Below are 922,746 nucleotides of genomic sequence, written 5' to 3' on the forward strand. Positions count from 1 at the left end.
TATTTGGGAAAGGGTAATTGTTAATAACATCACGCATTGTAACGTGTTTTGTAAAACCAGTTGCTGAATCAAATAAGGCTGTACATGCCATATCGGCGTCACTCTTAGCTAATAAGACGTAATTTAAAAAATTGATAAATGGATGTGGTGCTATACGAGCTTCAAATGCATCATCCACAATCATTTCATTAGGTAGTTCAGCAATCTGAGTATCGAGCCAGTCTTCTAATTGACTTCTTAAATAGCGATCATCTTCATTAACAACAAAGTCATCATCATCGCTAACCGGTAATAAACTACATGACGCAATGCGTTCATGAGTGTCATCGTTGAAATTCAGAACGACTTTGCCTACAGATCGACCTCGTGTACCAGGTTGGATGACTGCCGTTTGGTTGAATAACGTTGCGATATCTCTATGTTGATGACCTGTAATGAATATATCAATATCATCACAGAAGTGTTCTAAAATTGCATAACCTTCATTCTCACCTGTTTGTGCTTCGGTAGGGTCTCCAGTTTCTAAATCTTTTTCAAAGCCACCATGATAGCTCACAACAACGAAGTCTGATTGGCGGCGTACTTCGGGTAGCCAACGTTGTAATGCTGTTACGGCACTTTCAAAGGTGAGTGACTGGATGTGTTCAGGTTGCTCCCAATGAGGGATATACTGCGTCGTTAATCCAATCACGCCAATTGTTTTACCATTAACATCGAAATAGTGAATGCCCTGATGCGTGAGTAATTCACCATTCTCAAAGATATTGGCACATAACACCGGATAGTTTAGACGATTCAATGCATCTTTCAAATAAGGTAACCCGTAGTTGAATTCATGATTACCTAGTGTACCAAAGTGAAAGGACATATGATTATAGAAATTGACTAGAGGCTGACTATTCTTGATATGAGAGACGAGATAATTACAAAATGGTGAGCCTTGTAAAAAATCGCCATTATCAATTTTAATATGATGTGCGTAATGTTGTTGGTCTTTTTCAATTAAATGATTAGCCAACAATAAGCCCATAGGTAGGTATTGGTCTCTTTTGGAGAAATCTGTTGGAAATATGTAACCATGTATATCGCTCACTACGTAAAACGCAAGTTGTTCCATAAAATATCACTCCTCTTGTTGATCATCTTATGCGGGTTAATCTGTTTGGGTATTGTGTTGATGTTGACTTCCATAACTGCCAGCTTTAAAGGTTGAAGGATCATACCATTTATAACCTGATGGTGGTTGAGACCAAGGTTCCTTTTCAGGTTCAGTTGACTGTTGAGGCTGTTCAAACTGATGTAACGTTGTTTTACGATCCAGTTTGATTATACTATCTTTTAAAGATGTTGAAGTATCTTCTTTACTCATCCATTGAGTAATGTTAGTTAATAATTTTCCATTATCTTCTTCATGAAAACCATTGTATGTTTTTTTATTTTCACCGGTATCTTCACGTTTGTATTTTGGTGAACGATCTTCTACTAAGGAGGAATCTCCGATAAATACTGCTTTTCCTTTACCTAGTTTAGAAATGGCAACATATGGACCTTCTTCAACACCGCCATTATTGTACACCCCTTGATCGACAGCATGGGACCATTTATGTTTAGACGATAAATGCGAAGGTGTGTACACGATACCTTTAGCTTTATTAGGGTCAGTAATAGCTAGTGTACAACCTGCATGCATCGATACAGAATCGATCCCTTTGGTAATGCCCATACTTTCGTCTGATGACACTATATTTTTAGTATTCATATCTCCAAGGGCATTATAGCGAAAACGTACACCAAATTGATTAGAAAGCCAATCAGAACTTTTAACATCTTGCATTGCTTTAGAATGCTTCTCGTCATTTGTCATACCTTTAGACATATCATCGAAAGCGCCACGTCGATAACCATTCATCGCTTCCGAAGAATCAATTCTATTTAAATTTCTATCTGCATTATAGTGGTCTGATATGAAAACAACTTTACCACCTTGTTTTACATAATTAGCAATAGCTTCTTGTTCGCTTGTCTTAAATGGTACATTTGCTTCAGGGATGACTAATATCGCTGCTTGATTTAATGTTTGTTCATCGATATTGGCTTGGCCATCAATGTCTTTAACTTGATAACCCTGTGATTTAAATGAATCAGCATAATCAGAAAAAGCACCGTCACTTGTCCAGTCGGCAGCGCCCGCTGTTTGTGCATGTGATCGATCAAATAATACTGTTGGTTCATCTTTAGACGTAGGATTGGTTTGAGCTAATGTCATAGGTATAGCAGTGAAGAGGCTGCTTGCTAATATGGATGAAACTACAATACTTTTATATATTTTTCTCATAAATGATACTCCTTTAATAATTTTTTCTAATTATGAATTATAGAATATCGACGTTTACATTGTGTGGTATTTAATAAAATTTACAAAACCTTTAAGCGTATTTAAAAATGTGTTATTAAAATTCATTTTAATATAATACAAATTTACTTTAATATGTGATAATCTATAAGTGTAATTTTATTATATACATATTACACCAAATACGTATAAGAAGGGACAGTTATTAGATGAAAAAATTGAAGTATTTATTGATTCTTGTTTTATCAGTCATTATGTTTACGGCAGCATGTGGAAATTCAAGCTCTTTAGATAATCAAAAGAGCTCTGACAAAGGTTCAGATTCTAAATCTGGAGATTATAAACCAAAAGAATTAACGGTACAATTCGTACCTTCACAAAATGCAGATAAATTAGAAGCGAAAGCGAAACCACTTGAAAAACTTCTGTCTAAAGAATTGGATATGCCAGTTAAAGTATCCGTTTCTACCAACTACAATACAATTGTAGAAGCCATGAAATCTAAAAAAGTAGATGTCGGCTTCTTACCTCCTACAGCTTACACATTAGCACATGATCAAAAAGCAGCAGATTTATTATTACAAGCACAACGTTACGGTGTGAACAAAGATGGTTCACCTAACAATAAACTTGTGGATGACTACAAATCAGAAATTTTAGTAAAAAAAGACTCAGATATTAAAAGTTTAAAAGATTTAAAATGTAAGAAAATTGCTTTACAAGATGTAACTTCAACGGCAGGTTACACATTCCCATTAGCTACATTAAAAGAAGAAGCGGGTATTAATGCAACTAAGGATATGAAAATCGTGAACGTTAAAGGCCATGACCAAGCTATCATTTCATTATTAAATGGTGATGTAGATGCAGCAGCCGTATTTAATGATGCACGTAATATTGTTAAGAAAGACCAACCAGATGTATTCAAAGATACTAGAATTTTAAAACTTACGGATGCCATTCCGAATGATACGATTTCTGTAAGACCAGATATGGATAAAAAATTCCAAGATAAGTTGAAAAAAGCATTTAAAGATATTTCAAAAACTAAAGAGGGACACAAAATCATTAAAGAAGTATACTCACATGAAGGTTATACTGATACAGATGATTCTAAATTTGATGTTGTTAGAGACAATGAAAAAGCAGTTAAAGATATGAAGTAATGCATACAGAGACTACATTAATAAATGAAGCGCGTCATATTGATGTAAATATAGTTCAAATGACTTAAACAAAGTACATGACTTTGAAATGCTAAGTGTTGAATTGGATAAATTATTGGGAGAGGATGATATTCAATTCACCTTAGTATTTCTTTGTAAAAGAAAGGTGTCAAACATGAGTCAAATAGAATTTAAAGATGTCAGTAAGGTTTATCCTAACGGGCATGTCGGATTAAAAAATATTAATTTAGAAATAGAAAAGGGAGAATTTGCGGTTATTGTTGGCTTATCTGGGGCAGGTAAATCTACGTTACTTAGATCAGTCAATCGTCTCCATGATATTACCTCTGGGGAAATTTTCATTCAAGGTCAATCGATAACGAAAGCACGAGGTAAAGAATTACTTGAAATGCGCCGCAACATTGGTATGATTTTCCAACATTTTAATCTAGTCAAACGTTCTAGTGTATTGAGAAATGTATTAAGTGGGAGAGTAGGCTATCATCCGACTTGGAAAATGGTACTTGGGTTATTTCCTAAAGAAGATAAGATTAAAGCGATGCATGCACTTGAGCGCGTAAATATTTTAGATAAATATGATCAACGTTCGGATGAACTTTCAGGTGGACAACAACAACGTATTTCAATAGCGCGTGCCTTATGCCAAGAATCTGAAATCATATTGGCAGATGAACCTGTAGCATCATTAGACCCCTTAACAACGAAACAAGTTATGGATGATTTAAAGAAGATCAATCAAGAATTAGGCATTACGATTTTAATTAACTTACACTTTGTCGATTTAGCAAGAGAATATGGTACTCGTATTATTGGATTACGCGATGGTGAAGTGGTCTATGATGGGCCTGCTTCTGAAGCGACAGATGACGTCTTTAGTGACATTTATGGACGAACAATTAGTGAAGATGAAAAGCTGGGAGTGAATTAGTATGACCGCACCAGTACAACAGAATTATGATACATATTTAAAGCGTAAAATGTCGCTCAAGACAAGTTTTACATTTGTATTACTCATTGTGTTAATTGTTTGGAGTTTTATTTATACAGGTTTTAATGTTGGGGACTTAATGGTTGGCTTACCTCAAATAGGTGATTTGTTTGCCCAAATGATTCCACCTGATATGAGCTACTTAAGTCAAATTACACAACCCATGTTAGACACAATTAGAATGGCGATTGTTAGTACTGTATTAGGAAGCATCGTGTCTATTCCAGTTGCATTATTATGCGCCAGTAATATAGTACAGAAGAAATGGATTAATATACCTGCACGATTTATTTTGAATATTGTCCGTACGATTCCAGATTTACTACTTGCGGCGATATTTGTTGCTGTGTTTGGTATTGGTCAAATTCCTGGTATTTTAGCGTTATTTATTCTAACGATTTGTATCATTGGTAAGCTATTGTACGAATCTTTAGAAACGATTGACCCAGGTCCTATGGAAGCGATGACGGCGGTAGGTGCAAATAAGGTGAAATGGATTGTTTATGGTGTAGTGCCACAAGCGATATCATCATTTGCCTCATATGTACTTTATGCATTCGAAGTGAATATACGTGCTTCAGCTGTGCTAGGTTTAGTAGGTGCGGGTGGTATTGGATTATTTTACGATCAAACGTTAGGTCTATTTCAATATCCGAAAACAGCTACGATTATTTTATTCACGCTGGTTATCGTAGTCATCATTGATTACGTTAGTACGAAAGTGAGGGAACAACTCGCATGACGACTAAAGAAACGCAATATCCATTACACACTAAAAATCATCGCAAAAAGTTGATTAAACAGTGGCTCATTGCAATTGTAGTAGTGAGTATAATTATTTGGGCTTTTTCAGGTGTGCCTAGTTTAGAACTCAAAAGTAAATCTATTGAAATATTAAAAGCGATTTTTAACGGTTTGTTTCACCCAGATTTAAATTATATTTATATTCCTGAAGGCGAAGATTTATTAAGAGGGTTATTAGAAACATTTGCTATTGCAGTGATTGGTACTTTTATAGCGGCCATTATTTGTATTCCGCTTGCATTTTTAGGTGCTCAAAATATGGTGAAGTTACGACCTGTTTCAGGAATAAGCAAATTTATACTTAGTGTTATTCGAGTATTTCCAGAAATTGTCATGGCATTAATCTTTATTAAAGCAGTAGGCCCTGGCTCATTTTCAGGTGTTTTGGCACTCGGTATTCATTCTGTTGGTATGTTAGGTAAATTATTAGCAGAAGATATTGAGAGTTTGGATTTTAGTGCCGTAGAATCTTTAAAAGCAAGCGGTGCTAATAAAATGAAGACGTTAGTGTTTGCAGTTATTCCCCAAATTTTACCATCATTTTTATCATTAATCCTTTATCGATTTGAGTTGAATTTACGTTCTGCTTCGATTCTTGGCTTAATAGGTGCAGGCGGTATTGGGACGCCACTGATCTTTGCAATTCAAACACGTTCTTGGGATCGTGTAGGTATTATATTAATTGGACTAGTAGTCATGGTAGCTATCGTTGATTTGATTTCTGGTGCAATACGTAAACGTATCGTTTAAATAAGCAGATAGGCTAGAGTTTCTCATTATGGGAAACTCTTTTTTTATGAAGCATTTTTTTTATAGAAAATCTCATTTAAGGATGAAAATATAGTTAGCAATCGAATATGTATTCATAAGTCATCGTGGTATAATAATATTTAATAAATATTTTATATAATATGTTTTGATGTTGTAAGGATATACTAAATGTTTAAACACTATTATATATGATTAAATGACGGAGATGACAAATCATGATCGATATTCATAACCATATATTGGTTAATATGGATGATGGCCCAAAAACTAAGCAAGCAATGATTCAATTGCTTATTCAAGCTAAAGAGGAAGGTATCACAGGCGTTATAGCTACACCGCACCATCTAAACCCTAAATTTAACAATAGCTTTCAAAACGTTTCTTTAAAATTAGCAGAAATGAGAAAGATACCAGAAATTAAAGACTTAGGTATCGAATTATTTCCAGGTCAAGAGGTAAGGCTCACAGAAGCAATGATTAAAGAAATTGAGTATGGCAGTATACAAGGATTAAATAAATCACGATATTTATTGATTAAGCTACCGTTTGGTGATGTGCCTGATATTGCTAATCGACTGTGTCATGAATTGCAATCTTTAGGATATATACCAATCATAGCGCATCCAGAACGTAATAAAGCAATTGCCAAAAACCCTTATCTCTTATATGAGTTGATTTGTAACGGGGCATTGAGTCAATTGACAGCGAGTTCATTGTTAGGTGATTTCGGTAGAAGTGTTCAAAAATTATCATTACGTTTTATGGATTGCCATTTAGCACACTTTATAGCATCGGATGCACATTCTGTAGAGCATAGACCATTCGCCTTAAATCAATTGTTTGATGAACGAAAGTTAATACCTTATAGAAATAAAATAGAAGAAATGATTGAAAATGCCAAAGCCATCGTGAACAATGAAGTGGTTTATTCGGATAGACCATGTGAACCAGAGATGGTGAGACGATTTCTAAGATGGTTTTAAGAATAAATTTAAAGGAATAATGAAAAATAATGTAGACAATACTCATAAATATAATGTATAAGGTTAAACGAAGAGTGGTAAGGATAAATAACCTGGGAAATCAATTAACCTTTAAAATGAAGAGGTGATAAAGATGGAAGATAATCAAAAAATAGTTAACGATAGAACAAGTAATGTATTGGGTTCATTAAGTTATTTAAGTATATTCTTTGCACCTGTACTTTTTCCAATTATTGTTTGGATCGTTGCAGATGCACCTGCATCAACGTACTCTAAAAAAGCGTTATTAAACCATGTTATGTCTTGGGTTTGTATGGTTTTAGCAATTATTTGTTTTGTAATGGCACCAGCAGTTTACAACCAAAGTACTGTTTTAATGGTTATTTTGTTTATTTTGGGTATCGCATTTATCGTAGGATCAGGGGTATTATTTATTATTAATATCGTCAGAGGTATTCAATTATTAATTGATTAATTATTTATAAGGGAAGCGTCGTTCAATGACTTTGAACGACGCTTTAAATGTAGTATTAGATTTTTTCGTATCTTATGGGTCTTGATGTGCCGTACGAATCTTTAACTGACGTTTGTATGAAAATATGGTTTGTATCTTCATAGTCTAAAATATACATGAGTTGAGGGTCTACTTCAGATGTCAGTTTAATACGTTGATGTTCGGTATCAATTTGAAGAATTTGATATTGATTGTGATTCGTATCAACGCCAGTTTGAATGCTAATAGATTTTTGAGCTGATGGGTTAATCCAATTACCCAAAAATAAGTGAATCGTGTCTTGCTGTGACTTTGTGAGTGTAAGTGCGTCGTCATTAATATGAATAAAGTGGAGTTGATACATAGCGTCGCCTGCCTTCAATCAATATCTATATTATGTTTATTAATAACCTATCATTGTATCGTCCCATGTATAGTCTCTGTTGAATGATAAATGAAGTAAATTAGAATCGGCATCTTGAATAGATAAATCAGTATCCCATGGATTCCAGAAAATCAGTTTTTCTTCGTTATTAATTTTAGCATTACCGACAACTGCCATCGCGTGACCGAGATGAGGGTCATTAGGATTATTTTCAACACTATGAGCTAATATCATAGCTCCCTTATTATCTTTAGTTAATTGGTCAACTTGATTATAAGAAGGCATACCACTTTGATGTTGAATGTCTCTACCTTGTGAGTTACCGTACTTAATCATTTGTTGTGGGTTAGTTGAGAATTGTGGTAATTCTTCTTCGCTAACATTTGGATATAGCGTTCTCATAATATCGTGTGCATTATACTTATCGGTATTCTTAGTGGCATTCAGTAAGGCAGCCATACTAAATCCAGCACACCATGAATTATCAAATTGTTGTTCTCTTATTTTGAAGTTTTTTAATGTATTTTCATATTGAACTTGATTGTCTTGGTCGGCTTCAGCTGCTTGATTTTCATTTATTTTTGTTGGCTCAGATGTTGCTTTAAGTTGTTGTTTAAGATGAGATGACATATGTTGATTGTTTTCTTTGTCTTTGATGTTTGTAGGAAGCGGTGTGGCTTTAATTAATTTAACTTGTCCATTTTCTTCAAAGTAGAAACCTTTTTCATCAGTTAAAATAGTTATATTTGTGTGCTTGTCTTTGATAGCATCTAGATCTTTAGCGATGAAATTTGAGATTTTCACACTATAGTTTGCATTTTCTTTAGATTGTTTTAAATCATCTTCACTTTTAGGGCTGACTGTTAATGTATAAATGATTTTGCCATCTTTTAATACTGGATAATAATAACTATTATCTTCTTCACCATTAAATTTATAGATCTTAAATGCTTCGCCTAATTGATAGTCACCAGGTTGGCTGTTTTTTGTTTGTCTAGAGCTTGGGCATAGCCTTTATATTGTTGTTGTGCTAGATTCTGTACTTTTTGAGGAACTTTATCATTTTTAACGTTAATTTCTAGTTGATTGGACTTCTGTGCGGCATAAGATTTGTTAAGGTCAGTAAAAGCAATGGTTGATAATAAAAGTATGGCGAATAAGAGAATACTCATTAATTTAAATGATATATGTTTATATGAATGATGCATTTAACAACCTCCGATAATGTTTGATGATTGATTTATAAGTATACGTTGTCTGTTTATTCTGAATTTTTATATTAATATGTGTGGCAAGTTACGCTGCGTCTGGATTATCATAGTTATTATCGTCATCGTTATTATTATTGTTATTATCGTCTGTGCCATTATTGTTATCATTGTCGTCATTATTGTCGCTATTTGAGAAATTAATGTCTTCAATATTTTGTTTTAAGAAGTTTTGTACATCTTTGTTGATAAAGACAGCGCCATTATAGCTATTGGCTGCGCCACCCCAATGAATACCAATGACTTCGTTACGGCTATTGAATACAGGGGAACCTGAATTGCCACCAGTTGTACTTAAGTCATAGTGCATATCTTCACCTTGTATTTGAGTGATTTTACCTCTACTTTCCCACATTGTAGCAAGCGGTTTATCTCCTGGGTAACCAGTAACGGTGATAGGTTGATTTTGATTTGTATCCGCATTGTCACTTAAAGTGGCTGGTGTAACAACTTCACCAATATTTTGATTTTTGTCATTAGGTGAGAATTTAACGATGGCTAGGTCAGCATTGCCTGGATATTTAGTGATTTGTTCTCCAGTAAAGCCACCATTTGGATAATTATTTTGATTAACTGCAGAAGGGAAGGCTTTTAAAGCGCGTGGATTTCCGTGAGTCGCATCTACAACATGCTTGTTAGTTAAAAGTTTGTCTTTACCAACAACAACGCCTGATGCAATAAATGTACCTTCGTTTGATTGAACTTGAACGAAAGTAACAGGAGCATAGTGACCTAACGTTGTATCATTAATTTGATGTCGATCATTGTTAGGCAGTATGACATTTGCGCGTTCTTTCTTTTCAACAGGTTTGACGTTATTACCTTTATCAATCTTCGGTGTCTTTTGTTGTTGAGATTGTGTGGTTTGTTGGTGATTATCGGTTGATGATGTCGTTTCTGCATGTGCTGGATTAATTAATGTCGCTGATGTCAAAGTTGCAATTAACAAAGAACTTGCTGTTAAAAACTTAACTTTCATTTTAAAACCTCCTAAAAATAATATTTCCAACACAAATATAACACCAAAAATTTTTAAGTCAATACAAATATATAAAATAATTAAAAAAGTTTTGTAGAAAATAGTGTTTTATGAAATGTTTTCTATAAGATTGAATTAAATATCATTTTATATTATTTAATTGTGCAAAAATGGATATTAACCATATAAAAAGCACTGGCTAAAACTATAAAATAAATAGTAATTAGCTAGTGCTTCTATGCATTATATATTGTAATGAAATTAAAAGTGTTTAAATGGTGAACCTATTTTTTAGCAGATGATTTTCTTAATAAAATAAAAGCTACACCTAAAACGAGTGTGATGACAAAACCGATGTATGGTGAACGTGTTCTTTCTTGGCCGGTTGCAGGTAATGATTTTGATTGGTGATGAGTTGTTATAGCTGATTGCGATGATGTAGAATCATGTGATTGTTGCATTGAACGACTTATCATTGCTTGGTTGTTAGCATGAATAGGTTGTCCAACTGCATCATGGTTAAAGCCAGCATCCACATTATCATTCGCAACAATCGCATCGCCATTTTGATCATGATTGAAATTGTTATCGATGTTAATGTCTGAGGCAATAGGGTTGCCGTCTTGGTCATGATTGAAGTTGCTATCTACGCTATTAGCTGTCATTAAAGGATTACCGTCTTCATCGTGGTTGAATCCAGCATCTACATTATCCTCAGCAACGATAGCATCGCCATTCTGATTATGATTAAAATTGTTATCGATGTTGTTATCAGAAGCAATAGGGTTGCCGTCTTGGTCGTGATTGAAGTCACTATCAACGCTATTAGCTGTCATTAAAGGATTACCGTCTTCATCGTGGTTGAATCCAGCATCTACATTATCCTCAGCAACGATAGCATCGCCATTCTGATTATGATTAAAATTGTTATCGATATTATTGTCCGAGGCAATAGGATTGCCGTCTTGGTCGTGATTAAAACTGCTATCGATGTTATTTTCCGCAGTAATAGGGTTACCATTTTCGTCGTGATTATAAGTTGAATCTGTTTGATTAGCTTGAGTGATGGCATTACCATTCGACTGATGGTTAAAACCTTGGTCTACTTGATTATTTTCTATAGTTGCAGCTGAAGCCTCGTGATGTGATGTAAGAAATAAAGCAGAAGTAGTGATAGTTGCGCCGATTAAGTATTTGATAGAATGATGAGTCAAAAAAATCTCCCCTTGAATATATTTATTTATACAGTAAAGAAATCTTATCTAAGTTATTGTAGTTAACTCATAAAGTTAAATGTTTAGTTATCAAAACTTCGTTATGTACAATATAAATATAGCATCAAATCATTTGAAAGCCCTATGAATCAGGTGTCAATGAAATAACAGTTTTGTCACTCTAATCATCAATCATGTAATAACACTTAATATTATCTAACAAAGTAAGTACTTTTGATAAGGCTTTATATTATGTAGAATACATATAAAGAGGTGAGAACGATGGAAATAGTATATGTAGCTGGCGGTTGTTTGTGGGGCGTTCAAGCTTTTTTTAAAACTATACCAGGTATCGTATCAACTGAAGCTGGAAGAGCTAATGGAACAACATCAAATTTGAGTGGTGAATACGATGGTTATGCCGAATGTGTAAAGTTAACATTTGATCCGGATAGTTTAACTATTCGTAATATTATGGCATATCTTTTTGAAGTGATTGATCCTTATAGTTTAAATCAACAAGGTCAAGATATAGGTAAGAAATATAGAACAGGATTATATAGTGAAAATACGCAACATTTGAAGGAAGCACAAACTTTTATTAATGAGCGTGAAGATAGTGATTATATTGTAGTGGAAGTCTTACCTCTGTCTAACTATGTAAAAAGTGCGCACGAACATCAAGATAGATTGGAAAATTATCCTGAAGATCATCATTTGTGTCATATACCCATGCATATGTTAAATAAATATAAATAAAAGAGGTCACTTAATGTGACCTCCGTGTTAATTATTTGCGTTTACCGTCAAAAGTATCGAATAAGCTTAATGTTGCTAAGCCTAATAAGTCTAATGCATGTTGAGCACCTTTTTTACCATGTCCAGCTTCGAAGTGTTTGTAAGCTGCTACACTTAGTACTGAAATTGTAGCTAATGAGCCTAAACGTGAAGCAGTTTTACTTAAGAAGCTTACTGCGAATAAGCCTGCAGCAGCTGCTTCAATCGTACCAGCTAATTTAACTGATTTTTCAGGCATACCGAAGACATTTGTGAATGTATCTGACATACCTTGGTCACCTTGTAATTTTGGTTTTGATGCATCGTAAAGTTCTTTAGCAAGTTTTAAATTTGTAGCATAACGTAAAATCATAAAAATATTTCCTCCTATTTATCTTCAAAATATTTATCTACTATAGGTTTAACCTTTTCCCCAAAAAGACGGATGGAATGCATTGTTTTTTCATGAGGCATTGATCCGACTGGAGTATGAATCATAAAACGATTAAGACCTAGAGTTTCTACAGTTTCAATAATTTTTTGTGCGACTGTTTCAGGGCTACCTAAGTATATCGCACCTTCGCTTCCAATTTCTCGTTCAAAAGATTGTTCATTGAAAGGTGGCCAACCACGTTCTCTACCAAGTACATCTTGATGTGCTTTTAATGAAGGGAAGAACTCGCGTTTAGCTTGCTCGTCAGTGTCAGCAATATATCCCCAAGAATGTACAGATATTGGTAATTGAGATGGATCATGTCCATATGATTCAGCAACAGATTTGTAAATTTCTATATTACGTGCGAATCGTTTAGGATTACCACCAATAATAGCATAAGTGATGGGTAAACCAAATGCACCTGCTCGTAATGATGATTCAGGTGTACCACCTGTAGCGATAGAAATCGGTAATTCGCCATGTTCTATTCTAGGATAAACGCCTGTGTTTTCAACGCTAGGACGTAATTTGCCTTCCCAATTGATAATTTCATGCTTATTAATTTCTAATAGCATTTGAAGTTTTTCATTAAATAAATCTTCATAATCATTTAAGTTGTAACCAAATAATGGGAAAGATTCAATAAATGATCCTCTACCTATCATTACTTCAGCTCGACCATTAGATACAGCATCTAATGTTGAGAAGCGCTCGTATACTCTGACTGGGTCATCAGAGGATAAAACAGTAACAGCTGATGACAGTTTGATATGAAAAGTACGTGCAGCAGCAGCTAACACAGTCACTGGATCTGACACAGCATAATCTTTACGATGATGCTCGCCTAAGCCATAGATGTCTAAGCCTAGTTGATCTGCCAATTCTATTTCTTCTACTATATTTCTAATGCGTTGTGCATTTGAAATAGGAAGTTCTGAACCTTCCGGCATATGAATCGCACTATTATCGGCAAATGAAGTTAATCCTAATTCAATTTTCATAGTTGCCACCTCCAATATAATTTTTATACTGGATATATTATATATCGTTGTTAGTTGAAAGTCAATACGATTTGTTCGCCTCATTATTGAGGCTATTTTCGGGGTAAAAAAGCATATTTGTTATAACAATTTAATTTGCCGTAAAATTAAAACTTTTTGAAAATTAAATAGGTTCTTTAGTTTTATTGGATAAAGTGTAATAATAGTTATCGTTATCATAAATAGAAAGGGAGTATCGGTATCATTGGAGGAACAACGTCATTATAATCTAATCACTACAATTCTATTTTTCTCTGGAATTATCGTTATGGGTAGCTTATATACTGCACTTCCACTTACAGCAGCATTTGCGCATTCCTTTCATATACCTCAATCGGTAGCAACATTAAATGGAGTTATTTTTTCAATTATGTATTCGATAAGTTGTTTGTTTTATGGAACGATTTCTGACAAATATGGAAGAATAAAAACCATATTAATAGGTTTAAGCGGTTTGACCATCATTTGCTTTATTATCGGGTTTGTACAATCATTTTCACTATTACTCATTATGCGTGCAATACAAGGTATATTCGCTGCAACATTTTCTCCAGTAGCAATCACGTATACGACGGAAACATATCCAGCTAAAAAAAGAGTTACTGCAATTAGTTTTATTAGTACTAGTTTCATGTTATCGGGGGTATTAGGGCAGAACTTAAGTGAACTCATTGTTCATCATCTTAACTGGCATTGGGTATATTTCACTTTAACTGTATTATATTTGTGCTTAATATTTGTTATTTACCGCTATGTACCGGAAAGCCCACGTCGAAATTCAGATGTACAACTAGTAAAATTCTTTAATAACTTTAAAGATTTCCGTGATAATTTAAAGGTTTTATACTGTTTATTTATCTCATTTACGTTATTAATTATGTTTATCAGTATGTATGCCATTTTAAATTTATATATCTTATCAGATAAAGTGAATGGAGATATGTCTACAGCATCATTAGTGAAATTATTTGGTGTGATAGGAATGCTAGTATCGTTGTTAGGAGGCCGTTTAAGTGGCAGAATAGGTATTAAGCGTGTGATCTCACTTGCCTTACTAACAAGTACGTTATCACTGATACTGATGGGAATCACGACAAATATTATTTGTATCACATTATTTAGTGTTACATTTGTTGCTGGTATTGCATTTGCGATTCCATCAGTCATTTCGAAGGTGGGTATGACTGTTAAACATAATCAAGGATTCTTCTTATCAGTTAATACTGTTATATTATTTATGGGTACAGCCATTGCACCTATACTAATGATTTATATCGCTAAATTACCACAATATTTCTTAATGTTTGCTTCAATCGCATGTATTGGACTTATTTCATTTATTGTATCGCTATTTATGCCTAAAGATGAAAGTGCACATTAAATAAAAAACATAATGAATGACTTGGTTAATAGATATGATATATATTTAAACGATTTATTTATAGTGTATGACTATAAATGAATCGTTTTTTAGTATTAGAATTATATACATAGCTATTATATGATTGAAGAAATACAAATATTTAATAGGGGTGAGAAACGATGAATTATTCACCAAAGCAAGGCACTAAATCTCATGGATTGCCACATGATCCGTTTAAAAGTAGTACAGTACCAAGACCTATCGGTTGGATATCTACAGTTTCGAAAGATGGTAAAGATAATATAGCACCTTATAGCCAATACCAAAATTTAACTTGGGATCCACCTATGGTTATGTTTGCGGCGAATCAGTCTGTATTAGGTGATCACGAACGTAAAGATACTGTGAAAAATGCCGAAGAGACGGGTTGGTTTGTATGGAATATGGCTACGTATGATTTAAGAGAGGCGGTTAATTTATCATCTAAAGCATTAGCACCCGATGAAGATGAATTTGACTATGCTGGGGTCACTAAAGAATCATGTATTGAAGCACCTGGCTACAGAGTAAAGGAGTCCCCAGTACATTTCGAATGTGAATATGTTCAAACGATTCGCATACCAACTGGTGATCCTGTATCCACAGTAGATATTGTAATTGGACGTGTTGCTCAAGTGCATATCGATGATAAAGTCATCACTGAAGATGGAAAATTAGATATTCCATCAATTCGTCCAATCGCACGTTTAGGATATTATGATTATACAGTTGTTGATCAAGTATTTGAAATGAAAGCACCTCATGCTTCTAAAGAAGAATTAGCAGGATTAGAAGGTAGAAACTTCGATAATAAAAATGATGATTAAGGTTAATAGCACTTTCGTAATTAAACATTGAATATAAAATAATAGCCAGTCGATGCGGTGTTAAAAACACATTGACTGGCTATTATAATTTAGACATATTGATAATTATATTAAATCTTTATTCACTTTTTGTAGTTCTGTATAGTCACCATCAATGTGTACGTTTGGAGGTTGTACATCAACTTTTGGAAATAGTAATAAAGCGACTAAACCTATTAAACCATATATAATAAAGGTCATTGTATAACCTAAATCTTCTATAAACGGTCCTGCTACAATTGAGCCCAAAACTTGCCCAACGGCTAACATTAAAAATGGAATTCCGATACCTAATGACGCATTTTTCATAAATATCTTCACACCCCAAACGAGTAGTACACCTGTAATGAAAATATAACTCACACCAAAGATTAAGGATGAAAGGAAGGGCACTATCCACACGATAGGCGTTAAAGCTAAGAGAATAGAAGCAGCTGACATTAAGATAACCCCAAAAAAGTAGGCAGATTGAATATCTATTGATCAATGATATGACCAGAAATACCACCAAATTTAGTTGGTAGAAACATGATCGACAGGGCTAGAAAAATCAAGTGTATCGTGTAATGCTGATAAAATTTCTGCTTCAGAGTAATTGTAATTATTCTCTACCCATCTTCTTATAATTTCTATAAGCCCACTACTATAAAAATCAGCAATTAATTGTGGATGATCGCTGTTCATAATTTTATGTGCTAATAAATCGTTATTACACTCAGCACCTTCTAATATTTTCTCACTACAGAATTGAGTCAAGCTGCGAAAGACATCGTCTTGTCTTGATGCGACAAGTAAATGTTTAAATACAGGTTTATGTGTATTGATGAATGAGATAAATGATTCTAATGCATCTGTTGAACCGTGCTGATGTAAAGAATCTAAATCGAGTGCTTCTTTCATATATTCTGTTAATGAATAAAGTAAGTCATATTTATCTTGGAAATATCGATAAAATGTACTGCGATTAATTTCAGCAGCGTTACATATTTTCTGTACAGTGATGTCATCAAAGTGATAGTCATTTAATAATTCAAAAACTGTTTGATTAATATGTTTTATCATACGTTTTTGTGTAGATGTCGTCATAAGCAGGACTCCCCGAATAGTCATTTTATTAAGATAAGATTGATAGATAATTTATCATAGACGTTGTTATTTTACCAAATATAAATGCTTTTTACATGGAATACCCATTATTGAATTACGGAGACAACACAAAAAAGCAGGACTTGAGAATAGATAGCTCAAGTCCTGCTTACATGATTGTTACTCGGAGTTATTAGATTTTACTAGAAGAATTAATGATCAATACCTTCTAACCATTCATCTACTTTATTATCGTTGTCATCAACATAGTCTTTGGCAACTTGTTCTGGATTTTTCTGGTCTTTGAAGATTTTCTTAGCTAATTGATCTTCGTCTTTTTTGCTCCAGTCATCTGACATACGTGTTGCAATTGTGTATGCAGCTGGATGATTAGCTTTGAATTCTTTATTAAATACTAAGTTAATATGTTGATCTTCTTTACCATAAATTTTGTCAGGATCTTTTAACATTTTAACGCCTAATTCTTTAGAGAACCAACTAGAATCCATTGCTGTAAATAGAATTGGTTGTTGTTGTTTATAAGCTTTTTGAACTGCTTTAAATTGATCTTGGTCAGAAGATTCTTTTAGGCTATAACCGTCTAGATTATCTTCATCAAGTTCACTTTTAGTTTGTTTCATGACACCATTTCTAGCGTCTGTACCTTGAATTTCTTTATCAAATTTCTTACTATCTTTTAAGTCTGCAATTGAGTCGATATTTTGTTCATATTTCGGTACGGCTAAGCCTACTTTAACATCATCGACAAGGTTCTTTTTGTCGTAAACGGATAATTTGCTTTTATATTGATTGTAGTAACTTTTATCTGTAGATGGGAAAATACCAGACGTATGGAATGAATCTGCATTTTCAGCTACAGATGCATATAATGGACCACTTGCTTGTACAGGTGTAGTTGTAACGTCATAACCCGCTTTTTTAAGAACTTCAGCTATGACTAATGTACGTGGCGCTGAGTTATCACTAGCAATATATGGTAATTCGATTTCTTTATTGCCTAGGGAAGTATTGCCATCTTTTGATGAACTTCCGCCCCCGTTACCACACGCGCTTAGCACGATAGCTAAGGCAATAGTGGCAAACAGGCCTAACAGTTTGAAACCTCTTGTTTTAAACATTCAGCATATCCTCCTTTTTAAGATTAATATCTATCATCGTCATGACTGAAATCGGTACGATGTTTGTTGTCAGTATGATTTGAATATTGATCGTATACATCTTTACTATTTTCTCTTGCATATAACATTAATGCATTAAATAGCATGTCTTGATCATTCGTTTGATTTGATAACTGTTTGAATAAATCAGTTGTACGTGCTTCGTTACTTTGTGGACGAGATTGAGAGCGACGTGCGTATGAATGACTACGCTCAGAATGGTCGTCTAATCGGTCGTCACGTCTTGGATAATTATCGTGACCATTACCTTGTTTATTATATAAAGATTCATAATCTACATCGTCGTTAGGTTCATTGGATGCAAATCGTGATACGTGTGATTCGCTTGTATAAGTTGAACGGTGTGTATCATCTTGATAACGTCGTTCATCTTCATCACGATGATATTGACGATCTAAACGTGATGGGTGTTCACTTTCAAAGTTTCTGTCATCTCTTTCACGACGATCAGTAGCGTAAGCACCATGACGATCTTCATTGTTAGATGCATGAGATTCAGCTTGATGTGAATCTTGTTCTAATGCTTTACCTTCGATATCTAATTCTGGGAGGATGCTGCCTAACCATTTAGGTAAATACCATGATCCTTTACCAAATAATTTCGTTAATGCTGGAATTAATGTCATACGTACGACAAAGGCATCAAATAATACCCCAAATGCTAGTGAGATACCCATTGATTTGATTTGCATATCGTCTTGGAATACAAAGGCGATAAATACACTGAACATAATCAATGCAGCTGCCACTATAACAGGGCCACTTTCTTTAATACCTACTCTAATAGAGTGGTCATTGTCACCAGTTTTACTATATTCTTCATGCACACGTGTCATTAAGAATAGTTCGTAGTCAATGGCTAAACCGAATAGTAAACCAATTGTAATAACTGGTAAGAATGCTAATAGTGGACCAGTGTTTTCTACACCGAATAGGCCACCAAGGAAGCCATCTTGCATGACCAATGTTGTGAATCCGAGTGTTGCCATTAATGATAATACGAAACCAAGAACGGCTTTTAATGGAACAAGGATTGAACGGAATACGAATACTAATAATACAAATGCTAATAATACGATAACACCAGCAAATACTGGGATAGCATTATTTAATTTTTCAGCCATATCGATGTTGATCACGCTTTGGCCTGTTACTTCTGTATTAAAGTCGTATTTTTCTTTGGCTTGTTTATTATAATCACGTAAATCATAAACTAAATCGCTTGTTGATTGCGCATTAGGTCCATCTTCAGGAATGATAGAGATTAATGCATAATGGTTATTATCATTTAATTGAGGTTTTTCGACAGTATCCACATTATCCATATCTTTAAGATCTTTTCGCATGCTATTTAGATCAGATTCAATGTCTTTTTTACTGCCACCGTCTTTAGTATTTACAAGCATCGCAATTTGACCGTTATATCCGGCACCAAAGTTATCGGTAACTAAGTTATACGCTTTGTGTGCGGATGAATCGTTAGGTTTTAAGCTATCGTCTGGCATACCTAAACGCATTCCAGAAATTGGTATGATAGCTGCGATTAAAATAATTAAACTAATAATAATAGCTAGTACTGGTTTACCAACTACAAATTTAGCCCATGGATGATTTTTAGGGTCTTTACTTTTTTCTGGTTTGTCTTTGATTTTAATACGTTTATGGAAAACACTAATTAATGCAGGTAATAATGTTAAAGCGGCAAGTACCGCGAATAAAACACTAATTGCAGATGCGAATCCCATAACAGCTAAGAAATCAATACCTACTAATGAAAGACCACAAACGGCAATCATAACTGTTAAGCCGGCGAATATAACTGCGCTTCCTGCTGTACCAACAGCTAAGGCAATGGATTCAACAGGTGGGGTACCTTTTTTCCTGATTTCTTTGTATCTAAATAAGATGAATAGAGAATAGTCGATACCAACAGCTAATCCAATCATTACGGCTAGTGTTAATGTAAAGTTTGGAATATCGAATACGTTTGTTAATAATGCAATGATACCAATGCTTGAGCCTAGTCCTATGATCGCGCTGACAATTGGCATACCTGCTGCGATTAATGAACCAAATGTAATTAATAAGATGATAAATGCAGTGACAATACCAACTAATTCTGAATTACCACCTGGTTCAGAACCACCGCTACCACCTTGAGCTTGTTCGATTTGAACATTGTGGTCATCTTTCACATCTTTCATTTCGCGATCGATAATTTTCTTAGAAGAATCTTTTAATGATGTTTGGTTGACTACATAATTGACTGTAGCAATTGCAGTATCATTATCATCATTGACTTGATTTGTTTCATATGGATTACTTACGTTTTGTACGTAATCATCATCTTGTTTAATATTATCAAGTGCTTTTTCGATATCTTTCTTAGTGCTTTTATCTGTAATACCATCCTTTTTATCAGAATGTATTACAATTTTCATCGATGCTTTTTCACTATCTTGATGGAACTCTTTTGACATCTTGTCATTTGTATCTAATGATTTAAGACCATTCATTGTAATATTGCTATCAAATTTAGGTGCGCTAATCAATAATGGTGTAATGATAACGCCTAGAATCAAAAGCCACGCAATGATACTGACCCATTTGTGCTCAGCAATGAATTTGCCTAATTTGTATAAAAGTTTTGCCAAGACATTTCCTCCTATTTGTTTTTTTATTCGTTAACTTGTGACAGAGCTATGAAGTTGAGCTCAATTTAATTGAGAGAAATCTGTGGTGTTTTAAAGTTACAATTATTAATTTAACAAGATTCAACAGCTTGAAACACCATTAATTTTATTGAGTCGTTGAAAAATGAAACAGATTGTAAGAATTGTTGGACATTTTATTGAAAAGATAACTAAGAAGCGTGATTAATGTGTCGTTATAGCCACTGTTAACTTGTGACAAAATGACCAATGAGAATTAAAATACCTATCAATACTAAACATAAGCCAGGTAAATAAAATTTCTCTTTTAACTCATGGCGTTTTTCGTCAGTATATATCATAATTTTAGAAATAAGGATTAAAATTATGCCTAAAATAATAAGTATGATAGATAAAGCCATGTGGATGCCTCCTAACAGTATGAAACAAAAAATTTGATAGGGCGAAAGTCAGATGAAATTAAAAAGTGCTTATTATAAGTTGTATTCCCTGTATTCAGTTAAATAATAAGCTAAATACACAGTTTTAATAAAAAAGATCGAAATTGGGATGACTATGGCATGATTCCCCCATGATGCGTCAAAGAGTTAAAACTTTATATAAAAAAAGTGGGGCAAGTTAGATACTCACCACCACTTAATAGGTATTTAGGCGTTGTTCATTAATCAAACGAAAGAGTTCAATAAATAATTAAATACAATTATTGTGCGTTGGCTTTTAAGTTAACATCAATATTGCCACGTGTTGCTTTAGAATATGGACAGAATTGATGTGCTTGTTCTACATATTGTTCAGCTTCTTCTTGAGATACATTTTCTAACGTAACCTCAATGTCTGCAGCTAATTTGAATCCATTATCTGTAGCGTCTTTCACTAATTCAATCGTGATTTCAACTTCTGGGTTTGCGTCATTAACTTTATGACGAGATAAAATTAATGATAGTGCACTGTTAAAGCATGCACTATAACCTGCCGCAAATAATTGTTCAGGGTTAGTATCATTACCACCTTGACCGCCCATTTCTTTTGGTGTTGCTAAATTTTGGACAAACGTATTATCTGGACTAAATACACGACCATCACGGCCACCATTACTAATCATTGTAGTTGAATAAATTGATTCTGCCATTTCAAAAACTCCGTTTCTAATTAAATTAAGTTAAATTATATATTCGAATTAACTAATTTAACTTGATTGAATTATAAGGGGATATACATATAGTTACAAATTATTTGTTTATTAATATTGACTGATAAGATAAATAGATGCTATTAAAAATGCTAAGTGTAATTTTATAGCACTTTGTTATATAATGGAGATGAATTTTAAAACGGCAATTGATTAAAGGAGATTGAAAACATGAAAGATATACAATTCGACAAAGTCAGCATGTGTTTGAAATTATCTTGTTCAGCACTTTTAATCAGTGGGTCAATGATAGGTTATGGTTTTGCTAGTGACATGACAGCACAAGCAAAAGAAACCTCATCTTCATTTCATACATCTGAATCAAAAGATGAGTCATTGAAAGATAAAATCGATGACGCTAAAGATGACATTGATCGACTTACACATTTAAAAGAAGATTCAAGACAGGATTACCACAAACAATTAGATGATGTATCTGATAATGCAACATTGGATAAGATAATAGAAGATGCTAAAAAAGAAGATCGTAAATTAAAGTTATTAGATAAAGAAACACATCAAACAACGAATTCAGATAAAAACGCGTCTACTGAAAAGAATAATGAAAATGTAAAAGACACTAAAGACAATGATGATGTTACTAAAGACCTAGACAAAATTTTGGCGGATTTGGATGTATCTTCAGAAAAGGTTGATAACCCTCAACAAAAAAGCGATGAAACGAATCAGGTACAAAGTCAAAGTAATGTACGTGATACGCAGCAAACGTCAAATCGTAACCAAACGTCAGTGCTCGATGATTTAGATAAAATAAAACAAGATACAACATTAGATGAAGATGCAAACACGACAAAAACACAACAGGGTTCCAAGCGCGCATCTAACCAACGTCAAGATGCACAACAAGATTCTAAAGATCAATCGCAAGAAACTACTAAAAAACTGCCTCAAACTAACATTAAAGAACAACAAACATTAGATGATTTAAAACACATTGCAAACGAAGCGGATGTGAAACAATCTGATCATAAACAAGATGAACATGTAGGAAAGATTACAAAGGAATTAGAGGGTAGTGACAAAATAGATCAAGCGATTTCTAGTCAATTAGCTTCTAATAAAATGAATGATGATCAATACATTAATAATAAAAGGGATACACTTAAGGCACTAGAAAAGGATGTCAATCAACGAAGTGATTTTAACAAGCAACGTAAACAGGCTTTAAAACAAGATATTCGTCAAACAGAACAACGCATGAATCAACAACATGATTTAATACTTAATCAGTTGCAACAATCCAAAGATAAACATAAAGCGACACAATCCATTTTGGATAAAGTAATGAGTCAAAATGAAGCGAAACAAGCAATGAAACACGTAAAGACGAAAGGAAAGACAGATCAACAAATTGCCAATCAAATTGATAAGCAGTTGGATGGACTTGCACATACGTCATCAGATAATATTTTAAAATCAATGTTAGATCAATCTAAAGATAAGCAACAATTAATTAAGCAACTACTTGCTACACGATTAGGAGATAAAGAAGCACAACGTATTGCGAAACAATTAGCAAATGGCCAATTATCCAATCAACAAATTGTGGAGCAACTCAAACGACACATTGATAAACAAGGACATGTGAGCGCGGATGACATTTTAAATGATGTATTAAATAATGCAAAAGATAAACGACAAGCAATTGAAACTATATTAGCAACGAGAATTGAACAAGGAAAAGCAAAAGTGCTAGCAGATATCATTAATCGCATACAAAGTGATAAAGCAAGTGCTTTAGATTTAATCAAGTCTGCCATTAACGGTAAAGCTAATGATTTATTGCAATTGCAACAAAAGATGGACAGTGCTAAGAAAGATTTAGATTATATAGTTTCTCCAATCAAGAATAGACCAAGCATTTTTGATAGAATCAATCAACATTCAAATAACGGTTCTCATTTATTAGATCAACTTAATTCAGGTGGTAGTCTGTTGGATGGTATCCCTGATATTCCCACACCTACACCTGAAAAAGGCTTAACACTGGGTTCTAATGATGGATTCTTAGATGGATTATTTAATGACGATGGTAATCTATCATTGCCTGATGCAGGTCAAACAGTTAAGCAGCATTGGATGCCTATTGCATTAGTTATAGCCATTATCGGTGGTAGTATAATCTGGTTTATTCAACGTAAAAAGTCAAAATAAATTAAAATAAGCGAGACAAAGTTAACTTTGTCTCGCTCTTTTTAATGGTGTAATCCGAGTGATTTATTTACCCGTTATATAATCCAATTGTGCTGCATCATCTGCATCAATGGTTCTATATGAGATAACACCTAATCCTTTAACATTTGATTCTGAAATGATGATTGAACCATCAGCGTTAACCTTTTCTACGAATGCAACATGGCCATATTGTGTATCTGCACCTAATTGACCAGCTTCAAAAACGACTGCGGCATGTTTTTTAGGTGTTGAAGATACTTGATAACCTTCTCGTGTTGCACGATTATTCCAATGATGTGCGTCGCCTAAATTACTATGAATATATTGACCAAATTGTTTCATACGTTGATCTACATACCATGTACATTGTCCTTGTGGATAGCTTGAACTTCCTTCGCTTTCTTCGAATGGTTTGAAACTTGATTGTGATTGATCATCGCTATGAATCGTATGATTATATTTATCCAAACTTGGCATGTCTTTCTTATCAAAATCAGTTAAATGATAATGCTTTATAATACTATTTAATTTCTTAGCATAATTAGGATCAGTCGCATAAGTACGTGATAAATGAGAAGTTGCTGACTGGTAATTAGATGCTTCACTCTTCCATGTTGGTCGGTAAATGTTAGGATTACCATCTATACCTTTTTTAATTAAACGTGCGTAATCTTCGAGTGACGTTTTTGTATCAGGATACTTACGGAATCCAGCTGTAATATTAAACATGTTATTTGAGCTATCAGCTTCTAAAGTATTAAATGAAACTGACTGACCTTGATAAGTTCCTTTAATGCCAAATAGATTAAAATTAGGTTTCTGTGCTAAAGCACTATTACCAGAATCAGATTCTAATATAGCTTGTGCCATCATTACTGAGGCATAAAGGTCTTCTTTTTGACCTATTTGATGTGCATCTTTGGCAATCGTTTTAATAAAATCTCTCGTACTTTTACTATCAACGATATTGATATCACCATTTGTTAAAGTACTGTTTTCTATTTTAGGTAATTGTTGAAACAATCCAGTGGCACGTGTATTCGATTGTTTAAAATCACCTTCAAATGATTGTGCGGGCTTTGTTTTATGTTTTAATTCATCCGGTGTTGGAAGTTGAGGATTGACGTCTTGCTGTTTTGTATTGTTTGGTGTTGTATCTTGTTGTTTTTCATCTTGAGTGTGTTTATCTTTAGATGTTTGATACTGCTTTTGCGTTTTCGTTGCATCTTCACTATACTCATCTAAAATTGAATCAATTGCTGAGTCGGAAATGCTTTGATGTGATGTTGACTTGTCATTCTCATTAGAACCATCCGATTGATTTGAAGCATGATCTTGTTGATTGTTGTCGCTTTGTTGATGATCTTGAACTTCATCACTTTGTGAATGATTGTCTTGGTTTGATAGGTCACTATTTTCCTTATCGTGACGATTAATAGATTGGTTATCTTTAATAGACTCGTCTTGTTGTGGATCCTTTTCAGAGCTATCGCTATTATCTGTAACTTGACCATTATCAGTCATCGTATCATTATTATTCGATTGTTCATTTTCAGACGTTGTATTTGTATCATCTTCTTCATGAGAAGGTTGTTCATAGTCTGAAATATCAGAGTCAAAATGAAATAGATTTTGAATTAAAGTTGTTAAACTAAAACTATTGTCATATTGGTCTGGAGACCATAATCGATTAAAGTCAGATTGATGCGTGGATAATCCATCATAAAATTGATTAATTAAATTTGTTGATTGATGTGATTTTTTATAATTATCATCTGTAACAGATGTTTGTGTTCCGTGATGCTTTTGTTGTTGCGCTTTGTCTTGTCCATCCTTTTTAGTGTCTTCACGGGATGGTTTCTTAGTTTTTTCATGCTTTTGTTGTGGTGTGTCCATTTCATCATCGTCTTGTGTGTCTTTAGTAGGTTTATCATCATTGTTTGTTGAATCATTGTCACTTTGAGTATCACGCTGTTGTGATGATGAAGACGGCGTTGTTGAGTGGTCATCTGCAGCATTAGCTATGGGTGCTGTTGAGAAAGATGGCACAATTAATGTAGTTGTAAGTAAATATATCAAGAATTTATCTTTAGACATCTGTGATTAGCTCCCTTAAATATTTGAAAAATGATTGAGATACATATTGGACATTTGTTATAATTTAACTTATGACATTTATAGTTGATACGTATCAACAAATTGAAACAATCTAGTAAATCTAATTATACTAACCTTTATCAGAAAAATAAATTGTTTTTGGAAAAATGTAATCTAACATTTGGTAAAATAAGTATAAATATGATGGCGATATCAATAATAGATAGGAAAGTTAATCAATCGTTTTTAGGAGTGTGACAATGAAAAACGCACTAAAGCTGTTTAAAACAGATTTAAAGAAAATTGCTAAAACACCAGCAGTTTGGATCATATTAGTGGGATTAGCCATATTACCCTCATTTTATGCGTGGTTTAACTTATGGGCAATGTGGGATCCATATGGAAATACAGGCCATATTAAAGTAGCGATTGTCAATGAAGATAAAGGTGACAAAGTTAGAGGGAAAGAGATTAATGTAGGTAATAAAATGGTACAAACCCTCAAGAAAAATGATAGCTTTGATTGGCAATTTGTTAGCCGTGAAAAAGCAGATCATGAAATTAAAATGGGGAAATATTATGCAGGCATATACATACCGAGCAAGTTTACACATCAAATTACGGGAACATTAAGGAAACACCCTGAAAAAGCGGATGTCGATTTCAAAGTCAATCAGAAAATCAATGCGGTTGCGGCGAAATTAACAGATACAGGTTCTTCATTAGTGGTAGAAAAAGCTAATGAACAATTTAATCAAACCGTGACGAAAGCACTACTATCAGAGGCGAATAAAGTAGGTCTAAAAATTGAAGATGAAGTGCCAACAATTAATAAAATAAAAAATGCAGTCTATGCAGCAAATCAGTCACTACCAGAAATTAATAAGTTTAAAAATAAAATCATCTATTTAAATGAACACCAAGATGACCTTGATCGCTATGCGAATCAATTTAGAAATTTAGGTAATTATAAAGGTGATATTTTAGATGCACAAGAAAGATTAAATCAAGTTAATTCATCAATACCAGCATTAAATGAAAAGGCCAAATTAATAATAGCGCTGAATAATTATATGCCTGATATTGAAAGAGTACTAAATGTAGCAGCGAATGATGTACCAGCACAATTTCCTAAAATCAATAGAGGTGTCTCTATAGCGGGACAAGGTATTGATGCTGCGAACGACCAACTCACAGATGCTAAAGGATTTTTAACACAAGTTCAAAATCGAGTTGGTGATTATCAAGATGCAGCAGGACGTGCCCAAAATGTAAATAATGATGTTAACCAAGGTTTACGTCAGCAAGGTGCGCGTCAACAAAGTGCTCATAATAAACAACACGACGAGGGACATAGTTATCAATCTGGAATCAAGACGCAATCATTAAGTACTTCCGGTGATAATGAAAGTAACCAGTCAAATGAGCTAGTAAGTTCAAATGATGTTAAATCAATGAATACAGCATTGACTGAATCATTATTATCACTTTCTAATTTAAGTGATGTTCAGGCCAAAGCATCTCAAAAAGATATGGATGCATTGAAACATATCTCATACGGTATTTTGGCATCAGACAAACCGACTGAGTTTAAAGAACCGTTAGAAAATGTATCATCTCGTTTAGAAAATGCTACGAAATATAATCAACAATTTATTGATATATTATCAGAGCTTGAGAAAAACGAAGATGTTGATTTATCAAAAGAAATTAAGCAAATAAAAAAAGCCAATAATCAACTCAATGATCAGTTGAAAACAACCAATCAATTAATCGATGCCTTATCAAATGGTAGTTCTGGTAAATCAGAAGCGATAAATGTGTTGAATAAAATTGGTGATACGAATAAGACATTAAGTCAATTCCGTACTTATGTTAAGAAAGAATTAAATCAAAGTTTATTAAACATTTCGAATGATATTACGTCACAATTGGCATCAGGTCAACAAGCATTATCAACCGTTCAATCTAAATTAAATTCAATCAATCAGGTGATTGATTCAGGACAAAGTATATTAGATAGTGGTAAAAAACGTATTGATCGTATTCAAACAGCATTACCAGGTATAGAACAAACGTATATTAGCGCAATGAAAACAGCGCAAGATTACTTCCCTACAGTGAAGAAAGATGTAGCTAAAGCGGCAGACTTTGTGCGTAATGACTTACCTGGATTAGAACAACGTCTAGCGAATGCTACTCAAGCAGTCAATGACAATTTACCATCATTATTTAGTAAATATGATAATGCGGTGAATTTATTAGATGAGAACCAACCAAGAGCTAAAGAAGCACTGTCAAATTTAGCGGATTTCTCAGAAAATAAATTACCAGGTGTTGAGAAAGATTTGAAGAAAGCCAATAAAATATTTAAACAATTAGATAAAGACGATGCGGTAGATAATTTAATCGATGTATTGAAAAATGATTTGAAAAAGCAAGCTGATGTCATTGCACATCCAATAAATAAAAAGACAACGGACGTGTTCCCAGTTAAAGATTATGGTTCAGGAATGACACCGTTTTATACAGCCTTATCCATATGGGTAGGTGGGTTGTTAATGGTTAGTTTATTATCCGTAGATAACAAACATGAGTCTTTAAAATCAATACTTAGTCCTAGAGAAATCTTCATGGGTAAAGCAGGCTTCTTCTTCCTACTAGGTATAGTGCAAGCATTAATTGTATCAATTGGAGACTTAGTTATATTAAAAGCAGCCGTCGAGTCGCCAGTATTATTTGTGACGATAGCAGTGTTCTGTTCACTGGTATTTAACTCAATTATTTATACTTGTGTATCGTTATTAGGAAACCCAGGTAAAGCGATTGCGATTATTTTCTTAGTATTACAAATCGCAGGTGGTGGCGGTACCTTCCCAATTCAAACGACGCCTAAGTTCTTCCAAACGATATCGCCATATTTACCATTTACGTATGCGATTGATGCTTTACGTGAAACGGTAGGGGGTATTGTTCCAGAAATATTAATTACAAAAGTGATTATCTTAGCATTATTTGGATTAGGATTTATCATAGTTGGTGTTATTTTAAAACCAATCACAGATCCATTGATGAGAAAAGTTTCATCTAAAGTTGATGAAAGTAATGTAACAGAATAAAGTGAATGAGTTTCTAGCACTTAGGCATTATATGTATGCCTTAAGTGCTAGAATTTTTTTATGTAATATACATTAAGACACGAGTTATACACAAAAAAATATATTCTTGAGTGATATTATAATAAGTGAATACATTTAAGGAGCGTGTGTAGTATATTACTGGACAAACAATTATCGTTGATGGTGGTATGAGATTCCACTAGATTAGTTAAAGGTATTTAGAAGAAATTTTGATTCAAATCAGACTCATGAATCATTGAGTGTTTAATAAAAAAAGACAGGATAAGGCATTCAGCTCAAGTAAGAGCCAATGAGAATGACTTAATCCTGTCTTTTATATTATTCTGATTTGCTTTGTTTGTTTGAAGTGCTATTGTTTTGAGCTGAGCGATTTGCATTATTATTGTTATTTGATCCTTGGCCACCTTGACCGCCTTGACCTTGTGCTGATTCAGTACTTGCCTTTGGTTTATTTACTGGTTCAGATTGTTGTGTACGTGCCGGCTGATTATTACTTTTTTGTGCCGGTTGATTTGACGGTTTAGATTGAGCTGATTGGCTAGGTAACGTCTGATGATTAGCTTGGGATGATTTTTGAGTTGGTTGTTGATTAGCTGAATGATTGGAACTGTTTACATTATTTTGTTGTGAATTCGTAGGCTCAGCTTGAACAGATTCTTGATTTGTTGTAGTTTTTTCCGCTTTATCTTTTGATGCTTTCTTTTTATCTTTTTCCTCAGTTTTATGTTCGGCTTTATGAAGAGATGATTTATTTTGGTGTGTCAAAGCTGCAAAAACAGAAAATCCTAAAGCTAATACAAGTGCAAAAATAACAATGCTTGCTAGTAATTTCTTCAAAAGTGTATCCTCCATTAACTTCGATAATCATTAACTATATTATAATCAAATTTTTGAATAAGAACACAACATTTAACGATATTTTAAAATAATAGGAAAGTAAGTGACATATATGAGTGTATTAACTAATGAACAAAAGGTCGAAATTTTATCAGAAATTGTGGCTATCCCTTCAGTCAATGATAATGAATTAGCTGTAGCACAATATTTAGCCCAATGGCTTAATCAATATGATATTGACACACACATTGATTATATTTCAGGTCAACGTGCAAATCTCATCGCAACCATAGGGTCTGGTAAACCAGTAGTTGCTGTATCAGGACATATGGATGTTGTAAATGAAGGGAATCATGATGATTGGACATCGCCACCATTTGAATTGACTGAACGAAATGGTCATTTATACGGACGAGGCGCTGCGGATATGAAGTCGGGATTGGCTGCCTTAGTCATCGCAATGATTGAAATTAAAGCAAGTGGACAATTAAAAAATGGTACCATTAAATTATTAGCAACTGCTGGAGAGGAAATGGAACAAGCAGGATCAGAACAATTATATCGTAAAGGTTACATGGATGATGTCGATGCTCTAGTCATCGCAGAACCATCTTATCCAAGTATTGTATATGCTCATAAAGGATCAATGGATATTAAAATCACATCTAAGGGTCGTTCAAGTCATAGTTCTACACCTTTTATGGGAGAAAATGCAATTACACCACTCATTGAATTGATTCAAAATATTAATCAAGCATATGAAGACATTACCCAAAGTATAAAAGGGACGGCGCTAGATTATGGTAATATGGTCAATCAGATGGCTGATCAATTGCCTAGTTTTGTAAGTAAAGACGAAGTTCAAACTAGAATTCAAGGACTTGTAATGACCAATAGCATGATTAATGGTGGTTCTCAAGTCAATTCTGTCCCTGATCATGCAACTGCAACATTCAATGTTCGTACGATTCCAGAATATGATAATACAAAAGTTAAAGCACTATTCGAGAAATATATCAACGAAGCGAATCAAAGAGGGGCACATCTAACTCATGACATCTATTTAGATCTTGACCCAGTTGTAACAACGGGCGACAATCACTTATTTAAATTAGGGCATCAACTGGCTCAAACATATTTTGATTCTTCTGCTTTGATAGATACACCAACAGTTGCCGTTACGGATGCATCTAATTTATTAAAAGGTAAAAGCGAAGCATTTCCATTCTTAATGATAGGGCCAGGTCAAGGACCACATCAAATAGATGAATGTGTTAATAAAGTTCATTATTTAAAATTTATCGATTACTATATTGAATTACTACTGACTTATCTAAATGAAAATTGATAAGACATGTAAGATAAAATATTAAATTCAATCATAAATTAGATATGACAAAACTGTAAGGGCTATTACTTTTAATTGTATGTCTTTAGTTGATGACGTATAATTTAGAAGACCCATAAGCAAAGAAGCTGTGGGTAAAGAAAGAGAGGATACGTTATGAATAAAAAGACAAAATCAATCATTGCGTCTACATTAGCTTTCGGTACATTATTAAGTGCATCAGCGAGTGTAGCGCCAGTAATAAATCATACGGCACATGCATCAACAACACAGCAACACCAATCAGCTTACTATACTTATAAAGGTAACGCAGGTTATGATGCGAAGTTTACTTTAGATAAAAATTTCAAAAATGCGATCAAAGCTGGCAACGTTACATTTAATGGTATTAAAATTGCACCAACTCAATCAACTCAAACAGTAATCAAATCAGACCAATTATTCCGTCAATATGATAAAAAATCTAAAAAAGCTTCATTAGTCGATATTCCATTGAAAAAGCAATTGAAGTTAACAGATTTACAAAAATCTTATGGTAAAGATTTGAAAAAAGTAGATAATGGTAAAAATAATACAACTGGTATTTATTACTACCAACCTAAGAAAAATGGCGAAGCAGTATGGTTCGATGCATCAAAAGGTAAAATCGACCGCATTGTCATTGGCTATGAAAAAACCAAAGTAGCGATTCAAAAAGATAAAACGATGGATAAAATTAAATAAGATAGAATGATATGAACAGACGTCCTTATATAGGATGTCTGTTTTTTGATAGATTTAATTATGAATTTAGTCTAATTGGACATTTAAAACAACATTCGATCAAAGTGAATATTGGTGATGAAATAACGGATAACGTTATGATAGGTCTTTGTGGAAATTCAGGTAATTCGTCAGAGCCTCATATTCATTTTCAAGTTAGTAATCAACCTAGTTTATTAGAAGGGTAATCACTCAAAGTTAATTTTGAAAATAATAGGACACCTATCAAAGGTGAAACGATTCGCAGATAAAACAGTTTGGTAAATTTAATATATTATATTACAAAACACAACGTATATGTATTGGATTTTATGTAATTTTCATTTACTTTTTACAAAAATATAAATAGTATGAGTAGAGGTTAAAATTTAAACATATACGGAGGATTAATATGAAACGATTGTCTAAAACTATCATTTCTAGTATTTCAGTAATAGCTATAAGTAGTTCATTTTATAGTGGACAAGTAAATGCAAAGAATGATCATTCAACAAATCAAAATAAATTAGAAATTAAGGATAAGAATAAAGCATTTCAGGCATTAAAATTATTACCCAATGATAAAAATGCTAAAAAGCAATTTAAGCACTATAAAACAGTCGACGTCAATACAGATCAATTAGGCTACACGCACTATACATTACAACCAAAGTTTAAAAATGCATATGTTCCTGATAGAGAAGTTAAAATACATACTAATCCTCAAGGTAAGGTTGTACTTATCAATGGTGACACAGGTGGTAGTGAAATAAAACCTAGCAATACTGTTCAAATCCATAAAAAGGAAGCTATCGATAAAGCATTTGAAGCTATTTCAATGTCATCTGACAAAGCTAAAAACTTTAAAAATGATGTTATTAAAAAGAATGACATTCAAATTAGTGGTCAAAATAACAAATATGTTTATCAGGTTGAAATTGTAACGACCTCTCCAAGAATATCTCATTGGACTATTCAAGTTGATGCTGAGACTGGTGAAATCGTTAATAAACTAAATAATATCCAACATGCACATACTGAAGGTAATGGTAAAAGCGTATTAAACAAAACGAAAAAAATTAATATTAATAGTAATGATGATAGCTATGAATTGAAAGATGTGACACATAAGGGAAATATTTCAGCTTATGATTATAATGATGAGGATAGCAGTTCAAAACTAATGACTGATAAAGATAAAGATTTCATAGACAAGTCACAACATGCTGGTGTTGATGCGAACGATTATGCTAAAGATGTGTATGATTACTATAAAAATAAATTCGGTCGAGAATCATATGATGATAAAGGGAGCCCTATCGATTCATTAACTCATGTGAATCAATTTGAAAATGAAGATAATCGTAACAATGCTGCTTGGATTGGCGATAAAATGATTTATGGAGACGGAGACAATGATAATTATTTACCATTCTCTGGTGCTAAAGATGTGGTAGCTCACGAAATTACACATGGTATAACTCAAGAAACAGCCAATTTAGTTTATGAAAATCAATCCGGTGCATTGAACGAAAGTTTCTCAGATGTCTTTGCATACTTTATTGATAGTGATAATTTCTTAATTGGTGAGGATATATACACACCTAATGTTAAAGGTGATGCATTAAGAAGTATGTCTAATCCTGAAAAGTATGATCAACCTGCGCATATGAAACATTACTCTAAAACACAAGAAGATAATGGTGGCGTGCATACTAATTCAGGTATCCCTAATAAAGCTGCATATTTAACGATAAAACGTATTGGTAAAGATAAAGCCGAACAAATTTATTATAGAACGTTAACACAATATTTATCTTCTAATTCAAATTTTGAAGATGCTAAAGAATCATTACATCAAGCCGCACTTGATTTATATGATAAATCTACAGCAGATAAAGTTAATCAATCATGGGAAGATGTTGGCGTTTAAACTATCAAGCCTTTCACTGAGATAAGCGCAGTGGGAGGCTTGTTTTATGGGGTGACACTTAGGGTTGTCTAACGTTAGACAACGAGCAGTCTAATTTTTGGGAGATAGTTAATAGTCAAATGATTAAAATGAACTACCGTATTTGTTTTGCAAAATAATAATTTACATAAATTTAAAATTAATAGCATTGTTTTTATTCGTGAAAATAGTAATGTTGTATGTATATTGTATATGAGGAGATACAACATTGAAAAAGTATTATTTAATATCGATTTTGTCTTTTATTTTATTTTTGTTAGTTAGCACGTTGGTATATCGGATGGATTTAAAGCAAGAGGCACAAGTTGTAGCAGTAGGCGATAATTTAATACATCCTAATGTATATAAGGATGCACTTGAATCAGATGGTGTTACATATCATTTTAACCCTATGTATCAACATATAAAAAAAGATATTCAAGCGGCAGATATTGCTTTTATCAATCAAGAATCTCCAATTGGTGGAGATCATAGCCCTTATCATGGATTTAAACGATTTAACACACCTAGGGATATTTCAGATAGTTTGGTAGAAACAGGGTTTAATTTTATTAATGGAGCTAATAACCATGCATTTGATCAAGGTGACGAAGGACTGAAATATCATATTCAACAATGGGATAAATATAAAAGTAAAGTGTTGTTTACAGGTGTTTATGATACGCAAAAGGATCATGATCAGGTGGCTGTCAAAAAGATAAACGGTATCAATATAGCACTGCTTAGTTATACATTTGGTACTAATGGAATTAAGCCTAAACATCAATACGAAATCAACTATTTTGATGACAAACAAATTAAGAAGGATATACAACAAGCCAAAGAAGTAGCGGATGTCATATTTGTATCGGCACACTGGGGGAATGAAGGCGCTCATCAACCTAATCCAATACAACGAAAATATGCAAAGTTATTTGCTGATGAAGGGGTGGATGTTGTACTAGGTACACATCCACATGTTATACAACCCGTTGAATGGATCAAAGGTAAGGATCATCATCGTACCTTAGTCGCTTATTCCCTAGGAAATTTCTTGAATGGACAGGAAACTGGAAATGAAAGTAATGACTTACTCGGTAGAATAGAATTTAAAATAATAAAAACGCCTAAAGCAGTAAAAATTGAAAACGTTAAATGGCGAAGTATGGTTAATTATTATGAATTAAGTAATATATACAACAAAAACAGTAAAGTGAACTTTAAAATATATCCATTAAAGGATATTGATGAACGTTTAATCAGTAAACATGGTCGAAATTATGACCCGAATTCTGAAATGAGCAAATTGCGATTACAACAAATAACTAAAGAGGTTATTAATGAAAGATTTTTAGATGAAGACAGTTTATAAAAAATACGTTAGCTTCTGAAATCAATTGTGTTACTAGAAATATTTAACACACTGTTACCTAACAACATCGTTAAATGTTTCATGAGAAACATTGTAAATGATATTCATTATATTAATGATGTATACAACAATAAATCATTTTTACTCCTTTAATGCCCGTAAAATCAATAGAATGGGTAATAGGATCATATTAATACAATGCATAAATAAACAATTTATTGAATTTATATTTACTATGTTGTAAGATGTTATCAAGGAGTTGATGACATGAGCAAGTTTAACTTTGAAGGTAAATGTTTATTAAAATCGACCGATTATTCTAAAGATGAATTGAATTACATCATAGATAGGGCACAACAATTAAAAGCAGAAAAGAAAAATAATCAATCACATCAATTATTAACAAATAAAAATATAGCCATTATATTTGAAAAACCATCTACACGTACACGAGCAGCCTTTAGTGTTGCGGCCCACGACTTAGGTGTTCAAGTAGATTACTTTGGACAGGGAGAGATTCATTTAGGTAAAAAAGAGAGTATATATGACACGGCAAAAGTTCTAGGAAGTATGTATGATGGTATCGAATTTAGAGGACATGATCATAATGATGTTGAAACACTAGCCCAACATGCAAATGTACCTGTCTGGAATGGTTTAACTAATGAATGGCACCCTACTCAAATGTTAGCGGACTTTATGACATTAAAAGAAGAGTGGGGGACGTTAAAAGGTAAGACATTAACATATATTGGAGACGCTCGAAATAATGTAGCGAATGACTTGTTAGTTACAGGGGCGTTATTAGGTGTCAATATGAATATTGTGGCACCAGAATCTCGTTTGCCGGAATCGTCTGTGGTAACAATGGCTAACGATTATGCACAACAAACAGGCGCAACGATTCAAATCAGTAGTGATATTGAAAAGAGCGTTTATCAAACGGATGCTATTTATACGGATGTTTGGTTTTCAATGGGAGAACCAACAGATGTTATAGAAGAAAGAGTTAAGGTATTACAACCTTATCAAATCAATATGTCATTAATTCAAAAGATTCAAAATCCTGATGTGAAAGTACTGCATTGTTTACCAGCTTTCCATAATACACAAACTCAAGTAGGTAAAGAGGTCTACGAAAAATATGGATTATCGGAAATGGAGATCACAGATGAGGTCTTTAATAGTCCTTATTCTATAGTTTTTAAACAAGCAGAAAATCGTTTGCATTCTATTAAAGCTGTAATGGCATTAACTTTAGGTGGCATAAAATAAGAGATTACAAATGAGGTGTTATGCATGATTATAGAAGTCTCTAAAGCATTAAAGTCATTTCTTTATGATAACTATGAAATAGAAATAGGCGAAATAGCGAGCAAGCAAATTATTGACCATATTTACCCTATGATAGAAAATGAAATACACGAAGATATGAAAATGGAAATTCAAAACGAAACTATTAATGATGTTATAGCAAAGTTAGAATCTGAAAAGATAATTAATCAAAAATGAATAAAGAGGTTGAGACAAAAGTGTTTAGGATTTGAGCAGAACCTAACGATGAGCAAAATGGTTTTCCCAATTTTGTCGAATCGTGAGCGTTCCTAGAGCACCAAAACTTTGCGTCTCAACCTCTTTTATATTCTATTATTTATTTTGTGAAGCAAATGCTTTAGCAATATCACTTAATTTAGCTGGCGCGTCTTCAACTGCCATTTTCACTTCAACAAAGTGCATGCAGTCACCATTTGCATTGATTTTTTCAAATGTTTCTTTTAATTCATGTGATGTATTAACATCATGGACGACTACATTGTCTCCGCCAAATACTGCAGGGAGTGCTTTGTAATCCCACATGTGAATATCATTATATGGTTCTTTCATACCATGAATTAAACGTTCCACTGTATAACCATCATTGTTAACTACAAATATAATTGGTTTCAATTGTTGTCTGATCATTGTTGATAACGATTGAACCGTCAGTTGTAAAGAACCATCTCCGATAAGTAAGACATTACGTCTATGTGGTGCAGCGATTTCTGTACCTAATGTTGCAGGTAATGTGTAACCGATAGACCCCCATAAAGGCTGTCCAATAAAGGTATTGTCTTTATATAAAGCTAAATCATAGGATCCAAAGAATGAAGAACCTTGTTCAGCAATTAAAATATCATCCAGTTGTAGGAAGTCTTGCATCATTTTGAAATAAGTTGCTTGAGTTAATGGTTCATGATCGATTTGATAGTTTTCTCCTTGTGGTCGTTGATATTTTGGAAACTCAGATTTGTTTTTATAAGAAATTGTCATTAAGCCATTTAAAAGATGAGGTAGTGCAACTTGTTCAGTGATTGTTTCATTCATTTTAAAATAGTTATGATTAATCATCACAACATCATCGATATCAAATTCAAATGAGAAACCGGCTGTCGCTGAGTCAGTCAATTTCGCACCTATATTTAATATGGCATCACTTTGATTAACATAGTTTTTAACATTTTCTTCGGCGATACTGCCATCGAAGATACCAAGATAATGTTCGTTTTCTTCATTAAAAGCGCCTTTACCAAGAGAAAGTTGTGCGACAGGAATATGAGTTTGATTTACAAATTGTTCTAATTCAGAATGCAAACCAAAGCTATTAATTTCATGCCCTGTAATAATCACAGGTTGTTTAGCAGAATGTAATTTATCTTCAATCATTTGAATATAGCGAGATACATCTTGATCATCACGTGTTTCAGGTTGGAAAGGCTTAGCCACGTCGATTTCAGTCATTGCAACATCGATTGGCAAATGTAAATGAACTGGACGACGTTCGTTGATCGCTGCTTGAATAAGTCTAGGAATTTCAGTTGTTGCATTTTCTGGCGTAATATATCCTTGCGCAGTTGTTATTGGTTCAAACATTTTTCTATAATCATCAAATGTACCTTCACCTAAAGAGTGATGAACATATTTTCCAGCTGACTCAACAGCACGAGTGGGTGCACCAGTAATTGCAATGACAGGTACGCGTTCAGCATAGGATCCAGCAATGCCGTTAACAGCACTCAATTCTCCGACCCCAAACGTAGTAACTAATGCACCTAATCCATTAATTCGAGCATAACCATCGGCGGCATAGCTCGCATTTAATTCGTTAGTATTACCAATCCACTCTACTTGGTCATGAGAAATAATATCGTCTAAAAAGGCTAAATTGAAATCACCAGGGACACCGAATATTTTATCTACCTCTGCAGCATTAACTGCATCCATTAAATATTGTCCTACACGTTGTTTCATTATGCATACCACCTTTGTTTATGTATTTGCATTTTACAATTAAAAGATAACTTTTTGTGGAAATAAAGTCAATCAACTTGACCTTTTGGAAAAGTTTAGCATGACTAAAATAGGAAACTTTATTATAATGAACCTTAAATATTAGAAAAGGAAAGAAAGTACATGTCGACAAATAAAAATGATTATGAACATATGTTATTTTACTTTGCTTATAAAACCTTTGTTACGACAGCGGATGACATTATCGAACAATACGGTATGAGTCGCCAACATCACCGTTTCTTATTTTTTATCAATAAATTACCGGGAATTACGATAAAAGAGTTACTTCAAACATTGGAAATATCAAAGCAAGGTTCTCATGCCACACTGAGAACATTAAAAGAAAAAGAGCTTATTATAGAGCAAATATCCGAACAAGATCGTCGTGTTAAACAGCTATTTGCTACAGAAAAAGGTAATGCGTTAATTAATGAGCTCAATTACGCACAAGATCATCTATTACAAACGATTCAACAAAAAGTAGGAAACAATTGGTACGATATCATGGAAGCGTTAGCCAACCAAAGAGATGGCTTCAAACATATTGAACATTTAAAAAGGCAAGATTAACTTATACTTTTACTAATTTTCCCTGTTGCATATGATGCAATAGGGGATTTTTATGAAATGTAATGAGAAAGTCTAAATGTTAAGTAATAATGTTGGGAATATTAACATCATACATACTCTTTTTTAAATTTTTGTTAATAATGTAATAAATAGTTGTTATATTAAATAAAATTATTGCTATTTACAATGGATAAGTTAACATAGGATAAAAGCATTTTATTTTAAGGAGTTTATGAATGAAAAGATATGTAACTAAAAAAAGCTAAACCAATTGTTAAAATTACGTTAGGTTTAATCACTGCGTCAATTAGTTTAGGAACAATAAGTGTCGTGACTCAACAAGCCACTGCCCATGCTTCTACTTTACAAACGACTTACAACCATACGAGTGCTCAAAATCAAACACGAACATCATCAACAACACCTCATATATCCCAGTCTAAGAAAGCTGTGAAACGTGTCACAACAACAGTTAAGGCGCCAACTACAGTGAAAACGACGACTAAAGTAGCAGCTATTAAGCAACCAACTCAAACAGTCAAAGCGGTATCTGTTTCAGCTCCTAAAACAAATCAAACATCTACGATTAAAACAAGCACGAGTCATACACAAAAACCAACATCAGCAAAAGCACCTACGTCTATACATCCTAAAAGTGGAACAACAAGTACGAAATCCTCAACAAACCATGCGACAACAAAATCACCTATAACAAAGCCAACAGTATCAAAGACATCAACAACGAAACCAACAAATACGACACAACATACAACTACAACACCATCAAAATCAACAACGTCAACGAAAACATCTACAACGACGCGTCCACCGAGCCAGAAATCGAAGACGGTATCCAAGACATCAACAAGTACTGCCAAAGCACCTACGACATCTACATCACGATCAAGTACTAAACCGTCAACGACGACTGTTTCATCAACGAAACCAGTAACATCGACAACATCAACTACAACACCAAAAAGCGCAAATTCGAAAGAAACTACAATACCTGCGATAGGTACAAATACGGATGTTAAACCTATCAAACCGATTGAAAGTGCACACAAAGATTATTACACTTCAATGACCCAACTTGAACGAGAAACTAAAGAAGGCATAGATTGGAAGAAAGAAACCCGTGACCAAGGTAGTCAAGTTCTGATAGTAGCACCTCATGGAGGTAATATAGAACAAGGTACGTCTGAGTTAACAAAGTTACTTGCACAACAAGGTGGTTATGATTATTTTTCTTTTGAAGCTATAAGACCATCTAATAATACACAATTGCATGTGACGTCGACACATTATGATGATCCAACTTTACATCAAATGGTTGAAGGACGATCGGCTACCATTTCCATACATGGAGCTAAAGGAGACGACCCAATTGTATTCTTAGGCGGCGCTAAGTCTGACCTAAGAGATGAGATTCAATCACAATTGGAAAGTAGAGGTTTTACTGTACAAGTTCCACCTGAATATTTAGGCGGATTAAATGAGAATAATTTCATTAATAAAAATGAAAATAGTACTGGCGTGCAATTAGAGTTAACGACCTCATTACGAAAAGCGTTATTTAATAATCAAGATATGAGTACATCATCACGAAAAAATGAAGATAATTGGTCGCCGTTAATGTATCAATTTGCAGATGCTTTGCATATGGCAATATCTAAAACTACGGATACATCAACACATTAAAATCAACGTGTTGAGTGTATTGAAAAAAGAATGTTGGCGATATATATTAAATTTAATTTATGTTTTTTCAATCCATTGATAATAAGGTTTTTAAAATTGTTGAAAAAAAGTGTATAATTATGTCATAAGAATTTCAAAGCGATAGTTGAAATGAATAATCGAAAAAGGAGTTTTTATGATGAAAAAATTCGCTATATTATTAACTTTAGTCGGTGCAGGCTACTATGCATTTAAAAAGTATCAAAACCATGTAAACCAAGCACCTAATATTGAATATTAATATGTATCATGAATAAATAGATGCATACATTAAAATAAACCGAGATGAGTCACGCTCATCTCGGTTTATTTAATATCAAAGCTTATTTTACGTCATTAGCAAAGAAATCAAAGATGTTTTTCGCACTATCTGTATTTTCTTTATTTCCTTTGAATTGATTAGATCCAGGACCATAGGCATACGTATTTACATCTTCACCAGTATGACCGTAAGTAGTCCAACCTGTATGAGATGCATCATTAATAGGTTTTTGAATTGCATCTTGAAGACGTGTCGTTTGTTCTACAACTTTTGGATCTTTTTCATCTTTGCCTGATTTTGTTAATTTCTTCAGCTTTTTAGCTTCTTTTTTAACTTTATCAAGTTGTTCTTTAGGGAAGTCAATGCCATAGCCATCATTGATTACTTTTTCAGGATCTTTACCAGCAGCAATTTCTTTTGTCATATACATACCAGAATGTTTCATTTGATGAATTGATTGAGGATTCCATTTGTAATCTTTACCTTTACCGATGGTCATACCACCTGTAGAATGATCTGCTGTTGCTACAACAAGTGTATCTTTATGTTGTTTAGCATAGTTAATCGCGTTTGAGAAAGCTTTATCAAACCCTTGCATTTCAGACATTACACCCGTAACATCATTTGGATGTGCAGCTTTGTCGATAGACGCACCTTCTACCATTAAGAAGAATCCTTTATCGTTCTTTTCAAGTTTACTTAAAGCGCTGTTTTCCATATCTACTAATAATGGGTTACTTTCTGGTGCATCAATTTGAAGTGGCATATCTTTCTCAGAGAATAAACCTAACACCTGATTGCTCTTTGATTGATTCAGTTCATTTTTATTAGAAACCACATCGTAACCATCTTTTTTGAATTTTTGATCTAAATTCCCATTTTCTTTGCCAAAATATTTAGAACCGCCACCTAAAATGACATCTACTTTATGTTTGCCGTTAATTTTATCGTTATAAAATTGTTTCGCAATTTCATCTTTTTTATCACGAGAATCAACATGAGATGCATAAGCTGCAGGGGTTGCATCAGTGATTTCTGCTGTAGATACAAGGCCCGTAGATTTACCTTTTTCTTTTGCACTTTCTAATACAGTTTTCACATTATTTTTATTAGCATCGACACCAATGGCACCATTGTATGTTTTATGACCTGAACTAAACGCTGTAGCACCTGCCGCAGAATCTGTCACGTTTTCTTTAGGGTCATTAGGATAAGTACGGTTAGTACCCTTTAAATATTTATCAAATGTAGTGGGTTTCATCGATTTAGCTGAGGGATCGTTTTGATAATAACGATACGCAGTGTTAAATGAAGGACCCATTCCATCGCCAACTAAGAAAATGACATTTTTAGGGTTTTTAGTATTACCGAAAGCAATAGCATCATCATTACTTTGTTTTTTGTCGTCCTCTGTATTTGTCCCAGAAGCTAAAGATACATTCGTACTACTTAATAATGTTGCAGCAATGATACTACCTGACAATAAGTATTTAGTATATTGATTAAATGATTTCATTTAAAAAGCCCCCTAATATATGTATGAACGTATTACAATTTAAGTATAAGCAAGGCATTTTGATTAAATATGTGGTTCTTGTAAATAGATTGTAAACATGGGTAAAAGGGGATTTTATGAACGGATGATTCATAACAAATGTACTTTTAATAATAAACATGTAAAATAGATATTAAATAGAGTATAGCAAGAGAGAAATTGGAAGCCATTTTGACACCATGGAAACTCATGCTTAAAATAAACGAGGTGAAAAAATGATATTTGTTATGTTATCTCCGTTATTCATCATAGGTTTTATTGCATTAAGTATTTATGAAGAAAAAAGAAGAAAGAAGAATGAAGCTGCTAAAAAAGCATCAAATGATACTCAAACTGATTCAAATCAATCACAACATCAAGATAAATCTATGTAACGCAACGAAAGGTGTATCTCAATGAAGATTTTGATAGTAGAAGATGACTTAGTCATTGCAGAAAGTTTAGCAAATGAACTTAAGAATTGGAACTATGACGTTAAGTTGGCAAAACAGTTTTCTCATATTTTAGATGATTTCAAAAGCTATCTACCTGACTTAGTACTACTAGATATTAATTTACCTACTTTAAATGGATTCCATTGGTGCCAAGAAATTAGAAAAATATCAAACGTACCTATTATATTTATCAGTTCACGGACGGATAATATGGATCAAATTATGGCGATTCAAATGGGTGGCGATGATTTTATTGAGAAACCATTCAATTTATCATTAACAGTTGCAAAAGTACAAGCTTTATTACGACGAACTTATGATTTAGCTGTATCCAATAACGAATTAAATGTTAAAGGATGTCAACTGATTGCTGATGAGGCAAAGTTAATGTTCCAAGGTGAGGTGACACAACTGTCTTTAACGGAACTTCAAATCATTAAACTGTTGTTTCAAAATGAAGGGAAATTTGTGAATCGAACAGCTCTGATTGAAAAATGTTGGGAATCAGAAAATTATATTGATGATAATACTTTGGCAGTGAACATGACTCGATTACGAAAAAAATTAAATCAAATTGGCTTAACAGATTTTATTGAAACGAAGAAAAATGTGGGTTATAGGGTGTAAATAAGATGTTACTAACGTTTATTAAATCAATTAAAAATGAAATAGCGATTGTTACTTTCATATCCTTACTATTTGTACTCATTTTCTTCGTTTTTTCACTCCCTAAAAGTGCGTTAATACTAGGTGTAGCAATCATTTTATTTATTATGTGTATTTATTGGTGGATCAGTTATTTAGGTTTTCAAAAAGAAGAAAGACTTAAAGAAAAAGTAGTGTCACTCGAAGAAGAACTATTTGAAATGAAAAACAAGCAAATTGAATATCGTAAAGATGTTGAAAGTTATTTCTTAACCTGGGTACATCAAATCAAAACGCCTATCACTGCATCGCAACTATTACTAGAGCGTAATGAACCTAATGTTGTCAATCAAGTGAGACAAGAAATTGTACAAATTGATAATTATACCCGCTTAGCACTCAGTTATTTAAAACTACTTAATGAAGCGTCTGATATGACAATCACCGAGGTGACTATAGATGATTTAATTAAACCCTTAATCATGAAATATCGTATTCACTTTATAGAACAACACACTAAAATTCATTACCAATCTATTGATAATAGCGTCTTAACAGATGCACAATGGACTTCAATATTGATAGAACAGATACTAAATAACGCATTAAAGTATGCACGTGGAAAAGATATATGGATTGACTTTGATTCAACTTCTCAACAATTATGTATTAAAGATAACGGTATTGGTATTAGCCAAGCAGACTTGCCGAAAATCTTTGACAAAGGATATTCTGGTTACAATGGTAGCCTCAATGACTCCTCAAGTGGCATTGGATTGTTTATCGTTAAACATATTGCGCAACATCTGAATTTAAATGTTGAAGTGACATCAGAATTGAATAAAGGCACACAATTTACAATTAGCTTTCCAATGCAAAGCTAACTTTCAAAATTGTAAGATGGCCAACAAGATTTGTAAGAAATTATAAATGTTGTTGGTCCTTTTTTAATATAAAATAGAGTTGGTATTAGAAAGGAGCGTCCATATGTTACTAGAAGTCAAACATGTCAAAAAGGTATTTGGAAAGGGTTTAAATAGAACTGAAGCCTTAAGCGATATGAATTTATTAGTTGATACTGGTGAGTTTGTAGCCATTATGGGTGAATCAGGATCTGGTAAATCTACATTATTACAACTGATTGCTACATTTGATCAATTAACGGAAGGTACCATTCAATTGAACGGTCAATCCCTAGCGTCATTGAAACAAAGAGATATTGCTCAATTTCGACGAGAACAACTAGGATTTGTCTTTCAAGAATTTAATATTTTAGAATCAATGACAAATAAAGATAATATTTTAATGCCGTTGGTCTTAAGTAATCAATCTGTTCATACGATGCAAGAACGTATAGAGAAAGTGAGTCGACAACTTCATATTAGTGACATCTTAAATCAATTTCCAAATCAAATTTCTGGTGGACAAAAACAACGCGTTGCTATAGCACGTGCGCTTATTACACACCCTAAACTTTTATTAGCGGACGAACCAACGGGGGCGCTTGATTCAAAAAGTTCGAAACAGTTAATGCAATTATTTCAACACCTCAATCAACAACAACAAACGATTTTAATGGTTACGCATTCTAATATTGATGCGTCATATGCCAACCGTGTTGTTTTTATTAAAGATGGCCGTTTATATCACGAGATATATCGTGGCGAAGAAAGCCAGATAGCATTTCAAAAGCGAATTGCTGATAGTTTAGCAATCATAAATGGAAGGGAGTAAATCACGTGCCCCTAACAATGATTTGGACAATAGTGAAACGTCATTTTGTAACTCAACGGCATATCATTATACCTTTTATTTTGTCTTCCAGTACGATATTTGCGATTGAATACATATTATTATCGCTAACTACAAACACATATATTCAACAACATCAACAATTACTAGGTGTTTTTGCAATAATTGGAAATGTATTTATGTCATTATTAGCTATCATATTTATCATTTATGCGAATCAATTTGTTATAAAACAACAACAAAAGACATATTCACTTTATATTATTTTAGGTATGGAAAAAACGTCATCTTAGCATCATGATATTCATAGAATCCTTCGTAAAATATTGTATTATCTCATTATTGAGTATCGTTGGAGGATATTTATTCGGCGCACTATTATTTATGTTCATTCGTAAGGTAACGACAGGACGGGAAGGGTACCTAAGTGCCTATCCATTTGATTTTAAAGCTATGTGGATAACATTGCTATTATTGTCAATTGTCATGATATTTTTATTAATTATTAATATATTTAAAGTCACTATGCAAAATCCAATGCAATTAATGAATAAGAAGGCATATCGTGATTATCGATTTCAAAATGTATTCAATTATAGTTTATTAATGATCGGTGTTTTATGTGTTGGCAATGGTTATCGTATAGCCTTGCAAAATAATACGCCAATAGAGTCGATTTTGGCATTATTTGCTGCTATCTTTTTTGTGTTTATAGGTACCTATTTATTATTTATTTCATTAAGTGTTTTACTCATTGAAAGGTTACAAAAGTTGCCTAAGTTTTACTATCGACCTAAACGATTCTTTTTGATATCAGGATTAAGGGCACGTATGAAATCGAACGCAGTAGGGTTAGCAAGTATCGCGATTTTATGCACGTTTTTGATTGTTACTTTAGGGATGACCGTCACAACATACAGAAGTATGGGTGAGAATGTTCGTAATATGTGGAAAAATCAATACCTTACCAGTGTTGAAGGTGATTTTCATCATGATGAAAAGGTAGCTCAAAAGGTTAAAGCAGTAACCAAAGATATTAAACAAAATGTACATTCAGATACACCGAAAATCTATACTCAATCCATGTTTAATGTGCTTTTAGATAAGCATTCGGATTATCGGCGTTTACTCAAACCAAGTAACACACCAAACAAGTTCAATATTGATCCTTGGAGTACTAAAAATGTATTTATTACGATTATGACATTGAATGATTATAACCAATTTAATCGCCCGCTACATTTAAAATCAAATGAAATCGGTGTGAACACGAGCATGCAAATGCTGGATTTGAATGACAAATTAGTACTAAGAGGAAGATCCTTTAATATTAAACCAGTTGAAGAAACCAATGTGAATTCTATAAGATTTAGTGAAAACATTAATTTAATCGTTAAAAATGACAAAGAACGCGATCAAATCATCCAATATTATACTAAAACATCATCCAAAGCTGACGATCAAGTGACTCACACGATGGTTGAATTTAATGCGTATGATTTAAAAGGGAAAGACACACCGGATATTCATAAAATTGAACAAAAATATCATATTAATATCACTAGCTATGAATCATTTCGTAAAATGTTTTATAACTTCAATGGTGGCTTAATATTTGTTGGAAGTTTAGTTTCTTTCATTTTATTGATTGGTATATTCTTAATGATTTACTATAAGCAAGTATCAGAAGCACAAGAAGATGTTGATCATTATGTCACAATGGCACATCTAGGATTAGATAATGATGATATCAAACAAATATTAGATCAACAGTTAATTTGGTTATTCAGCGTTCCGTTCATTGTAGGTATACTCCATACAGTGGTTGCCTCAAAAATAATATATAATGTACTCGGATTATTTGGAGAAGTTAGTAGAGGTATATTTATAATTAGTTTTTTAAGTGTGGTAGTTATAGTAAGTGTACTTTACCTATTTATGTATAAAATGACTTCCTATTTATACTTAAATTATGTAAATCAATTAAAAAAATAAAACTTATAAACTACTGGTATAATAGGAAAAATAAAACTATTAGCGATTTAATTTTATAATTTAAGCATACATGGTATTTCAATTGGGTAATGATAAAGAAACAAAGAAAGAGGTGTAATTTAATGAAAAGGACAATTGAACGGATCCTTGCTTGGTTAGGGATCATTACTCAATTATTTATATTATTAGGTTTAGGCATTGGTACCATGTTTGGTGGTACAAGCGAAGTGCAAAAAGAAATTAAACGACAGGCTAGAGAACAGGCGGCTTCAAATCCAGCCGTGGACTCATCGTCACATATGTCTGAGTTATTACCATCAATACTTAAAGTTGGACTTATTTATGGTTTAGTTATTTTAGTGATTGCACTTATTGCGACATTACTAATTAAGAAAAAAGCGAAATTAGCAGGTGTTTTACTCATCATTGCTGCTGTACTTTCATTAGTAATAAACTGGATTGCTGCTTTATTCTGGATTATTGCAGGTATTATGTTATTAGTTAGAAAAAATAAAGATAATCATGATATCAAGGATAAAGACAGTGCCCACAACAAACATTCAAAGGATAAGCATCATGATAAAGCAGACCATTTAAATGATGACAATCGTAAACATCATCACGATGTAGAAGATAGACATGATCGTGATGTAGAAGGAAGAGACGCACGTAACGGATTCGATGCAGATCGCAGAGATGACAATCGTCGTGATACAGACCATCATGATGTAGACCGTCGTGATGCTAATCATCAAGACACAGATCGTCGATTCGAAGATACAGAAAGAAGACATGATCGTGATGTAGAAAGAAGAGACGCACGTAACGGATTCGATGCAGATCGCAGAGATGACAACCGTCACGGAGCAGACCATCATGATGTAGACCGTCGTGATGCTAATCATCAAGACACAGATCGTCGATTCGAAGATACAGAAAGAAGACATGATGATCGTAACGTAGAAGGAAGAGACGCACGTAACGGATTCGATGCAGATCGCAGAGATGACAACCGTCACGGAGCAGACCATCATGATGTAGACCGTCGTGATGCTAATCATCAAGACACAGATCGTCGATTCGAAGATACAGAAAGAAGACATGATGATCGTAACGTAGAAGGAAGAGACGCACGTAACGGATTCGATGCAGACCGCAGAGATGACAATCGTCGTGATACAGACCACCATGATGTAGACCGTCGTGATGCCAATTATCAAGACACAGATCGTCGATTCGAAGATACAGAAAGAAGACACGATGATCGTAACGTAGAAGGAAGAGACGCACGCAACGGATTCGATGCAGATCGCAGAGATGACAATCGTCGTGATACAGACCATTCTCAAGACCATTTTGAAAATGAAACACATAATAAAGATAACTTCGTTGATAAAGTAACACGTCGCTTCAAGAATGATGATAAGAAATAACTATAAGTAGTAGATTTTATGCTTTACCTTGAAGGGAACATTTCATTGTTCCTTTCAAGGTTTTTTATTTGAGGAACAATTTCTATATGCGCAACTAATTATTTTAAAAAAGTAATTGTGAATACATGTTATTTGTCAAATGTAATCAATATCGTTATTATGAATTGATATTGACTTTTTTCATTGAAAAGGTTTGAAATTTCTCTATAAGTCTATAATATAATTTGCGTGCAAATTATTTTAAAAATTTCAAAGATAGATAACATGATTTTAATCATTGTAAAAAAGAGATGATTATATTGTTTTTTTGAATCATATATTTTAAAGAAAGGAGGATTCATCGATGTATACAGTAGGGTTGGTACCATCGCCTGGTGTTGCGCATGAGCATGTGACGAAGATTATTCCCAAAATCAAACAATTGCTGACAGAAAGGATTAATGATGATAGTCAGTGGAACTTTGATGTTCAAGAGGATTTAATTATCGGTTCAGCAGAAGATGTACACGAGAGCGTTGATAAAGCAGAACAAATTAAAAATGAAAAACATTGGGATTTCGCAATATGTGTTACGGACCTTCCTAGTATTTCTGGAAAAAAGGTAGTCGTTAGTGATTTCAATAACGAAAAGCAAGTCGCAATGTTATCATTACCTTCATTGGGTGCGATTGATTTAAAAAGAAAGTTGATTAGTAGTATTACTACGATGATTGAGCAACTTTATTATAATGAACCATTATCAAAGACGAGCACCCATCCATTCATTCATTTAAAATCGGTAGAACCCGAAGAAGACGAATCTCCCAAGAGGCGATATATTAATACATTAATGATTATAAGTTGGATTCAGTTAATTTGTGGTTTGACGCGTGCTAATAAACCATGGAAAAATATTTTTAATTTCAAAAAAATTATTTCAGTTGCCTTTGCTACAGGGACATATGTGTCTATTTTTTCTATGCCGTGGGAGCTTAGTGTGATTTACTCACCTATCAGATTTATTGTATTAATGATTATTTCTATTGTAGGTATGGCATGTTGGCTGCTATATGCGCATAAATTGATTGAAAGAAAAACAGCCAAATCGCAAAGAACGTATAGATGGATATACAATGCCACAACGATGTTGACACTGATTGTGATTACGCTAATCAATTATTTCATATTGTATTTATTATTAATTATAAGTATCACATTATTTGTACCAGTGAGTTTATTTAATAGTTGGACTAGTGCACAAGCAGAATTTACTTTTATGAATTATGTTAAATTAATTTGGTTTGTATCATCACTAGGCTTATTAGCTGGAGCAATGGGATCTACAGTAGAAGATGAAGAGAAAATAAGAAAGATTACGTATTCATACCGTCAATACCATCGTTATAAGGAAGCACAAGAAGAAAAAGAAGAGCAAGAACAACAACATGATCCATCACAACAAGAGGTTGAAAGACAGTCTACTAGTGATGATAGTGATGACGATGTATATGAAGAAAAGAAACAAGACCATAGAGAGGAGGGTCATTAATGTCTGAAAGAAAGGTCATTGGTTTAGTTGTAGCACCTGGTGTTACTGAAAAACTAGCAGAGAATTTAATGGAAGATATACCTGACATTTTATCAGAACAACACAATAATCAAATTGAATGGGAAATTGATTTAGTTGTTGACCCTCTAACCGGCTATGCGGAAAGAGTAGAAGAAATATTTAAAAAGGTACAAGCGTATCATGATGAACGAGAATGGGATTACGTATTAGCTATTACAGACTTACCGATATTTCACCACAGACGCGTCATGGCACTGGACATTAATATGAGAAACGGTGCAGCTATCTTCTCATATCCTGCGTTTGGTTGGAGACCAGTTAAAAAAAGATTTAAAAACGCGATTGTTACAATCATTAATGAAGTCCATCATGCAGAGCAAGACCACCGTAATTATGATGATAATGATTATATCGAACAAAGTGTTAAACAACAGTTTCCACTTTCTAAAATAGACAAGACACAAGTGTATTTAGATGACACAGATTCAAAACATATACGATACTTATCTAGTTCTAGATCAAGAGGCATGTTTAGATTAGTCAGTGGGATGACATTTGCCAATAATCCGTTAAATATGATGGCGAGTTTAAGTAACATTGTTGCCATTGCTTTTACTACTGGTGCGTTTGGTTTAATATTTACAACAATGTGGCAAATGGCTAATAATTTCTCAATGTGGCGATTATTTGGGATTTCTATTATTGCGATACTAGGTATGTTGCTATGGGTTATGATGTCACATGACCTATGGGAATCCACAAAGCAGAGTAGTAATAAAAGAATTACACTTTTATATAATTTAACTACAGTGATGACACTCTTGATTGCAGTTATCATTTATTATATTATCCTGTACTTAATGTTTTTATTTGCAGAATTAGTTCTTTTACCAGCCGATTTCTTAGGCCAACAAATTAGTCTTAAAGGACCAGCTGGCCCTGACTTATATCTAAGTATTCCATGGTTTGCAGCTTCAATATCAACTGTAGCAGGTGCCATTGGTGCAGGTTTACTTGACGAAGAACTAATCAAAGAAAGTACGTATGGATATCGACAACGAATTCGATATGAAGATACACATAAAAAGCAATAATATATAACCTGGGACGTTTGGTATGTCTCAGGTTATTTTTTATAGAATAGATTTATTTAGAAAACCTTACCTTACTATTTCACAACCTTCACCTAATTATTTCCTTAAATATTAAAATATTAAATTTTAAAAATTGTATTGAAAAGATAGTCTTTTTAGAAAAAGTAATTTAAAATATTGGTTAACAATATTTTTTAGAATCTAAAAATGTGCAAACATTCATTATGAAGGGAATGGTGGGAAATGAAATATTGTCCTAACTGTGGCAATGAAGTAAAACCTGGACAAGCATTTTGTAACAAATGTGGTAACACATTAAAAAAAGAAAACAAACAAGCGGAAACGTCATCACAAGGGAAACAAGCGACTCAATCCAAGCAAACATATCCAGATCGTAACAAATATACTCCTCAACAAAAGAACAAAAATAAGAAGCCAATTTGGATTATAATACTCTCAATTATCTTTATTTTATTAATTGGTGCATTACTTTATGGTGCTTACTACTATTACAATAATGTAATTAAAGACAATGATAGTGATAACCAAACTACTGAAACACAAAATAAATCTAAAGATGGTAGTCAGTCCAAAGAGTCATCCTCTAGTGAGTCTAATTCATCAGAGAAAGCACCAACAATCGATGTATTTAGTAATAACTTTGATCAAGGCTATATGAAATCTGCATCGACTGAAGGCTATAAAGGTATTTATAAGGATATGACTAGAAAAGAAGTAGAAGCTAAATTTGGTAAATCATCAGGCAAAGTTGACGGTGGTCAAACATATTATGAAAAATATGGTGATTTAGCGGTGCTGTATTCTGGAGATAAAGTAGATCGTGTAGGTGTTGCACCTTCTAATGTTACTGAAGATGAATTTTTAGAACATTACTATGAACCTGATGATCGAAAAAGTGATGAGTTAATTTATGATAGTAACAAAGATAATGACTTCTCAGTTATAGCTCACAGTAAAAAAGGTAAGATTACGTTAATTGAAAATATAGATCAATTATAAAGAGAGGAAACGATCAGTTAATACTGGTCGTTTTTTTATTTAAAACATTAATTTTCTGATAACTATTAAAAAATGGGTTGACTTTAATTTTAAAAATAGTTAAAGTATTAACATATTATTCTGACAATTCAGATATGTTTTAATGAGGATGAAATAAAAATCGATCGGGGGATGATAGAGATGTCAGTCAAAGCGATGACATACGATAATTTTACAGGCGATCCTTTTATAAACTCCCTCAACACTGATAACGACACTAGGGGCGCATATCAAATATTAAAATGGGCGTATGATCAATATGAAGATGAATTAGTTTATTCATGTAGTTTTGGTGCAGAAAGTATGGTATTGATTGATTTAATCCATCAAATCAAACCGAATGCAAAAATTGTCTTTTTGGATACTGACCTACATTTTCAAGAAACATATAACTTAATTGATGAAGTAAAAGCAACATATCCTGAATTACGCATCGAAATGAAGAAACCTGATTTAACATTGGAAGAACAAGCTAACCGATATAACCCTGCGTTATGGAAAAATAATCCTAACCAATGTTGTTATATCAGAAAGATTAAACCACTTGAAGAGGTCTTATCTGGGGCTAAGGCTTGGGTATCAGGGCTGAGACGTGCACAATCTCCGACGAGAGCACATACTAATTTTATTAATAAAGATGAACGGTTTCATTCAATCAAAGTTTGTCCGCTTATATACTGGTCTGAAGACGATGTTTGGCAATATATTAAACAACATCAATTACCTTATAATGAATTGCATGACCATCATTATCCAAGTATTGGTTGTATTCCATGTACGTCACCAGTATTAGACTCTGAAGATTCTCGAGCAGGACGTTGGTCAAATTTTGATAAAACTGAATGCGGATTACATGTTCCTGACAAACCTTAAATAAGGTTAAAAATTTTATATACAAAACCTAGTATTCCGATAAGAATTTTGCAAAATGTAATAGCATTATATTTCGTTTACTCATTTAACAGTTTGCTACATAATTAAATTAATCGAATCTGGGAGCTAGGTCATGAATGGAACGTAAAGGAAAATAAATAACGCAGAGTTAACTATGACTGGATTGAACAAGTATGATGTTGAGGTCAAAATATAGGATAGATTGCAACATACGATACCCAGACTTTCAAATTTAGGATTGAAGACAAGAGGTGGAAAATAGTGAATATTAACATCACAAATAGTCCTTTCAATGAGGAACAAGCAAAACAACTTAATGAATTACTACCAACTTTAACACCTGAACAAAAGCTTTGGTTAAGTGGTTATTTAACAGCGAGTCAACAAGCTGAGACCAATGAATCAGTGACGTCGAATCAAATAGCACAACAAGACCAACAAACTGAAACAATGCTTGCTGATAAAGAACCTGAAGTTACACCAGAAACTCGTGCCATTACAATTTTATATGGGTCAGAGACAGGAAATGCCCAAAGTTTGGCAGAAATCTTTGAAGAACGTCTTGTAGATATGGGTAACAATGTGACCTTGAAATCTATGGAAGACATTAAACCTAAAGATATTAAAAAAGTTGAAGATTTATTTATAATCACATCGACACATGGCGAAGGTGATCCACCTGATAATGCTATTGAATTACATGAATACTTACATGGGCGTAAAGCACCGAAACTAGAAGGTGTGAGATTTTCTGTACTTGCTTTAGGTGATCAATCATACGAATATTTCTGTCAAGCTGGTAAAGATTTCGACTTTAAATTAGCCGAATTAGGCGCTGAGCGATTATATGATCGTGTAGATTGTGATATTGATTACGAAGAAGACGCTGAAAAATGGATGGCCAACGTCATTAATGCTATAGGCTCCAAACCCAAAGATACTGATAGTGAGCAGGTTGTAAGCGAATCGATTAAATCAGCAAAGGAGCGTAAATATTCAAAATCCAATCCATATGAAGCAGAAGTATTAGAAAACATCAACTTAAATGGTAGAGGATCTAATAAAGAAACAAGACATGTTGAATTATTATTAGATAATTTTGGAGAGGAATACGAACCAGGTGATTGTATTGTGGTATTACCACAAAATGATCCGTCTATTGTTGAATTATTAATCAGCACATTAGGATGGGATTACGAAGAGCAGGTACTTATCAATGAAGATGGTGATACATTAAACCTTGAAGAGGCATTAACATCGCATTTTGAAATTACTAAACTAACGAAACCATTATTAGAGAATGCAGCAGTACTATTTGATAACGATGAATTAAAAAAAAACGTTCAAGATAAAGCATGGGTTCAAAATTATATCGAAGGACGAGACCTTATCGATTTATTAAATGATTTTGATACGACTGAACTTCAACCCGATAACCTATATCAACTATTGAGAAAGTTACCACCTAGAGAATACTCTATTTCAAGTAGTTATAAAGCGACACCTGATGAAGTACATATTACAGTTGGTGCGGTAAGATACCATTCTCATGGTCGAGATCGAACAGGTGTCTGCTCAGTTCAATTTGCAGAACGTGTGCAACCCGGCGATACGGTACCGATTTATTTAAAACGTAATCCAAACTTTAAATTTCCACAAGAAAGTGAAGTGCCAGTCATCATGATTGGACCTGGTACAGGCGTCGCACCTTTCAGAAGTTATATGCAGGAAAGAGAAGAGTTAGGATTTAAAGGTAATACTTGGTTGTTCTTTGGTGAACAACATTTTACAACGGATTTTCTATATCAAACAGATTGGCAAGAATGGTTAGATAAAGGTTATTTATCAAAGCTGGATGTTGCATTTTCTAGAGATACTGAGCATAAAGTGTATGTGCAACACCGTATATTAGAAAATAGTAAGCAGTTTAATGAATGGATACAAAATGGTGCCGCGATTTTCGTATGTGGGGACGAAAAGCAAATGGCTAAAGATGTACACCAAACAATTAAGGAAGTATTGATGAAAGAACAAAACTTATCCGACGAAGATGCTGAAGCGTATCTTAAGCAAATGAAGAGAGAGAAAAGATATCAAAGAGACGTCTATTAACAAGAAAGGGTGTCAAACATGGTTAAATCAAATCAAAAACTGTCAGAAGAATTAGATGATCATCTAGATCAAATGGAATATTTGAAGGCAGATAGCCAGTATTTGAGAGGAACCATCGAACAAGGGTTAGCTAATCCTATTACTGGTGCGATTTCTCAAGATGATGCGAAGTTATTAAAGTTTCATGGTAGTTATATGCAAGATGATAGAGAGCTAAGAGATGAACGACGTAAGCAGAAATTAGAACCTGCTTATAGTTTTATGATTCGTGTTCGTGTTCCAGGTGGCAAAGCTACGCCAGAACAATGGATTGCCATGGATGATATTTCCAATCAATATGCTAACCACACCATCAAATTGACAACGCGTCAAGCATTCCAATTTCATGGTATTTTAAAACGAAATTTAAAACAATCTATGAAAGATATTAATCAATCTGTACTCGATTCGATTGCGGCCTGTGGTGACGTTAACCGAAATACAATGTGTAATCCCAATCCATATCAATCTAAAGTACATGCTGAAGTAAATGATTATGCTACAGCTATTAGCAATCATTTACTTCCTAGTACAGGTGCATATCATGAAATATGGTTAGACGGTGAGAAAGTATTAGATTCAAGTGAAGAATCAGAACCCATTTATGGAAGTACCTATTTACCTCGAAAGTTTAAAATTGGTATTGCAGTACCCCCGTCTAATGATATTGATGTTTACTCCCAAGACATTGGTTTGATTGCCATTATTGAGCAAGGTGAATTAATAGGCTTTAACATTACTATCGGTGGTGGTATGGGTATGACGCATGGTAATAAAGAGACATACCCTCAGTTAGGTCGATTAATTGGTTTCATTCCTAAAGACCAAGCGGTTGATGTGTGTGAAAAACTATTAACGATTCAACGAGATTATGGTAATAGAGAAAATCGAAAAAATGCACGTTTTAAATATACTGTTGATCGTTTAGGTGAAGCCTGGGTGACTGAAGAGCTAAATCGACGCTTAGGTTGGGAGATTGAGCCTGAAAAAGATTATGAGTTTGACCATAATGGCGATCGTCTTGGATGGATAGAGGGTGAGAATAATTGGAACTATACGCTATTTATTCAAAACGGACGTGTAAAAGATACTGAAGATTATCAACTTAAAACAGCACTTCGTGAAATTGCAGAGACACATACTGGAGATTTCAGATTGTCACCTAATCAAAATTTGGTCATTGCTAACATTTCTCCAGAAAAGAAAAACGACATACAACAAATTATAGATAAATATCAACTTACAGATGGTACTTATTATACTGGATTAAGACGTAATTCAATGGCTTGTGTAGCATTTCCTACATGTGGTCTTGCTATGGCAGAATCAGAACGTTATTTACCTTCACTCATTTCTAAAATTGAAAATTTACTTGATGAAGCGGGTGTTCAAGAAGAAGACATTACGATTCGAATGACAGGCTGTCCAAACGGTTGTGCTCGACCAGCTTTAGCAGAAATTGCATTTATCGGTAAAGCACCAGGAAAATACAATATGTATTTAGGTGGTGGATTTAAAGGGGAAAGACTCAATAAATTATATAAAGAAAATATTGATGAAAACGAAATTTTACAAACGTTAAGACCATTACTCATTCAGTATGGAAAAGAAAAATTACCGAATGAACATTTTGGTGATTTTGTGATACGCACTGGTGTGGTATCAAAAGTTAACGATGGAAGAGATTTCCATAGTTAAAAGATAAAAAGGCGTTAGGGGTTGAGTTTCTATGGGCAAAGTTTATTTAGTAGGTGCAGGACCAGGAGATCCTGAATTATTAACGATCAAAGGGCTTAGAGCAATTAAAGAAGCAGATGTTATTTTGTATGACAGACTAATTAATAAAGACATATTAGATTATGCTAAGCCAAACACCAAGTTTTTCTATTGTGGAAAGGACCCATATAGACATTCGTTACCTCAAGAAGAAACGAATCGTATGATGATTCAGTTAGCCAAAAGAGGACATACAGTTACACGGTTAAAAGGCGGCGATCCATTTGTATTTGGTCGTGGCGGAGAAGAAGCGGAGCAATTGGCGACACAACATATTCCATTTGAAATTGTTCCGGGAATTACATCAGGGATAGCGGCACCAGCATATGCAGGTATCCCAGTAACACATCGAGATTATAGTTCATCTGTAGCGTTTATTACTGCTGTAAATAAACCTGGTATGGATAAGGAAGCGTATTGGCAACATTTAGCGCAAGGCCCTGAAACCTTATGTATTTATATGGGCGTCAAACGATTACCGGAGATTTGTGAGTTACTAGTTAAATTTGGAAAGGATCCACAAACGCCAGTCGCACTTGTACATATGGGTACATCCACATCACAACATACAGTGACTGGCACATTGCAAGATATCACAAATAAGGCGAGTAACATTACTAATCCAGCGATGATTGTAGTTGGAGATGTAGTGAATATGAGAGACAAAATCAGTTGGTTTAAAGAGCAAATTTTTAAAGAAGATGTCAATTTGGCTAAGTAAGATACACTTAATTTTTAGAATATTAAAATAATTATTTAAATAGGAAAGGTGACGAGCGCATGCAAATGCCAATCATGATTAATTTATCACAAATGAATGTTGTGGTTATTGGAGGTGGTCGAATAGCGACACGACGTGTGGAATTGCTACTTGAGTATGCCAAACAGATTCACATAGTAAGCCCTCAAATAACGGAACATTTAAATGAGCTTATCCAACAACAACAGGTAACATGGCATCAAAAGGAATTTGAAGCCTCAGATGTTGAAAATGCAGACTTAGTCATCGCTGCTACTAATGACGACCTAGTGAATGACGAGGTTAAACAACATCTAGGGTCTCGCACATTATTTAATCATGTAGGTAATGCAAAAGAGGGTAATATCACATTTCCTAATCAACTTAGAAGAGGCAAGCTCACTTTAAGTGTATCAACAGATGGCGCAAGTCCTAAACTAGCTAAGCAAATCATTCAGGATTTGGCACAAACGTATGATGCTTCATATGAAGATTATATTGACTTTTTATATGAGTCTAGACAACTCATTAAAGAAAAAGCACTCACATCAACAGAAAGGCAAAGGTTACTCCAAGATATTTTGACTGAGGAATATAAACATCCGAATGCACAACAGTCTTTTATAAATTGGTTGAAAACACTGGATTCATCCAGATAGGGGGCAAGATCATATATGCGGAAATTACTTGTTTTTGCGTTAGCAGGCTTTTTAGCACAATTAGTAGATGGATCACTTGGAATGGGGTTTGGGGCGTCATCATCCTCCATTTTATTAACCTTTGGCGTGGCACCTGCGATTGTCTCAGCTACAGTTCATTTTTCAGAAATAGCGACAACCGCAGCATCAGGGACCTCACATTGGAAGTTTGAAAATGTCCATTATCCAACGATGTTGAAATTAGCTATTCCAGGTGCAATTAGTGCATTTCTAGGTGCAGCAGTATTAACAAGAATTAATGCTAATGCAATTAAACCACTGATTGCTTTATTTCTATTGTCGATGGGCGTTTATATATTATATCAATTTATATTTAAGCATACGAACGAGGAACATCATTATTCAGGTCAATTTGGCCGAATTAGAATGGTGTTACAAGGTGCTATCGCAGGCTTTTTAGATGCTATAGGTGGAGGCGGATGGGGACCTGTCAATACACCGTTACTTTTATCTAGTAAAAAGATGGAACCACGTTATGTGATTGGTACAGTCTCAGCAAGCGAGTTTTTCGTCACACTGTCAGCATCTTTAAGTTTTATCGTCTTCTTAGGTATGACGCATATCAATTGGTTGGCAGTGATAGCGCTGAGTGTAGGTGGACTGATTGCAGCACCTATTTCCGCATATCTAGTTAAAATCTTACCGATTAATATTTTAGCAATATGTGTTGGAGGATTAATTATTTTCACTAATAGTAATGCATTACTTAGTTACTTTGTTGAGGACGAGGTGTTATCTAACATTGTGAGAGTCATCATTATCGTAGTTGTGTTAAGTCTACTTGTTAACCAGGTCATTAGAAATAGAATACTGAGTTTTTCTTACAATAAAAGCCGAGTAAACAAATATAATTAATTGGAAAAGGAGATTTAAATATGTCAGAGCATAAAACGTATACAAATGATACTATTCGCCCACATGGTGGAACATTGGTCAATCGTATTGTAGAAGGTACAGAAAGAGAACAACTGATTGAAAATGCGAAGTCTTTACATTCAATTATATTAAATCAATGGAGCTTATCGGATCTAGAATTAATAGGCATTGGTGGGTTCAGTCCATTAACTGGTTTTATGAATCAAGCTGATTATGAAAGTGTCGTAGAACATGTTCATCTAAAAAATGGTCATGTTTGGAGTGTGCCAATTACATTGCCAGTAAGTCAAACAGAGGCTAACAATTTAGAGATTGGCGAACAGGTAGCACTATATGGAGAAGATGGTACATTGTATGGTGTGTTAGATTTAGAAGAAAAATATACTTATGATAAAGAAAAGGAAGCACAACATGTTTATGGTACAACAGATAATGCACATCCAGGGGTGAAAAAGGTTTACGAAAAAGGTGAGTATTACTTAGCCGGGCCAATACAATTGATTAATCGTCCACAACATGATGCGTTTGTAGATTACCATCTTGACCCATTAGAAACGAGACAGCTATTTAATGAATTGAATTGGAAGACTGTTGTAGGATTTCAAACTAGAAACCCAGTTCATCGTGCCCATGAATATATTCAGAAATCAGCATTAGAAATTGTAGATGGATTACTATTAAATCCATTAGTAGGTGAAACTAAATCTGATGACATTCCAGCAGAGGTAAGAATGGAAAGTTATCAAGCCATACTTAAAAACTATTTCCCAGAAAATCGAGCACGTTTAGTCATTTATCCAGCTGCGATGAGATATGCAGGTCCAAGAGAAGCCATTTTACATGCGCTAGTAAGACAAAACTATGGTTGCACACACTTTATTGTTGGTAGAGACCATGCAGGTGTTGGTGACTATTATGGCACTTATGAAGCACAGGAATTTATTTCTCAATTTGAAAATGAATTAGATATACAAATTTTAAAATTTGAGCATGCCTTTTACTGTGAAGCATGTGGCAATATGGCTACAGCTAAAACTTGTCCACACGATGCTTCGAATCATTTACATTTAAGTGGTACGAAAGTGAGAGAGAAATTACGCAACGGAGAATCATTACCAGAAAAATTTTCAAGACCAGAAGTGGCAAATGTGCTAATCAAAGGATTAAAAGAGAAATGACAAAGGGTGATGTTAAATGAGTGAAACAAAACATATTACATGGCACGAATCTGAAGTCACAAAAGCACAACGACAAACGCGTAATGGTCATCAAAGTGTATTAATTTGGTTTACTGGTTTATCAGGATCAGGTAAATCTACGGTATCGGTTGCTTTAGAAAAGGCATTATTTGAAGATGGCAAACAAATGTATCGTTTAGATGGAGATAATGTCAGACACGGTTTAAATAAAAATTTGGGATTTTCTCCTGAAGATAGACAAGAGAATATTCGACGCATCGGTGAAGTAGGTAAGCTAATGGTAGATTCAGGTGCAATTACAGTTACAGCTTTTATATCACCGTACAAACAAGATAGGGATAATGTTAGACAATTATTTGAGGAACAAGAATTTATCGAAGTTTATACACAATGCAGTATTGAGACTTGTGAGCAACGTGATCCTAAAGGCTTATATAAGAAGGTACGTACAGGTGAAATACCTGAATTTACAGGTATTAGTGCACCATATGAACCACCTGAAAATCCAGAGATTATCATTGATACTGAAGATAATAGTGTCGAGGCTTCAGTTAACCAAATATTAAACTATTTGAAAGAACATCATTATATTTAAAGATACTTTATAAAGCGTGTATTGAAACTGATTCAATTTTCATACACGATTTATTTATTATGGAATAAGATAGTTATCAATATGAATCGAAAATTAAATTAATGTTTGAACATCTACTGATTGTGAAATAATAAATAAGAAATAAGTAATTATACACATAATATGAAGGTGATAACATGAGTGTTTTTTCTAAAGAGGATAAAATTCAAATACTGTCGGATTTGATTGAGATCAATACTGAAAACGATAATGAACTTGAAGTATGTAAATATCTTAAATCATTATTGAGCAAATATGATATAGACTCTAAGATTCAGGAAGTTGACGATAATCGAGCGAATTTAATTGCCGAAATTGGTGAAGGGTCACCGAAACTAGGTATCTCAGGGCATATGGATGTTGTTGATGCTGGGGATCATAATGAATGGAAGCATGATCCATTTAAATTAACAGAAGAAGATGGTAAATTGTACGGTCGAGGTACGACTGATATGAAGGGCGGTTTAGCAGCATTAGTTATTGCTATGATTGAAATTAAAGCGTCAGGTCATCTACAACAAGGTTCAATTAGATTAATGGCTACTACAGCAGAAGAAAGAGAAATGTCAGGGGCAGAGAAACTTAAAGAACAAGGCTATGTTGATGATTTAGATGGTTTAATTATTGCCGAACCGTCAGATGGCTTCGTATTTTACGCCTCAAAAGGGTCCATGGGATTAAAAGTAACATCTAAAGGCGTGCCCGCACATAGCTCATTACCATCACTGGGACATAATGCGATTAATACCCTCATTGAATTTATTCAAAAAATTAAAGAAAAGTATGATGATATCAAGAAAAACGAAGGAACACATGCACTTGATGTTCACCCATTTATAGATGAATTTTTTGGAGACCAAGTTGACGATAAGACGGAAGAAAAAGTTGAAGACGTAGCAGCAGGACTGGTTATTGTTAATTCGATTATACGAGGTGGAGAACAATTTAATACAGTTCCTGAAGAAGCCTATGCTGAATTTAATGTGAGAACTGTACCTGAATATGATAATCGAGCCATTGAACAATTATTTAAAGATACGATAGAAGAGGTTGATAGTGACAGACTTTCTTTAGAAGTGACTGTCGATCATCAAACCGTATATTCTCAAAAAGATAACACGTTAGTACAAAGCTTTTTAGATTATAATAATGAATTTAAAGTATCTGGTTTAGTTGGGGCGACTGATGCAGCAGAATTATTAGTAGATAAAGATGAAGACTTTGATTTAGCTATTATTGGCCCAGGTCATATGACTATGGCACACAAAACAGATGAATATGTTTATAAATCAAGATATTTAGACTATACAGATATGTATCAACAAGTAATGTTGAATTATTTAAACAAAACCAAATAAAGGAAAGTGAGATGAACTAAGATTATTGCGTGAATGAAATGCAATAATCTTAGTTTTTTTATGCTGGAAATTGTCAGATAAATTACATACGTAGTAATAATTAATATGAACAAAATGATTAAGTTGCGTAGCTACCCTTTTGAAACCCATTACAATGATAACCCAACAATTTTACAAAAAATGTTGGATTATTATGATTCATTTACAAAATCTTAACATTGCCCACAAAAGCTTGCTTGTTTGTTAGAGTGTGTCTTGTCGTTATTTAACGAAGAAAAAACTTATATGTTTATAGAAAATTGAAGGTAGCCACGAGATAGTAATCAAAAAAGCTTTATCATTCTTAGGAGGATATTTAAAATGAAAAAAATCGCTACAGCTACAATTGCAACAGCAGGTTTCGCAACATTTGGTTTAATGCAACATGATGCAGATGCAGCAGAAAACAATAACGGATATAATCCTAATGACCCTTATTCATATGAATACACATATACGATTGATCAACAAGGTAACTACCACTATGATTGGAAAGGTAATTGGAGTCCTAGCCAACAACAAGGCAATAACAATAGTTATTCATATGGTAACCAAGCTACTCAAAACTACAATTCAAATAACGCTACAAACAATAATCAAAATACACAATCTTACACAACTGACAATACCAATAATCAAGGTGGCGGATTAGGTGCTGATTATTCAACATCAGATAAAAACATCAAAGTGACTACACAAAATGCGCCATCTTCAAATAACTCAACTGCATTTTCTGGACAATCAGGTTCTGGTTCAAATGCGTATACTGCTGGTCAATGTACTTATTATGTATATGACAAAGTTGGCGGTAAAATTGGTTCTAATTGGGGTAACGCAAGTAACTGGGCAAACGCAGCAGCACAAGATGGTTATAATGTAAGTAATTCACCTAAACAAGGTGCAATTATGCAAACATCACAAGGTGCATTTGGTCACGTTGCCTATGTTGAAAATGTAAATAGTGATGGTTCAATCAAAGTTTCAGAAATGAACTATAATGGTGGACCAGGTAACGTTTCAACTCGTACAATTTCAGCTAGCCAAGCTGGTTCATACAACTACATTTCATAATGATTTATATTCAAATAAGAACTCGAAATAATATTAAATATTATTTTGAGTTCTTTTTTTGTTTTGGATTAAATTTTGAATGTGTGTGACATATTTGTCAGGGTTGTGATTAAATTCTTGCCTCCATGGGGTTTTATTATTATTTGACATACTTCAATTTTCAAAACAATGATTTCAAAAATTGAATGATTATTTTTATAGTTGTTCATGAATTAGTAATAAACTTATGACAGTTTAGTTAAGTCATCGATTATACATTGTAATACTATATATTGTGCTTTAAATTTTAAATAAACACTATATATAGAAAAGAGTGGTAAGATGAATCAACTAGAACAATCATTAACGGGTTTGATTGAGAAGGATCCAACTATCGTAAATGAGAATGCTAATAAAGATAGCAATACCTTTTCGACTATGCGCGATTTAACGGCAGGTATTGTTTCAAAATCATATGCTTTAAATTATTTATTGCCTAAACATATTGCTGAGGCGCATCAAAATGGTGACATTCACTTTCATGATTTAGATTATCACCCATTTCAACCATTAACAAATTGTTGCTTAGTTGATGCAAAAAGCATGCTGAAAAATGGCTTTGAAATAGGTAATGCCAATGTTACATCTCCAAAATCGATTCAGACAGCATCAGCACAACTTGTACAAATTATTGCGAACGTCTCTAGTAGTCAATACGGTGGATGTACAGTGGATCGTGTAGATGAATTATTGAGTGAGTATGCACAATATAATGAGCGACATCATCGTGAAGTAGCACAGGCCTATGTTAAAGCTGAGCACCTAGAAACATATGTAGAGCAACAAGTTACTAAAGATATTAATGACGCCATTGAAAGTTTGGAGTATGAGATTAATACACTGTATACCTCTAATGGTCAAACACCATTCGTCACATTAGGATTTGGCTTAGGAACAGATACATTAAGTCGTAAAATACAGCAGGCGATATTGAAAACGAGAATTAAAGGATTAGGTAAAGATCGTGTCACAGCCATTTTCCCTAAATTAGTATTTTCAATTAAAGATGGTATTAATTTGAAAAAAGATGATCCTAATTATGACATTAAACAACTTGCGTTAGAATGTTCAACAAAACGTATGTATCCTGATATATTAAATTACGACAAAATCGTTGAACTATTAGGCGATTTTAAAGCGCCGATGGGATGTCGATCTTTTTTACCAAGTTGGCGTAATGAACAAGGTGAAAATGAAAATAATGGCCGTTGCAATTTAGGTGTTGTTACTCTCAATTTACCAAGAATCGCGCTTGAATCACAAGGTGACATGACAACGTTTTGGAAAATTTTTTATCACAAAATGACGTTGATGCACGATGCTTTAGTATATAGAATAGAGCGATTAAAAGAAGCGACAGTTAATAATGCACCTATCTTATATAAAAGCGGTGCGTTTAAATATAAACTCGATGATCATGAAGATGTAATGGCGCTATTTAAGAATAAAAGAGCTACGATTTCCATGGGATACATCGGATTATATGAAACTGCTACAGTCTTTTATGGTCCTAATTGGGAACATAATGATGAAGCCAAAGCATTTACAATTGAAATATTAAAAGAAATGCAACGTCTGCAAAAGCAATGGACAAAACAATATGACATTTGGTTCAGTATATACAGTACACCTAGTGAGTCATTGACTGATCGCTTTTGCCGTTTAGATCAAGAACGATTTGGAGATATTCCAGATATTACAAGTAAAGGTTATTATCAAAATTCATTTCATTATGATGTAAGAAAAGATATTACGCCATTTGAAAAATTAGATTTTGAAAAAGATTATCCCTATTATGCGAGTGGTGGCTTTATCCATTATTGTGAGTATCCTAAATTAAATCATAATATTAAAGCACTAGAAGCGGTATGGGATTATGCTTATGATAAGGTAGGATATTTAGGTACTAATATTCCAATAGATCACTGTTATGAATGTGGATTTGATGGAGATTTTAAATCAACACCACAAGGCTATCAATGTCCAGAATGTGGTAATGATAACCCTGAAACGGTCGATGTTGTTAAACGGACATGCGGTTATTTAGGTAATCCAGTACAAAGACCTGTGATTGAAGGACGTCATAAAGAAATGTGTGCTCGTGTGAAACATATGAAGGAATCTTAATCATGACATCTATATTAGGAATAGAACATGGACAGGGATATATAGCCAAAATTGAAACACATAGCTTTGTAGACGGTGAGGGTGTACGGTGTAGTGTGTATGTTTCGGGATGTCCATTCCAATGTCTAGATTGCTATAACAAAGCGGCACAACATTTTAAATATGGTGAACCATTTACAGAAAAAATATTACAAGAGATTCTCTCATATTGTGAACCGGGTTATATTAGTGGCTTAAGTATTTTAGGAGGCGAACCCTTTTGTAATTTAGATGTGACATTGAGACTCGTGCAAGCATTTCGACAAAGATTTGGACAGACCAAAACAATATGGATTTGGACTGGGTTTCAATATGAATATCTTTCACAAGATAAGTGGCTACGTTTTGAATTATTAGAATATGTAGATGTGTTAGTTGATGGCATGTTTATCACTCAGTTATATCGTCCTAATCTACCTTACAAAGGTTCTTTAAATCAAAGAGTGATTGATGTCAATACATCATTGCAACGACACCAATTGTGTGAATACATTTACAGTGGTCCATCGACGAGTCACAGTTTTTAATCATGTTATAAATCGATATAAAAGGGAAATGTAATTATAAGAGTAAAGATTCAATATAGAGAAGGTGAGACAGTATGTGGTTATTAATAGGTAAATGGATGATTGCCATTGGTCTTATCGTAGGTTCCATTATTGAAGAAACGATTTATAAAAAACGTCGACAAGCACGTAAAACACAACAATAATAAGACAATGAATCATATGGGCAATAACTACAATGTGTAGTGTTGCTCATATATTTTTTTGATGTAAATCTAATTTATAATTGTTAACAATTTTTGACGATGTTGAAATACTAGATATATCAGTCTTAAAGACTCGTTTTGATTGATGAAATAATACTTTTGATTTTGTAATCAAATATGAAAATATATACTTATCACATGTTTAAGTGATAAAATATCAATGTTACTAAAAATTAACATCATAAGAGAGTTAGGAGTTCCTAAATTGCTACTGTTTATAATAGAAATTATGATTATGGTTTTAGCGGTGTTACTAGGTTTAAGAACAGCCGGAGCACTTGGTTGTGGCATATTTGCCATTGTAGCGCAACTGATTATGATTTTTGGCTTTCAATTACCACCTGGTTCGGCACCTGTCACAGCTGTGTTAATTATTCTTTCAATAGGTATTGCAGGTGGCACGTTGCAAGCTACTGGCGGTATAGACTACCTTGTATATATTGCATCTAAAATCATCGAGAGATTCCCAAAATCAATTATTTTTATTGCACCAATGATTGTGTTTGTCTTTGTCTTTGGTATTGGTACTGCCAATATTGCTTTATCATTAGAACCTATTATTGCTAAGACAGCTCAAAAAGCAAACATACAACCTAAAAAAGCACTTACTGCATCAGTACTCACTGCGAATTTAGCACTTTTATGTAGTCCGGCTGCATCAGCAACAGCTTATATTATTTCTGTATTAGCTGGTTACGATATTTCTATGGGTAAATATTTAAGTATCGTATTACCAACTGCGATTTTGAGTATGCTTTTATTAAGCGTATTCTGCACATTTGTTGGCAAAAATGATTCAATATCATCACAAAAGTTAGTTGAACTGCCAGAAGAGACTTTACCTAGTGAATTTTCTAAAAATGTGAAATTCGGTGTATTAGCATTCTTGATATGTGTGTTAGGTATATTAACATTTGGGATATTCCCTCATTTAATGCCATCTTTTAATGTAAATGGTAAAACGGTCAATGTTGAAATGACAGATATTGTACAATTCTTTATGTATTTAAGTGCTGCCATTAATCTATTATTATCAAAAATTAATACGTCAGATATTCTAACGTCACATATTTCTCAATCAGCATTTGGTGCATTGTTTGCAGTATTAGGTCCTGGTTGGTTAGGCGCTACTATATTTAATGCACCTAATAATTTGAAAATATTAAAAAATGATATTGGCCAAGCCATTAGCAGTGTACCTTGGCTAGTCATCATTCTCGTATCAGTAGTAGCGATGATCGTGATTTCTCAAACAGCGACTGCATCCATTATGGTGCCAATTGTTATGAGTCTAGGCATTCCGCCCTTATATTTTGTCGCCATGGTTCAGACGCTTAACGTTAACTTTGTGATTCCAGCACAACCTACTTTATTATTTGCAGTTGAATTGGACGAAACGGGCAGAACAAGGCCTACGAGTTTTATTATTCCGGGATTCTTTGTCATAATCACCTCAGTTGTAATTGGTTTTACATTAAAATTATTTTTAGGATACTAACAAGTAATGAAATCAACTATCTTTCACGAATTAAGTGGGAGATAGTTTTTTTGTTGTAATAAAGCCCATTTATTAAAAGAAACTGAAATAAATAAAAATTCTATTTGTATGCATAAAAATTCATAGTTTTAATGAAGTTAAGTTTGTTCAATTCGTTAAATCTAAATTTAACACTGTTGTCACAACAATTGATTGTGAAAGAATAATCGTCAGAAATTATATAATTATTCAATATTGGGATTGTATTTCTTTGTATGTAATTTGCATTATTATTAAATGTTCGTTATTGTCAATTTTGTGAATCAATTATATTTGAACGTGGAACTTAAGAACATCAAGATTCATAAATCATTTAGTATTAGGGGGATCACGATTGAGAAAAGAAAAAGTTATGGACTGGACGACCTTTATAGGTGTAGTCATAGTGTTACTTTTAGCTGTTATACCTATGATGGTTTTCCCGAAAGCAAGTGAGACAATTATTACAGATATCAATAGTGCAATTTCTAACTCGATTGGTTCTGTTTATTTATTCTTAGGATTAGCTATTTTTTGTTTCGTTTTATACATAGCATTTGGTAAATACGGTAATGTTACTCTAGGTAGAGCGAGTGACAAGCCGGAATTTAACACATTTACTTGGGCAGCCATGTTATTCTGTGCAGGTATTGGTTCAGATATTCTATATTGGGGTGTAATTGAGTGGGCATTCTATTATCAAGTGCCACCTAATGGCGCTAAAAGTATGTCCGATGAAGCACTACAGTATGCGACGCAATACGGAATGTTCCACTGGGGTCCGATTGCATGGGCGATTTATGTATTGCCAGCATTACCAATTGGTTATTTAGTGTTCGTTAAAAAACAACCTATATATAAAATTAGCCAAGCGTGTAGACCTATATTAAAAGGACAAACAGATAAGTTTGTAGGTAAACTTGTTGATATCTTATTTATCTTCGGATTATTAGGCGGTGCAGCGACCTCACTTGCCTTAGGTGTACCTTTAATATCAGCAGGTATTGAAAGACTTACTGGTCTGAATGGCGAGAATATGATAATGCGTTCAATTATTTTATTAACTATCACAGTTATATTTGCCATTAGTTCATATACAGGATTGAAAAAAGGGATTCAAAAGCTGAGTGACGTCAATGTATGGTTATCATTTATCTTATTAGCCTTTGTCTTCATTATTGGACCAACTGTATTTATTATGGAAACTACAGTGACTGGATTAGGGAACATGATGCGAGATTTCTTCCATATGGCCACTTGGGTTGAGCCATTTGGTGGTATCGGTCATCGTAAAGAGACACATTTCCCTCAAGATTGGACGATATTCTATTGGTCATGGTGGCTAGTGTATGCACCATTTATTGGTTTATTTATTGCTCGAATTTCAAAAGGTAGAACTCTAAAAGAAGTCGTTCTTGGTACAATGATATATGGTACGTTAGGTTGTGCATTATTCTTTGGTATATTTGGTAACTATGCCGTTTATTTACAAATTTCTGGTCAATTTAATGTGGTTGATTTCTTAAATCATCACAGTACAGAAGCGACTATCATTGAGGTAATGCATCATTTACCATTCCCAACTATAACGATTGTCTTATTCTTAATTTCAGCATTCTTATTCTTAGCGACAACATTTGATTCTGGTTCTTATATTTTAGCAGCTGCTTCTCAAAAGAAAGTGATTGGGGAGCCATTAAGAGCGAACAGATTATTCTGGGCATTTGCGTTATGTTTATTGCCATTCTCACTAATGTTAGTGGGTGGGGAACGTGCACTAGATGTACTTAAGACTGCATCGATACTTGCGAGTGTACCATTAATCGTCATATTTATATTTATGATGGTCTCATTCTTGATTACTTTAGGACGAGATCGAATCAAATTAGAAACACGTGCTGAGAAATTAAAAGAGGTTGAAAGACGTTCACTACGAATTGTTCAAGTGAAAGAAGAAGAACAAGACGATAATTTATAACATATTAAAAAGGCTAAAGGATTGATATCCTTTAGCCTTTTACTTATCTTCGTGTTCTGGAATAGGGAAGTATTTAAAGATTTCTCCTGTTTCTAAAGCTTCGCTAAGTTGTGCTAACCATTCGTAATACACCTTTGAATGATCGAGTTGTGCTTTCACTTTATCAATATCTTGTCTTTCTTCATCAGTTAAATCACTGTTGTTTAAGAGAGGATTTAAAATAGCTTCAGCATCTTTAACTGCTTCCATGTTTGTATCGATTTCTCGTTCCCATTTTTTTGTGAAGAAATTGCGGAAGAAAGTAAAGAAGTCTTTTTTAGCAATGAAATGTTGCTTTCTGCTACCTCTTGTAAATTGTTGTTTAACGATGTCATATTCTTGTAGTTTCTTTACACCTGCACTCATGCTAGGTTTACTCATTTGCAGTTGTTGTCTCATTTCATCTAGTGTCATACTTCCTTCAAACACCATGATACCGTATAAGTTACCAACACTACGATTAATGCCATACAAGTCCATTGTTTCACCAATGGAATTAATTACCAAGTCTTTGGCTTATTCGACTTGAGATGTGTAGTTTTCCGAACGTGTCATGACTGTACCTCCAAAAAGAATTATTTCATTTTACCACGTCTCAACATAAAGTTAACATGATTTCATCTTTTATATGCTAATCAATTATATAATTTTATTTAAAAAAATGAAAAGCAAGGTTTTAGAAAAATTATTTTGTTTTATCTCGTTGTAAGTGCGCTGTTTGAATCAGCTCAAAAGGAACACCCTAGCTAAAGCTAGTGCGTAAGAATCACTAACTTAATAAAATTAAGAGTGATTCTTTATTCTTCAGACCTTTTGACATGTTTTCGTTTTATATGCTAACATATTTCTGTAAAATTCGTTAAATAAAAATTTAACAAACTTAACGGAGGTATTTTGATGGAACTTGTAAAGCGCTTGTCAAATCGTCAATTCATTGATGGTGAATGGGTAGATAGCTCAAATAAAAATACAAGAGAGATAATAAATCCTTATAATCAAGAAGTTATTTTCACGGTAGCTGAAGGAACAAAAGAAGATGTAGAACGCGCTATTTTAGCGGCAAGACGATCATTTGAAGATGGTGAGTTGTCCTCAGAAACAAGTGAAGTCAGAGGTCAAAAAGTAAGAGCCATTGCAGATAAAATCAAAGAACATCGTGAAGAATTAGCAAAATTAGAAACATTAGATACAGGTAAAACGTTAGAAGAATCTTATGCAGATATGGATGATATTCATAATGTATTTATGTATTTTGCGGGATTAGCTGATAAAGACGGTGGCGAAATAATTAATACGCCAATTCCTAATTCAGAAAGTAAAGTCGTTAAAGAACCAGTAGGCGTGGTGACACAAATTACACCTTGGAACTATCCTTTATTACAAGCATCATGGAAAATCGCGCCAGCATTAGCAACTGGATGTTCACTTGTTATGAAACCAAGTGAAATTACGCCATTAACAACGATTCGAGTATTCGAATTGATGGAAGAAGTAGGTTTCCCTAAAGGTACAATTAACTTAGTTTTAGGTGCTGGTTCAGAAATTGGTGATGTGATGTCAGGTCACGAAGAAGTGGATCTTGTATCATTTACAGGTGGTATTAAGACTGGTAAACATATCATGAAACAAGCAGCAGACCATGTAACGAACATAGCATTAGAACTTGGTGGTAAGAATCCAAATATCATTTTTGATGATGCAGATTTTGAATTAGCAGTTGACCAAGCATTGAATGGTGGTTATTTCCACGCAGGACAAGTATGCTCAGCAGGTTCAAGAATATTAGTGCATAACGACATTAAAGAGGACTTTGAAAAGGCACTCATCGATCGTGTTAGCAAAATTAAACTTGGTAATGGTTTTGATGATGAAACAGAAATGGGTCCAGTGATTTCAAAAGAACATAGAGATAAAATTGAGAAATATATGGAAGTTGCCAAAGAAGATGGCGCTACAATCGCTATTGGTGGTAAACGTCCTGAAAGAGAAGATTTACAAGCAGGCTTATTCTTTGAACCAACTGTAATTACGGATTGCGATACATCTATGCGTATTGTACAAGAAGAGGTATTTGGACCAGTTGTTACAGTAGAAGGATTTTCTGATGAAGCAGAAGCCATTCGCTTAGCTAATGATTCTATTTATGGATTAGCTGGTGCTGTATTTAGTAAAGATATCGGTAAAGCACAACGTGTTGCTAACAAATTAAAGCTAGGCACTGTATGGATTAATGATTTCCATCCATATTTCGCACAAGCACCATGGGGTGGATATAAACAATCAGGTATCGGCAGAGAACTTGGTAAAGAAGGTTTAGAAGAGTATTTAACATCTAAACACATTCTAACAAACACTAATCCAGAACCAGTTAACTTTTTCAGTAAATAAAACATAATAATGAAACAGAGGTTAGAGTGACGTATGTTATATGGGTTGCTCGACCTCTTACATATATCAGTACCATTCAAGATAACAATGAAAGAGATGTATACAAACAAAAATTGATTTCGGAGGTTATACGTGATGAGTAGAAAACACGATTCATACGATTACATCATTATTGGTGGCGGTAGTGCAGGATCAGTATTAGGTGCAAGATTGAGTGAAGATAAAGATAAAAATGTATTAGTATTAGAAGCGGGACGTAGTGACTATTTCTGGGATCTATTTATTCAAATGCCAGCTGCGTTAATGTTCCCTTCTGGTAATCCATTATATGATTGGATTTATCAAACTGAAGAAGAACCACATATGGGACGTAAAGTAGACCATGCAAGAGGTAAAGTATTAGGTGGTTCAAGTTCAATTAACGGTATGATTTATCAAAGGGGTAACCCAATGGACTATGAAGGTTGGGCAGAACCTGAAGGTATGGAAACTTGGGACTTTGCACATTGCTTACCATACTTTAAAAAATTAGAAACAACATATGGTTCAGCGCCATATGATAAATATAGAGGACATGATGGCCCAATCAAATTGAAACGTGGTCCAGCAACAAATCCATTGTTCAAATCATTCTTTGATGCAGGTGTTGAAGCAGGATATCATAAAACACCTGACGTGAATGGTTTCCGTCAAGAAGGATTCGGTCCATTTGATAGTCAAGTACATCATGGACGCCGTATGTCAGCATCAAGAGCTTATTTACGTCCAGCTATGAAACGTAAAAATTTAGATGTGGAAACAAGAGCATTTGTAACTAAAATTAATTTCGATGGTAGAAGAGCAACGGGTGTCACTTACAAGAAAAATGGTAAAGAAAGAACAATTAATGCCAAAGAAGTTATTTTATCTGGCGGTGCTTTCAATACGCCACAATTATTACAATTATCAGGTATTGGTGATTCAGAATTCTTGAAATCTAAAGGTATTGAACCTCGTGTTCATTTACCTGGTGTTGGGGAAAACTTTGAAGACCACTTAGAAGTTTATATTCAACATGAATGTAAAGAGCCTGTATCATTACAGCCTAGTTTAGATATTAAACGTATGCCATTTATCGGCTTACAATGGATTTTCGCACGTAAAGGTGCTGCAGCTTCTAACCACTTTGAGGGTGGTGGTTTCGTACGTTCAAATAATGAAGTGGATTATCCTAATTTAATGTTCCACTTCTTACCAATTGCAGTACGTTACGATGGTCAAAAAGCACCTGTCGCACATGGTTACCAAGTGCACGTAGGACCAATGTACTCTAATTCACGCGGTAGCTTGAAAATTAAATCTAAAGATCCATTTGAAAAACCAAGTATCATCTTTAACTATTTATCAACAAAAGAAGATGAACGTGAATGGGTAGAAGCTATTCGAGTTGCAAGAAACATCTTATCTCAAAAAGCGATGGATCCATTTAATGCTGGAGAAATTTCTCCAGGACCATCTGTTCAAACAGATGAAGAAATTTTAGATTGGGTACGTAAAGACGGTGAAACAGCGTTACATCCTTCATGCAGTGCGAAAATGGGACCTGCATCAGATCCAATGGCAGTTGTAGACCCACTAACAATGAAAGTACATGGTATGGAAAATTTACGCGTTGTTGATGCCTCAGCAATGCCTAGAACAACAAACGGAAATATTCATGCACCAGTTTTAATGTTAGCTGAAAAAGCTGCTGACATTATTCGCGGTAGAAAACCATTAGAACCTCAGTATGTAGATTATTATAAACATGGTGTTCATGATGAAATGGCTGGCGCTAAAGAAAACGACCCATTTTATAAACATTAATTTTTTCAATCAATCACTTCGGTATGACATGATTCATATCGAAGTGATTTTTTATATTGTCATAATCATATCTTTAACAATGTAAAGTGTGACACAACAATAAAGTGGCATATCGTATTATAATATAGATAAAAGGAGAGGATTTTATGAGTAATACTTTAGTTGAACGTCTACGTGAAAAAGAAGATAGAATGATTGAGATTAGAAGATATCTTCATCAACATCCTGAATTATCATTTAAAGAAGTAGAAACGCCTAAATATATCGCAGACTTTTACAAAGACAAAGATTGTAAAGTAGAAACGAATATAGGACAAAATGGTGTGAAAGTAACGATTGATAGTGGTAAGCCTGGTAAAACACTTGCGATTCGTGCTGATTTTGATGCGTTACCAATTAAAGAAGAAACTGGGTTACCATTCGCCTCTAAGAACGAAGGCGTTATGCATGCGTGTGGTCACGACGCACATACTGCATATATGTTAATTTTGGCTGAAACGCTTATCGAAATGAAAGACCAATTTAAAGGTAAAGTTGTTGTTATTCACCAACCAGCTGAAGAAATGCCTCCAGGTGGTGCACAAGGTATGATTAAAGATGGTGTCTTAGACGGCGTTGATCATGTATTAGGCGCACACGTGATGAGTACAATGGAAGCTGGAAAAGTCTTTTATAAAGAAGGATTTGTTCAAACAGGACGTGCGTATTTCGAACTTACTGTACACGGTAAAGGTGGTCATGGTTCATCACCTCACATGGCAAATGATGCGATTGTTGCGGGTGCTAACTTTGTGACAACAGCACAAACTGTGGTGTCTAGACGCTTAAGTCCGTTTGAAACAGGTGTTGTTACAATTGGTTCATTTGATGGTAAGGGGCAATTTAATGTTATTAAAGATAGTATTGAAATTGAAGGTGACGTGCGTGCGTTAACAGATGATACTAGAGATACAATTGAAAAAGAATTAACGCGTCTCGTTAAAGGATTAGAAAGTACATTCGGTGTGACATGCGATTTTGAATTTAATAAGGACTATCCTGCCTTATATAATGATCCGGAATTTACATCTTACGTTGCAGACACAATTAATAATGCAGAAGACAATGATATTAAAGGTGTTGAAGAATGTGAACCACAACCCCCTTCTGAAGACTTTGCATTTTATGCAGTAGAATTGCCAAGTACATTTATTTATTCAGGGGCAGCACCTGAAGATGGTGAAATTTATCCACATCATCATCCTAAATTTAATATTAGTGAATCTTCTATGTTAGTTGCAGCTGAAGCAGTAGGAACTGTCGTGCTCGATTACTTGAATTAAAGGAGTTTAATACAACTATGAATCAACAACAAGAATTTAAAGGTAATAATAGATTATTAATTGGTATCGTATTATCGGTATTAACATTTTGGTTATTTGCGACATCATTAGTTAACGTGATCCCGACATTGACACAAACCTTTCATAGCCGATTGGAGACAATCAGTATAGCCGTCAGCCTAACAGCACTCTTTTGTGGAATGTTTGTTGTAGGTGCTGGCGGTCTTGCTGATACATATGGACGCGTTAAATTAACGAATATCGGTTTATGGCTTCATATCGTAGGGTCATTACTTGTTATTGCAACATCTTTTGTTCCGTTGCTATTAATAGGAAGAGCGATTCAAGGTTTGTCAGCAGCAGCTATTATGCCGGCGACTTTGGCAATAGTTAAAACATATTATCACGGTAAAGATAGACAACGTGCATTGAGTTTTTGGTCCATAGGGTCTTGGGGCGGTTCAGGATTAGCCTCCATATTTGGTGGTGTAGTGACCACATTTTTAGGATGGAAATATATTTTTATATTTTCCATTATCGTAGCACTCACAGCGTTGTTTCTTATTAAAGGCACGCCTGAAACAACTGCACATCAAGGGAATGAGAAGAAACGCTTTGATGTTATAGGTGTAGGATTACTTGTATTAATTATGCTATGTATTAATATCATCATTACGCAAGGTTCGAAGATGGGATGGTTGTCTATATTTATCATATGCTTGATATGTTTTTGCATTATGATGGCCATTGTATTTTATTATTTTGAAAGAAAATACACGCATCCATTAATAGACTTTAATCTTTTTAATAATAGATTATATTCGGTTGCGACGTTAGCTAACTTTTTATTAAATACAGTGGCAGGTACACTCATTGTTGCAAATACGTTTGTACAACAAGGATTAGGCTTTTCTGCTTTTAAGGCAGGTATGTTATCAATCACATATTTAGTTGCTGTGCTTTCAATGATAAGAGTTGGCGAAATGCTATTAAGAAAAGTAGGGCCAAGACAACCCATGTTGCTTGGTACGTTTACAACCATGTTAGGCGTGTTACTCATGTCGATGACTATGCTCTCAGTTACAAGTTACATTGTAGCCTGTATATTAGGATATCTGTTATTTGGATTGGGATTAGGTTTGTTTGCAACGCCATCTACAGATACGGCTATTTCCAATTGTGCAGAATCTGAAGTCGGTGTGGCAGCAGGTATATATAAAATGGCATCATCATTAGGTGGCGCATTTGGTATTACTTTAGCTGGTACCATTTATAGTGTAACAGCAAGTACATCTTCTATTGCTACTGGTGCTATGATAAGCTTCTGGTTTAATGCTTTAATGGCATTAAGCTCATTTTTAGTTGTTTGTTTAGCTTTGCCAAAATTAACACATCGTTCAAAATAATATCACTTATGTTTATAGGCTTACATATGAGTTGGTATAATTTTGAAAACTAAAAAAATTTAATACTATTTGATTGATAGTGATGTTTTATGACGCATTTCGTGATAGTATAGTAGCAATAAGTAAGATGAGGTGATAACGTGACGTTTTATGAATTTATACAAGGATTTACAGGGGACCAAACACCTCTAGGTGAACTTGCAGCATGGGTAGATAAAGATATACAGTTTCCCAAAGAAGAAAAGCTAGCTGACAATATATTATTATATTTTAATCAAGTATCTAATTTAGATGATGAAAAATTAGAAATAGTTAAAAGATCACTCTCATTATACGAACAAGCTGTATAAATAAATGTAAAAATGAACTAGGATGAAGGTATAACATGTTATTAAATGATTACTATAAAACATATAAAATGAACGAATCAGAAGATACATTTATGATTGAAAAAAATAATGATGCTCAGTATTATGACATCTTAGAATCGATCAATGAGCTATCAAATGATACATTTTGTGTGCTCAATCATTTATTTGTCAATGAAGATAAAGAAACTCAATTTGAAGATAAATTTTTAGGACGTCAAAAGCATTTGCAAGATGTACCGGGATTTAAAGCGTTACGTTTTCTTAGACCTCAAGCGAAACATAAACATTATATTATAGTGACTTTATGGCAATCGAGACAAGCTTTTTACGATTGGCAAAAGTCATCAGCATACGCGCAAACACATCGTAAGCGTGGAACAAAACGTGGGGTAGATAACCTAATCGTAAATCGTGAATTATCATATAATATTAGAATAGAACTTGAAGATATGACCAATCAATTTCTAAATTACGAAGATATTTTTTAACATATATAAAGAAACGATACAGAAATTAATTCTGTATCGTTTTTTTGATAACTATGAAAGTCATAATAGTTTGGTCATCCGTCAATAAAGAGTAAAATATACCAATATGATAATACATTTGATAAAATTAAAATGAATGACATGGAAAGGGAGTAAAAATATGCAAAAAACAGATTTACTTGCACCTGAAAAGTATAATATTACATCAGCAATAGAACAATATGCTACAGATGCAACTAAAAAAGCAATTATTTACAGAGATTCAGAACATGATCATATTGAAGTGACTTATCAAGAGTTGATAAAAAATGCGAATAAAGTAGGTAATGTTTTCAAAAAGCATGGCTTGAAATATGGTGATAAAGTATTAATCATGATGCCTAGAGCTATAGCTACATATGAATTATATATCGCAGCATTAAAATTAGGTATTGCCATCATTCCAAGTTCTGAAATGTTACGTACCAAAGACTTACAATATCGAGTAAGCCATGGTGAAATTGATGCAGTTATTTCATTTGGGAAATTTATTAAGGAATTTGAAGGTTTAAAAGAATATCAAAACCTTACTAAATTTATTGTTGGTGATACACATCCAGATTGGATTTCAATTGAAGAAGAAAAAGCCAATGCAAGTGATGAATTAGAAGCGGCTGATACTTCTCGAGAAGATGTTGCTATTTTATCATACACGTCTGGTACTACTGGTAATCCCAAAGCTGTTACCCATACACATGGCTGGGGTTATGCTCATTTACAAATGGCGCCTAAACATTGGCTATGTATTAAAGAAGATGATCTTGTTTGGGCTACTGCAGCACCAGGTTGGCAAAAATGGGTATGGAGTCCATTCTTATCAAGTTTAGGTTCAGGGGCAACAGCGTTTGTATATAACGGTCGTTTTAAACCAGAAACATATTTAGAATTATTACAAGAATATCAAATCAATGTTTTATGTTGCACCCCAACTGAATATCGTATGATGGCCAAATTACAAAATCTAGATGATTATCATTTAGAACATCTGCATAGTGCGGTGTCAGCGGGTGAACCATTAAACAGAGAAGTCGTTGAACAATTTAAGAAGTATTTTAATATCACGGTGAGAGATGGGTATGGTCAAACAGAAAGCACATTATTAATTGGCTTCTTAAAAGACACAGCATCTCGTCCAGGTGCAATGGGTAAATCCATTCCAGGTAGTTACACAACCATTATTGATGATGATGGAAATGAAGTAGAACCAAACGTCAAAGGTAATATTGCTGTGCCGTTAGACTTACCAGCACTATTTAAAGGTTATTTCAAAGAACCAGAACGCACTGCAGCTGCAAGATTAGGCGACTACTATGTGACAGGTGATTTAGCTCATCAAGATGAAGATGGTTATTTCTGGTTTGAAGGTCGTAAAGATGACATCATTATTAGTTCAGGTTATACGATTGGACCTTTTGAAGTTGAAGATGCACTAACTAATCACCCTGCTGTTAAAGAATGTGCGGTTGTTGCAAGTCCACATGAATTAAGAGGTAATATTGTTAAAGCATTTATCATTCTTCAAAATGGATACACAGGTGATGACGAGCTAATTAAAGAGCTTCAAACATTCACAAAAAATGAAGTAGCACCTTACAAATATCCACGTGCTATAGAATTTGTAGAAGATTTGCCAAAAACAAATTCAGGTAAAATTAGACGTGTGGAATTAAGAGACGCAGAAGTAGAAAAATATAATCAAGAACATGAATAAAATATAAAGTATAAAGAACCTGAGCATTGAATCTATGCTCAGGTTCTTTTTTAATTAGTATGACACATTGTTTGTGATTATATGGCTAAAACAACTATAGGTTTTTAGCACAAATATTTAGATAATTTGTGTCAAAAATAAAAACTATACGTAATCGTTTTCATATCATACTTGTATTTTTCTTTTTATTATGACATACTCAAAATTAATTAGTATGACATAATAAAAAGAGGTGCTTACTTATGACAAAATTGATTTATGCATTTGATGAAGGACAAAAATCGATGAAAGACTTACTAGGCGGAAAAGGTGCCAATTTATCAGAAATGAAACGATTGGGTTTACCTGTTCCGGACGGTTTTACAATTACTACAGAAGCTTGTATAGATTATTTAAAACAAGGTGAACGTTTATCTGACGATGTAAAGGCACAATTACATAAGCATTTAACAGCCTTTTCAAATAGAACAGGTAAATCTTTTTCATCACAGGATCACTTATTACTTGTATCAGTACGTAGTGGTGCGAAAATATCCATGCCAGGTATGATGGATACCATATTAAATTTAGGATTAAATGATGAGAATGTAGAAAAACTTGCCACTAAAACAGATGATGCTCGATTTGCGTATGATTGCTATCGTCGTCTATTACAAATGTTTGGCGATGTTGTTTATGGCGTAGCAATGACTCATTTTGATACATATTTTGAACAATATAAAAAAGAACATCAATATGACTCTGATGCTGATATTACTGCTGAAGGGTTAAAAGAAATTTGTGAACAATATAAAGATATTTATTTAGAACATGGTCACCGACCCTTTCCTCAAGATCCGCTTCAACAATTAGAAGAATCAATTGAAGCTGTATTTAAGTCTTGGGATAATGATCGTGCTCGTGTCTATAGAGATTTAAATGAGATTCCACATGATATTGGTACAGCTGTGAACATTCAGGAAATGGTGTTTGGTAATAGTGGTGAACGAAGTGGTACAGGCGTGGCATTTACTAGAAACCCTGTGACAGGAGAGAATCAATTATTTGGAGAATATCTATTAAATGCTCAAGGTGAAGATGTCGTAGCAGGTATTCGTACACCAAAGGATATCGATACATTGAAGGAACAAATGCCAGACGTGCATCAACAATTTGTCAATGTGACGAAACAATTAGAAACGCATTATAAAGATTTACAAGACATTGAATTTACAATTGAAAATGGAAAACTGTATTTATTACAAACGCGTAATGGTAAGCGTACAGCACGAGCAGCTATTAAAGTAGCCGTTGATTTAGTTAACGAAGGACTCATCACTAAAGAAGAAGCTGTCACACAAGTTGATGTAAAATCAATTGAGACATTACTACATCCTAATTTTAAAGAAGAAGCATTAAAACAAGCGACGGTTATTTCGAAAATGGGGCTACCTGCAAGTCCAGGTGCAGCGACTGGAAAAGTTGTATTTTCAGCTGAAGAAGCTAAAGTTCAAGCAGAGAATGGTGACAGTGTTATTTTAATGAGACCTGAAACATCTCCGGAAGATATCGAAGGTATGGTGGCTAGTGAAGCTATCGTCACTACACATGGAGGAATGACATCACATGCTGCAGTTGTCGCTAGAGGGATGGGGAAATGTTGTGTGACAGGTTGTTCTGATGTCGAAATTGATACAGTAAACAAAACAGTACATTACCCTAATGGTGATATGTTACATGAAGGGGATATCATTTCAGTTGATGGTAGCGCTGGAGATTTATATCTGGGAGAAATTGAAACAGTTAGCGCTGAACATAGTGATGAGTTCGAACAATTTATGGAATGGTCAGAAGAGATTGCACGATTACAAGTACGCATGAACGCAGAAACACCACAAGATATACAAGCAGGTTATCAGTTTAATGCTAAAGGCATTGGCTTAGTGCGTACAGAGCATATATTTTTCGGTGCGGAGCGCCTTGTGGAAATGCGTCGATTTATATTAGCTTCTAATTATGATGAACGTGTAGAAGCATTAAATAAAATCAAGACATATCAAATCGAAGACTTTGAAGCCATATTTAAATTGTCATCTGGGCGACCAACAATTGTCCGCCTATTAGATCCACCGTTACATGAGTTCTTACCATCAACAGAAGAAGATATTGCTATGGTTGCAGACCAATTAAATGTTTCTACAGCACATCTAAAACGAAGAATCAATGATTTGAATGAAGTTAACCCAATGTTAGGACATAGAGGATGTCGCTTAGCTATTACTTACCCTGAACTTTATGAAATGCAAGTTGAGGCAATCATGACTAGCGTGTTTAACCTTAAAAAAGAAGGTATGACATCTCAACCAGAAATTATGATTCCGCTTGTGTCTACAGTTGAAGAATTCACAACATTAAAATCACAATTAGTATCAACTATTCAGGATTTAGAGAATGCTATGGAAGATAAAGTACATTATTTGATTGGCACTATGATAGAAACGCCAAGAGCATGTTTGATTGCAGACCAATTGGCACAACATTGTGACTTCTTTAGCTTTGGAACGAACGATTTGACGCAATTAACATATGGGTTCTCAAGAGATGATGCAGGCAAATTTATAAATGTGTATACTGAAAGTAATATATTACAGCTTGACCCTTTCCAAACGTTAGATCATGATGGCGTAGGTCAACTGATAGACATAGCGGTCACAAATGCTAAACGCGTTAATCCGTCTATTAAAATAGGTGTTTGTGGAGAATTAGGTGGAGATGCTAAATCAATACGTAGATTTAACCAATTGGACATTGATTATGTTTCATGTTCACCATTCCGTGTACCTGGAGCAATCCTAGCTACAGCTCAGAGTCAAGCTGAAGAAAGTGAGAGATAATGTGAAAGAACAACAAGCACAACAATTAACGATTTACATCGTTTCTGACTCTATAGGGGAAACAGCACAACGGATGATACATGCGACATTAACTCAATTTCCAGACTTAACCCAAATAGAAATTAAGAAGTTCCCATATATTAAAGATGAAAATGAATTTCTTAATGTATTAGAATTAGCACATGAAAAAAATGCGATAGTGGTTACAACACTGGTTAGTGAATCCTTCAATGCACTTGGTCATCAATATGCAAAGGAACATCAAATATCATATATAGATTATATGTCGGAATTAATTACGATGATCGAGCAACATACGCAATCTACACCGTTGATGGAAAGTGGCGCATTACGAAAAATGAACACAGAATATTTCAAACGTATAGAAGCCATAGAATATTCGGTGAAATACGATGATGGTAAACACTTCACTGATATTGGAGAAGCAGACGCCCTAATCGTTGGCGTATCTCGAACGTCTAAAACACCATTGAGTATGTACTTAGCCAATAAAGGCTATAAAATAGCGAATATACCATTAGTGCCAGAAGTGACGATTCCCGAAAGTGTTTTCCAACATAAAGGGTTAAAGGTATTCGGTTTAACAGCAAGTCCTAATTATATCGCTAATATTAGAAAAAATCGTGCCGAAGCGTTAGGTATTTCAAAAACGTCAACATACAATAGTTTAGATAGAATTAAGAAAGAATTATCCTATGCTGAAGAAATATTCAATAAATTAAATGCCACCGTTATTAATACAGAATATAAATCTATAGAAGAATCAGCATTTTATATCGAGAAATTTTTACAACAAAATGATTAAAGTATAATCAAATTAAATATTATTCCGCAGTGAATTAATGTGACATATATATAATTTCATGTATTTGTGGAAAAAATATAATCACCTTCTAAATCAATTTCTATTATTATAAAGAATAATAATTTACTTTTATCAATGGTTGATTTAACATAAGAATAGAAGACTAGTTTACGAGATGAAATGTTAGAAAAATTGTATTAAATCCTGATTTAGTCAATAAAATGCAATTTTAGTGGACTGGTGTAAGTATTTATTTTGGAGAGGTGAACAACATGGCAAAGTCTGACAAAAAAGACGTAATTTTAATTGGTGCCGGTGTACTTAGTACAACTTTCGGATCAATGTTAAAAGAAATTGCGCCAGACTGGAATATTCATTTGTATGAACGCTTAGACCGTCCTGGTATTGAAAGTTCTAACGAACGTAACAATGCAGGTACAGGTCATGCTGCGCTTTGTGAATTGAACTATACTGTTCAACAACCTGATGGTTCAATTGATATCGAAAAAGCGAAAGAAATCAACGAACAGTTTGAGATTTCTAAACAATTTTGGGGTCATTTAGTTAAATCAGGAAATATTGAAGATCCACGCGCATTTATTAATCCATTACCTCATATTAGTTTTGTAAGAGGTAAAAATAACGTTAAATTCTTAAAAGATCGTTATGAAAAAATAAAAGCTTTCCCAATGTTCGATAATATCGAATACACTGAAGATATCGAAGTAATGAGAAAGTGGATTCCGTTAATGATGAAAGGTCGCCAAAATGATGGTGGCTACATGGCAGCAAGTAAAATTGATGAAGGTACAGATGTAAACTACGGTGAATTAACACGTAAGATGGCACAACACCTTCAAGAAACTGATAATGTAGACGTAAAATATAATCATGAAGTGGTTGATTTTACACGTTTATCAAATGGTAAATGGTCAGTAAAAATTAAAAACCGTAACACAGGTGACGTGTTTGAACAAGAAACGGATTATGTATTTATTGGTGCTGGTGGTGGCGCAATTCCACTATTACAAAAAACAGGTATCCCTGAAAGTAAACATTTAGGTGGATTCCCAATCAGTGGACAATTCATTGCATGTACCAACCCAGAAGTAATCAAACAACACGATGCCAAAGTATATGGTAAAGAACCACCAGGCACACCACCAATGACTGTACCTCATTTAGATACACGTTATATTGATGGTGAAAGAACATTATTATTCGGACCATTTGCGAACGTAGGTCCTAAATTCCTTAAAAATGGTTCAAACTTAGATTTATTCAAATCTGTAAAACCATACAATATTACAACTCTACTTGCATCTGCAGTTAAAAACTTACCATTAATCAAATATTCATTTGACCAAGTGATTATGACTAAAGAAGGTTGTATGAATCATTTACGTACATTCTATCCAGAAGCACGTGATGAAGATTGGCAAGTTTATACAGCGGGTAAACGTGTACAAGTCATTAAAGATACAGAAGAACATGGTAAAGGTTACATTCAGTTTGGTACTGAAGTAGTAAACTCACAAGACCACTCAGTGATTGCATTATTAGGTGAATCACCAGGGGCTTCAACTTCAGTATCTGTAGCATTAGAAGTTCTTGAGAAAAACTTCGCTGAATATGCTGATGAATGGAAACCATTAATTAAGAAAATGATTCCATCATATGGAGAATCATTAATTGAAGATGAACAATTAATGAGAAAAATCCGCAAACAAACTTCTAAAGACCTTAAATTAGGTTTCTATGGAGAAAAATAATTAAAAATTAACTCAACCAAAGCGTCAAAAACTTTGGTTGAGTTTTTTTGTTTTATTATAAAGTTTGAACTTCTAATTGATATAATGAATATAATAGATAAAGAAATGAGGGAATGTTGTATGTCTAAATTACCTAATGATTTTTTATGGGGTGGCGCATTAGCGGCTAACCAATTTGAAGGTGGCTATGATCAAGGCGGAAAAGGGCTTAGTGTGATTGATGTGATGACAGCAGGTGAACACGGAAAAGCACGTGAAATCACACAAGAAGTAGAAGCAAACAAGTATTATCCTAACCACGAAGGCATTGACTTTTATCATCGTTATAAAGAAGATGTGAAATTATTTAGTGAAATGGGATTAAAATGTTTACGTACGTCTATTGCTTGGACACGTATTTTCCCTAATGGAGATGAAGAAGAACCTAACGAAGAAGGACTAAAATTTTATGATGACTTATTTGATGAATTATTAAAATATGATATTCAACCAGTCATTACGCTATCGCATTTTGAAATGCCATTACACCTTGCTAGAGAATATGGTGGATTTAAAAATAGAAAAGTAGCAGATTTCTTCGCTCACTTTGCAGAAACAGTATTTCAACGTTATAAAGATAAAGTGAAATATTGGATGACATTCAATGAAATTAATAACCAGATGGATTTGAATAATCCTCTCTTTTTATGGACAAACTCTGGTGTGTTATTATCCGAAGAAGATAATAAAGAAGAGGTATTATATCAAGTCGCACATAATGAACTCATCGCAAGTGCCAAAGCTGTCAAAATTGGTAAAGACATTAATCCTGAATTTGAAATAGGCGCAATGATTTCACATGTACCTATTTATCCATATAGTTGTAATCCTAAAGATATGTTGGAAGCGGAAATTGCAGGTAGAATGCGTTTCTTCTTCCCAGATGTGCAAGTTAGAGGGTATTACCCAGGTTATGCTACGAAAATGTTTGAAAGAGAAAATATTAACATAGGTTGGCTTGAAGGAGACGACCAAATTTTACAAGAAGGTACAGTCGATTACATTGGATTTAGCTATTATATGTCTACAGTAGTTAAACATGATAGTAATAGTAGTGTAGAAGATAACGTTGTGAACGGTGGCTTACCTAATTCAGTTGAAAATCCTTATATTCAAACTAGTGATTGGGGTTGGGCAATTGATCCGGTAGGTTTAAGATTCACATTGAATGTATTATATAATCGTTATCAAATTCCATTGTTTATAGTCGAAAATGGCTTTGGTGCAGTTGATGAAATGGATGAAAAAGGAAATATACATGATGACTACCGTATTCAATATTTAAAAGAACATATTGAAGCCGCAATTGATGCAGTCGACCAGGATGGTGTTGACTTAATGGGTTATACACCTTGGGGTATTATAGATATTGTATCTTTCACTACTGGAGAAATGAAAAAACGATATGGTTTAATCCATGTTGATAGAGATAATAAAGGACAAGGTACACTCGAACGCACGAAAAAAGATTCTTTTGAATGGTATAGAAATGTGATTGAATCTAATGGAGAACGGTTATAAGAATATAAATAACGCATTATTAAAAAGGAGTATACTATGTCTTATTATTTAGTGAAATTTGTTCATACAGATATGAAAGGCTGGCAACAGCACATACGTGATCATGTTATTTATTTATATCAGCTCGTTGAATCTGGTGACTTATTAGTATCAGGTCCAGTCGAAAATGAAGATAAAAGCAAATTAGAGGCGTATTTAGTACTCAAAGCAAATAATGAAGACCAATTAATGTCATTACTCAAAGCTGATCCGTTTTGGAAAGAAGGATTAGTGGCAGATTATACGATAGAACAATGGACACCTATGTTTGGTAAGCCAGAAAATATCGAGATAACTAGTCCTATAGAAGAAGATTAATTAATACAAATGGTGCTATGAAAGGAAAAATCATAGTACCATTTTTTATTTAAAATAATTAACGATATATCGTTGACTAATTTCGATATATCGTTTAGTATATCGATATATCGAAAAAAAGAAAGGTGATTAACATGTTTAATAGAAATAATAATCGTTTAAATAGAGGTATGAGACATTTTGAAGGATTTGACATGAATAGAGGCCAAGGTAGAGGGCCAGGTCAGTTTGGAGACTTTAGACAAATGAATGGTAGAGATAGATTCTTCAAAAAAGGAAACTTACAATTTGTAATTTTAGAAATGTTAAAAGAGGAACCAAGACATGGTTATCAAATTATTAAAGATTTAGAAGAAAAATTTAAAGGTTTTTATTCTCCAAGTCCAGGTTCAGTGTATCCTATTTTACAAATGTTAGAAGACAGAGATTTTGTTACAATCACTAAAGATGGCAATAAAAAAGTGTATTCAATTACAGAAGAAGGTCAACAATTTGTTGAAGAAAACAAAGAAAATAGTGATTTTTCAGAACGCATGTCACAATTTGAAAATGTAGACTTTGAAGAAATGAAACAATCACGCGAAAAATTACATGATTTATTCCATTTATTTATGAAAGCTTCAAAAGAATCTATGCAAGACAATGATAAAAAAGAACAGTTAGATAAGATTATAAAAGAAACAAAAGAGAAATTAGAACAATTATCTAAATAGAGATATAGTTGTCGTGTAGGAGGTCTTTTCAATGAAAAAACAAAGAATTGGAATTATAGGTGCAGGTCCAGGAGGATTAATGTTAGGTTTGCTACTTCAACAACAAGGACATGACGTTTCAATATATGAAAAAGCGAGTCCAGATTCAAATCAAAAAAGAGGGGGCTCTCTTGATATACATGAAGAAAGTGGCCAATTAGCATTGAAAGAAGCAGATATATTCGAACGATTCCAAGCATTAGCCCGTGTAGAAGGGGAAGATACACGTGTGCTAGGTAAAGATGGCACTGTTTATTTTGAAGAAATAGGTCAAGGAACAGGCGATCGTCCTGAAATTGATCGAGGTAAACTATGTGATATTATTATTGAAAAGCTTAAAGAAGATACGATTCAATATGGCTATACGTATCAATCTTTAACAGAATTAGATAATGGTAAAGTAACTTTACAATTTTTAGAAGATGAAGTGCAACAGTTCGACGTGGTTGTCGGTGCTGACGGCGCGTTCTCGAAAGTAAGAAATGATGTTGCACATGTAGATGTAACTTATAATGATATTTCAATGATTGAATTGAATATTGACGATGTTGTCAATAAACATCCAGACTTAGCTCAAATCAATAGTAATGGTAGCTTAGTCGCATTAGGAGATTATAAAGGTATATTAGGCCAGTTTACTGGTAATGGCCGTATTAAAGTATATGTTGCATTCCGCATGCCAAGTGAAAAGCTTGATGATTACAAAGCATTATCAGTAGGTGAGTTGAAAGAACAATTACTTGAAGATTTCTCTGATTGGGATGAAGATCTTAAAAAATATATCAAATATGCTAGCGATGACGTGATGTGTAGAAGAATTTATAAATTGCCTATTGGTTTCAAATGGGACAATCATCCACATATTACTTTAATTGGTGATGCAGCGCATGTCATGAGCCCATTTGCAGGTGAAGGTGTTAATATGGCGCTATATGATGCTTATTTACTAGCTAAATCTATAGAACGCAATGAAGATTTACAAACGGCATTGAAACAGTATGAAGAAGCAATGTATGAAAGTTCGGCACCAAGAGCACAAGAGTCACAAGATAACTTAGAATTAATGTTTAGTGAAAATAGTGCACAAAAATTTGGTGATTTTTTCAACCAAGCTTTTGATGAAGCATAAAAAATAAAAATGACATAAAGAAAGGTCGTGCAGGAAAACTGCACGACCTTTTTTAAATGTGGAAATTAGTTTTTATTAACTGATGCATCGTAGATTGAATCTACAGCGTCACCTAATGCTTTATCGAATTCTTCTTGAGATTGACTAGCTCTTAAGTCACTAGCTAATGCACGTGAGAAGCTTGCGATAAGTTCATCGTTATCTTTTAATAATTTGTTAGCTTCATCTCTGCTGTAACCACCAGAAAGTACTACAACACGTACAACATTTGGATGTTGAGCTAATTCTTTATATAAGTTAGGTTGAGTTGGGATAGTTAATTTAAGCATTACTAATTGATCACTGTCTAAGCTATCTAAACCTTTTTTAAGTTCATCTTTTAAGACATTTTCAATTTCAGCTTTATCTTTAGCATTGATATTTACTTCAGGTTCAATAATTGGTACTAAACCTTTAGCAATAATTTTTTTAGCGAATTCAAATTGTTGTTCAACAACATCTTTGATACCTTGTTCGTTTAATTCTAAAATGTTTGAACGCATTTTAGTACCAAAAATATGACGTTCATTAGCACGATCTAATGTTTCGTCTAAATCGTCAATTGGTTTCATTAATTGAACACCGTTTTGTTCCTCAGCTAAACCTTTATCAACTTTTAAGAAAGGAACAACGCCTTTATCAGCTAAATAGTCTCCAGTATATTTACCTTCAACTTCACGATCCATTGTTTGTTCGAAAAGAATTGCACCTAGGATTTTATCAGCTGAGAATGATGGTGAAGTCACCACGCGAGTACGCATGTCATGAACAAGTTTGAACATTTCATCGTCATTGCTATATTCATCTTCGTTAACACCATATTCTTTAAGTGCTTTAGGGGTACTACCGCCACTTTGGTCTAATGCAGCGATAAATCCTTTACCATTCTTCATTTTTTCTAATTGTTCTTTATTCATACTTTCCACTCCTTAACTTAACTTTCATCTACAGTATGATAAAAAATATTGTTATTCTCAAGCGATTCAACTTATAATTACCTTGAAAATTACACTATAATAGTATAAAGTCAAAAAACCGCCTTATAATGTGATGATTTGAAGGAGGATAACAATGTATAACAAAGTTCTAGTTATAGGTAGTCCAGGGAGCGGGAGAGGGACAGAAATAATATTTCCCTGAAATTTATTTCGTTGTCCCACCCCGGCAAGGTTGACTAGAATTAAAAAGTTTGTTAGCAACGAATTTTTAATTCAGTCAACTACTGCCAAGACATGTGTTTATAATGATAACTTTATTACTTTATCAATATCAACTGTCTAAATATATGAGCTTGCCTCTTTATCATTTGGATCAAATCAATTGGAAAGATGATAATCAGACGATAGAACAAGATGAATTGATTAACGAAATCAAAGATATCTTGATACAACAATATTGGATTATTGATGGTAATTATATAGACACATTAGAACTGAGAGTAAGTCATGCTGAAGTTGTTATTTGGTTACAAGAAAAAAGAGTGACGTGTATATGGAGAGTACTAAAACGGTATTTCCTACATGTCATTTGTAAGCAAACGATTGGAAAGAATCCTAAAACAATGAGTCTATCATTTTTAAAATTTATCTGGGATTTTCCAAAGATTAATGACGAACAAATAAAGAAGGTACAACGTAAGTACCCTGAGAAATCATGGGTCATCAAATAAATAGATTAAATGATAGAAAGTTTAATTTAAAATAACATTTGGTCACTACCGAATGTGTCATCTAATGCTTGTTGAGCAAGTACGTTTAAGTAATTCCAAGGTCTGTCGTAGTCAGGTTGGAAGAAGAAGTCTTGTACTGCAAGTTGTTCTAAAGTATAACCAGCTGAAATCGCAATGGACATTGTGTTGATTGATTCAGTGATATTCTCTTTAGACATTAGCTGTGCACCTAAAATTTTATGACTATCTTCATCATAAATTATTTTCATGTGTACAGGGATTTCATCTTGCATGAATTTTGGACGAATAAGTTCTTTGACATATTTTTGTCCTAAGTTTCCATCATAATTATCTTTTTCAGTACCATGAATACCTGTTTGACCAAATTTATAATCAAACAATTGTAATTCAGAGGTACCAGAAACACGTGGCATTGTCATATCATGGCCTAACATATTTTTAGCTGCTGTGACACCTTGTCGACGTGAATTGGTTGCTAAAGCAATATAGCGATCTTCTTCAACTGGTGCAAATGGGACAAGTGTTGCATCGCCACCAGCATAGACATCTTTAGCAGATGTTTGTTGATGATGATTAATAGTAATGACACCTTTTTTACCTAAATCTATTTTACCTTCTAACCAATCTGTTGCTGGTTGGACACCTACGGCAAATAGTACTGTATCTGCTTCATACTCATTTTTGTCTGTGATAACTTTAGTTACATTACCTTGTTCATCACCATTTAAGGATTGAACGGTTTCGCCACCAATAAATTCTAATCCATGTTCTTTAGCATTATCCTCAAGAATATCAGTAAATTCTTGATCTAAATACGTACTTAAAATACGATCCGCTACATCAATCACTTTCGTTTGAATACCGGCTTTAGCGAAGGCTTCTGCGGCTTCAACACCGATATAACCACCACCCACGACAACTGCTTTTTTGGCGTTTGACATACGTGATTTTACTTGATCAGCCCAATCTCTGCCACGCATGAATAAAACATGGTTATATTGATCAATACCTTCAACTGGAGGAGTGACTGGTTTGCCTCCTGGACTTAAGAAGAGTTTGTCGTAATTTACTTGTTCAGTATTACCATTTTGATTAACTGTTATGACTTTTTGTTCAGTATCTATATCAGTAACGGTGCTATTAACATGAATATTAACGCCTTGATCTTTATATGATTGTTCATTCGCATAGTGTAGTGAATCGAGAGATGGTGATACATCTTCTAAGTAACTTTGTATACCACAAGATAGGAAAGAAGGTTTGTCACCACTTTCATATACATGTATATCGGCACCTTTGTCTTCTTTAAGTAATGTTTGGATGACCTCATATCCAGCATGAGATGTACCAACAATGATGTATTTCATTTTATTACCTCCTATTAGAATTTTATACATATGAAAATAATTTATTTTCGTTCACAAATTATATTTACCACTATATTTATTTTTTATTCAGAGAAAGGACTGTTTTGAGCAATGTTCAAAAATTTGTCATGATTAACAGTTTTGAAAACATAAAAAGAGGTCGTGACAAAAGCGTTTAGGATTTGAGCAGAACCGAACAATGATAAAGAACTACTTCCTTATTCATAGGTTAGTAGTTCTTACAAACTCAATAGTTGAGTTTGTTCATTTGAATTGTTTTCCAAATTTTGTCGAATCGTGAGCGTTTGCCCAACTTGCATTATTTGCAGAAATTGGAATACCAATTTCTCTATGTTGGGTCCCTTCTGACGATAATCCTGCTTTTGGGACGCCGTTAATCGGTTTCCCAAAGTACAAAGCTTTATATCTCAACCTCTTTTTTAAATATATGAATTATGAAATTTTTCTTAATGGTCTTTGGCTAATGAAAGCTGTGCCTGCTACTAGGGATAGCACTGCTAATGCATCGGTAGGTATTGTGTCATCCTTACCTGACTCTGGTAATTCGTTAGATTTCACTTTGCCAACATAATACGCATTTAACTCTTTTGTACTATCTACAGAGGCATTTTCTTGTTGGCTTTCGTGATTTTCTTCATAGTTTTTGGCGCTGATACCTTGGCCTGTATAGTTATCTGATGAATTCAAAGAACTAAAATCTCCGAAATTACCACTTTTATATTGAACTTCTCCATTTTTATATACTTTATACGCACCAACACCGGCACCAGATTTATTATTAATATTAATGATAAAATAGGAACCTTTATCTTTGACGTCGTTGAAATTTTGTAAGTCGGGATTACCGCCGCTATTTTTCATAGCTTGTTGTGCAACATTGATGGCATTGTCTGCAGTGACTTCTTCAGCTTTTGCCTCACTTGCGAAAGATACTGAAAATAAAACAGTGCTAGCTAAAACAGTTGTTGCTATTATAGAGCGTTTCTTCACAATGAAAACCCCATTTCCAATTAGAGAATGATTTAATTTCGTTTACATTAATAGTGTACCACCATTTTTTTCTGAATAAGCCTTTTTAAAAGAATCAATACTCAAACTTAAAGCTAATTTAAAGAAATTAATAAATGATTTAGAAATGGGTATCAAAAGTTATAAACAAACCAAATAGTTTAGAAGGTCCACAATTTATTTATTTACAATTAATGTGTAATTAGATATATGTTTTTGAAATAAGGTAGTTTATAATAAATTTATAATGTAATGTATATACAAAAAATAAATAAAGGGGATTCTTTAATGAAAAAATTAGCTGGGACAATACTAACAGCATCTATAGTATTAGCAGGTTGTGGGTTTGGGAATAATGACAAAGGAAGTTCTAAAGTGTCTGATGATTCAACAAGTAAGAGTCATCAAAGCAGTGATAATAAAGGTGATCAATCATCACAATCGAATCAAAGTTCAAGTCAATCATCTTCAAAAAGTTCAAAAACACAACAAGAAAATACCAATACGCAAGATTATTATGCTAAAGTTTGGCTTACTGTATTTAAAGACTACCGTGGAAGCGGTGAAGTAGAGAACCATATATCAAATATGTCTCATACTGATGTTAGTGGTGAAGCAATTAACCCATACAATAAAGAGGCATCAGAAAAATATCCAGATGGCGTTCAAATTATAAATGGTACACCAACTGCTGCTGGTAACGTTATATATAAAAATAATGGGGATGGCACAATAACGACTTATGGTACGCCATCTCATTTCCAAGACCGTCGTTGGATGGAAGATGATTATACAAAATCTGAAACAAAACGTATTTTAGATAATGCTAATACGATTAAGTTATATGATGCGAGTCAAGATGAAATTGATAAAGTTAAAGGTTACTTTAATGAATCAGATACCGTAGCTGCGACTGATGATGATGTATCAAGCGATTCATCTGACGATTCAGATGATGACACGTCTTCAGATTCTAATGATACAACAGTGACTCGTGATAATGTTATTGATAAAGTTGAAGACTATGAAGGTCATCAATTGGATACATCAACATATACGTATAAAGAACCTGAGAAAAATAGTGATGGAGAATGGGGATTCTCATTCACAGATAAAGACGGTAACTTAGCAGGTTCTTATATTATTGATGAAGATGGCAATGTAACGAAATACGATGAAAATGGTGACGAAGAATAATCATCGTTCAATTAGCTATAGGCTAGGACATAAATATATACTTCAAGTTACATTGATATTTAGGCCGTAGTTGACTGTAAAGTCATTTTTTCTTATAGAAATTAGAATGACTTACACATGAGTATTGACTCATGTATTCAAATTAACCTTTAGAGGTATACATGAACAAAAGTTCATGCATAAAACCGTCTAAGTAATAAATTACAAAGACGGTCTAATGTATCAAGCTTTTCCTCTTTCTAGTCAACCTTGCCGTGGGGACGGGCCCCAAACATAGAGAATTTCGAAAAGAAAATCTACAGACAATGCAAGTTGGGGATGGACAACGATAAAGAAATACTTTTTCTTTAGAAATTAGTATTTCTATTTTAAAGTACATATTAGCTGCGGCTAATGCGTAAGAACCACTACATCATAAATGATTAGTGGTTCTTTATTATTTCTGTCCCACTCCATTGTTTTATAAATGTAGTTTTGAAATAAAAGTGATACAGATATACATAAATACCATAAATACAATATGTGCCAAGAGCCACCAAATCCATTCCGTCGCATTAAATACAAAGAATGATCTTTGAGCGATGGCAATGAGGAAAGGATACATACCGATAAATATCACTAGTAAAGGTAGATAGGCTAAGTGATAGAGTAGTTTTGATATATTGTAAAGTACCATGAAGATGAGATAAATCATCACACCTATAGACAGATGTATGATGACTTCCATCCATGTTGGTATAAGATTAGGATTAACTAGAAAATCTATATTTAATAATAGTTGTGTTAGATGCTTATGCTGTAAGAGTACATCTATCGTCATAGTACTGAGTAATAATATAAAAGATGAAGCAACAGCGCTTAAAAAGTGGTAAGTCAGCCTAAGAATAATATCACTCCCAGTTCGCGTTTGATTTAAATTTTATTCCCTAATACGGATAAAATATTCATTCAAAGGAGATATCATGTTTATTTAGTTAGAATTTTCGGAAAATATTTACAAATCTGAAAATTATTAGTATATTGAGTACTATCATCAAATCGAAATCATTTTATAACTGAAGCATTTGAATCATCTTTTTAATCGTCAGTAATGAAGTGAAGTTTAATTAAGGAAGGATGATTTGATCATGAGTAAAGCACAAGACTTAATAAAAGAAGATGAGCAATATTTTGCTAAATCTGGCAGAATCAAATATTATCCTTTAGCCATTGATCATGGTTACGGTGCAACGCTAGTAGATGTTGATGGAAAAGAGTACATCGACTTATTAGCCAGTGCAAGTTCACAAAACGTGGGCCATGCGCCTAAAAAAGTCACCGAAGCGATTAAAAAGCAAGTTGATAAGTTTGTCCACTATACGCCAGCGTATATGTACCATGAGCCGCTAATTCGTTTGTCTAAAAAGTTATGCGATATATCACCCGGGGATTATGAAAAAAGAGTGACATATGGTTTGAGTGGTTCAGATGCCAATGATGGTATTATCAAGTTTGCTCGTGCATATACAGGACGACCTTATATCATCAGTTTTACAAATGCGTATCATGGTTCAACATTTGGTTCACTTTCTATGTCGGCAATTAGTTTGAATATGAGAAAGAAATATGGTCCGCTTTTGAATGGCTTTTATCACATACCTTTTCCTGACAATTATAGAGGTTTATTTGAACAACCTACTCCGAATACTGTAGATGAATATTTAGCGCCACTTAAAGAAATGTTTAATAAATATGTTCCAGCTGACGAAGTAGCATGTATTGTATTAGAAACGATACAAGGGGATGGTGGTCTATTAGAACCTGTGCCAGGCTACTTTGAAGCTTTACAAAGTATTTGTAGAGAACATGGCATTCTAATTGCGGTTGATGATATTCAACAAGGATTAGGACGTACTGGGAAATGGAGTTCAGTAGAGCACTTCAACTTTACACCAGATTTAATTACGTTTGGTAAGTCACTTGCCGGAGGATTGCCTATGTCAGCCATTGTTGGTCGTAAAGAAATCATGGAGACGTTAGAAGCACCGGCACATCTATTTACTACTGGTGCGAATCCAGTTAGTTGTGAAGCGGCCTTAGCTACACTTGAGATGATTGAGGAAGAACAGTTACTTGAAGCAAGTCTAGAAAAAGGTGACTATGTACGTCAAACAATGGATAGATGGATTACTGATTATAAATGTATTGGAGATGTCCGTGGTAAAGGATTATCAATTGGTATCGATATAGTATCTGATCCAATTCAAAAGACGCGTGACCCTGAAGCGGCATTAAAAATTTGTAATTATTGTTTTGATAAAGGTGTAGTTATCATAGCAGTAGCAGGGAATGTGTTAAGATTTCAACCGCCACTAGTTATCTCATACGACCAGTTAGATTATGCATTATCGACACTTGAGAAAGCGATACAAGCGTTAAATCGAGGAGATTTAGACCAATATGAAATAGAAGGTCAAGGTTGGTAAAAGGAGTTTAGGCTATAAATAAAAGAGCGATTCCACACATGATAATCATTGTGGAATCGCTCTTTTAATGTTTTGATTAAGATTTTTTAGGAGATTTGTAGGCATCATCACGATCTTTTTTAGAATGTCTCATGCCATAAAGTAAATAGATAAATATACCTATAATAAACCAAATCAGTGTATATAATTTTGCTTCAAAACTTAATCCCCAGAATACTAATAGAACTAGTATGAAAGTGATTGCGGGTAATACTGGGTATAAAGGCAATTTGAAAGATGGTATTGGTAAGTCTTTACCTTCACGCTTTCTAAGTTGATACATTGCTAATGAAACAAACATAAATGCAACTAATGTTCCTGCTGAAATTAATTGAGCTAAGAAAGCAAATGGGAACATTGATCCGATTAAGACACCAATTACTGTTAAAATAACTAATGCTCTATTTGGTAAATGTTTGTTATTTAATTTACCTAGCCAAGAAGGTAATAAACCGTCACGACCAAATGAGTATAATAGTCTTGATCCAGCAAGCATCATACCAATTAAAGCAGTAAACATACCAATGACTGAGATAGCTTGCACAACTGCGGCAACAATACCGTGACCACTTTCACGTAATGCCCAACCTACTGGTTCAGCGTTGTCCGCATATTGACTGTAATGGAACATACCTACTAATACTAAAGCAACTGCAACAAATAGTATAATAGCGACTAATAATGATCCTAAAATTCCTCTTGGCATTGTTTTTTGAGGGTTAATCGCTTCAGCAGAGTTGGCAGCGATAGAGTCAAATCCAATATATGCTAAGAAAATCATAGATACACCAGCATAAATACCTTGCCAGCCACCAAAATCACCTGCATCAGTAACCTTGTGTTCTGGAATAAATGGTACATAGTTGCTAAAGTTGATAGCAGTTAGTCCTACAATGACGAATAAGATAATTGCTAACACCTTTAAAATAACTAAAATATTTTCCATACGTGCAGCTTCACTCATACCACGTGATAATAGTAAAGCAGTTAAGATAATAACTATGGCTGCAACAATATCAATCACGCCACCATCACTACCAAATGGATTGGATAATGCTTTTGGTAATTCAATACCTAAGGGTTTGACTAAACCTCGTAAGTTAGCAGAAAAACCAGAAGCCACAAAGGCGACAGCAATGAAGTATTCGGCTAGGAGCGCCCAACCGGCAACCCAACCAAAAAATTCACCAAATAGTACGTTAATCCAAGAATAAGCAGAACCTGCAAATGGCATAGTAGAAGCCATTTCAGCATATGTAAAGGCAACTAATCCTGCTACAATGGCTGCAAGTAAGAATGATAATGCAACCGCTGGTCCAGCATGCTCAGCTGCTACAACACCAGGTAAAGTAAATATAGACGTAGAAACAATAGTACCTACACCTAATGCAAGAAAATCACGAACACGTAATGTTCTTTTTAAATGACCATCTTTGCTTTGATAGATGGATGGATCTTCTTTTTGTGTTAATCGTTTAAAAAAACTAGACATAATAAACCTCCGTATATCAATGAGTTATATTTAACTGTCATTTTAATAATTTATATCATAGCATAAAAAACACATATTTTGTCTAAAAATTCTGAAAAATCAAAACTTTCTTGTTCACTTCTGTTATACGTGACATCAATTCGCATTATGTTATATGTCTACAAAATGGCAGTAGCTATCTAAATTGTATATTAATGTATTACAATTAGAGCTATCCTTGCCGAGGTGACACAATGAAATAAAGTGATTAGTTATTTCTGTTTCACGCTCAAATTTAAAAGGATAAACTTGATTATAACAGAAAATAACGGGATAAGAAGTATTTTTTTATAAATGTGAACGATATTTTAGCTTTTTACAACATATTCTATAGAATAAAGGTATATGAAACTTATCAATGAACGATATGTGTCATATTACTATTATAAAAACGTTGAGGCGATAACGATGGCTTTAGAAAAATTTATGAGAAGAAATATATATCAGAGTAAAGAAATGGCTATACTCTTAACCTTTGTTGGTGGATATATTGATGCTTACACCTTTTTAAGTCGTGGAGGTACACTAGCAGCAGGTCAAACAGGAAACATTATTTTTCTTGCTTCAGAGTTGTCACATAGAGATTTAAGAGGCGGTATGTTGAAGGTTGCTTCGGTTGTCTCCTTTATGATTGGCGTAATGTTTGTATCTTTAATTCATCATCAATTGGCAACACGGTATTGGAGATTAGTCTCATTAATACCTATTACATTAAGTTGCCTCGTTGTAGGATTTTTGCCAATGAGTATACCTAATTTGTATATTTTACCACCATTAGCATTCGGTATGGCAATGCTAACAACTTCATTTAGTAAAATAGAAGGTGAAGGTTATAATAATACCTTTTCAACTGGGAACCTTAAAAATGGTGTGATAGCATTGAGTGAATATATATTAAATGGTGATACCGCCCAATTGAGAAAGGCTAAACTTTACATTAGAATAGTATTAAGTTTTATTATTGGAGCTATTATTTCAGCAGAAGTTCAAAAATATATAGGCACCTATGCCATATTAGTTGCAGCAATGATTCTAGTATTAATATTTATCTTTTATAGTATATTAATTTATAGAAGAGAGCATACAGTGGAATAACTTTCAAAAATCAAATTAAGAGGTTAGTGCTATGGAAATAAAACAGATAAAATATTTTGTTGAAACTGTTCGACGCGGTGGTATGACGCAAGCATCTGAACATTTATATATTGCACAGTCAACAATTAGTAAAGCAATCAAAAGTATAGAAAATGAATATGATATTACATTATTTGATCGTTCACAAAAGCAAATTAAACTGACAGACATCGGTCAGACATTTTACGACAATAGCTTAGAGTTTTTAGCATTGTTTGAGAAACTATCATTAGAAATGAATGATGTGATGAATGTTCAAAAAGGTCATATTAGAATAGCGCTATCACCAATGATGAATGTTCAATTATTTACAGATAGTTTAAATCAATTTCACCAACTATATCCGAAAGTTACCTATGAAGTAATGGAAGGTGGAGGTAAAATAGTAGAAAACCTCACAGAAACAGATGAAGTGGATATAGGTATTACGACTTTACCTGTTGATGCAACTTTATTTCATTCGGTACCATTATATAATGAAGAGTTATTACTCGTTGTGAGTAAAGATCATGCATTGGCACAACAAGAAAAAGTGGATTTAGCCGAACTTAAAGAAGAAGAGTTTGTGCTATTTCATGATGATTATTACTTAAAAGATCAAATTATCGAGAACTGTAAACGATTAGGCTTTTATCCGAAAACTGTAGCTAATATCTCCCAAATTAGTTTTATAGCGAATATGATTAGTCAAGGTATTGGTATTAGTGTCGTACCAGAAAGTTTAGTACATTTAATGGGAGATAATGTGAAAGCATTGAAACTCGAAAATGCAGAGTTATCATGGCATCTAGGTTTAATCTGGAGGAGAGATGCATATCTTAATTTTGTGACACGCGAATGGATACAATTTATAAGGGACTTAAGAGAGAAGTAGTAATTCTTTAATACAAATAAATAAGTGAATTGAAAATACTTTGGTGTCAGTCATTGTACATCAAAGTATTTTTTCATTACTTTTTTCTATATATAATGTATTCCTTTTAGGAATGTTATTAATCGAAAATATGTATTTTATTAATACTTCAAGAGGGACTATAATGAATGATGTAAGGCACATAAAACCAACAAATTGGTGACGTTAACATCATTCATCCCCTTGTATGTTTACACATAAAATTTAATAAAGTATATTTAAAATGAAGCAGGATTTAATTGTAATTTACTATAAATGAATGAGATAAAAAGGTAAATTTTAATCTTTATCTCTACTAAGTGAAGGAGTTTTTCAATATGAAAAAATTTGGCAAAAAAGTTGTTTTAGTTGGAGACGGCTCAGTAGGTTCTAGTTATGCATTTGCAATGGTAACACAAGGTATTGCAGATGAATTTGTAATTATTGATATTGCTAAAGACAAAGTGAATGCGGACGTTCAAGATTTAAACCACGGTGCACTTCATAGTGATTCACCAGTTATTGTTAAAGCTGGAGAATATAGTGATTGTAAAGATGCTGATTTAGTAGTTATTACTGCAGGAGCACCACAAAAACCAGGTGAAACACGTTTACAATTAGTAGAGAAAAACACAAAAATTATGCACAGCATTGTGACAAGTATAATGGATAGTGGCTTTGATGGTTACTTCTTAATTGCGGCAAATCCTGTGGATATCCTAACACGCTATGTCAAAGAATTAACTGGCTTACCAGCTGAACGTGTTATCGGTTCAGGTACAGTATTAGACTCTGCAAGACTTAGATATTTAATCAGTAATGAGTTAAATGTAGCGCCTGCAAGCGTTCATGCTGCTATTATAGGTGAACACGGTGACTCTGAATTAGCGGTATGGTCTAAAGCGAATATTGCTGGTATTTCAGTATTCGATACGCTTAAAGAACAAACTGGTAGTGAAGCTAAAGCACAAGAAATTTATGAAAAAACTAGAGACGCTGCATATGAGATTATTCAAGCTAAAGGTTCAACATACTACGGTATTGCTTTAGCCTTATTAAGAATTTCAAAAGCCTTATTAAACAACGAAAACACTATTTTAACAGTTTCTTCACAATTAAATGGAGAGTATGGATTTAAAGATGTATACATTGGTGTACCAACATTAATTAACGAAAATGGTGCAAGTAAAATTTATGAAACACCATTAAGCGATCACGAAAAAGAATTGTTTAAACAATCTGTTGAGGCATTAGAAGCTTCATATGATTCAGTGAAACATCTTTTAGAACAATAGAACATGAATGATCCATCTTTAATGTATGAATGAGCAACGGGGAATTGATTTCACACTGATGTTATCGTAAAGATAAAATAAAATGTGAGCATTGGAAGGAAATGAATATAATGGCAGACAAAAAATATACTGCAGCTGATATGGTCATAGACACATTAAAAAATAATGGAGTAGAATACGTATTTGGTATTCCAGGTGCAAAAATTGACTATTTATTTAACGCACTTGAAGACGATGGACCTGAACTTATTGTTACGCGTCACGAGCAAAACGCAGCAATGATGGCCCAAGGTATAGGACGACTAACTGGTAAACCAGGTGTCGCACTTGTAACGAGTGGTCCAGGTGTCAGTAACTTAACGACCGGACTATTAACAGCAACATCTGAAGGAGATCCCGTATTAGCTTTAGGAGGACAAGTTAAGCGAAATGATTTATTACGTTTAACACATCAAAGTATAGATAATGCGGCATTATTAAAATATTCAACAAAGTATAGTGAAGAAGTACAAGATCCTGAATCTTTATCAGAAGTCATGACTAATGCTATGAGAACAGCAACATCAGGTAAAAATGGTGCGAGTTTTATTAGTATTCCACAAGATGTTATTTCAGCACCAGTAGAATCAAAAGCTATAGCACTATGTCAAAAGCCCAATTTAGGTGTTCCTAGTGAGCAAGATATAAATGACGTGATTGATGCAATTAAAAATGCAGCATTTCCTGTTTTGCTCGCTGGTATGAGAAGTTCAAGTGCGAATGAAACAAATGCTATCCGTAAATTAGTTGAAAAGACAAATTTACCAGTAGTTGAAACATTCCAAGGTGCTGGTGTCATTAGTCGCGATTTAGAAAATCACTTCTTTGGTCGTGTAGGATTATTCCGTAACCAAGTAGGAGATGAATTGCTTCGTAAAAGTGATTTAGTTGTCACAATTGGTTATGATCCGATTGAGTACGAAGCAAGTAATTGGAATAAGGAATTAGACACAAAAGTGATCAATATTGATGAAGTTCCAGCAGAAATTACAAATTATATGCAACCTACTAAAGAATTAATTGGTAATATTGCAGGAACTATAGAAATGATATCTGACAAAGTAGATGAACCATTTATTAACCAACAACATTTAGATGAATTAGAGCAGTTAAGAGCACATATTGTTGAAGAAACGGGTATTAAAGCAACTCATAAAGATAGTGTATTACATCCAATCGAAATTATCGAATCTATGCAAAAAATGTTAACGGATGATACTACGGTTACCGTTGATGTCGGAAGTCATTATATTTGGATGGCACGTAAATTCAGAAGTTATAATCCGAGACATTTGTTATTTAGTAATGGTATGCAAACGTTAGGTGTTGCATTACCTTGGGCGATTTCAGCAGCACTAGTACGTCCAAATACACAAGTTGTCTCAGTAGCTGGTGATGGTGGATTTCTATTTTCAGCACAAGATTTAGAAACAGCTGTTCGAAAAAATCTAAATATCATACAATTAATTTGGAATGATGGTAAGTATAATATGGTTGAGTTCCAAGAAGAAATGAAATACGAACGTTCATCAGGTGTAGATTTTGGTTCAGTTGATTATGTGAAATACGCAGAAGCTTTTGGTGCAAAAGGTATGCGTGTCACAAATCAAGAAGAATTAGAAGCGGCTATCAAAGAAGGCTATGAAACGGAAGGCCCTGTATTGATAGATATTCCAGTTAACTATAAAGATAACATGAAGCTTTCAACAAACATGTTACCTGATGCATTTAACTAATAAAGATGAACACAAATTAGGAGTGAAATCGTTTATGACTAATGTCTTATATCAACACGGAACATTAGGGACATTGATGGCAGGTCTATTAAAAGGTACTGCATCAATTAATGAACTATTAGAACATGGTGACCTAGGTATTGCGACATTAACTGGTTCTAATGGAGAAGTGATATTTGTAGATGGTAAAGCCTATCATGCGAATGAACATAAAGAATTTGTTGAACTAAAAGGTGATGAGTTAACACCTTATGCAACAGTGACAAAATTCACAGCAGATACAACATATCAAACTAAGGATAAAACTTCTGAAGCTGTTTTTGATGAAATAAAAGAAAAAATGCTCAGTGAAAATTTATTTTCAGCAGTGAAAATTTCTGGATTGTTTAAAATGATGCATGTACGTATGATGCCTGGTCAAGAACCACCATACACTCGTTTGATTGATTCAGCACGCAGACAACCTGAACAAACCGAGACATATATCAAAGGATCAGTAGTTGGATTCTTTACACCGGAACTCTTTCATGGTGTAGGTTCAGCAGGATTCCATGTACACTTTGCTAATGATGATCGCAACTTTGGTGGACATGTATTAGATTTTGAAGTTGAAGATGTTAAAGTTGAGATTCAGAACTTTGAAACATTCGAACAACATTTTCCAGCTCATGATGAAACATTTACAAATGCTAATATCGATTACAAAGATATTGCTGAAGAAATAAGAGAAGCCGAATAACTATAAATGAAGCCTGAGGTAAGTCATGTCTTGCCTCAGGCTTTGTTACGTTATTAGAAATATCATTAAAATTGAGATTGATAAGCCGATAAAAATGCATATACCGTATCAAGGTAAGGTGTCGTTATATGATATTCTTGAGCCTTCTTATAAATGTATCCTTGTATAGACTCCATTTCTAAAGGTCTTCCAGATGTGATATCATAGTACATACTTGTTCCCATCTGATCAGGATACCCCTCATATATTGTCATAATAGAGTCGAGTGTGTTTACATCAAAATTGAGTCCCTCAGCACGAGCTACGGAAATCCCCTCTGAAATGATGCCACGACAAATATTCCGAATATGTGATGATCGTAATAATTTAGCAGTATCTCGGCCCAATGCAGTAATTGAATTGATCCCCAAATTAACTAATAGTTTATACCATATCTTTTCTTCTATATTCTCTTCGAGTATGATTTCAATATTCGTTTGGTTGGTTAACTTTTGTAATTTTCGAGTCCTTGGTGTATCTTTCAAGTGAAGGCGATAGTCTCTAAAATGAGTGACGTCATTGTTATTTTTTTGACCACTGATATACACAACGGCCTGATATGAATTTGGAAAAGGTATGCGCTCTAATTGTCCATAGCCATTTTGAGCGAGAATGATGATCGTCTCTTCATGGATAATAGGTGATAATTGAGTAATGACTGTTTCTAATTGATATGTTTTAACTGCAATAAATACAATATCAAGTGGTTGCGTTATATCTTGATAAGGCGTTACAGAAATTGTTTTAGATTGATGCCCATTTTCTGGGAAATAATTTAGAGTAACTTTTTGTTTTCCAATGAGTAAAGTGTCAGGATATGCTTGCTGTAATTCAATAGCAATCGTTGTTCCAACGGCACCTGGGCCAATAACACCAATTGTCATAATATTATTCTTTCCTTTCTGGGATAGATTCATTATACTATTGCTTAATAATATAGGAAATTGAGGATGAATTGAATTGAAAACTATAGCTCAGTTAGTAGAAATGAAAGAACAAAGCAATAAAATTTCAATGGTTACTGCTTATGATTTTCCTAGTGCAAAGCAAGCACAACAAGCAGATATAGATATGATTTTAGTAGGAGATTCCTTAGGAATGACTGTGTTAGGTTATGAAAGTACAGTTCAAGTTACAATAAACGATATGATTCATCATGGTAAAGCGGTTCGACGTGGTGCATCTGATACATTTGTAGTCGTAGATATGCCTATTGGTGCGGTGGGGATTAGTGATGAATTAGATTTGAAAAATGCATTAATGTTGTATCAACAAACAGAAGCAAACGCGATTAAAGCAGAAGGTGCACATTTAACTGCATTTATTCGAAAAGCTACTCAAATAGGTATTCCTGTTGTGGCACATTTAGGATTAACACCGCAAAGTGTTGGTGTTATGGGATACAAATTGCAAGGTAGTACCAAAGAAGCGGCATTACAATTAATTGAGGACGCGCATCATGTAGAAGAAGCTGGTGCAATTGCACTTGTGCTCGAAGCAATTCCTAGTGATCTGGCACAAGAAATTAGCCAACAATTATCAATTCCAGTTATAGGCATTGGTGCAGGTAAAGATACTGACGGACAAGTATTGGTTTATCATGACATGTTAAATTATGGTGTCGATCGACATGCCAAATTTGTTAAGCAATATAGTGATTTTTCAATAGGTATTAATGGTTTAAAACAATATAATGAAGAAGTAAAATCAGGCGCATTTCCATCCGAAGCACACACGTATAAGAAAAAATTATGAGCGAGGTAAATAAAAATGACTAAAGTGATTACAACGGTAAGTGAAATGCAAAGTATTGCTAAAGAATACAAGAGACATGGTCAAACGATTGGTTTTGTACCAACGATGGGTGCATTACATGAAGGGCATTTAAAAATGATGGAATTATCATCAGAATTTAACGATATCACTGTAGTTAGTATATTTGTTAATCCTTTACAATTCGGTCCAAATGAAGACTTCGATGCATATCCACGTCAAATTAATAAAGATGTTGAAATGATGGAAGAAATTGATGTAGATTATGTATTTTATCCAAGTGTAGAAGAAATGTACCCTGATGAACTAGGTGTAACATTGAAGGTGGGTAAATTAGCTCATGTATTAGAAGGTGCACAACGACCAGGACATTTTGAAGGTGTCGTAACAGTAGTAAATAAATTATTTAATATTATTAGTCCAGACTATGCTTACTTTGGTAAAAAGGATGCACAACAATTGGCTATCGTTGAAAAAATGGTTAAAGACTTCAATCACCCAATTGAAATCATTGGCGTTGACATCGTTCGTGAAAAAGATGGATTAGCTAAAAGCTCACGAAATGTATATTTAACAGAAGAAGAACGTCAGGAAGCCGTTCATTTAAGTAAAAGTTTGAAATTAGCACGTGATTTATATAATAATGGTGAACGCAATAGTTCTGTTATTATAGATGAAATTACACAGTACTTATTAGATTATACAAGTGGTCAAGTTGATGAAGTTGCCATTTATAGTTACCCAGAATTAGAAGAGCAATCTAAAATTCAAGGCCAAATCTTTATTTCATTAGCTGTTAAATTTTCTAAAGCACGTTTGATAGATAATATAATAATTGGAGCTGAATAAGTTGATTAGAACAATGATGAATTCTAAAATTCATAGAGCAAGAGTGACAGAATCCAACTTGAATTATGTTGGAAGTATCACGATTGATTCTGACATTTTAGATGCCGTTGATATACTGCCAAATGAGAAAGTAGCCATCGTCAACAATAATAATGGTGCACGTTTTGAAACATATGTCATCGCTGGTGAAAGAGGTAGTGGCAAAATTTGTTTAAATGGTGCCGCTGCAAGATTAGTTGAAGTAGAAGATATAGTTATAATTATGACTTATGCACAATTAAATGAAGAAGAATTGAAGTATCATGCACCTAAAGTAGCAGTATTGAATGAACATAATGAAATCATTGAGATGATACATGAAAAAGAGAATACGATTGTGTTATAAGTCGTAACATTCGATATAAAATGAAGTCCTAATTCATCACGAGAAGTGGTTGATTAGGACTTTTAATTTTTATTAAATAAAATAAAAATAATATAGAATAGGGCGGTTAAATGGGATATAATTTATCTAAGTAAATATAGCGGAGGAATTGAATAGACATGAAATGTCCAAATTGTGGTCAGAATTATCAACAAGAAGATCAATGTTGTGGTCATTGCGGATACAAATTAACGCGTCAAAATGATCATACAACAACTAGTACAACAGCATCTACAATAAAAGAGACACAACAACATTCTACTAAAACTAACGATGACAATGTGAAAAGTAGAAGAGATAACGAAAACTTTAAACAAGATACAACATCACACCAAACAAAGAGAAAGTTATCTACGCTAGGTGAAAACGATGCGCATTTTGAAGAAGTAATGAAAGATAAAACGGCGTCTTTTGAACATAAAATGAAAGATTTAACAGACGAAAGTAAACAGTTTTTTAACCATGTGTTTAAATCATCAGACCAAAGCGATGTGATATATAGTTATCGATTATTAGTAACGTTAATATGTGCTGGATTACTTTTAAGTACATTATTAATCATCATTCTAGCATCTGATATATTTTTATTATTTCCAGAAAGTTCACCATTTAAAGCTATTTTTTATATGTTAATGATCATCCTAGGTAGTTTAGCTTTATCAGTTACTATTTTATATTGTATCGTGAAATATACTTTAACAACGACGATAGAATTTCATAAGGTTTTTTCAGATTATGTTGTTATTAACACTTTCTCAGTTTTAACATTATTAATTGGATTAGTATTAGCCATTTTATCTATCTTTAAATTAGCATTGATTATCATGCTATTAGCATTTGTACTATTATATATCATCTCACCAACGTACATGTTAGTGAAATATAGTGGTATCTATCCTACAAAATTTGCGAGTATTTATGGTATTATCATTTACCAATTTGTCTTGATGGTCATCGTTTATTTATTAGGGCATATGATTATACAACAATTAATTAATGATTACTTGATGAAACTGTTTGGTAGTGGTTTTAGTGGTTTATTGTAACAGATGTGGTATGCCTAAACATTACTATCTCACTCAATATTGTCCATCTTATTATTCAAAAGGCATTAATAAAAAACATGACAAAAATCATTTGCATCAAATACATGCAGCACATACGTCGCATAGATACCGATTTCGTAAACCACGTAAACCATTGTTTTTGATTGTGGTTTTACTGATGATTATGGTCATTATATTAGTAAGTTGGATATACTATTTTAGATATGAAAATTCAGCAGACAAAAGAATTCAAGCATTTTCAGAGGCAATGAGATATAAGGATAAAGAGCAATTAACATCATTAGTGACCTCAAATCATCAACCATTGACAGATGAGGAAGCGGTGGCATATTTTGCTTTAATCCAAACAATGGGTGGATCCGATAGATATATGAAACAAATCAAATCAGCCATCCATCAGTTAGATCAGAATGAAGCTACATCAAAAGATATCAACATTGATGGTGTGACGATTTTAACGATCAATAAGAAAACGCAATTATATGGTTATATCAAAGAATTTCAATTTGAAATACCCCAATTTCGTTTTATATTAGATGCTAAAGATAATGGTGAATTAACATATCAATTAAATGATAAAAAGCATGAAATACGTTTAGTAAAAGGTCATATTGTGAGTCTTGAAGCAGTACCATTAGGAGAATACAAATTAAAAGCGACTAAAAAAGTGGGTAACCGTACTTACGACGGTCATGTCGTATTAAGTTTAAAGCAGTACGGCACGATGGCTAAAGAAGACTTTAGTGAAAAGCGATTTAAAGTGACGACTAAAAATAGTTATATGTTTAAGAAAGTAGAGTTAGTATTAAACGATAAACATGTAGGAAGAGTCAAAGATTATATCACCTATGGCCCTTATAGCGGAGAAGAAGATTTACTTGTATATGGAGTAGGGTATATAGGAAATCAATCATTCAAATCAAATGAAGTAAATGTACCATCCATTAATAGCGATGAAAGTCCTGTAAATGTCGTACTTAAATTTAATGAGTCGGAAATCTTTAGTCAGACTCGAACTAAAGATAATCATGGTATGACAAAAAATAAATGATATTTATCTTAAGGAGAAGGCGTACAGTACTTCTCTTTTTTGTTGGTTTAATATTGATGATAGTTATTTTATTAGATATTAAAATAAAAAAATTTAGTAAATATTAGTTTAAAGATAATTGACCTATCTAAAAATATAACTAACTTTAATAAAGAATTTTATAAATATTTCAAAAATCGATAGAAAACAACATAAATATAATGTTATACTTTGCAAAGATTAAAAATAGAAATTGGGGGTAACATTATGAAATGTCCAAATTGTGGTCATCAAGTCGAACAAGATGACGTTTTTTGTGGGGAATGTGGTACTAAATTAGAACGTCAATCAAAAGAAGTCACAGCTGCTGAAAAGGATATTCAAAAAGCAGATTCTAATTCACAGTCTCATCATTCAACACACGCATCTAGTCACCACGCAATCAACTCAAATAGCAATGCCTCATACGAGCAATCACAATCTATGAACCAAGGTGCGCCATCTAATTCAATGAATCAACAAAATGCATCTACCGAAAATAGTTCAAATTCAAACTTCAATCACAGTCAGCATCAACAAGCACAAAACAATACTAATCAACAGCAATTCCAAAACCAACAGTATCAGCAACAAAATCAACAATTCCAAAATCAACAATTCCAACAACAACCACATGGTTATCAAAAACAACCTAATCAATTTAGTGAACAAGCTAAAGAGGTTACAGCTGAAAGTAAAGGCTTTTTCAAAAGTGCTTTTGTAGATCCAGACAGAGAAATTAAAAGTATACATACATTTAGTTTCAAATTATTAGGATCACTATTAGCAATTGGATTAATTTTAATAGCAATTATTTTATTCTTAGCTATTCCTGAAGAAGTATCTTTATTTACTTCAGAAGCTAAAATTGTTTTTTCTATCATTTTTAGCTTAATTATTTTATTAGCTGCAATTGTAGGTGCAACGTTTGGTATTACTAGATTAGTTGTAGTCCAAGCAATACCATTTAAAAAAGTGCTTTCAGATTTTGTATTTATAAATAGTGTAACAGTGGCAACATTATTATTATCAATCATTTTATTAATCATGGAAGCATATACGTTTGGTACGGTTATTCTTATCTTATCATTCGTTATACTTGTCACTTCAGGTGTTTATTTAATTGCCAAATATAGTGGCATTAATCATACAAGATTTTCAAGCTTTTACGGTATGATTATTTATTTAATTGTTATTTTCATTTTAATGAGAATATTTGGTGAGGTAACATTCTCAAGTATCTTAGAAACATTCAATGAAACGAAAGATTCATTATTTAATAGCTTATTTGGTGGGGGTAGTACGTATTAATGAAATATTGTAGTAATTGTGGTAATCCTTTACGCCCAGATGTAAAGATATGTACGAATTGTGGTGCACCAGTTAATGGATCATCAAATGCAACACAATCAACTCAAAGTCAAGGAAACGCACAACGACAACAAAGTTATAATAATGCGAATATACATCAACAGTATCAACCATAACCCAAAAAAAGTAAGAAAAAGGTTATTTTTATTATTTTAATTATTGCGGTTGTATTGGCGATGTTAATTGCCATTTTTGCAATCCTGAAACATCAATTTTCACCTGAAAGTCAAGCAGATAATATCGCACATGCAGTGAAAAAAGATGATGCTAAAGGTTTAGCAAAACAAGTAACATCAGATAATCATAAATTGAGTGAAGAAGAAGCAAGAGCATATTTAAATTACATTAAAGCTGAAGACGACTTAACTAACGTTGCGAATCAAATTAAAAATAATACTAAAGAAATCAAGCAAGGTAAGTATAATAGTTTATCAGTCAATGCGAATGATAATAATGTGTTGAATATAGAGAAGAATGGTAAAAAATATTTATTCTTCGATAAGTACAACTTTAATATTCCGCAACATACGGTATCTATTTATCCTAATGATAGTGGTGATATCACTTATACATTTAATGGTGAGAAACATCATATTTCTGTTGAAAAAGAAGAAGAAAAAACGTTAGGTGCATTCCCAGTTGGTGATTATAATCTAAAAGCATCTAAGAAAATGGGTGGCAAAACGTTTAATGGTGCGCTTGATATTACTATGAGTGAAGATGAAGCTACTGCCAAGGAATCATTTAAACAAAAACGTTTCACTGTAACAACTGAAGGCGGTTCGATGTTAGATGATATTAAAATCTATGTGAACGATAAAAATTCAGGAGATGAATCAAAAACATATGGTCCTTATGATCCTGATGAAGAGGTAATTGTTTATGCCCAAGGTACATTAGATGGTCAATCATTTAAATCAAGTTCAGTGAATGTTTCAAGTGCAAGTAATGAAGATGATGGCGTATCGGAAGTCACATTGAAATTTGATGAAGACGCGATTGATGACGCATATGATAAGAAAATGGATGAAGACGATGATAGTGACAGTAGCGATTCAGGTGAAGTTACAAGAAGTAATGTTATCGATAAAGTAGAATCATATGAAGGTCATAAATTAGATACAGATACGTATACGTATAAAGAACCAGAAAAAACGGATGACGGTAAATGGGGATTCTCATTTGAAGATAAAGATGGAGACTTAGCTGGGTCATATACAGTAGACACAGATGATGGTTACGTAACAGAATATGATGAAGACGGCGAAAAAGTAGGTTCAGGCTACTAAGATAACCATACTTTATAGATCATTTTAAATTGATATACTCAAATTAAAAATAAGAAGGACCACTCATCAGAGTGGTCCTTTCTTAAATATATACCATTATTTTGTAACAGGAATGATCAGTTGAGAATCATATTGGCCACCTGTATGAATGTGATGAAGTCCTTTGTTAACGCGTTCTTCATGTTCATAGCGTGTTTTCATACCAGGTGTACTATTACCTTTAACAATTTCACTACCTTTGACAACAACGACTAGTGTTTCACCTTGTTTGAAACGTGTGCCAGATGGTAATAATTCGATTTCAACAGGAACAATGTCTCCTTTATTAAGTTTGAGCTCTTGTTCATGTTTATGCCAAGGTTGAGCGATAGTTGATTTGTCTTGGTCTAACTCACGATGAGATGCACGTAACCACCCTGTAGCTACTTGGCCTTGTTCAATATGGTTGAAGTCTGGGAAGTGCACTTCGTTACCACGACGATCTAGTTTTTTAATACCTGCGAATAAGTCCATATCGTCTGCATCATCTGTACTTACCCAAAGTTTTAAGTTCATATTTCCTACTAATTCTGTGTCATGATCGAATGTATAGCTAAAGCGTACATCATCTTGTTCATTTTCAGAATCGTATTGAGTTGAACTTTCTTCATTGACAGCATTTTGATTTAAAGTTAAGTCTTTAGCATTTAGATATAAAGGTGTGTAGTTCGTATTTGGTAGTGGGAATGCTGTTGCTGTTTTGAATTCACCTTTATAGAATTGATCTCTTACTTCATAAGTGACAGTTGGTGTTTCTTTCCAATCATTATCTTCTTCTTTAAGGTAATAATCGAAGAATGCTTTTTGGCGTTCAAGGTTTTCTCGAGCATAATAACTTTCCCATTCTTTACGACCATGGATATATAACCATTTGTCTTCTGAACTTGCTTGTTTAAAGCCTTCAAATGAACCACGATTGTGTAAACCTTGTGTTGACCAACTTGCACAAGCTAATAATGGTGTTTTAATTTGATGTAATGGTGCTTGACGTTGTTTCCAATAATCATCGAATAATGGATGGTCTTTTTGAGCTTGAATTAAATCTTCAATATTTGGATTATCAGTCCATCTCGCAAAAATACCTTGAATCCAGAAACGGAAGAAACCTGTATCAGGAATACCACCATGGAAGGCTACTTCACGATACATATCATTGAGTCCTTCCCAAGGAATCATTGCTTTTAAATGAGGGGGATTTAATGAAGCAACCCACCATTGTGTAACAGCTAGGTAAGAGACACCATTGGTACCTACATTACCATTACTCCATTCTTGTTGTGCAGCCCATTCGATGACTTCGTAGTAGTCTTCAGCTTCACGTTTTGACCAAGGTGATAGCACACCATTTGATTTAGAGCTACCTCTTAAAGCAAGTTTAACTACTACATAATCTTGAGGTACCCAGAAACCTGGATCTGGTGATTCTTCAGGTGTAAAACTAGAAGTTGGAATAGGACCTAAAGTAGGCCATTGCGCCCCCATATTAGTAATTTTAGGTTTATTATCTTTACCATAAGTGTCGGCTGACATGACAACGGGGAATTGTCCTTCTTTATTCGGACGGAAAATATTGACGTATAATTTTTCGCCATCTTTCATTTCTACAGCCACATCTTTTTCCATAATCATTTCTTGATTACCGAATTGTACACTATCTACAACGATATGATTAAGACCTTCTTTAACATCGTTAACATCTGTAACAGTTAATTGAGGATTACCTAATAAATTTCTTGTCATATGAATCACCCTTTTTGGTTAATTTTCTTTACACCTTTATCGTAAAGGGTTAAGTAGATAATTCCAATCATCAATGTAGATGATTTGTATGTTAACCAACAAACCCCTTATAATTGTTGGAAAGTAAGCTATTAAGGAAGTGACATAATGCCACAAGACCGACGTGTTAGAAAATCACAATCAGCAATTAGACATGCATTTATCGATTTGCTTCATAAATATGAATTAGAACAAATCACGGTTCAACAAATATCAGATTTGGCAGATGTGAATCGAAGTACTTTTTATACTCATTACATAGATAAATATGATTTATTAGAAAAATTGGAAGATGAACAGGTAGAAATTATTAGAACGTTTATTGAAGAGGGAGATGTATATAAGAATCAAACATTCTCTACTGAAAGTATCCGTACGATTATGGAATTTTTAATAGGTAATATAGAAAAGAATATGGAATTTTATCAATTAATGTTTACGATGGGGAAAGATTCAAATTTACATGAAAAGTTATATGAATTAATCACAGGTCATCTAAATCATTTTAAAAATGAAAATAATAAAATAGGAGATATCCCATTTTCTTATTTTATGAGTTATGTATCAGGTGCTGGATTATCATTTATACGACATTGGGTAGAGGATCCCAATCGCATTGCTAAAGATGATTTAATACAGTATTTTTACGATATTGTTAATAATGGGCCGGCTACGATAATTAGAAGAACAGAATAAAAATAAAAGGTTGGGACACAAACTTTATGTGTCTCAACCTTATTGTATTAATTATGATTGTGGAATAGCGTTGTAATCTTGACCGTGTAACATCCATCTTACACCGTATTTATCTGTAAATACGCCCATTTTACCGCCCCAGAATTGCTCTGATAATGGTAATTCAACGTCGATAGAAGCATGGTCTTTAATTTTATCATAGAAAGATTCTACTCTTTCTACATCAGCTTGATCATTAATATCAAAATCAATTAATAATGAAATGCCGTTATTGATAGGTTGGATTCGGCTAAATGAATCCGCACCTAAGATTTTCACACCAACAATTTCAAATTCAGAGTGCATTGTCGCTTCTTTGGCTTGCTCTTTAGTCATACCAAAATGTTCAGCTTGGTCTTCGCCAACTTCTAACCGTTTAATATTTGTTGCACCAAAAACTTCTTCGTAATATTTAAGCGCTTCTTTCGTATTTGGAAAAGCTAAATATGGTGATAATTGAGTCATATGATACCTCTTGTTATTTTTTATTTTATTGCTAATCACATCATACAATGTTTTAGGTGAAAAGAATAGAATTATGTATGATTGGTTTATAAATAATGGAAGTTAGTCACAGTTTTTAATTATCTTATTTATATCGATATAGTAGTGAACTAGAAATGACTTTTTATGTATCATTTATTGTATAATATTCATAAATTATATTATGACATAAAAAGAAGGTGTTTCTTTTGATTGAAGCGGGCGAAATTTTAAAGAAAATGAAGAACCAAAAGGTCAATTATGACAAAGTTTTAAGAAAAATGATTCAACAATGGGAAGAAAACGGGGAACGACCTAAAATATTATTACATAGTTGTTGTGCACCTTGTAGTACCTATACCTTAGAATTTTTGACACAATATGCGGATATCGCGATATATTTTGCTAATCCCAATATTCATCCTAAGAGTGAATATTTAAGACGTGCTAAAGTTCAAGAAATGTTTGTAAATGACTTTAATGAAAAGACGGGGGCAAATGTAAAATATATTGAAGCAGTTTATCAACCACATGAATTTATGAAAATGGCTAAATCAAAAGGACTTACTGAAGAAAAAGAAGGTGGTCTACGATGTACAACTTGTTTTGAAATGAGACTTGAGATGGTTGCTGAAGCAGCGATTAAGTATGGTTATGATTACTTTGGTAGTGCAATCACATTGTCACCTAAGAAGAATGCGCAATTAATTAATCAACTTGGTATGGATGTTCAACAAATTTATAATATTAATTATTTACCCAGTGATTTTAAGAAAAATAAGGGCTATGAACGATCTATTGAAATGTGTAAAGATTATCATATTTTTAGACAGTGTTACTGTGGGTGTGTGTTTGCTGCAATGAAACAAGGTATTGATTTTAAAGCAATTAATAAAGAAGCCAATGAATTTTTACAACGATTTTAAAAAAGACCCAGAGCAAAGGTGGTATATCCTTGACTCTGGGTCTTAATATTAATTAAATCATTCTATGAATGAAACGGACGATAGCCATAATAGCTATGACGAGCATTGCTGCAAAAGAAAAGAGTTTAAATCGTTTATTTTCTTTTTTAATTTCTTTGTCTTCATTTTGCATCATTTCTTGTAATTCACGTTCTATTTCTAAATCAAGATCTGTTTTTCGATAACCATTAAGGCCTTTTCTTTCATCTTCGTCATTTGAAGAATGTGATTTTTTATTCTCGGTTGTGTCTTGTTGTGTGGACTGATTCATTTCTTTATCTTTGATATCTTCTCGCATTGTATAATGCCTCCTATAATCATGACACATACTTTTAATGATTCATTTGATGTAAAGTCATTGATTCATCGTTAACTGCTTTTTAATTATTTTACATCTAATCCGATAATATCGCTAATATGATGATAACCATTTTGGTTTAAATATTGTACAATGTCTTTATTTATTTTCTTAGTTAATCCTGGACCTTCAATAACTAATGAAGAATATATTTGTAATAAAGAGGCACCATTGCGTAACATTTGGATAGCATCTTCAGCATTAAAGATACCGCCTGTACCAATAATTAAGAGTTCTCCTTTAGTTTCTTGATATGCTAATTTAACAAGTTTTAAATTACGTTCAAATAAAGGACGTCCGCTTAAACCACCCTCTTCAACACGGTTAGCTGATTTTAAACCATCACGTTTACGTGTCGTATTTGCAAGAATGACACCATCGAAATGTGTTTGAATGGTTGGTAATAGAGATTTCAAACCTTCTTCGTCCATATCAGACGTTAATTTTAAGAAAATAGGTACATTGATTTCATTGTTTGCTTTAAACGTTTCTAACGCATTGCATAACATTGAAAATTCATCTTTATCGTGAAAATTTTGTAAGTTTTCAGTATTAGGTGAGCTAATATTGACAGTAAAGAAATTAACATCATTTTTGAATGTATCAATAACTTTAATATAGTCTTGATAACGTTCGTCGTAAGAGGTCATTTTGTTGACCCCAACGTTTAGACCAATAGGTGTATGGTAAGCATAACGGCGTAGATGACTAAGTGCTTTGTTCATACCCATATTATTAAAGCCCATACGATTAATTAAGGCATCATCCTCTAATAAACGATACATACGAGGTTGTGGATTACCTGGTTGTGGCTTTGGTGTGATACCACCAAGTTCTAATGCACCGAAACCAAGATTTTCTAAAGCTTTAGGTACTTCGCAAGATTTGTCATAACCAGCTGCAAGACCGATTGGATTTTCAAATGTAATACCGTGGATATCTTGAGATAACATAGGATTTTGATAATCGAATAATTTTTTCATAATCGGTAATACATAGGATTGTTTTTGTGCAATTTTTAAGGCGTCGATAGTTAATCCGTGTGCTTTTTCAGGTTCAATTTTAAATAAAAGGGGTTTAATTAATTTATACATGTTAACGCTCCTAGTTCATTATATTTGAGGCTTACTATCCTCAACTTAATATATGTGAAACTTTTCCTTTTAATAGACTAGCATTTTCATTTACAATTTCCTAGTTAAATTATAAAAATTAAAAAAATAGACGAACTTTTATAATGTGGTCATACACATTGAGGGTGGCTTTAACGATTAAGCGATTGGAAATGAGGTAATATAATTAGTATTCAGTAGTATAGGGAAGGTGACATCATGGCTATAGATTGGAAAGAGCATTTACCATTAGATTATATTAAAGAGATTACACCAGTCAGTGGTGGAGATGTGAATGAAGCATTTAAAGTAATAACACAACAAGATGATACGTTCTTCTTATTAGTACAACGTAACCGAGATGAATCATTTTATGCTGCAGAAATTGCAGGTCTGAATGAATTCGAAAATGCAGGTATTACTGCACCCAAAGTCATAGCAAGTGGAGAGATAAATGGGGATGCGTATTTAATTTTAAGTTATCTTGAGGAAGGGTCATCCGGCAGTCAAAAAGATTTGGGACAATTAGTTGCTAAAATGCATAGTCAACAACAAGAAGATGGCCAATTTGGATTCCGGTTACCACATGAAGGGGGCGATATTTCATTTGATAATTCATGGACGGACAACTGGAAAGACATTTTTATTTATCGCCGTATGGATCACATTCGAGATGAATTATTACGTAAACAACTATGGAATGAGGAAGATAATAAAGTATATGAACAGGTGAGAGCGGTTATGCTGGATGCATTAAACCAACACCAAAGTAAGCCATCGTTATTACATGGTGACTTATGGGGTGGTAATTATATGTTTTTATCAGATGGTCGTCCAGCTTTATTTGATCCAGCACCATTGTACGGTGATCGTGAATTTGATTTAGGTATTACAACCGTATTTGGTGGTTTTACTCAAGAGTTTTATGATGAATATGAAAAGCATTATCCGTTAGCTAAGGGTGCGTATGAACGATTAGAATTCTATAGATTATATTTATTGATGATACATTTATTAAAATTCGGTGGAATGTATGCAAGCAGTGTTAATCGCTCAATGGAAACAATATTAGAGTAAAGAAAAGCACGCGTTGAATTATTTTTCAACGCGTGCTTTTTTAATCAGCTTATTTATGCCACATGTTTAATAATACTTCGGCAAAGCCTTCAGGTTTTTGTACATAACCTAAGTGACCGCCAGGAATATCAACGATTGGTAAACCAATTTGTTCATTGATATAGAAGTTAACATCTTGTGGGAATGATTCTCTAGAGTCAGTACCATTTAGTAATGTGATTTGATCTTCATGTTTTTTAAAGTCATCTAAAGTAATATCTGAGTGTGTATATTGGCGAATTTCGTATTCAGACCAGAACATAACACGTTGATATTGTTCTTTTTGAGCTTCTTCTGTTTCTGCAGGTTGAGACATCATTTTAGCATCGATAGGTGCAATATTAAGTGTTTCAGCAAATGTTTTCATACCTTTTTCTAATCCTTCTGTAAGGATTTGGTTTACAATTTCATCATTTTTATCTTTCCAGTATTTACTATCTGGTAAGAATGTATTGATTGGTGGTTCGTGGAAAGCAATTTGTTTAACTACTTCTGGATGTTCTTTAAGTACATGCATAGCAACGATTGAACCAGAACTTGAGCCTAAAACATAGACGGGTTCATCGCTAAGTGATTGTGCTAATTCTGCAATATCTTTTGCGTCGCGTTTTACACGATAATTGTCGTCTGGATTTGCTGCTGATTCTGGTAGTGGTTCTGTTAACTCACTTTCACCATAGTCACGACGATCTACTGCAACTACAGTGAAGTGATCTTTTAATTGTTGTGCTAATGGCATAAAGATGTCGCCAGTTCCATTGGCACCTGGGATGAATATTAATACCGGACCTTGTCCAATTTGATGGTAGCGTAATTTAGCACCTTTTAATTCTATTGTATTCATATGAAATACCTCCATTGAGTTAAAGCATGATTTATCAATCATATTATTCTAAGCCAAGTAATTTAGCGCCATTTCTATAACTTACTTTCTCTTTTTCTTCATCAGTTAAACCAAGTTCATCTAAAAATACGCCTAAACGTTCTGGTTCGATATAAGGGTAGTCTGCCGCATATAAAATTCGGTCAATCCCCATTTCCTTTTTAACTAAATCAAATTGTGGTTTAGTCAACATACCACTTGGCGTCATATAGAAATTATTTTTAAAGTAATAACTAACAGGGTGTTTTAAATGATCAGCAAATAAAGTTTCATCCATACGTTCTAAGAAGAATGGAATGAATTCACCCCAGTGTCCGATGATCATATTTAGATTAGGGTAACGATCAAAGATACCTGATAGAACTAGATGGATCGCATGAATACCAACATCGATGTGCCAACCATAACCGAAACAAGCGAATGTAGCAGCAGTGATTTCTGGATAATTTCCTTTATAGTAAGCTTGGTATACATCGCTATTTACGGGTGCGGGATGTAAATAAATAGGTACATTTAATTCTTCAGCAGTTGCAAAAATACCGTCAAATTGATCTTGATCTAAGAAACCATCTTTTGTACGACCCATAATGAGTGCACCTTTAAAGCCTAACTCATTGATACAACGTTTGAATTCTTCCATAGCTGCTTCAGGTTCATTAATCGGTAATGTCGCAAATCCTACAAAACGGTCTGGATATTGTTTGATATACTCAGCTAATTGATCATTAGCTTTTTTACATAAATCGATGGCTTTTTGACCTTCAAGATTAGAAGGTGCACCATTACCATATGATAATACTTGCATTTGTACATTTTGTTCATCCATGAATTTAATACGTTTATCATGATGAGAAATCTCATCAGCGTCAGTAAAACCTGATTTTTTCTCTAGTCCTTCTAACATGACTTTCATGGGTACACCATTTGGGTCAGCAGAAGCTTGACTCATTGTTTCTTTTTGAATGTCGTCTATCACATAATGTTCTTCAAAAGTAATACTTTTCATTTTAAATCCTCCATAATCGTGCGTTTCTATTTATATAGTGGGAATACTACTGATTAATGATTTGAAATTACCAAGGCATTTTGCCGTCGCCATTAATAAATGTACCAGTTGGTCCGTTTGCATCAATTGTGGCTAATTCTACAATAGGTTTAATGCCTTCAGTTGCTGGTTTAGCATTATTGCTAAAGTCACCAACTAAGTCTGTATTTGTAGAACCTGGATCTGCAGCATTAATTTGCATTTGAGGTAAACCTTTAGCGTATTGAACTGTTAGCATAGTGACAGCTGATTTAGATGAACAATAAGCTAATGAATTAACATGGAATTCTTCTGCCTCAGGATTGGTTACCATACCAAATGAACCTAAACCACTTGTTACATTAACAACGACAGGTTGTTCTGATTGTTCTAGTAAAGGAATGAATGTGTTCATCATTCTAACAATACCGTATACGTTGGTTTGATAGACTTTATCTATATCATCAACAGTAATATCTGCAGGTTTGGCAAATTGTCCTGAGATACCAGCATTGTTAACAAGTACATCTAAGCGACCCTCTTGATCTTTAATAAAGTCGAAAGCATGTTGTACAGAGGTCTCATCAGTAACATCTAATTGAACACTTTGTGCACCAATTTCTTTTGCTGCAACTTGACCACGTGATTCATTTCTAGAACCAATGTAGACTTTATGACCTTCATTGATCAATGCTTTAGCTGTTTCGAAACCTAAGCCTTTATTACCACCTGTAATTAATGTAATTTTAGTCATGATATTACTCCTCTTTATCAAAATATAGTTTGATTATATAATCTCTGATTTTTTCATTTGATAGTCCGCGTTCGTCTTTTTGTAATTCGAAAGATTTAGTAGATAATGATTTCAATAACATATCTACTTTGAAAGTTGTCCATGTTGTACTTTTATTATTGCCAAGAATTTCACTATAAAACTTAAATAACTGTAAATAAATATCACTATGGTAAAAGTCATTTTTATCTGTTGTATCTTCAATACAATGAAGTAAATCATTGTTGATTGTTTTGAAATTTAAAAAGATATCAAGCGACTTTGCCATGACTGCTTTAGAATCGTGATGTTTTTCTTTCACTTCGTACATTTGGTTGATAATGTCAGTAAAGTCATGTTCGATAATCGTCGTACACAATGCGCTCTTATCCTTAAAATGACGATACAAAGTTCCCATTCCAATATTTAACTCTTTTGCGATGCGATTCATACTCACTTGTTGAACACCAAGTTGGTTAAAGAGTTCAATCGCTTTATTCTCTATGCGCTGCCGGTTCTCGAGGGCGTCTCGTCGCAAATACATCACCTTCTTAATATAAGTTTGTTGACAAACGGATAAATATCCGTTTATTATAAAGCCTATCATATAAAAAGACAAATAAAGTGATATAGATGTTTAAATAAGAAGGATGAGTGATATAAGTGTCATTAAATAAAGAGCAAAGACAAATCACAGCTAAAGAATTACAAGAGCATTTTGACGAAACAACGTTAAGTTTAAAAAATATAGCAGACGAATTGAATATTTCAATCAATGATGTGTCACATGTATTACAAATGAAAGCGCCAAATAAATTATTTGGAAATCATTTGCAACAATTTATACATTTAGTTTGGGACGTTCGAGACCTAATGAATGAAAATATCTGGCATACGGGTAAATCACCAAAAGAATATACATATTTAAAAGGCGAAAAGGAAGATTATTGGTTTTTACAACAGTAATGAAGGAGAGAATATTAATGAGAAGTATTTTAGTAATTGGTTCTACAGGTAAACAAGGTAATGCCGTAGTTAAGCAACTGTTATCAGACGGATGGCATGTACGTGCGCTAACACGTAATAAGAATAATGAAAAGTTAACGTCAATTGACAGTGACAAACTTGAAATTGTAGAAGGTGACTTAAGCGATCAACAAAGTTTAGAACAAGCAATGCAAGGACAATATGGAGTATACAGTGTTCAACCTATAGTTAAAGATGATATTGCTGAAGAATTAAGACAAGGTAAAATGATTATTCAACTTGCCGAAAAACAAAACATTGAATTCGTGGTTTATAGTACAGCTGGTGGTGTGAATAGAGATAGAAAGGGACCACACTTTGAAGCCTTAGCAGATATTGAAAATACACTAAAAGCGTCATCATTGAATTTTGCAATTATCAAACCTTCATTCTTTATGGATAACTTCCTTAGAATAGCTAAAAAAGAAAATCAACAAATTGTAATACCAGAATTTATTAGTCCAGATGTTAAATTTGCGATGATTTCTTCAATTGATATTGCTAGAATTGCTGCAAATTTATTTAAAGACCCTGCTCAATATAATCATCAAGCGATTGAGATTGCTTCAGATGAGTTAACACTTAATGAAGTTGTTAAAACATTTGCAACTGTCACAGGTATGCCAACTGAAATTAAAGGTGAATTTGTTAGTGGTACAGCAGAAAGAAGTTGGCTAGAAGAAAAAGGTTATGTTGTCGATTTTGATTTAATGAATCAAATTAATCCAGATAAACTATCATTAGCCCAATGGATAGAAGAAGTAGAATTTTAGTAATTGATTATGTTAATAAGGAGAAATGGTTATGATTCAGTCGATGTGGTTCAATTTACATGTTAAAGATTTAAAAAGAAGTGAGCAGTTTTACCAATCTTTAGGATTTGAAATTAAACATAACCCTGACATGCTTGATAAAATGGTAGGCATTAAAATTGGATCGACCATTGTCATCTTAATTGAAAATAAACATTTTGAAGCGGTCACTCAGGATAAAGTTCATGCTAATGTTAATGAAACGATTATTTCTCTAGGTGTAAAGACGAATGCAGAAGTTGATCAACTTGTTAAGCAAGTTGAAGCGTCAGGCGGTCGTATTTTAGAACAACCGACAGTTAAACAAGGCTATTATGGTGCTATGTTTACTGATCCAGATGGACATAAATTTAATTTTTTAGTTTGTTAAATACAATAAGGCACTCAGTTCCCAAGTTTGGATGCTGAGTGCCTTTTAATTTGGATTTAAGATCAACTTAAATATTTCCATATTCTTTTCTCAAATCATAAACTTTTTCTGGTGTAACATCTTGGCCAAGTGGATCAACAACTTTCATAGTAGAAAATGTATGAAGTACTTGTCCTCGTATCATTTTTAAATAGTCTTGTCTGAGTGCTTGTTGTTCTTGTTTTTCTTTTACACTCAATGTTTGTACTTTTTCTTTATTCGCTAATTCGTTAATTCTGTCTAAAATTTGCATCATCGCAACCTCCAATTTATATTTCCAACAAATATTTGCTAAGCAACACTTGTTGTATAAACATAATATACTCTCATATACATGATATAGCAATAGACATGCTCAATTCATATGTTGTCTATGCAACATATTGATCAGTTTGTTGTATAAATTAAAAAATATGACCCCATGCATCATTATTTTATTAATGTACATAGGGTCATCATTTGTTTTAGATAAAAAGTATTATGTAAAATGGTGGAATCTTTATAGGTGCGCGATGTGATGAATTAAGAATGGAAGATTTTTGTCTATAAAGTTTTCAGCTGTATCATGACTTGTAGAAAGCCAATGATTACACAGACCACTCATACCTGCCGCAAGAAAACTAGCACTACTTACCAAGATGTCTCTATCAATATCTGAATAACTATTTTCTAGCATGATAGAAAAGATATCTTCTAATTCGTTATTAATTCTCTTGTGCGCTTGTTCACAAAATACATCTTGGTTCATTTCACAAGATGCTTGTACTTGTTCCATATATTGAGTCATTGTGATGAATATATTTTTTAAGACGATTTCATTGATAATATTTGAAATGTTGAGTGTGTCATTTAAATCTTTAAGAATAGTGACATCTAAAGAATAATCGAGTATGTCGTATTTATCTGTGAAATGTGCATAGAACGTAGCTCTATTAACAGTTGCTTCATCAGTAATATTCTTGACTGTTAATTGGCTTAACTTCTTTTCTTTTGATACTTTTTGAAATGCGTCAACAAGTAATTGTTTTGTTCGTGTGACACGGGGATCGATTTTGTCAGTCAATATGTTTGCACCTACCTAACAAGTGTTGTTTATCTTAATTCAAATTATCTTGCTAAATGTCTTATATGTCAAAAATAGTGTCTATGAACTAATTTAATAGTGATTGTAAATTTAAATTATGGGTAAATATAGTTTTATAGAAAGTGAATTTACTTTCAAACAAAGTTTGTAATTTTTTTAGGGGAGAAACTGTTAAAGAAACAGAACGGGGAGACGGATATGGCAGATAAACTGCAACGTGAATTAAGCAATCGACACATACAATTGATTGCTATTGGTGGTGCGATTGGTACAGGATTGTTTTTAGGCGCAGGTGAATCAATTCACCTGGCAGGACCATCGATATTGTTGACTTATATTATAGTAGGTTTTGTATTATTTATGTTTATGAGAGCAATGGGGGAAATGTTGTTATCTAACCTTGGCTTCAAATCATTTGCTGATATTGCACATAAACATATAGGACCATTAGCAGGCTTTGTAGTTGGTTGGACTTATTGGTTAACATGGATTATTTCAGGAATGGCAGAAATTACAGCAGTTGCTAAATACATAGAATATTGGTATCCAGCAATGCCTAATTGGTTAACAGCTTTATTTACATTGTTAGTACTAATGACGCTCAATTTATTTAGTGCAAAGTTATTTGGAGAATTAGAATTTTGGTTTGCGATTATAAAGGTATTAACAATATTAGCTTTAATTATTGTGGGTATTATTATGATTGTCTTTGCAATGAAGACACCTTATGGTACTGCTAGCGTATCTCAAATATGGAGCCATGGTGGTATATTCCCGCATGGTGCCTCAGGATTTTTCATGTCCTTCCAAATGGCCATTTTTTCATTTATAGGAATTGAACTAATTGGTATTACAGCAGGAGAAACTAAAAATCCTCATAAAACGATACCTCAAGCGATTAATAATGTTCCATATCGAATTTTGATATTTTACATTGGATCACTTGCAGTCATCATGGCAGCAGTGCCTTGGAATCAATTAAATCCTTCAGATAGTCCTTATGTGAAATTGTTTGGTTTAATCGGTATTCCATTTGCAGCAGGTTTAATCAACTTTGTAGTGTTAACTGCTGCGGCATCCGCTTGTAATAGCGGTGTGTTTGCCAATAGTAGAACGATGTTTGGTTTATCTCAACGTAAACAAGCACCGCCTATTCTTGGTAAAACAAATCGCAATGGCGTACCATATTATGCGATATTAGTGACATGTGCACTATTAAGTATTTCTGTGATACTAAATGCTATCTTTAAAGATGCAACGCAAGTGTTTGTATATATTACGACAGTATCAACAGTTTTAAATATAGTGATTTGGTCTATCATTATGATTGCTTATTTAGGATATTTAAAACATAATCCCGAACTTCATAAAGCAAGTCAATATAAAATGCCAGGTGGTAAATGGATGGCATATGCTATTGTACTATTCTTTATATTTATCTTTGTGGTATTACTGATTAATCCAAGTACGAGACTTGCAGTAATCATTGCACCATTCTGGATGGGAATTTTAGGATTAATGTATTTAAGATATAAAAAAGAATCTAGAAAAGCAGAGATTCCAGATGAATAGATCCATTTGCATCGCCAACAAGCAAGCTTTGTTGGCGGTGCTTTTTAAATAGCAGTCGTGTTAAAAGAAAATTTGTAAAATTAATGACTTTACAAATATATTTATCTGAAAATTCTAATAATGTGATATACTATTCTCCATAGTCTTAATTGGCCCAACTTTACACAACATATGATTGCATCAACGAATTACCAACACACCTTAGATTTCATCATGTGTATAGTTAGTTCAATTAAGGCTATTTATTTATGTTTGATTTATCGTATTTAGATATTGGAGGCGCTAGAAATGACAACATTGAGTAAAATTGGACCGAAAGAATTTATTTTTAGAGTGCTATCTGGTGTAGCAGTTGGTATTGTCGCAGGATTAGTACCCAATGCGATATTAGGGGAGATATTTAAATATTTAATGCAGTTTCATCCCATTTTTAAAACATTACTAGGTGTTGTTCAAGCAATTCAATTTACGGTGCCGGCACTTGTTGGTGCTTTGATAGCATTGAAATTTAATCTGACACCTTTAGCGATGGCAGTAGTTGCAAGTGCTTCGTATGTTGGTAGTGGTGCTGCACAATTTAAAAATGGCACATGGGTTATAGCTGGAATTGGGGATTTAATTAATACAATGATTACTGCATCTATTGCGGTGTTATTGATTTTATTAATAGAGCATCGTGTAGGGAGTATGGCGTTAATCGTATATCCAACAATTGTAGGTGGTATTTCAGCAACTATAGGTGTGTTGATACTTCCATATGTACATATGATTACTACTGGTATTGGTAATATGATTAATAGTTTTACAGAGTTACAACCTGTTTTAATGAGTATGCTGATTTCGATGGTATTTAGTTTTATTATTATATCGCCACTTTCTACTGTTGCCATAGCGATTGCAATTGGCATTTCAGGTATTGCAGCAGGTTCGGCTTCAATCGGTATAGCAGCCACAGAAGCGGTATTGTTAATTGGTACGAGCCAAGTTAATAGAGCAGGTGTGCCGATTTCTATCTTCTTTGGTGGAGTCAAAATGATGATGCCTAATATGGTACGCTATCCTATTATCATGTTACCTATATTGATTACAGCTGCAGTTTCAGGAATCGCATCCGGCATTGTCGGTATCGCAGGTACAAAAGAATCTGCAGGATTTGGTTTTATAGGAATGGTTGGACCGATTAATGCATTTAAATTTATGGGTATTGACTCAGCTTGGTTGAGTTTATTATTGATTATCATTGCATTCTTCATTGTGCCTTTTTTCGTTGCATGGATTTTAGATGTTCTTCTAAGAAAGGTATTCAAAATATATACGAACGACATTTTTAAATTTTTAGCGTAAAGCTAGATAGAATATAGACGTCTTACTTTGATAAGTGAGGCGTCTATATTTTATTATGCTATACTTTATTAAAATCGCTATCTATAAAGGATGGGTAAAATGAATAAAAAGATAGAACAATTAAAATTAAAAGCAGCAAGTTTAACACGACAAACACATGACTTAGGTATCCCAGTCATGATTGTGTTTGAAGGTGTACCTGCCTCAGGAAAGACGCGTTTATCCAATGAACTATTACTTACTTTTGATGCTAAATACACACAGTTTATATCAACAAAAACACCAGATGCTGAAGACTTAAGATATCAATTTTTACAAAAATATTGGAATACACTGCCTCAAAAAGGAAATATCAATATCTATTTTAGAAGCTGGTATTCTCACTTTTTAGATTATAAACAAAATAATATTAAGCAAGATTATTACAAAAACGATAATAAACTCGTGAATCAAATCAAACATTTTGAAGAGATGCTTCAGAATGATAGTTATGAGTTGATTAAATTTTATATTGAAGTTAGTGAAGAAAAACGACAAGAGCACATTCAACAAACCAAAGATAATCCATTAATGAGTTGGAAAGTACAAGAGTATGAACAAATCATACCTAAAGATATCTATTTGAAAGAAATGAGAAAGTTCACGCATTCTGATAAGCAATGGGAAGTTATTGACTATAAACAACGAGAAGTTGCATTTGAAAAGATGTATAAACATATTATAGAAAGATTAGAACAAGCGATTCAAAAAGCAAATCAATCAAAAGATAATAAAGACGGTGCGTTTACTAAAGATTTTTCAACGACTAAATTTGATGTCACATTGGATGAAGTATCTAAAAAAGAATATAAAGAATTGATAGAACCATTACAAAAACGTATGAGAGAAATTCAATTTGCATTATATGAAAGAAAAATTCCGCTTATCTTAACATTTGAAGGCATGGATGCAGCAGGTAAAGGTGGTAATATCAAACGTATTCGTGAGAAATTAGATCCGACGGGATATGAAGTGAATGGTATAAGTGCGCCTACAGACGTTGAACTGGCGCATCACTATCTTTGGCGCTTTGCGAAAGAAATGCCAAAGAGCGGACATATTGAAATATTTGATCGTAGTTGGTACGGCATGGTATTAGTAGAAAGAGTAGAAGGATTTGCCAATAAAGATGAGTGGCAACGTGCTTATGAGGAAATTAATCATTTTGAAAAAATGTGGACAGATGAAGGGGCAATATTATTAAAATTCTTCTTATGTTTAGATAAAGACGAGCAACTTAAACGATTTAAAGATAGAGAACAAGATGTAAATAAGCAATGGAAAATCACAGATGAAGATTGGCGCAATCGTGAAAAATGGGATTTATACTTAGAAGCAAGTCACGATATGATAGAGAAAACAGATACAATACATGCGCCTTGGCTTATAGTTCCAGCTGATCATAAAAAGACGGCAAGGATTGAAGTTTTAAAATATATTATTAGACAGTGTGAAAACGTATTATGGGGTATTAAAGATTATTAACTTCATGATCACATTTTAAATAGCGAAAATAATAGGTGGATATATCAAATTAATGTCAAAAATTTGAATATATCCATCTTTTTTTGGGAAGTTAGATCTTTTTAAAATTTTTAGAACTATTACAATTATGTAACTGCATTGCAATCTGTAATATTACGAATAATGTAAAAGTTGAGAAAAACTTAAAAAATCTCATGTAATATAAGGCTTTATGATGAAAAATTAAACTAAATTACGTAAAAAATTATATTACAAGGACTTCAGTAATATTTCAAAGTTACAAAACTTGATTTTGTTTGTAATGTTTTGTAAGGAACGTGTAATATACAAAGCGATTTTTTATGGTATAGTGAATACCGTCGAAAGCTAAACAAAAACATTTTCAATATTGCACAACGAAATTAAATACATTAAAACATATAAAAAAACAAAAACTTTTTGGAGGATTTTTCAATTATGAAGAAGACATTTATCGCATCAACTTTAGCATTAACATTAGGCGCAGCAGGTTACGCAGTATCAGGACACGAAGCACACGCTTCAGAAACTACTAACGTAGATCAAGCACACTTAGTAGACTTAGCTCATAATCACCCAGAACAATTAAACGCTGCACCAGTTCAAGAAGGCGCTTATGACATTCACTTTGTAAGTGGTGGATTCGAATATAACTTCACTTCAGATGGTACAAACTGGTCATGGAACTACCAAGAAGCTGGTACTACTTCAGCTCAAACGTCAAATACTGCTGTTCAATCAGCTGACTACACAACTTCTTACAATCAAGAAGCTGGTACTCAATCAGTAAGCTCTAACCAACAATCAAGCAACACTAATGTAGAAGCTGTTTCAGCTCCAACTACATCAAACAATGGTTCAAGCCACAACTACAGCACTAAAACAACATCAGCTAGTAGTAGCTCATTAACTTTAGGTAACGGCAACACTGCAGGTTCAACTGGCTCATATGCTGCGCAAGAAATGGCTAAACGTACTGGTGTATCAGCTTCAACTTGGGAATACATTATTGCACGTGAATCAAATGGTCAAGCAAATGCACGTAACGCTTCAGGCGCATCAGGTTTATTCCAAACAATGCCAGGATGGGGTTCAACTGCAAGTGTAAGTGACCAAATCAATGCAGCTGAAAAAGCATATAAAGCACAAGGTATGTCAGCTTGGGAAATGTAATCTAAAATTAGATTATATTAAAAGACTATAATTAACTTATCACATTACGATAGCATAATATCGTAATGTGATTTTTTGTGTATAAATTAATTTTGTAAACAAACGATAATGGAAAGGTAAAAATAAAGAGTATTAGTAACTCATAATTTAACGAATTAATTTATTACTTATTAATACTATATAATGGAAGAAACTAGTTTGCTTCATAAATACATTATAAACTTAAACTTAGAAGTATACATAAGTTTGAAAAAATCAAGTCTAATATGTAAGCGCTTTTATTCAGACAAATTACACTGAGGTTACATAGAATTTTATAAAAGACTTATTTATTATTTAATTCAAGACTGTCATAGGTGTATTTATGCTTATTAAATTTAAGATATTCATTATATTGAGATTACAATATATAAAGAAAAATGTAATACTTTGTAAATGCAGTGTTATTTGTAGTGGAGAATTTTGTGTTATAGTTGCAATTGTCAATCGATAGAAGCTTAAAGCAAACATCTTAAGAAGCAATTTAAAATAAATTTTTGAAATTAATAACAAAGTTGAAAATATAAAAATTACTCGGAGGTATTATATTTATGAAAAAAGCAATAGTAGCATCATCATTAGCAGTAGCATTAGGAGTAACAGGTTATTCAGCAGGTCATGGTCATGAAGCTCATGCATCTGAACAAAATGTTAACCAAGCACATTTAGCAGACCTAGCTCAAAATCATCCGGAACAATTAAATGAAAGTCCAGTTCAAGAAGGATCTTATGACATTCATTTCACATACAATGGATTCAACTATAACTTTACTTCAGATGGTACAAACTGGAGTTGGGATTATAAAGCTGTTGGAGAAACATCTAATCAAGGTAATACAGAATCAACTCAATCTACTGATTATAGTCAATCATACAATCAACAAGGTTCACAACAACAAGCTGTTGCATCAAACACACAATCTGATAGCACTAACGTAGAAACAGTATCTGCACCATCAAATTCAGCTCAATCTACTTCTAATAGTTCACAAGCTTCAGATTCTAGTCAATCAACTTCTAGTCAAAGTGCAAGCTCAACAAAATTAGGCAATGGTAATACTCCAGGTGCAACTGGTTCAAGCGCAGCACAAGAAATGGAAAAACGTACTGGTGTATCAGCTTCAACTTGGGAACACATCATTGCGCGTGAATCTAATGGTCAATCAAACGCACAAAATCCATCAGGCGCATCAGGTTTATTCCAAACAATGCCAGGATGGGGTTCAACTGCAAGTGTGAGTGATCAAATCGATGCAGCTGAAAAAGCATACAATGCACAAGGCATGTCAGCTTGGGGAATGTAATTATTACATGAATTAAAATTTATTATAGTTAGTAAGAATATTTTAACAGTCATTCAAAAAGTAATTATTAACTAACTAAAAAGACGACATATGATATATGTCGTCTTTTTTTATTTATAAATAAGATCGAAAAAATATATTGAATTTCTTTCGAAGTTTTGTTATTTATATTTATTCTAGAATTAATGATTATATAAATGTAAAAGAGAATAAGTCATTATAAGCAAATTAAAAAAATTGGAGAACTAGAAACCAAATAGAGATCTTGACCTCCTAATTTAATAGTAATAGCGATAAACTTCGTAATTAATGCTTTATATTGAGTATATATGAAGATAAGATCAGCAGAGGAGAGTCTAATAAAGAAAGAAATCGTTTGTACTCAAAAAAGGATATAGTAGGCGCATTTTTGTGAAATAAGTAGAGAATTGTGAATTAATATGTGCTTTGTGTAAAAATTGATGAATATTTGTCTGATGAAGTTAAAAACTCATATAAAAGGCTGATTTTGTATTTTACAAAATCAGCCTTCTTGTTACATTCCTATGATTGGTAACTTAAATGGTTAATTATATCGACATTTAAACCTATTATAAATTACTTATTAAGTGAATATTTTCTTTGCTTGGTTGTAGTAGTTAATTCTATCATTTAAACCATTAGTACCACCATTGACTACACGAGTAACGTCTTGAACGCTTCCTCCATTATCAACTATTTTATTTATATTTTTATTATTCCAGAACCAAGCAGCACTTGACCATGGATATTTATTGGCTACATACTCTACACCTTTGTTTACAATATCTGGATCTTTCATAGCTTTAGAAAATGCTGTATAGTTACTTCTACCAGTTAATTGAATATATCCTCCACCTTTGAATTTTTTACCATCGCCAGGTTTTGTATTTCCTAAATCAGTTCTGCCTTCATAAGCACTACCGTCAGCAATTTCGGTCGGATATAATCCTTTCATTGACTCTTGGGCAACTTGAGCCATAAAGTGTTGTATTCTTTTAGGAGTGTTGATATTGAATTTATTCAAAGCATTATTTAAGTCTTTGATTACTGAGTCTTTTAGCCCGTTTGTATTCCATCCAAATTTTTTCATTTGATCTTTAGTAACTAAAGTTTTTGAATTATTATCAGAAGGTTTAGTTGGATTAGTTGGTTTAGATGGTTTGCTAGGTTTGGTAGCAGAATTGTCAGGAACTTTGATTGTCTGACCAGCTTGAATGTAATCTGGATTTTTAATGTTATTTATTTTTTGTAAATGGGCTGAAGTTGTTTTGAATTTTTGAGCTATTCCACCTAAATATTCTCCATTTTTAATCACATAGTTCTTAGTTTTTTCAGACTTAGCTTTGCTTTCTAGATTAACCATTCTATTTCGAGTAGTATTTTCTCTTGGTGTAGCAAAAGCTTTATATTTATCATTTTTATTCATTAAATCTTTTAGAAGTATACTTTGAATTTCTTTACTATCCATTCTATCCCAGTTGTCATTAATGTATTTAGCGACGTCGTCATCTACTTCATTTTTTTTGAAGTACTTGTTTACAGCGTCTTTGTTTTCTTTGAGGTCAGTATCTTTTGTAAGAATAGAATCATTAGATAAAGCTTTAGCATTGCTCGAATTAACTTTAGATTGAGTAGGTTTAACGTTGTCCTTGCTGTCATCAGATTGAGTAGGTTTAACGTTGTCCTTGCTGTCATCAGATTGAGTAGGTTTAACGTTGTCCTTGCTGTCATCAGATTGAGTAGGTTTAACGTTGTCCTTGCTGTCATCAGATTGAGTAGGTTTAACGTTGTCTTTGTTGTCATCAGGTTGAGTAGGTTTAACGTTGTCTTTGTTGTCATCAGGTTGAGCAGGTTTAACGTTGTCTTTGTTGTCATCAGGTTGAGCAGGTTTAACGTTGTCTTTGTTGTCATCAGGTTGAGCAGGTTTAACGTTGTCTTTGTTGTCATCAGGTTGAACAGGTTTAACGTTGTCTTTGTTGTCATCAGGTTGAACAGGTTTAACGTTGTCCTTGTTGTCAACAGATTGAGCAGTATTCATGTTATCTTTACTGTCATTAGACTCAACAGTTTCAACATTGTCTTTATTAGATTGTTGGAAATTAGTATTTTCTGAATTCACCTGGTTACTTTGGCTAGAATCTGACTTAGTAGCTTCTATATTATTATTTGAAAGATCAGAATTTTCAGTATGTACTGTTTTTTCTTGATTTATATTTTCATTAGAAGTATTTTCTGAAGCATGAGCTTCGTGGTTAATACCTGAAAATAGTAAACTACCTACAACTATTGAAGCCGCACCAATACTAAACTTTCTAATTGAAAACCTGTTAGGAATGTTTAAAAAATTCTTCATTCTAAAAACTCCTTTTAAAATTATTTTGTTGCATAAGCATTGTTTCATAAAGTTTTGAAAAAAACAATTAATTTTTTGATATTTTTTTGTAAATAGATAAAACATAATGAATAAGTAAGTTTTTAAAAGTTATTTAAAAAGCTTTGAAATAGGTATTTATAAAGTTTTAAAACCATTTTAAGGTTTTAAAAAAATAATTCTCGTTAGAACATGAATATGAATTTATTTTTAATTTTTTTATTGACGCTTTTAAATGCTAAGCGTATATTAACTTTAATTTGAATTTGTAAAATTTATGAAAAATTATATTAATGTCATTTTTCTTATGATATGATGAGTTTTATGAAGATAAATAAAAAAACGGAGTGTTATACATATGGAAGGAAATGAATATAAGCGTTTAGACAAGTTTCACAAACCACATTATTTACCAGGACTAGACGGTTTGAGAGCACTTGCTGTATTAGGAATTATAATTTATCATTTGAATTCTAAGTGGTTAAGTGGTGGCTTTTTAGGCGTTGATACATTTTTTGTAATTTCTGGTTATTTAATCACGAGTTTATTACTTGTCGAATTTTATCGTGATAAATCAATCGATTTAATTAATTTCTGGCTTAGAAGAATTAAAAGGTTAATACCTGCAGTGCTTTTTTTAGTTGCTGTTGTATTAATATTTACATTACTTTTTAAGCCAGAATTAATTATAAGCATAAAACATGATGCAATAGCAGCTATATTTTATGTTTCGAATTGGTGGTATATTTATCAGGATGTAGATTATTTCAATCAATTTGCTGTAGCACCTTTAAAACATTTGTGGTCATTAGCTATTGAAGAACAATTTTATATCTTTTTCCCGGTTATTATCTTATTCTTATTAAAGAAATTTAAACCTAAAACAATTACAATAATACTTATTGTTACTTCTTTATTATCATTGTTAGCGATGTTTGTTATACATAGTGTTACTGGAGATAATTCTAGAGTGTACTTCGGTACAGATACTAGACTTCAAACATTGCTATTAGGATGTATTCTTGCTTTTGTTTGGCCGCCTTTTGTTCTTAAAAAAGAAATTTCCAGAGCGGAAAAGGTAAGTGTAAATTCAGTAGGTATCATTGGACTACTGATTCTTATATATTTAATGATTACAGTTGGTGATCAGGATAAATGGATTTATAATGGTGGTTTTTATGCTATTTCATTTATAACATTATTCGTTATTGCGAGTGTCGTTCATCCTGCGAGTTTTCTGAAACATGCAATGAGCTTCAAACCATTTATCTATATTGGTAAAAGATCATATAGTTTATATTTATGGCATTTTCCAATTATAGTATTTATGAATAGCTATTATGTACAGGGACAAATTCCTTGGTATGTTTATATTATTGAAGTAGTTGCTATGTTTATGATGGCAGAGATTTCATATAAATTTATTGAAACACCAATAAGAAAAAATGGCTTCAAGGCCTTTACTATAATGCCTTTAAAATTTGTAAAATTTGGTAGAACATTATTAGTAGTTTTATTGTTATTGCCATCGTTATTTATTTTATTTGGTTCATATGATAGTTTAGGAAAAGAACATGAGAAGAAAGATAAAGCGAAACAAACATCATTTAAGTCAAAAGCACCTAAACATAAACCTGCGAAAAACCAGCAAAAAAATAGTGGTAAGGCCTTTAATCCGAAAGAAGCTTCTCCTTTATTGCTTGGTGACTCAGTAATGGTAGATATAGGTGAAGTATTCAATAAGAAAGTACCTAACGCAAATGTCGACGGAAAAGTTGGTCGTCAACTTATAGAAGGTAAAGAAATTATAGATGAAAAATATCAAGATTATACTAAAAAGGATCAAAGTGTTGTTGTAGAGTTAGGTACCAACGGGGAATTTACGAAAGATCAATTAAATCAATTAATTGATAGTTTAGGAGATGCAGATATTTATCTAATTAACGTTCGTGTCCCTAGAGATTATGAAAGTAATAATAATAAATTACTTGCTCAAGCTGAAAAGAAACATAAAAATGTTCATCTCGTTGATTGGTATAAAGCATCAGAAGGTCACCAAGAATACTTTGCATATGATGGTATACATTTAGAATATAGTGGTGTTAAAGCATTATCTAATTTAGTTATTGATAAAATGAAAGAGGTCAATAATAATAAATAGTAAACAAACCCCTTTGAAATGTTATTTATACATTCTAAAGGGGTTTTATAATATGGCTATAAATGAATTAAATCTAATGCAAAAAGCATGTTTGTTTCAAATGTTAGTGTAGTATTAGAAGAAAATTACAAATTAATAACATTGGACAAAAGAGATATGTAATTTGTTAGAATTTGTAATGTTCGCTACAAAATAAAAAGAGTTGAATATATATTGGAGGGTATTTATCAGATGAAAAAAATCGCTACAGCTACAATCGCTACTGCAGGAATCGCTACTTTCGCTTTTGCAAACCATGATGCTCAAGCAGCAGAGAATAATAATGGTGGATATAACCCAAATGATCCAACTTCATATAGCTATTCATACACAATCGATCAACAAGGTAACTACCACTACACTTGGCAAGGTAACTGGAGCCCAGACAAAGTAAATCATAATAACAGCTACGATTATGGTTACAATACTCAAGCTTACAACAATTACAATAACTACAATTATAATAATTATGATTATGGGTATAACACTCAATCTTATAACACACCACAACGTACAGGTGGTTTAGGTGCAAGTTATTCAGCAACAAGTCATAACGTACATGTAACTACAACATCTGCACCATCTTCAAATGGTATTTCATTATCAAGAGCAACTTCAAATGGAGGTAACTTATACACTGCTGGACAATGTACATATTATGTATATGACCGTGTAGGTGGAAAAGTTGGTTCAACTTGGGGTAACGCTAATAACTGGGCAAATGCTGCAGCAGCTGCAGGTTACACTGTAAATAATCGTCCAGCAGCAGGTGCTATTTTACAAACAACTCAAGGTGGATTTGGTCATGTCGCTTACGTTGAGAGTGTTAATAGTGACGGTTCAATTCGCGTTTCAGAAATGAACTATGGACATGGTCCTGGTGTTATAACAACACGTACTATTTCAGCTAGCCAAGCTGGTTCATATAACTATATTCACTAATTATTATATTTTAGAAGAGTAATAACATTATAAAAATGTTATTACTCTTTTATTATATATAAGGTTGACAAATCTTGATGAAAATGAAAAATTATAAGTAATATAATTAAAAAAGAAAGAGTGTTTTTTATGTATAATTCTAAAAATAAAAAAAGTAAAAAGAAAATTGTTTTTTTGATTTCATCAATAATCATACTAGTCTTTATCTTGATTATATTATACTTAGGAATAAAGTTATTTGTAACTGGTAATAAAATATATAAACCATTAGACAAAAGTGAAGATGAAATTGCTGATAATAGAAAGAACATAAAACATAAAAAACCACTTACTATTGCATTATTTGGCGTTGATTCCAATGAGGAAAGAAAAAGGAGTGACATTGGTCAAAGAAGCGATAGTATCATAATATTATCAATCAATCCTAATAAAAATAAGACTGTAATGTTAAGTATACCACGTGATACACAAGCAGAAATAGTGGGAAAGGGTAGTGAAGAAAAAATTGCTCATGCATATGCCTATGGTGGACCAAATATGTCAGTAAAATCATTAGAAAAGTTTTTAGATATATCTATTGATCATTATGCTACTATCGATATGGATGGGTTAAAGAATATAATTGATGATTTAGGTGGTATTAATGTTGAGAGTAATGCGACATTTCAGTTTGATGGTAAAAAATTTAATAAAGGTCAAAAAACTCATGTGAATGGTGATGAGGCAATGAAGTTTATTAGAAGTAGAAAGCAAGAAGGTGCTGGTGGAGACTTTGGAAGACAAGAAAGGCAACAATTAGTTTTAAAAGCTATTTCTAATAAAATGTCTAAAGTATCTTCAATACCACATATTAATTCTATTATGAGTAGTATACAAAAAAATGTGCGGACTGATTTAAAGATTTCAGAGATGAATAGCATAAGAAAAGGTTATAAAAATGCTAATAAAAATGTCAATAAGCTTCAATTAGACGGTAGAGGCGCTATTCAACAAGATGGATTATATTACTTTATTCCAAAAAAAGAGTCGAAACAAGATGCGGTTAATAAAATGAAAAATAACTTAAAATGATAAATATATAAGAAAAGCGTAGTAAATTTTTGTAGTTTGCTACGCTTTTGTATTTTTTGAAATAAAATAATTTGAAACATGAATATGTTTGCGTATGATTTGTTTGATTACCATCAAATACGGGAATTTAAGAAAAACTATATATAGCATATCATTCAGTTTTTTAATCAATTGAATTGGTTGATGAAACATTCAATTTAATTGATATAGATATAGGCTAAGTAAGGTAGAAAGTTCTATATATTCATTACATAAATATCATTCTATACGTCTAGAATTGATATTAACGTATAAAAGGTTATGTGTAACAGGAGGTCCATGAATGACAACGGTCAATGAGAGTTATAAATATTGTCATCAAATAATGAAAAAGCATTCTAAAAGTTTTTCTTATGCGTTTGACTTATTACCAGAAAGTGAGAGGCGTGCTGTCTGGTCAGTATATGCGGTTTGTAGAATTATAGATGATAGTATTGATGAAGAACAAAATCCTCAAAAATTACAAGCTATTAAAGAAGATATTCAACTGATTCAGTCACAACAAGTTGATTCACCGAATCAATTCAAGAGTAATCAACGTATTATGTTAGCTTTTTACGATACATCTCAAAATTACAAAATGGAGTATCAATCTTTCTATAATTTAATAGAATCTGTATTTGAAGATGAACATTTTGAAATGTTCGTTAATGATGAGGAATTAATGAGATATTGCTATGGTGTAGCTGGGACAGTTGGAGAGGTACTATCACCTATTCTGACTGAACAACCGAGTGATGAAACATATGAAGTAGCACGTGAATTAGGAGAGGCATTGCAATTAACTAATATCTTACGAGATGTAGGGGAAGATTTTGAAAAGGGTCGTATTTATTTTAGTCAAGAGATGTTAAATCAATATGATGTAAATATTGAAGACGTTTATCAACATCAGCCAACTGATAATTATATTAAATTATGGGAACATTATGCTCAAATTGCAGAAAAGGATTATCAATTTGCATTAGATCATTTACATGTTTTTAAGCCGGAAGCTAGATCAATTATCGAATTAGCGGCACGTATATACAAAGGTATTATAGATGAAGTTCGTGAATATGGTTATCCATTACATCGAAGAGTATATATATCAAGGTTGGATAAGTTACACATCTACAGACAAGTTAAAGATAAATATAATAAATAGGTGGAATGTCAATTGAATATTGCTGTAATAGGTGCGGGTGTAACGGGCTTAGCTTCTGCAGCTAGGCTTGCTGCACACGGTCATCAAGTAACATTATATGAAAAGAACGACCAAATTGGTGGACGTATGAACCAATTTAAGAAAGACGGTTTTACCTTTGATATGGGACCTACAATAGTCATGGTACCTGAAGTTTATAAAGCTGTGTTTGAAGCGTGTGGTGAACGTTTTGAAGATTACATAGATATGGAACAATTACCTTATATTTATGATGTCTATTTTGATAAAGAAGATAAAGTGAGAGTACCTACCGATTTAGCTGAGTTACATGACACTTTAGAACAAATTGAACCTGGTACTACGCATGGATTTATGAAATTTTTAGCAGATGTATATGGAAGGTATGAAATTGCTAGAAAATATTTTTTAGAACGAACATATAGGAAACCGTCTGATTTTTATAATTTAACATCACTGATTCAAGGATATAAATTAAAAACATTAAATCATGCGGATAACTTGATTGGGCAATATGTCAAAAATGAAAAAGTTCAAAAATTGTTAGCATTTCAAATGCTATATATTGGTATAGATCCTAAACAAGGTCCTTCACTATATTCGATTATTCCTATGATTGAAATGATGTTTGGTGTTCATTTTATTAAAGGTGGTATGTATGGCATGGTGAAAGGTTTAGAACAACTAAACCTTAAGCTAGGTGTGGATATACAATGTAATGCTAATATAGAAGAAATTATTATTGATCCTAAGTATAAGCAAGCAGACGGCGTAAGAGTGAATGGCCTAGTTAAACGATTTGATAAGGTACTTTGTACGGCAGACTTTCCATATGCTGCGCAACAATTAATGCCACAACATGCACCCGTTAAAAAATATCCTCCTCAAAAAATAGACCAATTAGATTATTCATGTTCAGCTTTTATGATGTATATAGGCATTGATAAAGATGTTACAGAAGATGTATTGTTGCATAATGTCATATTTTCAAATCATTTCAGACAAAATATAGATGAAATATTTAATGGGGATATTTCCGAAGATCCATCTCTGTATTTATATGTACCTAAAGTAGGAGATGCCACGTTAGCGCCTGAGGGACAGACAGGATTATATGTTTTAATGCCAACACCAGAGCTTAAAACAGGCCCTCTAGAATGGGAAAATCCACAGTTTATAAAAAGTGTTAAAGAACATATTTATCGTAAATTAGCTACTATACCTGCACTTGAACATGTTCAAGATCATGTTATTTCCGAAACGATTTTTACACCTAAAGATTTTGAACAACAGTATAATGCTAAATTTGGAACAGCGTTTGGTTTAATGCCCACGCTAGCACAAAGTAATTATTATAGACCTCCGAACGTATCTAGAGATTATAAAGATTTATACTTTGCTGGTGCGAGTACACATCCAGGTGCCGGTGTACCTATTGTTTTAACAAGTGCTAAAATCACCGTTGATGAAATCATCAAAGATATTAACAATCATATATAATTTATTAGCATAGAGAGTGGGATAGAAATCGTATGACATTCATATCATTTCGACTTCCCGCTCTCTATTTATATTAGAAAAGAAATTTACTAGTAATAAAAAATCTGAATATTGCTAATATTGACAATGTTAATCTGCTTGATAAAATGATAATATCTAAACATAGCGTAGAAAATAGGAGATGAAGGAGGCATGAGACGTGAAAATGTCTGAGAGATTGGCGGCAATTCCTGAAAGTTATTTTGGCAAAATCATGGGACGAAAAATCGAATATGGGCCTCTGACATTAATTAATATGGCTGTTGGTATTCCGGATGGTGAAACACCACAGGGTATCATTAATCATTTTGCTAAAAGATTGAACGTACCTGAGAACCAAAAATATGGTGCCTTTCATGGTAAAGCATCATTTAAGCAAGCCATCATTGATTTTTACCAAAGACATTATGATGTTGAATTAGATGCGGAAGAGGAAGTTTGTATTCTATATGGTACGAAAAATGGACTTGTTGCACTGCCAACTTGTCTCGTTAATCCTGGGGAAAACGTATTATTACCAGATCCAGGGTATACAGATTATTTAGCGGGTGTCATGCTTGCAGATGCGCAACCTGTCCCATTAAATTTAGAACCACCGCATTATCTGCCAGATTGGGATAAAATAGATAAAAATATATTAAATAATACAAAGCTCATCTATTTAACATATCCAAATAATCCAACAGGCTCTACTGCTACTAAAGCAGTGTTTGATGAAGCAATTCAAAGATTTAAAAATACCAATACTAAAATTATTCATGATTTTGCTTATAGTGCATTCGGTTTTGATGCTAAAAATCCAAGTATTTTATCTTGTGAAAATGGCAAAGATGTAGCAGTTGAAATTTTCTCCTTATCAAAGGGATATAATATGTCAGGATTTAGAGTAGGCTTTGCAGTAGGAAACCGTGACATGATTCAGGCCTTGAAAAAGTACCAAACACATACGAATGCAGGTATGTTTGGTGCCTTACAAGACGCAGCAACCTATGCGTTAAATCATTATGACGAATTTTTAGAACAACAAAATGACATATTCAAACGAAGAAGAGATATGTTTGAACATAAATTAAGCGAAGCAGGATTGCCATTTGTACACTCAAAAGGTGGTATTTATTGTTGGTTAAAGACGCCACCTGGATATGAGAGTGAATCATTTGAACAGTTCTTATTAAAAGAATATTCCATTTTAGTGGCACCTGGTATCCCGTTCGGTGAAAATGGTAGAAACTATGTAAGGCTATCTTTAGCACTATCAGAAGAACAACTTGAAACAGCAGCAGAACGATTAGCAACTTTAGCAAATTTATATGAAAAATAGTGCATAGGGGATGACGTTATTATGACAAAAATTAAAATAATGAGTGTGCGTGACGAGGATATTGTATATATTGAATCATGGGCGAAGGAAAATAACGTGGAATATGAGTTAACTCAGTCACCGTTAACAGAAGATAATGTCGATGATGTTCAAGGATTTGATGGCTTATCGTTATCACAACAACTACCCATTTCAGAAGCGGTGTTTGCTAAATTAAAATCATTCGGTATCAAACAAATAGCACAAAGAAGTGCGGGATTTGATACCTACGACTTAGAGTTAGCATCAAAATATGACATTATCGTCTCTAATGTACCTTCGTATTCACCAAGTTCAATTGCAGAATTCGCAGTGACACAAGCTATTAATGTTGTCAGACATTTTAATGCTATTCAAACTAAAATGAAATCACACGATTTTAGATGGGAGCCGTCAATATTATCACAATCAATCAGTGATTTGAAAGTAGCAGTTATAGGTACCGGAAGAATTGGAAGTATTGTAGCTAAAATTTTTGCTAATGGTTATGGTTCTGAGGTAGTAGCATATGATCCTTTTCCTAATGAGCATATTAAAGATATAGTCTCATACCAAACCACTTTTCAAGAAGCCATTGAAGGGGCAGATATTGTTACTTTACATGTACCGGCTACTAAATATAATCATCACTTATTTGACCGATATACATTTAATCATTTTAAAAAAGGTTCAGTGTTTGTCAATTGTGCACGAGGATCTTTAGTTGATACACATGCGTTACTATCATGTTTAGATAGTGGGCAAATTAAAGGTGCTGCTCTAGACACGTATGAATTTGAACGTGGTTTATTCCCTAGTGATCAACGAGATAAAAATATGGATGATACATTACTTCAACAATTAATTGATAGAGAAGATATCATCATAACACCACATATTGCGTTTTATACAGAAGCAGCAGTGAAAAACTTAATCGTTGATGCGTTAGATGCAACGATGGAAGTTATTCAAACAGGCACCACTCATTTGCGGGTAAATTAAAAAACGGGAGCGATACCAATTAAGGTCGCTCCCGTTTTAATCTTTATTTAACATCGTAGCCTTGATCTTCAATAGCATCTTTCATGTCAGAAAGTTGAACTTTTTCTTCATTATAATCAACACGTACTTGTCCTTTTTCTAAATCAACTTCTGCAGCTGAAACACCATTCATTTTAGCTAAAGCAGATTCAACAGCATTTTTACAATGATCACAACTCATACCTTCTACATTAATAATTTCTTGTCCCATTTTAATTCACCTCATTTTATTTAATGACTTATCTTCATTTTATAACTAAGTTGTATGACTTAAAAGTAATTGACATAACTTAATTGGGTTGTCTTATTTAATGATTCGTTTCAATCTTAATGCATTGGTTACAACGCTAACAGAACTTAATGCCATCGCAGCTCCTGCAATCCATGGTGCAAGTAAACCTAAAGCAGCAATAGGGATACCTGCGATGTTATATCCAAATGCCCAAATGAGATTTTGACGGATGTTGCGCATTGTTAGTTGGCTAATATTTAATGTTTGAGGTAGTAATGATAAATCACCACCTAATATTGTAATATCGGCTGCTTCAATCGCAACTTCGGTACCTGTACCCATGGCAATACCGATATCTGCAGTAACCAGAGCAGGTGCATCGTTAACACCATCACCAACCATAGCTACTTGTCGACCTTCATTTTGTAGACGTGTGATGTTGTCAGACTTTTCGTCTGGAAGAACATTGGCAATGACATGATCAATACCGACTTGTTGTGCTATTGCTCGGGCGGTATTGTTATTGTCACCAGTCAACATCACGACATCTATATTCAGTTTGTGTAGTTTTTGTATTGATTCTATAGCATTGTCTTTAATAGTGTCTGCTACCGCAATCATACCTTGATATATACCATCAATGGCAATCAGCATGACAGTTTTACCATTGCGTTCCCAGTGGGTCATTTTTTCGTCTATATGGGAATTCAAATTGATGTGATGTTTTGTCATTAATTGACGATTACCAACTAAAATTGTTGAATGGTCAATCGTTGCGGAAATACCGTGGCCTGGCATAGCGTTAAATTCATCAGTATCCACTAATTCAAGATTTTTTCCTTCAGCATAGTCTACAATGGCTTTAGCCAATGGATGTTCAGAAGCATACTCTGCACTAGCAAGTAATTGTAGCGTATGTGTGTCACCATCAAAATCAGTAACTACAGGCTTACCATAAGTAATGGTACCCGTTTTATCTAGCACGATGGTATCAATGTGTTGCGCTTGTTCAACGTACTGACCACCCTTAAATAAAATGCCTTTTTCAGCAGCGCGTCCTGTTCCCACCATGATAGATGTAGGTGTAGCTAAGCCTAATGAACATGGACAAGCGATAACAAGGACTGAAATAGCTGCCATAAGTGCAGGTTCAAATTGTCCGGTATGGACCACAGTGATCCATATGATAAACGTCAGTAGTGCTATACCGACAACGGTTGGCACAAAATAACCAGATATTTGGTCAGCTAAGCGTTGTATAGGCGCTTTAGAACCTTGGGCTTGTTCGACGACCTTAATGATATTAGCTAGTGCTGTATCATTACCCACTTGTGTTGCTTCCATAATAATTGATCCATTTTGATTAATGGTTGCCCCAATAACTTTGTCATTGATATTTTTATCTACTGGGAGAGATTCGCCAGTTAACATAGATTCGTCTATAGACGTCATCCCTTTTATAATAACACCATCAACTGGGATTTTTTCACCAGGTTTAATAACAATATGGTCACCAACTTGAACATCTTTAATGGGAACCATCTTTTCAATACCATCTTTAACAATGCGCGCTTCCTTAGCTTGTAAACTTAATAATTCACCTAGGGCATTGGTCGTTTGTGTCTTAGCTTTTGCTTCCAAATATTTACCAAATAAAATAAGTGTAATTAATACAGCACTCGTTTCAAAATAAAGGTGTGGCATATGCGTTGAATGATTGAGCCATTTAAACATTTCATAGATACTATAAAAATAAGCTGCGCTTGTACCTAAAGCGACTAATACATCCATGTTTGCAGAGCCATTTTTTAGATTTTTATAAGCACCTTTATAAAATTGCCAACCGATGATAAATTGTACTGGTGTAGCCAATGTGAATTGGAACCAGGGATTCATCAATATGGAGGGCAAAGGTAAATGGAATAAATGAACCAACATCGTCATCAGTAGCGGTACTGATAATACGATAGAAAAGATTAATTTATAGAACTGTTTCTTCAATTGTTTATCTTTATTTGAATATTGTTGTTGTCCTTCTTTGACTTCAGCGTCATAACCTAAATTCTGTATTTTAGAAATAAAATCATCACTATTAACGACACCTCGATAATATTTCACAGTTGCTTGTTCTGTAGTCAAGTTAACCGTCGTTTGATCGACACCATCCATTTTATTAAGGACTTTCTCAATACGATTTGAACATGCTGCACATGTCATACCAGAAATAGTTAATTCAACACTGTCTTTAACTACATCGTATCCCAAATGTTGGATTTCATTAACATAGTCATTAGTACGATATTGTCCTTTTAAATCTTCAATAGTGGCTTGCTCAGTTGTAACGTTAACCTGAGCTTTAACATTATCCAATTTGTTTAATTTCTTTTCAATTCTATTGGAACACGCAGCGCATGTCATGCCTGTGATATCTAGAGTTGTTCTTTTGTTTTTATCCATGCGAAAGCCTCCGTTTCTATTCATATTTAATATACCCCCTATAGGTATTTAAGTCAATTGTATGAATTACAATTTTGTCAGTAAATAGGTAATATAAAACGCAAAAAAGTACAATTCTAGCATGTGTATGACATGAGAATTGTACTTTAATCATCTATATTAACAGCGGATTCGCTGGTATTGTCATTCAAGCGAGTCGGTGATTAAGTAATGATTTAGAAGAAATCTGATGGGGAGAATTGTTTTAAATCAATATCTTTAACTTGGTTTATATCATAGTTGGAAATATTCTCTAAAAGTTGTCCGCTTTTCACTTGTTGATAGTATTCGTCAACTTCGGTAATGACATCATGTGTTTGTACTGTTTTGATGACACCTAAGAGGACAAGGACTGCAATAACAGTTTTTAATATCCGTTTCATTATGATCGGCTCCTTTTTGTATTGATACTATATATTATAGGAAATAAAGCGCGCGAATACATGGGGCTATGGTATTGATATCATCTCGTACTTCGGTAGGATGTTTAAAAAGATGCCTAGTGAAAGTGTTTAAATAGTTTTGAAAGAATATTTATAGGGAACTTGAATATTGATTAGGAAAGGAGAAAAGTTATGAATTTATTAGAATTTCATCAACAAATTAAAGGTTATACGCAAAGTAATCAACCAGGTATTGAAGCGGATATGACACCTAAGCCAATAGCTGAGTTAAACACATATCAAGCAGCAGGAAAATTAAAAGATAAAGTAGCGCTAATAACTGGCGGTGATTCAGGCATTGGACGTGCGGTTGCGATACTATTTGCTAAAGAAGGCGCTAATGTAGCCATTGGATACTATAATGAACATCAAGACGCTAAAGATACAGTTCGTCGTTTAGAAGAATTAGGTGTTAAAGCTAAAGCATATGCACATGATTTAAAAGACGAGACACAATCGCAGCAACTTGTGAAAGATGTCGTTGATGACTTTGGTGGTCTTAATATTCTAGTTAATAATGGTGGCGTGCAATTTCCTAGAGATTATTTTGAAGAGATTACACCGGAACAAGTTAAAGAGACATTCCAGACGAATATCTTTGGAATGATATTCTTATCTCAAGCAGCAGTACCTTATTTAAATGACGGTGATTCAATTATTAACACCACAAGTGTGACAGCGTATAGAGGGTCAGGACACTTGATTGATTATTCTGCGACTAAAGGTGCTATTGTGTCATTTACACGTTCATTAGCGACGACTTTAATGGAGAAAAATATCCGTGTGAATGCAGTAGCACCAGGGCCAATCTACACACCATTGATTCCTGCAACATTTGATGAAGAGAAAGTTGAAAATCAAGGTGGCGGTACACCAATGGGGCGTCGTGGTCAACCGGCTGAACTAGCACCATCATATGTATTTTTAGCAACACCTGCAGATAGCTCATATATCACTGGACAAGTGATTCATGTTAATGGTGGAGACTTTATGACCACATAAAAGATAGATAAACAGATTAAATGATAGGATGACGTAATCAATGACAGAAAAAGAAAAAATGTTAGCACATCAATGGTATGATGCGAATTTCGATTCGGAATTAATCAATGATAGAAAAAAAGCTAAAGATTTATGCTTTGACTATAACCATACAAAGCCAAGTCATGAAGACAAAAGAAATGAAATATTAAAGGCATTGTTCCAAACCACTCCCGAAAATATAGACATTGCAATTCCATTCGATACTGATTACGGGTGGAATGTGTCCTTTGGTAAAAATGTATTTCTTAATACGAATTGTTATTTAATGGATGGTGGTGGTATTACATTTGGAGATAATGTGTTTGTGGGTCCCAATTGTGGCTTTTATACAGCGACACATCCATTGAAATATAATGATAGAAATAAAGGGTTAGAATTAGCTGAACCAATTGATGTCGGAAGTAATACGTGGTTTGGTGGTAATGTGGCAGTATTACCTGGTGTTACAATCGGCGAAGGTAGTGTAATCGGAGCAGGAAGTGTTGTAACGAAAGATATCCCTCCCAATAGTTTAGCAGTAGGAAATCCATGTAAAGTCATACGTCAAATTGATAATTAATCATATAGTCGTCCATAAGAGGTATGTATTGTTCAATACGTTTGCTTCTTGTGGACTTATTTTTTATTGAATTTTAGTCGCTAACTTAACTGCCAGAATCAAAAAGTTTTATGGATTGATTCATTTGCATATTAAATTTTTGAAATATTAAGATTTTTAAATGAAAGCGATTGCAAAAGTGTAACAGTACATAGTAGAATGTAAGAAAGGTTAAGATAAAATTGCACTGAAAGGCAGTAACATCAAGAGGCATTTATCTAGACCTCAATATCATAAAACAAAGGGTTTGAAGAACTCACTTTAATATTTCATAGGGGGTACGCAATAATGGTAGTAGATTTTAAGAATGAACCAGGTATTGATTTTACGGTTCAAGAGAATGTAGATAAATTTAAAGAGACGCTCAAAAAGGTTGAAGGAGAACTTGGTCAAGATATTCCATTAGTGATTGATGGTAAAAAAATCAGCAAAAAAGATCAATTTGAATCTATCAATCCAGCCAAAACATCTCAAACCATTGCTAAAGTCTCAAAAGCAACAAAAGAAGATGTAGAGAAAGCATTTCAATCTGCTAACGAAGCATACCAAACATGGAAAAAATGGTCTCATAAAGATCGTGCTGAATTAATGTTACGTGTTGCTGCAATTATTCGTCGTCGTAAAGAAGAAATTTCTGCAGTAATGGTTTACGAAGCGGGGAAACCATGGGATGAAGCAGTAGGCGATGCAGCTGAAGGTATTGATTTTATCGAATACTATGCCCGTTCAATGATGGATTTAGCTGATGGTAAACCGGTATTAGATAGAGAAGGAGAGCATAACAAATACTTCTATAAATCGATTGGTACAGGTGTTACGATTCCACCTTGGAACTTCCCATTCGCAATTATGGCTGGTACAACATTAGCACCAGTAGTAGCAGGGAACACAGTATTATTAAAGCCAGCAGAAGATACACCATTAACTGCATACAAATTAATGGAAATCTTAGAAGAAGCAGGCTTACCTAAAGGGGTAGTTAACTTTGTACCGGGCGATCCAAAAGAAATTGGTGACTACTTAGTTGATCATAAAGATACGCATTTTGTTACATTTACTGGATCAAGAGCGACAGGTACACGTATCTATGAAAGAAGTGCAGTAGTTCAAGAAGGACAAACATTCTTAAAACGTGTCATTGCTGAAATGGGTGGTAAAGATGCGATTGTTGTCGATGAAAATATCGATACAGATTTAGCAGCAGAAGCCATTGTTACCTCAGCATTTGGCTTCTCAGGACAGAAATGTTCAGCTTGTTCTAGAGCCATTGTTCATAAAGATGTTTATGATGAAGTTTTAGAAAAAGCAATTAAATTAACGAAAGCATTATCACTAGGTGATACGACTGGCAACACGTTCATGGGTCCAGTGATTAACCAAAAACAATTTGATAAAATTAAAAATTACATTGAAATTGGTAAAGAAGAAGGTAAATTAGAACAAGGTGGCGGCACGGATGATTCTACTGGCTACTTCATTGAACCTACTATTTTCTCTGGGTTAAAATCTTCAGATCGTATCATGCAAGAAGAAATCTTCGGACCAGTAGTTGGATTTGTTAAAGTTAAAGACTTTGATGAAGCTATTGATGTTGCTAATGATACTGAATATGGTCTAACAGGTGCAGTGATTACAAATAATCGTGAACATTGGATTAAAGCCGTTAATGAATACGATGTTGGTAACTTATATTTAAATCGAGGTTGTACAGCTGCAGTTGTTGGTTATCACCCATTTGGTGGATTCAAAATGTCAGGTACGGATGCCAAAACAGGTAGTCCAGATTACTTATTAAACTTCTTAGAACAAAAAGTCGTTTCTGAAATGTTCTAAATCACATAGTAATTAAAAGCTATAAAAACGTTGTTTAAGTCGCATTATGACTTAAACAACGTTTTTTGTGTTTCATAAGAATAGAGTGAAAAATTAAGTTGTCATAAATTGTTGATAATATTGGGGTAAATGATATTGAATATCAATGGATAAAAGTATACGCTTACTTTAATTAATAATGATTATCAATATTATTTGCGGAGTGTGAGGGAAATGACAAATATAAAATCAGCATTAAAAAATATAGAATTAAACAAATTGATATCGATAATAAAGACATGATTTATAGATTGAATGCATTTGGTATTCGAGTAGGATCTGATATTAAAGTGAAACAACGTTGCATGTTTAATGGGCCATGTGTAATTGAGATTAGCGGCCAACAAGTGAGCATTAGGCACTGCGATGCTTGTCAAATAGCTTTGGAGGAATAATTTATGAGTCAAAGCTATTGTATTTTAGGTAATCCCAATGTCGGTAAGACCTCCCTCTTTAATAATTTAACAGGATCTTATGAATATGTAGGTAACTGGAGCGGTGTCACTGTTGAAAAGAAAGTTGGGAAATTAAAGCAAGAATTAGGAACTCTCGTTGATCTACCTGGGACATATGATTTATCTCCAATTTCTAAAGATGAAACAGTTGTGACAAAGTATTTATTACAACATGATTATACAGGAATGATTAACATTATAGATGCGAGCCAACTTAAGAGAAACTTGCAGCTAACCATTCAATTATTAGAACTGAATGTGCCAATGATGATTGGTTTAAATATGATCGATGTATCTGCTAAGCGAGGTATTATGATTGATCATGACAAACTAATGCGTCGCCTAAGAGTGCCGGTATTACCCGTGATTGCACGTAATGGTAAGGGCACAGCGCATATGCTTGAAGAGTTACAATATTTAGATCAAGCTCATGTGCCACACTTCAAATTGAACTATGGAACAGAAGTAGAAAAAGCTATCAAAGCGATTTGTACGTGTTTAAAACACAGTACTCATTATACGTCGCAGCAAATGCGTTTTATCGCGATTCAATATTTGTTAGACAATGCACAAATTTGTCAAACGTTAAATCAGACATTGATTCAACAATTAGAACCTATTAAGTCAGAACTTTCACAACAACTCACATTATCCATCCGTGATGATATAGAACAAAAACGTAATCATTATATAGAACAAATATTAACAGACGTCGTGACATATCCAGATGAAGAAAAGCAATTCTTTTCATCAAAATTAGATAAAATATTAATCAACAAATATATCGGAATGCCTATTTTTCTGGGGATTATGTGGTTGATATTTCAAATTACTTTTACTTGGATTGGAACGCCATTATCTGATCAATTAGATGGTTTTATTGGAGGCACCTTAACTGATTGGGTTAAATCAGGCATGCATCAAATTGGTGTTGTACCATTTTTACAAGATTTAATTACAGATGGAATCATTGCAGGTGTGGGGTCAGTACTTGTCTTTGTACCACAAATTATCGTATTATTCTTCTTTATTTCACTGCTTGAAGATTCAGGGTATATGGCTAGAATCGCTGTGTTAATGGATAAGTTAATGGAACATTTTGGATTAAGTGGTAAAGCGTTTATACCGATGATCATTGGGTTTGGATGTAATGTGCCTAGTATTATGGCTGCACGTAGCATTGAGAATGAGAAAGAAAGACTATCGACAATATTAATTGCACCATTTATGTCGTGTTCAGCAAGATTACCCGTCTATGCTTTGTTTGTAGGTGTCTTCTTTAAAGAACACCAATCTTTAGTGGTGCTCAGTCTATATGTCTTGGGCATTGTCATTGCACTCATTGCAAGTACTATTTTAACTAAGACTGTGCTTAAAAATAAGCATTCGTTATTTATCATAGAGTTACCTACGTATCGAATTCCATCAATCAAAACATTATGGAGAAGTACATGGGAAAAAGCAAAAGGCTTTGTTAAAAAAGCAGGTACCTTTATATTTGGCGGATCGGTCGTAATTTGGCTTCTAAGTTATGCAGGACCGGGTGGGTTTAATGTGAGTATCGACCAAAGTTTCTTGCACATCGTTGGCTCAATTGTAGCAACTGTACTGCATCCATTAGGATTTGGTACTTGGCAAGCAGGTGCAACACTCGTTCCAGGATTTTTAGCTAAAGAAGTCATTGTTAGTTCAATGGCAATCATTTATTCATCAAGTGAAGGTGGTCTTGTACATGTTTTACAACAACAATTCACACCTTTATCAGCATATGCATTTATGATTTTTATATTATTATATATTCCATGCCTATCAACAGTAGCAACGATTCGTAAAGAAACATATTCAATCAAATGGACTTTATTTTCAATGATTTACCCATTAGCAACAGCTTATATTTTAGCACTAGCATTTTATCAAATTGCTAGATTAATCGTTTAAGGAAGTGGCATGATGTCAATAATTATTAATATTTTGATATTTTTAGCAATATTTGGCTATACAGCTTATGTATTAATCAAATATTTTAAACAATCCAAGTCTGGGCAATGTGGTTCTTGTAGTTCTAAATGTCATTGCGATGATCAAATTAAAAGTACCCACAGTAAAATTTTTAAATGAAAAAAGTTCGATATCTGATTTTTAATATATTAAGAAATGATTGATGAAATATTAATTTACTAGAAAAATGATTAAAACTTTTAAATAGTGATATATAGTCAATAAGCAGAAAAATAAAAAACTATTGGGGGATTTTAATCATGAAAGGTAGTAAGAAATTAAATCAGTTATTAGAAGACAATGAGAAGAAGTTAAAGAAATTATTTAAATATGATAAGAAAGAGGCATTGTCATTCACGAAAGAAGATAGAGAAAAAGTCGAGAATCAGTTTGGTGTATATGTGATATTTGATAATAAAAAACCTGTCTTTGTCGGCCAAACGGGTGGTTATTCAACTGGGTATAAGCCGATTCAAAAGGATTTAAATAGCAAATTAGCTCAATATAATTCTAAATCTGATAGTGGTACAACTAAATTTAGACGAGAGCTTGCTAAAAGTAAGAAAAAAGATACATCAGATTTAAAAGGTGTAACTGCAGAAGAATACGGGTTAACATTTCAATATATCAAGGTCAAAGATGAACCGGCATTTATTAATATTTTAGAAATTTTAGCATTAGAATATGCGAAACAAGAAAATATGAAGTTATACAATTTTCAATAATTAGTAGAATTCAGAATATCAAGCGATTGAATGAATAAAGACTAAAGGTGACAGAGCCTTTAGTCTTTATTGTTAGTATTTTGATTCAAGTCTTTTAAATATTGTTTATGATAAAAGTTGGCGAGTTTCAAATCATGGACGAAAGAGATGACAGGTCTTATCGTCATTTGTATACTACCGATAACAAAGAGAACTGTTCCAATTGTTACGGTTTTATCGCTAAAAAATAAGAAACTACCAACTAAAAAGACAAGTCCTAATACGATATCATTAACTTGATAAATTGCTTTATAAAAGTTAGTGATTTGATTCGCATGTGCTTCTGTGGCTTTGCTATTAAGTTGGTTATTTGTATTGAAATGTAAATCGACATCATTAGGATGCTTTTTCACAATCATCACCCCCAATTGATTATATAATGGTAGTCATTTTCAAACAACTTGAAATAGAAATAGACGAATTTGGAGTGATCATAATGGAATATAATTGCTTTTATCAATCACCAGTTGGCCAATTAGAATTAGTCAGTGATGGTCAATATTTAACTCAATTATTATTTAGTAATCAACAACAACCAACTGAAAGAGAAAACAAAGCATCGTTACCAATATTTAAACAAACAAGATCCTGGCTAGATACGTATTTTAAAGGAGAACGTCCACAAGAAACTATTCCTATTCAACCATCAGGAACAACATTTCAACAATATGTGTGGGAAGAGTTGAACCAAATAGAATACGGTAAATTAACGACTTATGGTGATATAGCTCAATGTATTGCTCAGAAAATGAATAAAGATAAGATGTCAGCACAAGCAGTAGGTGGTGCGGTAGGTAGTAATCCGATATCAATTATTATCCCATGTCATCGGGTAGTTGGAAAAAATGGTAGCTTGACAGGGTATGGTGGGACATTGCCTAATAAAATCAAATTATTAGAAATAGAAAATATAGACATGACGCATTTATTTACACCGAAACACACAACAAAGCCATAATAAAAAGCCTAGATGTGGACATCAATGATGATGGTCCGATACATCTAGGCTTGTTTATATTCATATGAGAAATGCAATTTCTGATAAAGTTTATTTTGGAACGTGGTATTCACGAATATTGTCATTAATTGCTTTTAAATAGAAGATGGATTGATCATTTTCAACTTTATCTTGTTGTTCATCAAATTCTAATTCGTCAAAACGTTTAAAGAATGTTTCGTAGTCTTCAACTGACACTTCTTGACGTTGTTTTAACGCAGATTGATGACTTTCGATATCTAAGTGATTTTGATAACCATCAACAACATTAGCACTAAAGAATTCGCCGACAGAACCTGAACCGTAACTAAATAGTCCGATTGTTTGTCCACTTGATAGTTCGTGATTTTCTAATAATGAAATAAGACTTAAATATAATGAACCAGTGTAAATATTACCTACATAACGATTGTAATAAACCGCATCTTCATAACCTGCTCTTAGACGTTCTTGCGTTGTTTCATCAGCGTCATCAATAATTGATTCTAATGCTTTTTTACCCATTTTTGTAAATGGCACATGGAAACATAATGATTCGAAATCAGCTAATGATTTATTTTCACGTTTAGCATATTCGTTCCAACTATGTTGGAATGAGCGTATATAGGCATCTTTAGATAATGCACCATCAACTAATGGATAAGCATGGCCTGTTGGTCTCCAGAAATCATATACATCTTCTGTGTAAGCGACAGCATCATCATTAAGTTGTAAGATGCTAGGATTGTGTGAAATCATCATTGCTACGGCACCAGCACCTTGTGTAGGCTCTCCACCAGATTGTAAGCCGTAACGTGCAGTATCACTTGCAATAACTAATACCTTTTCTTCTGGACGATTAGCAAGGTAATCTTTAGCTAATTGAATGGCAGGTGTTGCAGCATAACATGCTTCTTTCATCTCAAAGCAACGTGCAAAAGGTTGAATTCCTAGTAAACGATGCACTTGAACGGCTGCGGCTTTAGCAGAATCAATTGCAGATTCAGTTGCAACAATAACCATACCGATTTTCTTTTTATCTTCGTCTGTTATAATATCTTTAGCAGCATTTGCTCCCATTGATACGATGTCTTGATTGACTGGACTTACAGCCATTTCAGTTTGGCCAATACCAATTAAAAATTTATTTGGGTCAACTTGGCGTGCTTCTGCAAGCTTTGCCATGTCTACATAAAATTTGGGTACATAAAAGTTAATTTTATCTATACCTATGTTCATAAGGCGTACATCCTTTCAGTTTTAAAAGTAGCATTAGTATCATACCAAAATCATTTAGTGATATACAATGAATATAACAGATTTTACTCTTAATGTATAACAGTTATGTAAGCGTTTTAATAATTGCTTTAAATAGCTTTTTGAATCAAGTTGAATTTAAAAAACATAGCGAGCAATGTTGTTATAATTTAAAAATTTTAGAATGTTTTATAAGATTGAGGAGACATATAGGTAGTATCATCTACAAGACGATTACGCTTTTATGGAAATATTTTAAATTTTAGATTAAAGCATACACGTTTGATTGCGAATAACGATGATAACTAAAAATGTTAAATAAAGGAGAAACATAAATGAAAAAATTAGACAAAGGGTTCCGTCATCTTTCACGAGAAGATAAATTAGAGCAATTAGAATCATATGGTTGGTTATCTAGTGATAATCATGACATTCTTTTAAATCATCCACTGATAGATGAAGATGTTCTGAATAGTTTAATAGAAAATGTAATTGGACAAGGGACTTTACCAGTGGGTTTATTACCTGAAATTATAGTTGATGAACAACCTTATGTGGTACCAATGATGGTAGAAGAACCATCCGTAGTAGCTGCTGCAAGTTATGGGGCTAAATTAGTAAACAATACCGGTGGATTTAAAACAGTTTCTAGTCAACGATTAATGATCGGACAAATTGTATTTGATGGCGTGACTGATACGGAAAGTCTATCACAAGCGATTCAAGATAAAGAAGATCAAATCCATCAAATAGCTGATGAAGCATATCCATCTATTAAAGCAAGAGGTGGCGGTTATCAAAAGATTGAAATAGATTCATTCCCAGAGCAGCAATTGTTATCGCTTAAAGTTTATGTCGATACTAAAGATGCGATGGGTGCTAATATGTTAAATACCATTTTAGAAGCCATTACAGCACACCTGAAAAATGAATTCCCAGATGAAGATGTATTAATGAGTATATTATCAAATCATGCAACTGCTTCAGTAGTTAAGATACAAGGAGAAATAGACATCAAAGATCTTAATAAAGGTGGACGTGATGGTGAAGCGGTCGCACGTAGAATGGAACGTGCTTCAGTATTAGCACAAGTAGATATCCACAGAGCAGCAACACATAATAAAGGTGTAATGAATGGTATACATGCAGTCGTTTTAGCAACAGGTAATGATACACGAGGTGCAGAAGCCAGTGCACATGCATATGCAAGTCGAGATGGTCAATATAGAGGCATTGCGACTTGGACATATGATCAAGAACGTCAACGTCTTATAGGTACAATTGAAGTACCAATGACACTTGCAATAGTGGGAGGCGGTACGAAAGTATTACCAATTGCTAAAGCATCACTTGATTTATTGAATGTTAAATCTGCACAAGAATTAGGGCATGTTGTGGCAGCAGTTGGTTTAGCACAAAACTTCTCAGCATGTAGAGCTCTTGTATCAGAAGGGATACAACAAGGTCATATGAGTTTGCAGTATAAATCATTAGCTATTATCGTAGGTGCAAAAGGTGATGAAATTGCACAAGTAGCAGATGCGCTTAAACAAGAAGACAAAGCCAATTCAGCAAAGGCAAAAGCTATTTTAGAACAAATAAGACAAGATAAATAAGTATAAAAAAGGACATTGTTTGCAATCACAATTGCAGTAACAATGTCCTTTTTAATGTCTTTAATAAATGTAGTTATAATTACGAGCAGATGCTTTACTTATAATTCGCGTCCCATATCCATATGGACGATTATAATTGTATTCTGATATTTTGATATTGCCGTTATTATATATTCTTTCTACTACGGCAACATGTCCGTAATAACCTGCTGTTGATTGCATAACAGCATATCGTCTAGGTGTATGACCAGTAGCATATCCAGAACGTCTTGCGTTGTAATACCAATTTTTCGCATTTCCCCATCGATTAGAAACAGGTTTACCTAATTGAGCACGTCGTTGATAGGCCCACCATGTACATTGACCTTTATTGTAATAATTTTTATATGAAGCTGCTTCTGACACGTGTGTCCGTTCAGCTGTTTGATAAGCAATAGTCCCAGTTAACAAGATTCCAGTAGCGATTATGACACGAGATAGTAATTGTTTTAGTTTCATTTTTTTCTCCCAAAAATCGTTTTTTTATTTAGTAACCGTATTCATAATAGATGTAAAAAAGATAGAATACAACATTAGAAACGAATTATACAAGTAACTGTAACGCTACTGAAATAAAAATAGGTTATTTGTAATAATATTTATATTTGCATGCAATTTGCATTATTTTACATTAGGTTAAAAAATAAAAAACTGCCAATAAAGTACGAAACTTTATTAGCAGCGTTCGACGTCATTTAAGACGTTTTCGAGATGATAGACTCCATGTATTCATTATGTTAGATGAATGCTAAATAACAATTAACATAGATCATACATTAGTGAATTGGTTGAAGACTGACAATGCTCTTTTAACAATCGTCATTGATAAGTCTTCGGGACACGGATTAGTTCGAAAATATGACAATATTTCACTTTGGCTCTTCACTTGTCTAGGAAAATTGTTATCTTGATTAATCCAATCAACCAATTCGCCTAATGGTGTGTCATCACCAAGAAAATTTTGCATAAATTCGTAAAAGCTCAATACCTCACCTCGAATAATCAATTTGAGCCAGACTAAATTATAACACAGTTAGCAAAGTGACAATGCATAATGTGTAAATAAAAATATACAAAACTACAATCAATCGTATACTGATGTTTCATACATATAAAACAAAGTGATAATGTATAATAAAAGAAATACATTTTTGAATGGGTGAGTTGCGTGGATATTAAACATATGAAATATTTTGTTGAAGTTGTGAGGCAAGGCGGTATGACTAATGCATCGAAGTCTTTATTCATAGCTCAACCTACTATTAGTAAAGCAATCAAAGATATTGAAGGTGAGATGGCAGTACCATTGTTTGATAGGGAGAAGAGGCAACTTATATTAACAGATGCAGGCCAAATCTTCTTTAATAAATGTAAAGAAATCATTGCACTTTATGAAAACTTGCCATCTGAAATCAATAGTTTATATGGATTAGAAACAGGTCATATGGATATAGGGCTTTCAGCAGTGATGAATATGCAATCCTTAATTAATATGATTGGTGATTTCCACCAACATTTCCCCAATGTAACCTTCAACTTTGTGGAGAATGGCGGAAAATATATCGAACAGCAACTATTAAATGATGAATTGGATTTTGGTATTACAACATTACCTGTTGATCAACAACGATTTGAAGCCATTTCCTTAAATAAAGAATCGTTATGTGTAGTTATCCACCATGAGCATCCTTTAGCACGTTTCCAATCTGTAAAAATGAAAGAGTTAATTCAAGAGGACTTCATTTTATTTAATGATGATTTCTATTTAAATGATAAAATTATAGAAATTGCTAAAAACGCTGGTTTTATACCTAATATGGTGTCTCAAATTTCACAGTGGAACGTCATCGAAAACTTAATCAGTAATCAACTTGGTATCGCTATATTACCTTATTCTATTACACAACTCATGAATGAAAATGTACGTGTTCTAAAAATCGAAGATGCAAATGTAGACTGGGAGTTAGGTATTGTTTGGAAGCAAGGGAAACGTTTAAGCTATGCAGCGAATAAATGGATTGATTATTTAAGAGAACGCTTAGGGTAAGAGCGTAATAAAGTTCCAATGATATCAATTTTATGAAAGTTGGAATACAAAGATAGAGTAGAGTTCTCCCGTTAACGCGGGGGACTTTTTACATTACGTTTAAGATAGCGCTTCCATAGATTTAAGGAATGTTTAATATTCGAAAAATGTATTTTAATAATAGAAAGATGGAGACTATAATTACAAATATCACTAAAAAATTGTTGTAACAATTTGGACAAATTTTTTAGAAGGGATAGATCGCATGCATAAGGTGAGAGATTTACTACAACTTTTTGTACAAATCATTCTTATATTACTTATTTCATACATCGGTACCGAAGTGCAGCGCTTATTACACATTCCTTTAGCAGGTAGTATTGTGGGTCTACTCATGTTTTATCTATTGTTACAGTTTAAAATTATCCCTGTATCATGGGTAGACGAAGGTGCAAACTTCCTATTAAAAACAATGGTATTTTTCTTTATCCCGTCTGTTGTTGGCGTTATGAATGTAGCATCAGATATTACACTAAACTACATACTGTTCTTTTTAATTATCATTTTAGGGACATGTTTAGTGGCTTTATCTTCTGGTTATATTGCTGAAACGCTAGTGAAAAGAGATGATGGTGGAAAAGGAACGGATAAGTTATGACAAATATATTGCAAGCTACTATCATGATTCTGCTTACGATTGTGGTATATATCATAGCTAGAAGACTACAAGATCGATACAACAATCCTTTTTTGAACCCTGCATTAATTTCATCGATACTCATTATAGCTATTCTGCTTATGTTTGGCGTTAGTTATAAAGGTTACATGAAAGGTGGGGAATGGATAAATCATATTTTAAACGCAACCGTCGTTTGTTTGGCTTATCCACTCTATCAAAATAGACAGAAGATAAAGAAATATCTATTTGTGATTTTCACGAGCGTGTTAACTGGTGTAGTACTTAATTTTATGTTAGTATACGTAACGTTGAAAATCTTTGGCTATTCAAAAGAAACCATTGTAACGATGCTACCAAGGTCTATTACGGCAGCCGTAGGGATAGAAGTATCCAATGAACTTGGTGGTACAGACACCATTACAGTGCTCTTTATAATAGCTACAGGGTTAATAGGCAGCATTCTAGGTTCAATGCTATTGCGTATGGGAGGCTTTCAGTCATCTATCGCGAGAGGCTTAACCTATGGTAACGCTTCTCATGCTTTCGGTACGGCAAAAGCACTAGAATTAGATATAGAATCAGGCGCATTTAGTTCGATTGGTATGATATTAACTGCAGTAATCAGTTCGATTTTAATACCAATTCTTATTTTATTGTTCTATTAAAGGGAAGAAACTCATATAAATAGAAAGGGAGGCTATTTGAAAAAATGGCAAAAATCAAAGCAAATGAAGCATTAGTTAAAGCATTACAAGCATGGGACATTGATCACTTATACGGAATCCCAGGAGATTCAATCGACGCAGTAGTAGACTCTCTACGTACAGTTAGAGATCAATTCAAATTCTACCACGTACGTCACGAAGAAGTAGCAAGTTTAGCTGCTGGTAGTTATACAAAAATCACAGGTAAAATTGGGGTTGCATTAAGTATTGGTGGTCCTGGTTTAGTTCACTTATTAAACGGTATGTACGACGCTAAAATGGATAGCGTTCCTCAATTGATTATTTCTGGTCAAACAAACGATAGTCTTTTAGGTACAGGTGCTTTCCAAGAAACTAACTTATCTAAGTTATGTGAAGATGTAGCGGTTTACAATCACCAAATTCAAAAAGGCGACAATGTATTTGAGGTTGTTAACGAAGCAATCCGTACTGCTTATGAGAAAAAAGGTGTAGCTGTTGTTATCTGCCCTAACGATCTTTTAACTCAACCAATTAAAGACACAACTGATAAACCAGTTAACACAACTAAACCAAAAGCAATTGCACCTAAATTCAAAAACATCAAAAAAGCTGCTAAATTAATCAATAAAAGTAAAAAACCAGTTGTACTTTTCGGTGTTGGTGCACAACATGCGAAAGATGAATTACGTGAATTCGTAGAAATGGCTAAAATCCCAGTTATTCACACATTACCAGCAAAAGCAATTATTGCTGATGATCACCCATATAACTTAGGTAACTTAGGCCAAATCGGTACTAAAGCATCTTATCAAACAATTCAAGATGCAGACCTATTAATCATGATTGGTACTAACTTCCCATTCGTTAAATATTTACCTAAGAAAAATATTAAAGCGATTCAAATTGATACTAAAGAAGAAAATATCAGTCACCGTTTCGACATCAATGTTGGTATCTTAGGCGACAGTAAAATTGCGTTACAACAATTAACTGAAAACATTAAACATGTTGCTAAACGTCCATTCTTAGATAAAGCATTAGACCGTAAAGCGGTTTGGGATAAATGGATGGAACAAGACTTAAATAACAATAATTCACCATTACGTCCAGAACGTTTAATGAAAGCAATCAATGACAACTTAAAAGAAGATGCAATTGTATCTGCAGATGTTGGTACATCAACTGTATGGTCAACACGTTACTTAAACTTAGGTGTTAATAATAAATTCATCATCTCAAGTTGGTTAGGTACAATGGGTTGTGCACTTCCTGGTGCTATGGCATCTAAAATTGCATACCCAAATCGTCAAGCTGTAGCTATCGCTGGTGACGGTGCATTCCAAATGGTTATGCAAGACTTTGCAACTGCAGTTCAATACGATTTACCATTAACAATTTTCGTATTAAACAATAAACAATTAGCATTCATTAAATATGAACAACAAGCTGCAGGTGAATTAGAATATGCCATTGATTTCTCTGATATGGATCATGCTAAATTCGCTGAAGCTGCAGGCGGTAAAGGTTATACAGTTAGAGACGTTAGTCGTTTAGATGATATTGTTGAAGAAGCAATGTCACAAGACGTACCAACTATCGTTGACGTACACGTAGACCCTAACGCTGCACCACTACCAGGTAAAATTGTTAACGCAGAAGCACTTGGTTATGGTAAATGGGCATACAGATCTATCACTGAAGATAAACACTTAGACTTAGATCAAATCCCACCAATCTCAGTAGCAACTAAACGTTTCTTATAATATAGAAGCAAAGTGCTTAAACTCAGCCAAAATAGTTTGGCTGAGTTTTTTTGAAATTACTATTGTAAACGCTTAAACAAATGTGTATACTATATTTAAATTTAATATAACATTTGCGTGTTACTGGTTAAGCAGGCATGAGCAAACAGATGATCATTTAATATGGTCTTGTTTGTTCATGCCATTTTTTATGTGCATGCGAGTGATTTCAATATGAGAGGAATGTTTTTACATGTTTAAAAAGCTCTTTGGGCAATTGCAACGTATAGGTAAAGCATTAATGCTACCTGTCGCAATTTTACCGGCAGCTGGGATTTTACTTGCATTTGGGAATGCAATGCATAATGAACAGTTAGTCAAAATTGCACCATGGTTAACAAACCATGTATTTGTCATGATTTCTTCAATCATGGAAGCAGCAGGGCAAGTTATCTTTGATAATTTACCATTATTATTTGCAGTCGGAACAGCACTTGGATTAGCAGGAGGAGATGGCGTAGCAGCATTAGCAGCGTTAGTTGGATATTTAATTATGAACGCGACAATGGGTAAATATTTAAATATTACAATTGATGATATCTTCTCTTATGCAAAAGGCGCAAAAGAATTAAGCCAAGCAGCAAAACAACCTGAATATGCACTTGTATTAGGTATTCCAACCCTACAAACGGGTGTGTTTGGCGGTATTATCATGGGGGCTGTAGCCGCATGGTGTTACAACAAGTATTATAATATTACTTTGCCAGCATTTTTAGGATTCTTCGCAGGTAAACGTTTCGTACCAATTGCGACATCAGTAGCTGCAATTATTGTAGGTATTGTATTAAGTTGGATATGGCCACCTATTCAAACGGGATTAAATGACTTATCTAACTTCTTACTAACGAAGAACTTAGTTTTAACAACATTTATTTTCGGGGTTATAGAACGTTCATTAATTCCATTTGGATTGCATCATATTTTCTATGCACCATTCTGGTTCGAATTTGGACATTATACAAATCATGCTGGAGAACTCGTACGTGGTGACCAACGTATTTGGATGGCGCAATTAAAAGATGGCGTACCATTTACTGCAGGAACATTTACAACTGGTAAATATCCATTCATGATGTTTGGTTTACCAGCTGCAGCATTTGCAATTTATAAAAATGCACGTCCAGAACGTAAAAAAATCGTTGGTGGTTTAATGCTATCAGCAGGTTTAACAGCATTCTTAACAGGGATTACAGAACCACTTGAGTTCTCATTCTTATTTGTAGCACCATTATTATATGCGATTCACGTCGTATTAGCAGGATCTTCATTCTTAATCATGCATTTATTAGATGTAAAAATTGGTATGACATTCTCAGGTGGATTTATCGACTATGTATTATTCGGTTTATTAAACTGGGATAAAACACATGCATTACTAGTGATTCCAGTTGGTATCGTATACGCAGTTGTGTATTACTTCTTATTCGACTTTGCAATCCGTAAATTCAACTTAAAAACACCAGGTAGAGAAGATAAAGAGCAAGAGGTCAGAGATTCAAGTGTCGCTAAATTACCATTTGATGTTTTAGATGCAATGGGTGGTAAAGATAATATCAAACACTTAGACGCATGTATTACACGTTTAAGAGTTGAAGTAAATGATAAAGCTAAAGTAGATGTTCCAGGATTAAAAGCATTAGGTGCTTCTGGTGTACTTGAAGTTGGTAATAACATGCAAGCGATTTTTGGTCCGAAATCAGACCAAATTAAACATGATATGGCGAAAATCATGAATGGTGAAATTACTAAACCAAGTGAAACGACTGTAACTGAGGAAGACTCTGAAGAACCAGTTCATGTAGAAGATATTAAAGAAAGTGAAATTTACGCACCAGGTGTTGGTCAAATTGTTCCATTATCTGACGTACCTGATAAAGTATTTTCAGAAAAAATGATGGGCGACGGTGTTGGATTTATTCCTGAAAAAGGTGAAATTGTAGCACCATTCGATGGTACTGTTAAAACAATCTTCCCAACAAAACATGCCATTGGTTTAGAATCAGATACAGGTATTGAATTATTGATTCATATCGGTATTGATACAGTTAAACTAGATGGAGAAGGTTTCGAAAGTTTAGTTAAAGCAGATGATAAAGTAACACAAGGACAACCGTTAATGAAAGTGAACTTAGCATATCTTAAAGAACATGCACCAAGTGTTGTAACACCGTTAGTAATTACTAATTTAGGTGATCAAACATTAACAGTTGAAAAGACAAGCAGTGTTGAACCAAGCCAACGCATTATGAAAGTTAAATAGCTATATATAAGTGCACATTTTAAATTTTTAAAATGTGCACTTTTTTAATAGGGTTGACATGTATATTAATAACTAGCAGTATAAAATTGTATAGTACATAATATGTTTAATACTGTTGGAGGTTCAAAGTATGATTGATTCCAAAATGAATAAGAAAGATAATGTAAGACATAATGGGAATAAAATGATGAATATATTCATTATCATTGTTTTGACAATCGTGATACAAATTCCTGCAGCCATGTCTATTATTGCACTGCCTTTTTCATTAAAACTCAATGATTGGTATACTATCGCTTTAAGTATGCTTATTCTTGGTTTAGCGTTATTTATTGTCTGGGCAATAAGGTCGTATTACTTATTTCGTACATATGAAAACCAATATCTTAAAATGACTATGAAAGATGTCTTGAAAAATATTACCTTCTTTATTCTAGCTATTATTTGTAGCATAACTAGTAATGCTTTAATGTTCATTTTTATTGGTGATTCAGGAACCAAAAATGAAAAAATGATTGATGAGAGTCTCGATTCATTAATGGATAAAAGTCATTTACCTCATCTTTCTATTGTATTAGTAACAATATTATGTCTGTGTTTCATAGGCCCTTACCTTGAAGAACTCGTTTTTCGAGGGATTTTTAAAGAAACCTTATTTATGAAAAGCCGATTTTGGTTACCTTTAATCATTTCGTCTGTAGTGTTTAGCTCACAACATTTATCAACAAATATATTCTCATTTGGATTATATTTCTTAATGGGATGTGTGCTTTATGTCGCTTATGATAGAAGACGAAATATTAAAGATAGCATGATGGTACATATGTTAAACAATTCTATTACGACAATTCCTTTGTTTTTAGTATACTTATATATTTACTTTAAATAATAGCGATTTATCTTTTCTAATAAATTAGAAATTACTTTAACTTAATAGGTATAATTTAAAAGGGTTCTATTATAGATTAAATGTGTCATCAATAATAGGATTTTTTATTTTTAAGATTTAAGATAAAAAGAAAAAAATTAAGTTTATGTAATATTATTTTCAATTAATAATTTAATTGTTTTATGATTAGTTGCATCTCATAATGAAATTATCAGTTATTGAACAATTCTTGTACCCTTAAATTTAGGTTTATAATTTAATATCAGAAAACATTGTAGAAAAATTATAAAAACACTTACCTATAAATGCACAATTAATTATAGAAAGAAATATTTTGAAAAGATGAAAATATTGATTATATGGCGTAAAATAGAATTGAGTATAGATATAAAGGAGTTATCAGTAATGCATACGACTGAAGGGAAATTAGTAGTAGATACTGAAATAGAAGTCAATGGTTACGATATTGATGCGATGGGTATTGTGAGCAATATCGTCTTTATTAAATGGTTTGAAGACTTGCGTACTATTTTTATCAATCAATATATGAATTATTCTGAAATGATAACACGAGGTATTTCGCCTATATTAATGAAAACAGAAGTGGATTATAAAGTACCTGTGACGATACATGATCGTCCAAGAGCGCGTTGTTGGATGATAAAAGCAAGTAAAATGAAATGGATTTTCAAATTTGAAATCGCGACTAAGGATAACGTTCACTGTATTGGCTATCAAACGGGTGGCTTTTATGACTTAGAAAAGCAAAAGATAACAAAATTGCCACAAGTTTTCCAAGATATTTTAAATTAGAGTGGAAGTTGATTGACGAAATAGAACTGCATACCTTATGATATATACCAATTTCAAGACAAGAGGGTGTATGGTATGGTTGAGTCAATTCGTGATGTATCCCAATTTAAAACAATAATTAATACACAACCCTTAGTAGTGGTACATGTAATGAGGGAACAATGTGGTGTTTGTCATGCTGTTTTACCACAATTGAAAGATATATTAGATACGTCGTATCCAAAAGTGACATTGGCGACTATTAATCAAAATGAAGTACCCGAAATTGCAGGAGAGTTAACTATTTTTACAGTACCTGTTGATTTAATATTTATGAATGGTAAAGAAATGCATAGACAAGGTAGATTTATTGATATGCAGTTATTCGAAAAACAATTAGCTATCATGTATGACCAAATAGATGATTAAATAAGAAATGATGAAGGCACCTCAAATTGATGATTCAATTTGGGGCGTTTTTTATGGAAAAATCAATATCAATTTAACCCGAGTTGTTGGGGCATAGATATGATAAATGTTATGATAAAAAACGTGTGAAAATTTTAGATTATAGTATGATATGGCGTTAATCATTAATATTTAACTTGTTAAAAGAGGACGTTTCATACAAGTGGGACAGGCGTGATTTAAATAGATTGATGACACCATGTAAACTTTTCATCACCTATCAACATGTAAAGGCATTAGTTTTAAATATTTTTTATGTAATAAGGAGGCTCAAATGGAAAAACATTCTCGTAGTTATCATATTAAAAATACTATTTTTTGTTTGTTAGGTACATTGTTAATTGCACTTGGAGTTAACTGTTTTGTTATTCCTGGAAACTTAGGTGAAGGTGGCGCTATCGGTATGTCTTTAGTACTGAAGTATACACTTGGTTTATCACCGGCACTAACGTCTTTCGTTATCAATGCCTTTTTAATAGTTATCGGTTGGAAGTATTTAAGTAAAACAACAGCCATTTATACAGTCATTACAATTACTGCAAGTTCTATTTTCTTGGATTTAACAAAGTCTTTAAGTTTGGGGATCGATGAAAACTTTATTAATGCGGTATTTGCAGGAGTATTTATTGGCGTAGGTTCAGGTCTAGTCATTGCTTCTAGAAGTACGCTAGGTGGTACATCGGTTATTGCCCGTATTATTAGCAAATATTCCGAAGTAAAAACGTCTCAAGCGTTGTTTATTCTAGATGCACTTGTCGTATTATCATTCTTAATCGTATTACCCGTGACTAATGTGTTGTATACGATTGTGATGTTGTTTATTGTTGAAAAAGCAATGGCATTTGTCGTTGAAGGTTTCAATCCTAAAAAAGCGGTAACCGTTATTTCTGATCACAATAAAGAGATCAGTTCGGAAATATACCAAGCGACTGGCAGAGGTTCGACATTATTAGATGGTAAAGGTGCGTATCAACTTGATAATACCGATATATTATATGCTGTAGTATCTCAGACACAAATTGCTACAGTTAAAAAGATTGTCAATCGTTATGATGACCAAGCCTTTTTAGTTATCCATGACGTAAGAGACGTCTTAGGTAATGGCTTTATGAATATCAAATAATACAATGTGATGAGCGTTTATAAGACCAATCACGAGAAAGTGTTATATGATAGAAGTAAAGAATATAGGAGGTGCAAGTCATTGTTTAAAAAAGCACTTGCTGTAATTAGCTCAACTGTATTAGGAAGTATATTTTTTGCTAAAGTAAAAGAAAAAAGAAGTTACCGTAGTTTTGTACAGGAGAAAATGATGCGATTGAACGGCATGAAAAAGTCATTTGATAATGTTGAAGGTGCGAAAAAAGCACTTGAACGAACTAAAGATGAGACAGCAGGTAAATATGGCGGTACATCGTATGAATTTAAACATCATGTGAAGATAAAAGATTATTATGGCTCACTAGTTTATATTGTTAATGATCAAAGTGACCGTAAACAAAAAACGGTATTATATATACACGGTGGTGCTTGGTTTCAAGATCCATTACCGTATCACTTCGAATTTATCGATTTACTTGCAGAATCGTTAAATGCAAAAGTTGTAATGCCAATCTATCCGAAAGTACCACATAGAGATTATGTGACAACAGATATATTGTTACATCATTTATACCAACATTTACTTAATAAAGTTGATGATGCTAAACAAATTGTGATAATGGGTGATTCTGCTGGTGGTCAAATTGCTTTATCATTTGCACAATCGTTAAAAGAAAAGCAATTAACACAACCAGGACATATTGTACTTTTATCACCTGTATTAGATGCTACATTTAGTAATCCAGAAGCCAAGAAGTATGAGCAAGAAGACCCTATGTTAGGTATAGAAGGTAGTAAATATTTAGCTACATTATGGGCAGGCGATACGCCTTTAGAGGATTATAGAATCTCACCTATGAATGGGGATATAGAAGGTCTAGGTCACATTACGATTGTGATTGGTACCAAAGAAACATTGTATCCAGATGCACTCAAACTCTCTCATATGCTCAACGAAAAAGGCATTGCACATGACTTTATACAAGGCTATAATCTGTTTCATGTTTATCCTATTTTTCCGTTACCAGAACGCGAGCGTTTCTTAAAGCAACTTCAAGACATCATAAAAAAATAACCCTATGCTAAATTAAATTATTTTCGCTAGGGTTTGTTTGGAATATAACAGCGAATTCATTTATCAATATGTTTGATAATTTGAATTCGCTGTTTTGTTATCTATATGTTCATTTTGATGCTTACTCTTGTCATTTGTATCTACATTTTTATAATTTGTTGTTGTATATGAATGAGATTTTGATGAAGCTTCTTCATTTTTTAGAGAAGTATTGACGGCTTCATCGCTATTACGAGTTTTATTGTTGATCTTCGTATGATCTGTATCTAATACAGAATTAGTCATGTCTTTCCCTTGTAAACTCCCAATTAGAATGAATGATAAGTATAAAGTTGTCACAATTAAGATAATCGCCAAATAAATACCGATAGCGAATTTAACTGACTTTTCCATTCTTCTCCTCCTAAGGTCTGAGTAACTACACTCTTAATGTAACATTTAATTTTTAAGATAGTGTAAATTCCTAGTAAAAAATATATGACTTAATTAGACGTTGGCACAAATACGTCTAACTATGGATATTACTAATAATGTAAGTTTATCTGTTAAATCAGGAATCGCATCTTTACATTCCTTTACAAATTTTTAATCTTTGGTTAAAAGAATTAAAACTGAATCAACAACCAAATGATAGGCTACTACTAGTAAGTAGTAGATTAAGCATTTTTGACTAAGAATTTTAAGCTAATATTTAAAACATATTGACTTTTAATTAATGGTTTTTATAGACTTTATAGTGATGGAAACGTTTGAATAATTTGTATTTATCTAAATTTTATTTAAATGTAATTCTACATGTATTGTTCCATTCACAATTCAATATACATAGAAAAGAGAGGGATTACAGCGTGATTCTCATAATAGTATGTGTCGTGTTGATTCTATGGCTAGGCATTAAGGAGAAAAATCGCCATGCGAATCGACTTAAGAAAATCCCTATACGAATCAACATTAATGGTATTCGAGGTAAATCAACCATAACTCGAATGGCATATAGTGTGCTTAGAGAAGACCACTATAGAGTCATAGGGAAGACAACAGGAACTGACGCAAGAATGATGTACTGGTTTACCCAAAAAGAGTACCCAGTGATTAGAAAACCTCAAGGCGCCAACATTGGTGAGCAACGTGATATCATCCGTAAAGTTGTTAAACAAAAAGCGAATGCACTTGTTAACGAATGTATGGCTGTTAATCCAGATTATCAAATTACTTTCCAAAAGGACTTAGTTAAAGCGAATATTGGCGTTATTGTCAATGTTATGGAAGACCACATGGATGTGCTAGGTCCAACATTGCAGGATGTTGCCCAATCATTTACAGCAACGATTCCATATAAAGGTAAATTAGTTGTAATGAAAGATGAATTTACAGAATTTTTCGCTAAAGAAGCTAAAAAGCGTAAAACTGAATTAATCGTGGTGGACAAAGAGCAAATACCAGAGTCTTACTTAAGAAAGTTTGATTATTTAGTCTTTCCAGATAATGTAGCCATTGTGTTAGGCATTGCTCAAGCAGTAGGCATTGATAGTGAGACAGCCTTAGAAGGTATGTTAAATGCGCCAGCAGATCCAGGAGCAGTGAGGATTAAATACTTCCATGCTAATAATACTAAAAATGTATTTGTTAATGCATTTGCTGCCAACGAACCACAATCCACTAAGGCCATTTTAAATAAAGTGGAATCATACAATTATCCATATACGAAAAAAGTGGTCATTTTAAATTGTCGTTCTGACAGAATCGATAGAACACAACTATTTGTTGATAATTTCTTAGAAGATATTGATTACGATACGTTGATTTGTACCGGAAAAAGTACTCAGATGGTGTCAGATTTAATGCATCGTTTACCAGACAAGAGATATTTGAACTTTGAAGGACAAGATTTTACAGAAATTGAAAAAGCTATTATGAAAGAATCTGACAATGCACTTGTCTTTTGTGTAGGTAATATCCACGGCCCAGGTGGAAGAATAGCGGAATTCATAGAAGGGATAGAATAAAATGATAGGTTCAGAATTATATTTCTCCTTATTTGTAGGTGTCGTTCTCAGTCTTATTTTTGCTGAGAAATTTGGTATTAACCCTGCAGGACTGGTTGTACCAGGTTATTTAGCTTTAATTTTTGATCAACCCATCATGCTTTTATCAGTACTTATAATTAGTTGTTTAACATTCTTCATTGTAAATAACGGTATTAGTAAATGGGTTATTTTATATGGTAGAAGAAAGTTCGCAGCCATGATTCTAACAGGTATGGTATTGAAGTTTATATTTGATTTGATTTATCCATTGACCCCATTTGAAATGGTCGAAGTTTCCGGTATTGGGGTAGTAATTCCTGGTATCATCGCTAACACAATTCAAAAACAAGGTGTTGTAATAACATTATCATCTACAATGTTATTAACATGTATTACATATGTCATCTTGTTCTTATACAGTTTTATTAATTAATCAAGAACAAGGAGCGCGTAATAACAATGAAAAAGAAAAAACGATTAACGCCAAGCGAATGGTTGCTCAAACAATCTAAACGGCATAAGCGTAGAAATACATTGTATACAGCCATCGTCCTACTTATCGCTTTAGTATTAATAGTCTTCGCTATTCGCGCGGTCAAAGTAGTACCAGTTAAGAGTGATGCGAAAGATCCAAGTAGTATCCGAATGACATATTTAGGCAATATTACATTAAATAAACATATTCGACAAAATAATCTCAATAGTGTCTTTGCTGGTTTACAAGATCCGTTAAAAAATAGTGATTTCTCAACAGCATCGCTTTTAGTTAATGACTTTTCAAATGATCCTAAGAAAGAAATTGAAAAGAATTTAGAAAATATCATGTTCTTAAAGAAGCAGAATATTAAAAGTGTCAATTTAATTAACCAAAATACCGACAACATTACTGCTAGAGACTTAATGGAGAAAGTAGAATCACAAGCGGGATACAACTTTTTAACTGGTAATGGTTCAAATCCTATAAACAGTAAAACAATTCAACAAAATATTAAAGGTAAGAAAATTGCGAATGTATCCTTTACAGATGTTGAATCTAATTATGCAGAGCCACTTAAAAATACGACGTCTATTAGTTTAGATCCAGATATTTTTTATCCGTTAATCAAAAAGTTAAAAGAGAACAATGATTATGTCGTTGTTAATGTAGACTGGGGTATCCCTAATGAAAGAAATGTTACTGACCGTCAAAGAGAATATGCACATGCGTTATCAAAAGCAGGTGCTGATGTTATTATCGGTCACAATTCAGTCATTCAAAAAGTTGAAAAATATAACAATACACCCATTTTTTATAGCCTAGGAAATACAACATCAGACGATTTCCTATCCAAAAACCAAAAAGGTATGGTTGTTCAAGATGATTGGAAAGGTAAAAAACATAAGTTCCATCTTACACCAATACAATCTAAAGACGGTAAAATCTCACAAGATGATATGAATAAGATGGACCATAAACGTTTCCATAATAATATTAAAGATCAGTCAATCAATCTTAAAAAAGCTGACGATGGAGGTTATACATTTGAATATTAAAAAGCATTGGCTACCCATTACTGTCATTATTATAGTCGTCATCATTTTCCTACTCGTCATATTTGCAAGAGCGAATGAAGGTTTAGATAGTTATGAACAACAAGAACTGAAAAATGGAGAACAGCAATATCTTTCAAAAGGGGCCAGTTAGGAATGAACATATACAATAAAGCAACCTTGACTGTCATTTTAATTATTACCATTATTATTTCGTTCGTCTTTTATTATTTCACCTCAGATGAAAAGGTAGATAAAGATAAGCTATATGAAAATAAAATAGCTAATCATAAAAAAACAGGAACTAAAAATTATGGGGTTGCATCCAATAATGCAATTGCTACTAAAATAGGTGAAAAGGTAATAGAAGATGGTGGTAATGCAACAGACGCAGCATTTGCAGTGTCATACGCATTAGCAGTAACAGAGCCACACTCATCTGGATTAGGTGGCGGTGGCGCAACACTAACTTACGATGGTAAAGATGGCCAAGTACCAAACTTATACGAATATAAAACCTATTCTTCTTATAACTTTAAACAAGGTGATAAAATCGGTACCCCTGGTTTTGTAAGAGGGATGCATGATATGCATGAAAAAGAAGGTAAGATGGATGAGAAGAAACTCTTTGATTACGTTATTCCACTTGCCGAAGATGGATTTGAAGTCGATTCAGAGTTAGAGCGTAGCTTGAAAATATATGGTTCTAAAATTGATCGTAATTCTCCATTCTTTAAAGGTAAACAAACATTGCGTGAAGGCGATGTAGTGAAACAAGAAAAACTTGCTAATACATTGAAAAAAATACGTGATAAAGGTCCTGATTATTTCTATAAAGATATAGGTAAAAGCGTATCTAAACAATTAGATAATAAACTAACTGAAAAAGACTTTACGACATTTAAGACTGAAAAGAAAGAACCTGTAAGTACAGATTATTTAGGTAACAAAGTTTATTCGGCATCAAATCCACTAGGTGGAACATTAACATTACAAGGTCTGAAAATTGACGAAAAAGAAAATCAAGATACTGCTGATCGAAATAGCTATATTAAAGGTATCTTGGAATCACGTGATGTTATGTATAGTAACCGCGATATTGTAAATGGTACAGAACCAAGTAGTGAAGAACATTTATCTGATGAATACTTACTTGGCGAACTCAATAAAGTCAATGTAGGTACTGCAGCTGAAGGTGGTAGTGATTTCAACCCTATCCAAACAGATAACACAAGTACAACACACTTTGTTGTGATTGATAAACAAGGTAAAGTTGCAAGTACAACAAATACGTTATCAAGTTACTTTGGTTCAGGTGACTTTATGAAAGAAGGCTTCTATATGAATAACTCATTAGGCGACTTCTCTAAATCACCATCGAGTCCAAACTATGGTGACAAACATAAAGCACCACGCTCATTTATTTCACCATCTATCATCGTTGGTACCGACTTCTATATGGGTATCGGTACACCAGGTGGTAATAAGATTCCAACGATGTTAAATGAAGTCATAGTCGATTATTTAAGAGGTGACGGTACGTTACAAGAAGCAGTAGATAAACCACGTTTCTATAATGATGGTGGTACGATTTACTATGAAAACGCAATAGACGATAAAGATTTAGAGATCTTCAAGAGTTTGGGATATGCTGTGAAAGAAAAGCGTAACGATCCAAATTTTGGTAGTGTGCAAGGCGCTGTGTATGATAAGAAAAACAAAAAAGTAGACGTCGGATCTGACGTTGGTAACAGATAAGGCAATATCATTAAAAGACGTGAGGCAAAGGCCTCACGTCTTTTTAATGTTAACTATTTTCTCCATTACGAACACGGTCAATAATATTTTGAATTTGTCGTTGTATTTCATCATCATTTTCTACAAAATAAGCGACCGGACCTTCTTTGATAGAAACCCATGGTACGAGTACATCAAAGTCTAAGGATTTGATCAATTCAAGGCTTTGAATCGAGCTTTCTATATCACTGGAACCTAATATAACAGTACGCCATGTGTCACCTTCAAAACATAGGAAGTCGCCAGTAAATAAATAACGATGCTCACCGTTATCCCATAGAAACATCGTCGTGCCAGGGGTGTGTCCTGGTGTAGGAATCACTTCTAAATCGTCATATAACATTTGGCGTTCATTAAAATAATCGTGAATTGTTATTGAACTTGTGAGGGCCTTAGCATCATCTTGGTGTATGACATATGGTATATCAAGTTGATTAGGACCACCTAAAGATTCATGATCATGATTCATTAAAACTTTAGCAGCACCTCCCAATTTTTTTATGTCTGGTTGTACGTCTTTTAAATGACCAGAGTGATAGATGATGATATTTTCACCATTACGTTCTAAAATAAATGATTTGAATTCAAAACGAGGATCAAACGGTAATTGAGTTGTTGGTGTCGCATAAAGGCCTTGGGCAATTTGATGTAATTGAGAATAAGATTGTGATTGATTATCTTTATATTGATTGGTCATCATGTTTCATTCCTTTAAGTATTTAATATTTACAACACTACCCTGTAAATATAGAAATAATCATAAAAAGGATAAAATAGACAGTATGAAAGGTGTATATTAAGATAGTGATGAGTAATGAAATAAGGTAGTAATAAGACCGACATATGTTGATGAATATCATAATGGACAAATGATTATAGATAAAGGAAGTGTGCCATTTGAAAGAAGTCGTATTAGGTATCGATTTAGGAACAAGTTCAATCAAAGTAATAGCTGTTAATCAACAAGGGGACGTTATTGAATCTAAGAATGCATCATTATCATTAATCCAAGAGCAAAGTGGATATAGTGAGCAAGATCCTGAAGATTGGTTCCAAGCCACTAAAAAAGCAATTATAGCATTAATGTCATCGTCTAAAATGAAAGATTATGACGTCAAAGGTATGTCAATTTCAGGACAAATGCATGGTTTAGTCATTGTTGATAAAGATGGACATGTCTTGCGTAATGCAATTCTGTGGAATGACACTAGAAACTCTGAACAATGTCGACAAATCATCGATAAATTCGGTCATAGAGTTAATGAAAATCCAGTTTTAGAAGGGTTTACTTTACCTAAAATGCTTTGGGTACAACAACATGAGCCTAACATATGGAAAAATGTAGATTACTTTATGTTACCGAAAGATTATTTGCGTTATCGTCTTACAGGTAACATACACATGGAATATAGTGATGCAGCAAGTACATTATTATTGAGTCCAAAGACAAATCAATGGACTAAAGATTTGGGAGATACATTTGAAATGGGGGATATTTATCCGTCACTTGTCGCTTCACATGCTTTTACAGGAAACATTTTGCCTTCGATTGCTGAGGAGCTTGGGTTAAATGAAGATGTAGCCACATTTGCAGGTGGTGGTGATAATGCTTGTGGAGCAATAGGAGCCGGTGTGATACATGATAAAGAGACTTTATGTAGTATTGGAACATCAGGTGTGATATTAAATGTCGAACATCAAAGTGTGACAGAATATGATGATAACCTCCATTTCTTTAATCATGCGATACCAGAAACATACTATGCGATGGGTGTAACTTTAGCAGCTGGATATAGTTTAAATTGGTTAAAAAACACCTTTTTCGAAGAAGAAAGCTTTGACCAGCTAATACAGTGGGCAGGACAATCCACGATAGGCGCGAATGGTTTACTATTTGCACCGTACTTAGCCGGTGAGCGTACACCTCACGGAGATGCATTGATTCGAGGTAGTTTTATAGGGATAAGTGGGCAACATACGAAAGCTGATTTCGTTAGAGCAGTGATTGAAGGTATTACGTATTCATTATATGATTCTATACAACTGATTCGACAAGCAGGCAATGAGATCAATACCGTCATTTCTATTGGTGGCGGTGCGAAAAGTGATTTTTGGTTGCAATTACAAGCAGATGTTTTTAATACATCAGTTAAGAAACTAAAACATGAAGAAGGTCCTAGTATGGGCGCAGCTATCATTGCTGCATACGGTCTAGGTTGGTATCAATCATTTGAAGATTGCGTTAATGATTTTATTAAAGTAGAAAATATATTTAAACCTAATATGGATAAGCATAAACAATACGAATATTATCATAATATTTATAAAGACATTTACACACATACTAAAGATATTACGGCTAAACTTATTAAATAAATGTGAAGTAGATTGGAACAAATAGAAGGCTTCCAATCTACTATTTTTTTATACTAAAGGAGCATGTTGTCTAATTATTAGAAAAATCTGAAATTTTATTTTGACAAAATTAATTTAAAATCGTTTAATATACATATAAAAATACTTCGTTTTATTTTAAAACTACATTATTCCTCGAAAATCGTATCAATCAACTTAAATAGACTCCTTTTTATCACTTACAAACTCAGTATTATAACTGCTTTTACACCACTCAATTTTTAACTCAGTAACAATTTTCTATCCACATTAAAAAATTATTCTTTCTGCTCAAGCTATTTAATAAACATTCACATCTTTAAATTTAAATCTAAAATTTTTAAATACCATTCCAACAACCACTATCCTTAAACTTCTACAAAAGGATCCTTAATTTGCCAGAGAGGAGCATCCGAATATGACATATGATATAAATAGGGGAAGAGGACCTCCATATGATGACAATCTTGAAATAGTTAAGGGATTACAGTAATTGAATAAACTCAAAAACATTAAAGTATATAGATGTAGAAACTCACTAAAATAATTAACATTCATATTTATGGGTTTCTTACACAAATTTATAGTAAGAAACCCTAAAAAATTGTGAGCGATTTGTTACAAAATGAGTGTATAAGCGTTAGAATAGATAGGTCGTCAAAATGTTTGAGAGAATATAGTTAAAAAGAGTAAGTTTACATTTTAGGAATTTTTCATGTAGAATACAACGAAAAAGGGAAATTACTTATAAAATGTATATTTGCATTTTAAATATGAATAATACAATTAATTCGTGAAACATTTCACAATTTAGTCTTATTTAAATCTTTTTAATTATTGAAATCGCTTTCTTAAGGGTGTACGATAACTATGGCCTAAAAATAAAAAAGTGAGGTTTTGGGGAAATGAATATTATCTTAGGAGTGGGTACACTTGTACTAGTACTTATCATCATGACGCTATTCTTAAAATTTGCACCTTACGGTAAACAAGGATTACAAGCTTTATCGGGGGCTGCTTGTGCAACGTTTTTACCTCAAGCGTTTTTAAGTTATGCAATTGGTGGCGTATTCCACATCAAATTTTTACAAGAAATCGGTGATTTAGCAGGTAGTTTAAGTGGTATAGCAGTAGGGATACTTACTTGTTTAAACTTAGGCGTATCTCCAGTGTTTGCAGTTATCGTTGGTTTAGTACTACATGATTTTAAACTATTACCAGCATTTATTGCAGCGTATATTGTAGCTTTTGGAATTAAATTAATAGAGAAAAAAGTTCCAGAAGGACTAGATTTAATTGTTGTTATTTTATTGGCTCCAGCAATTACATTTGGTTTAGCAAGCGTGATTACACCAGGAGTTATGGCGACACTTAAACAAATTGGTAGTGCGGTTACTTCAGTTGGCGACAATAACCCTTATGCACTAGCAATCATCTTAGGACTAGTTATACCAGTAACAGGTATGACACCATTAAGTTCAATGGTATTAACAAGCTTATTAGGTTTAACAGGAGTACCAATGGCAATCGGTGCAATGACATGTATGGGAAGTTCATTCGTCAATTATGTCTTATTTAGTCGATTACACATTGGTGGTAAATCTAAAGCATTTGCAGTAGGTATCGAACCATTAACACAAATTGATTTAATTGCTCAATATCCAGTACAACTATATGGAACGAATGCATTAATTGGAATGGTAAATGCTTGTATCGTAACATTTATGGGCGTAGTGATCGGCGTAAAAGGTATGGCCACACCAATTGCCGGCGCGATTGTCTTATTCGGATTTAATGAACCAATGAAAGCAATTATTACAATTGTCATTGTTGCTATTGTAAGTATCATATTGGCATTCATCATGAGTACAATTATCAAGAAATTTAACTTAATGAACTTAAGTTTAAATGTACCGAGCAGAAAGAACCAAGTTAAGGAGAGTGTTTAATGATGGCTAAAAGCTATGATTATCAAAGTGCATTCGATATTATTGGTCCAGTAATGATGGGACCGTCAAGTTCTCATACAGCTGGAGCAGTAAAAATCGGTAACTCAGCAAGAGCTGTTTTAGGTGATGTGCCTAAAAGTTTAGAAATTCGTTATTATGAATCATTTGCTAAAACACATCAAGGACACGGAACAGACGTCGCTGTAGTTGGTGGTGCAATGGGCTACAGTACATTTGATAACAGAATTAAATCAGCATTAGACATCGCTAAAGACGAAGGCATCGCTGTTGAAATTATTGAAGATGAAGGTGAAAGTATTGGACAACATCCAAACTGTGCCTACATTAAAGCTGATGATGCAAATGGACGTCATATCGAAGTCATTGGTATTTCAATTGGTGGCGGAACAATCAAACTAAAAGGTATCCATGTGAATGGACTGGAAGTAGAAATGAACCATGGTTTACCTATTTTAGAAGTCGATGGTCCAGCCGATAAAGCACAAATCAACCATTTGATTAATGACTTAAACGATATGGAAATTGAATATAAAGATGAATTAACACAATTTAATGATGATAAAAGTTTAGTGGTTCTACCATTAAATAAATCAATCAAAGAATCAGCATTAGACAAAATTAGAGAAAAATACAGTGATTTTAACGTTTCCTATATTAATTAAGGGGGATTCAAGATGTTTGATTCAATTAGAGAAACAATAGATTATGCAGTAGAAAAAGATATGGCATTTGCAGATATCATGATCCAAGAAGAAATGGAACTTAAAGGTCTTACACGTGATGAAGTACGTGCCAACATGAAACAAAACTTAGATGTTATGAGAGATGCTGTTGTTAAAGGTACTACGGGCGAAGGTGTAGAAAGTGTAACTGGCTATACAGGACATGACGCAGCAAAACTTCGTGACTATAATGAAAATAATCATGCGCTATCGGGACATGAAATGATTGAAGCGGTTAAAGGTGCAGTTGCTACAAATGAAGTTAACGCAGCAATGGGTATTATTTGTGCCACTCCAACAGCTGGTTCCTCAGGTACGATCCCAGGCGTATTATTCAAATTAGAAAAAACACATGACATTACAGAAGATCAAATGATTGATTTCTTATTCACAGCAGCATTATTCGGAAGAGTCGTAGCCAATAATGCAAGTGTGGCTGGTGCAACAGGTGGTTGCCAAGCTGAGGTTGGTTCAGCATCAGCAATGGCAGCAGCTGCAGCAGTATCCATCTTCGGTGGATCTCCGGAAGCTTCAGGTCACGCTATGGCTTTAGCAATTAGTAACTTACTAGGTCTAGTATGTGACCCAGTTGCAGGTTTAGTTGAAATTCCATGTGTTATGCGTAATGCAATTGGATCAGGCAATGCATTAATTTCAGCAGACCTTGCATTAGCGGGTGTAGAAAGTAGAATTCCTGTTGATGAAGTTATCAGTGCTATGGATAAAATCGGTAGAAACTTACCAGCATCATTACGTGAAACTGGTTTAGGTGGTCTAGCAGGTACACCAACTGGTGAAGAAATTAAACGTAAAATCTTTGGTGAAGCCGAAGATATGGTGAAAAATAAATAATATTGTGTATGATTAAAAGCACTTAAGAGTATAAGCTCTTGAGTGCTTTTTTTCATATAATAGAGTTAATGAGCAGGAAAGTAATAAATTTATTTTTCTAAAAATTAAAAAAATTCATTGCAAAAGTTCAGCCCTATCACTAAAATAATTTAAAAGGGGCTGATGCAATGCTAAGATTAACATTAATTTTTATAGCATTCATCATTAACACAACGATAACGTATTTGTGGACGACAGAGGGAACTTGGGTGAATTTATTATTCAAATCATTATCGCTAAGTATGATCATTGTGTTCATGTTTTACTATATTCGTTTTGTTATTGAAAACAGAGGTAATCAATGAGATTAAGTCATGGAAGTCAATTCCTACTTAATCTCTTTTTATATTGTATAAATCGAGTTGATAAAAAGTAAGATCGAGCCATTGGTCAAATTTGTACCCAGCATATTTGATTGTGCCAGAGTGACTGAAGCCAAATTTTTCATGCAATTTAATACTGCCTGTATTAGATGCATCTATACCTGCTATCAATGTACGAAAGTTATTATCTTTAGCTTCTTCAATCAGTTTAATTAATAATTGTGACGCAATACCAAGATGCCTATATTTAGGATGGACATAAATTGAATGTTCGATGGTATATAAATAAGCTGGCCAATCTCTAAACTGACCATATGTCGCAAATCCCTGAACGATATCATCTTTTTCAAATACAAAAATAGGGTCACCATTTTGTTGTTTATGATTAAACCATGCTTGCCTTTCTTCAATATTAGTTGGCTGATACGTATATACTGCAGTCGTATTGATAATAGCATCATTATAGATGTCTAGAATAGAAGTTAAATATGATTGTTGTGCTTGTCTTATCATGTGCTTCACCTCACTCATTATTAGATACTAATTTATAACTAAAAACAAGACATACATAATGATAACCTAATCATTATCTTTAATGGATTTTACATCATTCAATGAATTCAATACTTTATTCAAAGATTATGTAATATGAATATTTAATGATATACTGATATCAAAATATAGAAATAGCTAAATCTGAAATGATATTCATTGTATTTAACTAAAGGAGTAACATATATGAAGAAATGGACCAATCGATTACTGACTATAGTTGGTGTTGTATTAATATTAGTAGCAATTTACTTATTTGCTAAACCACATATAGATAATTATCTACATGAGAAGGATAATAACGATAAAATCGAAAATTATGACAAAAAAGAAAGTAAAGATAGTAGTCAATCTAAGGATAAAGCACCTGAAATCCCTAAAGATAAATCAAAGATGGCAGGCTATATTAAAGTGCCAGATGCAGAAATTGAAGAACCTGTTTACCCTGGACCTGCAACACCAGAACAATTAAATCGTGGTGTAAGTTTTGCTGAAGGTAACGAATCATTAACAGATCAAAACATTTCTATTGCAGGACATACATTTACCGATCGCCCACATTATCAGTTTACGAATTTAAAAGCTGCTAAAAAAGGAAGTAAAGTCTACTTCAAAGTAGGCAATGAAACTCGAAAATATAAAATGACTAGTATCCGTAATGTCGATCCATCTGATGTTAAAGTTTTAAACGAACATAAAGGTGAGAAAAATCAATTAACATTAATTACTTGTGATGATTATAATAAAGATACTGGCGTTTGGGAGAAACGTAAAATATTTGTAGCTAAACAAATTAATTAAGCTAATTAGTATAAACTGGGACATCAACAAATGGTGTCTCAGTTTTTTGTTATTTTTTGTCTGTGAAAGAAATTTCAAAGTTTGAATATAGTTTCAGGTTGTACCGTGATTCTTCATCACTAATGAATAGTTGTCTATAATGAACGTAAAGATTGGATGAGGGGGATTACACGTGATTAAGGCAATTGCAGTCGATATGGATGGGACATTTTTAGATTCAAATAAGCAATATGATTATGAACGATTCGAACACGTATTTAAAGCGTTGAAAGAACAAGGTATTGAATTTATAGCTGCGAGTGGTAACCAATATGCTAAATTGAAGTCGATATTTGGGGAAAGAGATATGTTCTTTATCTCAGAAAATGGTGCTGTCATTTATAAAGGAGATACATTATATCAATATCGCAGTTTTAATCATCAAGATTATCAAGATGTGATTGATTATTTACATAAAGATAGACAGATTGATCAAATGGTAATCTGTGGATTAGAAAGTGCTTATATTTTAGAAGATACACCGGAAGCATTTAAAGATGATACACGATTCTACTATCATCAATTAAATGAAATTACGCAGTTAGAAGATTTACCTGAAGATGAATTTGTAAAAATCGCGTTAAATATTAATAGGCAAACACATCCGCATTTAGATGATGAACTAAAAGCACGTTTTCCAAATACAATTAAGTTAGTATCGAGTGGACATGATAGTATCGATATCATTATGCCCAATATGACAAAGGGGCAAGCATTGGCCAGACTATTGGATGTATGGGAAATGCAACCCTCAGAACTGATGGTATTTGGCGATGCGAATAATGACAAGGATATGTTAGAATTGGCTAAATATAGTTATGTGATGAAAAATAGTCAGGATAAAACGTTGTTTGATATAGCTTATGATGTCGCGCCAAGTAATGATGACCAAGGGGTATTAACTACAATTGAAAATGTAGTACTTAATCTTAAATAATCAAAGACGCGTTGTGTTGATCATCGGTTTGGATCACTACAACGCGTCTTTGATATGTGATTTTAGTTTAATCGTGTTTCACAAGTGCCTGTATTAATAACAGATAGTGATGCATTTAAACCGCCTTCAACAAGGTTTTGTACAGCTTCATCAGAGAAGAATGCAATGTGAGGCGTAACTAAAATATTTTCATTGTCGATGAGTTCTAATAATGTGTCATCTTCAATTTTTTTATTTGTCCAATCAAATGTGAAATAAGGTGCTTCAAATTCATAAGTATCAATAGCTGCACCGTATAATGGGCCGTGATTAACAGCATCGATCAAATCAGGTGTGTTGATCACAGCACCACGAGCGGCATTTACAAGTACTGCCCCTTCTTTGACTTTAGAAAACATTGCTTTGTCGAACAAGTGATAACTTTCTTTATTAGCTGGTACATGTAATGAAATAATATCAGCACCATTAATAGCTTCTTCAACAGATGATTGATATTCAATGAAGTCTAATGATTCATTTGGATAAGCATCATAACCCACGACTTTAGCTCCAAAACCAGCATAAATTTTAGCCGTTGCCGCACCGATTCGACCAGTACCAATAATGGCTACAGTCATATTTTTAACTGGACGTGACATAATAGGCGCTGCCCAAGTAAAATTATGATTTTGTACGCGCTTTTCAATTGCAGGGAATTTACGTACTAATTGTAATGCGATAGATACAGAGTATTCTGCAATCGTTTCAGGTGAATAGCTAGGCACGTTTGAAATAATGATATCGTGCTTTTTAGCCAATTCTAAATCGTACATATCAAAGCCAGCAGTACGTTGTGCAATTTGCTTAATACCATATGCTTCTAGTTTTGGATAAACTTCTTCTTCAAGTTTACCGAATTGCATTGTAGTAACACCATCATAATCTTTAAGTTGATCAACTGTTTCTTTACTTAATAACTCAGGTGATGTAGTGACTTCAATATTATTTTTTTTACCCCAGTTTAATGCCATATCCTTTTCGTATTCTCTCGTACCGAAAAACATAATTCTTGTCATAATTGTTTACCTCATTTCTAAAATATAAGAAATCTAAAAATATCTAATTATTTATTAGTAAGACTGGAACTTACATCCACATTATATTGTGGAACTTTTCACAAATCAAGAGAAATATTAACTTTTCTTTTAAATAAGATGAATTAAGGATTAAGATGTTACATTTTCTTAATTTATAAATAATTAAGACACATCGATTCAGTTCAAATATTTTTTTGGAAAGGTCAAGTAAGCTATAATTTATAGTATAAAGAAATAAATAGGAGGCAATATAAGTGAACGATATGAATCAAACAATCATCGATGCATTTCATTTTAGACACGCAACAAAACAATTTGATGCATCTAAAACGATTTCAAATGAAGATTTTGAAACAATATTAGAAGCAGGTAGATTATCTCCAAGTTCATTAGGTTTAGAACCTTGGAAATTTGTAGTTGTTCAAAGTAAAACGCTTCGAGATAAGTTAAAACCACATAGTTGGGGTGCTCAAAAACAATTAGATTCCGCTAGCCATTTCGTGCTTATTTTTGCACGTAAAAATGTGACATCTCAATCACCATACGTACAAAATTTAGTGAAAAATGTTAAAGGATATGAAGAGAGTACAATCCCTGCAGTGTATCAAAAGTATGATGACTTCCAAACAGAATTCCATATCAATGATAACGAACGTACATTATATGACTGGACTTGTAAACAAACATATATTGCCTTGGGTAATATGATGACAAGTGCAGCTTTATTAGGTATAGATTCATGTCCAATTGAAGGGTTTGATGTAGATACAGTGACTCAAATCTTATCAGATGAAGGTATTTTAGACGCTGAAAACTTCGGCATTTCAGTTATGGCAGCCTTTGGTTATCGAGCAGGAGAACCACCTCACGGTAAAGTTCGTCAAACACAAGATGATGTAGTTGAATGGATTAATTAAAAAATAGATAATGGCTTATTAAACTATGATTTTTATAGTATAAGAAGTCTTTTTTGATTCAAATTTTGAAACAATGAGCATCTTGTTTTATTTTCATAATTGAAGCCGTTACAATGTTAATAAGAAAAAGTAAACGTTTACATTTCCGAAAGTATTTCAAATCAAATTAAAAAAGGAAGGGATACTATGGCAAATATTAACGTAAGAGATTATATCGATGAGCGTTACGGATTATTTATTAACAATGAATTCCAACAAAGTGAAACAGGAGAAACAATAAAAGTTACTAACCCAGCAAATGGTGAAGACTTAGCAGAAGTCGCAAAAGCAAGTAAAAAAGATGTGGATAAAGCAGTTGAAGCGGCTACAAACGCATTTGATAGTTGGAGTAAAATTTCAAAAGAAGAACGTGCAGACTATTTACTAGAAATTAGTCGTAAAATTCATGAGAATGCAGAACGATTCGCGACAATTGAATCATTACAAAATGGTAAACCGTATAGAGAAACATCAACGATTGATGTACCAATGGCAGCAAATCAATTTAAATACTTTGCAAGTGTGTTAACAACTGACGAAGGTTCAGTGAATGAAATAGATCATAATACGATGAGTTTAGTTGTGCATGAACCTGTAGGTGTTGTAGGTGCCGTTGTGGCATGGAACTTCCCAATTTTATTAGCTTCATGGAAGTTAGGTCCAGCACTTGCAGCAGGTAATACTGTTGTGATTCAACCATCATCTTCAACGCCATTAACATTAATTGAATTAGCTAAAATCTTCCAAGACGTATTACCTAAAGGTGTCGTCAATGTATTAACTGGTAAAGGTTCTGAATCAGGTGACGCGATTTTCAATCATGAAGGTGTTGATAAATTGTCATTCACTGGTTCTACAGATGTAGGTTACGGCGTAGCAAAAGCAGGTGCAGAACGTATTGTGCCTACAACATTAGAACTTGGTGGTAAGAGTGCCAATATTATCTTTGACGATGCAAATATTGATCAAGTGATTGAAGGTGTGCAATTAGGTATTTTATTCAACCAAGGTGAGGTATGTAGTGCCGGTTCTAGATTGCTCGTTCAATCATCAGTATATGACAAATTGTTACCTAAATTAAAAGAAGCATTTGAAAACATTAAAGTTGGCGATCCATTTGCAGATGATATTAAAATGGGAAGTCAAACTGGTGGAGAACAAATGGAAAAAATTCAAAGCTATGTGAAATTAGCTGAAGATGATCCAAATGCAACGATTCTTACAGGTGGTCACAGACTTACTGATAATGGTCGAGATAAAGGCTTCTTCTTCGAGCCGACGATTATTGAATTAAATGATAATAGCCACCAGTTAGCTCAAGAAGAAATTTTTGGTCCAGTCGTGGTTGTTGAGAAATTTGAAGACGAACAAGAAGCTATTCAAATTGCCAATGATTCTGAATATGGACTTGCAGGCGGTATCTTCACAACGAATTTAAACCGTGCATTAAATGTAGCTAAAGCGATTCGTACAGGACGTATTTGGATTAATACGTACAATCAAATTCCAGCAGGTGCACCATTCGGTGGATATAAAAAATCTGGTATTGGTCGCGAAGTATACAAAGATGCTATTAAAAACTATCAACAAGTTAAAAATATTTATATTGATACTTCAAACGAAACAAAAGGTCTTTATTAATAGGACATAGTATCAATTATTCGACAACCCTTTCATCTATTTTGATGAAAGGGTTATTCATATTTTAAAAATGATAATAATAACGAATGTTAAATTTTTGATAATGGCACATATTTAATTAATGATAATGTATAATACAATTAATATATTTATATATTAATATGGATTATGGAGTAAAGTGAAAAATGAAAAAAATGATTATATTAGTATTAATGTCTATATCGTTAATACTAATACTGGTTGGTTGTAGTCAATCTAAACAACAAACTCAAAAGAAAGATTATAAACCCGAAGTGTTAAACGTAGAATTTGTTCCATCTCAACATAGCGAGACACTCAATGCAAAAGTGAAACCATTACAAAAATTACTCTCTAAAGAATTAGGCATTCCAGTAAAAGTACATATTTCAACGAACTACAATACCATGGTTGAAGCACTAAAATCGAAAAAAGTTGATGTCGCCTTTATATCACCCGTGTCTTATACCATTGCACATGATCAAGGTGCTGCCGATGTACTTTTAAAATCTAAGGGCTATTTGGTAGACAAAAAAGGTAATAAAACGAATAAGCTTGTTGATTACTATCGCTCACAAATTGTAGTTAAGAAAGATAGTGATATGAAGGATTTAAAAGATTTAAAACATAAAAAGGTAGGTCTACAGGATGTTGAATCGACATCAGGCTATATATACCCGTTGGCAAGCTTAAAAGATAAAGGCGTCTCGCTTAATGACATTCACACGAAACAAATCAAAGGTTACGATCAAGCTTTAATTGCGTTATTAAATAACGATGTGGATGCAGTTGCTACATATCAAGATGCACGTGCAGACTTGAAAAAAGATTATCCTCAAATATATCAAGATACTAAAGTCATTTACCATAGTGACAAAATTCCGAATGATACTATTTCAGCTAGAAGTGACATGAGCCCATCTTGGAAGGATAAAATAAGTAAAGCGTTTATGCATATTAGTGAAACGAATAAAGGTAAAAAAGTAATTAGTGAGATTTATGGACATGAAGGCTATGAAAAAGCACATGATAAAGACTTTGATAAAGTGAGAGAATATAGACAGAAAATAGAAAATAAATAAATTTGAACAAAAGGACATTACATGACCACTGAATTGATTAAACTGTAAGCGTATTAAACAAATGGAGGTCATGGATGATGAAAAAAGGATTAATTGCAACAACACTAGCAGGAACAGTTTTAGCGACAGGTGTGTTAACTGGACAAGCACATGCTGCAGAACAAAAACAACCGATTTATGTATTTACGGAAAAGCAATTTAATGAACATAGAACAGGTGAAACTGAAGGATTTGGTGGGGGACCAGGTTCAGGTGTAGGTGTAGTAATAGGTAATGAAACGTATCAGCAGTATTTACAACGTGTTAAAGCATCGCAATATAATGCGGAACATTCTGGATTGCCAATTAAATATGTTTATCCTAAAGACGCTGAACAAAACAACATACAACAATCTGACCAAAATAATACAAACATGAATCATCAGTCAACAACAACACAAACTGTTGCTAATGCTCATCAACAACAAGAGCAATCAAGCCAAGCAACTGCATTACCAGAAACTGGACAACAAACTTCAAATAGCGGTGTTATGTTAAGTAGTATTTTGGGCATCATCGGTAGTGCCGTGTTATTGATTAGCCGCAAATTTAAGCAACAAGCATAAGTATTATTACTTCAATCATTGAAATAAATGGAATGATATAGAGGAATGGTCGCCATACTTTGTTCTTAAAGAATCAAGTAGCACGACTTTCCTCTCATTTTTATATCATTTTTTAGAAAAATAGATTAAACAGACAATATATGTCCATAGCATTTCTTATAATTTTACTAGGAGTTGATTGTTTTGGATAAAGCGACCCGAGTACTCAATTTATTTACTCGATTAATAAATGAAAATGTTGTGCTTACCTCAGATTTAACAGACTTAACAGATGTGAGTTCAAAATCCATTCAAAGAGATATAAATACGATCAATTTATTTTTTTATGAAAGTGATTTTTGGAGATTTCAACAAACAAAAGTGATTTATAATCGACGTCTTAATGGATATCAGTTAATTAATGACGCATATAATCAAAAAAGCTTACGACTCATAAGTTTATTGATTAAGATTAAAAGTTTAACACCAACACTACACAAGGAAATTTTTAACTTATTCGAGAGGGAAATTAATAGCCAAAATGTAGAAAATCAGAAAGTGTTGAAGTCAGTGTTAAATCATTTTAATGTAAGAGAAGAATCATTGCCAGGATATCAATTAATGACTTTACAAAGGGCGATTACACAACAACGCAATGTTAGATTTCAAATCGAGGGTCAAAACGACAAAATTGTAATCAAACCATTATCTCTAATGTACATGCATTATGACTATTGGTTAACTTACGAATATAAAAACGAAGTATCAACAATTTCTGTACGTTCGATAAGCGATATCAATGTATTAGAATCACATTTTAATCATGTTCATACGAAGACACCTATCACATTTGAAATTAATAAACAAATTTGGGAACAATTTAAGCAACAATTTTCAATTCAAAGTATGATTGAAGAACGTGAAGATACGTTAATCGTAGAAGTGAATTGTACCGATTTAGATGCATTTTACATATCCTATCAATTAGCTCCCTTAGCAAGAATGTTAGGACCACAACAATTAATCGATCAATTTGTTAATCGTTTAGAAGTAATTAAAAAGCAATATACTAATTAATGGGAGATTACATTTATGAATTTAGAAGAAAAGAATTATATCGAGAATCAAGTGACCAATCGGTCTAAGCAAACGAGTGTAGCGTATATTTTATGGTTTTTCTTAGGTGGATTAGGGGGACATCGTTTTTATCTAGGTAAGACCGGCTCAGCAGTAGGGTTATTAATTTTAACATTAGTAACAGCAGTGTTTACATTCGGTATTCCTACAATTATCTGGCTCATTATTGATGCTTGTCTTATTCCGGGGATGATTGAGGAAAATAAGGAAAAGGTTAGACGACATGCGACAGAAGAAGTATCAATGATGAATCACAATTCAAATCACAACTATAATCCATATCAAGACTAACATGCTCAACAAGGTCAATTTAATCAAGCTCAACCGCAAAACGGACAACAGCACTTTAATCAAGGGGCAAATGAAGAAGTAACAGAACAACAATTTAATCAAAATCAATAAAGCATAACAAAAAAGGTAGGACAAAGTGTCCTACCTTTTTATTATGCTTGAGGTACTTTAGTTTGATCTGAGTGCAAGTGTACAGTCAAGCCCTCTGGTGAAGTTAAAGTCTCTTCAGTTTGATTTGGTTTATAAATATCAAAGCCAGTTAAGCCATAACTATTGTCATTATCTTCGCGTTTTTTACTTGATTGCCAAGTGTTAGTTGCTAAATGATGATGATATTGATTGGTAGACATAAATAAGGCTTGAGGTAATTTAGATATATGTTGGAACCCAATTTGGTTAATATAAAAATCTTTAGCTTCTTCAATATGATGTGTTTTTAAATGAAGATGTCCAATTTTAGCATTATCAGGCATGCCGTCCCAACCATCTTCGGTTCTTTCTAATAATAATTTAGGACCATCAACTTCTAATGTATCCATTTTGACGAAGCCATCATTCCAAGTCCAACCTTCACTTGGGCGGTCGCTATATACTTCAATACCATTACCTTCTGGGTCGTTGAAATAAAAGGCTTGGCTCACAAGGTGATCGCCTGCTCCGATACGCATTCCTTTATTTGCTACGAAGTATAGAAAGTTTGCTAAATCTGTATCTGTTGGTAATAGATAAGCAATATGGAATAAACCAGCTTCTGAAGCGGCAGGTTGTCTGCCATCTTTGAGCACATTCATCGTTAGTGTATGACCGCTGTTGCCAATACCTAGAACCGCTTTATCTTCTGTTTGAGATATAACTTTAAATCCAAGAATATTTGTATAATAAGTCATCATTGTATCTAAGTCTTTAACGTTTAAATTGATATTTGTGATTTGTGTTGCAGTAGTGTCATGAAATGCCATTTTTGAATCCCCGCTTTTCTTTTTAATATATTTATTATAACAAGTATAAAAAGTATATTCAAGTAAAACTTTCAAAAAAGATGTGGGATAATGCAAATAGCGTCATTATCCCACATCGATTTGAGTGTTTTTCAATATTAGCCTAAATATACATCTTGTACTTGTTCATCTTTTTCAAGAACAGCTTTAGCAAATGGGCAAGATGCAATGATTTTTAAATTATTTTCACGTGCGTAGTCTACAACTTTATATACTAATTTTTTACCTAAGCCTTGGCCACCAAGTTCGTCGGCAACACCAGTATGATCAATATCAATTTCGTTATTATCTACAGATTTAAAGGTAATAACGGCTTGTGCATTATTTTCATCGTCACCTACATAAAATTTTTGATTGCCTTGTTTAATTTCTTCAGCCATGAAGCATCGCTCCTTTTTGAATATATAGTATATATTTATCACTAAATGGAAAGGATAAACATATTAACATACGTTATACAACATAAAGCACGATTATTGGTCGTTTACATCATTTAATAATATTGCTAATCTGAGTTTAATTAAAAGTCTAAGGTGGAGATGTTATGACACAGTTAAAATATATGCAAGTGGATGTTTTTGCGAATGATGATTATAAAGGGAACCCTGTAGCGGTTGTATTTGGAGCGGATTATTTAACGGATCGACAAATGCAAGATATTGCAAGATGGACGAATCTATCTGAAACGACATTTGTGTGCCAGCCAGACAATGAATTGGCAGATTATCGTTTACGTATTTTTACGCCTAATAATGAACTGCCGTTTGCAGGACATCCCACAGTAGGGGCATCGTTTGCGGTATTGCAAAATGGTATGATCCCGAAACATGAGCATTATTTAATGCAAGAGAGTGGCGTTGGTTTAGTGAAAATAGATATAGATCAAGGTAAAACATTCTTTAGTCTTCCTGAACCAAAAGTTTCTCAAATAGATGTGGAACAATTAGACGGTATTGTTAAAAGTTTAGACATTACAAACCAAGACATCAAAAGAGCTGAAAAGGTGAATATAGGTGCTGAATGGTTAACATTACAATTGAAAGATGCACAAATTGTAAAGGATTTACAGCCTAAATTTGAATTAATGCGTCAGTTTATTTATCCAGGTACGACAGGTGTTACCGTATTTGGTTCGTATGACTCTGAAGACGACGCTCAATTTGAAGTTCGTTCTTTTGCGCCTAATGAAGGGGTGAATGAAGATCCAGTTTGTGGCAGTGGTAATGGTTGTGTCGCAGTGATGGTTGAACGATATGATTTAGTAAAAGATAATGAATATACCAATACTCAAGGTTGTTGTATCGGCAGAAATGGGAAAATTAATATAAAACAAGAGCAGCCTTTAAAAATCGGGGGACACTCGAATATAATCATAGAAGGTTATATCACTGTAAAAGAAAATAAATAATAAAAATGGTGAATTGAAACAGACATGAGGCAATTTGTTTTAATTCACCATTATTTTTATATTTTAAAGTAGCTTTCATGTTCGATTAAATAGTTTTCAATAAATTTGAAAAAGGCTTCGTTTGCGGGATTGAGGGTCATATCCTTTAAAGTTGAAAGATAAATAGGTTGATTGAAAATAAACTCTTCATCTTCGATATAAGGTAAGTTGAGGTCTCTACATGATGAAATAGGAAGAAAGGAAAAGTTGTTTCGTTTTGATAATACTGAAGATATAAAGTGATCGTCTACATAGTTTTCATTATCGACGGATATATGTTTATAGGACAAGACTTCTTTAAACATACGATTAAATTCCGTATTTTGAGAAGAAAATAAAAATGATTTATACAAATCAGGATCACGTAAATCAATGTGTTGGCCATCTAAATATTTAGGATATGTAAGTACAATATCTTCAGTAATAATTTGTTTACAATGAATATGAGGATGAGTCAGCGCCATCGTATTTAATGTAAAGTGAATGTGTTGAAACAATAATTTCTGAATCATTTCACTGTTACTAATAATATCAATATTAAAGTTATTATCTGGATACTGATCAATAAATTGGTCAAATATTGTCATCATAAATCGACTACTAGATGTAGCAAAACGAACAGTATGTAGACGCATTGATTCATTTTCATGAATGATATCAGTGACTTGGCTTAATTCATTGAAAATAGTATGCGCAGACTCAAGTAGAAGTTGACCACTATCTGTTAATTGAATGCTACGTCCTTTTTTAATAAATAACTGTGTATTTAATTCATTTTCTAATTTTTTAATGGTCATACTAAGTGCAGGTTGGCTAATGTATAACTTTTGTGCTGCTACGGTATAGTTTAAATACTCGGCAACGTAAGTAAAATATTTTAAATGTAATAACTCCATGTAGGACCTCCTTTAAGATGAATTGAAAATGTTAAGATACGTTTTAAATAAGAGGTCGGGACAAAATCGTTTAGGATTTGAGCAGAACCGAACGATGATAAAGAACTACTTCCTTATTCATAGGTTAGTAGTTCTTACAAACTCAATAGTTGAGTTTTTTCATTTGAATTGTTTTCCAAATTTTGACGAATCATGAGTGTTTGCCCAACTTGCATTATTTGCAGAAATTGGAATGCCAATTTCTCTATGTTGGGTCCCTTCTGCCGATCATCCTGTTTTTGGGACGCCGTTAATCGGTTTCCCAAAACACAAAAACTTTATGTCTCAACCTCAGTTATTTGATTCATAGATCATTTGTTTGATTTGTTTGTTGTGATAATTAATATAATTACATTATACCTTTATTAAAAATCTTATTACAGATATTAGAACTGTGCAAATTGCAAAGAATTAAGATATGTAATTGAATATGATGTTATATAAAAAGAGCACATATTGATGTGCTCATGAACTATTATTGATATCTAATATAAGACACGGTCGTGTTGTAATATTCCTCAAAACCATGAATACCATCGGCACCACCAAGACCAGATTCTCTCCAACCGGCATGATAGCCATTCACGACTTCTTCTGCTTCACAATTGGCATATACTTCACCAAATTTGAGTCGTTCCGTAGCTGTCATGACTTCTGATAAATCATTAGAAAAGATATATGAAGATAGTCCTGCATTAGTGTCATTAGCATCATCAATGACTTGCTCAAAGTTTTGATAAGTTGTGATAGCTAAAACAGGTCCGAATATTTCTTCTTTAAAGACAGCGTCTGTTTGTTTAACATGATCAAGTACTGTTGGTGCATAGAAGTAACCAGGACGATCTAGTTTATGACCACCTAATACAAGTTTAGCGCCATTTTGCACTGCTTCTTGTACTTTTTCATCAATACTGTTTAATTGGGTTTCATTGATGATCGCACCGAAGTCAGTTTTATCATCTAATGGATCGCCGACTGTAAGAGATTTCATTTTTTCTGTGACTTTATCTACAAATGTATCGTGGATATCTTCATGCACAAAAATTCGTTCAGGGCATGTACATACTTGTCCTGCATTTTTAATACGTGCAGTGACAATATATTCTACAGCTTTATCTATATTAGCGTTTGGCGTAACAATCACTGGTGCATTGCCACCAAGCTCTAAATTGACTTTTTTAACTGTGCTTGCTGCATTTTCGAATACAGCTTTACCAGCACGCATACTACCAGTTAGTGAGATAAGTTGAATATCCTTATGTCGTGCTAATTGAGTCCCTACTGTCTCTCCTGTGCCTGGTACAATTTGAACTAGTCCTGCAGGAATGGTAGATGCCTTGAATAGTTGAGCTAAACGTAATGTGAGTAACGTTGTTTCTTCGCTTGGTTTAATGATAACAGAACAACCTGTTACGATAGCAGGTATGACTTTACGTAGTAATACTAAGATAGGTGCATTCCAAGGCACAATGCCAGCTGTGACACCAATAGGTTTTTTAGTGAGTTGGATTGTTTCGTTTTCTACACTATTTTGTAATACTTCGCCTTTATTACTCATACTTAAACTGGTCATATAATCAATAAATTGAATGGATTTATCGATTTCGCCTTGAGCTTCAGCTAATGTTTTACCCTGTTCTTTAACGTATAATTGAGCTAGCTCATCTTTATTTTGTTCAAATAGAGGAATAAGCAATTTAACATGTTCGGCACGGGTAGGTTGTGGGATTTTTTCCCATTCTAATTGTGCTTGTTTCGATTTTTCGATAGCTTGATTGACTTCATCCTTTGTCGCGAATGTGATGGTATCTATCTTTTCTCCAGTAGCTGGATTAATCACATCCATCGTCTCATTCGAGTTACTTTCAATAAATTCGTTATTAATAAATAATTGATTCGTCATCTCAAACACCTCCACAATTTATATTCCCTAAACTATCGATGATTAAATATAAAAAAAGGTCGGCATGGAAATATGCCAACCTGTCATTGCAATAATTAATGTTTTTTTAAGCCTTTATAAAATATAGGAATCAATAGAATAAAACCAAATAATCCCATGATAGGAAAGACTTTACCAATAAGTGAAATGAAACCGACAAAGGTACATATGAAAGTCACGATTGCCATCGAAATAATTAATATAAAGTATTTCTTTGTAAAAGGTGTACTAAATCGAGCAGCAAAAGCATACATAAGGCCGACAACGGTATTGTATATCACTAAAATCATGATGACTGACATGATAAGGCCAATCGAAGGTGAAATATTTTTAGCTAATAATAAAGAAGGGAGTGCGACATCCTTAATTTGGTCAAATTCTGTAACTAAACCTAAATTAATCATTAATAGTAAAAATGTAATGATTAAACCGCCTATTAAACCACCGTATGTTGCAGATTGACGATATTTTAATCTACCACCCATCACGGAGAAGAAACTAAATGCAGCAGCTATTTGTAAGCTAGCATAATTGATGCCATCAAACCACCAACCTGGTGTCATAGATGGATGATGATGTGCATAATGATTGGCTGCTTCAAAGTTAAGGTGTCCTGATGCAAAGTAATAAATTGCAATCATTGTTACGATCGCAACTAGAAATGGTGTGACACCACCTAAGACTGCAATAAGGCGATCAAATTTTAACAATAATGTTAATAGTATTAATATGACTAGTAGCAGTGAACTTAGCCAATAAGGTAGTCCAAAGCTTTCGTGTATTGTGGATGCACCACCTGCTGTCATAATGATCGCTAAAGAAAATAAAAAGACGGTTAATATTAAGTCAAATACTTTAGCAATTGTTGGATGTAGGTAGTAATGGACGGATTCAGAATGATTACCTGATTGTAATCGATAGCCTGTTTTTAAGACTAAAATACCGCCAACTGTGATAATAGCACCTGTGATAGCAATACCGCCGAGACTATATATGCCATGACTCGTAAAGAATTGAAAGATTTCTTGACCAGTCGCAAATCCTGCACCTACGACGACGCCTACAAATGCAAACGCCACGATGATGGATTCTTTAAAAATTTTCATTGTCGTTCTTATCCCTTCATGTCGAAATTGATTTTATTATAATTTTAAATTTTTTTATCATGAAAATGCGTATCTTTTTATTTTAGACGAATTAGCATAAAAAATAAACACCTCAGTACATCTTATATGGACGATTGTATGAACATGGTGTACTAATCATGTGACAAAGATAATAAAATAAAAGCGAAGCGGTAGCGAAGACAGATGAGAAACTATAGAATTTTAAGTAAGAGTAATGCATTCACATAAATACTTTGATAGTATTATCCAATATTGAATTTTTTAAGTGAAGTAAGCGTAATAATTGAAGAAGGTGTAGTTATGATATTTGATTTACCTTTAATGTTAATGATTGTTGTATTTTTAGCGTTAGGTATTTTTAGTCAATGGTTAGCAAATAAAATTAAGTGGCCATCGATTGTTGTGATGGCCATCGTAGGGTTATTAGTAGGTCCAGTGCTAGGCTTTGCAAATCCGAAAGAAGCAATGGGGGCAGATGTCTTTAGTCCTATAGTATCGCTCGCTGTAGCAATTATTTTATTTGAAGGAAGTAGTAACTTAGACTTTAGAGAACTTAGAGGTATTTCTAAAGCGGTTATTAGAATGATTACAGTAGGAGCAGCAATTGCATGGATTTTAGGTGCAGTGGCCTTACATTACATTTTAGACTTTCCATTATCAGTGTCACTAGTGATGGGTGGTTTGTTTTTAATTACAGGTCCAACTGTGATTCAACCACTATTAAAACAAGCTAAAGTGAAGAAAAATGTGGATTCGATACTACGTTGGGAAAGTATTATTTTAGATCCGATAGGGCCAATGTTAGCATTGACAGCCTTTTATGTGTTCCAAATTATCGATGATGGTATTAGCTTTTTAGTGATTGTGCAATTTTTCTTGAAAATCGTATGCGTTATTATTATTGGATTTGGAGCGTCTTTCCTATTCAATTGGCTAATAAAACACGATTTAATTCCACAAAGTTTAATGCCACCGATTCAACTCGTATTTATTTTATTAATTTTTAGTATTTGTGATGAAATCTTAGCTGAATCTGGATTACTTTCTGTCACTATTTTTGGATTGATGATGGCACGTAATAAACGTCATGACTTAATGTTTAAAGAATCAGATCATTTCATTGAGAATGCATCATCTATACTTGTATCGACCGTATTTATATTAATCGCATCATCATTAACGAAAGATGTTTTATTAAATGTACTTTCATGGCAACTCGTGGTGTTTAGTATTGTGATGATTTTACTTGTAAGACCGATATCCGTTATTGTCTCTACATTTAGAACTGAAATATCAAAACGGGAGCGAGCAAGTGTAGCCTTAATGGCACCAAGAGGGATTGTAGTATTAACAGTAGCGCAATTCTTCTCAAGTTTATTTATGGATGATGGCGTTAAAATGGCGCAATATATCACACCAGTAACATTTGGATTAGTATTTATTACCGTTGTGATTTATGGATTTAGCTTTACACCATTAAGTAAATTATTAGGTGTTGCTAGTAATGAACCACCCGGTGTGATTATTGTTGGTGAAAGTGAATTTTCATTCCACATATGTAGCATGCTTAAAGAACACGGTATCCCAGTGATGATGTTTAACTTATTTGAGAATACGTCTGAAAAAGCACATCAAGAGGGATTTGAAGTCTTTAAAGGCAACTTATTATCCAGTAATGATCGAATATATTCAGATTTATTAAGATATAACAAATGTATCTTAATGACGAAGTCCTTTATTTTTAATAGTTTAGCATTTAATGAACTTGTACCAGAGTTTGGTTTGAATAACGTTGATATGATGCCAGTATCATTCAATGATGAACAAGCCCGCAATAATATGAATGGCCCAATTCGTAATCATATATTATTCGATGAGAACCATACACCAAGATGGTTTGACCAATATATAACACAACATAATATTATTGAAGTGCCAGCAGAAAGATACGATGACATTATTCATAAAGATATGTTAATTTATTATATTAGTGAAAGTAAAAAAGTGACATTTAAACGCAGTCAACGCACATTACCAAAAGAAGACCACGGAGTTTATGGTATTTTGAAAAATGTGTATAATGACTAAAAATGTATTTTATAAGTAATATGAAACAATGAGTTGAAACATTTTGTATCATGACAATAATCCCCTCACTAAAACGCGTAGTGAGGGGATTATTTATGTGTAGTCATTTATTGTTTATTTTAAATAACGGTCATGCATTAATATTTTGAGAATATCGATTTGTGATTGTAATTCTTGGCCAACATTCGTATCTTTGATTTTTTTACGTGTGAGTTCTTCATCTACAACACGTTTGACTGATAATTCATCAGTACCATCTGACAGTACTTTTTCTTTTGTATTGAATTCTTGGTGCGCTACCAATTGCATACCAAAGGAATTATATAATAATGTATAGCCTGCTATGCCAGTGGTTGATTGATATGCTTTTGAAAAACCACCGTCAATAACTAACATTTTACCATCCGCCTTGATTGGGTCTTCACCATCAATTTCTTTTACTGGCGTATGTCCATTAATGATACGACCTTCGTCTGGATTTAAGCCAAAGTCACTTAACATTTTACGAATCATATCTACATCTTCACGAAGGTAGTAGTAAGGATTTTTCACTTCTTTGTGAGATGCCTTATCTTCAATGAAGTAACGCTCAAATGTAGTCATAGCGCGTTTACCAAATAATGAAGAATATTTGCCCGTCCATAAATACCATACTAAATCCGTAGATAAATCATCAGTGACGTCTTTGTCATCGAAAGCTTTTCTTACATGATATTCAAAGACATCTAATAGCTCACGTCCACTATGCATTTCCCCGTCAATTTCAAATGATTCCATTTCACCATTTTCATCTACAGGGATACAACCATGTATAAGTAAATTGCCATTGTATGGTAAATATAATTTACCTTCTCGCATTAAGAATGACATGTGACGACGTAATTTCTCAGATTGTTGGAATGATAATAGTAATTTGTCGATGACTTCTTGTTCTTCTTCCAGTAAGACTTCAGGATGTTGGCGATCAATCGTTTGGAAACATGTATCTTTCAATGGATATGTCTTACCGTAAACAGTGATTTCATTGTTGTCGAAATCGATTTTTTCTAGCACTAAACGTTCTTCCATTTCAAATGATGGGCGACGCTTAATGATTGGCATTTCAAGTTTGAATTGAATCATCGCAATGGCTTGATGAATCTTAGTAATTTGATGTTCTTCTCGTTGTGTTAAACTTGCTTCTTTATCTGGACGCTTTTTAGGTTTGAAAGCAGGGTTATCGCCACTGTAATATTTCTCAGCTAAAGTAAGTAACGGTCTTAAGTTGATACCATATGCATCTTCAATAATATCTAGATTGTCATAACGCGCACAGATTCTAAGTAAATTAGCAAGGCATACTTTAGAACCTGCATAGGCACCAATCCAAAGCACATCATGATTTCCCCATTGAATATCTACAGAATGGTAATTAATCAATGTATCCATGATTTTATCGGGTTTAGGACCACGATCATAAATATCACCAACAACATGTAAATGATCGACAACGAGGCGTTGTACTGTGTAAGAGAGACCAATGATTAAATCATCTGATTGTTCTAACTCGATGACTTGATTGACTAATGTTTCATAATACGTCTTTTTATTTTGATATTCATTATTTTTATATAGTAGCTCCTCAATAATATAGACGAATTGTTCTGGTAAAGCTTTGCGAAGTTTAGAACGTGTATATTTTGAAGAACAATATTTGATTAACTCAATTAAACGTTCAATGGTCGTAATATACCAAACGTTAAGTTGCCCTTTGGCATTGAATTGATTTTTAACGAGTTTGAGTTTGTCTTCTGGATAATAGACAAGGGCGGCTAAATCATTAATTTCTTTTTCGCTTAGCGACTCGGCAAATATATCATTGATTTTAGCTCTTACATTACCAGAGCCATTTCTTAAAACATGTTGGAATGATTCATATTCACCGTGTAAATCACTTACAAAGTGTTCAGTACCTTTTGGAAGCTCTAGGATTGACTCTAAATTAATAATTTCAGTTGCTAACTTTTCAGCACTATCAAATCGTTGAGATAGTAAGTCTAAGTATTTCTTCTTAAGTTCATTTTCTGTAATATGTGTCATGTCTTGTCACTCCTATTTATAAATTCCGCTCAAAGCCAGTTATTACAATTATTAATGCGCTTACATTTGATTATCAATAAAAATATAACAATTTTCAATAGCAAAGCTTTAATTGAAAAGATATTTTTTAATTTAGAAATAACGTCATAATATCAAACATTAGAAATAGCAATAGTACCCATTTCTAAAAAATGTGATTAAAGCTATAGGGAATAAGCATTGTTCATTAAAAAGTCAGAAGAACACAAAAAAGCCAACATTGTGCGCGCACCATGTTGGCTTGGGATAGCTTTAATTCATTATTTTACGCGTTTACGTTTGACAAAGTATCTGATGACAAAGTAAATAACGGCGATGATGATAATGACATACATTATTCTAGAATACGTATGGATACCATTCATAAGGGCGCCAAAGCTATCACTTAATAGGCGACCTAGTAAAATTAATGCGAAGTTCCAAATCGTTGTACCAAGAAGTGAAAGTGATGTGAACTTCACAATATTCATACGGTTGATACCTGCAGGAATAGTAATTAATACACGTAATACTGGTATAAAGCGGCAAAGTAATACTGCCCAGGCACCGTATCGTTTAAACCAGTCATTCGCACGTTTTAAATCACTACTTTTTAATTTCATCCATTTACCATGACGATCGACAAAGCGATATAGCTTTTCTTCTGAAATAAGACGACAAATATAATATAGAATTAATAATCCGATAAATGACGCAATCGTCGCAATGATTAATAGCGTCCAAATGGATAGATGAGATTTAACTGATAGTAAACCAGCAAAGGTTAAAATAATTTCCGAAGGGACTACAGGTAATACATTCTCTAACAAGATGAGAATAAAGATAGCTGTGTATCCCCACTGACTAATAAAATTCGTTATAATTTGTTCCATTTATGTGAATAGACTCCTTTATGCATTGAAGCATATGACTTAAGTAATATAGTTTGGTAAAACCATTATAATAAAAATAATACGTAAATGCTTGTAAAAGGGGAGTCAATTTGTCATTTTATTGATTTTAAAAGTTGATGATAAAGTGCATGAACATCTGTCTCTTCTGTAATACCATGTACATTCATACGTCCATCTTTGAATAGTGTGAATGTTAATTCTCCGTGTTGAAATAATTTAGCAAATGGTGTGGATTTAATCATATGTCCTGGGAAATCTGAGGCATAATCGAAACTATGTTCAGGCAATCTAAATCTTACTGAATCGCCACACAACGGTTCGATAGTATGATTCTGTTTAGTATTTAATACCTCATATTGTTGGAAATGACATACAGGACATTGATCATCCTTTAATTGACTTATATTTAATGATTGATGTTGTATATTAAAAGCATCCAATGTAATTAATTGTTGGGAAAATCCGTATCCACTAATATAACGTATAGCTTCAGCTACTTCGTAACTCGCTACAATCGAAATGATAGGAGGCAAAACACCATTGATAGCACAACTTTCACCAGTTTGAGGTACTTGTTGTAATAAACATTTAAGGCAAGGACCAGTAAAATCAATGCCATAAATGGTGCCTTTGCTACCGACAGCTGCACCATAAATCCAAGGAATATTTAATTTATGGCACACTTCATTAATTAAATAACGTATTTTAAAATGATCCATACCGTCTAAAATAATGTCTGGTTGAAAGTCTTTAATGATATCTTCGATATTTGTAGATAACAATTCTTGATGATAAGCCTTTAAATGTACATGTTGATTAATGTTAAAGACTTTCTGTTTAAGTGCCTCAACTTTAGATGTCATATGTTGTGCATCTTGCTCATCATACAAAGTTTGGCGGTGTAAATTGGATAATTCCACAATATCCATATCAACGACTGCTAGTTGATGCGCGCCCATGCGTGCTAATTGGTCTATTATATGACTGCCTAATGCACCAGCACCAAGTACCATGATTTTGGTTTGTTCTAATTGAGCCTGTCCTGTTTCTCCAAAAGGTTGAAAGCGTGTTTGTCTTTCATAACGTGACATTATAAGAAGCCTAAGCCTTCTGTAGGACTTGATGCTTGTGCTGTATATTTTACGGGAATACGACCAGCTTCATATGACAATCTACCGGCTTGAATACCTAATTTCATAGCTTCGGCCATTTTGACAGGATCTTTAGCTGCAGAGATAGCAGTATTTAATAATATTGCATCAGCACCCAATTCCATTGCTTGACAGGCATCCTTAGGAGAACCAATACCGGCATCTACAATGACAGGGACGTCAGCATTTTGAATAATGTAACTTAAATTAAGTGGATTATTAATACCCCTACCTGTACCAATGGGTGATGCTAATGGCATCACCGCATGGACACCTAATGCTTCTAACTTTTTAGCTAATACAAGATCATTAGAGATATAAGGACAGACGATATACCCTTTTTCTAATAGCACTTTACAAGCTTCATACGTTTCAAACGGGTCAGGTAATAAGGTTTCATCATCACCAATGACTTCAACTTTAATCATGTCGCATACACCAGCGTGATTTGCAATTTCTGCGATACGGATGGCTTCATCAGCAGTTTTAGCACCTGCAGTGTTAGGAAATGTAATGAAATCTTTTAAGTTCACATTAGCTAGTGGGTTTGGAAGATTTTTATCATATAAATTCATACGTCTTACTGCAAATGTTAATACATTTGTTTCAGCTGCTTTAATTGCTTCGGATTGCGTTTGTTCATTCTCGAATTTACCAGTACCTAATAATAAACGAGATTTCAATTCTAATTGACCTATTTTTAACATTTTATCCGCCTCCTACAAATTCTAATAATTCTAAACGATCATCTTCTCTGACTATTTGATTGTCAAAATCGTCTTGCTTAATTAAAGATTGATTATGTTCAACTACTACACGCTGAGGGTCTAATTCTAAGGATTCTAATATGCGTGTAATCGAATCTTCATGTTCAAAAGTAAATAAATCTCCGTTAATGATACACTTCATTTTGCTCACTCCTTGATAAACTAAATGCTGAATAGCTTGTTGGTTTAATTCCTGATAATAACCAATTGGCAATATCTTGACCGATAATAGGGGATAACAGTATACCGTTTCGATAATGACCAGTGATGATAAATAAGCCGTCATCAATTTGATCCATGATAGGTAATTCATATTCTGTGTAAGGTCTTACGCCTGACCATTGTTTAAGAATATGACTATGCGATAGCTCAGGTATACATTGTTGAGCATGTTTGAGTAACCATGAAATACCTGCGTCACTATTACCAACACTATAATTATTGAATTCACTTGTCGCTCCAATTAAGTAGCGATGTTTTTCCTTTGGAACTATATAGCAGCCATTTGTCATGAACACAGTATGATTTAATTTAAGTGAAGGTTGTTCAACTAATAATACCTCACCTTTAACACCAATCACTTGTCTTGGTATAGCGTAATCTTTTAATAGCTGAGTAGACCAAGCACCACCTGCCACAATTACTTTTTTAGCGTGAATATCACCATTATTTGTTGTAACTGTGTAAAAACCATTATTGTGATGAATGTGTTTTACTTCTGTTTGATAATAACGATGAACATCGCGCTGAATTATTGATTGTAATAAAGCTTTAGTATAGTGATTGGCATTGATTTGACCATCCTTTGGAATATATATGGCTAAGTCAGTTGGTTCGACATGACCATTTGAAAGGTTAAATAGTTCATCATCTGAGAGTAACTCAACGCTTGGATCTTTTGATTTAAGAAAGGCATATTGTTGAGTTAACCACTTTACGTCTTTGGTTGATGATGCCATTTTAATTAATCCAGATTGTTGAAATTCAATATCAATACCAGTTTCATGATAGAGGGCATCACTTAATTCTGGGAATAATGACCTAGACGCTACTGCTAATTGAAATAATTCACTATCAGTTGTGAACTCATTTTGAGCGCCTAACATGCCACCGGCTTTATAAGAGGCATGCATACCTGGTATATCTCGGTCTACAATAGCAATATCTAAATGTGATTGACTAAGTTGTCGAGCTATCGACATACCTATAACACCGGAACCAATAATAAGAACATCATGCATGAGAATGCCACTTCCTTTTTAAAGAGTTAATGTCACTAACAGTAGAGGTCATAAAAAATGAAATTGCACATAGACCATCAAATCCTGTAGGTAATTGTGAAATGGTAGATGGGGAAATACCGCCTATAGCATAAATAGGCATATCAATCTTGAGTACGTCATGAATCTCTTGATTTGTTCGTGGTGGTTCACCTGGGTGCGACGACGTAGAGAATATATGACCGAAAAAGACATAATCTAATTGATATGCATGACATTGCTTAACCATTTCAATATTATGCGTTGACATACCGACGATTAACTCAGGATATTGTTGTTTTATTAAAAATGCGCGTTTGTCATTTTCTTTAAAATGAATACACTGCAAATTTAAAGCTTTGAGTAAGTTAAGATTACTGTGAATCATTATTTTATCTTTGGGAAATCCTACTGCAATGAGTCGTGTAATAAATCGTTGTAACGCCAAAGTAGACATAGGCGTTCTAAAGAGTAAGCCATCAATGGCCGGCTCTATAGTCATAAAATGCTTTAAATCCTGTAATGACAGTTCTTTATAATAAGTTATCGCAATAAATATATACATCACCTCAACAAAAAAAACGCTATTTCCACATAGTAGGGAAATAGCGTTAAATTGCTAATGAGTACTTTAAATTCATAGCTATGCCACTTCCCTACGCCAGTACAAACTGGATCAGGTTCTAGGAATTATAAAGTCACATCTTTACTCTCAGCCTTAAACAAAGGCACTTCCAGTGGGTTTATTATTAAATTGTATTGATGGAATAGCGCTTTCAATTTACATACAGTTTACTATTTTTTAGTGTCGGTATCAAACATGGCAACCATCTATAATTAGCTTTTAATGAAAAATAAGTACATGTAAATAATCAATTTAGATGAAGATGTAAATGAAATTGAATCGCTTATTTAAATAGTGAAAATTAAATGTAAGTATTGTTAATTTTTATTGAATAAATTGTGAATATTTTTTTAATTTTATATTGTAACCGTTTCCATTTCGTGCTATTATAATAAAAATTGTAGCGCTACAAGAATTTAATAGATGTGTGATTAGAAGTTAAACAGTCATCATTAGGAATTTCTGAAACTTAACGACAACACATAGAAACAACATATCATTATGGGAAGTAGGAAAAGAAATGAATAAAAAAAGAAGTAACGTTCGTTGGTTTTTTGCGATTGCATTCTTTCTCATTGGCGTTATAGCCTATATGGATAGATCTAATATCTCATATATTGCAGTACCAATGATGGAAGATTTACATTTAACAAAAACACAATTTGGTTTATTAGCGTCATTTTTCTCATTAGGTTATGCGTTAATGCAAGTACCTTCAGGGATGTTAGCAGAGAAATTTGGACCTCGTAAGATGATTACGATTGCTTTAGTATGGTGGAGTGCTTTCACAATTCTCACAGGTATGATTAAGCATCATGGTTTATTATATTTTGTTAGATTTTTATTTGGTGTGGGAGAAGCACCTATGTATCCGTCTAATGCAGTGTTCAATTCTTATTGGTTTGCTAAAAATGAAAAAGGAAGAGCATCAAGTGCGTTATTAGCAGGTTCATATTTTGGTCCTGTATTAGCACCGATTGTCACGATTGCAATTGTTAATGCATTTAATTGGCAAGCTGTCTTTTATATTTTTGGTGCAGTCGGCATTGTGATGGCAGTACTTTGGGCGATTATTGCTAAAGACTTACCTGAACAACACAAAATGGTCAATGAAGCCGAAAAACGATTTATTACTGAACATAGAGACATTGTAGATACTGATAAATCATTACCACCTTGGAAACGTTTCTTAACACACTTTAGTTTTTATGCCATTGCGATTCAGTACTTTGTAGTACAATTCGTTATTACATTATTCTTAATTTGGTTACCAACATATTTAACAGAACAATACCATGTTGATTTCAAAGATATGTCAATCAGCTCATTGCCATGGTTATTAATGTTCTTCTTAATTTTATCTGGTGGCGCGATTTCAGATAAGATTTTAAATACTGGTAAATCTCGTTTCGTCGCGCGTGGCGTAATTGCGATTCTTGGATTTGTAGTCTTTTCAATATCAATCTTTTTTGCAGTACATACTGAAAACTTATATGTTACTATATTCTGGTTATCTCTTGGTTTAGGTGGCGTCGGTATGTCTATGGGTATGAGTTGGGCAGCAGCGACAGACTTAGGTCGTAACTTCTCTGGTACAGTATCAGGTTGGATGAACTTATGGGGGAACATTGGTGCTTTAACAAGTCCATTTTTAGCAGGTGCATTTGTTGAACAACTTGGTTGGAGTATGACGTTCCAATTATTAATTATTCCAGCAATATTAGCGATTATCATGTGGTTCTTCGTTAAACCAGATCAACCATTAGTCATAGATGAACATCAATCAGTTAAATAGTTTGTTGGTTTTAAATCCAAGCAATAAATGAGTATAAATAAGGTTTCAATACCTTGTGTCAAACTCATTTATTGCTTTTTATATTTTAATAAGTGCATAATTATTGTATAGGAAGGTGTGATTCGAATGATGATAATTAATGCAAAAATAAAAATATCAGAAGAAAAACGTGATGAATATTTAAAACTTATGGAACATTTAGTTTCCGAATCAAGAAAAGAGGAAGGCGTATTATTCTATAGCCATTATGAAGATGTGCAAGATAGAAATACATTTATCGTAGTGGAGAACTATGTAGATGAAGCGGCTATTAAATCACATAATGAGTCTGAACATTTACAAATGTTCAAAAATGAAATTGGTAACTTTGTCGTAGAAGCACCAGTGATTGAAGTGGCTCAACAAGTCAAATAAATATTTATATCGGTATAAAGGGAATTAGTCATCAAACAAAAAGAAAAGTGTTATAATAGTTTTTGTGTTTTGATGAATTGCAAGCAATACATCCGATAAATTAACGCCATAGAGAGCGGAATAAAGCTGATTTCAAAATTGAAATGAGAACCTTTCCGTTCTCTTATTTATGTTCAAATAATAAAAATAGAAAGGAGAGCATGTTTTGAAGAGTTTCTTAAAGACAGTATTTTATTTTAATCGATCTAAGATTGATACGTTTAAAGGGATCAGACAAGGTTTACTAATGATTATACCTGCGTTATTAGGTTATTATTTTGGATTTTTCTCATTTGGTTTACTTATTGCTACTGGTACTTTAGCGCATATTTATGTTTTTAAAGGATCGCCACAATCTATGATTAGAACGGTGGTACTTTGTTCGTTAGCTTTCGCAGTTTGTATGATATTAGGGACATTGACAGCTGCCCAACCACTCATTTTTGGTATTTTACTACTAGTTGTAACGGTGGTGCCATTTTATATATTCACAGCATTAAAAATTGCTGGCCCATCATCAACATTCTTCATCGTGACATTTTGTTTACCAATGAACTTACCCATTGCACCTGATCAAGCATTAGTGAGAGGTCTTGGTATTCTTATTGGTGGTGCATTTGCAACATTAGTCGTAATCCTAACCGTATATATGAAAAAAGAAAGAACTGAAGACAGTGCCATTAATTCGGACTTTAAAGTAATTCAAGATTTAATGAAAAATTACAATGAGCCAGAAGAATTTAAGAAAGTGGCTACATCTGCAGTATCTGCCTTTAAAGCATCTGACAAATTACTCATCACATCATCTTCTAGTAATGGTAAGTTAAGTACAAGATTTCAAAAGTTACTATTACTACATACGTCAGCACAAGGTATTTACTCAGAATTACTCGAATTAAATGAAAAGGGCACACGCCCATTACCAAATGAACTGATTGAAATGTTAGATTTTATCATTGATAAGATACGTCATCCATCTAGTAACCATCAAACATGGAAAAAAGAAGTAGATGTAAGTCCAGAATTTGAAAACTTAATCAGTCATATATTAAAAATTGACGAAATTGCTCACGCAGATTCTGAACATTTAGAACATGAGGCAAACATCCGTAAACCTCTATATAGCAAGCGTATTATACAAAATTTAACGTTAGATTCACTCGTGTTTAGAAACACATTACGATATACAGTAATCATTGCAGTGGCTATCTTTGTAGCTTTATTCTTTGGATTTGATAAAGCATATTGGATTCCGCTTTCTGCACATACTTTATTATTAGGAACATCAACGATTCACACATTAGAACGAGGTATGGCCAGAAGTTTAGGTACGTTACTGGGTGTAGTAGTACTGTCAGGTATTTTAGCCTTCACGGTACCAGCACCATTAGCAGTGATATTAATGGGCTTCGGTGCGATGATGACAGAAGCATTTGTCGGTGTTAACTATACATTTGCAGTTATATTTATTACGATACAAGTTATCTTATTGAATGGTTTGGCATCACAAAACTTATCCATATCCATTGCCTTCCCGCGTATTGTTGACGTGGCTATGGGGGTTGCCATTGCATTACTTGGTTTATTTATACTAGGACAACGTACGGCATCCGCATTATTACCGAACACCATAGCAGATGTTGTGAGACAAGAAGCGAAATTTTTCCATTATTTATTCTCCAGCAATGAATATAAAAATGAGGAACAAGAAAAACATTTAAATCTAATCTTATCAGTAAGATTAAACAATATGACACAAATGTATAACGCAGCAAACGGTGAATTGTTTAGTAATAAATCAGTCATTCAATATTACTACCCAAGTATATTCGCCTTAGAAGAAATTAGTTTTATGTTAAGTAGAGCCTTAAATGATAAAAATCGAACAAGAATTGACGATCAACAAATGGGCGAATACTTAGCTATCTTTGAAAATATTGCTAAGCATTTTGAATTACACTCTCATTTAGAAGTGAAAGATTTAACCGATTTACCACAATATAATTATATTAAGTCAGGCTTAATGAAGATTCAAAATAATAGTCAAAAAGAACGTAAAGATGCAAGTGAAACACTAGCATTTGCTTAAGTTTGCGAATGATTAGTCAGTCTGAGGGTTGTCTAACGTCAGAGTCCGGTCATGGTGATTGAATAGTTGAAAAGAGTGGTAAAGATAACTATCACACGCATTAACTAGGAGATGAAATGCAATGCCTTGGACTATGGAAGATTATCCTCAAAGCCTAAAGAATTTAGACAAATTAGAACGAAAAAAAGCAATTGATATTGCTAATGCTATGCTAAAAGATGGCTATAAGGAGTCAGATGTGATTCCAATAGCTACGCAACAAGCTGAAAAATGGTATAAACAAGCATCTGAAGACGAACTAGAAGAACTTAAAAATAAACATATCACACAGCATCAACAAGACAAGTCAGCCCAACCGGAATTAAATGAAAAGCCAGTTCATGTATATTTCGAAGATGGTGAGTGGAAAGTAAAAACAGAAGATGCAAAACAAGCATCTGAAACATTTAAGTATAAAAAAGATGCAATAAAACGTGCGCAACACATTGCAGATAACAAAGATACTAAAGTAGTGGAACATCAAAAAGATGAATAAATGACTAATCAGGCTATCTCTATATCAGGGATAGCCTGATTTATTGTTTACGACTAAAGTAGGGAATGCAATTGTTTCTTATTCTCATTGAACTTCGATATAATGAAGGGGATAAAAGAGATGGAGGAAATCATATGTATGTAGAGAGAAAACCATCATTATACCTTGAAGACTTGAGATACGAATTTAAAAATAGTTTAAGTGCTATTCAAAATGGTGATGAGGCATTTGATATTTTAGTAGGATTTGTTGAACTCGATCACATTTATTCATCCGCACTTAAAGAAATAAGTACTAAGTTAAGCATTTTAGATGATAATTTCAATCATAGATATAAACATAATCCCATACACCATATGGAACGACGTGTTAAAGAGATGGGGAGTTTAGTTAAGAAACTTAAACGGAAAGGTTTAGACATTAGTGCACAAAGTGCTAGAGATCACATTATGGATATCGCTGGTATTAGAGTGATATGTAATTATATGGATGATATTTATGTTATTGAAGAGATGTTATTAAAACAGGAAGACGTCAAATTAATTAAGCGCAAAGATTATATTGAACATCCTAAAGAAAATGGTTATCGCAGCTTACATATTGTGGTATCGATTCCAGTATTCTTAGCAGATTCTGTAGAAATTATTCCAGTAGAAATTCAAATTAGAACCATTGGTATGGACATGTGGGCGAGTCTAGAACATAAAATACGTTATAAAAATAATGCCAATACTGAAAAATATAAAGGACTATTAGAACAATGTGCAACAGAGATTACCGATGTAGAAAGTAAGATGCAACAGATTCATACCGAAATATCTAAGGATGATTAACGTCACCCTTAAAGAAAGGTGAATAAAGTAGTAGGTCGCCAATTTACTAAAACATGACGACTTACTACTTATTTTTATGTAAAAAGGATTTTAATTAAAGTAATATGATAAAATATTTAATATATATAATATGATTTTTAGAATTAGAGGGTTAAGATGAATAAGCAAAATTTTAAAACACAACTATACCAATTAAATAATTATGAAAATGAGCAAAGTGAAGTGATATATGCAGGTAATCCTAATTCCAAAGAGGTTATTGTCTTTATTCATGGTGCATTACTTACATATAAAATTATGACTATGTTTGAACCATACATGAGAGAATACAAACTGATATTTATCAACTGCCCTAGTAGAGGTAAGAGTTCTGAAATTGAAAGAGATAACCACACATTAGATGATTATTCAGAGCGCGTTTATGATGTATTAAGTCAAATAGTGACGGAACAACATTTGTCAGAAATAAAAGTAGTTGGTTACTCTATGGGTGGTATGATTGCTACACGTTTATTGAAATTTAATACACTGCCCATTTCTCATTTGATTTACCTAAACAGTGCTGCAAAAATCACACCAGATGGTAGTATGTTAGCACGCTTATTTACGTCAGATAGTAAGCGAGATATTTTAAAGGATGAAATTAATGCAGTGAAAAATTTACCACAATACATACTCGATAAAACCATTTTTGCGCAAAAAGAAAATGCGATTGAACTATTTCAATTCGTCGCACCAATCAAGACAATTATCACAGATATCTTGTATACGATTAATGCTGATTACCTACCAGATATTGAAGACATAGAAACATTTCCGAAAATACTATTCATGTCTGGTAAAGAGGATCAAATTATTCCATATACAGATTCATTAGCTACGTTAGAACAATTCAAAGCTTATGGTGGCACAACAAAAGAAATCGTATATGAAGGAATTGGCCATCTTGATTTTCCAAGTGTATTAGAAACAAAGTCAGACCAAGAATTAGGTGTTGTAGATCATATCAAACAATGGATTCAAGAATAATTACGTATGCTATTTGCAAAATGTATTCCCAATTGTCATGAAATCCATTATTGTATTGAAACACCAGCTCAATCTTCATAATTTAGTCCGCCTGTTAAAGCTTCGATTACTTAAATAATCGAGGCTTTTTTATGGTTTGAATAAAAGTAAGCGTTTGCAAAAATGTACGTCATGTATTAATATACTTGTATACAAGTATAGAACGACAAATGAAAGTGCGGTGTGAGCTATGACATATGGCTATCCAGAACAATGGAAGCGACATTTAACTACAGGTGAGGCGATAGCTGCAGAAATAAGATTAGGGATTATTAAAGGTGATATTCAAGCAGAAACGCTATTGACTGAAAATCAAATAGCTAAACAATTTAATGTTAGTCGGTCGCCTGTTAGAGATGCATTCAAGTTATTACAAACAGATCAACTCATTCATTTAGAACGAATGGGGGCGCAAGTCTTACCTTTTGGTGAACAAGAAAAAAGAGAACTATATGACTTACGTTTAATGTTAGAGTCGTTTGCCTTTTCTAGATTAAGATCTCAAGATACACAACCGATAGCTAAAGAAATGAAAAAGCAACTCGAAATGATGAAAGTAGCAGTACAATTTGAAGACGCTGAATCATTTACGAAACATGACTTTGAATTTCATGAAGCCATGATTTTAGCTTCAAACCACCAATACCTTAGAACATTTTGGAATCATTTGAAACCAGTAATGGAGTCACTCATTCTCCTATCGATGAGACGTAGAATGTCGGAAGATCCTAATGATTTTGAACGTATACATCGAAATCACAATGTCTTTGTAGATGCAGTTGAAAATAAAAATGCCGAGACGTTGAGACAAGCCTTTCATTTAAACTTTGATGATGTAGGTAAAGATATAGAAGGATTTTGGTTACGCTAATATTTTAGAAAGGAAGAGATAAGATATGAAATATATGATTGGTGTCGATATTGGTACCACAAGCACCAAATCAGTACTTTATGATGAAAATGGACAATTCATTATGAAACATAACATCGGTTATGAATTACATACACCAAATGTTGATGTGTCGGAAGAGAATCCAGATGAATTATTTGATGCAGTATTGATGACTGTCAAATATGTCATCAGAGAAGCAAATATTGCTAAGGAAGATATTAAATTAATCTCATTTAGTGCCCAAATGCATAGTTTAGTTGCGATGGATGAACAACATCAACGCTTAACAGAGAATATAACTTGGGCAGATAATCGAGCAAGTAAATATGCCGACCAAATTAATCAACAACATGATGGTTTTGAAATTTATAGAAGAACAGGTACACCCATTCATCCAATGTCACCATTATCGAAGATATTTTGGATGAAGCATGAACAACCAGATATATTCAATCGTACTGCCATGTTTGCAGATATTAAAACATATATTTTATATCAACTATATGAGACATATGTGATCGATCAATCCATGGCTTCAGCTACTGGTATGTTCAATCTCGAACAACTCGATTGGGATGACGACGTATTAAATTTATTAGGTATCACACGTCAGCAGCTACCAGAATTAGTGCCCACAACACATATTTTAAAAGGAATGAAAAAGCGCTACGCCACATTAATGGGTGTCGATGAGAATACGCCAGTAGTAATTGGCGCGAGTGATGGTGTGTTATCTAATCTGGGCGTGAATAGTTATCGTAAAGGTGAAGTCGCCGTTACTATTGGGACATCTGGTGCTATTAGAACCGTCATAGATAAACCAAGAACGGATGATAAAGGTCGTATCTTCTGTTATGCCCTTACAGATGAACACTACGTAATTGGTGGACCAGTTAATAATGGTGGCGTTATCTTAAGATGGCTTCGTGATGAGATATTAGCAAGTGAAGTCGAAACAGCCAAACGCTTAGGTGTTGATCCTTATGACGTATTAACTCAAATCGCCAGTCGCGTTAAACCAGGCGCAGATGGCTTAATCTTCCATCCTTATCTTGTTGGAGAACGCGCGCCATTATGGAATGCAGATGCACGTGGGTCATTCTTCGGCTTAACACTATCTCATAAGAAAGAACATATGATACGTGCTGCCTTAGAAGGCGTTTTATATAATCTTTACACAGTTTATCTAGCTTTGATAGAAGTGATGAATGAAACACCAAGTACAATCAAAGCAACAGGTGGATTTGCTAAAAGTGAAATTTGGCGCCAAATGATGGCAGATATCTTTGACACACATTTAAGTGTGCCAGAAAGCTATGAAAGTTCATGCCTAGGTGCATGTGTGTTAGGTATGAAAGCACTCGGTGAAATTGATGACTTCTCAGTAATTGAACAAATGGTAGGTACGACAAATGAACATCAACCTGATTCAGAAACCGTCGATATTTATCAACAACTTGTAAGTATCTTTATCAATATTAGTCGTTCTTTAATCGACACTTATAGTGAGATTGCCGCATTTCAACGACAGCATATGGATTGATTTATAACAGTGCGAGACACAGATAGCATTGCATAGTTAAGTTACAACGTCACTTTGCCACTTTCGAATTCGAGCAACTTTGTAAATAAGAACAGACACATTATAGGAAGAAGGGGAATGCCATGTTTACAGAAATTTGGCCATTAATTAGCGTTGTTTTAGGAATTGTAATTTTATTATGTTTAATTATCTTTTTAAAACTGAATACCTTTATCTCTCTAATCATTACATCTATAGTTACTGCTTTATTATTAGGTATGCCACTGGATAAAATTATGGAAACGATAGAAAAGGGTATGGGTGGTACGCTAGGACATATTGCACTTATCTTTGGACTAGGAGCGATATTAGGGAAGCCACTTTCTGATGGAGGTGGCGCAACACGCATTGCCGATACATTAATCGCCAAATTTGGCCAAAAACATGTACAGTGGGCGATGCTCGTTGCTGCATTTATCGTCGGTATCGCTTTATTCTTTGAAGTGGGATTAGTGTTATTAATTCCATTAGTATTCACAGTAGCCAAACGTGCGAATGTGTCTACACTTAAACTTGGATTACCAATGGTTACAGCATTATCAGTGACACATGGTTTCTTACCGCCACATCCTGGACCAGTAGTTATAGCTAAAGAATTAAAAGCGAATATTGGTCATGTACTCCTTTACGGTATTATTATTTCAATTCCTGTTACTTTAATCGCAGGTCCATTATTTAATAAAATCGCACAAAAAATCATTCCATCTGCATATGGTAGAGAGGGAGATATTTCAGCATTAGGTGCTCAAAAGGAATTTACTGAGGAAGAAATGCCAGGATTTGGGATTAGTATTTTAACAGCGATATTACCAGTCATCTTAATGCTCGTTTCAACATTAGTACAACTTATCACAGGACATGATTCACCTAAAAATGCATTTGAATCAATTATTTATTTAATTGGTAATGCTGGTACAGCTATGTTGATCGCAGTTATCTTTGCCATATTTACAATGGGCATATTAAGACATAGAAAAATGGACCATGTCATGGCATCAGTTACTCAAGCTATTTATCCCATAGGCATGATGTTATTAATCATTGGTGGTGGCGGTACATTCAAGCAAGTACTTATTGATGGTGGCGTAGGTGATACGATCGCCAAAATGTTCGAAGGTACACACATGTCACCAATTCTACTTGCATGGATTGTTGCTGCAGTACTCAGAATTGCACTAGGCTCTGCAACTGTAGCCGCCATATCTACGACAGGTATTGTGATGCCGTTACTGCAAGCTTCAGATGCCAATGTCGCACTTGTTGTGTTAGCAATAGGTGCAGGAAGTGTGATTTTATCTCATGTAAACGATGCAGGATTCTGGATGTTCAAAGAATATTTCGGATTAACAGTTAAAGAAACATTTTTAACATGGTCATTACTAGAAACAATCATTTCAGTATCAGGCATCATCTTTATCTTATTTATTAGTTTATTTGTATAACATTGAGGATGTAACTACCGGCTGGGAATAGTCGGTAGTTTTCTTTACACATTGTTGTGTAAATACCACTCGTAATGACTATTACATATATTGTTATGTTGTTTATCAAGCATATTCGAGCGAAAAAATAAACCCGTCTTACTGTGAATAAGACGAGTTTAAAAGCTGTTTGTGTAAAACATATGAATTGAGTTAACGCTCAAAATATGTTGCTTAGTTTTTCCACCTAGTGACTAGACGAATGGTTGCTAGGTGTATTTTTATGCTTCAATTATACTATTGCCATCGATTTGATTGCAATAAACAGAGAATGAAATAAAGGATATGATAAGTTTTGGTCAATTAAAATCAAACGTTAAAATAGTGTGATATTCATAATATAGGTATAACTAGGCACAATGTTTATTTAATGATAAGATAAGGTAAATATGATTAAGCTTCATACTTTAATTTAAAGGAGTAGTAGAGACTTTGAAACAAATAAAAAAAGCAATTATTCTAGCAGCTGGTTTGGGGACAAGATTTTTACCAGCAACGAAAGCAATGCCAAAAGAAATGTTACCGATCTTAGATAAACCAACAATTCAATATATTGTTGAAGAAGCATCAAGAGCGGGTATCGAAGATATCATTATCGTTACAGGTAAACATAAACGTGCGATTGAAGATCATTTCGATAACCAAAAAGAATTAGAAATGGTATTACAAGAAAAAGGGAAAAATGACCTATTAGAAAAGGTTCAATACTCAACAGATTTAGCTAACATCTTCTATGTTCGTCAAAAAGAACAAAAAGGTTTAGGTCATGCCATTCATACAGCACGTCAATTCATTGGAAATGAACCATTCGCTGTATTATTAGGTGATGACATTGTGGAATCAGAAACGCCAGCAATTAAACAATTGATGGATGTTTACGATGAAACAGGTAAATCCGTAATTGGTGTTCAAGAAGTAGCTGAAGAAGATACACACCGTTACGGTATTATCGATCCATTAGAAAAATCAGGTTTACGTTATGAAGTTAAGAAATTCGTAGAAAAGCCAAAACAAGGTACAGCACCATCTAATTTAGCGATTATGGGACGTTATGTACTAACACCTGAAATCTTTGATTATCTTGAAACACAAGAAGAAGGTGCAGGTAACGAAATTCAATTAACAGATGCGATTGAACGTATGAATGCCGAAAGCCAAGTATACGCATACGATTTCGAAGGTGATCGTTACGATGTTGGCGAAAAACTAGGCTTCGTTAAAACAACGATTGAATATGCATTAAAAGACGAAGATATGAAAGATGACTTAAAAGCATTTATTAAGCAATTAGACTTATAAAATCAAAAAGCACCAACCATAGCAATCTTATGGTTGGTGCTTTTGCGTTATTTTAAAACTTTAACGAAACTCTGATTAGCAGTGACGTAAAGTCCATCCGATGTTTTTAATCTAGGTGTTAACTTACTCGTAAATTCAATATCTATAATATCTAATTTTGTACCTAATTCTAATGATTTAATAGGATCTTTCTTAAATCCAACATCCTCATATAACTTACACTTTTTAACAATTTCAATCGCTTTAGGTGCATGAGTAATATAGCCTTGGATACTATCAAGGTTAATAGGTGCAACGAAGTCTTCATTAGCGGTAATATAATGACCATCTTTCGCTACCAATCTAGGCGTTCCTTTATCACTCTTGTCCATACTAGTTATTTCTATACATTGTCCTTTATTGATGACAGCTATGTCTTTAGTGAAATTGGCATCTTCATACTTTTTAATCTTTTTTAATACGACAATATGTTGAGGCGTTTCTGTAAGATATTGTTTCATGTTTGTCTAGTCATCTCCGTTTTTAATAAGAATAAAAATCTCATGAAAATATAAGTTGCGTTGGTAAGTTATTCTATTTGAGTAAAGCGCTTTCAAAATAACTTAATATTATTATACGTGAAGAAAGGTATAAAGTCATTATCAATTGAGGATATGTACAATAATGAGTTAACTCATTATTGTAATAATACTAAAAACAACTTCCCTAATTGGAAGGGAAGTTGTGGTATGTTTAATTAAATATTTCTTCATTAATTTGTTGTGCTACATCGTCGAAATGATTAATCGTTAATGACACATATAATTTAATTTTAGGTTCAGTACCAGATGGTCTTAGGGCAATAAAACCTTCTTTAAAATATATTTTAAGCACGTTTGCTTTAGGGAGCGTGATTGGTGTTGTTTCATTTGTTTGGAAATCAACTTTTTCTCCAGTTTCATAATCTTCAATAGCAAGAACGTCTAATCCATTAATTGTACGAGGTGGGTTGTTTCTATAGGATTTCATAATATCATCAATAATAGCTTTACCTTTAGCACCTTCGAACGTATGTGAGAACAATTGGTCATTATGACGTCCAACTTGTTGATAAATATCTTCTAAATCATCTTTTAACATTCGGCCTTCATTTTTAAGTTCAGATGCATACTTGATGATAAGTGGAACAATTTGAATGGCATCTTTATCTCTAACGAAAGGTCCTGCTAAGAAACCATAACTTTCTTCATAGCCTAATAAATAATTTTGGTCTTCAGGCATATTTCTGATTGCTTCAGCAATATATTTAAATCCTGTGAGCACTTCTTTATATGCAACACCATGATGACGTGCCACAGATTTAGCTAATTCACTACTAACAATGGATTGAATCATTAATCTATTGTTTAAATGTGATGTTGCTTTGATTTGATAATTTAATAAAAGGGCGCCAATTTGGTTACCATTATAATAATAGATATTGCCTTCTTGATCGCGTTCAGCAATGCCTAATCGGTCTGCATCAGGATCCGTACTGATTAATAAATCTGCATTGATTTGATTTGCAAGCGCGATAGATTGGTCAAATGCTTTGTGATCTTCTGGGTTAGCACTAGCGACAGAACTGAAATTAGGATCTGGTTTACATTGTGCTTCGACTAAATTAAATTGATCAAAGTTTAATTGAGATAATATTTCAGGGACTACAGGTACACTTGTGCCATGTAAACTTGTGAATACCACTTGTAAATCTGATTGCGGTATATCACCAACTAATGATTGAATTTCCTTAAAATAAGATGCTCTTACTTCATCTGGCACAGATAAAATCAATGATTGTTGTTCATTTGATAATTGAGGTAATTCAATAGTTAGTGGATCACCTAAAGCATTGATGTAATCACTTAACACATTAGAAGGCTCTGTAGATAGTTGTGCACCGTCTTCACCATAAACTTTAATACCATTATAGTCTTTAGGATTGTGACTTGCGGTAATCATGACACCAGCATGTGCTTCTAAAAATCTAACTGCATATGATAAGTCAGGTGTTGTACGATACGTATCTGATAAATAAACTTTGATATCGTGACTCGCTAAAATCGTCGCAATGATTTGAGCAAACTCAGGTGATAAATGTCTTGTATCATAGTGAATCACTGCTACAGGTGAGTCATGTTTTGATTGTAAAAATTGCGCTAAACCAAGCGCAACTTTTGAAACTGTGAATCGATTTAAACGGCCTTCACCAAGACCTAATTTACCTCTGATACCTGCTGTACCAAAAGCAAGCGTTGTTTCAAATCCTTCTTGTTGTTCCTCTGAAGATTGTTGATTATAAAAGTCTTTAACTAAACTGTCGTCAATGACATTAATCCAATTATCTTTCATAAATATAAATTCCCCTTTAAAAAATAATGATGCGACATATAAAATTGAATGCTTAATTTAAAATTAACTATACCATGTAACGGGTATAAAGGTAGTAATGTACGCATGTAAGTTATTCTTATTATATAGTACATTTATTGCAAGTTACATTAAAAAGATATAAAACCTTACTAGAAAATTTTAGACGATTAAATAAATAAAATTAATAGTTATTAGTAATAAAATGGTAAATAAATAATTTTGATTTACTAAATTGATATACATTTTTTAGATTGTTTCATATAATTAGCATAACTAATAAAAGTGGGGATTATTTATGATATATACAATTACGAGCACACTACCACCAGTACACGGTGGGAGAACCAAGGCATTATTAAAGCGTATTAAGTTTTTAGATGAAGAGATGAATATAGTTAATAAAATATACACTACCAACTATAACGCAAATTATAATGAAGTTTATGAAAAATTTTTACAAGATGACGTTGTAACGAAAAATACTGAATTTGAAAATTTATATGATTGGTTGTCTGGATTTAAATTATTGTCTATCCCAATGACTAAATTTAAGAAAAAGCCAGTTTATAAGGAAATGAATAAAGAAATCGAAGGTTTAGAAAAGAAGGAATTTAATAACGGTAATGTAATTCGTTATTATGATGGGGAAACATATGTCCTTTATAGAAAATACTATGAAGGCACAAATATGCTACAATTTGAAGATGTGATGACACCAGCATCAAAAAAAGGAATTGAACGTAGAGAATATAACACTTACGGTCAACTTCATAGAAAAGTATACTTCTCATCAAAAACATTCTTCAAAATTTTAGAAGAATATTACGATACTGAAGGACATATTTACTGTAAGAAATTTTTTGATTCAAGTGTAGATAAACGCATCGATTTTATACAAATATTTAAAGACGATAAATTCTTATGTGCATTTAAAACTGAAAAAGAATTGTTTGAATATTATTTTGAACATCGTTTTAATGATGGGGATATCGTTTTTAACGATGCTAGAGTATTAGACAAACCTATGTTAAATCAGAGTCACCAAACTAAAAATGTCCTTGTTTTCCATAATAGTCATTTAGATGGTGACAAAGTCAAAGGTTCATACAAAACAGCATTAGAGAATTCTAATAAAGTAGCGCAATATTTATTGCTTACTCAGAAACAAAAGAATGACATTCAAAGCTTATTTAATATTGATGATAGTAAAATTTCTGTTATTCCTCACTTTATTGAGCCTTATCCAGAAAATGGCAACGTTGAAAAATTAGACCGATTTGTATTTATTGGTAGATTAGGCACTCAAAAGCAAGTGGATCATTTAATTAAAGCATATCAACAATTTTTAACATTTGGTCATGAAACAAATTTAACTGTATTTGGCCCTGACGAAGCAAATCAAAAACAACTGATGTTAGATTTAATAGATGAATATGGCTTAGAAGACAAAGTTAAGATTTACGACTATACTAATAATCCATTAGATGAATTTAGAAAATCTAGAGCTTCATTATTAACTAGTAAATATGAAGGTTTCGGATTAACTGTAATGGAAAGTATTGAAGTAGGTTGTCCGGTCATTTCATATGATGTACGATATGGCCCAAGTGAAATCATTGAACATGGTGTTAATGGCTATTTAGTTGAACCAGATAATATCCAACAATTTGCAGAATACATGGATAAAATAGTAAAAACACCATTACAAAACGTTGCAACAAAAGCAGAACTCAAACAAGAAAATGCTGCAGGCAACTTTAAAAAGTTGTTTGATAAAGTAAAATAGCAAAATAAACTGGACAGATAAGAGATTCTGTCCAGTTTTTTATGATTAAATTTAGGATTGATCTTAAATTTTCATTAGATAAATTACTATATTCAATTTATTTGATAGAATGAATATATATAAACAAATTTAAAAGGTGATAGTTATGAAAAAAGTAATTAATGTAGTTGGCGCAGTAATATATTCAGATAACAAAATTTTATGTGCACAAAGAAGTGAAAATATGAGTCTCCCGCTATTATGGGAATTTCCTGGTGGGAAAATTGAAAAAGGAGAATCAGAAGAAGCAGCATTAATTAGAGAAATTAAAGAAGAAATGAAATGTGATATCTCAGTTAAAGAAAAACTGACAACTACAGAACATGAATATGATTTTGGTATTGTTAATTTAACAACTTTTAAATGTCATTTAAATCAACAATTACCTACTTTAACAGAACATAAAGAGATAAAGTGGTTACCAATTAATCAACTTGATTCAATAGAATGGGCTCCAGCAGATGTTCCAGCAGTTAAATTATTAATAGAAGGAGAATAGCTATGAATAGGCTAATCGAAGATTTTACACAATCGCTATATAAAGGATTTATTGATAAAGATGTATCACATCAGGGTAATTTTACGCCTAAGCTATTAATTAATAATAAAAAAGAAAATGTTTTATCAACTGTTGTACAAGAATTGCAAAAGTGTTCCTCTTTTAGTATATCAGTAGCTTTTATTACTGAAAGTGGATTAGCTAGTTTAAAATCTTATTTATATGATTTAAACCAAAAAGGAGTAAAAGGAAGAATACTTACTTCAAATTATTTAGGATTTAATAGTCCTAAAATGTATTATGAGCTACTTAAATTAGAAAATGTTGAGGTAAGATTGACAGATGTAGAAGGATTTCACGCTAAAGGTTATATCTTTGATCATGACAATTATTCTTCGATGATCATTGGTAGTTCAAATTTAACTTCCAATGCATTGAAAATTAACTATGAGCACAATATTCTGTTATCAACGCATAGAAATGGTGAATTAGTTCATAATGTGAAATCACAATTTAATGATCTGTGGGATAAAAGTATACCACTAACATCGAGTTGGGTTGAAGAATATCAAGAAACTTTTGAATATAAGTCAATAAAGAAAGTATTTGAAATACAAAAAGAACAATTGAAATCTACAGAAAAATTTAATAATGCTATAGATATTCAGCCTAATAAAATGCAAAAAGAAGCATTAAAATGTTTAGAGGCTCTTAGAAACGAAGGGAAAGAAAAAAGCTTAATTATTTCGGCTACAGGAACTGGTAAAACAATATTATGTGCCTTAGATGTTAGGTCATTTAATCCAAAGAGATTCTTGTTTATAGTACATAATGAAGGTATTTTAAACAGAGCTAAAGAAGAATTTAGAAAAGTAATGCCTCATATTGATGAAAAAGAATTTGGACTTTTAACTGGAAAATATAAAGATATCAATGCGAGGTATTTATTTGCTACTATTCAAACATTATCTAATAATGAGAATTTTAAAGAATTTGCAAAGGATCATTTTGATTATATTGTTTTTGATGAGGCACATAGATCAGCTGCAGCTAGTTATCAGAAAGTATTTAATTACTTCACACCTAAGTTTATGTTAGGTATGACAGCAACTCCAGAAAGAACAGATGATCTAAATATATTTGAATTATTTGATTATAATGTGGCTTTTGAAATTAGATTACAAGAGGCCTTAGAAAGTGAAATTTTATGTCCCTTCCATTATTTTGGTGTTACGGATTATTCACTTAACGGAGAAATAAATGAGGATGTTACTGATTTAAAGAACTTAACATCTGATGAAAGATTAAAGAACATTTTAGAAAAAACAGATTACTATGGTTATTCTGGAGAAGAATTAAAGGGTCTGATTTTTGTTAGTCGGAGAGATGAAGCATATGAGTTAGCAGAAAAACTAACCAATTGTGGAATCCCTTCTGTTGGATTGACTGGTAAAGATAATATCAATGTGCGAAGTACGACAATTGACCGCTTGAAAAATGGGGAAATCAATTATATTATAACGGTCGACCTATTTAATGAAGGTATTGATATACCGGAAGTGAATCAAGTTGTAATGTTACGACCTACAGAATCAAGCATCATTTTTATTCAACAACTAGGTAGAGGGTTAAGAAAGAGTGATAATAAGGACTATGTGACAGTAATTGATTTTATAGGAAACTATAAAACTAATTACTTAATACCAGTTGCTTTATCAGGTGATCAATCTCAAAATAAGGACAATTATAAAAGATTCTTAACAACTAATAGTGAACTGAATGGCGTTTCTACTATTAACTTTGAAGAAATAGCTAAAAAACGAATTTATGATTCATTAGATGCTGTTAAACTTAATCAACCAAAATTATTAAGGGAAGCATATGAAACGGTTAAGAAAAGAATAGGAAAACAACCTATGTTAATGGATTTCATAAGACAAAATTCAGTGGACCCTAGTGTTATTTTTTCTAAATACAAAAATTATCATGAATTTTTAACTAAAAATAAATATATTGAAGATACGTTAAGTGTTAATGAATTTAAGAACTTAACATTTTTATCTAGACAGTTAACACCAGGATTAAAAAAGGTGGATATTGATGTATTAGAAACTTTAGTCGAAGGCGAAACTTCAATTGATAATTTAATTGAAAGTATGAGATATCAAAATGATGATATAACTGAAAAAGATGTGATGACATCATTAAAAGTCTTAGATTTTACATTATTTAAAGCAACAATTGGAGATATTTATGGAAGCCCACTTATAACTATTAATGATAAAAACGTGGAGCTAACAAGTGATTTTTCTAGCGCCTTAAAGAAACCATTATTTGAGAAATACTTTTTAGATTTGATCGATCTATCTAAATACAATAATATGCGATATCAAGATAGTGGAAATAAAATGATTATTTACAACAAATATTCTAGAGAAGATTTCGTAAAATTATTAAATTGGGATAGTGATGAGTCAGCAACAATTAATGGATATAAAATGAAACATCAAACTTTACCTATATTTATAACTTATGACAAACACGAAGATATAAGTGATAATACAAAATATGAAGATGAATTTTTGAGTCAGGATGAATTGAAATGGTATACGCGTTCTCCAAGAAAGATTACCTCTCCTGAAGTACAAAATATACTGAAACATGCGGAAGATAATGTAACGATGTATATTTTTGTTAAGAAAAAAGATGATGATGGCAAGTATTTCTATTATTTAGGTACAGCAAATTATATTAAAGGTACAGAAGAAGAAGATATAATGCCAAATGGTAATTCCGTGGTAACCATGAAAATTTCTATGCATCAAGCAGTTAGAGACGATATTTATAGATATATAACTGAAAATTAATAGTTTTATCATTTCGAGTAAGATGAACGAATTGTTCATCTTACTTTTTTATTTTCCTAAATAATATTTATTTTATTATTCTCATTTGCTCAAATATCTTTTTAGTTGTAATATGTAATTAAAGGAATAAGAAAACGCTTACACAAACTATAATATTTTCTTCGCTTTTTATTTTCTTGTTTCTTTTCATTATTAAATGGCTTTTATGAATATGATATGGGAAGGGGGATATGATATGGCAAGTAACTATGATCTTGTAGTGATTGGTGCTGGACCTGGTGGCTATGTGGCTGCAATTAGAGCGGCACAACTTGGTAAATCAGTCGCAATCATTGAAAAGCAACATGTTGGGGGAACGTGTTTGAATGTGGGTTGTATTCCTTCTAAAACGTTACTTGAGTTTGGGTCTCAAGTACATCTAATCCATGCTGCTAATGATTTAGGTATCACAACGGATCATTTGAATATTGATTATCCACGTTTATTTGAACATAAGAACAACATCGTTCATACATTAACCAATGGCGTAACACAATTGCTTATGAAGAATAACGTTGAACTGATTCAAGGAGAAGCTGTGGTTAAAGATGGACTAACAATTGAAGTGAATCAACAATCACTAAAGGCGAAAGACATCATATTAGCAACAGGTAGTCAACCATTTGTTCCACCTATTAAAGGTATCGAAGATGTAAATTATCTAACAACAGATACCTTCTTTAATCTACAGTCATTACCGAAACGTTTAGCCGTTATTGGTGGTGGTGTGATTGCTACTGAATTAGCATCATCTATGGCTGATTTAGGTGTAGACGTGACGATCATTGAAGTAGCTGATGATATCTTATTGACTGAAATTGAAGAAGTACGTGAATATTTGAAAGCACATCTGGAAGAACAAGGTGTTCATATCATTATACAAGCACAAATTAAACAAGTAACATCTTCTGCTATTCAACTTGAAACCGGTGACACAGTTGAATTCGATCAATTATTAATTGCGACAGGTAGAAAGCCAAATACACAAGTCGTAAACGCGCTCAATATCGAAATGGATGGTTCGTTCATTCAAGTGAATGCATTTAATCAGACAAGTACCGACCATATCTATGCTATTGGAGATTTAGTCAAAGGTTATCAATTAGCGCATACTGCAAGTGCTCAAGGCGTTGTAGTAGCCGAAAAGTTGGCTGGATTAAATCCAAAACCTGTTAATCCTAATGAAATTACAAGATGTATTTATACAAGAATTGAAGCGGCATCCGTTGGGCTTTCAGAACAACAGGCGAAAGACGCAGGTTATGATGTAGCAGTTACTGAATCAAGTTTTCAAGGTAATGCGAAAGCAATGATTAAAGGCGAGCCTCAAGGATTTATTAAAATAGTGTCAGACAAGCAATACAATGAAATCTTGGGCGCATTTATAGTGGGACCACATGCGACAGATCTCATCGGTGAAGTATTAGGCGTCAAAGTTTCAGAAGGCACCATACATGAACTATCTCAAATTATTCAACCTCATCCATCTCTATTAGAAACAATAGGTGAAGGTGCAGATGCATTATTTAAAAAAGCTATACACATGTAATTCGCATTAAAATGTCTGAATTTTGCGACAAAACGGAATGTGATGTGTATCGCTAAAGAGGAGGAAATGACTATGGAAAAGAAACAAGCACGTTGGATTTATAAAACAATGAATGAAATTCGATACTTTGAAGAAAAAGTGCATAAAATTTTTAGTGATGGTCAAATTCCTGGATTCGTTCACTTGTATGTGGGTGAAGAAGCAGTTGCTACAGGTGTCATGTCATTGTTAGAAGATGATGATTATATTACAAGTACACATCGTGGACATGGTCATGCAATTGCTAAAGGCTGTGATTTAAACGGCATGATGGCTGAAATTATGGGTAAGAAAGATGGACTTGGCCATGGTAAAGGTGGTTCTATGCATGTAGCCGAAATCGATAAAGGTATGTTAGGTGCCAATGGAATTGTAAGTGGTGGTTTCGGCCTTGCGACAGGTGCAGGTATATCCATTAGAAACCAGAAAAAAGAAAATGTTGCCGTATGTTTCTTTGGTGATGGTGCAGCCAATGAAGGGAATTTCCATGAGGGATTAAACTTTGCATCTATTTTAAATTTACCAGTGATATTTGTTTGTGAAAATAACCAATTCGCTGAAGGTACAACACATGATTACGCTAGTGCATCTGAAACAATTGCGGAACGTGCTAAAGCGTATAACATGCCTGGTGTCAGAGTGGACGGCATGGATGTGATTGAAGTTAGAAATGCTGCTAAAGAAGCGGTCGAACGAGCTAAAAAAGGAGAAGGACCAACACTGATTGAATGTGATACGTATCGAAAATATGGTCACTTTGAAGGTGATGAACAAAAGGTTAAATCACCTAATGATCGTAATGCAGATAAAAATGCTACAGAAGAATTTAGAAAAGTAGCAATCAACGAAGGTTGGTTAACAGACGAAGAAGCAACAGAAATTGAACAAGCTGCAGAACAAGCAGTTGAAGCTTCAGTTGCATACGCAGAACAAAGTGAGTTACCAGATGTCGAATCACTATATAAAGATGTATTTGCATAAGCAAAGGGGGATATCATTATGAGTGAAAATCGTAAGTTAACATTTATGGGTGCAATTAACGAAGCAATCGATCAATCAATGGAAAAGGATGACAATGTCATTTTAATTGGTACAGATGTCTCTGGTGGTGCCAATGTGGAACATATCAAAGATGATGATACATTTGGCGGTGTATTTGGTGTAACCAAAGGTTTAGCTAAAAAGTATAGTCGTGATCGTGTTATTGATACACCTATTGCGGAACATATTACTTTAAGTACAGCAGTGGGCGCGGCAGCTACTGGTTTACGACCAATCGCAGAGTTAATGTTCAATGACTTTATTGGATTTGGTCTGGATCCTATTTTGAACCAAGGGGCAAAAATGCGCTATATGTTTGGTGGGAAAGCCAAAATTCCATTAGTTGTTAGAACTGTACACGGTGCAGGTGCAGGCGCAGCAGCACAACATTCACAATCACTATATAACATGTTTGCTGCAATCCCAGGTGTTAAGGTCGTTGTGCCATCTAATCCATATGACGCTAAAGGATTATTAAATGCTGCGATTGAAGATGACAATTTAGTTGTATTCTCTGAAGATAAAACATTATTAGGTCAAAAAGGCGAGGTACCGGAAGAACATTATACCGTAGAAATTGGTAAAGCTAATGTTGTTCGAGAAGGTAGTGATTTATCAATTGTAGCTATAGGTAAAATGGTAGCTGTCGCTTTAGAAACGGCAGACCAATTAGCTGAAAGCAATATATCTGTTGAAGTGATTGATTTACGTTCAGTGTCGCCTTGGGATAAAGATACCGTATTAGATTCAGTTAAGAAAACAGGACGACTCATTGTTATTGATGAATCTAACCCACAATGTAATGTAGCTGGTGATGTGGCATCAGTGATTGGTGATATTGGGTTTGATTATTTAGATGGACCAATTAAAAAGGTTACTGCACCAGACACACCAGTACCATTTGCAGCTAACTTAGAGGAAGCTTATATTCCAAATACAGATAAAGTTTTAGATGTCGCATCAGAATTAATCGATGATTTGAAACAAGCTAAATCATAAGTATGGGGGGTGTGAAGCATGAGTGAAAATATCATAATGCCGAAATTAGGAATGACAATGAAAGAAGGAACTGTTGAAGAATGGTTTAAATCAGAAGGTGACACAGTCAATGAAGGAGACATTATTGTCACAATTAGTTCTGAAAAGTTAACACAAGACGTAGAAGCGCCAGCATCAGGTACATTATTAAAAATCAATGTACAAGCAGGTGAAGAAGCAAAAGTTAAAGCAGTGCTTGGTGTTATTGGAGAAGAAGGCGAATCAACGCAGCAACAATCTAAAGAAAATAATTCTAAAGATGAAACTAATGATGAAGCAAAAGAAAGTGATGCAGATAACGGAAATACAAATCAAGAAGATAAGGTTCAGCAACCTAGTCAAGTAGACGCATCTCAAGAACAACGTCTATTTATTTCTCCATTAGCACGTAAAATGGCTGACAAAGAAGACCTAGATATTACACGTATTAATGGTACAGGTGGTAATCAACGTATAACTAAATTAGATATCCAACGTGTACTTGAAAATGGTTATGATCAAGCAGATCATAAGTCTAGAGAACCGCAACAAGATACATCTGAAACTGCAAACTTAGCAGCAGGAAATGTCGGTGAAGGCTTAAGTCCAATGCGTAAAAATATTGCTCAAAATATGAGATAAAGTCTTCAAAACACTGCTCAGTTGACGTTACATCGTAAAGTAGATGCTGATCATTTATTAGAATTTAAAGATAAATTAAAAGGTGAGCTACAAAACGCAGGGCAAGATGTTAAGTTAACTGTCACAACATTACTTGCTAAAGCAGTAGTCTTAGCTCTTAAAGATTATGGTGCTATAAATGCACGTTATGAAAATGGCACATTAACGGAATATGATGACGTGCATTTAGGTGTAGCAACATCACTTGAAGATGGCTTAATGGTACCAGTTATAACACAAGCAGATACTAAAAGTGTTGGTGCACTTGCCAATGAAATTAAACAGTCTTCTGAAGCGGTGCGTGAAGGTAGAACAAATGATGTACAATTACAAGGGGCTACGTTTACGATTACGAATATGGGGGCAAGTCAAATTGAATACTTCACACCAATATTAAATGTGGGTGAAACAGGTATTTTAGGTATAGGCGCATTAGCACAAGAAGTTGTTATGGATAACGGCAATGTTAAACAAGTGTCTCGAATTCCATTAAGTTTAACATTCGACCATCAAATATTAGACGGTGCAGGCGCAGCAGAATTCCTAAAAGTATTAGCTAAATATATCGAAAATCCATATCTGTTGATTTTATAGATTAAATCAAAGGAATCAATATAAAATATAGCGCACATCTAGCTTAAAGTTGCTTTATTTTAAGTAGATGTGCGCTTTAATATCTTAATTAAAATATTAATTCATATTATCATGTAGTTCTATATATGAAAGTTAACATTATTTTTACAATCTTTAAAAAGTGATATTTTTGTGAAAACAATCACAAACACCTTTTATTTTCTGAAAAATAGTGTAGTATATGAATTGTAAGGAATAAGACATGTTGGAGTGATAAAAGTGAGAAAAGTAATTGAAGAGCTTGTTTTCTCTGATGTAAGTAGCTATGAAATCTATGTCAATACTGGTGTGAACCAAGGTATTATCGGTGACATTAAAGATGGCTATTTAACCATCGATTCAATCCCCTATATCGATGCTGAAAGATTATACTACTATGGCTTAGAACGAAAAACATTAGTGACAAACTAATTCATTTTGACTCCTAATCGTAAATCAACAACTTGCCTTCATTGGTGAGCAATTGAAGGCATCATTATTATACCCCCCGTATAATTCTGGCAATGTTTATAAAGACCGTATCTCAAATGAGGTACGGTCTTTTTTGAATTATCTTGAATGTTGTTGTTCTTCAACAACTTTAAAGTTCTTTTTAATGCCGTTATAGGCATAGATAAGGTTGAACATTTTGTTTTTTGCTTTATCAACACTAGCGTATGGCATTCTGACATCACTCATTTGATTGATGTCACGTTGGAATTGCTTTTCTGCAGCTTTTTGATCAGCGATAGACATCTCTAACCATTCCTCTTTAGTAAATAAGTCTTCGAAACGAAATTCAAATGCCGTGCGGTGATTGTGTTCTCTTAATTTTAATATACGATCATGAAAAGTCATTATTTGCCCCCTATAATTCCAAAACATGTATGGTAGTTACACATTAACTTTATAACTTATAAATGAATTTTACAATCATGATTTTCAAATGTTTGAAACTTACTATTAAATAGATTGAATTCACAAACGTTTAACTTAGTAGTGTCATTGGTAATTATAAAATAATGATAAATAAAAAGGAGTTTTGAAGATGAATCAATTAAAAGATAAAGTCGCAGTCGTAACAGGTGCAGGAAGCGGTATTGGTGAAGCAATCGCAACTACTCTAGGAGAACAAGGTGTTAAAGTTGTTTTAGCTGGAAGAAATACAGATAAACTCAATGCAGTTGCTACAAAATTTGATAGCGATCAAGTTAAAGTGGTAGCTACAGATGTAACGAATCAACGTGAGGTAGAATCATTAATTGATACTGCTAAAACAAGTTTTGGTGGATTAGACATCGTTGTAAATAGTGCAGGTCAAATGAAATCCTCTAAAATCACAGATTATAAAGTAGAAGATTGGGATTCAATGATTGATGTGAACGTTAAAGGAACATTGTATACAGTGCAAGCTGCATTACCAACGTTATTAGAACAATCAAGTGGTCATATTATTAATATCGCATCTATTTCAGGATTTGAAGTAACGAAAGGTAGTGCGATCTACAGTGCCACGAAAGCAGCAATGCATACGATTACTCAAGGATTAGAAAAAGAATTAGCCAAAACAGGTGTCAAAGTCACTAGCATTTCACCAGGTATGGTTGAAACACCATTAACAGAGCATTACGACTTTAATGGTCGTAAAAAGTTAGAAGCACAAAATATTGCTGATGCTGCCATTTATGCATTAACACAACCTAGTCATGTGAATGTTAACGAAGTAACTGTACGACCTGTATAATATTTAATTCAAATCCTAACCATGATAGACTTAAATTGTAAACGTTTTAATAAAATCATTTTACATGAAGGACGGGATGTAAATTGAATCAACGTCAATTTGAGTTATTAGAATGGTTAGTCAGTTATCAAACGGAAAGTCCACCAGGTCGGAACACCGATCCATTACAAGATGATATCGTACAGTTGTTGAAACAACTTGACTTTACCATACAACGTGAAACAATGTACGAGCATGATAGTGTGGTTATTGGCACACTTAAAGGCACAGATGCCCAAGCACCTAAATTAATTTTAAACGGTCATATCGATGTTGCCTCTGTAGAAGATGATCAATACTGGACGTATCCACCATTCCAACTTACAGAGCACCAAGATTGGTTATATGGTAGAGGTGTCAGTGATATGAAAGGTGGGATGTCATCTTTATTTTATGTTTTAGAACGATTGCATCAAGAAGGACATCGACCTAAAGGTGACATCATTGTTCAGTCAGTGGTTGGTGAAGAAGTAGGAGAAGCAGGTACTAAACGTGCGTGTGAAGTAGGACCTAAAGGTGATTTAGCGCTTGTATTAGATACAAGTGAAAATCAAGCGCTAGGACAGGGCGGTGTCATTACAGGTTGGATTACAGTTAAAAGTAAGAACACAATACATGATGGTGCCCGTCATCAAACGATTCACGCAGGTGGTGGATTATTTGGTGCGAGTGCCATTGAAAAAATGACTAAAATCATCCAAGCATTGAATGAACTCGAACGACATTGGGCTGTAATGAAGCATTATCCAGATATGCCAGCAGGGGCCAATACTATTAATCCTGCAGTAATTGAAGGTGGCAGACACCCAGCATTTATTGCTGATGAATGTCGATTATGGATTACAGTACATTATTTACCAAATGAGTCATACGAAGATGTAGTAACTGAGATCGAAGATTATTTAAATCGTGTGGCACAAGCTGATGTGTGGCTAAAGGACAATCCACTTGAATTTGAGTGGGGCGGTACATCTATGATTGAAGATAAGGGAGAAATATTCCCAAGTTTTACAGTGCCCGTAGACCACCCTGGTTTTCATCAATTACAACAAGCACATCAATCGGTACATCAAACTTCATTAAAATATGGTATGAGTACGACAGTGACTGATGGTGGTTGGATTGCACATTTTGATATTCCAACTATCTTATATGGACCGGGCAGCCTAGAAGAGGCGCATAGCGTTAATGAAAAAATACAAAAAGAAGAACTTAAAAAATATAGCGATGTACTATATCAATTTTTAAAACATTGGTATCAATATCCTGAAAAATAAGTAAAAGGGCTGGAACGTTGTCGTTCCAGCCCTTGATTGATTAAATTAACGTTTGAGCGTATCGCGTAAGCGACTAACCCAACTGCCACCTCGTTTAGAACGCACGGCACGTCCGGATGGTTGCGCGCTTTGTCGTTTTAATTCTTGACCATATTTAAGTGCAACTTGCATCAAGTAGGCTTGAGAATTTAAAGGTGACGAATTGTTTTCGATATAATGATAATTACCATATTGATCTTGATAACGACCTTTTTGGTTATCAGATAGTTGTAAGTTCATAAAGTTTAATAAACGTGCGGCAATGTTTTTATCTTCTACAGGGAATAAGATTTCTACACGTTTGATCATATTACGTGTCATTACATCGGCTGATGATAGGTAGATACGTTCGTCTCCATTATTATGGAAGTAATAAATTCGAGAATGTTCAAGTAATCTACCAACAATACTTACAACTTCAATATTTTCACTGATACCAGGGATGCCTGGTTTTAAACAACAAATGCCACGAATGATTAATTGAATTTTCACGCCAGCTTGTGAGGCTTCAAATAATTTTTCAATAATTGCTTTATCTGTTAATGAGTTCATCTTCATCATGATTTTCCCATTACCATGTTCTAAGTGACTACTAATCTCTTTATCAATGCGATCAATAAAGACATCTCGTATATCAAACGGTGCCACAATCAACTTGTTATATTGTGGTTTAACTGAATAGCCACTTAAATAATTAAAGAAGTTAATCGCATCTTCAGCAATTTCGTTATTTGTCGTAATAATACTCATATCTGTATACAATTTAGCAGTTTTGTCGTTATAGTTCCCTGTACCAAGATGTACAAATGATGTTAATTCACCAGCTATTTTCTTCACGAATAGTGCGATTTTACTATGTGTTTTCAGATGTGTCATACCGTAAATGACGTGACAACCCGCGTCTTCTAACATACGTGCCCAATGAACGTTATTTTCTTCGTCGAAACGTGCTTTTAATTCGACAAGGACCGTTACTTGTTTACCTTTTTCGGCAGCTTCTTTCAAGCTCTTGATAATAGGGGAATCTTTACTTACACGATATAACGTTTGTTTGATTGCAATGGTATTTGGATCTTCGGCAGCTTCTCTAATAAAATCGACAATAGGTTCGAATGATTCATATGGATGGTGGAAGAAAATGTCACGTTCCAAAGCTAATTGATAAATGTTGTTATAGCCAAGTGAACGAGGCACTTGTGGTGTGTATTTATCGTAAGTTAAATAACTTAACTTATGAGATAAGTGATCAACTAAACCAAATAAGAAAGTTAAATCTAAAGGACCGTCTACAAAATAGACGTCGTCATCTTTAACTTCAAGTTGATCCATAATCCAACCAATATCTTCACGTACAGCAGTACGACCATCCACTTCTAAACGTACGGCTGAGCCACTTTTACGTTCTTTTAAGAAGCGTTCGATTTCAATTAATAAGTCTTCTGCACCGTCTTCGTGAATGGTTAAATCTGCATTTCTTGTGATTCGGAAAGCAAATGTATTTAATACTTCGTAACCAACGAACAGTTGATTAATAAAGAATGTAACAACATCTTCTACCATTAACACATATTGCTTATACCCCTCGTTTAAAGTTAAAAATCTAGGTATTAATGATGGAATCTGAACAATTGCTGAATTAATTGCATCTTCTGTATCGATATCTACAAAGATATTTAAACTTTTATTATTCAATTTTGGAAATGGATGATAGGCATCTATACCTAATGGCGTTAATGTAGGTAGAATTTTCGTTTTAAATTCATGATCTAGTCTATTTAATAGTGATTCTGATAAGTCCTCAGGTTGAGCCATTTCAATTTCATAGTTACGTAACTCTTCAATTAATTCATTGTAGCGATTGTATTGAATGTTAACGTACTCTGTATTTTTCTTTTTTATAGCTTCTAATTGCTCTTGAGGTGTCATTTGTGCTTTGTTTTCAGGTTTATCATAGCCCATTTTGACCTGATCTTTAAGTCCTGCAACACGCACCATGAAAAATTCGTCTAAATTCGAACTAAAAATTGATACGAAATTTAATTTCTCGAGTAGTGGATTACTAAAATCATAGACTTCTTCTAAAACTCTATAGTTAAAGTCTAACCAACTTAACTCCCGGTTGTTATAGTATTGCGGTAAATTAATATCCTTTTCTCCCAATTGAGTTTGCATACGCTTAAAACACCTCATCGTTTTTTATATACTCATGTAGTTTAAAAGTACCATACAATTATTAAGATTTTGTAAAGACGATCGTGACTTTACCTTTTAATATCTTTTCAATATGTTTTTTCTGACGATTTGCTTGATATTCTTCGGCGATGGGTTCCCCTTTGTAGAACACGTGAAGCTCATATTTATCGTCTTTCTTCGCTTTGAGTTCAACTTCTTCAACAAAGCTTGTATGAGAAATATTGAGTGCATTCACAAATTTGATAATACCACCTAAGGCTTGAATCGTTTCGGTCTCTTTACTACCGAACCAATGTGTTTCTTTGCAGTAGAACTTAAGTAGTGATTTATTTTTAAAACTTGCAAGTAATGCTAACTTAACACGATCTTTATGTGAAAAGCCGTTGATCATTGAGTTAGCAATTAGATAGTAGGTATGTGGTGAACTTGAATCAGAATCGATAAAACTACCTAAATAATAAAGATAGGCACCTTCAACGAAGAGCTCTTTATCTTTGTCGCTTAATTTCAGATCTGAACGTTTTAATAGTTGCGATAATAGTGATTCTGCTAGTTTAAGACGACGATTAGCACTGCTTGCTTCAATGTGATATTCGTTTGCTAAATGGCGTAAAGCATCTTGTCTTACATTATCTTTTGAAAATTCTTCTGGATAACGTTGACGAATGAGATTCATTACATAACCTTCACGAATACCTTTTCTTGAGAAAGTAAACTGAGTCGCATCCACTTTCTTATATAGTGTTTTAAAGACTGAAACGGCAGGTAAGATAATGTCTACACGGTCGCGACTTAATCCGTCTAGGTTAGTTAAGTCGTCTCTTGAGCTTTTACGAATTAAGTCATAGACTTCTTCGATATCTCTATCTGACATCGTGTAGTTATGAACACCACCAATAGGATAAGAATGCTCTGACTGGTGAATTCGAGCTACATTTCGTGCTGAGCCACCTACACCAACAAGTGCGACATCTTGATCATTAAGCCAGTCAAGTTGACCGAATTGCTCTGATAAGAATTTCTCCATACTTTTAATCGCTGATTTATCATTATGATCTTTGTCACCAAAGAATTGACGTTTGAGCGATACAACACCAAATGGAAAACTGTGTGCAGCCTTTAATTTTTTATCCTTAAATAAAGTGACCTCTGTAGATCCGCCACCAATATCAACTGAGACACCATCTTCAATATCAGTTGTATGTGAAATGGCATAATAGCCGTAAAATGCTTCATCCTCTTCAGGAACGATTTTAATCTCTACACCTGTGTCTTTTTTTACTTTTTTGATAATATCTTGTTGATTATTTGATTGACGAATTGCTGCAGTTGCAATTGGATGTAATTCGTCTACTTTAAATGTCGTTGCTACTTTATTAAAGCTACTTAACGCGTCTGTAAGTACTTGAATCCCTTCGTCATTCATATCGTTATCTTTAGTTAAATACTGACTTAGACGTGCGGGCGTCTTAATATTAAGGATTTCGTTTAGACCTGTGTCTTTATCAAATCCAAAAATAACAAGACGAATGGTATTTGAACCAATATCTATTAAACCAATACGTTCTTCCATCACTGCCTCCTATGTTTTATGGGAACAATTGTCATACCCCTATTTAATTTCATTTTACATGAGTTATATAAAATGAAAAGAATTTTAAGGTATTTTTCTAAGAAAATTTCATCTTTTTGTAAATCAAAAAAGATTGTCTAAGTTCAACATGTTTTCTTTCTTAATTGTACTTGAAAATAAGCCACTTCCATGTCTGTTGGAAGTGGCTTAAAGATGATGCAATCTATTTATTTTACATGTAGTGGTCCACCGGGTCCGACTGGAATACCTAGTAAGAACCAAATGAGTGTGAATAGTGTCCATACAATCGTTAAGGCGATTGAATATGGCATTAGACTTGAAAGTAGGGTGCCGAGTTTCATGTTTTTATCATACTTTTGAGCATAAGATAACAACAACGGTAGGTAAGGCATCATTGGTGTGATTGGATTAGTAATGGAATCGCCTACTCGATATATAGCCTGAGTAAAGGCAGGGTGAAAGCCGACTAAAATAAGCATTGGCACAAAGATTGGTGCTAAAATACCCCATTTAGCAGAGGCACTACCCACTAGCATATTGACGAGTGCACTTAGGAAGATGACACCAATAATCAGTACAATACCATTTTGATGTTGTAGTAATTTGGCACCTTTAACTGCTGTAATTACACCAAGGTTACTCCATTCTAGGAAGGCGAGGAGTTGTGCTGCAAAGAATACAATGACAATGAACGAGCCCATAGATGACATTGAATCAGTAATCATTTGTCCTAAATCTTTAGTGTTTTTAATTTCATGACTTAAGACACCGTATATCACACCCGGTACTAAGAAGATGACTAAGATAATGAGACCGACACCATTAATTAAAGGTGCATCATCAAGTAGACTGCCTGTTTTAGCATTTCTTAAAAAGCTATGCTCTGGAATGGCACAAATGATGAGTAACACAAGTAAGACGATGAAACTCATATTAGCCCAAAATAATGCCTTTTTCTCAACAGGTGTGATATGAGAAGACGTCTCTTCCATATCATCGTGTGCATCTGAATCGTCATACTTACCAAGTCTAGGAATAATTAACTTTGTTGTCACTAAGTGAATGGTAGGTAATAACACAACTACACTGGCTGCAATGAAATACCAGTTCACAGCTACATTGGTTTTAATCTTTTCAGATACAATTCTTGTAGCTGGTTCTGTAAATGAATAGACTAACGCATCTTGCATACCTACGACTAAATTGGCAGCAAATCCACCAACAGCAGATGCATACGCCATTGCTAGACCTGCGATAGGGTGATAACCAATCTTGATAAATAGCATTGCTGCTAAAGGTGGTAAGATAATCGTTGCTGCATCACCAGCTGTACTACCAACGATACCAATCAAAATGATGGTAGGGACGATTAACTTCTTTGGTGCTCGATTGACCACTGAAATCATGAGTTTATCGAAATAACCTGATTTTTCAGCGGCACCAATACCAATCATGACGCCTAGTACAAGCCCAAGGGCAGGGAATTCAGAAAAGTTCTTAATAGCATCATTCATAATCATGGCAAAGCCATCATGGCTTAGAATACTTTTGATATGAATAGTTTCGCCGTTACCTGGATGTTTGACGGAAACATTGAATAGAGAAACAAACCAAGTAATAATGGCAAGTCCGACACACATTAAGAAGAAGAGTACCGTTGGATCAGGTAATTTATTACCTACCCATTCGACCCCATTTAAAAATTTACTAACGATTGATGGTTTTTGCTTTGAGTTTGTTGCCATTCATGAACCACTCCTTAGTTAAATTATCTAAAAGTATAGCAAATATTACATATAATGATAAGAATTTTCTGAAATTTAAAAAGAAGTATATATGATTCGTTAGTAAATGTAAATTCAATATGTGTGATCAAGATCTGAAGTATTTATTTTGAATTAAAGCGTTATCATTGTCATTACGGCGTTTAGTCCTATTATGAAAGTGGAACAACAATACTAAGATTTCATTTTAGGAAAATATTGAGGAGAGTGACGTTATATGAAACGTTTAGAGAATAAAGTAGCAGTTGTGACAGGTGCAAGTACAGGTATTGGTCAAGCTTCTGCCAATGTATTAGCCCAAGAAGGTGCACACGTCTTGGCTTTAGACATTTCTGATCAATTAAATCAAACAGTTGAAGATATTAAACAACAAGGTGGACAAGCGACAGCATTTCAAGTAGATATTTCTGATGAGCAACAAGTTCAAACCTTTGCAAACCAAATTAAATCGGAATTTGGGCATGTAGATATATTATTTAACAATGCGGGTGTTGATAATGGTGCAGGACGTATTCATGAATACCCAGTTGAAGTATTTGATAAAATTATGGGTGTAGATATGAGAGGTACATTCTTAGTAACGAAATTCCTTTTACCGTTAATGATGGATAATGGTGGTTCAATCATTAATACGGCTTCATTCTCTGGGCAAGCAGCAGATCTTTATCGTTCTGGTTATAATGCTGCTAAAGGTGCAGTGATTAACTTTACGAAATCCATTGCTATTGAATATGGTCGTGACAATATCCGTGCTAATGCGATTGCACCGGGCACAATAGAAACACCATTAGTAGATAATTTAGCTGGTACGGCTCAAGATGAAGCGGGGCAAACATTCCGTGAAAATCAAAAATGGGTGACACCATTAGGACGCTTAGGTACACCAGATGAAGTAGGTAAATTAGTAACATTCTTAGCGTCTGACGATAGTTCATTTATTACAGGTGAAACGATTCGTATTGATGGTGGCATGATGGCATATACATGGCCAGGTGAAATGTTAAGTGATGATAGTTGGAAGAAATCAATCAAATAATCATATATAAGCAAAAAGCCAAGATGTCCCAGGAAATAAGTGACATCTTGGCTTTAAATTTATTTGAGTTGCTTTGCACATGCTTCACATAACTTATATTGTTGGTCGGCCCAACCGCCTAAGTGAGTATATCCATGAAGATCATTACCTTTAACTTTAATATAGATAGGATCATCTTCTTTAAGTTCACATTGACAATGAGAACATTTTAAAGGGCCAAATAGTCTCATAAAGTCACCTCCCAAAGGATTAGCTTACCATTTGATATTGTTATACGTATGATCATTTAATGAGCGCACAATTTCAGCAACAAGACGTACTGAACGATCATAATCATCTTTATGAATGACCGATACATTAGAGTGCATATAACGAAGGGCGACACCCAATGTAATTGTAGGAATACCTTCATTCGCAACATGAATACTACCTGCATCAGTACCGCCACCAGGTGTAGTATCCCACTGAACATCAATATGATGTTGTTTTGCGACTTCTTTGACATGTTGACGTAATCCTTCGTGTGCGATACTTGAAGCATCCATCATAATGACAACAGGGCCCCCACCTAAATAACTGTCACTTGTTTGACCCGACAAACCTGGCGTATCAAATGCCACTGCCACGTCAACCGCAATGGCTAAGTCAGGTTGAATGGTTTGTGCAGCCACTTTCGCACCACGTAATCCAACTTCTTCTTGTACTGTGGCACCTGAATATAAGTTAATATCTATCGTTTCATCTTTTAGTTCATTGAGAACGTCGATAGCTAATGCACAGCCATAACGATTATCAAATGCTTTAGCAGTCATATATTTATCATTCGCTAGTGTTTCGAATTCACTGTATGGTGTGACCATATTGCCAACTGACACGCCGGCTTGCTCAGCTTCTTCCTTACTATTCACACCAATATCGATATACATATTTTTAATGTCTACGGTTTTCTTACGTTCTTCAGGAGATAGTACATGTGGTGGTTTAGAACCGATAATACCTCTTAATGCTTTACCATCATCTGTTGTTACAGTCACTTTTTGTGAAAGCATGACTTGGTTCCACCAACCACCAATTGGATTAAATGATAAATAACCATCTTTATCAATTTTAGTTACTAAGAAACCCACTTCATCCATATGTCCTGATATTAAAATAGATTTAGAACCATTTGTGGCGGTCTTTTTACCGAATATACCACCCAAATTATCTTCTACGATTGCATCACTTATTGGTGATAAATAATGTTTCATTATAGACTTCACTTGCATTTCTCGACCTGCAATACCATTGGCAGCAGTCAGTTCTTTAAGTAATTGTATAGACTCAGTCATACCATCATCCTCCCAATCATTAGTTACATATAGTTTAACATAGGACATTTAATGATATGTATTGATGGAAATGTTTAAGGAATAAGGGTATATTAATATCAATAATAAATCAGGTAATGGTACCATTGCCCCAACAAACAAGTGAGAGAAGGCGATCATATGAAAAAACTAGTTTCACTTCTAGTAGTTATCGCATTAAGTGCGATTACACTAGCTGCTTGTAGTAAAGAGCAAACGAAAACGTTCGAGGGTGACGTTAATGGTAAACAGATTATCACGTCGCTTACATATAAAGGTGACGAAGTATTGAAACAATCTACAATAGGTACTTTGAAATATGATGATTTAGGTATTGATAAAGCACAAGCCAAAGATATGTTAAAGAAAGATGAGAAGGCATTTAAAGGTGACAAAGGTGTATCATTCAAAATTGATTACAAAGATGATAAAGCTGTGGAACATATAGATATCGATTACGAAAAAGCTAATATCGATCAATTGAAGAAAAAATTAGGCTTTGTATCAGTCAAAGGTAAAAATAATAAAGTAAGTTTAGATAAAACAGTTAGCCAAAAGAAACGTAATGGTTTGAAAGAAAAAAGTAATATGACCGACCATGACGATTAATAATAAAAGCCAGTACATGCAATTGCTATCGCATGTACTGGCTTTTTATTTTATGTGTTTTATTGTTGTTGATTAAAGTTTTCGATAGCTACTTTAATTTCATCTCTAACACGTTGGAATTCTGACCAATCTTTACCGGCTGGGTCGTCGAAGCCCCAATGTTCTTTCTTTACTGATGGTGGTATAGTAGGACAGTGTTGATCAGCATGGATACACAATGTAACGACTAAGTCAGCACGATTTAGAATATCTTGTTGTATTAAATCTGATGTATGTTGTGAAATATCGATATTAACTTCTTTCATAGCTTCGATAGCCTTTGGATTTACACCATGTGTTTCAATACCGCCTGAATATACCTCCCAACTTGAATCTAAAATATTTTCAGCAAAGCCATGAGCCATTTGACTACGACATGAATTGCCAGTACAAATGAAATAAATGATTTTCTTTGTCATGTTTAGAACTCCTTATTAAAAAATAATTAACGTTAAATATAAGCCTAGTAATGTGAAGAATAGGACTGGAATAGTAATCACAATACCTGTTTTAAAATATGTTCCCCAAGAAATTTTGACACCTTTTTGTGCTAATACATGTAACCATAATAATGTCGCTAGTGAACCAATCGGTGTGATCTTAGGACCTAAATCTGAACCAATCACATTACTATAGATCATACCTTCTTTAAGTGAATGAGATACGCCTGACTGACCAATCGCAATCGCATCAATTAAGACAGTTGGCATATTGTTCATCATTGAAGAGAGAATAGCTGAGATAAAGCCCATACTCATAATACTTGCGAATAAACCATGAACGGAAATATGTGATAGTGTATCAGCTAATATAGTTGTGATACCGGCATTTTTCAAGCCCAAAACGACTAGATACATACCAATTGAAAAGATAACAATATTCCATGGTGCCCCTTTAATGACTTGTTTCGTATGAACGGCTTTGGATTGTCGTGCGAGTAAAATAAAAATGATGGCAATGGCACCCGCAATCAATGAAACAGGTATTTGTAGCCATTCACTTACGAAATAGCCAATCATCAATACTACAAGGACAATCCATGAGATGCGGAATAGACGTATATCTTTTAAGGCAGATGACGGATGATTGATATGAGTGGTATCGACACGTTTCGGAATTGATTTTCTGAAATAAATCCATAAAACAACGATACTAGCGATTAATGAGAATAGGTTAGGTATTATCATACGACTCATATATTCACCAAAACCTATGCCGAAGTAATCGGCTGAGACAATATTAACCAAATTACTAATAATCATTGGTAGCGACGTCGTATCTGCGATAAACCCGCTTGCAATAATAAATGGAAAGACCATTTTCTCATTGAATCCTAAATGACGGACCATAGCTAAAACAATAGGGGTCAAGATTAATGCAGCACCGTCGTTGGCAAAGAAAGCAGCGACAATCGCACCAAGAATCATGATTAAAACAAACATGATGAGACCGTTACCTTTAGATGCTCGCACCATGTGTAATGCTGCCCACTCGAAAAAGCCGATTTGGTCTAGAATTAACGATATCAATATAATTGCGACAAAGGTGAGTGTGGCATTCCAAACAATTTGAGTCACTTCAACTACATCTGAAAGGCTAACAACACCTGTAATGATTGCGATGATGGCACCAATGACAGCAGTAATACCAATATCTAATCCTTTCGGTTGCCAAATTACAAAGACGAGTGTGATAAGGAATATGACGATAGCAAGGGTTGTCAACATGAATGATCACCTCGTTTCACTGACTGACATACACACTGATCATGTGTTGTATTAATAAGGTTTAAATTATCAATGATTTGTGTGTAAAATTCATGATTTAATTGATAAAAGTGTTTATTGCCTACCTTTCTAGTTGTGACAAATTGATATGTAACTAAAACTTTCATGTGGTGACTTAATGTAGGTTGGGAAATTTCAAAATGTTGTAGTAAATCATACGCACATAGTTCACCACATGATAAAATATCTAAAATTTCCAATCGATTTTCATCGGATAATACTTTTAATATAGATGCTAATTGTTGATATGACATAATGACCTCCAAAACATATATAGATTACCATCTATATAGATGAGTGTCTATGATAAAAGCACAGAAAAAGGCGACCACTTGTAAAGTAATCGCCTTGTATGTACACCTTATTATGATAGTAATTTTAATTTGTAATCGTGGATGGTTTGTGTGCCACCATCTAATTTTCGGTAAATGATATGGTCTGCAGTGATTTCTGTAGGACTTGATACGCCCACAGCTGCAGCAATATTAAATAAACCTTCATGTAAACTTGTGACATAGTTGGTTACTCGGTATTGCTTTTCATCAACAATTAATCCTTTTTCTTTCTTTGGGTCTGTTGTAGCAACACCAACAGGACATGTATTCATATGACATTGTTGACTCATGATACAACCTACACTAATCATCATGCCACGCGCGATATTAACTAAATCGGCACCTAAACCAAGAGCAATAGCAATTTTGTCTGGTGTGATAAGTTTACCTGATGCAAAAATTTTGACACGATCTCGTACACCATATTTCTCTAACATGCCTGACACGATAGGTAGGGCAGTTAGTAAAGGTAATCCAACACCATCTTGAAGCTCTTGGAATGTTGCACCAGTACCACCTTCGCCACCATCCACAGTGATGAAACTTGGATATTTATTTAGTTTCACCATGGTTTTGACTAGTGTCTCGATGTCTTCAACACGACTGACAACAATTTTAAATCCAACTGGCTTTTGGCCTAGTAGTTGTATTTCGTCTACCCAATTGAGCAAGTCTGTAGCATTATGAATAAATTCGAAGCGGTTCGGTGAGTTAATCGTTTTAAATGGTTCTACATTACGGATTTTAGCGATTTCTTCATTCACCTTATTTCCTTCCATATGTCCACCACGTGTTTTGGCACCTTGCGCTAATTTTAACTCGAAAGCACGTACATTCTTACGTTCAGCCACTGTTTTAAATTGTTCTTTACTGAAATTACCCGCTTTGTCTCTGACACCGAATAGCCCTGGCCCAATTTGGAAAATGATATCGCCATCACCTTTAAGATGATATTCTGATAGACCACCTTCACCTGTATTCATCCATGTACCGGCTTTAGATAAACCTTTAGATAAAGCTGAGATAGCGTTTTTACCTAAAGCACCGTAACTCATACCTGATTGGCCAACTAAACGTTTAATCTTATAAGGATGTTCTAGATGTTCACCAAGAACTACCGCATTGTCATCAGTTAAAAAGAATGGATCCACTTGCTTACTTTTACGATGTTCATCACGACTAAATAAGCGTTCATTCTCGATTTGGTAAATAAAAGTTGAAAGTAGTGTCGTATTATCAACTTTTAATTCACTCGCTTGTAGTGGAAACATAGTATTTTGTATGTAAAAACCATCTTCATAATCTGACATTGTCCCAAAACTTGTCATTCTTGAATTGTATTTTCCTGCTAGTACAATATTTTTATAATCTGTACGAGAGAATGGTTTACCTTCATTATCACCAGAGAATAAATATTGTCTAAGTTCTGGTCCCATTTTTTCAGAAAGATATCTAATACGAGCTAATAGTGGATAGTTTCTTAATACACTATGTTGTGTTTGTCTTTTATCTTTGATTAGCCAGATGATACCTAGCAATAATGCCCCCAATAAAAAAATCATAATAATGATGTTGACGATAAACTGCATTGTAGTCAGTACACTCATTAAAATGCCCCCCTTAATCATTACTCCAACACTATGATACACTTTTCTTTATGTTTTACAATGAAACCGGTTAAATTTATATTGTAGAATTTTAATTGTATAAATTTATGAAATATTTATATTAGGAAAGTTAACTTAAATAATGTATTAATATGAATCATAAAATGATAAAGTAATTATGATAGAATACGATTGAGGAGGTGACACATGAGTCAACAGCAAAGACAACGTGACATATGGAACCAACCACAAATCATGAAAAAAGATTTTTTAATCATACCGATATACATATTATTTCAAATGGTGGTACCTATCATAATTGTGTTTGGAACACTAGGATTAACAGCCATGATCACTCAAAAACCACCAGCCCAGTTTTTATATAACTTATCTTTAAGTATTGGATTTGTATTAGCCCAATTTTTAGTATTATTTATCTTTTTCGCGATGCATAAATTTGATATTGCTCAAGTCATGAAAAGGCAGTTACACTATGCTCGAAACAAGACCTTACATATATTGTTAACCATTATCGGCGTCGTTATAGTAATGTGCCTATTGAGATGGCTTTTTAACATGTTTGGTATAGGGCCAACACAATATGAAAGAAGAGTTGAGGGATTATTTCATTATCCATCAGCACTATGTTTTACCATGATATCAATGGTTATCTTACGTCCGATGGTTGAGGTTATTATTTATAAACACATCATCATACATGAATTAAGTAAGAAATGGCCTACCGCTGTAACAATCATACTTTCTATTATGATTGAGACTATGGTTCATGTGTACGATATGATGAGTGTGTGGGAAATGTTGCCATTTTTAATAATGGCATTCGGTTCAACAGTGATTTATATTAAATCAGGTATGAATTTAGCTGCGGCATATCTTTATCAAGCAGGTATACAATGCGTGTTATTTATCATCATGCTATTTAAAATGTTAATCATGTAAAACTAATTTTAGAGTGAAAAGGAGTCATTTATGGAAAACCAATCTACACAACAACCCATAGATTCGCATCAACAACAAAATGAATTTGCATCTAAGAAGATAGTTAAAAGAGATTTTTGGCTGATAGTGGCTTACCTTATTGTGGGACAATTCGTATTTCCAATGATTGGTATGATGATTGGTGCCATCGTTGCGATATCACTGGAAATCAAATCTGATAGTAGGGTTAATGAAATTGGTATTAATTTTGCTACTGTATTTGGTTTTGTTGGTATGTGCTTAGTCCTATTATTATTTTATTTAATGCATCAAAAGACACTCATTCCACTAGCTATCCAAAGAGTGAAAGACCTTAAAAAATATATTGTAACTTTAATTATTATTATCGTTATCATGTACTTATTGAATATGTTGTATGGTATAATGGTTGAATTTTTACCAGAGAAATATCAATTTAGCGATACAGAAAATAATAAAATGTTAGAAAAAATGTTTACTTCTGCATGGATGTGGCCGGTACTGTTTCTAGATATTGTCATTGTGACACCTATAGTAGAGGAACTGTTGTTCAGGCATTTATTGATTCACGAGTTAGGTAAGAAACTAACATATGGCCTGATGTATGTGGTTTCAATTCTGTTGTTTGCAGGGGTACATGTGACAGAAGCGCAATCTCCATTTGAATTAGGACCTTATGTAATTATGGCAAGTGGTTTTGTGGCTGCTTATCACCTTACGAAACGTAATTTAGCAGCTTCGATTGCCCTTCATATGATTCACAACGCGATTTCTTTTATAGCGATTTTATTTACTCTATAAATTGTTAAAAATAAATAGTGAGAGGATGTGTATAAAAGCACATTCTCTTTTTTTGTAATTTAAATTATCATAAAAATTAATTATATTGTTATTTAACGTAGTAAAATGGGAATGAGTAGTGTAATGGGATTTAAAGGAGCGTGTAACATGTTATTAGAAATTGAACATTTAACTTATGAAGCGGATCACCGAACAATTTTAAAGGATATTAATTTCAAGGTGGATAAAGGTGACACTATAGCGATTATTGGACCTTCCGGAAGTGGAAAGAGCACACTTTTAAAGCAACTTAATCATTTGATTGAACCTACATCGGGCACATTGTATTTAAACGGTAAACCTTATCATGACTACGCACCTGAAAGTATTCGTATGAAAGTAAGTTACTTAATGCAACAAAGTGAGATGATAGGTACAACGATTGAAGATAATATGAAGTTTCCTTCAGAAGCGAGAGACCAAGTATTTGATAAAGATAAAGCCCTTAACCTTTTAAAAAAAGTAGGGCTAGGTGACTATGATTTATCTGCAGAAACTGAACATATGTCAGGAGGAGAAAAACAACGCATCACGATTGCACGACAATTAATGTTTGACCCCGAAGTCTTATTACTAGATGAATCGACAAGTGCTTTAGATACACATAATAAAGAACGCGTAGAAGATATTATTTTTAAAATGGCAAAAGAAGGCATTGCCATTTTATGGATTACACATAGTGATGACCAAAGTATGAGACATTTTCAAAAGAGAATGACGATTATTGATGGTGAAATTGATAAGATTGAGGAGTTGAATCAACATGAGTAATACAGCATTATGTTTAACAGCGTTGTTATTGTTTATCCCTATCCTCATCTCTTATAAGGAAGGCTTACATATTATTAAAGATTTAGTGGTAGCAACGATAAGAGCGACCATTCAATTGCTCATTCTTGGCTTCTTACTGCATTATATTTTTAAAATAAATGATAAATGGTTACTCATCTTATGCGTGTTAGTGATTATCATCAATGCATCTTGGAATACCATTCAACGTGCATCCCCAGTAATGCATCATGTGTTTTGGATTTCATTTGTTGCAATATTTGTAGGTACGGCATTACCATTAGCAGGTACGATTGCAACAGGGGCCATTGATTTTACAGCTAATGAAGTGATACCAATAGGTGGGATGTTAGCCAATAATGGTTTAATTGCGATTAATTTAGCCTATCAAAATTTAGATCGTGCATTTGTACAAGATGTTTCCGAAATAGAATCTAAATTAACGTTAGCTGCAACACCCAAACTTGCTTCTAAATCATCAATTAGAGAAAGTATTAGATTAGCTATCGTGCCAACAATTGATTCCGTTAAAACATATGGGCTTGTCTCTATACCAGGTATGATGACAGGATTGATTATTGGTGGAGTACCGCCATTACAAGCCATTAAATTCCAACTGCTAGTGGTCTTTATTCATACAACAGCTACGATTATGTCAGCACTCATTGCCACATACATGAGTTACGGCCAATTCTTCAATGCGAGACACCAATTAATCGCAAGAAATACAGACATTAAGTCAAGTTAATGAAATTTACAATATAAATAGCCAATCAATGATTAGAGGACTTTTCATTGATTGGCTATTTTTATATTGTTGAAATAAATTTGATTTTAAAATGTACACCATTTTGAGAAGGAATAATATGAATTGTTCCATTATGATATTCAACAGCTTCTTTAACTATAGTTAATCCTAAACCATGATTTTCTGTTTGAGTTTCTTTTGTACTATAACCTGATTTGAATATATCATCATTAATATTTGAAATGCCTTTACCATCATCTTTATAGTCGATTAAAAGGGTATTTTCAATTTTATCGAATAATATATCTATTTTTGGATTACGATTATTATGTTCGATACTATTTTCAATAAGATTAATCAAAGTTCTTTCAAAGTATAATTTATTACCATAAAATGATTCGTCATAATCAAATAGGAAGGTTAAATCAATGTTTTCATAACCAAGCGTTTGTACAAATTTTTCTACAGTACTTTGAATTGGAAAACTCTCTTTATCATTTTTCATTTGATTTGTTTCATTATCAAAGTCTTTGTTTAATGATTGTATTAATTCTTCCATATACTTAGCTTTTTCAGATATAAGCGCTACATATTTCTGATTTGATTGATTGACCTCAATAATTTTAGAATAACCATAAATAGATGTCAGTGGAGATTTTAAATCATGAGATATTTGAGAAATCCATTTTGATTTATAATAATGAATCTGATTTTGATAGATTTTATCTTGCAACAATTGTTGATTTAACGTAGTTAGAGATGTGTGTAATTCTGGGAAAGTCTTACTATATTTTTTGATATTACCTTTAGTTGTTGGTTGGTGCAATTTTTCGTGAGACAAATTACTAATCCAGTCAATATAATAACTTAATGGTTTTGTTAAACGCTTTGATACTAAATAAGATGTAATCAGTGCTAAAAAGACATCTATAATTATAGTGATTAATAGTATTAAGGGAACTTCTTTTAAATTATCTGTTGGATCATCATTGATTTGATCTTTATTTAAAATAGGACGCTTATTATGGTTTAGTCGAAAACTTAATTTATTATTATGATAATTGTAATCATACTTATTATAATCATGGGTGGTCACACTTTGTAGTAGTTTGCGTGATTGGATTTGATTCTTATTTGCTATATTTATACTACTGTGATTTTTATAAATAAAAACGAAATAGGTTCTTTCATCTTTATATGTTGGGACAGCATTAGCATAGTTAATATTGTCTAAGATAATAGGTTTAATATTTTTATGTTTTAGCTTATTTGGATATAAAATATGACCATATTTATCCGTGTAATATATATTGGCATGGTCTTTTTTAGCTAAGTCTTTGATATGTTGTGATGGTTTATCTATGGGTTCGTTAAAAATAAAAAAATCTGGTTCAATACTATTTAGATTATTATAAATGTCTTTAATCGTTACATTTATTATTGCTGTAACTGTTATCATTGCAATGATGATTGTCAAAGATAAGTATACAGCTAAATATTTGAAGAATTTTAGTAAAAATCGTCTATTCATGATTCTCACCCTTAAATATGTAACCTTTGCCACGCATTGTTTTGATAAACTTTGGTTGATTAGGATTTTCTTCAATTTTACGTCGTAATGTTCTAATGTGAACCATTAATGTATTATCATCTACGAATGTTTCATAGCCCCATACTTTTGAATAAATTTGTTCTTTAGATAGAATTTGATTTTTGTTACTAATAAAAAAATATAGTAAATCTAGTTCTCTAGCCGTAAGTGAAACTGGTTTATGATTAACAAAAACGTCTCCGCTTTTAAAATTGACCTTTAGATTTCCAAGTTGATAAAAATCATTTGAGTCGTCTTTTAAATGAAGAGATACTCTATAGTATAGTTCCATGGGATCGAAAGGTTTTTTGATATAATCTACAACGCCTTTTTCGAATCCTCTGTATAACTCCAAATTTTCTTCTTTAGCAGTCACCACAATAACGGATGTTTGTGATAGGTCCACAAATTTCATTAATTCGTAACCATCTTCCGATTTTAAGTTTAAATCTAATAGTATGACATGGTAATGATTTTGGTTAATAAGACGCTGTCCTTCATTTATATCATCTGCAGTGTCTATAGATGATAGTCCTTTAGTTGTTAAAGATAATTTTATTAATTCTTGTATATCTTTATCATCTTCAATAATCAAAATTTGGCTACTCATTTTTTACACCTCTTGCATTCATTTTAATCCTTTTTAAATAGTTAAACTATTATCTTTTTAAGATTTAAGGAAAATTTAAACTATAAATAAATGCTGATTTATGATGACTAAATAAAATAAAGTTAGATATAAGTTAAGGAGATGGTTTGATGAAATTAGTATTTAAAATGTCATGCTTTTTTATCATTGCTACATTATTTTTATTTACTTTGCGTAGTATAGCAATATACTATCAAATAGCTTTCTTAAGTATGATTTTAGAATATCCTAGCACAATCTTAGGTGGTTCGACGTGTGCTACATTATTATATTTTGTAGAAGAAAGAAAGAAAAAGAAGGATACCAAAATAAATTATAGTAGAGGGTGTCAGAAATGAAAGTTATAGGATATATACTATCCTTTATATTGTTAATATTATTTATATACAACATATTTAGATTTATTATGGTATTAATAGAAAATACATTAAATGTTGATTTTGGGATGGAGACACTCTTACATAATTCGTATTTTGTAAATGGGGGTGTCTTTGGAGCAATTATTATTATCATTGCACTTGAGCTTATTAATCACCTGATTAATGAAGAAAAGTTTTAAACTTTTGATTTCCTGACAAACAAAATAATGAAAAAATATTATATAATGAAACAGTTACTTATCTTAGTTAAATGGGTTTGTAGCTGTTTTTTTATGCTATAAACATTGAAAAATTTATGAAAGGGGGATATGAAAAATGTCGATGATGCGTATCGTTACTTTCATTTTTAGTGTGTTTATCGTTGGTATGGTCGAGATGATGGTAGCAGGTATTATGAATTTAATGAGCCAAGATTTACATGTATCTGAAGCCGTCATTGGCCAACTTGTTACGTTATATGCTTTAACATTTGCCATTTGTGGACCGATTCTGGTTAAAGTGACGCAACGTTTTAAAGCTAAATCGGTATTACTTTGGACATTAGTAACTTTTATTATAGGGAATTTAATTATAGCAATAGCGCCTAATTTCACTATTTTAGTGATAGGACGTATTTTGTCATCTGCAGCAGCATCACTCATTATTGTTAAGGTACTTGCGTTGACTGCCATGTTAACTTCACCTAAGAATCGAGGTAAGATGATTGGTGTTGTCTATTCAGGATTTAGTGGTGCCAACGTGTTTGGTGTACCTATTGGAACATTAATAGGCGATTGGGTAGGTTGGCGTTTTACTTTTATATTTATTGTCGCTGTCAGTGTCATTGTAGGTATACTAATGATAATGTATTTACCTAAAGAACATGAATTGAGTCATGCAAATCATGCAGATGCTGACCATTCTAATCAGGTTACATCTAAAGTGTTACGTCCAGCTGAAGTAGCTAAATTTATTATAATTACATTTTTAATTTTAGTAGCGAACTCAGTCACATTTGTATATATTAATCCACTGATACTATCAAACGGACATGAAATGTCATTTGTATCACTAGCGCTATTAATTAATGGTGTTGCAGGTGTGATAGGTACATCATTGGGAGGTATCTTTGCAGATAAATGGACAAGTAAGCGTTGGTTAATTATCTCTATTACGATATTTATTGTTATGATGCTTGTTTTAAATTTCATATTATCCGGTACTATCATACTATTAATTGGATTATTTGTTTGGAATATTATGCAATGGAGTACGAATCCAGCAGTACAGAGTGGTCTCATTGAACATGTTGAAGGAGATACAAGCCAGGTGATGAGTTGGAATATGTCTAGCTTAAACGCAGGTATCGGAATGGGTGGCATAATCGGTGGTTTAGTTGTATCACACCTATCAGTACATGCAGTGACTTACACAAGTGCATTGATTGGCTTTCTAGGATTAGTCGTTACCCTTACATTAAAGAATATTCACTTTGCTAAAAAAGAAGCATAATGAAAGGGAGTGGGACAGAAATAACATTTTCTTAAAATTGATTTCGTTGTCCCACTCCCTATTTTATTCATAAATATGTGGTGTTGTATGACCCACTTGATATGGCAGCCATGGCATCCTACTAAATCTTGCAAAGTATGCAAGGTCGTGAATCATTTCCATACTTAATTCACGTTCGTGAGTCGTGACATCTAAACCATTAGCTTTTAAAATGTACAAATGACCGAACCAAAAGATCATATCTAAAATGTGATAAGCAGAGTGATAATTGGTACTGTTTGGTTGGTGCCATTGAAAGGAAGCTAGCCATCTGTTGGGATTATGACTGATGCTTTTCAAAAAATTATGTGCGGGTTGTTGAAATATATAGTCAGTGATACATTTAGATTGTTGTTGCGCACTAATGGCATCACTGACTTCTATTTCTACACCATTAAAAGCCATAGCTTTAACAAAGCGCTCAGGTGATAATTTTCGAGATTCATTTTTTATATAAATGTCACCTTCATGTTGCGTATAAGAAACAAAGATTGGCTTTGAGAAATTGGGATTATCCATAGTCATTGATGATGTTTGAATAGGTGCATAAATTAATTCTAAACCTTTGGACTTACCACGAGAGGATTGGTCTAAATTCATGATATCCTTGATATTTTCTGTAGTTAACGATGTTATGGTTGAGTTAGGATATTGTTCCGCTATGATTTCACTAAATCTTTGCGCTTTTTCATGACCTATTTTCTGATTGTCTAAGCGCAATGTACCACTTAGTAACATCACCTTATGGAAATAGGGTTCTGTCTCTGGTAATTGCATCAAAGCCATGATACTCATACTCCCTGCAGATTGACCCATTAGTGTAATGTTATTAGGATCGCCACCGAAATCTTTAATATGTTGGTGTACCCATTTGATAGCATTGATTTGATCGGAGAGCCCATTATTACAATCATAATTTGATTTAAAAAAGGACCAATCTAAAAATCCCCAAGCGCCTAATCGATAGTTAAATGTGACAACAATCACATCTTCCTGTTTAACTACAGATTGAGGTTGATATAGTTCAGCGCTACCATGACCATTGACAAATCCGCCACCATAAAAATAGATGATGACAGGTCGGTGTTTATTCGGAGAGTGATGACGTCGCCATATATTTAAATATAGACAGTCTTCATCTTGTGTAAATTGATTGAAATGAAAGGAAACATCACTTGAGAAAAAATCTTCAAGTTGGTTATACGGTTGTGGGGGGATATGATTGATAAAGGTTGCGTCAATTGATTTAGGCAATGAAGTAATCAATTCAGAATGTTTAAATCGACCATGCATGAGATGGGCATAGCGAATACCAAGGAATGTGTCAATATCATTTTCATTACTATAAATACCTTTAACGATACGGTTATTTAAAGTTACGTTAACCACCATAGTCATTCGTCCTTTCAAAGTCATCTTTAATAACACTATATAATAAATGATTAAAGTCAGCTATATGTATAAAAAAAAGAGGTCGGGACAAAAGCGTTTAGGATTTGAGCAGAACCGAACGATGAGCAAAATTGTTTTCCAAATTTTGTCGAATCGTGAGCGTTTCTGCCGATAATCCTGCTTTTGGGACGCCGTTAATCGGTTTCCCAGAAGCACAAAAACTTTATGTCTCAACCTCTTTTAATTTGATTTATGAGTTTAGTGTTCTTTGTTTTGGCGTTTTTCTTCTTTATCTTGTTGTTCTTGTCGTTTTTCAGCAATTTTTTCGCGCTTCTCACGACGTTTACGTTTCTTAAGTTTATCACCCATATTGCTATTCATTTTCTTAGCACGTCTGAAGTAGACACTTTCGAATGAACTAATTGCACCTAATTGATAGAAAATAAGGGCAACAATGATGATAACTAAGAAATCCCATGGATAATGTATCCAGTTTAAACCTTTGAATTCTTTACTACCAATAAATGATAGGAATGAAAGTACGACGAGATAAACAATAATCCATAAGCTTCCGCCGATTTGTTTTTTAGTGTTTTTCCAATTCATTTTATATTCATAGAAGAAGTAAATTGGTAAACCTAAAATGATGATTAATATAACTTCTGCTGTTGTTGGCCACATTGCCCAATAAATAGCTAGTGACGCAAGAACGAATGATAATGGGGCCATGAATTTTAAAATTTTAGCTCTAAATGGACGTGTCATCTTAGGACCCATTTTACGTAATGCAATAACTGTAGTTGGACCAGTTAGATAAGCAACTAATGTTGCAGTTGAAATAACTGCTGCTAACGTACCCCAGTCACGGAATAGTGTAACCATTACCATACTGATGATTGCGTTAAACACAATTGCAACACGAGGAATTTTATATTTTTCATTCATTTTACCTAAGAATTTAGGAATGTGCCCATTTTTTTTCATGGCGCGTAATACACGACCAGTTACAGCAACAAATGATACACCAGTACCAAATGGTGACACTACGGCTTCAATATAAAGTAAAATAGCTAACCAATTTAAACCTAATAAAATGGCCATGTCAGCAAATGGTGAGTTGAAGTTAATACCGCTCCAACCATGTTCATGAATCATTGACTGTGGCATAGAAGTGATGAATGTACTTTGTAACACGATATAAAGTACAGCACTAATTGTAAGTGAAATAGCAATACCACGCGCAATGTTCTTTTCAGGGCTTTTAATTTCTGATCCCATATTAATGATTGTTTGGAATGCATTAAATGAGAAAATAATACCTGACATTGTTGTTGCTGCGAAGATTGGTGCACTACCGTACGGCATGAATGTGCCAGTTGAGTGACCATAATTTCCTGTATCAAATCCTGAAACCATTAACATAATAATTGTTAATAATGGAACACCAAGTTTGAAGAAAGAAATTAAACTAGTAAATGAAGTTAATAATTTAACTGACCAGTAATTTAATAAAGAGAAGATAATAATAATAGCATAAACGGCGATTAAACCTGTTGTACTGATTGAACCATCTTTCATTAAACTACCCATCGGTTTAGCCCAATCCCAAGGCCAAGAACTCATATATTGAACAGCTGAAACTGCTTCAATAGGTATAATTGTTACGAGTGATACCCAGTTTGCCCAAGCGGCTATGAATCCGAGTAATGAACCATGTGTATATTGAGCATAGTTACTCATACCACCAGATTGTGGGAACATAGTTCCAATTTCAATGTAGTTATAGGCGATGGTTCCTATAACGACGAATCCAATAATCCAAGAAATGATAGCTGCTGGTCCTGCAATTGACGATGCTTCCCAAGCACCAAATAACCAGCCTGAACCAATTAATGACCCTAATCCGAGTAACACTAACTGGGGCAGATTAATCTTACTGTTATTCGATTCTGTTTCATTTTTATTTGCCATATTGACTCCTCATTCTTTTATATTCTGAAAATACTACGCCATTATTATACGCTAGTTAAAATATTAGTCAAATGTGTATATTGTAATTTTTATTTAAATGTATAAAATTAGTTTTTTAAATATTTTAGTTTATAATAGTGGATAAATGGCAGAATCAGTAGAAAGTAGGGCAATGACATGGTAGAGAAAAATAACAATTTGGAAGTAGAAAAATTTTTGAAAAAAGATAGCCAATGGAAAGAAGAATATAATTATTTAAGAGAACTTATAGTGGATTTTGACGAGTTGGACGAAGATTATAAATGGATGCACCCTTGTTACACGATTAATAATAAAAATGTGGTTCTTATTCATGGTTTTAAAACGTATGTAGCACTTTTATTCTTTAAAGGTGCACTTATTGAAGATTCTAAAAATACTTTAATTAGACAAACTAAAAATGTACAAGCTGCAAGACAGCTACGATTTACAACTTTAGAGGAAATTCAATCACGTAAAGCAGAAATTGTTGATTATGTGACACAAGCTATTGACATTGAAAAGTCTGGTAAACAAGTTGAATTAAAGAAAACAGAAGATTTTGAGGTGCCAGAGGAATTACAACAACAATTCGATGCGATGCCAGAATTAAAAGAAGCGTTCGATCAATTAACACCTGGAAGACAACGTCAATACTTGCATCATATTGGTGATGCCAAACGTGCAGATACCAGACAAAAAAGAGTGGACAAATATATTAATCACATCTTAGAAGGAAAAGGTATGTATGATAAATAGCAAGAGGGAGTGGGACAGAAATAATAAAGAACCACTAATCATTTATGATGTAGTGGTTCTTACGCATTAGCCACAGCTAATGTGTACTTTAAACTAGGAATGCATGAGTGAAACTCATGCATAAGAAATACTAATTTCTAAAGAAAATGAATGACTTTACAGTCGACTACTGCCTAAATATGAATGTAACTTGAAATATATATTTCTGTCCCTCTTCTTATTTTTATGAGTGTTTAAGCATTTAATAAAGAGAATTAATGGAATCTCATTCCACCATCAACAATAATCGTTTGGCCAGTAATATAATCTGAATCTTTGCCAGCTAAGAAACTAACAACATTTGATACATCTTCAGGTTGTGAAAGTTTGCCTAAAGCGATTTGATCAGTAAATTGTTTCCAACCCCAAGATTCAGGTTGTCCAGCTTCTTCAGCAGTTTTCTTAGCAATACCTTCCATCATTGGTGTTTGAACAATACCAGGCGCAAATGCATTTACTGTAATAGATTCATGTGCTAGATCACGTGCAGCAACTTGAGTTAAACCTCGCACAGCAAATTTACTACTACTATAAAGTGATAAGCCTGCATTACCTTCTACGCCTGCTTGAGATGTAGCATTAATAATTTTTCCACCATGACCTAATTGTTTGAATTGTGCATGTGCAGCTTGAATGCCCCATAAAACTCCTTTGACATTGACGCCATATACTTTGTCGAAGTCTTCTGGTGTAATAGAATCAATGGGTGTCATTGGTCCTAAACCAGCATTGCTCACTAAAACGTGAAAATCGCCAAAATGTTCAACTGTTTGATTTAAAGCATTAAATACATCATCACGATTGGCTACGTCAGCTTTAATTGCTAAAACTTTTGAGTCATCTTGTGTTAAAGATTGTGCCGCTTGAATTGCGCCTTCTCCGTTGAAATCCACAATGGCTACTTTGAATCCATCATCAAATAAACGTTTAACGATTTGATACCCAATGCCTTGTGCACCACCTGTTACAACTGCTACTTTGCTTTCTTGACTCATATAAAACCCTTCTTCGTATATATTTTGATTACAAGGTCAACATAGCACAAAAAAGAAATAAAAAATTATAAATGTGTAACATAAAAGTATAATTCAATGTATTGTCAATATTTCTTAAAATAATTTTCATAATTCATAAGGTTATAAAATACTAAGCATATTTATCCTTTTATATAATTAATCAAATGTAAAAAGAACTATATAAAAATGTTAAGGGTGAATAGTTTAATTTTGTAAAAATGCAATAGGTTTACTAAAATTATATAGGGTATATATTTATATCGTTGTCGAATATGCGAGCAATTAAAAATCATGATGTGGTGGGAGCACAACATTAATGAAGCGTGATTCGCATTATTTGAGTTTATAATTTTTAAAAGCAAAGGCCTTCGTGCTCTTGTTCAACTAATATTTTTATTTTGTTAACAACTGCTCTGTGGGCCTTTTTTAATTGTCATTGCATTAATTCGTCATTTTTACAATATGGAAGGGGAAAACAATCATGTTAAGCATTAAAAATTTAACCAAGATTTACTCTGGGAATAAAAAGGCAGTAGATAATTTAACGCTTGATATTGAATCAGGTGAATTTATCGCCTTTATTGGGACGAGTGGTAGTGGTAAAACCACTGCTTTAAGAATGATTAACCGAATGATTGAAGCCACAGATGGCCAGATTCAAATGAATGGCAAAGATGTACGTAATATGAACCCAGTTGAATTAAGAAGAAGTATTGGTTACGTCATTCAACAAATCGGTTTGATGCCTCATATGACTATTAGAGAAAATATTGTACTTGTACCGAAATTACTAAAATGGTCGAAAGAAAAGAAAGATCAAAAGGCGGAAGAACTCATTAAACTTGTAGACCTACCAGTAGAATATTTAGACCGTTATCCGGCAGAACTATCTGGTGGTCAACAGCAACGTATTGGTGTAGTAAGAGCCCTTGCTGCTGAACAAGATATTATCTTAATGGATGAACCATTTGGTGCACTTGATCCAATTACACGAGATACACTTCAAGATTTAGTGAAAGAACTTCAACAAAAATTAGGTAAAACATTTATTTTTGTGACACATGATATGGACGAAGCCATTAAATTGGCGGATAAAATCTGTATTATGTCGAAAGGTAAAGTCGTACAATTCGATACACCGGACAATATTTTAAGAAATCCTGCTAATGATTTTGTAAAAGACTTTATTGGTCAGAATCGATTGATTCAAGATAGACCAAATATGAAAACAGTTGAAGGCGCAATGATTAAACCTATCACAGTAAACGCAGATGATTCACTTAACGATGCGGTCAATATCATGAGAGAGAAACGTGTAGATACAATATTTGTTGTAAATAATCATCACAAATTACTTGGATTTTTAGACATAGAGGATATCAATCAAGGACTCCGTGCAAGAAAAGAACTGATTGATACGATGCAACGTGATATTTATAAAGTACATATCGATTCGAAATTACAAGACTCAGTGCGTACGATTTTAAAACGTAATGTTAGAAATATTCCAGTTGTTGATGATGACAATATCCTTATAGGTTTAATTACACGTGCTAACTTAGTTGATATCGTTTATGACTCTATTTGGGGTGAATCAAGTGACACACAGTTAGCGCAACCTTCTGACAAATCTGTTGAAAGTGATATAGCGAATTCAGAACATCAAGCTCATCAACAAGATGATGCTAGTGTTACAGAAGAGGCGAATAAGCATGAAACGGGAGATGAGCGATAATGAAAGCATTCTTGAATGAATATGGAAGTCAGCTCGTATCTAAGACGATTGAACATTTCTATATTTCTATCATTGCTTTACTGATTGCAATCGTCGTAGCCGTTCCGTTAGGTATCTTATTGTCTAGAACAACGAAAACGGCCAATGTGGTTCTAACCATTGCGGGTGTTTTACAAACTATTCCAACATTAGCAGTATTAGCCATTATGATACCTATCTTTGGCGTAGGAAAGACACCAGCGATCGTAGCGTTATTTATCTATGTGTTATTACCAATATTAAATAATACGGTACTCGGCGTGAAAAACATTGATAAAAACGTAATACAAGCTGGACAAAGTATGGGAATGACACAATTTCAATTAATGAAAGATGTTCAAATGCCATTAGCGTTACCTATGATTATTAGTGGTATACGTCTGTCAAGTGTATACGTTATTAGTTGGGCTACATTAGCGAGTTATGTCGGCGCAGGTGGTCTTGGTGATTTAGTATTTAACGGATTGAATTTATATCAACCACCAATGATTATTAGTGCAGCAATATTAGTTACGTTACTAGCACTAATTGTCGACTTTTTACTATCATTAGTTGAAAAATGGGCAGTACCTAAAGGTTTAAAAGTATCTAGATAAGAAAAGGGAGGATTTATCAATATGAAGAAACATATCAAATATACAGTGATTCTTATTGCGTTGTCCCTCTTAGTATTATCTGGGTGTAGTTTGCCAGGTTTAGGGGACGGCAATTCAAAGAATGATGTAAAAATTACAACAACTGAGACGAGTGAAACTAAAATCATTGCTAATATGGAAAAATTAATGATTGAACATGAAACTAAAGGCAAAATTAAACCTACAATTATAGGTAACTTAGGTTCTAGTATTATTCAACATAACGCATTACAGCGCGGTGACGTTAATATGTCTGCGGTTAGATACACAGGTACCGAATTAACAAGTGTATTGAATGCCAAACCGACGAAAGATCCTAAAAAAGCCATGGCAGAATCACAAAGACTATTTAAGAAAAAATATGATCAAAAGTATTATAATTCATTAGGTTTTGCGAATACGTATGCGTTTATGGTGACAAAAGAAACAGCTAAGAAATATCACTTAGAAAAAGTATCAGACTTAGAAAAATATAAAGATGAATTACGATTAGGTATGGATACACAATGGATGAATAGAGCAGGCGATGGCTATCCAGCATTTGTTAAAGATTATGGATTCAAATTTGCCAGTGCACGACCAATGCAAATTGGACTAGTATATGATGCACTGAAAAATAAAAAATTAGATGTTGCTGTAGGATATTCTACTGATGGTCGTATTGCAGCCTATGATTTAAAAATCTTAAAAGACGATCGTAAATTCTTCCCACCTTATGATGGTAGTCCACTAGCGACTGAAAAAGTGATTAAAGATAATCCGAAAATAGATACAGCCTTGAAAAAGTTAGAAGGTAAAGTGTCAACTAAAGAAATGCAGAAATTAAATTACGAAGCAGATGGTAAAGGTAAAGAACCAGCTATCATTGCTGAAGAATACTTGAAAAAACATAACTATTTCGAAAACGATAAAAATAGTAAGAAAGGTGGTCAATAATCATGAAAGGTAATTTATTCCAATCTATTATTGAATATTACTCATTAAACTTTGGCTACCTAATGGAATTATTTTTTAAACATTTACTTATGTCAGTATATGGTGTGCTCTTTGCATGTATCATTGGGATACCGATTGGCATTGTCATTGCACGATATAAAAAATTAGCATGGCCAATCATCACGATTGCTAATATCATTCAAACTGTTCCAGCTATTGCCATGTTAGCCATTTTAATGTTAGCGATGGGACTTGGCCCAACGACAGTAGTTGTTACTGTATTCTTATATTCATTATTACCAATTATTAAGAATACGTACACGGGCATTACAGATGTAGATGAGAATATTAAAGATGCTGGTAAAGGCATGGGTATGACGAGAAACCAAGTTTTACGTATGATTGAATTACCACTATCTCTTTCAGTCATCATTGGTGGTATACGTATTGCGCTCGTTGTAGCAATTGGAATTGTGGCAATTGGTTCATTTATCGGTGCGCCAACGCTTGGTGATATTATCATCCGAGGTACCAATTCAACAGACGGTACGACTTTCATCCTTGCAGGGGCAATCCCTATTGCATTAATAGCCATTTTAATTGATTTAGGTTTAAGATTTTTAGAAAAACGATTAGATCCTACACGTAAAAATAAAAAGAAATTTGAACATCAACCACAACAAATCAAATAAAATATAAAAAAGAGGTCTGAACTATGATATTTGTTCAGGCCTCTTATCTTATATTAAATGATTTAACCTAATAAAATAGGTGCTAATATTGGGACAATTGCGACGACGATGACACCGACGATAACAACGGCAATACTACCCATTGATTCCTCAGTTTCACCTAAATCTTTTGCGGCTGCAACACCTAGTGTATGACCACTAGAACCTAACGCTAAACCACGTGCAATTGGATTGGTAATTTTAAACCATTGTACGATTTTAGTACCAAGTGCAGAGATAACTACAGCATTAAGTATAACAGCTAATGATGTTAACTCTTTGACACCACCGATACCTTCAGAAACTGGTAAGGCAATCGCTGTTGTAGCAGCTTGAGGTAACATAGATGCAACAATTTGATTACCAAATTGGAATAATGAAGCAACTAAGTAAATTAATATTAAGGCTACAACTGTACCTAATGCGATACCACCGAATATTTGTAACCAATATTTTTTTAATACATCACGTTTTTTATATAAAGGTATTGCAAAACTGATTGTCGCTGGCTCTAAGAAGAAGTATATGATGTCGCCACCGATTTTATAACTTTGATAGCTAATACCTGTTAATTTTAAGAAAACAATACCTACAACCATACTTACAAATAAAGGTGCAAGTAAGAAAAAGCCATTTGTTTTTTTATAGAAATATGTAGCTATAACAAATGGGATTAATGATAGTAAAATACCGAAATAGGGTGTATTAATACCTAAATAGTCCGCCATGATTAACCTCCTATACGACTAGTTTCTTCATTTTTCTCTTTACTTGGGAATAGTGATTTAGTCACAAGTAATTGAGATGCATAACCAGTACAAACTAATAAGAAAATAGTTGAAATAATAATAAGTAAGATAATCAGTATTGGACTTTTACTTAAAATCGGTAATGAATTGATAACTGAAATCCCAGCTGGTACGAATAAGAAACTGATGTTATTCGTTAAAGCAGTTCCTACGGATTCAACTTGTTCCAATTTAACAATGCCAGTACATAAAGCTATAAATAATAAAACTAAACCGATTACTGAAGCGGGCATTGGGATAGGCATGACTGCTTCAATGATCTTGGAAATAAATAAAATAACTGCAAGTGTTAAAGCCTGTTGGAAGAAATGATACACTCTTCCAGATGTATGTTGAACTCGTTCACTTTGAGAAGGTGAGTTAGCCATAACATACATTCCTCCTGTTCTATTTGTGTAAAATGATTTGGTAAGAACGTTTGGATTTGTCAAAAATACGACTCACTTACTCATTTAAAACAAAAAAAGCGACTGACTTGTTATTAGGTTTTAAAAAAATAAATAAAGCTCAAATTGCAAATTTCAAACGAATCTTTTGTGAAGTAATTCACAAGTGATTATACAATATATTTCATATTAATTTGCATATTGAATTCGTCATTTCAGTGACAATTTTCAAAATAATTAATAGGGATCATCGTTATCAATTTAACAAATCCTCGTATTATCAAATCGAAAACGCTTACCTATTTTTAACGATAATACTATCATTTGTATAGTTCAAGACGTTATGGAAAAATAAAAGTAATTGGTGTAAAATATAGATTTATATATACAAATATTCTAAATATTAAAAGAAATTAAAGGGTAAAGGTAAAGAAGTATTAAATCGATTTAAAAGTACAGATTAAAATTTAGACAAATAGAAGGAAAGCAATTGTTAGTAAATCAAAGGTTGTAGTTTTCAGTCGATTTAAAACCAAGTAAGTAAAAGTTGGAAAGTGTTTTTTGTAGGAGGAATTGATATTTTATGAACAAAGCTTCAAGAGAATTTGAAGGAGATAATAGGCTCCTTCTAGGTATCATTTTAGGTGTGATCACCTTTTGGTTATTTGCACAAACACTTGTGAATTTAGTTGTACCTTTGCAATCTACATATCAAAGTGATATCGGGACGATTAACATCGCAGTCAGTCTTACCGCTTTAATGTCAGGATTATTTATTGTAGGTGCCGGTGACTTTGCAGATAAATTTGGTCGTGTGAAAGTCACATACATAGGACTCGTATTAAATATTATTGGTTCTTTGTTAATCATTATCACACCATTAACACCGTTTTTAATTGCTGGAAGAATATTTCAAGGCTTGTCTGCTGCATGTATTATGCCTGCAACATTAGCCATTATTAACCAATATTACATTGGTACAGCGAGACAAAGGGCGTTAAGTTATTGGTCAATTGGATCATGGGGTGGTAGTGGTATTTGTACACTCTTTGGTGGCTTAATGTCAACGCACTTTGGTTGGAGAACCATCTTCATCGTTTCTATTGTATTAACATTATTATCAATGTATTTAATTAAACATACACCTGAAACAAAAGCTGAACCAGTTATCACTGAAAATGGTGAGAAAAAGAAATTCGATATTGGCGGATTAATGATTTTAATCATATGTATGTTAAGTATCAACGTGATTATTACGCAAACATCTAAACTAGGATTATTCTCACCCATTATTTTAAGTTTAATTGTGGTATTCATTGTTTCACTTATCGGCTTTATTATGTATGAAAATAAGATTAAATATCCTTTAGTAGATTTTAGTTTGTTTTCAAATAAAGGATATAGTGGTGCAACAGTTTCTAACTTTATGTTGAACGGTGTTGCAGGTGGGACACTCATTGTTGTTAATACCTACTACCAACAACAGTTAGATTTTAATGAATCACAAACAGGTATGATTTCATTAACTTATTTGATAGCAGTATTAATTATGATTCGTGTAGGTGAAAAGATACTACAAGCACTTGGTCCGAAACGTCCGTTATTAATGGGTAGCGGTATTACTGCACTTGGTTTAGTATTATTGTCTTTAACGTTTTTACCAGAACCTTGGTACATTACATCTAGTGTTATTGGTTATTTATTATTTGGTACTGGTTTAGGTATCTATGCTACACCATCTACAGATACAGCTGTAGCACAAGCGCCTGACGAAAAAGTGGGTGTTGCTTCAGGTGTTTATAAAATGGCATCATCTTTAGGTAATGCATTTGGTGTTGCTATTTCTGGAACGATATATGGCGTATTTGCATCACAAATGAATATGGAGTTGGGTGGTTTTATGGGTGTAATCTTAAACGCGGTCATTGCCATCATTGCATTCTTCGCCATTTTATTATTAGTTCCAAAGAAAGCAAGAAATTTATAATTACTAGTGAAAGGTCGAAACGAAAAAGTTTCGGCCTTTTTTATAGCATTAATTTTAATGTTAGAAAATTATGAAAATTAAGTTATGTTCATTGACGATGTTAGTCTTAAATAGTATTTTAAAGGTAACTTTACCGAGGAATGAGGGATTGGAATGAAGATAGCTATTGCAGGTTCAGGTGCATTAGGAAGTGGATTTGGTGCTAAATTATTCCAAAATGGATATGATGTAACGCTAATAGACAGTTGGGAATCACATGTTAAGGCAATTCAAACGAATGGATTGCACATAGATATTAATGGTGAACATTGTCATTTAGAAATACCAATGTATGATTCTAGAGAAATACCTGAAGATGTATTATATGATGTTGTATTTTTATTTCCTAAATCAATGCAACTTAAAGAGGTGTTAGATTATATACAACCACATATAACTCAATCAACTATCGTAGTATGTACGATGAATGGTCTAAAACATGAGCGTTTGATTGAGCAATATGTCGAATTACCACAAATTGTGAGAGGTGTGACAACATGGACTGCAGGAATTGAAAGTCCTGGTTGTACGCATCTAATGGGTAGTGGACCGGTTGAGGTAGGTTCATTGGTCACAGATGGTACTGCTAATGTAAAAACAGTCGTAGACATTTTGAATCGAGCAGAGCTAAATGGTGTATTGAGTAATGATTTACATCAATCTATATGGAAGAAAATTTGTGTGAATGGGACAGCCAATGCATTATGTACGATTTTAGAGTGTAATTTAGCAACATTAAATCAAAGCGATGATGCTAAAAATCTTATTTATAAAATAACCCAGGAAATTGTGCATGTAGCAACGATTGATGATGTGCATCTGAATTTAGATGAAGTGTTTGAGTACCTCATCGACTTAAATGATAAAGTAGGTCCACATTATCCTTCGATGTACCAAGATTTAATTAATAATCATCGTAAAACTGAAATTGACTATATCAATGGTGCGGTTGCTCGCTTAGGCGCGGAACATCATATTGACGCACCAGTCAATCATTTCGTAGCTAATATGATTCATGCTAAAGAACAACAATTAGATGCACAATAAATATAAGAAACCTTTTATTAAGCTTATAAGCAAAACCCACGAATTGCTTATAAGCTTTTTTAAACTGAAAAATGACGTGCGACATTCTAATATTTGAGGTGAGTATATGATTGTTAATGAACTAGAAAAAGCAGTCGTCAAACAATATATGAATTTGCTATTATTAGCAGATCCTGAAAAACAGGCAATAGAACAATATATTAATCAATGTCATGTCTATTTACTAAGTGATGAACATCAATCCCAATCCCTAGCTATAGCAGCAGTAGAAACATTATCTGATACGGAGGTAGAGTTGAAGAACATAGCTGTTCATCCTTTATATCGCAGAAAAGGACTGGGTACTTACCTAATGACATGGCTTTTTGCTAAGTATCAAAACATGACGATGTATGTTGGTACTAGTGACACTGAAAGCACGCTCAAATTTTATTATCGATTAGGATTTAAAGACTATGATATTAGACAAAACTTCTTTATTAGCCAATATGAACAGCCTATTTATGACAATGGAAAATTGCTCAAAGACATGAAAATACTTAAAAAGGATTTATAAAGTGTGTCTTAAGTAAATATGAAAGGGTAATGATAAAAGGAAAGATAAGTTTAAGGAGATGTTTGTATGTCTGTATCATACAAGAAAGTGATTATGACTGGTTTGGTTGGTGGCTTCTTAGGTGGCGCCGTTAAAATGGGGTGGGAAGCATTATTGCCACCTAGAACGCCAGAACGTGATGAAGAACCACCACCAATGACGATGCTTAATCAATTAGGTTTACCTGAAAATGTTAAACATGCGCGTTATCATTATAATGGTAATGAGATTCCACTCACAATTATGGGTGTTCATTATGGATTTTCTATAGCAAATGCATTCGGTTATGCACTACTTGCAGAAAAATTTCCGCAAGTAAAAGTATTAAGAGGAAGTGCTTTTGGTGTCTTAGTAAATATTGCCTTTCATGAATACTTACTTCCTCATTTAGCATTAACACCTAAAGTAGAAGATTTACCTAAAGAAGAAAGATTTTCAGAATTACTTGGGCATATTATTTGGATGAATACGATAGATTTTGTACACTCGTCTAGCAAGTAAATAATTCCCCATATATAAATAGAGAAAAGGTGAGATAATGAGTAAAATATTTGTAACTGGTGCAACTGGTTTAATCGGCATCAAATTAACAAAAAGATTATTAGAAGAAGGTCACGATGTAGCTGGCTTTACAACATCTGAAAATGGTAAAAATAAATTAGAATCAGCTAATGTAAAAGCATATATCGGAGATATTTTAAAATACGATACGATTGAAGCAGCTATTGCAGATTTCCAACCAGAAATCATTATTAATCAAATTACAGATTTAAAAAATGTAGATATGGCAGCAAATACTAAAGTACGTGTCGAATGTTCTAAAAACTTAATCGATGCAGCTCAAAAATACAATGTTAAAAAAGTCATCGCACAAAGTATTGGCTTTATGTACGAAGCAGGGGAAGGCCTTGCTACAGAAGAAACACCATTAGATTTAGATTCAAGTGGTGACCGTAAAGTAACGGTTGATGGTGTTATTGGACTTGAAGAAGAAACATCTCGTATGGATGAATATGTTGTATTAAGATTTGGTTGGTTATACGGACCTGGTACTTGGTACGGCAAAGATGGTATGATTTACAATCAATTTGTAGACGGTAAGGTTACATTATCAGATGGCGTTACATCATTTATACATCTAGATGATGCAGTCGAAACGTCAATTCAAGCTTTAAACTTTGATAATGGTATTTATAATGTAGCAGATGACGAGCCTGTTAAAGGTTCAGATTTTGCAGAATGGTATAAACAACAATTAAATGTTGATCCAGAAATAAATATTGAACCTGCACAACCATTTGAACGTGGTATTACTAACGATAAGTTCAAAGCACAAGGTGGTCAATTAATTTATTCAACTTGGAAAGATGGTATGAACCCAATTAAATAGCGTATATGAAAAAGCACGACTTAGCCTAATGGTTTAAGTCGTGCTTTTTACTATGAATGAGTTTTAACGTTGTTCTTTATGTTGCTCTAGTGATTGTCTTAGTTGTTGGGCTTCTGATCGGCCAATCTTGGCATAGTGACGATGCGCAAAATGCATTTGGATGATTAGAAATGCGGCGCTAACCGACCAATAAAGGCCTAAAGCTGAAGCGGAATGTAAAGATGCATAAGTGATGAAGATAGGTGACAAAATCATCATGACATAATACGTTTTACGTTCATCTTTAGGATAATGAATTGAATTCACTAAAGGTTGAATAAAATACATGAGTGCTGCTATTAGCGTCATCATAATATTCGGTTCGGTTAAATTAAACCATAAAAAATGTGGATATTTTGTAATACCATCACTACTTGGATATTTTAAACTCATATATAAACTCATAAGGATAGGTATTTGTATGATGACAGGTAAACAACCGATGATATTTTTAAATGGATTGATACCATATTGCTTATATTTATTCATCAATAGTTGATTTGCTGCGTTTCGTTCCTCTTGAGAATCTGCTTCTTTAATCTTCTCTCTAATTTTATCAATTTGTGGTTGAACGACTTTCGTTTTTTCGCGCATAATATGCATATTTTTTACTTGAATAAGCATAAATGGTAATAAAATAAAACGTACAATTAAGACAATAGCTATTATAGCTAATCCGTAGTTATCATTAAACAATCGGCCAAATAAATGTAATAACCGATCCATAGGTTGCACAAATGTATTATAAAATAATCCTGTACGATTATCAGATTTTGAATAATCACATCCTGATAAACATAAAACAGTGATTAGTAATAGAGAAATTCGTTTGGCCATTATTGACTTCCTTTTCATATGAAATATCTTTGTTTTAAGGTATGAAATCAATCATCACATACAATTTTAATCTAATATAACAAACTTAGTACATAGTTATGACACTTATTCTTAACTGTTTATTTTTTTAACGTAACCGTTAGTTAGAATGACGTGTGCGTTTCTGACTTAAAATGATGATTACAAGTAATATGGTAATTAAGATGATACAACTATAAAAGCTAAATAAAGCCCATTTAGCATGTGATGGTAACCAGGTCATTACAAATGACCAACTATTATTGCCTAAGACGAAGTATGGTAATAAATACATAGCGACACTAATTAAAACAAATGCTACCATGACTAAAATAAAGGCATATAGTGAAGCTTTGCTTCTTTGTACCTTATATTTACCGTGTTTGATGGCAAATAAGCGACGTAAGATAAAGTAGAGACTGATAACAACGCCTATCATAGAAATGATAGAGATAATCACGTTTATATTGTGAGCTTGATCAATTTTGGTCTCGATTGTCGTATAGTGTTTGTGGTTCATGACTTGAGCATTTAAATGGTCTGCGAGTTGCGTCACTTTATTAGAATTCATATTTGCTAATACGACGATACCATAAGATTTCTTCGGATTGAGCAATATAACAGAGGAATAGTTATCAAGTGTTCCTGTATGATATATATAATCTGTGTGAGCATTAGTAAACCATCCAGCAGCATAACCATTAGCATCATCCTCACCCTGTGATTCATTAATTGTTTTTTGAGATGCTTTAACAATATCTTTTGTTTTAGATGATGGTGCTAATTGCATTTTAACCCAGTGCTCTAAATCTCTCGTATTAGACATTAAAAAGGCTGAAGGTGTATCTCCAATATTAAATGAAGGTGCACTTTTTTTAATTGCGCCACCTGATTGTTCATAACCAACGGCTTCGTGCTTATTTTTAGAGTTGGTCTTTTTAAATGTTGTGTGTTCCATATCTAGTGGCTCTAAAATATGATCTTTGATATACGTGTTATAAGATTCTTTAGATACGTTTTGGATAATGAGACCTAATATATCGTAATTCATATTGGAATATTCAAATGTGTCTCCAGGTTTATGATTCAGTTCCTTGCCTTTGATACTTTGGACTAAATTTTTGATAGAGTCGCCGTATACTTCAGTTTGATCCTCGCTTGTAATATCTGCGGGTATACCACTTTTCTGACCAAGTAATTGTTTAATCGTGATATCTTGTTTTTTACCATCATATTTCATGTAAAAGCCTGGAAGGTATTTAGATATATGATCATTAAGGTTTAGTTTGCCATTTTTAGCTAATTCTAAAATGGCATATCCTGTAAATGCTTTAGTATTTGATGCAATTTCATATCGTGTTGTAGGCTTTGCTTTAATTTTCTTCTCGACATTTGCATAACCATAACCTTTATTTAAAAAGACTTTGTTATCTTTTATGATTAATATCGAAGCGCCAGGTATATCGCCAGATTTCATATCTGATTTCACGATTGTGTCGATATAATTCTGTGAAGATTGAGTGAGTAATGTTTCATTTTTATTATATGCCCAAAAATGTTTCGTAATGATCACAGCAATGAGTATGGCAATTACCATTATGGTAGTGATAATAAATGGTTTCTTTTTCATGATTCTAATCCTCTAATATTTAATAATGTGTCGTTGTTAATTGTGTGTAATTTATTATAGCAGTTTTCGAAATATTTTAGCGAATTAAAGGATTTATTTTATGAATAATAAATGATTAGAAAGAGAAATGAATAAAAAGTGTTATAATACTCTAAAAGAGTGATTAGTTAGTAAAAAGATATGGTGTTAATCTATACAATTTTGAATGTTGGGAGTATAGTTTATCCATCAACATACAAAGAGGTAGTAGTGTTATGTTTAATCAAATTAAAAGACTTTTAATTGGGCGTCCCAAAAAGAATAGGGACTTGAAAAACGAAAAAATTACTAAATTTAAAGCGTTAGCAATTTTATCTTCAGATGCATTATCCTCAGTAGCTTATGGTCCAGAACAGATATTAATTACATTATCTGTTGTAGGTGCAGTTGCGTCTTGGTATACATTACCTATTGCTGCAGGCGTTCTGATTTTATTAGCTGCACTTATATTATCATATCGCCAAGTGATATATGCTTACCCTAAAGGGGGCGGGGCATATATGGTATCGAAAACGAACTTAGGAGAGAAGTGGGGACTTCTTGCTGGTGGTTCGTTATTGGTCGATTATATTTTAACCGTTGCAGTTAGTATATCCTCCGGTGCAGATGCGTTTGTAGCTGCATTTCCAAATTTATATGATTACAAAGTACTCATAGCATGCTTATTAGTATTAGTCATTTTGATATTAAATTTAAGAGGTCTAACTGAATCGGCAACTGTGTTATCTTATCCAGTGTACTTATTCATCATTGGATTGGTTGCATTAATTGTAGTGGGAACATGGCGTGTTGCAACAGGTGACATTCAACCCCATATGCAATCTTCAGTAGGAACAGCAGTACACGGCGTGACACTCTTTTTACTATTAAAAGCATTTTCTTCAGGGGCTTCTTCTTTAACAGGGGTAGAGGCTATTTCAAATGCGGTGACAAACTTTAAAGACCCAGCACCTAAAAATGCAGTAAAAACGTTAGTCACAATGGGTAGTATTTTAGCATTCCTATTAGTAGGTATCGTAGGATTAGCATATGTATATGGCATTATGCCACAGACTGAGACAACGGTTCTATCACAGTTAGCAACACAAATCTTTGGTGACAATGTGGCATTCTATTTTGTACAAGCTACAACAGTATTGATATTAGTATTAGCAGCAAATACTGGTTTTACAGCATTTCCAATGTTAGCGGCATCTATGTCTAAAGATAAATACATGCCTAGAATGTTTACGGTTAGAGGTGACAGATTAGGTTATTCTAACTCAATTCTTGTGTTAGGTATTTTTGCGATTATATTAATTATCTTGTTTAAAGGTAAAACTGAAAATTTAATACCATTATATGCAGTAGGTGTTTTCATTCCATTTACTTTAGCGCAATTTGGTATGGTATTAAAATGGTATAGAGAACGACCAAAAGGTTGGCAGGCTAAATTAGCAGTAAATACATTAGGTGGTACGATTACATTTGTGGTATTTATGATATTCTTGATTACTAAATTCAGTCATGTTTGGCCAATTTTATTATTCTTACCATTCTTTGTATCTGTATTTGTAAGAATTAAAATTCATTATCGTAATGTTGCAGAGCAATTACGTTCTGATTTAGACGTGCATGACGTACCAGTAGTAGATCGTAGTTTAGCTATTGTACCGATTATGAGTATTACGACTGTCGTTGATAAATCAATTTATTATGCACAGATGTTAGCGAATAATGACGTGATTGCAGTGCACGTATCATTTGGTGATGAAGACGAAAAAGCATTCCAAGAAAAATGGAAGCAACACTTTCCTGATGTAAGACTCATTATTTTACATTCAGAATATAGAAGTATTATCAGACCGATATCACGATTTATTGATAAAATTCATCGCAAAGCCGAAGATCAAAATTATTTAATCACGGTGGTTGTTCCAGAATTTATTCCTAAGAAGCCTTGGCATCATTTATTACACAACCAAACAAGTTTACGATTAAAAATGCATTTAATTTATCAAAAGAACGTGATACTATGTACTATTCCATTTAAACTTAAAAAATAAATTGAAAAGCCGTCGCACTCATTAAAGATAGATGAGTGTGACGGCTTTTTAGTTTAAGGTATATAACTAATATTTTTCTGCAAATACAATTTCATTGTAATTGATATTTTCACGTAATTGACTTGCTACTTTAGGCGATAGTTGATTACGTTTAATTAAAGCATCTAAATATTCACGTTCAGCGTAAATGGCTTGAAGGTGGATATTTTGCTGCGCTTCAGTTGTTAATTCTTTAGCATTTTGATTTGATTTATCTTTATTTCTATTACCTTTACGTCGGTTACGTAATGCACGAGATAAGTTGTGATATTGATCAATGACTAAACTTACTTCTAATACGTTTGAAGGATTCTGCTCTTTTTGCATACGTAAAATAATGTGGTGATTAACGATGCGTAAAATTTGTTGCACCTTTTTCAAATCATTTTGATAAACTTTTAACATTTCTGCACGGTCAAGTTGTGCTTCTTCAGTTTGGTTTGATTTGCTAGTTGATACATGATCTTTATAAGCATGTTCCTTTTTAAATCGATCATACTCTTGTTTGCGTAAATTCTTTCTTGCTTTGAAACGAAGGTAAAACATTCTAAAGAAGCGTGTAATTTTCTTTACAAATGAAGCTTCTTTATACGAATTAGTAAGTTCTTTAACATTTCTATAGTTATTCAACTCTTGCGAATTGATCTTACCTTTATTGATAAGTCTTTCTAATGTAGCTGTTTCTTCTTCTTCAGCAATTTCTGCTAAACGATGTAATTCTTTAGTATTTTGATTATCTGGCTCTGCATTAATTAAGAATGACATTTCCCCGTAATATTGTGTCAAAACAGGTCTATAATCAATGTCTTTATTCTTTTCAGATAGTTCTTTAAGACGAGTTATAACTGCTTGCATAATGAAAATTTTTGCTGATTGATAGGTCATACCTTCGTCATCTGTTGATTGTTCAGATTCAGTAATAAAAGGTAATACCACTTGTGCCAATATTAAACTGATGAGTACCATCAATGAAGCTATAAATAATAAATCATTACGATACTCGAAGGTTTGGTGATTATTGATAATCGTTGGCAATGTTAAAGCCATTGATAAAGAAATCGTTCCGTGTATACCACACATAGTCATAATAAATGCATAACGTATACGACTTGGTGGCTGTTCTTCTGCAATATCCGTGTCTTCCAAATAACGTTGTAAGTGATTTGGATAATAGAAATCTTTGTATAATAAGAACACCCAGATAAATCGAACAACATAAATAGCTAATGCAATGAGTAAACTAATTAATATTAAGAATTTAATATTATCCGGTTCCACTTTGATGATTTGGATGACCACTTCAGGAACGATGAACCCTAATACCACGAATACGAATCCGTTTAAGGCATAACTCAACGTATTCCAAATTTGTGAGAAGCTCATTTGAAGTTCAGTCTGTGCACGAATGAGTCGGTCGCGCTCCCAACCATGAATAAGACCTGCAACAACTACTGCGATAATGCCAGATGCATGGAATAACTCTGCAATAAAGTAAACAGCAAATGGAGTGAGTAATTGAATGAATGTTAAAGTATTATTGTCTTTCATACCTTTGTTAGCAGTCAGATAAATACGTAATCTGACAACAACTGAGCCTACAATAATTCCGATTAAAATACCTATAATCGTAGATACGATAAATTGCTCTATCGCATTTACAGCTGAAAATGCACCTGTAACTAAAGCTGTAACGGCAATTTTAAATGAAATAATACCGGCAGCATCATTTAAAAGGGATTCACCTTCAAGAATGGACATGGATCCTTTAGGTAAAATCTTCCCTTTTGTGATTGCAGATACTGCAACAGCATCTGTTGGGCATAGAATTGCTGCAATAGCAAAGGCAGCTGGCATTGGTAAATCAGGCCAGATCCAGTGAATAAAGAAACCTACACCAATAACAGTAGTAAATACTAAAGCCATAGCCATTAGAATAATTGGTTTTTTATATTCAAGTAATTTGGTCCTTGAAACATGTGTACCTTCGACGAATAGTAAAGGTGCAATGACTGCCATCATGAAGACCTCAGAATCGAAATCAAAATGTATGGGAATCGGTAAGGTGAAGATAGCTACACCTAGCGCGATTTGTATAAAAGCTGTAGGGATTTTAGGGAATCGATTATGTATAATCGAACTAATCACTACTGCAATTATAAATATAATAAAAGCTTCTAATAATTCCATAGAAATCTCCTTGTGAGAATGATATATATTATTCTACCTTATATTTTCATATTTACAATTTAAACAAATTAGACAAAAAAAGGTATAATCGACAAGTTCGATTATACCTTATAATAATATAATTATTATGTGTTTTCTACGTGTTTTTGATCAGATAAACGTTGTTTATCAGCTAGGTCTTTAGCATTATTTTTATACTTTTTATAATAGAAGTATAAGAAGATGAACCAGAATGGTGAAATAAAGATAGCGGCTCTAGTATCATCACTAAAGAATAATAATATGAATACAAATGCAAAGAATGCTAATACAACGTATGCTGTAGCTTGTCCTCCAATCAATTTAAACTTATTATCTTTATGTTCTTGAGGATTCTTTTTAACATAAATGATATAAGACACAATAATCATTGCCCATACAACTAAAAACAATACTGTAGATAGCGTAGTGACATATATAAATAATTGAATGGCATCCGGAAAGATAAAGTTAAGTAATGCTGCAACTAATAAAGTAAATGATGACACGAACATTGATAAGTAAGGGACACCATTTGAATTAGTTTTACTTAACACTTTTGGCCCTAGACCTTGTTTAGATAAGCCGAATAAAATACGACTGTTTGAATAAATCCCACTATTTGTCGCAGAAGCAGCAGCTGTTAATACCACGAAGTTAACGATACCAGCGGCAAATGGGATACCAATCAATGTAAACAACTTCACGAATGGACTGCTATCAGGATCTATACCGTTCCATGGAATGACAGACATGATAACGAGTAGCCCACCAATATAGAATAATAAAATACGAATAGGCACATTATTAATTGCTTTAGGAATCGTTTTCTGAGGATCTTTTGTTTCCCCAGCCGTAACCCCGATTAATTCTATACCTATAAATGAGTACACAGCAATTTGGAATGACATTAAGAATCCAAATGCACCATGTGGGAACATACCGCCATGTTTAACGAGGTTAGTAAATGATGCATGCCCGTAATGTGTTTTAAAAGAAAAGAATATCAATACTAACCCTACAATAACCATCGCAACAATTGTGACTACTTTAATAATTGAGAACCAAAACTCTAACTCTCCAAATAGTCTTGCACCTAGTAAGTTAAACGAAATTAAAATTAATACAATGAATAACACTGTTAACCAGTGTGGGACTTGTGGATACCAAAAGGCGAAATATTGTCCCATTGCTGTTAAGTCCGACATACTTGAAACAATCCAACAAATCCAATATGTCCAACCTATCACGAAACCGCCAAAAGGTCCGATGTATTCATTGGCTATATCAACAAATGAATTGAATTTCGTATTACTTAATAATAATTCCCCTAAAGCACGCATAAAAGCAAAAAGTATCATTCCGATAATCATATATGTGAATAACAGTGAAGGTCCTGTAAGTGAAATCGTCTGTCCAGAACCTAAGAATAGCCCCGTACCAATTGCACCCCCAATTGCAATTAATTGGATATGTCTGTTATTCAACTCTCTATGTAGTTGTCTTGCCATAATGTTCCTCCTCAGGAAAGCAAAATAAACATTTTTTGTGAAAGCGTTTTCTTTTTATTAATACTATAGAAATAGTTGTAATAAAGCAATTAATTTTCAAAATATAAGTAAATACATTTATTAGGCTTTGTATGATAAATATTACTTATGACTTTTTTGAATAATCACATAATTCTGTTAAATAGGGGTACTTTCAATAGTAATTAATTTCGAAAACATAACTATTATAAAGATAAAAGAATAATTTTTGAAATGATATGGTGATAATGATTATCAATCATAATTTTTTGAATTGAAAAAGAGATGTGTAATAATGATTAGCAATGATAAATGATACGTGAAGAAGGAATGTAAAATGAAAATAGGGGCGATTTCTGATTTACATATCGATCGACATCCCAAATTAAATGCACAACATTATTTGGATACTTTAGTTGATGTGGTAATCAAAAGAGAGATAGAATTACTCGTCATTGCGGGTGACATTTCAAATGATTATCGACAAGTGATTCAATTTATCAATGACTTAAAAGAAATGTTAAATATACCTATATTATTTGTACCTGGGAATCATGATTTATGGTCTGATGGTACAGATAAAAGTTCACAAGAAATTTTCGACATTTATACACAACAAGATGCATGTTTGATTAAACAACCTTATATTATTGACGATGAATGGGCTATTGTGGGGCACACAGGATGGTATGATTACGCCTTTGCTAATGGCAAATTTTCATTAGAAAAATTAGAACGAGGTAAACATTATGGTGCAACATGGCAAGATAAAGTGAGAATGGATTGTGATATGACAGATAAGGCACTATCGTTACAAGCGGCGCAACAAGTGGAAGCGGATATAGAACGAGTTGGAACACGCAAGATGATTTTAGTCACACATATTGTTACGCATCCAGCTTTCGTAGTGCCAACACCACATCGTATTTTTGATTTCTTTAATGCTTATATTGGAACCAAAGATTTCAATTATATATATGATAGCTATAACATTCAATACAGTATTATGGGTCACGTTCATTTCAGAAAAACTTTGACGGAGAAAAGTGTACACTATCTATGCCCATGTCTAGGATATCAAAGACAATGGCGTACAGATAATATTTCTCAGGAAATAAACCATGCACTTATGGACTTTACAATTTAAAAATCGCTAACACTCATAATAATAGCGAGTGTTAGCGATAATTTTTTGATATCAGTTATTCAGGATTAACGTATAAACACATACGACCTGGGGCATTAAAACTGCGTTCCATTTTAGATTTCTTAATTTTGATGACTTGCTTTTGGTTGGGGAAGATAGCTGGAAAAATAATACCTTTTTTTATATGGCTCCATAATGGATCTATATAGTAATAGTGCTTGTTATCATAGCCAATAAGTAGTGTGACATGTATATTCGAAACCAAACGGATTTTACGACCATCAAATTTAAAGCTTCGACGCATTGGTCGAGCACCTAAGCTCGTATGGTAAATAACAATAGGTTGTTGTTGATCAATGATATTTTCTAACTCAGCTAAACTTGTACCTGTGCCGTCTACGATGCGTGAGTTATATTTTTGTAAAAATGGGACATAGGCTTCTGGAAATATAGTTTGGTGATAGCCAAACTTAACTAGTAAATGGTGACCGACATAACCTTTATATGGATTATTCGGGTGCGTGGGCCAATGTTTCATAATATCTGTAGCCTTAACAGGTTGTTGATTATAGTGAAACATCATTGATGCTGATACGCCTTCACATCCCATAACCATTGGTATTGGAAATAACTGACTCATCGGTTTGACAGGTAAAATAGTTTTGTTCATCGTTAATCTCCTTCAGCTTAAATACACTTTGAATAATATTCAATATTATATACTGTGCACCATATTTTGGATAATAATATGTTTAGAAATAATCATTTTAATGTTATTCAATCTCAAGATAGGTTATAAATAAATGGGAGTAGAAATATTTAAGGGGAGTCAAAGATGGATTATCAAATTAAAAATATGAAAGCGACACATATTATTGGTGTGACACGTCAGTTTAAAAGCGGTGGTCATGCTCAAAGTAATATTCCTGATTTTTGGGAAGATGTGACGTCTATGGGATTAGACCGTAGACTTGCAGAAAAAAGTGACCTGGCACTTAATGGATTGCTTGGCCTCTGTTTACCACAGCAAGATGGCAAAATGAATTATATGATTGGGGTGTCTTGTGAGACTAATCCAAACGACGGTTTAGAAACGTATCAACTAGAGGATAATGATTATCTTGTGGTCAATGCGAAAGGGAAAGTACCTCAATCCATTAGACAAGCGATGCGTCAAATTCATCAGGAATTGATTCCAACTGAGAATATTCAGTTAAAGCGTGCACCGTTTTTCGAATTGTATCCTGAAGGCGATACGCAAGACGACAATTATATTACTGAAATTTGGTTACCCATAGAACAAAATAAATCATAAAAAAGCGCAAGTGTTAGATGCTTTCAGACTGAATAGCCTGTCATCATCTCACTTGCGTTTTATATGTTATGAACGATATTTAGTTGGATTAAGTTTGAAATAAATGACTTGTAATATGACTAATAGTATGGCCGTTATTGAAATGATAACTAGGTATGGTGAAGCGTCAAATTGTCCTTTAAGACCAACTAATGGTGAAATCACACCGCCTAAAATAAATTGGAATAAGCCCAATAAACTTGAAGCATTGCCACTACCACCAGTTCGTTCTTCCATAGCGAGTGCAAAGCCTAACGGTCCGATAGACGTAACCGGGCTTATATTTAAGAAGAAGGCGATGATTAACATCCAAATAGGCCAATGCATTGTTAACGTTAAAATAATCAATAGTACTCCAATAATTTGAATAAGTGTTAAATAGATTAATAATGTATATCTACTCAATTTTTCCACTAATAATGCTACGATTTGGCTTACTAAAATTAAGCCGATTCCATTGACTGCTAAAATTACACTAAATTGCTGTGGTGATAAGCTATAAATTTTTTGTGTTATAAAAGGTGACGCAGCTGAATAACTAAATAGCATGACATAAGTTAAACCTTGTAACAACATTGGAATCACAAATGACGGTTTCTTCAACAACTGACCAAAATCTTTAAATATACGTCCATAGTTTAATGTTGTTCGATCGGCGTGATTTGTTGATGGCATTTTCATCAATACACCGATAATGACGATGATTGTAATTATTGTCAAAATGACAAAGATGCTTCTCCAAGTAGATATGGTTAAAGCAAATCCACCGAGTAATGGCGCTATAATCGTAATGATTCCATTGACTACCATTAGAGAAGTTAAAAACTTAGCCATTTCGTCACCGCTAAATTTATCACCAATAGATGCTTTCGCGATAACAATTGACCCACCTGCAGTTAAACCTTGAATCAATCTTAAAAATAGAAAGAAGTATAAATCCGTCGTAAATACTGCAATCAAGGATGCAAGCATGTATATCACTAGAATCGTTAAAGCAATTTTTTTTCGACCAAATGCATCAGATAAAGGACCAAAGAAAAATTGTCCAAGTGCTAAGCCAATCATTGCAAAAGAAATAGTTAATTGAATTTCAGATGTAGTTGAACTAAATGCATGTTGCACATCCGGTAACGATGGTGAATACATATCAATCGATAAAGGACCAAAAGTGGTCATTACACCGAAAATGATAATTAATATGAAAGGGAAGTGCTTGGCACTTGTATTTTGCATAATCATTCTCCTTTTAAAGAAGTTATAGAACAAATTATATATGTTTTGACCATATTTGTATGTAGTAATTTAAATTTTTATGTATTTGACAATTATACAGTTTCACTATATAGTTTAACTGTACAGTTGAACTATATAGTGAAAGTTAGGTAGATTAATATGAAAAGATACAAACTGTTACCTTTATCAGAAACGATGCATTATATTTTATTAGCATTAGTCAAACCAGCACATGGTTATAAAATTATGCAACAAGTTAACGAAATGAGTAATGGAGATGTGAATATTGCAGCTGGTACCCTTTATGGTGCACTAGAAAATCTGCAAAAGAATGGATATATATGTATGATTAGTGAGTCAAAAGCACGTAGAAAGGTTTATCAAATAACTGAGCTTGGCACAGAAATTTTAGAAATTGAAAATGATAGGTTACGTAGAATGGTGAATATTTATGAATCAGGAAGTGATCAAATTGACAAAAATGACTAAATTCAGAATGTTTTTAAACCCAATTAAAGAAGAAAGATGGATTAATAATATTCTTGATGAAGGCTATAAACTAGTTAGTTTTTCAACTTTTGGATTTTATAAATTTATAGAGACTGATGAAAATTACGTAGTCAGGGTAGATTATCGTTCTTTAAAAAAGCGAGATTTTTATGATTATGTCACTTTACATGAGGAATGTGGATGGGATCATATTTCTGGTAGACCACATGGTGTTAACAATCAGTACTGGGAAAAGAAAAAGGATGGTAATGATGAATTATTTTCGGATAATGAGTCTCGATTGGCGTATTATCAGAGGATAGTTAATCTAATAACTTCTGTATGTATCATTTATTTAGCTACTTACTTATCTAACATTTTTCAATATCAAAATGCTTTCCAATTATTTTTAACTCCAGGTTTATGGGATATGCCTAAAGATTTAATGTGGAAAGCTATATTATTTGAATTACCATTTGCATTAATGAGATTGTCATTTCATTTAATATTTATTTCACTAATAGCGATAGTGATAGTAATACAATTTAAAATTAATAAGCTGAAACAGAACAATCTTTAAAATTTAATGTTAAAAACAGGCTTACATGTATTTCTAAATGGAAGTACATGTAAGCCTGTTATGGTTGTTGACTATGGTTGTTGATTATTAGAGTTACCGGAACCATTAATGAGTTCATCAATTTTAGATTTAATACTATCAAATTTAGTATTAATATCTTGTAGCATGCTATCTACTTTGTTTTGGTTCTCATTGTTTTGTTGTGCGGTATTTGCATTTTTTAATTTATCGATTTGGTCTTGATAAAATTGTGTAAGTTTTGAATCTGCATTAGTTTCTTCTTTTTGTTTTAAGTTATTAATTTGTTGTTGTAATTGATTAATTTGAGTTTGACTATTTTTATTTTGTTTAATTTCGTTTTTAGCTGTATCCACTTGTTTATTAATATCGTCGTCTTGATTTTCGACTTCTTTTTTATAGTTTTGAGAGACGTTAGGATCGTTATTTACTTTGTTATTGTTGTGATTTAACACTGCTCTCGTTACGAAAATAGCCACGATAATTAATAATATAACGATAATAGCGATTAACCATTTTTTAGATTTACGTGTTTTTTGGTTTTCTTCTTGTAACTCTTGTTCTCTTCTATAATCTCTACCATTGTAATAGCGTTCAGGGTGTTGTTCAGGATCGTTAAATTCATTATGATCACGATATTGACTTTGATTTCTGTATTCACGTTCTTCACTTTGGCTACGATGATTTTGGTATTGGTCATCATAACGATACGATTCTTTATACTTATCAGTTCTCTTCATTTCATTCACCTCATCATTATTGGGTTAGTTTATTTATGAATCAAAAGACATGTTTAATTTTAATAAACGGGCGATATTGTGTGCAGTTTGACTTAAAAGGGTAGGTCCATTATCCAGTGCGTATTGTAGATCCATAGGTTGATTCATGATACTAAAGACACTATCTATACCGTGATCATAGACTGCTTCGTATCGCTCGCCCAAACTACCACCAATGGCTATAACAGGTAGATTGAATTGCTTAGCAACTTGAGCAACACCCATTGGCGTTTTACCGTAAATCGTTTGGGAATCTAATTTGCCTTCACCTGTTATGACTAAATCTGCATCTATAATTCTAGATTGGAAATGTGTTTCTTCTAAAACGATATCAATACCTTTAGATAACTGGGCATCTAAGAAAGCTAATAAAGCAGTGCCCATGCCACCAGCTGCGCCAGCACCAGGTATGTCTTTAACATCTTTATCTAGTTGTAATTTTATCTTATCATGATAATGGCAAAGCGCGGTATCCAACTTTGGTATCATCTTTGCTGTGGCGCCTTTTTGTGGGCCATATATCATGGTTGCACCATTCTCACCTAATAATGGATTAGTCACATCACAAGCTACGCTCATATCGATGTTTTTAAATTTTGAATTTAACTGAGTGGTATCAATAGTTTGTATATCAAGTAGATGTAATCCACCAGGTTCAATTGAGTGACCATTGCTATCTAAAAACTTTACGCCTAATGCTTGTAACATGCCTACACCGCCATCATTCGTAGCACTACCGCCAATACCAAGTATAATTTTTTGGGCACCTAGCTCTAAAGCATGATTAATAAGTTGGCCAGTGCCGAAAGTAGTGGTTTTCAACGGATTTCGTTCTTCCTTAGTTAATAAATCAAGACCAGATGCAGCGGCCATTTCTATTATTGCTATCTTTTGAGATGATGCGTAAGCATATTTTGCGGTAATGTCTCGGTATAGCGGATCTTTTACGGTTGTAGCTATTGTCTTAGCATTTAATGCCTCCATTAAGGCTTCAGTTGTACCTTCGCCACCATCAGCCATAGGAATTAAATCATATTCAACAGTTGAGGGTAATATTTTGGAAAATCCTTCTTGTATCGCTTCTGCTGTTTCTCGAGCTGACATGCTTTCTTTAAATGAATCTGGTGCGATGACTATTTTCATTGGTCGACACTTCCTCATCGATTTGATTATCTTTATTGTAAAAGAGTCGACTTGAAAACAAAAGGCAAAACATTTTCAGTGGCATATTCATCAAGGATGAAAGATACAACATTAATTATGGAAAATATATTTTATAATAGTATAATAATATAGCGTAATATTTATATAGGTAAGGTGAACAACTTAGACATGAACAACAAGATCAACTTTAAATTGAATGAATTCTACGTATGGTGTACCTTCATTTTTCTTTTTTATTTATTAATTAGTATTCTAACGCCTTTAGCAGTTAATGATTTCAAATGGGCAATCGCACATAATTTAACGGTATATAAAGGGTTGATTGAATACACAAATGGTAGATATTTAGATAACTTATTAGAGTTAATAGCAATGAAAATGAGTGTGTTACGATATCTAATCTATGCTGGTGTATCTTTGGGCATGATTTATTTATTAACAATGATGACAGGCAAATATCAACGTAGAATTTATATCGTCATTGCGTTTATTCTCATATTAATGATGCCAAGAATCATTTATAGAGATACATATGGTAACTTCGCAGGTTTCTTTAGTAATGTGCCTAGTACAATGTTATCGATATTAATATTATTTGTAGTTGTAGTATCAATATACAAATGGGAAGAACTTAATGCTACGTGGTTAAGTTTATTTTTAATATCCACGCTGTTAGGTCAATTATTTGTTGAGAATTTAACACTTTATAATATGCTAATTTTGATTATTGGGAATGTCATCTTTTGCATTAAACATCGACATATCAATTATTATTTAATTATGGGCTTTATGCTGAGCTTAATAGGTGGTATGCTCATGTTTATCAATCCAATATATATTAGTATATATAGAGGTGGGAACGAATATTTACGCTTCTCAGATAATCAAGGTTTGAAACATAAGATATTACATACAATATTTAAGGAATTACCGGAATATATTTTCTTTAATCAATATTTAATATTAACCTTGATTGCATTGATAATGATTTATTTATTGTTTAAAAATGCCTTTTTCAATCATTGGATATTACGTTGGAAAGTAGTTTTAGTCATTAGTATCGCTATTTTGCCTTTCTATAAATTCTTTATATATGATTTTCTTCAATTTTATAAATTAAAAGGATCACTAAGTGTCGCTTTATTAAATTTTATGATTTGTGGATGGTTCTACATTGCGTTGTTTATCGCAACTTATGTGATTTTTAAAACACAGTTGGTGAGAATGTTAGGTTATTATACACTTGGATCTATATTATTAGTCACAGTGCCATTGTTATTAGTATCTCCAATAACGCCAGGTAACTTCTATACTAATTATGTGTTATGGGTATTGTATTTACTATTATTAATGACTCAATGCAGTGTAAATATGAAATCAATACTTATTGGATTAAGAACGCTAGCATTAGGATTATCTATGATATTCATAGTAATCTTTGGTATGATATATTTTACTCATATACAACGGTTACATTCGATTGAACATCAATTAGATACACAACATATTAAACATGTGGTTGTACTGGAGAAGTTACCATTTGAAAATATGCTTAATAAAGTAACACCTAGCGATGATATACAACACAATTTATTTAAAATATATTATGATATACCACAGAATATTAAATTAAAAATTGTACCGTATGGTTCAAACATGGCAAAACTTGAAGGAGATTAAGTATGAAATTGACTCAAACACACTATGAGATAATTAAATTTATTATCGTAGGTGGGGTGAATACATTTAATTATTATGTGGTGTATTTACTTTTACTAAAACTTTTAAATGTAAATTATTTAGTTAGTCATATTACTGGCTTTTTAGTTAGCTTTATTATTTCTTACTATTTGAATTGTTACTTTGTTTATAAAGTGAAACCTACACTACGTAAATTTATTAGTTTCCCTTTAACACAAGTTGTTAATATGGGAATGCAGACCGTATTGTTATACGTATTTGTGCAGTGGTTAAATATACCTTCAGAAATTGCACCTTTCGCTGGCTTGATCATTACAATACCGGTCACATTCATATTGTCAAAATGGATTTTAAAAGATTGACGTTTGAGTCATCTTCATTATATAAAGCAGGTATAATATTGTAATCTCGCAGATGAACAGTGATGATCGTTTGCGAGACTTTTTCATATGTTCAAATATAATATGAAGAATTGAATTGCAAAAGTACTTTTATTCTTAGCGATAAGCAGGTTATTTTTTAGGCAAATCTAAAAAAATAATTAGCTTAATTATATAAAAAATATAGAAATTAAAAAACGTTGTAAAAACATTTTTTATGATTCATACTATGATTACTAAAGGAAATCAAGGTGGTCTATTGTCATGTCTCAAAATGAAAATTTGAAAATCGCACAACGTGGGGCATATTTAAGTTTAGTTGTTTATGTCATCCTTTCAGTAGCTAAATACGTGACAGGATTCATATATAATTCGGCAGCAGTTAGAGCGGATGCATTGAACAATATGACGGATATTGTGGTTTCTATTGCTGTGATTGTTGGGCTGAAAATTTCTATTAAACCAGCAGATAAAAATCATCCGTATGGTCATTTAAAGTCTGAAAATATCTCAACATTATTAGTATCATTTATTATTATGTTTGTGGGTATACAAGTTGTCATTGAAAATGCACCTCGATTATTAACCCATGATAAACATGTGCCAAGTCCTGTTACTATTCTAGTTAGTATTATTAGTGGTCTCATAATGCTTGGTGTTTATGTCATTAATCATAGATTAGCCAAAAAAACAAATAGTAGTTCTTTAAAATCTGCAGCTAAAGATAACCTGTCAGATAGCTTAGTTAGTATCGGTACTGCAGTAGGTTTGGTATTTACACAAATCGGATTTCCTATTATTGATATTGTTTTAGCGACAATACTAGGTTTATTAATCATTTACACAGGCTTTGGAATATTTAAAGAATCCATCTTTACATTAAGTGATGGTTTTAATGAGAAGGATTTAGAAGAATATCGAAATGATATTTTAGAAGTGGATGACGTGCTTGACGTTCGAAGTATTAAAGGACGTTATCATGGCAGTAGTATCTTTTTAGATGTGACCATTGTAGTTGAACCTAATTTATCTATTAATGAAGCACATTTAATTTGTGATAAAGTTGAATCACATCTTCACGAGATAGGAATATCATCTGTATATGTACATCCTGAACCGAAAATAGATGAAGCTATTGAAAATGAAATACATCAATCAAATCAATAGAATAATATAGTAAAAGCGTCGAATAGAATCGATTAAGGTTCTATTCGACGCTTTTTTAATATTTAAATCTTACCAATAGCCGTTAGCTTCTCTGAATGAAATAGCTTTATCGATTGAGCCGTAACGTTCTTTGGCATAATTAATCATACCTTTAGTTTGGTTTTCAACGGAACCATAACCCCAAGATTGGTTCGTTTGACCTAAACCATGATATTGTCCATTTGATGCATTAGGATTACCACCTGATTCTGGCATAACAATGCTATCCCACAATGCTTTAGTACCGTCTGCGTCTATGAATTCTTGATAAACACTATTTGTAGATTCATTACTTTCTGAATAATTTTGTTGTGATGATTGGTTGTTTTCAGCTGCATGAGCTTGATGTGCTTCCATGCCTGTAGCACCTATAGAAATTGTAGCGATAATTGCTAAAATAGATTTTTTCATTATAGTTAACTCCTTTAGTTAGTGTAAATCATTCGACTTAAAGTGATATCTCCCAAAGATATGAGTCTGAATGTATTGCATACTATAACATCTCAATTGATTGCGTAGGTTACATGAAAATAAAAAGATGATGACACACATGTTAGTGAGAATACATTCATTGCAATAAAAATAAAAATATGTCAAAAAATTACAACATAAGAGCAAATGTAAATGATTGAAATTCTATATGGTAGTTCTATAATGAAGATATAAATTTAATGAATCGATTTATTAAACGAGTTTTTAATTGAATATACATATCAACTATCCTTCAAGATAGTTTGTTATATAAATAGGAAGGTGTTAAATGATGCCAAAATTAATTTTATGTCGTCACGGTCAAAGTGAATGGAATGCGAAAAATTTATTTACAGGATGGGCAGATGTTAACTTATCTGAGCAAGGTATTGAAGAAGCAACTGCAGCAGGTAAGAAAGTATTAGAGAATCAGTTAGAGATAGATGTTGCCTTCACTTCATTATTAACACGCGCATTGGAAACAACGCAGTATATCTTAGCACAATCAAAACAACAATGGATACCAGTATATAAAAGCTGGCGCTTAAATGAACGTCACTATGGTGCGTTGCAAGGATTAAATAAAGATGATGCAAGACAACAATTTGGTGAAGAACAAGTTCATCAATGGCGCCGTTCTTACGATATTCAACCACCTGCAGAAAGTGAAGAACAACGTAATGAATATTTGAAAAACAGAAGATATCGTCATTTAGATCATCGAATGATGCCATACTCTGAAAGCTTGAAAGATACATTAGAACGTGTAGTTCCAATTTGGACTGACCAAATTTCTCAACATTTATTAGATGATAAAACGGTATTAGTTTCAGCACATGGTAATTCAATCCGAGCATTAATTAAGTACTTAGAAAATGTATCAGATGAAGATATTATCGGTTATGAAATTAAAACAGGGGCGCCATTAGTCTATGAATTAACAGATGAATTAGAAGTTAAAGACAAATACTATTTATAATCAAAAAATAAAAGGTCACTTGTTGATGGTTGCATCAATAGGTGACCTTTTTGTGGAGTAATATTAATGTGGATTAATGATGTCTAGCAATATGATGATTTGCATCAAATGAAAGTATCATATCTCTTGTAAATGTATATATAGAAATAGGAAAGTATTACTTTGCTCTTTTATGTTGTTTGATAATTTTTAAAGAACGTTTTCTTGTTTTAATATTGGGACTGTGCAAATTACGGCGTGCAGTTTGTACATCTGTTTTCATAATATGACCTCCTTTATCTGTTTATATTATGGCGTAAAGATTCTAAAATGTAAATAGTAATTATTACGATTTGTAGAATTGGGACTTTTTGAACTTAAAAAATGCATATTACATTCAATAACTGTATAATGACCAGATAAATGAAAAAGGAAAGTAGGGAGGAGTATCAGTGACGCTTAGAGCAAAATTAGTAATGATGATTACGATGTTATTAGGCGGTTTCTTTGGTTTGTTAAATGAAACATTACTAACAACAGCTTTACCTAGTATTATGAAAGATTTCAACATTGAATATTCACAAGTACAATGGCTGACAACAGCCTTTTTATTAACTAATGGGGTAGTGATTCCATTATCAGCATTATTTATCCAACGTTATACGACAAGACAGGTTTTTTTAGTTGGTATTTTTATATTCTTCTTAGGAACAATGTTAGGTGGATTTAGTCCTAATTTTACTATTTTATTAATAGCTAGAATTATTCAAGCATTAGGTTCAGGTATCATGATGTCCCTCATGATGACAACCATCTTGAATATATTTGAGCCACATGAACGTGGTAAATATATGGGGATGTTTGGTTTAGTTATTGGACTTGCGCCAGCTATTGGACCAACATTATCAGGCTATTTAGTTGAGTATTTAAATTGGAGATCACTATTCCATGTAGTTGCTCCTATTGCTGCAATCACATTTATCATTGCACTATTTACAGTGAAAAATGTGGGCGAAACAATCAAAGTACCTATTGATATCATGTCTATCATTTTATCTGTCTTAGGATTTGGTGGTTTGTTATATGGAACAAGTTCAATTTCTCACGACGGTTGGAATGATCCTCTCGTTCTAACTACTATTATTGGCGGTGTGATACTTGTTGCCTTATTTATCTGGAGACAATCTAAACTTGAAACACCATTATTAAACTTTAGTGTGTTTAAAAACACTCAATTTACTATCGGTATATTAATTATGGCAGTCACAATGGTTTCTATGATTGGTTCTGAAACAGTATTACCTATGTTTGTTCAAAATCTATTAAACCGTACGCCTTTAGACTCTGGATTGATTTTATTACCTGGTGCCATTGTTATGGCGATTATGTCATTCGCTTCAGGTGGACTTTATGAAAAATTCGGTGCCAAACCTTTAGCGCTTATCGGTATGATGATTGTAATTATTACCACAGGTTATTTTGTCATTATGGATGAAAATACAAGTTCAGTGATGTTAGCTACCGTTTATGGCATACGTATGATTGGTATTGCTTTAGGTTTAATGCCTGTGATGACACATACAATGAACCAATTAACATATGAAATGAATGCACATGGTTCATCTATGACTAATACAGTACAACAAATTGCAGGATCAATTGGTACAGCTATTTTAATTACTATTTTAACGCAAGCAAGTAAGCACTATTCACCAGATATGAGTAATTATGATGGTATGAAACGTAGCGAAATGTTAGGACAAATTAAAATAGATACATTATTACATGGTTATCATGCTGGTTTCTTATTTGCAGTTATAATTACAGTTGTGAGCTTCTTATGCTCATTTATGTTAAAGAAAAATACAAAATCGACAGAAGAACAATAGCTCATCAGAGTTGTGATGACAGTCAAAAGCCAGTAACTAGTTATTGACTTACCACCCATTAAGGATTAAAATGTTTTTATTCCGATTAGAATAATAAGATTAAGGGAGAATAGTTTAATGAAAAGACTTTTATTTTGTGTCATTGCATTAGTATTTGTATTAGCAGCATGTGGTAACAATTCAAGCAAAGATAGTAAATCAAGTAGTAAAGATGACAATACAATCCGAGTGGGTACGGAAGGTACATACGCACCTTTCACATTCCACAATAAGCAAGACAAGTTAACTGGTTACGATATTGATGTTATTAAAGCAGTAGCGAAAGAAGAAGGACTTAAATTGAAATTTAACGAAACATCTTGGGACTCAATGTTTGCAGGACTAGATGCAGGTCGTTTTGATGTGATTGCCAACCAAGTAGGTATTAATAAAGATAGAGAGAAAAAATACAAATTCTCTAATCCTTATACTTATTCAAGTGCGGTATTAGTCGTACGTGAAAATGAAAAAAATATTAAATCATTCAATGATGTTAAAGGTAAAAAGTTAGCACAAACATTTACTTCTAACTATGGTCAATTAGCTAAAGATAAAGGCGCTAAAATCACAAAAGTTGATGGATTTAACCAATCAATGGACTTATTATTATCTAATCGTGTAGATGCTACATTTAACGATAGCCTCTCATATTTAGATTATAAAAAGCAAAAGCCTAACGCTAAAATCAAGGCAATTAAAGGTGACGCTGAGAAAAACAAATCAGCATTCGCTTTCTCTAAAAAAGTTGATGATAAAACTGTACAAAAATTCAATGACGGATTGAAGAAAATTGAAGAGAGTGGCGAACTTAAAAAAATAGGTAAGAAATGGTTTGGTCAAGATGTTTCTAAACCTGAATAGTGAACAACTTCATGCTTTAGACGCTGCAAAGCAAGCATTTGGACCTATGTTAGAAGGATTAGTGAAATATTCTATCCCAATCACACTTGTAACATTTGTATTAGGCTTAATCATTGCCTTATTTACAGCACTAATGCGTATTTCTACAAGTAAAGTATTAAAAGGTATTGCGCGTGTATACGTATCAATCATTCGTGGTACACCAATGATTGTTCAATTATTTATTATATTTTATGGTATTCCAGAATTAGGAAGACTCTTAACAAACGATGCTGATAACCAATGGACATTAGCACCAGTTATCGCAGCTATTATAGGGTTATCACTTAATGTGGGTGCGTACGCATCTGAAATTATTCGTGGTGGTATCATTTCTATACCAAAAGGACAGACAGAAGCGGCTTATTCAATCGGAATGAATTATCGCCAAACTGTTCAACGTATTATTCTGCCACAAGCGATTCGTGTATCAATTCCAGCATTAGGTAATACCTTCTTAGGTCTTATTAAAGATACATCTTTATTAGGATTTATCTTAGTGGCTGAAATGTTCCGTAAAGCACAAGAAGTTGCTTCAACTTCTTATGAATATTTAACGATTTATCTTTTAGTTGCATTAATGTATTGGGTCGTTTGTTTCATCATTTCAGTTATTCAAAGCTTTTATGAATCATACATTGAAAGAGGGTATCGCTCATGATCGAATTATCGAATATTCATAAATCATTTAATCAAACAGAAGTGATTAAAGGTATCGATTTAAAAGTGGATAAGGGCGAAGTTGTGACTTTAGTTGGACGTTCCGGTTCAGGTAAAACAACACTCTTACGTATGATGAATGCTTTAGAAATACCGACTGAAGGTACAGTTTTTGTTAATGGTAAAACATATACTGCAAAGGACAAAAAATCACAGATTGAAGTACGTAAACAGTCCGGGATGGTGTTCCAAAGTTATAATTTATTCCCACACAAGACTGCGCTAGAGAATGTCATGGAAGGTTTAGTGACTGTTAAGAAGCAAAGTAAATCAGAAGCTAAAACAAAAGCACTAGAGCTACTAGAAAAAGTAGGCTTAACACATGTGAAAGATCAACGCCCACATGCATTATCCGGTGGTCAACAACAACGTGTAGCGATTGCTAGAGCTTTAGCTATGAATCCTAAAGTTATGCTATTTGATGAACCAACATCTGCACTTGATCCTGAACTTGTTAATGACGTATTGAAAGTGATTAAAGATTTAGCACAAGAAGGTATGACGATGGTCATCGTTACACATGAAATGCGATTTGCTAAAGAAGTATCCAACCAAATTGTATTTATTCATGAAGGTAAAATAGGCGAGCAGGGTACACCTGACGATATTTTTAACCGTCCACAAACAGATGAACTTAAACGTTTCTTAAATGTTATTCAATAGTATTTATAAGAAAAAGAAATCCCAGTGAATTCAGTTTCACTGGGATTTTTTAGTATACTTATTTTTTTCTGTTTTCAATTAATTCTTTTACATGGTAGAACAATGGTTTAATCGGTTTAACAAAGTCTCCGATATATTCATATACATTAGCGTTAAAGCCTTCTTTAAAGCGTTGAACACCATAATCTTCAGCATCTTCACTAAAGTCGCCAGTAATACCATAGAAGTTGTAACGATCAATATGATGTGCTTTGGCAAATTTAATCATTTCCCATTGCAAACGGTATGCTCCCATATAAGGGTTATATCTTGGATTAGAACCACTAGATAAGTAATATACTTCATGGTCGTTATAAATATATATTGCAGCGGCTAAGTTCAATACTTGACCTTCTTTTGCAATTTCATCTTTAGTTTGGCTAATCTTACGTTCGTTGCTATCGTATTGTTGTTTAATTTGCGTATGCTTTGTTTTATTTTTCTTAGAATTTGGATTCTCTTGTAGAGATGTTTCTACATCATGAAGTTGTTTTGATAAATCCTTGTGTTTATCTTCTAGAGTAGTGAGATATTCTTGTAAATCGATATAGGCTAATTTAAGCATAGCATTGTCGCCATATGTTTTTTGTAACTCTTCAAAGTAGGGTTGGTCACGGAATTTGAAACCATGTTTTTCTTCTGCCATTCTAAATAAATCAAAGAATGTACCCGTTTCATCTATAGATAACGTACGTACTTTCACGCCCATTTCATATGTTTTTTTAATATTACGACGTGTTTGATAGTCCATTTCTTTCATTAATTGATCTTCTGATTTACCTTTTAAATCTAGGACAGAAAGCCAACGAATTTGGCTCATCATATCATATCCAACTGTATAACCTTGGTGTTTATAGCCTAAATCTTCCATTGTTTTGATAACAGCACGGTTATCGAATGATTTTAAAATTTCACCATCAGCATTTCTTAAATTTTCGAGAATGTAAGGATCAACAAGTACATATAAACAAAGATGTTTCTTCAAGTATGAAGTTAAAGATTTAAAGAAGAAATGTACTAGTGATAAGTTATTATAGTCCATGACTGGACCGCGATGTGTATAAAAATATTTAAAGAATTTTAATGTACGTGCTTCAGTTAAAAGACAAGCTGCAATGACCTCATCTTTGTCGTTTTTAACACCGACAAGATGAACGTCCCCACGCATTTCATGTCGATTATCATAATGAATGCTTGATTGTGTGTAATGTGAAAAATGTTCTGAAGTAAATTTACCGAATTCTTCGGATGTTAAGTTTACGAATTTCAATATATATCTTCCCCTCTAGAAATAAAAACTAATGAATAAATCGTCAATAATTATATTATCAAAATACTACTATCATTACACATCATAACATAAAAAATAGCGTCATACTTTTGTATGATGTGATAAAATCATACATTCTATTTATTTTTAAAATTAATTTAAAATTGTGTTTTTTGTATTAATTGATACTGTTATGCTCTGCATTCTATGATAAAATTTAGAGTGAAAGATGACATGATTTAAAATAAGATTTCATTTCATATGAGTCATATTATCGGGAGTGAACATATTGAAGAGATTCGTAGTGATGATTAGTATATTAACGCTAATACTAGTTGGATGTAGTAGTGGAAAGTATACAGATAAAATTGATAAAGCGGTTAAGCTACAAGAAAAGAAACAAACTAAAATAGCCAAAAGAGATGCTGGCGATGAAGTGAAGCACTTTGATAAAAAGGATGCTAATATCTATGTTTATGATAAAGGTAAATACGTTATCTTAGCATATAAACCTTTAAGTGATGATGAAGAAGTCCGTTATTATACTTATGAGTTTAATGGTAAAAAAGCTAAATATAAAGAAAACTTTAACTCAAAAGGTTATTATCAAGAACATGATCCGGATTACAAAGAAGAAAATATGCGCTAGCCTGCTATAAGTGATAAGGAGCAACAATGAAAAAATTAATCGGTATGATATGTATAAGTTTAATCATCGTGTTAGTAAGTGGTTGTGGTAAAGAAGAGGTGAAATCACCTCAAGCCACTAAAGATGGTAAACCACTTATTGTTATTTATGGTGATTTTAAATGTCCATATTGTAAAAAGGTTGAAAAGAATGTGATGCCTAAACTTAAAGAGAAATATTTAAACAACCATAAAGCGGAAATTAAATACGTTAATATGGCATTTTTAGGTAAAGATTCAATTATAGGGTCAAGAGCAGGTCATGCAGTTCAAAATATTGCACCTCGTTCTTATTTACAATTTCAAAAATTAATGTTCGAGCATCAACAAGATGAAAAGAAAGCGTGGATTACTGAAAAAGTAGTTGACCAACAGATTGATCATTTGAATATTTCTGCAGATCAAAAAGAAAAAATAAAGTCAGAATATAAAACTAAAAATAGTGCCGCATGGAAAGCTGCAAATAAAGATAAGAAAGATACAAAAGCACATCATATTGAGACAGCGCCAACAGTTTTTATCAATGGCAAAAAAGTGGAAGATCCATATCACTTTAAAGAATATGATAAATTACTTCAATCAAAATAAATCATTTATATAATGAGGTCGGGATTTATGCCTGTATTTTGGACGACGAGGAATCGTTTCCAATTTGCAGTAGCATTATATCTCGACCTTTTATTGATATTGTAAAAATTTAATAAAGATGATGGATAACTAGCTAGGTAATGGTGATACTGGGTATGGTCATATAAAGTTTAAATTATTTTGAATATTTAAAAGATAAGATTGATACAAAAAGTTGTATGGATAGGCTTGTTTTTTGTGAAAGTAAGGTATATAATTTTTAATCGTAATAATTACTATTTAGGAGGAACGATATGAAAAGAAAATTAAGTTTATTGCTACTTATTCCTCTTATGATATTAGCACTTGCTGCATGTGGCAACGGTGATGATCATAAAAAAGGAGATAAGTTAAAAGTCAATACAACAGTATATCCATTGAAATCATTTACAGAACAAATTGGTGGTAAATATGTAGATGTTAAATCAATTTATCCAGCGGGCGCAGATTTACATAGTTATGAACCTACTCAAAAAGATATGATGAGTGCAGCAAAATCTGATTTATTCATTTACACTGGTGACGATTTAGACCCAGTAGCTAAAAAAGTGGCTTCAACTATTAAAAAAGATGATAAAAAACTATCTCTACAAGATAAAATTAGCAAAAATGATTTATTAGCTGATCACCATCATCATGAAGGTGAAGAAGAACATCATGGCGAAGAAGAACATCACCATCATGGTAAATATGATCCGCACGTTTGGTTAGATCCTAAGATGGACCAAACATTCGCTAAAGAGATTAAAGATCAACTTGTGAAAAAAGATCCAGATCATAAGAAATATTATGAAAAGAACTATAAAAAATTAAACAAAGATCTAGAGAATATTGATAAAGATATGAAAGATGCGACTAAAGGTAAAAAAGGTAATGCAGTATTTATCTCTCATGAATCTTTAGGTTATCTTTCTAATCGTTATGGATTCGAACAAATAGGTGTTCAAAATATGAGTGCAGAAGATCCATCACAAAAAGATCTTACAAACATTGTGAAAGAAATTAAAAAGAATAAAGTAGAATACATTTTATATGAAGAAAATGTATCCAATAAGATCACTGACACAATTAGAAAAGAAACAGACGCGAAACCATTAAAATTCAACAATATGGAATCTGTAACTAAAGAACAACAAAATAAAAAAGGTCTTTCATATCAATCATTAATGAAAGAAAACATTAAAAACATTAAAAAAGCTTTAGATAGTAAAATTAAAGTAAAAGATGAAGAGCATGAACACGAGCATGAACACTAATTAATATGAGATAAACAGTAACACCTCAGATGTTAGAATTTGATTCTAGCATGATGAGGTGTTTTTTATGATTCAATTTTTAGTAACTTCTAATCTATTTTGCTATGATAAAATTGATTTTAATAATCAAAACTTAGGAGAATATAAATGACTATTAAAGTAGAGAAAAATAAAATTATCTTTTCAAGAACATTTACAGGAACGATTCATGAACTATTTAACGCATATACACAAGAAGATTTGTTTAAACAATGGTTTCACCCAGAAGGTGCTTCTACAGAAGTATTTGAATTCAATGTTGAAGAAGGTGGACATGCGTTCTTTGCTATTCACACACCTGATATGACAAGTTACACGCGTTCAGAATATAAAAAAATTGAAAAACCTAATTACATTGAATACTTAGACTTTTTCGCTACACCTGAAGGTGACAAAGATCCTAACATGCCTGGCATGCATATCACAATTGAATTTGAGGAAAAGCAACCTAATCAAACTACAGTGACGTCAACATCCGTTTTACCTTCAAAAGAGGCTGCACAACAAGCGCTTGATATGGGGGTCGAAGAAGGTATGAATTCAACATTAGACCAATTAGAAAAACTATTAAAATCATAATTGTAAATAAATTGTGCCAATCGTGGAAGTTCATATGGGTGTATCATTGAATTGAAATCTTATTAAAAAAAGAGGTTGATTTGATGAAAAAAAGATATCTAATTGTATTAGGACTATACTCATTTACACATTTAATTTCGGCGGTTGTCATTAACTCCAAATGTTTTGCTAACCAATATGTGCGTTTTATATTAAGAACGCTACTAGGGTATAGTATTTTTGCATCAGGATTACATTATTTTTCAAAATTAAAACGAAAATAATTGGATCGCTAATATTTAAATATGGACTGGGGTGGGGACAATTATTATGTCTCTATCTCAGTTTTTCTCTTTTATATTGGTTTGGTTATTCAGTTGTCTCAAATGTTAGATGAGACAATCATTAAATTGAAATGTAAAACCAATTCTATCAAATATTTATAAATAACTTAAAAAGCATTTTATCATTTGTTAAAAAATTACCACTATTCATCATCTTTATTTCTTCATATAATGAATATGAAATAAATGATTTTAAAAAGATGGGAGTAATTGAGAATATGATGGAAAATCGAAAAACTACCGAAGATACATACGCAACTAAGTCTATTATGGAAGCGGTAGTAAGCCAAGCGCAAATGAAAGAAGTCATGGCTGACAGAACACCTATGCGTTATGCGTTAAAAGCAATGATGGCAGGATTCTTGTTATCTATTGTCACGGTATTTATGCTAGCTATTAAAACACAATTTGCTGCTACACAAATTGATGGTTTAATAAATTTACTTGGTGCCATCGCATTTAGTTTAGCCTTAGTATTAATTGTATTAACGAATTCAGAATTATTAACAAGTAATTTTATGTATCTAACAGTAGGTTGGTATTATAAAGCGATACGTTTGAATAAAGTGATATGGATATTTACATTTTGCTTTATCGGTAATGTACTTGGTGGAATTATCTTATTTTTCTTAATGAAATATGCACATGTGATGACACCAGAAATGACTGATGCACTAACTGAAACCGTACAAAAGAAAACGGAAGCATCAACGTGGTTAAATATATTAGTAAAAGGTATTTTCTGTAATTTCTTTATTAATATAGGTATCTTTGTTTCTATGCAATTTAAAGAAGGATTAACAAAGGCTTTCTTTATTGCTTGTGGAGTAGTTGTGTTTGTCTTCATGGGTTATGAACACGTTGTATTTAATGCAGGGTTATTCTCAGGTATGCTTTTTTTCAATATTGATGGAATGTCCGGTTTAGGTGTGTTAAAAAATATTGTATTTGCTTTAATAGGTAATTACATTGGTGGTGGTATCTTTGTTGGATTAGTTTATGCATACTTAAATGGGCAACGTTCACAATTAAAATAATAATATGTGTGTAACAGGTTGGGACATAAATATATTTCAAGTTACATTCATATATAGGCAGTAGTTGACTTACACATGCGTATTGACTCATGTGTTCAAATTAAGCTTTAGAGGTATACATGAACTAAAGTTCATGCATAAAATCGTCTAAGTAATAAATTACAAAGAAGGTCTAATGTACCAAGCTTTTTCATTTCTAGTTAACATTGCCGGGGTGACGGGCCCCAAACATAGAGAATTTCGAAAAGAAAATCTACAGATTTTAAAGTACACATTAGCTGTGGCTAATGCGTAAGAACCACTACATCATAAATGATTAGTGGTTCTTTATTATTTCTATCCCACCCCCTTACTTTTTTATAGATACCTATCAAACAAGTTGATTGACTCTTGTCGTTTTTCTTTTTACGCTTAATGTCATGAATAGAGAAAATGAAGGACGTGAAGAGAATGAGTAACGTGAATATAAGAATTGCAGATCAAAGTGATGTTTTATCGATTCATCGACTTATGTATGAAGCTTTTACGCCATTAAGAGAGCTAGGTATCGACTGGCCATCAGTGAATGCCACAGAGGAAATGGTAGCAGACAATATCAAACATAATACTACATTTGTATTAGAATTAAACGACACAATTATCTCAACAATTACAGTAAGATATCCTTGGGGGAGTATCAGAAGTATTTCAGGTTATCCGTTCGTTTGGTGGTTTGCAACACAACCAGAATTTGATGGACAAGGTTATGGTAGTCAATTATTAAAATATGTAGAAGAAGACTTTTTAAGAGATACATTAAAGGCCTCAGCAGTCACATTAGGCACATCCGCGCGATTACATCCTTGGTTATTAAGTATTTATGAAAAAAGAGGATATGAAATATATGCTGAGCATGAAAGCGATGATGGTGATTTAGGTGTGATTATGAGAAAAATATTAATTCCTGAACGCTTTGAAGAAAAGATTCTAGGCCAACCCCCATTTTAAAATTAATCACAAAGGGTTAAAAAATAGCCAGTAAATGAGTTGGATTATTCATTTACTGGCTATTTTAATTCTATTATTTTTTGTCTAATTTGTAATCAATTAAATAAATAGATTCCGGTGTTACATTGAAGTTTTTCACATTTTTACTTACACCGTCAATTTGGTCATTGTACGTTATATAACTATTTGGAATGTCTTTGTCAGACGTTTTCAATATTTGATTAGTTAGTTGCTCACGTTCTGATTGACCGAATGTTTGGTTGAGTTGTTTGATTTGTTGCGTAACCTCTTTATTATTATAGTTACCTTTGTTATTTGCGCCTTTTGGTAAGTATGCAGTATTAAAGAAATAACCTGTATCTCCTCTAGGAACAGTTAAGTAACTGTACATTGATGCATCCCATGCATCTTTATCTTTCAAGTATCCTTCGATATCATCTACATTTCTTAATTTCACATCAATATTTGCTTTTTTAGCTTCAGATTGGATGACTTGTCCAATTTTAGGTAATTCAGGTCTACCGTCATAAGTAACTATATTGATTTTTAAAGGGTGATCTTTAGTGTAGCCTTCTTTGGCTAATAGTTTTCTCGCTTTGTTAATATCTTGTGGTTGAACCTTGCCATCTTTAATATGTTTCAATCGGTCATTAAATGGGCCAGAAGCGGGTTTGGCATAATTTTTGGAAACATTTTTAGCAATCTCTTTACGATTAATGACTGCATCAAATGCTTCTCGAACATTTTTGTTCATTTTTTTACTGTCATGATTATAAAGCAATAAATGTGTTCTGAAACCAGATGTACTTTGAATATTTGCTTTGTTAGATTTCTTAATATCATTAATTTGATCGATAGGTACATCTGTAGTTAGATCTGATTTGCCAGATAATAAGTGGTTAACACGAGTATTGCCATCTTCATGATAAGTGACATTGATTTTGCTTAATTTAGGTGTACCTTGCCAATAATCTTTATATTTTGATAGTTGTATTTTTTGTGAACGTTGATATTTGTCAATTTGATAGGGACCAGTGCCAACTGGTTGATCCGAAACTTTGCCTTTCGCTTGAGTGTCATAAATAGCTGCGAATGGACTCGCTAATTCAGATTTTAATTCAGGATAAGGTTCCTTCGTTTTGATGGTCACGTCTTGACCTTTTGCAGTGATTTTATCAATAGGAAGAGACCCACTTAATAAGTCACTCTTTTTTACACCTTGTTCTAGACTACGTTTGACAGCATCACCAGTTAATTTGTGACCATTTTGGAAATGAATGTCATCTTTAATTTTAAGGGTAAGGGTATCATCAGATTTTTGCTTGAATGATTTAACCAATAGTGGTTTCACTTTACCATCTTTAGACATTTTGAATAATGACTCTAATGCACCGATTTTCACAGGCACATCCGTTTCATACGGCGCAATTGATGTTGTTTTTAATGGAATTTCAACATTAAGCGTATCTTTTTTATTTGTTGCATTACTGCTACAACTTGCTAAAATAAAAGATACTATAATTATCAGAATAGTAAATCTTTTCATGTCGTTGACTCCTCTCTGTTTTCTAATCATGAAAATTTACTAAGTCGTTAATAAGGCATGTACGCGTTGCATCGTTATGTATTTGAAATAGGTGCTGATTGAAGTAGTACATATATTAACCACCAATATTTTAATTATATATCTTATTACATGTAATTTAAATCTTTATACATCTCTTTTTGTAAAGTTAAATATTTATATATTTAGTTCATAGAACCTTTATAAGGGGATTCCCTAATTTTCGCTAAAAATGTGAATTTAATCACAAAAGTAATATGAATTAGTTTACAATTCAAGTTGAAAGGATTGGTATTATGGTAGGCAACATTTTAGTGGCACATGGAATGAGAAAAGGAAATCAAAATAAAGCCTTAGAAGAATTCATTACAACCTTGCTTAAAGATGAAGAGTACCTTTATGAATTAGCATTTTTAGAGAGTGACACGCAGAGTTTGGAAATTACAATGGAAAAGATGATCGAAAAAGGAATCACACAATTTAGAATCGTACCGTTGCTAATTTTTAGAGCGATGCATTATATTGGCGATATTCCAAACATATTATCAGAGATGAAAGAAAATTATCCGCATATTTCAAGTCAAATGAGTGAACCATTAGGCACACATCCTTATATGAAATCACTAGTAGAAAGAAGAATTGACGATGTGCAGCTAGTCGATCAATCATCCAAAACAGCAACAGTTATCATTGCACACGGTAATGGAAGTGGCCGTTTTACAAAAGCACATGATGAACTTAAAGCATTTGTGAAAACAATTGATTCGGACCGACCTGTTTATGCAAGAGCCTTATATGGCGATTTAACATTTAGAAATGATTTAGATGAGATATCAAAACAATATGATGAATTAATCATCGTGCCACTCTTTTTGTTTGATGGAAGATTGGTCAATAAAGTAAAACGACTCATTGATGACATGGCTATTCATTGTAAATTACACATCACACCGTCAATCAATTTTGATGACACATTGAGACTCATTATTCGAGAACGTCTAGAAGCACTCCGATTTTAAAAATTAAGACATGTGCCTTTATATCCAATCCTTTAAATAACTTATCTTAAGTGATAAAGGGGCATATATATGACTAAGAACAAATTAGTGATGATAGGAAATGGCATGGCTGGTTTGAGAACAATCGAAGAAATTTTGGATAGAGATCCGCAACGTTTTGAAATTACCATTATAGGTAAAGAAGACTACCCAAATTATAATAGAATCATGTTATCTAATATTTTACAAAATAAAATGACTGTGGAAGAAACCATCATGAATTCATATGACTGGTACGCAGAACATGATATTAAATTGATTAATAACGATTCAGTGACGATATTAGATAGAGCAAATAAGACCGTTATAACTGAGAGTGGGCAATCATTTGAGTATGATCAATGTATAATTGCAACAGGTTCAAAGGCATTCGTATTACCTATTCCAGGGTCTGATTTACCGAGTGTTATTGGATGGCGAACAATTGATGATACTAAACGCATGATGGAGATAGCTCAAACTAAACAAAAAGCGATTGTTATAGGCGGGGGCCTTTTAGGATTAGAATGTGCTAGAGGATTATTAGACCAAGGCATGGAAGTAACCGTGATACATTTAGCAGAGTGGCTTATGGAAATGCAATTAGATCAAAAAGCAGGTCAAATGCTAAAAAATGATTTAGAGCAACAAGGCATGCGCTTTGAATTACAAGCGAATACGCAAGAAATTCTTGGTGATAAAGATGTTGAGGCCGTTAGATTAGCAGATGGACGTGTGCTAGAAGCTGATTTAGTAGTTATGGCAGTAGGTATTAGACCTTATACTGAGGTAGCTAAAGCAGCAGGATTAGAGGTCAATAGAGGTATTATCGTTAATGCATATATGCAAACAAGTGATCCAAATATCTTTGCTGTGGGTGAATGCGCAGAATGTGAAGGTAAAGTATATGGTTTAGTGGCACCATTATATGAGCAAGGTATCGTTCTAGCAGATTATTTAACACAAAAAGAAACTAATGGTTACCATGGCTCCACTACATTTACATCTTTAAAGGTATCAGGATGTGATTTATATAGTGCAGGTACCATTGAAGAAACCGAAGATATTCATGGTATAGAAATATTTAATAGTATCGATAATCATTATAAAAAAGTATTTTTAAAAGACGGTGAAGTTGTCGGTGTAGTGCTATATGGTAATACAGATGATGGCTCTCGATTCTATAATATGATGAAAAAACATGAATCTATCGAAGACTATACGTTAGTCTCTTTATTAACAAAAGGTGGAGAAGATGCCAATGTATCCATTGAGGATATGGCAGATGATGAAACAATATGTGGCTGTAATGGTGTTAATAAAGGCACAATTGTAGAAGCAATTACTAAAAACGGACTAACATCTGTTGCTGAAGTAACAAAAATGACTAAAGCAGGAAATTCGTGTGGGAAATGTAAAGGGCAAATCGCAGATATTCTACAATATGCTTTAGGCGATGATTTTGTAGCATCTAAACCAACTGGTATATGCGCTTGTACAGATTTATCACGTGATCAAATTGTCACTCAAATTAGAGCCAAAGGACTCAAAACATCTAAAGAAGTGAGACATGTACTCAACTTCAAAGATAAAAATGGTTGCCCGAAATGTCGTCCAGCTATCAACTATTATTTGAACATGATTTATCCATATGAGCATAAAGATGAAAAGGAATCACGATTCGCAAATGAACGCTATCATGCAAATATTCAAAATGACGGTACATTTTCCGTTATTCCTCAAATGCGCGGTGGTGTTACAGATGCAGATCAACTTATTAGATTGGGAGAAGTCGCTAAAAAATATAATGTACCACTTGTCAAAGTGACTGGCTCTCAACGTGTGGGATTATATGGATTGAAAAAAGAAGAACTTCCAAGCGTATGGGAAGACTTAGGCATGCGTTCAGCTTCGGCATATGGTAAAAAAACACGTTCAGTTAAAAGTTGTGTAGGTAAAGAATTCTGTAGATTTGGAACACAATATACTACTCAACTTGGTATTAGATTAGAGAAGACATTTGAATATATTGATACACCTCATAAATTCAAAATGGGGGTATCAGGTTGCCCTAGAAGCTGTGTAGAATCTGGTGTTAAAGATTTTGGTGTAATATCTGTAGAAAACGGTTTTCAACTCTATATCGGTGGCAATGGCGGTACTGAAGTAACAAAAGGACAATTACTAACAACTGTAGAAACAGAAGATGAAGTGATTCGTATTTGTGGTGCATTGATGCAATATTATCGTGAAACTGGAATCTATGCTGAAAGAACTGCGCCATGGTTAGAACGTCTTGGCTTTGAAAATGTGAAAGAAGTATTGTTAGATCCCGAACGTCAACAAGCACTTTTCGATAGAGTGATGGAAGCGAAACAAGCGATTCAAGATGAACCCTGGCAAGCAATCGTAAATGATAAAGCATCACAAAAAATCTTTGAAGTTGAGAGGGTTTAATCATGAAAAATATGCAGAAAATTAAAGTGTCTCGTATAGATGAGTTAACACCACTAATTGGTAAAAAAGTATTCGTAAACGATAAAGAGATTGGTTTGTTTTTAACAAATGAGGGTGAGATATTTGCAGTTAATAATATTTGTCCCCATAAGGAAGGCCCTTTGTCAGAAGGTACTGTAAGTGGAAGTTATGTTTATTGTCCATTACATGATCAAAAAATTGACCTTAAGACAGGTAATGTGCAGGAGCCAGATACTGGTTGTGTAGAAACATATCCAGTAGAAATCATAGATGGAGATATATTTATATGTCTATAAATGAATACGGAACTGTCTACTTAGTAGGTGCAGGTCCAGGTAACCCTAGCTTATTAACTAAAAGAGCACAACGGCTCATTGAAAATGCTGATATCATATTATATGACAGATTGGTTAATCCCTTTATCTTACAATATGCTAAGCCAGAAATAGAAATTGTTGATGTTGGTAAGAAACCATATACTAAGCATATTCAACAAGAAAGCATTAATCAAAAAACGATTGAAGCTGCAAGTAAACATCATCATGTGGTTAGACTTAAAGGTGGCGATCCCGCTATATTTGGACGAGTCCAAGAAGAAGTTGAAGCATTAAATAAGCTGAATATCGACTTTGAAATTGTGCCTGGTGTAACATCGGCAAGTGCAGCAGCGCAATCCATGAACTTAGGTCTAACGATGAGGAGTATAGCTAAAAACGTCACTTTTTCAACAGGTCATTTTAAAGATTCAAAAGATAATGACATTGATATTAGTACATTATTAAATAAAGGAACGCTAGCAGTTTATATGGGGGTTAAACGATTACCTAGAATTATTAAGCAAATCAGACAATATACATCTTATGATTACCCAATTGCTATTGTATTTCGTGCATCACTTTTTGATGAGAAAATATTGACTGGAAATATCAGTAATATTGAGCAAAAGTTAACACAATATAATGTAGAAGGATTACCAGGTATTTGTATCATTGGAGATATCATCAACTATTCACTACCTCAAAATAAGGCTAAGCATACAGAAATCATATATATTGTAAAAGGGAATAGAAATCACGCATTGGAAAAATGTGAATTATTATATGAACAAGGTTATGGATCCATGATTGAAGTAGATGAGACGTATCATTATTCTCAACAAGCATTATACAAATCAGTACTAAAGCAGTATGCACATCAATTTATTGAAATATAAATCCACAATGAATATTAACTATAACGCAGTGTCTATCTAGAATAGGCACTGCTTTTTTGTAGGGAATTTATAAGTGCAATTAGGACATTCCCTAATATATAAATATTGTGAAAAAATGTACAATCTAATTGAAAAGTTAGGAACGCATATATGAAGTAAAGGTCTAGGAGGATACTTATGGGGAAATTTGGATTAAATTTTTTTAAGCCAACTGAAAAGTTTAATGGTAATTGGTCAGTACTTGAAAGTAAAAGCAGAGAATGGGAAAAAATGTACCGTGAACGATGGAGTCACGACAAAGAAGTGAGAACAACACACGGCGTGAATTGCACTGGATCATGTTCATGGAAAGTTTTTGTTAAGAATGGCGTCATTACTTGGGAAAATCAACAAACAGATTATCCTAGTTGTGGTCCAGAAATGCCGGAATATGAACCAAGAGGATGTCCTAGAGGTGCATCATTTTCATGGTATGAATATAGTCCATTAAGAGTTAAATATCCCTATATCAGAGGTCAACTTTTAGAATTATGGCAAGAAGCACTTGAAGAAAATCATGGAAACAAAATAGCTGCATGGGCATCTATTGTAGAAGATGAAGAAAAAGCCAAACGTTATAAACAAGCGCGTGGTATGGGTGGTCATGTAAGATCAAATTGGAAAGATGTAACTGATATTATTGCTGCTCAATTATTATATACCATCAAAAAGGACGGTCCAGATAGAATAGCTGGATTCACACCTATTCCAGCGATGTCTATGGTGAGCTATGCAGCTGGCGCACGATTCATTAATTTATTAGGCGGAGAAATGTTAAGTTTTTATGATTGGTATGCTGATTTACCACCAGCATCACCTCAAATTTGGGGTGAACAGACAGATGTTCCTGAATCAAGTGATTGGTATAACGCTGCTTACTTGATTATGTGGGGTTCAAACGTGCCATTAACACGAACACCAGATGCGCACTTTATGACAGAAGTGAGATATAAAGGGACTAAAGTCGTTTCTATCGCGCCGGATTATGCTGAAAATGTAAAATTTGCTGATAATTGGTTAGCACCTAACCCAGGTACTGATGCTGCAGTTGCTCAAGCAATGACACATGTTATTTTACAAGAATATTATATCAACAATCCTAATTCACGATTTATTAATTATGCTAAACAATATACAGATATGCCTTTTGTATTAATGTTAGATCAAGATGACAATGGTTTGAAAGCAGGCCGATTTTTAAGAGCAAGTGATCTTGGACAAGATACAACAAACGGAGAATGGAAGCCTGTGTTATTTGATAACTTATCAAATCAACTAGTTGTTCCAAATGGCACGATGGGACAACGTTGGGAAGATGGTAAACAATGGAATCTTAAATTAGAAGATGAAGATGGCAATGTTATTCAACCTAGTTTATCCATGGATGAAAGCGATTTTGAATTACAACAAATTCAATTTCCATATTTTGATAGCAATGGTGATGGTGTCTTTGAACGCCCTATACCTACTAAGAAGATTAAATTAGCTAATGGTGATGAAAGATATATTACTACTGTATATGATTTGATGGTTAGTCAATATGGTATCAAACGTTTTAATCATGAATTAGAAGCGACGGGATATGATGATTCGCATTCTAAATATACACCTGCATGGCAGGAAGACATTACAGGTATAAAATCTAGTTTAGTCGTTCAAGTTGCAAAAGAATTTGCCCAAAACGCTATAGACACAGAAGGGCGTTCAATGATCATTATGGGTGCTGGTATCAACCACTGGTTTAATTCCGATACAATTTATCGTTCGATTTTAAATTTAATTATGTTATGTGGCTGTCAAGGAGTAAATGGTGGCGGTTGGGCACACTATGTTGGACAAGAAAAATGTCGACCTATTGAAGGTTGGAATACGATTGCATTTGCTAAAGATTGGCAAGGACCACCTCGTTTACAAAATGGTACAAGTTGGTTCTATTTCGCGACAGATCAATGGAAATATGAAGAATCAAATGTCGATAAATTGAAATCACCTTTAGCGAAACATATTAAACATCAACATCCAGCTGATTACAATGTTACAGCTGCTAAATTAGGTTGGTTACCATCGTATCCTCAGTTTAATAAGAATAGTTTGTTATTCGCAGAAGAAGCTAAAGAAAATGGTGATGATTCAAATGAAGCCATATTAAAACGTGCGATTAATGAAGTGAAAACGAAACAAACAAAATTTGCAGTAGAAGATCCGGATTTAAGAAAAAACCATCCTAAAACATTATTCGTATGGCGTTCTAATTTAATCTCTAGTTCTGCTAAAGGACAAGAATATTTTATGAAACATTTATTAGGTACAAAATCAGGATTATTAGCATCACCAAACGAAGATGATAAACCTGATGAAATTCAATGGCGAGAAGAAACAACAGGTAAATTAGATTTACTCGTATCACTCGATTTTAGAATGACAGCGACACCATTATATTCGGATATTGTTTTACCAGCAGCAACTTGGTATGAAAAACATGATCTTTCTTCTACTGATATGCATCCTTATGTTCATCCATTTAATCCAGCCATAGATCCATTGTGGGAGTCTCGATCAGATTGGGATATTTATAAAACACTCGCTAAAGCAGTGTCAGAAATGGCGAAGGATTATCTACCAGGTACATATAAAGATGTCGTAACAACACCGTTAGGTCATGATTCCAAACAAGAAATAGCAACACCATTAGGTATCGTAAAAGATTGGTCTAAAGGAGAGATAGATGCCATACCCGGTAAAACCATGCCTAACTTTACAATCGTAGAACGTGACTACACGTTAATTTACGATAAATATGTTTCTGTTGGACCGAAATTAGAGACAGATAATGTAGGGGCACATGGCGTTAGTTTTAGCGTGAAGGAACAATACGAAGAATTAAAAAGTATGCTAGGGACTTGGAATGATAAAGACCCTAATTCTATCAAAAATGATAAACCAAGAATTCACTCTGCTCGAAATGTAGCAGATGCAATGTTGAATATTTCATCTGCTACAAATGGTAAATTATCACAAAAATCTTATCAAGACTTAGAAAAACAAACAGGTATGACGTTAACAGATATTTCAAGTGAACGTGCGTCTGAAAAAATAACATTTTTAAATATTGGTTCTCAACCTAGAGAAGTTATACCAACTGCAGTGTTCCCTGGATCAAATAAAAATGGACGACGTTATTCACCATTTACAACTAATATTGAACGACTCGTTCCTTTTAGAACGTTAACTGGTCGTCAAAGTTACTATATTGATCATGAGGTTTTCCAACAATTTGGAGAAAGTTTACCGATTTACAAACCTACGTTACCGCCAATGGTATTTGGTACTAAGGATAAACAAATTAAAGGTGGCACTGATACTTTAATTCTGCGTTATCTTACACCACATGGTAAATGGAATATTCACTCTATGTATCAAGATAATAAGCATATGTTAACGCTATTTAGAGGTGGTCCAACAGTTTGGATTTCTGATGAAGATGCTAAAGAACACAACATTCAGGATAACGATTGGTTAGAAGTATATAACCGAAATGGTGTCGTTACTGCGAGAGCTGTTATTTCACACAGAATGCCTAAAGGTACCATGTTTATGTATCATGCACAAGATAAACATATTCAAACGCCAGGTTCTGAAATTACAGATACTAGAGGTGGATCACATAACGCACCAACACGAATTCATTTGAAACCAACACAGTTAATAGGTGGCTATGCTCAAATTAGTTATCATTTCAATTATTATGGACCAATTGGTAATCAAAGAGATGTATATGTAGCAGTAAGAAAGATGAAGGAGGTCAATTGGCTTGAAGATTAAAGCGCAAATAGCAATGGTGTTGAATTTAGATAAATGTATAGGTTGTCATACTTGTAGCGTTACTTGCAAAAACACATGGACAAATCGACCTGGGGCAGAATATATGTGGTTTAATAATGTTGAAACAAAGCCTGGTACAGGATATCCCAAACGTTGGGAGGATCAAGAGCACTATAAAGGCGGTTGGGTATTGAATCGAAAAGGTAGATTACAACTTAAATCTGGTAGCAAGTGGTCTAAAATAGCCCTTGGAAAAATCTTCTATAATCCTGATATGCCATTAATTCAAGATTATTATGAGCCATGGAATTATAACTATGAGCATTTAACAACAGCTAAGGCAGGTCAACACTCACCAGTAGCAAGAGCTTACTCTGTTATTTCTGGAGAAAAGATGGATATTGAATGGGGACCTAACTGGGAAGATGATTTAGCTGGTGGTCATGTGACTGGACCTAAAGATCCAAATATTCAAAAGATAGAAGAAGATATCAAGTTTCAATTTGATGAAACCTTTATGATGTACCTACCAAGATTGTGTGAACATTGTCTTAATCCAAGTTGTGTTGCATCTTGTCCATCAGGAGCTATGTATAAAAGAGATGAAGATGGTATTGTTTTGGTCGACCAAGATGCATGTCGTGGATGGCGTTATTGTATGACTGGATGCCCTTATAAAAAAGTTTATTTTAACTGGAAAACGAATAAGGCCGAAAAATGTACATTTTGCTTCCCTAGAATTGAAGCAGGCATGCCTACAGTCTGCTCAGAAACCTGTACAGGTCGAATGAGATATTTAGGCGTATTATTATATGATGCTGACAGAGTGGAAGAAATGGCGTCGACTGAAAATGAACAAGATTTATATGAAAAACAATTGGAATTATTTTTAGATCCATTTGATGAAGAAGTCATTGCGCAAGCTGAAAAAGATGGTGTCAATCATGAATGGATTGAAGCGGCACAACAGTCACCGATTTATAAATTAGCAATTGAATATAAATTAGCATTCCCATTGCATCCAGAGTATAGAACTATGCCAATGGTGTGGTATTGCCCACCATTAAGCCCAATTATGAGTTATTTTGAAGGTAAAAATTCAGAACAAGATCCGGATATGATTTTCCCTGCCATAGAAGAAATGCGCTTACCGATAGAATATTTGGCGAACATGTTTACAGCCGGTGCTACAAAACCGGTCAAACAAGCACTACAGAAAATGGCTATGATGAGAAGTTATATGAGAGCACAAGTGACTCAAAAAGATTTCGATGTTGAACGTTTAACGCAACTAGGACTTACTGAACGTCAAACGAAAGATATGTATCGATTATTAGGTTTAGCCAAATATGAAGAACGATTTGTGATACCGACGACACATAAAGAAACTTATTTAGATACTTATCACGCTCAAGGTTCGCAAGGTTATGGTGGTGAAAACTTCGGCGTTAATTGTGAAGGATGCGGCGTCGCTGTTGCTACGGACAAATCAGGTCAAGACATTTATAACGAGCGGTTTTATGGAGGGATTTTCCGTGATTAACTTTGACAATTTATATCGATATCAAGACAGTTTAGGATATATCGCAATGCAATTATGCTTCCCTGAGAAAAAGACATTTAATGAAAATATATTTAACGAAGTCATCGATCCTAGTCATCCGGGGTATGAAGACCTAATAGCATTTAGAGAACAGATGATGCAATATACGTTATCTGAAATTCAACAAATATATACAGATACCTTTGATTTTAGCAAAAAAGCACCATTATATATGACCTATAATCAATTCGACACTCAAAAAGAGAGAGGCAAAATGTTAGCAAAACTCAAAGTTTTGTACGAAATGTTTGGATTAAAAATGGTAGATAATGAATTGTCAGATTATCTACCATTGATGCTACAATTTTTACAGACAATAGAATGGCGTGGCGATGAAAGGGCAGAAGAAAATATTCAATTAGTCATCATGATTATTGAAGATGGAACATTTGTAATGGCAAATGAACTTGGAAAACAAAATCATCCATATGGGTACGTAATACAAGCATTAAGAAAGACTTTGAAATTATGTTTAGAAGTACCAGAAGGGGTGGCTCAACATGATTAATCAATTTTTATGGGTCATTTATCCATACTTATGTTTAGCTATATTTATCATAGGACACATTGCAAGATATAAGTATGACCAGTTTTCTTGGACTGCAAAGTCTAGCGAATTAATTGAGAAAAAGAGACTGAAATGGGGAAGCTTGCTATTTCATTTAGGCGTAATTCCAGTTTTCTTTGGACATGTAGTTGGTCTTGTTATACCGAAATATTGGATGGACTCATTAGGGATTGATGAGCATATGTACCATTTTGGAGCAGTCTATATTGGTAGTATTTTTGGTATAATGACGTTAATAGGTATGTTGTTACTTACTGCTAGAAGAATTACAATTAAAAATGTAAGGCGTTTAAGTTCATTTTCGGATATTTTTGTGAATATTCTTTTATTAATTATTATCTTCATGGGATGTTACTCTACAATAGTTACGAATATCATGCATATCGACTTTAATTATCGTGAAACCATTTCAGTATGGTTTAGACAACTCTTTATGTTTAAACCGCACGCAGATTTGATGGCCAATGTACCATTGCAATTTAAATTACATATGGTATTAGGGTTTACCATTTTTGCATGTTGGCCATTTACGCGTTTAGTTCATGTATGGAGTGTACCATTATCGTATACAAGTAGAAGGTACATTATTTATCGAAAAAATAAACTATAGTAATTCAAAGGTGGAAATAGTATGATGCCAGATTCAATGTTCGAAAGCCAAAGTTTTCAAGAAAATATTGATAGAATTAGATTAGAACAAGGTTTTGATTTTGCGGCGTTAGCTTTTTATGAATCAGCGAGCACCTATTCACCTATAAAATGGCAATATGTATCAGGTAACAATAATGATAGATATAAATTAATTATATTACGTAAAGGTCGAGGTCTAGCTGGTAATGTGATGAAAACGGGAAAGAGAATGATCATTGCTAATGTAGATATGGCCTTAACACCTGATGAAAAGGTGAAGTTTCCTATATTATTAAGTGAAAATTTAACGGCGGTCATAGCTATTCCACTTTGGTATCAACAACAGGTGTATGGGGTTATGTTGTTTGGCCAAAGAAATCATAAGCCATTACCAATTAATGTGTATGATATAGATATTTATAAACAATTAGGCATATTTAATGAAGAAATTTAGGTGATTAACTTGACGGTTAATAATGAACAACTTGAAGTGTTGCTAAGACGTTACTTTGAAAGCACAAATGAAAAGATTGTTTTTGTGAATAATAGCGGAAAGATTATAGCAATGAATGAAGCAGCTAAAGAAGTTATTTCGGAAGAAGAAAATTATAGTGCAATGACGAATGCGATTTGTAGACGATGCGAAGGTTACACGAATGAGTATGACGTACAGTCATGTAGAGATTGCTTTTTAGATGTAGCACAACCTCATCATTCACAATTCCAAGTATTTATGAAAACAAAAAACAGAAAAATCGCACCATTTACAGCTTCTTATCAAACCATAGATCCGGTTAAAGGTATTAATGCATTTACATTGCAAGATGTTGCACCTCAAATTGAACGACAAGAAAAAATGAATCAACGCCGAATGATGAGAAAAACAATATCCGCGCAAGAAAATGAACGTAAGCGTATATCTAGAGAACTACATGATAGTGTTATTCAAGAAATGTTGAATATTGATGTTCAATTACGTTTGTTAAAATATCAACAAGATAAAGAGAAAATATTGAATGATGTTAAAAATATTGAAGGTTTAATGTCACAACTCGTTGACGATGTCAGACATCTATCAGTTGAATTGCGTCCTGCATCTTTAGATGATTTAGGATTAGAGGCAGCATTTAAATCTTACTTTAAACAATTCGAAGAAAATTATGGTATGCAAATTAATTATGTTTCTAATATCGTTAATCATCGCTTTGATAGCGAGGTGGAAACCGTCGTGTATCGAGTTGTGCAAGAGGCTGTTTATAATGCTTTAAAATATGCTGGTGTTAGTGAAGTAGAAGTCACTATTCAACAAAATGAACTGACGTTAATCGCTGAAATTATTGATAGAGGACAAGGATTTGATCCGTCTTCCAAACCGAGAGGATCTGGACTAGGGTTATATGGAATGAAAGAGCGATCCGAACTTGTTGAAGGGAATTTAAATATTGAGACGCATATAGGTAAAGGAACGATTATTACTTTAGAAGTACCACTGTAAATTAATTTTTGGGGGAATAATGTTGAAAATAGTTATTGCCGATGATCATGCAGTTGTTAGAACCGGTTTCTCTATGATATTGAACTATCAAGAGGATATGGAAGTAGTTGCTACCGCTGCTGATGGTGTAGAGGCCTATCAAAAAGTCTTGGAGTTTAAACCTGATGTACTATTAATGGATTTAAGTATGCCACCAGGTGAATCAGGACTTATCGCAACGAGTAAAATTCATGAAAGTTTTCCTGAAACAAAGATTTTAATCTTAACAATGTATGATGATGAAGAGTATTTATTTCATGTATTGAGGAACGGTGCGAAAGGTTATATTTTGAAAAACGCACCTGATGAACAACTATTGCTTGCTATTAGAACAGTTTATAATGGTGAGACATATGTTGATATGAAATTGACCACCTCATTAGTGAATGAATTTGTGAATAGTAGTAATCAGGAATATACAGATACATCAGATCCATTCAAAGTGTTATCCAAACGAGAATTAGAGATATTGCCATTAATAGCAAAAGGCTATGGCAATAAAGAAATAGCAGAAAAACTATTTGTATCAGTTAAAACAGTAGAAGCACATAAAACACACATTATGAACAAACTAGAATTAAAATCAAAACCAGAACTCGTAGAATACGCCATGAAAAAGAAACTCCTAGAATTTTAGAGCCCCTTATCGCATTAGCGATTAGGGGCTCTTATGCATTAGCGAAAGCTAAGGCGAACTGAAGAGAAAAATCGCATTAGCGATTAGGGGCTCTTATGCATTTAAAGAAGTACTTCCATTTTCAATGGTTAGTACTTCTTACACAGTAGCGAAAGCTACTGTGATCCTTAAGGGTACTTCCATTTTCAATGGTTAGAGGCAGTGGATGACTGGTAAGTTACTACGTGATACTTGTAACCAACCTAGTCATCATGTGCCGGGGAAGAACAACGAAATGTAAAATTTCTGTTCTTCACCCTCTTACGTAGTAGCGAAAGCTACTGTGATCCTTTTTAATAGGGGAATTACATAGTCAAATAAGGGATTATCCTAATGTTCAACTTTTCACAAAGTCGATAAATTCAAATTAAGATTAGTTCTATGTTCATTAATAGAGTTATTGAAGGTCAAACCCGCATAGTACTAATAAATAAATGAATTCGACGAGGGTGAAAATATGGACAAGACAAAAGGTGGATTTCAGCTCACATTACAAACACTTAGCTTAGTAGTTGGTTTTATGGCATGGAGCATTATTTCTCCATTAATGCCATTTATTTCTCAAGACATTAAAATTTCAGCTGGACAACTATCCATTATTTTAGCAATACCAGTCATTTTGGGATCAATATTACGTGTTCCTTTTGGATATTTAACTAATATTATTGGAGCCAAATGGGTATTTTTCTGTAGTTTTATAGTGCTTTTATTTCCCATTTACTTTTTAGGGCAAGCACAATCACCAAAAATGATGATGTTATCTGGATTCTTTCTTGGTGTGGGTGGTGCTATATTCTCAGTAGGTGTTACATCAATTCCAAAATATTTCCCAAAAGATAAAGTAGGATTAGCGAATGGTATTTATGGTATGGGAAACATTGGGACAGCGATTTCATCATTTTTAGCACCGCCAATTGCAGGGATTATTGGTTGGCAAACAACAGTTAGAAGTTATTTAATTATTATTGCTATATTTGCAGTATTAATGTTTATATTTGGAGATAACCGTGAGCCTAAAGTAAAAGTGCCGCTAATATCTCAAATGAAAATCTTATTTAAAAATTATAAACTATACTATACAAGTCTTTGGTACTTTATTACATTTGGTGCGTTTGTAGCTTTTGGACTATTTTTGCCAAACTATCTGGTGCAACATTTTGGTATAGATAAAGTTGATGCAGGTATTCGTTCAGGTATATTTATTGCTTTAGCGACCTTCCTGAGACCAGTCGGAGGCATATTAGGTGATAAACTAAATGCAGTTAAGGTTCTAATGGTAGATTTTATCATTATGATTACAGGTGCATTGATTTTAGGTTTCTCTAATCACATCGCATTATTTACCATAGGATGTTTAATGATAAGTGTGTGTGCAGGTATTGGTAATGGTCTTATTTTTAAATTAGTACCATCATATTTCGCGAAAGAAGCTGGATCAGCGAATGGTATTGTATCAATGATGGGGGGACTAGGCGGCTTTTTCCCACCATTAGTAATCACTTATATTACAGGGGTAACAGGTTCAAGTCATTTAGCATTTATCTTTTTTGCTATTTTCGGACTCATCGCATTAATCACAATGGTTCATTTAAATAAAAAAGAAGCATAAATATATAACACCCTCATCTTGGTTATACCGTGACGAGGGTGTTATTTTTTGATTTATAATATAGATATAGTTGTTGCGTCTTCAGAATCGTGTTGTTGTTTAGGTAAGCGTATATTTAAGACGCCATCCTCAAATGTTGCTTTGATTAAATCTTTATCTACATCCTCAAATTCAAATCGACGGACAAGTTCTCCGTTAGAACGTTCATTCAATTGCGCTTGTCCATGATGAGGTTCTAGAAACTTATTAGCTTTAATCGTTAATGTATGATGATCAAAAGTTAATGATATATTTTCCTTTTTTACGCCTGCAAGTTCAGCTTCTATTAAATAATGATCACTTTCATTATATAGGTTGGCGGGAAATGCTTGTGAGGAAAACTGATTAAATACTTGCTTACCTAAATCTCTAAACATATCAGTAGGGTCATTTTTTAAAAATGCATTGTTAAAGAAGTCATTACTAGGCATACGATTCGCTCCTTTTAATTAACTAAATTTGAATCATATTTAATTGTAGATTCATTATATGTACTGTTTAGGGTGAGGTAAAGTAAAAAGGATTTATGGAGTGATTATTAGTTCTAGAGAATACAGACAAAAGCTTACAATATGAAACATTTGTTCACATAACTTGGATTTACATGTATAAAAGAAAGATATGAATGTTGAGGGAAAGTTTACTTTTGTCTTTTTCTCTATAGAAGTATTACTTTTCTGTGGATTTATCAAAGTTTTTAGAAACAAACATTTGAAGATGGTTGATTAATTCTTTCGCTTCGTTAACGTCGATATCAAATTCGCCAAATACTTTTAGTGACACTTCAGATAATGGTTTTTTAATACTTTTACCATGATCAGTCAGTGAAATTTGAAGATTTCTTTCATCTTTTTCTTCACGAGTTCGAACGACGTAATTTTTCTTTTCTAATTTTTTTAGTAATGGTGTTAAAGTGCCTGAATCTAAGAAAACTCTATCACCTAAAGTTTTGATGTTAAGTTTCTCATCTTCTTCAATCGCCATTAGCACTATATAACCAGTGTACGTGAGTTCGTATTCCTTTAAATAACTAGAATACTTTTTGATAATTTCTTTAGATGAAACATAGAATAAAAAGCATAATTGTTTGCTTAAATAACTATTTTCTACATACATTAAATAACTCCTTGTTAAGCTAACAATATTATGAAGTGTATGACTTGTCAAGTGCCGTTCTAAGTGATATAGGCAAATTGCTTTTCATTTAAAAATTACAAAATTATAATAAAACTTAATTGTTTTGTAATATCAAACGACTTATTTAGAAAGAGGAGAACTTTATGGAAAGAATCTCAAAATTTGATGATGTATTAAAAGGAAGAAAATCTGTAAAAGTATTTGATACTGAATATAAAATTAGTCACGAAGAAATGGATGAAATGATTCAAAAAGCAACGAAAGCACCATCATCCGTAAATATGCAACCATGGAGATTAATGGTAGTGGATTCTGAAGAAGGTAAAGAGAAAATCTTACCATCATTTGGGATGAACTCAAGACAAGTGAACACATCTTCTGCGATGATTATTGTTTTTGGTGATTTAAAAAATTATGAAAAAGCTGAACAAATTTATGGTGATGCAGTAAGTAAAAAACATATGACTGAAGAGATTAAAGATAAAATGTTAAGTTGGGTGCTTCCTCATTATAAAGGGCTATCAAGAGAAGGCATGAAAGATATCGTCAATATTGATAGTAGTTTAATGGCGATGCAATTTATGCTTGTAGCTAAATCTCATGGCTATGATACGAATCCAATCGGTGGATTTGATAAAGCTAATATTGCAGACGTGTTAGGTTTAGATAGTGATCGTTTTGTACCTGTTGTAGCTATTGCAGTAGGTAAAGGGGCGCAAGAAGCGCATAAATCAGTACGTTTGCCACTTGATGATGTTAGACAATATTTATAATAACGTATAGACAAACGTTTAAGTACAAAATTCAGATAAGAATATTTTGTTACAAAAGTTTTATAAGACTTTAAAAATGTATGCTTTTCGTTCATACTAATTAAGATAAGGCAAAAGGAGTCTATAAAATGAGTAGGAAACAGAAATTAATTAGAATTATTATTATATTAATCATTTCGTTAGTTTTAGCATTTGCATTTTTCTTCGCACTTAAAACATATCAAGGCCATAAAAATATTGAAATGGTCGATAGTTATTTTAAAGAACATCATCTAAAAGATAAGATAAAAAAAGAAGAAACATTATATAGTGCTAAAAAAGGTGTGTATTATAAGGAAGTTATTTTTAAAGATGAGCCTAAAGTAACTTACGTGATACAACCTATAAGTACAAATAAAGGTATCTTTGCAGAAGGTTTTGATACTGAAACTAAGAAAAGTCTAAAGAGTGCTAAACATAATTACTTTAATAAAAATTATAAGCCCTCAAATTAGTCAAAATATTTTTAGGTTATCGATTTAAAAAATCGGTAACCTTTTTTTCTTATTGTGTAAGTTTAATGTGTAGCTAGAATTGTGATTAAAACAATAAAAATAGTAAAAATAACCGTAGTAAAATACTCTGGTTTCACAAATATTTAGAAATTTCAACACAATTATTTGTATTTGTTATTTAAAAAATTATAGCTATTTTTAAGTTATCTGATATAATTAAGTGATGTCAGATGAAGGGGAGTTTGCAATATGGCTCTATTCAAGAGAAAAATTAGTCTTCCAGTGCAAGTATTAATTGCGTTGGTTCTAGGTGTTGTCGTTGGACTTATATTATATGGAAATGAAGAAGCGGCTAACTACATAAAGCCATTTGGAGACGTCTTTTTAAACTTAATTAAAATGATCGTTATTCCAGTTGTGTTCTGTTCTTTAGCGTTATCTATTTCGAACGTAGGGGAGTCGAAAACTGTAGGTCGCTATGGATGGAAAACAATACTTTACTTTGAGATTATAACAACAATCGCTATTGGTCTTGGGATTATTTTTGGTAACTTGTTCAAACCAGGTTCTGGACTTGATCCATCCAAACTACCAAAGGGCGATATTTCTAAATATCAATCATCTGCACACGCTGCAGAACAATCTACATACGGTAATCATTTTATTGATACCATTGTAAACATTGTACCTACAAACTTTTTTGAAGCTTTAACTAAAGGAGAATTATTACCAATTATCTTCTTTGCTGTATTCTTCGGTTTAGGCTTAGCTGCCATCGGTGAAAAAGCAGAACCTGTTAAATCTTTCTTAAGTGGTACATTAGAAGCAGTATTCTGGATGATTAACAAAATTTTAAAATTAGCACCATTAGGTGTCTTTGCATTTATTTGTACAACCATTATTACATTTGGTGCATCAGCTTTACTTCCTCTACTTAAACTTGTATTAGTTGTCGTCTTCGCGATGGTATTCTTTGTAGTTGTAGTATTAGGAATTGTAGCAAGAATGTGTGGCATAAGTATTTTCTCTATTATGAAAATACTAAAAAGTGAAATTCTTTTAGCTTTCTCAACATCAAGCTCAGAAGCTGTATTACCAGTAATGATGAAAAAGATGGAAAAATTTGGTTCACCAAAAGAAATTACATCATTTGTTATACCAATTGGATATACATTTAACCTAGACGGTTCAGCATTGTACCAATCAATCGCTGCTTTATTCGTCGCACAAATGTATGGTATGCATTTAACGTTAACAGAACAAATTGTGTTAATGTTAACATTAATGCTTACATCAAAAGGTATGGCAGCAGTTCCAGGTACTTCAATCGTTGTTTTATTAACAACATTAGGTGCAATGGGATTACCAGCTCAAGGACTTGCATTAATTATAGGAGTTGACCGTTTATTAGACATGGTACGTACAGTCGTTAACGTTATGGGTAACGCTTTATCAACTGTAGTTATCGCAAAATGGGAAAACTTATATGATAAGAAACAAGGCCAAGAGTATTTAAAATCACTATAAAATAATAAATCTGACATTTTTAGAGCCCCTTATCGCTTTAGCGATTAGGGGCTCTTATGCATTAGCGCAAGCTAAGGCGAACCGAAGAAGAAAATCGCATTAGCGATTAGGGGCTCTTATGCATTAGCGCAAGCTAAGGCGAACCGAAGAGGAGAAAATCGCATTAGCGATAAGGGGCTCTTATGCATTTAAAGAAGTACTTCCATTTTTAATGGTTAGTACTTCTTACGCAGTAGCGAAAGCTACTGTGAACCTTAAAAGTACTTCCATTTTCAATGGTTGGAATTATGTGAATACGACCAATATATACAAATAAAAGGAAGCAAGCCATTGATGACTTGCTTCCTTTTTATATTACATATGCATATGTCCCATATCATGGATTTGAGTCATTAATCCATGTGGTACATCGTCATGATCTACTTTTTTCACTTTAGCAATTTTGCCAGTTTTTTCGTTCTTAGTAATCATAACAAAATCTTCTTTTTTAACAGATACTTTTGCATCTGATGGAAGTTTAATGTTCTTTTCAATTTTTTCGTCTTTTTCACTAATCATTTTATCTATTGTAGTATCATTTTTCATAACACCATAGTATGTTTCTTTTTTGCCGCCAGCCATCATTGCGACAACTAAAACAATACATACAATAAGCATAATTGCGATAAGACCAAAACCTAGTCCTTTTTTACTCTTCATTATATATTCTCCTTTAGTATTGTTGTTTTCTATTTCATTTATACAGAAAATTAGAGTAATTTGCAATTAAATTCAAAATATAAGTGTTTATTATTAATTGGAAAATTCATAAAATATACGCATTTGTCATTAATTAACAAAAAATATATCTGAAAGGATTAATTTTACGGATTAGTATTGGACGATCCATTGGTCGTACAAGTTGAGTCACGTAAATGTTTTTATACTTAAGCTCCTCTATCATTTAGTTAAGTGGCATTTATTCAATTACATGTGTAAATGTGATATTAAATATAAAAAAGCACAAAGATGATTTATATTTTTTAATCGCCTTTGTGCTATGATTTTGGAGTTGTGTTCTATACTCGCTATATCATTATAATTCAATTGTGAAAGGTGTATCTAAATCTTTGTCATTCATTAGTTTGATAGACTTAGGAATAACTTTTAACACACATAATTCAGGGTCTTTATTAGAATCAAAGAATGATTTGTCCTGTGTTTCCCATAACCAATCAATGACTTTTTGATCTTTAACAACTTCAATCGTTGCATCAATTTCAACAAAGCTATGATTAGTAGTCTCATTATAACCTAATAAAATATAGGCATAAGGATTATCTTCAATCTCTTCAACTTTAATTGAGTTGATATTTGTCTTAGTATAAAGCGTTAATTCATCATTATAAAACACCATATATCTACTATTAGGTTTATTATTATAAGCAGTAGATAATACACCGACTTTAGAATGATCTAATACTTTTTCAATCGCTTCTGTTGCTTTTTGATTATCCAATATAATCATCTCCTTAGTGACAACTATATCCTTAAATGACCATTGTTAAACTTTAGCTATATTTAAATCATTAATTAGGTTTAATACAAATATACTTCACTTCATCGTGTTTTAAAATCAACTTGATATCTTGATTATCGTGTTCTAGGAGTGACAATTCAGTTTTTGGGTGATTCGAACGTTCTAGTTGTTCAACCATCTCCTTATCAAGAAACAGTTGTTGTCTACTCTGCGGTAATAAATTATCAATAGTGCCATGTTCATTATTCAACGTTTGGATAGTAATTAATGAATTTGCTTTTAAATGATTTTTAAATATGAATTCTAGTTGTGTATCAGATAAATATCGATCATTGATTTTATTAAATAAAATAAAATGATAATTACCATCTTTTCGGCTCATGATGTAATTATTAGAAATTTGAATAGGTTCATTCACAAATGCATGTGCCATTTTATAAATATGAATGAGGGGAAGTGCATTACCGAATTCATTAAATAGAGAAATATAAATTGAACCCGTTGCAATCAATTGGTAACTAATGCCACCACCATAGCGTAATAGCGCAATAATATGACAAACTAAGTCGGCGAGTTGTAATGGATGTGTACCGTTGTTAGTATATTTGAAACATTTTAATGATAAATAATCATACACAAAGCGTGTGGAGTCTATACCAGAATCCATGATAAATTGCTTATAATTATCAAAATGAGTGGTTGTATGATTATATGTTTTCCTTTTGTTAATCAAGGATAATGTCGTTTCTATATTTTCAATATCTATTAAATAATAATCAAAATTGAGTCTTCTTAAAATATCATATGTTTTATCTAACGTTTGTTCTTGATGTAATAATCCATCTATAGTCACACCATATTTGATATCTCTATTTTTATTTCTAATTTTTAAATGACATAGATGAATGTCATGTATGGTCATTGTTGCTGAATCAAAAATAAGCATCAGTTTGACTGTCTTTTTATTTAATTGATAGTCTGTATGACCTTGTAAAAACATCAAGACGAAATGATTAACTGCCTTAAAATCCTCTTTGGATTTAATGGTCATTGCCAAGCCGATATGTCGTTCGAATAATTTATCAAAGCATCTATATAATAAATGATAATTGATTGGAAGCTTTTGAATGATCTTTAGGATGAAAATGTTCTAAGTCAATTTTCGTAATTTCTGTAGTTATTTGATCATTAAAATTAAAGTTTTCTATGAGCGGTAAAAATGCCTCATTATCGTAATCAACAATATTTAAATGTGGCATAGTATCAATTTGATTGATATAAGTACGATATTGTTTAGGGCTAAATTGTAAATAGTTTTTAAATTGATTAGTAAAATTGGTATGACTAGTAAAACCAGATGTTTCTGATATAGCGTTGATTGATAAATGAGAGGTCATAAGTAGTTTAATAGAATGACATAATTTTAGACTTGTAAAGTAGTCTTTAAAATTCATATTCAAATATCGATTAAATAAATTAGAACAATAAGATTCAGAAATACTACTATTATGAGCAACATCCTTTAAAGAAATTGGCTGAGTCAATTTTTCATCTAGAAATTGAAGACAATTTGCAAATAAAGGAGAATTTACTGCAATGTTAGGTATATAATTGCCTTCTAATTTTATTACTGCTTCTTTATATAAGGTTTGTATGATTTTAGAGCAGACTTGTTGGTCTTTATGGTCTTTTGAATCTTGTTGTAATAATTGAAGTAATAGCGTTTTGATGTAATCACTTGATTGCAATAAATGTCTATCAAAGTAACATTCAAAAAACGACGTATCTTCTATGTAGAAATAAAAAATAGGTATATTTAATTGAACTAAATGTGTCGCATTTTTTATTTCATATATATCACCATGATTAATAATTGCAATATGAGCATCTAAATCTTTAAGTTCACCGTTAATTTTAATCCTTAATTCATGACTTAATGAAAATAATATGATGATTTGATTAATATTACGACATGGCTGCGTTTGATGTTGAGTGAATAGGGATAAATGGCATGACATGTTATGTGATGTGACTCCTCTTAGTTTTTAGTATTAAAATATAATAATCACTTATAAATTGTTCAAATTGAATATATATGAGAATATTCATAGTCTAAGTCATTTAATATGCGATTGAATAATAATAGTTATTATAATAGATTTTCATTCAAATAGTAATAGTTAAAAATAAAAGTTATTATAGCAATTTTTGTGAAAACGTAGTCAATTTTGTGTTGTTTGCAATACAAATGGAAAATTAGAAATGTAGTAAAGAGTATTTGGAAATTTTCAATAGAGTGAGAATGAAATATTTAGTGGATAATAACAATAGATTTCAATCCAAAAGAAATTTAAAACATTTAAATCTTGGATTGTTAATCTGTGGTTTTAAATGTACGTTATATTCACATCTTAGATATAACAACAAAAGAGAGAGACAACACAGAATCACATACGCCATATTTAGTGAATAAATAATCAACTTAAAATAAGAATAAACATCGAGATTTAACGCATACAATCCTTATTTCTTCATCACACATAAACTCTATGTGTAAAGGCATAATGACATTGGTTTGAAATCTTTAAGATATATCAACTAGAACATGCAGCTGATTTTGACCAATATAGAAATAGGGTGGCATCCTGAGAAATCACATCTTCTGAAAATTAAAGTATGATGAAGCATCAATTTTTAAGTAGCGATTTTTATAATCATTAATTTGAAATACTCCCCCCGAAGTGATAACAAATTAAATGAAGCATGACAATAACTTTCACTGGATGTTATAGCATTAAGTTCTATTTATTGTTTATTATTATTTTGTGATACATCTTAGAATTAATCTTTCTTTAGAATTTAACATAATGTACCTTTAAGACACAAAATTAAACAAACGTTCCTCAAAAAATGGAACGTTTGTTTTTTTATTCTTTTAATACTGTACTTTGTTGAATGTAATGTACCTCATATTTAATTGCTAATACATTTAAAAATGACATTAAATCATGAATGGATACGTCATGGTTAATAAATAGTTCCTTTAATTTTGAGCACTTTGCTTTTCTTCGTCAGTAGCCCATTTTTTAAAGTATCCCCACATATGATCATAAGCATTGATGACACTTCCTTGACTGGGTTCAATAGTGATAGCATGTTCAATCATCATACGAATTTCCTCGTAAGAAACTTGCGATTTTAGTTTTTCTCGAATAGCATCATATTGTTTTTGACTATGCAGTAAAACACGATATTTTTCTTCTCGCCATAATTGTTCGATGTGTCCACGTTCTTTCAAGTTGTAGCCCCCTATGCGTATAGTATTCATATATACCCGTATTCATAACTGTTCAATGACATTGATAAAACTAATACTTTTAAATTTAATCAAAAAGTGAAAAGGTGGTGTTGATTTAATTATTGGAACCGGTTACAATTAAAGTAGTTATTTTGGAACCGGTTCTAAAAATGGGAGGGATTAGACAAATGAACTATAAACAATCTGCAGAAGAGATACTTAATGCCATTGGCGGTGAAGAGAACTTAGATTCAATGGCCCATTGTGCAACCAGACTTAGATTAATATTGAATGATGAGAGTAAAGTTGATGAAGAAGCCTTATCTAAAATGGATGTTGTTAAAGGAACATTTTCAACTGGTGGACAATATCAAATTATTATAGGGTCTGGAACTGTTAATAAAGTATTTAACGAAATGGAACATATCACTGGTAAAGAAGCGTCTACGACTTCTGAAGTGAAAGACAAATCGACTAAAAATATGAATCCATTACAACGATTTGTCAAAATGCTATCTGATATTTTTGTACCAATTATTCCGGCAATCGTAGCTGGTGGCTTATTAATGGGTTTAAACAATCTATTAACAGCTAAAGACTTATTTTATGCAGGTAAATCTTTAATTGAGGTACACAGCCAATTCGCAGGACTAGCAGATATGATTAATATATTTGCGAATGCGCCATTTACATTGTTACCTATATTAATTGGTTTTAGTGCTGCTAAAAGGTTTGGGGGCAATCCGTTTTTAGGGGCTGCACTCGGTATGATTTTAGTACATCCAAGTTTAATGAGTGCCTATGATTTTCCAAAAGCAGTAGAAGCAGGTAAAGCGATTCCGCATTGGGACGTATTTGGATTACATATTAACCAAGTGGGTTATCAAGGACAAGTATTGCCTATGCTTGTGGCAGCTTATATATTAGCCACAATTGAAAAGTGGTTGCGTAAAGTAGTTCCAACTGTATTGGACAATTTATTAACACCATTGTTATCTATCTTTATCACAGCGTTTTTAACATTTTTATTTGTTGGCCCAATTACAAGACAACTAGGTTATTGGTTATCTGATGGATTAACTTGGTTATATGAATTCGGTGGTGCTATTGGAGGATTAATCTTCGGTTTATTATATGCACCTATTGTCATTACAGGTATGCATCACAGCTTTATTGCAGTGGAAACAACGCTGATTGCAGATCAAGCTAAAACGGGTGGTTCATTTATATTCCCAATTGCTACGATGTCTAATATGGCACAAGGTGGGGCAGCCTTAGCATCATTCTTTATTATAAAAAATAATAAAAAATTAAAAGGTGTTGCTTCAGCAGCAGGTATTTCAGCAGTTTTAGGTATCACAGAGCCAGCCATGTTTGGTGTTAACTTGAAACTACGATATCCATTTATTGGTGCCATCGTTGGCTCTGGTTTAGGAGCAGCCTATATTTCATTCTTTAAAGTCAAAGCTATTGCATTGGGGACTGCAGGTATACCAGGATTTATTTCAATCAATCCTAACCATGGTGGTTGGTTACATTATCTAATCGGTATGGTCATTGCATTTGTAGTATCTGTGATTGTAACGTTTGTCTTATCTAAAAGAAAAAAATATAAAGAAGTTCAATAAAATAAAAAGATGGACAGTTAGAGTACATTGAACTCTAGTACTGTCCATCTTTTTATATTTAAAACTGGTTATAACTTCTGTTTTCGCCATAAGTATACACTGACAATCGCAACAAGTATCAGTGAGATACCAACAACGATAATCCAAGAAATATAACTATGATCATCTAATGGTAATGGAACATTCATACCAAAGAAACTAAATACGAGTGTTGGAAGGGTTAGTAACACCGTAAACATTGTTAAAGTTTTCATAATGGTGTTCATATCATTAGATAATAGTGATGCATAGGATGTTGTAATACTTTCTAAAATGCGCTGATGTAACTCAGTAGTTTCTATCGCTTGGTTATTTTCAATAATTAAATCTTCCAGTAACTCTTCGTCATCTTCAAATCGTTTAATAGCAGGCAAACGGAATAATTTTTTAATAATGGTATCGTTACCTTTTAATGCGGCTAAAAAGTAGACTAAACTTTTTTCAACTTCCATTAATTTGAAAAGTTGTTTATTTGTAATGTTATTCTTTAATTCTCTTTCAATACGAATTCTTGATTTATTAAGCAATCTTAAGTTTCTATTATAATGGTTCGCAATAGTAGTTAATATTTCTAAAGCGAAGCGACTATGAAATTTGAGATTAATATTATCTTGTCTTGAAAAATTCTCTAAGAACTCATTTTCAGCATCACAAATTGTCATAACAATACCATTTCCAATGACGATACCCAGCGGAATCGTAATAAATGATAAAACACTACGATTAGTAGAATTGATTAATGGTAAATCGATAATAATGAGAGAGTATCCAGTGTCTTCATCATATTCGATACGTGCGCTTTCTTCTGAATCTAATGGATCTCGTATAAAATCTTCAGGTAAATGATAGTGATCCATTAAATATTCGATTTCTTCTCTATCAGGTTCAACAACATTAATCCATAATGCTTGTTGATCTATTGGTGTTTCAATAATTTCATTATTAATTTGATTTGAATGTTTATATGCAGTGATCATTTGTTAAAGTCCTTTCAAAGCTTTTTTTCAAACGCATCACTATGTTTATCGAGCAATGTGTTTAATTCATATGGTTATATCTCTGTTCGGCCATAATCCTTAGTGGACCGTAATAAATAATTTTAAAAATGTGTGTCACTAATTCGTCAACAGAGATACGGTTTGAGTCTAATACCCAATACCTAATGATAGATATTGTAGCACCAGATACGTAACTATGAAAATACATTTCAGGGATGCCTTCAATTTTGTTATCGACACTGACTTGATGTTTCATATTATATTGTATCAAATCGCTTATTTTTTCTTCTAAGCGACTTTTTCTTTCTAAACTCAAAATCGTATTGTAAAAGTCTAGATTATCATACACATGTTGAATAATGTTACGCAACACTTTATCAATAAATAATGTTGCTATCATTTCTACATTATCGCCTTGAATCTCTGAGAATTGAGTGAATTTAGAAATTTGTTCTATACACTCATCTTCCATATCAGTGAGGAGTAAATATTTATCTTCATAATGTAAATAAAAAGTACCTCGATTGATGTCAGCTTTATCTGCAATATCTTGAACTGTAATATTTTCAAGGCTTCGTTCTTTCAATAATTGTATGAAAGCATACTTAATTGCAGATTTAGTTTTGCGAACGCGTCTATCTTCTTTCAAAAATGTAAAACCTCCCTTAGTTAATAGACAATATTCATCATTGTGTTCAATAACGGACGTTTTTCTATTAATTGATTGTTGTTTATTTATTTAAACTCATTATAATTGGAAAAGTGATAAATATTCAACACAATGTTGAATTGCTTCAAGGGAGGAAAAGTTATGAATATATTTAAAAGCAAATTACTATGGTTGACACCAATCGCAATCATTTTAATATTAATGATTTTTGCAATTGCATTTTATCCAGCGTTTAATCCTAAACCTAAAGATATGCCAATCGCAATTGTAAATCACGATGAAGGTACTTCTATTCAAGGTAAAAAGATGAATATTGGTGACAAACTAGAAGATAAATTATTAGATAGTGATTCTAAAGCAATCAAATGGGTCAAAGTAGATAGCGAAAAAGATGCTAAACAAGGCATGGAAGATGAAAAATATTATGGCGCTGCTATATTTGAAAAAGATTTTTCTAAACATGCGATGAGTAAAACTCAAAAAGTAGTCATGGACAGCAAAAAAGCTGAAATGAAAGAGAAAGTTGAATCTGGTGAAGTGCCAGCGCAACAAGCACAAATGATGGCTAAAAAAATGGGTAATCAAAGTGTTGATGTCAAACAAGCACAATTAAAAACAATTGTAAGCCAAGGATCAAGTTTACAAGGTTCTCAAATGGCTACAAATGTATTGTCAGGTATGGGTGACAATATTAACAAACAAATTACTAAACAAAGTCTTCAAACATTAGAAAAACAAAATGTTAAAGTTGATGCTAAAGATATTGATTCTGTAACTAACCCTGTTAAAGTGGATAATGAAAAAATCAATAAAGTAAAAGACCATCAAGGTGGCGGTAACGCACCATTCTTAATGTTTATGCCAATTTGGATGGGATCAATTGTTATTTCTGTTCTACTATTCTTCGCATTTAGAACAAGTGGTAATATTAAAATTGCACATCGTTTAATAGCTTCTGTAGGACAAATTATCTTTACAGTGATTGCAGCATTTCTTGGTAGCTTTGCATATGTGTACTTTATGGGAGGCGCACTAGGATTTGACTTCGATCATCCAAACCGTGTTGCAACGTTTGTAGCGTTAGCGATTATGGGATTTGTTGGTTTAATATTAGGAACAATGACTTGGTTAGGTATGAAATCTGTGCCAATCTTCTTCATTGCAATGTTCTTTAGTATGCAAATGGTAATGTTACCAAAGCAAATGTTACCTAAGTTCTATCAACGTTATATTGTAGATTGGAATCCATTCGTACATTATGCTACAAGCTTAAAAGAAATCATTTATATGAATCACCATATTGAGTTGAATTCAACAATGTGGATGCTTATTGGATTTATGATTTTTGGTGCTGTATCTAGTTTATTAGCAGCAGCTATTAGAAAACATAGTACAAAACGTACTGAAGTACCATCATAAAATTAAGCTTTTTAATATACACTGTCGATAAGATATCATAACTTATCGGCAGTGTTTTGATGTATACAAAAAAAGAGCAATCCCTTCTAACGGGGATTGCTCTTTATGTTATGAATAATTAATGATTAACGCGTTGCCAAACGAGTTTTTGATTGGGATTGTTTCCATTTTCAATGCTAAGTGTATGACCTTCAAGTTTGAATATACGTGGTTGTGTATCACCTAACCATGTTGGATTCATACTAACGTTCATCGTATGATAAACGGTTTGGTTTTCTTCATCTAATTCATATTTACCAGCATAAGCTAAATAGCCATGTGCAGCTTTCGCCATTTCATCTTTAGTACCAGTGTGAAGATCACCAGATGCATAAGCAGGACGACCTTGTTGCATCAATTGAGCTGACATATAACCATCTGGATTATACATAATAAACCCAGTTGCATCTTTGCCTAATGGATAGAAAATTTGGCCATTTTCATCTTCATCTTGATAACTTACTAATGACCATGTACCGATTAATTGCTCTTGTAATTGACTCATATTAAAATGCCTTCTTTCTTAAATATTAATTATGAATTATGCGTTTGAACCGCCAGAAACACTGATTGTTTCACCTGTGATCGCAGATGCACCATCTGATGCTAAGAAAACAACAGTATCAGCTATTTCAGAAGGTTCTAATAAGCGATTCATTGGTGATTTACTTGTAATATGTTTTTCCATTGCTTCTTGTTCAGTAGTACCATCTTGTTCTGCTAATTTTGCAAGTTGGTTTTCGATTAATTTTGTACGAACAGGTCCAGGTAATACAGCATTTGCAGTAATACCATCATCGACTGTTTCAAGTGCAATTGTTTTTGTGAAACCAATTTGTGCGAATTTAGATGCTACATACGCTGATTTGAATGGATCAGCCATTTCACCATGTGCTGATGAAATAGTGATAATACGGCCTTGTTGTTGTTGTTTCATGCTTGGTAATACATGTTTAGTCATTAAGAATGTGCCTGTTTGAATAACACCAATAACTTGGTTCCATTTGTCTAATGGGAAGTCTTCAATTTTAGATATATATTGAATGCCTGCATTGTTAACTAAAACATCGATAGCACCGTATTGATTAGTTACATCTTTGATAGCATTTTTAACCGTCGTTTCATCTGTAACATCTACTTGATATGCAACACCTTTCTCTAATGACTGAGCTGCTGCTTCAGCTGCGTCTTTGCTCATATCAAAAATGAATACACGATCACCTTGTTGATCAAACGCTTGTGCGATAGCATAGCCAATACCTTGACCTGATCCTGTAACGATAACATTTCTATTCATATATGATTCCTCCTAAGCTTGAATTATGACCTAAAATGGTTCGAATAGTGTTTTAATAGTAAATAAATTGTAAAAGTAGTTATAATAATGGATACGACTAACTTAATTGTTGAAAAATCAATTCTATAGAAGCCATACAAATTAGATTTCATTAGATATAACTATTTAATTATATTAAGTTTTAATTTTTGTCGATTTGTTGACAATGATTATTATCTACCTGAAATCGTGATTTGTAAAAGACGTATTAAGATATAAAAGTCATAACTAAATAGTTATAAGGAGAAAGTGGTGAGTTAATGATTAACACAAATTCGGTCCAATATTTAGAAGCGGTAGGACGTTTTGGTAGTATATCTCGAGCAGCCAAACATTTATATATTTCTCAACCATATTTGAGTAAGTTTATTAAGGACATAGAAACTGAATTAGGTGTTACTTTGATAAATAGAGAAAGTAACCCTATCACATTAACGTATGCTGGTGAACGCTATTTAGATTATATGAACCAAATTAACTATACATATAAAGAAATGAAGCAAGAATTACAGAATATTTCAGAATTAAAAAAGGGAAGATTAGTAATAGGTGTGAATCCCATATTAGCAGCTCATACGTTATACGATATATTGCCTGAATTTATAAAAGCGTATCCCGGTATCGAATTAAAGTTAATTGAAGAGCCGTCTCATCGAATAGAGCAGCTTCTGATAGATAATAAAATAGATATCGCATTAACGATATTACCGTTTTATCAAGGGACTTTTAAGTATGATGTTTTATATTCAGAAGCGATTTATTTAGCATTACCTCCTGATTACGCATTACTCTTAAGTCAACAAAGTGAGGAAAAAAATACGGAAGACATACATGATGATATAAGAAATGAACGATTTATATTATTGAAACCCAATATGGCGTTAAGACATCTTACAGATCAAATTCTAGAAAATCATGATATCACGCCACAAATTGCAATGGAGACCATGAGTGTTGATAATGCATTAAGATTAGTAAATGAAGGATTAGGTATGACTTATGTTCCTGAGAGTGTTAAAAATAGTATGCCTCAGTTTAAAGGACATTTTATCAAACTCGATGCTTCTAAATATGCTAATCACGTTGTGTTAGCTTATAAATATGATAAACTCAATCATTTGTCCAAAGGTGCATATGCATTTTTAGAAATGGCAAAGTCGATTTATAGGAAGTAAAAATAGTAGCCTGAGACATCAATTACGTGTCTCAGGCTACTATCAGTATGATAAAACTTTTATTCGTAGTGTGGCGTTGAGTGGTGAGTTGTTAATTTTTTGATAAGGAAATCAGCAATTAACATTAAACTAAACATGATAATTAAGCTCATAGTGACATCACTCGTAAAGTGAGCGCCAATTCTTATTCTACTAAGAGCCATCAATACACTATAGATTAATCCTATAATAAACATCCACTGTCTCGTTGATAGTTTTTTAAAGTAAAATGCAAAGAACATGAAGAAAGCGCCGTTTCCAGTATGTCCAGAAGGGAAGGAACTATGCCCTGTATTACCATTAATTGTTAGCCAATTGGTAAAATGACCTGCTTTATCTTCAATTTCATATGGTCTGACACGACCCCAAAGTTCTTTCATATTATCAACGAGTTCTAATCCGATGAGTAATATCATAAAGCTAATCATAGAGACTTTGAATAGTCTTTCTAATTCTGACATATCTATACGTTTTAGCCAAAATTGATAACAAATGAATGCTATAACGATTAAGATAATAAATGAAATTAAGAAACTCAATCCAATAGATAAAGCTTCACCAGTGTTTCCTTCGTTATTTGCCATACCCATAGGTTTATGCTTTTTAATGTTTTCTGATGTAGACATCATGTATTGTACAGTTTCAGATACCAATGCATTAGTCTTAATTAATGTATAAACAAAAGATACTATCAAAATGATAGTTTGAGCCAATCTACTCTTAAATGTCTTAAACACATAATAGTTAAAAATAATCATAGATATTATTAGTACAATTGTGGGTGGGAAGAGTCCGTAATTTTGGAAAATAGTGCCGAATAACGAGTTTTGATCCATTAAATGTTTAGAAATCGATTGATCTAAAAACGTTGCAACACATAAAACAAAAATAAGAACACCTAATGTAGCTGAAGCAAGTTTTTTTGAAATAACCATATGATCCTCCTAGATGTTATGTATTTGTAAAGCGAGATTCCAAGCGACGTACCTATACTAAGTTTTTTATAAGTATATTTATGTCTTGTTAAAGGGTAGTAATTATTTTTTAAGTCATTGTTTTGTGAATATTAAGATTATGTAAATGGAAAGTTTTAAATAAAGTAATGTATCTATGGAAATGTTTTTGAGTGTATATGAGTGTTCATTTGTGCAAATCTATAATTAATTTTATCTTATAAGTGTAATATGAAAAATATTTATCTATAAAAGTAAGCGTTTGCACTATGAATTTAGATTGATTTATTTTAAAATGAGCATATATACAAACATAAGGAGATGGATAGAATGTCAGTATTAGATAAATTTAAATTAGAAAATAAAGTTGCGATTGTAACAGGTGGTGCATCTGGTTTAGGTAAAGCCATGGGGAAAGCATTAGCTGAAGCGGGTGCCAATCTTGTGATTGCTGATATGAATTTAGAAGTTGGTCAACAAACAGCTAAAGAATTCGAAGAAGAGACAGGCAACAAAGCAATTGCTTGTGAAGTAGATGTTACAAATATTGATCAAGTTAACGCTATGGTAAAAGAAACAATGGATACATTCGGTCATATCGATATTTTATTTAACAATGCAGGTATTAATGAGCATGTTAACTTTGAAGATATGCCGTATGAACGTTGGAAAAAAACGATGGATGTTAACTTAAATAGTATGGTATTAGTAACGAACGCAGTAGGAGAAGTATTCCGTAAACAACAAAGCGGTGTGATCGTAAATACATCTTCAATGTCAGGTGTTATTGTTAACACACCACAACCACAAGCTGCATATAATACATCAAAAGCAGCTGTTATCATGTTAACTAAAAGTTTAGCTAACGAATGGGCTAAACATAATATCCGTGTCAACACTATTGCACCAGGATACATGAAAACAGAATTAACAAAAGATTATTTCGCTAAAGGCGGCGACATGATTGATACTTGGATGAACATGACACCAATGAATCGTCCAGGTGTTCCTGAAGAATTACAAGGTGCTGCACTTTACTTAGCTTCAGATGCATCATCATTCGTTACAGGATCAGTCATTACTGTTGATGGTGGTTACACTGCATTATAATAATGAAGATTTATAAAGCTAGCTCATTTTTGAGTTAGCTTTTTTATTATTTATAGGTCTATGTACCTGTTTAATAATCAGAAAATTAGAACTTTAATATATCGGTTGTAAATTTGAAAAAGCATGTTATTATATTACTTAGATATCTAACTAAATGAGGTGAAGCGATGGAATTAACGTATCAATTTTTATTAAGAAGCTTAGCGCACCAAATGAAAAACTATGCAGATCGAAGGTTAGATGATTTCGGAATTACTCAAGAACAGAGCCATACATTAGGTTATATTTATCGACATCAAGATAAGGGTATATCTCAAAAAGATTTGATGCATTTTTTTGATAGAAAAGGATCTACAGTTAGTAACATACTAAAAAATTTGGAGACACAGGGATTAGTTTTTCGTAAAGTAAACCCACAAGATACACGTAGTAAAATATTAAAACTAACAGATGAAGGCGTGTCGTTAGTTGAATCATTTACAAAAGTGTTTGATGAAATTGAAGAACGAATGTTATTAAATTTTTCAGATGAAGAAAAAATAAGATTAAAAGAAAATTTGGAACAGATGATGAAAAACTTAGAATAATACGTGGTTATTGCTAATAATAATAACCACATTATTTTTTGATATATATTTAGATATCTAACTATTAGCCATCTAACGAAAAAGGGAGTAAGAATAATGAAAGACGAACAATTGTATTTTTTTGAAAAAGCACCTATCTTTAAAGCGATGATGCATTTCTCATTGCCAATGATGATAGGGACTTTATTAAGTGTTATTTATGGGATTTTAAATGTATATTTCATAGGATTTTTAGATGATAGTCATATGATTTCAGCTATCTCATTAACATTGCCAATCTTTGCAGCTTTAATGGGGTTTGGTAATTTATTTGGAGTTGGTGGTGGAACATATATTTCACGACTACTGGGTGCTAAAGATTATAGTAAAAGTAAATACGTAAGTAGTTTCTCAATATATGGTGGATTATTATTTGGTATAATTATTGCATTAATTACAATACCGTTTACAGATCAAATTGCACAAATATTAGGTGCACATGGTGAAACAATACATTTCACAAGTGAATATTTAAGAATTATGTTCTTAAGTGCGCCATTTGTTATTTTGTTCTTTATTTTAGAACAATTTGCGCGTGCGGTAGGCGCACCATTTGTATCTATGGCCGGTATGTTAGCAAGTGTTGTATTAAATATGATTCTAGATCCAATATTAATTTTTGGATTTGATTTGAATGTAGTTGGAGCAGCTTTAGGAACAGCTATTTCAAACTTAGCGGCTGTGATCTTCTTTATCATTTATTTTGTGAAAAAAATTGATTCATTATCATTAAATATTAAATTTGCTAAACCTAAAAAAGATATGATGGCAGAAATTTTCAAAATAGGTATTCCTGCTTTCTTAATGGTAGTACTTATGGGAGTAACTGGACTAGTATTGAACTTATTCTTAGCTCATTATGGTAACTATGCGATTGCAAGTTATGGTATTCAATTTAGATTAGTACAATTCCCAGAATTAATTATTATGGGATTAAGTGAAGGGGTTGTACCATTAATTGCTTATAACTTTGTTGCTAATCAATAAAGAATGAAAGATACAATTAAAGCAGTTATAATATCTATCTTTGCAATCTTTGCAGTAAGTATGGTAATTGTGTTCATCTTTGGACACCAAATTATTCAGTTATTTAGTACAGATCCGCATATTGTTAGCCTAGCAACATTTATGCTACAAGTTACAATGACATCATTACTATTAAATGGTATCGGATTCTTATTTACTGGTATGCTACAAGCAACTGGTCAAGGACGTGGTGCAACGATAATGGCTATTTTACAAGGCACAATCATTATTCCAGTTTTATTCGTTATGAATAGTTTGTTTGGTTTAACAGGCGTAGTATGGTCATTATTAATTGCTGAGACATTATGTGCTTTAGCAGCAATGTTAATCGTTTATTTATTAAGAAATAAACTAACTGTTGATAAAGAAGCATTATTAGAAGAATAATCATTAGCATTCAATTGGAGGTTGAGACATAAAATTATTGTGCTTTGGGAAACCGATTAACGGCGTCCCCAAAGCAAGATTAATCGCTTTGTCTCGACCTTTTTTGTCTAATTCGTGAACAATTTTTAATATTATTGTGAATGATACTGGTAATCGTTATGATGTAATGTGGAAAGAAAGTTGAAGTAATAAAGATAGGGGGATTCGATGGTACATATTAAAAGGTACCCAAAAATCGTTATTGCTTTAATAATGATTTGTTTTCTTTCGTTGATGCCATCACTGATGAATGAAGCTTCAGCTCATGCAACTTTGGAAAAGACGAATCCTAAACAAGATGGCGTTGTAAAACACATGCCTAATGAGATTGAATTAGAGTTTAATGAACCTGTTAACTCTAATTCAATCTCATTAGGCAATGATAAAGGAAAAGAATTAGGTAAAGTGAAACCATCGACGTCTGGATGGTCTAAAACGTTAGCATTTTCAACTGACAAAGTCGGCAAAGGTACACATACAATTAAATGGCAAGCTATTTCGGCCGATGGACATGAAGTTGGAGACCAATTTGAATTTTCAGTTGGTAAAGTTACTGCGTAAGATATAGATACATCTAATGCCTTTTATGAAGAACCAAGTTTCTGGTTTGGTGTTATGCGATATATTGTGGAAGGCGCTACGATTATATTAGTTGGTTTCTTTTGGTTGAATCGTATAGCCCAACGAAAGCAATTGAAGTCGTTTGATCTATTTCCAAAACAGTTTGGTATTGCATTGATGTTGATGATGTCATATGTAATGGCGTTATTGCTTTACATGATGACATTAACTTCTGACGTAGTAGATGATATTTTGTCGCTTGATATTGTTGTTTTGATGCAATTTCCATTTATTTTAAGCTCAATTGCAATGATATTATTATTTGCGTTAATCATAATTAGAAATATGGATCGCATATGGTATGTACTTGTTTCAATTGTAATGGTTTTAACAATAGCGATGTCAGGTCATGCGTGGTCACAAACATTTCCGATTTGGTCCATTGTGATTAGGACGATACATATATCAGGCATGACACTATGGATCGGTGCACTTGTATATCTCGTATGGTATGCAATGATTAAGAAATCATTAGATCAAGTGAAGACAGTTCGCTCAATGCTATTTAAAGTAAATGTGATTGCGGTTACGATGATTATCGTTTCAGGTGTATTAATGGCAATTGATGAAACCAATATTTTAGCGATTTGGTCAAATATGCAAACATGGACAACACTAATGTTAGTTAAAATCATAGGTACGATACTTATGATGGGATTAGGATTTTATCAAACTTCAAAAGCACTTGGTAAACGTCAACAAGTCAATCGCATAACATTGATTACAGAATTGGTAATGGGAGTCATACTTATTTTTATAGGTGTGATGATGAGTCAAATTAATATTCCGGGATAAGGAGCAAAATGATGTTTAAAAAATTAATATCGATGAGTTTTATTTTATTTATTGCATTAGGACTATTTAAAGTTGCCGATGCACATGTCACATTAAATCCTAATGAGAGCGAGCCCAAATCATATGATAAATATGATGTACGTGTTCCAGTAGAACAAAATGACAACACAATAAAAGTAGAGTTAACAGTACCAAAAGGTGTGAATCTTGAAAATGTAGCACCAGTAGACGGTTTTAAGCATTCTTTCGAAAAAGATAAAAAAGGGAACATCACAAAAGTAACATGGAAGGCCACTGGTAAAGGTATCGGTCCAAATGAATTTATAGAATTTCCAATTGTAGCGGCTAATCCTGATAAAGAAGGTAGTTTCAAATGGAAAGCCGTTCAAACATATGATAACGGTGATGTCGTAAAATGGGACGGAAAAGAAGATAGTGAACATCCTGCACCAATTACAACTGTGAAAAAAGGTGCTAATCCAAATGGTTCACATAGTGATCAATCATCAACTACAAGTGGTAGTACAATTGCACTATGGATAGTATCTATTGTCGCAATTTTACTTTCACTAATTGCAATTTTTAAGAAAGCACGTAAATAATCATTTGAATTAGAGATAGAGTTATATAACGCTTGAAGCATTGCTATTTTGAATAGCGACATCATACAACGTTATGGCTCTGTCTCTTTTTATATAACTCAATTTTTAAAATAGTAATGATGTTGTTGTATTGTCACTTTCATAATGATAAATATGTTCTATAATATAGAGGTGAGGGAGGAAACATCATGCGTAGATTATTATACTCATTTTTAATTTATATGATTATTGGATTATTTAGTGGTTTTTATTATAGAGAATTGACGAAAATGCACGATTTTACGGGTGATACACAATTATCATTAGTTCATACACATACATTAATTTTAGGTATGTTCATGTTTTTATTATTACTACCTTTAGAAAAAGTTTTTAAATTAAGTAGCTATTATTTATTTAATTGGTTTTTCGTGATTTATCATATTGGTTTATTAGTTACAATTGGTATGATGACAGTCAAAGGTACATATCAAGTTATAGGTAAAACTGTTCCAGCATCTTTCCCTGGTTTTGCAGGTATGGGACATACGGCTATGTTAGCCGCATTATTAATACTGTTTTTCTTATTAAGACAGGCGATCATCAAAGAACCAAGAGATTAAAACGAACGCGTGAGTGTAAAGACTCACGCGTTTTTTTTGTGAAGTGATTTGCTTCATAAGTCAAATATCGTATAGTATAATGAAAAAGTATTAAATGATAATAATTTTCAGTTAAAGTATAAATATATGTTTTTTACAGTGTTATTATAGGGGGAAGCAAAATGGAAGACGTTACAATTATAGGTGGCGGGCCAGCAGGCTTATTTGCAAGCTTTTACTCAGGTCTAAGAGGGATGTCTGTGAGAATCATAGACGTTCAAGATAAATTGGGTGGAAAGATGCAAGTTTATCCAGAAAAAATTATATGGGATATAGGTGGCGTAGCACCTAAACCATGTTACCAAGTAATTGAAGATATGATTCAACAAGGGTTACACTTTAATCCTAAAGTGAATTTAAATGAACGTGTCATAGATATAAGAAAAATAGATGAAAGACACTTTGAAGTTGAAACTGAAAAAGGCCATATCTTCCATTCTAAATCGGTTATTTTTGCAATCGGTGGTGGGATTATAAATCCTAAACCATTAAATATCAAAGGGGCTGAAAGATATCAACTGACGAACTTGCATTATGTCGTGCAATCATTTGGAAGATTTAAGGGGAAAGATGTACTTATTTCTGGTGGCGGCAATACTGCGTTAGATTGGGCGCGTGATATTGCTCAAATTGCGAACAGTGTGACAGTTATATTTAGAAAACCAGAAGTGTCTGGATATGAAGCAATGACTAAAGTTCTAGAAGATTTAAATGTAACATTGATACCACATACACAAATTAGTGAACTCATAGGTAACGAAGAAGATACGTATATTCACCAAGTTAAATTAGAAAACATAGAGACAGGAGAAATGACTATAGCGTCATTTGATGACGTCATCATTAGCCATGGCTTTGATCATGAAAATCCGCTATTAAAGGATTGTACATCACAATTTGAATTATATGATGAATATCGAGTTAAAGGTTTTGGAAATACAACTACTAATATTCCAGGTATCTTTGCATGTGGTGATATTGTACATCATGAAGCAAAAGTTCACTTGATTGCGAGTGCCTTTAGTGATGCAGGTAACGCAGCTAACCTTGTTAAAACGTATATTCAACCTGATGCTCCAACAGAAGGCTATGTGTCAAGTCATAATGATATCTTCAAAGAGTCTAATAAAGAAATTATAAACCAATATTTATTTTAAAAAGAAAAATTTGGAGGAGTCATAATGGTAGTTATCAAACATATAGCGCCGTCCGTAGAAGATTATTTAAAATTACGATTAGATGCGGGACTAAGTGCAAAGTCCACTGAAGCGGCTAAAAGAGGATTGCCTAATGCTTGTTTTAATATCACTTTATATTATGAGTTGTCATTAATAGGTATGGGTAGAATCGTTGGAGATGAGGGAACAGCACTTCAAATTGTCGATATTGCTGTTCACCCAGATTATCAAGGACAAGGATATGGTCGTACAATTATGGAACACATTATGCAATACGTTCATGAAAATGCGGTAAAAGGTACTTATGTGAGTTTAATGGCTGATTATCCCGCAGATAAATTGTATGAAAAATTTGGTTTTCAATCTACAGAGCCACATTCAATGGGGATGTATATTTTATTTTAAACATATTCAAAAGGCGTCCTCGACAATGTAACGAGGACGCCTTTTTGTTGTAAGCTCTTATGTTATTTAACACCAAAGTCGACAACGATTCGACCCATGTGCTGATGATTCATTACACGATCAATACCATTTGGTAAGTCATCAAATGCAATGACTTCTTTAATATCATGTAATTGTTTTGGTTTTAAATCTTTGGCAAGACGACGCCAGACGAGTTTGCGTAGTTTAATTGGAGTGAAGACAGAATCAACGCCTAATATACTGATTCCTCTTAAAATAAGTGGAAAGACAGAACTTTCGAATTGAGTGCCACCAGTCATTCCAATAACGGCTATACTGCCATTATTATCAAGCTTATTGACGATATTAGCTAAACTTTCGCCGCCAACTGGATCTATAGCAGCCTGCCAAGTTCTTGAACCTAATGCTTTACCATCATATTCAGGTAAGCGATCAATAACATCCTTAGCGCCTAATGTTTTCAATTTGTCAGTTGCATCTTTACGCCCAGTACTAGCAACAACGTCATAACCTAATTTATCTAACATAAGGACTGATAGCATACCAACGCCACCAGAAGCGCCTCTAACTAATACATTATCCTTTTCTATTGTTAATCCTTCTGTTTCTAATCGCTCAATAGCTAAACCAGCTGTGTAACCAGCAGTACCATAAATCATAGCTTCTTCTAAAGTTAAATCTTCGGGTAGATCGATAATCCATTCGCTATTCACACGAGCATATTCACTGAAACCACCAAATTGACTCACGCCCAAATCATAGCTTGTTACAATGACTTTATATCCTACATAGTGACCTGGTGCATTAGATTCTACAATTTCACCTGATAAATCTATTCCTGGTACCATAGGATATTGTTTAACAATTGCATTACGATCTTGTGTAGCTAATGCATCTTTATAGTTAATACTTGAGTAATGTACTTTAATAAGGACATCACCTTCAGGTAAATCATTTATTGTAAGTTGCTTAAAATCTGCAGAGACCTTTCCTTCATCATCTCTATCTACGACATAAGCTTTAAATTCTTCTGCCAAAACATGTTCACTCCTTCAATATTATTGACCTTCATTATAATTTGTTTATTTACTTATTAAAATGATTTCTACTTTCCTTATTTATATTTATCAAAATAATGCCATAGTTATTTTAATATAAAACGAAGTGAAATTGCATAAAGTTTTAGAAATTAAAATGTTAAAAAATCTGTCTCATAAAAATTGAAAAGAATTGTTGTTGACACATTTAAAACGGACACATATAATTATTTTGATAATGATTATCAATTGATATTTCATAGATAAAAATATTCTGTATATATAGCGCGACAAATCAACGTGAAAAATTTTGAAGAGGTGTAGGAATGAAGAAATTACCAGTAATTTTATTAACGTCGTCTTTACTTTTAGCAGCATGTGGTAACAATAGTGATGGCGGTAAAGATAATGCTAATAAGAGTAGTAATAATAGTGAAAACAAAGCTGAATTAAAAGAAGCTACTAAAAAATATGAAAAATATACTGATAAACAATTAGATGAATTCTTAAAAGGGACTCAACAGTTTGTAGATGCGATTGACAATAATGATATGGATAAAGCGAAAGAATTATATCCTAAAGTACGTATGTATTATGAACGTTCAGAACCTGTTGCAGAAGCATTTGGTGATTTAGATCCCAAAATTGATGCACGTTTAGCAGATATGAAAGAAGAAAAGAAAGAAAAAGAATGGTCTGGTTACCATAAAATAGAGAAACAATTATATCAAGATAACACAATAGACGATACAACTAAGAAAGATGCTCAACAATTATTAAAAGATGCTAAAGAGCTACATGCTAAGGCTGAAACTTTAGATATTACACCTAAGTTAATGTTACAGGGGTCAGTAGATTTATTAAACGAAGTATCAACGTCTAAAATTACTGGTGAAGAAGAAATTTATTCTCACACAGATTTATATGACTTCAAAGCTAATATCGAAGGTGCACAAAAGATTTATGAATTATTCAAACCAACATTAGAGAAAAAAGATAAAAAATTAAGTGCTGATATTCAAAAGAACTTTGATAAAGTGAATGAATTACTTGATAAATATAAAGACGGAGACGGATACAAATCTTATAATGATGTAACTAAGAAAGATAGAAAAGCACTTTCAGATGCAGTGAATTCTTTAGGAGAACCACTAAGTAAGATGGCTGTGGTTACAGAATGAGTAAAGTAGATAATCAATCATCGTCTTCTGTTTCAAGACGCTCATTTTTAAAAATGATGGGTATTGGTGGAGCTGGCGTAGTCATTGGTGCAAGTGGAGCAGGTAGTGTATTTTCATTTAAGTCAATGTTTGATACGCCAGAAGATGAAGAAAAAGATGCATATGAATTTTATGGCAAAGTACAAGCAGGCATTACAACACCAACACAGAAAACATGTAATGTCGTATCATTAGAACTTAAATCTAAAGATAAAAGTGCCATTAAGGATATGTTTAAACAATGGACTAAAATGGCGGAAAATATGACTGACGGCGATGCGGTAGAAAAGGATAGTAAGAATCCTTTGTTACCACCCGTTGATACTGGCGAAGCTATCGGTTTAGGCGCTAGTAAATTAACACTCACATTTGGTGTGAGTAAATCATTTATGAAAAAGTTAGGCCTTTCCGACAAAATCCGAAAAGACTATAAAGATTTACCACATTTTCCAAATGATCAAATAGACGAAGACTATAGTGATGGTGACATCATGATTCAAGCTTGTTCTAATGATGAGCAAGTGACATTTCATGCTGTACATAACTTAATTCGTCCGTTTAGAGATTTAGTCAAAGTAAAATGGTCACAAAACGGATTTGTATCAGTCAAAGGTAAAGAAACACCAAGAAATCTAATGGCGTTTAAGGATGGTACAGTTAATCCGAGAAAGACTAATGAATACAAAGATTATGTCTTTATTAATGACGGTTGGGCTAAAAATGGCACATATTGTATCATTCGACGTATTCAAATTCACATCGAAACATGGGATCGTACTGCATTAGAAGAACAAGAAGCTACTTTCGGTAGAAAAAGAAGTTCAGGTGCACCGTTAACAGGTAAAAAAGAATTTGATGAGTTGGATTTAAAAGCTAAAGATAGTACAGGAGAATATGTCATTCCAGAAGACGCCCATGCACGATTGGCAAGAGAAGCGAAAACTTCAATTAAAAGACGTGCGTATAATTATACTGCAGGTACTAACGAAAAAACTGGCAATTTAGAAACAGGATTATTATTTATTAGTTTCCAAAAATCACCACAACAATTTATTGATATACAGAATCATCTAGGTCATAAAGACAAATTGAATGAATATATTACGCATAGAGGTACTGCTACATTTATCGTATTGCCAGGCGTACAAAAGGGAGGCTACCTAGGTGAAACACTATTTAATTAAAATAGTAGTGATATTAATGATTGGGCTATCTATTTTTAGATTTACACCTGCACACGCCGAATCAGCCTCAATGAGCGAAACATATGTTGCGATTACTGATGCGAAATCGACAATTGCAGATAAAGATAAAAGCCAATCTGATAAAGCTAAAGCATTAAAAGACGTTAAAAAAGAAATTAAAGCGTTAAAGATTAATAATGATAGCAAAGAAGGCAAACAAGTTAATAGCAAGTTGAAAGAAGTAGAACATGCTTCATCAGACGATGCTAAAGCGGACAAACTTGGTGAACTGACTAAAGCGCTTATTGCTTATGAAAATCAACAATCTTCTAAAGACGCTTCAGGAAAGATTAAGGAATTACAACAAGCAGTTGATGCTAAAGACGCACCAATGAAAAAAGCCATCAAAGATAAAAATCACACAGAACTACAATCATTAAATAATGATTTAAATTCGATATGGACGAGTAATGAAACAGTCATTCGAAATTATGATGATGGTAAATATGGTCAAATTGAAGTTAATTTAATGCAATTAAGAGTTGCCATTCAAAAAGAGCCACTAGATACTGACAAAGTTAAAACTGCATGGTCAACGTTTAAGAACAGTATTGATACCGTTGATCAAAAGCAATCTGATTCAGACTCAGATAAGTATAAAGTTACTCAACTCAATGAAGAATTAGATAAAGCGATTGCTGGTATCAATGACAATGATTTAGATAAAGCAGATGCATCATTATCGCAATTTGTTAAAATCTGGCCATATGTCGAAGGTAAAATTCAAACTAAAAATAGTAGTTTATATACTAAAATAGAAGATAAAATTCCTTACTACCAAAGTATTTTAGATCAATCTAATAAAGACCGTGTGAAAAAAGGGTTACAAGAATTAAATTCAGAAATCAAAGATACGGTCGGACAAGGTGAGTATTCATTTGTAGATGTCATGATTATTTTCCTACGTGAAGGTATCGAGGTCTTATTAATTATCATGACCTTAACAACGATGACACGTAAAGTTAAGGATGTTAAAGGAACGTCTAGTGTAGTAGGCGGTGCCTTATTAGGTCTTATTTTAAGTATTGGACTAGGTATTACCTTTATCTATACGATTGGTAATAATGGCGTCGTAAGAGAAGGTATGGAAGCTATTTTAGGTATCGTAGCAGTGGTATTAATGTATGTTGTTGGTATTTGGATGCATCGAAGATCAAATGCTCAACGTTGGAATGAAATGATCCAGAGCATGTATAACAATGCGATGAGTAATGGTAATTTAATATTACTAGGTACAATTGGATTAATTTCTGTATTACGTGAAGGTGTCGAAGTCATTATCTTCTATATGGGAATGATTGGTAGTATTACTACTAAAGATTTTATTCTTGGTATAGGATTAGCCATCATCATATTAATTATCTTCGCATTTGCATTTAGATTTATTGTGAAACTTGTTCCTGTACGATTCATATTTAGAGTACTGTCTATCTTAATATTTGTCATGACATTTAAAATGTTAGGTGTAAGTATTCAAAAATTACAATTGTTAGGCTATATGTCTCAGCATAGTATTGAAGGATTACCAACATTGAGTTGGATTGGTTTCTATCCAAGTGTTGAAACCATTATTGCTCAAGTCATATTAATCATACTTATTCTTATATTCGTTTTAAACAATCGTAAGAAATAAATAAACATCTCGAATGAAGATATTAGACTTCGTTCGAGATGTTTTGCTGTTTATATGTGATTTTGGCGATGAGCATACTAAATTCAAATAAAAGAATTAAAGGTAACGTTAATAATAAATTAAGTACTAAATCAGGTGGTGCAATGATACTAGCAACTACAAAACATGCAAAATAAATATATTTACGATAAGTACCTAATTGGCGCGGATCAATTAAACCAAAATGCGCTAATCCTAAAAATAGTACTGGAATTTGGAATAAAAAACCAAAAACCAATAGCCATCTTATGAGTTCTCCTAAATATGCTTTTAAACCTATGATTGGTTCGATACTAAGGGCATCTGATAAGTTAATTGAAAAATTAATAATCAGTGGAAAACCAATAAAAAAGGCAAATATAACGCCAAGAATAAAAAGAACTGCACAAAAGATACTATATTTATAGATGAATTTGCGTTCATGTTGATGTAAGCCTGGTGCGATAAATGCCCATAATTGATAGAAAATCATTGGTGCAATAATGCAAAGGGCAACCGTAAATATAATCATAATATAAATTTGTATGGTTTCAGTAAACGAGAATGTGTGCAACGTCACATCAGAACGTTTTACATAATGTAAAAAAGGTTTAACCCACCAATGTGATGATAGATAAGTTATCACTGTTGCGATAATAAAGGCAATCAGAGTATGTACTAATCGTTGTCGTAATTCAGTAAAATGGTCTAATAATGTCGAGTTATTTTGATTGTTCACGTTGTGATTTTGATGCTTTACTGGGTGTGTCTGTAGAATCGTCGTCCATGTGTTCAGCAGCGGATTTAAATTCTTTTAATGTTGATCCAATAGCACGTCCAAATTGTGGTAACTTCGTAGGTCCAAAAATGATTAAGGCAATAATACTAATGATGACAAGACTTGTAGGTCCAGTAATTCCTAATACAAACAAATTTTCCATTTAATTCCATCCTTTATGAGTGTGATTGATTAATTATAACTTTATACTTATTGATAAAGATTATCAATAAGTATTTTACTTTTTAAAAGATTTTTTATAAAACTAAATACCGTTAGAATCAAAACGAGATGCTTGAAGTCCAAAGTGATTGCTTTGATTATGAAAATAATTAATAATAGATGAATTTTTTTAAGAAATAAGATAAAGTATTGTTAATCTACACGATTAAAGGGGGATTTATGTAATCATGAAACAAATAAGGGAAGTAAGTATTGAAGAAGTTGAAACATTACAAAAGATAGCGATAGAAACGTTTTATGAAACATTTGGACCATTCTATACAGATGATAATTTACAAAAGTACTTTGATAGTGCGTTTAATATTGAGACTTTAAAAAAAGAATTACAAGAACCGTTATCATTTTATTATTTTTTTACTGAAGATGACGATATTGTTGGATACACAAAATTTAATGTTGATGATGCACAAACTGAACCACATGGCCCCGATTATTTAGAAGTTCAACGTATTTATTTTTATCAATCACATCAAGGTGGAGGCAGAGGCAAAAAATTTATAGACCTTGCTGTTGAGAAAGCAAAAGCATATAAAAAATCCAAAATTTGGTTAGGCGTTTGGGAAAATAATCCTCAAGCCATTAAGTTTTATGAATCACGAGGTTTTGTTGAAACAGGACACCACGAATTTATTACAGGAGATGTTGTGGATAGAGATATTATCATGGAAAAGGAATTATAATTATGTATATATCTATGATTTGATTTGAAATCACATATTGAATTATTCGCATATCAGTACAAAGTCAGATATAATGATGACGTTAATTTTTTAATTATGATTAAAATAATTAGATAAATATAAAAAGATTTAACGTTGGAAAGGACGTATTAGATGCATTCATTGACGATTATTGTCACTTACTATAATTCAGAGGAGTATATTCAAAGTTGTATAGAAAGTATTAAGCAACAACGTACTCAAGATTTTGAAGTTATCATAGTTAACGATGGTTCCACAGATCAAACAGAGGCATTGATGAAAGAATCACTTAAAGATTATGATAAAAAAGTTAATTACATTAAATTAGAAGAAAATCAAGGTCATGCACACGCACGAAATGTTGCAATGAAGGAAGTAGAAACTCCTTATTTCATGTTCTTAGATGCAGATGATGAATTAGCTTCTTATGCAATTACTTTTTACTTAGATAAGTTTAATTATACAGATGGGTTAATTGCACCTGTGCATTCATTTATGCTTAAAAAGCCACAATATGTTGACTTAGACAAAGTAAAAGTTAACTATTTTGATGGTAAACGTAATATTAATTCATTTTTAAGAAAGCAAACAGCATGTAACATTATTTTTAGAACGGCTATCGTCAGAGCACATGATTTAAAGTTTAATGAAGATTTAAATGTGTATACAGACTGGTCATTCGTTATTGAGTATTCAAAATATGTTAATAAATTTATGAGAATTACGAATTTCTCATTCTATTATCGTGGAGAAGTATATGATCCATTTGATGGTAAGACATTAAGTGAACAAGACTTTGACATCTTATTCGAAGATTATGTCAAAATGTTCTATGATGCAATGGCACGTGTCACTCATAAAGAGACTAAATCATTTATTATTAATAAATTAGAACAGCAAATTGCGAGAGATTTTGATCCTACACATCATGATATTAAGAAACGATATGCTGCACACAAAGAAACACTTGTTGAACTTGCACGTTATTTAAATGTTAACTTGATTAAACATCAACATCTTATTAACAAAATTGAAACGATTCTATTAATGAACGAAGATACAGAAAAAGCATTTCAAGTGAATCAATTTAGAAAGACATTAAGACATGTTAAAAATATTGTTTTACGTAATAAGAATAAAAATCGCTCTATTTATGAATTAACAGATAAAGAAGACAATGTTAAGCCAGAAACGATTGTATTTGAATCATTCGGTGGTAAAAACTATAGCGATAGTCCTAAATATATTTATGAATATATGCAAAAATATTATCCGAATTATCGTTATGTATGGTCTTTTAAAAATCCTAAAAATCACGTAGTTCCAGGTAATGCGGAAACAGTTAAACGAAATTCAGAAGCCTATTATAAAGCATATTCTGAAGCGAGTCATTGGGTTTCAAATGCGAGATTACCATTATATTTAAATAAGAAAGAAAATCAAACTTACATTCAAACTTGGCACGGCACACCATTGAAACGCTTAGCTAATGATATGAAAGTGGTTCGTATGCCAGGTACGACGACACCTAAATATAAACGAAACTTTAATCGTGAAACATCAAGATGGGACTATTTAATTTCTCCAAACAGATATTCTACTGAAATTTTCAAAAGTGCATTTTGGATGGATGAACCTAGAATGTTAGAAATTGGTTATCCTAGAAATGATATTTTAGTAAATAGAGCAAACGATGAAGATTTTAAAAATGAAATTAAGAAGAACTTAAATATTCCTGAAGATAAAAAAGTCATTATGTATGCGCCAACTTGGAGAGATGACGAGTTTGTAAGTAAAGGCAAGTATTTATTTGAACTGAAAATCGATCTAGATAATTTATATCAAGAATTAGGCGATGACTATGTTATCCTTTTACGTATGCATTATTTAATTTCAAATGCGATTGATTTAACAGGATTTGAAAACTTTGCTGTGGATGTTTCTAATTATAACGATGTATCTGAGTTATTCTTAGTGAGTGATTGTCTCATTACAGATTACTCTTCAGTTATGTTTGATTACGGTATTTTAAAACGCCCTCAATTCTTCTTTGCATATGATATTGATAAATATGACAAAGGCTTACGAGGCTTCTATATGGATTATAAAAAAGACTTACCAGGTCCTATTTTCACAGAACCATATGAATTAGCAAAACAACTTAAAGATTTAGATAAGGTGCAACATGACTATCAAGACAAAATTGATGCATTTTATCATCGATTCTGTTCAGTTGATAAAGGCACAGCATCTCAATATATTGGAGATTTAATTCATAAAGATATTGAAGGTTAATCTTTATTAAAATAATACGAAAAATTAATAAAATTAGGGTATAATATTTATAAGTAATTAAATATTATGCCCTTTTTTATGTTTTTAATTATCAATGTAACTGCGTTGATAATAGGGTGAAGATGTTTGAATGGTTAATAAAAATACTATAGGAGGTTTTATTAATGAAGAAATTGTATACGAGTTTGTTAGCTTTATCCTTAATTTTAGGCGCAGCAGCATGTTCTAATGATGATAGTAGTAAGGACAAAGATAGTTCTAAGGATGATCAGTCAAAAACTGAACAGAAAGATAAAGCATCTAATGATCATTCAAAGGACAAATCGTCTGATAAAGAAAGCGATAAAGACGATAAAAACAAAGACAAAGATAAAAATGATAACGTAGCTTCAAACGATAGCAATTCAACAAGTAGTAACCAAGATAGTGATCATAACCAACTAGCGTCATCCAATAATAATGGAAGTAGTTCAGATCAACAAGCACAAAATACGAATGGAAATAATAATGGTGCTACAAACAATAATCAGCAACCAAGTAATACTAATAATAATCAAGGTACACCAAACCAAGGCTCATCAAACCAAGATACACAACAACCTACACAAGGTAATAACGGTTATGTAGTACCTTATCATGGTACTAATGCAGTTAATGTAGCAAGAAGCTTAACAAGAGATAATGTGAATCAATCAGAAGCCTTAAAACAATTACCAAACTTCCAAACTGCCTTAGATATTGCTAAACAAGAAGCTAATTTATATGGTAATCATAATAAAACGTATAATGACTACGGCATTGAAGGTAACAATGGTAATTACAGTTATGTATTTAGTTTTAAAGATCCACAACAAAATGGTGTTTATTCTATTGTTACAGTGAATAGTCAAGGTCAACCTGTTGTTGTTGATCCAGCTTATGGAAAATAGATTAAAATCTGAATTTATATAGTAAGAAAAAAGCGTATCACAAATTCTCACCATTTGTGGTACGCCTTTTTATAAAAAACTATTTTATTTTAGTTCATCTTGAATGAGTTGAGTTAAGTATTGTAATGATTGGTTATCCTTATTGATGTATGGATTATGATTTTTAGGAATCATATCATTGATTAAATCACGTGTTAACAAATCAGCATCTGTGTACCAGACATTAGATAAACTTTTGATAACGTCTTTATAAACACCACGTTCTTCGACATATTTTGTGTGATTCGGTGTGTATAAACAAACACGTTTATCTATCGTTAAAGCATCAAAAATAATTGAAGAATAATCTGTTAAAACGACATCAGAAATAAGCAATAGGTCCTGTGTTTCAATACCTTTTTGAGGTAAAATCACGCCATCAGGTAGCTGAGCTACACGGTCACTTTCAACGTGTCCTTTGAATATGACATTATATTTAGCTAATAATTGTTCTGAGATTGGTAACAATTCATCATCATGATGATCTGAAACCCATGTCGGTGCATATAATAGCACAGGTTTATTTGAGTCGCATCTTAATTCACGTTTAAGTTGTTCATAAAATGAAGACTCATTCAGTTTATTCAACAAATATTGCACTCTTGGATAGCCAATAGGTAACACGTGTGTATGATGTGTTGGGAAAGCTGAATGAAACATATCCATAGCTAGTTTAGAGTCACATACTAAATAATCTTGTTTAGCTAATTTATTATATTTACGGGCTCTGTAATTATAAATATTTAAGTTTTGATTTGGTTCACGACTATCTAAAAATAACTTTTTAATTGGTGTCCCATGCCAAAGCTGAATAATAGTACCATTAGGTTTGATGGCATCTGGCATATAGCTTTCAGTAACCACAACTTTAGCTGTTTCAATCATGGCTTGTGTTTCTGGATTATCAGGCGATATAAAATGTGGTCCTTGTCTATCATTTGTAACAAAATAAGTTTTAATCGTTGGATTACGTTTTACAAAGTAGCTAAATAAATATTTAGAATTGCCACGATAACCATAATCAAATCCGATAAAGACAACATGGTCTTTCAGTACCGATGTGTCTTTATCATATATATAACTTATTTCTCTATGTTTTTTTAAAGAATGATTTTTAAATGGTTTAAACATCCATTTGGGCAATTTGAATTTAGTGCTTAATAACACTGAATCTGAATATCTTAAGTCACTATGGTCATCAAAAGTGAATTTAGGAAATGGTACTTTTTGACGATGTTCATAAGCTATCGTATTTAAATAGAATTGATTGATTTTACTTATATTATCTTTATCAATAGATGACCAAAGTGCAGTACTTGTATGCATAGGTGCTTTGAAATCATAGACGACATGTCCATCGACAGCTAATTGTCCTTTTAAAATAGTAACTAAAGCTAAATCAAATATTGTTTCAATATTGAATTTTTCTAGGTGAGATAAGGCTGATTTAATTTCAAAAATCACGTTTGGATAATGATTAATATTTTTCACCCAGTCAATAAAATCGATGGTTTCAAGTCCAAAATAACGACAATCATTTAGATATGATTTGTCGATTGTATAATCAACAATGATTGAAGTGCTTTTTAACTCTACAGCTTCGAACATCTTTTGATGAATCATCATATCATTCGAATAAGGGGCAAAATGAGTATAACCTTCATCCAAAGCTTTCGTGAGTTGAATATCTATATTTTCTAAATTAGTAATATTAATTTGCTTTATCATATCGTTGACCTCTTTAAGACTAAATTTATTCTTTCTATTTTATCATGTGAGTCGTATGAATACATCACAAGGCACTTATTTTTGATTAAGTAACCGCTTACTCATTCGTTAAGCGCTTTAAAAGAGTTAGTGATTGAGAATATTATAAAATAATTGAGAAAAACTATAAAAACAATGTTGTAATTTTAACTAGAAGATGATATATTTTAATTGTGAAAAAGTTCACAAGTATAAATGGATAAATATTAATGAAGAATCACAATTACAGATATTCAATAATTTAATTTTGATATAAATCTAGCTAGAGACAACAAAATTTATAGTAAAGGAAGAGTCAAACTATGTTAGTAAATTCATTCAATCCATTTGATAACTTAGTGTTATCTAGTATTATTGCTGCAATTCCAATTATCCTGTTTTTATTATGTTTAACTGTTTTTAAAATGAAAGGGATATATGCGGCAGTGACAACTTTAGTTGTAACACTGTTAATCGCTATTCCGTTCTTTAAACTTCCAGTAGGTATTGCTTCAGGCGCAGTTGTGGAAGGTTTCTTCCAAGGTATTATCCCTATTGGTTATATTGTTATGATGGCAGTATTACTGTATAAAATCACATTAGAATCTGGACAGTTCTCAACGATTCAAGATAGCATTACGAGCATTTCGCAAGACCAACGTATTCAATTGTTATTAATTGGATTCTCATTTAATGCCTTTTTAGAAGGGGCTGCTGGATTTGGGGTTCCTATTGCGATTTGTGCATTATTATTAGCGCAATTAGGCTTCAAACCATTACAAGCTGCTATGTTATGTTTAGTTGCAAACGCAGCTTCAGGTGCATTTGGAGCTATTGGTATTCCAGTTGGAGTTATTGATACTTTACATTTACCTGGTGATGTATCAGCTATGGGCGTTTCTCAAACATCCGTATTTACATTAGTTATTATCAACTTCTTTATTCCGTTTTTATTAATCTTTATCATTGATGGATTCAAAGGGATTAAAGAAACATTACCTTCAATCTTAGTTGTATCTATTACTTATACTGTGTTACAAGCTTTATTAACAGTATTTAATGGACCGGAATTAGCAGATATTATTCCACCATTAGCATCAATGTTAGCTTTAGCATTATTCTCTAGAAAATTCCAACCTAAACATACGTTTAGAGTTCAAAAAGACGTAAAACCTGAACCAGTAAAACACCACAGTGCTAAATCAATATTATATGCGTGGAGTCCATTTGTCATTTTAACGATCATTGTTATGATTTGGAGCGCACCATCATTCAAAAATTTATTCTTACCTAAAGGTAAGTTATCAAGCTTAGTATTAAACTTTAATTTACCAGGAACATTTAGTGAAGTGGCACATAAACCAATTACATTATCATTGAACCTGATTGGACAAACAGGTACAGCGATTTTAATTACCATTATTATTACAGTATTGATGTCTAAAAAAGTTGGTTTTGGTGATGCAGGGCGTTTATTCGGTGTAACATTTAAAGAATTATGGTTACCAATATTAACAATTTGCTTTATTTTAGCTATCTCTAAAATTACAACATATGGTGGTCTAAGTAGTGCTATGGGTCAAGGAATTGCAAAAACAGGCGATGTATTCCCATTACTATCTCCAATACTAGGTTGGATTGGTGTATTTATGACAGGTTCAGTTGTGAATAACAACTCACTTTTTGCACCTATTCAAGCTTCTGTAGCACAACAAATTGGTACGAGTGGTTCATTATTGGTTGCTTCTAATACAGTTGGTGGTGTAGCAGCGAAATTGATTTCTCCTCAATCCATTGCTATTGCAACTGCAGCTGTTAAAGAAGTAGGTAAAGAATCAGAACTATTAAAAATGACTCTAAGATACAGTGTTGGATTACTCATATTCATTTGTATTTGGACATTTATCTTATCAGTAATATTATAAGAACAAATTAAAGAAGCATTTAAAAACTGATTTCTCGATTTTCGAGAAATCAGTTTTTATTTTAGAAGTTTATATGTTAAGTGAACATATTCATGAAGTCGTGGTATACGGCTTCTGCAGAATATGATTTCAGTGTTTCATGTCCTTCTTGAATGATGTGTTGTAGTTCCTCATCATTATGCATCGTTAGATCGATACGTTTAGCAAGTTGTGATGTATCATCATGAGTTACTAAGTAACCATTCTTACCACTTTTAATGATTGAATCAGGACCAGTATTACCATCGAAACTAATGACAAAGTTATCTTGTGCCATAGCTTCTAATATCACCATTCCAAATCCTTCGTTTCTAGATGGTATAACAGTGATTTTACTTTGAGCTAACTTTTGATTAAGTGATGGTGTGGCAGGATAAAGGTGTACAATATCTTGTAATTGATATTGGTCGATAAATTGTTTTAAATGTTCTTTCTCTTGTCCATCACCATATAAATGTAATTCATAGTTTAAATGTCTTAAGTCATCTTGAATTAATCTGATACTTTCTAATAAGAGGTCAAATCCTTTTTCGTATTCCAATCTGCCTGCTGCAAGAATAATATTTTTCTTTTGAGCAGCGATACGTTTATTATTAGCAATATTTGGCACTACATAAACGGGCGTTTTTAGTTTGGATTGATATATGGATTGATCGGCTGAAGTTAACGTAGTGATTTTATTAACATCACGGTAGGCATTAATGATTTGATTTTGGAATTTTTGCTCATGTGCATTAAAATTCATATGTTCCATAGCAACGGTAGTGACATTTTTATTCTGATATTTAGCAATTAAGATATTAAAACTTGCTCTTGTACCAATTAGGACATCCGTTGATACACGTTTGATAGCTTTTATCATCTTTTTCTCAACATAACTTGAAAATTGATTTAATCCAGGTTCATATTGAGATAAATGTTTAGGCTTTAACAAGGGTGTATATTTTCTTATTCGATTTGCTAAAATAGCATTAAAATGAGTTGGTTTTAAACGATAATCAACTAAATCTTGTACTTTGATGTCTTTGTGTAAGTTGAAATAAGGTTGATCATTGCCTCTAAAGACAGAAATAATCGTAACAGGATGACCCTTTTCAGCTAATGTGTTAGCTAGTTGTGAAATCGATTTAACTGTACCGCCCATGGCATAGATATTATGCATGAAAAATGTGAACGACTTCATTTGAACACCTCTTATATTTTGTGAATTTTTAATTATTATATCATGACATAGATTACGAAATAGATAAACGAATATGTTAAAATAGATATATTACCAATATTTAGAAAACATCTATTTGGTTGAAATATAGATATATATTAATTTCAATTTAATTATCCTAAGATGATTAATTGTAATTATATTGTACAATAGGTGATTGTTTTCATTAAAATAGTCATGTTATGGTACAATATAAAATGTTTTAAGTGTCATGTTTTAGGTAATGGATTGAGTGATTATGACTAGATTTCATGAATAATAAAACCAAGACGACATGATGTTTAGAAAAGAAAAACATTATTGATTTTATTTTTTTATCTAATTAGAAAGCGCTTTAATATAAGTCTAGATCATTTGATGTTTCATTAATCAACTAAAAAGGGGGACTGTATTTGTTATGAGTACACAACATAGCAAAACAGACGTCATCTTAATTGGTGGCGGTATTATGAGTGCAACACTAGGAACATTATTAAAAGAATTAACGCCTGATAAAGAAATCAAAGTATTTGAAAAGTTAAATCAACCTGGCGAAGAAAGTTCAAATGTATGGAATAATGCTGGTACAGGGCATTCAGCATTATGTGAGTTGAACTATACCAAAGAAGGTAAAGATGGATCTGTAGATATTAGTAAAGCGATTAAAATCAATGAACAATTCCAAATTTCTAAACAATTTTGGGCATATTTAGTTAGAACAGGTCAGTTAGAAAATCCTGAAAACTTTATCCAATCAGTACCACATATGAGCTTCGTTAAAGGTACAAACAATATTGAATTCTTGAAACGTCGTGTAGAAAGTCTTCAAAAAAATGTATTATTCGGTAAAATGGAAATTTCTGAAGATAGAAATAAAATTGCTGAATGGGTACCGTTGATGATGGAAGGTAGAACAGATGACGAACCAGTTGCAATTACTTATGATGAAACTGGTACAGATGTTAACTTCGGTGCTTTAACTAAAAAATTATTCAGTAATTTACAACAAAAGAATGTTGAAATTCAATATAAACACGAAGTGTTAGATATTAAAAAACAAAGTAATGGGACTTGGTTAGTTGAAGTAAAAAATTTAACTAATAATCAAGTAACAACTTATGAAACTGACTTTGTATTTATTGGTGCAGGCGGTGCAAGCTTACCATTACTGCAAAAAACAGGTATCAAAGAATCTAAACATATCGGAGGGTTCCCGGTAAGTGGATTATTCTTAAGATGTAAAAATCCTGATGTAATTAATCGCCATCATGCGAAAGTGTATGGTAAAGCAGAAGTGGGAGCACCACCTATGTCTGTACCGCACTTAGATACTCGATTTGTGAATGGCGAACGTTCATTACTATTTGGACCATTTGCAGGTTTCTCACCTAAATTCTTAAAAACAGGTTCATACTTAGATTTAATTAAATCAGTAAAACCAAATAATATCGTAACGATGTTATCAGCAGGTGTTAAGGAGTTTGATTTAACTAAATATTTAGTATCACAATTAATGCTTTCAAACGAAGAAAGAGTTGACGACTTACGAGTTTTCTTACCAAATGCTAAAGATGAAGATTGGGAAGTCATTACTGCAGGTCAACGTGTACAAGTGATTAAAGATACTAAAGATGCCAAAGGAAACCTACAATTTGGTACAGAAGTGATTACGTCAGAAGATGGCACATTAGCAGCGCTACTTGGTGCATCACCAGGTGCATCCACAGCTGTAGATATCATGTTTGACGTCCTTCAAAGATGTTATAAAGATGACTTTAAATCATGGGAACCAGCTATTAAAGAAATGGTACCTTCATTCGGTTTAAACTTATCAGAACATGAAGATGTGTATCACGCAGTAAATAAAGAAATTGTTAAATATTTAAAAGTTAAATAATAAAAGGAAAGCGCCTCTCTTATAAGTAGATCAACTACTAGTAAGAGAGGCGTTTTTATTAATGATTAGAATTAAATTTGATAAGCTTTTCATTAATGTTTTTGATTTCTTTTTTTGTTTTTAAGTAACTTATAAACCATATCAAGATGTAGATGCCTATGAAAATGATGGTGTATGAAACTAAACTCATCATTTTTAAGGGGAACCAACCTGCTAAGATTGCAAGGATAGTAAATGGAAAATAACTACATATAAAATGAACAAATGTAGATTTTGTAATACTCCAATCAGTAGCATTGAATATTAGGCTATTAAATGAAAATAAAAGACCTATTAGCATCCAAATAGACATTGATATTAACATAATGATAGGCTCTGAAAAATGATGGTAATAAATTGTGCCCATTGTTGAAGACGGTGACAATGGATGATAGTGTCCATTAGCATAGAGAAAACTGAAAAAATTAGAAAGCAATAATCCAATCATTAAACTAATGAAAAGGGATTTATAAATATTTTTCATAATGATAATCTCTCCTTAATTGATTTTAAATATCTTCTAGAGGAATAAGTGTAATCATCGTCTAAGTTCTTTAAATACATACGTATTAATCCGTTTGCTTCTAATTGTAGTTTAATAATGGCATGTTGATTAACAATTTCAGACTTAGATATACGAATGAAAGTGTTTGGGAGTTGTTCTTCTAACTCATATAGTCGGTATTTAGTATTGAAAACTTTGCCATTGGATACTGCTACAACTTGTTTTTGTTGAGTACGGAAGCTAGCGATATCTTCAATTTTTAGTTGGAATATATCTTCATCTAATTTGCCATTTATTTCGGTTAAACGATCAATGTCTTCAACAGTTTGAATTATTTTTTGTACACTTTTATCCATTTGTGGTGAATGGATTTCTACAAATTGCTTTCGTTCAGTGGGGCTAATAAATAATTTTAATTGCACAGGTGTAACCTCCTCTATATCAATCATTAAAACATAATAATTATTTGGAAAAGGATAAATAAAGATAAGCGGTTAATATATAAAGCTATGTGGTTAATTATCAAAGATAATAACCACATAGCTTTATTGCTCATTTGTGAAAGTATTATATATTTTTGGGCAAAATAATTGTAAAGGTTGTACCATCTTGATGGTTACTAGTAACGTGTATTTTTCCGTGATGGAGCTGGATTATAGATTGTGTAATAGCTAGACCCAACCCGTTACTATTGTCATCTGTACTACGCTTGTAAAAGCGCTCAAACAAATGAGATTGCTCTAACGTGTCGATGATATCACCTTGATTAGTAACTTGAATTTGAATGCCTTGAGCTATTTGTTTCAATTCAATATTAATGAGTGATGCATCGTAAGAATACTTGATGGCATTGCTAATAAGATTACTAACGGCCTGATGTATCAGTCTTTCATTTCCTAGGAAATAAGTAGACTCTAAATCTGACATCAGCATAAGTGATTTTTGATCGATAGCGTAATGTTCATGTCGTACAATGTGATTGATTAATTGATCGAGTTGAATATAATCCGAAAATGTTAAATGCTGTGCATTATCTAGTTCTGAAAGTAATAGTAATTCTTTTGTTAGTTCGCTCAACTGGTTTGTAATTTGATAGATATGATTAATACTTTGTTGACGTTCATTTTGACTTTTAGCGCGTTCTAAATCGACTAATGATTGTCTAATGTGTGTGAGTGGTGTTTTAATTTCATGTGATACATTCTGAACAAAATGTTGTCGCATTTCATCAACTTGCTTTAAAGATTGACGCATCGTATCAAAGCGATATTGTAGTGTGCCTATTTCATCTTGACGGGTCTGTTTGATAGGAGTGTTAAAGTCCCCATTCATTAATCTTTCTGTACCTTGTTTTAATTGTTTAACAGGCCTAACAATGGCATAGGTTGAAGCGATGACAAGTGAAATAGAGATTAATAATAATAAAGTTAAGAGTACTGCTAAAAATAATCTAAACTCACTAAATGTTTCACCAATATCAGGACGCATAAAGACAGCGACGATTTCGTGATGATTTTTAAATTGTAAACCTACAGTGTTATCCGTTTCATTATCGAAAAAGCCAGTTACAAAAAGTTCGAAAGACTTATTTTTAATACCATGATATTCGTTGCCATTTAAGACACTTTTAATATGACGTTGTGATAAGTTGTCTTTTCTAAATTTTGCACCATAGAATGTTTTTTTACCATCCTGATCAACTGTCATAATTTGATAATTCATCTGACCAAGATGTTTAAAATAATGATTAAGTTGATTATTATTGTCACTTTCAAAATCTCTTGATTCTTTTAACGTTGTCATGATTTTCGCATCATTAGACGCCTTTAAATTAAAATGGTAATAGATATTTGTCAAAATAAAACTAATAAAGGCACTGAATAATATGACAGTAATAGTATAGACAGCGATTCTGATATATAACGTTTTAAACATGATGTTCTACCTTATAACCTTGACCACGTACTGTTTTAATTGTCACGTCTGAATCTAGTTGCTGCAATCGTTGTCGCAATCGTTTTATATGTACGTCAATAGTTCTTTCATCACCTTCGTAATCATAACCCCATATTTTTTCGATAAGATGTGTCCTAGAAAATATTTGCTTTTCATTTGAAGCTAATAGAAATAAAAGTTGAAATTCTTTGTTAGGTAATGTCATCGTTTTACCATTTACTACTACTTCCATATAAGCTTGATGTAACGTTAAATTCCCAATCGTTAATGTTTCATCCGCATGGATGTGGTAACGACGTAAGACAGCCTTAATACGATAGATCAACTCTTTAACTTCAAAAGGCTTAGTTAAATAATCATCCGTCCCACTTATAAATGCACGTTCTTTATCACTAAGTGCATCTCTCGCCGTTAACATAATCACTGGTAAATCATAAACTTCTTTAATCATATGACATAATTCAAATCCATCCATCCCATGCATCATAATATCCACGATTGCAATATCGACTGGATGATTATCAAGAAAATGAAGTGCTTCTTCACCATTTGTATGCGTATATGTATAGAAATGTTCTTTTTCTAAATGTGTTACAACGTAATTTAATATTTTAGGATCATCATCTACAATAAGGCAACGATTCATATCCACACTCCTTTTTTCCTTTATTATACAATGAATAAATTTTAGAAAACAATGTATGCTTGAGTTCACATTCAGTTCACAAATGTTTCTTATGATACAACTATCAACAAACATAGTTTAGGAGCGAGTATGAATGAAATTAGCATGGAATGAAATTAAATTTTATAAGTTTAGATATGTATTAATCATGTTAATCATTGTCTTATTAAGCTTAATGGTGTTATTTATTAGTGGTTTAGCACAAGGACTAGCTAGAGAAAATGTGTCTATGTTCGATCAATTTAAATCAACACATTATATTACTCAAGATATGAAAGAACCTCAGATTGAAAAATCTCATCTATCATCAAAACAGCAAATGAAAATTAATAAGGTGATTAATATAAAGCCAACTCAAATGAATATACAAAGTTTAGAAGTGGCTGGTAATAATGATGAAGATGTACTCACAATGTATTCTCCACAAGAACAGCAATTTGATTTGAAGGAAGGACAACTACCTACAAAGAAGAATCAAATTGCAGTGAATCAAAAACTGACAGGTGAAGGTATTAAAATAGGGGACGATATTCAGTTCAAACACCATCAACAAACATATAAAGTTACAGGCGTTCTTGATGATGCAATGTATGCACATAGCTCTATCGTATTGATGAATCAAAAGGGGTTCCAGGATATTAATAGACTATATGCGTTATTTTATCCTGTTAACACACTATCTCAACAGGAAGAAAAGCAAATAAACGATATTCCAGGAATCAAAGTGACGAGTACCGGTGAATTGAAAGCAAACATCGCAAGTTATCAAGCTGAACAAGCACCTTTAAAAATGATGGTGATGAGTCTGTTCGTTATTACAGCAATCGTTCTGAGTGCTTTCTTTTATGTCATGACCATTCAAAAAGTATCAGAAATTGGCATTTTAAAAGCAATAGGAATCAAAACAAGACATTTACTGACTTCTTTATTACTTCAAATTCTAATAGTGACATTATTATCCGTAGTCATTTCAGTCGGTATAATTGCTGGTATTGCTATGATTTTACCTGTGACCATGCCATTTCATTTAAATACAATAAATTATATTTTAGTGATTGGTATTTTTATTATCGTTGCTATAGTCGGCGCATTATTATCATTTATTAAAGTTGTTAAGGTTGATCCAATAGAAGCAATAGGAGGTGGAGAATAGTGTCATTACAAGTTAATCATCTTGTGAAAACATTTGGTAAAGGAGATACTGAAACAAAGGTATTGAAAGATATTGATATCACAATTGAACCAGGAGAGTTTGTTATACTTTCTGGTGCTTCAGGTTCAGGAAAATCTACTTTATTATCCATTCTAGGTGGTTTACTTTCCCAAACAAAAGGAGAGATTAATTACCAAGGAAAGCCATTATTTTCAAATACTCGACGTAATACTGAACGTCGTTTAACGGATATTGGATTTATATTCCAATCATCTCATTTAGTGCCTTATTTATCAGTGAGGGATCAACTTACAATTGTAGGAAGAGAAGCAGGAATGTCTAAAAAGGAAGCAAATCAACGAGCGTCGAAGTTATTAATGGACATTGGATTATCAGACAAATTAAATGCCTTTCCTCATATGTTATCGGGTGGACAAAAGCAAAGAGTTGCGATTATGAGAGCATTGATGAATGATCCTAAACTGTTATTAGCAGATGAACCAACAGCTAGTTTAGATGCTAAACGAGCATTATCCGTAGTAAAAATGATTAAAGAGGAAATTATAAATAATGATATGTGTGGCATTATGGTCACACATGACCAACGATTGTTTGAATATGCTGATAAAGTCATTTACCTTGAAGATGGCAAGATTGCAAAGTATATCAATTGATAGAACATTTATAAAAAAGTGTCTTATGTACGTAAAAATGTAGCGTATACAAGACACTTTTTATTTTATCCATAAAATGATGATACTTATCCAAAATGTGAGTGCAAAATATATCGTTAAAAGTAATCGGTATTGATACATCACGCCTAAAAAGTCTCTAATTAAAGCAATATGGAAGAAATGATAAGGCGTATGACTGCCAACACCATAGGTTGGAATATCTAAATTTTGGGCTAACTTGAGTGCTCGCAATATATGAAACTGACTTGTGACACATACCATCTTTGGCATATTGTTAAAATATTGAAGAATAATTTCTTTAGAGTATACAAAGTTTGTGTGTGTATTAGTAGATTGTTGTTCTAATAAAATATTGTCATTAGGGACGCCTTGTTTAATCAAATATCGTTGCATTGCGATTGACTCTGGTATAGGTTCATCTGGCCCCTGTCCGCCTGATACAAGTAGTTGAGGCTTATGTTCAGAATGATGATAAATTTCAAGTGCACGGTCTAATCGTTCTTTTAACATTGGTGTCACTTCTTCAGTAAATATACCTGCCCCTAATACAATAATTAAATCAACTGATTGAATGAAATGACGTGAACCAAAGACAGATGACCATATGAGATAACAAAGAAATGCATATAATGTTGTAAATCCAATCAAACATAGCCATAATGCAATGCCATTAATAATAAGTAACGGTGAAAAGATAATATAGTAACAAGCACTAATAAATAACGTTAAGCGCATGACGCTCAAACCCATTTGTTTAATAAATTGACGACCACGCGGATTAAACAAAATAGCATGGTGTTTAAATAAACAAAATGAGATTAAAATAAGCATAAGCACCATCAATTCATATGGAATGCTATACGTAATGAGATGAAATATTAAATTCAAGAAACCTAATATAATAGTAGAAATAAATCCTGTCACACTCAAAGTGACGTACTGGTTAATTAATAATGACAAGACAATCATGATGATAAGTAATGTTAAAATCAAAGGAATCATGCGCGTGCACCTCAATATTGTATGTACATATAAATGTAGTTGATAGTAAATAAATAAGCAACTCAAAAGTTATTGTGATAAAACTGTTTTAAAGGTTTCATTTTATAATTTTTCTTGATATCATTTATAGGATGAAAAATAAATAATTTATATAAATCAACACGGTCTTGAGGATATATATATGACTAGACAATTAGAAGATCATATCGCATTTTTAGAAATGTTTATCAATAATGTAAATACTTTAACTGCTAAATTGTTGAAAGATTTACAAAATGAATACGGCATTTCCGTCGAACAATCCAATGTTTTAGCAATGCTTAATAATGAATCGATGACAATAAGTCAAATTACAGAAAAACAAGGTGTTAATAAAGCAGCGGTAAGCAGAAGAATTAGTAAATTATTAGATGTAGGATTAGTTGTTCTAGAAAAGCCCAATGCTAATATCGATCAAAGGCTAAAGTTTATAACTTTATCTAAAAAAGGCAAGGCCTACATGGAGAAGCGTAAAACATTGATTAATGATATCGCAATGGATTTTACAAAAGATTTCTCTTCCGAAGATTTAGATCAAGTGAGACATATCTTAGAAGTTATTAATTATCGAATGACAAATTACAGCTCTAAATTATCGTAAATATCATTAAATAAACACTATACATAATAGAAGTTTTAGGAATATAATTTGATAATAGATGAGTCATAAGACTAAATATGTATGTTGTTGGAAATCATTTAGTTATATAATGAAATTATCTGTAATAATAGAATGTATATTGATTGAATTATTGAAATTAATAATAAATTAATCGTTTTTAACAATAGATATAAATTGTAGATGGGAAATATTTTTTAAACTGACGAGTGTTTGGAAATTGAGTAGAGGTGATAAGATGAAACAGTGCCCTCAGTGTGGTGCTTCTGTGGAGAAGGATGCACACACTTGTCAAAATTGTGGCCAGTCAATAAAAAAAGAAACAAAGAATAAAAGTAAGCAAAGTAATAGCGAACAACATGAAAACAGCACAAATCAATCTTCAAATAAAACGACAAATATAAAGATTAGAAAGATTGTACCAGTTGCGATTATATTTTTTATTATCATCTTATTGGTCATTTTATTTTTCCTATTAAGAAATTTTAATTCACCTAATGCTCAAACAAAAATTTTAGTCAATGCGATAGACAATGACGATAATCAAAAAGTGGCTACATTACTCAGTACTAAAGATAATAAGGTAGATCCTGATGAAGCTTCGGCATATATTAAATATATAAAAAAAGAAGTAGGAATAAAAAACTTTATTAGAGATGTCAGAAATACAGTTGATAAATTAAATAAAAGCCATTCTAGCGTGGCATCTTATATTCAAACAAGGGATGGTCAAGATGTGTTACGCGTGAGTAAAAATGGGACACGATATCTTATATTTGATAATATGAGTTTCAATGCACCGACAAAACAACCGGTTGTCAAACCGAAAGTAGATACAAAATATGAATTTAAATCCGGTGGTAAACGTAAAAAAGTAATTGCAGAAGCGGATAAAACAACGCCATTAGGCCATTATATTCCAGGTAATTATAGTATTGATGCTACTAAAGAAACGAAGAATGGTGTGTTTAGTGGGAAACTTGACTTTGATTTTAAAGTTACAAATAGTGAGACCGTCAATGTGACTGAAGATTTTGATGAAGCACATCTCAACATTAAATTAAAAGGTGCATCTAAACTTACTGATAAATCAAAAAAAGTGATTATTAATGATCGTACGTTATCATATTCAAATTCTAAAGAGTATGGTCCATATCCGAAGAATAAAGATATCACTGTATCTGCTGAAGGTTCAGCTAAAGATAAAACTTTCGAATCAGAAACTAAGACCATTAAAGCTTCAAAACTTAAAGATAATACGACAATCACATTAGATTTCGATAGTGATGAAATTGATAAATATGTTGCTAAAAAAGAAAAAGAAGAAAATAGTTTGAAAAACAAACTCACTCAATTTTTTAGTGGGTACTCATTGGCATTAAATTCAGCAATGAATGAAAATAACTTTGATTTAATATCAAGTTACTTTAAGAAAAACACTTCATTATATGACACCATGAAACATCAATTAGAGAATAATCAATTAGTATCATTTCAAACAAATCAAGTCATAAGTGCAAGTCAAAGTGGAGATAAAGTGAAAGCGACGATCCAACAAATAAATGAAAATGGTCAATTGATTAATAAAGATTATGAATTAGAAGAAACATCCAAAGGTAATGATTTTAATTTAATTAAAGAATCTAACGAATAAATAGTAATGATGGGCGTAGGACATGTGATCTTATTTTAAATAACGAACACTGACCTGCGTCCTATTTTTATATGTAGGGAGAAAAATATTCAATTGCATAAAATAGAATGTATAGCGTAATATATTGATATATGTAAAAATCTAGCCATTTACTAAATAAATATTAAGGTGGTTTCAGAAATGAATCAGAAGGTACAATCGAAAAAGCAATCCCCTATATTTGTAATCATCTTAGGTGCACTTACAGCAATTGGTGCATTATCTATAGATATGTTTTTACCGGGATTACCAGAAATTAAAAATGACTTCCATACAACAACGTCAAATGCACAACTCACATTATCATTATTTATGATTGGGTTAGCGTTAGGAAACTTATTTGCTGGTCCTATATCAGATGCGACCGGAAGAAAGAAACCGTTATGGATATCCATGTTCATTTATACATTAGCAAGTTTAGGTATTGTCTTTGTTACTAATATCGAAGTAATGATTGCGTTACGCTTTATTCAAGGTGTAACAGGTGGGGCAGCTTCCGTTATTTCAAGAGCTATTGCCAGTGATATGTATAAAGGTAAGGAGTTAACAAAATTTTTATCATTACTCATGTTAGTAAACGGTGTTGCACCAGTTATTGCTCCAGCAATTGGTGGTATTATTTTAAGCTTCGCCGTTTGGAGAATGGTATTTATTATATTAACTGTATTTGGCATATTAATGGTTATTGGTTCTCTAACCAAAGTGCCTGAGTCTTTACAGGAAGATGAAAAAGATAGTAACGGCATTAAAGAAATGTTTAAAAACTTTAAACATCTATTAGCGACACCTAAATTTGTATTACCAATGTTAATTCAAGGATTTTCATTTATTATGTTATTTACCTATATCTCAGCATCACCTTTTATTATTCAAAAAATATATGGCATGTCAGCGTTACAATTTAGTATTATGTTTGCAGCGATTGGCATTACTTTAATTATTTCAAGTCAATTAGTGGGTGTACTTGTCGATCGAATAGAGAGACGACAATTGTTAAAAATTGTGACATATATTCAAGTACTTGGCGTTGTGATTGTAGCTATGACACTGCTTAATCATTTGAGTTTTTGGATATTAGTCATTGGATTTATTGTCTTAGTTGCACCGGTTACAGCAGTCGCAAGTTTAGGCTTTTCAATTGCTATGGATGAAAGTACAAAAGGGCGAGGCAGTGCTTCCAGTTTATTAGGATTGGTACAATTTCTATTAGGAGGACTTATGTCTTCATTAGTTAATGTCATGGGCGAACATAATGTAACACCTTATGTTGTGATTATTAGTATAACAGCAGTAATTATGATTATTTTACAGACTATTTATACGAGACTACAACGTCGAACATCATAATTGATTTGAGTAACGATACAAAAAATAGCCAGAAAATGAGTTATATATGCTCATTTTCTGGCTTAATTTGATTATCTTTGTAATTTAATTGTATTTGCTAATAGGTTTTCAGCAATTACTTCTGGAGACTCTTTGCAACCATTGCGTAACCAATAAAATATGACACCAACTTGTCCACCGATAGAATAGGTGATGAACAATGATTTATTTTGAATTGAATTTGGATAATCTTCAATCACATTTTCATAAGCAACTTTAGTAGCGTTAAAATATTCCATTGCTAATCCTTTATTAGGATATGTAATAAATATAGCTCGATAGAATGCTTCTTTACGTTTAATATATTTCGTAACAATTAAAAAGAATTTATATAACTTAGTTTTATCGACACGCACACTTTCAAAGTTGTTATATAAAGACTTGAGTAATTTCAAATATTTAGATAAATGATAATTTTGAATTTGTTCTAATAAATCATATTTATCTTTGTAATGATCATAAAAGGTTGAGCGGTTAACGCCACTATAAGCACAGATCATTTTAATCGTTATTTCGTCGAATGGATATTCATCTAATAAATCTATCATACTTTGAATAATTTTAAATTTAGCTCTTCGTTTCATAAGCAGTCATCTTAGTCATCAATCCGACACATTTTTTTAAAGTGTCGGTGTTTTTTTTATCTACATGTATCTATAATAGATAAAGTGAATTTTAAAAGCAAATAGGAGGATATATTCATGAAGAAAATGGTATTAATTAATATCATTACTATCATTGTGTTGATTGTTATCGGAGTAGTCGGTTTCTACTTCTGGAACAATGCAACGAGCTATGTTAGTACTGATAACGCCAAAGTAGATGGCGAACAAATGAAAATAGCAAGCCCTGCTTCAGGTGAAATTAAATCACTTGACGTTAAACAAGGTGAGAAACTTAAAAAAGGCGATAAAGTTGCTGAAGTTGTAGCTCAAGGCGAAGGTGGTCAATCTAAAGAGATGAGCATCAAAATGCCTAAAGACGGCACAATCGTTAAAACAGATGGTATGGAAGGTTCAATGGCTCAAGCTGGGAACCCAATCGCTTATGCGTACAATTTAGATGATTTATATATTACTGCTAACGTTGATGAAAAAGACGTTGCTGATATTGAAAAAGGTAATGACGTTGATGTTGATATCGACGGACAAAAAGCAACTGTAAGTGGTAAAGTCGATCAAATCGGTGATGCTACAGCAGCTAGCTTCTCATTAATGCCTTCATCTAATAGTGATGGTAACTACACTAAAGTATCACAAGTTGTACCAGTTAGAATTTCTCTAGATTCTGAACCATCTAAAAATGTTGTTCCAGGTATGAACGCTGAAGTCAAAATTCATAAAAATTAAGGGGGTCATTAAATGACAACGACCTTCATTATTGTTTATATTTTAATCGCGCTCATACTTCTTGGTTTGATTAATTTCTTCATCGTTAAAAGTAAGAAAAAATCTAAAAACCAAAAAGTGGAACAACGCTCAACAAAAGGTTCTGAGAGTCAATCATATCAATCTAAATTTAAAGCAAGTGATTTAGAAAAATCTGAGTCACAAACATCATCTCCAAATGATTTTAGTTCTACTTCTAATCACATTGAAGATGATAAAAGAAAACATCATTTCGAATCTATAAATGAATCGGATGATTCTATAAAGAATGAACAAGGGACGTTACGTCGCTCTGAAGACACTTCTCATAAATCAGATGAGGAGAATGAAGTTGACGAAGTTCACAAACCAATTAACCCTAACTCAGAAGAGGCTAGAGTTAATGAGAAGATTAAAAATCAACAGTCTGATTTTATCTTCGGTAAAGGTATCACAAGAGGTAAGATTTTAGCGGCAATGTTATTTGGTATGTTTATTGCTATTTTAAACCAAACTTTATTAAATGTTGCCTTACCTAAAATTAATACTGAATTTAATATTTCTGCATCAACTGGTCAATGGTTAATGACAGGATTTATGTTAGTTAACGGTATTTTAATACCAATAAGTGCTTTCCTATTTAATAAATATTCTTATAGAAAGCTATTTATTATAGGTTTAGTACTCTTTACATTTGGTTCATTGATATGTGCGATTTCAATGAACTTCCCGATAATGATGACAGGACGTGTTTTACAAGCTATCGGTGCTGGTATCTTAATGCCATTAGGTTCTAATGTTATTGTTACGATTTTCCCTCCAGAAAAACGTGGTGTAGCAATGGGAACAATGGGTATTGCCATGATTTTAGCACCAGCAATCGGACCAACATTATCTGGTTATATTGTACAAAATTATGACTGGAACTTAATGTTCTACGGTATGTTCTTTATCGGACTTGTTACAATTGCAGTTGGTTTCTTCTGGTTTAGACTGTACCAAAGAACAACGAATCCTAAAGCCGATGTACCTGGTATTATTTACAGTACAATTGGGTTCGGCGCTTTATTATATGGTTTCTCTGAAGCTGGTAATAAAGGTTGGGGTTCAACTGAAATTGTTTCAATGTTTATCATTGGTATTATTTTCATTACCTTATTTGTTATTAGAGAATTAAGAATGAAAGCACCAATGTTAAATTTAGAAGTTTTAAAATACCCAACATATACACTAACAACAGTGATTAATATGATTGTTATGATGAGTTTATATGGTGGTATGATTCTTTTACCAATCTATTTACAAAATCTACGTGGTTTCTCAGCGTTAGATTCAGGTCTATTAATGCTTCCGGGTGCATTAGTAATGGGTGCCTTAGGTCCTATTGCAGGTAAATTACTTGATACGATTGGTATTAAACCATTAGCTATTTTTGGTATTGGCGTTATGACATACGCAACTTGGGAATTAACTAAGTTAAATATGGATACACCATACTTATCAATCATGGGTATTTATGTTTTACGTTCATTTGGTATGGCATTTATCATGATGCCTATCATGACTGCAGGTATGAACGCATTACCAGCGCGTTTAATTTCTCATGGTAACGCATTTGTAAATACGATGAGACAATTAGCAGGTTCAATTGGTACCGCCATTCTTGTTACTGTAATGACTACACAAACAACAAATCATGTTGCTGCATTTGGTGAAGAATTGGATAAAACAAATCCAATGGTTCAAGACCATATGCGTGAATTAGCACAACAATTTGGTGGCGAACAAGGTGCCATGAAAGTGTTATTACAATATGTTAACAAATTAGCTTCTGTAGAAGGTATTAACGATGCATTCATCATTGCAACTATTATAAGTTTAGTAGCACTTATTTTAAGTTTCTTCTTACAAAGTAAGAAAAAAGCAGATGCATCAGCCGCTAAATCAAGAGCAGAAGACTAAGACAAATTGATTAAGAGATGACTTAATGAATAAAAGTATTAAATAGAAGATGATAAAAATTGTGTTGTGGGGGCATGATTTTTATGGGATCGGTATCGACTTCGATATCGATCCCATTTTTTTAGTCAGGCTGGGACATAAATATATATTTCAAGTTACATTCATATTTAGGCAGTAGTTGACTGAAATGAAGATATGCTTGTACCAAGCTTTTCATTTCTAGTCAACCTTGCCGGGGTGGGACAACGAAATAAATTTTAAGAAAATATTATTTCTGTCCCACTCCCACTTATGCCTTAGGAAAACTAAGGCGAACAAAAAAGGAAACGAAGTTTGTTATAGTAGTATTTTAAAGATTTTAAAATAAAAAGTGCTATCGGGGTACACATCTAATCAGATGGCTCCAATGGCACTTTATAATTATTTAATACGAATTCTTCTATTTCTAAAGAATAAACTAATGATTAACAATCCAATACTGCATGCTAATAAAATTAACGCATTATGGATGGCATCAGCTTCAGTCACAACTTGATCCGGTGATACTGATAAATAATATTGTTTAAATGAATCTGCTATTTTTTCAGCTAAGGTATGAATAATATAACTAAAATACATTGTAATAACTAACATAATAGCCAAGAATAACATGTTAATAACTTTTAAAGCACTTCGATTAAAGATAATCGTTAATATAGATAAAATCATACTAATAATACATAAAGCGAAAAAGGCGTAAAAGACCAATAATAAGCGGTCAATGGATTGTTGTAGTTGGTCTATATTACCTAAATTGATATTAATATTACCAACTTGAGTTACAGTATCTTGGAAATTTTTAAGTTGATGGAAATCGATGGTTTGTTTAGCGAATACAATGTTAAAGATTGGTTGATTGTACATGCTATAACCTGTAATTGCTGTTAGTACAAATACGATAAATTGAATGATCATACTTACCCAAGAGCGTTTTTTCTTACCATATTGTTTACCGCGATGCATTGGTTCATTTTGAAATGCATCATCAAAGTTTTCTAATCTTCTTTGTTGATTAGTCATAATGCTGCCTCCTTGAAAATAGTCATATCTTTATTTATCATTTCCAGTCTTATTTTGTTATAATAATGAATAATCAAAGACAATAAAAATTAGACAATTTATAAAATGAAATTCATGACTAAATTAAAATATACTTTAAATTATATCCCTTTTTAAGTTACGAATGTAGGTTTTTAATCAAATTGTTTTTTAATTTTAAAAATTGCAAAGAGGTAGGTTTAGTTATTTATGAAGAATCGATTCATGAACCGAGTGGTAAACAAGTATATTCTGCACAATCGTTCAATATTTTTCGACAATGATGAAGCAGTGGATAAGTTTTTTGAAAAAAGACAAATTGAAAATGAAAAAAAACATAAACAACCCTCTACACTAAATGTTAAAGCGAATTTAGATAAACTGATGTTAGGGGATATGCAGGTATTTAGATTTAACTTTAGACACGAGTCAAAAAGAAAAATATTGTATTTACATGGTGGTTATAATACGTTGCAACCTTCACCATTTCATTGGAGATTTATTGATAAGTTAACATTATCTACCATACATGAAGTGGTGTTACCTATTTATCCTAAAGCACCAGACTATCATATTGAAGATACAGAAAAAGCAGTGAGAGATGTCTATAATCAACTCGTGGATGAAGTAGGTGCTGAACATATTATTGTGATGGGTGATGGATCTGGTGGCGCACTGGCATTGAATTTAGTTCAAACGCTCATCGAAAATAATGAACCAGTACCACGCCAATTATATTTAATTTCACCATTATTAGATGCTACATTATCAAACAAAGACATCACAGATGAACTTTTAGGGAAAGATATATTAATTAGTCGTTTCGGTGTCAATGAGATTATGAAACGTTGGGCAGAAGGTGTGCCTCTCACAGATAAACGTGTATCTCCAATATATGGTCCAATAGAAGGCTTACCACCTGTTTATATGTTTGGTGGTGGAAGAGAAATGATCAATCCAGATATGCATTTATTTAAAGAAAAATTAGAAATGATGGGTCAAGAAATTACGTTCTATGAATATCCAAGAATGGTTCATGATTTCCCACTGTATCCAATACGAGAATCACATAAAGTGATTAAACAAATTACCAAAGCACTTAATAATAATTAAAATGACAAAAACGATGAGCAACAATCTATGTTGTTCATCGTTTTTGTTTATTCCATAATAGAATTGATATGTTTGATAATGAAATTTTGTCCCTTTGAAAAGTAAAGATCAGCTATTGTTTCCTCAAAGTGACTCGGAATATCAGTCAAATTACTAAATGAAAAGACTTTTTCAATATTATCATTTCTTATACGACTTGCTAATTGATTATAGTGTTCAAGGAATTGTTCATCTTCGTCATATGTTTCAAGTAATTGATTCATTTCATCTATGGCTTGTTTTTGTCCTTGTATATAACTCATACGTGTCGCACGTTTGAATAACTTGGAAGCAGGACCATTGATAGTCAACGCTTTTTGTTCGTTTAAGTCACTTAGTCCTACTTTGACATCATCATACAAATCTAGTAATTCGTTTTGGATGGTATAGCGGATAGATTCACTCATGATTGATCCCCCTTATGAGGAATACCAATACGATGACCTAATTGCTTAGGCCATTCAATTGTTAGTTGTTCTTGTTGAGCATAGCGCTCAATTTGTTGATAATAATCTTCTGGAAACGCGGCAGAACGGCGCTTGTTTTGGTCGATTCCCATCATCATGACTTCATTGGTTGCAGCAACTTCACCATCTTGACGAATCATTCTTAAAAAGAAATGAACGCGTTTATAATCGTAATCATAAATATATAATTCAACGTAATATTGTTCATTTAATGTTAGTTCTGATAAAAAGCTAGTATGTTCTTCAATTGTAAATGTTGTGTATTCATATTGTGCACGTTCATCTAAAGAAAGACCGTGACTATAATTAAAATCATCAATGACATCACTAAAAATGATATTATAGTATGCATCATGCATATGATTATTGTGATCGATAAAATCTTCTGTCACTGTTTTACTTACAGTAAATGTTTGAGACATGACTATTACTCCTTTATTGTTTGCTTGATACTTATTTTACTAAATTAAATTAAGACATACACGTAATTCAATTCATGATAAAATAAAAAAGAATTGCTTATCAGGGGGTAAAGAGATGACGATGACCATTCGATACCAAACAACTACCCAACCTTTAACTGAGGTGAGTCGCATAGAAGATGTTCCAAGTAAAGCGACAATTGTTTGGTATGATTTTGAAGATGCTACAGAGAAAGAAAATGAATTTTTAAGAAATCATTTTGACTTTAACTATTTAGAAATCGATGATGCGATTAATGGCATTCCTCGTGCGAAATACAAGGCATATGAAGACTATCAATATATTGTTTTTCACAGTATATTAACACATGATTATGCTGCTATTGCTTTAAATGTTTTCTTGCAAGGTAATACATTGGTAACATATCATCATAAACGCTTTGAATCACTTAAAAAAGTAGTTCAAGATAATCAAAAACATCATGTTTCTGATTTGGACTGTGCGGATATAGTGATACATATATTAGATAGCATGGTAGATAAATATTTTAATTTTGTTTATGACATTGAAGATAAGGTATATACATTTGAGGACAGACATGTAGATGATCGCTATAGTAAAAGCGTAATGGATAATGTATTCCAACTACGTTCTGATTTGATTAAAATAAAGCGAGTTTTATTCCCAATGCAAGAATTGGTAGATACGATTAAAAGTGAAGGTAAGTTAATTATCGATACAAAGCATTCTATGTACATTCAACATATTGATGACCATTTAATTAAACAACGTAATGTAATTCGTACATCTCAAGAAATGACAAATGAAATACGTGAAAATTACGAATCCTATACTTCATTTAGAATGAATAATATTATGCAAATCTTAACATTAGTATCTGTAATATTTTCACCTTTAACTTTTATTGCAGGTATCTACGGCATGAACTTTGCGTACATGCCAGAATTAAATTGGCATTATGGCTACTTTATTTGTCTATTTGTCATGCTAATCATATCAATTATTTTAATTATCTTCTTCAAAAGAAAAAAATGGTTTTAAACCTTGTAATTATAAAATGAATCATTTGGAAAAGGCGGTATAGTAATGAGTGACTTTCAGAGAGAGCAAAGAAAAAATGAACATGTTGAAATAGCGATGGCTCAACATGATGCTACATTATCTGATTTTGATAAAGTGAGGTTTGTTCATCATTCGATTCCAAATATTGATGTAGATGATGTAGATTTAACAACTAAGACGTCCGATTTTAATATGAAATATCCAGTTTATATTAATGCCATGACGGGTGGTAGTGAATGGACAAAACAAATTAATGAAAAATTAGCGATTGTTGCACGTGAAACGGGGCTTGCAATGGCGGTAGGCTCAACACATGCTGCATTACGAAACCCTAAAATGGCAGAATCATTTACGATTGTTCGAGAAACGAATCCAGACGGTGTTATCTTTAGTAATGTTGGTGCTGATGTACCTGTAGACAAAGCAGTTAAAGCTGTTGAATTATTAGATGCACAGGCACTACAGATTCATGTTAACTCACCACAAGAATTAGTGATGCCTGAAGGTAATCGTGAGTTTGCTAATTGGATGGAAAATATCGAAGCAATTGTTAAAGCAGTAAATGTACCAGTGATTGTGAAAGAAGTAGGATTTGGTATGAGTAAAGAGACATATAAATCACTGCTTAACGTTGGTGTTACATACGTCGATGTCAGTGGACGTGGTGGAACCAATTTCGTAGATATTGAAAACGAGAGACGTTCAAATAAAGATATGGACTATTTATCTAATTGGGGACAATCAACAGTTGAATCACTATTAGAAAGTTCTGATTTTCAAGATAAACTGAATGTCTTTGCGAGTGGCGGTTTACGTACACCATTAGATGCTGTGAAATGTTTGGCGTTAGGTGCAAAAGCGGTAGGTATGTCGCGTCCGTTTTTAAATCAAGTTGAGCAAGCCGGAATCACACAAACCATTGAATATGTCGAATCATTTTTAGATCATATAAAGAAAATAATGACAATGTTAGATGCTAAAGATATTAATGAATTAACACATAAAGATATGATATTTAATGCAGATTTGTTATCTTGGGCTGAGCAACGTGGTTTAGATATCCATAGAGGTTAATTATATTAAGATGAGATAAATAAAAGAATCCCGTACGTAAGACATGACCATGTCTTGCGTACGGGTATTTTATTATTGGAAAAATTGTATAAAGCCCATAACAATAATGACACCTATTAAGTCGATTAAGAAAGCACCGACAATAGGGACAACTAAATAGGCTTTTGGAGAATTGCCATATTTTTTAGTAATTACATCTAAATTCGCCATTGCATTAGGTGTAGCACCTAAACCATGACCTATAAATCCACCGACCATTACTGCTGCATCATAATCTTTTCCTAAACCTCTAAATAGAACGAAAATAGAGAACAAGATCATAAATACAACTTGTACAAGAACTATAATGATTAATGGTAAAGCTAATGAGTAAATTTCAGTTAGCTGAATGCTCATTAAAGCTAATGATAAGAAGATACCTAGCGAAATATCTCCAATTTGTTCGTTAATTTTTAGGTCAACAATGTTGAAACCAGCAGCTTCAGAAATATTACGCACGAATACTGCGACAAACATTGAACCTACATACATTGGTATATTAACGTTAGTTAAATCAGTAAATGTATTTCCAATATATGTACCAAGTGCCATACAGAAAACTAAAATCGTGAACTGTATAAAGAAAATTTGAGTAGGTTTATATTTTTCATGAAGTGATTGATTATAATCAACTTCACCATAATTTTTAAATGAATCGTCACTATGTTCAGGTTTTAGGTTATAACGTTTAATTAAGAACTTAACAACTGGTCCACCAATTAAACCACCAAATACTAAGCCTAATGTTGCGGCTGCAAGGGCGGCTGTGACAGCGGAATCAATCCCCATATCTTGAATGGTTTTACCATAAGCGGCCGCATTACCATGACCACCTTCCATTGACATTGACCCTGCAGTTAAACCTAGTAAAGGTTTGATATTTAATAACTTCGCTAATGAAATACCAATTACATTTTGACAGAATGCCATAATACCACAGAACATAAAGTACAATAGCATGACCTTTCCGCCAACTTTAAATAGTTTAAGAGATGCACCGAGTCCGATCGTTGTGAAGAATGCCAACATAAAGAAATCCTGTATAAATGAGGCATCTAATTTAATTTTTACAATATTAAATGAATCTAAGACAGCTACTAAAATAGCAAAAATTAAACCACCAATTACTGGTGCTGGAATACAAATTTTTCTTAAAATTGAGACATGATTAATGATCGTTTGACCAATAAGATATAAAATACATGCTAAACACAGTGTGGTAATAGCATCTAATTCAATCATTTTAACTCCCCCGTAGAAGTTATCCCAAAACCTATGTTTATGTGCTATTCAATTAAAATATGTAAGCGTTATAAAAAGCCACAATATCCATTATACATATGTGTGCACAATAAATCTAGTTTTGAAATTAATACCAATTATATTTCTGACTATTAATCATTAATCTAAAAAAGTTTTTATCTTTATTAATTTAAAAGTGTGGAAGAAGAGAATATGATTATTCGTAAGTAATTATTATCTAGTACCTTGCAATGTACAGTAGTGGGTGTTATATTATAGATACTAACTACTGTGTAATGTTCAGTACTGATTATTACACTATGGAGGTTTAACTATGAACACACAGTTTAAAAAGGGTGCATTAGAACTGATAGTCTTACTTATCATTAAACGAGAAGATCAGTACGGTTATTCTTTAGTACAAAATATTTCTCGTTATATGACGATTGCAGAAGGCACTGTCTATCCTTTGCTACGAAGATTGGTAAAGAACGGAGAACTATCGACGTATTATCAACCATCAAGCGAGGGACCAGCAAGAAAATATTATCGGCTTACCGATCAAGGTCAAGAAAGATTATCATTATTGAAAGAAGAATGGCAAATGTTTTCAAATGCAGTTAATACCTTTGTAGAGGAGAGTGAACGCAATGAATAAAGATACTTATCTAAAACAACTCATAAGTCATTTAAAACATATGGATAAAGATGAGAAAAAGGATATCTATAATGAGTACGAAACACATTTTGTAAGTGGTAAAAATGAAGGTAAATCTGAAGAAGAGATTGCAAAACATTTAGGAAATCCTAAGATGATTGCTAAAGAATTAAATGCTTCATTGGCTATTGATAAAGTTAATGAGAAAAAGAATGCAAAAAATATTTTGAGTGCTATTTTAGCGGTCATGGGTTTAGGATTACTTAATTTCTTTATTGTATTAGTACCGGCATTCTTTTTATTTATGTTTTTGCTTACTTTAGTTGTATTTACAATCACACTCTTAAGTGCACCAGTATTTTTAATTATTAAATATATTACTGAAGGTGTAAATTCTATTATTTTATATGATGTTTATATGAGTGGTTTCATGTTTGGTGTCGGTTTAATGCTATTAGCTATTAGCATTTTCTTATGTCATTGGATACTTAAATTAACGATTATGTATTTAAAATGGAATATCTCAATTGTGAAAGGAAGTGTTCATTCATGAAAAAGCTAGTCTTAACGTTATTTATTTTTGGACTAATTTTAAGTATTGGTTTTGGTATAGGCGTTTTTTCAGAATGGAAAACATTAGCTTCAAAGAAAGACAATGGCACTAAGTTAAATAAAGTTTATAAAGAGCGTATTAATAGCATTAACTTAGATGTTGATGAAAGTGATATTGAAATCAAACATGGTAGTAAGTTCTCAATTAAAGAAAAAGGCAACGAAGATAAGAAAGTCAATAGTAGTGTGAAAAATGGGAAGTGGCATATTAGTGATCAAGACCATCAATCAAATATTAATTTTAGAATTGGTTACATGACAAAGCACAAATTAGTAATCACAGTTCCAAAAGTGATTGATCATTTAACTGTAAAAGGTGACTCTGGTGATGTCACTATCGACAATATAATAAGTAAGAATACAGATATTACGGTAGATTCATCAGATATTTTCTTGAAAGATAGTAAGCTAGGAAAACTAAAAGTAAACAATGATTCAGGAGATATATCAACAACTCACATTGAATTCACCAACCGCAAAGTAAACAATGATTCAGGCGATATAGAATTGAGTAAGAGTGTTCCAGATCAACCCTTATATGTATCGAACGATAGTGGAGATATTACTTTGAATTATCAACATCACCCTAAAAACACAACATTTATTGCACATAATGATTCAGGAGAATCAAAGTTTGATAACAAAGGATTTAAGCGTCATCGAATTGGAAAAGGGGACAATAACGTCGAGATGTTTAATGACTCTGGGGATATCAACGTGCAATAAAATCAATTTTAGAGGTCAGAATTGAAGTTGTTCTGGCCTCTATCATTTTATTTCCAAGTGTCATCAGGATTTAGGAAGTCTGATTTCTTCATTCGAGAAACATAAGGGTTCCCTTTAACTGTGTAACGAAGTGGTTTGTTAGTCCATTCGCCTTTATTCGGTATGCCTATACGTCCGCTTTCAATAATTGATTTAGGGTATTTACGATGTTTGATGTCGATAGAAAGGCGACATTGATTTAAAGTAGCGCCATCAATTGAACGTGGAATATTAAAGGCTTTAGTCCATTTTCCAGGACCATTAGTTACTTCAAACCCACTTTTGCCACGATTAATTTTCATAGCTTCAATACCATCTTCAGGTTCAATTGCGCGTATAAGCACACCTTCAGGTACACCAGCATCTCTTGTCACAAAGTTAATTAGTAGATGCGTATGCATAACGTGTGCATAAATCGTACCACCTGATTGATATAAAGATGTCACTTTAGGTGTTCGCTTTCCACCATATCCGTGAGCAGCACGATCTTTAATACCTAAATAAGCTTCTGTTTCCACAATATAGCCACTATATGTTTGTTGATCATCTTGATATATAATACGAACACCGAGTAAAGCTTTAGCAATGTCCGTTGTGCTACGTTGTCTAAAATCCATAAATTTGGCACCTCTATAAAAATATTTGTTATAAGAATTTATTCTAAAATTTCTTAAAATATTTTTGATTTATATTTTTAAATGTCTTGTTGTTTGATACAATGACAATAGAAACAATATTATTACTTAATTAATGTATCAGAGTTGTTAAGAGTAATAAAATAAATTGAATTGATGATCTGAAGGGAGCCACTAACATGAGAGAAAAAGTTGGTTTTAAAGCATCATTTAAATTATTTTGGTCAAATTATTTTAATTTTAAAGGGAGATCTAGACGTAGTGAATATTGGTTTATGCAATTATGGCATTTAATCTTTATGTGTCCTGCCATTATACTTATGATTATTGGTTACCCAAGTTTATTCTTAGGTGCATTTAATGAAAGTAGTGGCGCTTTAGGTGTTGGGATTATTTGTATATTTATTGGGACTATTTATATACTCATTTATTCATTGGCTACCATTATTCCTAATTTGGCTATTTTAGCACGTCGCTTCCATGACACTTCTCGTTCAATGTTGATTCCAATGATTGCGTTTGTCATTGGGGTATTATTGAATGTATTTAATATTGTTATTAATGCTAGTGGCCTAATAGATAATGTAGGCGTATTGATCACATATTATATTATCGCTTTAATCTGTCTCGTATTCGGTGTTTATAATATTGTGGTGAGTTGCTTAGATAGTAAGAAGGAAAGCAACAAATATGGCCCAAGTCCTAAATATGAAATGAACGAACCGGTTAACGAACCGAATTACAATCCAGTTGACAAAGCGAAGTTATATCGCAATACAACAAATGAAATTTAAATTTTTAAAGGCTAGTGTCATTAATGATGCTAGCTTTTATTTGAAAGTAAGTGTCATATATATTTGACACATAAAAACTTTAATCATAAAAATAGCTATACTTGCGTTGAATCAATATGATCAACGACAAGTATAGCTATTTATATTTAATAACAATTATTCTGTTTCGTGGATATATGATAGTTCTGGATGTTCACGACCAAGTAAATCATGGAGTTTTTGATATTTATCAAATAGTTTTTCATAATGTTTTACTTTTTCTGGGTCTGGTTGTTTTTCATAGTATACAGGTTGCTTCATGTGTTGTACGGTTTCTCTTAATGTATCATATGCACCACCCACATTTGCGCCCAACATAGCAGCGCCTAATGCTGTTGCGTTTGAAGATTCTAAGACGAGAACTTTTTTATTTAATACGTTAGCATAGATGTCGACGAGTAATTGACTTTTCTTAGGAATACCGCCAGAAGCATAAACAGTATGAACTGGAATATCATTATCTTCGAATTGTTTCATAATCATTTTAGTACCGAAAGCAGTAGATTCTAAGTAAGCACGATGAACCATTTCAAAAGGTGTTTGCAATGTTAAGCCAAAGACACTACCTGTTAAATGGCTATCACTTAAAATACTTCTATTACCATTGTGCCAGTCTAAGACAACTACGTGTTGGTCTTCAACAGAAATTTGTGATGCAAGTGTTTCTAAATATTCTAAGACGCTCTTATCTTGTTTCGCTGCTTCTTCAACGATATGTTGTGGAGCCATTCGTTCAGAGTAACTAAATAAATCACCTACAGCTGCTTGACCCGCTTCGTAAGCATATAACCCTGGAATAATAGCGTCTTTAACTGAACCTGTAATAGAAGGGATAGGTTCTTGTTTCGGGTCTAACATTAAGTGACACGTGCTTGTTCCTATAACCGGTGTGAATTCACCTTTTTCAATTGCACCTGCACCTAAAACGCCAGAGTGGGCATCAATCATGTAAGGGGAAATCTGTACATTTGAGGATAGTCCCCATAAGTTTTGATAGTACTCTGATAATGAACCAGCGCTATCTCCAATTTGAATGACAGGTGCTTCACATTTATCTTTGACGATTTGTGGTAATTCTGGATCTACAGTTTCAAAGAAATCATAATTAAAGCCATTCACCTCATCATAGAATCCTTTGAATCCTATACCACAGTTAGAGCGAATATTTTGATTGACGAGTAAGCTCGTCATATAATCTCCAGCTTCCATTATATAATGGGAACGTTCTAATAACTCAGGTGCTTTATGTTTTACTTCGAGAATTTTTGGAATCATCCACTCACTGTTTACACTATGGCCATAATAATCTAACCAATTTTGATTGGCTTTTTCATTGGCTTCAACCATTTGAGTTGCTTCGTCTTGAGCGCCATGATGTTTCCATAATTTAACATAGGCATGAGGATGATTTGCTAGGTCTTCATTCATATGTAATGGTTTGAAATTTTCATCTAAAAAGACGACTGTACAACTAGTAAAGTCAACACCAATACCTACGACCTCATCTTTATTAACTTGGCTTTCTTCTAAAACGTGTTTCACACCGTTTTCTAATACGTGGTGATAATCACCAGCATGTTGTAAGAAGTAATTATGGGGTAAGGTTTCTCCACCTAATTCTTCAGCGATGGTACCATGTTGATAAGTCTCTTCATAACTTGAAACAATTTTTCCATCAGATGTATTTACTAAAATGACACGACCAGATGCTGTGCCGTAATCGATACCAATACTATAACTCATTCTATATATCCCCTTTAAATTTGATGTCTTGTTTAATTATCTCTAAGAAGTTAATTTTAATTTAATCTTCTATGATAAAATTAATGATAGTGCTTACATAAATAATTGTAAAGTTTGACATATTGCAAAATCTAAATTCATTAATAGAACTAATAATGTTATATTAAATAATAATAAAAATATGATTTGGGGAGGGTAAACATGTCATTACATATTGATCATGTGACGAAGAAGTTCAATCAATTTACAGCAGTCAATGATATTTCTATCCATCTTGAAAAAGGGAAAATGCTAGGCTTTTTAGGACGTAATGGTGCAGGTAAGACAACTACCTTTAGAATGATATTAGGATTAAGTGAACCAACTGAAGGACACATTACATATGATGGCCATGCGATAGATCAATCAATGTATAATCGAATTGGCTACTTACCAGAAGAACGTGGTTTACATCCCAAAATGACTGTTGAAGATGAACTAACATATCTTGCAACACTCAAAGGAATGTCTAAATCTGACATTAAGAAAAATATTGATTATTGGCTCAAACGATTTGCTATTACAGAAAATCGTCATAAGCGCATTGATGCATTATCCAAAGGTAATCAACAAAAAATTCAATTATTAGCAAGTATGTTGCACCAACCTGAATTACTGATATTAGATGAACCTTTTAGTGGATTAGATCCTGTTAATGTTGAATTACTCAAATCAGCCGTAAAGGATTTGAATGATCAAGGTTCAACAATTATTTATAGTTCTCATCGTATGGAACATGTTGAAGAGTTATGTGATGATGTATGTATCTTGAACCATGGTGAACTTGTAGTTTCAGGTGACATACATGACGTGAAAGCATCACATGGTTATAAACAAGTTATCATTGAAACGGATAAATCAATGCCTGACATAGCAGATATTGAAGGTGTGTTGGATATTGAAACCAATAAACGCCATATTAAAGTGACGATACAAGATGAATCCGTTGCAGAAAATGTATATCATCAAGTCATCTCTCATGGATATGTACGTCGATTCCAAGTGTTAGAGCCTTCTCTGAAAGACATCTTTATTGATAAGGTGGGTGATTTACATGAATAAATTTTGGGCTACATTCGGCCTTACTTATAAGAGTAAAGTGAAATCTAAATCCTTTATCATCTTCATGGCGATTGTCATTATTTTAATGATAGCATTATCCAATGCCGATAAAATCATGGATATGTTTAAAGGTGACGGTGATCAAATCGGTATCGTAACGAATAGTGAACCCATATATAAAGCCATTAAGCAACAAGGAAATGTGATTGATGAAGATTCTTCATTTAAGAAGGTAAATAAACAAGAAGCTAAGAAGCAAGTAAAAAATGAAAAGCTAAAAGAAGCCTATATCATTAAGCTGAAAGATAAACAACAGTTATCAGCAACTATTATCAGTAAAGAAAGTGTCTCACAAGAAAAAGAGCAAAAAGTAAATGGGATACTGACATCAATTCAATCAAAACTAGTCGCATCGCAACTACATCTCAATAACAATGATTTGAAAAAATTACAGTCTCAAAGTAAGGTTGACAGTCAAGTCCTCTCAGATAAGAAAAATCAACAATTGAATGAAGGTCAAAAACTACTTAATTTAGTTCTAGTGTATGCGATACTAATGTTGATGTTCTTTATTGTTTTCAATTATGCAACGCAGGTCGCAATGGAAATTGCTACAGAGAAAACATCAAGAGTCATTGAAATGATTATTACTAGTGTGTCGCCCATTACTCATATTATGGCTAAGATTGCAGGGGTTATCGCTGTCGCGTTAACACAAATCGTAATGATTGTTGTTGTAGCTATCATTTGTATCTTTGCCTTTGATTTAAAACGAATGTTAAAAGGTTTCGATGTATCCATGAGTCATATCACTTGGCAAGTTTTAATCGTAGGTCTGTTATGTATGATTATAGGCATCTTAACATACGTATTGTTAGCAGCTATATTAGGTTCTTTAGCAACAAGAATTGAAGATATTAATCAAACGTTAATGCCATTAACGTTATTTGCAATGATTGCTTTTTATATCGCGATTTTTAGTATGTTTAAACCAGAAATATTATTAATAAAAATCACTAGTTTTATTCCATTTTTAGCACCTTTTGAATTGTTAGTACGTGCTCAATCGACTGAGTTACAAATTTGGGAAATCATCGTTAGTATATTAATCTCAGTTGTAGTCATGCTTATTTTATTATGGATTGCTGTTAAAACATATAAAGATTCTGTATTAACTTTTGAAAAAGGACTTTTTAACACCATTAAAAAGGTTATGAAAAAATAAATAAAAGAGGAAGTGCATTAAATTAAACTTGTAAGAGTTTACAAAATGTTCTTCCTCTTTAATTTGCATTTTACTATGGCATATTAGTAGAAAAAGTGTAACAATATGTATGTATTAGAAAGCACGTTAATATTATACAATAGATGATAAATACGCGTCACAATTGACATTAAACATTGATTAGTGACTCACTATCCCGAGTTACATAGACATATGTATTTAACGAAAGCACAATAAAGTCCATGTCTCTGATTTAAGAGGTAGATATTTAATATGACTTCATGTATGTTGTATAAAGTGAAGTTTCATAGATAATTAATAGGAAGGCGTTATGATTGTGATGATGTATTCATTTCTCATATTTATATTAGCGGGTGTATGTGAAATTGGAGGCGGCTACTTAATATGGTTATGGCTTAGGGAAGGTCAACCATCCTGGCTAGGCGTTATTGGCGGCTTGATACTCATTTTGTATGGTGTGATTGCAACACTACAAACATTTCCAACATTTGGAAGAGTATATGCTGCATACGGGGGCGTATTCATCGTTATGAGTTTAGTTTGGTCTATGCTTATTGATAAGAATATGCCAGATAAATACGATATATTGGGTGCATTAGTCTGTTTAATAGGCGTTTTAATTATGCTGCTGCCACATAGGGCTTAATAAACGTGTTTGAAAGGGAGAAGTATGTAATGAATGTTGAAATTGAGCATCAAAGATATGGTGTAGACTTAATTAAAATTGATAATGAAGAGACCAAAATTGTGTTTACTAATTATGGTGCAAGAATTGTGTCATGGAAATATCATGACAACAATATTGTATTAGGGAATGTTGTTGAAGCGGATGAATTTTATTTTGATAATCCATTTAGATTTGGGGCGACTGTTGGACGATATGGTGGCCGTATTTCAAATGCGACTTTTAATTTAGAAGGAGAAACATACAAGTTAGAGGCCAACGATGGCCAACATCATATACATGGTGGCAACCATGGTTTAGACTCTAAATTATTTGACTATGAAGTTATAGACGATTTAGGACATGTCAAAATCATTTTCAAAACAACGTTACAAGAAACAGATGATCATTATCCTGGAAATATGGAGATTAAAGTCACTCATACATATGATGCAGATCATTGTTGGACAATTCAATATGAAGCTACATCAACAAAGACTACTTTGTTTAACCCGATGAACCATGTTTATTTTAATCTTAATCGTGATAATAACGTTATTGATAATCATCGAGTGTCTAGTTCTAAATTGAATATGTATCCACTTAATGAGGAGCATATGATCAGTTCAGACAGTACGTTAGATTTACAACGGATATTTAATAAGGACGACATATACTTTAAAGACATATTTGAAAGTAGCCATGATCAAATAGCACAACAAGTGGCTCAATTTAATGGTTTAGATCATCCATTTAAAGTAGGGGAACAACAATTATCAATAGATAATGATGAGTTTCAATTAGATGTTAAAACTGATATGCCTTATGTCGTATTATATACATTTAACCAACCGAAAAATTGGAAAAGTGACGCCAATATTTATAAAGCACATTCGGGTTTAACAATCGAGGCACAATATTTGCCAAATGATATTAACTTATATGGTGATCAAGCTTATTCAATATTAAAAGCTAATGAAATGTTTTATTCACAAACGAGCTATCAAATTCATGAAAAATAAGCAAAAGAGTAGAACAAACATCGTCATTTACGATGTTTTTGTTCTACTCTTTTTATTGTTTTATTTTTATGTTTATTTTGTTGCACGTTGATACATTTTTTCTAGTTTCTCATATCTTTTAGCTGATAAATATGGATTCTTCAATGCTAATGCGATTCGGTCTGCATTTTTTCTGTCGTTATAATAAATATCGTTTAATGTTTGTACAGAGAGTTGTGTGTCCAATTCAGCTTCCTTTATTAATTCTAAGTGATGATGTTGATTCACAAATCCTTCTTTAATGACGCGGCAATAAAAACCTGTTTTTCCTGATTGAGACATACGTTTGACTAAATCAGAAATCCCGTACTTTGCTTGGATTTTCCAGCAGGGTTCTCGAATTTCAGAAACTTCGATAATTGCATCGCCTAATTGATATTGGTTGCCGAAATAAACGTTACTTTCATCTAAATCTTCGATTGTCAAATTCTCACCAAACATGGCGTAGTCTGGCATATCAAGTAAGTCATCACGATACATGTCATAGTTCGATTTACTAAAACAACATATCGCTTTATCTGGACCACCATGATCTTTATAAGCTTGTTCATCATCAACAAATCCTAATTTTGACAACCACATTTGACCTTTAAAAGGTTGTTTATTAATTGCTGATTGCATGGGTTTAGCCTCATTGTATTGTAGCGATTCTATCTTTCCGGTAGAAATAGCATACACTGGTATCATTATGGTCCCCCCTTAAAAGATTGATTAAGTGATATTTTACTATACATTTGTATTTTTATGAAAGATTTTAAAATATATTAAAAATTAAACGTCAAATACGGTATGTTAAATTGAAAAAGTCATGTAAAATAAGAAATGTAAACGATTTAGAAAAGGGGCTCATGACGTGATGAATGATGTAAAACAACTTAAATTGATGACGCTTGATGATGTTTTAAGTCAAATCGAGGATGGTATGACACTTGGTATTGGAACAGGAACTACAATTGAGTTATTAGTGCCTAAAATTGCTCAACTTATTAAAGAAAAGCATTATAATATTATCGGTGTTTGTACTTCTAATAAGACGGCGTTTTTAGCTAAAGAATTAAATATTAATATTGTTGATGTGAATGATGTTGAAAAAATTGATTTAGCTATTGATGGTGCTGACGAAGTAGATCCTCAACTCAACCTCATTAAAGGTGGCGGTGGAGCGCTATTTAGAGAAAAAGTAATCGATGAAATGGCAGACCGTTTTGTGGTTATTGCTGATGAAAACAAAGTTGTTAACTACCTAGGTGAAACATTTAAATTACCGGTTGAAGTAGATAAATTTAACTGGTATCAAGTTGCTAAGAAAATAGAAACAATTGGCGGCGTGACAACACGACGTCGTGTTACGGATGATGTCCCATTTACGACTGATAATGGTAATTATATTTTAGATTGTGCATTACCAAAAGGTATCGATCCTTATGAAATGCATGAATTTTTAATTCATATCACAGGAGTACTAGAAACAGGCTACTTCCTTGATGTTGCTGACCAAGCAATTATTGGAACACAACAAGGTGTTAAGAAGATGAACAGACAAGATTAATATCTTTAAAGTATGAGTCAATGTTCTGATAAACTAATTTAATTATCATTCACAAAATAAACCGTCCATTCAAATCAACGAATGGACGGTTTTAATTATAATCTTAATATTTATTGTTAGGGCTATGTTCTTCAGTCTGTTTGATTTCATCTTGTAAATCAGAAACAACAGATGAGCGACGATCTTGTTTATATGATGAATGTTCTTTTAAATGATCAGTTGAATCAGAGTCATGGGCATCATCATGGTTTTGAATGTCGTGTTTATTATCTTGATGTCTAGAATCTAATGCGTCTTTATGGTGGTCATGATCGTCTGATCTTGAACTATAATCATGATTAGTTTCAGAATAATCATTGTCCTTATCATCGTTAACGTGATCTAAATAATTATTAGGTTCTACTTCGTCTAAACTTTGATTCGTCTTTTTATAAAAGATAGCACGAATGATTAAGCTTGAAATGATATAGATTAAACCAACCGCAGTTGTAGCTAAGGCGATGACTTTCATAGAGAATAAATCGCCAATTTCTTCACTAAACAAGAATACTAAACCAAATGACATTGCTGCGTGGAAAAGCGTAGCAATATAAATAGTACGTCCATTAGTGGCTCTAATTAACTCACCCACAATCATTGAGAAAGCAAATGTATATAAGAAATGATAGCCAGCGAATTCAAGGCCGTATGTTGTATTAGCATTAAATATAGAGTAAATGATACCTACAACAATACTAGCAAATAATGTGTTCATCTTAGTTTCAACGATGTGTTGCAAATATGAACGGAAACCAAATTCTACTACGAACGCCATAATTAAATGACCAATTAAAATTGCGAATATTGACACAGATAAATCAGATGCCTGTAGTAATATAAAACTATCTGCAAATGTATTGAAGCAGAACATACCGATAATAAAAATAAATAAAGGTATGATTAATGCGAGTAATAAACGCTCAATAACTTTGAGACTAAAAGTGAATTTTAAACTCGCCATTTGTTCTTTTTTATGTTTAAAGACAAGTAGACATATGATAGCTGCAATAAATGGGGAAAGATCTGTAATGTCGAATACAAAACGTTTCACCCCTAATGCTGCTTGGAAATCTCTAAGTATTATGAATAGGGCCATTGTTACGACAAAAAACACAAATATTGTCAGTGCCCATTGAAACCCAGAAATTCGATTGTTTTTCATTTTATGTAACCTCCATTACGGAAACAAGCAATTATTGTTTTATTTACAATTATACATCTTAAAAGATGATAGATAAATTGTCTATTTTAATTATCATCAAAATGTAATCGTAATGAATTATAAACGTAATTAAATTTAGGATAAACGGGAATATAAGAACAACATTGAATTAAGTATGTGCCAAAGTTATACTTTAATTATAAGGATAAAGCAAAGAAATCAAGGGGGAAGAACAATGTATCAACAAGCTGAACCAAGCTTATGGACCGGAAGATTAGATAGTGAAACAGATGCAAAACAATTTAGACATTTTCAAACTATTCAATTTAATGACTTAAGACAAGTAGAATTAGCATCTAAACAAAAAGGTGTTGGTATCTTAGGTTATGCGATTGATAAAGGTGTAGAACTAAATAAAGGGCGTGTAGGTGCAAAAGAGGGGCCTAATGCGATAAAAAAAGCATTCGCTGGCTTACCAGATTTGAATCAATGTGAACAAATCGTTGATTATGGAAATGTCGAGCATGATCATGACGCACTAATTGATACTCAAAAGGAATTTGCAGAATTAGCAGCCAAGTCTATTCATAATCATAAACAAACATTCTTATTAGGTGGTGGGCATGATATCGCTTATGCACAATATTTAGCGACTAGACAAGTGTATCCTAATGAGTCAATTGGGGTTATTAATATTGATGCCCACTTTGATACACGTGATGAAGGTGAATCCACTTCAGGTACGAGTTTTAGACAAATACTAGAACAAGATGACAATGCAGATTACATGGTATTAGGTATATCTCAAGGTGGTAACACACAAGGTTTATTCGACTATGCTAAAGAAAAAGGTGTATCATTTGTTTATGCTGATGAATTATTACATCAAGTATCACCACCGATTAAAGATATGATTGAACGATTTATTCACGATCATGATGTAATCATGTTTACGATTTGTATGGATGTTGTAGATAGTGCCTTTGCTCCAGGTGTAAGTGCTCCAGCAGTCTTGGGCATCTATCCACATACAGTGTTTGAATTAGCAAAGCGCATTGTCCCAAGTGAAAAGGTTAAATCAGTAAGTATTGCTGAAATGAACCCTAAATACGATCAAGACAATCGTACAGCGAAACTGATTGCGAATTTAGTGCATCACTTCTTATTATAAATTCCAATAATCAATACATTGTTCAATAAGAGAAAGTACTTGTTCAGAGTGCTTTCTCTTTTTTAAATAATTAATATAAATTTTGCGTCCTAAATTAGGGCGTATTTTAATGTAGTCTAAATTCCGTGTATTAAATGATTGGTAATAAAATCGAGGAATAACCGCATAACCAATACCTAAATGGACTAGATTAGTAGCGGATTCAAAACGATCAGATTCCATAATGATATTAGGGTGGATACCTACTCTATTAAAATAATCATCTAAGTGTTTACGAACTTGAGAATTTTTATTCGGCAAAATTAAAGGTAATTCATCCAATTGAATCGTTTTTTGCTTTGGAAATGCATCTTTAGGTGTTAGTAATATATAAGATTCTTTATATAATGCGATCGATGTAATATCTTGATGGCGTATTTCCTCGTTTGTTAAGGCAAAATGAACATTAAAGTTGGTAAGTTGCTCAATAGATTGATGTTGATCATGTACCTCATAAATACGGTATTGTTGATTAGGATAATGTTTGTGATGAGCATGAATGACATTGGCCATCCATTGACTCGTAGATTCTAAAATGCCCATTTTAATACGGGGTTCCGAAGACACATTTAAATCATACATTTTTTCAACTGTAGAACGATAGGATTCTACTAAATCCTCAGCATATTTATAAAACTGAATACCTTTTTCAGTGATTTTGATATCTTTAGTGGTACGCATAAATAAATCGTATCCTAAATCAGCTTCCATCTTTTTAATAGCTGCAGTTAAGGAAGGTTGACTAATATGTAAAAAATTAGCGGCTTTCGTAAAACTATTGTATTTTACAACGGCTAAAAAATATTCTAATTGAATGATTTTCATAGGTCATCTCCTATTTGTCATAGTTTTTATCTATAAATAATTAGTTTATTTATATTTGTTATCTATATCTTAGCATAATATAATATAGTTGTAACAACCTGATTAATAGTGATTGTTATCTTTTAAATAGTACGAATATTTAGAAGATAATGATTAAAGAGAAACTTAATTTATTTTTGGATTTTGATATTATTTCGGATGGGAGAGATAGTAATGAGAGAAATTCATGCAAAAAAAGGGTTAGATATCGAATGTAAAGGTTGGGAACAAGAAGCAGTACTACGAATGCTATATAATAACTTAGATCCAGAAGTAGCGGAGCACCCAGAAGAGCTTGTGGTATATGGTGGTATTGGTAAAGCTGCTCGTAACTGGAAAGCCTTTGAAGCTATTGAAAATACATTAAGAGATTTAGAAGCAGATGAAACAATGCTTGTACAATCTGGTAAACCAGTAGCGGTATTTAAAACACATGAAGAAGCGCCACGAGTATTAATTTCAAATTCAGTTTTAGTACCTGAATGGGCGAACTGGGATCACTTTAATGAACTAGATAAAAAAGGCTTAATGATGTATGGCCAAATGACAGCAGGTAGTTGGATTTATATTGGTTCACAAGGTATCGTTCAAGGTACTTATGAAACATTTGCTGAACTTGGTAATCAAGAATATCAAAGTGATTTAACTGGTACAGTAACACTTACTGCTGGATTAGGTGGTATGGGCGGTGCACAACCACTTGCTGTGACTATGAATAATGGTGTAGCTATTTGTGTAGATGTCGACGAAAGTCGTGTTGATAAACGTGTCGAAACAAAATATTGCGATATCAAAACTAACGATTTAGATGAAGCATTAAAATTAGCTGAAGACGCTAGACAAAAAGGGGAAGCTTTATCTATTGGATTAGTAGGTAATGCAGTAGACATTCACAAAGCTATTTTAGACAAAGGATTTAAGATTGATATTATTACTGACCAAACAAGTGCACATGACCCATTAAACGGTTATGTCCCACAAGGTTACTCAGTTGAAGAAGCTAAAAAACTACGTAAAGAAGATCCGAAAAAATATGTAGAATTATCTCAAGATTCAATGGCCAAACATGTTGAATTAATGCTTGAATTCCAAAAACAAGGTGCTGTTGCGTTTGATTATGGTAACAATATCCGTCAAGTTGCATATAACAACGGTGTGAAAAATGCATTTGATTTCCCAGGATTTGTGCCGGCATATATTAGACCATTATTCTGTGAAGGAAAAGGTCCATTCCGCTTTGCAGCGTTAAGTGGTGATCCAAAAGATATTGAACGTGCAGATGAAGAAATGAGAAAGTTATTCCCAGATAATGAAAAATTAATTCGTTGGTTAGATCTTGCAGAAGAAAAAATTTCTTACCAAGGTTTACCATCAAGAATTGCATGGCTAGGCTATGAAGAACGTGCCAAAATGGGTCTAGCACTTAATAAATTAGTGCGTGATGGTGAAATTTCTGCACCGATTGTTATCGGACGAGATCATTTAGATTCTGGTTCAGTAGCAAGTCCGAACCGTGAAACAGAAGGTATGCGTGACGGAAGTGATGCAGTAGGTGACTGGGCTGTACTTAATGCATTAATTAATACAGCAGCAGGTGGCTCTTGGATTTCATTCCACCATGGCGGTGGCGTAGGTATGGGTTATTCATTACATGCTGGTATGGTTGTTGTTGCAGATGGTTCAGAACGTGCAGATCGTCGATTAGGACGTGTATTAACTACAGATCCGGGTATGGGAGTAGTAAGACACGTTGATGCTGGTTATGACATCGCCATTCAAACGGCAAAAGATAAAGGCATCAAAATTCCAATGATTGATGAAGCAGGTGATAAATAATGAACGATTTAATTATTCAAAACATTAAAGAGCTTATTTTACCAAAATCAACTGATCGTCCTTTAAAAGGTGCAGAACTTGATCAACTAGATGTGATTGAAAATGGTACGGTCGTTGTGAACGATGGCAAAATTGTATATTCAGGATCACATACTGATAAATATGATGCTGAACAAGTGATTGATGCAACAGGTAAAGTTGTGTCACCATCATTGATTGATGCACACACGCACTTAGTTTTCGGTGGCTCAAGAGAACATGAAATGTCATTGAAACGTCAAGGTAAATCTTATTTAGAAATATTAGAATCAGGTGGCGGTATTTTATCAACAGTTAAAGCCACACGTGACATAAGTGAAGAAGATTTATTCAAAAAAGCTGAACACGATTTACTAACAATGATTCAACATGGTGTTTTAGGTGTTGAAAGTAAAAGTGGTTATGGTCTAGATAAAGAAAATGAATTGAAACAATTAAGAGTATCTAATCGTTTAGCAGAGAAATACGGTTTAGATATGAGACACACCTTCCTAGGACCACATGCGGTTCCAGAAGAAGCGGAGTCTAATGAGGCGTTCTTAAATGAGATGATTGAACTTTTACCAGAAGTTAAAGAATATGCAGACTTTGCAGATATCTTCTGTGAAACAGGTGTATTCTCAGTTGAAGAATCTAGACATTATATGCAAAAAGCGAAAGAGGCAGGATTTAAAGTTAAAATTCATGCTGATGAAATTGATCCACTTGGTGGTCTAGAGTTAGCTATTGATGAAAATGCAATTTCTGCTGATCATCTTGTTGCTTCAAGTGCAGAAGGTAAAGCTAAATTAAAAAATAGTGACACAGTAGCCGTATTATTACCAGCAACGACATTCTATTTAGATAAAAACGATTATGCAGATGCAAGAGGCATGTTAGATAATGATGGGGCTATCGCTATTGCAACTGACTACAATCCTGGTAGTAGCGTAACTAATAACTTACAATTGGCAATGGCAATAGCCGCATTAAAATTAAAACTTTCACCAAATGAAGTTTGGAATGCTGTAACAGTTAATGCAGCAAAAGCAATTGATTTAGACGCAGGTACAATCAATGAAGGTGACAAAGCTAACATTGTTATTTGGAATGCGCCGAACCATGAATATATTCCTTATCACTTTGGTATCAACCATGCTCAAAAAGTGATTAAAGATGGTAGAGTCATTGTGGATAATGAATTTTCATTAGACTAGGACAAAGTGTTCATTGATATGACCGTGCCGACGTTGTCGGTACGGTTTTTTGTTTATAATAAAAGGAGAAAAAATATATTTTTAGAAAAGTTTGACAATTATGTTAGTATATATAGAAAAATAGTTTTAGGTTGAAAGGGATGGAGATATCAATGACTGGTTATACAGATTACGTGAATTGGCGACGTACATTTCACCAATTCCCTGAAATATCAGAGGAAGAATATGAAACTACGCAACGACTTAAACGTATATTAGAAGCACATGATATAAAAATTTTAGATTTACCGTTAGATACAGGATTAATTGCAGAAATTGGACAAGGGGACCAAATGATTGCGATTAGAACTGATATAGACGCACTACCTATCAATGAGCAAGTTGAACATGAATTTACATCAACCAATCAAGGTGTCATGCATGCGTGTGGTCATGATATTCATATGGCAAGTATATTAGGGGTTGCAACACAATTGAAAGCCCAAGAGAGTGAATTAAATGGTCGAGTGAGAATCATATTCCAAGCGGCTGAAGAGCTAGGTCATGGAGCTAAAAAGGTAGTAGATACAAGGGCATTAGATGGTGTGAAAGCAGTATTAGGATTCCATAATTATCCAACGATGGACATTGGTGACTTTGCTATAAAGAAAGGGCCTATTACGTCTGCTGTAGATCGCTTCGAATTTGAGATTAAAGGAAAAGGGGCACATGCTGCTAAACCAGAACAGGGTAATGACCCAACCGTTGCTTTAGGTCAACTGATTAATAGTTTACAAACGATTGTAAGTAGAAATTTATCTGCTTTTGATAATGCAGTTGTTACTATTGGTGAAATTTCATGTGGAAATACATGGAATGTCATTGCCGATCAAGCCTATGTACAAGGGACTGTCCGTTCATTTAAACCAGAACATAGAGCATATATCGAACAACGAATGAATGATATTGCTGATGGTTTAGCACGAACATTTAATATACAGGTAGATTGCCGATATACACGACTTCCTGGAACAGTAATTAATGATGATGAATTAACTGATATGGCGATAGAAGTAGCAAAAGATATCGGTTATCATGTCTCAATGATGGATTTACCATTAACGATTGGTGAAGACTTTTCAGGTTATACAGAAACGTATCCTGGTGTATTTGCATTCATAGGATCTAATAGTGAGTATGACTTACATCATCCTTTATATGATCCAGATGAGCGTATTTTAGAAAAAGTGCCAACTTATTTTGTGACACTGGCGAAACGTCTTCTGAATCAATAGTCACTATACATTGTATAAAGATAATATGATTAACATCTGGATAACCTTGGGTATATGACAACATATACAAATTGAGGAGATGAATTTAAAATGTCAGCACAAGATCCTAGAAATAAATTCAAATCAACAGACTATGAAAAACAAGAGCAGCCACTTCCAGGCTTGCAAAGTCAATTAACACCTGAACCCGATTGTGGTGAGACATCATACGTCGGACACGGGCGATTAAAAGGATATAAAATGTTAGTCACAGGTGGCGATTCTGCCATTGGACGCGCAGCAGCTATTGCTTATGCTAAAGAAGGCGCAGATGTTGCGATTAATTATCTTCCAAGTGAAGACAAAGACGCACAAGACGTTAAACAAGTGATTGAAGAAGCGGGACAAAAAGCAGTGCTAATACCTGGTGATATACGTGATGAACAATTTAACTATGACATGGTCGAAGAAGCACATCAACAGCTTGGTGGACTTGATAATGTAACATTAGTCGCTGGACATCAACAATACCATGATGATATTCGAGGATTTGATACTCAATCATTTAAAGAGACATTTGAAACCAATGTATATCCAATATTTTGGACAGTACAAAAAGCATTAGAGTATTTACAACCTGGGGCATCAATTACTACAACGTCATCTGTTCAAGGATATAATCCAAGCCCTATCTTACACGACTATGCCGCTTCAAAAGCTGCCATTATCTCATTGACGAAAAGTTTATCAGAAGAGCTTGGCGCAAAAGGTATTCGTGTCAATTGTGTGGCACCAGGACCATTTTGGTCACCTTTACAAATTACTGGTGGACAACCACAACGTAATATTCCGAAATTCGGTAAAAATACACCACTTGGCCGTGCAGGTCAACCTGTTGAACTATCAGGAACATATGTACTTTTAGCATCTGAAGAATCAAGTTATACAACCGGACAAGTCTTCGGTGTGACAGGCGGCATTCAAATTAACTAATGAATAGCAGTTGGTCGATAAAGTGTTAATACTTTATCGACCATTTTTTTGTGACAAATTATATGATAACTATATCCAATTTTATTATGAATTTGGAATAAAAATATGTTTAATGTAAAATAAAAATATAAAATTATTAACCTTTTTAAAGAATGGAATTTAATTAAAGAATACAGATATATCTAAGGGATAGGTAATTTATACGACAAATTGCAATAGAAATCTTATATCTAAAGGAGATAATAACATGGTGAAAGATACGTTTATAAGGATTGCTCCGTTCATAATAGGTATAATCGCTATAGTTGTATTTTCATTATTTACTACGAATCAATGGTTTTTAATCATTTTATTACTTTTATTTGCTTTAACCAATGCATTAAAAAATCTGTATTTTGTTAATAAAAATATTAAAAATCATATCATATGGATTAATAAAACAATCGACCGGTTATTAGGTATTATTATCGGTTGTTTATGGATTGTATTTTTTATGATGATATTATTTCAACAAAATTATACATGGATTACTTTCTTAATTGTATTGGTAACTATGACGTTTGTTTTTTATATAGAAACTAAATTACAAATTGAAGATGATACGCAAAGGAAAAACCATCGAGATTATAAAGTCATCTCTAAACAACGTGAACAACAATTAAAAATACTGATAATTAGTATGACAATCATTTCTATTATTTTAATGATGGTATCACTTTATTTAAAATGGTGGGTCGCCTTTGGTATAGCTATTGCAATATTATTCGTAGTTGCTGTTGCATTAATTATTTATGAAAAATATTTTACGACGAAGTTATAATTTATGATTGACGTCGTAGGAATTATCTTGTAACGTAAACGTTAAATATGAATCACTTATCAAGAGAAGTGGAGGGACTGGCCCTGTGAAGCTTCGGCAACATTGAATCATGTGCCAATTCCAGTAACCTATCTAGGTTTGAAGATAAGGGGATAATCGTTGTAGATGGACCTCTTTTCTTTATTATAAAGTAAAGAGGTATTTTTTTATTTAAGGAAGTAGGTCTAATAATGAAAGAAACAAAAAAGGGTAATGCTTGGGCGTTATTTCCGTTATTATTATTTATGTTGTTATTTTTAGGTGTAGGTATCATATCAGGTGATTTCACGACAATGCCTTTAAATGTTGCGATAACGATTACGGTAATCGTTGCTTTGTTGATGAATCGCAAAGAAAAATTTGCTACTAAAGTTGAAGTGTTTACTAAAGGTGCAGGTCATTCAAATATTATTTTAATGATGCTTATCTTTATTTTAGCAGGCGCTTTTTCAACGACGACAGAGAAAATGGGTGGCGTGACTTCAACTGTAAATTTAGGGTTGTCACTTATTCCTGAAAACTTAATTATAGTCGGTTTATTTATCATTTGTATGTTTGTTTCCATTTCAATGGGAACATCAGTAGGTACAGTAGCAGCAATTGCACCGGTAGGATTTGGATTTGCACAAGCTACAGATGTATCTGCAGCTTTAGCTATGGCTACAGTTGTTGGTGGCGCTATGTTTGGAGATAATCTTTCTATGATTTCTGATACTACGATAGCGGCTGTACGTACACAACATACGAAGATGAAAGATAAATTTAAAGTAAACTTTAGAATTGTTTTGCCAGGTGCGATATTAACCATAGTTGTACTATTTTTCCTAACAAATGGAATTTCCATGGATCATTCTAAAAGTTATGATTTCCAATTAGTTAAAGTCATTCCGTATTTATTGGTGTTGATACTAGCGCTAGTTGGTGTCAATGTGATTATCGTCCTTATTGGTGGGACAGTTTTATCTGGAGTCATTGGCCTTATTGATGGCTCATTTGGTTGGAAAGGATTACTAAGTGCTGTATCTAAAGGAATTATAGGTATGGAAGATATTGCTATGATTGCCTTATTAATTGGTGGTTTAGTAGGACTTATTCAACATAATGGCGGTATAGATTGGTTGTTAAATGTAGTCAGAGGTCGCGTGAAATCTAAACGAGGAGCTGAAATAGGCATTGCCAGTTTAGTAAGTGTGGCAGATATTGCAACAGCTAATAATACTATTTCAATCATTATGTCAGGACCATTAGCTAAAAATATTGCAGATGAATATGATGTTGATCCACGTAAATCAGCTAGTATTTTAGATATATTTGGTGGGTGTTTCCAAGGCTTATTACCATATAGTCCTCAAGTGATTTCAGCTGCAGGAGTAGCGGGCATCTCACCATTCTTACTCGTTCCTTATAGTATTTATCCTATCATGCTTGGTGTATGCGGATTGATTGCTATTTTAATTGGTTATCCAAAATTAAAAAACAAAGCATAAAACGATTATAAACTGAGACGATTTAGTCTCGGTTTTTTAATTGATAAATAGAACAATACAGAGAAAATGTTTCAAGTCAGTGTTTTAATGGTAAACTAGACTAAATGTGTAGAAGCGCAATCTTTTTTAATGTATAAATGTTTGGAAGTTTGAACAAATACGTTAAAATAGTATTAAGAGTGAAAGTAGGTGACTGAAAGTGGCAAAGTATAATGTGGAAAATGAATATGTAGAAATTGATATTGAACGTTTATTAAAATATTCACCAGAAACAATTTATGAAGCTTGGACGAAAGAAGATATTCTCAAACAATGGTTTATGACGTCGAAACGTACGAATAAATCATTTGAAGCTGATGTCCAAGAAGGTGGTAAGTATCGTATCGTTGATAGTAGAAATGGTAAACAAAATATTATCGAAGGTACATACGAAGAATTAGTCATGGATGAATTTATTAAAATGACAATAGGTATGCCAGGCTTAAGTAACGAGGAGGATATTATAGAAGTAGAATTCTTCGAACGTGAATCAGGTGGCACCCAAATGTTCTTCTATTATCAATCATATATGGAACGTGAAAGAAGATTAACCAATCTTGAATACAAACAGAAAAAGAAAGAATACCATGATTCAACTGCGCATGGATTTGAACTTATGTTTGACAAAATGAATGCAGTATTAGAAGAAATTGAAGAACAGAAAAATAATTAATTTGAATTAATCAATAGTAATATATAAGCCAGTAAATGAATTTAAGAAAGTTCATTTACTGGCTTTTTATCTTTATAGACAAAATGATTATTTGAGTTCACCTTTTTCTTTCCGTTCATTATATTTTCTGAGCAGTGTTTCAAAGAAAATATGATAACTAATAAAACTTGAATAATCAGTGCCATCATTTAAATAGAATGTATTACTAGATACATACACATTATAATTTGCTTGTTGGGCTAACGTATTATCTTTCATCGTTGTGACTGAGATAAAATATTTTTGTCTCAATTGCAATAGCTGTGTTACTTCTTTTAATTGATAAGTTTCACCAGATAGCGAAATGATAAAGAAAAGGTCTTGCGGTACGGTTTTGTTTAAGACCATTTTTAATTCGTGTTCATCATAAAGAATAATGATGTTTTTATGCATTGTTAATAATATTCTTTGTGCTTCTTCAGCCACATTGATTTGAGCTCTACCCGTTCCATATAAATATATCGTTCCGGCATCATTCATTTTATTAGTTAGTAGCTCATAATCTATACGATCTAAATAATTAAATGTATTTTCAATTTCCTGTCTAAATGATTCGATAGAGTCAGAAGGTAATTGATTTTTCTTTTCACTTTCAAATTTTAAAAATGATTTGAAGTCGCTATAACCATCAAATCCTAATTTTCGTGTAAAGCGATGTATTGTAGCGTTTGAAGCATGTGTATGTTGTGCCAAGTCTTGAATTTTTAAATTTTTACATAAATCAACATGGGTATTAACGAAATTCGCAATTTGTAAATCATTGTCATTAAGTTGATTAAAGTTCGCATTCACACGTTCATCTAGAAACATGACGACACCTCATTTATTAGTGTTGAAAAAATTTTCATCATAAGAAAACATAATCTGATTATACAAAATACTTTCAAAATGCGTCAATGACGTTGTGGTTATGTAAGCGTTTACTATATATTAGAAATAAGATATGACATTGAAAGGAATGATTTAAACTCATTTTCAATGTGGAACAGAAAGAAATTGGGATATGGAGGTTATTATAATGAATGCAATCAAACGTTTTGGTAGTGCAATGATTGTACCTGTCTTGATGTTTGCTTTCTTTGGGATTGTACTGGGGTTTGCAACATTATTCAAAAATCCAACTATTATGGGTGGTTTAGCAGACCAACATACATTTTGGTTTAAATTTTGGTCAGTGATAGAGTCTGGTGGTTGGGTTATATTTAACCACATGGAAATTGTATTTGTAGTAGGGTTGCCACTATCTTTAGCTAAAAAAGCACCAGGCCACGCAGCACTAGCTGCATTAATGGGCTATTTAATGTTTAATACATTTATTAATGCGATATTAACACAATGGCCACATACATTTGGTGCCAATTTAGAAAAAGGTGTTGAAAATGTTACTGGCCTAAAAGCAATTGCTGGTATAGAAACATTAGATACCAATATTTTAGGTGGAATTATTATTTCAGGGATTATTACATGGATTCATAATCGTTATTATAGTAAACGTCTCCCAGAAATGTTAGGCGTATTCCAAGGATTAACATTTGTAGTGACGATTTCGTTCTTTGTGATGTTACCTGTCGCGGCAATTACTTGTGTGGTATGGCCTACAGTTCAACATGGTATTGCGTCAGTACAACACTTTATTATCGGATCAGGATATGTAGGTGTGTGGTTATATCATTTCTTAGAAAGAGTATTGATTCCAACCGGTTTACATCATTTCATTTATGCACCTATTGAAGTGGGCCCTGTCGTTGTCAATCATGGACTTAAAGCGGAATGGTTGCAACATTTAAATCAATTTGCAGAGAGTAGTAAGCCATTAAAAGAACAATTCCCGTACGGATTTATGTTACAAGGTAACGGAAAAGTATTCGGTTGTTTAGGTATTGCATTGGCAATGTATTCCACAACACCAAAAGAGAATCGAAAAAAAGTGGCTGCATTATTAATACCGGCAACACTTACAGCTGTAGTCGCAGGTATTACAGAACCATTAGAATTTACATTCTTATTTATTGCACCATATTTATTCGTATTGCACGCATTACTTGCAGCAACAATGGATACAATCATGTATGGTTTTGGATTAGTAGGTAACATGGGCGGTGGTGTTTTAGACTTCTTAGCTACAAACTGGATACCACTTGGTAAAGAACATTGGATGACATATGTGATTCAAGTGGTTATTGGTTTAATATTTGTAGGTATTTATTATGTATTATTTAGATTTTTAATATTGAAATTTGATATTCCGTTACCAGGTCGTCGTAAAAATGAAGAAGAAGTTAAACTATTCTCTAAACAAGATTACAAAGAGAAAAAAGGCGAAGGCAAGGCATCAAAGTCTCAATCAACTGGAAATGAATATGATGATAAAGCAGCTTATTATTTAGAAGGTCTAGGCGGTAAAGAGAATATTAAAGATGTTACAAATTGTACTACTCGTTTACGATTAACAGTTAATGATGAAAACAAAGTAGAAGACAGTAGTTATTTCACACATAATCAAATGGCACATGGTCTAGTTAAAAGTGGGAAAAGTGTACAAGTCGTAGTCGGTATGTCTGTACCACAAGTGAGAGAAGCATTTGAACACTTAGTATATGATAACGACGGAAAATAAATATATAAAAGGGATTCTGAAACATTGTAGTTTCGGAATCCCTTTTGTTTAATACTTGGATAAGTGGACGAATTATGAAATTCTTGCTTTATTAATCGCCTTAGATTTATATCCTGCTGAAAGAATATCTATGTTACGTGTTGCTACCGTATGTAGTAATTTAGAAAAAATATCAGGAGGACAAATGATACTTGCACAATTTTTATTTAATGTATAGCTGATATCATAATGATTCATATACATATTCATAATATCGATCACTTTGTCTTTGATAAATGCGTCTTGCAAGCCATCGATAGATAATTCAAATCGTTTAGCAGATTGGTACAAACGCTCTGAATCAAGTAATTCGTCTAAGTGCTTTGGTGATAAAATTTGGTAGATGGTAAAGTTATGAAAACTTAAAAAGGTAATAAAGTAAGGTAATTGTTGTTTAGGTAAGCTGACTTCTAAAGCGTACATACCTTGTTGTTTAAAGATTTGGTATTGAAATGATTCACAAAACTTAAGTTGTTTACAAAGCTTTGTTAAAGATTTGCGTGATGATCGCGACTTTAAATCTGCGATATTGATGATATAGGTTTCAAATTTGTATATCAACATGTTATGCCTCCCAATTGCTAACATTCGTACGTGGCTCAAATAATATATGGTTAAGTAGGATATTTGTTTTTTATTTCGTTAAATTGATTGTACCACGCTTCTTTTTGATATTCACTAGGACTTTTGAATGAAGGTTAAGTAGAATATAGATGAGAAGCTAGTGAAATCAAGTGTATCATGGTGTATAGCATTTTATTAAAATCTCATTACAAAGAATTGATACATCTTAAAATATCGAAAAATTCTGAAAATAATATTGTTCATACTTCTGTGTTGTGATAATATTTGTCATTATTAATGATAAAGGATGTGTTTATATGTTGGACCGTATGAGTCAATTTGCGACTAAGACATTTATATTTTGGATGTTAGTGGCAGCTATAATCGGTTTTGTGTTTCCATCACAATTGTCTATATTAGGAGGATTTGTCCCTTACTTATTAGGTGTTGTCATGCTAGGAATGGGGATGACGATTGATCCCAAAGATTTTAAGATTGTTTTACAATCACCCAAACCTGTCATTATCGGAGTGATTTTACAGTTTACGATTATGCCAACATTAGCTTTTCTGATTGCCAAAGGTTTTCATTTGCCACCAGAGATTGCAATTGGTGTCATTCTAGTTGGTTGTTGTCCAGGAGGAACATCTAGTAATGTCATGAGTTACTTAGCTAAAGCAAATGTAGCATTATCTGTAGCAATTACAAGTGTTTCAACACTGATTGCACCTTTTGTCACACCAGCACTGATTTATCTTTTTGCGCATGAATGGCTAAATGTATCATTCACAAGCATGTTGTGGTCTGTTGTTCAAGTGGTACTTATTCCAATTATCATTGGATTTATTTTCCAAAAGATAGCGCACCAATTTGCTCATAAAGCAGCAACAGCATTACCACTCGTGTCTGTTATTGCGATTTCACTTATACTGGCAGCCGTAGTTGCAGGTAGTAAAGCACAAATTTTAAAAACAGGATTGCTCATTTTTGCAGTTGTCATATTACACAATGTGTTAGGATATACAATTGGTTATCTATTAGCTAAAGTGTTTAAAATGGATTATCCAGATAAAAAGGCGGTTGCTATTGAAGTGGGTATGCAAAATTCTGGTTTAGCAGTTTCGCTTGCTACCGTTCATTTCAGTCCTTTAGCTGCCGTACCTGGAGCAGTGTTTAGCTTAGTACACAATATTTCAGGGCCTATTCTTGCTAAGTATTGGTCGTCTAAAAGTAAGCGTCTCTAATACACATTTGAGGGAAATGTAAAGAGTGATTATGTTAAAATATGAATCAATGAGCATGTTTAACTTAAGAGAGACAAAGGAGCATATATTATGTACAGAGCAGTTGTATTTGATTTTGATGGTACGATTATCGATACAGAAAAACATCTTTTCGATGTCATCAATAAACATTTAGCAAAACACAACGAAGCACCCATATCGTTAGCATTCTATCGTAGATCGATAGGTGGTGCAGCAACTGAACTTCATCAGTATTTAGAATCATTACTTGGTTTAGAGAAGAAAGAAGCAATATATAAAGAACATAATGATACAAGTAGCCAACTTCCAATGATTGCAACGATTGAAAAATTAATGGCATATTTAAAACAACGTCACATTCCAATGGCTATTGCCACTAGTAGTCATAGAGAAGATATACTGCCTACTTTTCATAAATTAGGTTTAGATGAATATATTGATGTCATTGTAGGGAGGGAAGATGTTTCTAATGTCAAACCTGATCCTGAACCTTATTTAACAGCGGTGCAACAATTGAATTATAATCCAACAAATTGTTTAGCAATAGAAGATTCAGTTAATGGCGCAACTGCTGCCAATTTAGCTGGATTGGATGTCATCGTTAACACTAATGTGATGACAGAAGAACAAGATTTCACTTCAGTGAACTATATTGCCAAAGATATAGATTTTGATGATATTGTTCAACGATTTTTTGAAGTGAAATAGGAGGTGTGTCATGTTATACACGATTCTTTTTTTTATAGCGGGCCCACTTATTATTGGGATAGGTAATTTAATCTTAGGTCCGATATTTAATAAACGTGTCCCATTTCATGTGCATGTAAGATCATTTGTAGTAGGAACAGTTATTTATTTGATTTTAGCTACAATTGGATACTTTCTATTATTACAAGGTAAACTATAAAAAAAAGCCCGTTTCAGATTGAGATCATTAACTCATTTAGAAACGGGTTTCTTCATATATCAAATAAGTTGCTACATGACTTTTAATAGTAATGTAACTAAAATTAGTACGATCAAAATCGCATCAATACCAACCATTATGGCAAAACGTGTTGTCTTTTGACCTTGTGATTTTGCTAATTTCATGGCTTTATAATTCGGTATAAAACTTATAATTAATAAAATTAAAATGATGACGCCAATCAATACTGACATTAACGTTGACCTCCATTTCGTTTTTCAATATATTCCCAAATAAAACCAGCTAAGATACCGATAACGATTCCTATTATAACGCCTATTTGAATCTGTGATATCAATGCACCAATCATTAAACCAATAATGATTGCTATAGGTAATGTAGTACCAAATTTTATTTTTCTCTCTGGAGAATCTAAAACAGTAAAAGCAACTACATAAATTAAAAAGAATGCAACTGCAGCTAATATAGATTTACCAATAAGTGGTATTAAATTCGGGTGTTTAACTGAAAAATAATTGAGTAAGAAAAAGATAATTAAAAATATAGCTGAAATTTTAAATGCTTTTTTAATTAATGTTTGACTCATAACGAACTCCTTAATGATGATATGAAAAGTATATCATAAACCATAATTGTAGAAACGTTAAAGATACTTAATTGGATATATAAGTAAGACTTTAAATCATCTAAATAAGAAAATCTAAAACAGTAACTGTTATCCTATTTCAAAATTAAAAAAGTCTTGTATGATGTTCTTTTTAATAAAAATTATAAAATAGGTTGTTTATTGTAAATGTAGTAAAATTGCGGTTTTGCAAAAGACTGTTATGTCAGTTTTGTAAGCGATTTCAATAAATTGTTAAAATATTGTTTCAATTTCGTCATTTTATAGTATAATTGCGTAAATAAGATTATTATTATTTTATCTTAGTAAAAAGAGGTGGGTTATTGTTATGGAGAATAATGAATTAAAAAGGGGATTGAGTGCACGTCAGATGCAAATGATCGCACTTGGCGGTACGATTGGTGTAGGTTTGTTTATGGGAGCAACAAGCACCATTAAATGGACTGGACCATCAGTGATATTTGCATATTTAATTGCGGGTATATTTTTATTCTTAATTATGCGAGCAATGGGAGAAATGATATATATTAATCCGACAACGGGTTCATTTGCTACGTTTGCAAGTGATTACATACATCCAGCAGCAGGTTATATGACCGCTTGGAGTAATATATTCCAATGGGTTGTTGTTGGTATGAGTGAAGTAATAGCAGTAGGAGAATATATGAATTATTGGTTCCCGAACTTGCCAGCTTGGATTCCGGGAATTATAGCAGTTCTATTATTAACAGCAGCTAACTTAGTATCCGTTAAAGCATTCGGTGAATTTGAATTTTGGTTTGCATTGATTAAAGTTGTAACTATTATTTTAATGATTATTGCTGGATTTGGATTAATTTTATTCGGAATTGGAAATGGAGGACACCCTGTCGGGATTTCTAATTTATGGTCACACGGTGGATTTATGCCAAATGGTATTGTAGGATTCTTCTTTGCATTATCTATTGTCATTGGTTCATATCAAGGGGTAGAATTAATTGGTATTTCAGCAGGAGAAACAAAGGATCCACAAAAAAATATTGTCAAAGCAGTTAATGGTGTCATTTGGCGTATATTAATTTTCTATCTAGGCGCTATCTTTGTTATCGTATCAGTTTATCCGTGGGATGAATTAGGAAACATCGGTAGCCCATTCGTAGCAACATTTGCTAAAGTAGGGATTACATTTGCAGCTGGATTAATTAACTTTGTTGTATTAACAGCAGCAATGTCTGGTTGTAACTCAGGTATCTTCAGTGCGAGCCGTATGATTTATACATTAGCACGTAAAGGTCAATTACCTAAGATATTCACTAAAGTAATGAAAAACGGAGTACCATTATATACAGTATTAGCGATTTCTACAGGTATTTTAATTGGTGCATTATTAAATGTTATATTACCAATGTTCATAAAAGGTGCGGATAGTATTTTCGTATATGTATACAGTGCATCTATTTTACCTGGTATGATTCCTTGGTTTATGATTTTATTTAGCCATATTCGTTTTAGAAAATTACATCCTGAAGAAACGAAAAACCATCCATTCAAAATGCCTGGTGGTATGGTGGCAAGTTACTTAACAATTGCATTCTTAGTTATTGTTCTAATTGGAATGTTATTTAATAAAGAAACAGTAGTTTCTGTAGTGATTGGTATTATATTCTTAGCTATCGTTACTATTTATTATTTCATTAGATATAATAAAGCAGAACAACAAGCAAGAAAAAATAATACATTAAAATAGTGTGAATTTTAGAGAGGTTGAGACATAAAGTTTTTGTGCTTTGGGAAACCGATTAACGGGGGCCTTAAAGAAGGATTTTCTGTAGGAAATCCTAAACGCTTTTGTCCTAACCTCTTTTTTCTTTCGAGCTATAGAATTGAAAAAGATACAGTCTAGACACTCATTAATGTCTAAACTGTATCTTTTTTAATGCTTAAAATCAATATTTGAAAGATGCTTTCTATAATTATCTAATGCCATTTTTGATTGTGTAATGAAGTCTAACGACGATTGATAATTAAGTGCTATATAACGATAATACAGTATATCAATCGTAAACATTTGTGCAAATAATGATGTAGTCGCATCCATTCGCATTTCATTTTCGTCAGATTGTCCATAATCTAATACAATATCTGACATTTGTGAAATAATATTTTTTGATGAACTTGTAATTGTAATAATTGGAATATGATAGTCTACTACAACTTTAGCAATGGCTTGCATTTCACTTTGCATTCCATTATTAGTGATGAAAACCACACAATCTCGACTATTACAAGACGCTAACATAGTAGTGAAAATATGTGTCTCTTGTACAAGTTGTACATTCATTCCAATGCGAGATAGCTTTTGATATAAATCAGTTGCAACGACAAATGAAGCGCCATAACCATATATGAAGATGCGATTCGATTGTTTGAATTGATCACAAATACGATCAATGGTTTTATCGTTCAGTGCTTCATTGGCATTATTCAAAGCGCCTTTAGCACGTGAATGCATCTTCTTTTTTAGCGACGCTGTACTCTCATTGTCTACTAATTCCACATTATAGACCGTTGTTTCTTTTGGTAAATATTTAGATAAGCCAATTTTTAATTCGTGGAAACCACCTTCAGTGACTTTTTTGCTAAATCGAATAATTGAAGATGGACTTGTATCTAGTTCTTGTGCTAGATCTTGGGAATTCATCTGCACAACATGGTGTGGTGCATTCAAAATATAATTTGCTATTTTTTTCTCATTTTTTGTTAAATAGGGATACTGGTTATCTATTTCATATAAAATGTTTGTCATTTTAATCACCCAGTTTATTAGAGTTTCTCATTTCTTTTGTTGTTCCGAATAAATAAGTCATGATAAATCCACCGATATAAGCTGACAGTAACCCAGCTATATAACCTAAATACATATTATCTGATATCAGCGGTAATAGAGATAAGCCACTAGGTCCTACAGCTTTAGCTCCGATATGGCCAATGCCACCAATGACGGCCCCTCCAATACCTCCACCAATACAAGCAGTGAAGAATGGTCTTCCAAGTGGTAAGGTAACACCGTAAATCAGTGGTTCACCAATACCTAAGAAACCAACAGGTAATGCACCTTTTAATGTGTTTCTCAGTGGTTGATTATGTCGACATCGAACCCATAATGCTAATGCAGCACCAACTTGACCCGCACCAGACATTGCAGCTATTGGTAGTAAATAGGTTGCACCAGTACTGTTTATGAGCTCAATATGAATTGGCGTGAAAATATGGTGAAGACCTAACATCACTAATGGGAGGAAAAATGCACCAATGATAAATCCACTAAAGATGCCACCAACGTCTATTACCCAATTGACGACATGAACTAAACCATCTGATACAAACCCAGCAATTGGCATTATAATGAAAATAGTTAATAATCCAACCCCGAGTAGTGAAAGTGTTGGTGTGACAATAATATCAATAGCATTTGGTGTTACTTTATGTAGTTTTTTCTCAATGATACTTAGTATCCAAACAGCAAATATAACACCTATAATGCCACCTTGACCAGCAACGAGTGGTTCACCTGTGAAAATATTTTGAATTGGATTTTCATCAGTAAGACCGGTTAATAGTGTTGTACCACCAATAACACCACCTAAACCAGGCGTCGCGCCAAATACTTTAGCACTATTAATACCAGTGAAAATGGCTAAATATGCTAACATACCGTCTTTAATCACATTTAATATAGTTACGAGTTGTTTCATAAAATCCCCAGAAATCATATGGGCAGTAAGCATATTGTTGAGCACAGCTGCAATACCACCGATTAAACCTGCACCAATAAATGCGGGGATTAAAGGAATAAAGATATTTGAAATTGATTTCAAGAAACGTTGCCACTTACTTTGTTTCCTTGATTTTTGGTAGTGCTTTTTATTTTCTTTTGCAAGTACTTTCGCTTGAGATTGATAACTTTGATTGTCCGAATAGGAGATATCTTCACCTAACGGTACATGGCTGTAATCTGCCATATGTCCTGCTACTTTCTCTACTACTCCGGGACCCACAATGATTTGAAGTGTTTCATCTTCAACGATGCCTATGACACCTTCTATTTGATGTAATTCATCATAATTAACTATATCTGGATTCTTAATGGATAACCGCACTCTAGTCATACAATGCATGATACGCTGTATATTACGCATTCCACCTACCGCATTGATGATTTCTTGTGCGAGTCTGTCTTCTTTACTCATAGAATTAGCCCCCTTAACCTTTGATGGCTTGCTTAATCACTCCATTATGTTTTAATAATTTGTTTTGTGCATCATCTTTAGTTGTGTCACATAAATACATCACAACAGCAGTTTTAATGTTTTGATCGGCTTTTTCATAGAGTAACTTGGCTTCTTCGTCATTTAAATCACATATATCTTTAATAATTCGAATTGAACGTTGAATTAATTTTTGATTTGTTGGTTTCAAATCGACCATTAAGTTATCGTAAACTTTACCAACACCAATCATCGTCATGGTAGATATCATATTGAGGATGAGTTTTTGGGCAGTGCCTGATTTTAAGCGAGTTGAACCGGTTAATACTTCTGGTCCAACAGGTACTTCTAATGCATATTGTGATAACTTACTCATCTCACTGTTAGTGTTGCAAGAAAGAGATACGCTTACGGCACCAACCTCGTTTGCAAAGGCTAACGCTGCTTTAACGTAAGGTGTACGTCCACTAGCAGAAATACCTATTACTATGTCTTTTTTAGATAGTTGAATTGCCTTTAAATCATCTTTACCTTGTTCTTCATTATCCTCCGCACCTTCAACAGCTTCTGTCATAGCCTTACTTCCACCGGCAATAATACCTATGACTTCATCGGGTGAAGTATTAAATGTAGGTACACATTCTGCTGCATCTAAAACACCTAATCTACCACTTGTACCTGCACCAATGTATATCAATCGACCATGTTGCTTGAATTTAGAGATCGCTTCTTTGATAACTTTTGTTAATTCAGGAATGATCGGTTCTATTGCTTTAGGAACGAATTGATCTTCGTCATTCATCGCTTTAAGTGCTTCTTGAATTGACATTTCATCTAAATGCATGGTCTCTGTATTACGTGATTCAGTCGTTAAATGATTCAATTGTCATTACTCCTTTAAACATTTAAATTCAAAAGTATCACCTGGTTTTATCAATTGGATAAATGGTTGATCCTGGTTATAAATTCGTGCAATACGATTGATATTTGGATGTCCTTGAAGTGGTGATTTAATTACTTGTAGTTCACCTTCATAACGACCATTCAGATGATTATCTATGGTAACATCTCCAACTAATCTTTGTTTGACACCAATAGCGTCAATAGATTGATTAATGAAATGTCTAGATTCATGTGATCGTATGACATGTTCAGGCGAATCAACTCTTGAATGATGCTTAGTAAATAATATATTAGATAAGTCATCATTGATGTTTTTTGTAACCTTAACACGCAGTTCAAAGTGTCGTTGGACACACATTTGATAAAGTTGACGCGCTAAATTTAAATCAAACCCAGTATCTCCAATAATAATATTTGAGATACCAATGGATTCTAATTCATGAACTGAGATAGATGGATGCTGATTACGATGTACCTCGATGGTCGGTAGACCTTTAAATATAGGCCCTCGTAATTCAGTTCCTGGAATGAAGGCATACACGTCTGCCGTGGAATCAAAAGAATGGATGAGTTCATTTTGTTGTTTGACAAATGTCGCACTTAATCCTGTATCTGGTCTTGGATAATAGTTATGACAGAATACGAGTGATTGTATATTTGAATGACGATATAGCGTGGATAATTCAAATTGCGTTATCGTACTTGCGTTAATACAACAGCGATAACCGTGTTGCTGTATATCATGAATAAGATTGGTATTAAGGTCGTGATCAATTCTGATAACAAAATCCCCATGAGCGTATTGATCTAATAAACTGTAAAAGTGGTGATTAAGTAAAGAAGGATTCACATCAATAATAAAGGTGATTGAATATTGAGATAATAACTGACACAGTTCCCTAAAATGTATCAGTGTAATCTGATCATCCTCTTCGGGTATTTGCAGAGAAGTAAAAATAGTATCGTATCCCTGAGATACCATTGATTGAATATAAGATGTATTCAATTTACTACCTAACGAGACCGAGAAACCGAGCATGATCTTCCTCCTCATTTATAAGCTTAATCATATCCGATTATAACGCTAATATTAGTCATTTACAATTTACATTTTAGAATTAGGTTTATTTTTTTACAAAAATATTAATAAATAAAATAAATAGTACTTTGTGAGAATAAAATGCGTAAAATACAGTAGGAAATAAGTAGAATTAAAAAGTGAGATTTTTGAATTGTACAAGGGTACGATATATCATATTTTGATATTCAATGATATGTTGAAATATGTCGCCATAATTAATAGTATGAAGCGGATGTTCAATGAGGTAAGAAATCAAATTTTGATAATGAACGAAATGACTTAAAGAAGTATAGTTAAGAAATGTTGAATTCGTCTTAATCCAATTATTTTCTTTAATGATGAATGTGTTAAATTCAATTAATGATGTTTCGAATTTGCTATAATGTGACATTAAGTAATATTTCAACATTTCAGTATGTGTGATAAGTTGTGTTAATTTTAATTCAATATGGTTTAATGTTTCTTGAGAATTCATAAAGCCTCCGTAGTAGTTAAATGTAAAAAGAAAGGAAATATAGATATGAAACTTTCAAACAAAGGGTACCGTTTTAAAGATATTGCTTGGAGAGATTTATTTTTAATACCAATTATCTTTGTAACACTGTTGATATGTTCAAAGATAGGTGTAAACATATTAAATACGCATTATATACATACAGATAGATTAATGAGTGAGATGGTTGCTACTGTTGCTCAAACCATGAGTTATGTTATTGCCATTTTATGTTTTTACCTTATGCATGTAAGTTCTTTTCCAGAACGTATGAAAAATGGGATAAATTATATCAAAAAGCATTGGAAGTTTTTAATTGTGATGTTCATTATCTCAATATGTGCGTCAAAAGCCTATGAATGGATAATGGAATTATTACCTCAATCATGGCAATTTAATGAAACACAGAATGAATTAGCATTAAATCAATTATTTAAGACGCCGCTATTTTTACCAATCACTTTTATATTGATAGTGATAGTTGGACCTATCGTCGAAGAAATCGTATTTAGACACATCTTAATAGGAGAGTTGGGCAAAAAGTTTAATTTTATTTTTATGGGGATGGTTTCTGCTATTACATTTTCACTAATCCATGTAAGTGGTGCTAAATCACCATTAGAATTTGGTGCATACTTTATACTGGCAGTTATATTAGTGTTTGTTTATTTAAAGTCAAACAGAAATTTAGCTTCTTCTATTACAATTCATATACTCAATAATCTTTTATCATTTATGATCACGATATATACAATTTCTATGTAAAACACAATAAACCCAACTGATTACACGTGTAGGTCAGTTGGGTTTAAAAATTGTTGGTAATTATCAATCGTAATATCCTGAGTTTTAATGGTTTTTTCAAATGAGTAGGAGATATCTTGTATATCTTTAATAGGTAGTTCTCGTGTAGAACCTAATCCAATTTCAAATACCACAGCATGCCATTGACCATCTTTACACAATAAACCAATAAAGATGACATTCTCTGCAATAGTTTGATCTTCTTCAAAAAAATCTACAAGCATGACATTACGTTCAGTACAATAAATTAAAATATCGGAAAAGATATTAGGAAGTGTTATTTGTGCGGTATCTTCGAATTTAATATAGTAATCCATTTTTTTTAATAATTTTCGTACACGAGTTTGAGGTAAGGTTAAACATTGTTTAAGTATCTCTTGAATTTCTTTATTATAAGGTAGCGTAGAATAAGATTGACTTTCATTTAAGGTAAGAAATAGTGCAGACAATTGACTGTCAGTCAAAGTAAGCGAAATTTTAGATTGTGCATCTTGAATTTTATAACCACCCTGGCTGCCATGTGAAGCATGTATTTGAACGCCTTGATTTTCTAAATCATCAATATCTCTAAGAATGGTGCGCTTAGATACATTAAAACGTTTGGCTAATTCAGTTGCAGTTATTTTATTACTTTGTTGTATTTCTGTTATTAAGCGATTTTGTCGTTCTAACTTATTCAATGAAAGTCACCTCCAAATTAACATTACATATTACAATAATTATATCATATAAGCGACAATGATGACATTTCTAGCGCATTTTTGGATTAAAAAGTGAAAAAATGGGTCAAAAAAATATCAGAAAACGCTTACAAAAGAAAACGCTTTATGTTAATATATTATTTGTAACAGGGGGAGCGATTAACAAAGGGGTAGAGCTATATAACAGATAGCTGGTAATCGTTCGAGTTACACTAAAACATCTTCAATATTTATTACTTACTTTCCTTTCTATTTGTCGGCTAGCATAAGACTAGCCGATTTTTTTTATGGTAAAAAAACATGCAATTAGATACTGGCATGTTACTATAGCTATTAATACAATAAATTTAAATAATCATGATAAATCATTAATATTTTTAGATATATAGGAAGGTGTTACTAATGCATTGCAATGACTTACGCAAGATAGATGAAATGATAACAAAATGGTTGAAAAACATTGATCAAATCATTCCAAATTTAATAGCAGAAATGGAAACAGATACTAAGTTAAATCGCTTTGATTTGGTGACAAATGTGGATAAACAAATTCAAAATGAATTCCAGGTATTTCTACAAACACATCTTGAAGGTCATCAGTTATTTGCAGAAGAAAAAAATAATGATGAGATAGATCCTAGACAAGGACATGTTTGGATTATGGACCCTATAGATGGTACGGCCAATTTGGTAAAACAACAAGAGGATTATTGTATTATTTTAGGTTATTTTGTAGATGGAGAACCTAAACTGTCATATATATATGATTACCCTCATCAGCATTTATATAAGGCTATTGAGAATGAAGGGGCATTTGATAATGATCAAGCGATGAAACAACCGATTCATATGGATATCAAGGAAGCAATATTGTCATTTAATACACAAGTCATGAATGATGAAACGATTCATCAATTATATGATGCATCATTTAGCCATAGAATTATTGGTTCTTGTGGATTAGATTCAATCAGGGTGATTAAAGGGCAATTTGGTGCACATATCAATACCAATCCTAAACCTTGGGATATTGCAGCACAATTTTTATTTGCGAAAGAACTTGGTTTGAAAATGACATCGATAAATGGTGGGTCAATAGATTTATCGACAGCCGCGCCATTTATTATCAGTAATGAAGGATGTTATTCAGACGTACTAGAAATTTTAAATAGTAACTCGGGTTATGAAAGATGATATCAATGGGCGTCATTAAAAATCATTATTCCATTTTCTATTAAGATTAATATATTACAATAAATTTCACATAATAAGACTTTAGAAGTATAGTAAAAATATTTTTCTATTATATAATAATAAAGGTATATAGCATGTAAAGTAAATTTGGAAAAGGAATGATGGGTGTGCGGAGAGCAGAAAAAAATAGAATGAGTCTACCAGCTAAAATTTTAGTATGGTGTGTTGGTATCTTATTTATATTAGCACTATTAGCAATGATATATGTCATTGCCAAGATATTTATTACTGGAGATAGGATACATAATCCGTTAAATAGAGATTATTCACATTTAAGAAATGGTAAAGTTAATTTGAAAAATGGTGATCCATTCACGATAGCATTATTTGGTGTGGATTCAGATGCTGAACGTAAAGCACAAGGTGGCGGTTCTCGTAGTGATACGATCATGATTTTATCTATCAATCCAAAAGAGAAGAAGACAGAGATTGTAAGTGTACCTAGAGATACTCAAGCTAAAATGGTTGGTAAGGGTACCACAGAAAAAATAGCACATGCTTATGCGTATGGTGGCCCTAACATGGCAGTTAATTCATTAGAAAAATTAATGAATGTTCCAATTGACCATTATGCAACGATTGATATGGATGGATTGCATGACATGATAGATACAATGGGTGGCATTGATGTTGTAAGTAACGATACGTTTACAACAAATGGAGTACATTTTGAAAAAGGCAAGAAAACGCATGTTAATGGTGAAGAGGCAATGAGCTTTATTAGAAGTCGTAAAGAAGAAGGCGCTGGTGGAGATTTCGGTCGTCAAGAACGCCAACAACTCATTCTAGAAGCTATGGCCAATAAAATGACTAGTGCGTCATCTATTACACATTTTGCCCCGTTAATGAACGAAATACAAAAGAACGTTAAGACTGATTTATCATTAGGGGAACTAAATACGATTAGAAGTAAATATAAAGATGCTAATGATACAGTGAGTAGACATCAATTAGATGGTCAAGGCGGCATACAAGATGACGGATTATATTACTTTGTACCTAGCGATAGCTCACTTCAAGAGAACACGAATTTACTTAAAGACAATTTGAATTTATAACGATTTCAAAATAAATAATAACTAGTTTAAATTAAGGGCAATAGCGATAGTTTAAAATCGTCGCTATTGTCTTTTTTTAATTCGATTATTTGTATTGGTTTAAATACTCACATTTAACAATCAATTAAATTTTAAAAATACTTAACATTGCATGGTTAAAGTTATACAATTAAACTGATTCTATCTATACATATATGTGTGGGGCATTTTAAATAGATGGAAGTTAGACATTATAACGTTAGCATATACGGAACTATATATAATGGGGTGAAAATATGAAAGAACATTTAATCGTCACTCTAGATGGTACAGATTATTTGGTTGAACCGGGTACCAACTTACTTGAATTTATACGTTCGAGAGATACGTTCGTACCAGCCATTTGCTATAACGAGTCAATGGGTCCAATTCAAACTTGTGATACCTGTACTGTAGAAATTGACGGCAAAATAGAAAGAGCTTGTGGCACAACGATTGATAGACCAATGACAGTCAATACAACGACGGATCATGTACAAGCATCTCAAAAAGAAGCATTAGATCGTATTTTAGAAAAACATATGTTGTATTGTACAGTATGTGATTATAACAATGGAGATTGTGAAATTCATAATACGATGGACGAGTGGGGGCTTCAACATCAAACTTATGAATATAAAGAAAAACCATATGAAAAAGATTATGGTCCATTCTATCGCTATGATCCAAACCAATGTATTTTATGCGGACGTTGTGTTGAAGCATGCCAAGATATTGAAGTAAACGAAACAATCAGTATTGATTGGGATCGAGAACATCCTAGAGTTATTTGGGATAATGATGTACCTATTAACGAATCATCATGTGTATCATGTGGCCAATGTGCAACAGTTTGTCCATGTAATGCCATGATGGAAGTCAATATGGAAGGTAACGCTGGCTATATGACTGATACTGAACCAGGTTCATTAGCTGCAATGATTGATTTAACTAAAAAGGCTGAGCCAGGTTACGGTCCATTATTTGCCATTTCTGATTCTGAAGCGGAAATGCGTAAAGAGAGAATCAACAAAACCAAAACAGTTTGTACATACTGCGGTGTAGGTTGCTCATTTGAAGTATGGACTAAAGATAGAGAAGTATTAAAAGTACAACCTTCACATGATTCTCCGGCTAATAAAATTGCATCATGTGTGAAAGGAAAATTCTCTTGGGGACATATTAATTCTGATCAACGTTTAACGAAACCACTTGTGCGTAAAGATGGGCAATTCCATGAAGTTGAATGGGAAGAAGCGTTAGATGTTATTACAAATAATTTCAAACAAATTAAAGACAAATATGACGCTGATCATTTGGCATTCATTTCCTCTTCAAAAGCAACAAATGAAGAGTCATATTTAATGCAAAAACTTGCACGACAAGTCATTGGAACGAATAATGTTGACAACTGCTCAAGATATTGCCAAGCACCAGCGACTAAAGGATTATTCAGAACTGTCAGGCACGGTGGTGATTCAGGTAGTATTGAAGACCTTGAAAAAGCAGCAATGACTGTATTAATCGGAACAAATACTGCTGAGGCACATCCTGTTATCGCATCACGAATGAAACGAGCTCAAAAATTATTTGGTCAAAAATCACATGTATTTGATATTAGAAAACATGAAATGGCTGAACGTGCAGATGAATTTTATCAACCGAAACCAGGTACAGACTTAGTATGGTTAGGTGCTGTAACGAAATATATTATTGATCATGATCTGCATGACAAAGCATTCCTAGACGAATGGGTAGATGATTTTGAGAAGTATTATGAATCATTAGCACCATTTACGATGGCATTCGCAGAAGAAGCTACAGGCATCCCTCAATCACGTTTGATTAATTTTGCTAAAGAAGTAGCTAAAGCAGAATCTGTATCTATTTGTTGGGCAATGGGCATCACACAACAAGATATCGGAAGTGATTCAAGTACTGCCATTTCCAACTTATTACTAGTAACAGGTAACTATAGAAAACCAGGTACAGGTGCTTATCCGTTACGTGGTCATAACAATGTTCAAGGTTGTAGCGATATGGGTAGCATGCCTGACCAATTTACAGGTTATCAAAAAGTAGTTGATGATGATGTTCGTGCGAAATTCGAAAGAGAATACGGCGTCGAATTAAATAAGAAACCAGGTCGAGATAATCATCAAATGATTGAAGGTATTCATAATGGTGAAATTAATTCACTATATTTATATGGTGAAGATACAGGAATAGTTGATTCAAATATCAATTTCGTTCAAGCTGCCTTTGAAAAATTAGACTTTATGGTTGTTCAAGACGAATTCTTAACTTATACAGCAACTTATGCAGATGTTGTATTACCAGCAAGTCCATCACTAGAAAAAGATGGCACATTCACAAATACTGAACGTCGAATCCAAAGATTATATCAAGCACTCGATCCTAAAGGTGACTCTAAACCAGACTGGAAAATTTTCCAACTTATTGCAAATCGTTTAGGCTTTAACTGGAACTACAAACACCCTAGCGAAATTATGGATGAAATTGCACGTGTGACACCATTATATGAAGGTGTAAGTTACGACTTATTAGAAGGCTTTAATAGTTTACAATGGCCAGTGCATAAAGATGGTACAGATGAGCCATTACTTTATTTAAATGGATTTAACTTTGATAACGGTAAAGCAAAACTTTATCCGTTAACATTCGATAACTTCTTCAAAGAAGATGAAGTGTATGACTTACATGTTAATAACGGTAGATTATTAGAACATTTCCATGAAGGAAACATGACATATCAAACTGAAATGATTAAATATAAAGTGCCTAATGCCTTTGTAGAAATTTCACCAGAACTTGCTGAAGATAGAGGCATTCACGAAGGTGCACAAGTTAAATTAATTTCTGAAACTGGCGAAGCTACATTAACGGTACATGTTACTGACCGTGTTAGTGGTAAACAAATTTACATTCCATTAAACAATGATGCTTTAGAAAATGGTAATATGGGTGCAATCAACTTACTTACAAATAGTGATGTAGATCCATACACAGATACACCATCGTATAAACGCACAAGTGCAAGAATGGAAGTGATTACTAAACGTGGTAAATCACCACTAAACCCAACCAACTTCCGTGTAGATAAACAACGTAATCCACAATATAGTGTCAGAGTTGATAAAAAATGGGCGCGTCCAGACTATATTTTCCCAGGAAATCAGGTGAATGACTGATGGCAGAAAGAATAACTCAAATTAAACGCATGGAAAAGTCAGATGAACAAGTCAAAGCAGATAATCTCAATGAAGTATTAGATGCAATATCTGAGAATAAAGATAGTATCATGAAAGCAATTCGATTAGTTAAAGTTTTAGACGAAGCGAAATTATTAGATGCACTATCAGGTGGTATTAAAGGTAGACAAGTCATTATTAATAAATTTGCAGTCGAATTAAATAAAGATATTTATACTGGATTATTATCTAATATGGCATCTTTAGTATTTTTACTTGGCGACTTAAATGTTAAAGACTTAAGCGAGATGCTTAATAGACTTAATAAAGGTATGCATGTAGCTAATCAAGCAAGTAGCCATTCCAAAACGAATGTTCGGAGCTTGCTAGGAGTTCTTAAAGATGATGATATGAATAGAAGTATCACATATATGCTTAATTTATTAAAAGGTATGTCTCGAGAAGACTAGAAATAAGAAGAGGTCAGAACAAACAACTTTTGATGAACAGTCTTTGTCAAAAGCGTGTCGGATAAGTCATTTTCCGTCACAAGTTCTGACCTTATTTCTTTATGTCGACATAAACAATTTAAATCATGTATCATGGTAGGATAAGTATTATTATAAGTGAATAGAGGTGTCATATGATTAATCCCAATATATTAAAGGCTATGGCTATCGTATCTAATGTTTTATTAGTAATTGGAATCATCTTTTTAATCATGTTGAAGTTGATATTAGCTATTACATTTTTTGCAGTATCGTTGGCTATTAGTTTAGTAATATTTAATGTGCTATTTCGTGATAGAACAGGTATGAAGATCGCAATTAATGTGTCATTCTTTATTGTTGTCATAGCAATTGTAATCGCATATGTCATTTTATCTAAATAGATATAAATAAATAGGAGCTTTTATTGAATGAAGAAATTGAGTAAAGCCCGATTAAGTACTATTATCATCATCTTACTTTTGATCATTTTCGGTATACTGTATATCATTTTTGATACTAATTTATTTAATAATGATAAACGTGTGTCATTTAATGAAGCAGTCTCACGCCAACAAAATAAAGGTGTACTAAATATGAAAGAAGATCATGGTGAGTTTAAAAAAGCAAATGAAGCGGATATCAAAAAGGCTATGGCGATTCATCATAGCGATAATAAACTCAAATATATGGATATTTCTGAAAAAGTACCGATGTCAAAGGAAGAAGTTAATAAAATGCTTAAAGGGAAAGGCGTTTTAGAGAATCAAGGGCAAAGTTTTATAGATGCTCAAGAAAAATATGAAGTTAATATTATTTACCTAATCAGCCATGCAATTGTGGAAACTGGAAATGGTGACTCTGAATTGGCGCATGGTATCAAAGATGGTAAACACAATTACTATAATTTTTATGGTATCGGAGCATTTGATGAGAATGCGGTGCATACTGGTAAAAGTTATGCTAAAAAGGAATCATGGACATCGCCACGGAAAGCGATTTTAGGTGGGGCAAAATTTGTAAGAAATCAATACTTTGAAAATCAACAAATCTCACTTTATCAAATGAGATGGAATCCGAAAACACCAGGACAGAATCAATATGCTAGTGACATCCACTGGGCTGATAATATAGCAAAAATAATGAAGAAATATTATGAGCAATTTGGAATCAAAAAGGACAAAATTCGCAAAGATTATTACATTTAAACTTAGAGAGAGAAGAGTATCTGCTTGTAAGAGTGCAGCATACTCTTTTTATTGTGGCAAACATATCTTTAGGTTACTCAATTTTGTAAATGTATGAGATGTGATAAAATATATAAGAATCACAATGTTGAGGTGGAATCATATGAAAATCGCAATTGTCGGTGCAGGAATCGGTGGATTAACAGCGGCTGCACTACTAGAAGAACAAGGTCATCAAGTTAAGATATTCGAAAAAAATGATGCAATAAGAGAATTAGGTGCAGGTATAGGTATAGGTGACAATGTCATTCAAAAATTACACAACCACGATTTAGCGAAAGGTATTAAAAATGCGGGTCAGAATTTAACATCAATGCAAACACTTGATGAGTATAACAAACCATTGATGACTGCTCATTTAAAGCGAGATGCACTTAATGTTACATTATCTCGTCAAACACTAATTAGTATTATTCAATCTTATGTACAACAAGATAGTATTTATTTAAAACATGATGTAACAAAAATAGATAATAGTAATTCCAAAGTTATACTTCATTTTAAGGAACAAGAAAGTGAAGCCTTTGATTTATGTATTGGTGCAGATGGCATACATTCAACGGTTAGAGAAGCTATTGATAGTCAAAGTAAGATTCAATATCAAGGTTATACATGCTTCCGTGGGTTAGTCGATGATATTCATTTAGATGAAACGGATGTCGCTAAGGAATTTTGGGGTAAACAAGGACGCGTTGGTATTGTTCCGTTAATTGATAACCAAGCATATTGGTTTATAACAATCAATGCTAAGGAAAGAGATGCTCAATACCAATCATTTGGTAAGCCGCATTTACAAGCACGATTTAATCATTATCCTAATGTTGTAAGACAAATTTTAGATAAACAAAGTGAAACTGGTATTATATTAAACGATATTTATGATATGAAACCACTAAAGTCTTTTGTCAAAGAGCGTACTATTTTACTAGGTGATGCAGCACATGCAACAACACCTAATATGGGTCAAGGCGCAGGGCAAGCCATGGAAGATGCCATTGTCTTAGCGAATTGTTTAAAATCATATGACTTTAATGAGGCATTAGAAAGATATGATAAATTAAGAGTAAACCATACAGCAAAAGTGATTAAAAAATCACGTAAAATTGGTAAAATTGCGCAATATCATAACGGTTTAATGATTAAATGCAGAAATGCAATGATGAAAATATTACCGAATAAAATTGCTTCAAACCAAACTAAGTTCCTTTATAAATCAAAGGAAAAATAATATGTAAGTAAAAAGGCAATCCAAATCACATCATTGATTTGGATTGCCTTTTTTATTATTGAGGATTAACTATGAATTGCGGCGTTTTACCGTTTAATTTTTTAATCGTATCATTTGCCACAATTTTAGCCATCATATCTCTTGCTTCAAATGTTGCGTTACCAATATGTGGTGTTAGTACAACATTTTTAAATGATTTTAATTCATCTGTAATTTTAGGTTCAAATTCATATACATCTAATGCTGCACCTTCAATTTCTTGCTCTTTTAAGGCTTTGACAAGTGCTTGTTCATTGATAATTGGACCACGACCGGCATTGACAATATATGCCGTAGATTTCATTTTTTTGAATTGTTCAGTATCAATTAAGTGGTGTAAATCAGGATTATAGGCAGCATTAATAGTGATGAAGTCTGCATTTTCAAGTAATGTATCTAAATCCACATATTTAGCGCCGATATCTCTCTCTTTTTCCTCTTTACGATGAGGACCAGTATATAAAACATCCATATCGAATGCACGTGCACGTTTTGCAACTGCGCCACCAATTTCTCCTAAACCAATAATGCCGATGGTTTTCTCAGAAACTTCTCTACCTCTAAAGAATAGAGGTGCCCAACCATCAAAGCCCTTAGTACGAGATAATTCATCACCTTCAACAATACGTCTTGCGACACTTAAGATAAGACCAATGGTTAAATCAGCTGTAGCATTAGTTGAAGCTTTCGGTGTGTTTGTCACGTCAATACCTTTTTCACGTGCATAGTCTATATCTACATTATTAAAACCTGCACCATAGTTAGCAATAATTTTTAGATTTTTACCACTATCGATAACATCTTTATCTACATTAGTTGATAATAAACTTACTAATGCAGTGGCATCTTTGACACCATTAATCAGTGCTTCTTTACTAATTAATCCTTCATCATTGTACATTTCTACTTCGAAATGTTGTTTGAGAAGGTTTAAACCAACCTCTGGAATTGCGCCTGCGATAAATACTTTTTCCATCCTAATCACTCCTTTTATCAACAGTATATATAAAGATAATATACTAAACAATGAATAAACATATTAGATGAATTGCATATTAATTGATTAAACGTAATCCTATGACTGATCCTAGTATAAGTAGAATACAAAGGACTCGCATGATATTTTTTGATTCATGATAAAAAATCATACCAATAATCGTACCTCCAGCTGTACCTATACCTGTCCAAATGGCATAAGCAGTCCCCATAGGAATATCTATCATTGATAGTTTTAATGTACTAAAACTACAAATAAAGGCAATGCCAATGAGTAAAATGAAAATTTTATGTTTAGTTCTAGACCATTCATTCATTAATATAACACCAATCACTTCTAAACAACCTGCTATTAATAGATACACCCAAGCCATTAATTGCGACCTCCTTCAACATCATCCGTTGTAGAAAGTTTCAAACCTATAATACCTAATATTAATAATGTTACTAATAATATTTTCATAAATGTAAAAGGTTGATTGAAAAATAGCATATCAACAATAACTGTACCAGCAGCTCCGATACCCACGAATATCGCATATACCGTTCCAACAGGTAAAGATTTTGTAGCATCGATGACGAGATAAAAGCTTAAAATGATAAAGCTAAGTGTAAATAACCAACTGAATATTGAATCAGCATTATTCAGTCCAGTAACCCATATGATTTCAACTAGTCCTGCTAGAATGACTTTTAACCATTTCAATGTAACGGTCCTCCTTATCAAATAACAATAAGAATATTCTCTCAAATTTAAAGATATAGGGCAAAGTTTGAAATTGATGTCGTTAAGATACATTTTCAAAATAAGCTTTATTATATATGTATTTCAATATTAGGGAAGCATATTCTAAAAAAGAATGTGAATAGGGGAATAATTTATAGAAAGAAAAAAGCCTGTAAATGCTTAATTAAAAGCATCTACAGACTTTAAATGTCTATTTCATATATGAATTAGATATGAATATAATTATATGAGCTTGCTTCACCTGCAGAAATAGTACGTGTACTTACTGAGAAAGGTCCACCGCTATAGTTCATTTCAGACACTGTAACTGAACCGTCAGAACCAACGCTTTCAACATAAGCAACGTGACCATAGCCACCTGCTGATGATTGTAAAATTGAACCAGCTTTTGGTGTGTGGTTTACAGTGTAACCAGCTTGTTGTGCAGCTGATGCCCAGTTTCTAGCGTCTCCCCAAGTTGAACCAACTTTTCCACCAACTTTGTCATAAACGTACCAAGTACATTGACCAGCTGTATATAAGTTACCAGAAGCAGATCTTTCTGATGTAGTATTGCTAGTAGATGTTTGAGTTGTATTATAATTATATGATTGATTATTAGATTGATTAAATTCTGCAGCATCTGCGTGATGATCAGTTGTACCGAAATATGCAGCGCCAATGCCTGCTGTTAATGTAGTAATAGTTGCGATTTTTTTCATGATAAATATCCTCCCGAATTTTGTTTGGTTTTATTATGTAAGAAGATACGGCGTAGCGAACCGGACATCATCTTCATTTACCAATTTAAGTTTTATCGTTTTTACGACAAGAGTAACTTTAACAGAAAATCATCATCTTGTGCGGAATGTTACATCATCGTAATTAAATTAAAAAAACCATGACGCTCGTTGTAATAATCGAGTATCATGGTAATAAAAGTTTGTAGCGCTTACAAAGTGCATCTACACTGATTTATAATTAATTTAATATATGACCAACAATCATAAATATTACAAAGAGTTGTAATAAATGAATTATAGATTATTTGAAAAATCTAATACTAAGTGGAATTAGGTATTCATTGCCATTATAGTATTTAACACATGCAATAATAGTAAAAATAAATGAAACAAAGGCTAAAATCATCATAATAATAAAGCCAATGAAATAAATAATAAAACCTACAGTCATAGAGGTATCAGTTCCCATACTTAATCCGATAAAAAATGGAACTAACATAACAACTAATATAATTATTGTCCAAATTGTATAGGAAATAACAAAGTTTAAGTAATTTTTACCAGCTTTATTGACGAAACGAGATTCTTTATGTTTGATTATCCAAATGATAAGCGGACCAATAAAACCACTGAATAAACTTAATAAATAGATTAACATAGCCATTAATCGAGATTCTTGGTTATCTGAATCAACTACTTCAGATGTTTGATCATGTAAAACATCATTCTGATTGTACTCTGTCATGCTATTACCTCCATTTTATATGTAAAATAAATTTATTACTTCTTTACTATATCAAACAATTATAAATTGATAAATAAGTTTTTAGATTTACTTATAACATGATATACGTTATTGTTCATTTAAAGGTTTAATTCATTTAAAATAAGGATATATAAAATTATTACAAGTTCATGAGTTGAAAGTTAATGAGACGCTAATCAAGTTGAATTCAAATATTCAAACGTCATTGTCCAATTAAAAATGATTGTTACATCCTCAATTATGATTTTACACGTAGGATTTGTAGCAAGATTGAAAAATAGGGTGGGACTAAGAAATCTTTTTAATAAAAGTCATTTCAGTCCCGCTTTTTTAATGAAAGAAAATGATTAAGAAAGAGAGAGGATTTTAATGAAAATAGCAATTATTGGTTCTGGTAATGGTGCTGTTACAGCTGCACTAGATATGGTTGATAAAGGTCATAAGGTTAAATTATATTGTCGTAACCAATCTCTAGAAAAATTCAATAAAGCAATAGAAAAAGGCGGATTTGATTTTAACAATGAAGGAGAAGAAAAATTCATACAGTTCACAGATATTAGTGATGATATTGAATATGTGATGAAGGATGCAGATATTATACAAGTTATTATTCCATCTTCATTTATTGAATATTATGCAAAAGTGATGTCTTATCATGTCACAAATGATCAACTTATATTCTTTAACATTGCTGCATCAATGGCATCTATACGCTTTATGAATGTGCTTGAAGATAGACATATTGATGTAAGGCCTCATTTTGCAGAAGCAAATACATTAACGTATGGAACACGCGTTGATTTTAATGAAGCACGTGTAGATTTATCGTTGAATGTGCGTAGAGTATACTTCTCTACATTTAATCGAGAAGAATTAAATGATAGTTATGATAAAGTATCACAAATTTATCCCAACTTAGTTAAAGAGGAAAGCTTGCTTAAAACAAATCTAGAAAATGGTAACCCAGAGGTACATCCAGGGCCAACGTTATTAAATGTTGGACGCATTGATTATGCAGATGAATTCTCACTGTATAAAGAAGGAATTACAAAACATACAGTTCGTCTACTTCACGGTATTGAATTAGAACGACTAAATCTAGGACGTAAATTGGGATTTGAATTAGAAACTGCTAAAGAATCTAGAATTCAAAGAGGTTATTTAGAACGTAAAGATGAAGATGAACCATTAAATCGTTTGTTTAATACGAGTCCAGTATTCTCACAAATTCCTGGCCCAAATCATGTAGAAAATAGATATTTAACAGAAGACATTGCATATGGCTTAGTACTATGGTCTAGCTTGGGACGTGTCATTGATGTACCAACACCTAATATTGATGCAGTGATTGTCATTGCTTCTACTATTTTAGAACGTGATTTCTTTGAAGATGGTCTAACAGTTGAGGAACTAGGATTAGATAAATTAGATTTAGAATAGTGATTTAAAAATAATGAAAGGAAAGAGGTCTTGTTTCAAAAAGAAAAATAAAGGGGTTTAAATATATGAAAAGACAGCCAACTTTTTTAGAGTCTATATCTACAATTATTGTCATGGTCATTGTAGTAACAACAGGATTTGTTATCTTTAATATACCTATTCAAGTTTTATTACTTATCTCTTCAGCTTATGCAGCGTGCATTGCTTATAGGGTAGGCTTACGTTGGGAAGATTTGGAAGAGGGGATATCAAAACGCTTGAATACAGCTATGCCCGCGATTTTTATTATTTTAGCAGTGGGTATTATTGTAGGTAGTTGGATGTTCTCTGGTACTGTACCTGCACTAATTTATTATGGTCTTAATTTTTTAAATCCAAGTTACTTTTTAGTTTCTGCTTTTATCATTAGTGCAATTACGTCAGTAGCCACTGGTACGGCTTGGGGGTCAGCATCAACTGCTGGTATTGCATTAATATCAATCGGAAACCAATTAGGTATTGAAGGTGGCATGGCTGCAGGCGCTATTATTGCTGGTGCGGTGTTTGGTGATAAAATGTCACCACTATCAGATACGACAAACTTAGCCGCATTAGTGACAAAAGTAAATATCTTTTCACATATTAGATCGATGATGTGGACGACGATACCTGCTTCCATTATTGGATTAATCGTTTGGTTTTTTGCAGGATTAAAATATCAAAGTCATACGAATCCTAAGCAAATTAAGCAATTACTTAATGAATTAACACAAGTGTACAACATTAACTTGTTTGTATGGATTCCATTAATCGTGATTATAGTGTGCTTACTATTAAAAATTTCTACAGTTCCTGCGATGTTAATATCAAGTTTAAGTGCGCTTTTAGTAGGGACATTTAACAACCATTTCAATATTGTTGATGGTTTTAAAGCAACATTTAATGGTTTTAGTCATACGATGGTCAATCAAAGTCATGTTTCAAATAGCGTCAAATCACTCATCGAACAGGGTGGCATGATGAGTATGACTGAAATTATCGTGACCATTTTCTGTGGTTATGCATTTGCTGGTATCGTTGAAAAAGCCGGTTGTCTAGATGTTTTATTAAAAACAGTATCAAAAGGTGTGCATTCGGTTGGTACACTTATCTTAGTAACTGTCGTATGTTGTCTTATGTTAGTTTTTGCAGCTGGTGTAGCATCTATCGTTATTATTATGGTAGGGGTACTAATGAAAGAAATGTTCGAAGAGAGACATTTATCCCAAACTGTATTATCTCGAACATTGGAAGACTCAAGTACAATGGTATTACCGCTAATACCATGGGGAACATCAGGTATATACTATGCTCATCAATTGAATGTCAGTGTTAACGACTTCTTTATTTGGACAGTACCTTGTTATATATGTGCAATCATTGCCGTTATTTATGGTTTTATAGGAATAGGAATTAAAAAAATTAATAAAAGTGAAGTTTAAATTAATGAAAATGTGGAAAGTATTAAATATGTTAAAACAATTACATAGATATAAATTGTAGCGATTATATCTGAAAGATGTTTTAACTGATAAATATCCTTCTAATTAGAGTAGTGATTGAGTTTTGTAGCGGAATTTAATCGTGAAATATTAGACTAAACGAATTCTTTTAAACAACATTTAATAAATTGCCAATTATTATGTAGAAAAAGCGAATCAAGAAAGATTATTTGAATTTGTTTGTAACCAATGAACCGGGTAAGGTTGTAGCGATGTTACCTGGTTTACTTGGTTATTAACGAGACAGTCTTTTAGATATTTGTCTCAATTAAATCGTTAATATAATAGTTGCAATCATATAAAGAAACCGAGTATAACATTCACAAATTTGTGAATGTTATACTCGGTTTTTGAATGTAATTAAAATATTAGTGAATATAGTTATATGAACCAGCTTGGCTAGCTGAAATAGTACGTGATGTTACAACACCAGGACCATGTCCATAGTTCATTTCTGAAACGCGAATTGAACCGTCACTATTAACACTCTCAACGTAAGCGACATGACCAAATCCACCTTGAGTTGTTTGTAAAATAGCACCTGCTGCTGGACGATTATTTACAGTGTAACCTGCAGCTGCTGCAGCGTTTGCCCAGTTATTAGCGTTACCCCAAGTTGAACCAACTTTTCCACCTACACGGTCATATACATAATATGTACATTGTCCAGCAGTGTATAAGTTACCTCCATTTGAAGTTGCTCTTGATAATGAAATACCATTTGAAGATGGTGCAGATGTTGTAGTTACATGTACGTTATGGCTTGTTGCTGAATAACTTGCACCTAAACCACCTGTACGTTGTGGTGTGTTATAAGATTGAGTGTTATACCCATAATCATAATTATTATAATTGTAGTTATTGTAATTGTTGTAAGCTTGAGTATTGTAACCATAATCGTAGCTGTTATTATGATTTACTTTGTCTGGGCTCCAGTTACCTTGCCAAGTGTAGTGGTAGTTACCTTGTTGATCGATTGTGTATGAATAGCTATATGAAGTTGGATCATTTGGGTTATATCCACCATTATTATTCTCTGCTGCTTGAGCATCATGGTTTGCAAAAGCGAAAGTAGCGATTCCTGCAGTAGCGATTGTAGCTGTAGCGATTTTTTTCATTTGATAAATATCCTCCAATTTATTTTTATAATTTTAATAGCATGTAAGCTATGTTTTTAAGTAATTGAATTCGTTCTTAACGACAAGCAATACTTTACCAAAAAAAATTGGATTTGTGGGCGTTGTTATGGATTTGTAATTTTTTGCTAATATTGTTACACAACTTAAATTAAAAATAATAGGGCAAAGATTTTGTTAAAATATGATGGTTAAGCTATTTATTGAATGAAATTAAAATATTACGAAAAAATGTGTTACATATCTGTAAACTTACAGAAAATTTAAATTGTATTATATTTTAAAGGATGAATAATAAATTAAAGCGTGGGACAACATCATTTAATATTACATGTAAAAAGTTTACTAGTCTTGATAATATGATTGGCCTCATCAAGGGATAAAATATATAGAAAAATGGATAAAGTAACAATTAGTCTAAAACATGCTATTTTAATATAAATAAAAATTGATATAATTTTTAAAAGAATTGATACTATAGGATGTTAAATCAGTATAAAATTGACTGTGAAGATAGAGGTTATCTAATTAAGAGATATTTATTAAATCAATACATAAAGTTATATGGATGATGTTATTGTAAGCAGCGTGAGGAAACAACATGATAGAAAACTATTCAGTCCGAATATTTCAGAATTTAATTATAAATAATAGCAAAGAATCAAATATCAAACTTATTTATTGGTTAAAAGGGACAGGTAAAATGTTCATTAACTTAAAAGAATATGAGTTATGTCCTGGGCGTGTTTTACTCGTTATGATGAATGATGTATATCAAATTAAAAGTGAAAACCAAGCTATAGCATGCTTAATAGAAGTTTCAACTAAGGATTTCTTAAGATTCGTAACCCACCGTACAAGATTAGAAGGTGGAGAAATACAAACGGCGAATTACTCGAAAATTATTGATTTAATAGCAAAGCTAATTGAATTAAAATGTATAAACCAAACAGAAGAAATAATGATTGATAAAGTTATCAAATACTTATGTATTGAATTATGCTCAATCGCCTCAGATATAAAGGAAAAGCAAGGCGTGTCACTCATTTCATAACCTATTCATAATTATTTAGTAGACAACCACTCAAGAAAAATAAATAAAAATGAATTAGTGAATGCAACAAATGTGCCAAGCCATCAATTAACTCAAATGTTTCAACATACACCTTATTATAGTTTTAACCAATATTTAAATCATATTAGACTTAAATTTTGTTTGATTGACATTTTATCAACAGATCAATCAATCGAGTATATTGCTATAAAACACGGATTTAATCATTATTCTAGGTTTATAAAGCTATTTAAAGATGCTTACGGTCAAACTCCCAAATTAATTAGAAAACAATATATAGAGACGTCTATCTCTAATAATCAAACGAAAGAAATTAAATTGGACGAAAGTATATTAAGACTTTTAAACCACGTTAATAAAGATAAACAATATACATCTATGTTCATCGATATTGACTTTCCATTAAATCAACAGTGTAGGGCGGTTGTCCCATATCACTTGTATATAGAAGTAAATAAATTAATGACACTTAGTCATTTTGATTTGTTGAAATTAAAAGAAAAATTGAATTATAGATGTAATCCTATTCATATCATTATAGAAGTCGAATTCAATTTACTTATAAAGCAAATTAAAGTATTTGAAGGTCATTTAAATCAACTTTTGAAGATGCTAAATGATGTTAATATGATTCCCGTTTATAAAATTAAAACAGAACAGTCAGAGAAATTGACTTCATTGGAAAAAATAGCTATCCAGAAATTGATTAAAATATTGTTTAATATAACGAGGCGTTTTAAAAATGAAAAATTAGAATTTTTAATTCAAGGGTGTAATATTGATGGAATTAAAACGTTTAAACAATTATTGCATTTATATTTTGATGATTATCTATTAATTTGGGCTCCTAATAACCACCACTTAAAGCAGCTTCATAGAGTGGAAAGTCTAGTGGATATGATTATGGTACCTTTAAATCATATGAGAGAGTTAAATTTAAATAACAATGAAAATTTAATGATTAGCAATTTAATACAGGATAATCATACAAGTTTTATCAAACAATCGGATTTTAAACATTTTAAGGAAATTTTTAATCAACTAAAAAATATTAATTCTGTTTATTTACATTGGGATGATATAGACATGAAAGATATACAACCATCTCAAATTACAAGCGCGCTTTCTACTTTATTTTTATTAGATGCATACAATCAATTGCGTGGTAATGTTATTTATGAGAATGATTACTTGATAGTGTCACATTATAGAAATGAATATCAGTGTATTGCACTCTTAGATATACCTATGACTAAAAATCCTAATATTGATGTTGTTCAATTAAATTTCGCAAATATAACTAATATCAATCATGCTGAAATTAACATGATAGACTATCAAACTTTTATGAAGTCAACTAAAGGAGATAGGCAATTAATCACCAGTGAGGTAAAAACAGAAAATTTATATTGGATTGGTGAAATTTGTAAAAGAGAAACAGGCGAAAACATTATACAACTTCCAAGTATAGCAATTGTTCATATTAATATTTTAGTTAATGACGTATGGCTGGTATGAAAAGGGGAAGGTTTATCATGTCAAATGTAAAAATAGAGCTCTTTATTGCACACTACATGATTATTAAAGGAGCAAATGATTATTTAAAATATTCATACCATTTAACACTTGATCATATTAAATTACTTTATTTCTTAGTCAACGAGAATAACAACGAGAAATATATTGATCTTAACCATCTTACACAGTTCGAACAGAAAACAAAGATACTACAAATGTTAAAATACTTATACCAACATCATTGGATATTGAAAGAACGTAAGGATGAAGACCAGCGCAAACTGAGTATTACCATAACTGAATTACAAAAAGAAAAAATACATTTTTTGTTTAGTGAACTACTTGAGATCATCAGTTCTAATCAATTAATAATAAATGCTAGAACAAAACATTCTATTCAGTATTATATAACCTGTAATGAAATGATGAGTTATATTAATCAATGCCTAAATGAATATAATCTTACAATAGAAGAACTATATGTGTTAGCGACTTTACTTATTAATGAAAATGAAATGACGATAAAGTATATGAGATATCAAACGCAAAGAGGCGTTGGATCTTTAAGTCCAAATATAAAAAAATTGAAACAAAAAGGGTATATAATAAAAGAAAGATGTGTTGAAGATGAACGGTCTATCATACTTAAAATAAAACATTGTAATATGAGCTTAGTAGTTTCTATTATCGAATCATGTTACGAAATTTTAAAAGAGGGAATTAATGATATATAAATAGGTGAGTAAAAGATAGAAGGAGTTTGTGTATGATTTTAGATAATGTCAATCCTAATGATTTATTTCCAACAGAGAAGAAAGGTCCTTCAGTATTAGGAATTATGGATTACCAAGTTCAAGGACAATCTCAATTTGAGGGTGCATTTATAGCTACATCTGAGCGTTTAATTATGAATGTAGATATGAATGGTCAATTCTATTATAGAAATATTGGTTACGATGAAGTTAACAATATTGAATTCGATGGTGAAACAATTTTATTTGAGTTTAATATTGGCCAAATTCCAATGCATGATTTTAAATCTAACGATGTTCAAGCGTTTGTAGATTTCGTAAAAGAAAAAATACAAGCTTAATCGAACATATTTATGAAGTATTTGAATTAGATATTAACAATACTGTTAATTATATATAACGATATGCCATTACAATTCGCATTATTATGGCATATCGTTATTTTTATATTTATATTGCTTGCCAATTTATTATTTGTAAAAAACCAACTAATCAAATAGGAATTATAAAATATTTAAAATATACACTTTCAGAATAAGTGGTAAAATTGTGATATATTTAATTTAATAACCTTGAAAAAAGTTAAATAAATGTTTGAGAAAAGAAATAAATATATAAATGCAAATTCGAGTAATAAAATTATTGAATTTTTAAACTTGTTTGTTTAAAATGAACTTTGTAACATGGGTGGAGATCAATTCAGTAAGATGAAATTATGTGAACCTTGCTACAACAAGATGTGCATCAGAGGAGTGGTTTTAGAATGGCAAAAATAAAAAATATTAATGATTTAGTTGACGCTACATTTCAAGTGAAAAAATTCTTTAGAGATACTAAAAAGCAATATAATCTTAACTATGAAGAAATTTATATTCTGAATTACATATTAAAAAGTGAATCTAATGAAATATCGTCTAAAGAAATTGCAACATGTTCTGAATTTAAACCATATTACTTAACTAAAGCATTACAAAAATTAAAAGAGTTAAATTTATTATCTAAAAAGAGAAGCGTGCATGACGAACGTACAGTAATAGTTTTTGTGACAAAAGAACAAAAGGATAAAATTAAGCAACTCATTGATGAATTAGAACAATATATCTAAGTGACTTGTTTTATTATATTTTATATTTAATGGTTCAAATTCAGATAATTAATTGTGATGGAAAGTAAGTTTTGGAATTGAGTAAGAAAGTGGAGCATTAGTTGTTACGCTTTTATCGTGTAGCTAGGGAATTATAGGTGTTTATCATTATAAACTTATTGGAAAATGGGTGTGTTTCAAGGTTAATGAATGTTTTCTTATTGTAGATACGATAAAAATGATCCATTAACCACAAACTGAATAGCATCTTAATTACATAATTTAGCTTCGCCCCTTATTTTTCAAATAAAGAAAGGCTTGGTTACCAAATGGCAACCAAGCCTTTTTAAATTTTAATCATTTTGACACTTGATTCATATTAATATTTTCTTAAGAAATTTAAATTTCTATCATACAGCATATTAGCGATATAAGCTTGAACTGTTTCAAGGATCTTTTCAATATACTGTGTACGGTTAGATAAAATTCTAATCGATAGCCCGTGTGTTGGTAATTGTGAAATGCCAAGTCGACAATTTAATTCTTTCTCAAAATGTTTAATTTGATCATAAACCTCATCGATAAATCTTTGATTTACATTAGGATGAATAAAATAAGCTGATCCTAAATGAGTATAATTTTCCATATAACCAATAGAATCTATTGAATTTTTTTCAGGGTTTAACATAAGGTTGTCATAAGTCACTAATTCATCATCAATGTATATTTCATTTACTAAATGCATATATTTATAAGAAAAATTTTTATCTTCTGATGAGTAGCCAGGTGTAAGGATATCGGTATAAAACATGGCACTTGTTTGATCTAAGTCAAAGCGATTGTGTTGATAAAATTTAGCATTTTCATATGCAATAATTGGATCTGCAATATATTCCATGTATGCGTTTGGTTTTAAATGGAATGTTTGATATTGTTCAACTCGGTCGTTTAATGTTTTATAAATTTTGGTTGCACCTTGAGAAGTCAACGTGACACTTGCATTATCTTCAATATTGAAATTCATTGAATAACGGTCACCGTCTAGATAACCGCCACCTACGTTGACAATATAGAAAGTAGGGATGTTTGATCCGTTTAAATATACAGGACGAATAACCTTTAATGCTTTTTCAAAAAAGATATCACGTGCAACTGAACGACTGCCATTATTAAATACGGTTAAATCAAGTTGACCTGTCCAAGCTTGTTGAGACATTACGATAATCCTTTAAGTAATGTATCTCGTTCAATCCACTCAATCACTTCATCAAGACCTTCATCTGTTTTCAAGTTAGTAAACGCGAATGGTCTGTCGCCTCTAAATACTTTTGTATCTTCAGCCATTTGTTCTAATGACGCGCCAACATGTGGTGCTAAATCCGTTTTATTGATGATGAAGAAGTCTGATTTAATCATACCTTGTCCACCTTTACGAGGGATTTTTTCACCTTGAGCTACGTCAATGATATAAATTGAAAAATCAACAAGTTCAGGACTGAATGTCGCTGCTAAGTTATCGCCACCAGATTCAATAAAGATTAGTTCAATATCATCATTACGTTCTAATAACTCATCAATAGCAGCAAAGTTCATAGAAGCATCTTCACGAATTGCTGTATGAGGGCAACCGCCTGTTTCAACACCGATAATTCTATCTTCAGGTAAGACACCTGTATTAACTAAGATTTTTTCATCTTCTTTTGTATAAATGTCATTTGTTATAACGCCGATACTCATGTCTTTAGCTAAACGTCTGACTACTTTTTCTATTAATTGGGTTTTACCTGCACCAACAGGACCACCAATTCCAATTTTAATTGGTTCAGTCATACTGATACCTCCTATGAAATAAAGATTCTTACATTAACATTTTCATGTTCCATTTGGTTTAATTCTAAACCAGGTGCTGTCATACCAAAGTCGCTTTCATCAAGTGATAAAATATGATTTCTCGTTTCTTCTATATATGACACCATTTGTGTAACCACTTTTTGACCCGCTGTTTGTCCTAAAGGGATAGCTCTCACTGCATTTTGTGTTAAACTTGATACATTTTGATAAAGGTAATAATCAATGATTGTTTCTATATCAACACCTAAGTGATAGCCAAGCATAGTGAAGCAAATAGCTGGATGTAATTTGGCTTTTTTATTTTTCATTTGTTCATGATACCAATTAATCCATTCGCTATCGTATAATTCCATCGCTAATTTTACCATACGAGTTCCCATTTGTTTTGCACCAACACGTGTTTCTTTAGGAATACTTTGTACGAATATAAGTTGATCCATACGTAAAATCTTATCTAAGTCATTTGCTTCAAGAGCTTCATAAACGATTCTCATCGCAAGACCATCCGAATACGTTAGTTGTTCATTTAAAAATAGTTTTAACCATTGCACAAAAGTGACATCATTATTGACTGATTCACGTTGTATATAGGTCTCTAATCCGAATGAATGGCTGAAAGCACCCGTCGGAAATTGTGAATCACAGAACTGAAATAAACGTAAATTTTGATGATCAATCATGAGAATGACCTATATGTCTAAATGCTTGATTTACTTTTCTATCTTCGTGACTATATGGAATGCCTAAAGATTTTAGTAAATCTTCAACAAGATAGTCATATTGAACTAACATTTCAGTTTCTGTGAACTGTGCTGGTAAATGACGGTTACCAAGTTGATGGGCGATATCTCCCATTTCTTTTAAATTACGTGGTTTAATCACTAATAAATCTTCAGAATTAACATCTACGATAATCATATTGGTTTCATCTTGATATAAAATATCACCATATTGTAAGTCGATAGGTTGTTTTAATCGGATACCTAATTCGTTACTGTGATCTGTTTTAACACGTTGAATACGTTTAACTAGATCAGAATTTTCTAGATAAACTTTCTCAACATGCTTATTTTTTTCTTCAGCTGATAAATTGGCTATATTGCCTTGAATCTCTTCGATAATCATTAATTTGCATCCTCCTAGAATAAGAAGTATCTTTGAGTTAATGGTAACTCAGTTGCTGGTTCACTTGTAATTTTTTCCCCATCAACATAAACTTCATATGTTTGTGGATCAACATCTAATTTAGGTGTCGCACTGTTATTCTTCATATCTGCTTTAGTCAAGTTACGGATATTTTTAACAGGTCTTACCATACGTTGTAAATTAAGTTGTCTGTAAATACCATTTTCATAAGCAGTATTAGACACAAATGTCATAGCTGTATGAGTAATATTACCGCCATATTGTCCATACATTCTACGATATTTCATAGGTTCTGAGGTTGGGATAGAACCATTAGCATCACCATTAACTGCTACATTTATTAAACCGCCTTTTACTACAAGCTCAGGTTTAACACCAAAGAAAGCAGGATCCCATAATACTAAGTCAGCTAATTTACCAGATTCAATTGAACCAACATAGTCAGAAATGCCATGTGTAATAGCAGGGTTAATTGTATATTTCGCAATATAACGTTTAATACGATTATTATCGTTATACTCTGAATCGCCTTCTAATGGACCACGTTGTTCTTTCATACGATGAGCAGTTTGCCATGCACGAGTGATGACCTCACCGACACGTCCCATCGCTTGTGAGTCAGAACTAATCATACTGAAAACACCCATATCTTGTAATACATCTTCAGCAGCAATGGTTTCTTTACGAATACGTGAGTCTGCAAATGCAATATCTTCTGGAATTGAAGCATTTAAATGGTGTGTAATCATAACCATATCTAAATGCTCATCTACAGTATTATGTGTATAAGGTAGTGTAGGGTTAGTAGATGAAGGTAAAATATTTGAATAAGAAGCTGATTTAATTAAGTCTGGTGCATGTCCGCCACCAGCGCCTTCAGTATGATACATGTGTAAGACACGATTATTGACAGCTTTCATTGTATCTTCCATAAATCCAGCTTCGTTTAATGTATCGGCATGAAGTGCAATTTGAACATCGAATTCATCTGCTACGTCTAACGCATGACTTAATGCTGATGGTGTAGCACCCCAGTCTTCATGCACTTTTAAGCCAATGACACCCGCGTGTATTTGTTCGATAAGTGCTGTATGATTGACTGCTTGACCTTTACCTGTGAAACCAACATTGATAGGTAATGCTTCTGCAGCTTCTAACATACGATGAATATGCCAAGGGCCAGGTGTTACAGTTGTTGCTTTTGCACCTTCTGAAGCACCAGTACCACCACCGATATGTGTTGTAATACCGCTTTCTAAAGCAACTTCGGCTTGCTCAGGATTGATAAAGTGAACATGAGTATCGATACCACCAGCTGTTACGATTTTTCCTTCAGCAGAAATGATATCTGTTGTACTACCGATGATGATATTCACATTATCCATAATGTCTGGATTACCCGCTTTACCGATTGCAAAAATATAGCCGTTTTTAATTCCGATATCCGCTTTAACAATCTTGTCATAATCGATAATCATTGCGTTCGTTAAAACTAAATCGGCTACATTTTTATCATCACGAGTTACGTTAGGATTCTGTGCCATACCATCACGAATAGATTTCCCACCACCGAAAGTAGCTTCGTCACCATAATTAGCATAATCTTTCTCAACTTCTGCAAATAGGTTAGTATCACCTAATCTTACTGCGTCACCAACGGTTGGACCGTATAAACTTGTGTATTGTGATTGTGTCATTTTAAAGCTCATTATTTCGTACCACCTTTTTTATTGACATTATCATGGCCTTCGTCATTGAATACACCTGCATATTTATCGTCTTCGCCAGTTGGACGATATACACGGGAACCATCGATTGGACCATTTACAAATCCGCGGAAGCCATAAATTCTACGATTACCTGCATACTCTACAAGTTGGACTTGTTTGACATCTCCAGGTTCAAATCTGACAGCTGCACCAGCAGGAATATCTAAATGTTTACCGTAAGCTTTGTTGCGTTCAAAGTCCAAAGCTAAGTTAGCCTCAAAAAAGTGGAAATGTGAGCCTATTTGAATAGGGCGATCTCCAGTGTTTTTTACTTCAAGTACCGTTTCTGGTGAATTTGGATTAATTTCAATATCTGTATTTTTAATTCTAATTTCTCCAGGAATCATATTAACGTCCTCCTTAAACTATTGGATGATGGACAGTGATTAATTTAGTTCCATCTGGGAATGTTGCTTCGATTTCAGTAATCATACTTGCAACACCATCCATTACATCTTCTTCATTTAAAATTGTTTTACCAAAGCTCATTAATTCAGCTACTGTTTTTCCATCTCTTGCGCCTTCTAATAATTCGTCACTAATTAAAGCCAGTGCTTCTGGATGGTTTAGTTTAAGGCCTCGTGCTTTTCTGCGACGAGCAACTTCTGCAGCCACAACAATCATTAATTTATCTTGCTCTCGTTGTGTAAAATGCAAAATAATCCCTTCTTTCAAATATTTATAATTGCAAAATAAACTTGCAAATTTTATATTAGGACGATTTTTAATAATTAACAAGTATAATGAGTCGATAAGTTTCAAATTTTAAATAAAAGGCACAAAATATTTGATTTTTAGAATGCAATTATAAAAACATTTAATTTTATTAATACGCATATTATATAAAAAGAGTAAATAACATATTTATACACATTTTTTAAAAAGTGATGTATCATGATAATTATGAAATTAGGGGGCATATGTCATGAAAGCAGTAAGTATTATTTTAAAGAATATATCCCAAGTGTTATTAATTAATAATCATTACACAGGATTATTAGTGTTAATTGCTTTATTTATTGGTAATTGGAAAGTGGGATTAAGTGCACTCGTTGGAAGTATAATCGCATATGTATTAGCGCCACATGTTAACTATTCCGAACAAGAAATTAATGATGGTTTAGCGGGTTTTAGTCCAGTGTTAACTGCCATTGGATTAACATTATTTTTAAACGAAAATTGGGCAGGTATTTTGATAACGGTAGTAGCTACTGTGTTAACTTTACCAATTGGTTCAGCTATTAGAGAATGGTTAAAGCCTTATGGTATAGCAATGTTAACAGCACCATTTGTTATTGTAACTTGGTTTGCTATTTCAATATCAGAACAAGTGAGAGCGGTCAAAACACCGTTGAATATTATTCCGGGAACTGTAGAATCCATTGTGAAGAACCATAGTTCTGAACATGTAAATATCATTAAAACCACTTTAGAAGGATTTAGTGAAGTGTTTATCTTACCTAGTATATGGGCAGGTTTGCTCATATTAATTGGGATCTTAATCGATTCTAGAAAAGCAACGGTATATGCCATTTTAGGTAATGTACTCGGTTTTGTTATTGTAGCTATGTTAGGTGGTAACGTGAATGACATTAATCAAGGTTTATTTGGTTATAATTTAATATTAACAGCAATAGCATTAGGTACCACATTCAAGACGAGTATCAATACATATTTCTCAACATTCCTCGGTTTATTATTAACTGTTTTATTGAATTTAGGTTTGAATACAATGCTTGAACCCATTGGTTTACCATCATTGACGATGCCATTTATTCTAGCAACATGGATCATGTTATTTGCTGGTCGTCCTCATAGAAATCTCGAGAACAAAAATTAGTTAAAAAACTCTGGTGCACGCTTATTAAAAAGCGTGTTCCAGAGTTTTATTTTATGACACTAAATAATGGGTTGTATGGTGTTCTAACTTATGGAAGATGAGCTCAATAATAATCGCTAATGCCCAATAAAATATTGCAGCGACAGTATAAACTGGTACAAATTGATAGCCTTCATTAGCCATTTCAGTACTAATTGCCATTATTTCTGTTACTTGGACAGCAAAAGCAAGGGAAGTCCCTTTTAATAACATAATAAATTGGTTTTCAATATTAGGTAGTGCATATCCAAATGCTTGTGGAAATACAATACGTCGATAAACATTCCATTTTGATAATCCTACAGTTTGTGCGGCTTCAATTTGCTTTGTATCTACTGAAAGTAAACCACCTTTAATTGATTCGGATAAGTAAGCCGTTGCATGTAATGAAAAAGTGATAGCTGCAATCAATAAAGGAGGGACCATATCTGGATTCATAGATGTATGACATATGGCGTTAAACAAAAGAATGAATGCTGGGACGCCATAATAAAACACAAATAATTGTACTATTAATGGTGTACTTCTAAAAAATGAATTATAGATAACTACAAATTGAGATAGTACAGGAATTTGATGTAAACGAATCAGAGCAAATATGGATCCAATTAGTATACCTACACACATGGCAATTAAAGTTACTGCTAAAGTGTTAGGTACACCTTTTAAAACTTCAATAATAGTATGGAAAATAAAAGTCACTTGAATGTCCCCCTAAACTTGATAAGGCTTTTCTGAAATTTTACTGATAATTGTAAATGTTCCCTGAATAATTAATGCAAGTAACCAATAGATAATACAAATCACAACATATACTTCTAACATACCTAACCCATAATTATTTCCAATAATCAGTTGAACTTGTCCCATCATATCTATAATGCCAATAGTGAAAGCTAATGATGTATCTTTTATGAGTTCAATGATTTGAGTTGTTAAATTGGGTATGCTGTTTCTTAATGCTTGCGGTATAATGATATCCTTTAAGATTCTTGGATAACTTAATCCTACTGAAAGCCCAGCTTCAATTTGACGATAATCTACCGATACATAACCTGCTCGAAATACTTCAGATAAATAGGCTGCACTATGTAGACTGAATGCTAAAATAATAAAAAATAATCGATCGAAATGATTAATATTGATATGAAATATTAATAGAAATTGAGGTAAGGCAAAGTAAACTAAAAATAATTGAAGAAGAAGTGGTGTACTTCTCATAAATGATTGATAGACTCTTACACATGTTGATAGATAGGGCACTTGCTTTATACGAATCATAGTAAGTATTAAACCTAATATAGTGGATAATATGAGTGCGCATATTATCATGACTAAAGTAATGGGCAATTGTTGGACAACTTGTTTAAATAAATCTAACCATTGTGTAGCAGACATTTAGCTATTTCACCTCCAATTGATCTTTGTGATGATTGATCTTGTTTAAATCATCGAACACATTGATATCAAAGTATTTTTGAGATAATTGTTGAAGCTTGCCTTCTTTTTTTAATTCACGTGTCGCTTGATCGATATCATCATGTAATTGTTGGTTATCTTTATTGTAAACAATATGAAGCGGTTCTTTTTTTACGATGCCACCAATCTTAACGTCTTCGTGAACTTTGTCTTGAACAGCTTTATATGTATTCCAATTTAGAAACATAGCGTCACGACGTCCATTACCAACCATCTTCAAGTTGTCACCGTTAGAAGGTGATTGAATCGTATCTATATCTATCTTTTTATCATGAGTCTGATTATATTGCTTTAATATTGAAAATAAACCGCCACTCGGAGCCATAGGTGTTAACCTTTTTTGAGTTAAGTCACTGAGTTGATGTATATCATTATTCTTCTTATTAACTGCGAGCATAGGTAGTGCGTAACTATACGGCACATCTTGGTATAAAAACTGCTTCTCTCTTTCAGGCGTTTTAAAGAACCAATTAATGCCCATATCAAACTTTTTAGAACCAATACCTACTAAATTAGATTCTTCTTCGCCAACCTCATATTTAAAATCATACTGCGGTAATTTCTTTTCTAATAGTTTCATATATTCCATATCTAGCCCTATAAAATGATTGTTTTTATCGGTATACAGATAGGGTGGGTTAACTTCAGCTGAAAGTGCGACTTTAACTTCTTTGGGATGTGATTTCGTTGCGTGTTGTGCTTTGTCATTTGAGCATGAATAAAGAAGAGAGACACTTAATATGAGAATGGTTAATATGAAATACATTCTAATATGTTTCAAGTTGCATCCTCCTCTGTTTTAATTCGTTGAATAAAACGTTGGATGCGTTCGTTACTTGGTTGGTGTAGTACATCGTTAGGTGTGCCTTGTTTAATTAATTCTCCGTTATCAATAAACAAAATTTGATCGGCAATCGCTTGTGCAAAGCTAATTTCATGCGTCACTATAACCATCGTCATACCTTGTTGTGCGATACTTTTGATTAAGTTTAAAATACTTTGAATAGACTCAGGATCTAATGCTGAAGTAGGTTCATCTAATAGTAAGACTTTGGGCTTAAGTGCAAGTGCGCGTACGATGCCTACACGTTGGCTTTGACCTCCGGAAAGTTGAATTGGGTATTTATCCTTATGTGCAATTAAATTAACCATACGCAAATGTTCTTCAGCAATATGTATAGCTTGCTTTTTACTCTTACCTTGGCCATAAATAAGACCTTCAGTTATGTTTTCAAGCACAGTTTTATTTTTAAATAGTTGATAGCTTTGAAAGACCATTGCTGATTGTTGTCTCAGGTGTGAAATATCTTTTTTATTGTGTTGCTCGACATTGAACTGGCACTCATCAATTGTGATTTGTCCTTTTGAAGGAATAGCAAGAGCATTCAATGTACGGAGTAAAGTGGTCTTCCCAGAACCACTTGGACCTATAATAGCTGTCACTGTTCCCCTTTGCTGTGAAAAATTAATATCTTTAAGCACTTGATTTGAATGGTAAAAATGAGATAAATGTTCTACTTTGATCAAGTTGCTAACCTCCCTTTTTCATTAAAATTAACTTATCACATTAATTCTTATCGGTAAAGTAGGAATTCTGTGATTTCGGTACTTTTAATTAATAATGTCGAGTGTTAAACTAAGAATAATTAAGCTAAAAGTAATACGTTAATGAGGTGAAGAAATGGGACAATCATTATTAATCCAAACTGAGTTGCAACGAAAATGGATAGAAAAATTTAAATCAGTAGAAGATCAATTTAAATCGTATGTAGAAAACAATGATATTGAATCACGTTTTCCATATGAAAATGTACAATGGCTTATTGATGAAGGATATACATTATTAACCTTACCTAAAGCATATGGTGGTGAGGGTGGAACAATTGAAGATATGGTGATACTACAAACATATTTAGCAAGTATTGACGGTGCAACTGCACTATCTATCGGTTGGCATTTAAGTGTAGTTGGTCAGCTTTATGAACAACAAATGTGGGCACAAGATTTGTTAGATGAATTTGCTGAAGAAGTGAAGAAGGGTGCACTTGTTAATCGTGCAGTGAGTGAAGCAGAAACTGGTAGTCCTACACGAGGTGGTCGTCCTGCTACAAACGCAGTCAAAGTAGATGGCGGATATGTCTTAAATGGTGTCAAAACTTTTACATCAATGAGTAAGGCGTTAACACACTTTGTGGTTGGTGCTTATGTAGAAGAACTAGGACAAGTGGGTTTCTTTTTGGTTCCTAGAGACTTTGAAGGCGTAGATATTGCTGATAATTGGAACATGATAGGTATGCGAGCAACTGAAAGTCATGATTTAGTATTAAATGATGTGAAGATACCTGAACAATATTTTGTAGAACATCAACGTAAGCCATCATTGAATGGATGGATATTGCATATTCCAAGTGTATATTTAGGTATTGCTCAAGCAGCAAGAGACTATGCAGTAGATTTTGCAAAAACATATAGTCCTAATAGCATAGAGGGAACAATTGCTGAAATTCCGACAGTACAACAAAATCTAGGTAAAATGGAATCACTTTTATTATCTGCAAGACATTTTCTATGGAGTACTGCTCATGGATATCAATTATATGAGAAAGATACGGATATTTGGAATGAAACTTCTGCAAGTAAAGTCCTAGTACTAAATCAAGGCTTGGAAGTGGTAGATTTAGCGATGAGAATTGTTGGTGCTAAGAGTCTGGAGATGGAGAGACCACTACAAAGATATTATCGTGACATGCGAGCAGGACTTCATAATCCACCAATGGAAGATATGGCATATACTAATATAGCTAAAAGTATTACTGGTTTAATGTAAGTTAGGTTGACATTCATTGTAAAATATCAAATTAATTATTATAAAATCTTATTGTAAAACTACATGCAATCTTGTATAATTTTAATGAAATTGATAATCGTTTTCAATAGGAGGAAAATATGAAAAAATTATTATTACCTATAATAGCACTAGTGTTGTTATTAGCTGCATGTGGTAACAATTCAGGGAATGGCTCTAAAGAGTCTGATAAAAAGGCAGAAACAAAATCTTACAAAACGGATGATGGGAAAAAAATTGATATTCCTAAAAATCCAAAACGTATTGCTGTTGTTGCACCATCATATGCTGGTGGCGTAAAAAAACTAGGTGGTAACGTTGTAGCAGTAAGTAACCAAGTCGATCAAAGTGATGTTTTAAAAGACAAATTCAAAGGTGTTACTAAAGTTGGTGACGACGATGTTGAGAAAGTTGCCAAAGAAAAACCAGATTTAATTATCGTATTAGATCAAAATAAAAATATAAAAAAATACAAGAAAATTGCAGCAACTGTTCCATTTAACTATGCAAAACACAATTATTTAGAACAACAAGAGGAATTAGGTAAATTACTAGGTAAAGAAGATGCAGTTAAAAAATGGGAAAAAGAGTGGAAAAATCAAACTGCTAAAGATGGTAAAGAAATCAAAGATAAAATTGGTAAAGATAAAACTGTAACCATTTTTGATGAATTTGATAAGAAATTATATACTTACGGCGATCATTGGGGCCGTGGTGGTGAAATTCTTTATCAAGCATTTGGTTTAAAAATGCCTAAAGCAGTTGATGATTTAACTAAAAAAGCAGGATTTGCTGAAGTAAAACAAGAAAAAGTTGATAAATACGCTGGCGATTACATTGTTTCAACAAGTGAAGGCAAAGCGACACCAGCTTATGAAAAAACTAATATGTGGAAAAACTTGTCGGCAGTTAAAAATGATAAAGTCATTAAAGTGAAAGCAGAAACATACTGGTACAATGATCCATACAGTTTAGACTTTATGCGTAAAGATTTAAAGAAAAAATTAATGGATACTAATTAATCAATATCAATAAAGATGAAGTTGAGTCATGGTCGATGGCTCAACTTCTTTTTATTCTTTTGTGTAATCTTTGTAATTATTAGATATAATGAAATAGCTCATAATTATAATATGTTTAAATACAATTAAAGGAGAATCATCTATGAAAAAAGTTTATTTTAATCATGATGGTGGCGTCGATGATCTAGTATCATTATTTTTACTTATACATATGGAGAATGTAGAACTAGTAGGAGTTAGTACAATTGGAGCAGATTGTTACTTAGAGCCATCTTTAAGTGCATCTATAAAAATAATTAACCGTTTTTCGAAGCAAAAACTTGATGTTGCACCATCTTATGAAAGAGGCAAAAATCCATTTCCAAAAGATTGGAGAATGCATGCTTTCTTCATGGATGCATTACCTATTTTAAATGAAAAAGTGGCCAGTGCTGAGTCAAAAGAAAACACACTTGAAGCTTATGAAGATATTATAGATAAACTTAAAAAAGCAGAAGATAAGCTCATTCTACTATTTACTGGACCATTAACAGATTTAGCAAAGGCTTTAAAAACTGATCCAACAATCGAAAATAAAATTGAAAAACTTGTTTGGATGGGCGGAACATTTCTAGAAAAAGGGAACGTTGAAGAACCCGAACATGATGGCACTGCAGAATGGAACGCTTTTTGGGATCCAGAAGCAGTTAAAATAGTATTTGATAGTGAAATTAAAATAGACATGGTTGCACTAGAAAGTACAAACCAAGTCCCATTAACTTTAGATGTAAGACAACGTTGGGCTGATGAGCGTCATTTTACAGGTATTGATTTCTTAGGTGTTAGTTATGCAGCAGTCCCACCATTAACTCATTTTGTTACTAATTCAACGTATTTCTTATGGGATGTACTTACGACAGCTTATGTTGGAAATCCAAAATTAACTAAATCAGTAAAACTAAATGTAGATGTAATTGCTCATGGTCCGAGTCAAGGTAGAACTGTTCAAAGGGATAATGGTAGAGAGATTAATATGATCAATTACGTAGAACGCAATAAGTTCTTTAACTATATAGGCGATTTAGCAAAACGAGCAAAATAATGTAAACTATATATTCACTTAGGTTTACATTAGTGGTATAATCATCTTCATGTAAGGAGGATGAACATATTGAGTACAAAAGATTTAGTATACACAGCACTAATGGCTGCAATCATTTGTGTTTTAGGATTAGTCCCTGGGGTTCCGTTACCAATCATGCCAGTTCCAATTGTATTACAAAATATTGGTATATTCTTAGCAGGTATCATTTTAGGTAGAAAATTAGGTACATTATGTGTAGTTATCTTTTTATTATTAGCTGCAGTAGGATTACCAGTTTTATCTGGTGGACGTGGCGGTATAGGTGCATTTGCTGGTCCATCTGCAGGATTTTTATTCTTATATCCATTTGTTGCTTTCTTTATCGGATGGGTTAGAGATAAATATTTACATAAAATCAATTTTATTATCTTATTCGTTGTGACTTTAGTGGTAGGCGTTCTTGGGTTAGATATTTTAGGAACAATCATTATGGGATTCATTACAAATATCCCAGTAAAAGAATCTATTAAATTATCGTTAGCATTTATGCCAGGTGACATTATTAAAGCGATCATAGCAAGTTTAGTAGGCGCAACGATTTTGAATCATTCTCGATTCAAACAGTTGATTAAATAAAATGACTGTAAGACAATGTTTCATATAAGAAAGATAAACGATTCTAATTATCAACAGGGATGGGATAAGGATGAAACATTTGACGATATCAGACATTTATTTAGAAGGAAATATGCTATCAGAAGATGCACGTAAAACCATTTATTTAACACCGACTGATGCACTGCAATATTCCAATAATACATGGTTATATCATCAGTGTCCGACACAAGTGCAATGGCTAACAGATATTGAAACTCAAAAAGAAATGCATGTTGCACAAGGATCTGACCATTTATCCTTCTATTTCCCAGAAAATGAGTATCTTAATGAAGCTTGGTTTGATTTATTTAAAGAACTAGGATTTAAATTGGGTGTCTTAGAATTTTATCTGATAGAAGGACATGATTTAGCTCAATTAAACAAAAGAAATGACGTCACATTAGTCAAAGTTAATAAGGGGAACTTGCAAGACTATCTTGATATTTATTATCAATTTTCTTTACCATTTGGTAAAAAATTTGCGGAACAAAGCGTTAAGAATGTTAAACAAAATTTTAATACTAATAGAGCAACACCAATGATTAGCTATTTAAACGCTCAACCTGTTGGTATTGTAGACATCATTGAAAATAAAAACTCGGTTGAAATAGATGGTTTTGGTGTCTTAGAGGACTACCAAAGAAAGGGTATCGGACAAACGATGCAATCATTTGTAGGTGAACTAGCCGGTGACCGACCAGTGATGTTAGTTGCCGATGGTGAAGATACAGTTAAAGACATGTATTTGAAACAAGGGTATGTCTATCGTAGTTTTAGATATCAAGTTTTAAAAGAAAAAATATAACAATAGCTGCTAAAGATTCGACTTATTCGGTAGAATCTTTAGCAGCTTTAATACGTTCAGGGTGGCTATATATATTGAAATTACCATCTCTAATAAAACCTACTGCTGTGATGTTTAAATCATGTGCAAGTTGAATCGCAAGTGTAGTAGGCGCTGACTTAGATAATATAACACCCACGCCAATTTTAGCAGCCTTGATTAAAATTTCTGACGAAATACGACCGCTGAATATTAAAACTTTATTTCTAACAGGTATATGGTTTTGAATACAAAAACCATATAGCTTATCTAGTGCATTATGACGTCCAATATCTTGTCGATGTTCAAAAAATGCATCACCATCACTAATTGCTGCATTATGCAAACCACCTGTTTGTTTGAATATCGTACTTGCACTTTGTAAACGAGTCATCATATTCAATACTTGTTGAGGTGTGATTGTAATTTTAGAAAGCGATGTCTTAGCAGTAGCGGCATCATTTTGAAAATAAAATTCGCGACTTTTACCACAACATGAAGCAATCATGCGTTTAGTGGAATACTCGAAGCGGTCATTTAGAGACTTTGTTAATTCGACATGGGCAAAGCCTTTGCTATCATCAATTTGAATGGACTTTAATTCATCTTTTTTTAATAAGGCACCTTCAGAAGCTAGAAAGCCCAAAACTAATTCTTCCATATTAGTAGGGCTACAAATAACAGTGGCAAATTCTTCGCCATTTACCATAATAGTTAATGGGAATTCAGTTACATATGTGTCAACACTTTCCTTTAGTTGTCCATTTTCATATCGTACAATATTTTGATTAGATGATATATCTCTATTCATATCTTTACTCCCTTTATCTCTATAATTAATATATTAAAGGGTTAATGATATATTTTAAATTATTATGTACTATAGAATTAAGAAAAGGTTGAAATTAATAATTGCTATCAAATGTTTACACGAAAATGTCATAATAAATTATATATAACTTGAAGTATAATAGAGATTAAGGAGGTTCTATAATGAAATATAAAAGTATTTTTGTAATGATGTTAATGAGTTTACTTGTGTTAGGAGGATGTTCGAATTCATCTACTGACAATGGTAAAAAAAGTGACAAGGCTGATAATGGTAAGAAACAGGAATTACAAATTTCAGCAGCAGCAAGTTTAACAGATGTAAGTAAAGAATTGAAAAAAGAATTTGAAAAAGAACATAAAGAGGCGAAAGTTGACTTCAACTATGGCGGTTCAGGTGCCTTAAGACAACAAGTTGAATCAGGTGCACCTGTTGATGTCATTATGTCAGCTAATACCAAAGATGTTGATATCTTGAAAAATAAAAAGAAAGCACATAATACATATAATTATGCTAAAAATAACTTAGTACTTATTGGTGAAAAAGACAAAGACTATCATTCTGTTAAAGATTTAAAAGGAAATGATAAATTGGCTTTAGGCCAAATCGAAACAGTACCAGCAGGTAAATATGGTAAACAATATTTAGAAGAAAACAACTTATGGAATACTGTTAAGGACAAAGTCATTTATGCAAAAGATGTTAAACAAGTGTTGAATTATGTACAAAAAGGTAATGCGCAACAAGGATTTGTATATAAAACAGATTTATATAAAAATAAGAAAAAAATTGATAATGTAAAAGAAATTAAACAAGTGAAGTTATCAAAACCAATCACTTATAAAGCGGGAGCTACTTCTGATAAAAAATTAGCTAAAGAATGGATGGACTTCTTAAAAACAGATAAAGCTAAACAAATTATCAAAGACTATCAGTTCTCAGCATAGGAGTTGTCTTTCATGCCTGACTTAACTTCATTCTGGATATCTATCCGTATAGCAACAATGAGTACGATCATCGTCATGATATTAGGTATCATAGTATCTAAATGGCTATACCATCGTAAAAAGCGATGGGTAAAAATAGTGGAGAGTTTCATCTTATTACCTATCGTCTTAGCGCCAACAGTGATGGGGTTTATATTACTTATTGTTTTTTCACCACGAGGAATTATAGGTCAATTCTTCAATAATATATTACATTTGCCAGTAGTATTTACACTAACAGGGGCGGTTATCGCTTCAGTGATAGTAAGTTTTCCGCTTATGTACCAACATACGATTCAAGGCTTTAATAGTATTGATAAACGTATGTTAGATACTGCACGTACAATGGGCGCAAGTGAAAGTAAAATATTTTATCGTATTGTACTTCCGTTATCGAAACGCTATATATTATCTGGTATCGTGATGAGCTTTGCGAGAGCAATTGGAGAATTTGGTGCAACATTAATGGTAGCAGGTTACATTCCTAATAAAACAAATACATTACCATTAGAAATTTATTTCTTAGTAGTTGAAGGTAAAGAAAATCAAGCTTGGCTTTGGGTCTTAGTACTTGTAGCATTCTCTATTGTAGTCATCATGACGATCAATTTAATGAATTATGATAAATTCAGGGAGCGTGATTAAATGTTGAAAATTGACATCTCACACAAGATTAATCAGCGCAATATTGAGATTCATATAAATGATGATGCTCCTAAGATTTATGCTATACAAGGACCATCTGGAATAGGGAAGACTACTATATTAAATATGATTGCGGGTCTAAAAAAAGCGGATCAAGCTGAAATTGAAGTGAATCAACGATTGCTTACTAGTACATCTAAACGAACACAGATGAAAATTCAACAGAGATGTATTGGTTATTTATTTCAAGACTATCAATTATTTCCACATCTAACGGTGGAACAGAATATTACTTTTATGGCACAATATTCCGATCATATCAATTATGTTATGGATACACTTAACATTACACATATAGTTGATCAATATCCTATCACATTATCTGGAGGGGAAGCACAATGTGTAGCATTAGCTCGAGCATTAAGTATTAAACCCGACTTATTACTTTTAGACGAACCTTTCTCTAGTTTAGACGACAACACTAAGAGAGAGAGTATGAACCTAGTCCATAAAATTTATGAATTATGGAACATACCAATTATTTTTGTTACACATTCAAATGAAGAGGCACATACGCTTGCTGATGAAATAATAATGATTTCTTAAACTTAATGTAAATCATTTTGGCGAAACTATATTTAGATGATATTCATCATTATAGTTTCGCTTGTTTTATGTATGGTTTTTGTCACTTTGTCCAACAAGTTTTATAATAGAAGCAATACTATTTAAGGGAGATTCAAAGATGAATCAAGAGAGATATTCAAGGCAAATCTTATTTAAACATATTAAAGAAGAAGGACAACATCTTATTGGTCAAAAACATGTCATGGTTGTAGGTATGGGTGCATTGGGAACTCATGTGGCAGAAGGTTTGGTCCGAGCAGGTATTCAACACCTGACAATCGTTGATCGTGATTACATTGAGCTTAGTAATTTACAGAGACAAACCTTGTTCACTGAACACGACGCAAAAGATATGTTACCAAAAGTCATTGCAGCTAAGAAGCATTTAGAAGCGATTCGTCATGATATTGTTATTAATGCTTATGTATCACATGTTGATGCATACTTTTTAGACACCTACACAACGCATATCGATTTAATCATTGATGCAACTGATAACTTTGAAACACGACAACTCATTAATGATATTGCATATCAAAAATGTATACCATGGATATATGGGGGTGTTGTTCAAAGTACATATGCTCAAACAACCTTCATACCTGGCAAGACGCCTTGTTTTAATTGCTTAGTCCCACACTTGCCTTCAATCAATTTGACTTGTGATACAGTCGGAGTTATACAACCTGCTGTAACAATGACAACTAGTTGTCAACTTGTTGATGCTTTAAAAGTTCTAACCAATCAGACCACAGATATCAAATTGAAATATGGTGATATTTGGGAAGGTTACCATCATGCCATTGGTTTTAAAAATATGCAAAATGATACATGTCCGACTTGTGGAAAAACACCTCATTATCCATTCCTGAAGAATAGACAACGTCAATATACAACGTTATGTGGAAGAGATACAGTACAATACAATAATTCGATGATTTCCCAGGAAATGTTAGAAAGATTTTTAAAGACGCATCATATTCAATATAAACAGAATCCATATATGATCGTTTTTTCATTCAATGGTTATCGTATCGTTGCATTTAATGGTGGAAGATTACTTATTCACGGTATGAATAACCCTAATGAAGCTACAAAATTAATTAATCAATTATTTGGTTAATCATTGTTAGGAGGACTTAAATGATGCATACAAATGTAAAATTAGATAGAAATATAGAAGTTGCAGTACTTACAGTTTCAGATACTAGGAATTATGAAACAGATAAGGGAGGTCAACTGATACAAACGCTATTAAAAGACGAGAATGTAAATATCAAAAAGGAAAATTATCATATTGTAAAAGATGATCAAGAGGCTATCTACAGTCAATTACAAACATGGTTACAACAAAAACATATTGATGTCATTATAACAACTGGTGGTACAGGGATTGCGCAAAGAGATGTAACTATTGAAGTTGTGCGACCTTTATTAGACAAAGAAATTGAAGGATTTGGAGAACTGTTTAGGTATTTAAGCTATACAGAAGATGTAGGTACGAGGTCATTATTATCAAGAGCAGTAGCAGGCACACATGATAAAACATTGTTATTTGCGTTGCCTGGATCTACAGGTGCCATTAAATTAGCTATTAACAAGCTTATTAAACCTGAACTTAATCATTTGATACATGAAGTAACGAAATGAAAATAAGTAGGCTGGGACGTAAATTTTTAAATTTAAATCTTATATTGTCAGTAGTTGACTCTATATTATTTATGTCCCATTGCCTCTCTTAACTATTGAATTTAAACTAATTTGATCGATGATAATCGCCTGATTTTCCACCGGATTTAGATGTTAGATAAGTTTGGCCTATTGTCATTCCCTTATCAACTGCTTTGGTCATATCATAGATGGTTAAAGCTGTTACAGAAGCAGCAGTTAAGGCTTCCATTTCTACACCAGTTTTACCTGTTGTAGATACTGTAGCTTGAATGTTCAGTTCGAAATGATTTAACGATGTTGTATTCCATTCAAACGAAACATCTATACCCGTTAATGGAAGCGGATGGCACATTGGAATAATCGTTGAAGTATTTTTAGCAGCCATAATTCCAGCAATTTGTGCAGTATTTAATACGTTACCTTTAGCGTTCGTATTTTGAACAATTTGTTGATAAATTGTTTCATTCACTATAATACTTGAATGTGCAATAGCTGTTCGTTTAGTAACTTCCTTATTAGAAACATCGACCATTTTAGCGTTACCTTGTTGATTAATGTGTGTAAATTCTGACATGTTAATCCTCCTTCTTATCGACACAAGTATATCATGAAAAATTATTTATGGAGATGATCATATGACATTTGAAAAAAGAAGTCCAATTCCTGTAAAAGAAGCTATTCAACGAATTGTAAATCAAAATATTCGTTCAAATAAGACCACTGTGGCATTAGAAGAAAGTATTGGGCATGTATTGGCGAATGACATTATAGCTACCTATGATATTCCAAGATTTGATAAGTCACCTTATGATGGGTTTGCAATTAGAAGTAAAGATTCTATAGGTGCTAGTGGTGAGCATAGAATTAAATTTAAAGTGATAGATCATATTGGTGCTGGTTCAGTGTCGCAAAAAGAAGTTGGGCAACACGAAGCGGTACGTATTATGACAGGTGCACAATTACCAAAAGGCGCAGATGCAGTGGTGATGTTTGAGCAAACAGTTGAGGAAGAAGATACATTTTCGATTAGAAAATCTTTTGAACATCATGAGAATGTATCCTTAAAAGGTGAGGAAACACAAACAGGTGACATTGTATTAACAGCTGGGCAACGTATTAACCCAGGTGCTATCGCAGTCTTGGCAACTTATGGTTATACTGAAGTTGAAGTTTATGAAAAACCTAGTATCGCAGTTATCGCTACTGGTAGTGAATTGTTAGAAGTTGGTGATAAACTTCAACCAGGTAAAATTAGAAATTCAAATGGACCTATGATTAAAGCACTAGCTGAACAACTTGGTATCAACGTAGGGTCTTATCAAATACAACAAGATGATTTAAAAAGTAGTATTGAAGTTGTTAAACATGCAATGGAGAAACATGACATGGTCATTACGACAGGTGGCGTATCTGTTGGAGATTTTGATTATTTACCTGAAATTTATCGAGCTTTAGATGCCAATGTATTATTTAATAAAGTCGCTATGCGTCCAGGTAGTGTAACAACCGTTGCCGTAGCTGATCAAAAATATTTGTTTGGTTTATCAGGTAATCCGTCTGCATGTTTTACAGGATTTGAATTATTTGTGAAACCAGCGATGAATCATATGATGAATGCCAAAGCGATGTATCCTCAAATTGTGAAAGCAACACTGATGGAAGATTTTACTAAAGCAAATCCGTTTACAAGATTTATACGAGCTACTGCAACATTAACTTCTGCTGGTGCAACTGTTGTACCTTCTGGTTTTAATAAATCGGGTGCAGTAGTAGCCATTGCACATGCAAATGCCATGATTATGTTGTCAGGAGGGACACGTGGATTTAAACAGGGACATACTGTTGATGTTATACTCACAGAGTCAGCGGCTTACGAAGAGGAATTAAATATATGATATTACAAATGATTGGATATAAAAATGTTGGAAAAACGACATTGATGACACATGCAATATCATTTTTAAAAGAGCGAAATTTTAAAGTTGCAAGCATCAAACATCATGGTCATCAAGGTGAAGATATTCAATTACAACATCAGCACGTAGACCATATGAAACACTTTCAATCTGGTGCCGATCAGAGTATTGTACAAGGTCATGCCTATCGTCAGACAGTCACTAGATCGACTGAACAAAGCCTTTCTAATATTATTAAGGAATCTGTTACAATTGATTGTGATGTTGTTTTAGTTGAAGGCTTTAAACATGAAAATTATGACAAGATTATTGTTTATGAGAATGAAAAACAATTACGTGAGTTAAATCATTTAAACAATATATGTTATAGGATAAAATTAAATGAACCAAATGCTTATCAAAAATTTGATGAATGGTTAATAAATAAAGTAACACATAAGGATTGAGCAAAATGAAGCAATTTGAAATCGTAACAAAGCCGATTCAAACCGAACCTTATCGTGAATTCACGTTAAATGAACATCAAGGTGCAATGGTCATGTTTACTGGACATGTACGTGAATGGACGAAAGGTGTTAAAACAGAGTATTTAGAATATGAAGCATATATTCCAATGGCAGAGAAGAAAATGGCTCAAATTGGTCAAGAGATAGAAGAAAAGTGGCCTGGCACCATCACAACCATTGTTCACAGAATAGGCCCATTACAAATATCAGACATAGCTGTCTTAATTGTCGTATCTTCACCACATCGTAAATATGCATATCAGGCAAATGAATATGCAATAGAGCGAATTAAAGAAATTGTTCCAATTTGGAAAAAAGAAATTTGGGAAGATGGATCAGAGTGGCAAGGGCATCAAAAAGGTAGCTACGATGAAAGCCTTAGGGGGAAGTAAAATGAAAGTACTCTACTTTGCAGAACTTAAAGATATAATCAATCAACAATCGGAATCAATCGATTTGTCAGAAAGGGTTAGGGTTGCAGATTTTAAAGACTTACTATTGCAACGACATCCTGAATTAACACATAAGCAATTTCAAATTGCAGTAAATGAAGAATTTGTTAAAGATACAGATATGATAGGAACTGGTGATACAGTAGCACTCATCCCACCAGTCAGCGGAGGATAAGATAAATGAAAGCAATTATACTTGCTGGAGGAGAGTCCAGACGCTTTGGACGTCCTAAAGCATTTGCCGAAGTTGAAGGGCAAATGTTTTATCAGCGAATTATCAAAGTATTGGAATCAACAAATATGTTTAATGATATTGTTATTAGTACAAACAATCAACTGAAAAATCAATTTGCACATCCAAACGTGGTTGTTGATACCGATAAACATAAAGGGAAAGGCCCATTAGCAGGTATATTAACAGCTATGCAAGAGTATCCAGATGAAGAATTATTTTTCGTAGTGTCAGTAGACACACCTATGATTAATGAAAGAGCTATTAATCAACTCTATCAGTTTATGGTGTCACACTTAATAGATGATCAAATAGATATCGCAACGGTAAAAGCAGCAGGACATTATATTCCAACAATTGGTTTTTATAGTCCTAAGACGAAAGCCATGATAGAAACTATTTTAGAGTCCGATGATTATAGTTTTAAACAATTATATAATCAAATGAATATAGATTGGATTAAAGTAGAAGATATCAAAGCACCGTCATATTGGTATTACAATATCAATTCTCAACAAGACTTGGACACTTTAAAACAACAGTTAAGTTAATAAGGAGGGTCCATGATGGTAGAGCAAATTAAAGATAAATTAGGTCGACCGATAAGAGATTTAAGATTATCTGTCACTGATAGATGTAATTTTAGATGTGATTATTGCATGCCAAAAGAAATCTTTGGTGATGACTTTGTCTTTTTACCTAAAGAAGAGTTATTAACATTTGAGGAAATGGTTAGAATATCTAAACTATATGCTCAATTAGGTGTCAAAAAAATTAGGATTACTGGTGGTGAGCCACTCTTACGCAGAAATCTTTATCAACTCATAGAGCAACTGAATCAAATTGATGGTATAGAAGATATAGGGTTAACTACGAATGGTTTACTATTAAAAAAACATGGTCAAAATCTATACAATGCAGGTTTAAGACGAATTAATATTAGTTTAGATGCGATAGATGATGAAGTCTTTCAAGCGATTAACAATCGAAATATTAAAGCATCTACAATTCTAGAACAGATTGATTATGCAATATCTATAGGCTTTAAAATTAAGGTGAATGTAGTCATTCAAAAAGGCGTCAATGACGACCAAATCATTCCAATGATAGAATACTTTAAATATAAAGGCATTGAGATAAGGTTTATAGAATTTATGGATGTAGGGAACGATAATGGTTGGGATTTTAGTAAAGTCGTTACGAAAGATGAAATGTTAAGTATGGTAGAAGAACATTTTGATATAGAACCAGTAGAACCTAAATATTTTGGTGAGGTTGCAAAGTACTATAGACATAAAGATAATCAAGTGAAATTCGGATTAATTACAAGTGTTTCACAGTCATTTTGTTCAACTTGCACGAGAGCACGTTTATCTTCAGATGGAAAATTTTATGGTTGCTTATTTGCAGAAGTAGAGGGTTTTGATGTCAAAGCGTTAATGCGATCAGGTGCATCAGACGAAATGTTACTAGAGCAATTTAAAGCATTATGGCATATTAGAGACGATCGTTACTCTGATGAACGAACTGAACAAACTGTACGAAATAGAAAGCGTAACAAAATTAATATGAATTATATAGGCGGATAACATTAAACTGTCAAACTAATTATGAACAAAAGAAGACTCATATTTTAGAAACAAATATTCATTTAATGGATTAAAAATGTATTGCGATATCTGTTCTTTTACATTTAATTACTTTTCAATATTAAAAGCGTACTTTAAAATGATGTATTTCTAAACCAATTTTAGACTTAAATTTAATATTTGTAATAGATAAAATTCTAACTTTGTTATATAATAAAGTTAAGCAATTTAATTGTACAATACAAACATCACATCTAAGAATCAACATAGGAGGCATTTTATTATGACAAATAAAGTACAAGGTTTTATTGCATCTGAAAGAGAGCTAAGTCAACTTAAGCATTGGTTAAAATCAACCTATCGTATTTCAATTGAAGAATTTGTTGTATTATACAAAGTCTTTGAAGGTGAGAAAATAAGTGGTAAAGAATTAAGAGATACATTACATTTTGAAATGCTTTGGGATACAAGTAAAATTGATGTCATTATCCGTAAAATCTATAAAAAAGAACTTATTTCAAAATTGCGTTCTGAAACAGACGAACGACAAGTGTATTATTTCTTCAATGCGTCACAAAAAAATTAATAGATAAAATGATTAATGAAATAGAAGCGATTAGTATCGCAAACTAACAATATATTAAAAAAGAAAAGCTAGAGAAGCCTTATTAAAGAGGTTTCTCTAGCTTTTTTAATTTAGTAAAATTTGTTAGATTTTGTCATTATTCATAAGAATAGGAATGTCTAACTTTTTTGCCATGTACCAAGAAGTAAACGGCTGTTGTCAATAGTCCTAATATCGCCATTGCTCCATAAATTTGACCATATGAAACCATATGCGTAAATAATCCTAAGAATGAAGGTCCAAAGCCTACGCCGATATCTAGACCAATAAAATAAGTTGAAGTGGCTAAACCATATTTGGATGATGGTGATACTTTAATGGAAATAGCTTGCATAGATGAAGAAAGATTTCCATAACCGATACCTAGTAAAATACCAGCAAGTAATAATAAGCCACTATTATAACTGAAAACTAAACAAATAAAACATAATATCTGTGCAATGAATGCTGGATAAACCACAACATTTTCATTTTTATTATCCATGAGACGGCCTGCTATAGGTCGAGTGACTAATGAAGCAATAGCATAGAAAATAAAGAAGTAACTTGCGGCATTAACTAAGTCACGTTGTTCTGCAAACACTTGTAAATAAGTTAAAATAGCTGCATAAGTCACACCAATTAACATCATCACGATGGCTACTGGAACTGCCTCTTTAGCGATGAAGTTGTGGATACTGAAACCTTTATGTCCTGAATCATTATGACTAGGTTTAACAGTTTCAAAGTCAATTTTAATGAATAACGATAAAAGTAAACCAATGATACCTAATATAATACATAAAGTGAATAGAACAGTTATTGAAAAGGCATTAAGTAGTAGAATACCAAAGAAAGGTCCTACGGCAGTTCCTAAAACTAAACTTAATGAAAACAAACTGATACCTTCACTTTTACGAGTTTGTGGCGTTACGTAAGCTGCTATAGTACCAGTGGCTGTAGTAGCAATTGCTGTAGCAATACCATTAATCAAACGTACAAACATTAAGAAATAAATATTACTCGGAATAAAATAAAGTGCTTGAGTTACTATTAAACAACTTAAACCAAATATTAATATCTTTTTAGGACCAAATAAATTTACATATTTACCTGTTCCAAAACGACCGATTAATGATCCCACAATAAATAAACCAACGACAAGGCCGGCTAAACTATCTGAGGCATGATATTCAGATTTACTATATCCAGCAATTACAACAATCAACAAATACATACATAAGTATACGAAAAAGTTTATGATGAAATTTAGATTGAAGCGTTTGGTAAAAATAGGTGCTTTAGTTGCTGACGATTCATTCATTCTTGACTCTCCTTTAGTATTGTTTCATAAATGATAGACATTGACTCGATAATTTTTGATAATTGTTGCTCATTAATACCTGATTTCTTAATAATTTCACTTTGTATCTCATTAACCTCATTATTTATCGCGTTATATAATTGCATGCCTTCTTTTGTTAAGCTCAACCATTTTTGACGCTTGTCATTACCCGTTGTAAATGTGATCAATTCTTTTTCTAATAATACTTTGATGAACTTTCGTGTTGTTGGTTTCTCTATAGAACGGCGATACGAAATATTAACTAACGTTGTCGGTTGGAATTGAGCTATGTCTTTTAAAACAAGCCATTGACCAGTATGAATGTCATATCGGTCTAATATTGGTTGCGTTAATTTAATATAAGGTCGGTAAATACTTATAAAACTATTAAAAAAATCATTACTAATCATGAGTACACCCCAAAACATTTGTTAATTAGTTAGCTTAGCTAACCTTTTTAAAACGCAAGCATTATTATAGGACTAATAGCTATATTTTGCAATACTTTTTTGCTAGGTTTTAGAAGTAAATTATTGCTACATTTGTTAAAATAAGAATTAAGAAATGCAAAAAGGAGCTCATAACATGGATTTGAAATTTGATCATATCATTCATTACATTGATCAATTAGAGCAATTTAAGTTTCCAGGTGAGGTAGTTAAACTCAATTCCGGAGGTAAACACCATAAATTTGGAACATTTAATAAGTTGTCCTATATAAATGAAAATTACATAGAATTTTTAGATGTAGAAGATCAAGAGAAATTGCAAAAATTAGCGAAAACTGAAGAAGGAAGAGTATCATTTGCAACAAAAATCGCTCAAGATAATTTTAAACAGGGGTTTAAAACAATATGTTTAAGAACTAGTAATATTGATGCGATTAAACAGACTTTAGAAGAAAGAAACATAGATGTCATTGGCCCTGTAAATATGGAAAGAGAAACTAAAAAGGGTGAAAAAATAACTTGGCGTCTTCTCTATATTGCTGATCCTAGTTATATGGTCAACCCCCCATTTTTTATTCAATGGGATCAAGGGGACGCAAATCGACATGAACAACTTAAGTCGTTGTATCAAACTCAATTTTCTATTGATATGATTATGGTTTCAAGTAGTAAGAGAGCTCAGACAGTGAATAACTGGCAAAATTGGTTTGATATGGAAATAGTTGAAGAGACTGAAAAATATACGGATTTAATTTTGAAAGAAGATCAGATTTATTTCCGTATTGAAGATGGTAAACAATCGGGTTATCATACAGTAGTTCTTAAAGATACTGAAGCGACAGCACCATATTCACTATATATTAGAGGTGCTAAATATCGATTCGAGCCGATTCATTAATAAAGATAATTATAAGCACTTTGAATAATAATAGAGATATGAATGCAAGCAATGATAACTGATAAAATACTCAAGTAATTACTTAATGATGTAGTTCTAATTAATAAAAATAGTATAGATAATACTAAAGTGAATGCTGCTATAATGACTTTCAGACTATAGTAGTCGCTGGAAAATCCACTTTGTACAGAAGTGAAAATAGCAATCAGATTTAAAACAATTAACAAAACGATAAGTGTTGGACGCATAAAACACACTTCTTTCCTTTAAAATTAGGTAATATATTATATCAATATTAATATAATTTTAAAGACAAATTCAACTTGATAGATATACGCATCAAATATTGATGGAAATAGAATTAAATATTGAAGTTTAATCGTTAATGTGTTTTGTCGACACTTATATCCAGACGATGTATAATTATAGGTATTGTTAATATAAAGGAGATATTATAAACCATGGAAAAGATGAATATCACTAATCAAGAACATGACGCATTTGTAAAATCTCATCCAAATGGCGATTTACTGCAACTCACGAAATGGGCAGAAACTAAGAAATTGACTGGATGGTATTCAAGAAGAATTGCGGTTGGTGAAAATGGTGAAATCAAAGGTGTTGGACAATTATTATTTAAAAAGATTCCTAAACTACCATTTACATTATGTTATGTTTCAAGAGGATTTGTAACAGATTATGATAACAAAGATGCGTTATCAAAATTATTAGAAGAAGCGAAAAAAGTAGCTAAAGACGAAAAAGCCTATGCTATTAAAATAGATCCAGATGTTGAAGTAGAAAATGGTACTGAAGCGTTGAAAAATTTACGTAACCTTGGCTTTAGACACAAAGGATTTAAAGAAGGCTTATCTAAAGATTATATTCAACCTAGAATGACTATGATTACACCAATAGATAAATCAGACGAAGAGATTATTCAAAGTTTTGAAAGACGAAATCGATCTAAAGTAAGGCTTGCCCTTAAACGTGGGACAAAAGTTGAAAGAGCTGGCAGAGACGGCTTGAAAACTTTTGCACATTTAATGCAAATTACTGGTGAACGTGACGGTTTCTTAACACGTGACATTAGCTATTTTGAAAATATTTATGATGCATTACACGATGATGGTGATGCAGAATTATTCTTAGTTAAACTAGAACCTAAACCAGTACTTGAAACGGTAAATTCAGAAATTAAAGACTTAGAAAATGAAATTGAAAAGCTTCAAAATAAAAAGCAAGACAAAAAAACATTAAATAAAATTAATGATGCAAATAGCAAAATTAAAAAGTCTCAGGATTTAAAAAATGATTTACTAGAACTTGAAAAAGAGCATCCAGACGGTATTTATCTATCAGGTGCATTATTAATGTTTGCAGGAAATAAATCATATTACTTATATGGCGCATCATCTAACGATTTCCGTGATTTCCTACCAAACCATCATATGCAATATACAATGATGAAATATGCACGTGATCATGGTGCAACAACTTATGACTTTGGCGGAACTGATAATAATCCAGACAAAGAGTCTGATCACTATGGATTATGGACGTTCAAAAAAGTATGGGGCACTTATTTAAGTGAAAAAATTGGTGAATTTGACTATGTTTTAAATCAACCATTGTATCAACTTATCGAACAAGTGAAACCTAAATTAACTAAAGCTAAAATTAAACTTTCACGAAAATTAAAACGTAAATAAATTTAACCATTTTATCTGAACGATTCTATTTATAAAAGAACGTTCAGATTTTTTTGAATGAACATTGCAATTTATGAGTATCGAACTAATACTAGAAATTAATAAAAGGGGACACTTGATAAATGATAAAAAAACTATTGCAATTTTCTCTTGGTAATAAATTCGCCATCTTCCTTATGGTATTACTTGTAATTTTGGGAGGCGTATATGCTAGCGCGAAATTAAAACTTGAATTATTACCAGATGTTGAAAATCCTATGATTTCTGTCCAAACAACAATGCCAGGTGCAACACCGCAAACGACACAAGATGAAATTAGTAGTAAAATTGATAGCCAAGTGAGATCGATGGCTTATGTTAAAAGTGTCAAAACAGAATCTATTCAAAATGCTTCTATAGTGACTGTTGAATATAACAATGACACAGATATGGATAAAGCAGAGGAACAATTAAAGAAGGAAATAGACAAAATCAAATTTAAAGATGGTGTCAGTGACCCTGAATTAACACGTAATTCGATGGATGCCTTTCCTATTATCGCATATTCTTTAACTGATAAAGATAATGATCTAAAATCGGTGACGAAAAAGTTAAATCAACAACTTATTCCTAAATTACAAACGATTGATGGTGTTCAAAATGCACAATTAAATGGTCAAACCAATCGTGAAGTGACATTGAAATTTAAACAAAAAGAGTTAGATAGTAAAGGTGTTACGGCAGACGATGTTGAAAACTATCTGAAGACTGCCACTAGGGAAACACCTTTAGGTTTATTCCAATTTGGAGATACAGACAAATCGATTGTTGTAGATGGACAATTTACTTCTGTTAATGCATTTAAGAATTTAAAGATACCAGCGACAATTGCTGGTCAAGGACAAAGTAGTGACAGTGGAAGTGATGATAATCAGGATAGTGAAAGTTTAATGCCATCAGAGCCATCATCGGCAAGTAGTTCAAAGCAAGGTTCGTCTAGCTCAATGCCATCATTTAAATTAAAAGATGTAGCGGATATATCAGTTGGTGATGAACGTACATCAATTTCTAAAACAAACGGCAAGGACGCAGTTAACTTACAAATTACTAAAGCACAAGATGCTAATACTGTTCAAGTTGCCAAAGATGTACAGAAAAAAGTAGATGAATTTGAAAAAAATAATAGTGAAATGAAAGCCATTAAAACAATGGATACTGCAAAGCCTATTGAAGATTCATTATATACGATGATTGAAAAAGCAGCCTTAGGTACCATTGTAGCTATAGTAGTTATACTTCTATTCTTAAGAAATATAAGAACAACGGCTATTTCAATTGTTTCAATACCAATGTCAATCTTAATAGCATTAGTTGCACTTAAATTATCTAATGTATCATTAAATATATTGACATTAGGTGCCCTAACAGTAGCAATTGGACGTGTCATTGATGATTCCATTGTTGTTGTAGAAAATATATATAGACGCTTATCAGATAGAAATGAACAACTGAAAGGTGACTCACTTATTGTCAGTGCTACAACGGAAGTGTTTAAACCTATTCTATCTTCAACTCTTGTGACTATCATCGTATTCTTACCACTAGCATTCGTATCAGGATCAGTTGGTGAGATGTTCAGACCATTTGCATTAGCGATCACATTCAGTTTATTAGCGTCATTATTAGTATCTATTACTGTTGTTCCGGCATTAGGTTCAACATTGTTTAGAAAAGGAATTCAAACTAAACCTGAGAAACAAGCGCAAGGTGTAATCAGCAGTGGTTATAAAAAGTTACTCAATTGGTCTCTCAATCATAAATGGATAGTTATTATCATTAGTATTGTGCTACTAGTAGGCAGTATTGGTCTAGGTGCAGCTAAACTAGGTACAAGCTACATTTCATCAGGTGATAATAAATTCATGGCGTTAACTTATACACCAAAGCCTGGAGAAACTGAAAAATCGGTGCTTGAACATGGTGAAGAAGTACAAAAATATCTTAAAACAAAAAATAAAGTAAAAACAGTACAATACTCAGTAGGTGGACCCACACCTTCTGATCCTACAGGAAGTACAAATAGTATGGCCTTGATGGTAGACTACGATAAAGACACACCTAACTTTGAGGAAGAACCAGATAAGGTCCTTAAGCATGTCGATTCCTTTAAACATCCAGGACAATGGAAAAACCAAGATTTAGGAACTGGTGCAGGTAATGATTCAATTGAAGTGACAGTTCAAGGACCTTCAACAGATGCGATTAAAGGCACAGTTCATAAAATAGAAAGTACTATGAAAGATGTTAAAGGTATCAATAATGTCAAATCCGACTTGTCAGAAACATATCAACAATATGAAGTTAAAGTTGACCAAAATAAAGCAGCTGATAATGGTATATCAGCTAGTCAATTAGCTATGAATTTAAATGAAAACTTACCTGAAAAAACAGTTACGACAGTAAAAGAAAATGGTAAGAAAATTGATGTGAAAGTAAAACAAAACAAACAGACAGATTGGTCTCAAAATAAATTAGAAAATATCAAATTGAAGAAACCGACGGGTGGAACAATTAAATTAAGTGAGATTGCCAAACTGGAAAAATCATCAACACCAAGTAAACTAACACAAGAAGATGGTGACTATTCAACAACTGTTTCTGGTAAGATTACAAATAGCGATGTCGGTGGCACTTCTCAAAAAGTCATGTCAAAAGTGAATAAGATGGATAAACCTCACGGCGTAAAAGTAAACGTAGGTGGAGCAACAGATGATATTAATTCTGCTATGACTCAACTTGCGATAGCCATGTTAGCTGCAATTATTATTGTATATCTTATCTTAGTGATTACGTTTAAAGGTGGTTTAGCACCATTTACCATTCTATTCTCGTTACCGTTTACAATTGTTGGTGTTGTACTGTCACTTGTAATTACTGGTGAAACAATTTCAGTACCAAGTCTAATTGGTATGTTGATGTTAATTGGTATTGTAGTGACCAACGCTATTGTATTGATAGATAGAGTAATTAATAACGAAAAATCTGGAATGGATATGAAATCTGCATTGATAGAAGCAGGTGGCACAAGAATACGACCTATTTTAATGACAGCTATTGCAACGATAGGCGCGTTGGTACCATTACTCTTTGGAGAAGACAGTTCTATACTCATTTCTAAAGGTATGGCTGCAACAGTTATTGGTGGACTTATTTCTTCAACGATATTAACACTTATCGTTGTTCCAGTAATTTATGAAATGTTATTTACACTTAAAGATAAATTATACCGAAAATTAAATAGAAAATAGTATGTAAAAAGCCTCTTATCCCAACTAAGGGATAAGAGGCTTAACTATTAATATAAAATTAAAGTAAGAATAATATAAATTACGAATAATCCAATGGATAAGATGTTTAATATGTTTACACCTTTAATATCATTTTTAAGTGATTTAAATGCTGTTACTTCAACATTACCAACTAATAGTAACAAGACTATGAATACCCACCAATTTTCATTTGGGAATTGCATTGTCGTAATAGCAACTACAAATAATAATAAAACAGCCATGATTATTCTTAAAATTCTAGTAAATATAGAATTCATTTTGAATATACTTATGTAACTTACAATTAAGTATAGTAAAGGTAATAAGATTAAGTATAATTTCATGAATTGACATCCTTTCTATTTCGAATTTATATTAGCACGTTCTTTTATTTATGACTAGGATGTCTATAATAAAAATGTAATGATATTGTGACACTACAAACACTATTGTTCATTTATTTGCTTTCTCACCTTAGCCATCTCTTTTTCGATTTCTTCTAGTTGATTAACTAGTGGATCGATATTTTGATTTAATGACTCACGTTTTTCCAAGTCACCTTGAAGACGCGTATAATCATATTTTAGTTCAGCTAATTTAGACTCTAAATTCATTCAAAGACAACTCCTTTATTAATTATTTTACAGAGTATTTAAATTATATCATGAAACAAAGTGGTTCTAAAATTTATAGCAAATGTGTTAAAGTTATCAATTGTAAGAGTTGAGATACGTGAAAGAAGGGTTAGTATGACGGAGCAATTTGTAATGATTATTCTTTTAATCGCTTTAGGGTACTTTTTAAAGCGAATTAATTACTTAAAAGCAACGGATAGTCAAGTACTTTCCACTTTAGTTTTAAATGTAACCCTACCTTCTTTAGTGATTGTTAATTTGAATCATGCTGATTTAAATCCATCGTTTTCGATATTGCCTGTTATGATGATTATTTACGGAGTATTAGCTAAAATTATTGTTATTTGGTGTTTTCGAAAATATAATAATCAAATGCGTGGTTCAGTAGGTATGATGATTGGTTCTATGAATATTGGATTATTTGCTTATCCACTCGTAGATGCTATTTGGCCGGGAACGGGTATGGTTTATTTTGGAATGGTTGATATTGGTGGAGCAGTAATTATGTTCGGTTTAACTTACTTTGTTGGTAGTTACTATAGTGAGGGAAGCGACCAATTTAACTTTAAATTTTTAGGTCTAAAACTCGTTCAGTCCGTTCCACTTGTTACATATATTGTTATGTTTACACTAAATATGGCTAACATTCATTTACCAAAAGTAGCCATAGATTTCTTTTCAATTTTAGGTAAAGCCAATATGCCAATGTCTATGATTTTATTAGGTGTTATGTTGAGTTTTACAATTGATCGAGCTTATTTACCTATTGCAATCAAATACCTATGCCTACATTATGGTATTGGTTTAGGTGCAGGACTACTGGTACATTATTTCTTACCGGTATCTGATCAAATGATTAAAACGACATTATTAATCACATGGTTATTACCTGTAGGTGTGGCGATAATACCTTATTCAATCCAATTTAAATACAAAACGTTACCTTTAATAGGTATGGTTACTAATTTAACGATTGTCATTAGTATTATTATATTATATATGTATCAAGCATTCTTTGTTTCATAGTCATTTTGTCATAGAGTTAAATAAAAAAACCATGCAATACATGCGGCCATAATGTTATTAAATAACATATACTATGCATGTATATTGCATGGTTTATTTTTCGATTTAGCCTTTACCACCCATAAATGCAGGATAGTTTGTCATGCCACCATCAACATAAATGGTAGTACCGTGAATATAATGAGCTAAATCTGATGCTAAGAATAATGCTACATTAGCAATGTCTTGAGCATCGCCAATTTCTTTTGCAGGAATCATTTCTAATGTTTCCGCACGTGTTTTTGGATCAGAGAATTTTTCTTTAGTATGTTCAGTTACAATAGCACCAGGAGAAATATTGTTTATTCTAATACCAAACTGAGCATATTCCATCGACATTGTTTCCATCATTAATTTTAATCCACCTTTACTAGAAGCGTAATGGACGTAATTAGGCCATGGAATTGTATCGTGAACACTTGAAGTATTAATGATAACACCTTGTTTATCTTCATCTCTGAATTGTTTTATTGCTTCTCTTGAACCGATAAATGCGCCAGTTAAGTTAATATCTATAACTTTTTGCCATTCTTCAAGCGTCATTTCATGAGTTGGTGTTGGTTTTTCAAAACCAGCATTATTAATCATAATATCTAATGTACCAAAATGCTCAACGGTCTGTTTAATTAAATTGATAACATCTTCTTCTTTTGATATATCACCTTGAACAAGTAGGGCATCTCCTCCAGCTTGTTTGATGATATTAACAGATTCTTGTAAAGAATCATCATGTTTATCAGAGCGATAGTTAAGTACAACTTTGGATTTAGCTTTACCAAAGTTTTCTGCAAAGGATTTTCCGATACCACTACCGGCTCCTGTAATAATGACTACTTTATCTTCTAAGTCTTTAAACATTTAAGAGCCTCCTAAAATATGAATTATTTCAGATTACCTAAAATAATAGCAGCAATGATAATAAGGATAATACCTGACCATATGCCTGTCATCTGACGACTGTCTTTTTTCTCTCCTAAGATAAAGATACCGCCAAGTGTAGATACGATAACTAATAATTGAGATAATGAAAAACTAGTTGCAACACCTACTTTAGGTTGTGAATAGAACATGAATAAGTTACCGATTGCCCATACTACACCAGGAATAAGGTTTAAGGCAGTAGACTTGATTGATGTTTTATGATTCATGGATAAGATGAAACCACCAATAGCCATTCCGACTGATTGGAAGAATAACGCCTTAGTACCACTAACATTAAAGATATCTCCTAATACAACATAGCCAACGTAACCAACTGTTGAAATTAAAAGAATACCCATTGCTTTTTTGAACTCTGGATCGTCAGATTTTCCTTCGTTTTTAGCTTTTAATGATGTTAATGCAATACCTGCGACTAATAGCACCATGGATAATAGACCAAAAACAACCTGTACCATAGTACTCCATTCACCAAGGAAAATAACACTAAATAATGTAGTACCGACCAATTGCATACCTGTTGAGATAGGCATTGTTTTAGATACTCCAATTAAGTTAACAGATTTTAATTGGTTGCCTTGACCAAATGCCCATAGAGCACCAGAGAATAATCCCACTATAATGACTGTTAAATCGTCAAATGCTGCATTACCACTTAGAAGTAAACAAATACCTACAATAAGCGCACCTAAAGTAGTACCTCTGATTTGGTTATAGGGGCCACCACCAACGAAAACATTGATTATAACAACACTACCCCAAAATAGTGCTGGTAACAATGCGATTAAAATATCAAGAAACTGCATATGTTTCTCACTCTCCTAAATTACGAATTAAGTGCTCCCCTTAATAACACTTGGAGTTAATTTTAAAACAAATTGGTAGAATAGTAAAAAACATCGCTCGAATTTTGTTTTGATGCGATAAAAAATACATCGCCCAAGAATAGGGAGATGTATAATAGACATTTTTAATTGTCATTAGTATTAACTGTTTCATGTATATGTTGTGGTTCTAATTTATATTTTTTATATTCATAATTAGTTTTAAAACCTAATTCGTTAAAACGTTCAACAAGTTTACTGTTTTTATTACGTATTTTGAAATAAACTTTACGCAAATCGAAATGAGTAAATGCATAATTTAATGCGTATTCTAATAAATCAAAGGCGATACCTTTCATACGATAATCAATATGTGAACTGAAATATTTTATTTCAGCACTAGCTTGTTGCTTATTGACGTCTAAATATAAATAACCTTTTAATAAACCTTCACTAACGAATAGAAATAATCGATGTGTTTCATCAATACTATTTAAAATGTCATTTGCATCCATAGCATCATGTCTAAATGTTTTCTGATGCATACGCGAAAATGCACGGTAAAATCCTTTTTGGTATTCAATAATATTTTGCTCACTACTAAGTTCTCCTATATCTTGATGAGCTTCTAAATAATAGTCCGTGAAATTATAACTGGCTTGTATTTGTTTAACGAAAGGTTTATATGTTTGTACACCTTCTTCAAATGAAAAATGATATACTGCATGATCAGGTTGCCCAGCTATCATAGCATCAAATAATTGTTGGAATAATTCCGGGGTCAATGTGAAATTTGTTTCTATAAAGGGGCCAATCACTTTGAATTTATATGTTTCACATGGAATTGCAAAAATTAGTGCTTTGATTTGGCTATCTTCAGTGATGGCAAATGCGCCAGGATTATCTATTGCTTCTTCTAATAATTGATCAAATTCAGTAAATTGTTGAGGTATTTTATATAAATAGGAAGTTACTTGGTAATCAGAAGTCTCAATGAAAGATTTTATTTCTTTAGGGTCATTTAATTGAATAATGTCCATAATCCTACCTCCGTAACATTGTGATTAATATAATTATATGGGTAATTACAAATAATTGAAAGTTAATTGATACATGTACATGTTACAATTAATGTAATCCATTAAACATAATCATTATAGACATTAAATAAACTTAAATCTATATTTATTATAGTTAAATAAGAAAGGGAATTATCACAAATGCAATCATTAATTTTAGCAGAAAAACCTTCAGTAGCACGAGATATCGCAAGTGCACTTAATATAAATCAGAAAAGAAATGGTTATTTTGAAAATAATCAATATATTGTAACTTGGGCATTAGGTCATCTAGTTACGAATGCTACTCCAGAACAATATGACAAGTCGTTTCAGGAATGGAAGCTTGAAGATTTACCAATCATTCCGAAACAAATGAAAACAGTAGTGATTGGTAAAACAAGTAAACAATTTAAAACAGTAAAGTCACTTATGCAAAGAGACAATGTTAATGAAATTATTATTGCTACAGATGCTGGTAGAGAAGGGGAACTTGTTGCAAGACTTATTTTAGATAAAGTTGGAAACAAAAAACCTATTAAGCGTTTATGGATAAGTTCGGTAACTAAGAAAGCTATTAAAGACGGTTTTAACCATCTAAAAGATGGCCGTCAATACCAACACTTATACGATGCAGCTTTAGCAAGAAGTGAAGCCGATTGGGTAGTTGGTATTAATGCAACAAGAGCTTTGACAACTAAATATGATGCACAATTATCTTTAGGTCGGGTACAAACGCCTACTATACAATTGGTTCAATCACGTCAAAATGAAATTAATGAATTTAAACCGCAAACATACTATACATTAATAATTAAAGTAGACGGGTTTGAGTTTAGCTTTGATTCTGGACAACGTCGAATCACTGACCAGAAAGAACTTAAGTCAATTGTAGATGAAATTAAAAATAAAAAAGGCCAAATTGAAAAAGTAGTGTCTAAACATAAAAAAACTTACCCTAGATCTTTATATAACTTAACAGATTTACAACAAGATGCTTATTATCGCTATAAGTTGGGACCAAAAGAAACGTTGAATACCTTACAGAATCTATATGAAAGACATAAGTTAGTTACATACCCACGAACTGATTCTAATTATTTAACGACCGATATGGTGTCGACTATCAAAGAAAGATTACAAGCTTTACTGCCGACAGAATATAAAGAAAATATAAGAGAATTAATGTCTCAATCTTATTCCACTAAAATGAATATATTTAATAACCAAAAAGTTTCTGATCACCATGCGATTATTCCTACCGAAATAAGACCAGACTTATCTCAATTAAGTAATAGAGAAATGAAAATCTATATGTTAATAGTAGAAAGATTTCTTGAAAGTTTAATGCCACCCTATGAATATCAACATATTAAAGTGCATTTAGCAGTAGGTCAGTTCAAATTTGTATTAAACGAAAATGTCACAACTCAATTAGGGTTTAAAGCATTGAAACAACAAGAAAATGAAATTGTAACTCAGAATCCTTTTAAAAATAATCAAACAGTTAACATACAACACACCGATATAAAGTCACATCAAACAACACCGCCAGATTATTTTAATGAGGGTACGTTATTAAAAGCTATGGAAAGTCCTCAGAATTATATACATTTGGATGATAAAAAACACGTTCATACACTAAAAGAAGCGGGTGGTATTGGGACTGTAGCAACACGAGCTGATATTATTGAGAAACTCTTCAATATGAATGCAATTGAATCAAGGGATGGCAAAATTAAAGTAACATCAAAAGGTAAACAAATTTTAGAACTTGCACCTTCAAAATTAACTTCACCATTATTAACGGCTGAATGGGAAGAAAAATTAATACTAATTGAAAAAGGAAGATACAATAAACATCAATTTATAAAAGAGATGAAGGCATTTACAACTGATATTGTTAATATTATTAAAAATAGTGAACAGAAATACAAACATGATAATTTAACTACTACTGAATGTCCAACATGTGGCAAATTTATGATTAAAGTCAAAACCAAAAATGGTCAAATGTTAGTATGCCAAGATCCTACATGTAAAACAAAGAAAAATATTCAAAGAAAAACAAATGCACGTTGTCCAAATTGTAAAAAGAAAATGACTTTATTTGGTAGAGGAAAAGATGCAACTTATAGATGCGTATGTGGTCATTCAGAAACCCAAGCACAAATGGATAAACGTATGAAAGAAAAGTCGAGTGGTAAAGTGTCCAAAAAGGAAATGAAGAAATACATGAATCAACAAGAAGAACTTGATAACAATCCGTTTAAAGATGCTTTGAAAAATCTAAAATTGTAAATAAATTCGAACAAAAACGAAGTAAAATTTATGAAAGTTCGTATTTAGTATTGTCTTTTTAGAAAATTGGTATTAAAATATTAAAGTATTTCAAAAAAAGGAGCATTAGCCGTGAAAAAATACTTCAAGTTCGATGAATATGGTACTAACTTCAAAAGAGAAATCTTAGGTGGTATCACTACTTTCTTATCAATGGCTTATATTTTAGCAGTAAATCCACAAGTTTTAAGTTTAGCAGGCGTTAAAGGTGTATCTGAAGATATGAAGATGGACCAAGGGGCCATTTTTGTAGCTACTGCTTTAGCAGCATTTGTAGGTTCATTATTTATGGGCCTTATTGCAAAGTACCCTATAGCATTAGCACCTGGAATGGGACTAAATGCCTTCTTCGCATTTACAGTTGTTTTAACAATGGGCATTCCATGGAAAGTCGGTTTAACAGGCGTTTTATTCTCAGGTATATTCTTCGCGATTTTGACCGTCACAGGCCTTCGTGAGATTATAATTAACGCAATACCTTATCAGATGAAAATGGCCGTCTCAGCTGGAATAGGATTGTTTATTACCTTTGTTGGTCTGCAAAGCTCAGGTATCATTGTTAAAAATGACTCAACATTAGTAACACTAGGTCATTTAACTAAAGCCCCAGTGTTATTAGCAATATTCGGTATTGTTATTACAGTTGTGTTATATGCGAAAAAAGTACCAGGTTCTATATTTATTGGTATGATCATTACTGCTATCGTTGGTATGATAACAGGTCAAATTCACACACCAACAGGCGTTGTAGGTCATATTCCAAGTATTAAACCAACATTTGGCGCAGCATTTGAAGCATTTAAAGACCCAGGACAATTATTTACGATACAATTCTTAATCGTCATTTTAACTTTCTTATTTATTGATTTCTTTGATACTGCAGGTACTTTAGTTGCAGTAGCAACACAAGCCGGCATTATGAAAGACAACAAGTTACCTAGAGCAGGTAGAGCTTTATTCTCAGATTCACTAGCAACAATTGTAGGTGCTATTTTCGGTACTACAACAACTACATCATACATTGAATCAACTTCAGGTGTGGCAGTAGGAGCTAGAACAGGCTTTGCTAGTATTGTAACTGGATTCTGTTTCTTATTAGCACTATTCTTTAGTCCATTAATCGCTGTAGTTACAAGTGCAGTTACAACGCCAGCACTTGTAGTCGTGGGTGTGTTAATGGCAGCAAATTTTGCTGAGATCAATTGGAAACGATTCGAAGTTGCAGTTCCTGCATTTATTACAATTATCATGATGCCGTTATCATATTCAATAGCTACTGGTATTGCATGTGGATTTATTTTCTATCCAATTACCATGTTAATTAGTAAAAGACATAAAGAAGTACATCCGATTATGTATGTATTAATGGTATTATTCATTTTATACTTCATCTTCGTACATGGCTAAATATAAAAAAGACGTTCACACCATCATAAGTGTGAACGTCTTTTCTTATTACGAAGCAATATAATCGCTATTTAGATTTATGACCATCTTTATATTGTGTATAGATAACTCTTGCGTTTTTATTCGGGATATAAGTTGGCGCAGCTAGAACAATAAAAACAAAGAAAATCATCAATACAAATAATGCCCAATGAATAATCATGCCTACAAAAGGAATAAATGCTACAAACGAACCAATAATTCCAAGTATTGGAATTATCACCATAGGTTTAATAGTATTTTGAGTGTCAACTAATAATATTATAGTAAGAATTAGATAAAGAAACGCATTAAATAATAATGGTTGCCATCCAAAGCTTACAATAACGCTACCACCTAAAAATGGAATACCATAAAAGAATTCACAAATGATTAAGAAAACACCAATTATTGCTAGGGTAAGTTTAATACCGTTTTTCATTTAATTCACCCCCGTTCTCTTCTATTATAATAAAAAGGAACCGAAGTTAGTATTAAAAAGATTAGGTTAAAGAAATGAAATTAAAAATAAAGTAAAAAAATTCCCTAAAACGGTTGAATAAGCAATACATTTAAAGTACAATAACAAAGTATGTGTTAGACAGAACAGAAAAAGTTAGTGGAAACCATTGATTTATCAATGATTTTCATGTAACATATCTAATGTTGGACTTTAAGAAACGCGATGAAGCGAAAGGTTACTGACACACCCGGCCGCTTTGCCATGGCGCTGTGTGAGATAGTTTTCGTGGAGAAGTCTATCACTTAAATGTAGACGAATAAGGAGGGAAAATTATGGCAAAACAAAAAATCAGAATCAGATTAAAAGCTTATGATCACCGCGTGATTGATCAATCAGCAGAAAAAATTGTTGAAACTGCTAAACGTTCTGGTGCAGATGTTTCTGGACCAATTCCGTTACCAACAGAAAAGTCAGTTTATACAATCATCCGTGCCGTGCATAAGTACAAAGATTCACGTGAACAATTCGAACAACGTACTCATAAACGTTTAATCGATATTGTTAACCCAACACCAAAAACAGTTGATGCTCTTATGGGCTTAAACTTACCATCTGGTGTAGACATCGAAATTAAATTATAATAGAAAAATTTAGGAGGTGGACTTTCGATGACCAAAGGAATCTTAGGAAGAAAAATCGGGATGACACAAGTGTTTGGAGAAAACGGTGAATTAATCCCAGTAACAGTAGTAGAAGCAGGACAAAACGTTGTATTACAAAAGAAAACTGAAGAAGTTGACGGTTACAACGCAATCCAAGTAGGATTCGAAGACAAAAAAGCATATAAAAAAGGTTCTAAAACTAATAAATATGCTAATAAACCAGCTGAAGGTCATGCTAAAAAAGCTGACACAGCACCTAAGCGCTTCATTCGTGAATTCAGAAACGTTAACGTTGATGAATACGAAGTAGGTCAAGAAGTCTCAGTTGATACATTCGAAACTGGTGACATCATTGATGTTACAGGCGTTTCAAAAGGTAAAGGTTTCCAAGGTGCTATTAAACGCCACGGACAAGCTCGTGGACCAATGGCTCACGGTTCTCATTTCCACAGAGCACCAGGTTCTGTAGGTATGGCTTCAGATGCTTCAAGAGTATTTAAAGGTCAAAAAATGCCAGGCCGTATGGGTGGAAACACAGTTACTGTACAAAACCTAGAAGTAGTACAAGTTGACACTGAAAACAGTGTAATCTTAGTAAAAGGTAATGTACCTGGACCTAAAAAAGGTTTAGTAGAAATTTCAACTTCAATTAAATCAATTAAAAAAGGTAATAAATAATTAATAAGCGAAAGGAGGAAAATGCATAATGGCTAATTATGATGTTTTAAAAGTAGACGGATCAAAAAGTGGTTCAGTTGAATTAAGCGATGCAGTATTTGCAATCGAACCAAATAATAGCGTTCTATTTGAAGCTATTAATTTACAACGTGCTTCATTACGTCAAGGTACTCATTCTGTTAAAAACCGTTCAGCAGTACGTGGCGGTGGACGTAAACCATGGAGACAAAAAGGAACAGGTCGTGCTCGTCAAGGTACAATCCGTGCTCCACAATGGCGTGGCGGTGGCGTTGTATTCGGACCAACTCCAAGAAGTTATGGTTACAAAATGCCTAAGAAAATGCGTCGTTTAGCATTACGTTCTGCATTATCATTCAAAGTTAAAGAAAATGGATTCACAGTTGTAGATGCATTCGGTTTCGATGCTCCAAAAACAAAAGAATTCAAAAATGTTTTAACTACATTAGAACAACCTAAAAAAGTCTTAGTAGTTGTTGAAAACGAAGATGTAAACGTTGAATTATCAGCACGTAACATCCCAGGTGTTCAAGTAACAACTGCTCAAGGTTTAAATGTATTAGATATCACAAGCGCTGACAGTGTAGTAATCACTGAAGCTGCTGCTAAAAAAGTTGAGGAGGTGCTCGGATAATGGAAGCTAGAGATATTCTTAAGCGCCCCGTAATCACTGAGAAATCTTCAGAAGCAATGGCAGAAGATAAATATACATTCGATGTTGATACTCGTGCTAACAAAACACAAGTTAAAATTGCTGTTGAAGAAATCTTCGACGTAAAAGTTGATAATGTTAACATCATCAACTATAAACCCAAGAAAAAACGTATGGGCCGTTACCAAGGCTACACAAATAAAAGAAGAAAAGCGATTGTAAAACTTAAAGAAGGTTCAATCGACTTATTCAACTAAAAAACATTACCAATAAGGAGGTAAACGACAATGGCTCTTAAAAAGTATAAGCCAATAACTAATGGTCGTCGTAATATGACTTCATTAGATTTCGCTGAAATTACGAAAACTACACCAGAAAAGTCATTATTACAACCGCTACCGAAAAGAGCGGGACGTAACAACCAAGGTAAATTGACTGTTCGCCATCATGGTGGAGGACATAAACGTCAATACCGTGTTATCGATTTCAAACGTAACAAAGACGGTATCAACGCTAAAGTTGATTCTATCCAATACGATCCAAACCGTTCAGCTAACATTGCGTTATTAGTATATGCTGATGGTGAAAAACGTTATATCATCGCACCTAAAGGATTACAAGTAGGTCAAACAGTTGAAAGTGGTGCTGAAGCAGATATCAAAGTAGGTAATGCTTTACCACTACAAAACATTCCTGTAGGTACAGTAATCCACAATATCGAGTTAAAACCTGGTAAAGGTGGACAAATTGCTCGTTCAGCTGGAGCTAGCTCTCAAGTATTAGGTAAAGAAGGTAAATATGTATTAATCAGATTACGCTCTGGTGAAGTTCGTATGATTCTTTCAACTTGCCGTGCTACTATTGGTCAAGTTGGTAACATCCAACACGAACTAGTAAACGTTGGTAAAGCTGGACGTTCAAGATGGAAAGGTATCCGCCCTACAGTTCGTGGTTCTGTAATGAACCCTAACGATCACCCACACGGTGGTGGTGAAGGTCGTGCACCTATCGGTAGACCATCTCCAATGTCACCTTGGGGTAAACCTACGCTTGGTAAGAAAACACGTCGTGGTAAAAAATCATCAGACAAGCTTATCGTTCGTGGACGTAAGAAAAAATAATAAAATTAACTTATTTGGGTGTGCGGCGTAACAGCTGCACGCACAGAATAAGAAGGGAGGCGCCCAAATGGCTCGTAGTATTAAAAAAGGACCTTTCGTCGATGATCACTTAATGAAAAAAGTTGAAGCACAAGACGGAAGTGAAAAGAAACAAGTAATGAAAACATGGTCTCGTCGTTCTACAGTTTTCCCAAATTTCATTGGTCATACTTTCGCAGTATACGATGGACGTAAACATGTACCTGTATATGTAACAGAAGATATGGTAGGCCACAAATTAGGTGAATTCGCACCAACTCGTACATTTAAAGGTCATGCTGTTGACGATAAAAAAACAAGAAGATAATTTTTAATAAGTAGAGGAGGAAATCCTAATGGAAGCAAAAGCGGTTGCTAGAACAATAAGAATCGCACCTCGTAAAGTAAGATTAGTTCTTGACTTAATTAGAGGTAAAAATGCTGGAGAAGCTATTGCAATTTTAAAATTAACTAACAAAGCTTCATCACCAGTTATCGAAAAAGTATTAATGTCCGCTTTAGCTAATGCTGAACATAACTACGACATGAACACAGATGAATTAGTAGTTAAAGAAGCTTACGCTAATGAAGGACCAACTTTAAAACGTTTCCGCCCACGTGCGCAAGGACGTGCAAGTGCGATTAATAAACGTACAAGCCACATTACAATCGTCGTAAGTGACGGTAAAGAAGAAGCTAAAGAAGCTTAATAACTTTCTAAGGAGGGAATACTGTGGGTCAAAAAATTAATCCAATCGGACTTCGTGTTGGAATCATCCGTGATTGGGAAGCAAAATGGTATGCTGAAAAAGATTTCGCTTCACTATTACACGAAGATTTAAAAATCCGTAAATTTATTGATAATAAATTAAAAGAAGCATCAGTTTCTCACGTAGATATCGAACGTGCTGCAAACCGTATTAATATCGCAATTCATACTGGTAAACCTGGTATGGTAATTGGTAAAGGCGGTTCAGAAATTGATAAACTTCGTAACAAATTAAACGATTTAACTGATAAAAAAGTACACATCAACGTAATTGAAATCAAGAAAATTGATATTGATGCAAGATTAGTTGCTGAAAATATCGCACGTCAATTAGAAAACCGTGCTTCATTCCGTCGTGTACAAAAACAAGCTATTACAAGAGCTATGAAACTTGGTGCTAAAGGTATTAAAACTCAAGTATCAGGTCGTTTAGGCGGAGCTGATATTGCTCGTGCTGAACAATATTCTGAAGGAACTGTTCCACTTCATACATTACGTGCTGACATCGATTATGCACACGCTGAAGCAGATACTACTTATGGTAAATTAGGCGTTAAAGTATGGATTTATCGTGGAGAAGTTCTTCCTACTACTAAGAACACTAGTGAAGGAGGAAAATAATCATGTTACTACCAAAACGTGTTAAATATCGTCGTCAACATCGTCCTAAAACAACTGGTCGTTCAAAAGGCGGTAACTATGTAACATTTGGTGAGTATGGTTTACAAGCGACAACAACGTCTTGGATCACTTCTCGTCAAATCGAATCAGCTCGTATTGCAATGACTCGTTATATGAAACGTGGTGGGAAAGTTTGGATCAAAATCTTCCCTCATACACCATATACTAAAAAACCTTTAGAAGTACGTATGGGTGCCGGTAAAGGTGCGGTTGAAGGCTGGATTGCAGTCGTTAAACCTGGTAGAATTTTATTCGAAGTCGCTGGTGTACAAGAAGAAGTTGCACGCGAAGCACTACGTTTAGCAAGTCACAAACTTCCAGTAAAAACTAAGTTTGTAAAACGTGAAGAATTGGGTGGTGAAACAAATGAAAGCTAAGGAAATTAGAGACTTAACCACTTCAGAAATCGAAGAACAAATCAAATCTTCAAAAGAAGAGCTTTTTAACCTACGCTTTCAGTTAGCTACAGGTCAATTAGAAGAAACTGCACGTATTCGCACAGTAAGAAAAACGATTGCACGTCTAAAAACTGTTGCTCGTGAAAGAGAAATTGAACAAAGTAAGGCTAATCAATAATTAATTGAAAGAGGAGGTTACAAAAGTGAGCGAAAGAAATGATCGTAAAGTTTATGTAGGTAGAGTTGTTTCCGACAAAATGGACAAGACTATTACAGTACTTGTTGAAACTTACAAAACACACAAATTATACGGCAAACGAGTAAAATACTCAAAAAAATACAAAACTCATGATGAAAACAATTCAGCTAAATTAGGAGACATTGTTAAAATTCAAGAAACTCGTCCTTTATCAGCAACAAAACGTTTTCGTTTAGTAGAAATTGTTGAAGAGTCAGTAATTATTTAATTCAAGATTAGAGATAAGGGAGGTTTAACTAATGATCCAACAAGAGACACGTTTAAAAGTAGCAGACAACTCTGGTGCTCGTGAAGTTCTTACAATTAAAGTATTAGGTGGATCTGGTCGCAAAACAGCGAACATCGGCGATATTATCGTATGTACTGTTAAAAATGCAACACCAGGTGGCGTTGTTAAAAAAGGCGATGTTGTCAAAGCTGTTGTAGTACGTACTAAATCAGGTGTACGCCGTAACGATGGTTCATATATCAAATTTGACGAAAATGCATGTGTTATCATTCGTGATGACAAAGGCCCACGTGGTACTCGTATCTTTGGTCCTGTTGCTCGTGAATTACGTGAAGGTAACTTCATGAAAATCGTATCATTAGCACCAGAAGTACTATAAAATCAAATAACCAAAATATATAAGGAGGTGCCCACATGCATATCAAAAAAGGTGACAACGTAAAAGTTATCGCAGGTAAAGACAAAGGTAAAGAAGGTAAAGTAGTAGCTACTGAACCTAAACGTGACCGTGTCGTTGTGGAAGGTGTTAACGTTATTAAAAAACACCAAAAACCAACTCAATTAAACCCTGAAGGTGGAATTTTAGAAACAGAGGCAGCTATCCATGTTTCTAACGTACAATTATTAGACCCTAAAACAAACGAACCAACTCGTGTAGGTTACAAATTTGTTGATGGTAAAAAAGTTCGTATTGCAAAAAAATCTGGCGAAGAAATTAAATCTAATAATTAATTACTAGTTGAAAGGAGGATCCACTTTGAACCGTTTAAAAGAAAAATTCAATTCTGAAGTTACTGAGAACTTAGTAAAGAAATTTAACTATAGTTCAGTAATGGAAGTACCAAAAATTGACAAAATCGTAGTGAACATGGGTGTAGGTGACGCTGTTCAAAACTCTAAAGTGTTAGATAACGCTGTTGAAGAGTTAGAATTAATCACTGGTCAAAAACCATTAGTAACTAAAGCTAAAAAATCAGTTGCAACATTCCGTTTACGTGAAGGTATGCCAATCGGTGCGAAAGTTACACTTCGCGGAGAAAGAATGTATGAATTCTTAGATAAACTTATTTCAGTATCACTACCACGTGTACGTGACTTCCAAGGTGTTTCTAAAAAAGCATTCGATGGTCGCGGTAACTACACATTAGGTGTTAAAGAACAATTAATTTTCCCTGAAATCGATTATGATAAAGTAAGCAAAGTAAGAGGAATGGATATTGTTATCGTAACTACTGCTAACACTGACGAGGAAGCTCGTGAATTGTTATCAAACTTCGGTATGCCATTTCGTAAATAATCTCTAAAAGGAGGCTAATTAAGTGGCTAAAACTTCAATGGTTGCTAAGCAACAAAAAAAACAAAAATTCGCAGTTCGTGAATACACTCGTTGTGAACGCTGTGGTCGTCCACATTCTGTATATCGTAAATTTAAATTATGCCGTATTTGTTTCCGTGAATTAGCTTACAAAGGCCAAATTCCTGGCGTACGCAAAGCTAGCTGGTAATAAACAAGAGTCTGAAAGGAGGCAACAATCAATGACAATGACAGATCCAATCGCAGATATGCTAACTCGTGTAAGAAACGCAAACATGGTTCGTCACGATAAATTAGAATTACCTGCGTCTAATATCAAAAAAGAAATTGCTGAAATCTTAAAAAATGAAGGTTTCATTAAAAACGTTGAATACGTAGAAGACGATAAACAAGGTGTTATTCGTTTATTCTTAAAATATGGTCAAAACAATGAACGTGTTATCACAGGATTAAAACGTATTTCAAAACCAGGTTTACGTGTTTATGCTAAAGCTAACGAAGTACCAAAAGTACTTAATGGTTTAGGTATTGCATTAGTATCAACTTCTGAAGGTGTTATCACTGATAAAGAAGCAAGAAAACGTAATGTTGGTGGAGAAATTATCGCATACGTTTGGTAATAAATAATAAGGAGGTGCCATAACATGAGTCGTGTTGGTAAGAAAATTATTGACATCCCTAGTGACGTAACAGTAACTTTTGACAAAAATAATGTAACTGTTAAAGGTCCAAAAGGTGAATTATCAAAAACATTAAACGAAAGAATGACATTCAAACAAGAAGAAAACACAATTGAAGTTGTAAGACCATCTGATTCTAAAGATGACAGAACAGATCATGGTACAACTCGTGCTTTATTAAATAATATGGTACAAGGTGTTTCTCAAGGTTTCGAAAAAACACTTGAACTTGTTGGTGTAGGTTACCGTGCTCAAATGCAAGGTAATGATTTAGTACTTAACGTTGGTTACTCTCACCCAGTTGAAATTAAAGCCGAAGACGGAATTACTTTCGCTGTAGAGAAAAACACAACTGTTAAAGTTTCTGGTGTATCTAAAGAGCAAGTTGGAGCAATCGCTTCTAACATCCGTTCAGTAAGACCTCCAGAACCTTATAAAGGTAAAGGTATTCGTTACCAAGGTGAATACGTTCGCCGTAAAGAAGGTAAAACTGGTAAATAATAGATAACACTCTACAGAAAGGAGTATTGAAATGATCAGTAAAATTGATAAAAATAAAGTGCGTTTGAAAAGACATTCACGTGTTCGTACTAAATTATCAGGTACAGCTGAAAAGCCACGTTTAAATGTATATCGTTCAAACAAACACATTTACGCACAAATCATTGATGATGTTAAAGGCGAAACATTAGCTCAAGCTTCATCTAAAGATAAAGATATTGCTAACGAATCAGCAACTAAAGTTGATTTATCTACAAAAGTTGGCGAAACAATTGCTAAAAAAGCAAGTGATAAAGGAATTAAAGAAATCGTATTCGATCGTGGAGGTTACTTATACCACGGACGCGTTAAAGCATTAGCAGAAGCTGCTAGAGAAAACGGTTTAGAATTTTAATTTAAAGGAGGGACAAATACATGGCTCGTAGAGAAGAAGAAACGAAAGAATTTGAAGAACGCGTTGTTACAATCAATCGTGTTGCTAAAGTTGTTAAAGGTGGACGTCGTTTCCGTTTCACTGCATTAGTAGTAGTTGGAGACAAAAATGGTCGTGTAGGTTTCGGTACTGGTAAAGCACAAGAGGTACCTGAAGCAATCAAAAAAGCTGTAGAAGCAGCTAAAAAAGATTTAGTTGTAGTTCCACGTGTTGAAGGTACTACACCTCACACAATCACTGGCCGTTATGGTTCAGGTAGTGTATTCATGAAACCTGCAGCTCCTGGTACTGGTGTTATCGCTGGTGGACCAGTTCGTGCGGTATTAGAATTAGCAGGTATCACTGATATCTTAAGTAAATCATTAGGTTCAAACACACCAATCAACATGGTTCGTGCAACTTTAAATGGTTTACAAAACCTTAAAAACGCTGAAGATGTTGCGAAATTACGCGGCAAAACAGTTGAAGAATTATATAATTAAGGAGGGAAAATAAGTTATGGCTAAATTACAAATCACCCTCACTCGTAGTGTTATTGGTCGTCCTGAAACACAACGTAAAACTGTTGAAGCTTTAGGTCTTAAAAAGACTAATAGCTCAGTAGTTGTTGAAGATAACCCTGCTATTCGTGGGCAAATCAACAAAGTTAAACATTTATTAACAGTAGAAGAAAAATAATTAAGGAGGTGCCGACATGAAATTACATGAGTTAAAACCAGCAGAAGGTTCACGTAAAGAACGTAACCGTGTAGGTCGTGGTGCAGCAACTGGTAATGGTAAAACAAGTGGCCGTGGACATAAAGGTCAAAAAGCACGTTCAGGTGGTAAAGTAAGACCTGGATTTGAAGGTGGACAATTACCATTATTCCGTCGTTTACCAAAACGTGGTTTCACTAACATAAATCGTAAAGAATATGCTATTGTTAACTTAGACCAACTTAATCAATTCGAAGATGGTACTGAAGTAACTCCAGCTTTATTAGTAGAATCTGGTGTTGTTAAGAACGAAAAATCTGGTATTAAAGTACTAGGTAACGGCTCACTAGATAAAAAATTAACAGTGAAAGCTCATAAGTTCTCAACTTCAGCAGCAGAAGCTATTGATGCTAAAGGTGGAGCACACGAGGTGATCTAATGTTTCAAACGCTTGTGAGCTTCTTTAAAACTAAAGAAGTTCGAAACAAGATTTTCTTCACTCTAGCAATGTTAGTGATCTTTAAGATTGGGACTTATATTCCAGCTCCTGGAGTAAATCCTAATGCTTTTGATCAAGCAGCAAAAGGTTCTCAAGGTGTCACTGATTTACTTAATACTTTCGGTGGTGGAGCCTTGAAGAACTTTTCAATATTTGCGATGGGAATCATGCCATACATTACCGCATCTATCGTAATGCAATTATTACAGATGGATATTGTTCCTAAGTTCTCTGAATGGGCTAAACAAGGTGATGTAGGTAGAAGAAAAATCAACAATGTAACACGTTATTTCGCTATTATATTAGCATTCATTCAGTCAATAGGTATGTCGTTCCAATTTAATAACTTATATGGTGGTCGCTTAATTGTAAGTCATTCTGTATATAGTTATTTATTGATTGCACTAACTTTAACAGCAGGAACTGCATTCTTGATATGGCTTGGTGACCAAATCACTCAGTTTGGTGTTGGTAATGGTATTTCACTTATCATCTTTGCAGGTATTTTATCAACGTTACCATCAAGTATTATTCAAGCAGGCCAACAAGCTTTTGTGGGCCAAGAAGATACGTCTTTAGCTTGGTTAAAAATAGTAGCACTCATTGTTGCATTAGTACTGTTAACAGTAGGTGCAATATTTGTACTTGAAGCGAAACGTAAAATTCCTATTCAATATGCAAAGAAACAAACAGCTCAACGATTAGGTTCACAAGCAACTTATCTACCTTTAAAAGTTAACTCAGCTGGTGTTATTCCTGTTATCTTTGCGATGGCATTTTTCTTATTACCAAGAACGTTGACGCTATTTTTCCCTAAAGCTGAATGGGCACAACAAATAGCTGATACAGCAAATCCATCAAGCAACATAGGAATGGTTATCTATATTGTATTAATCATTGCATTTGCATATTTTTATGCATTTGTTCAAGTTAATCCAGAAAAAATGGCTGACAACCTTAAGAAGCAAGGTAGTTATGTCCCAGGAATTCGTCCTGGTGAACAAACGAAAAAATATATTACTAAAGTGCTTTATCGATTAACATTTGTTGGCTCTATTTTCTTAGCTGTCATTGCAATTTTACCGATTTTAGCGACTAAGTTTATGGGATTACCAAGATCAATTCAAATTGGTGGTACAAGTTTACTAATCGTTATTGGTGTTGCTATTGAGACTATGAAATCATTAGAAGCACAAGTAAATCAAAAAGAGTATAAAGGCTTTGGTGGTAGATAATTTGTAGGAGGGCACTTATGAATATCATTTTAATGGGCTTACCTGGAGCAGGTAAAGGAACTCAAGCGAGTGAAATTGTTAAGAAATTCCCAATACCACACATATCTACTGGTGACATGTTCAGAAAAGCGATTAAAGATGAAACTGATTTAGGTAAAGAAGCTAAATCATACATGGATCGTGGAGAATTAGTCCCTGATGAAGTTACTGTGGGTATCGTTAAAGAAAGAATTTCTGAAGACGATGCAAAAAAAGGATTTTTATTAGATGGTTTCCCTAGAACAATCGATCAAGCAGAAGCTTTAAATTCAATTATGGCTGAACTTGATAGAAATATTGATGCTGTCATCAATATCGAAGTTCCAGAGGAAGAACTAATGAATCGTCTTACAGGTCGTCGTATCTGTGAGAATTGTGGTACAACTTATCATCTTGTATTTAATCCTCCAAAAGTTGAAGGTATTTGTGATCTTGATGGCGGTAAATTATATCAACGTGAAGATGATAATCCGGAAACTGTTTCAAATCGTTTGAAAGTCAATGTTAAACAATCAAAACCTATATTAGAATATTATGATAATAAAGGTGTATTGAAAAATATTGATGGTTCAAAAGATATTGAAGAGGTTACTACTGATGTCATTGATATCTTAGACCAATTACAATAGATCAACTTTTACGATCTATGTTGATGTGAATGTTTACTAACACTGTAATATACAATTTAATATGAGTGACAAATAACGATAATTAATTCCCGTAATTTTTGTTAAACTTATTAAAGCTAGTCACTAATAGATTCGTATCGTTGAAGTTGTCTATTGACGATAACCTTACTATTGCAAAAAGGGGGAAGTTAATCAATGGCTAAACAAGATGTTATTGAATTAGAAGGTACTGTATTAGATACTTTACCAAACGCAATGTTTAAAGTAGAATTAGAAAATGGTCATGAAATTTTAGCACATGTAAGTGGAAAAATTAGAATGAACTACATTCGAATTCTACCTGGCGACAAAGTAACTGTTGAGATGTCTCCGTATGATTTATCACGCGGTAGAATTACTTATCGTTATAAATAATCGTCACTCCATAATATAGGGAGGTATTAAAATGAAAGTAAGACCATCAGTAAAACCAATTTGCGAAAAATGTAAAGTCATTAAACGTAAAGGTAAAGTAATGGTAATTTGTGAAAATCCAAAACACAAACAAAGACAAGGTTAATAAAAGAGAGGTGTAAATGTATATGGCACGTATTGCAGGAGTGGATATTCCACGTGAAAAACGCGTTGTTATTTCTTTAACTTATGTATATGGTATTGGTACTTCTACAGCGAAAAAAATCGTTGAAGAAGCTAACGTATCAGCTGACACTCGCGTAAAAGATTTAACTGACGATGAATTAGGTCGCATCCGTGAAGTAGTTGATAGCTACAAAGTAGAAGGTGACTTACGTCGTGAGCAAAACTTAAACATTAAACGTTTAATGGAAATTTCATCATACCGTGGTATTCGTCACCGTCGTGGCTTACCAGTTCGCGGTCAAAAAACTAAAAACAACGCTCGTACGCGTAAAGGCCCAGTTAAAACTGTAGCGAACAAGAAAAAATAATCGGTAAAGGAGGCAAATAATAAATGGCACGTAAACAAGTATCTCGTAAACGTAAAGTGAAAAAGAATATTGAAAGTGGTGTTGCACACATCCGTTCAACATTCAATAATACAATTGTAACGATTACTGATGAATTCGGTAATGCATTATCATGGTCATCTGCTGGTGCATTAGGATTCAAAGGATCTAAAAAATCAACACCATTCGCAGCGCAAATGGCGTCTGAAACAGCTTCTAAAACAGCTATGGAACATGGTTTAAAAACTGTAGAAGTAACAGTTAAAGGACCTGGACCAGGCCGTGAATCAGCTATCCGTGCATTACAATCAGCAGGACTTGAAGTAACAGCAATCAGAGACGTTACTCCAGTACCACATAATGGTTGTCGTCCACCAAAACGTCGTCGCGTCTAATTTATGGTTGTGTTGTTACAGGTCACTGAGCAAACAGTATAAATCAAGTCGACGTATTTAAGGAGGATATTTGTAAATGATAGAAATCGAAAAACCTAGAATTGAGACAATTGAAATTAGTGAAGATGCTAAATTCGGTAAGTTCGTTGTTGAACCACTTGAACGTGGCTACGGTACTACACTAGGAAACTCCTTACGTCGTATCCTACTATCTTCATTACCAGGATCAGCAGTTAAGTACATCGAAATTGAAGGCGTGTTACACGAATTCTCAGCGGTAGATAATGTTGTTGAAGATGTATCTACTATTATTATGAACATCAAAAAGCTAGCATTAAAAATCTATTCTGAAGAAGATAAAACTTTAGAAATCGATGTTAAGGATGAAGGTGAAGTTACTGCAAGTGATATTACTCACGACAGTGATGTAGAGATTTTAAATCCTGAACTTAAAATTGCTACTGTTTCTAAAGGTGGACATTTAAAAGTTCGTCTTGTTGCTAATAAGGGTAGAGGTTACGCATTAGCTGAAACAAATAATACTAGTGATTTACCAATTGGTGTAATTCCAGTAGATTCACTATATTCACCTGTAGAACGTGTTAACTATACAGTAGAAAATACACGTGTAGGTCAAAGTAGTGATTTTGATAAATTAACTTTAGATGTTTGGACTAATGGTTCAATCACTCCTCAAGAATCAGTATCATTAGCAGCAAAAATAATGACTGAACACTTGAATATCTTTATAGGTCTAACTGATGAAGCACAAAATGCTGAAATCATGATTGAAAAAGAGGAAGATCAAAAAGAAAAAGTATTAGAAATGTCTATTGAAGAATTAGACTTATCTGTACGTTCTTATAACTGCTTGAAACGCGCAGGAATCAATTCTGTACAAGAGTTAGCTGATAAATCTGAAGCTGACATGATGAAAGTGCGTAATTTAGGTCGTAAATCTCTTGAAGAAGTAAAATATAAATTAGAAGATTTAGGATTAGGATTAAGAAAAGAAGATTGATAAAGGAGGTTAACTCATGGGTTACAGAAAATTAGGTCGTACTTCTGATCAACGTAAAGCTATGTTACGTAACTTAGCTACTTCACTTATCGTAAGTGAGCGTATTGAAACTACAGAAGCTCGTGCAAAAGAAGTTCGCAGTGTTGTTGAGAAATTAATCACTTTAGGTAAAAAAGGAGATTTAGCTTCTCGTCGTAATGCAGCTAAAACATTACAAAATGTTGAAATCTTAAACGAAGATGAAACTACTCAAACTGCTCTTCAAAAATTATTCGGTGAAATCGCTGAACGTTATACAGACCGCCAAGGTGGTTATACTCGTATTCTTAAAGAAGGCCCTCGTCGTGGTGACGGTGCTGAATCAGTAATTATCGAATTAGTATAATTTAACTATAAATACACTAACTACTTATATATAAAGCAAATGAGTGCAACGATAATGTCTGCCACATACAGACATTGTCTAGCTCAGAGTACCCCATCAAACTAAATATTAAATTAAAGCGTGAACTCAACAAAACTGATGGGGTGCGCGCTTTTTTATTTTTAAGCTGAGATATTCATATCTTCAGCTTTTTTTAATACATTATAGTTCTACATACAAAATACTTTTAATCATTATGAACACGTATACATATGATATTAAATAATGTAAAATGTTAAAGGTAATTAAAATTAAAAGGGGGAATAAAAGTGAAGGAAGAAGATAATATTATTGAATTTAAAAATGTATCATTTAAATACCAAAGTGATTCTGCCTTCACTTTAAATGACGTATCATTTCATATTCCTCGAGGTCAATGGACGAGTATAGTTGGTCACAATGGTTCAGGTAAATCAACTGTTACTAAACTAATGGTAGGTATTGAAGAATCAGATGAAGGGCAAATCTTGTTTAATAATCATAAAATTAATAAAGATAATATAGCCCAAATAAGAAAGCAGATTGGCATTGTCTTTCAAAATCCAGATAATCAATTTGTAGGAGCAATTGTTAAGTATGATGTTGCCTTTGGTCTGGAAAATCATTCAGTACCTTATCATGAAATGCAGGAAAAAGTAACAACTGCACTTAAACAAGTTGATATGTTAGATTTAGCAGAATATGAACCACATTCATTATCAGGAGGTCAAAAACAAAGAGTAGCTATTGCTAGTGTTTTAGCATTAAATCCGTCAGTTATCATTTTAGATGAAGCTACATCAATGTTAGATCCTGTAGCTAAATCATCATTATTACAATTAGTAAAAGAACTTCAAAAGGAACAACAAATTACTATCATTTCTATTACCCATGATTTATCTGAAACGATGAACGCAGATAATATTATTGTTATGAATCACGGAAGAATTTATAAACAAGGTAAACCAAGTGAAATCTATAATGATGTTGATCAACTCATGAAAATAGGGCTTGAACTACCTTTTTCTATGAAAATGAATCAATTATTGTTTGAAAGTTCATCATTTGTCACATATGAAGGGTTGGTTAATCAATTATGAGTTTAAATATGAATAATGTGAGTTATATTTACCAACCTAAAACACCATATGAGTTCAAGGCTTTAAATAATATTTCACTTAGATTTAAACAAGGCCATTATTATGCCATTGTGGGACAAACTGGTAGTGGCAAATCAACATTGATTCAACATATAAATGCGCTTCTAAAACCTACAAGTGGTTCAATAGATTTTAATGAAAAGCATATAGACAGTAAAACAAAAGATAAGTTTTTAAGACCCATACGTAAACATGTAGGTATGGTATTCCAGTTTCCAGAATCACAGCTTTTTGAAGATACTGTAGAAAAGGAAATTGAATTTGGACCGAAAAATTTCAACATGAATGTACAAGAAGTGAAAAATAATGCTTTTGATATGTTATTAGAACTTGGTTTTTCACGAAATGTCATGTCTCTATCACCGTTTCAAATGTCGGGTGGTCAAATGAGAAAATTAGCATTAGTTTCTATTTTAGCTATGGATCCAGATATTATCGTTGTCGATGAGCCAACAGCAGGTTTAGACCCTAAAAGTAAACATCAAGTTATGACTTTACTAAAAAAATTACAATTAGAGCAGCATAAGACAATTATACTAGTGACTCATGATATGAATGATGTTGCTAAATACGCTGAAGAAATCATTGTAATGCAAAAAGGTGAGGTACAGGCAATTGAAAATCCTAGAACGCTTTTTAGTCAACCTGACATACTTAAACAATGGCATATCACCTTACCGGATGTTGTTTGTTTACAAAAAGACTTTGAAACAAAATATCAGACAAAATTACCATCCACTGCTTTAACAGAGGAAGAATTCGCTGAGTTGTACAGGGAGTGGCAAAATGAAAAATAAATTAATAATTGGACGATATCTTCCTAGCAATTCATTTATACACCATTTAGATCCAAGATCAAAACTCATATTTGTGTTCGTTTTTATTATTTTTATCTTTTTATGCCATTCCTTTGGTACGTATGCATGGTTGTTTATATTGATTTTATTAATTGTGAGAATGGCTAAAATTAATTTTATGTTTTTAATTAAAGGATTAACACCAATATTTGTCTTTTTAATATTTACATTTTTAATGCACGTATTTTTTACAAAAGGTGGAACAATCCTTTTACATTGGCACTTTATATCTATTGAAAGTAATGGGATTTTAGAAGGCGTTTATATTTCTTTACGTTTAATCTTTATTGTTATGATAGCGACTGTAATGACGCTTTCAACAAGTCCTATTGATTTGACAGATGCGTTTGAAAAATTATTAACACCTTTAAAATGGTTGAAGCTACCTGTACATCAATTAAGTATGATGATGTCTATCGCATTAAGATTTATACCAACACTTATGGATGAATTAGACAAAATTATTTTAGCACAAAAGTCTAGAGGCTCAGAAATAAGTTCTGGAGGCGTCATAACAAGAATTAAAGCATTTATTCCATTGATGATTCCATTGTTTATTTCTGCCTTTCAAAGAGCAGAGGAATTAGCGATTGCTATGGAAGTAAGGGGATATGATGCACATGCAGAAAGAACGAGCTACAGACTCCTTCAGTGGCGTCTGAGAGATACATTGATATTGTTACTATTAATTCCTATATTGGGTGTATTATTGTTAATTAAATTTATGGGAGTGTAAATGATTGCGTATTTTAGTAGAAATTGAATATCAAGGTAACCAATTTTTAGGATTTCAAATTCAACAACAAGGTAGAACTGTACAACAACAATTTGAAAAAATACTAAAAAGAATGCATAAACGGCACATACGTATACATCCTTCTAGTCGTACTGATAGAGGTGTACACGCGTACCAACAATATTTTCATTTTGATACAGAATTACAAATTGAAAATAGCAAATGGCAATATGCAATGAATAGTGCCTTACCAGATGATATATATGTTAAATCTGTTAAACAAGTCGATGAAGATTTTCATTGTAGATATGATTGTGTAGGAAAACGGTATCGATATAAAGTTTATCAAGCTAAGCATCGCGATCCATTTCAAAGTGGATTGAAAACGTATATAGCAGATTCATTAGATTTAAATCAGATGAATGAAGCTGCCAAACTATTTATAGGTACCCACGACTTTACTGGATTCTGTTCACAAAAAACAGAAGTAGAGAGTAAGGTGAGGACCTTATACCAAAGTGAAATAGTTAAAACTGATGAAGGCTTTGATTATATCGTTACCGGATCAGGCTTTTTATATAATATGGTTCGTGTACTAGTTGCCTTTTTAATAGAAGTAGGAAAAGGTAAAAGAAGTCCAGAAGAAATCCCCCAATTACTAGAAGAGAAAAATAGGAATAAAATACCTTTTACAGCACCATCCGAAGGGCTATATTTAGAAAAAGTGTATTTATCAGATAAAGCACTAATTAAAGACTTTGGAGACCAAATTAAAATACATTATAAAAAATCATTACAAAATGATTGAATTGCATTGACAAAAGGCCTATGAAATTATAAGATTATTAACGGTATTGTTTTATATCCACCCCACGATAAGCCCCGGAATCTTATTGTGTTACAAGATATATAAGCAAAATAGAACAACAGTTAACAAAATAAATGAAATCTACGCTTTAAATCGTAACAATTTTTAAATCAAACCAAATAGAATATAGACATTACGGAAGTAACGATTGTTAATCAAGTTTGTCTAGAGTCTAAAACGAAGCATTTATTTTTAGGAGGACAATTATTATGCGTCAAACATTTATGGCAAATGAATCAAACATTGAGCGCAAATGGTATGTTATCGATGCTGAAGGCCAAACATTAGGTCGTTTATCATCAGAAGTAGCATCTATCTTACGCGGTAAAAATAAAGTAACTTATACACCACACGTTGATACAGGTGATTATGTAATCATTATCAACGCTTCAAAAATTCAATTCACTGGTAATAAAGAACAAGACAAAATGTATTACCGTCACTCAAATCACCCAGGTGGTTTAAAATCAATTTCTGCTGGTGAATTAAGAAGAACTAACCCAGAACGTTTACTTGAAACTTCAATTAAAGGTATGCTACCAAGCAGTCGTTTAGGCGAAAAACAAGGTAAAAAATTATTTGTATATGGTGGCGCTGAACATCCACACGCTGCACAACAACCAGAAAACTACGAGTTACGTGGTTAATTAGAAGGAGGAAATTACATTGGCACAAGTTGAATATAAAGGCACAGGCCGTCGTAAAAACTCAGTAGCACGTGTACGTTTAGTACCAGGTGAAGGTAACATCAAAGTTAACAACCGTGACGTACGTGACTACTTACCATTTGAATCATTAATCTTAGACTTAAACCAACCATTCGATGTTACTGAAACTAAAGGTAACTATGACGTTTTAGTTAACGTTCACGGTGGTGGATTCACAGGACAAGCACAAGCTATCCGTCACGGAATCGCTCGTGCATTATTAGAAGCAGATCCTGAATACAGAGGTTCTTTAAAACGCGCTGGATTATTAACACGTGACCCACGTATGAAAGAACGTAAAAAACCAGGTCTTAAAAAAGCTCGTCGTTCACCTCAATTCTCAAAACGTTAATATTGCCAAGATTGTTGCGAACTTGTTCGCAAACCAATTGGTTTACACATAATTGAGCAAAAAGCACTTCTCGAAATATCGAGAAGTGCTTTTTTGTGTTATTTAAAGTTAATATTAATTATAAATATTTCTTGAAAGTAACGTTACGTTATCCCTTATGTTAGTTGTAAGGAGGTAAAAATCATATGTACAATATAAAATTAATTAGATCTGATGAAGTATACAGACAACTTGTTAGTATGGAAAAAGATAAACGAAACAAATATTTTAAAGAGAAAGTACTTAGAGAGTTTGAAATGAAGTTTCAAATACAGCAGATCCCTTTTGATAAAGAGAGCAGTAATAATTTTGATATATTTTCATATTTAGGACAATCGCATATTATTCCTAGTGAGATTAAATTAAATGACATAGACAAGATAAAAGAAATGGACAACCATTTTTGGAATGATTGTGAACATTCAATAAAGCGTGCAATAAATCGATTTGAAATGTCTGATGTTCAACCTAAAATAAAAGAATATATATTTACAGCTTTATTAGGTGATGAAAATAAACCCACTATGTTCTTGAATCAAAATTATGTTGGGGATGGGGGCATACCAGGGTACATTATTTTATCATTAGTACCTAATAGTTATACATTAAGTAGAGTTAAAAGTGCAATTGCTCATGAAATTAATCATAATATTAGATATCAATATGTTGATTGGGATGGTGGTTCATTAGCAGAATTAATTGTAGCTGAAGGTTTAGCAGAAAATTTTGTGGAATCATTATATGGTACAGATTATATAGGTCCATGGGTAACATCAACAGACTGGAATAAGAACCAAAAATTAATCAAAAATCTTATAAAGAATAATTTAACTATTAATAATATTTTTGAATCAATCCCTTATTTATATGGTGATGAAATTTCAAAATCATATGGTGGCAAATCTAAGGGGATACCATACGCTGCTGGTTATGCATGTGGGTATTACTTAATAAAATATTATTTAGAAAAAACAAAATCTAGTATTGAAAAAGCAACAATAATGTCAGCAAATGAAATTTTAAATGAGGTGGAAGCATTTTGGAATACCAATATAGTTTAAAAGACATTATGAAAATAACAGGGGTAACCAAAAGAACACTACATTATTATGATGAAATTGCATTACTAAAAGTTAAAAAGAATGAAAGCAATCATCGTATATATTCTCAGAAAGATTTAGTAAAGTTACAAAAAATAATGTTATTAAAAAACATGGATATGAGTATTAAAGATATAAGTAAAATTATCAATAAAAATGATAGTGAATTGAAATTAGTATTACAAAATCAGAAAGAAATTTTAAAGAGAAAAATAGAAAGTTTAGAAAATACAAAGAGTGCAATTGAAAAGTATATTAAAGATGTTCCAATTACTGAAATTGAAGAATTAAATAGTATACCTTTAGAGCAATATCGAGAAGAAGCAAAATTAAAATATGGACATACAGATACTTATAAAGAATTCATTATATCTAATGGTGAAACTCTATTTAATGAAGAAAAAATGAAAAAGTTTGAAGAAATCTTTCAAAAATTTAATAATCTGTCTTTACATAAAGTGAATGCTAGAAATGCGTATGATGTCGTATATGAGTGGAAAGATTTTATGAACCAAATTGGAATTTTTGATAATCAAATGCTTTGTTTAATAGCAGATACATATCAAAATGATGAAAGGTTTAATAATTATTTTAAACGATACAAAAATCCATATATTACAGAATATATTTCTCAAGCAATTAACTATCATTTATCATAATGAGTTTAGAGTAAATCGAGCACTTCTCGAAATATCGAGAAGTGCTTTTTTTGTGTTATTTATTTAATTCTGAAACAACATCTATCATGTCATCATTAATGACTAAAGAAGCATAAGAGTCATAAGGGGTATTATCTTTATTGATAATAATTAAATTGTCACCTTTGAAATTGGATATGAGACCAGCAGCAGGTTGCACCACTAAAGAAGAGCCTAGTACAACTAATGTGTCTGCATTTTCAATTTTCTGTATTGCACGCATTATAACATTTTGATCCAACATTTCCCCGTATAATACGATGTCAGGTCGAATAGTTGCGCCGCAGATATCGCATTGCTTTAATTGTCTTTCAATGACGTCTTTTTTAGAATATTGTTGATGACATTGATTGCAATAAAAGGTGTTAAGTGACCCATGCAACTCATCTACGTGCTTGCTACCTGCATCCGAATGGAATCCATCGATATTCTGTGTAATGACACCTAAAGATTTTTCCTCATCTTCTAATTGGGCGATCCATTGATGAACAGTATTTGGAGCCTTATCTATGTACATTAATCTTTTATGACAAAAATTAATAAAACCTTCTGGATCATCTTGTAAATAATCGCGACTTAATAAATATTCTGGAGAATAACCTTCTTTAGATATTTCATCAAATAATCCTCCCATAGAGCGAAAGTCAGGTACACCGCTTGCTACCGAAACACCTGCACCTGTAAAAAATACAATGTTACTAGATTGATTTAGTATATTTTTTAAAGATTCAATTTTATTCTTCAAAAAGACACCCCATTTTCATAAAAATTTATCTATACTTTAACTTTATCTCAATCACAAAAACACTTTACAATGATATTATAATAATAAAGCTATTGATATTGAAGACGCCTGTAATTTAATAAAGGGTCAATATAAGATGGAATTTACATAAAACTAGCATGTTAAACATTAGTAGAGACATAGTGAGTAATATTTATGTTTAAATATCATTATATTACAATCAATAATATATTGTAGAGCCTAATTAAGGAGGCAAAATAAAGTGAATAAGCACGACCGTTTAGATGCGATTGCTAAATTAGTAAATAAAAAAGGAACTGTGAGAACCAATGAAATAGTAGATGGATTAAATGTTTCCGATATGACTGTAAGAAGAGATCCAGTAGAACTTGAAAACCAAGGTATATTGACGAAAATACATGGTGGTGCACGAAGTAACTCTACTTTTCAGTATAAAGAGATGTTACATAAAGAAAAACACACACATCAAATGGAAGAAAAAAGGTATATAGCTAAAAAAGCAATTTCATTAATTGAAGATGGTGATACATTATTTTTAGGACCTGGAACTACTGTAGAAATTTTAGCAGAAGAGATTAATCATCATTCACTTACAGTCATTACGAATTGTTTACCTGTATACAAAATACTATTAGAAAAACAAACCACTAATTTCCGTGTCTACTTATTAGGCGGGGAAATGAGACATTTGACCGAAGCATTTGTAGGTGAAATGGCCAATACGATACTTGAAAAACTACGTTTTAGTAAAATGTTCTTTAGTAGCAATGGTGTTAAAAATGGTGTTGTCATGACTTCTTCAATGGATGAAGCATATACACAACAACTTGCATTAGAACATTCTATTGAGAAGTATTTGCTCATCGACCATTCGAAAGTTGGAAAAGAAGATTTCACATCTTTTTGTCATTTAGATGACTTGACAGCAGTCGTTATGGATGTAACGGATAATGAAAAGTTAGATCAAATAAAATCATATATTGAAGTCGTAGAATAATATTAAAATTAACAAAAACCTTGAATCAATCGATTCAAGGTTTTTATTTTGTTCATAAATTCAACAGTTTTAATCAATTTCCCAAACATTAATGTGTGATAATCACACAATTTAATTATAAATGTTTGAATAAACTATGAATTCAAACAAAATAACAACATATTATGTTGAATTGATGTTTGATTACGTTTATAATTTAAACATGAAGATTTGAAAGCCTTTTCTCTAATTTTTGAAAGTCGCTTTTAATTAATAAATCAAAAAGGAGATTTTTTATGACAATCATTATTGGATCAGATGTTGATGGTAAACGTTTAAAAGATTTAATTAAAACATACCTAGTTGAAAAGAATTTCGATGTTTTAGACGTAACAGAAGGTAAAGAATTAGATTTCGTTGATTCTACACTTGCCATAGCGAAAGAAGTACAAAAGAACGATGACAATTTAGGAATTGCAATCGATGCTTTTGGTGTAGGTAGCTTTATGACTGCTACAAAAATTAAAGGCATGATTGCTGCAGAAGTATCGGATGAAAGATCTGCTTATATGACAAGAGGTCACAACAATTCAAAAATGATCACTATGGGTTCAGAAATTGTAGGGGATACTTTAGCTAAAAATGTAGTTAAAGGATTCGTTAATGGTCACTATGATGGCGGACGTCATCAAATACGTGTAGATATGCTTAATAAAATGTGCTAATTAAAGGAGGATAAAAAATGAAGATAGCTTTAGGTTGCGATCATATAGTAACTGATACAAAAATGGAAGTTTCACAATTCTTAAAATCAAAAGGTCATGAAGTCATTGACGTTGGGACTTATGATTTTACAAGAACACATTATCCAATCTTCGGAAAAAAAGTAGGAGAACAAGTCACTAGTGGAAATGCAGATTTAGGTATTTGTATTTGCGGAACAGGTGTAGGGATAAACAATGCAGTAAATAAAGTCCCAGGCGTTAGAGCAGCACTTGTACGTGATATGACATCAGCACTATACGCTAAAGAAGAACTCAATGCAAATGTCATTGGTTTTGGTGGGAAAATCATTGGTGAACTTTTAATGTGCGATATTATCGAAGCATTTATCGATGCTAAATATAAACCAACAGAAAAAAATGAAAAGTTAATTGCAAAAATTAAACATTTAGAAACGCATAATGCAGATCAAGCTGATCCTCATTTCTTCGATGAATTTTTAGAAAAATGGGACAAAGGCGAATATCACGATTAAAGGATGACGCATATGATATTAACACTAACATTAAATCCATCAGTAGATATTTCATATGCAATTGAAGCGTTTCATCTCGATACAGTTAATCGAGTATCAAATATTGATAAAACAGCAGGTGGTAAAGGTCTTAATGTGACACGTGTATTAAGTCAAGTAGGTGAGCCAGTTACTGCTAGTGGATTACTAGGTGGTCCATTAGGAGATTTTATTGAAAATCAATTAGACGATTCACAAATTAAACATTCATTTTTCAAAATTAATGAGCCAACGAGAAATTGTATTGCAGTACTACATCAAGGAAAGCAAACAGAAATTTTAGAACAAGGTCCTACGATTAGTAAAGAAGAAGGGGCTAATTTTTTAAAACACGTTGATACATTAATTAAAAAAATAGATGTTGTAGCCATATCAGGTAGCTTACCAAAAGGATTAAATCAGGATTATTATTCAAAGATTATTGAGAAATGTCATGAACATCAATTACCAGTCATACTAGATAGTTCTGGTGACACATTAATGACATCTATACACTCGTCATTCAAACCAACAGTCATAAAACCTAATATAGATGAACTATATCAACTTTTAAATCAACCAGTGGATGAAAGTATAGAAGGACTTAAGAAAGCACTTAACAATCCCATTTTCAATGATATTGAATGGGTTATTGTGTCATTAGGTGCTAAAGGTATGTTTGCTAAGCATCATAATCAATTCTATAAAGTTAATATTCCATCTATCGAAGTATTAAACCCAGTTGGTTCAGGTGACTCTACAGTAGCTGGTATCGCTTCTGCATTGTTAAATCGTGAGAGTGATGAGCAACTACTTAAAAAGGCGAATACATTAGGTATGTTGAATGCTCAAGAATCACGTACTGGATATGTCAATTTAAATAATTATGATGATTTGTATCATCAAATTGAATTATTAGAGGTGTAAATAATGGTAAAAACTCAAAATAAAACGGCAGCAATTTCACAATTAAGTAATGAACAAGGTGTTATTTCAGCACTTGCATTTGACCAACGTGGTGCTTTAAAACGTATGATGGCTAAATATCAAACTGGTGAGCCGACAGTTGAACAAATTGAACAATTAAAAGTTTTAGTAGCAGAAGAATTAACTCAATATGCTTCATCTATCTTACTTGACCCAGAATATGGCTTACCTGCAACAGAAGCAAGAAATAAAAATTGTGGTTTATTATTAGCTTATGAAAAAACTGGTTACGACGTAAATGCTAAAGGCCGCTTACCAGATTGTTTAGTTGAATGGTCAGCAAAACGACTAAAAGAACAAGGCGCAGACGCAGTTAAATTCTTATTATATTATGACGTTGATGATGAAGAACAAATCAATATTCAAAAGCAAGCTTATATCGAAAGAATCGGTTCAGAATGTGTTGCAGAAGATATTCCATTCTTCTTAGAAGTTCTATCATATGATGACAATATTTCAGATAACGGTAGTGTTGAATTTGCAAAAGTGAAACCTAGAAAAGTGAATGAAGCTATGAAATTATTCTCTGAACCTCGTTTCAACGTTGATGTATTAAAAGTAGAGGTACCTGTAAATATGAAATATGTTGAAGGCTTTGCAGATGGAGAGGTTGTTTATACTAAAGAAGAAGCGGCACAACATTTCAGAGATCAAGAGGCTGCAACAAATTTACCATACATTTATTTAAGTGCTGGTGTATCTGCCGAATTATTCCAAGAAACATTAAAATTTGCACATGAAGCAGGTGCCAAATTTAATGGTGTACTTTGTGGACGTGCTACATGGGCAGGTGCTGTTCAAGTATATATTGAACAAGGTGAAGCAGCAGCTCGTGAGTGGTTACGTACAACTGGATTTAAAAATATCGATGATCTTAACAAAGTACTTACTAAAACAGCAACATCTTGGAAATAAATGACATTGATTTGAGGGGAGTATAGCGCTCATGAATAGAGAAGAAGTACAATTAATTGGATTTGAAATTGTGGCATTTGCGGGAGATGCACGTTCTAAGTTTTTAGAAGCATTAACAGCCGCACAAAATAAAGATTTCGACAAAGCTGAAGCTTTAATTGAAGAAGGTAAAAGCCTTATTGCAGATGCGCATAAAGCACAAACTAGTCTTTTAGCTAAAGAAGCTCAAGGAGAAGATATCGCATATAGTGTGACAATGATGCATGGTCAAGACCATTTAATGACTACGATTTTATTAAAAGATGTCATGTCACATTTAATAGAATTATATAAAAGAGGGTGAAGACCTTGATGAAAAAGTTAATTGCCCAGATTGAGAAGGGTAAACCATTTTTTGAAAAGTTATCAAGAAACATTTATTTAAGAGCTATTCGTGATGGGTTTATTTTAGCAATGCCTGTCATCTTATTCTCAAGTTTATTCTTACTAATCGCTTTTGTACCTAATGTATTTGGATTCAAATGGGATAAAGAGATGGAAGGCATCTTGATGAAACCATATAACTATACAATGGGACTTGTAGCATTACTTGTAGCTGGTACGACAGCTAAATCACTTACAGATTCGTATAACCGTAAGCTTGAAAGTACAAACCAAATCAACTTTATTTCAACTATGCTTGCGTCAATCTGTGGTTTCTTATTCTTAGCAGCCGATCCTGCTAAAGAAGGTGGATTTTTAAATGCGTTTTTAGGAACTAAAGGATTATTAACAGCCTTTATTTCAGCATTTATCACTGTGATTGTTTATAACTTCTTTATTAAACGTGACATTACTATCAAAATGCCTAAAGAAGTACCACCGAATATTTCACAAGTATTCAAAGATATTTTTCCATTTTCAGCAGTTATTTTAATATTATATGGTATTGATTTAACAATTAGAGCAACTATTAAAACGAATGTAGCAGAAACGGTACTTAAAGTATTTGAACCGTTATTTACAGCAGCTAATGGTTGGATTGGAATCACAATTATCTTTGGTGCCTTTGCATTATTCTGGTTTGTAGGTATCCACGGTCCTTCTATCGTAGAACCTGCAATTGCTGCTATTACATATGCAAATATTGAAGCTAACTTTAAGTTAATTCAAGCAGGCGAACATGCTAATAATGTAATTACATCTGGTACACAAATGTTTATCGTAACAATGGGTGGTACAGGTGCTACATTAGTTGTTCCATTTATGTTTATGTGGGTAGCTAAATCTAAACGTAACAGAGCTATTGGTAGAGCATCTGTTGTACCAACATTCTTTGGTGTAAATGAGCCGATCTTGTTTGGTGCGCCATTAGTTTTAAACCCAGTATTCTTTATACCTTTTGTATTAACACCAATTGTAAACGTATGGATCTTTAAATTCTTCGTTGATGTTTTAGGAATGAATAGTTTCTCAGTTAACTTACCATGGACTACACCTGCACCATTAGGTATTGTCATGGGTACGCAATTTGCACTGTTATCATTCGTGCTTGCAGTAGTATTAATCGTTGTTGATATCATTATCTATTATCCGTTCTTAAAAGTTTATGATAATGAAATTCTAGAAGAAGAAGCCGGCATTAAGGAAAGTAATAGTGAGTTACAAGATAAAGTTGCAGCTAACTTTGATACTAAAAAAGCAGATGCTATTTTAGCATCACATTCAAACAAAGGTACTGAAGCTACAACAGACTTAGCAAACAATATTAAACAACAAACAAATGTATTAGTTCTATGTGCAGGTGGAGGAACAAGTGGATTATTAGCCAATGCATTAAATAAAGCAGCTGAAGAATTTAATGTTCCTGTCAAAGCTGCAGCTGGTGGCTACGGTGCACATATGGATATTAGGAAAGATTATCAGTTGATTATTTTAGCCCCTCAAGTGGCTTCAAACTATGAAGATATCAAACAAGACACTGACAAATTAGGTATCAAGTTAGTTAAAACTCAAGGTGTTGAGTATATTAATTTAACGCGTGATGGACAAGCAGCACTAGCATTTGTACAAAAACAATTTGAAGATTAGATAGGAGCGTTTTTCATAATGACTAAAAAATTACCTGAAGATTTTATTTTTGGTGGAGCGACTGCCGCATATCAAGCTGAAGGAGCAACTCAAACGGATGGTAAAGGACGTGTCGCATGGGATACTTATTTAGAAGAAAATTACTGGTATACTGCAGAACCTGCAAGTGATTTTTATCATCGTTATCCAGTAGATTTAGAATTAAGTGAAAAGTTTGGTGTGAATGGTATTCGTATATCTATCGCCTGGTCTAGAATTTTTCCAAAAGGATATGGTGACGTAAATCCTAAAGGCGTTGAATATTACCATAAACTATTTGCCGAATGTCATAAACGCCATGTAGAACCATTTGTAACGTTACATCACTTCGATACACCTGAAGTACTTCATAAAGATGGTGACTTTTTAAATCGTAAAACGATTGACTATTTTGTAGATTATGCAGAATTCTGTTTTAAAGAATTCCCTGAAGTAAAATACTGGACAACATTTAATGAAATTGGTCCTATTGGTGATGGTCAATACTTAGTTGGTAAGTTTCCTCCAGGTATAACATATGACTTTGGAAAAGTATTTCAATCTCATCACAATATGATGGTGGCACATGCCAAAGCAGTAAAGCTATTTAAAGATGGTGGATATAACGGTGAAATTGGCGTTGTACATGCATTACCTACTAAATATCCTTTAGATCCTAATAATCCAGAAGATGTTAAAGCAGCAGAATTAGAAGATATCATTCATAATAAATTTATTTTAGATGCAACATATTTAGGTAAATATTCAAGAGAAACAATGGAAGGTGTTCAACATATACTTTCTGTGAATGGTGGCAAGTTAGATATCACAGATGAAGATTACCAAATTTTAGATGCAGCTAAAGATTTAAATGACTTCCTAGGTATTAACTACTATATGAGTGATTGGATGAAAGCTTACGATGGAGAATGTCTAATTACGCATAACTCAACTGGTGATAAAGGCGGATCAAAATATCAATTAAAAGGTGTCGGACAAAGAGAGTTTGATGTCGATGTTCCAAGAACAGATTGGGATTGGATGATTTACCCACAAGGTTTATATGACCAAATTATGCGTGTTGTCAAAGACTATCCTAATTATCATAAAATCTATATCACTGAAAATGGTTTAGGTTATAAAGATGAATTTATAGAATCTGAAAAAACAGTTCATGATGATGCACGTATTGATTATATTAAACAACATTTAAACGTTATCTCAGATGCAATTGCAGATGGTGCTAATGTTAAGGGTTATTTCTTATGGTCATTAATGGATGTGTTCTCATGGTCAAATGGTTATGAAAAACGATATGGATTATTCTATGTAGATTTTGATACACAAGAACGTTATCCAAAGAAAAGTGCTTATTGGTACAAACAATTAGCTGAAACAAGAGAAATCAAATAAAGTATTTTTTACAAGGTGTGTCATCTTGATGCACCTTGTTTTTTATGTGCGTGATTTGAAAAAATACTATATACTGAATGAAATATATGAAAAAGAGGTAATTTGATGAAGTCAAAATGGCTACTAATGATTAGTATTTTAATCATCGCATTGATTATAGTCGCATTAGCGATAGTTGTACGTCAACAACATGCAACGAAAGTAGATACACAACATTTTAAACAATCACATACTGGTACAATATTTGTGCATGGTTATGGTGGGAGTGCAAACTCAGAAAAATATATGGTAAATCAAGCTGTAAAGCAAGGTGTAACTAATAATGTCATCACAGCTAGGGTATCTAAAAATGGAAATGTCAATTTTAAGGGGAATCTAAAAGACAATGCTGTCAATCCTATAATCAAGGTAGAGATGGAAGATAATAAAAATGGTGACACAGAACAAAACGCTAAAAATATTAAAAATGTATTAGCAAACCTTAAATCAAAATATAAGATTGAAAAGTATAATTTTGTAGGTCACTCAATGGGGAATTTATCATTTGCATACTTTATGAAAATGTATGGTACAGATAAAGACGTACCTCAATTAAATAAAGAAGTTAATATTGCTGGGACATTCAATGGCGTTTTAAATTTAAATGAAAAGGTAAATGAAATTACGGTTGATCATAATGGTAAGCCAAGTAAAATGACTGATAATTACAAAGCATTATTATCTCTTAAAGATAGTTATAAAAATAAAGATATTAACGTATTAAATATATTTGGAGACTTAAAAGGTGGAACACATTCTGATGGGCGTGTTTCAAATGCTTCATCTCAATCTTTAAAATATTTAATAGGAGATTCGGTGAGTAGTTATAAAGAATCTAAATATACTGGAAAGTCAGCACAACATAGCCAATTACATGAAAATAAACAAGTAGCCAATGAAATAATAGAATTTCTTTGGTCTAAATAATTAAAAGGTACAATTTCCATACGTTCAAATCGAGTATTTCTTTTCATTTATAGATTGAAAGAAACGATAATGTAACTTAGTTGGATATTGTACCTTTATTTGTATAGTTTCTTATGATTCACAGTATTCCATTACTAATTCTAATAGCCTTTTTCGATTCGCTTCTCCATATACATGTGGCAAAATCATTATTTCGTCAACATTATAATCATTTTTTAGTTGTTTCAACTGAGCATTTATTTGATAAGGTGACCCACTAATCACACGGTTTGCGTTGGATGACATCTTCTTAAGTTCTCTATCAGACCATTGTCGATTTTTAGCTGTATCAATTGAAGGATAAGATTTAGGTTGATTAGCATAAAAAATCCGTATTAACCATAAATGAAAGGCATTTAGTAATTGATTAGTTTTGTCTTGATTTTCTGCGGTAATGACAAAGGTTGCTAATATAACATATGGTTTTACTTGTTCCCCATAGTGTTGATATATAGTAGATTTATACGTTTTAATAGCCGCTTGAAGGTGATGTGATGCTTGACCCATCTGTGCTATGACAAAAGGCAATCCTTTTCTACCTGCTAGTTTCGCACTTCGTTCACTCATTCCAAGTATAAACATATCAGGATAACTATCTATTTGTGGGGTTGCAATTAAAGTTTGAAATCGATGTGGTTTAGTAACATCATCAGTAAAATATTTTTGTAAGTCATTTAATTGAGTTTCGAATTGTAGTGGTTGATTTTTATTTTCGTTCAATGCTGCAAAAACATTTGGATAGCTTTTAGAGCGACCTAAAGCCAAATCTACACGTTTTGGATGTCGTGCTTCCATAATTTTAAACTGTTCTGCTACTTTATATGGACTATAGTGTGGCATCATGATACCACCGCTTCCAATACGTATATGATTCGTTTGTTCTAACAGAGACATCATAATCATCTCTGGTGCACTTGATGCTACTGATAAAACTTGGTGATGTTCTGCTACCCAATATCTTTCATATCCCAACTGTTCTGCAAGTTGTGCTAATTCGATACTATGATTCAGTGCATCAGAAGCATTTCTATTTTCAAAAATAGGCACGTAATCTAAAATACTTAGTTTCATAATTGAATGCATCTCCAATTTTGATCTCATTTATTGATTCATATTATACAGTTCAGACGAAATGATTGCGACATCTTGAACTGAGGTATTATGGTAGTATTAATAAATTGAAAAAGGATGATTCGATGAATAATGAACAAATTATTTTTAATAAATATCCTGATGGTATGCCACAGGACGATACATTTAAATACGAAGAAATAGAAACTAAAGATCCACAGAGTGGTGAGATACAATTAAAAACATTGTATATTTCAGTTGATCCGTATATGCGAGGTAGAATGTCACAAGGTGACTCCTATGTTCAACCATTTGAAGTAGGACAACCAATTATAAGTCATATCGTTGCTCAAGTAACTACTTCAGAAGCGGATGGTTTCCAAGAAGGCGATATCGTTACATGTATGCTACCTTGGAAAAAATATAATACAGTTACTAGTGACAAAGTTAATGTTGTGCCATCTACAGAAGTACCACTTGAATTGTATTTAAGTGTACTAGGTATGCCAGGCCAAACAGCTTATCATGGTTTATTAGATATTGGACGTCCACAAGAAGGTGAAACAGTTGTTGTTTCAGCAGCTTCAGGTGCCGTAGGTTCTGTGGTAGGTCAAATTGCTAAGATCAAAGGATGTCGTGTGGTAGGCATCGCTGGTGGACCTGATAAAGTCAATTATTTAACTGATACATTAGGTTTTGATGCCGGTATTGATTACAAAGATGAGTATTTCGCTGAGAATTTAGCACAAGCATTACCAGATGGCGTGGATGTATATTATGAAAATGTTGGTGGAGCTATTGCAGATGAAGTATTTAAACATCTTAATCGCTTTGCACGTGTGCCTGTGTGTGGTGCTATTTCTTCATATAATCATCCTGAAGACGACATTGGTCCAAGAATACAAGGCACGTTAGTTAAAAAACAAGCTATGATGAGAGGTTTCTTGGTAGCCGAATTTGCAAATGATTTTAAAAATGCGAGTGAAGCATTAGCAGAATGGGTTCGTGAAGATAAAATAAAAACGCAAACAACTGTGGCTAAAGGGTTTGACAAAGTACCAGAAGCATTTAGAAATCTTTTTACAGGTGACAATTTTGGGAAGCAAGTGATTAAAGTAGCAGACCCTGAATAAAAAAGTATATATTAATAACGAGGTAGATCGTTTAATTTAAACCAATTTGAGGTGATTGCAGCATGAAAGCATTAGGATTTGAACAACCATTTAACTTAGGTGAAGGGAACCACTTTAAAGCATATGACATAGACCTACCACAACCTAGGGACACTGAAATTTTAGTGAAAGTAAATAGTATTAGTGTAAATCCCGTCGACACTAAACAAAGGCAATTGCCAGTATCTCATTCACCAAGAATTTTAGGATTTGATGCTGTTGGTATAGTTGAATCAATTGGAAAGAATGTGTCTATGTTTAAAGAAGGAGATAGAGTGTTTTATTCAGGTTCACCTATCCAACATGGTTCAAATGCTGAATATCAATTAATAGATGAACAGTTAGTCGCTCATGCACCTGAAAATGTTTCAGATGAACAAGCAGCGAGTTTACCATTAACTGGAATTACCGCATCAGAAACTTTGTTTGATTGCTTCAATATTTCAGAACGTTCAAAAGACAATGAAGGTAAATCTATATTAATTATTAATGGTGCTGGTGGTGTAGGTAGTATTGCAACACAAATTGCACATCACTATGGTTTACAAGTCATTACAACTGCGTCTAGAGATGAAACAAAGAAATGGTGTTACGACATGGGGGCAGACATTGTAATCAATCATAAAAAAGATTTAAAACAGCAATTATCTCAACAAGGCATTGAAGAAGTGGATTATATATTCTGTACTTTTAATACGGATATGTATTATGAAACGATGATTGATTTAATAAGACCAAGAGGACATATTGCGACAATTGTAGCTTTTAATGAAAAACAAGATTTAAATCTACTTAAGTCAAAAAGTATTTCATTTTCTCATGAGTTTATGTTTGCGAGACCTGTTCATCAAACTAGAGATATGATTAAGCATCATGATTACTTAAAAGATATTGCAATAAAAATAGAGCAGGGTGTCTATCAACCTACAACTACTAAGGTGATTGAAGGTTTAACAGTAGACAATCTTTATAAGGCACACCAAATATTAGAAAGTCATACAATGATAGGTAAGTTAGTAATCAACATTTAATTATTTATGGGAAGTTATTTCGAAAAATTGAATCATAGAGTAAGAAGCAATTTAATTAGGACGAAATGAATAGATATTAAACGTCGAATTAACTGGAATTATTAAGCAACAAAATAGGTATATATGATTAAAACCTGAGACATCGTGTCTCAGGTTTTTTAATTTATCTATAGATCAATCTAAATTTAACAAATTATTAAAATATTAATTGATACAAATTGAAAATAAATAAAATATGATTGGGAGTAAGTAGCTAGGGTATATGAAAGATATAAAAAAGGGGGAGTGTTTTACATATGAAGGATAAATCTATTAGCATCGTATTTTGGGTTGCATTATCCATTTGTACACTATTTGTTATTTATGGTGCAATATTACCAAAACAATTAGAAACCGTTACTAAAAATATTACTTCATTTATAGCGGTTAACTTTTCATGGTATTACCTATTATTAGTGCTACTAATCTTAATAGTATGTGTGTATTTACTATTTTCTAGGTATGCATCAATTACTTTAGGTAAAGAAGGTGAAGATCCAGAGTTCTCATTACCATCATGGTTTGCAATGTTATTCAGTGCTGGTATGGGAATTGGTTTAGTATTTTGGACAACAGCTGAACCTATTAGTCATGCTTTTAAACTAACACCTTTGCATAAAGCAGGTACACAAACTGCAATCAACGATGCCATGCAATTTTCATTTTTCCATTGGGGTATTCATGCATGGGCAGTATATGGCATTGTTGCACTAGTCTTTGCTTATTTTAGCTTTCATAAAGGCTATCCAGGTTTAGTAAGTGCAACTCTAGTCCCAATATTTGGAGAAAAGGCCATGAAAGGTCCTATAGGAGGTGCCATTGACGTATTAGCGGTGATCGCTACTGTAACAGGCGTAGCTGCGACATTAGGTTTTGGTGCTTTACAAATTAATGAAGGACTTCATTTTCTATTTCATCTACCAAATAATTTTGGTACACAAGTGGTCTTAATTGTGATTGCAACAGTTTTATTTACTTGGTCTGCCTGGTCAGGTATCGATAAAGGTATTAAAACACTAAGTAACATTAATATGGCGTTAGCGTTTATTGTATTAGTTGGTTTATTTATTGTGGGTCCAACACTTTATATTTTAAATACGTTTACGAACGGATTAGGTAATTATATAGCCAATTTCTTTAGTATGAGTTTAAGAATCCCATCAAGTCATCAAAAATTCCAATGGTTACAAAATTGGACGACCTTTTATTGGGCATGGTGGGTATCCTGGGCACCATTTGTAGGAATATTTATTGCACGTGTTTCAAGAGGTCGTACTATTAAAGAATTTATTTTGGGCGTATTGTTTGTCCCAGCATTAGTTTGCTTTATATTCTTTGCTGTTTTCGGTGCATCTGCAATGTATTTGCAAGACAATAAAATTGCTAACATTGCAAAAGAAGCAACTGAAACTGCTACATTTGCCACACTAGAACATTATCCACTTGGATTTATTTTAAGTATTATTACGTTAATCGTAATTATGATTTTCTTTGTTACATCTGCAGATTCAGCGACTTACGTATTAGGAATGCTCAGTTCACAAGGCGATATTAATCCATCTTCAATTGTAAAGGTCAGTTGGGGAATCATTATGGCTTTATTTGCCATTATCATGATTTATACAGGTGGAACACAAGCAATACAGAACTTACTTATTATAGCAGCGTTGCCGTTTTCAATTGTCATTATTTTAATGATATGGTCATTATTTAAATCACTAGGTGAAGAAAAACCACGACCAAGTAATAAAATATTAGTCAAAGATAGAGATTCCGTTGTATTAGAATATAAAAGTTCGAAAGATAAAAAAAGTTTTTAGATTTTTTAAAATAAATGTTTTCGATTGCAATTAAATGGGAATAAACCATATAAGTAGTACTTAATTAAATATAAAAACTGATTATTAAATTTTAAATTATTGGTTTTGATTTATTTATAATAGGGTACTCATTTTGTGTGATACTAAAAAATATAATACTAATTGAGGAGGTGTCATACGAGGTGAAAAGACTTAAAAACTTTATCCTTGGCCTACTTATTGTAGTCATCGTTGGTTTCCTATTGTTTATGTATATTAAAGATAGTCGTATTTCTCAATACCAAGATTACTTCTTACAATTCAATTGGTTCCAACCACTATTGATTGGCCTAGCAGGATTGCTAATATTAATTGGTTTAATATTAGTACTAAGCATATTTAAACCTACGTATAGAAAACCTGGATTGTACAAAGAATTTGACGATGGTCATGTCTATGTATCAAGAAAAGCCGTTGAGAAAACAGTTTATGACACGATCGCTAAATATGATCAAGTTAGACAACCTAACGTTGTTACTAAAATGTACAACAAGAAGAAAAAATCATTTATTGATATTAAGGCAGATTACTTTGTTCCAAACAATGTTCAAGCAACATCATTAACAGAAAGTATTCGTGCTGATATTAAACAAAATGTTGAACACTTTACTGAAATGCCGGTAAGAAAATTAGAAGTAAACGTCAAAGATCAGAAAACTTCTGGTCCAAGAGTGTTGTAAGGGAGGGATATCATGGCTAATAATAATAACCAAAATGGACAAGACTCTACGCAACAACTTATTAACATATTGAAAACTTTCAAATGGAGAATCATCGGATTTTTAGCATTTTTACTTATAGCTATATTATTCCTAACTTTAGGTTTCTGGAAAACCATTTTAATTATTGTTTTATGTTTAATAGGAATTGGAATTGGGTATATTAAAGACCGTACACAAGACTTTTTGAATTTTCTAAATAGATGGAGTTAATTTAACTTTAATTTCTAAGATGTTCATTGAAAGTTTTAAAAAGATTAAAGAATAATAATTTTATTTAAAAAGGAGAATGCAAAATGGCAGTAGATAACAATAAAGCAAAACAAGCGTATGATAACCAAACAGGTGTTAACGAAAAAGAAAGACAAGAACAACAAAAACAACAGCAACAACAAGAAAATCAACAACCTCAATTTGAAAACAAATTAACTTTCTCTGATGAAGTTGTTGAAAAAATTGCTGGTATCGCAGCTCGCGAAGTTAAAGGTATCTTAGATATGAAAGGCGGCTTCACTGATAGCTTTACTAATGCTTTCTCAAGCGGTAACAATGTAACTACAGGTGTTTCTGTTGAAGTTGGAGAAAAACAAGCTGCAATCGACTTAAAAGTTATTTTAGAATATGGTGAATCTGCACCAAAAATCTTCCGTAAAGTAACTGACTTAGTTAAAGAACAAGTGAAATATATCACTGGTTTAGAAGTTGTAGAAGTTAACATGCAAGTTGATGATGTTATGACTAAAAAAGAATGGCAACAAAAACATGAAAAAGAAAACAACCAAAACAACAACAATAATGAAAGACAAGGTTTACAATAATCTGTCCATTTAGTTATTTAGTTTTATAATTAAGAAACCGTGAGATACTTTAAAGCGTATCTCACGGATTTTTTATGTCTTATTATCATGTATTAAGAATGTAAGGGGTTGTTTACTTTAATATATGTGTATTCATGCGCTTCATCTTCTAAGCGCATGGTAGTCACGCACTTATAATCAATTGATTTAGCAAATATTACATTTTGAATTTCAGAGATTCTTTCATTAGAAACATCGGTAATTGTATCTAAAATTTGGTGTATGATGTTCGCTATATCGTTCCAAATTAAATCTTCTAAATCATCTTGATTAGCAGATTGTACAACGTTTAATATTAATTCACCTAAATGATTTTGGACAGTTGAATAAAATGCTTTATTGAAAACAGAGTCTTTAGATTCTGTCAAAATACGAGATTTCTCGTGAAATTGATTTGTAGCATAACCCATGCTATTTAATCTAGCTTGATCGATTCGTAATCCTTCAAAATCTCTTACATATAAATGATTTAATGAACCATCTTCGTTAAAATGTGCTATTGCGTTCTGTAGATGTGCTTCAAGTGCAATGCCGTACTTAGTTAATAGGGGCACTACTAAGCCTAATAGGGCATGACTATAATCTTTCATCCAAGCTTGGGCAGCTTCATCGTATGAAGTGAAGTCATTGTGATTTTGGTATAACTTAATTAATGACACAATTGGCGGCTCAGGGTGATATGGATATTGGGCAACTAGACTTGATGGAATCATTGATGTTAACCCTTTTTCCTTAAGATGAATGTTAATATTGGTTCTAAACAATGTACCTAATTGTTCACTACGCTCTGTTTGTATCGGGTCTTGGTCGTTTCTATTATAAAAATGGATACCAGCTAATTCATCAATGACCGATGATGCATATGGTTTGAATGTCATGTCATTAACTAATATTTGATTTAAAATGTGGGTCACTAATGGACCGTTATGTGTGGTTTGTTCCGATAATGTTCTAATCTCTCCTGTAATATGCACATTAGTTGATAATTTAATATGAGGATCTTCATTAGGTGCTTTTGGCATCAATGTTCTAAATGATAACCCAGCATAATACGGTAAAGTACAATGTGTCTTTATGATCAAATGTTGATCAAGTTCTTTACTATAATCACGAGCAAGCACTTCATCATATTGCCAAGGATGCACAATCATCACATGATAATCATCTAGACTGATATCATGATATTCTTTTACTTCATCCTGAAGTTGTTGATACATTTTAGGGAAAAGTTGGTTCATCATGTCATTATAAGATTTAGCTAATGATTGAACTCTACTAAATTGATGATGTATCAAAATAATTTTCAAATTAATGGGTTGCGCAAATTCAGGAGAATATTTAAATGTCTCACTAGAATTCATACCTTTTCTTAACTTTGCTCCTGGATGTAGGGGATGACCTTCAATAACAGATTGTTCTGAACGTAAATAGCTATCGTCATGATTTTTAATAATATCAAACAAAGGTCGTGACTCATCTTTCATACTATAGGCTTGATAGCTAATAGCAAAAATCATATTTGCAGCGCTGTTAGTTAAATCATCTTTAAATTGATCGCTCGCCTCGTTGTCTAACTCCGGTGCTTCAATTAAAACCAATTCTAAAATATCATTCGGATGTTCTACTCGATAAAATATTGAATCATTTATGGATTGATAATAAAAAGGACCTTCAACATCTACACGATTAAATGCATGTTTACCACTTATAGGTGCATATAACTTTTTGTGAGATGCTTTAAATTCTATTTCTAAAACTTCAGGTCGATGGCTTGATAAACCTTCAATATCTTTACTTTTTAATATTCTGCTATGATCATTGCCATTTACCAAATTTTCTCTATGTATGGATGTGACTAATCTTTGTGTCACTTTATCGCGACCGATATTTACATTTTCAATAAAGTATTGAGACCATTCTGGATGAGATTGACTTAAAAATTGATAAGCATTTTGCTCATCTTTGGTCAATTTTAAATTATGTTCTTTTGTGTTTTTAATTAAATTCATAATTCACCTCTAAAAAAATATTTTACAAAAATTAATAAGATTTGTATAATCCATATTAATGATAATGATTATTATTATCAATTAAAAAGACAGGTGAAATTTATGGCTAAATTTTTCTTTTCCAGTTCATTTCTTCTGTTTTTAGGGAATTGGATTGGGCAAATCGGGTTAAACTGGTTTGTACTTACTACATATCATAACGCAGTTTATTTAGGTTTAGTTAATTTTTGCCGGCTCGTACCCATTTTGTTACTAAGTGTATGGGCAGGCTCTATAGCTGATAAATATGATAAAGGAAATTTACTGCGTATTACAATAACTTCATCATTCTTAGTGACGGCAATACTATGTGTGATGACATACTCATTTAATCAGATTCCGGTATATATTGTATTAATATATGCGACATTACGAGGAATGTTAAGTGCTGTTGAAACACCTGTGAGACAAGCGATCTTACCAGATTTATCTAATAAAATCACAACAACACAAGCAGTATCATTTCACTCATTTATTATTAATATTTGTCGTTCTATTGGTCCAGCCATAGCAGGTGTTATTCTAGCAGTTTATCATGCGCCAACGACATTTTTAGCTCAAGCTATTTGTTATCTCATAGCGGTAGCTTTATGTTTCCCTATACATATCCAAGCTACTCATATGGGGGATCATCAAAAAGAGATGTCAATAAAAGTAGTGATGGATTATTTCAAACGCAATTTAGAAGGCAGTAAGATTTTCTTTACATCACTATTAATTATGGCAACCGGCTTTTCATATACAACTATATTACCGGTACTGACTAATCATGTATTCCCAGGACAATCTGAAATATTTGGTATTGCAATGACTTGTTGTGCCATTGGAGGCATTATTGCTACTGTGATATTACCTAAAATTCTCGATCATATCGATGCTGTTAAAATGTATTATCTTAGTTCATTACTTTTTGGCATCGCCTTATTAGGTATCATTGTTCATAATTTAGTAATCATGTTTATCTGTATTACTTTAATTGGATTATTTAGCCAATGGGCGAGAACAACAAATCGCGTATATTTCCAAAAAAGTGTTAAAGATTATGAAAGGGGTAAGGTATTAAGTATTGTAATGATGGACCGAGGCATGATACCGTTAGGAAGTTTAATCATGAGTTTCTTTGCTGACAAATTTGGCGTATTAAATACATTTTTAATTATGGGAATAAGTACAGTAGCCATTTCGATCATATTTTACTTAATGCAACGAGTTCATAAAATTGGAGGAATTTCACAATGACACGCAATGAGTGGTTACTTGCGGATAAAAACATTCAACATAGAATGTTAAATGCAATATTAAAAGAGCAAATATGTCCTGAGGACGCAAAAATAAATAAAACAACAGAAAAAATTGAATTACAATATCATGGACGAGTTCTAACAGCATATGTTTTAAGAAAAAGTATGTTAGAAAGATATGTATTTGATGGAGCATTCACCTATCAATGTGGTGATGAACGCATTCAAATTACAAGTTTAGAAAGTTTACTTAACATATTGAATGATGCTTTTGATATTGAAATATCTGAGCGTTTATATCATGAGCTTATCCATAGTAGGGATAGCTTTGTAGAATCATATAAACAATTTAATAATAGAACATCATTAATTCATCAAAGTATGACATTTTCAATGTTGCCAGACACGATTAATTTTTTTACGTGGTTGCAACATATAAAAGATAATGGTGCTACAAATGATTTAAGTTACTCTGAAAGTTTAGTATTAGAAGGACATCCTACACATCCTTTAACTAAGACGAAGTTGCCATTAACGACAGAGGAAATACGTCGCTATGCACCAGAATTTGAAAAAATTATTCCATTACATATTATGCTCGTTTCATCATCACATATCATCACGACATCAATGGAAAATGATGAACAGTATATCGTTAATCAAGTTATTCCAGAACTAAAAGATAAATTACAAGCTTTTCTTAAACCACTCGATTTAGATATCAATGATTACCGGGCAATCTTTGTTCATCCTTGGCAATATGACCATGTGATTGGGGAACGTTTTAAAACATGGATTAGCGACAAAATATTAATACCAACCCCATTTACAGTTGAATCTAAAGCCACATTGTCATTTAGAACGATGGAGTTATTGCATCATCCATTTCATATTAAATTGCCAGTCAATGTACAAGCAACAAGTGCTGTACGTACGATATCTACTGTAACAACGGTTGATGGCCCTAAGTTAAGTTATGCATTGCAAGATATGTTGAATATATATCCTGAATTAAAAGTGGCTGCGGAGCCATTTGGTGAGTATGTTGATGTGGACCCTGACTTAGCTCGTCAATTAGCATGTATCGTAAGAGAAAAGCCAGTGTTAACTCAAGAAGGTTCAACTATAGTAAGTGCGAGTTTAGTGAATCGTAATCCAGTTGATAACGATGTCGTGGTTGATAGTTATATTAAGTGGACTTATAACGAACTCACTTCAGAATCGATAGAACGATTTATTCGTCAATATACTAGTACGTTAGTAAGACCATTAATAGCGTATATTCAAGATTACGGTATTGCCTTAGAAGCACATATGCAAAATACTATTGTTAATCTTGGCCCTAATTACCAAATGAACTTTTTAGTCCGTGATTTGGGTGGTTCACGTATTGATTTGCAAACATTGAAATATAAGTTACCAGATGTTGAGATTACGAATGAAAGTTTAATTGCAGATTCAATTGAAGCAGTGATAGGTAAGTTTCAACATGCCGTTGTTCAAAACCAACTTGCAGAATTAATTCATCATTTTAATCAATATGACATGGTGAATGAACAGGCATTATTTAAAATAGTTCAACAAGAAATTGAAACTGCGATTGATGACAATAAAAATCATGCCGAAGCTTTACCTCGTGTCTTATTTGGACAAAAGATTTCAGTTAAAGCATTATTAAGTATGAGAATGGAAAATAAAGTGAAGAAATATTTGAATACAGAATTGGAAAATCCAATAAAAAAAGAGGTGTAAGTACATGGCAAATATAAATATAAATTTATCCAAAATACAATACAATGCCAAAGTACTTCAAACAATTTTAGATGCTAAACACATACAATTTACACCTGTTATTAAATCTATCGCAGGTGATCGTCAAATTGTTCAAAAATTAATCGATTTAGGTATCACTCATTTTGCAGATTCACGATTAGAGAATATAAGACAATTAACTGATTTTGATTGTTCATTCACGATACTACGATCAACACAATTATCACAGTTAGATAATATGATTAAAAATGCACAAATCAGTATTCAAACCGAATTAAATACAATTTTAGAGCTTAATCGTATAGCAGAACAATTAAATTTAAAACATCAAGTAATATTAATGGTTGATTGGAAAGACGGTAGAGAGGGTGTTCTAACGTACGATGTTGTTAAATATATAGAAACCATATTAAATTTATCTCATATTCAATTAATAGGTCTGTCATTTAATTTTATGTGTTTTAAATCAGGAACACCTATCGAAGATGACGTCTTTATGATTAATAAATTTGTGAGTGCCATAGAGAGAGAAATAGGTTATCGCATGAAAATTGTATCTGGTGGAAACTCAAGTATGCTACCGTTAACAATGTATAATGACTTAGGTAAAATAAATGAATTACGAATTGGTGAAACATTATTTAGAGGTGTCGATACAACTACAGACAAGCCTGTTTCACATTTGTATCAAGATGCGATAGTATTGGAAGCGGAAATATTAGAAATTAAACCACGTATGAATAGCCATACGAAACAGTCATATTTGCAAGCGATTGTTGATATAGGGTACATTGATACTGATACAACTCATATAAATCCTATAGCCAATGATATCCAAATTATTGGCGCCTCTAGTGATCATTTAATGATCGATTTAAACAATCAGGATCATTATCAAATCGGTAATAAAATTCAATTTCAATTAAGCTATGAAGCCTTATCTCGTTCGATGTATAATAAAAACTTAGAAAAAGTTTATGCCACTGATATGAAAGTTGAAACGATGATACATTCTTTTAATGAACCCTTTTGTTCAATTCATAATATAAAATCAAATATTTAAACAGCGGGGCACCGACAACAGCGATCTTATATGAGATTGAGAAAAAACGTTAGGTGCTCCTTTTTAATATCTTAAATAATTAAAATTCAAATCAATGATAAAACCATTACGTATTATATAAGATAAAGGTATTCAGAGGTCTCAAATTAATTATAAAATTTATAAAAATCATATTGACAATGAGAATCGTTATCAATAAACTATATATGTAAGCATATACATAGTTAAGGAGTGGAAAAATGAAAGGTATCAAGTTTTTGAGCATACTCGGCTTAATGTTAGCTTTAGTTTTAGTGACTGCATGCGGTAGTGTAAGCAATAACGGGTCAGACGACTCTAAAAATAAATCAGCATCTAAAGCTGGGGTTGAAATTAAACATGCTGAAGGAACAACAAAAGTTCCTAAACATCCTAAACGTGTGGTCGTTCTTGAATACTCGTTTGTAGATGCATTAGCAGCGTTAGATGTTAAACCTGTAGGGGTTGCAGATGATAATAAAAAAGAACGTATTATTAAACCATTAAGAGATAAAATCGGAAATTATACTTCAGTAGGTGCTCGTAAGCAACCTAATTTAGAAGAGATTAGTAAGTTAAAACCAGATTTAATTATTGCTGATAGCAACAGACATAAAGGAATTTATAAAGATTTAAACAAAATTGCACCAACAATCGAACTAAAAAGTTTCGATGGTAACTATGATGATAATATCGATGCATTCAAAACAATTTCTAAGGCATTAGGTAAAGAAGACCAAGGTAAAAAGCGTCTAAAAGAACATGATAAGAAAATTGCTGAATACAAAAAAGACATCAAATTTGATAAAGATGAAAAAGTATTACCAGCTGTAGCAGCAAAATCAAGTTTCTTAGGACATCCTAGTGAATCATATGTTGGTCAATTCCTAACACAATTAGGATTTAAAGAAGCATTATCACCAGATGTTACAAAAGGATTAAGTAAATACTTAAAAGGACCTTATTTAGAAATGAATTCAGAAACATTGTCAGACGTTAATCCAGGTCGTATGTTTATTATGACTGATAAAGCAAGTCCGGACGAACCAACATTCAAGAAAATGCAAAAAGATCCAGTTTGGAAAAAACTTGATGCAGTAAAAAATAATCGTGTAGATGTTGTAGATCGTGACTTATGGGCAAGAGCTCGTGGTTTAATTTCTTCTGAAGAAATGGCAAAAGAATTAGTTGAGATTTCTAAAAAGGATCACAATAAAGACGATAAGTAAGGTGGAAAACGATGACTATGAAAGAACAAAGTAGTCAATCCGCTATATTACAAGAAAAAAGAAAACGCACTACACTCGCATATATTGTGAGTGTGTGCTTTCTTTTTATTTGTATTTATTTAAATTTAGCGATTGGTTCTTCTCATATTGAATTTAAAGATATCTTTCATTATATTACAGGGCATACTGATACGAAGCAGTCATTCTTGATACATAATTCAAGAATGCCACGCATGTTAGCAGGTTTATTAATCGGTGGTGCACTGGCACTTGCAGGTTTACTAATGCAATCTATTACAAGAAATCCATTGGCTTCACCGCAAATATTTGGTGTGAATGCTGGTGCTTCTTTTGTAATTGTATTAATAACGGTTCTAATACCATCACTTGAAAGCTATTCCATGATTTTAGCAATGATAGGTGCATTTTTAGGTGGATTAACGGTCTATACACTTTCAGGTTCAACCAAGGCAATGACTCCAGTTAAATTAGCATTAGCAGGTATGGCAGTTCATTTATTCTTTAGTAGTATGACCCAAGGGGTAATATTGTTAAATGAGGATTCCAACTCATCAGTGATGTTTTGGTTAGTAGGTTCATTGTCAGGTGTTAAGTGGCCAGAAGTGATTGCTATTACACCATGGTTAGTTGTGGCTATGATAGTTACAATGCTTATGGGACGACAATTAACAATAATGGAACTAGGCGACGATATTGCTAAAGGATTAGGTCAAAAAATTCAAGTTGTTCGAATGCTCTTAGGATTATTAGTCATTATTTTAGCGGGTTTATCAGTTTCAATCGTAGGTCCTATAGGATTTGTAGGCTTGATCGTACCTCATATTGTTAAACGTTATATCAATAATAATTATATTTTAATGATTCCACTCACTATTATAATTGGTGCCGATTTATTATTATTTTCTGATGTTTTATCACGACTTGTCACACATCCTTTTGAATCTCCAGTTGGTATCGTGACTTCTTTCGTAGGTGCATTTTACTTCTTATTTATCACAGTTAAAGGGGTGAAACGCGTATGACAAGGAAGAAGCATATGATTAGATATAGTATTGTTACAATATTATTAGTTATTAGTGCCATTTTTAGCTTATGTATTGGCTCAGTAATCGTGAATCCTATCGAGGCGATTAAAGGCATCTTCACACATGATAATTTTATTTTAAATGAATATAGAATCCCTAGAACATTATTAGGACTGATTATCGGTAGCAGTTTAGCGATATCTGGGGCAATTATCCAAGGTGTTGTTCGAAATCCACTTGCCTCTCCAGATGTGATAGGTATCTCTAAAGGTGCTAGTTTAGCTGCTGTCATTATCATCATGTTATTTCCATCTGCACCATTAGCTATATTGCCTATCGGTTCGTTTATCGGGGCGTTAATGATTAGCCTAATATTATCTTTTTTAATTTCTAAATTTGATGTTAAAGGTTCTAATTTAGCTTTAATTGGTTTGGCAATTGGAGCAATATGTACGGCGATTGTGCAGTTCTTGTTAATTCGTAATCCTATGGATGCTAATAATGCACTTGTTTGGTTAACCGGTAGTTTATACGGTCATAATATTTCAAACTTTTTATCTGTATTACCTTGGTTCATTATTACTATTCCGATAATTTTAATGTTGAGCCATCAATTAGATATCCTAGGATTAGGAGATAACGTCGCTGTCGCATTAGGTGCTAGAGTTAAAAGATTAAAAATGGTATTACTCATTTTATCAGTAATGTTAGCCGGTGCTTCCATTTCAGTCGTAGGTGGTATTAGCTTCTTAGGATTAATTTCACCTCATATTGCAAGACAAATAGTTGGTCATAAAACAATGCATGTCGCAATGATGTCCGGTTTAATCGGAGCGATATTATTAACATTTGGTGATGGTTTAGCAAGAGGTATTCATCCCCCATTGGATATCCCAGTAGGTGTCATTATTGCTATTATCGGGGCACCTTACTTCTTATTTTTATTAAGAAAAATGTAATCATAAGTTGTACGGCTAATGGACATATGATGCATCAAGACACAGGATATTGTGTTTCTTGGTGCATTTTATATGTCATAAAAATGTTTAAGCGAGTAGCTATGAAATTCTAAAATTATTTAACTTATAGCCATTGCACTTTGAATGTAAATCGCGTATAGTATTAAATACTTAATTATTCATAAAAATGTATATATATGAGATGACGTTTAGAAAGAAATATAAATGTAATTTGAGTATATATAATTGTATTTTTAAATAGATAGAAATGGATGACGGAAGATGAATAGATATACTAAGCAAGAAATCATTAAAGGTCGAATTAAATTTATTACAATGTCACTTATCGGCATCATTTTATTCTTAATTCCTATACCAGTAGAACAAGATAGTAAAAAGCAAACGACACTACCTGTTGCATTTTTAGCTAATTGGTTAAAAGATATTGTGGGTGGGGCAATGCCATTTATCATTGTGACAATTATAACATTATCGGCGATTTTAACACTCATTTGTTCTACGATTTTAAAAGATAAATTAGATCCAAAGGGCTTATTGTATAATGCGTTTAATGTAAATGTGAGTTGGATAATATTAAGAGTTTTAGCCGTTATTTTTGCATGGATGACGTTACTAAAAGTCGGACCTAAAATGATATATTCAGAAGATACTGGTGGACTTGTGTTTTCTAGTTTATTACCAACTTTAGTAGCTGTATTTTTATTTGCGGCTTTATTTTTACCATTACTTATGGAATACGGTCTATTAGAGTTGTTAGGACCTTTATTTAGACCTGTCATGCGACCATTGTTTACATTGCCTGGCCGTTCAACAGTAGATAATTTGGCATCATTTATTGGTGACGGAACTGTTGGTGTATTAATTACAAGTCGCCAATATGAAGAAGGTTTTTATTCAAGAAGGGAAGCAACGGTGATTTCCACGACTTTTAGTGTGGTATCAATTACCTTTGCAATTATTATTGCAGATACTGTTAAAATGCAAGATCAATTTTTCTTATTCTATTTAAGTGTTATCATTTCATGTTTAATCGCGGCAGTAATCATGCCAAGAATATGGCCATTGAATAAGATACCAGATGAATATGCGAAAGACGTATCGAGTGATGCAAGAACAGAGCAACTTCCTGAAGGTAAGACGGCGATTGGTCATGGATTTGATATGGCTACCGAAGTAGGGATTAAAGCACCAGGTGTGAAAGACTTCTTTAAATCTGGATTAAAAACAGTTGTAGATATGTGGTTTGTGATACTACCTGTAGTGATGAGTATTGGTACGATTGCGACTATTATTGCAAACTATACACCAATCTTTGAATTGATTGGTAAACCATTCGTTCCGTTTTTACAATTATTACAAATCCCTGAAGCTACTCATGCATCCCAAACTATTTTAATTGGCTTTGCAGATATGTTCTTACCATCTATATTAATTGAAAGTGCACATAGTGATTTAACTCGATTTGTTATTGGTGCATTGAGTATTACACAATTAATATATTTATCAGAAGTAGGCGGCGTCATTTTAGGCTCAAAAATACCAGTTAACATTGGCAAACTATTCGTTATCTTTTTAATCAGAACAATTATTACATTACCTATTATTACTTTAATCGCACATCTATTTTTATAATATAAAAGCCAAGATGACTTATTTGTTGCTATAACAATTGCTTATCTTGGCTTTTTATTATTTTAACTTTTGGGTAATATTATGGATTTAAAACAGATAGCACATTTGCTTTTACAATTTGGTTGCTTATAACTGGAGATGGTTCATCACTTTTGGAATCTTTAGGTCGTTGATGTGCCTCTTTAAATGCATCACTTTTTACCCAGTTATTAAAATCCTCTTCTGTTTCCCACCATGTATTAACGTACATATCCTCAGTGTCATCGTCTTCGTTATTAACTTGCCAAACTTCGATTTTATGAAATCCATTTAACGATTCAATCTTCCCGCCTTGTGTAAATCTTGGCGCCATTTTTTCTGCAAAACCTTGTTTTACAGTAATGCGATTTGTAACAACAAACATTAAAAATCACTCCTTATATATTTGTATTAGTCGTAATTGTGTTCTAATTAAATTATAGTCTTTCAACAGTACTATTAAAAATAAAAAGAGACAATGAATATTGCGCTTTTTAGCAATACCATTGTCTCTCTTATGTTTATTGAAACTTTATTATTAAAAGATTATTTTGTTAGTTCGTTATACACTTTTTGATCATTTTGAGTATAAATAATGTATTCATGGTCATCTGTATCAATAATAACGCGATTTGTTTTACCAAATGTAGAACCAATTCTAGAAACTTCTCTACCTTCAACGTTAGGTACTGCATGAATATCTTGGTCTTGAGAGATATTTTTAATTTCATTCGTTGGAATTTTGATATCTGCTACTCTCCATTGGATTCTAACCTCATTATTATCTTTTTTTACTGTCATTGCCATGATCCAATACACATCCTTTAATTAATTTTGTATGTATATCATAAATCATTTTGTAACCGTTTTCAAGATAAAATGTGATACTTTTTAAAATTAAGTCATACTAATTGTTATTTATTTTAATATTGCTCAGACCGAAAATACGTTCGTATAAATAAGGAGAATATGATAAAATATTGCTATTAAAGGAGAGGTAATTATGACTGGAAAGACACATGCATCTTGTGGACTATTAGTAGGTGCACTAACAACTCAATATTTTCATACAGATTTATTTTCATCAGTGACAGTTATTGTATTGTCGGTTATTTCTAGTTTATTACCTGATATTTGTCATACCCAAAGTAAAATAGGTAGGAAATTTAAAATACTTAGTTTTTTAATTCGACTCTTATTTGGTCATCGAACATTTACCCATTCATTATTATTTATAGGAATCATAGGGATTTTACTTCATATCATAGATACACCTATATATTATGAAGTAGCAATTATCATAGGATTGATTTCACATGTTATACTAGACATGGTAACACCCAAAGGGGTTAAATTATTGTATCCATTGCCAATAACAATTAAAACGCCATTGAATTTTAAAACAGGTGGACTTGTAGATTTATCACTTGCGACTGCTTTAACAGTTGGAGCCATTTATGTGTTTTTTCAAAGTGAAGTAAATGATATCATACATCATTGGGGATACCTATTTACGCAATATTAAAAACAAGATACATAAATTCGAACTTGAAATCGAGTGAAATTATAATTTACATAAGGAGACAAATTGATGTTAGAGAAAAATAAATTAGAGAAATTTAATCAACAACATTTATACGAATATGAAAAATTAATGAGTAGTAATGAAAAACAAGCACTTGAAGATAAAATTGAATCATTAGATTTAGAAGAAATTCAAGAGATGTATAAAAACTTATATGTTAATAGACAAACGATTGAAGATGCATCAGATGTTTCGGAAGTTAAATATACTGTTAAGTCTGAACTTGACGAACAAGGGAAAGATGAATATAGAAATCAAGGTATTGAAGCTATAAGAAATGGACAGTTTGCAGTAGTATTAATGGCTGGAGGACAAGGGACTAGATTAGGTTATTCAGGTCCGAAAGGCTCATTTGAAATTGAAGGCGTGAGTTTGTTTGAATTACAAGCACGTCAATTACTCGAATTAAAGAAAGAAACAGGACATACGATGGATTGGTATATCATGACAAGTGATATCAACCATGAAGCAACATTAGCTTATTTTGAACAGCAACAGTATTTTAATTATGATGTAGACAAAATTCATTTCTTTAAACAAGATAATATCGTTGCATTAAGTGAATCAGGACAGCTTGTGTTGAATGAAGCGGGCCATATTATGGAAACACCAAACGGTAATGGTGGTATCTTTAAATCACTTAAAAAAGCTGGCTATCTTGATAAAATGAAACAAGATAATGTTAAATATATATTTTTAAATAATATCGATAATGTATTAGTTAAAGTTTTAGACCCAATGTTTGCAGGATTTACAGTCTCAAATAATAAAGATATTACGTCTAAGACAATAAAACCTAAAAAAGGTGAAAGTGTTGGGAGACTTGTAAATAAAGATAGTAAAGATACAGTTCTCGAGTATTCAGAACTTGATCCTAATGTTGCAAATCAATTTGATAACGCAAACATTGGTATCCATGCATTTAAATTAGGATTTATTATGAGTGCAGTTGATAGAGAATTACCTTATCATTTAGCAATTAAAAATTTAAAACAACTAGATGAAGACTTTGGAGTAGTTGAACGACCAACACTTAAATTCGAGTTATTCTATTTTGATATTTTCCGTTATGGTACTAGCTTTATTACGTTACAAGTATCAAGAGAAGAAGAGTTTTCACCATTGAAAAATAAAGAAGGAAAAGACAGCGTAGAAACGGCAACGGCTGATTTGAAACGAATGGGAATGATTTAAACTAAGGTGGTCCATATCATGTCAAACACAGAACAACATATTGAATCAAATCATAGTTCTTTTAAAGATATTATGCCTTTGTCATTTGGTGAGGAAGTTGGTAATACTGTCACACATGGCTTTGCATCATTTTGTACAATGATTATATTACCATACGCTGCAGTGCATAGTTTTAATAAGGGCGGCACATTATTGTCGACAAGTATTTCAATATTTGTCATAAGTTTATTTTTAATGTTCATATCATCAACGGTCTATCATGCTATGGCGAATCATACAGTACAAAAATATGTATTGCGAATTATAGATCATAGTATGATATATGTTGCGATATCAGGTACATATACACCAATACTTTTAAATGTAGTTGGTGGTTGGTTAGGTTGGACTGTGTTTATTCTATTATGGGGGACAACAGTGTGGGGCATTTTGTATAAGTCAATTGCCACTCATGTTAACCATAAGCTAAGTCTAATAGTTTATTTAGTTATGGGGTGGGTAGGTGTTATATTTGCACCTATTATCGTTTTACGAACATCATGGATATTTATACTATTTATTGTATTAGGTGGTTTATCTTATACTATTGGTGCTTGGTTTTATGCACAAAAAAACCGACCATATTTTCATATGATTTGGCATATATTTATTTTAATAGCTTCATTTTTCCATTTAATAGGCATACTATTTTTTATGTCTTAAACAGAAAATATAAGGTAACTAGGGATATTACGATGATGTCTCTAGTTACTTTTTTAATTAATTAGAAATCATTTAAAAAAGAGATATCTTTTTTTACAGGTAGAAAAATAAGATAAAATATAACTAATTGAAAAAGTCATACTAATTAATGATTGTTTTATTAAATGAAAGTCTATAATATAGATTGAGTTGTAAGAAAAATTAAGTTGGAGGACAACTAAATGAGATTAAAATCGATGATAACGGTATTAGCGTTAATTTTGATAATGTTTATGGCTGCAATTGAAGCGTCAATTATTTCACTAGCAATGCCGACCATTCGTCAAGATTTAAATGCTGGAAGCTTTATTTCTTTAGTATTTACAGCATATTTTATTGCTTTAGTTATAGCAAACCCGATTGTTGGTGAACTGATGTCGCGATTTAAAATTATATATATCGCTATCACAGGGTTAGTTTTATTTGCCATTGGTAGTTTTATGTCAGGTACAAGTGAAACTTTTACGATGCTCATTATATCTAGAGTCATTCAAGGATTTGGTGCTGGTGTGATGATGTCGTTATCACAAATTGTTCCAAAACTTGCCTTTGAAATTCCATTAAGATATAAAATTATGGGCATTGTAGGTAGTGTTTGGGGCGTATCAAGTATTATAGGCCCACTTTTAGGTGGAGGTATTCTTGAAATAGCAACTTGGCATTGGCTTTTCTTCATTAATATCCCCATTGCACTTATTGCGATTATATTAGTCATTTTTACATTCCATTTTCCAGAGGAAGAAATCGTATCTAAAACAAACTTTGATGTTAAAGGTTTAAGTTTATTTTATGTATTTATTGGTTTATTAATGTTTAGTTTGCTTAATCAGGGTCAAGTTGTATTGAATGTTTTATCACTACTACTTGCACTATTGGTAGGGTTTATTTTATATAAAGTTGAAAAAACAACTGATCACCCATTTTTACCAGTGGTAGAATTTAACAAATCGATTGCTTTAGTATTTATTACAGATTTATTAATTGCCATTTGTTTAATGGGCTTTAATTTATACATTCCTGTATATTTACAAGAACAATTAGGTTTATCACCACTTCAAAGTGGATTTGTTATTTTTCCATTATCTGTGGCATGGATAATATTAAACTTTAACCTAGCTAAATTAGAAGCAAAATTTTCTAGAAAAGCATTGTATATTGGTGCATTTACGTTCCTAATTATTGGCAGTATCATTATTATTTTCGGTATAAAACTACCGTTACTTATAGCGTTTAGCGTTATTCTTGCTGGCTTAAGTTTTGGGTTTGTGTATACAAAGGACAGTGTCATTGTTCAAGAGGAAACGTCACCACATCAAATGAAAAAGATGATGTCATTTTACGCTTTGACTAAAAACCTAGGGTCATCAATTGGATCAACTGTTATGGGCTATATGTATGCTATGAAATCAGGGTTGTTCGGTAGCAACTTGCATAATGTATTAGGATTAGCCATTGTTATTGCAATTGTATTAGTGGCGATATGGAGTTTCATTTATAAAAACAAACCGGTGACTAACTAAAAAAATTTAACAAATCGTTTAGAACGCCTACATTAATTGTGGGCGTTTTTATAATTTTATAAGGTCATCGATTAATGGTAAAATACTTTATGTATTCAAAATAGGAGGAGGATAAGTGTAATGAAGTTTTTTAGAAATAAGATGTATAATTTAATATCTACACTTATTGTTCTTACTATTTTTATTATTTCAGGAACGATTTTTTTAATGTTTTTAGGGTTTGGTTTATATGGCTTAAGTAGGATTTTGATATATTTTAAATTAGGTTATTTTGGCTATAATAAAAGCTTTTACGACAATATTTTCTATTATGGAAGCTATATTGTTTTAGGATATTTCACTTTATTCGCAGTTGAACATCTTATGGATTACTTTAGAAAACGCTTGCCACAAAACCCATACTTTCAAGGAGTTACTTATCATTTAATAGGATACTCTGTTACGACAATATTGTTTTACTTTATAATACATGTCCATTACACATATATAGATATTAAGTTTTGGGTGATTATGGTAATTATAGGATTCTTATATATTTGTAAAGAAATTTTCTATCCAGATAGCACAAATTTAAATAATAAAAAGTAATGAGCACTAAATTTGAATAGTTTTTCGTAGTTTGTTTGAATGAAATACTATTATTGAATAAAGGAGATTATGTTCATGAGCAATATAGAAATTAATAAAAGACGAAGGAATTTAATTGTTTCTGTAATGCTAATTAGTGCTTTTGTAGCTATTTTAAATCAAACATTATTGAATACAGCTTTACCGCATATTATGAGAGAATTAAAAATCGATGAAAGTACATCTCAGTGGTTGATAACGGGATTTATGTTAGTTAATGGTGTTATGATTCCGTTAACAGCATATTTAATGGATCGAGTTAAAACGAGACCATTATATTTATCTGCAATGGGTACCTTTTTAATTGGATCGATTGTAGCTGCCATTGCACCTAATTTTGGTGTCTTAATGACTGCGAGAGTTATTCAAGCTATGGGTGCAGGTGTATTAATGCCTCTTATGCAATTTACATTGTTTACACTGTTTTCTAGGGAAAGACGTGGATTTGCAATGGGATTAGCTGGTTTAGTAATTCAATTTGCACCTGCAATCGGACCTACGTTCACAGGTTTAATTATTGATCATGTGAGTTGGAGAGTACCATTCATAATTATAGTTGGTATCGCATTAATTGCACTTGTCTTCGGTTTTATATTTATTTCAAGCTATAACGAAACTAAGCAAACTAAGCTCGATAAACGTTCTATATTATATTCAACAGTTGGATTTGGTATGATGTTATATGCATTCAGTAGTGCGGGTAGTTTAGGCTTCGCGAATCCAATTATCATAGTTACATTAATAGTAAGTTTGATAATCATATTGATATTTGTTAGACGTCAATTAACAATTTCCAATCCATTACTTAATTTAAAAGTGTTTAAGACGAGAACTTTTTGTTTTAGTACGATTACTTCAATGATAGTGATGATGTCCATGGTTGGACCTGCATTATTAATTCCATTATATGTACAAAATGCTTTAGCATTGTCCGCATTATTATCAGGTCTAGTCATCATGCCTGGTGCGATAATTAATGGCTTAATGTCTGTGTTTACAGGTAGTTTTTATGATAAATATGGTCCAAGGCCTCTTATCATTTCCGGTTTTACTATTTTAACCGTATGCACATTTTTATTGTGTTTCTTAAAAGCAGACACATCCTATATGTATTTAATTATTATATATGCAATAAGAATGTTTGCAGTTTCTTTATTAATGATGCCTATTAATACAGCTGGTATTAACGCACTAGAAAATAAAAACATTTCCCATGGTACAGCCATTATGAACTTTGGACGTGTTATGGCTGGATCTTTAGGAACAGCTTTAATGGTTACATTTATGAGTATGGGCTCAAAATGGTTAGGATCTACAATAGCAACATCAGGAAGTAAAGAAATGATACAGCGACAAACCGTTGCTGCAGGTGTAGATGTATCATTTGCGTTAGTAACATTATTCGTAGTAGTTGCATTTAGTTTCGCATTATTCATCAAAGAACCTAGGAATAAGAATAAAAATATTAGAGAAGTATAAAAATCATGTATTCATAGAAGTTAGCTATTTATTTAAAGCTAACTTCTTTTTTTATTACATAAAAAGTCTTATACTAAAAAAGATAGACTAGGTAATAGCACAGTATAGTTATTTAGTTGAGACAATATAAATAAGGGGGATTTACTTTGTTAACGGTAAATCAAGTCAAAGAATTAGTTGGAGAAATAAAAGATCCAATTATTGATGTACCTTTAAAAGAAACTAACGGAATAGTTGATGTTTCTATTAAAGAAGAAATTGAACATGTTAGTGTTAAAATTGCTATGGCACAATTAGGTGGACAACCTCAACTAGACTTACAAATGGCTGTAGTTAAAACGCTAAAAGAAAATGGAGCGAAAACAGTAGGTATTAGATTCGAAGAGTTACCTGCAGGTACAGTTGAACAGTATAGAGGTAAAGGTACTGAAAAGCCTAAAACGATAGAAGGATTATTATCAAAGAATAATTCTGTTGAATTTATAGCAATTGCGTCAGGTAAAGGCGGCGTTGGAAAATCAACAGTTGCAGTTAATCTAGCAGTTGCTTTAGCTAGAGAAGGAAAAAAAGTTGGACTAGTAGATGCTGATATTTATGGATTTAGTGTACCTGATATGATGGGCATTGATGAAAAACCTGGTATCGAAGGGAAAGAAGTTATCCCAGTTGAAAGATATGGCGTTAAAGTTATTTCTATGGCTTTCTTTGTTGAAGAAAATGCACCAGTCATTTGGAGAGGACCAATGTTAGGTAAAATGCTTACTAACTTTTTCACGGAAGTAAAATGGGGTGATCTAGATTACTTATTATTAGATTTACCTCCAGGTACTGGTGATGTTGCGCTAGATGTTCATTCTATGCTTCCTTCTAGTAAAGAAATTATTGTCACTACACCTCATCCAACTGCAGCATTTGTTGCTGCGAGAGCAGGTGCTATGGCTAAACATACAGACCATTCAATTTTAGGTGTAATTGAAAACATGAGTTATTTTGAAAGTAAAGAAACTGGCAATAAAGAATACGTGTTTGGTAAAGGTGGCGGAACGAAACTAGCAGATGAGTTAGAAACTCAATTGTTCGGTGAATTACCATTAGAACAACCAACATGGAACCCTACAGATTTTTCTCCGTCTATCTATCAACCTGAAGATAGATTAGGCAAAATCTATCAGACAATTGCTCAAAAAGTAATCGCAAGTACACAAAAGTAACAAAAAGTTATTAAGCGTATAAAATTAACTATATTTTTATACGCTTTTTCTATTGCATTTTAGAAAAATCCTGTTAGAATATTTTCTTGTGAGTTATTCAACTCGAAAATATCAATTTAAAAAAAGTTTGATTTCATTGTTGACTTCAAAAGATAAAATTGATATTATATAAAAGTCGCCAAAAACGACAAGTTAAGTTTAATAAAACTTTGTTAAGAAAGTGTAAAACTTACTATTGCTAAGCGAAAACAAATCGTTTAGACTTAATAAAGTAATCTTAATTAAATATTGACTTCGAATTAAAGAAGTTATATAATAATGAAAATTGTTTCAAATGAACATTGAAAACTGAATGACAATATGTCAACGTTAATTCCAACAATGTAACGAAAGTTACAACAATTAATTTAGTTTTATGAGCTAATCAAACATCATAATTTTTTATGGAGAGTTTGATCCTGGCTCAGGATGAACGCTGGCGGCGTGCCTAATACATGCAAGTCGAGCGAACAGATAAGGAGCTTGCTCCTTTGACGTTAGCGGCGGACGGGTGAGTAACACGTGGATAACCTACCTATAAGACTGGGATAACTTCGGGAAACCGGAGCTAATACCGGATAACATATTGAACCGCATGGTTCAATAGTGAAAGGCGGCTTTGCTGTCACTTATAGATGGATCCGCGCCGTATTAGCTAGTTGGTAAGGTAACGGCTTACCAAGGCAACGATACGTAGCCGACCTGAGAGGGTGATCGGCCACACTGGAACTGAGACACGGTCCAGACTCCTACGGGAGGCAGCAGTAGGGAATCTTCCGCAATGGGCGAAAGCCTGACGGAGCAACGCCGCGTGAGTGATGAAGGTCTTCGGATCGTAAAACTCTGTTATCAGGGAAGAACAAATGTGTAAGTAACTGTGCACATCTTGACGGTACCTGATCAGAAAGCCACGGCTAACTACGTGCCAGCAGCCGCGGTAATACGTAGGTGGCAAGCGTTATCCGGAATTATTGGGCGTAAAGCGCGCGTAGGCGGTTTTTTAAGTCTGATGTGAAAGCCCACGGCTCAACCGTGGAGGGTCATTGGAAACTGGAAAACTTGAGTGCAGAAGAGGAAAGTGGAATTCCATGTGTAGCGGTGAAATGCGCAGAGATATGGAGGAACACCAGTGGCGAAGGCGACTTTCTGGTCTGTAACTGACGCTGATGTGCGAAAGCGTGGGGATCAAACAGGATTAGATACCCTGGTAGTCCACGCCGTAAACGATGAGTGCTAAGTGTTAGGGGGTTTCCGCCCCTTAGTGCTGCAGCTAACGCATTAAGCACTCCGCCTGGGGAGTACGACCGCAAGGTTGAAACTCAAAGGAATTGACGGGGACCCGCACAAGCGGTGGAGCATGTGGTTTAATTCGAAGCAACGCGAAGAACCTTACCAAATCTTGACATCCTTTGACCGCTCTAGAGATAGAGTTTTCCCCTTCGGGGGACAAAGTGACAGGTGGTGCATGGTTGTCGTCAGCTCGTGTCGTGAGATGTTGGGTTAAGTCCCGCAACGAGCGCAACCCTTAAGCTTAGTTGCCATCATTAAGTTGGGCACTCTAAGTTGACTGCCGGTGACAAACCGGAGGAAGGTGGGGATGACGTCAAATCATCATGCCCCTTATGATTTGGGCTACACACGTGCTACAATGGACAATACAAAGGGCAGCTAAACCGCGAGGTCAAGCAAATCCCATAAAGTTGTTCTCAGTTCGGATTGTAGTCTGCAACTCGACTACATGAAGCTGGAATCGCTAGTAATCGTAGATCAGCATGCTACGGTGAATACGTTCCCGGGTCTTGTACACACCGCCCGTCACACCACGAGAGTTTGTAACACCCGAAGCCGGTGGAGTAACCATTTATGGAGCTAGCCGTCGAAGGTGGGACAAATGATTGGGGTGAAGTCGTAACAAGGTAGCCGTATCGGAAGGTGCGGCTGGATCACCTCCTTTCTAAGGATATATTCGGAACATCTTCGTAGAAGATGAAGGAATAACATTGACATATTGTATTCAGTTTTGAATGTTTATACAACATTCAACATATCTTCTTTTTCAAAGAAAGCGATTCGCAGACAATGCGTTGAGATACTTTAAAGCGGAGTTTACTAGAGTAAATGGGTATTTAAAGTAATGATAACAAAGCAGTATGCAAACGCTTGACTGGAAATAGAACTTGTACATTGAAAACTAGATAAGTAAGTAAAATAGATTTTACCAAGCAAAACCGAGTGAATTAGAGTTTTAAAGCTTGAATTCATAAGAAATAATCGCTAGTGTTCGAAAGAACACTCACAAGATTAATAACGCGTTTCCTGTAGGATGGAAACATAGATTAAGTTATTAAGGGCGCACGGTGGATGCCTTGGCACTAGAAGCCGATGAAGGACGTTACTAACGACGATATGCTTTGGGGAGCTGTAAGTAAGCGTTGATCCAGAGATTTCCGAATGGGGAAACCCAGCATGAGTTATGTCATGTTATCGATATGTGAATACATAGCATATCAGAAGGCAGACCCGGAGAACTGAAACATCTTAGTACCCGGAGGAAGAGAAAGAAAAATCGATTCCCTGAGTAGCGGCGAGCGAAACGGGAAGAGCCCAAACCAACAAGCTTGCTTGTTGGGGTTGTAGGACACTCTATACGGAGTTACAAAAGTATATATTAGACGAATCATCTGGAAAGTTGAATCAAAGAAGGTAATAATCCTGTAGTCGAAAATATATACTCTCTTGAGTGGATCCTGAGTACGACGGAGCACGTGAAATTCCGTCGGAATCTGGGAGGACCATCTCCTAAGGCTAAATACTCTCTAGTGACCGATAGTGAACCAGTACCGTGAGGGAAAGGTGAAAAGTACCCCGGAAGGGGAGTGAAAGAGAACTTGAAACCGTGTGCTTACAAGTAGTCAGAGCCCGTTAATGGGTGATGGCGTGCCTTTTGTAGAATGAACCGGCGAGTTACGATTTGATGCGAGGTTAAGCAGCTAATGTGGAGCCGTAGCGAAAGCGAGTCTGAATAGGGCGTTTAGTATTTGGTCGTAGACCCGAAACCAGGTGATCTACCCTTGGTCAGGTTGAAGTTCAGGTAACACTGAATGGAGGACCGAACCGACTTACGTTGAAAAGTGAGCGGATGAACTGAGGGTAGCGGAGAAATTCCAATCGAACTTGGAGATAGCTGGTTCTCTCCGAAATAGCTTTAGGGCTAGCCTCAAGTGATGATTATTGGAGGTAGAGCACTGTTTGGACGAGGGGCCCTTCTCGGGTTACCGAATTCAGACAAACTCCGAATGCCAATCAATTTAACTTGGGAGTCAGAACATGGGTGATAAGGTCCGTGTTCGAAAGGGAAACAGCCCAGACCACCAGCTAAGGTCCCAAAATATATGTTAAGTGGAAAAGGATGTGGCGTTGCCCAGACAACTAGGATGTTGGCTTAGAAGCAGCCATCATTTAAAGAGTGCGTAATAGCTCACTAGTCGAGTGACACTGCGCCGAAAATGTACCGGGGCTAAACATATTACCGAAGCTGTGGATTGTCCGTAGGACAATGGTAGGAGAGCGTTCTAAGGGCGTCGAAGCATGATCGCAAGGACATGTGGAGCGCTTAGAAGTGAGAATGCCGGTGTGAGTAGCGAAAGACGGGTGAGAATCCCGTCCACCGATTGACTAAGGTTTCCAGAGGAAGGCTCGTCCGCTCTGGGTTAGTCGGGTCCTAAGCTGAGGCCGACAGGCGTAGGCGATGGATAACAGGTTGATATTCCTGTACCACCTAGTATCGTTTTAATCGATGGGGGGACGCAGTAGGATAGGCGAAGCGTGCTATTGGATTGCACGTCCAAGCAGTAAGACTGAGTGTTAGGCAAATCCGGCACTCATAAGGTCAAGCTGTGATGGGGAGAGGAAATTGTTTCCTCGAGTCGTTGATTTCACACTGCCAAGAAAAGCCTCTAGATAGATAACAGGTGCCCGTACCGCAAACCGACACAGGTAGTCAAGATGAGAATTCTAAGGTGAGCGAGCGAACTCTCGTTAAGGAACTCGGCAAAATGACCCCGTAACTTCGGGAGAAGGGGTGCTCTTTAGGGTTAACGCCCAGAAGAGCCGCAGTGAATAGGCCCAAGCGACTGTTTATCAAAAACACAGGTCTCTGCTAAACCGTAAGGTGATGTATAGGGGCTGACGCCTGCCCGGTGCTGGAAGGTTAAGAGGAGTAGTTAGCTTCTGCGAAGCTACGAATCGAAGCCCCAGTAAACGGCGGCCGTAACTATAACGGTCCTAAGGTAGCGAAATTCCTTGTCGGGTAAGTTCCGACCCGCACGAAAGGCGTAACGATTTGGGCACTGTCTCAACGAGAGACTCGGTGAAATCATAGTACCTGTGAAGATGCAGGTTACCCGCGACAGGACGGAAAGACCCCGTGGAGCTTTACTGTAGCCTGATATTGAAATTCGGCACAGCTTGTACAGGATAGGTAGGAGCCTTTGAAACGTGAGCGCTAGCTTACGTGGAGGCATTGGTGGGATACTACCCTAGCTGTGTTGACTTTCTAACCCGCACCACTTATCGTGGTGGGAGACAGTGTCAGGTGGGCAGTTTGACTGGGGCGGTCGCCTCCTAAAAGGTAACGGAGGCGCTCAAAGGTTCCCTCAGAATGGTTGGAAATCATTCATAGAGTGTAAAGGCATAAGGGAGCTTGACTGCGAGACTTACAAGTCGAGCAGGGTCGAAAGACGGACTTAGTGATCCGGTGGTTCCGCATGGAAGGGCCATCGCTCAACGGATAAAAGCTACCCCGGGGATAACAGGCTTATCTCCCCCAAGAGTTCACATCGACGGGGAGGTTTGGCACCTCGATGTCGGCTCATCGCATCCTGGGGCTGTAGTCGGTCCCAAGGGTTGGGCTGTTCGCCCATTAAAGCGGTACGCGAGCTGGGTTCAGAACGTCGTGAGACAGTTCGGTCCCTATCCGTCGTGGGCGTAGGAAATTTGAGAGGAGCTGTCCTTAGTACGAGAGGACCGGGATGGACATACCTCTGGTGTACCAGTTGTCGTGCCAACGGCATAGCTGGGTAGCTATGTATGGACGGGATAAGTGCTGAAAGCATCTAAGCATGAAGCCCCCCTCAAGATGAGATTTCCCAACTTCGGTTATAAGATCCCTCAAAGATGATGAGGTTAATAGGTTCGAGGTGGAAGCGTGGTGACACGTGGAGCTGACGAATACTAATCGATCGAAGACTTAATCAAAATTTATGTTTTGCGACGCAAAATCATTTTACTTACTATCTAGTTTTGAATGTATAATACATTCCATTTGTCTGGTGACAATGGCAAGGAGGTCACACCTGTTCCCATGCCGAACACAGAAGTTAAGCTCCTTAGCGCCGATGGTAGTCAGACTAACGTTCCGCTAGAGTAGGACGTTGCCAGGCAAATATATAATTATTCCACAGTAGCTCAGTGGTAGAGCTATCGGCTGTTAACCGATCGGTCGTAGGTTCGAGTCCTACCTGTGGAGCCATGGCTCCTTGGTCAAGCGGTTAAGACACCGCCCTTTCACGGCGGTAACACGGGTTCGAGTCCCGTAGGAGTCATTTATGGAGAATTAGCTCAGCTGGGAGAGCATCTGCCTTACAAGCAGAGGGTCGGCGGTTCGAACCCGTCATTCTCCACCATTGATTTTAATTAAATATGCTGGAGGGGTAGCGAAGTGGCTAAACGCGGCGGACTGTAAATCCGCTCCTTCGGGTTCGGCAGTTCGAATCTGCCCCCCTCCACCATCTTAATGGGCTATAGCCAAGCGGTAAGGCAACGGACTTTGACTCCGTCACGCGCTGGTTCGAATCCAGCTAGCCCAGCCATAAGAGCCATTAGCTCAGTTGGTAGAGCATCTGACTTTTAATCAGAGGGTCAGAGGTTCGAATCCTCTATGGCTCACTCTTAACATCTTTCTTCGGAAAGATGTTTTTTTATGTTGTTTTATGTAAGCGGATACATTATTCTATAAATAACATGATAAAAAGAGGTGGATATATTAATGAAGAACATAGATATTATTGGGGCACCTTCGACATTTGGCCAAAGAAAATTAGGTGTGAATTTAGGTCCAGATGCTATAAGATATGCAGGATTACAGGAAAGATTAGAAAATTTAGGTATGAATGTTCAAGATATTGGCAATATAGACGTTCCTGCTATAGATTTGAAAAAGTTTAATTCTGAGCAACAAGGCTTGAGAAATTATGATGAAATTATAAGCGTCTCAAATGTACTTAGCGAAAAAGTTGAACAAACGATAGTAAATCATAGATTTCCATTAGTTTTAGGTGGAGATCATTCTATAGCGGTAGGTTCAATTTCTGGTATTAGTAAACACTATGAAAATCTTGGTGTAATTTGGTATGATGCTCATGGAGATTTGAATATACCTGAAGAGTCACCATCAGGAAATATACATGGGATGCCACTAAGAATATTATTAGGTGATGGTCCAAGTGATCTTGTTAATTTAAATAATAGTCAACCTAAACTTAAACCTGAAAATATAGTTTTAATTGGTATGAGAGATTTGGATAAAGGTGAACGTGAGTATATCAAAGCACAAAACATTAAAACTTATACTATGGCAGATATAGATAAACTTGGAATCGAAACAGTTATTAATGATACTTTAAGTTATTTGAAATCAAGAAATGTTGATGGGTTACATTTATCATTAGATGTCGATGCCTTAGATCCAACTGAAACACCAGGAACAGGAACAAGAGTATTAGGTGGGTTAAGTTATAGAGAAAGCCATTTTGCTTTAGAATTACTTCATGAAAGTAATATGATTACATCAATGGATTTGGTTGAAGTTAATCCATTAATTGATTTACATAATAGTACAGCTGAACAAGCAGTTTCATTACTTGGGACATTTTTCGGAGAAACATTATTATAAAATAATTATTGCAACTTGCATGTGTTTTGACATGCAAGTTTTTTTCATTTTTCTCACCGTTCATATGACACGTGTTCTAATGATTGATATAATGGATGATATGGAAAATGTTATCGGAGGAGATGTTATGGATTTTTCCAATTTTTTTCAAAATTTCAGTACTTTGAAAGTCATAACTAGTGTCCTCGATTTATTGATTGTGTGGTATGTCCTTTACTTACTTATTACAGTTTTTAAAGGAACTAAGGCAATACAATTATTAAAAGGTATTGTTGTTATAGTAATCGGTCAACAAATCAGTAAAATGCTAAATTTGACTGCGACTTCTAAATTGTTCGATATCGTAATTCAATGGGGTGTACTTGCTTTAATAGTTATTTTCCAACCTGAGATTCGAAGAGCGCTTGAACAATTAGGTAGAGGAAGTTTCTTGAAACGTTATACAAATGCCTATACTAAAGATGAAGAGAAGTTAATCCAATCTGTATCTAAAGCGGTTCAGTATATGGCTAAGCGTCGTATAGGTGCGTTAATAGTGTTTGAGAAAGAGACAGGTTTACAGGATTATATTGAAACTGGAATTCCTATGGATTCTAAAATTTCTCAAGAATTATTAACCAATGTATTTATACCTAATACACCTTTACATGATGGTGCTATGATCATTCAAGGAACAAAAATAGCAGCAGCCGCTAGTTATTTACCTTTATCAGATAGTGTTAAAATTTCAAAAAGTTTAGGTACTAGACACAGAGCAGCAGTAGGTATTTCAGAAGTATCAGATGCTTTTACAGTTATTGTTTCTGAAGAGACAGGTGATGTGTCAGTAACATTTGATGGTAAACTAAGACGAGATATTTCAAATGAAGTGTTTGAAGAATTACTAGCTGAGCATTGGTTTGGCACACACTTTCAAAAGAAAGGTGTGAATTAATATGTTAGAGAGTAAGTGGGGGTTAAGATTCGTTGCACTTATTTTAGCAATATTTTTCTTCTTATCTGTTAATAATGTTTTTGGTAACATATTTAATTCAGATGATATTTCACAGAAATCAACAAAGACAATCCAAGATGTTCCAGTGGAAGTAGTTTATAACCATAAAGATTTACATGCAACTCATGTTCCAGATACTGTAGATGTGAACATTTCAGGGCCACAATCTAAATTATTAAAAATTGAAAGTCCAGATGACTTAAAAGTAGTGGTTGATTTATCTGGTGAAAAAGCTGGTAAATATCATGAAAAATTCCAAGTTAAAGGAATAAGTAATGGTATTAATTACAATGTAAAACCTAAAGCAGCCAATATTACATTGGAAAAGAAAACGACTAAGACGATGCATGTTCAACCGGATGTAAGTCAAAGCGATATTTCAAATGAATATAAAATAGATAAACAACAAATTTCACCTGAGACAGTTAAAGTTACAGGTGGAGAAGAACAATTGAATCAAATTGCTTACTTAAAAGCAACATATAAAAATGCAACTAAGATTAGTAAAGATACGAAAGATGTTGCAGATGTTAATGCTTACGATAAAGATTTAAATAAATTAAACGTATCAATTAACCCAGGACAAGTTGATTTGAAAGTGTCTGTTAAGCCTTTTAGTAAAAAAGTTAAGGTTAATACTAAGACTACTGGAAATTTAGATGGTAATAAAAAAGTTGATCATATTAAATTAGATGATGATGAAGTAGAGATTTATGGTAGTAGAGAAGACTTACAGGGTATAGATAATATCACAGCTGAAGTTGATTTAGATCATATTTCAGAATCAACTGAAAAGACAGTGAAATTTAATTTGCCTAAGAATGTAAGTAAGGTTGAACCTGAAGAAACAAAGGCTTATATTACGGTTAAATAATTGAAAGAAATAAAAGGAGAGTAAATCATGGGAAAATATTTTGGTACTGACGGTGTCAGAGGTGTCGCAAACGAAGAGTTAACACCAGAACTAGCATTTAAATTAGGTAGATATGGTGGCTATGTACTAGCACATAATAAAGGTGAAAAAAATCCTAGGGTACTTGTAGGAAGGGATACAAGAGTCTCTGGTGAAATGTTAGAATCTGCATTAATTGCAGGGTTAATTTCTATTGGTGCAGAAGTCATGCGTTTAGGTATTATTTCTACTCCAGGTGTTGCATATTTAACTAGAGAAATGGACGCAGGACTAGGTGTTATGATTTCGGCATCACATAACCCAGTTGCTGATAATGGTATTAAATTCTTTGGTTCTGATGGATTTAAACTTTCTGATGATCAAGAAGAAGAAATAGAAGCACTATTAGATCAAGATGAACCAAGTCTTCCAAGACCAGTTGGTACTGATATCGTTCATTACTCAGATTATTTTGAAGGTGCACAAAAATATTTAAGTTATTTAAAATCAACAGTAGATGTGAATTTAGAAGGCATGAAAATAGTTTTAGATGGTGCCAATGGATCTACATCATCATTAGCACCATTCTTATTCGGTGATTTAGAGGCGGATACTGAAACAGTAGGCTGTAGTCCTGATGGCTATAATATCAATGAGGAATGTGGTTCTACACATCCTCAAGCACTTGCAGAAAAAGTACTTGAAACTGGAGCAGATTTTGGATTAGCATTTGATGGTGATGGTGACAGAATCATTGCTGTAGATGAAAAAGGACATATCGTTGATGGTGACCAAATTATGTTCATCATTGGCCAAGAAATGCACAAGAATCAAGAACTAAATAATAATATGATTGTTTCAACAGTTATGAGTAATTTAGGTTTCTATAAAGCATTAGAGAATGAAGGTATCCAATCTAATAAAACAAAAGTCGGCGATCGTTACGTGGTTGAAGAAATGAGACGTGGCAATTATAATCTTGGTGGCGAACAATCAGGTCATATTGTTTTAATGGATTATAATACAACAGGCGACGGATTATTAACAGGTGTGCAACTTGCAGCTATCGTTAAAATGTCAGGTAAATCATTGAGTGAATTAGCTTCACAAATGAAAACTTATCCGCAATCACTAATCAATGTGAGAGTAACTGATAAATATCGTGTTGAAGAAAATATTGATGTTAAAGAAGTAATGACTAAAGTTGAAGTGGAAATGAATGGTGAAGGTAGAATTTTAGTGCGTCCTTCAGGTACAGAACCTTTAGTACGTGTGATGGTAGAAGCATCAACTGACGAAGATGCACAAAGATTTGCACAACAAATTGCCGATGTAGTCGAAGACAAGATGGGTTTAGATAAATAAATGATAAGAGCACATGTCACAAATTAAATGTGGCATGTGTTTTTTATATTACAAAAAGAACCAGAAACAGTAGTTTCTGGTTCTTTAAATATCTTATTTTGCAACTAGTTCATTATATTCTTTTTCAATTTCTTCAGCTAATGGTCCTTCAACTTTAGCATATGTTTGTAAGAAGGCTTTAATACCATTTTCATGAATATAATTATTTTTCTCAACTGTTTCTTGATCAGCTTTGTCGTCATATTTTAAAAGTAGGGCAGCTGCTTTAACCAAGCCATCTCTTTCTAAATTATGTTCATATAAATAATTCAATGGTTTGATGATACGATCTTTCGGTCCAATTTTACGTAGTGTTCCGCGACCTACGCGAGTAACTTCATCAGAAAGATGTGGGTTATTGAAACGTTCGATAATTTTTTCTACGTATTGTGATTGTTCAGTTTTAGTGAAATCAAATTCACGAGTAATATATTCGCTTGTTTCAGCTAATACACGTCTTAAACCTGCTTCAATCGTACTATCTTGAACGGCATCTAATACTGTTGCCTTATTATCATTATATCCTGCATATGCTAAAAATGCATGACCTGTATTTACTGTTAATAATTTTCTTTCGATATAAGGTGTTAGATCATCAACGTATTTAATATGATCTAACTCTTGACCATACCAAGCGTCTTTTTCGACTACCCACTCGAAGAACGGTTCTACCATAACATCTAAAATATTTTCATTTTTTTGTAATGGAACGATTCTATCAACTGCAGAGTTTGCAAAGTGAATATGATCGCCTAGAGGGCCAGTGATATCTAAGATAGCTTTTTTAAGTGTGTCTGTTGCCATTATTGCATTTTCACATGCAACGATATTAACATGATTTTCTTTTTCTTTTAAATATGGTGCAAATGATTTAGCGATAATTGGTAAGATATTAACACCAACTGCAGTAGTAATTAAATCAGCTTCTAAAATAGCTTGTTTTAATTCATCAGACGGTTTAGCTGAGTTAATCGCATCAACATTGTTCACACGTGTAGTTGTTTTAGACTCATCTGCTAAAATAACGTCGTATTCATGCTCTTTTTGTAAAGCATTAATAATGTCTTCGTTAACATCTGCAAATGTAACTTTAATATTATTATCTGCTAAGATATAACCAATAAAACCACGACCGATATTACCGGCACCAAAATGTACTGCTTTCATTATGCATCAGCCTCCTCAAAGACTTGTTTGATTTCGTCAGCAGATTTAGCATTGATAATACGCTCTACATTTTCTTCTTCACTGAAAGTAATCGCGATTTTAGATAATAGGTCTAAATGTTCTCCATCTTTACCAGCAATACCAACTACGACTTTAACTTCTTCGCCATTCCAATCTACGCCTTCAGGAATTTGTAATAAGCTTAATCCAGATTGGATAACGTTTCCTTTAGCTTCTTCAGTACCATGTGGTATAGCTAAGCCATTGCCCATAAATGTAGATACGACATCTTCACGATCTTTCATTGCTTGGATGTAGTTTTCTGTTACAGCACCACTATCTACTAAAGCTTGTCCTGCTTTTTCGATTGCTTCGTTTTGACTACCTACTGATACATTGATAAAGATATTTTCGTTACTGAATAATTCACTCATTGATTAATACACTCCTAAATTAATTGTTGTTTTATTTGTTTTAAAAATTGCTTTTCCAGTATGGTTTTAAATTCCTGTGGATTTTGCATAAAATCATCTAAGTTTTCCAAATGATCGCTAAGTGTTTCTGATATTGTACTAACTAGTTTTGTCATGATTGCATCTTCTGGAATAAACATACTTAACATATATTTAATTAAATGATTGTCATTTTGAACATTACTCAACACTATTGGTTCTTCCAAGGTCGTAATAAGGATACTAGGTTGTTTAAACATAGCATCTTTCATATGTGGAATTGCAATAGGGTAGGGTTGTAATATCCAACTTGGATTTTCCTCTAACCGCTGTTGTAATTGTTCAGCGAATGACTGACCATCTTCAATGATATGTTGACTTACTAAGTAATCAGCTAAATGTTGTTTCCAATTTTTAACTGATTTATATTCTATTTTCACTGAATCAACTAATTTTAAACCTGCGCGCATGGTTTCTAAAATATCTTCTGAGGATGCTTTTTGAGTCTCCACATCTTTCTCTTTTACCACCTGATGTGATTCTTTGGTATTTAAAAATGACGCCACATAACCGATATCTGAATCAGGAAGTAGGGGATTCACTGTTAAAAATGGTCTATCGATATCTAAATTAACTGTCGATATTATGCCATCATAACTAGATAAATCTAATACATTTAAATCACTTACAGATGCTTGGGTAATACGTTCAATTTCACTAAATACTTGTTCAAGACGAGTTGCTAATAAACGACTAGTCCCAATACCGCTACTACAAACAACTAGAATGTTTAGAAATTGATGTCCTTGATTTTTGATAGATCCTCCAAAATGAAGCACGATAAAGGCGACTTCACTTTCAGGGAATATCAAATCTGGCCAAACGATGCGTAACGCCTTACTCACATTATCAAATAGTCTTGGATATTTGTACTTAATCATATCGGTTAACGGGTTGTAAGTTTCAATATTTGATTCTAAGCGATTGATAGCTGGATTAATATGCAATGATAAACCATTTATTAAAGTATCTTTATCATCAAAGTATTGCCCTGAAATCTCTTCTACTGACTGTACAAAAGATTTAATTTTTTGTTCGCTTTTTTTATCTTCAAATAATGAATCTTTAGTATCTTTACGTTTTGAACCGCGCAAATGAATGGTAATAAATGTGATTTCAGCTTGGTTAAATTGAACATCGTATAAGTATTCTAAATGTTTGGCGATTTCACTAGCAATTTCATGTTCAAACGTATCTTTTACAGATTGATAAATGTCATCATTAAGTGATACATATTCGTTGTTTTGCATTCTTGTAATACTTAAAACGATATGAACAGTTAGTGTTAAATAGCTAGATTCAGTCAATGAATAGGGAAGTTGCCCTAAATAATCCATTAAAATTCTCTCAACTTTAAATATTCTATCTAAATCCACAAGTGATTGCTGAGATTGATGTAATGATTGGTAAACAAAGTGGTTTTCGATTACTGAATACATACTTGTACTATTTAAGTTATTCACCATTAATTGACTTAAGAACTCTCTTTTTTTAGATTCAGTGCCGTTTAAAATAACACCTTCGCCACGTTTACGTGTTAATGATAATTGATATAATGATAAATCTTGTTCTAATTCATCTAGCAATTTGGTTAACGACTGAATGGATACGCCAATTTCTTGAGCTAGACTATATTGTTTAACAGCATGCTTAGACTGTATAAGAGCATATAGAATAATAACTTTTTGCTCTTCTACTGATAAATCGAGCGTTTGCTGCTGAGTCATTTCAAGTTTTAATGCTTGAATATTTTGGTTAAGTCCTTTTAAGCGTATTCCTTTTTTATTTACACGTTCTAATTCTATAGAGAAAGTATCAATATAAGATTCAACATGTTTTAATTCTCTATGAATAGTACGAGAGGACACTGCCAGTTGCTGAGCAATGTCGTATATAGTGACATATTGACCGTGATACTTGATTAATAGTTCTATAATCTCTTTTTCACGTGTACTCAATAACATGGCGGTATCCTCCATTTAATATTTATTTAAAATTATTGTTCTTCTTTTTTAAGGTTATTTAATAACTCTTCATATCTAGGTGAATTTAAGAAATTATCAACTGAAATATGAATTGCATTTGGTACTTGTTTGATAGCACGATCAGTTAACGTTTTTTGAGTGATAACTAATTGAGCATCGTTAGGTAATTGGTTAATAGCTGTATTTGTCACATTTACATCAGAAATGCCAGCTTTTTTAAATTTATTTCTTAACATACTAGCACCCATTGCACTAGAACCCATACCCGCATCACAAGCAAAGATAACATGGTTAACGTTACTATAATCATGAGCATCTACATCTTCAGTATTATAGTTATCTAATAATTGATCAGCGTCGTCTTCAGTATTATTAGATTCTTCTGTTGATGTAGCACCTGCAGTTGCACTAGCTTCTTGATTATTTTCTTTACTGCTTAATTTTGAAGATACACTTGACTTTTTACCTTTAGTAGCTTCCATTTGAGCAGTAGCTGACTCTAAATCTTGTTTAGGTTCTTTTGTAAACTTAAGAATAATTGCTGAAACTGCGAATGATACTAATGTTGCTAACACCACACCTAATAACATGTGAAGAAATTCTCCTCTAGGTGCGTTAATACAATAAACGATGAATGATCCTGGAGATGCAGGGCTTTTGAATCCGAATCCAGTTGCTTGGTATGTTGCAACGCCTGTCATACCACCTAAAATAACTGAGATGAATAACATAGGTCTCATTAATACATATGGGAAGTAAATTTCATGAATACCACCTAAGAAGTGGATAATTCCTGCACCATATGATGTTGCTTTTGCAGTACCTTTACCAAAAATCATGTATGCAAGTAACACACCGAAACCTGGTCCAGGGTTTGATTCGATTGCGTATAAAACAGATTGACCTGCTGTAGCAGCTTGGTCTGCACCAAGTGGTGTGAATACACCATGGTTTATAGCGTTATTTAAGAATACGATTTTAGCTGGCTCAACAATAATACTTACGATTGGTAATAAGTGAGCGTGAACTAAAGCTTCAACTGCAACAGATAAAATGTGCATGATGAATTTCATAATTGGAGCTAAAATTTCAAAACTTAGAATTGTCATGATGAAACCTAAGATACCGGCTGAGAAGTTATTGAATAACATCTCGAAACCTTGTGGTGTTCTAGGTTGAATGATTTCATCTGTTTTCTTCATTAACCAACCAACTAATGGTCCCATAATCATAGCGCCTAATAGCATTGGTGTATCTGGTAATGCAACGATAACCCCCATAGTTGAAGTTGCAGCGATAATACCACCACGTAATCCATGAATTAAACGACCACCACTAAATGCAATTAATAATGGAATTAAGAATTTAATCATTGGATCGGCTAATTGAGCTAAATCTTTATTTGGTAACCAACCATTGTCGATAAAAATTGCAGCGATAAATCCCCAAGCGATGAATGCACCAATATTTGGCATAATCATACTACTAAGGAAAGAACCGAATGCTTGAACTTTACGGCCGAAACCTTTTTTCTCTTGTGTTTGTGCCATTTCTACACCTCTTTTTAAATTAGTATTTTGACTATATATATTGTAAATCTAAGAAGGTCATTACTACAATAAGAACAAAATTCGAATTTGTCATATAAATCGTGACAACAATAATTCTATTATATGTAGGTAAAGAGAATGTAAATATACAGTTTGTTAACAATTAAATTCATATGCAATTTACGCTAGGAATTTTTTACAAAAAGCTTGTGAAAATATTTGCAATTGAGTAAATTGTCATTGTACAATAGGTTTTAATGGAAAGGAGGATAGAAGATAAATATTACAAAGCGCCTGTGCAAGTTGTTGTTATAATGCAATAATTAAGAATTTAATTCAAATGTTGAAATTCTTATAGCTTATAAGCACATCTTGTAGACGAGGAGGATAGTGATCGAAAAGATCGGCGGATGCTATCCCGGATGTGGCTCATTCGTTAGCTTATTAAGTAAAACAATAGGGCAACCTATTGGACAAAGTTAATAAGATCGCCAGTAAATATTATATAAAATGAAAGACGTTAGAATGCTAAGTGTGATAAAATATCACGCTTATTTTCAAGTGGGTTCAAATACTTTTTTGTGACTTGTTGTATCGAAATAATAATGATAGAAGATTACTAAACTAAATTATGGGTAATAAATCATTGTTACTAACGTTATTTCAATAATTGGAGGAAAAATAAATATGTGCGGAATAGTAGGATATATTGGCTACGATAATGCCAAGGAATTATTATTAAAAGGATTAGAAAAATTAGAATATAGAGGTTATGATTCAGCAGGTGTAGCTGTTGCAAATGAATCAGGTACTAAAGTATTTAAAGAAAAAGGACGTATCGCAGAATTACGAAAAGTAGCTGATAGTAGCGATATTGATGGTACTGTTGGAATCGGTCACACTCGTTGGGCAACTCACGGTGTTCCAAATTATGAAAACTCTCATCCACATCAATCAACAACTGGTCGTTTTACACTTGTACATAACGGTGTAATTGAAAACTATGAAGAATTAAGAAGTGAATACTTAAGCGATGTTAAGTTTGTTTCTGAGACAGATACAGAAGTTATTGTTCAATTAGTTGAATATTTCTCTAAACAAGGTTTCGAAACAGAAGACGCATTTACAAAAGTAGTCTCATTATTACATGGTTCTTATGCGTTAGGTTTGTTAGATGAAGAAGATAAAGACACAATGTTTGTTGCTAAAAACAAATCTCCATTATTAATTGGAGTTGGTGATGGCTTTAACGTTATTGCTTCAGATGCGTTAGCAATGTTACAAGCAACAAATGAATATAAAGAAATTCATGACCATGAAATCGTTATTGTAAAACGTGACGAAGTGATTATTAAAGATGCTAATGGTCAAGTTCAAGAACGTGAAACATACACTGCTGAAATTGATGCTTCAGATGCTGAAAAAGGTGTTTATGATCACTACATGTTAAAAGAAATTCATGAACAACCAGCAGTTATGCGTCGTATTATTCAAGAATACCAAGATAATGAAGGTAACTTGAAAATTGATGAAGATATTATCAATGATGTTTCACAAGCGGATCGTATCTATATTATTGCTGCAGGTACTAGTTATCATGCAGGATTAGTAGGTAAAGAATTCTTAGAAAAATGGTCTGGTGTTCCAACAGAAGTACATGTGGCATCTGAGTTTGTATACAACATGCCTTTATTATCTGAAAAACCACTATTCATTTATATCTCACAATCTGGTGAAACTGCAGATAGTCGTGCAGTATTAGTTGAAACTAAAAAGTTAGGTCATAAAGCATTAACAATTACGAACGTGCCTGGTTCTACATTATCTCGTGAAGCAGACCATACTTTATTATTACATGCTGGTCCAGAAATAGCTGTAGCTTCTACAAAAGCATATACAGCACAAATAGCAGTATTATCTATCTTAGCTCAAATCGTTGCTAAAACACATGGTCGTGAAGCGGATATCGATTTATTGAGAGAATTAGCTAAAGTGACTACTGCAATCGAAACAATCGTAGACGATGCACCAGTAATGGAAAAAATTGCTACTGATTTCCTTGAAACAACTAGAAATGCATTCTTTATTGGTCGTACAATTGATTATAATGTCAGCCAAGAAGGTGCATTAAAACTTAAAGAAATTTCATATATTCAAGCAGAAGGCTTTGCTGGTGGGGAATTAAAACACGGTACAATTGCCTTAATTGAAGATCGTACACCAGTGATTGCACTAGCAACACAAGAAAATGTGAACTTATCTATCCGTGGTAATGTTAAAGAAGTTGCAGCACGCGGTGCAAGTACATGTATTATATCTATGGAAGGTCTAGATAAAGAAGATGATACTTACGTGATTCCTCACGTACATGAATTATTAACACCATTAGTTTCTGTAGTTGCACTACAATTGATTTCTTATTATGCTGCATTACACAGAGATCTTGATGTTGATAAACCACGTAACTTAGCTAAATCAGTAACAGTTGAATAATCATTTAGATAAATTGAAATAATTATAAAACATACTTGATAACCTCTTTTTAGTCAATATTAACTGAGAAGGGGTTATTTTTATTGCACTTTTATTCAATTAATGACAAAATTTTAAGTAATATATCATTACGTTATGGAGGATAATATGGACAACATCAAAGCGATATTTTTAGATATGGATGGTACGATTTTACATGAAGATAACAGAGCATCAGAATATACAAAAGACGTCATTAATGCTTTAAGAGAGCATGATTATAAAGTGTTTTTAGCAACTGGACGTTCATATTCTGAAATTCATCAACTTGTTCCTGAAGGTTTTTCAGTAGACGGTATTATTAGTTCAAATGGTACTACTGGAGAAGTAAATGATGAAAATATATATAAGCATAGTATGTCGCTCGAGTCTGTTAAGCGTATAGTGTCATTAGCACAACAGCAAAACATATACTATGAAGTATTTCCATTTGGGGAACAACGACTTGTCTTAAAAGAAGATGAGCAGTGGATAAGAAATATGATTAGCGGTGGAGATACACCACCTAATAATGTAGGGCAAAGCGAATGGGCCTCAAGACAAGAAGCACTCAAAGATAAAATTCAATGGGTAGAAACATTACCAGATAAAGACTATTCGAAAATATATTTATTTGATACAAACTTAGATAAAATCACTCATTTCAGAGATGAATTAAAGCAAAATAAAGTGTCACTTAATATTAGTGTTTCTAACTCTTCACGTTATAATGCTGAAACGATGGCTTATAATACTGATAAAGGAACAGGTATTAAGGAAATGATTGATTACTTTAATATAAAACAAGAAGAGACCCTTGTAATGGGTGATAGTGATAATGATAGAGCTATGTTTGAATTCGGACATTATACAGTGGCAATGAAAAATGCTCGAAGTGAGATTAAAGCATTGACGAATGATGTGACAGAATTTACAAATGAAGAAGATGGTGCGGCTAAATATTTGGAAAAACACTTATTAGATTAAATTAGAATAGTGATTAGATTAATAAAATAAGACGACGTTCAAAGGTTTAAAACCAATGAACGCCGTCTTTTATAATTGTTCTTTATTTGTTATTAGGGTTGTTTTTATCAATTGTATCTTTTGCTGTTTTTTCTAAATCATCTTTTCTTGATGATGCTGTATTTGATAAATCTTCTTTATGTTGAGTAGCTTTATCGTTTAAGTCTTTATTAGAATCTTGAGCATTAGATTGTGTTGAGTCTTTTAAATGACTTGTATGATCATTAGCACTTTTATCAGTTTTATCTTGTAATTGACTAGATTGTGTTGATTTAGCTTTAGCATCTTTATTATTTATAGCTTTATCTTTTTTGTCTTTTTTACCTTTTTTAGAATCAGTTGTTACTTTTTCGCCACGACGTACGAAATATTGAACGATTCCCATTAATAAAGCATAGTAAATAAATAGTGTTACTAAAATAACAATAACTTGTAAAATAACTAATAATACTTGAGCAACTGTTTGAGACATACTACCAGTTGCCATTTGTACAAGAGTCACTAATACACGTGTGATGATAGTAATTAATAAATTGATTAATAAAATACCAATAAAGAATTTTAACCAAGTTTTATGGCCATTTTTAATTGCTTTAAATCCTTCTTTGAAAAGTTTAATTGGTCCTTTTGTTGGGTTTTCTGCGTATGCGGCTGTGCAGTTAATAATTAACACAAAGAAGAACCAATAAAAGATTGAAGTAATGAATCCAACAATTAAAGTTACACCAATTTGGAATGCTAGGTAAGCAGGCATTGGATTATCCATGCCGCTAATAGGTCCTTGGACAGCATTAAATAATGGTGATAGCGCAAGGCCAATCAATTTATTTACTAAAAATAAAATGACTCCCATAATGATAAATAATACTACTGTGATTAGTGCGAGTAACACACTTTTACCATAATGACCTTTTTTAAATGAGATAAATAAATCAGTGAACTTAACTTTTTCTTTTCTAATTGCTTTTGAGATAACATTAATCGCACCTGCAATCAATTGATAACCTAAAAAGATAAATAATAATATAACGACTAATGCAAGCCCAATAATCGGTGTAAGTAATGGTCCGACTGGTTGACCGAATTGCATCATCATTTGCAACTGCATGATTTGTTGGCCAATCATAGCCATTGCCACTCTACCGATTAAAAAGATGACGATAAAGCTTACTAATGTAAATAGTATTGCTTTAAGATTCTGAGGTTTAGCATTCTTAAATGCTAAGTTGTAATATTTAAACAAATTTTAAGCACTCCTTTTCGTTAATATAAATACAATATCAAAAATTTGGACTTTTTCAAATTAATATCTAACATAATAGGGTATTAAGTGTTAAAATGTTCTAATGAATTGAAAATGAAAGGAGATATCATCATGAAATTTGCAATTATTACTGACGTGCATGGTAACTTTGATGCATTAGAAACTGTATTGGATGATATTGATAACAGAGAAGATATTGATAAAATTTATAATCTTGGTGACAACATTGGAATTGGTCACGAGACAAATAAAGTATTAGATCATATATTTGATCGTGACGATATGGAAATGATTGCAGGGAATCATGATGAAGCTATTATGTCTGTTGTTAATGGCACTCCTTATCCAGATGATTTAAAAGATAAATTTTATGAACACCATCGATGGATTGCTGGCCATTTAGATGAAGAATATTATGAAGAACTCAATCAATTACCACGTTATATCGAAAAAACAATTTGTGGAAAAAAAGTTTTATTCATTCATTATGAAATCGCTAATGATAAATTGTCATCTTCAATTGATGAACAACCGTTTAGTCCAATCGTTAAAGATGATGAAAATGAAATGACTCAATTATTTGCGGATAAAGATGCTGATTTAATCATATTTGGTCATAACCATCGTTTGCATATGTTTGATGACAAAAATAAAATGTATTTTAACCCAGGTGCTGTCGGATTGAACAATGGTCCACACGCTGTTTATGGTATTGTAACGATTACTGATACAGACATTTCATTAGAAAGAGTTAAATTAGCATACGATAATGAGGAATTTTTAGAAGGATTTGAAGCTAAACAAGTACCTGCAAAAGAACTTATATTTGAAAAATTTATGTAATTAAAAAGTTGCCCTATCAATTGAATGATGGGGCAACTTTTTATTATTAATGATGATGAACGCCAGTACAAAGTGTTGTCTCGTCATGATCATGATTCACTGTTTCTAATTGAATTGTCATGTGTTGAATATTTAAATGTAACAAGTCATGTTCGATATGTTTAAGCAATTGTTCGCAATCTTTGACAGTTAAAGTGTCTGATACGACAGCATGGCAACTTAATGCATTCATATCATTAGATATCGTCCACACATGATAATCATGCACGCTTTGGATTTCAGAGTTTCTCATTAAAGTTTGTTTAACGATATCTAAATCTACATCGTTCGGTGTACCTTCCATTAATATATTTAAAGAAGATTTGGTAATACCATAGGCACTTTTTAAGATAATAACAGAAACTAAAATACTCGCTATCGGATCAGCAATAGACCAACCCAATGTCCAAATTAATATTGCAGCGACAATTGCACCTATAGAACCAAATAAGTCTCCAAGTACATGTAAGAATGCACCGCGCATATTTAAATTGTGTGATGTATCTCCACCTTTGAACATTAAAAGTGCAATGACAACATTGACAATTAAACCTAAGATACTAATGACAAACATTTCTTTTGACTGAACTTCTGGTGGCGCGAAAAAGCGTTTAATAGCTTCTATAACAATTAGTATACTTATGACAAAGAGTGTAACACCATTGAAAAGTGCTGCTAAGACTTCAAAGCGCTTATACCCATAGGTCTTAGATATTGTTGCATGTTTTTCTGCATAGATAAATGCAATGAGCGCGACTAAAAGTGATAGGGCATCACTGAACATATGGAAGCCGTCAGAAAGTAAGGCTAGACTATTGGCTAAAAAACCGCCAATAATTTCTACTAACATAAATAGGGCTATAATAATAAATGAGATTAATAGGATTTTTTTGTTGTTTGTATGTACATGCCCATGTGCATGATCATGATGATGTGTTGACATATTATTTTTCACCTTCTATAGGGTGGCTCGCATGATGAATAGCTTGTTTCAATAGAGTAGAAACATGTTGGTCATCTAAAGAATAAATCATACTTTGACCTTGACGTTTTGATTTCACAAGTTTTACTGATTTTAAAAGTTTTAGTTGATGGGACACATTAGATTGGGATAACGACAATGAATGAGAAATGTGACCAACACTTGCTTCACCTGACGCTAATAACTCCATAATTCTAATTCGATTAATATCACTTAAAGCTTTAAAAATATCTGTCACACGTTCCAAGGTATGTTGATCAGATAGGTCTATATACTTTTCAGTCATACGAACACCTCTTTATATATGAATATGTATTCATATATTAATATAATCTACATTGCATATCTAGTCAATAGAGTTATGGCGTTTAAATAATGATAAAAAAGGTAACAATAATAATATAAGTTTTTAAGGAGGACGTTTGATATGAGTATTTTGATTATAGGCGCAAATGGCGGCGTGGGTTCTAAATTGGTTGATCAATTAAAAGATGATAATGTTGATTTTACTGCAGGTGTTAGAAAAGATGAACAAGTTAAAGCATTAGAGGATAATGGTATTAAAGCTTTAAATATTGATGTCGAAAAAGATAGTATTGAAGATTTAAAGAATAAGTTTAAAAAGTTTGATAAAGTCATTTTCTCAGTAGGTTCTGGCGGTAGTACAGGAGCGGATAAAACAATATATGTAGATTTAGATGGTGCAGTAAAAACAATTAAAGCAAGTGAAGAAGCGGATATTAAGCATTATGTAATGGTTTCAACATACGATTCAAGAAGAGAAGCATTTGATCAAAGTGGCGACTTAAAACCATATACTATCGCTAAGCACTATGCGGATGATTATTTAAGACATTCTAATTTAAATTATACTATTGTGCATCCAGGTGGCCTTAAAGATGACCAAGGTACAGGACAAATAAAAGCAGATTTATATTTTGACAGTTATGGTTCCATACCACGTGAAGATGTAGCCAGTGTATTAAAACATGTAATAACTTCAGATAAATTTAGCAAACAAGAATTTCAAATTGTATCTGGTAATGAATCCATTAATGATGCATTAAAATCTTACGAATAATGAAGTAGTAAATATAGCGACATATAAATATATAGGACGAGCAGAAATCTGCTTGGCCTATATATTTTTTATACTTTTTAACCCTAAATAATAATACATACAGTTACTATTCATTTGTATTATAAATTGATATAATGACGAAGATTACCTTAAATATAATAAAATAGTATATTTAAAAGTAATAAATGACGTGAATATCGATTGAAAATAGTCAAAAATCATCTTAACCATAAAAATATGAATTGTGATACAATCACATATAGTGAGTTAAATATATTAATCGTTGATTTAAACATCAATAAGTACATACGTAGAATACGAATCGTTGATAAATCATTGGTCAACGATATTTACATAAACATCAAGAGTAATGGAGGTGTAGACATGCCACTGTTTTTGAAACCTATTTTCCATGAGAAAATGTGGGGTGGTAATAAATTAGAAAACTTTGGATACCAACTACCCAATCAACAAATTGGAGAATGTTGGGGTATCTCAGCTCACCCTAATGGTAAAAATACAATTAAGAATGGTCCATACGCAGGTCAAACGTTAGATCAAGTTTGGACAGAACATCGAGAATTATTCGGTGAGTTTCCTAGCAAGGATTTTCCATTGCTCGCTAAAATTGTTGATGCAGAATCCCCGTTATCTATTCATGTTCACCCTGATGATTCTTATGCCTATGAAAATGAGAATGGTCAATACGGAAAATCAGAATGCTGGTACGTGATAGATGCAGAGGAAGGGTCTGAAATTATACTAGGAACAACTGCAGATTCAAAAGAGACATTTAAAAAGCATCTAGACGATGGGTCAGTTGAAGATACATTAAGAAAAGTAAATGTAAGGTCAGGCGAATTTTACTTTGTACCAGCTGGAACAATTCATAGTATCGGTGCAGGTATTGTTGCATATGAAGTTATGCAGTCTTCGGATATTTCTTATCGTGTCTATGATTATCAACGCGATAATCATAATGGGGAGTCAAGAGAACTTAATATTAATAAAGCATTAGATGTCATGGCATTTAATAATGATCTACCTAATATTGTTCCAGAAAAAGAGATTATAGAAAGTCATCAATGTACGCATATCGTTTCTAATGATTTCTTCACTATAGTGAAATGGGAAATTTCAGGAACTTTAAATTATATGAAGCCACGTGAATTTTGTTTAGTGTCTGTAATAGATGGTGAAGGGAAATTAATTACAGACGGTGACATTTTTGATATTCAAAAGGGAAGTCATTTTATTTTGACTTCAGAGGATTTAGATAATGTATTTGAAGGTGACTTTTCTTTAATAATAAGTTATATCTAATGATTAAATAAAGGATGTTCAAATTATGAAGCAGTTTTTATATATTTCATTGCTATGTGGAGTGATTGCAGGTGCTGGTGTGTTTCTGAATATGCCACATTATCCTTCATTAATGATACCTAGGTTGGTTGCTATTATAGGCGTTCTTAGCGCAGCTATCACGTTTCGAGATAAAGATACAAGTGCCATGCTATCATTAGGTGGTATTATGATTAATTTATTGCCACTGCTTGGTTCTTTCGTACCTTCTCATTAAATTTGAAAAAATGTCTTTATTAAAATAATAACTAAATATAATTTATCTATATAGACTAATGCGGATTTTAGCATTAGTCTATTTTTAATTATTTAAGTCCTGAATGATTGCTTTTTAATAAAATATTTGAAAAATAGTTGTAGTAGCATTGGTGTGTTAGATATAATAAGGTAATTACAATAACTTATTTTACATATAATAAGGTGAGGAGATTCGTGATGACAGAAGAAATCAATTACTTTTGGTTAAATTGTGGTTATAATAGATGGAATCATAATGAACCTTTAGTAGGTCAAACGACATTATTTGAATCAGGTGCACAATTTAATCCTACTCAAGGATTTAGAGCATTTAAAAAAGCAAAAGCCGGTGACCAAGTCATCTTTTATCAAGTACAAACTGATACAGGTTTGTTAGGTTTTGGAGAAATACTAAGTGTTCAAGCAGGTGCTCAAAATAAAATCAGAGTTGAATTTAAATTTAATGAAACGTTAAATCCTTTAACTACAGATTATTTAAAGCGTAGTGAAGCACTAGATTTTAGAATGAGTAATATGAAAGAAACACTATTTAATCAAATTAGAAAAGAAGAATTTGATCTTATCGTTCAACTTGGTAAAGGTGAAACCAAAATTCCGCGTTATTTCTTCCTGTCAGAAACAGAAGATTTTGAACCCGGTAAGCACTACACAATATTTACACATACTTACAATGGTATTAAGCGAAATGGCTATCACTTCTATACACAATTAGAAGTTGGAGATAATGTAATTATTTACAATAAATATCAAAACCAATCTGTAATTGGTGTTGGTGAAGTGACTAGACATATTCATGAAAAACCACCAATTCCTGGCAGAACCAATAGTACAGCTATTGAAATTATGTTTGGTAAACATATAACACCAATATCACTTGGTCATTTGAACAAGCATCCGAAGCTTAAAAACTTATATTTCTTACAAGAAAACGCTAAGCAAGCAATAGCGAGTATGTCGCAAGTTCAATATGATGCTATTTTAGAAATGAGCGATAATAATGGAATTAAAAATCCATTTGAAACAGTTGAGAAATCAAATTTATTAGAAGAGCAACACCAAGAAACAACAATTAAGCCTTTTATTCTACTAGTTGTAGATAAAAAAGAAGAAGGTTTAAAAGCTGCAAATGATTTGTTACAAAAAACAAATGCCAATCCAATCATTACATCTGGACATCCAGATTTTAGTGAAGATATGTTATATGGTAAATATCTTCCTAACGAAAGTGGTGCGTTATACTATCGAGAAGGCTTTATCACTCAAAATATGCCTAAGAAAGATAAAAGCTATCTTGTAATCGACAACTTTAATAGAATCGATCCTGATATATTCCAAACTTATATCAACGTTCTTGAAGGATATGAAGTGACATTACCAAGATATAACAAAGAAGGTAATATGATTAAGTGGTCAAAAGAAAAAGACTCATTTTATCATTTTAATCCTAACTGGCACATCATTGGTGTCACTTATGACTCATTAGAAGAAATTCAGCAAAAATATTCTCAACAATTTTTAAAATATACTAGAATTGTAAAAGTTAACCAAGACTAACTCTAAGTTGATTTTATGAAGTAATCATTTAGTATCCTATGACTTAATAGGTAAATTATGATTGTATTCATAAAATCGACTTATTTTTTATCAAAAAGTGGATAATTTGTTTATAAAAAGGTGAATAGGAAAAATACATAATGAGTTAAAAAGGAGTGAGTTTAATATGGCAATCATTTATTATGATGGTAATTGTGTTTATTGCTATAACTATGCGATATGGTTAATTCAAAAAGGGTTATCACATAAATATGAATTTGCGACATTAAAAGGTGAGTATGGCCAACGCTTGTTTAATCAACATCCGGAAGCGAAGAATAGAAATAGCGTAATAGTAGTAGATGGAGACCATATTGAATATGAATCTACAGCGATTGCTTCACTCATTACGTCATTACCTAATCAGTATAAATTATTAGGTTTATTATTATATGCCATACCTAAATCCATTAGGAATTTGGGTTATCAATTATTTGCTAATAATAGAGATAAAATGTGGCGCACACATTGGCATCAACCTAATGTTTATGAGAAATCATTCTTTTTAGATGATAATGCACATGTCAAATTGGTTGATTCTCAATTATAATACTTAATTGAGAATACTTGGACTAAATATTATTAATGAAATCATTGATGAACAATTATATCTTTAAATGCTGAGATTTATTTGTGAATATCATATGAACTTATTTATAATCATTATAAAAAAACGTATCATTTTACTTTACAGATTATAATAATTCTAATATAATAAGAGTATAAACAAAGCGTTAAAGGTAGTAAAAGGAGCGAATATTAATATGACAAATCATAATGATGTAGTAAAAGAGTTAAACCAACAAGTTGCTAACTGGACAGTAGCTTATACTAAATTGCATAATTTCCATTGGTATGTAAAAGGACCTAATTTCTTCTCATTACATGTAAAATTTGAAGAATTATACAATGAAGCTGCACAATATGTAGATGATTTAGCAGAACGTATTCTAGCAGTTGGTGGTAATCCTGTTGGAACTATGAAAGAGAGTTTAGATATGTCAATTGTTGAAGAAGCTGGCAAAGGTTACGCTGCTGAACAAATGGTTGAAGAATTATCTAAAGATTTCACAAACATTTCTAAACAATTAGAAAATGCTATTAAAGTAGCAGGTGAAGCTGGCGACGATGTATCTGAAGATATGTTTATCGGCATGCAAACGTCAGTAGATAAACATAATTGGATGTTACAATCTTATTTAGGTAAATAGGATGACTATAAAATCAAGCTAAGAGGCACTTTGTTAAACAAAGTGCCTCTTAGCTTTTCATGTAAAATATTTTAATAGCAACTTAATAATTTATAATTATTATGATAAATTTTATTAAAATAACCAAGCACATCTAAATCAATGTGCTTGGCTTTTATATTATTCAGCTATTTCTAATGCAATTTCCATCATTTGTGTAAATGATGTTTGACGTTCTTCTGCAGTTGTTGCTTCATCTCGTAAGATATGGTCGCTTACTGTGAAAACACCTAATGCTTTTTTACCAGCATGGATAGCATTTAAATATAATCCGGCTGATTCCATTTCAATACCTAATATACCCATTTTCTTCCATGCATCATTAAACGTTTCATCTGCATTATAAAAAGTATCTGATGATAAAACGTTACCGACATGAGATACCGCACCGATGTCATCTGCAGCTTGTTTCGCTTTTGTAACTAAATCAAAATCAGCGATAGGTGCAAAATGGCCAGGAATTTGATATTGATCTACATAATTTGAGTTAGTAGATGCAGCTTGTGCGATGATGACATCATATAAATTTACATGTTCTTGTAATGCTCCACATGAACCTACACGAATAATTGTATCTACATCAAAGAAATGATAAAGCTCATATGAATAAATACCTATACTAGGAATGCCCATACCAGAACCCATAACAGAAATTTCTTTACCTTTATACGTTCCAGTATATCCAAACATATTACGAACTTCATTGAATTGTTCAACATTTTCTAAGAAATTATCGGCGATGTATTTTGCACGTAGCGGATCACCTGGCATTAATACTGTTTTAGCGATTTTAACTCCATTTGGTTGAATATGAGGTGTACCATTTGTCATTTGTTATCTTCTCCTTAAATACATGATTATGTTTAAGATAACATTTGTTTAAATTTATTGCTAATTTTTGTACTATATAGATGAAGGGTATGTTAAACGAATGCATTTGTTCACCAAATGAGATGGACGAAAATTGCATTGTAAAAAAGTGAGGAGGACCTTTTAATGAATTATGCAAAATATATAGATCACACACAGTTAAAGCCTGAATCAACACGTGAACAAATCGATAAAATAATCAGTGAAGCCAAGGAATATGGTTTTAAATCGGTTTGTGTTAATCCAACACATGTGGAATATTCAGCAGAACAATTAAAAGGGACAGACGTCTTAGTATGTACTGTCATCGGTTTTCCACTTGGAGCATCCACTAAAGAAGTAAAAGCATTTGAAACGAAAAATGCGATAGAAAACGGTGCTGTAGAAATTGATATGGTAATTAATATTGGTGCTTTAAAGGATAAGCGCTTTAACGATGTCAAAGAGGATATAGAGAGTGTAGTAACTGCAGCAAATGGTAAGACGGTTAAAGTCATCATTGAAACAGTTTTATTATCAAATGAAGAAAAAGTAAAAGCTTGTGAGCTTGCAAAAGAAGCTGGTGCACACTTTGTTAAAACATCAACAGGATTTGCTGGTGGTGGTGCTACAGCTGAAGACGTTAAGTTGATGAAAGACACAGTCGGAGATGCTTTAGAAGTAAAAGCTTCAGGCGGTGTACGTAATTTAGAAGATTTTAATCAAATGTTAGAAGCTGGTGCTACACGTATTGGTGCAAGTGCAGGAGTTCAAATTATTCAAGGGTTAGAATCGGATTCAAGTTATTAATTCATCTCATTAAAGTAAAGAAAAATAAATCAAGAAACAAACATCTAAAAAGGGGCTGTTTTTATGAGAATGATAGATATTATTGAAAAGAAACGTGATGGGAAATCATTAAGCAAGGAAGAAATCGAATTCTTCATTGAAGGTTATACCAACGGAGAAATACCAGATTATCAAGCTTCAAGCTTAGCTATGGCAATCTTTTTTCAAGATATGAATGAAGAAGAACGTGCTCACTTAACAATGGCAATGGTTAATTCCGGAGAAGTTATCGATTTATCTGATATCGAAGGGATTAAAGTTGATAAACACTCTACAGGCGGTGTTGGGGATACAACAACATTAGTACTAGCGCCTTTAGTGGCTTCAGTTGGCGTACCAGTAGCTAAAATGAGTGGTCGTGGTTTAGGCCATACCGGTGGCACAATTGATAAATTAGAGTCTGCTAATGGTTTTTATGTTGAATTAACTGAAGATGAATTTATTAAGTTAGTCAACGAGAATCAGGTCGCAGTTATGGGACAATCAGGTAACCTTACACCAGCAGATAAAAAGTTATATGCACTAAGAGATGTTACAGGAACTGTCAATTCCATTCCGTTAATAGCATCTTCAATAATGAGTAAGAAAATTGCAGCCGGAGCTGACGCGATTGTATTAGATGTCAAAACTGGTAGTGGCGCATTTATGAAGACACTAGAAGATGCTGAAGCCTTAGCGCATGCGATGGTAAGTATTGGTAATAGTGTTGGTAGAAATACAATGGCGATTATATCTGATATGAGCCAACCTTTAGGTAACGCGATTGGTAATGGCTTAGAGCTAAAAGAAGCAATTGAAACACTGCAAGGATATGGTCCAGAGGACTTAAATGAATTGGTACTTACATTAGGTTCGCAAATGGTTGTGCTTGCCGAGAAAGCAGATAATTTAAAAGATGCACGTGAACTATTGGAAGCATCGATTCAATCTGGTAAAGCTTTAGATAAAATGAAAACTTTTATTAGAAATCAAGGCGGTGATGTAAGCGTAATAGAACATCCTGACAGTCTTGAAGATGCGAAATATAAAATAGACTATACTGCAAAAAAAGATGGTTTTATATCAGAAATGGTAGCTAATGAAATTGGTGTTGCATCAATGATGTTAGGTGCAGGTAGACAAACTAAAGAAGACGACATCGATTTAAGTGTGGGTATCGTTTTAAACAAAAAAGTCGGTGACAAAGTAAATGCTGGTGAGTCTATCCTAACCATCCATAGTAATCAAGAAAATGTGAATGATATATTTGATAAATTAAATGAAAGTATTAAAATTGATAGTAAAGGTTACACACCAACATTAATACACAAAATAATTACCGAGTAGGAGATGTAAATATGACTACACCATTTAAACGTGTGCATCTAATTGTGATGGACTCAGTTGGTATTGGCGAAGGCCCTGATGCCGCAGCATTTAATGACGAAGGGTCACATACTTTAAAGCATACACTTGAAGGTTTTGATCAGTCGTTACCTCATTTAGAAAGATTAGGATTAGGTAATATCGACCAATTACCAGTTATCTCAAGTGTCGAGGAACCTCAAGCTTTTTATACAAAATTAAGTGAGGCTTCTGTAGGTAAAGACACAATGACAGGTCACTGGGAAATAATGGGATTAAATATTATGCAACCATTTAAAGTATACCCAGATGGTTTTCCTGATGAATTAGTCCAAGAAATTGAAAATATGACAGGTAGAAAGGTTGTTGCTAACCGTCCTGCATCTGGTACTCAAATTATTGATGAGTGGGGCGAACATCAAATGAAAACCGGTGATTTGATTGTATACACAAGTGCTGACCCGGTACTTCAAATTGCTGCTCATGAAGATGTGATACCTTTAGAAGAACTATATGATATATGTGAGAAAGTCAGAGAACTAACCAAAGATCCTAAGTATTTAATTGGTAGAATTATTGCTCGACCATATGTTGGTGAACCTGGTAACTTCACACGTACATCTAATCGTCATGACTATGCATTAAAGCCGTTTGGTAAAACAGTTATGAATGAATTGAAAGATAATAACTATGATGTTATTGCAATCGGAAAGATTAATGATATCTATGATGGTGAAGGTGTAACTGAAGCTATTCGAACTAAAAGCAATATGGATGGCATGGATCAATTAATTAATGTTGTAAAAAAAGATTTCAATGGATTAAGTTTTCTCAATTTAGTTGATTTTGATGCTCTTTATGGTCATCGTCGTGATAAACCAGGATATGCACAAGCAATCAAAGACTTTGATAATCGATTACCAGAGCTGATCGACAATTTAAATGAAGATGATTTAGTCATTATTACAGCAGATCATGGTAATGACCCAACAGCTGAAGGTACCGACCATACTAGAGAGTATATACCTGTACTAATGTTTAGTCCTAAAATCAAGCAGTATCATGAATTGCCTGGAGATACAACATTTAGTTCAATAGGTGCAACAATTGCAGATAATTTCAACGTAGAAATGCCCGAATTTGGAAAAAGTTATTTAAAAGAAATGGGAGTGGAACACGAATGAAATTTCTAAGATGGCTATTAGGTATTAGTTTTGGAACAGCAGGTGTATTACATTTTACGAGAGAAAGACAGTTTAGAAACATTGTGCCTGACTATTTACCATTACAAAAAACAGCAGTACTTGTAACTGGCGTATTTGAAATATTCTTTGGTATTGCTTTACTTATTAAACGCCCAGCAAGTTGGTTGAAAAAAGGAATAAATTTATTCTTATTAGCAGTTTTACCTGCAAATGTTTATATGGCGAGAAAAAAATTACCACTTGGTGATAAAGAAGTGCCGGCATGGGCATTATGGTTACGTTTACCATTACAATTTGTACTGATTGGTTTAGTTAAAAAATTATAAGATTAAATAAGCCAGGATGTTAGCAATGAAGCTAACATCCTGGCTTATTTTATACATATATAGTGCTATTTAGCATTGCCATAAATGTCGTGCCATTGATTACGTTTATCTAAGAACGCTTGCGCGATTTCTTTGGCACCTTCTAATGAATGACTAGCAGCCCAACCACATTGTACTTCATTACATGCAGGGACTTCTGTTGCGTTTAACACATCATGGAGAGTTTTTTCAACAATATCTAATACATCTTCATAATCATCATGGTTGATAAATGAAACATAAAATCCTGTTTGACATCCCATTGGGCTTAAATCTACTACTTTATCTGTATGATTTCTGATGTTTTCCGCCATTAAATGCTCTAGTGAATGTAAACCAGGCATTTCCATATGTTCTTTGTTAGGTTGTTTAAAACGAATATCATATTTGTGAATTTTGTCGCCATTTAGTCCTTCCATTGTGCCTGCTAATCGAATAAATGGTGCAACCACTTTTGTATGATCTAAATTAAAACTTTCTACGTTCATTTTGGGCATTATATTTTCCTCCTCAAATATACGAAACAACAATTTATTAATAACTAAATTGTAACAATACTGTTTTGTTTTTACAATTTCGAGGTAACAGTATCTTTTACTAAAATACAAGTTTGAATAGTGAGAAAATTGTGTAATTATAAATAAATGTAATGACATTTAAATCTAAATCCGATAGAATAAGTAATAATTAAATGATAGATGTGGTCATTATAGTGCATTTGTAGAATGGGAGCTAGGTAATATGAGTGAGAAACAAGATATTTTAGATTATATTGAAAATAATAAATATGATTATGTAGAGATGAGTCACCGAATACATGAAAGACCAGAGCTTGGTAATGAAGAAATCTTCGCTTCAAGAACATTGATCGATAGTTTGAAAGCGAATGGATTTGAAATCGAAACAGATATTGCTGGACATGCTACAGGATTTATAGCTAGATATGATTCGAATAAAGAAGGTCCAGCTATTGGCTTTTTAGCAGAATATGATGCCTTACCGGGACTAGGTCATGCATGTGGACATAATATTATCGGTACGGCAAGCACATTAGGTGGCATTGCTTTAAAACAAGTCATTGACGATATCGGCGGTTCAGTTGTGGTACTCGGATGTCCTGCAGAAGAAGGCGGAGAAAATGGAAGTGCTAAAGCATCTTATGTTAAAGCAGGTATTATTGATGAAATAGATATTGCATTAATGGTACATCCAGGCAATGAAACATACAAAACGATAAATACATTAGCGGTTGATGTATTAGATGTTAAATTTTATGGGAAAAGTGCACATGCTTCTGAGAATGCGGATGAAGCTAGAAACGCATTAGATGCTATGATTTCATATTTTAATGGTGTAGCGCAACTAAGACAACACATTAAAAAGAGTCAACGTGTCCATGGTGTCATATTAGATGGTGGTAAAGCAGCCAATATTATACCTGATTTTACACATGCTCGGTTTTACACAAGAGCCACGTCAAGAAAAGAATTAGATGTTTTAACAGAAAAAGTAAAACAAATTGCAAGGGGTGCCGCAATTCAAACAGGTTGTGATTATGAATTTGGTCCAATTCAAAATGGTGTCAATGAGTTAATCAAATCACCAAAATTGGACGATTTATTCGAAAAATATGCCATTGAAATGGGTGAAGCAGTCATTGATGATGACTTCGGTTATGGTTCAACTGATACAGGTAATGTTAGTCATGTTGTACCTACAATTCATCCGCACATTAAAATTGGATCAAGAAATTTAGTAGGGCACACACACCGGTTTAGAGAAGCAGCAGCTAGTTTACAAGGTGATCAAGCACTCATCAAAGGCGCAAAAATTATGGCCTTAATGGGATTAGAAATAATTAAAAATCAAACATTATTCGATGAAATAGTTGAAGAACATCATCATATGAAAGGACATGTGAAATCATGAGTGAAAACGTATATAGTCCCAAATTAACATTAAGCGATTTATATAATGATGATGTTGTTTATACATCTAGGCCTTCATATATATCTAATCCATGGTTAAAGCCTGATGAACATCAATCTAATTTTTTAACTGGCCGAGAGTTATTAATTGCCAATCAGTTTCCGGTTATTGTACATGAAGCGAGTGTAACTTCTAAATTAGAGACCCTATTTAAAGAGGTGGGTAAACAAATCCCGCCTCATATTTATCAGTTTAGAGATCAACAAACTTATGAATCTTTAATAAAAAAATTGGCATATGAAAATAATAAAAAATTATACTTCCAATATATTCATGACGACGATGTATTAGAGAAGTCATACTATGCATTAAATAAAGATGTGTTTGTTGCGCTTAACAATAAAGCAAGAATCCCAGAATGGACGAATGGTAAATATCTTCCAAAGAGAGAGATTGTACCTATTGAGTCTTTCAAAGATGCGATACAGAATTGGAAATATCCTTTTGTCATTAAGCCAGGGGATGATTTACCAACTGCTGGAGGATATGGTGTGATGATTTGTTACAATGATCATGATCTAGCCGAAGCTCAAAAACGTATTGAAGAAGCAACAGAAGCAACTGATCAATTAATTATTGAACAAAAAATTGAAGCCGTACAAAACTATTGCGTTCAATTTGCTTATTCCGAAGACATTGGTATTCAATACTTAGGTACCGCGCGACAATTAACAAATGATTATGGTTTCTATAACGGTAATGAAAATGTAGAAGATGTGCCACAACATGTCATAGACGCAGGTCGTGAAATTATGTCAATTGGTGTAGGGTTAGGTTTCTTTGGTGTTGCTGGATTTGATTTATTGTTAGATGAACATCATGACGTATACGCCATTGATTTAAACTTTAGACAAAATGGTTCAACGAGTATGCTACTATTATCTGATGAATTAACAAACGGATATCATAAATTCTACAGTTATTTCTCAGATGGAGATAATGACCATTTCTTCAATACCATCTTAAAATATGTGAAAAAAGGTGTTCTATATCCTTTATCATATTATGATGGTGATTGGTATGGTAAGAATAAAGTAGGTTCTAGATTTGGATGTATATGGCATGGCAAAGACAAAGCATCGATTCAACAATTGGAGAAAGCATTTTTAGAAGAATTAAAAAATTAAATGATATTGTAATAACTCTTAAAATTTAAGTGATAAGCTTAATTTTTAAGAGTTTTTTTAAGGAATAATGAAAAAAGTGAGTGTTAGGTATACGATTCTTATCGTATTGACTAACATTAATGAGTATTTTAATATTTTAAGTAAGGAATAAAAGAATATCTATGAATCGAGGGTGTAAAATGTCTTACAAAGAGGAATCGTTTTTCAAAGAAATGTTAATAAATGAATATATTTATTTTGCTTCAAAAAATAAAAAAATAGTACGTTTAATGAAAAATGAACAGACCTATGTAGCTGTATGGACAGATGCAGACACTGCGAAGCAATATTTAAATGATAACGAAATCAATTATGATAAATTAATACAATTAGATTTAGATCGCTTTGTCGCATATGACTTAGATGAATTATTTGATGAAACGGATAAAGTAATGATTGATACGACAAACGATAATACAGGTAAACTTGTCAATATATATGATGTCACTCGAGAATTGATGTCAGAATTAGATAAAATTAGAGTTAAAGAATTTGTTAGAGATGTAGCGAAATATGATCATGTGTATGGACTAACTAATAAGAACGAAAAAAACTTTATTTTAATAGATGATGGAAGAGAAGATAAACCACAAATTATGCCAGTTTGGAGCTTAAAGAAAAGAGCTCAAAAAGTTCAAGAGGAAGACTTTGAAGAATGTGATTTAATTGAAATTGAGGCCAGTGTGTTTGGTGAGTGGTTAGATAAATTACGTGATGACGATAAAGGTGTTGGAATAGATTTAAAACCAGGTGTCATCGGAACAATAGTATCAGCACAAAAATTATCTAACGAAACAACATTCTAATATTTAAAAGGGAGGTTGAGACATACAGTTTTTGTCTCGACCTCCCTTTTAGTTTAATGATTGTCATTCAGATGTATCGCGCCTATTGCACCAGAAAAGGCGCTATGTTCAATGTAAAATGGGTTGAATCCTCTTAATACAGTATAATCTTCGATTACTTTACGTAATAACGGATTATTGTTAAATGATGAACCGATGTAAACAACATTATCAGTTTGATGCTCATGAGCAACTGTAATAGACATCGTTGTAATAACTTCTCCCACAACACCCACAACAGAGGCTAATTTATTCTCTAATGAAAAGTCTTCATTCAAATGATGTAAAACATTACCAAAGTTTGCGGCTGTTAAATCACCAGGAATAGGGGGTTCACAATCTTTATAAATATGTTTGACTTTTAAATCAATCGTATCTCTATCACCTTTTTGAGCCAAATCTGTTAATTGTTTATAATCTGAAATTTGGCTTAATAAATAACCAAGACCTTGAATCATACCGCCACCAGTACCTATACCTCCAACACGTTGTTGTTGTTGACCATCAAAATAATGAAGTGAAGTACCTGTACCTACATTGGCAAAAATATATTGATTAATATCATGACCTTGTTCTTTAAGTAAAATACCTAGTCCTTTTGAAGCAGCATCAAATTCAACAAAATTTTGAGTTGGTTTTGATAGTTGTTCAGCTATAATACTTGCTTGACCACCAGTCAAACTTAAACTCTCGAATTCAATTTGGTTTAACCACTGAATCACTTTATCAATATTAATGGTTAGTTCGGTGTGATATTTACGTTTATTTTCGAATTCTTGAACGATTTTAATTAAAGTTCCACCAGCATCGATTCCTATTTTCATTTCCACATTCACCTCAAATCAAAAATCCATCACCCATAATAGTATAATAAATTAAGCGAAATACAAGAGTTTATTTTATTTAAAAAATGAACTCATAAAACAATGCAATTAAATTACAATTCTAAAATAGGACTTTGTATACATTTTATTTGGTAGATATTTTAAATTATATGAGAATTCGTATTACAATAGGGTAAAGTAATATATAATAAGTGAGTAATTAAAGATAAGGGGATTAACTTATGAATATAAAAAAGCAATTTGAAGATATAACGATTCAAGTCTTTGAAGAAAAATATCGTACGGATATATTAAATTTTGAACTAAGTGAGAGACAGCAAATCTATTCTTCATTACCTAAAACAGTTTTAAAAGAAGCACTTAATGATGACAATCGTGTTGCTAATATTGCGAAGAATAAAGATGGAGAAGTTGTGGGGTTCTTTGTATTACATCAATATTATCAACATGAAGGGTATGATACGCCTGAAAATGTCGTTTATGTACGATCATTGTCAGTTAATGAACGATACCAAGGACATGGTTATGGTACTAAAATGATGATGTATTTACCTCAATATGTACAAGCATTGTTCCCGGACTTTAATCATCTATTTTTAGTTGTTGATGCTGAGAATCAAGCAGCTTGGAACGTGTATGAACGTGCAGGTTTTATGCATACAGCTACTAAAGAAGAAGGACCAATTGGTAAAGAAAGATTGTATTATTTAGATTTAGATTCTAAACATGTGTCTTCCTTGAAACTCGTTGAGAACGAATCTTCAGAAGAAGCTAATATTCATTTAATTAACTTACTCAAGGATGGAGAAAAAGTAGGTTTTATTGGTATTGAACAGATTGATGATAGAATGCGTATTTCTGGAATTGAAGTTAATAAAACGCATCGAAATGAAGGTATAGCTGAAAGTGCATTAAGACAATTACCAACTTATATACGTAAGAACTTTGATAATATTAAGGTGTTATCTATTACTTTGTATGGAGAAAATAACGAATTAAGTCCACTGTGTATTAATAGTAACTTTGTTGAAGTAGAACAAGCAGAGGATTACATTCTATTTGAAAAATATATAAATTATTAACAGAGATTGCGTAAACGCCCATTGTCATTTATAATTTATTTTTGTTACTATTAATTAACGAAATTTGACCTACTAGTTTAAGATAAAAATCCTTTGAAAGGAAGTATTTTATAATGAAAATTAAAGATTACACTAAAGAAATGGTAGATGAAAAATCATTTATCGATATGGCTTACACACTTCTAAATGAAAAAGGCGAAACAATGAATTTATACGATATTATTGATGAATTCAAAGCCTTAGGTAATTATGAATACGATGAAATTGAAAATCGTGTTGTTCAATTCTATACAGATTTAAATACTGATGGTCGCTTTTTAAATATCGGTGAAAACCAATGGGGAATTCGCGATTGGTATTCTGTAGATGATATTGAAGAAAAAATTGCACCAACTATTCAAAAATTTGATATTCTTGATGACGATGACGAAGAAGATAAAAACCTTAAATTATTAGGTGAAGATGAAGCGGATGACGATGATGATATTCCAGCAGTTACCGATGATCAAGAAACATTAAATGATCCTGAAGATGAACAAGTCGAAGATGAAATTAATGAAACTGATATCGTTATCGACGAAGAAGATGAAGATGAAGATGATGACTTTGATGATGAAGAAGAGGAAGAAGAATATCAAAGCTAAATTTCTAATTGACTTTTAGTTTAAAAATGATAGAATTTTATTTGGGCTCCTTTAAATAGGACACGTGTATAAATGTTATACGCTCCCCTTACAAATATGTGAGAGGGAGCGTTTTTTTTATTTTAATAAAATAAGATTCCAATGTAATGTTTAATGTTGTAGAATGAATATTATTTCAAAGTAACTATCAAATACACTGTGACATGTAAATAGAAAAGTATATGTGAATGTATTAAACACATTGTTCCTTTCAAATTAAATACATACTTAATTTATAGTAAATGCTTTTGATTTTAAGCAAATAATATGCAAACTCTAATAAAATTCAGGAGGTCAAATCATGACAAAGTTTATATTTGTAACAGGTGGCGTAGTTTCATCATTAGGTAAAGGGATTACTGCTGCTTCTTTAGGAAGATTATTAAAAGATAGAGGTCTTGAAGTTACGATTCAAAAATTTGATCCGTATTTAAATGTCGATCCAGGAACAATGAGTCCTTATCAACATGGTGAAGTTTTTGTAACTGATGATGGGGCTGAAACGGATTTAGATTTAGGACACTATGAACGTTTTATCGATATCAATTTAAATAAATATTCAAACGTAACTGCAGGTAAAGTATATTCACACGTCTTGAAAAAAGAGCGTCGTGGTGATTATTTAGGTGGAACAGTACAAGTTATTCCACACATCACTAATGAAATTAAAGAGCGCTTGTTATTAGCTGGTGAAAGTACTAATGCTGATGTTGTTATTACTGAAATTGGTGGTACAACAGGGGATATTGAGTCTTTACCATTCTTAGAAGCAATTCGACAAATTAGAAGTGACTTAGGTAGAGAAAATGTAATGTATGTTCACTGTACACTATTACCATATATCAAAGCAGCAGGCGAAATGAAAACTAAACCAACACAACATAGCGTTAAAGAATTACGTGGATTAGGTATCCAACCAGACCTAATTGTTGTTCGTACTGAATATGAAATGACACAAGACTTAAAAGATAAAATTGCTTTATTCTGCGATATTAATAAAGAAAGTGTTATCGAATGTCGTGACGCTGATTCATTATATGAGATTCCACTACAGTTGAGTAAACAAGAAATGGACGACATTGTTATTAAACGTCTACAATTAAACGCAAAATATGAAACACAATTAGATGAATGGCAGCATTTACTAGATACTGTAAATAGTTTAGATGGTAAGATTACCATTGGTTTAGTTGGTAAATATGTAAGCCTACAAGACGCATATTTATCTGTGGTAGAATCACTTAAACATGCAGGTTATCCATTCAAAAAAGATGTTGTAGTTAAATGGATAGATTCAAGTTTAGTAACTGATGAAAATGTTGCAAGTTACCTTTCTGATGTAGATGGTATTCTAGTGCCGGGTGGATTTGGTTTCCGTGCCAGCGAAGGTAAAATTTCAGCCATTAAATATGCGCGCGAAAATAATGTGCCATACTTTGGTATTTGTTTAGGCATGCAACTCGCTACAGTAGAATTTGCACGTAATGTCTTAGGATTAGAAGGTGCACATTCAGCTGAATTAGATCCTAGTACACCACATCCAATTATTGACTTATTACCTGAACAAAAAGATATTGAAGATTTAGGTGGTACTTTAAGATTAGGATTATATCCTTGTACAATTAAAGAAGGTACTTTAGCACATTCTATTTATAATGAAAATAATATTGAAGAAAGACATCGTCATAGATATGAATTCAACAATGATTATAGAGAGCAATTAGAGGCTAATGGAATGGTATTCTCTGGTACAAGCCCAGATGGAAGATTAATTGAAATGGTAGAGATTCCAGAGAAAGATTTCTTTATTGCATGTCAATTCCATCCAGAATTTTTATCTAGACCAAATAGACCACAACCCATTTTTAAAGCTTTTGTTGAAGCAGCTTTAAAACATCAACAACAATAATATTAATAAAGCCTATGGATATGAATTAGTTCATACCCATAGGCTTTGTTATTTTATAATTCTAAATCACGTGTCATTTCAACCATTTGAGTATAAATATCATAATAGATATAGTTAAAAGCAATAGGGTGAGGTTGTACAATCTTATCGTAATCTTCAGTGTATACGATAGGTCTTGGCGTTGATAGATTGATAAAATGCATTAAATGTTCAGGAAAATCATCTCGTTTAGGGTGATTACATACAAGAACAAAGTCGATATCAGTCTCTATTAGTTTATTTACGTCACGTTCGACGTCTTCATTGTATGTAGGTGAAAATAAAAATACGCGGTCTGTTGTATCTAATTCTTCAAAGCTGTTTAAATCTGTTAAAGGTAAGCTTGATTTTAACTTTTCATGACTATGTAGGATGAAGTCTTCATAAAATTTCAAATCGTCATATCCTTTAATATAAACATGGCCTTCGCCACCAATGGCTTGTATTAAACATTGTGCCCCCATTTGTACATCTAAAGCTTGTTTTTCAATTCTATCTAAGATACCTATTAATTGCGTATTGAGTATTTTTGACATATTCTACCTCCATTCTATTCATTAAAATATTGTAAATAAAGCCATAATTGATTGCAATGATTATAACTAATTATAATTGGATACGTTTTCAAATCGAGTAGTGGTAAGGATTGTGAAAATTGTAAATTTTAAATCATCTATTCGAATGCATTTAAGTTGTAATTTTGTTATAATGAGTTTGAAAAAATACGTGCTCAAGCACTCAAGGAGGAACTATAATGCCTTTAGTTTCAATGAAAGAAATGTTAATCGATGCAAAAGAAAATGGTTATGCGGTTGGTCAATACAACTTAAATAACTTAGAATTTACACAAGCTATTTTAGAAGCTTCACAAGAAGAGAATGCACCAGTTATTTTAGGTGTTTCTGAAGGAGCTGCTCGTTACATGAGCGGATTCTATACAGTAGTTAAAATGGTTGAAGGTTTAATGCATGACTTAAACATTACAATACCAGTAGCTATCCACTTAGACCATGGTTCAAGCTTTGAAAAATGTAAAGAAGCAATTGATGCTGGATTCACTTCAGTAATGATTGACGCTTCTCACAGTCCTTTTGAAGAAAATGTTGAAATCACTTCTAAAGTGGTTGAATATGCTCACGAAAGAGGCGTTTCAGTAGAAGCTGAGTTAGGTACAGTTGGTGGTCAAGAAGACGATGTAGTAGCTGACGGTGTCATCTATGCAGATCCTAAGGAATGTCAAGAACTAGTTGAAAAAACTGGTATCGATACATTAGCGCCTGCATTAGGTTCAGTACATGGTCCTTACAAAGGTGAACCAAAATTAGGTTTCAAAGAAATGGAAGAAATTGGTGCTTCAACTGGTTTACCATTAGTATTACATGGTGGTACTGGTATCCCAACTAAAGATATCCAAAAAGCAATTCCTTATGGTACTGCTAAAATTAATGTTAACACTGAAAACCAAATTGCTTCAGCTAAAGCTGTTCGCGATGTATTAAACAAAGATTCTGAAGTTTACGATCCACGTAAATATTTAGGACTTGCTCGTGAAGCAATTAAAGCAACAGTTAAAGGTAAAATTAAAGAATTCGGTACTTCTAACCGTGCTAAATAATTAAATATCTTTTAATAAGCCATTAAACCTAGGTTTAATGGCTTATTTTTATGCTATAATGATTACGAAATTTATAAAATTGCATAAGTTTTAAGCATACTAAATAAAAATATAGTATTGTTGGCATATGGAAATCAGAACAATTTAATGCGGAGGAAACAAACTTTAAATTCGTAACTTTTGATGAACATGATATAACATAATGTTGAACCAACTATGTATTCATGAACTATTTTACAAACAAAGTAAAATTATTTTATAATGCTAATAATGTAAATTTTTAACAAATGAAGGAAACAAAGGAGAAAAAGATATGGCTCAAGAGGTAATCAAAATTAGAGGTGGAAAGACACTTAAAGGAGAAGTGAATATTAGTGGTGCTAAAAATAGTGCTGTAGCAATCATTCCTGCTACTTTATTAGCCCATGGACAAGTGAATTTAGATGGGTTACCACAAATCTCTGATGTAGAAACACTTGTTAGCTTATTAGAAGATTTAAATATTAAAACAAAATTAGACGGTACTAAATTAGATGTTGATACAACTGAAATTGAAAATGCACCATTACCCAATAATAAAGTTGAATCTTTAAGAGCCTCATATTATATGATGGGAGCAATGCTAGGAAGATTTAAAAAGTGTGTCATTGGGCTTCCAGGTGGTTGCCCATTAGGGCCACGTCCAATCGATCAACATATTAAAGGTTTTAAGGCATTAGGTGCAGAAATCGATGAATCTAGTGACACGTCAATGAAAATTGAAGCTAAACAATTAAAAGGAGCTAATATCTTTTTAGATATGGTGAGTGTTGGTGCTACAATTAATATTATGTTAGCTGCGGTACATGCAGAAGGACAAACTGTTATTGAAAATGCAGCAAAAGAACCTGAAGTTGTAGATGTGGCTAATTTCTTAATTAGTATGGGAGCACAAATTAAAGGTGCCGGTACAACGACAATTAAAATTACTGGCGTAGATACATTACACGGTACAGAGTATCAAGTTATACCTGACCGTATTGAAGCAGGCTCATACATGTGTATGGCGGCAGCTGCGGGAGAAGAAGTTGTCATTAATAATATAGTGCCAAGACATGTTGAAGCATTGACAGCTAAATTAAAAGAATTAGGTGTCGATATCGAATTAAACGATGAAAAAGCTGTTATTAGAAAGAGCGAACCTTATCATAGTGTTGATATTAAAACACTGGTATATCCAGGATTTGCAACAGATCTACAACAACCGATTACACCATTATTATTTATGGCAAATGGTCCATCATTTGTTACAGATACAATTTATCCTGAAAGATTCAAGCATGTTGAAGAACTACAACAAATGGGTGCTAACATTAATAAAGATAATGGCACAGCAACGATTAAACCATCCACTCTTAATGGGGCTGAAGTTTATGCGAGTGATTTAAGAGCAGGTGCATGCTTGATAGTAGCTGGTTTAATCGCGGAAGGCGTTACAACTATATACAACGTTAAACACATTTATCGTGGGTATACTCAAATTGTTGAACATTTAAAAGCGCTCGGTGCAGAAATTTGGACTGAAACAGTTTAAAAAATGTGGTATAATAAATATACTTAAAATTATAAGCACAGATTTTAGTGCATTAGTATTAAGATATATGAGTGAGAGGTGAGATTTATGGAAGTATGTCCTTATTTAGAAGAAACTTTTAAAATATTAGGACGCAGTTGGAACGGTTTAATCATCAACTATTTATCTAGATGCGAAGACCAATCTGCACATTTTTCCGATTTGAAAAGAGACTTGAAAACAATCACGCCTCGTGCACTAAGTATTAAACTGACTGAATTAGGAGACTGGGGATTGGTTGAAAAAAGAATCGTTTCCACTAGTCCAGTAACCATTATTTATGAATTGACAGAAAAAGGAAGTTCATTAGCTGACGCTTTAAAACCAATTGAAGAATGGGCACAAAATAATATTAATCTAGAATCTGAAGCAGAACCTGTAAAATAATTCAGACAGTTGTACTTAGAATTGTTTAATTTCTAGATTACGACAACATCCTTATGATTAATTTTAATAAGAGGATGTATTGTAAGAGTGAGGCAATCATGTATTGCTTCGCTCTTTTTCTATGCCATTTTACAGATTGAGTGAATTCGATTGTAAATTCATAAATTTTAAATTTTAAAATGATTAAGTGCAATTGAATCAATGAGCAGATATGTTTAACTTTGTAACAAAATGGTTAGAATAGTTGTATAACAAATCTAAGGAGTGAAGTTTGATGAGACATTTCACTAAACAATATATTAATGGTGAATGGGTTGATAGTGCTAGTGGAGAAACAATAGAAGTAATTAACCCTGCAACTGAAGAGGTCATTGGTTCAGTGGCTAAAGGTAATGAAGAAGATGTTAATAAAGCAGTTGAAGCTGCAGATAATGTATATTTAGATTTCCGTCATAGTACGGTTGAATATAGAAGAGATTTACTAGATAAAATCGTTAAAGAATATGAAAATAGAAAAGAAGATATTGTACAAGCGATTACTGATGAACTTGGTGCGCCGTTATCAGTTTCTGAAAAAGTACATTATCAAATGGGACTTAATCATTTTACTGCAGCGAGAGATGCATTAGACAGTTTTGAATTTGAAGAACAACGTGGTGATGATTTAGTTCTGAAAGAAGCTATCGGCGTAGCAGGTTTAGTTACACCTTGGAATTTCCCAACTAATCAAACATCACTTAAATTAGCTGCAGCATTTGCAGCAGGAAGCGCTGTTGTCTTAAAACCATCAGAAGAAACACCGTTCGCTGCTGTTATCTTAGCTGAAATATTTGATAAAGTAGGCGTGCCTAAAGGCGTATTTAACCTTGTTAATGGTGACGGTGAAGGTGTAGGTAATCCGTTAAGTGAACATCCTAAAGTTAGAATGATGTCATTTACAGGCTCAGGTCCTACTGGTTCAAAAATTATGGAAAAAGCAGCTAAAGACTTCAAAAAAGTATCATTAGAACTTGGTGGTAAGTCACCTTATATCGTTTTAGATGATGTTGATATTGAAGAAGCGGCTAAAGCGACAACAGGTAAAGTTGTTAATAATACAGGACAAGTATGTACTGCAGGTACACGTGTATTAGTACCAAATAGTATTAAAGAAGACTTCTTAAAAGCTGTGAAAGCACAATTTAGTTCAGTCAAAGTCGGTGATCCTAGAGAAGAAGGTACACAAGTTGGACCGATTATTAGTAAAAAACAATTTGACCAAGTTCAATCATATATTGATAAAGGTATTGAAGAAGGTGCAGAATTATTTTACGGAGGTCCTGGTAAACCTGAAGGTCTAGAAAAAGGATATTTTGCTCGTCCTACTATTTTCATTAACGTTGATAATCATATGACTATTGCTCAAGAAGAAATTTTTGGTCCTGTTATGTCAGTGATCACTTATAATGATGTAGACGAAGCAATTAAAATAGCGAATGATACGAAATATGGTCTAGCTGGTTATGTTATTGGTAATGATAAAGACACATTACACAAAGTGGCACGTTCTATTGAAGCAGGAACAGTTGAAATTAATGAAGCTGGACGTAAACCAGATTTACCATTTGGTGGATATAAACAATCTGGATTAGGTCGTGAATGGGGCGACTACGGAATTGAAGAATTCTTAGAAGTAAAATCAATTGCAGGTTATTTCAAATAATTAAAAAATCTTATGAATCAAATTTTTGTGAATGCACGTTACGTTATAAAGTAACGTGCATTGTTTTAAATATGTTAAATACAAAATTCGTTTTGTATTTAAATTAAAAGTTTGCTATAGTTATTCTAGTATTTAGAAGGTTATGATGAACAAAGTCGTGATAAGCACTTCAAAAGGCTTTTTTTAGTAAATGCTAATTAATAGCCATCTATGTTCCATCACAATCTTTTTAACATAAAAAATAAGGAAATGGGTGCAAGTCTATGCCTGAACGAGAACGAACTTCTCCTCAATATGAATCTTTCCACGAACTATACAAAAACAACACTACTAAAGAACTCACTCAGAAAGCTAAATCTTTAAAATTAACTAATTATAGTAAATTGAATAAGAAAGAACTTGTATTAGCTATCATGGAAGCTCAAATGGAGAAAGATGGCAATTATTATATGGAGGGTATTTTAGATGATATCCAAACCGATGGTTATGGTTTCTTAAGAACTGTTAATTATTCTAAGGGTGAAAAAGACATCTATATTTCAGCAAGTCAAATTCGTCGATTTGAAATTAAAAGAGGCGATAAAGTAACAGGTAAAGTTCGTAAACCTAAAGATAATGAGAAATACTATGGATTACTACAAGTGGACTTTGTTAACGATCAAAATGCTGAAGAAGTAAAAAAACGTCCTCACTTCCAAGCGTTGACGCCTTTGTATCCAGAAGAACGAATTTTACTTGAAACTGAACCAAAAAATTATTCAACACGAATCATGGATTTAGTAACTCCTATTGGCTTAGGACAACGTGGGCTCATTGTTGCGCCACCTAAAGCGGGTAAAACATCATTACTTAAAGAAATTGCTAATGCAATTATTACCAATAAACCAGAAGCCAAATTATTTGTCTTGTTAGTTGGTGAGAGACCTGAAGAAGTAACTGATATAGAACGTTCAGTTGAATCAGCTGAAGTTGTACATTCAACGTTTGATGAACCACCACAACATCACGTGAAAGTTGCAGAATTATTATTAGAGAGAGCTAAACGCCTTGTAGAAATAGGGGAAGATGTCATTATATTAATGGACTCAATTACTCGATTAGCTCGAGCTTATAACTTAGTCATTCCACCAAGTGGCCGTACGCTTTCTGGTGGTCTTGATCCAGCATCTCTGCATAAACCAAAAGCCTTTTTCGGTGCAGCCCGAAATATAGAAGCGGGTGGTAGTTTAACTATCTTAGCTACAGCTTTAGTAGATACAGGCTCAAGAATGGACGATATGATTTATGAAGAATTCAAAGGTACAGGTAATATGGAGCTTCACTTAGATCGTAAACTATCTGAACGACGTATCTTCCCAGCTATAGACATTGGTCGAAGTTCTACACGTAAAGAAGAACTGTTAATTAGCAAGGCAGAGTTAGATACATTATGGCAACTTCGTAATCTATTCACGGATTCTACGGATTTTACAGAGAGATTTATTCGTAAGTTAAAACGTTCAAAAAATAATAAAGATTTCTTTGAACAACTACAAAAATCAGCAGAAGAAAGCACAAAAACAGGTAAACCTATTATTTAATTTTACAAAGGGTTGCGTTTTACATTAATTACTATTATAATTACCAAGTATTGGGTAAAAACTCACAAATAACTCTGTTCCAGATGGTTCAGGGCAAAGGAGCTGAAAACAATGAAACAAGGAATTCATCCTGAGTATCATAAAGTTATCTTTTTAGATACTACTACAAACTTTAAATTCTTAAGTGGTTCTACTAAAACATCATCAGAAACTATGGAGTGGGAAGATGGAAATGAATACCCAGTTATTCGTTTAGACATTTCTTCTGATTCACATCCTTTCTATACAGGACGTCAAAAATTCGCTGCTGCGGATGGTCGTGTGGAACGCTTCAACAAAAAGTTTGGTCTCAAATCAAACAACAACTAATTTTAAGTTTAGACTGTCTACACCATATCAATGGTTATGTAGGCAGTTTTTTTATTATAGTTATATTTAGAGATGACTTGCTATTCAACATAAGAGTAATAAAGAAATGAGTAAGTTATAGAATATTACTGTAGCTAACTTTTTCGAGTTATTATTGTATAATAGAATAGATTGCAAAAATAGCATTTATGATATTTTAAAATATGATATAATTAAGCGATTATGTTTTGAAAAAGGGTGGAACGCTTAATGTATGAAACTTATCATTCCGGATGGATTGAATGTATTACCGGAAGTATGTTTAGTGGTAAATCAGAAGAACTTATACGTCGACTTAGACGGGGAATTTACGCTAAACAGAAAGTTATTGTTTTTAAACCAGCAATTGATGATCGCTATCATAAAGAAAAGGTAGTTTCACATAATGGCAATGCAATTGAAGCTATAAATATTTCAACAGCTAGAGAAATTTTAAATCATGACATATCTCATGCAGATGTTATCGGTATAGATGAAGTTCAATTTTTTGATGAAAATATTGTAAGTATCATACAACAACTTGCTGATCAAGGTCATCGAGTCATTGTGGCTGGATTAGATATGGACTTTAAAGGCGAACCGTTCGAGCCAATGCCTGAATTATTGGCATTAAGTGAGCATGTTACAAAATTGCAAGCTGTATGTGCGGTATGTGGAGGGCCTTCAAGTCGAACTCAAAGACTTATAGATGGTCAACCCGCTAAAGCAGATGATCCAATTATTTTAGTAGGTGCTAATGAAAGTTATGAACCAAGATGTAGAGCGCATCATATTGTAGCGCCAAGTGAAAATGAGAAGGAGGAAATGTAGTGTTTGATCAATTAGAAATTGTAGAGGAAAGATATGAACAATTAAATGAAATGTTAAGCGACCCAGATGTCGTGAACGATTCAGATAAATTACGTAAATATTCAAAAGAACAGGCAGAATTGCAAAAAACTGTAGATGTCTATAGAAGTTATAAAAGTAAAAAAGAAGAGTTAGCAGATATCGAAGAAATGCTAAATGAGACTTCTGATAAAGAAGAAATTGAAATGTTAAAAGAAGAAAGCTCAAGTTTAAAAAATGAACTTCCTGAAATGGAAGAACAATTAAAATTATTACTTATTCCTAAAGATCCAAATGATGAAAAAGATGTTATCGTTGAGATTCGTGCTGCAGCTGGTGGTGATGAAGCAGCAATTTTTGCTGGAGATTTAATGAGAATGTACTCTAAGTATGCTGAAGCGCACAACTTTAAAACAGAAATTGTTGAAGCATCAGAAAGTGACCATGGTGGCTATAAAGAGATCAGTTTCTCAGTATCCGGTAACGGTGCATACAGCAAACTTAAATTTGAAAATGGTGCGCATCGTGTTCAACGTGTTCCTGAAACAGAGTCAGGTGGTCGTATTCACACGTCAACAGCTACAGTCGCAGTATTACCAGAAGTAGAAGATGTAGAAATCGAAATTAGAAATGAAGACTTAAAAATTGATACGTATCGTTCTAGTGGTGCAGGTGGTCAGCACGTCAATACAACAGATTCAGCTGTTCGTATCACTCACTTACCAACAGGTGTCATTGCTACTTCATCAGAAAAATCACAAATACAAAACCGTGAAAAAGCGATGAAAGTATTAAAAGCAAGATTGTATGATATGAAATTGCAAGAAGAACAACAAAAATATGCATCACAACGTAAATCAGCAGTAGGAACAGGTGACCGTTCAGAAAGAATTAGAACGTATAACTATCCTCAAAGTCGTGTAACTGATCATAGAATTGGCTTAACATTGCAGAAACTGAATCAGATTATGGAAGGTAATTTAGATGAGATTATCGATGCCCTAACATTATCTGAACAAACAGATAAATTGAAAGAATTAAACAATGGTGAGTTATAAGGATTACTTAGCAAATGCTATTTCATTAGCAAAAGAGAAAGGCTATGAACAAACACGAGCTGAGTGGTTATTACTTGATACATTTAATTGGTCACGTACAGACTATCTTATTCATATGAATGATGAAATGTCTGTTGCTGATAAAGCTAAACTTGGTTTAAATTTACAAAGAATGCTATCTGGAGAACCTATTCAATATATTGTAGGGTTTCAATCTTTTTATGGATACCGATTTACAGTATCTGATCGTTGTCTCATTCCTAGACCTGAAACTGAAGAAGTGATGTTACATTTTTTAAACCTTTGTAACGAAGGCGATGCAATAGCAGATATAGGGACAGGCAGTGGTGTATTAGGCATCACATTAAAAAAGTTAAAGCCTACTTTAAGCGTAATAGCTACCGATTTATATGAAGATGCATTAGAAGTGGCACGATTAAACGCAGAACAACACGGAGAGAACATTGATTTCATTCAAGGTAATGCGTTAAAGCCATTGATAGAACGAAATATTAAAGTAAATGGTCTGATATCAAATCCGCCATACATTGATGTCAAAGAAGTCAAAGATATGGCTAAAACAGTCGTAGACTATGAACCACATCAAGCATTATTTGCAAAGAGTCAAGGTTATGCTATTTATCAATCGATTCTAAATGATTTACCTAAGGTGTTATTACCAGGCGCACATGTAGTGTTTGAAATTGGTTATAACCAAGGTCAGACTTTAAAAGAGATAGTGAATGATATGTACCCAGATAAGGCAGTCGCAATTTATAAAGATATTAATCAACTAGATAGAATTTTAGAAATTAAATGGTAAAGTCACGCTCATTTAAATAAATGGATTACTTTTAATTATTAAATTCTTAAATGTATTTAACATAGCTATCGGGTGGGAATGGGCTTTCTTTCAATTGAATATTGAAAGATGATAAGCTATCCCACCTTTTTGTTTTGTTAATCAAAGAAAGAGAGGTGTAAAAGAAAAGTGGAAACCAAAATTTGGGATTTAAGAACATACAGAAATGATATTAATCAAAGTCCTGATATACAGGAAATTAAAGACACAGTTATAAATGGTGGGTTAGTTGCTTTACCTACCGAAACAGTATATGGGTTAGGTGCAGATGCTACTAATCAAAAAGCTGTTAGCCACATATATGAAGCCAAAGGCAGACCGTCTGATAATCCATTAATTGTACATATCCATGATATGTCGCAGATGAATGATTTTGTCGATACATTAGAGCCTAAGGTTCAGAGTTTAATGGAAGCATTTTGGCCGGGACCTATTTCATTTATATTACCTCTCAAGTCAGGTTATCTGTGCCCAAAAGTAACTGGTGGTTTGAATTCAATTGCAGTGAGAATGCCAAGCCACCCCATTGGCAGAAGTGTATTACAACATATTGATAAACCAATTGCAGCGCCAAGTGCTAATATTAGTGGTAGACCTTCCCCAACAACGTTTGAACATGTATTCCAAGATTTGAATGGTAGAATTGATGGGATTATTAATGGTGATCAAAGTGAAGAAGGTTTGGAAAGTACAGTGTTGGATTGTACACAATACCCGTTTAGAATTGCACGTCCAGGTTCAATAACTAAGAAAATGATTGAAAACGTACTTCCCAATTGCATAGAGGCATCAAATTATAATGAAGCTTCTCAACCCATTGCACCAGGAATGAAATATAAGCATTATTCACCAGATACTCCAGTAACCATTTTAAAAGAATTAAACAAAAAAATTCTAGACCATAATAAATGGAAACAGGTGGCGTTTGTAGTGCCTGATAGTTTGTCACATTTTCTACCTAAAGAAGCGATATATATAAAATTATGTGACAATGTAACAGATATTAAACAAGCCAATCATTTACTTTATAGTATTTTGCATGAAATTGATCAACGTGCAGATATCACTCACGCATATATTTACGGATTTGATGAAAGTGATCAATCTGAAGCGATTATGAATCGCATGTTGAAAGCTGCTGGAAATAATATTGTGAAAGAGGCGTCATTATGAAAGTGATTTTTGTTTGTACAGGAAATACGTGTCGAAGTCCATTGGCTGAAAGTATAGCAAAATCTTTATTTAAAAATGAAAATATTACAGTAGAATCAAGAGGTATATTTGCTTTAGATCATCAACCGATTTCAAAACTGTCAGAAGAAATCATACATGAACAAGAATTACCACAGCCATCATTAACACAATCTTTTTCTGAAAAAGATATTGAAGCAAATCTTATTTTAACCATGTCACAATCACATAAAGCAATTTTGAAATCGCAATATGGTTCAGTTACAAATATATTTACTTTAAGCGAATTTGTAGGTGACGAATCTGAAGTTAATGATCCATATGGTGGGGATAAAAAGATTTATTTGAATACTTATAAACAAATTTATGACTTAATTAGTAAAATTAATCCAAAAGATCTGCAAGAGAATTATATATAATTAGTATATGTTACGCTTTAAATACGTTATAATAAGGGAGTATAGCAAGTTTGCTATGTTCCTTTTTTATATTTTAAGGGGGTGGGTTTTAAATGCAAGATTTTTCAATGTTGTTAGAAGAATTAAAAGCGATGTCATTTTTTAATGAAGGTGAAATATGTTTGATTGGTTGTTCAACTTCTGAAGTGTTAGGTGAACGCATTGGTTCAGTAGGGTCAATGGAGGTAGCTGAGTCAATATTTAATGATTTAAACGAAATTAAATTACAAACAGGGGTTTCGTTTGCATTTCAAGGATGCGAACATATCAATAGAGCAATCACCATTGAAAGATCCGATTTTAATCCACTGACAATGGAAGAAGTTACTGTTGTTCCAGATGTTCATGCAGGCGGTAGTTTAGCAACTTATGCATATCAACATATGGAAGACCCAATCGTTGTTGAACATATCACCGTGCCTAAAGGTATAGATATAGGTCAAACATTAATAGGTATGCATATTCAACATGTTTGTGTACCGGTTAGAACAAGTGTAAAGCAAGTTGGGGAAGCAATCGTTACCATTGCGACATCTAGACCTAAGAAAATTGGTGGCGAACGTGCAAAGTATAATTAATTAGTTGAAAGAAGGGGTTTATAGGTCTTACATCGAAAAGCAAGATAAAGTAATTTTTGAAGCCATTGAGCAAGAGTTTAATCGACAAAATAATAATATTGAGTTAATTGCATCAGAAAACTTTGTTTCTGAAGCTGTTATGGAAGCACAGGGTTCAGTATTAACCAATAAATATGCTGAGGGCTATCCAGGTCGTCGCTATTATGGTGGTTGTGAGTTTGTAGATGTAACTGAATCAGTTGCTATTGATCGTGCTAAAGCACTATTTGGTGCTGAGCATGTCAATGTGCAACCACATTCAGGATCTCAAGCAAATATGGCTGTATATTTAGTAGCTTTAGACTATGGAGATACAGTTTTAGGTATGAACTTAAGTCATGGTGGTCATTTAACTCATGGATCTCCAGTAAACTTTAGTGGTAAATCATATCATTTTGTTGAATATGGCGTAGATAAAGATACAGAACTTATTAATTATGATGAAGTACGTAAGTTAGCCATTGAACATAAACCTAAATTAATCGTTGCAGGTGCATCTGCTTATTCTCGACAAATTGATTTTAAAAAATTCAAAGAAATCGCTGATGAAGTAGGCGCTAAATTAATGGTGGATATGGCACACATTGCAGGGTTAGTAGCTGCAGGGTTACATCAAAATCCTGTCGAATATGCTGACTTTGTGACAACAACAACGCATAAAACTTTACGTGGACCACGTGGAGGAATGATTCTTTGTAAAGAGGAATACAAAAAGGCAATTGATAAAACTATGTTCCCAGGTATCCAAGGCGGACCACTTGAGCATGTGATTGCTGCAAAAGCAGTTGCTTTCGGCGAAGCGTTACATAATGATTTCAAGGTATATCAAAATCAAGTGATTAAAAATGCCAAAGCATTGGCAGAAGCATTATCTAAAGAAGGTTTTAGAATTGTATCAGGTGGTACTGATAATCACCTAATAGCTGTAGATGTTAAAGGTTCTGTGAATATCACTGGTAAAGTAGCGGAAGAAACACTTGATAAAGTTGGAATCACTTGTAATAAAAATACTATTCCGTTTGATCAAGAGAAACCTTTTGTAACAAGTGGTATTAGATTAGGAACACCAGCAGCCACTACGCGTGGATTTGATGAAACAGCATTTGAAGAGGTTGCTAAAATTATTAGCTTAGCATAAAAAAATCATGAAGATGAAACTAAGTTAAATGAAGCAAAATCACGTGTTTTAGCTTTAACTGAACAATATCCTTTATATCAATAATATTAAGGGATTTTTAGAATATTGGAGGAAATGAAAATGAGTAAAGTACATGTATTTGATCATCCATTAATACAACACAAATTAAGTTATATTCGTGAGGCTCATACAGGAACGAAAGAGTTTAGAGAACTTGTTGATGAAGTGGGCATGCTTATGGCTTACGAAGTAACAAGAGATTTAGAGTTACAAGATGTTGAAATTGAAACACCTGTGACTAAAATGACAGCTACACGTTTAGCAGGTAAAAAATTAGCTATTGTACCTATATTAAGAGCAGGATTAGGTATGACAGAAGGTATTTTAAGTTTAGTACCAGCAGCTAGAGTAGGACATATTGGACTTTATAGAGATCCCGAAACTCTTGAAGCGGTAGAATACTTCTCTAAAATGCCTCAAGATATTGATGAACGTGAAATTATTGTTGTAGATCCTATGTTAGCTACTGGAGCTTCTGCCATTGAGGCTATTACTTCATTAAAAAACAAAGGGGCCAAAAATATTCGTTTTATGTGTTTAATAGCAGCACCAGAAGGTGTAGAAAAAATGAAAGAAGCACATGATGATGTTGATATTTATATTGCTGCTTTAGACGAGAAACTTAATGATAAAGCTTATATCACACCAGGATTAGGTGACGCAGGAGATAGATTATTTGGTACTAAATAGATAATGAAAACGGAGATAGATACGTTTGAAGAAAAAAATTATGACAATCTTTGGGACTAGACCGGAAGCTATCAAGATGGCGCCACTAGTCAAAGCAATAGAAAATGATAATCAATTAGAAGTATGTGTAGTCGTTACAGCACAACATAGAGAAATGTTAGATTCTGTATTAAACACATTTGATATACAACCTGATTATGACTTAAATATCATGAAAGAAGGTCAGACACTTTCAGAAATTACATCAAAAGCTATGATGGAATTAGAGTCAATAATCAAGCGTATTAATCCTGATATGGTATTAGTTCATGGAGATACAGCAACTACATTTTCAGGAAGTTTAGCAGCATTTTATAATCAAGTACCGATTGGCCATGTTGAAGCAGGTTTGAGAAGTTTTGACAAATATTCACCATATCCTGAGGAAATGAATAGACAAATGGTAGGTGTACTTTCTGATATTCATTTTGCACCTACCTCAAATGCCAAAAAGCATCTGTTAGATGAAGGTAAGAAAGAAACAACAGTTGTAGTGACTGGAAATACTGCAATTGACGCATTGAATTATACGGTTAATGAAGACTATCAATCTGAGATACTTGAAAAGCATAAAAATAAGAAAATTTTGTTACTAACTGCTCATCGTAGAGAAAATCTTGGAGAGCCAATGGAAAATATCTTTAAAGCTGTTCGAAAACTTGCTGACGAAGATGAATCATTAGTTGTTGTATATCCAGTGCATATGAATCCTAAAGTTAGAAACATCGCTCAAGAAATTTTAGGGAATCATGAAAGAATAGAACTAATTGAACCATTAGATGTGTTAGATTTTCATAATTTTGCTAAACAAGCATATATAATTCTTACAGATTCTGGTGGTATTCAAGAAGAGGCACCTTCATTACACAAACCGGTATTAGTTTTAAGAGATAATACTGAGAGACCTGAAGGCGTTGATGCTGGCACATTAAAAGTAGTAGGCACGTCATTAGATAATGTCTATAAAGAAACTAAGCATCTTTTAGAAGATCAGCAAGCCTATCAATGCATGTGTAATGCTAAAAATCCATACGGTGATGGTAAATCTTCTGAAAGAATAGTGAATCATATAAAGTATTATTTTAATTTAACAAAGGAAAAACCAAAAGATTTCAATTAATAAAAAAATGTATACCGTTTAAATGTGGCCAATTTGTGACAATTTTGCCTTAAAATTTAACAACAATTTGAATAGAATTGACACCGTTGTGGCCACTATATTATCATTTAGATTGTATGAGTGGAACGGTTTACATGATTGTATAAGACACTCGGAGGCAAACAAATGGGTCGTTTCTACATCATTTTTAAACAATATATACAATATTATCTTTATTTATTGATATTATTAGGTATATTGTATCTCTTTTCACCCCATCCATTTTTACTTGGATTGATTATTGGCACATGTGGTTCTTTAATCAATACATACATCTTTGAGAGTTATTTATTCCACGCACAGAAAGCAGATACTAATCATATATCTACAGGCAACACGTGGAGATATTTAGTCGCTATAGTTGTGTGTTCAATTTGGTTTTTCTTTAAAGATCACATCAATATCATCGGGGTGTTAATAGGGCTAATGATTTCTTATATTGTAATCATATGTCGCCCTCTACTTAATAGGGAGTAAAATTCAATACGAAAGAGGTGAGAATATGGATCATAAACATCCGAAAGTAAGTTGGGATGTTTTCGGCTTTGACCTTGTTTTTAACATGGCAAGTGTAATGATGGTGCTAATTACTGCAGTGATCGTTTTTCTATTAGCTATTATTTGCACACGCAATCTGAAGAAACGACCAACTGGCAAACAAAATTTCATTGAATGGATTTTTGACTTTGTTAGAGGAATCATTGAAGGTAATATGGCATGGAAAAAAGGTGGACATTTTCACTTCTTAGCAGTGACTTTGATTTTATACATCTTTATTGCAAACATGCTAGGTTTACCATTCTCAATTGTAACTAAAGACCACTATTTATGGTGGAAATCACCAACAGCTGATGCAACAGTTACATTGACATTGTCTACAACAGTAATTCTTTTAACGCATTTTTATGGTATTAAAATGCGTGGTACTAAGAATTATTTTAAAGGTTACATTCAACCGTTTTGGCCACTTGCAATTATAAATGTCTTTGAAGAATTTACTTCAACCCTAACACTTGGACTACGTTTATATGGTAATATCTTTGCAGGTGAGTTATTGCTTAGCCTATTAGCTGGACTTGTAACAAATCAACCAGCTTGGGGTTGGATCATTGGTATTCCTGGTTTAATTGTTTGGCAAGGATTCTCAATTTTTGTAGGTTCAATCCAAGCATATATCTTCATTATGCTTTCAATGGTTTACATGTCACATAAAGTGGCAGATGGACACTAAATTTTAAAAATTATATACAATCTTAGGAGGAAAATTTATTATGAATTTAATCGCAGCGGCAATCGCAATTGGTTTATCAGCATTAGGTGCAGGTATTGGTAACGGTCTTATCGTTTCTAGAACAGTAGAAGGTGTAGCACGTCAACCAGAAGCTCGTGGTCAATTAATGGGTATTATGTTCATTGGTGTTGGTTTAGTTGAGGCTTTACCTATCATCGGTGTTGTAATTGCATTCATGACATTTGCTGGATAAGACATTTATTTAAGGCGAAGTCTATTAGACTCTCGCCGTTCGTTTTATTTTTTATTGCTTAATGATTATTTTGACGAAAGGAGTGTCATGATCCCGTGACTGCAACAGCTAATATGTTCGTTATTGGTGCAGCTTCAGGCGTTGAGTGGGGTACTGTAATTGTACAAATCGTTACTTTTATTATCCTATTAGCGTTATTGAAAAAGTTTGCTTGGGGTCCATTAAAAGAAGTAATGGACAAACGTGAACGTGATATTAACAAAGATATCGACGATGCTGAACAAGCTAAATTAAATGCACAAAAACTTGAAGAAGAAAATAAACAGACACTTAAAGAAACTCAAGATGAAGTTCAAAGAATTCTAGAAGATGCGAAAGTTCAAGCTCGTAAACAACATGAAGAAATCATTCATGAAGCTAATGTGAGAGCTAACGGCATGATTGAAACAGCTCAAAGTGAAATTAATAGTCAAAAAGAACGTGCAATTGCAGATATCAATAATCAAGTATCAGAACTATCTGTTTTAATTGCTTCTAAGGTTCTTAGAAAAGAAATTTCAGAGCAAGATCAAAAAGAATTAGTTGAAAAGTATCTAAAAGAGGCAGGCGATAAATAATGGCAAAAATCGCTGATAAATACGCAAAGGCATTATTCGATGTTTCTGCAGATACAAATCAATTAGATAATATTTATGAGGAATTGGAAGTAATTAGTCATTCCTCTTTCGATTATATTAAAGACTTAAAAGCTATTGATAGTAATCCGAAATTAACATTACAAAAACGTCAAAGTTTTGTAGAAAATGTTTATGGTGACGCTAATCAATATATTGTTAACATGTTAAAAGTATTAGCCGAAAATCGTCATATTTCATATATTGAAGATGTATTTAAAGCTTTTCAATCTCAGTATAATCAACATAATAATCAAGATTTCGCATTAATAGAATCTACTTATGATTTAAACGATGATGAAATTTCTAAAATCGTTGAACTAGTTAAACAACAAACAAACTTATCTAAAGTAATTGTGAATACTAAAATTAATCAAGACTTAATTGGTGGTTTTAGAGTTAAGGTCGGCACGACTGTTATGGATGGCAGTGTTAAAAATGATCTTGTTCAATTACAACGTAAATTTAAAAGAGCTAACTAATTAATAAAGAGGAGTGACATAGATGGCCATAAAAGCTGAAGAAATCAGTGCATTACTTCGCTCACAAATTGAGAATTATGAGTCAGAAATGTCCGTTACAGATGTTGGTACAGTATTACAAATTGGTGATGGTATCGCATTAATTCACGGACTAAACGACGTTATGGCTGGTGAGCTAGTAGAATTCCAAAACGGCGTGCTTGGTTTAGCACAAAACCTTGAAGAATCTAATGTTGGTGTGGTTATCTTAGGACCATACACTGAAATTAGTGAAGGGGACGAAGTTAAACGTACTGGACGTATTATGGAAGTACCAGTAGGTGAGGAACTTATTGGACGAGTAGTAAATCCATTAGGTCAACCAATTGATGGACAAGGTCCAATCAATGCTACTAAAACTAGACCAGTAGAGAAGAAAGCAACTGGAGTTATGGATCGTAAGTCAGTTGATGAACCTTTACAAACTGGTATTAAAGCAATTGATGCATTAGTACCAATTGGTCGTGGTCAACGTGAGTTAATCATCGGTGACCGTCAAACTGGTAAAACAACAATCGCAATTGATACAATTTTAAACCAAAAAACTGAAGATACAATTTGTATCTATGTTGCAATTGGTCAAAAGGATTCAACAGTAAGAGCGAACGTTGAAAAATTAAGACAAGCTGGAGCTTTAGATTACACAATCGTTGTTTCAGCATCAGCAGCAGAACCTGCTCCATTACTATACATTGCACCATATGCAGGTGTAACAATGGGTGAAGAGTTCATGTTTAATGGTAAGCACGTATTAATCGTGTATGATGACTTAACTAAACAAGCATCAGCTTACCGTGAACTTTCATTATTATTACGTAGACCTCCAGGTCGTGAAGCGTATCCAGGTGATGTTTTTTACCTACATAGTAGATTACTTGAAAGAGCAGCTAAATTGAACGATGACTTAGGCGGAGGATCTATTACAGCGTTACCTATCATTGAAACTCAGGCTGGAGACATTTCTGCTTATGTTCCAACAAACGTTATTTCAATTACTGATGGTCAAATTTTCTTACAATCTGACTTATTCTTCTCAGGTGTAAGACCTGCGATTAACGCTGGACAATCAGTATCACGTGTTGGTGGTTCAGCACAAATTAAAGCTATGAAGAAGGTTGCGGGTACTTTAAGATTAGACCTTGCTTCTTATAGAGAATTAGAATCATTTGCTCAATTTGGTTCTGATTTAGATGAATTCACAGCTAGAAAATTAGAGCGTGGTAAACGTACAGTTGAAATCTTAAAACAAGATCAAAACAAACCACTTCCTGTTGAAAATCAAGTATTAATCATCTTCGCATTAACAAAAGGATATTTAGACGATATTCCAGTTGAAGATATTACTCGTTTTGAAGACGAACTAAACCACTGGGCAGCTTCAAATGCAACTGATTTATTATCAGAAATCAGAGAAACTGGTGGCTTACCAGATGCTGATAAATTTGATACTGCAATTACGGAATTCAAAAAAAGTTTTAGTAAATCTGAATAATAAAGAATAGTAATTAAAGGTGGTGAGATAGTGGGTTCTTTAAAAGAAATAGATACACGTATAAAATCAACCAAAAAGATGAAGCAAATTACTAAGGCGATGAACATGGTATCAAGTTCTAAATTACGTAGAGCGGAGAAAAATACTAAACAATTCAAGCCTTATATGGATAAAATGCAAGATGCTATTACAGCTGTAGCTGGATCAAATAAAAGTTCTAGCCATCCTATGCTTAAAGAAAGAGATGTAAAACGTAGTGGTTATCTTGTTATCACAAGTGATAAAGGTTTAGCTGGTGCGTACAGTGCTAATGTACTTAAAAGATTAGTAACTGACATCAAACAAAAGCATAATGATAGTAGTGAATATAGTATTGTGGTATTAGGTCAACAAGGTGTTGATTTCCTAAAAACACGTGGTTATGAAATCGAAAGTTCACTAGTTGATTTACCAGACCAACCTTCATTTAAATCTATTCAAGCTCTTGCAAAACATGCAATTGATTTATACAGTGAAGAAAATATTGATGAGTTAAATATATATTATAGTCATTATGTAAGTGTGTTAGAAAACAAACCTACTACTAAAAAGGTTCTTCCATTATCTCAAGAAGATTCAAGTCAAGGTCATGGTCATATGTCTACATATGAATTTGAACCTGATAAAGAATCTATCTTAAGTGTTATCTTACCGCAATATGTAGAAAGCTTAATATACGGTACGATATTAGACGCTAAGGCAAGTGAACATGCTTCACGTATGACAGCAATGAAAAATGCGTCTGATAATGCTATAGAACTTATTGATGACTTATCATTAGAATATAACAGAGCTAGACAAGCAGCTATCACGCAACAAATCACTGAAATTGTTGGTGGTTCAGCAGCACTTGAATAAAATTAAAAGGAGGAAAATAGCATGGGAATTGGCCGTGTAACTCAAGTTATGGGTCCTGTCATTGATGTTCGTTTTGAACATAACGAAGTCCCTGATATTAATAATGCCCTTATTATTGAAGTTCCAAAAGAAGACGGAACGTTAAACTTAACATTAGAAGTTGCACTACAATTAGGTGATGATGTTGTACGTACAATTGCAATGGATTCAACTGATGGTGTTCAAAGAGGCATGGATGTTAAAGACACAGGTAAAGATATTAGTGTACCTGTTGGCGATGAAACGCTTGGAAGAGTATTTAATGTACTAGGTGAAACAATTGACTTAGAAGAGAAAATTGATGATTCAGTACGTCGTGATCCAATCCATAGACAATCACCAGGTTTCGATGAATTATCTACTGAAGTAGAAATTCTTGAAACAGGTATTAAAGTAGTAGACTTATTAGCACCATACGTTAAAGGTGGTAAAGTTGGACTATTTGGTGGTGCCGGTGTAGGTAAAACCGTTTTAATTCAAGAATTAATTAACAATATTGCACAAGAACATGGTGGTATTTCAGTATTCGCGGGTGTAGGTGAACGTACTCGTGAAGGTAATGATTTATACTATGAAATGAGTGATAGTGGTGTAATTAAGAAAACAGCGATGGTATTCGGACAAATGAATGAACCACCTGGTGCACGTATGCGTGTAGCTTTATCTGGTTTAACTATGGCTGAATACTTCCGTGATGAACAAGGGCAAGACGTACTTTTATTCATCGATAATATTTTCAGATTTACACAAGCTGGTTCTGAGGTATCTGCATTACTTGGTCGTATGCCTTCAGCGGTTGGTTATCAACCAACATTAGCAACTGAAATGGGTCAATTACAAGAACGTATTACATCTACAAATAAAGGTTCTGTAACATCTATCCAAGCAGTATTCGTACCTGCCGATGACTATACTGACCCAGCTCCAGCAACTGCCTTTGCACACTTAGACTCAACTACAAACTTAGAGCGTAAGTTAACTGAAATGGGTATTTATCCGGCAGTAGACCCATTAGCATCAACTTCTAGAGCATTAGAACCATCTATTGTTGGTCAAGAGCATTATGAAGTTGCTCGTGGCGTTCAATCTACATTACAAAAATATAGAGAATTACAAGATATCATTGCAATTCTTGGTATGGATGAATTATCTGAAGAAGATAGACAAACTGTAGAACGTGCACGTAGAATTCAATTCTTCTTATCACAAAACTTCCACGTGGCAGAACAGTTCACTGGACAAAAAGGATCTTACGTTCCTGTTAAAACAACTGTAGCGGACTTTAAAGATATCTTAGAAGGTAAATATGATCATATTCCGGAAGATGCATTCCGCTTAGTAGGTAGCATGCAAGACGTTATTGCGAAAGCTAAAGACATGGGTGTTGAAGTCTAATAATTAGGAGGTATGGATAATGAATACATTAAGCCTAAATATTGTCACTCCTAATGGTTCTGTCTATGAACGAGATGATGTAGAACTAGCTGTTTTACAAACTACAGCTGGCGAAATGGGTGTGATGAATGGACACATTCCAACCGTTTCTGCATTAAAGACTGGCTATGTCAAAGTAAATTTTCATAATGGAAATGAATATATAGCAGTTAGTGATGGGTTTGTAGAAGTTAGACAACATCAACTATCAATTATTGTCCAAACAGCTGAAACTGCTACTGAAATTGATGTTGAAAGAGCTAAATTAGCTAAATCAAGAGCAGAATCGCATTTAGATAATGATGATGATAATAGTGACATTAATAGAGCCAAAAGAGCGTTAGAACGAGCAAATAACCGTTTACGTGTGGCTGAACTTAAATAAATGATAAAAGGCTTGGAAATTGACCAGATGTGGTGTTTCCAAGCCTTTTACTATACATATAAATCTTCCATTATTTGCAGTTAATTGTAGTATCATTATTAACTTTTTTCATGTACAATGTTATACAGTAATCAATTCTAAGGAGTTAACTATGGATTATCTTGGACAGTTTGCAATCATACATTTGGTATTACATGTGATATGTATATGTATTGCATATTGGGCATTAAATGCAATTCGTCTAGACCAATTTTTTAAAAAAGGTTATGCTACACAAGTTCAAATTTGTATGATATTTATAGCTATCATGTTGGGAACGAGTGTGAGTAATTTCATAATTGATTTATTACAGTTTTCCACTCAATTAAAATATATAATGAAATAGTGCGTTTTTGGTTTTTTCATATTGAAAAACGGATATAATATATTAATGAATAATAGATTTTATATAGTAGGGAAATGTAAATAACTAGGAGATTTAAGTGGAGGATTTAAGATGGATAAAATAGTAATTAATGGTGGTAACCAATTAAAAGGCGAAGTTAAAGTAGAAGGTGCTAAAAATGCAGTTTTACCTGTATTAACAGCTTCACTATTAGCTTCTAAAGGTACAAGTAAATTAGTTAATGTACCTGCATTAAGTGACGTAGAAACAATTAATAATGTATTATCAACATTAAATGCAGATGTTACATATAAAAAAGATGAAAATGCAGTTGTAGTAGATGCTACAAAAACTTTAAATGAAGAGGCACCGTATGAATATGTAAGTAAGATGCGTGCAAGTATTTTAGTTATGGGTCCTTTATTGGCACGTTTAGGACATGCAATAGTAGCATTACCAGGTGGTTGTGCGATTGGAAGTCGTCCAATTGAGCAACATATCAAAGGTTTTGAGGCACTAGGAGCTGAAATACATTTAGAAAATGGAAACATTTATGCAAATGCAAAAGATGGTTTAAAAGGTGCTTCAATTCATTTGGACTTCCCAAGTGTAGGTGGAACTCAAAACTTAATTATGGCAGCGTCATTAGCATCCGGTAAAACAGTATTAGAAAATGCTGCTAAAGAACCTGAAATTGTTGATTTAGCTAATTATATAAATGAAATGGGCGGAAAAATTACGGGTGCTGGAACCGACACTATTACAATCCACGGTGTTGAATATTTAACAGGTGTAGAGCATTCTATTATTCCAGATAGAATTGAAGCGGGTACTTTACTTATCGCTGGTGCAATTACACGAGGAGATATTTTTGTTCGTGGTGCTATTAAAGAACATATGTCTAGCTTAGTTTATAAGTTAGAAGAAATGGGCGTCAAATTAGATTATCAAGAAGATGGTATTCGTGTATCTGCTGAAGGAGATTTAAAACCTGTAGACGTAAAAACATTACCGCACCCTGGTTTCCCTACAGATATGCAATCTCAAATGATGGCATTATTATTAACTGCCAATGGCCATAAAGTAATTACAGAAACAGTTTTTGAAAACAGATTTATGCATGTTGCAGAGTTCCGTAGAATGAACGCTAATATCGACGTTGAAGGTAGAAGTGCTAAAATCGAAGGTAAGAGTGATTTACAAGGTGCACAAGTCAAAGCAACTGATTTAAGAGCGGCAGCGGCACTAATATTAGCTGGTTTAGTAGCTGAAGGTACAACTCAAGTTACTGAATTAAAACATTTAGATAGAGGTTATGTAGATTTGCATGGTAAATTAAAATCATTAGGTGCTAATATCGAACGTATTAATGATTAATTTAAAGTATTAACTTTTGTTCAAACTTGGAGGGTTAAACATCATGGAAACAATTTTCGATTATAATCAAATCAAACAAATCATACCACATAGACAACCATTTTTACTGATAGATAGAGTTGTAGAATACGAAGAAGGTAAACGTTGTGTGGGATTAAAACAAGTTTCAGGTAATGAACCATTCTTCCAAGGGCATTTTCCAGATTATGCTGTAATGCCTGGTGTATTAATTACAGAAGCATTGGCCCAAACTGGTGCAGTGGCTATGTTAAATAGTGAAGAAAATAAAGGTAAGATTGCGCTTTTTGCAGGTATAGATAAATGTCGTTTTAAAAGACAAGTAACTCCTGGTGATACACTTATGTTAGAAGTAGAAATAACAAAAATTAAAGGACCAATTGGTAAAGGTACTGCTAAAGCAACAGTAGATGGTCAATTAGCATGTAGTTGTGAATTAACTTTTGCAATTCAAGATGCTAAGTAAAACAAAACCTACACTCATGTTCAAACATGAGTGTAGGTTTTTGAATTTACCTCTCGAATTTTTCATCTTTAAGTTTAGGCTTAGATTGCATCATACGGTTAAATGTTTTCTTTAGTTCTTCACCAGTTAGCCCATCATCTACTAATTCTTCTAGTAAGCTTTCTGCGTAGACTTGTCTAAGGGTATAAATATGACATTCGAATACTATTGACATAGTCTTTTCAAACTGAGTTACACTTTTTACAGTAGCATCAAATAATGCTGGATCATTGGCAGGTCTTGTTATGACTACACGTATATCTAACAATTGATCACTATCCATATAATCTTTAAATGTATGATAGTGTTCATTAGAAATGACAATTTCTAAAAGCCATCCTGTTCCACTACCTTCCTTATTTATAATCACGCCATCTTCTAATTCATATTCGGTTACACCGCCATTTTCACTTACAATTTGAAAACGTACAGCTTTAAATGTCTTCATTAAGTCCACATCCCATTTATTTATATATTTACAAAAAGTGATTTATTATTAATCAACTGATTTAAATATTGATTATTTTCTTTAAATATATCAAATATGAAGGGTGAATAGCTATATATTTCGATAAAATAGCTTTTTGACAGTATAAAGAGATGTGATTATTATATAACTTAAGAGGAGGTGACACATGTTAAATAAAATAGTTTTAGTTGGTAGACTTACAAAGGATGCCCAAATTTATGAAAAGGAGGAAGGTAGTAAAGTAGCAACATTTTGCGTTGCTACGGAAAGAAATTATAAAGATCAGAATAATGATATCGCATGCGATTATCTATATTGCAAAGCCTTTGGGAAAACAGCTACGAATATTGAAAAGTTTACATCTCAAGGATCTTTAGTAGGTATTACTGGCCAAATGCGATCACGTAAGTATGAAAAAGATAATCAGACACATTTTGTAACTGAAGTTTATGTAGAAACAATTAAATTTATGTCCTCTAAGACAAAAGAATCCAATATCCTCTCTAATGAATATAATGAAGCACAAAATGAATGCTTCATATAGGTTAGACAGCCATTAATTATTCAATAACTCCCAATTATTTATACTTTTATCCTATCTTAATATAAATTATCATCTTTCAATTATACTCAAGCGACCTTTTTTAATTTTTTTAAATAGAAAAAGGTCGTTTTTGTATCCATATTTTACTTTAAAAATGACATATTTGCGTCAGAATTATCTGATAGATTTCATTAGATAGGGTGTTTTTTTAGTTGGTAAATAGTTTGACTTAGTTATATGTTTATTAAAAGGTATATTGTTATACATTTTTTAATAATTGAATTTATGTGTTACATTTGCTATTGTAATAATTGAAAATGATTAAAAATAGAACTACTAGGGGCGCCTATAAAGGCTGAGATGAATTTAATTCAGACCCTTAAAACCTGATTTGGTTAGTACCAACGGAGGAAAGTAGTGTAACATATTAACGGTATTAGGTCGTGCCTTAATTTTGCTACTTTCCAGTTTGGAAAGTAGTTTTTTTATTTCAAGGAGGAAATTTTATGAGTTTTTCTAAAGATTTAAGAGTGGCAGCAGAACCTATTATTGAGGATATTTATAATGATGGTTTCATACAAGATTTATTACATGGTGAATTATCTAAACAAGCGGTAAGACAATATCTACGTGCAGATGCATCTTACTTAAAAGAGTTTGCTAATCTATATGCACTATTAATTCCTAAAGTGCATAATATGGATGACGTTAAATTTTTAGTGGAACAGATTGAATTTTTATTAGAAGGAGAAGTAGAAGCACATGAAATTTTAGCTTCATTCATAAATGAACCATATCATGAGATTGTTAAAGAAAAAGTATGGCCACCAAGTGGTGATCATTATATTAAGCATATGTACTATAATGCCTATGCACATGAAAATGCAGCATATACGATTGCAGCAATGGCACCATGTCCATATGTATATGCGGTAATTGGTAAAAGAGCGATAAAAGACAATCAACTTAATAAAGATTCAATTACGTCTAATTGGTTTGAATTTTATAGTACAGAAATGGATGCACTAGTAAATTTATTTGATGAATTAATGGATCGTTTAACAGAGAATTGTACTTAAGAAGAAAAAGAAGAGATTAAGGAGAATTTCTTACAAAGTACTATTCATGAAAGAAACTTTTTCAATATGGCCTACGTAGATGAAAAATGGAATTTTAGAGGTGACAAATATGAATAAACCTAAAATTGCTTTAACTATTGCAGGTACTGATCCAACTGGCGGTGCTGGAGTAATGGCTGATTTGAAGTCATTTCATTCTTGCGGCGTTTATGGAATGGCAGCAATAACGAGTATTGTCGCTCAAAATACGATGGGCGTAGAACATATTCATAATCTAGAGACATCATGGGTTAAAGAACAATTGGATAGTGTATTTAATGATGAACTTCCTCATGCAATTAAGACAGGGATGATTGCTACAGAAGAGACGATGCAATTAATCAAAAGTTATTTAGAAGATTATCCTACAATTCCATACGTGATTGATCCTGTTATGCTAGCCAAAAGTGGGGATTCGTTGATGGATGATCAAACCAAACAAAAGTTGCAAAGTACATTATTACCTTTAGCTGATGTTGTTACACCTAATATTCCAGAAGTGGAAGAAATCACTGGTATAAAGATTGATACTGAAGAAAACATTCGAAAAGCAGGAGATATATTTATCAATGACATTGGCAGCAAAGGTGTAGTCATTAAAGGTGGACATTCTGCCGACTTAAATAATGCTAAAGATTTTTTATTTACAAAAGATGGCGTATACACATTTGAAGATGAACGATTTGATACTAAACATACTCATGGAACAGGTTGTACATTTTCAGCTGTCATTGCTGCTGAATTAGCTAAAGGTCGTAGTATTTATGAAGCAGTTGAAAAAGCTAAAACATTTATTTCTTTGAGTATCAAATATACCCCTGAGATTGGTAAAGGTCGTGGCCCAGTCAATCATTTTGCGTATCTAAAGAAAGTAGGTTTAGATGATGAATAATTTAGAAAAGCTTAGAAATGAGAATCCTTTAATTGTTTGTTATACGAACGATGTAGTTAAGAATTTTACTGCAAATGGTCTATTAAGTATTGGTGCAAGTCCGGCAATGAGCGAGGCACCAGAAGAGGCTGAAGATTTTTATCAAGTTGCAAGTGGATTACTAATTAATATTGGTACGCTTACGCATAATAATGAAGCAGATTTAATTAAGATAGGTAAAATTGCAAATCAACTTGGTACACCAATTGTTTTTGATCCTGTCGCAGTAGGAGCGTCACAATATAGAAAAGATTTTTGTAAAAACTTTTTAAGTGAAGTAAAAGTTGCAGTGATTAAAGGGAACGCTTCAGAAATATTGACACTCATTGATACCAATACAACAATGAAGGGGACTGATGGAGATAGTTCACTAAATGCAATAGAAATTGCCAAGAAAGCTCATCAAAAATATCACACTGCAATTGTAGTCACAGGTAAAGAAGATATCGTAGTTCAAGATGGCAAAGTGACTCAACTTTCAAATGGTTCTCCTATGTCTGCTAAAATTACAGGTGCTGGTTGCCTATTAGGTGGAATTATTACTAGTTTCTTATTTAGAAATAATCAACCTCAACAAGAAACACTTGTAGAAGCGGTTAGTTTTTATAATATAGCTGGTGAAATTGCTGAAAACGCAGATCATGTCAAAGGTCCTGGCTCATTTTTACCAGAATTACTAGATCAAATGTATTTATTGGATTATCAAACCTTTGAAAAATATGTTAGAAAAGAAGAGGTTGAATAAATGTCATTTAAAGCAACAGATTTAAAAATATATTTTATATGTGGCACCCAAGATATACCTGAACACCAAACTATTCAAGGTATCCTAACACAAGCTTTAGAAGCTGGCATTACGATGTTTCAATTTAGAGAAAAAGGTGATAAAGCTTTAACTGGCTCGAAGAAAGAAAAATTAGCTAAAGAATTACAAGCTCTATGTCAATCATATGATGTACCATTTATTGTTAACGATGATGTCTCATTAGCCAAGAGCATTAATGCTGATGGTATACATGTTGGTCAAGATGATGAAGATGTTCGAGCTTTTGCAAATGATTTTCAAGAAAAGATTATCGGTCTAAGTGTTGGAAATTTAAATGAGTATGAAAAATCAGATCTCACTAATGTTGATTACATCGGAGTTGGACCAATGTTTGAAACACCATCTAAAAGTGATGCTAGTGCTCCAGTAGGTCCAGATATGATTACACAGTTAAGACAAAAAATGGGTGATTTTCCTATGGTTGCTATTGGAGGTATTAATGAGGAGAATGTGCCCCTCATTGCAAATGCAGGTGTTGATGGCATTTCAGTGATTTCAGCAATTAGCAAAAGTAATAATATTGACAACACTGTTAATGAATTCAAGAAATATTTCAATTAATCTTTAATTTTTCCACTTTTTGTTTTATCCTAGAGTATGAGTATGATAGAATAAATCCTATGTGAATATTACAATAGAGGTGGAAAAATGAAGAAAAAAGCGTTGCTACCTTTGTTTTTAGGTTTAATGGTCTTTTTAGCAGGCTGTGATTATTCAAAACCTGGAGCTCGTAGTGGATTTTTCTATAATACGTTCGTTGATCCAATGAAACACTTATTACAGTGGTTGGGTAACGATGTTTTACACAATGATTATGGTTTAGCTATTATCATTTTAGTATTTGTTATTCGTCTTGTGTTACTTCCATTCATGTTATCAAACTACAAAAATAGTCATATGATGCGTGAAAAAATGAAAGTTGCTAAACCTGAAGTAGATGGTATTCAGGAAAAGGTTAAACGTGCACGTACTCAAGAAGAGAAAATGGCTGCTAACCAAGAATTAATGGAAGTTTATAAAAAATATGATATGAATCCAATGAAGAGCATGTTGGGTTGTTTACCGATGCTAATTCAAATGCCTATTATCATGGGGTTATACTTTGTACTTAAGGACAAGTTAGTTAATGGCTTATCTGTACACCCTCATTTTTTATGGTTTAATTTAACTAAACCAGATATTTGGATTACAATTATTGCAGGTGTGCTTTACTTTATACAAGCATATGTTTCAAGTAAAACGATGCCTCAAGAACAACGTCAAATGGGTTATATGATGATGATTGTATCACCTATTATGATTATTTGGATTGCGTTAAGTTCAGCATCAGCATTAGGTTTATATTGGTCAGTCAGTGCAGCATTCTTAGTTGTACAAACACATTTTGCTAATATGTACTATTCTAAACTTGCTAAAAAAGAAGTTGAACCATTACTTGAAAAATTTGATCAAGACGGTAAGTCATCAAATAAAAAAGGTAAAAATACTCAAGTCGTATCTAAGAAAAATAAAAAATAATTTAATTAAACCAGCAAATCATTGATTTGCTGGTTTTTCTTATATATAGTGCCATTCGTCAAAAAACTGGGAAACGAATGACTTCATAAATTCATGACGTTGTGCTGCAATATGCTTAGCAGTTTGAGTATGCATTAAATCTTTAAGTTTAAATAATTTTTCATAAAAGTGTTTTATAGCAGAAGGTGGTAATTGTGTTAGAGTTGATTCACTAAAATCATTAGGCATTATTGTTTCCGTCCACATTGGTTCATTGAAATAACCTGCAAATTGAAATGTTCTAGCAATACCAATAGCACCAATGGCATCTAGACGGTCGGCATCTCTGACAATTTGACCTTCAGTTGATAATTCAATATAGTTGTTTGAACCATTCTTATAACTCATATTCTCAATAATATGTATAACATGAGTTTGATCATCTTCAGATAATTCAATTTCTCTTAAAAACTCTATTAATTTAGCTTTAGCCTGTTGTTCATTTACTAATTTAGGGTCAATCGTATCGTGTAGTATACTAGAGAGTTCAATGATAAATGAATGTTCAAAACCTTCTTTCTTAGCAATATACTTTGCTAATGCGTGTACACGACTAACATGTTCAACATCATGACCACTATAATCATTTTTATGAAATGCTTGCATATATCTGAAAGCCATTTGAATGCGTTCTTCATTTTTCATTTCTATTCATCCCTTCAAAACGAAAACCTGAGACAACAATAGGTATGGGTCTCAGGTTTGATTTTATTTTAATTACATATATTTTTATTTTACAATCGATTAAATCTTATTTGTTGAATACATAGTATTATAAAATAGGAGATAAGAGTTGTGATATACCTTCTTTAAATTTGATCCATAAGCTACGCGATTCATATTTTTCTTTAGTTAATTGATCGGAAACTTTCATATCATCAATGAAGGCTTGTTTTAAAGAACGAGCAATACCTTCGTCATATATAAAGGCATTCACCTCAAAATTTAGCGTGAAACTTCTATGGTCCATATTGGCAGTACCAACACTTGCGACTTCATCATCAATAATTAATGTTTTGGAATGTAAAAATCCATTATTATATTGATATACGTTGACGCCAGCTTCTAAGAGGGAAGCTACATTTTTTAGAGTTGCCCAATAAACAAAAGGGTGATCAGGCATATTTGGAGTCATAATATTGACTTCTACACCCCCAAGTGCAGCAATTTTAATTGAATCTAAAAAAGCTTGGTCAGGAATGAAATAAGGTGATTGGATATAAATTGATTTTTTAGCAGAAGAAATCATTTTTAAATATCCATATTTAATTTGTTCCCATTCTTCATCTGGACCACTAGAAGCGATTTGTATTCCAATAGTACCACCTGAATTGACATCTGGGAAATAGCGTTCTTCGTAAGTAATATTGTCACGTGTAGATTGAGAGTTCCAGTCTAGGATGAATCTTAATTGAAGAGCGTTAACTGCATCTCCTTCAACACGTAAATGTGTATCGCGCCAATATCCAAACTTTTTAGATTTACCTAAATATTCGTCACCAACGTTAAATCCACCCACATATCCTATTTTACCGTCTATCACAGCGATTTTACGGTGATTTCGATTGTTCATTCGTAAATTAATAAGGGGGAGTTTTGATGGGAAAAAAGCTTCTGCATGACCACCTTTTTCACGAAATGCTTTCAAATCCTTTTTCCTTAAGTCTCTTGAACCCATATCATCATATAACATTTTAACTTCAATACCAGCTTCAGCTTTATCTTCTAATGCCTTTAAAATGGTCTTTCCAAGTTTATCACTGTGAAAGATATAATATTGAATATGTATATAATCTTTAGCATTTTTAATATCTTCTAATAAATCATCAAACTTTTGATGACCGTCAGTATATATCATTAAATCATTATCAGTTGTTAAAAAAGCTGCATTATTATATAACAACATTTGTACCATTTCTTTAAACTTAACAATTTGATGATTTCCCTTTGAAAAGTTTTTATCTTTTATGGCTTTAAGTTGTTCATCAACAATCATTTCAAGGCCAACTTTATCGTCTTTATCCAATGTAAAAATGTGATTTCTTTGAATTTGACGGCCAAAAAGTAGATATAATATAAAACCTAATAAAGGTAAAAATACAAGGACTAATAACCATGCCCATATTGAATTAGCACTACGTCTTTCCATAAAAATAATGGTAAAGGCAAAGGCTAAGTTCAAAATAAAAGCACCAATCAAAATAATATTGATAATAAGATTGGAATGAGCGAAAGTCATCGTGAATATTTCGACCATAAAATACCTCCTTATTATATTATTTGTATTAAAATTTAATTGATTTAACAAAAGTTTTTAACTACATAATTGTACCATGAAGTCATCTTTTTATCATTATACTGATTGTATTAATAAGTGTTTCTATTATTGACTAAATAGTATTAGAGAAGTAGGATAGTAGGGAAATCAATAAAGAGGTGACTCAAGTGACAGAACAAGATCATGCGCATCACTCTGAACAAAGTAAAGCAAATTTAAAATCGAGATTAAACCGTATTGAAGGTCAAGTGAGAGCTATTAATCGAATGATAGAAGAAGATGTATATTGCGATGATGTGTTAACTCAAATCAGAGCTACACGTTCTGCATTAAATAGCGTAGCTACTAAATTATTAGAACAACATATGAAAAGTTGTATTGCAGAAAAAGTTAATCAAGGACATCAAGAAGAGGCAATGGAAGAGCTACTCGTTACTTTTCAAAAACTTATGAAAGATTGAGGGATATTAAGTGCAACAAAAAATTGTTTATACAGCTGGTATAGAAACACAAGAACAATCTGAATCTGTAAAAAATCTTTTAACTGAAATGATAGGTGTATATCAAGTTGAAATCGATATCAATACTGGAAACATTTCAATAGAATTTGAAACACCTGCGAATTTAAATAGTATTGAAAAAGAAATTTATGATGCTGGATATAAAGTCCTCTATTGATAATACGCAAATTCAGTTTATTGAACATATTTTTAAGTTATAAAAAGTAAAGATTATATTAAATTTTAAAAATCATGTAGTAAAGTAGTCTGAATTGGGGTATGATTAGTTATGAAGTCAACCAAACGAGGTGTTATTAGTGAAGAATTCAGAGAAAATTCAAAATGTAGTCAGTTTATTATCATCATTAGGTGTAAATATTAAAAAAACTAAATCTCGTTTAGACATTATTAATACGTTACCTACAACAAATCAAATCAGTCACGAATGTAAATAAGTGAACTTGATTTAGGATTTTGGTTAGTAAGTGCACTTAAATTGTAAATGTGAGTCGTCGTTTCAAAAGGGCGATTTTTTAGTAAAGAAATAGAGTCAGTCCTTTCACGGACTGACTCTATTTTTATTTGATATAAATTATTCTTTTGAAGTTTCATATTTTTTAGGTTCATGATAATAAATGGATAAGATGACACCAATTCCAGTCATTAAACTCCATAATGAGCTACCACCATAACTAATGAATGGTAAAGGAATACCAGTAATTGGTAACAATTGAACTGTCATTCCAATATTTTGTAAAACATGGAAAACAATTAGTGATACATATCCTATAATGAATACTTTATTATATTGATCATTAATCCGACTAGCTAATCTAATTAAATGAAAGACTAAAATTAAAAATAACAAAATGAGAATAACTGATCCTATGAATCCCATTTCTTCGCCTATCACAGAGAAAATAAAATCGGTATGATTTTCAGGTATATAAACTTCACCATGATTATAACCTTTACCAAATAGTTGACCTGAACCAATGGCCTTTAGTGATTCGGTTAAATGATAACCATCTCCACTACTATATGAGTATGGATCCAACCATGAATTGATTCGTCCCATTTGATACATCTTAATACCTAATAAATTTTCTATTAATGATGGTTTGAAAAGAATAGTAAGTATAATTGACGAACCAATTACGATTGCCGCAATGAAGATAGGTGCAAGTAATCTCCATGTAATACCACTAACTAGCATGATTCCGGCAATGATTGCACAAATAACCAACGTTGTTCCTAAATCATTTTGTAATAAAATCAACGCCATTGGAATAATAGAAACACCTATGATTTTGAAAAATAATGTCAAATCAGATTGAAATGACTTGTTAAAAGTAAATTGATTATGTCGTGCCACTACTTTAGATAAAGCCAATATAAGTATAATTTTCATAAATTCAGAAGGTTGAATACTAATTGGTCCAAAGCTATACCAACTTTTGGCACCATTAATAACTGGTGTGATAGGTGTTTCAGGTAATATTAAAAGTCCTAATAATAAAATACAAAAAATTCCATAAAGCAAATATGTATAATTTCTTATTTTTTTAGGTGAAATAAACATAATTATTATGGCCATTATTGCGCCTAGAATATAGTACATTATTTGTCTGATTCCAAAGTTAGCACTATATTGTCCACCGCCCATGGCAGAACTAATTAATGTAACACTTAATATAGCTAACAATGTAATGATTGCTACTAAAATCCAGTCTACTTTAAGTAGCCAATGTTTGTTAGGCTGTTGACGGGATGAATATTTCATAATTTACTCCTTTTACTACACGTGATGAGATATTTGGTAATGAATTATCAATATTGATAATCATTCATCTATCATCCATAATTATATAACGATTTTACATGACTTTATAGAAATTTGCTAGAATATCAAGTCCAAATGAACTAACCATTTTATTTCAAATGATATATTTAGAGTGAAGATTGGTTAGGTTAAGTAACTTTTCCATTTATATTAATAGATTATAAAATGCAAAAGTCCTATCAAATATGATAATATTAAGTTTCAGAGAAGACTTTGTATATTAAAAATACATATATTTAAAAGTAGATATTAAAATGATAAGACGTTATTCCATAGCGTTTATTGGAGGAAAAACGAAATGACAAAAGAAAATATTTGTATCGTTTACGGAGGAAAAAGTGCAGAACATGATGTATCAATCTTAACTGCCCAGAATGTATTAAATGCGATTGATAAAGATAAATATCAAGTTGATATTATTTATATAACAAATGACGGTGAATGGAAGAAACAAGATAACATCACTAGTGAAATTGAATCAACAGAGGATTTAAGAATCGATAATATTCCTACCGGTGAAATTTCTCAATTATTAAGTAAGGGAAGTTTAGGACAATCATATGATGCTGTGTTTCCATTATTACATGGCCCAAATGGAGAAGATGGTACAATTCAAGGATTATTCGAAGTGCTCGACATTCCTTATGTAGGAAATGGTGTTTTAGCAGCATCAAGTTCAATGGATAAACTAGTTATGAAACAATTGTTTGAACATAGAGGGTTACCACAATTACCATACATTAGTTTCTTAAGAAGTGAATTTGAAAAATATGAGAATAATATTCTTAAATTAGTTAATGATAAATTAAGTTACCCAGTATTTGTTAAACCTGCAAACTTAGGTTCAAGTGTAGGTATTAGTAAATGTAATAATGAAGATGAATTAAAATCAGGTATTAAAGAAGCATTCCAATTTGACCGTAAATTAGTGATAGAACAAGGTGTTAATGCACGTGAAATAGAAGTTGCAGTTTTAGGCAATGACTATCCTGAAACAACATGGCCAGGTGAGGTTGTTAAAGATGTAGCGTTTTATGACTATAAATCAAAATATAAAGATGGAAAAATACAATTACAAATCCCTGCAGATTTAGATCAAGATGTACAAATGACTTTAAGAAATATGGCATTAGAAGCATTTAAAGCAACGGACTGTTCAGGTTTAGTACGTGCAGATTTCTTTGTTACTGAAGATAATCAAATTTATATTAATGAAACAAATGCAATGCCAGGTTTTACGTCTTTTAGTATGTATCCAAGTCTATGGGAAAACATGGGTCTTTCATATGCAGATTTAATTGCAAAATTAATAGATTTAGCTAAAGAAAGACACGAAGATAAAAAGAAAAACAAATATAAAATAGATTAAACGAGGTTGCTTGAAATGATTAACGTAACATTAAAACAAATTAAAGCATGGATTGATTGTGAAATAGATGAGCAATATCTTCATCAATCAATTCAAGGTGTCACAATTGATTCCAGAGCGATAAAAAAAGACATGTTATTTATACCTTTTAAAGGTGAAAACGGTGACGGTCATCGTTTCGTTGAACAAGCACTCAAAGATGGAGCAGGTGCATCATTTTATCAAAAAGATGTATCACTGCCCAAGGATATCGAAGGACCTATTATATGGGTAGACGATACGTTGCAAGCATTACAAGATTTAGCTAAAGCATATTTAAAATATGTTAATCCAAAGGTCATTGCTGTGACAGGTTCCAATGGTAAAACAACAACTAAAGATATGATTGAAAGTGTACTTAATACAGAGTTTAATGTGAAAAAGACACAAGGTAACTACAATAATGAGATTGGTATGCCTTTAACTATTTTAGATTTAGATAAAAACACTGATATTTCTATTTTAGAAATGGGAATGTCAGGATTCCATGAAATTGAATTATTATCTACTATTGCTGAACCAGACATTGCTGTAATTACTAATATTGGTGAGTCACATATGCAAGATTTAGGTTCACGTGAAGGCATTGCTCAAGCTAAATCAGAAATAACAATTGGCTTAAAATCAAATGGTACATTTATCTATGATGGTGATGAACCTTTGTTAAAACCGCATGTCGAACAAATTAAAGAAGCTAAATGTATTAGCATTGGGTTAGAACAAGGCAATTCATTAGTATGTAGTGTAAATGATCAAGTTGAAACAGAAGGCATTGCATTTACAATTAATCATCAACAAGAATATGAATTACCTATATTAGGTATTCATAATATGAAAAATGCTGCTATTGCCATTGCAGTAGGGCAAGAATTAGGACTTTCGTATAAAACAATTCAACACAATATCAAACGTGTTAAATTAACAGGCATGAGAATGGAACGTCATGAAACAGAACAACAAGTTACTGTCATTAATGATGCATATAATGCAAGTCCAACAAGTATGAAAGCTGCTATAGATACGTTAAGTAACATGAATGGACGAAAGATTATTGTGCTTGGTGATGTTCTTGAATTAGGTGACAATAGTCAACGTATGCATGAAGAAGTCGGAACTTATTTACAGAATAAACACATCGATCAATTAATTACATTTGGTAGTGAAGCAACATTTATACACAATACAGGTAAGTCATATGTTGATGAAGCACATCATTTTAATGATAAAGAAAAACTTATTTCTTATATGACACATATCGTTCAACCAGATGATAACGTATTAATTAAAGGTTCAAGAGGTATGAAATTAGAAGAAGTAGTAGATGCATTAATTAAATAATGCTTTATGTTATTGTAGTAAGACTCATGTTAATTTCTCATATAATTGGGAATAACATAGTAGTCTTACTATTTTTATTTAAAAAATAAAATATATTTATGAAACGCTTCCAAATTATATAAAACACCAGTTTAAAAGGAAAAATTTCATAATAAAAGGACATGATTCACCACGATATGCCAACTGCTTTATTGCTATAATAAATGTTAGGTGGTACTATTAAGAAGTTGATAAAACATAAATGAACATATATGCAAAAAAGTATATTGAGAAATAAACATGTAAAAGGAGAATTATTTTGCAAAATTTTAAAGAACTAGGGATTTCGGATAAAACGGTTCAAACACTTGAATCTATGGGGTTTAAAGAGCCAACTCCTATCCAAAAAGATAGTATCCCTTATGCGTTAGAAGGACATGACATCCTTGGACAAGCTCAAACAGGTACTGGTAAAACGGGTGCGTTTGGTATACCTTTAATTGAAAAGGTTGTTGGAGAACAAGGTGTTCAATCGTTAATTCTAGCGCCTACTAGAGAATTAGCTATGCAAGTTGCAGAGCAATTAAAAGTATTTAGTAAAGGTCAAAACGTACAAGTTGTTACGGTATTTGGTGGTATGCCAATCGAGCGCCAAATTAAAGCCTTGAAAAAAGGACCACAAATCGTAGTAGGTACACCAGGACGTGTCATTGACCATTTAAATAGACGTACATTAAAAACTAACGATATTCACACACTTATCTTAGATGAAGCGGATGAAATGATGAACATGGGATTCATCGATGATATGAGATTCATCATGGATAAAATCCCGGCTGAACAACGTCAAATGATGCTTTTCTCAGCTACTATGCCAAAAGCTATTCAAACGTTAGTACAACAATTCATGAAAACACCAAAAATTATTAAAACAATGAATAATGAAATGTCTGATCCACAAATCGACGAATATTATACAATTGTTAAAGAATTAGAAAAGTTCGATACTTTCACTAATTTCTTAGATGTACATCAACCAGAACTAGCTATTGTGTTCGGTCGTACAAAACGTCGTGTAGATGAGTTAACAAGCGCGTTACTTTCTAAAGGTTATAAAGCTGAAGGTTTACATGGTGACATTACGCAAGCTAAACGTTTAGAAGTATTGAAAAAGTTCAAAAATGATCAAATTGACATTCTTGTAGCAACTGACGTAGCGGCACGTGGTTTAGATATCTCTGGCGTTAGTCATGTTTATAACTTTGATATCCCTCAAGATACTGAAAGTTACACGCATAGAATCGGACGTACTGGTCGTGCTGGTAAAGAAGGTATCGCTGTTACTTTTGTAAATCCAATCGAAATGGATTATATTCGTCAAATCGAAGATGCTAACAATAGAAGAATGACTGCTTTAAGACCACCTCATCGTAAAGAAGTATTGAAAGCACGTGAAGACGATATTAAAGAAAAAGTACAAAACTGGATGTCTAAAGACAATGAACCTCGTTTACAAAGAATTTCAACTGAACTACTTGAAGAGTACAATGATGTTGAGTTAGTTGCATCATTATTACAAGAGTTAGTTGAAGCTAATGATGAAGTTGAAGTTCAATTAACTTTTGAAAAACCACTTTCACGTAAAGGTCGTAATTCAAAAGGTAATAATAACTCTAGAAGAGGCAATAATAAACGCGGTGGCGGTAAATTTGATAACAAAAATAGACGTTCATCAAAAGGTTTTGCTTCTAAGAAAAACGGTAACAAAAAATTTGACCGTAAAGATAAATCATCTCAAGGGTCAAACAAGACAATGAAAGGTCGCACATTTGCTGACCATCAGAAATAATTAATTTATCAATACTCAATATATTTGTATTAAAAATAGAGCATACATTTAGCTTCGGTTAAATGTATGCTCTATTTATTTGTTTCTAAAATATACTAAAGTAATTTGGGTTTAAAGAACGTTAATAAGTAATGAGGAGCATTTAGAAGGTAATTTGTCTATGATATAATGTGACTAAAATGAAAAGGAGCTTATTGATGGATAATACATTTCATAAAAGTCCCAGAAATACATTGACATACTATTTTTTAACTTCAGGGCTTAACTTGATTATTGAAATTATTATTTTTACAATTCTATTTTATTTATGGAATCAATTTAATTGGTGGCACTTTATCATATACATATATTTTCTTTTATGGGGGATAAGTTTAATTAGATTCTTTTACGTTCCTATTGTAAATTATCACTTTTTATATTATCGAATTCATCATAATATTTTAGAGGTGAAGTCTACTTTTTTCTTTAAACGTCAAGACATCACTAAAGTAGAAAGACTTCAATTTTTACAAATTAGAACTAACCCACTAGCTAAATTATTTAAAATTAATGAAATTTCATTTGTTTCTGCAGGTCATTCGATTGAATTACCATTTGTTTCTGAAAAGGAAGCAGAATATATAGAAGATCAAATTTTTAGTCAATTGAGGGGAGCTGAATATGATGTTTAGCCCACAAAAATTACACCCTATTTCTTATATATCAGGCTTAATTGAAGCGTTCAAACAAAATATTATTGTAATTATTGTATTTTTAGTTTTTAACTTTAAAGACTTTGATTTTACTAATATTCGTGAGTATATTGTACCGGCAGTGTTGTTTATATTTTTCTTAATATCGTTTATTGGACAAATATTGAAAGTGTATCAGACAAGATATTGGATTGAAAACAACCACTTTATATTAACAACGGGCATATTCAACAAAGAACGTAAAGAGTTAGATATCAGTCGTATTCAATCTGTAGACACTTCACAAAGTATGATTAATCAAATAGTAGGTGGTGTGCAATTACAAATAAAAACACCAAGTGATGGTATAGAATTATCAACTATATCCAAATCACAAAGTATTGAATTAGAACATACAATCAAAAATATTCAAACTCAGTTAGATAATTCTCAGATTGAAATAGAAACAAATGATTTTCATAATACTAAAGAGAATAATGAATTACATAAGAAAGAATCATTTAATGAGGTACCCAAAAAACGTCGTGTATTTAAGTTATCAATCAGAGATTTAATTTTAATGTCATTAACAAGTGGTGCTATAGGAATCGCAATAGCAACTATTTCACCTATCATAGGTAGTGTGTCCAATATCATTCCGTGGAAAAGTATTACTGAAGAAATGACTCATTTGGCTAATGCCATTGTATTAATCGTAAGTATCATCATTGGAGTGATATTAGTTGCGAGTTATATTATAGGTGCAATTATCAATTTCATTAAATATTTCGGATATACACTAACACAAGAAAATCATCAATTGAAAATTCAATATGGTTTGTTTACTAAAAAGAACGTTACCGTACCTACAGAGCGTATTCAAGCAGTTGTCGAACATCAATCATATATTAGAAAGTTATTCGGTTTTACAGCTATACACGTATTGATTACGAGTGATTTTGAAGAGAAGATGGAAGATGATTCAACTGTAGGTGGAAATATAATGATTATTCCATTCATAAAGCGTAAAGAGGCATATAGAATCATTAAGGCATTAATTCCAGAAATGGAGTTCAAGCCTGCTCATATCGGCATGCCTTGGAGAGGTTTTCATAGACATTTTTTAATCCCTTCGTTGGTATTAATCTTAATTGGTATTATAGGACTATATTATTGGTCAGCTTGGGCTTTATTTATAGTTTGTATAATGATTTTAGCACTAATTATTGAAGCATTAATTTATATTCATTTGTCTGGATTTCAACTTGAAAATGACGAAATGACAGTACAGAAAGTGAACTTGTTTAGTATTAAAAGATACTATTTAAAATACGATAAAATTATTGGAATGGAAATCAAAACTCATCCATTTTTAATAAGAAATCATTTAGGTAATTTCAACTTCTTAATTTCTAAAGGTGCTTCAAATCAAACAATTGGATTAAAATTCTCAGATGAAAAATCAATAGAAACCCTTAAAACATGGTATGTAGGAGGTGATCAACGTGTCGAATTATAATTATATGGATGTTAATGCTAAGAAATCTATGGTTTTAGCTAATTCTATTTTGTTGATCATACTTTTTCTTATTTTGATTTGTATTCTAATTCTAAATTGGAAATTTTTACACTTAACAGATAACTGGTCAATCGCTATTGGAGGTATAATACTCTTTATTGTATGCAGTATTACAATGTTATTCGTTATACCAACATTTAGATATAAGAATTTCAGATATAAAATAAAGAATAACGAGATACATGTGAGAAAAGGGATTATCTTTATTAATACTAATATTATACCGTTTTTTAGAATTCAAAATATTGATATAAGCGAAGGCTTTATTATGAGAAAATATCAACTAGCTACAGTCACTTTATCAACAGCAGGAGGTAACTCTGAATTATTACTTATAAACAAAGAAAAAGCTGAAGAAATCAAACATTTAATTAAAGAAAGACGAAATAGTGAAAATCTAAATCAAAATGATGTAAAATTATAAGAATAGAATGATAAAAGATAACGAGGCGTCCTATGATATATGGTATTGGATTAGATTTAATAGAAATTGAGAGAATAGAAAATGTTTATAATAAGCAAAAGCAAAAGTTTGTTGAACGAATTCTATCTAAAGAAGAGCAAATCAAATTTAATAGTTTTTCACAACAAAAAAGAAAAATTGAATATCTTGCGGGAAGATTTGCTACTAAAGAAGCGTTTAGTAAAGCTTTAGGAACTGGATTAGGGAAAACAATAGCATTTCATGATATCAACTGCTATAACGATCATCTAGGCAAACCATGCATAGACTATAGTGGTTTTCGAGTTCATGTGAGTATTACCCACACTGAAAATTACGCGATGAGTCAAGTTCTTTTAGAGAAACAAGATGATAATCATGATGTGTGAACTAACTCATTTGTATTTATGTTGTTAGGTTTTAAAGGAGGTAATGACATTATGTCAGAAAAATTTTACAGATCGACGTATTTAAATATAGATTTGAATGCTATCTTATCTAATTATCAAACTTTTGATAAATTGCATGCTAATAAGACTGTTATATCAGTCATTAAAGCCAATGGATATGGTTTAGGTAGTGTTAGAATTGCACAACACTTAATGGAAAATGGTGCTTCATTTTTTGCAGTTGCAACATTAGACGAAGCAATAGAATTACGTATGCATGGCATTAAAGCTAAAATTTTAATTTTAGGAGTAATTCCGCCTAAAGATATTAATAAAGCTATCCAACACCGTGTCGCATTGACAGTCCCTTCAAAATCTTGGTTAAAAGAATCCATTAAGAACATATCAGATGAAAATGAGAAAGCACTTTGGTTACATTTAAAACTTGATACAGGTATGGGTAGACTAGGTATGAAAGATGTTGAAGAATACAAAGAAGTTGTAGATATTATTAGTAAATATGACCAACTTGTATTTGAAGGTGTATATACTCATTTTGCATGTGCTGATGAACCTGGAGACGATATGGCTACACAATATCAAAAATTCAAAGAACTTGTAGAACAAGTAGAAAAACCACATTATATACACACACAAAATTCAGCAGGTTCTCTATTAATGGATGGTCAGTTCTGTAATGCGATTCGTTTAGGTATATCACTATACGGATATTATCCTTCTGAATATGTGAAAGAAAACGTTAAAGTACATTTGAAACCAAGTGCACAATTAGTGAGTGAAATTGTACAAACAAAAACATTGAATGTTGGTGATTCTGTAAGTTATGGCAGTACTTATACTGCAACGGAACCAACGAGAATAGCTGTATTACCAATTGGCTATGCAGATGGTTATTTACGTTCTATGCAAGGGTCATATGTCAATGTGAACGGTCAACAATGCGAAGTAATAGGAAGAGTATGTATGGATCAAACGATGGTCAAAATTCCAGATACAGTAAAAGTCGGAGATAAAGTAATTCTGTTAGATAACCATGTAGATACAGAACAATCTGTTGAAGCATTAGCTAAGCAGCAAAATACAATAAATTATGAAGTTCTATGCAATTTATCAAGACGATTACCACGCATTTATCACATAGAAGATAATACAGAGATATCTAATGAATTATTAAAATAAGTATAGTCACTGATTTCAAAATTTGTTATTATTAAGTTAAATTAAGAAATCTTAATAATGCAACTTTTGGAATCAGATGGAGGTTCTTTGTATGTTATCTTTTAATCAAAATAGAAGTTACAGTTTAGAGCAATCTTTAAAAGAAGGTTATGCACAAATGGCTGATTTAAATCTCTCCCTAGCAACCGAAGCTTTTCCTATTGAATGTGAAGCGTGCGATTGCAATGAAACATATTTAACTTCTAATGCTAAGAATGAATGATTAGAAGAGGAGACGTTTATCTAGCGGATTTATCGCCTGTTCAAGGGTCAGAACAAGGGGGAGTGAGACCCGTAGTCATTATTCAGAATGACACAGGTAATAAATATAGTCCCACTGTAATTGTAGCTGCAATTACTGGAAGGATTAATAAAGCTAAGATACCTACACATGTTGAGATTGAAAAGAAAAAGTACAAACTTGATAAGGATTCAGTCATTTTACTAGAACAAATTCGTACTTTAGATAAAAATCGTTTGAAAGAAAAACTCACATATTTGTCTGATAACAAAATGAAAGAAGTAGATTACGCCCTAGACATCAGTCTAGGTTTACATAATTTCAATCATTCTAAGACATAATTAATTGTATGTATTATTCCAATACAAATAAAATAATGAGATCAAAGACAATAACTTTATAATAATTACAACTGCTTAAATATATATAAATAGATTTATTTATAACGTTGAGCATTTAGTTTTTAACATTTTATGAGCAATGATAGTTATTTCGAAGTATTATTTATTATAAAAGGATGTCTTAAGTTTTACGGCTTTAGGTATTCCATTCCTAAAGTCTTTTTTAGATGTATCGAGGTTTTAGTCTTTTTTACTAATTATAAAGAAAGGTATTTTGATTGAACGTTAGAAACTGAGCGTTGAAGTCGTATTGAGGAGGCAAAATCGTGGAAGAATTTAAAAAAGATTATAAAAAATTGATTGATGAAAGTTTAAGCACGAATAATAAAACTCAATTAATAAAAAAGTGTGAAGAGTTTACTAATGAAGTTATAAAAAAGGACATTTTGCCAGAAGATATTGTTGAAATACATAAAAATTATATATCTTCATTAAACGTTACTGATCACGAAGCGCTTGATACTTTAGATGTCCTTCAAGAAGTAGTTAAAGGATTTGGTTACAGTTATAGAGATTATCAAAAATTAGTAAACAAACTTCAATACCACGATAAAGAAATAGATCTAGCTTCTAGACTTCAACAAACTATGTTGAAAACAGATATTCCTCAATTCGATAGTATTCAAATTGGTGTAATATCAGTTGCAGCTCAAAAGGTAAGTGGAGATTATTTTAACTTAATAGATCACAATGATGGTACTATGAGTTTTGCAGTTGCAGATGTCATTGGAAAAGGTATACCGGCTGCTTTAGCAATGAGTATGATAAAGTTCGGTATGGACTCATATGGACATTCTCAATTGCCAAGTGAAGGGTTAAAGAGGCTCAATAGAGTTGTCGAAAAAAACGTCAACCAAAATATGTTTGTTACAATGTTCTATGGTTTGTATGAAGAAATGAACCATTTATTATATTGCAGTTCAGCTGGTCATGAACCAGGTTATGTATATAGAGCCGAAACTGAAGAGTTTCAAGAAATTGAAGTAAGAGGCCGTGTTTTAGGTGTTAATCAACAAACTAGATATAGTCAGCAGGAAATACCAATCTATATTGATGATTTGGTGATTATATTTACTGATGGAGTCACAGAAGCAAGAAATAAAGAAGGCGAATTCATCCAGAAAGATACTTTATTAAATTTAATCAAGAAATATAAACATATGCACCCTCAAGATATTGTTCAAATTATTTATGAAGCAATATTAAAAGTACAAAATCCTAATAAAAAAGATGATATGACTATTTTAATTATTAAAAGAGTAAATTAATTTTTATTTTATGATTAAGTAACGTTGACTTTGGGTATAATTATTCTTGAATAGTAAACTAGAAGATTTGAAATATAATTAGGAGTGTAACCAAATGAATCTTAATATAGAGACTGTCACACATGATACATATTATGAAGTTAAAGTTGGCGGAGAATTAGACGTTTATACAGTACCTGAGTTAGAAGAAGTGTTAGTACCAATGAGACAGGAAAGTACACACGATATTCATGTAAATTTAGCAAATGTTAGTTATATGGACTCAACAGGTTTGGGTCTTTTTGTAGGCACACTTAAAGCATTAAATCAAAACGGTAAAGATTTATATATCTTAGGCGTTTCTGACCGTATAGGAAGATTGTTTGATATTACCGGATTAAAAGATTTAATGCATGTTAATGAAGGAACGGAGGTAGAGTAACATGCAATCTAAACAAGATTATATTGAAATGCGGTTACCAGCTTCTGCCGAATATGTAAGTCTAATTAGATTAACATTATCTGGAGTGTTTACTAGAGCAGGTGCATCATATGATGATATAGAAGATTCAAAAATTGCTGTAAGTGAAGCAGTTACGAATGCAGTCAAACATGCATATAAACATAATCCCGAAACAGGCATGATTAATTTGTGCTTTGAAGTCTTTGAAGATAAAATTAAGATTGTGATTTCAGATCAAGGTGAAAGCTTTGATTATGAGACAACTAAATCTAATTTAGGGCCTTATAATGATAACGAAAATATAGATTTCTTACGTGAGGGTGGATTAGGATTATTCTTAATCGAGTCACTAATGGATGAAGTAACTGTTTACAAAGAGTCTGGTGTTACTATAAGTATGATTAAGTATATAAAAAAAGAGCAGGTGCGAAATAATGACGAAAGAGTCGAAATCAGTTAATGATGTATCACCTGAACAGATTAACCAATGGATTAAAGAACACCAAGAAGACCAAAATAGCGGAGCTCAAGATAAGTTAGTAAGGCACTATCGTAAACTAATTGAATCATTAGCTTATAAATATTCTAAAGGTCAATCACATCATGAAGATTTAGTTCAAGTGGGAATGGTTGGTTTAATAGGTGCTATAAATAGATTTGATTTGTCATTTGATCGAAAATTTGAAGCATTCCTAGTGCCAACTGTTATTGGTGAAATAAAAAGATATTTAAGAGACAAAACATGGAGTGTTCATGTACCTAGACGTATAAAAGAAATAGGTCCACGCATAAAGAAGGTAAGTGATGAACTTACAAATGAATTAGAACGTTCACCTTCAATAAGTGAAATTGCTGCTCGTTTGGAAGTTACAGATGAAGAAGTACTTGAAGCTATGGAAATGGGCCAAAGCTATAATGCATTAAGTGTAGACCATTCAATTGAAGCGGACAAAGACGGGTCTACAGTTACCTTATTAGATATTATGGGTCAACAAGATGATAATTATGATCTTACAGAAAAGCGCATGATACTTGAAAGAATTTTACCAATATTATCTGACAGAGAGAAAGAAATCATTCAGTGTACATTCATTGAAGGATTAAGTCAGAAAGAAACTGGTGAGCGTATAGGACTAAGCCAAATGCATGTGTCTAGATTACAGCGAACTGCAATTAAAAAGTTGCAAGAAGCAGCTAAACAATAAATATTTAAAAATAGTTAACATTAATATTTATAAGATTATTATTTCTTTAGTCAGAAGCCACACAGTAAAGTGAGGTACTGTTGAAGAAATAGTAATCTTATTTTTGTTTTTATACTTATAATACTTGATAATAAGAGTATTAGTATTAATAATTACAGAAAGCAACTATGTTAAAATAAAAAGATAAATTAAAGAAAAAGTGTGGTAGAACTATGGACAATCATTTAATAAAATCAATTATTGAAAAATTTAATTTTTCAGAAAAACAAATTACTTCAGTATTAAAACTTTTAGAAGATAAAAATACCGTTCCGTTCATTGCGAGATATCGTAAAGAACAAACTGGTGGTTTAGATGAAGTAGAAATTAAACAAATATCAGATGAATATCAATACATGGTCAATTTACAAAAAAGAAAAGAAGAAGTTATTCATAGTATTGAGCAACAAGGTATGCTAACTAATGAATTAAAAAACAATATTCTTAAACAAACTAAATTACAACGTGTTGAGGATTTATATAGACCTTATAAACAAAAGAAAAAAACACGTGCCACTGAAGCGAAAAGAAAAGGTTTAGAACCTTTTGCTACTTGGTTGTTACAGCCTAAACTAAATGAAAATGTTGAATCAAAAGCTCAAATGTTTATTAATGAAGAAATAAAAGGCGTTGAAGAAGCTATTCAAGGTGCACAAGACATCATTGCAGAGCAAATTTCTGACAACCCTAAATATCGTTCAAGAATATTAAAAAATGTATATCAACACGGACAAATCGTAACTACTAAAAAGAAAAAAGCTGAAGATGAAAAAGAAATATTCTCTATGTATTATGATTATGCAGAACCGATTAAAAAGATAGCTAATCATAGGGTTTTAGCCGTTAATAGAGGAGAAAAAGAAAAAATATTATCTGTAAAAATAGAATTTGATACAGAACAAGTAGAAAAAGACATCGAAAAACAAGAAATAAAAAGTGAAAATGAAGCGACAGAAATTGTAAGAAATGCAATTAAAGATAGTCTCAAGAGATTAATAATGCCTTCTATTGAACGAGAAATCAGAGGCGATTTAACAGAAAAAGCTGAAAACCATGCTATAGATGTTTTCAGTGAGAATTTAAGAAACTTACTATTACAACCGCCTATGAAAGGGAAGCAAATACTAGGTGTAGATCCAGCTTTTAGAACAGGATGTAAACTAGCGGTTATTAATCCATATGGTACATTTGTGGCTAAGAATGTGATATATCCACATCCTCCAGTGAATAAAATTGAATCAGCTGAAAAAATAGTAGTAAAAATGATTAATGATTATGATGTTCAATTAATTGCAATTGGGAACGGTACGGCTAGTAGAGAAACAGAACAATTCATCGCTAATGTAATTAAGAAATATAATCTTAATGTGCAATTTATTATAGTAAATGAAGCAGGTGCGTCAGTATATTCAGCATCAGAAATTGCGCGTGCAGAATTTCCTGATTTCCAAGTTGAAGAAAGAAGTGCCGTTTCAATAGGAAGAAGGGTACAAGATCCTTTAAGTGAATTAGTCAAAATAGATCCAAAATCAATAGGGGTAGGTCAATATCAACATGACGTGAACCAAAAAGAATTAGAGAAAGCACTAACATTTGTTGTCGAAACAGCAGTAAACCAAGTTGGCGTAGATGTTAATACGGCTTCACGTTCATTATTACAATATGTATCAGGACTTTCATCACAAATTGCACAAAATCTAATAGAATATAGAGAAGAAAATGGCGCTATTAAACATCATAAAGATATTGCTAAAGTTAAGCGTCTAGGTGCCAAGACATTCGAACAAAGTATAGGTTTCATGAGAATTGTAGATGGTTCAGAACCGTTAGATAATACATCTATCCATCCAGAAAGTTATGAAGTAACATATGAATTACTAAACCAATTAAATCTTAAAGTTGAAGATTTAGGTAGTGAAACATTAAAAAGCACATTAGATTCAGTTGATGTACATGAAATTGCTGATCAATTAAATATAGGTATACCAACTTTAGAAGATATTATAAAATCTTTAAAAGCACCAAATAGAGATCCACGTGATGAATTTGAAACACCAATTTTAAAATCAGATGTTTTATCAATAGCTGATCTATCAGAAGGAATGAAACTCAGTGGAACTGTTAGAAATGTTGTAGATTTTGGAGCATTTGTTGATATTGGCGTCAAACAAGACGGACTTGTCCATGTCTCAAAACTATCAAAAAAATTCGTGAAGAACCCTATGGACATCGTAAGTGTAGGAGATATTGTCGATGTTTGGATACTTAGCATAGATACACAAAAAGATAAAGTTTCATTGACGATGATTAATCCATATGAATGATCAGGAATTGCAAAGTTTAGTATGTGATATTTCCTTAAGATATTTTAAAATCCCATTTAAACATAATGCGTATTTTAATAAACGCTTAAGGACAACTGGCGGTAGATATTTACTAAAAACACATGATATAGAAATCAATCCAAAACAATATGAGCATTATGGTAAAAAAGCCATTATCGATATTATAAAACATGAACTTTGTCATTATCATTTGCATATTTTAGATAAAGGTTATAAACATAAAGATCGAGACTTTAAAAATTTAAGTGCAAAAGTTGGTGCACCAAGATATTGCGGTCCAACTCAATCATATGAAGCACGTGCTAACCATGAATATATTTGTACTAATTGTGGTACAAAATATTTAAGAATAAAAAAAGTAAATATAAGTATCATGAGATGTGGCAAATGCGGTGGAAAATTAAGGTTAAATAGAAAAAAGGTTAATTAAATCATTATAAATCTAAGAGTAAATAGATATGAATTTGAGGGAGAGTACTATTAAGAAAATTAATTAAGTGCTCTCTCTTTATATTTCAAATAAGTATTGACATTACTTTTACAATGATTTATTATAAATAGCGTTGCATTAATAAATTAGCAAACATTACAAGATAATTAATTTTATTAATTTAATGTTAAAAAGTTATTGACATCGTTTAATAAATGATTTACAATTTATTATGCTATTGAGAAATCGATAAACTTTTGAATGCGTTTTGCCAGCGGTCGTGGCGGAATGGCAGACGCGCTAGGTTGAGGGCCTAGTGGGAGAAATCCCGTGGAGGTTCAAGTCCTCTCGGCCGCACCAAAATAACTTTTGAAATTATATATGCGGGTGTAGTTTAATGGCAAAACCTCAGCCTTCCAAGCTGATGTTGTGGGTTCGATTCCCATCACCCGCTCCATGATTTATTTAAATGAACATTGAAAACTGAATGACAATATGTCAACGTTAATTCCAATAATGTAACGAAAGTTACAACAATTAATTTAGTTTTATGAGCTAATCAAACATCATAATTTTTTATGGAGAGTTTGATCCTGGCTCAGGATGAACGCTGGCGGCGTGCCTAATACATGCAAGTCGAGCGAACAGATAAGGAGCTTGCTCCTTTGACGTTAGCGGCGGACGGGTGAGTAACACGTGGATAACCTACCTATAAGACTGGGATAACTTCGGGAAACCGGAGCTAATACCGGATAACATATTGAACCGCATGGTTCAATAGTGAAAGGCGGCTTTGCTGTCACTTATAGATGGATCCGCGCCGTATTAGCTAGTTGGTAAGGTAACGGCTTACCAAGGCAACGATACGTAGCCGACCTGAGAGGGTGATCGGCCACACTGGAACTGAGACACGGTCCAGACTCCTACGGGAGGCAGCAGTAGGGAATCTTCCGCAATGGGCGAAAGCCTGACGGAGCAACGCCGCGTGAGTGATGAAGGTCTTCGGATCGTAAAACTCTGTTATCAGGGAAGAACAAATGTGTAAGTAACTGTGCACATCTTGACGGTACCTGATCAGAAAGCCACGGCTAACTACGTGCCAGCAGCCGCGGTAATACGTAGGTGGCAAGCGTTATCCGGAATTATTGGGCGTAAAGCGCGCGTAGGCGGTTTTTTAAGTCTGATGTGAAAGCCCACGGCTCAACCGTGGAGGGTCATTGGAAACTGGAAAACTTGAGTGCAGAAGAGGAAAGTGGAATTCCATGTGTAGCGGTGAAATGCGCAGAGATATGGAGGAACACCAGTGGCGAAGGCGACTTTCTGGTCTGTAACTGACGCTGATGTGCGAAAGCGTGGGGATCAAACAGGATTAGATACCCTGGTAGTCCACGCCGTAAACGATGAGTGCTAAGTGTTAGGGGGTTTCCGCCCCTTAGTGCTGCAGCTAACGCATTAAGCACTCCGCCTGGGGAGTACGACCGCAAGGTTGAAACTCAAAGGAATTGACGGGGACCCGCACAAGCGGTGGAGCATGTGGTTTAATTCGAAGCAACGCGAAGAACCTTACCAAATCTTGACATCCTTTGACCGCTCTAGAGATAGAGTTTTCCCCTTCGGGGGACAAAGTGACAGGTGGTGCATGGTTGTCGTCAGCTCGTGTCGTGAGATGTTGGGTTAAGTCCCGCAACGAGCGCAACCCTTAAGCTTAGTTGCCATCATTAAGTTGGGCACTCTAAGTTGACTGCCGGTGACAAACCGGAGGAAGGTGGGGATGACGTCAAATCATCATGCCCCTTATGATTTGGGCTACACACGTGCTACAATGGACAATACAAAGGGCAGCTAAACCGCGAGGTCAAGCAAATCCCATAAAGTTGTTCTCAGTTCGGATTGTAGTCTGCAACTCGACTACATGAAGCTGGAATCGCTAGTAATCGTAGATCAGCATGCTACGGTGAATACGTTCCCGGGTCTTGTACACACCGCCCGTCACACCACGAGAGTTTGTAACACCCGAAGCCGGTGGAGTAACCATTTATGGAGCTAGCCGTCGAAGGTGGGACAAATGATTGGGGTGAAGTCGTAACAAGGTAGCCGTATCGGAAGGTGCGGCTGGATCACCTCCTTTCTAAGGATATATTCGGAACATCTTCGTAGAAGATGAAGGAATAACATTGACATATTGTATTCAGTTTTGAATGTTTATATAACATTCAACATATCTTCTTTTTCAAAGAAAGCGATTCGCAGACAATGCGTTGAGTTACTTTAAAGCGGAGTTTACTAGAGTAAATGGGTATTTAAAGTAATGATAACAAAGCAGTATGCAAACGCTTGACTGGAAATAGAACTTGTACATTGAAAACTAGATAAGTAAGTAAAATAGATTTTACCAAGCAAAACCGAGTGAATTAGAGTTTTAAAGCTTGAATTCATAAGAAATAATCGCTAGTGTTCGAAAGAACACTCACAAGATTAATAACGCGTTTCCTGTAGGATGGAAACATAGATTAAGTTATTAAGGGCGCACGGTGGATGCCTTGGCACTAGAAGCCGATGAAGGACGTTACTAACGACGATATGCTTTGGGGAGCTGTAAGTAAGCGTTGATCCAGAGATTTCCGAATGGGGAAACCCAGCATGAGTTATGTCATGTTATCGATATGTGAATACATAGCATATCAGAAGGCAGACCCGGAGAACTGAAACATCTTAGTACCCGGAGGAAGAGAAAGAAAAATCGATTCCCTGAGTAGCGGCGAGCGAAACGGGAAGAGCCCAAACCAACAAGCTTGCTTGTTGGGGTTGTAGGACACTCTATACGGAGTTACAAAAGTATATATTAGACGAATCATCTGGAAAGTTGAATCAAAGAAGGTAATAATCCTGTAGTCGAAAATATATACTCTCTTGAGTGGATCCTGAGTACGACGGAGCACGTGAAATTCCGTCGGAATCTGGGAGGACCATCTCCTAAGGCTAAATACTCTCTAGTGACCGATAGTGAACCAGTACCGTGAGGGAAAGGTGAAAAGTACCCCGGAAGGGGAGTGAAAGAGAACTTGAAACCGTGTGCTTACAAGTAGTCAGAGCCCGTTAATGGGTGATGGCGTGCCTTTTGTAGAATGAACCGGCGAGTTACGATTTGATGCAAGGTTAAGCAGCTAATGTGGAGCCGTAGCGAAAGCGAGTCTGAATAGGGCGTTTAGTATTTGGTCGTAGACCCGAAACCAGGTGATCTACCCTTGGTCAGGTTGAAGTTCAGGTAACACTGAATGGAGGACCGAACCGACTTACGTTGAAAAGTGAGCGGATGAACTGAGGGTAGCGGAGAAATTCCAATCGAACTTGGAGATAGCTGGTTCTCTCCGAAATAGCTTTAGGGCTAGCCTCAAGTGATGATTATTGGAGGTAGAGCACTGTTTGGACGAGGGGCCCTTCTCGGGTTACCGAATTCAGACAAACTCCGAATGCCAATCAATTTAACTTGGGAGTCAGAACATGGGTGATAAGGTCCGTGTTCGAAAGGGAAACAGCCCAGACCACCAGCTAAGGTCCCAAAATATATGTTAAGTGGAAAAGGATGTGGCGTTGCCCAGACAACTAGGATGTTGGCTTAGAAGCAGCCATCATTTAAAGAGTGCGTAATAGCTCACTAGTCGAGTGACACTGCGCCGAAAATGTACCGGGGCTAAACATATTACCGAAGCTGTGGATTGTCCGTAGGACAATGGTAGGAGAGCGTTCTAAGGGCGTCGAAGCATGATCGCAAGGACATGTGGAGCGCTTAGAAGTGAGAATGCCGGTGTGAGTAGCGAAAGACGGGTGAGAATCCCGTCCACCGATTGACTAAGGTTTCCAGAGGAAGGCTCGTCCGCTCTGGGTTAGTCGGGTCCTAAGCTGAGGCCGACAGGCGTAGGCGATGGATAACAGGTTGATATTCCTGTACCACCTAGTATCGTTTTAATCGATGGGGGGACGCAGTAGGATAGGCGAAGCGTGCTATTGGATTGCACGTCCAAGCAGTAAGACTGAGTGTTAGGCAAATCCGGCACTCATAAGGTCAAGCTGTGATGGGGAGAGGAAATTGTTTCCTCGAGTCGTTGATTTCACACTGCCAAGAAAAGCCTCTAGATAGATAACAGGTGCCCGTACCGCAAACCGACACAGGTAGTCAAGATGAGAATTCTAAGGTGAGCGAGCGAACTCTCGTTAAGGAACTCGGCAAAATGACCCCGTAACTTCGGGAGAAGGGGTGCTCTTTAGGGTTAACGCCCAGAAGAGCCGCAGTGAATAGGCCCAAGCGACTGTTTATCAAAAACACAGGTCTCTGCTAAACCGTAAGGTGATGTATAGGGGCTGACGCCTGCCCGGTGCTGGAAGGTTAAGAGGAGTAGTTAGCTTCTGCGAAGCTACGAATCGAAGCCCCAGTAAACGGCGGCCGTAACTATAACGGTCCTAAGGTAGCGAAATTCCTTGTCGGGTAAGTTCCGACCCGCACGAAAGGCGTAACGATTTGGGCACTGTCTCAACGAGAGACTCGGTGAAATCATAGTACCTGTGAAGATGCAGGTTACCCGCGACAGGACGGAAAGACCCCGTGGAGCTTTACTGTAGCCTGATATTGAAATTCGGCACAGCTTGTACAGGATAGGTAGGAGCCTTTGAAACGTGAGCGCTAGCTTACGTGGAGGCATTGGTGGGATACTACCCTAGCTGTGTTGACTTTCTAACCCGCACCACTTATCGTGGTGGGAGACAGTGTCAGGTGGGCAGTTTGACTGGGGCGGTCGCCTCCTAAAAGGTAACGGAGGCGCTCAAAGGTTCCCTCAGAATGGTTGGAAATCATTCATAGAGTGTAAAGGCATAAGGGAGCTTGACTGCGAGACTTACAAGTCGAGCAGGGTCGAAAGACGGACTTAGTGATCCGGTGGTTCCGCATGGAAGGGCCATCGCTCAACGGATAAAAGCTACCCCGGGGATAACAGGCTTATCTCCCCCAAGAGTTCACATCGACGGGGAGGTTTGGCACCTCGATGTCGGCTCATCGCATCCTGGGGCTGTAGTCGGTCCCAAGGGTTGGGCTGTTCGCCCATTAAAGCGGTACGCGAGCTGGGTTCAGAACGTCGTGAGACAGTTCGGTCCCTATCCGTCGTGGGCGTAGGAAATTTGAGAGGAGCTGTCCTTAGTACGAGAGGACCGGGATGGACATACCTCTGGTGTACCAGTTGTCGTGCCAGCGGCATAGCTGGGTAGCTATGTATGGACGGGATAAGTGCTGAAAGCATCTAAGCATGAAGCCCCCCTCAAGATGAGATTTCCCAACTTCGGTTATAAGATCCCTCAAAGATGATGAGGTTAATAGGTTCGAGGTGGAAGCGTGGTGACATGTGGAGCTGACGAATACTAATCGATCGAAGACTTAATCAAAATTTATGTTTTGCGACGCAAAATCATTTTACTTACTATCTAGTTTTGAATGTATAATACATTCCATTTGTCTGGTGACAATGGCAAGGAGGTCACACCTGTTCCCATGCCGAACACAGAAGTTAAGCTCCTTAGCGCCGATGGTAGTCGGACTAACGTTCCGCTAGAGTAGGACTTTGCCAGGCAAATAATAGGATGCGATGAGCCGCATTGAGACCGTAAGGTCTCTTTTTTTATGCCCAAAAAAGAAAGTCAACGCAGAGCAAATGCGTTTAGATGATGAATTGAAGAATGAGTGCAACGAGCTTAGTCGAGCTAAGTGAGTAAGGGAGAGATGAAAATGAAGAAGTATAAGCGTATTTCTCTCAAGTTGAAAAAGCTCCTTAGCGCCGAAGGTAGCAGACTAACGTTCTAAAGCAAAACAGTGATTGAAAATCACATGTTTTACTTACTTAATAGCATGAGCTATTAAGATCAATAGCGCATGCCGCGCAAATATAATTGAGACCGTAAGGTCTCTTTTTTTTATATTCAAAAAAGAAAGTCAACTCAGAGCAAATGCGTTTAGACGATGAGTTGAAGAATGAGTGCAACGAGCTTAGTCGAGCTAATAGTTCAAAGTATAAACTAAAACGAAGCCATGCACGTTTACATAGCTTCGTCCGTTTTAAATTAATAATGAATATAGCATTTTATTTTCATTAATGTAAATGTTTGAAGAATCAAATTGATTTACATTTTCTTTTAATTGTTGTAAATCTGTGTGATCTTTTAGTTGAATGCCTATAATAACAGTACCAGTATTTTGAGATGATTTTTTTAGATATTCAAATTTAGTAATATCATCTTGTGGTCCTAGTACATCATTAACGAATTCTCTAAGTGCACCAGGTCTTTGTGGAAAATTAAGAATGAAATAATGCTTCATTTCTTCGTATAATAATGAACGTTCTTCAATTTCTTTCATACGGTTAATATCATTATTACCACCACTTACGATACAAACTACTGTTTTTCCTTTGATTGATTCACGATAGTCTTCTAATGCTGCTACACTTAATGCTCCAGCAGGTTCGGCAATAATTGCTTGTTTAGAGTACATATCTAGAATTGTTGAACAAACTGCACCTTCATCCACTTGTACATAGTCATGTACGTAAGATTTAGCAATTTCAAATGTAATATCACCGACTCTAGCGACTGATGCACCGTCAACAAATTTATCAATGTTTTCTAATTTTACAATTTTGTTATTAACTACTACAGATTCATACATACTACTAGCTCCAGCAGGTTCTACTCCAATGATTTTAGTTTGTGGAGAATAATCATGAAAATAAGTACTAATACCTGAAATTAAACCACCACCGCCAATAGCTGCAAATAAATAATCAAAATTGATATTTTCCTCGCGAGATTGTGTAATCATTTCTTTAGCTAAAGTACCTTGACCTGCAATAGTATAAACATTATTAAATGGATCAATAAATGTCATATTATTTTGTTTAGTATATTCAAGCGCTTCTGCTAAACAATGGTCAAATGTGTCACCAGTTAATTTAATTTCAACATTGCCATTTCCAAAGAATTGAACTTGATTAATTTTTTGTAAAGGCGTAGTGACGGGCATAAAAATGACAGCTTTTAGATTAAGTTTTTTAGCTGTGTAGGCGACACCTTGAGCATGGTTTCCAGCACTAGCACATGTAATCCCTTTACTTTGAATATCATCAGAAAGGACTGAAATAGCATTATAAGCACCACGTAATTTAAAGGAACGTACCCATTGCAAGTCCTCTCTTTTTAAATATACCTTACAATCATACTTTTGAGATAAATAGTGATCTAATTGTAAAGGCGTTTCTTTAACTATATTCTTAAGACGTAAATAAGCTTCGTCAATATCTTTGGTTGAAACTGTTGTTTTTACTGTCATAATATTCCCACCTTAATGTGCTTTTTCATATTTTTCAATTAAATCTTCATATTGTAAAGTAATATCAATATCATCAAGACCATTGATTAGTTTATTCTTCCAAGTTTCATCAATATCAAAGTGGAAGGTTTGTTCTGGTGATGATACAGTTTGATTTGGTAAATCAATTGTGATTTCGTTGAATGTTGCAAGATGTTCACGTGAAGGTTTATCTAATACGATAGGGAGCATCGCATTCTTAGTACAATTCATATAAAAGATATCGCTATAACTTCCAGCAATGATGATACTAAAACCATAGTCTTTCAATGCCCAAGCAGCGTGTTCTCTACTTGAACCGCAACCGAAATTATCGCCAGTGATTAAAATACTAGCTCCTTGATATTCGGGTTTGTTTGGATTGAAGTCTGGATTATCGCTTCCATCTGGTAAATAGCGCCATTCATCAAACGCAAATGGACCAAAACCAGTTTTTGAAATACGTTTTAAATGAACTTTAGGTATAATTTGATCTGTATCAATATTATCGTAAAAGAGAGGGACAATTTTCCCTGTATATGTTGTGATTGGTTTGATATCCATCTATACGACCACCTTTCTAACATCAACAAATCGCCCATTAATTGCTGCTGCAGCGGCCATAGCAGGGGAAACGAGATGAGTTCTTGCTCCCTTACCTTGTCTGCCCTCAAAGTTACGATTGCTTGTAGACGCACAATGGACGCCTTCAGGTACTTGGTCTGGATTCATACCCAGACACATTGAACAACCTGGTTCTCGCCATTCAAAGCCCGCTTCTTTAAATATTTTATCGAGTCCCATTGATTCTGCTTCTTTTTTAACTGTTCGAGATCCGGGTACAACAATAGCTGTAATATTAGGATGTACATGATTGCCCTTCACAATATGACTAGCTTCGATTAAATCAGTAATTCTAGCATTAGTACATGATCCTAAAAAGACATATCCTAATTCGATATCTTCAGCTTTTTGTCCTGGTTCGAGTCCCATATATTGATAAGCACGTTCGTCATTAGAATCTTTAATTGTAGGGAAGGGAGTATTAAAATTAACGCCCATTTCTGGATTAGTACCCCAAGTGACTTGAGGTTCCAAATCAGAAACATCTACTTCAATGACTTTGTCAAAAATAGCATCCTCATCAGAATATAGTTGTTTCCATTCAGATATGGATTGGTCGAAATTGTTAGCATATGGTCTATCTTTTACATATTCAAATGTAGTTTCATCTGGTTGCATGATTCCATATTTAGCACCTGCTTCAATAGCCATATTACATATGGTCATTCTAGCTTCCATTGAAAGCTTTTTGATTGTTTCACCAGTGAACTCTAAAGCATAACCAGTACCAAAGTCTACACCGAATTGGTTAATAAGATAAAGAATAATATCTTTGGCATAAACACCTTTAGGTAAGTTTCCATTGATATCTATCTTCAAATTTTTTGGTTTAGTTTGCCAAAGTGTTTGTGTAGCAAAGACATGTTCTACTTCACTAGTTCCGATACCAAAAGCAATGGCACCAAATGCCCCATGTGTAGCAGTATGAGAATCGCCACATACAATGGTCTTTCCTGGTTGTGTTAATCCAGTCTCAGGACCAACCATATGCACGATACCTTGTTCATCTGATCCCATATCAAATATGTGTATACCGAAGTCTTTTGCATTCTTTTGTAACGTTGTAATTTGCTTATTTGCTATTTCATCTTTGATATTAAATATATCTATTGTTGGGACATTATGATCTAATGTAGCAAATGTTAAATCGGGACGACGTAAGCGTCTATTTTGAATTCTCAATCCTTCAAACGCTTGCGGTGATGTTACTTCATGTATCAAATGTAAATCTATATATAATAATTGAGGGTCACCTACATTTCCATGTAAGACATGTTTATCCCATACTTTGTCAAATAGTGTTTGTCCCATAAGATGACGCCTCCCTTAAGTATAAAATTCTTTTAAAAATTTAATAATTTGTGATGTAGTATACGTTCCGCCTAAATCAGCTGTACATTTTCCATCTCTAATGAGTTGATAAACATTGTTCTCTAATTCATTAGCTGCCTCAATTTCTTTGAAACTTTCACGTAAACACATTGCTAATGATAATATCATTCCAAAAGGATTGGCTTTATCTTGGCCCGCAATATCAGGTGCTGAGCCATGAATAGGTTCATATAATCTTGTTCCATCTTTGCCAAAGCTAGCTGATGGAGATAATCCTAAAGAACCTGGAATGACAGAAGCTTCATCACTTAAGATGTCTCCAAATAAATTTTCGGTGACGATGACGTCGAATTGTGTTGGACGTGTTATCAAATGCATACTGCAGGCATCAACGAGTAAATATTCTACTTCTACATCTGGATAGTCATGACTGACTTCCTCAACCGTTTTTCTCCAAAGTTTACTTGAAGCAAGTACATTTTCTTTATCGACAGACGTTAACTTTTTATGTCGTTGTTGTGCTATTTCAAATGCGACTCTAACAATTTGTTCAATTTCAGCACGCGTGTAAGTTAAAGAATCTAATGCATGATGATCAGTTAACTCACGTGGTTCACCAAAATACAAACCTCCTGTTAATTCTCTAACTATGACTAAATCTGTACCTTCAACTCTATCTTGTTTAAGAGGTGAAAGATGACTTGTACCATCAGTCACTATAGTAGGGCGAATATTAGCATATAAATTAAGTGATTTTCTTAATTTTAATAAACCTTGTTCTGGACGTACTTTAGGATCTGTCCATTTCGGACCTCCAATAGCACCTAGCAATATCGCATCAGCATTTTGACAAGCCTTTAATGTTTCATCAGTTAGAGGCGTGCCATAGGCATCTATGGCAGCTCCTCCAAAATGATGTGTATCTACTTGATACTCAAAATGATATTTCTCACTGATTTTTTCTAAAACTTCTAAACTCCCATTTAGTATTTCTGGGCCTATACCATCTCCAGGTAAAGCGACGATGTTATAGGTCATGATTGGATACCTTCTTTCTCTTTAGCTTCTGCAACGTATTTTGCATGTGCTTCAATATAAGCTTTACAAGAAGCTTTTAAAATATCGTGATCAATACCAATACCATTAACTTCTTTATTATCGATAACAAGATTAACATGTACTTCTGCTTGAGCATCTGTACCTTCTGTAACAGAATCAATACGATAATCGATTAATTCTGTTTCACGTTTAAAGATACGGTCAACAGCATTATAAATTGCAACAATGGATCCTGTACCAATACTTGAGTCTTGATAAATATTGCCATCTTTATCTTTAATCACAACGACTGCACTTTGAAGACCATTAGAAACGAATTGAAGTTGTAATGCTTCTAGTTGATAAATCGCACTTTGTTCATGTTCTGAGCCTTGAATTAAAGCATGGATATCGCGATCAGAGACTGATTTTTTCTTATCAGCAATAGATTTAAATTGTTTAAATAAATTAATTTGATCATCAGGAGAAATGTCATAGCCCAGTGCTTTTAATTTTTCAGCAAAGGCATGTTTACCTGAAAGTTTTCCTAAAGGTAATTCAGTAGTACTAACACCAACTAATTGAGGTGTAATAATTTCATATGTTTCACGGTGTTTAAGGATACCATCTTGATGTATACCAGATTCATGACTGAATGCATTTTGTCCTACGATCGCTTTATTTCTTGGTACACGAATACCTGCATAGCGAGAAATTAAGTCAGAAGTCTTCTTAGTTTCTTTTAAATCAATTTGTGACTCTATGCCATAATGATCTTTACGAACATACAGTGCCAAAGCGACTTCTTCTAGTGCTGCATTACCTGCTCGCTCGCCTATACCGTTAACAGTACCTTCTATTCGTCTCGCACCACCTTCAATAGCAGCTAGACTATTTGCAACCGCCATTCCTAGGTCATCGTGACAATGTGAACTATATATAATTTCATTATCAGATTGCACGGATTCAGTTAAAGTTTTAAAAATTTGTCCATATTCATTTGGGTAACTAAAGCCTACAGTGTCAGGAATATTAATAATAGTTGCACCAGCATCAACAGCTGTTTGTACACTTTTTATTAAAAAGTCCATATCTGTACGTGTTGCATCTTCAGGTGAGAACTGAACGATATCAAACAATTGTTTAGCATAAGTAACATGTTCTTTTATAGAATCTAAAACTTCTTCTTGAGTCATTTTCAATTTATGTTCTAGATGAATAGGGGATGTCGCAATAAAAACATGTACTAGAGGCTTAGCTGCATGCTTTGTTGCTTCGTAAACTGCATCTATATCAGACTTAATACATCTAGCTAAACCACAAACAGCAGTTGTTGTTAAGGCTTTAGAAATAGCTTCCACTGATTTGAAACTCCCTGTACTAGAAGCAGGGAAGCCAGCTTCGATAACATCTACACCCCATCTTTCAAGTTGTTGTGCTATTTTTAAACGTTCATCGAATGTAAAATTCACGCCTGGTGTTTGTTCACCATCTCTAAGAGTGGTATCAAATATTTGAATATGGCTACTCATTTTAATCAACTCCTTAATCCATTACTATTACTTTTCAATGCTTTTTGATTTAATAAATGGCATCATATCACGTAATTTACGGCCCACTTTTTCAATTGGATGACCAGCTTGTTCTTCACGCATTTTATAGAATTCTTTAAATCCATTTTTATTATCTTCAACAAAACTATTAGCAAATTTACCGTTTTGGATATCTGTTAATACAGCTTTCATATTGTCTTTGACATCTGGAGTGATGATACGACGTCCAGATACATAGTCACCATACTCTGCAGTATTAGAAATTGAATAACGGACATTATCCATACCGCCTTCATACATTAAATCAACGATTAATTTCATTTCATGTAATACTTCAAAATAGGCTAATTCTGGTTGGTAACCAGCTTCAACTAATGTTTCAAATCCACTTTGAATTAATTTATGGATACCGCCACATAGTACAGCTTGTTCACCAAATAAATCCGTTTCTGTTTCTTCTTTAAATGTTGTTTCAATTACACCAGCTCTTGTAGATCCGATACCTTTTGCATAACTTAATGCAATATCTCTTGCATGACCTGTAGCATCTTGTTGAACACCAAATAAAGATGGCACTGCACTACCTTCTTCAAATGTACGTCTAACTAAGTGACCTGGTCCTTTTGGTGCAACTAAGAAAACATCGACATCTGCAGGGGGTTGAATAACACCAAAGTGAATATTGAAACCATGAGCAAATGCAAGTGCGTTACCAGCTTCTAAATTAGGTTCAATTTCATTTTTATATACATCACCTTGGATTTCATCTGGAATTAAAACCATGATAACGTCAGCTTGTTTCGTTGCTTCTGCCACAGGATATACATCGAAACCATTTTCCTTAGCTTTATCAAAAGAGCGTCCTGGACGGATACCGATAACAACATCATATCCGTTATCTTTTAAGTTTTGTGCGTGAGCATGGCCTTGTGAACCATATCCAATCACAGCAATTTTTTTACCTTCTAAAGCGTCTGTTTTTACTGATTCATCATAATAAACTGTTGTCATAATACATTCCTCCAAAATAATTAAAAATTAGCAATATTCCGAAAATTAAAGTGTGTGATAAACATAGGATGATAGCTGTTCGGTTAGTATGCTTTTATAGAACACTAGCGCATCGATGTTTTAATCATAATTTATATTAAGCAGAGTATTGTTCTACATTTAAAACGTTTATTTGTTGTTGTAATTTATTTAATAAAATATTTAATACGTCTTCATCTTCAATATTAACAATAAGTTCCATATCTGAAATATTAGGATTATCGTCACGTTTTTTGACATGTAATTCTTCAATATTATATTGCAATCTGACGAATGCACTTGTAATTCTATTTAGAGTACTTACTTGATTCATAACTTCAAATTTTAAATGTCTTTTCATTAATATCCCTCCATCTCGTTATTAGCTTTGCCACTAGGAATCATTGGATTAACTGGCTCAATTGGAGAGATACGAACTTCAATAAGGGCAGGTCCTTCATAATTAAATGCTTCATCAAGTTTAGATTTAAGTTGATTTGGTTGATCAATTAAGAATCCTTTGACGCCATATGCTTCAGCCATTTTTATGAAATCGGGTTGATCATTAAATACTGAATGTGAAAAACGTTGATTAAAGAACTTATCTTGCCACTGTTTAACCATGCCTAATGTACCGTTATTAATGAGGACAATTTTAATGTTTAAGTCATATTCTGGTAAAAGTGCCATCTCTTGATTCGTCATTTGGAATCCGCCATCTCCGACAAAACAAACAACTGTTTTATCTGGTGAAGCGAGTTGTGCACCAATTGCAGATGGAATACCGAATCCCATCGTACCAAGACCTCCACTAGTAACCCATTGACTGTGACTTTTGAATGGATAGAATTGAGCTGCCCACATTTGATGTTGACCAACATCTGTTGTGACAATAGCATCACCATTTGTGATTTTACCAATATATTCAATAGCCTCTTGTGGCTTACAAAAGATGTCTTTATCATCTTTTTCATATTTAAATGGGTGATTGGATTTGTTTGATTGACAGTATTGTAACCATTCATCGTGTGATGGAACATTAATTTGAGAAGCTTCAAGTTGTTCTAATACATTTTTACAATCTGCAACGATACCTAAATCAGTGGCTATGATTTTATTGATTTCTGATGGATCAATATCTACATGAACCACTTTAGCATTAGGTGCAAAATCATCTGGTTTACTGGCGAGTCGATCATCAAAACGACTACCTAAGTTAATTAATAAATCACACTCGGTTAATGCCATATTACTTGCGTATGAACCATGCATACCTCCCATACCTAAGAATAGGGGATGTTCGTATGGAATAGCCCCGAGCCCTAACAGTGTTGTGACAGTTGGAATTTGATGTTGAGTAACAAATTGAGTCAGTAATTCATTGGATTTTGAATGATTGACACCAGCACCTGCTAAAATTAAAGGCTTTTTAGAATGATTTAAATATTTAACTAACGTGTTAATATCATTTGATTTAGCTACAGTATTAACTTGATAACCTGGTAAATCGATATGGTCAGATAGACCCACATTGGTAGATAATACGCCCATATCCTTAGGGAAATCTACGACTACCGGACCTTTTCTACCAGAATTAGCTACGTGGAAAGCTTCGTGAACGATTCTAGGAATATCTTCAACTTTTTTTACTTGATAATTTTGTTTAGTAATAGGAGCGGTCATTGATAATAAATCTGCTTCTTGGAAAGCATCTTTACCGATACCTGGTGTCGCTACTTGTCCTGTAAAGACTACTAATGGTAATGAATCACTATGAGCGTCAGTAATACCTGTAATAGCATTTGTAGCTCCAGGACCACTTGTTACAACAACCACACCAGTTTTACCAGAAATTCGTGCATATCCTTCAGCAGCGTGTGTTGCACCTTGCTCATGTCTTGCTAAAATATGTTTAATTTTACCATCATAAAATGTGTCATATAGAGGTAATACGGCACCACCTGGATAACCAAAGATAAAATCGACATCTTCATTTTGAAGTGCTTCAACTAATATTTCAGAACCAGGACGCATCTCATTTATAGTCTGACTCTTCATATATTCAGGTTTGCTAGATTCAGCAACTTTCATGGTATCTACAGGTTGGTTCGACGTTGCTGTATTATGTTCTGACATATCACTAAGTTTAGTCATTAAAATCAACTCCTATTATTTAGATAAGATTCTCAGGTACTTGCATGATGCCACCAGTATTGGCACTTGTGACTAATGATGTATAACGTGCAAGATAACCAGTCTTAACCTTTGCTTTAAATGGTTCTAATTGTTCTCTACGACGATATAATTCCTCTTCAGGTTGATCAACATTAAGTGTACGATTTGTTAAATCGATGGTGATTTCATCACCGTCTCGAATAAGTCCGATTGGCCCACCAGATGCTGCTTCAGGAGAAATATGTCCTACTGCAATGCCTCGTGTTGCACCTGAAAAACGACCATCTGTAATTAATGCTACATCTTTACCTAATCCTCTACCGACAATAGAAGAAGTAGGGGCTAACATTTCAGGCATACCTGGGCCGCCTTTAGGTCCTTCATATCTGATAACGACCACATGTCCTTCTCGTACTGTATGATTATCAATGGCTTCAACTGCTTCATCATGTGAATTAAAGCAAATCGCTTTACCAGTGAATGTTTTAATTGAAGGATCTACACCACCAACTTTGATAACTGCACCTTTAGGAGCCAGGTTACCAAATAAGATAGATAAACCACCTTCTTTATCATATGGCTTCTCAAGCGAATGGATAACATCAAAGTTTTTAATTTCTTTACCTTCATTATTTTCTCGTAAAGTTTTTCCAGTGACTGTGATTCTATCTGGATGTAAGGTACCTTCTTTTTTCATTAATTCATTGATAATTGCTGGAACGCCACCTGCTTCGTGAACATCATGCATTGAGTATGAAGAACTTGGAGCAATTTTAGATAAGTAAGGTGTTTTTTTAGCGACTTCATTAATACGTTCCAAATCATATTCAATACCAGCTTCGTTAGCAATTGCTAATGTGTGTAATACTGTATTTGTAGAACCTCCCATAGCCATATCCAGTGCAAAGGCATCATCAATCGCTTCTTTGGTAACAATATCTCTAGGTTTAATATCATTTTTGATATTTTCTACTAATCTAAAGGCAGCTTGACGAATCATTTCACGACGTTGGTCACTAACTGCTAATGCTGTACCATTGTATGGTAATGCTAAACCAAGTACTTCCATGAGACAGTTCATTGAATTGGCAGTGAACATACCTGCACATGAACCACAAGTAGGGCAGGCATTTTGTTCCATATCTAAGAATTCTTCTTTAGAAATAGAACCTTCTTTAAAAGCACCAACGGCTTCAAACATAGAAGATAATGTTAAAGCTTTACCTTGAGCAGATAATCCAGCTTTCATCGGACCACCTGAACAAAAAATTGCAGGTACATTAGTTCTAACAGCTGCTAGTAACATGCCTGGTGTAATCTTGTCACAGTTTGGAATATAAAATAAACCGTCAAACCAGTGGGCATTAATTACAGTTTCTGCAGCATCAGCAATAATTTCTCTAGAAGGTAAAGAATATCTCATTCCAATATGACCCATCGCAATACCGTCATCTACACCAATTGTATTAAACTCAAATGGAATGGCACCTGCCTCACGAATCGCTTCTTTTGCTATATCAGCTAATTCTCTTAAATGAACATGTCCAGGAACAATATCAATATATGAATTACAAATAGCTACGAAAGGTTTGTTCATATCTGTTGGATTTTGAAGTGCGCCCGTAGCATGTAAAAGACTTCTTGCTGGAGCTTGTTGATCTCCTTTTTTGATCATGTCGCTTCGCATAATAAATTCCCCCGTAATTTTTTACTATAAGAAAATAAAAAACGTCCCAATGGTTATTGGGACGTTCAATAAGTCCCATTCAATTACAAATAGGACTTAAACATTTAGTAAATGAAAAAATTACTAAAGTTCGAGCCCTTGAGAGTATAATAAAATAATAATATTTGAAGTTGTCGTTGAATGTTGCGTTGTATAATGTCTCATTTTATTTATACTCCCTTCGTTGAATGGTTATTTATTCTAAATAGTTTGAATTGTTTTAAAATTTATAAACCTAATTTACTATAAGGTGAAAATGATGTCAATAATAATTTAGAATTTTCTAACAATTACAAATCTATTTTGTTGAAAATATTTACGAAGAAATATAAGACAAAATTTGTTACACTTATTAAGTTAATATATTTATTGTGTAGTTAAAAAGTAAATAGGAGAATGACCTATGATTAGTATTAAAGATAAAAACGAGATGAAACAATTTGCGGCTAGATTAGTGGCATTAGTCCAAGCTGGGGATTTAGTTTTACTGAATGGAGATTTAGGTGCAGGTAAAACAACATTCACGCAATTTATAGGTGAAGCTTTAGGTGTTAAGAGAACAATCAATTCACCAACATTTAATATTATTAAATCTTACAAAGGTACACATTTAAAGTTACATCATATGGATTGCTATAGACTAGAAGATTCAGAAGAAGATTTAGGATTTGATGAATACTTTGAAGATAATGGCTTAACAGTGATTGAATGGAGCCAATTTATTGAGGATTTACTACCTGATGAATCACTGACAATAAATATTGAAGTTATTGATGAAATGAGTCGACACATTACGATAGAAGCTAAAGGCGAACATTATGAAGCAATGAAGGAGGCGTTAGAACAATGAAATTATTATTGATAGATACGTCCAATCAGCCTTTATCTGTCGCATTAACAGATGGCAATGATGTTTTAGCTGAAATAACCAATAATTCAAAGACGAATCATTCAGTACAATTAATGCCTGAGATTGAACGTTTATTTAAAGAAAGTAGTATCTCAAAAAATGATCTCGATGGCATCGTAGTTGCTGAAGGCCCAGGTTCATATACTGGATTAAGAATTGGTGTGACGACTGCTAAAACACTTGCCTATGCATTAAATTGTAAATTGTATGGCGTTTCTTCATTAAAAGCTTTGGCAGCAACTGTTAGCGAAAAAAACAAACTTTTAGTACCCATTTTTGACGCCCGACGTGAAGCGGTTTATGCAGGAATTTACCAAAGAAAAAATGGAATATTAGAAACTGTATTAGACGATCAATATATTTCAATTAACGACTTGAAACTGAAATTACATGAACTTGATCAACCACATGTATTTATAGGTGAAGATACGGTTAAATTAGAACATTTGCTAGATGCTAAGGGCATTAATCAATTACCACAAGCATCAGTCATGAAAAATTTAATTAGCCAGCCAACTGAAATCCATAGTTTTGTTCCTAAATATCATAAAATAACTGAGGCGGAAAGAAATTGGATAGACCAACAGAAGAACAATTAAATATTAGAAAAATGAGTAAAGATGATGTTCCAGCAGTCTTTGACATTGAAAGATCTAGTTTTAATGATAGTTCATGGTCAATCGATGCATTTTATCATGAAATTGAAAAGAATGAGTTTGCTAATTATTTCGTCATAGAATTTAACCATACGATTATTGGATATTTAGGATTATGGGTTGTCATTGATCAAGCACAAATAACCACAGTTGCGATTGCAGAGCAATTTAGAGGATATGGTTTAGGACAATTATTATTAAAATATGTCATGAATTATGCGAGACATCGATGTGAAGTGATGAGTTTAGAAGTTAGAGTGGATAATACAGTGGCTCAACATGTTTATCAAAATTTAGGTTTTCAATATGGTGGAAAACGAAAAAATTATTATGGAGAAGGGCAGGATGCATTAGTCATGTGGGTGAATTTACGTGAATAATCAACAGACATTAATTTTAGCAATAGAGACAAGTTGTGATGAAACAAGTGTAAGTATTATTAAAAATGGTACGGAAATATTGTCCAATACAGTGTTAAGCCAAATTGAAAGTCATAAGCGCTTTGGTGGTGTTGTACCTGAAATTGCTAGTCGTCATCATGTCGAAGGAATCACAACGACTATAGACACTGCTTTACAAACTGCAAATGTGACTATGAATGATATTAATGCTATCGCTGTAACGCAAGGACCTGGACTTATAGGTGCGTTACTCATAGGTATTAATGCAGCGAAAGCACTTGCATTTGCATATGATATACCATTAATACCCGTTCACCATATTGCAGGACATATCTATGCGAATCATTTAGAAACGCCTTTAACATTTCCATTAATGGCATTAATCGTTTCAGGAGGTCATACAGAATTGGTTTATATGAAAGATCATCTCCATTTTAAAGTGATAGGTGAAACAAGAGATGATGCTGTAGGTGAAGCATATGATAAAGTAGCACGTACAATTGACTTGCCATATCCAGGTGGACCTCAAATAGATCAATTAGCAGCTATAGGTGAAGATACGTATCAATTTCCTAGAGTTTGGTTAGAAAAAGAAAGTTATGATTTCAGTTTTAGTGGACTAAAAAGTGCAGTTATTAATCAATTGCATAATCAACGTCAAAAAGGGCAAGACATTGTGCCAGAAAATGTGGCAACTAGCTTCCAAAATAGTGTTGTTGAAGTGTTAACAACTAAAGCGATACATGCTTGCAAAGCGTATAACGTTAAGCGATTAATTGTTGCTGGTGGTGTAGCAAGTAATCGTGGACTAAGAGAAAGTATTTCTAAACAGTGTGAAAATAATCAAATCCAATTAACCATTCCTACACCAAAATTATGTACTGACAATGCAGCGATGATTGGTGCAGCAGGTCATTTCTTGTATTTAGCAGGCATTCGTGGGGATATGGCAATGAATGGACAAAATAATATCGATATTGAAGATTTTTCAATTGAATCTTTATCATAATTATAAAGTCAGTAATGCGAGATTAAATAGAATCTCACACTACTGACTTTTTATTATATATCCTTAACTTGTTGTTTGGCACGTTCATAAATATCAGTAGGGAATTGTGTCAATCTTAGCAATTCGATTGCATTTCTTGTATTTGCTTTACCTGGTTTGATTTTAAAGTCAAACGCAATGGAATCATCTTTAATTGATTCATTAAAGTGATAATTTGTATAAGATATATTTAATAAATTTGATAATTCAATATCATGTGTTGCAGCTAATACATAGTAATTTGGCAAGTGAGATAAATAAGTTAATACTGATTCAGAAGCGGCAATACGTTCTGTAGTATTGGTTCCTTTAAAGATTTCATCAATGAAACAGTATACTTGATTATCCGTTGAAATATTGAATAAACGGCGAATGGATTTCAATTCAGCCATAAAATAGCTATCTCCTGATAAGACATCATCTGCATTAGCCATAGACGTGTAGACTAATCCAGGTACATATTTAAATTGAGTGGCTGTTGCAGTGTTAATTGTTTGAGCCAAAATAAGATTAAGCGCAACAGTCTTCATGAAGGTTGATTTACCAGATGCATTCGAACCGGTTAATAAAATATTTCGATTGAGATTTAAATCATTTGGAACAGCATTGTTAATTAATGGATGTACAAGTTGATTAAACTCACATAATTGCTGTTGAGTATTACTATTTTGAATTATTTCAGGTTCGCAGTATGCTTCTAATGTCTCTTGGTATAAGGCAATTGCATAATGATTATCTAATTGGCCAATATAATCGTAGCATTTTAATACTTCATCTAAATATTTATAGTAACTATGTTGAATCGTGTGAAAAATAAGATAATCTAACATAAATATAGTTTTAATTAATAAAACAAAGGCTGATGCAAAGTCAACGCTTTCGACTTTAGCTAATATGCCACTTAAATATCTTGCAGTTTTAAAGTGATTGAAATTAACGTCTATTTGCGGTGTTCCCTCTATATCAGTAAGATTTTTACACTGCTTTAAAATATTAGCAGTATAAAAAATGGTTTTTAAATCTTGTTCATAAGTTCGTTTTAAACTGACCGATAAAATGATATTAATCACACATGCCATGATGAATAACAGAATACCATTTGACGCATCAAAGCACGTATAAATTAAAGCGATTATTGGTAATAAGGGGGCTAGCATAAATATTTTTTGACATTTAATAGGTGTGAGTTGATCGGGAAAATGTGGATAGACACTTTTACCAACTAGACCTAACCGTAATGAAACCTGATTCCTAAAAGAAGTATCTTCTTTAAAACGATTGAGTAATATTTTATTGTTCATTTTAAACATTCTACGTAATGTTGCATATAAACGCATCTCCCCAAGTGCTGTGAAATTGAAATTCATACTTTGAAATAATGCATCCATATTTAAGTCAGACCATGTCTTGTTATCAATTAGTTGACGATCATCATAGTTATCAAAATAGGTTTGAAATTGATAATCATATTTCGCATTTGGCCTGATAAATTTTTCTAACTTTTCTTGATTAGACCATAAGCCGTTAATTTTATTAATGAACTGTCGTCTATTAATGATAGAAGTAATGATACTAACGACTGTGGTTAATATAATAACGCCTAAAACAAATAATAAAAATAACTGTGGGTCATTCATTTAAAAACTCCTTGATGTATTGTTTTTTTAATTATTTCATATCATTTAATTTGAAACAATCAATGATAAAAATGAGAAGTCAGAAGATATGTCAATAGGGAACATGCGTACTTATCAACAATAAGTGCACAACTTGTGGATAAGTGGTGTTAATTTTTGTGGATATAGCAAATTTTTATCTGAATAACTCTAAAATTTAGTTACATATTACCTGTGGATAACTAGGATAACTCTGTGGATAGCCATCAGATAGGCGAAAATGAATGTTAATAATAATCAATTAAAAATCAGAAAAAAGACACTAAAAAGTAGAAAATCTACTTTCTAGTGTCTGGAAAAATAATAGTTATTTATAATTTTTCTTGTAATTCTTCCCATTCAAGCATTGCTTGTTCTAATTCTTGTTCGGTATTCGATTTTAATTCAGCTAGTTCATTGGATTTTACAGGATCGCTATAAACATCGGGTTGTGTAAGTTGATGATCAATGTCTTCGATCTTTGCTTCACATGATTCGATGATGGCTTCACGTTGCTCGATTTCACGTTCTATTTTGCGTTGTTCGCGACGACGCTGCTTTTGGTTTTCATATGATGACGCTGTAGTATGTTTAGTATTTGAGTGATTTGCAGACTCAATTTCACTCTCTGCTTTAGCTTTTAAGGCTGCAGCTTCTTCTGTTTTTTCAATATAATATTGATAATCACCAAGATACATTTTTCCACCATCATGATCTAGGTCAAATACTTTATTGGCTAATTGATTGATGAAGTATCTATCATGGGATACAAAGATAATAGTACCTGCAAAATGTTCTAAAGCTTGTTCTAACATTTCTTTCGAATCTATATCGAGGTGATTGGTAGGTTCATCTAAAATAAGTACATTATCACGTTGCAACATTAACAAGGCTAATTGTAATCTTGCCTTTTCGCCACCAGATAAATCATTGATAATTTTTTTGACGTCGTCTTGTACGAATAAAAAACGGCCTAATACTGCTCGAATATCTTTTTCGTTCATATTTGGATACTGGTCCCAAACATAATCTAAAATGGTTTTATTTGATTTGAATTCAGCTTGTTTTTGGTCATAGTAACCTATTTGTAAATTAGCACCAAATGTGACTTCGCCACCGAGTGGACGTTGTCTTTGAGCAATGGTTTTAATTAAAGTGGTTTTACCGACACCATTTGGCCCAATAATAGCGATGTGATCACCTTTGGATACTTCCAAATTAATAGGTTTAGTAATAGGTGTATCATCATAACCAATTTCTAATTGTTTGATATGCATGACGTCATTTCCGGTATTTCTATCAAATCCAAATTGAATGTTAGCACTTCTTGCATCAATCATTGGTTTATCAATACGCTGAATTTTTTCTAATGTTTTACGACGGCTCTTTGCCATTCCACTTGTAGAAGCTCTTGTGATATTTTTTTCTACAAATGTTTCTAACCGTTTAATTTCTTCTTGTTGTTTTTCATATTCTTGCATACGTTTTTCATAATATTTATCTCGCTGTTGAATAAATTGTTCATAATTACCAATATATCGTTTAACACTACCTAAAGCGACGTCATAAACTTGTGTAACGATTTTGTCTAAGAAATATCTATCATGACTTATAATGACAATTGCGCCTTTAAAGTAACGCAAATAATCTTCTAACCATTTTGTAGTTTCTAAATCAAGATGGTTGGTAGGTTCATCAAGTAATAATAGATCTGGTTCATTTAACAACATTTGTGCAAGTGATAATCGTGTTTTTTGACCACCACTAAAGTCATTAATAGGCTTATTAAAGTCATCTTCATTAAAATTCAATCCATGAAGAACTGTTTTAATTTTACTGTCATATTGATAACCTTCTAATTGCTCAAATTGATTTGATAAAGATTCATATTTTTCCATATGTGATTGATAAGTAGGTGTATCATACTCATTTGCATGGGCAGCTAACCAATCTGTTTCACGTTTGATTAATAGTTCCATATTTTTAATATGTTCAAATGGTTTTGACATTTCCTCGAACACAGTGGCGTTAGAGTCCAACGTCATTTGTTGTGTTAAATAGCCCATCTTAAGATTTTTAATCTTTGAAATGTGACCACTATCATAATCTTCAACGCCAGCAATGATTTTCATAAGTGTTGATTTACCGGCACCATTTCGTCCAACAACGCCTATTCGTTCACCTGTTTTCACTTCAAAATCAACGTTAGTAAAGATATCTTCACCATCGAACGATTTAGAGATGTCATTAAGTTGTAAAAGTATCATCCGACTTCACCTTTCTAAATATGCGATATCATTATAAACTATACATATAGTTTGATATGTTTAAATGTTTTGTTTATCATATTAATATTTATTTTACAGTATTAAGCTGTGTCTTGAAACTAGGATATTTATTTTTAAATTTTATTAATGTATAATTAGCAAGTATTCATTGTGAACAATTATTTGGATTTTTATTGTTGCAAACATATATACATAAAATTAAAACCGTTTAGCGTCGAAGGGAGACAAATAAAATGGCAAGTAACGTTAAAATTCCTCGAGCAACTTTAAAACGTTTACCGTTATATTATAGATTTGTGAGTAATCTAAAATCTAAAGGTATTGACCGTGTTAATTCTAAAGCTATTAGCGAAGCATTACAAATAGATTCAGCTACGATTCGTAGAGATTTTTCATATTTTGGCGAATTAGGTAAAAAAGGATATGGCTATAATATAGATAGTTTAATTGAATTTTTCAAAGCTGAAATTAGTGGTAGCAATGATATTAAAATTGCAATTGTTGGTGTGGGTAACTTAGGTCGAGCATTATTAACATATAACTTCTCAATTCACGATGAAATGACCATTACAGAAGCATTTGATGTAAATCAAGATGTCATCGGCGAACAAGTAGGCCGTGTTGTTGTAAAAGATAGCAAGACTTTAAAACATACGTTATCAAATCAAGATATTGATGTAGTCATTCTTACAACACCTGAACAGGTTGCCCAAAGTGTTACAGATGAGCTGGTTGAATCTGGTATTAAAGGTATTATGAATTTTACACCAGCGAGAGTGAGTACGCCAACTGATGTACAAGTACATCATATTGATTTAGGTATTGAATTACAGTCCTTACTTTTCTTTATGAGAAATTATGATGAATCAATGAAATAGCATATTGATCATTTGGTGGGACTTTTTATGAATGATAAAGTATTGATTCAAATAGGGTGTATGTATAAAGCACATTTACCTACATTAATATACATTCCAGGACAATTGGTATTGAACGGTCATACATTAGTGTTCAAGTCCTATTATACAAATCATAATCCTCTAAATTTAGATATTGATGTTAAAAAAATTATTCGTTACCAAATACGTAAGGGGTTACTGGGACATAAATTATTGATTTACTATAACCAAACTTGGTATAAATTTAGTCATTTTAAAGCAAATGAATTGCAAGCATTAGTTCATTATATCGATGAAATACAAGCACTTTAAAAAGTGATGAGCAAGAGTACATCTTATCGAGATGTACTCTTTTTTTATTTTAAATAAAGCATTTCATTGATAAATGTGTAGAATTAAGAAACATATTATGATAGTGAACTTGAAATATAACACTTTATCCTGTAAAATAACTTAGTATTTATATCGGAAAAGGGTGATAACGTGGTTTGGATGATTATAAGCGGTTTGATCGTCGGCGTACTATTAGGATTTGTAATGCAACGAACACGCTTTTGCTTAGCAGGCGGTTTTAGAGATATGTATGTTCAAAAAAGTAATAAAATGTTCTATGCATTGCTTGTTGCTATTACAGTTCAAAGTATTGGTTTATTAATATTAACAAGTTTAGGTATAGTAAATGTTCCAGCACACACATTTCCAATTGTTGGTACAATCATTGGTTCTTTTGTCTTTGGCATAGGTATTGTATTAGCAGGTGGTTGTGCTACTGGAACATATTATAGAGCAGGAGAAGGTTTAATAGGTAGTTGGGTTGCACTCATTTTATATGCATTAACAAGTGCAATTACTAAGACAGGTGTTTTGTCACCAGTCCTAAAAGTAATTAATCAACCTACAAATGTCAATGCAAGTATGGCAGATACATTGCATATTCCCAATTGGATTTTAGTAATACTAATAACGTTAATTACTTTAATATTAGTGACAAAAACACTTAAAAAGCCTAAAGTAGCAGTCCCTAAATTAAAACAGAAGTATTCAGGCGTAAGACATTATTTATTTGAAAGAAGATATCATCCGTTTGTAGCGGCTATTGCAGTTGGTTTAATCGCTTTATTAGCTTGGCCAATGAGTAGTTCTACTGGTAGAGATTATGGATTAGGAATTACGACACCTTCAGCAAATATTGTTAATTTCTTAATTACTGGAAATACACAACTCATTGATTGGGGCGCATTTTTAGTTATAGGTATATTCCTAGGTTCTTACATTGCTGCTAAAGGATCAAAAGAATTTAAATGGCGTTTACCAGATAAGAAAACAATTAGAAATAGTGCAATTGGTGGCATTTTAATGGGCTTTGGAGCCTCTGTTGCAGGTGGTTGTTCAATCGGTAATGGCTTAGTTGAAACGGCGACAATGAGTTGGCAAGGCTGGATTGGTCTAGGTTCAATGATTCTAGGTGTATGGTTTATGAGTTACTTTATTTTTATTAAGCCAATGAAACAACTACAACAATCGACTAAAAAACAACAAACACAAACGACTTAAGGAGGAGTTATTATGGTATATGAATTAGGCACAGTTGGTATGGTTTGTCCTTTCCCTTTAATAGAAGCTCAAAAGAAAATGACTGAATTAGATTCTGGTGATGAATTAAAAATTGATTTTGATTGTACACAGGCGACTGAGGCAATCCCTAATTGGGCGGCAGAAAATGGTTACCCTGTTACTAATTATGAACAACTTGGTGATGCGTCTTGGACAATTACTGTACAAAAGGCGTAAAATAATGATAAATATAGATAGAGCATCCATCATGGGTGCTCTATCTATATTTATTCAACTAGAAATTAGTATTTTAAGCGATTACATTTATGATAGAATAGATATAAGTTTTCCAAAATATGATGGGTGAGTAACTTTTATAAAAAATATATCGGATATCGCAAAATTAGCAGGAGTATCAAAGAGTACGGTTTCTAGGTATTTAAATAATGGATCTGTCAGTCCAAAGACACGTTTGAAACTAAGTAGGATCATTAATGAACATGACTACCAACCGAATCAATTCGCGCAAAGTTTAAGAGCAACTCAAACACGTATTATAGGTGCTATCATTCCAAGGATGAACTCTTATGCTGTTGATGAAACAGTGAAGGGTATCGTAAATCAATGTCAACAACATAACTATCAACTGTTACTTAACTATACTGGATTACATATGGAAGCAGAAATTGAAGCCATTGAAACGTTATCTCGTAGTAAAGTAGATGCAATTATTTTAATGGCAACTGATATTACTGATAAACATTTGGAAGTGATTGATAAAGCTAATGTACCTGTCATTATTGTTGGACAAGCATATCCTGGTTTACATAGCATCACGCATGATGATTATCAAGCAGGATTAAAAGTGGGTGAGTGGGTAGGTCAAAGACAACCGCGACGTGTTGTATTTTTTAGTGTTACTGAGAAAGATATTGCGGTAGGTGTACATAGGAAAAGTGGTTTAATCGATGGCTTATCAAAATATCAAATTAAACCAGATATATTTGAAACCTCATTTAAATATGAAGAAGCATTAAAAGATATTAAGCAAACGTTAACAAAGATTAATGATGCTGACGTCATTATTGGTGCGACTGATGCCATTGCGTTGGCAATTCATAAATATCGTTTTAATTCAGATCAATTATTAAAACCAACAATAATTCATGGATTTGGTGGAGATCCTATGACACAAATTGTTTCTCCAATTATTCGAACAATACAGTTTAATTATTATGAAGCGGGACAACGTGCGATGCTTGAAGTTAGACAATTGATTAAGGGAGAATCTATTGAAGAATCCATCGTGATACCAGTGAAATTATAAAGAATATATTCAATTTATATGGAACCGATACCAGTATAAATGATAAAATATAAACATCATACTTACTAGGTCAAGTGACTCATGTCTATAGAATTTAGAAAACAAATTCTATAGACAATGCAAGTTGGGGAGAACAAGTATAAAGACATACATTTACATGAACGTGTATGATATAGCATAAAGTTTCGATCTTAGGTGCAAACATCATGCTTAAACATAAGTATATGTATCAAGGGTTCTTTATTATTTATAAACTTAACCCCATTTACTTAAACGATTATTATAAAATAGGGGGATATGAATGACTGAATGGACTAAAGAAGAACGTTATCAACGAATAGAAGAGGTTGATAGCGATAAATTATTAAATTTAAAACAACAAGTACAATTATCTCCGTATAGACAAACTTTCCATATTCAACCAGAAACGGGTTTATTAAATGATCCCAATGGTTTAATTTATTTTAATGGAAAGTATTATGTCTCACATCAATGGTTCCCATTAGGCGCAGTACATGGTTTGAAATATTGGTTTAATTATACGAGTGACGACTTGGTTCACTTCGAACCTCAAGGAGTCATACTAAGTCCAGATACCAAATTTGATAGTCATGGTGTTTATAGTGGAAGTGTTTTTGAATTTCAAGGTCATTTATATTATATGTACACTGGAAATCACCGTGATCATAATTGGGAAAGACATTCATCACAAATGATAGCTAGAATGAAAGCTGACGGTTCAGTAGAGAAGTTTCCTAAACCTGTTATTAGCCAACAACCTGAAGGCTATACAAGTCATTTTAGAGATCCAAAAGTATTTCAAATTGAGGACCAATATTATGCGATTTTGGGTGCCCAAACTATGGATGAATTTGGTAGATTATTATTATATAGCTCGAAAGATATTGTGAATTGGCATTTCCAAGGAGAAATTAAAACATCATTAAACCAATTTGGTTATATGTGGGAGTGTCCTGACTATTTTGAACTGGATGGCCATGATATCATTATGTTCTGTCCACAAGGCATTGATAGTGAGGAAGATAAATATCGTAATATTTATCAATCTGGCTATATCATGGGTGATTTAAATCTAGATACTTTAGAGTTTGATCATCAATCATTTTTAGAATTAGACAGAGGTTTTGATTTTTATGCTCCACAAACATTTCTCGATAAAAATGGTCAACGTATCTTAATTGGTTGGATGGGATTACCAGAAACAACATATCCTACAGATGAAGAAGGTTGGGCACATTGTTTAACTATTCCAAGAGTATTAACTGTTGAAAACGGTAAGTTGAAACAAAGACCTATTCAAAGTCTAGAAAAATTAAGATATAACAAAGAAACTGCTTTAGGTTACGCTAATAAATTTACAACGAAGTTACATCCTTATGAGGGTAAACAGTACGAATTAATCATTGATATTTTAGAAAATGATGCTTCTGAAGTTTATTTTGAGTTAAGAACATCAAGATATCAATCGACAATGATTTCTTATAATAAGCGTGACAATAAAGTGACGCTTGATCGAACTGATAGTGGTTTGTTACCAGGTAATGTGGAAGGTACTACACGTAGTACAAAATTGGATTCAACACTAACTCAGTTACGCATATTTGTAGATACATCAAGTATAGAAATTTTCTGTAATGATGGTGAACGTGTATTAACTTCAAGAATATTCCCTGTGGAAGAAGCAACCGGTATTAAAACTTCTACTGAATCAGGACAAGTTTATTTACAATTTACGAAATATAATTTGAAAGGTGATCTTTCATGAGACGTTTATTCGCAATTGGTGAAGCGCTAATCGATTTTATGCCAACAGTAACTGATACTGCACTTAAAGACGTGGAACAATTTTCACGTCAAGTAGGTGGTGCACCTTGTAACGTTGCTTGTACAGTACAAAAGTTAGGTGCACAAGCTGAAATGATTACGCAACTTGGCAATGATGCATTTGGAGATATTATCGTTGAAACACTACAAAATATTGGTGTTGGTACTGGTTATATTAAAAGAACAAATGAGGCGAATACAGCACTTGCTTTTGTAAGTTTAAAGGCAGATGGGCAAAGAGATTTTTCATTTTATCGAAAACCATCTGCAGATATGTTATATGAAGCTCAAAATATTGAAGATATAGACATGGGTAAGGGTGATATTTTACATTTTTGCTCTGTTGATTTAGTAGATAGCCCAATGAAACAAGCACATTTAGCAATGGTTGAGAAATTTGAACAGCAACAAGGAACTATTGTTTTTGATCCTAATGTCCGATTGCCTTTATGGGATAATGAAGAGGATTGTCGTAACGCTATACTGACATTTATACCTAAAGCACATGTTATTAAAGTTTCAGATGAAGAGCTTGAATTTATTACGGGAGAGCATGATGAATCTAAAGCGATTGCATCGCTATTTGTAGGTCATGTTGAAGCGGTAATTTATACGCAAGGTGCTAAAGGTGCCTCAATTTATTTAAAAGATGGGACAGTAAAACATCATGAAGGCTTTAAAGTCAAAGCCATCGATACGACTGGTGCTGGAGACGCCTTTATAGGAGCCGTGATAAGTCAAATATTAACTCATCAAGATATGTCTATAGAGAGATTGTTTAAACAACAAGGTGAAGCAATCTTACATTTCAGTAATCTTGTAGCAGCAAAAGTAACGACAAAATATGGTGCCATTGACAGTATTCCTACTTTAGATGAAATTGATCATGCATAATAGAACAACCATCCGTTTAAGACTAACGGATGGTTGTTTATTTATATTAATAATGGAATTATATCTTTTTGACATTACGAACAGATGCATAACAGTGTTCTTTATTTTTAAAATAGACAATACGCTCTTTAGAATCAATGGATTCAATATTTCTCCGATTAATCACAAAGCTATTATGACATCTAAAGAAACGGTCATCTAATTGACTTAATTCTTTAAGGTTACCATAAAATTCGATTTGTCTATTATCTAAATGTGCAATTAAACGATGTGATTTACTAGATGATTCAAAAAACATGATATCGTCATATTGTACATAAACTGAATTACTACCACGTTTCAACTCAATTGTTTCTACATTACTTTCTTTGGATAATAATTTGAGTCTTGTGTGAGCTGTTTCTAAACAATCGATAATACGTGTTTTCAGTTCTGCAGGATCATCTTTGAATATAAAATCCATTGCAGCGACTTTATAAACGAAAGTGAGATACGTTAATTCACTATGGCTTGTTACAAAAATGATATTACCTACAGGATCATGTTTTCGAATTTCACTACCTAATTTAATACCATTTATATCTGCTTCAAGTTGTATATCTAAGAAATAACAACCGATGTCATTCATATTTTTGGATTGCTCAAGCACTTCATAAGGATCATCAGTTGCGAGAGCAAGCTCCATAGGCTTCTCTTCAATCATAATGTAATTTTTAATAATGGAAGCCATATTTTCTCGTTGTTTTGGATCATCTTCGCAAATGAATATTTTCATGATTTCACATCCTTATGATTCTTTATCGATAATTTCAATTTTTTGAACAAAAAAGCCATTTTCAATGACTGTATCTAATAATACATTATCATTATTATCAGTGATTTCTTTAAGTGTAGATAACCCTAAACCTCGATTATCACCTTTTGTAGAAAATCCTTCTTCAAAAAGTTCATGAACACGAGGAATACTATCTTTACATTTATTCATGATAATAAGCGTTACAGATTCATCCTCTTTGAAAAAGGCGATACGAATAAGGGCATCTTCTAATGATTCTGATGCCTCAATCGCATTATCCAACGTAATACCAATAATACGACTTAGTTCTATCGTATTCATATCAATGCGTTCAATCACATCAGGGACTTCAATACTAATCGCGATTTCTTTTTCTTGAGCTTGAAGAATCTTCGTCGTAATAAGCCCTTTGATTTCACGCACCTTGAGCTTCTCAATACCGTTAAGTTTAAGGGAACGTGTTTCTAAGTTATCTTTCATCGGTACAATTTGTTCGTTGAAGTACTGACGTAAGCCTGGCATATCGTCTTCACGAATAAATTCAGACATCGTTGATAGAATATTGACATAGTCATGTCGAAACTTACGCATTTCATTATTAATAGATTCAATTTTTAAAGTATATTCGTAATACGTTTCAATCTCTTGAAGATTACGTTTATAACGCATTTCACGTAAAGTGAACATTGAAAGAATGAAAATAATGATGCTTAAAAAGATAATTAAACCAACAAAAATGATTCCATAACTTCTTAAGCTTTCGAATGCAGAAGTATTGACTAAAGAATAAGAGTAAAAAAATACGAACGATATTATTAATACTAAAGCGATAATGATATTATATGTTTTATTCATCGAAAGGTATGATGTTTTTAGTTTTTGTAATAAAAATCTCAGAATTAGAGAAGTTATCAAAGAAACTATAAAAAATACTAACATGTATATTGTAAGTAATATATATGTATTAGTGATTTTATCTAAAACCGTTACGTACAATACTAAAGTAGTGAAGTTGCTCAAATACATTATCAATGAAGTAATTAAAACAGCCAAAAAAAAATAAAATTTAATTTTCCTATATAAGAAAATTAAGCTAGATATAACTACAAAAAGTAAAGATTTCGTACCAAATAATTCGTATAATACAAGAGAAGAGATTATAATCCCTGTGATGATAAAATAATCTCTTCTTGTATATTTGATAAACGATATTAATTTTGTAACCCAAAAGTATAAAATTAATTGCAAAATAGCAAACGGTATATTATTGATTAATTCCATTTAATACACGCTTTCTAAATTAAATGATGTTATTCGTATATTTTAGTTAATTCGCTAGGTACTTCGGGTTCATCAAAGAAGTTAGTACATGGACTATAACCAGCTACAAAACCAACGAATTCCATGATTGAAGTGAAAAATTTAAAAAATAAATTGACTAAAAATTCCATAATGTTAATCCTCCTTAGGGAAAAAGATAGGTAATAATGTAATTGATTCAACAATAATTCCAAATAGAATTAATTGTGAATATGGTTCTTTAATTATAAACGATATTATGACTAATAACATGTAAACTGCAATGGAGAGTATTCTTTTCTTTTTCACTAAGCGTTTAGGTATAGGTTGTTTCTTTGTTGCAGCAGGTGCATAGATAATTACTATTAAGTAACCAATTAATGCAAAGATAAGCATTTCAAATTTACCAATTGATAAATATACGATAAGCCATGGCATCAATAGAAAAATAATGATGTTTTGAATATGACATAGTAAAGATGATTTAGCATGTGCGCCATGCGCGTAAAACCTTAAAATCATATATGCTAAATGCATAGTTAACGTATACCAGAAAATATGAAATATTATCGCTAACCCATATGTTACTATAAATTTCGCTATGTTACTTACTACAACTTGCATACCTAAACGAACTTTTAGAAATTGTATGCGATCCAAGTTATTTCTACGTTGTAAGTAGTTGGCAAATTGATCAATTTTTGTATCTATTATTTTCACTTGTTCACTACTCTCCTTAAGTATCATTATACAATTTTGTGCAACTTATTTTGTGTTTTATGCCTAACTGTGAAAAATAAATACTTAACTGTATAATGTACTTTCTAAAAAGTATTTTATCATAAAAAGGCTTACAGTTTAGTATAAAATATTGCGAGTTAGGAATTTTTTAAGTCAAAGAGGTATAACCATGTTTTAATAGACTCATATCACAGAGATGTGATGGAAATAGAGTTGAAAATTTGCTTAATCTACTTATTAGAATTATTTGTCAAAGTAATTCTAGTTCCATTACTAGAAGGAAGGAGTGATTTCAATGGCAGCAGATATCATTTCAACAATCGGTGATTTAGTAAAATTAATCATTAACACTGTGAAAAAATTCCAAAAATAATTTTTTCAAGTTAGTTAAGATGAGTATTTAGGATTTACAATAATTCAAATGGAAGGAGTGATTTCAATGACTGCAGATATCATTTCAACAATTGGTGATTTTGTAAAATGGATTTTAGATACAGTAAAAAAATTCACTAAATAATAGTAGAAATTCATTGTAACTTTGTTTTCTTCGTATAATAGGTGAGTTATTAAGCCATCCCAACTTAATAACTTGCAACATTAGTAGGTGACCAAACATTTACTAATATGACTGTAGTTTTCCTTGGACTCAGTGTTACGTATTATTCTTAGCTACCTTTAACTAGGTATTTTTCTAACATGTAAGCTATCGTAAAACAACATTCAATTTATCATTATAAAAAGAGATAAATTCACTAAAATTTTTTCATAATTAATAACATCCCCAAAAAATAGATTGAAAAAATAACTGTAAAAACATTCCCTTAATAATAAGTTATCAAAAGCCGTGAGCCCCTCCCAAGCTCACGGCTTATTCTTATATACAACAAAACCCACTCAATTAAATTGCATCGAGTGGGAAAGATTCAATTTCTATTTATATAAATCAAGTTTAAGATTATCAAATACTGGAATTGATTGGCGTTGTTCTATAGCTTCATTAATATCTATATTTACAGTTAAAGAATCCTCTTCGCTATTTAAACTTCCAATAATTTCGCCATTAGGATTGATGACAATTGAATGCCCAGCATAATCTGTTTGACCATCATTGCCACAGCTATTTGTACCGATAATGAACATGTCATTTTCAATTGCTCGTGCTTTTAGTAAAGCGAGCCAATGATTTAATCTTACTGTTGGCCACTGTGCAACATAAAATGCTACTTTTGCGCCACTACGAGCGGGGTATCGTAGTAATTCTGGAAATCTAAGATCATAGCATATAATTTGAGTAGCCAAAGTGCCATCAGATAAAGCAAAGGGTTCAGGAACATTCACACCTGGTGACATGAAATCGGGTTCTCTTAACATTGGAACTAAATGGATTTTATTATATTCATTTATACAATTACCATTAGATAATACTGTAAATGCTGTATTATAAATAGATTGATCAACTTTATTTGATACAGAGCCAGCAACAATATCAACTTGATACCTTTGCGCTAGATTTGTAATAAATGGCAAACTAATTTTTAAGTTATCATCCGCTAGATCATTTAATTTCTCTAATGCATAGCCGTTGTTCCACATTTCAGGGATTACTACAACGTCTGTGTCGTTTTCTAATTTATCTTCAAACCATTGTTCAATTTTTGCCATATTTTTCTCAGATTGACCATATTCGATATATATTTGAAATAGTTGAACTTTCATATATATCACTCCTCTTAATTGATTAATTATAAGATACTAAAATTATATCTAGATAGCAAAAAAGTGGGGTAATTTCTGTAAGAAATTTACGCCCACTCAGTGTTAAATTCAATCAATTATTTTTTAATAAGGAAACGAGGTTCAACTGGTTTAATATCTTTTTCACCAGCTTGCTCACGAACATTACCAAAAGGCATTTGAGCTACTAATTTCCATGTTTTTGGAATGCCAAATTCATTTGCAGTTGCTTCGTCAACGATTGGATTATAATGTTGTAATGAAGCGCCAATACCTTTAGTAGCTAATGCAGTCCAAATGGCATATTGATGCATTGCATTTGTTTGATTAGACCAAATTTCAAAATTGTCATAGAAGTTTGGCATTTTTTCTTGTAATCCTGTAATAACATCTTGATCTTCATAGTAAAGAATAGTTCCATATGAATGTTTGAAGTTATCAATTTTTTGACGTGTAGGTTCAAAATCACGATCTGGACCCATTGTTTCTTTTAAAATAGCTTTCGTGTTTTCCCAGAATTTTTCATTTTTATCATTTAATAATAAAACGATACGAGTAGATTGAGAATTGAATGCTGAAGGTACATGTTTAACTGCATGTGCAATTAACTCTTCTAACTCTGAATCTTCAATTGAAATAGTACTTTCTAAATTGTATATTGTACGTCTTTGCTCCATAGCATCGTTAAATGAAACGTCATTGTTCTTTTTATTAAATAAACCCATATTCAATCTCCTTTGTTATAGTTAATAACTATTTGTATCTTTAGTATAAATATTATACTCGATAAAGTAAACTAATAATTACTGGAAAATTTCAAAAATATTAATATTTTTTATCAATAAACATATATCAATGCATTATTTGGTTACTTTATATATACTTGATTTAGTAAAGAAATAATAATAGGAGGTGACTTTTGATGCAGAAAAAGTTAAAACATAAATTAATGTTACCTGGATTTGCATTAATATTAAGCACATCATTTCTAAGTCCGTCGGTTTTTGCGGCTGAAAATTCAAATAAGCCACCTCAATCAGATACAACTCAAACAAATGATTCAAATCAGAACAACAATGATAAAAATAATGCTGAACCATCAACTGATGATAAAAAGGATACATCTCAATCTTCTGATTCTAATCAAAGTGACTCAAATCAATCTGACCAAGATCAAACTAATCCTGATAATAGTAGTAATACATCTGATGGTAGTAAAGATGACACCCCAAATTCGGGACAAAATGATGGTTCAAATTCAAATGATAACACTGATTCAAACAATGGTACTTCTGATAATAATGATAAGCCTGGGAATCAAGATAATCAGGATCAGACTGATAATAATCAAGATAAACCAAATGATGACCAAAATGATGGATCAGATAGTAATCAAGATTCAAACTCAAATCAAGATAATCCAAGTACTAAGCCAGATGACAAGCCAAATGATAAAGATGATGGTTCTAATTCCAATCAAAATGGACAAACCAATCCAGATAAACTAGGGTCTAACCAAAATGGTCAAGACAAACCCAATGGATCTAACAATCAAGACAAACCAGATTCTAATCAAAACAATGATAAACCAAGCACGCAACCAGGTTCAGGACAAACTCATCATCAACATCAAAAACCAAGCAATCAGCAACCACCTATAAATCAAGGTCAGCAGTCATCTCAAGATGGAAACTCACAATATCCCGGTGAAAATAATTCAAATCATCAAGCCAATGGAACAGGTTCGACTCATCATGGTCAATCAAATAATCAAAGACCCAATCATTGGCAAAATGCAAATAATAATAACGTGAGCAATAGCCAATATCAGAATTCTAATCATAATTCTGTGCAATTAATGCCTCGATACGACTCTCAAAATCAAGTTTTAGGACCAGTGCGGAAATCAAATTCATACGATCAGTCACAATCTAATACATCTAATTATGATAGTAATCGTTTTATGTGGCAAAGACCGGAATCAATTTTCAACAATCAAAAAGGCTTTGAGCGTACATCAAATCAGCAGTCGCTAATAAGAAGGTTTAATTCTTTAGCAGAAGGTTCATACAAATATAACCCATTTGTGATTAATCAAATTCATCAACTTGATAATTCTAATGGTGCTATTTCAGATAGGGATATTTACAATATTTTTAGAAAAGAAACGTTTAGTGGAAATCAATATTTAAATTCATTACAACAATCATCTAATTATTTTAGATTTCAGTATTTTAACCCATTGGATTCAAAGAAGTACTATAAAAACTTAGATGATCAAGTTCTAGCTTTAATAACAGGCGATATAGGATCAATGCCTGATTTAAAGAAACCTGAAGATAAAGAATCGAGTGATAAAAGTTCTTTTGAAAATCATAGCGATGATAAAATAAGTACATCAAATCAACAGAAAGAAAGTTATCAAAAAGAGCAGAAAACAAATCGATTATTAATGACGTTAGGTACAAGTATTATTGCCATTTTCATTGGTGTAATCATTGCATATCTGTTAAAACGACGAAAGCAAGATGAAGGTGCACAATAAAATGATATTAAAAAATAGAGCCAATCACTGAAAATGTGACTGGCTCTATTAATTTATATTTAATTCAATATAAGATGGATGATAAAGTTGGCTTGTTCTTGTACTTTTTTAAGTGCTTCACCACCGAAGACTTGCATAATGACAACAGTACCGTTTTGTAACATGTGAATGACAATTGGTACAGCAATTCTATTTGTATATGTATAAGCTAATGAGAATAACATTCCCATACCGAAATACATAGGTAAAAATTTAATGTCATTATGTGCTAATGCAAAAAGAAGTGAACTTACAATAGAAGCTATTAAAAAGGCAACGATACGATTACCTTTGATAGCGTTGTATAATTCACCAAATAACACCTTTCTAAATACAAACTCTTCTAAAATTGGACCAACAACTGAAATTAATATAATAAAGACTGGCATTTGTTTAGCAATAGCCATTAATCGCTCAGTATTAGGACTTTGTTGTTGTTGTCCTAAAACAAGTGTGTAAATTAAACTCACAACAACTTGATATACCATGACGATACAAAATCCAAGTAATGCCCAACTGATGATGTAGCGTTTGGATTCTTTAACACCTGCTTCGAGACGAGTAGGATTTTTAATATATAAGTTAATTAATATGATTAATATAGCTGCGACTATAAATAATGATACTTGTGTATATATCATAAATTGAGTTGTTTCCATACCTTTTTCTGGTTGGATTAATCCACTTCGTAATAACATGCCTGGTAAAAATTGAGCTAAGGCATAAATTAATACTGTTAATAATGACACCCAAAATCTTTTCATATTGGACCTCCGATTTTCTGTTTATAGTTTATTTTATCGTAAAAAATCATTATGTACAAAATAAATTCAAAGACGTCCTGCTTGAAATATTGACCAAATTTGATTATTATAAAAGTACTTTAGCACTCTAAAAGTTTAAGTGCTAAAATTCGTACTCAACAAGGAGGAACAATCATGCTTAAACCATTAGGAAATCGTGTGATTATTGAAAGAAAAGAACAAGAACAAACAACTAAAAGTGGTATCGTATTAACAGATAGTGCTAAAGAAAAATCAAATGAAGGCATCGTTAAAGCAGTCGGAAAAGGGCGCTTATTAGATGATGGTTCTAGAGTTGCTCCTGAAGTAAAAGAAGGGGATACAATTGTATTCCAACAATATGCAGGAACAGAAGTTAAACGTGGCGATGAAACATACATCGTATTAAATGAAGATGACATTTTAGCAATTATTGAAGCATAAAATAAACGTATTATAAAAAAGTAAGAAGATTGACAATACTGGAGGTTAGACATAATGGCTAAAGATTTAAAATTCTCAGAAGACGCACGTCAAGCAATGTTACGTGGTGTAGATAAATTGGCAAATGCCGTGAAAGTGACAATTGGACCAAAAGGACGCAATGTTGTATTAGATAAAGAATATACAGCGCCATTAATTACAAATGATGGGGTCACAATTGCAAAAGAAATTGAGTTAGAAGATCCATATGAAAATATGGGTGCCAAATTAGTTCAAGAAGTAGCTAACAAAACAAATGAAATTGCTGGTGATGGTACTACCACTGCAACAGTATTAGCACAAGCAATGATTCAAGAAGGTCTAAAAAACGTAACTAGTGGTGCAAACCCTGTAGGTTTAAGACAAGGTATTGATAAAGCAGTTCAAGTAGCAGTTGAAGCTTTACATGAAATTTCTCAAAAAGTAGAAAATAAAAATGAAATTGCTCAAGTAGGTGCCATTTCTGCAGCAGATGAAGAAATTGGTAAATATATTTCAGAAGCTATGGAAAAAGTGGGCAACGATGGTGTTATTACTATAGAAGAATCTAATGGTTTCAATACTGAATTAGAAGTTGTAGAAGGTATGCAATTTGATAGAGGTTACCAATCACCATATATGGTCACTGACTCAGATAAAATGATTGCGGAGTTAGAACGCCCATATATTTTAGTTACTGATAAGAAAATTTCTTCTTTCCAAGATATTTTACCTTTATTAGAACAAGTGGTTCAATCTAATCGTCCAATTTTAATTGTAGCAGATGAAGTAGAAGGCGATGCATTAACTAATATTGTATTAAACCGTATGAGAGGTACTTTTACAGCAGTAGCAGTTAAAGCACCAGGATTTGGTGATCGTCGCAAAGCAATGTTAGAAGACTTAGCAATCTTAACAGGTGCACAAGTCATTACAGATGATTTAGGATTAGAATTAAAAGATGCTTCAATTGATATGTTAGGTAGTGCTAATAAGGTTGAAGTTACTAAAGATAATACGACAGTTGTTGATGGAGACGGTGATGAAAATAATATCGATGCACGAGTTAGCCAAATCAAAGCACAAATTGAAGAAACTGATTCTGACTTCGATAGAGAAAAACTACAAGAACGTCTTGCTAAATTAGCCGGAGGTGTTGCAGTCATCAAAGTAGGTGCTGCTAGTGAAACTGAATTAAAAGAACGTAAATTACGTATTGAAGATGCTTTAAACTCAACTAGAGCAGCTGTTGAAGAAGGTATCGTTGCTGGTGGTGGAACAGCATTAGTAAATATTTATAAAAAAGTAAGTGATATTGAAGCAACTGGCGATGTTGAAACAGGCGTTAATATTGTCTTAAAAGCATTGCAAGCACCAGTTAGACAAATTGCAGAAAATGCAGGATTGGAAGGTTCTATTATTGTAGAACGTCTTAAAAATGCAGATGCAGGTGTTGGATTCAACGCTGCAACAAATGAATGGGTTAATATGCTTGAAGAAGGTATTGTAGACCCTACTAAAGTAACACGTTCAGCATTACAACATGCAGCAAGTGTAGCTGCAATGTTCTTGACAACAGAGGCAGTTGTAGCAACAATTCCAGAAAAAGATCAATCAGAACAAGCTGGAATGGGTGGCGGCATGCCTGGTATGATGTAAGTTCACGCCATCGCATTGGACAATTGAAAAAAACTTCATAAATTAGACATAAAGATAATTAAAACTTTCTAGTGATCCATTTCGCTAGAAAGTTTTTTTATTTATTGAAATTGATGCGTTTTTAAGCTATTTATCATAAATAATGACAACTTATTCAATTAAAATATCAAAATATTTTATAGAATAAAATAGTTGAGGTACCAATCCACAAATGTTATATTATTTATTGTGATTTTTATAAAGAAATGTTTTAATTCAGAAACGACGTGTTGATTTGAATTAACGCATTTTTCATTTTGACAATTAAATAATAAGGAGGAAGTCATAATTGAAACACCCTAGAAAAGACAACCAAGAAAATAAAAAAATAAACTATTTTTCCATTAGAAAGTTAAAAGGGTATGGCGTGACTAGTATTACTGTAGCTTCATTGTATTTAATATTTGGACATACTAACATGGCAAATGCAGCAGAATTCAATCAACCTACTGAAATAGATAACAGCTATACAAATAGTACAATGATTGAAGATAAGCAAGATGAGAAAAAGCTTAACCAAAATACTGAAATATTAAACGCAACTACAAATAATACAAACAACGAAACAACTCCAAATAATACGAGCAACGAAGCAACGCCAGTAATGGATAATAAGCAGGTGACTTCTGAACAATCAAATAGTGGTAATAATGAGCAATTAAAACAATTAATTCAACAATATAAAAAAATAAATTTAAATGATAAGACAGATGAATCAATAAAAGAATTTAACTATGATATTACTAATGCTGAAAAATTTTTACAAAAAGAATCTACTCAAGCAGAAATTGACGGATATTACAGAAATTTCATTAACAGTGCTGCTAAATTAAAAAGAAAAAAGAATAACAATGAAGTTCAAATTACAAAAGAACAAAATGGTAATAAAGGTATACCTGCAACAAACACAGAGCCATCAAGTAATAATCAACATTCTCAAGTAGTGCGACAATCAGAAGGTGCATCATTTAGGGCAGTACCAAATCAAAATAATAATGACCCTTTAAAATACAATGAAACTAATACCGGTGTGATTAACGGACACTTTGATCAAGTTTCTGGAGGAAATTTACCAAATCAAAAAACAAGTCTAACGGTTGTTAAAGATGTCATTGGATGGACGAGTTTATCTACAGATCCAGATAAAGAATTTCCTATAGTAATGACTACTAAAGTAAGAAATTATCCAACATTTATGAGTGATAGTTCAGCACCTTATGGCGTCGTATTAGCCAGAACAACAGATGGATTTGACAGACGTGTGCCTGACCCTAGAGTAGCCGGTATTTATCAAGATATTGATGTTGCACCTAATTCAGAATTAGTCGTAGATTTTATATCTTCAGCTTTAGCAACAATTAATGCTTGGCCAGGTGTAAAAGCCAAAATAACAACACCAGACGGTAATCGAGTATTATTTGATAAACAGATAAATGGTATGGGTAAATATCCAACTGGAAAACTGAATCTCATGGTCAATGTTCCAAGTGATGTTGATAGAGTTAGGTTATCCTTTATTCCAATTTCAAATTCGTACACATTAACCTCTAACCAAACAAATAGTGCTTATGGTTTTGGAGATAATCCAAATTACATGTACGGTGGTGCTGTTAGTAGAGTTAATGTAAATAGTGGTGCTTATGTTGTATCTAGAGTAACTGAAATCAATTACGACTTTACAAGTGATTCATCAACTTCTAATTATGCACGTGGTACAATTTCAGTAATCCTTGAAAATAAAGGACACACAAGTTCAAATGAAACCATTTATCGAGTAACGTTACCACAAGGAACAAAATTTGTTTCTGCAACAAATGCGAGTACGAACTATAATGAGGCAACGGGTTTATTAACACTCAATGCTGGAAAAGTAGCTGCTGGAACTACTAAGACGATAACGTATACTGTTGATTTCCCTGCCGTTAAACCAAGTATTGTAGATTTAGATGGAAATGTAACCTATAGAACTGATGCGTCATTCCGAGGAAATGATAGACAAAAATCTGGTATAGATAAAGTAGAACAACAACAAGTTGCAATATTAATGTATAAGGAAGACTTAAGAAATAAATATAATGATACGAAACAATATTTGGATTCAATCAATGAAGCGGATTATACAACAGTTTCAGTTAATAATTTAAAATTAAAATTGGATGAAGCCAAAGCTATTTTAGATGAAGCCAATAATAATGTGCCAATGGCAGATAGAAAAAACCAAGATTTTATCAATCAAATTACTACTCAAATAGAACATGAAAAAATTAAACTTAAGCGCCTTACACCTTCAATACCTGTAATGACAACTAATGAAGAAAATGCAAGCTTAACAGTTACTCCACAAGGAGACACTGATAAAATGACAGTGCAATATGTTGGACCAAATGGAGATCCAAAAGAAGTTGTAGCAACAAAAGCAGGAGATCAATGGACATTAAATGAAACACCGACAGGTTTTAGTATAGATAATACAAACGGTTCAGTGACAGTCAATTATCAAGGTGTCCAAAACGGGAGTGAAGTTTCCGCATATGATACAAGCGGGAATAGTGACCCGAGTGATGAAGTAAGAAAAAATGTTCCTTTAAAACAAGATACACCATTACCTCCAACGATAACGCCTAATGAAACAAATGCGAGTGTAACGGTAACACCACAAGTTGATGCAGATAAAATGACAGTGCAATATGTTGGACCAAATGGAGATCCAAAAGAAGTGATCGCGACAAAAACAGGAGATCAATGGGCATTAAATGAAAGCCCTAAAGGTATCAGTATAGATAATATAAGTGGCGTAGTGACAGTAGGCTATCAAGCTGTTCAAAATGATAGCGAGGTTATTGCTACAGAGAAATATGGTAATAGTGATACAAGTGCAGAATCACGAGCGAATGTACCATTAAAAGAAGCGACGCCAACGGCGCCAGTCATTACATCAGATGAAGCGAACGCGAGTGTAACGGTAACACCGCAAGGTGATGTAGATAAAATGACAGTGCACTATGTAGCACCGAATGGCGATGCGAAAGAAGTAATTGCGACAAAAACAGGAGGTCAATGGGCATTAAATGAAACGCCAACAGGTATCAGTATAGATAATACAAGCGGCGCAGTGACAGTTAATTATCAAGGTATTCAAAATGGTAGCGAAGTCAGTGCGAGTGAAACGCATGGAAATAGTGACGCAAGTACAGAGTCTAGAGCGAATGTCCCTGTGAAAGAAGCAACGCCAACGGCGCCAGTGATAACATCAGATGAAGGAAATGCGAGTGTAACGGTAACACCACAAGGTGATGCAGATAAAATGATAGTGCACTATGTCGCGCCAAACGGAGATGCGAAAGAAGTGATCGCCACAAAACTAGGCAATCAATGGACATTAAATGAAACGCCAACAGGTATTAGTATAGATAATACAAGTGGTGCAGTGACAGTAGGCTATCAAGGTGTTCAAAATGGTAGCGAAGTCACAGCAAATGAGAGTCACGGTAATAGTGATGCAAGTACAGAGTCTAGAGCGAATGTACCATTAAAAGAAGCAACACCGGTAGCGCCAGTGATAACATCAGATGAAGCAAATGCAAGTGTAACAGTTATACCGCAAGGTGATTCAGATAAGATGACAGTGCACTATGTCGCACCGAACGGAGATGCAAAAGAAGTGATCGCCACAAAAGTAGGCAATCAATGGACATTAAACGAGACACCAATAGGTATCAGTATAGATAATACAAGCGGTGCAGTGACAGTAGGGTACCAAGGTGTTCAAAATGGTAGCGAAGTCACAGCAAATGAGAGTCACGGTAATAGTGATGTAAGTACCGAAACTAGAGCGAATGTACCATTAAAAGAAGCAACACCAATGGCGCCAGTGATAACATCAGATGAAGCGAACGCGAGTGTAACGGTAACACCGCAAGGTGATTCAGATAAAATGACAGTGCACTATGTAGCACCGAATGGCGATGCGAAAGAAGTAATTGCGACAAAAACAGGAGGTCAATGGGCATTAAATGAAACGCCAACAGGTATCAGTATAGATAATACAAATGGTGCGGTAACAATCAATCACCAAGGTGTCCAAAATGGTAGCGAAGTCATAGCAAATGAGAGTCACGGTAATAGTGATGTAAGTACAGAAGCTAGAGCGAATGTCCCTGTAAAAGAAACAACGCCAACGGCGCCAGTGATAACATCAAATGAAGCGAACGCGAGTGTAACAGTAACACCACAAGGTAATGCAGATAAGATGATAGTCCATTATGTCGCGCCAAACGGCGATCCAAAAGAAGTGATTGCCACAAAAGTAGGCAATCAGTGGACATTAAATGAAACACCAACAGGTATTAGTATAGATAATACAAGTGGGGCAGTGACAGTAGGCTATCAAGGCATTCAAAATGGTAGCGAAGTCAGCGCGAGCGAAACGCATGGTAATAGTGACGCAAGTACAGAGTCTAGAGCGAATGTCCCTGTAAAAGAAGCGACGCCAACGGCGCCAGTCATTACATCAGATGAAACAAATGCAAGTGTAACAGTAACACCGCAAGGTGGTTCAGATAAGATGACAGTACACTATGTAGCGCCAAACGGAGATCCAAAAGAGGTTATTGCAACTAAAGTTGGAACGCAATGGACATTAAATGAAACACCAACAGGCATCAGTATAGACAATACAAGTGGAGCAGTGACAGTAGGCTATCAAGGTGTTCAAAATGGTAGCGAAGTCACAGCAAATGAGAGTCACGGTAATAGTGATGTAAGTACCGAAACTAGAGCGAATGTCCCTGTAAAAGAAGCAACACCGATGGCGCCAGTCATTACATCAAATGAAGCGAACGCTAGTGTAACAGTAACACCACAAGGTAATGCGGATAAGATGATAGTCCATTATGTAGATCCTAATGGCGATCCGAAAGTTGTCATAGCTACAAAAATAGGCAATCAGTGGGCGTTAAATGAAAAGCCTGTAGGTATTAGTATAGACACCGCAAACGGCGCATTAACAGTGGGCTATCAAGGTGTTCAAAATGGCAGTGAAGTCGTAGCAAGTGAAACCCTCGGTAACAGTGATCCGAGTGAAAAAATTGTTGCTAATGTTCCTGTGAAACAAAGTAAACCTATGCCACCTATAATTATATGGGATAAAGAGAAAGGTTCAATTTCTATTAAACCAAATGGGAAAACAGATAAAATGAGAATACAATTTATAAGTTCATCCCATAATAGTAATATTGAAATTATTGCGACAAAAGCTGATGATCAATGGAACCTTAATCACAAAATAAGTGGGATTCAAATAGATAGTGAAACTGGTATAGTTACCATTGATTATCAAATAGTCCAAAATTATAAAGAATTGCTAGTAAGTAGTACATTTGGTAATAGTGATGAAAGTGAAAGTATTCATTTTATAATTCCGAAATTTAAAGGAACAGTGTATGATTTGTATAATAATAAACAAGAAAAATTAGTTAATGAAAGTGAAATTAAAAATGTAAAAACACATTATGTAATTAAGAAAGAGATACAAAAAGACAAAATAGAATTACCAAATACAGGAAAGAAACAAACGAATGAAAAAGGAAACACTAGTATTGTTTTACTGCTATTGGGATTCATACTTTGTAAATTAAAATTGAAAAGAAAAGACTTATAGCTTAAAAGAGTATATAATAAATTATATTAATAACATGTTGACTATAAAATAGAGAATTTGAGGAGTTATTATGTATTTTGTTATCGCAATATTTACATGTATTAGTTCGTTAGTAAGTTTATTTTATGCTGTCGATGCATGCATTAAAACTAAACAAGTGAATGCACTTTATGCGTTTGCTAGAAGTTTTTCAATTGCATTATTGTGCGTCGCAACACTATTCTTTATAAATCATCTATTTTTATTTGCTATGACATTTTTAATGGCTTTAGTCCAATTAATAGATGGTTTTATAGGATTAAAAATTAAAGATAACTTAAAAGCTTATGGACCATTTTCATTAGCAATTGTAGGATTTATTTTATTGATTTTTATCTAGATATATTTATTGAATAAGATGAAAAAAGGTTAGACCACAAATTGAGTTGGTCTAACCTTTTTGTTATATTATCTCAAATCATCAATTGCTTTTGCGATTGAATCAAATACATGTGGAATATCATCTTTTTCTACACAACTAAATGCGATTCTAATATCAGTTTCATTTAATGCGATGACACCAATTGAATATTTCTCAATTAAATGCTGACGTAATGTTTCAGGATTTACATCTTTAACTTTAATTGCCATAAAGTAACCAGAATTAAAATCATATGCTTGCCAATGAGATTGATATTGATCCGCATATACGACTGTTTTTGTTACTTCATATCGTTCTCGTAATGTCGTTATATTTTGTTCAATTTCTTTATTAAATTGAACATTATTTTTAAGTACATGTTTAACAGCACTTTGAGATGGTAGTGGGCCACTTGAAATATTGCTACGTATTAATCCTTTAGTTTTGGCTTCTAATACATCTTTAGTAGATGCGTCTTCTACACCAAATGTAATAAATCCTACACGGAATCCCCATGCAAAGAATTCTTTAGTTGCACCATCTAATCTCACTGGAAGTACATTTTTAGATTGAATATTTGTTAATGCAGTGAATAAAGATTGAGTATAGACATCTTCGTAAAACAATCCATAGTACGCATCGTCAATCACAGCTACCACCTGTGTTCCTTTTTCTGCTAATGATTTAATTGCATTGACAATGGTTTGTACCTCTTCATTATTAGGTGTGTAACCAGTAGGGTTATTCGGATAATTAAGAATCATTACGACTTTATCTTTATTATAAGCTTCTAAAGATTTAACTAAAGATTTCGTAGTATAGTGACCATTTTCATCAAAGATTGGATATGTGTCGATGTTTGCATTGTGTCGTGTGTTAAATACTAATTTATAGTTTCCCCAGTTATGCTCTGGTAATAAAATAGTATCACCTGAATTGATGAATAGGTCGGCTACAAGTGAAAGTCCATGCGTAAGTGCATTGGTAACAATGGGTCTTGTCATGACTTCTTTGGTTAAATCAGGATTATCTTTTAACATTTTTTCTTGCCATAAATCACGCAATTCTTCAATACCTTGAGGTGGTGCATATGGGAAGATTTCATCTGGTGACAGTTCATTAAACATTTGATTTAGAGCATTGGCATACATTTTACCGTTGTCATTTGTTGCCATACCAATTGTTGCATTATACTTTGTGCTCTTTGCTTCAGCAGATTGAGAAAGAATACCTTTTGGATAAAACATATTTTGCCCTAAATCTGAAAGCATAGAAAAGATTTCAGGATTTGACTGTTTTAGTTGTTCGTTTAAATTTTGGGCTAATGGGTTCATATTGAATAACCTCTCTTTTTTAAATTAAAGTCATTATCCTTATAGTATCTTGAAATTGTCCAAAGATAAAGTATTGTTATTAAAGATTTAATTAATATTAATTATTCAGCAAAATATACGAACATGTGTTCTGTTTTATGTTAAGATAAGTATAGGTCATCGACATTTATGACACTTTGCATTTGGGAGGTGTAGTATAATGACGTGGTGGCAAGATGGAATTATAACTTTATTAACAGGTGGCCTACTTGTTATCTTTCGAGTTTGGTTAGAAATTAATTGGAAAGATAAATAGATGACCATACACAAAATACCCCAAGCCTGCTGGTACCAGACTTGGGGTTGTGTAGTATAATTTGTGGATACAATTATATAGTAACATCGCGATATATATATCGCAATCAATATAACGTTTGAATGAATTTTAGTAAAAACTGATAGTTTGATATAATTTAAAATAATGAGGTGAATTCAATGAAGCATATGACTAAAATATTTGTAGTGTTAGCAATCATATTATTCATTATAGGTTATTATTTGCAAGCTACAGGAAATGAATCTTCAGGAATAAAATTACTGCTTGCTGCTATTATGTTCATAATATGCGCATTTATAAGTAGAAATAATGATCGACGTAAAAATAATCATAAAAAGTAATCAATTTAGAAATGAATTGTTGGAAACAGTGTGTAGTTTACATGCTGTTTTTTTAATCTGTATATATTGTTTATATATAATTTGTTATCGTCCAACCATATGTATAAAGGAGAATCATATATATACTTTACAAATTTGTATATAGTGTGTATATTTATTATATACAGAAGAAAAGGGGGACATCAATGAAAATTATTTTGAAGAACACCAGTGAATATCCCATTTATGAACAAATCAAACAACAAATTAAAGAGAACATTTTGAAAGGATACGTTTCTTCTGGTGAACATTTACCATCTATGCGTGAATTAGCAAAAGACTTACAAGTTAGTTTAATTACAACCAAACGCGCATATGAAGATTTGGAAAAAGATGGTTTTGTTACTACGATTAGAGGCAAGGGAACGTTTGTGAAAGAACAGGATAACTCAATTCTAAAGGAAAAGCAGTTCTTTGTGATTGAAAATTTAGCAAAATCAATGACGAAAGAAGCAAAGACAATTGGGATGTCTTTAGAAGAACTACAAGAAATTCTTTCCTTAATTTATGAGGAGGAAGAATAATGAATGCTATAGAATTGAACCATGTTAATTATTCTAGACGGAACTTTAAATTGAAGGACGTATCATTCAATGTGCCTCAAGGATTTGTTACAGGATTTATTGGTGCTAATGGTGCAGGGAAAACGACAGTCATACGATTAATTATGGATTTATTACAATACGATAGTGGAAGCATTTCAATTTTAGGTGACAGTATGTTAACGAATCCTATTAAGATAAAAAATAAAATAGGCTTTGTTTATTCAGAAACATACTTTAATGAAAAATGGACTATAAAAAAGTTAGAAAATATCATTTCTCCTTTTTATCAAGATTGGGATAGGTATTTGTTTAATGATTATTTAAGAAGATTTGATTTACCGTATAATCAGAAAATCAATCAATTTTCTAATGGTATGAAGATGAAATTGTCACTGGCTATTGCATTTAGCCATCATGCTGAGTTATTTATTTTGGATGAGCCTACTTCGGGTTTGGACCCAATTGTAAGAAATGAAGTATTAGAAATTATTCAACAAGAACTAATTGATGAAGATAAGACAGTTTTCATTTCTACACATATTATTTCAGATTTGGAAAAGATTGCTGATTATTTAGTATATATCAGAGACGGTGAAATGATATTAAATGATTCAATTGAATCGTTAATGAGTAAATTTCAAATTATTAAAGGTAATCATAATGATTTAGATGAAGAATTGGAAGAATTATTAATCTACAGAGAAACTAGGAAAACTGGATATACAGCTTTAACACGACATGCACAAACATTTAAAGAAATATTCGGAAATGATATTGAAGTTCAAAATCCGAGTATAGAAGAATTAATGATTTATTTAGAAAAATTTAAGAGTAAATCATATGAGCCCCTTACTTTAGAAAGTGAGGATAAAAAATGAAGCAATTATTAATTAGAAATATTAAATTAAGATACTGGACTCTTATTTTGTATATAGCATTGATTGTATTTTATCCAATATATAGCTTCATAATGAAACCTAATCCGCTCATGAATTCTGTTATGGCAATACCGCTTGGATTAATTTTAATGATAATGTCTATACTCGATGCTGGTCATTTGTTTAGATTTCATCGACGATTAGGTGGGAATCGATCAAACTTATTTTTTGGAAGTTTACCAGTATCCAAGAAGGATATGTTAAACGCCAATTATTTAACATGTATCTTCTTTACTTTATTTGGTGCAATTGTGATTACTTTATACGGTTATGAATCAGATTCTATTCAAACCAATGCAATATATTTCTCAACTACATATGCCTATATTGTAGCGAACTTCTTATCGATACCAGTAGCTTTTAGAAAAAGTACTGAGTATAAAACTGAGGGAGTATCATATATTGCTTATATCATTTTGATTATGTTCGCATTACCATTTCTATTATCCGTCACCTTGATTTTAATTAATTATATATTTTTAAATCATAGTCAAATTCCACAATTTTACTCTTATTTTTTAAATTATGGATTTGTACTATTAAGTATTATAGTTTTAATCATTAATTACGTTTTACAACTAAATAAAATTAAGAAACATACACTTTAAAGGAGGTCTACAATGAAGTTAGAACAAATAACAAAAAAATATGGCCAAAATACTGTTATAGATCATATTGATTTTGATTTTGGAAACAGTCAAATCGTAGGATTAATCGGTAAAAATGGTGTAGGTAAAACAACACTAATGAAAGTAATGAATGGGAATATTATTAATTATGAGGGGAAAGTTAATTTACCTAATAATGAAAATGTTGGTTATTTAATTGAGCATCCTAAACTATATGATAATAAAACAGGTTTATATAATTTAAAATTATTTGCACAAGTATTAGGTAAAGGATTCGATAAAGAATATGCGGATCACATCATTGATGCATTCGGTATGAGACCTTATATCAAGAAAAAAGTGAAAAAATATTCAATGGGTATGAAGCAAAAATTAGCTATAGCAGTTTCATTAATGAATAAACCAAAATACCTTATTTTAGATGAACCTACAAATGGTATGGATCCAGATGGTTCGATTGACGTATTGAAGACGATTCAATCATTGGTTAAACAGTTAGAAATGAAAATATTGATTTCTAGTCATAAATTAGAGGACATTGAACTCATTTGTGATAGAGCTGTATTCTTAAGAGATGGTACATTCGTACAAGATGTCAATATGAAAGATGGTGGACCAAAAGATAGTACGATTATTTCAATCGATACAGAAGACTATCAAAATGCATTAGAAATGTTAACAGAAAAATTCCATGTTCAACAGTCTAATAAAGAAAATGGAGAAATCATAATCAAAGCGCAAAAAAATTATAAAGATGTACTTGAAGCATTAGCAAAACTCAATATTTATCCTAAATATATTGAAACACGTAAAAGTTCATTACGTGATACTTACTTTAATATTAATCAAAGAGGTGATAAATAATGAGATCTTTACAATTAGTAAAACATGATTTAATTAGTATTTTTAAAAGTCCGCTCACGTACATTGCGTTTATACTTGTCATTGGTTTAACTGTCTTTCAAGCTGTCATGATGGCAAATTATAGTCCTGGACACAAAGTGGACTATACAATGGTATTTATCATGGCCAATTGGTTATTCTTATTTGCAGGTTTATTATTTATTATCAAAACAATTACTCGAGATTACTCACAAGGAACAATTCAATTATATATGAACAAAATGAGTAGTAGAATTGGCTATATTGTTGCTAAAACAATTTCAATGATTCTAATTTCATTTTTATTTACACTTGTTCAATATATAGTGATTATTGTAATTGAATCTACAACTAAAGGTAAAAGTATTGACGGAGATAACTTTTTAACTAACATTTGGTTCTATCTTATCTTTTTCCTATTCTTTGGATTATTTTTATTTTTAATTACATTAGCAGTTGAAAAACCAGCTGTTATATTTACGTTAGGCATTTTCTTATTATTAATTGTGCCATTTATCCAACCGCTAGTAGGTTTAATTCCAAACATCGGTGATGACATTCATAAGTCATTTAAATACATTCCATTCACATATTTAACTCAAAAAATGACTGAGTCCGATGTTTCATTTACACATTGGCAATGGTTTATTTCTATAGCATCAATCGTAGTGCTATTTATTGTTAATGTATTATATGCAGCTAAAAGAGATATTTAGAATAAGTGATTACCGGGGCTTGATAGTCCCGGTTTTTAATATTTTAATTTAAGAGAGAATAAGGCGTTAAAACGGGAGATTTCAAAAGAAAACGAAGCTATCTTACTCAAATAGCTTCGTTATATATAGGTGTTATTTATAAAGCATTTGATCAATAATTGAATTGTAAACTGCTTTCCAGAATGTGGAATCTGTTTTATATCGATTTGAAATAATTAAATGTGTTTCTTTAACTTTATCTTCATAATCCGGGTGATCTTTACTTGGTAAAGTATCTTCACGTAAATTCGTAACAAATGATTGAACTTCTTTAGCACGTGGACCCCAAACTGTTTCTTGTTCATAATTATCATTTAAAAATACAAAAATAGGAATTGAACGTGATTTTCCATTTGTTAAATATTGGTCTATAAGATGTGTATCATCATCTCTATGGAACACTTTGACTTCTAATTCTAGGGCTTCAGCAATATGTTTAAGTATTGGAAGATTCATCATGGCATCGCCACACCAGTCTTCGGTAATTACCAATACTTTAGAATAGTTAGATGATTTTAATTTCTGTAATCTTTCATCATCTTCAGGTAACTTAAAGGAATCATAAATTGAAACGAGATTGTCTTTATTGTCTTGCATCTGCTCAATATAAGGTCCGATGTCTTGACTGTTTTTAAAATATGTTTCTAAATTGGTCATCGAAAAAACCTCCTTTAATCATTTTATATATTATACCAATTTTCATAATGTAAATAAATTAAAATATTTTAAAAATTCTCTCATTTTAGCAAATACCTACCGTGAGATGAAACTAAATACACCTTATGCTATATTTATTATAATAAGTTGAAAGTGGTGAACATCTTTGCGCATACAGAATCGATGGATAATTAGTACGCTATTCTTAATATTAGCCATTTTACTTCTGATAGGTCTTTCATTTTATAAAAATATAAAAACCGTTGATTTATCAAGTGCATCAATAAATGGGATACATTTAAATGAACAATTTCATAAAAAGGATTTTAATGTAAATAAAAATATTAAAGTAGATCGTTACACATTTTATAATCATAAAAAGTATGATGATTTAACAGTTAAAGTACATAAAAAGAAACACGTTGTTAAAGGCATTGTACTTGTTAAAGATAAAGAGATACATACAAATTTTGGTGTTAGAATTGGGAGTCATATTGATGAAGTTATTAATGATTTAGGTAGTAATTATCAAAAAAGTAAAATAGGTAAGAACTATCAATCAATAACTTATCGAGATCGTGGACATCATATGAAATTAAGTATTTTATATAAAGATGATATCGTGAAGCGGATTGAATTCTTTAGTAAGTAACTAAATAGTTGAACATTAGTATTGCAACTAATTGAAAAAATAGATAGAAAGAGTGACAATACTATGGATAAAATTACATTTTTGAATGAATTAGAAGTCTCATTAGACGAACTACCTCGCAAAGAAAAAGATAAAAAAATGTATGATTATGAACATTACTTTTATGAAGAGGAACTGAAAGGTAAATCTGAAGCGGAAATAGTTAAAGCGTTAAAAGAGCCTAATGATATAGCTAAACAGGTCAAAGCGCATAGCGCGATTGAATATGCTGAATATAAACCAACATTTCATAATACGTTACGAGCTGTTACGGCTTCATTAAGTTTAGGTTTGCTATCAGTATTTTTAGTATTAATTCCAGTGTTTTTCATATGTATGATATTCGTTATTTTGTTTATTGTTTCCGTGTTATTAATTTGTGCACCTTTAATTTTAGTCTTATCGTCTTTATATAAAGGTATACATGATTCAGTAAGTAATATTCTTTTTTCAATAGCATATACAGGACTCGGATTAATGTTGATTGTTATAACATTTAAAGTATTAGAAACGATATATAGACTCATTCTAAAATATTTGAGATGGTATATTAAAACAGTTAAAGGAAGCGTTCGAAGATGAGAAAGATAATGTTTTCAGGTCTTATCATTTTTCTTGTTTTCTTTATAGGTGCTACAGTTTGCTGGTTCACCTTTGAAAAACAGAATTATGAAGAAACGAAAATTAATAAATCCTATCCTAACTCTAATTTTAAAAATATATCAATAAACACAGAATATACTAATGTTAAGGTGGTTAAAGGCTCTAAATTTAAAGTGAAATATAATGGGGATAATAAAGTAAACTTAGTTAACAAGAATAAAACACTGAAAATTTCAGAAGTGAAAAATGTTGATAGAGGCTACGCTATTAATTTAAATCCGTTTAGAAAAGATGACAATCAGATTGTTATTGAGGTGCCAAATATAAAATTAAATGAACTTAAAGGATATTCTAAAAACAGTAGTTATTATATAAAAAATATCAATTCTAAAAATATGAACTTGATCAATTATAGTAATCCAATAACTTTAAATAGTGTTAACGTAGAAAATTCAGATGTTAATTCTTATGCCACACATTTCAATATTAATAATTCAATTCTTAAAAATGCTAATTTTAACATAGAGAAAGGCTTTATTAGTGTGAGCAAAAGTGATATTAGTAATTCTATTTTCTTGTTAGGAAGCGGTAATATTAGTTTTAATAAAATGTCACCTAGAAATGATATCAAGGCTTCTACTAAAAAAGGCGATATTTATTACTCTTATAAAGATAAACCAGAAAATACTTTGTTGAAATTACAACCAGGTAAAGGAAAGTCTATAATTGAGAATAAACATTTTCATGAAAGTAAAGTAGGTAAAAGTGACAATATACTTGAATTTTATACGGTTGATGGAGATATAGTCATAAAATAAAGGAAGATAAAGTACAAAACGAGACAGGTCTATTTGTTCTCGTTTTGTACTTTTTTAATGTGTGGCAAAAGTTAAATCTGTATCAATGACGCCTTCAAATGAACGTTGCGTGAGCTCATCGCCTTTAAGCCAAGCATTAAAATCTATACTTGAAGGTATCTGATTCTCACCTAAAGACATCCATGCCGTAAGTGATTGTGGTTCGTACATCGATGTATGAATGGTACCAGACCAACTGTTAAAAAGTTTGCTATATATGTCGTATTGTGGATCATTAAATAATTTGAATGCTTGATACTTATCAAGTTGTGTATGTGTTTGATTAATGACGCGTGCTAATCGTTCTTTAGATTCTTTAGTATAATTTCTATTTTCATGCGTTAGTAATTCAAAATGATTTGTACAAATAGTATCATATCTAACATTGATATCACGAGGTGTAATTTCTACGATGGCATGATTTAAAGATTGATCCATTAAAATATAACTAAACGAACTACGGTGCGGTATCTCTTTTAACAGTTGAATCGCTTCGTCGATATTTTTACAGAGTTCTAAAATTAATCTTCCCACCATATAACAAACAAATCCATTTGCTGGTTTCTTACGATGCATAAAATTATATGCCATCACTAAACCAACTTCATTCATACCGTCCATACGTCCAGTTACTCTTGATGTTGGACCAATTTGTGCTAATCCGCCATCATTAGGTTGATATAATAAATATCTGCCATCATAAGTAGCAGGATGGTAATCATAATTTCTTACTAAATAATCTGTTCCGTTAAATACGGTACAGCCACTTTCTTTTAAATCAGTAAAACGATAATGTGCAAAGTTTAAAATCATTTGACGTGTTGGTAACTTTAATACATCTTGCATACCCATGAGTTCTTCCCAAATTTTAGGTGCATACGTTTGAAAAATAGAATGTGTTTCGTTAATATCTATATCAAATCTAGGAATTCTCTTTTTCCATTCTTTTTCTCTATTTTTCAAGAGGTCAGTTTGTTTTAACCATTTGGCGGTTTGTACGCCTAAATCATAATGTGAACCTCTATAGCTCATAATTTCAGATTGAACGTTTTGCATTTGAAAGTACTCCTTATTCAAAATTTACACTTTGTAATATAATGTTAATGTTACATTAATTGTTATTTTATGTAATTATATATATAATAAAATTGTAATTAGTTACTGATAGCCTTGAGAAATAATTTATTTGGGGTGATATCATGCGTAGAGCATATGATAATGTAAAACATGCGATTTCTGCTTGGTGGAATAAATAATTATAATATTGTACTGACGGCTGATGAATAAATCAGTCGTCTTTTTTATAGTTACATCTTATCATAAAAATTTTTATAAAGAGAGCTTATAAAATAGTAAAAAGGGTATGTATTTATTGATAACGATAAATATGCTATCATAATGTATTGTAGATATGCATATAAAATATAGAGGTGAATTTTAATGTGGAACTTTATTAAAGGTTTATTTAAATTTGTATTTAGTTTAGTAGCTATCACTACAGTTGTTGTAGGCGTAGGTGTAGTTGCATTTGCTTATATTTTCAAAAAAGACTTTGAAGATATCGAAAGAAAAACTAAAGAAATCGTTTCAGATATCGAAAATAATAATTAATTTAAAGATTAAATTAATGAAAGCGTCACTGATGAAATCGTCATCAGTGGCTTTTTTATTTGCTTTAAAAGAAATTAAGTAGGGGAAATACTTACAATGTCTAATAAAGAAAGTTTGAATTTATCAGAAGAATGAGATGGATAGCCTTCAACTTCAAAAGTTATAGCATCAATACGTTCAATATTAAGTTCGATAGATTTAAAGTATCCGTCATCATAATACTGTACAACTACTGGCTGATTTAACTGCAAGGACTGATGTAAACGAAAATTCAAATCAGATAATTGATCATCAGAAAGTACAGGGCGATCAACCTTATTTTGATCGATGATATATTGATGAATCGTTTCAAATTGTTCAGGTAAGGTAGCAAATGGTTATATGTATTAATAATTTTAGAGTTTAATTTGTATAATATGTATAAAAATATTGCGAGATATTCAACAGAAAAAATTGTTATCTTAACTAATTTTATTACGTATTATATGTATAATATGAAAATAGTAAATGTGTATTCTAACAGTGGAAAGAACTTTATGATAATTGATAGTAATTTAAATCCAGTCGAAGATGTTACCTATTATTTAAAGTATTTAGAGAGTGTTAATAAAAGTGAGAATACTTTAAAGACTTATGCATATTGTTTAAAAAGATATTTTGTGTACCTCGAATTTAAAAATAAAGGTCATAAAGAGGTAACTTTTGATGATTTAGTTGATTTTGTTTTGTGGTTAAAGTCACCAAATAAATATGAAAAAGTTATATTTAAAGATAAATCATTATATGGAAAAAGTGCTAAAACTATTAATTTAACTATCACTGTAGTTACTAACTTTTATGATTATTTATTTAGAACTAAAAAATCTAAAATTGACGTTGCTAAATCAATTTTAATAGAAAGAGGTCATCGTTCTTCTTATAAAAGATTTTTAGATCATGTAAATATAAATGATTTATTATATACAAATACACTAAAAGTAAAAGTGCCAAAAGAAAAAAGGAAAATATTGAGTACCAGTGAAATAAAAGAGTTAATAAAAGCGTCAAATAACATTAGGGATAAATTTATGATTCAATTATTATATGAAACGGGATTGCGTATTGGGGAATTGTTGTCACTTTACATAGATGATATTAAATATGATTTAACTAATGGACATTAAATTATTTTGAAAAATAGAAAAAATAAAAATGGAGCCAGATTAAAAAGTGGAGAACGTAAAATATACATTTCACAATCTTTGATTGATTTATATGATGATTATTTATATGAAGTTTCAACTGATTCTGAATTTTTGTTTATTAAAGTTAAAGGTAAAAATGTTGGAGAACCTTTAGATTATAATGACGTAAATTCAATATTTAAACGTTTAAGAAAGAAAATTGGAATTATGGTTCATCCTCACTTGTTAAGGCACACTCATGCTACTATTTTTTACAATAAAAGTAAAAATATAAAACAAGTTCAAGAACGACTTGGACACAGTAATATACAAACCACTATGGATTTGTATATTCATAATAATGATCAGATTATCCGTGAAAATTGGGAAAAAGTAAAAGATTTATTCCAAATATTTGAATAGGAGATTCACATGAATAATAGCGTCCAAAATACAGATGATTTTTTGCAAAACAAATTGAAAAAAGAACTTTGCTTTTTGAAAAGTAAGAGTATAAATCTTGAGGGGGATGTTGTTTATACCAATATCTATAGTGATTATTTCTATAAAAATGATGTATGGCACATTTCTAATTTTAAGATTTTTAATCAATTTCAAGATGATTTGAATAGATATAATGGTAAAAGAAAAAATATATTTTTTAGATTTCAAAACGAGTATTTAAATTTAGAATTCAAGTATATCTGCCTGAAATTAATTACTACTGAATATTGGTCTTTAAATTCTTTATTTAATGGTGGTGCAGTACATATTAATAAATTAGCTACTTTCTTCAATGAAAAGTATCCAAATATAAACTCATTATTAGATTACGAATTTAATAGTATAGAGACTGAATGGATTAAATGGTTAAAAAATCAAAATGTAACCACTATAAAAAGATCGAAAAGTATCGTTTTTGGAAATTATGAAGCAAAAACGCCTATAGCTTCAAGCTTAAAAAAATTATATAGACTGTTTTCAAAAATGATTGATAGTAGAGAAGAGTGGGATAAAGATTTATGGGATATAAGAAATTTAGAAATGTATGGATTGACTTATAATAAAACACTTACAGGAAATTATCTAAATTTTAAAAAGATAGCTTCACTTAATATAAGAACTTCTGTAAAAAAATATTTAAAACAACGGTTATTGACCGGAAATATGAATTTTGCTACAGGCAGAATGTATGTAAGAGTTTTGACTAGGTTTTTAAATAGTATACATAATCAAGAACCTAATTGGAATGATTTAAATAAGCTAGAAAGAAAGCATATGGAAATATATATTGATTTCATTTTTTAATATGCAAAAAGTAAAAACGTACGAAGTGTAAAGAATTTTGTACGTGAAGAACTTAAATTAGTTAGAAGATTTTTGAATGATATAATTATGCAAAAGTATATAGTATAGCACCTACAGAAGATATAAGATTTCTATTTTTGCCACAAGATCTGCCTAAACATGAAAAACTCGAAAAAAATCAAATTGATTATATCCCAGATTTTGTATTAGATCAACTATTTGAAAATATAAATTCTTTACCTGAAGAAATTATACCTATCATTTGGATAGCATTTAAAACGGGTTTACGTATATCAGATGTATTAACTTTAAAAGATAACTGCCTTACTAAAATTAATGGTAAATATTCTATAGTTACTGATATAGCAAAAACTTTTGTAAAAGGCCATAGAATACCTATTGATGAGCAATTAGCCGATATATTAGCCGTTTTAATTGCAAATTCTAAAAGACAAATTACTAAGGACAATAACCCTAATGATTATATATTTGTTATATACAAAGGTAAGAGAAAAGGAATGCCATATACTCAGCATTTAGTTCGTTCTCATTTAAATTATTTAGCTAAAACTAAAAATATAGTTGACGAAAAGGGAGAAATTTTTCACTTTAAAACACATCAATTTAGACATACATATGCTGTTAAATTACTTAATGGTGGAGTTGATATTCTAACTATTCAAGAGTTACTAGCTCATGCCTCTCCTGAAATGACACTTAGATATGCGAAACTTCTTGATGATACTAAAAGAAAAGCATTTGAATCAGTTATATATCAAGGCGCATTTACCTTTGATATTGATGGTAAAGTAAAAAATATTAAACATAGTAGTGAGCTATCTGAGAATACGTTGAACTCTTTATGGCAAGAGCATAAATTAAATGCTATGGACAATCCATATGGTACGTGTCATGCAAGACTAAAAGGTGATTGTCCATATATGGAAGCGCCACCCTGTTTAACTTGTAATTCAGGGAAACCTTGTAAAGATTTAGCAATAGGATTTTTAAATCTAGATGTAGAAAAGTATGAATTGCTTGTTAAATCTACCATTAATTCTATAGAAGTAGCTAAAAACTTTAATAGAGATGATATGGTAGAAAAGCATGTCAATCTATTAGAAAAATATGAAGACATATTAAAAAATATAAAAGATGGAAACGTTATTTTTGGTAGAAATAACAGGATGAAAAAATAGGAGGATTTATGGAAAATTATGATAGAAAAAATCAGATGAAAGAAATACATAGAAGAAAAAAAGCTAACACAGAAATAAAAGTAAACTCTACAATAGAAAGACTCCTAAAAGAAAATATAGAGATTAATTTTAATGTTGTTTCTAAATATGCAAATGTTTCGAAAGCTACTTTGTATAATCATAAAGAAATTCGAAATAAAATTGAAGAATTACGTAAACAAAACACTCAAACAAATGTAATTCTAGTCAAAAATGATGGAAAAAGTGCAATTATCGAATCCTTGAAAAGAAAAATAAAAAAATTAGAAAAAGAGAATAAATCATTAAAGGACGAAGTTAACGTTTTATATAATAAAATATATGAAAACTTTTGAAAAGTCCAATATATGCTATTGTTTTTGAAATTAAAAAAGTTGGACATAAAAGATTATGTTTATCCCATTCTTATTTTAGTTAGTTATTATTTTTAAGATTATTTTAAATTATGTTGCTAATATATTCCTTATACAAAGTATGATATTTATTGTTGGAAGTGTTGAAAAATGTAAAGGCGTTTTCTGATACATTGAATTTTAAAATGAATCCAGTATAAGTTATTATATAACCGTTTTGCCAATATTCTACTGTACAAATTTTATTGAACTCGAGTTTTTGATTAACTATATAATCTAGTTGGCTTAAAGCATCGTCAGATAATAATGGACTTGCAACTGTGCTTTGGTCTTGAATCATTTTATTTAATATTTCGAATTGTTCAGGCAAAGTAGCAAAAGCTCTCCATTTGATGTTTCCACGTCCTTGTGGGATTTTGGGATTCAAATATTCTCTTGGGATTTTTCTATAATCTGTTTCATATTTATATTTATCTGGAACATTAGTATTGATTAGCATAAAAACACCTCAACTGCATAATAGAACATAAGTTCTATTATGACAAGAATTTTTTATCGTTTAGATTTGAAATTATTATCAAAAAGTGTTAATTTTAATATATCAAAAAAAGTTGATGTGTTATTTTGTGTATTGAGGAGAGAGAAATTTTGATAGTAAATCATGCAGGCAATTTATCTGTAGATTATTTTATTTCGTATTAAAAATTAGTTATGACTTCAAAAGACATGTGTTTAAATGAAGCTATAACATATATGAAGTGTTCTTTCTTTAATGACAATATTGAAACATTTGGTGAAATAACTTTAAACAAGCAGTTCAAAAACTCAAGTAACTACCTAATGGTTAGAATGGAAGTGATTAAATGGAAATAATCAAAGCTAATCCAAATGTAAATGAGGAAGAACGATTAGACTTTTATGAACAGATGTTTAATGCACTGGCTGATAAAATTAGGCTTAAAATCTTACGGTCAATTCGTCAAAGTGGCTCAAAGACTTTATGCGTTTGTGATTTAGAAGAATTGTTAGATGTGAAACAGTCTAAACTGTCCTATCATTTAAAAAAATTAGTCGATGCAAATATACTTATTGCTAAAAAGTATGGAACATGGAATTATTATCGAATTAATGAACAACAAATACAGGTAGTTTTAAATGAAGATACTTGTTGTAAAATACTTTAAGTGTCTTCTTTTTATAATGTTTAAATCAATTTTTCTTGATTTATAAATCAAGAAATGTTGATAAATTAAATTTGGAGGCATTATACTAATGGTAGATTCAATCATGGAATTCATAAAAACGTTTTTAATGTTGTTTTTTGAATTGTTATTACTATTCATAATCGTGAGTTTCATCGTCAGTCTAATACAACAAGTTATTTCAGAAGAGAAAATAAAAAGATTTTTAAGTAAACCTAATCAAGCTATTAATTATATTCTAGGAATGGTATTTGGTGCTATTACACCTTTCTGTTCTTGTTCTACCATTCCAATACTTGCGGGACTACTAAATTCTAAAGTACCTTTTGGTCCATCAATGAGTTTCTTAATTGCTTCACCATTGATGAATCCGTTAATGCTTTTTATGTTATGGGCTTTATTAGGCTGGAAAGTAGCTGTTGTTTATTTTGTAGTACTAGCAATTTTTAGTATTTTAACAGGTTTAGTATTTTCAAAAATGAATTTAGCAGAAAGCTATAAAGGAGTTAATGTTAAAGGAGACGGTTTTTTTGCTAATAAAACAGGATCTCGTTTTAAACAAGCAATAAATGATGCTTGGGCATTCTTATATCCAATGCTTCCTTATTTATTTATTGGTGTGTTTATTGGTGCCTTTATATATGGATTTGTACCTGAAACTTTTATCACTAAATATGCAAGTGGAAACGGCATTATATCTGTGTTCATTGCTTCTGTTATAGGTATTCCTATGTATATCAGACCTGAAACAATGTTACCTATAGCTGAAGCATTAGTATCAAAAGGGATGTCATTAGGGACAGTTGTCGCATTAATAATTGGTGGTGCTGGTGCAAGTATTCCAGAAGTTGTATTACTATCTAAATTATTCAAGAAAAAATTTGTAGTATCTTTTATTATCGCAATTTTAGTTGTAGCTATTGCTACAGGGTTAATAATTAATATGATTTTATAAGTTTAAGGAGGATAAATTAATGAATCAAGAAAATTCAGTAATCAATAGATATGGAAAAGCTGCTAAAACATATGAAAAGAATTTATGTTGTCCAGTCGAAACGATACAAAGTACTTAATGATTATACCTGATGAAATTATAGAAAAAGATTATGGTTGTGGTGATCCTTTAGGTAAGATCAAGAAAGGAGATACTGTGTTAGATTTAGGTTCTGGGGGAGGAAAAGTTCCTTATATAGTATCTCAAATTGTGGGAGAAACGGGTGAAGTTATTGGCGTAGATATGAATGATGATATGTTAAACCTTGCTAAAAAATATCAGAATCAAATGATTGAAAGAATTGGTTATGATAATGTCATTTTTCATAAAGGGAAAATTCAAAACTTAAAATTAAATTTAGAAGAACTCGATAAATATATACAAGAACATCCTGCTAACAACTTAGATACTTATCAATCTATTAATCAATATATTAATTACTTAGAAAATGAAATGACTATGATAAAGGATAATAGTATAGATGTAGTTATCTCTAATTGTGTTTTAAATTTAGTTTCAACAGAGGATAAAGAATCACTGTTCAGAGAAATTTACCGTGTTTTAAAGAATGGTGGTAAAGCAGTCATATCAGATATTGTTTCTAACGTAGAGGTACCAGAAAAGTTAAGACAAGATGAAAACTTATGGAGTGGTTGTTATTCAGGTGCTATTGAGGAAAAAGCTTTTATTGAAGCTTTCGAAAATGTAGGATTCTATGGTATAGAAATTGATAAACGTGAAAATACATGGACTTCTATTGAAGGTATTGATTTTAGAAGTATGACAGTAATTGCTCATAAGGGAAAAGAAGGCCCATGTATTGACAAAAATCAATCTGTAATTTACAAAGGTCCGTTTAAACACATTGAAGACGATGATGATCATATCTTTGAACGTGGCGAAAAAACTTTTGTTTGTGAAAAGACATTTAATATATTAAAACAGTCGCCGTATAAGGAAGCATTTGAATTTATAGAGGAAAACGAAGAAATAGTTCATAAAAATGATTGTTGCGATACATCATGCGGTTGTTAAATAACAATTAAAGGAGGTGTTATAATGGAAAAAAATACATTTAAAAAAGCAATTTCTAAATTAAAACCTAAAGAACAAGCTTGTTGCTCTGTGGAAATTGAAGAAAAGGAAGAAAACAAAAAAGAAAAAGACCAACAAAAAAATGATAATTGTTGTTAAAAATGATGTAGGAGAATTATTTGAATTCTCCTACATTATTTTTAAGTAATAGTTTATAAAAACTAACATACTGTACATAACTAATATGAAAACATATTATAATATCAATGTTTATCTTAAATTAGTACATATAACAAATGGTGCCCATTTAACCATGCCGCGGCCTTTCGGGATATTTCTATCCAATTGATTGCGTGGAATATGTCGATAGTCCAATTGATTATTATTTAAATCCGTAATCATCTTTCAATCACCTCAATATTTATACTTCTATTATACGAACGTACGTTCTGTTTTGCAAGTGGTATTTCGATAGAATCATGTGTGGTTATCAACAAATAAAATTTAAGTATAGAGGTTTATGACTAAAATCATGCCCAAACGTTTGTCTTTATATATATAATTTTAATAGAATAGAGATAAGTGATAAGGAGGCGTTGACGAAATGACTAAAGGTTATATTGGTTCATATACGAAGAAGAATGGGAAAGGGATTTATCAATTTGAATTAGATGAAAAAAAGGGACAAATAGTTGAAGTAGCGACTGGTTATCAACTAGAAGCATCAACATATGTAACAAGAAATAATCTTTTTCTATATGCTATTACAAAAGAAGGAGACAATTGTGGTGTCGCAAGTTTTAAAATAGCGGAAGATGGTGAATTAACATTAATCAATAAATGTTTGGATTCTCAAAATGGCACAGGATGTTATGTTCAAGTATCGACAAATGGTGAGTTTTTATTTGAAGCGGTTTATGGTGCAGGGTTAGCTCGAATTTATCAATTAAATCCAACTACTGGTGAAATAGAGAGCTTAATTCAAGAACTAGCGCATGACTATCCACTTGGACCTCATGAAAGACAAGAACATCCTCATGTGCATTTTTTAAACGAGACACCAGATGGTCAATATGTAGTAGCAGCTGATTTAGGTACAGATCGACTTGTGTCATACACATTTAGTGAAAATGGTTTGAAAGAACATGCTGTTTCAGAATTTAATGCAGCTGATGGTACGCGTCATATTGCATTCCATGAAAATGGAAAATATGCATATGTCGTACATGAATTATCAAATGTTGTTAGCGTGACTCAATATGAAGATGGGCGTTTTGAAGAATTAGAACGTCATTTAACAATTCCAGAACATTTTGATGGTGCAACTAAACTTGCAGCAGTACATTTATCTCATGACCAACAGTTCTTATATGTAAGTAATCGCGGTCATGATAGCATTGCAATTTACAAAGTGTTAGAAAACGGAGCTAAACTTGAATTGGTTGATATTGTCAAAAGTGGCGATGCATTCCCACGAGATTTTAATATCACAGAATCAGATGATTATTTAATTTGTGCACATCAAGAAGGCCTTTCTAAATTAACGGTATTCGAAAGAGATAAAGAAACAGGTACATTAACTTTAAAAGATCAATCAACTCAGGCACCAGAAGGCGTTTGTGTCATGTTCTAAAAAATAGATCCCATAAGCGATATCGCTTATGGGATCTACTTTTTAATTTTTGAAAAATGCTTTAATATACTTAAATTTGCCTTTATAAGGTGGGAAAAATAGGCTCGACTCTAAACGTGTCGATTTAAAAGTATATGATTTATCATGAGAAAATGTATCAAATGAGTATTTGCCGTGATAGTTTCCAATACCCGATAGACCTACGCCGCCGAATGGTAAATTGGGATTTGCTAAGTGCATCAATGTATCGTTAATTGCGCCGCCACCAAAGGCAAGTTCATTAAGTACACGATGCGTTGAATTTTCATCTTCACTAAATAAATAAAGACTTAAAGGTTTAGGACGAGACTGGATTATCTCAAAAGCTTCATCAAATTGATCATAACTGATGATTGGTAATAATGGACCAAATATTTCTTCTTGCATAATTAAATCTGAAGTTTGAATATCATCAATAATAGTGGGTTCGATGAATAAATCAGATTCATCACTATGACCACCAAAAATGATATTGCTTTTATGTTGTTGTAGTAATTCGTTTAAGCGATTAAAATGCTTTTGATTTACAATTCTGCCAAAATCTGGACTAGATTGAATGCTTTTTCCATAAAATTCATTTAAGGTTTGTTTTAATGCTTTGATAAAATCATCTTTTACTTTTTGATCTACTAAAATATAATCCGGAGCAACACATGTTTGACCTGCATTTGTAAATTTACCAAAAGCAATTCTCTCACTAGCTACTTTTAAATTAGCTGTTTCATCGATAATTACAGGAGATTTACCACCTAATTCAAGTGTTACAGGAACGAGGTTTTCACTTGCAGCTTGATAAACAATTTTACCTACTTTATCACTACCAGTGAAGAACATATAATCAAACGGTAAGTGAATAAGGTGGTCTGTTTCTTCAATACCACCTTCAACTACAGCAATATAGTCAGGTTTATAAACATCTTCAACAATTTTACGAATGACTGAAGATACATGAGGCGTTAGTTCTGATGGTTTAATAATCACTGTGTTGCCAGCTGCAATCGCACCGATTAATGGTTCAAATGTTAATTGTACTGGGTAATTAAAGGGACCGATAATAAGAACAGTGCCATAAGGGTCTTTTTTGATATAACTTTTTGTAGGGAAAAGATAAAGTGGTGTATCTACTTGTTTTGTTTTAGACCAATTTTTAAGCTCTTTACGAGCTAATTTAATACTTTTTTAACAATATACCAATTTCAGTAGCATATGCTTCAACATTACTTTTACCTAAATCTTTTTGTAAAGCTTCAAGTATCTCGTTTTCATGATGTTTAATACTCTTGCTTAACAACTTTAATTGTTGTTTTCTAAATTTAATATCTTTAGTTTGATGTGTTTTGAAAAAAGCTTTGCTATTTTCAAATAGTTGATCAATTGAATTCAAAAGTTGAACCTCCTTAAGTTGGATTTGAGATAACAATATTCTCAAGAAAAAATGCTTAACATATCTTTACCCGATTACCACAAAAATAATTAATTTTAATATAAAAAATTAACCTGAGACATTAAATCATGTCCCAGGCTCAATACAATCAAATACATTTATTACTAATAAAATTATTTAGTTAAAGCTTCAGTAATTTGAGGTACAACTTGTTTTTTACGAGATACAACACCTGTTAAGAATGCCATATCGTCTTCTAATTTAACGTTGAATGCTTCGCCAACTTTATCTTTTTCAGCACCTACAACTAAAATTTTAGAATCGCTATTAATGATATCAGTTACAACTAAAACGAATAAATCATATTTTTCTTCAGCGCTTGATTCTAGCATAGATTTTTCTAATTCTTCTTTACGATCTAATACTTCATCAATATCAACTGTGTTAACTTGAGCAATACGAGTTACGTAATCTCCCATAGTAAATGATTTAGCATCCATATCTAATAATACATCAGCAGATTTATCAGTAGTAGAAGCGCCTGCTTTAAGCATGTCTAAACCATAAGCATCTAAGTCGACGTTTGCTATATCTTTTAAAGCTTTAGCTGCATTGACATCTTCATCAGTGCAAGTAGGAGATTTAAATAATAAACTATCTGAAATAATTGCAGAAATCATAAGTCCAGCAATTTCAGGTTTAATTTCAAATCCACGTTCTTTGTACATTTTGTATAGAATTGTTGCTGTACAACCAACTGGCTCTGCTCTGTAATAAAGAGGGCTAGCTGTTTCAAAGTTTGCAATTCTGTGATGATCTACAACATGTTTAATTGTGGCATCGGCAATTGTATCAGCACTTTGTTGGAATTCGTTATGGTCAACTAAAATAACATCTTGACCATCTAAATTATCTTCTAATAATTCTGGTGCATCTACTTTAAAGTGATCTAATGCATATTGAGTTTCAGCCCCAACTTCACCTAAGCGATAGGCTTTAGCGCCTGCATTTCCTGTTAATTGTTCAAAGTCAGCCATAATAATAGCTGATGAAATTGCGTCAGTATCTGGGTTTTTGTGTCCAAAAATGTAAGTGTTTGCCATGGATATATGTCTCCCTTATTCATTAGTTATTTTATTGATATTATATAGTTATTTTAGCATGACTATAGCTTATTCTTCTACCTCTGCGCCCAATGAGTTTTGAAAATGATCTAATGCCCATTCATGTCCAGATGGATTAAAGGAAGCGACGCCATTCTTCGGTACATGTATCTTATAACCTAAATTATATGCAGAAATAGCAGTGTGTAACACACATATATCAGTACAAACACCAACGATTTCTAATGTGTTAATTGTTCTTTCGCGTAATAAACTATCTAGAGGTGTACCGTAAAATGAATCATAACGTGTTTTATCTAAGTAATGAATATTGCTTTGATGTTTATTCGCTTCATAAATTTCTCCCACAGTACCATAGAGTTGTCGTCCTGAGGTACCTGCAATATTATGGGGTGGAAATAGCTTAGATTCTGGGTGATAATTATCATTTTCGTAATGTAAATCCATCATAAAAAAGATATTGTCATTATTTTCAATATAGCGATGGATGCGATCTGTTATAAATGTTTCTAATTTTTGTCCAGGTTCTCCGCAAGATAACTTTCCGTCAGGTGCAATAAAGTCCACTGAGTAATCTACTACAATTAAAGCCTTTTTCTCCATTCAATAACATCCTTCCCAACATAAACATAACTATTGTTTACAATCCTGTCATTCAATTTCATTAAGTTAATTAAAAATTCATCTAATATGCTTAAAAAATGTTTTATAAGATTAATCATAGTATATATATTTATCAAGAGGACTACAATTAAATATGAAACAAAGGAGAAATTGGATGTTCATAAATGTGAAAGATTTTGGCGCAGAAGGTCAAAATAAAGTAAAAGATACTAAAGCAATTCAAAAAGCATTGAACAAAGCAAAAAATGGTGAACATACGGTGTATATCCCAAAAGGGACGTATCATATTGGCAAAGCGTTAGTGATTTATGATTCTACAACATTGCTTTTAGATGATGAAACAGTATTATTGAGATATAGCAAAGATGCACTGTTAAAGAATGGAAAACCCTATATTTTCTATCATGAATATAGAGGAAATAGTCATATACATATTAAAGGTGGTACATTTGATATGAATGGCTCTAATTTTCCATATAACAATACAGCTATATGCATGGGACATGCAGAAGACATTCAATTTATAGGAGTGACTTTTAAAAATATTGTAGGTGGGCATGCCATAGATGCGTGTGGCTTAAATGGATTAAGGATAGCGAATTGTTCTTTTGAAGGTTTCTTAGATATTGATGGTGATAGATTCTTTTCGGAAGCAGTACAATTGGATATCCAAGTGCCAGGTGCATTTCCGAAGTTTGGTACCACCGATGGGACGATAACTAAAAATGCCATTATAGAAAATTGTTATTTTGGACCGTCAGATGATCCTAACATGAAACCTTGGAATAGGGCGATAGGATCACATGCGAGTCGATATCATCGATATTATGAAAATATTCATATCAGAGACAATGTGTTTGATCACATTCAAGAATATGCACTAACGCCACTAAAATCTCAAAATACATTTATATCTAAAAACAAGTTCATAAATTGTGTAGGGGGCATACGTTTTTTAGGTGTCAAAGATGGTAAAAACGCAGCGGATCCTTATACTGGTAAAGACATGGGGACACAAGCAGGTTCTAATTTTAATGTGATTGGCAACGAATTTATTGGGAAAATGGAAAAGGATGCTATACACATTAGAAGTTATAATAATGTGAAACATACGCAAATATTTATTGCAGGCAATACATTTAATGATAAATCTCAAAAAATACATCTCGAAGATATCGATGATTTAACATTGAATCAAGATGATCATTTAGTGTCTATAGAAAAAAAGAATGTAGAAAACATAAAATAATACAAAAACGCTTTTCCCTAGATCTTAAAGTATGGGAGAAGCGTTCTTTATTATCTTATTTATAAAATGAACCAATAAGTTTAGTTTCAAAATCAAGTGTATTAAGGATAGTTAAGACTTTTTTGACATCTTGTGATATAGGAGCATCTGCTTGAACAAAAAAGTGATATTGGCCGAGCTTAGTCTTAAGTGGTCGTGATTCAATCCATGATAAATTAATATTAAATAAAGCAAATGTATTTAATATACTCGCTAAAAGGCCGGGTTTATCGTATTTTGGTGTGATTAAAAACATTGACGTATTCGTATTGCTATCGAAATTATCATGGTTTTTAATGATTAAAAATCGTGTAGCATTGTGAGCAAAATCTTGGATATGTGTATCTAAAATTTCAAAATCATAATCATTTCCGCTAGCTAGTGGAGCAATAGCCCCAATATGGTCATTAATCATATCGAAACCTTTAACAGTGCTATCAACATAATCGTAATCAAATTGATGTTTCATAATATAATTTGAGGTTTGACTAATGGCTGGTGCTATAGAATAAACTTTCTTGATATCACTTATTTGACTACCAGCTTTACCGTATAAAGCAAAATCAATATCTAAATGTAATTCACCATGTGCGTAAACATTTTGCTGTGCAAGTGAATCAGCAACGATATTAATTGTTCCTTCGATTGAATTTTCAATTGGCACAATGCCTATTGAAGCAGTATCTTGAGAAACATATTTAATCACTTCGTATAAATTGGCTTTGGGTATAAAGTCATAATGTTGTATTTGATTTTGATTAACAAACTTTTGAGAAGCTAAATAGGAAAATGTACCTTTTGGACCTAAATAATATATTTGCATGCCTTCACCTCTATTGATGTGTTAATGGAAGGGGCACTTTGTCTCACTTGATTGTTTATAGAAAAAGTTTGGATCTCGCATCGTATTATCATAACCATGATGATAATTATTAGTCAGCGTCGGTGAAATAGGTGGTGCTAACCATGACCATTTACCTGTTACTTCTCTCTGATGCTTTGCTTCGTTCTTTTCAAACATTTCAAATTGTTTAGAAGCTGTTAAATGATCCACAATCGATACACCTTGTGATTTAAATGAATGATAAACAGCGTAATTAAGTTCGATAAGTGCTCTATCCTTATTAAAAGAATTATTTTTAAGTGTATCAAACTCGAACGCTTCTGCAACTTTTTCTAATAAATCATAACGATAGCTATCAGTAAAATTCCTAACTGCAATTTCAGTAACCATGTACCAGCCATTAAATGGTGCAGTAGGATAGGTAATGCCGCCAATTTGTAAGTCCATATTCGAAATGATAGGTACTGCATACCATTTTAAATTTAAATCTTTCAATTTAGGGTATCGGTCATGCTCGATTATGACTTCTTTGATTATGGATTTAGGATATTCATAATATTTAATTGGTCCGTCATTGATTTGATAAATGAGGGGTAATACGTCGAAGTCTCCACCATTTCCTTGCCATCCCAAATGCTGTGCTAGCGTCGTTACATCACGTTCAGATGGGTCACCACAATTCTCATAACCTGCATAACGTATTAATTGATTATTGTAAATCTTAGGAGGTTCGTCAGGACTGAAAATCGTTATATAAGGTTTAATCTTTCCGTCGTTAGTTCCCTTGATAATATGGTCTTCAATAGCTTCTAAAAAATGTGTTTCATCATTGATATCTCTAGCATCTTTGACATTAAGTGACTCCCAAAAAAATCTACCGATACAGCGATTTGAATGTCTCCAAGCCATTTTGGCACCGTAAGTTAATTCTTCTAATGTATGCGTGTAGGTACCTGTTTTTTGAATATCTTGATTAATTTCTTTAATTCTATTATCGATTTCATCTTGCGTATAATTTAATTCAGAATACATCGTTTGGATAAATGTTGTTGCTTTATCTATTAACATTTCAAACACCTCATAAGTATTATAATCGACACGATTGATTTACACATTCAATAATGATAATTGTCACGAATTTGTCGCAACGTCTAAGATATATGGGCAAAGTCATATGATACTTGAAAGTAAATTTCGATAGCATTCATTTATATGAGGGGCGTAAAAGCAATTCAGTTGTTACCTAGTTAAATTGAATTATGATAAAATACTAATAAAAGAATGGTCGAAATGGAGAGATACGAGTGTACCAATTTGAAGACGACAGTTTGATGTTACAAAATGATTTATATCAAATTAATATGGCTGAAAGTTATTGGAATGATGGTATTCATGAAAGAATGGCTGTATTTGATTTATACTTTAGAAGTATGCCATTTAATGGTGGTTATGCTGTTTTTAATGGACTTAAACGTGTTATAGATTTTATGGATAATTTTGGTTTCTCAGAAACAGATATTGAATATTTAAGATCAATTGGTTATCAAGATGACTTTTTAGATTATCTGAAAAATTTAAAATTTACAGGACATATTCATTCAATGCAAGAAGGAGAAATATGTTTTGGAAATGAACCGTTGATGAGAGTAGAAGCCCCATTAATTCAAGCTCAATTGTTGGAAACAGTATTATTAAACATTATTAACTTCCACACGCTCATTGCTACGAAAGCAAGTCGTATTCGTCAAATAGCGAATGACGATATTCTTATGGAATTTGGGACACGTCGTGGTCAAGAGTTAGATGCAGCATTATGGGGTGCTAGAGCTGCTTATATTGGTGGTTTTAATTCGACAAGTAATGTACGAGCAGGAAAATTATTTGGAATACCTGTATCAGGTACACATGCGCATGCACTCGTACAAACTTACGGTGATGAATACATTGCATTTAAAAAATATGCAGAACGCCATAAAGATTGTGTATTTTTAGTAGATACCTTCCACACTTTAAAATCAGGTGTACCTACAGCAATTAAAGTTGCCAAAGAATTAGGTGATAAAATCAATTTTATAGGTATACGTTTGGATTCAGGGGACATCGCATATCTTTCTAAAGAAGCACGTCGTATGTTAGATGAAGCAGGATTTAAAGATGCCAAAATAATCGCGTCCAATGATTTAGATGAGGAAACAATAACGAGTCTGAAAGCACAAGGTGCTAAAGTAGATTCATGGGGTGTAGGTACGAAACTTATAACTGGCTTCGACCAACCAGCATTAGGTGCTGTATACAAATTAGTTGCTATTGAAAATAGTGATGGGGAATACAGTGACCGTATCAAATTATCTAATAATGCAGAAAAAGTTACGACGCCTGGTAAGAAAAATGTATATCGAATCATTAATAAGAAAACTGGTAAAGCTGAAGGGGATTATATTACTTTACATGGTGAAGATCCAACTAAAGAAAAACCTTTAAAATTATTCCATCCAGTCCACACATTTAAAATGAAATTTATTAAATCATTTGAAGCTATTGATTTACATCATGCTATTTTTGAAAATGGTCAACTCGTTTATGATTTGCCAAATGTTCATGATGCCCAAGCTTATTTAACAGAAGGACTTAAAACATTTTGGGACGAAAATAAACGTTATTTAAATCCACAAGAGTATCCAGTTGATTTAAGTACTGCTTGTTGGGAAAATAAACATAAACGCATCTTTGAAGTGGCTGAGCATGTTAAAGAAATGGAGGAAGACCATGAGTAATTTACAAGATATCGTAGTAAGAGAGATGAAGGTAAAACCTCAAATTGATGTTGAAAAAGAAGTACAAGAGATTAAACAATTTGTAAAGAGTTATGTACAATCTCATTCATTTATCAAATCATTAGTGCTGGGTATTTCTGGTGGTCAAGATTCAACATTAGCTGGTCGCCTTGTTCAATTAGCTGTTAATGAATTACGTGAAGAAGGTAGAGAATGTCAATTTATAGCTGTAAAACTACCTTATGGTGTCCAGTCAGACGCAGATGAAGTAGAAGACGCGCTAGCCTTCATTAACCCTGACCAAACGATTACCGTCAATATTAAACCTGCAGTAGATACAAGTGTAAAATCACTACAAGAAGCAGGGATTCAATTAACAGATTTCCAAAAAGGAAATGAAAAGGCAAGAGAGCGTATGAAAGTACAATTTTCAATTGCTTCCAATCAATCAGGTATTGTTGTGGGAACGGATCATTCTGCAGAAAATATCACTGGGTTTTATACTAAATATGGTGATGGTGCAGCTGATATCGCGCCATTATTTGGACTGAATAAACGTCAAGGTCGAGCTTTACTAAAATATTTAGATGCGCCAGCACATTTATATAAAAAAACACCTACAGCAGATTTAGAAGAGGATAAACCACAATTACCTGATGAAGAAGCTTTAGGCGTAACTTATAATGATATAGATGACTATCTAGAAGGCAAAGAGGTTTCAAGCGAAGCGAAAGAAACGATTGAAAATCATTATGTTAAAAATGCACATAAACGTGAACTCGCTTATACACGTTATTCTTGGCCTAAAAATTAGAAAGTAAGCTATAAACGAATCGAAATGTAGAACATACTTTTTAATTAATTTTACAATTAATGATGCTATTAATTATTTTATAATACTAAAGTTAAAATTTGACGTGACAAAGCTAAAAATGCCTGTTAAAATAATTTGAATTTCAAGTAAGAAAAGAGGAATAATATGTCAGCGATTGCTCAAAATCCTTGGTTAATGGTGTTTGCCATCTTTGTAATCAATGTGTGTTACGTCACATGTTTAACCATGAGAACCATATTAACTTTAAAAGGTTACCGTTATGTTGCAGCGATAGTAAGTTTTGTTGAAGTATTGATTTATGTCGTAGGTCTAGGATTAGTAATGTCTAGTTTAGATCAAATTCAAAATATTGTCGCATATGCATTTGGCTTTTCTATTGGTATTATTGTAGGTATGAAAATCGAAGAGAAATTGGCGCTTGGTTACACTGTCGTTAATGTGACATCTTCAGAATACGAGTTAGATTTACCCAATGAACTTCGTAACTTAGGGTATGGTGTTACACATTATGAAGCGTTTGGACGAGATGGAAGCCGCATGGTTATGCAAATTCTCACACCAAGAAAATATGAATTAAAGTTAATGGATACCATAAAAAACTTAGATCCAAAAGCCTTTATCATTGCTTATGAACCAAGAAATATTCACGGTGGTTTCTGGGTTAAAGGCGTACGTAAACGTAAACTTAAAGCGTACGAACCAGAAGAATTAGAAAGTGTTGTTGAGCATGAAGTATAAAGTAAATGATAATGAGACGATTGCTGATTGCCTACAAAGAATGAAAGCCGATGGTTATATGCCAACAAGACGCATTGAAAAACCAATTTATAAAGAAAATAAAGATGGAAGCTTAGAAGTTTTAAAACAAGATATCATTTTTATTGGTAAGAAGATAACTGAATAAAATATGACAGAGACCACTCAATAAGTTGTTTTGAGTGGTTTTTTATTTTGGAATTGTGTTTGACTAAAATATGAAATAAAATAGGAATGTAAGCTAATTAGAATTATACAATCGATAAGTATTCTGTTAGAATTAAAGTAAATCGTCAAAGACGAACTTTTAAGTTTATTTTGCAGTTAATGTACAGATTTTGTGATTTAAAATATGAATATACATACGATAGGAGTTTAAAAAATGATTGAACGTTATTCTAGAGAAGAAATGTCGTCTATCTGGACAGACCAAAACCGATATGAAGCTTGGCTTGAAGTAGAAATTTTAGCATCTGAAGCATGGAGTGAACTAGGATATATTCCAAAAGAAGATGTTCAAAAAATTCGCCAAAATGCAAAAGTAGATGTAGAACGTGCTAAAGAAATAGAATTAGAAACTAGACATGATGTCGTCGCATTTACTAGACAGGTTTCAGAAACATTAGGTGACGAAAGAAAATGGGTTCATTATGGTTTAACTTCTACTGATGTTGTTGATACAGCACTTAGTTATGTTATTAAACAAGCAAATGATATCATCGAAAAAGACTTAGAAAGATTCATCAAGGTTTTAGAAGAAAAAGCTAAAAATTACAAATATACGTTAATGATGGGTAGAACACATGGTGTACATGCTGAACCAACAACGTTTGGTGTCAAAATGGCATTATGGTACACAGAAATGAAACGTAATTTAAAACGTTTTAAAGATGTACGTGAAGAAATAGAGGTAGGAAAAATGAGCGGTGCGGTAGGTACTTTTGCTAACATTCCACCAGAAATTGAAAGTTATGTTTGTAAACATTTAGGACTAGGTGCAGCACCTGTTTCAACTCAAACTTTACAACGTGATCGTCACGCTTACTATATCGCAACATTAGCACTTATAGCCACTTCATTAGAAAAATTTGCAGTTGAAATTAGAAATCTACAAAAAACTGAAACACGTGAAGTTGAAGAAGCTTTTGCTAAAGGTCAAAAGGGATCTTCAGCAATGCCACATAAACGTAATCCAATTGGTTCTGAAAATATTACAGGTATTTCTCGTGTGATTCGTGGTTATATTACTACTGCTTATGAAAATATACCGTTATGGCATGAACGAGATATTTCACATTCATCTGCAGAACGTATCATGTTACCAGACGTAACAATTGCCTTAGACTATGCCTTAAATAGATTTACAAATATCGTAGATCGTTTAACAGTATATGAGGATAATATGCAAGCGAATATCGATAAAACATTTGGTTTAATTTATTCACAACGCGTATTACTTTCTCTAATCAATAAAGGTATGGTACGCGAAGAAGCGTATGATACAGTGCAACCAAAAGCTATGAAATCTTGGGAAACGAAAACACCTTTCAGAGATTTAATAGAACAAGACAGTAAGATTACAGATGTTTTATCTAAAGAAGAATTGGATGAATGCTTCAATCCTAAACATCATTTAAATCAAGTCGACACTATTTTTAAAAGAGCAGGCTTAGAATAACTTTAGAAATTAAATTGAAATCCTATACAAATTCAATTAAAACTACTACACTTTAACTTGTTAGTAAGTTAAAATAGTAAAAAGAATATGCATATAGGAGCTGTTATGATGCAAATTGAAAAATTACGTGGGGATGCATTAAATGAATTATTTGATGCAATTCTTACATTAGAGAATAGAGAAGAATGTTATCAGTTTTTCGATGATTTATGCACAGTGAACGAAATTCAATCACTTTCTCAACGACTACAAGTTGCTAAAATGATTAAACAAGGATACACATATGCAACAATTGAACAAGAATCAGGCGCGTCAACGGCAACAATTTCTCGAGTGAAGCGTTCTTTGCAATGGGGCAATGATGCCTACACAATGATATTAGATCGCCTTAATATCGATACAAAAGAATAAAATAATACGAAACGATCGTAACTATTAAAGTTTAACGGCTATAATATGTGAACGATCGTTTCTTTTTTAGTGTCAAAAGTAAAAAATAAGTTGTACAATTTCACGTTAACTGTTTAGAACTAGCATGTTAAAAATGATATAATTTAAGGTATGTTAAAAAAAGGAGTTTCACGTAATGTATGATATTAAACAATGGCGTCATGTATTTAAATTAGACCCTGCAAAGTCTATTTCAGATGATGATTTAGATGCGATTGGTATGTCAAATACTGATGCAATCATCATCGGGGGTACTGATAATGTAACTGAAGATAACGTCATTCATTTAATGAGTAGAGTACGACGTTATCCATTACCACTTGTTCTTGAAATTTCTAACTTAGAGAGCGTTATGCCAGGTTTTGATTTTTACTTTGTGCCTACAGTCTTAAATAGTAACAATGTAAAGTATCATAATGGAATGCTACTAGAAGCCTTAAAGGAATTTGGACATGTGATTAATTTTGAAGAAGTCGTCTTTGAAGGTTATTTAGTAATGAATGATGATAGTAAAGTTGCACATCAAACAGAAGCAAAGACGCAGTTAGATATAGATGATGTAGATGCATATGCATTAATGACCAATGAATTATATCGTTTCCCAATAATGTACCTCGAATATAGTGGAGAATATGGGGATGTAGAGAAAGTTAAGTCGGTAGCAAACACACTAACGACAACACAATTATTTTATGGTGGCGGTATAACATCATTATCACAAGCACAAGAAATGGCTGAGTTTGCTGATACAATCGTCGTTGGTGATATTGTATATCGAGATATAAAGAAAGCATTGAAAACAGTTAAGATAAAGGAGTCTAGTAAATGAATTCATTAGTAAAGAATATGAATGCAGAGCAAAGTGAAGCTGTCAGAACAACAGAAGGCCCACTATTGATAATGGCAGGTGCAGGATCTGGTAAAACACGTGTGTTAACACATAGAATCGCTTATTTATTAGACGAGAAGGATGTATCACCTTACAATATTTTAGCCATAACATTTACGAATAAAGCTGCTAAAGAAATGAAAGCAAGAGTAGAACAATTAGTAGGCGAAGAAGCACAAGTAATATGGATGTCTACATTCCACTCAATGTGCGTTCGTATATTACGTCGTGATGCAGATCGAATTGGGATAGAACGCAATTTCACAATTATTGATCCAACTGACCAAAAATCTGTGATTAAAGACGTTTTAAAAAATGAAAATATCGATAGTAAACGTTTTGAACCACGAATGTTTATTGGTGCGATTAGTAATTTAAAGAATGAATTAAAAACGCCAGAAGATGCTCAAAAAGAAGCTAATGATTTTCATTCACAAATGGTTGCTACTGTCTATAAAGGCTATCAACGTCAACTTTCAAGAAATGAAGCGTTGGACTTTGATGATTTAATTATGACAACGATTAATTTATTTGAAAGAGTGCCAGAAGCTTTAGAATATTATCAAAACAAATTCCAATATATTCATGTTGATGAGTATCAAGATACAAACAAAGCACAATACACACTCATTAAATTGTTAGCAAACAAGTTTAAAAATTTATGTGTTGTAGGTGATTCAGATCAATCTATCTATGGTTGGCGTGGTGCGGATATCCAAAATATTTTATCATTCGAAGAAGACTATCCAGATGCGAAAACAATCTTCTTAGAACAAAACTATCGTTCAACTAAAACAATCTTAAATGCGGCTAATGAAGTCATTAAAAACAATACTGAAAGAAAACCTAAAGGGCTATGGACTGCCAATACAGGCGGAGATAAAATAAATTATTACGAAGCAACAACGGAACGTGATGAAGCAGAATATGTTGTTCGTGAAATAATGAAGCATCAACGTAATGGTAAAAAGTATAGTGATATGGCTATATTATATAGAACCAATGCACAATCACGTGTACTTGAAGAAACATTTATGAAATCAAACATTCCTTATACAATGGTTGGCGGACAAAAGTTCTATGATCGTAAAGAAATTAAAGATTTATTAAGTTACTTAAGAGTCATTGCCAATAGTAATGATGATATTAGTTTACAACGTATTATTAACGTACCTAAACGAGGTGTAGGGCCGTCTTCTGTTGAAAAAATTCAAACTTATGCAGTTCAAAATAATATCAGTATGTTTGATGCATTAGGCGAAGTTGATTTTATTGGATTATCTAAAAAGGTAACTCAAGAATGTATCGCTTTTTATGAAATGATTCAAAATCTTATTAAAGAGCAAGAGTTTCTTGAAATTAGTGAAATCGTAGAAGAAGTATTAGTTAAATCTGGATATAGAGACATGCTTGATAGAGAACAAACTTTAGAATCACGTAGTCGTCTTGAAAACTTAGATGAATTTATGTCAGTTCCAAAAGATTATGAAGAGAATACACCATTAGAAGAACAATCATTAATTAATTTCTTAACAGATTTATCACTCGTAGCAGACATTGACGAAGCGGATACCGAATCAGGTGTTACATTAATGACTATGCACTCTGCGAAAGGTCTAGAATTTCCAATTGTGTTTATCATGGGTATGGAAGAGTCATTGTTCCCTCATATAAGAGCAATAAAAAGTGATGATGATCATGAAATGGAAGAAGAACGACGTATTTGTTATGTGGCAATCACACGAGCAGAGGAAACGTTATATATAACAAATGCAACAACGCGTATGTTATTTGGTCGTTCTCAATCTAATATGCCATCACGATTTTTAAAAGAAATACCTGAAGATTTAATGGAAAGTCATTCTGGTAGTAAACGACAAACGATTCAGCCTAAAGCAAAACCAACTCAAAAACGTGGATTTAGTAAACGTACAACATCATCTAAGAAACAAGTCACATCTTCAGATTGGAAAGTTGGAGACAAAGTAACACATAAAGCATGGGGAGAAGGCATGGTAAGTAACGTTAACGAAAAGAATGGTTCTGTCGAATTAGATATTATTTTTAAATCAGAAGGACCTAAACGATTACTTGCACAATTTGCACCAATTGAGAAAAAGGAGGACTAGTGGATGAGTCAATTACAAAATCGTGTGAATGAATTGCATGATTTATTAAACCAATATAGCTATGAATACTATGTTCAAGATAATCCATCAGTGCCAGATAGTGAATATGATAAATTATTACATGAACTCATTCATATTGAAACAGAACATCCTGAATTTAAGACACCAGATTCACCTACAGTTAGAGTAGGTGGCGAAGCGCAATCATCCTTTGAAAAAGTGAATCATGATACACCTATGTTGAGTTTAGGTAATGCGTTTAATGAAGAAGATTTAAGAAAGTTTGACCAACGTATTCGAGAAAATATCGGTAATGTAGAATATATGTGCGAACTTAAAATAGATGGATTAGCTGTTTCATTAAAATATGAGAACGGTCGTTTTGTACAAGGATTAACTCGTGGTGATGGAACGACAGGTGAAGATATTACTGAAAATTTAAGAACGATTCATGCTATTCCATTAAAAATTAAAGAACCACTTAATTTTGAAGTTCGTGGAGAAGCATATATGCCTAGAAAATCATTTATGAATTTAAATGAAGAAAAAGAAAAGAATGGGGAGCAACCTTTTGCCAATCCTCGAAATGCAGCAGCGGGATCATTACGTCAACTTGATTCTAAACTAGCTGCTAAAAGAAAGTTAAGTATTTTCTTATATAGTATTAACGATTTTACTGACTTTGAAGCTACGACTCAAAGTGGTGCTTTAGATGAATTAGATGAATTAGGTTTTAAGACAAATCATGAACGAGAGAGAGTATCTGATATAGACGGCGTGCTTAAATATATTGAAAAATGGACAGCTGAAAGAGAAACGTTACCTTATGATATAGATGGCATTGTTATCAAAGTTAATGATTTAGAACAACAAGATGAAATGGGATACACTCAGAAATCACCTCGATGGGCAATTGCCTATAAGTTTCCATCAGAAGAAGTCGTTACAGAACTATTAGATATTGAATTAAGTATAGGACGTACAGGCGTTGTTACACCTACGGCAATACTTGAACCAGTGAGAGTAGCAGGTACGACTGTATCAAGGGCTTCATTACATAACGAGGATTTAATACATGAAAGAGATATCAGAATTGGTGATAGTGTCGTTGTCAAAAAAGCAGGTGATATTATCCCAGAAGTTGTGAGAAGTATTATTGATCGTCGACCAGAAGATGCTGAAACATATCACATGCCGACACATTGTCCAAGTTGTGGACATGAGTTAGTAAGGATTGAAGGTGAAGTGGCCTTAAGATGTATTAATCCAAAATGCCAAGCACAGTTAATTGAAGGTCTTATTCACTTTGTTTCACGTCAGGCAATGAATATTGATGGTTTAGGTACAAAAATTATTCAACAGTTATATGAAAATGATTTAATCAAAGATGTTGCTGATATCTTTTATTTAGAAGAAGAGGATTTATTACCTCTAGAACGTATGGGAAGTAAAAAAGTTGAAAATTTATTAGAAGCTATAAAACAAGCTAAATCACAGTCGTTAGAACATTTATTGTTTGGTTTAGGTATTCGTCATTTAGGTGTAAAAGCAAGTCGTGTTCTAGCTGAAAAATATGAAACAATGGACCGACTTTTAATAGTAACTGAAGAAGAATTAATTGCTATTCATGATATTGGTGGTAAATTAGCACAATCAGTAGTCACTTATTTAGAAAATGATGACATTCGTGCATTAATTCAAAAATTAAAAGATAAAGATGTTAATATGACATATAAAGGTGTTAAAACTACTGAAATTGAAGGACATCCAGATTTTAGTGGAAAGACAATTGTATTGACTGGTAAATTAGAGCAAATGACACGTAATGAGGCTTCACAGTGGTTACAAATGCAAGGTGCAAAAGTGACGAATAGTGTCACTAAGAGTACAGACATACTAATTGCTGGAGCTGATGCAGGCTCTAAATTGACCAAAGCAGAAAAGTTTGGCACGGAAATATGGACTGAAGAAGAATTTGCAACAAAACAAAATGAAATAAACAATGAGTGAGGTACGTCGATGAAGCGAACAATTATTTTACTTATCTCGACAATTTTTATTTTAGCCGCATGCAGTAACGATAAAGATAAATCATCTGACCAAGAAGCAGATCATACTAAAGGAAGTCATTCATCTCAAGTTAAACAGGTGGCAACAGATAAAAACGTACAAGGCGATAATTATCGTACGATTTTACCATTTAAAGAAAGTCAATCACGTGGGTTATTACAAGATAATATGGCAAATAGCTATAACAGTGAAGGCTTTGAGAGTGGTCTGTTAGAACTTAGTAAAGAAGTCTTTCCTACAGATAAATATTTATATCAAGATGGACAATTTTTAGATAAAAAGACAATCAATGCATATCTTGACCCTAAATATACTAAAAAAGAAATTGAAAAAATGAGTGAAAAAGATAAGAAAGATAAAAAGGCTAATGAAAATTTAGGTCTTAATCCTTCTCACCAAGGAGAAACCAATCCAACAAAAATAGCTGAAAAGTCACCAGCGTATTTATCTAATATTTTAGAACAGGATTTCTATGGTAATAGTGATATTAAAGGTAAGAATATTAAAGGTATGACCATAGGTTTAGCTATGAATAGTGAATATTATTACCAAAAAGAAAAAGATGGTGAAACCTATAGTAAGAAGTTAAATGACAAAGAAATAGAGAAGCAAGGTAAAGCAATGGCGAGTGAAATATTATCTAGATTAAGAGAAAATAGTGATTTAAAAGATATTCCAATTCACTTTGCTATATATAAACAAAGTAGCCAAGAATCTATTACACCGGGGGAATTTATTGCTGGTGCAACTGCTGATGATGGGCAAACGAAAATCAATGATTGGAAAACAATTAACGAGACAACTGCATTGTTACCTTCATCTACAGCAGGTAAATATGACGAATCATTAAATAATAACTTTAAACAATTTAATGATAACTTACAATCTTATTTCTCTAACTTCACACAAGCAGTAGGTAAAGTAAAATTCGTAGATAAAAAAGCAAAACAATTAACAGTAGATTTACCAATTGATTATTATGGTCAAGCTGAAACGATTGGTATCACACAATATGTGACTGAACAAGCTAATAAATACTTTGATAATATTGACGAGTATGAAATCAGAATTAAAGATGGTAATAATCCGAGAGCATTAATTAGTAAAAATAAAGATGATAAAGAACCACAGGTTCATATTTATCATAATTAATTACTAAAAATAAAAATGCGCGTAGCAAAGAATTGACCTTTGCTACGCGCATTTTTTTATTTTTCTTTGACAATTTGTTTTACTTTAGCTAAGTCTTGAATTACAAAGTCTCCAGGTGAAGCTGTTAATTTACTTACAATATATGTCACGATAACACTCACAAGAAAACCTGGAATGATTTCATACATACCGAATAATTCATTAATAGAAGCTAGTGGTTTAATCCAAGCTATCCATATAATCACGACTAAAGCGCCACTAATCATACCGCTAATAGCACCAGCTCTCGTCAAACCTTTCCAATATAATGAGAACAATACTAATGGGCTAAAAGAGGCACCAAAACCTGCCCAAGCATTACCAACTAAATTGAGAATCGTATCATTTGGATGCCAAGCAATTGCGATGGCTACGATAGCCACAACTAAAACAGATAACCGTCCTACCATTACAAATTCTTTTTGATGTGTTGCTGCCTTTTCTTCTCCACGAATCAGTTTATAAAAATCTTCAGTTAATGAGCTTGAAGTAACTAAAAGTTGAGATGAAATTGTGCTCATAATAGCAGCTAGAATCGCTGCAAGTAAAAATCCGCCAACTAGTGGGTGGAATAGAATTTGACTCATAATAATAAATAATGTTTCTGGATCTTCCATTTTAATATGACGTTCAGATATAAAAGCAATACCTGTTAATCCTACACAAACAGCACCAAGTAATCCTATTGTCATCCAGCTAATTCCTAAGCGTCTAGCTTTTGGCAATAATTTATGAGATTTAATAGACATAAACCTAACAATAATATGAGGTTGACCGAAATACCCGAGTCCCCACGAAAATAGAGAAATAATACCAATTAATGTCGTGCCTCTAAATAAATCCATATTTGTTGGTTTCATTGCTGCTACTTCACTAAAAGTATCTAAACCATTTAATTGCATCATAGCTACAATAGGTACCATAACCATGGCGATTAACATAATGACACCTTGGAAAAAGTCTGTAATGGATACAGCTAAATATCCACCAAAAAATGTATAAAAAATAACAATAACGGCGACGAGAATTAATCCAAAGTGATAGTCTAATCCAAAGGCACTCTCAAATAACTTACCTCCAGAAACAAAACCAGAATGTGTGTATAAAGTGAAGAATATAACGATAATTAAGCCTGAAATAATTTTAATAATATTTCGTTGGTCATTTAATCTGTTCTTAAAGAAATCAGGGAGTGTAATGGCATCTCCTGCAATTTCTGTATAAACTCTTAGCCTAGGCGCTACAACCCAATAATTAATATAAGCCCCAAGTGTTAGACCGATGGTTATCCAAATAGCTGATAATCCAGTACTATAAACAGAACCTGGTAGTCCCATAATCATCCAACCACTCATATCAGAAGCTCCTGCGGATAGTGCAGTTATGTATGGTCCTATATTACGACCACCCAACATGAATTCACTTAAATTACCAGTTGCTTGCTTATAGCCATAAAACCCTATAATGAGCAAAATAATAAAGTAAATGGCAATCATGATGTAAGTTTGCCAATTTGCATCAACTTGTTGATTTAGTGCAGTCCCCAAATATAGCATATTAACCACTCCCTCTTATCAATGTATAAATTTGTGTCACATGTAATATTATACATTATAGTTAAATGTTTAGAAAAGTGAAAAAATAAAATTTTATTTTTAAACAACTGACAAAACTGTGATATAGCGCTTACATTACAAATTTTAATTAATAGTACCACTTATAAATATTGCATAATCATAAATGATTAATATAAGATCTTGTATTTTAATAGAAATATATGATAAATACATATAAATAAGTTACACCCAAATGAATCAATCATTGATAATTAGATTTCGTAATGTAAATGTCTAAAAACACGTTCGAAAAAGTGGAAACAGTGATTTAAATTGTTATCACTCAATAAATACTTAGATTTTTAAATGAATATTTGATACAATTTAGTGATGAATGAGTAATAAGGAGGCTTTTATTTAATGACTAAAGTAACACGCGAAGAAGTTGAACATATAGCTAATTTAGCCAGACTTCAAATTTCTCCTGAAGAAACGGATGAAATGGCCAATACGTTAGAGAGTATTTTAGATTTTGCTAAACAAAATGATAGTGCAGACACTGAAGGTGTTGAACCAACATATCACGTTTTAGATTTACAAAATGTATTACGTGAAGATAAAGCTATCGAGGGCATTCCTCAAGAATTAGCATTAAAAAATGCAAAAGAAACTGAAAATGGACAATTTAAAGTTCCAGCCATCATGAATGAGGAGGACGCTTAAGATGAGTATTCGCTATGAGTCTGTTGAGAATTTATTAACTTTAATTAAAAATAAAGAAATTAAACCATCACAAATTGTAAGTGATATTTATGATGCTATTGAAGAAACCGATCCTACAATCAAATCTTTCTTAGCATTAGATAAAGAAAATGCGATGAAAAAAGCACAAGAATTAGATGAATTACAAGCAAAAGACCAAATGGAAGGCAAATTGTTTGGTATCCCAATGGGAATTAAAGATAATATCATAACAAAAGATTTAGAAACAACATGTGCAAGTAAAATGTTGGAAGGTTTCGTACCTATCTATGAATCAACTGTTATGAATAAATTGCATAATGAAAACGCAGTCTTAATTGGTAAATTAAACATGGACGAATTTGCAATGGGTGGTTCTACTGAAACATCTTACTTTAAGAAAACAGTGAATCCATTTGATCATACTGCAGTCCCAGGTGGTTCTTCAGGTGGTTCGGCTGCCGCTGTAGCAGCAGGTTTAGTACCATTTAGTCTAGGATCAGATACTGGTGGCTCTATCCGTCAACCTGCATCTTATTGTGGTATCGTAGGTATGAAACCAACATATGGCCGTGTGTCACGTTTTGGCTTAGTAGCATTCGCTTCATCATTAGACCAAATTGGACCTTTAACTCGTAATGTTAAAGATAATGCATTAGTGTTAGAAGCTATTTCTGGTATAGATCCTAATGATTCAACAAGTGCTCCAGTGGATGATGTTGACTTTACTTCTGATATTGGGAAAGATATTAAAGGCTTAAAAGTAGCACTTCCTAAAGAATATTTAGGTGAAGGTGTTAGCGAAGATGTTAAAGCATCAGTAAAAAATGCGGTCGAAACATTAAAATCATTAGGTGCAGAAGTAGAAGAGGTATCATTACCTAATACGAAATATGGTATTCCATCATATTATGTTATTGCTTCATCAGAAGCATCAGCAAACTTAGCTCGTTTTGATGGTATCCGTTATGGTTATCATTCTAAAGAAGCACAATCACTTGAAGAACTTTATAAAATGTCTAGATCAGAAGGTTTCGGTGATGAAGTTAAGCGCCGTATCTTCTTAGGAACATTCGCTTTAAGTTCAGGTTATTATGATGCTTTTTATAAAAAATCACAAAAAGTTAGAACTTTAATCAAAAATGACTTTGATAAAATCTTTGAAAAATATGACATAGTTGTAGGTCCAACTGCACCCACAACTGCATTTGATTTAGGTGATGAGATTGATGATCCATTGACTATGTATGCCAATGACTTATTAACTACACCAGTTAACTTAGCAGGTTTACCAGGTATTTCTGTTCCTTGTGGACAATCAAACGGACGCCCAATTGGATTACAATTTATTGGTAAACCGTTCGATGAAAAGACGTTATATCGTGTTGCATATCAATATGAAACACAATTCAACCTACATGACGCTTATGAAAAATTATAAGGAGTGGAAATAATGCATTTTGAAACAGTTATCGGACTTGAAGTTCATGTTGAGCTAAAAACAGACTCAAAAATGTTCTCTCCATCACCTGCACATTTTGGAGCAGAACCTAACTCAAATACAAACGTAATTGACCTTGCGTATCCTGGCGTTTTACCTGTTGTTAATAAAAGAGCAGTAGACTGGGCAATGCGTGCGTCAATGGCCTTAAATATGGATATCGCTACAAATTCTAAATTTGACCGTAAAAACTACTTTTATCCAGATAATCCAAAAGCTTATCAAATTTCTCAATTTGATGAACCAATCGGTGAAAACGGATATATTGATATCGAAGTAGACGGCAAAACAAAACGTATTGGTATAACTCGTTTACACATGGAAGAAGATGCCGGAAAATCAACGCATAAAGATAGATATTCTTTAGTTGACTTAAACCGTCAAGGTACACCTTTAATTGAAATCGTATCTGAACCAGATATTCGTTCACCTCAAGAAGCGTATGCTTATTTAGAAAAATTACGCTCAATCATCCAATATACAGGCGTTTCAGATTGTAAAATGGAAGAAGGCTCATTACGTTGTGATGCCAATATTTCATTACGTCCATACGGTCAAGAAGAATTCGGTACAAAAGCTGAATTGAAAAACTTAAACTCATTTAACTATGTTCGTAAAGGCTTAGAATACGAAGAAAAACGCCAAGAAGAAGAATTATTAAATGGTGGAGAGATTGGCCAAGAAACACGTCGTTTTGATGAATCAACAGGTAAAACAATCTTAATGCGTGTTAAAGAAGGGTCTGACGACTATCGTTATTTCCCTGAGCCAGATATTGTACCTTTATATGTAGATGACGAATGGAAAGAACGTGTTCGTCAAACTATCCCAGAATTACCAGATGAACGTAAAGCGAAATATGTCAATGATCTAGGATTACCTGAATACGATGCACATGTTTTAACACTTACTAAAGAAATGTCTGATTTCTTCGAAGGTGCCATCGAACATGGTGCTGACGTGAAATTAACTTCTAACTGGTTAATGGGTGGCGTAAATGAATACTTGAATAAAAATCAAGTAGAATTACAAGATACTAAATTAACACCAGAAAACTTAGCAGGTATGATTAAATTAATCGAAGACGGTACAATGAGCAGTAAGATTGCTAAAAAAGTCTTCCCTGAATTAGCAGAAAATGGTGGAGATGCAAAACAAATTATGGAAGATAAAGGCTTAGTTCAAATTTCAGACGAAGCTACATTATTAAAATTTGTTAATGAAGCATTAGATAACAATCCACAATCCGTTGAAGATTATAAAAATGGTAAGGGTAAAGCAATGGGCTTCCTAGTTGGTCAAATTATGAAAGCTTCTAAAGGACAAGCAAACCCTCAAAAAGTAAACCAATTACTAAAACAAGAACTAGATAAAAGATAAATAGTTTGATTTTCACTCCTATAACGTTTAGTGTAAACTATTCGTTGTAGGAGTTTTTTGAATATCATTCGTTTTCACGAAAAATGGTTAGAGCTATCTATGAGTGAGACAATGAATTGAAAAAAGAATGAAAAAGTCATTTATGTATTAGTTAAACGAAGCACTTTAATAAGATAATATATTGATGCCTCAGTTACGGAAATTTATCAGAGATGCTAATCAATAAATTATTAACAAGTTCTAAAAAATACTTTCAACTCGAGTGTAAATCATTTAATATTAAATATGAGTATATGAAGTCGAGGGATATGATATGAGAAAACGAGCAAGAATTATTTATAACCCGACATCTGGTAAAGAGCTTTTTAAACGAATGTTACCTGATGTTTTAATTAAACTAGAAAAAGCTGGATATGAAACAAGTGCGTATGCTACAGAGCGTGAAGGTGATGCTACGCTAGAAGCAGAGCGAGCACTTAAACAACAATATGATATCTTAATCGTAGCGGGTGGCGACGGTACGCTAAATGAAGTAGTCAATGGGATTGCTGAGCAACCTAATCGACCGAAATTAGGTGTTATTCCAATGGGTACTGTTAATGACTTTGGACGTGCGTTGCATTTACCAAATGATATTATGGGTGCGCTGGATGTGATTATTGAAGGACACAGTACTAAAGTTGATATTGGTAAAATGAACAATCGTTACTTCATTAACTTAGCTGCGGGCGGTCAATTGACACAAGTCTCATATGAAACACCAAGTAAACTAAAATCTATCGTCGGATCATTTGCATATTACATTAAAGGATTTGAAATGTTGCCGCAAATGAAGGCTGTTGATTTGAGAATCGAATATGATGACAAAGTCTTTCAAGGAGAAGCATTGCTATTCTTACTAGGATTAACTAATTCTATGGCAGGTTTTGAAAAATTAGTACCAGACGCAAAGTTAGATGATGGTTACTATACATTAATAATAGTAGAAAAAGCTAACTTAGCAGAATTAGGTCATATCATGACATTAGCTTCGAGAGGCGAACATACTAAGCATCCAAAAGTGATATATGAAAAAGCAAAATCTATTAATATTTCATCATATACAGAAATGCAATTAAATGTTGATGGTGAATATGGCGGTAAATTACCAGCTAATTTCTTGAATTTAGAAAGACATATCGATGTATTTACACCTCATGATATTCATAATGAAGAATTACTTGACCAACCAACAGTAACACCACAGATGAAGGCTGAGGATTATCAACAAAATTCAGACGAAGTATAATAAATATTTACAGAACACAAGATTAGGATAGGCAAGCGTTTATGTCCTAACCTTTTTATATGTGGGGGAAATAAAGTGGAAACATTAAAGAAAAATGATGTACTAACAGGACAAGTCGTAGACTTAACACATGAAGGCCATGCTGTTGTGAAAATTGATAGATATCCAATATTTATCCCAAATGCGTTAATAGATGAGACGATTGAATATAAAGTTATTAAAGTAAAAAAGAACTTTGCGATTGGAAAATTAATAAAAGTGATTACTGAAAGTGATGAACGAGTGGAGCCGCCATGCATATATTATTATAAATGTGGTGGATGCCAACTACAGCATATGTCTTATCAAGCACAACTCAATATGAAAAAAGAACAGGTGGTTAATTTATTTCATAGAAAATCCAATTTTACCAATACAGTAATTAAAGATACTGTTGGCATGGAAGAGCCATGGAGATATAGAAATAAATCACAAATTCCCGTTGGTTTAAGTAAGGATCAGTTACCAATCATGGGATTTTATCGTCAACGAAGCCACGACATCATAGATATGGATAGTTGTTTAATTCAAGATCAACAACATCAACAAGTGATGAACGATGTTAAACAACTTATATCAGATTTAAATATAAGCGTTTATAATGAAAAAACTAAAAAAGGACTACTTCGTCATTTAGTAGTGAGAACAGGTCACTATACGAATCAATTAATGATTATACTTGTGACGAATGGAAAGGCATTCAAACAAGCTCAAGTTATGGTTGATGCACTAGTTCGAAAATATCCTAATGTCACTAGTATTAAACAAAATATTAATGATGCACATTCAAATGTGATTATGGGTCATCAATCTATCACGCTTTATGGTGAAGAAGAAATCAAAGATCAACTAAATGAAGTCACCTTCAATATTAGCGATCAATCATTCTATCAAATCAATTCACATCAAACAGAAAAATTATATCAACAAGCATTAGATTATGCTCAATTAACAGGCAATGAAATTGTTCTTGATACATATTGTGGTATCGGTACAATAGGTTTGTATATGGCTGAAAATGCGAAACACGTTTATGGTGTCGAAGTAGTTTCTTCTGCGATTAAAGACGCAAAACAAAATGCGACTATAAACCAATTCGAAAATACGACTTTTGTCTGTGGGAAAGCTGAAGAAGTTATTCTAGAATGGAAATCAGAAGGAATAAGACCAGATGTTGTCATGGTCGATCCGCCAAGAAAGGGTTGCGATGAAACGTTCTTAGAAACAATATTAGAACTTAATCCAAAACGTATTGTATATATATCATGTAATCCGTCTACACAACAACGTGACGCACATATACTTAGTCGTCAATATGAATTAAAAGAAATTACGCCTGTTGATATGTTCCCGCAAACAACGCATATCGAAACTGTGGCATTATTTGAAAGAAAATAATGTCATTTGATGAGAAATTTGAAGAAGTTGATTGCTAAAACAAGACGATTATTAAAATTATATTACAAGCAACTTACTTTCTTGAAAATGCCTTTAGTATCAATCATAAACAATGTATACTAAAGTTGATTTTAGAGATAAATGGAGGGTTGGTTGTGCATAAAATTAATTTGTTTCCTCATAAAATTAATATTCGTCGCTTTGTATTAATGCAGATTGTTTTAATTATGTTTGTCATATTATTTACATATAAATGGGCTTACACGGTGACACATATTATCGAACAAAATATTATATTGAACTTAGTTTATGGTTTCGCTGGATTTTTAGTTTTATTAATTCTCCATGAGATGATACATCGAGTATTATTTATATTATTTTCTAAAGGTGAAAAGCCTAAAATGAAATATAAAAAGGGAACAATGTTACTACAATTTACTGAAACTTGCTTTAACAGATGGCAATTTAGCACAATCATGTTAGCGCCTCTTGTGTTAATAAGTTCGCTTTTACTTGTACTAATCAAAACTTTTGCATATTCATCGTTGATATTTATGTTTAGTATTCATATTGGTTATTGTGTGCTTGATATTTTATTAGTGTCTTTAGCACTTGCTAGTAATTTTAAATATATTCAAAAATATGATGAAGGATTATATTTATATCAACAAAAGCCAAGTCAAATGAATCATGAATAATAGTTCAACAAATAAGTCATCTTTCTTAAAAGTGGAGATGGCTTATTTTAATGCCTTAATTTAAGAGCATGAAATTCGTGAATATTTGTCATACATTTTATAATAAAAGTATGATTAAACTAAAAATGAAAGTGTGGTGAAATAATGGAAGAAAGAAGAATTATTCACATTGACATGGATTACTTTTTTGCGCAAGTGGAAATGAGAGATAATCCGAAACTAAAAGGAAAGCCGGTTATTGTTGGAGGAAAGGCAAGTAACAGGGGTGTCGTATCAACGGCATCATATGAAGCTAGAAAGTATGGTGTGCATTCAGCCATGCCTATGTCGCAAGCACATAAATTATGTCCTAATGGTTATTACGTAACGAGCCGATTTGATGCTTATAGAGAAGCTTCTCAAAAAATTATGGATATATTTCGGAGTTATACTGAAATTGTAGAACCTTTATCTTTAGACGAAGCTTATTTAGATATTACACATTTAGTGAGACCTGATTTACCAGCTTCTAAAATAGCCAATTTTATTCGAAGAGATATATTAGAACAAACTGAATTAACAGCCTCTGCAGGAGTGTCTTATAATAAATTTTTAGCCAAATTAGCGAGCGGTATGAATAAACCTAATGGCCTTACAGTAATAGATTATAATAATGTGCATGACATTTTAATGGGTTTGGATATTGGTGAATTTCCAGGTGTTGGAAAAGCATCTGAGAAAGTCATGCATGATAATCAAATTTTTAACGGTCAAGATTTATATAATAAGGATGAATTTGAGTTAATACGTTTGTTTGGAAAAAGGGGTAGGGGTTTATACAATAAAGCAAGAGGTATCGATCATAATGAGGTAAAATCGACCCGTATACGTAAATCTGTAGGAACAGAACGTACTTTTGCGACAGATGTAAATGATGATGACGAGATATTAAGAAAGGTTTGGGAATTATCTGGAAAAACGGCTGAAAGATTAAATAAATTACAAAAATCAGGTAAAACGGTTACTGTTAAAATTAAGACGTATCAATTTGAGACGTTATCAAAGCAAACCAGTTTAAGAGATCCAGTTAATTCAGAAACAGATATTTATAATATTGCCTACTCACTTTATACTGATTTGAAAGATCCTGAAGTGCCTATACGATTAATAGGTGTTACAGTAGGTAACCTAGAACAATCAGCATACCGTAATATGACTATATATGACTTTATATAACGGGCTAGTAATGTATGATATTTAATACATTATTAGCCTTTATCTTTTAAATCTTTGCCATAGATATTTAACATGCTATGTAAATCATCATAATGTTTTAATAATCTATATGTGATCATTGCACAAGCTTTCGCATCATTTAGTGCGTCATGATGCCCATGAAAATCAAGTTGATAAAAGTCCATCATATGCTTTAAGCCATAGCGATGTGATTGAACTGTTCGCTTAGCCAATTGATATGAACAAAAATATGTTAGATGAGGAGTTTCAAGTCCAATGTCCTGAATACTTTGATGGAGTACATTCATATCAAATGCAGCATTATGTGCAACGACTGGAAGTTGATCGATAAACTGCATCATATAGGGAAATACATATGAAAAATTTGGAGAAGATGCCACATCTTCTGGGTATATACCATGCACATTAATATTTTGTTCAGAGAAATAATCATTCGGATTGACCAAAGTATGAAAGGTTTCTGTAATTTGGTTATCTATTACTTTAACCATACCTACTGAACAAATGCTAGTACGTTTACCGTTAGCAGTTTCAAAGTCTAGTGCAACAAATGCATTCTCACTCATTGTGCCACTCCTTTCTATCAATAATCATAAAATATATTTTAATATATCAAAGCTATAATGGATAGTAAAAGGGAAAGACTTAACATTTATAAAACATTCATTTTAAGGCGCGTATATGTGGAAGTCATTGTTGAAATTCAATAAAAAAACTGTCAATCAACTTTAAGCGTTAATTGACAGCTCTTCTATAAATGATAAATGACTTATCTAATTATATATTGAATTATTCTTCGTCAAATGTACGAGTAGCTAATTCTTTTTCATATAAATATAGCGTATTGCAGTCATCACCAATACGGTTTAGGTAATCGATATGAGTTTCGAACATTGATTCTTCCTCAACTTGTTCATCTAAGAACCAATTTAAGAAAGAGATTGTTGCGTAATCTTTATCTTTATGTGCGATTTCTGATAGATTGTAGAAACGTTTTGTTACATCTTGTTCTTGAGCTAGACCGTCTTTGAATGTTTCTAAAATAGAATTAAAGTCTACTTTTGGTGCTGGTAATGCTGTGAATTTCGCATGGCCACCACGGTCATTAATATAATCATAGATTTTTTTACCATGGAATCTTTCTTCTTTAGCTTGTTGAATGTAGAAGTTTGCAAATCCTTCGTATGATTGAGAATCGCAATAAGATGCCATTGCCATATATGCGTGAGCAGCAAAATACTCGTGATTCATTTGTTCATTTAATGCTTCTAATAATTCTTTATTTAACATAGTATTCACCTCATATGAAAATTTTCATTTTCTTTCTCTGTTGACTAAAATGAGTATAACAAACTTATTCTCATTCGTAAATAATAATTATTATAATCTGGAGTGCATTTTTATCTTTTTAATTGAGAATCTTTTTAGTTATACCCTCTGCATGTTATAATTATGCGAGTGAATAGTAATAGGGAGGAAACAAATGAGACAATGGACTGCAACCCATTTAGCGAAGTTAGCGCGCAAGGCCAGTAGAGCCGTGGGTAAAAATGGAACTGACTTACCAGGTCAAATCGCACGTAGAGTGGATCAAAATATATTAAGAAAATTATCAGAACAAGTTGATGATATTGTCTTCATAAGTGGTACAAACGGTAAAACAACAACATCTAACTTAATTGGACATACATTAAAGGCCAACCAAATTGATATTATTCATAACAATGAAGGTGCCAATATGGCAGCAGGTATTACGTCTGCCTTTATTATGCAAACAACAAAGCAAACTAAAATTGCAATTATTGAAATAGACGAAGGCTCTATACCGAGAGTACTTAAAGAAGTAACACCTTCTATGATGGTATTTACAAACTTCTTCAGAGATCAGATGGACCGTTTTGGTGAAATAGACATCATGGTCAATAATATCGCTAAATCAATTAGTGATAAAGGTATCAAATTATTATTAAATGCGGATGATCCATTCGTTAGCCGACTTAAGATTGCAAGTGAGACTCGAGTTTATTATGGTATGAAAGCACATGCTCATGAATTTGAACAAAGTACAATGAATGAAAGTAGATATTGTCCTAACTGTGGCCGTTTACTTAAATATGATTACATACATTATAATCAAATTGGTCATTATCATTGTGAATGCGGCTTTAAACGTGAACAACCTAAATATGAAGTATCTTCTTTCGAAACATCACCATTCCTTAAATTAAATATAGGAGAGGCAACGTTTAATATGAAGATTGCTGGTGATTTTAATGCATATAATGCACTTGCAGCATATACTGTGTTAAGAGAATTAGGATTAAATGATACATCTATTCAAAAAGGATTTGAAACATATACATCTGACAATGGTCGTATGCAGTATTTTTCATTAAATCAAAAAGAAGCGATGATTAACTTAGCTAAAAATCCAGCTGGAATGAATGCAAGTTTATCAGTCGGCGAACAATTAAAAGGACGTAAAGTATATGTTATCAGTTTAAATGATAATGCTGCGGATGGTAGAGATACGTCATGGATTTATGATGCGGACTTTGAAAAACTAAGTAATCAAGATATTGAAACGATTATCGTTACAGGTAATCGTGCTGAAGAATTACAATTAAGATTAAAATTAGCTGAAGTGGATGTACCTGTTATCCTTGAAAGGGATATATATAAAGCAACTGCTAAAACAATGGACTTTACAGGATTTACAGTAGCGATTCCTAACTATACTTCATTATCACCAATGCTAGAACAATTGAATCGTTCTTTTGAAGGAGGACAATCATAATGAATCACGAATTAACGATTTATCATTTTATGTCCGATAAATTAAATTTATATAGCGATATTGGCAATATTATTGCATTAAAAATAAGAGCCAAAAAAAGAAATATTAAAGTGAATGTTGTAGAAATTAATGAAACAGAGGGTGTAACCTTTGATGATTGTGACATCTTCTTTATTGGCGGGGGAAGTGACCGTGAACAATCACTAGCTACAAAACAATTGAGTAAAATTAAAACCCCATTAAAAGAAGCAATTGAGGATGGTATGCCTGGATTAACTATATGTGGTGGATATCAATTTCTAGGAACTAAATATATTACACCAGATGGTACAGAGTTAGAAGGTTTAGGTATTTTAGATTTTTATACTGAATCTAGAGAAGACCGATTAACAGGTGATATCATTATCGAAAGTGATACATTTGGAACTATTGTTGGCTTTGAAAATCACGGGGGAAGAACTTATCATCAATTTGGTACTTTAGGTCGAGTGACACATGGTTATGGTAATAATGATACGGATCGTAAAGAGGGTATCCATTATAAGAATTTACTAGGAACTTATTTACATGGTCCAATTTTACCTAAAAACCATGAAGTAACTGATTATTTATTAGAGAAAGCTTGTGAAAGAAAAGGTATTCCGTTTGAACCCAAAGAATTAGATAATACTGAAGAAGAAGCAGCCAAACAAGTTTTAATAGATCGTGCAAATAAAAGTAAATAACATAAAAGAAGAGGTTGTGACTTTTGTAACGAGTCGCAACCTCTTTCTATTTTATTATGCATAACGATGGTCTAATATTTTATAGATTAACAATATTTCGTATATAAGATGACTTTTAATTTGATTTTGGTCAAATTCTTCTAGTTGTTTAACTGAAGATTTTAGTGTTGAAGCGGATTGTCGCTCACGTCTAAATGTACCATCACATAGGATTTGGCTAATACTTGTACTGATTTTTAGAATTGCCATTTTTTCTTCAGGTGTAAAGAATACGTGTGCATCTTTAGGTAAATATATAATGTTTGCTAAATGGGTCATCAGTAATCGATTAGTATAAGCTCTATTAGTTAATTTATTTAATTTTTTCCAATCGTCTGCCTTGTTCTGATGATAAGTAAGTTCATCACGTTGATAGCCAGTTAGCATATCAATTTTTTGGTTTAAATTACTGATTCGGATAATCTTTTTATTACTTTTATCCGATTGAAAGCGACCAAGCAACAATTCATGACACCGTTGATTAAATAGTGCGTACATTTTTTCTTCAGAATCGTAAAGATGATCTTCTAACTGATTATAATATTTAGGTGGTAAAATCATAAAATTGACTAGACCTGCTGTCACTAAACCAATTAAGGCGGTTAGTAAACGTGAAAAGAAATTAAATACATACGCTTCATGTATACCTGGTATCATTGCAACTGACGTTAATACAGCGACCGTTGTACCTACCTGTAAATTCAGTTTAGTACAGGCTAAAATTGTCAATGTTGCACTTAATGCATAAGCAAATGGTGACTGATCCCCAAATATAAAAGTAAATACAACTGCAAATAATGCGCCAATAACTGTAGCAGGTAAACGGCGATACCCTTTTTTAATTGAGGCCTTAGCAGTAGGTTCAATTGTTACAATTGCAGTTAATATGGCAAATATTGGTGTAAGATTTAATAACATACAAAAGACAGTCGTAAAAAATGTAGCTAAACCTGTCTTGATAGTGCGAGCACCAATAAGATTTTTATACCATTTTTCATTCAACATGTTGTCCCCCTTGAAAAGGGAATTTTTAAAACGATTTACGGTTTTACAAATTCTCTTTCTTAATCAAACAAAATAAAGTCATTTCAATGCATTCATGTTTAGTATATCAAAAAATTTTTGCTATAATAAGATAGAATAATAAATAAAAAGGAACGGGATAAAAATGATTGTAAAAACAGATGAGGAATTACAAGCTTTAAAAGAGATTGGCTATATTTGTGCAAAAGTTAGAGACACAATGCAAGCCGAGACTAAACCAGGTGTTACGACAAAAGAGTTAGACAATATTGCTAAAGTGTTATTCGAAGAACATGGTGCAATTTCAGCGCCAATTCATGATGAGAATTTTCCAGGACAGACATGTATCAGTGTCAACGAAGAAGTTGCACATGGTATACCTGGAAAACGTGTGATTCGTGAAGGTGACTTAGTTAATATTGATGTTTCTGCATTGAAAAATGGCTATTATGCCGACACAGGTATTTCATTTGTGGTAGGAGAAGCAAGTGATCCTATGAAACAAAAAGTGTGTGATGTTGCTACAATGGCATTTGAGAATGCAATGGCTAAAGTAAAACCAGGTACAAAGTTGAGTAATATTGGTAAAGCTGTACACGCAACAGCACGTCAAAATGATTTAACAGTTATTAAGAACCTAACAGGTCATGGCGTTGGTCAATCATTACATGAAGCACCTAATCATGTCATGAACTATTATGATCCTAAAGATAAAACACTTTTAAAAGAAGGACTTGTGATTGCAGTTGAACCATTTATTTCTTCTAAAGCAACATTTGTGACTGAAGGTAAAAATGAATGGGCATTTGAAACAAGAGATAAAAGTTACGTTGCACAAATAGAACATACTGTCATTGTCACAAAAGAAGGCCCTTTATTAACAACTAAAATTGAAGATTAAAGTATTATCATCCTTTAGATCGTATAGTCATTCATTTTACATAGACTAGGACTAAAGGACTAACAAGATATGGTTCCGGAGCCTATTACTGATGGTTTCGGAATTGTTTTATAATAGAACCTAATCAAGGGTGAGGTGGTTCTATGAATTACATGGAGATTTACTTAAATAAAATATTTAAAACATCATTACAATACAACATTGATGATTATAAAATGAAATTAGACAAAAAATTGAAAAGTATTGAAGATTATATCGCTTATTTAAATGAAAAGCGAATGCAACTTAAAAAGCTAATTGACAGTCTTTCATTAGCATTAGAGAATAAATATATAGATATAGCAGATTTATATAATATTAGATGTGCAGAAGAAGTACATGATAATGAAATTGCATCATTAAGAAATCATTTAAATCAAATTGAAGCGTATTGTGCTCAAATTGAAGCTAAAATAAGTGAACAAGCAAAAGAGAAAATGACTATCGAAAAAGAATGTCATTTAATTCAATATATGAGTGCTGTGGCATAGAAAGGTGGCGAATCATGACACATAAATATATATCAACAGAATTGTTGATAGTTTTTACAGCATTAATGATTATTGCTAATTTTTATTATATATTCTTTGAAAAAATAGGCTTTTTACTCGTTTTACTTTTAGGGTGTGTATTAGTCTATGTAGGATATATTTATTTTCATAAAGTACGAGGGTTGTTATCCTTTTGGATTGGTACTTTGTTAATTGCATTCACCTTACTTTCTAATAAATATACAATTATCATTTTGTTTATATTTTTATTAATATTAATTGTAAGGTACTTAATTTATAAATTTAAACCATTAAAAGTAACAGCAACTGAAGAAGAAGTTACTTCGCCAGCATTTATTAAGCAGAAATGGTTTGGTGAACAACGTACACCAGTATATGTATATAAGTGGGAAGATGTTCAAATCCAACATGGAATCGGGGATATTCATATTGATTTAACTAAAGCTGCAAATATTAAAGATAACAACACAATTGTTGTTAGACATATATTAGGTAAAGTACAAGTGATTGTGCCATTAAATTATAATATTAATATCCATGCGACGGCATTTTATGGTTCCGCATATATTAATGAAAAATCATACAAGATAGAGAATAATAATATTCATGTTGAAGAAAAGACAAAAGAAGAAAATTATACAGTTAATGTCTATGTATCAACATTTATTGGCGACGTAGAGGTGATATATAGATGAATCACTATATAAGAGCCATTGGGTCAATGCTGATATTGATATATAGTATGTTAACGGCATTCTTATTTATTGATAAAGTTTTTGTTAACATCATTTACTTTCAAGGCATGTTTTATACACAAATTTTCGGTATTCCAGTGTTCTTATTCTTAAATATTATAGTTATATTATTATGTATTATAGTCGGATCAGTTCTAGCATATAAAATTAATCAACAGAATGATTGGATTAAAACTCAAATTGAGCGATCAATTGAAGGGGAAACAGTTGGTATTAATGACCAAAATATTGAATTGTATAGTGAGACTTTAGAAATATATCATACACTCGTTCCATTAAATCAAGAGTTACATCGATTAAGAATGAAAACACAAAATTTAACTAACGAAAATTACAATATGAATGATGTTAAAGTTAAAAAAATTATTGAAGACGAGCGACAACGTTTAGCAAGAGAATTACACGATTCTGTAAGTCAACAACTATTCGCTGCAAGTATGATGTTATCAGCAATTAAAGAAACACAGTTAGAACCACCATTAGATCAACAAATACCTGTACTCGAAAAAATGATTCAAGATTCTCAACTTGAAATGAGAGCGTTGTTACTTCATTTAAGACCGCTAGGATTAAAAGATAAATCATTAGGTGAAGGAATTAAAGATTTAGTCATTGACCTTCAAAAGAAAGTTCCAATGAAAGTAGTACATGAGATTCAAGAATTTAAAGTACCAAAAGGAATAGAGGATCATTTATTCAGAATTACACAAGAAGCAATTTCAAATACTTTGAGACATTCTAATGGTACAAGAGTAACGGTTGAATTATTTAATAAACAAGATTATTTATTGTTACGTATACAAGATAATGGTAAAGGTTTTAATGTAGACGAGAAACTTGAGCAAAGTTATGGATTAAAGAATATGCGTGAACGTGCACTAGAAATTGGTGCTACTTTCCATATCGTTTCATTACCAGATTCTGGTACACGTATTGAAGTTAAAGCACCATTAAACAAGGAGGATTCGTATGGCGATTAAAGTATTATTTGTAGACGACCATGAGATGGTTAGAATAGGTATTTCAAGTTACTTATCAACACAATCTGACATTGAAGTAGTGGGAGAAGGTGAGTCTGGGAAAGATGCAATTGCAAAGGCACATGAGTTACAACCAGATTTGATTCTAATGGATTTACTTATGGATGATATGGATGGTGTAGAAGCGACAACAGAAATTAAAAAGGATTTACCACACATTAAAGTTGTGATGCTTACAAGTTTCATTGAAGATAAAGAAGTGTATCGAGCTCTAGATGCTGGTGTAGATAGTTATATCTTAAAGACCACAAGTGCTAGTGATATCGCAGAAGCGGTTCGTAAAACATATCATGGTGAATCGGTATTTGAACCAGAAGTATTAGTTAAAATGCGTAACAGAATGAAAAAACGTGCTGAGCTATACGAAATGTTAACAGATAGAGAAATGGAAATTTTATTGTTAATTGCTAAAGGTTATTCTAATCAAGAGATTGCTAGTGCATCTCATATTACAATAAAAACAGTAAAAACTCATGTAAGTAATATTCTAAGTAAATTAGAAGTTCAAGATAGAACACAGGCAGTCATTTATGCATTCCAACATAACTTAATTCAATAATTATAAAAAAGGCCAGGTGGATGATATATCAATTCCACTTGGCCTTTAATTTAATGATTAAGAATGTTTATCTTCAGAATCATTATTTTTAATTTTATTAACGATTTTATCTTTCATCGTACTTTGATCTTCTTGATACTTGTCTTTAGCATTTTTATCAATATTATAATCTTCATCTTTACCTATTTCACGATGATCATTATATTCATATGTTGTATCTTCGTTGTAATGGTTTTGGTTATTATCATCATGTTTCAATGCAGCTTCTTCTGGCGTTTCACCTTTAATCACATGACGTTGGTGAATAATCGCATTGATTTCAGCACCTATAATGATGATGAAACTTGTTAAGTATAACCAAATTAGTAAAATAATGATACCTGCGATACTACCATATGTTTTAGAATAATTACCAAAGTTAGAAATATACCAACCAAATGCAAATGATCCTAGTAACCAAATGATAGAAGTGAAGATAGCACCTGGTAATACAGATAGAATTTTTGTTTTAACATTAGGTGCTACTGAATATAACACGATAAATAAAACTAAAATGATGATAAGTGGTAATACCACTCTTATTAAATTGAATACCCATTTTACTTCAGAATCTAAGCCTAAAGGTCCGAATAAGTAATGACTTATAGCAGAACCTAACGTTGGTAATGCCATTGCGATAGCAAAAACAACGCCCATCACAACTGTAAAAACAACGCTTAGAAGTTTTAGTAAAATGCCGTTACGACTATCTTCAACATCGTAAGCAACATTGAATGAGTTCATAATTGCTGTCATACCATTTGAAGCTGACCAAATTGCTAAGATCAAACCGACAGATAGTAAGCCACCACTTGAGTTCTTCGTTACATCGCCAATGACACCTTTTATGATTGATGATGTTTCAGAAGGTGTACTGCTTAACATATTAGTAATTTGGCTTTGTTCAATATTAAAGAATGGTAACAATGTTAATAAGAAAATTAACATAGGGAACATTGCAAGAACGAAATGATAAGTCATTTGTGCTGCTAATCCTGAAGCATCATCTTTGCCAATTCTATAAACTAAATAAGAAAAGAAATTTGAATTCTTTGTATATTTAGCAGGTTTGTTCAATCTTGATAAGAAGAAAACTTGGTTATCTTTCTTAGGTTCCTTAGATTGAAATTCTTGTGGTTCAATATATGTACGGTCTACTTTAATTTTATTATCACTATTTTTGTCATCCTTATGCTCTTCATATTCTTTAGCAGAGTTAAGGAATTTGGAACTTGTTTTTTCTTTCTTTGACATAACAATCTCCTTTAGTCCTTTGACATGGAATTTTAAATGCAATTTTATTTTAATATTAGTTGTAAAGAAAGGGAGTGAGAAAGAACTCATTTGGAAATGAATTCTTAAACTCACCCCCGTATTAATGGAGTGGGACAATTATAATAGAAGTGTTTCACTATTTAAAATAGCTAGATTACGTATTGGCGATAAGCCAACATTCAATTAAATTGTCCATTTGGCATTCCATTACTTACCAATACGTTCATTTTTTCTATTAACAAATGTGTCTTTAGCATCTTTAATAGAACGTTCTAATTCTGGATTGTTACGACGAATTTCTTCGATAACATCTTTCCAATACATTACTTCATCTTTAATGCTACTAACTTTAGAAGGTTTTTGAGATTTTTTGCCTTCTTTAACATTAGAGAATGATTGTTTTAATGAATTACGAGTTGATTTATCAGCTAATGTTGCTGCGCCACCGATAACAGCGCCTAATAATACACCAGGAATGAATTTGTTTTCCATAATATTTTACCCCTCTTTCAAATTTGCATCTTTTACGATGTAGTCAATTAAATGATCACAAGATGATTGTACCATTTTATATACACCTTCAAAATTGTTTGTGTAGTATGGATCTGGTACATCACTTTCTTCCATATTACTAAATTCTAATAGTTTGAACAATTGTCCTTGAATGTTAGGATTAATTGCTTTGATATTTTCTATATTACTTTGATCCATAGCAATAATATAGTCAAAATCATCTGTCGGTTCAAATAGCTCACTAATCATACCATCAAAAGGAATTTGATGTTCTTTAAGAATCTTTTGAGTACCTTCATGTGGTGGTTCTCCTAAATTCCATTTACCAGTACCACGAGAGTGTACCCGAACATCTTTAATGCCTCTGTCTTGAAGTCTTTGTCTCATGATAGCTTCAGCCATTGGAGAACGGCAAATGTTTCCAAGACATACAAAAGCAACGTCTACCATATTGATTCCTCCAAACCATGTAATTATATCCCCATTTTAATGGTTCTTCAAACAATTAGAAAGCAAATTTTTTCAATTTCTATTAAAGTTCCATAAAGTATGTTAGTTTGATAGAATATGATTACTTAGATAAAGAGGTGAGACGTGTGGCATTAACTAATGAAGAGATGATTACTGAGATTAGACAAAAATTAAATATCGTCAATAAAGCACTCATCGATCCAGATAAATTTAAAGAGGCAAATCATGATGAGATTAGTGAAATTCATCAATTTGTTACTTCAAAGGATTCATTTTCACCTAGTGAGGTCACTGCAATTGCAGATGCACTAGGACAATTACGACAATAAGGGGGAACCTAAATGAGTAACTATCAAGACAAGTTAAGACAATATGCACAACTATTAGTTAGAGTAGGAATGAATGTTCAAGATAAGCAACCAGTATTTATTCGATCATCAGTTGAGGCATTGGAACTCACTCATTTAGTCGTTGAAGAGGCCTACATTGCGGGTGCTTCAGATGTTAGAGTTGAGTATGCTGATCCACGTTTAAAACGATTAAAATTTGAATATGAATCATTAGACCACTTTGAAAATAACGACGTTAAGTCATATGATGTAGAAGCTAGAATGGACTTTGTGAAAAGAGGGGCAGCGAATCTTGCAATATTAACTGAAGATCCAGACTTATTAAGTGGCATCGATGCAAGTAAATTAAAAGCCTATCAATTACAATATTCAAAAGCGTATAAGGGTTATATGGAAGCAAGTCAAAAGAATCAATTCCCATGGGTCGTAGCAGCATTCCCATCTAAAGCTTGGGCGCAACGTGTATATCCTAATAAATCAGTAGAAGATGCGTACTCAACTTTTATAGATGAAGTATTTGATATTGTAAGAGTTGATGGTAACGATCCAATTCAAAATTGGAAATCTCACGTAAAAAATTTAAGTGTGCATGCTGATAAATTACAGAAAAAACAATACAAAGCATTACACTATCTATCTGAAGGAACAGACTTAGTTGTTGGTTTACCTAAAGGTCACATTTGGGAAGATGCGACAAGTTATGTCAATGGTGATCAACAAGCCTTTATTGCTAATATACCTACAGAAGAAGTTTTCACTGCACCAGATAGAAACAATGTTAACGGTTATGTGACTAATAAATTGCCATTGAGTTTTAATGGTAATATTATTGATGGCTTTACCTTAACATTTAAAGATGGTGTAATTGTTGATTTTAAAGCAGATAAAGGTGAAGACGTGTTAAGAGATTTATTGGATACCGATGAAGGTGCTAGACGATTAGGTGAAGTTGCGTTAGTACCGGATGATTCACCAATCTCAAATCGTAATACCATCTTTTATAATACGTTATTTGATGAAAATGCATCCTGTCATTTAGCTATAGGTTCAGCATACGGCTTCAACATTGAAGGTGGAACAGAAATGACTACGGAAGAAAAAATAGCAAGTGGTTTAAATGATTCAAATGTGCATGAAGACTTTATGATTGGCAGTGCAGATTTAACTATCTATGGCATATTAGAAGATGGTACTAAAGAACTCGTATTTAAAAATGGTAATTGGGCAAATTAAATATCATGTTATAGAACAGATGAGGAGTCAAAATTCATTAAGAGATAGGGAGATATGAATGGCAAAACAACAAGTGACTAAAAAAGCAATGTCAGAATCTAAAAGTTTGAAATCTAGACAAGTCTATCCACAAGATACAAATCATCATCATACGATGTTTGGTGGTACTTTAATGGCTAACGTTGATGAAATTGCAGCTATTACTGCCATGAAACATGCAGGTAACTCTGTTGTTACAGCGTCAACGGATTCTGTTGATTTTTTATTGCCAATTAAAAATGGTGATATTTTATCATATGAAGCGATGGTTTCGTACACTGGTAGTAGTTCGATGGAAGTATGTGTGCAAATTATTATTGAAGATGTGTTCGAAGGTGAACGAAAATTAGCAGCTCTTAGCTTTTTAACTTTCGTTGCGTTAGATCAAAGTGGTAAACCAACACAAGTACCTCAAGTATATCCAGAAGATAAAGTTGAAAAATGGTTCCATGAAACTGCACCACAACGTGTTGCTCGTCGCAAAGAACGTCGTGATGAAAGCAAAAATACAATTGAGTATTTATCTAAAATTCAGCATATAGAAAGATAATACTCTAATTACCTAAATAAAGACCCTTATACCAATGCGTTAAAACGTATTGATATAAGGGCCTATTTTAATACTTATTAAAATAGCGATTCAATTAAAATGCTACACAATAAAGACTTTAAGAGAAAATACGCTTAGCATGCATTGCTTTTTCATTTTCTTTAAAATCTGTATTAGGGTAGTACATATTTTTCACTAAAACATTTGGTCCTAAACACTGATATTCAGCACAATGACAGTTGAGTGATTGTGCTAAATCTGAATTAAGCCATTGCTTAAAAACATCTGTCAGTTTATCATTTTGAATATTTGAGATAGTCCCATTTTCATCACCAAAATCAGTTACGATGACATTACCTGTAAAGACATTTACATTTAAACGACTGCGGCCATCTGGATCATTTCGCATTGTAACGTTTTTAGCATGTCTTAAACGTTGTAATAAATGTTGATCATTTTCATCATTAATACATGGATATATAGGTAACGTACCAAACAACATCCAAGTATCTTCATCTCTAATGTCTAATAAATGATGAATTGCTTCTTTCATTTCTTTTAATGACAATACATTTAATGTACTAGCAAAGTCAGCAGGGTACATTGGATGTACTTCATGACGACTACATTTCATATCATTTACAATTTCTTTATGAATTTTATTTAAATAGGGTAAAGTACTTTGATTCAACATTGTTTCTGCAGAAACGAACATACCTTGGTCAGAGAGCGTGCTTGCGTTATCAAGCATTTGTTCATATAATTTGAGTTTCGCTTTCAAAGGTGGTTGCTTTTTCATAGCACCGAAGCCCACATCTGTAAATTCTTGGATTGTACCCCAGTTATGAGAAATGTGCATGACATCGATATACTCAGCGATATCTAAATATCTATCTTGTGGCAATGTTAAATTAGAATTCATTTGAACATAAATACCACGTTGATATGCATATTTTAATAATGGTTTAACAACATTCTTGATAGATTTTTTTGAAAACATGGGTTCGCCGCCCGTAATTGATAACGTACGTAAATGAGGTATTTCATCTAGTCGACGGTAAATAATGTCCATTGGTAAAGGTTCTGGGTCTTGAGTTTGAAGTGTATAACCAACCGCGCAATGACTACATCTCATATTACATAAATTAGTAGTCGTAAACTCTATATTACTTAAAGTAAGTTGACCATTATCAATGATGTCATTATAGGCTTCCCAAGGATCATTATGTATTGAAATAGGTTTTTTATTAGTTGTTAACATGAATATTACTCCTAAAAGAGGGGGACGTTAGTATAAAATTAGATATGTAAATGAAGTAAATCATTAATATGAATTGATTCATAACAAAATATAGTTAAATCTAACTTTTACCGAGTCTTTCTCTTTAAATTTTGTAAAAAGTACAGTAAACATTATTAAGATTATATCGCTTTTTGTCAAATTCTGTTAGGATGATATTATCAAAAAACAAACTAAAGGAGCGCTTATTTAATATGAGTGAACAACAAACGATTGACCAAATTAAAACACGATTAAACAAATTTATTGAAGATATTGATCACGTAAACCCTGATGAAGTACGCGTTGAAGACATTGATGAGTGGATTGGATTATTAGATCAATTAGAAGAAAAAGTGAAACAAGTTTCAAAATAATTATAGGTAATCATTATTAGTGACACTTTAGTGACGATTAGTTTTCATTTGTTAGATGATGTTTAAAATTATGTAAAAGAGTGAAAGTAATAAATATAATCGTACAATAGAAAGGTGATTATATTATGAGTAAAAAAGTAGCTATTATTTTAGCAGATGAATTTGAAGATATAGAGTTAACAAGCCCTAAAGAAGCATTAGAAAATGCTGGTATTGAAACAGTTATCGTTGGAGATAATGAAAACCAAGAGGTTGTAGGTAAACATGGAGAAAAAGCAACCGTTCAAGTAAGTATTGCTGATGCTAAACCAGAAGATTACGATGGTTTATTAATACCAGGTGGATTTGCACCTGACCATTTACGTGGTGATGCAGAGGGTAGATACGGTACTTTCGCTAAATATTTCACAACAAATAATGTACCTGCTTTCGCAATTTGCCATGGTCCTCAAGTGTTAATTGATACTGATGATTTAAATGGTAGAACATTAACAGCAGTATTAAATGTTCGAAAAGACCTATCTAATGCTGGTGCTCATGTTGTTGACGAATCAGTAGTTGTAGATAACAACATTGTAACTAGTCGTACACCAGATGATTTAGATGACTTTAACAGAGAAATTGTTAAACAATTAGAAAATTAATTTAAGCATTAATTAAGCACTGATATAGAGCCTGTTGATTAATTTCAACAGGCTATTTTTATATTTATTGATATATAAATGGATATAATGAAACTATAAATTTTCAACAAAATATAGTTAATACCATTTGTGATCACGTACACCCTGGGACTGATTTTTATGATTAACTATAGCTAAACCACGTAAGTACTGGTAAACTCACATTATAACAGTGAGTTTAAGTAAAGGAGCAAATGCATGAAAAGAAGCGATAGATTTGCACAATCGAATGATACGTATCAACGAGATATGCGTGAACCTCACTATAATACTTATTACCAACCAGTAGGAAAACCACCTAAAAAGAAAAAAAGCAAACGTATTTTTTTGAGAATTTTAATCATATTAACAATTATCATAGTTCTGTTTTTAGGATTAATGTACTTTATGTCTTCTAGAGCTAACGTGGATGATTTAAAATCGATAGAAAATAAAAATGATTACGTTGCTGCTGATCAAATGCCTGAATATGTAAGAGGTGCATTTATTTCGTTAGAAGATGAACGATTTTATAAACATCATGGATTTGATTTTAAGGGTACATCGCGTGCATTGTTTTCAACATTAAGTGATCATGATGTTCAAGGTGGTAGCACGATTACACAACAAGTTGTTAAAAATTATTATTATGATAACGAACGTTCATTTACAAGAAAATTAAAAGAATTATTTGTAGCACATAAAGTTGAGAAACAATATGATAAAAACCAAATACTAAGTTTTTATTTAAACAATATATATTTTGGTGACAATCAATATACGGTAGAAGGTGCAGCCAATCATTATTTCGGTGCAACTACTAATAAAGATAATCAAAACTTAAAGCAAATTAGTGTTTTGCAAAGTGCTATTTTAGCTAGTAAAGTCAATGCACCAAGTGTTTATAATATTGAAGATATGTCTGATAATTTTATAAATAGAGTTAAAACAAATTTAGAAAAGATGAAACAACTTCATTATATTTCAGATGAACAATATGAAGAAGCAATGGCACAATTAGGTAACTAAAACTTACCCTATCATATGCAATATGAAAGACTTAATTACAGTTATGTGTAACTGAAGTCCTAATATTGGGTAGCTGATAGGGTATTTATTTTTGTAAAGCAATGGTTTTTAGATAATTATCAAACTATGTCATAATAAGTAATATACAATACGCAAGTGGAGGTGCATGATGCCTAAAATCACTAAATTAGAAGTTCAAAAGAAAAATAAAGAGCGGTTTAACCTATATCTTGATAATGAATTTGAAATGGGAATTGATATTGATACTTTAGTTAAATTCAATTTAAAAAAAGGTCAAGTATTAGAACCCTCAGATATGGAACAGATACAAAAACATGATCATTATCGTAGAGGTTTAAATGATGCAATTCAATTTCTGTCATATCGAAAACGTACTGAAAAAGAAGTTAGACAGCATTTATCAAAAAATGAAGTTTCTGAAGGTGCAATTCAACAAGTTATAGATTATTGTTATCAAGAAAAATTAATAGACCATGATGATTATGCAGAAAGTTTAAAAAATACAATGATTAATACAACTGATAAAGGCCCTGAAATATATAAACAAAAGTTGTATCAAGCTGGCGTAGAGCCTAATATTATCGACCAGTATACAGAAATATATATAGAGCAACAGCCACTAGAGGATATAGTTAAAGTTGCGCAGAAAGTAATTAGAACTAAAAAAGGACCGACGTCTAAGGTAAAACAAAAAGTCATGCAATCATTGATGCAAAAAGGGTATACGATGGAAAGAATTAAAGATGCTATGGATGAATTAGACTTTTCAGAAGATGAAGATCAATTGGACCATATGTTACAAACAGATTTAGAAAAAGTTTATAACAAGCAACAACGTAAATATGAAGGTCAACAAGTTATAAGAAAAACGATAGAAACACTTATGAGAAAAGGCTATAAATATGATAAAATTAAATCTAAATTAGAAGAAAGTGGTATCGAACATGGAACAGAAGAAATTGAGTGAGATGTCTGAACAAGAATTAAGACATGAAATTCAAACATATAAAGAAAAAATGAGAAAAGCAGAAATGAACGGTATTTTAAATGAATATGACGTTTACCAAAGTAAAGTCATTGTAGCAGAAAGCTACCTTGTTGATCGTAACCAAATAGAATTAGGTCGTATTTATCAATTAAATGATGGTAGTGATCAATATTTTAAAGTTGAAAGACTGAAAGGTATATTTGCTTGGGGATTCCGAATTAAAAGTAGTGAACCCGAAGAAGGATTACCAATTGCATTATTAAAATTGTAGAAGGATGAAATAAAATGGGAAGTTCAATCGTTTTAAAGTTACTGAAAGTCACTCATTATTATAGAAACAAAAAAACTAAAAAATGGTACTTACCTTTTGGTTACGGCGCAGATGACATTGATTTAAATAATATTTCACTACATATATACCAAGGAGAATCTTTAGGTATTATTGGAGAACCAGGTTCATCAAAAAGGTTAATAGGAAGGTTGTTATCCGGATCTATCGAACCTGACAAGGGGAAATTAGTTCAACTTGATCATATATATTATGGAGATATTGAAGATAGACGTATGATTCATCAAACTGTTAAGGATTATGTCACTCATATCGTTGAATTATTTCCTTATCAAATAGCAAATCATAAAGCTGATCAAGTGATACAATATGCCCATGTAGATGAGCAACAAGTGATTTCTAAATTGTCAAAACAAGAGTTTGCGCAATTGTTATTAAGTATAGCGAGATCTTGCCAATCTAACATCATCATTTTAAATCATGTGCTTCAATATTTAGATGAAACATTTATGAATAGAGCTACAGAACTATCTAATGAATACATAGATAATAATCAAACAATGGTCTTTATCGATGACGATATTGATAAAATCGAACAAGTAAGTAACTATATTACATGGGTTTCTCATGGTCAAATTCGTATGGAGGGCTCTGTAAACCAAGTTATTCCTACCTTTATAGAACATGAAAAAGATCGAAAAAGTATTGAATCTAAAGAAGCACTTGCGTCATTTGACCTGGATTGGAAAAAAAGTAGAACAAGAATGCCAGAGATGACTTATAATTTTAAACGAATAGAACGATATAATCATGCTAAACCACCAGTATTCTTGGTAAGATTTTGGACATTGATGGTTAGCTTTATTTTAGGTTTAGCACTGATGGGTATATTTATATTCAATAATTTAGGCATAGTTAACGTACCTGAAAATAACCAAGCCACACTTCAAACACAAGCTAAAGATACATATGAGGATAAATTGGCATACGGTATAGCCTTAAAGGGCAGTAGTAAACTTTCAGGTTCAAGTAATTTAACTTTGCCCAAATATAGTGTTGTGACTATTGATGGTGAAAACAGTAAAAATTATCGTATTGATGTAAGTGGTAATCGTTATACTATAGCAAAGAATCAATTAGAATACTTTAATCCAGCAGGTTTATATGAAAAACATAGTTTTAAAACACTATCTCCATATATTAAATCCAACTATAGTAAATATGTGGATTACTTCAATAGCCATTTACATAAAGAACATAGTTCTGTGAAAAAGTCACTAGTACCTGAAGATGATAATCGTTTTGTTGCTGATATAACATCTCAGCCGATTAAAATGATATTTAACGATGAGAATCAATTAAATGGTTTTGTGATGCCGATTGTGAATAAAAGCGAGCTGAAAGATAAGTTTAATATCAAGAAGGATATTTGGATTTGTAAATCAGGAGATGGTTACTTTATTGCTGATTTAAAAGATAATAAATGGATATATATTGAATTGTAGGTGTAAACATGATTGATAATATAATATTATATTTTAAAAACTTACCACATCTTTTAACATACACGTTAAAAAGAATTAAAAGTTTATGGAAGTGGTTCACCTTAAGTTTTATAGTTGGCTTAGTGTTTATTTTAATCGCAGAACTATTTTTTAAATTTACAAATGCTACAGAAGTTATCCATGGTATTTGGTTATATAGACTAATAACACTATTTGCATTTATCTTTATCATGCTAACTTTGTATGGATGTTATAGATTATATGCTAAAGATTATTTAATTACGAAATCTTTTCATATTACACCAGTAACACCTACTGTAATTACCACGATTGTTGGAAGTGTAGTGATATTTATACTAATGACTATCATTGCATTATTAAAACCCATAAACTATGAAAGTTCATTATTAGCGACGTTATTCTTTTTATTTGTTTCTATAGTGTTGATAAGTTTATTGTCAGTAACATTCGGTCTTTTGAAAATACTAAATTACAAAATTGATAAATATTTCTATATCTTTTGTGTAGTAGAATTTTTGATATTGCCTATAATTTATATGCCAAAGACACACTTGACGCTTATCGAACACCTATTAATGTTAAACCCTTTATATTATATAGTTAATGGATTGGCGCAATCAGTGTTATTTGGAAACGTGAGTGTAGCTAATCTTCCATATCATCTATACATGTTATGTTTTATTGCAATCATTTCTATTATCAATTTTGCATTGTCACGTTATGTAGCACATGCGAAATATAGAAATCAAAATATAAAACTACAAAAAGTAATTCAATCTAATGATGAAAAAAAATAGCTTGAATGAAATAAATAATAATGAAAAAGTAGAGAATGAGCAAAAGAAATAATAAGAAAAATAGCCAAGGACTTGGAGAATGAAGTTATCCAAGTGCCTCGGCTATTTTATTTGGCGAATAATTTACGCTGAAGTTTATCTTCGCTAAATACCCATCCAATATATGAGTGGTCGATTTCATCTTGTTGAGTTAAATGAGCAATTGCAACAAATGCATAATGATCATTATTTAAATATCTCAAGTCCATTAATCTAATTTCAGTAGTACCATCTTCTAATGGTGTTGTTTGCCAACGATAAATCGATGAAAAATTTAAAAATGTCCTAATATCTTTATTGTTTTTAACTTTCCATAATAATGAATCAATTGATAAATGTTGACGTTTGACCTTATCACTAAAAACAATGTTTCTACCAAATGATCTACCTACATAATCATGTTCATCAGTTTGAATTGCTATACGCCATTCCATAAATTTTAAAGTAGGAATCACGAAAACTTTAACAGGATTATGTTCTTGTTTAATTTGCTTCAATGCTTGTTTTCTCAAGAATGATTGCATTTTAAAGCGGACAATATAGTATATTACGAGAACCCCGATAATCGGGAAAAAGGCTAAGTAAGGATGTACACCAAATGCCCACAATGCCACGCCAATACATAGAATAATAAATATTATTGGGTCGAACGTATTAATTACACCAAGTTGAATCCACTTATTTGTAATAGGTCTTAAAGCTTGTGTACCATAGGAATTAAAGATATCAACAAATACATGCAAGAACACAGCTAATTGCGCCCACATCCATACATGTAAAGGGTTCGTATGGTTGAATATGACAAAAATTAAAAACGTGATTAAAATAGGCCATAAGATTGTAAAAGGAATAGAGTGTGTAATACCTCTATGATGTGAAATATACGTTGAATTATCTTTTAGTTTTAAAACTGTATCTCCGTCAGGTATAAGTGATCCTGCAATTAGTGTTGTAGCGGTTGCTGCAAATGTATCTGACATAGCAGGATCTTGTGTTGCAAGTGCTGTAAGGCCAACACCAATCACGATATGCGTGGCTGTATCCATATATGTTCACTCATTTCGTCTTAATTTATAATATATTATAATCTAAAAGTTGGAATAAAAAAATCAACTCACATTAATTTATATAACATGTATGTAAAATAGCCTTTGTGCTTAATTTAAAACATCAAAACACGTTGAAGAAAGGGAAATATATGTATTTAGAAGACAATTTTAAAAAAAATATAATGCAATGGTTTAATCAAAATCAACGTTCTATGCCTTGGCGTGAAACGACGAATCCATATTATATATGGTTAAGCGAAGTTATGTTGCAACAAACACAAGTTAAAACAGTTATTGATTATTATGACAGATTTATACAACGATTCCCTACTATTGCGGATTTAAGTGAGGCGCATGAAGATGAAGTACTTAAATATTGGGAAGGGCTAGGATATTATAGTCGTGCACGAAATTTTCATCATGCAATCAAAGAAGTTCAACATGAGTATCAAGGTATTGTGCCGTCAGATCCTGAGAATTTTAAAGCCTTAAAAGGTGTTGGGCCATATACACAAGCGGCAGTTATGAGTATTGCATTTGATCATCCGCTACCTACTGTTGACGGTAATGTATTTAGAGTTTGGTCTAGACTTAATAATGACAGTAGAGATATAAAACTACAATCCACACGTAAAGCTTATGAACAAGAATTATTACCATACGTGCGTGAAGAAGCTGGTACATTTAACCAATCTATGATGGAACTTGGTGCATTAATTTGTACACCTAAAAATCCACTCTGCATGTTTTGCCCAGTACAAGAAAACTGCGAGGCATACGATAAAGGTACTGTATTAGATTTACCTGTTAAAACTAAGAATGTTAAAAAGAAAACGATTGATCAAAGTGTTTTTCTCATTCGTAATAAACGTGGTGAATATCTATTAGAAAAACGACAAGAAAGATTATTAAGTGGAATGTGGGAATTCCCGATGTTTGAAACATCTCATGCAATTGACCAAATATCAAAGCAATTAAACCACCAGATTGAACCTTTATCTGAACCGATTTTTAAATTAAAGCATCAATTCACGCATTTAACATGGCATATTAAGGTGTATAGCGTACCAGAGGAACTTGAGATTGAAGCGTCGTCTTTACCTGAGAATATGATATGGTTTGATTTAGAACAACGAGATCAATTTACTTTTCCAGTACCTATGGCTAAAATTTATCAATTTATTGAAGTATAACAGTAAGGAAATAAATGTATTAAAAGTATCAATTTAATTGCATCAAAGTTCAGAAGTACTTTATAAATATGATATAATCTAAATGGTTAAAAAGTATAAAGGTGGTGTGGAGTATGGTAAAAGAATCCATACCTAAAGAAGGACAAGATATAAAGATTCAAAGTTATAAACATGATGGTAATATCCATCGTGTATGGTCTGAAACAACTATTTTAAAAGGAACTGATCATGTCATTATCGGTGGTAACGATCATACGCTAGTAACAGAAAGTGATGGTCGTACATGGATTACGAGAGAACCAGCTATTGTCTACTTTCATTCAGAGTATTGGTTTAATGTCATTTGTATGTTCCGTGAAGATGGTGTCTACTATTATTGCAACTTGTCTTCACCATTTGTATGTGATGAGGAAGCTTTAAAATATATAGACTATGATCTTGATATTAAAGTTTATCCAAATGGTAAATATCATTTGTTAGATGAAGATGAGTATGAACAACATATGAATCAAATGAACTACCCTCATGATATTGATGTTATATTGAGACGTAGTGTCGATATTTTACAACAATGGATTGAACAGAAAAAAGGGCCGTTCGCACCAGACTTTATTAAAGTATGGAAAGAACGATATAAGAAAATTAGAGATTATTAAGCAAATAAGATGTAAAACATATAGAGATGGTTTATATTATTTAATATTGCATTGGATTATTTAAAACGATTATTAGATATGAACCAATCTCTATCAATATAGCTAAACTTGATAATCATATCATTCAGAGGTTGAGATATGTAAGTAAATTACCGAAGAATAACACCTATTAACTATTTCTCTAATTTAAAGAGATAGTTGAAGTGAATCGTTATTCATGATGTATTTACCGTATCCAACCTCTGTTCCATTTTAAATAAATCAATATCAAATAAAATGTGGGGGGATTACAACAAATGATTAGACGATATTTAGAATTCGTAAAACCGTACAAATATCGAATCATTGCTACAATTATTGTTGGTATTATTAAATTCGGTATACCGATGTTAATTCCATTACTTATAAAATATGCGATTGATGGTGTTATTAATAATCACTCCCTAAGCGCTAGTGAAAAGTATTCACATTTAGCAATTGCCATAGGTATAGCTTTATTTATCTTTTTAATAGTAAGACCACCAATTGAATTTATAAGACAATATTTAGCACAATGGACAAGTAACAAAATTTTATATGATATTCGTAAACAGTTATACAATCATTTACAAGCATTAAGTGCTCGCTTTTATGCCAACAATCAAGTTGGTCAAGTGATTTCACGAGTAATTAATGACGTTGAACAAACTAAAGATTTTATCTTAACAGGTCTTATGAACATTTGGTTAGATTGTATTACAATTATAATTGCATTAACGATCATGTTCTTCCTTGATGTAAAATTAACATTTGCAGCGATATTTATATTCCCATTTTATATTTTAACTGTATATTTCTTCTTTGGAAGATTAAGAAAGTTAACTAGGGTTAGATCTCAAGCATTAGCGGAAGTTCAAGGATTTTTACATGAACGCGTTCAAGGTATGTCAGTTATTAAAAGCTTTGCTATTGAAGATAATGAAGCTCAAAATTTTGATAATCGAAATCAAAACTTTTTACAAAAAGCTTTCAAACATACAAGATGGAACGCATATTCATTTGCAGCGATAAACACCGTAACGGATATTGGACCAATTATTGTTATAGGTGTAGGTGCATATTTAGCTATAAGTGGCTCAATTACAGTCGGTACCTTAGCAGCATTTGTTGGATATCTTGAACAATTGTTTGGACCTTTAAGACGTTTAGTTTCATCATTTACTACACTTACACAAAGTTTTGCTTCAATGGATCGTGTTTTTCAATTAATTGATGAAGATTATGACATTAAAAATGGTGTAGGTGCACAACCTATTGAGATTAAACAAGGACAAATTGAATTAAAACATGTAAGTTTCAAATATAATGAAAATGAACAAGAAGTTTTGAAAGATATTAATCTGACAATAAATAAAGGAGACACAGTTGCTTTTGTAGGAATGAGTGGTGGAGGAAAATCTACCTTAATCAATTTAATACCAAGATTTTATGACGTAACTGATGGTGAAATATTGATTGACCAACATAATATTAAAGACTTCTTAACAGGTAGCCTGAGAAATCAAATTGGCTTAGTTCAACAAGATAATATCCTATTTTCTGATACTGTGAAAGAAAATATTTTATTAGGTCGACCTGATGCAACAGACGAAGAAGTCGTTGAAGCGGCTAAGATGGCTAATGCTCATGATTTTATTATGAATTTGCAAGATGGATATGACACTGAAGTAGGGGAACGTGGTGTCAAATTATCAGGTGGTCAAAAACAAAGACTATCAATAGCACGTATTTTCTTAAACAATCCACCAATACTAATCTTAGATGAAGCAACAAGTGCATTAGATTTAGAAAGTGAAGCAATCATACAAGAAGCACTTGATGTGTTAAGTAAGGACCGTACTACTTTAATCGTGGCACATCGATTATCAACGATCACACATGCAGATAAGATAGTAGTGATGCAAAATGGACAAATTGTCGAAACGGGTACACATCAAGAATTAATCGATAAAAAAGGTGCATATGAACACTTATACAGTATTCAAAATTTATAAATAAGACAAAGAAGAGCTTAAGACATTTAGTGCCTTAAGCTCTTCTTTAATTTGGAGTTGGATATTTATTGCTAACAAATATTCGGTATTATAAATCAAAATCTTCATCAGCGATATCAATATCAGAATCTGAACGATGATAGGTGAAGAAACTAATTCGTAAACGATCTAAATGTTCCAAATGATATCGATATTCTTCAATAGCTGCGATGATTTGCATAATATTAGCATAAGAATAATGTGTTTGATATGGATTATGGATCAATTCATTTTGAAAGGCATCCATTAAATCTTTCTTTTGAGGATTATCAACTTCATATTGAAATTGAGCCACATTATATTTTGCTTTTTTAGATAAACTTTTTAAAATTTGTTCATGAAAAGCAATAAGTGAATCCAATTCTAATTTAATCTGTAATAGTAATTGATTATTTAGTTGATGTAAATCATTTTGATAACGTGACATTCTATTTAATACTTCATATGCTAATCTAGTCGTTCTTACTACTTCTTTGAATAAAATTTTCTTTCGATATTGTGCGTGGATATGCTTTTTAAATAGTGGTCTTTCTTCGTGATAAAAATTATAAATCTGCTCTAATTTATTAATCCTAGTATTTAACTGATTGCCATCTTGTTTAATATTATGAAATTCGGATGTATCATTTAGTACGAGTTTAAACCATACAAATATATCAGATGAAATGTTAGCAGAATTATAATAGATTTTCGTTTCAAATTTAGGAGGCAAGAATAACAAGTTCACAATTGAAGAACTTAGTACACCAATCATGACTAGAACAAATCTAAAGAAAGCGGCAACATAGAAAGACCCTGTATGTTGTCCCATAATGATTAATGCAGTTACACTTGCTAAAGTAGCAACATGGGCTAAGTTAAATCTGAATAAAATTGCAATTAATAATATAACTGTGACACCCATGATAATGAAATTATCACTAAAGATCGTCACCATAGTGACAGCCAATAACGCACCAATGATGTTACCTATAGCTTGGTCTGAAACTGTTTTTATCGACTTATAGACACTGGGTTGCATAGCAACAACAGCACTGACGCCGGCTAATGATTTAAGACCAACATCATCAGGTAGTAAAGAAGCGATAGACATAGCTAATATAATTGCTATACCAGTTTTTAAAATCCGAGCTCCAAGTCTCAAAAAATAGCGCTCCTTTTATGATTTATTGAATATAATATTAAATTCGTATTCACTATTGTTATACACTGACTGACAATAAATTTCAAGTGAATATAACCATTATAGATGACTTTAAAATTACATTAACTATGGTCTTAAATTTAATAATGAGAATAGTTTAATTATAAGAAAGAAGGTAGCCAGTACTTAACATGAAATAAATGTACAATTTTATAAGTAGAAAAGGTAATTTATTTTCAATAAGATATAGTCTATTAAACCAGAATTAAATCATTTTAAATAAATAAAATCCAAGACAAAGATTATGTCTTGGATAAATTAACGGCATCCCCAAAGCAGGATTATAGGTAAAGACTCTTTTATCATAGCCGCTTGAATAACCAAAAATTATTTCATTTGACTAAACGCATAATCAGCTGCTTTAAGTGTTTGATCAATGTCTTCTTCAGTATGTTCTGTAGTTAAGAACCAAGCTTCGAATTTAGAAGGAGCTAAATTAATACCTTGATTTAACATTAATTTAAAGAATTTAGCAAATGCCTCACCATCAGAATTTTCTACTTGTTCGTAATGAGTAATCTTTTCATTAGTAAAGTACAATGTGAGAGAGCCATAAATACGATTAATTGTGGCAGTGATTTGATGTTTATCAATTAGTTGTAAAAGACCATCTTCTAATCGTTTACCTAGCTTATCTAATTTTTCATAGACACCGTCTTGTTCTAGAACTTCAAGTAATGCAATACCAGCTTTCATAGATAATGGGTTACCGGCCATAGTTCCTGCTTGATAGGCTGGTCCAAGTGGCGCTACATGTTCCATTATATCTTGACGGCCACCATAACCACCGATTGGTAAGCCGCCCCCAACAATTTTACCAAAAGCAGTTAAATCAGGTATAACACCAAGTAAATCTTGGGCAGCACCATAGTGAAATCTAAACGCTGTAATCACTTCATCATAAATGACTAAACTGTTATTTTCATGTGTAATACGATTAACTTCTTCTAAAAATCCTGGTTCGGGCATTACCATACCAAAGTTACCTACAATTGGCTCTACTAAAACGGCAGCAACGTCGTCACCCCAATGTTTAATTGCTTCTTTATATGATTCAATATCGTTAAATGGCACAGTAATTACTTCCTTAGCAACACTTTCTGGGACACCTGCAGAATCAGGAGAACCAAGTTGAGAAGGGCCACTACCAGCAGCAACTAGTACTAAATCAGAATGACCATGATATGAACCAGCAAATTTAATGATTTTATTTCGTTTAGTATAAGCGCGTGCAACTCTTATAGTAGTCATGACAGCTTCAGTACCAGAGTTTACGAATCTAATTTTTTCTAGAGAAGGAATAGCTTCTCGTAATTTCTTACTAAATTCAATTTCTAATTCAGTAGGCGTTCCATATAGTACACCTTTGGCTGCTTGTTCTTGAATAGCTTTCGTAATATGAGGATGTGCGTGACCCGTAATGATAGGGCCATATGCTTGTAAATAATCTATAAATTTATTGCCATCTACATCATATAAATAAGCGCCTTTACCTTCCTTCATTACTACAGGTGCGCCACCACCAACTGCTTTATAAGAACGTGATGGAGAATTTACACCACCTAAAATATATTCATTTGATAATTCCTGAAGTCGTTCACTTTCAGTAAAGTTCATACTATCAACCTCTTTTAATTTAATATTGTCGCTTATTATCGTATCATAAAATTAACTTAATGAAGAAACAGGTGATTAAATGTTAAAAAAAGGTGATCAATTTCCAGAATTTTCACTAGAAAATCAAAATGGAGAACTTATTACTAATGAAACGATTAAAGGGCAAGTGACAATATTATATTTCTATCCTAGAGATAATACGCCAACTTGTACTACAGAAGCTTGTGATTTTCGAGATAATATTGAAATGTTTAATGATTTGAATGTCAATATCTATGGAGTAAGTGGGGATTCTAAGAAAAAACATCAAAATTTTATAGAGAAACATGAGCTTAACTTTGATTTACTCGTAGACCAAGACTATCAGCTTTCAAATGAAGTTGGTGTATATCAATTAAAAAAATCATTTGGTAAAGAAAGTATGGGTATAGTTCGAACAACGTTTGTTATAGATGAGCAAGGCATAGTTAAAGATGTTATTAAAAAAGTTAAAGTTAAGACCCATATTGAAGAGCTAAAAAACATTTTGGAGTGATATAGATGAAAGTAGTTAGTCTGTTCAGATTAGGAGAGTTAGAAGATAAATTAAAAGAGACATTTCCACAGGTGGAGTTTAAATTTATTAAAAAAGCTAAAAATATACCAAATGAAGACAGACAATCACTAGATATCTTAATTGGATATGATGGAAGTCTAGATGAAACATTTTTAGAGGACTGCCCTAATCTTAAATGGATTGCTTGGTATGCTACTGGTGTTAATTCATTACCATTAAACTATATTAATAAACGAAATATTAAATTAACCAATAGTAGAGGTGTACAGGCAAAACAACTTTCTGAATTCATCATTGCTTTTATATTAGATGATTATAAGAAAATGAAAACATCATTTATTAATCAACAAAATAGGATATATGATTCGAAAATGACTGGCAGAAGGTTAAATGGTGATTGTATATTATTTTTAGGCACAGGAGCAATCGCACAACGAACAGCAAAGTTAGCGAAAGCTTTTGATATGAAGGTAATAGGTGTAAGTAAATCAGGTGAACATAAAGAATGGTTTGATGAGGTACAAACAATTGATAATCTAAGTGACTTATTAGGAAAAGGAGACATAGTAATCAATAGTTTACCGGAAACAGACGAAACGATTCATTTAATCAAATACAAAGACTTTGAGAATATGAAAGAAAGTGCAATGTTTATTAATGTTGGTAGAGGTACTGTAGTTGAGGAAGATACACTGATAAAAGCATTAAGTAATAATGAAATAAGACATGCCTACTTAGATGTATTTGAAAAAGAGCCATTAACATCAGATAACGCATTATATGATCTAGACAACGTAACTATAACAGCACATATTACAGGCAATGATCATGGTATTAATCATGACGTTACAGAAATATTCATCAAAAACTTAAAACATTTTCTCAATTATGGAAATCTAATTGAGAATGAAGTAGACCCAGTAAAAAGATATTAATGAAAATACAACTGTTTTATTGACATTAGTAAATTGTAACAGTTATATTAGTATTAAGTAATAATCATTATTAACTAGAAAGATGGTGAAAAAAATGAGCGCGGAATTAGAATCAATAGAACATGAACTTGAAGAATCAATTGCGTCTTTAAGAAAAGCTGGTATACGTATAACGCCACAAAGACAAGCAATTTTGAAATTCATGATTTCTTCAAAAACACATCCTAGTGCCGACGAAATTTATCAAGCACTTTCACCAGATTTTCCTAATATAAGTGTTGCGACAATATATAATAATTTAAGAGTATTCAAAGATATTGGCATTGTAAAAGAGCTCACATACGGTGATGCATCAAGTCGATTTGATTTCAATACTCACAATCATTACCATATTATTTGTGAAAAATGCGGTAAAATAGTTGACTTCCATTATCCACAGTTAGACGAAGTGGAACAGCTAGCACAACATGTTACTGAATTTGACGTAACACATCATCGAATGGAAATTTATGGAATTTGTAAAGAATGCAAAGATAAAGAAGAATAGGCATCATTTACTCATCAAGATAAAAGTTAACAATAAACAAAACCATGTTTGATTCAATAATTGTCAAACATGGTTTATTTTTTTAGTATGGAGTAATGTGATCAACTTAATCATATGAACACCTTTATATCCTATTCAAAGAATAGTAACTATTAATTAAGAATAGCGAAGTTATATCAGAGACAACAGAAAGGGTAGATGAATGATAAATCCGAAGACGCGGATTACACTTTATAAACTATTGTTCACTTAATATAAAAATTAACTATACTTTGAGTAAATTTATACAAATTAAATAGTTGAAATACGTTGACGTAAAAATGATTACTTGGTATTATATAAAAGTCGTCAAAACGATATTAACTATTTGAAAAGATTTCATTAACTTTTTAAAGCAAATGTTGATAAAGTGTAATTTTGACTATTGAACTTTCAATTCAAACATTATATTATAGATTTTGTTGAGTCATTAATAACATATTTCTTAAAAAAGAATTTAAATTTATTGTTGACTTCATTAAACAAACGCGATATAATAAGATATTGTAAGCGAAAAACGAACATTGAAAACTGAATGACAATATGTCAACGTTAATTCCAATAATGTAACGAAAGTTGCAACAATTAATTTAGTTTTATGAGCTAATCAAACATCATAATTTTTTATGGAGAGTTTGATCCTGGCTCAGGATGAACGCTGGCGGCGTGCCTAATACATGCAAGTCGAGCGAACAGATAAGGAGCTTGCTCCTTTGACGTTAGCGGCGGACGGGTGAGTAACACGTGGATAACCTACCTATAAGACTGGGATAACTTCGGGAAACCGGAGCTAATACCGGATAACATATTGAACCGCATGGTTCAATAGTGAAAGGCGGCTTTGCTGTCACTTATAGATGGATCCGCGCCGTATTAGCTAGTTGGTAAGGTAACGGCTTACCAAGGCAACGATACGTAGCCGACCTGAGAGGGTGATCGGCCACACTGGAACTGAGACACGGTCCAGACTCCTACGGGAGGCAGCAGTAGGGAATCTTCCGCAATGGGCGAAAGCCTGACGGAGCAACGCCGCGTGAGTGATGAAGGTCTTCGGATCGTAAAACTCTGTTATCAGGGAAGAACAAATGTGTAAGTAACTGTGCACATCTTGATGGTACCTGATCAGAAAGCCACGGCTAACTACGTGCCAGCAGCCGCGGTAATACGTAGGTGGCAAGCGTTATCCGGAATTATTGGGCGTAAAGCGCGCGTAGGCGGTTTTTTAAGTCTGATGTGAAAGCCCACGGCTCAACCGTGGAGGGTCATTGGAAACTGGAAAACTTGAGTGCAGAAGAGGAAAGTGGAATTCCATGTGTAGCGGTGAAATGCGCAGAGATATGGAGGAACACCAGTGGCGAAGGCGACTTTCTGGTCTGTAACTGACGCTGATGTGCGAAAGCGTGGGGATCAAACAGGATTAGATACCCTGGTAGTCCACGCCGTAAACGATGAGTGCTAAGTGTTAGGGGGTTTCCGCCCCTTAGTGCTGCAGCTAACGCATTAAGCACTCCGCCTGGGGAGTACGACCGCAAGGTTGAAACTCAAAGGAATTGACGGGGACCCGCACAAGCGGTGGAGCATGTGGTTTAATTCGAAGCAACGCGAAGAACCTTACCAAATCTTGACATCCTTTGACTGCTCTAGAGATAGAGTTTTCCCCTTCGGGGGACAAAGTGACAGGTGGTGCATGGTTGTCGTCAGCTCGTGTCGTGAGATGTTGGGTTAAGTCCCGCAACGAGCGCAACCCTTAAGCTTAGTTGCCATCATTAAGTTGGGCACTCTAAGTTGACTGCCGGTGACAAACCGGAGGAAGGTGGGGATGACGTCAAATCATCATGCCCCTTATGATTTGGGCTACACACGTGCTACAATGGACAATACAAAGGGCAGCTAAACCGCGAGGTCAAGCAAATCCCATAAAGTTGTTCTCAGTTCGGATTGTAGTCTGCAACTCGACTACATGAAGCTGGAATCGCTAGTAATCGTAGATCAGCATGCTACGGTGAATACGTTCCCGGGTCTTGTACACACCGCCCGTCACACCACGAGAGTTTGTAACACCCGAAGCCGGTGGAGTAACCATTTATGGAGCTAGCCGTCGAAGGTGGGACAAATGATTGGGGTGAAGTCGTAACAAGGTAGCCGTATCGGAAGGTGCGGCTGGATCACCTCCTTTCTAAGGATATATTCGGAACATCTTCGTAGAAGATGAGGAATAATATTGACATATTGTATTCAGTTTTGATTGTTTGTTTTACAAATAATTAATGGGCCTATAGCTCAGCTGGTTAGAGCGCACGCCTGATAAGCGTGAGGTCGGTGGTTCGAGTCCACTTAGGCCCACCATTAATTAATATTCGTATGGGGGCTTAGCTCAGCTGGGAGAGCGCCTGCTTTGCACGCAGGAGGTCAGCGGTTCGATCCCGCTAGTCTCCACCATTATATTTGTACATTGAAAACTAGATAAGTAAGTAAAATAGATTTTACCAAGCAAAACCGAGTGAATTAGAGTTTTAAAGCTTGAATTCATAAGAAATAATCGCTAGTGTTCGAAAGAACACTCACAAGATTAATAACGCGTTTCCTGTAGGATGGAAACATAGATTAAGTTATTAAGGGCGCACGGTGGATGCCTTGGCACTAGAAGCCGATGAAGGACGTTACTAACGACGATATGCTTTGGGGAGCTGTAAGTAAGCGTTGATCCAGAGATTTCCGAATGGGGAAACCCAGCATGAGTTATGTCATGTTATCGATATGTGAATACATAGCATATCAGAAGGCAGACCCGGAGAACTGAAACATCTTAGTACCCGGAGGAAGAGAAAGAAAAATCGATTCCCTGAGTAGCGGCGAGCGAAACGGGAAGAGCCCAAACCAACAAGCTTGCTTGTTGGGGTTGTAGGACACTCTATACGGAGTTACAAAAGTATATATTAGACGAATCATCTGGAAAGTTGAATCAAAGAAGGTAATAATCCTGTAGTCGAAAATATATACTCTCTTGAGTGGATCCTGAGTACGACGGAGCACGTGAAATTCCGTCGGAATCTGGGAGGACCATCTCCTAAGGCTAAATACTCTCTAGTGACCGATAGTGAACCAGTACCGTGAGGGAAAGGTGAAAAGTACCCCGGAAGGGGAGTGAAAGAGAACTTGAAACCGTGTGCTTACAAGTAGTCAGAGCCCGTTAATGGGTGATGGCGTGCCTTTTGTAGAATGAACCGGCGAGTTACGATTTGATGCAAGGTTAAGCAGCTAATGTGGAGCCGTAGCGAAAGCGAGTCTGAATAGGGCGTTTAGTATTTGGTCGTAGACCCGAAACCAGGTGATCTACCCTTGGTCAGGTTGAAGTTCAGGTAACACTGAATGGAGGACCGAACCGACTTACGTTGAAAAGTGAGCGGATGAACTGAGGGTAGCGGAGAAATTCCAATCGAACTTGGAGATAGCTGGTTCTCTCCGAAATAGCTTTAGGGCTAGCCTCAAGTGATGATTATTGGAGGTAGAGCACTGTTTGGACGAGGGGCCCTTCTCGGGTTACCGAATTCAGACAAACTCCGAATGCCAATCAATTTAACTTGGGAGTCAGAACATGGGTGATAAGGTCCGTGTTCGAAAGGGAAACAGCCCAGACCACCAGCTAAGGTCCCAAAATATATGTTAAGTGGAAAAGGATGTGGCGTTGCCCAGACAACTAGGATGTTGGCTTAGAAGCAGCCATCATTTAAAGAGTGCGTAATAGCTCACTAGTCGAGTGACACTGCGCCGAAAATGTACCGGGGCTAAACATATTACCGAAGCTGTGGATTGTCCGTAGGACAATGGTAGGAGAGCGTTCTAAGGGCGTCGAAGCATGATCGCAAGGACATGTGGAGCGCTTAGAAGTGAGAATGCCGGTGTGAGTAGCGAAAGACGGGTGAGAATCCCGTCCACCGATTGACTAAGGTTTCCAGAGGAAGGCTCGTCCGCTCTGGGTTAGTCGGGTCCTAAGCTGAGGCCGACAGGCGTAGGCGATGGATAACAGGTTGATATTCCTGTACCACCTAGTATCGTTTTAATCGATGGGGGACGCAGTAGGATAGGCGAAGCGTGCTATTGGATTGCACGTCCAAGCAGTAAGACTGAGTGTTAGGCAAATCCGGCACTCATAAGGTCAAGCTGTGATGGGGAGAGGAAATTGTTTCCTCGAGTCGTTGATTTCACACTGCCAAGAAAAGCCTCTAGATAGATAACAGGTGCCCGTACCGCAAACCGACACAGGTAGTCAAGATGAGAATTCTAAGGTGAGCGAGCGAACTCTCGTTAAGGAACTCGGCAAAATGACCCCGTAACTTCGGGAGAAGGGGTGCTCTTTAGGGTTAACGCCCAGAAGAGCCGCAGTGAATAGGCCCAAGCGACTGTTTATCAAAAACACAGGTCTCTGCTAAACCGTAAGGTGATGTATAGGGGCTGACGCCTGCCCGGTGCTGGAAGGTTAAGAGGAGTAGTTAGCTTCTGCGAAGCTACGAATCGAAGCCCCAGTAAACGGCGGCCGTAACTATAACGGTCCTAAGGTAGCGAAATTCCTTGTCGGGTAAGTTCCGACCCGCACGAAAGGCGTAACGATTTGGGCACTGTCTCAACGAGAGACTCGGTGAAATCATAGTACCTGTGAAGATGCAGGTTACCCGCGACAGGACGGAAAGACCCCGTGGAGCTTTACTGTAGCCTGATATTGAAATTCGGCACAGCTTGTACAGGATAGGTAGGAGCCTTTGAAACGTGAGCGCTAGCTTACGTGGAGGCATTGGTGGGATACTACCCTAGCTGTGTTGGCTTTCTAACCCGCACCACTTATCGTGGTGGGAGACAGTGTCAGGTGGGCAGTTTGACTGGGGCGGTCGCCTCCTAAAAGGTAACGGAGGCGCTCAAAGGTTCCCTCAGAATGGTTGGAAATCATTCATAGAGTGTAAAGGCATAAGGGAGCTTGACTGCGAGACTTACAAGTCGAGCAGGGTCGAAAGACGGACTTAGTGATCCGGTGGTTCCGCATGGAAGGGCCATCGCTCAACGGATAAAAGCTACCCCGGGGATAACAGGCTTATCTCCCCCAAGAGTTCACATCGACGGGGAGGTTTGGCACCTCGATGTCGGCTCATCGCATCCTGGGGCTGTAGTCGGTCCCAAGGGTTGGGCTGTTCGCCCATTAAAGCGGTACGCGAGCTGGGTTCAGAACGTCGTGAGACAGTTCGGTCCCTATCCGTCGTGGGCGTAGGAAATTTGAGAGGAGCTGTCCTTAGTACGAGAGGACCGGGATGGACATACCTCTGGTGTACCAGTTGTCGTGCCAACGGCATAGCTGGGTAGCTATGTATGGACGGGATAAGTGCTGAAAGCATCTAAGCATGAAGCCCCCCTCAAGATGAGATTTCCCAACTTCGGTTATAAGATCCCTCAAAGATGATGAGGTTAATAGGTTCGAGGTGGAAGCGTGGTGACACGTGGAGCTGACGAATACTAATCGATCGAAGACTTAATCAAAATTTATGTTTTGCGACGCAAAATCATTTTACTTACTATCTAGTTTTGAATGTATAATACATTCCATTTGTCTGGTGACAATGGCAAGGAGGTCACACCTGTTCCCATGCCGAACACAGAAGTTAAGCTCCTTAGCGCCGATGGTAGTCGGACTAACGTTCCGCTAGAGTAGGACGTTGCCAGGCAAATATATTGGAGAATTAGCTCAGCTGGGAGAGCATCTGCCTTACAAGCAGAGGGTCGGCGGTTCGAACCCGTCATTCTCCACCATTTATAGCCGGCCTAGCTCAATTGGTAGAGCAACTGACTTGTAATCAGTAGGTTGGGGGTTCAAGTCCTCTGGCCGGCACCATCTTTAGAGCCATTAGCTCAGTTGGTAGAGCATCTGACTTTTAATCAGAGGGTCAGAGGTTCGAATCCTCTATGGCTCACCATTTTAATAGCGGGTGTGGCGGAATTGGCAGACGCACTAGACTTAGGATCTAGCGCCTTACGGCGTGGGGGTTCGACTCCCTTCACCCGCATATGCAGAAGTAGTTCAGCGGTAGAATACAACCTTGCCAAGGTTGGGGTCGCGGGTTCGAATCCCGTCTTCTGCTCCATTATAAGTGCCGGGGTGGCGGAACTGGCAGACGCACAGGACTTAAAATCCTGCGGTGAGAGATCACCGTACCGGTTCGATTCCGGTCCTCGGCACCATCTTATTATAAATATGCGCCCGTAGCTCAATTGGATAGAGCGTTTGACTACGGATCAAGAGGTTATGGGTTCGACTCCTATCGGGCGCGCTTATTCTACGGGAAGTAGCTCAGCTTGGTAGAGCACTTGGTTTGGGACCAAGGGGTCGTAGGTTCGAATCCTGTCTTCCCGATAGCAACAATTATTAAATATGGGGGCTTAGCTCAGCTGGGAGAGCGCCTGCTTTGCACGCAGGAGGTCAGCGGTTCGATCCCGCTAGTCTCCACCATATTAAATTTACAAACTAGATAACGGCGGTGTAGCTCAGCTGGCTAGAGCGTACGGTTCATACCCGTGAGGTCGGGGGTTCGATCCCCTCCACCGCCACTACTATTAGTTGTAAGATTATATTTAGGACCTTTAGCTCAGTTGGTTAGAGCTAACGGCTCATAACCGTTCGGTCGCAGGTTCGAGTCCTGCAAGGTCCATATAATTTTGGAGGAATACCCAAGTCCGGCTGAAGGGATCGGTCTTGAAAACCGACAGGGCCTTAACGGGCCGCGGGGGTTCGAATCCCTCTTCCTCCGTTTTATATTTGGTCTCGTAGTGTAGCGGTTAACACGCCTGCCTGTCACGCAGGAGATCGCGGGTTCGATTCCCGTCGAGACCGCCATTTTAATTTAATAGCAATTTACCTATAATCATGGAGGAATACCCAAGTCCGGCTGAAGGGATCGGTCTTGAAAACCGACAGGGCCTTAACGGGCCGCGGGGGTTCGAATCCCTCTTCCTCCGTTTTTATTATTTATTATTACCGCGGGATGGAGCAGTTCGGTAGCTCGTCGGGCTCATAACCCGAAGGTCGGTGGTTCAAATCCGCCTCCCGCAATACATATTTGGTCTCGTAGTGTAGCGGTTAACACGCCTGCCTGTCACGCAGGAGATCGCGGGTTCGATTCCCGTCGAGACCGCCATTACATTTTATTATGGTTCAGTAGCTCAGTTGGTAGAGCAATGGATTGAAGCTCCATGTGTCGGCAGTTCGACTCTGTCCTGAACCATTTCACAAGCCGGCCTAGCTCAATTGGTAGAGCAACTGACTTGTAATCAGTAGGTTGGGGGTTCAAGTCCTCTGGCCGGCACCATCTCTTGGAGGGGTAGCGAAGTGGCTAAACGCGGCGGACTGTAAATCCGCTCCTTCGGGTTCGGCAGTTCGAATCTGCCCCCCTCCACCATCTAAATAGGGGCATAGTTCAACGGTAGAATAGAGGTCTCCAAAACCTTTGATGTGGGTTCGATTCCTACTGCCCCTGCCATGGCGGTTGTGGCGAAGTGGTTAACGCATCGGATTGTGGTTCCGACATTCGAGGGTTCGATTCCCTTCAACCGCCCTTATTATTAATGGGCTATAGCCAAGCGGTAAGGCAACGGACTTTGACTCCGTCACGCGCTGGTTCGAATCCAGCTAGCCCAGTTATTGGCGGCATAGCCAAGTGGTAAGGCAGAGGTCTGCAAAACCTTTATCACCGGTTCAAATCCGGTTGCCGCCTCCAGGTTTTTATTAAGCGGGAGTAGTTCAACTCTTAGAACACGTTCCTTCCCGGAACGAGGTATAGGTGCAAATCCTATCTTCCGCTCCAAATATTTATATTAAGCGGGAGTAGTTCAACTCTCAGAACACGTTCCTTCCCGGAACGAGGTATAGGTGTAAGTCCTATCTTCCGCTCCAAATTTTATATTAAGCGGGAGTAGTTCAACTTTTAGAACACGTTCCTTCCCGGAACGAGGTATAGGTGCAAATCCTATCTTCCGCTCCATTATTACTTCCAAGTGGAAGTTTTTTCTTTATATTGGGCCGGCGTGGCGGAATTGGCAGACGCGCGGGACTCAAAATCCCGTTCCTTTTTGGAGTGTCGGTTCGATCCCGACCGCCGGTATAAAATAGATAATGTCTAAGGAAAGTGGTATTTGTGTAAACACATTTACCACTTTTTTTATATCAACTAAATTTTATTACAGGTTTGAAGTTAGATTATCTGGATCATATTTTCATTTCTTTCTATTTAAAATATAATATATGATCATTTCATTATGCTTTGGAGGTGCATTATGAGTAAGAATAGTACAAAAATGGGTGGTAAAGTTTTCTTTAGTAATATTCTAAATGCTGTTGGAGCAGGGGTAGTTATTGCCTTATTACCCAATGCTTTATTAGGAGAATTACTTAAATTTTTTAAAGATGGTAATGAGCTCTTGGAAACTATCTTTCGTCTTGTCACAGTTATACAGTCTTTTATGGCTTTCATAGTGGGTGTTTTAGCAGCTCATCAGTTCAAATTTAATGGATCAGGTGCTGCTATTGTTGGTTCTTCAGCAATGTTAGGCTCAGGCGCAATTATATTTAATAATCAAGGTATTATGATTAAAGGCATAGGGGATATTATCAATATCATTTTAGTCGTGATGATTGCCTGTTTTTTATATTTATTATTCCAAGGAAAATTGGGCTCATTTGAAATGATTATTTTACCAGTTTTAATTCCTGTTGTGAGTGGAACTATTGGCCTTATGACTTTACCATATGTTCAAGTTGTAACACATACAATTGGTAAAGTGATTAATTCATTTACTGACCTTAATCCTTTAACGATGTCTATTTTATTAAGTGTGACTTTCTCTTTACTTATGGTTACACCAATTTCATTGGTAGCAATTGCTACTGCTATAGGTTTAACTGGATTAGGTAGTGGTGCGGCAAATATGGGTATTGTTGCTGCATGTGTTACATTTTTATTTGGATCTCTAAGAGTCAATTCTATTGGAGTCAATTTGGTATTACTTATTGGAGCAGCTAAAATGATGATACCGGTATATTTAAAACATTTAATTATAGCTATACCACTAATTATAAATGGTGCTATTGCTGGTATTATTGCTTACTTTATAGGCATCAAAGGAACTCCTTTATCTGCTGGATTTGGATATACAGGACTTGTTGGACCTATAAATGCTTTAAATCGTATGGCGGGAGACCAAATGACTAATATAATTATGTTAGTTGTGGGGTACTTTATTATTCCATTTATCAGTGCATTTGTCGTACATGAGTTATGTAAAAAGTTTATACATTCATATAATGACGAAATTTATAAATTTGAAATTCCTAAAGAATAAACGAATTCTCAGTGTAGCCGCTATGGCTGCACTTTTTTTGTTATATTTAAAAAATGATATTGCATATTAATGTAATAATTTGTATAATAATGAATATTATAAAGGAGGGTTGCTTTAATGAAATATTTTATTAAAGTATTTTTGGTATTTTTAATCATAGTAGGTTCAACATTAACAACGAAACAACCCAATATTAATGCTGAAGAGAAGGATACAAACTGGCAAAAAATTAAAGATAGTGGAGAACTTCGTGTTGGCTTATCAGCTGATTATGCACCGATGGAATTTGAAAAGAATGCAAATGGAAAAACTGAATATGCTGGTGTTGATATAGAGTTAGCTAAGAAGATAGCTAAAGATAATCATCTCAAACTGAAAATTATTAATATGCAATTTGATAGTTTACTAGGTGCGCTCAAAACTGGCAAAATTGATATTATTATTTCTGGAATGACAACGACACCTGAACGTGAAAAAGAGGTAAGCTTTACTAAACCATATATGATGACTAATAATATTATGTTAGTTAAGAAAAATGAAAAAAATCATTTAAAATCTATTAGCGATTTTAAAGATAAGAAAATAGCTGTTCAAAAAGGAACAGATCAAGAAAAAATAGCTAAGACTGAAATTGAAAATGCAGATGTTACTTCATTATATAAATTACCAGAAACTATTTTATCTGTGAAAAGTGGTAAAGCTGTAGGAGCAATTCTTGAAAAGCCTGTAGCAGAGGCATACATAAAACAAAACCCTGAACTTGCATTTTCAGATGTGAAATTTAATGAAGAAAAGAAACCAACTTGTATTGCAGTACCTAAAAATTCACCAATTTTATTAAAAAAATTAAATCAGACAATCAATGAAGTTAATGATAAAAATTTAATAGATCATTATATGACTAAAGCAGCAAATGATATGCAGGATGATGGTAATTTTTATACAAAATATAAAAGCTTTTTTATCAAAGGATTACAAAACACAATTTTAATTTCATTTGTTGGTGTAGTTTTTGGAGCAATTCTAGGAGCGTTTATAGCGCTAATGAAATTAAGTAAATTTAAACCATTATCATGGATTGCTTCTATTTATATAGAATTCTTAAGAGGTACACCATTATTAGTACAAGTTTTCATAGTATTTTTTGGTACTACTGCAGCACTTGGACTAGATATTTCTGCTTTGATTTGCGGAACAATTGCATTAGTTATTAACTCATCAGCATATATTGCAGAGATATTTCGTGCGGGTATTAATTCCATCGATAAAGGACAAACAGAAGCTGGACGCAGTTTAGGTTTGAGTTACAATCAAACGATGAAATCAGTCGTTATGCCACAGGCTATTAAGAATATTTTACCAGCACTAGGTAATGAATTTGTTACTTTAATTAAAGAATCATCTATAGTATCAACAATAGGTGTTGGAGAAATTATGTTTAATGCACAAGTGGTTCAAGGTATTTCATTTGATCCTTTTACACCATTATTGGTCGCAGCAGGAATGTACTTTATTCTAACCTTTGCATTATCACGCATCATGAATTTTATAGAAGGGAGAATGAAAGCCAGTGATTAAAATTCAAAATTTAAATAAAAAATTTGGTAACAATGAAGTATTAAAAGATATTAATTTAGATATTAATAAAGGTGAAGTCGTAGCTATCATTGGTCCATCGGGTAGTGGAAAAAGCACGTTATTAAGATGTATGAATTTATTAGAAACGCCTACAAAAGGACATGTTATATTTGAAGGTAACGATTTAACAAAAAAAGGTGTTCATTTAGAACAATTACGACAAAAAATGGGCATGGTGTTTCAAAACTTTAATTTATTTCCTCATAAAAAGGTTAAGGAAAATATTATGTTAGCGCCTAAATTGTTAAAAAAGAATGATCATTCAACTCTTAATGAGCAAGCGATTGAATTACTAGATAAGGTAGGATTAAAAGATAAAGCAGACGTTTATCCTAATCAACTTTCTGGTGGACAAAAGCAGAGAGTTGCGATAGCAAGAGCATTAGCTATGCAACCAGATGTTATTTTATTTGACGAACCAACATCTGCACTTGACCCTGAAGTAGTTGGGGACGTTTTGAAGGTTATGAAGGATTTAGCTAAAGAGGGAATGACAATGGTGGTCGTTACACATGAAATGGGCTTCGCAAAAGATGTCAGTGATAAAGTAATATTTATGGCAGATGGCGTTGTTGTTGAATCAGGTACACCACAGGAAATATTTGAAAAACCACAACATGAAAGAACTAAAAATTTCTTATCTAGAGTATTATAAGTGTAAAACAATTCAAAATTTAATTGTGAATGCCTGAGAGATGACAATTTCTCAGGCATTCATTTTTGTTATGTCTACACTCAACTGCTAACGATACGACAAGACAAACGTTATAAAAATAAAACGATTAAATCGAATAAAAATAAATGATGGATTAAAGTCTATGTCTTATATACTTTTAATCAATAATCATACATCACTATTTATTCATATGTTAAAATAACAAGAGTATATTTTTATAATGTGGGGGCAAAATCTTGGACGTAAAGCAGTTAAAAAAAGATATCATTGATTACGCACATACAATTGGTATTGACAGTATTGGTTTTACGACTGCCGATCCATTTGATGAATTGAAACAAAAGTTAGAAGATTATCACTCAAAAGGATATGCTTCAGGATTTGAAGAATCTGATATTGCATTAAGAACTGAACCTAAATTAAGCTTACCGACAGCGAGATCTATTATTGCTATAGCAGTTGGATATCCCAATAAACTTAAAGGGGCACCTAAAAGTGTACGTGGTGATAGACGCGGTATGTTTGCACGTGCTTCATGGGGCCAAGATTATCATACAATAATGAGAAAACGATTGGATCAATTGGCAACATATATCCAATCAATTGTACCTGATGTTGAAATTAAATCGATGGTGGACACTGGAGTATTATCAGATAGAGCTGTAGCGGAACGTGCAGGACTAGGATTTGCAGGACGAAATGGTTTTATTATTAATCCTGATTTAGGTACATGGACATATCTAGGTGAAATGCTCGTAAGTATACCGTTTGAACCAGATGATCCTATTTTAGATAGTTGTGGAGATTGTACAATTTGTGTTGATAGATGTCCTACAGGTGCTTTAGTAGGCAATGGCCAATTAAATAGTCAAAAATGTATTAGCTTTTTAACTCAAACTAAAGGTTATTTAGATGATGAGTACAGATATAAAATTGGCAATCGATTATATGGTTGTGACACATGCCAACAAGTTTGTCCTAAAAATAAAGGAATCAATACAGAACATGACGATATTATATTAGAACCTGAAATTTTGAAGCCTAGATTAGTTCCATTATTGCAAATGAGTAATAAAGAATTTAAAAATACTTATGGTCATTTAGCGGGTGCATGGAGAGGTAAAAAACCTATACAACGAAATGCGATATTAGCGTTAGCTCATTTTAATGAAATAAGTGCTATACCTGAGTTAAAAGAAGTTGCATTACATGACCCTAGACCTATGATAAGAGGCACTGCATATTGGGCAATTGGTCAAATTGAAGGGGAAAATGCGCGTGAATTTATTCATACACATTATGAAAATGAAATTAAAGAAGTCCAAGTTGAAATGTTAAAAGGCTTGGAAATGAGGAGAGAAAAATAAATGACAAACCACATTGTATTATTTCAACCTGAAATCCCTGCAAATACTGGTAATATAGCTAGAACTTGTGCTGGTACCAATACACACTTACATTTGATTAAACCGCTTGGCTTTAGTACAGATGATAAGATGTTAAAAAGAGCAGGATTAGATTACTGGGAGCATGTTAATATTACATATCACGAAAATATAGAATCATTTTTTGAATCAACAGATGGTGAATATTATTTGTTAACAAAATTTGGTAAGCAAACATATAGTGATTTTGATTTTTCTGATACACAAAATAATCATTATTTTATTTTTGGTAGGGAAACAACTGGATTACCGGATTGGGTCAAAGACAAGTATCAAGACACTGCATTAAGAATCCCGATGAGTGATAAAATTCGTTCATTAAATCTCTCGAATACAGCAGCATTATTGATTTACGAAGCTTTAAGACAACAATCATTTCCGGGCTTATCTTAATAAAGATGATTGAAATTCAAAGTAAATGAACAATAAGTTGACTACATGTTATATTTAATGATAAGAAAATAGTATTCTATAATCATAGGTTAGTTTGAACGATAAATAATTAGGGTATAAATGAATTAATATTAACCATACTATTCTATGTAAAGCAAACCAAGAGGAGTGTATTTTAAAATGGCAATGAACTTTAAAGTATTTGAAGATAAGCAAAGAGTAGCTGAATATACAGCGGATATTTTGAGAAAACAATTTAATAACAACCCAATGACTATCGCAGGTGTTCATTTAACAAAAGATCATGCACCTGTATTAGATGAATTAAAAAAGAATGTTGATTTACATGCAGTTGACTTCAGTCAAATTAACATTTTAGATTATGATGAAAATCAATCATATTATGAAGCGTTAGGTGTACCACAAAGTCAAATTTATTCATTATCATACAATCAAGATGCTAATGACTTTATTTCAGATAAAATTAAAACCAAAGAAAATAAAGGTAAATTAGTATTACAAGTGGTTTCAATTGATGAAAGCGGTAATTTAGACGTAAGTGTTAGACAAGGTTTATTAGAAGCACGTGAAATCTTCTTAGTTGTTACTGGTAGTAATAAACGTGAAGTAGTTGAAAAATTATATAATGAAAATGGAAAATCTAATTTTGAACCAGCAGACTTAAAAGCGCACCGTATGGTTAACGTTATTTTAGATAAAGAAGCAGCAGCTGGATTACCTGAAGACGTAAAAGAATACTTCACAGCTCGCTTTGCATAACGAATAAGTGAGAAAGAGGTTATCTATATGACTCAAAATAAAGATTCTAGAACGAATTACCACGAAGAAGAAAATGCAATGGTAACTGATTTAGATGATTTAAAAGATTTAGGTAAAGAAATGGAACAAATTTCTGAAGAAAATGATGAAGATAAATTAAATCAATCTCATGATTCAGAAGTGCGTTCTGATTTAGATCAAGAATAAATATTAACTCTTGTAATAGTGAAAGTTCTATTGCAAGAGTATTTTTATGTATTAATCAAAGAACTTTTATATAATTAATTCAAATTGACGTCATCCATCAAATCCTGCATTATGGTATGATATTGAAGAATCATGTTTAAAAGGAGATTACATATGCTAGGGAAGTATTGGAAATATTTAATGATCGCAACTGTTATTGTAAGTTTAATTTCAATCAAGGCATTTCCATTAGCACTAGGCGCATTATACTTACCGGTTTTATTTAAAATAGTACAATTACAGTTAAATCTTTCGAATGGTTTAATTGATGAGGTCAGTGCGCAAACATTTATTAAAAGTAATCAATCTGGCATTATCATCAGTGTCATTTGTTGTTTGGCTATTACTGGTATTTTAATGTATACATTAGATGATTTCTATAATAGCTTAACAGGTATTTTAAGTATCTTAATTAAAGTAAGTCCATTTACAATTATAATTAGTGCGATTCTATATATTTTAACTGCAATTGCAACGGTTCAAGCAACAAAACAAAAATTTCAATAATTTACATTTTAACTCTAGTTTTTGTAGTGAATTGCTATTAGAAACTAGAGTTTTTGTATTTGAAAAATATATGTAAACGTTTTACTTCTAAATTGATATGACAAATTAAATAGTGATATACTAGGATTAACAATGATAATAAGGGGAGAAAAAAATGTCAGTACGTATTGAACATGATACATTTGGAGAAATTGAAGTACCTGCAGATAAATATTGGGGTGCTCAAACAGAAAGAAGTAAACGAAACTTCCCAGTAGGTAAAGAGAAAATGCCTATTGAAGTTGTATACGGATTTGCTCAACTTAAAAGAGGTGCTGCATTAGCTAACAACGAGTTAGGGAAATTAAGTGATGCTAAAAAAGATGCTATCGTCTATGCTTGTGATAAAATTCTAAATGGTGAATTAGACGAACATTTCCCATTAGTTGTTTGGCAAACAGGAAGCGGTACACAAAGTAATATGAATGTGAATGAAGTAGTTAGTTATGTAGCTAATGAATATTTAAAAGAACATCAAAGTGATGAATCAATCCATCCGAATGATGATGTAAATAAATCTCAAAGCTCTAACGACACATTTCCAACAGCGATGCACGTTGCACTATATCACGAAGTTGAAACTAAATTAGAACCAGCGTTAAAACATTTACGCCAAACTTTCAAACAAAAAGAAGATGAATTTGAATCTATTATTAAAATTGGTCGTACACATTTACAAGATGCGACACCAATTAAATTAGGACAAGAAATTAGTGGTTGGCGTTATATGTTAGATAGATGTGAAACATTATTAAATGAATCTAAAAAGCATATACTAAACTTAGCAATTGGTGGTACTGCCGTAGGTACAGGAATCAATGCACATCCAGAGTTTGGAGACAAAGTTGCGAAATTTATCTCTGAAAACACAGGTTATGCATTTGTATCATCAGAAAACAAATTCCATGCATTAACGGCACATGATGAAGTTGTTCAATTGCATGGTACATTAAAAGCACTAGCTGGCGATTTAATGAAAATTGCTAATGATGTAAGATGGTTAGCTTCAGGTCCAAGAGCAGGTTTAGCTGAAATTTCAATTCCTGAAAATGAACCAGGTTCTTCAATTATGCCAGGTAAAGTTAATCCAACACAATGTGAAATGTTAACAATGGTAGCAGTACAAGTGATGGGTAATGACACTGCAGTAGGTATCGCAAGTTCACAAGGCAACTTTGAATTAAATGTATTTAAACCGGTCATTTTACACAATACATTACAATCAATTTACTTATTAGCAGATGGTATGGAAACATTTAATAATAACTGTGCCGTAGGTATTGAACCTATTGAGGAAAATATTGATAATTACTTAAATCAATCATTAATGTTAGTGACTGCTTTAAATCCACATATTGGATATGAAAAAGCAGCCCAAATAGCTAAAAAAGCACATAAAGAGGGCTTAACACTTAAAGAATCAGCTATTCAATCAGGTTATGTTACTGAAGAACAATTTGAAGAATGGATTAAACCAGAAGATATGGTAGACCCGCACTAGTGCTAATATAATAATTAAAAGCTAGGAAGATTAAATTACATTAATCTTCCTAGCTTTTTTATGAAATATCATCATCTAAACTAACTGATATCCATTCTTTAGTTAATGGGTGTTCTAATTCGATTTTATAACTATGTAATTCTAATTGTCTTAATGTTGAATCTCCGTATAATGGATCTCCAATGACAGGGTGTCCGATTTCTGCTAGATGTACACGAATTTGGTGTGTGCGTCCAGTATCTAATTTAATTTCTAACTCGCATACATTTTCTTTAATCATATTTGAAGATAAAATATGTGTGATCGCACGTTGACCTGTATTAGATATACGTTTCTTATTTGGATGAAACTTATCTTTACCAATGGGTTTATCAATTGTTTGGGGTTTGATAGGTAATAAGGCTTTAACATGTGCTTTATAGATGCGGGTGATATCATTTTCTTCTAGCATTCTATCTAATATCTTTTTCATTAATGGATTTTTTGCCACAATTAATAAACCAACTGTTTCTTGGTCTAATCGATGTATAGTTTCTACATAATCACTATCAATAGTATAAATAAGATGATTCATTAAAGTATTACTTTCTTTTAAATCATTTGGATGTGTTTTGACACCTTTAGGTTTTAGCACAATCGCAAAATCATCGTTTTCATAGTAAACTTGTGCGTAACGATAACTTGGTAAGTAATTACTTTTTTCTTCTGGTGTAGGTATAAATACTTCATCACCGGAATTGACCTTATCAGATAAACGACTTGTTTCTTTATTAATAGTAATATCTTTAGACATATTTAATAAATGTAAGTCTTTTTTAGGTAACTTTAAATCTTGGAAAATCTCTCTCAATGTATATTGATCATAATTTTCAGGTATTGTAAATTTCATAAAATCCTCCTATAGTTACTCTTAATCATATCATAAAATGTATTATTGCAATATAAAATCAAGTTAAATAATACCCTTTGCATCACCGTCATGCGCCATAATGACGTTGAAATGTTTTTTTATATTACATGAAACGGTATAATAGAATAGATATTCAAATTATTTTTGGAGGTAATTATGGAAAAACCAACACGCATCGCTCTCCTTAAAGAAATTGCAGAATTTTTGAATGAAGAAACAGAAATATATAGTATGATGCAAGGTGCAATTCAATCTTTGATAGAAGGAAGTGACTTTACGACGGGTTGGATTTTCTTTATCGATGATTTTGGCCATCATGAATTAGTTTCCAGTGTGAACTTGCCAGGAGCACTATCTAAAAATCAATGTCACTATATGACTGATGGATCATGTTGGTGTGTACGTGCCTATCAAAATGAAAAACTGACGAAAGCGTCTAATATCATTAATTGCTCAAGAATTAATTTAGCCAATCGTGCGCATTATGAAGAAACAGACGATATTACGCACCATGCAACAGTGCCACTGAGATCTGGTGAAGAACAATTTGGTTTATTAAATGTTGCTACACCAAATAAAAGCCATTATAGTCAGGAAGATTTAGCACTATTAGAATCAGTGGCCTTTCAAATTGGTTCAGCTATCAAGCGTATAATGTTAACTGATAAAGAAAAAGAAAATGCTCGAATTAATGAAAGAAATCGGTTAGCTAGAGATTTACATGATTCGGTTAATCAAATGTTATTTTCATTAAAATTAACTGCACATGCTGCCTATGGTATTTCAAACGAAGAAATGTCAAAAAAAGCCTTTAAAACAATTGAGGAAACAAGTCAAAATGCGGTTAATGAAATGCGTGCACTCATTTGGCAATTAAAACCTGTTGGATTAGAGCAAGGAATGTTACACGCACTGAATCATTATAGTGAATTGTTACAGTTGAATTTAACTGTTCATGTGGATGGATTGATCGATGTTACCAATGTCATTGAAGAAAATGTTTATCGTATGGTTCAAGAATGTCTAAACAATGTAAGAAAGCATGCGAAAACAAAAGAAGTTACTTTAACTTTAAAACAGACAAATGAAAAACTTTATGTGATTGTTCAAGACGAGGGAAAAGGATTTGACAATACAAAGCAAATGTCTGATACATCGAATGGTTTAAAGCATTTACAACAACGTACAGATATTTTAAAAGGACGTCTACGTATCGATTCAAAGCCATTAAAAGGTACTCGTATTGAAATAGAAATACCATTGAACTAATTATTTAAAGGAGTATAACGATGAATAAAATCATATTAGTCGATGATCATCATATTGTAAGACAAGGCTTAGAATTTTTATTATCTACTGTAGAAGATATAGAGGTTGTACAAGGGTTTGCTGAAGGTAAACTATTTTTAGAATACCTAGAAAACAATGAACAGCCGGATATTGTGTTATTAGATTTAGTTATGCCAGATATGAATGGTATTGAAATAACTGAGTATTTGAAAAAGCATTATCCTAACATTAAAATTTTAGTGTTAACAAGTTATGTTGATGATGAACATGTCATTTCTGCCATAGAAAAAGGTGCTGATGGCTATGAAATGAAAGACGTCGAACCACAGAAACTTATTGAAACGATTCATAATGTACTTAATGGGAAGCGAATCATTCATCCAGATGCAAAACATGTTATAGACTCTATGAGTTCTAAACCGCATTTTACAAATAAATTATCTAAAAGAGAAACAGAAGTACTTAAAGAAATGGTAAAAGGCAAAACAAACAAAGAAATTGCTAATACATTATTTGTATCCGAAAAAACAATTAAAACACATGTCAGTCATATCTTTAGTAAATTGCAAGTGAGCGATCGTACACAAGCTGCAATTTATGCTATGGAAAATAAACTGATTTAATTAAAAAAGTTAATAGCAGTAAAAATTATGCTCAATTATTGATGGTTAAATAACTAAGTTTTTACAAATTATGTTAAAAATTTAAGTATTTTGATAATTTTGCCTTTAATAAAAATGAGCTTAAAACGAAATTGACTCTTTTATTTTCATTAAAAATATATTAAGATGTAATTTGTGTTTCAAGAAATGTGTATAATTGCAATTTCTTGTGTCCGGATATAAATTCTCTTCAAGAAAGGTAGATAATAGAATGGATAGACAGAGTTTTACAGATTTAATTCAAACAAAATTTAAAATGGTTCGTATAGAAGCAGGATATACACAAGATACAATGGCTCAAACAATTGGACTTTCTAAAAAAACATTAGTTCAAATTGAAAAAGAACGTGTATTACCAAATTGGACAACATGTGTTTCAATTTGTGCGTTATTTAGAGATTCAGATGTTTTGAATAGCACGTTTGGTTGTGATCCATTAGAAATCGTCCAAACAATATCTAGAAATCATTGTGCTTATCCAAATCACTCAACAACTAGTGATATTTATTGGAATACAATTGAAACTAGAAGCGGTTATATTTTACAAAGTAATAAAGTTAGCAATATTTACCGTGTATTAAATCCTGAAAAACAACCTATTTTCGGCACTTCTAAAATGAGAGAAGCAGAAACTTATTTCAATAGAAATGCTAAAGAAGAACTAGTTCATATTTAATTTTTCTCAAATAAGTGATAGTAGAATCTTAAAATGATTTAATCACTTATTTTTATTAACATAGAAGATGTTTTAGTTATTGACTATACATATTAGCCTAGGCCGTCAACAAATGATGACTTAGGCTTTTATTTGTACTGTGGGTAATTATAACGACTTATTTTAAGTTAGTTGGTAAATGAAAAAAGTTTTATAAGTATAAATTAACGAAACCTAAGGAAATTAAATGCTATAATAAATCATGATTTTTTATATTTTGAAGGGAGTCTATGTCATGCATGCTTTGTTAATCATCTTATTTATGATGGTGGTTGGTGCCGTTATTGGTGGGTTAACTAACGTCATAGCTATCAAAATGTTATTTCACCCGTTCAATCCATATTACATTTTTAAAATAAGAGTTCCATTCACACCAGGTTTAATTCCGAAAAGAAGAGATGAAATTGCAAATAAAATTGGTCAAGTTATTGAAGAACATTTGCTTACAGAAGATCTCATGAGACAAAAATTAAATGATGGAAAAGCTAAAAGTACGATAAACGATATTATTTTAAAACAGATACAACAACTGAAAGCAGATGATATGACTATTCACTATATTGCAGAAAAAGTTGATTTTAATATCGATTATTTTATAGAACATCAACTACACGAAGAAGTAGAATCAATGCTAATGAAATATTACAGGTCTCATCAACAATCTACAGTTAAAGATGTATTACCTCAGGAATTAATTGAGTTGATTGAAGAAAGACTGAATGAAGTTGGTGATTTAATTTGTGAACGTGCACGTGTTTATTTATCTTCACCAAAAGGTACGCACGACATCAACGATATGTTAGAAACATTCTTTAATGAAAAAGGTAAAATTGTAGGTCTATTACAAATGTTTATGACACGAGAGAGTATTGCTGATCGAATACAACAAGAATTAATTCGCTTAACAAATCATCCGAAAGCCAAATCAATTATTGATCAAGTGATCAATAATGAATTTGAAACATTAAAACAAAAGCAACTAGGTGAATTAGTATCAAATGAACAGTTTGAAAATATTGCTACAACTGCAACATCATTAATGATGACGCAATTTAATTTACAAGATAAAATAAGAAAACCTATTAATGAATTGGCACCTCAGTTTATTCATTATTTAGAAAACGAGTTGTCTAGCAAACTGACAGATATCATTATTAATCAAGTATCAAACAATTTAACAACTATTATGCATAAAATTAATTTAAGACAACTTGTTGAAGATCAAATCAACACATTTGATTTAGACTATATAGAAAAAATTATTATCGATATTGCTAATAAAGAATTAAAATTAATTATGTCATTAGGTTTTATACTTGGTGGTATTATAGGAATTTTCCAAGGTATAGTCGCAATCTTTGTCTAACTAAATGATATGTGTTACATTTATTAAGAGTGTTGAAACACAAATTAACTCAAAGGAGTGCAATGAACAATGGCAGTAAATTTATATGATTATGCAAACCAATTAGAGCAAGCATTAAGAGATAGTGATGAATACAAAGCTATTAAAGATGCTTATGCTAAAGTAAAAGATAACGAAGAATCAAAAAAATTATTTGATGAATTCCGTGAAACTCAAATGAATTTCCAACAAAAACAAATGCAAGGTGAAGAAATTCCTGAGGAAGACTTACAAAAAGCTCAAGAACAAGCTCAAGCAATTGAAAAAGATGAAAACATCTCTTCATTAATGCAAGCTGAACAAAAAATGAGTCAAGTATTCCAAGAAATCAACCAAATCATCGTTAAACCATTAGATGAAATTTACGCTGACTAATAGTTAGTTATTTATTCGTAGCTACAGTACTTATTAAGTGCTGTAGCTTTTTTTATATTATGAATGAATAACTATGTTCAACATCGACTGTTATGTTTCACATATGGTAAAATGATTAGATATAAAGGAATATTGTGACTGGATTTTTATTTGGTAATTAGAATACGAAATGTATCTTTATTATTTTAAATACATTTTAATTAACTTCAGTCATAAAGTGTCTTTAATAAGGAGAATAGAGCTTATGGTTAAATTTATACATTGTGCGGATTTACATTTAGACAGTCCTTTTAAATCTAAAAGTCATTTGAGCCCCAATATATTTGAGGATGTTCAAAAAAGTGCGTATGAAAGTTTTCAACATATTGTTGATTTAGCATTACAAAAAGAAGTAGATTTTATCATCATTGCTGGTGATTTATTCGATAAAGAAAATCGAACATTACGAGCTGAGGTGTTTTTAAAAGAGCAATTCGAACGATTAGAAAAAGAACAAATTTTCGTTTACATTTGTCATGGTAATCATGATCCATTGTCAACAAAGATATCATCAAATTGGCCTAAAAATGTATCTGTATTTTCAAACCAAGTAGAAACTTATCAAGCGATTACTAAAGATGGAGAGACAATTTTTATACATGGATTTAGTTATCAAAATGATGCAAGTTATGAGAATAAGATTGATAGCTTTCCATCTAGTCAGGGACAACAAGGTATACATATCGGGGTGCTACATGGTACTTATAGTAAGTCATCTGTTAAAGATAGATATACTGAATTTAGACTAGAAGATTTAAATAGTAAATTGTACCATTATTGGGCGTTAGGTCACATACATGAAAGACAACAATTAAGTGACTTACCAGTTATTAATTATGCTGGTAATATTCAAGGTCGACATTTTAACGAAAAAGGTGAAAAAGGCTGTTTACTTATCCAAGGGGATAATTTAAAGCTCACTACACAATTCTATCCGACACAATCTATTAAATTTGAAGAAGCAACTATTGAAACTTCAGAAACAACTAAACAGGGCTTGTATGAAGCAATCCAAGCATTTAAAGATAAAGTACGAGAAGAAGGAAAAGCATTTTACCGCTTAAATGTCATTATCAATAGTGAATCAATGATGTCACCTCAAGATATATTACAAGTCGAAGAAATGATTACGGACTATGAAGAAAATGAAAAAGATTTTGTATTTATAGAGGATTTAAATTTAAAATATAAATCGAATGACGAGTCTCCATTAGTAAATGAGTTTTCAAATGATTTATTAAATGATAGAACAGTCTTCGATAAAGCAATGTCGGATTTATATTTAAATCCACGTGCTTCTAAATATTTAGATGACTATACAACTTTTGATAAAACAGAGCTAGTCAATCATGCTGAAGATTTATTAAAGGCAGACATGAGAGGTGAACAAAATGATAATTAAATCACTTGAGATATATGGCTATGGCCAATTTGTTCAGCGAAATATTGAGTTTAACCAATCATTTACAGAAATTTTTGGTGAAAATGAAGCTGGTAAATCAACGATTCAAGCTTTCATCCATTCTATATTGTTTGGCTTTCCAACTAAGAAGTCTAAAGAACCACGTTTAGAACCAAGATTAGGTAATCAATATGGTGGTAAATTAACGCTTCAATTAGACGATGGAAATGTCATTGAAGTAGAACGTATCAAAGGTAGCGCTCAAGGTGACGTTAAAGTATATCTAGAAGATGGTAGCGTTCGAGATGAAGAATGGTTACAAAAGAAATTGAATTATATATCTAAAAAGACATACCAAGGTATATTTTCTTTTGACGTCCTAGGCTTACAAGATATTCATCGTAATTTAGATGAAAAACAACTACAAGACTATTTACTTGAAGCGGGTGCTTTAGGGTCCACTGAATTTACAAGCATGAGAGATACGATTGGTCAGAAAAAGGACGAATTGTATAAAAAGTCAGGTAAAAATCCAATTATTAATCAACAAGTGGATCAGTTAAAACAATTAGAAGCACAAATACGTGAAGAAGAAGCGAAACTTGATACGTATCATAGATTAGTTGATGAAAAAGACAAATCTTCACGCCGTCTTGACAATATCAAACAGAACTTGAATCAACTCTCTAAAATGCATGAAGAAAAGCAAAAAGAAGTAGCATTACATGATCAAACACAAGAATGGAAACAATTAGAACATGCACTAAATGTTGAACCATTACATTTTCCTGAAAAGGGGATTGATCGTTATGAAGCTGCAAATGCGCAAAGACAATCCTTGCTCAAAGACATTAGTTTAAGAGAACAACAATTGGCTCATATCAAACAAGATAATGAATCTTTAGAACCTGCTAAACAGTCTGATATTGATGCCTTTAATAGTTTATATCAGCAAGAAAATGAAATTAAACAAAAAGAATATGAATTAAGATCTTTAGAAAAAGAAATTTCTGATAAACAACGTGATAAAGAAAGTATGCAATCTAATATTGGTTGGAATGAAACGCATCATGATGTTGATAGTTCAGAGGCAATGAAGAGTCATATTAGTGATCAAATTAAAAACAAGCAAGAGCAAGTCGCGTATATTCAACAATTAGAACGTAGTATTGAAGATAATAAAATTGAACAAAACGCAAATAGCAATGAATTAGATCACTTAGAAAATCAACTTGTTCCAGAAGAAACTTTTGAAAAGAAAAAAGAGCACAAACAACAAATTGTTGAATTAAATGAGAAAGAAAATCTCTATGAAAAATTAAAAGAAACATTTGAAATTGAACAAGAGCGAAAAAACAAACGCCAAAAAATGTTACGTATGGTATTTATTTTACTAGCAATAGTTGGCGCAGCGTTAACCGTTTTCGCATTTTTAACGCAAAACATGATTTTTGGTATTATATTTGCTGTATTAACTGTTGTGTTTGTAATCGGTATATTCCTAGTGAAATCTAAGGAAGTAGATTATAGCGAAACAATCACACAAGAAATTGACGATTTAGAAAAACAATTAGAAGTTTTAGAAAATCAATATGATTTAGACTTTGATTTAGATGAGCAACAACGTACACGTGATCATTGGCAACATGCTTTAAAAAATAAAGACGTTCTAGATGAAAAATCAAATTATATGAACAATGCATTATCTAAGGCAAAACAACGTTTCAATGATATTAATCATAATATTGAAGTTGCGAAACAAGAGTTACATCTTTCACCAAAAATATCAGATAGCCTTATTGTTGAAAGTATAGGTACAATGGGCCAAATCAAATCAAATGATCAGTATATTGATGAATTAAATTCTAAACGTCATCAAATAGTAAATGATTTAGAGGCATTTTATAATCATGCTGAAGCAGTGACACAATCACAATTTACTTACTTTAATAAAATGTCATTCTTCCACGATGTGAAACAATGGCTTAAAAATGCTGAAGAAAGTAATGAAAAGTGGCATAAAAATACTGAACAAAGTAAATTATTAAATGATGAGTTATCACAGCTACGAACACACTTAGAGGATAATAATCAAACGATTAACGAATTATTTAATCATATCGGTGTGGCTACGGAAGAAGAATATTATCAACATCATGAAAAATATCAAACATATATAAATCAATTGACGCGTTTCAATGATTTAACAAAATATCTTGAAAATCAAAATTACTCATATGATGCTAGTTCACAATTAAGTGATAAAACAACAGCACAGTTAAACGAGGAAAATCAATTACTTGCACACCAAGTTGACCAATATAATGAACAATATTTGGATATGCAAGCTGAAGTGAGTGATCTTAATGCTCAAATTGCGCATATGGAAACAGATACGACATTAACACAATTACGTCATGAATATCATAGCTTGAAGAATAGAATGAATAGCATAGCTAAAGATTGGGCAAGTTTAAGTTACTTACAAAGTTTAGTAGATGAACATATAAAACAAATTAAAGATAAACGTTTACCACAGGTGATTAATGAAGCTATTCTTATTTTCACAAATCTTACTAACGGTGCTTATACTAATATTTATTATTCAGAAGAAGCTATTCAAGTTAAACATGAAAATGGTCAAATGTACCAACCTGTAGAGTTAAGTCAATCTACGAAAGAGTTGTTATATGTTGCACTTAGATTGAGTTTGATTAAAGTATTAAAACCATATTATCCATTCCCAATTATTGTGGATGATGCGTTTGTACACTTTGATAAAGATCGTAAAGAAAGAATGTTAAATTACTTAAGAACATTATCAACGGATCATCAAGTACTATACTTTACGTGTACTAATGATAATATTGTTCCAACTAAAGAAATGATTACATTAAATAAATTAGAGAAAGGCGGGAAATAATGAGAAATGTAGAAAAATTAAATCCCGGTGATTCAGTTAATCACTTCTTTTTAATCCACAGAGCAACACAAGGTGTGACAGCTCAAGGTAAAGACTATATGACACTTTATTTACAAGACAAAAGTGGAGATATTGAGGCTAAATTATGGACTGCAACGAAAGAAGATATGCAGACATTGAAGCCAGAAGAAATCGTACATGTAAAAGGTGATGTCATTAACTATCGTGGTCGTAAACAAATGAAAGTGAATCAAATTCGATTAGCGACACCTGAAGATAACATGAATACACAAGATTTCGTAGATGGAGCACCTATGTCTCCAGCTGAAATTCAAGAAGCACTTTCCCATTATATGTTAGATATTGAGAATGCTAATTTACAACGCATTACAAGACATTTAATTAAAAAGTATCAAGAAAGTTTCTTTACATTTCCAGCTGCAAGTTCACATCATCATAATTTTGCGAGTGGTTTAAGTTATCATGTTTTAACGATGTTAAAAGTTGCTAAATCTATTTGTGATATATACCCACTATTAAATAGAAGCCTATTATATAGTGCCATCATTTTACATGATTTAGGAAAAGTAAAAGAGCTTAGTGGACCTGTGGCTACAACGTATACTGTTGAAGGTAATTTATTAGGGCATATTTCAATTGCAAGTGATGAAGTGGCTGAAGCAGCAAAAGAGCTTGGAATCGAAGGTGAAGAGGTGATGTTATTAAGACATATGATCTTAGCTCATCACGGTAAATTAGAGTTTGGTTCACCTAAAATGCCGCATTTAAAAGAAGCCGAGATTCTATTTTTCATAGATAATATAGATGCTAAAATGAATATGTTTGAAAAAGCATTTAAGAAAACTGAAAAAGGCCAATTTACTGAGCGAATCTTTGGTCTTGAAAATAGACAATTCTACAATCCAATACAATTAGATTAATATGAAAAAAGGTGATGAACTCGAATATGAATTCATCACCTTTTAATTTAATCTATTATCTATATATTTCAAAAGTGAGTAGAGATGATATAATAATATCGTCGCCTATCTCTCAGGCGTCATTTTGACGATGAGAGGGGATGTTACTTCCATGACTGAAATCTTTGTTCATATCGCAACTACTGTTTTTAGTGGTTGTATCGTTACATTATTTGCGCATTGGCTACGCCATCGTAACGATAAGTAAATAGGCGACACATGTAGCTACACTAAAAAATCCCCTCACTACCGCAAATGGTGAGGGGATTGGTGTTTCCATACTGAAATCTTTGTTATATATATTATAACATGTGTAAATAGGATTGCAAAATGTTACAGTCGTCAATGCTAATTTTGAATTATGAGCCTGTCATTCCTGGAGCACCTTGTTGCATGCTAGCGCCACCTTGTGATGACTGTTGTTCTTGTTGTTTAATCTTGTCTGGATCTAAAATTGTATCATCAACAGCTTTTTTAATATCTCTATCTTTATAATCTACTTTATATTCATCTAGAATTTCTTTATAAGCATCGGTAAGTAATTTAGGATCTTTTTGAATTTTTTGTTCTAAAATTTTAGATTTTAGATTTGATTTTTCTGAATTAAAGTCAGTTTCTTTGTCAGCTTTAATGATATGGTAACCATAATCAGTTTTGATAACTTTAGAAACTTCACCTTCTTTAAGTTTAAATAGTGCTTTGTCGAAGCTTTCCATCATTTGACCTTTTGTTACATAACCAAGGGAACCATCTTTTTTAGCACTAGATTTATCCATTGATTCTTTTTTGGCGATTTCTCCAAATTTACTTGGATCTTTGGAAACTTCTTTTTGAATTTCTTCAGCTTTTTGTTTAGCTTTCTTATCTGATAAGCCTTCTTTATCACTATCTTTAGATTTGACTTTGATTAAGATATGAGAAGCTTTTTTAGTATTATCTTTGATTTCTTTGTCCGAAACTTTAATCTTATCATTTAATAATTCTTTCTGATAAGCAGATAAACGTTTTTGATCTTTGTATTCATCCATTGACATACCTTGTTGTTTTAAAACACTTTCAAATTGTTCTTTACCACCATATTGCTTTTCTTCTTTTTTGATATCTTTATCAATATCTTTAGTATCTACTTTATCTTTATATTTATCAGCGAGAATTTTATCTAGAGCGATACTGAATGATTTACTAGCAATTTGATCTTTGCCAATTTTCTTCATAACATCCTCAACTTTAACATCACCAGCTTTAGATGATATGAGCGTGTTCTCTTTTGAATCTGTCGAATCTGAGCCACATGCACCTAGTAAAAGGGCACTTGCTGTCACTGGTATCATGATTTTGTTAAATGCTTTCATATGTTGTTAGCTCCTTTATGTATATAATCAACGTAAATATAACATATAAAAGGGAAGGTACCAATTCAAAACCCTCTCTATAGGACTATAGTACTAGGTGATTTATAGACAAAAGTCCATGACGATAAAAAACGAGGTTGAGACATAAAGCTTTTGTGCTTCTGGGAAACCGATTAACGGCATCCCAAAAGCAGGATTATCGACAGAAGGGACCCAACATAGAGAAATTGGTATTCCAATTTCTGCAAATAATGCAAGTTGGGCAAACGCTCACGATTCGACAAAATTTGGAAAACAATTCAAATGAACAAACTCAACTATTGAGTTTGTAAGAACTACTAACCTATGAATAAGGAAGTAGTTCTTTATCATCGTTCGGTTCTGCTCAAATCCTAAACGCTTTTGTCCCGACCTCTTTAGATTTAAACTTATAAAGTAGAAACGAATTTTTCTTTTTTTAAAATGTGAACGCCTGATTGATGTTCTTCAATATAATTACCATAGTTTGAAAACACTAGGATTTTTAAATAAAGTAAATCAAGTACAGAAAAACCAAAATTAAGTGCTAATAGAAACATACAATAATGTCCATATTGAGGGAAATACATACATAAAAAAATAAATAAAGATGATATTAATATAAAAGGTAATATCAAGTTGATACAAAAATAAACTTTATGAATAGGTGTATTTACATAAGTATTAAAATATGGAATCCATTTCTTTCGAGTTAATTTATGAATTCGAAATGATTTGTAAAAGGGTAAGAAAAATAATAAATGAACCCCTTTATGCAATGGATACATAAAAAATATAAGTACAAGCACAATCAAAAAATGTTTATCTGATAATGGCGTGTTACTAAAAAAGTACATGACTTCATAACTAAACAAAAACATTATAATGGTACCAACGATGCTCATGAATGCAATTCTAGGTATACCAAATCTTTCATGAATATCAATTTGTCTTGTACATAAAAACATGCAACATGCCTCATTTCTTAGTCAATATATGTATGGTATTATCTATTGAATTAGAGATGAAGTCAATAGGTACTTTAGTAAAAAACAGTCAAACACCATAATTCAAAAGTGATTCAATATATTAGAAACCCCTATTCAAAAATGCAATTATTGATTGCACTTTTTGAATAGGGGAAACCCAATAATGATTCATTTATTTTTCTTTAGAAAATGTGTTACTGATTTCTTCGCCACGGTTTTGTAAATTCTCAATGTGAGATTGTAGCTTTTCAATATTAGGGTTAATATCAGACTTGAAGTTACCGATTAATGTTTTGATTTCATCACCGATTGAACTACCAAATTCTGTTCCTTCATTTTTAATTTGTGAACTATAATTTAATATGTCATTAAATGATTGTTTCATTGTTTCTAGTTCACGTTGTAACTCTGATTGAGCGCCAGTTGGTTGTCCGCCATCAATCGTGTTATTTTTAACGCTTTGGTCATCACGATTACGCAATGAGACTGCGAAACCTGCGGCAACACCTACGCCAATACCAAACAATACGCGTGTTACTTTCATTATAAATCTCCTCACTTTTATATCTCGGATAATTGTATTATTCATCTTATACCCATTTTAAGACAAATTAAGCATGATTATTCAAATTGAGCTTGAATTTGAGCAGCAATTTCTTTTTTGACTTCATCATTTAACGTTTCTTCATGTGTTTCCCATTTATAACCAAAACCATCAATGTCATTTTCATATCTTGGAATTAAATGGAAATGTAAATGGAAAACAGATTGATCGGCGAATTCACCATTATTTTGTATAATGTTTAAGCCATCAGGATTAAATGCTTTTTTAATTGCATTTGCCACTTTAGGAAGAGCAACACCTATATGTTTCATTGTTTCTTCATCTGTTTCAAAGATATTTGCTGAGGCTTTTTTAGGGATTAACAGTGTATGACCTTTCGTTACTTGAGAAATATCTAAAAAGGCATAGACATAATCATTTTCATAAATTTTAAAGCTAGGAATTTCACCAGTAATAATTTTACTGAAAATCGTTTCAGACATGTTGATTACACTCCTCTTCTCTTCATCTTAAAGTATATTATAGCATTACTAACAAAAATTCGTCATTCTTCATAGCTAATTTTAGGTGTAATTCATTATTTTTGATACAATAGGTCTCGTGGAGGTGCCTTATGACAGTAAAAGTAGAACATCTAACAGGTGGTTACGGTAAACGACCTGTAATTAAGGATATTAATTTTGAATTAAAAAAAGGCGAAATCGTTGGATTAATTGGTCTGAATGGTGCTGGTAAAAGTACTACGATCAAACATATGTTAGGACTTTTAACACCTACATCAGGCTCATTATCAATTTCAAATACTAATATAACAGACGATATTGAAACATATCGTCGAAAATTATCATATATTCCAGAATCACCAGTTATTTATGATGAATTAACGTTACAAGAACATATTGAAATGACTGCAATGGCATATGGTCTATCTCAAGAAGAAGCAATGAAAAGGGCAGAACCATTATTAAAAATATTTAGGTTACAAGATGAATTAAAAGTCTTCCCAAGCCATTTTTCAAAAGGTATGAAGCAAAAAGTGATGATCATATGTGCTTTTATTGTTAATCCTGAATTGTACATTATTGACGAACCATTTTTAGGTTTAGACCCATTAGGTATACAGTCCATGCTTGATTTAATGGTAGAAAAGAAAAATGAAGGGCGTACAGTGTTAATGAGTACACATATCTTAGCCACTGCCGAACGCTACTGTGATCGTTTTATCATTTTAGATAAAGGTGAAGTTGTGGCCTTTGGAAATTTAGAGGAATTAAGAACGCAAACTGGTCTAAATCATCATACACTTGATGATATTTATATACATGTTACTCAAGGTGGACATGCCAATGAATAATCAGGCAACGACATTATTTAGAAAGCGTCAAAAGGCGATACGTAAAGAAAAGAATTACTACAATAAATTTATTTTTAATGGTCATTTTACTGTCTTTCTTTTAATCTTGTTCGGTGCTTTTATCATGGGGTATGGAGAGTGGTTAAAACATATACCTAAGCATATCGATTATGCACTTATAACTAGTATGATTATCGCGATTGCTTCATTATTTCCATTAAGAACATTATTAAAAGAAGCAGATCAGATTTTTTTATTACCGTTTGAAAAGTATATGAAACGATATATGTCATTAAGTATTCAATATAGTTACTTTGCAAGAATAATAATGCAATTGGTATTACTCATTGTACCATTTCCATTATTTTATAAATTAAATCATCACCATTTGCAGTACTATATTGTTTTTGTAGTAATTGCACTAATATTACCCTATTTAGTATTATGCCTAAGATGGATTGGTTATCAATTAGGTGTATCAACTTGGTTAATGAATATAGGCTTTTTTATTATTTTAAGTATTAACTATTATTTGATTCTCGGAATGCAAACGTATTTCGCGTTAATTATCACGTTAGTCATATTAATATTGATTGTTATTTTAAAATCTAAAGCAGACAAACAATTATACCCATGGGATAGAATGATTGGGGTAGAACATAGACATTATACTAATTATTATAAGTTTGTAAATATGTTTACCGATGTCAAACATCTTAGAGAATCTGCGGTTAGACGTAGTTATTTAGATTTTATCTTGCCGGTACCAAAAGGTAAAAAGTTTAATGCAAATCAAATGTATTTATATTTATTTATACGAAGTTTTGTACGTGGTAGAGATGCTTTCAGCATCATATTAAGATTGACACTTATTGCGGTGATATTAATGGTATGGCTTTCAAATCCAGTAGTATCTATATTAATAGGTAGTCTGTTTATGTATATTACTTTATTACAAATGTCTCAGTTTTATACTCAACAAGCCTATGGACTATGGCCACAGGTTTGGCCAGTACCTGATACAATTGTTATCAAGGGTTATGAGAAGTTTTTATATAGACTTATGATTATTATTGGTTTGATATTAACAATTACATTTTCAATCATGAATCCAACATTATTTTTCTTTTCAATCGTATTCTTCTTAGTTGGTTATTTAACAATTAGAAGTACCATTAAAAAATTAAAATACCAAGAAACATTATTAAGAGATTAAATGAAAAAGTTGTCCTATAGCGAAAGAAGTATCTACGCTATAGAACAACTTATTTTTTAATTATGATCAACTGGATATAAGTAACGTTCAAAGTAGCTTGAATGTTGGCCACTATATCCAAAGAATTGATTTAATGCTGCTTTAGAAAAATGATCTTGGAATAAATCAGATGACTTAAAGTCTTCATATGCACTACGATTAGCAAAACCAAAATACAATTTATAAGTATTGCCTTCTAAAGGTCGTAATAATCGATAACTTTTGAATCCACCGAAAGTGTCAAAAGGTGCACCTAAATGAAGCAATTGTTTTTCTAATTGATTTTTATGATCTTCTGATGAAGGAATAAACAGTGCACAGTAAAAATGATCTTCATTAAATTCACCCACACTGTATAACACTTCATAAGCACTTGGATGTTTTAGTACAGATTTTCCTTCAGTTTCTTCTAATATAACTGAAGTATCTGATGCTGAATATTGGTATAAATTATGATCTGGATTATTAAGTTGAATTTGATTTAAAAATCCATAAGTCCCATAAGATGTATATAAATTCATGACAGTTACCTCCCTCGTTTTTATTAATTATACGATTATCAATTTTTATTTTCTACCTTAAAAGTCTGATTTTTAAAATAAATCTATAAGAATGTATTGATTTATTACAAATTAAACTGAAATTAAATGGAATTATATTATATCCATGATATAAAATGACGAGTTATTATATTGAATTTCAATATCTAAATAAAAAATTATGACAATTTGTAAGTAGTTCATATTTCCAAATAATTTTACTATGTCTTTTTTATGACATTTAAGCACATTAAAATACGAACGAACATACAATATGATATTATAGATAAGAATGATTTTAATTTAGGGGGACTATATGGTGCATACCAAGAATGATACGATTTTAAAAATGATAAAAGGTGAAAAGACATCCCATACACCGGTCTGGTTTATGCGTCAGGCAGGGAGGTCACAGCCAGAATACCGTAAATTAAAAGAGAAATATTCATTATTCGATATTACGCATCAACCTGAATTATGTGCATATGTCACACACTTACCAGTTGATAATTACAACACAGATGCTGCGATTTTATATAAAGATATTATGACACCGTTAAAACCTATTGGTGTAGATGTTGAGATTAAATCTGGAATCGGACCAGTGATACAAAATCCAATAAAATCAGTACAAGATGTTGAAAAACTTTCTCAAATTGATCCAAAACGAGATGTACCATATGTTTTAGATACGATAAAAATTTTAACTGAAGAAAAATTAAATGTACCGTTAATTGGATTTACTGGTGCTCCATTCACTTTAGCTTCATATATGATAGAAGGCGGACCATCTAAAAATTACAATTTAACTAAAGCAATGATGTATCGAGATGAAGCTACTTGGTTTGCTTTAATGGATCATTTGGTTGCTATTTCCATAGATTACGTTAATGCACAAATAGAAGCAGGTGCCGAGTTGATTCAAATCTTCGACTCATGGGTAGGCGCTTTAAATGTTCAAGATTATAGAAAATATATTAAGCCAGGTATGGATAAACTAGTAAATGGTATTAAGCGTCAACATCACGTTCCAGTCATATTATTTGGTGTTGGTGCGAGTCATTTAATTAACGAATGGAATGATTTACCAATTGATGTGCTAGGTTTAGATTGGAGAACATCTATTCAGCAAGCTCAACAAATGGGCGTAAACAAAACATTACAAGGTAATTTAGACCCTTCATTATTATTAGCGCCATGGGAAGTAATTGAAGAGAGATTAAAAGACATTTTAGACCAAGGTATGTCTAGAGGTAAACACATCTTTAACCTTGGGCATGGTGTTTTCCCAGAAGTTCAACCAGAAACACTTCGCAAAGTAAGTCAATTTGTACATGATTATACTCAACAGTAGTTCTATTAATTCAATTTGAATAACGTAAGTAATATGATTAGATTAAAGGGTGGTTTTATAAATGAGTAAAACAATAGGATTATTAGTAATGGCTTATGGCACACCTTACAAAGAAAGTGACATTGAACCTTATTATACTGATATCAGACACGGTAAAAAACCAACAGATGAAGAACTACAAGATTTAAAAAACCGCTATGAATTTATAGGTGGCTTATCACCATTAGCAGGTACAACAGACAGACAGGCAGAAGCATTAAGAGATGCCTTAAATAGCGCATATGATGATGTTGAATTTAAGTTATATTTAGGTTTAAAACATATTTCTCCATATATAGAAGAAGCAGTTGAGTCTATGAATAACGATGGTATAACTGAAGCAGTAACTGTAGTTTTAGCACCACATTATTCAAGCTTTTCAGTGGGCTCTTATGATGAACGTGCCGATCAAGAAGCTGAAAAATATGGTATTCAATTACATCATGTTAAACATTATTATCACCAACCGAAATTCTTAGAATTTTGGACTAATCAAATTGATGATACTTTAAAACAGATTCCATCTGAAGAACATGACGATACTGTATTAGTTGTATCAGCACACAGTCTACCTAAAGGATTAATTGAAAGAAACAATGATCCATATCCTAAAGAGCTACATGACACAGCAGAACAATTAAAAGTTAAATCAAATATTATCCATGTTGCTGAAGGTTGGCAATCAGAAGGTAATACTGGTACACCTTGGTTAGGGCCTGATGTACAAGATTTAACTAGAGATTTATATGAAGCCCATGGTTATAAAAACTTTATCTATACACCAGTTGGATTTGTATGCGAACATTTAGAAGTTTTATATGATAATGACTATGAATGTAAAGTTGTTTGTGACGACATCGGTGCAAATTATTATCGTCCAGAAATGCCTAATACACATCCATTATTTATCGGAGCAATTGTAGACGAAATTAAATCAGTATTTTAATAGAAGGAAGCGTGAATGATTTTGAGTAAGAATGTAGCAATCATCGGTGCAGGTATAACCGGCTTAACAAGTGCTTACTATATGAAAAAACAAAATCCTCATTTAAATGTAACCATTTATGAGGCAACCAATCGACCAGGTGGAAAAATCCAAACATATCGTAAAGATGGCTATACGATTGAATTAGGCCCAGAGTCTTATTTAGGTAGAAAAACGATTATGACTGATATAGCTAATGAAATTGGATTAGGTAATGATTTAATTACCAATACGACAGGTCAATCATACATTTATGCTAAAAATAAATTATATCCGATACCTGGTGGTTCTATTATGGGAATACCAACGGATATTAAACCTTTTATCAAAACTAAATTAATTTCACCATTAGGTAAACTTAGAGCTGGATTAGATTTATTTAAAAAGCCTATCGAAATAGAAGATGACATTTCAGTAGGTGATTTCTTTAGACAGCGTTTAGGTGATGAAGTACTTGAAAATTTAATTGAACCACTGATGGGTGGTATCTATGGTACAAATATAGATGACTTAAGTTTAATGAGTACATTTCCTAACTTTAAAGAAAAAGAAGAAGCCTTTGGTAGCTTAATTAAAGGTATGAAAGATGAAAAAGAACAACGTATTAAACAACGTCAATTATATCCAGGTGCGCCGAAAGGACAATTTAAACAGTTCAAGCATGGTTTAAGCTCATTTATCGAAGCACTTGAAAAAGCTGTTAAAAATCAAGGTGTAGACATTCAATATAACACCAAAGTTGAAGATATTATTGTATCTCAAAGAGACTATCAAGTGGTTGTTGATGGTAAAAATGAAGTTTATGACGGTGTATTAGTCACTACACCTCAACAAGTGTTTATGCAATGGTTCAATCATGATCCAGCATTTGATTATTTCAATACGATGGATTCAACAACAGTTGCAACAGTTGTCCTAGCATTTGATGAAAAAGATATTGAAAATACTTATGATGGTACTGGTTTTGTTATTGCTAGAACAAGTAATACAGATATTACGGCATGTACATGGACATCTAAAAAATGGCCATTTACAACACCAGAAGGCAAAGTTTTAATAAGAGCTTATGTTGGTAAACCAGGTGATACTGTTGTGGATGATCACACAGATGAAGAAATTGTTTCTATAGTACGTCGTGATTTAAAACAAATGATGACATTTAAAGGTGATCCTGAATTCACAATAGTCAATCGATTACCGAAAAGTATGCCTCAATACCATGTAGGCCACATTAAACAAATTAGAAAAATTCAAGAACATATTAAACGAACTTATCCGCGATTAAAAATTACAGGGGCACCATTTGAAGCGGTTGGCCTACCTGATTGTATCCAACAAGGTCATAATGCGGTTGATGAAATGCTAGAGGAATTACGTTAATACGTTTTATAATTTAATTAAAGCACTTTAAAAGGATAATAATGTCTTTTTAAAGTGCTTTTGATATAGAATAAAGATAAATACGTTCATGATAAAGACTGCTACTTAATCTAGAAGTGAGGTTGATAAAAAATGACAGATGTCATCATTGTTCATTCAAGTGTAGGAAATGCACATAATCATTGGTATGAATGGTTAGGTCACAATTTAACGTTAGAAGGATATAAAGTCTCTCTTTTTAATTTAGAAGCTAATACTCCTGCTAAAATTGATATGTGGGTTAAGCAAATGCAACAACAATTAAATGTAAGAAAGAAAGATACATATTTTGTAACACATGGATTTGGAACGATAGCGACTTTGAAATTTATAGATACATTAGAACAAAATGTTGAAGGGCTATTCAGTATTGCTGGTTTTAAAGATGATGCAGTAGACATAGATGAAAATATTGATTTACATGGAGTAACGATTAATTATGAACGAGTTAAAAGTAAAGTAGATCATTTTTATGGTTTGAGTTCTAAAAATGATACACATGTTTCATATAAAGAAACGAAACGACTCATGGATACCTTAGATGGACGTATGCGAGTTGTTGAAGATGGTGGCCATTTTATGGAAGAGGATGGTTTTACTACATTCACATCACTACAAAATCGTATGCAAGGATTTATGACGCAATAGGGTAGGGAAATTAATAATATAATTTAAAAAATGCGCCGTACTTATTTAGAATAGATAAGTATGGCGTTAGTCATTTGATATTGTGATCCATTTAGTAGCAGTAAGGGACAAAAAACAGAAAACATGAATAATAGAAGATGATTATTTTATAGAAAAGGTATCAATTTTGGATGAAAGTTAATATAATAGAAGGCCATTTAGACACTTTTGTTATAAAATGAAATCAAGTAGTAATTTTTACACATTTTAATTTGGAATTAATATTGACTAATAGTAACAAACTTAATATACTAATAAAGTGTTAAGCGAGAGCGTATTAAAGCGACTTGAACGTATCGATTGTTTTATTAATTCAAACAATGTAAATTTAGTTTAAATAAAGTGTTGACTTTATTAAGCTAATGATGGTACAATAATCAAGTAGTCAAAAATAATATTATCGCGGGATGGAGCAGTTCGGTAGCTCGTCGGGCTCATAACCCGAAGGTCGGTGGTTCAAATCCGCCTCCCGCAATACATAGTTTTAATAGGTCTCGTAGTGTAGCGGTTAACACGCCTGCCTGTCACGCAGGAGATCGCGGGTTCGATTCCCGTCGAGACCGCCATTATTAATATTATGGTTCAGTAGCTCAGTTGGTAGAGCAATGGATTGAAGCTCCATGTGTCGGCAGTTCGACTCTGTCCTGAACCATTCGTCATTTTTGGCGGTTGTGGCGAAGTGGTTAACGCATCGGATTGTGGTTCCGACATTCGAGGGTTCGATTCCCTTCAACCGCCCCATAATCGTATTACATTTCACATGCGGGTGTAGTTTAATGGCAAAACCTCAGCCTTCCAAGCTGATGTTGTGGGTTCGATTCCCATCACCCGCTCCATTATTATTCCACAGTAGCTCAGTGGTAGAGCTATCGGCTGTTAACCGATCGGTCGTAGGTTCGAGTCCTACCTGTGGAGCCATGGCTCCTTGGTCAAGCGGTTAAGACACCGCCCTTTCACGGCGGTAACACGGGTTCGAGTCCCGTAGGAGTCATACAAACAGAAGTGAAATATCGCTTCTGTTTTTTTATTTATCATATTATGAAGGAGAGTTGTCCGAGTTGGCCGAAGGAGCACGCCTGGAAAGTGTGTAGGCGCCACAAGCGTCTCGAGGGTTCGAATCCCTCACTCTCCGTAAAAGTGCCTAGAATGGTTTTAATCCATTCTAGGCTTATTTTTGTTTTCTTTTAAATTAGGGATTAATTTGAGGATAAAAGAATTTAAATGAAAGTCTCAATTCTAATAAAAGTGAGTAAAGTTGCCGAATCAAAAATTGAAGACCATAAAGAAAGACAACCACACAACGTTAAAAAAGAAATAAAAACATTAGAATTATATATTGAGAAATAAAATAAAAATGTTATAATATACATAAGTCAACGACAGTGCGTGGACTATTAAAACGAAATACATTGAACACAGTAGCCAGCCAACTATGAGGCTAGGCGATAATTGAATATCATAGTATTTTGCAGGATTGAGTTTTATACTTATCCTGCTTTTTAAATTTAAAATGATACATCATGAGAATTTTTACAATTAAACAAAAAATTATATTATAGAGATTGAAGTATTACTACTTCAATCTCTATTTTTTATGGATAAAATCAAATGAAAGTTATAAGAATAAGTCAATATGATTATGAGACACTGTTTAACAATATAATATGTGCTAGTAATCACCAGATTTGGGATTATAAAAATAGAAGGGGTTAAGGTTATCAGAAATTTTACAATTGATTTTGAAAACATTGCAATGATTTTATGGCTATTAATAATTCCAAACGTTTTAGTTGAAAGCATATCTAAGTATCTTAAAAACGATAATATTTATAATATATAATTTTCTTCATTCAAACTTTATACATATATAACATATCAAACATATCAAACATATAAGAAAAACCCTAAAGCGATACGATAAGGTATGCTTTAGGGCCATAGGATTATGGAACTTGAGTTCCAGGATGATCATGATACAGATTATTTGTTACCAAATAAACCTTTGAAGAAATCTACTGCTTTTTTGATAAGATCTGTGATAAATTGCATTGTGATTCACCTCCTATAATTTGTATCTTTAATATAAATCTTTTTTAATCTTTTTTGGTGTTTTTTTCTTATTTTATATACGTTTTTCCCAAGATGTAGTTTTTATCATTTAAAAGGACATTCTTGAATGCGAAGGTGTAGATATACATTTGTTTCTACATACTTTATTAGAAATTTAAGATTTGAACACTGATAGATGCTATTAAAATCGTTATAATTAAATATGTAATCATAAATGGAGGAATGACTCGTGGACTTTTGGTTAAAGGAACAATCTATCAAGAATAAAAACAAAATAGCTGTGACTGATGGACAACGCTCGCTTACATTCAAAGCTTTATATGATGAAGCGCATGTACTTTCACAACATTTAATACAATTAGCTCAGTCAAGAATTGGTTTACATATTAACAATCGAATTGAATCATTGATATTAATACATGCATGTTGGCTTGCTAATATTGAAATTGCGATGATTAATACTCGATTAACGACTAATGAAATGATTGCTCAAATGAATTCAATCGATGTTAATACAATTATCACAATGACATCTTTAGAATTAGAAGGTTTTAATATATACAATATTGAGGAAATTCAGCTTTTAAATCAAATAGAAGATCAAATGAATATTTTTAAATTAGAAAATATCGCATCAATCATGTTTACGTCGGGTACGACAGGTCCACAAAAGGCTGTGCCTCAAACGTTTAAGAATCATCTAGCAAGTGCAGAAGGATGTAAAAGGAGCTTAGGTTATAGTCAACAATCTAAATGGTTATCTGTACTCCCGATTTATCATATATCTGGTTTGAGTGTGATATTACGTAGTGTGATGGAAGGATTTACTGTCAGACTATTAGAGAAATATAATACAGAAGATATGCTTGATATAATTAAAAATGAAGATATTACTCATGTGTCTCTTGTACCACAAACATTAAAATGGTTAATGGATGCCGGTTTAGAAAAGCCTTATCAATTAGAAAAGATACTGTTAGGTGGCGCAAAGCTTTCTTCTAATTTAATTCAACAAGCTTTAAAGTATCGCTTGCCTATTTATAATTCGTTTGGAATGACTGAAACATGTTCACAATTTTTAACTGCGACACCAGATATGTTGGCTCAACGATATGATACAGTTGGAAAACCGAGTGATAATGTCAAAGTTAAAATTAAAGATGCTGATCAAAATGGTCACGGTGAATTACTTATAAAAGGGGAAAATGTAATGAATGGTTATTTATATCCTTCTAATTTAACAGATACCTTTGAAGATGGCTTTTTTAAAACAGGTGATATTGCTGAAATTGACGATGATGGCTTCGTTATGATTTATGATCGTCGTAAAGACTTAATCATTAGTGGTGGAGAAAATATCTATCCATATCAAATTGAATCTGTAGCTAAATATTTTCCTGAAATTGAAGACGCCGTATGTATCGGTCAAAATGACGACACATGGGGTCAAGTACCGGTACTATATTATATCGCCCAAGACTATGTTGATAAAAATGATTTACAGCAACATTTCTCCACACATTTAGCTAAATATAAAATACCTAAAGCCTTTTATGAAGTAAATGAATTACCATATACATCAACAGGTAAACTACAAAGAAATAAAGTGATGTCAAAGGAATCAAAAAATGAAGATAAATGAGTTGAAGTTTTATTTATATAGTCAGGCATTTAAATCACCTATTGTGACACCTAAAGTGTCGTTAGACAAAAGAGAATGTTTAGTTATCGAACTGATTACTGATACAGGTGATACGTATTTTGGTGAGTGCAATGCCTTTAAAACACCATGGTATGATAAGGAAACCATATCATCGGTTAAACAACAGATTGAACAGTGGTTTGTATCAATTAAAAATAAAGATGTACATTCGTTTGAAGAATGGCAGGCATTATTGAATACATTAAATCATTGTCCGGCAGCCCGCAGTACAGTTGTCATGGCGTTATATCAAATGTATTATAAACTTAAAGCATTTAAGGTTGAATATGGTGCTACCGTGAGTGGATGGAGTGATGCCCAATTTGCGACGTTAAAGCAAACACAACCTAAACGTATAAAAGTGAAATATTCAAATCAATTAATTTCTGATATTAATAAATTAAAGTCATTAGAATTTCCATTTGATATTGTCATCGATGCAAATGAGTCACTCGATATCAATCAATACCAAGAAATAAATAAAAATACTAAGCAGAACATATTATATATAGAAGAACCATTTGCTAATATTAATACCTTAAAACAGTTTGATGATGAACCTCAATTACCTATTGCTATTGATGAAAAAGCTACATCAATTGATGATATTCAGTTTATTGTTTCGCATTATCCAATTGATACGGTCGTACTCAAGCCGTTTAGATTAGGTGGCATTGACCGTGTTATCGAAACCATTGATTATCTAAAAAATAGGGGTATTAATATTGTTGTAGGTGGTATGTACGAATATGGATTGAGTCGATATTTTACTGCGATGTTATCTCAATATGGTGATTATCCTGGAGATGTGACGCCAGCAGGCTATTATTTTGAAAATGATTTTGTGGAAAATGAAGGTATTTTAAAAGAGGGAATGATTGCATTCATCCCCCCAGTAGTTGATAGAAGTAAATTAGAATGTATTAATGGTGATGTTTAGACTTATTTTTAGCAAGCGGTACTGGGTCATAGCCACCTTTATGTAGTGGATGGCATTTGAGTATGCGTCGAATGCCTAAATATAATCCTTTGAAAGCACCATGATATTGAATCGCTTCACGCGTATATTCTGAACATGTAGGATAAAAGCGACAAGTAGGTGGTGTTAATGGAGATATATAGCGTTGATAAAAATGTATCAAGGCTAGAAATATTTTTTTCATAAAAAAGCCTCCAACCAGAATTTTGAATACAGTTATTTTAACATATTATAAAGGAATGTGATGTACTTGAAGTTTTTAGATAAAGACCAAAGAGAAGTGCAGTTAACATATAAAGCGAATACAGATAATCCAACAGGTAATCACGTTCTTGCAATACCAGTATACCAAGGGAAGTTATTATTTACTCGACATAAAAATAGAGGTATTGAATTTCCTGGCGGCAAAAGAGAACATGGAGAATCAAGTATTGATGCTATCCAACGAGAATTATATGAAGAAACCGGCGCATATGTAGAAGAAATGCAGTATATTGCTCAATATACTGTGAAAACTAACGATGCCACTAGGCTCGTCAAAGATGTTTATTTTATTCAAGTTTCATCTTTAGCCAATCGAACTGACTATTTAGAAACAGATGGCCCTTGTCTTTTTACTTCTATTAAAGACATACCATATAGTGAACGTAGTTTTTTGCTACAAGATGACGCCATTTTACACTGTTTTGAAAGGGTGACTTCACTTGGACTTTATTAAAATGAAAAGAATGCCGATTGAAATAGCTACGCACCAGTTTGATGAAATCACTTATGATGTTGATCATCTAAAAGTGAAAGCACTAATGATGACACCATATAGTAAAGTTAATCGAATCGTGGTTTATTTAAGAGGCGGAAAAGGACAAGTTGGTCGGGTACGAGCAGCTCGTTTAATGCAATTTTCCAATGAGCACACACTTGTTGTAGGCCCTTATTATAGAGGTAATAATGGTAGTGAAGGTAAAGATGAGTTTTATCGAGGAGATTTAAATGATGTCACTGAACTTATACGCATATTACATTCAAAATATCCCAACGCGTTTATACATATGATTGGATTTTCTCGTGGTGGGTTGCAAGGCTTGCTAACATTTCAAGATTTACCAGTTGATAGTTATATCATTTGGGGTGGTGTTTCTGATATACATTTAATGTATGAAGAGCGTGTGGATTTAAGAGGGATGCTGAGAAGAATGGTAGGACATCCTAAAAAAGATCATGAAGCATATGAAGTTAGAGAAGCGATACAATATATTACACCGCAAAGTCCACCGATTTTAATTGTACATGGTGGTAAAGATAAACAGGTAGGTATTCATCAAGCTTATTATCTAGAACGACAATTGAAAGATATTGGTGCACCTTATGATACATGTTATCAAATGGAAGAAGGACATGTACCTCGACCATTTGCTTTGCAAGAAACTTTAACGTATATACATAAATGGATGACTCAAATAGAAACAAACAAAAAATAGCGCAGCAGATTTAAGTCTGCCGCGCTTTACTTTTATTTATTGAAAGCACCTTTGTCAGAAATATGTTCCACTTCAGGGCCGAATTTTTTGAAGTTATCTTCGAATCGTTGGATAAGATCATTTGCTTGTGCTTTATATTTTTCAGCGTCGCTCCAAGCATTAATAGGATTTAAAATAGTTTTTGGTACATCTTCGATTTCAACTGGAATATTTAAACCAAATGTTGAGTCTTTTGTAAACTCTGCATCTTTTAATTTACCTGAGATTGCTTGGTTAACCATTTGACGCGTATAGTGTAAACTAATTCTTCTACCAACACCATATTTTCCGCCAGTCCATCCAGTGTTAACTAAATACACATCAACATCATGTTTATCAATTAATTCACCTAATAGGTCTGCATAAACAGTTGGATGTAGTGGTAAGAATGGTGCGCCGAAACAAGTAGAGAATGATGGTTCTGGTTCAGTTACACCACGTTCAGTACCTGCTAATTTAGACGTGAATCCACTTAAGAAATGATACATTGCTTGATCTTTAGTTAATTTTGAAATTGGAGGAATCACACCAAATGCATCTGCAGTTAAAAAGATAATCGTATTAGGATGTGCTGCTTTTGAAGGTAATACAATATTATCAATATGATGAATAGGGTATGCCGCTCTTGTATTTTCAGTGAATTTATTATCATCGAAATCAACAGTACCATCTTCTTTAACGACTGTGTTTTCTAGGATAGTGCCGTATTCAATAGCATCATAAATTTGTGGTTCTTTTTCTTTTGAAAGATTGATCGCTTTTGCGTAGCAACCACCTTCAATGTTGAACACACCATTTTTATTCCAACCATGTTCATCGTCACCGATTAATTTTCTTTCAGGATCAGCTGATAACGTTGTTTTACCTGTACCTGATAACCCAAAGAATAATGCGACATCGCCTTTTTCTCCTACGTTAGCAGAGCAATGCATACTCATAATATCTTGCATAGGTAATAAGTAGTTCATTACTGAGAAGATACCTTTTTTCATTTCACCAGCGTATTCTGTGCCACCGATTAAAATAACCTTATGCTTAAATGATACAATGACAAACGTTTCAGTTTTCGTACCATCAACTTCAGGATCAGCTTTAAAATGTGGTGCTGATACAATCGTAAAGTTAGGTTTGATTGATTTTGCTTCTTCTTTAGATTCAGGACGAATGAACATATTATGTGCAAATAAATTATGCCATGCTAATTCGTTAATGACAGTTAATTTTAAACGTGAATCTTTATCACTACCTGCGTAGCCGTTAAACACATATAGTTCATCTTTTTTACCTAAGTAATCTAATACTTTATTATAAAGTTTTAAGAATGTTTCTTCATCGATAGGTTGATTGACGTCTCCCCAATCTACATTATCTCTATATGAAGGTTCAGTAACGATAAACTTATCTTTTGGTGAGCGACCAGTATATTTACCAGTGCTTGCGTTAATAGCGCCTAATTCAGTAAGTTCACCTTCATTATTATCTAAGATCTTATTGTAAAGTTGAGTTGTTGATAGTTGAAACTTCGTTGATGGTTTTTCTAATAATTGTTTAATTTTTGACGTTTCAGAGTATGTATCAATCGACATACTTAATCCCTCCAGATAGTTATAATGTAAGCCTTTACATTTCAATAGTATAACATATCAATTTAATTAATCCACCGTAAATTATTACTAAAATAACTTAAATCATAAATTGACATTAATTCTCTTATTAGGTAGTATTAATTTTAACGGATTCTCTTATCCTGAGTGGTGGAGGGACATGGACCCAATGAAACCCAGCAACCTCTTTTTACATATAAAAAGAAAGGTGCCAAACCGTTTGCAGACACATAATGTCTGAACGATAAGAGCGAATGGACGTATAAGAGCCTTCACTCTATCTAGGTAGTAGTAGAAGGCTCTTTTATTTAGCTCATATAAAAGAGAATTATCGTAATATATTTTAAAAGGAGCAAAACATGACTAACAATAAACGATTATTTACTTCAGAATCAGTAACTGAAGGACATCCAGATAAAATTGCTGATCAGGTATCTGATGCAATCTTAGACGAAATTCTTAAAGACGACCCTAATGCACGTGTCGCTTGTGAGACAACAGTGACAACCGGAATGGCATTAATTTCAGGTGAAATTTCAACAACGACATATGTTGACATTCCAAAAGTAGTAAGAGAGACAATTAAAGATATTGGTTATACACGTGCCAAATATGGTTATGATTCACAAACAATGGCGGTTTTAACTGCAATTGATGAACAATCACCAGATATCGCTCAAGGTGTTGATACAGCATTAGAATACCGTGATGATATTTCTGAAGAAGAAATTGAAGCAACTGGTGCAGGTGACCAAGGATTAATGTTTGGCTATGCTACAAACGAAACAGATACTTATATGCCGTTACCTATTTTCTTATCTCATCAATTAGCGAAACGTCTATCAGATGTACGTAAAGATGACATTATAGATTATTTACGTCCAGATGGTAAGGTTCAAGTCACTGTAGAATATGATGAAAATGATAAACCTAAACGCATTGATACTATTGTTGTATCAACACAACACGCTGAAGATAAATCGTTAGAAGAAATTCAAAACGATATTAAAAAACATGTCATTTATCCAACTGTTCCAGAATCATTAATGGATGATAAGACGAAATTCTATATTAATCCTACAGGACGTTTTGTAATCGGTGGACCACAAGGGGATGCTGGATTAACAGGACGTAAGATTATTGTAGATACGTACGGAGGTTATGCACGCCATGGTGGTGGTTGCTTCAGTGGTAAGGATCCAACTAAAGTAGACCGTTCTGCCGCTTATGCTGCAAGATATGTAGCGAAGAATATTGTTGCTGCAGAATTAGCTGAACAATGTGAAGTACAACTTGCTTATGCTATTGGTGTAGCTGAACCAGTATCTATAGCTATTGATACGTTCGGGACAGGTAAAGTGTCTGAGTCTGAATTAGTAGAAGCAGTTAGAGCAAACTTTGATTTAAGACCAGCTGGTATCATTAAAATGTTAGATTTAAAACAACCTATTTATAAACAAACTGCTGCATACGGTCATTTTGGACGTACTGACGTATTATTACCATGGGAAAAATTGGATAAAGTCAACGTTTTAAAAGATACGATTAACAAGGCTTAAACAAAATAGCATGTGAGATGTTTGAAATATAATAAGATAAATTGCGACAAGATGTCGAAAATGTCTTGATTATGTTTTATAATTAATTGTATTGATCATATAAAAGGAGCGTTGATGTGATGAGTTTATCTTCACCTATTGGTATAGGGTTAATTGTTGCAGTAGTTATTGCAATTATCTTTTTTGTACTATTTTTAATTGCATTAAATAGTAAGAAAAAGATTAAGCAACAAACAGAAGAAGAATACCAACAAAAAGAACAAAGTATAAAGGCATCTCATGAAGAAGCTTTGGAAAAAGAACGTATTGAGAATAAAAAGACAGTTACGAAACAAAAAGAAGATTATGAAGCTACAGTAAATAGTAAAGAAAGAGAAATTGATGCATTAAAGCTATTTTCTAAAAACCATAGTGAATATGTAACTGATATGCGATTAATTGGTATTCGTGAGCGTTTAGTCAATGAAAAACGTATTCGTCCTGAAGATATGCATATCATGGCTAATATTTTCTTACCGACAAATGAATTAAATAAGATTGAAAGAATTAGTCATCTCGTTCTTACACGTACTGGATTATATATTATTGATTCTCAATTATTAAAAGGTCATGTATATAATGGTATTAGTGGCGCTCAATTTTCTGAGCTACCAACAATGGAACAAGTATTTAATACGTTGGAATTAGATAAAGGAACGCCTCAAACATTAGTACTTGATCAAAATAGTGACGAAAAATCATTATCATTTATAAACTATTCAGATGAGATTCAACAAATACAGAATGTAGCTGGTGACTTACAAAGTAAATTAAATACTAAGTATACACCAACATCTATTCTTTACTTTAACCCTAAAAATGAAGGAGATGTTACTATTTCTAATTATGCTCAAAATAGTAATGTCAAAGTATTAGTTGGACCTGAACAACTAGATGAATTCTTTAACAAATTTGTATTCCATGGACGTATTCAATATAATGTCGATGATTTACAACAAATCATGGAACAAATCGAATCATTTAATTAAATATCAACGAAGCTAGTAGGGATTTTATCTCTACTAGCTTTTTTAGTTTTGAGCACAGATATTGAAATTTATATGACTTATGTTTAATCTGAGTTTTATCTACTTTCATAGGGTATAGAATATTGAAATTGTATTTAAGGAGTGGGAATGTATGGATAATATTAAATTTTATAATGGTCATACGATGCCGAAAGTTGGTCTAGGTACATTTAGAGTTGAAAATAATGATGATTGTACAAAAGCTGTTAAATACGCAATTGAAAATGGATATAGAAGTATCGATACAGCAAAGGTATATGGTAATGAAGAAAAGGTAGGACAAGGTATTAAAGAAGGGCTTGAATCTGCAGGCTTAAAACGTGAGGATTTATTTATTACCTCAAAATTATGGTTAGAAGATTATGGTAGAGAAAATGTTGAACAAGCCTACGAAAATAGTTTGAAAAGGTTAGATTTAGATTATCTAGATTTGTATTTAATGCATTGGCCGGGTACGAATGAAGCCCTAATGATAGATACATGGCAAGGTATGGAAGATTTATATAAACAAGAGCGTGTTAAAAATATTGGAGTGAGTAACTTTAATGTAGATCATTTTGAAGCGTTACTAGCTCAAGTATCTATTAAGCCTGTAATTAACCAAGTTGAGTTCCATCCATACTTAACTCAAAAAGAGTTGAGACAATATTTAGATGTTCAAAATATTGTGATGGAATCTTGGTCACCATTAATGAACGCGCAAATATTAGATGATGAAGTAGTTAATCAAGTAGCACAAGAAGTTGGGCAAACGCCAGCACAAGTGATTATTAGATGGAACTATCAACATCAAGTAGTCACAATTCCTAAATCAGTAACACCTCACCGTATTGACGAAAATCTAAATATATTAGATTTTGAATTAAATGATGACCAAATGAAAAAATTAGATGACCTAAATCAAAATAAAAGAATTGGGCCAGACCCTTCAGAATTTAATGGGAAATAATATGACAAAACCACGTCCTCAATCGAACAGGGGACGTGGTTTTAATGAATATCATTAGTTATTGAAATAAATGATATGCAAAATAGCAACTTGCAAAGGCACCAACAAATTGCAAGAGCGTATAAATAATAAAAGGTATAGGCTTAAATTGAGGAGATACCATGCCTACAAGTTCATTAGATAAGGTTGAAAATGTTGTTAACCCGCCTAAAATACCTGTGATGAAGAATGGATTCATCCATTTGATGTGAAGTGATAAGCCTGATATGGCACCAATTAACATACATCCAACAATATTAACTATCAAAGTACCAACAGGTAATCTGGTATTAAAGTGATTGAAGTAATTTGATATCAACGCACGACTCATCGCACCAATACCGCCGCCCAGCATAACTAATACCATTGTCATTATCATATCTGCTCACCTAATTTCTTGCCTAATAAACATAAAAGGATACATAGGATGTAACTAATCAAAGCATAAAAGATTAATAACGCCCATTGTTGCTGATTAAACATTTGAACGAGTTCGAATTGAAATGTAGAAAAAGTAGTCAATGCTCCCATGAATCCAGTAGTGACAGCTTTTTTTAATAAAGGATTATTGTTAAATAACTTAATAGTTAAAGCCGACAAAAATCCCATAAAAAAGCCACCTATTAAATTGGCACTTAATGTGCCTATAGGTATGTCATGTCCATGATTAAAGAAAGAAAACAGATATCTCATTAATGCACCAAAGGCGCCACCAATAAAAATAAATAAATATTGCATTTTTTTAATCCCTTCAATTTGGTCAGTCACAAAATATATAATTCTATATCTAGAATGATTGGATTTCATATATAAAACTAAATCAACCAATTCTCATGGAAAAGGTTGATTTGTATACGTCCACATTACATAAATACTTTAAAAAAGGAAACCATATGTATGTAATGAAGATAAAATATGAATGATAATCACAATGAAAATAAGAATAGGCAATAACTTACTACCAATTCTTATCCAATCTTGTTTTTCACGCGCGTGTTTGATAGATTTATCTGCAAATATCACAGAAGCAATCAAAATAATGACGTTGATCACACTACATGCGATGACCAATTTAACGAATGAACCTAAAACACTATTCAGAAATGGGTTGTTTGTATTAAAGAAAAAGCTTATCGCTAATAGTAGTAATGTAATATAAAAGTAAATTTTAGATTTTGACATGCGCATCCTCCTAGATGGTTATCATTACAATATACTACCATTTTTTAGGATATGAGAATAGTATAAATTAATATAAAAAATATGGTGAAATATGAAATCCTATGATATAGGCAAATAATTCGCTTACATTTCAAAAGCATGTTATAAATTATTTATAAATCATTAATGATGTTAAGTTAAATAATCAAGCTTACATACTTAAATAATGTGACCATTGATGTTTAAGCAATGTTATCGGTTAAGGAGGAATTCGTAATGAGACAATTAAATGTAGAGGTATTTGCTGATGGTGCAGATATCGAAGAAATGAAAGCTGCATACAAAAATAAACAAGTAGACGGATTTACGACTAATCCAAGTTTAATGGCAAAAGCTGGTGTAACAGATTATAAAGCATTTGCTGAAGAAGCAGTGAGAGAAATTCCTGATGCTTCAATTTCATTTGAAGTATTCGCAGATGATTTAGAAACAATGGAAAAAGAAGCTGAAATCTTAAAACAATATGGTGACAATGTATTTGTTAAAATTCCTATTGTTACAACGGATGGTACTTCTACCATTCCATTAATTAAAGCTTTATCAGCTAAACAAGTAAGACTAAATGTTACTGCTGTTTATACGATTGAACAAGTTAAAGAAATTACTGAAGCTGTAACAGAAGGTGTACCAACATATGTATCTGTATTCGCTGGTCGTATCGCCGACACTGGTGTAGATCCATTACCATTAATGAAAGAAGCCGTCGAAATTACACATAGTAAAAAAGGCGTTAAATTATTATGGGCTAGTTGCCGTGAATTATTTAATGTAATTCAAGCTGATGAAATTGGTGCAGATATCATTACATGTCCTGCGGATGTTGTTAAGAAGGTCAATAATAATTTAGGTAGAGATGTAGAAGAACTATCTATTGATACTGTTAAAGGTTTTGCTAAAGATATTCAAAGTTCAGGATTATCTATTTTATAAGCAATCATTAAAGTGATATCGAAGCTGAAGTATAAGATATTGAAGTAGCCAATCGCCCGTACATGTTTTCAAATTTTATTTTAAGATAACAATGTACGATGGATTGGCTTTTCTTATTAATAAATTTAATTTTGAATTGATTGATGGTTCAAAGTCATCTATGATATATAAATAACCAATTAGAGTAGAGGTGCAATTCTAGCTATGGATAAAAATACATTTAGTGCTAGAGTAAAAAAGCAATTATGGTTCTTAAATAAAACAGAAAAAGATCAACTTAATCAAGAATTGAACCAATTGAATGAACATGACGCGGATGTTTTAAATAAACCTGTCAAATTTTCAAATCAATTTTTAAGAACACATGTCTTTCAACAAAAAATGATTAGTTCATTCAGTCTTGTATTATTATTGATGGGAATCGTTTTTACATATGTGATATTACTAGGTGGCTTTCTATTTGGATTAATCACAAGTCTCACAGCTGTTAATTATTTTATTAACCCACAAGTAACTCTATCAACAATGACAGTGACTTTAATTATCGTAGGGGCTATTCTATTGATGATCGTTTCTCTGTTCTTAATTAAGAAAGTAACTGCATTTTTTACTAAAAAGTTATTAGAATATAAATTTAATAAGCAGAATACGAATGTGTAATCAAATGGCAAAGAAGTAAGCTTTCTTGCCATTTTTTTAATATAAAAGTATAAGGTTCGTCTACTAATAGAGATTTAGAATTAGAAAACTGTATGAGTGTTGCATCACTTTGTGATTGTATTCCTATAATGTAGTATGCATTCACGTAAATTTGAATGGGAGCTCGATGATGTTTAAGAGGGAATAAGATGAGCGTCTCATTAATGAAGAGTGTTATCTTTTTATTAATTTGAAGTAATCGTTTAGCGAGTTTCTTTTGAAGCGGTAATGATTTTTGATGTAATTCTAATAGATATATTAATGTATGATTAATTGTAATAGGAAGTGAAATATCATATTGTTGATAATGACATTGCGTAACACTTTTCGGACCTATTCCTGTTTGAATATATAATAATTGAGATGTTGTAATTTGATTCATGTTGTCATTCCTTTTCTAGGTTGTATTGTAAATGCTGCATGATTTTGGATTGAGTTATCTTTTTGATTTTCTTAATGGTTGATATAGAAAGATGCATCATATTTGCGATTTCGTATTGCTTATATCCTAGTAATTTTAAATCTAACCATTGTTTTTCTTGATTATTTAGTAGATAATAAATGTCTTGCAAAAGTAATGCATCCTCATCTAAAAACTGTATGGGCTCATTTTTTGAGTGGATAGGTGTATCGATATTGATAGTAGGTATTTTTTTGTTTTCTTTGCGAAATATATCGATAAGGTAATAGTTTAACCTAATAAATTGGTAAGAGGATAGTTTGCTAGATTGTGAGGGTTGATAATGATGAGTTAAGTGCCATAATTGGATTAACAGTAATTGATAAAACTCGTCATAATTATAAGTGATTTGATATCTTTTTAACAAATAATGTATGATTTTGTTGTACTCTTGATAAATTTTATTGAATTCCAAAGTTTTCTCCTATTTATGTACATAAAGTGTTTTTCCGGATAAAATGAATTTAAAATATGTAATAAAAAATTTCATTTGCTTAATTGTAAAAATAGGTGTTAAATAGTAAACATAGAAAATAACTAGGTATTTAATTTTTACATTTACATTGTCTTATTGTTTAAATAGAGCAAAGTTTGATAGGAGGTACGTATGGACTACGCACACTTAAATTTAGAACATTTTTTCGCACGCAATGATGATTTAGATCGAATTAAAGATCGCTCAGATTTTGTGATGATTAATAATTTTACTAATGAAATGAAATATAGAGATGGTGAAATTGAAGGTACAATTGATTTAAATCAATATTTTTATAAAAATAGATCACAAGCTGTTAGTTTCATCATGATGGAATATAAAAAACATAATAAATAAAAGTAATAATTTAGACTTAGAAATGGTATTGACACTATCATATGTAGATTGCATGTTTTTATGCGTGCAACATTTTATTTAGATAGTGTCTATATTGTTGTCTAAATCTTTTTCATCTCAAAAGTTTCATTTTTATTACTTTTTATTTATGAATTTGTAACAAAGTATATATTAAATTGTGAATCAGAATTAATAATGTTAAACTTTATTATCGTAATACAATTCAAAAGTATAACAACATTGACCTAAGAGGTGTGAATATGACGAAGCACAAAAAGGGATCTATTGTTGCAATTTTAGGATTGCTGATTATCTTTGTAGTTGGTGCTATTATCTTTTTCTCAATGGTTTCAGACCAAATTTTCTTTAAACATGTAAAAGAAGAACAGAAAATTGAGAAATTAGATGTAACTTTAGATAAAGCTGCAAAGAAACAAATAGATAACTATACGAGTCAACAAGTATCGAATAAAAACAATGATGCGTGGAGAGATGCATCATCAACTGAAATAAAATCAGCTATGGATAGTAGTCAATTTATCGATAGTGACGTACAAAAATATCAATTTTTAGATTTATCTAAATATCAAGGTATTGATGAAAAAAGAATTAAACGTATGTTAGTTGATCGACCAACTTTACTGAAACATACGGATGACTTTACAAAAGCAGCGAAAGATAAACATGTTAACGAAGTGTATTTAATTTCACATGCGTTATTAGAAACTGGCGCTGCTAAGAGTGAATTATCTAAAGGTGTAGAAATTGATGGTAAGAAATACTACAACTTTTATGGTGTAGGTGCATTAGACAAAGATCCTGTTAAGACAGGTGCTGAATATGCTAAAAAACATGGTTGGGACACACCTCAAAAAGCCATTTATGGTGGTGCTGATTTCATTCATAATCATTTCTTAAAACATGAAGATCAAGATACACTATACAGTATGAGATGGAATCCTAAGAATCCTGGTGAACATCAATATGCAACTGACATTAAATGGGCTGAAAGTAATGCCACTATCATCGCGGATTTTTATAAAGATATGAAAACGGAAGGTAAATACTTCAAATTATATGTTTATAAAGATGATAAAGACCATTTGAAGAAATAATTAATGTTAAAAAATGCCTGCAACGGTAATAACGGTTGCAGGCATTTTTGTATTCATCATTATTATTATTCAGCTTTATTATGACGTGTTATCCATAAAAACATTATAATAGTGAGTGCTATGATTTTCGAAACTAATTTCATTTCATCACCTCAAAGAAAGATTTTATCACAAATTTTAAAGGATTAAATTGTTCAAGATTAGGATATATATATGAGTAAATATGAAAATATAATTTTTGATAATGAGCGAACTTAAAAATGACTACACTTATAAAGTTCATCACGGAAATAGATTGTAGAAAGAGGATGATTTAATCATGCGAGTAGCTATAATAGGAATGGGCACAGCAGGTGTGAGTGTTTTACGTCAACTAGTCAAACACGACCATTTTGAAAAATTAAAAGTAGATGTGTATGATGACCGCAATAATATGGGACAGGGTGTTCCATTTCAAAATGATAGTAGTGAGTTACTCATTAATATGCCATCTAAAAAGATGAGCTTAAATTTAGATGATGATGAAGAGTTTTGGAAATGGTATCAACATCAACAAGTATTTGATTTCGATAATCCTACATACTTACCACGTTTTGTATTTGGACATTATATGAAATCATACTTATCCAAATTCGATGAGCAATATGAAAATATTACTATTATCAATCATAAAGTACACGAGATTTTTACAACATCGAAAGTGGATGAAACGAATTTAAAATATTATGTATGTACCTCAGATGATATGAAAGAATGGCGAGAATACGATTACTTATTCTTAACATTTGGTACATTTGCCTATCACGATCCATATCATTTAAAAGGTATAAAAGGGTTTAAACCGACACCTTATCCTACATACAATTCATTAGATGATGTAAATGAAGATGATAGAATTGCCATTCTTGGAACTGGTCTCGCTAGTCTAGATGTCATTCGATATGTGACTGCACATCACCCTAGATTACCTATTTTAATGACAAGTCGATCAGCCAATTTACCAAGTGTAAGAGGTCAAATGGTAGATATAGAATTTACACATTTAACAAAACAAAAATTTAATGATTTACAGGCACAAAATTATGGAAATGTACCTTTAGATGTTGCAGTAGATTTATTTTTAAAAGAATGTAGCGACTACGGTATAGATTTTGAAAAACTTATCAATAGAAGAACTTGTAATCATATTAATGATTTAAAATTTGATTTAGAACATGAAAAGGAAATGGGAATATTCCAAAGTATAATTGAATATTTAAAGGAAAATTTAAATTGGATATGGAATAGCTTTAGCTTTGAAGATCAACAACAATTCCAAAAGAAATATACTAAAATAATTCAACTTAATTCTAATCCAATGCCTCCTAGAACTGCGAAATTACTTATTGAATTATTAGAACAAGAGGCATTGATTATCCGTAAAAATTTAAAAAATGTTTATCATGAGGACGGATTATTCCATTTACAATATGAAAATGAGAATGACATTGAAGATTTTAATGTAGTCATTAATGCAACTGGATCTAAAAATCATTTATCTGAGTTAGATGAAGATGACCAATTAATTCTTAATTTAGAAAATAGGCAAATTGTACAAGCACATCCTTTAGGCGGTATACAAATTATTCCTGAAACGAACCAAGTTATTAGTCCGAGGTTTGGTACTTTAACTAATGTGATAGCGATTGGACAAATGACAAATGGCGTCAATAAACTTAGAAACGGTGTTAAAATGATTGTTAACCAAGTGGCTAATGCGGTGGATAGATTATATGACACGCAACAAGACTTTGAAAATATCAAAGAAGAAAGCTAAAAGCGTTAAGTAATTATATCTGGGCGTATTTTAAATCTATATTTTATTTAAAAGATAAACAAAATCCGATGATTTAATTTAAAAGTATTACTTTAATTAAGTACAATGTATAGTAATTGTATTTTTGAAAAAGGTGTAGTATGATTTGAATTGTAGTAAATTAGACTACAATACTCAATTAACCTTTAACAATTTCATATAAAATTCTTTCGGGGCAGGGTGGAATTCCCAACCGGCAGTGATATGAGCCTGCGACCTGCTAACATTTGTTAGTGGCTGATCTAGTGAAATTCTAGAGCCGACAGTTAAAGTCTGGATGGGAGAAAGAATGACGTTTATCGACATTAACATATATTTGTATAAGTATGTGTATTAATAAGTATGTTTATATTTTTAGATATAAATATGCTTATTTGAAGATATATGATTCGCCTTATGCCTTGAAATATACAATTTCATTGGTGTAAGGCTTTTTAATTTTAGAGGTGATATTTTGAGTAAATTTATGAATTATGCTATACAACTTGCACAAATGGTTGATGGACAAACAGGTGTTAATCCTCCAGTGGGTTCAGTTGTTGTCAAAGACGGAAGAATAGTTGGTATTGGTGCACACTTACGAAAAGGTGATAAACATGCTGAAGTTCAAGCTTTAGACATGGCACAATCAGAAGCCAATGGTGCTACCATTTATGTGTCATTAGAGCCATGTACACACCATGGTTCAACACCACCATGTGTAGATAAAATCATTGAAGCTGGTATTCACAAAGTCATCTATGCTGTTAAAGATACTACCCTTATTTCAAAAGGCGATGACATTTTTAAAAATGCAGGCATCGAAGTTGAATTTCAATATAATGCCGTTGCAGCGCAACTTTATCAAGATTTCTTCACTGCAAAAAGAAATGGTATTCCCGAATTAACGGTTAAAGTTTCAGCTAGTTTAGATGGCAAACAAGCTACCGATGATGGCGAGAGTAAGTGGATTACTAATAAAGAAGTAAAAAAAGACGTCTATCAATTACGTCATAGTCACGATGCAGTATTGACTGGACGTAAAACAGTAGAAGCTGACGATCCATTATACACGACAAGGATAGCTGCTGGGAAACATCCAATTCGAGTCATACTTAGTAAGAGTGGCAAATTAGACTTTAATCAACAACTATTCCATGATTATGCATCTCCTATTTGGATTTATACAGAAAATAAAAATTTAAAAGTAGACAATAGTAATGTAACTATTATTTATATGGAACAATGCGATATTAAATCTATTTTGAAAGATTTATATCAAAAAGGTATCGGGAAACTGTTAGTCGAAGCAGGTCCCGAAATTACTTCAGAATTTCTCCAATCTGATCACTTAGATCACCTTGTACTTTATTTTGCCCCGAAAATAATAGGTGGTTCTGGTAAGTATCAATTTTTCCAAACTGACCAGATAGTGTCTTTACCAGATACAACTCAATTTGAAATTGTTAATTCCACGTTAATTCAACAAAATATTAAATTAGTTTTGAGAAAGAAGTGATTGCAAATGTTTACAGGCATCATCGAAGAAATAGGAACGGTTCAAGAGGTTCGTAATCAAAATTCAGTTCGAACATTAGTAATTACTGCTGAAAAAATATTAGAAGATATGCATATTGGTGATTCAATTAGTGTAAATGGTGCGTGTTTAACTGTCATTGATTTCGATGACCAAACATTTTCAGTGCAAGTCATTAAAGGCACAGAAAATAAAACCTACCTCTCAGATGTACAACGCCATACGAAAGTTAATTTAGAAAGAGCAATGAGTGGTAACGGCAGGTTTGGCGGTCATTTTGTGTTAGGTCATGTTGATGATTTAGGAACAATATCTAAAATTAATGAATCTGCCAATTCAATGATTATCCAAATAAAAGCATCCAAAACACTACTTAATCAAATGGTTAAGCAAGGATCGATAACGGTAGATGGTACAAGTTTGACGATTTTCGATCTTCATTCGGATGCTTTTGATATTCATTTGATTCCTGAAACAAGACGTTCCACAATCTTATCAAGTAAAAAAGTGGGCGATAACGTACATCTAGAATCAGATGTGTTATTCAAATATGTTGAAAATATCTTAAATCAAAATCAATCAAGTTTAACAGAAGAAAAACTAAAAGCATTTGGTTTTTAGGGGAGGCAATAAACATGAAATTCGACAGTATTGAATTAGCCTTAGATGCTTTAAAACAAGGTGAAAGTATTATTGTAGTTGATGATGAAGATAGAGAAAATGAAGGCGATCTAATAGCAATAACTGAATGGATGAAAGACGATACGATTAATTTCATGGCTAAAGAAGGTCGTGGGTTAATTTGTACACCTATCAGTTCAAGCATTAGTGAACAACTAGATCTCCATCCAATGGAATCAAATAACTCAGATGTGTTTGGCACTAATTTTACTGTAAGTATCGATCATAAGAATACAACAACCGGTATCAGTGCGAACGAGAGAACACTAACTGCTAGAGCACTGATTGATCAACATGCGAAAGCTTCAGATTTTAACCGACCAGGCCATTTATTTCCTTTAATTGCTAAAGATAATGGTGTGTTAGAAAGAAATGGTCATACCGAAGCGGCAATAGATCTTGCTAAATTAACAGGTGCTAAACCAGCAGGTGTGATTTGTGAAATTATGAATGATGATGGGTCTATGGCTAAAGGTGAAGATCTCCAAGCATTCAAAGATAAACATCAATTAGTTATGATTACGATTGAAAGTTTAATAGAATATCGTCAAGTTAACGAATCACATGTAAAACTCAATGCAAAAGTAAAAATGCCAACAGACTTTGGTACATTTGATATGTATGGTTTTACAACTGATTATAGTGAAGAAGAAATCGTCGTTATAACTAAAGGTGATATTAGATCACATGAAAATGTACGAATCCATTCTGCATGCCTTACGGGTGATATTTTCCATAGCCAACGATGTGATTGTGGTGCTCAATTAGAAGCTTCGATGAATTATATAGAACAACACGGTGGAATGATTATCTATTTACCTCAAGAAGGTCGTGGCATAGGACTCATGAATAAATTACGTGCCTATGAATTAATTGAAAAAGGTTATGATACCGTTACAGCAAATTTAGCGTTAGGATTCGATGAAGATTTACGAGATTATAATATCGCTGCACAAATTCTTAAATATTTTGCTATTGAAAAGGTTAACTTATTAAGTAATAATCCGAAGAAATTTGAAGGATTAAAAGAATATGGTATTAATATCCAAAAACGTATAGAAGTGATTGTACCTGAAACACAATATAATCATGACTATATGACAACCAAAAAAGAAAAAATGGGACATTTAATTTAGGAGGATAATAAAATGAATTTTGAAGGAAAATTAGTTGGTAAAGATTTAAAAGTCGCTATTGTGGTTAGTAGATTTAATGATTTTATTACTGGACGTTTGTTAGAGGGTGCTAAGGATACTTTTATTCGTCACGATGTTGACGAAAACAATATTGATGTTGCTTATGTACCTGGTGCTTTTGAAATTCCTATGGTAGCTAGAAAGTTAGCTCAAACAGGTAAATATGATGCAGTAGTTACTTTAGGATGTGTCATAAGAGGGGCTACGTCTCATTATGATTATGTATGTAATGAAGTTGCAAAAGGCGTATCCAAAGCTAATGAATCTACAGATGTTCCTGTTATCTTCGGTATCTTAACTACGGAAAGTATCGAGCAAGCAGTTGAACGTGCAGGAACTAAAGCAGGTAATAAAGGTTCTGAAGCAGCAGTAAGTGCCATTGAAATGGCTAATTTAATGAAACAATTTTAAATAAAGGAAGTGGGACAGAAATAATAAAGAACCACTAATCATTTATTATGTAGTGGTTCTTACGCATTAGCTACAGCTAATGTGTACTTTAAAATAGGAATACATGAGTGAAACTCATGCATAAGAAATACTAATTTCTAAAGAAATAGAATGACTTTACAGTCAACTACTGCCTAAATATGAATATAACTTGAAATATATTTATGTTCTAAACTGATAGACTGCCTACAAAATTAATATTTTGTGGGCAGTTTTTGATGCTAAATTTATTTACGTAAGTACTTCGTAGATAACCCTACAAGAGAAAAAACACTTATACCAATAGCTGAGAAAATACCGACTTTTTTCAATGTTTCTGGTGTGGCAAATTCTTTTACTGCTAAAGATAAATTTTGTGGGCGTTCTGCTAATCTTCTCATAAAGTATGCAAACCAGTCATCTCCATAAGGGACATATACTGTGAAATGATAGCCCTCATTAGCAATAGATTGCGCTAATTCTGAACGGAAACCATATAGCATTTGGAACTCCATTTGGTCTTTTTCGATATGATTTTCTTTCATGAATTGTTTCACATGATTAATAATATTATGATCATGCGTTGCAATTGAAGTAAAATTACGTGCATTTAATAGTCTTTTTTCAATTATTTTAATATAATTTGCGTCAATCTCTTCTTTAGTTTGGTACGCAATAGAGGCATCCTCTTTATATGCACCTTTAACGAGTCTTAAACGTAATTCAGGGTATTTATCAATCAGTTTTTCAGCATCATATAGATATGCTTGAATCACTGTTCCCACATTCTTGAATTCTCCCTTTAATCGATCTAACACTTCAATAATTTGTTGTAAGCTATCATACTTTTCGGTATCTATATTGATATGCATATTGCCATATTCATTAGCTTTAAGTAAAATCTCTCTCAAATTTTGATATGCAAGTTCTAAGTCAAACTCACTACCTAATAAACTTAATTTAACTGACATATGTGCATCAACTTGGTATTGGTTTATGGCTTCCATAATTTCTAGTATTTCTTGTTTAGCTTGTTGACTTTCTTGCTCTGTCGTCACAAATTCCCCTAAGTTATCTACGGTAACTGAAATTTTGTTTTCGTTTAAATATTCAATTGTTTCTATCAATTGTGGAATTGTGTTACCGGCTACTACTTTGTTGGCGCCAAGTCTTGGACCCACTTGTTTTGCAGCATTATTTAAATAACTATTATTAGACAAAGCTATAAATACATTTTTGAAAACTCCCATCGTACATACCTCCATAACCAAATATCATTGGTACTTTTAAAATAGTGTATCATGAAACATATTTTCAAGAAAGCGTTTACATAAAGAATTTAATAATGTTTTTAGTAAAATTACATGATTGAAGATAGAAAAATACTAAGCGTTTAAGTTAATAGATTAAAATGGCAATTAATTATAATGTTTTGCTATAATTATGCTATTGAAGATTATTGAAAAAGGGGCAATTTAAGAATGTGGAAGTGGGAAACTGAAAATGACGCAAAAGGCGTTGTTGTCATTGCTCATAATATATTAGAACATACTGGTCGTTATGCATATGTTATTACGATGTTAAGAAGAAATGGTTATCATGTCATTATGGGTGATTTACCTGGACAGGGCCAAACTTCTAGAGCTAATAAAGGTCAAATTGAAGATTTTAATGAATATCATGAGAATATATTAGAATGGATTAAAATTGCTAACGAGTATAAGATTCCAACGTTTGTACTAGGTGTAGGTTTAGGTGGTTTAATTTTAATTAACTTATTAGAGCGAGTAGAATTACCTGTAGAAGGTTTAATGCTTATTTCACCACTATTAGAATTTAAACAATCTGGTAAAGATAGAAAGAATAAATTACTTTCTAATGTTGGTAAAGTATCTAAAGATGCTCGCTTTAAAATTGGTATCACTGCTCAAGACCTAACACGTAATGAAGAAGTAATTGAAGATACAGTAAATGATGGATTAATGTTGAAGAAAGTGACATATCATTGGTATAACCTTATTAATGAAATGATGAAAGAGACAATGGAGCATATCAAGGATATTAAGCCGTTACCAACTTTAATTATGACAGGTAGTGAAGATATCATTTCAGAAATCAATGCGACTGAAACGTTTAAAGATAAATTAGTAACGAATGAGTTATATTATAAAGTATGGAATGGTTTATATCATGAGATACATAACGAACCAGAGCGAGATCAAGTGATGCGTTATGTATTAACGTTTCTTAATAATAGCGTGAATACTATGGGATTTATTGTTGAAGAAGACGAAATAGAAGATATTTGATTTGAACCAGGTTGTTTAAACAGCCTGGTTTTCTTGTGAAAATGTAGTATAAAACGATAAAACTTTTTTATAAGGTTAGTGGAGATAAATACGTAAAATCTTTTTTAATTTATAGTTGCAATTTTAATGTAATATTGATATATTTTGTTTGGATTAAAAATATAATTTTAATATGTAATAAGACTTTGTGTATTGAGATTGAACCATTTTGTAAAATTATATTTTTATATGTCACATTTATAGTAAAATACACAAGTCTTAACTAAGCATTTCATTTATCAAATGTTCTGTTAATATGAACAAGCAATATTGACAATTTTTCAATTAACCGATGGTAGAAATTTGGGAGTCGGTTATTTTAGAAAATGATAAATTTAACTTGTTATTTGGGAGATGTTAACTATGAATCAAAATGAAAATGAAAGAGTTTATGGTATTTTACAGTTAGACAAGTTGTTAGCCGATGTTAATTCTATTTTTGAAACAATCCAAAAAGAATATGATATGTCTAAAGAAGAAATTTTAATTTTATTAAACCTATGGGAAAAAGGTTCAATGACTTTAAAAGAGATGGACGAGTTTGTTGAAATTAAGCCGTATAAACGAACAAGAACTTACAATAATTTAGTTAATTTAGAGTGGATATACAAAGAGCGTCCGCAAGATGATGAACGTACGGTAATTATTCATTTTAATGAAAAATTAGCAAAACAAAAAGCTGGTTTACTAGATTTTATTGGTGAAACAATTACATCTAAATCAGAACCTATGCAGACAAGCTTAAAATCAATTTTAGCTGTTTAATATCAAAAAAGAAGGGGCCTTAATTGGTCCCTTCTTTTTGGTATTAATAAATCTAATCTCTTTTTTCGATAGCACAAATGAATGGTGCATTATTTTTTTGATTAATAAACTGATATTGTAGTACATGTGCCTGATTTTGATCTAATTGCGTTAAATAATCCATTAATGCATCTCGTTCAATTTTACCTTCGTCATGACCATGATAAATTACTAATATAATGATACCTTCTTCATTCAATATATCAAAAATATTTTGGATTGCGCTGATGGTAGTTTGAGGTGTAGTCACGATAGATTTATCGCCTTTAGGTAAATAACCGAGATTAAATATAGCAGCATCAACTTTGCCAATATGATCCTCAGTAATATATTGTTTTACATTTTCATGACCATCTTTAATCAGTTTTACATTTGAATAGGTAGATACTTTCATTTTAGTATTGACGATAGCCAATTGTTGAATATCAAAACCATATACAAAACCATTAGGTACATGTTGTGCTAAGTATAAAGTATCGTTTCCATTACCACATGTGGCGTCGATTACGATACTAGAATCAGTAATATGACTTTGAATTAAATTCTTTGAAAAGGGGAGTATACGTTCAAGTTTCATGATTTCACCTTATGCTCAAACTTTTTACCTTGATATGAATCACGACGTGCTAATTCGTTATCTATCTCATTTAGTACTTCCCATTTATTAACACTCCACATAGGACCAACCATCAAATCAATTGGACCGTCGCCTGTAATACGATGAATTATCATTTCAGGTGGAAGAATTTCAAGTTGATCACATACGAGATTAGTATAATCCTCTTGTGACATGAACTCTAACATGCCTTTTTCATATTGTTTCACCATTGGCGTACCCTTTAATAGATGTAATAAATGAATTTTAATACCTTGGACATCCATTTGTGCAACTTCGCGTGCAGTTTCCATCATCATATTATAATCTTCACCTGGTAATCCATTAATGATATGTGTGCAAACGTTAATATTATGTTTACGTAATTTAGCCACACCTTCATAATATGTTTGCATATCATGTGCACGATTAATTAAATCCGAAGTAGTTTGATGCACAGTTTGTAATCCGAGTTCTACCCATAGATATGTTCTTTGATTTAATTCTGCTAAATATTCAACGACATCGTCAGGTAAGCAGTCAGGACGTGTAGCTATTGATAAACCTACAACACCCTCTTCTTTCAAGACGGGTTCATATTTTTCTTTTAGTACTTCTACAGGTGCATGTGTATTTGTAAAGGCTTGAAAGTAAGCAATATATTGACCTTCACTCCATTTTTCATGCATTCTTTCTTTAATCTGTTGGAACTGTACTTCAATAGGATCAGCACGATTCCCTGCAAAATCACCACTGCCAGCAGCTGAACAGAACGTACAACCACCATGAGCTACAGTACCATCTCTATTTGGACAGTCGAAACCACCATCTAAAGCAACTTTAAATATTTTACGACCGAATTTATTTTTTAAATGATAATTCCAAGTGTGATATCTTTTATCTTCAAAAGCATACGGGAAGAAATTACCCATAAGACATTTTCCTTTCTGTTTTGTATCTAAATAAAGATTTTAACATACTTTAATGTTATAGTGTCTATTATAGATTGAGAAAAATATAAAGAGGAGACCTCAAGAAATGAATATACCAAAATCAGTGTGGTGGCTTGTAATAGGTATGGCTTTAAATATTACGGGCGCCAGCTTTTTGTGGCCATTAAATACGATTTACATGAAAGAAGAACTTAATAAGAGTTTAACAATTGCTGGTATTGTTTTATTAATTAATTCTTTAGGTATGGTTGTAGGCAATTTACTTGGTGGTGTATTATTCGATAAACTTGGTGGTTATAAAACCATACTTATCGGAACATTTACTTGTTTAATTAGTACCACATTATTAAATATATTTCACGGTTGGCCTTGGTATGCTGTTTGGCTTGTATTACTAGGATTTGGTGGGGGTATGATCATCCCCGCAATTTATGCAATGGCTGGAGCAGTATGGCCGAATGGAGGAAGACAAACGTTTAATGCTATCTATTTAGCACAAAATATTGGCGTTGCATTAGGTGCGGCATTAGGTGGGTTTGTTGCAGAATTAAGTTTTAATTATATATTTATAGCTAATCTAGTTATGTATGTACTTTTCGCCATAGTAGCTATCTCACAATTTAATTTAGAAATTAATGCTAAAGTTAAAAGACAAGATAATATCGATTTAAATAATCAAGAGAATATCAGTAGATTTATCTCTTTATTATTAGTTTGTGTCGTATTCGCTATTTGTTGGATTGGCTATATACAGTGGGAAACAACAATTGCTTCATTTACACAATCTATTCATATATCAATGTCTCAATACAGTGTATTATGGACCATTAATGGTATTATGATTTTAGTAGCGCAACCTTTAATCAGACCTGTTATTATACTTTTAAAAGGTGACTTGAAAAAGCAAATATTTGTAGGAATTTTAATATTTATGAGCTCGTTTTTAGTAACTAGTTTTGCACATCAATTTTCAATGTTTGTTATCGGTATGGTGATATTAACATTTGGTGAAATGTTTGTTTGGCCAGCAGTACCTACCATAGCAAATCAGTTAGCGCCTAAAGGAAAAGTTGGCAAATATCAAGGTATTGTTAATTCAGCATCAACTGTTGGGAAAGCTTTAGGCCCATTGTTTGGAGGTTTACTTGTAGATTTATTTAATATGCGAATGATGTTTTTAACCATGATTATATTATTAGGCGTAGCTATTATCATTTTAAGCCTTTTTGCGAAAAGTAAGGCGGCTAAAAAATATTTAAACCATCAAACAAATTAGAATAATGAAAAATTGTTATTAACCTCTTGCAATCATACGCATAATCAAATACTATTAATTTGTAATAACGTGTTATTAGACGCTTTTCTACAGAGAACTAGTATGGTGAGAACTAGTGTTAAGGACTATAAATAACATTATCAAACATATAACGAATTTAATGATGACATCTCTTACTATTGAATGAAGTGCGCAGAAAATGCGAAAAAGGGTGGTAACGCGGCTATGGTCGTCCCTTAATCACTAGTGAGGGGTGTCTTTTTATTGAATAGGAGGAAACGTATTGAATTACAATCATAACGAAATCGAGAAAAAGTGGCAAAAGTATTGGGAAGACAACAAAACATTTAAGACACAAGATAATTTAGGTCAAAAGAAATTTTACGCATTAGATATGTTTCCATATCCTTCAGGTGCGGGTCTACATGTAGGTCATCCAGAAGGTTATACTGCGACAGATATCATTTCACGATATAAACGTATGCAAGGTTACAATGTGCTACATCCAATGGGATGGGATGCATTTGGTTTACCTGCAGAGCAATATGCTTTAGATACTGGGAACGATCCTCGTGAATTTACTCAAAAAAATATTCAAACATTCAAACGTCAAATTCAAGAATTAGGGTTTAGTTATGATTGGGATAGAGAAGTAAATACAACAGATCCTAACTATTATAAATGGACACAATGGATTTTTATTCAACTCTATAATAAAGGACTAGCATATGTAGATGAAGTAGCAGTCAACTGGTGCCCAGCATTAGGTACAGTATTATCAAATGAAGAAGTCGTTGACGGCGTTTCAGAACGTGGTGGTCATCCAGTATATAGAAAGCCAATGAAACAATGGGTACTTAAAATTACTGAATATGCAGATCGTTTACTCGAAGATTTAGAGGAATTAGATTGGCCTGAATCTATTAAAGATATGCAACGTAATTGGATTGGTCGATCAGAAGGCGCTAGAGTTTCTTTTAATATCAAAGATTCTGATGAAAAAGTAGAAGTCTTCACAACAAGACCTGATACGATTTTTGGTACATCATTCTTAGTATTAAGTCCAGAACATGCATTGGTAAATCAAATTACAAGTGATGAAAAATTAGAAGAAGTAAAAGCTTATCAAACTGAAGCATCAAAAAAATCTGACTTGGAACGAACAGATTTAGCTAAAGGTAAGACAGGTGTCTTCACAGGTGCTTATGCAATCAATCCTGTTTCAGGTGAGCAACTTCCAATATGGATTGCTGATTATGTGCTTTCAACTTATGGTACTGGAGCAGTTATGGCAGTACCAGGACACGATGAACGTGATCATGAGTTTGCAGAAAAGTTTGATCTTCCTATAATTGAAGTCATTGAAGGTGGAGACGTACAAAAAGAAGCATATACTGGTAACGGTCCACATGTGAATTCAGGCGAATTAAATGGTTTATATAATGAAGAAGCCATTACAAAAGCGATTGAGTTATTAGAAGCGAATCAAGCTGGTGAGAAAAAAGTTAATTATAAATTACGTGATTGGTTGTTCAGTAGACAACGTTATTGGGGAGAACCAATTCCAATTATTCATTGGGAAGATGGATCAATGTCAACTGTACCTGAGTCAGAATTACCTTTACTACTACCTGAAACAGATGAAATTAAACCATCAGGTACTGGTGAGTCACCACTTGCTAACATTGATGATTTTGTTAATGTCACAGATGAGAAGACTGGTATGAAAGGTCGTCGTGAAACAAATACGATGCCGCAATGGGCAGGTAGTTGTTGGTATTACCTAAGATACATCGATCCTGATAACGATAAAATGATTGCAGATCCAGAAAAATTAAAACATTGGTTACCAGTAGATTTATATATTGGCGGTGTCGAACATGCTGTACTTCACTTATTGTATGCACGTTTCTGGCATAAAGTGCTTTATGATTTAGGTGTAGTCCCAACTAAAGAACCTTTCCAAAAATTATACAATCAAGGTATGATTCTAGGTGAAGGAAACGAAAAAATGAGTAAATCTAAAGGAAATGTAATCAATCCAGATGACATTGTTAATTCACATGGCGCTGATACACTTCGTTTATACGAAATGTTTATGGGACCTTTAGATGCTGCCATTGCATGGAGTGATAAAGGTCTTGATGGCTCACGTCGTTTCTTAGATCGAGTATGGCGATTAATTGTAAAAGAAGATGGCTCATTATCAGATAAGATAGTAGATTCTAATAATAAATCATTAGATAAAACTTATAACCAAACTGTTAAAAAGGTAACTGAAGATTTTGATACACTAGGCTTCAATACAGCGATTAGTCAATTGATGGTCTTTATCAATGATTGCTATAAAGCAGATGAAATATATAAACCGTATATTGAAGGCTTTGTAACAATGTTAGCACCAATTGCCCCTCATATTGGCGAAGAATTATGGGAAAGATTAGGTCATTCAGATACCATTACGTACCAACCTTGGCCAACTTATAATGAATCATTATTAGTTGATGATGAAGTTGAAATCGTTGTTCAAGTTAATGGTAAATTAAGAGCTAAGATTGAAATACCAAAAGATTTATCTAAAGAGGAAATGCAAGATTTAGCATTAGCAAATGAAAATGTTAAAATGAGTATTGAAGGTAAAGAGATTAAAAAAGTAATTGCTGTACCGCAAAAACTTGTTAATATCGTTGCTAAATAAATCATTTTAAAGGAGTTTTAAAAAATGGAATCAATTACAATAGATCAATTAAAAGAGAAAATATTGGACTCAAATCCAATTAATATTGTAGACGTACGAAATAATGATGAAACAGCTATGGGTATCATTCCCGGTGCGAAAACAATTCCAATGAATGAAATTCCTGACCATTTAAATGAATTTGATTCAAATCAAACTTATTATATTATTTGTGCTGCAGGTGCTAGAAGTGCTAGAGTCGTTCAATATTTAGAGGACTCAAATATTCATGCTGTTAATGTAGAAGGCGGCATGAATGAGTGGGGTACAGAAGGTTTAGAAATTAATAATATTTAAAATGAACTTATCAATTGAGCTAGATTAAATGCTATGTAGTAATAGCACTTTAATCTAGCTTTTTTATGTATAAAGATATTTACATATTCAAATCTCTAAAATACATCGATTTATGAATAAAAACGTACACTATTTTATTTTAATGTTGTGTACTAGATTTAGAATAATATTGGTGTTAAAATCAAAATGACTATTAATTAATTGAGCGAATGATTTAAATAGAGATTTAATTCATTTAAGATACATACACGAAAAATGTTCATTAATTATAAACAACAAGAAGTGCAACAAGGAGGAACAATTAATGAATTTATTTAGAAAAGAAACCTTTAGTATTAGAAAATTTAAAGTTGGTATATTTTCTACGTTAATTGCTACTGTAGCTTTTTTGTCATCACCAATTACACATATAGCACAGGCAGATGAAGTAAACTCACAACCAGTAAATGATGTGCAAAAACTACAAGAAACAACTAGTGATGGACAATTGGATAACAATAGAGAACTCAATAATAATCAAGAAACACTTTCCGAAGTGGGGGCTTCTGATGTTTCAAACCAAGCTAATTCCAATAATGATTCTGTAAATACAAATAATCAACAGACTCAAATAGAAACAATTGAAACTTCAGACAATACAGTTATCCAAGAGACACAATCACCGAATAATGAATTGAATACGACGATTGAAAGTAAGACTCCGATTGATAATAATACGACAGTAAACCATGTAAAACCTGCATCTGAACATATGTCAGTTAAACCTAAGCAACAGGCTGAAGGAAAAATTCAATACATGAATGCGGTAATAGAACCCGCAACTAAACCTAAGAAAAGACAACGTCGTGATGTAAATAACACACCTACAGTTGCTGGTGGTACCGGTCCACAAAATGGAAATGGGACACCTCAAAATACCAATGGGGAATATTCTAGAGATGATGCAACGATAGATCCAAATATTAATAATACTGGAAATAATACATTAAATTACCGTTTTACTTTTGAGGATGTAGGCGTTAAACCTAGTGATAATCGAAATAACCCACAAGTGATTGTATTAAATAGCTTACCGGGATTTAATTTGATTAATGGTGGTAAAGTAGGGGTGCTTAATGCCGTTTTAGAAAGAACACAAGTATTCCATCCGGGTGATAGAAATAATAAACAAGCACAAGGTACTGTCCTTGCATTAGGTAGAGTAGAAGGTAATGATCCAAATAATCATGGTGATTTCAATGGTATTGAAAAAGATGTAACTGTAAATCCTAATTCAGAAATTATTTTTGATTTTAATACTATGGCTGCAGGTAACGGTAAAGGTGGTACAAACTTAGTAATTAAAGATGCGAATACCGACACTGTCATTGGAAACGGTGATATACAAGCTGGAGATATGCTTCGTTTATTTAAAGTGCCTGATAATGTATCGAACATCAAAATTCAATTAATACCTAATAACGATATCATGGGAAATGTAAGAAGACTTGAAAAGAACCAAGATGGCTATAGATATTATGACTTTATCGATAATGTCGGTATCCGTTCAGGATCACATTTATATATAAGTGGAAGAAATAAAGAAAATAATGTGAAAAATAATACTAACTTTACTGTAACAACACAAATTACTAATAATGGTAAGTCTGGCGCTTCTATGTTACCAGGAGCTTTTGAATATTCTATGCAATTACCAGAAGGCATTGAATATGTTCCTAATTCTATAACAACGAGTTTTCCTGATGGAAACGGGCCTAATGATGTGATGAATCGTTTAACAGAAAACTATGACCAAGGAACTAGAACGCTCACTTTTACAAGTAACGGAATCACTTCTGCGACACCTACTCAAGGAGAACCTACTAGCTTATTAGCCAATAAAACATTAAATGTAACATTTAATTTAAGAGTTAATAACGTAGCTAACCCAAAAGAAGTGACTTTCTCAGATGCCATTAAATCTAAGACTTATACACAAACTTATTTGAATGGAGAGCCACCACAAAGTATAGTGAATGGTGTTCCATATCAAGTGAATATTGTCATGAACAAAGATGATTTGCAAGCTCAATATAATTGGGGCGTAGTACCATCAGATTATACTTATGCTTCATATCAAGAATATAATCGTCTAAAACAACAAGCGCAAACGATATTAAATGAAGATCGTAACCATGTGCCTTTAAATCAACAAGTTTCTCAAGCTACAATTGATCAATTATTACATCAAATGCAACACACACTTATTTCTCGTGTAGACGCTGCACGTGAACTTGGTCAAAAAGCAGATGATAGATCGGATGAAGTAGATAATGTTAAAGATTTAACAGATGATGAAAATGACGCTTATAGAGGTCAAATTACTAATTTGAAAAACGAAGCATTAAATCATATAGATGATCAAACTACGGACGATGGTGTCACAAGAGAGAAAGAAGCGGGCATCAATAAAATTGAACAAGTTAATATTGTTCCTGTTATTAAACCTAATGCAAGACAAACTATAAATGAAAAAGCAAATGAGCAAAAACAAAAAATTCAACAAGACCGTATTGCAACACAAGAAGAAAAAGAAGCTGCTAATGCACAAGTTGATAATCATGTTACAACTGCACTGAACAATATTAATCAAGCACATACAAATAATGCTGTAAACGAAGCTAAAATTAATGGTGTGAGCGATATTAATTCTGATGTGCCAGAAAATACGTATCGTGCAAACGCAATTACAGCGATCAATCGAGCAGTGGCCAAACAACGTGAGCAAATTGATGAAAACCATGAAGCAACACAAGAAGAAAGAAATACTGCACTGAATGAACTTAATCAGGCTTCTGAACAAGCGATTCAAAATATAAATCAAGGCTTATCAAATAGTGATGTCGATCATGCTAAAGATAGAGGATTAGATGCTATCTTAGATATTTCACCTATACCAGTTGTTAAGCAAGCAGCAAGAGAGGCGATCGCTAATAATGCTCAACAAAAGATTGCAGATATAAATGCCAATCATGAAGCGACTTTAGAGGAACGAGAAGCTGCTATTAAGTTAGTGAATCAAACGGTTACGACAGCAAATGATAATATATTAAAGGCTAATACTAATAACGATGTTGATATGGTTAAGAATAATGCATTAAATCAAATACAAGCTATTACACCTGCAACTATCGTTAAATCAAACGCTAAAAATGCATTAAATCAAAAAGCCCAAGAACAACATAATATTATCTTTAATAACAACGAAGCAACTGTAGAAGAACAACAAGCAGCTCAACTTATATTAGATCAGGCATTAAACACGGCTATACAAAATATAGATAACGCTGATACCAATCAACAAGTAACAGATGCGAAAAATAATGGATTGCATGAGATTGGTAATGTTCAACCTTCAACACAAGTTAAAACGGATGCTAGAAATGCAGTTACTAATAAAGCGAATGAAGCGATTACAAATATTAACGCAACACCTGGTGCAACTAGAGAAGAAAAACAAGAGGCAGTTGGTAGAGTGAATCAATTATTGAATCGCGCTATTAATGATATTAATACTGTTAATACAACACCAATGGTAGAAGCAATTAAAAATACTGCGCTTAATGATATCTGTAATGTACAACCAAACGTAACGAAAAAGCAAGAAGCAATTGGCATATTGAATAATAATGCTACAGCTAAAAAACAAAATATAAATCAAACACCTGATGCCACTACTGAAGAAAAAGAGGCAGCCATTACACAAGTGAATCAAGCACTTAACCAAGCTATTGAACAAGTAAACCAAGCTGATACAAATGCGCAAGTCGATCAAGCACAGCAAAATGGTGATCAAAATATTAATCAAATACAAGCACATGTTGTTAAAAAACCTGAAGCGATAAATGACATCAATCAACAGTATAATAATAAATTAGCTCAAATTAATCAGACACCTGATGCCACTATTGAAGAGAAAAATAAGGCTATTCAACAATTAGATCAAAATAAACAACAAGCATTGGAAGCAATCAATCAAGCTCAAACCAATCAAGAGGTTGATCAAGCTAAAGACCATGCGATTCAAAATATAGACGCAGTTCAAGTTAATGTTGTAACTAAACCTGAAGCAAGACAAGCTTTAGCAGACGCCAAAACTGACCAAGAACGTAAGATTAATACGACACCTGATGCCACTATTGAAGAGAAAAATGTAGCTTTACAAAAGTTAGAATAAATATTCAATCAAGCGAATGAAGCAATTAATCAAGCACAGACCAATCAAGATGTAGAAGATAGACGACAACAAGCAATTGAGCAAATCAATATGACTTTACCTGAAACAGTCGTAAAAAATAATGCCAGAAAAAATATAGAAGCAGAAGCGAATCAACGAGATAATGTAATCAATAGTAATGGTGAATCAACACTTGAAGAAAAAGATGCTGCAAAACAATTGGTGGCACAAGCTAAAAATCAAGCTCTTCAAAATATTGACCAAGCACAAACAAATCAAGACTTTAATAATGCTGTAACAAATGGAAACCAAGAAATACAACAAATTGTGCCAGAAACGATTGTTAAAACAAATGCAAGACAATCATTACTTAATGCTATAAATAATAAAAAACAAGAGGCACTAGAGAATAAAGAAGCAACGCAAGACGAAAAAGATGCATTCATTAATAATTTGAATAATATATTAAATGATTTAAATCAACAAATCACTAATGATAATACCAATCAAGAAGTTGCTAATACAAAAGACAATGGATTAGAAAAGATTAATCAAACTGTGTTCAAGCCGACTGTGAAACAAAATGCTAGAGATGCATTACATCAGCTTGTAGAACATCAACAAGAAATTATTAATCAAGCCAAAGATGCAACCGATGAGGAGAAAAATAATGCATTAGATAGATTGCAGAATGCTAACAATCAGTTATTAGCTGATATCAATAACTCAGACACGAATGCACAAGTTAATCAAATCCAATCAAATAGCGATGCTATAATTCCCAACATATTACCTCATATTGTTGTCAAAGAAAATGCTAGATCAATGATAAACCAAACTGCGGATAATCAAGATAAGGTCATCAATGGCGTTAAAGATGCAACAGTAGAGGAGAAAGATGCAGCTATAAATGATGTCAATACTGTTGTTAATAAAGCTAAAAATGATATTAATCGATTTACAGATGATACTGAAGTAGAAAATACTAAAAATAAAGCAATTAATGATATTAAACAAATTTTACCGTCTACTAAAGTGAAAACAGATGCAAGAGATGCCTTAAATCAAACTACAGAAACAAAAATGAATGCTTTATCACTAACACCTGATGCTACTAATGAGGAAATCAACATAGCGAAAGCCTTAGTCGAAAAACTATTAAATCAAGCCTTAGCACAAATTAATCAAGATAAAACTACAAATCAAGTTAACCTAACGGAGCAACAAGGTGTCCAATCAATTAATGACGTTCAAGTTAATGTAGTTAAAAAGAATGATGCAAGAGCCGCGATCACTAATGCTGAAGCAATTAAAAATCAATTGTTTAATAATAATGGTGAAGCAACAACTGAAGAAAAAGATGACGCGATTCAACAATTAAAGACAATTCTTCAAAATGCATTAAATGCTTTACAGTCAGATCAAACTAATCAACAAGTTGATCAAACAGAGACTCAATCAATTGAAGATATTAATAATGTAAAACTTAATATCGTAAAAAAACCTGAAGCAATTAATGAAATTGATCAAGCTTTCTCAAAACAAGACCAAGTAATTAAGTTAACAAATGAAGCGACGACTGAAGAGAAAGAATTAGCATTACAGCAACTAAATCAAGCAGTAAACCAATACACTAAAGAGGTATCAAGTGCACAAACAAACCAAAATGTTGCAGACGTACTTTCAAAAGCGTTAAAAGATATTGAACAGATTATGCCTAATATTGAAGTGAAGCCTGCTGCGGTAAAAGTGTTAAAAGAATTATCAAGTCAAATTAAAACACATATTAATGATACAAATGAGGCAACTCAAGAAGAAAAAAATGACGCTATCAATCAATTGGAGGAAGCTTTAAAAAATAGTATTGATACAGTAGACCAATCATTAACTAATGCGGAAGTTGCTAAAGCTAAAATAGAATGGGAAATTCTAATAAAGAGTATTAAGCCAATTGTTAAAGTGAAACCAGAAGCAAATGAAGCATTAACATCAATTGCTCAACGAGTTATTCAAGATTTTGATCGTATAATTGAAGCCACACAAGAAGAGAAAGATGAAGCCATTGCGAAGGTTCATAAAGAATTGGAAATAGCCAAAATATTAGTAATGAAAGCATTAACAAATGAAGAAGTAGCGCAAATAAAACTTAAAGAAGTGCAACTCATTGAACATATTCAACCAGTAATTGAAGTGAAACCTAGTGCTAAAGATGACATCAATCTTGTTGCAAATGAAGTCAAAGATAAAATAAATCAACTTAAAAATGTTAATCCAAAAGCAGTAAAAAATGCTTTAAATAGAGTTGAAGATATTTTAAACGAAGCTAATGCATTAATTAAAGATGCAAAAACAAATGATGAAGTAACACAAATTGTTAAAGAAACAATTGAAAAATTAAAAGCAATTCAATTACCTATAGCGGAACCTGAAGTAGAAGTTACTTTAGAGAAAGAAATAGAACCAGTTGTATTCTGTAATACTAGAGATAATAAATTTTTCGTAGAAAAAGAAGTAAAGAACACTTGTAATTTTAAGGAAGAATCTGTGCAAGAGTTGCCTAATACAGGTATAACTAATTATCAACATCCAATCGTTCCTATTATGTTTACATTTGGTATAAGTATATTTGTAAGTAGCTTAAAACGAAGAAAAAAGGTTAGTTAAAATTTGAAATGAATTCATTGAAATATGAATGAGTTATTAAGTTTGCACCAATGATAATTATTAAAATAATAGTAACAACTTTGAAATAAAAATGTTATTTAATGGACTAGATTTAAAAATATATTGATGATAAAATCAATAATAAATAGGTTGTATGAATTTATTATATGCGTACAACCTATTTGTTATAGAAATAAATTTCTAATACTCAACATCACGATTGATACACCTAGGAGGATAGTCATTATGAATTTATTTAAGCAACAAAAATTTAGTATTCGTAAGTTTAACGTTGGTATTTTTTCAGCATTAATAGCAACGGTAGCATTTTTAGGCGTTAATCCTAATAGTGCAGATGCTGCTGAACAAGATAATGTCAATGTTAATGGCCCATTGACAGATAATGTCGTTAATCAGGGACAGCCCAATGATCAGACATTACCAAATGAAAATCAAGCTGGAAATGATAATCCTGCAAATGAACAAACATCACCTCAAAATGCTGTAGCTCAAGAACAAAATCAACAACAAAATGATAACAAAAATGCTGTTGAAACAAATAATGAGCAAATCGCTAATCCAGAAGCAACAGAAGCTAATAATGATGCCAATCAACCTAATGCAGTTATTGATAATCCAGTAAATGAAGGTAATCAAGAACAAGCTCAAGAAACGCCAAAAGAAAAACAAGATAAAGAGTCACCCATTGAATCGAATGAAGGATTAAACAAACAAAGCAAACCAGTTTGCTACTGTTGAAAATAATCAAACACCTAAAAAACGTAATAAACGTGATGTGGGTGATGACCAAAATGGTAATAATGTAGCACCTAATCAGAACCAACCTGTTAATGCTCAAGATGAAGCATTAGAAAATGCGAAACAAGGTGCAACAAATGAAATTAATCAAAAAGCTACTGATAAAAATCAAGCAATTGATAACACAACAGAAGCCACTCAAGAAGAAAAACAATTAGCTTTAAACGATGTAGCACATCAACAATTTAATGCTAATAATAATATCAATCAAGCAAACACAACGGACGATGTAACAACAGCTAAAAATAATGGTATTGCAGCCATTGATGCTATAAATGTACAAGCACGTACAAGAGATGCAACAAGAAATGCAGTAGTTCAAAAAGTTGCAGATCAAATTTTAACAATTAATAATAATCCAGATGCAACGAATGAAGAAAAACAAGAAGCAGTTAACCAAGTACATCAAACAGAACAACAAGCATTAAAAGATATTAATGCAGCTAATACTGAAAATGAGATTAACGGCATTCAAACACAAAATGTTAATGCAATCGGTAATGTTGTACCTGCTTCAACAGCTAAACCAAATGCAATTGCAGAAGTAAATCAAGCTGCTGCTACACATAATGGTGACATAGATGCAAATCAAAATGCTACAAATGAAGAGAAAGCTGTGGCAAAAGAACAAGTTAATGGCTTAGTTCAAAATACAACTACTAATATTAATGACGCGTCTAATAATCAGGATGTAACGCAAGCCAAAGAATTAGGTATAAATCAAATTAATGCAGTTACGCCAGCTACTACAGTTAAAGACGAAGCAAAGGCTGAAGTGAATCAGTCAGCTGAACAAATTAGAAATAATAATACAAATAACTATATGGATGCGACAACAGAAGAGATTAATGTTGCCAATAATCAAGTAGATCAAATTGTAAATCAAGCAAATACTGCAATAGGTGCGGCAAATACAACAAATGAAGTGAATGAAGCTAGAGATCATGCGCTTCAAGAATTACAAAATGTTGCTCCAGATGAAGTTAAAAAGCCAGATGCTAGAAATACAATTGATCATGCATATGAACAAAAGAAACAAGCAATTAATGACTCAAATCAATCAACTACAGAAGAAAAAAATGATGCAATGAATGTTTTAGACCCTAGAAAGAATGAAGCATATAATAATATTGATCAAGCATTAACAAACGATGAAGTTGCTAATGCGGTTACTAATGGTATAAATCAAATTAATGATGTAACGCCATCAATAGATAAGAAACAACAAGCGAAATCAACAATTGCACAAGATGCAGACAATAAAAAACGATTAATTAATCAAGATACAAACTCTACAACAGAAGAACATAATGCAGCTAATGCAAATGTTGATGCAGCTGTTACTAAAGCTAATAACGACATTGACCAAGCAGCAAGTAATGATGATGTTGACAATGCTGTAACAACTAATCAAAATGATATCAATCAAATTCAACAAGAAGCACAAGTTAAACCGGCTGCAAAAGCTGAAATTGCTCAAAAAGTAACTGACCAAGAAGGTGTCATCCAAAATACGCGTGGTACAACTACAGAAGAACAAAATGAAGCTCAACAAGCATTACAAAATGCTAAAACAGAAGCAGACCAAGCAATAGATGCGGCACAATCTAATGCAGATGTTGAAAATGTTAAGAATGAACAAATTGCAAAAATTGCAGCCATTACACCATCTAAAGATTATAAAAATAATGCGATAGCTGAATTAGAAAATGTAGCAAATCAACGTAAACACGATTTGACACAAGACCCGGATATGACTAATGAAGAAAGAGATTATGCCAATGATTCAGTAGATCGTATGTTAGGTCAAGGTAGTGCCAACGTTTATCAAGCTGCGAATAAACAAAGCGTTGATAGTAATAAAAATGATGGTATTAATACTATTAATCAAGTTCAAGCATTTGTAACAACTAAATCTAATGCTAGAAACGAAATTACTCAAGCTGCAGATCAACGTAAAGCGACATTCCCTAATGATAATAATGCAACAACAGAGGAAAAAGAAGCAGCAACAAATAATGTGGATGCACTCGTTGCAGCTTCAAATGAACAAATTAACCAAGCTAAAACTGACGCAGCAGTAAATCAAATTAAAGATCAAACGATTCAAGAAATTAATCAAGTTATACCTGCGAATACTAAAAAAGAAACAGCATTAGCTGATATTAAAACTAAACAAGATCAACAAACATATATTATTAACAACGAACCTAATGCAACAACAGAAGAAAAAGAAGCGGCATTACAAACATTAACTCAAGCAGTGACAACTGCAAATGATGAAATTAATGCTGCAACTACAAATGCACAAGTTGACACAGCAGTTCAAAATGGTGAAACAAATATTGGTAATGTTGTTCCTGAAACTCAAACTAAGACAAATGCTAAAAATGAAGTTGATCAAGCAGCAACAAATCAAAATAACACTATTGATCAAAACCAAGATGCAACAACAGAAGAAAAAGATGCAGCTAAACAACTGGTAGCTCGCACACAAAATAATGCTAATCAAGCTATTGTAAATGCAGAAAATGCTGCAGATGTTGAGGCTAAAAAGAATGAAGGCATTAATAGTATAGGTCAGATTACTGCTGATACAGGAATTAAAACAGCTGTTAAAACAGATTTACAAAATCAAGCTAACGATAAAAAACAACAAATAGCTAATAATAATGGTTCTACGGCAGAAGAAAAACAAGCTGCAAATACAAAAGTTGATGATGCGTTACAACAAGGTTTAACAGATGTGACTAATGCTCAAAGTATTGTTGATGTAAATAATGCTGTTAAAGCAACTGATCAAGCTATTCAATCAGTTCAACCAGAAACAACTGTTAAAGACAATGCAAAACAAGATATTCAAAATAGCATTAATCAACAAAAAGATGCTGTAAATCAAAACCCTCAAGCTACAAATGAAGAAAAACAATTAGCATCTAATAAATTAGATGATATTGCGAATCAAGTGACAGGTAATATTGATCAAGCAAATACAAATAACGATGTAGATCAAGCTAAAAATGAAGGTACAACTCAAATTAATCAATTTGTACCATCTATTGTTAAAAAGTCAAATGCAACACAAGAACTAGATAATGCAGCTGATTTAAAACAAGAGGAATTAGATAAAACACCTAATGCAACACAAGAAGATATAGCGGAAGCTAAACAAGCTGTTCAAAATGCATTAACATCAGCAAAAGATCAAGTTGCTCAAGCTCAAACTGATCAAGATGTAGATAACGCTAAGGCAAATGGTGTATCTGAAATTAAAGCTATCCAACCAATTGGAACTCTTAGACAAGCTGCATTAGAAGAATTTACTGATGTCTATAATGATAAAGTGAGTGAAATAGAAGCAGATATTGATGGAACAAGAGAAGAAGTGAAAGCTGCACTTACAGATTTAGCAGCAATTAAAACACAAGCTGAAGCATCAATTAACCAGGCTATTAATGTAGCTAGATTAACTGCTGCAAAAGAACATGCTATAGAAAATGTGAATCAATTTGATGTAACATTCACTAAAAAACCATCAGCAATTGCCTATATTAATCAAGTTGCTACGGCTAAAGAAAATGAAATTAATGCAAATACTACAGCTACAGCACAAGAAAAAGAAGCAGCTATTCAAAATGTTAAAGAACAATTAGAAATTGCTGAAATCAATATTAATAATGGTGATACAAAATATGACGTCAATGAAGCAGTAGAGATTGGGAAACTGCAATTAATGGTATTAATCCAGAAGTTGTAACTAAACCAAACGCGATTAATTCAATTGATAATTTAGCAACTCAATTAAAAGAAACATTTGCAAATACACCTGGTGCAACAGTTGATGAATTAAATGAAGCTAATCAACAAGTCGATCAAATCGTACAATCTGCTAAAACTGAAATTGCCAATGTAACTTCTGATATTGATATTGCTCAAATCAAAGCCAATGCAATGAATGATTTAAATGCAGTCGTAGTAAATGTTGAACAAAAAGCAATTGCTGCTAATGCGCTTAAAGAACAAGCAGACAAGGTTCAAGACATGATTGATTCCAATGATGATGCTACTGAAACTGAAAAATTAGCAGCTGAAGAACAACTAAATGATATTTTAGAACAAGGTCTATCTGATATTGATGCTAAAGATACTAACGATGACATTACTAAAGTAAAAGAAAGTGCTTTAGAACAACTTAAAGCAATTAATGTCGTTGCGGTGGTAAAACCAGAGGCAAGAAATACAATTGCAAATCTTGTTCAAAAACAAATCGATAAAATTAATCAAACTCCTAAAGCAACTAAAGAAGAGAAAGAAGCAGCGATTGAACAATTAAATCCAATCGAACAAAATGCGATTGAACTTATTAAAGCAACACCATCTGATTCTGAAGTGAAAACGATTGTAAAAGACGCTGAACAACAAATTTCACAAATCGAAGCACAAGCGTCAATCAAAGATGAAACAGAAAAAGAAATTAATAAGCATATCCAACAGCAAAAAGTAATAATCAATAATGCTGATGTTTCTCAAAGACAAAAAGATAAAGCATTAAGTCAATTAGATCGTCTTGCTTCACTTATTGCTGATCAACTAGACGCTGCTGATACAAATGAAGCAGTTATGAAAGTGAAAGAAGAAGCTATTGAACAAATTGAAGCAATTCTTCCAGAAACAGAACAACAAAGTCCACAAAAACCTGATGTAGGCTCTAATCCTACTAAAGAAGCAAATGGAAATGACGAAGGTAACGATGAATCAAACGCATTAACTAAAATTGAGTCTGATGAAAGTGTTGAAACAGACACAGAAGTTGATAAACAAAATAGTTTAGAAACATTACCTGAAACTGGACAACATGATAATCAATTACCATTAGCGGGTATCACATTTGCTGCAGGTGCTGCCTTAGTTAGTAGAAGAATGGTTCAAAAGAAAGATAAATTAAAATAAATAATATATAAACAGAGTCTAGAGAAATCTAGACTCTGTTTTATTAATTGTTCTTTAAAGTATTATGTTTGCCAGCATTTAAACCAGCAACATGACCAGTGACTAACGCGCTTGTGATATTATATCCGCCAGTATAACCATGGATATCTAGCACCTCACCACATAAAAATAGCCCAGTAACTAATTTAGACATCATCGTTTTAGGCTCTATTTCTTTTAATGAAACGCCTCCACCAGTAACAAAGGCTTTATCAATAGGTAAGGTACCGTTAACCTTGAATGTAAAACCTTTTAATAAATTAACAATTGTAGTCAATTGCTGATTGGATAAATGGTGCGACGTTGTCTCGTTATCAATATTAGCTTGTTCTAATATAAATAATAAATAACGTTCTTCGATCAGACCGTGTAAACTATTTTTAATGAATTTATCTGGCTGTTCTTTTAACATACGTCGAATTTGTTGCGTAAGTTCTTCTTGATTTAACTCTGGAAAAGCGTCAAGAGACATTAGAATTTCGTTTTTCTTTTGATTCTTTTGTTCTTTATATACAAATTGACTACATCTTAAGGCGGCAGGACCGCTGACACCAAAATGTGTAAAAATCATATCCATTTGGTGACTAATTCGTTTTTTGCCATTTTTCTTTAAAACGGATAATTCTACATCTTTCAAACTTAATCCTTTTAAAGTTTTATCTTTGATAAAGCGCTCAGGGGATGTGATTGGCACTTCGGTAGGGAATAACTCAGTTATGGTATGTCCCATGGATTCTGCGAAGCGATAACCGTCACCTGTCGAACCAGTTTGTGGAACACTCGTGCCACCTGTTGCTATAATCACACTATTTGCTTCATATGTTTGTTGTGATGTCTCAACCGTAAAGATACCATTGTCATTTACAGATAGACGAGTCACTGCTGTTTCTTCTTTAACAGTAACTTGTTGTTCGTTAATTGTGCTTACTAACGTGTCAACGACATCTTGGGCCTTATTTGAAACAGGAAACATTCGTCCGTGGTCTTCTTCTTTTAATTTAACGCCACGACTTTCAAAGAAATCAATAATGGATTCATTATCAAATATTGAAAAAGGACTATATAAAAACTTACCGTTACCTGGTATATTTTTAATTATTTCTGCATAGGGTAAGCGATTGGTAACATTACAACGACCACCACCTGATATTTTTAATTTTCTACCTAGACCTTTTTTCTTTTCTAATATAAGAACTTGATTACTATTAGAACTAGCAGCTACTGCAGCCATTAAACCACTTGGGCCACCACCGATGATGATTGTTTGATACATATTAACTTCCTCCAATGAATATTCAACACTATTGTATATGAATCAAAAAATATATGCTATAGAAGTTGTATAATTAGATGACAATGAATAAAATAATAACTATAATAGAAAACTTGAAGTATCTTAGATACATAATCTATTCAAACGGATAATAAAGGATTAATTCGTTTTCATCTTTTAAACATTTAAAATTATTATAAAATCAATCCCCATGTTAGTCTTTTTGTGATATATTTTATAATAATGTAAGCTAATGATAACGAACGCAACATGATTTCAACTAGTTTTAATAAACTTTTAAAGATAGGAAGATAGTTAATGAGCGAAAGTAAAGAAATGGTTCGAGGGACCTTTTTAATTACACTAAGTATTTTAATTACGAAAGTTCTCGGTGTACTATTTATTATTCCATTTAACCATTTAATAGGCGGACAAGAAAATATGGCACCGTTCACGTATGCCTATGCACCATATAATATTGCGATAGCTGTAGCTACAGCAGGTGTACCACTTGCAGCCTCAAAATATGTAGCTAAATATAATGCTTTAGGTGCGTATAAGGTCAGTCAGAAATTTTATAAATCAAGTTTTATTGTCATGAGTATAACAGGTGTATTAGGATTCTTAATTTTATATTTCCTAGCACCTTTTATCTCAGAATTAACTTTATCTCGTAATGCGTCAGATAAAAATGGCTGGTCTGTCGCAGATATCACTTGGATTATTCGAATCATCAGTATGGTAGTTATCTTCATACCGGTATTAGCAACTTGGAGAGGTATCTTCCAGGGATATAAATCAATGGGACCAACAGCTGTATCTGAAGTAACTGAACAAATAGCTCGAGTGATTTTCATTTTAGTAGGTAGTTATTTAGTATTAAATGTATTTGATGGAACAGTATTAATGGCTAATGGTATCGCAACATTTGCTGCAGCTATTGGTGCTATAGCAGGTATTCTTACTTTATGGTATTACTGGAGAAAGCGTAAGAAAAATATTGATAAAATGGTATTGTCAGATTATACCGATATCAATGTTTCTTATGGCAATATGTATAAAGAAATCATAAAATATAGTATCCCATTTGTAATTGTAAGTTTAAATTTCCCATTATTTAATTTAGTCGATCAATTTACACACAATGGTGCATTATCTGTAGTGGGTGTTTCATCACAATTGCAAGACATTTTCTTTAATATGTTAAATATGTCGACAAATAAAATTGTTATGATTCCAACGTCATTAAGTGCTGGTTTTGCAGTAAGTTTAATTCCATATATTACCAAAACGTATGAAGAAGGTCGTTTTGAAGAAATGCATCGACAAATCAGAACGTCAATTGGTGTACTGATGTTCATTACAGTTCCAGCTAGTATTGGAATAATGGCATTGGCACAGCCATTATTTACAGTCTTTTATGGATATGATCCAGTAGTTCAAGGTCATGATCCTAACTTTGATGGTAGTCGATTACTGTTTATCTATGCACCTGTTGCAATTCTAATTTCACTGTTAAGTGTTACAGCGTCAATGTTACAAGGTATTGATAAACAGAAGTTAACAGTTTATGTAATTTTAGGTGCAGTTGCGATAAAATTAATCCTTAACTATCCACTTATTATGTTATTCCATACACCAGGAGCTGTACTAAGTACATCATTTGCATTACTCTTTGCAATTGGATGTAACTTCTTCATATTGAAGAAATATGCACAGTTCAAGTTTAGTTACAGTTGGATTCATTTTGGTAAAATCTTTTTATACTCATTTATTATGATGCTAGGTGTAGAGTTAGTATTCTTTATTGGAAAGTTATTCCTAGCTCCTAGCAAAATAGGCTATTTAATTATTATTGCTGTAGGTGTGGTTGTAGGTGCAGCAATATACGGCGGTATTACAATTAAGACTAAATTTGCAGATGAGTTTTTAGGTGATATTCCTGAGAAAATCAGACGTAAAGTTGGTTTCTTAAGATGAGACTAGATAAATTTTTAGCTAACATGGGCGTAGGTACACGTAATGAAGTAAAGCAAAGTTTAAAAAAAGGTTACGTTAAAGTGAACAATGAAGTGATCAAGTCTCCAAAAACGCAAATTGATCCTAATGAAGATATCATTACAGTTAATGATGAAAAAATAATATATATCGATAAAGTGTATATCATGTTAAATAAGCCATCTGGTGTAGTATCAGCGACTGAAGATGATAAACATCAAACTGTTATAGATTTAATCCCTGAGTATCAACACTTGGGGATTTTCCCTGTAGGTAGGTTAGACAAAGATACAGAAGGCTTACTACTAATCACTAATGATGGTCAATTTAACCATGATTTGATGAGTCCAAATAAACACGTGCCTAAAACTTACGAAGTAGTATCAAAAAATGATGTAACACAAAGCGATGTAGAGCGATTTAAAGAAGGATTAGAATTGTCTGATGGGTTAGTAAAACCTGCACAATTAGAAATCATTGAAAATCGACGATCACGTGTTACGATATACGAAGGTAAATATCATCAAGTTAAAAGAATGTTTCATGAGATAGAAAATGAGGTATTACAATTAAAACGTATTAAAATTGCTGAATTAGAGTTGGATACATCTCTTAAATTAGGCGAATTTCGTTTATTAACAGAAAATGATTTTAAATTACTTTTAAACTAAAGAAAGAGAAGGTGTTTGAATATGGCAAAAGGAACAAATTTATTCAGAGTAGTATTAGGTTTAGGTGGTGCTGCAGCAGCAGTTCTATTATCTCGTAAAGAAAGCAGAGATAAATTAAAAGATCAATATAATCAATACAAAGAAAACCCAGAATCATATAAAGCGAATGCTAAAGACTTCGCAAATCAAATTAGTTCTAAAGCTAATGAAACAATTCAAGATGTTAAAAGTAATCCAAAAGGTTACGTAGAAAGAATTAAAAATGACCCTAAAGCATTCTTCGAGGAAGAAAAAACTAGATTCACAAATTTAGATGATAATAAAGCTGATGATTTAGAAGAAGGTAAATTTGATGATGAAGGTGGCGCTACAGCTAATAATAATTTACGCGTCGTATCAGAAGAAGATCTAAAAAATAATAAAAATGCTTTAGAAGATAAAAAATAATTTTAATAAGCTAAACGCCTATACACATTTCTCGAAGAAATCGTGTATAGGTGTTTTTTTGTAATAAAAATTTAGAAAATTTAGTAATTTTTCTAACATCTTACTGTAGTTTCGCAGTAACTTCATGTAAAATGGAAAATAACTTATTAAAAAAGGAAGTCGAATTCGAATGTGGAAAGAAAAAGTTCAAGAATACGAAAACCAAATCATTGAAGACCTAAATGGATTACTATCAATAGAGAGTGTAAGAGATGACAGTAAAGCAAACGATGATGCACCAGTAGGTCCAGGCCCAAAAGAAGCATTAAATTATATGTATCAAATTGCAGAAAGAGACGGCTTTTCTACACATGATGTTGATCATATAGCTGGTAGAATTGAAGCAGGCCAAGGTGACGATGTATTAGGTATTCTTTGTCACGTTGATGTTGTACCGGCTGGTGATGGATGGGATTCAAATCCGTTCGAACCAGTAGTTACTGATAATGCTATCATTGCTAGAGGCACACTAGATGATAAAGGACCTACGATTGCGGCCTACTATGCTGTGAAGATATTAAATGATATGAAAGTAGATTGGAAGAAACGTATTCATATTATTATTGGTACAGATGAAGAGTCTGATTGGAAATGTACCGATCGTTATTTTCAAACTGAAGAAATGCCTGCATTAGGATTTGCGCCAGACGCTGAATTTCCTGCGATTCACGGTGAAAAAGGTATTACGACATTTGACTTAGTACAAAATGAAATGGCTGAAGATGTAGATGAACCAGATTATGAATTATTAGCGTTTAATTCTGGACAACGTTATAACATGGTGCCTGATCATGCAGAAGCTAAAGTATTAGTCAAAGAACACATGACTGATGTGATACAGAACTTTGAATACTTTTTAGAAACACATCATCTACAAGGTGAAAGCACTGTAGATAGTGGTATTCTTATTTTAACTGTTGAAGGTAAAGCTGTTCATGGTATGGACCCTTCTTTAGGAATTAATGCAGGACTTTATCTTTTAGAATTCTTAGCTACGTTGAATTTAAATAAAAGTGCAAAAGATTTTGTGGACTTTAGCAACCAATATTTACACGAATCTCACTTTGGAGAAAAAATGGGAATGAAATTCCATACTGATATTATGGGTGATGTCACTACAAATATTGGTGTGATGACTTATGATAATGAAAATGCTGGTCGCTTTGGTGTGAATTTGAGATATCCTCAAGGATTTGAATTTGAAGAAGCTATTGATCGTTTCTCAAAAGAGATTGAAACATTAGGATTTAGAATAGAAATGGGTAAAGTACAAAAACCTCATTATGTGGATAAAAATGATCCATTTGTTCAAAAATTAGTGACTGCATACAGAAACCAAACTGGAGATATGACAGAACCGTATACAATTGGTGGCGGTACTTACGCAAGAAACTTAGACAAAGGTGTCGCTTTTGGTGCTATGTTTAGCGACTCTGAAGACTTAATGCATCAGAAAAACGAATACATCACGAAAAAACAACTATTTAATGCAACGAGTATTTATCTCGAGGCGATATACTCATTATGTGTGGAGGGATAATTTATGACAAAAGTTTTTATTAATGGTGAATTCCTAGAACAAGAAGAAGCAAAGGTATCATATGAAGATAGAGGATATGTGTTTGGTGACGGTATCTATGAATACATTCGTGCATACGAAGGTAAGTTATTTACAATTAAAGAACATTTTGAAAGATTTTTAAGAAGTGCTAATGAAATTGGATTAGATCTGAATTATACAGTCGATGAATTAATCGAATTAGTGCGTAAATTATTAGAGGTTAACGGTGTTAAAAATGGAGGGATTTATATTCAAGCAACACGTGGTGCATCACCACGAGAACATTCTTTTCCAACACCACCGGTAAAACCTGTATTGATGGCATTTACAAAGAGTTATGATAGACCGTTCGACGATTTAGAAAAAGGTGTCTATGCTGTTACAACAGAAGATATTCGTTGGTTACGTTGTGACATTAAAAGTTTAAATCTTTTAGGGAACGTTTTAGCTAAAGAATTTGCTGTGAAATATAATGCTAGTGAAGCTATTCAACATCGCGGTGACACTGTTACAGAAGGTGCTTCAAGTAACGTCTATGCTATCAAAGATGGAAAAGTGTACACGCATCCTGTGAATAACTTTATTTTGAATGGTATTACAAGAAAAGTTATTAAATGGATTTCTGAAGATAAAAATATTCCATTTATTGAAGAAACGTTTACTGTTGATTTCCTAAAAAATGCAGATGAAGTGATCATTTCTAGTACATCAGCTGAGGTCATGCCTGTAGTTAAGATTGATGGAGAAGATGTCGGAAATGGCAATGTAGGTGAAGTTACGAGACAACTTCAAGATGGATTTAACGAATATATCAAAACACATAGTTTATAAGTTGAATAATTATCAAAATTTCTCCAACTATCTCACTCTAAATATGTTATAATCTAAGTCAAAGTAGTTTTATAATTTTTAAACGAGCGGACTAGTAAAATGTGTCTTTTAGTTTCTCATTTTTAGTTGAAATATAATGGTAAAAATTATAAAATCTTCTATGAGTGATAAAAAATGAGGACGCAATTTTAAAGCGTATTTTTAGGGACAAAAATATAAAAATTAGCCAACTCACAAAACTGTAAAATAAATTTAAACAAGCGTGTAGAAATGACTATACGGTTTCTATAAATTAGAATATATGGCTCTTGAAAAACATATTTCTGGAGCCATTTTCTAATTGAAAGTGAGGTGAACGTGTTGGAGCAGTTTTATCAGTTAGGGTGGACATTAGATTCAGCTGGCGGTGCTTCTGGTGAAGCTTATATGGCTGAACAAGATGGTCAGAAGTTGTTTTTAAAACGAAATACTAATCCTTTTATAGCAGCTTTATCTGCAGAGGGTATTGTACCTAAGTTAGTTTGGACGAAAAGAATTGAAACTGGTGAAGTCGTAACGGCGCAACATTGGAAAAACGGTCGCGAATTAACAGCGAACGAAATGCAACAGCCTAGAGTAGCCAAAATACTGAAAAAAATCCATAATTCTAAACCATTATTGACCATGCTAAAAAGAATGGAAATGGAACCAATTACACCAGATATTATGCTAAATAAAATTAATGCATCTCTTTCAAGAGAAGTTTTAACACATCATGTTGTTAGAAAAGCATTAACGTATTTAGAAGAGCATATACCTAATTTAGATTCAAGATTTTTCACTGTTGTACATGGTGATGTCAATCATAATAACTGGCTTTTATCAGATCGTGATGAGCTATTTTTAGTAGACTGGGAAGGTGCAATGATTGCAGATCCTGCTATTGATATTGGCATGCTGCTTTACAACTACGTTCCTGAAAATAAATGGTCTAAATGGTTTGAAACATATGGTGTTCAAGAAAGTTTAAATCTAAACAAACGTATGAAGTGGTATACGGTTATTCAATCTATTGGTATGGTTCAATGGTATGAAGAACAAAAACGTTTTAAAGATATGAATACATGGCTTGAATTTTTAAATGAAGTGATGAATAGCAACTTATTTATATAAGGAGAAATTGAGTATGAGAGTTCGCTACAAACCTTGGGCGGAAGATTATTTGAAAAACCATCCAGACTTAGTTGACATGGATGGTTCGCATGCTGGGCATATAGATGAATGGTTTGAACAAAAGCAACCGATTTATATTGAAATTGGCTCAGGAATGGGGCAATTTATTACAACACTTGCCGCACAACATCCAGAAATTAATTTCGTGTCAATGGAACGTGAAAAAAGCGTCATGTATAAGGTATTAGATAAAGTTAAAGAACAAAACTTATCTAATCTGAAAATGATTTGTAATGATGCGATAGAACTTAACGAATACTTTAAAAATGGTGAAGTTTCAAGAATTTATCTTAATTTTTCTGATCCATGGCCTAAAAAACGTCATGCTAAAAGAAGACTTACATATCATACATATTTAGCACTATATAAACAGATTTTAGTTGAAGACGGAGAAATCCATTTTAAAACAGATAATAGAGGTCTTTTTGCGTACAGTCTAGAAAGTATGTCTCAATTTGGCATGTACTTTACAAAGATGAATTTAAACTTACATGAAGAAGATGACGAAGATAATATTTTAACAGAATATGAACAGAAATTTTCTGAAAAAGGTTCTAGAATCTATCGAATGGAAGCTAAATTTCATAAAAATATATAATGAAAAAGACAAGCACCTTAACTGGTGCTTGTCTTTTTGTGTGAATCAAAGATGTTCAGAGTCGTCACGGTATTTAACCATAATAGAGCAATGTCAATTATTGCTAATGTCCTAAAAATATTATAGATTATAATTAAGGTTGACTGTTTCAAGACTAAAATGGGGAAGTGATTTGATGAGGTTAGGTGCATTGACAATAGATGATATAAATGGAGGCAATACGCATATAGATGGTGGCGCGATGTTTGGTGTTGTACCCAAACCACTTTGGACAAGAAAATATAAAGTAAACGACAAGAATCAGGTTCATACGCCTACGCATCCAATTCTTATTCAACACCCAGACTACAATATTTTAATAGATGCAGGTATTGGTAATAATAAATTAACAGATAAGCAAAAAAGAAATAGTGGTGTTACACAAGAAAGTTTTATTAAAGAGGAATTAGCATATTTTGGATTGACACCAGATGATATAGATATGGTCTTAATGACTCATTTACACTTTGACCATGCTGCGGGACTTACCAATGAACATGGGCATACACTATTTAAAAATGCTACACACTATATTCAACAAGATGAATGGCATGAATTTTTAGCACCGAATATACGTAGTCAGGCGACGTATTGGAAGGAAAATCAAGGAGATTACGAAGAAAAAGTTATTTTATTTAAAGATAACATCGAACCAGTTCCAGGTATTAGAATGATACATACAGGTGGACATAGTAATGGACACTGTATCATAACTATTGAAAGCGAAGGGCAAAAAGCAGTACATATGGCTGATATTTTCCCAACCTTAGCACATCGTAATCCATTATGGGTTACAGCATATGATGATTACCCAATGACATCGATTGAAGAAAAGGAAAGATGCATTCCTTATTATATTTTTAATGATTATTGGTTCTTGTTTTATCATGACGAGGAATACTTTGCACTTAAATTTGATTTAGATAAACACAACGTTAAAGAGACAGTTAAACGTGCATATAGACAATATTAAATCAATGAAAAAAAGGTTATAGCTTTGTTCAAGAATCTCAAAATTGAGGCATGAACTTACTATAACCTTTAATTTTTATATAAATGTGTAATTTATAACTCTATAATATTTAATACTTCACCTGAATAGGCATCTGCATAAAAATCATAATCTACGAGTTGTCCATTTTTAGATGCAGTTATGCCACCGAGATAAACTGGTTTGTGAGCATTAATGTTAGGATCATTAAGAGGTTGATGTACGATATAAGAGCCTTTAACGTCCATAAAATATGTTTTAACTTCATTTAATAATTTATCGGGATTATAATATTTTTTCTTAGCTAGGTATGTAATGACACCAGCTGAAATGATTACAACCGTACAAGCACCTATGATAGATAAATTTTTACAATTTAAACACTTCATCATTGTATCTCCCTTTTTCATAATTCATATTATTAGTTTACCATAATGAAGATGATATAATAAGTTATAAGGAGTGAAGCGTTAAATGACTATAAATGAAAGTAAAACAATAGATAGAATACAGCATCTTACTGAATTACATGGTGCGCCAGGTTTTGAAGATGATATTAAAGCATATATGAAAGATCAAATGACGCCATTTGTGGATGAGTTTATAGAAAACAGAATGGGTGGCTTTTTTGGAGTGAAAAAATCAGCTAAGCCGAATGCAAAACGTGTAATGGTAGCTGCACATATGGATGAAGTTGGTTTTATGATTACACATATTACAGAAAATGGTATGATCCAATTTACAAATCTTGGTGGCGTTGCTAATGATATTTGGCAAGGACAAAGGCTCAAAGTAAAAAATCGTAACAACGAAGAAATTACAGGAGTTGTATCTAATATCCCAAAACATTTTAGAACAGGAAACGAAGTTGTTCCACAAATTAGTGATTTAATGTTAGATATTGGTGCGACATCGGCTAATGAAGTGAGACAAAGAGGTATTGAAATAGGCGATACGATTGTACCAGATACTACATTCACTCAATTATCCAAGTATCGATTTAGTGCTAAAGCATGGGATAATCGATATGGTTGTCTCATCGCGATTGAGATATTAGAATTATTGAAAGACATCGAGTTAGATGTAGATTTATATGTAGGGGCAAATGTACAGGAAGAAGTTGGGCTACGTGGTGCTAAAGCATCTGCTGAACTTGTACAACCAGATGTTGCATTTGTAGTTGATTGCTCTCCAGCAAATGATATTAAAGGTCCTAATCAGTTGTCTGGTGCGTTAGGGGAGGGGACATTGATTCGTATTAAAGATGGAACAATGATTCTTAGACCATCATTCAGAGATTATTTACTTCAATTAGTCAATCAATATGATATTCCTCATCAATATTATATGTCTCCAGGCGGAACTGATGGGGGCGAGATTCATAAAGCGAATACAGGAATTCCTACAGCCGTTATAGGTGTCTGTGCACGTTACATTCATAGCACAGATGCTGTATTTGATATTAGAGATTACTTTGCAGCAAGACAACTATTAAATAAAGCAATCGTAAATTTAAATGAAACACAAATTGAAACATTACAATATTATTAACTAACAGGAGTGAAGATGATGTTAAAACTAGAATCAGAACAACAATTTGAAGAATTAAAACAAGACAATACGGTATTTGAATTTACTGCTGATTGGTGTCCAGATTGTAAAGTTATTGAACCTGAATTACCACAATTAGAAGAAAAATATTCCTCGTTTAAATTCGTCTCAGTAGATCGAGATCAATTTATAGATATTTGTATTGATAATGGTATTATGGGAATTCCGAGTTTCTTAGTTTATAGAAACGGTGAATTGCTAGGAAGTTATATTAGTAAAGAAAGAAAATCCATCGAACAAATCGATACATTTTTATCACAATATATTTAATTGATTAGTTGAAAAATATATTTAAAAACCTGTTTTTTTCTGTTACTATCCATTGTTTTATTGTAAACTATTAAGAGGTGCGAAATAGGAGTGTTATAGATGAATGTCTTTCAAATGAGAGATAAAATTAAACAGCGTTTAAACCATTTAGACGTCAATTATAAATTTGATCGTGAAGACGAAACATTAAGAATTTATAGAAAAGACAATCATAAAGGTGTCACAATTAAACTAAATGCTATTGTCGCAAAATATGAAGAAAAAGAAGAAAAAATAGTCGATGAAATTATTTATTATATAGACGAAGCTATTGAACAAATGGCTGATCAAGGGCTCGAACAACTAAAAGATATTCAAATTATGCCAGTAATCCGTGCTACAAGTTTCGACAAGAAGACTAAAGAGGGCAATGCTTTCATTTTTGAACATCACACCGCAGAAACAAATATTTACTATGCATTAGATTTAGGTAAATCTTATCGACTCATAGATGAGAGTATGTTAGAAACATTAAATATGACAAAGCAACAAGTGAAAGAAATGTCTTTATTCAATGTTAGAAAGTTAAACAATCAATATAGTACAGATGAAGTTAAGGGTAATATCTTTTATTTTATTAACTCTAATGATGGCTATGATGCAAGTCGTATTTTAAACACATCATTTTTAAATGACATTCAAGATCAATGTGAAGGTGAAATGTTAGTAGCAGTGCCTCATCAAGATGTATTAGTTATTGCGGATATTCGTAATAAAACAGGCTATGATGTTATGGCACATTTAACTATGGAATTTTTCACTAAAGGTCTTGTGCCTATCACGTCACTATCATTTGGTTATGATAAAGGTCATCTTGAACCTATATTCATTTTAGGTAAAAATAATAAACAAAAAAGAGACCCAAACGTGATTCAAAGATTAGAAGCAAATCGTAAAAAATTTAATGATAAAAATAAATAAAAAGGAGAAAAAGTATGAATTTATTTTATAACCCCAAAGGTGTAGGAGACGTTGCTTTCTTACAAATTGAACCTTCAGAAGGTGAATTTAATTATAGAAAAAATAACGATGTTGTAGAAATTACTAAGGAAGATGATAACCAAGTAGTTGGATATAATTTCTTCAATATTTCAAATCACATTCAAATTGAGGGTAATGGTCATATCAAATTAACTGAAGATATTGTGGAACAATTACAACAAATGATAAAAAATAATGGTTTCACATATGAATTGAATGCAGATTTATCACCTAAATTTGTAGTTGGATACGTTGAAACTAAGGAAAAACATCCTGACGCAGACAAATTAAGTGTTCTAAATGTCAATGTGGGGAATGATACATTACAAATTGTTTGTGGTGCTCCAAATGTTGAACAAGGCCAAAAAGTGGTTGTTGCAAAAGTTGGTGCAGTTATGCCAAGCGGTATGGTAATTAAAGATGCAGAACTTAGAGGCGTTGCATCTAGTGGAATGATTTGTTCTATGAAAGAACTCAATTTACCAAATGCACCTAAAGAAAAAGGCATCATGGTATTAGATGATAGTTATGAAATTGGACAAGCATTTTTTGAATAATAAAGGAAGGTAGTGAAAGTATGAGCTGGTTTGATAAATTATTTGGCGAAGATAATGATTCAAATGAAGATATATTGCGCAATAAAAATAAAAGACGCCAGGCAAATCAATCGAATGATACTAATCATGACTCATTACTGCCACAAAATAATGATATCTATCATCGTCCAAAAGGGAAGTTTCGCTTTCCTATGGAAGGTTTTGAATCAGGAAATGCGGAGTCTGAAAACACAACTACTCAAGATGTGTACCAGTCTAATGTCAATCATGATATAGAGGAATTTCGTACTCAAGACAATAAAAGACATCGTCGTAGAAGAAATCATGGCAATGATGATGGTATTGCTGATTCTAGTTATCAATCTAAGGGTTACCAATCTAGAAAGAAAAAAGATTCCAACCCTTATACTACGACATCAACACACCGTCAAATTTCTCCTACATCACTTGGGAGTTCAAGTACGAATAATCATAAAACATCATCCAATACGCAACCTAGAATGAAGTTACAATCAGAGCGATTTAAATCAAACTATAAGACTCAATCTGAGTATACATATCACAAAAGTGATTTTAGAGCATCTGAAGTACCATCTGCTATTTTCGGTACTAAACAAAGACGTCCAATTGAAAATGGTGTTATACCGCCTAAAGATGGTGAGAAAAGTAGCGCACATGTAACGGAAGATAATCGAAGTGATAGTGATAAGTTAAATAGTAATTCAAGAGAGGTTTCATCCGGTTATAAGACACAATCTCAACCTGAAAAACAAAAGTCACAAGAAATAAATCATAATACTTTTAATAATGATTTATCTACAGATGATGAAAATGTAAAAACAACGACTACACCTAATCATTCTAAAAAAGATAATACAATAAATATTAATAATATCTATGCATCACAAATTGTCGAAGAAATTCGTAGAGAACGTGAACGTAAAGTCCTTCAGAAACGTCGATTTAAAAAGGCATTACAAGAAAAGAGACAACAAAATCAAGAATCTAATGAAGATAGTATCCAAAAAGCAATAGATGAAATGTATGCTAAACAAGCTCAGCAATACGTAGGTGATAGTTCATTAGACATTGATGATCAAGAAGAATTTAAAGATAGCACTGAGAATATAAATAGCGATGTAGATAAAAATGTATCAAATGACGCTACTGAATTAGACATAGATAACCAAGAAAAATCTGAACATCACTATAATTACGAAGAAATAGATTTAAGCGATATCACTCAAAGACACGAAGTAAATCATGATGATGTTACGGTTTCTGACGCTGTCAATCACGATTCTGATATTGAAAATGATTCAGCTCAAGGTAGAGATGAGTATGCTTTAACAGATAGTACAGTTGAAGATGGAAAAGTGAATCAAGAATTTGAGTCCAACACGCAAAATTTTGACAGTGGATACAGAGATTTTGAAACGAATGATAACACATCTAAATCACTTAATAACGTTGATGATGCAGATTATCGTGAAATAGATGAAAGTATCCCATCATCAAATCATGTAACTTCAGAACCAATGTCATCGTCACAAGAATTGAGTGAATCTCAACAAAAACCTAATGAGCAACAATGGCAACAAAGAAGCGGACATAATGCTGTTACACAAAGTGTTGATCATGAAACTGAATATGCTAAGAAGCGTAAACGTCAATCCGATATAAAAAGTGAAACATCATCAGAACCAGATAGCGCTTCAGAAAATCAAAGTGACTCAACTGAAAATAATGACGAGACTTCTAATGATAATACAAGTATGTCATCAACTAAGCCAATGGATATGGTTAGTTCATCAGAACATCAATATGAGTCAATGAGTCCTTCAGATGATGGTAGTCATCTAGACAGTCTTTCACATCATTCAACATCTGAATCAATACAATGTAGTACTAAAGAACAAGTTGAATCAAATTCTGAAAATACAAGTAGTTCAGATAAACAATCCAACTCACTACAAGCTCAGCAATCTCGTTCACCTAAGAAGCGTGTTACAGGTGGTAAACCGTTTAATGTTGTAATGACACCATCAGATAAAAAGCGAATGATGGATAAGAATAAAGGTAAAAGAGTTAATGTTCCTGAATTAACGCCAGAAGATAAGAAACAAGCAACTCATTCTAGCGAAGATACTAAGTCAACATCATTGTCACATCATACTAGTACATCGGAGCCGTTTTCTAATCAGGAAGCAAGTCATTCTTCTGAAAGTGTTCAAACGAGTCATTCAACACCAATTACTCATTCTGAATCTGAAGATACAGTGACTACAGAAACAAGTCATTCCGATGAAAATCATTCTGTGATAAACAAACAAAATAGTTTATCACATGCTAATGACAGTGAGTTCACAAATAATCATCAAGATAATAGTCAAATTGAAATGAATGAACATCATAAGAAACAGACGCCAAATCATTCAGAAGAAACAGAAGTACAAAAGCCTACAATTCGAAAAGGGCCTAATATTAAGCTGCCAAGTTTTGATTTACTTGAAGAACCCGAGCCGCATGAAGTCAATGAAGAATGGATCGATGATAAGAAACAAGAATTAAACGATGCATTATATTACTTCAATGTGCCAGCTGAAGTGCAAAATGTCACTGAAGGTCCAAGTGTGACACGCTTTGAACTGTCAGTTGAAAAAGGTGTAAAAGTATCAAGAATTACTGCATTACAAGATGATATTAAAATGGCGCTAGCTGCCAAAGATATTCGTATTGAAGCACCAATACCAGGAACTAGCCTTGTTGGTATTGAAGTGCCTAATCAAAACCCAGCTAAAGTGAATTTGAGATCAATTGTAGATTCAGAACAATTTAAAAACGCAGAATCTAAATTAACAGTTGCCATGGGATATCGAATTAACAATGAGCCATTGTTAATGGATATAGCGAAAACGCCACATGCCTTGATTGCAGGTGCTACTGGTTCAGGTAAATCTGTATGTATTAATAGTATCTTGATGTCCTTACTGTATAAAAATCACCCAGAAGAATTGAGACTATTATTAATTGATCCCAAAATGGTGGAATTAGCACCGTATAATGATTTACCTCATCTAGTATCACCCGTTATTACAGATGTTAAAGCTGCCACTCAAAGTTTAAAATGGGCAGTTGAAGAAATGGAACGCAGATATAAATTATTTGCGCAATATCATGTGAGAAATATTACTGCATTTAATAAAAAAGCATCTTATGAACAAAGAATGCCTAAAATTGTTATTGTAATAGATGAATTAGCCGACTTAATGATGATGGCACCACAAGAAGTTGAACAATCCATAGCACGAATTGCTCAGAAAGCACGTGCATGTGGTATTCACATGTTAGTAGCCACTCAACGTCCATCAGTAAATGTCATTACAGGATTAATAAAAGCTAATATTCCAACTAGAATTGCATTTATGGTATCATCTAGTGTAGATTCTAGAACTATACTTGATAGCGGTGGTGCAGAACGTCTATTAGGATATGGTGACATGCTATATCTAGGAGGCGGTATGAATAAACCAATCCGTGTTCAAGGTACATTTGTCTCAGATGAAGAAATAGATGACGTTGTAGATTTCATTAAACAACAACGTGAACCAGAGTATTTATTTGAAGAAAAGGAATTATTAAAGAAAACACAAACTCAAGCACAGGACGATCTATTTGATGATGTGTGTGAGTTCATGATTAATGAAGGACATATATCTACTTCATTAGTACAAAGACATTTCCAAATTGGGTATAATAGAGCAGCGAGAATCATAGATCAGTTAGAACAATTGGGATATATCTCTGGAGCTAACGGTTCTAAACCTAGAGATGTTTATATTACTGAGGCGGATTTAAATCAAGATTAAAATTTAGTAAGGAGTTTTATAATGACACACTATCATTTTGTCGGTATTAAGGGTTCCGGCATGAGTTCATTAGCACAAATTATGCATGATCTTGGACATGAGGTGCAAGGCTCAGATATTGAAACTTATGTATTCACTGAAGTTGCTCTAAGAAACAAAGGCATAACAATTCTACCGTTCGATGCGAATAATATAAAAGAAGACATGGTGATTATTCAAGGAAATGCTTTTCCTGATAGTCATGAAGAAATTGTTAAAGCACATCAACTTAAATTAGATGTGATTAGATACCATGATTTTCTTGGACATGTAATTAATCAATACACATCTGTCGCTGTTACAGGTGCACATGGTAAAACATCTACAACTGGTTTACTATCACATGTTATGAATGGTGATAAAAAGACATCATTCTTAATTGGTGATGGTACTGGAATGGGATTGCCTGGTAGTGATTATTTTGCATTTGAAGCATGTGAATATCGTAGACATTTTTTAAGTTATGATCCTGACTATGCAATTATGACGAATATTGATTTCGACCACCCAGATTACTTCAAAGATGTTGATGATGTATTTGATGCATTCCAAGAAATGGCTCATAATGTTAAAAAAGCAATTATTGCATGGGGTGACGATGAACACCTTAGAAAATTAGAAGCAGATGTGCCTATTTATTATTATGGATTTAATGAAACAGACGATGTATATGCTAAAAATATTCAAATTACAGAACAAGGTTCTCAATTTGACGTTTACATCAATGGTGAATTCTATGGTCAATTCCTATCACCACAATATGGTGACCATAACATCTTAAATACATTAGCGGTTGTTACGATTAGTTATCTTGAAAAAATGAATGTTGATAATATTAAAGAGGCATTAGAAACATTTGGTGGTGTAAAACGTCGTTTTAATGAAACAAAAGTATCAAATCAAGTATTAGTAGACGATTATGCTCACCATCCAAGAGAAATTAATGCTACAATTGAAACAGCTCGAAAAAAATATCCACAAAAAGAAGTTATTGCAGTATTCCAACCACATACATTTTCTAGAACTCAAGCATTTTTAGAAGAATTTGCAACGAGTTTAAGTGCAGCTGATCATGTTTTCTTATGTGAAATTTTTGGATCTATAAGAGAAAATACTGGTGAATTAACAATACAAGATTTAATTAACCGTATTGATGGTTCAGCATTAATTGATGAAAGTGGTATTGATGTATTAGAAAAATTTGAAAATGCAGTTATCTTATTTATGGGCGCTGGTGACATTCAAAAAATGCAAAAAGCGTATTTAAATAAAATTGGTGTAAAAAAAGATTTCTAATATGTTTATAATGATTTCTCAAGGGTATTAAATATTAATGAATTTTATAATTAGGTATTTAGGAGGCGTTTTTAATGGATTGGATTTTACCAATTGCCGGAATTATCGCTGCGATAGCGTTCTTAATTTTATGTATCGGTATCGTTGTAGTGTTAATTTCTGTTAAGAAAAATTTAGATCACGTGGCTAAAACACTAGATGGTGTTGAAGGTCAAGTACAAGGTATTACAAGAGAATCTACGGACTTACTTCACAAAGTAAACCGTTTAACTGAAGACATTCAAGGTAAAGTTGATCGTTTGAATTCTGTAGTTGATGCTGTTAAAGGTATCGGTGACTCAGTTCAAACATTAAACGGTTCAGTTGACCGTGTAACTAACTCAATTACGCACAATGTTTCTCAAAACGAAGATAAAATTTCTCAAGTAGTACAATGGTCAAATGTAGCAATGGAAATTGCTGACAAATGGCAAAATAGACACTACCGTCGAGGAAGTGCAAATTACAAAGCAAACACAGTAGCAAATGATACAGATCATAGTTACACTACTCGTGTTGATAAATAATTAATAAGAATGAACTAAATGCACTTAAATGAGGTTGTTACTTGTTTAAGTGCATTTGTTATAGGGAGGAATAAATCATGGAACACTATAATCGTGATGATTTTGAAAGAAATAATACTGGAAATGATTTATACAGCCGACATACTCGTATAAATGATCAAACACCACAACGTAAAGATTTCGTAGTTAGCTTTATTACAGGAGCAATTGTAGGGTCTGCTTTAGGTTTATACTATAAGATGAAAGTCTTTGAAAAAGCAGATCAAGCTATTGCAAAAGAAAAAGAATTACGTGAAAAAGCGTTAAATTATAAATCACAAGCTGAACATCATATTGAAACTGTTAAAACACGAGTAGAAAACTTTAGAAATAAATCTAATAATGGTGTTACTTCTGATGAATTATCTGCTCAAAAAGTAGCGATTCAAAGAGAAGTAAGTGATAATAATCTAGCAGACCAATCTCCAGAAGCGAGAGAGATTCAAGAAGCAAAATTAGAAGCTGATGCTCATTCTAAAGTTGGTGCGAGTGCGACTGAATTAGCAGCACAACAAAATGCAATCAAATCTGAAACAAATCATGACCAATTAGCAGATCAATCACCACAAGCGCGTGAAATTCAAGATGCAAAAGTTGAAGCTAAGCGTAATGATCAACAAACTGCAACACCTTCATCAAAGGAACTTGCAGCACAACAGAATGCGATTCAAGCAGAATCGAATCATGACACATTAGCAGATCAATCACCACAAGCAAGAGAAATCCAAGAAGCAAAAGCAGATGCAAAAAGTAAGCAAGCAGATTCTAATATTGATAACAATAAGCATGTATCTGACAAAGAAATTGCTATGGCACAATCTGCTATTAAAGAAGAATCATCGTTATCAGATCCATCTCAAACTAAAGATAAAGCAGCTCAAACATCTAGTGCTGATAAATTAGCTAGTGCAGCTCACACAAAGAAACAAAAAATGAACAATGATTCACAAGTATTAGCAGATACTAGCGATTTAACTAAAGAACAAGACGTAGCTAAAAGCAACAAACAAACTACACCAAACTTATTAAATCAATCAAATCATAATGCGTCAAAAGCAAATGATGGTTCATTCGCTAATAGATTAGCTACAGCAGCCAAAGAAAAACAAGCGAAGTTAACTAAAGGTTCTAAAGAATCACAATTAACAAATTCTCTATTAGCAGAGGCACCTATTGCAAAATCTAAAATGACAAAAGTGCCTAACTTAGTGACTAAATCTTCAACGAATGAAACAAAAGGTAATAATGTTAGTCAAACAACTAATCAACAACCTTCAAAAAAACAAAATAAAGCACAATTTGACAAAGGTGTCGTAACACGTCAAAATAATCAATCAACTAAATCAAATAACAAAACTAAGACCCAAACAAAATCGTCTAAACAATCAACAAAAACACCTAGTCAAAATAAAAACCAAAAGCAACAAGGTAAAAAACAACAAAAAGTAGAAAAAACGACTAGCAAAATTGAAAAACGTACCTTCAATGACTAATTGGTTTGTATTTAATATCAGTTAATATTATGATATGAATATAAGCACTCATTGATTAGTATTTGATTTTTAAAGTGAAATTAAATGTATCATTTTAGAGTGGGACCCATCATTTATTCAATATCAGGATAGATGACGTTCTGCTCTTTTTATTTTAGAAAAATTAAAGTCACATCGCTTTAGAATATTAGTATATTTTTAGAAAATTTAATCAATTCTAACAATTAGAGCTTGAACTATAAAATGTTAATTGTTAGAATGATTCGTAAATACATTTAATTTATCGCTTTAAAGTGATACATATAAATGTGCAACTATTAGATAGAGGTGAAGTAGCTATGAGTAATAAATTAGAAACGTACAGACAAGAAATTGTTTCCCTTAACGATCAAATTTTAGAATTGCTATCCCGTCGAGGCGAATTAGCACAAAAAATTGGTGAAGAAAAAATCAAGCAAGGAACACGAGTATATGATCCACAACGTGAAAAAGAAATGATTAATGATCTTTTAGATAAAAATAAAGGGCCATTCAACGACAATGTCATTAAACAATTATTTAAAGAAATTTTTAAAGCCTCTACAGACTTACAAAAATCAGAAAATGAAAAGCATTTATACGTATCTCGTAAATTAAAACCTGAAGATACAATTGTTCATTTTGACAATGGTGGCATGTTCGGAGAAGGACATAAATCTTTTGTATTCGGACCATGTTCAGTTGAATCACAAGAGCAAGTAGATGCTGTAGCAGCAGATTTGCAAGCTAAAGGTGAAAAGTTCATTCGTGGAGGAGCATTTAAACCTCGTACATCACCATACGATTTCCAAGGTTTAGGTGTTGAAGGACTTAAGATCTTAAAAAATGTTAAAGATAAGTTTAATTTAAATGTCATTAGTGAAATCGTAAATCCAAATGACTTTGAAATTGCTGACGAATATCTTGATGTTTTCCAAATTGGTGCACGTAACATGCAAAACTTTGAATTATTAAAAGAAGCTGGTCGTACAAATAAACCAATTCTTTTAAAACGTGGATTATCAGCAACGATAGAAGAATTCACATATGCTGCAGAATACATTGCCTCTCAAGGTAATAGAAATATTATTCTGTGTGAACGTGGTATTAGAACATATGAAAAAGCGACTAGAAATACATTAGATATTTCTGCAGTACCTATTTTAAAACAAGGGACACATTTACCAGTTATGGTTGATGTAACACATAGTACAGGTCGTAAAGATATTATGTTACCAACAGCAAAAGCAGCATTAGCGGTTGGCGCTGATGGCGTTATGGCTGAGGTGCATCCAGATCCTTCAGTGGCTTTAAGTGATGCAGGCCAACAAATGGATTTAAATGAATTCAATGAATTCTATAAAGAATTAAAACCTTTAGCTGACTTATATAATGATAAAAAACTAAAATAAAGCAAAAAGAGGTTGGGATATAGTTTTGCTGTTGGGACGATGTTAATCGGTTTCCCAGAGTAGAAACATTATATCTCAACCTCTTCTTTATGTATAATATTATTATCATTACTATATTAAGTTTTGACAGTGTTTCTAGTCCTTGAAATGACGTAATTCAATAAATGAGTAATGATACTTAAAATCTGACAGAAATGTGAACGTCAAAACAAATTTATTTCACTGAATCTCCAAATATGGTAAACTTTGAAAATAATATGAAAACATGATACCAAAGTGTATAAAGCGCTTTCAAGGAGGATGCTATGACTGTAACAATATATGATGTAGCTAGAGAAGCTAGAGTGTCGATGGCAACGGTTTCTCGTGTAGTTAACGGAAATCAAAATGTTAAACCAGAAACTAGAAATAAGGTAAACGAAGTTATAAAAAAATTAAACTATCGACCTAATGCTGTTGCACGTGGACTAGCAAGTAAACGTACAACAACTGTAGGTGTAATTATCCCAGATATTTCTAATGTTTATTATTCTCAACTTGCTCGTGGCTTAGAAGATATTGCAACGATGTACAAATATCATTCTATTATTTCAAATTCTGATAATGATTCAGAAAAAGAAAAAGAGATATTTAATAACCTTTTAAGTAAACAAGTTGATGGCATTATTTTCTTAGGTGGTACAATTTCAGAGGAAATCAAAGAGCTCATCAATCAATCTTCAGTTCCAGTTGTTGTATCAGGTACAAATGGTAAAGATGACCATGTTGCATCTGTAAATATTGATTTTGAAAAAGCAGCTGAAGAAGTTACGCAACAACTTATAGAACAAGGTGCTAAGTCATTTGCATTAGTAGGTGGCGATTACTCTAAAAAGGCACAAGAAGACGTACTTTCAGGCTTAAATAAAGTATTATCTAAAAATCAATTACAATTAGATGATTCACTTCATTTATCAGGAGCTGAAAGCTACAAAGAAGGTATGAAAGTCTTTGATAAAATTAAAGATAATCTACCTGATGCCGTTTTATCAATTAGTGATGAACAAGCGATAGGTATTTTACATGGTGCACTAGATGCAGGTATTAAAGTACCTGAAGAATTACAAATTGTAAGTTTCAATAATACGCGTTTAGTTGAAATGGTTCGACCACAATTATCTAGTGTGATTCAACCATTATATGACATCGGTGCTGTTGGTATGAGATTACTAACGAAATATATGAACGAAGAAGAAATTGATGAACCAAACGTGATTCTACCACATAGAATTGAATATAGAGGAACAACTAAATAATTAAAAATAGAGCACACCGTTTATGCGGTGTGCTTTTAATTTGAAAGGTCATACCAACTGGCAACTAATTTTGAAATACGTCTATTTTTTTCTGAAATTTCAGTAGTGCGTGGAATATAAGTATAGTCATTTAAACGGTCTTCCCATCTTTTAGGTAATGTAACTGAGCTATAATGCTTCCATTTATTAATCCAGTTTAGAGGTAAATAGCCTTGTTGAATCGGTTCATTAATTAAACTTAAATATAAATGACTCCATGCGCGTGGAACAACACGCCATAAATTATAACCACCGCCACCAAACATAATTATTCTATTTTCTGTATACTTTTCAGCTAATTCTTTAATTATATATGGCAGTTGATATAATGAACTTAACGTACAATTCATGTGTGTTAATGGGTCTCTATAATGGATATCCACGCCATTAACACTTAAGATAATATCGGGTTTGAATGCAGCAATAACAGGTTCAACTGTTGATTTGAATGATTCTAGAAATGATTTATCTTCTGTATAGGGTTCTAATGGTACATTGACTGTATAACCATATCCTATATCTTCACCACGTTCAGTATAATGACCTGATCCTGGAAATAAAAATTTACCTGTTTCATGAATAGAATAAGTTAAAACATCATTACTAGTATAAAAACTCCATTGTGTTCCATCTCCATGGTGTGCATCTGTATCTATTATCATCACACGTTGATTATAATGATGAACGAGATATTGAGCTGTAATAGCGACATCGTTATAAATACAAAATCCATTTGCTCGGCCTGCTAAGGCATGGTGTAAGCCGCCGCCTATATGACAACCATTGATATAAGTACCATCCATTATTTTAACTGCTAAATTGAGCGCACCACCGACAATTCGTGCACAATGTCGATGCATATGCCTAAATGGTACAGTATCTTCATTAAATCCATATTTTTTGGCTTCTTCAGCACTTAATATACCATGAGATGCATGTTTGATGGCTTGTATATAATCATATTTATGAATCAAACCAATTTCATCATCTGTCGCAATTCTTGGTTCTAAAATATTTTCATTTGTTAAAAATTGTGCATCTAACAACAACTCAGTCGTTAATTTTAAACGCATTTGATTGAAAGGATGCTCGTTATTAAATCTATATTTTAAAATATCATCTGAATATACATAACCTGTTCTATTTTTAGTATTCATAAGCTCATCCCTTTCAAACAACTAATAGAAGAAGCGGTTTTGAAATCTAATATCATCAAATGCATGTTGTTGATCCAAAGTAATACGTTTACCAATTCTTGCCATTAAACAATTAGCGGGGTGACTGGTAATTTCAGGATCATCAGTAGCAAACACTTCTAGACCACCTTTTTGCATTAACTTCTGCATGAGTCGTTTATATTCGAATACGTCTAATTGTGCATATTTCAAATCCCAATGCCAATAATATTCAGTAGTAAGTACAATAAAATCTTCAAACTCGTCTCCAGAGAGACTAAGTTGTATTAATCGACCACCTAGATGTAGGTGTCGATAACTTTTACTTAATTCGATTGCACCGAGTTCTAATAAATAGGGGAGATGCCCAGTAGACCATCTTTCGAGCTCATCTGGATAATGATAGGTAACGTAACCAATAATATGTTGCTCTAGTCGTATTACATATACTCTACCTTCTGATAATGTAGTAATTTCTAACAATGCATCGTATTGTTCTTTAGAAGATCGAAAAGCATTAAGACCTTCGTCGAAAGTAAGCGTTTTCAAAAAAGAGTGTGAAACAGGGCCTTCGATTTTGTATTTAACATCGTCAATTTCGATATTGTCTGTAACATAAGTTTTAATATGTTTCATTTTTTCACATCCTCATCAAATAGCCTCAAAACCTTACTGTTATTATACTTATTTTCTTGTAATATAACAAAAATATTGTGATTAATAAATAAATGTTTTGAATAATGTGACAATTATATGTATAATTCATTTTAAAGAAAGCGATTACATAAAGTTGAAGGGGGATTTTCTTATGAAAGTTGAAGTTTATCAAAGCGAACCTGGAAATTATAACATGCAAGATTATGAGCAAACGTACAAAGATTTTGATTGGAAGAGCGTTGAGCAAGCCTTTTCTTGGAGTAAAACAGGTAAAATCAATATGGCATATGAATGTATCGATAGACATGTTGATGAAGGTAAAGGAGATAAAATTGCGCTCAATTATAAAGACGATCAACGTCATGAATCATATACGTTCGAAGATATGAAAAAATACTCAAATAAGGCAGCTAATGTATTAAAGAATGAAGCTGATGTTAAAAAAGGGGATAGAGTATTTATCTTTATGTCAAGAACGCCAGAATTGTATTTCGCTTTCTTAGGAATTTTAAAAATTGGTGCAATCGTTGGACCTTTATTTGAAGCATTTATGGAAAAAGCTGTTGCGGATCGCTTAGAAAATAGTGAAGCAAAAGTAATCATTACTAATAAAGCACTGTTGCCTAGAATCCCGAAAGATAAATTACCGCATTTAGAGAAAATTGTTGTTGTTGATAATGATGTTGAAGAAGGTTATGTAGATTTTAATCGTTCATTTAAAGAAGCAAGTGAAGATTTTGATATTGAATGGTTAAATGAAGATGATGGCCTTATTTTACATTATACATCTGGGTCTACAGGACAACCTAAAGGTGTATTACATGTCCAAAAAGCCATGTTAGTACATTATATTTCAGGTAAATATGTTTTAGATTTACAAGATGAAGATGTGTATTGGTGTACAGCAGACCCCGGTTGGGTAACTGGTACGTCATATGGTGTTTTTGCACCTTGGTTAAATGGTGTGACAAATTGTATTGTTGGCGGACGTTTCTCTCCGGAACAATGGTATAAAATGATTCAAGACTTTAAAGTGACAGTGTGGTATACAGCGCCAACTGCATTAAGAATGTTAATGAGTGCTGGTGATGATGTTGTAGATAAATATGATTTATCATCACTGCGTTCAATTTTATCTGTTGGTGAACCGTTAAATCCTGAAGTAATTAAATGGTCTAAAGATGTATTCCACAAACGTGTGTTAGATACTTGGTGGATGACAGAAACAGGTGGACACATGATTGTTAACTATCCAGCTATGGATATTAAATTAGGTTCAATGGGTAAACCACTACCAGGTATTGAAGCAGCAATTGTTGATGATGAAGGTAATGAGTTACCTCCAAATCGTATGGGTAACCTAGCCATTAAAAAAGGATGGCCTTCAATGATGCATACAATCTGGAAAAATCCAGAAAAATATGATTCATACTTTATTGGTGATTGGTATGTTTCAGGAGACTCTGCTTATAAAGATGAAGATGGTTACTACTGGTTCCAAGGTAGAGTTGATGATGTCATTATGACAGCTGGTGAACGTGTCGGTCCATTCGAAGTAGAATCTAAATTAGTTGAACATGAAGCTGTTGCTGAAGCAGGTGTTATTGGTAAGCCTGATCCAGTACGAGGTGAAATCATTAAAGCGTTTGTAGCTTTAAGAGAAGGTTATGAACCATCAGATGAATTAAAACAAAGTATTAAACAATTTGTTAAAGAAGGATTATCAGCACATTCAGCACCTCGTGAAATTGAATTTAAAGACAAATTACCTAAAACACGTTCTGGTAAAATTATGCGCCGTGTATTAAAAGCTTGGGAATTAGATTTAGATGCAGGTGATTTAAGTACAATGGAAGATTAGATGATTGATTAAGTAGTATTAGCAAAATAACTATTTCCATACATTAACGATTAAGATAAATATGATTGAGTTTAGTTTTTCTAGACTCAATCATATTTTTTGAATATTTCTGATAATAGTAATGTAAACGTTAACAAATATTCGACATCATTGATTGAGTCGGTTATTATTAAAGTTGTAAGAGAATGAGAGTCATTACATATCAAACATTCTTACACTTATTTTTCTATTTATATTATTTACAAGGGGTTGAAATAAGTTGGCACATTTATCAGATTTAGAAATTGCGAATCAATCAAAAATTAGACCTATTAGTGAAATAGCTAAAGAAGCAGGGATTCCAGCAGAAGCCTTAGAGCAATATGGACATTACAAAGCTAAAATTGATATTAACCAAATAAAACCTAAAGATAATAAGGGTAAAGTTGTATTAGTAACAGCAATGAGTCCAACACCAGCAGGGGAAGGTAAATCGACAGTTACAGTTGGTTTATCAGATGCATTTCATGAATTAAAAAAGAATGTCATGGTAGCATTACGTGAACCAGCGTTAGGACCAACATTTGGTATAAAAGGTGGCGCTACTGGTGGTGGATATGCACAAGTATTACCAATGGAAGATATCAATTTACACTTTAACGGTGACTTCCATGCGATCACTACAGCGAATAATGCATTATCAGCATTTATCGATAACCACTTACATCAAGGTAATGAATTAGGCATTGATCAACGTCGTATTGAATGGAAACGTGTATTAGATATGAACGATCGTGCTTTACGTCATGTTAACGTTGGACTAGGTGGTCCAACTAACGGTGTACCACGTGAAGATGGCTTTAATATTACAGTTGCATCTGAAATTATGGCTATCTTATGTCTTAGCCGAAGCATTAAAGACTTAAGAGAAAAAATTAGTAAAATCACAATCGGTTATACACGTGATCGTAAGCCTGTGACTGTTGCTGATTTAAAAGTTGAAGGTGCTTTAGCAATGATTTTAAAAGATGCTATTAAGCCAAACTTAGTACAATCAATTGAAGGAACGCCAGCACTTGTACACGGTGGACCATTCGCAAATATCGCTCACGGATGTAATTCAATTTTAGCGACAGAAACTGCACGTGAATTAGCTGATATTGTGGTTACTGAAGCAGGATTCGGTTCTGATTTAGGAGCTGAAAAATTCATGGATATCAAAGCGCGTGAAGCAGGTTTCGAACCATCAGCAGTTGTAGTGGTAGCAACTGTGCGTGCCTTAAAAATGCATGGTGGCGTTGCGAAAGATAATTTAAAAGAAGAGAATGTGGATGCTGTTAAAGCAGGTATCGTTAACTTAGAACGTCATGTAAATAATATTAAGAAGTTTGGTGTTGAACCAGTTGTAGCTATCAATGCATTTATTCACGATACAGATGCAGAAATTGAGTTTGTTAAATCATGGGCCAAAGAAAATGGCGTGAGAATTGCATTGACTGAAGTTTGGGAAAAAGGTGGTAAAGGTGGCGTTGATCTAGCTAATGAAGTATTAGAAGTCATTGATCAACCTCAAAACTTCAAACCACTTTATGAATTAAATCAACCTTTAGAAGATAAAATTGAAACAATCGTTAAAGAAATCTACGGTGGTTCAAAAGTAACATTCTCAAGTAAGGCTCAAAAACAATTAAAACAATTTAAAGACAATGGTTGGGACCATTATCCAATTTGTATGGCTAAAACACAATACTCATTTAGCGATGATCAAACAGCCTTAGGTGCACCTAGTGATTTTGAAATTACGATTCGTGAATTAGAAGCGAAAACAGGTGCAGGATTTATAGTTGCATTAACAGGTGCAATTATGACAATGCCTGGCTTACCTAAAAAACCAGCAGCATTAAATATGGATGTTACAGATGATGGACATGCAGTAGGCTTATTCTAAATTTAATTAACAAACCCGGTAATGTATTGATCATTACCGGGTATTTATGATTTAACCAGCATTTTTATTAGGTTTTGTAAGTAAATGTGATTTAATATGGTATTTTAACGCTTCTTTATACTCTTTTTTAGATATTTTTTCTTCGACCAACATACGTTTTAGTACATAATGTTGTCTCTGAATACTATAATCTATTTGATTGTCTGGTTTTAAGTCACCATTTTCCTTATATGGTGTATAACCGTAAGGGCTTTGTAATAAGCCAATTAAATAAGCTGATTGTGCAACATTTAAATCTTTAGGTGGAATTCCAAATAAACTATAAGACGCCGAAGAGATACCTGTTATATTGGCACCGTTATAATCTCTACCAAAAGGTACAATATTTAAATACGTATAAATAATTTCTTCTTTAGAGAGTATACGTTCAAGTCTTTGTGCTAATATAATTTCATTAGCTTTACGACTATAAGTTTTTTCATTAGAAAGTACTTGGTTTTTAATCAATTGTTGTGTTATCGTGCTGCCACCAGAACTTTGATCATTTTGCATTATATCTTGAAACATTGCTCGTATAATGGCCTTAGGTAAAATGCCATTATGTTGAAAGAATAAGGTGTCTTCTGAAGAAGTTAATGCTTTAATGACGTCTGGACTAACATGTTTTGGACCAACAATTAATGAATTTAAAGAATGATCATATTCATCTAAAATGTCATTGTTTTTATAATTAATTAAGTCATCTCCTACAAAGTGAATGACCTTATGTTTAAGTGCATGATCACTTATAGATGAAGCATCTTTAGTCAATTGATGAAAGTATATGATGGCTGCTAGCAGGATAATAATCATAAACATCAAACCAATTAGAAAGATGGTAACGATGATATGTTTGAGCTGCTTATATTTCTTTTCAAATTGAAACATTTTATCTTGTTGTTGTTGTTTCATGATTTTATCCATAGCAAACCTCCTTTATGTAGACTTATTATACCATAGTCGTAAAGTTGACTTTTAAAATAATGTTAACTATAATTAATGGCAAATACATAAGTTTCAGATGAAGGACAAGTAGCTTTTTAGAGATTTTTAGAGAGTTAGTGGTTGCTGAGAACTAACATGATCTAACTAGTGAATACACCTTATATAACAGTCTGACGTTTGATTAATGAACGTATCATTAGTAAAGAGAAAAGAGGTATAAATGGGTTTAATTATAAAAACTGTATATACCTTAAATTCAAGTATGGTGGTACCGTGCAATTGCGCCCTTACATTTAAATATGATGTAAGGGTGCTTTTTTGTTGATTAAATAAATCTATCAATCATACTTATACAAATTTTTAGAATTGGTCTTTAATTCTAAGTTTTACGTTCATCTTAACTTATGAAAATACATAATATATAGGAGGAAGAGAAATATGACAAATGCATTAATTGAAGATTTAAAGTGGCGTGGACTGATTTATCAACAAACAGATGAAGCGGGTATAGAGGAATTATTAAATAAAGAGCAAGTAACGCTATATTGTGGTGCAGATCCAACTGCAGATAGTTTACATATTGGTCATTTGCTTCCGTTCTTAACATTAAGACGTTTCCAAGAACACGGGCATCGTCCTATTGTTTTAATTGGTGGCGGAACAGGTATGATTGGGGACCCATCAGGTAAATCAGAAGAACGTGTGTTACAAACAGAAGAACAAGTAGAAGCCAATGTGCAAGGTATTAGTAATCAAATGCATAAATTATTTGAATTTGGTACCGATAAAGGAGCAGTATTAGTAAATAATAAAGACTGGTTAGGCCAAATTTCATTAATTAGTTTCTTACGTGATTATGGTAAGCATGTCGGTGTCAATTACATGTTAGGTAAAGATTCTATCCAAACGCGTTTAGAACATGGTATTTCATATACTGAATTTACGTATACTATTTTACAGGCTATCGATTTCGGACACTTGAATCGTGAATTAAATTGTAAAATTCAAGTCGGTGGTTCAGACCAGTGGGGTAACATTACAAGTGGTATCGAATTGATGAGACGTATGTATGGTCAAACTGAAGCTTATGGATTAACAATTCCTTTAGTAACAAAATCTGATGGTAAGAAATTCGGTAAATCAGAATCAGGTGCTATTTGGCTAGATGCTGATAAAACAAGCCCATATGAATTTTATCAATTCTGGATTAATCAATCAGATGAAGATGTTATCAAGTTCTTAAAATACTTTACATTCTTGAGTAAAGAAGAAATCGATCAGTTAGAGCAGTCTAAAGAAGAAGCACCTCACAAACGTGAAGCTCAAAAAGTTTTAGCTGAAAATGTGACACGCTTTATCCATGGTGAAGACGCTTTGAATGATGCGATTAGAATTTCACAAGCATTATTTAGCGGTGATTTAAAATCTTTATCAGCAAAAGAATTAAAAGAAGGTTTTAAAGACGTACCTCAAGTTGAATTATCTAAGGATACAACTAATATTATTGATGCATTAATTGAAACAGGTATTGGATCATCTAAACGTCAAGCTCGTGAAGATGTTAATAATGGTGCGATTTATATTAATGGTGAACGCCAACAAGATGTTAACTACGAATTAACTGATGAAGATAAAATCGAAGGTGCGTTTACGATTATTCGTAGAGGTAAAAAGAAATACTTCATGGTTAACTATAAATAGTAGTTGCAATATGTTGTGTCTAGGAGGTAAAGCGTGAATAAAGAAGAAGTCATCATGACAGGATTACGTAACGTGTTTAATAAAATAGCATGGCTAAATAAAAGTGAAATGCAAGAGGCATTAAAGGATTATAAGTCTAGTGAAGTGCATTGCATTGAAGCGATACATGAATTAGACAATCCAAATGTTAGAAGTTTAACGGAGCAGCTATTTATGACTAGAGGTGCAATTAGTAAATTAACGAAACGATTACAATCTAAAAAGTTAATTGAAAGTTATCAAAATGAGCATAATAAAAAAGAAATTTATTTTCGACTTACGCCTAAAGGACAACAAGTTTATCACACGCATCAACAACTTCATGCAAAATTTGATGCACGAGATCAAGATGTTTTTGAAAGTTTAACGCAACAAGAGTTCGAAAGCATTCAACATTTTATAGAAAAGTATAATCAACATTTGGATAAAGAAATTAAAAATAAAAGACTACAACATTAAGTATGATATTTCGAAAAAAGTGCTCTAATTAATTTTAGAGTACTTTTTTATTGGAATTTTGTTGACAAGGAAACTAAAAGGGTGTAAATTTGTTGACGAAGAAACAAAAAGGAGACGTTTTATGTCAAAGGAAGCGACACAACATCAGATTCCAAAAGAAACAATGAATGCGGCATGGGCAATAGCGATTGGAGCCATTGCACCTATGCTAGATTCAACTATGATAAATATTGGTATTCAACAACTTAATCAAACATTTCATACTAATATAGATATCGTCCAATGGGGGATTACTGGATATATTTTAGCCCTTGCTATAGCTATTCCTTTTTCTGGATGGTTAATGAATCATTTTAATAGTAAATATACTTTTATTATAGCTATGCTAGTTTTTGGTATTACTTCATTATTTGTAGGAATCAGTCCGACAGTGGGTATATTTATTCTATTTAGAATCTTTCAAGGATTTAGTGCGGGAGTTATTACATCACTTATGTTCACTTTACTGGTAAAGACTACTGGACAAGATCATATAGGGAGGGTAATGGCTATCGTCAGTACACCTATGATCTTTGGACCAATTCTCGGCCCAACATTAGGTGGATTTATAATTCATTTTGCCTCATGGCGTTGGATGTTTTTTATTAATATAGTAGTTTCACTCATTTCTGTACCACTCATGATGAAATATGTACCATCATTCAAACCATTTGATAAGCATAAAAAGTTAGATATATGTGGAATTCTCTTATTAGGCATTACGAGTGCAACATTGATTTATGGTATCAGTCTAGCTGGTACTATAGGTTCATTTATGGATAGTAAAGTTATGACATTTATATGCATTGGAGTGGCAGCTATTGTTGTTTATATTTTTTATAACAAACTATGCCATTTTAATACGGTACTACCTTTAAATTTGTTTAAAAGTAAAACGTATTCAGCATCAATGACAGGATTATTATTAGCAAATGTGGGTATTATGGGGCCAATGGTTATTCTACCTTTATATTTTCAAGAATTTAAAGGTTATTCTGCTATTGGTGCAGCACTAGCACTAATTCCTCAAGGCATAGGTATGTTAATCACACGACCATATATTGGAACATCTATTGACCGGATAGGATCCAAAAAGGTTATATATATTAGTATCGTGATTGCTATTCTTGGCACAATTCCATTGATATTTGTTGATAATGAATCATCTATTGCATGGTTGTCGTTCATTTTATTTATTCGTGGATGTAGTGTTGGTGGCATCAATTTAGGTTTAATGGCCGATGCCTACAAAGGTGTTTCTCAGAATCAGTTATCAGAAGCTGGCGTAGGAATTAACATGATTGAAAATATTGGTGCAAGTTTTGGTACAGCAATCATAGCAACCGTTGTAGCTTCTAATTTATCCATGAGACATAGTCATCATGAAATGAGTCATTCAATTGTGGGCTTTCATGAAGGTTTTCTAGTTTCAATGATTGCGATTATACTTATTTTAATTCCAACTTATTACTTAGCTGAAAATAAAACAGGTATGGATGAAATCTAATTTCATCCATACCTGTTATTTATTCTGCAAATTGACTTTGTTTTTCAGAAGAAGATTGGCTAGCTGACTGAACTTGTTTCTTTAGTTTCACATTAATCGTTTCAGTTTTACCATCTCGAATAATCGTCAACTTAACGTCTTCACCTGGTTTCTTATTTTCATATAGGTATGTTCGTAAATCTGTGTCTTCTTTTACTGATTTTCCGTCTACCTTAGTAATAATATCTCCTTTTTTCAAGACACTATCGTGATCCACTTTGGCTACATAAACACCAGATTGACTATCTGTATTTAATTCTTTTTTATATGAATCTGGAATATCACTTAAATTAATTAAGCCGATACCAATAGAAGGACGTTCAATTTTACCGTGTTTAACTAATTGTTCAATGGTAACTTTGACCTCGTTACTTGGTATAGCGAATCCAATGCCTTCAACTTGTTCTGAAGCGATTTTCATTGAGTTTATACCAACTAAATTACCATTGATATCTACCAAGGCACCACCAGAGTTACCAGGATTAATTGCTGCATCGGTTTGAAGTACATTCACTTTTGTATTTCCACCAGTAGTATTTGCATCAATCGTACGTTCATTTGCTGAAATGATACCTGAAGTGACTGAATTTGCAAATTCAAGGCCTAGAGGGTTACCCATAGCAAATACGCTATCACCTGTTTGTACTTTAGATGAATTAGCAAAGTCTATAGCTTTGATACCTTTCGTATTATTAATTTTTAATACGGCAATATCAGTGACTGCGTCTTTACCAACTAATTTTGCTTTAACTTGTTTAGAATTGTGTAACTGAACCTTAATCTCAGAAGCACCATCGATAACGTGATTATTGGTAACGATATATGCTGAACCATCACTGATTTGATAGATAACTCCTGATCCAATACCAGCTTCTTCAGGCTTAGATGTCTTTCCATTCAGTAAATCGTCCAAGTTCGTTGACTTTTGCATATTAATAACACCTACAATTGCTGGTGATACATCTTTAATCATCTCATGAACTGAACTATATTTATCACTTTTACCGTCTAATTGGTTACCACCTTTACTATTAGAAGCTTCATTAACAGTGGCACCATTTTGATTGAAAATGGTATGATCTAGTAGTTTGCCAATACCCAATACAAGTAATGCACCTATGATACCTGCTATTAATGCAACGAGTATAGTTTTAAACCATGGAAACTTAGGTTTATTATATCGAGATGGCTGATTGTTAGAATCAAAGGATTGATTCATTTGTGTATAATCTGACATATTTGACCTCCAATATAAATATTCTCACAATATAATTATGTAATTTTTTCACAAAAACGCTAGTTTTCTGCAATCAGACTTTAGACTTATTTAAAGCTTATCTTGTTCAACAAGTATCTAAATGATAAAATCTAAATGTTAAACAGAAAACTATAAGAGTAGGTGTAACTATGTATAGAGTGATTAGTAGTATCTTGTATTTTATTTTAGTTAAGTTAGGTAAATCATTATTTGTTATCGGAAAAGAAAATGTACCGAAAGATAATCAATATGTTGTGACTTGTACACATGAAAGTTATAACGAAGTGATAATGTTAGGTATGGCTATTTATCCAAACCAAATCCATTACATGGCAAAGAAAGAATTATTTAGTAATAAATGGGGCGGTAAATTTTTAACTGCATTAAATGCATTTCCAGTAGATAGAGAAAATCCCGGTCCAAGCACATTAAAACGACCAATTAAATTATTAAAAGAGAATAAAACAGTTGGCATTTTCCCAACGGGTCACAGAACATCTGCAGAAGGTGCACCATTAAAACGTGGTGCGGCAACAATAGCCATGTTAGGTAAAGCACCTATATTACCTGCAGCATATGTAGGTCCAAAAAAATTACATGGGCTCGTTACTGGGCAAGCATTAATCAAATTTGGTGAACCTATTGATACAAGTAATTTACCTAAAGACTTAAAAAGAAATGAAAAAGTAGATTACTTAACAAAAGAAATCGAACGCCAAACAACAGCATTGCAAAAAGAATTAAATGAATTAGCTAAAAATTTATAATTAAACATTAAGGTTGGATAGGGATTCAATGAAATATTTTGAATCATATCCAACCTTTTTAATATGTTTTTTAATGTATAAGTAAATAGACAATATGTGTCCTCCATCATTGTTATGATGTACAAAACATTTTAAATTTTAGGGGGACATTTTAAATGAAAAGAATATTTGTATTATGTTTAGGCATGCTTATTTTGTTAGCAGCATGCGGTAGTAAAGTAGATGGTACATATAAAAATGATGAAATGAGCATTAAAGCAAGTAAAGATAGTGATCGTGCAACTTTACATCTAAAATCACTAGAAAATGATGGTGGTATTTTTGGTGTAGAAAAGAATGATGGTAATGTTGAAGGGCGAATTGACAAAGATAAAAAAACAATGTCATTTGATGTGCAGGGTGAAACCATGAAATTTGATTATAAAGTTAAAGGGGATAAACTCATATTAATTAATCCAGATAAAGATGATGAAAAAATTGAATTGAAAAAAGAGTAATTTAATTTTGGAGATTGCATATTTTATACTGAATTTCTAATTGAAAGGTGTAAACAGTATGAAGAAAATAATGGCGATTACGCTTACGATGCTTTTTATATTAACAGCGTGTAGTAATCAAATCTATGGTAAATACAAAGTGGAAGACAATGGCGGGACGATAGAAATTAAGAAAAACAATAAGGTTGAGGTTTCTAATGAAAATGAAAAAGAAGTCTTACACGGTAAAATAAATAAAGATGATAAAATCATAACATTATATTATGAAAATCATCCTATGAAGATTGATTATAAGCTAGAAGATGATACACTAAAATTAAAGTTAAAGGCAGGTTCTGACGAAGAAGTTGTCAAAGCAAAAAAAGTAAAATAATGAGTATATATAATGCCCGTTAAAATCATGATTCGATTTTAACGGGCATTAATTTTATTGTTTGATTTTCTCGAATTTTCTCTCACTATCATCGGGTTTTTCATCCGGTTTTTCTAATGCATAAATCGCCTTTTTACCAACTTTTAAATAACCAGTTGAACCGCCCAAATTAATTTTTGCAAGGTCTTTATGGTCCTTATCATCTTTTATTGACCCTTCTGCAGTTTCGCCGTCAGTTGTGACTTTAAGGGATTCACCTTTAATAGTGATAATATCACCATTCTCATTTTGCCATTTACCTTCCGCCTTTTTAGTAGGGCTACTTGAACAAGCTACTAATAAGACACTAAAAATTGAAACGATTACTAAAATCTTTTTCATAAAGCTCAACCTCCTTATTGATTGCTATCATTTTATCAAAAAATCAAAATATTGTGTATAAAATATTTTGTATAATTTGTTATAAATAGATTAGTATAAAATATCATAATTACTTTTATTTCAATGTGAATTTTAACAGAGGTGTTCTTCTATCAAATTTAAAAAAACAAAAAACTTGAAAAGTTCATAATTAGCATGAAAATGCAATTTTATTTATCTATTGATTCTGATACAATATGTAAGGATATAAGTTGATATGACAGTGATTGACATCATTTTTCATACATATACAAAATTACAAATTAAATGATAAATTTGAGAAATTGAAAATTGACATTTATCATCCAACAAAAATAAAGGGGGAGTGTTACATGTTTAAATTTTTTCAGAATTTAGGTCGTTCACTGATGTTACCAGTGGCAGTATTACCAGCAGCAGCGATTATAGTTGGTATAGGTAACGCGCTAAACGCTTTACATGCCTTACCTCAAGTGGCTCAATTCTTTGTTGCCGTAGGTACTACTATTCTTGAGCAATTAGGCATATTATTTGCTATAGGTGTAGCCATTGGTATGGCTAAGAAGAATGATGGTGCAGTCGCATTAGCATCAGCATTAGGCTTCTTTGTAGTAACCAAAGTGTTATCACCAGATAAATTAGCGCCTATCTTGCATGTTAAACCTTCTTCATTAGGTGAAGCATTTGACAAGATGGATAACGGCAACGTATTTGTAGGTATCATTATTGGTCTTATTGCGGCGTATACTTATAATCGATTTAGTGAAACAGAGTTACCACTCGCATTATCATTTTTCAGTGGTAAACGTCTAGTGCCAATACTCACTGCGTTTTTCTGTACATTTATAGCTGTTATTTTACTATTTGTATGGCCAGTTGTTTATAATGCTATTGTGACATTTGGTACTTGGATTGTAGGTATGGGGCCATTTGGTGCATTTATATATGGTGTAGCCAATCGTTTATTGATTCCAACAGGCTTACATCATGCATTAAACACAGTATTTTGGTTTGATACAATTGGAATCAATGATATTGGTAAGTTCCAAACAGGTAAAGATGCTGTACATGGTATTACAGGTCGATACCAAGCAGGGTTCTTCCCAATTATGATGTTCGGTATGCCTGCTGCAGCACTAGCAATGTATCATACAGCTAAAACATCTCAACAAAAACAAGTATATGGTTGGTTCTTAGGAAGTGCGATAGCTGCCTTTTTCGTAGGTGTTACAGAGCCAATTGAATTTGCATTTATGTTTGTTGCACCTATATTATATGTTATTCACGCATTGTTAACTGGATTATCATTATTTATTGCTGCTACTTTTCATTGGACAGCTGGATTTTCATTTAGTGCAGGACTCATAGATTACATATTATCTCTAATAAATCCAGTAGCTAATCAACCATTAATGTTATTAGTACAAGGTATTGTATTCTTCATTTTATATTATGTTATCTTTAGATTTGTCATACAGTTCTTTAATTTAAATACCATTGGACGAGGTGACAATGAATTAGTTGATCCAACTGATGAGGATGCGATTGAAAAGGAAAGTGCTGATACTAAGCAAAGTAATGGAAGTAAATATAGTAAATCAGCTTCACAAATTCTTGATGGTTTGGGTGGCGCTCAAAACATTACTTCTTTAACAAATTGTGCAACAAGACTAAGATTAGAGCTTGAAGATAACTCAATCATCGATGAACAGAAAATTAAAAGTGCAGGTGCTGTTGGTGTCACTAAGAGTGGTAAACATTCAACTCAAGTCATCATTGGTACTCATGTACAACAAGTCGCAGACGAAATAGAAAAACAAATCGAATCATAATATTTTTAATAGGGTAGGGCAAATTCATAATTTGAATTTGCTCTATTTATTTACAACATGTATATTATATAGTATCAGAATTTTCTGAAAGGGAGTTTATAGATGAAGTCAGTATTGTTTGATGTAGATGGTGTTTTTTTAAGTGAAGAACGTTGCTTTGATGTTTCAGCTTTGACTGTCTATGAATTACTAATGGATCAAAGTTATTTAGGATTGAAACCTGATATAGATTTAAGTCTTCTTGAAAATGAAGATATTGATCGAATTAGAGCAGATATATTCGTCAACGATGATGTTTTAAAAAAGTTGAAGTCACTTGGTTTAAACTCAAATTGGGACATGTTATATATTGTCTTTAGTTTACATTATATTCAGATATTAAAAGCATTACCATCTGATGAAGTAGAAAAGATACTTCAGTCTCAACAAATTAATGGAGAACAGTTACAACATATAGGTCAATTGATAAAATCTAATTATCAAATTGATTACCAATTGCCACTTAAATTTTTAAAACGTGTTCAAAGCGGAAAGTCTAATATTTTCTCTCGATTACAAGAGTATGCGAGAAATGAATTAAATACGAACAATGTATCATACTTTGATTTTAAAAGTCCGCTTTGGAATTTAACACAATTTATATATCAAGAATGGTATTTAGGGTCAACATTGTTTAAAGAAGTTGAAGGTCATGCACCGTACAAGCAAAATAAAAGTGGTTTTATTCATCAAGAAATTTTAATACGTCCTATTAAAGAGATTCAAGATCTACTCAATGATTTGAAAGCTAGTGGCTATCAAATTGCGATTGCTACAGGTAGACCAAGAACGGAAACACTCGTGCCATTTCAAACACTGAATCTACTTTCATATTTTGATGAAAAGCACATTGTGACAGCAAGCGAAGTGTTAAAAGCTGAAACTATGTTTGCTGAATATAAACCTTTAGGAAAGCCCAATCCGTTTAGTTATATAGCAACATTAAGTGGTAATAAGAAAGATGAATACTTCAAATATATAACACATCAAAATAATATAGTTAAAAAAGAGGAAGTATTTATTGTAGGTGATTCACTAGCGGATTTATTAAGTGCAAAGAAAATAGGTGCTACATTTATAGGAACTTTAACTGGACTAAAAGGTGAACAGGCTAAGACAGAATTAGAAAATAACGATGCCGATTATATTGTTAATCATGTGGGAAATATCCGCGACATATTATTATAAAAAAAGCTACAGAATATATGAGAGATGTTATGATGTCATCAATCACATATTTTGTAGCTTTTATTGATTTAAAGTGTTAGTTTAGTACTTATAATTTTATTGAATGGTATCGCATTGTTAAGTTCAGTAACAAGGGTTTGTGATGCTGGTTGGTCAATAGATAGTATCATTAATGCTTGACCACCTTCAATTGTTCTACCTAAAGTCATTGAACCAATATTAATACCGTTACCTCCTAATAAATTACCTGTTTTACCAACTATACCTGGTTGGTCATTGTGACATGTAACGATTTGATACTGATTAGGTTTGAAATCTAAAGAGAAATTATTGATTCTAACAATTCTTGGGCCAAAACCGGACAATACCGTACCACCAATTTTAATTGTGTCTTTATCATTTGATAATGACAATTCAATATAGTTACTAAAACCTGATTCGTTTTTATTTTTTTCAATTTGATAGGTTACATCTTGCTGATTTAATAAAGCTAAAGCATTGATAATATTGACTTCATCTCCAAAGTCTTCTTTTAAAATATTAGATACTATGGTTCTTGATATTAGGCTTGTATCAATTTTTGCTACATCTCCGCCATAAGTAATCGTTACTTCACTCGGTGCACCTTCTAAGAGTTGGATACCAAATTCCCCAATTGTAGTGGCTAATGATAAGTAATCTTTTACATTTTGGTCAACCTCATTCATATCCATTTTAGGTGCGTTGACTGCATGTTCGACAGTCCCTTTAGTTAATATATCAATGATTTCATTTGAAACAGAGACAGCTACTTTTTCTTGTGCTTCAACAGTTGATGCACCTAAATGTGGTGTCACTATAATTTTATCATGTTTAATTAATGGCGAATCTAAAGGGGGTTCATGCTTAAATACATCTATGGCAGCTCTTGAAATTTGAGCATGGTCTAAAGCATTGATAAGTGCATCTTCATCAATTATCCCACCTCGGGCTACATTGATTATTTGTAAATTAGGTTTCGCTTTTTTAAAGAAGTTCTCGCCAACAATGCCTTTTGTTTTAGGTGTTAAAGGCGTATGGACGGTTACAAAATCTGACTTTGAAGCAATCTCATCTACAGTAGCCAATTGAATATCTAATGATTTGGCTTTGTCTTCTGTTAAATATGGGTCAAAGGCTAATATTTGCATTCCAAAACTTTGTGCACGTTTTGCTACACCTAAACCAATACGTCCAGCACCAATAATACCTAATGTTTTCTTATACAATTCTGTGCCACGAAACGCTTTTCTATTCCACTCTCCAGCTTTTAGAGATTGATGCGCTTGTGGAATATTTCTAGCCATAGCCAAAATCATTGCGATGGAATGTTCAGTTGCTGAGATGGTATTGCCATCCGGTGCATTAATGACTAGTATACCTTTTAATGTCGCAGCTTCAATATTTATATTATCTACGCCAACACCTGCTCTAGCAATTACTTTTAAATTTGATGCAGCTTCAATAATTTGGTCAGTAACTTGTGTTTGACTTCTCACGATTAACCCTTCATAGTCAGGAATTATATTTACCAATGTCTCTTCTGTTAAATCAGTTTGAATATCGACGTCAAAGTCAGGATGTTCTAATAAACTTTTAATACCTTCATCTGAAATAGGATCCGAAACTAAAATTTTATGACTCATGCTGTATTACCTCCATAAATTTTGATACACCTGTACCAATATAATTTGAGTTTCTATATTCAGTAAGAATAAGTTCTAATGCGGAAACAACGGATAGAATATCAAATGGAGAGACTTTACCCATATGACCAATTCTAAGTATTTCTCCTTTAAGATGCCCTTGACCACCTGCAATAGTAATATTAAATCTAGATTTAAGTTGATTTTTAATTATTGTCAATTCATCTTTGGAATTTGGAATAAATGCTGTAACGGTAGGGGAAGCAACTTCATCTTTTTTAACTAATACGTCGAGGTCTAGTGCTTTAAGAGCATGTCGTAACGCATCTCGAATAATATAATGACGTTGAATAACATGGTTCAAACCTTCATGCTTAACTAAGTCAACATATGCATTCACACCTCTAAATAATGAAACATTTGGTGTAAAAGGAGTAGAGTGTTTAGTAGATGAATCTATATATTTGTTTAAATCAAGATAAAATCTTGGTGTTGTAACTTCTTTGAATCTTGATTTCGCTCTAGTGCTATAAGCGACAAAAGCTAAACCTGGTGGTAACATAATTGCTTTTTGACTACCTGACACTAAAACATCAATATGGTCTTTGACCAAGTCAACATCGACGGCACCAATACAACTTACGCCATCAACTATAAAATAGATATCTGAATCATAAGATTTAATTTCTTGTCCAAGTACATGGATAGGGTGTAATACACCAGTAGATGTTTCACAAAATTGGGTAAAAATAGCAGTGACTTTGACATTTAAACTTTTAAGAAAATCTAAAAATGAATTAACATTGACTGCTTCGCCCCAAGAAACGTCATAGACGTGGATATTTTTATAATAAGTCTCAGCTATTTGTTTGAATCGATTGCCAAAGGCGCCTGAAACAATAATGACGATATGATCCTCAGGATTAGCGATATTTAACATACTTGCTTCTAATACACTCGTACCACTAGATGTTAATATTAAGACATCATTTTGGGCACCGAATATTGGTTTTAAGCCACTATAAGCATCTTCAGCAATCACTTCAAAATCCGAAGAACGATGGCCTATCATAGGTAATTGAATTTGGGACATAATTTCATCGGGTACTGGGGTTGGTCCTGGTGTAAGTAAAAGGGGTTGATAATAATGCATAAGTCATTCCTCCAAGTGTAATATTGAACCATTTTAACAAATATTCTGAAAATTTAAAAGGTTAAATAAATCGCTGTCAGATTTAAGCAATGATTTTCATCAATCTGACAGCTTTATAGTTATTTTATAATTGGTTCAATGTGAACTATGACGTTGTTTTTAATCGAGTTAGAAATCATACAATTATTATCAGCAATTTTTAATAATTTTGGTAATCGCTTTTCTAAATTGTCTTTATCTTTGTCTGCTACTTTGATTTCTGGATAATGTGTAATGGATGTCATTTTGAATTTTGCATTTTCAAATACAGCATTGCCGATGGATTGTTGTGTAATTGAAATGTCTTTATAACCAGCTCTTTCAAGTGTTGCTGCCAAGGAAATAATATAGCAAGATGATGCTGCGCTAACTAATAATTCGTCAGGATTGGTACCCACACCAGTACCTTCTAAAGAGGCTGGAATAGATATTTGTTCATTAATCACGTCGCCAGTTACTTGACCAACTTCATTTCTACCACCTTGCCAAGTGGTTTGAACTTTAAAGTCATGTTGGACCATTTAGATTGACCTCCTGTGTCATTATGGTAATTTAAGTTTAGAATATTATTAATCAGATTAAAAGAAAGGTGACTTTCATGTCGAATGAACATTCAAATCAATCATATCAATTAATTGCTCATCGTGGTTTACCACAAGACTATCCTGAAAATACATTAATAGGCTACCAACATGCTTTCGCATTACCTATAGATATGTTAGAAATTGACATACATTATACTAAGGATAAGCAACTTGTTGTCATTCACGACGATACGATAGATCGTACATCTAATGGTAAAGGTAAAGTTAAAGATTATACATTAGAAGAATTAAAAAAATTGGATTTTGGTTCTTATCATGAGGGTCATTTTGAAGGCGAACAAATTCCAACATTTGATGAAGTATTAGATTTACATTCTCGAAGTTCAAAAAAATTACTGATTGAAATTAAAAAGCCAAGCCAATATCCGGGCATTGAAAAGATGATTGTAGATCAACTTAAAGAGAAACAAGTTCCAACACATAAGGTAATCTTGCAATCTTTTGATTTTGACAGTGTCAGTAAATTAGCGCATATGAATGTGCCTTATGAACTAGGTGTGTTAATAAGTAAGAAAAAATATTGGTATAAATCACCAGATTTTAAAGCGATTGCAAAAATTGCTAACTATATTAATCCTAATTATAGCATTGTTAACAAACATTTTATGGAAAAAGCACATGCTGAGCATTTAAAAGTGATGCCATATACAGTTAATGATTCTAAAGAAGCAAGAAAACTCATAGACCTAAATATTAATGGTATTATTACGGATATACCTGACCGATTATAAAGATAAATCACTATAGAAAAGGGGGGAGTGGGATAGAAATTATAAAGAACCACTAATCATTTATGATGTAGTGGTTCTTACACATTAGTCACAGCTAATGTGTACTTTAAAATAGGAATGCATGAGTGAAACTCATGCATAAGAAATACTAATTTCTAAAGAAAAAGTATTTCTTTATCGTTATCCATCCCCAACTTGCATTGTCTGTAGATTTTCTTTTCGAAATTCTCTATGTTTGGGGCCCGTCCCCCCGGAAAGGTTGACTAGAAAGGAAAATACTTATTATAAGTGCTTTTTCATTTCAGTCAACTAAAGCCTAAATATAAATGTAACTTGACGTATATATCTATGTCCCAGCCTGTAATTATTTATGGAAATAAAAAAACACCCAATCTCCAAAGAGAAAGGGTGAAGAATATAAACATATTATCTTGAGTAGTACTCAACGATTAATTGTTCATTGATTTCAGCTGGTAACTCGCTACGTTCAGGGAAACGAACGAAAGTTCCTTTTAAGCTGTCTGCATCAAAGTTTAAATATTCAGGAACAAAGTTGTTGATTTCAACAGACTCAGTAATGATATTTAATTTTTGAGATTTTTCACGAACAGCGATTTCTTGACCAGGTTTTAATGAATATGATGGGATGTCTACGCGACGGCCATCAACTTCGATGTGACCATGGTTAACTAATTGACGTGCTTGACGACGTGTACGAGCTAAACCTAATGAGTAAACTACTGCGTCTAAACGACTAGCAAGTAAAATCATGAAGTTTTCACCGTGTACACCGTATTGTTTAGCAGCGATGTCAAATGTGTTACGGAATTGACGTTCTGTCATTCCATATAAGTAACGTAATTTTTGTTTTTCACGTAATTGTAAACCATATTCTGATAATTTTTTACGTTGGTTTGGACCATGTTGTCCTGGTGCGTAAGGACGTTTTTCTAATTCTTTACCTGTACCGCTTAAAGAAATACCTAAGCGACGAGATTTTTTCCAGTTTGAACCTCTGAATCGAGCCATAATAAGACTCCTCCTTTTTCTTTTTTGTTGTTATGAATAAACAAAAAAGAGTGTTATATGCTTATTAAGATATGTTGTTTTATGTGTCTTCACCTTATAGCGACAGTTACACGGCACGTCCGCATTGGGAACAACATAGCGCTCAATAATATACAACTGCTATTTTCGTTAATTCACACAAACTTCATTGTAACAGTTTATGCGTAAGAGTCAATACTTTTAATTCAACTATTTAATTTGGTTTTCTATTATCGAAACAACTTTTTCCAATTCTTTGCGGTCTTCATTATTAAATCTATTTTTAATTGGCGCATCAATATCTAAAACACCAATAATTTCATTGGCCTTATGTATTGGAATGACAATTTCTGAATTACTATTGGCATCACATGCTATGTGTCCAGGAAATTGGTGGACATCTTTTACAACTTGTGTTTCATTATTAGAGACTGCTGTACCACAAACGCCTTTACCAATTTGTATATGGACACAAGCAGGGTGTCCTTGGAAAGGACCTAAGATGAGTTCGTTATTTTCAATTAAGTAAAAACCAACCCAATTAACTTGGTCTAAGTGATCATTGAGAAGTGCAGATGTGTTACTCAATATCGCTATTAAATTTGATTCATCCTCTATTAAGCTAATGAGTTGTTTTTGTAGTAAGTCATAATTTGTGTTTTTGATGTCTGACATATTGTCTCCCCTTAACCGTTATTTTATATAAGTATAAGGTGTATAAAATATTCTATCAATAAATACATTTTCTGATTTAATGAAAAGACAAATTACGTTATAATATAGAGTGATAACATAGGAGGAGAAGTATATATGGTGTTATATATCATTTTAGCAATAATAGTTATTATATTGATTGCTGTGGGTATCATGTTCTACTTGCGATCGAATAAACGACAGCTCGTTGAAAAAGCTGAAGAACGTAAATTAGATATTGAAAAATTACCTTTTGATCAAAATATTAAAAAATTATCTAGTTTAAACCTAAAAGGTGAAACTAAAACGAAGTACGATGCAATGAAGAAAGACAACTTAGAAAATACTAATCAATACTTAGCTCCTGTCGAGGAAAAAATTCACAACGCTGAAGAACTTTTAGATAAGTTTAACTTTTCAGGTGCTCAAGCAGAAATTGATGATGCGCATGAATTAATGGATCAATACGAAGCAAGTTATAATAATCAAGTTTCACAAGTGGATGAAATAGTTGCATTACATAAAGATAACGAAGCATTATATGAAAAATGTAAAGTAGATCATCGTGAAATGAAACGAGATATATTAGCTAATCGTCACCAATATGGTGAAGCAGCTGGTCCATTAGAATCAGAAATTGAAAACTTTGAACCAAAGTTATCTCAATACGAAGTTTTAAAAGCCGACGGAAATTATGTTCAAGCGCATAACCATATTTCAGCTTTACATGAAGAAATGCAACAATTAAAAGAATATATGGAAGAAATACCAGAATTAATTCGTGAAGCTCAAAAGGAACTTCCTGGTCAATTCCAAGATTTAAAATATGGTTGTAGAGATTTAAAAGTCGAAGGCTATGATTTAGATCATGTTAAAGTAGATGGTACTGTTCAAAGCCTTAAAACAGAATTGAGTTTCGTAGAACCAATGATTAGTAGATTAGAATTAAATGAAGCGAATGACAAACTTGAATATATCAATGATAAGTTAGATGAAATGTATGACTTAATCGAACATGAAGTTAAGGCAAAGAATGAAGTTGAAGAAACTAAAGATGTTATCACTGATGACTTATTCAAAGCCAAAGACATGAATTATACATTGAAAACAGAAATTGAATATGTTCGTGAGAATTACTATATTAATGAATCAGATGTTCAAAGCGTAAGACAGTTTGAAAATGAAATTCAAAATCTTATCTCAGTATATGATGAGATTCTTAAAGAAATGTCTAAGTCGGCTGTTAGATATAGTGAAGTACAAGATAATTTACAATATTTAGAAGATCATGTAAGTGTGATTAATGAAAAGCAAGATAAATTACAAAATCATTTAATTCAATTACGTGAAGACGAAGCTGAGGCAGAAGATAACTTATTGCGCGTACAATCTAAAAAAGAAGAGGTTTATCGACGCTTATTAGCTTCTAACTTAACTAGCGTGCCAGAACGATTCATTATTATGAAGAATGAAATCGATTATGAAGTACGTGAAGTTGATGAACAATTTAGTCAAAGACCAATTCACGTCAAACAATTAAAAGATAAAGTTGCTAAAATCGTCATTCAAATGAATACATTTGAAGATGAAGCGAACGATGTATTAATTAATGCAGTTTATGCTGAAAAGCTAATTCAATATGGTAACAGATACCGTAAAGATCACCAAAGTGTTGATAAAAGCTTAAATGAAGCAGAACGTTTATTTAAAAACAATCGTTATAAGCGTTCTATTGAAATTTCAGAACAAGCACTTGAAAGTGTAGAACCTGGTATTACGAAACATATTGAAGAGCAAGTAATTAAATCATAACGATTTTAATTAATAATAAGACATGGTTTCCATTTAATTGGAAGTCATGTCTTTTATTTTTACAAAAAAATAGTATAATGCATGAGTATGCTTATTTAGAAATGCTTTTTAATAGTTAAATAACGAAAAAATATAATTAAACTGAATAAATAATTACTCATAGTAGTCTAAGTATAGAAATATACTATATCAATGATATTTGACAGTAGTATATAAAATTAGCTAAGTAAAAAATGTAGAAAGTGAAGTGTTATCAGTGATTTATTTAGATAATGCAGCAACAACCAAAGTAGATCCTAGTGTTTTGAATTCCTTTGTAAAGGTAAATGAGACATTTTATTATAATCCTAATAGTCCTCATCAGGCTGGCTTACAAGCAGAAAAATTGTTGCAACAAGCGAAAGAACAAATTAATCAAGCACTAAGATTAAATCACTCATATGATATTATTTTTACAAGTGGTGCTACAGAATCTAATAATATGGCGTTAAAAGGAATAGCTTATCGCAAAAAAGATACAGCCAATGAAATCATAACCTCTGTATTAGAACACCCTTCAGTATTAGAAGTAGTGAGATATTTAGCTGAAAAAGAAGGTTTTGTATTAAAATATGTCAATGTTCAATCAAATGGGCAGATAGATATCGAGCATTTGAAGACCATAATGAATGAACGGGTAGGCCTTGTAACATGTATGTATGTCAATAATATTATGGGGCAGATTCAACCAATACAACAAATTGTCAATGTACTAAAAGATTACCCTAAAGCGCACTTTCATGTAGATGCGGTACAAGCTTTAGGAAAAATACCGTTCAATATAGAAGGTATTGATAGTTTGAGTTTAAGTGGTCATAAATTTAACGGTTTAAAAGGACAAGGACTTTTGATCACTAGAACAGCACATAATATCGAGCCCATTATACATGGTGGAGGTCAAGAATATGGCGTTCGCAGTGGTACAATTAATTTACCAATGGCAGTATCAATGGCAAAAGCCATTAATAATGCTATGAAACAGACAGATGAATTGCATCAAAGATTGTCTTCTTACCAACAACAAATTAGAGCCATGGTTCAAACATACCCTGGTATTAAAATTAATTCTCCTGAAGATGCTGCACCACAAATCATCAATTTAGGATTTCCTGGTGTTAAAGGGGAAGTTTTAGTCAATGCGTTCTCAAAACAAGATATTATGGTATCTACTACGAGCGCTTGCTCTTCTAAAAGGGGTAAACTCAATGAAGTATTGCTTGCAATGGGTATTTCTGACCGACAAATTGAAGGAAGTATTAGAATATCAATGGGACAGATGACTACACAAAAAGATATCGATAACTTTAAAGATAAATTTGAAATTATATATGAAGAAGTGAAGGAGTTGTTGAAGTAATGAGATATGACCACTTAATAGTTAGATATGGTGAGTTAACACTTAAAGGTTCAAACCGTAAAAAATTTGTGAATCAATTAAAAACTAATGTGACACGAGCTTTGAAGCCTTTAGAAGGATTCCATATTAAAGGTAAAAGAGATCGTATGTACATAGAGTTGTTCGAAGAAGCGGATATTGATGAAATCATACATCGATTATCTAAAGTGTATGGTATTAAATCAATCAGTCCGGTATTGAAAACAGAAAAGAATGATCAAGCCATGGCTAATGTCGCTGTGCAATTAGCGCAATCATTTGATCATGGTTCAACATTTAAGATTGACGTTAAGCGATCAGATAAGTCTTATCCTAAAGATACTTATGAGCTACAGCGAGAAATTGGTGGAGCAGTATTAAAAAATGTGGAAGGACTAACAGTAGATGTGAGACAACCACAACATGAAATTCGTGTAGAAGTGCGTTTAGATGCAATCTATATTTATGTGGAAGTCATTCAAGGATCCGGAGGTTTACCAGTTGGTACAGGCGGTAAAACGCTTTTGATGTTATCTGGAGGAATTGATTCACCTGTTGCAGGTATGGAAGTAATGAAACGTGGTGTGACAATTGAAGCGATACATTTCCATAGTCCGCCATTTACGAGTGAAAAAGCTAAAGAAAAAGTTATAGAACTGACACGTATAATGTCTGAACGTGTTGGTCCAATTAAATTACACATCGTGCCTTTTACAGATTTACAAAAACAAATCAATAAGTCAGTACATCCAAGATATACGATGACTTCCACTCGTCGATTAATGATGAGAGTGGCTGATCAATTAGTGCATAAAATTGGCGCTTTAGGTATCGTCAATGGTGAAAACCTTGGACAAGTTGCAAGTCAAACACTCAATAGCATGTATGCGATAAATCACGTTACATCAACGCCAGTGTTACGCCCTTTATTAACGCTTGATAAGGAAGATATTGTGAAAAAGGCTAAAGAAATTGGTACTTTCGAAGTTTCCATTCAACCTTATGAAGATTGTTGTACCATTTTCACCCCTAAAAACCCAGTAACAGAACCAGACTTTGATAAAGTTGTAGAATACGAAAGTGTATTTAACTTTGATAGTATGGTGGATGAAGCTGTCGAAAACATTGAAACAATTATGGTAGATAAAAATTATAAATCTGAAAAAGATAAATCAACTGATGCTTTAATGGAAGATTTATTCTAATAAATAATCGCAAAGGGGTCATGACATGGAATGGGATATATATGTCATATTGATTATTGTTTTGTTTGGATTTTTAGCATCATTTATTGATTCAGTCGTAGGTGGTGGAGGATTAATTTCTACTCCTGCACTACTAGCAATTGGATTGCCACCTGCAGTAGCACTAGGAACAAATAAATTAGCAAGTTCATTTGGGACACTGACAAGCACCATCAAGTTTATTAGATCAGGTAATGTTGATTTGAAAATAGTATCCAAACTGTTTCCGTTTGTCCTTATAGCATCATCAGCTGGTGCTTATTTAGCAACACTATTACCTGCACAACTTTTAAAACCATTAATTATTATTGCATTGTCATTAGTATTTATTTATACCTTAGTAAAAAAAGATTGGGGTTCAGTTAGGACGTTCACCACTTTCACACGAATGAAAGCCATTATGTTTGTCATGGCATATCTTATTATTGGTTTCTATGATGGATTTATTGGTGGTGGTACAGGGTCATTCATGTTATTTGTATTACTTATGTTTGGATTTGACTTTTTAAGTGCAGCAGGCAATGCTAAAGTACTCAATTTCGCATCCAATATAGGGGCTTTAATCTTATTTATGATATTAGGACAAGTTGATTATTTTTATGGACTAATAATGGCAGTCAGTATGATCTTAGGTTCATATGTGGGTGCACAATTCGCCATAAGTAAAGGTGTGGGTTATGTTAAATTGTTATTTATAACAGTCACTGCACTATTGATACTTAAAAATGCATTTGACTACTTATTACCTTTTTTTACAAATTAATATAATTAAAATGAAAGCAAATCTTTATTGAAGTAGATGGACTTAAACGTAAGTACTATCAATTCATAATAAGATTTGCTTTTTGAATAAATCGAATGTTCCTTAGTAAAAATATTTAACACTATATATAACGAATTTTTAAGATATAAAAGTTTAAAATTGAATTTGGTCATATTGATGTCGTATGATATTAATGGATGAAAAATATAAATAGGAGGTCATATATATGACTGAAATTACATTTAAAAATAACCCAGTAACATTATCAGGACAACAAGTGAATGAGGGAGATGTTGCACCTAATTTCACAGTATTAGATAACGATTTAAATCAAAAATCTTTAGATGACTATGCTAATAAGAAAAAATTGATCAGTGTAGTACCATCTATTGATACTGGTGTATGTGATCAACAAACACGTAAGTTTAATGAAGAAGCATCACAAGAAGATGGTGTTGTATTAACAATTTCAGTTGACCTACCATTTGCACAAAAAAGATGGTGTGCATCTAATGGTTTAGATAATGTGGTAACATTAAGTGACCATAGAGATTTATCATTCGGTGAAAACTTTGGTGTGGTGATGGAAGGCATGCGATTATTAGCTCGTTCAGTATTCGTACTAGATCAAGACAACAAAGTGGTATATAAAGAAATTGTAAGTGAAGGTACAAACTTCCCAGATTTCGAAAAAGCCTTAGAAGCATACAAAAATTTATAACTATTTGTCTAAAGATGGAAACTTTTAGATAGTAGTGTGAGAAATAAGCATCCATTGTTTTTTACAAGTGATAATATGACATCAACTGATTTCACTATGAAAGCGATGGATGCTTTTTATAGAGAGGGATTTAAATGGCAGAAGAAAATACGATTATGGAAAGATTATTCCATCACTTAGATGAAAAAGCTAAAACTTTAAACCAAGAAAATGGACAAAGTTTTATAGAAAATCTAGGGTTAGCAATGGAAGATATCTATACTAATCAACGAGAAATGTTAGAACAAGCTACTCTTCAAGATAGAAGAAAAGCATTCCAATTTGCATATTTAAGTTTAATGCAAGAAGAAAATATACAGGCTAATCATCAAATCACACCAGATTCAATTGGTTTAATTTTAGGTTTCTTAGTTCAACGATTTACACAAGATAATGACGAGTTGCATGTGGTTGATATTGCAAGTGGTGCAGGTCACTTAAGTGCTGCTGTTAAAGAAGTGTTAACTGAGACAACAATTATGCATCATCTTATTGAAGTGGATCCAGTGCTTTCTAGAGTGAGCGTTCACCTTGCAAACTACCTAGAAATACCTTTCGATGTATATCCACAAGATGCTATTATGCCACTACCATTAGAAGAATCTGATATTGTAATTGGTGATTTGCCTATTGGTTATTATCCAGTAGATGACCGTAGTAAAGAAATGAAACTAGGTTTCAAAGAGGGGCATAGTTACTCCCATTACTTGCTTATTGAACAAGCTGTTAATGCATTAAAAGGGGCAGGATATGCATTTTTAGTTGTTCCAAGCGAGTTATTCTCAGGAGAACATGTGAAACAGTTAGAAAAATTCATTACTACAGAAACGGAAATGCAAGCATTTTTAAATCTACCATCTACGTTATTTAAAAATGAAAAAGCGCGTAAATCTATACTGATATTACAGAAGAAAAAAGCAGATGTAACAAAACCAGTTGAAGTATTCCTAGCGAATATTCCTGATTTTAAAAACCCACAACAATTCCAAGGTTTTATAACTGAATTAAATCAATGGATGGACACAAATCATACAAAAAAATAATCTGTAACAGTATAGAATTCAAACTGTATTAATGATAAAATAAAATGTGAAAAATATAACTAAACAAATGATGGAGGACAAAATCTTATGTCAAAATTAATTTTGGCGATTAATGCTGGTAGTTCATCTTTGAAATTCCAGCTTATTAGAATGCCTGAAGAAAAAACAGTAACAAAAGGCGTAGTAGAAAGAATTGGTATGGACGATTCTATTTTTACAATTCTTGTTGAAGGGGAAAAATTAACTGAAGTCAGAGATATTAAAGATCATGAAGAAGCAGTTAACTTGATGTTAGAGAAATTTAAAGAACATCATATTATCGAAGATATCAATGAGATTCAAGGTACTGGTCACCGAGTTGTACACGGTGGTGAAACATTCCCTAAATCAGTAGTTGTTACTGATGAAGTTGAACAACAAATTGAGGCATTGAGTGAATTAGCACCATTGCATAACCCTGCTAACTTAATGGGTATTAGAGCATTTAGAAAGCTATTACCTGAAATCCCACATGTTGCAGTTTTTGATACATCATTCCACCAAACCATGCCAGAACAAGCATATTTATATAGTTTACCTTATCGTTATTATGAAGATTATGGTATTCGTAAATATGGCTTCCATGGTACAAGTCATAAATATGTATCACGACGTGCGGCTGAAATATTAGGTAAACCTATTGAAGATTTACGTATTATTTCATGTCATATTGGTAACGGAGCTTCAATCGCAGCTATTGATGGAGGAGAATCAATTGATACATCAATGGGATTCACACCATTAGCAGGTGTAACTATGGGTACACGTTCAGGTAACCTAGATCCAGCATTAATTCCATATATTATGGAAAAAACTGGTAAAAATGCAGATGAAGTTCTTAATATCTTAAATAAAGAATCTGGTTTATTAGGTATCACTGGTACATCTAGTGACTTACGTGACTTAACTGAAGAAGCTAAACATGGTCGTCACAGAGCACGTGTAGCACTTGATTTATTTGCCTCTAAAATCCATAAATACATTGGTTCATATGCTGCAAGAATGCATGGTGTTGATGTCATTGTATTTACTGCAGGAATAGGTGAAAACTCTCATATTATTCGTGGTAAAGTATTAGAAGGCTTAGAATTTATGGGTGTTTATTGGGATCCTAAGAAAAATGAAAACCTCCATGGTGAAGAAGGAGATATTAACTACCCACATTCACCTGTTAAAGTTCTTGTAGTACCAACAGATGAAGAAGTAATGATATCTAGAGATGTCATCAAATATGGTGGTTTAGAAACTGAAGAAACATCTTCAGAAGAAAATGTTGAATCAAAATAATATAGTGAATGAGAGGAGCGACAATGTCGTTCCTCTTTTAGTTTATAGAGATAACTTTATTTTGGTAAATTAATTATGAAATAAAGGAATAACAATTTTCTACAGAATATAAAAAAGCCAGCAAATGTAATCATTTGCTGGCATAATAATGATAATTTTATTATCAATTAATTTGAATATCTTTCACGTAATTGTGGTGTAGCAACTTGTGGTTGGAAATCATTTGGCATTTCTTCAGTTCTTACGACTAGCACATCACATGGTGCGTGTCTAACAATGGCTTCAGAAACTGAGCCTACGATAAAACGCTCAACTGCATTAAGACCTGAAGTACCACTCATAATTAAGTCTGCACCAACTTCAGGTGCGATTTTTTTAGGGATAATTGCTTTTGGTGAACCGAATTCTAAACGCGTTTCAACGTTTGTAACACCAGCATTTGTCGCAACTTCTTTATAACCATTCAATAATTCTTCTGAGAAGTGCTTAGATTTTTTAGTAAATTGAGCATCATATACCTCATAAGAAGAATAAGTTCTTGAATCAATGACATTCACAATTGTAAGTTTGGCATCGTTACGTTTAGCAACGCCAACTGCTTTATTAAATGCCCATTCTGCTTCGTGTGAACCGTCGACTGCGATTAAAATATTTTTGTAAGTAATCATCGTCAGTACCCCTTTCGTCTTTTCTTACTTATATATTACCACATTTTTCAGAAAATATTACTCTAAAAATTAACATTTTTGTGTATTTTTGTAGGCGCTTTCATTTGTGTTTTAGTAGGCTTTCGCGTTACTATAATAGAGGAGGTGTGTGGAATGAAAATAGGTATTCCTAAAGAGATAAAAAACAATGAAAACAGAGTAAGTCTATCACCGAGTGGTGTACATGCCTTGGTTGAACAAGGACACACTGTTTTAGTAGAAACTAATGCTGGAATGGGCTCATACTTTGAAGATATAGATTATAAAGAAGCAGGGGCTGACATTGTTTCAGAAGCATCACAAGTTTGGGATGTTGATATGGTCGTTAAAGTTAAAGAACCATTAGAAGTAGAATATCAATATTTCAAAGAAGGTTTAATTTTATTCACTTATCTACATTTAGCAAATGAAGAAAAATTAACACAAGCGCTTGTAGATAATAAAGTGATTGGTATTGCCTATGAAACTGTACAATTACCAGATCGTTCATTACCATTGTTGAGTCCGATGAGTGAAGTTGCAGGTAGAATGGCAACACAAATCGGTGCTGAATTTTTACAAAAGTTTAATGGCGGTATGGGTATCTTACTTGGAGGCGTGCCAGGTGTGCCTAAAGGTAAGGTGACAATTATTGGTGGTGGCCAAGCAGGTACAAATGCAGCAAAAATTGCATTAGGTTTAGGCGCAGATGTCACTGTATTAGACGTTAATCCTAAACGTCTACAAGAATTAGATGATCTGTTTGATGGAAGAGTACATACTATTATGTCAAACCCATTAAATATTGAAATGTATGTTAAAGAAAGTGATTTAGTTATAGGTGCAGTATTAATTCCAGGCGCTAAAGCACCAAATCTTGTAACAGAAGATATGATTAAACAAATGAAAAATGGTTCTGTAATTGTAGATATTGCAATTGACCAGGGTGTAATTTTTGAAACTACAGACAAAATTTCAACTCATGATGATCCAACTTACATTAAGCATGGCGTTGTTCATTATGCAGTTGCTAATATGCCTGGTGCAGTACCACGTACATCTACATTAGCATTAAATAATGCTACATTACCTTTTGCTCAGATATTAGCAAACAAAGGCTATAGAGAGGCATTTAAATCTAACCATGCTTTATCTTTAGGTTTAAATACGTATAAAGGTCATGTAACACATCAAGGTGTTGCAGAAGCATTCAATATGAAATACACAACTGTTGAAGATGCATTAAAATAATTTGAAATTATCAATATATATAAATAACACCCTCAAATACATCTAATACATTTGAGGGTGTTAATAATGTTGAAGACAGGATTATTTTTCGTAATGCGTTAATATTTCACAACCACTATCTGTAACTAAAATATCATCTTCAATACGTACACCAGCAACCCCCGGTACATAAATTCCAGGTTCAATAGTAATGACCATTCCCGCTTCTAAAACATTATCATTAGTGCTAGAAACATCTTGGTATTCATGTTCTTCTAAACCTAAACCATGGCCAAGACGATGAGGGAAGTAGTCACCATAGCCTGCTCGATCAATAATATCTCTCGCGATTTTATCTATTTCTTTTAATTTTACACCTGGGCGAATAGCATCAATTGCTGATGTTTCAGCATCAAGAACAATATTATATATATCTAAAGCTTCTTTAATTGGTGTGCCAAATTGTACAGTTCTAGTCATGTCACTACAATAGTGATTATAGATGACACCTAAATCAAAGAGAACTAGCTCATTATTTTGTAATTGACGATTACCTGGAACACCATGTGGTGAAGCAGCGTGATCGCCAAATAATACCATAGTGTCAAAGCTCATTTCATTCACACCATATTTCTTAATTTCATTTTCGATATGATTCACAACTTCACGTTCACTGATGCCTTCTTTTAAATAGTTTACACCGATTTCTATACATTTATCTGCTAAATGAGCAGCATGCTTAATTTTTTCAATTTCATCAATTGACTTGATGTTTCTTAAGTTTTTAATCGTTTGGTCGATATCACCAAATTGTTCTACATGAAAGGCTTGTGTTATTTCACGTTGGCGTTTAACTGTTAAATGTTCACTTTCAATTAGCATACGTTCGAATGATTGTTGATATAAATCGAAAGGATTTTCAGTATCTAAATAACCTATAATTTGACCGTCAAAAGGAGACGCTTTAACTTCTTCAACTTCCATTTTAGGGCAGAATAAAACAGTTTCACCACTAGCTTGAATTAATAATGCAAATAATCTTTCATGCGGTTCGCTACGATAGCCAGTAAAGTAATAAATGTTTAATGGTGTAGTGATCCAAGCAGCATCAGCATTTTCTTTTTGTAGATAATTAATAATTTCATTGATTTTTGTCATGAAGTTTTCCTCCTTTAAATGATTAACTTAATTTTATGCTAAAAAACTACATATTTCAAAGTTTGAATTATTCCATTCTTTCGTGTTATAAAACGCAGTCGCTAGGGTATAATATGCATATAAACGATTAGGAGGGCTAAGATAATGAAACTTTCATTTCATGGTCAATCAACAATTTATTTTGAAGGAAACGGTAAAAAAGTCATTGTAGATCCTTTTATTTCAGGAAATGATAAATGTGATTTAGATGAACAAAGATTAGATGTAGATTATATTATTTTAACTCATGGTCATGAAGACCACTTTGGCGATGTAGTAGAATTAGCTAATAGAAATCACGCTACAGTTATCGGTAGCGCAGAAATTGCTGGATATTTAAGCACTTATCATGGTGTAGAAAATGTAAGAGGTATGAACATTGGTGGTAAAGCTGAATTAGATTTCGGTAGCGTTAAATACGTACAAGCTTTCCATAGTTCAAGTTATACACATGAAAATGGTATTCCTGTATATTTAGGTATGCCAATGGGTGTTGTAATTGAAGCAGAAGGTAAAACTATTTACCATACAGGAGATACAGGTCTATTTAGTGATATGGAATTAATAGCTAAACGACATCCTGTAGATGTATGCTTTATCCCAATTGGTGATAATTTCACAATGGGCATAGATGATGCAGCTTATGCTATAAATGAATTCATTAAGCCTAGCATTTCAGTACCAGTTCATTACAATACATTCCCATTAATTGAACAAGATCCAGAGCAATTTAAAGATGCAGTTAAAGTAGGGGAAGTTCAAATATTAGAGCCAGGACAAGAGGTTCAATTCTAGTCAATATTGTCGGAGCGGGACGGAAATAAATTTTATTAAAATGTTATTTCCGTCCCGCTCTTATTTTTCAGTAAATAAAAAACACTAATTATCCATCAAAGGCGTGTGAGCCTCAATAGATAACTAGTGTAAATAAGCTAAGTAAGATTTTATTTTACGATTAGTACAGGGATAGTTGCTCGTTTAGCAACTTTGTGACTTACGCTACCAAGAACGAATTTTTTCTTTTCTTCAGCTTTGCGGTTACTCAAAACTACAATTTCATATTTGCCACTATTTGCATGTTTAAGTAATTCTTCTTTAGCATTCCCGCGAACGATAATTTGATCATAATCAATACCATAGCTTTCTAAAATATTACGTGTTTTTTCTAAACGTTTACTACGCTCTTCGGTAATTTTGTCTAAGTGAACTCCAGCTTTAATAGACGCTTGAGCATCTTGTTCATTAATAGCATTTAAAATAGTGACTACTGCGTCATCAGCAGCAAGTTTTGAAACCTCTTCTAAAGCTTTTTCATTTTTTAATTGAGTGTCTACGCCTAATAAAATCTTTTTATACATAAGATCACCCCTCCTCATTTCCATTCTAATAAAAAAAGATGGATATTTCCATTTAAATTAAAAGGTTTTTTAATAAAATTATCATTTTACAAAAGTTGTAAATTTAATATAAGGGTTTTAATCATTTAGGAGTGTGCGTCAATGATTTTTTTTCATTAAAAAGTTATAATAGGCATAACATTGTTCTAAGAAGAGGTAACGTAATGACTAAACATGAACAAATTTTAAAGCATATTGAATCATTAGCAATTGGTTCAAAAATCTCAGTTAGGAAAATCGCCAAAGATTTAGCTGTATCTGAAGGTACAGCCTACAGAGCAATTAAAGATGCTGGACAGCTAGGAATGGTTACAACTATTGATAGAGTAGGAACTGTTCGAATTGAAAAACGAAATCGTGATGAAATAGATAATTTAACATTTAATGAAATTGCAAATATTGTTGAAGGACAAATTATTGCTGGTAAGAATGGCGTCAATAAAACGGTATCTAACTTTGCCATTGGCGCTATGGAAATAAGTGATATCTTAAGATATATTGGACCGCAAACTTTATTAATTATAGGAAATAGAAGAAATGTACAACTCGAAGTATTAAAACGTGGTACAGCCATTTTAATTACAGGTGGATTTCAACCAACAAAAGAAGTCATTCAATATGCAGATGATCACGATTTACCAGTATTGTCATCTAGCTATGATACGTTCTTAGTTGCAAATATCATTAACCGTGCGATGTTCAACCAAAAAATTCGAAAAGAAATTTTAGTGGTAGAAGATATTGTAAAACCAATAAACGAATTGTCTGTATTATTAAACACAATGACTTTAGAAGATTATAAACAAATCGCGAATGAAACGGGACATACACGTTTTCCTGTTGTAAATAAAGATTACAAGTTAGTAGGTATCGTAACCAGTAGAGAAATTATTAATATGAACGACAATGATATGATTGAAGATGTTATGACTAAGCATCCTATCAGTGTTAAGTTGTCAAACACTGTCGCAAGTTGTGCACATTTATTAATTTGGGAAGGTATTGAACTTCTACCAGTTACCGATAATAATAAAAAAGCAGTCGGTGTTATCAATAGACAAGATGTATTGAAATCAATGCAGTTACTAGGGAGACAACCACAAATTGGTGAAACGATTAATGATCAAATTGCTAAACATATTACTATTAATCATGATGGTATTCAAACTGATGTATCTCCATTATTAACCAATCATTATGGTACCTTAAGTAAAGCAGTATTTGTTGGAATTATAGAAGAAACTTTACGACATGAAATGAGAAAGTATAAAAAGGGTAATGTGATGATAGAAAGTTTAAATATCATTTACTTAAAAACAGTGCCTATTGAAACTGGTGTTGATGTTAAATATGAAATGCTCGATGTAGGGAGATACTTTGCGAAATTAGAAGTGACGATGTATTGTCAAAATGAAAAAGTAGCGATTGCATCAGTTATAAGTCAAATGTTTGAGGGATATTAATAAAAGATCAACTAGAGGAGTTAATATAAATGGAAACACTTATGAACGATATAATGAAAGAAATTGAATCAAATGAAATAGTAATTATTCATAGACATGTAAGACCTGATCCAGACGCGTATGGGTCACAATTAGGATTGAAATATTATTTACAACTTAAATTCCCAGATAAAGATATATATGCAGTAGGTGATGAAGAAGCGTCGCTTAACTTTATAGGGTCATTTGATCAAATTGAGAATAACGTTTATAAAGAAGCGCTTGTCATAGTATGTGATACTGCGAATGCGCCACGTGTAGATGACCAGAGGTTTACTTTAGGTAAGAAAGTATTGAAGATTGACCATCACCCGGCAGTAGATCAATACGGTGATATTAATTTAGTTAATACAGAAGCATCATCTACAAGTGAGATCATTTACGATATGATTTCACATTTCAATGATGAAAGTATCATTAATGAAGATGTCGCACGTGTGCTTTATTTAGGTATTGTCGGAGATACTGGCCGCTTCTTATTCGGTAATACAACACAACATACAATGGAAGTTGCAGGAAAACTACTTGGTTTCCCATTTGATCATAATGCTGAGCTCAATAAAATGTCTGAAAAGGACCCTCGCTTAATGCCATTTCAAGGTTATGTACTACAAAATTTCGAATTGCATAGTGATGGCTACTGCCAAGTCAAAATTACTAAAGATGTATTAGAACAATATAAAATTAAAGCAAATGAAGCATCTCAATTTGTAAATACAGTAGCAGATATTCAAGGACTTAAAATCTGGATGTTTGGTGTAGACGAAGGAGATCAAATTCGATGTCGTTTACGCTCTAAAGGGCAATATGTCATTAATGATATAGCAAATGATTTTGGTGGTGGCGGTCATCCTAATGCCTCAGGTGTCTCTGTATATAGTTGGGAAGAATTTGATGCATTAGCACACGCTTTACGTCAAAAGCTTAATTAAATAAAAAAAGAAAGGAGTCATACAAACATGGTTGCATATTTAAATATTCATACGTCATACGATTTATTAAATTCTAGCTTAAGAATATCGGATGTCGTTAAAAAAGCTAAGAACGAAGGCGTTGAACACCTTGCAATCACAGATACTAATGTTTTGTATGGCTATCCTAAATTTTATGATGCGTGTTTAGAAGCGGGGATACACCCTGTTTTTGGTATGACCGTCTATTTAACTGATGGGTTGTATCAATTGGAGACTGTACTATTAGCACAAAATAATGATGGCTTAAAAGATTTATATCAATTATCATCAGCGATTAAAATGAAAGAAAAAGAAGATATTCCTATTGAGTGGTTGAAACGTTATGCAAATCATCTCGTCATCATATTTAAAAGTGCCGAAGAACATCATCTACAATTTATTGATGCTTTTAATGATAAAGAACATGTCTATCTTAACCAAGATTGTATTGCGATTAATCATAGATCGTTTGTTTGGTTGAATACCATGCGTTATTTAAATAATGAAGATGCCGATACGATTTCAGCACTTCAAGCCATTAAAGAAAATAGTAAATTAGATTTAGTAGCTGAACAAGAGGATTACCATGAACATGTATTTAATAAAAACGAACTTCGAAATTTGGAAATTAATTTGGAAATTAATGATGAATTAATCATTAAAACTGACGAAATTGCACAATTATGTACTGCTGAGTTAAATTATCATCAATCATTACTGCCTCAATTCCAAACGCCGAATGGTGAACTTTCGAAAACATACTTATGGCAAAAACTAGAAGAAAAGTTAAATCATTTAAATTTGAATCGACCAGACTATTGGGAGAGATTAAAACATGAGTATGACATTATCACAAATATGGGATTTGAAGATTACTTCTTAATCGTAAGTGATTTAATTCATTATGCTAAAACGCATGATGTAATGGTTGGACCTGGCCGTGGGTCTTCAGCAGGATCACTGGTAAGTTATCTACTTGGTATTACAACAATAGATCCTATTAAATTTAATTTGCTCTTCGAACGTTTTTTAAATCCAGAACGAGTAACGATGCCTGATATCGATATTGATTTTGAAGACACACGACGTGAAAAAGTGATTCAATATGTTCAAGAAAAATATGGACAATTACATGTTTCAGGTATTGTAACGTTTGGCCATCTACTTGCAAGAGCTGTTGCACGAGATGTGGGACGTATTATGGGATTTGAAGAAATAACGCTAAATGAAATTTCTAAATTAATCCCTCATAAATTAGGCATCACATTAGAAGAAGCTTATCAGAATGATGAATTTAAACAATTTGTCCATCGTAATTATCGTCACGAACGCTGGTTTGAAATATGTAAAAAGTTAGAGGGATTACCTAGACATACATCAACTCATGCTGCAGGAATAATTATTAATGATCATGCTTTATATGAGTATGCACCTTTAACTTTAGGTGATACAGGATTATTAACACAATGGACAATGACTGAGGCAGAACGCATTGGTTTATTAAAAATTGACTTTTTAGGTTTAAGAAATCTATCAATTATTCATCAGATTATTAATCAAGTTAAAAAGGACTTGAATATCAGCATTGAAATAGAAAGTATACCTTTTGATGATCCAAAAGTTTTCGAACTATTGTCTCAAGGAGATACAACTGGTATTTTCCAATTAGAGTCAGATGGCGTACGTCGAGTATTGAAAAAGTTAAAGCCTGAACACTTCGAAGACATCGTTGCTGTTACTTCGTTATATAGACCAGGGCCTATGGAAGAAATTCCAACTTATATTACACGAAGACACGATCCATCAAAAGTAGAATATTTACATGAAGACTTAGCTCCTATATTGAAAAATACTTATGGCGTTATTATTTATCAAGAACAAATTATGCAAATCGCCAGTCAATTTGCCAACTTTAGTTATGGTGAAGCAGATATTTTAAGACGTGCAATGAGTAAAAAGAATAGGGCTGTACTTGAAAGTGAAAGACAACACTTTGTTGATGGTGCTAAACAAAATGGCTATGACGAATATATGAGTAAACAAATTTTTGATTTAATTTTAAAATTTGCTGACTATGGTTTCCCTAGAGCACATGCAGTTAGTTATTCAAAAATCGCTTATATCATGAGTTATTTAAAAGTCCATTATCCTAATTATTTTTACGCTAATATATTAAGTAATGTTATTGGCAGTGAGAAAAAGACGGCTGCCATGATTGATGAAGCAAAACATCAGAGCATTACAATACTCCCACCCAATATTAATGAAAGTCATTGGTTTTATAAAGCAACCAACGATGGCATCTATTTATCATTAGGAGCTATTAAAGGGGTAGGATACCAAAGTGTGAAACTTATCGTAGACGAGAGATATCAAAATGGTGACTTTAAAGATTTCTTTGATTTTGCAAGACGCTTACCTAAAAGAGTTAAAACTCGAAAATTATTAGAGTCTTTAATTTTAGTTGGTGCCTTTGATATATTCGGTAAAAATCGAGCTACGTTATTACATTCAATTGATCAAGTCATTGATCAAGTAACTGATATAGAACAAGATGATATGTTATTTGATTTCTTCACGCCAAAACAGTCATATGAAGAAAAAGAAGAGTTATCCGATCAATTAATAAGTGAATATGAAAAAGAATACCTAGGATTTTACATCTCTAAGCACCCAGTAGAGAAAGAATTTAACAAGAAACAATATTTAACAATATATAAATTAAGTAATGCTAAAAACTATCAACCTATTTTAGTACAGTTTAATCAAATTAAGCGGATTAGAACTAAAAATGGTCAAAATATGGCATTCGTAACCTTGAATGATGGCGTTCATTTACTGGATGGCGTGATATTTCCAAATCAATTTAAAAAGTATGAACTTGATATATCTGAAGAGCAAATTTATGTTGTTCAAGGAAAATTTGATCAACGAAATGGTAAAAAGCAGTTGATTCTTAATGATATTTATACAGAAGAAGCATTTGAAGCATTTAAATTGAACCAAACAAAACAAATTATTGTTAGACGAGTTGACCAAGTTAAAGGGTTCTATCAATATTTAGATCAAGAAAATACAAATCAATCCATTGAGGTTTTATCATTTAATTATCAAACAAACGAGATGACAAGATTAGGTTATATTAAGAAAAATTCAGCTTTTTTATCTGATTTAGTAAAGTTATTTAAACCAAGTGATATCCGTTTTGTATAACTTTTATCCAGTATTGAATTGTGATATAGTAAACTGATGATTTAAATTTTAATCATCAGTTTATTTTTATAATTGTTTTTTGTTCTATTTGTTTGTAAATGGCATTATCTTATTGGTCGATTAATGATAAAATATGAATGATCAGCAGAAAAAATAATTATAAAAGTAGTGACTGATAATTAAATTATTGCTAGTTTTAATTCACTTTACATCCTATAGGTAAGCAATTCATTATTAGTAGTATGTAAAAACATATTATAATAAAAACTGAATGATAACTAGCAACATCTAATTCTTATAACTAAATAAATAGGGGTTGATATTTGATGTCTTTAAGAGACGAAGCACTAGAAATGCATAAAGAAAACCAAGGAAAATTAGAAGTAACGCCTAATGTTAAAGTTACCAATAAAGAAGAATTAAGTCTGGCTTATTCTCCAGGTGTTGCCGAACCATGTAAAGAAATTCATGAAGATGAAAGAAAAGTATATGACTATACAATTAAAGGTAATACAGTTGCGGTCGTTACTGATGGAACCGCAGTATTAGGTTTAGGTAACATTGGCCCTGAAGCTAGTATTCCTGTTATGGAAGGTAAAGCTGTGTTGTTCAAAAGTTTTGCTGGTGTGAATGGTGTACCTATTGCACTTGATACAACTGATACTGAGGAAATTATTAAGACAGTTAAATTAATCCAACCTAATTATGGTGGTATAAACTTAGAGGATATCTCAGCACCACGTTGTTTTGAAATCGAGGAGCGATTGAAAAAAGAGACCAACATTCCCGTCTTCCACGATGATCAACATGGTACAGCGATAGTGACAATGGCAGGATTAATCAATGCACTTAGAATTGTTGATAAAGATTTATCAGATATTAAAGTCGTTCTTAATGGTGCAGGCGCAGCAGGAATAGCTATTGTGAAATTACTTTATTCATATGGTGTTAGAAATATGGTTATGTGTGACTCAAGAGGTGCCATATTTGAAGGAAGAAGTTATGGCATGAATGACACAAAAGAATACGTCGCTAAATGGACAAACAAAGATAAAACTGAAGGCGAACTTAGTGAAGTTATTAAAGATGCTGACGTATTTATAGGTGTATCTATTGCGGACCTACTTTCTAAAGAAATGGTAGAGAGCATGGCCAAAAATCCAATTATTTTTGCAATGGCGAATCCTAATCCTGAAATCAATCCTAACGATGCTAAAGATGCTGGTGCGAAAGTTGTTGGAACTGGACGTTCAGATTATCCAAACCAAATTAATAATGTATTAGCATTCCCAGGTATATTTAGAGGTGCATTGGATACAGAAGCAACCCATATTAACGAAGAAATGAAAAAAGCTGCAGTTGAAGCGATTGCAGACTTAATCGATAGTAAAGAATTAGAACCAAATTATTGTATTCCTGGACCATTTGATAAACGTGTTGCGCCATCTGTTGCTCGTGAGGTTGCTAAAGCAGCTATGGAATCTGGTGTAGCTCGAATTGAAGTTGATCCACAAGATGTGTATGATAAAACAATGAAATTAACAGATTTAAAATAATATTGATAAATATATTCATATAGAATACTATATTTGGATGAAGTTTAATTATAACGACATTTATAACGTGTAAGTTACAAATGTCGTTATAGTACTTTATCACTATACATAATTATAAATGCTTCATGAGTATAAATTTAATCCTTATAAAGGTCAGAGGTTTTTGGAGGTTTCCCTATGTTTAAAGATTTTTTTAATCGAACAAAGAAAAAGAAATATCTAACAGTTCAAGATTCTAAACAAAATGATGTACCAGCAGGAATCATGACTAAATGTCCTAAATGCAAAAAGATCATGTATACCAAAGAATTAGATGAGAACTTAAATGTATGCTTCAATTGTGACCACCATATTTCATTATCTGCTTACAAAAGAATCGAAGCAATTTCTGACGAAGGTACATTTAATGAATTTGATAAAGGCATGACATCTGCTAATCCTTTAGATTTTCCTGGTTACATTGAGAAGATTGAAAAGGATCAGAAAAAGACAGACTTAAATGAAGCCGTTGTGACTGGTACTGCTAAATTAGATGGTATTGAATACGGTGTAGCCGTAATGGATGCACGTTTTAGAATGGGTAGTATGGGTTCAGTTGTTGGTGAAAAAATTTGCCGAATCATTGATTATTGTACTGAGCATCGATTACCATTTATCTTGTTCTCTGCAAGTGGTGGTGCCCGTATGCAAGAAGGTATTATTTCATTAATGCAAATGGGTAAAACTAGTGTGTCATTAAAAAGACATTCTGACGCAGGATTACTATATATTTCATATATTACGAATCCTACTACAGGTGGTGTGTCTGCAAGTTTTGCATCAGTGGGTGATATTAATTTAAGTGAACCCAAAGCATTAATCGGTTTCGCTGGACGACGCGTGATTGAACAAACGATTAATGAAAAATTACCAGAAGATTTCCAAACTGCTGAATTTTTATTGGAACATGGTCAACTTGATAAAGTAATACATCGTAAAGACATGAGAACAACACTTGCTAATATATTAAATCTGCATCAAGAGGTGAAAAGCTAATGCTTGATTTTGAAAAGCCACTTTTTGAAATTAGAAAGAAAATTGATTCGTTAAAAGAATCTCAAGAAAAGAATGATGTTGATTTACAAGAAGAAATCGATATGCTTGAAGCTTCTTTAGAACGCGAAACAAAAAAAGTTTATACAAATTTAAAACCATGGGATAGAGTACAAATAGCTAGATTACCAGATAGACCGACATCTTTAGATTATATCCCTATGATTTTTGATTCATTTATAGAATTACATGGAGATCGTAATTTTAGAGATGATCCAGCTATGATCGGCGGTATTGGTTACTTAAATGGAAAGGCAGTAACTGTTGTAGGTCAACAACGTGGTAAAGATACTAAAGATAATATTTATCGTAATTTTGGTATGGCACATCCAGAAGGTTATAGAAAAGCATTAAGACTTATGAAACAGGCTGAAAAGTTTAATCGACCTATATTCACATTTATTGATACTAAAGGTGCATACCCTGGTAAGGCAGCTGAAGAAAGAGGGCAAAGTGAATCTATTGCTACCAATTTAATAGAAATGGCTTCTTTAAAAGTACCTGTCATTGCAGTCGTTATCGGTGAAGGTGGTAGTGGTGGTGCACTTGGTATCGGTATTGCTAACAGAGTATTAATGCTTGAAAACAGTACGTACTCTGTTATTTCTCCAGAAGGTGCAGCAGCATTACTATGGAAAGATAGTAATTTGGCTAAAATTGCTGCAGAAACAATGAAAATCACAGCACATGACTTACATGAATTAAAGGTAATAGATGATGTGATTAACGAGCCACTTGGCGGCGCACATAAAGAAATGGAGACTCAAGCGCAATCTATTAAAAAGGCGTTTGTTACTCATCTAAATGAATTAGAACAGCTTAATAAGGAACAATTAGTTGAAGATCGCTTTAATAAATTTAGAAATATAGGTTCTTTTGTAGAATAAAGAGGAATAGAGTAGTAGTCATTTTATAGACTATTACTCTATTTTTAATATTGTTAAAATAAAAGTCAAAATTAAAAACGTTTACATCAATATAACTCCTTTCTTTTGATGGAAGAAGTAAAAAATTTGTGGTAATTTAGAGTTGAAGATAAATCTAGTTATAGAAAGGTATGTCGTCATGAAGAAAATTGCAGTTTTGACTAGCGGTGGAGATTCACCGGGGATGAATGCTGCCGTTAGAGCAGTTGTACGTACAGCAATTTACAATAATATTGAAGTTTATGGTGTATATCACGGTTATCAAGGATTAGTAGAAGATGATATTCATAAACTTGAATTAGGATCAGTTGGAGATACTATCCAACGTGGTGGGACATTCTTATTCTCAGCAAGATGTCCTGAATTTAAAGAAGAAGAAGTACGTAAAGTTGCTATTAACAATCTACGTAAAAGAGAAATTGAAGGCTTAGTAGTTATTGGTGGGGATGGCAGTTACCGTGGCGCTCAACGTATAAGTGAAGAGTGTAAAGAAATACAAACCATTGGTATTCCTGGTACAATCGATAATGATATTAACGGTACCGACTTTACGATTGGATTCGACACAGCACTTAATACGATTATTGATTCAGTCGATAAAATTCGTGATACAGCATCAAGTCATGCAAGAACATTTATCGTTGAAGTAATGGGTCGTGACTGTGGTGACTTAGCGCTATGGGCAGGCTTATCTGTAGGTGCTGAAACGATTGTCGTACCAGAAGTTGATACAGATATTAAAGAAGTAGCTGAAAAGATAGAGCAAGGTATTAAACGTGGTAAAAAACACTCAATCGTTATGGTTGCTGAAGGATGTATGAGCGGTCAAGAATGTGCTGATGAATTAAGTAAATATATTAATATTGATACAAGAGTTTCAGTATTAGGACACATTCAACGTGGAGGTAGCCCTTCAGGAGCTGACCGTGTTTTAGCATCAAGATTAGGTGGTCACGCCGTTGAATTATTAAAGAAAGGTGAAACTGCCAAAGGTGTTGGTATTAAACATAACCAATTAACAGCGACACCATTCGATGAAATATTTGGTCATTCAAGTCATAAGTTTGATCAACAAATTTATCAACTAGCTAAAGAGTTATCTATATAAATTTCAGGAGGATTTTAAAATGAGAAAGACTAAAATTGTATGTACTATTGGACCAGCTTCAGAATCAGAAGAAATGCTTGAAAAATTAATGAATGCTGGTATGAACGTGGCACGTTTGAACTTTTCACACGGAAGCCATGAAGAACATAAAGGTAGAATTGATACAATTCGCAAAGTTGCTAAACGTTTAAATAAAACAGTAGCTATCCTTTTAGATACAAAAGGGCCAGAAATTCGTACACATAATATGAAAGATGGCATCATTGATTTAGAAAAAGGTAAAGAAGTTATTGTAAGCATGACAGAAGTTGAAGGTACGCCAGAGAAATTCTCTGTTACTTACGACAACTTAATCAACGATGTTCAAGTAGGTTCATATATTTTATTAGATGATGGTTTAGTTGAATTACAAGTTAAAGACATTGACCATGATAAAGGTGAAGTTAAATGTGACATCTTAAACAGTGGAGAATTAAAAAATAAAAAAGGTGTTAACTTACCAGGTGTGAAAGTAAACTTACCAGGTATCACTGACAAAGATGCAGACGACATTAGATTTGGTATCAAAGAAGATGTAGATTTCATCGCTGCAAGCTTCGTTCGTCGTCCAAGTGACGTTTTAGATATTCGTGAAATCTTAGAACAAGAAAAAGCAAATATTACTATTTTCCCTAAAATTGAAAACCAAGAAGGTATCGATAATATCGAAGAAATTCTTGAAGTATCTGATGGTTTAATGGTAGCTCGTGGTGATATGGGTGTTGAAATTCCACCTGAAAAAGTACCAATGGTTCAAAAAGACTTAATTAGAAAATGTAATAAATTAGGTAAACCAGTAATCACAGCTACACAAATGCTTGATTCTATGCAACGTAATCCACGTGCTACTCGTGCGGAAGCTAGTGACGTTGCGAATGCAATCTATGATGGTACAGATGCAGTAATGTTATCTGGTGAAACTGCTGCAGGTTTATACCCAGAAGAAGCAGTTAAAACAATGAGAAACATTGCAGTTTCAGCAGAAGCAGCACAAGACTATAAAAAATTATTATCTGACAGAACTAAATTAGTTGAAACATCATTAGTGAATGCTATTGGTATCTCAGTGGCACATACTGCATTAAACTTAAATGTTAAAGCTATTGTTGCTGCAACTGAAAGTGGTTCAACAGCTCGTACAATTTCTAAATATCGTCCACATTCAGACATTATTGCTGTAACACCAAGTGAAAAAACTGCACGCCAATGTGCTATTGTTTGGGGTGTTTACCCAGTAGTTAAAGAAGGACGTAAAAACACTGATGCATTATTAAATAATGCAGTAGCAACTGCAGTTGAAACTGAAAGAGTTCAAAATGGTGATTTAATTATTATCACTGCAGGTGTACCAACAGGTGAAAAAGGTACTACAAATATGATGAAAATTCACTTAGTTGGTGATGAAATTGCTAAAGGTCAAGGTGTAGGTCGTGGATCAGTAGTAGGTACTGCTGTTGTCGCTGATTCTGCTAGTGATTTAGAAGATGTTGATTTAAGTGATAAAATCATCGTCACTAACTCTGTAGATGAAACATTAGTACCATACGTAGATCAAGCTATTGGTTTAATCACTGAAGAAAATGGTATTACATCACCAAGTGCTATTGTTGGTTTAGAAAAAGGTATTCCAACTGTAGTAGGTGTTGAAAATGCTACAAAAGAAATTAAAGATGATATGTTAGTTACTGTTGATGCAGCTAACGGTAAAGTATTCGAAGGTTATGCTAACGTACTTTAATTAACAGTATTTTAATTAAATAGATTGATGATGAAATCAGAAACACCACTTCCAAACAATTAAAATTGGAAGCGGTGTTTTTTGCTTTATAACTCGTTTTTAATATGATCTGTTACATCATTAGTGTATGTAAAAATATATTTTATATTAGTTAAATATGTAGACCATAAGTAATATTGATATTAAATATAAAAAAGCCAGTAAATGAATTGATGATAAATCATTTACTGGCTCATTTTTATTTTGTTAAAGACTATTTAGATGCAGTACTTGCTTTTTTATATCTCCAATACATTAATCCTAATATTACAAACCATAACGGCGTTAAATAAATTGCACGTCTAGTTGTTTCATTAACAAATAATAAACCGAATACTAAGATAAAGAATAATAAGATGACGTAGCCCATATATTTACCACCAGGTAATTTATATGTAGACGCCTTGTGTAATTCTGGATTCTTACTACTGTAATTAATATAAGCAATGATAATTAAAGCCCATACGATTAGGAACAATACAGTAGATAATGTTGTTACATATGTGAACACTAATGTTGCATCTGGGAAAATGTAATTCAATAGTGCTGCAATTAATAATAATGCTGAAGATCCAATAATTGCTACATGTGGCACACCGTTCTTGTTAGTTTTGCTAAACGCAGGTGGTGCTTGTTTGTTATCAGATAATCCGAACAACATTCTACTGTTTGAGAAAATACCACTATTACATGATGATGCTGCAGCAGTTAATACAACGAAGTTAATTAAACCAGCTGCAAATGGAATTCCAATAAGTGTAAATAGTTTAACAAATGGACTATTATCTGGATCGACTTTATCCCAAGGAATGATTGACATAATCACAGCTAGGGCACCAACATAAAAGATTAATATACGAATTGGTACACTGTTGATAGCTTTTGGAATAGTTGATTCAGGATCTTTCGTTTCACCGGCAGTTACACCAATCATTTCGATACCAACGAATGAGAACACTGCCATTTGGAATGACATGAAGAATCCTGATGCTCCTTTAGGAAAAATACCATGATTGTATAGATTAGTTAAGCTTGCATGTCCAAATTGCGTTTTGTATGCAAATAAGATCATAACAGCCCCAACAACAATTAACCCTATGATTGTTACAATTTTGATAATAGAGAACCAAAACTCTAATTCACCAAATAACTTAGCGCTTAGTAAGTTAAATGACATCAAAATAAGTACACAGAATAATGCACTAATCCAGTTAGGAATATGTGGAAACCAAAAACTAACATATTTAGCTACTGCGGTAACCTCTGCCATACCAGTAATTATCCAACATAGCCAATATGTCCAACCAGTAACAAATCCTGCAAATGGACCTATATATGTATTAGTTACGTCCGCAAATGATTTGAAACTTGTGTTTTGAATAATAATTTCACCTAATCCACGCATAAACATGAATAGCATGAATCCAATAAAGATGTACGTGAGTAGTATTGAGGGACCCGTCATGGCAATCGTTTGTCCAGCACCCAGGAATAATCCTGTCCCAATAGCGCCTCCAATAGCAATTAATTGCACATGGCGATTGCTCAATTCTCTTTGTAGATTATCAGCCATAAGACCTCTCCCTTACTTTTAGATAATTATATTATGCACTTAAATAGCTTTTTATACAATTTATTTATTAAAAAAGTGTTAAAATACACTCCTAGATAATTAGTATTTTTTAATCAAGCTTGATAACCAAATAAAAACTTTGTATTCAATTTAATTTTCAAAACAATTTAAAAGGCCAAAATGTTGGTTTCATGGTACTTAGAACATTTTTAACATTTATGTTATATATGAATCAATACCAAACTCACATATATATAGTAATTTATTTTGTTTCACAAAAACTTAATAATTAGCTATAATACTAGTTGAAAGCCATTTCATAAAGAAATAGTAAAGGGGAAATTTATCATGGCAGAATTACAAAGAGGTTTGGAAGGGGTAATTGCAGTTGAAACTAAAATCAGCTCAATCATCGATAGTCAATTAACATACGCAGGATATGATATTGACGATCTTGCAGAAAATGCCCAGTTTGAAGAAATCATCTTTTTATTATGGAACTATAGATTGCCAAATAAAGAAGAATTACAAGAACTTAAATCAAAATTATATGAGTATATGACACTTAATCCTAGAGTGTATAAACATTTTGAAGAGTACGTAACTGATAAAGTACATCCAATGGCTGCATTACGTACTTCAGTATCATACATTGCTCATTTCGATCCAGATGCTGAAGACGAATCAGATGAAAAGAAATATGAAAGAGCAATTCGTATTCAAGCTAAAATTGCATCATTAGTTACAGCTTTCGCACGTGTACGTGAAGGTAAAGAACCATTAAAACCAAATTCAGATTTAAGCTACGCTGGAAACTTCCTATACATGTTAAAAGGTGAATTACCAACTGATATTGAGGAAGAAGCTTTCAACAAAGCTTTAATTTTACATGCTGATCACGAATTAAATGCATCTGCATTCACTGCTCGTTGTGCAGTATCTTCTTTATCTGATATGTATTCAGGTATTGTTGCTGCTGTTGGTTCATTAAAAGGACCTTTACATGGTGGTGCTAATGAACGCGTGATGGCTATGTTATCTGAAGTAGGCTCATTAGACAATGTAGATAACTATTTAGACAAAAAAATAGCTAATAAAGAAAAAATTATGGGCTTCGGTCACCGTGTGTATAAAGAAGGTGACCCACGTGCTAAGTATTTACGAGAAATGAGTAGAAAAATCACTGAAGAAACTGGACAAAGCGAATTATATGAAATGTCATTAGCTATTGAAAAACGCATGAAGGAAGAAAAAGGATTAATTCCTAACGTCGATTTCTTTAGTGCGTCAGTTTATCACAGTATGGACATTCCACATGATTTATTTACACCAATCTTTGCAGTAAGTCGTACATCAGGTTGGATTGCACATATTCTTGAGCAATATAGAGATAATAGAATCATGCGTCCAAGAGCGAATTACATTGGTGAAACAAATCGTAAATACGTTCCTATTGAAGAAAGATAATCAAATCATCTATAGTATTAGGTGAATTCAAACAAATTACTTGGAGGTCAAATTTTATGACAGCAGAAAAAATTACTCAAACTAAAGATGGATTAAATGTACCAAACGAACCAATTATTCCTTTCATTATCGGTGACGGAATCGGACCAGATATTTGGAAAGCAGCTAGTCGTGTTATCGATGCTGCAGTTGAAAAAGCATATAATGGCGAAAAACGCATCGAATGGAAAGAAGTTTTAGCTGGACAAAAAGCATATGACAATACTGGTGAATGGTTACCACAAGAAACTTTAGACACTATTAAAGAATATTTAATTGCTGTAAAAGGTCCTTTAACTACTCCAATCGGTGGCGGTATCCGTTCATTAAATGTAGCATTAAGACAAGAACTAGACTTGTTTACTTGCTTACGCCCTGTACGTTGGTTCCAAGGTGTACCATCACCAGTTAAACGCCCTCAAGACGTAGATATGGTTATTTTCCGTGAAAATACTGAAGATATCTATGCAGGTATTGAATTCAAAGAAGGTACGCCAGAAGTTAAAAAAGTAATTGACTTCTTACAAGATGAAATGGGCGCAACAAATATTCGTTTCCCAGAAACTTCAGGTATTGGTATTAAACCAGTATCTAAAGAAGGTACTGAAAGATTAGTTAGAGCTGCTATCCAATATGCAATTGATAATAACCGTAAAGCTGTAACTTTAGTTCACAAAGGTAACATTATGAAATTTACTGAAGGTTCATTTAAACAATGGGGTTACGATTTAGCTCATAATGAATTTGCTGATCAAGTATTCACTTGGCAACAATATGATGAAATTGTAGAAAAAGAAGGTAAAGACGCTGCGAATGAAGCACAATCAAAAGCTGAACAAGAAGGTAAAATTATCGTTAAAGACTCAATCGCTGATATCTTCTTACAACAAATTTTAACTCGTCCATCTGAACATGAAGTTGTTGCTACAATGAACTTAAATGGTGACTACATTTCAGATGCATTAGCTGCTCAAGTAGGTGGTATTGGCATTGCACCTGGTGCAAATATCAACTATGAAACTGGTCATGCTATCTTTGAAGCTACTCATGGTACAGCACCTAAATATGCTGGGTTAAACAAAGTAAACCCATCTTCTGAACTATTAAGTTCAGTATTAATGTTAGAACACTTAGGATGGCAAGAAGCTGCTGATAAAATTACAGACTCTATAGAAGCAACAATCGCTTCTAAAATAGTTACTTATGACTTTGCTCGTCTAATGGATGGTGCGACAGAAGTATCAACTTCAGAGTTTGCTGACGAATTAATCAAAAACTTAAAATAATAGATGATATTGAACTAAACGGATTGGGAAACCAATCCGTTTTTTTATTAAGATTTTGTAAATTACTAGTGTTTCAATATCATTTTTTATAAAAAAATGATAGTTTAATTAATGAAATGACAATATTAATCCAATGTTAGCTTAATATAAGTATCATTATAATTGGATTGTTAAGTTTATGTAAATTTGATGTGTAGGTATGTTATTTGTATTTAAACATCAGTTATAATAAACATGTAATTTAAATGGGGGAGGCACATCATGTCACAAAAAGTATTAGTCGTTGACGATGAACAATCGATCGTTACGTTACTTAAATATAATTTAGAAACAGCTGGATACATAGTAGAAGTAGCCTATGACGGTGAAGAAGCACTACAAAAGGTTGAATTGTCTCAACCAGATTTAATTGTTTTAGACGTTATGTTACCTAAAAAAGATGGTATTGAAGTTTGTAAAACAATTAGATCTGATAAAAATTTAGTACCTATTCTTATGCTTACGGCAAAGGATGATGAATTTGATAGGGTATTAGGTTTGGAACTAGGTGCTGATGACTATATGACTAAACCTTTCTCACCAAGAGAAGTCGTGGCAAGAGTAAAAGCAATTTTAAGACGTTCACAATTCGTCAATGAAGTTGAACAAAGTGAAACAGATGATGAGGATATTATTATTGATTCAATCCGTATTCGTCCTGAATTTTTCGAAGTATATAAAGATGATGAGTTATTAGAACTTACGCCAAAAGAATTTGAATTATTACTTTATCTTATTGAACGACAAGGTCGTGTGATTACTAGAGAACATATGTTGAATTCTGTATGGAATTACGAGTTCGCAGGTGATTCTCGTATCGTTGATGTCCATATTAGTCATTTGAGAGACAAATTAGAAGAGAACCCTAAACAACCTAAATTAATTAAAACTGTTAGAGGATTAGGCTATAAATTGGAGCGTCCTAAAAGTTAATGTTGAAATTCCACCATCGTCTTTTAATATTAATTAGTACTATTACGATTATTAGTTTTATAGGTTTAGGTGCAATTGTCCACAACATGATTTATCAAACATTAACACAAAATCAGACAAAGGAACTTGAAAAAGAATCGCGTAACTATGTCAGCTTATATAACGATAATAAAAAAAGTGAGATTAAAAATATTGCTAATAATCAAGAGAATATAATCGTAATCAAGAAAAACGATAAAGTGATATTCACGACTGATGAAAAAGAAAAGATAGATAAACGTATAGATAACGAGGCAAATCCCTCACAATTGATTCATAAAAATACGAAACTTGGTTTGAAGTATACGTTTAAAAGTCAAATTGATGATAAAACTGTTTACATAAGTGGAATTAATGATGAAATATTAGACCTGCAAAAAGAAATGTGGAAGTACCTATCAATTGTAGGTGTGATTGTATTAATTACAGTTTATCTAGCTAGTAGAAGTATCAATCGTACATATATTAGACCCATAAATGAAGTAACATATGCTACTTCATTATTGGCGGATGGTTATTATCATGTTCGTGTACCCGAAAGTAACGTCAAAGAAACTAAAGCATTGTTTGTAACGACAAATGAGCTTGCAAGACGGTTACAGAAATTAAATAATAGACAAAAAATCCAATCTAATAGATTAAAAACGACATTAGAAAATATACCAAGTTCAGTATTAATGATTGATAAACATGGTGAAATTGTCGTAGCGAACTCGGCATATTATGAAGTATTTAGTCCTGAACAAAGTGTGGAAAATAAAAGTTATATTGGTTTTATCAATGATAAAATTGAAAAGTTAATCATGGAAAGTTTTAGAACTGAGAAAGTGATTTATGATCAGATTGAAGTAGATATCAATAATGTTCACACAAAATATTTTGATGTATCATGTGTACCAATACTATCTAAATCGAAGAAAAAGCTACAAGGTATGGTGGTCGTATTGCATGATATTACTAATTTGCAAAAGTTAGAAAACCTACGTCGAGAATTTGTAGCTAACGTCTCACACGAACTTAAAACACCGATTACTTCAATTAAAGGATTCGCTGAAACATTGATTGAAGGTGCTAAAAACGATGAAGAATCGCTTAATATGTTCTTAAATATCATCCTGAAAGAATCGAATAGAATCGAATCACTTGTGATGGATTTACTAGATTTATCGCATATTGAGCAACAAAATGAAATAACAACGAGTTATATGAATTTATCTGAATTAGCTTATACAACGATAGATAATTTACAAAATCAAGCTCAGAATAAAAATATAACAATTGAATCTAAAATTGAACGTGATGTTATTTTCAAAGCAAATGAAAATAAAATTGCTCAAGTTATTACCAATTTATTATCTAATGCCATCAATTATTCAACCAATGATAATAAAGTTATTGTAAGTGTGTATCGTGAAGGTAAGAGGGTTAACCTAGAAATTCAAGACTTTGGTATAGGTATTAGTGCTGAGGAACAAAAACATATTTTTGAAAGATTTTATCGAGTTGATAAAGCACGAAGTAGAGATTCCGGCGGTACTGGGTTAGGATTATCGATTACTAAGCATATTGTTGAATCGCATAATGGAAGAATTAGTGTAATTAGTCGTTTAAATGAGGGTTCGACCTTTAAAGTGACGTTTTTCGATGAAGATTAAATATTAAGAACCACACCCTAAAATGATTGAATTCATAAAGGCGTGTGGTTCTTATTTTAGTTCAATGAATTATGAGACAATGGTACTTAATGTTTAATGACGATACACTGTTTATGCTAAAATATATTTAAATATGTGCTGGAGGTTTATAACGTGAATAAATTAGTATTAATTGATGGTAATAGTTTAAGCTTTAAAGCTTTCTATGCTTTACCATTACTTTCAAATAAGGCAGGCATACATACTAATGCAGTATATGGCTTTGCGATGTTACTAGAGAAAATTCTTAAAGAAGAACAACCTAATCACTTTTTAGTGGCGTTTGATGCAGGTAAAACAACTTTCAGACATTCTAAATATAGTGAATATAAAGGTGGTAGACAAAAAACTCCACCTGAGTTAAGTGAACAATTCCCATATATTCGTCAATTATTAGATGCATATCACATAAAAAGATATGAATTAGAGAATTATGAAGCAGATGATATTATTGGTACTTTGAGTAATGAAGCGGACAAAGCTGGGTTTGAAACTATCATAATTACTGGCGATAGAGATTTAACGCAGCTTGCTACTGATCATGTCACAATTTACTATACTAAAAAAGGTGTAACAGATGTCGATCATTATACACCAGACTTTATCGCTGAAAAATATAACGGATTAACACCAAATCAAATTATTGATATGAAAGGGTTAATGGGCGATACTTCAGATAATATACCGGGCGTAGCTGGCGTAGGCGAAAAAACAGCAATTAAATTACTAAATCAATTCAATACTGTAGAAGGCGTTTATGACAATATAAATAGTGTTTCAGGTAAAAAACTTAAAGAAAAACTTGAAAATAGTAAAGATGATGCTTTAATGAGTAAAGATTTAGCTACCATTAATGTTGAAAGCCCAATCGAAGTTAATTTAGAAGATACTAAAATGGAAGCAGACATTGATGAAACTGAAAAAATTGAGCTCTTTAAAAAATTAGAATTTAACCAACTTTTAGCAGAAATAGATTCATTTGAAGCAACTCAAGAACAAAAAGATAAAGTCTTTGAGATTGAGTCAGATTTTGACCATATTAATTTTAATGATTTAGATGAGGCGACCATTCATTTTGAGCTAGAAGATAGTAATTATTTAAAAGATAATATATTAAAATTTGGACTTTATACTGGAGAACATCATGTTGTTATCAATGCAGATGAAATTAAACAATTTTCAGATTTAGTCAATTGGTTAGAAAATCCAAATACAGCAAAAACTGTTTATGATGCTAAGAAAACTTATGTTGTTGCTCATAGACTAGATATCGATATTCAAAACATTCAGTTTGATGTCATGTTGTCTAGATATATTATCGATCCATCAAGAACCATTGACGATGTGAATTCAGTTGTTTCTTTATATGGACAACATTATGTGCAGGATAACGTGGCTATTTATGGTAAGGGCAAAAAGCATCATATTCCAGAAGACGATATTTTAAATAAACATGTAGCCTCAATCATTGAAGCGGTAAGTGCATCGAAATCAGAAATGCAAAATCAACTAAAAGAATATAATCAAGAATCTCTATTAGCAGATTTAGAACTACCATTAGCCGAAATATTAAGCGAGATGGAAGAAATTGGAATCTATACAGATGTAAATGATTTACAACAGATGGAGAAAGAGATTCAAGAAAAGCTAGATGTTTTAATTAAAAATATTCATGAAGCTGCGGGTGAAGAATTTAACATTAATTCACCTAAACAACTTGGCGTGGTATTATTTGAAACACTAGAATTACCAGTGATTAAAAAAACTAAAACAGGCTACTCTACTGCTGTTGATGTATTGGAACAATTACAAGGTCAACACCCAATTATTGATTATATTTTAGAATATCGTCAATTATCAAAATTACAATCTACGTATGTAGAAGGATTACAAAAAGTGATTAGTGAAGATAATCGCATTCATACACGTTTTAATCAAACATTAGCTCAAACTGGGCGATTGTCAAGTGTGGATCCTAATTTACAAAATATACCTATTCGTTTAGAAGAAGGTAGGAAAATTAGAAAAGCATTTAAACCGACATCTACAGATAGTGTTATTTTAAGTGCCGATTATTCTCAAATTGAATTAAGGGTTTTAGCACATATTACACAAGATGAAAGTATGAAAGAAGCATTCATAAATGGTCATGATATTCATACAGCGACTGCAATGAAGGTTTTCGATGTGGAAGCGGATGAAGTTGATAGTTTAATGCGTAGACAAGCGAAAGCCGTTAACTTTGGAATTGTGTATGGCATAAGTGATTATGGATTAAGCCAAAGTTTAGGAATTACACGTAAAAAGGCGAAAGCATTTATTGATGATTATTTAGATAGTTTTCCAGGAGTCAAACAATATATGTCAGATATTGTGAAAGATGCTAAAGCTCAAGGTTTTGTAGAAACATTATTACATCGTCGTAGATATATTCCAGATATTACAAGTCGTAATTTTAATTTAAGAAGTTTTGCAGAAAGAACAGCAATGAATACGCCAATTCAAGGCAGTGCGGCAGATATTATCAAATTGGCTATGGTGCAATTCAATAAAGAAGTACAACATACTAAATATCACGCGAAACTATTATTGCAAGTTCATGACGAATTAATCTTTGAAGTACCAAAAGATGAAGTAGAATCATTCAGTCAGTTTGTAGAAGACATTATGGAGTCTGCACTAGAATTAGATGTGCCACTAAAAGTTGACTCAAGTTACGGTGCGACATGGTATGATGCAAAATAAAGGAAGGTTTGAATATGCCAGAACTACCAGAAGTAGAACATGTTAAACGTGGGATTGAGCCGTATGCCATAAATACTACGATAAATAAAATTACTTTTTCAGAAAATGTAAAAAAAGGTAAAGAAGATAATAGAGAGACGATTATCAAAGGAATGACGCTTGATAGTTTTCAACGTTTAACAGAAGGTTATACAATTACCAAAATTGAGCGTAGAAGTAAATATATTGTATTTTATATTAATCGGGATTCAGAACAACGTATTTTGATTAGTCATTTAGGTATGGCTGGTGGATTTTTCGTTGTTGATCATTTAGAACAAATTGCTGTACCTAATTATCGTAAACATTGGCAAGTTATTTTTGAATTAGACAATGGTAAAAAATTAATCTATTCAGATATTCGTCGCTTTGGAGAAATTAGAAATGTGAGTAGCTTCGATGCATATCCTTCATTTTTAAGTATAGCTCCTGAACCATTTGACGAAGATGCAATGCAACATTTTTTAGATATTACCAATAAAAAGAATTATGCTAAAAAACCGATTAAACAAGTGATTTTAGATCATAAAGTTATATCTGGTTGCGGAAATATTTATGCGTGTGAAGCTCTATTTAGAGCGGGCATTTTACCCAGTCGACTAACGCAAGATTTAACGCAACAAGAAAAAGAAATGGTATTTTATCATGTTCGATCTGTATTAAATGAGGGTATAAAATATGGAGGAACAAGCATTTCCGATTATCGTCATGCCGATGGTAAAACAGGGGAAATGCAGTTACATCTGAATGTTTATAAACAAAAATATTGCAAGGTATGTGGGCACTCAATTGAAACGAAAGTCATCGCATCTAGAAATAGTCACTATTGCCCGACTTGTCAGAAATAAAGGAAGCGTGAAAATATGTCAAAAGTAATAGGACTTACTGGTGGTATCGCATCAGGTAAATCAACTGTATCTGAATTGTTAACAGCGTTTGGATTTAAAGTAGTAGATGCGGACACAGCTGCAAGAGAAGCAGTTGCTAAAGGAACACCAGGTATAGCGAAGGTAAAAGAAGTTTTTGGCGAAGAAGCTATTGATGAAAATGGCGAGATGGACAGAAAATATATGGGTGAATTAGTATTTAATAATCCAGGCGAACGTATTAAGTTAAATGAAATTGTTCATCCTAAAGTTAGAGAAATAATGGAAGAAAAGAAGCAACAATTTTTAAATGAAGGCCATAACGTAATTATGGATATACCACTTTTATTTGAAAATGAATTGCAAGATACCGTAGATGAAGTATGGCTTGTTTACACATCTGAAAGTATTCAAATTGATCGTTTAATGGAAAGAAATGATTTAACTCAAGAAGAAGCAAAAGCAAGAGTATATAGCCAAATATCTATTGATAAGAAAAGTAGAATGGCTGACCACGTGATTGATAATCTTGGGGATAAACTGGAACTAAAGCAAAATTTAGAAAAGTTACTTAGTGAAAAAGGTTATATTGAGAAATAATTCAAATAGTAACTATTTATTAAGCCTGAGACATTTAAAAATGACTCAGGTTTTTTTATATGATTACTGAGTAACTATAGAATCTTTTATATTTATAGCGTTATTAGATGATATTGAATTCGATATCATTTAATAACTAAATCTTATTATGATTGATTATAATTTGCGTTTGTAAAGTTTTGATAAACGCTTTCAAAAATAATTTATTATGTTATACTAATGCCATAAAGTATAACATATAAATAAATGGTCAAGGGGTGCTTTAAATGACAACGAATATAGCAATTAACGGTATGGGTAGAATAGGTAGAATGGTATTAAGAATTGCTTTAAAAAATGAAAACTTAAGCGTAAAAGCAATTAATGCAAGTTACCCTCCAGAAACAATTGCACATCTTATCAATTATGATACAACTCATGGTAAGTTCGACGAAAAAGTAGAAGCTACTGAAAATGGCATTCGTTATAAAAATCAAGATATCAAATTAGTTTCAGATAGAAATCCAGAAAACTTACCTTGGAAAGAACTTGATATAGATGTTGTCATCGAAGCAACTGGTAAATTCAATCATGGTGATAAAGCTATTGCACATATTAATGCTGGTGCAAAAAAAGTATTATTAACAGGTCCATCTAAAGGTGGTCATGTTCAAATGATTGTGAAAGGTGTCAATGATGAAAAGCTAGATGTTAATGAATACGATATTTTCAGTAATGCATCATGCACAACTAACTGTATTGGGCCGGTTGCTAAAGTATTAAATGATGAATTTGGTATTGTGAATGGTCTGATGACTACAGTACACGCAATTACTAATGACCAAAAGAATATTGACAACCCACATAAAGATTTACGTAGAGCGCGTTCATGTAATGAAAGTATAATTCCGACATCTACAGGCGCTGCGAAAGCATTAAAAGAGGTACTACCTGAAGTAGAAGGTAAATTACATGGAATGGCACTAAGAGTACCAACTAAGAATGTTTCACTTGTAGATTTAGTTGTAGATTTAGAACAAAATGTAACAGTAGAACAAATTAATGATGCATTCAAAAATGCAAATTTAGATGGTGTATTGGATGTAGAAAGCGAACCACTTGTTTCAGTAGATTTTAATACAAATCCAAATTCTGCAGTAATTGATGCACAATCTACAATGGTTATGGGTGATAAAAAAGTTAAAGTTATCGCTTGGTATGATAATGAATGGGGATATTCAAACAGAGTTGTTGAAGTAGCAGAACAAATTGGTAAATTGATAGAATCTCATAAAGCAGTAGAAGCTGTATAAAAATCATTTTTTAGCGACTGCCAATGTAACTTTTAATGCTAAAGGTTACATTGGCAGTTTTTTTGTTCTTATAAAGTGGGGGTATCAAATTTATCATAAATTAAATAGAGAAAAATTTATATTTAACATCATTTTTGAAAATGTCACATTTTTTATTTAGGTTGTTATATTTAATGATATAAAATAGTTTACACTTTTAGTCATATAATTTAAAAGGTGCTTTCTTTTGTAACGTGCGAATTTATAGTATAATTGAGCATAATCTAAATAGAAAAGGGTGACAATCATGAAATGCCCAAAATGTAATTCAACGCATTCGAGAGTAGTAGATTCACGTCATGCAGAAGATGCAAACGCGATTCGTCGAAGAAGAGAATGTGAAAATTGTGGTACAAGATTTACAACATTTGAACATATTGAAGTGAGTCCATTAATAGTAGTGAAGAAAGATGGAACGAGAGAACAATTTTTAAGAGAAAAAATCTTGAATGGATTAGTTAGGTCATGTGAAAAACGTCCAGTGAGATACCAACAACTAGAAGATATAACAAATAAAGTGGAGTGGCAATTAAGAGATGAGGGTCATACTGAGATTTCATCTAGAGAAATCGGAGAACATGTAATGAACTTATTAATGCATGTTGATCAAGTTTCTTATGTTCGCTTTGCTTCTGTATATAAAGAGTTTAAAGATATTGATCAACTATTGGCCTCAATGCAAGGTATTCTTAATGATAATAAACGGAGTGATTTATAAATGGGGTTAAATTCCTTTGAATTAGGGTTAAGACCACAAGATAGTTTTGAAGTGATACAAGATTTTTATTTAAACTCACAACATCTTGAAATATTAAACCGTCTGTTTACACCTTTAATTGGACCTCAAGCAATTGGTTTATATCATTTTATGCATCAATTTTCCAATGATATTGAACAACCATTAACCCATTATGTCATTATGAATGAACTTAAAGAAAATTTAATCGACTTTAGAAATCAAATGGATTTGTTAGAAGCAATTGGTTTAATGAAATCATTTGTTAAACATGATGAGCAACAAACACATTTTATATATCAATTGATTCAGCCGCCGTCAGCATCCCAATTTTTCAATGACCCTATGTTATCTGTATTTTTATATAGTGAAGTTGATAAAAAAAGATACCAAGTACTAAAGAAACATTTTGAACAAACTTTTAGAGATTTAACGCAGTATCAACAAACAACGAGAAAGTTTACAGATGTCTTTAAAGTACCCAATAGAATATTAGATATCGACACACAAGATATACCTAAAGCGAGTGAGTATCAAGGACTTGATTTGTCTAATGAATCTTTTGATTTTGATATGTTGAAACAGATGTTACATAACCACTTCATTTCAAATGAAATCGTGACAAAAGACGCTAAAAGTCTTATTATTCAACTTGCAACTTTATATGGTTTAACGGCTGACGCGATGAAACATATTATATTGAATTCAATTACTAGTGCTCAACAATTATCTTTTGAAGAGATGCGTAAACAAGCGCGTTCATATTATTTAATAGAACATGAAAACCAATTACCTAAATTAGAATTGAATAAAAGCATTAAACAAAGTGAAAATTCGAACCAATCTAATGAAATCCCTAATCCTGAAAATGATACGGAACAATGGCTTCAATTGTTAGAACAGACGAGTCCAATTGATATGTTAGCCTCATGGTCTGAATCAGAACCAACATTGTCTCAAAAGAATATGATTGAAGAATTAATTCATAGAGAAAAAATGAACTTTGGAGTTATTAACATCTTATTACAATTTGTTATGCTCAAAGAAGATATGAAATTACCAAAATCATATATTTTTGAAATTGCTTCGAATTGGAAGAAGAAAGGGATTACTACGGCTAAACAAGCTTATGAATATGCCTTGAAAGTTAATCAACCTAAACCATCTTATGAGAATAAATCGCAACCTTATCAAGGTTATAATCGTAAAAGTAAATTGGTTTCTAGAGAGAAAACACCTAAATGGTTAGAAGAAAGAGATAATCCGAATGCTACAGAACTTTCAAAAGATGAAAAGGATGAACAATTTGAAAAGGATAGACAAGCATTCTTAGAACAATTAAATAAAGATTGGGAGGAGGATTAGATGGAAAGCTTTAAGAATATTGTAGGTTCAAATAAAGATTTCGAAAAGAGAATTGCTAAAATACGTCAGCAAGTTGTTAATGATCCTGATGTTAAGCAATTTTTAAATGAACATCAATCAGAATTAACTAATGCCATGATTGATGAAGATTTAAACGTTCTACAAGAATATAAAGATCAACAAAAGCACTATGATGGGCATCATTATAATGAATGTCCTAATTTTGTTAAAGGCCATATACCAGAATTATATATCGAAAATGAACGTATTAAAATCCGCTATTTGCCATGCCCATGTAAAGTGAAATATGATGAAGAAAGACTTAATTCTCAATTGATTACATCACATCATATGCAGAGAGATACTTTAAATGCAAAGATTAAAGATATTTATACAACTGGACGTAATCGATTGGATATTGCAATGCAAGTTAATGATATATGCAAAAAGTTAATAAATGGTGAGAATGTCAAAGGGCTATATCTGTATGGACCTTTTGGCACTGGAAAGTCATTTATTTTAGGTGCCATAGCAAATCAACTCAAAGCTAAAAAAGTGCCATCTACTATAGTTTATCTTCCCGAATACATTCGCACATTAAAAGGTGGTTTTAAGGACGGGAGTTACGAAAGAAAATTACAAAGAATTCGAGAAGCTAACATTTTAATGCTAGATGATATTGGTGCAGAAGAAGTAACGCCATGGGTTAGAGATGAAGTTATTGGCCCATTATTGCATTATAGAATGGTTCATGAATTACCCACTTTCTTTACTTCTAATTTAAGTTATGATGAATTAGAACACCATTTATCAATGACACGTGAGGGTGCAGAAAAAACGAAAGCAGCTCGAATTATTGAACGTATTAAGACGTTATCCACACCTTATTTCTTAAAAGGTGAAAACTTTAGAAACAATTGATATTTTCATAAAATGTTGTATAATAGAATCAAATCTAAATCGTTGAAACTGTTGAAGACATGATAATTTAATCACTGTTACACAGAAAGCCGTTGTTTGATGAGAATATGGCTAATAAATTAAATTATTACTACTTTAATGCATGGTATTTGTAATGAATACTCGGCTCAAGACCGTTATCTTATGTAGAGAAGACGTTAAAATTGCTCGTTTTTAATCGAGTATTGTTTTAACGCTTAACTAGGGTGGTACCACGACAATCTCGTCCCTGATTTAGGGATGGGATTTTTTTATTTTCTCTATAGTTTTACATTGATTTATTTCAATAAGTCAACGATATGATTTTTTATAATTTAGGAGGTTATAGTATGGATCAAATTAATATTCAATTTCCAGATGGTAATTCAAAGGCATTTGATAAAGGCACTACTACTGAAGATATAGCTCAATCAATCAGTCCAGGTCTACGAAAAAAAGCTGTAGCAGGTAAATTTAATGGACAAATGGTAGATTTAACACGACCGTTAGAAGAAGATGGTGAGATTGAAATTGTTACACCAGGTAGTGATGAAGCATTGGAAGTATTGCGTCATTCAACTGCTCATTTGATGGCTCAAGCATTAAAACGTTTATACGGGGATGTTAAATTTGGTGTAGGTCCTGTCATTGAAGGCGGCTTCTACTATGATTTCGATACAGATGAAAAAATTTCATCAGATGACTTTGAAAAAATTGAAAAAACAATGAAAAAAATTGTCGATGAGAATCATAAAATCGAAAGAAAAGTAGTCACTAGGGATGAAGCTAAAGCATTCTTCAAAGATGATCCATACAAATTAGAATTAATTGATGCAATACCTGAAGATGAAAATGTAACGCTATATAGTCAAGGAGAATTCGCTGATTTATGTAGAGGTGTTCATGTACCATCTACGTCTAAAATTAAAGAATTTAAATTATTATCAACAGCTGGTGCATACTGGCGCGGAGACAGTAATAATAAAATGTTACAACGTATTTACGGTACTGCATTCTTTGATAAAAAAGATTTAAAAGCGCATTTAGAAATGTTGGAAGAGCGCAAAGAACGTGATCACCGTAAAATCGGTAAAGATTTAGAGTTGTTTGCAAATAGTCAACTAGTTGGAGCTGGTTTACCACTATGGTTACCTAATGGTGCTACAATTCGTCGTGAAATTGAACGTTATATTGTAGATAAAGAAGTAAGCATGGGATATGACCACGTATATACACCAGTATTAGCAAATGTTGATTTATATAAAACATCCGGACATTGGGATCACTATCAAGAGGACATGTTCCCACCTATGAAATTAGATGAGACAGAAGAAATGGTATTACGTCCGATGAACTGTCCTCACCATATGATGATATATAATAATAAACCGCATTCTTATAGAGAATTGCCAATTCGTATTGCCGAATTAGGTACTATGCATAGATATGAAGCTAGTGGTGCTGTATCAGGATTACAACGAGTAAGAGGTATGACTTTGAACGATTCACATATCTTTGTTAGACCTGATCAAATTAAGGAAGAATTCAAACGCGTAGTTAATATGATTCAAGATGTATATAAAGATTTCGGTTTCGAAGACTATCGTTTCAGATTAAGTTATAGAGACCCAGAAGATAAAGAAAAGTATTTTGATGATGATGAAATGTGGAATAAAGCTGAGAACATGATTAAAGAAGCGGCTGACGAATTAGGGTTATCATACGAAGAAGCTATCGGAGAAGCGGCATTTTATGGCCCTAAATTAGATGTGCAAGTTAAAACAGCTATGGGTAAAGAAGAAACATTATCTACAGCACAATTAGATTTCTTATTACCTGAGCGTTTTGAACTCACATACATTGGTCAAGATGGAGAGCAACATAGACCTGTAGTTATTCATCGTGGTGTTGTATCTACAATGGAACGATTTGTTGCATTCTTAACTGAAGAAACTAAAGGTGCATTCCCAACTTGGTTAGCACCAAAACAAGTTGAAATTATCCCAGTTAATTTAGATTTACATTACGACTATGCAAAATCAATTCAAGATGAATTAAAATCTCAAGGTGTTCGTGTTGAAATCGATGATCGTAATGAAAAAATGGGTTATAAAATCCGTGAAGCCCAAATGCAAAAAATCCCTTATCAAATAGTGGTAGGAGATAAAGAAGTAGAAAACAATGAAGTAAATGTACGTAAATACGGTTCTCAAGATCAAGAGACATTAGAAAAAGATGAATTTATTTGGAATTTAGTAGACGAAATCCGTTTAAAAAAGCATAGATAAGCTTGAAATTTAAACGCAGTTCATGTATATTACAAGTTAGTTAAATAAAAAGTTGAGTTAGAGGTTGCAATATTAAAGAGTCGCTTGTCAGAAGTCTTATGGGACATATGTTGAACAAGTTAAAGGTAATGTTGCCGAAACAAGTGATAACCATAATTATGACTTGTTGGGACAGTTGTCGAAAGAAACTGTACTGTCACAGAATGTGATGTGCTACCTTATATAGATAAAAGCAAAGTGGTTGCATATCTTAAAGGTATGTAGCCACTTTTTTGTTTTAGATTTATAAATAAAAGTAACATAATTAAGTGAGATATGGTACAGCTATTGAAATAGATGATGAAACAGATCTTAATGTGTTGTTTCTTTAATAAATGATAAAACAAAATCATAACTGCCTCTAAATACAAAGAAAGGAATCTTCTATGAGTAAAAACAAAAGTCAAAATGAAGGGATACAAAGAGGTTTAAAAGACCGCCACATATCTATGATAGCGATTGGTGGTTGTATTGGAACAGGTCTATTTATGACTTCCGGTGGAGCCATTCACAGCGCTGGTGCCTTAGGTGCTTTGATTGCTTATGCAATTATTGGAGCAATGGTATTCTTCTTAATGACCTCACTAGGCGAGATGGCCACATATTTACCAGTTTCGGGATCATTTAGTACATACGCCACACGATTTGTAGACCCATCTCTAGGGTTTGCATTAGGGTGGAACTATTGGTTTAACTGGGTCATTACAGTAGCTGCAGATGTAACCATTGCCGCTCAGGTCATTCAATATTGGTCCCCAATGCAAAGTGTTCCCGCTTGGGTATGGAGTTGTATATTTTTAGTTATTATCTTTGCACTTAACTCATTGTCAGTTCGAGTATATGGTGAGAGTGAATATTGGTTTGCACTTATAAAAGTTGTTACTGTCATCATATTTATTGTAATAGGATTATTAACTATTGTAGGTATAATGGGTGGTAAATTCGTTGGTTTTGAAACCTTTACTAAAGGAGGCGGCCCTATCCTTGGTGGTAACTTAGGTGGTAGCTTACTTTCAATATTAGGTGTGTTCTTAGTTGCTGGCTTTTCATTCCAAGGAACTGAATTAATTGGTATTACAGCAGGGGAATCTGAAAATCCTGAAAGAGCCGTCCCAAAAGCAATCAAACAAGTGTTCTGGAGAATATTATTATTCTATATACTAGCAATTTTCATCATTGGTATGCTAATACCATATGATAGTAGTGCACTTATGGGTGGAGAAAATAGCATCTCTACTTCACCATTTACATTAGTGTTCCAAAATGCTGGACTTGCATTTGCAGCATCATTTATGAATGCAGTTATATTAACATCAGTGTTATCTGCAGGTAATTCAGGGATGTACGCGTCTACTAGAATGTTATATTCAATGAGTAAAGATAAACTAGCATTTAATTCATTTTCTAAAACGAATAAAAATGGTGTGCCGCACATTTCTCTAATCGTAACTGGAATTATTGTTGTAGTGATTTTTGCAGTACAACATTTTAGTGGTGATGCATATGAATATATCGTTGCAGCAAGTGGTATGACAGGATTTATTGCTTGGGTCGGTATAGCAGTGAGTCATTATAGATTTAGACGTGCATTCGATAAGCAAAATTATGACAAATCTAAATTAAAATATACGGCTAAATTATTCCCATTCGGCCCAATATTTGCCGGATTCTTATGTATAATTGTTATACTAGGTCAAGACGTCGACTTTATTAAAACAGGGGACTTTGACTTAAATCGATTTATTATTACTTATATGGGAATTCCGGTGTTCTTAGCATTCTTTATATATCATAAAGTACGATATAAGACTAAAAAAATTCCATTAGAACAAGTAGATTTACGACAAGATGTATCTATGGAAGAAGTAAGACATCATGATTAATAAAAAAAGTAGTTGACGAATACATTTATTGTTGATATGATTAATAACGTTGAATACGAAACGAACCAAGTAGAAGCTCCCGCTTCTCACCTGTAGCGACGCAATAGGCAGTTGGCAGGTTAATCATGTTACACAATTAATGTGTGAAGAAGAGCGGGTAGTGATACTCGCTCTTCTTTTTGCTTGGGACAATTTCGTAAAATTCTGGGAGGTGTCAACCATAGCAAAAGATCAGACTCAAATTAATGAGAAAATTCGTGCAAAAGAACTTCGTTTAGTAGGTCAAGATGGTGAACAAATTGGTGTTAAATCAAAACAAGAAGCATTAGAAATGGCTGAACGTGTTGATTTAGATTTAGTAATCGTAGCACCAAATGCTAAACCACCTGTTGCAAGAATTATGGATTACGGTAAATTCAAATTCGAACAACAGAAAAAAGAAAAAGAAATGAAGAAGAAACAAAAAACAATTAACGTTAAAGAAATTCGTTTAAGCCCAACAATTGAGGAACATGATTTCCAAACAAAATTGAAAAATGGACGTAAATTCCTTTCTAAAGGCGATAAATGTAAAGTTTCAATTCGTTTCAGAGGTCGTGCAATTACTCACAAAGAAATTGGTCAACGCCAATTAGAAAAATTTGCTGAAGAATGCAAAGACATTGCAACAATCGAACAGAAGCCTAAAATGGAAGGCCGTCAAATGTTCCTTATGTTATCACCAATTAATGAAAAATAATTAATAATAATTTCTAGGAGGAAATGAATCATGCCTAAAATGAAAACTCACCGTGGAGCAGCGAAACGTGTTAAAAGAACTGGTTCAGGTCAATTAAAACGTTCAAGAGCTTTCACATCTCACTTATTCGCAAACAAAAACACTAAACAAAAACGTCAATTACGTAAAAGTAGATTAGTTTCTAAAAGTGATATGAAACGTGTAAAACAATTATTATCTTATAAAAAATAATACAACTAACGAATATAGAATAATTACGTAGATAGAATCTAAGGAGGAATTTAATATGCCACGAGTAAAAGGTGGAACAGTAACAAGAGCACGTCGTAAAAAAACGATTAAATTAGCTAAAGGTTACTTCGGTTCAAAACATACATTATATAAAGTAGCAAAACAACAAGTAATGAAATCAGGTCAATACGCATTCCGTGACCGTCGTCAACGTAAACGTGATTTCCGTAAATTATGGATTACACGTATTAATGCTGCAGCACGTAAACACGATATTAGTTATTCACGTTTAATGAACGGATTGAAAAAAGCTGATATCGATATCAACCGTAAAATGTTATCTGAAATTGCTATTTCAGACGATAAAGCATTCGGTGAATTAGTATCAAAAGCTAAAGACGCTTTAAAATAAACTAAACTCATAAAAGCTGAGACATTTTAGGATGTCCCAGCTTTTATTTATATTTCTTTAAATTTTAAAATGGAATTGTCTAAGCATTGATATTAATAGAGAATATTGATAACGATCGCGAATTGAAAATAAGTTTGATAGAATAATATTATAAAAGAAAACATAAAGGAGTTTAGTATGTCTAAATTTGATGAGCAAATTATAGTTGTGCCAAGAGCAACACTTTTCGATAATGAAAAGAATGCATTTAATGGATTTTTATCAAAAAATGATGAAAAAGGTAGTAATATTTTCAATGCATTAAGTCAGTATGACGTGAAGCGTAGAGGTGATATGGAAGAGGATCCAGAATTTAAGCAACTTATTTCATATTGTTTATTAGAAAATCAAAGTGGTGAAATACTTGTGTATGAGCGTCTTTCAGGCGGCGGAGAAGAAAGACTACATGGCCAATCCTCAATTGGCGTCGGTGGTCATATGAACGACGTTGTAGGGGCAGATTCAATTAATGAAGTGCTAAGAGTGAATGCGCAAAGAGAATTAGAAGAAGAAGTAGGTTTATCTGCAGAAGATTCTCAAAATATGGAATACTTAGGCTTTATCAATGATGACAATAATGAAGTAGGCAAGGTTCATATGGGTGTAGTATTTAAAATAACAGTCAGTTCAAATGATGTAGAATCTAAAGAAACAGATACGTTAAGAATCAAATGGATTGAAAAAGGGAAAATAGAATCATACGATGACTTTGAGACATGGAGTGCATTAATTCTTCAAGATTTATAATAATTGAGGTGCAAATTGAATGTCAGATATCATCCCATTCCCATTATCTGAGAAAAAGTTAAAAGAAGATATTAGAAAAGCGGAATTAACACAAGACTTGGATAGAATGTATGAATTATTTGAACAATATGAAAGCCAATTTGAATTAGATGAAGCACTTGCAATTAAAAAGTGCGATATGCTTTATCAAATGAGGGCATTTTTGGAATTAAGAGAAGAAGCTATCATTTTACTTAAACAGGGTTTAAATAAGTATGATGAGTTAATGATTTATTATATTAAGAGTTTGAATGGTTTAGAACAGTACTATGAATCAGTTGAAGTGATTAATCAAATTATTGATGAAGTACGGGACCATAAGACTAGAATGGAATTATTTCCACTTAAAGAATATGCACAATCTAAGCTAGATTCAAATCATGAACAATTAACTCAATCATTAGCTCAATTTCATCAATTAAATGCAAGAGAACAAACACACGTTCTACTTCAACTCATCGATAATGGTCATTATGATTTTAAAGAAACAATCCATTATTTGTTAAGTCATTCTACTTTCGAAAATAATATTGTAAGTTTAATGATAGAATACCTAAGGTTCGCACAATCTGAAAGTATCGTAACCGTTACCAAATATGGAACAACAGTTAATATCATCCCTAAAGAGTTAAGTGGTCTTGAACACACGACTTTAAAATCAATTATCTTACCAAAAGTGATCGAGAATCTTGAAGATGGTGCCATACATATTGTTGACGAAGCGAGCCATATTATGAATAATCATTCTATATTGTTATATCCTCTTAATATAGAATCTTTATTTCCAATAGAAGATTGGATTGTTGCATATGATGTTTATTTTAAATCTATGTTAGGTATAGATGATAATGTTGTTAATCAAGATGTTTTATCATATATATATCAATTAGATAAACAATGATAAACTCAATTTCTTGCAAATAATTCTTAAATCGTTTAACGTAAATTTTAATTGAATTAAGTAATAAATCATTTCGCAAACGTTGCAATTTCAATGTTTGTGTACACAATTGACCTATGCTATAATAGGGAAGTTGAAAAAATAAAATAGTTATTCATGGAGGTATTTATACATGACAGCAACTTGGGAAAAAAAGGAAGGTAACGAAGGATTATTAACTGTTACTGTTCCATCAGAAAAAGTAGATAAAGCATTAGATCAAGCATTTAAAAAAGTAGTAAAACAA

At 32.9% G+C, this 922,746-nt stretch carries 859 protein-coding genes, 45 tRNA genes, 9 rRNA genes, 22 pseudogenes, 6 riboswitches and 1 other annotated feature (2 of these 942 running past the window's edge); of the genes and pseudogenes, 682 read left to right on the forward strand and 253 right to left on the reverse strand.

Going from position 1 to position 922,746, the window contains the following annotated elements:
• Together ssp1_RS01055 and ssp1_RS01060 are read right to left on the reverse strand one after the other, a co-directional pair.
• Nucleotides 1-1,117 carry the 5' portion of a bifunctional metallophosphatase/5'-nucleotidase gene (locus ssp1_RS01055; RefSeq protein WP_075778283.1) on the reverse strand. Its footprint begins 419 nt before the window's first position, so only the first 1,117 of its 1,536 coding nucleotides appear in the window; its start codon is at nt 1,115-1,117; its stop codon lies off the left edge, out of view.
• Nucleotides 1,118-1,156: 39 nt separating this feature from the next.
• Nucleotides 1,157-2,335, reverse strand: a pseudogene (locus ssp1_RS01060) (DNA-binding protein); the annotation flags it as partial.
• Between the two features lie 227 nt (nt 2,336-2,562).
• Here ssp1_RS01060 and ssp1_RS01065 point away from each other — a divergent pair.
• From ssp1_RS01065 to ssp1_RS01090, 6 genes are all read left to right on the forward strand, one after another.
• Nucleotides 2,563-3,519, forward strand: a complete 957-nt coding sequence (locus ssp1_RS01065) for a phosphate/phosphite/phosphonate ABC transporter substrate-binding protein (protein WP_118828079.1) — start codon at nt 2,563-2,565, stop codon at nt 3,517-3,519.
• Between the two features lie 175 nt (nt 3,520-3,694).
• Nucleotides 3,695-4,468 (forward strand): phosphonate ABC transporter ATP-binding protein, encoded by a 774-nt coding sequence (gene phnC / locus ssp1_RS01070; RefSeq protein ID WP_075778281.1) that lies wholly within the window; start codon nt 3,695-3,697, stop codon nt 4,466-4,468.
• A gap of 1 nt (nt 4,469) precedes the next feature.
• Nucleotides 4,470-5,270 carry a phosphonate ABC transporter, permease protein PhnE gene (phnE, locus tag ssp1_RS01075; protein WP_002452376.1) on the forward strand — a complete coding sequence of 267 codons (801 nt, stop codon included), beginning with the start codon at nt 4,470-4,472 and terminating at the stop codon, nt 5,268-5,270.
• The gene (gene phnE / locus ssp1_RS01080; RefSeq protein ID WP_002452375.1) at nt 5,267-6,082 is read left to right on the forward strand and encodes a phosphonate ABC transporter, permease protein PhnE; all 816 of its coding nucleotides are present in this window, start codon (nt 5,267-5,269) and stop codon (nt 6,080-6,082) included. The genes phnE (ssp1_RS01075) and phnE (ssp1_RS01080) overlap by 4 nt, the downstream gene beginning before the upstream one ends.
• A 236-nt stretch (nt 6,083-6,318) precedes the next feature.
• A complete protein-coding gene (locus tag ssp1_RS01085; protein ID WP_075778280.1) occupies nt 6,319-7,086 on the forward strand; it encodes a tyrosine-protein phosphatase in 768 nt (255 codons plus the stop codon).
• Nucleotides 7,087-7,219: 133 nt separating this feature from the next.
• A complete protein-coding gene (locus tag ssp1_RS01090; RefSeq protein ID WP_002452373.1) occupies nt 7,220-7,561 on the forward strand; it encodes a membrane protein in 342 nt (113 codons plus the stop codon).
• Nucleotides 7,562-7,616: 55 nt separating this feature from the next.
• On the opposite strand, the gene ssp1_RS01095 is transcribed toward ssp1_RS01090, so the two are convergent.
• From ssp1_RS01095 to ssp1_RS01110, 4 genes and pseudogenes are all read right to left on the reverse strand, one after another.
• A complete protein-coding gene (locus ssp1_RS01095) occupies nt 7,617-7,943 on the reverse strand; it encodes a cysteine protease inhibitor staphostatin B (RefSeq protein ID WP_075778279.1) in 327 nt (108 codons plus the stop codon).
• 39 nt (nt 7,944-7,982) lie between these two features.
• Nucleotides 7,983-9,172 (reverse strand): annotated as a pseudogene (locus ssp1_RS01100) (C47 family peptidase).
• An 88-nt stretch (nt 9,173-9,260) separates the two neighbouring features.
• Nucleotides 9,261-10,211 (reverse strand): trypsin-like serine peptidase, encoded by a 951-nt coding sequence (locus ssp1_RS01105; protein WP_075778277.1) that lies wholly within the window; start codon nt 10,209-10,211, stop codon nt 9,261-9,263.
• Between the two features lie 284 nt (nt 10,212-10,495).
• Nucleotides 10,496-11,425 (reverse strand): hypothetical protein, encoded by a 930-nt coding sequence (locus ssp1_RS01110; RefSeq protein ID WP_118828080.1) that lies wholly within the window; start codon nt 11,423-11,425, stop codon nt 10,496-10,498.
• Nucleotides 11,426-11,707: 282 nt separating this feature from the next.
• On the opposite strand from ssp1_RS01110, the gene ssp1_RS01115 reads away from it, so the two are divergent.
• Nucleotides 11,708-12,184 (forward strand): peptide-methionine (S)-S-oxide reductase, encoded by a 477-nt coding sequence (locus ssp1_RS01115; RefSeq protein WP_075778275.1) that lies wholly within the window; start codon nt 11,708-11,710, stop codon nt 12,182-12,184.
• Between the two features lie 31 nt (nt 12,185-12,215).
• Here the strand turns inward: ssp1_RS01115 and ssp1_RS01120 are convergent, their stop codons facing one another.
• Both ssp1_RS01120 and ssp1_RS01125 read right to left on the reverse strand, forming a co-directional pair.
• Nucleotides 12,216-12,575 carry a hypothetical protein gene (locus tag ssp1_RS01120; RefSeq protein WP_002452034.1) on the reverse strand — a complete coding sequence of 120 codons (360 nt, stop codon included), beginning with the start codon at nt 12,573-12,575 and terminating at the stop codon, nt 12,216-12,218.
• Between the two features lie 14 nt (nt 12,576-12,589).
• Complete coding sequence (locus tag ssp1_RS01125) at nt 12,590-13,639, reverse strand: LLM class flavin-dependent oxidoreductase (protein WP_075778274.1); 1,050 nt, start codon at nt 13,637-13,639, stop codon at nt 12,590-12,592.
• 244 nt (nt 13,640-13,883) lie between these two features.
• Between ssp1_RS01125 and ssp1_RS01130 the strand changes: the two genes are divergently transcribed.
• Nucleotides 13,884-15,059: an MFS transporter gene (locus ssp1_RS01130; protein WP_075778273.1), complete on the forward strand. Its 1,176-nt coding sequence runs from the start codon at nt 13,884-13,886 to the stop codon at nt 15,057-15,059.
• Nucleotides 15,060-15,220: 161 nt separating this feature from the next.
• Complete coding sequence (locus ssp1_RS01135; RefSeq protein WP_107536017.1) at nt 15,221-15,907, forward strand: flavin reductase family protein; 687 nt, start codon at nt 15,221-15,223, stop codon at nt 15,905-15,907.
• A gap of 105 nt (nt 15,908-16,012) precedes the next feature.
• Here the strand turns inward: ssp1_RS01135 and ssp1_RS01140 are convergent, their stop codons facing one another.
• From ssp1_RS01140 to ssp1_RS01160, 6 genes and pseudogenes are all read right to left on the reverse strand, one after another.
• Nucleotides 16,013-16,387 carry a hypothetical protein gene (locus tag ssp1_RS01140; RefSeq protein ID WP_228077280.1) on the reverse strand — a complete coding sequence of 125 codons (375 nt, stop codon included), beginning with the start codon at nt 16,385-16,387 and terminating at the stop codon, nt 16,013-16,015.
• Between the two features lie 72 nt (nt 16,388-16,459).
• On the reverse strand, nt 16,460-17,032 hold the full coding sequence (locus ssp1_RS01145) for a TetR/AcrR family transcriptional regulator (protein WP_107536018.1): 573 nt from the start codon (nt 17,030-17,032) through the stop codon (nt 16,460-16,462).
• A gap of 212 nt (nt 17,033-17,244) precedes the next feature.
• Nucleotides 17,245-18,171, reverse strand: a complete 927-nt coding sequence (locus tag ssp1_RS01150; RefSeq protein ID WP_075778270.1) for a glycine betaine ABC transporter substrate-binding protein — start codon at nt 18,169-18,171, stop codon at nt 17,245-17,247.
• 566 nt (nt 18,172-18,737) lie between these two features.
• Nucleotides 18,738-20,885 (reverse strand): annotated as a pseudogene (locus ssp1_RS01155) (MMPL family transporter); the annotation flags it as partial.
• Between the two features lie 245 nt (nt 20,886-21,130).
• Nucleotides 21,131-21,304, reverse strand: a complete 174-nt coding sequence (locus ssp1_RS11870; protein WP_162886109.1) for a hypothetical protein — start codon at nt 21,302-21,304, stop codon at nt 21,131-21,133.
• A gap of 299 nt (nt 21,305-21,603) precedes the next feature.
• Nucleotides 21,604-22,032 (reverse strand): organic hydroperoxide resistance protein, encoded by a 429-nt coding sequence (locus ssp1_RS01160; protein WP_049423200.1) that lies wholly within the window; start codon nt 22,030-22,032, stop codon nt 21,604-21,606.
• 231 nt (nt 22,033-22,263) lie between these two features.
• Between ssp1_RS01160 and ssp1_RS01165 the strand changes: the two genes are divergently transcribed.
• Nucleotides 22,264-24,267: a midas domain-containing protein gene (locus tag ssp1_RS01165; protein ID WP_075778268.1), complete on the forward strand. Its 2,004-nt coding sequence runs from the start codon at nt 22,264-22,266 to the stop codon at nt 24,265-24,267.
• A gap of 63 nt (nt 24,268-24,330) precedes the next feature.
• Here the strand turns inward: ssp1_RS01165 and ssp1_RS01170 are convergent, their stop codons facing one another.
• A complete protein-coding gene (locus ssp1_RS01170; RefSeq protein ID WP_075778267.1) occupies nt 24,331-26,385 on the reverse strand; it encodes an amidase domain-containing protein in 2,055 nt (684 codons plus the stop codon).
• 260 nt (nt 26,386-26,645) lie between these two features.
• On the opposite strand from ssp1_RS01170, the gene ssp1_RS01175 reads away from it, so the two are divergent.
• Nucleotides 26,646-29,504, forward strand: a complete 2,859-nt coding sequence (locus ssp1_RS01175) for a YhgE/Pip domain-containing protein (protein ID WP_075778266.1) — start codon at nt 26,646-26,648, stop codon at nt 29,502-29,504.
• Between the two features lie 339 nt (nt 29,505-29,843).
• Here the strand turns inward: ssp1_RS01175 and ssp1_RS01180 are convergent, their stop codons facing one another.
• Nucleotides 29,844-30,362: a hypothetical protein gene (locus ssp1_RS01180; protein ID WP_075778265.1), complete on the reverse strand. Its 519-nt coding sequence runs from the start codon at nt 30,360-30,362 to the stop codon at nt 29,844-29,846.
• A 112-nt stretch (nt 30,363-30,474) separates the two neighbouring features.
• Between ssp1_RS01180 and ssp1_RS01185 the strand changes: the two genes are divergently transcribed.
• The 7 genes from ssp1_RS01185 (at nt 30,475) to ssp1_RS01215 (ending at nt 37,286) form a co-directional block, all read left to right on the forward strand.
• Nucleotides 30,475-31,710, forward strand: coding sequence for an ArgE/DapE family deacylase (locus ssp1_RS01185; RefSeq protein ID WP_002452048.1), 1,236 nt, complete (start codon nt 30,475-30,477; stop codon nt 31,708-31,710).
• A 156-nt stretch (nt 31,711-31,866) separates the two neighbouring features.
• Entirely contained in the window at nt 31,867-32,433 is a 567-nt protein-coding gene (isaB, locus tag ssp1_RS01190; RefSeq protein ID WP_002452049.1) for an immunodominant staphylococcal antigen IsaB family protein, read from the forward strand.
• 11 nt (nt 32,434-32,444) lie between these two features.
• On the forward strand, nt 32,445-32,660 hold the full coding sequence (locus tag ssp1_RS12145) for a M23 family metallopeptidase (protein WP_171970120.1): 216 nt from the start codon (nt 32,445-32,447) through the stop codon (nt 32,658-32,660).
• A 203-nt stretch (nt 32,661-32,863) separates the two neighbouring features.
• Complete coding sequence (locus ssp1_RS01200) at nt 32,864-34,384, forward strand: M4 family metallopeptidase (protein ID WP_075778263.1); 1,521 nt, start codon at nt 32,864-32,866, stop codon at nt 34,382-34,384.
• A 247-nt stretch (nt 34,385-34,631) separates the two neighbouring features.
• The gene (locus ssp1_RS01205) at nt 34,632-35,774 is read left to right on the forward strand and encodes a CapA family protein (RefSeq protein WP_075778262.1); all 1,143 of its coding nucleotides are present in this window, start codon (nt 34,632-34,634) and stop codon (nt 35,772-35,774) included.
• Nucleotides 35,775-36,041: 267 nt separating this feature from the next.
• On the forward strand, nt 36,042-37,049 hold the full coding sequence (argF, locus tag ssp1_RS01210; RefSeq protein WP_075778261.1) for an ornithine carbamoyltransferase: 1,008 nt from the start codon (nt 36,042-36,044) through the stop codon (nt 37,047-37,049).
• Between the two features lie 24 nt (nt 37,050-37,073).
• The gene (locus tag ssp1_RS01215; protein ID WP_049423190.1) at nt 37,074-37,286 is read left to right on the forward strand and encodes a hypothetical protein; all 213 of its coding nucleotides are present in this window, start codon (nt 37,074-37,076) and stop codon (nt 37,284-37,286) included.
• Nucleotides 37,287-37,421: 135 nt separating this feature from the next.
• Here the strand turns inward: ssp1_RS01215 and ssp1_RS01220 are convergent, their stop codons facing one another.
• Nucleotides 37,422-39,062, reverse strand: a complete 1,641-nt coding sequence (locus tag ssp1_RS01220; RefSeq protein WP_118828081.1) for an alpha-keto acid decarboxylase family protein — start codon at nt 39,060-39,062, stop codon at nt 37,422-37,424.
• A 162-nt stretch (nt 39,063-39,224) separates the two neighbouring features.
• Between ssp1_RS01220 and ssp1_RS01225 the strand changes: the two genes are divergently transcribed.
• From ssp1_RS01225 to ssp1_RS01235, 3 genes are all read left to right on the forward strand, one after another.
• On the forward strand, nt 39,225-39,674 hold the full coding sequence (locus ssp1_RS01225) for a MarR family winged helix-turn-helix transcriptional regulator (RefSeq protein WP_002452056.1): 450 nt from the start codon (nt 39,225-39,227) through the stop codon (nt 39,672-39,674).
• Between the two features lie 330 nt (nt 39,675-40,004).
• Nucleotides 40,005-41,375 (forward strand): poly-gamma-glutamate hydrolase family protein, encoded by a 1,371-nt coding sequence (locus ssp1_RS01230; RefSeq protein WP_240328892.1) that lies wholly within the window; start codon nt 40,005-40,007, stop codon nt 41,373-41,375.
• 178 nt (nt 41,376-41,553) lie between these two features.
• The gene (locus tag ssp1_RS01235) at nt 41,554-41,655 is read left to right on the forward strand and encodes an SE2200 family small protein (protein ID WP_015364644.1); all 102 of its coding nucleotides are present in this window, start codon (nt 41,554-41,556) and stop codon (nt 41,653-41,655) included.
• An 82-nt stretch (nt 41,656-41,737) separates the two neighbouring features.
• Here the strand turns inward: ssp1_RS01235 and ssp1_RS01240 are convergent, their stop codons facing one another.
• The gene (locus ssp1_RS01240) at nt 41,738-43,192 is read right to left on the reverse strand and encodes an alkaline phosphatase (RefSeq protein WP_075778258.1); all 1,455 of its coding nucleotides are present in this window, start codon (nt 43,190-43,192) and stop codon (nt 41,738-41,740) included.
• Between the two features lie 254 nt (nt 43,193-43,446).
• Between ssp1_RS01240 and ssp1_RS11875 the strand changes: the two genes are divergently transcribed.
• The 24 genes from ssp1_RS11875 to ssp1_RS01350 all read left to right on the forward strand — a co-directional run bounded on the left by ssp1_RS11875 (nt 43,447) and on the right by ssp1_RS01350 (nt 71,119).
• Nucleotides 43,447-43,605, forward strand: coding sequence for a hypothetical protein (locus ssp1_RS11875; RefSeq protein WP_002452059.1), 159 nt, complete (start codon nt 43,447-43,449; stop codon nt 43,603-43,605).
• 21 nt (nt 43,606-43,626) lie between these two features.
• The gene (locus ssp1_RS01245; RefSeq protein WP_075778257.1) at nt 43,627-44,292 is read left to right on the forward strand and encodes a response regulator transcription factor; all 666 of its coding nucleotides are present in this window, start codon (nt 43,627-43,629) and stop codon (nt 44,290-44,292) included.
• Between the two features lie 5 nt (nt 44,293-44,297).
• Nucleotides 44,298-45,194: a sensor histidine kinase gene (locus ssp1_RS01250; protein WP_075778256.1), complete on the forward strand. Its 897-nt coding sequence runs from the start codon at nt 44,298-44,300 to the stop codon at nt 45,192-45,194.
• Between the two features lie 103 nt (nt 45,195-45,297).
• Nucleotides 45,298-46,044: an ABC transporter ATP-binding protein gene (locus tag ssp1_RS01255; protein ID WP_075778255.1), complete on the forward strand. Its 747-nt coding sequence runs from the start codon at nt 45,298-45,300 to the stop codon at nt 46,042-46,044.
• Between the two features lie 17 nt (nt 46,045-46,061).
• A complete protein-coding gene (locus tag ssp1_RS11990) occupies nt 46,062-46,355 on the forward strand; it encodes a hypothetical protein (protein ID WP_240328893.1) in 294 nt (97 codons plus the stop codon).
• 172 nt (nt 46,356-46,527) lie between these two features.
• The gene (locus ssp1_RS01260; RefSeq protein WP_240328894.1) at nt 46,528-48,057 is read left to right on the forward strand and encodes an FtsX-like permease family protein; all 1,530 of its coding nucleotides are present in this window, start codon (nt 46,528-46,530) and stop codon (nt 48,055-48,057) included.
• A 122-nt stretch (nt 48,058-48,179) separates the two neighbouring features.
• The gene (locus tag ssp1_RS01265) at nt 48,180-49,490 is read left to right on the forward strand and encodes a DUF4064 domain-containing protein (RefSeq protein WP_240328895.1); all 1,311 of its coding nucleotides are present in this window, start codon (nt 48,180-48,182) and stop codon (nt 49,488-49,490) included.
• A gap of 343 nt (nt 49,491-49,833) precedes the next feature.
• Complete coding sequence (locus ssp1_RS01270) at nt 49,834-51,018, forward strand: hypothetical protein (RefSeq protein WP_049423172.1); 1,185 nt, start codon at nt 49,834-49,836, stop codon at nt 51,016-51,018.
• Nucleotides 51,018-52,133 (forward strand): MFS transporter, encoded by a 1,116-nt coding sequence (locus ssp1_RS01275; protein ID WP_002452066.1) that lies wholly within the window; start codon nt 51,018-51,020, stop codon nt 52,131-52,133. Before ssp1_RS01270 ends, ssp1_RS01275 begins: the two co-directional genes overlap by 1 nt.
• 243 nt (nt 52,134-52,376) lie before the next feature.
• Nucleotides 52,377-53,153 (forward strand): zinc ribbon domain-containing protein, encoded by a 777-nt coding sequence (locus tag ssp1_RS01280; RefSeq protein WP_075778329.1) that lies wholly within the window; start codon nt 52,377-52,379, stop codon nt 53,151-53,153.
• Nucleotides 53,154-53,333: 180 nt separating this feature from the next.
• Nucleotides 53,334-54,065 (forward strand): phosphoadenylyl-sulfate reductase, encoded by a 732-nt coding sequence (locus ssp1_RS01285; RefSeq protein ID WP_075778328.1) that lies wholly within the window; start codon nt 53,334-53,336, stop codon nt 54,063-54,065.
• 282 nt (nt 54,066-54,347) lie between these two features.
• Entirely contained in the window at nt 54,348-56,198 is a 1,851-nt protein-coding gene (locus ssp1_RS01290) for an assimilatory sulfite reductase (NADPH) flavoprotein subunit (protein WP_107535813.1), read from the forward strand.
• Between the two features lie 18 nt (nt 56,199-56,216).
• Nucleotides 56,217-57,935 carry an NADPH-dependent assimilatory sulfite reductase hemoprotein subunit gene (locus ssp1_RS01295; protein WP_118828082.1) on the forward strand — a complete coding sequence of 573 codons (1,719 nt, stop codon included), beginning with the start codon at nt 56,217-56,219 and terminating at the stop codon, nt 57,933-57,935.
• A gap of 31 nt (nt 57,936-57,966) precedes the next feature.
• Entirely contained in the window at nt 57,967-58,734 is a 768-nt protein-coding gene (gene cobA, locus ssp1_RS01300; protein WP_075778325.1) for a uroporphyrinogen-III C-methyltransferase, read from the forward strand.
• Between the two features lie 59 nt (nt 58,735-58,793).
• Nucleotides 58,794-59,411, forward strand: coding sequence for an NAD(P)-binding protein (locus tag ssp1_RS01305; RefSeq protein WP_075778324.1), 618 nt, complete (start codon nt 58,794-58,796; stop codon nt 59,409-59,411).
• Nucleotides 59,412-59,426: 15 nt separating this feature from the next.
• Nucleotides 59,427-60,326 (forward strand): sulfite exporter TauE/SafE family protein, encoded by a 900-nt coding sequence (locus tag ssp1_RS01310; protein WP_107535811.1) that lies wholly within the window; start codon nt 59,427-59,429, stop codon nt 60,324-60,326.
• Nucleotides 60,327-60,346: 20 nt separating this feature from the next.
• Nucleotides 60,347-61,525, forward strand: coding sequence for a sulfate adenylyltransferase (gene sat, locus ssp1_RS01315; RefSeq protein ID WP_049423161.1), 1,179 nt, complete (start codon nt 60,347-60,349; stop codon nt 61,523-61,525).
• Between the two features lie 16 nt (nt 61,526-61,541).
• Complete coding sequence (gene cysC, locus ssp1_RS01320) at nt 61,542-62,141, forward strand: adenylyl-sulfate kinase (RefSeq protein ID WP_075778486.1); 600 nt, start codon at nt 61,542-61,544, stop codon at nt 62,139-62,141.
• Between the two features lie 176 nt (nt 62,142-62,317).
• Complete coding sequence (locus tag ssp1_RS01325) at nt 62,318-63,538, forward strand: ArgE/DapE family deacylase (protein WP_107535810.1); 1,221 nt, start codon at nt 62,318-62,320, stop codon at nt 63,536-63,538.
• A gap of 360 nt (nt 63,539-63,898) precedes the next feature.
• On the forward strand, nt 63,899-64,648 hold the full coding sequence (locus ssp1_RS01330) for a CHAP domain-containing protein (RefSeq protein WP_002452077.1): 750 nt from the start codon (nt 63,899-63,901) through the stop codon (nt 64,646-64,648).
• A gap of 321 nt (nt 64,649-64,969) precedes the next feature.
• On the forward strand, nt 64,970-66,814 hold the full coding sequence (gene nrdD, locus ssp1_RS01335) for an anaerobic ribonucleoside-triphosphate reductase (protein WP_075778484.1): 1,845 nt from the start codon (nt 64,970-64,972) through the stop codon (nt 66,812-66,814).
• 2 nt (nt 66,815-66,816) lie between these two features.
• On the forward strand, nt 66,817-67,380 hold the full coding sequence (gene nrdG, locus ssp1_RS01340) for an anaerobic ribonucleoside-triphosphate reductase activating protein (RefSeq protein ID WP_075778483.1): 564 nt from the start codon (nt 66,817-66,819) through the stop codon (nt 67,378-67,380).
• A 450-nt stretch (nt 67,381-67,830) separates the two neighbouring features.
• Nucleotides 67,831-69,123: an anaerobic C4-dicarboxylate transporter family protein gene (locus ssp1_RS01345; RefSeq protein ID WP_075778482.1), complete on the forward strand. Its 1,293-nt coding sequence runs from the start codon at nt 67,831-67,833 to the stop codon at nt 69,121-69,123.
• A 373-nt stretch (nt 69,124-69,496) separates the two neighbouring features.
• Nucleotides 69,497-71,119, forward strand: coding sequence for a BCCT family transporter (locus ssp1_RS01350; RefSeq protein ID WP_002452081.1), 1,623 nt, complete (start codon nt 69,497-69,499; stop codon nt 71,117-71,119).
• Nucleotides 71,120-71,158: 39 nt separating this feature from the next.
• Here the strand turns inward: ssp1_RS01350 and cudC are convergent, their stop codons facing one another.
• Nucleotides 71,159-71,665 carry a choline uptake/conversion transcriptional regulator CudC gene (gene cudC, locus ssp1_RS01355; protein ID WP_240328896.1) on the reverse strand — a complete coding sequence of 169 codons (507 nt, stop codon included), beginning with the start codon at nt 71,663-71,665 and terminating at the stop codon, nt 71,159-71,161.
• A 390-nt stretch (nt 71,666-72,055) separates the two neighbouring features.
• Here cudC and betB point away from each other — a divergent pair, with 390 nt between their 5' ends.
• The 14 genes from betB to ssp1_RS01425 all read left to right on the forward strand — a co-directional run bounded on the left by betB (nt 72,056) and on the right by ssp1_RS01425 (nt 89,997).
• Nucleotides 72,056-73,546: a betaine-aldehyde dehydrogenase gene (gene betB / locus ssp1_RS01360; protein WP_075778480.1), complete on the forward strand. Its 1,491-nt coding sequence runs from the start codon at nt 72,056-72,058 to the stop codon at nt 73,544-73,546.
• A 135-nt stretch (nt 73,547-73,681) separates the two neighbouring features.
• Entirely contained in the window at nt 73,682-75,391 is a 1,710-nt protein-coding gene (gene betA / locus ssp1_RS01365; protein WP_002452084.1) for a choline dehydrogenase, read from the forward strand.
• 146 nt (nt 75,392-75,537) lie between these two features.
• Nucleotides 75,538-76,713, forward strand: coding sequence for a M20 family metallopeptidase (locus ssp1_RS01370; RefSeq protein WP_118828083.1), 1,176 nt, complete (start codon nt 75,538-75,540; stop codon nt 76,711-76,713).
• A gap of 17 nt (nt 76,714-76,730) precedes the next feature.
• Nucleotides 76,731-78,119, forward strand: a complete 1,389-nt coding sequence (locus tag ssp1_RS01375) for an MFS transporter (protein WP_075778479.1) — start codon at nt 76,731-76,733, stop codon at nt 78,117-78,119.
• A 140-nt stretch (nt 78,120-78,259) separates the two neighbouring features.
• Nucleotides 78,260-78,469, forward strand: coding sequence for a sterile alpha motif-like domain-containing protein (locus ssp1_RS01380; protein ID WP_049423144.1), 210 nt, complete (start codon nt 78,260-78,262; stop codon nt 78,467-78,469).
• Between the two features lie 35 nt (nt 78,470-78,504).
• Nucleotides 78,505-78,978, forward strand: coding sequence for an antibiotic biosynthesis monooxygenase family protein (locus tag ssp1_RS01385; protein WP_075778478.1), 474 nt, complete (start codon nt 78,505-78,507; stop codon nt 78,976-78,978).
• Between the two features lie 160 nt (nt 78,979-79,138).
• A complete protein-coding gene (gene mbcS, locus ssp1_RS01390) occupies nt 79,139-80,728 on the forward strand; it encodes an acyl-CoA synthetase MbcS (RefSeq protein WP_075778477.1) in 1,590 nt (529 codons plus the stop codon).
• 242 nt (nt 80,729-80,970) lie between these two features.
• Nucleotides 80,971-83,601 (forward strand): pyruvate, phosphate dikinase, encoded by a 2,631-nt coding sequence (gene ppdK, locus ssp1_RS01395; RefSeq protein ID WP_118828084.1) that lies wholly within the window; start codon nt 80,971-80,973, stop codon nt 83,599-83,601.
• 1 nt (nt 83,602) lies between these two features.
• Nucleotides 83,603-84,427, forward strand: coding sequence for a pyruvate, water dikinase regulatory protein (locus tag ssp1_RS01400; RefSeq protein ID WP_107535808.1), 825 nt, complete (start codon nt 83,603-83,605; stop codon nt 84,425-84,427).
• A 272-nt stretch (nt 84,428-84,699) separates the two neighbouring features.
• Nucleotides 84,700-86,199: an L-lactate dehydrogenase (quinone) gene (gene lqo, locus ssp1_RS01405; RefSeq protein ID WP_118828085.1), complete on the forward strand. Its 1,500-nt coding sequence runs from the start codon at nt 84,700-84,702 to the stop codon at nt 86,197-86,199.
• A 120-nt stretch (nt 86,200-86,319) separates the two neighbouring features.
• Nucleotides 86,320-87,759 (forward strand): 6-phospho-beta-glucosidase, encoded by a 1,440-nt coding sequence (locus tag ssp1_RS01410; protein ID WP_075778339.1) that lies wholly within the window; start codon nt 86,320-86,322, stop codon nt 87,757-87,759.
• Between the two features lie 36 nt (nt 87,760-87,795).
• Nucleotides 87,796-88,116, forward strand: a complete 321-nt coding sequence (locus ssp1_RS01415; RefSeq protein ID WP_075778340.1) for a YciI family protein — start codon at nt 87,796-87,798, stop codon at nt 88,114-88,116.
• A gap of 134 nt (nt 88,117-88,250) precedes the next feature.
• Complete coding sequence (locus ssp1_RS01420) at nt 88,251-88,829, forward strand: PadR family transcriptional regulator (RefSeq protein WP_075778341.1); 579 nt, start codon at nt 88,251-88,253, stop codon at nt 88,827-88,829.
• A gap of 31 nt (nt 88,830-88,860) precedes the next feature.
• Nucleotides 88,861-89,997: an FAD-dependent oxidoreductase gene (locus ssp1_RS01425; protein WP_075778342.1), complete on the forward strand. Its 1,137-nt coding sequence runs from the start codon at nt 88,861-88,863 to the stop codon at nt 89,995-89,997.
• Nucleotides 89,998-90,062: 65 nt separating this feature from the next.
• On the opposite strand, the gene ssp1_RS01430 is transcribed toward ssp1_RS01425, so the two are convergent.
• Nucleotides 90,063-90,953 (reverse strand): fructose bisphosphate aldolase, encoded by an 891-nt coding sequence (locus tag ssp1_RS01430; RefSeq protein WP_002451238.1) that lies wholly within the window; start codon nt 90,951-90,953, stop codon nt 90,063-90,065.
• A 326-nt stretch (nt 90,954-91,279) separates the two neighbouring features.
• Here ssp1_RS01430 and ssp1_RS01435 point away from each other — a divergent pair, with 326 nt between their 5' ends.
• Nucleotides 91,280-91,705: a P-loop NTPase family protein gene (locus tag ssp1_RS01435; protein ID WP_075778343.1), complete on the forward strand. Its 426-nt coding sequence runs from the start codon at nt 91,280-91,282 to the stop codon at nt 91,703-91,705.
• A gap of 26 nt (nt 91,706-91,731) precedes the next feature.
• Here ssp1_RS01435 and ssp1_RS01440 read toward each other — a convergent pair whose 3' ends face one another.
• The 3 genes from ssp1_RS01440 to ssp1_RS01445 all read right to left on the reverse strand — a co-directional run bounded on the left by ssp1_RS01440 (nt 91,732) and on the right by ssp1_RS01445 (nt 94,104).
• Nucleotides 91,732-93,093, reverse strand: coding sequence for an FAD-dependent oxidoreductase (locus tag ssp1_RS01440; RefSeq protein WP_118828086.1), 1,362 nt, complete (start codon nt 93,091-93,093; stop codon nt 91,732-91,734).
• A 264-nt stretch (nt 93,094-93,357) separates the two neighbouring features.
• Entirely contained in the window at nt 93,358-93,525 is a 168-nt protein-coding gene (locus ssp1_RS11880) for a hypothetical protein (RefSeq protein ID WP_158256663.1), read from the reverse strand.
• Between the two features lie 21 nt (nt 93,526-93,546).
• The gene (locus tag ssp1_RS01445) at nt 93,547-94,104 is read right to left on the reverse strand and encodes a hypothetical protein (protein WP_002451242.1); all 558 of its coding nucleotides are present in this window, start codon (nt 94,102-94,104) and stop codon (nt 93,547-93,549) included.
• Nucleotides 94,105-94,410: 306 nt separating this feature from the next.
• On the opposite strand from ssp1_RS01445, the gene ssp1_RS01450 reads away from it, so the two are divergent.
• Nucleotides 94,411-95,319, forward strand: coding sequence for a hypothetical protein (locus tag ssp1_RS01450; protein WP_075778335.1), 909 nt, complete (start codon nt 94,411-94,413; stop codon nt 95,317-95,319).
• A 460-nt stretch (nt 95,320-95,779) separates the two neighbouring features.
• On the opposite strand, the gene ssp1_RS12135 is transcribed toward ssp1_RS01450, so the two are convergent.
• Entirely contained in the window at nt 95,780-96,208 is a 429-nt protein-coding gene (locus tag ssp1_RS12135) for a hypothetical protein (protein ID WP_075778510.1), read from the reverse strand.
• 238 nt (nt 96,209-96,446) lie between these two features.
• Here ssp1_RS12135 and ssp1_RS01460 point away from each other — a divergent pair, with 238 nt between their 5' ends.
• Nucleotides 96,447-97,784 (forward strand): aspartate aminotransferase family protein, encoded by a 1,338-nt coding sequence (locus ssp1_RS01460; RefSeq protein WP_075778509.1) that lies wholly within the window; start codon nt 96,447-96,449, stop codon nt 97,782-97,784.
• Between the two features lie 76 nt (nt 97,785-97,860).
• Here the strand turns inward: ssp1_RS01460 and ssp1_RS01465 are convergent, their stop codons facing one another.
• Nucleotides 97,861-99,315, reverse strand: coding sequence for an APC family permease (locus ssp1_RS01465; protein WP_002450460.1), 1,455 nt, complete (start codon nt 99,313-99,315; stop codon nt 97,861-97,863).
• 447 nt (nt 99,316-99,762) lie between these two features.
• Between ssp1_RS01465 and ssp1_RS01470 the strand changes: the two genes are divergently transcribed.
• From ssp1_RS01470 to budA, 5 genes are all read left to right on the forward strand, one after another.
• Entirely contained in the window at nt 99,763-100,449 is a 687-nt protein-coding gene (locus tag ssp1_RS01470; RefSeq protein WP_002450461.1) for a YoaK family protein, read from the forward strand.
• 31 nt (nt 100,450-100,480) lie between these two features.
• A complete protein-coding gene (gene cidR / locus ssp1_RS01475) occupies nt 100,481-101,362 on the forward strand; it encodes a cidABC operon transcriptional activator CidR (protein ID WP_002450462.1) in 882 nt (293 codons plus the stop codon).
• A gap of 356 nt (nt 101,363-101,718) precedes the next feature.
• On the forward strand, nt 101,719-102,675 hold the full coding sequence (locus ssp1_RS01480; protein WP_049423292.1) for an L-lactate dehydrogenase: 957 nt from the start codon (nt 101,719-101,721) through the stop codon (nt 102,673-102,675).
• Nucleotides 102,676-102,785: 110 nt separating this feature from the next.
• Entirely contained in the window at nt 102,786-104,450 is a 1,665-nt protein-coding gene (gene alsS, locus ssp1_RS01485) for an acetolactate synthase AlsS (protein ID WP_107546699.1), read from the forward strand.
• A 34-nt stretch (nt 104,451-104,484) separates the two neighbouring features.
• The gene (gene budA, locus ssp1_RS01490; RefSeq protein ID WP_075778507.1) at nt 104,485-105,189 is read left to right on the forward strand and encodes an acetolactate decarboxylase; all 705 of its coding nucleotides are present in this window, start codon (nt 104,485-104,487) and stop codon (nt 105,187-105,189) included.
• A 65-nt stretch (nt 105,190-105,254) separates the two neighbouring features.
• Here the strand turns inward: budA and ssp1_RS01495 are convergent, their stop codons facing one another.
• The gene (locus tag ssp1_RS01495; protein ID WP_075778506.1) at nt 105,255-106,112 is read right to left on the reverse strand and encodes an oxidoreductase; all 858 of its coding nucleotides are present in this window, start codon (nt 106,110-106,112) and stop codon (nt 105,255-105,257) included.
• 76 nt (nt 106,113-106,188) lie between these two features.
• Here ssp1_RS01495 and panB point away from each other — a divergent pair.
• The 7 genes and pseudogenes from panB to ssp1_RS01530 all read left to right on the forward strand — a co-directional run bounded on the left by panB (nt 106,189) and on the right by ssp1_RS01530 (nt 113,070).
• A pseudogene (panB, locus tag ssp1_RS01500) lies at nt 106,189-107,006 on the forward strand (3-methyl-2-oxobutanoate hydroxymethyltransferase).
• A complete protein-coding gene (gene panC, locus ssp1_RS01505) occupies nt 106,999-107,850 on the forward strand; it encodes a pantoate--beta-alanine ligase (RefSeq protein WP_002450179.1) in 852 nt (283 codons plus the stop codon). The pseudogene panB and the gene panC overlap by 8 nt, the downstream one beginning before the upstream one ends.
• Before the next feature lies 1 nt (nt 107,851).
• The gene (gene panD, locus ssp1_RS01510; protein ID WP_002450178.1) at nt 107,852-108,235 is read left to right on the forward strand and encodes an aspartate 1-decarboxylase; all 384 of its coding nucleotides are present in this window, start codon (nt 107,852-107,854) and stop codon (nt 108,233-108,235) included.
• A gap of 158 nt (nt 108,236-108,393) precedes the next feature.
• Complete coding sequence (locus tag ssp1_RS01515; protein ID WP_107535802.1) at nt 108,394-109,320, forward strand: zinc ribbon domain-containing protein; 927 nt, start codon at nt 108,394-108,396, stop codon at nt 109,318-109,320.
• 10 nt (nt 109,321-109,330) lie between these two features.
• Nucleotides 109,331-110,392 carry a TcaA second domain-containing protein gene (locus ssp1_RS01520; protein ID WP_228077309.1) on the forward strand — a complete coding sequence of 354 codons (1,062 nt, stop codon included), beginning with the start codon at nt 109,331-109,333 and terminating at the stop codon, nt 110,390-110,392.
• Nucleotides 110,393-110,638: 246 nt separating this feature from the next.
• Nucleotides 110,639-111,721, forward strand: a complete 1,083-nt coding sequence (locus tag ssp1_RS01525) for a zinc ribbon domain-containing protein (RefSeq protein ID WP_075778503.1) — start codon at nt 110,639-110,641, stop codon at nt 111,719-111,721.
• Nucleotides 111,721-113,070 (forward strand): annotated as a pseudogene (locus ssp1_RS01530) (zinc ribbon domain-containing protein). The gene ssp1_RS01525 and the pseudogene ssp1_RS01530 overlap by 1 nt, the downstream one beginning before the upstream one ends.
• 96 nt (nt 113,071-113,166) lie before the next feature.
• Here the strand turns inward: ssp1_RS01530 and ssp1_RS01535 are convergent.
• The gene (locus ssp1_RS01535; protein ID WP_002450172.1) at nt 113,167-114,849 is read right to left on the reverse strand and encodes a CocE/NonD family hydrolase; all 1,683 of its coding nucleotides are present in this window, start codon (nt 114,847-114,849) and stop codon (nt 113,167-113,169) included.
• A 147-nt stretch (nt 114,850-114,996) separates the two neighbouring features.
• Between ssp1_RS01535 and ssp1_RS01540 the strand changes: the two genes are divergently transcribed.
• Complete coding sequence (locus ssp1_RS01540; RefSeq protein ID WP_075778501.1) at nt 114,997-115,584, forward strand: TetR/AcrR family transcriptional regulator; 588 nt, start codon at nt 114,997-114,999, stop codon at nt 115,582-115,584.
• Between the two features lie 51 nt (nt 115,585-115,635).
• On the opposite strand, the gene ssp1_RS01545 is transcribed toward ssp1_RS01540, so the two are convergent.
• On the reverse strand, nt 115,636-116,088 hold the full coding sequence (locus tag ssp1_RS01545) for a VOC family protein (RefSeq protein WP_075778500.1): 453 nt from the start codon (nt 116,086-116,088) through the stop codon (nt 115,636-115,638).
• Nucleotides 116,089-116,345: 257 nt separating this feature from the next.
• Here ssp1_RS01545 and ssp1_RS01550 point away from each other — a divergent pair, with 257 nt between their 5' ends.
• A complete protein-coding gene (locus ssp1_RS01550) occupies nt 116,346-117,032 on the forward strand; it encodes an epoxyqueuosine reductase QueH (protein ID WP_398577576.1) in 687 nt (228 codons plus the stop codon).
• A gap of 52 nt (nt 117,033-117,084) precedes the next feature.
• Here the strand turns inward: ssp1_RS01550 and ssp1_RS01555 are convergent, their stop codons facing one another.
• Both ssp1_RS01555 and ssp1_RS01560 read right to left on the reverse strand, forming a co-directional pair.
• On the reverse strand, nt 117,085-117,369 hold the full coding sequence (locus ssp1_RS01555) for a hypothetical protein (RefSeq protein WP_049424023.1): 285 nt from the start codon (nt 117,367-117,369) through the stop codon (nt 117,085-117,087).
• Nucleotides 117,370-117,455: 86 nt separating this feature from the next.
• Complete coding sequence (locus ssp1_RS01560) at nt 117,456-118,523, reverse strand: quinone-dependent dihydroorotate dehydrogenase (protein ID WP_075778498.1); 1,068 nt, start codon at nt 118,521-118,523, stop codon at nt 117,456-117,458.
• Between the two features lie 237 nt (nt 118,524-118,760).
• Between ssp1_RS01560 and ssp1_RS01565 the strand changes: the two genes are divergently transcribed.
• Nucleotides 118,761-119,618: a fructosamine kinase family protein gene (locus tag ssp1_RS01565; RefSeq protein WP_118828087.1), complete on the forward strand. Its 858-nt coding sequence runs from the start codon at nt 118,761-118,763 to the stop codon at nt 119,616-119,618.
• A 49-nt stretch (nt 119,619-119,667) separates the two neighbouring features.
• Here ssp1_RS01565 and ssp1_RS01570 read toward each other — a convergent pair whose 3' ends face one another.
• The 4 genes from ssp1_RS01570 to ssp1_RS01585 all read right to left on the reverse strand — a co-directional run bounded on the left by ssp1_RS01570 (nt 119,668) and on the right by ssp1_RS01585 (nt 122,874).
• Nucleotides 119,668-120,501: an alpha/beta hydrolase gene (locus ssp1_RS01570; protein WP_075778497.1), complete on the reverse strand. Its 834-nt coding sequence runs from the start codon at nt 120,499-120,501 to the stop codon at nt 119,668-119,670.
• 43 nt (nt 120,502-120,544) lie between these two features.
• Nucleotides 120,545-121,546, reverse strand: coding sequence for an amidohydrolase family protein (locus tag ssp1_RS01575; RefSeq protein ID WP_075778496.1), 1,002 nt, complete (start codon nt 121,544-121,546; stop codon nt 120,545-120,547).
• Between the two features lie 67 nt (nt 121,547-121,613).
• Nucleotides 121,614-122,318, reverse strand: a complete 705-nt coding sequence (locus ssp1_RS01580) for an SDR family NAD(P)-dependent oxidoreductase (RefSeq protein ID WP_107546733.1) — start codon at nt 122,316-122,318, stop codon at nt 121,614-121,616.
• A gap of 4 nt (nt 122,319-122,322) precedes the next feature.
• On the reverse strand, nt 122,323-122,874 hold the full coding sequence (locus ssp1_RS01585; protein WP_075778494.1) for a TetR/AcrR family transcriptional regulator: 552 nt from the start codon (nt 122,872-122,874) through the stop codon (nt 122,323-122,325).
• 125 nt (nt 122,875-122,999) lie between these two features.
• Here ssp1_RS01585 and ssp1_RS01590 point away from each other — a divergent pair, with 125 nt between their 5' ends.
• From ssp1_RS01590 to ssp1_RS01600, 3 genes are read left to right on the forward strand one after another with little or no spacing between them, the layout of a single operon-like run.
• On the forward strand, nt 123,000-123,302 hold the full coding sequence (locus ssp1_RS01590; protein ID WP_023374158.1) for a DUF2316 family protein: 303 nt from the start codon (nt 123,000-123,002) through the stop codon (nt 123,300-123,302).
• 17 nt (nt 123,303-123,319) lie between these two features.
• Nucleotides 123,320-124,135: an NmrA/HSCARG family protein gene (locus tag ssp1_RS01595; protein ID WP_075778493.1), complete on the forward strand. Its 816-nt coding sequence runs from the start codon at nt 123,320-123,322 to the stop codon at nt 124,133-124,135.
• Between the two features lie 31 nt (nt 124,136-124,166).
• Nucleotides 124,167-124,544: a VOC family protein gene (locus ssp1_RS01600; RefSeq protein WP_002450159.1), complete on the forward strand. Its 378-nt coding sequence runs from the start codon at nt 124,167-124,169 to the stop codon at nt 124,542-124,544.
• Between the two features lie 67 nt (nt 124,545-124,611).
• Here the strand turns inward: ssp1_RS01600 and ssp1_RS01605 are convergent, their stop codons facing one another.
• Nucleotides 124,612-124,836 carry a DUF896 domain-containing protein gene (locus tag ssp1_RS01605; RefSeq protein WP_107535798.1) on the reverse strand — a complete coding sequence of 75 codons (225 nt, stop codon included), beginning with the start codon at nt 124,834-124,836 and terminating at the stop codon, nt 124,612-124,614.
• A gap of 246 nt (nt 124,837-125,082) precedes the next feature.
• Nucleotides 125,083-125,646, reverse strand: coding sequence for a TetR/AcrR family transcriptional regulator (locus tag ssp1_RS01610; RefSeq protein ID WP_002467060.1), 564 nt, complete (start codon nt 125,644-125,646; stop codon nt 125,083-125,085).
• Nucleotides 125,647-125,865: 219 nt separating this feature from the next.
• Here ssp1_RS01610 and ssp1_RS01615 point away from each other — a divergent pair, with 219 nt between their 5' ends.
• The 5 genes from ssp1_RS01615 (at nt 125,866) to ssp1_RS01635 (ending at nt 132,641) form a co-directional block, all read left to right on the forward strand.
• Nucleotides 125,866-127,239, forward strand: coding sequence for an amino acid permease (locus tag ssp1_RS01615; RefSeq protein WP_002450156.1), 1,374 nt, complete (start codon nt 125,866-125,868; stop codon nt 127,237-127,239).
• A gap of 288 nt (nt 127,240-127,527) precedes the next feature.
• On the forward strand, nt 127,528-128,583 hold the full coding sequence (locus ssp1_RS01620; RefSeq protein ID WP_075778490.1) for a PTS sugar transporter subunit IIC: 1,056 nt from the start codon (nt 127,528-127,530) through the stop codon (nt 128,581-128,583).
• A 99-nt stretch (nt 128,584-128,682) separates the two neighbouring features.
• On the forward strand, nt 128,683-130,107 hold the full coding sequence (locus ssp1_RS01625; protein WP_118828088.1) for a phosphate--AMP phosphotransferase: 1,425 nt from the start codon (nt 128,683-128,685) through the stop codon (nt 130,105-130,107).
• A gap of 456 nt (nt 130,108-130,563) precedes the next feature.
• Complete coding sequence (locus ssp1_RS01630) at nt 130,564-131,298, forward strand: transglycosylase SLT domain-containing protein (protein WP_118828089.1); 735 nt, start codon at nt 130,564-130,566, stop codon at nt 131,296-131,298.
• 590 nt (nt 131,299-131,888) lie between these two features.
• A complete protein-coding gene (locus tag ssp1_RS01635) occupies nt 131,889-132,641 on the forward strand; it encodes a transglycosylase SLT domain-containing protein (RefSeq protein WP_075778487.1) in 753 nt (250 codons plus the stop codon).
• A gap of 604 nt (nt 132,642-133,245) precedes the next feature.
• Here ssp1_RS01635 and ssp1_RS01640 read toward each other — a convergent pair.
• The gene (locus tag ssp1_RS01640; protein ID WP_162886110.1) at nt 133,246-135,015 is read right to left on the reverse strand and encodes a LysM peptidoglycan-binding domain-containing protein; all 1,770 of its coding nucleotides are present in this window, start codon (nt 135,013-135,015) and stop codon (nt 133,246-133,248) included.
• Nucleotides 135,016-135,391: 376 nt separating this feature from the next.
• On the opposite strand from ssp1_RS01640, the gene ssp1_RS01645 reads away from it, so the two are divergent.
• The 7 genes from ssp1_RS01645 to ssp1_RS01675 all read left to right on the forward strand — a co-directional run bounded on the left by ssp1_RS01645 (nt 135,392) and on the right by ssp1_RS01675 (nt 144,330).
• Nucleotides 135,392-137,194: an acyltransferase family protein gene (locus ssp1_RS01645; RefSeq protein ID WP_075777889.1), complete on the forward strand. Its 1,803-nt coding sequence runs from the start codon at nt 135,392-135,394 to the stop codon at nt 137,192-137,194.
• A 231-nt stretch (nt 137,195-137,425) separates the two neighbouring features.
• Nucleotides 137,426-138,175, forward strand: coding sequence for a CHAP domain-containing protein (locus tag ssp1_RS01650; protein WP_107536073.1), 750 nt, complete (start codon nt 137,426-137,428; stop codon nt 138,173-138,175).
• Nucleotides 138,176-138,304: 129 nt separating this feature from the next.
• Nucleotides 138,305-139,246 (forward strand): LCP family protein, encoded by a 942-nt coding sequence (locus ssp1_RS01655; protein WP_075777967.1) that lies wholly within the window; start codon nt 138,305-138,307, stop codon nt 139,244-139,246.
• 322 nt (nt 139,247-139,568) lie between these two features.
• Nucleotides 139,569-140,432, forward strand: a complete 864-nt coding sequence (locus tag ssp1_RS01660) for a phytoene/squalene synthase family protein (protein ID WP_075777968.1) — start codon at nt 139,569-139,571, stop codon at nt 140,430-140,432.
• Between the two features lie 12 nt (nt 140,433-140,444).
• Nucleotides 140,445-141,950 carry a phytoene desaturase family protein gene (locus ssp1_RS01665; RefSeq protein ID WP_107536041.1) on the forward strand — a complete coding sequence of 502 codons (1,506 nt, stop codon included), beginning with the start codon at nt 140,445-140,447 and terminating at the stop codon, nt 141,948-141,950.
• A 205-nt stretch (nt 141,951-142,155) separates the two neighbouring features.
• Entirely contained in the window at nt 142,156-143,310 is a 1,155-nt protein-coding gene (locus tag ssp1_RS01670; RefSeq protein ID WP_171970110.1) for an aminotransferase class I/II-fold pyridoxal phosphate-dependent enzyme, read from the forward strand.
• Between the two features lie 21 nt (nt 143,311-143,331).
• A complete protein-coding gene (locus ssp1_RS01675; RefSeq protein WP_002450148.1) occupies nt 143,332-144,330 on the forward strand; it encodes a D-lactate dehydrogenase in 999 nt (332 codons plus the stop codon).
• Nucleotides 144,331-144,373: 43 nt separating this feature from the next.
• Here ssp1_RS01675 and copZ read toward each other — a convergent pair whose 3' ends face one another.
• The 3 genes from copZ to ssp1_RS01690 form a co-directional block, all read right to left on the reverse strand.
• The gene (gene copZ / locus ssp1_RS01680; protein ID WP_049424001.1) at nt 144,374-144,580 is read right to left on the reverse strand and encodes a copper chaperone CopZ; all 207 of its coding nucleotides are present in this window, start codon (nt 144,578-144,580) and stop codon (nt 144,374-144,376) included.
• Between the two features lie 93 nt (nt 144,581-144,673).
• The gene (locus ssp1_RS01685) at nt 144,674-147,058 is read right to left on the reverse strand and encodes a heavy metal translocating P-type ATPase (RefSeq protein ID WP_075777971.1); all 2,385 of its coding nucleotides are present in this window, start codon (nt 147,056-147,058) and stop codon (nt 144,674-144,676) included.
• 215 nt (nt 147,059-147,273) lie between these two features.
• Nucleotides 147,274-147,480, reverse strand: a complete 207-nt coding sequence (locus ssp1_RS01690) for a hypothetical protein (protein ID WP_075777972.1) — start codon at nt 147,478-147,480, stop codon at nt 147,274-147,276.
• Nucleotides 147,481-147,672: 192 nt separating this feature from the next.
• On the opposite strand from ssp1_RS01690, the gene ssp1_RS01695 reads away from it, so the two are divergent.
• From ssp1_RS01695 to ssp1_RS01725, 7 genes are all read left to right on the forward strand, one after another.
• Nucleotides 147,673-148,542: an SDR family oxidoreductase gene (locus ssp1_RS01695; RefSeq protein WP_075777973.1), complete on the forward strand. Its 870-nt coding sequence runs from the start codon at nt 147,673-147,675 to the stop codon at nt 148,540-148,542.
• Nucleotides 148,543-148,582: 40 nt separating this feature from the next.
• On the forward strand, nt 148,583-149,143 hold the full coding sequence (locus ssp1_RS01700; protein ID WP_075777974.1) for a sugar O-acetyltransferase: 561 nt from the start codon (nt 148,583-148,585) through the stop codon (nt 149,141-149,143).
• A gap of 327 nt (nt 149,144-149,470) precedes the next feature.
• Entirely contained in the window at nt 149,471-151,015 is a 1,545-nt protein-coding gene (gene pruA, locus ssp1_RS01705; protein WP_107532300.1) for an L-glutamate gamma-semialdehyde dehydrogenase, read from the forward strand.
• A 227-nt stretch (nt 151,016-151,242) separates the two neighbouring features.
• A complete protein-coding gene (locus ssp1_RS01710) occupies nt 151,243-151,449 on the forward strand; it encodes a FeoA family protein (protein WP_075777976.1) in 207 nt (68 codons plus the stop codon).
• A gap of 3 nt (nt 151,450-151,452) precedes the next feature.
• On the forward strand, nt 151,453-153,447 hold the full coding sequence (feoB, locus tag ssp1_RS01715) for a ferrous iron transport protein B (RefSeq protein WP_107536043.1): 1,995 nt from the start codon (nt 151,453-151,455) through the stop codon (nt 153,445-153,447).
• Nucleotides 153,448-153,459: 12 nt separating this feature from the next.
• Complete coding sequence (locus ssp1_RS01720; RefSeq protein ID WP_049423994.1) at nt 153,460-153,627, forward strand: FeoB-associated Cys-rich membrane protein; 168 nt, start codon at nt 153,460-153,462, stop codon at nt 153,625-153,627.
• A gap of 140 nt (nt 153,628-153,767) precedes the next feature.
• Nucleotides 153,768-154,232 carry a hypothetical protein gene (locus ssp1_RS01725; protein WP_002450139.1) on the forward strand — a complete coding sequence of 155 codons (465 nt, stop codon included), beginning with the start codon at nt 153,768-153,770 and terminating at the stop codon, nt 154,230-154,232.
• A 59-nt stretch (nt 154,233-154,291) separates the two neighbouring features.
• On the opposite strand, the gene ssp1_RS01730 is transcribed toward ssp1_RS01725, so the two are convergent.
• A complete protein-coding gene (locus ssp1_RS01730; protein ID WP_002450138.1) occupies nt 154,292-154,630 on the reverse strand; it encodes a YrhK family protein in 339 nt (112 codons plus the stop codon).
• A gap of 77 nt (nt 154,631-154,707) precedes the next feature.
• Between ssp1_RS01730 and ssp1_RS01735 the strand changes: the two genes are divergently transcribed.
• On the forward strand, nt 154,708-155,229 hold the full coding sequence (locus ssp1_RS01735; RefSeq protein ID WP_002450137.1) for a methylated-DNA--[protein]-cysteine S-methyltransferase: 522 nt from the start codon (nt 154,708-154,710) through the stop codon (nt 155,227-155,229).
• Nucleotides 155,230-155,319: 90 nt separating this feature from the next.
• Here ssp1_RS01735 and ssp1_RS01740 read toward each other — a convergent pair whose 3' ends face one another.
• Complete coding sequence (locus ssp1_RS01740) at nt 155,320-156,486, reverse strand: hydroxymethylglutaryl-CoA synthase (protein WP_075777978.1); 1,167 nt, start codon at nt 156,484-156,486, stop codon at nt 155,320-155,322.
• 353 nt (nt 156,487-156,839) lie between these two features.
• Between ssp1_RS01740 and ssp1_RS01745 the strand changes: the two genes are divergently transcribed.
• Entirely contained in the window at nt 156,840-158,120 is a 1,281-nt protein-coding gene (locus ssp1_RS01745; protein WP_075777979.1) for a hydroxymethylglutaryl-CoA reductase, degradative, read from the forward strand.
• A 60-nt stretch (nt 158,121-158,180) separates the two neighbouring features.
• Here ssp1_RS01745 and ssp1_RS01750 read toward each other — a convergent pair whose 3' ends face one another.
• Both ssp1_RS01750 and ssp1_RS01755 read right to left on the reverse strand, forming a co-directional pair.
• Complete coding sequence (locus ssp1_RS01750; protein WP_075777980.1) at nt 158,181-158,618, reverse strand: CHAP domain-containing protein; 438 nt, start codon at nt 158,616-158,618, stop codon at nt 158,181-158,183.
• Nucleotides 158,619-158,928: 310 nt separating this feature from the next.
• Nucleotides 158,929-159,144, reverse strand: a complete 216-nt coding sequence (locus tag ssp1_RS01755) for a sterile alpha motif-like domain-containing protein (protein ID WP_002450133.1) — start codon at nt 159,142-159,144, stop codon at nt 158,929-158,931.
• Nucleotides 159,145-159,327: 183 nt separating this feature from the next.
• Here ssp1_RS01755 and cidR (ssp1_RS01760) point away from each other — a divergent pair, with 183 nt between their 5' ends.
• From cidR (ssp1_RS01760) to ssp1_RS01805, 10 genes are all read left to right on the forward strand, one after another.
• On the forward strand, nt 159,328-160,206 hold the full coding sequence (cidR, locus tag ssp1_RS01760) for a cidABC operon transcriptional activator CidR (RefSeq protein ID WP_107532295.1): 879 nt from the start codon (nt 159,328-159,330) through the stop codon (nt 160,204-160,206).
• A gap of 244 nt (nt 160,207-160,450) precedes the next feature.
• A complete protein-coding gene (locus ssp1_RS01765; RefSeq protein WP_002450131.1) occupies nt 160,451-160,843 on the forward strand; it encodes a CidA/LrgA family protein in 393 nt (130 codons plus the stop codon).
• A complete protein-coding gene (locus ssp1_RS01770; protein WP_002466957.1) occupies nt 160,840-161,529 on the forward strand; it encodes an LrgB family protein in 690 nt (229 codons plus the stop codon). Before ssp1_RS01765 ends, ssp1_RS01770 begins: the two co-directional genes overlap by 4 nt.
• A 44-nt stretch (nt 161,530-161,573) precedes the next feature.
• Entirely contained in the window at nt 161,574-163,313 is a 1,740-nt protein-coding gene (locus ssp1_RS01775) for a pyruvate oxidase (protein WP_002450129.1), read from the forward strand.
• Nucleotides 163,314-163,545: 232 nt separating this feature from the next.
• Complete coding sequence (gene ptsG, locus ssp1_RS01780) at nt 163,546-165,612, forward strand: glucose-specific PTS transporter subunit IIBC (RefSeq protein WP_075777982.1); 2,067 nt, start codon at nt 163,546-163,548, stop codon at nt 165,610-165,612.
• A 130-nt stretch (nt 165,613-165,742) separates the two neighbouring features.
• Nucleotides 165,743-166,501, forward strand: a complete 759-nt coding sequence (locus ssp1_RS01785) for a CPBP family intramembrane glutamic endopeptidase (RefSeq protein ID WP_075777983.1) — start codon at nt 165,743-165,745, stop codon at nt 166,499-166,501.
• A gap of 405 nt (nt 166,502-166,906) precedes the next feature.
• Nucleotides 166,907-167,314 carry an acyl-CoA thioesterase gene (locus ssp1_RS01790; RefSeq protein WP_002450125.1) on the forward strand — a complete coding sequence of 136 codons (408 nt, stop codon included), beginning with the start codon at nt 166,907-166,909 and terminating at the stop codon, nt 167,312-167,314.
• 75 nt (nt 167,315-167,389) lie between these two features.
• Nucleotides 167,390-167,722 carry a thioredoxin family protein gene (locus tag ssp1_RS01795; protein ID WP_075777984.1) on the forward strand — a complete coding sequence of 111 codons (333 nt, stop codon included), beginning with the start codon at nt 167,390-167,392 and terminating at the stop codon, nt 167,720-167,722.
• A 313-nt stretch (nt 167,723-168,035) separates the two neighbouring features.
• Nucleotides 168,036-168,884, forward strand: coding sequence for a YitT family protein (locus ssp1_RS01800; protein ID WP_002466962.1), 849 nt, complete (start codon nt 168,036-168,038; stop codon nt 168,882-168,884).
• Nucleotides 168,885-168,965: 81 nt separating this feature from the next.
• Nucleotides 168,966-169,937: an alpha/beta hydrolase fold domain-containing protein gene (locus tag ssp1_RS01805; protein WP_075777985.1), complete on the forward strand. Its 972-nt coding sequence runs from the start codon at nt 168,966-168,968 to the stop codon at nt 169,935-169,937.
• A gap of 63 nt (nt 169,938-170,000) precedes the next feature.
• Here ssp1_RS01805 and ssp1_RS01810 read toward each other — a convergent pair whose 3' ends face one another.
• Complete coding sequence (locus ssp1_RS01810; protein WP_002450121.1) at nt 170,001-170,330, reverse strand: hypothetical protein; 330 nt, start codon at nt 170,328-170,330, stop codon at nt 170,001-170,003.
• Nucleotides 170,331-170,785: 455 nt separating this feature from the next.
• On the opposite strand from ssp1_RS01810, the gene pgsB reads away from it, so the two are divergent.
• From pgsB to ssp1_RS01835, 5 genes are read left to right on the forward strand one after another with little or no spacing between them, the layout of a single operon-like run.
• On the forward strand, nt 170,786-171,943 hold the full coding sequence (gene pgsB, locus ssp1_RS01815; protein WP_002466961.1) for a poly-gamma-glutamate synthase PgsB: 1,158 nt from the start codon (nt 170,786-170,788) through the stop codon (nt 171,941-171,943).
• Between the two features lies 1 nt (nt 171,944).
• Nucleotides 171,945-172,397 carry a poly-gamma-glutamate biosynthesis protein PgsC gene (gene pgsC / locus ssp1_RS01820; protein WP_002450119.1) on the forward strand — a complete coding sequence of 151 codons (453 nt, stop codon included), beginning with the start codon at nt 171,945-171,947 and terminating at the stop codon, nt 172,395-172,397.
• Between the two features lie 26 nt (nt 172,398-172,423).
• Nucleotides 172,424-173,497, forward strand: coding sequence for a CapA family protein (locus ssp1_RS01825; RefSeq protein WP_118828091.1), 1,074 nt, complete (start codon nt 172,424-172,426; stop codon nt 173,495-173,497).
• Nucleotides 173,487-173,648 (forward strand): hypothetical protein, encoded by a 162-nt coding sequence (locus ssp1_RS01830; RefSeq protein WP_002450116.1) that lies wholly within the window; start codon nt 173,487-173,489, stop codon nt 173,646-173,648. The genes ssp1_RS01825 and ssp1_RS01830 overlap by 11 nt, the downstream gene beginning before the upstream one ends.
• 2 nt (nt 173,649-173,650) lie before the next feature.
• Nucleotides 173,651-175,252, forward strand: a complete 1,602-nt coding sequence (locus tag ssp1_RS01835; RefSeq protein WP_075777986.1) for a gamma-glutamyltransferase — start codon at nt 173,651-173,653, stop codon at nt 175,250-175,252.
• A gap of 49 nt (nt 175,253-175,301) precedes the next feature.
• Here ssp1_RS01835 and ssp1_RS01840 read toward each other — a convergent pair whose 3' ends face one another.
• Nucleotides 175,302-175,988: an MBL fold metallo-hydrolase gene (locus tag ssp1_RS01840; protein WP_075777987.1), complete on the reverse strand. Its 687-nt coding sequence runs from the start codon at nt 175,986-175,988 to the stop codon at nt 175,302-175,304.
• Between the two features lie 200 nt (nt 175,989-176,188).
• Here ssp1_RS01840 and xylB point away from each other — a divergent pair, with 200 nt between their 5' ends.
• The 5 genes from xylB (at nt 176,189) to ssp1_RS01865 (ending at nt 181,573) form a co-directional block, all read left to right on the forward strand.
• Nucleotides 176,189-177,667, forward strand: a complete 1,479-nt coding sequence (xylB, locus tag ssp1_RS01845; protein ID WP_075777988.1) for a xylulokinase — start codon at nt 176,189-176,191, stop codon at nt 177,665-177,667.
• 923 nt (nt 177,668-178,590) lie between these two features.
• Nucleotides 178,591-179,634, forward strand: coding sequence for a PTS sugar transporter subunit IIC (locus tag ssp1_RS01850; protein ID WP_002450112.1), 1,044 nt, complete (start codon nt 178,591-178,593; stop codon nt 179,632-179,634).
• 2 nt (nt 179,635-179,636) lie between these two features.
• Entirely contained in the window at nt 179,637-180,317 is a 681-nt protein-coding gene (sdaAB, locus tag ssp1_RS01855) for an L-serine ammonia-lyase, iron-sulfur-dependent subunit beta (RefSeq protein ID WP_037551671.1), read from the forward strand.
• A gap of 12 nt (nt 180,318-180,329) precedes the next feature.
• The gene (sdaAA, locus tag ssp1_RS01860; RefSeq protein WP_002450110.1) at nt 180,330-181,229 is read left to right on the forward strand and encodes an L-serine ammonia-lyase, iron-sulfur-dependent, subunit alpha; all 900 of its coding nucleotides are present in this window, start codon (nt 180,330-180,332) and stop codon (nt 181,227-181,229) included.
• A 167-nt stretch (nt 181,230-181,396) separates the two neighbouring features.
• Nucleotides 181,397-181,573: a hypothetical protein gene (locus tag ssp1_RS01865; RefSeq protein ID WP_002466971.1), complete on the forward strand. Its 177-nt coding sequence runs from the start codon at nt 181,397-181,399 to the stop codon at nt 181,571-181,573.
• Nucleotides 181,574-181,600: 27 nt separating this feature from the next.
• Here the strand turns inward: ssp1_RS01865 and ssp1_RS01870 are convergent, their stop codons facing one another.
• Nucleotides 181,601-182,104: a GNAT family N-acetyltransferase gene (locus ssp1_RS01870; RefSeq protein WP_075777989.1), complete on the reverse strand. Its 504-nt coding sequence runs from the start codon at nt 182,102-182,104 to the stop codon at nt 181,601-181,603.
• A gap of 225 nt (nt 182,105-182,329) precedes the next feature.
• On the opposite strand from ssp1_RS01870, the gene srtA reads away from it, so the two are divergent.
• Both srtA and ssp1_RS01880 read left to right on the forward strand, forming a co-directional pair.
• Nucleotides 182,330-182,944, forward strand: coding sequence for a class A sortase SrtA (gene srtA, locus ssp1_RS01875; protein WP_075777990.1), 615 nt, complete (start codon nt 182,330-182,332; stop codon nt 182,942-182,944).
• A gap of 172 nt (nt 182,945-183,116) precedes the next feature.
• On the forward strand, nt 183,117-183,920 hold the full coding sequence (locus tag ssp1_RS01880; protein ID WP_118828092.1) for a Cof-type HAD-IIB family hydrolase: 804 nt from the start codon (nt 183,117-183,119) through the stop codon (nt 183,918-183,920).
• A 62-nt stretch (nt 183,921-183,982) separates the two neighbouring features.
• Here the strand turns inward: ssp1_RS01880 and ssp1_RS01885 are convergent, their stop codons facing one another.
• Nucleotides 183,983-184,975, reverse strand: coding sequence for a D-lactate dehydrogenase (locus tag ssp1_RS01885; protein WP_075777992.1), 993 nt, complete (start codon nt 184,973-184,975; stop codon nt 183,983-183,985).
• Between the two features lie 275 nt (nt 184,976-185,250).
• Between ssp1_RS01885 and ssp1_RS01890 the strand changes: the two genes are divergently transcribed.
• The 6 genes from ssp1_RS01890 to ssp1_RS01915 all read left to right on the forward strand — a co-directional run bounded on the left by ssp1_RS01890 (nt 185,251) and on the right by ssp1_RS01915 (nt 190,705).
• Nucleotides 185,251-185,913: an NAD(P)H-dependent oxidoreductase gene (locus ssp1_RS01890; protein WP_075777993.1), complete on the forward strand. Its 663-nt coding sequence runs from the start codon at nt 185,251-185,253 to the stop codon at nt 185,911-185,913.
• 186 nt (nt 185,914-186,099) lie between these two features.
• Nucleotides 186,100-187,593 carry an aldehyde dehydrogenase family protein gene (locus ssp1_RS01895; protein ID WP_075777994.1) on the forward strand — a complete coding sequence of 498 codons (1,494 nt, stop codon included), beginning with the start codon at nt 186,100-186,102 and terminating at the stop codon, nt 187,591-187,593.
• Nucleotides 187,594-187,778: 185 nt separating this feature from the next.
• Nucleotides 187,779-188,693, forward strand: coding sequence for a phosphate/phosphite/phosphonate ABC transporter substrate-binding protein (locus tag ssp1_RS01900; protein WP_049423944.1), 915 nt, complete (start codon nt 187,779-187,781; stop codon nt 188,691-188,693).
• Nucleotides 188,694-188,770: 77 nt separating this feature from the next.
• A complete protein-coding gene (locus tag ssp1_RS01905; RefSeq protein ID WP_232133599.1) occupies nt 188,771-189,298 on the forward strand; it encodes an LPXTG cell wall anchor domain-containing protein in 528 nt (175 codons plus the stop codon).
• 183 nt (nt 189,299-189,481) lie between these two features.
• A complete protein-coding gene (locus ssp1_RS01910) occupies nt 189,482-190,354 on the forward strand; it encodes a helix-turn-helix transcriptional regulator (RefSeq protein ID WP_075777996.1) in 873 nt (290 codons plus the stop codon).
• Nucleotides 190,355-190,369: 15 nt separating this feature from the next.
• Complete coding sequence (locus ssp1_RS01915) at nt 190,370-190,705, forward strand: TM2 domain-containing protein (RefSeq protein ID WP_075777997.1); 336 nt, start codon at nt 190,370-190,372, stop codon at nt 190,703-190,705.
• Between the two features lie 152 nt (nt 190,706-190,857).
• On the opposite strand, the gene ssp1_RS01920 is transcribed toward ssp1_RS01915, so the two are convergent.
• Entirely contained in the window at nt 190,858-191,664 is an 807-nt protein-coding gene (locus ssp1_RS01920) for a VOC family protein (RefSeq protein ID WP_075777998.1), read from the reverse strand.
• A 137-nt stretch (nt 191,665-191,801) separates the two neighbouring features.
• Nucleotides 191,802-192,107, reverse strand: a complete 306-nt coding sequence (locus ssp1_RS01925; protein WP_259342328.1) for a GNAT family N-acetyltransferase — start codon at nt 192,105-192,107, stop codon at nt 191,802-191,804.
• A 140-nt stretch (nt 192,108-192,247) separates the two neighbouring features.
• On the opposite strand from ssp1_RS01925, the gene ssp1_RS01930 reads away from it, so the two are divergent.
• On the forward strand, nt 192,248-193,111 hold the full coding sequence (locus ssp1_RS01930; RefSeq protein WP_107536139.1) for a PhzF family phenazine biosynthesis protein: 864 nt from the start codon (nt 192,248-192,250) through the stop codon (nt 193,109-193,111).
• 56 nt (nt 193,112-193,167) lie between these two features.
• Here the strand turns inward: ssp1_RS01930 and ssp1_RS01935 are convergent, their stop codons facing one another.
• The 3 genes from ssp1_RS01935 to ssp1_RS01945 form a co-directional block, all read right to left on the reverse strand.
• On the reverse strand, nt 193,168-194,046 hold the full coding sequence (locus ssp1_RS01935; RefSeq protein ID WP_075778000.1) for a LysR family transcriptional regulator: 879 nt from the start codon (nt 194,044-194,046) through the stop codon (nt 193,168-193,170).
• A 514-nt stretch (nt 194,047-194,560) separates the two neighbouring features.
• Complete coding sequence (aldA, locus tag ssp1_RS01940) at nt 194,561-195,988, reverse strand: aldehyde dehydrogenase (RefSeq protein ID WP_049424453.1); 1,428 nt, start codon at nt 195,986-195,988, stop codon at nt 194,561-194,563.
• Between the two features lie 95 nt (nt 195,989-196,083).
• Nucleotides 196,084-197,133, reverse strand: coding sequence for a YkvI family membrane protein (locus tag ssp1_RS01945; RefSeq protein ID WP_075778732.1), 1,050 nt, complete (start codon nt 197,131-197,133; stop codon nt 196,084-196,086).
• A 321-nt stretch (nt 197,134-197,454) separates the two neighbouring features.
• Between ssp1_RS01945 and ssp1_RS01950 the strand changes: the two genes are divergently transcribed.
• A complete protein-coding gene (locus ssp1_RS01950; RefSeq protein WP_118828093.1) occupies nt 197,455-199,242 on the forward strand; it encodes a cation:proton antiporter in 1,788 nt (595 codons plus the stop codon).
• Nucleotides 199,243-199,356: 114 nt separating this feature from the next.
• Here the strand turns inward: ssp1_RS01950 and ssp1_RS01955 are convergent, their stop codons facing one another.
• From ssp1_RS01955 to ssp1_RS01985, 7 genes are all read right to left on the reverse strand, one after another.
• On the reverse strand, nt 199,357-201,321 hold the full coding sequence (locus tag ssp1_RS01955) for a fructose-1,6-bisphosphatase (RefSeq protein ID WP_075778734.1): 1,965 nt from the start codon (nt 201,319-201,321) through the stop codon (nt 199,357-199,359).
• A gap of 299 nt (nt 201,322-201,620) precedes the next feature.
• On the reverse strand, nt 201,621-202,232 hold the full coding sequence (gene uptA / locus ssp1_RS01960; protein ID WP_002466988.1) for an undecaprenyl phosphate transporter UptA: 612 nt from the start codon (nt 202,230-202,232) through the stop codon (nt 201,621-201,623).
• A gap of 113 nt (nt 202,233-202,345) precedes the next feature.
• Complete coding sequence (locus tag ssp1_RS01965; RefSeq protein ID WP_075778735.1) at nt 202,346-203,344, reverse strand: HesA/MoeB/ThiF family protein; 999 nt, start codon at nt 203,342-203,344, stop codon at nt 202,346-202,348.
• Nucleotides 203,344-204,111 carry a thiazole synthase gene (locus ssp1_RS01970; RefSeq protein ID WP_075778736.1) on the reverse strand — a complete coding sequence of 256 codons (768 nt, stop codon included), beginning with the start codon at nt 204,109-204,111 and terminating at the stop codon, nt 203,344-203,346. Before ssp1_RS01970 ends, ssp1_RS01965 begins: the two co-directional genes overlap by 1 nt.
• 1 nt (nt 204,112) lies before the next feature.
• On the reverse strand, nt 204,113-204,313 hold the full coding sequence (gene thiS / locus ssp1_RS01975; protein WP_075778737.1) for a sulfur carrier protein ThiS: 201 nt from the start codon (nt 204,311-204,313) through the stop codon (nt 204,113-204,115).
• The gene (gene thiO / locus ssp1_RS01980; protein ID WP_107536138.1) at nt 204,297-205,412 is read right to left on the reverse strand and encodes a glycine oxidase ThiO; all 1,116 of its coding nucleotides are present in this window, start codon (nt 205,410-205,412) and stop codon (nt 204,297-204,299) included. Before thiO ends, thiS begins: the two co-directional genes overlap by 17 nt.
• Complete coding sequence (locus ssp1_RS01985; RefSeq protein WP_075778739.1) at nt 205,405-205,995, reverse strand: thiamine phosphate synthase; 591 nt, start codon at nt 205,993-205,995, stop codon at nt 205,405-205,407. Before ssp1_RS01985 ends, thiO begins: the two co-directional genes overlap by 8 nt.
• A gap of 71 nt (nt 205,996-206,066) precedes the next feature.
• Nucleotides 206,067-206,176: riboswitch (TPP riboswitch) on the reverse strand.
• A 399-nt stretch (nt 206,177-206,575) separates the two neighbouring features.
• On the opposite strand from ssp1_RS01985, the gene ssp1_RS01990 reads away from it, so the two are divergent.
• The 10 genes from ssp1_RS01990 to galU all read left to right on the forward strand — a co-directional run bounded on the left by ssp1_RS01990 (nt 206,576) and on the right by galU (nt 218,082).
• A complete protein-coding gene (locus ssp1_RS01990) occupies nt 206,576-207,850 on the forward strand; it encodes a pyruvate MFS transporter (protein WP_075778740.1) in 1,275 nt (424 codons plus the stop codon).
• A gap of 126 nt (nt 207,851-207,976) precedes the next feature.
• Complete coding sequence (locus ssp1_RS01995; RefSeq protein WP_049424472.1) at nt 207,977-208,264, forward strand: putative quinol monooxygenase; 288 nt, start codon at nt 207,977-207,979, stop codon at nt 208,262-208,264.
• Between the two features lie 205 nt (nt 208,265-208,469).
• The gene (locus ssp1_RS02000; RefSeq protein ID WP_002450427.1) at nt 208,470-210,392 is read left to right on the forward strand and encodes an FUSC family protein; all 1,923 of its coding nucleotides are present in this window, start codon (nt 208,470-208,472) and stop codon (nt 210,390-210,392) included.
• Between the two features lie 121 nt (nt 210,393-210,513).
• Nucleotides 210,514-210,927 carry a DUF2188 domain-containing protein gene (locus ssp1_RS02005; RefSeq protein ID WP_002450426.1) on the forward strand — a complete coding sequence of 138 codons (414 nt, stop codon included), beginning with the start codon at nt 210,514-210,516 and terminating at the stop codon, nt 210,925-210,927.
• Nucleotides 210,928-211,061: 134 nt separating this feature from the next.
• Nucleotides 211,062-211,760 carry a GTP pyrophosphokinase gene (locus ssp1_RS02010; protein WP_002450425.1) on the forward strand — a complete coding sequence of 233 codons (699 nt, stop codon included), beginning with the start codon at nt 211,062-211,064 and terminating at the stop codon, nt 211,758-211,760.
• A 156-nt stretch (nt 211,761-211,916) separates the two neighbouring features.
• Complete coding sequence (locus tag ssp1_RS02015) at nt 211,917-212,789, forward strand: alpha/beta fold hydrolase (protein ID WP_075778251.1); 873 nt, start codon at nt 211,917-211,919, stop codon at nt 212,787-212,789.
• Between the two features lie 229 nt (nt 212,790-213,018).
• Nucleotides 213,019-213,699 carry a GntR family transcriptional regulator gene (locus ssp1_RS02020; protein WP_002450423.1) on the forward strand — a complete coding sequence of 227 codons (681 nt, stop codon included), beginning with the start codon at nt 213,019-213,021 and terminating at the stop codon, nt 213,697-213,699.
• 25 nt (nt 213,700-213,724) lie between these two features.
• A complete protein-coding gene (gene gntK / locus ssp1_RS02025; RefSeq protein WP_075778252.1) occupies nt 213,725-215,263 on the forward strand; it encodes a gluconokinase in 1,539 nt (512 codons plus the stop codon).
• Nucleotides 215,264-215,385: 122 nt separating this feature from the next.
• Nucleotides 215,386-216,744: a gluconate:H+ symporter gene (locus tag ssp1_RS02030; RefSeq protein WP_075778253.1), complete on the forward strand. Its 1,359-nt coding sequence runs from the start codon at nt 215,386-215,388 to the stop codon at nt 216,742-216,744.
• Nucleotides 216,745-217,215: 471 nt separating this feature from the next.
• Nucleotides 217,216-218,082, forward strand: coding sequence for a UTP--glucose-1-phosphate uridylyltransferase GalU (gene galU / locus ssp1_RS02035; RefSeq protein WP_118828094.1), 867 nt, complete (start codon nt 217,216-217,218; stop codon nt 218,080-218,082).
• Between the two features lie 47 nt (nt 218,083-218,129).
• On the opposite strand, the gene ssp1_RS02040 is transcribed toward galU, so the two are convergent.
• Nucleotides 218,130-218,582, reverse strand: a complete 453-nt coding sequence (locus ssp1_RS02040) for a DUF5776 domain-containing protein (protein WP_075778545.1) — start codon at nt 218,580-218,582, stop codon at nt 218,130-218,132.
• 232 nt (nt 218,583-218,814) lie between these two features.
• Nucleotides 218,815-220,452: a phospho-sugar mutase gene (locus tag ssp1_RS02045; protein WP_075778546.1), complete on the reverse strand. Its 1,638-nt coding sequence runs from the start codon at nt 220,450-220,452 to the stop codon at nt 218,815-218,817.
• A gap of 316 nt (nt 220,453-220,768) precedes the next feature.
• Between ssp1_RS02045 and ssp1_RS02050 the strand changes: the two genes are divergently transcribed.
• The 9 genes and pseudogenes from ssp1_RS02050 (at nt 220,769) to ssp1_RS02085 (ending at nt 231,074) form a co-directional block, all read left to right on the forward strand.
• Entirely contained in the window at nt 220,769-222,259 is a 1,491-nt protein-coding gene (locus tag ssp1_RS02050; protein WP_118828095.1) for a glycosyltransferase, read from the forward strand.
• 145 nt (nt 222,260-222,404) lie between these two features.
• The gene (locus ssp1_RS02055; RefSeq protein ID WP_002450416.1) at nt 222,405-222,797 is read left to right on the forward strand and encodes a (deoxy)nucleoside triphosphate pyrophosphohydrolase; all 393 of its coding nucleotides are present in this window, start codon (nt 222,405-222,407) and stop codon (nt 222,795-222,797) included.
• Between the two features lie 2 nt (nt 222,798-222,799).
• Nucleotides 222,800-225,664 carry a DEAD/DEAH box helicase gene (locus ssp1_RS02060; RefSeq protein WP_118828096.1) on the forward strand — a complete coding sequence of 955 codons (2,865 nt, stop codon included), beginning with the start codon at nt 222,800-222,802 and terminating at the stop codon, nt 225,662-225,664.
• A 235-nt stretch (nt 225,665-225,899) separates the two neighbouring features.
• Entirely contained in the window at nt 225,900-227,252 is a 1,353-nt protein-coding gene (gene lpdA / locus ssp1_RS02065; RefSeq protein ID WP_075778549.1) for a dihydrolipoyl dehydrogenase, read from the forward strand.
• Nucleotides 227,253-227,318: 66 nt separating this feature from the next.
• A complete protein-coding gene (locus ssp1_RS02070; protein ID WP_107536124.1) occupies nt 227,319-228,272 on the forward strand; it encodes a thiamine pyrophosphate-dependent dehydrogenase E1 component subunit alpha in 954 nt (317 codons plus the stop codon).
• An 18-nt stretch (nt 228,273-228,290) separates the two neighbouring features.
• Nucleotides 228,291-229,331: an alpha-ketoacid dehydrogenase subunit beta gene (locus ssp1_RS02075; protein WP_075778551.1), complete on the forward strand. Its 1,041-nt coding sequence runs from the start codon at nt 228,291-228,293 to the stop codon at nt 229,329-229,331.
• A gap of 57 nt (nt 229,332-229,388) precedes the next feature.
• A pseudogene (locus ssp1_RS12150) lies at nt 229,389-229,517 on the forward strand (biotin/lipoyl-containing protein); the annotation flags it as partial.
• Between the two features lie 216 nt (nt 229,518-229,733).
• Nucleotides 229,734-230,624 (forward strand): annotated as a pseudogene (locus tag ssp1_RS02080) (dihydrolipoamide acetyltransferase family protein); the annotation flags it as partial.
• A 258-nt stretch (nt 230,625-230,882) separates the two neighbouring features.
• Complete coding sequence (locus ssp1_RS02085; protein ID WP_002450408.1) at nt 230,883-231,074, forward strand: hypothetical protein; 192 nt, start codon at nt 230,883-230,885, stop codon at nt 231,072-231,074.
• Nucleotides 231,075-231,212: 138 nt separating this feature from the next.
• Here ssp1_RS02085 and ssp1_RS02090 read toward each other — a convergent pair whose 3' ends face one another.
• Nucleotides 231,213-231,500, reverse strand: coding sequence for a DUF1413 domain-containing protein (locus ssp1_RS02090; protein ID WP_075778553.1), 288 nt, complete (start codon nt 231,498-231,500; stop codon nt 231,213-231,215).
• Nucleotides 231,501-231,690: 190 nt separating this feature from the next.
• Here ssp1_RS02090 and ssp1_RS02095 point away from each other — a divergent pair, with 190 nt between their 5' ends.
• Complete coding sequence (locus tag ssp1_RS02095; RefSeq protein ID WP_075778554.1) at nt 231,691-232,386, forward strand: SDR family oxidoreductase; 696 nt, start codon at nt 231,691-231,693, stop codon at nt 232,384-232,386.
• An 83-nt stretch (nt 232,387-232,469) separates the two neighbouring features.
• Nucleotides 232,470-233,702, forward strand: coding sequence for an acetylornithine deacetylase (locus tag ssp1_RS02100; RefSeq protein WP_075778555.1), 1,233 nt, complete (start codon nt 232,470-232,472; stop codon nt 233,700-233,702).
• Nucleotides 233,703-233,747: 45 nt separating this feature from the next.
• Here the strand turns inward: ssp1_RS02100 and ssp1_RS02105 are convergent, their stop codons facing one another.
• From ssp1_RS02105 to ssp1_RS02115, 3 genes are all read right to left on the reverse strand, one after another.
• Entirely contained in the window at nt 233,748-235,913 is a 2,166-nt protein-coding gene (locus ssp1_RS02105) for an RNA degradosome polyphosphate kinase (RefSeq protein ID WP_075778556.1), read from the reverse strand.
• A 61-nt stretch (nt 235,914-235,974) separates the two neighbouring features.
• Nucleotides 235,975-237,507 carry an exopolyphosphatase gene (gene ppx, locus ssp1_RS02110; protein WP_002450403.1) on the reverse strand — a complete coding sequence of 511 codons (1,533 nt, stop codon included), beginning with the start codon at nt 237,505-237,507 and terminating at the stop codon, nt 235,975-235,977.
• A 227-nt stretch (nt 237,508-237,734) separates the two neighbouring features.
• On the reverse strand, nt 237,735-239,273 hold the full coding sequence (locus tag ssp1_RS02115; protein ID WP_118828097.1) for an AbgT family transporter: 1,539 nt from the start codon (nt 239,271-239,273) through the stop codon (nt 237,735-237,737).
• A 256-nt stretch (nt 239,274-239,529) separates the two neighbouring features.
• Here ssp1_RS02115 and ssp1_RS02120 point away from each other — a divergent pair, with 256 nt between their 5' ends.
• On the forward strand, nt 239,530-240,348 hold the full coding sequence (locus tag ssp1_RS02120) for an SDR family oxidoreductase (protein WP_118828098.1): 819 nt from the start codon (nt 239,530-239,532) through the stop codon (nt 240,346-240,348).
• 59 nt (nt 240,349-240,407) lie between these two features.
• Here the strand turns inward: ssp1_RS02120 and ssp1_RS11885 are convergent, their stop codons facing one another.
• Complete coding sequence (locus ssp1_RS11885; protein ID WP_162886112.1) at nt 240,408-240,578, reverse strand: hypothetical protein; 171 nt, start codon at nt 240,576-240,578, stop codon at nt 240,408-240,410.
• A 24-nt stretch (nt 240,579-240,602) separates the two neighbouring features.
• Nucleotides 240,603-241,679, reverse strand: coding sequence for a M42 family metallopeptidase (locus tag ssp1_RS02125; RefSeq protein ID WP_107536126.1), 1,077 nt, complete (start codon nt 241,677-241,679; stop codon nt 240,603-240,605).
• Nucleotides 241,680-241,838: 159 nt separating this feature from the next.
• On the opposite strand from ssp1_RS02125, the gene ssp1_RS02130 reads away from it, so the two are divergent.
• Nucleotides 241,839-242,306, forward strand: a complete 468-nt coding sequence (locus tag ssp1_RS02130; RefSeq protein ID WP_075778560.1) for a YehR family lipoprotein — start codon at nt 241,839-241,841, stop codon at nt 242,304-242,306.
• Between the two features lie 59 nt (nt 242,307-242,365).
• Here ssp1_RS02130 and arsC read toward each other — a convergent pair whose 3' ends face one another.
• From arsC to ssp1_RS02150, 4 genes are all read right to left on the reverse strand, one after another.
• Nucleotides 242,366-242,764 (reverse strand): arsenate reductase (thioredoxin), encoded by a 399-nt coding sequence (gene arsC / locus ssp1_RS02135; protein ID WP_075778561.1) that lies wholly within the window; start codon nt 242,762-242,764, stop codon nt 242,366-242,368.
• A gap of 15 nt (nt 242,765-242,779) precedes the next feature.
• Entirely contained in the window at nt 242,780-244,072 is a 1,293-nt protein-coding gene (arsB, locus tag ssp1_RS02140; protein ID WP_162886113.1) for an arsenite efflux transporter membrane subunit ArsB, read from the reverse strand.
• Nucleotides 244,066-244,386: an ArsR/SmtB family transcription factor gene (locus ssp1_RS02145; RefSeq protein WP_075778562.1), complete on the reverse strand. Its 321-nt coding sequence runs from the start codon at nt 244,384-244,386 to the stop codon at nt 244,066-244,068. The genes arsB and ssp1_RS02145 overlap by 7 nt, the downstream gene beginning before the upstream one ends.
• Before the next feature lie 110 nt (nt 244,387-244,496).
• Nucleotides 244,497-246,074, reverse strand: coding sequence for an FMN-binding glutamate synthase family protein (locus ssp1_RS02150; RefSeq protein ID WP_118828099.1), 1,578 nt, complete (start codon nt 246,072-246,074; stop codon nt 244,497-244,499).
• 207 nt (nt 246,075-246,281) lie between these two features.
• Here ssp1_RS02150 and lnsB point away from each other — a divergent pair, with 207 nt between their 5' ends.
• The 4 genes from lnsB (at nt 246,282) to ssp1_RS02170 (ending at nt 249,429) form a co-directional block, all read left to right on the forward strand.
• Nucleotides 246,282-247,034 (forward strand): CPBP family lipoprotein N-acylation protein LnsB, encoded by a 753-nt coding sequence (gene lnsB, locus ssp1_RS02155; RefSeq protein ID WP_075778563.1) that lies wholly within the window; start codon nt 246,282-246,284, stop codon nt 247,032-247,034.
• 30 nt (nt 247,035-247,064) lie between these two features.
• Nucleotides 247,065-247,853, forward strand: a complete 789-nt coding sequence (locus ssp1_RS02160) for a CPBP family intramembrane glutamic endopeptidase (RefSeq protein WP_075778564.1) — start codon at nt 247,065-247,067, stop codon at nt 247,851-247,853.
• A 147-nt stretch (nt 247,854-248,000) separates the two neighbouring features.
• Entirely contained in the window at nt 248,001-248,663 is a 663-nt protein-coding gene (locus tag ssp1_RS02165; protein WP_002450391.1) for an ABC transporter ATP-binding protein, read from the forward strand.
• Nucleotides 248,656-249,429: an ABC transporter permease gene (locus ssp1_RS02170; RefSeq protein ID WP_075778566.1), complete on the forward strand. Its 774-nt coding sequence runs from the start codon at nt 248,656-248,658 to the stop codon at nt 249,427-249,429. Before ssp1_RS02165 ends, ssp1_RS02170 begins: the two co-directional genes overlap by 8 nt.
• Nucleotides 249,430-249,490: 61 nt before the next feature.
• On the opposite strand, the gene ssp1_RS02175 is transcribed toward ssp1_RS02170, so the two are convergent.
• Together ssp1_RS02175 and ssp1_RS02180 are read right to left on the reverse strand one after the other, a co-directional pair.
• Nucleotides 249,491-250,960: a HAMP domain-containing sensor histidine kinase gene (locus ssp1_RS02175; protein ID WP_075778567.1), complete on the reverse strand. Its 1,470-nt coding sequence runs from the start codon at nt 250,958-250,960 to the stop codon at nt 249,491-249,493.
• Nucleotides 250,953-251,630, reverse strand: a complete 678-nt coding sequence (locus ssp1_RS02180) for a response regulator transcription factor (protein WP_002450388.1) — start codon at nt 251,628-251,630, stop codon at nt 250,953-250,955. Before ssp1_RS02180 ends, ssp1_RS02175 begins: the two co-directional genes overlap by 8 nt.
• A 734-nt stretch (nt 251,631-252,364) precedes the next feature.
• Between ssp1_RS02180 and ssp1_RS02195 the strand changes: the two genes are divergently transcribed.
• Nucleotides 252,365-253,540 (forward strand): MFS transporter, encoded by a 1,176-nt coding sequence (locus tag ssp1_RS02195; protein ID WP_075778570.1) that lies wholly within the window; start codon nt 252,365-252,367, stop codon nt 253,538-253,540.
• Nucleotides 253,541-253,603: 63 nt separating this feature from the next.
• Here ssp1_RS02195 and ssp1_RS02200 read toward each other — a convergent pair whose 3' ends face one another.
• Both ssp1_RS02200 and ssp1_RS02205 read right to left on the reverse strand, forming a co-directional pair.
• Nucleotides 253,604-254,968 (reverse strand): carboxylesterase family protein, encoded by a 1,365-nt coding sequence (locus ssp1_RS02200; protein ID WP_171970133.1) that lies wholly within the window; start codon nt 254,966-254,968, stop codon nt 253,604-253,606.
• A gap of 261 nt (nt 254,969-255,229) precedes the next feature.
• Nucleotides 255,230-256,942: an APC family permease gene (locus ssp1_RS02205; protein WP_118828100.1), complete on the reverse strand. Its 1,713-nt coding sequence runs from the start codon at nt 256,940-256,942 to the stop codon at nt 255,230-255,232.
• Nucleotides 256,943-257,119: 177 nt separating this feature from the next.
• On the opposite strand from ssp1_RS02205, the gene ssp1_RS02210 reads away from it, so the two are divergent.
• Nucleotides 257,120-257,719, forward strand: coding sequence for a YdeI/OmpD-associated family protein (locus tag ssp1_RS02210; protein ID WP_075778786.1), 600 nt, complete (start codon nt 257,120-257,122; stop codon nt 257,717-257,719).
• Nucleotides 257,720-257,973: 254 nt separating this feature from the next.
• Here the strand turns inward: ssp1_RS02210 and ssp1_RS02215 are convergent, their stop codons facing one another.
• Nucleotides 257,974-258,753: a (S)-acetoin forming diacetyl reductase gene (locus ssp1_RS02215; RefSeq protein WP_002450382.1), complete on the reverse strand. Its 780-nt coding sequence runs from the start codon at nt 258,751-258,753 to the stop codon at nt 257,974-257,976.
• Between the two features lie 502 nt (nt 258,754-259,255).
• Here ssp1_RS02215 and ssp1_RS02220 point away from each other — a divergent pair.
• Genes ssp1_RS02220 through ssp1_RS02235 form a run of 4 tightly spaced genes read left to right on the forward strand, consistent with a single transcriptional unit; the run spans nt 259,256 to nt 262,811 of the window.
• Entirely contained in the window at nt 259,256-260,509 is a 1,254-nt protein-coding gene (locus tag ssp1_RS02220; protein ID WP_075778104.1) for a betaine/proline/choline family ABC transporter ATP-binding protein, read from the forward strand.
• Nucleotides 260,509-261,144 (forward strand): ABC transporter permease, encoded by a 636-nt coding sequence (locus tag ssp1_RS02225; protein WP_002450380.1) that lies wholly within the window; start codon nt 260,509-260,511, stop codon nt 261,142-261,144. Before ssp1_RS02220 ends, ssp1_RS02225 begins: the two co-directional genes overlap by 1 nt.
• Nucleotides 261,145-261,165: 21 nt before the next feature.
• Nucleotides 261,166-262,119: an osmoprotectant ABC transporter substrate-binding protein gene (locus tag ssp1_RS02230; RefSeq protein ID WP_075778105.1), complete on the forward strand. Its 954-nt coding sequence runs from the start codon at nt 261,166-261,168 to the stop codon at nt 262,117-262,119.
• A 2-nt stretch (nt 262,120-262,121) separates the two neighbouring features.
• On the forward strand, nt 262,122-262,811 hold the full coding sequence (locus tag ssp1_RS02235) for an ABC transporter permease (RefSeq protein ID WP_075778106.1): 690 nt from the start codon (nt 262,122-262,124) through the stop codon (nt 262,809-262,811).
• 62 nt (nt 262,812-262,873) lie between these two features.
• Here ssp1_RS02235 and lrgB read toward each other — a convergent pair whose 3' ends face one another.
• Together lrgB and lrgA are read right to left on the reverse strand one after the other, a co-directional pair.
• Nucleotides 262,874-263,578, reverse strand: coding sequence for an antiholin-like protein LrgB (gene lrgB, locus ssp1_RS02240; protein ID WP_002450377.1), 705 nt, complete (start codon nt 263,576-263,578; stop codon nt 262,874-262,876).
• Nucleotides 263,579-263,580: 2 nt separating this feature from the next.
• Nucleotides 263,581-264,027, reverse strand: coding sequence for an antiholin-like murein hydrolase modulator LrgA (gene lrgA / locus ssp1_RS02245; protein WP_002466455.1), 447 nt, complete (start codon nt 264,025-264,027; stop codon nt 263,581-263,583).
• A gap of 601 nt (nt 264,028-264,628) precedes the next feature.
• Here lrgA and ssp1_RS02250 point away from each other — a divergent pair.
• From ssp1_RS02250 to ssp1_RS02270, 5 genes are all read left to right on the forward strand, one after another.
• The gene (locus ssp1_RS02250) at nt 264,629-266,032 is read left to right on the forward strand and encodes an MFS transporter (protein WP_075778107.1); all 1,404 of its coding nucleotides are present in this window, start codon (nt 264,629-264,631) and stop codon (nt 266,030-266,032) included.
• Nucleotides 266,033-266,185: 153 nt separating this feature from the next.
• Nucleotides 266,186-267,118 (forward strand): 2-dehydropantoate 2-reductase, encoded by a 933-nt coding sequence (locus ssp1_RS02255; RefSeq protein ID WP_075778108.1) that lies wholly within the window; start codon nt 266,186-266,188, stop codon nt 267,116-267,118.
• A 106-nt stretch (nt 267,119-267,224) separates the two neighbouring features.
• The gene (locus ssp1_RS02260; protein WP_075778109.1) at nt 267,225-267,674 is read left to right on the forward strand and encodes a GNAT family N-acetyltransferase; all 450 of its coding nucleotides are present in this window, start codon (nt 267,225-267,227) and stop codon (nt 267,672-267,674) included.
• A 66-nt stretch (nt 267,675-267,740) separates the two neighbouring features.
• A complete protein-coding gene (locus ssp1_RS02265; RefSeq protein ID WP_049424604.1) occupies nt 267,741-268,214 on the forward strand; it encodes a DUF1440 domain-containing protein in 474 nt (157 codons plus the stop codon).
• Between the two features lie 37 nt (nt 268,215-268,251).
• The gene (locus ssp1_RS02270) at nt 268,252-269,103 is read left to right on the forward strand and encodes an NAD-dependent epimerase/dehydratase family protein (RefSeq protein ID WP_075778110.1); all 852 of its coding nucleotides are present in this window, start codon (nt 268,252-268,254) and stop codon (nt 269,101-269,103) included.
• Nucleotides 269,104-269,166: 63 nt separating this feature from the next.
• Here ssp1_RS02270 and yidC (ssp1_RS02275) read toward each other — a convergent pair whose 3' ends face one another.
• On the reverse strand, nt 269,167-269,979 hold the full coding sequence (gene yidC, locus ssp1_RS02275; RefSeq protein ID WP_118828101.1) for a membrane protein insertase YidC: 813 nt from the start codon (nt 269,977-269,979) through the stop codon (nt 269,167-269,169).
• A gap of 139 nt (nt 269,980-270,118) precedes the next feature.
• Entirely contained in the window at nt 270,119-271,627 is a 1,509-nt protein-coding gene (locus ssp1_RS02280; protein ID WP_107536091.1) for a serine hydrolase domain-containing protein, read from the reverse strand.
• Nucleotides 271,628-271,881: 254 nt separating this feature from the next.
• Here ssp1_RS02280 and ssp1_RS02285 point away from each other — a divergent pair, with 254 nt between their 5' ends.
• A complete protein-coding gene (locus ssp1_RS02285) occupies nt 271,882-273,711 on the forward strand; it encodes an APC family permease (RefSeq protein WP_075778113.1) in 1,830 nt (609 codons plus the stop codon).
• A gap of 66 nt (nt 273,712-273,777) precedes the next feature.
• Here the strand turns inward: ssp1_RS02285 and ssp1_RS02290 are convergent, their stop codons facing one another.
• Both ssp1_RS02290 and ssp1_RS02295 read right to left on the reverse strand, forming a co-directional pair.
• A complete protein-coding gene (locus ssp1_RS02290; protein ID WP_107532691.1) occupies nt 273,778-275,937 on the reverse strand; it encodes a cation:proton antiporter in 2,160 nt (719 codons plus the stop codon).
• Between the two features lie 125 nt (nt 275,938-276,062).
• The gene (locus ssp1_RS02295; protein ID WP_002450366.1) at nt 276,063-277,466 is read right to left on the reverse strand and encodes an amino acid permease; all 1,404 of its coding nucleotides are present in this window, start codon (nt 277,464-277,466) and stop codon (nt 276,063-276,065) included.
• A 355-nt stretch (nt 277,467-277,821) separates the two neighbouring features.
• Here ssp1_RS02295 and ssp1_RS02300 point away from each other — a divergent pair, with 355 nt between their 5' ends.
• Nucleotides 277,822-278,631 carry a metallophosphoesterase gene (locus tag ssp1_RS02300; protein WP_107536090.1) on the forward strand — a complete coding sequence of 270 codons (810 nt, stop codon included), beginning with the start codon at nt 277,822-277,824 and terminating at the stop codon, nt 278,629-278,631.
• A gap of 55 nt (nt 278,632-278,686) precedes the next feature.
• Here the strand turns inward: ssp1_RS02300 and ssp1_RS02305 are convergent, their stop codons facing one another.
• Nucleotides 278,687-279,301 carry a C39 family peptidase gene (locus ssp1_RS02305; RefSeq protein ID WP_075778116.1) on the reverse strand — a complete coding sequence of 205 codons (615 nt, stop codon included), beginning with the start codon at nt 279,299-279,301 and terminating at the stop codon, nt 278,687-278,689.
• A gap of 165 nt (nt 279,302-279,466) precedes the next feature.
• Between ssp1_RS02305 and ssp1_RS02310 the strand changes: the two genes are divergently transcribed.
• Complete coding sequence (locus ssp1_RS02310) at nt 279,467-279,946, forward strand: GyrI-like domain-containing protein (protein WP_075778117.1); 480 nt, start codon at nt 279,467-279,469, stop codon at nt 279,944-279,946.
• Between the two features lie 66 nt (nt 279,947-280,012).
• On the opposite strand, the gene ssp1_RS02315 is transcribed toward ssp1_RS02310, so the two are convergent.
• Nucleotides 280,013-281,218 carry a putative multidrug effflux MFS transporter TcaB gene (locus ssp1_RS02315; protein ID WP_075778118.1) on the reverse strand — a complete coding sequence of 402 codons (1,206 nt, stop codon included), beginning with the start codon at nt 281,216-281,218 and terminating at the stop codon, nt 280,013-280,015.
• A gap of 159 nt (nt 281,219-281,377) precedes the next feature.
• Here ssp1_RS02315 and ssp1_RS02320 point away from each other — a divergent pair, with 159 nt between their 5' ends.
• Together ssp1_RS02320 and ssp1_RS02325 are read left to right on the forward strand one after the other, a co-directional pair.
• On the forward strand, nt 281,378-281,707 hold the full coding sequence (locus tag ssp1_RS02320) for a PadR family transcriptional regulator (protein WP_075778119.1): 330 nt from the start codon (nt 281,378-281,380) through the stop codon (nt 281,705-281,707).
• Nucleotides 281,700-282,287, forward strand: coding sequence for a DUF2812 domain-containing protein (locus ssp1_RS02325; protein ID WP_240328906.1), 588 nt, complete (start codon nt 281,700-281,702; stop codon nt 282,285-282,287). The genes ssp1_RS02320 and ssp1_RS02325 overlap by 8 nt, the downstream gene beginning before the upstream one ends.
• Before the next feature lie 71 nt (nt 282,288-282,358).
• Here ssp1_RS02325 and ssp1_RS02330 read toward each other — a convergent pair whose 3' ends face one another.
• Both ssp1_RS02330 and ssp1_RS02335 read right to left on the reverse strand, forming a co-directional pair.
• Entirely contained in the window at nt 282,359-283,045 is a 687-nt protein-coding gene (locus ssp1_RS02330) for a hypothetical protein (protein WP_075778121.1), read from the reverse strand.
• Between the two features lie 33 nt (nt 283,046-283,078).
• Nucleotides 283,079-284,227: a glycerate kinase gene (locus tag ssp1_RS02335; RefSeq protein ID WP_075778122.1), complete on the reverse strand. Its 1,149-nt coding sequence runs from the start codon at nt 284,225-284,227 to the stop codon at nt 283,079-283,081.
• 189 nt (nt 284,228-284,416) lie between these two features.
• Here ssp1_RS02335 and ssp1_RS02340 point away from each other — a divergent pair, with 189 nt between their 5' ends.
• The 3 genes from ssp1_RS02340 to ssp1_RS02350 all read left to right on the forward strand — a co-directional run bounded on the left by ssp1_RS02340 (nt 284,417) and on the right by ssp1_RS02350 (nt 287,496).
• The gene (locus ssp1_RS02340) at nt 284,417-285,928 is read left to right on the forward strand and encodes a hypothetical protein (RefSeq protein WP_075778123.1); all 1,512 of its coding nucleotides are present in this window, start codon (nt 284,417-284,419) and stop codon (nt 285,926-285,928) included.
• Between the two features lie 2 nt (nt 285,929-285,930).
• Nucleotides 285,931-286,311: a GtrA family protein gene (locus tag ssp1_RS02345; RefSeq protein ID WP_049424575.1), complete on the forward strand. Its 381-nt coding sequence runs from the start codon at nt 285,931-285,933 to the stop codon at nt 286,309-286,311.
• A 282-nt stretch (nt 286,312-286,593) separates the two neighbouring features.
• Nucleotides 286,594-287,496, forward strand: a complete 903-nt coding sequence (locus ssp1_RS02350; protein WP_075778124.1) for a cation diffusion facilitator family transporter — start codon at nt 286,594-286,596, stop codon at nt 287,494-287,496.
• A gap of 69 nt (nt 287,497-287,565) precedes the next feature.
• Here ssp1_RS02350 and ssp1_RS02355 read toward each other — a convergent pair whose 3' ends face one another.
• Complete coding sequence (locus ssp1_RS02355) at nt 287,566-287,946, reverse strand: aggregation-promoting factor C-terminal-like domain-containing protein (RefSeq protein ID WP_118828102.1); 381 nt, start codon at nt 287,944-287,946, stop codon at nt 287,566-287,568.
• 352 nt (nt 287,947-288,298) lie between these two features.
• On the opposite strand from ssp1_RS02355, the gene ssp1_RS02360 reads away from it, so the two are divergent.
• Nucleotides 288,299-288,985, forward strand: coding sequence for a 2,3-diphosphoglycerate-dependent phosphoglycerate mutase (locus tag ssp1_RS02360; RefSeq protein ID WP_002450355.1), 687 nt, complete (start codon nt 288,299-288,301; stop codon nt 288,983-288,985).
• Nucleotides 288,986-289,142: 157 nt separating this feature from the next.
• Here the strand turns inward: ssp1_RS02360 and ssp1_RS02365 are convergent, their stop codons facing one another.
• Nucleotides 289,143-289,247 carry a putative metal homeostasis protein gene (locus ssp1_RS02365; RefSeq protein ID WP_118828103.1) on the reverse strand — a complete coding sequence of 35 codons (105 nt, stop codon included), beginning with the start codon at nt 289,245-289,247 and terminating at the stop codon, nt 289,143-289,145.
• Nucleotides 289,248-289,416: 169 nt separating this feature from the next.
• Between ssp1_RS02365 and ssp1_RS02370 the strand changes: the two genes are divergently transcribed.
• The 4 genes from ssp1_RS02370 (at nt 289,417) to ssp1_RS02385 (ending at nt 293,175) form a co-directional block, all read left to right on the forward strand.
• Nucleotides 289,417-290,853: an MDR family MFS transporter gene (locus ssp1_RS02370; protein WP_075778125.1), complete on the forward strand. Its 1,437-nt coding sequence runs from the start codon at nt 289,417-289,419 to the stop codon at nt 290,851-290,853.
• Between the two features lie 117 nt (nt 290,854-290,970).
• The gene (locus ssp1_RS02375; RefSeq protein WP_002450353.1) at nt 290,971-291,753 is read left to right on the forward strand and encodes a transporter substrate-binding domain-containing protein; all 783 of its coding nucleotides are present in this window, start codon (nt 290,971-290,973) and stop codon (nt 291,751-291,753) included.
• Entirely contained in the window at nt 291,734-292,453 is a 720-nt protein-coding gene (locus ssp1_RS02380; protein ID WP_002450352.1) for an amino acid ABC transporter permease, read from the forward strand. Before ssp1_RS02375 ends, ssp1_RS02380 begins: the two co-directional genes overlap by 20 nt.
• Nucleotides 292,450-293,175, forward strand: a complete 726-nt coding sequence (locus ssp1_RS02385; protein WP_002450351.1) for an amino acid ABC transporter ATP-binding protein — start codon at nt 292,450-292,452, stop codon at nt 293,173-293,175. Before ssp1_RS02380 ends, ssp1_RS02385 begins: the two co-directional genes overlap by 4 nt.
• 58 nt (nt 293,176-293,233) lie before the next feature.
• On the opposite strand, the gene ssp1_RS02390 is transcribed toward ssp1_RS02385, so the two are convergent.
• Entirely contained in the window at nt 293,234-294,484 is a 1,251-nt protein-coding gene (locus ssp1_RS02390) for an aminoacyltransferase (protein ID WP_075778126.1), read from the reverse strand.
• 307 nt (nt 294,485-294,791) lie between these two features.
• Here ssp1_RS02390 and ssp1_RS02395 point away from each other — a divergent pair, with 307 nt between their 5' ends.
• The 7 genes from ssp1_RS02395 (at nt 294,792) to ssp1_RS02425 (ending at nt 300,019) form a co-directional block, all read left to right on the forward strand.
• Nucleotides 294,792-295,133, forward strand: coding sequence for a DUF4467 domain-containing protein (locus ssp1_RS02395; RefSeq protein WP_228077266.1), 342 nt, complete (start codon nt 294,792-294,794; stop codon nt 295,131-295,133).
• A 26-nt stretch (nt 295,134-295,159) separates the two neighbouring features.
• Complete coding sequence (locus ssp1_RS02400) at nt 295,160-295,759, forward strand: thioredoxin domain-containing protein (protein WP_075778127.1); 600 nt, start codon at nt 295,160-295,162, stop codon at nt 295,757-295,759.
• Nucleotides 295,760-296,052: 293 nt separating this feature from the next.
• Nucleotides 296,053-297,054 (forward strand): metal ABC transporter solute-binding protein, Zn/Mn family, encoded by a 1,002-nt coding sequence (locus ssp1_RS02405; protein ID WP_002450347.1) that lies wholly within the window; start codon nt 296,053-296,055, stop codon nt 297,052-297,054.
• A 147-nt stretch (nt 297,055-297,201) separates the two neighbouring features.
• Nucleotides 297,202-297,672 carry an SRPBCC family protein gene (locus ssp1_RS02410; RefSeq protein ID WP_049424556.1) on the forward strand — a complete coding sequence of 157 codons (471 nt, stop codon included), beginning with the start codon at nt 297,202-297,204 and terminating at the stop codon, nt 297,670-297,672.
• Between the two features lie 83 nt (nt 297,673-297,755).
• A complete protein-coding gene (locus ssp1_RS11995) occupies nt 297,756-297,935 on the forward strand; it encodes a hypothetical protein (protein ID WP_075778128.1) in 180 nt (59 codons plus the stop codon).
• 278 nt (nt 297,936-298,213) lie between these two features.
• The gene (locus ssp1_RS02420; RefSeq protein ID WP_075778129.1) at nt 298,214-299,032 is read left to right on the forward strand and encodes a formate/nitrite transporter family protein; all 819 of its coding nucleotides are present in this window, start codon (nt 298,214-298,216) and stop codon (nt 299,030-299,032) included.
• 450 nt (nt 299,033-299,482) lie between these two features.
• On the forward strand, nt 299,483-300,019 hold the full coding sequence (locus ssp1_RS02425) for a GNAT family N-acetyltransferase (protein WP_075778130.1): 537 nt from the start codon (nt 299,483-299,485) through the stop codon (nt 300,017-300,019).
• A 73-nt stretch (nt 300,020-300,092) separates the two neighbouring features.
• Here ssp1_RS02425 and nikA read toward each other — a convergent pair whose 3' ends face one another.
• Entirely contained in the window at nt 300,093-301,565 is a 1,473-nt protein-coding gene (nikA, locus tag ssp1_RS02430; protein WP_075778131.1) for a nickel ABC transporter substrate-binding protein, read from the reverse strand.
• Nucleotides 301,566-301,879: 314 nt separating this feature from the next.
• Here nikA and ssp1_RS02435 point away from each other — a divergent pair, with 314 nt between their 5' ends.
• The 12 genes from ssp1_RS02435 (at nt 301,880) to ssp1_RS02490 (ending at nt 316,792) form a co-directional block, all read left to right on the forward strand.
• Nucleotides 301,880-302,602 carry a sirohydrochlorin chelatase gene (locus tag ssp1_RS02435; protein WP_118828104.1) on the forward strand — a complete coding sequence of 241 codons (723 nt, stop codon included), beginning with the start codon at nt 301,880-301,882 and terminating at the stop codon, nt 302,600-302,602.
• A gap of 69 nt (nt 302,603-302,671) precedes the next feature.
• Entirely contained in the window at nt 302,672-305,077 is a 2,406-nt protein-coding gene (nirB, locus tag ssp1_RS02440) for a nitrite reductase large subunit NirB (RefSeq protein ID WP_118828105.1), read from the forward strand.
• A 2-nt stretch (nt 305,078-305,079) separates the two neighbouring features.
• Complete coding sequence (gene nirD, locus ssp1_RS02445) at nt 305,080-305,394, forward strand: nitrite reductase small subunit NirD (protein WP_075778134.1); 315 nt, start codon at nt 305,080-305,082, stop codon at nt 305,392-305,394.
• On the forward strand, nt 305,385-306,311 hold the full coding sequence (gene cobA, locus ssp1_RS02450) for a uroporphyrinogen-III C-methyltransferase (protein ID WP_002450339.1): 927 nt from the start codon (nt 305,385-305,387) through the stop codon (nt 306,309-306,311). Before nirD ends, cobA (ssp1_RS02450) begins: the two co-directional genes overlap by 10 nt.
• 177 nt (nt 306,312-306,488) lie before the next feature.
• A complete protein-coding gene (locus ssp1_RS02455) occupies nt 306,489-310,172 on the forward strand; it encodes a nitrate reductase subunit alpha (RefSeq protein ID WP_107536173.1) in 3,684 nt (1,227 codons plus the stop codon).
• A complete protein-coding gene (gene narH / locus ssp1_RS02460; protein ID WP_049425528.1) occupies nt 310,162-311,715 on the forward strand; it encodes a nitrate reductase subunit beta in 1,554 nt (517 codons plus the stop codon). The genes ssp1_RS02455 and narH overlap by 11 nt, the downstream gene beginning before the upstream one ends.
• Entirely contained in the window at nt 311,708-312,283 is a 576-nt protein-coding gene (narJ, locus tag ssp1_RS02465) for a nitrate reductase molybdenum cofactor assembly chaperone (protein ID WP_075778137.1), read from the forward strand. Before narH ends, narJ begins: the two co-directional genes overlap by 8 nt.
• Nucleotides 312,276-312,953 carry a respiratory nitrate reductase subunit gamma gene (narI, locus tag ssp1_RS02470; protein ID WP_049425529.1) on the forward strand — a complete coding sequence of 226 codons (678 nt, stop codon included), beginning with the start codon at nt 312,276-312,278 and terminating at the stop codon, nt 312,951-312,953. The genes narJ and narI overlap by 8 nt, the downstream gene beginning before the upstream one ends.
• 21 nt (nt 312,954-312,974) lie before the next feature.
• A complete protein-coding gene (gene nreA, locus ssp1_RS02475; protein ID WP_002450334.1) occupies nt 312,975-313,427 on the forward strand; it encodes a nitrate respiration regulation accessory nitrate sensor NreA in 453 nt (150 codons plus the stop codon).
• A gap of 9 nt (nt 313,428-313,436) precedes the next feature.
• Nucleotides 313,437-314,468, forward strand: a complete 1,032-nt coding sequence (nreB, locus tag ssp1_RS02480) for a nitrate respiration regulation sensor histidine kinase NreB (RefSeq protein WP_075778138.1) — start codon at nt 313,437-313,439, stop codon at nt 314,466-314,468.
• A 22-nt stretch (nt 314,469-314,490) separates the two neighbouring features.
• Nucleotides 314,491-315,144: a nitrate respiration regulation response regulator NreC gene (gene nreC / locus ssp1_RS02485; RefSeq protein WP_041613696.1), complete on the forward strand. Its 654-nt coding sequence runs from the start codon at nt 314,491-314,493 to the stop codon at nt 315,142-315,144.
• 496 nt (nt 315,145-315,640) lie between these two features.
• Nucleotides 315,641-316,792 carry a nitrate/nitrite transporter gene (locus tag ssp1_RS02490; protein WP_075778139.1) on the forward strand — a complete coding sequence of 384 codons (1,152 nt, stop codon included), beginning with the start codon at nt 315,641-315,643 and terminating at the stop codon, nt 316,790-316,792.
• 53 nt (nt 316,793-316,845) lie between these two features.
• Here the strand turns inward: ssp1_RS02490 and ssp1_RS02495 are convergent, their stop codons facing one another.
• Together ssp1_RS02495 and ssp1_RS02500 are read right to left on the reverse strand one after the other, a co-directional pair.
• A complete protein-coding gene (locus ssp1_RS02495; protein WP_002450329.1) occupies nt 316,846-317,262 on the reverse strand; it encodes an Hsp20/alpha crystallin family protein in 417 nt (138 codons plus the stop codon).
• Nucleotides 317,263-317,500: 238 nt separating this feature from the next.
• Complete coding sequence (locus tag ssp1_RS02500) at nt 317,501-317,947, reverse strand: MarR family winged helix-turn-helix transcriptional regulator (RefSeq protein WP_002450328.1); 447 nt, start codon at nt 317,945-317,947, stop codon at nt 317,501-317,503.
• A gap of 164 nt (nt 317,948-318,111) precedes the next feature.
• On the opposite strand from ssp1_RS02500, the gene ssp1_RS02505 reads away from it, so the two are divergent.
• The 3 genes from ssp1_RS02505 to ssp1_RS02515 all read left to right on the forward strand — a co-directional run bounded on the left by ssp1_RS02505 (nt 318,112) and on the right by ssp1_RS02515 (nt 320,762).
• Nucleotides 318,112-318,741 (forward strand): nitroreductase family protein, encoded by a 630-nt coding sequence (locus ssp1_RS02505; protein ID WP_075778140.1) that lies wholly within the window; start codon nt 318,112-318,114, stop codon nt 318,739-318,741.
• Nucleotides 318,742-318,869: 128 nt separating this feature from the next.
• Nucleotides 318,870-319,235, forward strand: coding sequence for a DUF3139 domain-containing protein (locus ssp1_RS02510; RefSeq protein ID WP_002450326.1), 366 nt, complete (start codon nt 318,870-318,872; stop codon nt 319,233-319,235).
• Nucleotides 319,236-319,484: 249 nt separating this feature from the next.
• Nucleotides 319,485-320,762, forward strand: coding sequence for a cation:dicarboxylate symporter family transporter (locus tag ssp1_RS02515; protein WP_002452444.1), 1,278 nt, complete (start codon nt 319,485-319,487; stop codon nt 320,760-320,762).
• A gap of 354 nt (nt 320,763-321,116) precedes the next feature.
• On the opposite strand, the gene ssp1_RS02520 is transcribed toward ssp1_RS02515, so the two are convergent.
• The 4 genes and pseudogenes from ssp1_RS02520 to ssp1_RS02535 all read right to left on the reverse strand — a co-directional run bounded on the left by ssp1_RS02520 (nt 321,117) and on the right by ssp1_RS02535 (nt 325,579).
• Nucleotides 321,117-321,461 (reverse strand): DUF4889 domain-containing protein, encoded by a 345-nt coding sequence (locus ssp1_RS02520; protein WP_002452443.1) that lies wholly within the window; start codon nt 321,459-321,461, stop codon nt 321,117-321,119.
• 376 nt (nt 321,462-321,837) lie between these two features.
• Nucleotides 321,838-322,260 (reverse strand): pyridoxamine 5'-phosphate oxidase family protein, encoded by a 423-nt coding sequence (locus tag ssp1_RS02525; protein WP_049424156.1) that lies wholly within the window; start codon nt 322,258-322,260, stop codon nt 321,838-321,840.
• Nucleotides 322,261-322,330: 70 nt separating this feature from the next.
• Nucleotides 322,331-324,299: pseudogene (gene rsp / locus ssp1_RS02530) on the reverse strand (AraC family transcriptional regulator Rsp).
• A 909-nt stretch (nt 324,300-325,208) separates the two neighbouring features.
• Nucleotides 325,209-325,579: pseudogene (locus ssp1_RS02535) on the reverse strand (YbgA family protein).
• A 188-nt stretch (nt 325,580-325,767) separates the two neighbouring features.
• Here ssp1_RS02535 and ssp1_RS02540 point away from each other — a divergent pair.
• A complete protein-coding gene (locus ssp1_RS02540) occupies nt 325,768-327,207 on the forward strand; it encodes a sucrose-specific PTS transporter subunit IIBC (protein ID WP_049424208.1) in 1,440 nt (479 codons plus the stop codon).
• Between the two features lie 68 nt (nt 327,208-327,275).
• Here the strand turns inward: ssp1_RS02540 and ssp1_RS02545 are convergent, their stop codons facing one another.
• A complete protein-coding gene (locus tag ssp1_RS02545) occupies nt 327,276-328,223 on the reverse strand; it encodes a magnesium transporter CorA family protein (RefSeq protein WP_002452437.1) in 948 nt (315 codons plus the stop codon).
• A 61-nt stretch (nt 328,224-328,284) separates the two neighbouring features.
• Nucleotides 328,285-328,893 carry a TetR/AcrR family transcriptional regulator gene (locus ssp1_RS02550; protein ID WP_002452436.1) on the reverse strand — a complete coding sequence of 203 codons (609 nt, stop codon included), beginning with the start codon at nt 328,891-328,893 and terminating at the stop codon, nt 328,285-328,287.
• A 162-nt stretch (nt 328,894-329,055) separates the two neighbouring features.
• Between ssp1_RS02550 and ssp1_RS02555 the strand changes: the two genes are divergently transcribed.
• Entirely contained in the window at nt 329,056-330,333 is a 1,278-nt protein-coding gene (locus ssp1_RS02555; RefSeq protein WP_049424209.1) for a YhgE/Pip domain-containing protein, read from the forward strand.
• A gap of 118 nt (nt 330,334-330,451) precedes the next feature.
• Here the strand turns inward: ssp1_RS02555 and ssp1_RS02560 are convergent, their stop codons facing one another.
• Both ssp1_RS02560 and ssp1_RS02565 read right to left on the reverse strand, forming a co-directional pair.
• A complete protein-coding gene (locus tag ssp1_RS02560) occupies nt 330,452-330,877 on the reverse strand; it encodes a lipocalin-like domain-containing protein (protein ID WP_049424211.1) in 426 nt (141 codons plus the stop codon).
• 36 nt (nt 330,878-330,913) lie between these two features.
• Entirely contained in the window at nt 330,914-331,669 is a 756-nt protein-coding gene (locus ssp1_RS02565) for an SDR family NAD(P)-dependent oxidoreductase (protein WP_075778142.1), read from the reverse strand.
• A gap of 299 nt (nt 331,670-331,968) precedes the next feature.
• Here ssp1_RS02565 and ssp1_RS02570 point away from each other — a divergent pair, with 299 nt between their 5' ends.
• The gene (locus ssp1_RS02570; RefSeq protein ID WP_075778143.1) at nt 331,969-332,883 is read left to right on the forward strand and encodes a LysR family transcriptional regulator; all 915 of its coding nucleotides are present in this window, start codon (nt 331,969-331,971) and stop codon (nt 332,881-332,883) included.
• A gap of 59 nt (nt 332,884-332,942) precedes the next feature.
• On the opposite strand, the gene ssp1_RS02575 is transcribed toward ssp1_RS02570, so the two are convergent.
• The gene (locus ssp1_RS02575) at nt 332,943-333,857 is read right to left on the reverse strand and encodes a phosphatase PAP2 family protein (RefSeq protein WP_075778144.1); all 915 of its coding nucleotides are present in this window, start codon (nt 333,855-333,857) and stop codon (nt 332,943-332,945) included.
• A 348-nt stretch (nt 333,858-334,205) separates the two neighbouring features.
• On the opposite strand from ssp1_RS02575, the gene ssp1_RS02580 reads away from it, so the two are divergent.
• The 8 genes and pseudogenes from ssp1_RS02580 (at nt 334,206) to ssp1_RS02615 (ending at nt 341,305) form a co-directional block, all read left to right on the forward strand.
• Nucleotides 334,206-334,985: an SDR family NAD(P)-dependent oxidoreductase gene (locus ssp1_RS02580; RefSeq protein ID WP_002452429.1), complete on the forward strand. Its 780-nt coding sequence runs from the start codon at nt 334,206-334,208 to the stop codon at nt 334,983-334,985.
• Between the two features lie 167 nt (nt 334,986-335,152).
• Complete coding sequence (locus ssp1_RS02585; protein ID WP_002452428.1) at nt 335,153-335,572, forward strand: MarR family winged helix-turn-helix transcriptional regulator; 420 nt, start codon at nt 335,153-335,155, stop codon at nt 335,570-335,572.
• A 96-nt stretch (nt 335,573-335,668) separates the two neighbouring features.
• Nucleotides 335,669-337,024 (forward strand): annotated as a pseudogene (locus ssp1_RS02590) (MATE family efflux transporter).
• 207 nt (nt 337,025-337,231) lie between these two features.
• Nucleotides 337,232-338,479, forward strand: a pseudogene (locus ssp1_RS12000) (copper resistance CopC/CopD family protein).
• Between the two features lie 11 nt (nt 338,480-338,490).
• On the forward strand, nt 338,491-339,081 hold the full coding sequence (locus tag ssp1_RS02600; RefSeq protein ID WP_075778148.1) for a YcnI family protein: 591 nt from the start codon (nt 338,491-338,493) through the stop codon (nt 339,079-339,081).
• 188 nt (nt 339,082-339,269) lie between these two features.
• Nucleotides 339,270-339,683: a DUF2871 domain-containing protein gene (locus tag ssp1_RS02605; protein WP_002452423.1), complete on the forward strand. Its 414-nt coding sequence runs from the start codon at nt 339,270-339,272 to the stop codon at nt 339,681-339,683.
• Nucleotides 339,684-339,844: 161 nt separating this feature from the next.
• Complete coding sequence (locus ssp1_RS02610) at nt 339,845-340,879, forward strand: NAD(P)/FAD-dependent oxidoreductase (RefSeq protein ID WP_075778149.1); 1,035 nt, start codon at nt 339,845-339,847, stop codon at nt 340,877-340,879.
• A gap of 24 nt (nt 340,880-340,903) precedes the next feature.
• Nucleotides 340,904-341,305, forward strand: a complete 402-nt coding sequence (locus ssp1_RS02615) for a GNAT family N-acetyltransferase (RefSeq protein ID WP_075778150.1) — start codon at nt 340,904-340,906, stop codon at nt 341,303-341,305.
• 62 nt (nt 341,306-341,367) lie between these two features.
• On the opposite strand, the gene ssp1_RS02620 is transcribed toward ssp1_RS02615, so the two are convergent.
• Nucleotides 341,368-342,363, reverse strand: coding sequence for an acrylyl-CoA reductase family protein (locus ssp1_RS02620; RefSeq protein WP_075778151.1), 996 nt, complete (start codon nt 342,361-342,363; stop codon nt 341,368-341,370).
• A 326-nt stretch (nt 342,364-342,689) separates the two neighbouring features.
• Between ssp1_RS02620 and efeO the strand changes: the two genes are divergently transcribed.
• From efeO to ssp1_RS02635, 3 genes are read left to right on the forward strand one after another with little or no spacing between them, the layout of a single operon-like run.
• Nucleotides 342,690-343,544, forward strand: a complete 855-nt coding sequence (gene efeO / locus ssp1_RS02625) for an iron uptake system protein EfeO (RefSeq protein WP_075778152.1) — start codon at nt 342,690-342,692, stop codon at nt 343,542-343,544.
• The gene (gene efeB, locus ssp1_RS02630; RefSeq protein WP_075778153.1) at nt 343,541-344,767 is read left to right on the forward strand and encodes an iron uptake transporter deferrochelatase/peroxidase subunit; all 1,227 of its coding nucleotides are present in this window, start codon (nt 343,541-343,543) and stop codon (nt 344,765-344,767) included. Before efeO ends, efeB begins: the two co-directional genes overlap by 4 nt.
• Nucleotides 344,748-346,460 (forward strand): FTR1 family protein, encoded by a 1,713-nt coding sequence (locus ssp1_RS02635; RefSeq protein WP_075778154.1) that lies wholly within the window; start codon nt 344,748-344,750, stop codon nt 346,458-346,460. Before efeB ends, ssp1_RS02635 begins: the two co-directional genes overlap by 20 nt.
• Nucleotides 346,461-346,482: 22 nt before the next feature.
• On the opposite strand, the gene tatC is transcribed toward ssp1_RS02635, so the two are convergent.
• Together tatC and tatA are read right to left on the reverse strand one after the other, a co-directional pair.
• Complete coding sequence (gene tatC / locus ssp1_RS02640) at nt 346,483-347,217, reverse strand: twin-arginine translocase subunit TatC (protein WP_002452416.1); 735 nt, start codon at nt 347,215-347,217, stop codon at nt 346,483-346,485.
• Entirely contained in the window at nt 347,201-347,419 is a 219-nt protein-coding gene (gene tatA, locus ssp1_RS02645; protein WP_002452415.1) for a twin-arginine translocase TatA/TatE family subunit, read from the reverse strand. The genes tatC and tatA overlap by 17 nt, the downstream gene beginning before the upstream one ends.
• Nucleotides 347,420-347,666: 247 nt before the next feature.
• Between tatA and ssp1_RS02650 the strand changes: the two genes are divergently transcribed.
• The 3 genes from ssp1_RS02650 to ssp1_RS02660 all read left to right on the forward strand — a co-directional run bounded on the left by ssp1_RS02650 (nt 347,667) and on the right by ssp1_RS02660 (nt 351,424).
• The gene (locus ssp1_RS02650; RefSeq protein ID WP_075778155.1) at nt 347,667-348,179 is read left to right on the forward strand and encodes a GNAT family N-acetyltransferase; all 513 of its coding nucleotides are present in this window, start codon (nt 347,667-347,669) and stop codon (nt 348,177-348,179) included.
• Nucleotides 348,180-348,332: 153 nt separating this feature from the next.
• A complete protein-coding gene (locus tag ssp1_RS02655) occupies nt 348,333-350,495 on the forward strand; it encodes a bifunctional glycosyltransferase/CDP-glycerol:glycerophosphate glycerophosphotransferase (RefSeq protein ID WP_002452413.1) in 2,163 nt (720 codons plus the stop codon).
• A 164-nt stretch (nt 350,496-350,659) separates the two neighbouring features.
• Nucleotides 350,660-351,424, forward strand: a complete 765-nt coding sequence (locus tag ssp1_RS02660) for a TpgX protein (RefSeq protein ID WP_075778157.1) — start codon at nt 350,660-350,662, stop codon at nt 351,422-351,424.
• An 84-nt stretch (nt 351,425-351,508) separates the two neighbouring features.
• Here the strand turns inward: ssp1_RS02660 and ssp1_RS02665 are convergent, their stop codons facing one another.
• Nucleotides 351,509-353,191 carry a CDP-glycerol glycerophosphotransferase family protein gene (locus ssp1_RS02665; protein WP_075778158.1) on the reverse strand — a complete coding sequence of 561 codons (1,683 nt, stop codon included), beginning with the start codon at nt 353,189-353,191 and terminating at the stop codon, nt 351,509-351,511.
• A 341-nt stretch (nt 353,192-353,532) separates the two neighbouring features.
• Here ssp1_RS02665 and ssp1_RS02670 point away from each other — a divergent pair, with 341 nt between their 5' ends.
• On the forward strand, nt 353,533-355,134 hold the full coding sequence (locus ssp1_RS02670; protein ID WP_002452410.1) for an L-lactate permease: 1,602 nt from the start codon (nt 353,533-353,535) through the stop codon (nt 355,132-355,134).
• 76 nt (nt 355,135-355,210) lie between these two features.
• Here the strand turns inward: ssp1_RS02670 and ssp1_RS02675 are convergent, their stop codons facing one another.
• Complete coding sequence (locus ssp1_RS02675; RefSeq protein ID WP_075778159.1) at nt 355,211-356,356, reverse strand: glycosyltransferase family 4 protein; 1,146 nt, start codon at nt 356,354-356,356, stop codon at nt 355,211-355,213.
• 436 nt (nt 356,357-356,792) lie between these two features.
• Between ssp1_RS02675 and mqo the strand changes: the two genes are divergently transcribed.
• On the forward strand, nt 356,793-358,271 hold the full coding sequence (gene mqo, locus ssp1_RS02680; RefSeq protein WP_002452408.1) for a malate dehydrogenase (quinone): 1,479 nt from the start codon (nt 356,793-356,795) through the stop codon (nt 358,269-358,271).
• A gap of 58 nt (nt 358,272-358,329) precedes the next feature.
• Here the strand turns inward: mqo and ssp1_RS02685 are convergent, their stop codons facing one another.
• The 4 genes from ssp1_RS02685 to ssp1_RS02700 form a co-directional block, all read right to left on the reverse strand.
• Entirely contained in the window at nt 358,330-358,794 is a 465-nt protein-coding gene (locus tag ssp1_RS02685; protein WP_002452407.1) for a DUF3021 domain-containing protein, read from the reverse strand.
• Nucleotides 358,791-359,237: a LytTR family DNA-binding domain-containing protein gene (locus ssp1_RS02690; protein ID WP_049424873.1), complete on the reverse strand. Its 447-nt coding sequence runs from the start codon at nt 359,235-359,237 to the stop codon at nt 358,791-358,793. Before ssp1_RS02690 ends, ssp1_RS02685 begins: the two co-directional genes overlap by 4 nt.
• 145 nt (nt 359,238-359,382) lie before the next feature.
• On the reverse strand, nt 359,383-360,750 hold the full coding sequence (locus ssp1_RS02695) for a sensor histidine kinase (RefSeq protein WP_075778160.1): 1,368 nt from the start codon (nt 360,748-360,750) through the stop codon (nt 359,383-359,385).
• On the reverse strand, nt 360,743-361,417 hold the full coding sequence (locus ssp1_RS02700) for a response regulator transcription factor (RefSeq protein ID WP_002452404.1): 675 nt from the start codon (nt 361,415-361,417) through the stop codon (nt 360,743-360,745). The genes ssp1_RS02695 and ssp1_RS02700 overlap by 8 nt, the downstream gene beginning before the upstream one ends.
• Nucleotides 361,418-361,550: 133 nt before the next feature.
• Here ssp1_RS02700 and ssp1_RS02705 point away from each other — a divergent pair, with 133 nt between their 5' ends.
• Complete coding sequence (locus ssp1_RS02705) at nt 361,551-362,609, forward strand: ABC transporter permease (protein ID WP_075778161.1); 1,059 nt, start codon at nt 361,551-361,553, stop codon at nt 362,607-362,609.
• A complete protein-coding gene (locus ssp1_RS02710; protein ID WP_107546632.1) occupies nt 362,609-363,283 on the forward strand; it encodes an ABC transporter ATP-binding protein in 675 nt (224 codons plus the stop codon). The genes ssp1_RS02705 and ssp1_RS02710 overlap by 1 nt, the downstream gene beginning before the upstream one ends.
• Before the next feature lie 60 nt (nt 363,284-363,343).
• Here ssp1_RS02710 and ssp1_RS02715 read toward each other — a convergent pair whose 3' ends face one another.
• Nucleotides 363,344-364,306 carry a YdcF family protein gene (locus ssp1_RS02715; protein WP_075778163.1) on the reverse strand — a complete coding sequence of 321 codons (963 nt, stop codon included), beginning with the start codon at nt 364,304-364,306 and terminating at the stop codon, nt 363,344-363,346.
• Between the two features lie 181 nt (nt 364,307-364,487).
• Here ssp1_RS02715 and ssp1_RS02720 point away from each other — a divergent pair, with 181 nt between their 5' ends.
• The 3 genes from ssp1_RS02720 to ssp1_RS02730 all read left to right on the forward strand — a co-directional run bounded on the left by ssp1_RS02720 (nt 364,488) and on the right by ssp1_RS02730 (nt 368,004).
• Nucleotides 364,488-364,946, forward strand: a complete 459-nt coding sequence (locus ssp1_RS02720) for a MarR family transcriptional regulator TcaR (protein WP_075778164.1) — start codon at nt 364,488-364,490, stop codon at nt 364,944-364,946.
• 256 nt (nt 364,947-365,202) lie between these two features.
• Nucleotides 365,203-366,618 (forward strand): membrane-associated protein TcaA, encoded by a 1,416-nt coding sequence (locus tag ssp1_RS02725; RefSeq protein WP_075778165.1) that lies wholly within the window; start codon nt 365,203-365,205, stop codon nt 366,616-366,618.
• 180 nt (nt 366,619-366,798) lie between these two features.
• Nucleotides 366,799-368,004, forward strand: coding sequence for a putative multidrug effflux MFS transporter TcaB (locus tag ssp1_RS02730; RefSeq protein ID WP_002452398.1), 1,206 nt, complete (start codon nt 366,799-366,801; stop codon nt 368,002-368,004).
• A gap of 71 nt (nt 368,005-368,075) precedes the next feature.
• Here the strand turns inward: ssp1_RS02730 and ssp1_RS02735 are convergent, their stop codons facing one another.
• On the reverse strand, nt 368,076-368,627 hold the full coding sequence (locus ssp1_RS02735; RefSeq protein WP_002452397.1) for a TetR/AcrR family transcriptional regulator: 552 nt from the start codon (nt 368,625-368,627) through the stop codon (nt 368,076-368,078).
• Between the two features lie 117 nt (nt 368,628-368,744).
• Here ssp1_RS02735 and ssp1_RS02740 point away from each other — a divergent pair, with 117 nt between their 5' ends.
• Entirely contained in the window at nt 368,745-369,392 is a 648-nt protein-coding gene (locus tag ssp1_RS02740) for an HlyD family secretion protein (protein ID WP_075778166.1), read from the forward strand.
• A 12-nt stretch (nt 369,393-369,404) separates the two neighbouring features.
• Nucleotides 369,405-371,372: a DHA2 family efflux MFS transporter permease subunit gene (locus tag ssp1_RS02745; RefSeq protein ID WP_107535880.1), complete on the forward strand. Its 1,968-nt coding sequence runs from the start codon at nt 369,405-369,407 to the stop codon at nt 371,370-371,372.
• Between the two features lie 420 nt (nt 371,373-371,792).
• Here ssp1_RS02745 and ssp1_RS02750 read toward each other — a convergent pair whose 3' ends face one another.
• Complete coding sequence (locus ssp1_RS02750; protein ID WP_075778168.1) at nt 371,793-372,431, reverse strand: hypothetical protein; 639 nt, start codon at nt 372,429-372,431, stop codon at nt 371,793-371,795.
• A 228-nt stretch (nt 372,432-372,659) separates the two neighbouring features.
• Between ssp1_RS02750 and ssp1_RS02755 the strand changes: the two genes are divergently transcribed.
• The gene (locus ssp1_RS02755; protein WP_049424203.1) at nt 372,660-373,562 is read left to right on the forward strand and encodes an alpha/beta hydrolase fold domain-containing protein; all 903 of its coding nucleotides are present in this window, start codon (nt 372,660-372,662) and stop codon (nt 373,560-373,562) included.
• A gap of 47 nt (nt 373,563-373,609) precedes the next feature.
• On the opposite strand, the gene ssp1_RS02760 is transcribed toward ssp1_RS02755, so the two are convergent.
• Both ssp1_RS02760 and ssp1_RS02765 read right to left on the reverse strand, forming a co-directional pair.
• Nucleotides 373,610-374,008: a hypothetical protein gene (locus tag ssp1_RS02760; RefSeq protein WP_075778169.1), complete on the reverse strand. Its 399-nt coding sequence runs from the start codon at nt 374,006-374,008 to the stop codon at nt 373,610-373,612.
• Complete coding sequence (locus ssp1_RS02765) at nt 374,005-374,490, reverse strand: thioesterase family protein (RefSeq protein ID WP_107535878.1); 486 nt, start codon at nt 374,488-374,490, stop codon at nt 374,005-374,007. The genes ssp1_RS02760 and ssp1_RS02765 overlap by 4 nt, the downstream gene beginning before the upstream one ends.
• A 115-nt stretch (nt 374,491-374,605) precedes the next feature.
• Here ssp1_RS02765 and corA point away from each other — a divergent pair, with 115 nt between their 5' ends.
• Nucleotides 374,606-375,553, forward strand: coding sequence for a magnesium/cobalt transporter CorA (corA, locus tag ssp1_RS02770; RefSeq protein WP_075778171.1), 948 nt, complete (start codon nt 374,606-374,608; stop codon nt 375,551-375,553).
• Nucleotides 375,554-375,598: 45 nt separating this feature from the next.
• Complete coding sequence (gene fni, locus ssp1_RS02775) at nt 375,599-376,648, forward strand: type 2 isopentenyl-diphosphate Delta-isomerase (RefSeq protein ID WP_075778172.1); 1,050 nt, start codon at nt 375,599-375,601, stop codon at nt 376,646-376,648.
• Nucleotides 376,649-376,720: 72 nt separating this feature from the next.
• Here the strand turns inward: fni and gltS are convergent, their stop codons facing one another.
• Entirely contained in the window at nt 376,721-377,929 is a 1,209-nt protein-coding gene (gene gltS, locus ssp1_RS02780) for a sodium/glutamate symporter (protein WP_118828106.1), read from the reverse strand.
• A gap of 334 nt (nt 377,930-378,263) precedes the next feature.
• Between gltS and ssp1_RS02785 the strand changes: the two genes are divergently transcribed.
• The 3 genes from ssp1_RS02785 to ssp1_RS02795 are packed head-to-tail and all read left to right on the forward strand — an operon-like array spanning nt 378,264 to nt 379,925.
• Nucleotides 378,264-378,587, forward strand: coding sequence for a PadR family transcriptional regulator (locus ssp1_RS02785; protein WP_075778174.1), 324 nt, complete (start codon nt 378,264-378,266; stop codon nt 378,585-378,587).
• Complete coding sequence (locus ssp1_RS02790; RefSeq protein ID WP_049424193.1) at nt 378,580-379,140, forward strand: HAAS signaling domain-containing protein; 561 nt, start codon at nt 378,580-378,582, stop codon at nt 379,138-379,140. Before ssp1_RS02785 ends, ssp1_RS02790 begins: the two co-directional genes overlap by 8 nt.
• On the forward strand, nt 379,137-379,925 hold the full coding sequence (locus ssp1_RS02795; protein WP_118828107.1) for a DUF4097 family beta strand repeat-containing protein: 789 nt from the start codon (nt 379,137-379,139) through the stop codon (nt 379,923-379,925). The genes ssp1_RS02790 and ssp1_RS02795 overlap by 4 nt, the downstream gene beginning before the upstream one ends.
• 47 nt (nt 379,926-379,972) lie before the next feature.
• Here the strand turns inward: ssp1_RS02795 and ssp1_RS02800 are convergent, their stop codons facing one another.
• Nucleotides 379,973-380,581, reverse strand: a complete 609-nt coding sequence (locus ssp1_RS02800; RefSeq protein WP_075778176.1) for a DNA-3-methyladenine glycosylase — start codon at nt 380,579-380,581, stop codon at nt 379,973-379,975.
• 197 nt (nt 380,582-380,778) lie between these two features.
• Here ssp1_RS02800 and ssp1_RS02805 point away from each other — a divergent pair, with 197 nt between their 5' ends.
• On the forward strand, nt 380,779-381,393 hold the full coding sequence (locus ssp1_RS02805; RefSeq protein ID WP_075778177.1) for a DUF805 domain-containing protein: 615 nt from the start codon (nt 380,779-380,781) through the stop codon (nt 381,391-381,393).
• 156 nt (nt 381,394-381,549) lie between these two features.
• On the opposite strand, the gene ssp1_RS02810 is transcribed toward ssp1_RS02805, so the two are convergent.
• Complete coding sequence (locus ssp1_RS02810; RefSeq protein ID WP_075778178.1) at nt 381,550-383,175, reverse strand: ribulokinase; 1,626 nt, start codon at nt 383,173-383,175, stop codon at nt 381,550-381,552.
• Nucleotides 383,176-383,376: 201 nt separating this feature from the next.
• Here ssp1_RS02810 and ssp1_RS02815 point away from each other — a divergent pair, with 201 nt between their 5' ends.
• The 4 genes from ssp1_RS02815 (at nt 383,377) to ssp1_RS02830 (ending at nt 387,208) form a co-directional block, all read left to right on the forward strand.
• Nucleotides 383,377-384,276, forward strand: coding sequence for an ABC transporter ATP-binding protein (locus ssp1_RS02815; RefSeq protein ID WP_075778179.1), 900 nt, complete (start codon nt 383,377-383,379; stop codon nt 384,274-384,276).
• Nucleotides 384,269-385,501: an ABC transporter permease gene (locus tag ssp1_RS02820; protein ID WP_075778180.1), complete on the forward strand. Its 1,233-nt coding sequence runs from the start codon at nt 384,269-384,271 to the stop codon at nt 385,499-385,501. The genes ssp1_RS02815 and ssp1_RS02820 overlap by 8 nt, the downstream gene beginning before the upstream one ends.
• Before the next feature lie 340 nt (nt 385,502-385,841).
• The gene (locus tag ssp1_RS02825; RefSeq protein WP_037552511.1) at nt 385,842-386,168 is read left to right on the forward strand and encodes a YnfA family protein; all 327 of its coding nucleotides are present in this window, start codon (nt 385,842-385,844) and stop codon (nt 386,166-386,168) included.
• A 29-nt stretch (nt 386,169-386,197) separates the two neighbouring features.
• A complete protein-coding gene (locus ssp1_RS02830) occupies nt 386,198-387,208 on the forward strand; it encodes an aldose epimerase family protein (RefSeq protein ID WP_002451961.1) in 1,011 nt (336 codons plus the stop codon).
• Nucleotides 387,209-387,280: 72 nt separating this feature from the next.
• Here ssp1_RS02830 and ssp1_RS02835 read toward each other — a convergent pair whose 3' ends face one another.
• On the reverse strand, nt 387,281-387,934 hold the full coding sequence (locus ssp1_RS02835; protein WP_049424181.1) for an MOSC domain-containing protein: 654 nt from the start codon (nt 387,932-387,934) through the stop codon (nt 387,281-387,283).
• Nucleotides 387,935-388,103: 169 nt separating this feature from the next.
• On the opposite strand from ssp1_RS02835, the gene ssp1_RS02840 reads away from it, so the two are divergent.
• The gene (locus tag ssp1_RS02840; protein WP_075778183.1) at nt 388,104-388,796 is read left to right on the forward strand and encodes a ribose 5-phosphate isomerase A; all 693 of its coding nucleotides are present in this window, start codon (nt 388,104-388,106) and stop codon (nt 388,794-388,796) included.
• 103 nt (nt 388,797-388,899) lie between these two features.
• Here the strand turns inward: ssp1_RS02840 and sdpC are convergent, their stop codons facing one another.
• Nucleotides 388,900-389,997 (reverse strand): peptidoglycan release complex CPBP-like subunit SdpC, encoded by a 1,098-nt coding sequence (sdpC, locus tag ssp1_RS02845; RefSeq protein ID WP_075778184.1) that lies wholly within the window; start codon nt 389,995-389,997, stop codon nt 388,900-388,902.
• Between the two features lie 235 nt (nt 389,998-390,232).
• Between sdpC and hutG the strand changes: the two genes are divergently transcribed.
• On the forward strand, nt 390,233-391,168 hold the full coding sequence (gene hutG / locus ssp1_RS02850; RefSeq protein ID WP_002451965.1) for a formimidoylglutamase: 936 nt from the start codon (nt 390,233-390,235) through the stop codon (nt 391,166-391,168).
• Here hutG and ssp1_RS02855 read toward each other — a convergent pair.
• A complete protein-coding gene (locus tag ssp1_RS02855) occupies nt 391,163-392,032 on the reverse strand; it encodes a LysR family transcriptional regulator (RefSeq protein WP_002451966.1) in 870 nt (289 codons plus the stop codon). The genes hutG and ssp1_RS02855 overlap by 6 nt on opposite strands.
• 213 nt (nt 392,033-392,245) lie before the next feature.
• On the opposite strand from ssp1_RS02855, the gene hutU reads away from it, so the two are divergent.
• The 7 genes from hutU (at nt 392,246) to ssp1_RS02890 (ending at nt 400,446) form a co-directional block, all read left to right on the forward strand.
• On the forward strand, nt 392,246-393,907 hold the full coding sequence (gene hutU / locus ssp1_RS02860; RefSeq protein WP_002451967.1) for a urocanate hydratase: 1,662 nt from the start codon (nt 392,246-392,248) through the stop codon (nt 393,905-393,907).
• Complete coding sequence (gene hutI, locus ssp1_RS02865) at nt 393,907-395,142, forward strand: imidazolonepropionase (RefSeq protein WP_107535876.1); 1,236 nt, start codon at nt 393,907-393,909, stop codon at nt 395,140-395,142. The genes hutU and hutI overlap by 1 nt, the downstream gene beginning before the upstream one ends.
• Before the next feature lie 152 nt (nt 395,143-395,294).
• Nucleotides 395,295-396,416, forward strand: coding sequence for an amidohydrolase (locus tag ssp1_RS02870; protein ID WP_107535875.1), 1,122 nt, complete (start codon nt 395,295-395,297; stop codon nt 396,414-396,416).
• Between the two features lie 90 nt (nt 396,417-396,506).
• On the forward strand, nt 396,507-397,388 hold the full coding sequence (locus ssp1_RS02875; protein ID WP_002451970.1) for an SDR family oxidoreductase: 882 nt from the start codon (nt 396,507-396,509) through the stop codon (nt 397,386-397,388).
• 247 nt (nt 397,389-397,635) lie between these two features.
• Complete coding sequence (locus tag ssp1_RS02880; protein WP_075778188.1) at nt 397,636-398,208, forward strand: hypothetical protein; 573 nt, start codon at nt 397,636-397,638, stop codon at nt 398,206-398,208.
• A gap of 53 nt (nt 398,209-398,261) precedes the next feature.
• Nucleotides 398,262-398,359: riboswitch (SAM riboswitch) on the forward strand.
• 79 nt (nt 398,360-398,438) lie between these two features.
• Nucleotides 398,439-399,734, forward strand: a complete 1,296-nt coding sequence (locus ssp1_RS02885) for a Na+/H+ antiporter NhaC family protein (protein ID WP_037552513.1) — start codon at nt 398,439-398,441, stop codon at nt 399,732-399,734.
• Nucleotides 399,735-399,933: 199 nt separating this feature from the next.
• A complete protein-coding gene (locus tag ssp1_RS02890) occupies nt 399,934-400,446 on the forward strand; it encodes an SRPBCC family protein (protein WP_002451973.1) in 513 nt (170 codons plus the stop codon).
• An 87-nt stretch (nt 400,447-400,533) separates the two neighbouring features.
• On the opposite strand, the gene ssp1_RS02895 is transcribed toward ssp1_RS02890, so the two are convergent.
• On the reverse strand, nt 400,534-401,295 hold the full coding sequence (locus ssp1_RS02895; protein ID WP_002451974.1) for a MurR/RpiR family transcriptional regulator: 762 nt from the start codon (nt 401,293-401,295) through the stop codon (nt 400,534-400,536).
• Nucleotides 401,296-401,503: 208 nt separating this feature from the next.
• On the opposite strand from ssp1_RS02895, the gene ssp1_RS02900 reads away from it, so the two are divergent.
• Nucleotides 401,504-403,102: an alpha-glucoside-specific PTS transporter subunit IIBC gene (locus tag ssp1_RS02900; RefSeq protein WP_002451975.1), complete on the forward strand. Its 1,599-nt coding sequence runs from the start codon at nt 401,504-401,506 to the stop codon at nt 403,100-403,102.
• A 72-nt stretch (nt 403,103-403,174) separates the two neighbouring features.
• On the opposite strand, the gene ssp1_RS02905 is transcribed toward ssp1_RS02900, so the two are convergent.
• Nucleotides 403,175-403,705: a hypothetical protein gene (locus ssp1_RS02905; RefSeq protein WP_118828108.1), complete on the reverse strand. Its 531-nt coding sequence runs from the start codon at nt 403,703-403,705 to the stop codon at nt 403,175-403,177.
• A 317-nt stretch (nt 403,706-404,022) separates the two neighbouring features.
• Here ssp1_RS02905 and ssp1_RS02910 point away from each other — a divergent pair, with 317 nt between their 5' ends.
• The 3 genes from ssp1_RS02910 (at nt 404,023) to ssp1_RS02920 (ending at nt 405,877) form a co-directional block, all read left to right on the forward strand.
• Nucleotides 404,023-404,949 carry a bile acid:sodium symporter family protein gene (locus ssp1_RS02910; RefSeq protein ID WP_075778192.1) on the forward strand — a complete coding sequence of 309 codons (927 nt, stop codon included), beginning with the start codon at nt 404,023-404,025 and terminating at the stop codon, nt 404,947-404,949.
• A gap of 90 nt (nt 404,950-405,039) precedes the next feature.
• On the forward strand, nt 405,040-405,678 hold the full coding sequence (locus ssp1_RS02915; RefSeq protein ID WP_049424086.1) for an HAD family hydrolase: 639 nt from the start codon (nt 405,040-405,042) through the stop codon (nt 405,676-405,678).
• 10 nt (nt 405,679-405,688) lie between these two features.
• Nucleotides 405,689-405,877 (forward strand): hypothetical protein, encoded by a 189-nt coding sequence (locus ssp1_RS02920; protein ID WP_049424085.1) that lies wholly within the window; start codon nt 405,689-405,691, stop codon nt 405,875-405,877.
• 71 nt (nt 405,878-405,948) lie between these two features.
• Here the strand turns inward: ssp1_RS02920 and ssp1_RS02925 are convergent, their stop codons facing one another.
• A complete protein-coding gene (locus ssp1_RS02925) occupies nt 405,949-406,131 on the reverse strand; it encodes a hypothetical protein (RefSeq protein ID WP_002451980.1) in 183 nt (60 codons plus the stop codon).
• A complete protein-coding gene (locus tag ssp1_RS02930; RefSeq protein WP_075778193.1) occupies nt 406,131-406,484 on the reverse strand; it encodes a hypothetical protein in 354 nt (117 codons plus the stop codon). The genes ssp1_RS02925 and ssp1_RS02930 overlap by 1 nt, the downstream gene beginning before the upstream one ends.
• A gap of 367 nt (nt 406,485-406,851) precedes the next feature.
• On the opposite strand from ssp1_RS02930, the gene ssp1_RS02935 reads away from it, so the two are divergent.
• Complete coding sequence (locus tag ssp1_RS02935) at nt 406,852-408,249, forward strand: amino acid permease (RefSeq protein WP_075778194.1); 1,398 nt, start codon at nt 406,852-406,854, stop codon at nt 408,247-408,249.
• A 186-nt stretch (nt 408,250-408,435) separates the two neighbouring features.
• Here ssp1_RS02935 and ssp1_RS02940 read toward each other — a convergent pair whose 3' ends face one another.
• From ssp1_RS02940 to ssp1_RS02960, 5 genes are all read right to left on the reverse strand, one after another.
• Complete coding sequence (locus ssp1_RS02940; protein ID WP_118828109.1) at nt 408,436-409,308, reverse strand: MurR/RpiR family transcriptional regulator; 873 nt, start codon at nt 409,306-409,308, stop codon at nt 408,436-408,438.
• 1 nt (nt 409,309) lies between these two features.
• Nucleotides 409,310-410,752 carry a PTS transporter subunit EIIC gene (locus tag ssp1_RS02945; RefSeq protein ID WP_107536202.1) on the reverse strand — a complete coding sequence of 481 codons (1,443 nt, stop codon included), beginning with the start codon at nt 410,750-410,752 and terminating at the stop codon, nt 409,310-409,312.
• 13 nt (nt 410,753-410,765) lie between these two features.
• A complete protein-coding gene (gene murQ / locus ssp1_RS02950) occupies nt 410,766-411,653 on the reverse strand; it encodes an N-acetylmuramic acid 6-phosphate etherase (RefSeq protein ID WP_075778197.1) in 888 nt (295 codons plus the stop codon).
• 6 nt (nt 411,654-411,659) lie between these two features.
• Complete coding sequence (locus ssp1_RS02955) at nt 411,660-412,712, reverse strand: MupG family TIM beta-alpha barrel fold protein (protein WP_075778198.1); 1,053 nt, start codon at nt 412,710-412,712, stop codon at nt 411,660-411,662.
• Nucleotides 412,713-412,884: 172 nt separating this feature from the next.
• On the reverse strand, nt 412,885-413,229 hold the full coding sequence (locus tag ssp1_RS02960; protein ID WP_075778199.1) for a hypothetical protein: 345 nt from the start codon (nt 413,227-413,229) through the stop codon (nt 412,885-412,887).
• Nucleotides 413,230-413,274: 45 nt separating this feature from the next.
• On the opposite strand from ssp1_RS02960, the gene ssp1_RS02965 reads away from it, so the two are divergent.
• Complete coding sequence (locus ssp1_RS02965) at nt 413,275-414,012, forward strand: CPBP family intramembrane glutamic endopeptidase (RefSeq protein ID WP_002450257.1); 738 nt, start codon at nt 413,275-413,277, stop codon at nt 414,010-414,012.
• A 20-nt stretch (nt 414,013-414,032) separates the two neighbouring features.
• Here ssp1_RS02965 and ssp1_RS02970 read toward each other — a convergent pair whose 3' ends face one another.
• Entirely contained in the window at nt 414,033-414,731 is a 699-nt protein-coding gene (locus ssp1_RS02970; RefSeq protein ID WP_075778201.1) for a helix-turn-helix transcriptional regulator, read from the reverse strand.
• Nucleotides 414,732-415,154: 423 nt separating this feature from the next.
• Here ssp1_RS02970 and ssp1_RS02975 point away from each other — a divergent pair, with 423 nt between their 5' ends.
• From ssp1_RS02975 to ssp1_RS03005, 7 genes are all read left to right on the forward strand, one after another.
• Nucleotides 415,155-415,946: an inositol monophosphatase family protein gene (locus tag ssp1_RS02975; RefSeq protein ID WP_075778202.1), complete on the forward strand. Its 792-nt coding sequence runs from the start codon at nt 415,155-415,157 to the stop codon at nt 415,944-415,946.
• A gap of 158 nt (nt 415,947-416,104) precedes the next feature.
• Entirely contained in the window at nt 416,105-417,064 is a 960-nt protein-coding gene (locus tag ssp1_RS02980; protein WP_002450260.1) for an LCP family glycopolymer transferase, read from the forward strand.
• 275 nt (nt 417,065-417,339) lie between these two features.
• A complete protein-coding gene (gene fdhF / locus ssp1_RS02985; RefSeq protein ID WP_107536276.1) occupies nt 417,340-420,294 on the forward strand; it encodes a formate dehydrogenase subunit alpha in 2,955 nt (984 codons plus the stop codon).
• The gene (locus ssp1_RS02990; RefSeq protein WP_002450262.1) at nt 420,294-420,764 is read left to right on the forward strand and encodes a helical membrane plugin domain-containing protein; all 471 of its coding nucleotides are present in this window, start codon (nt 420,294-420,296) and stop codon (nt 420,762-420,764) included. The genes fdhF and ssp1_RS02990 overlap by 1 nt, the downstream gene beginning before the upstream one ends.
• A 173-nt stretch (nt 420,765-420,937) precedes the next feature.
• Complete coding sequence (locus ssp1_RS02995) at nt 420,938-421,186, forward strand: hypothetical protein (RefSeq protein WP_002450263.1); 249 nt, start codon at nt 420,938-420,940, stop codon at nt 421,184-421,186.
• 27 nt (nt 421,187-421,213) lie between these two features.
• Entirely contained in the window at nt 421,214-421,990 is a 777-nt protein-coding gene (locus ssp1_RS03000) for an N-acetylglucosaminidase (RefSeq protein WP_002450264.1), read from the forward strand.
• Between the two features lie 142 nt (nt 421,991-422,132).
• Nucleotides 422,133-423,257 carry an FAD-dependent monooxygenase gene (locus ssp1_RS03005; protein WP_075778203.1) on the forward strand — a complete coding sequence of 375 codons (1,125 nt, stop codon included), beginning with the start codon at nt 422,133-422,135 and terminating at the stop codon, nt 423,255-423,257.
• A gap of 55 nt (nt 423,258-423,312) precedes the next feature.
• Here ssp1_RS03005 and ssp1_RS03010 read toward each other — a convergent pair whose 3' ends face one another.
• The 5 genes from ssp1_RS03010 to ssp1_RS03030 form a co-directional block, all read right to left on the reverse strand.
• Complete coding sequence (locus ssp1_RS03010) at nt 423,313-424,272, reverse strand: 2-hydroxyacid dehydrogenase family protein (RefSeq protein WP_002450266.1); 960 nt, start codon at nt 424,270-424,272, stop codon at nt 423,313-423,315.
• Nucleotides 424,273-424,351: 79 nt separating this feature from the next.
• Nucleotides 424,352-424,666 carry a DMT family transporter gene (locus tag ssp1_RS03015; RefSeq protein ID WP_002450267.1) on the reverse strand — a complete coding sequence of 105 codons (315 nt, stop codon included), beginning with the start codon at nt 424,664-424,666 and terminating at the stop codon, nt 424,352-424,354.
• Nucleotides 424,666-424,998: a DMT family transporter gene (locus tag ssp1_RS03020; protein ID WP_075778204.1), complete on the reverse strand. Its 333-nt coding sequence runs from the start codon at nt 424,996-424,998 to the stop codon at nt 424,666-424,668. The genes ssp1_RS03015 and ssp1_RS03020 overlap by 1 nt, the downstream gene beginning before the upstream one ends.
• 248 nt (nt 424,999-425,246) lie before the next feature.
• A complete protein-coding gene (locus tag ssp1_RS03025) occupies nt 425,247-425,741 on the reverse strand; it encodes a CHAP domain-containing protein (RefSeq protein WP_002450269.1) in 495 nt (164 codons plus the stop codon).
• A 322-nt stretch (nt 425,742-426,063) separates the two neighbouring features.
• Nucleotides 426,064-426,507: a DUF4870 domain-containing protein gene (locus ssp1_RS03030; RefSeq protein WP_002450270.1), complete on the reverse strand. Its 444-nt coding sequence runs from the start codon at nt 426,505-426,507 to the stop codon at nt 426,064-426,066.
• Between the two features lie 390 nt (nt 426,508-426,897).
• On the opposite strand from ssp1_RS03030, the gene ssp1_RS03035 reads away from it, so the two are divergent.
• Together ssp1_RS03035 and nhaC are read left to right on the forward strand one after the other, a co-directional pair.
• Nucleotides 426,898-427,968, forward strand: a complete 1,071-nt coding sequence (locus ssp1_RS03035; RefSeq protein WP_002450271.1) for an NAD/NADP-dependent octopine/nopaline dehydrogenase family protein — start codon at nt 426,898-426,900, stop codon at nt 427,966-427,968.
• A 65-nt stretch (nt 427,969-428,033) separates the two neighbouring features.
• The gene (nhaC, locus tag ssp1_RS03040; protein ID WP_075778205.1) at nt 428,034-429,428 is read left to right on the forward strand and encodes a Na+/H+ antiporter NhaC; all 1,395 of its coding nucleotides are present in this window, start codon (nt 428,034-428,036) and stop codon (nt 429,426-429,428) included.
• 428 nt (nt 429,429-429,856) lie between these two features.
• Here nhaC and ssp1_RS03045 read toward each other — a convergent pair whose 3' ends face one another.
• The gene (locus tag ssp1_RS03045; protein WP_002450273.1) at nt 429,857-430,606 is read right to left on the reverse strand and encodes a CHAP domain-containing protein; all 750 of its coding nucleotides are present in this window, start codon (nt 430,604-430,606) and stop codon (nt 429,857-429,859) included.
• A gap of 619 nt (nt 430,607-431,225) precedes the next feature.
• Here ssp1_RS03045 and ssp1_RS12005 point away from each other — a divergent pair.
• From ssp1_RS12005 to ssp1_RS03065, 5 genes are all read left to right on the forward strand, one after another.
• Nucleotides 431,226-431,678 (forward strand): hypothetical protein, encoded by a 453-nt coding sequence (locus tag ssp1_RS12005; protein WP_240328897.1) that lies wholly within the window; start codon nt 431,226-431,228, stop codon nt 431,676-431,678.
• 57 nt (nt 431,679-431,735) lie between these two features.
• Nucleotides 431,736-433,217, forward strand: coding sequence for a helix-turn-helix transcriptional regulator (locus ssp1_RS03050; RefSeq protein ID WP_240328898.1), 1,482 nt, complete (start codon nt 431,736-431,738; stop codon nt 433,215-433,217).
• Nucleotides 433,218-433,234: 17 nt separating this feature from the next.
• Nucleotides 433,235-433,951 carry a transcriptional regulator, SarA/Rot family gene (locus ssp1_RS03055; protein ID WP_075778742.1) on the forward strand — a complete coding sequence of 239 codons (717 nt, stop codon included), beginning with the start codon at nt 433,235-433,237 and terminating at the stop codon, nt 433,949-433,951.
• Nucleotides 433,952-433,983: 32 nt separating this feature from the next.
• Nucleotides 433,984-434,310, forward strand: coding sequence for a hypothetical protein (locus tag ssp1_RS03060; RefSeq protein WP_002450276.1), 327 nt, complete (start codon nt 433,984-433,986; stop codon nt 434,308-434,310).
• A 422-nt stretch (nt 434,311-434,732) separates the two neighbouring features.
• On the forward strand, nt 434,733-435,074 hold the full coding sequence (locus ssp1_RS03065; protein WP_002465419.1) for a transcriptional regulator, SarA/Rot family: 342 nt from the start codon (nt 434,733-434,735) through the stop codon (nt 435,072-435,074).
• A 358-nt stretch (nt 435,075-435,432) separates the two neighbouring features.
• On the opposite strand, the gene ssp1_RS03070 is transcribed toward ssp1_RS03065, so the two are convergent.
• Genes ssp1_RS03070 through ssp1_RS03100 form a run of 7 tightly spaced genes read right to left on the reverse strand, consistent with a single transcriptional unit; the run spans nt 435,433 to nt 440,476 of the window.
• Nucleotides 435,433-436,269, reverse strand: a complete 837-nt coding sequence (locus tag ssp1_RS03070) for an urease accessory protein UreD (protein ID WP_075778743.1) — start codon at nt 436,267-436,269, stop codon at nt 435,433-435,435.
• Nucleotides 436,269-436,883, reverse strand: a complete 615-nt coding sequence (ureG, locus tag ssp1_RS03075; RefSeq protein WP_049425413.1) for an urease accessory protein UreG — start codon at nt 436,881-436,883, stop codon at nt 436,269-436,271. The genes ssp1_RS03070 and ureG overlap by 1 nt, the downstream gene beginning before the upstream one ends.
• An 11-nt stretch (nt 436,884-436,894) precedes the next feature.
• A complete protein-coding gene (locus tag ssp1_RS03080; protein ID WP_075778744.1) occupies nt 436,895-437,584 on the reverse strand; it encodes an urease accessory protein UreF in 690 nt (229 codons plus the stop codon).
• Nucleotides 437,577-438,029 carry an urease accessory protein UreE gene (ureE, locus tag ssp1_RS03085; RefSeq protein ID WP_118828110.1) on the reverse strand — a complete coding sequence of 151 codons (453 nt, stop codon included), beginning with the start codon at nt 438,027-438,029 and terminating at the stop codon, nt 437,577-437,579. Before ureE ends, ssp1_RS03080 begins: the two co-directional genes overlap by 8 nt.
• 14 nt (nt 438,030-438,043) lie before the next feature.
• Complete coding sequence (gene ureC, locus ssp1_RS03090; protein WP_002450282.1) at nt 438,044-439,759, reverse strand: urease subunit alpha; 1,716 nt, start codon at nt 439,757-439,759, stop codon at nt 438,044-438,046.
• Entirely contained in the window at nt 439,759-440,166 is a 408-nt protein-coding gene (locus ssp1_RS03095; protein ID WP_075778745.1) for an urease subunit beta, read from the reverse strand. The genes ureC and ssp1_RS03095 overlap by 1 nt, the downstream gene beginning before the upstream one ends.
• Before the next feature lie 13 nt (nt 440,167-440,179).
• Complete coding sequence (locus tag ssp1_RS03100; RefSeq protein WP_118828111.1) at nt 440,180-440,476, reverse strand: urease subunit gamma; 297 nt, start codon at nt 440,474-440,476, stop codon at nt 440,180-440,182.
• A 268-nt stretch (nt 440,477-440,744) separates the two neighbouring features.
• Here ssp1_RS03100 and yut point away from each other — a divergent pair, with 268 nt between their 5' ends.
• Nucleotides 440,745-441,659 carry an urea transporter gene (gene yut, locus ssp1_RS03105; RefSeq protein ID WP_075778746.1) on the forward strand — a complete coding sequence of 305 codons (915 nt, stop codon included), beginning with the start codon at nt 440,745-440,747 and terminating at the stop codon, nt 441,657-441,659.
• Nucleotides 441,660-441,710: 51 nt separating this feature from the next.
• Here the strand turns inward: yut and ssp1_RS03110 are convergent, their stop codons facing one another.
• Genes ssp1_RS03110 through ssp1_RS03125 form a run of 4 tightly spaced genes read right to left on the reverse strand, consistent with a single transcriptional unit; the run spans nt 441,711 to nt 444,704 of the window.
• A complete protein-coding gene (locus tag ssp1_RS03110) occupies nt 441,711-442,400 on the reverse strand; it encodes an amino acid ABC transporter permease (RefSeq protein ID WP_075778747.1) in 690 nt (229 codons plus the stop codon).
• Nucleotides 442,401-442,412: 12 nt separating this feature from the next.
• Entirely contained in the window at nt 442,413-443,096 is a 684-nt protein-coding gene (locus tag ssp1_RS03115) for an amino acid ABC transporter permease (RefSeq protein WP_075778748.1), read from the reverse strand.
• Nucleotides 443,097-443,100: 4 nt separating this feature from the next.
• Nucleotides 443,101-443,958: an amino acid ABC transporter substrate-binding protein gene (locus ssp1_RS03120; protein WP_080496617.1), complete on the reverse strand. Its 858-nt coding sequence runs from the start codon at nt 443,956-443,958 to the stop codon at nt 443,101-443,103.
• Nucleotides 443,955-444,704, reverse strand: coding sequence for an amino acid ABC transporter ATP-binding protein (locus tag ssp1_RS03125; RefSeq protein ID WP_075778749.1), 750 nt, complete (start codon nt 444,702-444,704; stop codon nt 443,955-443,957). Before ssp1_RS03125 ends, ssp1_RS03120 begins: the two co-directional genes overlap by 4 nt.
• A gap of 154 nt (nt 444,705-444,858) precedes the next feature.
• On the opposite strand from ssp1_RS03125, the gene ssp1_RS03130 reads away from it, so the two are divergent.
• The 5 genes from ssp1_RS03130 to ssp1_RS03150 all read left to right on the forward strand — a co-directional run bounded on the left by ssp1_RS03130 (nt 444,859) and on the right by ssp1_RS03150 (nt 449,569).
• Nucleotides 444,859-446,004 (forward strand): acyl-CoA dehydrogenase family protein, encoded by a 1,146-nt coding sequence (locus ssp1_RS03130; RefSeq protein ID WP_075778750.1) that lies wholly within the window; start codon nt 444,859-444,861, stop codon nt 446,002-446,004.
• A 119-nt stretch (nt 446,005-446,123) separates the two neighbouring features.
• Nucleotides 446,124-447,044, forward strand: coding sequence for an ABC transporter substrate-binding protein (locus ssp1_RS03135; RefSeq protein ID WP_118828112.1), 921 nt, complete (start codon nt 446,124-446,126; stop codon nt 447,042-447,044).
• A 142-nt stretch (nt 447,045-447,186) separates the two neighbouring features.
• On the forward strand, nt 447,187-448,125 hold the full coding sequence (locus ssp1_RS03140; protein ID WP_075778752.1) for a nucleoside hydrolase: 939 nt from the start codon (nt 447,187-447,189) through the stop codon (nt 448,123-448,125).
• A 69-nt stretch (nt 448,126-448,194) separates the two neighbouring features.
• A complete protein-coding gene (locus tag ssp1_RS03145) occupies nt 448,195-448,743 on the forward strand; it encodes a biotin transporter BioY (RefSeq protein ID WP_118828113.1) in 549 nt (182 codons plus the stop codon).
• 70 nt (nt 448,744-448,813) lie between these two features.
• Nucleotides 448,814-449,569: a GNAT family N-acetyltransferase gene (locus ssp1_RS03150; protein ID WP_107533126.1), complete on the forward strand. Its 756-nt coding sequence runs from the start codon at nt 448,814-448,816 to the stop codon at nt 449,567-449,569.
• Nucleotides 449,570-449,591: 22 nt separating this feature from the next.
• Here ssp1_RS03150 and fdhD read toward each other — a convergent pair whose 3' ends face one another.
• The gene (gene fdhD, locus ssp1_RS03155) at nt 449,592-450,398 is read right to left on the reverse strand and encodes a formate dehydrogenase accessory sulfurtransferase FdhD (protein ID WP_075778755.1); all 807 of its coding nucleotides are present in this window, start codon (nt 450,396-450,398) and stop codon (nt 449,592-449,594) included.
• Nucleotides 450,399-450,580: 182 nt separating this feature from the next.
• Between fdhD and modA the strand changes: the two genes are divergently transcribed.
• From modA to ssp1_RS03180, 5 genes are all read left to right on the forward strand, one after another.
• On the forward strand, nt 450,581-451,363 hold the full coding sequence (gene modA / locus ssp1_RS03160; protein WP_075778756.1) for a molybdate ABC transporter substrate-binding protein: 783 nt from the start codon (nt 450,581-450,583) through the stop codon (nt 451,361-451,363).
• 12 nt (nt 451,364-451,375) lie between these two features.
• The gene (gene modB / locus ssp1_RS03165; RefSeq protein ID WP_075778757.1) at nt 451,376-452,047 is read left to right on the forward strand and encodes a molybdate ABC transporter permease subunit; all 672 of its coding nucleotides are present in this window, start codon (nt 451,376-451,378) and stop codon (nt 452,045-452,047) included.
• The gene (locus ssp1_RS03170) at nt 452,048-452,653 is read left to right on the forward strand and encodes an ATP-binding cassette domain-containing protein (protein ID WP_075778758.1); all 606 of its coding nucleotides are present in this window, start codon (nt 452,048-452,050) and stop codon (nt 452,651-452,653) included.
• 139 nt (nt 452,654-452,792) lie between these two features.
• A complete protein-coding gene (locus ssp1_RS03175) occupies nt 452,793-453,797 on the forward strand; it encodes a ThiF family adenylyltransferase (protein ID WP_107536072.1) in 1,005 nt (334 codons plus the stop codon).
• A gap of 23 nt (nt 453,798-453,820) precedes the next feature.
• A complete protein-coding gene (locus tag ssp1_RS03180) occupies nt 453,821-454,324 on the forward strand; it encodes a MogA/MoaB family molybdenum cofactor biosynthesis protein (RefSeq protein WP_075778762.1) in 504 nt (167 codons plus the stop codon).
• Between the two features lie 106 nt (nt 454,325-454,430).
• Here the strand turns inward: ssp1_RS03180 and moaC are convergent, their stop codons facing one another.
• A complete protein-coding gene (moaC, locus tag ssp1_RS03185; RefSeq protein ID WP_075778760.1) occupies nt 454,431-454,919 on the reverse strand; it encodes a cyclic pyranopterin monophosphate synthase MoaC in 489 nt (162 codons plus the stop codon).
• 61 nt (nt 454,920-454,980) lie between these two features.
• On the opposite strand from moaC, the gene ssp1_RS03190 reads away from it, so the two are divergent.
• From ssp1_RS03190 to ssp1_RS03220, 7 genes and pseudogenes are all read left to right on the forward strand, one after another.
• The gene (locus ssp1_RS03190) at nt 454,981-456,240 is read left to right on the forward strand and encodes a molybdopterin molybdotransferase MoeA (protein WP_075778761.1); all 1,260 of its coding nucleotides are present in this window, start codon (nt 454,981-454,983) and stop codon (nt 456,238-456,240) included.
• Nucleotides 456,237-456,707, forward strand: coding sequence for a molybdopterin-guanine dinucleotide biosynthesis protein B (gene mobB, locus ssp1_RS03195; protein WP_002450303.1), 471 nt, complete (start codon nt 456,237-456,239; stop codon nt 456,705-456,707). Before ssp1_RS03190 ends, mobB begins: the two co-directional genes overlap by 4 nt.
• A 5-nt stretch (nt 456,708-456,712) precedes the next feature.
• A complete protein-coding gene (locus ssp1_RS03200) occupies nt 456,713-457,159 on the forward strand; it encodes a molybdenum cofactor biosynthesis protein MoaE (RefSeq protein WP_049425430.1) in 447 nt (148 codons plus the stop codon).
• Nucleotide 457,160: 1 nt separating this feature from the next.
• Nucleotides 457,161-457,394, forward strand: coding sequence for a molybdopterin converting factor subunit 1 (moaD, locus tag ssp1_RS03205; RefSeq protein ID WP_002450305.1), 234 nt, complete (start codon nt 457,161-457,163; stop codon nt 457,392-457,394).
• A 5-nt stretch (nt 457,395-457,399) separates the two neighbouring features.
• Complete coding sequence (mobA, locus tag ssp1_RS03210; protein WP_049425431.1) at nt 457,400-458,002, forward strand: molybdenum cofactor guanylyltransferase MobA; 603 nt, start codon at nt 457,400-457,402, stop codon at nt 458,000-458,002.
• 15 nt (nt 458,003-458,017) lie between these two features.
• Nucleotides 458,018-459,040 carry a GTP 3',8-cyclase MoaA gene (gene moaA, locus ssp1_RS03215; protein ID WP_037551734.1) on the forward strand — a complete coding sequence of 341 codons (1,023 nt, stop codon included), beginning with the start codon at nt 458,018-458,020 and terminating at the stop codon, nt 459,038-459,040.
• 283 nt (nt 459,041-459,323) lie between these two features.
• Nucleotides 459,324-459,673 (forward strand): annotated as a pseudogene (locus ssp1_RS03220) (SarA family transcriptional regulator).
• A gap of 89 nt (nt 459,674-459,762) precedes the next feature.
• On the opposite strand, the gene ssp1_RS03225 reads toward ssp1_RS03220, so the two are convergent.
• On the reverse strand, nt 459,763-460,968 hold the full coding sequence (locus ssp1_RS03225) for an MFS transporter (protein ID WP_049425433.1): 1,206 nt from the start codon (nt 460,966-460,968) through the stop codon (nt 459,763-459,765).
• Nucleotides 460,965-461,399 (reverse strand): MarR family winged helix-turn-helix transcriptional regulator, encoded by a 435-nt coding sequence (locus ssp1_RS03230; protein ID WP_002450310.1) that lies wholly within the window; start codon nt 461,397-461,399, stop codon nt 460,965-460,967. Before ssp1_RS03230 ends, ssp1_RS03225 begins: the two co-directional genes overlap by 4 nt.
• 175 nt (nt 461,400-461,574) lie before the next feature.
• Between ssp1_RS03230 and ssp1_RS03235 the strand changes: the two genes are divergently transcribed.
• Entirely contained in the window at nt 461,575-462,336 is a 762-nt protein-coding gene (locus tag ssp1_RS03235; RefSeq protein ID WP_107536070.1) for a VOC family protein, read from the forward strand.
• Here ssp1_RS03235 and ssp1_RS03240 read toward each other — a convergent pair.
• Nucleotides 462,333-462,584, reverse strand: a complete 252-nt coding sequence (locus tag ssp1_RS03240; RefSeq protein WP_118828114.1) for a hypothetical protein — start codon at nt 462,582-462,584, stop codon at nt 462,333-462,335. The two genes, ssp1_RS03235 and ssp1_RS03240, sit on opposite strands and share 4 nt — an antisense overlap.
• 213 nt (nt 462,585-462,797) lie before the next feature.
• On the opposite strand from ssp1_RS03240, the gene ssp1_RS03245 reads away from it, so the two are divergent.
• Nucleotides 462,798-464,048, forward strand: coding sequence for a lipid II:glycine glycyltransferase FemX (locus tag ssp1_RS03245; RefSeq protein ID WP_075778439.1), 1,251 nt, complete (start codon nt 462,798-462,800; stop codon nt 464,046-464,048).
• A gap of 122 nt (nt 464,049-464,170) precedes the next feature.
• Complete coding sequence (locus tag ssp1_RS03250; RefSeq protein WP_107536117.1) at nt 464,171-467,335, forward strand: efflux RND transporter permease subunit; 3,165 nt, start codon at nt 464,171-464,173, stop codon at nt 467,333-467,335.
• Nucleotides 467,336-467,382: 47 nt separating this feature from the next.
• Here the strand turns inward: ssp1_RS03250 and mspA are convergent, their stop codons facing one another.
• Nucleotides 467,383-467,700: a membrane stabilizing protein MspA gene (gene mspA / locus ssp1_RS03255; protein ID WP_037551736.1), complete on the reverse strand. Its 318-nt coding sequence runs from the start codon at nt 467,698-467,700 to the stop codon at nt 467,383-467,385.
• 102 nt (nt 467,701-467,802) lie between these two features.
• A complete protein-coding gene (locus tag ssp1_RS11900) occupies nt 467,803-467,970 on the reverse strand; it encodes an SE1832 family protein (protein WP_162886114.1) in 168 nt (55 codons plus the stop codon).
• Nucleotides 467,971-468,105: 135 nt separating this feature from the next.
• On the opposite strand from ssp1_RS11900, the gene ssp1_RS03260 reads away from it, so the two are divergent.
• Nucleotides 468,106-469,017, forward strand: a complete 912-nt coding sequence (locus ssp1_RS03260; RefSeq protein WP_002450316.1) for an AEC family transporter — start codon at nt 468,106-468,108, stop codon at nt 469,015-469,017.
• 105 nt (nt 469,018-469,122) lie between these two features.
• Here ssp1_RS03260 and ssp1_RS03265 read toward each other — a convergent pair whose 3' ends face one another.
• From ssp1_RS03265 to ssp1_RS03275, 3 genes are all read right to left on the reverse strand, one after another.
• Complete coding sequence (locus ssp1_RS03265; RefSeq protein WP_107536118.1) at nt 469,123-469,914, reverse strand: glucose 1-dehydrogenase; 792 nt, start codon at nt 469,912-469,914, stop codon at nt 469,123-469,125.
• 23 nt (nt 469,915-469,937) lie between these two features.
• Nucleotides 469,938-470,801 carry a GRP family sugar transporter gene (locus ssp1_RS03270; RefSeq protein WP_002450318.1) on the reverse strand — a complete coding sequence of 288 codons (864 nt, stop codon included), beginning with the start codon at nt 470,799-470,801 and terminating at the stop codon, nt 469,938-469,940.
• A gap of 164 nt (nt 470,802-470,965) precedes the next feature.
• Nucleotides 470,966-471,859 (reverse strand): GNAT family N-acetyltransferase, encoded by an 894-nt coding sequence (locus ssp1_RS03275; RefSeq protein WP_002450319.1) that lies wholly within the window; start codon nt 471,857-471,859, stop codon nt 470,966-470,968.
• A 180-nt stretch (nt 471,860-472,039) separates the two neighbouring features.
• Here ssp1_RS03275 and ssp1_RS03280 point away from each other — a divergent pair, with 180 nt between their 5' ends.
• Nucleotides 472,040-474,178, forward strand: coding sequence for a DNA topoisomerase III (locus tag ssp1_RS03280; RefSeq protein ID WP_075778434.1), 2,139 nt, complete (start codon nt 472,040-472,042; stop codon nt 474,176-474,178).
• 111 nt (nt 474,179-474,289) lie between these two features.
• Entirely contained in the window at nt 474,290-475,624 is a 1,335-nt protein-coding gene (locus tag ssp1_RS03285; RefSeq protein ID WP_002450321.1) for an NCS2 family permease, read from the forward strand.
• Between the two features lie 67 nt (nt 475,625-475,691).
• Here ssp1_RS03285 and ssp1_RS03290 read toward each other — a convergent pair whose 3' ends face one another.
• Nucleotides 475,692-476,084, reverse strand: a complete 393-nt coding sequence (locus ssp1_RS03290; RefSeq protein WP_002450527.1) for a hypothetical protein — start codon at nt 476,082-476,084, stop codon at nt 475,692-475,694.
• Between the two features lie 353 nt (nt 476,085-476,437).
• Between ssp1_RS03290 and rpsJ the strand changes: the two genes are divergently transcribed.
• The 37 genes from rpsJ to ssp1_RS03475 all read left to right on the forward strand — a co-directional run bounded on the left by rpsJ (nt 476,438) and on the right by ssp1_RS03475 (nt 496,879).
• On the forward strand, nt 476,438-476,746 hold the full coding sequence (gene rpsJ / locus ssp1_RS03295) for a 30S ribosomal protein S10 (RefSeq protein WP_001118667.1): 309 nt from the start codon (nt 476,438-476,440) through the stop codon (nt 476,744-476,746).
• A gap of 27 nt (nt 476,747-476,773) precedes the next feature.
• A complete protein-coding gene (gene rplC, locus ssp1_RS03300; RefSeq protein ID WP_002450526.1) occupies nt 476,774-477,445 on the forward strand; it encodes a 50S ribosomal protein L3 in 672 nt (223 codons plus the stop codon).
• Nucleotides 477,446-477,473: 28 nt separating this feature from the next.
• Nucleotides 477,474-478,097, forward strand: a complete 624-nt coding sequence (gene rplD, locus ssp1_RS03305) for a 50S ribosomal protein L4 (protein ID WP_002450525.1) — start codon at nt 477,474-477,476, stop codon at nt 478,095-478,097.
• Nucleotides 478,097-478,372, forward strand: a complete 276-nt coding sequence (rplW, locus tag ssp1_RS03310) for a 50S ribosomal protein L23 (protein ID WP_002450524.1) — start codon at nt 478,097-478,099, stop codon at nt 478,370-478,372. Before rplD ends, rplW begins: the two co-directional genes overlap by 1 nt.
• A gap of 30 nt (nt 478,373-478,402) precedes the next feature.
• Entirely contained in the window at nt 478,403-479,236 is an 834-nt protein-coding gene (rplB, locus tag ssp1_RS03315; protein ID WP_002450523.1) for a 50S ribosomal protein L2, read from the forward strand.
• A gap of 67 nt (nt 479,237-479,303) precedes the next feature.
• Nucleotides 479,304-479,582, forward strand: a complete 279-nt coding sequence (gene rpsS / locus ssp1_RS03320) for a 30S ribosomal protein S19 (RefSeq protein WP_118828115.1) — start codon at nt 479,304-479,306, stop codon at nt 479,580-479,582.
• 28 nt (nt 479,583-479,610) lie between these two features.
• A complete protein-coding gene (gene rplV, locus ssp1_RS03325) occupies nt 479,611-479,964 on the forward strand; it encodes a 50S ribosomal protein L22 (protein ID WP_001829734.1) in 354 nt (117 codons plus the stop codon).
• A 23-nt stretch (nt 479,965-479,987) separates the two neighbouring features.
• The gene (rpsC, locus tag ssp1_RS03330; protein ID WP_075778432.1) at nt 479,988-480,644 is read left to right on the forward strand and encodes a 30S ribosomal protein S3; all 657 of its coding nucleotides are present in this window, start codon (nt 479,988-479,990) and stop codon (nt 480,642-480,644) included.
• A gap of 2 nt (nt 480,645-480,646) precedes the next feature.
• Nucleotides 480,647-481,081, forward strand: coding sequence for a 50S ribosomal protein L16 (rplP, locus tag ssp1_RS03335; RefSeq protein ID WP_002450520.1), 435 nt, complete (start codon nt 480,647-480,649; stop codon nt 481,079-481,081).
• Nucleotides 481,071-481,280 (forward strand): 50S ribosomal protein L29, encoded by a 210-nt coding sequence (rpmC, locus tag ssp1_RS03340; protein ID WP_000644737.1) that lies wholly within the window; start codon nt 481,071-481,073, stop codon nt 481,278-481,280. Before rplP ends, rpmC begins: the two co-directional genes overlap by 11 nt.
• A 25-nt stretch (nt 481,281-481,305) precedes the next feature.
• Complete coding sequence (gene rpsQ / locus ssp1_RS03345) at nt 481,306-481,569, forward strand: 30S ribosomal protein S17 (protein WP_002432741.1); 264 nt, start codon at nt 481,306-481,308, stop codon at nt 481,567-481,569.
• 31 nt (nt 481,570-481,600) lie between these two features.
• Complete coding sequence (rplN, locus tag ssp1_RS03350) at nt 481,601-481,969, forward strand: 50S ribosomal protein L14 (RefSeq protein ID WP_002432661.1); 369 nt, start codon at nt 481,601-481,603, stop codon at nt 481,967-481,969.
• A 35-nt stretch (nt 481,970-482,004) separates the two neighbouring features.
• Nucleotides 482,005-482,322, forward strand: coding sequence for a 50S ribosomal protein L24 (rplX, locus tag ssp1_RS03355; RefSeq protein ID WP_002466469.1), 318 nt, complete (start codon nt 482,005-482,007; stop codon nt 482,320-482,322).
• A 25-nt stretch (nt 482,323-482,347) separates the two neighbouring features.
• Nucleotides 482,348-482,887 carry a 50S ribosomal protein L5 gene (gene rplE, locus ssp1_RS03360; protein WP_002466470.1) on the forward strand — a complete coding sequence of 180 codons (540 nt, stop codon included), beginning with the start codon at nt 482,348-482,350 and terminating at the stop codon, nt 482,885-482,887.
• A gap of 22 nt (nt 482,888-482,909) precedes the next feature.
• Nucleotides 482,910-483,095, forward strand: a complete 186-nt coding sequence (locus ssp1_RS03365) for a type Z 30S ribosomal protein S14 (RefSeq protein WP_001829713.1) — start codon at nt 482,910-482,912, stop codon at nt 483,093-483,095.
• A 31-nt stretch (nt 483,096-483,126) separates the two neighbouring features.
• Nucleotides 483,127-483,525 (forward strand): 30S ribosomal protein S8, encoded by a 399-nt coding sequence (rpsH, locus tag ssp1_RS03370; protein WP_002450517.1) that lies wholly within the window; start codon nt 483,127-483,129, stop codon nt 483,523-483,525.
• A gap of 24 nt (nt 483,526-483,549) precedes the next feature.
• Complete coding sequence (rplF, locus tag ssp1_RS03375; RefSeq protein ID WP_002450516.1) at nt 483,550-484,086, forward strand: 50S ribosomal protein L6; 537 nt, start codon at nt 483,550-483,552, stop codon at nt 484,084-484,086.
• Between the two features lie 31 nt (nt 484,087-484,117).
• Nucleotides 484,118-484,480, forward strand: coding sequence for a 50S ribosomal protein L18 (rplR, locus tag ssp1_RS03380; RefSeq protein WP_002450515.1), 363 nt, complete (start codon nt 484,118-484,120; stop codon nt 484,478-484,480).
• Nucleotides 484,481-484,500: 20 nt separating this feature from the next.
• Nucleotides 484,501-485,001, forward strand: a complete 501-nt coding sequence (rpsE, locus tag ssp1_RS03385) for a 30S ribosomal protein S5 (protein WP_002450514.1) — start codon at nt 484,501-484,503, stop codon at nt 484,999-485,001.
• Nucleotides 485,002-485,017: 16 nt separating this feature from the next.
• Entirely contained in the window at nt 485,018-485,197 is a 180-nt protein-coding gene (gene rpmD / locus ssp1_RS03390) for a 50S ribosomal protein L30 (protein ID WP_001096576.1), read from the forward strand.
• Nucleotides 485,198-485,213: 16 nt separating this feature from the next.
• Nucleotides 485,214-485,654 carry a 50S ribosomal protein L15 gene (rplO, locus tag ssp1_RS03395; protein ID WP_002450513.1) on the forward strand — a complete coding sequence of 147 codons (441 nt, stop codon included), beginning with the start codon at nt 485,214-485,216 and terminating at the stop codon, nt 485,652-485,654.
• Nucleotides 485,654-486,949, forward strand: coding sequence for a preprotein translocase subunit SecY (gene secY, locus ssp1_RS03400; protein ID WP_002466482.1), 1,296 nt, complete (start codon nt 485,654-485,656; stop codon nt 486,947-486,949). The genes rplO and secY overlap by 1 nt, the downstream gene beginning before the upstream one ends.
• A gap of 17 nt (nt 486,950-486,966) precedes the next feature.
• The gene (locus ssp1_RS03405) at nt 486,967-487,617 is read left to right on the forward strand and encodes an adenylate kinase (RefSeq protein WP_002450511.1); all 651 of its coding nucleotides are present in this window, start codon (nt 486,967-486,969) and stop codon (nt 487,615-487,617) included.
• A gap of 195 nt (nt 487,618-487,812) precedes the next feature.
• Nucleotides 487,813-488,031, forward strand: coding sequence for a translation initiation factor IF-1 (infA, locus tag ssp1_RS03410; protein ID WP_001829792.1), 219 nt, complete (start codon nt 487,813-487,815; stop codon nt 488,029-488,031).
• Between the two features lie 31 nt (nt 488,032-488,062).
• Nucleotides 488,063-488,176 carry a 50S ribosomal protein L36 gene (rpmJ, locus tag ssp1_RS03415; protein WP_000868342.1) on the forward strand — a complete coding sequence of 38 codons (114 nt, stop codon included), beginning with the start codon at nt 488,063-488,065 and terminating at the stop codon, nt 488,174-488,176.
• Between the two features lie 22 nt (nt 488,177-488,198).
• Nucleotides 488,199-488,564, forward strand: coding sequence for a 30S ribosomal protein S13 (rpsM, locus tag ssp1_RS03420; protein ID WP_002450510.1), 366 nt, complete (start codon nt 488,199-488,201; stop codon nt 488,562-488,564).
• A gap of 23 nt (nt 488,565-488,587) precedes the next feature.
• On the forward strand, nt 488,588-488,977 hold the full coding sequence (rpsK, locus tag ssp1_RS03425; RefSeq protein ID WP_002450509.1) for a 30S ribosomal protein S11: 390 nt from the start codon (nt 488,588-488,590) through the stop codon (nt 488,975-488,977).
• Nucleotides 488,978-489,053: 76 nt separating this feature from the next.
• Nucleotides 489,054-489,998, forward strand: a complete 945-nt coding sequence (locus tag ssp1_RS03430; protein ID WP_075778431.1) for a DNA-directed RNA polymerase subunit alpha — start codon at nt 489,054-489,056, stop codon at nt 489,996-489,998.
• Between the two features lie 16 nt (nt 489,999-490,014).
• Nucleotides 490,015-490,383, forward strand: a complete 369-nt coding sequence (gene rplQ, locus ssp1_RS03435) for a 50S ribosomal protein L17 (protein WP_002466473.1) — start codon at nt 490,015-490,017, stop codon at nt 490,381-490,383.
• Between the two features lie 308 nt (nt 490,384-490,691).
• The gene (locus ssp1_RS03440) at nt 490,692-491,501 is read left to right on the forward strand and encodes an energy-coupling factor transporter ATPase (RefSeq protein WP_107532940.1); all 810 of its coding nucleotides are present in this window, start codon (nt 490,692-490,694) and stop codon (nt 491,499-491,501) included.
• Nucleotides 491,498-492,358 (forward strand): energy-coupling factor transporter ATPase, encoded by an 861-nt coding sequence (locus ssp1_RS03445; protein WP_075778429.1) that lies wholly within the window; start codon nt 491,498-491,500, stop codon nt 492,356-492,358. The genes ssp1_RS03440 and ssp1_RS03445 overlap by 4 nt, the downstream gene beginning before the upstream one ends.
• Nucleotides 492,348-493,154, forward strand: coding sequence for an energy-coupling factor transporter transmembrane component T family protein (locus ssp1_RS03450; RefSeq protein ID WP_075778428.1), 807 nt, complete (start codon nt 492,348-492,350; stop codon nt 493,152-493,154). Before ssp1_RS03445 ends, ssp1_RS03450 begins: the two co-directional genes overlap by 11 nt.
• A gap of 4 nt (nt 493,155-493,158) precedes the next feature.
• Nucleotides 493,159-493,962, forward strand: coding sequence for a tRNA pseudouridine(38-40) synthase TruA (gene truA / locus ssp1_RS03455; protein ID WP_075778427.1), 804 nt, complete (start codon nt 493,159-493,161; stop codon nt 493,960-493,962).
• A gap of 269 nt (nt 493,963-494,231) precedes the next feature.
• Nucleotides 494,232-494,669 (forward strand): 50S ribosomal protein L13, encoded by a 438-nt coding sequence (gene rplM / locus ssp1_RS03460; RefSeq protein WP_002450502.1) that lies wholly within the window; start codon nt 494,232-494,234, stop codon nt 494,667-494,669.
• Nucleotides 494,670-494,688: 19 nt separating this feature from the next.
• Nucleotides 494,689-495,081, forward strand: coding sequence for a 30S ribosomal protein S9 (gene rpsI, locus ssp1_RS03465; protein WP_002450501.1), 393 nt, complete (start codon nt 494,689-494,691; stop codon nt 495,079-495,081).
• Between the two features lie 185 nt (nt 495,082-495,266).
• Nucleotides 495,267-496,181 (forward strand): DUF2268 domain-containing putative Zn-dependent protease, encoded by a 915-nt coding sequence (locus ssp1_RS03470; protein ID WP_075778426.1) that lies wholly within the window; start codon nt 495,267-495,269, stop codon nt 496,179-496,181.
• Complete coding sequence (locus ssp1_RS03475; RefSeq protein ID WP_075778425.1) at nt 496,160-496,879, forward strand: MerR family transcriptional regulator; 720 nt, start codon at nt 496,160-496,162, stop codon at nt 496,877-496,879. The genes ssp1_RS03470 and ssp1_RS03475 overlap by 22 nt, the downstream gene beginning before the upstream one ends.
• Nucleotides 496,880-496,934: 55 nt before the next feature.
• On the opposite strand, the gene ssp1_RS03480 is transcribed toward ssp1_RS03475, so the two are convergent.
• Nucleotides 496,935-497,663 carry an NAD-dependent protein deacylase gene (locus ssp1_RS03480; protein ID WP_002450498.1) on the reverse strand — a complete coding sequence of 243 codons (729 nt, stop codon included), beginning with the start codon at nt 497,661-497,663 and terminating at the stop codon, nt 496,935-496,937.
• Between the two features lie 262 nt (nt 497,664-497,925).
• On the opposite strand from ssp1_RS03480, the gene ssp1_RS03485 reads away from it, so the two are divergent.
• The 9 genes from ssp1_RS03485 to ssp1_RS03525 all read left to right on the forward strand — a co-directional run bounded on the left by ssp1_RS03485 (nt 497,926) and on the right by ssp1_RS03525 (nt 506,305).
• Nucleotides 497,926-498,681: a DeoR/GlpR family DNA-binding transcription regulator gene (locus ssp1_RS03485; protein WP_075778424.1), complete on the forward strand. Its 756-nt coding sequence runs from the start codon at nt 497,926-497,928 to the stop codon at nt 498,679-498,681.
• A 275-nt stretch (nt 498,682-498,956) separates the two neighbouring features.
• Nucleotides 498,957-499,385, forward strand: coding sequence for a galactose-6-phosphate isomerase subunit LacA (gene lacA, locus ssp1_RS03490; RefSeq protein ID WP_002450496.1), 429 nt, complete (start codon nt 498,957-498,959; stop codon nt 499,383-499,385).
• Nucleotides 499,386-499,402: 17 nt separating this feature from the next.
• Nucleotides 499,403-499,918, forward strand: coding sequence for a galactose-6-phosphate isomerase subunit LacB (gene lacB, locus ssp1_RS03495; protein WP_002450495.1), 516 nt, complete (start codon nt 499,403-499,405; stop codon nt 499,916-499,918).
• A 12-nt stretch (nt 499,919-499,930) separates the two neighbouring features.
• A complete protein-coding gene (gene lacC, locus ssp1_RS03500; protein ID WP_002450494.1) occupies nt 499,931-500,863 on the forward strand; it encodes a tagatose-6-phosphate kinase in 933 nt (310 codons plus the stop codon).
• A 3-nt stretch (nt 500,864-500,866) separates the two neighbouring features.
• Entirely contained in the window at nt 500,867-501,838 is a 972-nt protein-coding gene (lacD, locus tag ssp1_RS03505) for a tagatose-bisphosphate aldolase (RefSeq protein ID WP_075778422.1), read from the forward strand.
• A gap of 31 nt (nt 501,839-501,869) precedes the next feature.
• Nucleotides 501,870-502,181, forward strand: a complete 312-nt coding sequence (locus ssp1_RS03510; protein ID WP_002450492.1) for a PTS lactose/cellobiose transporter subunit IIA — start codon at nt 501,870-501,872, stop codon at nt 502,179-502,181.
• 5 nt (nt 502,182-502,186) lie between these two features.
• Nucleotides 502,187-503,908 carry a lactose-specific PTS transporter subunit EIIC gene (locus ssp1_RS03515; protein ID WP_118828116.1) on the forward strand — a complete coding sequence of 574 codons (1,722 nt, stop codon included), beginning with the start codon at nt 502,187-502,189 and terminating at the stop codon, nt 503,906-503,908.
• A gap of 18 nt (nt 503,909-503,926) precedes the next feature.
• Entirely contained in the window at nt 503,927-505,339 is a 1,413-nt protein-coding gene (lacG, locus tag ssp1_RS03520; RefSeq protein ID WP_075778420.1) for a 6-phospho-beta-galactosidase, read from the forward strand.
• Between the two features lie 105 nt (nt 505,340-505,444).
• A complete protein-coding gene (locus ssp1_RS03525) occupies nt 505,445-506,305 on the forward strand; it encodes an alpha/beta hydrolase (RefSeq protein WP_075778419.1) in 861 nt (286 codons plus the stop codon).
• Nucleotides 506,306-506,416: 111 nt separating this feature from the next.
• Here the strand turns inward: ssp1_RS03525 and ssp1_RS03530 are convergent, their stop codons facing one another.
• Nucleotides 506,417-507,415: an LLM class flavin-dependent oxidoreductase gene (locus ssp1_RS03530; protein ID WP_075778418.1), complete on the reverse strand. Its 999-nt coding sequence runs from the start codon at nt 507,413-507,415 to the stop codon at nt 506,417-506,419.
• A 125-nt stretch (nt 507,416-507,540) separates the two neighbouring features.
• On the opposite strand from ssp1_RS03530, the gene ssp1_RS03535 reads away from it, so the two are divergent.
• From ssp1_RS03535 to ssp1_RS03560, 6 genes are all read left to right on the forward strand, one after another.
• Nucleotides 507,541-508,548: an NADP-dependent oxidoreductase gene (locus ssp1_RS03535; protein ID WP_075778417.1), complete on the forward strand. Its 1,008-nt coding sequence runs from the start codon at nt 507,541-507,543 to the stop codon at nt 508,546-508,548.
• Nucleotides 508,549-508,610: 62 nt separating this feature from the next.
• Nucleotides 508,611-509,618, forward strand: coding sequence for a zinc-binding alcohol dehydrogenase family protein (locus ssp1_RS03540; RefSeq protein ID WP_075778416.1), 1,008 nt, complete (start codon nt 508,611-508,613; stop codon nt 509,616-509,618).
• Between the two features lie 296 nt (nt 509,619-509,914).
• On the forward strand, nt 509,915-511,477 hold the full coding sequence (locus ssp1_RS03545; RefSeq protein WP_118828117.1) for a BCCT family transporter: 1,563 nt from the start codon (nt 509,915-509,917) through the stop codon (nt 511,475-511,477).
• 182 nt (nt 511,478-511,659) lie between these two features.
• Nucleotides 511,660-512,196, forward strand: a complete 537-nt coding sequence (gene amaP, locus ssp1_RS03550; RefSeq protein WP_002450483.1) for an alkaline shock response membrane anchor protein AmaP — start codon at nt 511,660-511,662, stop codon at nt 512,194-512,196.
• Between the two features lie 12 nt (nt 512,197-512,208).
• Nucleotides 512,209-512,448, forward strand: coding sequence for a DUF2273 domain-containing protein (locus tag ssp1_RS03555; protein WP_002450482.1), 240 nt, complete (start codon nt 512,209-512,211; stop codon nt 512,446-512,448).
• Nucleotides 512,449-512,531: 83 nt separating this feature from the next.
• Nucleotides 512,532-513,053 carry an Asp23/Gls24 family envelope stress response protein gene (locus ssp1_RS03560; protein ID WP_049424644.1) on the forward strand — a complete coding sequence of 174 codons (522 nt, stop codon included), beginning with the start codon at nt 512,532-512,534 and terminating at the stop codon, nt 513,051-513,053.
• 92 nt (nt 513,054-513,145) lie between these two features.
• Here ssp1_RS03560 and ssp1_RS03565 read toward each other — a convergent pair whose 3' ends face one another.
• Nucleotides 513,146-515,101, reverse strand: a complete 1,956-nt coding sequence (locus ssp1_RS03565) for an IucA/IucC family protein (protein ID WP_075778659.1) — start codon at nt 515,099-515,101, stop codon at nt 513,146-513,148.
• A gap of 102 nt (nt 515,102-515,203) precedes the next feature.
• On the opposite strand from ssp1_RS03565, the gene ssp1_RS03570 reads away from it, so the two are divergent.
• The 7 genes from ssp1_RS03570 to ssp1_RS03600 all read left to right on the forward strand — a co-directional run bounded on the left by ssp1_RS03570 (nt 515,204) and on the right by ssp1_RS03600 (nt 524,122).
• The gene (locus ssp1_RS03570; protein WP_107536179.1) at nt 515,204-516,379 is read left to right on the forward strand and encodes an MFS transporter; all 1,176 of its coding nucleotides are present in this window, start codon (nt 515,204-515,206) and stop codon (nt 516,377-516,379) included.
• Nucleotides 516,376-518,133 (forward strand): IucA/IucC family protein, encoded by a 1,758-nt coding sequence (locus ssp1_RS03575; RefSeq protein ID WP_118828118.1) that lies wholly within the window; start codon nt 516,376-516,378, stop codon nt 518,131-518,133. The genes ssp1_RS03570 and ssp1_RS03575 overlap by 4 nt, the downstream gene beginning before the upstream one ends.
• Before the next feature lie 4 nt (nt 518,134-518,137).
• A complete protein-coding gene (locus ssp1_RS03580) occupies nt 518,138-519,217 on the forward strand; it encodes an alanine/ornithine racemase family PLP-dependent enzyme (protein WP_075778656.1) in 1,080 nt (359 codons plus the stop codon).
• 239 nt (nt 519,218-519,456) lie between these two features.
• Nucleotides 519,457-520,464 (forward strand): ABC transporter substrate-binding protein, encoded by a 1,008-nt coding sequence (locus ssp1_RS03585; RefSeq protein ID WP_075778655.1) that lies wholly within the window; start codon nt 519,457-519,459, stop codon nt 520,462-520,464.
• Nucleotides 520,465-520,475: 11 nt separating this feature from the next.
• Nucleotides 520,476-521,507, forward strand: coding sequence for a FecCD family ABC transporter permease (locus tag ssp1_RS03590; RefSeq protein ID WP_118828119.1), 1,032 nt, complete (start codon nt 520,476-520,478; stop codon nt 521,505-521,507).
• Complete coding sequence (locus tag ssp1_RS03595; RefSeq protein ID WP_037551895.1) at nt 521,504-522,469, forward strand: FecCD family ABC transporter permease; 966 nt, start codon at nt 521,504-521,506, stop codon at nt 522,467-522,469. The genes ssp1_RS03590 and ssp1_RS03595 overlap by 4 nt, the downstream gene beginning before the upstream one ends.
• Before the next feature lie 282 nt (nt 522,470-522,751).
• On the forward strand, nt 522,752-524,122 hold the full coding sequence (locus ssp1_RS03600) for a YjiH family protein (protein ID WP_118828120.1): 1,371 nt from the start codon (nt 522,752-522,754) through the stop codon (nt 524,120-524,122).
• A 79-nt stretch (nt 524,123-524,201) separates the two neighbouring features.
• Here ssp1_RS03600 and ssp1_RS03605 read toward each other — a convergent pair whose 3' ends face one another.
• Together ssp1_RS03605 and ssp1_RS03610 are read right to left on the reverse strand one after the other, a co-directional pair.
• Nucleotides 524,202-524,525 (reverse strand): heme oxygenase, encoded by a 324-nt coding sequence (locus ssp1_RS03605; protein ID WP_075778652.1) that lies wholly within the window; start codon nt 524,523-524,525, stop codon nt 524,202-524,204.
• 161 nt (nt 524,526-524,686) lie between these two features.
• The gene (locus tag ssp1_RS03610; protein ID WP_002450471.1) at nt 524,687-524,947 is read right to left on the reverse strand and encodes a SunI/YnzG family protein; all 261 of its coding nucleotides are present in this window, start codon (nt 524,945-524,947) and stop codon (nt 524,687-524,689) included.
• Nucleotides 524,948-525,143: 196 nt separating this feature from the next.
• On the opposite strand from ssp1_RS03610, the gene ssp1_RS03615 reads away from it, so the two are divergent.
• The 20 genes from ssp1_RS03615 (at nt 525,144) to glmM (ending at nt 542,739) form a co-directional block, all read left to right on the forward strand.
• Nucleotides 525,144-525,665 carry a metal-dependent hydrolase gene (locus ssp1_RS03615; RefSeq protein WP_002450470.1) on the forward strand — a complete coding sequence of 174 codons (522 nt, stop codon included), beginning with the start codon at nt 525,144-525,146 and terminating at the stop codon, nt 525,663-525,665.
• Between the two features lie 66 nt (nt 525,666-525,731).
• A complete protein-coding gene (locus ssp1_RS03620; RefSeq protein ID WP_075778651.1) occupies nt 525,732-526,919 on the forward strand; it encodes a UTP--glucose-1-phosphate uridylyltransferase in 1,188 nt (395 codons plus the stop codon).
• A gap of 18 nt (nt 526,920-526,937) precedes the next feature.
• The gene (gene trhA, locus ssp1_RS03625) at nt 526,938-527,621 is read left to right on the forward strand and encodes a PAQR family membrane homeostasis protein TrhA (RefSeq protein WP_049424626.1); all 684 of its coding nucleotides are present in this window, start codon (nt 526,938-526,940) and stop codon (nt 527,619-527,621) included.
• A 221-nt stretch (nt 527,622-527,842) separates the two neighbouring features.
• Nucleotides 527,843-529,180, forward strand: coding sequence for a multidrug efflux MFS transporter SdrM (gene sdrM, locus ssp1_RS03630; RefSeq protein ID WP_075778650.1), 1,338 nt, complete (start codon nt 527,843-527,845; stop codon nt 529,178-529,180).
• Nucleotides 529,181-529,300: 120 nt separating this feature from the next.
• Entirely contained in the window at nt 529,301-529,768 is a 468-nt protein-coding gene (locus tag ssp1_RS03635; RefSeq protein WP_002450466.1) for a SepA family multidrug efflux transporter, read from the forward strand.
• 75 nt (nt 529,769-529,843) lie between these two features.
• A complete protein-coding gene (locus tag ssp1_RS03640) occupies nt 529,844-531,286 on the forward strand; it encodes an MDR family MFS transporter (RefSeq protein ID WP_075778649.1) in 1,443 nt (480 codons plus the stop codon).
• Nucleotides 531,287-531,432: 146 nt separating this feature from the next.
• A complete protein-coding gene (locus tag ssp1_RS03645) occupies nt 531,433-532,497 on the forward strand; it encodes a P-loop NTPase (protein WP_075778648.1) in 1,065 nt (354 codons plus the stop codon).
• A 440-nt stretch (nt 532,498-532,937) separates the two neighbouring features.
• Nucleotides 532,938-534,490: ribosomal RNA gene (locus tag ssp1_RS03650) — 16S ribosomal RNA — on the forward strand.
• 380 nt (nt 534,491-534,870) lie between these two features.
• Nucleotides 534,871-537,792: ribosomal RNA gene (locus tag ssp1_RS03655) — 23S ribosomal RNA — on the forward strand.
• Between the two features lie 70 nt (nt 537,793-537,862).
• Nucleotides 537,863-537,977, forward strand: a 5S ribosomal RNA gene (gene rrf, locus ssp1_RS03660).
• Together the 16S, 23S and 5S rRNA genes with 6 tRNA genes alongside form the textbook arrangement of a ribosomal RNA operon.
• Nucleotides 537,978-537,991: 14 nt before the next feature.
• Nucleotides 537,992-538,066 (forward strand) — tRNA-Asn (locus ssp1_RS03665).
• A gap of 1 nt (nt 538,067) precedes the next feature.
• Nucleotides 538,068-538,139 (forward strand) — tRNA-Glu (locus tag ssp1_RS03670).
• Between the two features lie 5 nt (nt 538,140-538,144).
• A tRNA-Val gene (locus ssp1_RS03675) sits at nt 538,145-538,220 on the forward strand.
• A 21-nt stretch (nt 538,221-538,241) separates the two neighbouring features.
• Nucleotides 538,242-538,325: transfer RNA gene (locus ssp1_RS03680), tRNA-Tyr, on the forward strand.
• Nucleotides 538,326-538,331: 6 nt separating this feature from the next.
• A tRNA-Gln gene (locus tag ssp1_RS03685) sits at nt 538,332-538,406 on the forward strand.
• Between the two features lie 3 nt (nt 538,407-538,409).
• Nucleotides 538,410-538,482, forward strand: a tRNA-Lys gene (locus ssp1_RS03690).
• Nucleotides 538,483-538,582: 100 nt separating this feature from the next.
• Nucleotides 538,583-539,488, forward strand: a complete 906-nt coding sequence (gene rocF, locus ssp1_RS03695; RefSeq protein WP_075777864.1) for an arginase — start codon at nt 538,583-538,585, stop codon at nt 539,486-539,488.
• Nucleotides 539,489-539,615: 127 nt separating this feature from the next.
• Nucleotides 539,616-540,422 carry a diadenylate cyclase CdaA gene (gene cdaA / locus ssp1_RS03700; protein WP_002451707.1) on the forward strand — a complete coding sequence of 269 codons (807 nt, stop codon included), beginning with the start codon at nt 539,616-539,618 and terminating at the stop codon, nt 540,420-540,422.
• A 1-nt stretch (nt 540,423) separates the two neighbouring features.
• Entirely contained in the window at nt 540,424-541,356 is a 933-nt protein-coding gene (locus tag ssp1_RS03705; protein ID WP_075777865.1) for a CdaR family protein, read from the forward strand.
• Between the two features lie 27 nt (nt 541,357-541,383).
• Nucleotides 541,384-542,739, forward strand: coding sequence for a phosphoglucosamine mutase (gene glmM, locus ssp1_RS03710; RefSeq protein ID WP_075777866.1), 1,356 nt, complete (start codon nt 541,384-541,386; stop codon nt 542,737-542,739).
• A gap of 93 nt (nt 542,740-542,832) precedes the next feature.
• Here glmM and ssp1_RS03715 read toward each other — a convergent pair whose 3' ends face one another.
• The 4 genes from ssp1_RS03715 to ssp1_RS03730 are packed head-to-tail and all read right to left on the reverse strand — an operon-like array spanning nt 542,833 to nt 547,992.
• Entirely contained in the window at nt 542,833-543,945 is a 1,113-nt protein-coding gene (locus ssp1_RS03715; protein ID WP_002451704.1) for a mannitol-1-phosphate 5-dehydrogenase, read from the reverse strand.
• Nucleotides 543,945-544,379: a PTS mannitol transporter subunit IIA gene (locus ssp1_RS03720; protein ID WP_002451703.1), complete on the reverse strand. Its 435-nt coding sequence runs from the start codon at nt 544,377-544,379 to the stop codon at nt 543,945-543,947. The genes ssp1_RS03715 and ssp1_RS03720 overlap by 1 nt, the downstream gene beginning before the upstream one ends.
• Nucleotides 544,380-544,393: 14 nt before the next feature.
• Nucleotides 544,394-546,421, reverse strand: a complete 2,028-nt coding sequence (locus ssp1_RS03725) for a BglG family transcription antiterminator (RefSeq protein ID WP_118828121.1) — start codon at nt 546,419-546,421, stop codon at nt 544,394-544,396.
• A 32-nt stretch (nt 546,422-546,453) separates the two neighbouring features.
• A complete protein-coding gene (locus ssp1_RS03730) occupies nt 546,454-547,992 on the reverse strand; it encodes a PTS mannitol transporter subunit IIBC (protein ID WP_107536159.1) in 1,539 nt (512 codons plus the stop codon).
• 687 nt (nt 547,993-548,679) lie between these two features.
• Here ssp1_RS03730 and glmS point away from each other — a divergent pair.
• Together glmS and ssp1_RS03740 are read left to right on the forward strand one after the other, a co-directional pair.
• The gene (gene glmS / locus ssp1_RS03735) at nt 548,680-550,485 is read left to right on the forward strand and encodes a glutamine--fructose-6-phosphate transaminase (isomerizing) (RefSeq protein WP_075777870.1); all 1,806 of its coding nucleotides are present in this window, start codon (nt 548,680-548,682) and stop codon (nt 550,483-550,485) included.
• 147 nt (nt 550,486-550,632) lie between these two features.
• Nucleotides 550,633-551,490, forward strand: a complete 858-nt coding sequence (locus tag ssp1_RS03740; RefSeq protein WP_107536158.1) for an HAD family hydrolase — start codon at nt 550,633-550,635, stop codon at nt 551,488-551,490.
• 82 nt (nt 551,491-551,572) lie between these two features.
• On the opposite strand, the gene ssp1_RS03745 is transcribed toward ssp1_RS03740, so the two are convergent.
• Nucleotides 551,573-552,772 (reverse strand): YtxH domain-containing protein, encoded by a 1,200-nt coding sequence (locus ssp1_RS03745; protein ID WP_118828122.1) that lies wholly within the window; start codon nt 552,770-552,772, stop codon nt 551,573-551,575.
• A 132-nt stretch (nt 552,773-552,904) separates the two neighbouring features.
• Here ssp1_RS03745 and ssp1_RS03750 point away from each other — a divergent pair, with 132 nt between their 5' ends.
• The gene (locus tag ssp1_RS03750; RefSeq protein WP_002451697.1) at nt 552,905-553,636 is read left to right on the forward strand and encodes a metallophosphoesterase family protein; all 732 of its coding nucleotides are present in this window, start codon (nt 552,905-552,907) and stop codon (nt 553,634-553,636) included.
• 46 nt (nt 553,637-553,682) lie between these two features.
• On the opposite strand, the gene czrB is transcribed toward ssp1_RS03750, so the two are convergent.
• Nucleotides 553,683-554,618 carry a CDF family zinc efflux transporter CzrB gene (gene czrB / locus ssp1_RS03755; RefSeq protein WP_002451696.1) on the reverse strand — a complete coding sequence of 312 codons (936 nt, stop codon included), beginning with the start codon at nt 554,616-554,618 and terminating at the stop codon, nt 553,683-553,685.
• 1 nt (nt 554,619) lies between these two features.
• Entirely contained in the window at nt 554,620-554,943 is a 324-nt protein-coding gene (locus tag ssp1_RS03760; protein WP_002451695.1) for an ArsR/SmtB family transcription factor, read from the reverse strand.
• Between the two features lie 141 nt (nt 554,944-555,084).
• Between ssp1_RS03760 and ssp1_RS03765 the strand changes: the two genes are divergently transcribed.
• The 6 genes from ssp1_RS03765 (at nt 555,085) to ssp1_RS03790 (ending at nt 560,162) form a co-directional block, all read left to right on the forward strand.
• Nucleotides 555,085-555,738: an SDR family oxidoreductase gene (locus ssp1_RS03765; RefSeq protein ID WP_075777873.1), complete on the forward strand. Its 654-nt coding sequence runs from the start codon at nt 555,085-555,087 to the stop codon at nt 555,736-555,738.
• Between the two features lie 384 nt (nt 555,739-556,122).
• Complete coding sequence (locus tag ssp1_RS03770) at nt 556,123-557,061, forward strand: type I phosphomannose isomerase catalytic subunit (RefSeq protein WP_075777874.1); 939 nt, start codon at nt 556,123-556,125, stop codon at nt 557,059-557,061.
• 25 nt (nt 557,062-557,086) lie between these two features.
• The gene (locus ssp1_RS03775) at nt 557,087-557,317 is read left to right on the forward strand and encodes a hypothetical protein (RefSeq protein ID WP_002451692.1); all 231 of its coding nucleotides are present in this window, start codon (nt 557,087-557,089) and stop codon (nt 557,315-557,317) included.
• A 218-nt stretch (nt 557,318-557,535) separates the two neighbouring features.
• Nucleotides 557,536-558,912 (forward strand): EVE domain-containing protein, encoded by a 1,377-nt coding sequence (locus ssp1_RS03780; protein WP_075777875.1) that lies wholly within the window; start codon nt 557,536-557,538, stop codon nt 558,910-558,912.
• 166 nt (nt 558,913-559,078) lie between these two features.
• A complete protein-coding gene (locus ssp1_RS03785) occupies nt 559,079-559,501 on the forward strand; it encodes a thiol-disulfide oxidoreductase DCC family protein (RefSeq protein WP_002451690.1) in 423 nt (140 codons plus the stop codon).
• A gap of 214 nt (nt 559,502-559,715) precedes the next feature.
• Nucleotides 559,716-560,162, forward strand: coding sequence for a Dps family protein (locus ssp1_RS03790; protein WP_002451689.1), 447 nt, complete (start codon nt 559,716-559,718; stop codon nt 560,160-560,162).
• A gap of 159 nt (nt 560,163-560,321) precedes the next feature.
• Here ssp1_RS03790 and deoD read toward each other — a convergent pair whose 3' ends face one another.
• The gene (deoD, locus tag ssp1_RS03795) at nt 560,322-561,032 is read right to left on the reverse strand and encodes a purine-nucleoside phosphorylase (RefSeq protein ID WP_002451688.1); all 711 of its coding nucleotides are present in this window, start codon (nt 561,030-561,032) and stop codon (nt 560,322-560,324) included.
• Nucleotides 561,033-561,197: 165 nt separating this feature from the next.
• Between deoD and deoC the strand changes: the two genes are divergently transcribed.
• The 4 genes from deoC (at nt 561,198) to ssp1_RS03815 (ending at nt 564,774) form a co-directional block, all read left to right on the forward strand.
• Nucleotides 561,198-561,860 (forward strand): deoxyribose-phosphate aldolase, encoded by a 663-nt coding sequence (gene deoC, locus ssp1_RS03800; protein WP_075777876.1) that lies wholly within the window; start codon nt 561,198-561,200, stop codon nt 561,858-561,860.
• A 63-nt stretch (nt 561,861-561,923) separates the two neighbouring features.
• On the forward strand, nt 561,924-563,225 hold the full coding sequence (locus tag ssp1_RS03805; RefSeq protein ID WP_118828123.1) for a pyrimidine-nucleoside phosphorylase: 1,302 nt from the start codon (nt 561,924-561,926) through the stop codon (nt 563,223-563,225).
• Between the two features lie 11 nt (nt 563,226-563,236).
• The gene (gene deoB / locus ssp1_RS03810; RefSeq protein ID WP_075777878.1) at nt 563,237-564,427 is read left to right on the forward strand and encodes a phosphopentomutase; all 1,191 of its coding nucleotides are present in this window, start codon (nt 563,237-563,239) and stop codon (nt 564,425-564,427) included.
• Entirely contained in the window at nt 564,424-564,774 is a 351-nt protein-coding gene (locus ssp1_RS03815) for a DoxX family protein (RefSeq protein WP_023373368.1), read from the forward strand. The genes deoB and ssp1_RS03815 overlap by 4 nt, the downstream gene beginning before the upstream one ends.
• 65 nt (nt 564,775-564,839) lie before the next feature.
• Here ssp1_RS03815 and ssp1_RS03820 read toward each other — a convergent pair whose 3' ends face one another.
• The gene (locus ssp1_RS03820) at nt 564,840-565,310 is read right to left on the reverse strand and encodes an S-ribosylhomocysteine lyase (protein ID WP_002451683.1); all 471 of its coding nucleotides are present in this window, start codon (nt 565,308-565,310) and stop codon (nt 564,840-564,842) included.
• 244 nt (nt 565,311-565,554) lie between these two features.
• Between ssp1_RS03820 and ssp1_RS03825 the strand changes: the two genes are divergently transcribed.
• From ssp1_RS03825 to ssp1_RS03835, 3 genes are all read left to right on the forward strand, one after another.
• Nucleotides 565,555-566,742 (forward strand): M20 family metallopeptidase, encoded by a 1,188-nt coding sequence (locus ssp1_RS03825; RefSeq protein WP_118828124.1) that lies wholly within the window; start codon nt 565,555-565,557, stop codon nt 566,740-566,742.
• Nucleotides 566,739-567,929: an L-aspartate--L-methionine ligase LdmS gene (gene ldmS, locus ssp1_RS03830; protein WP_118828125.1), complete on the forward strand. Its 1,191-nt coding sequence runs from the start codon at nt 566,739-566,741 to the stop codon at nt 567,927-567,929. The genes ssp1_RS03825 and ldmS overlap by 4 nt, the downstream gene beginning before the upstream one ends.
• 179 nt (nt 567,930-568,108) lie before the next feature.
• A complete protein-coding gene (locus ssp1_RS03835; RefSeq protein ID WP_049424790.1) occupies nt 568,109-568,774 on the forward strand; it encodes a DUF2750 domain-containing protein in 666 nt (221 codons plus the stop codon).
• A gap of 53 nt (nt 568,775-568,827) precedes the next feature.
• Here the strand turns inward: ssp1_RS03835 and coaW are convergent, their stop codons facing one another.
• On the reverse strand, nt 568,828-569,637 hold the full coding sequence (gene coaW / locus ssp1_RS03840) for a type II pantothenate kinase (RefSeq protein WP_118828126.1): 810 nt from the start codon (nt 569,635-569,637) through the stop codon (nt 568,828-568,830).
• Between the two features lie 242 nt (nt 569,638-569,879).
• Between coaW and ssp1_RS03845 the strand changes: the two genes are divergently transcribed.
• From ssp1_RS03845 to ssp1_RS03855, 3 genes are all read left to right on the forward strand, one after another.
• A complete protein-coding gene (locus tag ssp1_RS03845; protein WP_075777881.1) occupies nt 569,880-570,740 on the forward strand; it encodes a GNAT family N-acetyltransferase in 861 nt (286 codons plus the stop codon).
• A 113-nt stretch (nt 570,741-570,853) separates the two neighbouring features.
• Nucleotides 570,854-571,384 (forward strand): DNA-directed RNA polymerase subunit delta, encoded by a 531-nt coding sequence (rpoE, locus tag ssp1_RS03850; protein ID WP_002451677.1) that lies wholly within the window; start codon nt 570,854-570,856, stop codon nt 571,382-571,384.
• Between the two features lie 340 nt (nt 571,385-571,724).
• Nucleotides 571,725-573,332, forward strand: a complete 1,608-nt coding sequence (locus ssp1_RS03855; protein WP_002451676.1) for a CTP synthase — start codon at nt 571,725-571,727, stop codon at nt 573,330-573,332.
• Between the two features lie 53 nt (nt 573,333-573,385).
• Here the strand turns inward: ssp1_RS03855 and ssp1_RS03860 are convergent, their stop codons facing one another.
• On the reverse strand, nt 573,386-573,907 hold the full coding sequence (locus ssp1_RS03860) for a DUF2529 domain-containing protein (protein ID WP_075777882.1): 522 nt from the start codon (nt 573,905-573,907) through the stop codon (nt 573,386-573,388).
• 218 nt (nt 573,908-574,125) lie between these two features.
• Here ssp1_RS03860 and fdaB point away from each other — a divergent pair, with 218 nt between their 5' ends.
• From fdaB to fabZ, 27 genes and pseudogenes are all read left to right on the forward strand, one after another.
• Nucleotides 574,126-574,986: a class IIb fructose-bisphosphate aldolase FdaB gene (gene fdaB / locus ssp1_RS03865; protein ID WP_118828127.1), complete on the forward strand. Its 861-nt coding sequence runs from the start codon at nt 574,126-574,128 to the stop codon at nt 574,984-574,986.
• A gap of 313 nt (nt 574,987-575,299) precedes the next feature.
• Nucleotides 575,300-576,559, forward strand: coding sequence for a UDP-N-acetylglucosamine 1-carboxyvinyltransferase (locus ssp1_RS03870; protein WP_075777883.1), 1,260 nt, complete (start codon nt 575,300-575,302; stop codon nt 576,557-576,559).
• An 87-nt stretch (nt 576,560-576,646) separates the two neighbouring features.
• Entirely contained in the window at nt 576,647-576,985 is a 339-nt protein-coding gene (locus ssp1_RS03875) for a winged helix-turn-helix transcriptional regulator (RefSeq protein ID WP_002451672.1), read from the forward strand.
• A 274-nt stretch (nt 576,986-577,259) separates the two neighbouring features.
• Complete coding sequence (locus tag ssp1_RS03880; RefSeq protein ID WP_075777884.1) at nt 577,260-578,687, forward strand: aldehyde dehydrogenase family protein; 1,428 nt, start codon at nt 577,260-577,262, stop codon at nt 578,685-578,687.
• A 263-nt stretch (nt 578,688-578,950) separates the two neighbouring features.
• Nucleotides 578,951-580,267 (forward strand): transcription termination factor Rho, encoded by a 1,317-nt coding sequence (gene rho, locus ssp1_RS03885; protein WP_118828128.1) that lies wholly within the window; start codon nt 578,951-578,953, stop codon nt 580,265-580,267.
• Nucleotides 580,268-580,378: 111 nt separating this feature from the next.
• A complete protein-coding gene (locus tag ssp1_RS03890) occupies nt 580,379-580,636 on the forward strand; it encodes a type B 50S ribosomal protein L31 (protein ID WP_002451669.1) in 258 nt (85 codons plus the stop codon).
• A 249-nt stretch (nt 580,637-580,885) separates the two neighbouring features.
• Nucleotides 580,886-581,485 carry a thymidine kinase gene (locus tag ssp1_RS03895; protein ID WP_002451668.1) on the forward strand — a complete coding sequence of 200 codons (600 nt, stop codon included), beginning with the start codon at nt 580,886-580,888 and terminating at the stop codon, nt 581,483-581,485.
• Nucleotides 581,485-582,561, forward strand: a complete 1,077-nt coding sequence (gene prfA / locus ssp1_RS03900) for a peptide chain release factor 1 (RefSeq protein WP_075777886.1) — start codon at nt 581,485-581,487, stop codon at nt 582,559-582,561. The genes ssp1_RS03895 and prfA overlap by 1 nt, the downstream gene beginning before the upstream one ends.
• Entirely contained in the window at nt 582,548-583,384 is an 837-nt protein-coding gene (gene prmC / locus ssp1_RS03905) for a peptide chain release factor N(5)-glutamine methyltransferase (RefSeq protein WP_002451666.1), read from the forward strand. The genes prfA and prmC overlap by 14 nt, the downstream gene beginning before the upstream one ends.
• 168 nt (nt 583,385-583,552) lie before the next feature.
• Nucleotides 583,553-584,596: an L-threonylcarbamoyladenylate synthase gene (locus ssp1_RS03910; protein WP_075777887.1), complete on the forward strand. Its 1,044-nt coding sequence runs from the start codon at nt 583,553-583,555 to the stop codon at nt 584,594-584,596.
• Nucleotides 584,593-585,033, forward strand: a complete 441-nt coding sequence (locus ssp1_RS03915; protein WP_049423699.1) for a low molecular weight protein arginine phosphatase — start codon at nt 584,593-584,595, stop codon at nt 585,031-585,033. The genes ssp1_RS03910 and ssp1_RS03915 overlap by 4 nt, the downstream gene beginning before the upstream one ends.
• Before the next feature lie 92 nt (nt 585,034-585,125).
• Nucleotides 585,126-585,650 carry a TIGR01440 family protein gene (locus ssp1_RS03920; RefSeq protein ID WP_075777888.1) on the forward strand — a complete coding sequence of 175 codons (525 nt, stop codon included), beginning with the start codon at nt 585,126-585,128 and terminating at the stop codon, nt 585,648-585,650.
• Between the two features lie 4 nt (nt 585,651-585,654).
• Nucleotides 585,655-586,911 (forward strand): annotated as a pseudogene (gene glyA / locus ssp1_RS03925) (serine hydroxymethyltransferase).
• A 36-nt stretch (nt 586,912-586,947) separates the two neighbouring features.
• Nucleotides 586,948-587,577, forward strand: coding sequence for a uracil phosphoribosyltransferase (upp, locus tag ssp1_RS03930; RefSeq protein ID WP_075778729.1), 630 nt, complete (start codon nt 586,948-586,950; stop codon nt 587,575-587,577).
• 40 nt (nt 587,578-587,617) lie between these two features.
• Nucleotides 587,618-588,736, forward strand: coding sequence for a non-hydrolyzing UDP-N-acetylglucosamine 2-epimerase (gene wecB / locus ssp1_RS03935; RefSeq protein WP_075778731.1), 1,119 nt, complete (start codon nt 587,618-587,620; stop codon nt 588,734-588,736).
• 165 nt (nt 588,737-588,901) lie between these two features.
• On the forward strand, nt 588,902-589,252 hold the full coding sequence (locus ssp1_RS03940; RefSeq protein ID WP_075778728.1) for an ATP synthase subunit I: 351 nt from the start codon (nt 588,902-588,904) through the stop codon (nt 589,250-589,252).
• Nucleotides 589,253-589,277: 25 nt separating this feature from the next.
• Nucleotides 589,278-590,006, forward strand: a complete 729-nt coding sequence (atpB, locus tag ssp1_RS03945; protein ID WP_002451658.1) for a F0F1 ATP synthase subunit A — start codon at nt 589,278-589,280, stop codon at nt 590,004-590,006.
• Nucleotides 590,007-590,046: 40 nt separating this feature from the next.
• Nucleotides 590,047-590,259, forward strand: a complete 213-nt coding sequence (gene atpE / locus ssp1_RS03950) for a F0F1 ATP synthase subunit C (RefSeq protein ID WP_001048816.1) — start codon at nt 590,047-590,049, stop codon at nt 590,257-590,259.
• A 95-nt stretch (nt 590,260-590,354) separates the two neighbouring features.
• A complete protein-coding gene (locus ssp1_RS03955; RefSeq protein WP_002451657.1) occupies nt 590,355-590,876 on the forward strand; it encodes a F0F1 ATP synthase subunit B in 522 nt (173 codons plus the stop codon).
• The gene (locus ssp1_RS03960; protein WP_002451656.1) at nt 590,876-591,415 is read left to right on the forward strand and encodes a F0F1 ATP synthase subunit delta; all 540 of its coding nucleotides are present in this window, start codon (nt 590,876-590,878) and stop codon (nt 591,413-591,415) included. The genes ssp1_RS03955 and ssp1_RS03960 overlap by 1 nt, the downstream gene beginning before the upstream one ends.
• Nucleotides 591,416-591,437: 22 nt before the next feature.
• Nucleotides 591,438-592,946 (forward strand): F0F1 ATP synthase subunit alpha, encoded by a 1,509-nt coding sequence (atpA, locus tag ssp1_RS03965; protein ID WP_049423690.1) that lies wholly within the window; start codon nt 591,438-591,440, stop codon nt 592,944-592,946.
• A 30-nt stretch (nt 592,947-592,976) separates the two neighbouring features.
• Complete coding sequence (gene atpG, locus ssp1_RS03970) at nt 592,977-593,843, forward strand: ATP synthase F1 subunit gamma (RefSeq protein ID WP_118828129.1); 867 nt, start codon at nt 592,977-592,979, stop codon at nt 593,841-593,843.
• A gap of 21 nt (nt 593,844-593,864) precedes the next feature.
• Nucleotides 593,865-595,277, forward strand: coding sequence for a F0F1 ATP synthase subunit beta (atpD, locus tag ssp1_RS03975; protein ID WP_075778725.1), 1,413 nt, complete (start codon nt 593,865-593,867; stop codon nt 595,275-595,277).
• A gap of 19 nt (nt 595,278-595,296) precedes the next feature.
• Complete coding sequence (locus ssp1_RS03980; RefSeq protein WP_002451652.1) at nt 595,297-595,701, forward strand: F0F1 ATP synthase subunit epsilon; 405 nt, start codon at nt 595,297-595,299, stop codon at nt 595,699-595,701.
• A 151-nt stretch (nt 595,702-595,852) separates the two neighbouring features.
• The gene (locus tag ssp1_RS03985; protein WP_002451651.1) at nt 595,853-596,086 is read left to right on the forward strand and encodes a DUF1146 family protein; all 234 of its coding nucleotides are present in this window, start codon (nt 595,853-595,855) and stop codon (nt 596,084-596,086) included.
• A 111-nt stretch (nt 596,087-596,197) separates the two neighbouring features.
• The gene (gene murA / locus ssp1_RS03990; RefSeq protein ID WP_002466773.1) at nt 596,198-597,463 is read left to right on the forward strand and encodes a UDP-N-acetylglucosamine 1-carboxyvinyltransferase; all 1,266 of its coding nucleotides are present in this window, start codon (nt 596,198-596,200) and stop codon (nt 597,461-597,463) included.
• Between the two features lie 43 nt (nt 597,464-597,506).
• Nucleotides 597,507-597,947 carry a 3-hydroxyacyl-ACP dehydratase FabZ gene (gene fabZ / locus ssp1_RS03995; RefSeq protein WP_002451649.1) on the forward strand — a complete coding sequence of 147 codons (441 nt, stop codon included), beginning with the start codon at nt 597,507-597,509 and terminating at the stop codon, nt 597,945-597,947.
• 46 nt (nt 597,948-597,993) lie between these two features.
• On the opposite strand, the gene ssp1_RS04000 is transcribed toward fabZ, so the two are convergent.
• Entirely contained in the window at nt 597,994-598,434 is a 441-nt protein-coding gene (locus ssp1_RS04000; protein ID WP_002451648.1) for a YwpF-like family protein, read from the reverse strand.
• A gap of 187 nt (nt 598,435-598,621) precedes the next feature.
• Here ssp1_RS04000 and ssp1_RS04005 point away from each other — a divergent pair, with 187 nt between their 5' ends.
• The 6 genes and pseudogenes from ssp1_RS04005 to yidC (ssp1_RS04030) all read left to right on the forward strand — a co-directional run bounded on the left by ssp1_RS04005 (nt 598,622) and on the right by yidC (ssp1_RS04030) (nt 603,392).
• Nucleotides 598,622-598,999: a single-stranded DNA-binding protein gene (locus ssp1_RS04005; protein ID WP_075778722.1), complete on the forward strand. Its 378-nt coding sequence runs from the start codon at nt 598,622-598,624 to the stop codon at nt 598,997-598,999.
• A 328-nt stretch (nt 599,000-599,327) separates the two neighbouring features.
• Nucleotides 599,328-599,429: riboswitch (TPP riboswitch) on the forward strand.
• Between the two features lie 76 nt (nt 599,430-599,505).
• Nucleotides 599,506-600,195, forward strand: a pseudogene (gene tenA / locus ssp1_RS04010) (thiaminase II).
• Nucleotides 600,188-601,009 (forward strand): bifunctional hydroxymethylpyrimidine kinase/phosphomethylpyrimidine kinase, encoded by an 822-nt coding sequence (gene thiD, locus ssp1_RS04015; RefSeq protein WP_075778721.1) that lies wholly within the window; start codon nt 600,188-600,190, stop codon nt 601,007-601,009. The pseudogene tenA and the gene thiD overlap by 8 nt, the downstream one beginning before the upstream one ends.
• Nucleotides 601,002-601,793 carry a hydroxyethylthiazole kinase gene (gene thiM, locus ssp1_RS04020; protein WP_075778720.1) on the forward strand — a complete coding sequence of 264 codons (792 nt, stop codon included), beginning with the start codon at nt 601,002-601,004 and terminating at the stop codon, nt 601,791-601,793. The genes thiD and thiM overlap by 8 nt, the downstream gene beginning before the upstream one ends.
• On the forward strand, nt 601,794-602,435 hold the full coding sequence (gene thiE, locus ssp1_RS04025; RefSeq protein ID WP_075778719.1) for a thiamine phosphate synthase: 642 nt from the start codon (nt 601,794-601,796) through the stop codon (nt 602,433-602,435). It begins immediately after the preceding gene.
• 87 nt (nt 602,436-602,522) lie between these two features.
• Nucleotides 602,523-603,392: a membrane protein insertase YidC gene (gene yidC, locus ssp1_RS04030; RefSeq protein WP_002451641.1), complete on the forward strand. Its 870-nt coding sequence runs from the start codon at nt 602,523-602,525 to the stop codon at nt 603,390-603,392.
• A gap of 39 nt (nt 603,393-603,431) precedes the next feature.
• Here yidC (ssp1_RS04030) and ssp1_RS04035 read toward each other — a convergent pair whose 3' ends face one another.
• Together ssp1_RS04035 and cls are read right to left on the reverse strand one after the other, a co-directional pair.
• Nucleotides 603,432-604,076, reverse strand: a complete 645-nt coding sequence (locus tag ssp1_RS04035; RefSeq protein ID WP_075778718.1) for an HD domain-containing protein — start codon at nt 604,074-604,076, stop codon at nt 603,432-603,434.
• Nucleotides 604,077-604,203: 127 nt separating this feature from the next.
• Complete coding sequence (cls, locus tag ssp1_RS04040; RefSeq protein WP_075778717.1) at nt 604,204-605,688, reverse strand: cardiolipin synthase; 1,485 nt, start codon at nt 605,686-605,688, stop codon at nt 604,204-604,206.
• A gap of 188 nt (nt 605,689-605,876) precedes the next feature.
• On the opposite strand from cls, the gene csoR reads away from it, so the two are divergent.
• The 3 genes from csoR (at nt 605,877) to ssp1_RS04055 (ending at nt 606,664) form a co-directional block, all read left to right on the forward strand.
• The gene (gene csoR / locus ssp1_RS04045) at nt 605,877-606,170 is read left to right on the forward strand and encodes a copper-sensing transcriptional repressor CsoR (protein WP_002451638.1); all 294 of its coding nucleotides are present in this window, start codon (nt 605,877-605,879) and stop codon (nt 606,168-606,170) included.
• 10 nt (nt 606,171-606,180) lie between these two features.
• The gene (gene csoZ, locus ssp1_RS04050) at nt 606,181-606,387 is read left to right on the forward strand and encodes a putative copper chaperone CsoZ (protein WP_002451637.1); all 207 of its coding nucleotides are present in this window, start codon (nt 606,181-606,183) and stop codon (nt 606,385-606,387) included.
• A 139-nt stretch (nt 606,388-606,526) separates the two neighbouring features.
• Complete coding sequence (locus tag ssp1_RS04055) at nt 606,527-606,664, forward strand: Lmo0850 family protein (RefSeq protein ID WP_002451636.1); 138 nt, start codon at nt 606,527-606,529, stop codon at nt 606,662-606,664.
• A gap of 137 nt (nt 606,665-606,801) precedes the next feature.
• Here ssp1_RS04055 and ssp1_RS04060 read toward each other — a convergent pair whose 3' ends face one another.
• The gene (locus ssp1_RS04060; RefSeq protein WP_049425344.1) at nt 606,802-607,992 is read right to left on the reverse strand and encodes an FtsW/RodA/SpoVE family cell cycle protein; all 1,191 of its coding nucleotides are present in this window, start codon (nt 607,990-607,992) and stop codon (nt 606,802-606,804) included.
• 358 nt (nt 607,993-608,350) lie between these two features.
• On the opposite strand from ssp1_RS04060, the gene ssp1_RS04065 reads away from it, so the two are divergent.
• From ssp1_RS04065 to rrf (ssp1_RS04170), 21 genes are all read left to right on the forward strand, one after another.
• The gene (locus ssp1_RS04065; protein WP_002451634.1) at nt 608,351-609,421 is read left to right on the forward strand and encodes a D-alanine--D-alanine ligase; all 1,071 of its coding nucleotides are present in this window, start codon (nt 608,351-608,353) and stop codon (nt 609,419-609,421) included.
• 15 nt (nt 609,422-609,436) lie between these two features.
• The gene (locus ssp1_RS04070; RefSeq protein WP_118828130.1) at nt 609,437-610,798 is read left to right on the forward strand and encodes a UDP-N-acetylmuramoyl-tripeptide--D-alanyl-D-alanine ligase; all 1,362 of its coding nucleotides are present in this window, start codon (nt 609,437-609,439) and stop codon (nt 610,796-610,798) included.
• Between the two features lie 298 nt (nt 610,799-611,096).
• Nucleotides 611,097-612,626: a degradosome RNA helicase CshA gene (gene cshA, locus ssp1_RS04075; RefSeq protein WP_075778715.1), complete on the forward strand. Its 1,530-nt coding sequence runs from the start codon at nt 611,097-611,099 to the stop codon at nt 612,624-612,626.
• 197 nt (nt 612,627-612,823) lie between these two features.
• On the forward strand, nt 612,824-613,297 hold the full coding sequence (locus tag ssp1_RS04080) for a PH domain-containing protein (RefSeq protein WP_107536262.1): 474 nt from the start codon (nt 612,824-612,826) through the stop codon (nt 613,295-613,297).
• On the forward strand, nt 613,290-614,816 hold the full coding sequence (locus ssp1_RS04085; RefSeq protein ID WP_075778730.1) for a PH domain-containing protein: 1,527 nt from the start codon (nt 613,290-613,292) through the stop codon (nt 614,814-614,816). Before ssp1_RS04080 ends, ssp1_RS04085 begins: the two co-directional genes overlap by 8 nt.
• A complete protein-coding gene (locus ssp1_RS04090) occupies nt 614,803-615,300 on the forward strand; it encodes a PH domain-containing protein (protein WP_075778713.1) in 498 nt (165 codons plus the stop codon). Before ssp1_RS04085 ends, ssp1_RS04090 begins: the two co-directional genes overlap by 14 nt.
• A gap of 32 nt (nt 615,301-615,332) precedes the next feature.
• Nucleotides 615,333-615,707, forward strand: coding sequence for a holo-ACP synthase (acpS, locus tag ssp1_RS04095; protein ID WP_075778712.1), 375 nt, complete (start codon nt 615,333-615,335; stop codon nt 615,705-615,707).
• Between the two features lie 51 nt (nt 615,708-615,758).
• Nucleotides 615,759-616,907 (forward strand): alanine racemase, encoded by a 1,149-nt coding sequence (gene alr, locus ssp1_RS04100; RefSeq protein ID WP_002451627.1) that lies wholly within the window; start codon nt 615,759-615,761, stop codon nt 616,905-616,907.
• A 91-nt stretch (nt 616,908-616,998) separates the two neighbouring features.
• On the forward strand, nt 616,999-617,169 hold the full coding sequence (mazE, locus tag ssp1_RS04105; RefSeq protein WP_002451626.1) for a type II toxin-antitoxin system antitoxin MazE: 171 nt from the start codon (nt 616,999-617,001) through the stop codon (nt 617,167-617,169).
• Complete coding sequence (locus ssp1_RS04110; RefSeq protein ID WP_002451625.1) at nt 617,166-617,528, forward strand: type II toxin-antitoxin system PemK/MazF family toxin; 363 nt, start codon at nt 617,166-617,168, stop codon at nt 617,526-617,528. Before mazE ends, ssp1_RS04110 begins: the two co-directional genes overlap by 4 nt.
• Before the next feature lie 326 nt (nt 617,529-617,854).
• Nucleotides 617,855-618,856, forward strand: a complete 1,002-nt coding sequence (locus tag ssp1_RS04120) for a SpoIIE family protein phosphatase (protein WP_075778711.1) — start codon at nt 617,855-617,857, stop codon at nt 618,854-618,856.
• Between the two features lie 94 nt (nt 618,857-618,950).
• Nucleotides 618,951-619,277, forward strand: a complete 327-nt coding sequence (locus ssp1_RS04125) for an anti-sigma factor antagonist (protein ID WP_118828131.1) — start codon at nt 618,951-618,953, stop codon at nt 619,275-619,277.
• Between the two features lies 1 nt (nt 619,278).
• Nucleotides 619,279-619,758: an anti-sigma B factor RsbW gene (rsbW, locus tag ssp1_RS04130; RefSeq protein WP_002466768.1), complete on the forward strand. Its 480-nt coding sequence runs from the start codon at nt 619,279-619,281 to the stop codon at nt 619,756-619,758.
• Nucleotides 619,733-620,503, forward strand: coding sequence for an RNA polymerase sigma factor SigB (gene sigB, locus ssp1_RS04135; protein ID WP_002451621.1), 771 nt, complete (start codon nt 619,733-619,735; stop codon nt 620,501-620,503). Before rsbW ends, sigB begins: the two co-directional genes overlap by 26 nt.
• Nucleotides 620,504-620,715: 212 nt before the next feature.
• Nucleotides 620,716-622,866: a Tex family protein gene (locus ssp1_RS04140; RefSeq protein WP_118828132.1), complete on the forward strand. Its 2,151-nt coding sequence runs from the start codon at nt 620,716-620,718 to the stop codon at nt 622,864-622,866.
• Nucleotides 622,859-623,317 carry a SprT family protein gene (locus ssp1_RS04145; RefSeq protein ID WP_118828133.1) on the forward strand — a complete coding sequence of 153 codons (459 nt, stop codon included), beginning with the start codon at nt 622,859-622,861 and terminating at the stop codon, nt 623,315-623,317. The genes ssp1_RS04140 and ssp1_RS04145 overlap by 8 nt, the downstream gene beginning before the upstream one ends.
• A 274-nt stretch (nt 623,318-623,591) precedes the next feature.
• A tRNA-Leu gene (locus tag ssp1_RS04150) sits at nt 623,592-623,677 on the forward strand.
• A gap of 23 nt (nt 623,678-623,700) precedes the next feature.
• A tRNA-Gly gene (locus ssp1_RS04155) sits at nt 623,701-623,774 on the forward strand.
• 118 nt (nt 623,775-623,892) lie between these two features.
• A 16S ribosomal RNA gene (locus ssp1_RS04160) occupies nt 623,893-625,445 on the forward strand.
• A gap of 380 nt (nt 625,446-625,825) precedes the next feature.
• Nucleotides 625,826-628,747, forward strand: a 23S ribosomal RNA gene (locus ssp1_RS04165).
• A gap of 70 nt (nt 628,748-628,817) precedes the next feature.
• A 5S ribosomal RNA gene (rrf, locus tag ssp1_RS04170) occupies nt 628,818-628,932 on the forward strand.
• Between the two features lie 482 nt (nt 628,933-629,414).
• Here rrf (ssp1_RS04170) and ilvA read toward each other — a convergent pair.
• The 9 genes from ilvA to ilvD form a co-directional block, all read right to left on the reverse strand.
• Complete coding sequence (gene ilvA / locus ssp1_RS04175) at nt 629,415-630,683, reverse strand: threonine ammonia-lyase IlvA (RefSeq protein ID WP_075777897.1); 1,269 nt, start codon at nt 630,681-630,683, stop codon at nt 629,415-629,417.
• 12 nt (nt 630,684-630,695) lie between these two features.
• Nucleotides 630,696-631,265, reverse strand: a complete 570-nt coding sequence (gene leuD, locus ssp1_RS04180; protein WP_002452029.1) for a 3-isopropylmalate dehydratase small subunit — start codon at nt 631,263-631,265, stop codon at nt 630,696-630,698.
• Entirely contained in the window at nt 631,266-632,636 is a 1,371-nt protein-coding gene (gene leuC / locus ssp1_RS04185; protein ID WP_107532911.1) for a 3-isopropylmalate dehydratase large subunit, read from the reverse strand.
• A gap of 15 nt (nt 632,637-632,651) precedes the next feature.
• Nucleotides 632,652-633,695: a 3-isopropylmalate dehydrogenase gene (gene leuB, locus ssp1_RS04190; protein WP_075777899.1), complete on the reverse strand. Its 1,044-nt coding sequence runs from the start codon at nt 633,693-633,695 to the stop codon at nt 632,652-632,654.
• Nucleotides 633,692-635,227: a 2-isopropylmalate synthase gene (locus ssp1_RS04195; protein WP_075777900.1), complete on the reverse strand. Its 1,536-nt coding sequence runs from the start codon at nt 635,225-635,227 to the stop codon at nt 633,692-633,694. Before ssp1_RS04195 ends, leuB begins: the two co-directional genes overlap by 4 nt.
• Before the next feature lie 27 nt (nt 635,228-635,254).
• Nucleotides 635,255-636,259, reverse strand: coding sequence for a ketol-acid reductoisomerase (gene ilvC / locus ssp1_RS04200; protein ID WP_002452025.1), 1,005 nt, complete (start codon nt 636,257-636,259; stop codon nt 635,255-635,257).
• Nucleotides 636,260-636,395: 136 nt separating this feature from the next.
• A complete protein-coding gene (locus ssp1_RS04205) occupies nt 636,396-636,638 on the reverse strand; it encodes an ACT domain-containing protein (protein ID WP_002452024.1) in 243 nt (80 codons plus the stop codon).
• Complete coding sequence (ilvB, locus tag ssp1_RS04210; protein WP_398577578.1) at nt 636,638-638,368, reverse strand: biosynthetic-type acetolactate synthase large subunit; 1,731 nt, start codon at nt 638,366-638,368, stop codon at nt 636,638-636,640. Before ilvB ends, ssp1_RS04205 begins: the two co-directional genes overlap by 1 nt.
• Before the next feature lie 82 nt (nt 638,369-638,450).
• On the reverse strand, nt 638,451-640,139 hold the full coding sequence (gene ilvD, locus ssp1_RS04215; protein WP_075777902.1) for a dihydroxy-acid dehydratase: 1,689 nt from the start codon (nt 640,137-640,139) through the stop codon (nt 638,451-638,453).
• Between the two features lie 442 nt (nt 640,140-640,581).
• On the opposite strand from ilvD, the gene tsaE reads away from it, so the two are divergent.
• The 4 genes from tsaE to tsaD are packed head-to-tail and all read left to right on the forward strand — an operon-like array spanning nt 640,582 to nt 643,154.
• Entirely contained in the window at nt 640,582-641,028 is a 447-nt protein-coding gene (gene tsaE / locus ssp1_RS04220; RefSeq protein WP_075777903.1) for a tRNA (adenosine(37)-N6)-threonylcarbamoyltransferase complex ATPase subunit type 1 TsaE, read from the forward strand.
• Nucleotides 641,025-641,687 (forward strand): tRNA (adenosine(37)-N6)-threonylcarbamoyltransferase complex dimerization subunit type 1 TsaB, encoded by a 663-nt coding sequence (gene tsaB, locus ssp1_RS04225; protein WP_002452020.1) that lies wholly within the window; start codon nt 641,025-641,027, stop codon nt 641,685-641,687. Before tsaE ends, tsaB begins: the two co-directional genes overlap by 4 nt.
• Nucleotides 641,660-642,124 carry a ribosomal protein S18-alanine N-acetyltransferase gene (gene rimI, locus ssp1_RS04230; protein ID WP_002452019.1) on the forward strand — a complete coding sequence of 155 codons (465 nt, stop codon included), beginning with the start codon at nt 641,660-641,662 and terminating at the stop codon, nt 642,122-642,124. Before tsaB ends, rimI begins: the two co-directional genes overlap by 28 nt.
• Nucleotides 642,117-643,154: a tRNA (adenosine(37)-N6)-threonylcarbamoyltransferase complex transferase subunit TsaD gene (gene tsaD / locus ssp1_RS04235; RefSeq protein WP_075777904.1), complete on the forward strand. Its 1,038-nt coding sequence runs from the start codon at nt 642,117-642,119 to the stop codon at nt 643,152-643,154. Before rimI ends, tsaD begins: the two co-directional genes overlap by 8 nt.
• A gap of 53 nt (nt 643,155-643,207) precedes the next feature.
• Here the strand turns inward: tsaD and ssp1_RS04240 are convergent, their stop codons facing one another.
• Both ssp1_RS04240 and abc-f read right to left on the reverse strand, forming a co-directional pair.
• Nucleotides 643,208-644,830: a MutS-related protein gene (locus tag ssp1_RS04240; protein ID WP_075777905.1), complete on the reverse strand. Its 1,623-nt coding sequence runs from the start codon at nt 644,828-644,830 to the stop codon at nt 643,208-643,210.
• 350 nt (nt 644,831-645,180) lie between these two features.
• Nucleotides 645,181-647,115 carry a ribosomal protection-like ABC-F family protein gene (abc-f, locus tag ssp1_RS04245; RefSeq protein ID WP_075777906.1) on the reverse strand — a complete coding sequence of 645 codons (1,935 nt, stop codon included), beginning with the start codon at nt 647,113-647,115 and terminating at the stop codon, nt 645,181-645,183.
• A 254-nt stretch (nt 647,116-647,369) separates the two neighbouring features.
• Here abc-f and ssp1_RS04250 point away from each other — a divergent pair, with 254 nt between their 5' ends.
• The 7 genes from ssp1_RS04250 to ssp1_RS04280 all read left to right on the forward strand — a co-directional run bounded on the left by ssp1_RS04250 (nt 647,370) and on the right by ssp1_RS04280 (nt 653,655).
• Complete coding sequence (locus ssp1_RS04250) at nt 647,370-648,014, forward strand: redox-sensing transcriptional repressor Rex (protein WP_049425311.1); 645 nt, start codon at nt 647,370-647,372, stop codon at nt 648,012-648,014.
• Between the two features lie 27 nt (nt 648,015-648,041).
• Entirely contained in the window at nt 648,042-648,347 is a 306-nt protein-coding gene (locus ssp1_RS04255; protein ID WP_049425310.1) for a hypothetical protein, read from the forward strand.
• A 171-nt stretch (nt 648,348-648,518) separates the two neighbouring features.
• Nucleotides 648,519-649,589: a YeeE/YedE family protein gene (locus ssp1_RS04260; RefSeq protein WP_075777907.1), complete on the forward strand. Its 1,071-nt coding sequence runs from the start codon at nt 648,519-648,521 to the stop codon at nt 649,587-649,589.
• A 12-nt stretch (nt 649,590-649,601) separates the two neighbouring features.
• Nucleotides 649,602-649,826, forward strand: coding sequence for a sulfurtransferase TusA family protein (locus ssp1_RS04265; RefSeq protein ID WP_002452012.1), 225 nt, complete (start codon nt 649,602-649,604; stop codon nt 649,824-649,826).
• Nucleotides 649,827-649,965: 139 nt separating this feature from the next.
• Entirely contained in the window at nt 649,966-650,916 is a 951-nt protein-coding gene (locus ssp1_RS04270; protein ID WP_075777908.1) for a LacI family DNA-binding transcriptional regulator, read from the forward strand.
• Between the two features lie 301 nt (nt 650,917-651,217).
• Nucleotides 651,218-652,702 carry a sucrose-6-phosphate hydrolase gene (locus ssp1_RS04275; protein ID WP_118828134.1) on the forward strand — a complete coding sequence of 495 codons (1,485 nt, stop codon included), beginning with the start codon at nt 651,218-651,220 and terminating at the stop codon, nt 652,700-652,702.
• Nucleotides 652,699-653,655, forward strand: coding sequence for a carbohydrate kinase family protein (locus ssp1_RS04280; RefSeq protein WP_002452009.1), 957 nt, complete (start codon nt 652,699-652,701; stop codon nt 653,653-653,655). Before ssp1_RS04275 ends, ssp1_RS04280 begins: the two co-directional genes overlap by 4 nt.
• 58 nt (nt 653,656-653,713) lie before the next feature.
• Here ssp1_RS04280 and agrA read toward each other — a convergent pair whose 3' ends face one another.
• From agrA to ssp1_RS04300, 4 genes are read right to left on the reverse strand one after another with little or no spacing between them, the layout of a single operon-like run.
• A complete protein-coding gene (agrA, locus tag ssp1_RS04285) occupies nt 653,714-654,430 on the reverse strand; it encodes a quorum-sensing response regulator AgrA (protein ID WP_002466277.1) in 717 nt (238 codons plus the stop codon).
• A gap of 12 nt (nt 654,431-654,442) precedes the next feature.
• Complete coding sequence (gene agrC / locus ssp1_RS04290; RefSeq protein WP_075778770.1) at nt 654,443-655,732, reverse strand: quorum-sensing sensor histidine kinase AgrC; 1,290 nt, start codon at nt 655,730-655,732, stop codon at nt 654,443-654,445.
• Nucleotides 655,733-655,761: 29 nt separating this feature from the next.
• Nucleotides 655,762-655,902, reverse strand: coding sequence for a cyclic lactone autoinducer peptide AgrD (gene agrD / locus ssp1_RS04295; RefSeq protein ID WP_002466272.1), 141 nt, complete (start codon nt 655,900-655,902; stop codon nt 655,762-655,764).
• A 4-nt stretch (nt 655,903-655,906) separates the two neighbouring features.
• Entirely contained in the window at nt 655,907-656,470 is a 564-nt protein-coding gene (locus tag ssp1_RS04300; protein ID WP_002451572.1) for an accessory gene regulator AgrB, read from the reverse strand.
• A gap of 316 nt (nt 656,471-656,786) precedes the next feature.
• Between ssp1_RS04300 and ssp1_RS04305 the strand changes: the two genes are divergently transcribed.
• Together ssp1_RS04305 and ssp1_RS04310 are read left to right on the forward strand one after the other, a co-directional pair.
• Nucleotides 656,787-656,864, forward strand: coding sequence for a delta-lysin family phenol-soluble modulin (locus ssp1_RS04305; protein WP_015364840.1), 78 nt, complete (start codon nt 656,787-656,789; stop codon nt 656,862-656,864).
• A 66-nt stretch (nt 656,865-656,930) separates the two neighbouring features.
• Nucleotides 656,931-657,008 carry a delta-lysin family phenol-soluble modulin gene (locus ssp1_RS04310; protein ID WP_015364841.1) on the forward strand — a complete coding sequence of 26 codons (78 nt, stop codon included), beginning with the start codon at nt 656,931-656,933 and terminating at the stop codon, nt 657,006-657,008.
• A gap of 413 nt (nt 657,009-657,421) precedes the next feature.
• On the opposite strand, the gene ssp1_RS04315 is transcribed toward ssp1_RS04310, so the two are convergent.
• Complete coding sequence (locus tag ssp1_RS04315; RefSeq protein ID WP_075778768.1) at nt 657,422-658,207, reverse strand: carbon-nitrogen family hydrolase; 786 nt, start codon at nt 658,205-658,207, stop codon at nt 657,422-657,424.
• Nucleotides 658,208-658,323: 116 nt separating this feature from the next.
• Nucleotides 658,324-658,950, reverse strand: coding sequence for a nitroreductase family protein (locus ssp1_RS04320; RefSeq protein WP_002451574.1), 627 nt, complete (start codon nt 658,948-658,950; stop codon nt 658,324-658,326).
• 197 nt (nt 658,951-659,147) lie between these two features.
• Between ssp1_RS04320 and ssp1_RS04325 the strand changes: the two genes are divergently transcribed.
• Nucleotides 659,148-660,770 carry an SdrH family protein gene (locus ssp1_RS04325; RefSeq protein ID WP_118828135.1) on the forward strand — a complete coding sequence of 541 codons (1,623 nt, stop codon included), beginning with the start codon at nt 659,148-659,150 and terminating at the stop codon, nt 660,768-660,770.
• A gap of 59 nt (nt 660,771-660,829) precedes the next feature.
• Here ssp1_RS04325 and mroQ read toward each other — a convergent pair whose 3' ends face one another.
• Entirely contained in the window at nt 660,830-661,573 is a 744-nt protein-coding gene (gene mroQ / locus ssp1_RS04330) for an intramembrane glutamic endopeptidase MroQ (RefSeq protein WP_075778765.1), read from the reverse strand.
• Nucleotides 661,574-661,747: 174 nt separating this feature from the next.
• On the opposite strand from mroQ, the gene groES reads away from it, so the two are divergent.
• From groES to ssp1_RS04350, 4 genes are all read left to right on the forward strand, one after another.
• The gene (gene groES / locus ssp1_RS04335; protein WP_002451577.1) at nt 661,748-662,035 is read left to right on the forward strand and encodes a co-chaperone GroES; all 288 of its coding nucleotides are present in this window, start codon (nt 661,748-661,750) and stop codon (nt 662,033-662,035) included.
• 54 nt (nt 662,036-662,089) lie between these two features.
• On the forward strand, nt 662,090-663,712 hold the full coding sequence (gene groL / locus ssp1_RS04340) for a chaperonin GroEL (RefSeq protein ID WP_075778764.1): 1,623 nt from the start codon (nt 662,090-662,092) through the stop codon (nt 663,710-663,712).
• Nucleotides 663,713-664,040: 328 nt separating this feature from the next.
• Nucleotides 664,041-669,410 (forward strand): SasC/FmtB family protein, encoded by a 5,370-nt coding sequence (locus tag ssp1_RS04345; RefSeq protein ID WP_118828136.1) that lies wholly within the window; start codon nt 664,041-664,043, stop codon nt 669,408-669,410.
• Between the two features lie 70 nt (nt 669,411-669,480).
• Nucleotides 669,481-669,789 (forward strand): hypothetical protein, encoded by a 309-nt coding sequence (locus ssp1_RS04350; protein ID WP_049425077.1) that lies wholly within the window; start codon nt 669,481-669,483, stop codon nt 669,787-669,789.
• 68 nt (nt 669,790-669,857) lie between these two features.
• Here the strand turns inward: ssp1_RS04350 and ssp1_RS04355 are convergent, their stop codons facing one another.
• On the reverse strand, nt 669,858-671,144 hold the full coding sequence (locus ssp1_RS04355) for an aminotransferase class I/II-fold pyridoxal phosphate-dependent enzyme (RefSeq protein ID WP_002452228.1): 1,287 nt from the start codon (nt 671,142-671,144) through the stop codon (nt 669,858-669,860).
• Nucleotides 671,145-671,343: 199 nt separating this feature from the next.
• On the opposite strand from ssp1_RS04355, the gene ssp1_RS12010 reads away from it, so the two are divergent.
• From ssp1_RS12010 to pmtD, 7 genes are all read left to right on the forward strand, one after another.
• Nucleotides 671,344-671,439 (forward strand): Trp-rich small protein, encoded by a 96-nt coding sequence (locus ssp1_RS12010; RefSeq protein ID WP_100066986.1) that lies wholly within the window; start codon nt 671,344-671,346, stop codon nt 671,437-671,439.
• A gap of 179 nt (nt 671,440-671,618) precedes the next feature.
• Nucleotides 671,619-671,801 carry an SE1626 family protein gene (locus ssp1_RS04360; protein ID WP_002452229.1) on the forward strand — a complete coding sequence of 61 codons (183 nt, stop codon included), beginning with the start codon at nt 671,619-671,621 and terminating at the stop codon, nt 671,799-671,801.
• A gap of 185 nt (nt 671,802-671,986) precedes the next feature.
• Nucleotides 671,987-672,364, forward strand: a complete 378-nt coding sequence (gene pmtR, locus ssp1_RS04365) for a PSM export ABC transporter transcriptional regulator PmtR (RefSeq protein ID WP_002452230.1) — start codon at nt 671,987-671,989, stop codon at nt 672,362-672,364.
• On the forward strand, nt 672,364-673,263 hold the full coding sequence (gene pmtA / locus ssp1_RS04370; RefSeq protein WP_075778962.1) for a phenol-soluble modulin export ABC transporter ATP-binding protein PmtA: 900 nt from the start codon (nt 672,364-672,366) through the stop codon (nt 673,261-673,263). The genes pmtR and pmtA overlap by 1 nt, the downstream gene beginning before the upstream one ends.
• Nucleotides 673,260-673,931 carry a phenol-soluble modulin export ABC transporter permease subunit PmtB gene (gene pmtB / locus ssp1_RS04375; protein ID WP_002452232.1) on the forward strand — a complete coding sequence of 224 codons (672 nt, stop codon included), beginning with the start codon at nt 673,260-673,262 and terminating at the stop codon, nt 673,929-673,931. Before pmtA ends, pmtB begins: the two co-directional genes overlap by 4 nt.
• 12 nt (nt 673,932-673,943) lie before the next feature.
• Nucleotides 673,944-674,816 carry a phenol-soluble modulin export ABC transporter ATP-binding protein PmtC gene (gene pmtC / locus ssp1_RS04380; protein WP_002452233.1) on the forward strand — a complete coding sequence of 291 codons (873 nt, stop codon included), beginning with the start codon at nt 673,944-673,946 and terminating at the stop codon, nt 674,814-674,816.
• Nucleotides 674,816-675,550, forward strand: a complete 735-nt coding sequence (gene pmtD / locus ssp1_RS04385) for a phenol-soluble modulin export ABC transporter permease subunit PmtD (RefSeq protein ID WP_002452234.1) — start codon at nt 674,816-674,818, stop codon at nt 675,548-675,550. The genes pmtC and pmtD overlap by 1 nt, the downstream gene beginning before the upstream one ends.
• Nucleotides 675,551-675,682: 132 nt before the next feature.
• Here the strand turns inward: pmtD and ssp1_RS04390 are convergent, their stop codons facing one another.
• Nucleotides 675,683-676,246 carry a thioredoxin family protein gene (locus ssp1_RS04390; protein ID WP_075778959.1) on the reverse strand — a complete coding sequence of 188 codons (564 nt, stop codon included), beginning with the start codon at nt 676,244-676,246 and terminating at the stop codon, nt 675,683-675,685.
• 166 nt (nt 676,247-676,412) lie between these two features.
• Here ssp1_RS04390 and ssp1_RS04395 point away from each other — a divergent pair, with 166 nt between their 5' ends.
• From ssp1_RS04395 to ssp1_RS04405, 3 genes are all read left to right on the forward strand, one after another.
• Nucleotides 676,413-676,898, forward strand: a complete 486-nt coding sequence (locus tag ssp1_RS04395; protein WP_075778958.1) for a hypothetical protein — start codon at nt 676,413-676,415, stop codon at nt 676,896-676,898.
• Between the two features lie 63 nt (nt 676,899-676,961).
• A complete protein-coding gene (locus ssp1_RS04400; RefSeq protein WP_002452237.1) occupies nt 676,962-677,519 on the forward strand; it encodes an HAAS signaling domain-containing protein in 558 nt (185 codons plus the stop codon).
• Entirely contained in the window at nt 677,516-678,358 is an 843-nt protein-coding gene (locus tag ssp1_RS04405) for a DUF4097 family beta strand repeat-containing protein (RefSeq protein WP_075778957.1), read from the forward strand. Before ssp1_RS04400 ends, ssp1_RS04405 begins: the two co-directional genes overlap by 4 nt.
• Before the next feature lie 54 nt (nt 678,359-678,412).
• Here the strand turns inward: ssp1_RS04405 and ssp1_RS04410 are convergent, their stop codons facing one another.
• Nucleotides 678,413-679,453: a C45 family autoproteolytic acyltransferase/hydrolase gene (locus ssp1_RS04410; protein ID WP_075778956.1), complete on the reverse strand. Its 1,041-nt coding sequence runs from the start codon at nt 679,451-679,453 to the stop codon at nt 678,413-678,415.
• A gap of 384 nt (nt 679,454-679,837) precedes the next feature.
• Here ssp1_RS04410 and ssp1_RS04415 point away from each other — a divergent pair, with 384 nt between their 5' ends.
• Complete coding sequence (locus ssp1_RS04415) at nt 679,838-680,008, forward strand: hypothetical protein (RefSeq protein ID WP_002466153.1); 171 nt, start codon at nt 679,838-679,840, stop codon at nt 680,006-680,008.
• Nucleotides 680,009-680,082: 74 nt separating this feature from the next.
• Here the strand turns inward: ssp1_RS04415 and ssp1_RS04420 are convergent.
• Nucleotides 680,083-680,385: pseudogene (locus tag ssp1_RS04420) on the reverse strand (YolD-like family protein); the annotation flags it as partial.
• A 117-nt stretch (nt 680,386-680,502) separates the two neighbouring features.
• On the opposite strand from ssp1_RS04420, the pseudogene ssp1_RS04425 reads away from it, so the two are divergent.
• The 3 genes and pseudogenes from ssp1_RS04425 (at nt 680,503) to ssp1_RS04435 (ending at nt 684,052) form a co-directional block, all read left to right on the forward strand.
• A pseudogene (locus tag ssp1_RS04425) lies at nt 680,503-681,594 on the forward strand (tyrosine-type recombinase/integrase).
• Nucleotides 681,595-681,603: 9 nt separating this feature from the next.
• Nucleotides 681,604-683,678 (forward strand): annotated as a pseudogene (locus ssp1_RS04430) (tyrosine-type recombinase/integrase).
• Nucleotides 683,679-683,686: 8 nt separating this feature from the next.
• Complete coding sequence (locus ssp1_RS04435; RefSeq protein WP_107536327.1) at nt 683,687-684,052, forward strand: DUF6262 family protein; 366 nt, start codon at nt 683,687-683,689, stop codon at nt 684,050-684,052.
• A gap of 103 nt (nt 684,053-684,155) precedes the next feature.
• Here ssp1_RS04435 and ssp1_RS04440 read toward each other — a convergent pair whose 3' ends face one another.
• The gene (locus tag ssp1_RS04440) at nt 684,156-684,569 is read right to left on the reverse strand and encodes a YolD-like family protein (protein ID WP_107536340.1); all 414 of its coding nucleotides are present in this window, start codon (nt 684,567-684,569) and stop codon (nt 684,156-684,158) included.
• A 364-nt stretch (nt 684,570-684,933) separates the two neighbouring features.
• Here ssp1_RS04440 and ssp1_RS04450 point away from each other — a divergent pair, with 364 nt between their 5' ends.
• The 4 genes and pseudogenes from ssp1_RS04450 (at nt 684,934) to ssp1_RS12105 (ending at nt 687,460) form a co-directional block, all read left to right on the forward strand.
• A complete protein-coding gene (locus tag ssp1_RS04450; protein ID WP_002452250.1) occupies nt 684,934-685,254 on the forward strand; it encodes an ArsR/SmtB family transcription factor in 321 nt (106 codons plus the stop codon).
• 88 nt (nt 685,255-685,342) lie between these two features.
• Nucleotides 685,343-686,227: a permease gene (locus tag ssp1_RS04455; protein WP_107536298.1), complete on the forward strand. Its 885-nt coding sequence runs from the start codon at nt 685,343-685,345 to the stop codon at nt 686,225-686,227.
• A gap of 19 nt (nt 686,228-686,246) precedes the next feature.
• Nucleotides 686,247-687,301 (forward strand): annotated as a pseudogene (locus tag ssp1_RS04460) (methyltransferase domain-containing protein).
• Between the two features lie 24 nt (nt 687,302-687,325).
• Complete coding sequence (locus ssp1_RS12105; RefSeq protein WP_002452253.1) at nt 687,326-687,460, forward strand: hypothetical protein; 135 nt, start codon at nt 687,326-687,328, stop codon at nt 687,458-687,460.
• Between the two features lie 111 nt (nt 687,461-687,571).
• Here ssp1_RS12105 and ssp1_RS12110 read toward each other — a convergent pair whose 3' ends face one another.
• Nucleotides 687,572-687,703 (reverse strand): hypothetical protein, encoded by a 132-nt coding sequence (locus ssp1_RS12110; protein ID WP_275896845.1) that lies wholly within the window; start codon nt 687,701-687,703, stop codon nt 687,572-687,574.
• A gap of 202 nt (nt 687,704-687,905) precedes the next feature.
• On the opposite strand from ssp1_RS12110, the gene pglS reads away from it, so the two are divergent.
• Nucleotides 687,906-688,934 carry a 6-phosphogluconolactonase gene (gene pglS, locus ssp1_RS04470; RefSeq protein ID WP_075778954.1) on the forward strand — a complete coding sequence of 343 codons (1,029 nt, stop codon included), beginning with the start codon at nt 687,906-687,908 and terminating at the stop codon, nt 688,932-688,934.
• Between the two features lie 42 nt (nt 688,935-688,976).
• On the opposite strand, the pseudogene ssp1_RS04475 reads toward pglS, so the two are convergent.
• The 3 genes and pseudogenes from ssp1_RS04475 to ssp1_RS04485 all read right to left on the reverse strand — a co-directional run bounded on the left by ssp1_RS04475 (nt 688,977) and on the right by ssp1_RS04485 (nt 692,084).
• Nucleotides 688,977-690,357 (reverse strand): annotated as a pseudogene (locus ssp1_RS04475) (aldehyde dehydrogenase).
• Between the two features lie 173 nt (nt 690,358-690,530).
• Complete coding sequence (locus ssp1_RS04480; RefSeq protein ID WP_049423375.1) at nt 690,531-691,460, reverse strand: manganese-dependent inorganic pyrophosphatase; 930 nt, start codon at nt 691,458-691,460, stop codon at nt 690,531-690,533.
• A 69-nt stretch (nt 691,461-691,529) separates the two neighbouring features.
• Nucleotides 691,530-692,084: a cysteine hydrolase family protein gene (locus ssp1_RS04485; RefSeq protein WP_075777794.1), complete on the reverse strand. Its 555-nt coding sequence runs from the start codon at nt 692,082-692,084 to the stop codon at nt 691,530-691,532.
• A gap of 175 nt (nt 692,085-692,259) precedes the next feature.
• Between ssp1_RS04485 and ssp1_RS04490 the strand changes: the two genes are divergently transcribed.
• Nucleotides 692,260-693,354 (forward strand): glycosyl hydrolase family 28-related protein, encoded by a 1,095-nt coding sequence (locus ssp1_RS04490; RefSeq protein ID WP_002452259.1) that lies wholly within the window; start codon nt 692,260-692,262, stop codon nt 693,352-693,354.
• A gap of 55 nt (nt 693,355-693,409) precedes the next feature.
• Here ssp1_RS04490 and ssp1_RS04495 read toward each other — a convergent pair whose 3' ends face one another.
• Complete coding sequence (locus ssp1_RS04495; RefSeq protein WP_075777795.1) at nt 693,410-694,216, reverse strand: prephenate dehydratase; 807 nt, start codon at nt 694,214-694,216, stop codon at nt 693,410-693,412.
• Nucleotides 694,217-694,237: 21 nt separating this feature from the next.
• Nucleotides 694,238-695,305: a nitric oxide synthase oxygenase gene (locus tag ssp1_RS04500; protein ID WP_075777796.1), complete on the reverse strand. Its 1,068-nt coding sequence runs from the start codon at nt 695,303-695,305 to the stop codon at nt 694,238-694,240.
• 236 nt (nt 695,306-695,541) lie between these two features.
• Between ssp1_RS04500 and ssp1_RS04505 the strand changes: the two genes are divergently transcribed.
• From ssp1_RS04505 to ssp1_RS04550, 10 genes are all read left to right on the forward strand, one after another.
• On the forward strand, nt 695,542-697,011 hold the full coding sequence (locus ssp1_RS04505; protein WP_075777797.1) for a nicotinate phosphoribosyltransferase: 1,470 nt from the start codon (nt 695,542-695,544) through the stop codon (nt 697,009-697,011).
• A complete protein-coding gene (gene nadE / locus ssp1_RS04510; protein WP_049423364.1) occupies nt 697,004-697,825 on the forward strand; it encodes an ammonia-dependent NAD(+) synthetase in 822 nt (273 codons plus the stop codon). Before ssp1_RS04505 ends, nadE begins: the two co-directional genes overlap by 8 nt.
• Nucleotides 697,826-697,990: 165 nt before the next feature.
• Nucleotides 697,991-698,584, forward strand: coding sequence for a DUF2179 domain-containing protein (locus ssp1_RS04515; protein ID WP_002452264.1), 594 nt, complete (start codon nt 697,991-697,993; stop codon nt 698,582-698,584).
• Nucleotides 698,568-698,750 (forward strand): NETI motif-containing protein, encoded by a 183-nt coding sequence (locus tag ssp1_RS04520; RefSeq protein WP_026088922.1) that lies wholly within the window; start codon nt 698,568-698,570, stop codon nt 698,748-698,750. The genes ssp1_RS04515 and ssp1_RS04520 overlap by 17 nt, the downstream gene beginning before the upstream one ends.
• A gap of 234 nt (nt 698,751-698,984) precedes the next feature.
• Entirely contained in the window at nt 698,985-700,280 is a 1,296-nt protein-coding gene (gene purB / locus ssp1_RS04525) for an adenylosuccinate lyase (RefSeq protein ID WP_075777799.1), read from the forward strand.
• Nucleotides 700,281-700,388: 108 nt separating this feature from the next.
• A complete protein-coding gene (locus ssp1_RS04530; RefSeq protein WP_002452267.1) occupies nt 700,389-700,691 on the forward strand; it encodes a YerC/YecD family TrpR-related protein in 303 nt (100 codons plus the stop codon).
• Between the two features lie 175 nt (nt 700,692-700,866).
• Complete coding sequence (gene pcrB / locus ssp1_RS04535; RefSeq protein ID WP_002452268.1) at nt 700,867-701,559, forward strand: heptaprenylglyceryl phosphate synthase; 693 nt, start codon at nt 700,867-700,869, stop codon at nt 701,557-701,559.
• Nucleotides 701,556-703,748: a DNA helicase PcrA gene (pcrA, locus tag ssp1_RS04540; protein WP_002452269.1), complete on the forward strand. Its 2,193-nt coding sequence runs from the start codon at nt 701,556-701,558 to the stop codon at nt 703,746-703,748. Before pcrB ends, pcrA begins: the two co-directional genes overlap by 4 nt.
• A 3-nt stretch (nt 703,749-703,751) precedes the next feature.
• Nucleotides 703,752-705,758, forward strand: a complete 2,007-nt coding sequence (gene ligA, locus ssp1_RS04545; protein WP_118828137.1) for an NAD-dependent DNA ligase LigA — start codon at nt 703,752-703,754, stop codon at nt 705,756-705,758.
• Nucleotides 705,759-705,767: 9 nt separating this feature from the next.
• Nucleotides 705,768-706,970 carry a CamS family sex pheromone protein gene (locus ssp1_RS04550; RefSeq protein ID WP_075777802.1) on the forward strand — a complete coding sequence of 401 codons (1,203 nt, stop codon included), beginning with the start codon at nt 705,768-705,770 and terminating at the stop codon, nt 706,968-706,970.
• Nucleotides 706,971-707,026: 56 nt separating this feature from the next.
• Here ssp1_RS04550 and putP read toward each other — a convergent pair whose 3' ends face one another.
• Nucleotides 707,027-708,565: a sodium/proline symporter PutP gene (gene putP, locus ssp1_RS04555; protein ID WP_002452272.1), complete on the reverse strand. Its 1,539-nt coding sequence runs from the start codon at nt 708,563-708,565 to the stop codon at nt 707,027-707,029.
• A gap of 420 nt (nt 708,566-708,985) precedes the next feature.
• Here putP and gatC point away from each other — a divergent pair, with 420 nt between their 5' ends.
• The 7 genes from gatC (at nt 708,986) to dinB (ending at nt 716,825) form a co-directional block, all read left to right on the forward strand.
• A complete protein-coding gene (gatC, locus tag ssp1_RS04560) occupies nt 708,986-709,288 on the forward strand; it encodes an Asp-tRNA(Asn)/Glu-tRNA(Gln) amidotransferase subunit GatC (protein WP_002452273.1) in 303 nt (100 codons plus the stop codon).
• 1 nt (nt 709,289) lies between these two features.
• Nucleotides 709,290-710,747, forward strand: a complete 1,458-nt coding sequence (gene gatA, locus ssp1_RS04565; protein ID WP_002452274.1) for an Asp-tRNA(Asn)/Glu-tRNA(Gln) amidotransferase subunit GatA — start codon at nt 709,290-709,292, stop codon at nt 710,745-710,747.
• Nucleotides 710,748-710,759: 12 nt separating this feature from the next.
• Nucleotides 710,760-712,187 (forward strand): Asp-tRNA(Asn)/Glu-tRNA(Gln) amidotransferase subunit GatB, encoded by a 1,428-nt coding sequence (gene gatB / locus ssp1_RS04570; protein ID WP_118828138.1) that lies wholly within the window; start codon nt 710,760-710,762, stop codon nt 712,185-712,187.
• 313 nt (nt 712,188-712,500) lie between these two features.
• Nucleotides 712,501-713,475, forward strand: coding sequence for a diacylglycerol kinase (locus ssp1_RS04575; RefSeq protein WP_002452276.1), 975 nt, complete (start codon nt 712,501-712,503; stop codon nt 713,473-713,475).
• Between the two features lie 75 nt (nt 713,476-713,550).
• The gene (gene rlmD / locus ssp1_RS04580; RefSeq protein ID WP_075777803.1) at nt 713,551-714,912 is read left to right on the forward strand and encodes a 23S rRNA (uracil(1939)-C(5))-methyltransferase RlmD; all 1,362 of its coding nucleotides are present in this window, start codon (nt 713,551-713,553) and stop codon (nt 714,910-714,912) included.
• A 155-nt stretch (nt 714,913-715,067) separates the two neighbouring features.
• On the forward strand, nt 715,068-715,610 hold the full coding sequence (locus ssp1_RS04585; protein WP_049423345.1) for a DUF3267 domain-containing protein: 543 nt from the start codon (nt 715,068-715,070) through the stop codon (nt 715,608-715,610).
• Nucleotides 715,611-715,754: 144 nt separating this feature from the next.
• Complete coding sequence (dinB, locus tag ssp1_RS04590; protein WP_002452279.1) at nt 715,755-716,825, forward strand: DNA polymerase IV; 1,071 nt, start codon at nt 715,755-715,757, stop codon at nt 716,823-716,825.
• 32 nt (nt 716,826-716,857) lie between these two features.
• Here dinB and ssp1_RS04595 read toward each other — a convergent pair whose 3' ends face one another.
• Together ssp1_RS04595 and ftnA are read right to left on the reverse strand one after the other, a co-directional pair.
• Entirely contained in the window at nt 716,858-717,412 is a 555-nt protein-coding gene (locus tag ssp1_RS04595) for a 3'-5' exonuclease (protein WP_002452280.1), read from the reverse strand.
• 223 nt (nt 717,413-717,635) lie between these two features.
• The gene (ftnA, locus tag ssp1_RS04600; protein WP_002452281.1) at nt 717,636-718,136 is read right to left on the reverse strand and encodes an H-type ferritin FtnA; all 501 of its coding nucleotides are present in this window, start codon (nt 718,134-718,136) and stop codon (nt 717,636-717,638) included.
• 193 nt (nt 718,137-718,329) lie between these two features.
• On the opposite strand from ftnA, the gene murT reads away from it, so the two are divergent.
• Nucleotides 718,330-719,643: a lipid II isoglutaminyl synthase subunit MurT gene (murT, locus tag ssp1_RS04605; protein WP_002452282.1), complete on the forward strand. Its 1,314-nt coding sequence runs from the start codon at nt 718,330-718,332 to the stop codon at nt 719,641-719,643.
• Complete coding sequence (gatD, locus tag ssp1_RS04610) at nt 719,643-720,368, forward strand: lipid II isoglutaminyl synthase subunit GatD (RefSeq protein WP_049423339.1); 726 nt, start codon at nt 719,643-719,645, stop codon at nt 720,366-720,368. The genes murT and gatD overlap by 1 nt, the downstream gene beginning before the upstream one ends.
• A gap of 54 nt (nt 720,369-720,422) precedes the next feature.
• Here gatD and ssp1_RS04615 read toward each other — a convergent pair whose 3' ends face one another.
• Entirely contained in the window at nt 720,423-721,412 is a 990-nt protein-coding gene (locus tag ssp1_RS04615) for an FUSC family protein (protein WP_171970102.1), read from the reverse strand.
• 163 nt (nt 721,413-721,575) lie between these two features.
• On the opposite strand from ssp1_RS04615, the gene map reads away from it, so the two are divergent.
• From map to vraR, 5 genes are all read left to right on the forward strand, one after another.
• Nucleotides 721,576-722,331 (forward strand): type I methionyl aminopeptidase, encoded by a 756-nt coding sequence (map, locus tag ssp1_RS04620; protein WP_002452285.1) that lies wholly within the window; start codon nt 721,576-721,578, stop codon nt 722,329-722,331.
• A gap of 143 nt (nt 722,332-722,474) precedes the next feature.
• Nucleotides 722,475-722,861: a DUF2543 family protein gene (locus ssp1_RS04625; protein ID WP_118828139.1), complete on the forward strand. Its 387-nt coding sequence runs from the start codon at nt 722,475-722,477 to the stop codon at nt 722,859-722,861.
• Nucleotides 722,862-722,875: 14 nt separating this feature from the next.
• On the forward strand, nt 722,876-723,577 hold the full coding sequence (gene vraT / locus ssp1_RS04630; protein ID WP_002452287.1) for a cell wall-active antibiotics response protein VraT: 702 nt from the start codon (nt 722,876-722,878) through the stop codon (nt 723,575-723,577).
• Complete coding sequence (vraS, locus tag ssp1_RS04635; protein WP_002452288.1) at nt 723,574-724,617, forward strand: sensor histidine kinase VraS; 1,044 nt, start codon at nt 723,574-723,576, stop codon at nt 724,615-724,617. The genes vraT and vraS overlap by 4 nt, the downstream gene beginning before the upstream one ends.
• Nucleotides 724,607-725,236: a response regulator transcription factor VraR gene (gene vraR / locus ssp1_RS04640; protein ID WP_002452289.1), complete on the forward strand. Its 630-nt coding sequence runs from the start codon at nt 724,607-724,609 to the stop codon at nt 725,234-725,236. The genes vraS and vraR overlap by 11 nt, the downstream gene beginning before the upstream one ends.
• Before the next feature lie 57 nt (nt 725,237-725,293).
• Here the strand turns inward: vraR and ssp1_RS04645 are convergent, their stop codons facing one another.
• The 3 genes from ssp1_RS04645 to ssp1_RS04655 form a co-directional block, all read right to left on the reverse strand.
• Nucleotides 725,294-726,529 (reverse strand): YihY/virulence factor BrkB family protein, encoded by a 1,236-nt coding sequence (locus ssp1_RS04645; protein WP_075777806.1) that lies wholly within the window; start codon nt 726,527-726,529, stop codon nt 725,294-725,296.
• Between the two features lie 228 nt (nt 726,530-726,757).
• Nucleotides 726,758-727,042, reverse strand: coding sequence for a YtxH domain-containing protein (locus ssp1_RS04650; protein ID WP_002466132.1), 285 nt, complete (start codon nt 727,040-727,042; stop codon nt 726,758-726,760).
• 6 nt (nt 727,043-727,048) lie between these two features.
• Nucleotides 727,049-727,513, reverse strand: coding sequence for a low molecular weight protein-tyrosine-phosphatase (locus ssp1_RS04655; protein WP_049423330.1), 465 nt, complete (start codon nt 727,511-727,513; stop codon nt 727,049-727,051).
• Nucleotides 727,514-727,659: 146 nt separating this feature from the next.
• On the opposite strand from ssp1_RS04655, the gene ssp1_RS04660 reads away from it, so the two are divergent.
• The 3 genes from ssp1_RS04660 to ssp1_RS04670 are packed head-to-tail and all read left to right on the forward strand — an operon-like array spanning nt 727,660 to nt 729,706.
• Nucleotides 727,660-727,863 (forward strand): DUF1128 domain-containing protein, encoded by a 204-nt coding sequence (locus ssp1_RS04660; RefSeq protein WP_002452293.1) that lies wholly within the window; start codon nt 727,660-727,662, stop codon nt 727,861-727,863.
• Nucleotides 727,864-727,875: 12 nt separating this feature from the next.
• Nucleotides 727,876-729,117 carry an aminopeptidase gene (locus tag ssp1_RS04665; RefSeq protein WP_075777807.1) on the forward strand — a complete coding sequence of 414 codons (1,242 nt, stop codon included), beginning with the start codon at nt 727,876-727,878 and terminating at the stop codon, nt 729,115-729,117.
• A 58-nt stretch (nt 729,118-729,175) separates the two neighbouring features.
• Nucleotides 729,176-729,706, forward strand: a complete 531-nt coding sequence (locus tag ssp1_RS04670) for an acyl-CoA thioesterase (protein ID WP_002452295.1) — start codon at nt 729,176-729,178, stop codon at nt 729,704-729,706.
• Between the two features lie 118 nt (nt 729,707-729,824).
• Here ssp1_RS04670 and yfkAB read toward each other — a convergent pair whose 3' ends face one another.
• Complete coding sequence (gene yfkAB / locus ssp1_RS04675) at nt 729,825-730,967, reverse strand: radical SAM/CxCxxxxC motif protein YfkAB (RefSeq protein WP_107541020.1); 1,143 nt, start codon at nt 730,965-730,967, stop codon at nt 729,825-729,827.
• A 233-nt stretch (nt 730,968-731,200) separates the two neighbouring features.
• On the opposite strand from yfkAB, the gene ssp1_RS04680 reads away from it, so the two are divergent.
• From ssp1_RS04680 to ssp1_RS04710, 7 genes are all read left to right on the forward strand, one after another.
• On the forward strand, nt 731,201-731,362 hold the full coding sequence (locus ssp1_RS04680) for an SE1561 family protein (protein WP_001830395.1): 162 nt from the start codon (nt 731,201-731,203) through the stop codon (nt 731,360-731,362).
• A gap of 125 nt (nt 731,363-731,487) precedes the next feature.
• The gene (locus ssp1_RS04685; protein ID WP_075778667.1) at nt 731,488-732,006 is read left to right on the forward strand and encodes a type 1 glutamine amidotransferase domain-containing protein; all 519 of its coding nucleotides are present in this window, start codon (nt 731,488-731,490) and stop codon (nt 732,004-732,006) included.
• 237 nt (nt 732,007-732,243) lie between these two features.
• Entirely contained in the window at nt 732,244-733,053 is an 810-nt protein-coding gene (gene sgtB / locus ssp1_RS04690; protein WP_075778666.1) for a monofunctional peptidoglycan glycosyltransferase SgtB, read from the forward strand.
• A gap of 169 nt (nt 733,054-733,222) precedes the next feature.
• Nucleotides 733,223-734,041, forward strand: a complete 819-nt coding sequence (gene recX, locus ssp1_RS04695) for a recombination regulator RecX (RefSeq protein WP_002452354.1) — start codon at nt 733,223-733,225, stop codon at nt 734,039-734,041.
• Complete coding sequence (locus tag ssp1_RS04700) at nt 734,019-734,333, forward strand: YfhH family protein (protein WP_015364863.1); 315 nt, start codon at nt 734,019-734,021, stop codon at nt 734,331-734,333. The genes recX and ssp1_RS04700 overlap by 23 nt, the downstream gene beginning before the upstream one ends.
• A gap of 14 nt (nt 734,334-734,347) precedes the next feature.
• A complete protein-coding gene (locus ssp1_RS04705; RefSeq protein WP_075778665.1) occupies nt 734,348-735,856 on the forward strand; it encodes an ATP-binding cassette domain-containing protein in 1,509 nt (502 codons plus the stop codon).
• 8 nt (nt 735,857-735,864) lie between these two features.
• On the forward strand, nt 735,865-736,674 hold the full coding sequence (locus ssp1_RS04710; protein ID WP_075778664.1) for a hypothetical protein: 810 nt from the start codon (nt 735,865-735,867) through the stop codon (nt 736,672-736,674).
• 107 nt (nt 736,675-736,781) lie between these two features.
• Here the strand turns inward: ssp1_RS04710 and ssp1_RS04715 are convergent, their stop codons facing one another.
• Nucleotides 736,782-737,759, reverse strand: coding sequence for a metal-dependent hydrolase (locus ssp1_RS04715; protein ID WP_002452358.1), 978 nt, complete (start codon nt 737,757-737,759; stop codon nt 736,782-736,784).
• A gap of 152 nt (nt 737,760-737,911) precedes the next feature.
• Here ssp1_RS04715 and mutY point away from each other — a divergent pair, with 152 nt between their 5' ends.
• The 3 genes from mutY (at nt 737,912) to ssp1_RS04730 (ending at nt 741,644) form a co-directional block, all read left to right on the forward strand.
• Complete coding sequence (gene mutY / locus ssp1_RS04720) at nt 737,912-738,955, forward strand: A/G-specific adenine glycosylase (RefSeq protein ID WP_075778663.1); 1,044 nt, start codon at nt 737,912-737,914, stop codon at nt 738,953-738,955.
• Nucleotides 738,956-739,068: 113 nt separating this feature from the next.
• Nucleotides 739,069-739,611: a nucleoside tri-diphosphate phosphatase gene (gene ntdP, locus ssp1_RS04725; protein ID WP_002452360.1), complete on the forward strand. Its 543-nt coding sequence runs from the start codon at nt 739,069-739,071 to the stop codon at nt 739,609-739,611.
• Between the two features lie 296 nt (nt 739,612-739,907).
• Nucleotides 739,908-741,644 carry an ABC transporter ATP-binding protein gene (locus ssp1_RS04730; protein WP_002452361.1) on the forward strand — a complete coding sequence of 579 codons (1,737 nt, stop codon included), beginning with the start codon at nt 739,908-739,910 and terminating at the stop codon, nt 741,642-741,644.
• 88 nt (nt 741,645-741,732) lie between these two features.
• Here ssp1_RS04730 and ssp1_RS04735 read toward each other — a convergent pair whose 3' ends face one another.
• Both ssp1_RS04735 and ssp1_RS04740 read right to left on the reverse strand, forming a co-directional pair.
• Nucleotides 741,733-742,827: an FUSC family protein gene (locus ssp1_RS04735; RefSeq protein WP_002452362.1), complete on the reverse strand. Its 1,095-nt coding sequence runs from the start codon at nt 742,825-742,827 to the stop codon at nt 741,733-741,735.
• Nucleotides 742,828-743,214: 387 nt separating this feature from the next.
• Nucleotides 743,215-744,504: a glutamate-1-semialdehyde 2,1-aminomutase gene (locus tag ssp1_RS04740; RefSeq protein WP_075778662.1), complete on the reverse strand. Its 1,290-nt coding sequence runs from the start codon at nt 744,502-744,504 to the stop codon at nt 743,215-743,217.
• 79 nt (nt 744,505-744,583) lie between these two features.
• Between ssp1_RS04740 and bcp the strand changes: the two genes are divergently transcribed.
• The 44 genes from bcp to fumC all read left to right on the forward strand — a co-directional run bounded on the left by bcp (nt 744,584) and on the right by fumC (nt 763,181).
• The gene (bcp, locus tag ssp1_RS04745) at nt 744,584-745,039 is read left to right on the forward strand and encodes a thioredoxin-dependent thiol peroxidase (protein WP_075778661.1); all 456 of its coding nucleotides are present in this window, start codon (nt 744,584-744,586) and stop codon (nt 745,037-745,039) included.
• Between the two features lie 5 nt (nt 745,040-745,044).
• A complete protein-coding gene (locus tag ssp1_RS04750; protein ID WP_118828140.1) occupies nt 745,045-745,995 on the forward strand; it encodes a phosphoglycerate dehydrogenase in 951 nt (316 codons plus the stop codon).
• A 94-nt stretch (nt 745,996-746,089) separates the two neighbouring features.
• Entirely contained in the window at nt 746,090-746,542 is a 453-nt protein-coding gene (gene perR, locus ssp1_RS04755; protein WP_002452366.1) for a peroxide-responsive transcriptional repressor PerR, read from the forward strand.
• A 662-nt stretch (nt 746,543-747,204) separates the two neighbouring features.
• Nucleotides 747,205-748,757: ribosomal RNA gene (locus ssp1_RS04760) — 16S ribosomal RNA — on the forward strand.
• 93 nt (nt 748,758-748,850) lie between these two features.
• A tRNA-Ile gene (locus ssp1_RS04765) sits at nt 748,851-748,927 on the forward strand.
• A 17-nt stretch (nt 748,928-748,944) separates the two neighbouring features.
• Nucleotides 748,945-749,020: transfer RNA gene (locus tag ssp1_RS04770), tRNA-Ala, on the forward strand.
• A 163-nt stretch (nt 749,021-749,183) separates the two neighbouring features.
• Nucleotides 749,184-752,104 (forward strand): 23S ribosomal RNA (locus ssp1_RS04775).
• A 70-nt stretch (nt 752,105-752,174) separates the two neighbouring features.
• A 5S ribosomal RNA gene (gene rrf / locus ssp1_RS04780) occupies nt 752,175-752,289 on the forward strand.
• Between the two features lie 9 nt (nt 752,290-752,298).
• Nucleotides 752,299-752,374, forward strand: a tRNA-Val gene (locus ssp1_RS04785).
• Between the two features lie 6 nt (nt 752,375-752,380).
• Nucleotides 752,381-752,456: transfer RNA gene (locus ssp1_RS04790), tRNA-Thr, on the forward strand.
• 6 nt (nt 752,457-752,462) lie between these two features.
• Nucleotides 752,463-752,538: transfer RNA gene (locus ssp1_RS04795), tRNA-Lys, on the forward strand.
• An 8-nt stretch (nt 752,539-752,546) separates the two neighbouring features.
• A tRNA-Leu gene (locus ssp1_RS04800) sits at nt 752,547-752,628 on the forward strand.
• 3 nt (nt 752,629-752,631) lie between these two features.
• A tRNA-Gly gene (locus ssp1_RS04805) sits at nt 752,632-752,706 on the forward strand.
• 8 nt (nt 752,707-752,714) lie between these two features.
• Nucleotides 752,715-752,803 (forward strand) — tRNA-Leu (locus tag ssp1_RS04810).
• A gap of 15 nt (nt 752,804-752,818) precedes the next feature.
• Nucleotides 752,819-752,892 (forward strand) — tRNA-Arg (locus ssp1_RS04815).
• A 9-nt stretch (nt 752,893-752,901) separates the two neighbouring features.
• Nucleotides 752,902-752,975, forward strand: a tRNA-Pro gene (locus ssp1_RS04820).
• A gap of 20 nt (nt 752,976-752,995) precedes the next feature.
• Nucleotides 752,996-753,071, forward strand: a tRNA-Ala gene (locus tag ssp1_RS04825).
• Between the two features lie 24 nt (nt 753,072-753,095).
• Nucleotides 753,096-753,169: transfer RNA gene (locus tag ssp1_RS04830), tRNA-Met, on the forward strand.
• A gap of 27 nt (nt 753,170-753,196) precedes the next feature.
• A tRNA-Ile gene (locus tag ssp1_RS04835) sits at nt 753,197-753,270 on the forward strand.
• Nucleotides 753,271-753,279: 9 nt separating this feature from the next.
• Nucleotides 753,280-753,369: transfer RNA gene (locus tag ssp1_RS04840), tRNA-Ser, on the forward strand.
• A gap of 10 nt (nt 753,370-753,379) precedes the next feature.
• Nucleotides 753,380-753,455: transfer RNA gene (locus ssp1_RS04845), tRNA-Asp, on the forward strand.
• 32 nt (nt 753,456-753,487) lie between these two features.
• Nucleotides 753,488-753,577 (forward strand) — tRNA-Ser (locus ssp1_RS04850).
• Between the two features lie 20 nt (nt 753,578-753,597).
• Nucleotides 753,598-753,671: transfer RNA gene (locus ssp1_RS04855), tRNA-Met, on the forward strand.
• Nucleotides 753,672-753,680: 9 nt separating this feature from the next.
• Nucleotides 753,681-753,756, forward strand: a tRNA-Asp gene (locus ssp1_RS04860).
• A gap of 14 nt (nt 753,757-753,770) precedes the next feature.
• A tRNA-Phe gene (locus tag ssp1_RS04865) sits at nt 753,771-753,843 on the forward strand.
• Nucleotides 753,844-753,851: 8 nt separating this feature from the next.
• Nucleotides 753,852-753,927: transfer RNA gene (locus tag ssp1_RS04870), tRNA-Thr, on the forward strand.
• Nucleotides 753,928-753,933: 6 nt separating this feature from the next.
• Nucleotides 753,934-754,017: transfer RNA gene (locus ssp1_RS04875), tRNA-Tyr, on the forward strand.
• Between the two features lie 7 nt (nt 754,018-754,024).
• Nucleotides 754,025-754,098, forward strand: a tRNA-Trp gene (locus ssp1_RS04880).
• Nucleotides 754,099-754,100: 2 nt separating this feature from the next.
• Nucleotides 754,101-754,173 (forward strand) — tRNA-His (locus ssp1_RS04885).
• A gap of 11 nt (nt 754,174-754,184) precedes the next feature.
• Nucleotides 754,185-754,256, forward strand: a tRNA-Gln gene (locus tag ssp1_RS04890).
• A 5-nt stretch (nt 754,257-754,261) separates the two neighbouring features.
• Nucleotides 754,262-754,335 (forward strand) — tRNA-Cys (locus tag ssp1_RS04895).
• Between the two features lie 12 nt (nt 754,336-754,347).
• Nucleotides 754,348-754,422, forward strand: a tRNA-Gly gene (locus ssp1_RS04900).
• A gap of 14 nt (nt 754,423-754,436) precedes the next feature.
• A tRNA-Gly gene (locus ssp1_RS11905) sits at nt 754,437-754,511 on the forward strand.
• Nucleotides 754,512-754,524: 13 nt separating this feature from the next.
• Nucleotides 754,525-754,599: transfer RNA gene (locus tag ssp1_RS04905), tRNA-Gly, on the forward strand.
• Between the two features lie 37 nt (nt 754,600-754,636).
• Nucleotides 754,637-754,719 (forward strand) — tRNA-Leu (locus ssp1_RS04910).
• A 172-nt stretch (nt 754,720-754,891) separates the two neighbouring features.
• Nucleotides 754,892-755,956 carry a PTS sugar transporter subunit IIC gene (locus ssp1_RS04915; RefSeq protein WP_075779010.1) on the forward strand — a complete coding sequence of 355 codons (1,065 nt, stop codon included), beginning with the start codon at nt 754,892-754,894 and terminating at the stop codon, nt 755,954-755,956.
• Nucleotides 755,957-756,073: 117 nt separating this feature from the next.
• Complete coding sequence (locus ssp1_RS04920; RefSeq protein WP_075779011.1) at nt 756,074-757,534, forward strand: ABC transporter substrate-binding protein/permease; 1,461 nt, start codon at nt 756,074-756,076, stop codon at nt 757,532-757,534.
• On the forward strand, nt 757,527-758,249 hold the full coding sequence (locus ssp1_RS04925; protein ID WP_002452095.1) for an amino acid ABC transporter ATP-binding protein: 723 nt from the start codon (nt 757,527-757,529) through the stop codon (nt 758,247-758,249). The genes ssp1_RS04920 and ssp1_RS04925 overlap by 8 nt, the downstream gene beginning before the upstream one ends.
• Nucleotides 758,250-758,506: 257 nt before the next feature.
• Entirely contained in the window at nt 758,507-759,637 is a 1,131-nt protein-coding gene (queG, locus tag ssp1_RS04930) for a tRNA epoxyqueuosine(34) reductase QueG (RefSeq protein WP_075779012.1), read from the forward strand.
• Entirely contained in the window at nt 759,638-760,108 is a 471-nt protein-coding gene (trmL, locus tag ssp1_RS04935) for a tRNA (uridine(34)/cytosine(34)/5-carboxymethylaminomethyluridine(34)-2'-O)-methyltransferase TrmL (protein WP_002452097.1), read from the forward strand. It abuts the gene before it with no gap.
• Nucleotides 760,109-760,288: 180 nt separating this feature from the next.
• On the forward strand, nt 760,289-760,888 hold the full coding sequence (locus tag ssp1_RS04940) for a 6-phosphogluconolactonase (RefSeq protein WP_002452098.1): 600 nt from the start codon (nt 760,289-760,291) through the stop codon (nt 760,886-760,888).
• A gap of 27 nt (nt 760,889-760,915) precedes the next feature.
• Nucleotides 760,916-761,095 carry an SAS053 family DNA gyrase inhibitor gene (locus ssp1_RS04945; protein WP_049425065.1) on the forward strand — a complete coding sequence of 60 codons (180 nt, stop codon included), beginning with the start codon at nt 760,916-760,918 and terminating at the stop codon, nt 761,093-761,095.
• Between the two features lie 153 nt (nt 761,096-761,248).
• Nucleotides 761,249-761,641, forward strand: coding sequence for a hypothetical protein (locus tag ssp1_RS04950; RefSeq protein WP_002452100.1), 393 nt, complete (start codon nt 761,249-761,251; stop codon nt 761,639-761,641).
• A gap of 154 nt (nt 761,642-761,795) precedes the next feature.
• Nucleotides 761,796-763,181, forward strand: a complete 1,386-nt coding sequence (gene fumC, locus ssp1_RS04955) for a class II fumarate hydratase (protein ID WP_107533114.1) — start codon at nt 761,796-761,798, stop codon at nt 763,179-763,181.
• 58 nt (nt 763,182-763,239) lie between these two features.
• Here the strand turns inward: fumC and ssp1_RS04960 are convergent, their stop codons facing one another.
• On the reverse strand, nt 763,240-764,070 hold the full coding sequence (locus ssp1_RS04960) for an RluA family pseudouridine synthase (protein WP_118828141.1): 831 nt from the start codon (nt 764,068-764,070) through the stop codon (nt 763,240-763,242).
• A gap of 177 nt (nt 764,071-764,247) precedes the next feature.
• Between ssp1_RS04960 and ssp1_RS04965 the strand changes: the two genes are divergently transcribed.
• From ssp1_RS04965 to ssp1_RS05005, 9 genes are all read left to right on the forward strand, one after another.
• Complete coding sequence (locus ssp1_RS04965; RefSeq protein WP_002452103.1) at nt 764,248-765,360, forward strand: GAF domain-containing sensor histidine kinase; 1,113 nt, start codon at nt 764,248-764,250, stop codon at nt 765,358-765,360.
• 20 nt (nt 765,361-765,380) lie between these two features.
• The gene (locus tag ssp1_RS04970; protein ID WP_002452104.1) at nt 765,381-766,004 is read left to right on the forward strand and encodes a response regulator; all 624 of its coding nucleotides are present in this window, start codon (nt 765,381-765,383) and stop codon (nt 766,002-766,004) included.
• Nucleotides 766,005-766,254: 250 nt separating this feature from the next.
• Nucleotides 766,255-766,719 (forward strand): XRE family transcriptional regulator XdrA, encoded by a 465-nt coding sequence (gene xdrA, locus ssp1_RS04975; RefSeq protein ID WP_002452105.1) that lies wholly within the window; start codon nt 766,255-766,257, stop codon nt 766,717-766,719.
• 274 nt (nt 766,720-766,993) lie between these two features.
• The gene (locus tag ssp1_RS04980) at nt 766,994-768,124 is read left to right on the forward strand and encodes a DUF445 domain-containing protein (RefSeq protein WP_002452106.1); all 1,131 of its coding nucleotides are present in this window, start codon (nt 766,994-766,996) and stop codon (nt 768,122-768,124) included.
• A 69-nt stretch (nt 768,125-768,193) separates the two neighbouring features.
• Nucleotides 768,194-768,538, forward strand: a complete 345-nt coding sequence (locus ssp1_RS04985) for a YlbF/YmcA family competence regulator (RefSeq protein ID WP_002452107.1) — start codon at nt 768,194-768,196, stop codon at nt 768,536-768,538.
• Between the two features lie 244 nt (nt 768,539-768,782).
• A complete protein-coding gene (locus tag ssp1_RS04990; RefSeq protein ID WP_002452108.1) occupies nt 768,783-769,979 on the forward strand; it encodes a metallophosphoesterase family protein in 1,197 nt (398 codons plus the stop codon).
• Complete coding sequence (locus ssp1_RS04995; protein ID WP_075779016.1) at nt 769,969-772,902, forward strand: ATP-binding protein; 2,934 nt, start codon at nt 769,969-769,971, stop codon at nt 772,900-772,902. Before ssp1_RS04990 ends, ssp1_RS04995 begins: the two co-directional genes overlap by 11 nt.
• Nucleotides 772,902-773,843, forward strand: a complete 942-nt coding sequence (gene yhaM / locus ssp1_RS05000; RefSeq protein WP_075779017.1) for a 3'-5' exoribonuclease YhaM — start codon at nt 772,902-772,904, stop codon at nt 773,841-773,843. The genes ssp1_RS04995 and yhaM overlap by 1 nt, the downstream gene beginning before the upstream one ends.
• Before the next feature lie 151 nt (nt 773,844-773,994).
• On the forward strand, nt 773,995-774,090 hold the full coding sequence (locus ssp1_RS05005) for a type I toxin-antitoxin system Fst family toxin (protein WP_107536146.1): 96 nt from the start codon (nt 773,995-773,997) through the stop codon (nt 774,088-774,090).
• A gap of 151 nt (nt 774,091-774,241) precedes the next feature.
• On the opposite strand, the gene prsA is transcribed toward ssp1_RS05005, so the two are convergent.
• From prsA to ssp1_RS05025, 4 genes are all read right to left on the reverse strand, one after another.
• On the reverse strand, nt 774,242-775,234 hold the full coding sequence (gene prsA / locus ssp1_RS05010; RefSeq protein WP_075779018.1) for a peptidylprolyl isomerase PrsA: 993 nt from the start codon (nt 775,232-775,234) through the stop codon (nt 774,242-774,244).
• A gap of 428 nt (nt 775,235-775,662) precedes the next feature.
• On the reverse strand, nt 775,663-776,220 hold the full coding sequence (locus ssp1_RS05015) for a DUF3267 domain-containing protein (protein WP_002452113.1): 558 nt from the start codon (nt 776,218-776,220) through the stop codon (nt 775,663-775,665).
• A 193-nt stretch (nt 776,221-776,413) separates the two neighbouring features.
• Nucleotides 776,414-776,785: a YtxH domain-containing protein gene (locus ssp1_RS05020; protein WP_002452114.1), complete on the reverse strand. Its 372-nt coding sequence runs from the start codon at nt 776,783-776,785 to the stop codon at nt 776,414-776,416.
• Between the two features lie 77 nt (nt 776,786-776,862).
• A complete protein-coding gene (locus ssp1_RS05025) occupies nt 776,863-777,288 on the reverse strand; it encodes an HIT family protein (RefSeq protein WP_002452115.1) in 426 nt (141 codons plus the stop codon).
• Between the two features lie 131 nt (nt 777,289-777,419).
• Here ssp1_RS05025 and ecsA point away from each other — a divergent pair, with 131 nt between their 5' ends.
• Both ecsA and ecsB read left to right on the forward strand, forming a co-directional pair.
• Entirely contained in the window at nt 777,420-778,160 is a 741-nt protein-coding gene (gene ecsA, locus ssp1_RS05030; protein WP_002452116.1) for an ABC transporter ATP-binding protein EcsA, read from the forward strand.
• Complete coding sequence (gene ecsB / locus ssp1_RS05035) at nt 778,153-779,376, forward strand: ABC transporter permease EcsB (RefSeq protein ID WP_075777913.1); 1,224 nt, start codon at nt 778,153-778,155, stop codon at nt 779,374-779,376. The genes ecsA and ecsB overlap by 8 nt, the downstream gene beginning before the upstream one ends.
• 56 nt (nt 779,377-779,432) lie before the next feature.
• Here the strand turns inward: ecsB and traP are convergent, their stop codons facing one another.
• A complete protein-coding gene (traP, locus tag ssp1_RS05040; protein WP_002452118.1) occupies nt 779,433-779,936 on the reverse strand; it encodes a signal transduction protein TRAP in 504 nt (167 codons plus the stop codon).
• Between the two features lie 334 nt (nt 779,937-780,270).
• Between traP and hemE the strand changes: the two genes are divergently transcribed.
• From hemE to ssp1_RS12115, 13 genes are all read left to right on the forward strand, one after another.
• The gene (hemE, locus tag ssp1_RS05045; protein ID WP_002452119.1) at nt 780,271-781,308 is read left to right on the forward strand and encodes a uroporphyrinogen decarboxylase; all 1,038 of its coding nucleotides are present in this window, start codon (nt 780,271-780,273) and stop codon (nt 781,306-781,308) included.
• Nucleotides 781,309-781,369: 61 nt separating this feature from the next.
• On the forward strand, nt 781,370-782,293 hold the full coding sequence (hemH, locus tag ssp1_RS05050) for a ferrochelatase (protein WP_049425469.1): 924 nt from the start codon (nt 781,370-781,372) through the stop codon (nt 782,291-782,293).
• Nucleotides 782,294-782,314: 21 nt separating this feature from the next.
• Entirely contained in the window at nt 782,315-783,712 is a 1,398-nt protein-coding gene (hemY, locus tag ssp1_RS05055; protein ID WP_162886126.1) for a protoporphyrinogen oxidase, read from the forward strand.
• 132 nt (nt 783,713-783,844) lie between these two features.
• Nucleotides 783,845-784,399 carry an RBBP9/YdeN family alpha/beta hydrolase gene (locus tag ssp1_RS05060; protein ID WP_075777911.1) on the forward strand — a complete coding sequence of 185 codons (555 nt, stop codon included), beginning with the start codon at nt 783,845-783,847 and terminating at the stop codon, nt 784,397-784,399.
• A 440-nt stretch (nt 784,400-784,839) separates the two neighbouring features.
• Nucleotides 784,840-784,913: transfer RNA gene (locus tag ssp1_RS05065), tRNA-Met, on the forward strand.
• A 15-nt stretch (nt 784,914-784,928) separates the two neighbouring features.
• A tRNA-Asp gene (locus ssp1_RS05070) sits at nt 784,929-785,004 on the forward strand.
• Between the two features lie 13 nt (nt 785,005-785,017).
• Nucleotides 785,018-785,090: transfer RNA gene (locus tag ssp1_RS05075), tRNA-Phe, on the forward strand.
• Between the two features lie 13 nt (nt 785,091-785,103).
• Nucleotides 785,104-785,179: transfer RNA gene (locus ssp1_RS05080), tRNA-His, on the forward strand.
• Nucleotides 785,180-785,200: 21 nt separating this feature from the next.
• Nucleotides 785,201-785,274 (forward strand) — tRNA-Gly (locus tag ssp1_RS05085).
• A gap of 7 nt (nt 785,275-785,281) precedes the next feature.
• Nucleotides 785,282-785,356: transfer RNA gene (locus ssp1_RS05090), tRNA-Asn, on the forward strand.
• 1 nt (nt 785,357) lies between these two features.
• A tRNA-Glu gene (locus tag ssp1_RS05095) sits at nt 785,358-785,429 on the forward strand.
• Nucleotides 785,430-785,481: 52 nt separating this feature from the next.
• Nucleotides 785,482-785,570, forward strand: a tRNA-Ser gene (locus tag ssp1_RS05100).
• Between the two features lie 89 nt (nt 785,571-785,659).
• The gene (locus ssp1_RS12115) at nt 785,660-785,785 is read left to right on the forward strand and encodes a hypothetical protein (protein WP_259342338.1); all 126 of its coding nucleotides are present in this window, start codon (nt 785,660-785,662) and stop codon (nt 785,783-785,785) included.
• Between the two features lie 633 nt (nt 785,786-786,418).
• Here the strand turns inward: ssp1_RS12115 and ssp1_RS12155 are convergent.
• Entirely contained in the window at nt 786,419-786,487 is a 69-nt protein-coding gene (locus ssp1_RS12155) for an epsilon family phenol-soluble modulin (protein WP_100066984.1), read from the reverse strand.
• A 250-nt stretch (nt 786,488-786,737) separates the two neighbouring features.
• Between ssp1_RS12155 and menE the strand changes: the two genes are divergently transcribed.
• Both menE and menC read left to right on the forward strand, forming a co-directional pair.
• Entirely contained in the window at nt 786,738-788,150 is a 1,413-nt protein-coding gene (gene menE / locus ssp1_RS05110; RefSeq protein ID WP_107536247.1) for an o-succinylbenzoate--CoA ligase, read from the forward strand.
• Entirely contained in the window at nt 788,137-789,150 is a 1,014-nt protein-coding gene (menC, locus tag ssp1_RS05115) for an o-succinylbenzoate synthase (RefSeq protein WP_075778774.1), read from the forward strand. Before menE ends, menC begins: the two co-directional genes overlap by 14 nt.
• On the opposite strand, the gene yidD is transcribed toward menC, so the two are convergent.
• Nucleotides 789,134-789,373 (reverse strand): membrane protein insertion efficiency factor YidD, encoded by a 240-nt coding sequence (gene yidD / locus ssp1_RS05120; protein ID WP_002452125.1) that lies wholly within the window; start codon nt 789,371-789,373, stop codon nt 789,134-789,136. The genes menC and yidD overlap by 17 nt on opposite strands.
• A gap of 60 nt (nt 789,374-789,433) precedes the next feature.
• Here yidD and ytkD point away from each other — a divergent pair, with 60 nt between their 5' ends.
• Together ytkD and ssp1_RS05130 are read left to right on the forward strand one after the other, a co-directional pair.
• The gene (gene ytkD / locus ssp1_RS05125) at nt 789,434-789,907 is read left to right on the forward strand and encodes an RNA deprotection pyrophosphohydrolase (protein WP_118828142.1); all 474 of its coding nucleotides are present in this window, start codon (nt 789,434-789,436) and stop codon (nt 789,905-789,907) included.
• 10 nt (nt 789,908-789,917) lie between these two features.
• Nucleotides 789,918-790,667, forward strand: coding sequence for an alpha/beta hydrolase family protein (locus tag ssp1_RS05130; RefSeq protein ID WP_162886127.1), 750 nt, complete (start codon nt 789,918-789,920; stop codon nt 790,665-790,667).
• A 32-nt stretch (nt 790,668-790,699) separates the two neighbouring features.
• Here ssp1_RS05130 and pckA read toward each other — a convergent pair whose 3' ends face one another.
• The gene (gene pckA / locus ssp1_RS05135; protein WP_075778776.1) at nt 790,700-792,292 is read right to left on the reverse strand and encodes a phosphoenolpyruvate carboxykinase (ATP); all 1,593 of its coding nucleotides are present in this window, start codon (nt 792,290-792,292) and stop codon (nt 790,700-790,702) included.
• A 153-nt stretch (nt 792,293-792,445) separates the two neighbouring features.
• Nucleotides 792,446-792,561, forward strand: a riboswitch (SAM riboswitch).
• A 108-nt stretch (nt 792,562-792,669) separates the two neighbouring features.
• On the opposite strand from pckA, the gene metK reads away from it, so the two are divergent.
• From metK to ssp1_RS05150, 3 genes are all read left to right on the forward strand, one after another.
• Entirely contained in the window at nt 792,670-793,869 is a 1,200-nt protein-coding gene (metK, locus tag ssp1_RS05140) for a methionine adenosyltransferase (protein ID WP_049423424.1), read from the forward strand.
• A gap of 119 nt (nt 793,870-793,988) precedes the next feature.
• A complete protein-coding gene (locus tag ssp1_RS05145) occupies nt 793,989-794,897 on the forward strand; it encodes an NERD domain-containing protein (RefSeq protein WP_002452130.1) in 909 nt (302 codons plus the stop codon).
• Between the two features lie 151 nt (nt 794,898-795,048).
• Nucleotides 795,049-795,885 carry an aldo/keto reductase gene (locus tag ssp1_RS05150; protein WP_075778777.1) on the forward strand — a complete coding sequence of 279 codons (837 nt, stop codon included), beginning with the start codon at nt 795,049-795,051 and terminating at the stop codon, nt 795,883-795,885.
• A 58-nt stretch (nt 795,886-795,943) separates the two neighbouring features.
• Here ssp1_RS05150 and ssp1_RS05155 read toward each other — a convergent pair whose 3' ends face one another.
• From ssp1_RS05155 to ssp1_RS05165, 3 genes are all read right to left on the reverse strand, one after another.
• A complete protein-coding gene (locus ssp1_RS05155; protein ID WP_232133553.1) occupies nt 795,944-796,300 on the reverse strand; it encodes a fluoride efflux transporter FluC in 357 nt (118 codons plus the stop codon).
• Nucleotides 796,300-796,662, reverse strand: coding sequence for a fluoride efflux transporter CrcB (gene crcB / locus ssp1_RS05160; protein WP_075778778.1), 363 nt, complete (start codon nt 796,660-796,662; stop codon nt 796,300-796,302). The genes ssp1_RS05155 and crcB overlap by 1 nt, the downstream gene beginning before the upstream one ends.
• Before the next feature lie 138 nt (nt 796,663-796,800).
• Entirely contained in the window at nt 796,801-797,106 is a 306-nt protein-coding gene (locus tag ssp1_RS05165) for a hypothetical protein (RefSeq protein ID WP_002452134.1), read from the reverse strand.
• Nucleotides 797,107-797,361: 255 nt separating this feature from the next.
• On the opposite strand from ssp1_RS05165, the gene ssp1_RS05170 reads away from it, so the two are divergent.
• Nucleotides 797,362-798,075 (forward strand): transaldolase, encoded by a 714-nt coding sequence (locus tag ssp1_RS05170; RefSeq protein ID WP_002452135.1) that lies wholly within the window; start codon nt 797,362-797,364, stop codon nt 798,073-798,075.
• Between the two features lie 204 nt (nt 798,076-798,279).
• The gene (locus ssp1_RS05175; RefSeq protein WP_075778780.1) at nt 798,280-798,735 is read left to right on the forward strand and encodes a hypothetical protein; all 456 of its coding nucleotides are present in this window, start codon (nt 798,280-798,282) and stop codon (nt 798,733-798,735) included.
• Here the strand turns inward: ssp1_RS05175 and ssp1_RS05180 are convergent.
• Nucleotides 798,710-799,156, reverse strand: a complete 447-nt coding sequence (locus tag ssp1_RS05180; protein ID WP_075778781.1) for a competence protein ComK — start codon at nt 799,154-799,156, stop codon at nt 798,710-798,712. The two genes, ssp1_RS05175 and ssp1_RS05180, sit on opposite strands and share 26 nt — an antisense overlap.
• A 4-nt stretch (nt 799,157-799,160) precedes the next feature.
• Nucleotides 799,161-799,649 carry a sigma factor gene (locus ssp1_RS05185; RefSeq protein WP_075778782.1) on the reverse strand — a complete coding sequence of 163 codons (489 nt, stop codon included), beginning with the start codon at nt 799,647-799,649 and terminating at the stop codon, nt 799,161-799,163.
• 192 nt (nt 799,650-799,841) lie between these two features.
• Here ssp1_RS05185 and ssp1_RS05190 point away from each other — a divergent pair, with 192 nt between their 5' ends.
• From ssp1_RS05190 to ribH, 7 genes are all read left to right on the forward strand, one after another.
• Nucleotides 799,842-800,066, forward strand: a complete 225-nt coding sequence (locus ssp1_RS05190) for a hypothetical protein (RefSeq protein ID WP_002452139.1) — start codon at nt 799,842-799,844, stop codon at nt 800,064-800,066.
• 260 nt (nt 800,067-800,326) lie between these two features.
• Nucleotides 800,327-801,181 (forward strand): peptidoglycan release complex glucosaminidase SagB, encoded by an 855-nt coding sequence (gene sagB / locus ssp1_RS05195; protein ID WP_049423412.1) that lies wholly within the window; start codon nt 800,327-800,329, stop codon nt 801,179-801,181.
• 319 nt (nt 801,182-801,500) lie between these two features.
• Nucleotides 801,501-802,997, forward strand: coding sequence for an FAD/NAD(P)-binding protein (locus ssp1_RS05200; protein WP_075778783.1), 1,497 nt, complete (start codon nt 801,501-801,503; stop codon nt 802,995-802,997).
• Nucleotides 802,998-803,198: 201 nt separating this feature from the next.
• A riboswitch (FMN riboswitch) is annotated at nt 803,199-803,329 on the forward strand.
• Between the two features lie 161 nt (nt 803,330-803,490).
• The gene (gene ribD / locus ssp1_RS05205; protein ID WP_075778784.1) at nt 803,491-804,534 is read left to right on the forward strand and encodes a bifunctional diaminohydroxyphosphoribosylaminopyrimidine deaminase/5-amino-6-(5-phosphoribosylamino)uracil reductase RibD; all 1,044 of its coding nucleotides are present in this window, start codon (nt 803,491-803,493) and stop codon (nt 804,532-804,534) included.
• A gap of 6 nt (nt 804,535-804,540) precedes the next feature.
• Nucleotides 804,541-805,173: a riboflavin synthase gene (gene ribE, locus ssp1_RS05210; RefSeq protein ID WP_002452143.1), complete on the forward strand. Its 633-nt coding sequence runs from the start codon at nt 804,541-804,543 to the stop codon at nt 805,171-805,173.
• Between the two features lie 14 nt (nt 805,174-805,187).
• Entirely contained in the window at nt 805,188-806,369 is a 1,182-nt protein-coding gene (locus ssp1_RS05215; protein WP_075778785.1) for a bifunctional 3,4-dihydroxy-2-butanone-4-phosphate synthase/GTP cyclohydrolase II, read from the forward strand.
• Between the two features lie 12 nt (nt 806,370-806,381).
• Entirely contained in the window at nt 806,382-806,840 is a 459-nt protein-coding gene (ribH, locus tag ssp1_RS05220) for a 6,7-dimethyl-8-ribityllumazine synthase (protein ID WP_002452145.1), read from the forward strand.
• A 266-nt stretch (nt 806,841-807,106) separates the two neighbouring features.
• Here the strand turns inward: ribH and ssp1_RS05225 are convergent, their stop codons facing one another.
• Entirely contained in the window at nt 807,107-808,108 is a 1,002-nt protein-coding gene (locus tag ssp1_RS05225) for a proline dehydrogenase family protein (protein WP_075779009.1), read from the reverse strand.
• Nucleotides 808,109-808,339: 231 nt separating this feature from the next.
• Here ssp1_RS05225 and ssp1_RS05230 point away from each other — a divergent pair, with 231 nt between their 5' ends.
• Both ssp1_RS05230 and ssp1_RS05235 read left to right on the forward strand, forming a co-directional pair.
• A complete protein-coding gene (locus ssp1_RS05230) occupies nt 808,340-809,167 on the forward strand; it encodes an alpha/beta fold hydrolase (protein ID WP_002452147.1) in 828 nt (275 codons plus the stop codon).
• A 402-nt stretch (nt 809,168-809,569) separates the two neighbouring features.
• Nucleotides 809,570-809,971 (forward strand): transcriptional regulator, SarA/Rot family, encoded by a 402-nt coding sequence (locus ssp1_RS05235; protein ID WP_002452148.1) that lies wholly within the window; start codon nt 809,570-809,572, stop codon nt 809,969-809,971.
• 52 nt (nt 809,972-810,023) lie between these two features.
• Here ssp1_RS05235 and mnmM read toward each other — a convergent pair whose 3' ends face one another.
• Together mnmM and mnmL are read right to left on the reverse strand one after the other, a co-directional pair.
• Nucleotides 810,024-810,587 carry a tRNA 5-(aminomethyl)-2-thiouridylate-methyltransferase MnmM gene (gene mnmM, locus ssp1_RS05240; protein WP_107546738.1) on the reverse strand — a complete coding sequence of 188 codons (564 nt, stop codon included), beginning with the start codon at nt 810,585-810,587 and terminating at the stop codon, nt 810,024-810,026.
• Nucleotides 810,584-811,537, reverse strand: a complete 954-nt coding sequence (gene mnmL / locus ssp1_RS05245; protein WP_002452150.1) for a tRNA modification radical SAM protein MnmL/YtqA — start codon at nt 811,535-811,537, stop codon at nt 810,584-810,586. Before mnmL ends, mnmM begins: the two co-directional genes overlap by 4 nt.
• Nucleotides 811,538-811,643: 106 nt before the next feature.
• Between mnmL and ssp1_RS05250 the strand changes: the two genes are divergently transcribed.
• From ssp1_RS05250 to ssp1_RS05270, 6 genes and pseudogenes are all read left to right on the forward strand, one after another.
• Entirely contained in the window at nt 811,644-812,834 is a 1,191-nt protein-coding gene (locus ssp1_RS05250; protein ID WP_075779008.1) for an MDR family MFS transporter, read from the forward strand.
• A 283-nt stretch (nt 812,835-813,117) separates the two neighbouring features.
• Nucleotides 813,118-815,532, forward strand: coding sequence for a leucine--tRNA ligase (gene leuS / locus ssp1_RS05255; RefSeq protein WP_075779007.1), 2,415 nt, complete (start codon nt 813,118-813,120; stop codon nt 815,530-815,532).
• A 24-nt stretch (nt 815,533-815,556) separates the two neighbouring features.
• Nucleotides 815,557-815,868: a rhodanese-like domain-containing protein gene (locus ssp1_RS05260; protein WP_002452153.1), complete on the forward strand. Its 312-nt coding sequence runs from the start codon at nt 815,557-815,559 to the stop codon at nt 815,866-815,868.
• Nucleotides 815,869-816,172: 304 nt separating this feature from the next.
• Nucleotides 816,173-820,081: pseudogene (locus tag ssp1_RS12020) on the forward strand (SasC/FmtB family protein); the annotation flags it as partial.
• A gap of 93 nt (nt 820,082-820,174) precedes the next feature.
• Nucleotides 820,175-822,748: a DUF1542 domain-containing protein gene (locus tag ssp1_RS12025; protein ID WP_240328900.1), complete on the forward strand. Its 2,574-nt coding sequence runs from the start codon at nt 820,175-820,177 to the stop codon at nt 822,746-822,748.
• Nucleotides 822,749-822,994: 246 nt separating this feature from the next.
• Nucleotides 822,995-828,517: pseudogene (locus tag ssp1_RS05270) on the forward strand (DUF1542 domain-containing protein).
• A 43-nt stretch (nt 828,518-828,560) separates the two neighbouring features.
• Here ssp1_RS05270 and ssp1_RS05275 read toward each other — a convergent pair.
• Nucleotides 828,561-829,829, reverse strand: coding sequence for a BaiN/RdsA family NAD(P)/FAD-dependent oxidoreductase (locus ssp1_RS05275; RefSeq protein ID WP_075779006.1), 1,269 nt, complete (start codon nt 829,827-829,829; stop codon nt 828,561-828,563).
• Nucleotides 829,830-830,147: 318 nt separating this feature from the next.
• Here ssp1_RS05275 and ssp1_RS05280 point away from each other — a divergent pair, with 318 nt between their 5' ends.
• From ssp1_RS05280 to ssp1_RS05315, 8 genes are all read left to right on the forward strand, one after another.
• On the forward strand, nt 830,148-831,809 hold the full coding sequence (locus ssp1_RS05280; RefSeq protein ID WP_075779005.1) for a putative polysaccharide biosynthesis protein: 1,662 nt from the start codon (nt 830,148-830,150) through the stop codon (nt 831,807-831,809).
• Entirely contained in the window at nt 831,806-832,498 is a 693-nt protein-coding gene (locus ssp1_RS05285) for a pseudouridine synthase (protein ID WP_107546621.1), read from the forward strand. The genes ssp1_RS05280 and ssp1_RS05285 overlap by 4 nt, the downstream gene beginning before the upstream one ends.
• 21 nt (nt 832,499-832,519) lie before the next feature.
• The gene (locus ssp1_RS05290; protein WP_075779003.1) at nt 832,520-832,945 is read left to right on the forward strand and encodes a YtxH domain-containing protein; all 426 of its coding nucleotides are present in this window, start codon (nt 832,520-832,522) and stop codon (nt 832,943-832,945) included.
• Between the two features lie 169 nt (nt 832,946-833,114).
• Nucleotides 833,115-834,524 (forward strand): dipeptidase PepV, encoded by a 1,410-nt coding sequence (gene pepV, locus ssp1_RS05295; RefSeq protein WP_002452160.1) that lies wholly within the window; start codon nt 833,115-833,117, stop codon nt 834,522-834,524.
• Between the two features lie 3 nt (nt 834,525-834,527).
• Nucleotides 834,528-835,376, forward strand: a complete 849-nt coding sequence (dat, locus tag ssp1_RS05300; protein ID WP_075779002.1) for a D-amino-acid transaminase — start codon at nt 834,528-834,530, stop codon at nt 835,374-835,376.
• Between the two features lie 360 nt (nt 835,377-835,736).
• Nucleotides 835,737-836,528 carry a phosphotransferase family protein gene (locus tag ssp1_RS05305; RefSeq protein WP_075779001.1) on the forward strand — a complete coding sequence of 264 codons (792 nt, stop codon included), beginning with the start codon at nt 835,737-835,739 and terminating at the stop codon, nt 836,526-836,528.
• Nucleotides 836,529-836,541: 13 nt separating this feature from the next.
• A complete protein-coding gene (gene trmB / locus ssp1_RS05310; RefSeq protein ID WP_075779000.1) occupies nt 836,542-837,186 on the forward strand; it encodes a tRNA (guanosine(46)-N7)-methyltransferase TrmB in 645 nt (214 codons plus the stop codon).
• Between the two features lie 175 nt (nt 837,187-837,361).
• Nucleotides 837,362-838,198 (forward strand): YtnP family quorum-quenching lactonase, encoded by an 837-nt coding sequence (locus tag ssp1_RS05315; RefSeq protein ID WP_075778999.1) that lies wholly within the window; start codon nt 837,362-837,364, stop codon nt 838,196-838,198.
• Between the two features lie 92 nt (nt 838,199-838,290).
• Here ssp1_RS05315 and ssp1_RS05320 read toward each other — a convergent pair whose 3' ends face one another.
• Complete coding sequence (locus ssp1_RS05320) at nt 838,291-838,605, reverse strand: PepSY domain-containing protein (RefSeq protein ID WP_037552589.1); 315 nt, start codon at nt 838,603-838,605, stop codon at nt 838,291-838,293.
• A gap of 85 nt (nt 838,606-838,690) precedes the next feature.
• Between ssp1_RS05320 and ssp1_RS05325 the strand changes: the two genes are divergently transcribed.
• The 10 genes from ssp1_RS05325 (at nt 838,691) to ccpA (ending at nt 851,701) form a co-directional block, all read left to right on the forward strand.
• A complete protein-coding gene (locus tag ssp1_RS05325; RefSeq protein ID WP_107536082.1) occupies nt 838,691-839,767 on the forward strand; it encodes a M42 family metallopeptidase in 1,077 nt (358 codons plus the stop codon).
• 18 nt (nt 839,768-839,785) lie between these two features.
• On the forward strand, nt 839,786-840,097 hold the full coding sequence (locus ssp1_RS05330; RefSeq protein ID WP_049425503.1) for a thioredoxin family protein: 312 nt from the start codon (nt 839,786-839,788) through the stop codon (nt 840,095-840,097).
• 99 nt (nt 840,098-840,196) lie between these two features.
• Nucleotides 840,197-841,057 (forward strand): DUF1444 domain-containing protein, encoded by an 861-nt coding sequence (locus tag ssp1_RS05335; RefSeq protein ID WP_049425502.1) that lies wholly within the window; start codon nt 840,197-840,199, stop codon nt 841,055-841,057.
• A 14-nt stretch (nt 841,058-841,071) separates the two neighbouring features.
• On the forward strand, nt 841,072-841,674 hold the full coding sequence (gene ytpR, locus ssp1_RS05340; protein ID WP_002452169.1) for a YtpR family tRNA-binding protein: 603 nt from the start codon (nt 841,072-841,074) through the stop codon (nt 841,672-841,674).
• Nucleotides 841,675-841,694: 20 nt separating this feature from the next.
• The gene (locus ssp1_RS05345; RefSeq protein WP_075778997.1) at nt 841,695-845,543 is read left to right on the forward strand and encodes a DNA translocase FtsK; all 3,849 of its coding nucleotides are present in this window, start codon (nt 841,695-841,697) and stop codon (nt 845,541-845,543) included.
• A gap of 21 nt (nt 845,544-845,564) precedes the next feature.
• Nucleotides 845,565-846,878, forward strand: a complete 1,314-nt coding sequence (gene murC, locus ssp1_RS05350; protein ID WP_002452171.1) for a UDP-N-acetylmuramate--L-alanine ligase — start codon at nt 845,565-845,567, stop codon at nt 846,876-846,878.
• 74 nt (nt 846,879-846,952) lie between these two features.
• The gene (locus ssp1_RS05355; protein ID WP_002467416.1) at nt 846,953-847,444 is read left to right on the forward strand and encodes a DUF948 domain-containing protein; all 492 of its coding nucleotides are present in this window, start codon (nt 846,953-846,955) and stop codon (nt 847,442-847,444) included.
• A 77-nt stretch (nt 847,445-847,521) separates the two neighbouring features.
• Entirely contained in the window at nt 847,522-848,976 is a 1,455-nt protein-coding gene (locus ssp1_RS05360; RefSeq protein ID WP_075778996.1) for a coiled-coil domain-containing protein, read from the forward strand.
• A gap of 338 nt (nt 848,977-849,314) precedes the next feature.
• Complete coding sequence (locus tag ssp1_RS05365; protein ID WP_002452174.1) at nt 849,315-850,406, forward strand: bifunctional 3-deoxy-7-phosphoheptulonate synthase/chorismate mutase; 1,092 nt, start codon at nt 849,315-849,317, stop codon at nt 850,404-850,406.
• A gap of 305 nt (nt 850,407-850,711) precedes the next feature.
• Entirely contained in the window at nt 850,712-851,701 is a 990-nt protein-coding gene (gene ccpA / locus ssp1_RS05370; RefSeq protein WP_002452175.1) for a catabolite control protein A, read from the forward strand.
• A 35-nt stretch (nt 851,702-851,736) separates the two neighbouring features.
• Here ccpA and ssp1_RS05375 read toward each other — a convergent pair whose 3' ends face one another.
• Both ssp1_RS05375 and ssp1_RS05380 read right to left on the reverse strand, forming a co-directional pair.
• Nucleotides 851,737-852,897 carry an acetoin utilization protein AcuC gene (locus ssp1_RS05375; RefSeq protein WP_075778994.1) on the reverse strand — a complete coding sequence of 387 codons (1,161 nt, stop codon included), beginning with the start codon at nt 852,895-852,897 and terminating at the stop codon, nt 851,737-851,739.
• Nucleotides 852,898-852,918: 21 nt separating this feature from the next.
• A complete protein-coding gene (locus ssp1_RS05380) occupies nt 852,919-853,551 on the reverse strand; it encodes a GNAT family N-acetyltransferase (RefSeq protein WP_107536081.1) in 633 nt (210 codons plus the stop codon).
• A 172-nt stretch (nt 853,552-853,723) separates the two neighbouring features.
• Here ssp1_RS05380 and acsA point away from each other — a divergent pair, with 172 nt between their 5' ends.
• Complete coding sequence (gene acsA, locus ssp1_RS05385; RefSeq protein WP_107536080.1) at nt 853,724-855,433, forward strand: acetate--CoA ligase; 1,710 nt, start codon at nt 853,724-853,726, stop codon at nt 855,431-855,433.
• Between the two features lie 259 nt (nt 855,434-855,692).
• Nucleotides 855,693-857,360 carry a formate--tetrahydrofolate ligase gene (locus ssp1_RS05390; protein WP_002452179.1) on the forward strand — a complete coding sequence of 556 codons (1,668 nt, stop codon included), beginning with the start codon at nt 855,693-855,695 and terminating at the stop codon, nt 857,358-857,360.
• A 51-nt stretch (nt 857,361-857,411) separates the two neighbouring features.
• On the opposite strand, the gene ssp1_RS05395 is transcribed toward ssp1_RS05390, so the two are convergent.
• Nucleotides 857,412-858,323 carry a biosynthetic peptidoglycan transglycosylase gene (locus ssp1_RS05395; protein ID WP_075778992.1) on the reverse strand — a complete coding sequence of 304 codons (912 nt, stop codon included), beginning with the start codon at nt 858,321-858,323 and terminating at the stop codon, nt 857,412-857,414.
• A 459-nt stretch (nt 858,324-858,782) separates the two neighbouring features.
• Between ssp1_RS05395 and tyrS the strand changes: the two genes are divergently transcribed.
• From tyrS to ssp1_RS05410, 3 genes are all read left to right on the forward strand, one after another.
• Nucleotides 858,783-860,045, forward strand: coding sequence for a tyrosine--tRNA ligase (gene tyrS, locus ssp1_RS05400; RefSeq protein WP_075778991.1), 1,263 nt, complete (start codon nt 858,783-858,785; stop codon nt 860,043-860,045).
• A 33-nt stretch (nt 860,046-860,078) separates the two neighbouring features.
• Nucleotides 860,079-860,543, forward strand: coding sequence for a MarR family winged helix-turn-helix transcriptional regulator (locus tag ssp1_RS05405; RefSeq protein WP_075778990.1), 465 nt, complete (start codon nt 860,079-860,081; stop codon nt 860,541-860,543).
• A gap of 121 nt (nt 860,544-860,664) precedes the next feature.
• On the forward strand, nt 860,665-862,089 hold the full coding sequence (locus ssp1_RS05410) for a DHA2 family efflux MFS transporter permease subunit (protein WP_107536079.1): 1,425 nt from the start codon (nt 860,665-860,667) through the stop codon (nt 862,087-862,089).
• Between the two features lie 19 nt (nt 862,090-862,108).
• Here the strand turns inward: ssp1_RS05410 and ssp1_RS05415 are convergent, their stop codons facing one another.
• A complete protein-coding gene (locus tag ssp1_RS05415) occupies nt 862,109-863,347 on the reverse strand; it encodes a S1C family serine protease (RefSeq protein WP_107536083.1) in 1,239 nt (412 codons plus the stop codon).
• A gap of 188 nt (nt 863,348-863,535) precedes the next feature.
• Between ssp1_RS05415 and ssp1_RS05420 the strand changes: the two genes are divergently transcribed.
• From ssp1_RS05420 to ssp1_RS05430, 3 genes are all read left to right on the forward strand, one after another.
• The gene (locus ssp1_RS05420) at nt 863,536-864,153 is read left to right on the forward strand and encodes a lysophospholipid acyltransferase family protein (protein WP_002452185.1); all 618 of its coding nucleotides are present in this window, start codon (nt 863,536-863,538) and stop codon (nt 864,151-864,153) included.
• A gap of 155 nt (nt 864,154-864,308) precedes the next feature.
• Nucleotides 864,309-864,650, forward strand: a complete 342-nt coding sequence (locus ssp1_RS05425; RefSeq protein ID WP_049425488.1) for a hypothetical protein — start codon at nt 864,309-864,311, stop codon at nt 864,648-864,650.
• Between the two features lie 58 nt (nt 864,651-864,708).
• A complete protein-coding gene (locus ssp1_RS05430; RefSeq protein WP_075778987.1) occupies nt 864,709-865,023 on the forward strand; it encodes a hypothetical protein in 315 nt (104 codons plus the stop codon).
• A 54-nt stretch (nt 865,024-865,077) separates the two neighbouring features.
• Here ssp1_RS05430 and ssp1_RS05435 read toward each other — a convergent pair whose 3' ends face one another.
• Nucleotides 865,078-865,404 carry a hypothetical protein gene (locus ssp1_RS05435; RefSeq protein WP_075778986.1) on the reverse strand — a complete coding sequence of 109 codons (327 nt, stop codon included), beginning with the start codon at nt 865,402-865,404 and terminating at the stop codon, nt 865,078-865,080.
• A gap of 371 nt (nt 865,405-865,775) precedes the next feature.
• Between ssp1_RS05435 and nagE the strand changes: the two genes are divergently transcribed.
• Nucleotides 865,776-867,254: an N-acetylglucosamine-specific PTS transporter subunit IIBC gene (gene nagE, locus ssp1_RS05440; RefSeq protein WP_107533095.1), complete on the forward strand. Its 1,479-nt coding sequence runs from the start codon at nt 865,776-865,778 to the stop codon at nt 867,252-867,254.
• Between the two features lie 102 nt (nt 867,255-867,356).
• Entirely contained in the window at nt 867,357-868,481 is a 1,125-nt protein-coding gene (locus ssp1_RS05445; RefSeq protein WP_075778984.1) for an HAD family hydrolase, read from the forward strand.
• Nucleotides 868,482-868,549: 68 nt separating this feature from the next.
• On the opposite strand, the gene serA is transcribed toward ssp1_RS05445, so the two are convergent.
• The 3 genes from serA to ssp1_RS05460 all read right to left on the reverse strand — a co-directional run bounded on the left by serA (nt 868,550) and on the right by ssp1_RS05460 (nt 871,858).
• Nucleotides 868,550-870,145: a phosphoglycerate dehydrogenase gene (gene serA / locus ssp1_RS05450; protein WP_075778983.1), complete on the reverse strand. Its 1,596-nt coding sequence runs from the start codon at nt 870,143-870,145 to the stop codon at nt 868,550-868,552.
• Nucleotides 870,135-871,298: a pyridoxal-phosphate-dependent aminotransferase family protein gene (locus ssp1_RS05455; protein ID WP_107536272.1), complete on the reverse strand. Its 1,164-nt coding sequence runs from the start codon at nt 871,296-871,298 to the stop codon at nt 870,135-870,137. Before ssp1_RS05455 ends, serA begins: the two co-directional genes overlap by 11 nt.
• A 119-nt stretch (nt 871,299-871,417) precedes the next feature.
• The gene (locus ssp1_RS05460; protein ID WP_002452193.1) at nt 871,418-871,858 is read right to left on the reverse strand and encodes an OsmC family protein; all 441 of its coding nucleotides are present in this window, start codon (nt 871,856-871,858) and stop codon (nt 871,418-871,420) included.
• Between the two features lie 77 nt (nt 871,859-871,935).
• Here ssp1_RS05460 and ssp1_RS05465 point away from each other — a divergent pair, with 77 nt between their 5' ends.
• Nucleotides 871,936-872,673, forward strand: a complete 738-nt coding sequence (locus ssp1_RS05465; RefSeq protein ID WP_075778981.1) for a glycerophosphodiester phosphodiesterase — start codon at nt 871,936-871,938, stop codon at nt 872,671-872,673.
• Between the two features lie 426 nt (nt 872,674-873,099).
• Here the strand turns inward: ssp1_RS05465 and rpsD are convergent, their stop codons facing one another.
• Together rpsD and ssp1_RS05480 are read right to left on the reverse strand one after the other, a co-directional pair.
• A complete protein-coding gene (gene rpsD, locus ssp1_RS05470) occupies nt 873,100-873,702 on the reverse strand; it encodes a 30S ribosomal protein S4 (protein WP_002467124.1) in 603 nt (200 codons plus the stop codon).
• A 228-nt stretch (nt 873,703-873,930) separates the two neighbouring features.
• Nucleotides 873,931-874,395, reverse strand: a complete 465-nt coding sequence (locus ssp1_RS05480; RefSeq protein ID WP_002452196.1) for a GAF domain-containing protein — start codon at nt 874,393-874,395, stop codon at nt 873,931-873,933.
• A 135-nt stretch (nt 874,396-874,530) separates the two neighbouring features.
• Here ssp1_RS05480 and ezrA point away from each other — a divergent pair, with 135 nt between their 5' ends.
• The 7 genes from ezrA to ssp1_RS05515 all read left to right on the forward strand — a co-directional run bounded on the left by ezrA (nt 874,531) and on the right by ssp1_RS05515 (nt 882,775).
• Nucleotides 874,531-876,225: a septation ring formation regulator EzrA gene (gene ezrA, locus ssp1_RS05485; RefSeq protein ID WP_002452197.1), complete on the forward strand. Its 1,695-nt coding sequence runs from the start codon at nt 874,531-874,533 to the stop codon at nt 876,223-876,225.
• A gap of 256 nt (nt 876,226-876,481) precedes the next feature.
• Nucleotides 876,482-877,621 (forward strand): cysteine desulfurase family protein, encoded by a 1,140-nt coding sequence (locus tag ssp1_RS05490; protein WP_118828143.1) that lies wholly within the window; start codon nt 876,482-876,484, stop codon nt 877,619-877,621.
• On the forward strand, nt 877,621-878,844 hold the full coding sequence (gene thiI, locus ssp1_RS05495) for a tRNA uracil 4-sulfurtransferase ThiI (RefSeq protein WP_002452199.1): 1,224 nt from the start codon (nt 877,621-877,623) through the stop codon (nt 878,842-878,844). Before ssp1_RS05490 ends, thiI begins: the two co-directional genes overlap by 1 nt.
• A 25-nt stretch (nt 878,845-878,869) precedes the next feature.
• A complete protein-coding gene (locus ssp1_RS05500) occupies nt 878,870-879,646 on the forward strand; it encodes a sulfite exporter TauE/SafE family protein (protein WP_075778473.1) in 777 nt (258 codons plus the stop codon).
• 226 nt (nt 879,647-879,872) lie between these two features.
• Entirely contained in the window at nt 879,873-880,367 is a 495-nt protein-coding gene (tpx, locus tag ssp1_RS05505; RefSeq protein ID WP_002452201.1) for a thiol peroxidase, read from the forward strand.
• A gap of 134 nt (nt 880,368-880,501) precedes the next feature.
• The gene (locus ssp1_RS05510; protein ID WP_002452202.1) at nt 880,502-881,449 is read left to right on the forward strand and encodes a class I SAM-dependent methyltransferase; all 948 of its coding nucleotides are present in this window, start codon (nt 880,502-880,504) and stop codon (nt 881,447-881,449) included.
• Between the two features lie 87 nt (nt 881,450-881,536).
• The gene (locus tag ssp1_RS05515; protein WP_002452203.1) at nt 881,537-882,775 is read left to right on the forward strand and encodes an acetate kinase; all 1,239 of its coding nucleotides are present in this window, start codon (nt 881,537-881,539) and stop codon (nt 882,773-882,775) included.
• 167 nt (nt 882,776-882,942) lie between these two features.
• On the opposite strand, the gene ssp1_RS05520 is transcribed toward ssp1_RS05515, so the two are convergent.
• Nucleotides 882,943-883,443 carry a universal stress protein gene (locus tag ssp1_RS05520; RefSeq protein WP_118828144.1) on the reverse strand — a complete coding sequence of 167 codons (501 nt, stop codon included), beginning with the start codon at nt 883,441-883,443 and terminating at the stop codon, nt 882,943-882,945.
• A 153-nt stretch (nt 883,444-883,596) separates the two neighbouring features.
• Between ssp1_RS05520 and ald the strand changes: the two genes are divergently transcribed.
• Nucleotides 883,597-884,712 carry an alanine dehydrogenase gene (gene ald, locus ssp1_RS05525; RefSeq protein ID WP_107536260.1) on the forward strand — a complete coding sequence of 372 codons (1,116 nt, stop codon included), beginning with the start codon at nt 883,597-883,599 and terminating at the stop codon, nt 884,710-884,712.
• Between the two features lie 81 nt (nt 884,713-884,793).
• Here the strand turns inward: ald and ssp1_RS05530 are convergent, their stop codons facing one another.
• Nucleotides 884,794-885,849: a M24 family metallopeptidase gene (locus ssp1_RS05530; RefSeq protein WP_107536259.1), complete on the reverse strand. Its 1,056-nt coding sequence runs from the start codon at nt 885,847-885,849 to the stop codon at nt 884,794-884,796.
• Between the two features lie 144 nt (nt 885,850-885,993).
• Between ssp1_RS05530 and ssp1_RS05535 the strand changes: the two genes are divergently transcribed.
• Nucleotides 885,994-886,683, forward strand: a complete 690-nt coding sequence (locus ssp1_RS05535; RefSeq protein WP_075778470.1) for a metal-dependent hydrolase — start codon at nt 885,994-885,996, stop codon at nt 886,681-886,683.
• 149 nt (nt 886,684-886,832) lie between these two features.
• Here ssp1_RS05535 and ssp1_RS05540 read toward each other — a convergent pair whose 3' ends face one another.
• Entirely contained in the window at nt 886,833-887,246 is a 414-nt protein-coding gene (locus tag ssp1_RS05540; protein WP_002452208.1) for a universal stress protein, read from the reverse strand.
• 203 nt (nt 887,247-887,449) lie between these two features.
• On the opposite strand from ssp1_RS05540, the gene ssp1_RS05545 reads away from it, so the two are divergent.
• From ssp1_RS05545 to pyk, 8 genes are all read left to right on the forward strand, one after another.
• Nucleotides 887,450-888,748 (forward strand): DRTGG domain-containing protein, encoded by a 1,299-nt coding sequence (locus ssp1_RS05545; RefSeq protein ID WP_075778469.1) that lies wholly within the window; start codon nt 887,450-887,452, stop codon nt 888,746-888,748.
• A 29-nt stretch (nt 888,749-888,777) separates the two neighbouring features.
• Nucleotides 888,778-889,719, forward strand: a complete 942-nt coding sequence (locus ssp1_RS05550; RefSeq protein ID WP_107536258.1) for a DHH family phosphoesterase — start codon at nt 888,778-888,780, stop codon at nt 889,717-889,719.
• 27 nt (nt 889,720-889,746) lie between these two features.
• On the forward strand, nt 889,747-892,953 hold the full coding sequence (locus ssp1_RS05555) for a DNA polymerase III subunit alpha (RefSeq protein WP_075778467.1): 3,207 nt from the start codon (nt 889,747-889,749) through the stop codon (nt 892,951-892,953).
• Nucleotides 892,954-893,279: 326 nt separating this feature from the next.
• A complete protein-coding gene (ystJ, locus tag ssp1_RS05560; RefSeq protein WP_075778466.1) occupies nt 893,280-894,509 on the forward strand; it encodes an NADP-dependent malic enzyme in 1,230 nt (409 codons plus the stop codon).
• A 177-nt stretch (nt 894,510-894,686) separates the two neighbouring features.
• Entirely contained in the window at nt 894,687-895,544 is an 858-nt protein-coding gene (gene accD, locus ssp1_RS05565; protein WP_002452213.1) for an acetyl-CoA carboxylase, carboxyltransferase subunit beta, read from the forward strand.
• On the forward strand, nt 895,544-896,488 hold the full coding sequence (locus ssp1_RS05570) for an acetyl-CoA carboxylase carboxyltransferase subunit alpha (protein ID WP_002452214.1): 945 nt from the start codon (nt 895,544-895,546) through the stop codon (nt 896,486-896,488). Before accD ends, ssp1_RS05570 begins: the two co-directional genes overlap by 1 nt.
• 178 nt (nt 896,489-896,666) lie before the next feature.
• Complete coding sequence (pfkA, locus tag ssp1_RS05575; protein ID WP_002452215.1) at nt 896,667-897,635, forward strand: 6-phosphofructokinase; 969 nt, start codon at nt 896,667-896,669, stop codon at nt 897,633-897,635.
• Nucleotides 897,636-897,654: 19 nt separating this feature from the next.
• The gene (gene pyk / locus ssp1_RS05580) at nt 897,655-899,412 is read left to right on the forward strand and encodes a pyruvate kinase (protein WP_075778465.1); all 1,758 of its coding nucleotides are present in this window, start codon (nt 897,655-897,657) and stop codon (nt 899,410-899,412) included.
• 253 nt (nt 899,413-899,665) lie between these two features.
• Here the strand turns inward: pyk and ssp1_RS05585 are convergent, their stop codons facing one another.
• The gene (locus ssp1_RS05585) at nt 899,666-901,024 is read right to left on the reverse strand and encodes an amino acid permease (protein ID WP_049425475.1); all 1,359 of its coding nucleotides are present in this window, start codon (nt 901,022-901,024) and stop codon (nt 899,666-899,668) included.
• A gap of 348 nt (nt 901,025-901,372) precedes the next feature.
• On the opposite strand from ssp1_RS05585, the gene ssp1_RS05590 reads away from it, so the two are divergent.
• The 20 genes and pseudogenes from ssp1_RS05590 to tig form a co-directional block, all read left to right on the forward strand.
• Nucleotides 901,373-902,491 carry a citrate synthase gene (locus ssp1_RS05590; protein WP_118828145.1) on the forward strand — a complete coding sequence of 373 codons (1,119 nt, stop codon included), beginning with the start codon at nt 901,373-901,375 and terminating at the stop codon, nt 902,489-902,491.
• Between the two features lie 56 nt (nt 902,492-902,547).
• Nucleotides 902,548-903,816: an NADP-dependent isocitrate dehydrogenase gene (icd, locus tag ssp1_RS05595; RefSeq protein WP_002452219.1), complete on the forward strand. Its 1,269-nt coding sequence runs from the start codon at nt 902,548-902,550 to the stop codon at nt 903,814-903,816.
• Between the two features lie 261 nt (nt 903,817-904,077).
• A complete protein-coding gene (locus ssp1_RS05600; protein WP_002452220.1) occupies nt 904,078-904,788 on the forward strand; it encodes a response regulator transcription factor in 711 nt (236 codons plus the stop codon).
• Nucleotides 904,788-906,482 (forward strand): two-component system histidine kinase PnpS, encoded by a 1,695-nt coding sequence (gene pnpS, locus ssp1_RS05605; RefSeq protein ID WP_002452221.1) that lies wholly within the window; start codon nt 904,788-904,790, stop codon nt 906,480-906,482. Before ssp1_RS05600 ends, pnpS begins: the two co-directional genes overlap by 1 nt.
• A gap of 153 nt (nt 906,483-906,635) precedes the next feature.
• The gene (gene polA, locus ssp1_RS05610) at nt 906,636-909,266 is read left to right on the forward strand and encodes a DNA polymerase I (protein WP_118828146.1); all 2,631 of its coding nucleotides are present in this window, start codon (nt 906,636-906,638) and stop codon (nt 909,264-909,266) included.
• Between the two features lie 14 nt (nt 909,267-909,280).
• Nucleotides 909,281-910,153: a bifunctional DNA-formamidopyrimidine glycosylase/DNA-(apurinic or apyrimidinic site) lyase gene (mutM, locus tag ssp1_RS05615; RefSeq protein ID WP_049425094.1), complete on the forward strand. Its 873-nt coding sequence runs from the start codon at nt 909,281-909,283 to the stop codon at nt 910,151-910,153.
• A gap of 15 nt (nt 910,154-910,168) precedes the next feature.
• Nucleotides 910,169-910,771: a dephospho-CoA kinase gene (coaE, locus tag ssp1_RS05620; protein ID WP_107532992.1), complete on the forward strand. Its 603-nt coding sequence runs from the start codon at nt 910,169-910,171 to the stop codon at nt 910,769-910,771.
• 266 nt (nt 910,772-911,037) lie between these two features.
• Nucleotides 911,038-912,063 carry a type I glyceraldehyde-3-phosphate dehydrogenase gene (gene gap / locus ssp1_RS05625; protein ID WP_002451762.1) on the forward strand — a complete coding sequence of 342 codons (1,026 nt, stop codon included), beginning with the start codon at nt 911,038-911,040 and terminating at the stop codon, nt 912,061-912,063.
• 286 nt (nt 912,064-912,349) lie between these two features.
• Nucleotides 912,350-912,820: a transcriptional regulator NrdR gene (nrdR, locus tag ssp1_RS05630; RefSeq protein WP_002451763.1), complete on the forward strand. Its 471-nt coding sequence runs from the start codon at nt 912,350-912,352 to the stop codon at nt 912,818-912,820.
• On the forward strand, nt 912,821-914,203 hold the full coding sequence (locus ssp1_RS05635; protein WP_075778012.1) for a replicative helicase loading/DNA remodeling protein DnaB: 1,383 nt from the start codon (nt 912,821-912,823) through the stop codon (nt 914,201-914,203).
• On the forward strand, nt 914,204-915,124 hold the full coding sequence (gene dnaI / locus ssp1_RS05640) for a primosomal protein DnaI (protein WP_075778013.1): 921 nt from the start codon (nt 914,204-914,206) through the stop codon (nt 915,122-915,124).
• Nucleotides 915,125-915,216: 92 nt separating this feature from the next.
• Nucleotides 915,217-915,313, forward strand: a pseudogene (locus ssp1_RS12160) (hypothetical protein).
• Nucleotides 915,314-915,492: 179 nt separating this feature from the next.
• A complete protein-coding gene (thrS, locus tag ssp1_RS05645) occupies nt 915,493-917,430 on the forward strand; it encodes a threonine--tRNA ligase (protein WP_075778014.1) in 1,938 nt (645 codons plus the stop codon).
• 50 nt (nt 917,431-917,480) lie between these two features.
• A riboswitch (Lysine riboswitch) is annotated at nt 917,481-917,654 on the forward strand.
• A 201-nt stretch (nt 917,655-917,855) separates the two neighbouring features.
• A complete protein-coding gene (locus ssp1_RS05650; RefSeq protein WP_002451767.1) occupies nt 917,856-919,352 on the forward strand; it encodes an amino acid permease in 1,497 nt (498 codons plus the stop codon).
• Between the two features lie 61 nt (nt 919,353-919,413).
• Nucleotides 919,414-919,537 (forward strand) — a sequence feature (ribosomal protein L20 leader region).
• A 26-nt stretch (nt 919,538-919,563) separates the two neighbouring features.
• Entirely contained in the window at nt 919,564-920,091 is a 528-nt protein-coding gene (infC, locus tag ssp1_RS05655; RefSeq protein WP_002451768.1) for a translation initiation factor IF-3, read from the forward strand.
• Between the two features lie 30 nt (nt 920,092-920,121).
• Nucleotides 920,122-920,322 (forward strand): 50S ribosomal protein L35, encoded by a 201-nt coding sequence (gene rpmI, locus ssp1_RS05660; RefSeq protein WP_002451769.1) that lies wholly within the window; start codon nt 920,122-920,124, stop codon nt 920,320-920,322.
• A 55-nt stretch (nt 920,323-920,377) separates the two neighbouring features.
• Nucleotides 920,378-920,734, forward strand: a complete 357-nt coding sequence (rplT, locus tag ssp1_RS05665) for a 50S ribosomal protein L20 (RefSeq protein ID WP_002451770.1) — start codon at nt 920,378-920,380, stop codon at nt 920,732-920,734.
• A 177-nt stretch (nt 920,735-920,911) separates the two neighbouring features.
• The gene (locus ssp1_RS05670; protein ID WP_002451771.1) at nt 920,912-921,520 is read left to right on the forward strand and encodes an NUDIX domain-containing protein; all 609 of its coding nucleotides are present in this window, start codon (nt 920,912-920,914) and stop codon (nt 921,518-921,520) included.
• 19 nt (nt 921,521-921,539) lie between these two features.
• Nucleotides 921,540-922,460 (forward strand): hypothetical protein, encoded by a 921-nt coding sequence (locus tag ssp1_RS05675; RefSeq protein WP_075778016.1) that lies wholly within the window; start codon nt 921,540-921,542, stop codon nt 922,458-922,460.
• A 172-nt stretch (nt 922,461-922,632) separates the two neighbouring features.
• A protein-coding gene (tig, locus tag ssp1_RS05680; RefSeq protein ID WP_023372838.1) for a trigger factor crosses the window boundary here: on the forward strand, nt 922,633-922,746 show its 5' end (the start). It continues 1,188 nt past the right edge of the window; the window shows 114 of its 1,302 coding nt (coding positions 1-114); the start codon lies at nt 922,633-922,635; the stop codon falls past the right edge of the window.

The sequence above is a fragment of the Staphylococcus sp. M0911 genome (assembly GCF_003491325.1).
Lineage (GTDB): Bacteria > Bacillota > Bacilli > Staphylococcales > Staphylococcaceae > Staphylococcus > Staphylococcus warneri_A.

What these genes read in the sequence shown, in the direction of transcription:
- ssp1_RS02615 (WP_075778150.1), top strand. Translation starts at nt 340,904, where the DNA reads ATGGTAGTTATCAAACATATAGCGCCGTCCGTAGAAGATTATTTAAAA.
- ssp1_RS02880 (WP_075778188.1), top strand. Translation starts at nt 397,636, where the DNA reads ATGGTGAAAGATACGTTTATAAGGATTGCTCCGTTCATAATAGGTATA.
- rsbW (WP_002466768.1), top strand. Translation starts at nt 619,279, where the DNA reads ATGCAATCTAAACAAGATTATATTGAAATGCGGTTACCAGCTTCTGCC.
- ssp1_RS02315 (WP_075778118.1), bottom strand. Translation starts at nt 281,218, where the DNA reads ATGCAAAATACAAGTGCCAAGCACTTCCCTTTCATATTAATTATCATT.
- ssp1_RS01430 (WP_002451238.1), bottom strand. Translation starts at nt 90,953, where the DNA reads ATGAATAAAGAACAATTAGAAAAAATGAAGAATGGTAAAGGATTTATC.
- ssp1_RS05190 (WP_002452139.1), top strand. Translation starts at nt 799,842, where the DNA reads ATGGACTACGCACACTTAAATTTAGAACATTTTTTCGCACGCAATGAT.
- ssp1_RS05025 (WP_002452115.1), bottom strand. Translation starts at nt 777,288, where the DNA reads ATGTCTGAAACGATTTTCAGTAAAATTATTACTGGTGAAATTCCTAGC.
- ssp1_RS04715 (WP_002452358.1), bottom strand. Translation starts at nt 737,759, where the DNA reads ATGGATACAGCCACGCATATCGTGATTGGTGTTGGCCTTACAGCACTT.
- ssp1_RS04665 (WP_075777807.1), top strand. Translation starts at nt 727,876, where the DNA reads ATGAGTAACTATCAAGACAAGTTAAGACAATATGCACAACTATTAGTT.
- purB (WP_075777799.1), top strand. Translation starts at nt 698,985, where the DNA reads ATGATTGAACGTTATTCTAGAGAAGAAATGTCGTCTATCTGGACAGAC.
- ssp1_RS02405 (WP_002450347.1), top strand. Translation starts at nt 296,053, where the DNA reads ATGAAAAGAAAATTAAGTTTATTGCTACTTATTCCTCTTATGATATTA.
- ssp1_RS04950 (WP_002452100.1), top strand. Translation starts at nt 761,249, where the DNA reads ATGCTAGGGAAGTATTGGAAATATTTAATGATCGCAACTGTTATTGTA.
- ssp1_RS03855 (WP_002451676.1), top strand. Translation starts at nt 571,725, where the DNA reads ATGACAAAGTTTATATTTGTAACAGGTGGCGTAGTTTCATCATTAGGT.
- ssp1_RS01115 (WP_075778275.1), top strand. Translation starts at nt 11,708, where the DNA reads ATGGAAATAGTATATGTAGCTGGCGGTTGTTTGTGGGGCGTTCAAGCT.
- mazE (WP_002451626.1), top strand. Translation starts at nt 616,999, where the DNA reads ATGTTATCTTTTAATCAAAATAGAAGTTACAGTTTAGAGCAATCTTTA.
- dat (WP_075779002.1), top strand. Translation starts at nt 834,528, where the DNA reads ATGACAAAAGTTTTTATTAATGGTGAATTCCTAGAACAAGAAGAAGCA.
- ssp1_RS02745 (WP_107535880.1), top strand. Translation starts at nt 369,405, where the DNA reads ATGACAACGACCTTCATTATTGTTTATATTTTAATCGCGCTCATACTT.
- fni (WP_075778172.1), top strand. Translation starts at nt 375,599, where the DNA reads ATGAGTGACTTTCAGAGAGAGCAAAGAAAAAATGAACATGTTGAAATA.
- rpsH (WP_002450517.1), top strand. Translation starts at nt 483,127, where the DNA reads ATGACAATGACAGATCCAATCGCAGATATGCTAACTCGTGTAAGAAAC.
- rplD (WP_002450525.1), top strand. Translation starts at nt 477,474, where the DNA reads ATGGCTAATTATGATGTTTTAAAAGTAGACGGATCAAAAAGTGGTTCA.
- acpS (WP_075778712.1), top strand. Translation starts at nt 615,333, where the DNA reads ATGATATATGGTATTGGATTAGATTTAATAGAAATTGAGAGAATAGAA.
- ssp1_RS01785 (WP_075777983.1), top strand. Translation starts at nt 165,743, where the DNA reads ATGATTGATTCCAAAATGAATAAGAAAGATAATGTAAGACATAATGGG.
- ssp1_RS03985 (WP_002451651.1), top strand. Translation starts at nt 595,853, where the DNA reads ATGGATTATCTTGGACAGTTTGCAATCATACATTTGGTATTACATGTG.
- betB (WP_075778480.1), top strand. Translation starts at nt 72,056, where the DNA reads ATGGAACTTGTAAAGCGCTTGTCAAATCGTCAATTCATTGATGGTGAA.
- ssp1_RS04280 (WP_002452009.1), top strand. Translation starts at nt 652,699, where the DNA reads ATGAGACGTTTATTCGCAATTGGTGAAGCGCTAATCGATTTTATGCCA.
- ystJ (WP_075778466.1), top strand. Translation starts at nt 893,280, where the DNA reads ATGTCTTTAAGAGACGAAGCACTAGAAATGCATAAAGAAAACCAAGGA.
- ssp1_RS03560 (WP_049424644.1), top strand. Translation starts at nt 512,532, where the DNA reads ATGGCAGTAGATAACAATAAAGCAAAACAAGCGTATGATAACCAAACA.
- ssp1_RS01465 (WP_002450460.1), bottom strand. Translation starts at nt 99,315, where the DNA reads ATGTCTAGTTTTTTTAAACGATTAACACAAAAAGAAGATCCATCCATC.
- ssp1_RS03920 (WP_075777888.1), top strand. Translation starts at nt 585,126, where the DNA reads ATGCAAGATTTTTCAATGTTGTTAGAAGAATTAAAAGCGATGTCATTT.
- ssp1_RS01905 (WP_232133599.1), top strand. Translation starts at nt 188,771, where the DNA reads ATGAAAAAAGGATTAATTGCAACAACACTAGCAGGAACAGTTTTAGCG.
- ssp1_RS01555 (WP_049424023.1), bottom strand. Translation starts at nt 117,369, where the DNA reads ATGCGAGAAGATATCAAAGATAAAGAAATGAATCAGTCCACACAACAA.
- ssp1_RS01255 (WP_075778255.1), top strand. Translation starts at nt 45,298, where the DNA reads ATGTTACTAGAAGTCAAACATGTCAAAAAGGTATTTGGAAAGGGTTTA.
- ssp1_RS05335 (WP_049425502.1), top strand. Translation starts at nt 840,197, where the DNA reads ATGAATGTCTTTCAAATGAGAGATAAAATTAAACAGCGTTTAAACCAT.
- nrdR (WP_002451763.1), top strand. Translation starts at nt 912,350, where the DNA reads ATGAAATGCCCAAAATGTAATTCAACGCATTCGAGAGTAGTAGATTCA.
- map (WP_002452285.1), top strand. Translation starts at nt 721,576, where the DNA reads ATGATTGTAAAAACAGATGAGGAATTACAAGCTTTAAAAGAGATTGGC.
- ssp1_RS02400 (WP_075778127.1), top strand. Translation starts at nt 295,160, where the DNA reads ATGAAAAAATTAATCGGTATGATATGTATAAGTTTAATCATCGTGTTA.
- thiE (WP_075778719.1), top strand. Translation starts at nt 601,794, where the DNA reads ATGTCATTTAAAGCAACAGATTTAAAAATATATTTTATATGTGGCACC.
- fdhF (WP_107536276.1), top strand. Translation starts at nt 417,340, where the DNA reads ATGAAAGAACATTTAATCGTCACTCTAGATGGTACAGATTATTTGGTT.
- ald (WP_107536260.1), top strand. Translation starts at nt 883,597, where the DNA reads ATGAAAATAGGTATTCCTAAAGAGATAAAAAACAATGAAAACAGAGTA.
- ssp1_RS05530 (WP_107536259.1), bottom strand. Translation starts at nt 885,849, where the DNA reads ATGACAAAAATCAATGAAATTATTAATTATCTACAAAAAGAAAATGCT.
- ssp1_RS05380 (WP_107536081.1), bottom strand. Translation starts at nt 853,551, where the DNA reads ATGAAACATATTAAAACTTATGTTACAGACAATATCGAAATTGACGAT.
- mutM (WP_049425094.1), top strand. Translation starts at nt 909,281, where the DNA reads ATGCCAGAACTACCAGAAGTAGAACATGTTAAACGTGGGATTGAGCCG.
- ssp1_RS01690 (WP_075777972.1), bottom strand. Translation starts at nt 147,480, where the DNA reads ATGAAACGGATATTAAAAACTGTTATTGCAGTCCTTGTCCTCTTAGGT.
- ssp1_RS01425 (WP_075778342.1), top strand. Translation starts at nt 88,861, where the DNA reads ATGAAAAAACAAAGAATTGGAATTATAGGTGCAGGTCCAGGAGGATTA.
- ssp1_RS02005 (WP_002450426.1), top strand. Translation starts at nt 210,514, where the DNA reads ATGCCTTGGACTATGGAAGATTATCCTCAAAGCCTAAAGAATTTAGAC.
- ssp1_RS01950 (WP_118828093.1), top strand. Translation starts at nt 197,455, where the DNA reads ATGATATTTGATTTACCTTTAATGTTAATGATTGTTGTATTTTTAGCG.
- sat (WP_049423161.1), top strand. Translation starts at nt 60,347, where the DNA reads ATGTCAGAGCATAAAACGTATACAAATGATACTATTCGCCCACATGGT.
- ssp1_RS03890 (WP_002451669.1), top strand. Translation starts at nt 580,379, where the DNA reads ATGAAACAAGGAATTCATCCTGAGTATCATAAAGTTATCTTTTTAGAT.
- ssp1_RS02805 (WP_075778177.1), top strand. Translation starts at nt 380,779, where the DNA reads ATGAGAGAAAAAGTTGGTTTTAAAGCATCATTTAAATTATTTTGGTCA.
- ssp1_RS02280 (WP_107536091.1), bottom strand. Translation starts at nt 271,627, where the DNA reads ATGAAAAAGAAACCATTTATTATCACTACCATAATGGTAATTGCCATA.
- rplN (WP_002432661.1), top strand. Translation starts at nt 481,601, where the DNA reads ATGATCCAACAAGAGACACGTTTAAAAGTAGCAGACAACTCTGGTGCT.
- gatC (WP_002452273.1), top strand. Translation starts at nt 708,986, where the DNA reads ATGACTAAAGTAACACGCGAAGAAGTTGAACATATAGCTAATTTAGCC.
- ssp1_RS02350 (WP_075778124.1), top strand. Translation starts at nt 286,594, where the DNA reads ATGTCTCAAAATGAAAATTTGAAAATCGCACAACGTGGGGCATATTTA.
- ssp1_RS02205 (WP_118828100.1), bottom strand. Translation starts at nt 256,942, where the DNA reads ATGGCAAATAAAAATGAAACAGAATCGAATAACAGTAAGATTAATCTG.
- ssp1_RS01995 (WP_049424472.1), top strand. Translation starts at nt 207,977, where the DNA reads ATGATGATAATTAATGCAAAAATAAAAATATCAGAAGAAAAACGTGAT.
- ssp1_RS05600 (WP_002452220.1), top strand. Translation starts at nt 904,078, where the DNA reads ATGTCACAAAAAGTATTAGTCGTTGACGATGAACAATCGATCGTTACG.
- accD (WP_002452213.1), top strand. Translation starts at nt 894,687, where the DNA reads ATGTTTAAAGATTTTTTTAATCGAACAAAGAAAAAGAAATATCTAACA.
- ssp1_RS04685 (WP_075778667.1), top strand. Translation starts at nt 731,488, where the DNA reads ATGAGTAAAAAAGTAGCTATTATTTTAGCAGATGAATTTGAAGATATA.
- ssp1_RS02885 (WP_037552513.1), top strand. Translation starts at nt 398,439, where the DNA reads ATGAAAGAAACAAAAAAGGGTAATGCTTGGGCGTTATTTCCGTTATTA.
- ssp1_RS02095 (WP_075778554.1), top strand. Translation starts at nt 231,691, where the DNA reads ATGAATCAATTAAAAGATAAAGTCGCAGTCGTAACAGGTGCAGGAAGC.
- ssp1_RS04400 (WP_002452237.1), top strand. Translation starts at nt 676,962, where the DNA reads ATGGATAAAATTACATTTTTGAATGAATTAGAAGTCTCATTAGACGAA.
- ssp1_RS02210 (WP_075778786.1), top strand. Translation starts at nt 257,120, where the DNA reads ATGGTAGAGAAAAATAACAATTTGGAAGTAGAAAAATTTTTGAAAAAA.
- vraS (WP_002452288.1), top strand. Translation starts at nt 723,574, where the DNA reads ATGAATCACTATATAAGAGCCATTGGGTCAATGCTGATATTGATATAT.
- ssp1_RS01270 (WP_049423172.1), top strand. Translation starts at nt 49,834, where the DNA reads ATGTATACAGTAGGGTTGGTACCATCGCCTGGTGTTGCGCATGAGCAT.
- sdpC (WP_075778184.1), bottom strand. Translation starts at nt 389,997, where the DNA reads ATGAAAAACAATCGAATTTCTGGGTTTCAATGGGCACTGACAATATTT.
- trhA (WP_049424626.1), top strand. Translation starts at nt 526,938, where the DNA reads ATGTCAAACACAGAACAACATATTGAATCAAATCATAGTTCTTTTAAA.
- ssp1_RS03015 (WP_002450267.1), bottom strand. Translation starts at nt 424,666, where the DNA reads ATGGCTTGGGTGTATCTATTAATAGCAGGTTGTTTAGAAGTGATTGGT.
- ssp1_RS02895 (WP_002451974.1), bottom strand. Translation starts at nt 401,295, where the DNA reads ATGTTTCTAGATGAACGTGTGAATGCGAACTTTAATCAACTTAATGAC.
- mobB (WP_002450303.1), top strand. Translation starts at nt 456,237, where the DNA reads ATGATATTACAAATGATTGGATATAAAAATGTTGGAAAAACGACATTG.
- ftnA (WP_002452281.1), bottom strand. Translation starts at nt 718,136, where the DNA reads ATGTTAAATAAAGAATTATTAGAAGCATTAAATGAACAAATGAATCAC.
- ssp1_RS01440 (WP_118828086.1), bottom strand. Translation starts at nt 93,093, where the DNA reads ATGAAATACATCATTGTTGGTACATCTCATGCTGGATATGAGGTCATC.
- yidC (WP_118828101.1), bottom strand. Translation starts at nt 269,979, where the DNA reads ATGGCCAAACGAATTTCTCTATTACTAATCACTGTTTTATGTTTATCA.
- yut (WP_075778746.1), top strand. Translation starts at nt 440,745, where the DNA reads ATGAAAGCAGTAAGTATTATTTTAAAGAATATATCCCAAGTGTTATTA.
- ssp1_RS02755 (WP_049424203.1), top strand. Translation starts at nt 372,660, where the DNA reads ATGAAGAATCGATTCATGAACCGAGTGGTAAACAAGTATATTCTGCAC.
- ssp1_RS04920 (WP_075779011.1), top strand. Translation starts at nt 756,074, where the DNA reads ATGAAATATTTTATTAAAGTATTTTTGGTATTTTTAATCATAGTAGGT.
- ssp1_RS02900 (WP_002451975.1), top strand. Translation starts at nt 401,504, where the DNA reads ATGAATGCAATCAAACGTTTTGGTAGTGCAATGATTGTACCTGTCTTG.
- ssp1_RS05345 (WP_075778997.1), top strand. Translation starts at nt 841,695, where the DNA reads ATGAGCTGGTTTGATAAATTATTTGGCGAAGATAATGATTCAAATGAA.
- yidC (WP_002451641.1), top strand. Translation starts at nt 602,523, where the DNA reads ATGAAGAAAAAAGCGTTGCTACCTTTGTTTTTAGGTTTAATGGTCTTT.
- ssp1_RS05320 (WP_037552589.1), bottom strand. Translation starts at nt 838,605, where the DNA reads ATGAAGTGTTTAAATTGTAAAAATTTATCTATCATAGGTGCTTGTACG.
- ssp1_RS02925 (WP_002451980.1), bottom strand. Translation starts at nt 406,131, where the DNA reads ATGTCAGTATTGATTGGCGTCATCATTTTAATTTTATTAATTATAAGT.
- ssp1_RS01310 (WP_107535811.1), top strand. Translation starts at nt 59,427, where the DNA reads ATGCGGAAATTACTTGTTTTTGCGTTAGCAGGCTTTTTAGCACAATTA.
- ssp1_RS03605 (WP_075778652.1), bottom strand. Translation starts at nt 524,525, where the DNA reads ATGTTTGTTGTTACAAATCGCATTACTGTAAAACAAGGTTTTGCAGAA.
- ssp1_RS03870 (WP_075777883.1), top strand. Translation starts at nt 575,300, where the DNA reads ATGGCTCAAGAGGTAATCAAAATTAGAGGTGGAAAGACACTTAAAGGA.
- ssp1_RS02150 (WP_118828099.1), bottom strand. Translation starts at nt 246,074, where the DNA reads ATGAGTGTACTGACTACAATGCAGTTTATCGTCAACATCATTATTATG.
- ssp1_RS03130 (WP_075778750.1), top strand. Translation starts at nt 444,859, where the DNA reads ATGGGACAATCATTATTAATCCAAACTGAGTTGCAACGAAAATGGATA.
- ssp1_RS04325 (WP_118828135.1), top strand. Translation starts at nt 659,148, where the DNA reads ATGCAGAAAAAGTTAAAACATAAATTAATGTTACCTGGATTTGCATTA.
- ssp1_RS02735 (WP_002452397.1), bottom strand. Translation starts at nt 368,627, where the DNA reads ATGAAACGAAGAGCTAAATTTAAAATTATTCAAAGTATGATAGATTTA.
- ssp1_RS03720 (WP_002451703.1), bottom strand. Translation starts at nt 544,379, where the DNA reads ATGAGTGAATTATTCAGTAACGAAAATATCTTTATCAATGTATCAGTA.
- lacB (WP_002450495.1), top strand. Translation starts at nt 499,403, where the DNA reads ATGAAGATAGCTTTAGGTTGCGATCATATAGTAACTGATACAAAAATG.
- pmtB (WP_002452232.1), top strand. Translation starts at nt 673,260, where the DNA reads ATGAAGCAATTATTAATTAGAAATATTAAATTAAGATACTGGACTCTT.
- yidD (WP_002452125.1), bottom strand. Translation starts at nt 789,373, where the DNA reads ATGAAAAAAATATTTCTAGCCTTGATACATTTTTATCAACGCTATATA.
- ssp1_RS03815 (WP_023373368.1), top strand. Translation starts at nt 564,424, where the DNA reads ATGAAATTTCTAAGATGGCTATTAGGTATTAGTTTTGGAACAGCAGGT.
- rplF (WP_002450516.1), top strand. Translation starts at nt 483,550, where the DNA reads ATGAGTCGTGTTGGTAAGAAAATTATTGACATCCCTAGTGACGTAACA.
- ssp1_RS02695 (WP_075778160.1), bottom strand. Translation starts at nt 360,750, where the DNA reads ATGTTTAAAACGTTATATATCAGAATCGCTGTCTATACTATTACTGTC.
- sigB (WP_002451621.1), top strand. Translation starts at nt 619,733, where the DNA reads ATGACGAAAGAGTCGAAATCAGTTAATGATGTATCACCTGAACAGATT.
- deoD (WP_002451688.1), bottom strand. Translation starts at nt 561,032, where the DNA reads ATGACAAATGGTACACCTCATATTCAACCAAATGGAGTTAAAATCGCT.
- ssp1_RS01595 (WP_075778493.1), top strand. Translation starts at nt 123,320, where the DNA reads ATGAGAAGTATTTTAGTAATTGGTTCTACAGGTAAACAAGGTAATGCC.
- wecB (WP_075778731.1), top strand. Translation starts at nt 587,618, where the DNA reads ATGACAATCTTTGGGACTAGACCGGAAGCTATCAAGATGGCGCCACTA.
- ssp1_RS02960 (WP_075778199.1), bottom strand. Translation starts at nt 413,229, where the DNA reads ATGAATTCTCAAGAAACATTAAACCATATTGAATTAAAATTAACACAA.
- ssp1_RS04415 (WP_002466153.1), top strand. Translation starts at nt 679,838, where the DNA reads ATGTGGAACTTTATTAAAGGTTTATTTAAATTTGTATTTAGTTTAGTA.
- ssp1_RS02355 (WP_118828102.1), bottom strand. Translation starts at nt 287,946, where the DNA reads ATGAAAAAATCTATTTTAGCAATTATCGCTACAATTTCTATAGGTGCT.
- ssp1_RS03445 (WP_075778429.1), top strand. Translation starts at nt 491,498, where the DNA reads ATGAGTTTAAATATGAATAATGTGAGTTATATTTACCAACCTAAAACA.
- ssp1_RS01295 (WP_118828082.1), top strand. Translation starts at nt 56,217, where the DNA reads ATGGTTAAATCAAATCAAAAACTGTCAGAAGAATTAGATGATCATCTA.
- ssp1_RS04995 (WP_075779016.1), top strand. Translation starts at nt 769,969, where the DNA reads ATGATAATTAAATCACTTGAGATATATGGCTATGGCCAATTTGTTCAG.
- ssp1_RS05170 (WP_002452135.1), top strand. Translation starts at nt 797,362, where the DNA reads ATGAGACAATTAAATGTAGAGGTATTTGCTGATGGTGCAGATATCGAA.
- ssp1_RS03280 (WP_075778434.1), top strand. Translation starts at nt 472,040, where the DNA reads ATGCAATCATTAATTTTAGCAGAAAAACCTTCAGTAGCACGAGATATC.
- ssp1_RS02220 (WP_075778104.1), top strand. Translation starts at nt 259,256, where the DNA reads ATGTTAAGCATTAAAAATTTAACCAAGATTTACTCTGGGAATAAAAAG.
- ssp1_RS05315 (WP_075778999.1), top strand. Translation starts at nt 837,362, where the DNA reads ATGAGGTTAGGTGCATTGACAATAGATGATATAAATGGAGGCAATACG.
- ssp1_RS05555 (WP_075778467.1), top strand. Translation starts at nt 889,747, where the DNA reads ATGGTTGCATATTTAAATATTCATACGTCATACGATTTATTAAATTCT.
- ssp1_RS04310 (WP_015364841.1), top strand. Translation starts at nt 656,931, where the DNA reads ATGACTGCAGATATCATTTCAACAATTGGTGATTTTGTAAAATGGATT.
- modB (WP_075778757.1), top strand. Translation starts at nt 451,376, where the DNA reads ATGCCTGACTTAACTTCATTCTGGATATCTATCCGTATAGCAACAATG.
- rpmI (WP_002451769.1), top strand. Translation starts at nt 920,122, where the DNA reads ATGCCTAAAATGAAAACTCACCGTGGAGCAGCGAAACGTGTTAAAAGA.
- nagE (WP_107533095.1), top strand. Translation starts at nt 865,776, where the DNA reads ATGTTTAAATTTTTTCAGAATTTAGGTCGTTCACTGATGTTACCAGTG.
- pcrA (WP_002452269.1), top strand. Translation starts at nt 701,556, where the DNA reads ATGAATTCATTAGTAAAGAATATGAATGCAGAGCAAAGTGAAGCTGTC.
- ssp1_RS01620 (WP_075778490.1), top strand. Translation starts at nt 127,528, where the DNA reads ATGACAACATTGAGTAAAATTGGACCGAAAGAATTTATTTTTAGAGTG.
- ptsG (WP_075777982.1), top strand. Translation starts at nt 163,546, where the DNA reads ATGTTTAAAAAGCTCTTTGGGCAATTGCAACGTATAGGTAAAGCATTA.
- ssp1_RS01750 (WP_075777980.1), bottom strand. Translation starts at nt 158,618, where the DNA reads ATGAAACTAAAACAATTACTATCTCGTGTCATAATCGCTACTGGAATC.
- lrgB (WP_002450377.1), bottom strand. Translation starts at nt 263,578, where the DNA reads ATGGCGGACTATTTAGGTATTAATACACCCTATTTCGGTATTTTACTA.
- murT (WP_002452282.1), top strand. Translation starts at nt 718,330, where the DNA reads ATGAGACAATGGACTGCAACCCATTTAGCGAAGTTAGCGCGCAAGGCC.
- ssp1_RS02990 (WP_002450262.1), top strand. Translation starts at nt 420,294, where the DNA reads ATGGCAGAAAGAATAACTCAAATTAAACGCATGGAAAAGTCAGATGAA.
- ssp1_RS04655 (WP_049423330.1), bottom strand. Translation starts at nt 727,513, where the DNA reads ATGGTAGACGTTGCTTTTGTATGTCTTGGAAACATTTGCCGTTCTCCA.
- ssp1_RS12110 (WP_275896845.1), bottom strand. Translation starts at nt 687,703, where the DNA reads ATGATTACGGATTTAAATAATAATCAATTGGACTATCGACATATTCCA.
- ssp1_RS02310 (WP_075778117.1), top strand. Translation starts at nt 279,467, where the DNA reads ATGGATTATCAAATTAAAAATATGAAAGCGACACATATTATTGGTGTG.
- ssp1_RS02975 (WP_075778202.1), top strand. Translation starts at nt 415,155, where the DNA reads ATGCATTGCAATGACTTACGCAAGATAGATGAAATGATAACAAAATGG.
- thiD (WP_075778721.1), top strand. Translation starts at nt 600,188, where the DNA reads ATGAATAAACCTAAAATTGCTTTAACTATTGCAGGTACTGATCCAACT.
- ssp1_RS05460 (WP_002452193.1), bottom strand. Translation starts at nt 871,858, where the DNA reads ATGGTCCAACATGACTTTAAAGTTCAAACCACTTGGCAAGGTGGTAGA.
- lacC (WP_002450494.1), top strand. Translation starts at nt 499,931, where the DNA reads ATGATATTAACACTAACATTAAATCCATCAGTAGATATTTCATATGCA.
- pfkA (WP_002452215.1), top strand. Translation starts at nt 896,667, where the DNA reads ATGAAGAAAATTGCAGTTTTGACTAGCGGTGGAGATTCACCGGGGATG.
- ssp1_RS01160 (WP_049423200.1), bottom strand. Translation starts at nt 22,032, where the DNA reads ATGGCAGAATCAATTTATTCAACTACAATGATTAGTAATGGTGGCCGT.
- ssp1_RS03960 (WP_002451656.1), top strand. Translation starts at nt 590,876, where the DNA reads ATGGCAAAAATCGCTGATAAATACGCAAAGGCATTATTCGATGTTTCT.
- ssp1_RS04125 (WP_118828131.1), top strand. Translation starts at nt 618,951, where the DNA reads ATGAATCTTAATATAGAGACTGTCACACATGATACATATTATGAAGTT.
- ssp1_RS01470 (WP_002450461.1), top strand. Translation starts at nt 99,763, where the DNA reads ATGGCTTTAGAAAAATTTATGAGAAGAAATATATATCAGAGTAAAGAA.
- ssp1_RS03080 (WP_075778744.1), bottom strand. Translation starts at nt 437,584, where the DNA reads ATGATTGATCATCAAAATTTACGTTTATTTCAGTTCTGTGATTCACAA.
- ssp1_RS01245 (WP_075778257.1), top strand. Translation starts at nt 43,627, where the DNA reads ATGAAGATTTTGATAGTAGAAGATGACTTAGTCATTGCAGAAAGTTTA.
- ribH (WP_002452145.1), top strand. Translation starts at nt 806,382, where the DNA reads ATGAATTTTGAAGGAAAATTAGTTGGTAAAGATTTAAAAGTCGCTATT.
- ssp1_RS02575 (WP_075778144.1), bottom strand. Translation starts at nt 333,857, where the DNA reads ATGGTTATTTCAAAAAAACTTGCTTCAGCTACATTAGGTGTTCTTATT.
- ssp1_RS03895 (WP_002451668.1), top strand. Translation starts at nt 580,886, where the DNA reads ATGTATGAAACTTATCATTCCGGATGGATTGAATGTATTACCGGAAGT.
- sagB (WP_049423412.1), top strand. Translation starts at nt 800,327, where the DNA reads ATGACGAAGCACAAAAAGGGATCTATTGTTGCAATTTTAGGATTGCTG.
- ssp1_RS04390 (WP_075778959.1), bottom strand. Translation starts at nt 676,246, where the DNA reads ATGACCAATTTAGAAACATATTTTAAAAACAGTCAAGACATCGGACCT.
- ssp1_RS05650 (WP_002451767.1), top strand. Translation starts at nt 917,856, where the DNA reads ATGAGTAAAAACAAAAGTCAAAATGAAGGGATACAAAGAGGTTTAAAA.
- ssp1_RS01535 (WP_002450172.1), bottom strand. Translation starts at nt 114,849, where the DNA reads ATGACAAGAAATTTATTAGGTAATCCTCAATTAACTGTTACAGATGTT.
- ssp1_RS04575 (WP_002452276.1), top strand. Translation starts at nt 712,501, where the DNA reads ATGAGAAAACGAGCAAGAATTATTTATAACCCGACATCTGGTAAAGAG.
- ssp1_RS01515 (WP_107535802.1), top strand. Translation starts at nt 108,394, where the DNA reads ATGAAATGTCCAAATTGTGGTCAGAATTATCAACAAGAAGATCAATGT.
- rplM (WP_002450502.1), top strand. Translation starts at nt 494,232, where the DNA reads ATGCGTCAAACATTTATGGCAAATGAATCAAACATTGAGCGCAAATGG.
- atpE (WP_001048816.1), top strand. Translation starts at nt 590,047, where the DNA reads ATGAATTTAATCGCAGCGGCAATCGCAATTGGTTTATCAGCATTAGGT.
- ureG (WP_049425413.1), bottom strand. Translation starts at nt 436,883, where the DNA reads ATGACTGAACCAATTAAAATTGGAATTGGTGGTCCTGTTGGTGCAGGT.
- ssp1_RS03510 (WP_002450492.1), top strand. Translation starts at nt 501,870, where the DNA reads ATGAATAGAGAAGAAGTACAATTAATTGGATTTGAAATTGTGGCATTT.
- ssp1_RS04970 (WP_002452104.1), top strand. Translation starts at nt 765,381, where the DNA reads ATGAATAAAATCATATTAGTCGATGATCATCATATTGTAAGACAAGGC.
- lpdA (WP_075778549.1), top strand. Translation starts at nt 225,900, where the DNA reads ATGGCAAGTAACTATGATCTTGTAGTGATTGGTGCTGGACCTGGTGGC.
- ssp1_RS02345 (WP_049424575.1), top strand. Translation starts at nt 285,931, where the DNA reads ATGAAATTGACTCAAACACACTATGAGATAATTAAATTTATTATCGTA.
- ssp1_RS01420 (WP_075778341.1), top strand. Translation starts at nt 88,251, where the DNA reads ATGTTTAATAGAAATAATAATCGTTTAAATAGAGGTATGAGACATTTT.
- hutU (WP_002451967.1), top strand. Translation starts at nt 392,246, where the DNA reads ATGAGAGAAATTCATGCAAAAAAAGGGTTAGATATCGAATGTAAAGGT.
- crcB (WP_075778778.1), bottom strand. Translation starts at nt 796,662, where the DNA reads ATGCAATATTTATTTATTTTTATTGGTGGCGCCTTTGGTGCATTAATG.
- ssp1_RS01870 (WP_075777989.1), bottom strand. Translation starts at nt 182,104, where the DNA reads ATGATAAGACAAGCACAACAATCATATTTAACTTCTATTCTAGACATC.
- ssp1_RS02675 (WP_075778159.1), bottom strand. Translation starts at nt 356,356, where the DNA reads ATGAAGTCGTTCACATTTTTCATGCATAATATCTATGCCATGGGCGGT.
- ssp1_RS02120 (WP_118828098.1), top strand. Translation starts at nt 239,530, where the DNA reads ATGAAACGTTTAGAGAATAAAGTAGCAGTTGTGACAGGTGCAAGTACA.
- ssp1_RS05410 (WP_107536079.1), top strand. Translation starts at nt 860,665, where the DNA reads ATGTCAAAGGAAGCGACACAACATCAGATTCCAAAAGAAACAATGAAT.
- dinB (WP_002452279.1), top strand. Translation starts at nt 715,755, where the DNA reads ATGGAAGAAAGAAGAATTATTCACATTGACATGGATTACTTTTTTGCG.
- ssp1_RS04240 (WP_075777905.1), bottom strand. Translation starts at nt 644,830, where the DNA reads ATGAATGACCCACAGTTATTTTTATTATTTGTTTTAGGCGTTATTATA.
- ssp1_RS01685 (WP_075777971.1), bottom strand. Translation starts at nt 147,058, where the DNA reads ATGGATAAAAACAAAAGAACAACTCTAGATATCACAGGCATGACATGC.
- ssp1_RS01150 (WP_075778270.1), bottom strand. Translation starts at nt 18,171, where the DNA reads ATGTTTAAAACAAGAGGTTTCAAACTGTTAGGCCTGTTTGCCACTATT.
- acsA (WP_107536080.1), top strand. Translation starts at nt 853,724, where the DNA reads ATGAAAGTTGAAGTTTATCAAAGCGAACCTGGAAATTATAACATGCAA.
- ssp1_RS02325 (WP_240328906.1), top strand. Translation starts at nt 281,700, where the DNA reads ATGACTAAATTCAGAATGTTTTTAAACCCAATTAAAGAAGAAAGATGG.
- ssp1_RS03565 (WP_075778659.1), bottom strand. Translation starts at nt 515,101, where the DNA reads ATGAATTTAATTAAAAACACAAAAGAACATAATTTAAAATTGACCAAA.
- ssp1_RS02520 (WP_002452443.1), bottom strand. Translation starts at nt 321,461, where the DNA reads ATGAAGAGTAAAAAAGGACTAGGTTTTGGTCTTATCGCAATTATGCTT.
- ssp1_RS12010 (WP_100066986.1), top strand. Translation starts at nt 671,344, where the DNA reads ATGACGTGGTGGCAAGATGGAATTATAACTTTATTAACAGGTGGCCTA.
- ssp1_RS03175 (WP_107536072.1), top strand. Translation starts at nt 452,793, where the DNA reads ATGAATCAAGAGAGATATTCAAGGCAAATCTTATTTAAACATATTAAA.
- leuC (WP_107532911.1), bottom strand. Translation starts at nt 632,636, where the DNA reads ATGGGACAAACACTATTTGACAAAGTATGGGATAAACATGTCTTACAT.
- ccpA (WP_002452175.1), top strand. Translation starts at nt 850,712, where the DNA reads ATGACTGTAACAATATATGATGTAGCTAGAGAAGCTAGAGTGTCGATG.
- ssp1_RS01835 (WP_075777986.1), top strand. Translation starts at nt 173,651, where the DNA reads ATGAACATATACAATAAAGCAACCTTGACTGTCATTTTAATTATTACC.
- ssp1_RS04670 (WP_002452295.1), top strand. Translation starts at nt 729,176, where the DNA reads ATGGCAAAACAACAAGTGACTAAAAAAGCAATGTCAGAATCTAAAAGT.
- murC (WP_002452171.1), top strand. Translation starts at nt 845,565, where the DNA reads ATGACACACTATCATTTTGTCGGTATTAAGGGTTCCGGCATGAGTTCA.
- ssp1_RS01220 (WP_118828081.1), bottom strand. Translation starts at nt 39,062, where the DNA reads ATGAAACAACGTGTAGGACAATATTTAATGGATGCAGTTAATGCTGCA.
- rpmD (WP_001096576.1), top strand. Translation starts at nt 485,018, where the DNA reads ATGGCTAAATTACAAATCACCCTCACTCGTAGTGTTATTGGTCGTCCT.
- ssp1_RS05290 (WP_075779003.1), top strand. Translation starts at nt 832,520, where the DNA reads ATGGCAAAAGGAACAAATTTATTCAGAGTAGTATTAGGTTTAGGTGGT.
- ssp1_RS01105 (WP_075778277.1), bottom strand. Translation starts at nt 10,211, where the DNA reads ATGAAAGTTAAGTTTTTAACAGCAAGTTCTTTGTTAATTGCAACTTTG.
- ssp1_RS02420 (WP_075778129.1), top strand. Translation starts at nt 298,214, where the DNA reads ATGATGGAAAATCGAAAAACTACCGAAGATACATACGCAACTAAGTCT.
- ssp1_RS12115 (WP_259342338.1), top strand. Translation starts at nt 785,660, where the DNA reads ATGAAAGTCTCAATTCTAATAAAAGTGAGTAAAGTTGCCGAATCAAAA.
- ssp1_RS04980 (WP_002452106.1), top strand. Translation starts at nt 766,994, where the DNA reads ATGCATGCTTTGTTAATCATCTTATTTATGATGGTGGTTGGTGCCGTT.
- ssp1_RS01580 (WP_107546733.1), bottom strand. Translation starts at nt 122,318, where the DNA reads ATGACTAAAATTACATTAATTACAGGTGGTAATAAAGGCTTAGGTTTC.
- ssp1_RS01305 (WP_075778324.1), top strand. Translation starts at nt 58,794, where the DNA reads ATGCAAATGCCAATCATGATTAATTTATCACAAATGAATGTTGTGGTT.
- ssp1_RS01450 (WP_075778335.1), top strand. Translation starts at nt 94,411, where the DNA reads ATGAAAAAATTAGCTGGGACAATACTAACAGCATCTATAGTATTAGCA.
- ssp1_RS05445 (WP_075778984.1), top strand. Translation starts at nt 867,357, where the DNA reads ATGAAGTCAGTATTGTTTGATGTAGATGGTGTTTTTTTAAGTGAAGAA.
- ssp1_RS02260 (WP_075778109.1), top strand. Translation starts at nt 267,225, where the DNA reads ATGATTGTTAATGAACTAGAAAAAGCAGTCGTCAAACAATATATGAAT.
- pglS (WP_075778954.1), top strand. Translation starts at nt 687,906, where the DNA reads ATGACTAAAGGTTATATTGGTTCATATACGAAGAAGAATGGGAAAGGG.
- ssp1_RS02215 (WP_002450382.1), bottom strand. Translation starts at nt 258,753, where the DNA reads ATGAGTCAAGAAAGCAAAGTAGCAGTTGTAACAGGTGGTGCACAAGGC.
- copZ (WP_049424001.1), bottom strand. Translation starts at nt 144,580, where the DNA reads ATGGGACAAGAAATTATTAATGTAGAAGGTATGAGTTGTGATCATTGT.
- ssp1_RS01250 (WP_075778256.1), top strand. Translation starts at nt 44,298, where the DNA reads ATGTTACTAACGTTTATTAAATCAATTAAAAATGAAATAGCGATTGTT.
- ssp1_RS05570 (WP_002452214.1), top strand. Translation starts at nt 895,544, where the DNA reads ATGCTTGATTTTGAAAAGCCACTTTTTGAAATTAGAAAGAAAATTGAT.
- ssp1_RS01670 (WP_171970110.1), top strand. Translation starts at nt 142,156, where the DNA reads ATGTCTGAGAGATTGGCGGCAATTCCTGAAAGTTATTTTGGCAAAATC.
- ssp1_RS01265 (WP_240328895.1), top strand. Translation starts at nt 48,180, where the DNA reads ATGAAAAGGACAATTGAACGGATCCTTGCTTGGTTAGGGATCATTACT.
- fumC (WP_107533114.1), top strand. Translation starts at nt 761,796, where the DNA reads ATGTCAGTACGTATTGAACATGATACATTTGGAGAAATTGAAGTACCT.
- phnC (WP_075778281.1), top strand. Translation starts at nt 3,695, where the DNA reads ATGAGTCAAATAGAATTTAAAGATGTCAGTAAGGTTTATCCTAACGGG.
- ssp1_RS02570 (WP_075778143.1), top strand. Translation starts at nt 331,969, where the DNA reads ATGATTAACACAAATTCGGTCCAATATTTAGAAGCGGTAGGACGTTTT.
- infA (WP_001829792.1), top strand. Translation starts at nt 487,813, where the DNA reads ATGGCTAAACAAGATGTTATTGAATTAGAAGGTACTGTATTAGATACT.
- ssp1_RS04440 (WP_107536340.1), bottom strand. Translation starts at nt 684,569, where the DNA reads ATGCTAATCAATACTAATGTTCCAGATAAATATAAATATGAAACAGAT.
- ssp1_RS03730 (WP_107536159.1), bottom strand. Translation starts at nt 547,992, where the DNA reads ATGGCACAAACACAAGAGAAAAAAGGTTTCGGCCGTAAAGTTCAAGCA.
- tsaE (WP_075777903.1), top strand. Translation starts at nt 640,582, where the DNA reads ATGATTAGTATTAAAGATAAAAACGAGATGAAACAATTTGCGGCTAGA.
- nreA (WP_002450334.1), top strand. Translation starts at nt 312,975, where the DNA reads ATGATGCCAGATTCAATGTTCGAAAGCCAAAGTTTTCAAGAAAATATT.
- ssp1_RS02665 (WP_075778158.1), bottom strand. Translation starts at nt 353,191, where the DNA reads ATGATAAAGCAAATTAATATTACTAATTTAGAAAATATAGATATTCAA.
- ssp1_RS02795 (WP_118828107.1), top strand. Translation starts at nt 379,137, where the DNA reads ATGAAAAAGCTAGTCTTAACGTTATTTATTTTTGGACTAATTTTAAGT.
- tsaB (WP_002452020.1), top strand. Translation starts at nt 641,025, where the DNA reads ATGAAATTATTATTGATAGATACGTCCAATCAGCCTTTATCTGTCGCA.
- ssp1_RS01825 (WP_118828091.1), top strand. Translation starts at nt 172,424, where the DNA reads ATGAAAAAGAAAAAACGATTAACGCCAAGCGAATGGTTGCTCAAACAA.
- ssp1_RS12025 (WP_240328900.1), top strand. Translation starts at nt 820,175, where the DNA reads ATGACTTTACCTGAAACAGTCGTAAAAAATAATGCCAGAAAAAATATA.
- ssp1_RS01740 (WP_075777978.1), bottom strand. Translation starts at nt 156,486, where the DNA reads ATGAACATAGGTATAGATAAAATTAACTTTTATGTACCCAAATTTTAT.
- ssp1_RS03770 (WP_075777874.1), top strand. Translation starts at nt 556,123, where the DNA reads ATGCCACTGTTTTTGAAACCTATTTTCCATGAGAAAATGTGGGGTGGT.
- ssp1_RS01215 (WP_049423190.1), top strand. Translation starts at nt 37,074, where the DNA reads ATGATTATAGAAGTCTCTAAAGCATTAAAGTCATTTCTTTATGATAAC.
- ssp1_RS05455 (WP_107536272.1), bottom strand. Translation starts at nt 871,298, where the DNA reads ATGCATTATTATCAACCCCTTTTACTTACACCAGGACCAACCCCAGTA.
- ssp1_RS05535 (WP_075778470.1), top strand. Translation starts at nt 885,994, where the DNA reads ATGAAACTTTCATTTCATGGTCAATCAACAATTTATTTTGAAGGAAAC.
- ssp1_RS02040 (WP_075778545.1), bottom strand. Translation starts at nt 218,582, where the DNA reads ATGAAACAATATCTTACAGAAACGCCTCAACATATTGTCGTATTAAAA.
- ssp1_RS02685 (WP_002452407.1), bottom strand. Translation starts at nt 358,794, where the DNA reads ATGAAAAATATTTATAAATCCCTTTTCATTAGTTTAATGATTGGATTA.
- cobA (WP_002450339.1), top strand. Translation starts at nt 305,385, where the DNA reads ATGTCTATAAATGAATACGGAACTGTCTACTTAGTAGGTGCAGGTCCA.
- ssp1_RS02050 (WP_118828095.1), top strand. Translation starts at nt 220,769, where the DNA reads ATGATATATACAATTACGAGCACACTACCACCAGTACACGGTGGGAGA.
- deoB (WP_075777878.1), top strand. Translation starts at nt 563,237, where the DNA reads ATGACTACACCATTTAAACGTGTGCATCTAATTGTGATGGACTCAGTT.
- ssp1_RS03450 (WP_075778428.1), top strand. Translation starts at nt 492,348, where the DNA reads ATGAAAAATAAATTAATAATTGGACGATATCTTCCTAGCAATTCATTT.
- ssp1_RS02235 (WP_075778106.1), top strand. Translation starts at nt 262,122, where the DNA reads ATGAAAGGTAATTTATTCCAATCTATTATTGAATATTACTCATTAAAC.
- ssp1_RS03590 (WP_118828119.1), top strand. Translation starts at nt 520,476, where the DNA reads ATGACTATGAAAGAACAAAGTAGTCAATCCGCTATATTACAAGAAAAA.
- ssp1_RS01540 (WP_075778501.1), top strand. Translation starts at nt 114,997, where the DNA reads ATGCCACAAGACCGACGTGTTAGAAAATCACAATCAGCAATTAGACAT.
- ssp1_RS03540 (WP_075778416.1), top strand. Translation starts at nt 508,611, where the DNA reads ATGAAAGCATTAGGATTTGAACAACCATTTAACTTAGGTGAAGGGAAC.
- rplW (WP_002450524.1), top strand. Translation starts at nt 478,097, where the DNA reads ATGGAAGCTAGAGATATTCTTAAGCGCCCCGTAATCACTGAGAAATCT.
- glmS (WP_075777870.1), top strand. Translation starts at nt 548,680, where the DNA reads ATGTGCGGAATAGTAGGATATATTGGCTACGATAATGCCAAGGAATTA.
- moaD (WP_002450305.1), top strand. Translation starts at nt 457,161, where the DNA reads ATGAAAGTACTCTACTTTGCAGAACTTAAAGATATAATCAATCAACAA.
- ssp1_RS11875 (WP_002452059.1), top strand. Translation starts at nt 43,447, where the DNA reads ATGATATTTGTTATGTTATCTCCGTTATTCATCATAGGTTTTATTGCA.
- panC (WP_002450179.1), top strand. Translation starts at nt 106,999, where the DNA reads ATGACTAAAGTGATTACAACGGTAAGTGAAATGCAAAGTATTGCTAAA.
- ssp1_RS01655 (WP_075777967.1), top strand. Translation starts at nt 138,305, where the DNA reads ATGTATAATTCTAAAAATAAAAAAAGTAAAAAGAAAATTGTTTTTTTG.
- ssp1_RS01635 (WP_075778487.1), top strand. Translation starts at nt 131,889, where the DNA reads ATGAAAAAAGCAATAGTAGCATCATCATTAGCAGTAGCATTAGGAGTA.
- ssp1_RS03620 (WP_075778651.1), top strand. Translation starts at nt 525,732, where the DNA reads ATGTTAGAGAAAAATAAATTAGAGAAATTTAATCAACAACATTTATAC.
- ssp1_RS05175 (WP_075778780.1), top strand. Translation starts at nt 798,280, where the DNA reads ATGGATAAAAATACATTTAGTGCTAGAGTAAAAAAGCAATTATGGTTC.
- ssp1_RS01800 (WP_002466962.1), top strand. Translation starts at nt 168,036, where the DNA reads ATGGAAAAACATTCTCGTAGTTATCATATTAAAAATACTATTTTTTGT.
- ssp1_RS05200 (WP_075778783.1), top strand. Translation starts at nt 801,501, where the DNA reads ATGCGAGTAGCTATAATAGGAATGGGCACAGCAGGTGTGAGTGTTTTA.
- ssp1_RS03570 (WP_107536179.1), top strand. Translation starts at nt 515,204, where the DNA reads ATGGCTAAATTTTTCTTTTCCAGTTCATTTCTTCTGTTTTTAGGGAAT.
- ssp1_RS03790 (WP_002451689.1), top strand. Translation starts at nt 559,716, where the DNA reads ATGACAAATCATAATGATGTAGTAAAAGAGTTAAACCAACAAGTTGCT.
- ssp1_RS03430 (WP_075778431.1), top strand. Translation starts at nt 489,054, where the DNA reads ATGATAGAAATCGAAAAACCTAGAATTGAGACAATTGAAATTAGTGAA.
- betA (WP_002452084.1), top strand. Translation starts at nt 73,682, where the DNA reads ATGAGTAGAAAACACGATTCATACGATTACATCATTATTGGTGGCGGT.
- sgtB (WP_075778666.1), top strand. Translation starts at nt 732,244, where the DNA reads ATGAAAAGAAGCGATAGATTTGCACAATCGAATGATACGTATCAACGA.
- ssp1_RS04965 (WP_002452103.1), top strand. Translation starts at nt 764,248, where the DNA reads ATGGAAAAACCAACACGCATCGCTCTCCTTAAAGAAATTGCAGAATTT.
- ssp1_RS04490 (WP_002452259.1), top strand. Translation starts at nt 692,260, where the DNA reads ATGTTCATAAATGTGAAAGATTTTGGCGCAGAAGGTCAAAATAAAGTA.
- ssp1_RS02305 (WP_075778116.1), bottom strand. Translation starts at nt 279,301, where the DNA reads ATGAACAAAACTATTTTACCTGTCAAACCGATGAGTCAGTTATTTCCA.
- ssp1_RS03525 (WP_075778419.1), top strand. Translation starts at nt 505,445, where the DNA reads ATGAAGTCAAAATGGCTACTAATGATTAGTATTTTAATCATCGCATTG.
- ssp1_RS03635 (WP_002450466.1), top strand. Translation starts at nt 529,301, where the DNA reads ATGAAGTTTTTTAGAAATAAGATGTATAATTTAATATCTACACTTATT.
- ureE (WP_118828110.1), bottom strand. Translation starts at nt 438,029, where the DNA reads ATGATTATCGAAGAGATTCAAGGCAATATAGCCAATTTATCAGCTGAA.
- ssp1_RS02790 (WP_049424193.1), top strand. Translation starts at nt 378,580, where the DNA reads ATGAATAAAGATACTTATCTAAAACAACTCATAAGTCATTTAAAACAT.
- xdrA (WP_002452105.1), top strand. Translation starts at nt 766,255, where the DNA reads ATGGATAGACAGAGTTTTACAGATTTAATTCAAACAAAATTTAAAATG.
- ssp1_RS02410 (WP_049424556.1), top strand. Translation starts at nt 297,202, where the DNA reads ATGACTATTAAAGTAGAGAAAAATAAAATTATCTTTTCAAGAACATTT.
- ssp1_RS03115 (WP_075778748.1), bottom strand. Translation starts at nt 443,096, where the DNA reads ATGTCTGCTACACAATGGTTAGATTTATTTAAACAAGTTGTCCAACAA.
- rplR (WP_002450515.1), top strand. Translation starts at nt 484,118, where the DNA reads ATGATCAGTAAAATTGATAAAAATAAAGTGCGTTTGAAAAGACATTCA.
- ssp1_RS02360 (WP_002450355.1), top strand. Translation starts at nt 288,299, where the DNA reads ATGCCAAAATTAATTTTATGTCGTCACGGTCAAAGTGAATGGAATGCG.
- nrdG (WP_075778483.1), top strand. Translation starts at nt 66,817, where the DNA reads ATGACATCTATATTAGGAATAGAACATGGACAGGGATATATAGCCAAA.
- rplB (WP_002450523.1), top strand. Translation starts at nt 478,403, where the DNA reads ATGGCTCTTAAAAAGTATAAGCCAATAACTAATGGTCGTCGTAATATG.
- ssp1_RS04730 (WP_002452361.1), top strand. Translation starts at nt 739,908, where the DNA reads ATGATTAGACGATATTTAGAATTCGTAAAACCGTACAAATATCGAATC.
- ssp1_RS01640 (WP_162886110.1), bottom strand. Translation starts at nt 135,015, where the DNA reads ATGAAGAATTTTTTAAACATTCCTAACAGGTTTTCAATTAGAAAGTTT.
- ssp1_RS01840 (WP_075777987.1), bottom strand. Translation starts at nt 175,988, where the DNA reads ATGACCAATCAATATAAAGATAATCAATCACAATCTTATTCTCAATTA.
- ssp1_RS02875 (WP_002451970.1), top strand. Translation starts at nt 396,507, where the DNA reads ATGTCAGCACAAGATCCTAGAAATAAATTCAAATCAACAGACTATGAA.
- ssp1_RS01460 (WP_075778509.1), top strand. Translation starts at nt 96,447, where the DNA reads ATGAGTAAAGCACAAGACTTAATAAAAGAAGATGAGCAATATTTTGCT.
- ssp1_RS04355 (WP_002452228.1), bottom strand. Translation starts at nt 671,144, where the DNA reads ATGAACCCATTAGCCCAAAATTTAAACGAACAACTAAAACAGTCAAAT.
- thrS (WP_075778014.1), top strand. Translation starts at nt 915,493, where the DNA reads ATGGATCAAATTAATATTCAATTTCCAGATGGTAATTCAAAGGCATTT.
- ytpR (WP_002452169.1), top strand. Translation starts at nt 841,072, where the DNA reads ATGAATTTATTTTATAACCCCAAAGGTGTAGGAGACGTTGCTTTCTTA.
- pcrB (WP_002452268.1), top strand. Translation starts at nt 700,867, where the DNA reads ATGTATGATATTAAACAATGGCGTCATGTATTTAAATTAGACCCTGCA.
- ssp1_RS02105 (WP_075778556.1), bottom strand. Translation starts at nt 235,913, where the DNA reads ATGCAAACTCAATTGGGAGAAAAGGATATTAATTTACCGCAATACTAT.
- ssp1_RS02705 (WP_075778161.1), top strand. Translation starts at nt 361,551, where the DNA reads ATGAAATTAGCATGGAATGAAATTAAATTTTATAAGTTTAGATATGTA.
- ssp1_RS03825 (WP_118828124.1), top strand. Translation starts at nt 565,555, where the DNA reads ATGAGTGAGAAACAAGATATTTTAGATTATATTGAAAATAATAAATAT.
- ssp1_RS02365 (WP_118828103.1), bottom strand. Translation starts at nt 289,247, where the DNA reads ATGAAAACAGATGTACAAACTGCACGCCGTAATTTGCACAGTCCCAAT.
- ssp1_RS02495 (WP_002450329.1), bottom strand. Translation starts at nt 317,262, where the DNA reads ATGCCTAGTAATGACTTCTTTAACAATGCATTTTTAAAAAATGACCCT.
- rplQ (WP_002466473.1), top strand. Translation starts at nt 490,015, where the DNA reads ATGGGTTACAGAAAATTAGGTCGTACTTCTGATCAACGTAAAGCTATG.
- ssp1_RS02670 (WP_002452410.1), top strand. Translation starts at nt 353,533, where the DNA reads ATGTTAGTAAATTCATTCAATCCATTTGATAACTTAGTGTTATCTAGT.
- nhaC (WP_075778205.1), top strand. Translation starts at nt 428,034, where the DNA reads ATGAAAAGACAGCCAACTTTTTTAGAGTCTATATCTACAATTATTGTC.
- ssp1_RS01280 (WP_075778329.1), top strand. Translation starts at nt 52,377, where the DNA reads ATGAAATATTGTCCTAACTGTGGCAATGAAGTAAAACCTGGACAAGCA.
- ilvB (WP_398577578.1), bottom strand. Translation starts at nt 638,368, where the DNA reads ATGAAAGTTGCTGAATCTAGCAAACCTGAATATATGAAGAGTCAGACT.
- ssp1_RS02425 (WP_075778130.1), top strand. Translation starts at nt 299,483, where the DNA reads ATGAGTAACGTGAATATAAGAATTGCAGATCAAAGTGATGTTTTATCG.
- ssp1_RS05540 (WP_002452208.1), bottom strand. Translation starts at nt 887,246, where the DNA reads ATGTATAAAAAGATTTTATTAGGCGTAGACACTCAATTAAAAAATGAA.
- ssp1_RS05480 (WP_002452196.1), bottom strand. Translation starts at nt 874,395, where the DNA reads ATGTCAGACATCAAAAACACAAATTATGACTTACTACAAAAACAACTC.
- ssp1_RS01085 (WP_075778280.1), top strand. Translation starts at nt 6,319, where the DNA reads ATGATCGATATTCATAACCATATATTGGTTAATATGGATGATGGCCCA.
- ssp1_RS05130 (WP_162886127.1), top strand. Translation starts at nt 789,918, where the DNA reads ATGCCGATTGAAATAGCTACGCACCAGTTTGATGAAATCACTTATGAT.
- ssp1_RS04495 (WP_075777795.1), bottom strand. Translation starts at nt 694,216, where the DNA reads ATGCAAATATATTATTTAGGTCCAAAAGGTACATTTTCCTATTTAGCT.
- ssp1_RS01915 (WP_075777997.1), top strand. Translation starts at nt 190,370, where the DNA reads ATGAATTTAGAAGAAAAGAATTATATCGAGAATCAAGTGACCAATCGG.
- ssp1_RS01985 (WP_075778739.1), bottom strand. Translation starts at nt 205,995, where the DNA reads ATGTATATATTTATTGCGATAACTTATTATAAAGAACTGTCATTACAG.
- ssp1_RS02320 (WP_075778119.1), top strand. Translation starts at nt 281,378, where the DNA reads ATGAAAAGATACAAACTGTTACCTTTATCAGAAACGATGCATTATATT.
- ssp1_RS02015 (WP_075778251.1), top strand. Translation starts at nt 211,917, where the DNA reads ATGAATAAGCAAAATTTTAAAACACAACTATACCAATTAAATAATTAT.
- ssp1_RS05145 (WP_002452130.1), top strand. Translation starts at nt 793,989, where the DNA reads ATGAGTTTATCTTCACCTATTGGTATAGGGTTAATTGTTGCAGTAGTT.
- ssp1_RS03575 (WP_118828118.1), top strand. Translation starts at nt 516,376, where the DNA reads ATGACACGCAATGAGTGGTTACTTGCGGATAAAAACATTCAACATAGA.
- ssp1_RS02610 (WP_075778149.1), top strand. Translation starts at nt 339,845, where the DNA reads ATGGAAGACGTTACAATTATAGGTGGCGGGCCAGCAGGCTTATTTGCA.
- ssp1_RS02560 (WP_049424211.1), bottom strand. Translation starts at nt 330,877, where the DNA reads ATGAGTCAATTACAAGAGCAATTAATCGGTACATGGTCATTAGTAAGT.
- ssp1_RS02870 (WP_107535875.1), top strand. Translation starts at nt 395,295, where the DNA reads ATGACTGGTTATACAGATTACGTGAATTGGCGACGTACATTTCACCAA.
- ssp1_RS02750 (WP_075778168.1), bottom strand. Translation starts at nt 372,431, where the DNA reads ATGACTAATCAACAAAGAAGATTAGAAAACTTTGATGATGCATTTCAA.
- ssp1_RS01990 (WP_075778740.1), top strand. Translation starts at nt 206,576, where the DNA reads ATGAATAAAAAAAGAAGTAACGTTCGTTGGTTTTTTGCGATTGCATTC.
- ssp1_RS01410 (WP_075778339.1), top strand. Translation starts at nt 86,320, where the DNA reads ATGTCTAAATTACCTAATGATTTTTTATGGGGTGGCGCATTAGCGGCT.
- coaE (WP_107532992.1), top strand. Translation starts at nt 910,169, where the DNA reads ATGTCAAAAGTAATAGGACTTACTGGTGGTATCGCATCAGGTAAATCA.
- ssp1_RS02175 (WP_075778567.1), bottom strand. Translation starts at nt 250,960, where the DNA reads ATGAATAGACGATTTTTACTAAAATTCTTCAAATATTTAGCTGTATAC.
- ssp1_RS04625 (WP_118828139.1), top strand. Translation starts at nt 722,475, where the DNA reads ATGAATTACATGGAGATTTACTTAAATAAAATATTTAAAACATCATTA.
- ssp1_RS01725 (WP_002450139.1), top strand. Translation starts at nt 153,768, where the DNA reads ATGAAAGGTAGTAAGAAATTAAATCAGTTATTAGAAGACAATGAGAAG.
- ssp1_RS03610 (WP_002450471.1), bottom strand. Translation starts at nt 524,947, where the DNA reads ATGGCAATGACAGTAAAAAAAGATAATAATGAGGTTAGAATCCAATGG.
- ssp1_RS01775 (WP_002450129.1), top strand. Translation starts at nt 161,574, where the DNA reads ATGGCAAAAATCAAAGCAAATGAAGCATTAGTTAAAGCATTACAAGCA.
- ssp1_RS01385 (WP_075778478.1), top strand. Translation starts at nt 78,505, where the DNA reads ATGTTATTAAATGATTACTATAAAACATATAAAATGAACGAATCAGAA.
- arsB (WP_162886113.1), bottom strand. Translation starts at nt 244,072, where the DNA reads ATGTTGACAACCCTTGCTATCGTCATATTCCTTATCACACTCGTCTTT.
- sdrM (WP_075778650.1), top strand. Translation starts at nt 527,843, where the DNA reads ATGAGATTAAAATCGATGATAACGGTATTAGCGTTAATTTTGATAATG.
- ecsA (WP_002452116.1), top strand. Translation starts at nt 777,420, where the DNA reads ATGACAGTAAAAGTAGAACATCTAACAGGTGGTTACGGTAAACGACCT.
- ssp1_RS03135 (WP_118828112.1), top strand. Translation starts at nt 446,124, where the DNA reads ATGAAAAAATTATTATTACCTATAATAGCACTAGTGTTGTTATTAGCT.
- ssp1_RS01120 (WP_002452034.1), bottom strand. Translation starts at nt 12,575, where the DNA reads ATGATTTTACGTTATGCTACAAATTTAAAACTTGCTAAAGAACTTTAC.
- cysC (WP_075778486.1), top strand. Translation starts at nt 61,542, where the DNA reads ATGAGTGAAACAAAACATATTACATGGCACGAATCTGAAGTCACAAAA.
- pruA (WP_107532300.1), top strand. Translation starts at nt 149,471, where the DNA reads ATGGTAGTAGATTTTAAGAATGAACCAGGTATTGATTTTACGGTTCAA.
- ssp1_RS01225 (WP_002452056.1), top strand. Translation starts at nt 39,225, where the DNA reads ATGTCGACAAATAAAAATGATTATGAACATATGTTATTTTACTTTGCT.
- ssp1_RS01185 (WP_002452048.1), top strand. Translation starts at nt 30,475, where the DNA reads ATGAGTGTATTAACTAATGAACAAAAGGTCGAAATTTTATCAGAAATT.
- ssp1_RS05275 (WP_075779006.1), bottom strand. Translation starts at nt 829,829, where the DNA reads ATGTATCAAACAATCATCATCGGTGGTGGCCCAAGTGGTTTAATGGCT.
- ssp1_RS03065 (WP_002465419.1), top strand. Translation starts at nt 434,733, where the DNA reads ATGGCAAAAATAAAAAATATTAATGATTTAGTTGACGCTACATTTCAA.
- ssp1_RS02800 (WP_075778176.1), bottom strand. Translation starts at nt 380,581, where the DNA reads ATGGATTTTAGACAACGTAGCACAACGGACATTGCTAAAGCTTTACTC.
- ssp1_RS11885 (WP_162886112.1), bottom strand. Translation starts at nt 240,578, where the DNA reads ATGAGACTATTTGGCCCTTTAAAATGTTCTCATTGTCAATGTGAACTT.
- ssp1_RS04405 (WP_075778957.1), top strand. Translation starts at nt 677,516, where the DNA reads ATGAGAAAGATAATGTTTTCAGGTCTTATCATTTTTCTTGTTTTCTTT.
- ssp1_RS03775 (WP_002451692.1), top strand. Translation starts at nt 557,087, where the DNA reads ATGAAGCAGTTTTTATATATTTCATTGCTATGTGGAGTGATTGCAGGT.
- perR (WP_002452366.1), top strand. Translation starts at nt 746,090, where the DNA reads ATGAGCGCGGAATTAGAATCAATAGAACATGAACTTGAAGAATCAATT.
- rocF (WP_075777864.1), top strand. Translation starts at nt 538,583, where the DNA reads ATGAAGAACATAGATATTATTGGGGCACCTTCGACATTTGGCCAAAGA.
- ssp1_RS03405 (WP_002450511.1), top strand. Translation starts at nt 486,967, where the DNA reads ATGAATATCATTTTAATGGGCTTACCTGGAGCAGGTAAAGGAACTCAA.
- ssp1_RS01140 (WP_228077280.1), bottom strand. Translation starts at nt 16,387, where the DNA reads ATGTCAGCTGCTTCTATTCTCTTAGCTTTAACGCCTATCGTGTGGATA.
- ssp1_RS02725 (WP_075778165.1), top strand. Translation starts at nt 365,203, where the DNA reads ATGAAACAGTGCCCTCAGTGTGGTGCTTCTGTGGAGAAGGATGCACAC.
- gap (WP_002451762.1), top strand. Translation starts at nt 911,038, where the DNA reads ATGACAACGAATATAGCAATTAACGGTATGGGTAGAATAGGTAGAATG.
- pckA (WP_075778776.1), bottom strand. Translation starts at nt 792,292, where the DNA reads ATGTCGATTGATACATACTCTGAAACGTCAAAAATTAAACAATTATTA.
- rpsE (WP_002450514.1), top strand. Translation starts at nt 484,501, where the DNA reads ATGGCTCGTAGAGAAGAAGAAACGAAAGAATTTGAAGAACGCGTTGTT.
- ssp1_RS01415 (WP_075778340.1), top strand. Translation starts at nt 87,796, where the DNA reads ATGTCTTATTATTTAGTGAAATTTGTTCATACAGATATGAAAGGCTGG.
- ssp1_RS01165 (WP_075778268.1), top strand. Translation starts at nt 22,264, where the DNA reads ATGAAAGATATACAATTCGACAAAGTCAGCATGTGTTTGAAATTATCT.
- ssp1_RS04065 (WP_002451634.1), top strand. Translation starts at nt 608,351, where the DNA reads ATGACAAAAGAAAATATTTGTATCGTTTACGGAGGAAAAAGTGCAGAA.
- rpsS (WP_118828115.1), top strand. Translation starts at nt 479,304, where the DNA reads ATGGCTCGTAGTATTAAAAAAGGACCTTTCGTCGATGATCACTTAATG.
- ssp1_RS04710 (WP_075778664.1), top strand. Translation starts at nt 735,865, where the DNA reads ATGATTGATAATATAATATTATATTTTAAAAACTTACCACATCTTTTA.
- ssp1_RS03845 (WP_075777881.1), top strand. Translation starts at nt 569,880, where the DNA reads ATGAATATAAAAAAGCAATTTGAAGATATAACGATTCAAGTCTTTGAA.
- lacA (WP_002450496.1), top strand. Translation starts at nt 498,957, where the DNA reads ATGACAATCATTATTGGATCAGATGTTGATGGTAAACGTTTAAAAGAT.
- ilvA (WP_075777897.1), bottom strand. Translation starts at nt 630,683, where the DNA reads ATGACAGTAAAAACAACAGTTTCAACCAAAGATATTGACGAAGCTTAT.
- ssp1_RS05510 (WP_002452202.1), top strand. Translation starts at nt 880,502, where the DNA reads ATGGCAGAAGAAAATACGATTATGGAAAGATTATTCCATCACTTAGAT.
- prsA (WP_075779018.1), bottom strand. Translation starts at nt 775,234, where the DNA reads ATGAAAGCATTTAACAAAATCATGATACCAGTGACAGCAAGTGCCCTT.
- nadE (WP_049423364.1), top strand. Translation starts at nt 697,004, where the DNA reads ATGAGTAATTTACAAGATATCGTAGTAAGAGAGATGAAGGTAAAACCT.
- ssp1_RS03150 (WP_107533126.1), top strand. Translation starts at nt 448,814, where the DNA reads ATGAAACATTTGACGATATCAGACATTTATTTAGAAGGAAATATGCTA.
- ssp1_RS03140 (WP_075778752.1), top strand. Translation starts at nt 447,187, where the DNA reads ATGAAAAAAGTTTATTTTAATCATGATGGTGGCGTCGATGATCTAGTA.
- ssp1_RS03875 (WP_002451672.1), top strand. Translation starts at nt 576,647, where the DNA reads ATGGAAGTATGTCCTTATTTAGAAGAAACTTTTAAAATATTAGGACGC.
- agrC (WP_075778770.1), bottom strand. Translation starts at nt 655,732, where the DNA reads ATGGAATTAATCAATAATATACCGTTTGCTATTTTGCAATTAATTTTA.
- ssp1_RS01095 (WP_075778279.1), bottom strand. Translation starts at nt 7,943, where the DNA reads ATGTATCAACTCCACTTTATTCATATTAATGACGACGCACTTACACTC.
- ssp1_RS04680 (WP_001830395.1), top strand. Translation starts at nt 731,201, where the DNA reads ATGAGTGAACAACAAACGATTGACCAAATTAAAACACGATTAAACAAA.
- ssp1_RS11995 (WP_075778128.1), top strand. Translation starts at nt 297,756, where the DNA reads ATGAAAAAAAGATATCTAATTGTATTAGGACTATACTCATTTACACAT.
- traP (WP_002452118.1), bottom strand. Translation starts at nt 779,936, where the DNA reads ATGAATTTATATACATCTTATGGGACTTATGGATTTTTAAATCAAATT.
- ssp1_RS12005 (WP_240328897.1), top strand. Translation starts at nt 431,226, where the DNA reads ATGATAGAAAACTATTCAGTCCGAATATTTCAGAATTTAATTATAAAT.
- rpsD (WP_002467124.1), bottom strand. Translation starts at nt 873,702, where the DNA reads ATGGCTCGATTCAGAGGTTCAAACTGGAAAAAATCTCGTCGCTTAGGT.
- ssp1_RS01125 (WP_075778274.1), bottom strand. Translation starts at nt 13,639, where the DNA reads ATGAAAATTGAATTAGGATTAACTTCATTTGCCGATAATAGTGCGATT.
- ssp1_RS02285 (WP_075778113.1), top strand. Translation starts at nt 271,882, where the DNA reads ATGTTTAATCAAATTAAAAGACTTTTAATTGGGCGTCCCAAAAAGAAT.
- ssp1_RS02340 (WP_075778123.1), top strand. Translation starts at nt 284,417, where the DNA reads ATGAACAACAAGATCAACTTTAAATTGAATGAATTCTACGTATGGTGT.
- rpoE (WP_002451677.1), top strand. Translation starts at nt 570,854, where the DNA reads ATGAAAATTAAAGATTACACTAAAGAAATGGTAGATGAAAAATCATTT.
- ssp1_RS05235 (WP_002452148.1), top strand. Translation starts at nt 809,570, where the DNA reads ATGAATCAAAATGAAAATGAAAGAGTTTATGGTATTTTACAGTTAGAC.
- ssp1_RS02855 (WP_002451966.1), bottom strand. Translation starts at nt 392,032, where the DNA reads ATGAAAATCATTCAATTAGAATATTTTTTAGCCGTTGTAAAATACAAT.
- ssp1_RS04515 (WP_002452264.1), top strand. Translation starts at nt 697,991, where the DNA reads ATGTCAGCGATTGCTCAAAATCCTTGGTTAATGGTGTTTGCCATCTTT.
- ssp1_RS01370 (WP_118828083.1), top strand. Translation starts at nt 75,538, where the DNA reads ATGAGTAATACTTTAGTTGAACGTCTACGTGAAAAAGAAGATAGAATG.
- ssp1_RS01850 (WP_002450112.1), top strand. Translation starts at nt 178,591, where the DNA reads ATGAATATTATCTTAGGAGTGGGTACACTTGTACTAGTACTTATCATC.
- mutY (WP_075778663.1), top strand. Translation starts at nt 737,912, where the DNA reads ATGTATTTAGAAGACAATTTTAAAAAAAATATAATGCAATGGTTTAAT.
- ssp1_RS01900 (WP_049423944.1), top strand. Translation starts at nt 187,779, where the DNA reads ATGAAAAAAATGATTATATTAGTATTAATGTCTATATCGTTAATACTA.
- efeB (WP_075778153.1), top strand. Translation starts at nt 343,541, where the DNA reads ATGAGTAAAGTAGATAATCAATCATCGTCTTCTGTTTCAAGACGCTCA.
- ssp1_RS02655 (WP_002452413.1), top strand. Translation starts at nt 348,333, where the DNA reads ATGCATTCATTGACGATTATTGTCACTTACTATAATTCAGAGGAGTAT.
- ssp1_RS02830 (WP_002451961.1), top strand. Translation starts at nt 386,198, where the DNA reads ATGAATGTTGAAATTGAGCATCAAAGATATGGTGTAGACTTAATTAAA.
- ssp1_RS05420 (WP_002452185.1), top strand. Translation starts at nt 863,536, where the DNA reads ATGTATAGAGTGATTAGTAGTATCTTGTATTTTATTTTAGTTAAGTTA.
- ssp1_RS02740 (WP_075778166.1), top strand. Translation starts at nt 368,745, where the DNA reads ATGAAGAAAATGGTATTAATTAATATCATTACTATCATTGTGTTGATT.
- ssp1_RS02510 (WP_002450326.1), top strand. Translation starts at nt 318,870, where the DNA reads ATGAGTAGGAAACAGAAATTAATTAGAATTATTATTATATTAATCATT.
- ssp1_RS04085 (WP_075778730.1), top strand. Translation starts at nt 613,290, where the DNA reads ATGTTTAGCCCACAAAAATTACACCCTATTTCTTATATATCAGGCTTA.
- ssp1_RS01795 (WP_075777984.1), top strand. Translation starts at nt 167,390, where the DNA reads ATGGTTGAGTCAATTCGTGATGTATCCCAATTTAAAACAATAATTAAT.
- tpx (WP_002452201.1), top strand. Translation starts at nt 879,873, where the DNA reads ATGACTGAAATTACATTTAAAAATAACCCAGTAACATTATCAGGACAA.
- budA (WP_075778507.1), top strand. Translation starts at nt 104,485, where the DNA reads ATGACTAATGTCTTATATCAACACGGAACATTAGGGACATTGATGGCA.
- feoB (WP_107536043.1), top strand. Translation starts at nt 151,453, where the DNA reads ATGAGTCAAAGCTATTGTATTTTAGGTAATCCCAATGTCGGTAAGACC.
- trmB (WP_075779000.1), top strand. Translation starts at nt 836,542, where the DNA reads ATGAGAGTTCGCTACAAACCTTGGGCGGAAGATTATTTGAAAAACCAT.
- ssp1_RS02090 (WP_075778553.1), bottom strand. Translation starts at nt 231,500, where the DNA reads ATGACTTTTCATGATCGTATATTAAAATTAAGAGAACACAATCACCGC.
- ssp1_RS04350 (WP_049425077.1), top strand. Translation starts at nt 669,481, where the DNA reads ATGTATTTTGTTATCGCAATATTTACATGTATTAGTTCGTTAGTAAGT.
- czrB (WP_002451696.1), bottom strand. Translation starts at nt 554,618, where the DNA reads ATGTCAACACATCATCATGATCATGCACATGGGCATGTACATACAAAC.
- ssp1_RS02940 (WP_118828109.1), bottom strand. Translation starts at nt 409,308, where the DNA reads ATGACAAACATTTTATATGAAATAGATAACCAGTATCCCTATTTAACA.
- ssp1_RS04060 (WP_049425344.1), bottom strand. Translation starts at nt 607,992, where the DNA reads ATGAAATATTCATCCCGTCAACAGCCTAACAAACATTGGCTACTTAAA.
- ssp1_RS01645 (WP_075777889.1), top strand. Translation starts at nt 135,392, where the DNA reads ATGGAAGGAAATGAATATAAGCGTTTAGACAAGTTTCACAAACCACAT.
- ssp1_RS01675 (WP_002450148.1), top strand. Translation starts at nt 143,332, where the DNA reads ATGACAAAAATTAAAATAATGAGTGTGCGTGACGAGGATATTGTATAT.
- ssp1_RS04035 (WP_075778718.1), bottom strand. Translation starts at nt 604,076, where the DNA reads ATGAAAAATGAAGAACGCATTCAAATGGCTTTCAGATATATGCAAGCA.
- ssp1_RS03915 (WP_049423699.1), top strand. Translation starts at nt 584,593, where the DNA reads ATGAAAGTGATTTTTGTTTGTACAGGAAATACGTGTCGAAGTCCATTG.
- ssp1_RS01700 (WP_075777974.1), top strand. Translation starts at nt 148,583, where the DNA reads ATGACAGAAAAAGAAAAAATGTTAGCACATCAATGGTATGATGCGAAT.
- thiS (WP_075778737.1), bottom strand. Translation starts at nt 204,313, where the DNA reads ATGAAGTGTATCATTAACGGAGATTTATTTACTTTTGAACATGAAGAT.
- ssp1_RS02165 (WP_002450391.1), top strand. Translation starts at nt 248,001, where the DNA reads ATGTTATTAGAAATTGAACATTTAACTTATGAAGCGGATCACCGAACA.
- dnaI (WP_075778013.1), top strand. Translation starts at nt 914,204, where the DNA reads ATGGAAAGCTTTAAGAATATTGTAGGTTCAAATAAAGATTTCGAAAAG.
- ssp1_RS02995 (WP_002450263.1), top strand. Translation starts at nt 420,938, where the DNA reads ATGATTAATCCCAATATATTAAAGGCTATGGCTATCGTATCTAATGTT.
- ssp1_RS03010 (WP_002450266.1), bottom strand. Translation starts at nt 424,272, where the DNA reads ATGGAAAAAGTATTTATCGCAGGCGCAATTCCAGAGGTTGGTTTAAAC.
- ssp1_RS01435 (WP_075778343.1), top strand. Translation starts at nt 91,280, where the DNA reads ATGATAACTTTATTACTTTATCAATATCAACTGTCTAAATATATGAGC.
- ssp1_RS05225 (WP_075779009.1), bottom strand. Translation starts at nt 808,108, where the DNA reads ATGGGAGTTTTCAAAAATGTATTTATAGCTTTGTCTAATAATAGTTAT.
- ssp1_RS01935 (WP_075778000.1), bottom strand. Translation starts at nt 194,046, where the DNA reads ATGGAGTTATTACATTTAAAATATTTTACTTACGTTGCCGAGTATTTA.
- ssp1_RS02605 (WP_002452423.1), top strand. Translation starts at nt 339,270, where the DNA reads ATGCGTAGATTATTATACTCATTTTTAATTTATATGATTATTGGATTA.
- ssp1_RS04195 (WP_075777900.1), bottom strand. Translation starts at nt 635,227, where the DNA reads ATGAGTAGCCATATTCAAATATTTGATACCACTCTTAGAGATGGTGAA.
- rplP (WP_002450520.1), top strand. Translation starts at nt 480,647, where the DNA reads ATGTTACTACCAAAACGTGTTAAATATCGTCGTCAACATCGTCCTAAA.
- lqo (WP_118828085.1), top strand. Translation starts at nt 84,700, where the DNA reads ATGGCAAAGTCTGACAAAAAAGACGTAATTTTAATTGGTGCCGGTGTA.
- ssp1_RS04435 (WP_107536327.1), top strand. Translation starts at nt 683,687, where the DNA reads ATGGAAAATTATGATAGAAAAAATCAGATGAAAGAAATACATAGAAGA.
- ssp1_RS01285 (WP_075778328.1), top strand. Translation starts at nt 53,334, where the DNA reads ATGTCAGTCAAAGCGATGACATACGATAATTTTACAGGCGATCCTTTT.
- ssp1_RS02760 (WP_075778169.1), bottom strand. Translation starts at nt 374,008, where the DNA reads ATGAGTGAATCTATCCGCTATACCATCCAAAACGAATTACTAGATTTG.
- ssp1_RS05520 (WP_118828144.1), bottom strand. Translation starts at nt 883,443, where the DNA reads ATGATTACTTACAAAAATATTTTAATCGCAGTCGACGGTTCACACGAA.
- ssp1_RS03470 (WP_075778426.1), top strand. Translation starts at nt 495,267, where the DNA reads ATGTACAATATAAAATTAATTAGATCTGATGAAGTATACAGACAACTT.
- ssp1_RS05585 (WP_049425475.1), bottom strand. Translation starts at nt 901,024, where the DNA reads ATGGCTGATAATCTACAAAGAGAATTGAGCAATCGCCATGTGCAATTA.
- ssp1_RS05005 (WP_107536146.1), top strand. Translation starts at nt 773,995, where the DNA reads ATGACTGAAATCTTTGTTCATATCGCAACTACTGTTTTTAGTGGTTGT.
- ssp1_RS04005 (WP_075778722.1), top strand. Translation starts at nt 598,622, where the DNA reads ATGTTAAATAAAATAGTTTTAGTTGGTAGACTTACAAAGGATGCCCAA.
- ssp1_RS05545 (WP_075778469.1), top strand. Translation starts at nt 887,450, where the DNA reads ATGACTAAACATGAACAAATTTTAAAGCATATTGAATCATTAGCAATT.
- icd (WP_002452219.1), top strand. Translation starts at nt 902,548, where the DNA reads ATGACAGCAGAAAAAATTACTCAAACTAAAGATGGATTAAATGTACCA.
- ssp1_RS01745 (WP_075777979.1), top strand. Translation starts at nt 156,840, where the DNA reads ATGAAAAAATTAGACAAAGGGTTCCGTCATCTTTCACGAGAAGATAAA.
- ssp1_RS03170 (WP_075778758.1), top strand. Translation starts at nt 452,048, where the DNA reads ATGTTGAAAATTGACATCTCACACAAGATTAATCAGCGCAATATTGAG.
- ssp1_RS04450 (WP_002452250.1), top strand. Translation starts at nt 684,934, where the DNA reads ATGGAAATAATCAAAGCTAATCCAAATGTAAATGAGGAAGAACGATTA.
- ssp1_RS01695 (WP_075777973.1), top strand. Translation starts at nt 147,673, where the DNA reads ATGAATTTATTAGAATTTCATCAACAAATTAAAGGTTATACGCAAAGT.
- ssp1_RS02500 (WP_002450328.1), bottom strand. Translation starts at nt 317,947, where the DNA reads ATGTATGTAGAAAATAGTTATTTAAGCAAACAATTATGCTTTTTATTC.
- ssp1_RS01480 (WP_049423292.1), top strand. Translation starts at nt 101,719, where the DNA reads ATGAAAAAATTTGGCAAAAAAGTTGTTTTAGTTGGAGACGGCTCAGTA.
- ssp1_RS04940 (WP_002452098.1), top strand. Translation starts at nt 760,289, where the DNA reads ATGGCAATGAACTTTAAAGTATTTGAAGATAAGCAAAGAGTAGCTGAA.
- ssp1_RS03785 (WP_002451690.1), top strand. Translation starts at nt 559,079, where the DNA reads ATGGCAATCATTTATTATGATGGTAATTGTGTTTATTGCTATAACTAT.
- ssp1_RS05365 (WP_002452174.1), top strand. Translation starts at nt 849,315, where the DNA reads ATGAGTAATAAATTAGAAACGTACAGACAAGAAATTGTTTCCCTTAAC.
- ssp1_RS03070 (WP_075778743.1), bottom strand. Translation starts at nt 436,269, where the DNA reads ATGTCTCAACAAGCTTGGACAGGTCAACTTGATTTAACCGTATTTAAT.
- ssp1_RS02115 (WP_118828097.1), bottom strand. Translation starts at nt 239,273, where the DNA reads ATGGCAACAAACTCAAAGCAAAAACCATCAATCGTTAGTAAATTTTTA.
- ssp1_RS04530 (WP_002452267.1), top strand. Translation starts at nt 700,389, where the DNA reads ATGCAAATTGAAAAATTACGTGGGGATGCATTAAATGAATTATTTGAT.
- ssp1_RS05215 (WP_075778785.1), top strand. Translation starts at nt 805,188, where the DNA reads ATGAAATTCGACAGTATTGAATTAGCCTTAGATGCTTTAAAACAAGGT.
- hutI (WP_107535876.1), top strand. Translation starts at nt 393,907, where the DNA reads ATGAACGATTTAATTATTCAAAACATTAAAGAGCTTATTTTACCAAAA.
- ssp1_RS03880 (WP_075777884.1), top strand. Translation starts at nt 577,260, where the DNA reads ATGAGACATTTCACTAAACAATATATTAATGGTGAATGGGTTGATAGT.
- mqo (WP_002452408.1), top strand. Translation starts at nt 356,793, where the DNA reads ATGAGTACACAACATAGCAAAACAGACGTCATCTTAATTGGTGGCGGT.
- hutG (WP_002451965.1), top strand. Translation starts at nt 390,233, where the DNA reads ATGTATCAACAAGCTGAACCAAGCTTATGGACCGGAAGATTAGATAGT.
- ssp1_RS01550 (WP_398577576.1), top strand. Translation starts at nt 116,346, where the DNA reads ATGAAGAACCAAAAGGTCAATTATGACAAAGTTTTAAGAAAAATGATT.
- ssp1_RS01135 (WP_107536017.1), top strand. Translation starts at nt 15,221, where the DNA reads ATGAATTATTCACCAAAGCAAGGCACTAAATCTCATGGATTGCCACAT.
- ssp1_RS04915 (WP_075779010.1), top strand. Translation starts at nt 754,892, where the DNA reads ATGAGTAAGAATAGTACAAAAATGGGTGGTAAAGTTTTCTTTAGTAAT.
- ssp1_RS01560 (WP_075778498.1), bottom strand. Translation starts at nt 118,523, where the DNA reads ATGTATAAATTAATTAAACCCCTTTTATTTAAAATTGAACCTGAAAAA.
- pnpS (WP_002452221.1), top strand. Translation starts at nt 904,788, where the DNA reads ATGTTGAAATTCCACCATCGTCTTTTAATATTAATTAGTACTATTACG.
- ssp1_RS01495 (WP_075778506.1), bottom strand. Translation starts at nt 106,112, where the DNA reads ATGACAATTGGTGTTATTGGCCCAGGTGCCGTTGGAACAACGATTGCT.
- ssp1_RS04750 (WP_118828140.1), top strand. Translation starts at nt 745,045, where the DNA reads ATGAAAGTAGTTAGTCTGTTCAGATTAGGAGAGTTAGAAGATAAATTA.
- phnE (WP_002452376.1), top strand. Translation starts at nt 4,470, where the DNA reads ATGACCGCACCAGTACAACAGAATTATGATACATATTTAAAGCGTAAA.
- ssp1_RS01965 (WP_075778735.1), bottom strand. Translation starts at nt 203,344, where the DNA reads ATGTCACGTTATGAAAGACAAACACGCTTTCAACCTTTTGGAGAAACA.
- ppx (WP_002450403.1), bottom strand. Translation starts at nt 237,507, where the DNA reads ATGGAAGAACGTATTGGTTTAATAGATATTGGTTCAAATACCATTCGT.
- agrA (WP_002466277.1), bottom strand. Translation starts at nt 654,430, where the DNA reads ATGAAAATATTCATTTGCGAAGATGATCCAAAACAACGAGAAAATATG.
- ssp1_RS01650 (WP_107536073.1), top strand. Translation starts at nt 137,426, where the DNA reads ATGAAAAAAATCGCTACAGCTACAATCGCTACTGCAGGAATCGCTACT.
- ssp1_RS02700 (WP_002452404.1), bottom strand. Translation starts at nt 361,417, where the DNA reads ATGAATCGTTGCCTTATTGTAGATGATGATCCTAAAATATTAAATTAC.
- gatA (WP_002452274.1), top strand. Translation starts at nt 709,290, where the DNA reads ATGAGTATTCGCTATGAGTCTGTTGAGAATTTATTAACTTTAATTAAA.
- nikA (WP_075778131.1), bottom strand. Translation starts at nt 301,565, where the DNA reads ATGAAAAGATTTACTATTCTGATAATTATAGTATCTTTTATTTTAGCA.
- moaA (WP_037551734.1), top strand. Translation starts at nt 458,018, where the DNA reads ATGGTAGAGCAAATTAAAGATAAATTAGGTCGACCGATAAGAGATTTA.
- rpsM (WP_002450510.1), top strand. Translation starts at nt 488,199, where the DNA reads ATGGCACGTATTGCAGGAGTGGATATTCCACGTGAAAAACGCGTTGTT.
- ssp1_RS01765 (WP_002450131.1), top strand. Translation starts at nt 160,451, where the DNA reads ATGCATAAGGTGAGAGATTTACTACAACTTTTTGTACAAATCATTCTT.
- ssp1_RS02125 (WP_107536126.1), bottom strand. Translation starts at nt 241,679, where the DNA reads ATGACTGAGTCTATACAATTACTTAAAGAACTGACTGCTGCCAATGGT.
- ssp1_RS03640 (WP_075778649.1), top strand. Translation starts at nt 529,844, where the DNA reads ATGAGCAATATAGAAATTAATAAAAGACGAAGGAATTTAATTGTTTCT.
- ppdK (WP_118828084.1), top strand. Translation starts at nt 80,971, where the DNA reads ATGACAAAATTGATTTATGCATTTGATGAAGGACAAAAATCGATGAAA.
- ssp1_RS05230 (WP_002452147.1), top strand. Translation starts at nt 808,340, where the DNA reads ATGTGGAAGTGGGAAACTGAAAATGACGCAAAAGGCGTTGTTGTCATT.
- ssp1_RS03980 (WP_002451652.1), top strand. Translation starts at nt 595,297, where the DNA reads ATGAATACATTAAGCCTAAATATTGTCACTCCTAATGGTTCTGTCTAT.
- ssp1_RS03715 (WP_002451704.1), bottom strand. Translation starts at nt 543,945, where the DNA reads ATGAAAGCAGTACATTTTGGTGCCGGTAATATCGGTCGTGGTTTTATT.
- ssp1_RS02030 (WP_075778253.1), top strand. Translation starts at nt 215,386, where the DNA reads ATGTTTACAGAAATTTGGCCATTAATTAGCGTTGTTTTAGGAATTGTA.
- ligA (WP_118828137.1), top strand. Translation starts at nt 703,752, where the DNA reads ATGAGTCAATTACAAAATCGTGTGAATGAATTGCATGATTTATTAAAC.
- thiI (WP_002452199.1), top strand. Translation starts at nt 877,621, where the DNA reads ATGAGATATGACCACTTAATAGTTAGATATGGTGAGTTAACACTTAAA.
- ilvC (WP_002452025.1), bottom strand. Translation starts at nt 636,259, where the DNA reads ATGACAACAGTTTATTATGATGAATCAGTAAAAACAGACGCTTTAGAA.
- ssp1_RS04650 (WP_002466132.1), bottom strand. Translation starts at nt 727,042, where the DNA reads ATGGAAAACAAATTCATTCCTGGTGTATTATTAGGCGCTGTTATCGGT.
- ssp1_RS02600 (WP_075778148.1), top strand. Translation starts at nt 338,491, where the DNA reads ATGTTTAAAAAATTAATATCGATGAGTTTTATTTTATTTATTGCATTA.
- srtA (WP_075777990.1), top strand. Translation starts at nt 182,330, where the DNA reads ATGAAGAAATGGACCAATCGATTACTGACTATAGTTGGTGTTGTATTA.
- lnsB (WP_075778563.1), top strand. Translation starts at nt 246,282, where the DNA reads ATGAGTCAACAGCAAAGACAACGTGACATATGGAACCAACCACAAATC.
- ssp1_RS03585 (WP_075778655.1), top strand. Translation starts at nt 519,457, where the DNA reads ATGAAAGGTATCAAGTTTTTGAGCATACTCGGCTTAATGTTAGCTTTA.
- pmtA (WP_075778962.1), top strand. Translation starts at nt 672,364, where the DNA reads ATGAATGCTATAGAATTGAACCATGTTAATTATTCTAGACGGAACTTT.
- ytkD (WP_118828142.1), top strand. Translation starts at nt 789,434, where the DNA reads ATGTACTTGAAGTTTTTAGATAAAGACCAAAGAGAAGTGCAGTTAACA.
- alr (WP_002451627.1), top strand. Translation starts at nt 615,759, where the DNA reads ATGTCAGAAAAATTTTACAGATCGACGTATTTAAATATAGATTTGAAT.
- ssp1_RS04595 (WP_002452280.1), bottom strand. Translation starts at nt 717,412, where the DNA reads ATGAGTGAGAATGCATTTGTTGCACTAGACTTTGAAACTGCTAACGGT.
- ssp1_RS02920 (WP_049424085.1), top strand. Translation starts at nt 405,689, where the DNA reads ATGTTATACACGATTCTTTTTTTTATAGCGGGCCCACTTATTATTGGG.
- ssp1_RS03235 (WP_107536070.1), top strand. Translation starts at nt 461,575, where the DNA reads ATGGATTTGAAATTTGATCATATCATTCATTACATTGATCAATTAGAG.
- ssp1_RS03835 (WP_049424790.1), top strand. Translation starts at nt 568,109, where the DNA reads ATGTCTTACAAAGAGGAATCGTTTTTCAAAGAAATGTTAATAAATGAA.
- pmtR (WP_002452230.1), top strand. Translation starts at nt 671,987, where the DNA reads ATGAAAATTATTTTGAAGAACACCAGTGAATATCCCATTTATGAACAA.
- ssp1_RS03260 (WP_002450316.1), top strand. Translation starts at nt 468,106, where the DNA reads ATGACGGAGCAATTTGTAATGATTATTCTTTTAATCGCTTTAGGGTAC.
- ssp1_RS05550 (WP_107536258.1), top strand. Translation starts at nt 888,778, where the DNA reads ATGGAAACACTTATGAACGATATAATGAAAGAAATTGAATCAAATGAA.
- mobA (WP_049425431.1), top strand. Translation starts at nt 457,400, where the DNA reads ATGAAAGCAATTATACTTGCTGGAGGAGAGTCCAGACGCTTTGGACGT.
- ssp1_RS04080 (WP_107536262.1), top strand. Translation starts at nt 612,824, where the DNA reads ATGGATAATACATTTCATAAAAGTCCCAGAAATACATTGACATACTAT.
- ssp1_RS04740 (WP_075778662.1), bottom strand. Translation starts at nt 744,504, where the DNA reads ATGAACTTTACTGAAAGTGAACGACTTCAGGAATTATCAAATGAATAT.
- ssp1_RS01970 (WP_075778736.1), bottom strand. Translation starts at nt 204,111, where the DNA reads ATGTTAAAAATAGGTCAATTAGAATTGAAATCTCGTTTATTATTAGGT.
- ssp1_RS02295 (WP_002450366.1), bottom strand. Translation starts at nt 277,466, where the DNA reads ATGGCAAGACAACTACATAGAGAGTTGAATAACAGACATATCCAATTA.
- ssp1_RS05150 (WP_075778777.1), top strand. Translation starts at nt 795,049, where the DNA reads ATGGATAATATTAAATTTTATAATGGTCATACGATGCCGAAAGTTGGT.
- ssp1_RS04700 (WP_015364863.1), top strand. Translation starts at nt 734,019, where the DNA reads ATGGAACAGAAGAAATTGAGTGAGATGTCTGAACAAGAATTAAGACAT.
- ssp1_RS02555 (WP_049424209.1), top strand. Translation starts at nt 329,056, where the DNA reads ATGAATATATTTAAAAGCAAATTACTATGGTTGACACCAATCGCAATC.
- ssp1_RS02130 (WP_075778560.1), top strand. Translation starts at nt 241,839, where the DNA reads ATGAAAAAACTAGTTTCACTTCTAGTAGTTATCGCATTAAGTGCGATT.
- ssp1_RS02785 (WP_075778174.1), top strand. Translation starts at nt 378,264, where the DNA reads ATGAACACACAGTTTAAAAAGGGTGCATTAGAACTGATAGTCTTACTT.
- rplV (WP_001829734.1), top strand. Translation starts at nt 479,611, where the DNA reads ATGGAAGCAAAAGCGGTTGCTAGAACAATAAGAATCGCACCTCGTAAA.
- ssp1_RS03025 (WP_002450269.1), bottom strand. Translation starts at nt 425,741, where the DNA reads ATGAAAAAAATCGCAACTATTACTACATTAACAGCAGGCATTGGCGCT.
- ssp1_RS02380 (WP_002450352.1), top strand. Translation starts at nt 291,734, where the DNA reads ATGTTTCTAAACCTGAATAGTGAACAACTTCATGCTTTAGACGCTGCA.
- ssp1_RS03245 (WP_075778439.1), top strand. Translation starts at nt 462,798, where the DNA reads ATGGAAAAGATGAATATCACTAATCAAGAACATGACGCATTTGTAAAA.
- cidR (WP_002450462.1), top strand. Translation starts at nt 100,481, where the DNA reads ATGGAAATAAAACAGATAAAATATTTTGTTGAAACTGTTCGACGCGGT.
- ssp1_RS02385 (WP_002450351.1), top strand. Translation starts at nt 292,450, where the DNA reads ATGATCGAATTATCGAATATTCATAAATCATTTAATCAAACAGAAGTG.
- groL (WP_075778764.1), top strand. Translation starts at nt 662,090, where the DNA reads ATGGCTAAAGATTTAAAATTCTCAGAAGACGCACGTCAAGCAATGTTA.
- ssp1_RS02915 (WP_049424086.1), top strand. Translation starts at nt 405,040, where the DNA reads ATGTACAGAGCAGTTGTATTTGATTTTGATGGTACGATTATCGATACA.
- ssp1_RS02715 (WP_075778163.1), bottom strand. Translation starts at nt 364,306, where the DNA reads ATGATTCCTTTGATTTTAACATTACTTATCATCATGATTGTCTTGTCA.
- sdaAA (WP_002450110.1), top strand. Translation starts at nt 180,330, where the DNA reads ATGTTTGATTCAATTAGAGAAACAATAGATTATGCAGTAGAAAAAGAT.
- ssp1_RS01570 (WP_075778497.1), bottom strand. Translation starts at nt 120,501, where the DNA reads ATGAATACAATAGAATTAAAAGGTGCTAAATTACGCTACCATCAAATT.
- ssp1_RS05465 (WP_075778981.1), top strand. Translation starts at nt 871,936, where the DNA reads ATGTCGAATGAACATTCAAATCAATCATATCAATTAATTGCTCATCGT.
- ssp1_RS01575 (WP_075778496.1), bottom strand. Translation starts at nt 121,546, where the DNA reads ATGAAAAGTATTACTTTTGAAGAACATTATGTGATAGACGACATTCAA.
- ssp1_RS02815 (WP_075778179.1), top strand. Translation starts at nt 383,377, where the DNA reads ATGTCATTACATATTGATCATGTGACGAAGAAGTTCAATCAATTTACA.
- ecsB (WP_075777913.1), top strand. Translation starts at nt 778,153, where the DNA reads ATGAATAATCAGGCAACGACATTATTTAGAAAGCGTCAAAAGGCGATA.
- ssp1_RS01730 (WP_002450138.1), bottom strand. Translation starts at nt 154,630, where the DNA reads ATGATTGTGAAAAAGCATCCTAATGATGTCGATTTACATTTCAATACA.
- ssp1_RS02270 (WP_075778110.1), top strand. Translation starts at nt 268,252, where the DNA reads ATGAGTAAAATATTTGTAACTGGTGCAACTGGTTTAATCGGCATCAAA.
- ssp1_RS01525 (WP_075778503.1), top strand. Translation starts at nt 110,639, where the DNA reads ATGAAATGTCCAAATTGTGGTCATCAAGTCGAACAAGATGACGTTTTT.
- ssp1_RS04265 (WP_002452012.1), top strand. Translation starts at nt 649,602, where the DNA reads ATGGTATATGAATTAGGCACAGTTGGTATGGTTTGTCCTTTCCCTTTA.
- ssp1_RS02545 (WP_002452437.1), bottom strand. Translation starts at nt 328,223, where the DNA reads ATGATCACTGCATATAAACATTCAAATCAAATTAATAATGAAATTATT.
- trmL (WP_002452097.1), top strand. Translation starts at nt 759,638, where the DNA reads ATGACAAACCACATTGTATTATTTCAACCTGAAATCCCTGCAAATACT.
- ssp1_RS03060 (WP_002450276.1), top strand. Translation starts at nt 433,984, where the DNA reads ATGATTTTAGATAATGTCAATCCTAATGATTTATTTCCAACAGAGAAG.
- ssp1_RS02585 (WP_002452428.1), top strand. Translation starts at nt 335,153, where the DNA reads ATGGAATTAACGTATCAATTTTTATTAAGAAGCTTAGCGCACCAAATG.
- ssp1_RS04360 (WP_002452229.1), top strand. Translation starts at nt 671,619, where the DNA reads ATGAAGCATATGACTAAAATATTTGTAGTGTTAGCAATCATATTATTC.
- glmM (WP_075777866.1), top strand. Translation starts at nt 541,384, where the DNA reads ATGGGAAAATATTTTGGTACTGACGGTGTCAGAGGTGTCGCAAACGAA.
- tyrS (WP_075778991.1), top strand. Translation starts at nt 858,783, where the DNA reads ATGACAAATGCATTAATTGAAGATTTAAAGTGGCGTGGACTGATTTAT.
- menC (WP_075778774.1), top strand. Translation starts at nt 788,137, where the DNA reads ATGAAGATAAATGAGTTGAAGTTTTATTTATATAGTCAGGCATTTAAA.
- recX (WP_002452354.1), top strand. Translation starts at nt 733,223, where the DNA reads ATGCCTAAAATCACTAAATTAGAAGTTCAAAAGAAAAATAAAGAGCGG.
- ssp1_RS01735 (WP_002450137.1), top strand. Translation starts at nt 154,708, where the DNA reads ATGGAATATAATTGCTTTTATCAATCACCAGTTGGCCAATTAGAATTA.
- ssp1_RS01175 (WP_075778266.1), top strand. Translation starts at nt 26,646, where the DNA reads ATGAAAAACGCACTAAAGCTGTTTAAAACAGATTTAAAGAAAATTGCT.
- cobA (WP_075778325.1), top strand. Translation starts at nt 57,967, where the DNA reads ATGGGCAAAGTTTATTTAGTAGGTGCAGGACCAGGAGATCCTGAATTA.
- ssp1_RS02810 (WP_075778178.1), bottom strand. Translation starts at nt 383,175, where the DNA reads ATGAGTTATAGTATTGGTATCGATTACGGCACAGCATCTGGTCGTGTC.
- ssp1_RS05355 (WP_002467416.1), top strand. Translation starts at nt 846,953, where the DNA reads ATGGATTGGATTTTACCAATTGCCGGAATTATCGCTGCGATAGCGTTC.
- ssp1_RS01615 (WP_002450156.1), top strand. Translation starts at nt 125,866, where the DNA reads ATGGCAGATAAACTGCAACGTGAATTAAGCAATCGACACATACAATTG.
- ssp1_RS02820 (WP_075778180.1), top strand. Translation starts at nt 384,269, where the DNA reads ATGAATAAATTTTGGGCTACATTCGGCCTTACTTATAAGAGTAAAGTG.
- ssp1_RS04960 (WP_118828141.1), bottom strand. Translation starts at nt 764,070, where the DNA reads ATGAAATTTACAATACCTGAAAATTATGATCAATATACATTGAGAGAG.
- ssp1_RS01810 (WP_002450121.1), bottom strand. Translation starts at nt 170,330, where the DNA reads ATGGAAAAGTCAGTTAAATTCGCTATCGGTATTTATTTGGCGATTATC.
- ssp1_RS05060 (WP_075777911.1), top strand. Translation starts at nt 783,845, where the DNA reads ATGACAGATGTCATCATTGTTCATTCAAGTGTAGGAAATGCACATAAT.
- sdaAB (WP_037551671.1), top strand. Translation starts at nt 179,637, where the DNA reads ATGGCTAAAAGCTATGATTATCAAAGTGCATTCGATATTATTGGTCCA.
- ssp1_RS01930 (WP_107536139.1), top strand. Translation starts at nt 192,248, where the DNA reads ATGACACAGTTAAAATATATGCAAGTGGATGTTTTTGCGAATGATGAT.
- rplT (WP_002451770.1), top strand. Translation starts at nt 920,378, where the DNA reads ATGCCACGAGTAAAAGGTGGAACAGTAACAAGAGCACGTCGTAAAAAA.
- ssp1_RS02195 (WP_075778570.1), top strand. Translation starts at nt 252,365, where the DNA reads ATGTCGATGATGCGTATCGTTACTTTCATTTTTAGTGTGTTTATCGTT.
- upp (WP_075778729.1), top strand. Translation starts at nt 586,948, where the DNA reads ATGAGTAAAGTACATGTATTTGATCATCCATTAATACAACACAAATTA.
- groES (WP_002451577.1), top strand. Translation starts at nt 661,748, where the DNA reads ATGCTTAAACCATTAGGAAATCGTGTGATTATTGAAAGAAAAGAACAA.
- ssp1_RS03820 (WP_002451683.1), bottom strand. Translation starts at nt 565,310, where the DNA reads ATGCCCAAAATGAACGTAGAAAGTTTTAATTTAGATCATACAAAAGTG.
- isaB (WP_002452049.1), top strand. Translation starts at nt 31,867, where the DNA reads ATGAATAAAAAGACAAAATCAATCATTGCGTCTACATTAGCTTTCGGT.
- ssp1_RS03555 (WP_002450482.1), top strand. Translation starts at nt 512,209, where the DNA reads ATGGCTAATAATAATAACCAAAATGGACAAGACTCTACGCAACAACTT.
- uptA (WP_002466988.1), bottom strand. Translation starts at nt 202,232, where the DNA reads ATGGAACAAATTATAACGAATTTTATTAGTCAGTGGGGATACACAGCT.
- ssp1_RS03190 (WP_075778761.1), top strand. Translation starts at nt 454,981, where the DNA reads ATGACATTTGAAAAAAGAAGTCCAATTCCTGTAAAAGAAGCTATTCAA.
- ssp1_RS01065 (WP_118828079.1), top strand. Translation starts at nt 2,563, where the DNA reads ATGAAAAAATTGAAGTATTTATTGATTCTTGTTTTATCAGTCATTATG.
- deoC (WP_075777876.1), top strand. Translation starts at nt 561,198, where the DNA reads ATGAATTATGCAAAATATATAGATCACACACAGTTAAAGCCTGAATCA.
- ssp1_RS03275 (WP_002450319.1), bottom strand. Translation starts at nt 471,859, where the DNA reads ATGGACATTATTCAATTAAATGACCCTAAAGAAATAAAATCTTTCATT.
- ssp1_RS03200 (WP_049425430.1), top strand. Translation starts at nt 456,713, where the DNA reads ATGAAGCAATTTGAAATCGTAACAAAGCCGATTCAAACCGAACCTTAT.
- corA (WP_075778171.1), top strand. Translation starts at nt 374,606, where the DNA reads ATGACGATGACCATTCGATACCAAACAACTACCCAACCTTTAACTGAG.
- ssp1_RS03230 (WP_002450310.1), bottom strand. Translation starts at nt 461,399, where the DNA reads ATGATTAGTAATGATTTTTTTAATAGTTTTATAAGTATTTACCGACCT.
- ssp1_RS05395 (WP_075778992.1), bottom strand. Translation starts at nt 858,323, where the DNA reads ATGGATAAAATCATGAAACAACAACAACAAGATAAAATGTTTCAATTT.
- ssp1_RS02230 (WP_075778105.1), top strand. Translation starts at nt 261,166, where the DNA reads ATGAAGAAACATATCAAATATACAGTGATTCTTATTGCGTTGTCCCTC.
- ssp1_RS03600 (WP_118828120.1), top strand. Translation starts at nt 522,752, where the DNA reads ATGAATAGATATACTAAGCAAGAAATCATTAAAGGTCGAATTAAATTT.
- ssp1_RS01145 (WP_107536018.1), bottom strand. Translation starts at nt 17,032, where the DNA reads ATGACGACATCTACACAAAAACGTATGATAAAACATATTAATCAAACA.
- ssp1_RS05330 (WP_049425503.1), top strand. Translation starts at nt 839,786, where the DNA reads ATGTTAAAACTAGAATCAGAACAACAATTTGAAGAATTAAAACAAGAC.
- fdhD (WP_075778755.1), bottom strand. Translation starts at nt 450,398, where the DNA reads ATGAATAGAGATATATCATCTAATCAAAATATTGTACGATATGAAAAT.
- ssp1_RS02660 (WP_075778157.1), top strand. Translation starts at nt 350,660, where the DNA reads ATGAAGAAATTGTATACGAGTTTGTTAGCTTTATCCTTAATTTTAGGC.
- alsS (WP_107546699.1), top strand. Translation starts at nt 102,786, where the DNA reads ATGGCAGACAAAAAATATACTGCAGCTGATATGGTCATAGACACATTA.
- thiM (WP_075778720.1), top strand. Translation starts at nt 601,002, where the DNA reads ATGAATAATTTAGAAAAGCTTAGAAATGAGAATCCTTTAATTGTTTGT.
- efeO (WP_075778152.1), top strand. Translation starts at nt 342,690, where the DNA reads ATGAAGAAATTACCAGTAATTTTATTAACGTCGTCTTTACTTTTAGCA.
- pmtD (WP_002452234.1), top strand. Translation starts at nt 674,816, where the DNA reads ATGAGATCTTTACAATTAGTAAAACATGATTTAATTAGTATTTTTAAA.
- modA (WP_075778756.1), top strand. Translation starts at nt 450,581, where the DNA reads ATGAAATATAAAAGTATTTTTGTAATGATGTTAATGAGTTTACTTGTG.
- rplO (WP_002450513.1), top strand. Translation starts at nt 485,214, where the DNA reads ATGAAATTACATGAGTTAAAACCAGCAGAAGGTTCACGTAAAGAACGT.
- lacD (WP_075778422.1), top strand. Translation starts at nt 500,867, where the DNA reads ATGGTAAAAACTCAAAATAAAACGGCAGCAATTTCACAATTAAGTAAT.
- ssp1_RS04550 (WP_075777802.1), top strand. Translation starts at nt 705,768, where the DNA reads ATGAAGCGAACAATTATTTTACTTATCTCGACAATTTTTATTTTAGCC.
- mspA (WP_037551736.1), bottom strand. Translation starts at nt 467,700, where the DNA reads ATGAAATTATACTTAATCTTATTACCTTTACTATACTTAATTGTAAGT.
- ssp1_RS02020 (WP_002450423.1), top strand. Translation starts at nt 213,019, where the DNA reads ATGACATATGGCTATCCAGAACAATGGAAGCGACATTTAACTACAGGT.
- gatD (WP_049423339.1), top strand. Translation starts at nt 719,643, where the DNA reads ATGAATCACGAATTAACGATTTATCATTTTATGTCCGATAAATTAAAT.
- mnmL (WP_002452150.1), bottom strand. Translation starts at nt 811,537, where the DNA reads ATGGGTAATTTCTTCCCGTATGCTTTTGAAGATAAAAGATATCACACT.
- agrD (WP_002466272.1), bottom strand. Translation starts at nt 655,902, where the DNA reads ATGGAATTTTTAGTCAATTTATTTTTTAAATTTTTCACTTCAATCATG.
- ssp1_RS02265 (WP_049424604.1), top strand. Translation starts at nt 267,741, where the DNA reads ATGTCTGTATCATACAAGAAAGTGATTATGACTGGTTTGGTTGGTGGC.
- secY (WP_002466482.1), top strand. Translation starts at nt 485,654, where the DNA reads ATGTTTCAAACGCTTGTGAGCTTCTTTAAAACTAAAGAAGTTCGAAAC.
- argF (WP_075778261.1), top strand. Translation starts at nt 36,042, where the DNA reads ATGAGCAAGTTTAACTTTGAAGGTAAATGTTTATTAAAATCGACCGAT.
- ssp1_RS03740 (WP_107536158.1), top strand. Translation starts at nt 550,633, where the DNA reads ATGGACAACATCAAAGCGATATTTTTAGATATGGATGGTACGATTTTA.
- ssp1_RS05375 (WP_075778994.1), bottom strand. Translation starts at nt 852,897, where the DNA reads ATGAATACTAAAAATAGAACAGGTTATGTATATTCAGATGATATTTTA.
- yhaM (WP_075779017.1), top strand. Translation starts at nt 772,902, where the DNA reads ATGAGAAATGTAGAAAAATTAAATCCCGGTGATTCAGTTAATCACTTC.
- coaW (WP_118828126.1), bottom strand. Translation starts at nt 569,637, where the DNA reads ATGAAAATAGGAATCGATGCTGGTGGAACTTTAATTAAAATCGTTCAA.
- gntK (WP_075778252.1), top strand. Translation starts at nt 213,725, where the DNA reads ATGAAATATATGATTGGTGTCGATATTGGTACCACAAGCACCAAATCA.
- ssp1_RS01625 (WP_118828088.1), top strand. Translation starts at nt 128,683, where the DNA reads ATGAATAAAAAGATAGAACAATTAAAATTAAAAGCAGCAAGTTTAACA.
- ssp1_RS03765 (WP_075777873.1), top strand. Translation starts at nt 555,085, where the DNA reads ATGAGTATTTTGATTATAGGCGCAAATGGCGGCGTGGGTTCTAAATTG.
- putP (WP_002452272.1), bottom strand. Translation starts at nt 708,565, where the DNA reads ATGCTATATTTGGGGACTGCACTAAATCAACAAGTTGATGCAAATTGG.
- ssp1_RS03805 (WP_118828123.1), top strand. Translation starts at nt 561,924, where the DNA reads ATGAGAATGATAGATATTATTGAAAAGAAACGTGATGGGAAATCATTA.
- ssp1_RS01945 (WP_075778732.1), bottom strand. Translation starts at nt 197,133, where the DNA reads ATGAAAATTTTTAAAGAATCCATCATCGTGGCGTTTGCATTTGTAGGC.
- ssp1_RS02825 (WP_037552511.1), top strand. Translation starts at nt 385,842, where the DNA reads ATGATGTATTCATTTCTCATATTTATATTAGCGGGTGTATGTGAAATT.
- ssp1_RS01235 (WP_015364644.1), top strand. Translation starts at nt 41,554, where the DNA reads ATGAAAAAATTCGCTATATTATTAACTTTAGTCGGTGCAGGCTACTAT.
- ssp1_RS11990 (WP_240328893.1), top strand. Translation starts at nt 46,062, where the DNA reads ATGATTTGGACAATAGTGAAACGTCATTTTGTAACTCAACGGCATATC.
- hemE (WP_002452119.1), top strand. Translation starts at nt 780,271, where the DNA reads ATGGTGCATACCAAGAATGATACGATTTTAAAAATGATAAAAGGTGAA.
- serA (WP_075778983.1), bottom strand. Translation starts at nt 870,145, where the DNA reads ATGAGTCATAAAATTTTAGTTTCGGATCCTATTTCAGATGAAGGTATT.
- ssp1_RS05635 (WP_075778012.1), top strand. Translation starts at nt 912,821, where the DNA reads ATGGGGTTAAATTCCTTTGAATTAGGGTTAAGACCACAAGATAGTTTT.
- aldA (WP_049424453.1), bottom strand. Translation starts at nt 195,988, where the DNA reads ATGACGAATCAATTATTTATTAATAACGAATTTATTGAAAGTAACTCG.
- ssp1_RS03615 (WP_002450470.1), top strand. Translation starts at nt 525,144, where the DNA reads ATGACTGGAAAGACACATGCATCTTGTGGACTATTAGTAGGTGCACTA.
- ssp1_RS04485 (WP_075777794.1), bottom strand. Translation starts at nt 692,084, where the DNA reads ATGGAGAAAAAGGCTTTAATTGTAGTAGATTACTCAGTGGACTTTATT.
- ssp1_RS05415 (WP_107536083.1), bottom strand. Translation starts at nt 863,347, where the DNA reads ATGAATCAATCCTTTGATTCTAACAATCAGCCATCTCGATATAATAAA.
- ssp1_RS01520 (WP_228077309.1), top strand. Translation starts at nt 109,331, where the DNA reads ATGCCTAAACATTACTATCTCACTCAATATTGTCCATCTTATTATTCA.
- pyk (WP_075778465.1), top strand. Translation starts at nt 897,655, where the DNA reads ATGAGAAAGACTAAAATTGTATGTACTATTGGACCAGCTTCAGAATCA.
- gatB (WP_118828138.1), top strand. Translation starts at nt 710,760, where the DNA reads ATGCATTTTGAAACAGTTATCGGACTTGAAGTTCATGTTGAGCTAAAA.
- ssp1_RS03595 (WP_037551895.1), top strand. Translation starts at nt 521,504, where the DNA reads ATGACAAGGAAGAAGCATATGATTAGATATAGTATTGTTACAATATTA.
- ssp1_RS04110 (WP_002451625.1), top strand. Translation starts at nt 617,166, where the DNA reads ATGATTAGAAGAGGAGACGTTTATCTAGCGGATTTATCGCCTGTTCAA.
- ssp1_RS03860 (WP_075777882.1), bottom strand. Translation starts at nt 573,907, where the DNA reads ATGTCAAAAATACTCAATACGCAATTAATAGGTATCTTAGATAGAATT.
- ssp1_RS04945 (WP_049425065.1), top strand. Translation starts at nt 760,916, where the DNA reads ATGACTCAAAATAAAGATTCTAGAACGAATTACCACGAAGAAGAAAAT.
- ssp1_RS03940 (WP_075778728.1), top strand. Translation starts at nt 588,902, where the DNA reads ATGGGTCGTTTCTACATCATTTTTAAACAATATATACAATATTATCTT.
- yfkAB (WP_107541020.1), bottom strand. Translation starts at nt 730,967, where the DNA reads ATGTTAACAACTAATAAAAAACCTATTTCAATACATAATGATCCTTGG.
- abc-f (WP_075777906.1), bottom strand. Translation starts at nt 647,115, where the DNA reads ATGATACTTTTACAACTTAATGACATCTCTAAATCGTTCGATGGTGAA.
- ssp1_RS01895 (WP_075777994.1), top strand. Translation starts at nt 186,100, where the DNA reads ATGGCAAATATTAACGTAAGAGATTATATCGATGAGCGTTACGGATTA.
- ssp1_RS02225 (WP_002450380.1), top strand. Translation starts at nt 260,509, where the DNA reads ATGAAAGCATTCTTGAATGAATATGGAAGTCAGCTCGTATCTAAGACG.
- ssp1_RS03725 (WP_118828121.1), bottom strand. Translation starts at nt 546,421, where the DNA reads ATGTTATTGAGTACACGTGAAAAAGAGATTATAGAACTATTAATCAAG.
- ssp1_RS05425 (WP_049425488.1), top strand. Translation starts at nt 864,309, where the DNA reads ATGAAAAGAATATTTGTATTATGTTTAGGCATGCTTATTTTGTTAGCA.
- ssp1_RS01885 (WP_075777992.1), bottom strand. Translation starts at nt 184,975, where the DNA reads ATGACAAGAATTATGTTTTTCGGTACGAGAGAATACGAAAAGGATATG.
- ssp1_RS02835 (WP_049424181.1), bottom strand. Translation starts at nt 387,934, where the DNA reads ATGATACCAGTGTATGCTATTTCTACCGGAAAGATAGAATCGCTACAA.
- ssp1_RS01660 (WP_075777968.1), top strand. Translation starts at nt 139,569, where the DNA reads ATGACAACGGTCAATGAGAGTTATAAATATTGTCATCAAATAATGAAA.
- ssp1_RS04990 (WP_002452108.1), top strand. Translation starts at nt 768,783, where the DNA reads ATGGTTAAATTTATACATTGTGCGGATTTACATTTAGACAGTCCTTTT.
- ssp1_RS05430 (WP_075778987.1), top strand. Translation starts at nt 864,709, where the DNA reads ATGAAGAAAATAATGGCGATTACGCTTACGATGCTTTTTATATTAACA.
- ssp1_RS03270 (WP_002450318.1), bottom strand. Translation starts at nt 470,801, where the DNA reads ATGCAGTTTCTTGATATTTTAATCGCATTGTTACCAGCACTATTTTGG.
- fabZ (WP_002451649.1), top strand. Translation starts at nt 597,507, where the DNA reads ATGGAAACAATTTTCGATTATAATCAAATCAAACAAATCATACCACAT.
- ssp1_RS01375 (WP_075778479.1), top strand. Translation starts at nt 76,731, where the DNA reads ATGAATCAACAACAAGAATTTAAAGGTAATAATAGATTATTAATTGGT.
- atpB (WP_002451658.1), top strand. Translation starts at nt 589,278, where the DNA reads ATGGATCATAAACATCCGAAAGTAAGTTGGGATGTTTTCGGCTTTGAC.
- ssp1_RS01275 (WP_002452066.1), top strand. Translation starts at nt 51,018, where the DNA reads ATGTCTGAAAGAAAGGTCATTGGTTTAGTTGTAGCACCTGGTGTTACT.
- ssp1_RS02010 (WP_002450425.1), top strand. Translation starts at nt 211,062, where the DNA reads ATGTATGTAGAGAGAAAACCATCATTATACCTTGAAGACTTGAGATAC.
- ssp1_RS04305 (WP_015364840.1), top strand. Translation starts at nt 656,787, where the DNA reads ATGGCAGCAGATATCATTTCAACAATCGGTGATTTAGTAAAATTAATC.
- atpD (WP_075778725.1), top strand. Translation starts at nt 593,865, where the DNA reads ATGGGAATTGGCCGTGTAACTCAAGTTATGGGTCCTGTCATTGATGTT.
- ssp1_RS03545 (WP_118828117.1), top strand. Translation starts at nt 509,915, where the DNA reads ATGAAGGATAAATCTATTAGCATCGTATTTTGGGTTGCATTATCCATT.
- prmC (WP_002451666.1), top strand. Translation starts at nt 582,548, where the DNA reads ATGGTGAGTTATAAGGATTACTTAGCAAATGCTATTTCATTAGCAAAA.
- ssp1_RS02980 (WP_002450260.1), top strand. Translation starts at nt 416,105, where the DNA reads ATGATGGGTGTGCGGAGAGCAGAAAAAAATAGAATGAGTCTACCAGCT.
- ssp1_RS03045 (WP_002450273.1), bottom strand. Translation starts at nt 430,606, where the DNA reads ATGAAAAAAATCGCTACAGCTACAATCGCTACTGCAGGAATCGCTACT.
- lrgA (WP_002466455.1), bottom strand. Translation starts at nt 264,027, where the DNA reads ATGGCTAACTCACCTTCTCAAAGTGAACGAGTTCAACATACATCTGGA.
- rpmJ (WP_000868342.1), top strand. Translation starts at nt 488,063, where the DNA reads ATGAAAGTAAGACCATCAGTAAAACCAATTTGCGAAAAATGTAAAGTC.
- mbcS (WP_075778477.1), top strand. Translation starts at nt 79,139, where the DNA reads ATGCAAAAAACAGATTTACTTGCACCTGAAAAGTATAATATTACATCA.
- ssp1_RS04455 (WP_107536298.1), top strand. Translation starts at nt 685,343, where the DNA reads ATGGTAGATTCAATCATGGAATTCATAAAAACGTTTTTAATGTTGTTT.
- ssp1_RS03265 (WP_107536118.1), bottom strand. Translation starts at nt 469,914, where the DNA reads ATGTTTAAAGACTTAGAAGATAAAGTAGTCATTATTACAGGAGCCGGT.
- leuD (WP_002452029.1), bottom strand. Translation starts at nt 631,265, where the DNA reads ATGGATATCAAACCAATCACAACATATACAGGGAAAATTGTCCCTCTC.
- nirD (WP_075778134.1), top strand. Translation starts at nt 305,080, where the DNA reads ATGAAAAATATGCAGAAAATTAAAGTGTCTCGTATAGATGAGTTAACA.
- ssp1_RS03240 (WP_118828114.1), bottom strand. Translation starts at nt 462,584, where the DNA reads ATGCGTCCAACACTTATCGTTTTGTTAATTGTTTTAAATCTGATTGCT.
- ssp1_RS01325 (WP_107535810.1), top strand. Translation starts at nt 62,318, where the DNA reads ATGAGTGTTTTTTCTAAAGAGGATAAAATTCAAATACTGTCGGATTTG.
- narI (WP_049425529.1), top strand. Translation starts at nt 312,276, where the DNA reads ATGATTAATCAATTTTTATGGGTCATTTATCCATACTTATGTTTAGCT.
- ssp1_RS05325 (WP_107536082.1), top strand. Translation starts at nt 838,691, where the DNA reads ATGACTATAAATGAAAGTAAAACAATAGATAGAATACAGCATCTTACT.
- ssp1_RS04070 (WP_118828130.1), top strand. Translation starts at nt 609,437, where the DNA reads ATGATTAACGTAACATTAAAACAAATTAAAGCATGGATTGATTGTGAA.
- ssp1_RS03750 (WP_002451697.1), top strand. Translation starts at nt 552,905, where the DNA reads ATGAAATTTGCAATTATTACTGACGTGCATGGTAACTTTGATGCATTA.
- ssp1_RS03055 (WP_075778742.1), top strand. Translation starts at nt 433,235, where the DNA reads ATGTCAAATGTAAAAATAGAGCTCTTTATTGCACACTACATGATTATT.
- ssp1_RS02490 (WP_075778139.1), top strand. Translation starts at nt 315,641, where the DNA reads ATGGACAAGACAAAAGGTGGATTTCAGCTCACATTACAAACACTTAGC.
- ssp1_RS02180 (WP_002450388.1), bottom strand. Translation starts at nt 251,630, where the DNA reads ATGAGTAGCCAAATTTTGATTATTGAAGATGATAAAGATATACAAGAA.
- ssp1_RS02145 (WP_075778562.1), bottom strand. Translation starts at nt 244,386, where the DNA reads ATGTCATATCAACAATTAGCATCTATATTAAAAGTATTATCCGATGAA.
- ssp1_RS05675 (WP_075778016.1), top strand. Translation starts at nt 921,540, where the DNA reads ATGTCAGATATCATCCCATTCCCATTATCTGAGAAAAAGTTAAAAGAA.
- ureC (WP_002450282.1), bottom strand. Translation starts at nt 439,759, where the DNA reads ATGAGCTTTAAAATGACACAATCACAATACACAAGTTTATACGGTCCA.
- ssp1_RS04480 (WP_049423375.1), bottom strand. Translation starts at nt 691,460, where the DNA reads ATGGCAAACACTTACATTTTTGGACACAAAAACCCAGATACTGACGCA.
- ssp1_RS01565 (WP_118828087.1), top strand. Translation starts at nt 118,761, where the DNA reads ATGGCTATAGATTGGAAAGAGCATTTACCATTAGATTATATTAAAGAG.
- ssp1_RS02945 (WP_107536202.1), bottom strand. Translation starts at nt 410,752, where the DNA reads ATGAGTAAAGAAGACAGACTCGCACAAGAAATCATCAATGCGGTAGGT.
- ssp1_RS02905 (WP_118828108.1), bottom strand. Translation starts at nt 403,705, where the DNA reads ATGTTGATATACAAATTTGAAACCTATATCATCAATATCGCAGATTTA.
- ssp1_RS02540 (WP_049424208.1), top strand. Translation starts at nt 325,768, where the DNA reads ATGAACTATAAACAATCTGCAGAAGAGATACTTAATGCCATTGGCGGT.
- ssp1_RS05435 (WP_075778986.1), bottom strand. Translation starts at nt 865,404, where the DNA reads ATGAAAAAGATTTTAGTAATCGTTTCAATTTTTAGTGTCTTATTAGTA.
- ssp1_RS04140 (WP_118828132.1), top strand. Translation starts at nt 620,716, where the DNA reads ATGGACAATCATTTAATAAAATCAATTATTGAAAAATTTAATTTTTCA.
- ssp1_RS02300 (WP_107536090.1), top strand. Translation starts at nt 277,822, where the DNA reads ATGAAAATAGGGGCGATTTCTGATTTACATATCGATCGACATCCCAAA.
- ssp1_RS01865 (WP_002466971.1), top strand. Translation starts at nt 181,397, where the DNA reads ATGCTAAGATTAACATTAATTTTTATAGCATTCATCATTAACACAACG.
- nrdD (WP_075778484.1), top strand. Translation starts at nt 64,970, where the DNA reads ATGAATCAACTAGAACAATCATTAACGGGTTTGATTGAGAAGGATCCA.
- gltS (WP_118828106.1), bottom strand. Translation starts at nt 377,929, where the DNA reads ATGATTGAATTAGATGCTATTACCACACTGTGTTTAGCATGTATTTTA.
- hemH (WP_049425469.1), top strand. Translation starts at nt 781,370, where the DNA reads ATGAGTAAAACAATAGGATTATTAGTAATGGCTTATGGCACACCTTAC.
- tatA (WP_002452415.1), bottom strand. Translation starts at nt 347,419, where the DNA reads ATGGAAAATTTGTTTGTATTAGGAATTACTGGACCTACAAGTCTTGTC.
- ssp1_RS03095 (WP_075778745.1), bottom strand. Translation starts at nt 440,166, where the DNA reads ATGATTCCTGGAGAAATTAGAATTAAAAATACAGATATTGAAATTAAT.
- ssp1_RS02910 (WP_075778192.1), top strand. Translation starts at nt 404,023, where the DNA reads ATGTTGGACCGTATGAGTCAATTTGCGACTAAGACATTTATATTTTGG.
- ssp1_RS04705 (WP_075778665.1), top strand. Translation starts at nt 734,348, where the DNA reads ATGGGAAGTTCAATCGTTTTAAAGTTACTGAAAGTCACTCATTATTAT.
- nirB (WP_118828105.1), top strand. Translation starts at nt 302,672, where the DNA reads ATGACTAAGAACAAATTAGTGATGATAGGAAATGGCATGGCTGGTTTG.
- ssp1_RS02330 (WP_075778121.1), bottom strand. Translation starts at nt 283,045, where the DNA reads ATGAAGAGAACTGATAAGTATAAAGAATCGTATCGTTATGATGACCAA.
- ssp1_RS02435 (WP_118828104.1), top strand. Translation starts at nt 301,880, where the DNA reads ATGGTAGGCAACATTTTAGTGGCACATGGAATGAGAAAAGGAAATCAA.
- pmtC (WP_002452233.1), top strand. Translation starts at nt 673,944, where the DNA reads ATGAAGTTAGAACAAATAACAAAAAAATATGGCCAAAATACTGTTATA.
- ssp1_RS02955 (WP_075778198.1), bottom strand. Translation starts at nt 412,712, where the DNA reads ATGCTCGGTTTCTCGGTCTCGTTAGGTAGTAAATTGAATACATCTTAT.
- ssp1_RS02060 (WP_118828096.1), top strand. Translation starts at nt 222,800, where the DNA reads ATGAATAGGCTAATCGAAGATTTTACACAATCGCTATATAAAGGATTT.
- ssp1_RS03030 (WP_002450270.1), bottom strand. Translation starts at nt 426,507, where the DNA reads ATGACAGAGTACAATCAGAATGATGTTTTACATGATCAAACATCTGAA.
- ssp1_RS05500 (WP_075778473.1), top strand. Translation starts at nt 878,870, where the DNA reads ATGGAATGGGATATATATGTCATATTGATTATTGTTTTGTTTGGATTT.
- ssp1_RS05285 (WP_107546621.1), top strand. Translation starts at nt 831,806, where the DNA reads ATGAGACTAGATAAATTTTTAGCTAACATGGGCGTAGGTACACGTAAT.
- ssp1_RS01770 (WP_002466957.1), top strand. Translation starts at nt 160,840, where the DNA reads ATGACAAATATATTGCAAGCTACTATCATGATTCTGCTTACGATTGTG.
- ilvD (WP_075777902.1), bottom strand. Translation starts at nt 640,139, where the DNA reads ATGCGAAGCGACATGATCAAAAAAGGAGATCAACAAGCTCCAGCAAGA.
- mnmM (WP_107546738.1), bottom strand. Translation starts at nt 810,587, where the DNA reads ATGAAACTTGAACGTATACTCCCCTTTTCAAAGAATTTAATTCAAAGT.
- ribE (WP_002452143.1), top strand. Translation starts at nt 804,541, where the DNA reads ATGTTTACAGGCATCATCGAAGAAATAGGAACGGTTCAAGAGGTTCGT.
- ssp1_RS04145 (WP_118828133.1), top strand. Translation starts at nt 622,859, where the DNA reads ATGAATGATCAGGAATTGCAAAGTTTAGTATGTGATATTTCCTTAAGA.
- vraR (WP_002452289.1), top strand. Translation starts at nt 724,607, where the DNA reads ATGGCGATTAAAGTATTATTTGTAGACGACCATGAGATGGTTAGAATA.
- ssp1_RS02075 (WP_075778551.1), top strand. Translation starts at nt 228,291, where the DNA reads ATGAGTGAAAATCGTAAGTTAACATTTATGGGTGCAATTAACGAAGCA.
- ssp1_RS03180 (WP_075778762.1), top strand. Translation starts at nt 453,821, where the DNA reads ATGCATACAAATGTAAAATTAGATAGAAATATAGAAGTTGCAGTACTT.
- arsC (WP_075778561.1), bottom strand. Translation starts at nt 242,764, where the DNA reads ATGACAAAGAAAATCATTTATTTCATTTGTACTGGCAATTCATGTCGT.
- ssp1_RS01090 (WP_002452373.1), top strand. Translation starts at nt 7,220, where the DNA reads ATGGAAGATAATCAAAAAATAGTTAACGATAGAACAAGTAATGTATTG.
- ntdP (WP_002452360.1), top strand. Translation starts at nt 739,069, where the DNA reads ATGGTAAAAGAATCCATACCTAAAGAAGGACAAGATATAAAGATTCAA.
- rho (WP_118828128.1), top strand. Translation starts at nt 578,951, where the DNA reads ATGCCTGAACGAGAACGAACTTCTCCTCAATATGAATCTTTCCACGAA.
- phnE (WP_002452375.1), top strand. Translation starts at nt 5,267, where the DNA reads ATGACGACTAAAGAAACGCAATATCCATTACACACTAAAAATCATCGC.
- ssp1_RS01600 (WP_002450159.1), top strand. Translation starts at nt 124,167, where the DNA reads ATGATTCAGTCGATGTGGTTCAATTTACATGTTAAAGATTTAAAAAGA.
- ssp1_RS02070 (WP_107536124.1), top strand. Translation starts at nt 227,319, where the DNA reads ATGACTATGGAAAAGAAACAAGCACGTTGGATTTATAAAACAATGAAT.
- leuB (WP_075777899.1), bottom strand. Translation starts at nt 633,695, where the DNA reads ATGACCTATAACATCGTCGCTTTACCTGGAGATGGTATAGGCCCAGAA.
- ssp1_RS05250 (WP_075779008.1), top strand. Translation starts at nt 811,644, where the DNA reads ATGAATATACCAAAATCAGTGTGGTGGCTTGTAATAGGTATGGCTTTA.
- ssp1_RS01630 (WP_118828089.1), top strand. Translation starts at nt 130,564, where the DNA reads ATGAAGAAGACATTTATCGCATCAACTTTAGCATTAACATTAGGCGCA.
- ssp1_RS11900 (WP_162886114.1), bottom strand. Translation starts at nt 467,970, where the DNA reads ATGAATTTAGAGTCTAAATTAGCTGAACTAAAATATGATTATACGCGT.
- ssp1_RS04315 (WP_075778768.1), bottom strand. Translation starts at nt 658,207, where the DNA reads ATGAAAGTTCAACTATTTCAAATATATATCGAATATGGTCAATCTGAG.
- cdaA (WP_002451707.1), top strand. Translation starts at nt 539,616, where the DNA reads ATGGATTTTTCCAATTTTTTTCAAAATTTCAGTACTTTGAAAGTCATA.
- ssp1_RS02395 (WP_228077266.1), top strand. Translation starts at nt 294,792, where the DNA reads ATGATTAGTATATTAACGCTAATACTAGTTGGATGTAGTAGTGGAAAG.
- mroQ (WP_075778765.1), bottom strand. Translation starts at nt 661,573, where the DNA reads ATGAAAAGATTTTGGGTGTCATTATTAACAGTATTAATTTATGCCTTA.
- rpsJ (WP_001118667.1), top strand. Translation starts at nt 476,438, where the DNA reads ATGGCAAAACAAAAAATCAGAATCAGATTAAAAGCTTATGATCACCGC.
- murA (WP_002466773.1), top strand. Translation starts at nt 596,198, where the DNA reads ATGGATAAAATAGTAATTAATGGTGGTAACCAATTAAAAGGCGAAGTT.
- ssp1_RS05020 (WP_002452114.1), bottom strand. Translation starts at nt 776,785, where the DNA reads ATGAAAGTAACACGCGTATTGTTTGGTATTGGCGTAGGTGTTGCCGCA.
- ssp1_RS02250 (WP_075778107.1), top strand. Translation starts at nt 264,629, where the DNA reads ATGAACAAAGCTTCAAGAGAATTTGAAGGAGATAATAGGCTCCTTCTA.
- ssp1_RS01790 (WP_002450125.1), top strand. Translation starts at nt 166,907, where the DNA reads ATGCATACGACTGAAGGGAAATTAGTAGTAGATACTGAAATAGAAGTC.
- ssp1_RS04320 (WP_002451574.1), bottom strand. Translation starts at nt 658,950, where the DNA reads ATGGGTTTATTTAATAAAAAGAACAATGACGTTTCATTTAACGATGCT.
- ssp1_RS01330 (WP_002452077.1), top strand. Translation starts at nt 63,899, where the DNA reads ATGAAAAAAATCGCTACAGCTACAATTGCAACAGCAGGTTTCGCAACA.
- ssp1_RS03225 (WP_049425433.1), bottom strand. Translation starts at nt 460,968, where the DNA reads ATGAATGAATCGTCAGCAACTAAAGCACCTATTTTTACCAAACGCTTC.
- ssp1_RS04500 (WP_075777796.1), bottom strand. Translation starts at nt 695,305, where the DNA reads ATGTTAATAGATAAAGCAACAACATTTATCCAAACGATGTATTCTGAA.
- ssp1_RS04410 (WP_075778956.1), bottom strand. Translation starts at nt 679,453, where the DNA reads ATGCAAAACGTTCAATCTGAAATTATGAGCTATAGAGGTTCACATTAT.
- ssp1_RS03760 (WP_002451695.1), bottom strand. Translation starts at nt 554,943, where the DNA reads ATGACTGAAAAGTATATAGACCTATCTGATCAACATACCTTGGAACGT.
- ssp1_RS02930 (WP_075778193.1), bottom strand. Translation starts at nt 406,484, where the DNA reads ATGAGTCAAACATTAATTAAAAAAGCATTTAAAATTTCAGCTATATTT.
- ssp1_RS11870 (WP_162886109.1), bottom strand. Translation starts at nt 21,304, where the DNA reads ATGGCTTTATCTATCATACTTATTATTTTAGGCATAATTTTAATCCTT.
- ssp1_RS02965 (WP_002450257.1), top strand. Translation starts at nt 413,275, where the DNA reads ATGAAACTTTCAAACAAAGGGTACCGTTTTAAAGATATTGCTTGGAGA.
- ssp1_RS03780 (WP_075777875.1), top strand. Translation starts at nt 557,536, where the DNA reads ATGACAGAAGAAATCAATTACTTTTGGTTAAATTGTGGTTATAATAGA.
- ssp1_RS05260 (WP_002452153.1), top strand. Translation starts at nt 815,557, where the DNA reads ATGGAATCAATTACAATAGATCAATTAAAAGAGAAAATATTGGACTCA.
- ssp1_RS04615 (WP_171970102.1), bottom strand. Translation starts at nt 721,412, where the DNA reads ATGTTGAATGAAAAATGGTATAAAAATCTTATTGGTGCTCGCACTATC.
- ssp1_RS01200 (WP_075778263.1), top strand. Translation starts at nt 32,864, where the DNA reads ATGAAACGATTGTCTAAAACTATCATTTCTAGTATTTCAGTAATAGCT.
- ssp1_RS01605 (WP_107535798.1), bottom strand. Translation starts at nt 124,836, where the DNA reads ATGCAAATTTTAGACAGAATTAACGAATTAGCGAATAAAGAAAAAGTA.
- ssp1_RS03290 (WP_002450527.1), bottom strand. Translation starts at nt 476,084, where the DNA reads ATGAAAAACGGTATTAAACTTACCCTAGCAATAATTGGTGTTTTCTTA.
- ssp1_RS02730 (WP_002452398.1), top strand. Translation starts at nt 366,799, where the DNA reads ATGAATCAGAAGGTACAATCGAAAAAGCAATCCCCTATATTTGTAATC.
- ssp1_RS02565 (WP_075778142.1), bottom strand. Translation starts at nt 331,669, where the DNA reads ATGAATAGAAATGTTATCGTTACAGGATCAGGTCAAGGTATTGGCTAT.
- ssp1_RS01955 (WP_075778734.1), bottom strand. Translation starts at nt 201,321, where the DNA reads ATGACACATATTACAGAAAATGAACTTAAGAAGAAATACTTAGACTTA.
- ssp1_RS02840 (WP_075778183.1), top strand. Translation starts at nt 388,104, where the DNA reads ATGAATGATGTAAAACAACTTAAATTGATGACGCTTGATGATGTTTTA.
- pepV (WP_002452160.1), top strand. Translation starts at nt 833,115, where the DNA reads ATGTGGAAAGAAAAAGTTCAAGAATACGAAAACCAAATCATTGAAGAC.
- ssp1_RS02650 (WP_075778155.1), top strand. Translation starts at nt 347,667, where the DNA reads ATGAAACAAATAAGGGAAGTAAGTATTGAAGAAGTTGAAACATTACAA.
- cls (WP_075778717.1), bottom strand. Translation starts at nt 605,688, where the DNA reads ATGGTCGAAATATTCACGATGACTTTCGCTCATTCCAATCTTATTATC.
- metK (WP_049423424.1), top strand. Translation starts at nt 792,670, where the DNA reads ATGACTAACAATAAACGATTATTTACTTCAGAATCAGTAACTGAAGGA.
- ezrA (WP_002452197.1), top strand. Translation starts at nt 874,531, where the DNA reads ATGGTGTTATATATCATTTTAGCAATAATAGTTATTATATTGATTGCT.
- ssp1_RS04000 (WP_002451648.1), bottom strand. Translation starts at nt 598,434, where the DNA reads ATGAAGACATTTAAAGCTGTACGTTTTCAAATTGTAAGTGAAAATGGC.
- rpsK (WP_002450509.1), top strand. Translation starts at nt 488,588, where the DNA reads ATGGCACGTAAACAAGTATCTCGTAAACGTAAAGTGAAAAAGAATATT.
- atpA (WP_049423690.1), top strand. Translation starts at nt 591,438, where the DNA reads ATGGCCATAAAAGCTGAAGAAATCAGTGCATTACTTCGCTCACAAATT.
- ssp1_RS01170 (WP_075778267.1), bottom strand. Translation starts at nt 26,385, where the DNA reads ATGTCTAAAGATAAATTCTTGATATATTTACTTACAACTACATTAATT.
- ssp1_RS02335 (WP_075778122.1), bottom strand. Translation starts at nt 284,227, where the DNA reads ATGAAAATAGTCATCGCACCAGATTCATTTAAAGAAAGCATGTCAGCT.
- ssp1_RS01920 (WP_075777998.1), bottom strand. Translation starts at nt 191,664, where the DNA reads ATGGCATTTCATGACACTACTGCAACACAAATCACAAATATCAATTTA.
- ssp1_RS05515 (WP_002452203.1), top strand. Translation starts at nt 881,537, where the DNA reads ATGTCAAAATTAATTTTGGCGATTAATGCTGGTAGTTCATCTTTGAAA.
- ssp1_RS02935 (WP_075778194.1), top strand. Translation starts at nt 406,852, where the DNA reads ATGGAGAATAATGAATTAAAAAGGGGATTGAGTGCACGTCAGATGCAA.
- ssp1_RS04255 (WP_049425310.1), top strand. Translation starts at nt 648,042, where the DNA reads ATGAATGATAAAGTATTGATTCAAATAGGGTGTATGTATAAAGCACAT.
- ssp1_RS02045 (WP_075778546.1), bottom strand. Translation starts at nt 220,452, where the DNA reads ATGAAAGATAATTGGATTAATGTCATTGACGACAGTTTAGTTAAAGAC.
- ssp1_RS01545 (WP_075778500.1), bottom strand. Translation starts at nt 116,088, where the DNA reads ATGACTCAATTATCACCATATTTAGCTTTTCCAAATACGAAAGAAGCG.
- ssp1_RS02720 (WP_075778164.1), top strand. Translation starts at nt 364,488, where the DNA reads ATGACTAGACAATTAGAAGATCATATCGCATTTTTAGAAATGTTTATC.
- ssp1_RS05280 (WP_075779005.1), top strand. Translation starts at nt 830,148, where the DNA reads ATGAGCGAAAGTAAAGAAATGGTTCGAGGGACCTTTTTAATTACACTA.
- ssp1_RS03250 (WP_107536117.1), top strand. Translation starts at nt 464,171, where the DNA reads ATGATAAAAAAACTATTGCAATTTTCTCTTGGTAATAAATTCGCCATC.
- thiO (WP_107536138.1), bottom strand. Translation starts at nt 205,412, where the DNA reads ATGCATGATGTTCTTATTATTGGTTCCGGTGTTATAGGTATGTCGATA.
- ssp1_RS03000 (WP_002450264.1), top strand. Translation starts at nt 421,214, where the DNA reads ATGAAGAAATTGAGTAAAGCCCGATTAAGTACTATTATCATCATCTTA.
- ssp1_RS04275 (WP_118828134.1), top strand. Translation starts at nt 651,218, where the DNA reads ATGACTGAATGGACTAAAGAAGAACGTTATCAACGAATAGAAGAGGTT.
- ssp1_RS02375 (WP_002450353.1), top strand. Translation starts at nt 290,971, where the DNA reads ATGAAAAGACTTTTATTTTGTGTCATTGCATTAGTATTTGTATTAGCA.
- ssp1_RS05165 (WP_002452134.1), bottom strand. Translation starts at nt 797,106, where the DNA reads ATGTCAAAATCTAAAATTTACTTTTATATTACATTACTACTATTAGCG.
- ssp1_RS03005 (WP_075778203.1), top strand. Translation starts at nt 422,133, where the DNA reads ATGAAAATCGCAATTGTCGGTGCAGGAATCGGTGGATTAACAGCGGCT.
- ssp1_RS04645 (WP_075777806.1), bottom strand. Translation starts at nt 726,529, where the DNA reads ATGTCAAAGAAAGAAAAAACAAGTTCCAAATTCCTTAACTCTGCTAAA.
- ssp1_RS03535 (WP_075778417.1), top strand. Translation starts at nt 507,541, where the DNA reads ATGAATAATGAACAAATTATTTTTAATAAATATCCTGATGGTATGCCA.
- ldmS (WP_118828125.1), top strand. Translation starts at nt 566,739, where the DNA reads ATGAGTGAAAACGTATATAGTCCCAAATTAACATTAAGCGATTTATAT.
- ssp1_RS05590 (WP_118828145.1), top strand. Translation starts at nt 901,373, where the DNA reads ATGGCAGAATTACAAAGAGGTTTGGAAGGGGTAATTGCAGTTGAAACT.
- ssp1_RS02765 (WP_107535878.1), bottom strand. Translation starts at nt 374,490, where the DNA reads ATGTCTCAAACATTTACTGTAAGTAAAACAGTGACAGAAGATTTTATC.
- ssp1_RS02255 (WP_075778108.1), top strand. Translation starts at nt 266,186, where the DNA reads ATGAAGATAGCTATTGCAGGTTCAGGTGCATTAGGAAGTGGATTTGGT.
- ssp1_RS03035 (WP_002450271.1), top strand. Translation starts at nt 426,898, where the DNA reads ATGAAAATAGCAATTATTGGTTCTGGTAATGGTGCTGTTACAGCTGCA.
- ssp1_RS03580 (WP_075778656.1), top strand. Translation starts at nt 518,138, where the DNA reads ATGGCAAATATAAATATAAATTTATCCAAAATACAATACAATGCCAAA.
- ssp1_RS03705 (WP_075777865.1), top strand. Translation starts at nt 540,424, where the DNA reads ATGTTAGAGAGTAAGTGGGGGTTAAGATTCGTTGCACTTATTTTAGCA.
- ssp1_RS12105 (WP_002452253.1), top strand. Translation starts at nt 687,326, where the DNA reads ATGGAAAAAAATACATTTAAAAAAGCAATTTCTAAATTAAAACCTAAA.
- lacG (WP_075778420.1), top strand. Translation starts at nt 503,927, where the DNA reads ATGACTAAAAAATTACCTGAAGATTTTATTTTTGGTGGAGCGACTGCC.
- ssp1_RS01720 (WP_049423994.1), top strand. Translation starts at nt 153,460, where the DNA reads ATGTCAATAATTATTAATATTTTGATATTTTTAGCAATATTTGGCTAT.
- ssp1_RS05180 (WP_075778781.1), bottom strand. Translation starts at nt 799,156, where the DNA reads ATGAATCAAATTACAACATCTCAATTATTATATATTCAAACAGGAATA.
- ssp1_RS02055 (WP_002450416.1), top strand. Translation starts at nt 222,405, where the DNA reads ATGAAAAAAGTAATTAATGTAGTTGGCGCAGTAATATATTCAGATAAC.
- ssp1_RS02505 (WP_075778140.1), top strand. Translation starts at nt 318,112, where the DNA reads ATGGAAAGAATCTCAAAATTTGATGATGTATTAAAAGGAAGAAAATCT.
- ssp1_RS02515 (WP_002452444.1), top strand. Translation starts at nt 319,485, where the DNA reads ATGGCTCTATTCAAGAGAAAAATTAGTCTTCCAGTGCAAGTATTAATT.
- ssp1_RS02170 (WP_075778566.1), top strand. Translation starts at nt 248,656, where the DNA reads ATGAGTAATACAGCATTATGTTTAACAGCGTTGTTATTGTTTATCCCT.
- vraT (WP_002452287.1), top strand. Translation starts at nt 722,876, where the DNA reads ATGACACATAAATATATATCAACAGAATTGTTGATAGTTTTTACAGCA.
- fdaB (WP_118828127.1), top strand. Translation starts at nt 574,126, where the DNA reads ATGCCTTTAGTTTCAATGAAAGAAATGTTAATCGATGCAAAAGAAAAT.
- ssp1_RS02160 (WP_075778564.1), top strand. Translation starts at nt 247,065, where the DNA reads ATGGAAAACCAATCTACACAACAACCCATAGATTCGCATCAACAACAA.
- rpmC (WP_000644737.1), top strand. Translation starts at nt 481,071, where the DNA reads ATGAAAGCTAAGGAAATTAGAGACTTAACCACTTCAGAAATCGAAGAA.
- ssp1_RS12145 (WP_171970120.1), top strand. Translation starts at nt 32,445, where the DNA reads ATGAACAGACGTCCTTATATAGGATGTCTGTTTTTTGATAGATTTAAT.
- pgsC (WP_002450119.1), top strand. Translation starts at nt 171,945, where the DNA reads ATGATAGGTTCAGAATTATATTTCTCCTTATTTGTAGGTGTCGTTCTC.
- ssp1_RS04250 (WP_049425311.1), top strand. Translation starts at nt 647,370, where the DNA reads ATGGCAAGTAACGTTAAAATTCCTCGAGCAACTTTAAAACGTTTACCG.
- moaC (WP_075778760.1), bottom strand. Translation starts at nt 454,919, where the DNA reads ATGTCAGAATTTACACACATTAATCAACAAGGTAACGCTAAAATGGTC.
- ssp1_RS05360 (WP_075778996.1), top strand. Translation starts at nt 847,522, where the DNA reads ATGGAACACTATAATCGTGATGATTTTGAAAGAAATAATACTGGAAAT.
- rplC (WP_002450526.1), top strand. Translation starts at nt 476,774, where the DNA reads ATGACCAAAGGAATCTTAGGAAGAAAAATCGGGATGACACAAGTGTTT.
- ssp1_RS04985 (WP_002452107.1), top strand. Translation starts at nt 768,194, where the DNA reads ATGGCAGTAAATTTATATGATTATGCAAACCAATTAGAGCAAGCATTA.
- ssp1_RS04205 (WP_002452024.1), bottom strand. Translation starts at nt 636,638, where the DNA reads ATGAAAAGACATTTAAAATTTGAAGTTATGAATCAAGTAAGTACTCTA.
- ssp1_RS02455 (WP_107536173.1), top strand. Translation starts at nt 306,489, where the DNA reads ATGGGGAAATTTGGATTAAATTTTTTTAAGCCAACTGAAAAGTTTAAT.
- ssp1_RS02290 (WP_107532691.1), bottom strand. Translation starts at nt 275,937, where the DNA reads ATGGAATTATTAGAAGCTTTTATTATATTTATAATTGCAGTAGTGATT.
- ssp1_RS05670 (WP_002451771.1), top strand. Translation starts at nt 920,912, where the DNA reads ATGTCTAAATTTGATGAGCAAATTATAGTTGTGCCAAGAGCAACACTT.
- ssp1_RS05015 (WP_002452113.1), bottom strand. Translation starts at nt 776,220, where the DNA reads ATGTTTTTATGTACAAGACAAATTGATATTCATGAAAGATTTGGTATA.
- ssp1_RS01240 (WP_075778258.1), bottom strand. Translation starts at nt 43,192, where the DNA reads ATGAAATCATTTAATCAATATACTAAATACTTATTGTCAGGTAGTATC.
- rplX (WP_002466469.1), top strand. Translation starts at nt 482,005, where the DNA reads ATGCATATCAAAAAAGGTGACAACGTAAAAGTTATCGCAGGTAAAGAC.
- ssp1_RS02580 (WP_002452429.1), top strand. Translation starts at nt 334,206, where the DNA reads ATGTCAGTATTAGATAAATTTAAATTAGAAAATAAAGTTGCGATTGTA.
- bcp (WP_075778661.1), top strand. Translation starts at nt 744,584, where the DNA reads ATGTTAAAAAAAGGTGATCAATTTCCAGAATTTTCACTAGAAAATCAA.
- ssp1_RS03530 (WP_075778418.1), bottom strand. Translation starts at nt 507,415, where the DNA reads ATGAAACTAAGTATTTTAGATTACGTGCCTATTTTTGAAAATAGAAAT.